Genomic DNA, 678,475 nt, shown 5'->3' with positions numbered 1-678,475 from the left:
TATCGGCTGTTGATTTTTAAAGAACTTAAGCTGAACCACTGTTCAACTCGCTGCAATCTTCTTGCAAACCGCTGACTTGGCGTCAGCAGCACAGAAGCGAGATTATGACTTGTTTTTCTTAAACTCGTCAAGCGTTTTAAACATTTTGTTTGCCGCGCTTTTCACTCACTTCTTTTCTTCGCCACATCGTCTTGCTCGCTCCCGAAACAGAGGACTTGCTAGCAGCGAAGCCCTCTACTGTAGCACAGGATTTCATGGGGAAACAGCAAGAATTGTGAATTACCAAAAGATGCTCGCGGGCACTGTCCGTGGAAGGGGTGGATGAGCCAATAAGCCAGCTGCCGCCTAGGCAAGCAGGGCGACTGCTACCGTGCGACTCAGGACTTAGTCACACCCTTTTGAAGACTGAAGGCCAGCTCAGCGTCGCGCTGAGGGTCTTCGCTCACCAGCAGGTCGGGCATCAGCCGCGCCAGCCGAGCAGCATCGGCGCGCAGTATGCGCTGCTTGACCGATGGAATCTGCGAGGGATGCATGGAAAAACTACGCAAGCCCATCGCCAAGAGAATATCGGTGAAGGCCGGATCACCCGCCATCTCGCCACAAACACTGACCGACTTGCCGGCCGCTCGCGATTGCGCGATGGATTGAGCGAGCAGATGCAGCACCGCCGGATGCCAGGGGTCGTAGAGATGCGCCACCGCCTCATCGGCACGATCAATGGCCAAGGTGTATTGAATCAAGTCATTGGTGCCGATGGAAACAAAATCCACATGCTGGAGCAGCAAGGGCAGCATGACGGCGGCGGCAGGGATCTCGATCATCACCCCAAGTTCGACCTTGGTGAAGGCGCGACCAGCATCGGTCAATTGCTGCTGAACCTTCTTCACCGATTCAAGAATCTGCCGTATTTCACTCAGGTGGGCGACCATAGGGATCAGCAGCCGCACCTTGCCGAAGGCGCTGGCGCGATAAATCGCGCGCAATTGCTGGCGGAACATGCTGGGCTCCGCCAAGCTCCAGCGGATCGCGCGCAGGCCCATGGCCGGATTCAGCACATGCTCGTGCCGCAACTCGCTGGCGCTCATGCGGTCCAAGGGCTTGTCCGCCCCGACGTCCACCGTGCGTATCGTCACCGGCATGCCGCGCATGGCCTCGACAGCGGCGCGATAGGCCAGGAACTGCTCCTCCTCACCCGGCAGCTCACCGCCGCGATTCATGAAAAGAAACTCGCTACGGAACAGGCCCACGCCCGTAGCACCCGCCTCGACCGCCGCCACGGCGTCGACCGGCAGTTCGATATTGGCATGCAACTCCACCCGCTCGCCGTCCAGCGTCACGGCCGGGGTATGGCGCAGCCGGGCCAGGCGGGCGCGCTCCAGCTCGCTTTGACGCTGACGGAAACGGTATTCCTCCAGCATGATGGGCGAAGGATTGACGATCACCGCGCCGGCATCGCCGTCGATGATGACCCAGTCGTCCTGGCGGATCAGGCGCGAGGCCTCGCGCGTGCCGACGATGGCCGGGATGTCCATGCTGCGCGCCACGATGGCGGTGTGCGAGGTCTTGCCGCCGATATCGGTGATAAAGCCGTGGAACACACTGCGCTTGAACTGCATCATGTCGGCGGGCGCTATATCGGCTGCCACCAGCAGCAAGGGATCCTCGCCGGCGAAGTCCCGCTGCACCACGCTGGCCGCATCGGTGGGCACACGGCCCTGCTCACGCGCCAGCGAACTCAAGACCCGTTCGACCACCTGCTCCAGATCGGCCTTGCGTTCGCGCAGATAGTCATCCTCCATCTCGTCGAACTGGCGCGCCAGCACTTCCAACTGCGCGGAGAAAGCCCACTCGGCGTTGTAGCGACGATCAATGATCCACTGCTTGGTGGACCCGATCAGGGCCTCGTCATGCAGCAGCATCAGGTGCACATCCAGCAGGGCGGCCAACTCGTGCGGGGCGTCGGCAGGCAGATCCTGCTTGAGCGTCTCGAACTCCAGCGCCACCTCATCACGGGCATTGAGCACGCGCTGAATCTCGGCATCCACCGCGCCGTCGGCAATGAAGTAATGCGCCACGTCGACTCGACTGGACGCGACCAGAACAGCGCGACCAATGGCCACGCCACGCGATACCGGGATGCCAAAGACCTGAAAGCTCATGCACCGACTTTAGCAGCCGATGACGCTCAACCCTCGCGTCATGGATTCGTCATGCGCGAGTCACGCCCGCGTCACGCCCAAGCCCGAGCATTTGCCGGCGATCAACGAATGCACGAGGCTTGTCCATGCGGGATATTCCAATGCCCACCCTGCCCTTTTCCGATGCCAGCGGCTGCAGCACACTTGAGCACGGCGCCGCAGCACGCCGCGCGGCGACAGCGCTTGCAGCGCCACGCCTGCATGTGAGCTGGGCACGCGATGAGGCCGAGGTCCGCGAAGCCCAGCGCCTGCGCTACAAAGTCTTTGCAGAAGAAATGGGCGCCCGCCTGAACCTGCCCAAGGGCTCACCCAAAGGCCTGGACATCGACACCTTCGACGCCTTTTGTGAACACCTGCTGGTGCGTGAGCTCAAGGCCGACGGCAGCCAGGGCAAGGTGATTGGCACCTATCGCGTCCTGACCCCGGCCGCAGCCAAGCGGGCCGGTGGGCTGTACAGCGAAACCGAGTTTGACCTGACCCGCCTGCGCAGCCTACGCGAGCGCATGGTGGAACTGGGCCGCTCCTGCATCCACCCCGAGCATCGCTCGGGCGGCGCCATCATGGCCTTGTGGGGCGCGCTGGCGGAATTCATGCTGCGCAATGAGCTGGACACCATGATCGGCTGCGCCAGCGTCAGCATGCGAGACGGTGGCCACTTCGCCGCCAGCTTGTGGAAACAGCTAGAGAGAACCCATCTGGCCAGCATCGAGTGGCAGGTACGCCCGCGCCTGCCCCTGCCGGTGGATGATTTGCGCCAGGACCTGGCCGTCGAGGCCCCACCGCTGATCAAGGGCTATCTGCGCTGCGGCGCCCGCATTTTGGGCGCGCCGGCCTGGGACCCCGACTTCAACACGGCCGATCTGCCGATGATGATGCGCATCCAGGACCTGCCCGCACGCTATCGCCGTCACTTCATGGAGTAAGGCGAGCCGGCGCGCCGAGGACAGGCGCTTACTGCCCCTCGCCGAACTTGTCGTTCACCAACGCGGTCAGCGCCTCGTGCGCGGCCTGCTCGTCGGGACCTTCGGTTTCCAGCTCCACCTGAGAGCCCAGGCCCGCCGCCAACATCATCACGCCCATGATGCTCTTGGCATTGACGCGGCGGTTATTGCGACTCATGAACACCTCGCATTGAAAAGAGCCGGCCAGCTTGGTCAGCTTGGCGGAGGCACGAGCATGCAGCCCAAGCTTGTTGCTGATGGTCAAAGTGCTTTTGATCATGAAGGTTCAGGACTCGGAAGAAGGGTTCAGCGGCGCATCGCCGCACAAGATGATGCCGGCGATGCCGCCATCCACCGCACGGCGGGCCAGCACATCCAAGGGCTCTTTGGCATAGCAGAGCGAACGCCACAACATTGGCGCATTGACCCCGCAAACCACCCGCACCGACTCACCCACCAAACGCAGGGCGGCATTGTGCGGCGAGGCTCCGAACACATCGGTAAGGATGAGGTTTTGTGCATGGCCTGCCGCGGCCAGGCATGCACGCGCGGCCGCCTCGATGTCTTCCACCGACATTTCGGGCCCCACATCCAGCACCGACAACTGCGGCGCGCAATGCGGGAAGGTGTGTTCGGCCACGGCTTTGAGCGCGGAGGCCAAGGGGGCATGGGCGATGACGAGAAGTCCGGACATGGGGGAGATTATCAAGGGAGAGCAGCCCGCCTCAGCGTCGGGCGGGCCGCAAAAAGTCATGGAAGTGCGGCGGCGGCAAAACAATACGCAGTACGGCCGCAGGCGCTTGGCGTTTCAGCTTGCGTCGCCCAGCTTGATCGACTCAACAAAGCTCTGCCAAGCGCGCGGCTCAAGCCTGGGGCCAAGCACCAGGGCTTGATACACCTGCTGGCCCCGCGTGAAAACCGCCACCTGCGCCTGCTGCCCCTTGGCGCTCAAACTCTGCTGCTGCGCAAAAGGGCTGGGGGTCATGCCCGCCACCTGCACCGGGCTCAACGCACCGGCCTGGGCCGCAAGCTTGGTCGCCAGACTCTCGCGCATGCCCTGCAAGGCCGGGCCGATCTGGCCGGGCTCATCGATCTGGGCCCAGGACAGGGCAAAGGTCGCGCCCGCCGCCTTGCACTGGGCCAGGCCCATGGCGGCCGGCGCCTCGGCCGTGGCGGCGCGTTGGTGCAAATCGGGCTTGCAGGGAAAGAGCAGGCGGGCATTCGAGCCCTCGGGGCGCGCCTCGCGCCAATCCAGGCCGGGCGAGCAAGCGGACAGTAGGGCGGCGGCCAGCAGCAAAACCCAGCGCCCCTGCTGCGGCCCGGCCGGGTGACTCCAAGAAGCAAACGTGCGCGTTTTCATGCGGGCATTATCGGAGGCGGCCGCCACAAGGCCTGGCGCACAATCAATCGCATGCAGACAAGCTCAAACGAAACGCAAACCCCGGGCTCTCCCGCCCTCGCACTGGCCGGTGTACGAGTGCTGGACCTGTCCCGCGTCCTGGCCGGCCCCTGGTGCACCCAGACCCTGGCCGATCTGGGGGCCGATGTGATCAAGGTGGAACGTCCCGGCAGCGGCGACGACACCCGCGCCTGGGGCCCGCCCTATCTGAAGGACGCGGACGGTGCCGACACCAGCGAGGCCGCCTACTACCTCGGCGCCAACCGCAACAAGCGCTCCATCGCCATCGATATTGCCTCGGCGCAAGGCCAGGCCCTGATCCGCAAGCTGGCCGCCCAGGTCGATGTGCTGGTGGAGAACTTCAAGGTCGGCGATCTGGCCCGCTACGGCCTGGACGCCCAAACCCTGCAGGCCGACAACCCCGGCCTGGTCGTCTGCTCCATCACCGGCTTCGGCCAGACCGGGCCCTACAAGGACCGCGCGGGCTATGACTACGCCATCCAGGGCATGGGCGGCCTGATGAGCGTGACGGGGGAGCGCGATGAGTTGCCCGGCGGCGGTCCGCAGAAAGTGGGCGTCGCCGTGGCCGATCTGTTCACCGGCCTTTACGCCACCGTCGCCATCCTGGCAGCGCTGCGCCACCGTGACGCCACCGGCCAGGGCCAGACCATAGACATGGCCTTGCTGGACACCCAGGTCGCCATGCTGGCCAATCTGGGCGCCAACTATCTGTGCACCGGCAAGGCCCCGGGCCGCATCGGCAACGCCCACCAGAACATCGTGCCCTACCAGGTCTTCGAGGCCAGCGACGGCCATCTGATCGTGGCCGTGGGCAATGACGGCCAGTTCGCCAAATTCAGTGAAATCGTCGGCCACGGCGACTGGGCCGCCGACCCGCGCTTCCAAAGCAATGCCCAGCGCGTGCGCCACCGGGCCGAACTGGTGCCGCTGATCGCCGCGGCCCTGAAGACCCGCCCGCGCAACAACTGGCTGGCCGCCCTGGAAAAGGCAAAAGTACCCTGTGGTGCGATCAACAACTTGACTGACACTTTCGCCGATCCGCAGGTACAAGCACGGAAGATGACGGTGGCCATGGAACATCCGCTGAGCGATGGCCTGAAGCTGGTGGCCAACCCCATCAAGCTGTCGGCCACGCCGGTGAGCTATCGCCATCCACCGCCGCTGCTGGGGCAGCACACACGGGAGTTGCTGGCCGAGGCTGGGCTCACCCAGGCCGAGGTCGAGCAACTGATACGTGATCAGATCGTCACTTAAAAAGGGGACTTCGTGAAAAAATTCGCAGCGATCCGAGCGCAAATCGAGCTGACGCCGAGTTCCCCCGGATCGAGGGATGGACGCTAACCAGCAAGGCGATGACCATCGAGGCGCGGCGGGAATACCGCCCCCAGTCCTCACACTCCCAATGGTTTTCCTGCAGATTGCCACCACGCATGGTCAAGCCAACGCAAGCCAATACCCCTGCACATGCCAGCCCCCTTGCCGCCAATGATGTGGCGGCCGGGCCCAGCCACACACAGTGGGGCGAGATCGTGCAGCTCTTGGGTGAGGAGATCGCCGGCCCCCTCAGCGCGGCGCTGGAGCGCATTCACGAGCTGATCAGCACCGGCCAAATCGACCGCCAAAACCTGCGCGCCCTGCGCGACAGCGTCACCCAGGCCCGCGAGGCCGGCATGCTGGGCCAGCAACTGGCCCGCTTGGCCTCGGGCCGCCTGCGCCTGGTGCGCGAGCGCCTGCACCTAACCCAGATTCTGCGCGGCGTGCTGACCCAGCGCAGCCGCGAGACCCAATCGCGCGGCATCCAGGTGCGCCAAGTCCTGAAGCCCATCGAGGTCATGGCCGATGGCTCCTTGCTCTTCGGCCTCTTGAATGCCTTGATGGATTGGGCCCTGGCCAATACGCACTCATCCATCGACCTGCGCCTGGACCTGACCTCCTGGCCGGCCAAGGGGCGCCTGGTCTGCCGCTTTGCCCACCGCTCCCTGGAGTTGAGCGAGGACCCGCGCAGCAAGGAGGCGCCCGAGGCGCTCAATTCCCTGCGCTGGCGCCTGGTCGAACAGACCGCCGTCACCATGGGCGTGCTGCCGCTGCGGGAAGACGAGGCCGGCATCACCGTGCTGACCCTGGAGTTCCCTCACACGGTCGGCGACGAGCCCGGCCTGTCGGGCGACATCGCGCCACGCGAGGCGCGCTGGGAGCCCGAGCGCCCGCAGGACTATATGCCGTCCAGCAACTCCAAGCCGCTGGCGGGCAGCCATGTGCTCATCATTGCCCAGACCCGCGATCTGCGCGCGCAGATCCAGTCCGCCGTGCAGCATATGGGCCTGATCGTGGATGTGGTCGGCGGCATGGAAGAAGCGACCCAGTTCTGCGCCGAGGGCCTGCCCCATGCCATCGTGTTTGAAAGCGCCCTGCGCGGGCCGGCCTTCGAGCTGCTGTTCGCGGACATCATGCGCGAGGTGCCCATGTTCAGCTTTGTCGAAGTGATGGTCGAGCCGCAGATGACCCAGCTGTCCACCGCCACGGCAGACGGCTTGGCCCGCATCTCGCGCCAGCATCTGGTGGACGCCCTGCCCTCGGTGCTGCTGTTCGAACTGTCGAAAGAGTTCTGAGCGCCGGGGCTGAAACGCCGCAAGCTAAACTGCCGGCATGAATGCAACTCGATGGATAGCCCCGGCCCTGATCCTGGCCGCGCTGGCAGCCGGCGGCCTGTGGGCCAGCCAAAACCTGGGCAAGGGCGAGCAGGCCCCGCCACTCAGCTATGTCTTGCTGGACGGCGCCAAGCACGATTCCAAGCAATGGGCGGGCAAGGTGATGCTGGTGAACTTCTGGGCCACCAGTTGCACGACCTGCGTCAAGGAGATGCCCGAGCTCATCGCCACCCACGAGAAGTTCAAGGCCCGAGGCTTCGACACCCTGGCCGTGGCCATGAGCTACGACCCGCCGGCCTTTGTGGCCAACTTTGCCGAAAGCCGCCGCCTGCCCTTTGGCGTCGCCATCGACAATACCGGCGAGATCGCCAAGCAATTCGGCAAGGTGCAGCTGACGCCCACCACCTTCCTGATCAACAAACGCGGTGAAATCGTCAAACGCTATGTGGGCGAGCCCGATTTCGTGGCCCTGCACAGCCTGGTCGAGAAACTGCTGGCCGAGAGCTGAGGCCAGGCCGCAGTTCCTGACGGCCCCAAATAAAACAAGCCGCTGAAGTCCTCGGACCTCGGCGGCTTGTCTGTTTTCAACGGGGTGCTTTACTTCGCCACGGCAGCGTCAAGCGCCTGTGTGGCCTGCTCGGCCTGGTGGTCGGCGTGATAACTGGAGCGCACCATGGCGCCCACGGCCGCATGACTGAAGCCCATTTTGTAGGCCTCGGTCTCGAACATCTTGAAGGTGTCGGGGTGCACATAACGGCGCACCGGCAGGTGGTGGCCCGAGGGCGCCAAGTACTGGCCAATGGTCAGCATATCGATATTGTGCTCACGCATATCGCGCATGACCTGCAGGATCTCTTCGTCCGTCTCACCCAGGCCCACCATGATGCCGCTCTTGGTCGGCACATGGGGTACTTCTTCCTTGAAGCGCTTGAGCAGGTTCAGGCTGAACTGGTAGTCGGAGCCCGGGCGCGCTTCCTTGTACAGGCGCGGCGCGGTTTCCAGATTGTGGTTCATCACATCGGGCGGGGCGGCGCGCAAGATGTCCAGGGCGCGGTCCATGCGACCACGGAAATCGGGCACCAAGACCTCGATCTGGGTCCTGGGGCTGAGCTCGCGCACCTGGCGGATGCACTCGGCAAAATGGCCGGCGCCGCCGTCGCGCAGGTCGTCGCGGTCCACGCTGGTGATCACCACATACTTGAGCTTCAGGGCCGCGATGGTCTTGGCCAGATTCAGGGGCTCGTCCACATCCAGCGGATCGGGGCGGCCGTGGCCCACATCGCAGAAGGGGCAGCGACGGGTGCATTTGTCACCCATGATCATGAAGGTGGCCGTGCCCTTGCCAAAACACTCGCCGATATTCGGGCAGGAAGCTTCCTCGCAAACCGTGTGCAGCTTGTGCTCGCGCAGGATCTGCTTGATCTCGTAGAAACGGGTCGAGGGCGAACCGGCCTTGACGCGGATCCAGTCCGGCTTCTTCAGCATCTCGGCCGGCACGATCTTGATCGGGATGCGGGCCGTCTTGGCTTGTGCCTTTTGCTTGGCGCTGGCATCGTAAGCCTCGCCAGTTTTCAATTCATGGGTGATGTTGTCGCTGGCCATTTTTGCCTCGTTGCCGCCTCGGATTTCAAGCTTCCAGCTGGGCGCCAAGGCGCTCACCGAAACGCTGGGCCACCTGGGCCCACTCCGCACAAACCCCAAGTGTAACGAGGTCCACCGTCGCCAGCCCCGCATAGCCACAGGGATTGATGCCGCCGAAGGGCGCCAGATCCATGTCCACATTGAGGGCCACACCGTGGTAAGTGCAGTGCCGACTGACCTTGATGCCCAGAGCCGCCACCTTGCCCAGGCCGCGGAAGGGATCCAGCGGATCGGACGGCCCGGTCAGCGCGGCATGAGCGCCGGGCTCGTCCAAGCGCACATAAATGCCCGGCGCACCGGCCACACGATGGCCGGTGACGCCAAAGCTGGCCAGGGTCTGGATCACCGCCGCCTCGAGGCGGAACACATACTCGCGCACAAAGTAACCGGCGCGCTGCAGATTGATCAGGGGGTAGGCCACCACCTGGCCGGGGCCATGATAGGTCACCTGCCCGCCCCGGTTGGTCTGCACCACCGGGATGCCGGCGCTGTTCAACACATGGTCGGCCTTGCCGGCCAGGCCCTGGGTGTAGGTGGGCGGATGTTCGCAAAGCCAGATTTCATCGGGCGTATCGGGGCCGCGGCCGTCGGTGAAGCTGCGCATGGCCTCCACCGTGGCCGCGTAGTCCACCCGGCCCAGGGTTTTCACAAGAATCATGGGCGCAATGGTAGCTCGCAGCCTGTAAGGCCTCCGGCTCCTGGGGCGACTCAAAGCCAGCTAACCTTCAACTCCGCCAGCCTTTTCACCGGGAAATACCATGAAGAGAACACCTGCCTTGTCGCCGCTGCTGCTGGCTCTGTGCCTGGGCCTGATGGCCGCAACGCCAGGCCATGCCGACCCCATGGCCCAAGCCCTGGCGGCCTATGAAGCGGGAGATAGCAAAACAGCGGCTCGGCTGTTCCAGGGCTTGTCGGCGAGGCAGCTGCCCTTGGCCGACTACAACCTGGCCATGCTGCATCTGCGCGCCGAACTGCCCCGGCCCGAGCCCAGAAAGGCCCGCCTCCTGCTGGAGCGCGCCGCCGCCCACGGCCTGGTACGGGCCGAGCTGGCCTTGGGGCAGTTCTACGAGATGGGGCTGCAATCCAGCGCCGGCAAATCGGACCTGCAGCAAGCCAATCGCTGGTATGCGCGCGCCGCCGAGCATGGCAGCATCGATGCCCAGGTCGCCCTGGCCACCGCTTTTTATCTGGGGCGTGGTGTTGCCAAAGATGAGGCGCAAGCCGCGCAGTGGTTCCGGGCGGCGGCGAATGGCGGGGACGTGGGGGCGCAGTATCTGCTGGCCTCCATGTACGAGACCGGCCTGGGCCAGGCGCCGGATCTGCGCCTGGCGCGCTACTGGTACGGCATCGCCGCCAGCAATGGCGACGAGGCGGCGCCCTTCAAGCTGCAGGAGCTGGAGACGCGGCCATAGCGAGCCATGCAGATCAAAGCACCACTTTGACCATGGGGTGGGTGCTGAGGGTGCGGTAGAGCTCGTCGAGCTGCTCGCGGCTGGTGGCGGTGACGGTGATGGTCAGGCCCAGATAGTTGCCCGCCTTGCTGGGCCTTGTCTCCACCGTGGCGGGATCGAACTCAGGGTCGAACTGCTTGGCCACGGCCACCACGGCCTCCACATAACCCTCCACCTGCGCGCCCATCACTTTGATGGGAAAGCGAGAGGGGTATTCGATCAGGGACTGCTCGGGGGGGATCTCCGGCAGCTGGGGGGGGACAGTATTGCTCATACAAATAACTCGTTAAATTCAGATGGATTGCCGGCGCTTGGCCGCCTGGTAGGCCTCGTACAGGCGGGCGTACACCGGGCCGGGTTTGCCGTGCAGGGCGCCATGCCCCACGGGCTGATGGTCCAGCTGGGTCACGGCCAGCACCTCCTTGGTGGCGGAGCTGAGGATGATCTCGTCGGCACTCAGCAGCTCCAGCTCGGAGATGGGGCGCAGATTGAAACCCAGGCCGATGTCCTCGCACAGCTCGCGCAGCAACTCGACGCGTATGCCTTCCAGCACATGCTCGCTCTTGGGCGGGCCCAGCAAGGCACCTTCCTTGACGATCCAGACATTGCAGGCCGAGGCCTCGGTCAGAAAACCATCACGCAAGAGAATGGTCTCGGTGGCCTCTTGATCGGCCGAGATCTGCCGCGCCAGCACATTGCCCAAGAGCGAAGTGCTTTTGATGTCGCCACGCTCCCAGCGGAAATCCCGCGAGGTGACGCAGGCCACGCCCTGATGGCGCTCCTCGGCACTGGGCCAATGAGCCGGCGTGCTGTAGGCAAACACGGTGGGCGTGATGTCGGCGGGCATCACATGGTTGCGGGGTGCCACGCCCCGCGTGACCTGCAAATAAACCCACTGCTCATCGGCGGCCACGCCCTCGATCAGCTGGCGGGCGACGCCCAACCATTCGGCGCGCAGCAAGGGGTTGGTGATGCGCAGCTTGGCCAGGCTGCGTTCCAGCCGGTCCATATGCGCCTCGAAGCGAAACAGGCGCCGCCCATAGACCGGCAGCATCTCGTAGACCCCATCACCAAAGATGAAGCCCCGGTCCATCACCGACACCTTGGCCTCGGCCAAGGGGGTGAACTGGCCGTTGAGGTAGCAGTCCACGGCAGGCAGGCCAAGGATTCCGCCCGTTTGCTTCTGATTCATGCGCCAGTCCTCACAATGCTCAAGGACCCGAGCTTACGCCCAAGTGTCGGCGTTTTACTTGATCCAGAGCCGCAAAGCATCCCAGGCACGGCCCAAGATGCCGGCCTGGGGCACAGCTTCCTGCACGATCAGGGGCACTTCGGCCACCGGCACACCGGCCGTGGTGGAGACCTTGACGGTGCCCACGCGTTGGCCCTTGGTCAAGGGCGCGACCAGGGGATCGGTGCGCTCCACCTTGGTCTGCAGCTTGGCGCCATCGCCACGCGGCACGGCCACGAAGACCGCACCGGCCGCGCCCAGCTTGGCCTGGGGCGCTGCGCCCTTCCAGACCGGCACGGTGGCGATCGCCTGGTCCTTGTCGAACAGGCGCACGGCGTCAAAGCTGGTGTAGCCCCAGTTCAAGAGCTTCTGGCTCTCGCTGGCGCGGGCTTCCTTGGAGGCCGTGCCCATCACCACGCTGAGCAGGCGGCGCTTGCCGTTGGGGAAGTCGCGCTGGGCGCTGGAAATCAGGCAGTAGCCGGCGGCATCGGTGAAGCCGGTCTTCAGGCCGTCGACCGTGGGGTCGCGGCGCAGCAGCAGATTGCGGTTCTCCTGGCGGATCTTGTTGAAGACGAAGTCCTTCTGCGAGTAGTAGCTGTAGTACTCGGGGAAGTCGCGAATCAGGCTGGCGGCGATCACCGACAGATCGCGCGCACTGCTCTTGTGGCCCGCCTCGGTCATGCCGGTGGGGTTCTTGAACTCGGTGTTCTTCAAGCCCCAGGCCTGGGCCTGGCGGTTCATCATCGCGACGAACTGCTCCACCGTGCCGGCCACGCCTTCGGCCAGGGCGACCGACGCGTCATTGCCCGACTGGATGATCATGCCGCGCAGCAACTCATCGACCTTGGGGCTCATGGTGGTGTCGATGAACATCAGCGAGGGATCGCCCTTGCGCTCGTCCCAGGCGCGCTTGGAGACGGGCAGGGTCTGCTCCAGCGTCAGCTTCTTGTCGCGCAGGGCACCGAAGACGATATAGGCCGTCATCAGCTTGGTCAGCGAGGCGGGGTCGTTAGGCTTGTCGGCGTCGTACTCGGTCAGCACGCGGTTGGCCGTCATGTCCAGCAGCAGATAGCTGCGGGCGGCCAACTCGGGCGCTTGCGGGGCTTGGGCCTGGGCAGTGGCGGCGCTAAAGACACTGGCGGCGGCCAGCACGAGGGCAATCAGTCGTTTCATCAGGGGAGGTCTCAGGGACAGTAAAGCGAAGAGGCCACGCGTCCGGCGGCGGTCAAGCCGGCCAGGCGCCCAGCACCATGCTTTTGAGCAGCGGGAGCTGCCCGTGGAAAAAATGCCCAACACCGGGGACCACGGTGATGGGCAGGGATTGCGGCCTCGCCCAGTCCAGCACGGCGCTGAGCGGGACCACATCGTCTTGTTCGCCGTGGATCACCAAGGTATTGGCGGGCACGGCGGCGGTATCAAATCGGCTGGTGGCCGGCGCCACCAGCAGCAGGCGGCGGGCGCGCTGGTCTTCGGGCAGACGCAGGGCCGCTTGCGAGGCCACATAGCCACCGAAGGAGAAGCCCGCCAGCAGCAAGGGCTCGCCCGGCTGACGCAGGGCCTGCAGCACGGCCAGGGCATCGTCGATCTCGCCACGGCCTTCGTCCCAAGCGCCTTCGGACTTGCCGATGCCGCGGAAGTTGAAGCGCAGGGCGCGCAAACCCATCTGCACGCAGGCGCGCGCCACGGTCTGCACCACCTTGTTGTCCATGGTGCCGCCCTGGGTCGGGTTGGGGTGGCAGATCAGGGCCATGCCCGTCGTCGCCTGCTCCTCGGCGGGCAGGTCGATGGCGCATTCAATCGCGCCGGCAGGGCCCGCGATGAGAGTCTTCTGGGTGCGTGAATTCATGGGCAGCACGGGCGCTCAGCGGCCGATGTGATCGGGCAGGCGCAGGCGCTCCACCACCTCACCCTGCTTCAGATGCTTTTCGACGATCTCGTCGATATCGCTGTTGTCCACATAGCTGTACCAAACGGCTTCCGGGTAGACCACGGCCACCGGGCCACCAGCGCAGCGGTCCAGGCAACCGGCCTTGTTGACCCGCACGGCACCCACGCCGCCCAGCGCCAACTCGCGCACCCGCGCCTTGCAATGGTCAAAGCCTTGTTGGGCCCCGTGCTGAGCGCAGCTGTTGTCGCCGTTCTCGCGTTGGTTGAGGCAGAAGAAGATGTGGCGTTCGAAATAGCTCATGGCTTGATTGTAGGCAGGGGCCTGTGAAAACCCTCGGCGCTCAAAGGCTTCGGCGGCCGATCAGGGTCAGCAACCAGGCGATGGCGGCAAAAGGCCAGACCCAGCCTATCCACTGCGCCAGGCCGTAGAGATTGATGAAACGCCCTTGCTCCCAGGCCTGCAGGCTCAAGTGCAGATAGGGGCTGGTGGGGGCCTGGCTGATCAGTGCGATCAGGGCACACAAAACCAGCAGGGCCAAGGCCGCACACAGGCGCCGCGGCAAGCCCATGGCCAGAACGGAAAACAGCACCGCCGCCGCCAGACCCGGCCAGGTCGCCAGGGTCAGCCAGGCCCAAGCATGCTGGGGGCCGAAGTTCATGGCGGTGGACAAGGCCGTGCTCAACATGCCCAGGGCCAAAAAGCCAAACACCAGCCAGAGGCGACGCCAGCCCCGCTGGGCGACCGACAGCGCCAGCAAGCTGGGCGCCATCAAGCCCAGGGCGATGATGATGGCCTCGACGCCAGGCGGCAGCGCACGCGCCATGTCCAGGGCCACATCGGCGTCCTCGGCCCATTGCAGGGCCCAGGGGGTGTCCTCCAGCAGGCTCACCGCCAGATTCTGCAAGCGCGGCAGCCACTGGCCCAGGCCCAGGGGCACGGGAGTTGGAAACAGCAGGCCCACCGGCCACAGCATCAACAAGGCGAGGGCGCCGGCACAATGCGGCTGGAACCAATAGGCCCGGACCTCATGCCAGCGCCGCAGGCCACCAAAGCGATTCAGCAGCAGGCCCAGCAGTACACCCAGCCAGGCGCCGCCCACATTCAGCAGCCAGTCCAGCGAAGAGGGCACGCGGCCCGGCAAAAAAAACTGCAAGGTCTCCAACAGAAATGACAGGGCCGGCGCCGGCAACAAACCCAGCAGCAAGGCGCCGCGCAGGCCCAGACCGCTGCGCAAGCCCGCGGCCAAGCCCAGCAGGCCCAGGGGCAGATAGCCCAGGGCATTGGCCTGCATATCGAAATGGCCGAAATACTTGGGCCAGGGCAGGCCGATCAGGTCGCGCAAGGCCATGCCAGGCGGCCAGGTCCAGGGCCAGAAGGGGTACAGGCTGGCGTAGACGATCAGGGCCAGATAGGCCAGCAGCAGCCAGGTGGCGGAGCTTTGCCGGCGCACCATATCCAAGCCCCTCAGAAGGGTTTGACCACCACCAAGATCACGATGGCCGCGAACAACAGCACCGACACCTCGTTGAAGAAGCGGTACCAGCGATGCGGGCGCTTGTTGGCCAAGGTCTCAAAGCGACGCAGGATCCGGCCGCAAGCATGGTGATAGCCGCCCACCAGCAACACCAGGCCCAGCTTGGCATGCATCCAGCCATTGCCGGGGCCGCGGCCAATGCCGTAGTACAGCCAGAGCAGCGCACCCAGCAACACGGCGGGCAGCATCAACAAGGTGCTGAAGCGGTAGAGCTTGTGTGCCATCAGCAGCAAGCGCTCGCGCTCGGCGTGGCTCTCGGTCGGCACCATGGCCAGATTGACGAACAGCCGCGGCAGATAGAACAGGCCGGCGAACCAACTCGCGACGAAGACGATGTGAAAGGCTTTGATCCAGAGCATGGGCCCATTATGCGGGCAAGGGAAAACCCGCTCGTGCCCGAGCGAAGATCGCGCTCACACGCCTGCAAAAGCCCAAAAAAAAGCCCCGGCAAAAAGCCGGGGCGCTAAAGCCTTATCGCTGTCATCACGCTAAGGCTCCTGCTCAGGGAGGAAAAGCAGGGAACGACCACCTTGCGGCTATCATTCGGAGTCAATAATAACAGAATTGATACAGCTGCGAACGTACGGACAATTGCTTAGTTTGAGCATTTTGACCCTGAAATCAGGCTCAGCTTCCTTCATTCGGTGAGCGACGATAGGCTTCTTAACCGGCTCGCCTCGCCTCATATTTACCGCAACAAGCCATCCCATGACCGCTGTCACGCCCGCCCCCTTCCCCGCCAGCCGCCCTCGCCGTCTGCGCTTTGACGCCTTCACCCGCGCCCTGGTGCGCGAAAACGCGCTCAGCAGCAATGATCTGATCCTGCCGGTGTTTGTGCACGAGGGCCGGGACCGCGTCGAGCCCGTGCTGTCCATGCCCGGCGTCTCCCGCCTGAGCCTGGATCATCTGCTCAAGGTGGCGGACGAGTGTGTGAGTCTGGGCATCCCGGTGCTGGCCCTGTTTCCCGTCATCGACGCCGCGCTGAAAACGCCCGACGGCAGCGAGGCCTGCAATCCCGAGGGCCTGATCCCGCGCGTGGTGCGCGCCCTCAAGGCCCATGCGCCCCAGCTGGGCATCCTGACCGATGTGGCCCTGGACCCCTTCACCAGCCATGGCCAGGACGGCGTGCTGGACGACAAGGGCTACATCATCAACGAGCGCACGGTGGAAATGCTGACGGCCCAGGCCCTGGTGCAGGCCGAGGCCGGAGTGGACTTTGTGGCCCCCAGCGACATGATGGACGGCCGCATCGGCGCCATCCGCCAGGCCCTGGAGGCCAAGGGCCACATCCACACCCGCATCATGGCCTACAGCGCCAAATACGCCAGCGCCTTCTACGGCCCCTTCCGCGACGCCGTGGGCTCGGCCGGCAATCTGGGCAAGGCCGATAAAAAGACCTATCAGATGGACCCCGGCAACAGCGATGAAGCCCTGCGCGAAGTGGCGCTGGACATCGCCGAGGGCGCGGACATGGTGATGGTCAAGCCCGGCATGCCTTATCTGGACATCGTGCGCCGGGTCAAGGATGAGTTCCGTGTGCCCACCTTTGCCTACCAGGTCAGCGGTGAGTACGCCATGATCAAGGCCGCCGCCGCCAATGGCTGGCTGGATCACGACGCGGTGATGATGGAGTCCCTGCTGGCCTTCAAGCGCGCCGGCGCCGATGGCGTGCTGACTTACTTCGCGCTGGAAGCCGCCCGCTTGCTCAAGCGCTGAGCTTCAAAACCCAGGCCGCATGCGCTTCTTCCACATCCACGGCGATCGTTTCATCGAGCTGGGCCAACTGCCCGCGGACCTGCCCGCCGAGGGTTTTCTATGGGCCAGCTACAGCCGGCCCGAGTTCGAACAACGCTTCGGCGAGGTGCAGCACAAGCTGCAGCGCTGGGACTGCGGGCAGTTGGTGGATCTGCATGTTTCCGACCTGATCAACGCCCAGCTGCCCTCGCACTTTGACTACACCTCCTGGTACGACCTGATCGTGTTCCGCCGCCTGGCCGCCCTGCCCGGCACGGACAGTTTGCCGGCGGACGAACAGACACCTAGCGCGAACACGGCGGCCCAGGCCCTGGAGGCCATCGACACCAGCCCCATCGGCTTTGCGGTCTTCGACCATGTGCTGATCTCGGTCCACCCGGCCGACTGCATGGTGCGCGACTTCTTCGCCGACAAGCTGGGCCACCTCACCGAGGGCCGCGACCTGCGCGGCAGCGCGCGCCTGCCCACCAGCCCGGCCGAGCTGATGCTGCGCATGGTCAACCACACGGTGGACAACTATCTGGAACTGCGCCGCCTGCTGAGTCGCCATCTGGGCAGCTTGCAGCGCGAGCTGATGGACGCGCACAGCCATTTCGACAACTGGTCCCTGCTGCTGGCCTCGCGCGATGCCCTGCACCGGCTGGAAGAAATCAGCGAAGACCAGCGCAGCGCCATCCAGGAATGGATAGACGCACTGGACGAATGGCCGCTCAGCGAGGACGCCCAGTTGCGCCGCGAGCGCGAGCTGCTGCGGGTGCGCTCACGCGATGTGCTGGAGCATATCGAGCGGGTGCTGACCCATGTGCGCCGCCTGGAGTCCTCCTCCGAGGCGGCGGTGCAGATGCACTTCTCGGCCCTGGGTCACCGCACCAACAGCATCATGCGCACGCTGACGGTGCTAACAGCCATCTTCCTGCCGCTGAACCTGATCACCGGCATCTTCGGCATGAATTTCGATGGCCTGCCCCTGATCCACAAGGCCGCCGGCTTCTGGATCGCCTTCGGCCTGATGCTGGCCGTGGGTCTTGGCCTGGGGCTGTTCTTCTGGCGCAAGCGCTATCTGAGTAGCCGTCATTAAGTTGCGTTAGACCCCCCATAAGGGTCGGCAAAACCCAGGCCTTGCAGGATCTCGCTCTCGCGCGCCTCCATGCACTCGGCCTCGTCGTCTGCCTCGTGGTCATAACCCTGCGCATGCAGGGTGCCATGCACCAGCATATGGGCGTAGTGAGCGGCGATGTCCAGCCTGGCCTCGGCGGCCTCGCGTTCCACCACCTCGGCGCAGATGACCAGGTCTGCGCACACCACCGGCTCGGCGCTGTAGTCAAAGGTCAACACATTGGTGGCGTAGTCCTTGGCGCGGAACTCGGCATTGAGGCGCCGACCTTCTTCGGCATCGACGATGCGCACGGTGATCTCGCCCGGCAATTCAAGTGCAGCACGGATCCAGCGCGCCACCTTGTGCCGCGGCAGCAGGGCACGGTGGCGCGGGTCGGCGAATTGCAGGGACAAACTCAACTCGGGCCGGCTCATGCAGCACCTCCATCATGACGGGCCGACAGCCTGGCCAGCATGGCCGCGCGCGCCTCATAGGCTTCGACAATGCGCGCCACCAGGGGGTGGCGCACGACATCCGCGCTGCTGAAGCGGGTCATGGCAATGCCCTTGACCCGGGCCAGCACCCGCTCGGCGTCCACCAAGCCGCTGGTCATGCCCTTGGGCAGATCGACCTGGCTGGTGTCACCGGTGACCACGCATTTGCTGCCGAAGCCGATGCGAGTCAAAAACATCTTCATCTGCTCGGGCGTGGTGTTCTGCGCCTCGTCCAGGATCACAAAGGCGTGATTGAGCGTGCGACCGCGCATAAAGGCCAGCGGCGCCACTTCCAGCTGGCCTTTCTCGAAGGCCTTGTTGACGCGGTCAAAACCCATCAAGTCGTAGAGCGCGTCGTACAAGGGGCGCAGATAGGGGTCGACCTTGGCCGTCAGATCGCCGGGCAGAAAACCCAGGCGCTCGCCGGCCTCGACGGCGGGGCGGGTCAGGATGATGCGCTGCACCGTGCTGCGCTCCAGCGCATCGACGGCGCAGGCCACGGCCAGATAGGTCTTGCCTGTGCCGGCCGGCCCCAGGCCGAAGCTGATGTCATGCGCCATGATGTGGCGCAGATACTCGTGCTGGCGCGGCGTGCGGCCGGCCAGATCGCTGCGCCGGGTGCGCAGCACCAGAGGCGGCTCTTCGCTGGGCAGGGCGGTGGCCAGCGTCGCCGTTGCTCGCTTGCTGCGGCCCTTGACGGCCGCCGCGGCCAGCTCGCCGGCGGCTTCGGCGATCGCCAGCTGCAAGGTCTCGGGCGGAATCGAGCGGCGCGCGCGCTCATACAAGGCTTGCAACAGAAGCAGACCACGCTCGGCCGCGGCCTTGGGGCCCTCGATGCGCAAGCGCTCATGCTGACGCGTGATGCGCAGACCCAGGGCCAGCTCGATCTGGCGCAGATGCTCGTCCAGACTGCCGCACAAATGGGCCAGGCGCGGGTTGTCGACCGGAACAAACTCGTGGCGAAGAATCACGTCAGCACTTTCTCATTCAAATCAAATAGAGACGCTATTGTCGCTGGCGTGCGCAAAACCATCGACTCTGGGGAGTTCCAGCCGGGCCCCGCTCCTGCACAATCGCCCCTCATGCAAAAAAGCACATCGAACCAGGCGGAGGCGAAGCAGATGGGATGGCTGCAGCGTTTCAATCCCATCGGTCTTGCCCTCGGTGCAAGCCTGCTGCTGGCGGCCCTGCTCTGGCCGGCAGCCGGCTGGTCGCAAGCCACCGGCGGCGGGGCCGAGACCATGCAGCTGCAGCTGGGTTTCTCGGCCCTGCAAGCGCATCAATGGTTGCTCGGCATGCTGCTGGTTTTAAGCATTACGGCGGAAATCATCGCCCGCCTCTATCCGCGTGAATCGCAGGTCAGCTGCCTGGGCAGCATGATGCTGGCCGGCGTGGCCTATCAGGTGCTGCGCTTCGCCACCAGTGCTCCCGCCCTGTGGCTGCAGGCGGTGATTCTGCTGATGCTGGCCCTGGTCGTGATGTTCGGCATGCACTATCTGAGCCGCCAACTGGACAAGCCCCTGCCGCGCCTGGAGCAGGCGCTGTGGTGGCAGGTCTTCGTCGCGCCGGCCTGCGTGCTGGTGGCGGGGTTCTTCAGCGACTTCGCCCTGGCCCGCATCTGGCATGCCCTGCTGACGCTGGAATTGCTCGCACTGCTGGCCTGGTATCTGCGCCAGCGTTGGCAGGCCCTGCTGACACACCCCCCGGTTCCGGCCAAGGCCCGCACCAATCTACTCAAACTGAGCGCCCTGATCACCCTGTGCTGCCTGGCCATGCTGGCGGACCAGGCGCTGCCCCTGTTGCCACAGCCCCTGCTGCCAGCCTGGACGGTGTGGCTGGTGCTGGCCCAGCCGGTGCTGATGATCACCCTGGGCCTGCAGTTTGTGGCCAGTTTTGCACGTGCAAGGCGCGACAGCGATCTGCAGCAGGTGCAGGCCGAGCAAGGCATGGCCGAACGCATGGCCGAGATGGAGCACAGCTTTGCCGGCACGGTGGAGCAGAAGTTGGAACAGGTGACCGAGCGCGAACGCAAGCGCATCGCCGCCGATCTGCACGACGACCTGGGCGCCAAGCTGCTGACCATCGTCCACACCAGCGAGTCCGACCGCATCTCCACGCTGGCCCGCGAGGCGCTGGAGGAAATGCGCCTGTCGGTGCGCGGCCTCACCGGCAAGCCGGTGCAGTTGCTGGATGCACTTGGGGATTGGCGGGCCGAGGTGGTGTCCCGCCTGGGCCAGGCCAATATCCTGGCCGAATGGAAGGCACCCGCCGAGGATGTGGTCCACACCCTGCCGGCCCGGGCTTACGTGCAAACCACACGCATCTTCCGCGAGGCTGTCAGCAACATCATCAAGCACAGCGGCGGCACCCACTGCACCATCAGCTGCAATGTGCAGGACGGCGACTTCCTGGTCGTCATCCAGGACAATGGCCAGGGCATACCCGCCGAACTGGACGGACGCCTGGATCGCGGCCACGGCATGGCCAGCATGAAGTCGCGCGCCAAACAGATGCATGGACAATGCTTGGTGGAGTCCGGCCCCGGCTGGGGAACCGTGATACGCCTCACGATTCCGCTCTGACACCGCAGTAAAACCCACCGTAACGACGACAATTGCCGGCCTGCCGCTTCAGGCCGCTAGGCGTCGGGCCGATAAAGCCTTACCGTTAGCGTGCAGTCTTGCTGCGACCGGCCGCCCCTCTGACAGGAACCGAAACGACCATGGACCACATCCTTCTGCTTGAAGACATTCCTGAAATTCGCGCGTGGTTGAAGGCCTTGGTGAAACAGGTGTTCTCCAACGCCCAGATCACCGAATGCTCGCGTGTGCAGGACGCCCTGGCCCTGGTGAACAGCCAGCGTTTCAATCTGGCCCTGCTGGACCTGGGCCTGCCCGACGGCTCGGGCGTGGAGGTAATCGCCGCCCTGCGCGAAAAACAGCCCGAGGTGCAGTCCGTCATCGTCACCATCCACGACGACGACGAGCACCTCTTCCCCGCCCTGCAGGCCGGCGCCTTTGGCTATCTGCTGAAAGAGCAGTCGCGCGAACTGTTGTTCGAGCAGTTGCAGCGCATGAGCCAGGGCGAGCCGCCGCTATCACCCTCCATCGCGCGCAAGGTGATCGCCCATTTCGCCAACCAGAAGCGCCCCCAGGTGGCGGCCGTGCTGCACGAGGTCTCGCTGACCGACCGCGAAACCGAGGTGCTCTTGCGCGTGGCCAAGGGCTACACCCTGCCGGAAATCGGCGTGCAGCTGGGCCTGTCCCGCCACACCATTGCCGACTATGTGAAGCAGATCTACCGCAAGCTCAATGTGTCCTCGCGCGCCGAGGCCGCCTTGGAAGCCCAGCGCCTGGGCCTGTTCGGCCGCAACTGAGCGACCCGCCGCGGGCCGATAATGGCCCGATGATAGGCAGACTCACAGGCGTCATCGCGGAAAAATCGCCCCCGCAAGTCCTCATCGATGTGCAGGGCGTCGGCTACGAAGTCGATGTCCCCATGAGTACCTTCTACAACCTGCCCGGCCTGGGCGAGAAGGTCGCGCTGCTGACCCATTTCGTGGTGCGGGAGGATGCGCAAATCCTGTTCGGCTTCCTCAGTGCCGAGGAGCGCAGCGCCTTCCGCCAACTCATCAAGATCAGCGGTGTCGGGCCCAAGATGGCCTTGAGCCTGTTGTCGGGCTTGTCGGTCGCCGAGCTGGGCCAGGCGGTTTCAAGACAGGAAGTGGCACGCCTGGTCAAGGTGCCCGGTATCGGCAAGAAGACGGCCGAACGCCTGCTGCTGGAATTGAAGGGCAAGCTGGGCGCCGATCTGACCTCGCCACTAAGCCTCAGCAATGACAACCAGGCCGATATTCTGCAAGCCCTGATCGCCCTGGGCTATAGCGAGAAAGAGGCCGGCTTGGCCCTGAAGGCCTTGCCGCCGGAAGTGGGCGTTAGCGAGGGTATCAAGCTGGCCTTGAAATCCTTGTCGCGATAATTCAGCATGAGCATCCAGACCGACGATTTCGCCAGCGCGCCCCAGCGCGTCATCAGCGCCGCCCCCACTTCGCCCAAGGAAGAGGCCATCGAGCGGGCCCTGCGCCCCAAGCTGCTGGACGAATACGTGGGCCAGGCCAAGGCGCGCGAGCAGTTGGAGATCTTCATCGGCGCCGCGCGCAAGCGTGAGGAGGCCATGGACCATGTGCTGCTGTTCGGCCCGCCGGGCCTGGGCAAGACGACGCTGTCCCACATCATCGCCGCCGAGCTGGGCGTCAATCTGCGCCAGACCTCGGGGCCGGTGCTGGAAAAGCCCAAGGACCTGGCCGCCATCCTGACCAATCTCGAAAAAAACGATGTGCTCTTCATCGACGAGATCCACCGGCTCTCGCCAGTGGTGGAAGAAATCCTCTACCCCGCACTGGAGGACTATCAGATCGACATCATGATCGGCGAAGGCCCGGCCGCCCGCTCCATCAAGCTGGACCTGCAGCCCTTCACCCTGGTCGGCGCCACCACAAGAGCCGGCATGCTGACCAACCCCTTGCGCGACCGCTTCGGCATCGTGGCCAGGCTGGAGTTCTACACCGCGCAAGAGTTGCAGCGCATCGTGACGCGCTCGGCCGCCCTGCTGAACACGCCCATCGATGCCGAGGGCGCTTTGGAAGTCGCCCGACGTTCACGCGGCACGCCGCGTATCGCTAACCGCCTGCTGCGCCGGGTACGCGACTATGCCGAAGTGAAGAGCGACGGCCATATCGGCAAGGCCGTGGCCGACAAGGCCCTGGCCATGCTGGACGTGGATCCGCAGGGCTTTGACCTGATGGACCGCAAGCTGCTGGAAGCCATCGTGCACCGCTTCGACGGCGGGCCCGTGGGCCTGGAAAACGTGGCCGCGGCCATCGGCGAGGAGGCCGGCACCATCGAGGATGTGATCGAGCCCTATCTGATCCAGCAAGGCTATTTGCAGCGCACGCCGCGCGGCCGCGTCGCCACCCTGGCGGCCTTCCGCCATCTGGGGGTGACACCGCCCAAGGTGGCCGGGCAGTTGTTCGAAGAGTAGGCGACGCCCCGCCCAGCGAGTTACGCGGCTGACTCCTGTCAGGCGGGCATAAAAAAAGCGACCCGAAGGTCGCTTTTTTTGTTTCTGCCCGAAATCGATCAGAAATTGTGGCGGATGCCAACGGCCAGGGAGTCGAAATCACCCTTCTTGTTGTCGGCAGTGCTGTCCACGGCGGTGTAGAAGCCATAGACCTTGGTGCGCTTGCTCAGGTTGTAGTTGTAACCCAGGGTGTATTGCTTGGCACCGTTGGCGCCTTGCAGACCGCCGGACTCGGTACCACCAACGTTCACATGGAACTCCGAAGCACCCATGGTGTACATGGCCGACACGCGGCCGATATTGCGAGTGGGCTTGGAACCGGTGCCGATGTCTTCACGCTGGTAGTAGCCGCCGAAGGTGAAGGCACCCAGCTCATACAGGCCGCGGATGGCGTACTGGTTAGCATCGCCTTGGTTGCTGTAGCCGAAGCCCAGGTGCAGAGGGCCTTGGTCATAGTTGGCGGCCAGGTCGAAAGCACGCTTGTCGACGCCTTCACCAGCGTGAGCGGTGATCTCAGCGGTGAAGCCGCCGTAGTTGGGCGTGAAGTAGCCGACCTTGTTGGCTTCCGTCCAGCCCACGCCCGAGTACAGCGCGTCGGACGAGGTGCCGGTGTCATGGTTGTGCATGGACACATAGTCGGCGGTGGCGAAGTAGGAGCCATTGGTCCAGCGGCCCAGCTTGACGGCACCGAAGCTGCCGCTCAGCTGCACAGCAGCTTCACGATTCCAGAAGGCCGAGTTGGTGGCCTTACCGTCGTCGGAGTTCAGACCGTGTTCCAGCAGGAAGCTAGCCTTCAAACCACCGCCCAGATCTTCGGTACCCTTGAAGCCCAGACGCGAGCTATTGTTTTGCACAACAGCCTTGCGGTCTTGGTTCTCGACCTTCTGGCTTTCAACGGTGGTGTTGATACGGCCCCACAGGGTGACCGAGCTTTGAGCGAATGCTGCGGGAGCTGCGACGGCGGCCAGAGCTGCCACGAGAGCGATCTTTTTCATCGTTTACCTTTGTGAGTTAAGTTTGTGCTGGGCTTCAATGCCCGGTCTTTGAGCGCAATGTGGAGCGAGTATAGAAGTCCGAAGTTCCGCGCCCAAACATTCGACGCGAAATTGCAACACTTATCTGATACACCCCTGTCCATGCGCTTCAGCCCTTGCCAGGCCCCGGGCTGAGGGCCGGATCAGGCCGGCTTGGCCCGGCTCGCCGGGGCGGTTTGAGCCCCCTTGCTGCACAGCCAGGAAACGCCACACAGGCCCGCCATCACCACAGCCATGACCCCGGCCTGCTGCCACCACGTCAGCAGATGCGCCTGCCACAAACCCCAGCTGCTTAAGCCCAGGACCAGCAAAAACAGAAGGCTGGCCCAGCCCCGGCGCTGGGCCGACACCTGGGGATCGAAGCGCTGCTGCGCCCTGGGGTCGTAGACCTCGCTCTTGGCGGGGCTCACTCCCGGCGGCTGCCAATGCGCAGCCTCCCACCAGACCCTCAGCTTGTTGAGCAAGCCCGGCGTCGCTGCTGTTTTTTTCAGCAAAAAGCCGTAGACATGCCAGTTGGCGACCCAAGGATTCCAGCTTCGCAGCGCATCTCTGGTCCCATAAACACAGGGCTCCTCGTCCAGCTCCTCCTGAAAACTACCGAAGAAACGGTCCCACAAAATCAGGATGCCACCGTAGTTCCGATCCAGATATGGCTCGTTGACGGCGTGATGGACGCGGTGGTTGGAGGGCGAGCAGAACCAGCGGTCAAACCAGCCCAAACGGCCAATCTGCTGGGTATGCACCCAGTACTGATACAGCAGGTCGATCAAGGCAACCACCACAAACACCAGGGGAGGGAAGCCGATCAAGGCCATGGGCAGATAAAAGATCCAACCCGCCACCCAGCCACTGCTGGTTTGGCGCAGGGCGGTGGACAGGTTGTAGTCCTCACTCTGGTGATGCACGGCATGGGCCGCCCAGAACAAGGCCACCGTATGGCCGAAGCGGTGGTGCCAGTAATAGAGGAAGTCGTAGATCAGCAGCCCCGAGCCCCAGACCATCAGGGAGTCTGTCGACAAGCCTGGCAGCCAGGCCCAGTGCTCGTAAACCCAGACATAGATGCCCAGCGTGAAAAGCTTGGTCAGGCCGCCAACCAGTTGGCTGAGCATGCCGAGGCCTATGCTGCTCAGCGCGTCGTTGAGCCGGTAGGTATTGCGGCCACGGCGCCGCCCCACCCAGTACTCCACGCCGATCAGCAGAAAGAACAGCGGGGCCACGAGAACAATGATCTGAGCAGCTTCCATCGGCGAACAATGTGGTCAGGAGTGGAGGAAATTCAGGCCCGGGCCGGTTTGGGCTCGTCCTGATTCGAGGCCAGAGGCAGCAGGCCATCGAGATGGAACTCGTCATTCCAACCCACAACGGTGAAGCCCTCGGGCGAATAAAGCAATCGGTTGATCGCCGCATTGCCGAGTTTCCAGCTGCGCACGGCGCTCAAGGACTGGCGCGAGGCGGCCCGGCGCAAGCAGTCCAGCACGCCGCCATGGGTCACGACGGCGACGGTTTGCCCGGGGTGGGCGCGCGCGACGCGCTCGAAAGCCGCCACGCTGCGACTATAAAAATCCTGCAAGACTTCGCCGCCGGGCGCGCCGAAATCGGCATCCCGGCGCCGCCAGGCCTCGCTCTGGGCCGGCCAGCGCGCGGCAATCTCCGGCCAGCTATGACCCTCGAACACGCCAAAGCTGCGCTCCCGCAACTGGGCATCCAGGCGCAAGTCCAGGCCGGTTTGCGCGGCCAGCGCCGCGGCGGTCTGGCGCGCCCGGCTCAGATCGCTGGCGTACAAGGCATCAATGCCCTCGTCCAGCAGCGCCAGCGCCAGCCGCTGGGCCTGGGCTTGGCCTGTTTCATTGAGCGGAATATCCAGTTGCCCCTGGATGCGGGCCTCGCGATTCCAGGCCGTTTCACCGTGGCGTATGGCCAGGATGCGGGTGCTACCGTCCAGACTCATGGCCTCAGACGCCCCAGACCACGTCCTGGCCGGCCGCCAGGCTGTAACGCAGCAGCTCGACAAAAGGCCAAGCACGCTGCTTGAGGCTGACCTCGGCGCGCCGGGGTAAGGGCTCGCCCGCAGCCTCGGCCTCGGCCACCGCCTGGGCGAAGCGGGCCTCGTCCTCGGCCACCGCCTGCTCCAGCCTGGCTATGGCCGCGGCCAGCTGATCCGTGAGCAAGATGCCCTGGGCCGAGGGTTCGCGGCCCAGCAAGCGCAGGATCTGCTCACCCTGCGGGCCCAACATGATCACATCGGCCGCCGCCTTGGACTTGAATTTGTAGATCACCGCAGCCTCCTGTTCGCTCATCACGGTCTGGCGCCATTGTCTGCGCAGAGCAGTTGCTCGCCGCCTGGGCAAACCAGCAAACAGGCGCGGCAAACGACAAACTAGAGAGCTGCATCAAAAAGGGCTCTGGAGATACACCGCCCGCGATGCATGTCCAGAGCCCCTCAGCTCAGCAGCCCACCCAGAAGGTGGCGGCCACCGCGGCCCGGCGGCGCCTTGCCGCTGCGCCACACCCGCTCTTCAAATGCTGCGGCGTCCAAGGCCGGCGCATAAAGAAAACCCTGGAACTCATCGCAACCCGCACGCGCCAGGAATTCACGCTGCGCCTCGGTCTCCACGCCTTCAGCGATCACATGCAGACGCAAGGCCTGGCCCATCTGGATGATGGCATTGACGATGCCCGCATCGCTGGCATCCGCCGGCAGGCCCTGGATGAAGCTGCGGTCTATCTTCAGGCGCTGGATGGGGAAGCGCTTCAGATAGGCCAGGCTGGAATAGCCGGTGCCGAAGTCGTCGATGGACATGCACACGCCCAGGGCCGCCAGCGCCTTGAGGCGGTGCAAGGCTTCTTCGGCGTCACCCAGCAAGATGCCCTCGGTCAGCTCCAGCTCCAGCAAGGCCGGCGGCAGGCCCGAGGAACGCAGGGCCAGGGCCACCGTGTCCACAAAGCGGGATTGCTGGAATTGCAGGGCCGAGACATTGACCGCCACCGGCATGCGCCAGCCCTTGCGCAGCCAGGCCGAGGCCTGCTCCACCGCTTGCTGCAGCACCCATTCGCCGATGGCCACCACAAAGCCACTCTCCTCGGCCACCGGGATGAATTCCGAGGGCGAGATTTCACCGCGCAAGGGGTCGCGCCAACGAATCAAGGCCTCGGCCCCGATCACCTGGCCGCTGACCAAGGCGATCTGCGGCTGAAAGTGCAGGCGGAACTGGGCTTCCTGCAGGGCCTGGCGCATGGCGTGATCCAGGCGCATGCGCGACAGCAGATCGACCTCCTTGCGAGGGCGGTGGAAATGGAAGCCGCCGCGCCCGCTCTCCTTGACCCAGTGCATGGCTCGCTCGGCGCTGGCCATCAACTCGTCCGCATTGCTGCCGTCGCCCGGGAACAGGGCGATGCCGGTGCTGCAGGTCACGGTGAAGCTGAGCGTGTCAAAACTGAAGGGCCGGGACATGGTCTCCTGCACCCGCCGCGCCGCATGCTCGGCGCCACGCGCATCGGCCTGATGGATCAAGAGCGCAAACTGATCGCCACTGACCCGAGCCACCGAGTCCACCTCGCGCAAGCAGTCCTTGAGCCGCTCGGCCACTTCTTTCAGCACCCGGTCACCGTAGGCGTGCCCGAGGGTTTCGTTGATCTGCTGGAAACGGTCCAGATCGACATTGAGCAGGGCGAACAAGCTGTTTTCCCGCTTGGCCACGGCCTTCATGTATTCGATGCGCTCACCCAGGGCGCGGCGATTGGGCAGGCCGGTCAGCATGTCCGAATGGGCCAGCTCCTCGATGCGCTGGCTGGCGGCCAGTTTTTCACTCAGATCACGATAGGAGTACACCCGGCCTATCGGCCGCCCCCGGCTGAACTGCGGCAGCGAGACCCGTTCCAGCACCCGGCCATCCAGCAGCTTGAGGATGTCGCTGCTCTGCAGCAAGGGCGCGTCCTGAATGGCGGCCAGACGGGTGGCGTAGGCCGCGGCATCGCTGACGCTGCGGCGCATCCACAATTGCACCGCCTCGTCATCACGCTCCCGCAGCAGATCGGCCGGTATGCCCCACATCGAAGCAAAACGGCGGTTGAAGGAGCGCATGCGGCCGGCCAGATCGGCCACCAGAATGCCGTCGGCGGTGGACTCCAGCGTCGCCTGCAGCTCGGCCACCAGGGCCTCGCGCTCGTCCTCGGATTGGCGCTGGCGCGTTTGGTCGTACATGGCGACCAGCCAGTAGCCGCCGCGCGTCGGCAAGACACTTTCGCCCGGCGCGATAAAAGTGATGCGGCGCGTCACCCACAGCAGATGGCCTTCGGCATGGCGCATCATGGTCTCGGAATTGAGCAAAGCCCGCGGGTCGGTGGCCGCCTCCTGCCAGAACAAGACGTCCTCCGGCGTCTGCGCCAGCGACTCCACCACCTGCCCCAGCAATTGCTCGGGCGGCATGCCCAGCAGGCGCGTCGCCGCCGCATTGACAGCCAGAATGCAGCGGCTTTGCCCATCCACCAGCCAGGTCGCTTCCAGCAAGCCCTCCAGCAGGGCCGCGTAGGGCGCAGGATCTGAGGTCGACGGAGCTGCCTGGAAGGGCAGGACGTTCACGCCGCAAGTTCCGCGTCGGCCATGCCGCTGGCGACGGGTTCAAAGAAATAAGCCACGCGGGTGCGTGGGCTCAGATAGTCCAGGGCGGCGCGCGGCAGCTGCTGGGCCTTCAGGCTGCGGCGTATGCCCAGATCGGGCTGATCTTCCAGATTCAGCACCAAGGCCTCGTCGCGCGGCACCTTGAGGTCATGCACCATCACCCGCGGCTTGAGCGGCCGCGAGGAATTGACCGCCACCACCAGGGCATAACGGTCATCGGTGAGCTGTACCGCCGAGCCCGGCGGGTAGACACCCATCATGCGGATGAAAGCATTCAACATGGTGGCGTCGAAGCGGTTGCGGCCCTGGGCAAACATCAGCGACAAGGCCTCGTGTGGCGTCATCGCCTTGGAGGCCAGCAAGGGATTGCAGAGGCCATCGAAGCGATTGACCAGGGCCACGATGCGCGCCCCGGCGCTCATCTTGTCCATATTGATGCGCTGGGGGAAGCCGCTGCCATCGGCATTCTCATGGTGCTGGGCAATGATCAGCATGGGGGCCGGCGCCAGGCCCATGCCCTGAGCCAGGGCCACGCCCTTGGCCACGTGCTGCTGGTAGATCTGCAACTCGGCCACCGAAAAGCCTTCGTCGCGATTGCGCAGACGAGCCTGCAACTCGATCTTGCCGATGTCGTGCAGCAAGGCGCCCACGCCCAGATCCATCATTTCCTCGCGCCCGAGTCCGAAGGCTCGGCCCAGCAGCAAGGAGATGATGGACACATTCAAGGCATGCGCCGTGCTGCGATCGCCGGCGCCTTCGTTGAGCAGGCGGATATTGAGATCGCCCTCCACCAGCATCTTGTCCAGCAAGGCGCTGGTCAATGCCAGCGACTGGTCTTTGGCATTGCGCGGGTCACGCGGCACCAAATCCATGACCTCGCGGAAAGCAGCGGCCGCCTCGCCGTATTGGCGCTCGCACAAATTCAAGGCGGCGCGCTGCGCCTGCAAAGCCTGGCGGTGGGCCTCGCGTGCCAACTCTTCGGGCGACATCGCCTGCGCGACGGGCTCGGCCGCGGTCGGTCCGGCTGGTGGCGCCGAGGAGTCGGTCAACAGCTCGCTCTTGCCAGGACTCCAGCGCACCTGGCTCAGGCCCAGGCGCCGGAGAATCTGCAACTGCTCTTCGGTCGTCAGCTTGAAACTGCTGAGCGGGAATGGATGCGACATCCAGCCCAAGTCCAGATGAATGAACATTCCCAGCTTGAGCTGGCTGACATCAATCAGCGGATCGGCAATTCTGTCCTTCATATCATTCCTACGCCTGTTCGGTGAGGCGCCCTCAAGTCCAGCATCGGCAGCCTATTCACAAAACTTAAGGTCTAGTGGGAGGAAACACCCCGGCATACGCACAGTCCAATTTCCATGTGCAAATTGTCACGCCCATTCCTTGACCCCGGCGCAAGTGCACGCTTAATATTGTTCGCAAATGGAACTCGTGTTCTTATTGCGAACAATATTAAGCCCTTCACGCCTTTTGACTGGACCCCCATGAGCCCCCAAGCCTTTATCTGCGATGCCATTCGCACGCCTTTTGGCCGCTACGGCGGCGCGCTTTCCTCGGTACGGGCCGACGACCTCGGCGCCATTCCGCTGCGCGCCTTGATCGCCCGCAACCCTGGCGTCGACTGGGCCAGCGTCGATGACATTCTTTACGGCTGCGCCAATCAGGCCGGTGAGGACAACCGCAACGTCGCGCGCATGTCCGCCCTGCTGGCCGGCCTGCCCATCGAAGTGCCGGGCGCCACGCTGAACCGCCTGTGCGGCTCCGGCATGGACGCCATCGGCTCGGCCGCCCGCGCCATCCGCGCCGGCGAAGCCGGCCTGATGCTGGCGGGCGGGGTCGAAAGCATGAGCCGCGCGCCCTTTGTCATGCCAAAGGCCGACAGCGCCTTCTCGCGCAACAACGCCGTCTACGACACCACCATAGGCTGGCGCTTCATCAACAAGCTGATGAAGGAACAGTACGGTGTGGACTCCATGCCCGAAACCGCCGAGAACGTGGCCAGCGATTTCGGCATAGCACGCGAGGCGCAGGACCGCATGGCGCTGGCCAGCCAGCAACGCGCCGTGGCCGCCCAGGCCTCGGGCTTTTTCGAACGCGAGATCACGCCGGTGCTGATTCCGCAGAAAAAAGGCGATGCCCTCAGCGTCAGCCGCGATGAACACCCGCGTGAAACCAGCCTGGAGGCATTGGCCAAGCTGAAAAGCATCGTGCGCCCCGGCGGCACCGTCACGGCCGGCAATGCCTCGGGCGTCAACGACGGCGCTTGCGCCCTGCTGCTCGCCGATGAAGCCAGCGCAGCGAAAAACGGCTTGACGCCCCGTGCCCGCGTGGTCGGCATGGCTTGCGCCGGTGTGGCGCCCCGCATCATGGGCATAGGCCCGGCCCCGGCCAGCCTGCGCGTGCTGGCCCAGACCGGCCTGAGCCTGGCGCAGATGGATGTGATCGAGTTGAACGAAGCCTTTGCCGCCCAAGGCCTGGCCGTGCTGCGCCAACTCGGCCTGCGCGACGAGGACCCACGCGTCAACCCCAACGGCGGCGCCATCGCCCTGGGCCACCCCTTGGGCGCCAGCGGGGCCCGTCTGGTGACGACGGCCATCAACCAACTGCAGCAAACAAAAGGCCGCTACGCGCTGTGCACCATGTGTATCGGCGTCGGCCAGGGCATCGCCTTGATCATCGAGCGGGTGTAAGCAGACCCCAGCGATCGAAAAACTTTCGCCACGGCCTCACCAAGACCCGAAAATCGGCGCAGCCCTCACAACCGCCTGGAACTCAGTTCCAGGCGGTTTTTTCATTTCCGCTTTGTTTCCGCTTTGTTTCCAGCGTCGAAGAAGGCCGAAAAAAAGGGCGCAGGGTGTACAAAAATGCCACAGCCGTGGGATACTGGATCCAAGAGGGAGTTGAGATCCGCACATTTGCAGAGCCAAGCATGGCCGCAATGACCTCGCCGCCGCCGCGCGGCAAGGTCGCCTCGCAGGGTCGAGCCTCCGAAGAATTAACCCATTAGCTCCCGACCCCTTGACCCCTGCCCTCCAGTTTCAATAACCAAGCTGTCGTCCGGCTGTCGGATCACCGCTTGATGCTTCGAGCGACTCCTCAACCGCCTACACCACGCCCTTTTGGGCCGTGGGCTGGGCCGTCGGCGAAGTGCACCACAATGGTGCACAACAGTTCGGAGATCGCCCAATTTTCGCGAAATCTACGGACAAACTAGGGGTTGACTTTTATAGTTCGCTTTTTTCGACTTGCGCTCTTCGGTTTTAGGGCGCCTAACGCACACCATCCATGTCAGCTGCTCGCGCTTTTGAAGACCAAGTCAATCTGGCGTCCCTGTCTACGCCGGCCTCGCCCAGCCTCGCTCCCGAGCCCCAAGGCCCGCTGAAACGCGATCTGGTGGCCGGCCTTGAAAAAGGCCTGGCCGTGATCGAAGCCTTCGACCAGGAACGCCCCCGCCTGACCATCAGCGAGGTGGCCGTGCGCACGGGTCTGACCCGTGCCGCCGCCCGCCGCTATCTGCTGACCCTGACCCATCTGGGCTTTGTCTCGCAGGATCGCAAGATGTTTGCGCTCACCCCCAAGGTGCTGCGCCTGGGCCAGAGCTATATGCACTCGGCCCGCCTGCCGCGCATCGTCGAGCCCGAATTGCACAAGCTGGCTTATGCGCTGAAGGAAGCCAGTTCGGCCGGCGTGCTGGACGGCAATGACGTCATCTGCATCGCCGCCACCAGCGCCGGCCGGGTCGTGTCGCCGACGCTGCAGCCGGGCACCCGCGTGCCGGCACATTGCTCGGGCAATGGCCGCGTGCTGCTGGCCGCACTGCCGCCGGAAGAGGTGGACGCCTGGATCAAGCGCCAGGACTTGGTGGCCCTGACCCCCAATACCATCGTGCTGCCCGAGCGCCTGCGCATCGAGATCGCACGCGCACGCTCACTCGGCTATGCCTGTATCGACCAGGAGCTGGAAATGGGCCTGCGCACCGTCGCCGTGCCCCTGCGCAATTACCGCGGCGAAGTCGTGGCGGCCATGAATATCAGCGTCCACGCCTCGCGCATGAGCATGGAGCAATTGGTGGAGCATTGCCTGCCCCCGCTGCTGCAGGCCCAAGCCCATCTGCGCATGCTGCTGTAAACCCGCGCCATCGCACACAAGAAAAAGCCCGCCCGGTCAGACACCGGGCGGGCTTTTTTCAGGCGAGCGCTGTGCCGCTCAAACCACCCAGCGCTGCTGCTGCAACAGGGGGCTGACGCGATAGCGCTCGCTGCGATAGGCCAGGAACAAGCCGTCCAGCAGTTCCGCGCAGTTGGCGGCCCCGACGGCACGCAGCCATTCAAACGGCCCGGCCGGGTAATTGACGCCCAGCTTCATGGCCAGATCGGCCGCGTTCTCGTCGCAAACGCCTTGCCAGACGGCGTCCGCACCTTCGTTGACCAGCATGGCCACCGTGCGCGCCACCACCAGGCCCGGCACATCGCGCAGGAATAAAGGCTCCCAGCCCAGGGCGCGCCACACATCGGCCAGCTGCGCCTTGGCCAGGGCCGAAGTTCGTGGCGCCAGGCTCAGGGCCAGGGCCGTGCAGCGCTCGGGCGCCACCGGCCAGTCCATCACCGCCAACTCGGGGTGGGCACGCTCGGCCGCCAGTTGCGCGGCCGTCTTGCCCTGGCTCAGGTGGACATGGGTCTCGCCCACCACCAGTCCGGCCCAGTCCGCCGCCGAGCCGCGGCTGAAAGGCAGGCCTTTGTGCGTCAGCCAGGACAGCAGCTGATCCACCAAAAGCCCCTGCCCCACCACGCTGATGGGCGCCAGCTCGGCCAACGGCGCTGCCACGGCGGCGGGCGCGGCCGGCTGGCCCTCGTAAAAGCCCTTGCCGACCTTGCGGCCCAGGCGGCCACCGTCCACCAAGGCCTTCTGCACCTGCGAGGGCACAAAACGCTTGTCGCCGAAATTGGCCTCGAAGACGGACTGCGTGACCAAGAAATTGGTGTCGTGCCCGATCAGATCCATCAGCTCGCAAGGCCCCATGCGGAAGCCCACGCCGCGCAAGGCCTGGTCCAGCTGGGCCGGCGTACCGGCCTGCTCCTGCAGCAAGGCCAGGGTCTCGGCGTAATAGGGGCGGGCGATGCGGTTGACGATGAAACCCGGGGTGGACTTGGCATGCACCGGCGTCTTGCCCCAGCGGCGCGCCAAGGCCTCGATGGCCTGGGCCACATCGGCCGAGGTCTCGGCGCCCGAGACCACCTCCACCAGCTTCATCAGCGGCACCGGGTTGAAGAAATGCATACCCACCAGGCGAGCGGGATTGCGCATGCCGTTGGCCAAGGCCGTTACGCTGATGGACGAGGTATTGCTGGCGATGATGGCGTCGGGCGCCAGCAAGGCATCCAGCTCGCGCAGCAAGGCCTGCTTGGGCTCCAGCTTTTCCACAATGACCTCGATCACCAAGGCCACCTCGGCCAGATCGGCCGTGGCGACGGCCGGCTGGATGCGGGCCAGCACGGCCTCACGCTCGGCGGCCTCCATACGGCCCTTGGCCACCAGGCCGTCCAGGGCCTTGGCGATTTGCGCGATGGCCGCGGCCGCCGCGCCCTCACGCACATCCAGCAGGCGCACCGGATGGCCGGCCTGGGCGGCGACCTGGGCAATGCCCGCGCCCATCACGCCGGCACCGACGACGCCGATCAAGGCCTCGCTCGCCGCCACGCTGGCAACACGCCAGCCACCCGAATTTCCCGCTGCTGCTGCATCACTCATTTGCAAGCCTCTTTCTGTCAATTCTTCGTCGCATCGTCGCCGGCCTGGGGCACCCAGGGCGCGGGCTGCTTGGCCAGGAAGGCAGCAAAACCTTGCCGGGCTTCTTCGCCCATGCGCACGCGGGAGATGGTCTGCGCCGTCAACTCACGCACCTCGGCGGTCACAGGCCCCACCTCCAGTTGGGCGATCAGGCGCTTGATCTCACCCTGGGCCAGCGGGCCATTCAATAGCAACTCGGCCACCCAGCGCTCCAGCGCGGCGTCCAACTCGGCCGCCGTCGCCACCACCTCGTGCAGCAAGCCCATGGCCAGGGCCTGCTCGGCCGTGATGCGGCTGGCCGTCAGCGCCAGCCGGCGCGCCTGGCGCGGGCCCACGGCGTTGACGACATAGGGCCCGATCACCGCGGGCAAGATGCCGAAGCGCGCCTCGCTGACGGCGAACTTGGCATCGGCGCTGGCCAAGGCAATATCGCAGGCCGCGGCCAGGCCCACGCCGCCGCCCAGGGCCAGGCCTTGCACCAGGGCCAGCGTGGGCTTGGGGCAGTCGGCAATCAGATGCAACATTTTGGCGAAACGGCGGGCGTCCTGCAGGTTTTCTTCCTGGCTGGCCTCGGAGGCGCGCTTCATCCACTGGATGTCGGCGCCCGCGCTGAAGGCCTTGCCGGCACCGGCCAGCACGATGAGACGCACACCCGCATCGGCGGACAGCTGCTCCACCGCCTGCGCCAGCTCGGCAATCATCAATTCATTGAAGGCGTTGAACACCTCCGGGCGATTCATGGTGATGCGCGCCACGCCGCGTGCGTCGACGGCCAGCTGCAATGTCCTGGGCAATGTCATGTTCGTCACTTCAAACTCCTGATCAGCGCCGCAGTATCGCAGTCTCGACCGATCGGTCGAATCAGTGCTTTCGGTAATCTCGGGCTTGCGGCAACCGCCTGACAATCGGCGGCCCGCAAACAAAACAATCTTGGGGATACGACATGTCCGTCCACAGCAAGCCCCCCGCCCGACTGATCCCGCTGCAGCCCCTGCCTGCCGAGGCCGGCCGCCGGGCCGGCGCCCAGCGCGGCGGCGGCCTGCGCGGGCGCCAGCCCAGCGCCCAGGCGCGCCAGGCCATCCGCGATCTGCTGGGCGAGTTGCCACGCGAGCGCAGCCTCTTGATCGAACATCTGCACCGCATCCAGGACAGCCGCGGCCGGCTCGGTGTGGACATGCTGGCCGCACTGGCCGAGGCCATGGGCTTGTCGCAGGCCGAGGTGCATGAGGTGGCCAGCTTCTATCACCACTTCGAAATCGACCGCGACAACAGCAGCGCGCCGCCGGAATTGAAGCTGCGCGTCTGCGTCTCGCTCAGCTGCGCCATGCAAGGCGCCCAAGGCCTGAGCCAGACCTTGCGCCAGCTGCTGCAGGAGCAGCAAGGCCTGCGCGTGATCGAAGTCTCCTGCGTGGGTCGCTGCGAACAGGCGCCGGTGGTCGTGATCGGCCAGCGGCCCCTGGGCCAGGCCGATGCGCAAAAAGTGCAAGCCCTGCTGCAAGCGCCGCCCGCGCAAGGCTGGCAAGACCTGGCACCGCAGCTGCAAAGCCTGGCCGAGTACATCGCCCATGGCGGTTACCGCCTGCTGATGGAGCTGCTGCGCGGTCAGCGCGAGATCGAAGCCAGCATCCAGACCCTCAGCGCGGCCGGCCTGCGCGGCCTGGGCGGGGCGGGCTTTCCGCTGGGACGCAAATGGCAGCTGGTACGTGCCCAACCCGCGCCGCGCCTGATGGCCGTCAATATCGACGAGGGCGAACCCGGCACCTTCAAGGACCGTCACTATCTGGAGCGCGAGCCGCAGCGCTTTTTGGAGGGCATGCTGATCGCCGCCCACTGCGTGGGCATAGAGGCCATCTACATCTATGTGCGCGACGAGTACCCGGCCCTGCTTGATTTGCTAAAGCGGGAAATCGACGGCCTGCACGCGCATCTGCAGGCCCAGGGCCAGGCGACGCCACCCATCCATCTGCGCCGCGGCGCGGGGGCCTATATCTGCGGGGAAGAGTCGGCCATGATCGAATCCATCGAGGGCAAGCGCGGCTGGCCGCGCCAGCGCCCGCCCTATGTGGCGGAGCGCGGCCTGTTCGAGCGCCCCACGCTTGAACACAATATGGAGTCGCTGTTCTGGGTGCGCGACATCCTGGAGCGCGGCGCCGACTGGTTCGTCGCCCAGGGCCGACGCGGGCGCAAGGGCTTGCGCTCGTTCTCGCTCTCCGGCCGCGTGGCCAAGCCGGGCGTGCATCTGGCGCCGGCCGGCATCAGCCTGCGTGAACTGGTTGAGGAATACGGCGGCGGCATGCTGCCCGGCCATGAGCTTTACGGCTTCTTCCCCGGCGGGGCCTCGGGCGGCATCTTCCCGGCCAGCCTGGCCGACGAGCCGCTGGACTTCGACACCTTGCAGCCGCATGGCGGCTTCATCGGTTCGGCCGCCGTCATCGTGTTCTCGCAGGCCGACCGCGCCCGCGACCTGGCCCTCAATGCCATGGAATTTTTCGCCCACGAAAGCTGCGGCCAATGCGTGCCCTGCCGCGAGGGCACGCAGCGCGCGGTGCAGCTGATGCAAGCGCCCGAATGGAACGCGCCCCTGCTGGAAGAGCTGGCTCAAGTGATGAGCGACGCCTCCATCTGCGGCCTGGGCCAAGCGGCCCCCAACCCCATGCGCTGCGCCCTGCGCTACTTCCCGCAGGAGTTCTAAGCCATGAGCGGCCTAACTTTTCAAATTGACGGCCAAGCGATCGAAGCCCAGGGTGGCGAAACCATCTGGCAGGCCGCCCGCCGCGCCGGGATCGCCATCCCCCACCTCTGCCACAGCGAGGGCCTGAGCCCGGCCGGCAACTGCCGCGCCTGCGTGGTGGAGATCGCGGGTGAACGGACGCTGGCCGCCTCCTGCTGCCGCAAGCCCAGCCCCGGCATGCAGGTGCAGCTGAACACGCCGCGGGTGCGGCACAGCCAGAAGATGGTCTTGGAACTGCTGCAGGCCAACGCGCCGGCGCAGGCCCACAGCCGCGCGTCCGAGTTGAACCAGTGGTGCCAGGCCCTGGGCCTGAGCACGCCCCGCTTCGCGCCACGCGAGCAGCCCGAGCCCGACCTCAGCCACCCCGCCATCCAGGTGCATCTGGATGCCTGCATCCAATGCATGCGCTGCGTGCGCGCCTGCCGGGACGAACAGGTCAACGATGTGCTGGGCATTGCCGGCTCCGGCGCCCACACCCGCGTCGCCTTCGATGCCGACGACGCGCTGGGCCAGAGCTCCTGCGTGGCCTGCGGCGAATGCGTGCAAGCCTGCCCCACCGGCGCCCTGACGCCCGCCAACGGCGCGGCCCTGCTGCAGGCCGATGCCGAGGTGGACTCGGTCTGCCCCTATTGCGGCGTGGGCTGCCAGCTCAGCTACCGGGTCAAGGACGGGCGCATCCTGGAAGCCACCGGCCGCGACGGCCCGGCCAACCATGGCCGCCTCTGCGTCAAGGGCCGCTACGGCTATGACTATGTGATGAGCGAGGAGCGCCTGCGCCAGCCCCTGGTCCGGCGCGCAGGCGTGGCCAAGGACCCTGCCGACATCCAGCGACTGCGGCGCGGCGAGCTGGCCTTGTCGGCCCTGTTCCGCCCCGCCAGCTGGGAAGAGGCGCTGGACCTGGCCGCGGCCGGCTTCAAACGCCATCTGCAAGCGGACTCGCCGCGGGGCAAGGCCAGCCCGCTGGCCGGCTTCGGCTCGGCCAAGGGCAGCAATGAGGAGGCCTATCTGTTCCAGAAGCTGATCCGCCAGGGCTTTGCCACCCATAACGTGGACCACTGCACCCGGCTCTGCCACGCCAGCTCGGTGGCCGCCTTGCTGGAGGGCCTGGGCTCGGGCTCGGTAAGCAATCCGGTCGCCGATGTGCAGTACGCGGAAGTGATTCTGCTGATTGGCGCCAACCCCAGCGCCAACCATCCGGTGGCGGCCAGCTTCATCAAGAACGCGGTGCAAAACGGCGCGACCCTGATCGTGGCGGACCCGCGCCGCGCGCCCATGAGCCGCTTTGCCCGCCACCACCTGGCCTTCCGGCCGGACAGCGATGTGGCCCTGCTCAATGCCTTGCTGCATGTGATCATCGATGAAGGCCTGAGCGACCCCGCCTTCATTACCGCCCGGGTCAATGGTTATGAAGCCTTGAAAGCGGCGGTGGCGGAATGCACACCGGAGCGCATGAGCGAGATCTGCGGCATCGCACCGGCAACCCTGCGCGAGGTGGCGCGGCTCTACGCCAAGTCCCGCGCCTCGATGATTTTCTGGGGCATGGGCGTCAGCCAGCATGTGCATGGCACCGACAATGTGCGCTGCCTGATCGCCCTGGCCATGATCACCGGCCAGATCGGCCGCCCTGGCACCGGCCTGCACCCCTTGCGCGGCCAGAACAATGTGCAGGGCGCCTCCGACGCCGGCCTCATTCCCATGATGCTGCCCAATTACCAGCGGGTGAACCACGCCGAGGTGCGCGAGCAGTTCGAGGCCTTGTGGGGCATGGACACAAGCCTGGGCAGCGAACCCGGCCTCACCGTCGTGGAAATCGTCCACGCGGCCTATGAGGGCCGCATCAAGGCCATGTTCATCGAGGGCGAAAACCCCGCCATGTCCGACCCCGATCTGGACCATGCCCGCGCCGGCCTGGCCCGGCTGGAGCATCTGGTGGTGCAGGACATCTTCGCCACCGAGACGGCCTTGCTGGCCGATGTGATCCTGCCCGCCTCCGCCCACCCCGAGAAATGGGGCAGCTACACCAATACCGACCGCCTGCTCCAGCTCGGCCGCCCGGCCCTGATGCCGCCCGGCGAGGCCAGGCAAGACCTCTGGATCATCGAGCAGCTTGCCCGCCGCATCGGCCTGCCCTGGCAGTACTGGCAGGCCGAGGACGGCGCGGGCCAGGCCCCGGTGGCGCGTGTGTTCGAGGAGATGCGCCAGCTGATGGCGCCGCTGGCCGGCGTGAGCTGGGCCCGCCTGCTGCGCGAGGAGGCCGTGGTCACCCCCGCCCCGCGCGAGGACGGACCGGGCGAGGACGTGGTCTTCATCGATCGCTTCCCCACCCCCGACGGCCGCGCCCAGCTGGTGCCCGCCCGCTTCACGCCCGGGCCCGAACAGCCTGACGCCCAATTCCCACTCATTCTGGCCACCGGCCGGGTGCTGGAGCACTGGCATACCGGCGCGATGACGCGCCGCGCCAGCGCCCTGGAGGCACTCTCGCCCCAGCCCCTGATCAGCATGCACCCGGAGGACATGGCCGCCCTGCGGCTGCACGAGGGCCAGGCGGTGCGCATGAGTTCCCGCTTCGGCGATGTGCAGGCCACGCTGCAGCAAAGCCCGGAGGTGCGCCAGGGCCAGGTCTTCCTGCCCTTTTGCTACTGGGAGGCCGCGGCCAATCTGCTGACCGGCAGCGCGCTCGACCCCTCTGGCAAGATCCCCGGCTTCAAGGTCACCGCGGTGACCGTGCAGGCCCTGGTCTGATCAAGCACGCAACAAACGCAGCAAGAGAAAGTGAAACCCTCATGATTCTGGAAATCGCCGACATCCGCATCGCCCCCGGCCAGCAGGCCGCTTTTGAAGCGGCCATTGCCCATGGCCTGAAGACCGTCATCTCGCAAGCACAGGGCTTTATCTCAGCGCGGGTGCAGCAAGGCATCGAGTCGCCCGAGCGCTATCTGCTGCAGATCGAATGGGCCACGCTGGAGGACCACACCGTGCATTTCCGCGGCGGCCCCTTGTTCCCGGCCTGGCGTGCCATCGTCGGCCCTTTCTTCGCCCAACCCCCGCAGGTCGAGCATTTCGAAGCCCGCGTGGCGCTGGGCTGAGGCGCCCGGCCAGAAACAACAAAGCCAGGTGTTCCTGAGAGCACCTGGCTTGGCTGTTATGAGTACAGGGCGCAAGGCCCTGTGCCCATGATTTTTACTTCTTGGCCTTCTTGGCGGCGGGCTTTGCAGCGGCCTTGGTCGACGTGGCTTCAGCAGCCTTGGCGGCCTTGCGGGCGGCGGCCTTGGGGTCCACGGCGGCCTTGAAGCCAGCGCCGGGCGTGAACTTGGGCAGCTTGGCGGCGGCGATCTTGATCTTGTCGCCGGTGCTGGGGTTCACGCCGGTGCGAGCGGCACGCGAGTGCTGCTTGAACGAGCCGAAGCCGGGAATCGAAACAGCGCCACCCTTCTTGACGGTGGTGACCACGGCGTCCAGCAGGGTTTCCAGGATGCGGCCAGCTTCGGCCTTGGTCAGCGCGTGCTTGGTGGCCAGATGTTCAATCAGTTCGGTTTTATTCATTCCAGGGTCTCATCTCTCAAAGGGTGCCCGACCAGCTCGGGCGGCGCTATTTTCACTGAATCACCGAGAACCCCGATCAAGAGGCCTCTGTGAGTCGGCGTGAATCGTCACGTCCAACACTTTAGCGCGTCATTTTGCACGCAAGCGGCAGCTAGGTGCTGCGCGGTATCAAGGCTTGCGACCGATACTCGCCCCTGCATGCTGCGGCCCTGTGCCCAAGACAGGCAGCGCAGGCATGACAGCTCTTGTAGTAACTCTTTGTTCCCAGGCCATCGCCGGTGAAGATCCCATCGCCATTTTTCTGTTCCATCGGCATGATGAAGCCGTGAACAAGGCCCCTAACTCCACATCCACCGACACCATGGCATGGCCCCTGCCCGCCGCGCATTGGCTGGACCAGCTGCCCCAGCGCCTGGCCTTATTGGGACCGGGGTATGCGCTGCTGCAGGCCAACCAGAGCCTGCGAGCCTACACCGGCCAGACCTTGCGGGCGCTGCAGTGCGCGCCCTGGCTGGAGCGCCTGCACCCGGCCGACCTGGCCGCCTTCGAAGCCCAGTACCTGAAGCTGAAAGACGGGGCAGAGCTGTTGCAGGACTGCCGCTGGCGCGCCGCCGACGGTAGCTACGGCTGGCATCAGACCCAGGCCCGCCAACTCGCCGAGGGTCAGGTCTTGCTCAGCATGAGTGATGTGCACGAGCGCAAGGAGCAGGAAACACGGCTGCGTCAGGCCGACGATTTATGGAAGCTGGCACTGGAAAGCAATGGCGACGGCGTCTGGGACTGGTATGTGCAAACCGGGATCGAGATCTACTCACCCCGCTATCTGCAGATGTATGGTTACTCGCAGGACGAGATCCAACCCAGCCCGGCCGAGTTCGATGCGCTGACCCATCCCGACGACCTGGCCCAGATGAACCTGGACCGCGAAGCCCATTTTTCCGGCCGCGCGCCGCTCTACAGCAATGAGCACCGGGTGCGCTGCAAGGACGGCAGCTGGAAATGGATACTCAGCCGCGGCATGGTGATCAGCCGCGACGAAGCAGGCCGGCCGCTGCGCATGGTGGGCACCCATACCGACATCACCGCGCGCAAGCAGAGCGAGGCCCTGATCTGGCAACAAGCCCATTTCGATGCCCTCACCGGCCTGCCCAACCGCCGCCTGCTGCGCGAACGCCTGGAGCAGGCCCAGCATGCGGCCTGGAAGAGCGGCCTCTCGGTCGCCGTGCTCTTCATCGACCTGGACCACTTCAAGGAGGTCAACGACCTGCTGGGCCATGCCATGGGTGACCTGCTGCTGGTGCAGGCCACCCAACGCATCGTCGCCTGCGCGGCGGCACCCCACACGGTGGCGCGCATGGGGGGCGACGAGTTCACCGTGGTGCTGGGCGAGATCGAGTCTCCGCAGCAGGCCGAGGCCATCGCGCAAAACATCTTGCAAGCCCTGGCCTTTGCCTTCCGCCTGGAGGGCGAGCGGGTCTTCGTCTCGGCCAGCATAGGCCTGAGTCTCTACCCGGCCGATGGCGAGCAGATCGAAACCCTGTTCAAGCACGCCGACCAGGCGCTGTACATGGCCAAGGGCGCGGGCCGCAACCGCCTGTGCCGCTTCACGCCGGCCCTGCAGACCGCCGCCCAGGAGCGCGCGCGCCTGGGCAATGATTTGCATGACGCCTTGGCCGAGCGGCAATTCAGCCTGGTCTACCAAGCCATCGTCCGGCTCAGCGACGGCCACATCCACAAGGCCGAGGCCTTGCTGCGCTGGCAACACCCCAGCCGTGGCCTGCTGGGGCCGGGTGAATTCATCCCGCTGGCGGAGAGCAGCGGCCTGATCATCGAGATCGGCGAATGGGTGTTCGAGCAGGTGGCCCTGCAGGCGCAGGATTGGCGCCACCGCTTCAATCCACAGTTCCAGCTCCATATCAATAAATCACCGGTGCAGTTCCGCGGCAGCGGCATGCCCAGCATGCAAGACCAAGGCCATGCCTGGGCGCAGCGCCTGCTGGAACTGGGGCTGCCGGGCCAAGCCATCGCCGTGGAGATCACCGAGGGTCTGCTGCTGGAGGCCGACGAACTCGTCGCCCTGCATCTGGACAGCTTGCGTCAGGCCGGCGTGCAGGTCTCGCTGGATGATTTCGGCACCGGCTACAGCTCGCTGTCCTATCTGCAGCGCCTGGCCATCGATCAGGTCAAGATAGACAAAAGCTTTGTCAGCCACCTGAAGACCGGCAGCAAGGAATTGGCCCTGTGCAAGGCCATCATCACCATGGCCCATGCCCTGGGCATCGAGGTCGTGGCCGAGGGCGTGGAGACCGAGGAACAGCACCAATTGCTGCTGGATGCCGGCTGCGATTTCGGCCAGGGTTACTGGTACGCCCGGCCGATGCCGGCGCAAGCCCTGGAGGAATTGCTAAAAGCCGGCCGGCTAGGCAAGACCTGACCCCGCGTCCTGTTTTTCCAAACCCGGAAAACGCAAAAGGCCAGCACTTGCGTGCTGGCCTTTCTTGTTTGGTGCCAAGCCGCTTGCAAGCGGCTTGGCCTTCGTCGGCCGTCGGGCAAGCCGCAGGGCTTGCCCTCGGTGCCGCCTCAGCCCAGGAGAGGCTCGGTCACGTCCCGCGACCCCGGCGCCGCAAGCATGCGGACGCCTTTCTCGTCCTCCCGCAAGGCCCGCAGGGGCCTTGCTTCCTGAGCGCCAAACGCAAAAGGCCAGCACTTGCGTGCTGGCCTTTTTCGATTTGGTGCCCAGGAGAGGACTCGAACCTCCACGGAGTTACCCGCTAGTACCTGAAACTAGTGCGTCTACCAATTCCGCCACCTGGGCTTTCTTTTTCTTCGCTGCCTGAACAGCGAAGACCGCTACTGTAGCACGTAATTTTGGGCCTGCACAAGATTTTTCTGAAAAACTTCGATCAGGCCCAAAACCGGCCCGCTCAAATCTCGAACTTCACACCCTGGGCCAGGGGCAAGGCGCTGGAGTAATTGACCGTGTTGGTGGCGCGGCGCATATAAGCGCGCCAAGCGTCCGAACCCGATTCGCGGCCACCGCCGGTCTCCTTCTCGCCGCCGAAAGCGCCGCCGATCTCGGCGCCCGAGGTGCCGATATTGACGTTGGCGATGCCGCAGTCCGAACCTGCCGCTGAAACAAAGAGTTCGGCCTCGCGCAAATCATTGCTGAAGATGGCCGAGGACAGGCCTTGAGGCACATCGTTCTGCAGCGCAATCGCCTCCTCCAGGCTTTGGTACTTGAGCGTGTAGAGGATGGGCGCAAAAGTCTCCTGCCTGACCACGGCCGTCTGCGCCGGCATGCGCACCAGGGCCGGTGTGGCATACCAGGCATGCGGGTATTGCGCGGCCAGGGCGCGCTCGCCGCCGCTGACCTCGCCGCCCTGCTCGCGCGCGGCGGCCAGGGCCTGCTGCATGGCGTCGAAGGCGGCCTGGTCGATCAAGGGACCGATCAGCGTGCCGGCCTCGACCGGGCTGCCGATCTTGAGCTGGGCGCGGGCGCGATCCAGGCGGGCCACCAGCTCGTCGTGGATGCTCTCGTGGATGATGACGCGGCGCGTCGTCGTGCAGCGCTGACCGGCCGTGCCGTAGGCGCCGAACAGAATGCCGCGCACGGCCAGCTCCAGATCGGCCGAGGGGCTGACGATGATGGCGTTATTGCCGCCCAGCTCCAGCAGGCAACGGCCGAAGCGCGCCGCCACCTTGGGGCCGACGGCCCGGCCCATACGGGTGGAGCCGGTGGCCGAGACCAGGGCGACGCGATGATCGTCCACCATCGCTTCACCCACGGCGGCGCCGCCATTGAGCACCTGCGAGAGATGAGCCGGCGCACCATCAAAACGGGCCAGGGCCCGCTCGAACAAGGCTTGCGTGGCCAGGGCCGTCAGCGGCGTCTTCTCCGATGGTTTCCAGACGCAGCTATTGCCGCAGACCAGGGCCAGGGCGGCGTTCCAGGCCCAGACGGCGACCGGGAAGTTGAAGGCCGAGATGATGCCCACCACGCCCAGCGGCAGCCACTGCTCCATCATGCGGTGGCCGGGCCGCTCGGAGGCGATGGTCAGGCCGTGCAGCTGACGCGACAGGCCGACGGCAAAGTCGCAGATGTCTATCATCTCCTGCACCTCGCCCTCGCCCTCGCTCGTGACCTTGCCGGCCTCCAGCGAGACCAGGCGGGCCAGGTTCTGCTTGTGCCGGCGCAGTTCTTCGCCGAACAGGCGCACCAGCTCGCCGCGCCTTGGCGCGGGCACGATGCGCCAGGCCAGTTGGGCCGCTTGCGCACGCGCGATGGCGGCACGCATCTCGTCGGCCGAGGCCTCGTGCACGGCGCCCAGCAAGGCACCGTCGATGGGGGATCGCACAGCCAGCGTGCCGCCGCTGAAGGCGCTGTCGGCCAGGCCCAAGGAATTCAACAGGGTTTTGATGTCGTTCATGATGGGGAGTATCAACCGATGGACTCGACTTGGCGCGACTGCTGGTAGGCCTTGCCGAAACGATTGGCCAGAAAGGCCGGCAGCTCGACCTGCTCCTGACGGATGAAGCCGGACTGCGGCAGCTCTCCGGAGCGGAATAGATCGACCGCCGCGCAGATGCCGGCCGCCGTGGTGATCTGGATGGCCGACAACGGCGCGGCGCCGTCACGCTCGGCAAAGATCTTGCGGGCAAACACCTCCTGCACCAGAGAGCCGCCGCGCATGCCGGAGACGGTCACGAATACCAGCACCACGTCCTGCATGGTGGCGGGCATGCTCTTGCGCATGATGTTCTTCAGCGTCTCCTGGTCGTTCTTGAGCTGCAGATCGTCCAGCAACATCATCATCAGATCGCGGTGGCCGGGGTAACGCACGGTCTTGTAGTCCAGATTGCGCACCCGGCCTTGCAAGGTCTCGCACAAGGTGCCCAGGCCGCCCGAGGTGTTGAAGGCCTCGTACTCGGTGCCGTCCAGCGAGAAATGCTCCAGGCCCTCCAGCGGCAGGGCGGCGATCAGCGCGCCGTCGTGGATGGACTCGCAGGGGTGGCAGTACTCGTTGATCAGGCCGTCCACGCTCCAGGTCAGGTTGTACTTGAGCGCATTGGTGGGGAAGGCCGGCAAGGCGCCGACACGCATCTTCACGTCCTGCAAGCTGTCAAAGCTCTTTGCCAGGTGGTGGGCGACGATGCCGATGAAACCTGGGGCCAGGCCGCATTGCGGCATGAAGGCCGTACGCGCGCCCTGGGCGATGCGTTTGATCTCCTTGGTCGCGGCCACGTCCTCGGTCAGGTCGAAGTAATGGCAGCCGGCCTCCAGGGCCGCATGGGCGGCCGTGATGGCCAGGTGGTAGGGCAGGGCGTTGACCACCGTGGTTTGGCCGCGCAGGGCCGCGGCCAGGGCCGCCTTGTTCTCTGTGTCCACCGCCTGGGTGGCGATGCCCTCAAGCTGCAGCTTGGCCAGGGCGGCCTCGCTCTTGTCGATCACGGTCACCTGGTAGTCGCCACAGCCATGCAGAAGGCGGGCAATGGTTTGGCCGATATGTCCGGCGCCGAGCAGGGCTACTTTCATGGAGGGTCTCCTGGGCTGGTTTCGTTTCGGCCCAGTCTAGGGATGAGTCCGGACGAAAGAAAGCATGAGTTCGACGAATAATCAGGTGATTTCGCCGATACGTCGAATCGGTTCGCCGCATTGATTGAAACTAGGGTTTCCGATGAGCAGCAAAAATTCGCCCGCCAAAACCTCGGCCCAGAGCAAGAGCCGCCCTGCCCCCAAAAGCCGCAGCCAGCCCCTGGCGCCGGCAGTGGGCAAGGAGCAGGTGGACCGCCAGCTGATCACCCTGCTGCAGGCCAATGCCCGCGCCAGCACGGCCGAGCTGGCGCGCAAGCTGGGCGTGGCGCGCACCACGGTGGTGGCACGCCTGGCCCGGCTGGAGGCCAGCGGCACCATCGTCGGCTACACGGCCCGCCTGGGGACGGACGCCGCCGACCGTGGCGTGCAGGCGTTTGTGGGCATCACCGTCAGCCCCAAGGCCGGCCGCGAGGTGGTGCAGCGCCTGAGCAAAATCCCCGAGCTGCGCCAACTGGCCTCGGTCAGCGGTGAATTCGACTATATGGCGCTGCTGCGCGCCGAAAGCACCATGCGTCTGGACGCCTTGCTGGATGAGATCGGCGAGATCGAGGGGGTGATCAAGACCACCAGCTCCGTCGTGCTGGCCCTGCGGGTGGACCGCAGCGCTTGAGTGAGCTACAAAGCGGGGCCGGGGTCAGGTCTTGCCTTGGCAAAAATTGCCAGCCACCTGGAGCCAGCCATGCTTGTTTTGATCACCGGACTGCTTGTATTCCTGGGCGTGCATTCCGTGCGCATCGTTGCCGACGATTGGCGCGGCAACTGGATCGCCCGGCATGGCGACAAGCCCTGGAAGCTGGCCTATACCGCCCTCTCGCTGCTGGGCTTTGCCCTGATCGTCTACGGCTACGGCCTGGCGCGGCAAACACCGCTGGTCTTGTGGGCCACACCCCGCGGCATGAACCATCTGGCCGCCTTGCTGACCCTCCTGAGCTTCGTCCTGCTGGTGGCCGCCTATGTGCCGCGCAATGCTTTCAAGACCCGCTTGCAACACCCCATGATGCTCAGCGTCAAGGTCTGGGCCCTGGCCCATCTGCTGGCCAATAACACCCTGGCCGATGTGCTGCTGTTCGGCAGCTTTCTGCTCTGGGCCATGCTGGCCTTTCGCGCCGCGCGCCAGCGCGATCGCCTGAACCCGCCGGCCGCCCTGCAAGCCAAGGCCGGTGCCACGCTGCTGAGCCTGGCCGTCGGCCTCGCCGCCTGGGCGGCTTTTGCGCTATGGAGCCATCAGGCCTTGATCGGCGTACGGCCTTTCGGCTGAGACGCTGCGCGCTGACGCAAGACGCCAGGGCGACAGCCTCTGGCAAGACCTGACCCTAGAATCGCCGCGCCGGGCATTTTGTCCGGCAGCGTTCTCAGGGCGGGGCGGAATTCCCCACCGGCGGTATTTGTGTCCTTCGACACAAGAGCCCGCGAGCGCCCGGTACAGGCCTTGGTCTGCGTCGGGGTCAGCAGATCTGGTGAAGGCAAGGCTGAATAAGTCCCCATGATGGCGGGCGCCCGAAGTGGGGATGCCCGGCGCATGAGGGACTTGTTCAGCCTTGCCCATGCCAGAGCCGACGGTCACAGTCCGGATGAAAGAGAAACGCAGTCTCACGGCGACGGCCTTGCCCATTCACAAAGGGGAGGGCCGCCGCCGCGTTTGCGTGCGCCCTGATTCTGGCAAGCCCTCTTTTGAAGGAAACAAACCATGAATCAGATTGACCCCTCACACAGCAGCCCGGCCCGCGTGGCCTTGGTCAGCGCCGGCTGGCACAAGGACATCGTCGGTGCCGCCACCCGCTCCTTTGCGGCCGAGTTCGAGCGTTGTCGAGTCCCCATCGCGGGCCTGCGCCAATTCGAAGTCCCCGGCGCCTTCGAGATCCCGCTGCACGCGCAGAGGCTGGCGCGCAGCGGCCAGTTCGACGCCATCGTGGCCTTTGCCTTCGTCGTCAACGGCGGCATCTACCGCCATGAATTCGTCGCCAGCGCCGTCATCGACGGCCTGATGCGGGTGCAGCTGGACTGCGATGTGCCGGTCTTCTCGGCCGTGCTGACGCCACGCGACTTCCACGGCCATGAGGAGCACAGCCAGTTCTTCCGCGAGCACTTTGTCCTCAAGGGCCGCGAGGCGGCCCAGGCCTGCTTGCAGACCCTGAGCAGCCTGCGCAGCTTGCCGGGCTGACGCGCTGAGCCCGGACACAAAGGCCGGAAGGCATTTGTGCCTGGCGAAGGACTTGGCGCGATACCGGCGCCAGGTCTGACAATGCAGGGCCACCAGGCCCTGCATTCCCCCGTCCAACCATGCCCGACACCAGCCCACTCCTGCACAGCGGCGGCTGCCTCTGCGGCGCCGTTCGCTACGCCATCCAAGGCCCGCTGGGCCTGATCGAGTACTGCCACGGCAGCCGCTGCCGCAAGACCGGTGGCTCGGCCAAGGAGCTTGTATCGCCCCTTGGCCTTCGTCAGGCACAAGCCCCTTCCGGGCCTTGTGTCCGGACTCAGCTTTTTCCACCACCGCCGTCATTGCTGACACTCAATTCAAGCTGACTCAAGGGACGGAGCTGATCCAGCGCTACGCCGCCTCCCCGCAGCGGCTCAAATGCTTTTGCGGGCAATGCGGCTCACCCCTCTTCATCCAGCGCCTGAACCGGCCCGAGACCCTGGTGCTGCATCTGGGCAGCCTGGACCAGGACCCGGGCGGACGGCCAGAGCGCCATGTCTTCTGCGACTCCAAGGCCGCCTGGCATGAGATCGCGGGCGGCTTGCCGCAGTACAGGATTTATCCGGGTTTCGAGCCCCCGCTACCATAGGGCCATGAGCACACACACCGCCCTTTCCACCCTCGAACTCAACCCCGCCACAGCACCCGGCGCCACCCTGATCGTGCTGCACGGCCTGGGCGCCGACGGGGCCGATTTCGTGCCCATGTTCGACGCGCTCGATCTGGCGGCCATAGGCCCCGTGCGCTGCGTGATGCCGCGCGCGCCCGAGCGGCCCGTCACCATCAACGGCGGCCACCGCATGCGGGCCTGGTACGACATCAGCCATGCCGATCTGCAACGCCGCGAGGACGAGGCCGGCCTGCGCGAGTCCATCGCACAGGTCCACGCGCTGCTGGACCGTGAGATCGCGCGCGGCATGCCGGCCCATCGCATCGTGCTCTCGGGCTTCTCGCAGGGCTGCGCCATGACCCTGCTGGCCGGCCTGCGCTACCCGCAGCGCCTGGGCGGCCTGGCCGGCCTGTCGGGCTATCTGCCCCTGGCCGAGAGCACCGCCGCCGAAGCCCAGGCGGCCAACCGCGACACCCCCATCTTCCTGGCCCATGGCACGCGCGACCCGGTCGTAGCGCTGAGCCGCGGTCAGGCCGCGCAAGCGCATTTGCAAGCCCTGGGCTACCGGCCCGAATGGCATGAGTACCCAATGGAACACTCACTGTGCATGGAAGAGGTGCAAGACCTCAATGCATGGCTGCTGCGCGTGCTGGCGCGCTAGGGCCTGTTAGCGCTACGGCAATGGGTCGCGTTGTGCCCAGCCAGGGGTGCAGGCAAGGCGCAAACCGCAGCCGGGTTGGACACCCGGCGAGGATTTGCAACGCCGCATGCGCCCCTGGCTGGGCACAACCCTTCGGGAAGGCTCGCCCCGGTGGGCTATGCTGCGTTGCACCGGCTTGCCCGCACGCGAGTGCGGGCGGCGCGCTGCGCCTTGCCTAGCCCGCCGGGGCGAGCCTTCGCGGCCCATTGCCGTAGTGCTAACAGGCCCTAGGAAACCCATCATGATGAAGCTCTCCCGCCGCTCCTCACTGCTGGCCCTGTTCGCCCTGGCCGGCTGCGCCAGTCTGGGCCAGGGCGATGCCTTGCGCGTCCAGGTGGCCGGCGTGGAAACGCTGGCCGGTGAAGGCCTGGAACTGCGCCTGCTGGTCAAGCTGCGCGTGCAGAACCCGAACGAGCGCGCCATCGAATTTGACGGCGTGGCCCTGGAGCTGGCGCTGAACGGCAAACGCTTTGCCAGCGGCGTCAGCGATCAAAAAGGCGTGGTGCCGCGCTTTGGCGAAGCGCTTGTGAACGTGCCCCTGACCGTCTCCGCCTTCGCCGCCGTGCGCCAGGCCTTTGGCCTGGGCGAGGCGGCGGAACGCGGCGAGCTGCCTTATGAGCTGACTGGCAAATTAGCCGGCGGCCTGTTCGGCTCCGTGCGCTTCAGCGACACGGGGCTGCTCAGGCTGCCGGGTTCAAACCCCGGCTCTGCGCCATCAAGCGCACCAGCCCCAGTAGGGCATCGGTAAACGGCGTCTCCATGCCCAGCTTCTGACCGATCTCGCGCGCCGCGCCGATCAGGGCGCCGTACTCCAGCGGGCGGCCGGCCTCAAGGTCTTGCAGCATCGAGGTCTTGAAGGCACCCAGCGAGCGGGTGATGGCATGGCGCTGCTCGGGCGTCTGGTCGATGGCGCAGCCCATGCGGGCGCCGATCTCGGCCGCCTCCAGCATGATGCGGGTCATCAGGCCGCGCACCAGCTCGTCATCCAGGATGCGGTCGCAGGTGGCGCCGGTCAAGGCAGACATGGGGTTGGTGGTCATATTGCCCCAGAGCTTGTACCAGATGTCGCGCTGGATGCGCTCGGACACGCCGACCTTGAAACCCGCTCGCCCTAAGAGTTCGGCCAGGCGCACAACCGGCTCGGGTCGGCCGCCGGCGGGCGCACCGATGATCAGGCCCATGCCCATCACATGGCGCACCAGGCCGGGCTCGGGCGTGGCGCAGCTGGCGTGGACCACGCAGCCAATCACCTGCTCGGCCGGGATCAGGGCGGCCACGGCGCCGCCGGGGTCCACGCTGTCCAGATGCGTGCCTTCCAGCTCGCCGCCCAGGCCCTCGAAAAACCACCAGGGCACGCCATTCATGGCCACCAGCACGCGGGTCTCAGGGCCCATCATGGCCTTGACGGCCGGCGCCACGGCGGCCAGGGACGGGCCCTTGACGGCCAGGATGATGAGGTCTTGCTGACCCAGCTCGGCCGGGTCGGCGCTGAGCCGCTGCGGCCGCACGGTCAGGCGCTCTGCCCCCGTCTCCATGCGCAAGCCCTGCGCGCGCAAGGCGGCCAAGGTAGCCCCCCGCGCCAGCACGCTCAACACCAGGTCCTCACCCAAACGGCTGGCCAAGAACGCCCCGAACCAGCCCCCGATGGCGCCAGCGCCCACAATACAGATCTTCATATCCATGCTCTCCCGAGCCGGCAGTCTCGCATGAACCCAGCAGCCCCAGCCCAAACCTCCGCCACACCCTCCCTGCCCCTGGCGGGCCTGCGCGTGATCGAGTTCACCCATATGGTCATGGGGCCCACCTGCGGCATGGTGCTGGCCGATCTGGGCGCCGAGGTGATCAAGATCGAGCCGCTGACGGGCGACAACACCCGCCGCCTGCTGGGCGCAGGCACGGGCTTTTACCCGCTGTTCAACCGCAACAAGAAGAGCCTGGCCCTGGACATCAAGAACCCACGTGGCCTGGAAATAACGCTCAAGCTGCTGGCCAGCGCCGATGTGTTCAGCGAGAACTTCAAGAGTGGCAGCATGGAGGCCCTGGGCCTGGGCTACGCGGCCTTGAGCGGCCTCAACCCCCGCCTGATTTACGTCTCGCACAAAGGCTTTCTGCCCGGCCCCTACGAGCACCGCACGGCCCTGGACGAGGTGGTGCAGATGATGGGCGGCCTGGCCTATATGACGGGCCGGCCGGGCGATCCGCTGCGCGCGGGCAGCAGCGTCAACGACATCATGGGTGGCATGTTCGGCGCCATCGGCGTGCTGGCCGCCTTGCAGCAGCGTCACAGCACGGGGCGGGGCCAGCAGGTGCAGGCTGCCCTGTTCGAGAACAATGTCTTTCTGGTGGCCCAGCACATGATGCAGTACGCCATCAGCGGCCAAGCCGCCGCGCCCATGCCGAATCGCATCTCGCCCTGGGGTGTTTACGACGTGTTCAAGGTGGCGGACGGGGAGCAGATTTTTCTGGCCGTGGTCAGCGACACGCAGTGGCAGCTGTTCTGCCAGGCCTTTGGCTTCGCCGACCTGGCGGCCGACCCCCGCGTGGCCGATAACCAGCAGCGCGTGCGCGCCCGCGACTGGCTGATTCCGACGCTGCGCGAGCGCCTGGGACCGCGCTCGCTGACCGACATCACGTCCATCTTCGAGGCCCAGGGCCTGCCCTTCGCCCCCATCACCCGGCCCGAGCAATTGATGGACGACCCCCATCTGCTGGCCACCGGCGGCCTGGCGCCCATGACCCTGCCCGATGGCCGCGCCAGCCGCGTGCCCCTGCTGCCGCTGAGCCTGGACGGCGAGCGCCTGCCCCTGCGCCTAGACGCACCCCGGCTGGGCGAGCACAGCGAAAGCTTGCTGCAGGAGCTGGGCTACACGGCGGACGAGATCGCCGGGCTGCGCGCCGAGGGTGTGATCAGTTAGGAGATAAAGAACTCCACCGGCACCAGCAGTTCCAGCTCTTGCGGCAAATCGGCGGGGATGGGTGGCAGGGGTTGGGCGCGGCGCACGGTGGCCAGGGCGGCCTGGTCCAATTCGCCATGGCCGCTGCTGCGCTGCAGGCGGGCGGACAAGACGCGGCCCTGGCGATCCACCCGCAGCTGCACATGGGCCACGCCCTGCTCGCGGCGCGCGCGGGCGCCGGGCGGGTAGCTGCGGAAGTTCTCCAGCCGGGCCAGCACCCGGGCCTGCCAGCTCTCGCTGTGCAAGCCCCCGGCCTGGGCTGCGGGCGGCAGGGCCGGCGCGGGCGGTGCGGCCGCCAGCGAGGCCTGGCTGTGGGCGGGCGTGGCCGGGGCCGCCGCAATCAAGGGCAGCTCAGCACTGGGCGCGGCCACGCTCAGCAGCTCGGCCTCCGGCCGGGGCAGCGGCGCCGGCATCACCTCAGCATCCAGCGTCTTCAGCGCGCGCGGCGGGGCCTCGTTTTGCGGCCGTGCGCGGCTGGGCTCAGGGGCGCGGCGCAGCTCCACCGGCTGGGGTGGTGCCGCGGCCGGCAGCAGCCGCGCCTGCAGCAGCACCGGTTGCACCGGCGCAGCCGCCGGTGTGGCAACGGCCAGGATTTGCTGCAACAGCGCCGCCCCCAGCAGGCCATGCACCAACAGACTGGCGAGCAGGCCCCAGCGGCCGGGCTTGGCGGCCTCGGCGTGCACACCGGGCACGGGCCGCGGCCGCGGACGGCTCAGCAGATAGACGGCGCAGCCCAGCATCGGCAAGGCCACCGCGCTGCCCAGCAGCCAGCCGGGCTGCACGCGCGCGAAGAACAACGCCAGGCCCAGCGCGATGCCAAAGCCGGCAAAGAACTTGGCGCGGCCCGAGATGGCGCCCTGCTCGCGCCAATTGCGCAAAGTGGGGCCAAAACGGGGGTGGGCCAGCAGGCGCGCCTCCCAATGCGGCGCGGCGGTGCCGAAGCAGGCAGCGGCCGCGATCAGGAACACGGTGGTGGGCAGCAGGGGCAGCAAGGCCCCCAACAAGGCCAGGCCCAGGCAAAGCCAACCCAGCATGAGCCACGCCAGACGCTTGCTCATCATCATGTCAGTTGTCCATGGTGTTAGCACACCCCCCGCGACGCATGAAAGTGTATTCGGGCCGAGCGCCGGGCCGCCATTGGCCAGAGGCCAATGGCCTTCCGTAGGCACAAGCAGTCCGCAGGGACTGCTTGTGTCCGACTCCAGCCCGCCAAGCCGGCCCGACTGAGACTGCTTGCGGCTCAATGCCGCAAGCGGTCTGGTCCCCTCGGGGGACCGACCAGGCTCGCCCGCGTTCAGCGGGGCGAGATTGGGCGAGGGGCTCACTTTCATGCCAGCAGCATGTCCACATGGTGGTGTACGCGCTCGAAGGCGGCGCGAGCACCGGCGGCCATCGAGTCCTGGTCGGCGGCCGTCAGCGGCTGGGCGTCCAGCATGTCGGTGAAGCCGCGCCAGTGGCGCAACCGGCCCTCGGGATGGCCGGCCAGATGGCGAGCACCGCGGCGCTCGTCCAGCCCCAGATTGGCGGCGGCCTTGAACAGCAGGGCGGCGCCGAGATTGGAGCCCTCGGCCACGTAGAACCAGCCCAGAGCCTCGGGCAGCGTGGCTTGCTGGGCCTGCAGCGCGGGCGGCTGGGCGCCCGGGGCGGGCGGAGCGAGGTTCAGATCGGCCAGATCCCGCTCGATCTCGCGCAGGCGCTGACGCTCCCACAGATCGGGCAGGAGCAGGGCCAGATCGGCGCGCTCGAACAAGGCGGCGATGTCGGTGTGGAAGCGCCACTGCATCTGCAGGAAGCGGCCGTAATTGGCCAGCTCGGCAAAGGGCTGGGCGCGCATGATGCGATGGTCCAGCCGCTCGTGGGTGCTGTGGCTGGCGGCCTTCAAGGCCTGGCTGTGACTCAAGGGGGTGGTGGGAACCATGGTGTTAGAAAGCAAGGAGGGAAAGAAAGGCCCCCGGCCGAGGCCGGGGGCCAAGAGCTCAAACAACGCTCAGAAGCGCGCGCTGAAATCGACGCGCAGGGTGCGGCCCGGTGCCGGCATGGGCGACAGCGCCAGCGGATCGAGGTAGTAGCGGTCCGCCGCGTTGTCCAGCGCCAGGTTCAGCTCGGCCTGTTTGCTCAGCTTGTAGCTGCCGAACAAGTCCACGGTCAGCGTCGCCGGGTAGTACTGCTGCTGGGTGGTGTAGGCATAGCTGTGCCATTTCTCGTTCAGGCGGTGCAGGGGCGCGCTATTGCGCACTACCCGCGTGCCCAGGTTCAGGCGCTGGTCCAGCAGGCGCAGGCCCAGCGTGGTGTTAACGCTAAACTTGGGCGGGTTCTGGGTGTTGGCATAGCTGCCGCCGAAACCACCGTCCACGCAATCGGGCGCGTTCTTGATGGCGCCCCACTCCAGATTGCGCAGGGCCGCCGCCGAAGGGGCATCGCAGGTGCGGGCACGGTCGTAATAAGTGCCCGAGATCTCGGCGTAGAAGTCGCCGCGGTCGTAAGCACTTTGCAACTCCCAGCCGGCGGTCTCGAAACGCTCCATATTGCTCATGGTGAAGGCGTAGGTCTCGGGGTTGGAGCTGCGGGTGATGTAGTCGCGCACCCGGTTGTCGAAGCGCGCCAGCTTCAGCGACAGCCTGTCCTGCGCGCTCAGCAGCGCGCGCTGGCTCATGCTGGCACCCAGCTCCCAGCTGCGGTTGTGCTCGGGGCGCAGATGGGGATTGGGTGTGATGAAGTGATTGCCCCGGGTGGCCTCGAACACGCTGGGCATCTTGTAGCCCTCGGCATAGCGGGCGTAGAGCAGGCTGTCCGGGCTGGGCCGGTAGCTGGCGCTGAAGCTGGGCGCGAACTTGGCGGTCTTGCGCTGCAGCGGCTCGCCAAAACGCCAGGCGCTGGGGAGTTCGTCCATGAAAGCGCCATCGTTCTTCCACAGATTCCAGCCGTCGAAGCCCAGCTTGTCCACATTGCCCAAGCGGTGCGGACTGGCGCGCAGCGAGGCCTCGGTGAACTCGCCCTTGGCATCCGGGTGCCAGACCACATGCTCCAGCATCTTGCCGTTCTTGGTGACGGTGACGTTGCGGCGCGGCACCTTGGTGGTGGCGGTGATACGAGCTTCGCGGTTGCGGTCGGTCACCTCGTACTGGATCCAGCGGCCGCCGGCCAGCAGGCTCAAGGCCTCGATGGGCTTCCACTCCAGCGAGCCCACCAGGCTGGCCTCCTTGCGTACGGCCGAGCGCACATAGCGGTTACGGATCTGGTCGCCCAAGACCACCGGGCTGGCGCTGCCGGGGCCGGTGCTCTCATGGGTGTAGCTGAGGCCGTAACTGGCCGCCAGCGATTGCTGGCCGCCGAAGAAGAACTGCGAGCTGTTGCCGATCTGGGCGCCCCAGCGCTGGCCGCGCACATTGGAGCGCAGGGCGGTGGTATAGCCCTCGCCCTGCGGGTCGCCACCGGCACTATTGGGCAGGTCGGAACCCAGCGGGTTCGTGCCCACCACGCCGTTGAACATGGTGCTGTCGCTGCGCGTGTACCAGAGCCGGCTCTTCAGATCGATCAGCGACTGGCCGGCCGGCTGCCAACGGTGCTGGGCACTCAGGGCGCTGAGCTTCATGCGGCCGGGCTCGAACTGCTGCATGGTGTTCTCGGGATCGACGTAAGTCGTCCATTGGGTGGAGGCCGGTGTGCGCACCATGGCCGATGGCATGACCTCGCCATATTCCGCATCCAGATGGCGCAGGCCCAGCTCCAGCGTCTGGTCAGTATTGGGGCGCCAGGTGCTTTTGAGCAGCAGGGACTGGCTGGCGCTGTGGGTGTTCAGCACCTCCTCGCCGGCACGGTAATGCTCCAGCACCTTGTCGGGCGTGACGATCGGGCCGCGCCATCCCGACTTGGTGCTGGTGTAGCGCTCCACGCCCTCCTTGCCGGCGAAGTAATTGCCCTGGCGGCGCTTGACGTAGGCGGCCACGAGATCCAGCTTCTCGCTGCGCTGGGCCCAGGCGACCGAGCCAAAGTAGCTGGCCGGCGCATGCACGCCCTCGGGCCGGCTGCGGTTGAAGACCTTGAAGCCGGGCTGCTCGCGCACGCTGCTGCTGGCCAGGCCGCCGCGCAGGCGCCAGCCGCTGTCCTGGCCGGCGCTCAGCACATCGCCCACCCCCAGGGTCTGCATGCTGACCACACCGCCGATGGCGCCGGCCCCGTCCAGGCTCAGGCCCGGGCCTTTCTCCACGGTGACGCTGCCGATCAGGTCGGGGTCCAGATAGCTGCGCTGCTGCTGGCCGGCATAGCCGCGGTAGACGTCCAGCGATTGCTGGCTGCCATCCACCACCACGGCCACCCGGCCCTGGCCTTGCAGGCCGCGGATATTGACGTCCAGCGAGTGGCCGTTGCGCACATCGCCCAGCTGCACGCCGGCCACGCCCTTGAGCATGTCGCCCGGCGAGGTGCCACGGAAGCGCTCCAGCGTCTCGCGTGAGATATGCACCGAGGAGCCCGCCTCGCGGTAGGGCGCCAGCGCGGCCTCTTGCTCGCTCGCATGCAGGGCCAGGCCGGCGGAACCGGCGGCGCCCTGCACCCGCAGCGGCGCCAGTTGCAAAGCGCCCTTGCCGGCCTGGGGCGCGGGCACCAGGGCCAGCGCGCCCTGGGGCGTGCGCTGGGCCACCAGGCCGGTGCCGGCCAGCAAGGCCTGCAAGCCCTCGTCGGGGCCATAGCTGCCGCGCAGGCCAGGGCTTTGGCGCTGGGCGGTCAGGCGCGCGTCCACCGAGATCAAGAGGCCGCTGGCGGCGCCGAAGCGGCTCAGCGCCTCGGCCAGCGGGCCGGCCGCAATTTCATAGGCGCGGGCGGCCTGCTGCTGGGCGCCCGGCTGGGCCCAGGCGGCGGCCGCCAGCAAGGGCAGGCTGGCCAAGGCCAGACGCAGGCTGGTTTGCAGCACATTGCGCCGCAAGGCGGCCGGGCGCATGGCGCGGCCCGCCGAAGAATCGGTGACAAAGGTTTTCATGGCAAAAAAGGTGATGAGACGGCCGCGCAAAAGGTGGCGGCTGGGGTCTCGGGGCGGGACAAAGGGCTGGGGGAGACGAAGGCGCTTGCGCTTCGTTCTGCCTGGCGTTCAAGGTCCAGGCCAGCCGAGCCGGCAAAAAGGGAAGCGCCCTGAAAAAATATTTTTCAGGCGCGGGCGCGCAGCCGGGTCCAGCCCGGCAAGGGGCGGCTGATTTGCAGGGGCAAGGTCTCCGCCAGGGCCTGCAGCGTGCGCTCGACATCCTGGGTCGGGAAGCTGCCGACCAGGCGCAGCGAGGCCAGGGCGGGCTCGCAGTCCAGCCAGCCGCGGCGGTAGCGCGAGAGCTCGGCCAGGAAGTCGTCCAGGCGCATGTTCTCGGCCACCAGCAGGCGGCGGCTCCAGGCCTCGTGCAGGGCCAGGGCGCGGCCCTCGGCCAATTCGCCACCGGGCCGCAGCTGCAGGCTCTGGCCGGCGCCGACCCGGCGCGGCGGGCCATCGCCCCGATGCGGTGCTAACTCGACCCGCCCCTGGTAAACGCTCAGCAGGCCGCCCTCGCGACGGCCCAGCTCGCGCCAGGCCAAGCGGCTGGGGCCATCGCCGAGCACGCGCAGCTGGGCCAGGCCGGTGTCCAGCAGCAGGGGGCGGGGCAGCAGTTGGCGGTCGGCCTCGGCCTGCAAGAGCAGCTCGCCCTCCAGCAGGCGGATCTGGCGCTGCTGCGGGCCAAAAGCCAGGTCGGCGCGGCTGGCGGTGTTGAGCCAGAGCCGGCTGCCATCGGCCAGGGTCCACTGCCCCGTCTGGCCATGGGCGGTCTGCAGCGCGGCCTGCGGCGCCAGCGCCTGCCAACCCAGCACGCCCACGCCCATCACCCCCAGCAGGCCGGCACCACCGCGTTTGAGCAGTTGGCGGCGCGCGCGCAGGCGGCCGGCGGCCTGCTCCAGCGCCTGCTGGGCCAGCGCGGGAGGCAAGGCGTCAAAGCCGCCCCAGACCGCCTCCACCTCGCGCCAGGCCTGGGCATGGCGGGGCGAGCTGGCATGCCAGGCCGACCAGCGCGAGCGCTCGCCCGCATCGGCGGCCGGGTCCTGCAGGCGGGCAAACCAGTCGGCCGCCTGGGCCAGCACCTCGGGCGGCAGGGCCTGGGGCGGCTCGGCCTTCATGCCCTTCATGCCGCATCACCGCGCAGGCGCAGGCAGTGCAGCATGGCTTGCGCCATATAGTTCTTGACCATGCGCTCGGAGACACCCAGCTCGGCCGCGATCTCGGCATAGCCCAGGCCGTCCAGCCTGGCCAGCAAAAACGCCCGGCGTGGGCGCTCGGCCAGACCGTCCAGCATGGCCTGCACGGCCAGCAACAACTCCAGGGTCTGGGCCTGCTCCTCGGCCGAGGGGTGCAGGGCCGGCGGCTGGACGGCCAAGGCCTGCAGATAGGCCGCCTCCAGATCCTGGCGCTGCCAATGATTGACCAGCAGGCCGTGCGCAATGGTGCTGAGATAGGCACGCGGCGCACGCAGCGTCTCCGGCAGCTCGACGCCCGGCCGCAGCAGACGCATAAAAGTGTCCTGCGCCAGATCGGCGGCGGTCTCTGGCTGGTTCAGGCGCCGATGCAACCAGCCCAACAACCAGGCATGGTGCTGGCGATACAGCTGGACTAGCGTGGACTCGCTCACAATCGAAACAGGCATGGGTACTACGCAAATAAGAATTATTCGCATTATCTCATGCCGACCACCCCGGCTCTGCCGAGCGCTTACTTCAAGCCCATGAAGGCGTGGATGGACTGCTGGACCAGGGCGAGGTCATCCCACATCAGGAAGTGGTAGCCGGCCGGGCTGAGCTTGAGCTGGGCCGCCAGCATCAGCGCCAGCGTGCCGCCCAGGCTGTGGCCCATCACCGTCACCCGCCTGGGTGCTTGCGCCTTCAGCACGGCCTGCAATTGCTCGCGCATGACGTCCAGGTATCGCGCCTGCTGCGGGCCTGCTGCCGCGCCGGCAAAACCCGGCAACTGGGCGATCAGGCATTGCACCTGGGGCTGCAAGGCCGCACAGGTTTCGTCCCAGACCGCGGCCGAGCTGCTGAGGCCGGGAATCATCAGGACGGGCTGGCCACTGCCGCGCGCGGTGATGGCGATCTGGCCGGGCTCGGCAGCGGCCTGGGCCGGCGCGCTCAGCACCACCACGGCGCTCAGAATCACGAATTTGAAGGTCTTGGAAAGCATGCTGGGGCTCCGATGAGGGGTGTCAGTGTCTGCAGTCTCGATGGCCCCGACCGCCCGGCCGAGCCCCAGGCGACGGATGGACAGCCGGGCCGATGAATCGCCAGCCGAGATGGTGGCGCGCTAAGCCAGGGTTTTGTGAGTTTTGAGGCGAAGCGCGCCTGCACCGGGATGAACGGGGCAGCAAAACCTCGGCCAACACCGAGCGGCCGGGAGCTGGCCAGGCGCGACAATCAAGCACTCCCCTTTCCGAAAAGAGTCCCCATGAAATACCTGCACACCATGGTTCGCGTCCATGACTTGGACGCCTCGATGAAGTTCTACCGCGATGCCCTGGGTCTGCTGGAGGTGCGCCGCAATGAGTACGAGGCCGGCCGCTTCACCCTGGTCTATCTGGCCGCCCCCGGCAACGAGGACGGCCCCTACCAGCCCCAGGTCGAGCTGACCTATAACTGGCCCGATGCCGAGGGCAATTCCGAGGCCTATACCGGCGGCCGCAACTTCGGCCATCTGGCCTTCGCCGTGCCCGACATCTACGCCGCCTGCCAGCGCCTGGCCGAGCATGGCGTGACCGTGCTGCGCCCGCCGCGCGATGGCCGCATGGCTTTTGTGCGCTCGCCCGATGGCATCTCGGTGGAGCTGCTGCAAGACGGCGCCGCCCTGGCCCCGGCCGAGCCCTGGGCCTCGATGGCGAACACAGGCAACTGGTAGGCGCAGCTTGCCGCAAAGCGCTGGCAAGCGCCCCGTCGAGGAGGCGATATGGAACTCAGCCTAGCCCTGAACCCTGACACGCTGGCGGCGCTGTGGGCGCGGGTGGACCATGAGGCCACCTTGTTGCTGACGCTGCCGCCCATGCGTCTGCCCGAGCCGGACGAGTTGCAAACGCCCGCCGCGATGGAGTACCAGTTGCTGCGGGCCGTGATGATGACCGCGCTCTGGATGTCCGACGATGCGCCGGCACTGCTGCAGCGCTTGCTGCCGCAGCAGGACTTGCTCGCCTCACCCGACCGGCGGGCCGAATTGCACTATCTGCTTTGCATCTGGCTGCTCAACCAGGACCGCAATGACGAGGCGGCGGACCATATTGCGGCGCTGGCCCTGATCCACCACAAAAGCCCGAGCAGCTTCAACGAAGCCTGCCTCTGCCTGACCCAGGCCAGGCTGGAATTCATTCGTGGCGAGGTGGAACAGGCACAGCTGCATGCCGACCGTGGTCTCGCCTGCCTGGAGCAGGCCGGCGTGCATCGCTACGTTCCCAATGTCTGCACCACCTTGTATCGCCTGGCGGAGCATGACGGCCGCTATGCCGACAGCCGCCACAGCATGCAATATGCCGTCGCCGCGGCCCGCCAGGCCGGCAACCCGGTCACGACCTGCAACGCGCTGACGGGTCTGGTCGAATGCCTGACTCGCGACGATGAACTCACGGCGGCCCAGCAAGCCGTGGACGAGGCCTATGGCTTGCTGGAGCAGTTGGCGCCGCTGCCAGGGGATGCCGCTCGAATACTGGCGGCCGAGATCATGGCGGCCGACGCCTTTCTCAAAGAAAAGCAGGCGCAGGCCGAGGAGGGCATGCGCCTGTTGGGCGCCTCCGCCAGGGTCTATATCGACTCGGTCAAACGCCGTCACCAGGCGGCCCGCCGCCTGCAGCAGCTGTCGGACATGCAGATCCGCGCCGGCCATTTGCTACCGGCCCGCGAAAGCCTGCGCGAGGCCTACGAGCTGAAGCTGCAGGAGATCCAGGGCATCCACAGCCTTTCCCTGGAGGTCAAGATCGAGCGCCTGCAGCGCCAGCATGCGGAAGCGGCTGCCGAGCAGGCCCGTACCCATGCCAGCGTGCTGGAGCGCAGCAATATGGCCTTGCAGGAGTCGCTGGCCCTGCAGCGCGAGATGCAGCAGGAGCTGATCGAACAAAGCCGTCTGGGTTCGCTAGGCGCCATGCTGGCCGGCATGGCGCATGAGATGAACACGCCGCTGGGCAATGCCTTGACGACGCTGGGCGCGGTGGTGCAGTTGCCCAAGGCCTTGAACGAACAGATGGCCCGCGGCCAGCTGACCAGAAGCCTGCTGACCCAAACGCTGGAAACCATCATTGCTAACGGCGAATTAGCGCTGCGCAATCTGCAGCGCATGGCTGCGCTGATGGCGGATTACAGCTCGCTGGAACTGCCGCTACCGGCCGCCGCGCCCCAGCCCGTGCCCCTGGCCACGGCCATCGTCCCGGCCTGGGAAGAAGCCCTGGGCCAACGCCCAGACATCCACTTGCGGCTGGAAGAGAGCCTGCCGCTGCAGGTGCAGAAAAACGCGTTCGACCAGATCCTGGTCCAGCTATTCAGCAATATCGCCCGCCATGCCTACCCGCCGGGAACCGGCGGCAGCGTGCACCTGAGCAGCGGCGAAAAAGACGGCCGGGGCTGGCTGCGGGTGGATGACCAGGGACCGGGCATCCCGGAGGCCTTGCTCCCGCATGTGTTCGACCCCTATGTGTCCAGCACCTTCGGCCAGGGCCGCAACGGCCTGGGGCTGTTCCAGGCCCAGGCCGTGGCCTGGCGCCAGCTCAAGGGCCGCCTCATGGTGCGCAATCTGGACGGCGGCGGCTGCCGCTTCGAGCTGCAATGGCTGCTGCCGCCCCGCCATGAGGCTGCCTTGAATCCAGACGCCGATGTCAATAAAGGTTAGCGACCGGCGTTCAGGGCCTCCAGCTTGTCCATCGTGGCGTTCATGCGGCGCATCAGGGCACGGTAGGGCTCGGGTGAGGCCAGGTCCAGGCCGGCGGCACGGGTCAGAGGATAGGCGTCGGCCGAGCTGCCGGCCTTGAGCATGGCGAAGAACTTGTCGCGCAGAGCCGTATCGCCCTTGACTATGCCCTCGGCGAAGAAGGCGGCCGCGCTGACGCAGGTGGCGTACTGGTAGACGTAGAAGTCGTTGTAGAAGTGGGGGATGTAGGCCCACTCGATGCCGTAGAGATCGTCGATCTTGACCACGCCCTGGGCATCGCCGTGATAGCGTTTGAGCAGGTCCAGATAGATCTTGCTCAGCGACTCGCCAGTGACGGGCTCGCCCTTTTCCACCGCCTCATGCGCCTTCAGCTCGAACTCGGCAAACATGGCCTGGCGGAAGAAGGTGCCGCGGATGTTTTCCAGCTCCTGGCTGAGGGCGAAGATCTTCTCCTCGCGGGTGGCGGCCTTCTCGACCATATAGTCCACCAGGAATAACTCATTAGCCGTGGAGGGAATCTCGGCGATGAAGGTCGAGTAGTCGGCGGTCTCAAAAGGCTGGGCGGCGTTGGACAGCACCGAGTGCATGGCATGGCCCCACTCATGCGCCAGCGTGGACACGCTGTTGTACTCGCCGTTGAAGCTCATCAAGAGGTAGGGGTGGACGTCGTAGGCGGCCGGGTTCATATAAGCGCCCGAACGCTTGCCGCGCTGCGGCACCGAGTGCATCCAGCCGCCCTTGAAGGCCTCGGCCAGCTTCGCCGTGTAGTCCTGGCCCAGGGGCCCCAGCGAAGCCAGCGTCAGCTGCTCGGCCTCGGCCAGCGTGTACTTGCGCGTGGCCTTGGCCAGGGGCACGTAGACGTCCTGGTAGCCGGCGCTCTTCAGCCCCAGCATCTGGCTGCGCAGCTTGAAATAGCGATGCAAGGTGGGCAGGCCGGCATTGGCCTCCTGCACCAGGGTCTGGTAGACGGCATTGGGGATGTTGTCGCCGGCCTGGGCCATGGCCACGCTGGAGGCATAGCCGCGGGCACGCGCCTGGAACACATTGCCACGCAAGCTGGCGGCGTAGACGGCGCCCAGGGTGCGCTCATAGGCCTTGTAAACGGGCCAGAAGGCCTTGAACACCTGCTCGCGCACCTTGGGGTCCGGGTCGGCGCGGAAAGCCACGTATTGCTCCTGGTCCAGCGTGACCGTCTTGCCGCCGATCTTGACGCTGGGCCAGGGCAGATCGGCATTGGTCAGCAGGCCGTAAATGCTTTGCGGCTGCTGCAGCGCCTCGGCGGCGCCGGCCATCAAGGCCTCTTCCTTCAGCGAGAGGGTGTGCTTGGCCAGACGCAGAATCGTCGTCAGGCCCTGCTTGTGCCTGGCCAGGCGCGGCTCGGCGGCCACAAAGCCCTGCACCTTCTCAGGCCCCATGGCCGCCACCTCGGCGTTGACGAAGGACACGGCCTCGCCAAACTGGTTATAGGCCGACAAGGCCTGCTGATTGCGGGCCTGGTTCGCGGTGATCTGGGTGTTCTCATCCGCCTTCAGGCTGGAATAGGTGATCAGGCGGCCCAGGCGGCGGCGCACGCTGGAGATGGCGTCCAGGCCCTCGGCCAGGCTGGCGGCGCTGGCACCCAGCTTGCCCTGCAAGGCCTTGAGCTTGGGCAGCTCGGCCTGGATGGCCAGACGCTCGCTCTCCCAGGCGGCATCGCTGGCGTACAGGGGCGCCAAGTCCCACACGGCCTGGCCGACCGCCGTGGCGCTGGTCTCCGTCTTGGCGGTGGCGGCCGGGGCCGCCAGGGCCGGGGCAGCAGCGGTAGAGAGCAGCGACAAAGCGGCTGCCAAAGCAATCACGGTGAGTTTCATGAGGGGCTGAGCTTGTTGGAGCGGGCTTGTGGCCCGCCCTGGGTTGCAGGGGCTGCGGGCGCATCCGTCGCCGGGCTTGGGGGCAGGCGCCGCGCGCTGACCGGCATTGTGCCGCCATCCGCAAAGCCGCTCCCGTGCCAAAGGTCAAGGCCTTGCAGCCCCGGCGCAAGGCTTGTTGGCAGCGAGGAGCTCGCCGCCGCGCTGGCGTGCGCTCAACAAACTTTTGACGCCGCCCGCGCGGCGGGCAATGGGATGATGGCGTCCGCTCAAATCAAGAGCTAGAACTAGAACCAAGGATTCCTCTCTTGTCCCTGCTGCCGCGCCTTGCACTGACCCTCACTGCTTTCTTCAGCCTCTTCTCTTCACTCCCCCGCCTGCGCGCACCGCTGTGCGCGCTGCTCTTGTCCCTGCTGGCCCTCGCCCCCGCCTGGGCCGAGATGCTGCACGGCCGGGTGGTCGGCGTGGCCGACGGCGACACCATCACCGTGCTCGATGCCGACAAGGCCCAGCACAAGATCCGCCTGGCCGGCATCGATGCGCCGGAGAAGAAACAGCCCTATGGCCAGAGCTCAAAAAAGCGCCTCTCCGATCTGGTCTACGGCCAGCCGGTGGCGGTGGAATGGCAAAAGCGCGACCGCTACGGCCGCATCATCGGCAAGGTCTGGCGCGGTGACACCGATATCTGCCTGAGCCAGCTGCAAAGCGGCATGGCCTGGCACTACAAGCAGTACAACAAGGATCTGCCCCTGGCCGATCGCCTCAGCTACGCCCAGGCCGAGCAGGCCGCCCGCAGTGGCGGCGCCGGCCTGTGGCAGGAGAGCAGCCCGGTGGCCCCCTGGGACTTCCGGCGCAAATAGGCCGCGCGGATCTTGCTCAGTCGGCTGCCTTGTAGACCAGCACCTTGAGCGAGCGCTCTTCCGACACATCGGCAAACACCGCCGGATTGGCGACGCGGGCGACAAAGCTCAGCTCGGGCGCCAGCTCGCGCATCTGGTCCTGTAAAAAAGCCGTGTCCAGCTTGGGCGTGTTGAGGCAGAGCATGGCATGGCCGCCGGGTGCCAGCAGGCCGGGCAGGCGGCGCATCAGGCGGGCGTAGTCCTTGCTCGCGACAAAGCTGCCTTTCTGATAGCTGGGCGGGTCCAGCACGATCAGGTCGAAAGGCCCGCTGCGCCCGATCTTGCCCCAGGAGTTGAAGATGTCGTGGGCCAGAAAGCTGGCGCCCTGGGTCAGGCCGTTGAGCTGATGGTTTTTGCGGCCTATGCTCAGGGCGCCGGCACTCATGTCCACATTGACCACCTGCTGCGCACCGGCCCGCAAGGCCACGACCGAGAAGGCGCAGGTGTAGGCAAAGAGATTGAGCACCCGCAGGCCCGGCCGCCCCGCCAAATACTCGCTGACCCAGCGCCGGCCCGCGGCCATGTCCAGAAACAGGCCATGGTTCTGACCCTTCAGCACATGCACCTGGTAGAGGCTGCCGGCCTCGCTGACGAGATGCGGCTCGGGCACGCTGCCGCTCATCAAGCGGGTCTCGGCCTGACCCTCGGCCCGGCATTGATAGACCCAGCTGAGCGCCTGCCCCGGCGCCAGCTGTGCCCAGCGCTGGGCCAGGGCCTCGCCCACGGCCTGCAAGGCTGCGGCCTCCAGAGGCTCGAAACTGGTCAGCAGCAGCAGGGGCGGATAGGCTTCGAGCGCGAGCTGTTCGCAGCCCGGGAACAGGCCACCACGGCCGTGGAAGATGCGGCAGGCATCGGTGGGCAGGTCCATCGTCGCGATGGTGTTCAACAAGGCTTGCATAAATGGACGAGCGTCGGGCGGGCATTTGCGTGCGGGGGCGCTAGTGTGCCTGCCTTCCGGGCCTTTTCGTCTGGCTGCGCCGACTAAGGCAACGCTGAATAAGTCCCCATGATGCGGCGCGCCTCGATTCGGGATGGCCAACAAGGCGCAAGCCGCAGCCATAGCCCCAGCTATGGCGAGGATTTGCAACGCAGTTGGACGCCCGAAGCGAGGATGCGCAGCGCACGAGGGACTTGTTCAGCGTTGCCCTAAACTGCCGCCATGCCCCACGCCGTATCCCGCCTGCGCAGCGCCCGCATGGCGCTAGACACCAGACCCAAGCTGGACCGCGGCGATGCACGCAAGCCGCGCTGCCCCGGCTGCCGCCTCGGCCCGGGCTATTGCATGTGTGCGCTGCGGCCGCGTTTGCAGACCCGCGTCGGCGTCTGCCTGATCATGGCCGAGTTCGAAGCGCTCAAGCCCAGCAACACCGGCTGGCTGATCGCCGACGTGCTGCCGGACACGGCCGCCTTCGGCTGGGCCCGCAGCACGGTCGACCCCGCCCTGCTGGCCATGCTTGGCGATCCGCAATGGCAGCCTTTTGTGGTCTTCCCGGGCGAGTTTGCCGAGCCCGAACGGGTCGTGAACACCTTGCCGGCCTGCGCCACCGATACGGCCGCTCGCCGCCCCTTGCTGGTGATGCTGGACGGCACCTGGGCCGAGGCCCGCAAGATGTTCCGCAAAAGCCCATATCTGAGCACCTTGCCGGTGCTGAGCCTGCAGCCCGAGCAGTTATCGCGTTATCGCCTGCGCCGCCATATCCGCGACAACCATTTCTGCACCGCCGAAGTCGCGGCCCTGTGCCTGGAACTGGCCGGCGAGACCCATGCCGCCCAGACCCTGGACGCCTATCTCGACGTCTTCACCCATCGCTATCTGCAGGCCAAGCAGACGCTGCCGGTGGATGAGGGGAATGCGGCGCACCGGACGCTGCGTGAGCTGAGCCGGTGCTAGAAACAAAAAAGGCCTGACTCCGATGAGTCAAGCCTTTTGCTGTTTTGTGCCCTGAGTCCATGGTGCCCATGGGCAGGATCGAACTGCCGACCTCTCCCTTACCAAGGGAGTGCTCTACCACTGAGCCACATGGGCAATTTGGAGCGGGATAAGAGACTCGAACTCTCGACCTATACCTTGGCAAGGTATCGCTCTACCAACTGAGCTAATCCCGCATTGTTCATCCTGGCGAGGGGCTCTTGCCGAGCCCGCGGCCAAGAGCTTGGCCGCCCAACAAACCCGCTGCGAACGGATTTGACGATGTTTGGTGGCCTGGGGCGGAATCGAACCACCGACACGCGGATTTTCAATCCGCTGCTCTACCAACTGAGCTACCAGGCCATCTTTCTTTTTTCTTCGCTGCAACTCAGCGAAGACCGCAACTATAGCACCGTTTTTCGGTCAAAGTCCAGTGCCGCGTTTATTTCTACTCAAATCGACACCGAGTTGCTTGAGCTTGCGGTACAGATGGGTGCGCTCCAGCCCGGTTTTCTCGGCCACGCGGGTCATCGAGCCGTTCTCTTTGGCGAGGTGGAATTCGAAATAACTTTTCTCGAAGGCATCGCGCGCTTCACGCAGCGGGCGGTCCAGTTCAAAGCTTTGCTCGGAGGCCAGGCCCAGCTGCGGCAGCATGGGCTGCGCCATCAAGGCCGAGCCGTGGTTGACGGGCAGGGCCGGCTGGTACTGCACCGCGCCCCCCAGGCCACCGACCTCGCTGCGGCCGCCGCCGTAGCTGAGCGGCGCGCCCAAGGGCGCCGGCGCCGGGCGCGGCGCGGTCTTGACCAGGGCTTGCTCGACCGCACGCAGCAGTTTCTGCAAGGTGATGGGTTTTTCGAGGAAGGCGATGGCGCCGACCTTGGTGGCCTCGACCGCCGTGTCAATGGTGCCGTGGCCGCTCATCATGATGACGGGCATGGTCAGCAGGCCGGCTCCGCCCCACTCCTTCAAGAGGGTGACGCCGTCGACATCGGGCATCCAGATGTCCAGCAAGACGAGGTCGGGGCGCAAGCGCTCGCGCACGGCGCGGGCCTGCGCTGCGTTCTCAGCCAGTTCAATCGTGTGACCCTCATCGCTGAGGATTTCGGACAAGAGGGCGCGAATGCCCAGTTCGTCGTCGACTACAAGAATTGTTGCCATGGATACCTAGTTCACTCTTGCTTATGGGCAGTGCCCACTTCGGCCGCTGCAGTCGCGAGTTTTGAAAATGATAACGAAACTTGTGCACCTATCACGGCCGCCGCCTCGTCCCCCCCCGAATGGAGGTTAGCCAGACGGATGCGGGCGCCGTGTTCATCGGCAATCTTCTTCACCACGGCCAGGCCCAGGCCGGTGCCCTTGCTCTTGGTCGTGACATAGGGCTCGAAGGCGCGTTTGAGCACCTTCTCGGCAAAACCGGGGCCGTTGTCGCTGATCAGCAGACGCAGGGCGCGCGGCTCGCCGCTATCGGTAAAGGCTTGCTGGGTGCGCACCACCACCTGGCCATCGGGGTGGTCCTGCACGGCGTCGAGCGCATTCTGTACCAAGTTGTGTATGACTTGCCGCAACTGGCTGGCGTCGCCCTTGATCTGGACCAAGTCCGGCGCCAATTCCGCATGCAGATGGCCGGCATCCTGGGCCTCGGCATAGAGGCTCAGCACCTCGGCCACCAGGCCGTTGAGGTCCAGGTCCTTCAGATTGGCCGAGGGCAGGCGGGCGTAGTCGCGGAACTCGTTGACCAGCTGCTTCATCGACTGCACCTGGTTGACGATGGTGGCCACCGAGCGCACCAGCATGGCTTGGTCGGCACCCTCCAGCTTGGTTTCTAGCTTGTGCTGCAGGCGTTCGGCCGAGAGCTGGATGGGGGTCAGCGGGTTCTTGATCTCATGCGCCAGGCGCCGGGCGACTTCGCTCCAGGCGGCCGAGCGCTGCGCAGACACCACTTCTGAAATATCGTCAAACACCATCAGGCGGGCATCGTGCGGCAACTGGGCGCCGCGCACAAGAAGGGTTAGTACGTCCTGGCCCGCCTCCAGCTGCAGCTCGAAGGCGTCCTGCCAATGGTCGCGCTCCCCCACCTCGGGGTTGGACTGCTCGAAGCGCTGCCAGACGGCCTGGGCAAAGGCCTGCAGCTGGGGCACTTCGTCCAGGCGGCGGCCGCGGTAGGCCGACAGCGGCAGGCGCAGGATGCGGGTGGCGCCGGGGTTGACGGTGTCGATGTTCTGCTGCGCGTCGAACACGATGACGCCGGCCGTCAGATTGTCCAGAATGGTCTGCAGATTGGTGCGCGCACTCTCCAGCTGGGCCACGCTGCGCTCCACCATGCCACGCGCATCGGAGAGCTGCTCGGTCATATCGGCAAAGCTGCGCGTCAGGCCGCTGAGCTCGTCGCGCGAGGCCAGCACCGGCTTGCGGCTCAGATCGCCCTGGGCCACCTGGCGCACGCCCTCGGCCAGCAGCAGCAGGGGCCGCGCCAGCTGATTGCCCAGGGTCATGGCCAGCAAAAAGGCGGTGAACACCGCCAGCACCAGGGCCAGGGTCAGGGTGCCCAGATACATGCGGCGCAGGCCGCCGCGCTCCAGATTGCGCTGCTGGTACTCGCTGCTGGCGGCCTGCACCGCCAGCGCATTGCGCAAGACATGGGTGGGGATGCGGCGCACCACCATCAGGAAACGGTCGCCGCCGCTGCTCTCGCCCAGGCGCAGGTCGGCGCTGGGCAGCAGGGCCAGGGCACGGATTTGCGCCCGCCCTTGCAGGGCGGTGGATTCGTCCTCCAGGCCCTCGATTTCGCTCATCACCTTGTTGGCACGGGCCTGGCGCAGCATGGTGTCGCTAGGCCTATCGGGGGTGAGCAGGCTGGCGTCGCCGCCGGCCGACAGCAGGATCTGCCCGTTGCCGCCCACCAGGGCCACGGTGCGCAGGCCCAGTTGCTCACGCAGCCGGTCCAGGGCCAGGGGCTGGGGCACGACGGCGTCGCCGGCCGCCAGGCGCTCGGCGGCGTCGCGGGTCTTGCCGGCCAGATCGCTGCGCAAATCGTCCAGGGTGCCGCGACCCAGGGTCAGGCCGGACTCCAGCGCGCTGGCCAGACGCACATCGAACCAGCTGTCTATGCTCTGGTTGACGAATTGATAGGAAACGCCGTAGATCAGCAGGCCCGGCACCACCCCCACCAGGGCAAAGATGCCGGCCAGTTTCAGCAGCAGGCGGCTGCCGAACTTGCCGCGCCGCACCCGCAGCAAGAGCCGTATGGCGGCTGCGGTGATGACCAGCAGCAGCACGGTGGCCACCACCGCATTGACCCAGAACAGCCAGACCGACTGCCGCTCCAGAAAGCCGCGCTGCGAGGTGGCGCTGATGGACAGCAGGAAGGCGAGTACGCCGCACACCCCCATCACGGCCACCATGGAAACCAACCACGCCCAGCGCGCCGCTTTGCTCATCGATCAGGAACCGTTGCGAATGCTGAAGTCGGGGTTGAGCTGGAATGTGCGCTCCACATTCATCGTCCAGCCCTGGGGCGCGCCCAGACCGATTTGCATGGGCTTGGGCAGTTGGCTGGTGTCCAGGCGATAACTGAACTCCAGGTAGTAGCGGCCATCGTCCTCGATGTCCTTGAGATCAGCGACATGCCAGCTGGACACCCCGCGCAGCGAGCTCAAGGCCTCGGACAGCGTGGCATAGCTGCGGCTCAGGCCCTCGTTGCTGACGCGGAACTGCCGGGTCAGCGACTTCCACTCCAGCCGCCAGCTGCGCGAGCTGCGGGCGGCCCGCACATCACGCCAGTACCAGCGGTTGCGGTAGACGCTGACGTCCGCCGCAAAATAAACCGGCACCCCCTTCATCAAGGCGTCTTCCACCGCAGGCGAGAGGCTGAAGCGGGTGCTGAAGCTGAGCTCCAGCCCGTCTTCCGCCTTGGCCGCGCTGACCTGGGCCAGCTCAACCCCCTGCGCCCGGGCCGCCGGCAACAGGGCCAGCCACATCGCCAAGCCCAGCAGCAAGGCCAGACAGCCCTGCCGCCAAAGACTGTTGACAGTCATTGGCCGGCATGGCGCGTTGGCAGAGGCGTGGCGTGGCGAGTTCAAGTGCAGTGAATGGGCAATGGCAGCAGGAAGGGACCGGGCCAGCGTTCAGGTCTTGGCCAGCAGGGCGTAGTAAAAACCGTCCAGCACGGCCGGCCCCGGCGCCGCCTCGCCGCCATTGTCGGCCAGGGGCAATAGATGGCCGGACAAGCCGCTCACTTCTATCAATTTGGCATCGGTCTGCCGTTGCAAAAATGCATCGATCTGCTGCTGCCCCTCGGTCTTGAAAACCGAGCAGGTGGCATAGAGCAGGCGGCCACCGGGCTTGAGCGTGGGCCACAAGGCATGCAGCAACTCGGCCTGAATCTGGGCCAGCTGGGCAATATCGCTGTCGCGGCGCAGCCAGCGCACATCCGGGTGGCGGCGCACGATGCCGGAGGCACTGCAGGGCGCGTCCAGCAAGATCGCGTCAAAGCGCTCGCCATTCCACCAGCCCGCGGTCTGGCGGGCATCGGCCGCCTGCACGCGGGCGCGCAAGCGCAGGCGGGCGAGGTTGTCCTGCACCCGGCTCAGGCGGCGGGCATCGCTGTCCAGGGCGGTCAGATCAAAATCGCCCAGCTCCAGGATATGGGCCGTCTTGCCGCCGGGCGCCGAGCAGGCATCCAGCACGCGGGCATGCTCGGGCAGGCGGGGCAGCTCGCCCTGGGCCTGCACCAGCAACGGGCCGGCCAGCTGGGCCGCCACGTCCTGCACCGAGACCTCGCCCTGAGCAAAGCCCGGCAAGGCGGTGACCGGCACGGCGCGTTCCAGCACCACCGCCTGCGGCGCCCAATCGCCCAGGGCACGGGCCGCAATGCCTTGCTGGGCCAGGCGCTGCACATAGGCTGCCGCGCTGCCCTGGCGGGCATGGACGCGCAAGCTCATCGGCGGATGCTGGTTGTTGGCGGCCAGGATGTCCTGCCACTGCTCGGGCCAGTCTTGCTGCAGGCGCTCTATCCACCAGGCCGGATGGTTGTAACGGGCCACCGGGTCGGCCTGCACCGCGGCCACGATGGCCTCGCGCTCGCGCAAGAAACGGCGCAGCACCGCGTTGACGAAGCCGGCGCTGGCCGGCAAGCGCTTGCGCACGGCGCTGACCGTCTGGTCCACCACCGTGTGGGCATCGTAGGGTGCGGCCTCGGCCGGCCACAGCAGGGCCAGGGCGCTGAGCAGCAGGCCTTCGACCTTGGGCGGCGGCGGCTTGGGCGCCAGCAAGACGCGTGCGCCCTCCGCACTCGCCAAGAGGCGCAGCACATAAAAGCTGAGGGACTGGGTGGCGGGCCGCAGCTCGGCCGGGCAACGCGCCAGCAAGTCGGTCAGGGAGCGCCCGCCGCGCACGGCCTGCACGGCGTCGGCCACCTGCGCGATCAGGCGCTGCAGAGGGGCGGACTGGGCGGAAGAGCTGGGGGAAGAGGATGATGAAGACACGGGCTCAGTGTAGGCGAGAGCCTCTGCCCGGCCGGGCCAAGCGCCCCTGCCAGGCACGGGCTTCTCAATCCAGACACAATGCCGGACGCAAAGAGAACCTCCAGAAAATAGCGAGAACCCCCTTATGACCGGCGCCCTCACCCCTTCCAAGCCCTTGTCACTCAGCCAGGATGAGCTGGCCGCCCTGCCCGCCTCGGAGCGGGTGCGCTATCGGCTGGTCAGCGCCGAGTGCCGCCACCATGCCAATGACAATATCTCCGCCTTCATCGAGGCGGGCGAGCTGGAGGAGCTGCAGGCCGAGGTGCAGGCCAAGATGCAAGAGGTCTTGCGCGCCCTGGTGATAGACACCGAGAGCGACCACAACACCCAGGACACCGCCAAGCGCGTGGCCAAGATGTTTGTGCAGGAGGTCTTCAAGGGCCGCTACACCGCCGCGCCCGCGGTGACCGAGTTCCCCAACGTCACCCGCCTGAACGAGCTGATGATCGTCGGCCCCATCACCGTGCGCAGCGCCTGCTCCCACCACCTCTGCCCCATCATGGGCCGGATCTGGATAGGCCTGCTGCCTAACGAGCATTCCAATCTGATCGGACTGTCCAAGTACGCGCGCATCTGCGACTGGATCATGAGCCGCCCGCAGATCCAGGAAGAGGCCGTCACCATGCTGGCCAATGAGTTGCAGGAGCGGGTCCAGCCCGATGGCCTGGGCGTGGTGATGGAGGCCGACCATTTCTGCATGCATTGGCGCGGCGTCAAGGACACCGAGACGAAAATGATCAATAGTGTGATGCGCGGCGCCTTCCTGAAGGATGCCAATCTGCGCCGCGAGTTCCTGTCCCTGGTGAAGAACTGACCCCGGAGCCCAAATCCCATGCTAGTCCGCCTCCTCTACGCCAGCCGCGCCACCGCCCCGATGGACGAGGCCACGCTGGCCGCCATCCTCAAGCAGTCGCGCGAGCACAATCTCGCGGAAGGCGTCACCGGCCTGCTCTGTTATGCCGACGGCATCTTCATCCAGTTGCTGGAGGGCGGGCGCGACGCCGTCAACGCGCGCTACAAGGCCATCGTCGCCGATCCGCGCCATCGCGACGCCATCCTGCTCAGCTACGAGGAGATGAGCGAGCGCCAGTTCGCCGGCTGGTCCATGGGCAGCGTCAACCTGCAGCGTCTCAACCCCGGCCTGGTGCTGAAGTACTCGGAAACCGGCCGCCTGGACCCCTACCGCATGAGCGGCAAGTCACTGCTGGCGCTCTTCCATGAGCTGGTCAGCTCCGGGGCCATCGTCTGCAGCTGAGCTCGCCTACAGCGAGCGCGCCTCGCCAAAGCCGTACAAGCTCGCCAGCACCCGGGTCGGGAACTGGCCGACGGCATGGTTGTAGACGCCCACGGCCTGGTTGAAGACCTGGCGGGCAAAGGAGCGCTGGCGTTCGACCAGCTTCAGCTCATCCATCAAGGCATACAGCTCGCTGTGTTCGCGCAGCTCGGCATGATGGTCCAGCATGGACATCACCCGGGTCAGCGCCGCGGCGTGCACCGCATGGGCCACGGCCAGGCTGGCCACCGGGTCGCCGGAACAAGGCCGGGCCCGCACGGCCTGGGCCAGCGTTTGCGACTCGGCCTGGGCCGCCTCCAGCGCCGCGAACGTGGCCTGCTCATTCGGCAGCAAGGGGCGCAGCAGATCCAGCAGCTTGTTGCAGAGCTGGGCGCGCTCGTTCAGATGCGTGTCCAGCTGCGCAAAAGCGCTGGCGATGGCATTGCGCAAACTCATCACCCGGTTGTAAGCGCCAATGCCCCAGAACAGCAGCAGGGCCGCCAGGCCCCAAGCAAACCAGGCCAAGCCGCTCATACCTGCCCCGCCTTGAATTCGGCGTAACCGCGCGCGCGCAGCTCGCAGGCCGGGCAGCTGCCGCAGCCATAGCCCCAGGCATGGCGCTGCGTACGCTCGCCCAGATAGCAGGTGTGGCTGTGCTCGATGATCAGCTCGTTCAGGGCCGCGCCGCCCAGGCTCTCGCTCAAGGCCCAGGTCTGGGCCTTGGTCAGGAACATCAGCGGCGTCTCCACCGTCATGGGCGTGTCCAGGCCCAGGCTCAGCGCCACTTGCAGGCTTTTGAGGGTGTTGTCGCGGCAGTCGGGGTAGCCGGAGTAATCGGTCTCACACATGCCGCCCACCAGCACCGAGGCGCCACGGCGGTAGGCCAGGGTGGCGGCAAAGCTCAGGAAGAGCAGATTGCGGCCCGGCACAAAGGTATTGGGCAAGCCATTGGCCTGCATCTCGATGGCGCGCGCCTCGGTCAGCGCGGTGTTGGAGATCTGGCCCAGCAGGCTCAGATCCAGCAGATGGTCCTCACCCAGCTTGGCCGCCCATTGCGGGAAGCGGGCTTGCAGCTCATGCCGCAGGGTCTGGCGGCAGTCCAGCTCGACCCGGTGGCGCTGGCCGTAGTCGAAACCCAGGGTCTCGACCGAGGCAAAACGCTGCAGCGCCCAGGCCAGGCAGGCGGTGGAATCCTGGCCGCCGGAAAACAGCACGAGGGCACGGCGCTGGGAGCTGGCTTGCGGGGGGGCGGTATGGGGGGAGGACATGGCTGACAACAATGAATCGAACAAAAAGGCAAGCCAGAGTGTGCCAGGGTCTGCCCGAGGCGTGCCGGGCCGGCCATGCTATGTTTGCCGCGTCACCACCGCCCAAGCTCACGGAGCAAGCCGCATGAAAAAGATTCTGCCTCTGTCCTGCACCGCCCTGGCCGCCACCTTGCTCTGCCTGGGTCAAGCGGCCCAGGCCCAAACGCCCAGCACGCCCAGCAAGATCACCCAAGTGCTGGTCTACCCCGGCGGTGCCACGGTGGAGCGGGCCGCGCGCGTGGCCGCCGGCAGCCGCGAACTGCGGTTGATCTGCCTGCCCGAGCGCTTTGACGCCGACTCCCTGCAGCTGCAGGCCGACCCCGGCATCGCCATCGGCGAGATCAATCTGCAGACGGTGGAGCGCGAGGCCGCGCCCGAATGCCTGGGCAAGAGCCCGCTGGACACCCGCCTGCGCGAGCTGGAGGACAAGCTGGCCGGCGTCAAGGCCGAGAGCGAGGCGCAAGACCTGGCCCTGGGCTATCTGAAGAATCTGGGCCATGACAAAGCCACCCCGGCCGCCATCAGCGCCACGCTGGACAGCATCAAACGCAGCGGCCAGGAGGCCTTGCAACGCCAGCACCAGCTGGCGCGAGCCAAGCAGGCGCTGGAGGAGGAGTTGGCGCCGCTGCGCGCCGAACGCGATCGCCTGCAGCAGACCTCACCCCGGTTGCGCAGCCTGCAAATTCAAGTGGCCGCCCAGCGCGAGGGCGAGCTGCGCCTGACTTACCGCGTGCCCGGTGCCGGCTGGTCGCCGCTGTACCGCGCCCATCTGGACACCAGCAACCAGCAGCTGCGCCTGGAGCGCCTGGCGCAAGTGGCGCAAAGCAGCGGCGAGGACTGGCACAAGATCAAGCTCCGGCTGAGCACCAGCCAGCCGCGCCAGGCCAGCCGGCCTAACCCATTACAGCCCTGGACGCTGAGATTCCAGGAGCCGGTGATGGCTCAGTTCAATGAGTCCATGGCGATGCGCGCGGCCCCCGCGCCAAAAGCCATGACCCTGGCCCGCCCCAGCGCTCCAGCGGACGCCAACGCGGACCAACCTCTGCCCAATTTCGACGCCAGCCAGCTGCAAGGAGAGTACGCCGCCGAGTTCGAAGTACCCGGTCTGGTCAGCGTCGCCAGCGACAAGCAACGCAGCAGTTTCGCCCTTGGCAGCACGGCCTTGGAGGCCAAGCTCTACGCCCGCATCCAGCCCCAGCAAGAGGCGCAGGCCTATCTGCTGGCCGACGCCGCCCGGCCCGCCGGCTCCTGGCCCAGCGGCAGCCTGCAGCTCTACCGCGACGGCGGCTTCATCGGCCAGAGCGTCTTGAACCTGGGCCAGGACGAGCGGCTGGAGCTCTTCTTCGGCCGCGACGAGATGCTGCGCGTGACGCTGGAACCCGAAAAGCGCGAGGGCGCCAACACCGGCTTCATCGGCGCTCGCATCGAGCACAAATACGCCCGCGCCTACCGCCTGGAGAATCAGCACAAATCCGCCGTTACGGTGCAGCTGCTGGAAGCCGCTCCGCTGTCCCAGCACGAAGACATCAAGGTCACGACCCAATTCAGCCCCAAGCCCACCAGCGAGGCCTGGAAGAAGCAGGCCGGCCAGATCCTCTGGCAGCAGCAGCTAGCGCCGGGCCAGTCGCAGCGCTACACGGCGGAATACACGGTGAGCTACCCCAAGGATGCGGCCGTCAGTGGTCTGCGTTAGGCCTCCGGAGACCGGCACTTCTTGACCATCTTGCTGAAGGCCGCCCGCTCCATATGGCACAGGCGTGCGGCGGCGCTGATATTGCCCTTGCTCAAGGCCATGGCGCCGTCGACAAAGCGACGCTCCACCTGCAAGACGGCCAGCAGCTTTTGCTCGCGCAAGCGGCCCGGCTGCCAGGCCAGTTCGGGCGCGACGCCCAGGCCGCAGCGCTGCAGATCGGCCGCCTGTATGCAGGGCCCGGCACCCAGCAGATGGGCGCGCAGCAAGACATGGGCCAGCTCGCGCACATTGCCCGGCCAGTCATGGCTCAGCAGCTGAGCCAGGGCCGCGGGGCTGAGCGGCTTGGCCACGCCGCCCTCGCTGGCCGCCGCCTTGGCCAGCAGATGCTGGGCCAGGGCGGGCAGGTCTTCCAGGCGCTCGCGCAGCGGCGGCAGCTCGACCGACAACACGTCCAGGCGGAACAACAGGTCGGCACGGAACTCGCCCCGGCTCACCATCTGCCTGAGATTGACGTTAGAGGCCGCAATCACCCGCACATCGGCCTGCCTGAGCTGTTCTTCACCCAAGGCACGATAAGCCTGGTCCTGCAGAAAGCGCAGCAGGACCACCTGGCCGCGCGGTGACAGCGCCTCCACCTCGTCCAGGAATAGCGTGCCGCCCTCGGCCTGGCGTATCAAGCCGCTGCGGCTGCGCGCCGCGTCGGTGAAAGCGCCCTTGGCGTGGCCGAACAGCTCGCTCTCGAACAAGGCATCCGGCATGGCGCCGCAGTTCAGCGGCACAAAGGCCGCGTTGCGCCGCTCGCTCAGGTAATGGCCCGCATGGGCGGCCAGCTCCTTGCCCGTGCCGGTCTCACCCATGATCAGCAGCGGCGCCTTGGACTTGGCAAAACGGCCGATCAAGGCAATCGCTTCCTTGAAGCGCGGGGACTCCCCCACCAGCTGCTTGAGCAGGTGCTCGTCCAGACCCGGGCTAGAACATGACATCGACCTCACCTTTACCGACTTCCGCCCCGGATCAAGAGCGGCTAACAAAACTCAGCGAAGCGGTCCTGGCAAGGCGCCTTGCCGCAGACAGTACAAACCGTACGGCAAGGCAAGGCAACGCGGCCAGGAGAGTTTTGTTAGCCGCTCCGACAACCAAAAAAGATCCAATCCTTGGCGCCGCTAGCCTAACCCAAGCCCCCGCTTTGCTTATCCCCAAGGGTAGGGGCAAAACCCATGTCGGCGTCGACACAGCTGTGTCGCTTTGTGCACAGCGGCCAGGTCAGAGACAAGCGCCTCGACAAGCCTGTGCGCCCAGGCACACGGCGACTCCGGCCCCGCCCCAGGGCAAGGGCTTGGCACGTTTCTCGCATCAGCCGGCGGGTGACGCATCCACCACCCCCAGCACACCATGGCCAACAACAGGCTTGAGGCATTGGCAGACACCATCAGCCGCTACATCGGCACGCGGCCCGATGCCTGCGACACCCTGGACGGCATCTGCGCCTGGTGGATCCCGCAGCAACGCCTGATCGAAGCCCAGGACGAGGTGGCCGCGGCCCTGCAACTGCTGGTGGAGCGGGGCGAGATGCAAGCACGCAGCGGGCCGGACGGCCAGCTGACCTTCCACGCCGAACACCCCAGGCACTTACCCGCGCCCGACAAAGGACCCAAGCCATGCCTCAAGCACTGAGTTACCCCGGCGTCTACATCGAAGAAGTGGCCAGTGGCGTGCGCAGCATCGCCAGCGTGCCCACCTCCATCGCCCTCTTCGTCGGCTGGGCCGCGCGCGGCCCCGGCGACCGCGCCGTGCGCATCCACAATTTCTCCGACTACCAACGCAGCTTCGGCCCGCTGGACCGGCGCTCGCCGCTGAGCTATGGCGTCAAGCAATTCTTCGACAACGGCGGCGGCGACGCCTATGTGCTGCGCCTGCTGGGCGCGGGGGCTGCGGCCTCGCGCGTGGTGACGGGCCAGCTGACGATTGATGCCAGCTCGCCCGGCCTGTGGGGCGACGGCCTGGCCGCCCAGATCACCCTGCGCCCCGCACCCGACGCCGCCCGCTTCAAGCTCGATGTGCTGGATCGCAACCACAGCAACGCCGTGCTGGAGAGCTTCGAGAACCTCTCCATGAACAGCGCCGACCCGCGCTTCGCCCCCAGCGTCATCAACGACCGATCGGCCTTTGTGCGCGTCACCGTCGGCACCAACACACCGCCGGCGGCCGGCGTCAACAACCTCGCCACCGGCGCCGATGGCACGGTGCTAACGCCCGGCACGGCCGGCTTCCAGACCGCCTTGCTGGCCCAGTTCGGCCAGGGCTCGGTGACGGACCGCATCGACCTCTTCAACCTGCTGGTCGTGCCCGGCGAGACCGATGGCGCCACACTGGGCGCCCTGCAAACCCATTGCAAGAACCGCCGCGCCTTCCTGATTGCCGACACCCCCGCCAACGCCAGCACCACCAGCCTTGGGGCAGGCCTCGCCGCCACGCTGACCGGGGTGGATGCCTCTTACTCGGCCATCTTCTTCCCCTGGGTCAAGGCGCCCGACCCCTTGCAAGACATGGCCCTGGCCAGCTTCCCGCCCAGCGGCTTTGTGGCCGGCGTGTTTGCCCGCACCGACAGCGCGCGCGGCGTGTGGAAGGCGCCCGCCGGCTCGGACGCCTCGCTGAACGGCGCCACCGGTCTGGCCACCACGCTCAGCGATGCCGAGAACGGCCCGCTCAATCTGCTGGGCATCAACTGCCTGCGCACCCTGCCCATCTACGGCAATGTGGTCTGGGGCGGCCGCACCATGCATGGGCAGAACGACCGCGGCTCCGAATGGAAGTACACGCCCGTGCGCCGCATGGCCCTCTTCATCGAGGAGAGTCTTTACCGTGGCACGCAGTGGGTGGTGTTCGAGCCTAACGACGAACCGCTCTGGGCGCAGATCCGGCTGAACATCGGCGCCTTCATGCAAAGCCTGTTCCGCCAAGGCGCCTTCCAGGGCAAGTCGCCACGCGAAGCCTACTTCGTCAAATGCGATGGCGAGACGACCTCGCAAGCGGACATCAACCAAGGCATCGTCAACATCATCGTCGGCTTTGCGCCGCTGCGGCCGGCCGAGTTCGTGGTGCTCAAGCTGCAGCAGATAGCTGGCGATCTGGCGACCTGACCCATTATTTCTGGAGACTCTCATGGCCCAGTTTTCCGTCAACCCGCAGCGCTTCGACCCCTACAAGAACTTCAAGTTCCGGGTCAAGTGGGACGGCCGCTTTGTGGCCGGCATCAGCAAGGTCTCGGCCCTCAAGCGCAGCACCGAGGTGGTGGAGCACCGCGAGGGCGGCGACCCCTCCACCGGCCGCAAATCACCGGGCCGCAGCAAGTTCGAGGCCATCACGCTGGAGCGCGGCGTCACACATGACAAAGAGTTCGAGCAATGGGCCAACAAGGTCTGGAACTTCGGCGCCGGCCTGGGCGCCGAGGTCTCGCTGAAAGACTTCCGCAAAGACCTGATCATCGAGGTCTATAACGAGACCGGCCAGCTGGTGCTGGCCTACAAGGTCTTCCGCGCCTGGGTGTCCGAATTTCAGGCCCTGCCCGATCTGGACGCCAATGCCAACGCCGTCGCCATCCAGAGCATCAAGCTGGAGCACGAGGGCTGGGAGCGCGACGTCGAGGTGGGCGAACCCAGCGAGCCCAGCTTCACCGAGCCGGCTTGATCCATCATGCTCGACAACTCCGCCCTGCTCGGCGCACGCCTGCTCGATCTTTGGGAGCAGGCCGGCCGCGCATCGGCCGAGAGGCGGGAGGATTTGCTGCTGGCTTTTGGCCAAGACGCAAACCTGGATCTGCCCCAGGGCCTGGGCGAGCGCAACAAGGCGCTGCTGGCCCTGCGCACCCGCTTGCTGGGCCCCCACATCGCCCTGCAGGCCGATTGCCCGCATTGCGCCAGTGAGCTGGAATTTGAGCTGGACTGCCCCGCCTTGCTGGCCCAGCTGGGCGAGCCAGAGCCGGATATTCCACAGTGTCTGGAAGTAGACAGTTACCGCCTGCAATTCCGCCGCCCCTGCATTGACGATGTGCGCGCCAGCGCCAAGCAAGACGCCGCCGAATTTTCGCGTTTGCTCCTGCAGCGCTGCATCCTGGACTATCAAGCGCCCGACGACAGCCCCATGCCCGAGGCGCTGAGCACGGCCCTGGCCCAGCGCCTGGAGCAGCTGGATCCCGCCGCCCAGCTCAGCCTGGCCCTGCAATGCCCCGACTGCGCCCGCCCCTGGTCGGCCCCGCTGGCCCCGGCCGCCCTGCTGTGGCAGGAGTTGCGCGCCGAGGCCGAGCGCCTGCTGGCCGAGGTGGCGGCCCTGGCCCAGGCCTATGGCTGGAGCGAAGAACACATCCTGGCCATGAGCCCGCAGCGGCGCGGCCACTATCTGCAGCTGAGCAGCGGGGTGCTGGCATGAACAAGCCGGCGCTGCAAACCCTGCCCGCGCTGGCCTGGCTGCAAGCCCTGGCCCCGGCCTGCGGCGCTGCGGCCCTGCGGCCCCGGCTGCAAAGCCGCTACACCCAGACCTGGACGGCGCCTGTGGCGGCAGAGGAAGGGCTTGAGTCCTTGCCTGAGATACGTCTTCCGCCCCAGGCCAGCCCGCGCCCTGTCAGCAAGCCCCAAGCGCCCGTTGCATCTAAGCCTAGCCCCCAGACTGAGCGGCACCCTGCGGTCGTCGAATCAGCAGCCCAGGCCCTTGTTCAAGCCCGCAATAGCCCCACGCCGCCTACACCCGCCCTGCCCGCCATCGTCCGCAAGCCAGCTGAACAGCCGCTGTCCCAGTCAGGCATAGCCATCATGGCCGAGCCCTCCAGCCACCCCAGCCTCGCCCTCGAGCCCATCGCCAAACAAGCCCCCTCAGTCACCCCGCAACTGCGCCCCCCCAACACCGCGCTGCGGCCCGCTACAGCCCTGCCGCCCACACGCCGCCAGCACCACAGCCCGCCGCCTCTCAGCTTGCAACTGCACATCGGTCGCATCGACATCCAGCTCCAGCCCGCCCAGCCCCAGGCCACCCCGCCGCCCCCACCAGCCAGCCGGCCCAGCCCCGGCGGCACCCTCTCCCTGGCCGACTATCTGCGCCAGCGCAAAAGCGCGGGAGGCCGGTCATGAGTTCGCCCCTGGCCGTGGCCGCCGTCAGCGCCGTGTTGCGCAATCTGCTGGACAACGGCTTGATCGAGGCCGGCGCGGCCGTGGGCAATGTGGTCAAGGTCACGGCCGTGGCACCCGACACCATCAATCTGCAAGACCCCCAGGCCAGCCCCCAGCTGAATATCTTTTTGCACCAGCTCAGCCACAACGCCGCCTGGCGCAACAACGGCCTGCCCAGCCGCAGCAGCGTCAGCGGCGAGCGCCTCAGCAATGCCCCGCTGGCCCTGGACCTGCACTATGTGATCACCGCCTACGCCCAGGCCGATTTCCATGCCGAGATCTTGCTCGGTTATGCCATGCACCTGCTGCACGAACGCGCCGTGCTGGACCGCGCCGCCATCCGCCGCGCCCTGCAGTCCAACCCCGTCAACACCGCCCTGCTGCCGCCCGCCTTCCAGGCCCTCGCCGCCTCTGACCTGGCCGAGCAGGTGGAGCTGATCAAGATCACCCCCGCCGTGACGAATCTGGACGACACCAGCAAGCTCTGGTCCGCCCTGCAATGCCATTACCGCCCCTCGGCCGCCTATCTGATCTCGGTCGTGCTGATCGAGGGCAGCAAGCCCGGCCGACGCGCCCTGCCCGTGCTCTCGCGCGGCCCCATTGATCCGGGAACCGGGCGCGACCGTGGCGTGCTCGTCCACGCCGATATGCTGCCGGCCATGCCCACCTTGCTGCAGCTGCTGCAGCCCAAGGCCCAAGCCAACGCCCGCCTGGGCGACACGCTGACGCTGCAAGGCGCACGCCTGGCCGGCAGCGGCCACCAGCTGCTGCTGACTCACCGCCTCAAGCCCGTCCCGGTACTGCTGACGCCCAGCGCCATCAACGCGGCCGGCACCGAGCTAACGTTCACCTTGCCCGGTTTGCTGGCCGACCAAAGCCGCTACGCCCCCGGCCTGTGGAGCCTGCGCCTGCGCTTCACGCCCACGGGCGAGCCCCTGCCGCGCGAGACCAATAGCCTGGCCCTGCTGCTGGCGCCCGACGCCGTCATCACGGCCGACGCCGGCCTGGGCCTGCCCGCCGCCAGCCTTGCCCGGGGCGGCGCGCCTGCCCGCGTCACGGTCGCCCTGCACTGCCGGCCCCAGGTGCTGCCGCAGCAAAGCGCCCAGCTGATGCTGGGCGATATGGAAGCCACGGCCCTGCCGCGCACCAACGCCAGCGCGCCGCTGCAGTTCGAATTCCCTGACTCGCTGGTCGCTGGGCCTCAGCGCCTGCGCCTGCGGGTGGACGGGGTAGACAGCCTCTTGCTGGACCTCAGCGGCCCGGCGCCGGTTTATGACCCGACACAGCAGCTGGTGGTGCCGCCATGAATGCGCCGCAAGCCTTCACCAACGCCGACTGGGCCACGCTCAACCAGGCCTGGCTCACCCAGGCCTTGGCCCAGCTGCGAGAACGCCTGGAGCAAGCGCTGACGGCAGGCGCCGACTGGCGCAACCCACCGGCCGAGCCGCTGCCCCCCGCCACCGCCGGCTTTTGCCCGGCCTTGCTGAACATCAGCCAGCGCTTCGGCCTCTCAGGCTTTGAAACCCAGCTCCTGCTGCTGCTGGCCGGTGTGCACTTGGACCAGCGCTTGCGCACGCTGCTGGGCCGGCTGTTCCCGCCGTCCACAGCACTCTGCTTCAGCCAGGCCATGAGCGTCTTGCCCGAGCCGCATTGGGACGCGCTCTCCAACCAAGCGCCTTTGCGCAACAGGCTGCTGATCGAGGCCGGCAGCGCTTTGCTCGACTCGCCCCTGCAAATGCCCGAGCGCTTGCTGCATCACATCGCCGGCGTCAAAGCCCGCGAGACCCTGCTGGACGGCATCGTCAGCGTCCTCGCCGCCCCTGCCACTGCCCCCGCGCCCCTGCCCGAGCTGCAACAAGCCCTGCGCGAAGCCAGCCAGGAAAGAAGCGGCCCCCAGCTGATCTGCTTGCAAGCCCCCGTCGGCCATGAGGAGGCCTTGCTGGCCACATGCCGCCAGGCCCTGGCCCCGCGCGGCCTCTTGCTGCTGAACGCCCAAGCCCTGCCCGAAGGGCCCGCCGAGCTGCTGAGATGTGCCCGCCTGCTGGACCGGGAGGCGCTGCTGACGGGCTTCTGGCCCCTGCTGCGGGCGGGCGAGAACGAGCCCCGCCTGGCCCGGCTGATCGAGCATCTGCACAGCTCGGCCTTGCTGTTAGGCGCCCCGCCCAGCGGCCTGTTGCAAGCCACACCGCATCGCCTGCTGCAGCTGCAAGCCACGGCTGAGTCCTGCCGCCGCGCCGCCGAGGCCGCCTTGCGAGCCTGTGGCGACGAACTCCCGGATCTGCGCGCCGAGCTGGGCCGCGCGGCGCGGCAGTTCAGCCTGGCGCCTAATGCCATAGTCGAGCTGAGTCGCCAACTCAAGCAGACCCCAGCGGCCGAGCGCCCGGCCCAAGTCTGGCCCGCCGCCGCCCAAGCCGCCCGCGCCCGCCTGGCCGGCCTGGCCCAGCTGGCCACGCGAATCGAAACCAAGCAGGGCTTTGCCGGCCTGGTGCTGCCACCCGCCCAGATGCAGGCCTTGCGCGATATGGCCGGCCAGCTGCGCCAGGCCCGCACCGTGTTTGAGGACTGGGGCTTTGGGGCCGGCAGCTCGCGCGGCCAGGGCTTGTGCGCCCTGTTCGCGGGCGACTCCGGCACCGGCAAGACCCTGGCCGCCGAAGCCATCGCCCATGAGTTAGGCCTGGACCTCTACCGCATCGACCTGGCCTTGATGGTCAGCAAATACATCGGCGAGACCGAGAAAAACCTCAAGCAGCTGTTCGACGCCGCCGAGGCCGGCGGCGCCCTGCTCTTGTTCGACGAGGCCGATGCCTTGTTCGGCAAGCGCAGCGAGGTCAAGGACAGCCATGACCGCCACGCCAATCTGGAGGTGGCCTATCTGCTGCAACGCATCGAGTCCTACCGCGGCATGGCCATACTCACCAGCAATATGAAGAGCGCGCTGGACCGGGCTTTTCTGCGCCGCATCCCCTTCATCGTCAACTTCCCCTTCCCGGACGCTGCCGCCCGGGCGCTGATCTGGCAGCGCCAGTTCCCCGCTAACGCGCCGCTGGGCGAGATCGACATCGCCACCCTGGCCCGGCTGGACCTCAGCGGTGGCCATATCCGCAATGTGGTGCTGGCCGCAGCCTTCCGCGCCGCCGAACTGGGTCAGCCCATCCACCAAGCCCTGCTGCTGCAAGCCGCCCGTGGCGAATACGCCAAGCTGGACCGTCCACCCGGCCTGGCCTGCCGTGAGGAGGCTGCGTGATGATGAAACTCCAGATCGAACTGCCCGAAAGCTGGGGCCCGCAAGACTGGGCCCAGCTCCAGACCCGGCTGCGGGACTGCATAGAGCAGGAAGTGCAGCGCGCCGCGCCGCGCATTGCCGCCGCGCCGGACACCCAGGCCGAAGCCCGCGCAGCGATTGCGTTAGCAGTCCAGCGCGCCTTCGCCGCCGACCCAGGAGGCTCAGCATGAAAATCCACACCCAACTCCAAGCCCCCGGCCCCGCCAAGAGCAGCAACAGCGGCCTGGCCCGCTCCGACAGCAGCGGCGGCCGCAAGGCCGTGGCCGATGGACCAACCCCTGCCCCAGCGCCCGGCCCCGCCCCCGGCCCGGCCGCGCCGCCGGCCACGCCCAGCCTGAGCCTGTCGGGCGATAGCTATACCGACAGCGGCAATGTCTCCAACAAGCTGATCAAGTTCAACGTCACTGTGCCCAGCAGCCTGACCGCCGCCGACTACTGCCTGGTCAACAAGCTGCAAGGCCATATGAAGAAGGCCGACGGCACTTTCCACAATGTGCGCATGTATGGCAGCGTTGTCCCCTTCAACTTCGCCAGCGAGCAGGTGGACTCGGTGGACGCCGACCCCATTTACTGGAGCGACGCCAGCCAGCGCCGCAATTACACGGCCGAGTCCGGAGGATTCAGCGCCACCGACGACCCCGGCCCACCCGGCCACAGCTTTGCCAAGGGCGACGAAGCCAAGGTCAAGTTCCACATCGGCCTCTACCGCACGGCCGATGTGCCCACCACCACCACGGGCACGCTGGCGGCCGCCCCCATCAGCGAGCTGCCCTGGCAGTACTCGGTGCTGGCCGACGCCACCACCGGCGCCCTCTCCCACCCGGTGCTATGAACAGCGCTCACATCCAGCGCCTGCTGCGCTCGCTCAATGAATGGGCGGCGCAGCGCGAGGCGCCGCCGGGCCAAGACCCCCTGGCCGATACCGGCGAGGTGGGCAGCCGCATCCAGGCCTTGATTGCGGAGTTGGCCGCGCTGGGCCAGCGCGTGGCGCTGCGGGATGGGCGTTATGTCATTCAAGAAGGCGAGCAGCCATGAGCCTCGCCAACAGCCCCAAGCTGCTCAAAGGCGGCCTCGTCGTGCTGACGCCCAATGGCAGCGGCGTGAGCCGCAGCATCGCCCTGCAATACAACCCCGACACCTTGACGCGCAGCTACCAGGTGCAGGGCAGCGGCGGCGATGCCAGCAGCGGCCGCGCCCAGCCCTACCGGCTCAAAGGCCCGGCCATCGAGACCTTCAGGCTTGATGCCGAGATCGACGCCACCGACCATTTGGAGACTCCCGAGGCCCATGCCAGCACCGTGGCCCATGGCATCGCACCCCAGCTGGCCCTGCTGGAGTCGCTCATCAACCCCTCGGTAGATCAGCTGGTGAGCCTGGCGGCCCAGAGCGCCCAGGGCATGCTGGAGATCTTGCCGCCCGAGGCGCCGCTCGTGCTCTTCGTCTGGAGCAAGAGCCGGGTGGTGCCGGTGCGGGTGAGCGAGTTTTCCATCATCGAGCAGGCCTTCGACCCCGGTCTGAACCCCTTGCGCGCCAAGGTCTCCTTGGGCCTGCGCGTGCTCAGCAGCGATGACCTGGGCTTCGCGCAAAAAGGCGCCAGCCTCTTCATCAGCCATCTGCGCGGGCGCGAGGCCCTGGCCGCCCAAGCCACCAACGCCAGCCTGAGCACGCTGGGCTTGAATGGCTTGTTCTGAATCGAACAACATCATGACAACCGACCCCATCCAGCTGCTCATCAACGCCGGCGCCCTGCCGGCCGAGAGCTTTGCCGCCAACAGCCGCTACCGGGGCCTGGCCCTGGCGCTCTACCAGGCCGGGCCCGAGGTACAAGCGCAGGCCTATGTGAGGCGCCGCTTCATCCCGCAGCGGCGCGATATCGCCATCGCCGCCGAGCACATCGTGCAGGCCGGCGAGCGCCCCGAGCTGCTGGCCGCCCAAACCCTGGGCGAGCCCGAGCTTTACTGGCGCCTGGCGGACGCCAACAACGTGAGCGCCCCGCATGAGCTGACCCTCACCCTGGGCGCACATATCCTGATCCCGCTACCGCCCGGCTTTTAAGTCAGGGACTCACCATGCAATCCGGCATCCAGCTCTCGCTCTACATCGGCCCCGTGCCGGTGCCGGCGCCGCGCGAGGTCGTCGAGGCCCTGGTGCAGGCCAAGGTAGAAAGTGCGTCAGGCGCCAGCCAGTCGGGCTTTGAGCTGGTGTTCGAGCTATCGGCGCGCTCGCCGCTGCGCACCTTGTTCTTGATCAGCGGCGGCGGCAGCCTGCCGCTGATACGCGTGGTGCTGGTGGTGGCCATCAACGGGCGCAGCCAGTCCATCATCGACGGCGTCACCACCCATGTGGAGACCCAGCCCGGCCAGGGCGGAGTGGCGCGCCTGGTGGTCAAGGGCAAGGATTTGTCGGCGCTGATGGACGTGATCGAGCTGCCCGGCCTGCCCTACCCCGCCATGCCGCCCTCGGCCAGAGTGCTGCTGTGCCTGGCCAAGTATGCGGCCCTGGGCGTCATCCCCCTGGTCGTCCCCAGCCTGGCCGACATCCCGCCCCTGCCCATCCAGCAAATCCCCCAGCAGCGCGGCAGCGACTACGCCTATATCAAGCGCCTGGCCGATGAGTCCGGCTATGTCTTCTATCTGGAGCCCGGCCCCACGCCCGGCACTTCCAAGGCTTACTGGGGGCCGGAGATCCGCGTCGGCGAGGCCCAGCCAGCGCTAACGACGAATATGGACGCGCTGGACAACGTCGAGAACATCTCCTTCAACTTCGACCGCGAGCGCAAGTCCATGCCCATCGTGTTCTTCCAGGAGAGCACGAGCAAGCTGCCCATCGCCGTGCCCATCCCCGACATCACGCCGCTGAACCCGCCGCTGGGCCTGGTCCCGCCCCTGCCGCCGCGCATCCAGAAGCTCACGGCCACGGCCCACCTCAGCGCCCCCGCCGCCCTGATGGCCGGCCTGGCCTATGCCGGCCAGCACAGCGACTCGGTGTTCGGCACCGGCAGCCTGGATGTGGGCCGTTATGGCCGCCTGCTCAAGTCCCGCGCCCTGGTGGGCGTACGCGGCGCCGGCCTGCCTTTTGACGGGCTGTACTACGTCAGCAGCGTCAGCCACGAGATCGCGCGCGGCAGCTACAAGCAGAACTTCTCGCTGGCCCGCAACGGCCTGGTCTCCACCCTGCCCACGGTGCCGGTATGAGCCCGCTGGACTATACCTCCGTCCCACCCTCGCATGGGAAATTTCAATTCAATTGCAACCACAGAGACACGGAGGCACAGAGATGAACAAGATCTTCAGCTTGCATTCCTCAGTGACTCTGTGCCTCTGTGGTTGCATTTCGAGGGCGTATCTCTCATGAGCGATAGCCAAAGCCCTCTGCTGGGCAAATACCGCGGCACCGTGGTCAATAACGTGGACCCGATGCAGATCGGCCGCATCCAGGTGATGGTGGCCGATGTGGCCGGCTTTGTGCCCGGCACCTGGGCCCTGCCCTGTCTGCCTGCCGCCGGCATCAACAGCGGCCTGTTCACCGTGCCCATGCTGGGCGCGGGCGTGTGGGTGGAGTTTGAGCGCGGCGACCCGGACTACCCCGTCTGGGTGGGCGGCTTCTGGGGCACGGCGGCCGAGGTGCCGGTGCTGGCGCGCATCGTGCCGCCGGGCGTCAGCGGCTTCACCTTGCAGACCCTGGCCAAGAACGGCCTGGTCATCAGCGATGTGCCCGGCCCCAGCGGCGGCATCCTGATCCAGACCAGCACGGGCGCCATGATCTCGGTCAGCGATGTGGGCATCCTCATCTCCAACGGCAAGGGCGCCGTCATCAATATGACCGGGCCCACGGTGGACATCAATCTCGGCGCGCTGACCATTGTCTGAAAGCCCACCATGCCCGCCCCCATCCTCCACCTCGGCGCCACCGTCTTGTGCAGCCACGCCGGCCAGGCCCAGCCCCTGGCGCCCTTCCCGCGCGTGCTGGTCTCGGGCCAGCCGGTGGTCACGCTGGCCAGCCCCTATGCCATCGCCGGCTGCGCCCTGACCGGCTCGCCCAACCCGCCCTGCGCCACTGGCCAGTGGCTCACGGGCGCGCTGCGCGTGCTGGCCGGCGGCACGCCGGTGGCCACCCAGGCCGGCAGCTCCACCTGCATCCCCACCGGCACGCCCATGCTGCCCTTGGTGGCGCAAGTGCGCGTTTTGGCAACTTGAGGATCAGCCCATGAGCCAGCCCCAGCAAAACATCCAGTTCCCCTACCACTTCGACGGCCGGGGCCGCACGGCGCAGGCCACGGCCACCGAGCATGTGCGCGAGCTGATGGAGCAGGTCTTGTTCACCGCGCCGGGCGAGCGCGTGATGCGGCCCGAGTTTGGCAGCGGCCTGGCCGCCCTGCTCTTCGAGCCCAATAGCAGCCCCCTGGCCGCCGCCACCCAGGCCCTGGTACAGGCGGCGCTGCAAGAGCATCTGTCCCATTTGATCGCCGTGCACGGCGTGGAGGTCCATAACGAGGAAGGCGCGCTGAAGGTCGATGTGCGCTACAGCCTCTTGCGTGACCGCAGCTTGCAAACGGCCAGCCTGCAGGCACCGGGAGTCAGCCCATGAACAAGCCCCGCCGCTTCCACTGCTGCGACCTGCGCCGCCTGGAGGTCTTGCGCGCCGCTGCTCCGGGCGTCAACGCCATCCACTTCATCGAGGTGCTGGACCTCGCCTCGCCCCCCGGCGCGCCGCGCCAGCAAACCCTGTTCCTGCGCCTGCTGCGCGCCGCGCCCGCGCTCACGCCTGAGCAGATCAGCATCAGCGGCGGCGAGCGCATTGCCCGCGTGGGCATCCGCTGGTGCGCCCCCGCCAACGCCCTGCCCCCACAGGCCGAACCCGGCTTGGTCGATAGCGTGGACGACCTGGCCCGCACCCTGGTGATACGCACCGAGGGCAATGGCGACTTCTCCACCTACACCCTGAGCCTGCGCGCCAACTCCGGCACCACCCTGCCCCCGGCCGGCTTCGACCCGCGCCTGTCCAGCATCGCCTTTTCCTTCAAGGTGGAATGCCCCTCGGACTTTGACTGCGCCCCGCGCTGCGACTGCCCGCCCGAGCCCGTTGCGGCCCCGGTGATCGACTATCTGGCCAAGGACTACGCCGGCTTCCGGCGCCTGATGCTGGACCGCCTCAGCCTGCTCATGCCCGGCTGGACGGAGCGCAGCGCCGCCGACCTTGGCATCACCCTGGTGGAGCTGCTGGCCTATGCGGCCGACCAGCTCAGCTACCGCCAGGACGTGATCGCCAATGAGGCCTATCTGGCCACGGCCCGCCAACGCATCTCCGTGCGCCGCCACGCCTTGCTGGTGGACTATGCCTTGCACGAGGGCTGCAATGCCCGCGTCTTTGTGCAGCTGCAAGTCATGGGGCAAAACATCATCTTGCCGGCCGCCACGCCGCTGCTGAGCCGCTGCCCCGGCCTGCCCACCGAGATCGCGCCCGCCAGCGCCGATCTGAGCAAAGCCCTGGCGGCCGGCGCCCTGGTGTTCGAAACCGTGGATGCTGCCCATTTGGATGAGCGGCTCAACGAGCTGCTGTTCTACACCTGGGGCGAGCGCGCCTGCTGCCTGCCCAGAGGCGCCACCCGCGCCACTTTGCGCGGCCACCAGGCCCAGCTGCAGGCCGGCGACCTGCTCTTGCTGGAAGAAGTCTTGAGCCCCAGCACCGGCGCCGCCGAGGACCGCGACCCCAACCAGCGCTGGGTGGTGCGCCTGAGCCGCGTCGCGCTAACGGCCGACCCCAGCGGCCAGCTGTTTGACGAGCCGCCCTTGAACGCGCCGCTGGAGCTGACCGAGATCGAATGGCTGGCCGCCGATGCCCTGCCCTTCCCCCTGTGCCTCTCGGTGGCCGAGCGGCCCGAGCTGCGCATCAGTGTGGCGCGCGGCAATGTCTTGCTGGCCGACCATGGGCAAAGCCTGGCCGCCGAGAACCTGGGCACTGTGCCCGCACCGCGCTTGCAGCAAGCCCGCAGCGAGAACGACTGCGGCTGCACCGACGCCAGCACGTCCCAGCCGCCCTGGATCGCCCCACGCTACCGCCCCAGCCTGGCCCAGCTGGCGCTGACCCATGGGTATGCCCTGACCGGCAGCCTAGACCCCGCCAGCGCCATCTTGCAGCGTGACCCGCGCCAGGCCCTGCCCCAGCTGCGCCTGAGCAGCCAGGGCCCCACGGCCACCGCCGCGAAGGAAGACTGGCGCCCGCGCCGCGAGCTGCTGTCCAGCGCGGCGGATGACAGGCACTTCGTCGTCGAGGTGGACGACGCCGGCCGCGCCCACCTGCGCTTTGGCGACGACGCCCATGGCCGCCGCCCGGCCGAGGGCCTGCAGTTTGCCGCCCGCTACCGCGTCGGCAATGGCCAGGCCGGCAATGTGGGGCCGGAGGCCCTGGCCCATATCGTCAGCCCCACATCCGGCGTTTTCCTGAGCCTGCGCAACCCCCTGGCCGCTGCCGGCGGCGTGGAGCCGGAGGATGTGGAAGCCGCCCGGCGCGACGCCCCGCAGGCCTTCAAGCGCCAGGAGCGTGCCGTCACGGCGGCCGACTATGCGGCGGCGGCCGAGCGCCTGCCCGAGGTGCAGCGCGCGGCCGCCTGCTATCGCTGGACGGGCAGCTGGCACACCGTGCAGATCAGCGCCGACCGCCTCGGCCATAACGGCGAAACAACGCAGGACGCGCAAGACTTCGCCCTGCGCCTGCGCCGCCACCTGGAGAGATTCCGCATGGCCGGCTACGACCTGGCCTTGCGCGAGCCCCGCTATGCGGCCCTGGACATCACCTTGCACATCTGTTGCAAGCCCGGCTACTTCCGCGCCGATGTGCACGAGGCCTTGCAGAATGCCCTGTCCAGCGGCGTGCTGCCCGACGGCAGCCTGGGCGCCTTCCACCCCGACCGCTTCAGCTTTGGCGACACCGTCTACCTCAGCCGCGTGATCGCCGCCGCCCAGGCCGTGGAGGGCGTGGCGGCCGTGCGGGCCGAACGCTTCCAGCGCCTGGTGCAGCCCAGCGCGACCAGCCTGGCCCAGGGCCAGCTGCCCATGGCCGCGCTGGAGATTGCCCAACTTGCCAACCAAGCCAATTTCCGCGAACGCGGGCGCTTGGTCTTGAATGTGGGAGGCGGCCTATGAGTACCGAAGACTGCGGCGCCTGCACCGGCCTGCAATTGCAAACCCCGCAGCCCATCGCCAACCGCAGCGGCCTGGCCACGCTGCGCTACCGGGTGGGCGACTATGGGCAGTTCAAAGCCTCCTTGCTGAGCCAGCTCAGCAGCAGCCAGTTCGCGCCACTCGCCGGCCTGAAGAGCCGCGATAGCGATGACTTCACGGTCGCCCTGATCGACGCCTTTGCCTGCAGCGCCGAGGTACTGAGCTTTTACCAGGAGCGCATCGCCCACGAGTCCTGGCTGCGCACGGCCACCGAGCGGCTCTCCCTGCAAGAGATGGGCAAGCTGATCGCCTACACCCTCAAGCCCGGCGTGGCCGCCGAAACCCAGCTGGCCTTTGCGCTGGAAACCCCACCCGCGCCTCCGCCCAATCTGCCGCCCGAGCCCGGCAACTTTGTCACCGGCGTGCCGGCCGCCCTCACGCTGGCCAGCGGCCTCAAGGTGCAAAGCCTGGCCGGCCCTGGCGAGCAGGCCCAGACCTTTGAGACCGTCGAAACCTTGGCCGAGGCCAGGCCCGAGTGGAACGCCATGCGCCCCTGGCTGAGCGAAACCGTCTCGCCCCAGCGCTATGACACCGAAACCTATGTCAGCGGCCTGCGCAACAACCTCAAACCCGGTGACGCCTTGCTCTTCGTCGGAGCTGAGTTCCTCAGCAACCCGAACAGCAATGCCTGGGATTTGCGCTTTCTGGACGCCGTGGATTTGCAGACCGAGCAAGACCGCACTCGCCTGCGCTGGCGCCGCGGCCTGGGTTCCATCAACCCGCCCGCCAACCCTGCGGCCCGGCCCAGCCTTTTTGTGCTGCGGCGGCGCAGCGCCGTCTACGGCCATAACGCGCCCAGCTGGCTGGCCATGCCGCTGAGCTACCGCGATAACTACCCGGGGGGCCTGGACGGCAGCACGCGCGCCAGCGAGTGGCCGCACTACACCCTCTCACCCGCCGGCGCCACGGCCAGCGGCGGCCATGTGGACCTGGAAGGCCTGGCCGCCGAGGTCGTCAACGGCAGCTATGCCGTGCTGGCCAAGGGCGGCTTCAATTACGCGGCCGAGCCGGCACCGGCGGGCAGCTATCTGGAGCTGTACAAGGTGCTCAATGTGGCCGAGGTCTCGCGGGCCGAGTTCGGCCTCTCGGGCAAAGTGAGCCGCCTGCTCTTGCAGGGCGCCAATTACTTTGATCAGTTTCAAGACCAGGTGCGCGGCAGCACCGTGTTTGCCCAGTCCGAGGCCTTGCAGCTGGCGCCCTACCCGGTGGATACGGCCGTGAGCGGCGCGCGCATCCCGGTGCAGGCCGCCGCCAACGGTCTGCTACCCGGCCGCCGCCTGCTGCTGCGTGGCCAGCGCGTTAGCGACGGGGCCAGCGTTTGCTACCCCCTGACCTTGGTGGCCGCCCATGCGGTGGACACGCAGCGCTGCGAGCTGGAAGTCAGCCCCGCCCTGCCGGCGGCCTTGCGGCGCGAAAGCGTGGTGGTCTGGGGCAATGTGGCCCTGGCCTCGCATGGTGAGAGCGTGGCCGAGCTGCTGGGCTCGGGCCAGGGGGCGCAGCGCTTCCAGCGCTTTGAGCTGAAGCAGGCGCCGCTGTGCTACCGCGCCGCCGACCAGGAGCTGGGCGTGGCCGCGCAGCTGAGCCTGCAAGTGGGCGAGCTGATCTGGCAGGAGCGGCCCAGCCTGTTTGATGCCGGGCCCAAGGACCATGTCTACTGCCTCACGGTGGACGAGCAGGGCAAGCGTTATGCCCTGTTTGGCGACGGCATCCACGGCGCCCGCCTGCCCAGCGGCGTCAACAATATCCGCGCCAGCTACCGCAAGGGTCTGGGCGCCGCCGGCAATGTGCGGGCCGAGACCCTGACCCAGCTGCTCAGCCGCCCACTCGGCCTCAAGAGTGTGGCCAACCCGCTGGCGGCCGAAGGCGGCACCGAACCCGAGGCGGCCGAGACGGCCCGGCAAAACATGCCCCTGGCCACCCGCACCTTGGGCCGGGTCGTGTCCCTGCAAGACTATGAAGACTTTGCCCGCGCCTTCAGCGGCATCGCCAAGGCCCAGGCCCGTGTGCTGCAGCGCGGCCAGCAGCGCTTCATCTGCCTGAGCCTGGCGGCACCTGGGGGCGCGGCCATCACGGCCGCCAGCCCCGTTTGGCAGCATCTGCAAGCCGCCTTGCTGCGCAGCGGCGACCCATTGGTTCAGCTGCAATTGCTGGGCGCCCAGCTGAGTCATTTCCGCGTCGGCCTGCGCGTCAAGGTGGAAAGCGACCGTGTCCCGGCCGAGGTGTTGGCCGCCGTGGAAGCCGAGCTGCGAGCACGTTATGCCTTTGAGACCCGAGAGCTGGGCCAGCCCGTCCAGCAGTCCGAACTGATACAGCGCGTGCAAGCCGTACCCGGCGTGCGCGCCGTGGAGCTGCGCCGTCTGTACGGCGGCAGCCAGCCTCTGGCCCAAACCCTGCCCTCCTGCCAAGACCGCCTGCTGGCCGCCGCCATGCGCGTGCAAGGCCAGAGCCTGCTGCCGGCCGAGCTGCTGAGTTTGGCCCCAGGTCCGCTGGATGAATTGACGGAGATGACATGAGCCTGAATAAAAGCCAATGGCGAGTGCGCGAGCACATGCGGGCAACGCAGGGCGGCGGGGCACCCTGCTTGCCCGCAACAAGCAGCGCTGGTTTGCCTCGGGATGTGGGTGGAGGCGGCCACGTAAGTCAAGGAGGAGGGCGCGCAGCGCCCGGGGGATGGAGCCCGGACATTGAGAGTCCTGTGGACTCTCAATGCCTGGCGAGAGCCAAAGCCCTTGGGCTTTGGCATGGAGTGGACGCCTTCGCCCGCAGCCCGAGGCCTCGCCCGTTTCATGCGCCATCGGTGGCGTACGGCGCTATGGAGTAAGTGAAGATGAACCCAAGCCCCACCGCCGAGCGTCTCTACCAGCTGCTGCCTGCCGTCCACCGCATCCGCGATGCCCAGCAGGGCGGGCCGCTGCAAGCCTTGATCGCCGTGCTGGCGCGCGAGATCGAGGTGCTGGAAGAAGACCTGGACCAGCTGCTGGACGACCAGTTCATCGAGACCTGCGCCGACTGGGTGGCGCCCTATATCGGCGATCTGATCGGCTACCGGCCCTTGCATGGCGTGGTGCCCAAGGTGGCCTCGCCGCGCGCCGAGGTGGCCCACACCATCGCCTTCCGGCGCCGCAAGGGCACGGCCCTGATGCTGGAAGAGCTGGCCCAGGATGTGAGCGGCTGGCCGGCGCATGCCGTGGAGTTTTTTGAGCAACTGGCCACCAGCCAGCATATGCGCCACCCGCGCCTGCACGCCCCGGCCAGCGCCGATCTGCGCAACACCCAAGCCCTGCTGCGCCTGGACAGCGCCTTCAACGCCACCACCCACCTGGCCGAGATGCGCCGCCCCGAGGCGGGCTCGGGCCGCTACAACATCCCGAACATCGGCATCTTTCTGTGGCGCCTGCTGGCCCTGCGGCTCACGGCCCTGCCCTTGCAGCCCGACCCCCTGGACGCCAACGGCCGGCGCTGGCGGGTCAACCCCTTAGGGGCCGATATCCAGCTCTGGCGCGATGCCGAGCCCGAGACCGATATCAGCCAGCTGGCCCGGCCCGCCAATGTGCCCGAGGCCTTGAACATCCGCCTGCTGAGCAAGGAGTTGGCGCAAGACTACGGCCCGGGCTTGAGCCTGCTGCTGATGCGCCCCCCGGCCACGCCGGTCAGCATCAACGAGATCCGCATCTGCGATCTGCGCGACATGCTGGATGCCGGCGGCAATGTGGTCGGCTGGAACCACGAGGCCGACGTCTTCCCCGGCCAGATCGGCCTGGACCCGCAGCGCGGCCGCGTGCTGCTGGGCGCCAGTGCCGACGGCCCCTTGCTCGCCACCTTCCACTACGGCCAACCCAGCCTCATCGGCGGCGGCGAATACCCGCGCCTGCCCAGCGGCGCCGACTTGAGCGAGCAGCGCAGCGTCAGCCAGGGCCTGGCCTGGCAGCCCCAGCTGGACGCCTTGCGCCAGGGCGGCCGGCTCAAGGTGCAAGACAGCCTGCGCTATGCCCAGACGCCCACGATCCAGATCGACGCCGTGCTAACGGCCGGCGCCAGCGGCCACCAAGTCGTCATCAGCGCCGACGCCGGCTGCCGCCCGCTGCTGGCCGCCAGCGGCGACATGACGCTGGCCCTGGGCGCCCGCGCCCAGCTCGTGCTGGAAGGCCTGGTGATCAGCGGCGGCGCCCTGGTCCTGCCCCTGGGCGCGGACGACGAACCCCGCGAGCTGATCCTGCGCGACTGCACCCTGGTGCCGGGCCTGACGCTGAACCCAGACGGCACACCCGCCCAGGCCGGCCAGCCCAGCCTGCGCATCCTCCACCCCTTTGCCAAGCTCAGGCTGGAGCGCTGCATCTGCGGCCCGCTGCAGGTGGTGGCCGGCGCCACGGTGGAAGCGCATGACTGCATCATCGACGCCTGCGCGCCCCACAACACCGCCTTTGATGGTGATGGCAGCGGCAGCGCCGGGGCCGAGCTGACGCTGCAGGAGTGCACCGTCATCGGCAAGGTCCACGCGCAAATTCTGCGCCTGGTGTCCAACAGCATTCTGTACGCCCGCTTAGGAAGCGCCCCGCTTGAAACCTGGTCCCACCCCGTGCTGGCCCAGCGCCGGCAAGAGGGCTGTGTGCGCTTCTCCTACATCCCGCCCGGCGCCATCACCCCGCGCCGCCACCACTGCCAGCCCAGCGCCGAGCAGCCGAATGCCCTGCCTCAATTCACCAGCTTGCGCTATGGCCAGCCCGCCTACGGCCAGCTGCGCCGCGCCAGCGGCAAGGCCTTGCTGGAGGGCGCGGACGACGGCAGCGAGATGGGCGTGCTGCACAGCCTCTACCAGCCCCAGCGCGAAAGCAATCTGCGCCTGCGCCTGGATGAATACCTGCGCTTCGGCCTGCACGCCGGGCTCTTCTACGCCAGCTGAGGATAAGAACCATGAGCACCGATCTCTCCCGCGTCCGCTTCGACCCGCTGCTGGACTTTGCCGGCCTCAACCTCAAGCAAGGCGCCGTGCTGCTGGACGGCGATGCCAACGAGCTGGTGGCCTTGCTGGACCGGCGCCTGCGCGCCCTGGCCAGCGACATCCTGGGCCCCGCCACCGTCTCCAGCACCACGCCCCTGGCCTTCAAGATCACGGCCGTGGCCGGCGGCCTGCAGATCGCCAAGGGCCGGCTTTATGTGGACGGCTTGCTGGCCGAGAACCATGGCGCGCCCTCCCTGCTGGCCGCCCAACGCCTGTTCGACCCATTGCTGGCCGAGCCCCAGTACGCCGACCCGCTCAGTTATGCAAACCAGCCCTACTGGCCCCGGCCCGCGCCCCTGCCCACGGCCGGGCGGCATCTGGTCTACCTGGATGTGTGGCAGCGCGAGCTGACGCATCTGCAGCGGCCGGAGCTGGTGGAAATCGCCCTGGGCGTGGAGACCAGCTCGCGCCAGCAAACCGTCTGGCAGGTGCGCGTCTTGCCCGAGGACGCCGGCGGCAGCACTTGCGCCACACCCGACGCCACGCTGCCCGGCTGGAGCGCGCTATCCGCCCCCTCCAGCGGACGCCTGAGCACCGGCAGCTACGAGGTGGCCCCGGCCGACAATCCCTGCGAGCTGCCCCCCACCGGCGGCTACCGCGGCCTGGAAAACCAGCTCTACCGCGTGGAGGTGCACGAGGCCGGCCAGCCGGGCACGGCCAGCTTCAAATGGTCACGCGAGAACGCCAGCGTGGGCTCGGGCGTGGCCAGCGTGGTGTCGGCCACGGTGCTGGAGCTGGACACGCTGGGCCGCGACGAGCTGCTGCGCTTCAACAGCGGCGACTGGGTGGAAATCACCGACGACTGGCGCGAGCTGGACCAGCGCCCCGGCGAGCTGCGCCGCATCACCGTGGACGACGCCACCCGCCGCCTCAGCTTCGCCCCCGCCCTGCCGGCCGACCTGCTGCCCCCCACCCTGCCCGACAGCACGCAGGCCCACGAGCGCCATCTGCGCGTGCGGCGCTGGGACCAGGCGGGCAAGGTCTTCCGTACCGACGCCAGCGGCGTGCCGGTGCAAGTGCATGACCTGGACGCCGCCACGGCCACGGGCGCTATTCCCGTGCCGGCCAGCGGCGTGCAGCTGATGTTGGAGCATGGCATCACCGTTGAATTCAGCGTGTCAGACCCCAGCGGGCGCGGCTTCAAAAGCGGGGATTACTGGGTGTTTGCCGCCCGCACGGCGGATGCCTCGGTCGAGATTCTGGACCGCGCCCCGCCGCGCGGCATCCACCACCATTACGCCCGCCTGGGGCTCTGGGATGTGGGCGCGGCCAGCGTGTCCGACTGCCGCCACCCCTGGCCGCCCGAGACCCAGGGCGGCGACTGCATGTGTACAGCCTGCGTCACGCCCGAGTCCCATGCCAGCGGCCGCCTGACCCTGCAAGCGGCGGTGGACCGGGTGATGAGCAGCGGCGGCACGGTCTGCCTGCACGAGGGCGACTACACGCTGAACGAGCCCGTTCGCATCGCCGGCGCCCGCTCGCTGCGCATCCACGGCCAGGGCCCCGCCAGCCGCCTCATCACGGCCGGCTCGGCCTTTGTGATCGAAGGCAGCGCCGCCATCGCCATCGAGGATTTGAGCCTGCTGTCGCTGGCGCGCGCGCCCGCCATCGCCGTGCGCACCGTGCTGGGCCTGCGCCTGCAGCGCCTGCTGCTGCTGGTGCTGGCCAATAGCGATTTCCGCGCCCCGGCGATTGCGCTCAGCGGCCTGGTGGCCGCCACCGAGATCAGCCACAACCTCATCCTCGCGCCCACCGGCATCCAGGCCTTGGAGCCCAATACCGAGGGCGCGCCCCGGGCCTTGATCAGCGCCGGCCTGCGCATCTGCGACAACCTGATGAGCTGCAGCACGGCCGGCCTGCGCCTGAGCGGTGCCGTCGCCCATTTGCTGGACAGCAGCATCAGCGGCAACCAGGTGCTGAACTGCCACGAGGTCGGCCTGGCCGCCGAGGGCCTGAGCGCCGCCGGCGCCAGCCTGCGCCTTTGCGATAACCACCTCAATGTGCATGGCAGCGGCATACGCTGCGCAACAGACGGCGCCTGGATCAGCCAAAACAAGCTGCGCGCCAGCCGCGACGGCGAGCGCGTGCTGGCCGGTGCAGGGATCGAGTTAGCCCTAGGCCTGGACAAAACCGGCAGCGACCAGGCCCAGGTGCTGGCCAACCAGATCAGCGGCTTTGCCGAGGCCGGCATCCTGATCACCGCGCCCGTCTCGGCCCTGCTGATCAAGCTCAATCTGATTGACCATTGCGGCAATGGCATCCTCATGCGCGAGGGCGCCAGCGCCCGCGCCCTGGTGATTGAGAACAACCAGATCAGCGCCATCGACGCCGTGGCCGGCGCCAGCGCCGACGACAAGGAGCGCATGCTGCTGGGCATAGGCTTGCAGCGCAGCGAGCAGGTCACGGTGGCCGGCAACAGCCTGCGCGCCATCGGCTTGCAAGCCGGCCAGGACAAGCAGCTGGTGGCCGGCATCTATGGCTTTGACGTGGCCCAGCCGCGCCTGCTGCACAACGTTGTCAGCGATGTGGGCCCGCAGGACGAGGCGGCCAGCGGCTTTGCCGGTGCTTTGATAGGCCTGGCCCTGCGCTCGCCCTATGAGCAGGCCGAGGTGCAAGGCAACCAGGTGGAGCGCGAACAGCAAAGCAGCGAGGCCGAGAGCCGGCTCGGCTGTGTAGCGCTCTTGCTGGGCGACCCGAGCTTGGGCGATAACGGCGGTTTCAATCTGATCGGCCGCCAGCGCGCCTTCAAGCTGGACGAGCGCCGCAGCCTAGTCATGGTGGGCGGCCGCGCCTTCATCCGCCAGGCGCGCAAGCTGGTGGGCGACGCCGCCCTGCTGGCCGGTGAGGGTGCACGCGCCTCGGTGCTGGGCAATGCGCTGAACGCGCGTGGCCGCACTTCGGCCGTATTGATAGCCGCTGCCGGCGAGCTGCTGTTCAGCGATAACCGCTGCGAGCTGCGCGCCAATAACAGCGCCGTCGTGGTGCTGCTGGACACGCCCGTGGCCCTGGTCAACGCCAACCGCGTGCGCGGCGGCGAGGTCTCCATCCGCGTGCCCGACGCCAAGGCCCAGGTCGCGGCCCTGGGCAATATCACCACCCGCAGCATCCAGGCGCCGCTCAAGCCCGAGATGCAGGTTCTCAATCTGATCGCTTAGAGGGTTCGCATCATGCGCTTCATCCAGCTCCACAAGGCCGCCGATCTGCAGGCGCTAACAAAGAAAATCAGCGGCAACGCCGCCACCCTGGCCCAGGCACAAAAGCTCAACCCCCACCTGGACCTGAACAAGCTCGCGCCCGGCAGCGTTCTCTTGCTGCCCGACAGCGCCGAGCTGGGCGATGGCAAAGCCCTGGCCACCGACAGCTGGGACGACTTCCAGGCCCGCGCCACCAGCAGCCTCAGCGCCCTGAATCAACGCGCCCGCAGCCAGGTCGAGACCCTGAAAACCGAACGCCAGGGCCTCACCACCTTGTTCAAGAGCGCCGCATTGAAACGCCTGCAGGACGCCGACCCGGCGCTGAAGAAACAGTTGGACGCAGCAGGCGAGCAAGCCAGCGCCGACCAAAAAGCCGCCGAGACGGCGGCGGCGCAGCTGGAGGAGATGCAGAAGTTATTGGGAGGGGAGTTGGGGAGATTGGGGAAGTTGTTGGCTTAGCGCCTAACTTCCCCCTGCCCCAGCACCACCCACTTCAAGGAAGTCAAACCCTCCAGCCCGACGGGGCCGCGAGCGTGGAGCTTGTCGGTGGAGATGCCGATCTCGGCGCCCAGGCCGTACTCGAAGCCGTCGGCAAAACGGGTGCTGGTGTTGACCATCACGCTGGCCGAATCGACCTCGCGCAAAAAGCGCATGGCGTTGGCGTGGTTGCTGCTCAGGATGGCATCGGTGTGGTGCGAGCCATAGCGGTTGATGTGCTCGATCGCCTCGTCCAGGCTGTCCACCACCTTGATGCTGAGGATCAGCGCCAGGTACTCCTCGCTCCAGTCGGCCTCGCTGGCGGCGCGGATCTTGGCGCCCTTGATCGGGCCCAGCAAGGCCAGCGTGCGCGGGCAGCCGCGCAGCTCCACCCCCTTGTCGGCCAGCAGGTGGCCGATGATGGGCAGGAAATCGGCCGCGCTCTCCACATGCACCAGCAAGGACTCGGTGGCATTGCAGGGGCTGACCTTTTGCGTCTTGGCATTGACGATGACCTTGAGCGCCAGGTCGAAGTCCACCTCGGCATCCACATAGCTGTGGCAGTTGCCGTCCAGATGTTTGATCACGGGCACCTTGGCCTCGGCGCTGATGCGCTCTATCAGGCTCTTGCCGCCGCGCGGGATGATCACGTCCACCGCTTCGGGCGCGGTGATCAGCAGGCCGACGGCGGCACGGTCGGTGGTCTTGATCAGTTGCACGGCCGTGGTCGGCAAACCCGCCTCGGCCAGGGCCGCCGAGACGATCTCGGCCAGGGCCAGATTGGAATGGATGGCCTCGGAGCCGCCGCGCAGAATGCAGGCATTGCCGCTCTTGATCGCCAGCGAAGCGGCCTCGATGGTCACATTGGGGCGGCTCTCGTAAATCATGCCGAACACGCCCAAGGGCACGCGCATCTGGCCGACCGAGATGCCGCTGGGCCGGCGCTTCAGGCCGCTGATTTCACCGACAGGGTCGGGCATGGCGGCGATCTGCTCGCAGCCCAGGGCCACGGTCTCGATGATCTCCGGCGTGAGCTTGAGCCGGTCCACCATTGGCGCGGCCAGACCGGCCTTTTTGGCCGCGGCCACATCCTTGGCATTGGCCTTGGCCAGGCCGCTGCCGGCCGAGCGCAGGCGCCGCGCCAGGGCCAGCAAGGCCCGGTTCTTGGGGTCGCTGGGGGCCGCGGCCATCAGGCCGGCGGCCCGACGGGCGGCCAGGCCCAGTTCCTTCATATAAACGCTCAGGTCCAGCTCGGGCTTGGCGGCGGCGGATTTGGCGGGGGCTTTGTTCTTGCTCATGCCCGGATTCTCGGCCATGCGCGGCCAAGCACGCTTAGCAAGTCAAGAACGGTCAGGTCAAATCACGCGTAGGCCGCTAAATTCAAGCCCCGATGAAGACCGATTCGCTGCCCCCGCCAAGCCCCGCACAAAGAATGCACAAGCGCATGCAGGCCGTGCTGAACCAGATCGACCGCCAACCCGAGGCGGCGCTGAATCTGCAAGAACTCAGCGCCCTGGCCGCCTGTTCGCCCTGCCACTTCCACCGCCAGTTCCGCGCCCTGCTAGGCATGCCGCTGGCGCGCTATGTGTTGATGAGCCGTTTGCAAAGAGCGGTGGCCTGGCTGCTGCACAGGCCCCAGCTCCCGGTGCTGGAGATTGCCCTGGCCTGCGGCTATGCCAGCCCGGAGAGCCTGGCCCGTGTCTTTCGCCGCGAACTGGGACTCACGCCCTCCGCCCTGCGCCGCAGCGCCCGCCAGCCCGACTGGCCCGCGCTCGCGCAGTTCCAGACCCTGACCGCAAGCTTCCACGCCATGATGAACAGCCTTTCAGCCCAGACCGCCGACTTCGACAGCCAAGTCCGCATCCTGCCCCAGCAGCCGGCCATCCCCATCGCCCTGCTGATGCACCAGGGCCCGCCCGCCAGCCTGCCGCAAAGCCTGCAGCGCTTTCGCGATTGGCGGCGCGAGAACGGGCTGCCGCCCAGCCGCAGCGCCACCTACAACATCCTCTTTGACGACCCCGAGCAGGTGGCGGCGCAGCTCTGGCGCCTGGGCCTGGGCGCTGGCCTGCCCGAGGGCCAGCACGGCGAATTGGCGGCCAACACCCAAGGCCTCGAAGCGTCTGAACTGCCCGCCGGCCGCTGGGCCTGCCTGGCCCATCAAGGCACGGACGCGGCCTTGTTCGAGCAGGTCTTGCGCCTCTACCGCGACTGGCTGCCCGCCAGCGGCGAGACCCTGCGCAACATCCCGCCCGTCATACGCCGCATCAGCATGGCGCCGGATGTGCCGAGCCAGCAGGCGCAGAGTGAAATTTGGCTGGCCTTGCGATGAGTCGTGCCAGCCCGAGGTTCGCCGTTCAGTGCGGAAGGAGCACAGGCATTGACTTCTGCGACACCCGTCAATTGAGCCCGTCCTACCCTTGGCAAGAAATAACAACGAAGCGGCTCAATCCCCCAAGCGCCGGCTCATCGCCACGTAATCCAACACCTGCCCATCGATCTTGAACATCGCCGGGATCAGCCCCGTCGGCTCAAAGCCGGCGCGCGCATACAGGCGCCGCGCCCTCTCGTTGCTGGCCAGCACCTGCAGATCAACCCATTCCAGCCCCGCCTCCTCCCGCGCCCAGCTCAGGGCATGGCTCAGCAAGGCCTGGCCCAGGCCGGCGCGCCGGCAAGCCTTGTCCACGCCCATGCCCAGCAGGCAGCGGTGCTCGGTATGCGGCTCGGCCCAAGCGCGCAGATCGATGTGGCCGGCGATCGCGCCTTGCGCACCCTCCTCCTCATCATCCACGACCACCCAGGCCCGCCGCCAACCCGGCCCCGGCAGCGGCTTCCCCAGCGCTTCACGAAAGGCCGCCATGCGCGGCGCCGAGAAAAAAGAGGCCTGGCGCGGCATGGGCTGGAAGTAGCCGGTGCCCGGGGCGCCGTTGTCCGACAAATGCCGATTGAGGTAAGTGGCGAAGCGATCAAAGTCAGCCTCGGCAAGGGCGTGGATTCGAAGATTCATGGTCTGCTGCTAACTTCAAAACTGCACATGCGCAACCGAACCGCCATCCGCATACCAGTTCGCCCCCGACACAAAGCTGGCGGCAGGGCAGGAAATAAAGGCCACCACACGGGCCACCTCTGCTGGGTCGGCCAGACGCTGCATGGGGTTGCGTTGCAAGACTTTGGCAAAGACTTCGGGTTCTTCACGCTGCACACGGTCCCTCAGGCCGCCCTCGAACAAGGTGTCACCCGGCGAAACCGTGTTGACCCTGACCTTGGGCAGGAGCCGGGCGGACAAGGACTTCATGTAATGAGCCATCGCCGCCTTGGCGGCGCCATAGGCGGCCGAAGTGGGCGCCGCCAGCGAGCCCGCCATGGACCCGATGTAGCTGATGGCCGCAGCGTCGGAGCGCAGCAGCTTTGGGATTGCCGCCTCCGCACAAGCTACCGTCGCCTGCACGTCGGTGCTCAGCGCCTCGCCCCAGTCCCCGGACAGCGCGCTGACATTGAGCACCAGCACATCGAGGCGTCCCAATTCGTCCAGCCACCGTCCAAAGGCCTGGATGTCCCGCACATCCAGCTTTCGGCCCGTCACTGCGCCAGGCAAGCCCTGGCAGGTTTGCAGTGCAGCCTGGATGCGAGCCTCATCACGACCACAGAAAGCGACCGCGCAAGACTCAGCGGCCAGCGCCTGAACAATGGCCAAGCCAATGCCGGCGGAGCCGCCGGTCACCAGAGCTTGTCGGCCTTGCAAATGCAGATCCATTCCTTCTCCTACGAAGTCAGCCGCCGGACAAATCTCGCAGCATCCACAGCTGATGCAAGCCCTGCCGCTCAAAACCCAGCTCACGCAAGGCCTCTCCGCCCAGGTCCGGCCGCTGCAGGGCCGGCACCAGCAGCTTGCGCGCTGGATAGCGAGCGGCCAGGGTTTGCAGCAGCACACGGGCGTCGCCTTGCGCCGGGCCGGAGGCGTCCAGCAGGCTGCTGATCTGCAGGCCGTGCTCCCCCTGCAGCGCAAACATCAGCTGGGCGCGGCCCCAGCGCCAGCTGTGCAAGGCGCTCTGCCGCAGGATGGGCGGCGAGACCTGCAGGGGCAGATCGCTTGGGGCTTGCTGCTGCAGCCAGGCCAGCGCCTGCTCCTGCCGGGCGATCTCCTGCACCGGGTGATCCAGGCCGCGGACGCGGCCGGGCTCGGCCTGGTAGCCATGCAACTCATGCCGGGCCACAAAGCCGCGGCTTTGATACAGGCGCAGGGCGCGCTGGTTCTGCGCAAACACCTCCAGCTCCACGGCGGCCTGGCCCTGGGCCTGCGCGCGGCGGATGAAGTCATCCAGCAAGGCCGGCGCGGCCCCGCTGCCGCGCGCGGCGGGCAGGGCACCCATGGTGGCCAGACGCCAGCGGCCCAATTCGACGCGCGGCGCCACCAGGGCAAAGGCCAGCACATCGACACTGACCTGCTCGCCAAGGCGCAGGGCCGCGCGGCTCAAGCCCAGGTCCACGCCCTGACGCTGCAAAAAAGCGGGCCAGAGCTCGGCCGTGGGCTTGAAAGGGCCGATCAGATAGTCGGCAAAGGCCGCGACAAAGGCTTGCCGCAAGGCCTCGGGCGGCAGGGCTGCGGCGCTCACAATCTTGCAGGGGGTCAGGTCTTGCGGATTCATCGTGTCGAGCTTGGTTTCAAGCCATCAGACGGGCTGCGGCCCAAAGCCTCTGCTCGCCCAGCCACTGCACGGGGCCAAAACCCTGCTCGGCCAACAAGGCCTCGATAGCGCCAGCCTCCAGGGCCTCGGCCGTGAAGCTCTGCGTCCAGCGCTCGCCAAAAGCCTGGTAGACCAGGGTGATGCTGAGCAAGTCGCCCTGGCGCCTGACGGCCTCGGCGCTGTACTTGACGCCATTCTTCTCAGCCAGGAAGCCGGTCTGCACCATGCGCAACCAGCTCGGGTCGTGCCGCTTCAGGTAGAACACCCCGGCGGGTGCCAGATGCCTTGCGGCACAGCGCACAAAGGCCGCCCTGACCGCTGCGTCTGGGTGATTGATCAAATGGCTGGGCAGCAGTACCACGTCGAAACGCTGCGGCGACAAGTCCATGGTTTCAATCGATGCCTGAACGCCGGTCACCGATGGCGGCAGATGGCTGAGCATGGCGGCGGAATCATCCACGCCCACCACGCGGTGCCCGGCTTCGGCCAGATGCGCGGCCAGCCGGCCGGTGCCGCAACCCAGCTCCAGGACGCTGGAATTCGCAGGCAGCAAGGCCATGATCTCGTCCAGCTCGCCCAGATAGGGTTGGCGACAATAGAACTCGACTGAGCAGCCGTCATTCGTTTGCTCACCCGGCCCGCTGCCTGCAAATTCACCCATTTGCCAAACCTCGAATCAGGGGTTGAAGTGATGCAGCAGCGCCAGCCACAGCGGTGCCGTCAGCATGAATAACAGGGTGGAAGCGACGATGGCGGCCGTCGTCTGACCCTCCAGGCAGCGGTAGCGCTGGGCAAAGATCAGGGCGTTGGAACCGGTGGGCAGGGCCGCCATCATCACGACCACGCCCAAGGGCATGCCGCTCAGGCCCAGGCCCCAGTGCGCAAAGCCCAGCACCAGGGCCGGCAGCAGGATCAGCTTGGCCAGCAACAGGCCCAGCACCGGCCGCAGGCTTTTGGGCCAGCCGTAGTAGGCCAGCGACATGCCGATCAGCGTCAGGCACAGAGGCACGACGGCCGTGCCCAGCATTTGCAAGACCTCGTCCAGCACGGCGGGCAGGCGCAGGCCCAGGGCGTTCCAGCCCAGGCCCGCCAACACCGGCAGCACGACGGGGTGAACCACGGTATTGCGCAGCGTGGTGGCCAGGATCTGGCCCAGGCTTTGTGCCTGATCGGCGGCGGCGCGCTCGCGCGCCAGGTCCAACTCCACCAGGGCGGTCAGCAGGGTCAGGATGCTGAGCGCATGCAGGCTGACCACGGTGATGTGGATGGCCAGGCCGGCCTCGCCGAACACGGCGGCCGCCATCGGCACGCCCACTTGCAAGGTGTTGCCGAACACGGCCGTGATGGCCTGCACGCTGGGCGCGGCGGCGCCGGCCCGGCCTGCGCCCCGCCAACGCTGCAGGGCGTAGACGGCCAGCATCAAGCCCAGCACGGGGCCGAAGAAGGCTGCCAGCGTCAGCCAGGGCAGCGTGGCGAAGTCCACCCGCGCGGTGGTGCGGAACAGCAGGGCCGGCACAAAGATGTAGAAAGCCGCGGCCGACAGCACCCGCGCGGGGTCGCCCCCGCTGCCACCGGCCGTGGCGTCGCCCAACCAGCGCATGCGGCCCACAAACCAGCCTATGGCCACCGCGATGAAGATGGCCAGCAGCTTGTAGAAAACGGTCTCGCTCATGCGCTCAGTGTGCCGCCAAACCGGCCCCGGCCAAGCCGGGGCCGGGGCCGGGCCACAGGATCAGGGCTTGATCAGTCGGCCCTCGGCGTCACGCAGTTCCAAGGGCTTGCGGCCAAAAGCCTGCAGCTGGGGCAGGATCTTGGCCTTGTCGCCCACGGCCACGACGATCAGGCCCTCGGCATCCACATGGGTCTTGGCGGCCTGCAGAACGCTGGCGGGCGTGACCGCGGCAAAGCGGGCCGGCAGCTGGGCGACATAGTCCTCGCCAAAACCGCGCGACCAGAAGCCGGCGAAGCTGGCGGCCACGACGTGGTTGGTGGCCAGCAGGCCGGGCAGGGTCAGCAGCTGGGCATTGCGGGCGCGTTCCACCTCGGCGGGCTGCAGGCCCTGGGCGCGCACGGCGGCAATCTCGGCAAACATATCCTTCAGCGCCGCGCCCGTCACATCGGTGCGCACGCTGCCGCGGATGGCGAAGTCACCGACCTGCCGCCCCATCTGGTAGTTGGAGTAGATGCCATAGGTATAGCCCTTGACCTCACGCAGCTGATGGTTGATGCGCGAGGTGAAGGCGCCGCCCAGGGCGCTATTCATCACCTGGATGGCCGCCGCCTGCGGATCCTTGGCCAGCGGGCCGGCGGAGACCACGGCCAGGGCGGTCTGCGGCGCGCCCGGCTTGTCGACCACGATCACGCGGGCCGCGCCGGGCTTGGCCTGTGGAATGGCCGGCGCTTGCACCTGCGCCGCCGCGGCCGGCTTCCAGGCGCCGAACAGGCTTTCGGCCAGCTCGCGCGCCTCGGCCTCGCTGACGTCGCCGGCGATCACCAAAGCCGCTTGCTCGGGGCGGTATTGCTGCTGCCAGAACTGGCGCAGGGCGGCGGCATCGGTGGCTTGGATCGCCGCCTCATTGCCCAGGGCGCTGAAGGCCAGCGGGTGGCCCTCGCCATAAATCGCCTGGTTGGCGATGACGGCGGCCACCGCCGCGGGCTGCTCGCGCTGCTGGGCCAGGGCGGCCAGGCGGGCGGCCTTTTTGCGCTGCAACTCCTCTTCGCTAAAGGCCGGATGCTGGGCCACATCGGCCAGCAGGGCCAGGCCTTGCCTGAAATTGGACTTGAGGCTGCTCAGCTCGATGCGCGAATCCTCCAGGCTGGCGGCACTGCTCAGCTGGGCCCCGAGGTTGGCGATCTGGTCGGCCAGCTGCTGGGCGCTGCGCGTTTGCGTACCTTCCTGCAGCATGCTGGCGGTGAAGCCGGCCAGGCCGGGCTGGCCGGCCGGGTTGTTCAGCTGGCCGGCGCGCACGATCAGGCTGGCGCTGACCAGGGGCAGGCCGGGCTTGGGCACATGGACCAGGGTCAGGCCATTGCTCAGCGCGATGCGCTTGCCGCTGGGCAGGCTCAGGGCCAGGGCCTTGCCGGCCTTGGGCTGCTTGTTGCGCCAGGGCTCATTGGGGTTGAGCTGGGCGCGCTCGGCGGCGCTGAGCGCGGGCGCCTTGCCCGTGGGCATGGGCGGGGTCGGCACCTCGGCGGCCAGCACCTTGTCGCCCGGCGTGGCCTGCACGACGACGCGCTTTTGCTTGCCCAGATACTTGATCACCGCGGCGCGCACCGACTCGGGGGTGACCGCGCGGTAGCGGGCCAGGTCCTGGCCGACAAAGCCGGGGTCGCCGGCCATCTGGTTGTAGTGGTTCATCAGATCGGCCAGGGTGCCGACCTTTTCCATGCGTGAGAGCAGATTGGTCTCGATGGCGGCCAGGGCGCGCTGCAACTCCTCATTCGACGGCGGCGTCTGCACCAGCTCGGCCAGCTGGGCGTCGACCAGGGCCTCGATCTCGTCCAGTGATTTGCCGGGCCGCGCCACCACCTCCACCCCGAACACCGAACCCAGGGCCAGCGACTCCTGCGCCACCTGCACCGTCTGCGCCAGCTGGGTTTCGTAGACTAACTTCTTGTGCAAGCGGCTGGCCTTGCCGCCGCCCAGGATGTAGCCGGCCACGTCCAGATCGGCATCGCCGGGCTGGAAGATGGCGGGCGTGTGCCAGGCCAGGTTCAGGCGCGAGAGCTCGATGCGGTCGCTCACCTTGACGCGCTTCTCCGCCGTGATCAGGGGCTGGGCCGCCTGGGCGGGCGGCACCGGCCCGCCGGCCTTGAGCGTGCCGAAATACTTTTGCAGCAGCTGCTTGGCCTCGGCCGGCTTGAAGTCGCCGGCCAGCACCAGGGTGGCGTTATTGGGGCGGTAATAGGTGCGCGAGAAGGCCTTCACATCCTCCAGCTTGATGCTCTGGATGTCGGCATGCGAGCCGATCACGGTGGCGCGGTAGGGGTGGCCCTCAGGGAACAAGGCCTGGTAGACGGCCTCCTCGACGATGCCGTAAGGCCGGTTCTCGACGGACTGGCGGCGCTCGTTGCGCACCACGTCCTGCTGGTTGGCCAGGGCCACGGCATCGACCTTGTCGATCATGTAACCCAGCATATCGGACTTGATCCACAGGCCCAGCTCCAGCTGATTGCTGGGCAGGGTGAAGAAGTAGTTGGTGCGGTCGAAGTTGGTCGAGCCATTGGCATCGGTGCCGCCGGCGGCCTCGACGATTTTGTCGGCCTCGCCGCGCGGGATGTGCTTGGTGCCGGCGAACAGCAGATGCTCGAACAGATGGGCAAAACCGGTCTGGCCCTTGGCCTCGTTCTGCGGCCCGGCATGCACCCATAGATTGAAGGCCACCAGGGGCAGGCGGTGGTCTTCCACCAGGATCACCTCGAAGCCATTGGCCAGGCGGATCTTCTCGAACTTGACGGCCAGGCGGCCCTCGGCGGACACCACGGCGCCACTGGCCGCCGCGGGCGCGGAGGCCGCCAGGGCGGGGCTCAGCAGGCCGGCACAGGCGGCGCCGATGGCCGTGAGGCTTGCAATTCGGACAAGACGCTTGGAACTCATGATGGGGATAGCGCTTTCTTGGTTGAAGTGGTTTGAATGAACTAAGCGACGAACGCTAGGGAAGCGCCGCATGTCCAGCAAGTGTCAAAGGTCAGACGACACAGGGCAGGGCCAGCTCGAACTCGAACTCGCTGCCCTCGCCCAGCACGCTGCGCACGCGGATCTCGCCGCCCATCTCCCGCACCAGCTGCTGGCTGATGGACAGGCCCAGGCCGGTACCGCCCAGGCAGCGGGCACCGTCGGCCACCTGCTCGAAGGGCTGGAAGAGCTGGGCCAGATGCTGCTCGGCAATGCCGATGCCGGTGTCAGTCACGGCGAAGCGCAGGCGCACGCGATCGCCCTCCCAGGCCTGGAACTGCACGCTCAGGCAGACGGCGCCGGCATCGGTGTACTTGACCGCGTTGGAGAGCAGATTGAGCAACACCTGGCGCAGGCGCTGGCCGTCCACCATCACCCGTTGCGGCAGATGGGGCGAGAGCTCGACGGCGAACATCAGCTTCTTCTGCTCGGCACGCAGGCGCACCGTGTCGCAAGCCATGTCCAGCAGGGCGCGCAGATCCACCGGGCTGGGCTGCAAGCGCACCTTGCCGGCCTCGATGCTGGCCATGTCCAGCACATCGGAGATCAGGCTGAGCAGATGCTCGCCGGAGTTGCGGATGGAGTCGATGCGCGCGCGCTGGTCGGGCCGCAGCTCCTCGTCCATCTGCAAAAGCTGGGCAAAGCCCAGGATGGCGTTGAGGGGGGTACGGAACTCATGGCTCATGGTGGCCAGGAAACGGCTCTTGGCCTGGCTGGAGACCTCGGCGCGGGTGATGGCCTGCTTGAGCGCCTGGGTGCGCTTGGCCACCAGTTCTTCCAGATGATCGCGGTGGTGGGTCAGCTCTTGCTCGGCCAGGCGGCGCTGGGTGATATTGCTGATCGTGCCCTCGATGCGCGGGCCGCCGCCCTCCTCGGGCTCGGCCACGCGGTGGGCCGTCAGCTCCACCCACAGCTGGCGGCCTTCGGGCAAGGTGATGCGCAAGGACACCTGCTGCAGGCGCTGATCACGCATCAGGGCGTGGGCCATGGCTTTGTAGTCCGCCGGGTCCAGCGCCACCAACTGGCGCAGGCGGGTGCCGGCCGCCAGGGCCTGCGCCGGCGAGGCAAAGCCCAGCATGCGGGCCAGGGCCTGGTTGAGGCTGAGCAGGCGGCCCCGGTCATCGGCCTGGAAGATGCCGGCCGGCGCGTTCTGGTAGAGGCTGCGGTAGCGCTCCTCGCTGCGCCTGAGCTCCTGCGAGGAGGCCAGCAGGCTGGAGCTCATGGCATTGAACTGCTCCGTCAGCAAGCCGATTTCGTCGTGCTTACCCACCTCGGCCTGGGCGCCCAGATCGCCATCGGCCACCCGCTGGGCCAGGGCTCCCAGGCGCAAGACCGGTTGTTTGACGAAGCGCTTGACCAGCACATAACAGCTCAAGACCACGGTCGCCAGCACGCCCAGCAAGAGGGCGGCCACAAAACGGCGGGTGCGCTGCAACTGCTCCTGGCTCTGTTCTCGGCTATAGGTCAGGCTGACCCGCGCCAGCGGCTTTTGGGCGGCATAGCTATTGCCGCTGTAGACCACATCAAACTCGCTGCGCAGGGGCTCCACCGGCTGGCCAGCGCGCTGGCGCACGATGGGCTGATCGCTGAAGCTCTCGCTGCGTACCTCGATGGCATGTACCTCGGGATCGGCCATCACCGCGTCCAGCAGGTTCTCGACCGAGCCGGCGTCCACATTCCAGATGGGCACGGCCAGATTGCGCTTGACCAGCGTCACCATGCGCGCCACCCGCTGCTCCAGCTCCAGGCTCAGCTCGCGTTCCATCTGGCTGGTCCAGCTCAGGCCCACCAGGCCGACCAGGGCCGTGGTGACGCCGGCGATGCCTAACATCAGCCTCGCCTGAATACCCAGACCGAAATCCCTAACCGACATGCGATCCCTCCCCAGGAATCATCATCACGATAAGCGAACGGGCCAGCCGGCCCGTCCGAATTGATGTAACGGGGCGCATAGGCCCCTGAGTTCAGGCCTTGGCGGTTTTCCTGGCGGCCGCCTTCTTGGCCGGAGCCTTGGCGGCAGGCTTGGCCGTGGCCTTGGCCGCCGGCTTGGCGCCAGGCTTGGCCGCGCGCGGCTCGAACTCGAACACCACCTTGCCCTCCTTTTTGTCAAAGGCCAGGAAAGCCTTGAACTTGCGACGTGTCTTGTTGGAGACGAAGTTCTCCAACAGCTCGGTCTTGCCGGTGCTCAAGAGCTTTTGCATCTGAGCCGCCTCGATGGGCTGCTGCAAGATGATCTTGCCGCTCTTGAAGTCGCAGGAAGAAGCGGAGCCCACCGCGTTCTGGCAGACGTAGTTGCTGCCATGCTCGAACACGCCGCCGCCACATTTGGGGCAGGAGCCCAGCGCTGTCTGGGCGCTGAAGTCCACCGGCTCGCCGTCCGCCTCGGCCTTTTTGGCGTCCTCGCCAAAGTCGAACTCCAGCTTCCAGTTCTGGGTCTCCTCGTCAAAGACCAGGGCCAGCTCGGCCGTGAAGGGCCAGCCCGCCTTGGAGCGGAAGCCTTCCAGCGGGCCTATCTTCTTGTCGACCAGGAACTGCTCCACCTCGTGCAGCTCGAAGCTGCGGCCGCCCGGGATCTTGCCGATGGAGAAGCCGCAGCCCTCGGCCGCCCCTTCTTGGCCTAAGCAGGTAAATCGACGGTAGTTTTCCTTCACCACGCCGCCGCATTTGGGGCAGGGGGCTTTCAGCGTCGCGTAGTCGCCGGGGATGGTGTCGCGGTCGTATTCCTTGGCTTTTTGCACCACGCGGGCCGTCATGGCGGCGATCTCGGCCATGAAGGCATCGCGGTTCAGCCGGCCTTTTTCCATCTCGGCCAGCTTGAATTCCCACTCGCCGGTGAGCTGGGGGTTGGTCAGGTTGTCCACCTGCAGGCCGCGCAACAGCGTCATCAGCTGGAAGGCCTTGGCCGTGGGGATGAGCTCGCGGCCGTCGCGCAACATGTATTTCTCGGTCAGCAGGCCTTCGATGGTGGCGGCGCGGGTGGCGGGCGTGCCCAGGCCTTTCTCGGTCATGGCGGCGCGCAGCTCCTCGTCCTCGATCAGCTTGCCCGCGCCCTCCATGGCGGAGAGCAGGGTCGCTTCGGTGTAGCGGGCCGGCGGCTTGGTGGCCAGGGCTTTCACATCCACGCTCTCGCTGCGCACCACCTCGCCCGCACCCACGGCCACCAGACTGGCATCGTCCTCCTGCGCCTCCTTGCCGTAGACGGCCAACCAGCCCGGCTTGACCAAGACCTTGCCATTGGTCTGGAAGTTGTAAGCCTGACCCGCAGCCTTGACGGTGCTGATACGGGTGGTGACCAGGAACTCCGCCGGCGGGAAGAACACCGCCAGAAAGCGCTTGACGACCATATCGTAGAGCTTGGCCTCGATATCGCTCAGGCTCTTGGGCGCTTGCAGCGTGGGGATGATGGCGAAGTGGTCCGAGACCTTGCTGTTGTCGAAGACCTTCTTGGTCGGCTTGATATAGCCCTCTTGCAAGGCCTTGCGCGCGTGCGGAGCCAATTCGCGCAGCGGGCCGGGCATGTCCTCCGAGGCGATCATCTCGGCCGTCTGCCTGGCGACGCTCAGATAGTCCTCGGGCAGGTAGCGCGAATCGGTACGCGGGTAGGTCAGCACCTTGTGCTTTTCGTACAGGGCCTGGGCCAGGCTCAGCGTGGTCTTGGCGCTGAAGCCGAAGCGCGAGTTGGCCTCGCGCTGCAAGGTGGTCAGGTCGTAGAGGCCGCCGCAGCTGCTGCTGCTGGGCTTGCTCTCTTCCGTCACGCTGGCGGGCTGGCCCTGGCAGGCGGCCGCGATGGCCTCGGCCTGGGCAAGGCTCCAGACGCGGTCGGCCTTCAGCTCGGCGTCCTCGGCATTCTTCTTCCAGGCCGGGTCGAACCACTTGCCCTCGTACTGGCCGGCTTGCGCGTCGAAGCTGGCGCGCACCTCCCAGTAGTCGCGCGCCACATGCTTGCGGATCTTTTCCTCGCGCTCCACCACGATTGACAGCGTGGGCGTTTGCACCCGGCCCACGGTGGTCAGGAAGAAGCCGCCGTCGCGCGAGTTGAAGGCCGTCATCGCGCGCGTGCCGTTGATGCCCACCAGCCAATCGGCCTCGGAGCGGCAGCGCGCCGCGTCGGCCAGGGGCAGCATCTGCGCATCCGTGCGCAGCTTCTCGAAGCCCTCGCGGATGGCTTGCGGCGTCATCGATTGCAGCCACAGGCGCTGCACCGGTTTCGTTGTGGCGGTCTTGCTGCTGCCGGCGTATTGCACGATCAGGCGGAAGATCAGCTCGCCCTCGCGGCCCGCGTCGCAGGCATTGATCAGCTGCGTCACATCCTTGCGGCGGATCAGCTTGACCAGGGCGTTCAGCCGGCCCTTGCTCTTGTCGATGGGGTTCAAGTCGAAATGCGGCGGGATCACCGGCAGATTGGCAAAACTCCACTTGCCGCGCTTGACGTCAAATTCCTCCGGCGCCTTGATCTCCACCAGATGGCCGACGGCCGAGCTGACCACATAGTGCTCGCTCTCAAAGTACTCGTCATGTTTCTCGAACTTGCCAGCGCTCGGAGTGAGCGCACGCACGATGTCCTGGGCCACGGAGGGCTTCTCGGCAATGATCAGTGTTTTGCTCATAGTGTCGGTTTGGTGTTTTCTTCTGTTCAGTCGGCAGCTTGGCCGGAGCTCTGCCTACAATTGCGGCCTCGCGCATGCGCACACGCACGCGCGCACCCATGAATTCAATGTAACCACAAACTCGATGACGCAAGCCGCTCGTAAAAAGTCCCCGGCCGCTGCCGCCAAGCCCGCAGCCCCAGCGACGGCCAAGGGCCGCCGGATCCAGGTGCGCAATTCGGGTGTGCATGGGCGCGGAGTCTATGCGCTCCAGGCCATCGCCGCTGGCGAGACCATCATCGAGTACACCGGCGAGCGCATCAGCTGGGACGAGGCCATGGACCGCCATCCGCACGACCCCAGCCAGCCCAACCACACGTTTTACTTCCATATCGACGACGGCCGCGTCATCGACGCCTTGTTCGGCGGCAATAGCTCGCGCTGGATCAACCACGCTTGCGAACCCAATTGCGAGGCCGACGAGGTGGACGGCCGCGTCTACATCAAGGCCCTGGTCGATCTGAACCCCGGCGAAGAGCTGTTCTACGACTACGGCCTCACCATTGACGAGCGCTACACGGCCAAGCTGAAAAAAGAATTCGCCTGCTACTGCGGCAGCCCCCGCTGCCGTGGCACCATGCTGGCGCCCAAGCGCTAACCTCAAAAATCAGCAGCCATGCCCAGCCAAGAAACCCCTTACCAAGACTGGCAAGCCGAAGCGCTCTGGCAAGCCCTGACCCCCCTGCTGCCGGGCATCAGCATCGAGGTGCTGGCCCGCGTGGACTCCACCAACACCGCCCTGCTGGAGCGGGTCAAGAACGAGGCCCGCGGCGGCTCGCCCCAGCCCTATGGCCGGCGCTCGCACGATATGCAGCCCTGCTTGCTGGTGGCCGAGCAGCAAAGCCATGGCCGCGGCCGCATGGGCCGGGCCTGGTTGTCCAGCCACGGCGGCAGCTCGCTGACCTTCTCGCTCGGTCTCCCCATGCAGGTGGCGGACTGGTCGGGCCTGTCCCTGGCCGTGGGCTGCGCCATCGCCGATGCGCTGGAGCCGGTGGACCAGATCCCGGGGCCCCAAGCGCCGCGCCTGATGCTGAAATGGCCCAATGACATCTGGCTGGACGGCCGCAAGCTGGGCGGCATCCTGATCGAGACGGTGCCGGCCGGCAGCCAGCGCATGGTCATCATCGGCGTGGGCCTCAATATCCACGAGCTGGGTGGCGGCGCGGCGCCCGAGCCCTCACCTGCCGCCTTCAGCACCGGTTTTGCCGCTTTGCAGGAATTCCGCCCCGGCATCCAGGCCCCCGAGGTGCTGGCCCTGATCGCCCCGGCCCTGGCGCGCGCCCTCAATAGTTTTCAGAACGAGGGCTTCGCCCCCTGGCAAGCGCCCTATGCAAGACGCGACCTGACCCTGGGCCGCCAGGTCAGCGCCGGCAGCCTGCACGGTATCTCGCGCGGCATCAGCGCGACGGGCGAGCTGCTGGTGGAATCGCCCGAACAAGGCCTGCAGCCGGTCAGCGGCGGCGAGGTGAGCCTGCGCTTCAGCGGCGGAAGCTCCGGCAGCGGCAACTGACGCCATGCTGCGCGCCCTGCTGCTGATTCTGATCGCGCTCAACGCCCTGCTGTTCGGCTGGACGCGCGGCTGGCTGGACGAGGTGCTGAGCTTCAAGGCCCGCGGCGACCGCGAGCCCGAGCGTGTGGCCCGCCAGGTCAACCCCGAACACGTCCGCCTGCTCACGCCCCAGAGCCTGACCCAGCTTCAGGCCAGCGAAGCACGCAGCTGCCTGGAGCTGCCCCTGGTGGGCGATGCGGCCCTGCAGGCGGCGCAAAGCCTGCTGGCCCGCTCCGGCATCACGCCCACCGACTTCCAGCCCCAGCACAGCGAGGAGCCCGGCGTCTGGGCCGTGGCCAGCATCAAGCTGCCCAACAAGGACTTCCAGCAGCGCAAGGAAGAAACCTATCGCAAGATGAAAATCAATTTTGAGTATCTGCAAGGCATGCCGGACGAGATGCCCAGCCTGATCCTCAGCCGCCACGGCAGCGAGAAGGCCGCCGCCAACGCCATGGAGGCGCTGGACCGCCGCCAGCTCAAAGGCCTGCGGGTGCTGACGCTGCAAGAGCCCGTCAAGCGCCACCGCCTGCTGGTGCCCCAGGCCGATGGCCTGCTGCGCGCCAAGCTGGCCCAGCTCAGCAAGGACCCGGCTTTGGCCCCGGGCTTCCGGCCCTGCCCTGCCGCTCCAGCCGCCGAAGCTGCGTCCGCCCCGGCCTCCACCAGCCTCACACCCACCGTCCCGGCCAGCGCGGCGGCGGCGACGGCGGTGCCAGCGCGTTAAACATAACGTTTGATCGAGGCGACGCGCAGCGAGCCGTGTGGTTTTCGCATTCCCCGTTTTGCCTGGGCGAGGCGCGCAGAATTCGGCGGGCGTCGCGCAGCGACTTCGTGATCTGACTCGCGCCCCCTGTCTGAACGGAGCGTAGCGGAGAGAGTTGGGCGCGGCCCGGCGAATTCGAGCACAGAGCGGACCCCGAAGGGGCCAGGCATTCGGGTCGCCTTTTTTGCCTACTTTTTTGGCGAAGCAAAAAAGTAGGTCGCCCGCCGGGGCGAAATCCCGGCTGGGCCTTGGCAAAGGGTGCAGCAGCTTACCGCAACGGTCGATGCATAACTTTCATGCTATGCGGCTAGCACCCCGCCGCAACACAAAGCTGGCCAAGCCCAGCAAGGCCACCCAGACGGCGCCAAAAGCGCCGCCGCCGCCACCACCGCCTGAACTCGTCGTCGTCACAGCTGCGGCCACGACCGCAAAGGTCTGGGCCGCCGGGCTGGCCGCGGCATAGGCCGCGTTGCCGGCCTGAGTGGCCGTGATGCTGCAATTGCCCACCGCCAGCAGCGTCAGCGTGCTGCCGGAGACGGTGCAGACCGAGGTGCTGGTGGAGCTGTAGCTGACAGTCAGGCCCGAGCTGGCCGTGGCGCTCAGGGCCGGCGGCGTCGTGCCCAGGGTCTGGGTGGCGATGGCCGGGAAGCTGATGGTTTGCGCGCCCTGGCTGATCTCGATCATCTGCACCACCTTGTTCGCCACTACAAAAGTGCTGTTACCAATTTGTTGAGCTGCTACTGAGCAAGTTCCCGGCGCCCACAGAGCCAAAGAATTGCCGCTAACCGTGCAAACAGTAGAAGGCGAGGCACTGAAGTCAACCGTCAACCCTGAGCTGGCTGTGGCATTGAGCGTCAATGATGAGGCCACCACGGTCTGCATCGCTGGGGCGGCAAAGCTGATGCTCTGCGGAGTTGCGGCCGGGTTGCTCGCCTTGGCAGCAGCCACCGCAGCCGCCGCGTCCAGCATGCCGGCGCCGCAGGTGCTGGTGCTGCAGTAGCACTCATCCTGCACGGTAGCGGTCGGCGCCGAGCATTGCCGAATGCCGGCCGAGCCACCCGTCGTCACAAAGGGTCGCGCCGTGCTCTTCAAGGTGCTGAGCACCTGGGTCGGCGACATGGTCGGATTGACCGACAGCATCAAGGCCACCGTACCCGACACGATGGGCGCCGAGAAGCTGGTGCCCACCGAAGCGACACTATTGGTGTAGCTGCTATCGCCCACCACCGGGCTGGTCGTGCCGCTATTGGTGCTGCTGAGCATGGGGTAGAGGCAGGCGCCCGTGGTGTTGACGCAGTTGCCGCCAGGGGCTGCGATCGAAACCTCCGGGCCCAGGCTGGAAAAACCCACCTTGCTGCCCACATGGCGCAGGGCGGCAACGGTGATCACTCCGGGGCAGTTGCCGGGAACGCCAACACCCAAGCCCTCGCTATTGCCCGCCGCCACAACCACCGTCACGCCCTTGGCCTGGACCTGGGCAATGGTGCCCGGGTAGCTGCCGCTGCCACTGCCTGTGCAAGGGCTTGCGCTCGGGCTGCCCAAGCTCATATTGAGCACCTTGGCCGGGTTGGGGTTGCTGGGCAGGCCCGGCACGGCAATGCCGGCCGCCCACAGCATGCCGGCCATGATGTCGGAGTCGTACCCCCCGCATTTGCCCAGCACCCGCACGGGCAAGAGCTTGACGCCCCAGCCCACGCCGGCAATGCCTTGCGCGTTATTGCTGGCCGCCGCGATCAGGCCGGACACCCGGGTGCCGTGCCAGGAGCTATTGCCTATGCTGTCGGCCTTGCATTCCGCGCCCAGGGCGCCGCCATCCACGTCGGCCTGGCTGACCCAGTCGCCGGGGTCGCTGGGGTCGTCGTCATTGCGGTTGCCGTCATTGGCGGCGGCCAGAGCGTTGGCATAGCTCAGGCCCACCATGTCGTAACCCACCTTGCCGGTAGAGAAGGCGCTGCTGCTGATGAACTGCCCGGCCAGATCCGGGTGGTCGAAACGCACGCCGGTGTCCAGCACCGCCACCACGACGGAGGCGCTGCCGGTCGTGATGTCCCAGGCCGCCGGAGCATTGATGCTGGACGGCACCGAGGCGCTCGGGGCCTTCAGATACCACTGGCCATTGGCCGAGCCATTGCCCGAGCTGGGCGGGGTGCCGCCATTGCCGACATACAGCGCGTCATTGGGCACGACGGTGTGGCGGCGCAGATGGTCGACCACGGCCAGCTCCACCTCGCCGTCGGCCGCCAGGCGCCGGGCCAGCTCGGCCGAGCCGATGCCGGTGGCGGTGATCACATGGGTGCGCTCGTCCAGGCTCAGGCGTGCGCGCAAGCCCTGGGTGCTGAGGCTGGCCAGGCCGCTACGCTGAGCCAGGGCGCTCGCACGGCCCTGGGCCACGTCCTTGGCACTGGCCGCATCCATGCGGACCGACAGGGCGCGCATGCGCACGCTGGCAGCGGCCGGCTTGAAGCGCACGATGACGCGCGCCTGCTCCTGTGGACCGGCCGTGGCCGCCGTTGCCACCGCCGCGGCGGTCGTGGCGGCCGTGGATGCCGAAGCCGCCGCCAGGGCCAGAACGGTGGCCAAGCCGGACAGGCGCAGGCTCGGGAGAGGCAGGTATTTCATGGGCCAGACTTCCAAAATGCGAGCGGAGTCCGCCCAGTTTAGGCGTACGCCCAGGGCTCGAAAGTAAAGAAGCGCAAACAAGACCCGGCTTTTCCGGCGATCAAATACAAAAAAGCCCCGCACAAGCGGGGCCTTAGGGCTGGGCGCTGGATGCCTTCTTACTTGGCAATCACCCGCACCATCTCGAGCACCTTGTTCGAGTAGCCCCACTCGTTGTCGTACCAGGCGACCAGCTTGACGAAGGTGCCGTCCAGGGCGATGCCGGCGTCGGCGTCGAAGATGGAGGTGCGGGCATCACCGCGGAAGTCGGTCGCCACGACCTTCTCCTCGGTATAGCCCAGCACGCCCTTGAGCGCGCCTTCCGACTGGGCCTTGAACTCGGCGCAAATGTCCTTGTACGAGGCTTCGCTGTTCAGCTCCACCGTCAGGTCCACCACCGACACATCGGAGGTGGGCACGCGGAAGCTCATGCCGGTCAGCTTCTTGTTCAGCTCGGGGATCACCACGCCCACGGCCTTGGCAGCACCGGTGCTGGAAGGAATGATGTTTTCCAGGATGCCGCGGCCGCCGCGCCAGTCCTTGTTGGAGGGGCCGTCCACGGTCTTCTGGGTGGCGGTGGCGGCGTGCACGGTGGTCATCAGGCCGCGCTTGATGCCCCATTTATCGTTCAGCACCTTGGCCAGCGGGGCCAGGCAGTTGGTGGTGCAAGAGGCGTTGGAGATGATGGCCTGGCCGGCATAGGTGGCGTGATTGACGCCGTAGACGAACATGGGGGTGTCGTCCTTGGAGGGCGCCGAGAAGACCACTTTCTTCGCGCCGGCGGTCAGATGCTTTTCACCCGAGGCCTTGTCCAGGAACAGGCCGGTGGCTTCGATGACGATGTCGGCGCCGACCTCGTTCCACTTCAGATTGGCGGGGTCGCGCTCTTGCGTCAGGCGGATCTTCTTGCCGTTGACGACCAGGGTGTTGCCATCGACCGCGACTTCGCCGTCAAACTTGCCATGCACCGAGTCGTACTTGAGCATATAGGCCAGATAGTCCGGCTCCAGCAAGTCGTTGATGCCGACGACTTCAATCTCCTTGAAGTTGGCGACGGCGGCGCGGAACACCATACGGCCGATGCGGCCGAAGCCGTTGATACCGATTTTGATCGTCATGGAAGAGTTCTCCTTTGATGTGGAAGCGATGTGAGGAATCCGGAACTGACGCAAGTTTAGTTCCAAGCGGGAATCCCCCCGCGCCGGACCCCGGCACGGCCGCTCACTCGCCCAGCTTGACCTCGCCGCAGGGCACGCTGATCAGCATGGACTGACCCAGCAACTGCTCCATGGTTTCGGCTGGCACATTCAGGCTCAGGCCCGACAACCAGGCCAGCAATTCGATGCGGTTGAGATTGCGCTCGCCCACCTCGCCGACCCGGTTTTTTTCGATGGGCATGCCGGCCACCCACTGCAGCTGGAAGGGGCAGGCCATGGTGTTCAGGTCGAAGTTCGCGGTCTGTTTGTCAAGATCCTTGATCGCACCGAGGAACTGGAGCAAGTCCAGATCCTTCAGGACCGTCACCCGCCCCTTGCCCGTGTTGTCGATATGAAATTGCTGCTCCGCGGTGATGGGCTCGTCGCCAGCGGCCAGGCAGGGCATGCGGTACTTGCCCACATAGTCCAACACCGACTGGCGGAAATTGGCAGGCGCCGAGTCGTAAACGACCTTGACCTGGGGTGGGCCATCGGCGGTCTCAAAACGCAGCCTCAACAAGAGATTGCCGTAGTTCTTTTGCTTGACGCGAGACGCCAGGTCGAAACCCCAGCTCGGCCGCACCCTGTCGGGCGGCGTGCGCAGGCAGCTCCTGGCTTTTTCACTTTTCAGATCGCTGACTCCGCGAGCCGCGCTCCAACTCACATCCTGGGGCCCGTAGGGCGAGAAGCTGAACTCCTGCACCGCCACCGCCGTCTTGCCCGCCGGCAGGCAGGGCAGGCGGTACTGCTTCAGATAGCTGCGCACGAGGTCCAGCATCCCCTCGGGCAGGGCTCGCGACAGCACCTCCACCGTCGGCCTGCGGTCTGCATGTTCAAAACTCAGTTTGACGCGCACAAAACCACCCGATTTGGTGGCGCGGTACTGCTCCGGATAGACCAGCGCCTCCTCGCCCTTGCTGAGGCAAGCCATCCACTCGCTCACCTGCTCGTCCGGCAACACCGTCTGCGCTTGTGCCGTGCCGGCCGCCAACAATCCCAGTCCGACGAGCCATCCCGCCAGCCGCCACTTCTTCTTGCCACTCATCCGCGCCCCCAATCCTTGGCTCTATTGGCACGCCCTTGCGAGAGAGCGCCTTTGTTTTGCAGTCGGCCGCAAGTATCGCGGCTCGCGGGGGCCGGGAAAGTGTTGATATGACCCAAGCCGGCGCCATGAAAAAAGGGGCAAGGCCCGCAAGCCTTGCCCCTCTCGGGAATATCAAACCCTCAGCCACAAACGCCTTCCGGCGTTTGTGCCTGCCATCAGCGCTTGCCGCCCTTCAGCTTGGCGACACCCAAGGCTACCTTGACGGTGTCGACCACGTTCTCGGGCGTGAAGCCGAAGTGCTTGAACAGCACCGGGGCCGGAGCGGATTCGCCATAGCTGTCGATGCCGACGACGGCTGCGCAGCCGTACTTCCACCAGCCGTCCGTCACGCCCATTTCCACCGCCACGCGGGGCAGGCCGGCGGGCAGCACGCTGCTCTTGTACTTGGCGTCCTGGCGATCGAAGACATTGGTGCTGGGCATGGAGACCACGCGCACCGCAATGCCCTGGGCAGCCAGCAGGCCTTGGGCGTGCAGGGCCAGTTGCACCTCGGAGCCGGTGGCGATGATGACGGCGCGGGCCTTCTTCTTGACGCCGATATCGGCCGGCTCGCTCAGCACATAGCCGCCCTTGCTGATTTCGTCCAGCGACTTCTTGGGCGCGTAAGGCAGGTTCTGGCGGCTCAGGGCCAGCACGCTGGGGCGGGTGGCGTTGCCGATGGCCATGGTCCAGGCGACGGCGGTCTCGGCCGTGTCGGCCGGGCGCCAGACGTCGAGGCCCGGGATCAGGCGCAGCGAGGCCACATGCTCGATGGACTGGTGGGTCGGGCCGTCTTCACCCAGGCCGATGGAGTCGTGGGTGAACACATGGATAACGCGCTGCTTCATCAGCGCGGCCATGCGGATGGCGTTGCGGCTGTAGTCGCTGAAGGTCAGGAAGGTGCCGCCGTAGGGGATGTAACCGCCGTGCAGGGCCACGCCGTTCATGATGGCGGCCATGCCGAACTCGCGCACACCGTAGTTGATGTGGCGGCCGCCGTTGGCCGAACCATCGGCTTCGACGCGGAAGGCCGGGGTGGACTTGGTATTGGTCAGATTGGAGCCGGTCAGGTCGGCCGAGCCGCCCAGCAGCTCAGGGACTGCGGCGGTGAAGGCCTCCAGCGCGATCTGGCTGGCCTTGCGGCTGGCCACGGTCTCGCCCTTGGTGTGGGCGGCCACGACGGCATCCACCGCGGTCTGGGCGAAGTTGGCGGGCAAGACGCCGGCCATGCGGCGCTGGAACTCGGCGGCCAGCTCGGGGTGGGCGGCGGCGTAGGCGTCGAAACGCTCGTCCCAGGCGGCTTCCAGCTTGGCACCGGCGGCCTTGGCGTCCCAGTCGCTGTAAACCTCTTGCGGAATCACGAAGGGCTCATGCGCCCAGCCCAGGGCTTCGCGGGTCAGCTTGATTTCATCGTTACCGAGCGGTTCGCCATGGGCCTTGGCCGTGTTGGCGCGGTTGGGCGAGCCCTTGCCGATATGGGTCTTGGCGATCACCAGGCTGGGCTTGTCGCTGCTCAGCTTGGCCTTGGCGATGGCGGCGTCGACGGCATCGACATCATGGCCGTCCACCGGGCCGATGACGTTCCAGCCATAGGCCTCGAAACGCTGGGCGGTGTTGTCGGCGAACCAGGGGGCGACCTGGCCGTCGATGGAGATGCCGTTGTCGTCGTAGACGGCGATCAGCTTGTTCAGCTTCCAGGCGCCGGCCAGCGAGCAGGCCTCGTGGCTGATGCCCTCCATCAGGCAGCCATCGCCCAGGAAGACATAGGTGTGGTGGTCGACAAGCGCGTGGCCCTCACGATTAAATTCCTTGGCCAGCATCTTCTCGGCCAGGGCCAGGCCCACGGCATTGGTGATGCCCTGGCCCAGCGGGCCGGTGGTGGTCTCGACGCCGGGGGTGATGCCCACCTCGGGGTGGCCGGGGGTCTTGCTGTGCAGCTGGCGGAAGTTCTTCAGCTCAGCCATGGGCAGCTCGTAGCCGCTCAGATGCAGCAGGGCGTAGATCAGCATGGAGCCGTGGCCGTTGCTCAGCACAAAGCGGTCGCGGTCGGCCCACTGGGGGTTGGCCGGGTTGTGGCGCAGATGGCGGCTCCACAGCGCCACGGCGATATCGGCCATGCCCATGGGCGCGCCCGGATGGCCGGAATTGGCTTGCTGCACGGCGTCCATGGCCAGTGCGCGGATGGCATTGGCCATCAGAGAGGTGTTGCTTGCAGCGGAAATAGCCATGAGCTTTGCGAGGAAGGAGTTGCGGGGTAATCCCGGATTTTACTTGGCCGCAACGCTCGGGCCTGTGGACGCCTAACTCTTGACCTAAAGCAAGGCTTGGCGGGCGCGCTGTGCCAAGCTGCAGACTGCCCCAAAGTCGAGATCCAACGGAGACCGCCATGACAGTCGCAAGTGCCCCCTCGCTCAAGCCATTGCCACTCACGCTGAAGGTGATCCGGGACGAGCATGGGGCCCTGGCCGCCATGCTGCGCTCCATCCCCCTGCTGCTGGCCGAGCAGCGCCGCCACAAGACCCTGCCCGACTTTGCCGCCATGCGGGCCATGCTCTTCTATGTGGACGAGTTCCCCGAGCGCCTGCACCACCCCAAGGAAAGCGAGCTGCTCTTCCCCAAGCTGCGCGCCCGCGCGCCCGAGATCCGCGGCGTGCTGGACAAGCTGGACGAAGACCACCGCCGCGGCGAGCACGCCATCCGCGAGCTGGAGCACGCCCTGCTGGCCTACGAGATGATGGGCGAGCCGCGGCGCGAGGCCTTCGAGGACAAGGCCTTGCGCTACGTCAAGGCCTATCTGCAGCATATGGAGACCGAGGAACGCGAGATCCTGCCCCTGTGCCAGCAGATGCTCAGCGAGGCCGACTGGGCCGAGCTGGACGAAGCCTTTGCCGCCAACCAGGACCCGCTGTCCGGCCACCCGCCCTCCGAGGCCTATGTGGTCCTGTTCCAGAAGGTGCTGGCCGCCCTGCCCGCCCCCTTGGGCCTGGGGCCGGCGCTGCCCTGAGAACTCACTGCCCCGGCGGCGGCTGCCAGAGCTCGACCTTATTACCCTCCGGGTCCATCACCCAGCCGAACTTGCCGTATTCGCCGTCCTCGGTTTTCTCCAGCACCTCGCAGCCCTCGTCCCGCAAGGCTTGCAACAAGGCCGCCAGATCCTCGACGCGGTAATTGATCATGAAGCCGGCCCGGCTGGGCGAGAACAGCCCGCTATCGCCCGCATTGATGGACCACACCGTCGTGCCCGCCGCCGGCTGCCCCGCTCCGTCGGCCCAGCTGAAGGCCGCGCCGCCCCAGTCCTGCACATCAATGCCCAGATGATTTCTGTACCAGGCCCGCAAGGCGGCCGGGTCTTTGGCATTGAAGAAGATGCCGCCTATGCCTGTGACTCTCTTCATAAGAACTCCTGTGGCCAGGCCCCATCTTATGGAGCTTTTCGGCCTGCCAGATGCGGCCCCGCCTGTCATCAACGCTTCATGGGTCGACACGAGACTGCCTCCATTGCCGCCATGGAGACTCTCCGATGAATATTCGACACCGCTCAAGCCTTCTGACCCTTGCCGCACTCTGCATCGCGGCGACGACCAACGCCTCTGCCGCCCCCACCAGCAGCGACTTGATCCGCAACGGCGGCTTCGAAGCCGGCCCGGCCAATGTGCAGTCGCCCGACCCCATCACAGGCTGGAACAGCGCCGAGCTCGGCCTGCAGGGCGGCGTCATGGTGCTCGACGGCAATAGCTCACCGGTTTCCGGCGCCGCCACGGTGGGTGCCGCCGCGGGCCGCAACTACGCCTTGCTGGACACCGCCGGCCTGGCCCAGCAGGCCCTCTCACAGACCTTCAGCCTGACGCAGGCGCTGCGCTCCGCCACCCTGAGCTTTGACTGGTTCGCCAACTACGGCGGCAGCCATGGCGCGCCGGTCGGCAGCAACTACGGCCTGGACTACACCAGCGGCGGCAGCTACGACTCGAATGTGCAGCTGCGGGTGGACATCCTCAAGCAAGGGGCCAGCGCCTTCAGCACGGCCGCCCAGGACCTGGTCTGGAGCGGCGCCGCCAACCGCTTGAGCGCCGGCCCCAATGCCTACACCCATGTGGCGCTGGACCTGGACGGCGCGCTGTTCGAGGCCGGCCAGAGCTACACCCTGCGCTTCGCCGCCGTGTCCAACGACGGCAGCCTGGTCGCCGGCCTGGACAACGTGGCCTTGCAAGCCGTCACGGCCGTCCCCGAACCCCAGACCTGGGCCTTGCTGGCCGCCGGCCTGGGCCTGCTCGGCATGGCCCGCCGCCGCCCCGGCAACGGCCGCTGAAGCTCAGCCCCTCGATTCACCCACCCCAACCCAGCCCATCATGAAATTCAAGCTTCTGCCCCTGGCCGCCCTGGCCACCATGGCCTCGCTCTGCCTGCCCAGCCAAGCCGCCGACCCCGTCGTGCGCGGCCCAGAATCGGTGAGCGACTTCTACAACGCCGGCAATAAATTCATTGCCGATGGCAAGGCCCTGATCCCCAACGCACGCCGCGCCAAGAACGTGATTCTGTTCGTGGGCGACGGCATGGGCATCTCCACCCAGACCGCGGCCCGCATCCTGGAAGGCCAGCTCAAGGGCATGACGGGCGAGGAAAACCGCCTGGCCTTCGAGACCCTGCCCTACTCGGCCCTGTCCAAGACCTATTCCTGGGACCAGCAGACCTCCGACTCGGCCCCCACCATGACCGCCATGATCACCGGCTACAAGGCCCGTGAAGGCATGTTGTCGGTCAACCACCTGACCGCTCGCGGCGAGTGCGATGCCAATGTGGTCCAGGCCAATTCCCTGAAGACCATGCTGGAGCTGGCGGCCGAGAATGGCCGCTCCACCGGCGTGGTCTCGACCGCCCGGCTCACCCACGCCACCCCGGCCGCCACCTATGCCCACACGCCCGTGCGCGACTGGGAGCACAACGGCCAGCTGCCCGCCGGCTGCGGAGTGAAGGACATCGCCCGCCAGCTGATCGAGGTCTCGCCCGCCGTCCGTACCAGCCTCAAGGTGGCGATGGGCGGCGGCCGCGAGTACTTCCGCCACAACAGCCAGTTCGACCCCGAGTACCCCAGCAAAAAAGGCCTGCGCACCGACAAGCGGGACCTGACCGCCGAGTGGCTCAGCAGCCGCGGCGCCAACGCCCGCTTCGTCTACGACAAGGCCGGCTTCGACGCCGCCGACCCGAGCAGCACCGACTACCTGCTGGGCCTGTTCGAACGCTCGCATATGCAGTACGAGGCCGACCGTGCCAACGACACGGGCAAAGAGCCTTCGCTGACCGAGATGACCGAGAAGTCCATCAAGATGCTGCAGAAGAACCCGAACGGCTTCTTCCTGCACGTGGAGGCCGGCCGCATCGACCACGCCCACCACGGCGGCAACGCCCAGCGCGCCCTGCTGGACACCATCGAGCTGTCCAATGCCGTGCGCAAGGCCATGGCCATGACCAATGAGCAGGACACCCTGATCATCGTCACCGCCGACCACAGCCATGTGTTCACCATCGCCGGCTACCCGCACCGCGGCAACGACATCCTGGGCCTGGTCAAGGACGTGCCCAGCGTCGACGGCAATGGCACCAGCCCTTCGCTGGCCGCCGACGGCATGCCCTACACCACGCTGGGCTACCAGAACGGCCCCGGCGCCGCCGCCAGCTTTGCCAACGGCGTGCGCGTGGACCTGAGCTCGGTGAACACCGGCGCACTCAACTTCATGCAGCAAGCCGCCGTGCCGCTGGGCTCGGAAAGCCATGCCGGCGAGGACGTGGGCATCTGGGCACGCGGCCCCAAGGCCTATCTGGTGCGCGGCAGCATGGAGCAGAACTGGATCTTCCACGTCATGCGTGAAGCCTTCGGCTTCTAAATAAAAAAGAAGCAGCGCTCATCGCGCAACTGGCAGGTGGCCCTGACGAGCCACCTGCTTTTTCCGTTCCTGGCACCCCACACTCAAGATGCTCAATAAAACCTTCTTGTTCGGCCTGCTGGCCCTGGCCGCACTGGCCCGCATCGCCCCGGCAGCGCAGGCCGCCGAAGCGGAGCTGCCGCCCGCCATCGCCGAGTACCGGGTGGACTTCAAGCCGGCCGGTGCGCCCGCGGCCAGCCCGGCCTCCACTCTTGCGCCCCAGCGCTGGTACCTGATCCGCCAGGCCGACAGCATGGCCATCCTGCGCCCCGACAACGCCGAGGTCTGGCGCCAGACCGCCCAGGGCATCAGCCTGGAGCGCATCTTCCATGCCGAACGCCATATCGTGGAATATGCCCCGGGCGAGCTCAAGACCCTGGGGCTCAAGCCCAGCTGGCACAGCCTGGCCAGCGGCTTCGACGCCCAAGACCTCGCCCAACTCAAGCCCGGCCCGCGCCATGGCGCGCTGCAAAGCTATGCGGGGCAGCTCCGGAAGGAACAGATCCGCCTGGTCTGGGACCATGCGCTGCAACTGCCGCAAAGGCTGGAGCGCAGCGGCCCGGCCGGCCGCCTGTTGATGGAGCGCCAGCGCCCCGCCGCCGGCCGCCTGGCGCTGGCCAGCATCCACGCCCCCGGCTGGCCGGCCGGCTGGCCCGCCTCCGACGAGGCCCTGGCCCAGTACCAGCGCCTGGATGCCGCCGACTTCGGCGATATGGACTACTCGCCCGTGGTCCGCAAGGCCGAGGCCATGGATATCCAGCAAGGCTGGCGCCGCACACACGCCCACGACTGAGGGTGAGAACTTTTTACTGCGCGGCTGCCATGCGTCGTTGGGCGGTGCTCGGAATCCTCACGTACAGGAAGTACGTTCCGGTTCCTGTGCTCCGTCCGCCTAGCCTGACAACCGCTCGCTACAAAAGTTCTCACCCTCTGGCCTGACAGGCTGACACTACACTGCCGGCCATGCGAGCCATCATCCTCGCGGCCGGGCGCGGTGAGCGCATGCGGCCGCTCACCGACCAAACCCCCAAACCCCTGCTGCCCGTGCGCGGCCGGCCCCTGATCGAATGGCATATCGAGGCCCTGGCGGCTGCCGGCGTGCGGGACATCGTCATCAACACTGCCTGGCTCAGCGAACAATTCCCGCAGCAGCTGGGCGACGGCCGCCGCTTCGGCCTGCGCCTGCACTACAGCGACGAATCGGCCGAGCCCGGCGGCGCGCTGGAGACGGCCGGCGGCATACGCCGTGCGCTGCCGCAGTTATGCGCCGATGGCGACAAGGCCTTCTGGGTCGTGTCCGGCGACGTCTACATCCCCGACTTCCGCTTCGACCCGGCGCTGGCCCAGGCCTTTGCCCAGGGGCCGCTGGACGCCCAGCTCTGGCTGGCGCCCAACAGCCCCCACCATCCGGGAGGCGACTTCGGCATCGGCCCCACCGGCCTGGCCAGCGCTGCGGGCGAACCCCGCTACACCTGGGCCAGCGTCGGCTTGTTCAAGGCCGCGCCCTTCGCCAACCTGGCCCTGGGCCAGAAGGCCGCCTTGCGGCCGCTGCTGGACGAGGGCATACGCCGCCAGGCCATCGCCGCCAGCCTCTACCGCGGCACCTGGGTCGATGTCGGCACCCCGCAACGCTGGGCCGCTCTGCAGGGGCCATCTGCTGATATTTCGAATTAGTCACAATCGCCATCGGCCCTAAGTCGGCCAGAATGGATGCGCATCATCAGGATTGGGCATCCATGGCGGCAGTATTTGCTCATCACAAACAGGCTTCGCGCGCGGTCCCGCGCTGGCTGGGGCTGGCCGCGGCGCTGGGGCTGGCGGCCCTGGGCCTGGCCTGCTGGCAGGCCGGCGCCGTGCGGCAAACGCCGCCGGCTTTTGTCGCGCCGCTGCTGGTCCTGCTGCTTGCCGGCCTGTGCCTGTGCCTGCTCGGCCTGTGGCATGCCTGGCAGCGCAAGCTGGCCGCCGCCCAGAGCTACCGGCAAGGGGTGCAGCAAATCCTGACCGAGGCCATCGAGGCCATGCCGGCCGGCTTCGAACTCTGGGACAAGCACGACCACCTGGTCATCTGCAACCAGCGCCTGCGCGAGCAATACCCCAGCCTGGCCGACTTGCTGGTGCCCGGCGTGCCCCTGCACAAGGTGCTGGAGCATGCCTTGCAAAACGGTGCCATCCCCGGCGCCATCGGCAACGAGACCCGCTGGCTGGAACAGCGCCTGGCCCGGCGCGGCCATCAGCAGCAACCGGTGGTGGAGGAGTATGGCGGCCGCTGGACCCATATCCACGAGCGCCGCACGCCCTCGGGCTTTACCGTCGGCATACGCCTGGATGTGAGCGAGCTGATCCTGACCCAACAAGCCCTGGCCGAGGCCAAGGCCCAGGCCCAGCACGACCGCCAGCTGCTGGAGCGGGCCATCGACGCCATGCCCGCCGGCATTGAGATCTACGACGAGCACGAGCGTCTGGTCATGGCCAACCAGCGCCTGGCCGACTGGCAACCCCGCCTGCAGCAAGCCGGCACCCCGCGCCTGGCCCCCACGGCCCAGCAGGCCGATTCGCAGGACCGAACCCAGCTCAGCCAGCTGCCCGATGGCCTGTGGCTCAAGACCTCGCAGACGCGCACGCCCGAGGGCTTTGTGCTAACGGTGCACCAAGACGTCAGCGATCTGGTCCACCAGGAGCAAGCCCTCAAGGCCAGCCAGGCCCAGCTGCAGGCCATCATCGGCACGGCAGGCGTGTCCATCATCACCATCGACGGCAGCGGCATCATCCTCAGCTGCAATCTGGCGGTGGAACGCCTGTTCGGCTATTCCCGCGGCGAGATGCTGGGCCATAACGTCAGCATGCTGATGCTGGACAAGGAGCGCCTGGCCCACGACGAGTACCTGCTGCGCTTTGCGCGCGGCCAGGGCGGGCGGCTGATGAACCAGCCGCGCGAGCTGCAGGCCCGCCACCGCAGCGGCATGACCTTGACCGTGCAGCTGGCCGTCACCGAGGTGCCGGAGCAGCAGGAGCGCTTGTTCGTCGGCGTGATCTCGGACCTGACCGACCGCAAGCAGTTCGAGCAAGAGCTGCAGCGCGTCAACGAGCAGTTGCTGCGCCTGTCCACCACCGACTCACTGACCGAGCTGGCCAACCGCCGCCTGCTGATGCAGCGCCTGGAGGAAGAGTGGCGGCGCGGCCTGCGCAGCCACCAGTCACTCGCGCTGCTGCTGATCGATGTGGACTACTTCAAGCTCTACAACGACCACTACGGCCACCAGGCCGGCGACAGCTGCTTGCTGACCGTGGCGCAAGTCTTGCGCAATGCCGCCAACCGCCCCGGCGATCTGGTGGCCCGCTACGGCGGCGAGGAGTTTGTGGTCCTGCTGGCTCAGACCGACGAGGCCGGCATGCAGGCCGTGGCGGCGCGCTTGCGCGAGCTGCTGGCGGCGGCCGCCATCGAGCACAAGGGCTCGCCCCTGCGCCCCAGCGTCACCGTCAGCATCGGCATGTGCAGCTGCCCGCCCACGCCGGGCACCTTTGCCTCGCAATGGCTGGCCCAGGCCGACCGCGCGCTCTACCAGGCCAAGGCCCTGGGCCGCGACCGCGCCGTCTCGGCGCTGGAGCTGCTGCCAGAATAACGCTGAAAATTTGCGTCATGATAGGCGCATGAAAATCAAAACATCGCTACGACTCGCTGTCATCACCATCCCCCTGCTGCTGGCCCTGGGCCAGAGCCAGGCCCAGATCCCGGGCCCGGTCCGTACCGCTGACCTGCCCGGCCACTACTATCTGCAAGGCCAGCGCGAGGTCGGCTCCGAGCTGCTGCTGCGCGCCGACGGCAGCTTCGCCTGGATGATGTCCTACGGCGCGGTCGACAAACAGGCCGAGGGCCGCTGGACGCGCCAGGGGCAGACGCTGACCCTGCTCAGCAGCCGGCCCAGCAAGGCGCCCGTTTTCCGCGTCTTCGAGGACGATGAGTTGAGCATCCTCAAGCCCGCCGCCGAAGGCAGCTGGGTGGCCATCGTGGGCCTGCCCGGGATCGGCCCGGCGGCCGGCATGGAGGTGCAGTTCCAGGCCCGCTCCGGCAAGACGGCCACGGCCGTCACCGACAGCGCCGGCGACGCCAAGGTGGCCATGCCCGCCACCGAGGTCTGGCTGCGCGCCGGCCTGCGCCCCCAGGGCCAGGGCGGCAAATGGCAGTGGCTGGACGTGCCCGCCGAGCGCGCCGAGGCCCGCATCGCGGGCTTCGCCATCGACGATGCGCGCCACATCGTGCCGGCGGGTTTCAAGCGCATGGAGCTGCGCCTGACCGGATCCGGCAGCCTGCGCACCGAGAGCCTGGGCTCCCCCATGACTTACGTCAAGGAATAGCGGCGCCGGCCGGCTCGGCCACGGCCAGCACATGGCCGTCCGGGTCCAGGGAATAGGCGGCCCTGTGTCCCCAGCCACGCAGGGTCAGCGGCGAGAGTTCGCGCGCACCGGCCTGCAAGGCACGGGCGTGCAGGGGCGCGGCTGCCGCCACCAGCAGGTAGAGCTCCGCCCGCGCATGCCCCCGACCCAGGGCCGGATCACCCAGCGCGGGGCCCAGCAGCGCGTGGATGCCGCGCTCGGGCATCAGGCCAAGCACGGCACCACCGGCCAGCTCGAACTCGCTCATGCCCGGCACATGCAGACGCGGCGGCGCGGCCAGCACGGCCTCGTAGAAGGCGCGGCTGCGCTCCTGGTCGGCCACGTACAGGATGAAATGAGCCTGCATCGCAGCCTCCCGAATCCTCAGCGGGCCAGGCCCTGGGTGATGGCGTCCATCCGCTCCAGCAGCTCGGGCGTCAGCTTGGGCGTCAGGGCCAGGGCGCCGAGGTTGTCGCTCAGCTGCGCGGCCTTGCTGGCGCCGAGGATAACGGTCGACACATGCGGGTTCCGGTTGGCCCAGGCAATCGCCAGCTGAGCCACATTGCCGCCCAGCTCGGCGGCGATGCCCTCCAGCTGGGCCACGGCCGCATTGCGCGCCGGGTCCAGCAGGCCCTCGCGCAGAAAAGCCATGTTTTCCATCGCGCCGCGGCTGCCGGCCGGGGCCTGGCCGCTCTTGTACTTGCCGGTCAGCAGGCCCGAGGCCAGCGGGCTCCAGGTCGTCAGGCCCAGGCCTAAATCTTCATACAAGCGGGCATATTCGACCTCGACACGGCGGCGGTGCAGCAGGTTGTACTGTGGCTGCTCCATCACCGGCTTGTGCAGGTGGTGGCGCTCGGCGATCTCCCAGGCGGCGCGGATGTCGGCGGCCGACCATTCGCTGGTGCCCCAGTACAGCGCCTTGCCTTGGCTGATCATGTCGCTCATCGCACGCACGGTTTCCTCGATGGGCGTGTGCGGGTCGGGGCGGTGGCAGTAGACCAGGTCGATGAAGTCCAGCTGCAGGCGCGCGAGCGAGCCGTCAATCGCCTGCATCAGGTATTTGCGATTCAGCGTGTCCTTGCGGTTGACCCGGTTGCCCTCGCTGGCCAGGCCCCAGAAAAACTTGGTGGAGACGATGTAGTTCAGGCGCGGCCACTTCAAGGCCTTGAAGGCCTCGCCCATCACCAGCTCGCTCTGGCCATTAGCATAGACCTCGGCGTTGTCGAAGAAGTTCACCCCGGCATCGAAGGCCTGAGCCAGCATCTCGGTGGCGGCCCGGGTGTCCACCTGGTTGTGGTAGGTGATCCAGGAGCCCAGCGACAGCTCGGAGACTTGCAGGCCGCTGCGGCCCAGACGACGGTATTGCATATGAGGCTTCCTCTTGTATCTTGGTAGCTCGCAAGCCTAACCGAGTGACACCATTTCCGCTGGCACCGGCGCGACTAGACCCCAAGCGCCGTGCGTTCGCACCTGCCGCGTTCGCCCGTGCGCCAGGCGCACAAGGCCAATTGAACTGCGGCATCGGCGCTGAAACGCTCAGGCTAACCCCCGATGCCTGCTCACCCCCTGCTTTCTAAAATCCCGCCCTTTCATCACAAAGACAGGTGGGAGATCAGGATGAGCAAGGCGATCAAAGCAAGCCCGAGCACAGGGGCAAGTACACCTTTTCCCGCCCTGCGCGCCACCTCCCTTTGGCTCAGCCTGGGCCTTGCCCTGGCCGGTTGCGGTGGCGGCGGCGGTAGCCCAGCGCCCGTGCCGACGCCCGTCCCTGCCCCAGCGCCCGCACCCCAGCCGCCGGCTCCACCGCCGCCACCCACGCCCGCGCCGCTGAGCGTCCAGAACGGCAAAGTGATTGACGGTTATGTCAGCGGTGCCACCGTCTGGCTGGACATCAACGGCAACCACAGCAAGGACGCGGACGAACCCTCCACCGTCTCCAAGACCGCCGGTGCCTATCAACTTGAACTGAACGAAGCGCAGCGAGCCTGCCTGCCCTATGCCACGCTCTACGTGGATGTGCCCGTCGGCGCGGTAGACGAAGACAGCGGCCCGGTCAAAGAGGCCTACCAAATGGCCGTGCCCCCGCAGATGCAGCCCATCAGCGTCGACCAGGTGCTGCACATCTCACCCCTGACCACCGCCATCTGGGACCAGGTGCGCACCCGCCTGAGCAGTTCCGACGGCAAGCTCAGCAGCTGCGAACAGTTGCGGCAAAACCAGCAGCTGCGCGAGAGCTTGGTGTATGAGATCAAGACCGTGATGGGCGATTTGGTGCAGCGGCATAACCTGTCCGAAGCGCGCATCTATGCCGACTTCATCCAGGCCAAAGACAGCCACAGCTACACCCTGGCCCAAGACATTGTCAAAGGTCTGAAGGCCGGCTACGCCCACAAGCAAAAACTGCATGCGCTCTACCCCGACGCTACCTTTGTGCGTGCCGAGGTCTACCGCGGGCGCGGTACCGGCCCCACCGATCTGCCCGGCACCTGGTACCGCAATTCATCGGTATGGCGCCCCTCGGGCTATAGCAACGAACGGGTCACTCTGGACCCCGACCTCAGCAAGATCACGCAGGTGCAGCTCTTGCGCAGCCAGGAGACCAAACCCTGGGGCCAGGCCAAGCTCAAGACCACCCGCACGGCCTACAACTGGGGCGATACGCAGCAGCACTACATCTGTGTACTGGACGAGGCTATCGAGCAAGAAAAAGACGGCGCCAGCTTCGAGCTCGTCGTCCACTACGAGGATCCGAAAACCGAGACCGACCCCCTGCTCTGTATGGGTGAGGCCCACGCTCAACCCGGCAGCACCACCTGGCGCGAGTACTACGTCAACTACCGCGAGGGCCGGGTGTCTTACACCAGCAATCTGCGCTTCGAGCCCCAGCACGCCGAACAGCAATGGCTGCAGGACTGGCACCACCTGCAGGGCAAGAGCGGGCAGCTCAACTTCAGCACCGTGCTGGATCGCATCGCCAACAGCGGCTACCGCTTCGATGAGGCGGTGAAGCTCGACACCTACAGCTGGTACAAGCGCTCGACCGACGACCGCCAGCTGCGCGTCACGCTTGAAAAAGACTCCAGCAACAACTGGATCCGCACCAGCACCCAGGCCGACGGCACGGCCATCAAAGAGTGCTCCAAGGACGGCAGGAGCTGGGGCAGCTGCACGCCCTGAACAAGGCTGGCCGCTATAGTGAAGGCAAGCAGGCTCGGCGCACCCGGGCCTGCATTCCCTTGCTGTCGCCTTTTCACCGCCCGCCCATGTTCACCCTGCACGACACCGAGGCCAATGCCGCCGAGCTGAATCTGGCCGTCGTCGGCGCCGGCCCCGCCGGCCTCACCCTGGCCTTGCTGGCCGCCCAGTACCTGCCGCAGGCACGCATCAGCCTCTTCGATGCCCGCCCGCTGGAGCGCGATGTCTCCGGCGACCCGCGCACCCTGGCGCTCTCACTGGGCAGCGTGCAGCTGCTGCAGCGCCTGGGCGTCTGGGATGCCAGCCTGGCTCAGCCGATTCAGCAGGTGAGCGTCAGCCAGGCCCCGCCCACCTTGCAGCACCCCATCTTCGGCGCCAGCCAGGAGCCCGAGGTGCGCATCAGCGCGGCCGAGCAAGGCGTGCCCCAGCTGGGCGCCGTGCTCAGCTACGGCCAGCTCGTCGCGCCGCTGCAAGCCGCTTGGCAGGCCCGCGTGGCGGCCGAGCCGCAGCGCCTGAGCCCGCGCTTCGGCGCGCCGGTACAAGCCATCAAGGCGCTGGGCGAAGCAGGCGCAACAGGGGTGGAGGTCGACGCCGGCATCGCTGAGCGCTTTGACCTCGCCGTGGTGGCCGAAGGCGGCGTCTTCTCGGATCAGGCCCGCAAGGCCTTGACGCAGGACTACCAGCAGAACGCCTGGGTCGGCACCCTCACGCTGGCCGACGACAGCCCCGCCGGCGTGGCCTACGAGCGCTTCACCCGCAACGGCCCGCTGGCCCTGCTGCCCCTGCGCCCAAGGCCAGACGCTAACGGCAAATTGCAGCGGCTCGCGGCCCTGGTCTGGTGCGTACCGCAAGCCGAAGACGATGTGGCCGGCCTGACGGACGCGCAACGCCTGCTGGTGATCCAGAACCTGCTGCCCGCGGCCGTGGGCCCGCTGCAAGCCATCAGCCCGCTCAAATGCTTTGCCCTGGGCCTGAACGCCGAACGCACGCTGGTGGACGGCTGCACCGTGCGCATCGGCAATGCCGCTCAAACCCTGCACCCGGTGGCCGGCCAGGGCTTGAACCTGGGCCTGCGCGATGCCTACGCCCTGGTCGATGCGCTGCGCCGCAGCAGCGAAGGCAGCAAGGCCGCCCGCATCCAAGCGGCCCTGAGGCGGGTCGAATGGAGCCGCGCCCCCGACCGCTGGAGCACGATTGCCGCCACCGACTTCCTCGCCAAAACCTTCGCCTGGCGCTGGCCCGGCCTGCCCATGGCGCGTGGCCTGGCGCTGGCCGCGTTGCAGGGGCTGCCGCCGGTGAAAAGGGCGTTGGCGAGGGGGATGATGTTTGGGAGGCGGTGAAGCCTCTCGCTTCTTTCTGAACCTCGCTCGCAGAATCCCTAAGTCTCGAACAGGTAAAAATTACCTACACGCCATTCCAAGCGTCATTAAATGACGGAGGTCCTGAGTCAGTACCCAGAGGCATGTTAAAAACAATTCGTTACAAGTACTGGCTCACCTGGTGAGCCAGTACTCCTCCAAGAATACCCATAGCCCGACAAAAGGGTGGGACCTTGGATGTCGGATTGAATCTCTGGGAGGGGTTTGCGATGCAACTGATGGGCTTGCGCTTTTCAGCGTTGGCTGCAAGCGCACGTGTGCTATGGGCCAAGAGTGCCGACAACGGCGCGGGCCATGGCCTGCTGGCGCATCTCTTGGATGTTGCGGCAGTGGCCGAGTCCATCCTTGAACTCGAACCCGAAGCCAGCACGACAAAGATCGCCCAAGGCCTTGGCCTGGCCCCGCATCAGCTTGGGCGCTGGGTGGCGACACTTGCTGGCCTGCATGACTACGGAAAGGCCATCCCGGGCTTCCAAGCCAAGTGGCCGGCTGGCTACGCCGCAAACCAAGCGACCGGCTTGCCCTTCAACGCCAGGTCGCTTCAATGCAGCAACCACTCCTTGGCAACGGCTGCGCTGCTCGGGCCCCCGCTGCAGAACCTGAGCGGGGCGGAACATCCCTGGTGTGTTCACACCGTGCAGGCCATCAGTGCCCACCATGGCTATCACTTCACATCCAGCGAGCTGAGCTTCGGCAAGCCCTTGCGTGAGGGCGAGCCATGGGGCGAGACCCGCGCGCAATTGCTTGAGGTCTATTGGGCAGTTCTCGCGCCCCAAGGTCGGCCCAGCGTTGCGGAGCTGAGTCTGCCCCAGGTGAACTGGCTGGCCGGCCTAACCAGCGTGGCGGATTGGATTGCCTCCAACCCGGCATGGTTCCCCTTGGGCGAGCGCTGCGATGAGTTGCAGGCTTACTACCAAGGCGCGAAAGTGCTGGCCCATCAGGCGCTCGGCCATATCGGCTGGCGGGCTTACCGGCCTCTGCTCACTCAGCCACAAGGTGTGGACGAGTTGCTGGCCCGCATCGTCCAGCGCCCCGGTTTGCAGGCAAGGGCGCTGCAGCGTGCCGGTGACGAGCTGTTGCTAGGCGCACAAGGGCCGGCCTTGCTGCTGGTCGAGGCCCCCATGGGCGAGGGCAAGACCGAGCTGGCCTTCCTGGCCCATCTGCGGCTGCAAGCCGCCAACCAACACCGTGGGCTCTATGTGGCGCTGCCCACCCAGGCCACTGGTAACGCCTTGTTCAAGCGTGCCGAAACCTTTTTGCGCGCCTTCGCAACCGATCAGACCGACATCCAGTTGGTACATGGCGGGGCCGCAATGAACGAAGACCTGGCGGCCCTGCAGGACGTCAACCGCTCCCCCGAAGACACCTTGTCCGCCAGCGAATGGTTTGGCCAACGCCGTCGGCCGCTGCTCTCACCCTATGGCGTGGGCACGGTGGACCAGGCCTTGTACGCGGTACTCAACGTCAAACACCATTTCGTGCGCATGTGGGGCTTGAGCAATCGGGTGGTGGTGCTGGACGAGGTCCACGCCTACGACACCTACACCCTGGGCCTGATCACCACCCTGTTGCGCTGGCTCAAAGTCCTGGGCTGCTCGGTGGTCTTGATGAGCGCCACGCTACCCCGTGCTCGCTGCCGCGAGTTGCTGGACGCCTGGGGTCTGGACCAGGCGCCGCCGGAGCTGCCCTATCCGCGCCTGATGTTGGCAGACGATGCGGGTGTACGCGGTCGCCATGTGGCGGCACGCGCGTTGGCACCTATCACGCTGACCGGACTGGGAAGCGACATAACCGATCTGGCCGACGTCGCCCTGGCCCAGATCGCCGAAGGCGGATGCGGCGCCCTCATCGTCAACACCGTGGCACGGGCCCAGGCGCTGTACCAGGCTTTGCAGGCAGGTTTGCACGAGGGCACGATGCTCGTGCTCTTCCACGCCCGCTTCCCCGCCGACGAGCGCGCCGTGCTGGAAGCGCGCGTGCTGTCGCTATTCGGTGCAACGGGTCAGCGCCCGGAGCGAGCCCTCTTGGTTGCCACCCAGGTGGCCGAGCAGTCGCTGGATATCGATTTCGATTTCATGCTGAGCGATCTGGCGCCGGTGGATCTGCTCTTGCAGCGCGCCGGCCGCCTGCATAGGCACACCCGAGCCCAAAGGCCAGCAGCGCACCGCGAAGCCAGGCTGTGGGTCGCAGGCCTGCTGCCCGGCGAGTTTCCTGAACTCAACAAGACCGCCTGGGGCTTTGTCTACGAGCCCTATATCCTCGGTCGTACCTGGGCCCTGCTGAGCCAGGAAACCCGCTTGCAACTGCCCCAGGACATCGACCGACTGGTGCAAGCGGTCTACGACATGAACCAGGACTTGCCTGAGGCGCTGGCCATTGAGATCCGCGATCGCATCGAAGTCGGAGAGTTGGGCAGCTACCTGGCCGAGACCCGAACCGAGCGCCAGCAGGCCTGCAATATCGCGCTGGACCCAGCGGCCGAGGCCCATCTTGTTTACGACGGCAAGCCTCGCGGTCACGAAGAAGACGAGAGCGGCCTGGGCCTGAGCAACACCACGCGCCTGGGGCCGGAATCCATCACCCTGATCCCGGTGATCGTCGGCGCCACAGGGCGCTGGCATGTGCGTGAGGGGGACAAGGGCTTTGACCCCGAGCAAGCCGTAGATGCCAGCACCGCCCGGGCCCTCTACAACCGCCAGATCAAGCTCAGCCGCAAAGGCGTGGTGAAGCGCTGCCAGGCCCAGGGCGTGCCGGTAGCTTTTGCCAGCCACGCCCTTTTGCGCCATGCCTATGTGCTGCGCCTGGTGCAAGGCCAGGCCGTAGACCCGGGCCTGAACCTGAGCCTCAGCCCTGAACTGGGCCTGGTATTCAAAGAAACCGAGCACAACAAAACTCAGGAAGGAGCGACATGAATCCAAGCTACAACTTGCTTGACGAGCCCTGGCTGCCAGTCCGGCTGCCAGACGGGACAGTGCAAGCCATGGGCCTGCTGCAAGCCCTGCGCCGCAGTGCCGAAATCACCGCCCTGGCCGAGACTTCACCGCCCAGCCTGGTGGCCGAGTACCGGCTGCTGCTGGCCATCGTCCACCGGGCCTTGACGGCCTCCATGGGCACATGGAAAGACGCCCAGCGCGCCAACTGGTATCGCCAGGGCCTGCCGGTGGACGCGCTCTGCGCCTATCTGGAGACCTGGCGGGAACGCTTCTGGTTGTTCCATGACGAGCATCCCTTCATGCAAGTGGCAGTGCTTGCAACATGCAAAGAAACAGCGACGTTATTTCCTGCTCCCACCCTGTCGCTGGAACTGTTCTATGGCACCGAGATGTTTAACCAGGAGGTCTACAGCCACAAGCCATGGGATCCTTCTGCAGCAGTCAAGGCGCTTCTGGGGTACTTCACATTTGTCCCCGGGGGGTTCTTCCCTGGCAAGAAATTGAAAAAGTCCGAGAAAGCAGGCTCCCTAACCAATTCCGCCGCTGCGTTGCCAGTTGGCGAAACTCTATCCAAAACCTTGTGTCTTGCACTGCATCCTGCCCCGTTGCCAAGTCGAACCCAAGAAGATTTGCCGGCCTGGGAGCGGCCGGCACTAAACCTCTCCAATCTGCGCGGCGCCCCGGTGCTGGCTAGTGGCCCCAACGACCGCTACACACGGCAAAGCCGGGCCGTGCTGCTAACGCATGAAACAGATGGTCTTGTACGCTGGTTGCACTTTGCAGCTGGCTGGGCACTAGGTGAAGACCCGCAGCAACCGGACCCTATGGCCTACTACCGCGCGGGAACCAAAGGCTTGGCGAGGGTGAGCTTCGACGAAGGCCGGGCATTCTGGCGTGATCTGCCCGCCCTGGTGCCTGCGCCTCAAAGCGACAAGCTCAAAGGCTACCAAGCCGCCCCCACGGTGGACTGGGCGGCCAGCCTGCGCCGCATGATGGCCGACGAACACGCCCATCAGCCACTGTTGGCGGCGGGGTTGGCCAGCGACCAGGCCAAGCTGCTGCGGTGGCGACTGGAGCAGTTCACACTGCCCCCAGCCCTGCTGACCGACCCCGAGCGGGCGCGTGAACTGCATACCCAGATTGCTTTGGCCGAAGAATCGCACAAACAGTTGCGCAACCTGGCCGCCGATCTGACGGCCGCCACCTTGCCCGACCCCGGCAGCAAGGACACCCGCAACCGCGCCCGCGCATTGGTCGATGCAGGCCCCTTATCGACAACATTTTTCGCCGCCGCCGAGCGCGAGCTGTGGGCGCTGATGGCACTGATTGCCCAAGACGAAGCCGAGGCGGCCGACACGCTGTGGCACCGCAGCCTGGCCGATGCCGCACGCCAAGCCTGGGATCGCCAGCTGGCGATGCTCGGCCTGTCAGCACGCGTGCTGCAAGCCGAGGCACGCCTGGGGCCGCGCCTGCACAGCCTGCTGCGCAAGCTATTGCCTGCCGCCTTCGCTTCTACGACCGAAACAACACCCCAGGGAGCTTGATATGAGCACGGAAGAAGACAGTCCCTTTATCCACCATCTGCAGCAGCTGCAAAACCAGGACCGCGGCGCCATCGCAACGCTGCGCCACAGCCTGGCCTTTGCGCCGGGCGACTACCCCAAGGCCTATCCCTATGTGGAGCGCTTTGTCGGCCGCGACTGGCATGCCCTCGATGCCAGGCGATTGGCCCGTTATGCCATCGCAGGCTTGTTCGCCATGCACCCAGTGAGGCACAGCCACAGCCTGGCAGCCGCCCTGGGGCATTTGTTTGCCAGCAAACAGCGGCCCAGCCTGGAGCTGCGCTTTCTGGCCCTGCTGGAGGCCGACGCTGAGAGCGTGATGAACCACCTGTGTCAGGCCGTGAGTCTGCTGGCCACTGAAGGGCGGGGCTTTGACCACGCGCTGCTGCTCAAAGACCTCTGCACCGCACTGGACGAGCGCGCCGCCCCCGAGTGGCGCGACCGACTCAAGCGCCAGTGGGCGCGCGACTTCTACCGCGCGTCCTCTGCCGCAGACGACAGTCTGGCCCGTACGGCCAGCCCAAGCAATACGACCACCGACTGATCAAACCGGGAGACCCACCATGAGCTTGTTCCTCGAATTTCATCTAATCCAAAACTTCGCCCCCTCCAACCTAAACCGGGACCATAACGGTGCACCCAAGGACGCATTGTTTGGCGGACAGCGGCGCGCGCGCCAAAGCAGTCAATGCTGGAAACGGGCTGTACGAGATTACTTTCGTACAACCAATCTAGTGGGTGCTGACTTGCTCGGCTTACGGACTTGCCACCTTGACCGAGTATTGGAAGACGAGCTCCGCACTGCAGGTCTGCAAGAGCCCAATCGTTTCAACGAAATTGTCAAGCTTGCGCTGAAATCGAAAAAGGAGAAAGGCAAAGCGGAAAAAGAAGAAAACGACACAGAAGACAAGTCCGAACCCACACTGTCATACCTGCTGTTCATTTCAGCAGTTGAAGTCGAAGCAGTAAAAATACTCATTCAGGAACACGCGAAAACCCTGGTGGATCTGGCCTCCAAGAAGAAGCTAAAGGTATCGGATGTACCGGATAGCCTACGCAATGATCTGAAAGCTTGTCTTGCAAGAAGCAAGGCCGTCGATGTGGCCCTGTTCGGCCGCATGCTGGCCGATCACCCCTCCGCGAATCAAGTCGCAGCCTGCCAGGTCGCCCATGCCATCAGCACGCACCGCGTGGAACGAGAGTTTGACTACTTCACCGCCGTGGACGACAAGAGGAATGTGGGCGAAACCGGCGCCGACATGATAGGTCAGGTGGAATTCAACTCCGCTACTTTTTACCGTTATGCCGTGCTCGATCTGCGCAAGCTGCTCGGCAACCTTCAAGGCGACCGGGAATTGACGCTGGCGGCAGTGCAGGCCTTCACGCTGGCCCTGGCCCGGGCGGTGCCCAGCGGCAAGCAGAACAGCTTTGCCGCCCACAACCTGCCGGAGTTCGTCGGCGTCTGCCTGCGCCATGCCGCACCCATGAATCTGGCCAATGCCTTTGAACAGCCTGTGACAGCGCGCCGCGATGAAGCGCTCAGCGCTCAGTCGGTGCGCGAGCTGGCGGCCTACGAAAGCAAGCTGGCCGCCGTCTACGCGGCCGCGCAGGATCAGTGGCTGACGCTGGATCTGTCGAGCCAATGGCCAGCGGGCAAAGGTGCCGCTCAGCCCAGCCTGCAGGCACTGGCCGAGTCCGCCCAGGCCCTGGCTGCGCAGGTCTTGCCAGCGGAGGCTTGAGCATGGCCACGCTATTGCTGCGCCTGCAAGGGCCCTTGCAATCCTGGGGCACGAGCAGCCGCTTCGACGAGCGAGACACCCAGCTGGAGCCCTCCAAGTCCGGCGTGATCGGGCTGCTGTGCGCGGCGCTGGGGCGCGACCGCAGCGAGCCGGTCGCCGATCTGGCCGCGCTGCGCATGGGCGTGCGAGTGGACCGCGAGGGAGTGCCGATGCGGGACTACCAAACCGCCACCGGTGTGCTGGCCGCTACCGGCAAGGCCGATCTGGAGCGCACCGTGGTGAGCCCGCGCTACTACCTGGCCGACGCCTGCTTCCTGGTGGGGCTGGAAGGCAGCGATGAGCCGCTGCTGCGCCAGCTTCAGCAGGCGCTGCGCCAACCTGTCTGGCCCTTGGCCCTGGGGCGCAAGAGCTTTGCGCCCTCCGGTCAGGTGCATTTGCCCGACGGCCTGGTGGCCCAGCCATTGCAAGCGGCATTGCAGGGCTACGACTCCGCGCACCACCCACGGCCCGACACGCGCATGCGCCTGGTTCTGGAACATCCCAAGCATGGCGCAATCCGCCTGGATCAGCCTGTGGCGCCCTATGCGCAGCGGCGTTTCGGGCCGCGCTTCGTCAGCACCGAGTTCTTCACAGGAGGCCAGCATGTTTCTGACCCAGCTGCGGCTTGACCCGCGCAGCGCCCAAGCAAGGCGCGACCTGGCCGATCCCTACGATATGCATCGCACCCTGGTACGCGCCTTTGTGCAGGACGAGCGCGCGGCCCCGCCGCGCTTTCTGTGGCGGCTGGAGCCTGGTCGTGCATGGGATCAGCCTGTGCTGCTGCTGCAATCGGCTGCGGCCGGAGATTGGGCCTACCTCGACGCCCTGCCAGGCTATCTGCTCAATGGCGAGGCACCGTCCACCAAGACCTTCGAGCCAGACGCCTTGCTGCAGGCCGGTGCACGCTACCGTTTCCGCCTTGCTGCCAACCCCACGGTGACGCGCCTGGGGAAACGCCATGGCCTGGTCGGCGAAGAGGATCAGTTAGCCTGGCTGCAACGGCAAGCGCAACGCCTGGGCTTTGCCGTCGATGCAGCCCTGGTCAGCGGCAGCGACACCTTGCGCGGGCACAAGGCCGGGCAGCGCGTCAGCCTTTTACGGGTGCTGTACGAGGGTGTGTTGACGGTCAACGATGCCCCTGTGCTGGCCCAGGCTATGGCCGCCGGCATCGGACCCGGCAAGGCCTTTGGCTGTGGCCTGCTGAGTCTGGCACGCTGCCCATGACCCTGTTGCCGCCCCTCAAACCCCTGCCCATCAAGGAGCGCATCTCGGTCGTGTTCGTCGAGCGCGGTGAGATCGACGTGATCGACGGGTCGTTTGTGGTGTTGGACGTGACCGGGGTACGCACGCAGATCCCGGTGGGTGGCATCGCTTGCATCATGCTGGAGCCGGGCACGCGGCTCTCACACCGTGCTGCGGCCCTGGCCGCGCGGGTCGGCACCTTGCTGGTCTGGGTGGGGGAGGCAGGCGTCAGGCTGTACGCATCGGGCCAGCCCGGCGGCGCCCGCTCGGACCGCCTGCTCTACCAGGCCAAGCTCGCCCTGGACGAGGGCCTGCGCCTCAAGGTCGTTCGCAAGATGTACGCCCTGCGCTTTGGCGAAGACCCGCCCGAGCGCCGCAGCGTCGAGCAGTTGCGTGGCATCGAAGGTGCCCGTGTGCGTCGCACCTACCAGTTACTCGCCAAGCAGTTCGGGGTTGATTGGAGGGGCCGCGACTACGACGCGCAAGACTGGGACGGCGCCGACCTGGCCAACCGCTGCCTTTCAGCCGCCACCTCCTGCCTGTACGGGGTGACCGAGGCAGCCGTGCTCGCCGCCGGCTACGCGCCGGCCGTGGGCTTCATCCACACGGGCAAGCCGCTCTCCTTTGTGTACGACATTGCCGATGTCTACAAATTCGAGACCGTCGTGCCCGTCGCCTTCAAGATTGCAGCCAGCAAGCCCGAGGGCAACTGCGAGCGCCAGGTGCGACTGGCCTGCCGCGATATGTTCCGGCAAACCAAGCTGCTGGACCGCATCATCCCGGACATCGAAGAAATCCTGGCCGCCGGCGAGGTCGCTCGACCGGAAGCGCCCGCTGATGCGGTGGCCCCGGCCCTACCCAACCCAAAGGGGCTTGGCGATGCTGGTCATCGTTGTTGAAAATGCCCCGCCGCGCTTGCGCGGCCGACTGGGTGTATGGCTTTTGGAAGTTAGGGCCGGCGTCTACGTTGGCAACTACTCTCGAAAAGTGCGGGAGCAGATTTGGTCGCAGGTGACCGATGGCCTGGAAGACGGCAATGCCGTGCTCATCTGGAAAAGCACGGCAGAGGCGGGTTTCGAGTTCCTCACCCTGGGTCAAAATCGGCGCATGCCTTGTGATTTCGACGGTGTGCAGCTGGTCAACTTCCTCCCCGAACCGCCACCCGACGCTCCTTAAAAATTCGCTTGAAATCGCTGCGATCCTTTGGTGGATTCAGAGCAGAGGAAATTCCTGTTTTAATTCAACGGGTTGGAAATGGTGTGTTCCCCACGGGCGTGGGGATGAACCGCACCATGCGGATTTCTTTAGGGGCCTGCTCAAGTGTTCCCCACGGGCGTGGGGATGAACCGAGCCGCTTCATCCCCGGCTGGTACTTCACCGAGTGTTCCCCACGGGCGTGGGGATGAACCGCCTTGGCCGACGCCGGTGAGCTGAGCGACGAGGTGTTCCCCACGGGCGTGGGGATGAACCGTAACTAAGCCAACTTTTTAATGTGCTGAAGTCGTGTTCCCCACGGGCGTGGGGATGAACCGACGCGTCAGCGCAGTGCTTGCACTCAATGCTGGTGTTCCCCACGGGCGTGGGGATGAACCGCGGGTGATGTGCATCCGCTGGTGGCGTCGGCAGTGTTCCCCACGGGCGTGGGGATGAACCGGCGGCATGCCGAACGAACTTTATGCATGACCCGTGTTCCCCACGGGCGTGGGGATGAACCGTCTGTCTGAGCTGATGCAGTCAGACGATGATGGTGTTCCCCACGGGCGTGGGGATGAACCGTGCTGGATCTGCCGCGCAATCTGTGATGCCCCGTGTTCCCCACGGGCGTGGGGATGAACCGCTGGGCACCGTGTTGAGCGCGATCGAAGACAAGTGTTCCCCACGGGCGTGGGGATGAACCGATGACGGATCTGCAAGAGCGCTGGGAGCGCCGGTGTTCCCCACGGGCGTGGGGATGAACCGACGACGATGGAGCAGCGAGCTCAGCATCTCCTGTGTTCCCCACGGGCGTGGGGATGAACCGCCCAGCAGGGCCAGCAGCAACGCGATCATGGCGTGTTCCCCACGGGCGTGGGGATGAACCGAGGATGTGTTCGTCGAAGTGATGAACACCGCAGTGTTCCCCACGGGCGTGGGGATGAACCGCCATGCTGATCGCTTTCATCAGCGCCCATGCCGTGTTCCCCACGGGCGTGGGGATGAACCGCCTTGGCCCCAGCCAGGGAGCCCGCGCCATAGGTGTTCCCCACGGGCGTGGGGATGAACCGACCCGCAGGCCATAGGCGCCGTGGTGGCCGGTGTGTTCCCCACGGGCGTGGGGATGAACCGCATGATTTCCCAGCATTCCCGATCTTCTGGGGGTGTTCCCCACGGGCGTGGGGATGAACCGATCGCCGCGCAGCTGGCGGCCGGCACGTTTGCGTGTTCCCCACGGGCGTGGGGATGAACCGCACCGTGCGGTCGACGACCAGGCGGCCATCGCGTGTTCCCCACGGGCGTGGGGATGAACCGTTAGCGCGACGGCTTGGCTACTCTCGGCGCCTGGTGTTCCCCACGGGCGTGGGGATGAACCGATGGACAAAACCCGCGCCCTCTATCGAGCCGTGCGTGTTCCCCACGGGCGTGGGGATGAACCGTCCAGCACATAGAACTTCGACTGCGGCACCTTCGTGTTCCCCACGGGCGTGGGGATGAACCGACGTTATCGAGCCGACCCCAATGCGACGAATTGTGTTCCCCACGGGCGTGGGGATGAACCGTCGCCGGTCGAGTCCGTGACGCTCTTGCAGGTGTGTTCCCCATGGGCGTGGGGATGAACCGCTGAGGTGAACGTCTTGAACCGCGTTCGAGTTGTGTTCCCCACGGGCGTGGGGATGAACCGCGGACGGCCACGGCGGCGCCTTCGGCGCTCTTGTGTTCCCCACGGGCTTGGGGATGAACCGCCCAGGCGCTGGCGCTCCAGCTTGAGCCTTGTGTGTTCCCCACGGGCGTGGGGATGAACCGGCGCAGATCAGCGCCGTGGCCCGCCATGGCATGTGTTCCCCACGGGCGTGGGGATGAACCGAGCACGTCCGGGTGCTGGCGGTCAAACCACATGTGTTCCCCACGGGCGTGGGGATGAACCGGTCACCGGCTCGGAATTCATGTTCTATGGGCTGTGTTCCCCACGGGCGTGGGGATGAACCGGCTTTGAGACATGCCAAACGGCCACCAGCCGCGTGTTCCCCACGGGCGTGGGGATGAACCGCCCAGGGCCCTTGAGTACCTGCGCCGCGCCATGTGTTCCCCACGGGCGTGGGGATGAACCGGCCCCCGAGGTGGCCAAGTGATGCTGGAGCAGGTGTTCCCCACGGGCGTGGGGATGAACCGCCCTGTTCGTGACGGTCACATGCCCGAGCCGAGTGTTCCCCACGGGCGTGGGGATGAACCGCTGGGCGGCAAGAAAGGCAACGTCACCTTGGTGTGTTCCCCACGGGCGTGGGGATGAACCGACGATGACGACAACGATGATGACGGAGGAGCGGTGTTCCCCACGGGCGTGGGGATGAACCGTGCCAGCCGCCCGCATCTGCCGGCGCCAACAAGTGTTCCCCACGGGCGTGGGGATGAACCGGTCGCGCAGATCGCTGCCACCACAACCCCTGCCGTGTTCCCCACGGGCGTGGGGATGAACCGACGGGCCAGTTTTCGGGCCAGACTTCTGCGGAGTGTTCCCCACGGGCGTGGGGATGAACCGGCCACCGGCCCGACCGACAAGATGCTTGGCACGTGTTCCCCACGGGCGTGGGGGATGAACCGCCCCCCGCTTGGTATCGAGCAAGGGGCTACATGCGCTCGCCCAATACACCGCTACCTCAAGCTAGTGCCAAGCCATTTCTCAGAGCTCGCGACTGATGGTCGTGCAGTTCCACGGTCACCCAGACTCTGGGGTCGACACCACCCCCACCCAAAGTCTCGACGTAGTGGCAAGCAGCGAACTCGGCGGCGGCTTGTTCATAACGGGCAACCCAAGCAGCACGAAGATGCCTGCGCTCGGGGCTGACGGGCCAGACGCCGGGGCGGGGCCGCATATGGGCGGCGATGCCGGCTCGCCAGGGCTTGGCCGTCAGGCGGGCCCGGAAGCAGCGTTGCCTGCGGCACATGCGGGCATACAGCGGGTCGGTGCCCACGGCGGTGAAGAAGTCTTGCGCCTCGGCGGAGTCGGCCTCAAAGGTCTGGTGCGTCGCCAAGAGGCGCAGGCCGGCCGGCGTGCGGTAGAGGCGCAAGCTCCAGCTCGGCCGGCCGGCCAGAAAGCGCTGGATGCGCGCTCGGGCCATGCCTTCGGGGCCGCCACGCAGCCGCGTCCAGCCGTCCTGCAACCAGTTGCGCAAGGGGGCGGCCAGCAGCATGGCCGGCAATAGCAGCAAGACAAACAGACCGGCGCGACGGAAGATCACGGCGGCCAGGGCGGACAGCAAAGTCAGCACCAGGAAGCTGGCAATGCCCCAGCGCAGGCTGCGTTGCGGCGCGAAGTCGATGTCGGCAAACAAGGTGTGGGGGCTGTTCAGGCAGTGCGCGCCGTAGGCATTGCGGGTGATGACGTCCTCGCCATGCCTGGCCAACACCTCCTCGCGTATGGGCACGCCCTCCGCGCCGTTGTAGGCGACCTTGGGCTCCAGGCGCTCCAGCTTCTCGCCGGCCAGGATGCGCCTGAGCGCCTCATGGGCGCGCTGCTCGGCCATCTGCGCGGCATCGGCCTCGCTGGTCTCGGACCAACCCAGGCGCCGAACGGTGATCTGCCGGCCCTCGGCGCGATGCAATTTGCGGGCCTCGGCCCAGAAGTCGGGAACCCTCATGACTGATCCAGCCCTCTCCATTCATATGCTTGGGGCTCAACCATAACGCCAAATTTACACGTCCAATCAATCGACACAGCGCGGCCGGCTGCGCGCAGCGCTCAGTGCCAGCTCATCACCATCCACTCGCGCACCATGGCGTTGACGCTTTTGCGCACGGCCGCCTCGCTGGCAATGCGGGTGCGTGCGTTCGGATCCAGCATGGCTTCGCTGAAATTGGCCGTGTGCAGGGTGCGCAGGCGGCGTTGGTAGGCGACCCGGTCTTCGCTCTCGGTGTCGAGCAGGCTGTACTCCAGGGTGACGGCGACCTTGATGTCCAGGCCCACCATGGGTTGCTCAATTTCCACTAACTTGACGTTCAGCCGGTAACGCCCCGTGCCGGCGGTGCCGGGGGCGCTGGGCACCAGGCCCAGGCCGCGCAGGGATTCGTCGACCGCTTCCCGCAGCGCCGGGTTGCTGATCTTGCTGCCCCAGAACATGCCGGTGGGCTGGCCGCCACTGACCGAGGCCAGCAAGACCTGTGCCTTCAAGCCCTGTGGCACCCAGCTGCGCAGCTGCAGGGTTTCGGCGGCATCGAGACGCATGCCGGGGGCGTCGGCGGGCGTGCCGCAGCCGCCCAGCGTCAGCAGGCTGAGCAAGGCCAGCAGCGGCAAGGCGCTCCGGCATGCGGCGGTCTTCATCGCGGCGTTCTCCCCTTCAAAAGTGCTCTAGCTCGTCACATGCGGCGATGCCGCAGCGCCGGCAATTGCTGGCGCACGGCCCGGAGGCGCTCCAGGTCCAGGGTGGCGAGGGCCAGGCCCTCGCCCTCGGGCAGGCAGGCCAAAACCTCGCCCCAGGGGTCGATGACCATGCTGTGGCCCCAGGTCCTGCGGCCATTCTGATGCGTGCCGCCCTGGGCCGGTGCGATGACAAAGGCCTGGTTTTCGACCGCTCGTGCGCGCAAGAGCAGTTCCCAATGCGCTTGACCCGTGGTGTAGGTAAAGGCGGCGGGCACGGCGAAGAGATCGCAGGGTTCCGGCTGGTCGGGGCTGGTGAAGCTCATGGCCCGGTAGAGCTCGGGGAAGCGCATGTCGTAGCAAACGCTCAAGCCGATCTTGAGGCCCTGGGCCTTGAAAGTCACGGGCTGCTCGCCCGCCTCCAGCACGCGGCCTTCGTCATAGCTCTCACGGCCGTTGTCGAAGCGGAAGAGATGGATCTTGTCGTAGCGCGCCAGGCGCTGGCCGTCCGGCCCGTAGACGCAGCAGGCATTGCGTACCCGCTCAGGCATGGCGGCCCGCAAAGGCAGGGTGCCGCCGATCACGGTGATGCCAAGCCGGGCCGCGGTTTCGCCGAGCATGGCTTGCAGAGGGGCCTCGGCGGCCGGGCCGCCTGCGCTCAGATCGGGCTCGGCGATGGCCAGCTTGTCGCTGTCCTTCATGCCCATCAGGCAGAAGTACTCGGGCAAGGCGGCGAGTTGCACGCCCTGGGCGGCGGCCTCGTGCAGCCAGTGGCGGGCACGGGCGATGTTCTCGGCCACATCGGGCGTGGAGACCATCTGGATGGCGGCGACTTTCATGCGCAGTAACTCCTATTTCTTGCTGACCTCAGCGGCCGAGGCGGCGGCCGGCGGCACAGGTTTTTCGGCCTTCTCGATCTTCTCGACCTTGGGCTCGACCCAGCTGCCGCTGATGTGGAACTCGCGCGTGCCGGCCGCTTCGACCGGGCGGCTCAAGAGCAATTGGGCCAGAAAAGCGCCCAGGCCTATCGCCGGGTTGATGGCGGCATAGGCCAGCGAGGCGCCGCCCATGCTGAACTCGGGCACGACGAGCACGCGCAGATTCTGCGTCTCGGCCGCCAGATCGGCCTCGCCCTCCAGGGCCACGGTGGCCTGCAGGCCGCGCATGCGCAGATTGTTGCTGCTGGCCAGGCCGCGGGCGATCTTTACATCGCCGGTCACCCCGTCGAAGGTGAAGCCCTCGGAGAAGACATCGCGGAAGTCCAGCAAAAAACGCCGCGGCAGGGATTGCAGGCTCAGCACGCCCAGCAGCCGCCCCACACCCGGCTCGGCATTGAGGAATTGGCCGGACTCCAGCGTCAGCTTGAGCGCACCGTTCATGCTGGCGTAGTCGGGCGAGAGCGGCGAGCCCTGCCAGCCCAGCTGCCCCACCAGCTGGCCCTTGCCGCCGCGCAGCACCCGGCCCTGGCCCAGGCGCTCCAGCGTGACGCCGGCGTCCACAATGTCCAGGCGCCAGTCCAGCTCGGTGCGGCGCAGGGGCTGGCCGGGCTCGTTCAGCCAATGGCCGGTGGCGTTGAGCACGGCGTCGGGCGCCTTCAGCTGCAGCGTGGTCAGGCGCCAGTCGCGCTGCGGGCCGCTGGCCTGGGCCTGCACCTCCAGCCGGCCCAGCTGCTTGCCGCGCAGCTCGAACTGCTCCACCACGATGTCCAGCGCCGGCACGCTGCCGGGCTGCTTGTCCAGCGCGCCGCGGTCCAGCAGCTGGGTGACCGACTCGGCCTCCTGCTTGGGCAGGGACAGGCGGGCCAGGCGGGCGTAGACCCGGCCCGCATCCTTGGCGCCTTGTGCGCCCTGCGGCGGGCGTAACTCCACAAAGCCACTGAGCTGCTCGGCGTCCAGCGTGGCGCGCCAGCTCTCGGGCTCGCCGGCCGGCGCGCGGCTGATGCCGGCCACCACCTTGTTGAGCGTGCGCCCGCTCAAGAGCAGCTGCTGGGCGCGCAGCGCGATCTGAGTGGGCTGGTAGGCCAGGCCGGCATCGGCGGAGGCTGCGGCCGGCGCCGCGCTGCCGGGCAAGACGCCACGGGCCTCCAGGCGGGCGCCCAGCTCGCGCCAGGCGTCCAGATTGAGCTTGTCCACCGCGGCCGTCATCTGCACGCCGCTGGCGGGCAGGCCGGCCAGGTTCAGCGGCGGCTGTGGCCGGTCTTGCAAAGCGATGGCGCCGCGCAGCACGCGCGGGGTCTCGCCGCTGACGTCGCGCTGGTACAGGGCTTGCAGCGTCGGGCCCAGCTCCAGGCGCAGCTCATCGCGATGGCCCTGGGTGCTGGTTTGGTAGAGCAGGGGCAGGCTGCTCTCGGCCTCCTTGCGCAGGGGCGCGGGCAAGTCCAGGGCCAGGCCTTGCAGCGTGCTGTTGATCTTGATGTCGGCATGGCCTTGCTGCACGCCCAGCTGCAGGCGGTAACTGGCCTGGCCGCTGGCCAGCTGGGCCAGGCGCTGCAGGGCCGGCAGCTCGCTGCGGCGCAGGCCCTCGGCCGTGGCCAGGCCTTGCAGCGTGAAGCTCATGGCGCCACCGGCCAGGGTGCCGCCCTCCACCGTCAAATCGCCGCCCAGGGCGCGGGCCTGGCCGCCCAGCACATGCACGCCTTTCTGATCGAACTCGACCCGGCCGCGCGCATTGGCCAGCAGAGGGATCTCGGGCCGCAGCCGCAAATCATTGCCCGCCAGCCCGACCTGGCCCTTGAGCTCCACCTTGTCCAGCGCCAGCAAGGGCAGCTTGAGCGCCAGCTTCAACGTGGCCGGGCCCGTGGCCTGGGCCGGGGCCAGCACCGCGCCGGTCCAGCCCTCGATGGGAGTGAGGTGCAGATAACGCAGCAGCTCGGCGGCCGGGCCGCGGCCCTGGCCTTCCAGCTCCAGCACGCGGGCATGGGCCAGATCCTTGATGCCGCCGCTGACCCCGCTGACCTCGTAACCCAGCACCTGGGCGCGGCCATTGCGGAAGGCCATGCCGCCGCGGTCAAAGATCAGCTCGGCCTGCGCGCGCTGCAGCGCCGGCCAGCCCGGGGCCTGGCCGAGAGACTGGCCAGGTTCGGGCGGCACATAGGCGAAGTCCACGTCCTGGGCCTGGGCGGTGATGCGGAACACGCCGGAGCGGCCCGCGTCAAACGGAAAATCCTCCAGCGCCCCGCGCAGGCGCAGCTGTACATTGCGCGCCTCGCCGCCACGTATGGCGCCCAGCAGATAGCCGCGCGTGGCCTCGCCCGCCGCCAGCGGCAGATAGGCCCGCACCCGCGCGGCGGCGATGCGCTCCACCGAGCCCGTCAGCTCCAGATGGCCGGGCAGCCGCCTGGCTTCGCCCTGGCTCCCTTTGCCGGAACCGGTCTGCCAGACGCCCCTGAACTCGCCTTGCGCGTCGGGTGTGGCCAGCCTGAACTTGTTGAAACGGACCTCGATCTGGGGCGGCTGCGGCGCGGGCCGGGGCTCGATGCGCCAGTCCAGCGCCGTGCTGAGCTGGCGTATGGGCATTTGCGCCTCTTCAAACAGGCCGGGCAGATCGAGCCTGCCGTCCTCGATCCGCAGCTGGGCCTTGCCGCCGCGCTCGGTCGCGTCCAGCTCCAGGCTGGCGCCGCGCACACCGGGGCGGCCCAGGGGGTGGGCACCGCCCTGCGGGTCCGGCTCGCCGGCCTTGAGGTTCAGGCCCTCGATGCGGCCCTTGAGCGCATAGCTCTTGGGCGCATCGACGGCGCCCGTCCAGCGCACATTCAGGCCGCTGAGCACGCCGCGCGGCGCCACATCGGCCAGCCAGGCGCGCGCCTGCGGGCCCATGGGCAGGCGCTGGGCCAGCTGGGCCATCAGGGCGAAGTCCAGACGCTGGGCCCGCAGCTCGCCACCGTTCAACTCGTACTGCGCCGGGTCCAGGCTGCTGATCCCGTCGGGCGGGCCGGCCTGCCCCGCCGGCTGCGCGCGCGGCGGTTTGACGGGCGCCAGATCCAGGGCGATGGACCAGTCGGAGCGCGGCCAGGCCACCCCATCGTCGGCCACAAAGCCCAGCTGGCTGGCGCTGAGGCTGAGGCGGTTCTTCTGCCGCTGCAGCTGCAGGCGGCCTTCGATCTGGGTCAGCTCCAGCATGCCGGCCGCCGCGCTCAGGCGCAGCTTGACCTTGCGCAGGCCCACATCGGCCGTCACCGAGCGCGGCAGGCCTTTGTCGATGTCCACCCAGGCGCGCAGGCCACCGTCGCCCTCGCTCAGCTCGAAGGGCAGGTTGACGTGGCGGCGCAGCTGGCGCAGATCGGCCTGGGGCAGGTCGGCGTAGAGCTGGCCGCTCCAGAACTTGAACTCGCCCGGCCGCTTCAACAAGGCCTGGCCGAAGCGGCCTTGCAGGCTGAAGCGCTGACCCCAGTCGGGCGGCGGCGTGGCGTCCAGGCGCACATCGTGCTTGCCCAGGCGGTTGCGCAGCACCAGATTCAGCGCGGACAGCTCCAGCGGCGGCGCCGCACGGCTCTCGTCCACCCAGCGCACACGGCCGTTCAGGATCACGAACTCGCGCTGCACCAGCAGCCAGTCGGCCCAGACATCGGCCAGGTCGGCGATCTCCGAATCCTGCGGCCGCTGCACCGCGTCCACATTGAGGCCGGCCACAAAGAGATGGCCCTGGGCGTCGCGCCTGACCTCCATCTGCGGCGCCTCGATCAGCAATTGCTCAAAGCGCAGCTGCAAGGCCAGCAGGGAGCGGGCCGACAGCGCCGCCGCCACCTTGGGCAAGCGCAAGGCCTCGCGGCCGCGCGGGTCCAGCAAGACCACCTCGCGCATCTCCACCGCCGGAATCCAGCCGCCGGACGTGACGGTAATGCTGCCGATGCGCAAATCAACCCCGAGCTGGGCCGAGGCTCTTCGCTCCAGCGCCGGACGCCATTCATCGATGTGCGGCAGAATCGCCCAGTGCAAAACCAGCCATGCCAGCAGCAGCAAGCCCCACAAAGCCAGCACCAAGGCCAGCAGCCAGCGCGCACAACGCAAGGCGATGCGGGCGGGACGGGTAGCCCGCCGCGCCGCGCTAAGCCTCAGATTTGCAAGAATTGCCATTGAAGGGGAGCGCCCACCGTGGAGCCGATTGCCATTGTTGTAGTCAGAGTGATGTCCGCTTTGGGAGGTCGGCGCTCGCGTCAAAAATTTGAAGGGCTGGCGCAGCGCGTCTTGCAAGGACGCTGCGAGCCGCAGCGAATCTAGCACAGGCGCCGCCTTGTTTTCGACGCCCCAGCCCCGTCCCGCTTCGCCAGCGCCGCCACCGAAACAGGGTGTGACAAAGTAGCAGACCAAAAAGGCGAAACTCCCGCCATGACAGCCTCCAGCGACACCGTTTCTCACCCCCCGATCCCGGCCAGCCCCCCGCCCGCGCTGGCGGAGCACAGCCGCTTTGTGCAGCGCGTACGGCGCCGCTACGCCGCCGAATTAGGCCTGCTGCCGCCCGGCCAGCCCGACCGCGAGGCCATAGCGTCGCTGATTGCCCGCCTGCAGACCCAGGGCAAACCCTTGGCCGCCGCCCTGCGGGTGGCCCGCCACCTGGTGCTGGAACGCCTGGCCGTGCTGGATGTGGAGGCGCAAGCCCCGATGGAGGCCATCACCGAGGTGATGACGCTGCTGGCCGAGGTGACGCTCTGCCTGGCCCTGGAGGCGGCCCGCGCCGAGCAGGACGCCATCAACGGCGCGCCCCGCAACGAGCAGGGTGAGGTGATCGAGTTCTGGGTGCTGGGCATGGGCAAGCTGGGCGCGCGCGAACTCAATGTCTCATCGGACATCGACCTGATCTATGTCTACGAGGACGAGGGCCAGACCGATGGCCCGCAGGTTTGCAGCGCACACGAATACTTCGCCCGCGTCGCCAAACGCCTCTACGCCCTGATCGGCGAGGTGACGGACGACGGCCAGGTCTTCCGCGTGGATTTGGCATTACGGCCCAATGGCAACTCCGGCCCGGCCGCCGTCAGCATGGCCATGCTGGAAGAGTATTTTCTGGTGCAGGGCCGCGAGTGGGAGCGCTTTGCCTGGCTCAAGAGCCGGGTGGTGGCGCCGCGCGCCAGCGTACAGAGTGGCCGCGCCCTGGTGCTGCGCTCGCTGGTGACGCCTTTTGTCTACCGCCGCTATCTGGACTACGGCGTGTTCGAGGGCCTGCGCCAGCTGCACCGCAAGATCCGCGAGGAGGCGCAGCGCCGTGCCGCCGGCCGGCCCGAGCGGGCCAATGACGTCAAGCTCTCGCGCGGCGGCATCCGCGAGATCGAGTTCACCGTGCAGCTGCTGCAGGTGGTGCGCGGCGGCCAGTTCCCCGAGATCCGCACCCGCTCCACCCTCAAGGCCCTGGAGCGCCTGGCGGCCGGCGGCCTGATGAAGGCGGAGACCGCCGCCAAGCTGGCCAAGGCCTATGTCTTTCTGCGCCGGGTGGAGCACCGCATCCAGTTCCTGGACGACCAGCAAACCCATTGCCTGCCCGGCGGGGACGAGGACCTGATCTGGATCGCCCGCAGCCTGGGCCTGAACTGCAAGCCCGACGGCACGCCGGGCAGCTGCGCCCTGCTGGACCAGCTCTGCGAGGTGCGCGAGATCGTCGCCACCGAGTTCGACGCCCTGCTGCACGACGGCAACGCCCCGGCCGGCAACAAGGGCTGCCGCGGCTGCAACAGCCCAGCCCTGGCGGTGGACAGCGAGGAATTCCTGGCCAAGCTGCAGCCCGAGCTGGCCACGGCCGTGCGCCGCTGGGCCGCGCAAGACCGGGTGCAAAACCTGCGCGAAGAGTCGCGCCTGCGCCTGGCCAAACTGGTGGGCCGCGCCGCCCTGGCGGTGCGCGACGGCGGCTGCACCCTGGACGCCGCCCTGCGCTTCATCGACTGGATGGAGCCTCTGCTGCGGCGCGAGAGCTATCTGGCCCTGATGGTGGAGCGGCCCTCGGTGCAAAGCCGCTTGCTCAGACTGTTAGGCCTGGCGCGCTGGCCCATGCGCTATCTGATGCTGCACCCCGGCGTGATCGACGAGCTGGCCGACAACCGGCTGCTGAACGAACGCTTCGACGGACGGGCCTTTGTGCAAGACATGCAGGAGCGCTTCCAGGCCTGGGAGCGCTCCGGCGAGGCGCATGAGGAAGCCCTGCTGGACAGCCTGCGCCGCGCGCATCAGGCGGAAGTCTTCCGCACCCTGGTGCGCGATGTGGAGCAACGCATCAGCGTCGAGCAGGTGGCCGATGAACTCTCGGCCCTGGCCGACGCCATCCTGCAATGCACCATCCACTGGGCCTGGGCCCGCCTCAAGCAGGCGCATCAGCCCAGCCCGCGCTTTGCCGTCATCGCCTACGGCAAGCTGGGCGGCAAGGAGCTGGGCTATGGCGGCGACCTGGACGTGGTCTTCCTCTTCGATGACGAGGACGAGCGCGCGCACGAGGTCTACGGCGCCTTTGTGCGCAAGCTCATCACCTGGCTGACGGTGCGCACCTCGGCCGGCGAGTTGTTCGACATCGACACCGCCCTGCGGCCGAACGGCAATTCGGGCCTGCTGGTGACCTCGCTGGCCTCGTTTGAGAAATACCAGACCGGCCGCGGCAGCAATACCGCCTGGACCTGGGAGCACCAGGCCATCACCCGCGCCCGCTGGTGCGCCGGCGACCCGGCGCTGGCGGCCGGCTTCGAGGCCGTGCGCAGCGCCGTGCTGACGGCGCCGCGCGATGTGCAGGCCTTGCGCAGCGAGGTGCAGGCCATGCGCGACAAGGTGCGCCAGGCGCATCCGGTACGGGCCGGCAAATTCGACCTCAAGCACAGCCCCGGCGGCATGATGGACGCCGAGTTCGCCCTGCAATACCTGCTGCTGGCCCATGCCGGCGCGCACCCGGAGCTGATCCCCAATCTGGGCGTCATCGCCCTGCTGCAGCGGGCTGAAGGTGCCGGGCTGCTGCCCGAGGGCGTAGGCCGCCAGGCGGCCGATGCCTACCGCGAACTGCGCCGCGCCCAGCACCGGGCGCGACTGGACGAGCAGCCCACGGCGGTGGACCTGGAGGCCGTGGCCAGCCTGGGCCTGGAGCCACAGCGCGCCGCCGTGCTGGCCCTGTGGCGAGCCGTGTTTTCTTGAAGTTAGCGCCGGCCAGCCGCGGTGGCATCGCCTGGCTGGGCCTGAGCCTGCTGCTGAGCCTGGGTGCCCTGCTGGCCTGGCTGAGCCCGGGCAGCAACGCCTGGCTGGACTGGCAGCCTCAGCTCGCCTGGCAGCAGCCCTGGCGCGCCTGCAGCGCCGTCTTCGTGCACTGGAGCCTGCAGCACCTGCTCGCCAATCTGGGTGCCTGCGCCGTGGTCGGCTGGTTTGGCTGGGCCGCCCGCGTGCCGCCGCGCGCCGTGCTGGCCTTCGCCCTGGCCTGGCCGCTGAGCCAGTGGGGTTTGCTGCTCAAGCCCGATCTGCTGCACTTTGGCGGCCTGTCCGGCACTCTGCACGCGGGCGTGGCGGTGGTGCTGGTGGAACTGGTCTGCGGCCCTGAGACCACGCCGCGCCAGCGCCGCATCGGCCTGGCCGTGAGCCTGGGGCTGATCATCAAGCTGTGGAGCGAAGAGCCTTTCGGCCCGGCCATGCGGGTGCTCAGCGGCTGGGACATCGCCGTGGCGCCACTCTCCCACTTCACTGGCGCGCTGGCCGGCACGTTCACGGCCGGCTTGCTGCTGCTTGGCGCTATGGCCCGCCGCCCGAGATAAACCGGGCGAGGCCGGCGCCTGTCACCCTGGTGGCAAGCGCCAGCGCAGGCTCGGCATAGGAGTCTGTCGGGCTTGGGTCGCCGATAGCGGGAATCGACCCCAGCGAGGCCAGTTTTTGCCGGATTTGCAGCCCCATAGCTCGGCTATGGGGCAAAAAGCTGGTGAAAAATGGACCGCTGCGGTCGATTTTCCGCCGGCGATTCCCAAGTCCGACAGACGCCTAAACTGCCTGCCACATCAACCGGAGACCCCCACCATGATCACGCTCTGCGGCTTTTCACTCTCCAACTACTACAACAAGGTCAAGCTCGTCCTGCTGGAAAAAGGCATCCCCTTCGAGGAGGAATTGGTGATGACCCACTCGCCCGACGAGGCCGTGCTGAGCTGCACGCCGCTGGGCAAGGTGCCCTTCATCCGCACGCCGCAAGGCCCGTTGTGCGAGAGCCAGGTGATCCTGGACTATCTGGAAGCCCGCTACCCCCAGCCCGCCCTGCTGCCCGCCGACCCCTACCTCGCGGCCAAGCAGCGCGAGCTGATCACCTTCATCGAACTGCATCTGGAGCTGGTGGCGCGTGAGCTCTACCCGCAGGCCTTTTTCGGCGGCACGGTCAGCGAAGGCACGCAGCAGCGCGCCCGCAAGCTGCTGCTCAAAAACATCGCCGCCTTCAAGCGCCTGGCCCAGTTCTCGCCCTATGTGGGCGGCACGAGCTTTGGCATGGCCGACTGCGCCGCCTGGGTCAGCCTGCCCCTGGTGGCCCAGGCCAGCAAGCTGGTGCTGGGCGAAGACCTGCTGGCCGCCGCCGGGGTGGACTGGAAGGCCTACATCAAACTCGTCGGCGAACGCCCCACGGCGCAGAAGGTGGCGGCCGAGCGCAAGGCCGATCAGGAGCGGATTGCGGCGCTGAAGGCGCAGGGGCGCTAAGCCATCAGGGCGCCGGCGCGCGCTGCGGCGGGGCCGTGTCGGCAAGCGGGAAGCCGAGCTTGCGAAGTTCCTGCTCGATTTGCGGGCTCAGCTTGCGCGCCGCCTCGAAGTCGAGTTCGGCGCCGCTGCCGTCCCGCAATCCCGCCTTGGCCAGGCCCCGGCCGTACAGCGATAGAGGCCGTGGTTTGAGTTTGATCGCGGCGTCAAAAGCCTTCTTCGCCTGCGCGGCATCGTTCAAGCGCAGATAGGTCCAAGCCAGGCTGTCGAGATACTCGGGCGAGCCCTCATCCCTGTCCACGGCGGCCTTGCAGTCTTGCAGCGCCAGCGGCAGCTCGATATTCAGGCGCGTGCGCATCCAGCATCGGCTATTGAGCAAACTGGCGCTGCGCATATCCCGCGTATGCGAGTTCAGCCACAGCTCAAACTGTTTGAGCGCCTCGGCCACCTGCAGGCGGGACGCATACAACATGGCCATGTCCCCGCGCAGATTGGCGGACTTGGGCAAGTCCTCGTCGAGCCGGTTCAGGTCGGCATGCATGCCCGGCATATCGTCCATGGCCATGCGCAGCGAGGCACGGCGAAAGCGAGCTTGCGCATGCGAGTCGTCCAGCCGCAACGCCTCGTCGAGATCGCTGCGTGCGGCCGGCAGCTTGCCCGTCGCCAAATACACCCGCGCGCGCAGATAGCGATATTCAGCGGATTCAGGCGCCAACTCGATGGCCCGCGTCAGATCGTTCAAGGCGGGTTCGTGATTGCCAGCGGCGAGAAAGGCCGAGCCACGCCGGGCCAGCGCATCGGCATCGTCCTTCGCCACCTCGGCCGGAATGGCCGCATATTTCGCATCGTATTGATCGGGCTGGGCGCGTGCCTGGCCAAAAATCGGCCCGCCATTCCAGGTGATGTACACCTTGTTTTGCAGCCGTGAGACATAGATCCGATGCGAGAGGAAGTAGTCCAAGCCCAGCAAAATTCCGTACGAGCTGGAAGCCACGTCATCAATCTGCAGACGGTTGCCCGAGATCTTTTCGCCACCCAAATCGATTTGCCCAATATTGGCCAGCCAGGAATTGCGCCGGCCGTCACCGGCGCCTCCCACCCGGCCGAAGAGCGTCATATCGCTGTCCTCGATGCCGGCACGTCTTGCGGCACGGATCGTCAGGGCGGTGACCGGCGCGCCGGTGTCGAGTAAAGCCTGGGTCCGGCTGCCGTTGATGGTGGCGTCCACGCGAATGGCCGTGTCATTGTGGCCGCGGCCTTCCAGCGGCAACACGACCACCGGCGCCTCGCCGGCCCAGTGGGCGAAGTTATTGCGTTCGCAATCGCCCTCGGGGAAGCTCAGGCGGACGGCGCCATGGGCCAGGTCGTACTCGACGTCGGCCATGGACAGGATATTGCGCCCCAGAATGCCCATGATGCCGGCTCCGAGCTCATTGCCACCCACAATGAATTCGACGTTAGGCAGTTCCGCATCCAGCAGCCCCAGCTTGGCAACCCGGGTGAGCTTGGCCTCGATGCGGCCGGTATGCCCCTCGATGCGCAGGCCCGCGGGCAAGCTGCGCAAGGGCAGGTTCAGCTGTTCAGCCGTGGCGGGCGCCAACATGCTGAAGAAGGCGCCGCTGTCCACCAGCATGGGCACTTTGCTGCCGTTGATGCTCAGCGTGGCGATCGGCCTGTGATCGACAATGCGTACCGGGATCTCCATCTGCGACAGCTGGCAGCCGGCCCAGGCCGAACTCCCCGCCAGACCGCTCGCGGCCAGCCAGATCAGCGCCCGCGGCAACCGGCGCACAAGTTTGCGTGCACTTCCCATAGTCCCCCTGCAATCGTCTTTTTGATGAAGCAGGCAACTCTACATTCGAGGGTCGCTGTCTTTGCCGCTTCATCCCCCTTTTTCTGCAGCCTGTCGCGCCAGCCTTGGTGCCGACCCGGGCCGCTTGCTATGGTGTGCTACATCAGTAACACACCGGCTGCCCAGCCCACTCGATATGCAAACCTGGAATGACTCGGCGCCCATCTACCAGCAGTTGGCCGATCGCCTGGCCGTGCAGCTGCTGGATGGTTCGCCCCCGGAAGGCGAGGCCCTGCCCTCTGTGCGCGCACTGGCCAGCCAGTACGTGATCAACCCCCTGACCGTCAGCCGGGCCCTGCAGGCCCTGGTGGATCAGCAGTTGATCGAAAGCCGGCGCGGCATGGGCATGTATGTGATGGCAGGCGCCCGGCAGCAATTGCTGCGGGCCGAACGCCATCGTTTTCTGGAACAAGAATGGCCCGCCCTGCGTGCCAAGCTGAAACGCCTGGGTCTGAGCGCCAAGGATCTGAACTGGGAGAGCCCTCAATGAGCACCACCACGAGCAATATGCAAGACCTGCTGGTCAGCGCGCAAGACCTGAGCCTGCGCTATGGCAGCAAGACCGCCCTGGAGCGGGCCACGTTCAACATCCCCAAGGGCCGGGTCATCGGCCTGCTGGGCCATAACGGCGCGGGCAAGACCTCGCTGATGAAGGCCTTGGTGGGCCTGCTGCCGGCCGAGGGGCAGTTGCAGGTGCTGGGCCTCTCGCCGCGCCAGCAGCGGGGCGCCTTGCTGGAACAGCTTTGCTACATCCCCGATGTGGCGGTGCTGCCGCGCTGGGCCAGGGTGGACGAGTTGATGTGCTTGATGAGCGGCTTGCAGCCGCGCTTCTCGGCCGAACGGGCACGCACCCTGCTCAAGCGCACGAGCGTGGGCGAGAAGGACAAGATCAAGAATCTGTCCAAGGGCATGGTGACCCAGGTGCATCTGGCCCTGATCGCCGCCATCGACGCCCGGCTGATGATTCTGGACGAGCCGACGCTGGGCCTGGACGTGCTCTCGCGCAAGAACTTCTACGAGATGCTGATCGATGAATGGTGCGATGGCGAGCGCACGGTGCTGATCTCCACCCACCAGGTGGAAGAGGTGGAGACCTTGCTGTCCGACGTGATGATGCTGGACGAGGGCAGGCTGGTGCTCAATATCAGCCTGGAGGATATGGACAAGCGTTTCATCGCGCTGAGCCACGACCCGGCCACGGCCGAGGCCATCGCCAGCGCGCATCCGCTCTTGCGCTACCGCCAGCAGGGGGGACGCAGCGCCGCCATCTTCGACGGCGCGCCGCCGGCCGATATCGCCGCCCTGGGCGAGCGCATCCGGCCCAGCCTGGTCGATCTCTTCATGGCCCTGACCCGCAATCCGGCGCTGCAAGCCAAGAACGCCTGAGACCCCATCCGGAGACCGCCTCATGAATGCTTTTTCATCCTCTCGTTTTTCCACCCTCTTGCTGCGTGAATGGATGCAGCACAAGCGCGGCTGGCTGATCACGCTGTTCCTGCCTCTGGGCCTGTTCTTTGTCTTGCTGCCTTTTGGCCAGGTCCAAGGCATGCCCATCGACCAATTCCCGTTGCAGATGGCCGTGGCCCTGACCCTGGCCACCGCAGCGGGCGTGTTTGGCATCACCTGGATCAGCGCCATGTTCCAGATGCCAGGCCTGGCCCGGCGCGATGTGCAGGACCGCTCGATCGAGTTCTGGCTCTCCCTGCCCGCCAGCCATTCCGAGAGCATTGGCGCCACGCTCCTGGCCCATGCCTTGCTGGTGCCCCTGGCCGCGCTGCTGGTGGGTGCCATCGCCGGCCCCTTGATGGCCAGCGGGCTGTTCATCAAGCAAGGTGGCTTCGCGGCCTGGGCCTCGGTGCCCTGGGGCACGGCCATCGCCGCCACACTGCCCATCTTGCTGCGCGCTGTTTTGGGCGTGCTGCTGATGACGCTGTGGCTTTCGCCCCTGATCATGCTGGTCGTGGCCGCCTCGGCCTGGCTCAAGCGCTGGGGGGTGCCGGCTGTCGTGTTGACGCTGGGCCTGGGCGGCCTGGCACTGGACCAGTTCTACAACTGGCCCATCGTGGAGCAGTTGCTGGAACGGCAGCTGGAAGGCGCCAGCCAGGCCCTGCTGTCCGACCACCTGGTACTGGGCCAGCACCTGAGCAAGATGGCCGAAGACCCCAGCCTGCCCCTCAATGCCGGCGCCCTGGCCGCGCACGATGCCTGGCTGGCGCTGCAAGCCCTGGCTTCGCCCCACTTCATCGGCGGCTTGGCTCTCGCCGCCCTGTGCTTCGGCCTGCTGGTGCTCAAGCGCAGCCGCAGCCACTGATCATCCGCCGTGCCAGCGCCAGGCCCTGTAATTGCGCAACCTGACATATGTCTGAGCCCCGCCACGACCTGTAAGCAAAATAACGACGGATTCCTGCGTCACCTTGCAGGCACTTGTAAAGGTTTGCAAAATCACCAAAAATGTTTCTCAAAGGAAGAGATTCCGTTAGCATCAAACCGATTCCAGTCGCAAGGTCTCCCCAGCAATGGGGGTGAAATCTCCAAGCCGTTTTCCTCCTCCTCCCTCCCTCCCTCGTTGGCTTCGAGGCATCTTGCGACTACTTTTATTCCCGGGGCTTCCGTGCGCAACACGGAAGCCCTTTGCATTTGTGCCGGGGCCATTCCCCCGCAGCTTGGGTAGGATGCGCACTCACTTCGGACGGGGTCGCATGAGGGTTTTGCAACATAAATGGTGGGGTTTGGCGCTGGCCGCGCTGGTGTATTTGATTTCAATGCCCTGGCGCCCGGTGGCGCTCCCCGACGAAGGCCGCTATGTCGGCGTGGCTGCCATGATGTGGCATAGCGGCGATTGGCTGCTCCCCCAGCTCAATGGCCTGCCCTATTTCCACAAGCCGCCGCTGTTCTATTGGCTGGCCGGCCTGAGCTTCGGCCTGACCGGTGAGACCGCCATCGGCGCCCGCCTGGTTTCGTGCTTAGCTGCGCTAGGCGCCATCTTTGTGCTGTGCCAGCTGATCCGCCGGCATCTGGACAAAGCCGAAGCCCCCGCCGTCTGCGCCTGGGTGCTGATCTTCATGGTGGCCCAGCCCTTCTGGCATCTGGGCTCGCAGTTCGCCAATCTGGACATGCTGGTGGCCAGTTGCATCAGCATCGCCATCTGCGCCCTGGCCAGCCACGCCTTGCGCCCCAGCACCGGCCTGCGCACCCTGGGCTTCGCGGCCATGGCCCTGGGCGTGCTGGCCAAGGGCTTGATCGGCGTGGTGCTGCCGATGCTGGTGCTGGCCATCTGGCTATGCTGGTCGCAGGGCTGGCGGGCGGTATTCCAACTGGTTTGGCTGCGCGGCTGGGCGATCTTCCTGGCCATCAGCCTGCCCTGGTTCATCGCTATGGAGCAGCGCTACCCGGGCTTCATGCATTACTTCTTTGTTGTGCATCATTTCAAACGCTACGCCGCCGAAGGTTTCAATAACGTGATGCCGGCCTGGTTCTACCCTGGCGTCTTGCTCATCATGACCCTGCCCTGGTCGCCCGCGATTCTGTGGACCCTGGCGCAACGCCTGACGCGCACGACGCCGCTGGGCCAGCTGGGCCTGGTGTGGCTGCTGGCCATCACCGTGTTCTTCAGCCTGCCCTCGTCCAAGCTATTGGGCTATATCCTGCCGGTCGGCCCGGCCCTGGCCTTGCTGCTGGCGCCCCAGCTGGCGCGCTGGCATGCCCAGAGCAGCGGCTGGCAACGCCGCCTGCCCACCGGCCTGGCCCTGGGCGGCGCGGTGCTGACGGTGGGCATGCTGATCGGCATCGTGTGGGTGGACACCAAGAGCAACGCCCGCCTGGTGGACGGCATCCAGGCCCAGTGGCAACCGGGCGATGCCCTGGTGTTCGAGGACCAGTTCACCTTCGACGTGCCCCTGCTGCTCAAACGCGGGCAGCCCGTGCCGGTCATTCTGAACAAGCCCTTTGCTCCGCAGTTGCACGACAGCTGGCGCAAGGAAATCGTCGAGGCCGCCAAGTTCGACGGCCCCAAGGGCCGCCAGATTCTGCTCGAGCCGCAGGCCTGGCAGGCCCTGCGCTGCGCCGCGCCGCGCACCTGGATCGTCGTACCCCGGCAGGCCCAGGATGTGCTGATCCCCGAACGGGTGGGCCTGCCCGTGCTGGCCAGCAGCCCGCGCCTGGTGGCTTATCTGTGGATTGCCAAGGGGCACTGCCCCTGAACCGGCGGCCTTAACGCAACCAGCCCTTGCGGCGGAAGTAGATGAAGGGCGCGGCCACCGAGGCCAGCATCAGGCCCAGGGCGAAGGGGTAGCCCCAGGCCTGCTCCAGCTCGGGCATGAACTTGAAGTTCATGCCGTAGATGCTGGCGATCAAGGTGGGCGGCAACAAGGCCACGCTGGCCACCGAGAAGATCTTGATGATCTTGTTCTGGTTGATATTGATGAAACCCACGGTGGCGTCCATCAGGAAGTTGACCTTGTCGAACAAGAAGGCGGTGTGCGAGTCCAGCGAGTCGATATCGCGCAGAATCTGGCGCGATTCCTCGAACTGCTCGGCATTGAGCATGCGGCTGCGCATCATGAAGCTGAGCGCACGCCGTGTGTCCATCACGTTACGACGGATGCGGCCGTTCAAGTCTTCCTCGCGCGCGATGGCCGACAGCACCTCGCCGGCCTCGGTGTCATTCACGTCTTTTTTCAAGACCCGGGCGCTGACCTTCTCCAGCTTGTCGTAAATGCCTTCCAGCACATCGGCGGAATACTCGGCATCGGCGTCGTAGAGCTTGAGCAGCACGTCCTTGGCATCTTCGATCAAGGCCGGAATGCGGCGCGCACGCAGACGCAGCAGGCGGAACACCGGCAGGTCTTCCTTGTGGATGCTGAACAGGATGTTGTTGTAGAGGATGAAGGCCACCCGGACATTACGCGGAGCATCATCGTCATCGATCAAGAAGTCCGAGCGGATATGCAGCTCGCCATTGTCTTCTTCGTAGAAGCGCGCCGACTCTTCCAGGTCCTCGTCGACGATGTCTTCCGGGATCACCAGGCCGAAGCGGTCGAGGATCCAGCCCTTTTCCTGTGCGCTGGGGTCTTCCAGATCGACCCACACGGGGCGCGACTGGGCCAGGTCTTCGGCGGTTTCAATTTCTTCCTGGAACAGGCCGCCCTTCAAGCGGCCGTTATCCAGCGTGAATACATTCAGCATGCAAAAAATCTCCAGCGCAGCGGCGCCGTCTAGGAGTGGGGTTTGTCTGGGGCAACCGTCTCACTCCGGACCGGCACGGCGGCGAACCTGCGGGGTTCACGCGCGGCGCCATTGACGCGGGAGCGGACGGTCACCGAGGGTGATCGCTATCCAAGAATTTCTCCGTTGCTGGGACGCTGCGGATTATCACCTCCACGGGAGGGCCGCCAGCAAAAGTGCTGACGCTCGATTTCCGCGCCTAAATTCACAGCTCGAACAAAGCTCATCACCTATCGCCCAGGGCTGAGGGCAAAGGGCTTGTCACACGCTTGTAAGAAGAGCAAACTGGTTTCACCGATCCACTCTCAGTCCAAGGTCAGAACCCCCCAGCAATTGCTTCAATTTCGCTCTTTGCCCTTTGAATCTCGTTTTCCATTTCTCCAGATCTCCCTTGTGAAAGGAGGCTTTATGAACCTGACAATCAGTGGCCACCATTTGGAAGTTACGCCCTCTCTGCGTGAGTATGTGCTTACAAAGCTGGATCGAGTGACCCGCCATTTTGATCAAGTTGTTGATGTGAACGTTCTACTCACGGTTGAAAAGCAAAAGGAGAAGGAGCGGCGCCAAAAAGCTGAAGTGACCCTGCATGTCAAAGGACGAGACATCTTCGTGGAACAGTCCGCCGAAGACCTGTACGCCGCCATTGATTCACTGATGGACAAGCTGGATCGGCAAGTCTGCCGCCACAAGGATCGCCTGCAAGACCATCACCACGCCTCGGCCAAGCGCCTGGAAACCCCCGCGATGTGAGCCTGGCCCCGCATGTCGACAGGCGGTCTGCCTGTCGCACGGACAAGGCGACCTTTCAGGTCGCCTTTTTCTTGCCCGTTTGATGCTCTGGTTCGCCTGTGCAATACTGGCCTTGCTGCGCTGCACCATTTGCGTATTTGTGCACTTGCAGCGACGGCCAGCATCGGCAGTCCAAGCCGGCGTTTCTATAATTGCCCCCTTAAACACCGAACAAGCGCTTTGAGCAAGGCCTCCCCGCCGTACGCAGCGCTTAGACACCATGAATCGTCTCGCAGCCATCCTCCCCGCCAGCAATGTGCTGGTGCATGTGGACGCGTCCAGCAAAAAGCGGGTTTTCGAGCAAGCCGGTTTGCTGTTCGAAAACAATCACGCGATTTCCCGAGCGCTGGTGGCCGACAATCTGTTCGCGCGCGAGCGCCTGGGCTCCACCGGCCTGGGCCATGGTGTCGCCATCCCGCATGGCCGCATCAAGGGTTTGAAGAACCCTCTGGCCGCCGTGCTGCGGGTGCAACAGCCGATTGGCTTTGACGCTCCCGACGACGAGCCGGTCAGCCTGCTGATCTTTTTGCTGGTGCCGGAGGCGGCCACCCAGCGCCATCTGGAGATCCTCTCCGAGATCGCCGAAATGCTGTCGGACCGCGAGTTGCGCGAGCGCCTCAAGACCGAGCCCGAGGCCAGCGAGTTGCACCGCCTGATTGCCGACTGGGAACCGCTCAAATCCGTCGCCTGAAGCGGGCCCCGCACCGAACTCCCCCCCCAAGCCAGGACTCACCCCACCCGTGAAACCCACCTCCATCAGCGCCGACCGGCTTTTTGAAGAACACCGGGAGGCCATGCGATGGGAATGGATCGCCGGCCACGCCCACCCCGAGCGCCGCTTTGACGAGGCCGCCGTGCGCGACGCCCAGTCGGCCGCCGACCTGGTGGGTTATCTCAACTACATCCACCCCTACCGGGTGCAGATCGTCGGTCGCCGCGAGGTGGCTTATCTGAGCCAGGCCGCCGGCGAGGTGCTGGACAGCCGCATCGCCCGCATCGTCACGCTGGAGCCGCCGGTCATCATCGTGGCCGACGCCCAGACTCCGCCCGACCGCCTGGTCGCCATGTGCGACCGGGCCGAAATCCCGCTCTTCGTCACCGCCGAGTCGGCCGGCCATGTGATCGACGTGGTGCGCGCCCATCTGGCCCATCTGTTCGCCAACCGCAGCACCCGCCACGGCGTCTTCATGGACATCCTGGGCCTGGGCGTCTTGCTGACCGGCGAATCCGGCCTGGGCAAGAGCGAGCTGGGCCTGGAGCTGATCTCACGCGGCCACGGCCTGGTGGCCGACGACGCGGTAGACCTTTTCCGCATCGCCCAGACCTCCATCGAGGGCCGCTGCCCCGAGCTGCTGCTCAATCTGCTGGAAGTGCGCGGCATCGGCCTGCTGGACATCAAGGCCATCTTTGGCGAGACCGCCGTGCGCCGCAAGATGCGGCTCAAGCTGATCGTCCACCTGGTGCGCAAGGAGACGATGGAACGGGACTTCGAGCGCCTGCCCTACGAGCCCCTCTACGAGGAAGTGCTGGGCATGCCGGTGCGCAAGGTCATCATCGCCGTGGACGCCGGCCGCAATCTGGCCGTGCTGGTGGAGGCCGCCGTGCGCAACACCGTCTTGCAATTGCGCGGCATCGATACCTACCGCGAGTTCGTCGAGCGCCACCAACGCGCCATCGAATCCGGCCAGCACGACGACGACAACTGATCGCCGCTGATCAACGGCCCGCCACCCTCCCGGGTGCCGGGCTCGCGCTGGCCTTATTTACCGCGGTGCTCGCAGTCCTTCTTGACGCAGCTGGCGTACAAGGCCAGGGAATGCTCTTGCAGCTCAAAGCCGCGCTGCAGGGCGATGACGTGCTGGCGCTCCTCGATCTCGGGATCAAAGAACTCTTCCACCCGGCCACAAGTCAGGCAGACCAGATGGTCGTGGTGATGGCCCTCGTTGAGTTCGAACACCGATTTACCGGATTCGAAGTGATTGCGTGACAGCAGGCCCGCCTGCTCGAACTGCGTCAGCACACGGTAGACCGTGGCCAGGCCGATATCGGCGTCCTCGGTCAGCAAGGCCTTGTAAACGTCCTCGGCCGTCATGTGGCGCTGCGCCGTCTTCTGGAAAATCTCCAGAATCTTGATACGGGGCAGCGTGGCCTTGAGGCCGCTGTTTTTGATCTCTTCGGTGCGGTTCATGTGTCCATTCGGGTCGGCGCAAGCCGCACTGGGCCTGCCGCTAGAATGGCCCAATCATAGCCAGCTTGGCGCTTTTTTGGCGGCCAGGCCCACACAAGCCCCCAATGCGTCCCAACCTTTGCTCATCTACTCCTACTCGTCTGTTGAGTCTGCTCGCACTGGCGGGCGCCACGACCGGCTGCTCCTACCTTCCCTCGGTCAGTGGTGACAAGGTGCTGGGCATCGTGACGCCCTATCGCTTGGAAGTAGTGCAGGGCAATGTGCTGACCAAGGAATTGGTGGCCCGCGTCAAACCCGGTATGCCGCGCGCCCAGGTGCGCGACCTGCTGGGCTCGCCCCTGCTGACCGACATCTTCCATCAAGACCGTTGGGACTATGTCTTCACCATCCGCCGCCAAGGCGCCGAGCCGCAAAAGCGCCAGGTCGTGGCCTGGTTCGAGGGCGAGCGCCTGAAATCGCTGGAGGTGCCGGACGATTTGCCCACCGAAAACGAATTCGTGGCCGCCATCAACACCCGCTCCAAGCGCGGCGAACTGCCCAAACTGGAGCTGAGCGAGGCCGAACGCAAGGCCTTGCCCCTACCGCCCAAACGTGAAGCGCCGGCCGCCGAGGCCATGGGCGTGCAGCGCAACTACCCCCCGTTGGAGAGCAAGCCTTGAGCGCCTCGCCTGTGAAGATTGCCATCGCCGGCAGCTCCGGCCGCATGGGCCGCATGCTGATTGAAGCGGTGCTGAACGCGCCCGACTGCCAACTCAGCGGTGCCCTCGATCAGCCAAGCAGCCCGGCCCTGGGCAGCGACCCGGCGGCCTTTTTGGGCAAGAGCAGCGGCCTGACCATCACGGCCGATCTGCGCCAAGGCCTGGCCGGTGCCGATGTCTTGATCGACTTCACACGCCCCGAAGGCACGCTGGCCCATCTGGCCGTCTGTGCCGAACTCGGCGTCAAGGTGGTGATCGGCACCACTGGCTTCGACGCCCAGCAAAAAGCCCAGATCGGCAGCCATGCCGCCCGCACCGGCGTGATGATGGCGCCCAATATGAGCGTCGGGGTCAATGTGGTGCTGGGCCTGCTGGACCGCGCCGCCCGCGCGCTGAGCGAAGGGTTTGACATCGAAATCATCGAAGCCCACCACCGCCACAAGGTCGACGCCCCTAGCGGCACGGCCCTGGCCATGGGCGAAGCCGTGGCTCAGGCCCTGGGCCGTGACCTGAAGACCTGCGCGGTTTACGGCCGCGAAGGCGTCACCGGCGAACGCGATCCCTCCACCATCGGCTTTGCCACCGTGCGCGGCGGCGACATCATCGGCGACCACACGGTGCTGTTTGCCGGCATTGGCGAGCGCATCGAGATTAGCCACAAAGCCAGCAGCCGCGCCACCTTCGCCCAGGGCAGCTTGCGCGCCGCGCGCTTCCTGGCCACACAGGCGCCCGGCCTCTACGATATGAACGACGTGCTGGGCTTGCGCTGATGACGGGCTTCGCCGAGCTGTGGGCCCTGGGCGACGCGGTCTCGCGCGGTGTCGCCCTCTTGCTGCTACTGATGTCCGTCAGCGCCTGGGTGGTGATCCTCTGGAAGGGCTGGGTGCTGCAGCGCGCCCGCCGCAGCATCGCTCGCGCCCTGCCCGCCTTCTGGGCCGCCGCCAATCTGGAGGAGGGCCGCAACGCCCTGCAGAATTTCGACCAGGAGCAGGTCTTGCTGCCCCTGCTGGAGGCCGCCACGGCCAACACCACGGCGGGCACGCTGGAAGCCTCAGGCCGGCAAGAGTCGCGCCTGACCCGCCGCCTGCGCGACGCCTTGCACCAGGTGCTGCAGCATCTGCAGCAGGGTCAGGTCTTGCTGGCCTCCATCGGCAGCATCGCGCCCTTTGTGGGCCTGTTCGGCACCGTCTGGGGCATCTACCACGCCCTGGTCAATCTGAGCGCCGGCGGCAGCATCACGATCGAAAAGATCGCCGGCCCGGTGGGCGAGGCCTTGATCATGACGGCGGCCGGCCTGGCCGTGGCCATCCCGGCCGTGCTGGCCTACAACATCTTCGGCAAGCGCGTGGGCGCCTGTGAGGCCGAGCTGGAAGGCTTTGCCCACGATCTGCGCGAGATGCTGGATCAGCAAAAAGGCTAGGGTCATGGCTTTCGGCCGACTGGAGCGCACGGAAAAACCCAAGCCCATGGGTGAGATCAATATGACGCCGCTGATCGACGTCATGTTGGTGCTGCTGGTGATCTTCATGATTGCCGCGCCGCTGATGACGTCCTCCCTGCATCTGGACCTGCCCAAGAGCGAGGCCGCCCGTCCCTCGGAAGCGCCCCAATTCATCGCCATCGGCCTGCAGCCCGATGGCAGCCTGTGGCTGGGCGAAGCAAGGCTGGACAAGCGGCAGCTGCAACAACGCTTGATGGAGCTGGGCAAGGCCAGGCCCGAGCTGGAGGTCCAGTTGCGCGCCGATCGCAGCGTGCCCTACGGTCAGGTGGCCGAGCTGATAGGCTGGTGCCAGAGCGCGGGCCTGAGCCGCATCGCCTTTGTGGCCGAAAGCGTCGCTACCAGCCCACCCTGAGACGGCGTTCGGCGGGGGCAGCTTGCGAGCAGCCCTACAATTTGGCGCATGAACGAAAAGTACGCCCCGAACGAGATCGAAGCCGCTGCGCGCGAGTATTGGAATTCCCGCGACGCCTACCGCGTGGTCGAAGACCAGAACAAGCCAAAGTTCTACGCCTGCTCCATGCTGCCCTACCCCAGCGGCAAGCTGCATATGGGCCATGTGCGCAATTACACGATCAACGACATGCTCACGCGCCAGCTGCGCATGAAGGGCTACAACGTGCTGATGCCCATGGGCTGGGACGCCTTTGGCCTGCCGGCGGAGAACGCGGCCATGGACAAAAACGTCGCCCCCGCCCAATGGACGCGCGACAACATCGCCGATATGAAGGCGCAGATGCAACCGCTGGGCCTGGCCTTTGACTGGACCCGCGAAGTCGCCACCTGCGACGCCAGCTATTACAAGTGGAACCAATGGTTCTTCCTGAAGATGCTGGAAAAAGGCGTGGTCTACAAAAAAACCCAGGTGGTGAACTGGGATCCGATCGACCAAACCGTGCTGGCCAATGAGCAGGTGGTGGACGGCCGCGGCTGGCGCTCCGGCGCCCTGGTGGAAAAGCGCGAAATCCCCGGCTACTACTTCGCCATCACTCAGTACGCCGACGAGTTGCTGGCCAATGTGGCCGACCCCGAGGCTCCCGGCTACCTGAGCGGCTGGCCCGAGCGCGTGCGCCTGATGCAGGAGCACTGGATCGGCAAGAGCGAGGGGGTGCGCTTTGCCTTCCCGCATTCGATCACTAACGCCGCCGGCGAGCTGATCCAGGACGGCCGGCTGTTTGTGTTCACGACGCGTGCCGACACCATCATGGGCGTGACCTTCTGCGCCGTGGCACCGGAGCACCCGCTGGCCGCCCATGCCGCAGCCGGCAACCCGACCCTGCAAGCCTTCATCGAAGAATGCAAGGCCGGCGGCACCACCGAGGCCGAGCTGGCCACGCAGGAAAAGAAGGGCCAGCGCACCGGCCTCTTCGTCACCCACCCGCTGACCGGCGCCCAGGTCGAGGTCTGGGTCGGCAACTATGTGCTGATGAGTTATGGCGACGGCGCCGTGATGGGCGTGCCCGCGCACGACGAACGCGACTTCGCCTTTGCCAAGAAGTACGGCATCGCGATCCAGCAAGTGATTGGCGTCGAAGGCGAAACCTTCAGCCTGGGCGCCTGGGCCGACTGGTACGGAGACAAGCAGCGCGCAGTCTGCATCAACTCGGGCGAGCTGGACGGACTGCCGCATAAAGAAGCCGTCAGCAAGGTCGCCGAATTGATTGGCGCCAAGGGCCTGGGCGAGAAGAAAACCACCTGGCGCCTGCGCGACTGGGGCATCAGCCGCCAGCGCTACTGGGGCACGCCCATCCCCATCATCCACTGCCCGGATTGCGGCTCGGTGCCCGTGCCCGAACAAGACCTGCCCGTGGTGCTGCCGGAGGATTTGATCCCCGACGGCTCCGGCAATCCGCTGAAGAAATGCGCGTCCTTCCTGAACGTGGCCTGCCCCAGCTGCGGCAAACCCGCCCAGCGTGAGACGGACACCATGGACACCTTTGTGGACAGCGCCTGGTACTACATGCGCTACACCTGCCCGGACGCGACTGACTCCATGGTCGACGCCCGCAACGACTACTGGTCGCCCATGGACCAGTACATCGGCGGCATCGAACACGCGGTGCTGCACCTGCTGTACGCCCGCTTCTGGACCAAGGCCATGCGCGACATCGGCCTGGTCAAGTTCGACGAGCCCTTCACCAAGCTGTTCACCCAAGGCATGTTGCTGAACGAGAGCTTCTACCGCGAAGACGCCTCGGGCAAGAAGCGCTGGTTCTATCCCAGCGAGGTGAATGTGCAGTTCGACGACAAGGGTCACCCCATCGGTGCCACGGCCAAGGACGATGGCTTGCCCGTGACCCTGGGCGGCATCGAGAAGATGTCCAAGTCCAAGAACAATGTGGTCGAGCCGCGCGACATCATCGAGAAGTTCGGCGCCGACACGGCCCGCCTGTTCACCATGTTCGCCGGCCCACCGGACCAAAGCGCGGCCTGGTCGGACAGCGGTGCCGAGGGCGCTTACCGTTATCTGCGCCGCCTCTGGGCATTTGGCCTCAAGCATCAGTCCAGCATCCAGGCGGCAGGCACAGGCTTCGAGGGCCAGAGCACGGCCGCCCAGGATCTGCGCCGCGAGGTGCACAAGCTTTTGGGCCAGATCAGCAGCGACTACCAGCGCCTGCAGTACAACACCGTGGTCTCGGGTGCGATGAAGCTGCTCAACGCCCTGGAGGACGCCAAGCTGCAAGCCGGTGACGCGGCAGCTCTGCGCGAAGGCACGGGCATTCTGCTGCGTGCCCTCTACCCGGTGGCCCCGCACATCACCCACGGCCTGTGGCAGGCCCTGGGCTTTGAGGCCCAGTTCGGCGACCTGCTCGACGCCCCCTGGCCTTTGGTCGACGAAGCGGCCCTGGTGCAGGACGAGATCGAGCTGATGCTGCAGGTCAATGGCAAGCTGCGCGGCGCCATCAAGGTGGCCGCCGGCGCGGACAAGGCCGCCATCGAAGCCGCCGCCCTGGCCAACGAGGAATGCATCAAGTTCAGCGAAGGCCGCGCGCCCAAAAAAGTCATCGTCGTGCCGGGCCGCCTGGTCAACGTGGTGGTCTGATGCGCGCACGCCGCCAGCTCCTGCTCGCCGGCCTGGCCGCACCGCTCGCCGTCGCGCTGGCGGCCTGCGGCTTCCAGCCCCGGCGCGAGCCGGAGCTGCTGTTCCAGAGCATTGCGCTGACCGGCTTCGCGCCGGGCTCGCCCCTGGCCGCGGAGCTGCGCCGCCAACTGGCGCGCACCCCCGTCAAGCTGGTGGAAGACCCCAACCGTGCCGAGCTGGTGCTGGAGGCGCTGCTGGACGAGCGCGACAAGACCTCGGTCGTGACCACCACGGCCGGCCAGGTCCGCGAGTGGCAGTTGCGCGTCAAGCTGGACTTCCTGTTGCGCACGCCGAGCGGCGAAATCCTGCTGCCCAATACCCAGCTGCGCATGTCGCGCGATATGAACACCAGCGAAAGCGCCGCCCTGGCCAAGGAGCAGGAAGAAGCCCAGCTCTACCGCGCCATGCAGTCCGATGTGGTGAACCAGTTGCTGCGCCGCCTGGCCGCCGTGCGCCTGCCCGCCTGAACCCATGCAAATCCGCGCCGACGCTCTTGCGCAGCAGCTCTCCAAAGCCCTGCGCCCCATCTACACCGTGTACGGCGACGAGGCCTTGCTGGCCCAGGAGGCGGCCGACGCCATCCGCGCCGCCGCACGCGCCCAGGGCTATGGCGAACGCAAGGTCTTCACCGTCGCGGGCGCCTACTTCGACTGGGGGCCGGTGCTGGGCGCGGCCCAGGCCATGAGCTTGTTTGCCGAGCGCCAGTTCATCGAGATCCGCATCCCCTCCGGCAAGCCCGGCAAGGACGGTTCCGAGGCCTTGCAGCGTTACTGCGAGCATCTGCCCGAGGACGTGGTCACCCTGGTCACCCTGCCACGCCTGGACAAGACCCAGCTCAACAGCGCCTGGTTCCTGGCCCTGGACGGCGCCGGTGCCACCCTGCGCGTGGACCCGGTGGAGCGCCGCGCCCTGCCGCAGTGGATCGCCCAGCGCCTGCTGGCCCAAGGCCAGCGCGTGGCCGAGGGCGAGGAAGGCCAGCGCACCCTGGCCTTTTTTGCCGACCGGGTGGAGGGCAATCTGCTCGCCGCCCACCAGGAGCTGCAAAAACTGGCCCTGCTGCACCCCCAGGGCGAGCTGAGCCTGGCGCAGATCGAGGCGGCGGTCTTGAATGTGGCGCGCTACGACGTGTTCAAGCTCAGCGAATCGGTGCTGGGCGGCCAGGTCGCCCGCGTGCTGCGCATGCTGGACGGCCTGGAGGCCGAGGGCGAGGCCGCCGTGCTGGTGCACTGGGCGCTGGCCGAAGACATCCGCGCCCTCAAGCGCGTGCGCGATGCGGTGGACGGCGGCAAGCCCCTGCCCATGGCCTTGCGCGAGGCACGCGTCTGGGGCCCCAAGGAGCGCTTGTTCGAGCGCATCGTGCCGGGCTTGCACGCCGCCGATTTGACCCGTTTGGTGCAAGCCGCCCAGGTCTGCGACGGCCTGGTCAAAGGCCTGCGCCACCCCGACTGGCCCAGCGAGCCCTGGGCCGGCCTGCGCCGCCTGGCCCTGATGCTGGTGCAGGCCACGGCACCACGCGCACCGCGCCTGGCTTTGCAGGGATAAGGGCCGTCACACCAAGCGCTCAAAACTGCGCCTGCAGCGACAGATAGCTGCTGCGCTGCGCCTTTTTATCGGCGATCTGGCCCAGGTCCAGATAGGCCAGGGTCAGATTGAGATTGGCGCAAGGCCACCAGCTCAGGAACAAATCCCAGGCCCGGGTCTCGGGGGCGGCGCCGAGCAGGCTGGGCTTGTCGCGCCACTCCAGGCCCAGGCCCAGGTTGTCGCGCGGCAGCAGCACCAGCGAGGCCTCGGCCTGGCCGCGCAAGGCATCACCGCGCTCGCCGCCAAAGCCCAGCAAGCCCATCTGATTGGCGCGCGTGCCGCGCAGCGTCAGATTGCCCAGCAGATTGAAGCCCCCGGCCGCGCCCAGCCACAGCTTGCTGAAGCTGATGTATGGCTCGGTATCGCTGGCGCGCAGGGCACCCAGCAGCTCGGGCACCTGCATGCGGCGGTTGCGCTTGTGCTGCAAGCCCAGAGCGATCTGCGGCCAGGGGCGGTCGGCATCAAACACCGCGTCGCCGAAGACGCGCCACTTCAGGCCGAACACATCGAGGCCCAAGCTCTGGCCCGGCACCGTGTCCGACAAGCCAAAGCGCCAGCGCGCCGCCGACAACTCCACGCTGTCGTACAGGCCCAGGGCCACGCCGCCGGCCTCCAGCACATAGCCGCCGCGGGTCTGCACCCGCGTGGCAAAGGCCGAGGCGCCGATCTCATCGCGGCTCCCGCCACCCGCGATCAAGGCCCAGGGGCTCAGGCCACCACCGGCCGCACCTTCCACCTGGCTCACACCCGAGCTGGCCAGCAGCTTGTTGCCGGCCCGGGCCGGGCCCACGCCCAGGCTCAGCAACAGGGCCAAGGCCAGGGTCAAGGCGAGCAATGGGCGGGGGCGCAGGGGGTGGGGCATGGGAATCAGCGACTCAAGTCGGCGGCTAGAAGGGTCGATATGCAAGGGCGAGGGAACAGCCTGACTGGTCTTCGGCCAAACACCAGGGCGCCTGAAGCAAGAATTGACGAAACACCTGCCCACCCGCCCATGCAAATCCTCTGCCCTCGTCGAACGAACGCCCTGATCCTCGGCCTCGGCCTGCTCGCGCTCGGCGCCTGCACCAGCCCGCCCACGGCCACGCTCTACCAGGGTCTGGGTGGCGAAGCGGGCATCGCCCAGCTGGTCTCGCGCACCCTGGATCGCAGCGCCAGCGACGCACGCACCCGCCGCAGTTTTGAGGGCATCAAGCTGAGCGCCATCAAGGCCAGCCTGGCCCAGCAGATCTGCGCCCTCAGCGACGGCCCCTGTGTCTACGAAGGCGAGACCATGGCGCGTTCGCACCAAGACGCCAAGATCAGGGCCAGCGAGTTCGACGCCCTGGTCGGCATGCTGCGCGAAGAGCTGGACGCGGCCGGCGTGTCGGCCGCCGCGAAAAACGAGCTCCTGCGCCGGCTGGCACCGATGAAGCGGGATATCGTTGCAGCCGATTGATTCGCCCCCAACGCAAACACCTGAAAGGCCGGCCATGCACGCAAAAGCGCCCCATCACCGCCGGCCCAGCGGGTGGCTCGCCGGTCCGGGCCTCGGTCTGCGGCTGAACCTGTGGCTGAGCTTGCCGCTGGGCTTGCTCGGCCACAGCGCCCAGGCCCTGCCCTGGAGCGTGCAGGTGCTCGACGCCAAGGGCCAGCCCCTGGCCAATGCCGTCATCGCCGTCGAACTGAAAGGCCAGCCCAAGCACCTGCCCAGCGGCAGCAAGACCCAGGCCCAGATGGAGCAGCGCAGCCGCCAGTTCCAGCCCTTTGTGCTGGTGGTGCAAACCGGCACGGCGGTCAACTTCCCTAACTTCGACACGGTGCGCCACCATGTCTACTCCTTCTCGGCGGCCAAGAAGTTCGACGTCAAGCTCTACGCCGGCACGCCGGCCGAGCCCGTCGTGTTTGACAAGCCCGGCGTGGCCACCCTGGGCTGCAATATCCACGACAGCATGAGCGCCCATGTGGTGGTGGTGGACACCCCGCTATTCGGCAAGACCGATGCCAGCGGCCTGCTCAAGCTGGACCTGCCCGCTGGCGAGCATGTCTTGCGTTACTGGCACCCCGGCTTCAAGCAGCCGCAGCTGCGCGAGCAAGCGCTGAGCCTGAGCGGCAGCGGCAATAATCGGCTGGAACTCAGCCTGAACCTGGAGCGCTGAGCGTGCGCCTCAGGCCCTCTTGCCCCTCCGTCCGATGAAACTTGCCCTGCCGGCCTTTCTCAATCTCAAACGCCTGGAGGGCCGCATCGTCGCGCCCTTTCTGGCCTTGCTGGCCGTGGTGCAGCTGGCCAGCTGGTTCATCACCGACGCCAATATCAAGAACAGCACCGAGCTGACGGTGCAGGCCGAGCTGCAGACCGGCCAGCGCATGTTCGAGCATCTGCTGGTGCAGGACGCCCAGCAGCGCACGGCCCTGCTGCGACAACTGGAGAACAACCACGGCATCCGCGATGTGCTGGCCGATGCCGGCAGCATGAGCCGCGAGGAGTTTGCCGAGACCCTGGTCAGCGCGCTGGACTCCAAAAACCGCAGCCTGCTCAAGGCCGGCCTGATCGCCTACGCGGACGGCAATGCCCAGGTCGTCGCCGCCACCGCGGCGGAGGCGCAGGACTTTGCCGCCCTGCTGCCGCGCCTGCAAAAATCCATGGCCCAGGCCAGCGAAGGCAAGGCCCCCGCCTGGCAGACCAATCTGGCCCTGGTCAAGGGCCGCGCCTACCAACTGGTGGCCGTGCCGGTGCAGGCGGCCGGCCTGGGCGGCTGGCTGCTGATGGCGGTGGACCTGCAGGACGAGCCGCTGCAAGAGCTGCAGGCCCTGTCCCAGCTGCATGGCGTGATCCTGCGGCGGGAGCAGGCTCAAAGGCCCTGGCAAGCCCTGGGCTCGGTGCTGGACCCCCGGCACACCGCCGCCGTGGCCCAGCAATTGCAAGGCAAGCCCGCGGGCAGCCACCTCTTTGCCCTGCAGCTCGGCGCCGAAGAGATGCGCGGCCTCTACCTGCCCTTGCTGCAAGAGGGCCCGCAGGAGCTGGCGGTGGTGCTGCTGCGCTCGTTTGACCAGGCCTTTCTCTCCTTCGGCCTGCTGCGCCAAACCCTGGCCTGGCTGACCCTGCTGGGCGTGGCCGCCTTTGCCCTGGGCAGCGTGCTGACGGCGCGCCGCATCAGCGAGCCCATCTCGACCCTGGCCGAATCGGTGGAACGCCTGGGCCGGGGCGACTACGACACCCCGGTCGCGCAGATCAAGGGGGCCGAGGAGGTCAGCCATCTGGCCAGCGCCTTCGAAGCCATGCGCCAGGGCATACGCCAGCGCGACCACAGCCTCAATGACCTGGCCTTCAAGGACCAGCTGACCGAACTGCCCAACCGAGCGGGCTTCGGCCTGCGGGTCGGCCAGGCGCTGGCGCAGGCCGGCGCCGACACCCCCCTGGCCGTGCTGATCCTGGGCCTGGACCGCTTCAAGCACGTCAACGATGTGCAGGGCCATGAATTCGGCGACCTGCTCTTGCGCAAGGTGGCCAAGCGCCTGCAAGCCCTGCTGCCCGGCCCCGAGGACGGTCTGGCCCGCCTCAGCGGCGATGAGTTCGCCCTGCTATTGCGCGGCGCCAATGAGGCCTCGGCCCTGGCCCTGGCCGATGCGATCCGGCGCGACTTCGAAAACCCCCTGCAGATCCAGGACCAGACGGTGGACCTGAGCGCCGGCATCGGCATCGCCCTGGCGCCCCAGCACGGGCGCGAGGCCAAGCTGCTGCTGGCGCGCGCCACCCTGGCCATGTTCGACGCCAAGAAGCGCCAGAGCGGCAGCATGGTCTACAGCGCCCAGCTGGACGTGGGCAGCCAGGAGTCGCTGTCCCTGCTGGGCGAGCTGCGCCACGCGGTCGAGGCCGGCGAGCTGCGCCTGTACCTGCAGCCCAAGGTCGACCTGGCCCGGGGCCGCATCCTCAGCGCCGAGGCCTTGCTGCGCTGGCAGCACCCCGAGCGCGGCCTGGTGCCGCCCATGCACTTCATCCCCTTCGCCGAGCAGAGCGGTTTTATCCGCACGCTCACCACCTGGGTGATTGCCGCCGCCCTGCGTGCCTGGTCGCAAGCGCAGGCGCAGGGCCTGGAGCTGCGCATCAGCGTCAATCTCTCCACCCGCGATCTGCTGGACCAGGACTTGCCGGCCAAGATCATGGGCATGCTGGCCGCCCAGGGCGCCGGCAGCCAGGCCCTGTGCCTGGAGATCACCGAGAGCGCCATCATGGACGACCCCCAGCGCGCCCTGCACACGCTGGAGCAGCTCAGCGCCCTGGGCTTCAAGCTGTCCATCGACGACTTCGGCACCGGCTACTCCTCGCTGGCCTATCTGAAGACCTTGCCGGTGGATGAGCTCAAGATCGACAAGAGCTTTGTGCTGGCCATGGAGCGCGACCTGGGCGACGCCAAGATCGTGCACTCCACCATCGAGCTGGCCCACAATCTGGGCCTGTCGGTGGTGGCCGAAGGGGTGGAGACGGCCAAGGCCTGGAAGATCCTGGCCGCCCTGGGCTGCGATGAAGGTCAGGGTTACTTCATCGCCAAGCCCATGCCCGAGGCCCAGTTCCTGGACTGGCTGCGCCACTGGCAGGCGCCCGACCTCAGCAGCGAATCGGCCGACACCGTGCTGGGCGGCCTCGGCTGAGACCGCCCGCTCAGTAGCCGCGCTGCCGGCTCACCAGATGAGCCAGCGGCCGCCCCTCGCGCAGGGCGCGCAGATTGCCCAGCACCACGGCCGCAGCGCTGCGCGCATCGGTCTGCGCCGCGCAATGCGGCAGCACGGTGACTTGCGGGTGCTGCCAGAAGGCATGGCCCGGGGCCAGCGGCTCCTGCGCAAACACATCCAGCACCGCATGGCCCAGCTGGCCACTGGCCAGGGCCTGCAGCAGCGCCGACTCGTCCACATGGGCGCCGCGCGCCAGATTCACCAGGGCCGCACCACGCCGCATCTGGGCCAGGCGCGCCGCGTCAAAGAACTGCTGGGTGGCCGGGGTCAGGGGCAGCAGATTGATCACCACCTCGGCCTCGGCCAAAGCCGCTTGCAAAGCGGCCTCGCCCGCCAGGCAGCGCAGGCCGGCTTGTTCGCTGGGCCGCGTGCTCCAGGCGCTGACGGCATAGCCCTGGGCCGCCAGGGCCCGCGCCACCCGCCCGCCCAGTTCGCCCAGGCCCAGCACCAGCACGCTCAGCTCGGCCGCGCGGCGCTGCGCCGGCTGCCGCCAAACGCCATCGCGCTGCTGGCGGGCTAAGTCAAAGAAATGCCGGTGCAGGGACAGCACGGCCCACAGCGCCGTGTGCACCATGGCCTCGTTCATGGCCGGGTCCACCATGCGGGCCAGCGGCACCTCGGGCGGCAGATCGGGGTCCAGCAGCAGACGGTCCACCCCGGCCCAGACGGATTGGATCAGGCGCAGATTCGGCAGGCCCACCAGGCTGCCGGGCTCGGGGTTGGCGACGATGGCCACCTCCACCTCGGCGGCCTGGCTGGGCCGCGCCAGCAGGATGCGCTCATTGGGTAAGGCGGCTTGCAGCAGACTCAGCCAGCGATCCCGCTCGGCATCCGGCCAACGGCCCAGCAAGAGCAGGCTCATCGGTCCTTGTCTTCCAGGGCTTCGCACAAAGCCATCAGGCCGGCACGCAAGGTGGCGGTGCGCACGGCGTGGCGGTCGCCGCTGAACAGCTCCTGCCACACCTTGGGCTCGGAGCTGCCATGCACCAGGGCCAGCCAGACGGTGCCCACGGGCTTGTCGGTGCTGCCCCCGGTGGGGCCGGCAATGCCGGTCACCGCCAGCGCCCAGTCCACCGGTGCATGGGCCAGCAGGCCGCGGGCCATATGCAGGGCCACCTCGCCGCTGACCGAACCATGCAGGCCGATCAAGGCCGCCGGCACGCCCAGCAACTCGGTCTTGGACTCATTGCTATAGCTGACCACGCCGCGCTCAAACCACTGGCTGGAGCCCGACAAGCTGGTGCAGGCCGCCGCGATCAGGCCACCGGTGCAGGACTCCGCCGTGCCCAGGCGCTCGCGCCGCTGCATCAGGGCCACGGCGATGCGATCGATCAGTTCTTGCTCTTCAGGGAAATGCATGGTTGAGCCTCCTGTCAGAAGAAAGTAAACCGCCACAGCGCGATCACCAGCAGCGTACATCCAGCCGCGACGAAATCGTCAAACAAAATGCCCCAGCCCTGCGCCCAAGTGACCGGCTTGCCACGCTCGCCCTTGTAAAGCCGGTCGGCCCAGCCCACCGGCCCGGGCTTGGCGGCGTCGAAGTAACGGAACAGGGCAAAGGCAATCACCTGTCCCCAGAAACCCGTGGGCATGATGAGCCAGAGCACCAGCCAGAAAGCCAGCACCTCGTCCCAGACGATGGCGCCGGGGTCAGGTGTTGCCAGGTGGCGGGCCGTCGCCGTGCAGGCCCACCAGCCGACGGCGGTGCCGCCCAGCAGCAGGGCGGCCCATTGCCAGTCGTTCAGCCAGGGGTTGATGACCAGAAAGGCCAGCCAGGCCCACAAAGTGCCGACCGTGCCCGGCGCCACAGGTGAGAGCCCGCTGCCAAAGCCCAGGGCGATCCAGCGCGCCGGGTGGGCCAGCATGAAGCTTGCGGTGGCGCGGCGGGGTGCGGCAGACATATCACTCATGATTTGAAATGGTCAAAGCTGCTCAGGCCCAAATCCAGGGTCTGGCCCTGGGCATCGAACAAACGCAGGCCGGGCTCGGCCTCGATGCGGCCGATGCGGGTGATGGCCGTGCCGCTGGCCGCTGCGGCGGCCGCCAACTGCGCAGCCACCGCGGCGGGCGCCGTGAACACCAGTTCGTAATCATCGCCACCGGCCAGACCGCATTTGCGCTGCAAGGCCATGGGCTGGCGGCGCAGCACCGCACTGCGCGGCAAGGCATCCACCTCCAGGCGGGCGCCCAGGCCCGAGGCCTTGAGGATGTGACCCAGGTCGCCCACCAGGCCGTCCGACACATCGATGGCGCTGTGCGCCAAACCTCGCAGGGCCTGGCCCAGGGCCACGCGCGGCTGCGGGCATTCCATGGCCTGGCGTGCCAGCGTGAAATCCTCACCGGGCAGATTGACCGTGCCACGGAAGGCCTCCAGCGCCAGCCTCGCATCGCCCAGCGTCGTGCCGCTGACATAAACATCATCTCCCACGCATGCGCCGCTGCGCAGAATGGCCTGGCCACGCGGCGCCTCGCCCATCACCGTGATGCAGATATTCAGCGGCCCGGCCGTCGTGTCGCCACCCACCAGTTCAATGCCATGCGCCTGCGCCAGCGCGAACAAGCCGCGCGAGAAGCCCGTTAGAAATGCCTCATCCACCCGCGGCAGACTCAGCGCCAGCGTGAAGGCCCGCGGCGTCGCGCCACATGCCGCCAGATCGCTCAGGTTCACCGCCAGCGCCTTGTGCCCCAGGCGCTCAGGTGCCACGGTGGACAGGAAATGCCGGCCCTCAACCAACATATCGCTGGACACCAGCCACTGCATGCCCGCCGTCGGGTTGATGACCGCACAGTCATCGCCAATGCCCACCGGCACGGCATCCAGCGGCGGCCGGCTTTGGTCTTTGAAAAAACGTCGGATCAGATCGAATTCGCCCATGGGGGGATTGTGTCAGGGCGGGAGGCGGGGAGAGTGAGTGGGAGACAGCCGCTTTGCCGGAGTGAGGAAGGGCTGCGATAGGCTGGCTGCTGTCGCTGGGATTTCCTTGCCTCGTGATCGCCGCTGCAAGTACCAATCGTTAGGTAGTTCACGAGCTAACTGACCGCTGTGCTCAGGCCCAGCCATTCAGCTGGGCCTATTTGTCGTACCGCCGGGGGTATTGCTAAAGCGGAGCAAACACAGACTTGGCCTTACGTCAAACGTAGCTCGAACTTGCCCTCACCGCTGAACGCGGCGGTACCGTTGGCCAGGTGATAGGTCACGTCCAAGAGGAAGTCGCCGCTGAAGACATCGTTCCTCAGGCACCCGATCGCCGAGGCATTGATCACCACCCTCACAGGAACAGTTGGTGGCATCACCTTCAGAGTCGTCGGATCGAATGTCAACGGCAACGGCTGATCGGTAAAGAAACGAAGGACCGTTGGCGTGTCGGAGTTGACGGACAGTTGCTCGTCATCTGTGTAGTAGGTCTGGACCTGCATGCCCAACGCGTCAATCCGCTCTTGGAGCTCTCGGAAAGGAGCCCGCGTCACGAGGGTGACTTCAATCTTCCCGGCGCTGTCCCGCCGCATGGACCCGTCGATGATTGCGACTTGCATCTGGCTCAGAAGCGGGAGTCCAGTCGTCGATTTGTGATACGAGATACCCCCGCTGGCGATTCGCTCAAATGCTCTCAAGTTCGGCCCCAACGGCTTGCCAGCGGAACTTAGGTGGTTCGGGTACTTTCTGGCGAGTTGAGCGGGGCCGAGAAACGCTTCAATTTCTTCGTATCGCTTGTTTAGTTCCTCGTATCTGCAAGTGAGGATAGGCGGGCTCCCCCAAGCCGCTGAAGTGGAGTACAGCTTGAAAACCCGGCCGTTGCTGACCGCGAAGTAGCTGGATTGAACTTCTGGATGAATTGCGTAGCTCCAAGCCTGTTGGATAACTTCCTCATCCAACTCTTGATTCGGCGCCTTGGCTTCGAGCGTCCAGCGTGCGTGCGTCGCGACTTCCAGCGTGTAGTCGGCGTTCCCTTGCAGTCTGAGATCTTTTCCCGGCTTCTTCCTGCCCAGGTACAGGAACGGATACTTCAGCGCATGCTCTCGAAGAATGATTGCCGGCCCATTTAGCGAGTAGCCCAGGCGACGCAGCAAAGGGTCAAGAATCTCAGCGCGAACGTCGGCCTCCTTCATCCGGTCGAAGGGCAAATCTTGATGTGCTGAAGGAAGCGTCGTCATACGGGCAATTGTCCACTTGGCAATTGGCCAGGCAAGGACACCCGTCATGCTGCTGGCTATAGCGGCCAGGAATGGCTCGCAGCCCAAATCGCTTCCCAACGCACCTTGAGCCAATTAGACCTCCTTATTCAACTCACCAAGGTCATCAACCTGCTGCTCGACGCCGGGCCCAGCGGCTTCGAAGGCGGGATGAGCACCAAGAAGTACGAGAACATCGCCGCCACCTCCCGCGCCACGGCCTCGCGTGAACTCATTGACCTGGAAGCGATGGGCTTGCTGGAACGCGTAGGCGGGGGGCGCTCGACCCGCTACTACCCAAAGTTGCGAGGATGGGAATTGCCGACGACGAATTGAGTCGCTTGATCCTCGCACAGCGTAGCCCTTGCCCACCATTACGCGTGTGCACATGCGAGACAAAGACGCCCGTCTAGGGCCTGTTAGCGCTACGGCAATGGGTCAGGGGACAATCACATCTTGGACTGCCCCCACCCACATCTGCCGCCCTCAGCCCCCTCATGACCAACGCTCAAACGCAATACACGACCCTGCCGCAATGGCCCAAGGCTTATCCGACCAGCGGCGCCAGCGCCACCTTGAAGCTTCTCAACGAGGACTTCATCGTGACCGAGGTGCCGCTGCAACTGCCCTCTGCTGCTGGCGAACACATCTGGCTGGACGTTGAAAAGAACGGCGCCAACACCGCCTTCGTCGCCCAGCAATTGGCCGCGGCCGCCGGCGTGCAGGAATGGGACGTGGGCTATGCCGGCCTGAAGGACCGTTATGCCATCACCCGCCAGTGGTTCAGCATCTATTTGCCGAAAGGCGAGACGCCCGACCTGACCCAGCTTCAGCACCCGGAATTCAAGGTGCTGAGCCAGAGCCGCCATGTGAAAAAGCTGCGCCCCGGTGATCTGCAGGGCAACCGCTTCCGCATCGTGCTGCGCGATGTGATCGGCGACCGCGATGCGATTGAGGCCAATCTGAAGGCGGTTGCAGCCCAGGGCGTGCCCAATTACTTCGGCGCACAGCGTTTCGGCCATGAGGGCGGCAATGTCGAACAGGGCCGGGCCATGCTGGCGCGCGAGATCCGCGTGCGCAACCCGAAGAAAAAGGGCATCTATCTGTCGGCGGTGCGCTCCTACGTCTTCAATGAAGTGCTGGCGCTGCGCATTCAGCAGGGGCTCTGGGGCAAGACCCTGGCCGGTGATGTGATGGATGAGGCGGGCCTGCCCACCGGGCCACTCTGGGGGCGCGGCCGTGTGAGCACGACCGACGCAGCGCTGGCGCTGGAAACAGGCGTGGCCGAACGCAACGCCGGCTTGTGCGAGGGCATGGAACACGCCGGTCTGGATCAGCAGCGCCGCGCCCTGGTGGCCAGGCCGCTGGACATGACATGGGAATGGCCGCAAGCCGATCAGCTGCTGCTCAGCTTCACATTACCCGCCGGGAATTACGCGACGTCCGTTCTGAACGAAATTCTGCAATGCACGGAGCCTGAGCGGCACACCGAGAGCGAGGTGGCGGCGGCCGAATGACGCTGGCCTCCCCCGCTTACCTTATTTTTTCTTGGCCTTGTTCTTCTTCTCTTTGTCGTAATGCCATTTGATGGCGAAGAACATGCCCGTGCCGAACACAAGCACTTTGAAGCAGAGGAGGAAGACGGGGATCCATTCCATGATTTCGAGAATTTCCAGGCGATGACTTGAGTCGATGAGTTGTGAGGCGCATGGCCTCGTAACGCGGCTTCCGCATGGTACGTCCATTCGACTGCGCAGCCGTGCTACGCGACCCTCAGCCACTCCTCATCATCCATCTCCACCCCCCGGATCACATCGTTGCCCGGCAAGATGCGCGCGAACTTGAAGCCCGCTTTCTGCAACACCCGGCCCGAGGCCGTGTTGCCCACGGTGACGGTGGCAACGAGGCGCTGGACGCCGCGGGCGATCAGCCGCTCGGTGGCCGCGCCGGCGGCTTCGCTGGCATAGCCCAGGCCGCAGAAGGGGCTGAAGACGTAGTAGCCCAGATTGCTGGCTTCCAAGGCCGGAGTGATTTCGGCATCGACCCGACCGATGTAGCGGCCATCCGACTTGCGGCGCAGCGCCCAGACCGGCCAGGCCAGACAGCCGTCCGGCGAACGGTGTTGGCGCTGCGAGAGTTCACGCCAGTGGCGGCGCAGCGCATCCAGGCTGGTGGGCTTGGGGCAAGAGATCCAGCGGTACAAGGCCTCGTCCTGCTGCAACGGCTGGAAGAAGGCCTCGGCATGCGGCTCGCCAATCGGCTCAAGCCAGAGCCGGGGCGTTTCGATGGCGGCCGCCAGTTGGGCGGCGATTTCTGCTTGCATGGCGGCGCAAGGGCGTTGCGAAGCGATGGACTTTAGTTCATTCGCCACACGCTGCAGCCAGCGAACGGGCCTCTTGTGCCGCGGGCGCGCATGCCCTAGGCTGTGCCCAAGCCGGGTATCAAGACCCGGCACCGCTTCAACCGTCATCCATCCGCAATGACCCGAGGAGTGCACCCATGCCTGCCAGCCATAGCAAAGCCCAGGAGGCTGCCAGTCCGGGCAGCCCGGGCCTCAGCGCCCAGATCGCCCAGATCCGAACCCTGGCCCTGGTGGGGCCGGCCGGCGCGGGCAAGACTAGCTTGATCGAGGCCTTGCTGCAGCAGGCCGGCGCCATCGCTGCGGCGGGCACGGTGGAGCGCGGCAACACGGTCAGCGACTTCGACCCGCTGGAAAAGCGCGCCCAGCATTCGCTGCATGCCGCTGTCGTGCATCTGCACCACGCTGGCCTGCGCATCCATGCCATCGACACGCCCGGCGCGCCCGACTTCATCGGCCAGTCGCTGCCGGCGCTGGAGGCGGCCGACACGGCCGTCGTCGTGATCAATGCGCTGAATGGCATCGAGCTGATGGCCTCGCGCATGATGGAGACCGCCGCACAGCGCCGGCTGTGCCGCCTGATCGTGGTCAACCGCATCGACGCGCCCGGCCTGCAGCTGCCGGCCCTGCTGGCGCAGCTGCGCGAGAACTTCGGCCGCGAATGCCTGCCGCTGAATCTGCCAGCCGATGGCGGCACGCGGGTGCAGGACTGTTTTTACAGCAGCAGCGGGGCCAGCGATTTCTCCTCGGTGGCCGAAGCCCACCGCGCCCTGGTGGAGCAGGTCGTCGAGGTCGATGCCGCTTTTGTAGACCGTTATCTGAACGAGGGCGATGTCGATGCCAGCGAGCTGCACGCGCCGCTGGAACAGGCGCTGCGCGAAGGCCATCTGATCCCGGTCTGCTTCACCTCGGCGCGCACGGGCGCGGGCGTGGCCGAGCTGCTCGATGTGATCGAGCGCCTGCTGCCCAATCCCAGCGAGGGCAATCCGCCGCTCTTCCTGCGCGGCGAGGGCCCCGACGCGCAGCCCCTGCAAGCCCTGCCCGACCCCAGCGCCCATGTGCTGGCCCATGTGTTCAAGATCAATGCCGACCCCTATCTGGGCAAGATGGGCGTGCTGCGGGTCCACCAGGGCACGCTGACGAAGAACAGCCAGCTCTTTGTCGGCCATGCGCGCAAGCCCTTTCGCGTCGGCCATCTCTTTCTGCTGCAGGGCAAGGAACATATCGAGATCGAACAGGCCTTGCCGGGTGATATCTGCGCCATCGCCAAGGTCGAGGATCTGCACTTTGATGCCGTGCTGCACGACGCGCCCGAGGACGAGCACATCCATCTGGCGCCGCTGGACTTCCCCATGCCTGTGCACGGCCTGGCGATCAGCCCGGCCCGCCATGGCGACGAGCAGCGGCTGTGGGAGATCCTCCACCGCCTGATCGACGAAGACCCCTGCCTGAAGGTCGAGCGCGCCAGCGCCACCCATGAGACCCTGGTCTACGGCCTGGGCGAGCTGCATCTGCGCATGCTGCTGGAGCGGCTGCGCGAGAGCTATAAATTCGAGGTGCTGACCCAGCCGCCGCGTATCGCCTACCGCGAGACCGTCGCCAGCCCGGCCGAAGGCCATTACCGGCACAAAAAGCAGAGCGGCGGGGCCGGCCAATTCGGCGAGGTCTGGCTGCGCGTGGAGCCGCTGGCGCGCGGGGCCGGCTTCGAGTTCGTGGACGCCGTCAAGGGCGGCACGATACCGGGCCAGTTCATGCCGGCGGTGGAGAAGGGTGTGCGCGCTGCGCTGGACAGCGGCGTCGTCGCCGGCTACCCCCTGGTCGATCTGCGGGTGACGGTGTTCGAGGGCAAGCACCATTCGGTGGACAGCAAGGAGATTGCCTTCATCACCGCCGCCCGCAAGGCCTTGATCGCGGCGGTGCGCGAGGCCAGGCCGCTGGTGCTGGAGCCCATCGTCCATGTCGAGATCAGCACGCCCGAGGCCGCGATGGGCGACATCACCGGCGACCTCGCGGCCCGCCGCGGCCAGATCAACGGCACGCGCTCGGCCGTGCCCGGCGTCATCACGGTGCAGGGCCTGGCGCCGCTGGCCGAGCTGGACAGCTACCAGACCCGGCTCAACGCCATGACCAGCGGCCAGGGCCGCTACACGCTGGCGCTCTCGCATTACGAGGCCGTGCCGCCCAACACCCAGGCCGCGCTGACCTCGGCCTACAAGGCGAAGGACGAGGAGTAAACCGCCACCTGGCCGGCGCAGCGCACAATGGCGGACCTGTCAGCCCCCTAGCCCCGCATCTCTTGAATACTCTCAGCGCCGCCAGCTCCCCCCGCCTCAGCACCCTGGCCAACGGCCTGCGCATCGTCGCCATCCCCATGCCCTGGCGCGCAACGCTGAGCCTCAGCGTCTTCATACGCACCGGCAGTCTGCACGAGAGCGCGCGCCTGAACGGCATCAGCCATGTGGTCGAGCACATGGCTTTCAAGGGCACGGCCGGCCGCAGCTGCCAGCGCATCAATCTGGATGCGGAAGGCCTGGGCGCCGAACTGAATGCCCACACGGACAAGGACCACACCGCCTTCCACATCGAGGGCCTGCCCGGCGACCTGCCGGCCTTTGTGGAGCTGCTGGCCGATATCGTGCTGAACAGCAGCTTCCCGGCCGAGGAGCTGGAGCGCGAGCGCGGCGTGATCCTGCAGGAGTTCAGCGAGTTCGAGGACGACCCGACCAGCGCCGCCTTCCAGCTGCTGGACCGCGCCTGCTACGGGCCCAGCCATGCGGCCGGCCGCCCCATCATCGGCACGCGCGCCAATATCCAGCGCTTTGAGCGCGAAGATTTGCTGGACTACGCCCGCCGCCAGTACACGGCCAGCAATATGGTGGTGACGGTGGCGGGGCCGGTCGATGCTGATGAATTTTCCCGTTTGGTGGAACAGGTATTTGGCGCCCTGCCCACCGGCAGCCCCAATGCCTTGACGGCGCCCAGCTGGCTGGGCGGCTTGAAGACCCGGCGCATGGCCGGCAGCGGCCAGTGCCAGGTCTTGCTGGGCTTTGAAGCGCCCAGCCTGACCGAGGCCGAGCACCTGCCCCATGTGCTGGCCGCCGCCCTGCTGGGCGAGGGCATGAGCTCGCCCCTGCTGGACGAGGTCCGCGAGCGCCGCGGCCTGGCCTATCACGTGGCTTGCTCGGCCGACATCCTGCCGCTCTACGGCCAGTTCCTGATCGAAGGCGCCACCGCGCCGGGCCAGGCCGAGGAGTTCTTGCAAACCGTGCACGCCTTGCTGCAGCGCCAGGCCCAGGGCCCGCTGGACCCGGTGGCGCTGGCGCGCGCCCGCAAGCAGTTGCAGATGCGCGCCCTGCGCGCGCTGGAACAGCCGGCCCGCCGCATGGAGGGCGCGGCGCAGGACTTGTTCAACTTCGGCCGGCTGCGCGACCCGCAGGAGCAGATGGCACGCTTGCAAGCCGTCAGTGCCGCCCAGGTGCAGGCCGTGTTCGAGCAATTGCTGCAGCCCTCACGGCGCCCGGCCGTCGCGCTGGCGGGCAGCGTGCCGCCCAAGGTCAAGGCCTGCGCCGAGGCCTTGTTCCTGGCGGGCTAATTTTCCCGGAGCAGATTGCTCAGCTCCACCGCCGACTTGACATTCATCTTCTCGAACACCCGCGCGCGGTGCACCTCCACGGTCCGCACGCTGATGTGCAGATGGTCGGCGATCAGCTTGTTGGGCAGGGCCTGCACGACCAGGCCCATCACCTCGCGTTCGCGCTCGGTCAGCTCGGCCAGGCGCAGGGCCAGGCGGCCGTTGTGCTGGCGGGCCGCAATGGCCTTCTCGCTGAGGGCCAGGGCCTCTTCGATGCGGTCGACCAGGGTGTTGTCGGAGAAAGGCTTCTCAACAAAGTCGAAGGCGCCACGCTTGACGGCCGCGACGGCGGTGGGCACATCGCCATGGCCGGTCAGAAAGATTACCGGCAGGGCAGCGCCCAGGCCGCGGGTGCTCAGGCGCTCGAACAAGGCCAGGCCGCTCATGCCGGGCATGCGCACATCGAGCAGCAGGCAGGAAGGCGCGTCGGGCCAGTCTTTGGCGTGGTCGGGGCGGGCTTCCAGCATGGCCTCGAAGGCCTCGGCGCTGGCAAAGCCCTCGGACAAAAGCCGGCGCGAGCGCAGCAGCCAGGAGAGCGAGTCGCGGATCACGTCCTCGTCATCGACGAGATAGACCATGGGCAGTTTACGGACGCTGCTGGGGCTGATGCTCATGTTCATGGGACTCACTTTCGGTCGAGGACCGGGCCGGCTCGGCGCCCGCCGGCTTGGGCGGGCTGCCCGAACCGGGCGGCGTTGCAAGCGTAAACCGGAATTCGGTGCCTCGATCACAAGACTCGCCGGGCTCGCTCGGGCATTGATCGGCGCGGTTGACAAAATCCAGGGCCCCGCCATGTTGCTCGATCACCGTGCGGCACAGGCTCAGGCCCAGGCCCATGCCCTCGGCGCGGGTGGTGAAGAAGGGGGTGTAAAGCTGGCGCGCCACCTCGGGCGAGATGCCGGGGCCGTTGTCGCGCACGGCGATGCTGACCCAGCCCGGCTCGGTCTGCCGTGCCCACAGCACCAGCACCCGCTGGGCCAGGGGCGTGGCCTCGGGGCCCTCGCCGTCCATGGACTGGATGCCGTTGCGGGTCAGGTTCAGCAGCACCTGCTCGACCATGGTGCGGTCGCAGCGCACGCGCGGCGCGGGCCGCGGCAGATCGACCTCGATGCGGGCCCCGCTCTTGCGCGCCTGCAGGCGCACCAGGGGCAGCACGGCCTCGAAGAGCTGATCCACGGCGATGGACTCGCGCGACTGGTCGCGGCGGCGCACAAAGTCGTGCACGCTCTTGATGACGCGGCCGGCGCGCTCCGCCTGCTCGGCGATGCGGCCCACGGCCTGGCGCACCAGCTCGGGCGTCTGCGCATCCTGCGCCTCCAGCGTCAGCAGATTGAGCGAGGCGGCGGAGTAGCTGGCGATGGCCGCCAGGGGCTGGTTCAGCTCATGGCTCAAGAGCGAGGCCATCTCGCCCACGGTGGCCAGGCGGGCCGTGGCCTGCAGGCGGTCCTGCTGCTGGCGCGAGAGCTCTTCCACCCGGCGCTGGTCGCTGACGTCCAGCACGGCGCTCATCCAGCCGGTCTGATGGCCCTGGGCGTCCAGCAGCGGGGCCTCGAAGATCAGCACCGGGAAGCGCTCGCCATTGCGGCGCATGAAGACGGTCTCGAAGCCCTGGCGCGGATCCTCGCCGGCGCTCCAGCGCGCCTTGCGGTCCTGATGGCGCTTGCGGTATTCCTCGACGAACTCGGGCGGCCAGTAGTTGGGCAGATTGGGCGGCGTGCCCTGGCCTAACAAGTCTTCGGCACGGAAGCCCACCATGGCGCAGAAGGCCGGATTCACATAGGTGATATTGCCGGCCATATCGCGGGCGCGCAGGCCGGTGACCAGGGAGTTCTCCATCGCGTGGCGAAAGGCCAGGGCCTCGGCCAGGGCATGTTCGGCAAAGGCGCGGCGGCGGCCGTCGCGCGCCAGCAGGAAGACGAGCACGAACAGCGCCAGCGACAGGCCCAGCACCAGGGCCGTGGTGAGGTTGGGGATCAGCTGCGGGCGGCCGGCGGCGCTGTCCACCTTGAGCTGCAGGGTCAGGCCGCTGACGTCCACCAGGCGCTCGGCCAGGTAATAGCCCGCGCCCCGCGTCAGGCCGGCGCGCGCCAGCCGGGTGCCATCGCCCTCCACAAAGCTGAACTCGGCGCCGCGCGCCAGCTCCTCGGACACCGCTTCTTCCAGCAGATAGCGCAGGCTCAGCGTGGCGACCACAAAGCTGGGACCCTGGCCATTGCGCAGCTGGGGCAGGCAAAGATCGAACACCTCCAGGCCCTCGCCCCCGGCCAGCACGATGAAGTAGCTGCGCGAGAACTGGTGGCCGCCCTGGCGCAGGGCGGCGGCACAGGCCAGCTGGGTTTCGATCTCCATCTCCTCCCGCGAGGCTTGCAGATACAGCGGCGAGACATAGGGTGAGTCGGTGGAGCGGGTGATCAGGCGCTGCGCATTGCGGTACTCCAGCCGCAGGATCGGGCGGGTCCGGCGCAGCAACTCGGCCGAGTCCTGCGCCCAGCGCGGGCCCGGCTCGGCGCTGGGGTCATTCCAGAGCAGGCCTTGCAAGCCCTGCAGATCGCGGTCGGCAATCTGCTTGAGCCGGCCGGCCACCTCGGCCGCCACCTGGTCCACCTTCTCCTGCTCACGCGCGGCCTCGTAGCGCAGGGTCAGTGCCACCAGCAGGGTCTGGGCCACCAGCAAGAGCACCGTCAGCGCAGCCCACAGCAGCGCCCGCCGCCAACTCCAGGGGCGCAGCAAATTGGCAGGCAAAGTGGGTGGCAGCAGCATCGATGGATGGCGTGGGGGCATGGCAGCGCTGGTAAGGCATCGTCCGCACGGCGATTCGCACAGCATTGCACGCCCGGCGCGGGAGCGGGGTCGGCTCGCAGTATCCTTTGCCTGGACACAGCGCCCATGCGCAATACCGCGTACACCGCCACCGCATGGCTGGCCGCACACTTGTGCAGCCCTGCCTCCTACAATCGCCCCCCGCTCTGCCTTGCCGAGAGAAACCGGAAACCCTTATGTCCAAGTCCGAAGAAAAGAAAGCCCAGCTGCGTCAAGCCGCCTTGGAGTACCACGAGTTCCCGACCCCGGGCAAGATCGCCATCGCGGCGACCAAGCAGTTGGTCAATCAGCGTGACCTGGCCCTGGCCTATTCGCCGGGCGTGGCCTTCGCCTGCGAGGAGATCGTGGCCGACCCGGCCAATGCCTTCCGCTACACCTCGCGCGGCAATCTGGTCGCAGTCGTCACCAATGGCACGGCCGTGCTGGGCCTCGGCAATATCGGCCCGCTGGCCTCCAAGCCGGTGATGGAGGGCAAGGGCGTGCTGTTCAAGAAGTTCGCCGGCATCGACGTCTTCGACCTGGAAATCGCCGAGAACGACCTGGACAAGCTGGTCGATGTGATCGCCGCGCTGGAGCCCACCTTCGGCGGCATCAACCTCGAAGACATCAAGGCGCCGGACTGCTTCTACGTCGAGCGCAAGCTGCGCGAGCGCATGCAGATCCCCGTCTTCCACGACGACCAGCATGGCACGGCCATCGTTGTCGGTGCCGCCTTCCTGAACGGCCTCAAGGTGCTGGGCAAGGACATCAAGCAGGTCAAGCTGGTCACCTCGGGCGCCGGCGCCGCCGCCCTGGCCTGCCTGGGCCTGCTGGTCAAGCTGGGCCTGCCCAAGGAAAACATCTGGGTCACCGATCTGGCCGGCCTGGTCTACGAAGGCCGGGTCGAGCTGATGGACCCCGACAAGGCCGGCTTCGCGCAAAAGACCGACCAGCGTCGCTTAAGCGAAGCCATCGAGGGCGCGGACGTGTTCCTGGGCCTGTCGGCCGGCGGCGTGCTGAAGGCCGAGATGGTGGCCAAGATGGCGGCCAAGCCCATGATCTTCGCCCTGGCCAACCCGACCCCCGAGATCCTGCCCGAGGAAGTCAAGGCCGTGCGCGAGGACGCCATCATGGCTACCGGCCGCACCGACTACCCCAACCAGGTCAACAACGTCCTGTGCTTCCCCTACATCTTCCGCGGCGCGCTGGACTGCGGCGCCACCACCATCAATGACGAGATGGAAATCGCCGCCGTGCGCGCGATTGCCGAGCTGGCCCAGGCCGAGCAAAGCGAAGTGGTGGCGGCGGCCTATGCCGGTGCCAACCTCAGCTTCGGCCCCGAATACCTGATCCCCAAGCCCTTCGACCCGCGCCTGATGATGAAGATCGCGCCGGCCGTGGCCCTGGCGGCGCAGGCCTCGGGCGTGGCCTCGCGCCCCATCGCCGATATGGACGCCTACCGCGAGAAGCTGCAGAGCTTTGTCTACGCCTCCGGCACCACGATGAAGCCCATCTTCAACGTGGCCAAGCGGGCGGCGAACAAGCGCGTGGCCTATGCCGAGGGCGAGGAGGAGCGGGTGCTGCGCGCCGTCCAGATCGTGGTGGACGAAAACCTGGCCCGACCCACGTTGGTGGGCCGGCCCGCGGTCATCGCCCAGCGCTGCGAGCGCTTCGGCCTGCGCCTGCAGGAGGGCCGTGACTACGATGTGGTCAATGTCGAGAACGATCACCGCTACCGCGACTTCTGGCAGACCTACCACCAGATGACCGAGCGCAAGGGCGTGACGGTGCAGGTGGCCAAGATCGAAATGCGCCGCCGCCTGACCCTGATCGGCGCCATGCTGCTGCACAAGGGCGAGGTCGATGGCATGCTCTGCGGTACCTGGGGCACAACGGCCAACCATCTGCACTACATCGACCAGGTCATCGGCAAGCACCTGGGCGGCAGCCCCAGCACGCCGCAGGACGTGCCGGTCTACGCCTGCATGAACGGCCTGATGCTGCCGGGCCGCCAGATCTTCCTGGTCGACACCCATGTCAACTACGACCCCAGCGCCGAGCAGCTGGCCGAAATCACCGTGATGGCGGCCGAGGAGATGATGCGCTTTGGCATCCAACCCAAGGCCGCCCTGCTCTCGCACTCCAATTTCGGCACCAGCGACCAGCCCAGCGCACTGAAGATGCGCCAGACCCTGGCCCTGCTGCGCGAGCAAGCTCCCTGGCTGGAAGTGGACGGCGAGATGCATGGCGATACCGCCCTGGACCCGGTCAGCCGCGCCGTCACCATGCCGCGCTGCACGCTCAACGGCGAAGCCAATCTGCTGGTCTTGCCCAATATTGATGCCGCCAACATCTCCTACAACCTGCTGAAGACGGCGGCCGGCGGTGGCATCGCCATCGGCCCGGTGCTGCTGGGCGCGGCCAAGCCTGTGCATGTGCTGACCCCCTCGGCCACCGTGCGCCGCATCGTCAATATGACGGCCCTGACCGTCGCCGACGCCAACGCCGCCCGCTGAGGAAACGGCTAGCGCACATTGCCCACGGCCCGCCCGGCCTTGCCGGCATGGCCTGGGCTCTTGTCGGGCATTGCCCTTGCTTACAAATTGTTTTTACACAAGTTTGTGAGGGCTCACAAAAAATAAAATAGATCGTCGATTGTCGATGCCACCGAGTCAATCGGCCTTGTGTGCGCACACTTACATGTCGCCGAAACACGGGGGACGGGACGAGCGCCGCTTGAGGTTTTCAAGCGCTTTCGTTACCATATACCTTTCAGGAACAGGGTAAACCCGTGTCTTTGCTCTCTGGGCCGCTGTCGTGGCCCTTGTCTTTTCCCACTTGGCGTCAGCTGAAGTGCCAGTCCGTTTTAGCCGCGGTTTGCGTGGTGGCAACGACGCTTGGCACGCCGGTGCAGGCCAGGGAGAGCATTGAAAAAGTCGTCACGCTGGAAGCGGTGGCCTTGTCGGCACTGCCTCGCGAGGCCCAAAAGACGCACCGTCTCGTTCTGGCCGGGGGGCCTTTCCCCTACGAGAAAGACGGCGTTGTCTTCGGCAACCGCGAGCGCATCTTGCCGCGCAAGACCAGAGGCTACTACCACGAGTACACCGTCCCCACACCCGGCGCCCGCAATCGCGGAGCAAAGCGTCTGGTTTGCGGCGGGAAAGCCCCGACAAGTCCTGATGTTTGTTATTACTCCGATGACCACTACGCCAGCTTCAGGCAGATTCAGCCCTGAAACCGACGCAGTCCATATTCGAAGATCAAAAAGTTCTGTGACTATATAGGAGGATTGTGACCATGCTTTTGCAGACCGTCCGTCCCAATATCGTGCAGGCCATAAGGGCCTATCGCGTAGAGGACTTGATGCAAGCCGCACAGGATGCCGGCCAGCATTTTCTGTACGCCAACTTGACCGAGGCGCAGTCCAAGCAGGACGTGCTGGAAGGGATTGCCCAGGCATTCCTGTTCCCGGCTCATTTTGGCAAGAATCTGGACGCGCTCCACGACTGCATGACCGATCTGGTTCACAAGTCCGGCGCCCAGCCCGGCTTTGTTGTCGTCCTCGAGCAATTGCCCGACAACTCCAAGTTTGATCGCGAAGCCCGCGAGCAGTTGCTCGACGTGTTCCGGGAAGCGGCCGATTACTGGGCCGACCGCAAAGTTCAGTTCAGGTGCTTCTATTCTTTTCAGTAGCCCGCTCACAAGAAAATGCTTCTTGGGAGCGGGCTGCCGAAGAGACCCCCGCCGTGCCGGCCAAACCGGCTGCAAAGAATTCCAAAGCGGCAGCCAATGCCAATTTCGGAATGAATATGCCGATGATGAGCAGCGCTTTCGACACCGCCATGTGGCTCAGCGCCGCTTGAGTGTTCAAGCCCCATCAAAAAAGGAGCCTATCGGCTCCTTTTTTTATGCCTGAGACAGCGCTTGCGCCAGCGCCACGTATTCGGCCACCGGCACCTCCTCGGCACGGCGCTGCAGATCGAACTGGCCGCTGAAACCCTGGGCCGTCAACCACACACCCAGGCTGTGGCGCAAGAGCTTGCGGCGTTGTGAGAAGGCGGCAGCCACCAACTCACCCAGCAGCTTCACGTCCAACGCGGGCGGCTTGGCATAGGGCTGCATGCGAACGATGGCCGACATCACCCGCGGCGGCGGATCAAAGGCCTCGGGCGGCACATCGAACACCGACTCGATGGCATAGCGCCACTGCAGCATCACCGTCAGGCGGCCGTAGTCCTTGCAGCCGGGCGAGGCGGCCATGCGGTCCACCACCTCTTTTTGCAGCATGAAGTGCTGATCCTCCACCTGGTCCACAAAGCCCAGCAGATGGAAAAGGATGGGCGTGGAGATGTTGTAGGGCAGATTGCCCACCACGCGCAGCTTCTGGCCCTTGGCGGCGGCCAGGGCGGCAAAGTCCACCTTCAGCACATCGCTTTCGATGACCTCCAAGCCCTCGCGCTTGCGCAGCTTGGCGGCCAGGTCCCGGTCCAGCTCCACCACCGAGAAGGCCGGGATGCGGTTCAGCAGCGGGAAGGTCATGGCCCCCAGGCCGGGGCCGATTTCCACCAAGGCCTCGCCGGCCTGTGGATCAATCGCGTCGCAGATGGACTCGATGATGTGGACGTCGGTCAGGAAATGCTGGCCGAAGCGCTTGCGTGCAATATGTTGAGCCACGGAATCAGTCCTGCCACTCGCGCAACTCGACGAAGGCACGGGCACGCAGCTCCTTGAGCCACTCCTGGTAGGCCTCCTCGTACTTGCGTTCGCGCAGGGCACCACGGGCCTGGTCGCGCAGCTGCTTCATCTCGATCTCGGTATTGCGGCGCTCCTGCACCTGGATCAAATGCATGCCAAAACGTGAGGGCACCGGGGCCGAGATGCCGCCCAGGGGCAGGGCATCCATGGCTTGCTCGAACTCGGGCACGAAAGCGCCGGGCGACATCCAGCCCAGATCGCCGCCTTCGGGCGCGCTGCCATCCTCAGAGTTTTCGCGCGCCACCTGCTCAAACGTCGTGCGGCCGGTTTCGATGGCACGCTTGAACTCGGCCAGGCGGCGGGCCGCCACCTCGGCCGTCAGCTGGGCCGAGGGACGCAGCAGCACGTGGCGGGCACGGGTCTGCACCACCGTGGTCAGCGAACCGGTTTTGCGCTCCACCACCTTCAGCACATGGAAGCCGGCGCCGGAGCGCAGCAGCTTGGGCGCCAGCTCACCACTGCCCAAACCCTTGATGGCTTCGACGAACAAATCGGGCAGGCGGTCCACCGGACGCAGGCCGATCTCGCCGCCCTTGTCCTTGTTGGCATCCTCGGAAACTTCGCGGGCGACCTTGGCAAAGTCCTCGCCGCCCTTCACCCGGGCCAGGGCGGCTTCGGCGCGGGCGCGCTTCTCGGCCACCACGGTCTCGTCCGCACCATCGGGCACGCTGACCAGGATTTGTGCCACATTGGCTTGATCGGATTTGCCCAGCACACTGCGGCGCTCGTCCAGATATTTGTCGATATCGCCGTCGGTGATGCGGATGCGGCCCTGCACCTCGCGCTCACGCACCCGCTCGCTCATCAGCTGGTCGCGCATGTTTTCGCGGAAGCTGCGGTAGTCGATGCCTTCCTGCTTGAGGCGCTCTTTCAGCTGCTCCATCGTCAGCTTGTTCTGCGCCGCCACATTGGCCACCACCCGGTCCAGCTCGGGCTCGTCCACCTTGGCGCCGCTCTCGCGGGCATAGGTCACCAGCACCCGGTCCTCGATCAAGGCCTCGATGGCCTGCTTGTGCAGGGCCTGGGCATCGGTGGGTTCGCCCCGCTGCGCGGCCTCGCGCTTGAGCTTCTCGGTGCGCTGGATGACCTCGCTGGCCGCCACCACGTCTTGATTCACCACGGCGGCGATGTAGTCGCCGGGCAGCAAGTCGGCAGCACGGCGCTGGGCATGGGCCGCTTGGCCGGCGAACAGCCCGGCCAAGAGCAGAGAGCCAACAAGGGTCAGGGATCGAACGGACATGTCAGTCATAGGGGGCTTCAAGGCTTGCCGAGCGGTTGGCGCTCAGCGGTCGGTAACCAGGGATATTGTCCCTCAAGACTTTGAGCGCATTGGAGCCCAGCTGGGACAGGCCCACCAGCTCCATTTGCAGCATCAAACGGGTGTTGGCTTCGGCCTGGCCGGTCGACTGGCGCTCGGCACCCACGCGCAGGATCCAGCAGCCGGCGTCGTACTCGACGCCCATCACCGAATCGGTCAGACGGCGGTCGCTGAGGCTGTACTGGATGCGGCCGGCGCTGTACCAGGCGCCCGAGCAGCTATTGCCGTGGCTGCGGCGGGCGGCGGCCTTCCCTTCCTGGCCCCACAAAGGCCATTGCCAGGCGATCTCGATCTGCTCGCTCTGCCCGCGCGCCAGCCGGTAGGCGGTGCTGACGGTGCGAAAAGGGCCGGGCGAGTAACGGGCGCGCAGCACCGTGCGCACCGAACGTCCGGCCTCCGGGTTGAACTGCACCGAGCCATCCGCCCACCACTGCGAATTGATATGGGCCGAGGCCAGCAGCAGCAGGTCCGACAGGCGCTGGCTGACCGGCATGCCGTCCGCGGTGATGCGCTGGTCGCGGAAGAGATAGCGCTGCACCGCACCCAGGCGCAAGACCTCCTCGCCCTGGCCGGCATCGATCCAGCGGCTGGACAGTCCCAGGGTCAGCTGATTCGCGTCATTGACCCGGTCCACGCCGGAGAACTGGTTCTCGGTGTAGATCGAATCGAAATTGAAGTCCTTGGCGGCCGAGTCGAAATTGGGCAGGCTGCTCTGGTCCCGATACGGCGTGTTGACGTAGAGCAGGCGCGGCTCCAGGGTCTGCAAGCTATTGCGGCCGAACAAGGTGGTGTCACGCTCCAGCACCCAGCCATGATCCAGGCTGAAGCTGGGGATGCTGCGGTGCACCGAGCGGCGGCCGTCGAGCATGTTTTGGTCCAGCGAATACTGGGCCGCATTGAGCGCCAGACGCGGGATCAGCCACCAGGCCGCGCCGCCCACCGGCGTGCTCAGATGCGCTTGCAGATGGGCACGCTGGCCGGTGTAAAGCCTGCCCTCGGCCATGGCCTTGCGCTGATTCGGGCTCAGCTGGGTCAGCGACGGCAGATCGAAACGGTTGTACTCCAGCTCGACGGCGCCTTCCAGCCGGGCGCGCCGCACCCAGGGCACAAAACCGTCCAGCACCGCATCGTCGGCCGCCGTGTTCAAGCGCAGGCCCACTTGGGGCGAGCGCTGGTAAGGCGCATCGAAATTGGCCAGGGCCTCGCTGCCCTGCAGCACCTGCCAGCGCTGCACGCGGCCATAGGCATGGGCCTCGCCCCAGGAGGTCTTGCGGTCGCGGCCCAGCTGTACATCGCTGAGCAGCAGGCGCTGGGTCAGGCTTTGCATGCGCTTGGGCAGGTCTTTCCAGTACTCGTCGTCCGAGACCCGCTCGGCCCGCACGCGGTAGCGCCAGTCCAGCGGCAGCTGACCGTCCTGCTGCAGATTGAGCGCCCAGCGGTCGGTCTTGATGACCCGGTCATTGGGCAGCAGGGCCCAGTTGATCTGGCCGCTGTGCTCGGGCTCCAGATAGCGGAATTCACTGTCCAGGCCGGGGCCGCGCCGCGTCATCAAGAAAGGCGTCAACGTGGCATCGCGCTGCGGCGCGATATTCCAGTAATAGGGCACGCCGAACTCCAGCCCGCTGCGGCTGTCGAAATTGATATTGGGCGGCAGCCAGCCCGATTTGCGCTGCCCGCCCAGCGGGAAGCTCAGGGCCGGCGCCCCCAGGATGGGCAGGCCGTAAAAGCGCAGCACCGCGCCCTTGGCCACGCCCTCGTTGGCCTCGAAATCCATGGCCAGCTCGTCGGCCTTGATCTGCCAGGCCGGCTCGGGCGCCGACTCGTCGATCGGGCAGCTGCTGTACGTGCCCTCTTGCGCCCGCAAATGCTTGGCGTCGCTGAAGAACATGTGCTTGGCGCTGCCCCCGCCGCCGGTGAGCGAGAAGAAATAACTGGGATTGAGGAACTCGCCCTCGAAGCGGCCGAGGTAGAGCTTGAGCTCGGGGCCGCGGAACAAGGTGCCGCCCTTGCTGAGCGCCACATCGCCGCTGGCCCGGGCCAGATCATCGACCTGCTCGTATGTGAGGTTTTGCGCGCGCAGCAGCAGCTCGCCGTAGCGCAGCTCCACATCGCCCTCGGCGCGCGAGGCCTGGTCGATCTGGGTGCTCAGCTTGCTGGCACTGAGCACCAGGGCGGGCTTGCCATCCGCCTCGGCCTTGCCCAGGCTTTTGCTGGGGCGCAGGCGCAAGGCCTCGGGCGCCGCCGCCTGCGCCCACACGAGAGCGGGCGTCAGCAAGCCAAGGCCGGCCAGCACAAGGCGCAGGCGGGCCGGGCGGCTCAAAAAGGCGGGAAGAGGGGTAGGGCGTGGGCGCGGCACGGCGTCGGCTAGCGTCTTCTTGTAGCGGTGTTGGCGGGCACCGCGGGCCTGGGAGGCTGCGGTTTGTAAAATCCATTATCCATGAGGCTCCCGCCCCCGCTGCGCACCGGCCCATCATCAATGACAAAAGCACCTGCATGAATCCCATCGCCTGGCCCGACCCGCAACGCCAACAAGACTTCCAGGCCTGGCTCCAGCCCCTGGTCCAGCCCTTCAATCTGCTGCCGGAATCCCTGCACGAGGCGGTGGCCGACGCCAGCACCCGACGCTATCTGCGCATCGCCAACGGCAGCGGCGGCTCCTATATCGTGATGGACGCACCGCCCGCCAGCAACAACGTCCAGCCCTTCATCGAGGTCGCCGAACATATGCGCGGCTGCGGCCTGCACATCCCCAGTATTTTTGCGGCGGATGAGGGCCAGGGCTTTTTGCTGCTCAGCGACCTGGGCAGCCTGCCCTATCTGAAGGCCTTGCTGCAGACCCAGACCCAGGATGACAAGACCGAGGCCAATCGCCTGATGCGCGATGCCACCCAGGCCTTGCTGAAGTGGCAGTCCCGGGGCGAAGCCGAGCGCCTGCCCCTGTTCGACGAGGCCTTTGTGCTGCGTGAACTGCACATCTTCAAGGAATGGTGTGTGGAGCGCGAGTACGGCCGCCAATGGGACGAGACCCAGCTGAAATGGTGGGCCCACAGCTGCAAGCTGCTGGCCGAGAACATCGCCGCCCAGCCCTTTGTGCCCATGCACCGCGACTTCATGGTGCGCAATCTGATGGTCTGCCCTCCGGAAGACGGCAACCCCGGCGTGCTGGACTTCCAGGACGCCGTCAAGGGCCCCATCAGCTACGACTTCGCCTCGCTGCTGCGCGACGCCTTCATTTCCTGGGACGAGGAACAGGAGCTGGACTGGGCCATCCGCTACTGGGAACAGGCGCGCAAGCTGGGCCTGCCCATCAGCGCGGATTTCGGCGAGTTCTGGCAGCAGCTGGAGTGGACGGGCCTGCAGCGCCATCTGAAGATCCTGGGCATCTTCTGCCGCCTCAAGCACCGCGACGGCAAGCCCCACCATTTCCAGGACCTGCCGCGCCTGTTTGCCTACGCCATCAAGGTCACGACCCGCTATGTGCAGCTCTCGCCGCTGACGCGGTTGCTGCAAGAGCTGCAGGGCAGCATGGTGGAGACCTCGTTCACGCTGCGCTGACTATCTTTGAGCGGCCCGGCGTTTCCTTGTCAGGGATGCGCAGCCATGATCTGCGCCACCGCCGCCGTCAGGCGCTTGCCGTAGGGTACATGCAGGAACTCGTTAGGACCGTGGGCATTGCTCTTGGGGCCCAAGACGCCGCAGACCACCATCTGCGCGGCCGGGAAGCCTTTTTGCAGCATGCTCATCAGGGGGATGGTGCCGCCCTGGCCGATATAGCCCACCGGCGCGCCGAAATGCGCCAGGCTGGCCTCGTTCAGCGCCGTGCTGAGCCAGGGGGACAGATCGGGTGTGTTCCAGCCCGTGGCGCCGTAGGCACCGGCGCGGCCGTCCGGCACAAAAGTCACCTTGGCGTTATACGGCGCGTTGTCCTCCAGCAAGGCCTTCAGGCGCAGCGCGGCCTCGTTGCCGTCGATCAGCGGGGGCAGGCGCAGCGAAAGCTTGAAGGCGGTGTGCGGGCGCAGCACATTGCCGGCGCTCTTCATCTCGGGGAAACCATCCACCCCGGTCACCGACAGGGTCGGGCGCCAGGTGCGGTTCAGCAGCACCTCCACCGGCTGGTCGGTCATCGGCAGCACCGGGCCGCCATCGGCACCGCAGGCCCAGGGCAGGCGCTTGTAGACCTCGTCCTTGAGGATGGCGGCCGTGGCCTTGGCCTGCTCGATACGGTTGGCGGGGATGTCGCAGTGGAAGCTCTCGGGCAGCAGACGGCCGGTCTTGGAGTCCTCCAGCCGGTCCAGCACCTGGCGCAGGATGCGGAAGCTCGAAGGCACAACGCCCGAGGCATCGCCGGAGTGGATGCCCTCGGTCAGCACCTCCACCTTCAAGACGCCGCTGACCATGCCACGCAGGCTGGTCGTCAGCCACAGCTGCTCGTAATCACCGGCACCGGAGTCCAGGCAGACGACCAGGGAGACCTGGCCCAGGCGCTCTTTCAGTGCGTCGATATAGGCGGGCAGGTCGTAGGAGCCGCTTTCCTCGCAAGTCTCGATCAGGCCCACACAGCGCGGGCGCGGGATGCCTTGCTGGTCCAGGGCCATGATGGCCGTCAGCGAGGCGTAGACGGCATAGCCGTCGTCGGCGCCACCGCGGCCGTAGAGCTTGCCATCCTCGTACTTGGGCGTCCAGGGACCGAGGTCGTTACGCCAGCCGCTGAACTCGGGCTGCTTGTCCAGATGGCCGTAGAGCAGCACCGTGTCCTGGCTGTCCACCTTGGTGCCCGGCACCTCGAAGAAGATCACCGGCGTGCGGCCGGCCAGGCGGATGACCTCCAGCTTCAGGCCCGGCAACTTCTTGCTCTCGACCCAGGTGGCGGCATCGCGCACGACCTTGTCGATAAAGCCCTGGGCGGCCCAGTCGGCATCGAACATCGGGCTCTTGGCCGGGATGGCGATGTACTGGGTCAGGGCCGGCACGATCTCCTCGTCCCACACGCGGGAGGCGAATTCGCCCAGGGCGGTGGCTTGGTCGGCGGGCAGGGGCAAAGAAGGATCGCGAGCGTTCATGATGGGGTCCCGGCTTGTGGCGAGTGAATGGCCCGAGGGTTCGGGTCGCGCCCTGATTTTAGAACCTCTGCGCCAGCCAGCTCCGCAGCTCGGCGAAGACCTGCGCCTGCTCAGGCTCGTTGAAGATCTCGTGGAACAGAGGCTCGAAACAGTGGGCGCGCAGCAGCTGGGCCGGCGCGGCGGCGGCGAATTCGGCGCTGCCGCTCGGGGCCACGCAGCGGTCGCTGCCGGCCCACAGCAGCAAGGTGGGCACCATCCAGTCCTGGGCCTGGCGGCGCACCAGCTCGCCGCCCTCCACAATCATCTTGGCCAGGGCGGGGGTGATGCGGTCATGCACCAGCGGGTCGGCGATATAGGCCTGCACCACCGCCTTGTCGCGCGAGATCCAGTCCGTCTTGAGCCCATTGCCCACCGCCAGATGCGGGGCCAGGGCCACACCCAGGGCGAGCTGCAGGCGCTGAAAAGCCGACATGCCGGGGTCCAGGGCCGGGCTGCTCAGGACCAAGGCATGGACCGGGCGGAACCAGGCCGGCAAAGCGCCTGCACCGCCGCCCTCGCCGCCCTCGCGCTGCGCGGCCAGGCCACCGGCCACAAAGCGCGCGGCCACCAAGCCCCCCATGCTGTGGCCCAGCAACACCTGCGGCCCCTGGCCCAGCAGCGGGTCGGCGCGAACCTCGTCGATCACCAGGGCCAGGTCCTGCAGCAGGCGCTCGGCCGTCGGCACATCGCCGCGCTTGCCGCCCGAGGCGCCATGGCCGCGCTGGTCATAGCCCACCACATGCCAGCCCCAGCTGTTCAGCTGGGCCGCCACATGCTCGTAACGACCGATATGTTCGCCCAGGCCATGGACGATCAAGACCGTGCCGCGCGCGGGCGCTAGGCCCGGCTGGCTCCATTGCCGCCAATGCAGGGGCAGACCATCATCGCTTTTCAAGGTACGCATGGCCCCAGTGTAGACAGCCACCTGCCCGGCCCACCCCAGGGCTTGCCCGCGCATCGAAGCTCTGGGCAGCCCGGTCTAATCCACCGGCGATGTCACACGGCGGACAGCAGCGATGCGCTAGAAGACTAGGCTTGCGCACAGCAAAAACTTGGCATTCACAGGGAGGCCCGACCATGAACGATTTCTTCACCCTCAGCGCATGCGAAGACGAGGACGCAACGGGCATTGCCCATCTGCAGCTCAATCGCCCCGAACGCATGAACACCATGGCCCCGGCCTTCTTCCCGGCCCTGCGCGATGCGGTGCGCGAGCTGGATGCCGCGGGCCGCACCCGCGTGCTGCTGATCTCATCCACCGGCAAGCATTTCAGCGCCGGCATGGCGCTGGAGACCTTTGCCTCGCAGTCCGCCTTGCTGGACACCCGCTCTGCCCGCGCCCGCCTGGCTTTCCAAACCACATTGCGCCAGCTGATGGACTGCTTCAGCGCCCTGGACGAGGCTCGCTTCCCGGTGCTGTGTGCCGTGCAAGGCGGCTGCATCGGCGGCGCCCTGGACCTGGCGGCCGCCTGCGATATGCGCTTCGCCACGGCCGACGCCTTTTTCAGCGTGCAAGAGATCCAGATCGGCATGACGGCCGATCTGGGCGTGCTGCAGCGCCTGCAACAGCTGATGCCCGCCGGCCTGGCCCGCGAGATGGCTTATACCGGCGAGCGCCTGGGCGCCGAGCGGGCCCTCAGCGCCGGCCTGGTCAACGCCGTGCTGCCCGACCAGGCCGCCCTGCTGGAGCACGCCATGACCATCGCCCGCCAGATCGCCGGCAAATCGCCCCTGGCGATAGCCGGCAGCAAGCTGGCCATGAACCACGCCCGCGACCACGGCGTCGCCGCCTCGCTGCAACAGATGACGCTGCTGCAAAGCGCCATCTTCGATGTGGAAGAAATGGGCCGCGCCATCATGGCCTGGAAGCTCAAGAAGCCGGGCGAGTTCGCGCCCTTGAACGCGGCGGAGAAATCAGCATGAACTGGTCGCCCTTGCAACGCCCCCTGCCCATGGTCTGGGGTCGGCAGCCAGCTTAAACTGCCGGCCATTTCTTCCTCAAGCCTCCGCCACCCGCCATGAAACGCCTCACCTCGCGCGGCCTGCGCGCCACCGCGCTCAGCAGCTTGCTCGCCCTCGGCCTGAGCGCCTGCACCCATATCGATGTGCAAGACGGCGATATGTTCCGCCGTGGCCAAGCGGCCCCGCAGGACGACTGGTTCGGCCAGGCACAAGCCCAGGCCCAAGGCTCGGCCGCCCAGCTGGAGCGCTTCAGCATCAAGGCGGCCGACGGCACGCTGCTGAACGGTGTCTTCGTCCGCAAGCCCGGGGCACAAGCCACCCTGGTCTACTTCCAGGGCGCCGGCAACACGATTCCCAAAACCATCAAGGGCTTGCTCCATACCAGCGCAGCCCTGCCCGCCCATCTGCTGCTATGGGACTACCGTGGCACCGGCCTCAGCGAAGGCCAGGGCGGCACCCCGCAGCTGCGCGGCGATGCCAGCGCCATCGTGGCCGAGGCGCGCCGCCTGGGTGGCGAGGCCCTGCCCCTGGTGTACTGGGGCTATTCCCTGGGCAGCTTGGTGAGCGGCCATCTGAGCCAGGAGCTGCCGCCCCAGGCGCTGATTCTGGAGGGCAGCCTGACCAATGCCCAGGATTGGGCCGACCAGCGCGTGCCCTGGTATGCCACGCCCTTTGTCACCGTCACCCTGGCCGACAGCGTGCGCGCCTTTGACAATCGCAAGGCCTTGCAAGACCTGCAGCGCCCGACCCTGCTGCTGGCCGGAGAAAAAGACGAGACCACGCCCCCGCGCTTCAGCCAGGACATCCTCCAACATATGCAGCACAGGCAATGCGCCACCCTGGTTCGGGTCCCCGGTGTCGGCCACGGCGGCATCGCCAGCACCCCCCTGGCGCAAGCCGCCATGATCGAGGCCATCAAGAACGCGAGCTTGCGCAAGGCTTGCTGAGCATCAAGGGACGCGAGCGCTCAACAAGGCCAGCAGGGTTTTGTTGAGCGCTCAGTTGGCGATGATCTGCACGTCCTGCCGCAACACCTCGGCCGGGTAGTAGCGCTGCAGGCTGCGCATCAGGCTGCCGTCGCGGGCGGCACGGCCCAGGCCCTCGCGCAGCAATTGCAGATCGTTGGCCGTCAGGGTTTGACGCGAGAGATAGGCGCCGACTTCGGAACGCGGCAGTCCACGCAAGGCGGTGAAACGGAACTCGCGGGTGAAGGCGAGCGCCCCTTCCTTGGCCGCAGCCGCCACCGCACCCGGCTCTTGCAGCGCCGAGTACAGCAAGGTGGGAGGCAGGATGGTGAAGTCCACCCGGCCACTGCGCAGCATCTGGCTCACGGTGCGCAAATCGGCGACGAAATCGATGCGTTTCTCGGCCACCAGCTGGCGCATCAAGGCCTCGTATTCGTCGCCCCAGGTGTAGCTGCGCACCATGGCGCCACGCAAGGCGGTCTTGGCCTGCAGCAGCCCCGCCACATCGTTCACGGCCAGCGGTCTTGAGGCCAGGGTGATCAAGCTGGGCGTCAGTCTCAGCATGGGCACGAACAAGGCCTTGAGATCGCGCTCCGCCGTGCGCGAGGCGGGCACGAAAATATCCGCCTCCTTGGCCTCAAAAAACATCAGCGCCACGCGGGCCCGCGGCACCACGGGAAAGGTGAATTCACAGCCCAGCGCCTGGCCCAGCTGGCGCAGCAGATCGGGGTAGACCCCTTCCACCCGGTCGTCCAGCTCAGGGCGCAGCAGCACATTGAATCCGGTCGGCGCGACGGGGACCTGAATCGGCTGGCTGCAGCCCGCCAGGGCCGCCAACGGTGCGGCCAGGCCCAGCGCCATGGCCATGCAGAATTTCCTTGCGGGCCCAGCCCTTCGCCAACTCATCCCAGCATCCATCCCCCAGGCGATTCGGGCGAGGGGCCCCTGAACGACGTCGAAGAACGCCACGCTGGAGCGTAGCAGCACGGCGGCATCCTGCCCCCGCATTTGATCAAGGAGATCGCCGCCCTGTCGCGGACAGGCACCTCAGTTCGATTCAACCACGGTCAAACTTGAACACCGCCATGCTGGAGAGCAGATTGGGCAGGCTGCGCACGGCCTGGCCGTTCTGGATGCCGAAGCTGTCCAGCACGCGCAGGCGGTTCTTGCGCGCCAGCACCTCGAAGTCGGCGTAGGTACCGACGCGGATATTGGGCGTGTCATACCACTCGTAAGGCAGCACCCGGGTCACCGGCATGCGGCCCAACATCACCTGCAGGCGGTTGGGCCAGTGGGCAAAGTTGGGGAAGCTGACGATGCCGATGCGGCCCACCCGCGCCGTCTCGCGCAGCATCAGCTCGGTATTGCGCAGATGCTGCAAGGTCTCCAGCTGCAGCACCACATCAAAGCTCTGGTCCTCGAAGATGGACAGACCATCCTCCAGATTGAGCTGGATCACATTGACGCCGCGCTGGGCGCAGGCCAGCAGATTGGCGTCGTCCAGCTCCACGCCGTAGCCGGTGCAGCCGCGCTGTTTCTGCAGATGATCCAGCAGGGCGCCGGTGCCGCAGCCCAGGTCCAGCACCCGCGAGCCCGGGGGCACCAGGGCGGCGATCTGTTCCATCACCGTGCTCATGCTTGCTCTCCTGCAATGCGTTGGAAATAGGCTCGCAACAAGCCGTGGTAGCGCGGGTCTTCGAGCAGAAAGGCATCGTGGCCATGCGGCGCGTCGATCTCCGCGTAGGACACATCGCGCTTGTTGTCCAGCAAGGCCTTGACGATCTCGCGCGAGCGCGCCGGCGAGAAGCGCCAGTCCGTCGTGAAGCTGGCCAGCAGGTATTTGCAGCGGGCGCTGGCAAAGGTGCGGCTCAGATCGCCGCCGTGCTCGCGCGCCGGGTCGAAATAGTCCAGCGCGCGGGTGATCAGCAGATAGGTGTTGGCGTCGAAGTAATCGCTGAACTTGTCGCCCTGGTAGCGCAGATAGCTCTCGATCTGGAACTCGATGTCCTGGGTGCTATAGCCCAGCTCGGCGGCGCGCATCTGGCGGCCGAACTTGCTCTCCATCACATCGTCGCTGAGGTAGGTGATGTGGCCAATCATGCGCGCCACCCGCAGGCCGCGCTTGGGCACGACGCCATGGGCGTAGAAATGGCCGCCGTGGAAATCGGGGTCGGTGATGATGGCGCGGCGCGCCACCTCGTTGAAGGCGATGTTCTGCGCCGACAGGGCCGGCGCCGTCGCGATGGCGATGCAGTGGCGCATGCGCTCGGGGTAGCGCAGCGACCAGTCCAGCGCCTGCATGCCGCCCAAGGATCCACCCAGCACGGCCGCCAATTGCTGGATGCCTAACTCGTCCAGCACACGGGCCTGGGCATCGACCCAGTCCTGCACCGTGACGACGGGAAAATCGGCGCCGTAGATCTGGCCGGTCGCCGGGTTGGTGTGCATGGGCCCGGTGGAGCCGAAGCAGGAGCCCAGATTGTTGATGCCGATGACGAAGAACTTGTCGGTATCCAGGGGCTTGCCCGGACCGATCAGATTGTTCCACCAGCCCTCGCTATTTTCCTGGCCCGCATAGCTGCCGGCCAGGTGGTGGCTGGCATTGAGCGCATGGCAGACCAGCACGGCATTGGAACACTCGGCATTGAGCTGGCCATAGGTCTCGTAGACCAGCTGATAACTTGCCAGCTGTGCGCCGCTGCGCAGCGGCAGGGGCGTGTTGAAGTGCATGGTTTGCGGGCTGACCTGCCCGATGTCTGCGACTGCCACTTTGATGCATGCTCCCAAAAACAAAAACCGGCTCCGCCAAAGCGGACGCCGGTTCCCGGAGCGCCCCTCTTTAGCTGTATTTCTAAAGCGCCCGCAATTCGGAACAAATCGGCGCTGTGGGGAGTATAGCGTTCGAGATCAAGCCGCTTATGCAGCTTACTTGACAAGCAGCGAGTAGATCGCCAGAGCGTCTCGATGCTCCGCCCCCACCCGCTCCAAGAATGCCCGGCCGCAGACGTTGTCCGCGTAGACCAGCAGATGGCATTTTTGAATGCCCACGGCGCGCAGGCGCCGCAAGCCTTCATGCACCAGCGAAGTACCGATGCCTTTACGCTGACTCTCGGACGCCACCGCCAGATGATGAATGAGGCCACGCCGGCCATCGTGCCCGACGAGGATGGTGCCAAGCACCGCGCCCTCGCTCAATGCAACAAGACTGAGGCAGGGTTTCGCGCAAGGAATTGCTCGATGGCCTGGCGCTCATCCGCCCCGCTCAGCCCGACCCCGGGCGTTCGCTCCCACAGCTCGCGTGCGGCGGCGTAATGCAAGGGCTCAAACGGGGCGATCGATTTGTTCACGTCAAAATCCGCCAAGTCGACCTCACTCGCTCTCGGATTCTTGCAAGGAACTGGGGATATCGCGGCGGGTGTGCAACACGCGCCAGATGTCGATGGATGCGGGTCGCTCAAGGTAAAAAACCCGAAATGGGTAGCGAGTCAGCAGCCAGCTGCGCAAGCCTGGAATATCGAGTTCCTGAGCGTAGCGAGGCGATCCAGCAGCGGGACTGTTGGCGATATGGGCGTAAGCGGCTTCCAATGCGTCAACAAACCCAAGCGCAGCTTGAGGAGCATGCTCAGCCAGATAGTAGGCGATAGCTTGATCGACATCCTGCCGGGCCAGGGCGCGTGGAACAAGCGGCTTGGCCTTCACGCTTTTTTGCGCTTGCCAGCAGGCTGGAGAACACGCTTGCGCAAGACCTCAAAGTACCCAGCGTCAACCGCCGGGGTCGGTTCGGATTCGGCGCCCGCCAGCAGCAAGCTACGCAATTGCTGCTTGTCCTGGTCCCGACGAATCAACTCGCGCACATACTCGCTGCTGGTGCCATAGCCGCGCTGACTGACTTGCGAGTCGACAAAAGTCTTGAGACTGTCGGGCAAGGAGATGTTCATGGTGCTCATGCCGCGAGCATAAATTGCTTGGCAAAATTTGGCAAACCTGCTGAATTCAAGCTTTTCACGGGCTCGCATCCCGCTGCCCAAACATGATCCGATGCCGATCCGGCGTGCGCAGCAAAAACTCCCGCATGCGCCGGGGCTGCCCCTCAAGGTGCCATGCATAGGCAATGCACCACCGCGCCGAAGGGCTTCTTGCCCTCGCTCAGCTCGGCCGCAAAGGCCAACTCGCCTTGCAGTTGCTGCGCCGCCTTAGGCAGGCTGAAGCCCAGCTCGGCGCGCAGCGCATTGCCAATCGAGGTGGCGATCGCGGGCGCCAGGACTTCGTCCAGGCTGGCCAGCAGGCGCTCGAAGCGGCCCAGCTCGCGCTCGATGTAGTTCAGGCGCGGCTGGCCTTCCAGCTTGGCCAGCTTGGCGGCCGACTGGACGGCGTCGTCAAAGCTGCCAAGGCGGTCGATCAGACCGCGCTCCTTGGCCTGGGCGCCGGTCCAGACGCGGCCCTGGGCGACGGCGTCGATCTCGGCCACGCTCTTCTTGCGCGCGGCCGCGGCCTTGCTCGTGAACTCCTCGTAGATATGGTTGATGCCTTGCTGCACGGTGGCCTGCATGCGCGGGTCCAGCGGCCGGCGCGGGTCGAAGCCGCCGGCCAGCCAGGTGCTGGTGTAGCCACCGGTGTGGATGGAGAGCTTGTCCAGCAGCTTGTCGGCCGTGGGCAGCATGCCGAAGACGCCGATCGAGCCGGTGACGGTGGCCGGATCGGCAATCACCTCGTCGGACGACATGGCGATCCAGTAGCCGCCCGAGGCCGCCACATCGCCCATGGAGATCACCACCGGCTTGCCGGCCTTCTTGGTCAGCTCCAGCTCACGCCGCACGATCTCGGAGGCAAAAGCGCTGCCGCCGGGCGAGTTGACGCGCAGCACCACGGCCTTGACGCTCTCGTCCTCGCGCGCCTGGCGGATCTGGCGGGCGGTGGAGTCGCCACCGATGCGGCCGGCCGCGGCGTCGCCGTCGACGATCTCGCCCTCGGCCACCACCACGCCCACCGCGGGGCCATGGCTGGCCTCAGGCTTCAGATAGGCCTGGTACTCGTCAAAAGAGATGCGGCGATAGCTATTGCCCTTATCGTCCTTGGCGCCGCGGGCCATCAGCAAGTCGCGCATCTCATCGCGGGTCTTGATGCCGTCCACCAGCTTGCTCTGGAAGGCCAGCTTGGCGGTGTTGCCCTTGACGGCCGCCAAGGCCTCGGGCAGCTTTTCTATGCCTTGCGCGATGCTGCCCTTGGGCAGCTTGCGGGCGGCCTCCACCGAGGCGGTGTAGCGGGCCCACAGATCACCGTAGAGATAGCTCTCGGCCTCCAGCGCGGCCGGCGATGGCGCGTTGGCGAAATAGGGCTCGGCCGCGTTCTTGAAGGCACCGACGCGCAGCACATTGGCGCTCACGCCCAGGCGGTCCAGTGCGTCCTTGTAATAAGTGCGGTAGCGGCCAAAGCCCTCGATCAACACCATGCCCATGGGGTGCAGATAGATCTCGTTGGCGCGCGCGGCCAGGAAGTAGCCCCGTTGGTTATAGCTGTCGCCATAGGCCAGCACGGGCTTGCCGCTGGCCTTGAAGCGATCCAGCGCGGCCGCCACCTCGTTCAGGCCGGCCAGGCCGGCGCCGCCGAACGCGTCCAGGTCCAGCAGCACGCTGCCGATCTTGGGGTCCTTGGCGGCGGCGTCCAGGGTCGCCAGCACATCGCGCAAGCGGGTCTGTTTCTGCTTTGTGCCTTGCAGCTGGGCCACGGCGGTGTCGCGCGGCGAGCCGGAGAACTGCTCCACCAGCGGGCCATGCAGATTCAGCACCAGGGTGGTCTTGTCCTGCAAGGGCTTGGGGCCATGGTTGAGCAGGCCGCCGACCAGGGCGATCAGAACGACCAGGATCAGCAGATTGAAGAGCACGCGCCGGGTCGCGTCCAAGGCGCCCCAGAACTTTTTCAGCACCCACCAAAGACCCGAGAAAACGCTTTTGACGCCCATGCTCACTCCGCTGATATTTGTGGCGCAGATTGTGCAGGAACTGGGCCTGCCAAACGAAAGACATGACAGGGGTTTGCCCCAGGCCGGGCGGCTGTACTCAGCCGTAGACCGGCGCCTGCCCGGGCACCCAGGGCGGCAGGCGCTCCTGCATCACGGCCTTGAACAAGTCGCCCTCCACAAAGCGCTGCAGCCAGGCGCGCAGGGCGGGCATTTCGGTCTGCGTCTCGAACCAGGCCGCATCGACGGCGGCGAACTGGCGCACAAAAGGCAGCAAGGCCATATCGGCCAGGCTGCATTGCGGGCCGAAGAGCCAGGCGCCCGAGAGGGCCAGGGCCTGTTCCAGCGGCCGCAGCAGCAAGGCGCAAGCGGCCTCGCGATGGTGCTGTGCCGGCTCCGCGGGGAAGCGCTCGGGGTATTTGTAGCGGTCCAGCAAGGGCTTGAAGCGGGCATCGCAAAGCTCGATCCAGCGCGCCTGCTCGGCCGCGGGCGCGGCGCTCAGCCAACCCTGGGGGTCAGATCTTGCCAGGGCCCAGCGCATGATGTCCAGGCTCTGCTCCAGCATGCCCCCATCGGGCAGGAGCAGCACCGGCACCGTGCCCTTGATGGAGGCGGCCAGCAGCTCGGCCGGCTTGGCCCGCAGCGCGACCTCGCGCAACTCCACCCGCTGGCCGGCCTGACGCAAGGCCAGGCGCGCGCGCATGGCGTAGGGGCAACGTCGAAAGGAGTAGAGGACCGGCAGCGATGGCGGCGCTGCGCTCAAGCCAGGCGCGGCGCCGTGTCGATAAAGCTCTGGCGCGCACTGAGCTTTTCGAAGTGGCGGGCCAGATTGGGGTGCTCATCGCGCCAGTGGATGGCGGGGAAGCGGAAGTCCAGCCAGCCCAGGGCGCAGCCCAGCGAAATATCGGCCAGGGTGAAGTGCGTGCCCGAGCACCAGGGCTTGTCGCCCAGGCCTTGGTTCATGGCCTTGAGGCCGGCCAGCACCTTGCCCATCTGACGATCCACCCAGGCCTCACAACGCTGCTCGTCGGGGCGGCCGGCCCAGCTCTGCTCCAGGCGCACCAGCACGCCGGCGTCCAGAATGCCATCGGCCAGCGCCTCCCAGGTACGCACCTCGGTGCGCTCGCGGCCGCGCTCGGGGATCAGCTTGCCCACGGGGGACAAGGTGTCCACATACTCGACGATGACGCGCGAGTCGAACACCGCACCGGTGATCGAGTCCTGGCCCTCCATGACCAGACAGGGCACCTTGCCCAGGGGGTTCATCTTGAGAATGGCATCACTGGCCCAGACGTCTTCGAGGACGAATTGATAGTCGAGTTTTTTCTCGGCCATCACGATGCGCACCTTGCGCACATAGGGGCTGGCGAGTGATCCAATGAGTTTCATAAGTAATGCTTTAACTGCGTCATCCCTGTTGGCCGCATTCTAACGAGGCCCTTGTGGCGTCCAGCCCGCATGCCGGGCTCGCGTTGTTGGACCGACGCGAAGTGATTCTTCCTCTTGTCACGGCGGCGTAAGAAACGCAGACTGCCGCTTCCGCCAAAATCCATTGGCATCAAAAGCACATAAAAGCTGGGAGGACCATGTCAGACGCTCACACCGGGGCAGACCCGATTACGGCCGCCGTTGCCACCGAAGATTTCTCCGCTCACGGCGGCAGCCCCGCCCTCCCGCCCAAACGTCGGCTGACGATCACGTTCACCGGCTCCGGCAGCGAGTACTTCCGCATCTGGATCGTCAATATCTTGCTGACCCTGCTGACCTTGGGCCTCTACCTGCCCTTTGCCAAGGTGCGGCGCATCAAATACTTCTACGCCAACACCCTGGTGGATGGCGAGGCCCTGAGCTTCCACGGCCGCCCCTGGCCCATGTTCCGCGGCTTCGTGCTGTTGCTGGCCCTGATGGCTGCCTACGGCATCGCCAGCAAGTTCTCGCCCACCGCCGGCCTGCTGGCCTATCTGCTGCTGTGCGCCATGTGGCCCGCTCTGTGGCGCGCCGGCATGCAGTTCCGCCTGAGCAATACCGCCTGGCGAGGCCTGCGCTTTGGCTTCAGCGGCGATCTGCGCTCGGCCTATCTGGCCTTCATGCCGGTTTATCTGCCGGCCATCGGCTTGATGGCGGCTCAGTACTTTGTGCTGGGCGGCGCCACCCAAGCCAGCTCACCCGAGGAATTGGAAAAGCTCGGCGCCTCCGTCGAGCTGTACAGCTACATCTCCGGTGCCTGCGGCCTCTTGATGCTGGGCCTGGCTCCCTGGAGCCTGGCCTGCGTCAAGCGCTATCAGCACAATGGCTATCGCTACGCGGAGGAGCAAACCCGGCTGGACATCCCCAACCGACGCTTCTACGGCCTGGGTCTCAAGGTGCTGCTGATCGGCATCCTCCCCCTGATGCTGATTGGCGTTCTGGCCGCCATACTGCTGCCCATGGTCAAGGGCCGCCCCGAAACCCTCCCTGTCGTCTTCATCGCCCTGTTCCTGGCCTATCTCTTCTTCTTTGCCGTCAGCGGCCCCCTGTTCAACGCCCGCTTGCAGAATCTGGTCTGGACGGGTACCCGCAGCGCCAGCCTGCAATTCGACAGCCAGTTGAAAGCGCGCCGCCTGATTGGCCTGACCTTCAAGAACTGGCTGCTGACCGCCCTGAGCCTGAGCCTGTACCGGCCCTTCGCCGCCGTGGCCACGGCCCGTCTGCGCCTACAGTCGGTCGGCGTCGACCTGGACGGCGATCTGGATCGCTGGGTCGCCCCGGCCAATGCCGGCCAAAACGATGCGACCGGCGAAGCCGCCGGTGACTTCTTCGGCTTCGATATGGGTTGGTAAGCCAGCATGGAGCTCGCGCCCCCCGCCGCATCGCCTCGGCTGCAAGCCCGATTTTTTGACGGTCGCAGCGCCCGCCCCCAGGCCGTACAGGCCTGGATCAGTGCTGGCGAGTTGCATCTGCAAACCGGCGATCAAAGCCTGCACCACTACCCGCTGCGCGAGGTGCAGTGGCCCGAGCGGCAACGCCACGGCCAGCGCCAGGCCGAGCTGCCCGGCGGCGGCTTGCTGAGCCATCCCGAGGCAGCGGCCTGGGACGCGTGGACGCTGGCCTCCGGCCTGCAAGACTCGTTGACCGTGCGCTGGATGCAGAGCTGGCGTCGTGTCGCCCTGGCTCTGTTGCTGAGCATTGGCACGCTGGCAGGCCTATGGCGCTGGGGCGTGCCCTGGGTGGCCGATCAGGGCGTGGCCCTGATCCCTGCGGCGGTGGAGCAGCAGATCGGCGGGCAGGCCTTGGCCTGGTTCGATAAAAACATGCTGAAGTCCTCCAAGCTGCCCCGCGCGCAGCAGGAACAAATCGCCGAGCGCTTTGCCCAGGCGCTGCACAAGGCAGGGGCCAAGGCCGGCCCCAAGGCCAAGCCCTGGCCCGCCTATCAACTGCACTTCCGCGATGCCGGCGAAGCCATGGGCCCCAATGCCTTCGCCCTGCCCGGCGGCGCCATCGTCATGACCGATGCCCTGGTCCGCTTGCTGGAGAGGGACAGCCCCGACGCCTTGGTCGGCATACTGGCGCATGAGCTGGGCCATGTGCAGCACCAGCACGGCATGCGCATGGCCTTGCAGGCCGGCATGGTGGGCGTGGTCGCCGGCATGGTCGTGGGGGACTTTTCGGCCCTGATCGCGGGCGTGCCCGCCGTGCTGGCCCAAGCCTCTTACTCGCGTGATTTCGAACGCGAGTCGGATGCCACATCCCGCCAGCTGATGCTGGACGCCGGCATCAAGCCCAGCGTGATGCTCGACTTCTTCCAAGCCATGGCCGATATCCGCAAGAAGAAAGGCGGCGACAGCGGCCTGCCCATCGCCTTCGCCAGCCATCCGGCAGACGCAGAACGGATGCGTTTTTTTGGCGCGCCCTGAAACTCAGGGCCCAGCCTGCCGCAGGCCGGCAAAGACGGCGCGCAAGGCGCCGCTGACCTCGGCGGACCGCAGCATGGCCGCCTCGTCCCAGCCCCGGCCCAGCAGAGGAATCGTCAGCGAGGCTTCTTCAACGATGTCGGCCGCCATGGTCCTGAGCGTCTCACGCAGGGCCGCATCGGCATGGCTGGCGCGTGGCGAGGCATTCAGTACCGCCACCCGTTTGAAGGCAAAAGGCTCGTAACTAACCAGCCAGTCCAGCGCATTCTTGATCACACCGCTGACGCCATGGGCGTACTCCGGGCTGGCGATGATGAGCGCATCCGCGCGCGCCACGGCCGCGCGCAAATCCTGCACCGCCCGGCCCGGCGCCGCCTCCAGATCGGGGTTGAACAGCGGCAGCTGGCCCAGGCCCTCAAACAGTCGCAGGCTGATGCCCGGTGGCACTTGCCGCCCAGCCACTCTCAGCAAGGCAGAGTTCAGGGAGGCCGCGCGCAGGCTGCCGGACAAGGCGAGGATGTGGAACATGGCAAGGCCTTGAAGGTCTCAAGAATTCTCAGGCGAGCCGGCTTGCAGGCCGCGCAAGATGCTGGCGCGATAGCCCTGCGGCAAATTGGCCGGCAAGGCCGCGGGTGCGAACAAGGCCCAGCGCCTGTGCTCATGGCTCAGCCTTGGCTCGAAGGGCCCGGTCAGGCGCGCACGATACGTCACGATGAAGACATGGCGGCCGGGGATGACCTCGAACAGATAGCTGTCCAGCGGCGCCTCCACCGCCACCTGCAGGCCCAGCTCCTCGGCGATCTCGCGTGCCAGGCATGCGGGCGGGGTCTCGCCGAGCTCGATCTGCCCACCGGGCAACTCCCATTCCTCGCGCTCGTTGAGCAGCAGGACGATGCGGCCGTCGGGCGCGGGCAGCAGGGCTTTGATGGAGACTTTGTACATGGCGGGCAGGGCTTGTGCGTCGAGTGGGTAGGCGGGTCTTGCCCTGCGCCCTAGGGATGCTCGCTCAAGAGTCGCTGGATCTTGCTGGCCTTCTCGAAATGGTCCAGGCGCTGCTCCTCGATCCACCAGCGCGCGGCCTCCATCAGCAAGGGCGGGTCATCGTTCTTGTTGGCAAAGAAGGCGTAAAAGGAGAGGCCGACCTCGGGGCCCTTCTTGGCGATCTTGTCGGCACAGACTTGCAGGATTTTTGTTCTGAGTTCGGTTCGCATGGGGCTATTGTGAGGTTTTGATTTTGCTAATCTAGGGTCGAGGAGAAAACCCATGCACAGCCCCCGCAAGATCAGCCTGCGCCACGTCACCGAGAACGATTTGCCCCTGCTCTGCCAGCTGGCCGCCAGCGCGGAGGCGCGCGGCGAGTTTGAGTCCGGCCTGCTGCGCAGCCCGCAAGCCCTGCGCAAGCGCTTTGCCGAGGACGGCTTTTCCAGCGACGCGGCCGAGCGCCTGCTGGTGTGCGACGAGAGCGGGGCCGTGATCGGCAGCGTCTCGCATTTTCTGGCGCACCGCTATGCCACGGCGCGCGAGCTGGGCTGGAGCATCCACGAGCCCTCGCTGCGCGGGCGCGGCTATGGCAGCGCCGCCGTGCAGGCCCTGGTGGACTATCTATTCCTGAACTTCCCCATCAACCGCCTGGCCTGCAGCATGGCGCCGGGCAATACCGCCTCCCGGCGGGTGGCGGAGAAGGCCGGCTTCAGCTTCGAGGGCTTGTTGCGCGGCGTGATCTTCATGCACGGGTCCTATCAGGACGGCGATCTGCTGGGCCTGGTCCGCGCCGACTGGGAGGCTAGGCGGCAAGTTGTCGCAGCACCCCATCAAGGTCCGCCATTATGTTGACCAACCGAGCCGTTTCGCATGGATCTTGGTCCACGCATCTTCGACTTCACCCTGTTTCATCTCACATGCAGCAAGGGCACTCACATATCCACCGAAACCATTGGTCGAATACAAAGTTAGCGTAAGCACATTTTTTTCGAGCTTTGGATCGCGAAAGTACGCACTTCGAGGATCTCGCAGCTTTGGTCGGTACCAATCAAGACACAGGTCGGCTTGAATCTCAAGCTGCGAGCGTTGTGGAGGGCTACTTGTGCTTGCGTGCGGGCTGACAGGCAAAGGATTCGCCGCTATGGGCGCCGCCAATGTAGGCTCAGGTGTAACGCGGGTTGCCTTTGGCACAACCTCGGCTGTTGAGTCCTTCAGTCGAATCGCTCTACCACTACCTCCTGCAGCTTCACAAGGGAATTGCTGATACACAGGACGCCCGTCCACGACGCACTTGAACGTTTGAGCATGAACTGAAGTGCATATGCCGATCAGGATCGGAATCCAGCAGATAGAAGAAAAATTACACGATCCAAAGTGAATCATGACTCAAGCACCCCACCTCAAATAACTTGACACGATGAAGTTTCGTGGCCGCCAGTCTATACCTGAGGGCGAATCCCGATTCGCCCTTGGAATTACTTGGCCACCCGCTCCAGATGGCGCAGATTGCGCTCGATGCGGATGCTGATCGACAGGAACACCAGCATCAGGAAGGCGCCGAAAGCGCCGCCCGCCACATAGAGATTGCGCTTGCTGTCATCGCGCTGCTCTTCGTGCGCCGCCAGCTTGGCCGCGTTGGCGGCATTGCCTTTTTCCAGCTGGGCATCGAACTCTTCGGTATAGGAATCGAGCAGCAGATTGACCAGGTCCAGGGCCGAGGTCTTCTTGGCCTGGGCGATCACGGCCGGGTCCTTCAGCAGGCGCTCCAGGCTTTCGGCAAAGCCCTTGCCGAAGTTGCCGATCTGGGCTTCGCTCTCGTACTTGGCGGCGTGGTCGCGGGTGACCTCCAGCACGGTCGCATGGCTGGGGCCCTCGCTATCGTCCGAATGCGCTTTGACGAAGGCGACGATGGCGCTGGCCGCGCGCTCGAAATAGGCTTTGTTGGGGTCGGCCTTCTGGGCCGCCGCCGCGGCTGCCGAGGCGGCTGCGTCCGGCGTGGCAGCCTCGTCCTGCGCCAGCAACTTCTTCTTCAGCAGGCTGTCGCTGACGGCAGGCACGACGGGCTGCTCGGCCGGTGCCGACTTCCACAGCGAGAAGGAGCTGACGCCCAAGCCCAGCACGGCGACGAGCAGAAGCCCGGCAACCAGCAGCACGACGAAACGAAGAATGGCGAGATAGAGGTTTTCTACTTTTTGCAACATGATGAGGCCTGCCCGCAAGAAATCTTGGCCGGGACTTGCTGAGTAAATGAAGGGGGACAAAAAGAAAACGGAGCCCATTGCCGTGCCCCGTTGCCCGCCATTCTCGGCAGGAGCCCCGGCCCTGGCTATCACCTCAGGGGGGGAAGTTTGCGCGCTCTGCGCCCACTTGCTAACACATGGTTTCAACATACCAGTCGCAGGACCACCATCCCGCGCGCCGGCAGCCAGCGGATTCGGGCAGCAGGCCCGGCCAGTTAAAATTCGCGGGTTTTTCCGGAACCACCTCTCAGCCCAGCGGCTGCCGGCCGCTCATCGCCATGAATACATCCACTCTTTCCGCCATCAGCGCGCTCTCGCCCCTGGACGGCCGCTACGCCTCGCGCGTCGCCCCGCTGCGCCCCCTGCTGTCCGAGTACGGCCTGATGCACCGCCGCGTGCAGGTGGAGGTGGAGTGGTTCATCGCCCTGTCCGACGCCGGTTTTGCCGAGTTCAAGCCCTTGTCCGAGGCCTCGCGCGGCCTGCTGCGCGGCCTGGTGACCCGCTTCTCCGAAGCCGATGCCAATGCCATCAAGGACATCGAAAAAACCACCAACCACGACGTCAAGGCGGTGGAGTACTGGCTGAAGTCGCGTTTTGATGCCAACCCCGAGCTGAAGGCCGCCGGCGAGTTCGTGCACTTCGCCTGCACCAGCGAAGACATCAACAACACCAGCCACGGCCTGATGCTCAAGGCCGCCCGCGCTGAAGTGCTCTTGCCCACGCTGGACCGCATCACGGCCAAGCTGAGCGAGATGGCCCGCACCCTGGCCGCCGTGCCCATGCTGAGCCGCACCCACGGCCAGACCGCCAGCCCCACCACCGTGGGCAAGGAGATCGCCAACGTCGTGGCCCGCTTGACGCAGGCGCGCGCACGCATCGCCGATGTGAAGCTGCTGGCCAAGATGAACGGCGCCGTCGGCAATTACAACGCCCACCTGAGCGCCTGGCCCGAGCATGACTGGGAGGCCTTCAGTCAGCGCGTCATCGAGGAGCAGCTGGGCCTGGTCTTCAACCCCTACACCATCCAGATCGAGCCGCACGACTACATGGCCGAGCTGTTCGACGCGGTGACCCGCGCCAACACCATCCTGATCGACTGGTCACGCGATGTCTGGGGTTATGTCTCGCTGGGCTATTTCAAGCAGCGCACCAAGGCGGGCGAGATCGGCAGCTCGACCATGCCGCACAAGGTCAACCCGATCGACTTCGAGAACGCCGAGGGCAATTTCGGCCTGGCCAATGCCTTGCTGACGCATCTGAGCCAGAAGCTGCCCATCAGCCGTTGGCAGCGCGACCTGACCGACTCCACCGTCCTGCGCAATATGGGCGTGGCCCTGGGCTATGCGGTGCTGGGTTATGAGTCCCTGCTGAAGGGCCTGGACAAGCTGGAGATCAACGAGGCCAAGCTGGCCGAAGACCTGGACGCCGCCTGGGAAGTGCTGGCCGAGCCCATCCAGACCGTGATGCGCCGCTTTGGCCTGCCCAACCCCTACGAGCGCCTGAAGGAGCTGACCCGCGGCAAGGCCATCACCCGTGAGGCGATTGCCGAATTCATCGCCGGGCTGGAGTTGCCCGAGGCCGAGAAGACCCGTTTGCTGGCGATGACGCCGGGCAGCTATACCGGGATTGCGGCGGAGCTGGCCAGGAAGATCTGAGCCTCAGCGCAAGACGCCCTTGCCCAGCCACTGCGGCCAGATCTCCAGGCTGACCGTCTTGTCGGCCACGCCCGGATAAGCCGCCAACGCCGCCTGCAAGGCGGCCTTGTCATTTGTGCGGGCAAACAAGACCTCGGCAACAGGGCCGCTGGCCAGGCGATACCAGGCGCCGATCCGGCCCTGGTCCAAGAGCAGTTGCAGATGCGCGCGGCGCCGCAGCGCCAGCTCAGGCGTGGGCTCTTGCGCCGCGCGGCCCAGCAGCAGGATGCGCGACTCCTCGATGCCCTCCGGGTCTATGCCCTCCACATGCAGGGCACGCAGGGCCTGGGCGGGTACGGCGTTGACGCTCATAAAGCCCTCGCGCACATACTCATCGGGCTCGAAGTACTGCTGCAAGGCCTCGCGCGTCGGCGCCTGGGCGATCACGATGCCGCGCTTGAAGCCGCTGGGGTCGCGCAGCGGGCCGGCGGAGAACAGCTTTTTCTCGGCGAACAAGCGCTTGAAGTTGTCGATATGGCCGCGCTGCATCGCCGCCACGGCCGCCTTGTCCTCCGGCGTGGGGCGGCCGCGCTCCAGGAAGATGAACCACAGCGGGGTGGCGGCCGGCTTGCTCATAACGTCCTCAAGCAGCGGCTTGTCGGCACAGGCCACCAAGCCGCCCAGCACCGCCGCCATCCCTAGCCTGCGTCTGTTCATGAGAGCCTCCTTTCAACCTAGATTCGGCAGTTGGACGCGCCCGAAAGGCTCGCCAGGCGGTGCGCTGACAAGGCGCGCCGACGCAGTGGGCTACTGCCCACAAGGAGAAGCAACGCAGCCAGCGCGCCGTTTGGCGAGACAGGCGGGCGTGTAGCGCTGTCACCCCAAGGGTGATGGCTGTTAACGGGAGAGAACGTCGTAGGCATCGATGTTTCCAGGTCAAAGCAAGCGGCCAACTGCCGAATCTAGGTTCAATCCACCGGCCAACTGATCAGCAGGCGCGCCCCGCCCAGGCCGGGCGCCACATCCATGCGGGCCTGGCCGCCATGCACCTCGGCCACCCGCCGCACGATGGCCAGGCCCAGGCCAAAGCCACGGCTGCCGCGCTCCTTGGCGCGGTCCAGGCGCTTGAAGGGCTCGAACACCGCCTCGCGCATGGCCGCGGGCACGCCCTCGCCGTCGTCGTCCACCGCCAGCAAGACCTGACCCTCGGCGATCCAGGCCGAGAGCGCGATGCGCGCGCGCGCATGGCGGGCCGCATTGCGCAAGGCATTGCGCAGGCCGTAGGGCAGCAGGCGGGCATCGAAGCGCACCGGCCGCGACAGGCGGATATCGGTGCTCAGCTGCTTGCCCTCCAGCAGCGGCGCCAGGCTGGCCGCCTCCTGGGTCAGCAAGGCCTGCAAATCGCCCGGCTCGCTGCGGGCCTGCAGGGCACCCATGTCCAGGCGGGCAATCATCAGGCTGGTGTCGATCAAGGCGTCCAGCTCGTCGATATCGCGTTCGCAGGCCTGCACGGCCAGCTCGCGGCGGCCGGCGTCGTCCTCGTCCACCAGGGCGTCGATGGCGAAGCGCAGGCGCGCCAGCGGCGTGCGCAGCTCGTGTGAGACGGCGCCGGTCAGCTCGCGCTGGCTGGCCAGGGCGGCGGCCAGGCGCTCCAGCGTGGCGCGGGCGCCGGCGGCGATGGGGGCGAAGAGGCGGCTCTCGGGCTCATCAATGGCCAGCTCGAAGCGGCCGGCCGTCATGCGGTCGGCGGCGATCTGCAGGCGGCGTATGTCGCGCCAGATGGGCCGCAGCACCCAGGCCGCCAGCGCGAACACCGCCAGGGCCAGGCCCAGGCCGGCGATCAGCTGCATCCATAACTCAAACGGCAGACGGATGCTGTTCTCCGGCCCGCCGTCCACATTCAAAGGCCCCAGGCGCAAGACCTGCGCCTGCTCGCCCGCGCCCTGGCCCGGGGCCTCGGGCAGGGCCGCGTAGATGCGCCGGTTGAAGCCGTGCACCACCAGCTCGCCGCGCGCCAGGGCCTGGCGGTCGGCGCGGCTCAGCTCGGCGGCCGAGACGAGGGTGACGGGGTAGGAGAACTGCTCGTCCAGCACCTTGATGCGCGAACGCCTGGCCTCGAAGGACAGCGGCGTCAGCTCCGCCACCAGGATGTTGACGGTGCCGCGCATGAAGCGGCGCACATAGTTGTCGGTGACGCCGTTGACGGCCAGCGTCATCAGGCCCTGGATCAAGAGCACCAGGGCCAGGGCCGCCAGGCCCAGGCCCAGGGCGATGCGGGTCATGGGCGAGCGCATGGCCGGCATGCCCGCTTGCATGGATTTCAATCCTTGGCGAAGAGATAACCCTGACCGCGCACGGTCTTGATGCGCTCGGCGGCCTGGGCGTCGTCGCCAATCTTCTTGCGCAGGCGCGAGACGCGGGCGTCGATGGCGCGGTCCAGGCCGTCGAACTCGATGCCGCGCAGGCCTTGCATGATGTCTTCGCGGCTGACGGTGCTGCCGGCGCGCTCGGCCAGAAAGTGCAGCAAATCGTATTCGGCCGTGGTCAGCTCCACCGGCACGCCGGCCAGGCGCACATCGCGGGCCGAGGGCTTGATGAGCAGCTCGCCAAAACGCAGCTCGTCCGACTCGGGCAGCGCCGCGGCCGCGTCCCGGCGCAGCAAGGCCTTGATGCGGGCCATCAGCACACGCGGCGCCACCGGCTTGGTGATGTAGTCGTCGGCCCCGCCCTCCAGGCCCAGCACCTGGTCGATGTCGTCGTCGCGCGCGGTCAGCATGACGATGCGGCCGGCGAAGTCGCGCCGCACATCGCGCAGCACGTCGAAGCCGTCCTTGTCGGGCAGATGGCCGTCCAGCAGCACCACCTCGAAGGCCTGGGTGCGCATCAAGGCCTCGCCCTCCAGGCCGCTGAGGCAATGCGTTACCTGGTAGCCCGCCTTGCGCAAGGCCTCGGTCACCAGCTGGGCCAGGCGCTCATCGTCTTCGACCAGAAGAATTCTTGCGCTGACACTGCTGACTGCTTCCGTCGACATGGGGGACTCTCTCCGTGCTGCTGATGAAGGTGTCGAAGAGTGTAGCGGCGGGCCATCAAACCAGCGCTTCCGAGGCCAGGGCCGCGATCTTCCAGCCCTCGGCCAGCTTGATCAGTTGCAGGGACTTGACGCCCTGGGCGCTGAAGTGCCGCCCGTCCAGCCGCCCCTGCTGCTGGTAGCGCAGCCAGACATGGGCGATGCGGCCATGCATCTCCAGGCGCTTGGTGGAGACGATTTCCTCATAGTCCTGCAGCCGCCCGCCGGGGCCCAGCAGCTCATAGCGCTGGCGCATGAAGTCGCGCAGATCCACCCACTGCAAGCCCGCTGTTTCGCTGCGGTTGATCATGGCCCGTGGCATCAGCCAAAAAGGCAGGGCCGACACATTGGGCAGGCGGCCGGCACGGTTGTTGAAGGCGCGATAAAAGCGCATCAAGCGATCCTTGATGCGCGTTTCTTCGCTGCGCTCGGGGCCGCCGCCGCCCCAGACGAAGAGCTTGGTGACGCCCGCATAGCCGTCCAGCGCCAGGTCTTCCTGGTAGCGGTAGCCCAGGCCCAGCAACACCTTCTGCGAGGCCTGGTTCTCCGGCGCGGTCGTGGCGTAGAGCCGGCTCTGGCCCAGCACCTCCTGCGCATACAGCAGGCAGCCGGCCGCGGCCTCGCGCGCATAGCCCTGGCCCCAGAAGCGCGGCAAGAAGGCGTAGCCGATGTCGGGGGCGGGCAGGTAGTCGCGCTGCAACAGCCCGCACATGCCCAGCAAGACCCCATCGCTGGCCCGCTCCACCGCCCACAGGCCCAGGCCGGCGGACCAGTAGCCGGCGAACAGCTTTTCCTCCATCCAGCGCCGGGCGGCGTCCAGATCGTGCACGCCGGGGTCGCGGATATTGGCGATCCAGGAGGGCTCCAGCAACTGCTCCAACACATGGGGCGCATCCGCGGGCTCAAACCAGCGCAGGCGCAAGCGTTCCGTCGTCAAAACCAGCATCGCGGCTCCCCTCCCGAAGAAATCCCGGACAATATGACACCTTAAACATGCCCATCATCGCCCATGAATTTCATCCAGCAACTGCAAGCCGCGGAAACGCTCAACGACTCCATGCTCTGCGTGGGCCTGGACCCCGAGCCGTCCAAGTTCCCCGGCAGCTGGAAGGGCGACGCCGGCCGCATCTATGACTTCTGCGCGGCAATCGTCGATGCCACCAAGGACCTGACCCTCGCCTTCAAACCGCAGATCGCCTACTTCGCCGCCCATCGCGCCGAGGATCAGCTGGAGCGCCTGATGGCCCATATCAAGCGCGTCGCCCCCCATGTGCCGGTGATCCTGGACGCCAAGCGCGGCGATATCGGCTCCACCGCCGAGCAATACGCCAAAGAGGCCTTCGAACGCTACCAGGCCGACGCGGTGACGCTCTCGCCCTTCATGGGTTTCGACTCCATCGAACCCTATCTGCGCTACCCGGACAAGGGCGCCATCCTGCTGTGCCGTACCTCCAACCCCGGCGGCAGCGACTGGCAGAACCAGCGCCTGGCCGATGTGGACGGCCAGCCCCGCCTCTACGAACACCTGGCCCGCCTGGCCCAGAGCGATTGGAACAAGAACGGCCAGCTGGGCCTGGTGGTGGGCGCCACCTTCCCCAGTGAGATCGCGCGGGTGCGCGAGCTGGCCCCCACCCTGCCCCTGCTGATCCCCGGGGTGGGCGCCCAGGGCGGCGATGCCGAGGCCACGGTCAAGGCCGGCTGGCGCGGCGGCCCGGCCCTGCCGGCGGACCAGCGCGGCCCCATCATCGTCAGTTCGTCGCGCGCCGTGCTCTACGCCAGCAGCGGCAATGACTTCGCCGCCGCCGCCCGCCGCGTGGCCCTGGACACCCGCGCCCTGCTCAATCGCGCACGCTGATCGCCCACGCAAACCCTGAGCCGCCGCCCGTCTGGCCCTGCTGGCGGCTCCAGGTTCGAGAACTATTGCTCAATCCACCGCCCAGCCCCCTCGCGGGGCGCCGAATAGGCCGGGAATTCAGGTGCTCCACCAATGGCTGGCCAGGCCCGGCTCAGGGAAACTCCTGGTGTGAACAAGAGCAGCGGCGGCAACGGCCGCTCGATCCCGAGCGATAAAGGCGACGAGGGCTGAGTGAGCATAGATTCCCAGGATGATTTGAGCAGCCTCGTTGGGCAGGATTTGAGCCCTGGCGAACAAAGGACGGCGCTGGAGCGCAGCGTGCGCTGGCGCTCCATACGGCTGTTCCTGAGCGTCGCGGCCTTCATCCTGATGGCCGGCTCCCTGCTATTGCTGCTCAGCCGCAAGCCGGCCGAGCCCTTGGCCGGCTTGTTGCCGCCGGTCCTGGCGGCCAGCCTGTCCCTGCTCAGCCTGCTGAGCTACTGGCGCCTGCCCAAGCGCTGGGGGCCCCCGGCCCTGGGCCTGCTGATGGCGGGCATGATGCTGCTGGCCGGCTGCATCGCCGTCTCGCGCGATCTGGGCAGCCATTCCCTCACCATGGCGGCCCTGAGCCTGCTGACGGCCCTGGGCACCGGCACGCTGGGCGTGCGCGCCGGCCTCGGCCTGGGCGGCCTGGCCCTGCTGCTGCTGGGCGGCATCGGCCTGGCCGAGCTGCAGGGCTGGGCCACCAGCAGTGCGGCCAATAGCTCGCCGGGCTTGCGGATCTCCACCCATCTGATCCTGCTGGTCTCGGGCCTGATGATAGGCGTGGGCCTGCTGCGCATCGTGCAGCGCGGCGCGAATGATGCGGCCGAGCGCAATGCGCGCTTCCGCGGCCTCTTGAGCATGGCGGCCGACTGGTATTGGGAGATGAACCGCGAGTTCCGCTTCACCCATGTGGCCGAAGACAAGCCCGGCAGCATCGGCCTGGATCTGCAGTCCCGCCTGGGCAAGACGCCCTGGGAGCTGGGCCCGCCGGGCAGCAGCGACGAGGACATGGACGCCCACCGGGCCGATCTGGAGTCGCACCGTCCCTTCCACGGCCTGATGGTGCGGCGCCTGGGCCAGGACGGCAGCCTGCGCTACGTCTCGGTCAGCGGCGAACCCCGCTTTGATTCGCAGGGCAATTTCCGCGGCTACTGGGGCGTGGGCCGCGATGTCAGCGAGGAGGTGCAGGCCGAGCAAGCCATCCACGCCACCGAGACCCGCTACCGCGAGCTGTTCCGCCGCTCGCCCTCGCCCCTGGTGCTGCACCGCTGGGGCCGTGTCATCGACGCCAACCCGGCGGCCATGGCCATGTTTGGCTACACCCAGCGCGCCAGCATGATTGGCCAGGATCTGTTCTCGCACTACGAGCCGGGCGACGACGAACGCGCCCGCCAGCGCGCCGCCAAATTGGAGTCCATGGCCGTGGGTGCCATCCTGCCCATGGCCGAGTTCCGCCTGCGCACCCTGTCCCGGCGGCGCCGCCTGGTCAGCGCCACCAGCGTGCGGGTGGACGCCATCAGCGGCCCGGCCACGCTGAGTTTTTTCATCGACCAGACCGAACAGTCGCGTGCCCAGGAGGCCTTGCGCCGCTCCGAGGCCCTGCTCTCGCATCTGGTCGCCACCAGCCCCGATGTGATCACGCTGACCGAGATCAATAGCGGCCGCTATGCCATGGTCAACAAGACCTTCGAGCGCCTGTCCGGCCATGCCATCGAGGACGTGCTGGGCCACACGGCCGACGAGCTGGGCGTCTGGTTCGACCCGGCCGACCGCGAGCGCATCGTGGCCGGCATACGCCAGCAGGGCCGCGTCACCGATCAGCCGGTGACCTTCTGCAACAAGGCCGGCGAGCCCATCTCCATGGTGATGTCGGCCGCCCCCTTCGCCATGGATGGCGAGCAATACCTGGTCATCAACGCCCGCGACGTGACCGAGACCGAGCGCTCGCGCCTGGTCCATCAAGCCATTCTGGAAAACGCCTCCATCGGCATCGCCCTGACCCGCGACCAGCGCTTTGTGCAGGCCAACCGCTGGGTGGAAGAAATGTTCGGCTGGCCCGCCGGCGGCATGCTGGGCCAGCATGGCCGGGTGGTCTGGCCCACCGATGCCGACTACGCCGCCATCGGCAAGGAGCTGGGCCCCAAGCTGGCGGCCGGCGAGCAGGTGGAGGTCGAGCGCCCCATGCGGCGGCGCGATGGCAGCACCTTTTTGTGCCGCCTGCTGGCCAAGGCCGTGGACCCCAACCACCCCAGCCGCGGCGGCACGATCTGGATCATGGAAGACGTCACCGAGCGGCGCCGCGTCGAGGCCGCCCTGGCCCAGGCCAAGGACGAAGCCCAGGCCGCCAACCGCGCCAAGAGCGCCTTCCTCGCCAACACCAGCCACGAGTTGCGCACCCCGCTGAACGGCTTGCTGGGCCTGGCCCGCATGCTGCAACAACCCGATCTGGAGGAGAGCACCCGGCGCGAGTATCTGGACCAGATGCTGGACAGCGCCGAAAGCCTGTCCGGCCTGATCTCCGACATCCTCGACCTCTCCAAGATCGAGGCCGGCCGCCTCAGCCTGGAAGCTGCCCCCTTTGCCCTGCGCGAGATGCTGGCCACCATGCGCATGGCCTATATCACGCTGGCCCAGGCCCGCGGCCTGAGCTTTGACATCCAGATCGACGCGGCCGTGCCCGCCTGGGTCCTGGGCGACCAGGTGCGCATACGCCAGATCCTCAGCAACTATCTGAGCAATGCCCTGAAGTTCACCGCCAGCGGCTCGGTGCTGGTGCGGGTGCTGGCGCGCCCTGAGCAGCGCCTGCGCATCGAGGTGACGGACACCGGCCCCGGCATCGATGAAAGCCTGTTCGAGCGCCTGTTCCAGCCCTTCACCCAGGCCGACGAGTCCACCACCCGGCGTTTTGGCGGCACCGGCCTGGGCCTGTCCATCTGCCGCGAGCTGGCGGCCCTGATGGGCGGCAAGGTGGGGGTGCAAAGCCGGCTGGGCCAGGGCTCCACCTTCTGGGCCGAGCTGCCGCTGCCGGCCGCAACGCCCGCCATCAGCACCCGCCCCAATGCGGCCAATGCGGCCAGGGACAAGCAGGACCTGCAGGGCCTGCGCGTGCTGATGGTGGAGGACCACCCCGTCAATATGATGATAGGCGTGGCCCAGTTGCAGCAATGGGGGCTGGAGGTCTCGCAGGCCCAGGATGGCAGCCAGGCGGTGGAGGCCATCTTTGCCGCCGCCAGCATGGGCAAGCCTTTCGACGCCGTGCTGATGGATGTGCAGATGCCGGTGATGAGCGGCCACGAGGCCACCCGCGAGGTGCGCAAGCGCTTCCCGGCCGAGGAGCTGCCCATCATCGCCCTGACGGCCGCCGCCCTGGTGTCCGAACGCGACGAGGCCCTGGCCGCGGGTATGAACGACTTCCTCACCAAGCCCATCGACGCGCCCAAGCTGCGCGCCACCCTGGTACGCTTGATCGGCCACCGCGACAACGATCAAACCCGGAGCTGACGCCGATGAAACCCCTGCTGCTGCTGACCCTGGCCGCCTGCCTGCTGAGCGCCTGCGATGCGCAACGCGCCGACAAGCTCAACGAGGGGGTCTCCACCGAGGCCGATGTGCGCCAGCAGTTCGGCGAACCGGCGCAAATCATCGAAAGAGCCGACGGCAGCAAGCTGCTGGCCTACCCGCGCCAGCCCGAGGGCAGCACGAATTACGAAATCATCATCGGCGCCGACGGCAAGCTGAGCTCGCTGCGCCAGCTGCTGGCGCCGCACAACTTCGCCAAGATCCAGCCGGGCATGACGCAGGCCCAGGTGAGCGAGATCCTGGGCCGCCATGCCAAGACCCATCGCTACGCCCTCAAGCCGGATGAGGAGGTCTGGGAATGGCGCTATCTGGACGGCCAGGACCGCAAGATCTTCAGCGTCATGTTCGACCGCGAGCACCGGGTGCAAAGCAGCGCCAGCACCGACGACCCGCGCACGCTCTACGGCGGCTAGCCTCGGTCATTTACGCATGGCCTGGCGCAGCCGCTGGCGCAGCTCCTCCACCGTCATGCCGGGCCTGTTCCAGAAGGCCGCCAGCTCGGCTTGCAAGGCCACGCGCACCTGCTCGCTGGTGAGGGCGCGCGGGCTGAGCAGGCGGGTGGAAGCCTCGTTCAAGCGCGCCAGGCTGTCGGCCGCGCAGGCGTCCAGCTGGGTGGCGGCAATGTCCCGGCGCACCGGCAGAGAGCCTTTGCGATGGGCAAAAGCGGCCTGCAGCTCAGGCTCCAGCATCAGCCGGGCCAGCAGGCGCTGGCCGGCCTGGCTGGGCAGGTCGCGCACACGGGGAAAGCTCAGCATATCGAGGGCGGCGATAAAGCTGCGCTGGGCCTCGGGCACGGGAGCGCAGACAAAATCCTGCTGGGCCGAGGCCGGCCCCACTTTCTTGAATTCGCCCTTGGCCCAATCCCCCATCACCTGCATGGCGGCCCGGCCCTGGATCACCAGGGTGGTGGCGGCATTCCAGGTCCGCACCTCGCCCGCCGGCGGCCGATAGGCGCGCAAGCGCTCCAGGATTTCCAGCACGCGGAGCACGCGCGGGTGGTCGAACACGCTGGGGTCCTCGTCGATATAGAGGCGGCGATACAGCTCGGGGCCGGCCGCCCCGGCCATCAGGGTGGTGAAGAGCAGGCGCACATTCCAGGGCTGGTCGCTGATGGCCAGGGGCAATACGCCGGCCCGCATAAACACCGGGGCCTGGGCCAGCACCTCGTCCCAGGTCTTGGGCAGGGGCAAATGCAGACGCCGGTACAGCTTGGCATTGAACCAGGCCCAGTTTTCGTTGTGCAGGGTCACGGGCAGGCCGACCAGCTCGCCCTGCTGGTACAGCACCGGCCAGATGAAGTCGTGCAGATGCCGGCGCCAGCCGTCCTCCTCGGCCAGGTCATTGAGCCGGGTGGCCACGCCCAGCACGCCCAGGCTGGCGATGTCCTCGGCGCCCAACCACATGGCGCTGGGCGGGAAGCCCGCCGTGATGCGCATGACGCTGTCCCGCTTCATGAACTCATAGTCCGGCGAGGGGGTGTCGGACCAGACCCCGCCGCGGGCGATAAAGCGCTGGGCGATCAGATCGAGGCTGGCGCGCTCGCTGGGCGCGATCCAGAAATGCGCGAGGTCGATGCGAGGCGGCGCGGTCTCGGCTTGCACGGGCAAAGCCAATAGGCAGCCAAGCAGCCAGGCCCGGCCGCCGTTCATGAGGCAGCTCCGGTGCTGGCGAGGGTCGAGGCCGGCTGGGCCGGGTTCGCCGCATTGGCCCGCAATAGCTGGGACAGCGCCTGCGGGCTTTGCGCCCGGGCATAGAAATGACCCTGGCCACGGACCCCGGCAAAGGCCAGAAAGACCTGGTGCTGGGCCAGGTTCTCTATGCCCTCGACCGTGACCTTGAGGCCCAGGCCCAGGGCCATGTCTATCATGCCGCGCACGATCAGCAGGCTGCCCGCATCCCGCTGCATGGCGGCCACAAAACTCTGGTCGATCTTGATCGAATGGCAGGGCAGGCGCCGCAGATGGCTGAGCGAGGCATAGCCGGTGCCGAAATCGTCCAGCACCACCCGCACCCCCAGCTCGGCCAGGCCATGCAGATTGCACTCGATCCTCTCGCTGGCCCGGCAGAGCAAGGCGGTCTCCAGCACCTCCACCTGCAACCAGGCCAGGCCCTCGTCGCCGGCCATGGCCTGCAAACGCGGCAGCAGATACTGGTCCGACAGGCTGACCTCGGGGAAGTTGACGCTGACGAAGCCGGGCATCACCGCCTGCTCGCGCCACAGCAGGCGGTCGTCCAGCACGGCCTGCAGCATGGCCTCGGTCAGCCGGTCCAGCATGCCGAACTCCTGCACGACGGGCAGAAACTCGGCCGGCGTCAGCACCGCGCCGTCCTCTCTGACCCAGCGGGCCAGCGCCTCCACGCCCAGGATGCGCTGGCTGTGGACATCGACCACCGGCTGGTAATGGGCCTTGATCTGGCCCCGCTGCAAGGCCTGGTTGAGCTGCACGGCCATCCGCTCCCGCGCCGCGCTGATGCCGGCGTCATTGCGGTCGAACACGCGCCGGGATCCGGGCCCCGCCTGCTTGGCCATGCGCAGGGCGAAGTCGGCCTGGCCGAGCAGATCGCCCTGCGTATCGCCGGTCAGCCCGGCGCTGGCCGCACCCAGGCAGGCGCTGATCTGGAAGGCCTGGTTCTGGAAGCGCAGCGGCCGGACTACCGCCTCCGCCAGGCCGTCCAGCACGGCCTGCATGGCGGGCGGATCCGGCGGCGCCGGCTGCAGCACGATGGTGAACTCATTCCCCCCGCTGCGGAACAGATGGTCGCTCGGACGCAGGCAGTCCTGCAAGCGCTCGGCCAGCGCGCGCAAGGCATGGTCGCCCGCCGCATGGCCGAACAACTCATTGGTCTTTCTGAACTTGTCGATATCGAGCAGCAGCAGGGCATGCGAGGCCGAGGGCTGGGGCGCCCGCTCCAGCGCCTCCAGCGTGGCCCGCAGCAGGCGCCGGTTGCCCACGTCGGTGAGCAGATCATGGTTGGCCTGGTGGCGCAGCTGCTCGGTGATCTGGCGGATGCGCTGGTTGCTCTGGCGCAGGCCTTGCAGCATGGGGTGGAAGATCAGCAGGTACTCGGCCAACAGGGTCAGCAAGGTGATGCCGGCCAGCGCCAGATGCAGGCGCTGGAAGCGCTGGGCCGTGTGCAGGGCGTGGCGGTAGAGATCGCTGGTGATGGCATTCACCTCGCTCATCAAGAGGCCGTCGGCGGCCAGGGCCAGCTCCAGCGGCGCCCAGACCGAGAAACGCCACTCCACCTGGCCGGCATCCAGGGCGGCGAACTTGCGCAGCTGCTGAGCCAGCGCGCGCGTCATGGCCGAGAAACGCTGGGCCCGGCCCGTGTCGATCAGAGGCGTCTTGAGCCAGCTTACCCGCAGGCCCTGGTCGCGCAGCAGGGCCTGGTCAAACACCTCCTGGCTGGACTCCAGGCGCCCCGCCAACCTCGCCAACTCCTCGCGGGTCGCGGCCAGCCAGCGCTGGCCACCGGGGCCGGGATTCTGATCCTGGGTGCGCAGGATCAGCTCGACGATCTGCGCCACCCGGCGCAGGTCCGAGCGCTGACTGATCGCCACCTCGTTGAGGGCCACCGCATGGGCCTGCTCGCGCAACATGGCGTTGATGACCAGATAGTTGCCCAGGGCCAGCAAGGCCAGGATGGCCAGGGCCAGGAAATAGCTGCGCCGGATGGCGCCCACCGGCCGGTCCAGGTCCACAGTCTCGGCCAGAGCCTCGGATCTGGCGGGCAGGCGTATGCGACTATTCAGGGAGATCTGCATAAGCTCCTCGACCTCACTCCTTGGATCCGCCGCTGGCGCGGCGGCAAGCCACCTGATCAAACAGTAGTTGCCAAAGGCAGGCGGCGCAAGCGCTCACCGGTCAGGGCGAACCAGGCATTGGCCAGGGCCGGCGCCACCGGCGGCGTGCCGGGCTCACCGACGCCGGTGGGAGGCAGATCGCTGGCCATCAGATGGGTCTCGATCAGCGGCGTCTGGGCCAGCGTCAGCAGGGGATAGTCGGGGAAGTTGCGCTGCTGCACCACGCCGTCCTTGATGTCGATGCGGCCGTAGAGCGCGGCCGTCAGGCCGAAGATCACCGCGCTCTCCATCTGCTGGGCGACGATGCCGGGGTTGAGCACCACGCCGCAGTCGATGGCGCAGACCACGCGATGCACCCGCGGTTTGCCCTGCTGGCTGCTCAGCTCGATGACCTGGGCCACGATGCTGCCGAAGCTCTCGTGCAAGGCCAGGCCACGCGCTCGGTCTTTGGGCAAGACCTGACCCCAGCCCGCTTCCTGCGCCGCACGCCTGAGCACGGCGGCATGGCGCGGCAGGCCGTCCAGCAGCGCCAGCCGGTAGGCCAGCGGGTCGGCGCCGGCGGCATGGGCCAGCTCGTCGACAAAGCTCTCGATGAAAAAGGCGTTGTGGGAATGACCCACCGAGCGCCAGAAGCCCACCGGCACGCCGCTGTGCGTGGCCAGATGCGCGATGCGCTGCTGCGGGATGGCATAGGGCTGATCGAACAAGCCCTCGCTGGCACTCTTGTCGGGCGGCTCGACCGGGCCGGCCAGGGCCGGCAGCACCCGCTCCATCCAGCGCGGCGAGATCGCGTCGCCCGCGCTGCCCAGCCGCAAGGCCAGGGGCTTGCCCGCGGCGTCCAGGCCGGCTTGCAAGAAGGCGGCGCCGGCCGGGCGGTAGAAGTCATGCGTCATGTCCTCCTCGCGCGACCACAGCAGTTGCACCGGCACGCCGCCGGTGTCCATGGCCACGCGCACGGCCTGGCCCACGTGGTCGGCCTCCAGGCGGCGGCCAAAGCCTCCGCCCAGATAAGTCTGATGCAAGGTCACGGCCGCCTCGGCCACGCCCGCCACCCGCGCCGCCACGGCCCGGGCAAGACCTGGCACCTGCGTGCCGACCCAGACCTCCACCCGGCCGTCCTTGACGCAGGCCGTGCAATTCATCGGCTCCATCGTGGCATGGGCCAGATAGGGGGCCTGGTAGAGCGCCTCGACCTTGCGCGGCGCCTGGGCCAGGGCGGCATCCGCCTCGCCCTGCGAGAAGAAGACATGGCCTTGCGCGGCCGCCACGCGGGCGCTGTCGGCCAGGCGGCTTTCGATCTGGGCCGTGTTCAGGGCGCCGGCGGGACGCTGCTGCCAGGCCGACTCCAGGCTTGCGGCGGCGCGCTGCGCATGCCAGCTATTGCGGGCCAGCACGGCCACGGCCGCATGGCTGCCGGCCACCGTGCCCAGCTGCACGACCCGCAGCACACCGGGCTGCTGCAGCAAGGCATTGACGGGCACCGGCCCCAGGCCGCCGCCCAGCATGGGGCAGTGGCGCACGGCGGCGAAGAGCAGGTCCTTGCCCGGCCGCACATCGATGCCGAAGACGGCGCTACCGTCCACCTTGGCGGCCAGGTCCAGGCGCGCCAGGGGCTTGCCGATCTGCGTCCATCTGGCCTTGGGTTTGAGCCTGACCTCGCCCGGCGGGGTGGCCGCGGCCTCCTTGGCCAGCTCGCCAAAATGCGCGCTGGGGCCGGAGACATGGCTGATCAGCCCGTCCTCCAGCAGCAGCTCGGGCAGGGGCAGCTTCCAGCGCAGCGAGGCGGCGCCCAGCAATTGCTGACGGGCGGTGGCCGCCGCCCAGCGCAGCGGTTCCCAGGCATCGGCCACGCTGCTGCTGCCGCCGGTGGCGTTGATGCCCAGTTCACGCGCCAGCTTGGCCACCGTCCACTGGCCCAGGCGGGCCCCCAGGCTTGTATGGCCGGGCTCGGTCTGGCGCGGGTGCAGGGGCAAGGAGCCCACAAACATGGCGATATTGCCGTAGATGGACTCGAAGCCCGCCGGGATCAGCCGCAGCCTTGCCAGCGGCAGGCTCAGCTCCTCGGCCACCAGCTGGGCCAGGGCCGTGTGCACGCCCTGGCCCATCTCGCTGCGGTGCATGGCCAGCAGCACATCGCCGTTGGCGGCGATCTTGATCCAGCCGTTCAGGCCGATCTCGCCCTCCACCTGGCCCAGGCTGCCGGCATGGCCCAGGCGGCTGCGCGGCGGCAGATAGCCCCAGCCCACCAGCAGGGCGGCCGAGGCGCCCAGCCCGCTCAGCAGCAAGGTGCGGCGCTTCATCGCCGGGCCCCGAGTGCCGCCGCCTGCCGGATGGCGCGGCGCACGCGCGGGTAAGTGCCGCAGCGGCAGAGATTCGTCATGGCCGCGTCGATATCGGCATCGCTGGGTTTGGGGTTTCTGGCCAGCAGGGCGGCCGCCGCCATCAGCATGCCGCTCTGGCAATAGCCGCATTGCGGCACCTGTTCGGCCAGCCAGGCGATTTGCAAGGCATGTGGATGCTCGGCAGTGCCCAGGGCCTCGATGGTGGTGATGGCCTTGCCCTGCACGGCGCCCAGCGGCGTGACGCAAGCCCTGGCGGCCTGACCGTCCACATGCACGGTGCAGGCGCCGCAGGCGGCCACGCCGCAGCCGAACTTGCTGCCGGTGAGATGCAGGCCGTCCCGCAAAGCCCATAGCAAGGGCATGGCCGGGTCGCTGGCATGTTCGGGCAGTTGCATGCGCTGACCATTGACCTTCAGTTCCACGTTCTGGGCTCCTTCCCGCCCGGCCGCTGAAGCCGCGGCGGGACGGCGCAGCATAGCCCAGGCCTCCCCGGGGCCTTGGCTCCCAAGCGACAATCCCCGCCTGTCAGCGACCTCGTCCCCCAGCCACCATGAATCCCGTCGAAACCCAAGACTCGAACACCCCGCCGGCCCTCGTCCATCTGCCGGCCAGCGGCGCGGTGGATCTGTGCTTTGTGCTGCTGCACGGCCTGGGCGCGGACGCCGCCAGCATGGAGCCGCTGCGCGCCGCCCTGCGCGCCCAGTACCCGCAGGCGGCCCTGGTCTCGCTGAACGCGCCCCTGGCCCTGGCCGAAGGCGGCCGGGCCTGGTTTGCGGTGGACGGCCTGGACGAGGCCGTGCTGGCGCAGCGCCTGGACGCCGCCCTGCCCGCCCTGATCCAGCGCGTGCAAGGCTGGGCCCGGCACTTCGGGCTGGACTGGGGGCGCATCGCCCTGGCCGGTTTCTCCCAGGGCGCCACGCTGGCGCTGGAGGCGGTGCAGGCCCAGGACCAATTGGCAGGCCGGGTGCTGGCCTTCTCGGGCGGCCATGGGCGGGTGCCCGAAAGAGCGCCGCACGAGGTCAGCCTGCACCTGCTGCATGGCCTGGACGATGGCCTGGTGCCCTACCGCCCCGTGGTGAATATGGCCAGAACCCTGGTCGCTCTGGGCGCCGACGTGACGGCCGATGTGCTGCCCGGCATCGGCCACGAGCTGCACCCCAAGCTGGTGGACAAGGCCATGGAGCAGTTGCGTACCTTTGTGCCGGCGCGGCTGTGGCGCGCCGCTCAGGAAGCGGCGGCGGAGCAGGACCGGCAAGCCAAGCATTGAGCGCTATGGCACACTGCGCCCACAGCACCGGCCGGGGTGCTGCTGGATCCGCAGGCAGGCCTGAGGCCACCCGGTGGGACGCGCGTTCAAGACCGCGTCCGCAACTCACTTCCCACTGTTACGCCTTTGTGCGGCCTGAGCGCGCGGATCGCAGGCTTGATACGCATGGAGGTTTCCCTTGAAAACAAGCCATCCCGGGGCTGCGCCCCAGCCCGCCCTGCCCGCGCTCCCCGACTCGGCCGATCTGCAACAACTCAAGCGTCAAGCGCGTGAATTGCTGCGCGGCTGGCGCAACGCCGATGCCGCCAGCCTGGCGCGCGCCGCACCCTACCACCGAGACCATGCGGCCGCGCCGCCCAGCCTCAGCCAGGCCCAACTGGTGATCGCGCGCGAGCTGGGCTTTGCCAGCTGGCCCGCCCTGCGCCGGGCCGTGCTGGCGCAGCAGGAGGCAAGCCAGCTCGACCAGGCCGCGCTGATCACGCGCATCCTGACGCTGGCCCTGGGCCGGGGCTGGGACAGCCCGCAGCCCGAGCGCGCCTTGGCGCTGATGCAGCGTTTGCGAGGCCCATGCCCACCGGCCTTGCGCCCGGCCCTGGCCTTGGCACGGGGCGAGCTGGAGACGCTTGAACGCATGCCCGCTGCGGGCCAGCGGCTCCCGCCCTTCGATGCGCCCGCCTTGGCCTACGTATGCTTCTCCAGCCTGCATCGCCTCGGCGAGCCCTGGGCCGGCGGCTTGCTGCGCAGCGCCCAAACCTTGCTCGCGCAAGGCGGCAGCGATCTCCATGCCCTGCGCATGCCGGACACGGCCGAGCCGCCCGGCCTGCCCCTGCTGTACGGTGCCATCGCCCGGGCGCAAAGCCCGGCGCTGGCCGCCGCCCTGCTGGCCGCCGGTGCCGATCCCAACGACGGCGAGTCGCTGTACCACGCCTGCGAAGACAGCGAGCGCCAGCGTGCCGCTGTGCAGATCCGCCAGTTGATCGCACACGGTGCGCGCTGGCAGGGCACGAATGCGCTGCTGCGCCTGCTCGACTTTGAAGACCCCACCGGCCTCGACCTGGCACTGAGCCTGGGGGCCGACGTCAACGAGGCCGGCCCGCAGGGCGGCGCGGCCCTGCACCACGCCTTGCGCAGAGGCCGCTCCGGCGCCTGCCTGAGCCAGCTGATCGCCCATGGCGCCGATCTCGCGGCCCGCGACGCCGAGGGCCGCAAGCCCGCCACGCTGGCGGCCCTGCTGGGTGAAAGCGCGGCGCTGGAACTGCTGGCGGCGCAGGGCGCGAGGCCGGAACTGCCCTCGGCACGGGAGCGTTTTCTGGCCGCCTGCGCGGCTGCCGATGCCGGCACGGCGCGGGCCTTGCTGGACGAACAGCCCGGACTGCTGCAAGCGCTGGGCGCGCATGAGCTGCGCCTGCTGCCCGACCAGACGCAGCGGCGCGCGCGGAGCTCGGTCGCGCTGATGCTGTCGCTGGGCTGGCCGGTCGGGGTGCTGGGCGATTGGCAGGCCAGCGCCCTGAACCAGGCCGCCTTCAACGGCGACGCGGCCCTGGTGCAGTTACTGCTGGCGCATGGCGCCAGCTGGCAGGAGGGCAATGGCTATGGCGGCGATGTGATGGGCAGCCTGCTGCACGCCGCCGCACACCTGCCTCAGCCCGGCGGCGACTATCTGGCCACGCTGCAGTTATTGCTGGCCGCAGGGGCGCCCCGCCCCTCTGAGGCGGAGCAGGACGAGTTACCGGCGGAGTTGCAGGCTTGGCTCGATGATGCGGAGGCGGGCTAATCCAACACCACCTCGGTGCGCACCGTCCCCGCCCGGTCCGCACAGGCGCTCAAGGCCAGGCGGCTGCCTTTGGGCGCGCGCAGCACCCATTCGCCCACGGCCCGGTCGGCCGTCACCTCGCGGCTGGGCAGAAAGGCTTGCTGGCTGCTCTTGGGGCCATGGCCTTCCAGCTGCGGGCCTTCCATGCGCTGCTTGCCGCCGAGCAGGCTGAACTCGGGGTCGCCCTCGGGCAGATGGATCTCGAACATCACGCCGCGCACGATCTTGCGCTCCAGGGCGCGCTGGGTCACATAAGCGGGCAGATAACCGCTATTGGCCACGGCCATGCGGATGCGCCAGGTGTCGGGGCCCAGGGCCCGCACCTCGGTGCGCAGCAGCTCCAGCTTGGGCAGGGACAGGGCGATCTGATCCATCCAGGCCGGGAAGCGCGCCGCCTCGCGCTGGCGCAGGGCCGGCGGCGGGTTGCGCCAGAAGTTCATCTTGTCCCAACCGCCAATCTCGACGTCACCGAGTTGCGGGTGATGGAAGGGCCGCCAGTCCACATGGGCCTGGCCGCCGCATTGCTCATCGCTCCACTTGAGCAGCTTGAGATCGTCCTCCACCGGATGCTCGCGGTACCAGTCGATCCATTTATAGCCCTCGATGCCGGCCTCCTTGTTCGGCGACCACAGCTCCACCACCCAGAACAAGGCGCCCAGATGTTCGTAGACCCAGTCCTGCGTGCCGGTGATGACCTCCTTGGGGTGGTAGCGGAAGTCGTGCCAGATGCTGAGGGCCGGGTAGCCGCTGAGCTGCTCGCCCAGGGCCGAGAAGCGCTTATAGGTCCACAAATCCTCAGGGATCATCGCCTCGTCGCTCTGGCCGCCCATGGGCCGCAGGATCACGCCGCTATGGGTGTGGTAGCTGATGGCGGCGCCGATATTCGGATGGCTGGTGATGAAGTCCACCATGGCCCGCACCTCGGGCTCGCTGGTCGGATAGGGGCCGGCACCGACTTGCTTGTGCTCCTGCCGCCATTCGCTGGGGAAGTTGCGGTTCAGGTCCAGACCCTCGCGGTCCTTGTTGACCGTCACGGTCAGGCCATCGTGGTTCTTGATGAAGCCCTCGGGGATCAAACGGTAGTACTCGCCGCCGAACTCGCCCGGCTCACGCGCCACCATCAGGCGCGGCTCCTGCGCATGTTTTTTGTAAGTGCCATGCGGGTCGCGCACCCGCATGCTGAGAATGCGGCCGTCGCCGTCCACATCTTCGACGCTCAGGCCATCGACCGGGGCCTCGTCGAAGGGATAGGCACGGGTGGAGGAGCGGATATGGCGCGGCCGATCCGCCAAGGCCAGTTCGGCCCCGTCGGGATTGAGGCGCGGCACCATATAGACGGCGCGCGTATCGAGCAACTGGGTCACCTGCGGGTCCACGCTATAACCCGTTACCAGATGGTTAAGGTAGTAGAGGCAGGCGGTGGAAGCGGTCAGCTCGGCCGCATGGATATTGCCGTCCAGCCAGAAGGCGGGCTTGTCCACATCGGCTCCGCTGGCAGTATTGGTTAGCACCAGCACCCAGATGTCGCGGCCCTCATGGCTTTTGCCGATGCTGCGCAGCGAGACCAGATTGGGCCTGGCCTCGGCATAGGCGAAGAGCAGCTCGGTCAGGGCCTCATAACGATAAAACTCATCGAATCTGGGGGTCGGCAGGACGGCCATGGCTGCTCGCATATCGGAGGGAAGATGCCTAGGATTGTGCACAAAGCGAGCGAGCCGGCGAACGCGGATCTTGAGCCGCCCTACTGCCCCTTGAACAAGGACTGGAACTGGCGCGAGACCGGCAGCTGCGTGTCGCGCCCGCGCAGGCTGATGACCATGCTGCTCTCGTCGATGCGCAGGGCGCTGGCGATGCAGCGGCTGTTCACCAGCACCGAGCGATGCACCTGCCAGAAGACCTCGGCATCCAGCTGGGCCAGCAGCTCCTTCAGCGGCGTGCGGATCAAGGCCTCGCCGTCCTTGGCCGCGCCGGGCTCGCGGTAGACCACCCGGGTGTAGCGGTTGTCGCTTTCGAAATAGATCACATCCTCGGGCGCGATCAGCTTGATCTCGCGGCCCAGGCTGGCCTGGATGGGGCGCGGCTTGGCGGCGGCAGCGGGCAGCAATTGCTTGAGCAGGCTGTGCAGATCGGGGCCGGGCGCGGCCGCATGCAGGCGGCGCTTGACCCTGTCGATGGCCTGGCTCAGGCGGGCGTCATCCACCGGCTTCATCACATAGTCCACCGCGCCGGCCTCAAAGGCCGAGACGGCATGGTCGCCAAAAGCGGTGACGAACACCACCTGCGGCGGCGTGGCCGTGGCCGCCATGCGGCGCGCCACCTCGATGCCGCTCAGGCCCGGCATGCGGATGTCCAGAAAACACAGCGCGGGTTCATGCGCGAGGAAGTCGTCCCAGGCATCGACCCCATGCTCGCTGGCGGCCACGATGTCCAGCTCGGGCCACAGACGCTGGAGGGCGGCGCGCAGCTGCTCGCGCGGGCCTTCTTCGTCGTCGGCGATCAGGGCTGTTGGCTTGGGCGTCGTCATCATCATTTGCTTTCTTGCATCCAGTCAATTTCCAGCCGCGCCAGGCAGCCGGGCTGTTGTGGCAACAGCGTCAGCCGGGCGCGCCCGCCATACAGCTGGCGCAGCCGCTCGTCGGAGTTCTTCAGCCCGAGGCCGTTCGTGGCGGTTTCGCTGCCTTGCGTCAAGCCGACCCCGTCATCGCTGACTTCGAGCAAGACCTGGGCCTCGTTCGGCCGGCTCACCCGGATGGCAATGCTGCCGCCGCGCAGCGCGGGCTCGATGCCATGGCCGATCGCGTTTTCCACCAAGGTCAGCAACAAGCCGGGCGGCAGCGGCAGTTCGGCCACGCCTTCGCATATCTCGGTGCTCCAGCGCAGCCGCGCGCCCATGCGAGCCTGCATCACTTCCAGATAGCTGCGCACAATGCCTAATTCTTCATTCAGGCTGAGTGTTTCACGCTCGAACATGGGCAGGGTAGCGCGCAGATAGGCGGTGAAGGAGCGCAAGGTGCTGCCGGCGCGGGTGTCCTGCGTGTCCACCCAGTGCTGGACCGAGGCCAGGGTGTTGAACAGAAAGTGCGGCTGGATCTGCGCCGTGGCCAGGCGGCGCGCCAGCTTGAGGTTGCGATCCTGCTCGTCCAGCTCGCGCAGGCGGGCCTCGATCTGCTGGACGCGGTAGATGACCAGGAACCACCAGGCACTGATGCTCATGATGAAGAGGGTGAGCAAGCTCACCAAGGGGAAGGCCAGATCCTTGTGCGTCACGCCGGCAGGCAGCCAATACTTGTCCAGCGCCAAGGGCAGGGTGACGGCAAAAGCGTAGGCAACAGAGATGATGTTGAGCTGCTTGCGCGTCGGCCTTCGCCACAGATGGCGCGCAATGGCCAGGCCGATATAGCCCAGCAAGCCGCCGAAAATCAGCACCACCAGCAGTGCGCGCCAGGACAGGGCCCGGAGGGTGGTCAAGGCGGGAATGAGCAGCAAGACAATATTGAGCGCCACATAGGCATCAATCACCTTGGGCCAGGGCTGCTGGCCGCCGCGCTGCATTTCCTCGGGCGTGAAGCGACGCTTGGGGCCGGGGTAGAACAACAAGGCCCAGTCGAAGCGAGGGTTAGGTGTGTCTTGCATGGCTGGCAGTCTAGGCGAGCCCGCTGGGCCGGCGGCGGCGGATGCGGCGAGCTGCGCAATGCCGGGATGAATGGCGGAAAGCGCCGCCGGATCAGTCGCGCGGCAGCCCGTCCACAAACACCTTCAGCTCGCCCGGCTGGAAGGCGACCCAGGGTTCGTCCCGGGTCAGCGGCTCGGTGGCGATGACGACCACCCGGTCTTGCGCCGTGGTTTCCGGCGCGAAGTCCACGCTCAGGTCCTCGTCCTGCAGCTGCACCCGGCCGAAGGGGTGGCTGCGCAACAGATAGTGCAGATGGGTGGAGCCATGGGCCCACAAGGCCTGGCCATTGGACAACAGCATATTGAAGGTGCCGTAGGCATTGAGCTGGGGCATCAGCTCGCGCAGGGTGTGCGTCAGCTCCTCGATGCTGGGCACATCGCAATGGGCCTTGGCCAACTCCTGCATCAGCCAGCAGAAGGCGCGCTCGCTGTCCGTCTGGCCCACCGGCTTGAAGGCGGCGTGCAGGCGGGGCTGGAAGTCCTGCAGATTGCCGTTGTGGGCAAACACCCAGTAGCGGCCCCAGAGCTCGCGCTGGAAGGGGTGGGTGTTCTCCAGCGCCACCTGGCCCTGGGTGGCCTTGCGGATATGGGCGATGACGTTATCGCTCTTGATCGGATAGTCCTGCACCAGCTTGGCCAGGGGCGAGACGCGGGCGCTGTGGTGGTCGACAAAATGCCGCAGGCCGCGGCCCTCGAAGAAGGCGATGCCGAAGCCGTCCTTGTGCTCCTCGGCGCGGGTGGCCAGGCCGGTGAAGCTGAACATCACATCGGTCGGTGTGTTGGCATTCATGCCCAGCAGTTGGCACATGGGCGTTTACTCCAGGAACAGGCGGGAGAAGCCCTTGAGGCTGACCAGATTGCCCGGGTTGCTGGTCTCGTTCAAGACCCCGCTCATGCGCTGCAGCAGGCGCGGGCTGCGCTGGGCGCGCCAGATCAGCAGGTCGGCCAGCCAGGGGAAGGCGTTGACGCGGTTGGCGCGCTGATAGAGGTCGAACTTGGGCTTGAGCGCACGCAGGCTTTGCTCGAAGGCCTCGCGTACCTGGCCTTCGCCCCAGCCCTGCTGGCGGCCGGCCAGCAAGGCGTCGGCGGCCAGCATGCCGGTCTCCATGGCCTTGCCAATGCCCTCGCCGGTGAAGGAATAGGTGCTGCCCGCGGCCTCGCCCGTCACCATCAGGCCGGGCCGGCTCCAGCGCGCGCCTTCCAGGGTGCAGCGCAGCGGTGCGCCCTTCAGCTCGCCCACCAGCTCGCCCTCGCGCATCAGCAGGGCGGCGGGCTCATAACTGGCCACAAAGGCGTCAAAAATGGCGCGCAGATTGAGCTCCTTCTTGGCGCCTTTGCCCCCTACCGCGCTATGGCTGTCGGTGACGCCCACGCCGATATTGAAGCAGTTGTCGGGGGCCGGGAAGATCCAGCCATAGCCCGGCCGCACGGCCTGGCTCCAGACCACGTCCATGGCCTTGATGCGGCCCACCATGCTGGGCGCGCGCACATAGCCGCGCAGGGCAATGCCGCTGGGCGTGTGGCGCTCGCACATGCCGGCGGCGCTCAAGGCCTTGGGCACGGCCCCGGTGGCCAGGATCAGCCACTGGCTCTGCACCTCGACCAGGGCCGTCGTGGCCCCTGAACCGACCTTGAGCAGGGCGCCGACGACGCGGCCCTGCTCGTCTTCCAATGGCTTCTCGAAGCGGGCCGGGGCGATGAATTGGGCGCCGGCCTCGCGGGCGGCCTGGCTCAGCAGCTGATCCAGCTGGCGGCGCGGCAGCACGGCCAGCGTGCCGGGCACGTCGATGCGGCCGCCGCGCGGGCCTATGCAGCCCACATGGCTGACCTGCTGGGCCAGGCGCATCACCGGCTCCAGCAGGCCCAGGCGTTGCAAGGCCTGGTGGGCGTCGGGGATCAAGCCATCGCCACAGATCTTGTCGCGGCCCTGGGGCTGCTGGTCGATCAAGAGCACGTCCACGCCGGCTTGCGCCAGCACGCGCGCGCAGGCGCTGCCGGCCGGGCCGGCTCCCACGATCAGCACCTCGCAGCGATCGGGCAAGGCCTCCAGTACCGGGGGCTTTGCACTAGCGGGGCGGGCTTCTTGCTCTGTCATTGTTCTATTCCTCCGGGCGACGCGGCATTTTAGGCATGGCCCTGCAAAGAACTCAGAGGCTGTAGCGCAGGCCCAGGTAGTAACGGCGGCCTATGGGGTCGTAGCTGCCGGCGGCGGTCTCGCTGCCGTCGACGCTGCCCGGCAGCCCCGCGATGACGGGCGGCGCCTGGGTGGCAAAGGCATTGTCCAGGCCCAGATAGAGCTCGGCCCGGCCCCAGCGGTGGCGGGCTTGCAGATCGACGTAGAGCTTGGCAGGCACGCGGAAGGCCCAGCGCGGGAAGGCGGGCAAGGAGCGCTGGAACTGATCATCCAACTCGCTGGCCCCGATATAGCTGGCGCGGCCGCTCAGGCCCCAGGCACCCTGGGCATAGCCCAGATTGAGCGTCCATTTGTCGACCGGATTGCCGAGCTCGCCCAGGCTGCTGTCGCGCTCGGCGGTGTCGGTCGGCTGTTGCCAGGCGCGCAGCAGATGGGTCCAGCTCAGGCCGGCGCTCAGGCGGCCGGCGCCCAGGGGCTCGCTGAGGCTGGCGGCGAAGTCCAGGCCCTGCACCCGCTGGCCGCCGCTATTGACCGGCTGCAGGTCGATCAGGCTCAGCGCGCCGGCGCTGCCCGCCACGCTGGCCTCGGCACGACGGCTGATGAAGCGGCAGAAGGCCTGCGAGCCGCCGTTGTAGCACTGGTCCAGCGCGTACTGGCGGCCGGGGTTGTTGATGGCGCGGGCGATCTGGATGTCAAAGAAGTCCGCGCTGAAGACGGCATTGCGCAGCCAAGGCAGGGCCTTGGGCGTCAGCACCAGGCCCAAGGTGCTGGAGCGGCCAAGCTCGGCCTGCAGCAAGGGGTTGCCGCTGTCGTAGCCGCTGACCGATTGCAGGTCCAGCGGCGTCAGGCTGAACACCCCGCCATGGGCCGCCATATTGGCCTGCACGCCGGCGGCCGCCTTGCAGCGCTGGGCCAGCTCCGTGGTGTCGCTGGCACGCACGCCCTCGCAAGGGTCTTGCACCGTGGGGAAGTTCTGCATGCGCGCCTGGTAGAGCTCGCCGATATTGGGCGCACGGCTGGACTGGGCGCGGCTGAAGCGGGCCCGCAGGCCGGGGTTGATGGCCCAGTCCAGGCCCAGATTCCAGCTGTGGTTGAGGCCGGCCGTGCTGTAGTCGCTGAGGCGGTAGGCCAGCAGGGCATCCAGGCGCTGCAGCGCCGGCAGGGACTTCAGCAAGGGCAGGCGCGCCTCGGCGAACAATTCCCTGACCCCGAACGAGCCCCGCGTATTGGGCAGGGCATTGGAGGCGTTCAGCCCGGCCTGGGAGACGGCGTCGAAAGCCATGTCCGAGCTCTCGCGCCTGAGCTCGCCGCCCAGGGCCAGGGCCAGCGGGCCGGCCGGCAGCTGCCAGGGCTCGCCATTCAGATTGAAGCCGGCAAACTGCTGGGTCAGGCGGGTGTCCATGCGGCCCGGCGCCGCCACATAGGCCGCGGCCGCGGGGCTGATGCTGTTGAAGCCGAACAGGCTCAGCGGCACACAGCCTTGCGTCCGCGCCTCGGCATCGCGGCAGATGGCACGGCCGCTGGCATCGGGCACGGCCTCCAGGGCATGGCGGAACTTGCGCACATCGATCAGGCCGCCGCTGCTCTGCGCCTCGCGGGTCTGGCCGTGGGCGGCATAGGCCTCGTAGGACCAGGCCGGGCTCAACTCGCCGCGCAGGCCCAGCAGCAGGCGCAGGCCCTCACGTCTGGCGTTCACCAGGCGGGCGCCGATGTCCGAGAGCCGGCGGGTGAAGGCGTAGTCACCCTGCAGATTCTGCGGCACCAGGGGGTTGCGCAAGACCTGACCCTCGTGCTCGAAGACCGTGGGCACCCAGCCGCTGGCGGGGTAGATATCGCTGGAGCTCAGCGCAAAGGGTTCGATATGGGACTGGGCCTGGCTACGGGCCCAGCTCGCCTCAAAGAACAGGGCATGCGCCGTATTCAGGGCCAGATCACCCTTGGCTGCGAGCAGATAACGATCCACCGGTACGGCAATGGCCCGGTAGTCCGCACGATTGAAACTGGTAGCGCCCACGCCGTCGTTCTTGGGGCCGTTCAGCGACCAGGGGATCTGGCGGCCTTGCGCGTCGAAGCTGAAGTCTTGCGCCTGGCCCGCCGCATCGACACCAAAAAACTGCCCCTGCGGCGCATAGCTGGAAGGCCAGGGCCCGGGCCGGAACAGATCGGCCGGGTTGCTAGAGCCCGGGTCCAGCACCAGGGAGTACTGGTCTTTGGCCGTGGCCGCACGATCCCGCGAATAGACCGCGCCCTGACGGGTGAGGGCGCCGTGCAGCATCAGACTGCCCTGGCCTTGGGCGAGCTTGTGGCCCCAGCTCGCGCTGAACTTCTGCTTGGCATCGTCGCCATGCTGGCTTTGGCCCAGCTGGGCGTCCAGCAGCAAGCCCTCGAACTCGCGCTTGAGAATGATGTTGATCACCCCGGCCACGGCGCCCGAGCCGTAGGCGGCCGAGGCGCCACCGGTCAGCAGCTCGACGCGCTCGATGAAGTCCGCCGGGATGGTGTTCAGATCCACCGCCGACGAGCCGGCCATGCCCGCCACATGGCGGCGCCCATTGACCAGCACCAGCGTGCGATCGACGCCCAGATTGCGCAGATCCAGCGTGGCGATGCCGGCGCTGGAGGTGCTGATATTGGAGTTGTTGCGGCTGATCAGCGGCGCGCCCATCAGCGGGCTCTTGAGCAAAAGCTCCTGCAGATTGACGACGCCGGCGGCCGCGATATCGGCCGCACCCAAGACCTGCAAGGGCGCCGCCGATTCGGCCGTCATGGCCAGGATGCGGCTGCCGGTGACTTCGACACGGCCCAGCCGGGGCTGGGCTTCATCGGCCGCCCACGGCGTGGAGGCATATGCGCCAAGGCACAAGAGTGCGGCCAGGCGCGAAACTTTGAATGGGGAGGGCTTGAACGAGGACAACAAACAGCGCTTCTTTCCAGAAAACACGGGGCCACGGCCAAGCAGGGGGAAGCTCGGCACACGGGGCCCGGCAAAACGGCAGGGGGCGCAAGTCTAGGGAAGAAAACAGCGGCTTGTGGATCCAAGGCAACAGCACGCATGCTCCGACGCCTGCCGCGGGGGCGGCTGGCGCACGCCGCCGGAGCTGGATTCAGTCCCAAGCCTCAACCCGGCACAGGCTCAGCCGGGCGCGACGTTTCGGCCGTGCTTGACGGCGTATTTGCTCTCCGCACAGCTGGTAACAAGCAATGGGCGGACGCTCTCTGGTTTAGGCAAAAAAAATCCGCCGCAGCACGAGGCTTTGGCGGATTCGGAAGGCACCCTCAGGTGCCTTTTCGCTGCAACAAAGATCAGAAGTTGTAGCGCATGCCCAGGTAGTAGCGGCGGCCAATTGCGTCATAGGTGCCGGCATCGGTTTCAGTACCGGTGACGTTGCCAGGCAAGCCGCTGACGATGGCAGGCGGCGCGGTATCCAGCAGATTGTTGATGCCGCCGTAGAGCTGGAAGCCCTTGCCCAGCTTGTAGCTCATCTGCATATCGGTGTAGACCTTGGCCTTGATCTCGCCGAACATCTTCTGGTTTTCGCGGGCGGTGCGAATCACCTTGTCGTTTTCATCGGTGGTGTCTGAAAACGACTGGTCGTCAAGGTAGGCATGGCCGATATAGGTCACAGAAGCCTGAACGGCAAAGGCGCCGCGGTCATAACCCACATTCAGAACCCAGCGGTTGCGAGACGCGCCGACCTCACCTTGAGAGTAGTCAGGGGCTTCACCTTCCTTTGCAGTCAAAGAAGACTTGATCAAATAGGTGTAAGCCAGACGGCTATTCAGCTGCCCATCGGCCAACTTCATCGCATGGCTGACGGTCAGGTCAACGCCGCTGGTGGCGCGACTGCCGGCATTGATGTTGTATTGATTGATCAAGGCAATCGAGCCCGCGCTGAGTGCTCCCAGGGCGGTCGGGCGACGCGTCACATCCTTGCAGTACGCAGCCACGCCGGCATAGCACTGGTTCAGCGTCAGCTGGCGACCCGGGGTCGAGATGGCGTCGTCGATCTTGATGTCGAAGTAGTCAGCGGTGAAGCTGAAGTTCTTCAGGTACTCAATGCCCTTGGGCGAGAAGATCACACCCAGGGTGTTGGACTTGCCCTTCTCGGCCTTCAGGCTCGTGCTGCCGAAGTCGTAACCGCTGATGCTTTGCGAATCCGGTTGCACCACGGTGAATTTTCCGTTCGTGGCGATGTTCTGCATGACACCCGGGTCTTTGCGGCAGAGGTCGTCTTTCGCGCCAACAGAGGTCGCGGTCACGCCCTTGCAGGGGTCCGCAATACCGGTCGGGAAGGTCTGGTTGCCGCCTTGGAACAGCTCGCCGATATTGGGCGCGCGCGTCGACACGGCGGTTGTGCCGCGCACGCGGAACATCGAGTTCAGGGCCCAATCCAAGCCTGCATTCCAGCTCGTCACATTGCCAACGGTCGAATACTTGCCGAAACGAACCGCAGCATTCGCATCCAAGGCTTTGACGAAAGGCAAGTTCTTCAACAAGGGCGCACGCACCTCACCGAAGACTTCCTTCACATTGAATTCGCCTTCCGTGATCGGACGGGCGTTGCCCAAATTCAGTCCGGCTTGTGTCAGAGCATCGGCTTCATCACGGGACTTTTCCTTACGGTACTCGGCACCCAAAGCCACGCCAACCTGACCTGCAGGCAGGCTAAAAGGCTCACCCGACACCGTTGCGCCTGCAAAAGTCTGCTCGACCTTGGTCATCAAGCTGCCGTCGGCCCGCACATATTTAGCAGCCTCAGGACTGATCGAGCCCTTGCCGAACACATTGATGGGCACACAACCCTGTGCACGAGCGAGCGGATCCCGGCATTGCGCCTTGCCATTGGCGTCGGGAATGGCTTCCAGCGCGTTGCGGAAATTGGCCGCATTGACCTGGCCGGTGCTGTGCTGTGCTTCCTTGGTAAAACCGTGCGCAGCATAGGCCTCATAGTTCCAGGTCTTGCTCAAATCACCCTTCAGGCCTACGAGGATGCGGAAGGTGTCACGTTCTGCGCGTGCGCCCCGATTGTCGATTTCCGACAGGCGGCGGGTGAAGTTGTAGTCCTTGGCGCCATCCTTATCGCGGTCGGTCGCCAGGTTGTAGATGTAGTCCGGCACCAGCGGATTGCGGGTCAGCTTGCCATTGACCATGAACTCCGCCGGCACATAGAAGCCGCCCGAATAGATCGGGTTGGAGCCGCCCGTGGAATCCACTGCAAAGGGCTCAATCTGCGTCTTGGTGCTGGTGGCGGCGTAGGTGCTCTCAAAGAACAGCGAGTGCGAGTCGTTCAGCGCTTTCTCGCCATTCGCTGCCAACAGCAAACGGTCGGTAGGAATCGCGGTTTGACGAATCGCATTGCGATTGAAACCGAGCGCGCCCGTGTAAGGCACTTCTTTGCCAGAGGGGTCGTAGGTGTAATTGGCCGGCTTGCCATCGGCCCCGGTGTAGAAGAAACGACCTTGCGGGGTAAAGGATGAATAAGCGGGGCGATTGACCGTCGCGATATCCGAGGCTTCGCCGGTCAGGGCGAACTGAGACAGCTGGTCCACCGACGAACGATCGCGATTGGCCGAGTACACAGCGCCCTGCTGGCTGATCGAGAAGTGCGCCATGATGTTGTCACGGCCGTCAGCCGAGCTCACACCCGTGGTCGCGCTGAACTTCTTGACCTTGTCATCGTTCTTCTGGCTTTGGCCGACTTGTGCGTCCAGCATCAAACCCGAGAAGCCCTTCTTCAAGACCAGATTGACCACACCGGCAACAGCATCGGAACCATACGCGGCCGAAGCACCGCCGGTCATCACTTCGACGCGCTCAATGAAGTCCGTCGGGATAGTGTTCAAGTCAACGGTGGCCGAGCCCGAGATACCAGCCACATAGCGCCGCCCATTGACGAGAAGAAGGGTACGGTCGGCACCGAGATTGCGCAGGTCAACGGTGGCAACACCGCCGGCCGAGGTGCTGAAGTTGGAGTTGGTCCGGCTGATGCCCGGAGTACCAAACACGGGACTCTTCAACAGCAAATCTTGCAGATTGGTCGCACCCGAGGCCGCGATATCTGCCGAGGTCATGACCTGGATAGGTGCGGGCGAAGCCGCATTGACCGACAAGATGCGCGAGCCCGTCACTTCAACTCGTTCCAACTGCTGGGCGCTGGCCTGCTGCGCAAACGCTGGGGTCGCCAGCGCGCCCAGGGCCAGAGAAACTGCAGCGCTGATGGCGCTGACTTTTGCTTGCTTCAACATCAAATTTCCTCCGTGGATTTGGCGAAATGCCGAGCTCTGACTACAAGTCCACGGGCGTTGAGAAGTACGTCCTGGAGACTCGAGGAGCTATGTGCCGGAGAAAGTCTAGAAGTGCCTACGTAAAGGCCTACAAGGGGTCAATACCTATGGGACTAACGCGACAAATACTTGCACCCAAGATCGACACATGGCCTTCGACAAAAAGGGCGATCACCGCGCAATTGATGGCAATTTCCTTACGCAAGATCAAGGACATTTGCTCATTAGCAACATGCGATATTACTTGTAGCACTGGGCAATAAATTGACGGCTCCAGGCTATCAATCGAAAAAATCCTTCTCAATAGTCACGAGGAATTCGCTATTCGCACAAACAGGGACTATGCCAGTCAATTAAAAAATGCCAGTCAGCGTTAACTGACTGGCATTGCGGCACAAGCCGAGCTTCTTGAGTTGATGTGCGAGTGGCAAACATTTGCCACTCGGCCTCACGACTTGACTTAGAAGCGGTACTCAGCACTCACCTTGATGGTGCGCGGACGGATTGAGTAGGTATCACGCAGATTGACTGGCGCTGGGTTGTTCATCACGTTGCCGATATTCAGGCCCAGGGTCAGCCCCTTGAAGCCACGGTAGCTGACGTTCAGATCGGTCCGCAGATAGCTGTCGATGTAGCAAGGGTAAGCGCCTGGATTCAGTCGCTTTTGGCAGGCCGCTTCGCTCCAGCTGCTCTCGTCCGTTTCATCATTGTTCAGCTTGGTACCAGAGGTGTAGTTGAAACGCAGACCAGCGGTCCAGTCGTACTTGGTCCAGGCCACACTGAAGATGCTGCGCAAGCGCGGCGTGTTACGCAGGCCGACGCGGTTCGGGCGATAGGTATTGGCGTCGATATCCCACTCCCGTGCGGTCAAGGCATAAGTCGAAGTCAGCCCCAAGCGCAGGGTACCAAACTCGGCATTGCCGACCTGCCCCTTGATGTCCAGATCGATGCCCGAAGATTCGGTCTTGCCGAAGTTCTCATACTGCAGCAACAAAGTAACCAGCTCGCCCGCAGCCCATGAAACTTTGGCCGTAGGATCCAGTTGGTTCGCACGGTCGGCACGGGCTTGGTCTGTACTGCTAACGGGGACGCGCGCGATCAGATCCTTGTAGCCTGCATCACCTTCACGTGCCAATACATAGTCTGGATCGCGATAGGAGATTTCATCCCGGCGCTCAATCTTGTAATAGTCCACGGCGATAGACAGATTCTTGACCGGATCAAACACAAAGCCGATGGTGGCGCTGCGCGACAGCTCTGGCTTGACGTTAGGGTTAGCCGAGATCATCGCCGGAACAGACACCGAGCAACCCGAGTTGAAAGCATCTGTGCTGTCCTGCACATCGTTGGCATTACCCTTTTTCAAAATGTCACGGATCTTGGTGGCCGTTTCGCAACGCTTGGGGTCAACCGTTCGGTTGAAGAAGCCGGTCAAACCCACCTTGCCCAAGGTTTCAGGAATGTTGGGAGCGCGGAAGCCTTCTGACAGCGTACCGCGCAGCATCAGCATTTGCGGCAGCACTTCATAGCGCAGACCCAGTTTGGGCGACATATGGCCGTCAAAACCCGTGGCCTTGTCGTAGCGCACAGCGGCATTGGCGGTCAAACCCTTGAACAGAGGAGCTTCCACCTCGGCAAAAGCAGCGTCCAGCTTGCGATCTCCCTCAATCCAGACCGAGCCCCGGCCGATGAGCTCGGCGTTCAACACGTTTTCGGTAGACTTGATCAAAACGCTTTCTTCACGATGCTCCAGACCGAATGCCCCCATCACGGCACCGGCCGGCAGGCTGAACAGCTCACCACTCAGCTTGGCATCGATGTAGTTGGTGCTGTTAGAGCCATTCAGGCCATGCTGGCGGAACATACGATTCAGCAACTCGGCGCTATTGCTTCCGCCAATCTTGTACTCACCGCTGCTAACCGCATTGATGAAGTCGACGCGATGGGCACCGACCCCGTTCTTCTCACCTTCAGCAGCCGTGCGGCCGATGACGGTTTCCCAGTCCCAATTGCCAAACGTGCCTTTCAGGCCCGCTTGCACGCGATACTGGCTGGCTTCGGCCGGCTCCGACCACATGCTCAGATCATCCATGAAACGGTACTCAAGACCTGCGGGCACACCCAGCGAGTTAGCCGGATTGTTGGCCGCGATCAAAGGCTTGTTAACCAACTGAACCTTTTTGCTATTGCCGTCAAACCACTTGTACTGAGTCCCTGGAGCGCTCAAACCAAAGGGGAGCGCGAGGTAGTCGGTCTGCGTCTTGGAGTAAGAGGCTTCGGCAAAAGCCTCGACGGCTTCGGAAACCAGGAAGCGACCAGAAGCGAATAGATTCACCCGCTTGGCCGGGTCATAGATTTGATTCAGCGCGTTGACATCGGTGGTGCAGGCTCCTGCGGCATTCAACTGCGAAGTTGGGCACCCAGCGACGGGCTTAGTCCGGGCATTGCCCTTGAACAAATTGCCAGGATAAGAAACCAAGCTCGGGTCACCCAAGGCAGGGCTCACAATTTGCTTGTAGTAAGGCGCATAGGAGCTCAGTGCGTCGGCCAAGGTATAGCCTTCGCGCTTGTAGAACTCTGCATTCAACAAGACGTTGAAGCGATCCTTGGCCATGTTGCCAAAACCACCAACAACACTAGCCGTTGCCTGTTTTTGCAGCGATGGATTGGTGCCAGTCTGGTAGTTAGCGCTGATGCCAACACCTTGGTAATCCTTGCGGGTGATGATGTTGATCACGCCAGCCATGGCGTCGGAGCCGTAGACAGCGGATGCGCCGTCCTTCAGCACTTCAATGCGCTCAATTGCATCGGCCGGGATGGAGTCAACGTTGACAAAGGTTTCCTTGGCGCCGTCAGCCAGGGCGTAGTAAGCCACGCGACGACCATTCAGCAAGACCAGGGTTGCACCCTTGCCCAAGCCGCGCAAAGAAGCACCGGTCGCGCCTGCAGCAAAACTGCTGGAATTGCCGTTGTCGGTCAATTCATTGGTGCTGGTCGATGTGATGGTGTCCAGGATTTGGCGGACGGTATTGGCACCCGACTGCTTGATCTCTGTACGGCTGACCACCGTCACCGGCGACGCTGTCTCAGCAGCCAAACGTTTGATGTTCGAACCAGTGACCTCAACCCGCTCCAACTGCTGAACTGCCTGAGCGGGAGCGGTCTGGGCCTGGGCGGACATGGCCACAACGGTGAACACGGCCGCACTGACCGCGCTGAACTTGCAATTCCTCAACATGAGCATCCTTTTGGGAGAAGTGGACGAAACAGCCGCCGCACCTTCCTGCGTACTCCTGTTGGGAACAGCAAATCGAGGTCGGCGGCACTTCTGCCCAAAATTTATCTCGAACTTACATTGCTTCACAGAGCGGCAATACCTGTGAACAAGACACAACGCCGCCGTGGAAATTCACCGAAGTTGTGGCAAGAGAACCATCACCGGACCGTTCTGAGACCATTTGAAAAACCCTTCGAGAAATCGACCCAGAACCCCGATGAACACGGTTGAAACGTCTATTTACGGCCGGCAACGTCTTCTCCCTGGGCCCAAGCGATTTCCAGCCGCCTCAGTCCAGTTGCTGTTTCGCGCCCAACACAAGAGTTCGCTCACCGCACAGGCGCCTATTCTCATCAGGGCATCACTCAGTGACTGACGCAAAGCTTGAAGTGCCCTCCGCTTTCAACCCCGCCCCTTCACCCTCAACCTCCAAGCATGCAGCAACGGCTCCGTATAGCCACTCGGCTGCTCCAGCCCCTTGAAGACCAGATCCAGCGCGGCCTGGTAGGCGGCTGAAGTCGTGAAGTGCCCGGCCATGGGTTTGTAGGCGGGGTCATCGGCGTTTTGTCCGTCAACAACGGCCGCCATGCGCTGGAAGGTTTCATGCACCTGGGCGGCGTGGGTGACGCCATGATGCAACCAGTTGGCGATGTGCTGGCTGGAGATGCGCAGGGTGGCGCGGTCTTCCATCAGGCCGATATTGTGGATGTCGGGCACCTTGGAGCAGCCCACGCCCTGGTCCACCCAGCGCACCACATAGCCCAGAATGCCTTGCGCGTTATTGTCCAGTTCTTGCTGCACCTCGGCCGCGCTCCACGGAGCTTTGGCGACCACGGGGATCTGCAGGAGTTGGTCCAGGATGGCGTGGCGCTCCGCGTCCGCATCGATCTTTTCCAGCGCCTGCTGCACCTCAGCCACATTGACCTGGTGATAGTGCAGGGCATGCAGGGTGGCGGCCGTGGGTGAAGGCACCCAGGCGGTGTTGGCCCCCGCCTTGGGGTGGGCAATCTTTTGCTCCAGCATGGCGGCCATCAGGTCGGGCATGGCCCACATGCCCTTGCCGATCTGGGCGCGGCCGCGCAGGCCGCAGGACAAGCCGGTCAGCACATTGCTGCGTTCATAGGCCTGGATCCAGGCGCTGGTCTTCATATCGCCCTTGCGGAACATGGGGCCGGCCTGCATGGCTGTGTGCATCTCGTCGCCGGTGCGGTCCAGGAAGCCGGTGTTGATGAAGGCCACGCGGCCGGCGGCCGCGGCGATGCAGGCCTTCAGATTCACGCTGGTGCGGCGCTCCTCGTCCATGATGCCCAGCTTGACGGTGTTCTCGGCCAGGCCCAGCAAGGCTTCCACCCGGCCGAACAGCTCGGAGGCAAACGCCACTTCGGCGGGCCCGTGCATCTTGGGTTTGACGATATAGACCGAGCCCGTGCGCGAATTGCCCTTGCGCTGCAGATCGTGCAGGGCGATTGTGGTGGTGATGACGGCATCCATGATGCCTTCGGGGATCTCGCGGCCCTCGCCGTAAAGAATCGCCGGGTTGCTCATCAGGTGGCCGACATTGCGCACAAACATCAGCGAGCGGCCGTGCAGCTTGACTTGCTGCCCGCCATCGGCCGCCGTGTAGACGCGGTCGGCATTGAGGCGGCGGGTGATGGTCTTGCCGCCTTTCTGCAAGGCCTCGGTCAGCGTGCCCTTCAGAATGCCCAGCCAGTTGCCATAGGCCAGCACCTTGTCCTGCGCGTCGACCACGGCCACCGAGTCTTCCAGATCGAGGATGGTGGACAGCGCCGCCTCCAGCACCACATCGCTGACACCGGCCGCATCGCTCTGGCCAATCGGCGTGCTGCGGTCGATCTGGATGTCCAGGTGCAGGCCGTTGTGGCGCAGGAGCACGGAGCTCGGCGCGGCCGCATCACCCTGGTAGCCGACGAACTGGCTGGCATCCGCCAGGCCGCTGCTGCCGGCGCCCAGGCTGACCAGCAAAGCGCCGTTCTCAACCCGGTAGCCCGTGGCGTCCTTGTGTGATCCGCTAACCAGCGGCGCCGCCTGATCCAGCACCTGGCGGGCATAGGCGATCACCTTGGCACCACGCACCGGGTTGTAGCGGCCGGCCTTCTCGGCACCGTCGGCCTCGGGGATGGCGTCGGTGCCGTAGAGCGCGTCATACAAAGAACCCCAGCGCGCATTGGCGGCATTGAGGGCATAACGCGCATTCAGAATGGGCACGACCAGTTGCGGGCCGGCCTGGCTTGCCAGCTCGGCATCGACATTGCGGGTGCTGACCTGCACGGCAGCGGGCGGCGGCACCAGATAGCCGATGCGCTCCAGAAACGCCCGGTAGGCCGGCATATCGGCGATGGGGCCGGGGTGGGCGCGGTGCCAGGCGTCCAACTCGGTCTGCAGGCGATCACGCTCGGCCAGCAAGGCCACATTCTTGGGCGCCAGATCCCGCACGATGGCATTGAAGCCGGCCCAGAACTTGGCAGACTCCACACCCGTGCCAGGCAAGACCTGAGCCTCGATGAATTGATGCAACTCGGTAGCGACTTGCAGGCTGTGCTGCGTGGTGCGTGCGGTCATGACGGAAACCTCGGTTGGGCGATTGAAAGCAAAGCAAAGCAAAGAACTGAGGCCCTGAATTTATGTCAGTTTCCGGACGGGATTGATGACGGTCAGCGCATTGAATACATGCACAAAATGCACGAATAGAAAGAAACCTTCACTTTTTCAGCGCCATCGGCAGCACAATCGACCGCCATGGACCGCCTCAAACAGATCGAATCCTTTGCCTCCGTGGCCACCCGCGGCAGCCTCACCGCTGCCGCGCAGTTGGAGGGCGTGGCGCCCGCGGTGATGGGCCGGCGCATCGATGCCCTGGAGGCCCGCCTGGGCGTCAAGCTCCTGCTGCGCACCACCCGGCGCATCACGCTGACAAATGAGGGCAGCGCCTTTCTGGAAGACTGCCAGCGCCTGCTGGTGGAGTTCGCCGATGCCGAGGCCAGCGTCAGCGCCGGCGGCGTCAAGGCCAGCGGGCTTTTGCGCATCACGGCGCCGGCCGGTTTCGGGCGCCGCCATGTCGCCCCCCTGGTGCCGGACTTTCTGGCCCAGCACCCCGAGGTCAGCATCTCGCTCAATCTGAGCGACCGGGTGGTGGACATCGGCGGCGAGGGCTATGACTGCGCCGTGCGGGTGGGCGATCTGCCCGACTCCAGCCTGGTCAGCCTGCGCCTGGCGGACAACCGGCGCCTGTGCGTGGCCACCCCCGCCTATCTGAAGCGTGCCGGTGTGCCGCAACACCCGGCGGAGCTCTCGCGCCACGCCTGCCTGATGCTCAGTTCGGACGCCAGCCAGACCCGCGGCTGGGCCTTCAAGGTCGATGGCGAGCTGAGCTATCTACGCCCCGGCGGGCGGCTGGACTGCAGCGATGGCCAGGTCTTGCACGACTGGTGCTTGCGCGGCCTGGGCCTGGCCTGGCGCAGCACCTGGGAGGTGGAAGGCGATATCGCCGCCGGCCGCCTGCGCACCGTGCTGGACGATTTTGCCGCCCCGCCCAATGGCATCTACGCCCTGCTGCCGCAGCGCAAGCATCTGCCGCTGCGGCTGCGCTTGTGGGTGGACTTTCTCAAGCAAAGCTATGCCAGGCCCGAGTACTGGACGGCCGCCGGCCTGCCCTGAAACAAAAAAACGCGGGCCCAGGCCTGGCCTGTTCCCGCGTCTTCTTTCAAGCCCCGGCAGGGGCTTGGGATGATCAGCCCTTGTTGCTGAGGCATTCCTTCATAAAGGCCTTGCGCTCGTCGCCCTTCTTGCCCTTGGCATCGGTATTGCACATCTTCATGCGCTCTTGCTGGGTGGCCGGAGCGGCGGGCTTGGCGGACAGGCATTCCTTCATGAAGGCCTTGCGCTCGTCGCCCTTTTTCTCGCCGGCGTCCTTGTTGCAGCTGCTCATCTTGGTCTGCTGCTTGGTCGGCGCACTGGCGGCCTCGCCGGCCGCAACCGCATGGGCAGAGCCCACGAAAGCGAAGGCGGCAAGAGCGACCGAGCTGATCAGAGTTTTCATGAAGAGGTCCTTTCTGTGGGGGTAAATAGGGGCTTGAAAGCTTGAATGCCTTGCATTCAAGCACGCCAACGCGACAGCCTCAAGAAGGGTTTACATGATGCGGCGCGGATGGGCCAAGGCCTCATGCGCCGCGTGCAAACGCCGCACCAGAACCTGGATGAAACCGCGGTCGAAGCGGTGCTGGCATTCGGGGCTCAGCTGGCCGATGGACTCGGGTGTGAAGGAGATGGTGATGCACAGCTCGCTGACCTTCACATCCGCGCTGTGCTGGCGCAGGCTGGGGTTGGGGGCGAGATAGGCCATCTCGCCCACCGAGGTGCCCTTGCCCAGGGTCGCCACCCAATTGCCGTCGCGGAACACCTCCACCGCGCCCTGCGCAATGATGTGGAAGGTATTGCCCTCCTGCCCGCGCTTGAACAAGGCATGGTCGACCGGGAAGCGCCGCCAGCGCGCCCGGTGCACCACCTCCCACAGCTCCACATCGCCAAAGCCGGCAAAGAACTCCAGCTCGCGCAAGATATTGAAGCGCTCCGAGTCCTTCACCTCGTACAGCCTGGCCAGCGGCACCAGCTGCTTGGCCACCAGCTCCGACAGGCCGCGGCCGAAGGACTCCCAATCGGCATAGCGCTCGCTGGGATGCTTGGCCAGGGCCTTCATGATGACGGCGTCCAGCTCGGCCGTGACGCCGCCGCGCTGGCCCACCAGGGAGGCCGGCGCCTGGTGGTAGATCTGGTGCATCAAGGCCATCTGGCTGGGCGCATCAAAGGGCGCGCGGCCGGCGACCAGGTGGTAGAGCACGGCGCCCAGGGCATAAATATCGGCCCGGCAATCCACATCGCCACCCTCGATCTGCTCCGGCGGCATATAGGCCAGGGAGCCGACCCGGTGCACCTGGGTAGCGTCCGAGCGCAGATTCAGCGCGCTGCCAAAATCGCTGACCTTGACGTCGGTGACCTGGCCTTGCGAGTCCAGCACGGCCAGCAGATTGGCCGGCTTCACATCGCGGTGTATCAGCCCCAGGCGGAACACATAGGACAGGGCCATGGCGCATTTGAAGCCCAGCTCCACGATCTGATCCAGGGGCAGCAGCCGGTCGCTGCGGCAGAAATGCTTGAGCGTCAGGCCGGGCACAAACTCCATCACCAGATAGGGGGCGTTCTCATCGGGCACGGCGTCCAGGATCTGCACCACATTGGGATGCTGAAGGCGGCCGGCCAGGGCGGCCTCGGCGGCGTAGAAGCGGTTGCTGTGCTCGCTCGGGGCTTCGTCACTATCGGCCACACCCCAGGCGCGCATGCGCTTGATCGCCACATCCACGCCACGGAATTCGTCCCGTGCAAGAAAGACGTCACTGGTCGCCCCCTCGCCCAGGCGGCGCAAGATCTTGTACTTGCCGATATAGGCAGGCAGATCCAGCTTGGGTTCGATCGACAACTCGAGGTCCTGCGGCATGGGGTAGATCATAGAACCTTAGAATCACCGCCATGATCCAAGCCAAGCAAGATTTGCTCGCCGCCCTGGCCGAAGCGATTCAAGAACTCAGTCCCGGCGCCGACCTGGTTGCCGCCTTCGAATCCCCCAAGCAAGCCGCCCTGGGCGACTTCGCCTGCACGGTCGCCATGCAATTGGCGCGACCGCTGAAAAAGAACCCACGCGAGCTGGCCCAGGCGCTGATCGAAGCCCTGCAACGCCGCGCCGCCTTCCAGACCTGGGTCGAGGGCCTGGAGATCGCCGGCCCCGGCTTCATCAATATCCGCCTCAAGCCCGCCGCCAAGCAGGCCGTGGTCAGCGAGGTGCTGAGCACGGCGCAGGACTTCGGCAAGCAGCCGGCCAACGAGCAGCATGTGATGGTGGAATTCGTCTCCGCCAACCCCACCGGCCCCCTGCACCTGGGCCACGCCCGCCAGGCCGCGCTGGGCGACGCCATCTGCAGCCTGTTCCAGACCCAGGGTTCCCAGGTCACCCGCGAGTTCTACTACAACGACGCCGGCGTGCAGATCGCCACCCTGGCCAACTCCACCCAATGCCGCCTCAAGGGGCTGAAGCCCGGCGACGACGGCTGGCCCGAGTCGGCCTATAACGGCGACTACATTCAGGACATCGCCAACGACTTCCTGGCCAAAAAGACCGTCAAGGCCGATGACCGCGAATTCACCGCCTCGGGCGACGCCGACGACCTGGACAGCATCCGCCAGTTCGCCGTCGCCTATCTCCGCCACGAGCAAGACCTGGACCTGCAGGCCGTGGGCGTGCAGTTTGACAATTACTTCCTGGAGAGCAGCCTCTACCAGACCGGCGCGGTCGAAGCCACCGTCGCCAAGCTCGAAGCCTCGGGCAAGACCTTTGAAGACGGCGGCGCCCTGTGGCTGCGCACGACCGACTACGGCGACGACAAGGACCGCGTGATGCGCAAGTCCGACGGTAGCTACACCTACTTCCTGCCCGATGTGGCCTACCACATCAACAAGTTCCAGCGCGGCTACACCAAGTGCATCAATGTGCAGGGCACCGATCACCACGGCACCATCGCCCGTGTGCGCGGCGGCCTGCAGGCGGCCGGCGTGGGCATACCCCAGGGCTTCCCCGACTATGTGCTGCACAAGATGGTGCTGGTGATGAAGGGCGGCGAGGAGGTCAAGCTGTCCAAGCGCGCCGGCAGTTATGTGACCATGCGCGACCTGATCGACTGGACCAGCCGCGACGCCGTGCGCTTCTTCCTGATCAGCCGCAAGGCCGACACCGAGTTCACCTTCGACATCGACCTGGCCCTGAAGCAGAACGACGAGAACCCCGTGTTCTACGTGCAGTACGCCCATGCCCGCATCTGCTCGGTGATCCGCAACTGGGTCGGCCGCGGCGGTGACGAGGCCACGCTGAAGAGCGCCGACCTGAGCCTGCTGACGGCCCCCACCGAAGCCGCCCTGATGCTCAAGCTGGCCGACTACCCCGCCATGCTGACGCGTGCGGCCGAAGGCCTGGCCCCCCACGATGTGACCTTTTATCTGCGCGAACTGGCCAGCAGCTATCACAGCTACTATGCGGCCGAGCGCGTGCTGGATCAGACGCCCGAGCTGAGCCAGGCCCGGGTGGCCTTGCTGGCCGCCACGCGCCAGGTGATTGCCAACGCCCTGGCCGTGCTGGGCGTGAGCGCGCCCGAGGTGATGGCACGTGAAGCCATCGTGACGACAGCGGAGAACATATGAGCACTGGGGCGGGAAATCAAAAAGGCGGTTTTGTGCTGGGCCTGATCGTCGGCCTGCTGGTCGGCCTGGCCGTGGCCCTGGGCGTGGCGCTCTACGTCACCAAGGTGCCGGTGCCCTTCATCAACAAGGTGCCGCAGCGCACGGCCGAGCAAGACGCCGAGGAAGCCGCCCGCAACAAGAACTGGGACCCCAACGCCCCGCTGGCCGGCAAGGCCGGCGCCAAGGCCGCCAGCGGCGTGGTCAGCACGCCCACGGCGCCCGCCCCCGCGCCTGGCTTGCCAGACGCCCCGGTCGCCCTGCCCACCCCGCCCGCCGCCGCCGCCAGCCATGCCACCGCCCCCGTGGCGGCCAAGCCGGCCGACAAACCGGTGGACAAGATCGCCGAAAAGATCGCGGAAAAAACCGCCGAGAAGGCCGCCGCCGACAAGGCTGCGGACAAAAAAGCCGAGGCCAAGACCGCAAGCACTGCTGCCGCTGCCGATACCAACGTCTACTTTGTGCAGGCCGGTGCCTTCACCAAGGCCGAGGACGCCGAACAACAGCGCGCCAAGCTGGCCATCCTCGGCTTCAGTGCCAAGGTGATGGAGCGGGAGCAGTCCGGCCGCACCGTTTTCCGCGTCCGCCTGGGGCCCTTCGATGCCCGTGACGAAGCGCAAAGCCTGCAAGGCAAGCTCGAAGCGGCCGGCGTCGAGAACAATCTGGTCCCCGTCAAACGCTAAGCCCTCGCTCCCCCGCCCCTCTTCTTTCCAAGGATTTCACACATGAAGCGTCGCGATTTCTCCGCTCAGCTGGGTCTGTCGGCCCTGGGCCTGTCCACCCTGGGCCTGTCCACCCTGGGCCTGCCTGGCATCGCCGCGGCCCAAGGCGGTCCGATGGAAGGCAAGCAGTATCTGAAGCTCTCCCAGGCCCTGCCCACCACGCCCGGCAAGATCGATGTGGTCGAGTTCTTCTGGTACGGCTGCCCGCACTGCTTTGCCTTTGACCCGACGCTGGAAGCCTGGGTCAAGCAGTTGCCCGCCGATGTGAGCTTCCGCCGCGTGCACGTGGGTTTCCGCGCCAATATCAAATCGCACCAGAAGCTGTTCTACGCCTTGGAAGCCATGGGCAAGCAAGCCGAGGTCCACTCCGCCGTGTTCGCCGCCTTCCAGCGCGATATGCCCGAGAGCGACAAGGACGTGATCGCCCTGGTCGGCCGCCTGGGCCTGGACGTCGCCAAGTTCACCGCCGCCTACAACTCCTTCGGCGTGCAGACCAAATGCGCCCAGGCCAGCAAGCTGTCCGAGGACTTCCGCATCGACGGCGTACCCGCCCTGGGCATTGCCGGCCGCTACCTGACCTCGCCCTCCATCGCCGGCACCCGCGGCGCCGGCGAACAGGTCAATGGCCAGCAAGCCGTGGCCGTGGCCGACTTCCTGATCAAGCTGGCCCGCAACAAGGCCTGATCCCCGCCAGGAACACCCCGCAATGCGGGGTGCATTCCCGCTCCGCCTGACCCTGCAGGGCTAGGGCCTGTCGCTCACTAAATTACGCTCACGCGAGCCCGAAGGGTTGGCGCGGTATGGACCGTAGGCCGTTGTTGGCGAGCTGGCTCGGGGGTGACCCCGAGCGGCGCTCGCCGCCTAGGCCTACAGCCCATCCCGCACCAACGTGAGCGCAATTTAGTGAGCGACAGGCCCTAGAATGGTCTGCAAGAACTGTGCCGCCATGAAAAAGCCTGCCGTCCCCCTCCCATTCCCCGCCATCGCCTGCCTGCTGAGCCTGTGCCTGGCCCTGCCGGCCCAGGCCGAAAAGGCCGACCAGCTCAAACCGCTCAATATCGCCTCCGAGAAGGGCGGCAGCATCGATATGGCGCGCCAGCGCACCGAGTTCAGCGGCAATGTGGTGCTGAGCAAGGGCAGCCTGATCCTGCGCGCCGAGCGCATCGATCTGCGCGAAACCGGCGACGGCTATTACCAGGCCTATGCCAACGGCCAGACCGGCAAGCAGGTCAGCTTCCGCCAGGCCCGCGATGTACCCGGCGAGGCCATCGAGGGCTTTGCCGACCAGGTCGAGTACGACACCCGCAGCGACACCGTGCGCTTCATCGGCAATGCGGTGGTGCACCGCCTGATCGGCGCCGCCGTGGCCGACGAGGTGACCGGCGCCCTCATCGTGTTTGATAACCGCAGCGAAATCTTCACCCTGGACGGCGGCCAAAGCTCGCCCCACCCCAGCGGCCGGGTACGCGTGGTGATGATGCCGCGCGGCCCTGCCGGCGTGGCCCCGGCTGACGGCCCCGCCTCGGGCGTCAGCCTGCAACCCAGCACCAGCCTGCCCGGCGGCAAGAAGCCTTCATGAGCAAGGCCGCGCCGCAAACCGGGTCGCGCAGCCGCCTGGACGCCCAAGGCCTGGCCAAGAGCTATGGCGTGCGCAAGGTGGTCAAGAATGTGCACCTGAGTGTGGACAGCGGCGAGGTCGTCGGCCTGCTGGGCCCCAACGGCGCCGGCAAGACCACCAGCTTCTACATGATTGTGGGCCTGGTGCGGGCCGATGCCGGCGCCATCCATATCGATGGCCGCGAGGTCCAGCACCTGCCCATCCACCAGCGTGCCCGCCTGGGCCTGAGCTATCTGCCGCAGGAGGCCTCCATCTTCCGCAAGCTCAATGTGGAGGAAAACATCCGCGCCGTGCTGGAGCTGCAGCTGGGCCCCGATGGCCGCCCGCTGAGCAAGACCCGCATCAAGGAATTGCTGGAAAACCTGCTGCACGAACTCAGCATCGAGAAGCTGCGCGACAGCCCCGCCCCGGCCCTGTCGGGCGGTGAGCGCCGCCGCGTCGAGATCGCCCGCGCCCTGGCCACCCAGCCCCGCTTCATCCTGCTGGACGAACCCTTTGCCGGGGTCGACCCCATTGCCGTGCTGGAGATCCAGCGCATCATCAGCTTCCTGAAAGCGCGTGGCATCGGGGTCTTGATCACCGACCACAATGTGCGCGAAACCCTGGGGATTTGCGACCGCGCCTACATCATCAGCGAAGGCGCCGTGCTGGCCGAAGGAACACCTGCCGAGATCGTCGACAACCCCGACGTGCGCAAGGTCTACCTCGGCGAGCATTTCCGTATGTAACGACATGCCAGCCCCCACGCTCACTTTGCTCGCTGCCCCCCAAGGGGGCGCTCCGGCCCCTTCGGGCGGCCGTGCGGGTCCGGAACCCGGCCGAGCATGAAGCAATCCCTCCAGCTCCGCTTGAGTCAGCACCTGTCGCTGACGCCGCAGTTGCAGCAGTCCATCCGGCTGCTGCAGCTCTCGACCCTGGAGCTGAACCAGGAAATCGAGCAGATGATGGCGCAGAACCCGTTGCTGGACAGCGAGGAGGACTTCAGCGTCGCCGCGCCCGAGATCAGCGAGCTCAGGCCCGCCAGCGCGGCCGAGGACAGCGGCGCCGACAGCGAGCTGGGCGGCGGCAGCGAGGCCGAATCCACGCCCGAGCTGAAGGCCGAGGACTTCGGCGGCACCGAGCGCGAGGACTGGGAAAACGGCACCGAGGGCGATGACTTCGACGGCATCCGCGAACTGCCCGCCAACAGCCCCGGCGGCAGCGCCAGCGGCGATGAGGACGGCGAACGCAGCAGCCAGGAGTCGGCCGAAATCAGCCTGCAAGAGCATCTAACGGCCCAGATGGCCGGCATGCATCTGAGCGAGTCGGACCGCATCGCCCTGCAGGTGCTGATCGAATCGCTGAACGAAGACGGCTATCTGGAGGACGGCCTGGAGGCCATCGTCAACGGCTTATTGCCCGCAAGAGAGGGCGAAGAAGAAGCGGTCGCCGAGGACCGCGAAGAGCTGCTGGACCATCTGCGCATCGCCCTCAAATGGCTGCAGCATATGGAGCCGGCCGGCGTCGGCGCCCAGGATCTGCCCGAGTGCCTGGTGCTGCAGCTGCGTGCCCTGGCCCGCAGCCCGGCGCAGATGATCGCCATCCTGATCTGCAAACAGCATCTGGAACTGCTGGCCCGGCGCGACGGCAAAAAGCTGATGGCCCTGACCGGTGCCGACGAGCCCTTGCTGCGCGAGGCGCAGGCCCTGATCCGCGCCCTGGAACCCAAGCCCGGCCGCCGCTTTGCGCGTGGCCAGGCGCCCGCCGTCGTGCCCGATGTGATCGTGCGCAAGGTGGGGCGTGAGCTGCGCGTCATGCTCAACCCCGAGCTCACGCCCAAGCTGCGCATCAACGAGCTCTATGCCAATGCCTTGCGGCAGACCCGCGGCGGCATCACCAACAGCCCCTTGGGCGGCCAGCTGCAGGAGGCGCGCTGGTTCATCAAAAACATCCAGCAGCGCTTCGACACGATTCTGCGGGTCTCCAAAGCGATCGTGGAGCGGCAAAAAGGCTTCTTCACCCACGGCGCCCTGGCAATGAAACCGCTGGTGCTGCGCGAGATCGCCGACGAGCTGGGCCTGCACGAGTCCACCATCTCGCGCGTCACCACGGCCAAATACATGGCCACCCCCTTTGGCACCTTCGAGCTGAAGTATTTCTTCGGCTCCGGCCTGTCCACCGAGGCCGGCGGCAATGCCTCCAGCACGGCGGTGCGGGCCTTGATCAAGCAGTTCGTCGAGGCCGAGCCGGCCAACAAGCCCCTGTCCGACAGCGCCCTGGCCAGCATGCTGGAGGAGCAGGGCATCCAGGTGGCGCGCCGCACCGTGGCCAAATACCGGGAGGCGCTCAAGATCGCGCCGGCCAATCTGCGCAAGGCGCCCTGATCGGCCACATTCCACGCCCAGCGGGCCGCAGGCCGCTCAAATAACCGCCGACTTGATCTGCATCAATCCCGCAAACAAGGGGCCTCGTTAAGGTGCCGGACGCTGCTGCTCCCACCATGCCCACCGATCTTCACCTCCCGGCCCGCCCCCTGCGGCCCAACCGCCTCTTTCTGCGCCAATGGCTGGCCCTCGTGCTGGCCTGGCTGCTGGCATGGCTGTTGACGGGCCTGTGGCTGAACCATGAACGCGGCCAGCTGCGCCAGCACGAGGGCGAGCGCCTGCAGGCCATGGTGCAGACCCTGGACGGCATCGTCTCCCAGCAGCTGCTGGGCGTGCAGGCGGCGCTCAAGACCATGGCCAGCGCCCTGCCCAAATGGCGGGCCGGCCATCTGCAGGAGGACGGTGTCGGCCTGCTCTCCACCCTGACCCAGACCATGCCCGGCGTGCGCATCGCCTCCGTCTTCGACGCGCAGGGCCGCTTGCTGGCCAGCTCCCAGCCCGAGCTGGTGGGCAGCATGCATGGCGACCGCAGCTTCTTCAGCGCGCCGCAGGCCCAGCCCCTGCGGGAGCAGCTCTACACCTCGCCGCCCTACCGCAATACGCAGCGCATCTACACCATGACGCTGTCACGCGCCCTGTTCGATGCGCAGCAGAAATTCATCGGCGTGGCCGCCATCGCCCTGGACCCTGAGTACTTCAAACTGGTGCTGGGCACGGCCCAGGTCTCGGACGACAACTGGAGCGTGCTGATCCACAGCGACGGCCTGATGTTCGGCATGCTGCCCCAGAACGAAGGCTGGCTGGGCCGCAATCTGCTGCACTATTCCAGCTCCATGCTGAGCCGCCACCTGAGCTCGGGCCGCGACAGCAACACCTTGCAGGGCGAGTCCCTGATCAGCGGCGACGAACGCCTGGCGGCCCTGCACACCGTCAAGGTGGAGGGCCTGAGCATGAACAAGCATCTGGTCGTCGCCGTCGGCCGCAAGGTCGAGACCCTGGACCTGCCCTGGCGCCAGCAGGTGCAGATGAGCGCCACCGGCGGCCTGATCCTCTGCCTGGCCAGCGGCCTGGGCCTGGGCTTCTGGCAGCGCCGCATGCGCGGCATGGACGAGCTGCGCGCGGCCCAGCGCCATAGCGAGCGCGAGGGCGCGGAACGCATGGCCCTGGCCCTGGAGGGCGCCGACCTGAGCCTGTGGGACTGGGACCTGAGCAACGGCCGCCTGCAGGTGGACGGGCGCTGGCACAGCATGCTGGGCTACGGCCCGCGCGAGCTGCCCCTGCACTACAGCAGCTGGCAGGACCGCCTGCACCCCGACGACGCCGGCCCCACGCTGCGCCTGCTGCACGACTATCTGGACGGCCGCCGCCCCAGCTACACCACCGAGTTCCGCCTGCTGCACAAGGACGGCCACTGGGTCTGGGTGCGCGCCAACGGCCGCATCATGTCGCGCGATGCCCAGGGTCGGCCGCAGCGCCTGGTGGGCACCAATCTGGACATCTCGCCGGCCAAGCAGGCCGAGCAGACCCTGCTGGCCCAGGCCCAGCACACCCAGGCCATCCTGGACAATATGGTGGACGGCGTGATCACCATCGACGCCCAGGGCCAGATCGCCAGCATGAATGCCTCGGCCTGCCGCATGTTCGGCTACACCCAGGACGAGGTGCTGGGCCGCAACGTCAGCCTCTTGATGCCCGAGCCCGAAGGCGGCCGCCACGACGGCTATCTGCGCCGCTTCTTCCGCGGCCAAACGCCCAGCATCATCGGCGTGGGTCGCGACGTCAACGGCCGCCGCAAGGCCGGCAGCATCTTCCCGCTGAGCCTGGCCGTCTCGCGCATCGAGCGCGACGGCCAGCCCATGTTCATCGGCCTGACTCGCGACATCACCGAACGCAAGCGCGCCGAGGCCGCGATCGAGAAGCTGGCCTTCAACGACCCGCTGACCGGCCTGCCCAACCGCCGCCTGCTGCTGGACCGCCTGGACCAGACCCTGGCCTCGCGCCAGCGCCAGGGCCGCCACGGCGCCGTCGTCTTCATCGATCTGGACAATTTCAAATCGCTCAACGACACCCTGGGCCATGGCATGGGCGACCTGCTGCTGCAAAGCATCGCCAAGCGCCTGCAAAGCGCCGTGCGCGCCGAGGACTCGGTGGCGCGCTGGGGCGGCGACGAGTTCGTCGTGCTGCTGCAAGACCTTGGGGCCGAGCGCGCCGAAGCCATACGCCACGCCGAAGTGGCCTGCGAGAAGCTGCTGCGCGTGCTGGGCCAGCCCTATCAGCTGAAGGACTATCTGCACCACAGCACGCCCAGCATAGGCATCGTGGTCTGGGGCGCCGAGGACCGCAGCAGCGAAGACCTGCTCAAGCACGCCGACCACGCCATGTACCAGGCCAAGGCGGCCGGCCGCAACCAGCTCTGCTTCTTCGACCCCGTCACCCAGGCCGCCCTGGCCGAGCGCGCCGTGCTGGAGGCCGATCTGCGCGTGGCCTTGCGCAACACCCAGTTCGAACTGCATCTGCAAGCCCAGGTGACCCATCTGGGCGCGCTGACCGGGGCCGAGGTGCTGCTGCGCTGGCGCCACCCCGTGCGCGGCTGGGTCTCGCCGGCCCAGTTCATACCGCTGGCCGAGCAGACCGGCCTGATCGTGCCCCTGGGTGAATGGGTGCTGCAGCAGGCCTGCTTCCAACTGGCCCTGTGGGCCGAGCAGCCGCGCATGGCCGGCCTGACCCTGGCCGTCAACGTCAGCGCCCATCAATTCCGCCAGAAGGGCTTTCTGGAAACGGTGCAGAACCTGCTGTCGCGCAGCGGTGCGCCGGCCCACCGGCTCAAGCTGGAGCTGACCGAAAGCGCCCTGGTGGACGATGTGGAGGCCGTCATCGCGCTGATGGGCGAGCTCAAACAGCTGGGCGTCAAGCTCTCGCTGGACGACTTCGGCACCGGCTACTCCTCGCTGGCCTATCTGAAGCGCCTGCCGCTCAAGCAGCTCAAGATCGACCAGAGCTTTGTGCGCGATCTGCTCAACGAACCCAATGCCCGCGCCATCGCCCACGCCATCCTGCAACTGGGCGAAAGCCTGGGCCTGCAGGTGATCGCCGAGGGCGTGGAAACCGAGGCGCAGCGCAGCCTGCTGGTCGAGATGGGCTGCCTGGCCTTCCAGGGCTACCTCTTCAGCCCCCCCCTGCCCCTGGCCGACTTCATCCAGCTGACCCGCGACTGGCCGTCGCGGCCCCGGCTGCCCGCCCCCGGCCCGGCCAAGGTCCTGGCCGAGAGCCACTGAGAGGCGCCAAGCCCGACCCTGTTCGTGGGGGGTGGCCGTGCATAGTTCACGGCCCCCGGCGCGCACTGCCCCTGCGCCCCTCAAGCCGCCGGACAATCAAGCTCCAGGGAGCCCCAAGAACAAGAGTGGCGGCCGGCCGCCAGAGCTGCTGTATTTGAGGAATCAGGACATGGGCACAGATGCTGCCAGGGCTGCCGACAGGGCGGCCCAGACGAACGACCCGGGTCAGGCCTTTTTCTGGCAACCGGAAGCCGGCAGCTACTTTGCCACCGCCTCACTGGAGCTGCTGCGCCTGGGCCTGCGGGCCGGGCTGGAGTCCGGCCACGGCGTGCTGGTGCTGACCGGCGACGTGGGCTCGGGCAAGACCTTGCTGCTGCGCATGGCCTTGCAGAACCTGGCCGCCGCCAACGGCCACACCGCCTACCTCAGCTACACATCCATGAGCGGGCATGAGATCCTGCAGTCCATCGCCTTCGCCTTTGGCATGCCGGGCGGCACCGACGCACCCGCCCTGCGCCCACAGGACTGGCTGGCCGAGCAGCTCAAGACCTGGGCCGCCCGCAGCGAGCCGGCCCTGCTGGTGATCGACGAGGCGCAAAGCCTGCCGCCCGAAACCCTGCTGTCCCTGCTCAAGCTCAATCAGCTGCGCCCCAAGGATAGGCACGCGCTGCGCGTCATCCTGGTCGGCCAAACGCCCTTGCTCACCATGCTCAAGGCGCCGGAGCTGCAGGCCTTTGCCGCCGATATCGGCCCGCGCTTCCACCTCTCGCCGCTGCGGGCGGAGGAGTCCCACGCCTTCATCCAGAGCCGCCTGCTGCTGGCCGCCGCCGACCACGGCCCGACCGAATTCCTGCCCGAGGCTTTTGACGCCATCCATGCCTGCTGCGCGGGCAACCCGGGCCGCATCCGCCTGCTGTGCAAGCATCTGCTGCAATCCGCCTGGTTGATGGACGAGCGGCAAGCCATCGACGCCGCCATGGTGGCCGCCCAGGCCGAAGAGCTGGGCCTGGACCCTGCCCTGGCCCTGAGCGCCCGCGGCAGCAATCTGAGCCGTCCTGGCCCCAGCCCGGCCCTGCCCAAACGCCAGCACGCCCATCGCCCGCTGGTCGGCCTGATCGCCGCAGGCGCGGTGCTGCTGGCCACCGGCCTGGGCGCCCTCAAACATTGGCCCGAGCTGGTCGGCCAGGCGCCGCAGGCCGGAGCCCAGCCAGCCAGCCCCGCCAAATTGCAAAACCAAGCCTGGCCCACACCGCCCAGCCCGCCGCACAACAACAACAACAACAACAACAACAACAACAACAACAGCAACAGCAACGGCAACGGCGGCAAGGCCGTGGCAAACGTCAGCCCGCCCGCGGCCCACGCCTCCGAGGCGCCGCCGCCGGTTGCCCTGGCCTTTGACGACCCCAGCTCTGCGGCCACCGGCAGTCGGATGCCGCCCATCAAGCCCATCCTGCCCGCCCAAGCGAGCCCCCACAGGACCGGCAACAAGGCCTGTGCTCAACTGCTGGCCCGCCTTTCCCTGGGCGAGCCCTTGTCCGCCAAGGACCGGCGGGAACTGGACGAACAATGCCACTGACGCTGCACCCGCGCCGCTGGCTGCTGGGCCTGCTGGCCTTGCTGGCGGCCTGCGCCACGCCACCGGCCCCGCTCAGCGCCAGCACCCCGTTTGAACAAGACGTGCTGGAGACGGGCCAAGGTCTGTTCACCCAATGGCGGGCCCAGGCCGGGCGCGCGGCCAGCGGGCGCAGCGTGGCCCTGGGCGCCATCAACGATCTGGTCGATCTGAGCCAGGGTGAGCAACAGCCGCTGCAAGAAGAATCAGAGGCCGCGGCCCAGGTGAAGAAAATCATCGCCCGCCAGATCGACGCCCAGGTGCCCGAACTCAAGCGGGTCGCCGCCGAGGCGGCGAACAGCCGCGCCACCGACTACCTGATCAGCGGCAGCCTGATGCGCTCCAGCGCGGGCACCCTCGCCAAGCCACGCGGCCCGCTCAAACCGACCGAGGCCAAGGCCCCAGCGCCTCTCGTGCTGACCTTGCTGATGCTGGACCTGAAAAGCCATCAGATCGTGGCCCGCTGGCAAGGCCCTTTGCGCGCCCTGCAAGGCCAGCTCAAGCCCAGCGCCTACTTCCACGACAGCCCGGTGCTGATGAACGGCAACAAGCCCGGCATCGCCGAGCAGCACAACAGCCAGTTGCTGAACGCCCCAGCCGGCGCCACGCTGAACGCCGACACGGTGGAAAACGCCTGGGCCCAGGCCTTGCTGAGCCAGGCGCAGGAGGCTTATGCCGCCGCCAACTACGCCCAGGCCCTGGCGCTGTTCCAGGCCGTGGCGGCCCGCCCCGGCCCACTGGCCTTGCGCGCCTACAACGGCCTCTATCTGAGCCACCTCAAGCTGGGCCAAAACGATCTGGCGCGGCAGGACTTCAAGCGCGTGGTGGCCGAGGGCCTGGCCACGCGCAGCCTGGCGATGAAGTTCCTCTTCATGCCCGGCCAGACCAGCTTCTGGGCCGACCCCAGCGTCAGCGGCAATTACGAGTTCTGGCTGCAGGAGATCAGCGCCCAGATCGCTGCCTCGCCCCAATGCCTGGAGGTGGCCGGCCACACCAGCCGCAGCGGCGAAGAAGCCTTCAACCAGAAGCTCTCGCTGGCCCGCAGCGAGAAGGTGCGCGGCCTGATGCAAGCCCTGCAACCCGGCCTGGCCCGGCGCATCAGCACCAGCGGCAAGGGCTGGCTGGAAAACATCATCGGCAGCGGCACGGACGATGCCCGCGACGCCATCGACCGCCGGGTCGAATTCAAGCTGCTGGACTGCAGATAACCATGGCCCCTCGCCCAACCTCGCCACGCTGAACGCGGGCGAGTCCGGTCGGTCCCCCAAGGGGATGGCGACGCTTGACGGTTCGACCGCCAAGCTTCGCCGGCGCGGGCCGGCTTGGGGCGGCCCGGCGCTCAGCCCGAAATACCTGGATGCTCGCAACAAACTGGGACAATCGGGCCCGAATCTCCCTCAGCCCCCAAAGCCGCCCGCCCATGCTCCCCACCGACAAGCTGCATCTCTTTGTTTCCTGTGCCTCCGGCGTCGAGCCCTGGCTCGAAGAGGAAGTGCGCGCCATCCTGCCCGGCGCCCACACCGAAGCCCTGCGCGGCGGCGTGGCCGTGCGCAGCAATCTGGAAGGGGTGATGAAGCTCAATCTGGAAAGCCGCCTGGCCCAGCGCGTGCTGATCGAGATCATCGACGGCGGCTACCGCCACGAGGACGATATCTACGCCCTGGCCCTGCGGGTGGACTGGTCTCAATGGATCAGCCCGGCCGAGACGATACGGGTGGACACCGTGGCCCAGCGCTCCCCCCTGCGCAGCCTCAACTTCGCCACCCTGCGCGTCAAGGACGCCATCTGCGATGTGCTGCGCGATGTGACGGGCGAGCGCCCCAGCGTGGACACCCGCTACCCCGACCTGCCGGTGATGCTGCACCTCAACGAGGTGCATGCCACGATTTATGTCGACACCTCGGGCGAGCCCCTGTTCAAGCGCGGCTGGCGCGAAGACAAGGGCGACGCCCCGCTGAAGGAAACCCTGGCCGCCGCCATGCTGGCCGCCGCCGGCTGGAAAGGCACGCCGCAGGCCGGCGGCGCCCTGCACGACCCCTGCTGCGGCTCCGGCACCATCGCGGTGGAAGCCGCCCAGATCGCCTGCGGCATGGCCGCCGGCCTGCAGCGCCGCTTCGCCTTCGAGCGCCAGGGCCCCTTCGTGCCCCTGCGTGGCCGCTGGCAGGCGCTCAAGCAGGCCGCCAAGGACCGCGAACATGCGCCGGCCGTGCCCATCTTCTGCAGCGATGTGGCCTTCCGCATGGTGGACTTCGCGCGCCGCAATGCCGAGCGCGCCGGTGTGGCGCAATACATCCAGTTCAACGGCGGCGATGCGCTGGAGCGCCCGGCACCCGAACTGCCCGAAGGCATGCCCGGCACCATCATGATGAACCCGCCCTATGGCGAGCGCATCGAGGTGCGTGGCAAGGCCGGCAACTTTCAGATGAGCCGGGATGCGGGCGGCTCACGCGCCGCCGCCGGGCCGACCCAAGGCGGCGCGCGCCCCCTCGGGGGGCTGGAGCCGCAGGCGACGTGGGGGCAGGTCAGCCAGCGCGACGCCGGCGACGACTTCTTCCCCCGCCTGGCCGCGCACTGGAAGCGCGCCTACACCGGCAACCCGGCCGGCTGGACCGCCTGGCTGCTCTGCCCCGATATGAAGCTGCCCAGCAAGATGCGGCTCAAAGAATCGCGCAAGGTGCCGATGTGGAACGGCCCCATCGAGTGCCGCATGTTCCGCTTCGACCTGATCAAGGGCTCGGCGCGCACGCCTAAGCCGGGCGCTGCAAGCTCAGACTGATTGCAGGGCCAGCCAGCCCAGCACCGCCAGCGGCGCGGTGTCGGCGCGCAGGATGCGCGGGCCCAGTTGCACGGCCTCGAAGCCGGCCTCGCGGGCGGCCTGTTCCTCGGCGGGGCTCAAGCCCCCCTCGGGGCCGGACAGGACCAGGGTCGACGTGGCGCCGGCCTGGGCACGGGCCAACTCTGCAAGCGGGCGGGCGGCGGTCGGGCTGAGCAGCCAGCGGCGCTGCGAGGCTTGCACCGGTGGCAGGCTCTTGAGCCATTGCGCCAGCGTGCGCACCGGCGCGATCTCGGGCACTTGGGCGCGCCCGCTTTGCTCGCAGGCGGCCACGGCCACACCTTGCCAATGGGCCTGTTTTTTATCGGCTCGCTCGCCACTCAGGCGCAACACCGAGCGTTCGCTCATCAGCGGCTGGACGGCGGCAGCGCCCAGCTCGGTGGCTTTTTCGATCACGCCGTCCATGCGGTCGTTGGCCGGCATCACCACGCACAGGCTCACGGCATGAGCCAGCTCGCGGTGCACCAGCTGGCGGGCATGCAGATGCACGCTGACCTCGCTGCGGCCCATGCGCAAGACCTCGGCCTGCCATTCGAAGCCGGAGCCATCAAACAAGGTGATGGCCGCGCCCGGCTGCAGGCGCAGCACCTGCACATGGCGGGCGGCACCGGCGGGCAGGATCAATTCATGAGGCTGGCTGGCTGCGGCGTCGCCATCGGCGGCGCTGCCCAGCGGGGTGTCCAGAAATAAACGGGGGGGCATGATGGGCCAGAAGAAAATTCGTGGCCCCGAGTTTGCCTCAGAATATGCCCGCGCTCAGGCCTTGGACATCCCCAGCGCACGCCGCACCTGCTCGGCCACCTGTTCGCCCTGGGCCAGCTGCACATCCTGCACAAAGCGGTCCGCCAGGACTTGCAGGGTCGGCAGATCGACGCAGCGCTCCACCTCCAGCACCATGCGGTAGCCCTTCATCAGGCCCAGATACTGCTTGGCATGGCGGGTCAGAAAGCCGTAGAGCTCGTCGTAGGCCATGGGCGAGGCCGGGGCAGCGGGCAGCTCGATGCGATCCGCGGCCTCGGTCAAGGCCACGGCCGGCTCCTGCGTCGGGTCGGCAATCAGGCCGCTGATCTGCAATTGCTGCAGATCGGCCTCCGTGGCGCCTTGCACCAGGCTCAGCCATTCGGCGCCGGGGCGCGAGGCATCCAGCACCAATAACAGATTACGTGCGCTGCGCGACAAAGCCTGGCTGCGCACCTTCACCTCGGCCCGGCCGGCCTCCGTTCTTTGGAATCTTTGCGTGCTCACCCTGTGTGGCCCTTACTTCTTGTCGCGCAGCTCGCGGCGCAGGATTTTGCCGACCGGGGTCTTGGGCAGATCGCTGCGGAACTCGATGATCTTGGGCCGCTTGTAGCCGGTCAGATTGGTTTCGCAAAAAGCCCTCACATCGGCTTCGCTCAGCTCCGGGTTCTTCTTGACGATCACCACCTTGACGGCCTCGCCGGCCTTGGCATCGGGCACGCCTACCGAGGCGCATTCCAGCACACCTTCCATCTGCGTGATCACGTCCTCGATCTCGTTGGGGTAGACGTTGAAGCCGCTGACCAGAATCATGTCCTTCTTGCGGTCCACGATCTTGAAGAAGCCGCGCTCGTCCACGATGCCGATATCGCCGGTACGGAAGAAGCCGTCGGCCGTCATCACCTGGGCGGTTTCGTCGGGGCGCTGCCAGTAGCCGGCCATCACCTGCGGGCCGCGGATGGCGATCTCGCCGGTGGCGCCGGGCGCCACTTCGCGGCCCTCGTCGTCGAGCAGGCAGATGTCGGTATTGGGCATGGGCAGGCCGATGGTGCCGGTATAGGCCTTGCTGTCCGTCGGGTTGCAGCTGGCCACGGGCGAGGTCTCGGACAGGCCATAGCCCTCGCAGATGGGGCAACCGGTCTTGTCCAGCCAGAGCTTGGCCGTCGCCTGCTGCACGGCCATGCCGCCGCCCACGGCGATCACCAGATGGCTCCAGTCCACCGTGTTGAACTGCGGGTGATTGGCCATGGCCATGAACAAGGTGTTGACCGCCGGCAGGCTGTGGAAGCGATGGCCGCTCAGCTCCTTGAACACCGCCGGCAGGTCGCGCGGATTGGGGATCAGCACATTGGCGCCGCCCACATGCATGGACAGCATCATGTTCGTGGTGAAGCCGAAGATGTGATACAGCGGCAGGGCGCAGATGCTGACCAGTTGCTCGCCGGCCGGGATTTTTTTCAGCGCCGGCTGGTACCAGGCCTCGGCCTGCAAGGTATTGGCCACCAGATTGCGGTGCAGCAGCACGGCGCCCTTGGACACGCCGGTGGTGCCACCGGTGTACTGCAGCACGGCGATGTCCTGCGGGCCCATCTTGGGCGCCTTGTAGGGCAGGCCGCGGCCCTTGCTCAGCGCAGCATTGAAGGTGACGGCGCCGGGCAGCTCGAAGGCCGGCACCAGCTTCTTCACCTTGCGCACCACGTAGTTGACGATCAATCCCTTGGGGAAGCCCAGCATCTCGCCCATGGAGGCCAACACCACATGCTTGGTGGGCACGGTCTTGATCACCTGCTGCAGCGTGGCGGCAAAGTTCTCCAGGATGACGATGGCCTTGGCGCCCGAGTCCTTGAGCTGGTGCTCCAGCTCGCGCGGGGTGTACAGCGGGTTGACGTTGACCACCACCAGGCCGGCGCGCAGAACGGCGGCCACGGCCACCGGGTACTGCATCACATTGGGCATCATCAGGGCGACGCGGTCGCCCTTTTCCAGGCCCAAACTCTGCAAATAAGCGGCAAGCGCGCGCGAGGCCTCATCCAGCTGGGCAAAGCTGATTTGCCGGCCCATCATCTTGTAGGAGGGCAGATTGGGGTATTTCTTGAAGGCCGATTCCATCAAGTCCACCAGGGACGGATAGCGCCCAACATCAATCTCTGCCGGAACTCCCTCAGAGTAGTTCTTGAGCCAAATCTTCTCCATCTTTCACGTCTCCTTGCTATGCCGCGATTCTGACCTATCGCTGACAGCCCTCTCATCAGGGGATTCGATAGCCGCACGCCCCTGCGCGCCGGCTCGTATTTGCGTGTAGGCACCATGAACAAGGCCCGCCAAGGCGGGCCTTGTTCAAGGGGGGCCAGGCCTCACTCCACGGCCTTGACCATGTCCTCCACCACCTTCTTGGCGTCGCCGAACACCATCATGGTCTTGTCCGAGTAGAAGAGCTCGTTGTCCAGGCCGGCATAGCCGGCCGCCATGGAACGCTTGTTGACGATGATGGTCTTGGCCTTGTAGGCCTCCAGGATGGGCATGCCGTAGATGGGGCTGCCCTTCACATGCGCGGCGGGGTTCACCACATCGTTGGCGCCCAGGATGATGGCCACATCGGCCTGACCGAACTCGGCATTGATGTCTTCCATCTCGAACACCTGGTCATACGGCACCTCGGCCTCGGCCAGCAGCACATTCATATGGCCGGGCATGCGGCCGGCCACCGGATGGATCGCATACTTCACCGTCACGCCTTTCTCGCTCAGCTTCTGCGCCAGCTCCTTCACCGCATGCTGGGCGCGCGCCACGGCCAGGCCGTAGCCGGGCACGATGATGACGGTCTCGGCATTGCCCAGCACAAAGGCGGCGTCGTCGGCGCTGCCGCTCTTGACATTGCGCTGCACCGCGCCGCCGGCCGCCGCGGCCGAGGCCTCGCCGCCAAAGCCGCCCAGGATCACATTGAAAAAGCTGCGATTCATGGCCTTGCACATGATGTAGCTCAGGATGGCACCCGAGCTGCCCACCAGGGAGCCGGCGATGATCAGCATGCTGTTGTTGAGCGAAAAGCCTATGCCCGCCGCCGCCCAGCCCGAATAGCTATTGAGCATGGACACCACCACCGGCATGTCCGCCCCGCCGATGGGGATGATGAGCAGCACGCCCAGGGCAAAACCCAGGGCCAGGATGAGGCCGAAGTCCATCCAGCTTTGCGAATGCCAGAAGCCGAAGCAGAAGAAGGCCGCCGCCAGGCCCAGGGCCAGATTGAGCTTGTGCTGGCCGGGGAAGGACACCGGCGCGCCCTGGAAGAGGCGGAATTTGTACTTGCCCGAGAGCTTGCCGAAGGCGATCACCGAACCCGAGAAAGTGACCGCGCCGATGAAGGCGCCCAGCGCCAGCTCGATGCGGTTGCCGCCGGGAATGGGCTCGCCATGGGCGGTGATGCCGAAGGCCCAGGGCTCCAGCACGGCGGTGGCGGCGATGAAGACGGCCGCCAAGCCAATCATGCTGTGCATAAAGGCCACCAGCTCGGGCATCTTGGTCATCTCGACCTTGCCGGCCATATAAGCGCCCAGGCCGCCGCCAATCACCAAGCCGGCCAGCACATAGCCCAAGCCCATCATCTGGCCGCCGGCCAGCTTGACGATCAGGGCGGCGGTGGTCAGGGCGGCAATCGCCATGCCCACCATGCCGAAGAGATTGCCGCGGATTGATGTGGTGGGGTGGGAGAGCCCTTTGAGCGCCTGGATGAAGCAGACGCTGGCGATCAGGTACAGAAGGGTGACGAGGCTCATGCTCATTTCTTTTCTCCTCCGGCCTTCTTTTCCTTCTTCTTGAACATCTCCAGCATGCGCCGGGTGACCAGAAAGCCGCCGAACACATTGACGGCGGCCAGGGCCACGGCCAGCGTGCCCATGAATTTGCCCAGATCGGTCTCGGTCAAGGCCGCGGCCAGCATGGCGCCGACGATGACGATGGCCGAGATGGCATTGGTGACGGCCATCAGCGGCGTGTGCAGGGCGGGCGTAACCGTCCAGACCACGTGGTAGCCCACGTAAATGGCCAGCACAAAGATGATCAGATTGGTGACGGTGGGGTTGACGAGTTCCATCTTGATTAGCTCCGCTTCACTTCACCGGACTGGGTCACCAGGCAGGCCGCCACGATGTCGTCGTCCATGGGGACTTGCAGGCTGCCGTCCTTGGCCAGCACCAGCTTGAGGAAGTCCAGCACATTGCGTGCGTACAGGGCCGAGGCATCGGCCGCCACCAGGGCGGGCAGATTGGTCTCGCCCACCAGGGTCACGCCATGCTTGACGACCGTCTTGCCGGCCTCGGTCAGCGGGCAGTTGCCGCCCACGGACCCGTCAGGGGCTGTTTGCCCTTTCCCGGCGGCCAGGTCCACGATCACCGAGCCGGCCTTCATGCTGCGCACCATCTCCTCGGTGACCAGCACCGGCGCGGCGCGGCCGGGGATCAGGGCGGTGGTGATGACCACATCGGCCTGCGCCACGCGTTTGGCCACCTCGACCTTCTGGCGGTCCAGCCAGCTTTGCGGCATGGGCTTGGCATAACCGCCCACGCCCTCGGCAGCTTCTTTCTCCTCCGGCGTGTCGTAGCTCACCTCGATGAATTTGGCGCCCAGGGACTCGACCTGCTCCTTCACCGAGGGCCGCACGTCCGAGGCCTCGATGACGGCGCCCAGGCGCTTGGCCGTGGCAATCGCCTGCAGGCCCGCCACGCCAACGCCCAGAATCACCACCCGCGCGGCCTTGACCGTGCCGGCCGCCGTCATCAGCATGGGGAAGAAGCGCTGGTAGCGCTCGGCCGCCATCATCACGGCCTTGTAGCCGGCGATATTGGCCTGCGAGCTCAGCACGTCCATGCTCTGCGCCCGCGAGCTACGCGGTGCCGCCTCCAGCGCAAAGCTGGTCAGCCCGGCCGTGGCCAGGGCTTGCAGGCCGGCCTTGTCAAAGGGATTGAGCATGCCCACCAGGGCGGCACCGGGCTTGAGCAGGCCTAACTCCTCGGCACTGGGGCTGCGCACCTTGAGCAGCAGATCGGCGGCAAAGGCCTCGCTGCGCTCGACCAAGTCGGCACCAGCGGCGGCATAGGCCTCGTCGGTCACACTGGCGGCCAGGCCGGCGCCACGCTCCACCCGCAAGACATGACCCTGAGCCTTGAGCTTCTTGATCGTCTCGGGTGTGGCAGCCACACGCGTTTCCCCGGCCGCGCTCTCGCGCGGAACACCTATCAGCATGAATCCCTCCTGGGCCAGCCCTCACCGGCTGGCATTTGCGGCTAAAAAAACATCTGCACCCAGAACAAAGTCCCTGTCTCGATTCAGCTTACACAATAGGCCTCTTCAATGACACCCGGACATGCCAGGGATGCAGATGAGCAACAACACCGAACGCTGGAAACCCGCCGTCACCGTGGCGGCCATCATCGAAGAGCAGGGCCGCTATCTGCTGGTCGAGGAAGAGACCCCCGAGGGCCTGCAATTGAACAACCCCGCCGGCCATCTGGACCCAGGGGAATCGCCCCTGGAGGGTGTGGTGCGTGAGGCCCTGGAAGAGACCGGCCGGCACTTCCGGCCCGAGGCCTTGCTAGGCCTCTATATGGCCCGCTTTGTGCGACCCTCGCGATTAGAGGATGTGACCTATCTGCGCCTGGCCTTCACCGGCACGGTCAGCGAGCCCGTGCCCGGCTGGGTGCTGGACAAGGGCATTGTGCGCACCGTCTGGCTGAGCCTGGAGGAGGTGCGCGCCAGCGCGGCGCGGCATCGCAGCCCCCTGGTGCTGCGCTGCATCGAGGACCACCGCGCCGGCCGCCGCCTGCCGCTGGAGGCCCTGCAGATCGATCCCAGCTTGTATGAACCCTGTGTGAAAAACTGATCGCCCGGGCACTTGCGGGACAATTGCGGCATGAGTTTGAGCAGCAAGAAACAACGCATCGTCGTCGGCCTGTCCGGCGGCGTGGATTCCGCCGTCACCGCCCATCTGCTGAAAAGCCAAGGACACGAGGTCGTCGGCATCTTCATGAAGAACTGGGAAGATGACGACGACAGCGAATACTGCTCGTCCAATATCGACTTCGTCGACGCCGCCGCCGTGGCCGATGTGATCGGCATCGAGATCGAGCATGTCAACTTCGCCGCCGATTACAAGGACCGCGTGTTCAGCGCCTTTCTGCGCGAGTACCAGGCCGGCCGTACGCCCAACCCCGACGTGCTCTGCAATGCCGAGATCAAGTTCAAGGCCTTTCTGGACCATGCTTTTGCGCTGGGCGCCGAGAAGATCGCCACCGGGCATTACGCCCGCGTGCGCGAGCTGGACGGCCAGACGCAGTTGTTGAAAGGCATAGACAACAGCAAGGACCAGAGCTATTTTCTGCACCGCCTGAACCAGGCCCAGCTGGCCAAGACCTTGTTCCCGGTGGGCGAGTTGCACAAGACCGAGGTGCGCCGCATCGCCGAGGAAATCGGCCTGCCCAATGCCCGCAAGAAGGACTCGACCGGCATCTGCTTCATCGGCGAGCGGCCCTTCCGTGAATTCCTCAAGCGCTATCTGGCCCATGCGCCCGGCCCCATCAAGGACGAGCGCGGCCGCAAGTTGGGCGAGCATGTCGGCCTGTCCTTCTACACCCTGGGCCAGCGCCAGGGTCTGGGCATAGGCGGCGTGAAGGAGAAGGGCGCTGCACGCGGCGGCGGCGAGCACGAGCCCTGGTTCGTGGCCCGCAAGGATATGCAGAGCAACACCCTCTACGTCGTGCAAGGCCACGATCACCCCTGGCTGCTCAGCGCCAGCCTGGTGGCCGACGATCTGTCCTGGACCGGCGAGCAGCCCGCCTTCGGCGGCTTTGGGGCCAAGACCCGCTACCGCCAGGCCGACGCCGCCTGCGCCTTCCACCCGAACACGCCGGCCGCCGGCCAGTGCCGGGTGGACTTTGCCCAGGCGCAATGGGCCGTCACCCCGGGCCAGAGCCTGGTGATGTATGCCGGCGAGGTCTGCCTGGGGGGCGGCGTGATCGCCTCGGCCAGCCCCGCCGCATGAGCATGCAGCTCGGCCGCCAGCTGGACCGCCTGCTGGCCCGCATCGCCCGGCCGGGCGTGGTGCTACAAGTGGCCGCGCTGACCATGTGCTTGCTGGAGCTGGCCGCGGCCATCGCCGGCCTGGCGGGCTTCCGCACCGAGCCCTATGACGGCGCCGTCGCCGCCCTCTATCTGCGCCTGGGCGGAGCCAGCAATGACCCGGTGCTGCTGATCGTCTGCTTCGGCCTGGTGCTGCTATTCGCCTGGGCCTATTGGCGGCTGGCGCAGGACAGCCAGGCCGACCAGGCCCCGCCGAACGCCCTGCGCCGCATCGTGCTGGTGGACTTGCTGGCCATCGCCGTGACGCCCGGCCTGCCCTTTCTGGTGACGGCGCTGGCCGCCGTGCTGCTGCGGGCGCGCGCCGCCTTTCTGTTCGCCCTGGCCCAGGTGGTGATCAATCTGCTGCTCTACTGGCTCCTGCCCCTGGCCGATCTGCAGCAGGCCCGCGCCGAGATCCCCGCCTGGCTGGACAGCCTGGGCCTGTTGATGGCCATGGTGGCCCTGCATGGCATGGCCTTCGGCCTGGGCCGCATGTCGGCGGTGGAAGCGGAAAAACGCCGCTGGCTGCAGGTGATGCTGGCCGAGCGCATGAGCGCCGAGCAATTGCAGGCCGAGCAGATGCGCTACCACGAGCGCACCCTGATGGCGCGCGAGCTGCACGATGTGGTGGGCCACCACCTGACCGCGCTGAACCTGCAGCTGCAGCTGGGCTCGGCCCTGCTCAAGCGCGAGGACGCGGCCGGCGCCGCCGCCGCGGTGGAGCGCGCCCGCGGCAGCGCCGCCCATCTGCTGGCCGATGTGCGCGAGGCCGTGTCGCAGCAGCGCAGCTCACAGCGCATCGACCTCAGCACCGCCCTGCAAGCCCTGGCCGAGGGCGTGGCCAGCACCCGCATCGAGCTGGACATCGCCCCCGCCGCCCGCGACCTGAGCCCGCGCGCCGCCCATGCCCTGCTGCGCTGCGTGCAGGAGGCGGTGACGAATAGCGTGCGGCATTCGCGCGCCAGCAGCATCAGCATCAAGCTGCAGCTCGGCAGCGGGCCGGCCATGGGGGATGATCAGATCCTGGTCAGCATCGACGATGATGGCCTGGGCACCCACGCCCTGCAGGCCGGCAACGGTTTGCAAGGCATGCGGGAGCGCATGAGCGAGTTGGGAGGGGGCATGCAGGTGCAGCGCAGCCGCCCGGGTTTCAGAATTGAACTGCATTGTCCGAGGACGGCATGAGCGCGACAGCAACGACAACAAGCCAAGAGAAAAGCTCCATCAAGCTGCTGCTGGTGGAAGACCAGCAGCTGGTGCGCGAGGGCCTCAAAGGCCTGCTGGCCCTGCACGAGGAGATCCAGATCGTCGGCGAAGCCAGCGACGGCGCCGAGGCCCTGGCCCTGGTCGAGGCCTTTGGCGCCCGCAAGGCCCTGGGCGCGACCGATGTGCAGATGCCCGACATCATCCTCTCCGATATGCGCATGCCACGCCTGGACGGCCTGGGCCTGATCCGCGCCCTGGCCGCGCGGGCCTTGCAGATCCCGGTCGTGCTACTGACCACCTTTGACGACGCCACGGCTTTTGACGAAGCGGTGCGGGCCGGCGCGCGCGGCTTCCTGCTCAAGGCCATCAGCCCCGAGACCCTGCTGCAAGCCCTGCACGAGGTGATGGGTGGCGGCACCGCCCTGCGCCCCTCGCTGACCACCCGCATGGAACAGGTGAGCGGCCGGGGCGAGCGCGCTTTTGTCGCCACCGATCAGCCCGACCCGCTCTCGCCCAAGGAGTTGCAGGTGCTGCGCCTGGTGGCCAGCGGCCGCAGCAATACCGAGATCGCCGCCCTGCTGGGCAATAGCGAGGGCGTGATCAAGAACCACTGCTCGGCCATCTTCTCCAAGATGGGCGTGCGCGACCGCACGCAAGCCGTGCTGCGTGCCATCGACCTGGGCTGGATATGAGCAGCGCGGCCATGCCGGCGCAGCAGGCCATCGACGCACTGGTGCAGCGCTTCTTCGCCGTCTTTGACAACCGCGCCGGCCGCCGGCCCGACTTCGCCACGCTGGAGACCCTGTTCGCTCCCCATGCCCGCATCGCCAAACACAGCAGCCAGGGAGCGGAAAACATGTCGCTGCCCGAGTTCCTGCGGCCGCGCGAGGCCTTGCTGCTGAGCGGCGAGCTGCAGGACTTCCATGAATGGGAGCTGGCCTCCGAAACGCTGATCTTCGGCGGCATGGCCAGCCGCAACAGCCACTACCGCAAGCAGGGCTGGCTCCGCAACGCCGCCTACGAGGGCGAGGGCATGAAGAGCTTCCACTTCCTGTTGACCGCGGCCGGCTGGCGCATCAGCGCCATGGTCTGGGCCGATGCCGAAGCGAGCCTGCCGATCAGCGCCGTGCAGCGCCGGCTGAACCCCGCCGCCCTCAATCCTTGAAGGCCCGTCCCAGGTGCAGCACCCAGTAACGCTCATACTGGCCGGGGCCGACGACGCAGGCCATGCCCACATCGACAAAGCTGGACTCCATCAGATTGTCGCAATGGGCCGCGCTGCTGGTCCAGGCCAGCATCACCTCATCCAGGGTTTCCTGGCCACCGGCCAGATTCTCACCGGCACGCATCAAGGGATAGCCTTGCAGAAGAAAGCGCTTGCGCAAGGTCAGGCCGAGGGCGCTGGTATGGCTGAGCTCATTGCGCACTGACAACTCGCCCGCATAAGCCTTGGCCGAGGCCGCCAGGCGCGAATCCCAACGCAAGGCCTGGGCCGGCGGCATATGCACCGCGCCACATTGGCGGGCCTGGGTGCGCAAGGCATTGATCTGGGCCAGCACCTCCTGGGCATCGAGAGCATGCCTGCAAGCGCTGGAATCGCTGAGCGTCGGGCCACCACCACCAAAGCACAAGCTGGTGAAAGTGAGCAGGACAGCTGAAACGAGAGCACGCATGCAAGCAGCGGAAGCAGTAGGGGAGCCGGATCTTAAACGGCAGTGCTGTGGCTTTCGGCGCAGCAAATCAAGGGAGCCAAAAAGAAAGCGCACAAAGTGCACGAGCCCGCCTCCCGCTGGCGCCCCCATGGCCATGGCGGCAGGCCAGCACTGGCCGAGGAAGGCCGTGTGCAAAGCCCTGGATTTGCAGCCTTTCTCCAGGCCGGCAAGCGAGCCGGATTTTTATCAACTGCTTACAAAAAATATCGATGCATGTGCTCAAAAAGACATGGCGGGCGCAGGCGCACCTTCTCGGACCCGGGTTGCCGGGGCGAAGACCTAGGGATTTCTCTCCCCCCAATTCAAGGGATGCCTAGGACTATCCCCCGGGGCTGGGCCGGGAGATTTGTGAACTAATCCACAGTCCCGTCACGGGGCTGATGACCGCATGCACCGCTGGGATTCCAAAGATCCCGAGTCGTGCCGCGGGTCAGATCACATTCAATGGTCACGAGGGATTTTTATGTTTGCAATCAAACGCAGCATGATCGGGCTGGGAGCCCTGGTCTTGATGAGCGCGGCCCAAGCCTCAACAAACGCAGCGCCGGCGCTCTACAGCGAAGGTTTTGACAACTTCAACAGCAGCGGCTGGGTGTTGGTCAACAACAGCGCACCCGTGGGCCAGGACTGGAGCCAGGGCGCCGAAGAATTGCTGAGTGGCGCCCAATCCGGCCCCGCCAACTCCTTCGCCTTCGCCAGCTATCTGAGCGCCGCCAACGGTTTCGGCAGCATCGACAACTGGCTGATCAGCCCCGAGATCACCCTGGGCGGCGCCAGCAGCCTGAGCTTCTACGCCCGCAGCCAGGACCTGCCTGATTTCAGCGACCGCTTCAAGGTCTTGTTCAGCGCCGGTTCGGGCACGGCGACCAGCGGCTTCACCGCCCTGGCCAGCATCACCGCCACGACCAGCGGCTGGACCCAATACACCTTCGCCCTGCCCAGCGCCACCACCGGCCGCATCGCTTTTGAGTACCTGGTGGCCGACGCCAGCACGGCCAATGCCGTGGGCATCGACACCATCACGGTGACTGCCGTGCCCGAGCCCTCCAGCTATGCCTTGATGGCCGCTGGCCTGCTGGGCCTGGCCGCGCTGCGCCGCCGCAACGCCGGCAAGTAAGCCACACCGGCTCGTCCGCCCGCCGATTCTTCGCCATGAGCGGCTGCCAGCCCTTGTGCGCGCAGGTGGGCGCGATCCATCACAGACCAGGATACCGATATGAAGATCAACACCTCTTTCATGGCGGCCGCAGTTGCGACCGTCGGTTTGATGGCTGCTAGCGCTGCCTCCGCAGCCACGGTGGCCAAGGACAGCGCGACCGGCGAGTTGCGCGCACCCACCGCCCAGGAAGCTCAAGTGCTGAGCCAGGGCAATAACGGCAAGACCGCGCTCAAGGCCGCACCGCGCGGCCTGCGCACCGGCCTCGTCAACCCCCAACCCGTCAAGCATGCCGACGGCACGGTCGAACAGGAACTGGACGAAAGCAGCCTGTCTTACTCGGTGGCCACCCGCAACGCCGACGGCAGCATTGACCTGCACTGCGTGACCGGCGCCGAAGCCGCCGACGCCCTGCACAAGGGCAAGAAGCCCGCCAAGTCCAGCAAAGCAGTGAAAGGCCATAGCCATGACAGCAAATAAGAAGCTCCAAGCCACCCTGGGCGCCACCTGCGCCGCCCTCAGCCTGTTCGGCGCCGCCTTCCAGGCCCAGGCCGCCGCCACCATCGTCATCAACAATATCAATGCCGCTGGCGTTGGCTTCAACGACGCCACCCCGGCCGTCCCCGTCGGAGGCAATACCGGCGTCACCCTCGGTGAGCAGCGCCTGATCGCCTTCACGCACGCCGCGAACATCTGGGGCGCCACGCTGACCAGCAGCCAGCCCATCGTCATCAATGCCCAGTTCTCCGCCCTGACCTGCACGGCCACCTCGGCCACGCTGGGCAGCGCCGGTGCCACCTCGATCTTCCGCAATTTCGCCAACGCACCCAAGGCCGACACCTGGTATTCCTACGCCCTGGCCAACAAGCTGTCGGGCAGCTATCTGGGCACGCTCAATGCGGCACAGATCAACGCCAACTTCAACGCCAATCTGGGTCAGGCCAACTGCCTGGCAGGCTCGTCCTTCTACCTGGGCCTGGACGGCAACCACGGCAGCAATATCGACTTCATCGCCACCCTGCTGCACGAGATGGGCCACGGCCTGGGCTTCCAGACCTTCACCAATGGCAGCACCGGCTTGCAGAACGGCGGCTTCCCCTCGGTGTGGGACCACTACCTGCTGGGCACGGTCACCGGCAAGCTGTGGAAGGACATGACGACGGCCGAGCGCCAGGCTTCGGCACTGAGCGTGGACAAGCTGGTCTGGACCGGCCCCCTGGTCACCGCCGCCATCCCCCAGGTGCTGCGCATGGGCAGCCCCGGCCTGATCATCACCGGCTCGCAAGCCGGCGTGACGACCGGCCTGCATGCCGTGGGTGAAGCCTCCTTCGGCCCACCGCTGAGCAACACCGCCGTGGCCGGCACCCTGATGCCCATCACCACCAGCACCGGCACGCTGGACCTGGCTTGCAACCCCCTGAGCGCTGCGCAAGCCCTGGCCGCCAAGGGCAATGTGGCCCTGATCAGCCGTGGCAGCTGCGGCTTCACCATCAAGGTGAAGAATCTGCAGAATGCCGGCGCCAAGGCCGTGCTGATCGCCGACAACGCCGCCGGCGTTCCGGCCGGCATGAGCGGCACCGACGCCAGCGTCACCATTCCTTCGGTGCGCATCTCGCAAGCCGATGGCGTGGCCCTGCTGAGCGCACTGGCCAAGCGCACCCGCAACAGCTCGGGCGTGTTTGCCTCGCTGGCCGTGACCGGTTCGCAGTACTCCGGCGCCGACCCGCTGGGCCGCATGATGATGTTCGCGCCCAACCCCTACCAGGGAGGTTCCTCGGTCTCGCACTTTGACGTGACGGCCGTCCGCAACCAGTTGATGGAGCCCTCGATCAACGGCGACCTGACCCATTCGGTGCTGGTGCCGCTGGACCTGACCTTCAAGTTGCTGCAAGACATCGGCTGGTAATCCCCTCCGGCTCCTGTTTCGCGTGCAAGCGCGCTGCTGAAAAGCAGCGCGCTTTTTTTGTGCAGACTCAAGGCAGGGCCGGCTGCGCTTCGGGGCTGGGCTTTTGCGTGGCCTGCAAGGCCTGGGTGTTGGCGTCGAACAGCCAGTCGCGCGCCGTCTTCAAGGGCAGGCCCTCGGGGCTGCTGCTGCGCAGCAGCTCGCGCTCGGAGCGGCTGTGCAGCGCCGTGAAGCCCTGGGGCTGGCCGGGCTCGCTGACCAGCACCCAGTCGGGCTTGCCGGTGAAGGGGTCGGCATAGGCGCGGCGCAGATGGTGGATGGTCTTGACACCGCGGCGGTCGATCAGCAGGTCGTCCAGGCTGCGCGGGTTTTGACCCGGCTGAGCCGGGCTGGCGCGGACATAACTGGCAATTGCCCTGGCGATCTCGCCGCCACGGAACTCCAGCTCGCGTTCGCGCTCGCGCTGCGCCGCCGTGCTCCAGCTCTGGCCCAGGGCCGCCAGCCCCGCCGCCGTGATTGCGACGAAGAAGAGCAGGCCCAGATAGCTGAAGCCGCGCAGGCCGTCCCTGCTCATGCTCACCAGTCCGCAAACAAGCGGCCATCGCTGGCCCGCCCGGCCGCGCCGCTGCGCACATCGAAGACCTGGCCCGTGGCCTGCGCATCGGGGGGCGGCGTCAGCGTGACCCAGGCCTCGCGGCTACCGGTCAGCGGGTCCTCGGGGATCTCGCGGATATAGCGAGCCGTGGCCAGCTCTTCCAGCGATTCGGGGTAGCGGCCCTTGTCGGCGGCGAACTGGTCGATGGCGTCGCGCATGACGGCAAGCGAGCTGCGCAGCGCCGTCTCGCGCGATTTGGCCAGGCTGTTGAAATAACGCGGTGCCACGATGGAGGTCAGCAGGGCCACGATGGCCATTACCACGATCAGCTCGATCAGGGTGAAGCCCCGATCCCGCCCCCCGCGCTTGCATTGCTTGTCAGCCATGGCCTGCCTCACCAATCCTTGTAGCGCGTGCCGTCCAGCGCGCGGCGCTCGGAGCGCGAGAACACATCGAAGACATCGCGGCCGGCGCGCGGCTCCTCCGGCGGGCTGTCGGCCGCGCGCAAGCCCCAGGTCTCGGCGGCGGGCAGGCTGGCGTCGGCAAAGGGGTCGCGCGGCAGGCGGCGCAGAAAGTAGATCTTGCGCGCCCCGGCCGATTTCAGATCCGGCACGCCGTCCACCAGGGCCCGCAGATCGGGCGGGTAGCCGCTGTCCTCGGGGCTGAGCTTGATCTGCCCGGCCTCGGCCGCTTTTTTATAGGCATCCAGGGCGCCGCGCAGGCTGCGCAGGCCGGCACGCAGCTCGTATTCATGCGTGCGCTGCACCGTCAGCTCCAGCAAGGGGCGGGCGGCCGTGCCCAGCATGGCCATGATGGCCAGCACCACCAGCATCTCGATCAGGGTGAAGCCGCGCTCGCGCATGATGTTCAACGGGGCGCATCCACCGTCAGCAAGCCTGTGCCCTCCAGGCGCACGGACACGTTCTCACCCGCCGCACCGGTGGCGCTGATGCTGCCCACGGCGATATTCAGCGCCTGGCCATTGGCAGCGGGCAGGGCCCGCAGGATGACAACCTTGTCGCCGCGCGGCGCCAGCTCCACCGGCACCCGGCCCGGCTGGCCGCCGCCCTGGGTCGGCGCAAATTTGGCGGGGTCGAACTCGAGCTCCGCCCGCAGATGGGCACCGCTCTCGTTCTTCAGCGTCACCGACACCGTGCCGCCCGGGCCCACCTGAGGCGTGACCTCGAAACGCAGCACGGCCTCGCCAGCGCCAGCCCCCTCCGCGGGCGGCGGCGTGACGCTGAAGCCCGCGGCGTTCGCGCCCGCGCCGCCGGCGGGGCCCACACCCACCTGGGCCTTGGGCCGCAGCAGGCTGCTGAAGGCGCCGGGCGAGGCGTCGGTGCCGCTGGCCAGGCGGGTGTAGGCGGCATCCGGCAGGGCCAGATTGCGCACGATGCGCGGCGTGATCAGCAGCACGATCTCGGTCTTGGTTCGGTTGTCCTGCGTGACCCCGAACAGGCGGCCGACCACGGGCATGGCCGAGAGGCCGGGGATGCCGGTGGCGGTGCGCCTGTCCTCGTCATTGATCAGACCGGCCAGCACCTGGGTCTCGCCGTCGTTGAGGCGCAAGGTGGTCGAAGTGACACGGGTGCCGATGCGGTAGGCCTTGGAGTCCGAGGGGCCCAGCACCTCGCTGATCAGATTGCTGACCTCCAGCCCCACCTTGATACTGACGTCGTTGTCCAGCTGGATGGTGGGCTCCACGTCCAGCTTCAGCCCCACGTCCAGATAGCTCACCGAGGAGGCCACGCCGATATTGATGGACGAGGTGGTGGTGAAGACCGGCAGCTTCTCGCCGATATGGACCTTGGCCTTCTCGTGGTTGCGCACCCGGATCTTGGGGTTGGCGAGGATGTTGACATCGCCCGCGCTGCCGCGCAGCGTGGCCACCACGGCCGGGTTGGCGATGCTGGCGCGGAACTCGTTGCGCCGCCCCAGCTCGACCTGGCCGGTGACGCCGGTCAGGCCGTACTGCACCGTGTCGGGCCACTTCAGGCCCAGGGCATCGGCGCGGTCGGTGCTCATCTCCAGCACCTCCACCTCCAGCATCACCTCGGGCTCGGGCAGGTCGACCGAGGCGATCAGCTTTTCCACCAGGCGCATCACCTCGGGCGTGTCGCGCACCACCATCAGATTGAGGCGCTCGTCGATATGGATGTCGCGCACCTTGGCGATGGTGCGCACCATGGCCTGCACCTGCTTGACATCGGCGTTAGTGAGGTAGAGCGTGCGGGTGATCAGCTCCTGATGCTCGCGCTGCTTGCCGGCGGTGTTGGGGAAGATCAGCACCGAGCTGTCGTTGAGCATCTTGCGGTCCAGCGCCTGGGTGGACAGCAGCACCCGCATGGCCTCGTCCAGGCTGACATTGCGCAGGAAGATGGTGACGCGGGCGTCGGCACGCACATCTTTGTCGAACACGAAATTGATATTGCTGCTGCGCGCCAGGGCTTCAAACACCTGGCGCAGCGGCGCGTCGCGGAACTCCAGCGTCACCGGCTTCTGGAAGGCCGGCCCCATCTCCGTGCTCTGCGCCTCCAGCGGCCGCGCCTGGGCGGCCTGGCTCAAGAGCAGGCGGGCGCCCACATGCTGGGGCGACTCCACCAGGATCTCGCGCCCCAGGGCCTCGGCGCGCTCCAACTTGCCCTCGCGCAGGGCCGCGCGCGCGGCCTGCAGCTTGAGCTCCTGGCGCGGGCCACGCTTCAGCTCGGCCTCGAACCAGGCCAGGCGCGGGTGCTTGGGGTCCAGCTCCCGCAGCTGCTGCATGGCCTCCCCCATCTCCTCCCAGCGGCCGCCGGCGCGCAGGCCCTCGATCTGGATCAGCAGGCGCGAGACCAGCTGGTTCTGCAGGCGCAGCTGGGCCGCGCGCAAGGCATGGTCTTGCGGCGCTTGCTTCAAGGCCTCGCCCAGCACCGCATAGGCCTGCGGCATCTGGTTGGCGCGGCTGAGCTCCTCCGCCTGGCGCAGGGCCGGGTTGGCGCAGGCGGCCAGCAAGGCCGCCAGGGCCAGGGCAGCTGCCGACCTGAGAAAGTAATTCGTCTTCATGGCGATGTGGGGCGGAAGGCAATGATTTGGGGGAGCTGGGCCGGCAGCCAGGTGAGATTGAGGCCGCGCTCATGAATCTGGTCGACGCGCCACTGGCCGTCCACCACATCGCCGACCTGCACGGCCAGGCTGCGGTTGGGGCCGGCCAGCAGGCCCTGCGCCTTGCTGCCTTCGACCAGGCGACCGATCAGCTGGTAGGGAAAGGGCGGCGCCATCGGCGGCGGTGGCGTGCTGGGTGCCGCCACGATCTTGGGCGGCGGCGGTGGTGGGGGCGGTGCCCAGGCGGCAAACTGGCGCTCCGGCACCTCCGCCCAAGCCTGGCGCTGCACCGGCGCCCAGCTCGGCGCTGCGGCCTCGGCCTCCCGCGCTTTGGCCTCGGCCGGGCGGTCGCGCCGGGCGGCAGGCGGGGGCGCGGCACTGCGCTGAGCCGCGGCGCTAGGCCGGGCGAGGTCTTCCTGGTCCTCGCTGCTTGCGGCCCACCAGGTGGCCAGCAGGGTCAGGGCCAGGGCCGTGAGCAAGCCCAGCGAGCGGCGGCGGCTGGCGGGCCGGCTCATGGCCTGGCCTCCGACGCGGGCTCGACACGGCTGTGCAAGGACCACTGCAGCTCCGCCTCCAGCTCGGCCGCTTGCGGCGAGGCCCGGCGCAGCTTGAGGCCGTCCAGGCTCAGGGCCGCGTCGTGCTGCAGGGCGGCGGCGATGAATTGCCGCAGCTGGGCATAGCCGCCGCTGACCGGCATGCTGACCCGCAGGCGCTCCAGGCCGGCGGCCGCGTCCACGCTCAGGCGGTGCTCGCTGCGGGCGCTGACCAGGCCCAGACGCAAGCCCATCTCCAGCAGATCGGCCAGGCGCTGCTGGCGCTCGGTGGCGGCGGGCAGGGCCTGCCACCACTGGGCCTGGGTGGCCGGGGCCTGCGCTTGCTGCAGGCCGGCGGCACGCTTGAGGCGCAGCTCCTGGCGCAGGCGCTCCGTCTGCGCCTGGTACTGCGCCGCCTGACCGTCCCAGCGCGCCGCCACCAGGCACAGGGCCGCCGCCAGCAACAAGGCCAGCAGGCCGATCAGGCCGGGCCAGCCCAGAGCCCGCGCGCCGCGGCGCAGGGCGGCGGCATCGAGGCGCGGCAGGGTAAGCGTCGAGATCTTCATGGTTTGTCCTTGCCCGGCAGGTCCGGCTGCAAGAGCTCGGGCCGCAGCCGCGCCGTCAGCTCGAAGCGCTGGCCACTCAGGCCTTGCTCGGCCGTCTGGAAGCGGCTCAACATCACTTGCCGCCAACCCGGCGCATGGCCCAGGCGGTCGGCCAGCTGCAAGGCCAGCAGCTTGTCGCTGGCCAGGCCTTCGAGGCGCAGCTCGCCACGGGCGGCCGAGTAGTCCAGGCTCAGCCAGCTGATGCCGCCCGGCTCGGGCTTGGCCGCCTCGCCCAGGCCGGCTTGTTCGATATTGCTCAGCAGCGGCTCCCAGGCTTGCTGCAACAGCTTTTGCGCCTCCTGCGCGCCGCGCAAGGCGTCCAGCTCGCCGCGCTTGGCCACCGCCGCCACCTCCGTCTTGCGAGCCGACGGCTTGCTGCCGCCCAGGCGCTGCACCTCGGCGGTGAGGCGCTGGGCTTGCTGCTGGGCCAGGTCCAGGTTCTGGCGGCTGTCCTGTAGGCCCCAGACCGCCGTGCCCAGCACCAGGGCCGCGCTCAGGGCCAAGGGCCAGGCCAGCGGCCAGCGGCGCTGGCGCGGGCCCAGGAAATCGGGGTCCGGCCAGCCGGGCTGGGGCTGGGCCTTGCTTGCAAACCAGTCGCCCTGCGGCGCCACGCCGCTCAAATCGGAAAGAAAACGCAGCGAGGCAGCGGCCGCCGGCAGGGCCGCGCCCGCGGCGTCCAGGCCAAAGCCCTGCACCAGCAGCGGGACTTGCAGCTCGGCCTTCAATTCGCCCAAGGCCTCCAGCAGGGCCGGGCGCGTGGCCGCCGCCAGGCGCAGCTGGCGCAAGCCTTGCAAGCGCCCCTGCTCCAGCTGCAGCCAGGTCAAGACCTGCCCCTCCACCCAGGCCAGGCCGGCGCGCGGCGCGCGCGCCCACTCGGGCTCGTCCTGCAGCAGCTGGTGCAGCAGCGGCGCCCAGGCCGGCCGCACACGGCGCGGCAGCAGGGCTTGTTGCTCGAACAGGTATTGCAGCCCGGCCCAGTCCAGGCCATGCAGGGCGCTCAGGCCCAGGCCGGCCTTGTCGGCCCGCCAGCTGGCCAACGGCCAGTTGCGCGCCGCTGCGCCGAAGTAATGCGCAAACTGCTGGTGGCCATAGGCTTGCAGCTCTTCTTCCTCGCCCAGGGGCAGGCCGGGCTCGCAGATCAGCTCATGCAGCAGGCGGGCCGAGACGATCAGCTCCAGCGCCTGGCCGGCGCGGGCCGAGGCCCAGTCGGCGGCCGCGTGTTGCAGGCCGTCGCCGTCCAGCTCCCGCAAGCCCTCGGCCGTCAGGAAGAGCCGGCTGGCCTGGCGCTGCAGGCGCGCACGCGCCCTGGCCCGCCAGCCCGCCGCGGGCGCGGCCGCCCCGGCCAGGGGAGAAAACATCAGCGGCTTGTGACTACTCATCGAGGGTGACCCTCTCCAGTTCCTCGAAGGTGGTTTCACCCCGGCAGACCGCCTGCAGCGCCATCACGCGCAGCGGCTTCATGCCGCGCGCGCGGGCGGCCTCCTTGATCTGCGACATCGGCGCGCGGGCGGCGATCAGGTCGCGCAGGCCGTCGTCCAGCTTGAGCAGCTCGGCCACGGCGCGGCGGCCCTTGTAGCCGGTGCCGCGGCAATGGCCGCAGCCCTCGCCGCGCAGGAATTGCTGCTCACCCGCCTTCAATCCATAACGTGCAAGGGTGACGGCATCGGGCAGATCGGGTCGGGCGCAATGCTTGCAAGTCAGTCGGACCAAACGCTGAGCCAGCACGGCATTCAGGGCCGAGACCACGTTGTACAGGTCCAGGCCCATATGCATGAAGCGGCCGATCACGTCGAAGGCGTTGTTGGCGTGCACGGTAGAGAAGACCAGATGGCCGGTCAGCGCCGCCTGCACGGCGATCTGCGCCGTCTCGGGGTCGCGGATCTCGCCCACCATCACCCGGTCGGGGTCGTGACGCAGGATGGAGCGCAGGCCGCGCGAGAAGGTCAGGCCTTTTTTCTCGTTGACCGGGATCTGCACCACGCCGGCCAGCTGGTATTCCACCGGGTCTTCGATGGTGATGATTTTGTCGCTGCCGGTGTGGATCTCGGCCAGCGTGGCGTAGAGCGTGGTGGTCTTGCCGCTGCCGGTCGGGCCGGTCACCAGCAGCATGCCGTGGGGCTGGCGCGCCTGGGCGCGGATGGCGGCGCGCTCATCCATCTGGAAGCCGAGGGCATCCAGCGTTAGCGAGCCGCCCGCCTGCTCGATGCGGGCGCGGTCCAGCACGCGCACGACGGCGTCTTCGCCGAACACGCTAGGCATGATGGACAGGCGGAAATCCACTTCCCGGCCCTGCACCTTGAGCTTGAAGCGGCCGTCCTGCGGCAGGCGGCGCTCGCCGATGTCCAGCTCGGACATCACCTTCAACCGCGACACCAGCTGCTCGGCCACCGAAGCGCCCTCCACCGTGCGCACCATGGACATCACCCCGTCGACGCGGAAGCGGATCACCGCCCCGCGCAGCGTGCATTCGATGTGCACATCGCTGGCGCCGTCCTGCAGCGCGTCGTACAGCGTGGCATTGAGCAGGCGCACGACCGGGCTGGCCTGCTCGGACATGGCCAGGGCCGAGAGCTCCAGCGCCTCGCCGCCGCTGTCGGCCTCCACCACCGCTTCTTCCACATCGGAGAGCGCGCGGAAGTCCGCCTCGCCCGCGCCCAGCCAATGCGTCACCGCCGCCGCGTCGCAGCGCAACCAGCGCACGGGGGACTGCAGGCGCGCTTCCACGCTTTGCAAAAGCATGGCGTCGGGCTCGCGCTCGCCCAGCAACATCTTGCGGCCGCTGCCGGACACGGCCAGCACCGCGCGCCAGCGCTGGGCCTGGGCCTGCGGCCAGGCTTCGAAGTCCAGATGCCAGGGGGCCTGGTCGTTAGGCAGCCAGTCCTGCAAGGAAGTTTTTTCACTCATTGCACCTGCTCCACCAGCTGAAAAATCGGCAGGTACATCAGCACGATGATGCCGCCGATCAGCACGCCCATGATCAGCATCAGGGCCGGGTTGATGGCGCGCGTCAGCAGCTCGGTCAGACGCGCCGCCTCTTCGTCGTGAAAGGCCGCGGCGCGCTCCAGCATGGCCGGCAGCTCGCCGCTGCGCTCGCCCACCCGCACCATGCGGCGGGCCACGGGCGTGGCCAGGTCCTGGGCCTCCAGGGCTTCGGACAGGCGCTGGCCGCTCTCGATCTGCGCGGCCGCCGCCGCCACCGCCGGCCGCCAGGGCGCGGCCACCACGTCCTCGACAATGCGCAGGCTGGCCAGCACCGGCACGCCCGAGGCCAAGAGCATGGCCAGGCTGCGGTACAGCCGCGCCAGGGCCAGCACGCGCAGGCGCGGGCCCAGGCCCGGCAGGGTCCACAGGGCCGCCTGCAGGCGCTGGCGCAAGGGCTCGTGCCGCCACAGGGCAAAGCCCGCGAACAACAGCAGGCCGAGGCCGCCTAACAGCGCAAATGGATGGGCACCGGCCGTCTGGCCGAACTGGATCAGCGCCCGCGAGGCCCAGGGCAGCTCATTGCCCAGGCCGTCCAGAATGCCGGCGAAACGCGGCAGCACAAACAGCAGCAGAAACAGGATGACGCCGCCGCCCACGGCCAGCAGCATCAGCGGGTAGACACAGGCCGCGATCAGGCGGGCGCGCAGACTCTCCACCCAGGCCAGGTATTTGGCGTGCTGGGCCAGCGCGCTGCTGAGCTGGCCGGTGCGTTCATTGGCCGCGACGATGGCGCAGACCAGCTCGTCAAAAGCCTGGGGCTGGGCCCGCATGGCGACGGACAGGGGCTGGCCCTGCTCCACGCTGGCGATCACACCGTTCAAGGCCACACGCACCGCCTCCACGCCCTCTTTCTCGCGCAAGGTGTTGAGGGCCTCCAGCAGGGCGATGCCGGCGTCCAGCAAGACGCTCAACTCCTGGCTGAACAGCTGCAGGGGAAAGCGCTTGGCGCCGCGCATGACGGCCATGCGCCGGGACGGGCCGCCAGGCGCCAACTCGTCCACGGCCAATACATGCTGCGGCAGCACGCCCAGCACGCCCGCCACCGAGGCCCGATCCGGCGCCTCGACGCGCAGCAGCCTCACCCCCTCGGGGTGGAAAACACGCGCTTGGAAGCTAGGCATGGCGGCGTTCGCGGCACGGGACGAGACGCTGATCACCAGCTGGTCAGGTCGGCGTCTTCACCCTCGCCGCCCGGCCGGCCATCGCGGCCCAGGGACAGCAGATCGTATTCGCCATGCTCGCCGGGGGAACGGTACTGGTAGTCGTTATGCCAGGGGTCTTTGGGCAAGGCCTTGCTGAGGTAGGGGCCGGCCCAGCGCGGCTCGTCCGCCGGCTTGGCGACCAGCACGGCCAGGCCCTGCTCGGTCGATGGGTAGCGGCCGACATCGAGGCGGTACTGGTCGAGTGCTTTTTGCAAACCGTCGATCTGCGCGCGCGCGGCCTTGACCTCGGACTTGCCGATCTGATTGAAAAACTTCGGGCCCACATAGCCGGCCAGCAGGCCGATGATGACCATCACCACCAGCAACTCCAGCAAGGTGAAGCCGCTCGAGCGGGCGCCGGCGCGAGGCGGTGTCAGTGCAGACAAAGAGGCAGGGGCAGTGTTCCGAATGAGATCCATGGAGACCAATTGATCAGCTGAACTAAGTGCAAACCCTGGCGCCAAGGTGCGCAGGCCAGAGACTCTTGCGACCGACTATGGCACAGGGGAAAGTGCTCGCCATTGGGGCTTGAACTATCCACCCCTAAGTCAATATGACACTGTAACGAGGGCAGATGACAGTACGGCTAAAGCCTGGGCGCTTTATCCGCGCCGATTCCTAGGATGCTGGCTGGCCTGGCGCTCATTGCCACGCTTGTAATTGCCGGTGATGCGGGCCATCAACTGCTGTGCGTCCTGCACGCTTCCGGCTTCAAGCTCAGCGAGGAAATCGGCGGCCTCCATGCCGCGCAGCGTCGCCGCCAGGCGCCCATGATGCAAGACCTCCACCACCCCATTCTTTCTGGCACGCCAGCTGAATCCAAGATCATGCTCATCACGCTCAGGCCTCATTGGGAATGCTCCTCAGGTGAGCCATCACACGGCGCCTGCGATGACCTTGCCGGGCGCTGTTTGCACGCGTGGCCCCAAGAGCAATCATCACAACTCAGAGCGCTGGTGCGCTGCCGCGACTCGAATGCCATACCGACAGGACAACAAGCTCACCGTCCTTGACGCGGTAGAAGACGTAGTAGCGAACACGCCCCAGATGCAAGCGGCGAACCCCTTCAATCCTGGCATTGGCGACTTTCGTGCCAATGCCGGGTTGCCTCAGCAACAGATGGAACGCTACGCGAAGATCATCAACAAATGCGTCCGGTGCGGCCAGGCGATTCGCCAACCACCACCGATTGGCTCGCTCAATCTGCGCCGCCGCTCGGAAGGTGATGCGAAGCTGGAGCGCCACGGCTAGCCAGGGCGGCTAAGGCGGGCGAAAAGTTCTTCGGCAGAGATCGTGTCGCCCCGATCAGCCTCGGCCATCGCCTCCAGCAATTCCGCTTCCTCTTCGGCAGACAGGTGTACAACCGGCTCGCCGTCCTGTTTGACGACAGTGACCACCTCGCCTTCGGCGAGAGACAACCCCTCGACGACGACCTTGCCTGCGATGACTTTGCCGCTAGCTACTTGCATGGCGCGATGGTACTCCGAACGCTTGAGGCCCGAAGCACAGGCATGGGGTCTGCGGCCTGCAAGAACCGACTGTTGACGGTATCGGCAACGAAGTGCTTTCGCTGGGCGTACACGGACAACAAAGGCCCGCGTCCTCTCGGAGCGCGGATCTGCAAGCAAGAGAAACCCAACGAAATGCTGGTTAGCAGCGGTATGAGCACTGGCTCAACCTCAGAGCATGGGTACGGTGCTCGCTTGATAGGGCAGCAGTGGGATGGTGATTGGCGCGGTCGTCTTGCCGCGGTCCTATCGCAGGATGTGGGCGATGGCGGCTTGGTAGCGCTTGCTGCCGATCAAGCAGCTTGTCCGGTGGGCTGCTCCCGACCCATCTGCGACGCTCGACATCCCCTGCCTCATCGCCGTAAAGCTGACCTCCAAGCGCCGGGCCGGAACGAGTAGCATTACGAAGGGACCGACTCGAAATTCGGGTCGGTTTACTCGGCCGGTCGTTAGTTCAAACCGTAAGCTCCCCTGTCAAGTAGACAGTCGATTACGGGAATCTGCGGCGGTAGTGAGCCTGGGCTGGAACTGCTTGGGAGGCACCCCCCGCGACAACGTCAGTGCGCCCTCTAGATTCGCGGCTAACATGTACAACCGCCCTAACTGCGGGATTTTGGGAGTTGATTTGAGCCTTGCAATAAGAATACTGCATCTTTCTGACCTTCATTTGGATGTTGGGAGCCTTAGGGACCAAAGGGTTGTACTCAAAGCGCTGTTCGTTGATCTGAAACGACAAATTGCCCAGGCGGGAGCTTACGACTTTATATTCCTAACTGGCGACCTAATTGCCAAAGGGAACTATACAGATTCAAATTCTCAAGCCTTGGAAACGGAGTTTATTCTCCCTTTGATTGAGGCTTGCGACCTTGACCCAAGCCGCCTGTTGATTGTGCCGGGTAATCATGATGTGAATCTGAAAGAGCAAACATCCATTATTGGAAATGCGCTTAAGCAAATTTGCTCAAACGAAGATGCTGCGAAATACTTTGACGAAGTGGAGTCAATGAATGGGGGCACTGGGCTTGAAGGTTTCAACGCGCTTCTAAAGAAGCTAGACCCCAATGTCGAATCAAAGTTGTTTCGAACGCAGGTTGTCGAAATTGCCGGAGTAAAGTATGGCATTGCACTCCTAAATTCGGCGTGGAAGGCAACCGGCGCGCCCAACGATGGTGATTATGGCAAACTAATGCTTGGGCGCAGCCAGTTGGATGAAGTTGTGCTTGATTTGGACGGCAGTGATTTCAAGTTCGCGCTTGTACATCATCCACTTGTTTGGCTGTCTCCTAAGGACTCGCAGTCCACTCAGCGGCAGTTGCTAAATAATTTCGATGCTCTCTTTTCTGGCCATAATCACGAGCCGGACGCGCAAATTCTTACCGGCACATCCAATTCGTATTTCTCTAGCAATGCTGGGTGTCTATACCAGAGCCGCGATTTCTTTAACGGCTATTCAAGCTTAACCTTCTACCCGCGTGAGTCCCGATGGGAGATTTCCGCTCGCGAATACTACGAGGGACGACAGGAGTTTGACGCTGCTATCCGCTTTGCTCCTAACGGTCAAGCATCGTTCACGCGAACGCGAGCTTCGAGTAGCCAAGCAGTTCCGCAAATGCCATCGGATGAGTTCATTGACGCCTGCGCAGCGTCGTTTGAAGGTCGCCTTTTGCCTGCCCTCGTGTCGGATGTGGCGCCAAAGACACTCAAAGGAATTTTTGTCGAGCCATTGCTTAGCAGGGTTTCGCAACGAAAATTCAGCTCGAATACCAAAAATGGTGAGAGCGGTCTATTTGTTTCGCTCAAAGAAGTTTTGCAGCTCAAGCGACACGTCGTTCTAATCGGGGCGAGTGATATGGGCAAGTCAACGCTGCTGCAAAACATATGTGCGCAGTGCCTTGAGTTTTCTGGCGACTTGCCGGCGTTTGGAGCGTATATCGACCTGAATGTGGCAGGCGAAACTGCGTCGAGTTTGGTTGATGCCATAATTTCATTTTCCGGCAACGCGTACAGAAAAAGTGAAACAATCGCGCTACTGAAGGCCGGAGCATTCTGCGTGTGCTTCGACAATCTAATTGCGAATAAAGCCAAGCAATTTAAGGCGGTTAAGGAGTTTTGTGCTACTTATTCGCGGTGCCGGTTTTATTGGACCATGCGCGAGGAAGTGGAGTACTCGCTATCTCCTACTCGTGTTCCCTTGGTTGTCGCTGATAATGTTGAAATATTCTATATTCATCCCTTTGGTCGCAAAGAAACCCGACTTCTTACCCAAAATTGGTTTGGAGAGTCAGGCGACGATTGCGCCGACAAGGTCGATGATGTGCTGGCGCTGCTGTCGCGCCTAAATATTCCCAGATCCCCTTTCCTGATTTCAGCGCTTCTGTGGATACGCGAGAAGCAAACGCACTTTTCTCCTGTGAATCAGGCCGAAATACTTGATGCGTTGATCGACGGTGTAATGGAGAAGCTGTCTGAGACAAAGGATCGATCAAAGATAGATTCGACGATCAAGCGCCATTATCTGGCTGCCCTTGCCGAGCATTTGCATTATTCTGGTCAGAATCACATAAGCTCGCACGAATTGGAGCGTTTTACTGGGACGTACTTTGCCTCGAAGGGATTGCCGTTTACTTCAGGCTACTTCTTGGAAGACCTAAAAGCCAAGGGGATTTTGTTGGAGATTGGCGAAGAAGTATCGTTTATGTTCGAGGCTATCAGGGCATTCTTCCTTTCCACTCGGTTGCATGAAAATCAAGCCCTGCTTGAAAAAGCGCTTTCTCCCGAACATTTTCTCGAGTTCGGAGAGGAGCTGGACTATTACACGGGCCGACATCGGGACCAAACTGCAGTGCTCTCAAAGTCCGTTGCCATCGTGTCAGCGTTCAGGGCTCAATCCGGCCTAGGTGGCGATCTAACCGAATTCGAGCGAATCCGAAGTAAGGGGAGAGCGCTATCAAACACCGAGGCAGGCCGCTTAAAGGCGGCCGCGCAAGAACGGCCCACTGCAGAGCAGCGCCACGCGATGCTCGACGCGCTAGACGAAAAAAGCCAACGTAAGGTGATGGCGCGAGGACCAGCTCGGAAGGATTTCAACAGCACGCCGCCCAGCCGCCAATACTTAGAAGCTCTTCGGATCGGGTCTTCTATCCTCAGAAACTCGGAACTGGTTGGGGATGTCAAGTTGAAGGCAGCGAGCTATAACGATCTAACTGAGGGCTGGTGTCAGATATTGATTGGGCTCATGTCCTCTATTGAGGAAGATACGGAAACAGGCAGTTCTTTTGGAACTGCAGAGAGTGATCCAATCTTGGAGTTGTTAGAAGGCATGTTGCCTGCGGACAATCCGGCGATGGCGAGATATTTGAGGAAGCTACTTCTTCCTAATGTAATTTTCTCGGTGGCGCTCGAATCTATCGGCACGTCGAAGCTGCAATTAGTCGTAGAAGAACATCGTAAGACAACCAAGTTCGCCATTCAGAGAGTAATGGATGTGTTTCTCATGGTTGATTTGCGGTTGCCTAATTGGATTGACCGAGTTGATAGCTTGCTAAAGCAATTCCAGAAGGATCGCTATGTTTGCGAGCTGATATTCACTAAGCTCTTTGAAATCTACATGTTGGGTCGGCTTAGGGCAAATGAGGTTGACCGTATAAAGTCGATGTTGGGCGAGGTTGTAAGTCTTATGGCGTCCACGAAGAGCAATCGTGAAAAAGTAAATGCGAAGGGCCGCTTTATCAGCAACCTGGAAAAAAAGCGGCTTACGAGGGGCTATTAATTCATGAATGCCTTGTCATCTTCTGTCTGGAGGATGTCAAGGCTAAACAGGCTTTTAGCCAGTTAAGTATTGAGATTGAAGACGGCATGGATGTTTACTCTCTGCATCCATGCCATTTCGACTTGGGCACACGCCAGCCCACAAAGGCAAGTGGACCGTCACTACTCCGATTAAGGAGTACAGCAAGGTCCAGGATGTGAAGGCATGGTTTCAGCAGAATCGGCGCGCGTGAGCGCTGTTCACGCTGGAGTGCAACACCGCTTTCCGTGCCAGCGACATGCTTGGGCTGAAGCGAGACCAGCTCGCGACTACCAGCAAGCGGACAATGGCCAAGGGCGGCTCCTGGCCGGTAGCGGACGACTATCCGGTCGAAATGAAAACAGCAACCAGCCCGAAGCAGACATCCATCAAGCCCCGCCTGCCATTCAACCCCACCCACAGCCGCCAAGCCCAAGCTCAACAAGAAAAAAGCCCCAAGTGCCAAGCACCGAGGGCTTTTGTTGACGGCAGGAAAAAGTCCGCGTCAGAACGGAATATCGTCATCCATATCATCAAACCCCGTGGCCGCACGCGGAGCCGGGGCGGGGGCACGGGGCGCCGGGGCGCGCGGTGCGGGGGGGCGGGCCGGTGCACGGGCCGCGGGTTGCTGGTCGCCGTAGTCGTCGCCACCGCCGTAGCCGCCGCCACCAGCAGAGGCGCCACCAGCGCTGCGGCCACCGCCGTAGCTGCCGCCGCCACCGCCGCCGCCTTCGTCGCCACCGTCACGGCTGCCCAGCAGTTGCATCTGGTCGGCGATGATTTCGGTGGTGTAGGTGTCGCGGCCTTCCTTGTCCTGCCATTTGCGGGTGCGCAGGCGGCCTTCGACGTAGATGGGGCGGCCCTTTTTGCAGTATTGGCCGACGATCTCGGCCAGCTTGTCGTTGAAGACGACGCGGTGCCATTCGGTCTCTTCCTGGCGCTCGCCAGACTCGCGGTTCTTCCAGTTGCGGGTGGTGGCCAGGCTGATGGTGCAAAAGGCCACGCCGCTGGGGTTGTAGCGCAGCTCGGGGTCGCGCCCCAGATTACCGATGAGAATGACTTTGTTGACCGAGGCCATAGTGCGCTCCGCGTAGCGAGAGAGAGAAAGAAAACCAAAGGCAGGATTATGCCGCCCGGCGCTCCCGGCGGACTGGCGGCAACCCTAGGAGCCTGGGTCGGCCGCAAATGATGCCCCAAATACCGCACTTGATCCCGCCACCGCCCGAGGCCCCATCCACCCTGCCTAAGATGCAGCCCATGTCCACCTCTACCGCAGCAACTCAGCGCAATCGACAGCTCTGGCTGGCCTATGCCGGTGGCTGCCTGCTCACCTGGCTGCTTTTTGTGCTGGGGGTCACCGAGTTCCAGCCCGGCCTGTGGCAGTTCTGGGAGGCCATGTACCAGGCCAGCCTGAGCCTGTGGCCGCCCATGCTGCTGGGCCTGGGCGTTTGGCCCTGGCTGGGCTGGCTGAACCGCCGGCCGCGGCCGCTGTGGGAGCTGTGCGCCCTGCACCTCGCCGGCGCGCTCTTGTTTGGCACGGCCTGGCAGATGCTGGACTACGGCATGGCACTCTGCCTGTTCGGCAACGCGCATGCCCAGGCCATGCTGGCGCAGTCGATTCTCTGGCGCGCGCTCTGGGGGGCGTTGGTCTATCTGGCCTTGCTGACGGCCTTCAGCGCGGTGCTGAACGCGCGTCGCGCCAAGCAGCTGGAGCTGGCCCAGGTGCAGGCGGAAAGCGCCCTGGCCCGCGCCGAGCTCTCGGCCATCAGCGGCAAGCTGAATCCGCATTTTCTGTTCAACACCCTCAACTCCCTGATCGCCCTGACCCGCAAGGACGCGAAAGCGGCCGAGCAAGGCCTGCTGCGCTTTGCCGGCATGCTGCGCTATGTGCTGGCAGAAAAGCGCGAGGCCACCGAGCGCGTGGCCCTGCAGGAGGAGCTGGCGTTTGTGCGCGACTACCTGGCGCTGGAGGCCTTGCGCCTGGGGCCGCGCCTGCGGGTGAGCTGGCAGCTGGACCCGCAAACCCTGCTGGACGAGATCCCGCCGCTGAGCCTGCAGCCGCTGGTGGAGAACTGCGTGCGCCACGGGATCGCCCCCCTGCCCCAGGGCGGCGAGATCGTCATCAGCGCCCAGCGCGATGCCATGACCCAGGCCTTGCAGCTCTGCGTGCGCGACGACGGCCAGGGCTGCGAGCCCGGCCAGGCCGAGCGCCAGGCCCAGCCGGGCAGCTCGGGCGGCGTGGGCCTGAGCGCCCTGCGCCGCCGCTTTGCCCTGGACTTTGAGGGCCGGGCCCGCATGCAGATCCACACCGCACCGGGCCAGGGTTTCCGAGTTGACCTCTGGATCCCTCAGACCTGACAGTAAGAAAGAACAAACAGCCCATGCACCGCATCAGCACCTTGATCGCCGAAGACGAGCCCCTGGCCAGCGAGAGCCTGGCCGACTGGGTGAGCCAGCTGCCCCAGCTGCAGCTGCAAGCCCTTTGCGCCGATGGCCCCACGGCCCTGGCCGAGATCCGCCGCCTGCGGCCCGGATTGGTCTTCATGGACATCCAGATGCCGGGCATGACGGGCTTGCAGGTGCTGCGCGCCCTGCAGCAAGATCTGGAGCTGGAGGGCCGGCCCCTGCCCACCGTCATCTTCACCACCGCTTACGACGAATATGCACTGACCGCCTTCGAGCTGCATGCGGTGGACTATCTGCTCAAGCCCTTCTCGCAAGAGCGCTTCAATGAGGCCGTGCAGCACGCGCTGCAGACCCGCGGCTCGCCCAAGGCCATCCACGAGGCCTTGCAGGAGGTGGAGCAGGCCGAGGAAGGCGGCGGCAGCCATGCCGGCCTGCCGCTGGAGCCGCTGAGCCGCCTGCTGGTGCGCGACCAGGGCAAGATCTTCCCCCTGCAGGTCGACGCCATCGAGTACCTGCGCTCCGACACCAAGTACACCGCCGTCGCCAGCCGCGGCCGCCAATACCTGGTGCGCCTGCCCATCACCGCCTTCGAGCAAAGGCTGGACCCGCTGCGCTTCATCAAGCTGCAGCGGGCCTGCATCGTCAATCTGGACTTTGTCGAGGCCATGACGCCGGACGAGAACTCCCAGCTGCTGGTGCAGATGCGGGACGGCAGCCGCTTCACGGCCAGCCGCGAGGTCTCAAAAAAACTGCGGGAGCAATCGATATGAGTCCGTCCAAATTGCAGGGCAGCACCGGCCACATCGCCACCGCGCGCCTGGGCTTGCTGGGCCTGGCCCTGAGCGCCTGCCTGGGCAATAGCCTGGCGCAAGGCCGTGGCGATGTCGAAGGCCAGCTCTACAGCCCCGGCCCCTTCGACCGCCTGCAGGTGGAGGGCCTGACCCAGGTCAAGCTCAGCCAGGGCGATAAGGACCAGGTCTTCATCGTCGGCGACCCCGAGCTGCAGAAAACGGTGCAACTCCGCCTGGTCAACCAGCAGCTGCGCATCGAGCCCAGCGGCGGCTGGAAGTTCTGGAACAACGCGCGCCTGCAGCTGGAGATCAGCATGCGCGAGCTCAAGCAGTTGACCCTGGCCGGCGCCAGCGATGTCCATGCCCCCGGCCCGCTGCGCCTGCAAGGGCTGACGGTGCGCATCTCGGGCGCCGGCCAGGTGCGCCTGGACGATTTGATGGCCGAGCGGCTGGACTTCAATGTCTCGGGAGCCGGCGATGGCCAGCTGCGCGGCCAGGTCGGCCAGCTCAATCTGGGCATCTCGGGCAAGGGCAAGCTGCTGGCCGACCACCTGCGCACCGGCCGCGCCCAGGTCAATATCAGCGGCATCGGCAATGCCCAGCTCTGGGTCGTCGAGGACCTGGCCGTGCACATCTCGGGCGTGGGTTCGGTGGAATACTGGGGCCAGCCGCAAGTAACGCGGCAGACCAGCGGGCTGGCGACGATCAAGTCGCTGGGGGAGAAGCGCTAGCGGCCAGTGCCATCAACTCAGAGGCTGAGAACTTTTGTAGCGAGCGGCTGTCAGGCTAGGCGGACGGAGCACAGGAACCGGAACGTACTTCCTGTACGTGAGGATTCCGAGCACCGCCCAACGACGCATGACGGCTGCGCAGTAAAAAGTTCTCAGCCTCACGGCTCGCCTTCCCAGTAGTCGAGGCCGTTCTCCAGGCGCTGCACAAAGCTGCGACCCTTGTTGGCGAAGACACCGATCTTGCCGGAGTCGGGGTACTCGCAGACCTCGGGCCGCTCCTGCGTGCTGATGGACAGATAGCTCAGCGGGGCAATCGAGGTGTTGAGGATCTGGTGCGGGTAGTCGGGCCCGCAGGGGATGAAGATCACATCGCCCTCTTGAATCGGCAGCAACTCCCCCGCCACCCGCAGCGTGCCGCTGCCCGCGAGCACGATGAACATCTCCTCCTGCGTGTGGTGGAAGTGGTAGGGGCAGCTCTGCTGGCCCGGCGCCACCGTGTCCACCCCGCAGCCCAGCTTGCGCGCCAGCGTGCCGTCGGAGACGCCGCCTATCATGCTGTCGTAGCGCGGCGCGCGCACAAAGCGCTCGCGCTCCACGCTCTGGTGGTTGCGGATCAGCTTGTGGCGCAAGGCCTCGGCTCGGCCGGTCTCAAGGCTTTCAGATTCACTCAAAGGGTTCTCCCCGACAATGGCCAGCGACATGAGCCAGATTCCCCATCATCCAGTCCTGCTGAACATCCTGCAAGAGGTGTTCGGCTATGCCGCCTTCCGCGGCGCCCAAGAAGCCATCATCCAGCATGTGACGGGCAGCGGCGACGCCCTGGTGCTGATGCCCACGGGCGGCGGCAAAAGCCTGTGCTACCAGATCCCCGCCATCGCCCGGCATCGCGCCGGCCAGGGCGTGACGGTGGTGGTCAGCCCGCTGATCGCGCTGATGCACGACCAGGTCGGCGCGCTGGAAGAGGCCGGCGTACACGCAGCCTTTTTGAATTCGACCCTCAGCAACGAGCAGGCCTCGCAGGTGGAGCGCGAGATGATGCGCGGCCGTCTGGTGATGTTGTACGCCGCGCCCGAGCGCATCACCAACCCGCGCTTTCTGGCTCAGCTGGATTCCTTGTACGAGCGCGGCCTGCTGAGCCTGTTCGCCATCGACGAGGCGCATTGCGTCAGCCAGTGGGGGCATGATTTCCGCAGCGAGTACCTGGCGCTCTCCCTGCTGCACGAGCGCTACCCCGAGGTGCCGCGCATCGCGCTAACGGCCACCGCCGACGAGCTGACCCGGGCCGACATCATCGAGCGTCTGCGCCTGGAAGAGGCCCGCGTCTTCATCAGCAGTTTCGACCGGCCCAATATCCGCTACACCATCGTCGAGAAGGACAAGCCACGCGAACAGCTCTTGCGCTTCATCCGCGAGGAGCACGAGATGGATGCCGGCGTCGTCTACTGCCAGAGCCGCAAAAAGGTCGAGGAGACGGCCGACTGGCTGGTCAGCGAGGGCATCAAGGCCCTGCCCTATCACGCCGGCCTGGACGCCAGCCTGCGGCAAAAACACCAGGACCGCTTTCTGCGCGAGGACAGCATCGTGATGGTGGCCACCATCGCCTTCGGCATGGGCATAGACAAGCCGGATGTGCGCTTCGTCGCCCACCTGGACCTGCCCAAGAATATCGAGAGCTATTACCAGGAGACCGGCCGTGCCGGCCGCGACGGCGAAGCCGCCGAGGCCTGGATGGCCTACGGCCTGGCCGATGTGGTGAACCAGCGCCGCATGATCGACGAAAGCCCCGCCGGCGAGGAGTTCAAGAAAGGCCAGCGCGGCAAGCTCGACGCCTTGCTGGCCCTGGCCGAGGCCACCGATTGCCGTCGGGTCAGGCTGTTAGCGTATTTTGGCGAAGCCAGCACGAGCTGCGGCAATTGCGATAACTGTTTACATCCACCGGCCACCTGGGACGCGACCGAGTCCGCCCGCAAGCTGCTGAGCTGCATCTACCGCTTCCACCAGAACGGCGGCCAGCGCTTTGGCGCCGGTCATCTGATCGACGTCTTGCGCGGCAAGGTGACGGACAAGGTGACGCAGTACGGTCACCAGAGCCTGAGCACCTGGGGCGTGGGCGCCGATCTGCCGGAGACGCAATGGCGCGCCGTGCTGCGCCAGCTGATCTCGCTCGGCCATGTGCTGACCGAGGGCGAGTACATGACCCTGGCCCTGGCCGACTCGGCCCGCGCCGTGCTCAAGGGCGAGGTGCAACTGCTCTTGCGCGTGCCCACCGTGGCGCCCAAGCGCGGCAAGCTCAGCCGCGTCGCCAAGCCCGGTGGGGCGCGCAGCGCGGGTGCCCCCGAGGATCTGGACGCATCGGCCCAGGCCTTGTTCGACCAGCTCAAGGCCTGGCGCGCCGAGGTGGCCAAAGAGCACAGCCTGCCGGCCTATGTGATCTTCCAGAACGTCACCCTGGCCGAGATGGCCCGCCGCCGCCCGGCCACGCTGGAGGAGCTGGCCGGCATCAGCGGCGTGGGCGCCAAGAAGCTGGAGGCTTACGGGGCGGAGATTCTGCGGGTGCTGGGCGAGGACGGCTGACTCAGCCTTGGCGCTTGTATCGCGCCAAGTCGTTCGCCACGCCACAAAGCCCCTTCCGGGCCTTTGTGCGCAGGCTCACTCCTCCCACTTGAAGCGTGCCAGCCCCAGGGCGGCAAACAGCAGCGAGAAGCCCAGCATCACCGCCACCGGCGCCAGCGCCGCGTCAAACCCAAGGCCGCGCCAGGTCATCGCGTCCAGCCCGTCCACCGCCCAGCGCGTGGGCACGAACAGGGAAATGGTCTGCAACCATTCGGGGAAGATGAAGGACGGCACCCAGGCGCCGCCCAGCATCACCATCAAGAGCGTCACCAGAATCGCCAGGCCGCGGGTGGCCTCGGGCGTTTTGCCGACGGCCGCGATCAGCAGGCCGAAGCTTGCGGTCAGGATGGAGAAGGCGATCAACACGGCCGCAAAGCCCAACCAACTGCCCTCCACCCTGACCTTGAACAGCGCGAAAGCGACGGCGTAGATGGCTGCAAACACGAGCAGGGAGATCAGCGCGCAGCTGGCGATGCGGCTGCCCAGCAGCTGGGCCTTGGACACCGGCGCGGCCCGCAGGCGTAACCACAGGCCTTGGCGGCGCATCAGCAAGAGGCCGACGCCGATGTCCACCCCCATCATCAGGATGAACTGCACGCCCATGCCGGCGAAGGAATGCGAGTAGCTGTTGTAGCGCGTCTCCACGCGGGCGCTGGCCTCCAGCTCACGGGTGGCGAAGGGCAGACTCAGGCCGCCGGCGGCCGGGGTGGAAGCGGCTTTGGCCGGGGCCTGCACTTTGGCGATGCTGTCAAACATGGCGATCAGATCGCGTCGGCGCTCCGTGGGCGGGCTATCGTCTTGCAGCAGCTGGGCCCGCATATCGTTCAGCAAGGGGCTGTTGCCGCTGAAAACATCCTGCGTCACCAGCGCCATCACATGCTGAGACAAGAGGCCGCGCACCAGAGGCAGGGCCATGGCCTGGGAGGGGTCGTAGTCCAGACGCAGCTCGGGCTTCTTGCCGCCGCCGAACAGGGCCCGCGAGGCCTGCTCGGCAAAGCCGGCCGGGAAGGTGACGGCGGCACGCTGCTTGCCCGCCTTGACCTGGGCCAGGGCCTCCGCGGGCGCCAGTTCGCTGACGAGCAAGCTGCTGTCCGCCTTCATGGCGGCGATGATCTTGGCCGTTAGCGGGCTGCGGTCCAGATCGCTGATGGCCACCGGCACGCTGGCCGGCTTGCTATTGTTATTGCCGAACAGGCTGCCGAAGAAGGCGGCGATCAGGATGGGCGCGGCGATGCTCATCAGCACGGCGCGGCGGTTGGAAAAATAGAGCAACAAGTCCTTGCGGACCAGGGCGATGAAGGCGGTCATGGTTGGTCCTTGGGTGTCAGTCACGCAGCTGGCGGCCGGTCAGGCTCAGGAAGACGTCTTCCAGATTGGCGCGGCCCGAGCTGAGGTGGCGCACGGCCACGCCGGCCGCGGCCAGAGCTTGCAAAACCAGTTGGCTGCCGGTGCCCAGCTCGTCGAGGCCGATGTGCAACTGGCTGCCGCGCAATTCGGCTTTCTTGATGCCCACCAGGGCGCGCAAAGCGGCCAAATCAAGGCGAGCGGCATCCTCCACTTCCAGCTGCAAGGTTTGAGCGGCGGGCAGTTGGCGATAGAGCTCGGGCAGCGTGCCGCTGGCCAGCAGCTGGCCATGGTCCATGATGAGCACGCGGTCGGCCAGGCGCTCCACCTCCTCCATGTAATGCGTGGTGTAGACCAGGGCCTTGCCGGCGCGCTTGAGCGCTTCGAGCTGCTCGAAGATGGCGTTACGGCTTTGCGGATCGACGCCGGCCGTGGGCTCGTCCAGCAAGAGCAGCTCGGGGTCATGCACCAGGGCGCAGGCGATATTGAGGCGGCGCTTCATGCCGCCACTGAAGCTGGCGGGCTTGTCGCGGGCCCGGTCGGCCAGGCCCACCATCTCCAGCACCTCGGCGGCGCGCTGGCGCAGGCGCGGCTTGGGGCAGCCGTAGAGGGCGCCGAAGAGTTCGACATTGGTCTGCGCAGGCAGATCCTCGAACAGCGCGATGTCTTGCGGCACCAGGCCGATGCGGGCCTTGTAGCCGGCCTCGTCCTGCGCCAGGCCGATGCCGCCGACGCTGACGCTGCCGGCATCCGGCGCGCTCAGGCCGGCCACCATGCCCAGCGTACTGGACTTGCCCGCGCCATTGGGGCCCAGCAAGCCCAGCAGCTCGCCGGCGTGGACCGAGAAGGAGATCTCGCGCACGGCCTGGCGCGGGCCGTAATTCTTTTTGAGTCCCTGGACTTGCAGCACCGTGGTGTTCATCAATCGCGCCCCATCAGAAGGAATGGCGCGATCTTAGGGAGCGGCGGCCGCATCGCCAGCGGCATGGGACGAATGGCGCAGCAGCGGGCGTGAATCGACGCCGGCCCGCGCCAACAGCGCGGCGGACTCAGCAGGCCAGCGCGGCGGCACAAGCCTGGGCGTCCGCCACTTGCAGGGCTTCGGGGGCGCGGCGCGCTTCGATCACGACACGGGGCAGGCGCTCGATAGGGCGGGCCTGGGCCGCGTCCGCGAGCTGCTGGCGCTTGCCCGTGATGACCACGCGCTCCAGCTTGACCACGGCGACAGCGGGCGTGCTGCTCTTGGCGTGGAGCAGATAGGCGGCGCTGGCGCCGGCCGTCAGACCGAGGGCGACGAAGGCGATAAGGGCGAACTTCTTGCTGCTGCTGAACATGGTCTTGACTCCCTGCGAGGCCGGCACAAGCGCCGTCCATGCAAGCAGTTTCGGCCGCGCAAGCACGGCATTCCAGCGGCAGGCGATCAATCGGCGGCTGGGGCGAATGAGCTGCAGTCTGGCGCGATGAAGCAGCGGCCGCCGCGCTCCGTCAAACCATGAACTTCAGGTCGCGCACGCCGGCATCGAAATTCTTCAGGCTGGGGAAGATGTCGGCCAGGCCGCCATCGGACACCCCCATCCAGCGCCCCAGGGTGGCGCCCAGCTGTTCGACCGAGACCTCGGGCAGCAAGGCGCCGTTGGCCAGCTGGTTGGGGCTGCTGTCGAAATGGTTGTTGCTGGCATTCTTGACGCCCAGCACCGGGAACTTGCCGTAGATATCGCGCCCGCGCACCGCGCCGCCCATGACCAGGTGGTGGCCGCCCCAGCCATGGTCGGTGCCGTCACCATTGCTGGTGAAGGTACGGCCGAAATCGCTGGCGGTGAACAGGGTGACCTTGTCGCGCAGGCCCAAGGAGCCCAGCACGCTGTCAAAGTAGCTCAGCCCATGGGCCAGCCTGGCCATCAGCTCGGCATGGTTGCGGTTTTGCGCGTCGTGGGTGTCAAAGCCGCCCATGCTGACGTAGAACACCTGGCGGCTGGCGCCCAGGCTGCCGCGGGCCTGGATCAGCCGGGCCACCACCTGCAGCTGATGCGCCAGATTGTTGGCGGCCTTGCCGCCGGTCTGCGGGTTGTCGTACTGCAGCAGGGGGTCGAGCGCGCCGGCGGCCAGGCCGGGCGTGCCAAAAGGCGCGCCAAAGCTGTCGGGCAGGGCGGTGGCCAGCGCGGTTTCGGCGTTGAGGGCGCGCGCCACCATGGCGGCATGGTCGCGCGCGATGAGGTCCTCGCTGCGCTTGTTGCGCATCACATTGCGCACCCGCTCCATCGCCGTTGTGGAGCCGAACAGATTGGCCGCATAACCACCCACCTTGACGGCGCCACGGGTATTGACCTGGTAGGGCAGCACCCGCTGGCCGTTCAGGAACACCGCATTGCCGCCCACCGTGACGGCGCTGAAGATGGCCTGGCTATTGCCGGCCAGCAGCAGGTCGGCCATGCGGCCGCCCCAGCCCAGCGCGGCGCCCTCGGGGCGCAGCGATTGCCAGGTGGATTGCTGGTCGTTGTGGGAGTACAGCGCGCTCGGGCGCGGGAAGCTGGCCTGCTTGAGATCGGCCTTGCTGGTCGGCGTCAGCAGCGGGCCGACATTGGCCACCGCGGCCAGGCGGCCGGCGCCGAAGAGATCGCGCAGCGCGCCCAGACAGGGATGCAGGGCAAAGCTGCGACCCTGGTTGTTGAGGGGGCTGATGGGCAGCACCCCGCCCAGCCGCGCCGGCGAGGCGGCCGCGGCGCCCAGCTCGGGTGCCGTGCCGGCGGCCAGCAGGGCGATGGAGTCGGGGGCCTGGCGGCGCGTGTTCTGGTAGGCGGTCCATGAATCGGTATCGGTGGGCAACAACATATTGAAGCTGTCATTGCCGCCGGTCAGGAACAGGCAGACCAAGGCCTTGTAGTCGCCCGTCGCCTGGGCACTGGCCTGGCCCAGGGCCGCCAGATTGAGGGCCATGGGCGCGGCCGCACCCATGCCGGCCAGCGCGCCGGCCTGGCGCAGGAATGCACGGCGCGAGGCCGCAGATGGGATGAAAGGGCTGCTGCTCATTTTTGCACCATGTATTCGGGGGATAGCACGCTCAAATAAACCGCCATGCGAGCGCGGTTGCGGCGCTGCTCGTCCACGGTTTTCTGGTTGCTGGCGTCGGCCTTCAGCGCATCAAGCTTGACGCTCTCCACCGCCGCCACGATCTCGGCCTTCAGCTCCGCATTGCTGCGCGCGCCCAGCAGCTTGGCGCTGACCAGGTTCACCAGCTCGGCCGGCTTGTCGGCCAGGGCGGACTCGGCCGTCAGCGCCAGCTGCACATCGGGGCGCCCGTTCTTGCCGTCGAGGCCGGAGGGGCCAAAGCCGCTGGACAAGCCATTGCGCATATAGATGGAATAGCCGGCCACCGAGCTTTCGTTCACCAGGGCCAGCTCGGGCATGGTCAGCTTGGCAGCCCCCGTCTCGCCGCCCGCGAACACATAGCCGGGGCGGTAGAAATTGAACACCGAGGGCGAGCGCAGCGGCGACTGGCCCAGCTGCGCGGCGGGGTCGTCGGTGCTGCGTATCAACCAGGCGCCGGAATCGCTGCTGGACTCCAGCGCCCGCAGGGTCTGGGTCAGGCGCAGCACGGGCTCGCGCAGCTTTCCATAAGCATTGGCATCAGCGGCGGCCGGTTCGCGGGCCTCGCGGTCCAGCAGCACGGCCTTGAGCATGGCCTTCATATTGCCGCTGGGGCCGAAGGCCTGGGCCACCCGTGCCACATAAGCCGGGCTGGGGTGGCTGGTGACCAGGCGCTGGATCAGCTGGCGGCCGATAAAGGGCCCCACATTGGGGTGGGCGGCCAGGGTGTCCAGCGCCGCCTTGAGGCTGGCCTCGGGTTTGGCCTTGCTTTGCGCCGCCACCACCGTGCCCAGAAAACGCTTCTCGCTGATCGAGTGGTACTGGCCATAGCCCTGCATGGGCTGGATGAGCCGATCGGGCTCGCAGAAAGTCGGGCACCAGCCAGCGAAGCGGTTGTTGTCGGTGTCGGGGCCGTCCCAGCTCCAGCCGGTGAAAACCTTGGCCAGGCCGCTGACATCCTCGGGGCCGTAGCTGGGCCGGGGCGTCGTGCCATCGAGCTTGGGGCCGCCGTCGGTGTTGAGCTCCTGCAGACCGATGGAGAAGAGCTGCATCACCTCGCGGGCAAAGTTCTCATCGGCCACACGGCCGGTCAGCGGGTCTTCCTTCTGGTTGCGCAGATGCGAGAGATAGATGCCCATGGCCGGATGCAAGGCCACCTGCTGCAGCAGATCGCGGTAGCTGCCCGTGCCCTCTTTGGCCAACATATCCAGATAGGCCGCCACGCTGCGTGGCTGCTCGCCCAACGCCCCCTGGGCCAGCGAGACGACGAAGATCTGTGACAAGGCATAGGCCAGGCGCTGGCGCAGCTGGTCATCGCCGGTGACGGCCACCTTGTAGAAGGAGTCCAGCACCTCGCCGGCGCCGGCATTCGTGGCCTTGCCGGTGCCGGTGCCGGCCGCCTTGGCGGCCCTGATGGCGGCGTCCGCGTTGTCCCAGTTGAGGCGGTGCGAGCTGGCCGGCTTGGCCAGCTGATCGTCGATCCAGGCCTCATAACCCAGCCGCATGACGGCTTCGATGGAGGCATCGGTGGGGCCGAAGCTGGCTTGCAGCAGGAAGCGCCGCGCCTGCTCGTTGCTGGGCTTGATCACCACCGGTTCGGGCGTCGGCGCCGAGGCCGGGCTGCTCGCCCCCCCGCCTCCACCGCCGCCACCGCAGGCACTCAGACCCACGACGACAGCGAGCGCAGCGGCCTTGGCCGCCCACGCCATGCGATTCTTTTTCATATCACTCCCTCGCTCTCCTAGAGTCGGGCACTCTAGCCAAGCCACGGCCGAGTTCAGCGGGCTGGGGAGGGAAGTTTGTAAGGCAAGGTAACCAGAAATTTACACAGATACACGGGGCGCCGCACAAAGCGCGCGCCGCCTTGGGCACTCAGCAATCCTGGCTGGCCTCGCAGCGCCGGGCGGCGGCCATTTGCACTGTGGCATCGCTGCGACGCCCCTCGATCACCACGCGAGGCAGATGCTCGATCGGCTGGGCCGCGCTGGCACGCTTGCCCTCGATCACCACCCGCTCCAGCTTCACGACCTGGACCGGTGCTGCGGCGGGGCCGCGGGCGAGCCAGGCGCTGGTGCCGCCGAGGCCAAGGCCGAGCACGGCGCAGACGATGACGAGGCGATTCTTGGGGCGGGTATTCATGGTCTTGACTCCTGCTGCGGGGCTAGCAAAAGCGCTAACCATGGATGCAGTTTCGGCCTTGGCCACCCACGATTCCAGGCGCAGGCGATCAAGTGACAGAAGCGTCGTTTGAGCTGCAGCCCGGCCGGATGAATGTCTTCAGCGCGCCCGCAGAACCCGCGTGGTCTGCTCTTGCTCGTTCAGCTGCTGCTGGCTGCTCAAGGCCCGGCTGCGGCCGCTGGCCAGGGCGGCCAGGTCGAGGTTGGCGCCCCAGCTCTGGCCGGCACGCAAGGCCAGGGGCGGCGCCAGATTGGCACTGATATCGGGCGGCAACCAGGGCATGATCTGGTTCAGCACCAGTTGCAGGCGCGGCCGTATGGCCGGCTCGCCGATGCGGCCGCGCTGGCCCCAGTTGACGATCAGATCGGCGCTGCTGGCCCCCGTCGCCAATTGATTGGTAATGGCGAAGTCACGCAGCACGCCGTAGCGCAGCTGCATCATGGCCTCCTCCACCAGCATGGCCGCATCCTCGCGGGAAAAATTGGCGCCGCTGGGCACCGAGTAGCTGTAATCGTCGTTGACGCGGTCCTTGCTGAAGAAATATGTGATGTCGCCGGGCGTGTAGCTGGTCTGCAAAAGCGTGGGCGCCTCGCCAAACGACAGCACCCGCGCCAGGCCTTGCATGGTGCTGGAGTAGAAGGGCAGGCGATTGAACAGCTCTTGCGAAGGGGTGAGCGCCGGGCTGGCCTCATACACCCGCTTGCTGCCGTCCAGGCTGGCCTGCACGGCGGGCGGCAGGAAGTCGCCCGCATGGGTCAGCTCGTGATACAGCAGGCGGCCCAGCTCGTAGGGCAGCTCGCCCAGGCCGCGGCTCTGGCGTTCCAGCACGGCATAGCTGGTGAGGGCATGCCGGTTGTCCTTCACATAACGCCATGGCGTGGCGTATTGCAGACTCTGGCCATTGGCGCTGCGCGGGTCCGGCGCTTCGCTGAGGGTGTCGCGCTGCGCGGGCGTCAGCCAGAGGTAGCTGGCGTCCAGATAGATGGCGCCGGTGGCGTTCCAGTAAAAAGCCGGCCGCACTTGGCCGCCTATCACCACGGCGGTGACGGCGGAGAGCATGCGGCGGAAGTCGCCATTGACGTCCTGCTCGCGCAGAAAGCGCTCGAACACCTCGGCCATCCAGTCGTGCGAGACCAGCACCCGCTGCATCACCTGCTCCACCGAGGGCGCGGCCCCGGCCGTCTGCTGGCCCAGCAGGGGCAGGCGGTTGAGGGTGCAGAGATTGCTGCGGCTGAGCGTGGGGCTGTAGATGCAGTCCTTCAGCGCCGCGGCGTAAGGGCCTTGGGCCTGATAGGGGTAGACGCGGCTGACGGGCTCGCTGCTGCCGAACAGCGGGTCGCTGGGCAGCGTGCCCTGGGCTTGCACCAGCAGATTGAACTGGCCGCTGGCGCGGCGTCCGTCCGGCAGGCTCAGGCTGGCGCTCAGGGCCACGATGCTGTCGCTGCTGACGACGGGGGCCGTCAACACCAGGCGCAGGCTGCTGCTACTGCCGGCATTGCCGAGCTCGACCGTGGGGCCGGCCGTCTGGCTCCAGCTCACCGTGGCCTGGGCCAGCTCGCTCGGCGTCAGCTGGGGCAACCAGGCACGCAGGGACAGCTTGCTGCCGCTCAGGGCCGAGGGCTCGCCGCGCAAGACCAGTTGCAGGGGTTCGCTGGCCGGCGCCGCGCTGAACTGCACCGGGGCGATAAAGCTGCGACCCTGGCCGTCGACATAACTCAGATCAAAGCGGTAGGGGCCGGCCGCGGTGGGCTCCACGCTGATGGCCTGGGCCCGGCTGCTCAGGCTGTTCAAGGCCGGCCCGGCGGTTTGCGTCCATTTCAGGCCGCTCAGGCTGGCCGCCGCGCAGGCCAGCAGGCTCAGCTCGGTATTGCGCCCCTGCTGCGGCTTGGCTTCCAGCGCCAGCCGGGCCACCGAACCGGGCTCGCAGCGGCTGCTCAGGGCCGGCGGTTCGAGCGGGATCGGGCTGGGCGAAGGAACATCGGGGCTGCTGCCACCACCACCGCCGCCGCAGGCGGTCATCAGGGCGGGCAGGGCCAGCAGGCAAAAGGAATAAGCGCTGCGCGATCGGCCGGGAGCGGCATGAAGAGTCGGCGGCGAGGAGGCCGAGCAACCGCCCTCCTGGTTGAGGAAAAACAGGCGGCGGAATCGAGAGATCAAGGCGCTTCCTTGCTCGGCGGCGATGGGGTGCGGCCATATTACAAGGGGGCGCAGACGTCGGCGGCACAGAGTTTCCCGCAGCGCGGCCCATGGGCAAGATTCACCCTGGGGTCAGGTCTTGCCGCTGTCATCAAACTTCAAGAATCGGGCACACAGCAGCGCAAAACACAGGCCTCAGCAGGCCGGGTTATCGGCCCTCAGCTGGGTGGCCAGGGCGGACTGCTGCTTGCCGGCGCTGCGCGAGGCCTGCACCACCACCCGCGGCAGCTGCACCGCCGCCGTACGCTGGCCCTGCACCACCACGCGTTCCAGCTTGACCACCGGGCGCGGCTGCGGTGGGCTCAGCTCATCGGCCAGATTCATGCCCAGCATGGCGGCGGCGGCCACGGCGACAAGAGCGGTGAACAAGGTGCGCAAGGAGAGTAGCTTTTGCATGATGGGCTCCGATTGGCGGGCTGGATTGAAGGCGGTGTTTTGCTGCTGTGTCCACAGTGTCGGCAAGACCGGGCGGGTTTGCCAGGGCCAGGCGACGAAGTGGCGGAAGCGGCGCGCCAGCGGTGGCTTGAGGCGATGAATCGCCGTGCCCATGGGCTTTGATGACGAATCGGTGACGGCGGCAGGAATGGTCTCAATCCCTTTTTATTTTGCTGACAGCGGGCAGGCATAGGCCTATGGTTCCGGCCGGGAACAACAAGCGCTCAGGGAACCCACTCATGTCATTCAACAAGCCCGAAACCCAGTTGCAAGGCATCACCGATCTGGTGCTGATCACGCCCATCAAAGCCGGCTTTGTGACGGCTTTTGAAACCATCAGCTACGTCGACCGCCTGCGCCGTGTGCTCAAGTCGCTCAATGCCCTGCGCCTGGGGGCGCGCGAGTCCAGCGAGGTGCCGGGCCTGTTCACCGATGTGGTGAGCCGCTTCCGCATCGTCCACTCCTTCCGCTGGGCCATCATCGAGCCCAAGCCGGACGCCCCGCTGGGCGAACCCCACAAGCTGCTGCTCAATGTCTGCTTCGACGGCGGCTGGGAGCCCTATATGCGGGTGATCTGGGACCAGCTGGGCAGCATGCTGGACCTGATCCTCTGCCATGCCGAGGGCTACCAACTGGCCAAGGAAACCAGCTTCGAGCGCTACAAGCAATGGGTGCGGGCGCATGAGATCTCGGCCGACTTCCTCTACTTCGAATCGGGCCGCAGCACCAGCGACCACGAATACCTGGCCGCCCTGGAATGGCAGCAGCGCGAGCTGCACCCGAGCAATGATCTGCCCGCCACCCAGCTGCACACCGGCCTGCCCGGCGCCAGCAATCCCCTGCCCGACACCAGCCAGATGCCTGCACGCATGGCCATGGCCCTGCGCGGCCTGCCGGCCCTGGCCACGCTCTACACCCTGGAGCGCTACTTCCTGGCCGGTGCGCCCGACGGCTTGTGCCTGATCCGCGCGGCGCGCGACATCCTCTTCGAGCTGGTGGAGCTGGACACCGCCAGCCTCTTCCCGCCCGCCAGCCCCTTGCGCGAGGCCTATTACCGCATGCTGGACTGGTTTGAGAAGGCGCCGCCCAAGGTCGAGCTGCCGGCCCGCGCGCTGGACTATAGCGACGCCGACATCCAGGGCGGCATGCTCACGGCCTACCCCGATCTGCAGGGCGGCGCCATGGTGCTGCTGCGGGTGACGCAAGCGGCCAAGGCCCTGGCCTATTTGAGCAGCCTCACGCTCAATAGCGAGGCCGACACGATGGCCGGCAAAAAGCCGGCGGACGGCTTCTATCGCAATCTGGCGCTCAGCCTCAGCGGTCTGCGTGCGCTTGGTGTTAGCAACACGCGGCTGGAGCGCTTCCCCCAGCCCTTTATCGAGGGCATGGAGGCGCGCGCCGGCGTGCTCGGCGACGTGCGCCACAACCACCCGCGCTACTGGAAGCTGCCGACCCGCAACTGGCCGGAGGCCAAGGCCGATGGCCGGCCGGTGGACTTAGGTGCCGTGCATCTGCTGATCCAGCTGCGCCACGGCGCCCTGCCCGCCGGCAGCAGCCTGGAGGCGGCCATCCATAGTCTGGAGCAGGACACGGGCCTGCAAGTGCTGTCAGTGCAAGCGATGCGCCGCGGCATCAACCCCAAGAACCCGCAGCAGACGCGCGAGAGCTTCGGCTTTGTGGACGGCATCAGCCAGCCCCAGGTCGGCGAGCCCGGCCCGCAGACGCCGGCCCAGCCCTGGTCGGACGCCGTGCATCGCGGCGAGCTGCTGCTGGGCTTCCGCAGCGACCGCGACAGCTGCGCCGTACCCGAGGCCGCCGACGCCTTGCTGGACAAGGGTAGCTTCCTCGTTGTGCGCAAGCTGCGCCAGTATGTGGATCGCCTGCACCACTGCCTGGACACCCAAGCCCCCCAGCTGGGCCTGAACCGCGAGGAGCTGCTGGGCAAGATGATGGGCCGCTGGACCGACGGCACGCCCCTGGCCGCACCCAGCCTGGGCGCCAGCAACGGCTTCAACTACAGCGAGGACGCCAAGGGCTCGGCCTGCCCCTTCCACGCCCACATCCGCCGCGCCAACCCGCGCACCGACATCCCCGGCCTGCCGGTGCCCCGCATCCTGCGGCGCGGCATGTCTTACGGCCCGGTCCACGGCAGCAGCGACAGCAGCACGCCCGATGCCGAGGACCGCGGCTTGATCTTCATGGCTTACAACGCCAATCTGGCCGAACAGTTCGAGATCATCCAGCGCTGGATCTCCGGCGGCAATGCCAGCGGCGGCTATGGGCCCCAAGCCGACCCCTTCCTGGGCGTGGCCGTGCCGCAGACGCCGGCCGCCAAGGCCCTGCCCGCCACCACGCCGCGCATCTACCGTTTTGAGCACCAGGGGCGGGTCTTGCACCTGAACCTGGGCGACCAGCCCTTTGTCGAGCTGCAATGGGGGGCCTATTTCTTCGTGCCCTCGCTGCCGGCCCTGCGCCTGCTGCCGGCCCTGGTGGAGCTGCCCGCCTTCCCGACGCCCATCGCCGTGCCCAGCCGCGCGCCCGCGCCGGACGACGCCCAGGCCTGGCAGCAATGGCTGGAAGACAGCAGCAGCCGCGACGCCGCCTGGGCCTATGTCCGCAGCCAGCCCGGCGGCGTGCTGCGCACCGCTTACGGCGTGCTGGTGGGCGAGGCGCGCGAGGTCTGCGAGGTCTTCCGCGACCGCGAGTCGCGCTACTCGGTGACGGGCTATGGCTCGCGCATGGCCCAGTCCATAGGCCGCGGCTATCTGGGCATGGACGAGGACAGCGGCCATGCCGAGCAGGCGCCGCTGATCAATGCGGCGATCGAGAGCATCGACGAGGCCAGCGCCTTCACGGCCGCCCACGCGGTGGCGGCCGCCGTCGTCGCCAAGGTGCGCGGCGGCGCCCAGCAGCTGCATCTGAAGGAGGGCTTGCTGGATGTGGAGCAGCTGTCGGAGCATGTGCTGGCGGCCCTGTGCAAAACCTGGTTCGGCCTGCCCGACGGCCAGGCCATGTGGGGCACGGAATGGCATGCCAAGCCCGCAGATGGCCAGGACGCGCCGCGCTGCCCGCGCGACTTCTTCGCCGTCTCGCGCTTCGTCTTCGGCCCCCACCCCAGCGAGCTGGTCGGCAAGGTGGCCAGCAAAAAAGGCCAGGGCCTGCAGGCCGCCGTCAAGCAATGGCTGGCCGCCCAGGCGGCCGATGCGCCCCTGCCCAAGCTGAGCCAGGCCATCAAGGAGGCGCTGCAAGGCATGAGCGCGCAAGACCCCGACATCGTGCCGCGCACCATCGCCGGCATCATGCTGGGCTTCCCGCCCACCGTGCATGGCAATACCGTCGGCTGCCTGGGCGCCTGGATCGTCAGCAAAAAGCTCTGGGATGTGCAGCAGGACTGGCCGCGCTTTGCCGCCGGCACGGCGCCGGCCCAGATCTATGCCCAGGCCGTCGCAAGCCTGCGGCCCACGTTGATCGCCACCATGGTGGGCCGGCCGGTGCCCGGCATGGTCTGGCGCACGGCGCGCAAAGCCCATCGCCTGGCCGGGGTGGAGGTGCAGCAAGGCGACACGGTGATCGTCGGCATTGCCTCGGCCACCCAGCAAGACCCGCGCAACCACACCCTGATGTTTGGCGGGGATCGCCGCGACGCGGTGCTGCCCGCGCCGCTGCACGCCTGTTCCGGCTACGCCATGGCTATGGGCGTGATGCTGGGTGTGGCGGCTGCCGTTCTGGAGGCCGGCACGCTGCGCTTCACCGGCTCGCCCACCGTGCTGGGCCTACAGGTCTGAACGCAAGCGCCTGACCTCGCCCAGATGCCAGGCCATGCCCAGGCGGCCGAAGGCCGCTTCGGCCTGATCCAGCTCGCGCGCAGCAGGGCGGCCCTGCGAATGCGCGATCTCGGCATGGCAGAGCTGGTTCACCGCCAGCTCATGGGCCGAGCCGCGGCGCCGGGCCACCGCATCGGCATGGGCCAGATAACGCGCAATCTCGACGCTGCGCTGCGCCTCACTCAAACCCTGCCTGGCCATGGCCGTACAGGCCGTCATGCGCGCGGCGGCACGGTAGGCCATGGCCACGCCGATCAAATCATGCTGGCGGGCCCGGCACAGGGCCTGGGCGATGTGGTGACGGGCCAGCCTGGCCTCGCCCTGGCTGACCAGGATTTCGGCCAGCCAGCCATGGTTGAGCGAGCTGAACAGGCCGCCGCCGCGCGGGGCCAGCCAGTGCGTGGCATTGAGCAGGTCCTGGCGCGCCAGCGGTGAGCGACTGGCCATCCACTGGCCATAGGCCTGGGCCGCATGCCCCATGGCGCAGGTGAACAGACTGCGCACCAGGGTGCCGATGCGGCGGGAGTCGGCGCCGCATGCCTGGGCCTCGGCCCAGCGCCCCTGCCACAGCAGCACGGCGGCGCGCCAACCCTGGATGGAGGCCTCCACCGCATGGTTGCTGCCCTGGATGCCGGACAAGGCCTCATCAAACGCCGCCTGGGCCGCGGCAAACTCGCCCCGGTCGCCCAGCACATAGGCGCGGCAGGCCAGCGAATAGGCCAGGCCCACGGGCGGCCGGCCGGGCCGCTGGCGCGGGCGCTGAAAGGCGATGCTGCCGTCCAGCAATTGCAGGGCGGCGTCGTAGTCGGCGGCGGCGGCACGCACCTGGCCCAGGGTGCCGTGCAGCTGGGCAATCAGGGCGACGTCCTGGCCTTGCTCGGCGGCGGCCAGGCCGCGTTCGCAATGCTGGCTGCTGCTGCGGGCCTGGCCCAGAGCGTAGCCGACATAGCCCAGCCAGTATTCGGCGCGCGCGATCAGGTCCTGATGGCCGCTCAGCTGGGCCAGCTTGGCCGCGTGCTGCATCACCCGCAGATCGGCGCGCGAGGCGTCGAACACGCAGGCCAGGCCCAGGCGAGCGGCGATGGAGATCCAGCGCAGCGCGATCTCGTCGGTCTGGGGCAGATGCTCCAGCGCCTCCAGCACCGCGCGGTACTGCTTCTTGGCCCGGTCCAGGGCCGAGCTGGCCAGGGCCTGGTCGCCGGCCTGCTCGGCATGGTGGGCGGCGGCCTCCCACTGCTGGGCGGCGCGGCTGTGATAGGCCAGCAGCTCATTGGCCGGCTCCTCACGCTCGCCGTCCTGCTGCACGGCGTGCAGCTCGGCCAGGATCTTGCGGTGCATGGCCTGGCGGGCTTGCAAGCCTATGGCCTCGTAGACCACGTCGCGGGCCATGCCGTGCTTGAAGCGCAGATGGCCGGGGCGTTGGGCGGGGAAGACGAAGTCCTGCTCGGCCAGGCGGCGCACGGCGGGGTGCGATTCGTCACAGCCGGTGACACGCTGCAGCAGCCAGACCGGGATCACATTGCCGATGACGGCCGCGCTGCGCAGCAGCTCGGCCTCATCGGCCGGCAGCCGCGCCATCCGCGACTCGACCAGGGAGGACAGCCAGGCGCTGCCCGAGCCCACCTGCTTGCCCAGGCTGCTGCCTTCGGGCGAGGCGGCATGGCTGGCGAAGGCGCCGAAATTGCGCGCCGCCTCCTCGGCGCTGCCCTCGTGCGAGAGCGCGTGGCACAGCTCCTCGATGAACAAGGGGTTGCCGCCGGCGTGGCGCTGGATCTCTGCCGCCCAAAAGGGATCGACATGGGGCAGCAGCTGGCTGGTGGCGTGCAGGGACTCCTGCTCGGTGAAGGGCTGCAACTCATGCACCTGCACCTCGGCATCGTTGCGCAGCTTGGCGGCCTGGCCGATCAGCTCGGGCAGGCTTTCCAGCGAGTTCTGGCTGTGCGGCCGGGTGGCCGTCAACACCAGCACGGGCAGCTTGAACTCGGCCGCGACCGCACGCAGCCGGTGCAGCAAGGCCACGCTGGCGTCGTCGGCCCATTGCAGATCGTCGATGAAGAGCAGCTGGGGCAGCTCGCTCGCCAGCTCCATCACCAGGCTCAGCACCGCCTCGGCCCGCGCCTTGGGCGGCAGCTGCAACACGGCATCGGCCGCCGCAAAGCCCAGGCCTTGCAGGCTGCGCAACATCTGCAGATAGGGCTGCAGAGGCTCGGCGCTGAGGTGCGGTTCGCAATAGCCGCGGTGGATCTGGCAATGCTCGTCGGCCGCGCGCTGCAAAAACTCCTCGGTCAGCCGCGTCTTGCCCACGCCGGGGCCGGCGCGCACGCTGATCCAGCGCGGCCGCCCGGCACAGGCGGCGTTGAGGGCCTGCTCCAGCAAGCTCATCTCGAAGTCTCGCCCCACAAACGGCGTCAGGCCGCGCTTCTGGCTGGCCTCGAAGCGGCGTTTGATGTCGTTGCGGCCCAGCACCTTGCAGACCGACAAGGGCGTGGCCCGGCCGCGCACCAGCAGATTGCGGCGCTCATCCAACTGGAAGAACTGGCCTTGCAGGCCCAGGCTGACCTCGCTGACCAGGATCTCGTCGGCCGCGGCGGCCTCGCACAGGCGGGCGGCGATATTGGGCACATTGCCCAGCAGCTCGAAGCGGCCGCGCACCTCGTCGCCGGCCTCCATCAGCACCAGGCCGGCATGGATGCCGGAATGCAGGGTCAGGCTGCGGCGATGCGGCCAGGACGGCGCCCCGGAGGCGGGCCGCATGGCCCGCACGGCCTCGTGCAGGTCCAGCGCGGCATAGGCGGCGCGGCGGCCATCGTCCTCGCCGCTCTGGGGGTAGCCAAAAATGGCCAGCATGCCGTCGCCCTGGATGCGTACCACCAGGCCGCCGTGCTGCCGCACCAAGCCCTGGTAGAGGCCGCGCAGCTCACTCAGCATCAAGGCGTAGTCTTCCGCCTCCATGGCGTCCGCGAGACGTGTCGACTCGGACAAATCCGCAAATAACAAGGTCAAATTGCGCCGCTGCCCCAAGAACCCCAGCGCCGGCGCGATATCGGACTGAATGGTCATGCATCAGCTCTCGTTCGCATGCGCGCGTGGTTCCCTACCAACGCTGCGCCCCGCCATCCTACCGCTTGACGATGATCTCGGCACTATTCACGTTCCGAGTCCCTGCGATTGGGGTCGAAAACTTGTGCATTTCCTCCTCCTGCAAGCCCAGATAAATGGGCTCGCCCTGGCGGCGATGGATATTGATCTTGGCGTTGTAAACCCGGTGCGCCAGGCCGTGCTTGTCGCTGATCTCGAATTCGCTGACGCCGAACTCGCCCCGCTCGTCGCGCTGGCCGGTCAGATAGCAGGCAATCTCGTCGATCTCCGCCCCACCCAGATTGAGGCCGCCCAGCTGTTTGAGCGGGTTGCGAGCACGCTCGACAAAGCCCAGGCTGTCGATGCGGCGCTGCTGGCCGTTCTGCTCGTCTCGCATCAAGGTGCTGAACTTGCCCACCAGGATCTGCCCCGGCAGGGCGCGCTCCAGCATGCGGGCCAGCTCGATGGTGACCTGGCCGACCAAATAGCTGAAGGAGGTGGGGTTGAGCCCTTCCGACTGATAGAACTCGTAGTGCGAACCGACATGGAAGGCGGCGCGCAGCTGCGGCACCGACTCCGGCCGCTGCGCCCGCTCGCGGGCCAGGGCGTTGTCGGCCAGGATGAATTGCAGCAGCTGGTAGAGCTCCACATTGGCCTCGATGCCGCGCATGCGGTTCCAGATGTAGAAGCCGTCGCCCGTGGTGGTACGGGCGAAGTTGATATTGATCTCGCGGTCCAGCAGCTTGGCATAGGCCGCGTTGACCGAGCAGGACAGGCTGCCCAGCTGCACCACCTGCTGCAGCGGCGTCAGCAATGAGAAGCCGACCGTGTCCAGCAGGATCACCGCCCGGTCTTCCACCAAACGGATGCCATAACGCGCCAAGATGGCCGCCACCAGGCCCAGGCCCAGGCCGGCACTGGGCGAGAAAGGCAGGACCAGTTGCACGGGCTCCAGGCCGAATTCGGCCGCCAGGCTGTCGAACCGGGCCTCGGGCAGGTGGCCGGGCTCGGCCAGCAGCTCGTCCAGCAAACGGCTGCGCCGCTGCACCTCGGCCGGCGCCAGCGCCTCGCCACCGGCCTGGGAGCGGCCTTGGGCATACTCGCTCAGCAGGGGGTGGGGGGCGAGCAGGAGGCGCAGGCCTTGCGGCATCGGGGTCCAGGCATAGACCAGGTTTTCGCCCAGATTCCACAAGCCGTAGAGCAGCTGATCCAGGGTGACGATGTGCTCGCGCAGCTCGGCCTCGCTCAAGCCCTCCGGCAAGGCATAGGCCATGAACCCATCCAGCCAGGACTTGCGCTGGCGACTCACCTCATTCAAACGCGTCACACCCATGCCCGGCCCTTTTTGCAAGTCCTGAACGCCGGGCCGTCCTGCGGCCGGCGCCGCTCGCATTCATTGTCAAGCAGCGGCCTGCGGGTTCAAGGCCAGACTTGGACCGCTTTAGCCGGGTGTTTCGCCCAGCAGGGCATGGATGCTGGGCAGCAGCTCTTCCAGCAGATTCTCTTTCTTGATCAGGCAGGACACGCCCAGGGACAGGGCCTGTTCATGCAACTGCTCGCTGATATAGCCCGAGGACAGCAGCACCGGCAGGCCCGGATACTGCTGCAATACCGCATTAGCCAAGCTGAGTCCATCGCGGTCGGGCATGTGATAGTCGCTGATCAAGGCGGCCACATCCTGGCCCGTGGCCACCAACAAGGCCAGGGCCTCCTCGGCGCCGCTGCACAGGCCGACCCGATAGCCGGCGCGCAGCAACAGCCCCTCGACGGTCAGGCGCATCACCTCATCGTCGTCGACATAGATCAGGCGCTGGCCTTGGGGGGCCGGCTTGGCGCGCGGCGCCTCCGGGCTCTTGGCCTGCGCTGCTGCCGGCTCGGGCGGCAAGGCGGCCAGGGCCTGGCCTTCGGCGATGGGCAGATAGACATAGAAGCAACTGCCCTTGCCGACCACGCTGTCGATGGCGATGGCGCCGTGATGGCTGCGCACAATGCCATGTACCACGGCCAGGCCCAGGCCGGTGCCCTGGTCTATCGGCTTGGTGGTGAAGAAGGGCTCGAAAATACGTGCCTGGGTCAGGGCATCGATGCCGCAACCGTCGTCACGCACGAACAGCTCGGCGTAGGCGCCGGCCGGCATTTCCAGCTCGGGCCTGTCGGCCGGCAGCTGCGCACGGCGCAGGCCCACATGGATGTGGCCGCCCTTGGCCGGCAAGGCCTGCCAGGCATTGCTGCAGAGGTTGAGCAGCACCTGCTGCAACTCGCTGGCATCGGCCTGCACCCGCAGATCGCCGTCCAGCACATCCAGCTGCAAGCCCACACCCTTGGGCAGGCTGGCGCGCAACAGGGCCAGGCCTTCAGCGACCTGCCCACCCAGTTCGAGCAGCTCCAACGAGTGCGGCTGGCGGCGGCTGAAGGCCAGCATCTTGCGCACCATGCTGCGCGCCCGCTCGCCGCCCCGGCTGATCAAGCGCATATGGCGCATGGCCGGATGCTCCTCGCCCAGCAGTTCGCTGGCCAGGCTGATATTGGCCAGGATGGCACCCAGCACATTGTTGAAATCATGCGCGATACCGCCGGCCATGGTGCCCATGGCCTCCAGCTTTTGCGCCTCACGCAGCTGCGACTCCAGCTTGGCGCGGGTGGCCTCAGCCTGCACCCGCTCGCTCAGGTCCACATCGACGCAGTAGAGAAAGGCCTCGCCGCTGCGGCTGCGCTGCATGGCGTGGCTGGAGAACACCGGCACATCCGAGCCATTTTTATGGCGCAGCACCAGCTCCTCGGAAGGCACGCTGACCACGCCCGACTCCAGCCATTGCCGCGTGCCCTGGATGACCAGCTCGCGCATGGCCGGCGGGATGATCAGATCCTCCAGCTGCCGGCCTATGGCCTCGGCGGTGCTGTAGCCGTAGAGGTTTTCGCTGGCCTTGTTCCAGAAGATCACCCGGCGCTGGCTGTCATAACCCTGTACCGAGACCTTGTCCACGCCCTCGATCAGCGAGCGAAAGCGCATCTCGCTTTCCTGCAGCACCGCCTCGGTGATCTTGACCGCGCTGATATCGCGGAAAGCGCCTTCGCTGCCCCTGGGCTGACCCGCGGCGTCCAATAGGGGCGAGACCTGCAGCCGCACCCAACGCTCGGTCGCATCGGCACGGGCCAGGCGCAGCTCCAGCGAATAGGCGCGCGCCTGCGATTCGCACAAGGCCTGGGCCTGCTCGGCCTGGGCGCGATCATCTGCATGCAAAAAGGTCCAGCAGTCCCGCAGGACCTTCAACTCACCGGGTTCGGCGCCCAGGATTTCATGCACTTTGGGGCTGGCATGGAAAAGCCCTGCAGGCCCGCTCTCCTGCAGCCATGCCCCCAATTCGGAAAAACGCGCCGCAATCTGCAGCAAGCGTTGCTCCAATGCAAGGCTCGGTACTGCCTGAGCCCTACTCGCGACACCCATTCAATGTTCTCCTTGGCGCGACCCGAATCGTCACGCGCTTCCATTCATCGACAAGCGTTTCGCCAATGCACCCAAGCATTGATCAAATCATCGACTGAAACAGGGAGGACTTTAATCCCAAGGACTGCTGAGGTTTGGGTTCAAATTCAAGCCGAATCGCAGTGGCGCGAGGCCAACAGACTTTTTTCACGGCGCTGCGATTCGGTTCGATGTTCGCAAACCCTGCTCAGCAGAATAGCTCACTAACGCCAAAATTACCGGGCTGCCAAGGCTTGGGAATGATTACATCAAATTCGCACGCACTCCGGCCTGCAGAGACGGGGTCAGGTCTTGCGCGGAGCGGTTCAACCACGGCGGGGCTGGGCCTTGGCGATCAGCACCGTCTGAGCCTGCGGCAAGGCGGCCTGCTCGGGCGCGGGGGCCGCCGTCGAACGGCCGCTCACCACCACCCGAGGCAAATGCTGCACCGGACTGGCAGGCTGCGACTTGGCCGTCACCACCACGCGGGGCAGAACATGCACCGTGGTCTCGCTGGCGGCTTGGGCTTGCGGCGCGGCGCCTGCCCAGGCGGTGGCCAGGCTCAGAGCCAGGGCAAGACTGGAACGCAAGGCGCTTTGGCGGAAAGAAGGCGTGCTCATGATGATCTCCTGGTGGGCTTGCCGAGGCAGAAAATCCTGCTTCGATGAACTCAGTTTCGAGAAAACATGCGGCGGTGGCCCGCCTCCTGCGACGAACAGCGGGCTTGCACGTTTGAACTGCTCTGCGGCGCGACAAAGGGTTTACCCCAGATCCGAAACCGACCCGATTGCAGGGCTTGGGGTTGGGAGCCAGGCCCGATCAGCCAGTCGGCCTATGATGGCCGGTTGTTTTTCCACTTCTGCCCTTGTTGCCGCAGTCTCACCCCGCCATGTCCGACATCGATTCCCGCCCTGCCTCATCTCCTGCGGATATGCCGATGATCCGCGTGCGCGGCGCACGCACCCACAATCTGAAGAACATCGACGTCGATCTGCCGCGCAACCAATTGGTGGTGATCACCGGCCTGAGCGGCTCGGGCAAGTCCAGCCTGGCTTTCGACACCCTGTATGCCGAAGGCCAGCGCCGTTATGTGGAGAGCTTGTCGGCCTATGCCCGGCAGTTCCTGCAGCTGATGGACAAGCCGGATGTGGATGTGATCGAGGGCCTGTCGCCCGCCATCTCCATCGAGCAAAAGGCCACCAGCCACAACCCGCGCTCCACCGTGGGCACGGTGACCGAGATCCACGACTATCTGCGCCTGCTCTACGCCCGCGCCGGCACACCCTTCTGCCCCGACCACCAACTGCCGCTAGAGGCGCAGAGCATAGGCCAGATGGTGGACGCCGTGCTGGCCATGCCCGAGGACAGCAAACTGATGCTACTGGCCCCGGTGGTGCGCGACCGCAAGGGCGAGTTCCTGGAGCTGTTCGAGCAGATGCAGGCGCAGGGCTATATCCGCTTCCGTGTCGATGGCCAGACGGTGGACGCGCCGGACTTCCCGGCGCTGAAGAAAACCGAGAAGCACGATATCGACGTGGTCGTCGACCGCATCAAGCTCAAGGCCGATAGCGCCGAGAGCCTGCGCCAGCGCCTGGCCGAGAGCTTCGAGGCCGCCCTGCGCCTGGCCGAGGGCCGCGCCCTGGTGCTGAATATGGACAGCGGCGCGGAGCAGATCTTCTCCAGCAAGTTTGCCTGCCCCATCTGCAGTTACTCGCTGCCGGAACTGGAGCCGCGTCTGTTCTCCTTCAACTCGCCGGTGGGCGCCTGCCCGTCCTGCGAAGGCCTTGGGCAGATGACGGTGTTCGACCCCGAGCGCGTCGTCGCCTTCCCCTCGCTGAGCCTGGGCAGCGGCGCGGTCAAGGGCTGGGATCGCCGCAATGCCTACACCTTCTCCATGCTGGAGGCGGTGGCCGCGCATTACCAGTTCGATATCGAACTGCCCTTCGAACAATTGCCCGAGAACGCGCGCCAGGCGCTGTTGTACGGCTCCGGCGAGGAAGAGATTCAATTCGTCTACCAGGCGGAGAGTGGCCAAGGAACGGGATCGGGCCGCAAGCGCTCGGTCAAGCGCAGCCATCCTTTTGAAGGCATCCTGCCCACGCTGCAGCGCCGCTTCAAGGAGACCGACTCCACCGCCGTGCGCGAGGATCTGGCGCGTTATATGGCGCCCAAGCCCTGCCCGCATTGCGAGGGCTCGCGCCTGCGCCGCGAGGCCCGCCATGTGCTGCTGCAGCCGGCCGAAGCCGGCGCCAAGGGCCGGCCCATCTACGAGGTCGAACACTCGACCCTGCGCGACTGCCTGCATTATTTTGAAAACCTCAAACTCAAGGGCGCCAAGGCCGAGATCGGCGACAAGGTGGTGCGTGAGATCAGCTCGCGCCTGCGCTTCCTCAACGATGTGGGCCTGAACTATCTGAGCCTGGACCGCAGCGCCGACACGCTGTCGGGCGGCGAGGCCCAGCGCATCCGCCTGGCCTCGCAGATAGGCTCGGGCCTGACCGGCGTGATGTATGTGTTGGACGAGCCCAGCATCGGCCTGCACCAGCGCGACAACGACCGCCTGATCGCCACCCTGCGCCGCCTGCGCGACCTGGGCAATACGGTGATCGTGGTCGAGCATGATGAAGACGCCATCCGCGCCGCCGACTATGTGCTGGACCTCGGCCCCGGCGCCGGCGTGCACGGCGGCCACATCATCGCCCAGGGCCGGCCCGAGCAGGTGGCCAGCAACCCGGCCTCGCTGACCGGCCGCTATCTCTCGGGCACGGCCAGGATCGAAGTGCCCAAGCAGCGCCACCGCGTCAGCCCGCAGGCCGAACACCCCTCACTCAAGATCGTCAATGCCCGCGGCAACAATCTGAGGGGCGTGACGGTGGAAATCCCGGTCGGCCTGCTGACCTGCGTGACCGGCGTGTCCGGCTCGGGCAAAAGCACCCTGGTCAACGACACGCTGTACACGGCCGTGGCCAAGAAGCTCTACCAAAGCCATGCCGACCCGGCGCCGCATGACGAGATCGAGGGCCTGGAGGCCTTCGACAAGGTCATCAATGTGGATCAGTCGCCCATTGGCCGCACGCCGCGCTCCAACCCCGCCACCTACACCGGCCTGTTCACACCCATACGCGAGCTGTTCGCCGAGATGAATACCGCGCGCGAGAGGGCTTATGGCCCCGGCCGCTTCAGCTTCAATGTGGCCGGCGGCCGCTGCGAGGCCTGCCAGGGCGATGGTGTGCTGAAGGTGGAGATGCACTTCCTGCCCGATGTTTACGTGCCCTGCGATACCTGCCACGGCGCGCGCTACAACCGCGAGACCCTGGAGGTGCTCTACAAGGGCAAGAACATCACCCAGGTGCTGGACATGACCATCGAGGATGCCCACCCCTTCTTCAGCGCCGTGCCCACCCTGGCGCGCAAGCTGCAGACCCTGCTGGACGTGGGCCTGGGCTATGTCAAGCTGGGCCAGAGCGCCACCACGCTGTCGGGCGGCGAGGCGCAGCGGGTCAAGCTGGCGCTGGAGCTGAGCAAGCGCGACACCGGCCGCACCCTCTACATCCTGGACGAGCCCACCACCGGCCTGCACTTTGCCGACATCGCGCTCCTGCTCAAGGTGCTGCACCAGCTGCGCGACGCGGGCAATACCATCGTCGTGATCGAGCACAACCTCGACGTCATCAAGACGGCCGATTGGCTGATCGATATGGGCCCCGAGGGCGGCTCGGGCGGCGGCCAGCTGCTACTGGCCGGCACGCCCGAACAGCTGGCCGCGCATGCCGGCAGCCATACCGGCCGCTACCTGAAGCCCCTGCTGAAATGACAAACGGTGCGCCTTGGCGCACCGTTTGTTAGGAAATCAGGGGAAAGGCTTGCTCAAGCCGACTTGCGGCGGCGGGCCATCATGCCCACGGCCAGCAAGCCCCCCAGCATCAGGGCCCAGGTCTCGGGCTCGGGGATGCCGGGCACCACCGGAGGAACGACGGGCGGAGTCACCGTACCGGGCGGCAAGCTTGGCGTCACGATGGGGCCGACGCCGGGGCCAGTGCCGGGACCGACGCCACCGGGGATGAAGCTGCCACCGCCAGGCGTGGCACCGGGCAGGCCGTCCAGGCCGGAACCACCGCCAGCCACCTGGGCAAAGCTGCCGGGCGCGTTGGGCGTGGACAGCGGACCGGCGCCGGTAGGCTCCATATCCAGCGGTGCCTGGGGTTCGACCATGTCCTGGGCCGAGGAGGCCACGTTCTGCGCACCACCTGGCGCCGCGGCACGGGCCGGCACGCGGTTGATACGGCTCACATTACGGCAAACGGTGGGCACCAGAATGCACTGGTTCTCTTCGCAATAGACCAGGCCGCGCTCTTCCGCTTTTTGCGTCCACTTGGCACGGCTGACGGTCTTGCAAACATTGTTGGCGCCGAAATGCATATCGCGGATGTCGGCACCGTACTGGGCCTTGCCCTTGATGCCATCGCGCTGGATGCTGACCAGCTCGTCGTAGTCGCGCTTCTTCATGCGCTCTTTCAAGCGCTCCCGAGTCGCGACGGGGATGTCGGTGTAGCGATCCACGGCCGCCACGACATCGCCCATGAAAGGATTCACGCCCGGCTTGTCCCATGAGCAATGCGGCAGGACGGCGCCGGAGGCCGCTCCTGATGCCGCGAGTGCGAGTGTTGCAAGCAAAGACATAAAAGATCCTGATTGGTTTAATTTGATAATATTCACCAAAATGATTCAGTAAATTTATCGATGCGAGAGCTTCAGTACTCGGAGAAACCCTCTTTTTCTGAGACTCGCTCTATGCATAGTGTAATGAGGAGCCCAAGAGCAATAGCGCATCCGCGCAACAGTCGGGCAGGGCCGGTGAGGAAAATCACGAATTTACCGATTTCTCCCCCCCTGCTCCCGGGGTGTCCCAAAGCTTGGCCCGGCTGCTCGTCGCGCATTCGGCACCCGATGCCTTGAATCTGAGTCGAGTTTCCTGTGAGGCCATAAGCAGGCCTTGCCTAGCCTGCTACCCTCCTGCCGCCTTCTCTTTCTCTATTCACAACGCGTCCCATGCAGCTCGATCCGGCACCGCAGGTGCTCTATGTTGAAGACGACAGGATCAATATCGTCCTGATGGAAGAAGTCTTCCGGCGCCTGACCGGCTGGCAACTGGTCTGCGTGGAGTCCGGCGCCGAGGCCATGGAGCTGCTCGCGAGCCAGCCCTTGCCCAGCCTGCTGCTGATCGATATGAATCTGCCCGATACCAACGGCCTGGCGCTGTTCCAGCAAGTGCGTGCCCTGCCCCGTTGCGCGGCCCTGCGTTGCGTCGCACTCTCGGCCGACGATCAGGTCGAGCAGGTGCAGGCGGCCTTGCAGGCAGGCTTCGGCGACTACTGGGCCAAACCCATCGATGTGACGCGCTTCGTCGGCCTCTTGCGCAAGGCCTTGCCGCTCAAATAATCGGGTAGCAAATTCGGCCAAAAAAAGGCCCGGAGATTCCGGGCCCGCAGACTTGAGCGCCACCGCCAAGCACAAGGCCGGCGGGGCCAAGCACCTTACTTCAGATGGCTGTTGATCAGCTTGGTCATCTCGAACATATCGGCCTTGGCCTTGCCGAAGATTTCCTTCAGGGCAGCGTCGGCAACGATGATGCGCTTTTGCACTTCGTCCTGCAGCTTGTGCTTCTTGATGTACTCCCAGACCTTTTTGGTCACATCGGTGCGGGGCAGCGGAGCTGCGCCGACGATGGCGGCCAGGGCAGCACTGGGAGTCAGTGCCTTCATGAAGGCAGCGTTAGGCGTGCGCTTCTTGGCAGGAGCCGCCGCCTTCTTGGCCGCAGGAGCTTTCTTGGCAGCGGGGGCAGCCTTCTTTGCAGGTGCTGCTTTCTTCGCCGGTGCCGCGGCCTTCACGGCCACTTTCTTGGCCGCAGGGGCCTTCGCCGGTGCCGCCTTTTTAGCGGGCGCGGCCTTCTTCGCAGTTGCCATTTCAATTCTCTCCATCAAAGTGTTGTTGATGTGCCGGGTCCGGGTGAAGACCGCATAAGCCTTCAATTCTCTCTAGCACCTAGCGAGGGCAATGGTACTGCGCACCTCCTGCATTGAGAAGGCTTTCCCAGGGGAAGCGGGCGCGATCAAGCCCGGAATTGACCCTTGTTTACCCTGGGTGTCGCGCACCCGCATCACTTGGACACGATGGCTGGCTCAAACATCGCTTGGCCACGGCAATTGCGGGCCCACATCGGCCAAGGCCTGGCGGCCACACAAGGCCGCGGCGATCCCGAATTCATCGCGCAAAAGCCTTGAGCCATGGGCCGCGCCGAACGCGCTCGACGCGTGCGCACGCGATGGACAGAGCGGTTTCGGCCTGGCCGAAGATCAGGGCCGCTCGGGCTCGCTGACGAAGCCCACCTTGCTGAGGCCGGCCTTGCTGGCATCGGCCAGGGTCTCGGCCACCAGGCGATAAGCCACGTCCTGATCGGCGCGCAGATGCACTTCAGGCTGCACGGGCTTGCGGCCCTCGGCGGCGAAGCGGGCCGCAGCTTCGCTGCGGCTGATGGGTGCGCCGTCCCAGTAGCGCTGACCGCTGGCGTCGATGCTGAAAGCGATCTTGTCGGCCTTCAGCACATCGGCGCTGGCGCTGGCGCTGGCCTTGGGCAGGTCCAGCTTGACGGCATGGCTGAGCAGGGGCGCGGTAACGATGAAGATCACCAGCAGCACCAGCATGACGTCGATCAGCGGCACCATATTGATCTCGGCCACCGGACCGGCCGAGCGTTTGCTGTCAAAAGAGGCGAAGGCCATGATGCGTGCTCCGCCCGCTTCAGGCCGTTGCCGGCTTCATGGCCCGCACATTGGGCGAACGGGCCGCACCGTCGGCCTGGGCCACGGCAGCACCCGGAGCTTCGCCCAGGGTCAGGAAGCTGTGCAGCTCGTAGGCAAAGGCATCGAGCCGGCCGCTCAGCACGCGGTTGCTGCGGCTGAAGGCGTTGTAGGCCATGACGGCGGGAATGGCCACGGCCAGGCCCACGCCGGTCATGATCAGCGCCTCGCCCACCGGACCGGCCACCTTGTCCAGGGTACCGGCACCGCTCATGCCGATGGCGATCAGGGCGTGATAAACCCCCCACACGGTGCCGAACAAGCCGACAAAAGGTGCGGTCGCGCCGATGGTGGCGAGGGTGGTCAGGCCGGACTCCAGACGGGTGGTCTCCTCGTCCAGCACCTTCTTGATGGTGCGGGTGATGAAGTCATTGGCCGTGCCGGCCTCGGCCAGCCGCGCCGCGCCGTGGCGGGCATGGTGAGCCTGGGCATGCAGGGCGTGGGCGCTGAGATGCGAGAAGGGATCGCGCGCGCCATGCGTGCTGATCTCGGCCTGCACCGCATCCAGCGAGCGCGCATTCCAGAAAAAGTCCAGGAACTGGGTGCTGCGCTTACCGCGCAGATATTGCGTCAGGCCCTTGGCCGCGATCAGCGCCCAGGAGGCCACCGACATCAGCACCAGCACGGCCAGCAAGAACTTGCCGACAAAGTCGGACTGCGCGATGAAGTGGCCGAAGCCAACGGTGCTTGTGGGTTCCATATTCTCGAATTGTGGTCAGAGTGATTTTTGATGGGCTGGGTCGAGCCGGCGCGAGCCGCTCAACGATCCAGTTCGTAGGACAGCAGGGCCGTGGTTTCCACCGGCACGGGCTGGCCGTTTTCGATATGCGGGGTGAAGCGGGCGCTGCGGATATCGTCCAGGGCCTGCTTGTCCAGGCGCTCGAAGCCTGAGCTCTTCTTCACGCTCGCATCCTGCAAACGGCCCTTGGCATCGACCAGGATGCGCAGATGCACGATGCCGCTCTCGCCCAGGCGGCGCGACAGCAGGGGCACGGTCATGCGGGGTTCGCTCAGATAGCGCAGGGCACTGGGGGCAATCTGCTTGACGGCAGGCGCGGGCGGCGCCGGGGGCGCCACCAGCGCAGGCGCCCTTTCCAGCACCTGGGCAGGGGCGGGGCTGGGTTCATGGCTGGGCTCGGGCCGCATCGCCACAAAGCTATCGGCCGTAGGCGCAGCCTCGGCCACCAGTATGGGCGGGGCCTTGCTAGGGCGCGGCTGGGGCGCAAGCTTCATCGGCTTGGGCGGGGGCGGCGGGGGCTGCTCCTTCTCTTGCGCGGGGGCCACCATGCTGACCATCAAGGGCACGACCGTCATGGCCGGCTTTACCGGCGGCGCAAACTGCAGCAAGGCCCATAACGCCGCGGCATGGGCCAGCAGCATCAGGACAGCGGCGCCCCACTTCAGTTCGCGACTCAGCAAGGGCTGGGCCACCAGGCCTTGCGGCGCCGGCGCGGCCATCGCAGACCGCTGAGATTTGGTGGCAGGCGCTTGCGCGGCCGCCGGGAGGGCGGGCAGAAGATCTGCACGGGTGATGGAAACAGACGAGGAGTTCACAAGCGTTGTGGCGAGCAGCCAGGTCACAATCCAAAGATCATAACACCAATGAGAACGATTCTTATTTAAATGAAACAAAGCGGCAATCAATGCCAGCACTCGGCAATGCGGGCCGCGCCGAGTGCGGCAAGCAAATAAAAAGGCCCAAGCGCGACAGCGCCTGGGCCTTGATAAAACCTGCCGGGGGAGGCCGCGAGGCGCCGACTTTCAGTCGGCCAAACCCGCCTCCGTGGACCCGGCGAAACTGAGCATTACTTCTCTTCGGCGATCTTGGGAGCGGTCTTCAAGCTCCAGATCATGGTGATGGCCAGGATGCCGACCACCACGCCCAGGGACACCATGACCGGGATCTTGTAAACATCGATCAAGATCATCTTGGTGCCGATGAAGGCCAGGATCACCGCCAGACCATAGCTCAGCAGGTGGAACTTGGTGGCCATGGCCGCCAGCAGGAAGTACATGGCGCGCAGACCCAGGATGGCAAAGATATTCGAGGTCAGCACGATGAAGGGATCATTCGTGATGGCAAAGATCGCCGGGATGGAGTCCACCGCGAAGATCACATCCGTCATGCCCACCAGGGCAATCACCAGCAGCAAAGGCGTGGCCAGCTTCTTGCCGTTCTCGATGGTGAAGAACTTCTCACCGTCGAAGTTCTTGCTCACCGGCATGGTCTTGCGCAGCAGCTTCAGCGCCGGATTGGATTCCAGATCGGGCTCCTGGCCAGCGGCCCACCACATCTTGATGCCGGTCAGCAGCAGGAAGGCGCCGAAGATATAGAGCACCCAGTGGAACTCGGCGATCAGCCAGCCACCCACCAGAATCATGCCGGTACGCAGCACGATGGCGCCGATGATGCCGTACATCAGCACCCGCTTCTGGTAGCTTGCCGGCACGGAGAAGTAGGTGAAGATCATCAGGAAGACAAAGATATTGTCCACCGCCAGCGACTTCTCGATCAGATAGCCGGTCAGGAATTCCAGCGCCTTGGTATTGGCAACAGTCACATCGCCCGTCGTGTCTTTGATGGCCCACCAGAACAAGCCGTTAAAGGCCAGGCTCAGCGCCACCCAGACCAGGGACCAGTTGATGGCCTCCTTGACCGAAACCTCGTGTGCGCCCTGCTTGCGCAGGACGACGAAGTCCACGAACAGGGCCACCACAACGGAGCCCGCAAAAAAGAACCATAGCCAAAGAGGCGCAATCGTACTCATCCAGAGTCTCCCGCTTTAAAAAACCATGACGAACCGGACATGACCCAGCTGGCTCCAGCCAGAGTCTGACGGAAACCGGGGCCAAGGCCAAGGCAGAAAGGTCTTGCGGGACAGGATGCGGTGTCTTTTGTCGGACCACCATTCACCAGCTGCAGGGCCCGGGTGTCTTCACAGACGCCGTGTTGACGGACCGTTGCCACGACCGCGGCCTGATTCAGAAGAACCCAGACCTTTAGCCGCGTAGCTACTCCCCTTTCGGAAGCCCGCATTCTAGCAAAGAACAGGCAAGACCTGGCCTTGCCATGGGCTGATCGGCCGTGACGGCCTGCACGGATTGGCCGCCGACCTGGGGCGAGGGCCGCCGGATACAGTACGCTTGAAAGGCCGCGGTCCACGGCGGCGCTGGCTCGCAAACCCCTCCCCGTCAAAAAGAAAACAAGGACCCGCCCGAGATGATGAAAACTTTGCTCCGTTGGCTTTTGCTGGCCGGCGCCCTCTTGCTGGTGGCCCACCTCTACCCCGGCGTGGTGGTCAAGAGCTACACCTCGGCCCTGATCGCGGCAGCCGTGCTGGGTTTGCTCAACACCTTGCTGCGGCCCATCCTGGTGCTGCTGACCCTGCCCGTTACGGTGATCAGCCTGGGGCTATTCCTGTTCGTGATCAATGCGCTGATGTTCTGGTCGGCCGCCTATCTGCTCAGCGGCTTCGGCGTCGAGAGTTTCACCGCCGCCCTGATAGGCTCCCTGATCTACAGCCTGTGCGGCATGTTGATCGACACGGTGATGGAGCGCTTGTTCCCGAACCAGGATTGATCAAGGCAGCTCCGCCCCCGGCGGCACGCCGCGCGGGTACAGCTCGGCCAGCAACTGGCGGCGCTCGTACAGCAGGGCGCGCAGGCGCGAGTCGATGACGGCGGCCTCGATCTGATCCGCCTCGCGGCTGCGCGACTGGCGCAGGCCGGAGCGCAGGCGGTCGATGGCGCCATTCAAATCGCCCATGGCCGCCCTCACCTCGCCGTGAGCGCGCACCGCCCGCAGGGGCTGATCCAGGCGCTCCCAGAGTTGGGCCAGTTGGGCCCAAGCGCCGGCATCCTTGGGGTTGAGGCTGACAAAGGTCTGCAAATCGTCGGCCGCCTGGCGGGCCGTGTCGGCGCCGCGGCTGTCCACCATGGCCAGCTGGGCGCGCTGCATCAGCAAGGCCCGCGAGCGCTCAGCGGCCAGCGGCTTGAGGGCGGCGAATCCGTCCGCCGCCTGGCCCTTGGCCTGGGCCAGCTCGGCACGCAGATAACTGAGCATGCGGGCGGATTGCGGCTCGGAACCGATCAGCTGCAGGGTTAGCTCGGCGCTGCGCAAGGCATTCTCGGCGCGGCCAAAATCGCGCATCTTGATCGAGGCCAGGGCGCCGGCATAGCGCGCGCCGAGCTGCTCGAAACCCCTGCCGGGAGCGGCTGTGCTGGTGTCGCGCACGCCCGCGTCGAGGTTTTGCAGCTGCGCCCAAGTCTCGGCTCTAGGGTCCATCAAGACCTTGGCGCGCGCCGCCATCAAGGCGTGCACGGCCAGGCCCGGCGGCCGCACAAAGGCCTCGGTGCCCATGCGGGTGCGGGCATCGCCGATGCGCTCGCTGGTCAGGGGGTGGGAGCGCAGATAGGGGTAGTTGCCCGAATCCATCAGGTGGTAGGCCTGCTCCATGCGCTCGAACATGCTGAGCATGCCGGCCGGCGCAAAACCGGCCTGATTCATCACATTGAAGCCCACACGGTCTGCCTCGCGCTCCATATCGCGGGAGAAGGCCAGCGACGCGGCCGCCGCCGCCGCCTGGCTGCCCACGATGGCGGCATTGGCGCCATCCACGCTGCCGCTGCGCGCCGCGATGATGAGGCCGGCGATCATGCCGGCCGTGGCCAGCAGGCTGTTGCGCGAGTCGCCGATGATGCGGCGCGCGATATGGCGCTGAGTCACATGCGAGAGCTCATGGCCCAGCACCGAGGCTAGCTCGTCGGCCGACACCGTCATCGCGATCAGGCCCAGATGCACGCCCACAAAGCCGCCCGGCAAGGCAAAGGCATTGACGCTTTTATCGCGCACCAGAAAGGTTTCCCAGGCGAAATGATCCTGGGTCTCGTCACCAATATTGCCCAGGCGGGTGGCCGCCTGCACCAACGGCGACCAGATGCTCTGCACATATTCCAGCAGCAGCGAGTCGTCCAGATAGTCCGGGTCGGGGCGAATCTGGCGCATGATCTGCTCGCCGAAACGCCGCTCCGCGCCCACATCCAGATCGGCCGAGACCGAATCGCCCAGAGTCGGCAGATTGACCTGGGCCCGGCCCACGGTCGGCCCGGTCGCCAGGACCAGGGCCGCCAGCAAGCCCGCCATCAATCTGCTTCGCAGAGGCAGTTGCTCAGGCCGGCGACGCAGGGCGCGGGTCTTTTCCTTGTGCTTCATCAACAAAAAGAATCTCCAAAGGGCGGGGAGGGCGAGAACAGCTTGAGTCTGACATAGATGAAAGCCGCCGACCGTAAGTCACTCACTATGATGAGGCCCCTATCGTTTCGCTATCGTTGCTCAATTGTTATCGCCCGGCCTGCAAGCCCGGGCGCACAAGCCCAGCTTCAACCCAGGCATGACCTCAAACCTCACCCATTTTGATGCCCAGGGCCAGGCCCATATGGTGGACGTGGCCGCCAAGGACGTCACCCACCGCGTGGCCGTGGCCGCCGGCCGCATCCGCATGCAGCCGGCCACCCTGGCCCTGATCAGCAGCGGCAACGCCAAGAAGGGCGATGTCATCGGCATCGCCCGCATCGCCGCCATCCAGGCCGCCAAACGCACCGCCGATCTGATCCCGCTCTGCCACCCCCTGCCCCTGACCCGGGTGACGGTGGACTTCGAACTGGACGAGGTGGCCAGCGCCGTGCAGTGCCGCGCCCAGGTCGAAACCTTGGGCCGCACCGGCGTGGAGATGGAAGCGCTGACCGCCGTGCAGATCGCCCTGCTGACGGTTTATGACATGTGCAAGGCCGTGGACCGCGGCATGGTGATGGAGCAGATCCGCGTGCTGGAGAAGCAGGGCGGCAAGAGTGGCGACTGGACGGCCACTCTCGAGACCTGATCTGATCAGCGCATCTCCCGCCACTCGATCTGCTGCTGCGGCGGCACACATTGATAGGGCTTGAGCGCAGCCAGCTCGGCCTCTTCGAGCGCGGTGCATTCGGCAAAGAAGGGCTCGCTGCTCTTGTTGCGGAATTCGCGCAGACGCTCGGCCACATAACTGGCTTTTTGATCGTCGCCGACCGCATGCAGGGACTTGGCCCAGGCCATCATCAGGCGGGCGTCGATCAGCTGATGCGCGCTGCGCTGGGCCGCGGCCAGAGCTTGCGGGCCATAACCCAGACTGGTGGCTGCGGCATAGTCGGCCTGGGTGGAGAAGAACAGCGACTGCTGACCCGCATGGATGCGTTCCGGCAGCGGCGCGGCGTTCTCGCCGGGCGAATAGATCACCACCACGCGCTGATAGTCCCAGACCGCGAACGCCGTGCCCAGCATCAGAACGGCCCCGGCGACGCTCAGCAAACGCGGCAAGCCCGGCACCTGCACCACCTGGCCACGCTGCACCTGCTCGTCCGGCTGGCCCAGGGCCAGGCCGAAGGCAAAGGCCGTGGGCAGCAGGAAGTAGGCATACCAGAGCGGGTATTCCAACAAGCTGTGCAGGCCAATCATCAAGACCAGCATGAAGGCGCAGCGGCGCATCCAGGCCTGGCCCTCGTCCCGGGCCTGCAAGCTCATGCGTAGGGCGCGCCACAACGACCAGCCCAGCAGACCCAGCACGCTCAGACTCAGCGGCAGGCCCAGCTCCACCGCCAGCTGCATGGGCAGATTGTGGCAATGGTCGAAGAAGGCCACCGGGCGATTCGGGAACTCGCTCAAGGTCCAGGCCAGATTGAACTCACCCCAGCCCACCCCCAGCCAGGGATGCAGCTTGAGCAAGGCCAAGGCATTGCTCAGGATGGCGATGCGGGACGGTGAACCGGCACCCTCGGCCAGACGCGACTCCACCCCCAGGGCATGGCCGCTGCTGGCCGACCAAGCCGCCACCAGCCACCAGCACAGGGCCAGCATCAGCGGCGTGGCCAGCAGCGAGAAGCGCGGTGCGCGCGGCAGGCGGCGGTCCAGCCCGCCCCAGGCGGCCAGGATCAGCACGCCGATCACGCCGGTGCGCGAGCCGCTCAGCACCACGGCGAAGATCAGGCCAAACAGGATCGCGGGCAGCACCCAGGCGCGGCCAAAGGGCTTGAGCCGGCCCGGCAGGCCCAGATAGACCGCCGCCACGCAGGACCACATCAGCAAGCTGGCCAGATGGTTGGGCTGACGCATATTGCCCACGGCACGGCCGGGCACACCGGAGCGCGCGATCACATTGCCATCGGCCCACTGCGGCGCAAACACCTGCACCAAGCTGACCCCCAGACTCAGCAGACCGGCGATCAGCAAGCCCCAGCAAAACACCTCGAACCAGAGCTGGCGGGCGCGGTCATTCAGGCCCTGGGCGCCAAACAGCAGCAGCATCGCCGCCGCCAGCATGGCGCTGCTGGACAAGGCCAGCGACAGCGGCAGGCCGGTCCACAGATGCGAGGCCAGCGGCGCCAGCATCAGCAACCCCAGTGCCAGCACCGCCGCCTGCCCCGCCCTGCCCAGCACCCTGGGCAACTCACGCGCCAGCAGGCAGAGCACGAGCGCCCAGCCACCCAGGGCGGCCAGCTGATTGAACAGCGTCGCCGACGGGCTGATATTGAAGGCCAGCAGCGGCGGGACCACGCTGGCCAGCAGCAGGGCCAGCAAGGCCGGCGCTTGCAGGATTTGCGGCGCGGGGCCGCGCGGGGCTTGCGCGTCGAGATGCGCTGCGGACGTAGGCGGAGAAGAGATGGCGCTTGACATGGGCCGAATCATCACATGAGTCCCGGCCCTGCACGCGCTGCTTGACCCGCCCAATCCATGTGTACTACAGTACTAGTACACGCAAGGAGTACCGTGAAGCACGAGCAGATCTTCAGCATCAACACCGGCTCCACCGAACCCATCTACCGCCAGCTGATGGAGCAGCTGCGCCGGCGGGTGGCCAGCGGGCAGCTGAGTGCGGGCGAGGAAATCCCCTCGGTGCGCGAGCTGGCGCAAAGCCTGGCCGTCCATCCGATGACCATCTCCAAGGCCTACAGCCTGCTGGAGTCCGAGGGCCTGCTGGAGCGCCGCCGCGGCCTGGCCATGCGCATCGCGCCCCAGCACAAAAAAGCCCAGAGCGCCGCCTCGCGCGTGGCCTTGCTGCGCCCCAGCCTGCTGCAGGCGGCCGAGACCGCACGCCAGCTGGAGCTGAGCCCCGCCCAAGCCCTGCAGCTGTTCGAACAAATCCTCCAAGAACTTCCTGAGCCCCAAGAGGGAGACGCCGCATGAACGCCAGCACCCATCCCAGCAGCACGCTGCGCCCCGCCGACCTCAGCCTGCACAGCCGCGCGGCCCAGCAACCCAGCGCCAGCGCCCAGCTGTCCGCCGTGAATCTGAGTTATGGCAGCCAGGCCGTGCTGCGGGATCTGAGCTGGCAGCTGCTGCCCGGCCAGGTCGTCGGCCTGCTGGGCCGCAACGGCGCGGGCAAGACCACGCTGCTGGAGGCCTTGCTGGGCCTGCGCGAGCCGCAGGCCGGCCGCATCGAATTGTTCGGCCAGGCGGCCGCTCGGATCGACGACGCGGCCCGCGCCCGCATCGGCTATGTGCCGCAGCAAAGCGATTTGTTCGAGGGCTTCACGCCCGCTCAGCTGCTGGCTTACTTCAAGAGCTTTTACCCGCGCTGGAACGAGGCCAAGGTCGAGGGCCTGCTGTCGCGCTGGGAGATCGCCCGCGACAAGCCCATCGCCCGCCTCTCCGGCGGCCAGCAGCAGCGCCTGTCCATCATCCGCGCCCTTGCCCATGAGCCCGATCTGCTGGTGCTGGACGAGCCCGTCGCCAGCCTGGACCCGGCCGGCCGGCGCGACTTTCTGCGTGAGCTGGTGGATCAGGTGCTGGACCGCGGCACGACCGTGGTCTTCTCCACCCACATCCTCTCCGACCTGGAGCGAGTCGCCTTCAATCTGGCCTTTATGAGCGAGGGCCAGATCAGCTGCCAGGCACCGCTGGACGAGCTGATCGAGCAGGTGCGCAGCGTGCAGGGCAGCACGGCCCAGTTGCAAAGCCTGGTCGGCCGCCTGGGCGCCCAGGTGCTGCGCCGTCATGCCCTGGAAGACGGCCAGGCGCGCTGGCTGATCCGCCTGCCCGCCGACCAGCCCATCCCCGCCGTCGAGCTGCAGGCCCTGAACCTGGAAGACCTGTTCATGGAGCTGACCTGACCATGGCCCACGCGCTGACGCCCTACCGCCCCATCCTGCTCTGCGCCTGGCAGCAGCACCGCAATCTGGGTTCGCGCTGGCTGCTGCCCCTGCTGGCCTTGCTGTGCCTGGGCACCTTGCTGACGCTGGGCCTGGCCGTTGATTGGCAGGCCGCGCTGTTCACCGGCCAGGCCCTGGCCCTGCTGCTGCTCCTGCTGTCCTGGCCCTGGCTGTTTGCCAATCTGCGCCGCCAGAACCACCCGGCCAGCGCCCATCTGGTGCCCCAGCATCTGCGGCGCCTGCGCACCGTGGCCGTGGCCGCCCTGCTGGGCTTCAGCGCCCTGGGCGGCCTGCTGCTGAGCCTGTCCACCGGCCATGCGCTGGCCTGGGGCCTGGGCCTGGCCTGTGTGATGCTGGCCATCGCCGCCTGCCTGCGCTGGCCCAGCCTGTGGTTGTGGGGCTGGTTCTTGCCCCTGCCCTACTGGATCTGGCCCAGGTCCCCCGTCTGGCCCGCGCTGAAACAAGCCTTGCAGAACGGCTATACCGAGCAGCCCGCCGCCCTGGCTCTGTTCACCTTGCTGCCGCTGTGCTGGGCGCTCAGCCGCTTGCTGCAGGCCAGCGGCAATACCCATTTCAAGAGCTACCAGGCGCAGGAAGACCTGCGCCTGGCCCTGCAGGAGCAGATGCGCGGCGGCCTGGTGACGCCCAAGACCCTCAGCCCCAGCGGCGCCTGGCTGATACGTTTGTTCAGCTGGCCGCGGCCGCTGTGGATGGCCCATCTGCTCAAGCGGGCCCACGGCGGCCCTGGCAGCGTGATGGCCCGGGTCGATCTGGTCACGCTGGGTACGGCGCACTGGGCCCATGTGCTGGGCGCGATCAGCATCATCCTGAGCCTCACGGCCCTGCTCATCCTGATCACCCAGGCCATTTACGCTTACGACTGGCGCCTGGTCTTCAAGCCCAGCAATATCGGCCTGCAAATCGGCATCATCAGCATGGCCATCAATCCCCTGTTCGCCCTCGCAGGCAGCCTCTACAGCAGCCGCCGCGAGCAGGCCTTGCTGATGCTGCTCCCCACCATGCCGCGGGGCCCGGCCCTCAACGCGGCCCTGGGCCGGCGCCTGCTGCTGCAGTTCGGCCTGCAATGGCTGATCGCCTGGTTGCTGGTGGCCGGGCTGCTGCAATCCGCCACCGCCGAGGCAATGCCGCACTGGCACGGCTTGCACATCCTGCTGGCGGCCCTGCCCCTGAGCAGCCTGCTGCTGCGCGACTGGGCGCGCCAAGCCCGGCCCACCGGCAGCGCGGCCACCCTGATCTTCGTCCTGATCTGTATCTTCAGCGGCCTGATCGCCGCGCTGCAAGCATGCTTGGCCCTGGACTTGTGGCCCTTCGCCCTGGCCTCGGCCCTGCTGACCCTGGGGCTTGTCTACACCCGCTGGCGGCGCTGGGTGCGCGGCGGGCCGCAGGCCATGCCGGTGGGACGGCTGAGTTCGTGATCAAACACAGGTACAAGGAAACGAAATGATCAGACCCAACACTTCGCCCTTGGCATGGCTGCGTACGCATTGGGCCCTGCCCCTCGGGGCCTTGATCGCCGCTGGTGATTTGAGCGCCGCGCGGCTGGGCGACTGGCAGGGATCGCAGCTGCTGGAAACGGCCCTGCTCTTCGATCTGACCCTGCTCCTGCCGGCGCTGTTCTGGTTTTGCTATCGCCATCAAGGCAAGCCTGCCCTTCTCAAGACCCTAGGCCTTGCCTGCCTCGGCATCTGGCTTTGCGGCAAAGCCATACCGCCCGAACAGCAGCAGCTTTTGCCGGCTCTGAGCTGGCTGCGCTATCTGGGTTTGGCGGGCTTGTTTGCCCTGGAGCTGAAACTGCTGGTCGCCCTGTACAAGGCCGTGGTTCTCAAAGGTCAATCGCGTCACGAGGCCGAGACTCAGCTGCAGCGCGAAGGCATGCCACCCTGGGTGGCGCGCCTGATGGCTTTTGAAGCATCGTTGTGGAGCAAGGCTTGGCAAGCGCTGCGTCGCTTGTCGGCCAAGAATCGCAAGTAGACCGATCGGCGTCGGTCTCTCAATACGACATCCTGATGCTTTCCTGATGCCGCATCTGCTAACTTGCTCACCATGAGCATGAGTTCCTCACCGCCAAGGGCCGCGAGCAGGCAAGACCTGACCCTGGCCGCCCTCACCTGGGTCGCGGCTTTTGGGCTGATGCTGCGCCTGGACGGCGTGGTGGAGCTGGCCAATCTGGCCTTGCTGCTGGTGCTGGCCGCGGCGGTGGCGGGCTGGTGGCTGAGCGTCTGGGCCTCCTTGCTGAGCAGCGCCCTGGCCGTGCTGGCCTTTGCCTGGTTGTTTGTGCCGCCGCGCCTGAGCTTTGCGGTGGAGCATCACCCCCATGCCCTGCTGCTGTTCTCTATGCTGAGCCTGTGCAGCATCAGCGCCTTGCTGATGGGGCGCTCGCGGCGCCAGACGGCGCAGGCCCGGCTGATGGGCGCGCGCGCCGAGCAGCTGCGCGCCTTCAGCGACAGCTTGCGCGATGTGCACGCGCCGCAATCCCTGGCCCCCTTGCTGCATCAGGCCCTGGATGCCTTGCGGCCCGAGCCGGTGCAGCTGCTGGTGCTCAAGAACCGCCTGCCACCCCGCAACGACCCTGAGGCCGGCCTGTGGCTGGGGCCCGCGGCCGACGCCGATCAGGCCACCGGCCTGTGGCTATGCCTGCGCGAGGGCCGCGCCTTCGGCCCCGGCACCGGCCGGCATCAGGATTTGAAGGCCTGGTATCTGCCCTTGCGCGGCCGCCATGCCAGCCATGGCGCGGCCTTGCTGCACCTGCCCGCCGGCGGGCAGGAGAAGGAGGCCGAGCAAGGCCTGCGCGCCCATGCCCAGTCGCTGTGCGATCAGATGGGCCTGGCCCTGGAACGCCAGGCCACCGAGCAGACGGCGCAAAAAGCCCGCGATGAGGCCAGCGGCCAGGCCACCCGCAATGCCTTGCTGGCCGCCATCTCGCACGACTACCGCACGCCCCTGGCCTGCATCATGGGTGCGGCCTCCTCCCTGCTGGAACAAGACGCCCGTTTGGACGCGCGCCAGCGCCAGCGCCTGGCCGCCACCATCCTGGAGGAGACCGAAGCCCTGCGCCGCATGACGGACAACAGCCTGCAACTGGCCCGTCTGGACGCGCCGGGCGTGAGCCTCAAGCTGGACTGGGAGTCGGCCGAAGAGCTCGTCGGCACGGTCTTGCGCCGCAGCCGCCAACGCCGCGCCGCGCTGAGCGAGGCCGAGCCCGCCGCAGCGCGTCTGCGCGCCCGGGTGGAGCCCGACTTGCCCCTGCTGCGCTGTGATGCCGTCTTGCTGAGCCAGCTCTTGGACAACTTGGTCGACAACGCGCTGAAGTACGGCGCAGGCAGCAATATCGAAATCCTGGCGCGCCGCCTGCCCTGGCCCGAACCCGGCCCGCAACAGGGCCAGCCCCGCATCGTGCTGTCGGTGCGCGACCGCGGCCCCGGCGTGGCACGCGCCTGGCAGGAGCGCATCTTCGATGCCTTCCAGCGCGGCGCCGAGGCGCAGTCCGGCCGGCCCGATGGCTCGGAGCGGCGCGGCGCCGGCGTCGGCCTGGCGGCCTGCCGCGCCATTGCCCAAGCCCATGGCGGCGAGATGCGCTACCGCGCCCGCGCCCACGGTGGCGCCAGTTTTGAATGCTGGCTGCCCCTGCAAGCCAGCCCCCCTCAAGCCCAGGAGGCTGTGTCGCCATGAGTTTGCAAGTGCTGTTGATCGAGGACGACCGGGAGCTGCGCGCCACCCTGTGCCAGGCCCTGCGGATCGAGGGTTATGCAGTGCAGACGGCCGCCAGCCTGGCCGAGGCCCAGGCCTTGCTCAAACATGGCGGCGGGTTCGATCTGCTGCTGCTGGACCTGGGCCTGCCCGATGGCGAGGGCAGCGAGCTGCTGCGCGAGCTGCGACGCGAGCAAAACACACCGGTGCTGGTGATCTCGGCCCGCGAGCAGGACGGCCAGAAGATCAGCCTGCTGGACGACGGCGCCGACGACTACCTCGTCAAGCCCTTCAGCGTGCGCGAGCTCTTGGCCCGCATGCGGGTGGCCTTGCGCCATCGCGGCGTACACACCCGCCCGGCCCTGACCCGCTACGAGCAGCAAGGCCTGGTGGTGGATCTGGAGGCCCACCAGGTCAGCCTGAATGGCCAGCCAGCTCATCTGACCCCCACCGAGTTCAAGCTGCTGGCCCGCCTGGTGCGCAGCGCCGGCAAGGTGGTGACCCACCGCACGCTGCTCAGCGACGTCTGGGGGCCGGAGTACACCGAGCACACCCACTATCTGCGCCTGTACATGGGCCAGCTGCGCGCCAAGCTGGAGCAAGATCCGGCCGACCCGCAGCGCCTGCTGACCGAGCCCGGCGTGGGCTACCGGCTGGATGGGGCGTAATTAGGATCCCAGGAGAGAAAGAAAAAGATGCGAACAAAGACCCCCAGCAACTTCTGCCTGAGCAGCCGCCTGCGCCTGCTCAGCCTGGCCGCCGGCCTGCTTGCGCTGCACAGTGGCACTGGCGCGGCCGAAGCCAATCGCGTGCAGGCCGTACTGCAGCAAGCCTTGGAGGGCGACCGCAGCGGCGCCTGCGTGCAGGCGGCCGTGATCGAACAGGCCCAGATCTTGCGCGGCAGTTTCTGCGCCAAGCCGCGGCCCCAGGGCGAACCCGACTTCCAGCGCCCCTTCGAAATCGGCTCGGTCAGCAAAACCATGGTGGCCTTCCTGGTGGCCGATCTGATCGCCCGCGGCCAGTGGACGCTGGACGATCCCATTGCCAAGCATCTGCCGCCCGGCACCGAGGTGCCGCGCCAGGGCGAGCGCCAGATCCTGCTGCGCGATCTGCTGACCCACAGCGCCAGCCTGCCAGCCCTGCCGCCGGGCTTCGCGCCCAAATCCGCGGATGACCCCTATGCCGATCTGAGCGAGTCCGACTTGCTGGCCGCACTCGCCAAGACCCGCTTGAGCGCGCCCATTGGCAGCCGCAGCGAGTACTCCAACTTCGGCATGATGATTGTCTCGGCCGCCTTGGCCAGAAGCACCGGCGGCGACCTGGAGGTCACGCTACGCCAGCGCCTGTTCGAACCCCTGCAAATGAACGGCGCCTTCATCAACAAGCCACCGCTGGGCAGCCTGAGGGTGCAAGGCCATCTGCCCGGCGGCAAGACCACCTCGGCCTGGCACGCGCAAACCAATCTGTCCGGTGTCGGCATGGTCAAAGCCAGCCTGAATGACATGCTGCGCTACGCCCAGGCCCAGCTAGGGCAGGCCAGCGCTCTCAAGCCCGGCCTGGATGAGGCGCAAGGCACAGCCCTTCTGGCCGCCATGCAGCTGAGCCAGCAGCCGCTCAAAGCCCCCTTCGGCATGAACTGGATGCGCTACCCGATCAATGGCCAGGAACTTGTCGCCCACGAGGGCGGCACCGGCGGCTTCTCGTCCCTGGTGGCGCTGCAGCCCCAGGCCCAGCGCGCCGTCGTGCTGCTGGCCGACACCAGCTTGGGCAATCTAGGCGGCCTGGGGCCCCTGGGCCACGCCTTGCTGGGCCCGGAGAAGGCGGTGCCCCAGCCGCGACTGGCCAGCCAGGCCCCGGCCGCACTGCTGGAGGCCTTGGTGGGTGACTACAGCTTGGGCGGCCTGGCGACCCGCCTGTGGCTGCAAGACGGCCGCTTGCGAATGCAGGCCCAAGGCCAATCCGCCTTTGAGCTGCACTACGACAGCCGGGGCGACTTCTACCCCCAGGATTTCAATGCCTTGCTGACGCCTGTGCTGCAAGACGGTCGCGTGACCGAGGCCTTGTGGCGCCAAGGTGGCGGGGCCGCTCCCATGCAGCGCAAAACGGCCGAGGGCGCTATGGCCCAGGCCATCAAACCCGCCTGGCGGGACTACCTCGGCAGCTATGTCCTGATGCCTCACTTCAAGCTGCGCGTATTCCAGGACACGGCTGGCCTGCTGAAGGTGCAGGCCACCGGCCAGAACGCCGTCGCGGCCGAACTGACGGGCCCCGACAAGATGGAGATCAAGATCGTTGCTGCCGTGCTGGAGTTCAAGCGCGACGAGGCGGGCCAGGTGCGCAGCCTGGTGCTGGATCAAAACGGGCAGCGCCTGGAAGGGCAGCGCGAACCCTGACCCCGGCTGGGAGAGTACTGCCCTGCCGGCACTTATGCGTTCCTGATGCTCAAGGGCTCAGCATGGAGCTAACGCAACAACAGTGCCACCACCATGTCCTCTCCCACAGAATCCGCCCCGGCAGCACCCGGCGAGGCCGGCCAGGGCCATGAGCTCGGCCGCCAAGGCCTGGGTGCCCTGACGCTGGGCGCCATCGGCGTGGTGTACGGCGATATCGGCACCAGCCCGCTCTACACCGTCAAGGAAGTCTTTCTGCCCGCCACCGGGGTGGCACTGAACAGCGCCAATCTGGTCGGCGCCGTCTCGGTCATCCTGTGGGCGCTGATGCTGGTGGTCACGCTCAAATACGTGATCCTGATCCTGCGCGCCGACAACCGCGGCGAAGGCGGCGGCCTGGCCCTGACGGCCCTGGCCACCCAGGCGGTCAAGCACAAGCCCGCCCTGCGCCGCTGGCTCTTGTTGTTAGGCGTTTTTGGCGCCACCTTGTTCTACGGCGACAGCGTCATCACCCCCGCCGTCTCGGTGATGGGCGCCATCGAGGGCCTGGAGGTTATCAACCCCGCCTTCAAGGCCTATGTGCTGCCCCTGTCCCTGGGCGTGCTGCTGGGCCTGTTCCTGATCCAGCGCTTTGGCACCCATGCGGTGGGCAAGGTCTTCGGCCCGGTGCTGACGCTGTGGTTTGTGGTGCTGGCCGTGATCGGTGTGGTGCACATCCAGCGCCAGCCGCAGATCCTGGCCGCCCTCAACCCGCTGGAGGCCGTCAACTTCCTGCTGGCCCGCGGCTGGCATGTGTTCGCCGCCCTGGGTGCCTTCGTGCTGGCCCTGACCGGTGCCGAGGCCTTGTATGCCGACATGGGCCATTTCGGCGCCAAGCCCATACGCCTGGCCTGGACGAGCCTGGTCTTCCCCTCGCTAATCCTCAATTACATGGGCCAGGGTGCCTTGCTGATGGCCACGCCCGACGCGATCGAGAACCCCTTCTTCCGCCTCTTCCCCGAGCCCCTGCTGGTGCCCATGGTGGTGCTGGCCGCGGCAGCGGCGGTGATCGCCTCGCAGGCCGTCATCTCCGGCGCTTACTCCATGACCAAGCAGGCCATCCAGCTCGGCTTCCTGCCCCGCATGGAGCTGCGCTACACCTCGGCGCGCGAGTTCGGCCAAATCTATATTCCCGCCGTCAACTGGGCCTTGCTGGCCGGTGTGGTGGCGGCCGTGCTGCTGTTCGGCAGCTCCTCGGCCCTGGCGGGTGCCTACGGCATCGCCGTCACGCTGACCATGATGATCACCACGGTGCTGAACTATTTCGTCGTGCGTGAGGGCTGGCGCCTGCCCGCCCCCATCGCCATCGCCGCCACCCTGGTCTTTCTGCTGCTGGACGCCCTGCTGGTGGCCGGCTGTGCCCTCAAATTTCTGGACGGCGGCTGGTTCCCCCTCGCCATGGGCCTGGGCCTGTTCGTGCTGATGAGCACCTGGGCGCGCGGCCGCCAGCTGCTGATGAACAGCATCCAGCGCGAGGGCCTGGAGCTGACACCCTTTGTCGAGAGCCTGCAGCCGGACGAATGCAATCGCGCCCTGCGCACCGCCGTCTACGCCGTCGCCAACCCCGACACCGTGCCCCAGGCCCTGCTGCACAACCTCAAGCACAACCAGGTGCTGCACGAGTGCAATGTGATCATGACCGTGGTCTTCCACGAAGTGCCCTGGATCAGCGATGCCGAGCGGGTCGAGGTGCAGGCCCTGGCTCCGGGCTTCTGGCGCGTGAGCCTGCACTTCGGCTTCATGGACCAGCCCGATGTGCCGCGCGCCCTGGCCTTGTGCGAGCCCAAGGGCTTGCGCATCCCCGTGTTTGAAACCAGTTACTTCCTCAGCCGCGAGACCGTCGTGCCCACAGCCGGCTCGGGCATGGCCGGCTGGCGCGAGAACCTGTTTGCCACCCTGAGCCGCAACGCCGGCAGCGTGGCCGAGTTCTTCTGCCTGCCCGACAACGCCGTGGTCGAGCTGGGCACGCGGGTACAGATCTGAGGCCATGCCGGGGCGCGGCTTGCAGCCCAAAAAAAGACTTCTCAGGCCCCGCTGCGCAGCAGTTGCAAGGCCTGCTGAACCACGGGCAGCAGACCCTCGCCCCCGGTCTGGTCCAGATGGGCCAGCAATTGCTGGCGCATGGCGGGGTCCCAGAAGCGGCGCAGATGCTGGCTGATCTCCAGGCGGGCTTCGTCGGCATCGGGCAGGCTCTGGAGGTTTTCGCCGATGGCATTGGCCATGTCGAGCAGGTAATGGATTTTCATAGCAGGCGTTCCGCAAAGGTATAGGCCACCAGGCGCTCGCCGCGCACAAAGCCGGCCAGCAGCAGGCCACAGGCCTGGGCGCAGCGCAGGGCCAGGGCGGTGGGTGCCGAGGCGGCGGCCAGGACGCCGACGCCGGCCATGGCGGCTTTCTGCACCATTTCGTAGCTGGCGCGGCTGGTGATGGCGACAAAGCCTTGCCGCCGGTCGTGGCCAGCCTTGAGCAGGGCGCCAATCAGCTTGTCCAACGCGTTATGGCGGCCAACATCTTCGCGCAGCAGCAAGACCTCGCCCTGCGGGCTGCACCAGGCGGCGGCATGGGTGGCACCGGTGAGCTGCTGCAAGGCCTGGCCGGCCAGCAGGGCTTGCTGGGCACGGCCGAGGGCCGCAGCCGGCAAGTGCAGGAGCGGCGTCAGCAGGGGCGGCGCGGCCAGCTCGCGCTGCAGCTGGGCCAGGCTCTCGATGCCGCACAGGCCGCAGCCGCTGCGGCCGGCCAGGCTACGGCGGCGCTGGCGCAAGCGCCACTCGCAGGCGGCGGCCACCTGCAGGCGCAGCTCCAGGCCCTGGGCCTGCTCGACCCGCTCGACCCCGTACAGCTCCGCCGGGCTGGCCAGCCAGCCCTCGGTGAGCGCAAAGCCCAGGGCGAAGTCCTCCAGGTCGGTCGGGCTGGCCAGCATCACGGCTTGCGAGATGCCGTTGCAGACCAGGGCCACGGGCACTTCTTCGGCCAGCCAGTCGGGCCGCGCCTCGACGTGGCCGCCCTGCCAGGCGCTGACCTCGGCCGCATGCACGCCGGGCGGCAAGAGGCGATCCTCGGCGTCCAAGGCGCTCATTGCGCCTGCTCCAGCAGGCGCAGCTGCTGCGCGTGAAACTCGGCGAACTTCTGCTGCCAGCTGGAGCTGCTCTGCTCCACCCGCACAACTTCCACCGCCGTGAGCTTGTACTCGGGGCAGTTGGTGGCCCAGTCGGAGTTGTCGGTGGTGATCACATTGGCGCCGGACTCGGGGAAGTGAAAGGTGGTGTAGACCACGCCGGGCTGCATGCGCTCGCTCAGCTCGGCGCGCAGCACAGTTTGGCCGGCGCGGCTGCTGATGCCCACCCAGTCGTCCTGGCGGATGCCGCGGTCCTGGGCGTCGTGGGGGTGGATCTCCAATCTGTCCTCGGCATGCCACTGGTTGTTGGCGGTGCGGCGGGTCTGGGCGCCGACGTTGTACTGCGAGAGGATGCGGCCGGTGGTCAGCAGCAGGGGGTAGCGGCGCGTGACCTTCTCCTTCGACGGCAAATACTGGGTGATGAAGAAACGGCCCTTGCCGCGCACAAAGCGCTCGCGGTGCATGGTGGTGGTGCCGGCCTCCTCGGTGCCGTCGTTGCAAGGCCATTGCACGCTGCCCAGGCGCTCGATCTTGGCGTAGCTGACACCGGCGAAGCTGGGCGTCAGCCGCGCCACCTCGTCCATGATCTGCTCGGGGTGCTCGTAGTGCATGGGGCAGCCCAGGGCATTGGCCAGCTTCTGCGTGACTTGCCAATCGGCCAGGCCGGCCAGCGGCGGCATCACCTGGCGCACCCGCGAGATGCGCCGCTCGGCATTGGTGAAAGTGCCGTCTTTTTCGAGGAAGGAGCTGCCGGGCAAGAGCACATGGGCGTATTTGGCGGTCTCGTTGAGGAAGATGTCCTGCACCACCACGCATTCCATGGCGGCCAGGGCGGCGGCCACATGCTGGGTGTTGGGGTCGGACTGCACGATGTCCTCGCCATGGCAGTACAGGCCCTTGAAACTGCCGGCCAGGGCTGCCTCGAACATATTCGGGATGCGCAGGCCGGGTTCGGGGTTGAGCTGCACGCCCCAGTCGGCCTCGAAGTCGCCGCGCACCGTGCTGTCCGAGATGTGGCGGTAGCCCGGCAATTCATGCGGGAAGCTGCCCATATCGCAGCTGCCCTGCACATTGTTCTGGCCGCGCAGCGGGTTCACGCCCACGCCCTCGCGGCCCACCATGCCGCAGGCCATGGCCAGGTTGGCAATGCCCATCACCATGGTGGAGCCCTGGGCATGCTCGGTCACGCCCAGACCGTAGTAGATGGCCGAGTTGGGCCCGGCGGCGAACAATCGCGCCGCCGCCCGCACCTGGGCTGCCGGCACGCCGCTGACGGCCTCCAGCGCCTCGGGCGAGTTCTCGGCCCGCGCCACAAAGGCCCGCCAGTCGGCGAAGCTCTTGGCCTCGCAGCGCTCCTTGATGAAGGCTTCGGCCAGCAGGCCTTCGCTCACCACCACATGGGCCATGGCCGTGATCACCGCCACGTTGGTGCCGGGCAGCAGGGCCAGGTGCTGTTCGGCGCGCACATGGGGGGCGTCCACCAATTCGATGCGGCGCGGGTCCAGCACCAGCAGGCGGGCGCCCTGGCGCAAGCGGCGCTTCAGGCGCGAGGCGAACACCGGGTGGGCGTCCGTGGGGTTGGCGCCTATCAGCAGAATCACATCGGCCTGCTCCACCGACTTGAAGGTCTGGGTGCCGGCCGAGGTGCCGAAGGTCTGGCTCAGCCCAAAGCCGGTGGGCGAGTGGCAGACGCGTGCGCAGGTGTCGATATTGTTGTTGCCGAAGCCGGCGCGCACCAGTTTTTGCACCAGATAGACCTCCTCGTTGGTGCAGCGCGAGGAGCTGATGCCGCCCACGGCGTCGCGCCCGTAGCCGGCCTGGATGCGCTTGAACTCGGCGGCAGCGTAGGCGATCGCCTCGTCCCAGCCGACCTTGCGCCAGGGCTCGTGGATGCTGCTGCGGATCATGGGCTCGGTGATGCGGTCCTTGTGCGTGGCATAGCCCCAGGCGAAGCGGCCCTTGACGCAGGCATGGCCCTCGTTGGCCTTGCCGTCCTTCCAGGGCGTCATGCGCACGACGGTCGTGCCCTTCATCTCGGCCTTGAAGCCGCAGCCCACGCCGCAGTAGGCACAGGTGGTGATGATGGCGTGCTCGGCCTGGCCCAGCTGGATGACGCTGTTCTCCTGCAAGGTGGCCGTGGGGCAGGCCTGCACGCAGGCGCCGCAGCTGACGCAGTCGCTGCTCATGAAGTCCTGGCCCTGGCCGGCCGCCACCCGGCTGGCGAAGCCGCGGCCCTCTATCGTCAGCGCGAAGGTGCCCTGGGTCTCCTCGCAGGCCCGCACGCAGCGGCTGCAGACGATGCATTTGCTGGGCTCGTAAGTGAAGTAGGGGTTGGACTCGTCCTTGCCCTCGTCCAGATGGTGGGCGCCGGCCGCCGCGCCCACGCCGTAGCGCACATGGCGCAGGCCGCTGGCGCCGGCCATGGTCTGCAATTCGCAGTCGCCATTGGCGCTGCAGGTCAGGCAGTCCAGCGGATGGTCGCTGAGGTAAAGCTCCATCACGCCCTGGCGCAGCTTTTGTAACTTGGACGTCTGGGTGCGCACCACCATGCCGGCTTCCACCGGCGTGGTGCAGGAGGCCGGGTAGCCGCGCCGGCCCTCGATTTCCACCAGGCACAGGCGGCAGGAGCCGAAGGGCTGCAGGCTGTCGGTGGCGCAGAGCTTGGGCAGCTGAATGCCGGCCAGCGCGGCGGCGCGCATCAGCGAGCTGCCCTTGGGCACCTGGACGGCAAAGCCGTCGATGTTGAGGCTGACAACCTCCGCGCTGCTGGAAGCCGGCGTGCCGTGGTCGATCTCGGTCTGGGTTTGCAACATGGGGTCTCCTCAGGCGGCCGGCAGGCCGAAGTCGGCCGGGTAATGGTCGAGTGCCGACAGCACCGGGTAAGGCGTCATGCCGCCCATGGCGCAGAGGCTGCCGTGCAGCAAGGTGTCACACAGATCGCGCAACAACTCCACCTGCTCGCCGCGCTGCTGCGGCGCGGGTGCGAGGCGGATGCGGTCCAGCACCTCGACGCCCCGGGTCGAGCCGATGCGGCAGGGCGTGCATTTGCCGCAGCTCTCCAGCGCGCAGAATTCCATTGCGTAGCGGGCCAGCGCGGCCATATCGGCCGTGTCGTCGTGTACGACGATGCCACCATGGCCCAGGGCCGCGCCCACAGCGGCGTAGGCCTCGTAGTCCAGCGGCAGATCCCATTGCGACTCCGGCACGTAGGCGCCTAAGGGGCCACCCACCTGCACCGCCTTGATGGGCCGGCCGCTGCGGCTGCCGCCGCCGAAGTCGTAGAGCAATTCGCGCAGCGTCAGGCCGAAGGCTTTCTCCACCAGGCCGCCCTGGCGGATATTGCCGGCCAATTGGAAAGGCAGGGTGCCGCGCGAACGGCCCAGGCCGTAATCGCGGTAAAAGGCGGCGCCGCGCGCCAGGATCAGCGGCACGCTGGCCAGGGTGATGACGTTGTTGATCACCGTGGGCCGGCCGAACAGGCCTTGCAGGGCGGGCAGGGGCGGCTTGGCGCGCACCAGGCCGCGCCGGCCCTCGATGCTCTCCAGCATGGCGGTTTCCTCGCCGCAGACATAGGAGCCCGCGCCCTTGCGCAGCTCCAGCTCGAAGGCCCGACCGCTGCCGCAGACATCAGCGCCCAAAAAGCCCGCCGCAGCGGCGCGGCGCACCGCCTCCTGCATGCGGGCGATGGCCAGCGGGTATTCCGAGCGGATGTAGACATAGCCCCGCGTGGCGCCCACGGCCAGGCCGGCAATCAAGAGGCCCTCGATCAGCATGAAGGGGTCGCCCTCCATCACCATGCGGTCGGAAAACGTGCCCGAGTCGCCCTCGTCGGCATTGCAGGCCACATACTTCTGCCCCGCCGGGGCCTCGGCCACCGTGCGCCATTTGATGCCGGCCGGAAAGGCCGCGCCGCCGCGCCCGCGCAGGCCGGCGTCCAGCACCTCCTGCACCACTTCGGCGGGCGGCAGCTGCAACGCACGCCGCAGCCCGGCCCAGCCGCCATGGGTCTCGTAATCGGCCAGCGAGAGCGGATCGGTGACGCCCATGCGGGCAAAGGTCAGGCGCTCCTGCCGGGCCAGAAAAGGGATTCGCTCGGTCGGGCCCAGGCAGAGTTCGCCGCCCAGGCCCTGCAGCAAGCCCTCATCCAGCAAGCGGCCCACGTCCTCGGCCTGCACCGGGCCGAAGGCCACGCGGCCGGCCGCCGTCTGCACCTCGACCAGGGGCTCCAGCCAGAACAGGCCGCGCGAGCTGTTGCGCACCAGGGCCAAGGCCTGGCCGCGCCGCGCGCACTCGGCCTGCAAAGTGGCCGCAACGGCGTCCGCCCCCAGGGCCAGGGCGGCCGAGTCGGCCGGCACAAAAACTTTAATGGGTGCGCTCATGGATTCAGCTCCAGCGCCTCGGCCAGGGTCTGCAGTTTTTGCGGCGTGACCCGGCCATGCAATTGCGCGTCGATCTGCAGGGCCGGGCCGGTGGCGCACAGGCCCAGGCAGTACACGGCCTCCAGCGTCAGCGCGCCGTCACCCCGGGTCTGGCCCAGCGGGCAGGCCAGGGTCTGCTCGGCCTGGCGCAGCAAGGCCTCGCCGCCGCAGGCCTGGCAGGCCTCGGCACGGCAGATCTGCACAAGATGGCGGCCCGGCGGCTCGCTGCGGAAGAAGTGGTAGTAACTCGCGACCCCATGGACCTCGGCGCGCGACAAATTCAGCCCGGCGGCAATCAAAGGCAGGGCCGCCACCGGCACATAAGCCAGCGCCTCCTGCACCGCGTGCAGCAGCGGCAGCAGGGCGCCGGGCCGCTTGCGGTGCTGCTCGATCAGGCGCTGCAGCAGCTCGCGGGTGGACGCATTCAAAGAGTCCTGACCATGATCTTGGCCTGCCAGAATGCTGGACATCGCACTGTCTCCTCTTGTTGGGCCGCCATCCTGGCAGCAGCGCCCCGGCGCCGCAATATGAGCGCGGCAGCGCTTTTCATAGGCGCCTCTGTTCATAAAGGGTTGACCCGGATGAAAAAGATCTCGATCAAACCCAGCTGGACCATCCAGCTGCCCGGCCAGCCCCCACTGCCGCCGCGTCTGCTGGAATTGCTGGCGCAGGTGCGCTTGCATGGCAGCCTGCAGGCGGCGGCTCTGCGCCTGGGCCTGTCCTACCGCCATGCCTGGGATCTGATCCGCCAGGGCGAGGCCCAGTTCAAGGCCGCCCTCTTGCACATGGAGCGGGGCAAGGGCTCGACCCTGACCTTGCTGGGCGAGAAGCTGGTGTGGGCCGACCAACGCATCAGCGCCAGCCTGGGGCCGGTGCTGGACTCGCTGGCCTCCGAGCTGGCGGCCGAGATCCGCCAGGCCATCTCCGGCGAGGCCGTGCTCTTGCGCATTCATGCCAGCCACGGCTATGCGATCGAGTCCCTGGTCGAACAGCTGCAGCACGAGGACTTGCGCATCGAGCACAGATACTGCGACAGCACGGCCGCCGCCGCCGCCCTGCGCGACGGCAGCTGCGACGCCGCCGGCCTGCACATCCCGCTGGGCGATTTGCAGGACGCGGCCTTGCGGCATTACTCGCCCTGGCTGACGGGCGGCGACTTCAGCCTGATCGACATCGCCAGCCGCCGCCAGGGCCTGATGCTGGCACCGGGCAACCCCAAGAAGATTTACGAACTGGCCGATCTGCTGCGGCCCGGCCTGCGCTTCATCAACCGCCAAGTGGGCTCGGGCACGCGGCTGCTGCTGGAGAGCCTGCTGCAACTGCAATCACTGGCGGCCGAGCAGATCGCCGGCTTCGAGCAAGGCGAATTCACCCACGCCGCCGTGGCCGCCTATGTGGCCAGCGGCATGGCCGATGCCGGCTTCGGCCTGGAGCCCGCGGCGCGCCAGTTCCAGCTCGACTTCATCCCCCTGGCCAAGGAGCGCTACTTTTTGCTCTGCCCCACGGCCCTGCTGGAAACGCCCGCCTTGCAGCGCGTACTGGCCGCCCTGCGCGAGCCCGGACTGCGCCAGATCCTCGACCGCCTGCCCGGCTACGACGCCAGCGAGGCGGGGCGGGTGACGCTGTTGCATGAGGCGTATCCGCAGCTGGCGGCCTAAGCGCGCGACTGCAGCGCACCAATGGCCGCGGCCGCCGAGCGGGTTTCCACGCCCAGCTTCTCGAACAGATGCTCCAGATGCTTGTTGACGGTGCGCGGGCTGATCGAGAGGATGTCGGCAATGTCGCGATTGGTCTTGCCCTTGGACAACCAGGACAGCACCTCGGCTTCGCGCGAGGTCAGGGCCGTCTGATGACGCTTGTTTTCAAGGTTAGCCTCAGCACCGCAGGCTTGCAACAGCAGCAAGGTTTCGCCCTGGCCGACCGGACCCAGATTGCGGATCTGCAGGCCTGCGGCGCCCGGGTCGGGCGGCGGAATGCGCAGCAAGGCGCCGGGCTCGGCCCACCAGCCAGGCGGCAGACTGCGGCCATCCGGCGGCAGGCCGTGTTCGCCCAGCCAGTGGCGCGCGGCGGGCGAGCAGCCGACCAGCGCCCGCTGCGCGTCCAGCAGCAGCACACCCAGGCCGGCCGCCTCCAGGGCCTCGCGGCTGAGCTGGGCCAGCTTGGCATTGCGCGCATGGATGTTGAGCCGGGCCAGCACCTCCTCCGAGCACAGCGGCTTGGTGACGTAATCGACGCCGCCGCTGGCAAAGCCTTGCAGCACATGGGCGGAATCGCTCAGGCCGGTCATGAAGATCACCGGGATATGGGCCAGCGCTGCGTCGGCCTTGATGCGCCGGCAGGTCTCGAAGCCCGACAGGCCGGGCATCTTGGCGTCCAGCAGGATGGCGGCTGGCTCCAGCAATTGCAGGCGGCGCAGGGCGGTGGCGCCGTCTTGCGCCACGCGCACGCTGTAGCCGCCCTGCTCCAGGATCTCGCACAGCAGGCCCAGGCTGGCGGGGGCGTCGTCCACCACCAGCACGATGGGGCGGTTGTCCCGCGGCTCAGTGTTCGGCATGGCAGACCTTTCTCAGCCGCGCCTGCAAGGCATCCAGCTCGAAGCGGCTCAGCTGGGCTTGCATCTCCAGGCACAGGGCGCGGGTGGCCGGATACTCCTGGGCCAGGGCCTGCAAGGCCTCGCCCAGGCCACGCACATGGCCACTGTCGAGCAGGCGCAGCAAGGCTTGGCGCAGCTCTTGCGGCACCTGCTCCCAGTCCTCCCCCCAGTCCTGCTCCAGGGCTTGACCATCGTCGGCCGGGACCGCCGGCGCACGCCGGACCCAGCGCAGGCCCAGGGCCGCTTGGATGGCCTGCAAAAGCTCGGGCTCCTGCAGAGGCTTGGCCACCAGGGCCTGGCAGCCACAGGCTTGCAGGCGCTGAGCCATGTCCTCGAAAAGATTGGCCGTGACCATGATGATGGGGCTCTGCCGGCAGGGCCCACCGCGCAGGCGCTCGGCCGTCTGCCAACCGTCCAGCGGCCGCATGCCGATGTCCAGCAGCAGCAGATCGGCGGGGGCCTGGGCCATCAGCTCCAGGCATTGCTCGCCGCTGTCGGCTTCGCTGACTTCAAATCCAAGCGGCTCCAGCAGCTGCCTCAGCAAGGCCCGCTGGTCCGCCTGATCGTCCACGATCAGCAGATGCTGGCGCGGGCCTGCGTAGCCGATGATCTCGCGCCGCGGCTGGCGCCGCCGGGCGGGCGGGGGCCGCGTGGGCAGGGGCAGCTCCACGGCGAAGCAGCTGCCCTCACCCACCCGGCTGTGCAAGCTGATGCGGCCGCCCATCAGGCGCACCAGCTTGTCGGTGATGGTCAGCCCCAGGCCGGCACCGGGCTCGCCGCCGCTGGCGCGCTCATGGCCTTGCTCGAAGGGTTCAAAAATTCGCTGCTGGTCGGCGGCGGCGATGCCGGGGCCGCTGTCCCTCACCTCGAAGCGCAGCAGCTCGCCCTCGGCATCGGGGCGCGTTACGGTCAGGTGTATTGCGCCGCTAACGGTGAAGCGCACCGCATTGCCCAGCAGATTGAGAAGAACTTGGCGCAGGCGCTTGCTGTCCGCCTCTATCCACTGGGGCAGATCACCGGCCTCGCGGTAATGGAAGGCCAGGCCCTTGGCCTCGGCCTGCGGCCTGACCATGCGCAGCACATCCTGCAGAAGCTGGGGCAGGTGCTGGGCCACAGCCTCCAGCTGCAAGCGCTCGGCCTCGATGCGGGCCAGGTCCAGCAACTCATCCACCAATTCACACAGATGCTGGCCGCTGCGCTGGATGGTGCCCAGGCCGTCTCTGGCGCCGGCCGGCAATTGGGGGTTTTTCAGCAGCAGATTGGAGTAGCCGAGGATGCTGTTCAAGGGGGTTCGCAGCTCATGCGAGAGGCCGGCCACATAGCGGGTCTTGGCCTGGTTGGCCGCCTCGGCCACCTCCTTGGCGTGCTGCAGGGCGGCGTCGGTGCGCTGGTGGGCATCGATCTCGGCGCGCAGCAACTCGTTCTGGCGGTTGGAGTCCTCCTGCGCCAATTGCTTGGCCTGGCTGTTCAGCACCACCCACCAGCTCAGCACGGCGATGATGAGCAGCAACATGGCGCCGGCCTTGACGAAGGCCTGGGCCAGCAGGGCGCGGGCCGCGACGTCGGCCTGGGTCGAACCGGCCTGCCAGTAAATGGCCCCGATCACGCTGCCCACCAGGGTGCAGAGGGAGAGAAAGACCAGCAGATAGTGGCTGACGCGGAAGTTGACCCTTCGCGCCAGCACCTGGGGCAGCAGGGCCGAGAGGAAGTGCGAGGCCTGCTCGGCCGCCCGGGCGTGCTGTTTGCAGCGGTCATGGCAGCGCGACTCCAGCGTGCAGCAGAGCGAGCAGATGGGCGTGCCGTAGGCGGGGCAGTACGCCATATCCTCAACCTCGAAACACTGCTCACAGATGCTGCACTCCACGCTGGCGCCGGGCGCGGCCAGCTGCGCCGGGGCGCGGGCGAGATAGTAGCGGCCGCCGCTGGCCCAAGCCAGCAGTGGCGAGAGCACAAACGCCAGGCCCAGGGCGATGAAGGAGGAAAACGCCTCGGCCCCCGGCCCCAGCAGGCCCAGATAGGCCAGGGTGGCGATGGCCGTGGCCAGCAACATGGCGCCCAGGCCCACCGGATTGATGTCGTAGAGATGAGCCCGCTTGAATTCGATGCCAGGCGGGCTCAGGCCCAAGGGCTTGTTGACAACAAGGTCGGCCACCAGGGCGCCCACCCAGGCCACGGCCAGATTGCTGTAAAGGCTGAGCACTTGGTCAAGAATCTGGAACACGCCCAGCGTGATCAGCAGCAGGGCAATCAGCACATTGAAGACCAGCCAGACCACCCGGCCCGGGTGGCTGTGGGTGAGCCGGGCGAAGAAATTGGACCAGGCCAGCGAACCCGCATAGGCATTGGTGACATTAATCTTGACCTGCGAAACCACCACGAACAGCACGGTGGCGGCCAGCACCCAGGCCGGCGAGTCGAACACCTCGGCATAGGCGCTCAGATACATCTGCGTGGGCTGCACGGCCTGCTGCGCGCTATGCCCCTGCTCCAGCATCAGAAAGGCCAGGAAGGCGCCGCCCAGCAATTTGAGCGCGCCGGGCAAGATCCAGCCCGGCCCGGCCACCACCAGGGCCAACCACCAGCGCCAGCGATTGGCGGGGGTCTGCTCCGGCAGAAAGCGCAGATAGTCCACCTGCTCGCCGATCTGCACCACCAGCGAGAAGGCCACCGTGACGGCGGCCCCGAACATCAGCGGATCAAAGCGGCTGGAGCCCGAGTTCAGCCCCGTCATCAGGGCGAAGTCGCGGACCAGTTGCGGCTGCTTCCAGTAGATAACGAGGTAGGGCAGCAGCAGCAGCGCCAGCCACAGCGGCTGGGTCCAGAGCTGCAAACGCGAGAGCAAGGTGATGCCGCGTGCCACCAGGGGCAGGATCAATAGCGAGCACAGCAGGTAGAGCACCATCATGGGCAAGGGGATCAGCAAGTGCAGGGCCGTGGCCAGGATGGCGGTCTCCAGGGCGAAGAAGATGAAGGTAAAGCTGGCGTAGATCAGCGAGGTGATGGTCGAACCCATATAGCCAAAGCCCGCGCCCCGAGTCAGCAAGTCCATGTCCAGGCCATAGCGGGCGGCGTAGTAGCTGATGGGCAGGCCGCTCAGAAAGCAGATCAGGGCGACGCTGGCGATCGCCCACACGGCGTTCGAGAAGCCGTACTTGAGCGCGAGGGTCGCGCCTATGGCCTCCAGCGCCAGGAAGGAGGCGCCGCCATAAGCCGTGTTGCCGACCCGCCAGGTGGACCATTTGCGGAAGCTGCGCGGCGTGTAGCGCAGGGCGAAGTCCTCCATGGACTCGTTGGCCACCCAGCTGTTGTACTCGCGGCGGACCTTGAAGATTTTCTGGCTGTGCATGCCGTTCAACTATTGCCCGCTGCCGAGGCGCTGCAACAGGGGTTTCCACCGAAAAACCTACGTCATATGACGTATTGGGCGGGCCGGCCGGCACGCGCAGCATGCAAGCCTGTTTGCCGTGTTCATCGGCACTTTCGCCCACCCACCCATTCATCCGCAGGAGGTTCACCATGCCCGAAACTCTGATCAAGGTTGATCTTTCCAAGCCAGCCCCCAGCAATGAGATGGTTCACAACCGCTGGCACCCGGACATCCCCATGGCCTGCTGGGTGCAGCCCGGCGACGACTTCGTGCTGGAAACCTATGACTGGACCGGCGGCTACATCAAGAACAACGACAGCGCCGACGATGTGCGCGACATCGACCTGACCACCGTCCACTATCTGTCGGGCCCGGTCGGCGTGCGCGGCGCCATGCCGGGCGACCTGCTGGTGGTGGAACTTCTGGACGTGGGCGCCAAGTCCGACAGCCTGTGGGGCTTCAACGGCTTCTTCAGCAAGAAGAACGGCGGCGGCTTCCTGACCGAGCATTTCCCACAGGCGCAGAAATCGATCTGGGACTTCCACGGCCTGTTCACCAGCTCGCGCCACGTGCCGGGCGTCAACTTCGCCGGTCTGATCCACCCCGGCCTGATCGGCTGCCTGCCCGACCAGAAGATGCTGGATATGTGGAACGCACGCGAGCTTGCCTTCATCGCCACCGACCCCGAGCGCGTGCCACCCCTGGCCGCCCCGCCCTCGGCCGCCACCGCCCATCTGGGCAAGCTCAAAGGTGCGGGCCGTGAGAAGGCCGCAGCCGAGGGCGCACGCACGGTGCCGCCGCGCGAGCATGGCGGCAACTGCGACATCAAGGACTTGTCGCGCGGCTCCAAGATCTTCTTCCCCGTCTACGTGGAAGGCGCCGGCCTCAGTGTGGGTGACCTGCACTTCAGCCAGGGCGACGGCGAGATCACCTTCTGCGGCGCCATCGAGATGGCCGGCTGGGTGCATATGCGGGTCAGCATCCTGAAGGGCGGCATGGCGCTGTACGGGATCAAGAACCCCATCTTCAAGCCCAGCCCCATCACGCCCCAGTACAACGACTACCTGATCTTCGAAGGCATCTCGGTGGACGAACAGGGCAAGCAGCATTACCTGGACGTGCATGTGGCCTATCGCCAGGCCTGCCTGAATGCCATCGAGTACCTGAAGAAGTTCGGTTACTCGGCCGCGCAAGCCCATTCGATCCTGGGCGTGGCGCCGGTGCAGGGCCATATCAGCGGCGTGGTCGATATTCCGAATGCCTGCGCCACGCTGTGGCTGCCGACACAGATCTTCGACTTCGACATCAACCCCTCGGCGGCCGGCCCGGTCAAGCACCTGGATGGCTCGGTGCAGATGCCTTTGTCGCCCGATCTGCGCTGATCATGCCCATCTACGACTACCGCTGCCGGGACTGCGGCCTGTTCGACGCTCTGCGGCCCATGGCCGAGCGCGACCGGCCCGCGCCCTGCCCGGGCTGCGCCGAGCCCAGCGAGCGGGCCTGGGTGGAGGGCTCGCGCCTGCGCGAGATGGCGCCCGCCCGCCTGCTCGCCATGGCCGGCAATGAAAGAGCGGCGCATGAACCGCAGCGCTCGGCCGACTACACCCGCCTGCGCCACCCCGCCGGCTGCGGCTGCTGCCAGCCAGGCCGGCGCGGCAGCACCGTGACAGCGGCGAATGGCGCCAAGGCCTTCCCTTCCAAACGGCCCTGGATGATCAGCCACTGAATCATTCGTCTTTCTCGGGAGACCCCCATGCTTCTCGGACTGTCCTTGCTTTACGTGGGCGCCGTACTCTGCCTCAACGGCTTGTGGTTGCTGGGCCGGGTCGGCGACAAGGAGATTGCCCTCATCAATGTCTTTGTCGGCGGCGTCACCCTGAGCGTGGCGGCCTACTCGGCCTTCGGCCCCGGCGCCGATGCCGCCTCCATCAAAGGGGCGGCGCTGACCCTGCTGTTCACCCTGACCTATCTCTGGGTGGCCTTCAACCGCTACAACGGCGCCGACGGCCGTGGCCTGGGCTGGTTCTGCCTGTTCGTGGGCATGACGGCCGTGCCCGTGGCGCTGGACACCCTGGGCAGCGCCACCTCCGCCCTGAGCGTCTGGCTGGGCTGGTGCTGGGCCGCCTGGGCCCTGCTGTGGCTGATGTTCTTCGTACTGCTGGCGCTGGGCAAACCCATCGCCAAGCTAACCGGCGCCGTCACCCTGGCCCAGGGCGTGCTGACCGGTTGGCTGCCGGGTTATCTGATCCTCAGCGGGATGCTGAAGTAGCCAATTAGAGCGGCTAACAAAACTCAGCACAGCGGTCCTGGCTAGGCGCGCCGTCGAAGACAGTACAGCTGGTACGGCGAGACGGCGTAACGACGCCAGGAGAGTTTTGTGAGCCGCTCTTAGATCGGCAGCTCGGTGTAGTAGCGCCCGCCGTGGTAGATCAGCGGCAGCGCGCCCTCGCGGCGGCTGCAACTCTCCACCTCGCCGACGAAGATGACGTGGTCGCCCTCCTCGTACTGGCTGCGGTTGGCGCATTCGAACACGGCGGCCACGCCGTCCAGCACCGGTGCGCCGCCCGCGCCCTCGCGCCAGGCCACGCCGGCGAAACGGTCGATATCGCGGGTGGCAAAACGCTGGGCCAGCTCTTTTTGCTCGGCCGCCAGGATGTTGATGGCGTAGTGCGAGCCGCGGCTGAACACCGGCATGGAGCCCGCTTTCTGGCCCAGGCTCCACAGCACCAGGCGGGGCGACAACGAGACCGAATTGAAAGAATTGGCGGTCAGGCCGACCAGGCTGCCATCGGGCGCGCGGGCGGTGACGATGGTGACGCCGGTGGCGAACATGCCCAGGGCGGCACGGAACTGCAGCTGGCCTTCGTCCAGGGCGGGTGAGGAATGGGGCGTTCGAGACATGGCCGCATTGTCGGGCCTGGCTGCAGGCAGGGCTTGCGGCTCGTGAAAATGCCCGTAAATGCAATGACGTTAAGCTCACGCCAATGACTGCCTCAAACATCCCCCCCACCGCCTCGTTCGACCCCCATGCCGACCCCGTGCTGCCCAGCGCGCCCCGGCACGGCTTTGGCCTGTGCGCTTGCGCGGGCGGCGCCTGCCAAGCCCGGCAGAGTTCGCGCCGCTTGTTCACCGGCCTGCTGGGGCTCAGCGCCTTGGCACCCGGCGCCTGGGCGCGCGAGGGCGTAGACGTGGGCAAGAGCAGTTCCATGGCCAAGCTGGTGCCGGCCGAACAGGTCGAGGCCGCCGGCGCCCAGCAATACCAGCAGATGATGCGCGAGGCCGCCAACCAGCGCGCTCTGGCGCCTAACAACCATCCTCAGCTGATCCGGCTGCGCGAGATCGCCAAGCGCATCATTCCGCAGTCCGAACCCTGGAACCCGCGCGCCAAGCAGTGGCGCTGGGAGGTCAATCTGATCGCCAGTCCCCAGCTCAACGCCTTTTGCATGCCGGGCGGCAAGATCGCCTTCTACTACGGCATTCTGGACAAACTCAAGCTCAGCGACGACGAGGTTGCCACCATCATGGGCCACGAGGTCGCCCATGCCTTGCGTGAACATGCGCGCGAACGCATGGCCAAGACGCAGGCGACGCGCATCGGCGCCGGCCTGATTTCCAGCCTGCTGGGCCTGGGCGGCGTGGGTGACACCTTGCTGAATATGGGCGGGCAATTGCTGAGCCTGACCTTCAGCCGCGAGGACGAGAGCGAGGCCGATCTGGTCGGCATGGAGCTGGCCGCACGCGCCGGCTACGACCCGGCGGCGGGCATCTCGCTATGGCAAAAAATGGGGGCAGCTTCCAAGGGTGCGCCGCCGCAATGGCTGTCCACCCACCCGGCGGGGCCGACACGGATCAAGGACATCCAGGCCAATCTGCCCAAGGTCGAGGGCCTGTACGCGCGGGCCGACAAGCCCAAGCAGCGTTTTGACGTGGCGCCGGCCTTGCAGAGCCGGGCCGCAGCACAGTGAAGTGGCTTACCAGCGTGCCGGCAAGGCCTTGAGGCGGCGGTAGCGGCCATTGGCCACCCGCATCAGATAGCCGCCCTGTTCCAGGTCCTTGACCAGCTTGGACACCATCTCGCGCGAGCAGCCCAGGCGCTGGGCCATGGCCTGGTGGGTCAGCTGCACCTCGTCGGTGCTGACGGTGGCGGATTCCAGCAAGGCCTTCAAGCGGCCATACACATCGTTGAGCGCCAGTTGTTTGGTCGACAAGGTAGCGGCGCGGGCGCGACGTATCACCTTGGTCAGCAGCTCGAAGGCGAATTCGGGATGCTCGCTGATATGGGCCAGCAGGCTGGCGCGGGTCAGGATCACGCAGCGCGAGGCCTGCTCGGTGATGACGCTGGCCGAGCGCGGGCCGCCGTCCAAACTCATCTCGCCCACATACTCGCCGGGCCCGTAGATGCCGTAAGTCACCTCGCGTCCACGCGCATCGCAGCCGTAGACCCGCAGGCAGCCGGACAAGACCAGGTAGATGGCATCGCCCTGCGAGCCCTCTTCGATCAGCACCGTGCCACGGCGGTAGCTGCGCGCCATGCCGCGCCCGGCCAGCGAGCGCAGAGAGGCAGGCAATTCAGAAAAATCGGCAGTCGTGGTGGCCAGCGAATCAGCAGTTTCCATGGGAGTCGCGCCACAGCAGACGGTTGTGGTCGCGAACGGATGTTACGAGAGCCGTGCCGCTCATTCGTCGCGCTACTGCGACACACCCCCTTGCTAGCCAAGGGCAAGTCTCAATTGACTTCCATGCGAAGCGTAGACATCAGCGGCGGCAGCACGGCCAGCTGGCGCATCAGCTCGCCGATGCTGTCGGCGCCGGACTTGGCGCGTATGCTCTGGATCTGCGTGCGCACGGTGGAGATGGCCACCCCCTGCTGCTCGGCCACGAAGTTAGGGCGTACACCGGCGCTGAGCGCCTTCAGCACCTCGGTCTCGGTCGGGGTGAGGCCGTAGCGCAGGGCGAACCACTGGGCGGCCAGATCGCCGCAGAGCTGGCCGCGCTCCAGCACCAGCAGCACGGCGGCCTGGGACACGTCTTTGTTCAAGGGCACCACCACCACATTGGCGCGGCGTTCGCCGTCGCCCAGGCGCAGCAGGCAGCGGCGGCCTTCGCGCTCGGCCTTTAGCAAGGCATCGGCCAGGGGGGCGGCATCCTTGGCCTCGCGGCTGCGGATCTGGTTGGCGCTGATCTCCAGCGGGTGGTTCTCGTCCAGGCCACGCCGCGCCGCCAGATTGCAATGCAGGACGCGGCCTGCCGCATTGAGCAGGAGCACGCCGTAATCCAGCTCCTCCAGCACCAGGCTCATCCAATGGCTGCTGAGAGAGTCGGCCTGGCGTCGTTCGGGGCGGCTGGCGCGGGGACTGAAACTGCTGAGGGCGGGACTGCTGACCGGGGAGGCGAAAGTACTGCTCATACCGAACTCCTGAAGCATGGGGTCAATCGGTGGCGACACAGGGCAAGGCCAAGCGTAGGTCCATCACCCGGAGGGCCGCCGTAAATCTTCAAAGATTGCTTTGTGATCAATTTACGGCGATTTTCGAGACAAAGCCCATGGCTATTGGCATCTCTCGATTCGGCCCCTCCACACGCACGGACGAAAAAAAGCCGAGTCAGAGGACTCGGCTTCGATGGCAGGCCGGCGGCCGGCTGACTGGGGTCAATGCACGCCGTGCATCTTTTTCGTCATCCAGGGCGTCAGCAGCATCAGCACCACACCCGCGACGGCGGGGATGAAGGTGAAGATCAGGAAGAAGGTGGACATCGAGTAGGTGGTGGAGATGTAGTCGATGTAGGAGCCCGTCTTGCCGCCGATAAAGTTGGCGACGGCCGAGTTGAGGAACCAGACGCCAAACATCAGGCCCAGCAGGCGCGCGGGCGCCAACTTGCTGATGTAGGACAGGCCCACCGGCGAGACACACAGCTCACCCATGGTGTGCAGCAGATAGGCCAGGCAGAGGAAGAGCATGCTGATCTGCGCGGTCTTGGCGCCCGAGGGGATGCCGGCGGCACCATAGGCCAGGGCGGCAAAGCCCAGGCCCAGCAGCACCAGGCCGACGCCGAACTTGACCGGGCCGCTGGGGTTCCAGTGCTTTTCCCACATCTTGGAGAACATGGGCGCCAGGATGACCAGGAAGAAGGAGTTGAGCACGCCGAACCAGGTGGCCGGCACCTCGCTTTGGGCCATGGCGAACTCGCGGCCCAGCATCCAGATCACCAGGCCCCAGATCAGGGCGAAGGCAAGCACCAGCAGGAGGTTGCCCGTGAGCTGGCTGCTGCCGGTGGAGCGGTGCAACTGCCACAGCAGCCAGGTCAGGATGGCGGCGGGAATCACCGTCATCAGCGAGTTGACCACCTTGAAGATCAGGCCGCTGGTGCCGACCAGGGTACGGTCGGTGTAGTCGGCCGCGAAGATGGTCATGGAACCGCCAGCCTGCTCGAAGGCAAACCAGAAGAAGATGGTGAAGAAGGCGAACACGAAGATGGCCTTCAGGCGATCGGCCACCACATGGGCGGGCGTGTCGTCGACCGGTTGGGCGGCCTGCTGCTCCCGCTTTGGGGCGGCGCCGATATCGCCAAAAATACCCTGGCTGAAGAAGAATTGCAGAGCGCCCAGAATCATGAATACGCCGGCCAGGCCAAAGCCCAGATTCCAGGACACCTTCTCGCCGATATAGCCACACAGCGAGATGCCGAAGAAGGCCCCCGCGTTCACGCCCATATAGAACAAGGTGTAGCCGCCGTCGCGGGCGCCCTCGTTGTCCTTGTTGTAGAGCTGGCCGACGATGGCCGAGATATTGGGCTTGAACAAACCCGTGCCCGCGATCACCAGGGCCAGGCCCAGGTAGAAGGAGGGAACGGTCTCAAAGAACAGCGAGACATGGCCCGCCGCGATGATGAAGCCGCCCAGCACCACGGCGCGGCGCGTGCCCAGATAGCGGTCGGCCAGATAGCCGCCCAGGATGGGGGTGAAGTAGACCAGCATGGTGTACAAGCCGTACAGCGAGGTGGCGTCGGCGCGGCTCCAGCCCCAGCCGCCCTTGGCGGTTTCCGAGATCAGGAACAGCACCAGCAGGGCACGCATGCCGTAGTAGGAGAAACGCTCCCACATCTCGGTGAAGAACAGCACGAACAGGCTGTTGGGGTGGCCCAGAATGGTCTTGGGCAGCTGGATCTGATTGTTGTTATTCAAGCGACGCTCCGTTCTGCAAGGTCATGCACAGACCCGCGCCGCTCATGGCGGCGCGGGGAGGCCGCATTGTCACCGCTGCTTTTGGGCGATTGACGGGCACCACACTCGGGTTTTCCCGCGAATGCAGGCCATTTCCAAGCGATTTGAAGCGCCCACCCCCTTGCCCCCTTCCCTTCAAACAACAAGGGCCTCGTCCGGGCTCAGCTGCGGTAGCTGGGGTCCAGGCGTTCCAACTTGCGGATCAGGGCGGGCCAGGCGATGTCGGCCCCCATGCCGGCCGTGGCCGTCTTCATCACCGCCGCCGTCCCTTGCAGGATCTGCGGATGCACCGGCTGCAGCTCGCCACCCGCTTGGGCATCGATCTGGATGCGGCAGACGCTCTCGAAGATATACATGGACAAAAAGGCATCGGCAATGCTGGCGCCCACGGTCAGCAGGCCATGGTTGCGCAGCATCAGGAAGCGCTTGCTGCCCAGGTCGGCCTGCAGGCGCGGCTGCTCGGCCTCACGCAGGGCCACGCCCTCGTAGTCGTGATAGGCCAGCGAGCCCAGCACAAAGGTCGACTGCTGGCTGATGGGCAGCACCCCGCATTTCTGCGCCGCCACCGCCACACCGGCGCGGCTGTGGGTGTGCAGCACGCAGGCCGCGTCCTCGCGCACCTGGTGGATGCAGCTGTGGATGGTGAAGCCGGCCGGGTTGACCGGGAAGGGCGATTCGCTGAGCTTGTTGCAGGCCTGGTCGACCCGGATCAGGCTGGAGGCGGTGATCTCGTCGAACATCAGACCGTAGGGATTGATCAGGAACTGGTGCTCGGGCCCGGGGATGCGGGCGCTGATATGGGTGAAGACCAGATCACTCCAGCCATACAAGGCCACCAGGCGGTAGGCGGCCGCCAGCTCGCAGCGCAACTGCCACTCGGCCGCGCTGACCTGGCCTTGCAGGGAAGGGATGTGCAGGGATTCATTGAACTTGTTCATGCAGAGCGCTCCTGGCAATTGATGGCGTGGCGGCGGGGTGAGCCTGCATTCTGCGAGCCCGGCCCCGCATGGACTTGTCATTTGGCGACAAACAGTTACCATGGCGCGTCACCCCAGGAACACCCTCCCCCCGCCCCGCCATGACCCCTCTGATCCGGGCCGCCGCCCTGTCCGGCTATGAAGCGCAGGCGCACGCCCTGGGTCTGGACGCGCCGGCCCTGCTGCGCCGCTTCGGCCTCAGCCGCCAGGCCCTGGCCGACCCGGATTGCCTGATCCCCTACCGCGCCATGATGGAGCTGCTGGAGCACAGCGCCGCCGTGGCCGGCTGCCCCGATCTGGGCCTGCGCTTGTCGAATGGCCAGGGCCTGGAAAAGCTTGGGCCGGTGGCCGTGGTGATCGAGCATGCCGCCAGCCTGCACGAGGCCATCACCCTGGCGACGCGCTATATCTTTGTGCACAGCTCGGCGGTGCGCATGGCGACGCAGACGGTGCCCGGCCAGGCCGATCAGCTGGACCTCTGCTATCACATCGAGATGCCGGACGCGCCGCCCCATGCCCAGGCCCTGGAGCTGGCCCTGGGCGTGATGCTGCGCTGCCTGCGCCTGCTGGGTCAGGACCGCCTCCCCTTACTGGCCCTGCTGCTGCCCCATACGCGCCAGGCCAGCCTCGCCACCTACCGCCAGGCCCTGGACATCGAGGTCTTGTTCGAGCAGCCCTATGCCGCCGTGCGCCTGATCGCGCGTGATCTGAACCGGCCCCTGCCCAAGAGCAATGCCCTGCTGCGCCAGCTGGCCCAGGCCTATCTGGACCAGCAATTCAGCCAGCCCGAGCTGCTGTTCTCCGACCGGGTGCGCATGCTCTTGCGCCAGCTGCTGGCCACCGGCCAGGCTTCGCACCAGCAGGTGGCCCAGCGCCTGGCCATCCACCCCCGCACCTTGCAGCGCCGGCTGGGCGACGAGGGCAGCAGCTTTGAGCAGCTCAAGGACCTGGAGCGCCGCGCCCTGTTCGAGCAACTGATCCGCAAGCCCGACGGCCCCTCCATCGCCACCCTGGCCGATATGCTGGGCTATGCCGAGCCCTCGGCCCTGAGCCGCAGCGCCAAGCGCTGGTTTGGTCGCACGCCCACGCAGATGCGGGCCAAGGCCTGAAGCTAAGGACTTTCCCAGCCTGTCGCCAAATGATCATTTTTTGTCTCGCAAAGCCAATGCCTGTGCGCAGGAAAAGCCGCATCCTCGACCGGAGCCGGTCGTCGCACGCCGCACGATCTCTCTCGCCCCGCCCCGCCTGAAAGCCCAGCCATGAATATGAGCGCCTCCCTACAAGAACAGCTGCAGAACTGCCTGCTGCTGCAACGCGCCGCCTACCACGCGGACCCGGTCCCCACGCTGGCGCAGCGCCGCCAGGATCTGCTCACCCTGCAGCGCTTCATCCGCGATCACAAGGAGGCCTTGTGCGAGGCCATCAGCGCCGACTACGGCCACCGCTCCCGGCACGAGACCTTGCTGGCCGAGATCTTCCCCGCCATCGACGGCATTGACCAGGTGCTCAAGCACCTCAAGCGCTGGATGCGGCCGCAGCGCCGTGCGGTCGACCTGCGCAACTTCCTCGGTGCCAGCAACCGCGTCATCCCCCAGCCCCTGGGCGTGGTCGGCGTCATCGTGCCCTGGAACTTCCCGGTCAATCTGAGCCTGGTGCCGCTCACCTTCATCTTCGCCGCCGGCAACCGCGCCATGGTCAAGATGAGCGAGAACTCGCGCCATCTGGCCAAGCTGCTGATTGAACGCATGCCGGCCTACTTCCCGCCCGAGAAGCTGCAGTTCTTCGACGAGAGCGGCGGCGTGGGCATCGAATTCTCCAAGCTGCCCTTTGACCACCTGCTGTTCACCGGCTCGGGCCAGACCGGCCGCGCCGTGATGGCGGCCGCCGCGCAAAACCTCTGCCCGGTGACCCTGGAGTTAGGCGGCAAGGCCCCGGCCGTGCTCTGCGCCGACTTCCCGCTGCGCCTGGCGGCCGAACGCATCATGTTTGTGAAGTGCCTGAACGCCGGCCAGATCTGCACCACCGTCGACCATCTGTGGATGCCGGCCGATCGGGTCGAAGCCTTTGTCGGCGCGGCGCGCGAAATCGTCGCGGCCCGTTACCCGGCGCTCAGCTCAGCCGACTACACCGCCATCATCGACGAGCGCAGCTTCGACCGCCTGCTCAATGCCCTGGACGAAGCGCAGGCCGGCGGCGCCCGGCTGATCCCGCTTTTGCCCGGCCCGGCCTTTGAGCGCGCCACGCGCAAGATCAACCCCCACATCGTCTTGAACGCGCCCGCGGGCAGCCAGCTGGCCGAGCGCGAGATCTTCGGGCCCATCCTGCCGATCCGTACCTATGCCAAGTTAGAGGAGGTGGTGACGGCCATCAACGCCGGCCCGCGGCCCCTGGCGCTCTACCCCTTCAGCTACGACAAGCCCACGGTGCAAATGCTGCTGGACCGGGTGATGTCGGGCGGCGTCTCGGTCAACGATGCGCTCTTCCACGTAGGCCAGCACGACCTGCCCTTTGGCGGCGTGGGCGAATCGGGCATGGGCCATTACCACGGCCGCGAGGGCTTTGACACCTTCTCCAAGCTGCGCCCGGTGTTCTACCAAGCACGCTTTTCCAGCCTCAAATTCCTGATGCCGCCCTACGGCAAGTTCGCGGACCGGGTGCTGGCCTTTCTGACCCGCTAGCAGCCTCAGCGCGGCGCCGGCTGCGCCTGCAACCAGGCGCGCGGCGACTGCCCGGTCTTCTGCGCAAACAGGCGTGACAGGGCCGAGGCATTGGCATAGCCCAGCTCGGCGGCAATGGTCTTGACGGGCCGGCCCCGGCTCAGCTGGGCCTGGGCCAGGGCCAGGCGCCAATCGGCCAGATAGTCGGCCGGCGTCAGGCCTAGCTGCGCCTTGAAGCGGACCGCGAAGGCGCTGCGCGACATGCCGGCCAGCTCGGCCATGCGTGCCAGACTCCAGGCCTCGCCGGACCGTTCGTGCAAGGCCGTCAGCGTGCGGGCCAGGCGCTCGTCGGCCAGGCCAAGCAAGAGGCCCGCCGAGGGCGCATCGGCCGCCGGATGATCCAGCAGCCAGCGCAGCAGCTGCAGCAGCACGACCTCGAACAAGCGGTCCGCCAGCAGGCGCTGGCCGCAGCGCAGCTGCTCGGTCTCGGCGAACAAAAGCGCCAGGCTTTGCTCCAGGCCGGCGACCTCACGCAGGGGCAGGCAGATCAGCGGCGGCAGGGCGCGCACCAGCGGGTGGGCGGCACCGCCATGAAAGTCCAGGGTGGCGCAGACGAAATCGGCGCCCTCCACCGGCGCGTTGTGGAAGTCATGCGCCAGCGGACGCGGGTAGAACAGCAGGGTCGGCTCGTTGAAGCGCAAGCGCTGGGGCGCGCCGGCGCGGGCGGCACGGACGGTGGATGGCGCGTGCCGCAGCTCCATCTCGCCGCGCCGCAAAACATGCAGAAAACCCCGGCCCGGCTCGGCCGCGAAATGCGTCAGCCCGCACAGCGGCCCGGCATGGAAGAGATGGGCCCGCACCGGAAAACGCTCGAACAGGGCGGACAGGCGGTCCAGCGCGGGTGCGGCGGGGGAGCTGCTGGCTTGCGAAGTCATTCTGGACGATAAGGTTTGTTTGACGGACGAAACGATACCTATCGTAGCGCCATCCGCCAGACACTGGGATCACGCCGCAGCCAGACAGGCCGGCGATTGTGCAAACCCCCAAGCATCGAAAGTGAGCCCCTCATGAACCGCGTCCCCCTCATCGCCGCCGCCACCAGCAGCAACACCCAAACGCAAGCCTTGTTGACCCAGGTGCAGACCGCGTTTGGCGCGACGCCGAATATGTTCCGCGCCGTCGCCAACTCGCCGGCCGCGCTGCAAGCCATGTGGAGCTTTTTCGGCGCCCTGGGCGGCGGTGTGCTGCCGGCCGCCCTGGGCGAGCAGATCGCCGTGGCCGTGGCCAATCGCAATAGCTGCGACTACTGCCTGGCCGCCCACACGGCCCTGGGCCGCAAGGCCGGCCTAGTCGCCGAGGCCTTGAGCGCGGCCCAGCTCGGCGAGTCCGCCGATCCCAAGACCGCCGCCGCCCTGCGCTTCGCCCTGCGTCTGGTAGAGGCCCGTGGCGGCGTCTCGGCCGAGGAGGTGCAGGCCCTGCGTGCCGCAGGCTTTGATGACGGCGCCCTGGTCGAAATCATTGCCCATGTGGCCCTGAACACCTTCACCAACTACATCAATGTGGCGCTGGACACGCCGGTGGACTTCCCCGCCACGCCGCTGCGCCGCGCGGCCTGAGCAGGCTGATTTGAAATGCAGCGAAGATGCGGCTTTGCCCGCATCTCCTCGCCCCATGAACAAGCCCCGCCTTCTCGGCCATGTGCGCAGCGTGCTGGTCGGCCGCGCCGTCCCTTCTGCTCGCCCCGGCGTGCTCAGCGCCATCGCCAAACAGCCGGTGGCCGGGCGCGTCGCCGTGCACAAGCTGGGCCTGAGCGGCGATGAACAGGGCGATCTGCGCGTACACGGCGGGCCGGACAAGGCCGTGCATTGCTATAGCTGGTCGCATTACGAGGCCTGGCGCAGCGCCTTGCCGGACTGCACCCTGCTGCATGCCCCCGGCGCCTTTGGCGAGAACCTCAGCGTCGAGGGCGTGGACGAAGAAGGCATCTGCCTGGGCGACCAGTTGCGCATAGGCACGGCGCTGTTCAGCCTCAGCCAAGGCCGCCAGCCCTGCTGGAAGCTCAACGAGCGCTTTGCCCAGCAAGACATGGCCAAACAGGTGCAGAACAGCTTGCGCGCGGGCTGGTATCTGCGCGTCGACGGCCCCGGCGAAGTGGGCGCGGGCGATGCCATCGAGCTGCTGGCCCGGCCCTGCCCGCAGGCCAGCGTGGCCCGCCTGCTGCGCGCCATCCGTGACCGTGAGCAAGACCCGACCCAGCTGCGCGAGTTGCTGGCGCTGCCGCTGACCGAGTCCTGGCGCCGCCTGTTTGCCGGCCGCCTGAACTCGGGCCAGATCGAGGCCTGGGCGCCCCGCATGGGCGAGGAATGAAAGCTCAGCCGGGCTTGCGGCGCAGCCCCGTATCGACAACCTGCTCGCCATCCGACTTGGTGAAGGGCTGCAGCGGGCCCACCGGCAGCAGCTCCAGCACCTCTTCCGAGGGGCGGCACAGCTTGGCACCCAGGGGCGTGAGGACCACAGGCCGGTTCAGGAGAATCGGATGCTGGGTGATGAAGCCCAGCAACTGCTCATCGCTCCATTTCGGATCGGCCAGGCCTAACTCGGCAAACGGTGTGCCCTTCTCGCGCAAGAGGCCGCGCACGCCGACACCAACAGCGGCCACCAGCTCGCGCAAGCGCTCCAGCGAGGGCGGCGTCTGCAGATACTCGATCACCACCGGCTCCAGGCCGGCATGGCGGATCAGGGCCAGGGTGTTGCGCGAGGTGCCGCAGGCGGGGTTGTGGTAAATCGTGATCTGGGACATGGCGGCAAGGCGGGGCAGGTGGCAACAGGGGAAGGAAGCAGGCGCAGATCCTAGCCCATCGCCCGCCGAGAGCGGGTGCGCAGAGCGCCCACCCATGCCGGCCACAAGCCGCTTTTGCCTCAAGTTTGCAGCCAGGCCTCCGAAGTGAAGGCCGTCACCCACCGCTTTCCGGCAGGCAGAAAAATCAAAAACGGGACCTCATGCGGATTTGCTCGCTGTCATCGATCATCAGCCAGCTCAGGCTGGGGGAGCCGCTGAACTTCAATGTGTTCGACAGCCAGCGCCAGCCCCTGCTGGCGCGCGGACAGTTCATCAAAGACACGGCCCAGCTGGAGGAGCTGCTGCGGCGCGGCGCCCTGGTCGAGGTGGACGAGCTGGCCGAGGCCGTGGTGCAGCAACAGCAGCCGCCCCGGGTCCTCAGCCTCGCCCAGCGCCTGGCCCGCCTGCCGCAGGACTGGGAGCGCAGCTGCCGCGAGGTGCAACTGGCCCTCAACGCCGAGCCGGCCCGGCTGGCCGAGGCCTTGCATGCCAGCACCGATCAGATGCTGGCGCTGATCGACCTGGCCCCCGATGTGGCCCTGTCCCAGGTGGTGCGCCAGCCAGAGGGCGGCGCGGGGCATTACGGCGTTGACCACTCCATCCACGCCGCCACCGCCTGCCTGGCCACGGCCCGCTATCTGGGCTGGAGCCCGATGGAGCAGCGCCGCGCCTTCCAGGCCGCGCTAAGCATGAATCTGGGCATGCTGGACCTGCAGGCACGCCTGGCCACCCAGGTCTCGCCGCCCACGGCCCGCCAACGCGAGGCCATACGCGAGCACCCCGAGCGCAGCGTGGCCCTGCTCAGCGAGGCCGGCATCGACGATGCAGACTGGTTGGAAGCCGTGCTGCAGCATCACGAGCAGCCCGACGGTTCGGGCTACCCCAGCGGCTGCACCAGCATTGGCGAGCTGGCCGAGTTGCTGCGCTTTGCCGACATCTACACCGCCCGCCTCAGCCACCGCGCCCACCGGCCGGCCATGAGTGCCCACCAGGCCGGCCGCGAGATCCTGCAGATGGCCGAAGCCAGCCCGCTGGCCGCGGCCCTGATCAAGGCCTTTGGCATCTTCCCGCCGGGCTGCATGGTCAAGCTGGCCTCGGGTGAGCTGGGCATGGTGGTGCGCAACGGCGCCAAGGCCTACCACCCCCTGGTGGCGACGCTGACCAATCACCGCGGCGAGTCCCGCCCCAGCCCGCTGCTGCGCGACAGCGCGCGCGGCGAACATGCGGTGGTGGCCCTGCTCTCGGCCCAGTCCATGCCCATGCGGCTGACGGACGAGCGCGTCGTCAGCCTGATCAGCGCGGAGGCTTAGAACGTGTTTACGATCCCAGCGGGGCCGCGTTGAGACGCAATCGGGATGAGTTGCCCGCCCAGGCCGTGCAGCATGGGCTGTAGCCCATGCAAGGGGATGGGTGGGCAAATCGCCCGATTTCGTCTCAACCCGAAGGGCAAGCATCTTTTGCCTGCGGCGAAACTTCCGTTTTCGGGCGGCCTGCGGTGTTGCGCCCCTGGCCCATAGCCAGGCTATGGGCTCAGTGACGCGCCTTGCATCCCATCCCAAAAAGATGCTTGCGCGACCCCGCTGGGATCGTAAACACGTTCTTAGGGCTACAAGGTGTAGTCCCCACTGGCTTCCGGTTGATACAAGATGGCCAGGATCTGCGCCATCAAGGGCTCGCCATAAGGCGTTTGCCAACGCGCCAGATCGCCCACGCGGCAGCCCAGCAGGGCCGCGCCCAGCGGCGAGAACACCGACACCCGGCCCGCCTCGGCATCGGCATCCGCCGGGTAGCACAGCGTCAGCGTGCGACGACCGCCGTCCTGCGGATCGGCCAACTGGACTTGTGAATTCATGGTCACCACATCGGCGCCGATCTGGCGCGAGGGCAGCAGATCGGCATCGTCCAGCAACTGGTTCACCAGCGCCGGCGAGGCCAGGTGGGCGCCACGGCGCAGCAGCGCCTCGAGGCGGACATGATCGAGTTCGGTGAGCGTGCGCCCAGCCATTTCATCAGCGATGGTTTGCATGAGTTTGCAGCCTTTTTCATTCCTGTGAGAGGGCGAGGCCGGCGCCGCGCTTGCAGGCAGGCGCGGGTGCTCGGCTGCCCGGCAGCGCGGCTTGTTGCGGCTGGCCCGGCCGTCCCCGATGCGCGCGCCTGATTCAGTGGGCGAAGTGGGGGGCCGGGCTTAGGAATGTGCGGCGATGGCGGGCCTGCGGACCCCGGCCAGCCGCAAGAAGTCCCCGGGCGATTGCCGGTGGATGCGGTGGCGGCGATGGGCTTGCGAGGGCCGGGAACTCATGGCCCAAGTCTAGCCGCTCGGGCGAGCCGCTTGGGCGGCATGCGGCACCGCTACTTTCTGCGCTTGCCTTGCGGCCGGCGCTCAGCGATGGCACCGAGCGCGGCCGCACGCATCAGGCGGCGAAAGCTGGGGCATTCCAGATGGCTGGCGGCGCCGCAGACCGCGGCATGGCGCAAGCCCTCACGCAGGGCGGTCAGCTTGCGTATCGTCTGCTCCAGTTCCTCCGCCTTGCTCAACAACAAGGCCCGGTCGATATGCACCTTGCCATCGCTGGCAAACATCTGCGCGATCTCGTCGAGCGAAAAAGCCGCCGCCCGGCCCAGCGCGATCAAGGCCAGCCGCTCCAGCACCTCGGCGCCAAACAGCCGCCGCAGGCCCTGCCGCCCGATGGAACGGATCAGGCCTTTCTCTTCGTAGTAACGCAAGGTCGACGCGGGCAGGCCGCTGCGCTGCACCACCTGCGTGATGTCCAAAATCTCCATCGCCACCCCACTTGACTTCAAGCTGACTTGAGTTGGCAAAGTGTAGTTCCGGCCTCCTTCGAGGCCAGACAAGGAAGACGCGATGAACACAGAAAGCCCTTTTGAGAGCCCCCAAACCGCCCTCTGGCGTGGCCCGGCCGGCCAGGCCTGGGTGGCGGCACAGGCCGTGCTCGACTCCATGTTTCAGGCCTTTGCCGAGCGCCTGGTGCAAGCGGCCTTGGCCGCAGCGGCCCGGCGCGTGCTGGACATCGGCTGCGGCACCGGCAGCAGCACCCTAGCCTTGGCGCAGGCGCTGGGCCCGCAGAGCCAATGCCTGGGTGTCGATGTATCCGACCCCATGCTGGCCCTGGCGCAAGCCCGGCAAGCCGAACTGGGTCTGCAGGCCGCCTCCTTCATTCGCGCCGATGCGCAACGCCATCGGTTTGAGCCAGATCACTTCGACCTGCTAACCTCGCGTTTCGGCGTGATGTTCTTTGACGACCCGGTGCAAGCCTTTCAGAACCTGCGCAAGGCCGCCAAGGCCGGCACGGGTCGGCTGCATCTGCAGGCCTGGCGCAGCATGGCCGAGAACCCCTTCATGAGCACGGCCGAGCGCGCGGCGGCCCGCCTGCTGCCCCAGCTACCGGCCCGCCAGCCCGGCGCGCCCGGGCAGTTCGCCTTTGCCGATGGCGGCTGGGTCCGGGCCATGCTGGCACAGGCCGGCTGGGTGGAGGTCCAAGTCAAGCCCCTGGATGTCGACTGCGAATTTGCCGAGCGGGATTTGACGCTCTACCTGTCGCGCCTGGGGCCGCTGGGGCTGTGGCTGCAACAGCAGCCGGACACCCTGCAGCGCGAGACCATCATTCGGCATGTGCGAGGCGCTTTCCAGCCCTTTGTGCACGGCGATACGGTGCGTTTCAAGGCCGCCTGCTGGCAGATCAGCGCACGCGCACCGACGGCGCAAGAACAGTGACGGGGCGGCATGATGGGCCCAAATCCATGTTTCACATGCACGACCTGCTTCCTCGGCATGGGCGCGGGTCTGGCGGCGCGGCTGCAAAACCTGATCACGCATGCGATGTTCGGCCAGGGCTTGTATCTCAGCGCATGGCTGCGGCAGTGCCTGGCCTGAGGCGGGCCATATCAACCCTGCCAACCCCGCCAACCCTGCCTCAGAGCTTGAAGTCGTAATCCACCGTCAGCGGCGCATGGTCGCTGAATTTCTCGGCCTTGTAGATGGCCGCACGCTGGGCCAATGCGGCCAGCTTGGGCGTGGCGAAGTGGTAGTCCAGGCGCCAGCCCACGTTCTTGGCATAGGCCGCACCGCGGTTGCTCCACCATGTGTAGCACTCATCGGTGGTGTCGGGGTGCAGCTGGCGGTAGACGTCGACCAGGCCGCCCTGGCCCTTGGCCGTGCCGAAGAGCTGATCCAGCCAGGCCCGTTCCTCGGGCAGAAAACCCGAGTTCTTCAGATTGCCCTTCCAGTTCTTCAGGTCGGCTTCCTTGTGGGCGATATTGACGTCGGCCACCAGGATGAATTCACGCTCGGCCTTGAGGGCGGCCAGATGCGGGCGCATGGCGTCGAGAAAGCGGTACTTGGCCTCCTGCCGCTCGGGGCCGCTGCTGCCGCTGGGGAAGTAGCAGCTGATCAGGCTGAGCTTGCGGCCGGGCTTGTCGAAACGCTTTTCGATATAGCGGCCCTCGAAGTCAAACTCCTCCACGCCCATGCCGATGATGAGCTCACTGGGTTCCTCGCGGGTGTAGAGGCCCACGCCCGAGTAACCCTTTTTCTGAGCGTAGTGGAAATGGCCTTTAAGCGGCCCCGACTCGCAAAAAACCCCGGCCACATGCTCGTCCTGGGCCTTGACCTCCTGCACGCCCAGGGCATCGGCCTGCTGCTGTGGCAGCCAGTCAAAAAAACCCTTGGTCGCGGCGGAGCGGATGCCGTTCAGATTGGCGGTGATGAAGCGCATAGGAGTGGTGACCGGGTGGTGTTCAAAAGGAGCGGCCAGTATCGCAGCAGGCCCGGCCAGGTTTTGGCAGCAGTGAAGCGGGCGGATGCCGGCCGGTCTGCTGCATTTAGACAACAGAAAGGGCGGCAATCCACAGCTTTATGGCGCGGCGATGACTTTCAGGCACATGGCTTGCTAGATTCGACAGCCTGTCGGGCAAGTGCCCTGCGGTCAGCGTCCACCGCACTTCCAGCCGGCGCTTGCCCGACGCCCTAAACCCCAGCTTCCATCCCTTCTGCCCCTCCGGAGTACCCATATGAGCAGGCTTCAATCATCGCCTATTGCCCCGCGCCAGATCGCGCTATCCGTCGCCCTGGCCCTGACCGCCTGGCCCGCAGCCCAAGCCCTTGCGCAGGAAAAGTCGGCCGACAAGACCCAGCTTGAAACCGTGGTCATCACGGCCGAGCGCCGGGTTGAGAACATCAAGGATGTGCCGATCGCCGTCTCCACCCTCTCTGGCGAAAAACTCGACGTGCTGGCTTCTGGTGGCCAGGATGTACGGTTTCTGTCGGGCCGGGTGCCCAGCTTGAACATCGAGTCCTCCTTCGGTCGAGCCTACCCGCGCTTCTACATCCGCGGCTACGGCAATACCGACTTCCGCCTCAATGCGTCGCAGCCGGTTTCAGTGCTGTTTGACGATGTGGTGCAGGAGAACCCTATCCTCAAGGGCTTCCCGGTGTTCGACCAACGCAATGTAGAAGTGCTGGCCGGCCCGCAAGGCACTTTGTTCGGCCGCAACACACCGGCCGGCGTGGTCAAGTTCGACTCGGTTCGGCCCAGCAAAAAGCAGGACGCCTACATCAGCGCCAGCTACGGCAGCTACGGCAGCTACAGCTTGGAGGGTGCCGCCAATCTGCCCTTGAGCGGCGACTGGTCGGCGCGCATTTCCGCGCAAACCCAACACCGCGACAACTGGGTCAAGAACACCAACCCCAAGGGGCCGACCCAGGAGACCGAGGGCTATCGTGACAGCGCCGTGCGCCTGCAAGCCTTGTATGAGCCGAGCCAGACATTCAGCGCCTTGTTCAATCTGCACCACCGCGATCTGGACGGCAGCCCGCGCCTGTTCCGCGCCAGCATCATCAAGCCCGGCAGCAATGAGCTGATCGACGGCTTTGACCCGGCCAAAGTCTCGCTGGATGGCGTCAACAAGCAAACCCTGACCCAGACCGGCGGCTCGATGAAGCTGAAATGGGCCCTGCCGGAGTTCACCGTGCATGCCATCACCGGCATTGAGACGGTCAAACCCTTCAGCCGCGGTGACATTGACGGCGGCTCGGTCTACAAATTCCCGCAAGGCCCGGGCGAGGCCGGCTTCCCGGTGGAAACTTCGGACGCCTTGGACGGCCACCGCCAGCTGTCGCAAGAGCTGCGCCTGGAGTCCAATACCAGCGGCCCGCTGCGCTGGCAAGCCGGTGTCTACCTCTTCGATGAACGCTACACCGCCGTGGCCCAGGACTACATCACCCCGCTGACCACCAGCACCCACCAAACCAACAAGGCCTGGGCGACGTTCGGCTCGATCAACTACGAGCTGAGCAAGGAACTCAAGCTGCGCGCCGGCCTGCGCTACACCAAGGACAAGAAAGAACTGTCCACCCAAACCACCGACCCCCAACGCATCCAGGCCGGTAATGGCCTCAGCCTGAGCACCGATGACGCGAAGTGGAACTGGGATGCCTCCGCGACTTACGCGCTGAACAAGGACACCAATGTCTATGCGCGGGTGGCCACCGGATTCCGGGCTTCGTCCATCCAGCCAGCGGCTGAATTCAATCCGCAGTCCTTTGCCGGCCCCGAAGATGTGATCTCCTATGAATTGGGCCTGAAGGCGGATCTGTGGGACCGCCGAGCACGTTTGTCGGCCGCCTTGTTCAATTACGAGGTGAAGAACCAGCAATTCACCGCCGTGGGCGGCGGCAACAATGCCAACCGCCTGATCAATGCCAAGAAGGTGAACGGCCAGGGCGTCGAGTTCAATCTGGAGCTCTTGCCCATCGACCATCTGCTGCTGACCCTGGGCGGCAGCTACAACAACACCAAGATCAAGGACGGCAACTTGCAGGTCGAGGCTTGTGGCGCCTCTTGCACCTTGCGTGACCCGATCACCGTGCCCAAGAACCCAGGGGCTTTCAAGTTCTCGGACACGGTGTTGATCGATGGCAACTCGCTGGCCCAAGCACCTCAGTGGATCGGCAACCTCACCGCCCGTTACACCATCCCCACCGCGGCCGGCAATGAGTTCTACATCTACACCGACTGGGCCTACCGCAGCGCCGTCAACTTCTTCCTCTACGAGTCGGTGGAATTCACCGGCAAGCCCCTGACCGAGGGCGGCCTGCGCGTGGGCTATGTCTGGGGCAATGGCAAGTACGAGGCCGCCGGCTTTGTGCGCAATATCACCGACCAGAAACGCGTCACCGGCGCCATCGACTTCAACAATCTGACCGGCTTCATCAATGACCCGCGCACCTTCGGCGCGCAGTTCAAGGTCATTTTCTAAAGCCGTTTTTCAGCGGTAGGCCTCAATCCTGGCGCCGTCGATGCGGTAACCGCTCTCGCCCGAAGCCGAACCCTGGCGCGCCAGGGTCAGCCGGCCGCTGACGCGCACGGTGCTCATGCTGCGCAGCGTCTTGGCCAGCGCCTGGCCCTCGGCCAGGCGCACGTAGACGATCTGGTTGGCGGGCGGCGGCGGTGTGTGGATGCAGGCGCCGAAGTAAGGCACCAGCAGGAACTCGCTCAGGCCTGCCTTGCCCGTCTGCAAGGGCACCACATAACCCGGCAGACGCACGGGCCGGCCTTCGAGTTCGGGCCGGGTCGGCGCCGCGTCCAGGGTTTCACGCAGTTGCTGCATCATCTCGTTCGCCTCGGGGCTGCCGTCTTGCAGGCGGCCCAGCTCCAGCACGCCGAACTTGGCGTAGGGGTTCCAGCCCTGCGGCACCAGAGCCTCCCAACGGTCGATCCCGCCTTGAGCGGCGGCGGGTGGCGGCAGCAGCAGGCAGACGACGGCCGCCCCGGCGGCCGAGAGTGCAGAGAATTGTTTAGCGATTGGGCGCCACATGGTTGGCCTCCAGTTGATAGCCGCTGGCCGCGACATCGCTGGCCAGGTTCAGCACCCGCAGGCGCCCGCTGACCGTGACGACATCCATGGACCGCAAGCCCTTGACCTGCTCGGCCGCGACGATGTGAACGATCTGGTTGGACGGCGGCGGCGGCGTGTGGATGCAAGCGCCCGCATAGGGCACGAGCAGAAATTCGCGCATGCCGCCCCAGCTCATCGTCAGGGGCACGACATATCCACGCAGCTTGACGACCTGACCGTCCAGTTCGGGCCGCGTCGGGGCCAGGCTGCGGGCCGCCTTTGTCGCAAGTCGCCATTCACCGCCAAGCCCGGCGCTTTCGCCCACATGCTTGTGCTTGGGGTCCGGCCTGGGCTGTTGCGCCCGCAAGGCGGGCGGGACCAGCTCGGCCCACGGCAGGAGCGCCAGGGCAGGATCATCGCGGCCCAGGGCCTGCTTCTGCTCGGGCAAGGCGTCACGGTGCCAGTAGGCCGCCGCCAGCAAAACGAGCAGCACTAGCGGGATCAGGGCCAGCCAGCGCATGCCTCACACCCTGGGCGACAGGCCATCGGCCAGCGCCAGCCGGTAGGCCCGCCAGCCCGGCAGCAAGCTGGCCAACCAGCCCGCACCCAGCAGCAAGCCCAGCAGCTGCCACTCCGCCGCGCCGGGCCATTGCAGTCGCAGCGTCAGGCCGTAGTGCGATTGCACCCAGCCGCCCAAACTCCAAATCAGCACGGCGCAGGTCAGGACACCCAGCAAGACGCCGCACAGGGTGACCAAGCCGCCCTCCAGCGCCAGCAAGGCCAGCACATGGCGCGGCCCGGCGCCCACGGCCCGCAGAATGGCCAGCTCGCGCCGCCGCTCGTTCAGGCCGGCCAGCACCACGGCCACCAGGCCCACCAGGCTGACGACAGACACCAGCGCGCTCACGGCCAGCAGACCGCGCTCACCGATACCGACCAAGCCCCACAACTCATCCAGCACCACGCCGGGCAGCACGGCCAGCAAAGGCTCGGCCTGGTAGCCTGCCACCCAGCGCTGCACCGAGAACACCGCCGTGCGCTGCTTCAGCCCCACCAGCACGGCGCTCACCTGCTTGGGGGTCAGGTCATGCTGGAGCGCTTGCTCGGCGCTGAACGCCATGCCCGGCAGGGGCGCGCCGGCCAGCCAGTCCAGGTGGATGGCCTCCATGCCGGCCAGGCTGATGTGGACCGAGCGGTCCACCGGCGTGCCGGTGGCAGCCAGCACGCCCACCACGGTAAAGGGTTTGTCGGCATGGTCATTGCCCACCAAGGCGCCGTCGCCATGGCTGAGCACGATGCGCTCGCCCAGCCGGTAGCCCAGCGTTTGCGCCACCTCGGCCCCCAGCACCACATCGAACACCGCCTCGAAAGGCCGGCCCTGGGCCAGCCGCAGCGGCTGCCGCTCGCCATAGCTGAAATGCTGGAAATAGTTGCCGCTGGTGGCCACCACGGCATAGCCGCGATGCGAGTCGCCCAGCGAGATCGGGATCACCCAGTCCACGGCAGGATGCTTGGCCAGCGTCTCGACGCTGGACCAGCGGATATTGTGGGTGGCGTTGCCGATGCGGAACACCGAGTAAAGCAGCAGTTGCACGGGGCCGGTGCGCGCCCCCACGATCAGATCGGCGCCCGAGACCGATTGCGAAAAACTCTCGCGCACATCGCTGCGCAGGCGCTCGATGCCCAGCAACAGCAGGGTGGACAGGGCGATCGACAGCATCACCAGCGAGAGCACAAAGCGGCGGTTCCAGGCGCTTTGCGCGGCCAGTGCGAACAAGGCTTTCATAGGCCGGCCTTTGCTTCGTTGATGGCAGCCAGGTCGAGCTGGCGCTGAAAGGCCGAGGCCAGCCGCGCATCGTGGCTGACAAACAGCAGGGCGCTGCCGGCCGCCGCGCAGGCTTCCAGCAAAAGCGTCATGAAGGCGTCGCGCAGGGCTTCGTCCATGGCCGAGGTGGGCTCGTCGGCAATCACCAACTCGGGCGCACCGATCAGCGCACGCGCCGCCGCCACACGCTGCTGTTGACCCACCGACAACTCGCTGGCCTTGCGCTGCCAGTCCTGCGCGGACAAGCCCATGCGCGCCAGCAAGGCCTGGGCGGCTTCGCGGGGCTGGCCGGCACGCTCGCGGCGCCGGGCCGAGAAGCCGCAGGGCAGCAGCACATTGTCCAAGGCCGAGCGGTAGGGCAGCAGATTGAACTGCTGGAAGATATAGCCCACGTGGTCGGCCCGGTGGCGGTCGCGCCGGGCGGTGCCCAGCTTGCGCCAGTCCTGGCCCAGCAGGCTGACCTGGCCTTGGCTGGCCGTCAGCACGCCCGCCAGCAGGGACAGCAAGGTGCTCTTGCCCGCGCCGCTGGGGCCGCGCAAAAACAGCGTCTCGCCGGCGTGCAGCTCGAAGTGGGGGATGGTCAGGCAGTCATGCTCGGCCCGGGGCCAGCGAAAGCGCAGATCCTGCAGGCTCAGCAAGGGGGTGTTCGTCACCGGGTCAAATTCAGCAGCTTGTTCGGCCGCTTCAGCTCTCGTTTGATCTGGCCCTTGGGCCCTGCCACCTGCACCTGGAGGCGTTGCAGGCGCTTGAACGCGTCGAACAGGCCCAGCTCGATGCTGCTGAGTTGGTCCGCTTGGGCGCAGCGGAATTCCCAGCTGCCGTCCAGGTCGGCATGCTCGGCGTCCTTGACGCCGGGCTGGGCGGGACTTTGCAGCAACGGCGCCACCAGCGTGGTCTTGACCAGGCCGCACTGAGCCTCGGGGTTAGGCTGCCAGAGCGCCGAGCCGGGGTCCAGGCCTGCCAGCACGGCGGCGGCGGCCTCGCGCTCGGCCACCGTGCGAGGGCGGCGCTCGTAGCCCAGCAGGCTGTCCATCGGGATGTTCAGCTGCAATGTCAGGGTCTGGCCCTCCAGCGCCACGTCGAGCCGGGCGACGCCGTGTTGATGAACATGGGCCCAGGCCGGCAGGGCGGCGGCCAGGGCGAAGAGGGCGACGAAATGGAGGTGGATTTTCACAAGGGTATTCCGTGAATCTGAGTTGCGTCGCAGGCGGTTTGGGTCAGCGCTTGCAACGAGGCCTCGTGCAACTCACCCAGATGACGGCGGCAGAGCGCACCGCCCTGCACCGCCGCGCTGTAGGGCAGGCCGGCCCAGCGGTTGCCGGCCGCACGCATCAGGCCGCCGACGGCCAGGCCGCCGCGCAGTGCTTTGAGGGTAATGCCGCGCTGCGCTAGAAAGCGCTGGGCGTCCAAGGGCCCATCGGTGCTGACCAGCAAGACCGTCCACTGCGGGTTGGCTTGCGCAAAAGCTTGCAGACGCGGCAGCTCGGCCACGCAGGGCGGGCAGTCACGGCCCCAGAAGTTCACCAGCACCGGGCCCTGGATGCGGCTGAGCGTGACAAAGCGCTCACCCGCCAGGTCGGCCAGGGTGAAATCCCAGGCCAGCGCCGGTTGCACCGCCAACAGCAGCGCAGCCGCCAGCTTAGAAGCTGAGCTTGACGCCGGCATAGACGTAACGCCCGCGGTTGGGGCCCCACAGATGCGTCACATCGGGTGCACCTTCGGCATCGACGAACAAGGAGCTTTCCTTGTCCGACTGCTTGTAGTCGGTCAGATTGTCCGCCCCGGCATACAGCGACACGATCTTGCTCACGGCGTACTCGCCGCGCACGTCCAGGGTGACAAAGCCAGGGCTCTTGTCGCGCTTGCGGCTGCCGTCGAAGTTGTAGCGCTCTTGCACGCCGCTGTCGTCGGCGTGGAATTTGCGCAAGTTCATGGGGCCGGTCCAGACCAGCTTGGCCGTGATGTCCAGCGGGCCTTGCTCGTAGTCCATGCTCAGATAGGCCTTGGCCTGGGGGCGCGCAAAGACCAGGGTGCCGGGCGGAAACTTGTAATGGAACAGCTCGCCGGCCGCCGCCACCGTCAAGGCCGGGGTCAGCAGATAAGACATATTCACGTCCAGCCCCTGCACGGTGACAGGCTTGTCGGCGCTGGTGAACAAGGTGTAGGGCCGGCCACTGGCATCCACCTGGCCCGAATCCAGCAGGGCGAAGTTGCTGATGCGGTTGTAGTTGTAGGAGCCCGTCACCGCCAGGCGGTCGCTGGCGTGGCTGAGCGCGTAGCTGAAGTTGGTGGAGATCTCGGGGCGGTCGATCTCGCGCACGATGTACAAGGTGTCGAGGATGCCGTGGTCTTGCTCGAAGAAGCTGGTCGGCGCCCGGAAGCCACGGCCCGCGCTGAAGCGGCTGGAGAGCTGGGGCGTGTGGTGGTAGAGCGCGTTGATGCGCGGCGAGCTGATGCCGCCGAAGATGTTGTGGCGGTCATAGCGCACCGAGGCGTTCAATTCCAGCGCATCGTCAAAAAACGTGCGGTAGGCCTGCGCAAACACGGCCGGGGTCTTGTACTTGTAGTCGTCGATGCCGATGACGGGGCTGCCGTCGGCCGTGCTGCCGTGGCTCTTCAAGTCCTCGAAGCGGTAGTTGGCGCCGCCCGTCAGGGTCCACTCGCCCACCAGGGTCTGCCAACTGGCCTCGCCGTAATACTGCTTTTGCTCGCCGATATAGGTGGACAGCTCGTAATAGCTGTCCTGCTTGTGCTGGGCCGCACCGAAGGCCAGGCGCAGGCGGCTGTCGCCGAACTGCTTTTCGGCCGTGCCCAGGAACTGCACGCGGTCGGTGAAGATGATCTCGGAGAAACCGCCGCGGCCATCGTCATAGGCCAGCAAGCTGCCGTCGGCCGGCTTGATCCAGCCGGCCTTGGAGGGCGAGCCCTGTGCGCCTTTCGACCAGTCAAAGGGGTTGCCCTTGACGCTGGCCTTGATGGCGGCGTAATCGTCGCCCAGCACGCCGCCGCTGCGTTTCTCGTTCACCAGATCGAGCCGGCCGCGCAGCTTGAAGCCGCCCACGTCATCGACAAAAAAGCCCAGGCCGCCCATCTTGCGGTCAAAGCCCGTGTACTCGGAGATGCCGTTGCCATCGCCATCCACGGCGTCATGCTTGTTGTAGTTGAGGGTGGCGGTGAGGGCGCCGCCGTCGAAGGCACGCGCCACAAAGGCATCACCCTGGCGCGAACCGAAGTTGCCCAGTTGCAGGCGCAGGGCGGTCTCGTTGGCCTTGGGGCGCTTGCTGACGATGTTGACCGTGCCGGCCAGGGCCTCGGGCGCAATCAGGCTGGCGCCGGCGCCGCGTGCCACATCGATGCGCTCCACGCCGTGCACATTGATGCTGTCCAGCCCGTAGGCGCTGGAGACCGATGAATAGATCGGCACGCCGTCAATCAGCAAGGTGGTGTAGCGACCGGGCAGGTTGTTGAGCAAGACATTGCGCACATTGCAGATCGAGCATTCCACCTGCACGCTGATGCCGGGGTTCTTGTCCAGGGCCTCGTTGATATTGGTGGCGCCGCTGCGCTCGATGACGGTTTCCGACAGGGTTTCGGTCTTGACCAGGTCGCTGCGCAAGGCGCCCGGGCGCATCACGCCTTGACTGGACTGTACGGTGACCTTGGGCAGGACGCTGGTTTCCTGAGCCTGGACGCCGAAGGCGCTGCACAGGGCGAGGGTAAGCAGAGGGAGGGCGGGAGACTTCATGCGGAGGGGTCGGGTTGGCGTTTGCGTGGGGTAGGCGCTAGGCTGCTGCCGACGCATTTCGCCGTTAATGATAATTGATTATCAATACTAACCCAGGCAAACCCGCAGCCGCTCGCCCATGCATCGCCATTCGCACCCGCCTTCGCAGCGCCGTCCTGCAGGCCGCCCGAGGGCTGGAAGGCCTACCCGCCGGTTTTTTTGCAACCCTACAATCCTGTCAACAACAGACACCCACACCCACACCATGACCCAAGCCACCCACACCCCCGATCAACTCGCCCAGGAATTTGTGGCTTTTGCGGTGCAAGCCGGCGTGCTGCGTTTTGGTGAGTTCAAGACCAAGGCCGGCCGCCTGAGCCCCTACTTTTTCAATGCCGGCCTGTTCGACGACGGCGCCAAGCTGGGTGCCCTGGCCAAGTTCTACGCCCAGCGCCTGATCGCCTCCGGCCTGCAGTTCGACATGATTTTCGGCCCCGCCTACAAGGGCATCACCCTGGCCGCCGCCCTGTCCATCGAGCTGGCCCGCCTGGGACATAACAAACCATTCGCCTACAACCGCAAGGAAGCCAAGGACCATGGCGAAGGCGGCACCCTGGTGGGTGCGCCGGTGCAGGGCCGGGTGCTGATCATCGACGATGTGATCTCCGCCGGCACCTCGGTGCGCGAGTCCATCGCCATGATCCAAGCCGCCGGCGCCACGCCCTGCGGCGTCACCATCGCCCTGGACCGGCAAGAGAAAGCGGCCGAGAACGGGGTGGATTTGCCACACTCGGCGGTGCAATACGTCACGCAACAACTACAAATGCCGGTGATCGCGATTGCCGGATTGGCCGATCTGCTTCAGTATCTGCGTTCAGCGGACGATAGTTCGGTCAAGGCCTATGCCGACGCCGTCCAGGCTTATCGGGACAAATACGGGGTCTGATGCTCCAGCCACTGCGCAACAGGATTCTTGAAGACGTAAACAGCACACCGCGACGCCGCGTCCTGCCCGGCCCAGCGCTGCTGTTTTGCGCCTTCACCAGCCTGTCCGCAAACCAGGGCCTGGCCCAGCCGCCAGCACCCAAGACCAATATCTACACCTGCACCACGCTGGATGGGCGCCGCCTGACCTCGGACCGCCCCATCGCCGAATGCAGCACGCGCGAGCAGCGCATCCTCAACGCCGACGGCTCGCACCGTGCCACCCTGCCCCCGGCCATGTCGCCGGAGGAGCGGGCCGCCCAGGAGGTCCGTGAGCGCAAGCGCGCGGCCGAGCGCGCCGCCCAGTTGGACGCGGTGCGGCGCGACCGCAATTTGATGCAGCGTTTTCCGAGCGAAGCCACGCACAACAGCGCCCGCAGCGCCGCCTTGGACGACACCCACAAGGCCATGCAAGCCTCCGAGCGGCGCATCCAGGAGCTGGCCCAGGAGCGCAAGCCCTTGCTGGACGAGGCCGAGTTCTACAAGGGCCGGGCCCTGCCGGCCAAGCTCAAGCAGCAGATGGACGCGAACGACGCGGCCGTCGAAGCCCAGCAGCAGCTGATCGAAAACCAGAAGGCCGAGCTGGTGCGCATCAACAGCCGCTACGACGCGGAGCTCTCCAGACTCAAGCGCCTGTGGGCCGGCGCAGCACCGGGCAGCCTGGGTGTTAGCAAGCTCGACGCCGACGCGGACGAAGCCGCGCCGGACGGCAAGCGCTGATCAGCCCTCCAGCTTCTTCCTCAGCAGCTCGCCCACGGCGGCCGGATTGGCCTTGCCCTTGCTCGCCTTCATGGCCTGGCCGACCAGGGCGTTGAAGGCCTTGTCCTTGCCGGCACGGAACTCCTCCACCGATTTGGCGTTGGCGGCCAGCACCTCGTCGAGGATGCGCTCCAGCTCGCCGGTGTCGCTCATCTGCTTGAGCCCTTTGGCCTCGATCAGGGCGTCCACATCCTGGCCTTCGCCGGTCCACAGCGCCTCAAAAACTTGGCGGGCGGCGTTGTTGGAGATGCTGCCGTCCTGGATGCGGCCGATCAGCGCGGCCAGGGTCTGCGCCGGGACCGGGCTGGTTTCGATGCTGCGTTCCTCCGCATTCAAGCGGCGCGAGAACTCGCCCTGCAGCCAGTTGGCGACCAGCTTGGGCGCCTTGCAGACATCGCGGGCGGCTTCGTAAAAGCGCGCCGTGGCCAGACTTTGCGTCATCAAGGCGGCATCGTAGGCGGGCAGGCCGTCCACCGTCTCGAAGCGCGCCGCCATCACGGCCGGCAGCTCGGGCATCTCGCGGCGCACCCGCTCCACCCATTCCGGCGCGATCACCAGGGGCGGCAGATCGGGGTCGGGGAAGTAGCGGTAATCGGCCGAGTCTTCCTTGCTGCGCATCGCGCGGGTCTCGCCGGTGTCGGGGTTGAAGAGCACGGTGGCTTGCTGGATGCTGCGGCCGTCCTCGATCTCGTCGATCTGCCAGTTCACCTCGTAGTCCACCGCCTGCAGCAGATTGCGGAAGCTGTTCAGATTCTTGATCTCACGCCGCGTACCGTAGGGCGCGCCGGGTTTGCGCACCGAGACGTTGACATCGCAGCGGAAGCTGCCTTCCTGCATATTGCCGTCGCAAATGCCCAGCCACATCACCAGGGCGTGCAAGGTCTTGGCGTATTCGCAGGCCTCGGCGCCGCTGCGCATATCGGGCTCGCTAACGATTTCCAGCAACGGCGTGCCGGCACGGTTCAGGTCTATGCCCGACTGGCCGTGATAGTCCTCGTGCAGGCTCTTGCCAGCATCCTCTTCCAGATGGGCACGGGTCAGCTTGACGCTGTGCTTCACATCGCCGACAAAGAACTCCACCTGGCCGCCCTGCACCACCGGGATCTCGAACTGGCTGATCTGGTAGCCCTTGGGCAGATCGGGGTAGAAATAGTTCTTGCGCGCGAAGATGGACAGCGGCGCCACCTTGGCCCCCACGGCCAGACCGAAGCGGATGGCGCGCTCGACGGCGCCCCGGTTCAGCACCGGCAGCGTGCCGGGCAGGGCCAGATCCACCGGCGAGGCTTGCGTGTTGGGCTCGGCGCCGAAGGCGGTGGAAGAGCCGCTGAAGATCTTGGAGACGGTGGAGAGTTGGACGTGGTTTTCCAGGCCGATCACGACCTCGTAGCCACGGATCAGTTTGCTAGATGCCATGTGCTTAGATTCCTGCGGGAGCGGCGCGGTGCCAGTCGGTGGCTTGCTGCAGCGCGTGGGCGGCATGCAGCAGTTGGCCTTCCTTGAAATAATTGCCCAGCAGCTGAATGCCGACGGGCATGCCGCCCTCGCCCAAACCCACCGGCACACTCATGCCGGGCAGGCCGGCCAGCGAACCGGGCAGGGTGAAGATGTCGGCCAGATAGGCCTTGACCGGGTCGTCCTTGCCCTCGCCATGCTTCCAGGCCACGGTGGGCGCCACCGGGCCGGCGATCAGATCGCACTGCTGGAAGGCCTGCTGGAAGTCGTCGGCAATCATGCGGCGCAGCTTTTGCGCCTGCAGATAGTAGGCGTCGTAATAACCGTGAGACAGCACGTAGCTGCCAATCATGATGCGGCGCTTGACCTCGGGACCGAAGCCTTCGGCGCGGGTCTTTTTGTACATGTCCAGCAGGTCATCAAACTGGGCCGCACGGTGGCCGAACTTGACGCCGTCGAAGCGGCTCAGATTCGAGCTGGCCTCGGCCGGGGCGATGATGTAGTAGACGGGGATGGCCAGCTCGGTGCGGGGCAGGCTCACATCCACCAGGGTGGCGCCCAGCTTTTCCAGCTCGGCCAGGCCCTGGCGCACGGCCCCGGCCACATCGGCCGACAAGGCCGCGGGGAAGAACTCGCGCGGCAGACCGATGCGCAGGCCTTTCAGCGGCTGCGCCGCCGTCGCGCCCTCGCGGGCCTGCAGCATCTGGGCATGGAAGTCCTGCGGCGGCTGCTGGATGCTGGTGGCATCGCGCTCGTCAAAGCCGCTCATGGCGGAGAGCAGCAGGGCGCAGTCCTCGGCCGAGCGGGCCATCGGGCCGGCCTGGTCCAGGCTGGAGGCAAAAGCGATCATGCCGAAGCGCGAGCAGACGCCGTAGGTGGGCTTGATGCCGGTGATGCCGGTGAAGCTGGCGGGTTGGCGGATGGAGCCACCGGTGTCGGTGCCGGTGACGGCGGGCACCAGGCGGGCCGCCACGGCGGCGGCCGAGCCGCCGGAGGAACCGCCGGGCACGCGCTCCTGGTCCCAGGGGTTGAGCACCGGCTTGAAGGCCGAGTTGGCATTGGCCGAGCCCATGGCGAACTCGTCGCAATTGAGCTTGCCCAGGCTCACCGTACCGGCCTGCTTCAGGCGTGCCACCACGGTGGCGTCGAAGGGGCTTTGGTAATTGGCCAGGATCTTGGAGCCGGCCGTGGTGGGCATGTCTTGCGTGACGAAGATGTCCTTGTGGGCCAGGGGCACGCCGAGCAGGGCGCCGCCCATTGCACCTAACTCACCGGCGGCGCGGCGCTCATCGGCCGCCCGGGCCGCGGCCAGAGCCAGGGACTCGTCCACATGCAGAAAGCAACCCAGCGCTGCCTGCGAGCTAGCACGAGCGAGCAGATGTTGTGTCACCTCAAAGCTGGACACGCGCTTGGCGGCCAACGCGCGGCCCAAATCGGCCACGCCCAAATCGTGCAAAGAAGCTGTTGTCGTTGTCATTATTCGATGACCTTTGGAACCAGGAACAGACCGTCTTCCACCGCCGGAGCGCTGCGCTGATTGAGCTCGCGCTGATTGCCTTCGGTGACGACGTCCTCGCGCAGGCGCAGGGCCACCTCCTGCACCGCCGACAGCGGCGTGTACAGGGGCTCGACACCGCGGGTGTCGACGGCGCTCATCTGCTCCACGATCTTGAAAAACCCGTTCAGCTGGGTCAGCATCTCGCTGCTTTCAGCAGCCTGCAGGTCCAGCCGCGCCAGATGGGCGATGCGGCTTACGTCTTGAGAGGTCAGTGCCATGGGCAATGCGATTCCGAGGTTGCAAAACACGGGGCAGTCATCACGCACAGAGGCGTGCGAAGAATGCTGAGCCAGTGGCAAACATATGGCCCGTGCGGTAGAGAATTTAAGGGGTGATCAGTTATTATCTCCGCTTATCTCCATGGCACCGGGGCTGCATGTCCTTCTGGGACCCGCAGCCTCGTCGCACATCTGGAGATGACTGTTGAAACAATCTGTGAATGCCGTCCCAGGTGCAGCCGACCTTGAATCAGCCGGCAGCACCCCCAAGAACCCAACACTGCCGCTAGCCCTGCGCGGTGCTTGAAGCGATCTGCCGCCCAAGGCCCAGATGCCCCGAGCCCACGCCCGCCACAAACATGATGTTCGCCTCCCTGCGCCGCTACTTCTCCACCGACCTTGCCATCGACCTCGGCACCGCCAACACGCTGATCTACGTCCGCGGCAAAGGCATCGTGCTCGACGAGCCCTCGGTCGTCTCCATCCGCCACGAAGGCGGCCCGAATGGCAAGAAGACCATCCAGGCCGTCGGCCACGAGGCCAAGGCCATGCTGGGCAAGGTGCCCGGCAATATCGAGGCCATCCGCCCGATGAAGGACGGCGTGATCGCCGACTTCACCGTCACCGAGCAGATGCTCAAGCAGTTCATCAAGATGGTGCACGACTCCAAGATGCTGCGCCCCAGCCCGCGCATCATCATCTGCGTGCCCTGCGGCTCGACCCAGGTCGAGCGCCGCGCCATCCGCGAATCGGCGCTTGGAGCGGGTGCCTCCGAGGTCTATCTGATCGAGGAACCGATGGCGGCCGCCATCGGCGCGGGCCTGCCGGTGTCTGAAGCCTCCGGCTCGATGGTGGTGGACATCGGCGGCGGCACGACCGAGGTCGGCGTGATCTCGCTGGGCGGCATGGTTTACAAGGGCTCGGTGCGCGTCGGCGGCGACAAGTTCGACGAAGCCATCATCAACTACATCCGCCGCAACTACGGCATGCTGATCGGCGAGCCCACGGCCGAGGCGATCAAGAAGAATATCGGCTCGGCCTTCCCCGGCTCCGAGGTCAAGGAGATCGAGGTCAAGGGCCGCAATCTGGCCGAGGGCGTGCCGCGCAGCTTCACCATCTCGTCCAACGAGATCCTGGAAGCCCTGACCGACCCGCTGAACCAGATCGTCAGCGCCGTCAAGAACGCGCTGGAACAGACCCCGCCCGAGCTGGGTGCAGACATCGCCGAACGCGGCATGATGCTGACCGGCGGCGGCGCCCTGCTGCGCGATCTGGACCGCCTGCTGGCCGAGGAAACCGGCCTGCCGGTGCTGGTGGCCGAAGACCCGCTGACCTGCGTGGTGCGCGGCTGCGGCATGGCGCTGGAGCGTATGGAACGCCTGGGCAGCATCTTCACCTACGAGTAAGTTCGGGCCTACTGCGTCTTCGGCTCGCTACGGCTGGCAACGCTGAATCTTTTTCGCCATGTCCCTAGGCCCTCCTGACCGCACGACGCCGCCGATCTTCCGGCAAGGCCCCTCGGCCCTGACCAAGCTGCTGCTGTGCGCGGCCTCCGCCGTGTTTCTGATGGTGGCCGACGCCCGCTTCAAGGTGGTGGAGCCGGCCCGCGCCGGCCTGGCCCTGCTGCTGCATCCGGTGCAGCGCCTGCTGCTGACGCCGGTCGATGCCTGGGACAATTTCGGCGACTATCTGCGCGGCAGCCAGCGCGCCATGAAGGCCGAGAGCCTGGCCCGCCAGCAACTGGTGCAGCAGGCCGAGAAGCTCAGCCGCGCCAGCCAGTTGCAGGACGAGAACCAGCGCCTGCGCGCCCTGCTGGGCCTGCGTCCGGCCCTGCAGGTCGCCTCCCAGGCGGCCGAGGTGCTGTACGAGGCGCCGGACCCCTATTCCCGCCGTGTCGTCATCGACCGCGGCGCCAGCCATGGCGTGCAGCTGGGCGCACCGGTGATCAACGACGCCGGCGTGCTGGGCCAGGTCACCCGGCTCTACACCCTGTCCGCCGAGGTCACCTTGCTGAACGACAAGGACGCCGCCATCCCCGTGCTCAACACCCGCACCCAGCAGCGCAATGCCGCCTTCGGCAGCGCCGACGGCAGCGGCATGGAGCTGCGCTTCCTGGCCGCCAACGCCGATGTGAAGGAGGGCGATCTGCTCGCCACCTCGGGCCTGGACGGCATCTACCCGCCCGGTCTGCCGGTGGCCAAGGTCGCGCTGGTGGAGCGCCGCGGCGACAGCAGTTTTGCCCGTGTGGACCTGCAGCCCATGGCCCAGGCCGACAGCGTGCGCCATGTGCTGGTGCTGCAGCCCCTGGCCCAGCACGAGGCCGCTCAGGCCGAGGCGGCCGCCGCTGCCGCCTCCGCAGCCGCCGCCCAGGCCCAGACCAAGGCCACGCTGAAGAGCGCCAAGGCCGCGGCCAAGGCGGCCTCCACCCCGGGAGCCAAGCCATGATCATGCCGCGCGGCTCCGGCCAGCTGCTGCTGCCGGCCAATCCGGTCTTCATCGCCTTCACGCTCTTGCTGGCCCTGGCGGCCGATCTGGTGCCGCTGGGCCGCACGGCCCTGATGCCGGACCTGCTCTCGGTGGTGCTGGTGTTCTGGGGCGTGCACCAGCCGCGCCGGGTCGGCGTGGGCTGGGCCTTCGCCTTCGGCCTGCTGATCGATGTGCACCACGGCTCCCTGCTGGGCCAGCATGCCCTGGCCTACAGCATCCTGAGCTTCGGCGCCGTCAGCCTGCACCGCCGCCTGCCCAGCTTCGGCCTGCTCACCCAGGCCTTGCAGGTGCTGCCCTTGTTCGCCATCGCCCATGCCGTCTCGCTGGCCGTGCGCATGCTGGTGGGCGGCATGTGGCCGGGCTGGACGCTGATGCTGGCGCCGCTGTTCGAGGCCATGCTATGGCCGCTGGCCACCGTGCTCTTGCTGGCCCCGCAGCGCCGCGCCCCGGACCGCGACGCCAACCGCCCGCTCTGAACAGCGCCCCATGACCGTTCTGAAGAATCTCGAGCAGGAGCTGTCGCGCTTCCGCCTGCGCCTGGTGGTGGCGGCGGGCTTTGTGCTGTTCTGCTTCGGCCTGCTGGTGGCGCGCCTGGTGTTTCTGCAGGTGATCCAGCACGACAGCCTGCTGGACCGGGCCGAGAGCAACCGCGTCACCATCGTGCCCATCGTGCCCAACCGCGGCCTGATCAAGGACCGCAACGGCGTGGTGCTGGCCAGCAATTACTCGGCCTACACGCTGGAGATCACGCCCTCCAAGGTGCTCGATCTGGAGGCCACCATCGACGCCCTGGCCCAGGTGGTGGAGGTGCAGGCGCGCGACCGCCGCCGCTTCAAGCGCCTGATGGACGAGAGCAAGAGCTTCGAGTCCCTGCCCATCCGCACCAAGCTCAGCGACGCCGAGGTGGCCCGCTTCACCGCCCAGCGCTTCCGCTTCCCCGGCGTGGAGATCAAGGCACGGCTGTTCCGCAGCTACCCGCTGGGCGAGGTAGGCGCCCATCTGATCGGCTATATCGGCCGCATCAACCAGGCCGAGAAAAAGGCCATGGACGATTGGGAAGAAGAAGACATCGCCAATTACCGCGGCACCGAATACATCGGCAAGCTGGGCCTGGAGCAGAGCTATGAGCGCGAGCTGCACGGCATCACCGGCTTCGAGCAGATGGAGACCAGCGCCGCCGGCCGCGCCGTGCGCCGCCTGGCCTACAAGCCGCCCACGCCGGGCAATACCTTGCAGCTGTCCATCGACATCCGCCTGCAAGCCCTGGTGGAGGAGCTGTACAAGGACCGACGCGGCGCCCTGGTCGCCATCGACCCGCGCAACGGCGAGGTGCTGGCCTTCGTCTCCAAGCCCACGTTCGACCCCAATCTCTTCGTCGACGGCATCGATGTGGAGAGCTGGCGCGACTTGAACGAAAACCCCGACAAGCCTCTGCTCAACCGCGCCCTGCGCGGCACCTATCCGCCGGGCTCCACCTTCAAGCCGCTGATGGCCATGGCCGCGCTGACCAGCGGCAAGCGCTCGCCCAGCGTGGTGATCCAGGACAACCTGACCTACAGCTTCGGCGGCCGCACCTTCGGCAGCCCCGAGACCGACAGACCCGGTCCCAAGGACATGCGGGCGGCCATCGTCAGCTCCTCCAACGTCTACTTCTACAGCCTGGCCAATGAGATGGGCGTGGATCTGATCCACGACGAGCTGGAGCCCTTCGGCCTGGGCCGGCGCACCGAGATCGATCTGCAGGGCGAGGTCAGCGGCGTGCTGCCCTCGCAGGAATGGAAGCGCCGCTACTTCGCCAGAAGCCCGGCCAACCAGAAATGGTTTGCCGGCGAGACCATCTCACTGGGCATAGGCCAGGGCTACAACAACTTCACCATGCTGCAGCTGGCCTCGGCCTACGCCACCATCGCCAACGGCGGCACACGCTTCAGGCCACGCCTGGTGCGCGAGATCGAGGACGTGGTCAAGCACGAGCAGCGCCGCGTCGCCAGCGACGCCCTGCAGCCCCTGCCGCTCAAGCCGGCCGATGTGGAGGTCATCCTCAACGCCATGCACGGGGTGACGCTGGAAGGCACTTCGCGCCTGGTGTTTGCCGGCGCCCCCTACACCAGCGGCGGCAAGACCGGCACGGCCCAGGCCGTGGGCCTGCGGGCCGGTGAGCGCTACCGCGACGTCAAGGCCGACGAGCGCAAACGCGACCACTCGCTCTACGTCGCCTTCGCGCCCGTCCACCAACCCACCATCGCGCTGGCCTTGATCGTCGAGAACGCGGGCTGGGGCTCCACCTCGGCCGCCCCCATCGCAAGGCGGGTGTTCGACTATGTGCTGGCCGGCCAATATCCCAACGAGGAAGACATCGCCCTGACCCAGATCGGCAAGTCCACCGCTCCGCTAGGCAAGCCCCGCAGCTTGGCCGAGGTGGCGCTGCCTGGTGCGCCGGCCTCGGCCGCATCGGCCTCAGCATCGGCATCGGCCCCTTCTCGCGGAGCTTCATCGCCATGACGGTATTCGACAAGCCCAGCCTCAGCCAGCGCCTCAAGCCCTGGTTCAGCGGCTTCGACCTGCCCCTGCTGCTGGCCATTGCCTGGATGATGGGCCTGGGCCTGATCTGCATGTATTCGGCCGGTTATGACCATGGCACGCGCTTTGTCGACCACTCGCGCAATATGCTGATCTCGGTGGCGCTGATCTTCTTCGTGGCGCAAATCCCGCCGCAGCGCATCATGCAGCTGGCCATCCCGCTCTACACCGTGGGCGTGCTGCTGCTGATCGCCACCGCCTTGTTCGGCATCACCAAAAAAGGCGCGACGCGCTGGCTCAATATCGGCATCACCCAGATCCAGCCCTCCGAGATCCTCAAGATCGCCACGCCGCTGATGCTGGCCTGGTGGTTCCAGAAACGCGAGGGCTTGCTGCGCCTGCCCGACTTCATCGCCGCCTTCGTGCTGCTGGCCGTGCCGGTGTTGCTGGTGGCCAAGCAGCCCGATCTGGGCACCTCCATCCTGGTGTTCTCGGCCGGCTTCTTCGTGATCTTCTTTGCCGGCATGAGCTGGAAGCTGATCATCCCGGCCTTTATGGTCGGCGCCATCGGCATCACCACCCTGGTGTTGAGCGAGGAAAAAATCTGCCAGCCCGAGGTCGAATGGCTGGTGCTGCGCGAGTACCAGAAGAACCGCGTCTGCACCCTGCTGGACCCCAATAAAGACCCGCTGGGCAAGGGCTTCCACATCATCCAGGGCGAGATCGCCATCGGCTCCGGCGGCATCCACGGCAAGGGCTTTATGAAGGGCACGCAAACCCATCTGGAGTTCATCCCCGAGCGCACCACCGACTTCATCTTCGCCGCCTTCGGCGAGGAGTTCGGCCTGCTCGGCGCCCTGGCCCTGCTGGCCGGCTTCACCGCCCTGATCCTGCGCGGGCTGATGATTGCCTCCGAAGCGCCCACCCTGTTCTCGCGCCTGATGGCGGGGGCCGTAACGCTGTCCTTCTTCGTCTACGTGTTCGTCAATATGGGCATGGTCAGCGGCATCCTGCCCGTGGTGGGCGTGCCCCTGCCCTTCATCAGCTATGGCGGCACGGCCATGGTGACCCTGGGCCTGGGCCTGGGCCTGCTGATGTCCATCGCCAAGACACGCCGGCCGCGCTACTGATCAGGCCTCGGCGTTCGGCAAGGGGTGTGCCGAGAAGCGCACCGTGAAGCGCGCCCCCGGGCCCTGGCCGTCGGGCTCGGCCTGGCCGGGCCGGCGCGGCCGGGTCTCGTCCAGCGTCAGCTCGGCCTCATGCTGCTGGGCGATCTCGCGCACGATGGCCAGGCCCAGGCCGGAACCGTCCACATTGGTGCCCAGGGCGCGGTAAAAAGGCTGGAAGACCTGCTCGCGCTCGGCCTCGGCCACGCCGGGGCCGGAGTCCTCCACCTGCAGCACGCTGACCTGGCCGAAGGGATCCTCCACCACTCGCACCGTCACCGTGCCGCCGGCCGGGGTGTAAAGCAGGGCGTTGTCGACCAGATTGCGGATCAGCTCGCGGATCAGCAAGGGGTGGCCAAGAATGCTCAGGCCGCTCTGCTCCTGCTCCGGGCCCTCGTAACCCAGGTCTATGCGTTTGTCGAAGGCGCGCGGCACAAAGTCGCGCACCGTCTCGATCGCCAGTTCGGCCAGATTGACCTCGCTGCGGCGGGCCGCATGCTCCTGGTCCTCGGCCCGCGCCATGGCCAGCAGCTGGTTGACCATATGCGCGGCACGCTGGCTGGACAGCGCAATCTGCTGCAGCGAACGCTTCAGCTCAGCGGGCTCGCTGCGGCCCTCGTCGATCTCGCGCTGGGCGAACTCGGCTTGCGTGCGCAGGCCCGCTAACGGCGTTTTCAGCTGGTGGGCGGCATCGGCCAGAAAATGCTTCTGGCTGCTGATGGACTGATCCAGCCGCGCCAGCAAATCATTGATGGCGCGCACCAGCGGCGCCACCTCCTCGGGGATGCGGTGCTCGTCGATGGGGCTCAGGTCCGAACTCTCACGCGAGCGGATGCGGCGCTGCAACTCGTTCAGCGGCGCGATGCCGCGCGCCAGCGCCAGCCAGACCAGCAACACGGCCAGCGGCAGGATGACGAACTGCGGCAGGATCACGCCCTTGATGATTTCGTTGGTCAGGCGGCCGCGCTTGCCCAGGGTCTCGGCCACCTGCACCAGCATGGTTTTGCTGCTGCCCGCCATGCCCTCGGGCGAGACCCAGAGGTAAGCCACCCGCACCCGCTCATGGCCCACCTCATCGTCGCGGAAGTGCAGCTCCCAGGGCACGATGGGGTCTTCATCCGGCGGCATCGGCAGCTTGGCGTCGCCGTTGAGCAACTCGCCGCGCAGGCCCAGCACCTGGTAGTACACGGTGTCGGTCTCGTCCGCCCGCAAGAGCGCCGCGGCCTCGGGCGCCAGCGCGTACTGCGAGCGCCCCTTGCGCCCGGCGGCGGCCGCGGCCGCGGGCGAGGCCACCTGCAAGCCAAGGGTGCGGGCCATCTCGCCCAGCTCGCGGTCATAGGGCTTGCCGGCAATGCCCTGCGCCACCAGCCAAGTCAGGGCCACGCTGATGGGCCAGATCAAGAGCAGCGGCGCCAGCATCCAATCAAGGATCTCGCCGAACAGCGAGCGCTGGCCGGATTCAGCGGCCATATCAACCGGGGATTTTTTCGAGGCAATAGCCCAGACCGCGCACCGTGGCGATGCGGATGGGGCCTTGCTCTATCTTCTTGCGCAGGCGGTGGATGTACACCTCGATGGCGTTATTGCTGACTTCTTCGCCCCACTCACACAGGCGCTCTACCAGCTGGTCCTTGCTGACCAGGCGGCCGGCGCGCTGCAAGAGCACCTCCAGCAGGCTCAGCTCGCGCGCCGACAGCTCCACCATCTGCTCGTTGATATAGGCCACACGGCCGGTGGCGTCGAAGGACAGCGGCCCATGCTTGATGACGCTGGAGGCCGTGCCCAGGCCGCGCCGGGTTAGCGCCCGCACGCGCGCTTCCAGCTCCTGCAGCGAAAAGGGCTTGGCCATGTAATCGTCGGCGCCCAGGTCCAGGCCCTTGACACGCTGCTCGACGCTGTCGGCCGCAGTCAGAATCAGCACAGGCATCGACGAGCCGCGCGCCCGCAGCTTGCGCAAGACCTCCAGCCCATGCAGGCGCGGCAGGCCCAGGTCCAGGATCACCAGGTCAAACTCATGCGAAGCCAGGGCCGCGTCGGCCTCGGTGCCACTGCCCACCTGGTCCACGGCATAACCCGAAGCCCGCAGGGAACGTAGCAAGGCATCGGCCAATACCTGGTCGTCTTCGGCAATCAGGATGCGCATTTCGGTCTCCAGCGAAATTGGAATCTTTGTCTGCGCATTCTAGGTTTGGCAGCAACCGCCAGGCGGAACAGCGACACAACTTCCCCTGTACGCCGCCGATGATGTGCAAACGGAGGCTGTTGAGCCGCTGGCTCGGCCTGTCTGCTCATCGTGCTTGCTGCCGGATTCAGGGCTGCTCGCAGACATGCCCGGTCCAGCGCAGATTGCGGGGCTCCTGGCTGGCTTGCGCAGGGCCCTGGCCATCAGCAGATCGCCCATGCCCGGCGCATTCATGATGGCTTCGGTGACCATGGCCGCGCGAGCGTCGCCGAGGAGACTGTCCCCTCGCGAGTTTGTGGGGGGCGACGTTTTCAGTCGGACCATGTCCTCGTACTGTTGCTCACCCAGGCCGGTTTGTCGGGCGAACAGCTGGCGTTGCGCCTCAGGTAGTTGGTCCTAGGCCTGGCCCGCATCGGCATAGCGCGACACCGCGTTGATCCGTCTGTTGAACCAGTCCCGAAGATTACGTCCGCGCGTGTCGGCTTCAGTCATTTCTGCCAGCGAGTTGGCGCGCATTCCCAGAGCTGTGCGCTCTTCCTCACTGAAGGTGGCATAAGCTGCAATCAGCTCAGAGACCAGCGTGGATCCAATATCCACCACGCCCTGCCAATCGTCGGGGTTGATGGAGGTGTACAAGCTATGGCAGAACTGGTTGAAGCCTTCGCTCTCCCAGTAGCCCAGCAGCAGGTCGGGCAGCTCGCCCCGCTACTTGTCGATCAAGGCTCGCGGCACCTCCTGCCGCAAGGTAAGTTCGCCAAGCTTCTTAACCAGGAACGCATAGTCTTCATCTCGCTTCATTTGCCGAATTCTCAGAGATCGAGAAACTCCTCCCGCATGCGCTTCACCACACCGTCCAGCGTGGCATCGGTGTACACAGGCGTGGGCGCGGAAAGACGGCCCAAGGGCGTGGCGGTGAGAGGGTGAGCCAGTGCCTCGGCCGAGGGATTGGCCAATCCAGCCAGCTCGCGCAGCTTGAGCACGACCAGCACTTCGTAAGGGAAGTACCAATCCTCGTCAAAAGGGAAATCGAATTCGGGGCCACTGCGCTTTGCGCGAACGCTTTGGTGGGTATGACGGTCGAGCGCAGCCAGCAGCGCTTGGACCAAATGCGACGGATCGGGCGTACGCCAGTGCTCGATAAGAAACTCGTAGATCGGCTCCTCATGGGCAAATAGCGGATCCAGCGGCATCGTCAGCCCGAAATGCGAGGCCAGCAGCCGAAGCACAAAGAATTGGGCGCGCGGGTGCGAGGTTTCGTCGGCGTCGAAGTAGGCGCCGTGGGGGAGTGCAGAGAGGACCCAACGCATCAGGGACAAGGTTTCTTGTTGCCAACCCAGCAAGAACACCCGAGCGAGGCCGGACACTGCCGAACGCAACCGAAGCATCCCCAAGTACTGGGGTCGGCCTCCGTTACGAAAGTCTTGCAGCATGAACTCGTCGAAGCGGTGATCCGCACGTGCTCCCCAAAACTCGTAAGCGGCCGCCCGCACCCACGTTGCCGCATAGTTTGGATCACCCTTCAGGCAGGACTGAATAGCGATCCAGCGCTGAGCGTTACTAACACGAGCAAGGTCGCCATTGGCGTTGGCCAGCGTATAAATCCACACGCCCTCTCCGTCAGGGGAAGGGTAAGGAAAACCGCCTTCAGTCGCGTATCTTTTGAGGGAACCCAAATCCTCGGTTTCCCAGTTCTGTAGACCCAGGACATAGTTCGCGAGAAATTTGCGGATGGAAGGGAATTTACTGGCCAGGCCAGATCGCTGAAAAGCTATAGAGGTCATGACGTTTCTAAATCCAGTCGAACAATTCCAAAATCGGCGTGCCGGTCTTGTTGGGTGGCGGAATGCCGCCCCCGCCACCGCCGCTGCCCGGCACGCAGCTCTGCTTGCTGGGGTCGCAGCTGGGGCTGGGGTCCACCAGGATGTCTGCGCGCGCCGCGCCGCTGCTCAATACAAGGAGCAGGAGCAGAAGTAGCAGGCCGATCCGTGTCGACATCAATGTCGATTTATGACGCTCTTTTAACTTGTTATTCAAGCGCATACAAATATCTTTGAACGCAAAACATGAAGCTTCACTCGGCCAGATAGGGCGCTTTCAACAGGGTGGGAGATCGGCGCTTGAAGTGCCCCGCAATCACGCACCACCCCTTCACAGATAGCTCAATCGTCCCCAGCTGCGCCGCAATATTTCGCTGGCGTGTTGAATCTTTCCAGCGATCGTGTAGAGGCTGAGCGCCACCGGGAAGCGTCCCGACGCCTGACCCACAAACACGGCCACATCCACCGGCACGCCATCGGCGCGGCCGGTGAAGCGTCCCTCGGCCCCGCTCAGCACACCATAGCTGGCGGGCTGTACAGCAATGGAGCGCACGCGCCCCGGCGATACGCCAAAATTCTCGCTGGCACGCCGAATGGCCTTGCTGGCGACGGCCAGCATCTGGCCTTCCGAAACGCTTTGCTCGCGCCAGCCTGAGAAGGTCATCACCAGCGGCGGGTGGTAATGCATCGGGCTCTCGGCCACGAACTGCGGCCTTCCCCTGTGCTGAATGAGCCGGGCCTCCCAGGGCGGCTGGTTTTCCAGCCAAATGACCAGACCCAGCTCGCCGACCTCGAAGATCTGCATCTCGCGCAAGCGGCGTGCGGGCGCGGCAGGCGCTTGCGCCAGACCGGGCAGAGAACTTCCGGCCAGCGCAGCCGCGCAAAACGCGCGCCGCCGCAGCCCGCCCACGGCCACCGCAGCCTTCATCGCAGGCCTCCGCCCGAGACAGCGGCGCCCATGCCCAGCAAGCTCAGCGCCGCCACGGCCAGCCAGCTATACCAACGAAGGCTGCGCCGGAACGCCTCGCCCATCTTGCAGCGGCAGCTGAGCCAGCACACCAGCCACACGAGCAGGTAACTCACCAGCGCCCGGCCCAGCAGATTGCCCAGCACATAGCTCAGACTCATGCCGCATCCACGGCTGCGGTCTGCGCAAGCTGCCATCCCGCCGGTGTCCACTGCATCAGCTGCAGCGACAGCGCATGCTCGTCGATGCTGGCATGGAACACTCGCGCGGCCTCGGCCTGTAGCGCTTGCAAAGCACCTGGCACGCTCAGATTGGCGATCAGCAGCACGTCACGGCGAGGCGCACACACGCAGGTCTGCCGGCCGATCTCGCTGCTCACATGGTGTTGCCAGAAGCCGTCGAAGGCCAGCAGCACGGCCTCCAGCTCGCCGCCGGTGCGCACCGCGACCAGGCCCTCGTGAACGCCCGTGCGCAGCAGCTGCGCCGAGAAGCGGCCCTTGAAGTTGGCCAAGGCCAGGGCCTGGCAGTCGGCAAGAGCCACGCCGGCCCGCGCCAGCAGCGGCGGCGTGGCCATCACGAACTGCTCGGGCTGCTCGAAGGCATAACTCAGCAGCAACTCGCCGCACAAGGGGGCCGTCACCGGCAGCTGCTCATCGGGCACGCCGTGCAGCCGCAGCGCATCGATGAAGCGGCGGTGTTTGACCCTCAGGGTCAGTCCTTGGGGGCGGTAGAGATCGTCAGTCATGTTGAAGAAGAACTTTGTGCAAGGGTGAATGATCCGTCAGGGATGGGGTAGCCAAGCCGCATCAGGCAGTGAAGGCACCGGTGCTCATCGGAATGCCCAGCGTCTGACCCAGGCTTCGCAGTTCCTCGGCATAGGCCGAGCGCACAAGCACCGCCGCCCAGGCATCGTCGTCGTTGCCCAGCACCAGCAGCCGGTGGCCGCGCGCCAGGAACCAGGGCTCTGCCTCGGCCAGCAGGGCTTCGCACAGATCAAAGCCGCCGCTCACCTCCGCCAGGCTGTCGGGGGTGTTGAACTCACCCAGCCCGCGCTGCTGGGCCAGCTGGTCGAGTTGGCCCAGCAGCGTCTCGTCATCCCGCAGGTCTGCATGTACGCCCATGCCCTGCTCGCCCAGCAAGCAGGCCAGGGCGCTGACATCGGCCACCTTGCGCGCCTTGCCATGGGCGTCCAGCACGGCTTCCAGCGCATCCACATCGCCATCGGCCACCAGCTCCAGCCAGCGTGCCAGCCCCTTGCGCTTGCTCTTGGCCAGATCGGCGCGCTGCGGCAGTGGCGGTGCCTGGACGGGCACACCCGCACCCACGCCCTCGCCGCGCCAGGCATCCCGCGTGTGGCGGATATGCGCCCGGTAATGCGCCACCAGGTCGCGTGGGTAGTAGGGGTGGTCGCGGAAGCTGCTGTCGTCGATGTCGTAGGCGCAAACAGCCAGCGCGGCCTCAAAGGCGAAGTCGACGAACAGGCTTTCGAGTACGCCGCGCTTTTCTGCCGCCTCGGGGCTGAAGTCGCGCACGGGCTTCCAGCCATACGGCTTCATCAGGCGACACCAGCGCGCCATGTGCCGCTCAAGCGCCGCGCCCATCGCAGCACGTGGTGCCGACAACACGGGCAGCAGCGACTCGGTCCACACGGGCGAGGTCCACGCAGGCGTGCGTCCGTACTTCTTCGCGAGACGCCAACCGGGATGGAAGGCCTTGAGCAATAGGTCCGGCCCATACAGACGTCCATCGACCTGGTCGCTGACGAGCGCCGTCAGCGACGCCACGTCGTCAGCGTTGGGCAGCAGCAGCAACCCAAGGGACAGGTACCGCAGGGCCTTGCGGTCGTTCAACCTAAGCGAGAACTCCGAGACATGTTCGCGCAGGAAAGGCTGATCGTCGGACAACCGGTGCGCCAGCGCCCCCAGGGACAGGCCTGTCGCGTACAGGCAGGCCGCCCGATCGACAATCTCCTCGGCAATGAACGGCCCACCGGAGGGCAGATCTGGCTCGTTGAGCCGGGCAAGCAGGCTGCCATACACCGCTTCATAACGCCCCGCATCGCCGTCGGGGTCTCGCAGTTGGCGGTCGAAGCAAATCTCTATGGGTTCCATGGTTTTCCGACTTCAACTTGTCTTGGGTGCATCTTCATGGCCGTGCCCAGCCCACACCTCGCCGGTGGTCAGCCGGACAAGCTCTGCAGACTTGGCGTTCTCGGCCCTGAAATACAAGGCGCCACCGAGGCTGTAGAGCAGCGACAGCGCACAGCGATCCGTCTCGTCCTGGATGTACCCCACAAACGCGTCACCGGCCACCAGGGAGCAAATCCAATCCACCAGCATCAAGGCCTCGTACCAGCCCTGCAGATCCTTGATGCTCGGCAACTTGAGCGTGATGCCGGCTCGGGGGCCGACACCATCCGCCCAGTACTCGCACACGAAATCACCAGGCCTGAAGCTTACGTATGCGTGCGGCAAGGGACGTAGTTCCATGGGCGCCCTTTCCATGGAGAAGAACTGGTGTACTGGCCACGCCTGCGGCGCAGAACCCGTGCCTGACATGAGGTATCGCAGGACCGCGTCAGCGCGCTGATCTACAGGCGTGACCAATTCCGCCGAGAAGTGAAGGATGTAGTGCTTTGACATGGTGTCTTTCAACTCACGATGTTCGGAGACCAAACAACTTTCAGGTTCGCCAGGTCCGATTCCTTGGCGAACAAGGCCTGCAATGTCTCAGCGGCTTCCTTGCTTGCAACATGCCACTCGACCTTGGTGCCGCCCGCAGCCAACAGTTGCCCGCGCGCGTCGCTGATCGCGTCGTTGCGAAACTTCGCGGCCAAGGGCGGTGGTTGACCACTCACCAACGGATTGCTGCCCGTGTAGTCCTTGGCATCGAGCAACACATCGCGCTTGGCGTCGTAACCGTCAAAGGCCTTGCCGCCGACCTGATACTCAATGTTCCTGGGCGCCCCAGTGATCTGCTTTTCGTAACGGAAATGCGCATTGTCCGGCCTACTGATCTCGATCCAGGCACCCTTGCCGCCATCCGAGGCTCCCAGCTTGTAACCGCTCGGACTCTTGGGCGCCTGGTATGGCATGGGCAGAGCGCATTTTGCGTTATGCACCCACAAGCCCGATTGGCCCACGAAGTAGTTTGGCGTGGCCGCGACACTGAAGTTGTAGACCCGCAGCGGCGCTTGAACCGCCTTGTTCGACAGCACCAACACGTCGCCGCTCAGCGAAGCCAGCACGTCTTCATCGCTCACGTCCTCGGCCGGGGTCCAACCCTTGCCCTGCACCCACAAGGGGTGTTCGTCGGTCAGGCGAAAGGTCTCGAACTCGGTCTTCAGCTCGCGGTAGCGCGGGGCCATGCGGCCGAAGGTGCGCTCGACCGCCTGCGGCGCGTCGGTCCAGAAACGGTCATGACGCGACAGCACCTGCTCACCCTGGCTCACCCCTTCGATGGCCATGGTTCCCGTGGGCAGCTGCACCAGCGTGCCGCCAGCAAAGCTGGCGCAGCCCAGGTCCTTCTTGAGGCCCTTCACGGCATCGCCCACCGAAGCGCTGTACTTACCCAGCCGCCCGGCCAGCTTCAGCGCGACGGCGGGGCTCACATAGCTGCCAATCACCTTGCCCAGGTCGTAGGCCCCGCACTGGGTGGCGCGCATGATGGTGTCGACGGCCTCCTGCCCCAGCAGTTCGCCCAGCACTTTCAAGGTGCCCTTGGGGTCCTTGTAGAAGGCCTTGCCCAGCTCCACCAGGCCCTTCACCACCTCAGCGGGGTTGGAGATGAGGTCGATCAGGTCGGTGATCTGGCCCTTCAGGCCTTGGAACAAGCCCTTGCCGAATTCGTAGCCATACTTCAGGGCGCCGCTCACACCGCCCCACAGGGAGGACCAGAAGCCCTGGTCCTCGGGCTTGGCACCTTTGTTGTCCTCGCTGGCCGGCGTCTTCTCGCAAATGTCTTCCAGGAACTGGCAGTTGTTCTTCTTGGCCCAGGCCTGGCGAGCGGCAGCATTGGCAAAGCACTGACCGGGGTCTGGGCAGATGGCGGTGGTGATGCCGGAGCCCGAGGAGGGCGCAGACTGCGACCGCGCCAGGCCCGGCATCAGCCCGGTCAGCGCCAATACAAGCAGCCAGACCAAGGCAGCTTTGAACGGCGCGATCCTGGCAAAGTCGTTCACAGGCACGGCCAGTCCTCCACGGGCCGCTCTGTGGGCGGCTTGCCCCCACTGCCCCCTGTGCCTGCTGCGCAGCGCTGACTCTTGAGCTCACAGCTGAGGCCTCCACCGGGAAGGATGTCGGCCTGCGCGACGCCTGCGAACAGCCCAAGACTGACAAGCAGGCCTCGGCTCAGCAGCAGGCCGGACAATTTCAGTAGTAGCTTGTAGCGTTGTTTTAACCCGTTACTTGTTTGCATATTGAATTTCTGATCACCGAAACGATGTGTCGGGTTACGCTGCGCTAAACCGACCTACGAGGCGACAAAACGCCTTCGCTCAAGGCAGCTTGCAATGCGGCCAGATGGGGAAGCGGTTTTCCGGATGGTGGTGCCAGGTGACCTTGTCGTTCGGGTCGGTGAACCAATCACCACCCATGCACAGGTTCTCAGTTCGAGTCGGTACTACATCCCGGTGAAAACGTTCCAGTTGCCAATTGAGCCGTATGGGCAACTCGCCCGTCAGCACCGCGATAGACACCCGAAAACCGTGTTTGCGAGCCAGGCGCAAGACCTCGGCCGGAATCCGTTCACGCATCTTGATGCGGTAAGGGCCTTTGAGTTCGCCTGTGTTTTCCTTGCCTCCGGGCGAGGACTCCTCGCGCCAGCTGACCAAGACTTCCTCGGGCACCTTGTGACCGGTGTCGGCGAAAAAACTATCGCCACCAAAGTTCGGCACACTCCTGGGATCAGCAAGGCTGGGGCGCCAATCGTTCGCAGCCTGGTCGCTGTCGAAGTAAGCAAAATTGGTCAACCCCACCACTTGCACAGCGTACAGATTTCTGGGTGTCTTGTTCTCTGCGTAATAGCTGGCGTTTTCTCCGCCGCGCAGATTCAGCTTCACTACTGCAGCGGAACAACCTGTCAAGGCCGACACGGCCGTGGTCAGCAGCGTCACTACCGAGAGTTTTTTCATCATCGTCGTCATCCCTGTCTTCATTGCATCACCACCCCTAAATTGCTGCGCAACCATTCCCCATATTTCTGCATGTCCACCAAACCTGCGCGGTTGCCGCAGCAAGGCTGTTCACGCGTATCGCCCGTGCCAGGGTCGAATACCTGGGTGGCTGGGTTGTATCGGATATAGCCGCCGCTCTGGCTGAGGGCGTAGCGCATACCGCCCTCCGGATCGGTGCTCTTGCCGGGGCTCTCCCGCCCAGCGACGCGAACCTCCCGATCGCGACTCAAACCCCCCATGCCAGGCAGGGCCCAGGGCAGCACGCGGGTCTCGTCGTGGAGGATGGGATTGCTGACGGTTCGCTGCTCCGCTGCCAAGTCATCCATCTTCAAGCCTGCGGCCTTGGCCTGCTGCCACATCCAGTTCAGCGCCACATCGGACAAATCGCCCCCATCGCCTCCCGCGCCCGCATAACCACCGCCCACATCGGAGTGGGCGCCGATGAAGCCGCGCTCGATCACCTGGCCCGCTGTGCCGCCCATGGCCGACTCCAGGGGAAACATCGCCCGGTGTTCGTTGACCGCTACCGCATGGGCGACGGTTTGAAACTGTGCCGCGTCCACCGTGAGATTGAAGTCACCGATGGCGGTGCTGAGCACGGAGTCAAACAAGCCCATGAAACGCAGCTGGATGTCCACGCAGTTGTAGCGCGAATCCTCTGCCTCGTAGCCAAACAGCTTTTTGTTGAAATAGTCAGCCTTCTTGCGCGCAATGATCTGGTTGCTGAAGTCCCGCGCCGCTGCCGCGCCGCGGCTGAAACCCACGATGTCCAGGGTGATGCTCAGCGGCGCTTCCTTGCTATAGGGCTGCTTCTTGTCAACGAACTCGTCTTGCCATTTGGCTTTGACATAGGTATCCAACCTATCAAGCTGAGTGTTGATTCGATCACGCAAGGTGTGGGCCAGGGCTCCATCCATGAGTGCCCCCGTGCCCGGGCCTTCTATGTAGAAGGGCTTGTCTGCTCTCGCAAGAAATGCGTCATTTGTACCCTTGCTCATGTCATTGTCTTGGTACGCCTTCCTCAACCAGTACACATTCGTCCTGCTCTCCTCCGTATTCCCCGTGCCATCAAAGGCAAACAAGATCAGGCCCGAGGGATCCACAAAGCGCAAGGGGTTGGCGCGGACATAGCTGTAGGCATTGGGGCCGTCCGGCGTGCCCAGCGGATCAGGCGTTAAATACTCGCCTCTTGCGGGGTCGTAATAGCGGTGATCGTTGTAGTGCCAGCCGGTCTCGGCATCCCAATGCTGGCCCGGCAAGCGCAGATTCAACACAAATCCCGCCTGAACTCGCGGGCTGACCCGCGCCTTTCCAAACTCGGCATAGTCGGCCTGCCAGATGAGTTTTGCCCGCTCATCCGTCGCTGCCTCAACAGCCCCGAGATGATTGGCATGCAGCCACACCAGGCGCTCGGAATCGGCCCGCCAGGCGCTCAGCAACTCAGCCGCATCGTGGAGCATGTGCGAGAAGGCACTTCGGCCGGCACCCGCAGGCAAGCCCTGCGGGCTGTCGATCAGGGCAATCGGCAGATCGGCCAAATACACATACTGACGGGTGATGCGTCCCTGGGCGTCCAGTTCGGCACTCAGCAGACGGTCTTGGTACAAAAAATGGGTCTGCCCCGTCGGCGTGGCCTTGGCGACCCGTTCGCCCCGGTGGTTGTAGCGGTAGGCCCCCAGGACCCCATCGGCTTCGCGCACCTCCAGCAGTCGGCCCAGGGCGTCCCAGCGCAGGCTGCGCTGGCCCATGCGGGTAGCTTGGCCGTTGGCGTTGTACTGTGCAGGCGCAGCCGCCTGCGTGCCTAGCCAGCGATGGCTACCGGCCTGATAAGCAGGAGCAAGCGTTTGGGTGCTCAGGTCGGCTGCATCCGCCACCTCTTCTTGCTGCAAGCGGCGACGGCCCGCAGCGTCAAAGTACCAGCGGCTGCTGTGCTGCTCGGTCAAGGCGTTGGGGCCTTGGGCCCAAGCACCGCGAGCGCGCACGGCGGCGACCAGGCGGTCGCGCCCGTCATAGGCATAGGCCTGGGTTTCGATCTGAGCGGCCGTGCGCCCGGCCTCGCCTGCCGAGCCCAGATTGGCGCCCAACAGCAGATTGCCCTGGGCGTCCCACAAATAACGCCTGTCCACCAGGGCTTGAGGATCGCGGGCATGCCCCCAGGCACCCGGCGCTGAGGGGTCAAACCACGGCTCATTGACTTTGGCTCCGCCAGCCGCATGTGCGGACGCCAAACCCAGCATGGCCAGGCCGGCACCATCGTTAGGGGCCTGCGGATGCCGATGGATCAAGCGCGCCAAGACACCCTCGCGGCTGCGTAGCGCATGGGTGCTGATGCCGTTGCCACTCTTTGCGTGGCGCAGCCCCACCAGGTCGCGCTCCAGTTCGCTGACAAGCGTTTGTGCCGGCCCCAGTTTCTGCAACCAGGCGGCGTCAAAGCGGCTGCGTTTCAGGGCCACAACTTGCCCCTGTCCATTGCGCTCATACAAGAGCCAGCTGCCATCGGGCAGACTGCTGGCCTGCAAGACGCCGGCTTCATCAAAACGGTAGCGTGTGAGGCTGGTGTAGGGCTCACCTTGACTGAGTTTGAGCGTCACGGTCTTGCTCACCCGCAAACCGCGCAGATCATACTCATAACGCTCACTTTGTTCGGGATGTTCCAAACTCACCAAACGACTGCCAACATAGGTCCACATGGTGGTTTGGGTCTGGCTGCGGCTTGAATCGCGGACACGCTGGGTCACAATTCGTCCGCCCGGATCGTAGGCGTACTCAGCCCGGTGGCCTTGTGCATCCACGGCCGCCACCATGCGATCAGCCGCATCAAACTGGCGCAGCTGGCGCCCGCTGTCCGGGCTGAGGCTCAGCACGCTTCGGCCGAAATCGTCATGGCGTTCGTGTGCCGGCAAGGGCCGATCTGCCGCCGCCTGAACATCGGGCAGTGGCAGCAAGCTGCGGCCCAGCAAATCGGTGATGCGCTGGGGCTGACCGTCAGGGCCGTAATCAATGGCGAAACCACCGCCTCGGCTGTCCTTGAAACTGCTGAGTTGGCCATAGCCTTGCGCATAAGCGTACTGCTGGGTCAAAGCCATGCGCGCGCTGCGCTGCCCCTGCTCCAGCAACTGGCCTTCGGTGTCAAAACGATAGCTTTCTAGCACCCCCTTGGCATCGGCTCGCCAAAGCGGCCGGCCCGCCACATCCATGGCCTGGCGCAGCAGCGGGCGATAGTTGCCCGAAGCTCGCTCGCCCTCGCCCATTTCAACGGGCCGACCCAACTCGTCATAGCTGATGCTGCGAACCACGGGCCGCGCCCAAGCGGGGCCAGAGCTGCTGAGTTGCGCCATGCGCCCCTGATCGTCGTAACTCCAGCGGGTCCAAATGCCCTCGCCGTCTTCGACCTGTTCAAGCCGGCCACTGCCAGGCTGATAGGCCATGCGCATGGGCGCAGCGCCAGGTCTTTGCAAGGCCAACATGGCCACGCCCTTCTCATCCCAAGTCAGCCGGGTGATGTCCGAATCCTCCGGCAAGCCCTTGGGCCCATTGGCCAGCGGCCCGTCAATCTCTGCCAGCAGGCTATTGCCCGCCAGCGTGGTGTAGCGGTAAGTGGTGGTTCGCTCCAGCGCCGCCGGCGCCTCCTTGCCCTCAGCATCCACCGGGCTCCAGCCCCGCTCCGTCACGCGGGTCAGCTGGCCGAGCGCGTTGTAAGCCAGCTCCGTGCTGCGCGTCTGGCCCGCAATGACGCTGGGCTGGGTGATGCGCGCGGGCTGCTGGCCCAGGGCCATGCTGCCGTCGGCGTAGCGGATGTCGCTGTACGCATAGCGCTGCAACCACTGCGCCGACTGGGGCTTGCCGGCCTGGTAGCTCTGCCGGGCCGTCTCTACCAGGCGGCCCTGCGCGTCGTAGCGCCTCAGCTCGGCCTGCAAGGGCCGCCCCTGCGCGTCGAGCTGGCTGGCGCGGATCAGGCGGCCTGCGCTGTCGTAGCCATAGCTCATATTGGTCGGCCCGCAGCTCGCGCAACCCGGCCCCAGGCTTTGCAGCAGCCGGTACTGGCCGCCGATCACGGCGCTCAGCAGCTCGGTCTTTTGCCCCAGGCTGTTGGTCAGCACGGTCTTGCCCACGCTGCGCGCCTGCACTTCGCCGCTGCGGTCGGGCCGGCCTTCGGTGGGCAGGGGGCGGCTGAGGTAGTGCAGGCTGATTTGCTCAACGCCCGTGCCCGCCACCACCTGACCCGCCGCGTCGCGCTGCTGCGCCTGGCCCTTGCTGGAGAGTATGGCCCGGCCGCTGGCCTCGTAGGCGTAGCTGGCCAGGCGCTGGGTTTGTACTTGCGCAGTCTGGGGGTCTGGCTGCCTGAGGCTGATGCCGGTGAGCGCCCAGGGGTTGCCGGCCTGGTGCTCGGCCTCGTAGTGGTACAGGCGGGCCCCTGTGGCGGTTTGTCCGGGGCGGGTCTCGCCTCCGAAGGCGTAGGCCACCTCGCTGAGCCGGCCTTGCTTGTCCTGGCTGTAGTGGATGCGCCCCAGCGGTGTCTGGATGGCCAGCAAGGGCGGGCGTTGGCCCGCGCCGGCGCGCCCGTACACAAAGCTGAGCTGGCGGCCCTGTGGGTCGCGCACGCTCAGCAAGTCGCCCAAGGGGCTGTAGCTGAGCTGCACTTGTTCGCCGCTGGCCGCACGTATGCTTTGCAGCGGCTGCCCGCCCTGGCTGCCGCCGCCAAAGCTGAGCGTGCGCCCATCGGGCCAGCGCCAGTGGTAGCGCAGCTGGCCGGCCGTGCCCGCCTCGATGCGCACCTGGCCGTCGCCCGGCTGGGGGCTCACGCACAGGCTGCGGCCGGGCTGCTTGGCAAAGCTCAGGCGCCGGCCATCGGCCTGCACGATCTGGATCTGCTGCCCCAGGTCGTGGAGCACGGTCTCATAGCTCATGCGCCACTGCACGCCCAGCAGGCCGGGGTTGCTGCTCAGACTGTTGTAGTAGCGCTTGAGCTCCAGGCCCAGCACACCGGGCAGGGCGGCCAGGTCGGTTTCTTCCTGGTATTTGTTGCCGCTGATCAGGTGGATGGGATTGCCCCCGCCCACATGCACGCCGCCCCCGCCGCCGCCGCCTTGCGAGGCCGGGCCTGCGCCGCCGCAGCTGGGGTTGCCATTGCCCGGCGGGCTGCAGGTGCCGCCACCGCCGCCGCCACCGCCTCCCGGCGGCAGGGTGGGCAGTGTGCACAGGCCCAGCGCTTGCCGGGCCGGCGTGCAAGGCGTGCCGCCCCCGCCGCCACCACCACCGCCGCTGCCCGGCACGCAGCTCTGCTTGCTGGGGTCGCAGCTGGGGCTGGGGTCCACCAGGATGTCTGCGCGCGCCGCGCCGCTGCTCAGGGCAAGGAGCAGGAGCAGCGGCAGACTGATCAGTGCCAGTTTGTAACGCTGCTTTAACCAGTTACTTGATTGCATATTGAATTTCTTGAAACAAGATGACGAGGCGGCTGAGCCAGCTCATCCACAGGTTTCTGGTGGCGGTGTCGGGCAGTTGTTGCCTTGGCAGGGACGGCATTCACTGGCCCACCAGGGGCAGTCGGGTGGAGCCGGGTTGCCTGGGTTGCCGGGCCCGCCGGGGTTGGGAGGCACGGGGGGCTGGCTGGGCGGGCCCGGATCGGTGGGCTGGCCCCCGTTGCCATTGCCCGGGTTGGAGATATTGCTGTCTTCGATCGCGTCGGAGAGCATTTGCTGCGTCACATGGACGACGATGGGAATGCGGCCTCTGGCCAGCAAGGCTTGGTGAAAGGGTTCGGCCGCGCCGCTGAATTGGCGCATCACGGCCAGCATCATCCGGTCGACAAAGGGCACGGCAGGCTTGTAGCCATAGACCACGCGCAGCTTGATCTGGTTGGCGTCATGCAGGGTCTGGCCGCTATGGGTTTTGAGAACGGCATCCTGAAACGCCAGCCCGCGATTGGGGATCACCCGTTTGCCGGCGCCCACGCTGTCTTTGAGTTCGGGATCGGCAAAGTCGTCGAAGCTCTCTTTGGTGGGGCTGAGCAGTTCGATACTCAGGTTGGTGGCGGCGTCGGCCTTGGCCTTACCATAAGCGATGGCCAGCTCCGCAGCAGTCTGGCCACCGCCGTACAGCGGCAGCAGATTTTTCTCCAGGGCGTCGCGGATCTTGGATTGCTGGGCATGGCCGATGGCACCTGCCCGGGCGGCCATGAAGGTGGCGTGGTTGACGATGTTCTTGCTGTGAAACAGCAGGCTGTACTGCAAGAGGCCCAGACCCAGCGCCGTGATGACGGCGCCAACAAGCAGGAACTCGACCATGGCAGCGCCGCGCGGCCTCGTTGCGCCCCGCTCTCTCCTGCTGTTGACGGACTTTCTTTTGCTCATCGTTGTGCCTTACCGAGTTGCCTGAGCGGCCGGTGCTTCAAGTGGTCAAGGCCTGTTTTCGACTGCGGAGGGCGCTGTGCGGCGCTGCTGCAGGCCGTCTGCGGCCAGCAGCCAGTCCCGCATCTCCAGCTGGCACCCCGGCGCCAGGGCGTGCGCGGCCGCCGCCGTTGCGGGCAGCTCCAGCACATGAGTCGTGCCCGCCGGGCCGAATGCCAGCCGCCAGGGTTTCAGGCCCGCCGTGATGCGCAGCACGCGCCCCTGCGCATCGAGAAACGCCAGGTCGATAGGGGCTCGCACAAAGCAGCTGTGAACACTTTTGCAGTTGACAAGCAGCAAGGCTTCGCAAAAGGGGAGTCGGCGCAAAGGGGGGCGCCCCATCAAGCCCCAGAACCGCGCACCGAAGCTGCGCGCCACCCCCAGGTCCAGCATGACGGCGGTGTGCCGGCGCGCCGAGGGCTCGAAACGCTCCTTGCGCCAGGCCGCGGGCAACAGGCTCGCGGGCGAAAACAGCGGCCCAAAACGCGAGCGCCAAGCCGGCGGAAAGCCTGGCTCCAACAGCGTGTTCTGATGCTTGGAAATCATCGAATCCATGGCCTTAAATTCCGCTGTGAATGAACTTCATGGCGATGGGGAAGAAGATCACGATGAAGGTGCAGGGGAAGATGAAGGCAATCAAGGGAAAGAGCATCTTCACCGGCGCTTCCATGGCCAGCTTCTCGGCACGCAAAAAGCGCTCGACGCGGCGTTGATCGGCCTGGATGCGCAGCACCGGCCCCAGGCTCATGCCCATGCTCTCGGCCTGAATGACGGCGGACACAAAGTTGCTGATGCTGGGTTCGTTCAGCCGCTCGGCCAGGTCGCGCAGCGCCTGCGCCCGGGCTTTGCCGGCGCGGATATCGCGCAGCACGCGCTGCAGCTCCTCCCGCAGCACGCCGGCCGGGCCCTTGCTCACGGACTGGGAAATGGCGCCCTGCAGATTGAGGCCCGCTTCGACGCAGAGCGTGATGACGTCGAGGTAGAAGGGCAGGGTCTTGAGCAAGTCTTTTTTGCGCGCGGCCAGGCGGTCGGACAGCCAGACCAGCGGGTAGAGCCAGCCCATCAAGGCGCCGCCAAGCGCCACTTGCAGATAGAGCAACGGGCCGAATCCCGCCGCGGCGACGTTCGGTGCCGGCTTGTCAAACACCGACAGCATCCACGCCGCCAGCAAGGCAATCAGCAGGCCGCAGACGACGCGGCTGGCCAGGAACTGCGCCGGCGCCAAGGTGAAGTCCAGGCCCGCCTTGCGCAGGCGGGTCTGCAAGGCCGCATGGCTTTTCGCGGGAATGACGCCGCCGATGAAGTAAGCCACCACATGGATGGGCCACCACATCAGGCGAAAGCCCAGCGGCGGCGGGTCTTTGTAGTCCCTGTCCTCCTCGGGCACGGCCATCACCACGCGCGCGCTCAGCCAGGCCACCAGGGCCACGGCCAGGCCCACGGCGAGGCAGACCAGGGTGGGTATGAGATCGGACATATCGCTTTGTTCCTTAAACCTAAGCTAAACATCGATCGCAATGATTTTGCGAATGACGTAAATGCCCATGACTTCAAAAAAGCCTATGGCCACCAGCGTGGCCCAGCCTATGGGCGTGTGCCAGAGCATGGCCATGGCCTCGGGCTCCATATGGTCCAGCACCAGCATCAGCCCCAGCGGCAAGGCGCCCACCACCCAGGCCTGCAGCTTGCCCTGCGCCGTCAGGGCGCCGATCTTGCCTTCCATCTGCAGGCGGCTGCGGATCGTGTGGGCCGTGCGTTCCAGGGTTTCGGCCAGGCCACCGCCGGTCTCGGAGGCGATGCGCATGGCCGAGATCACCAGCGTGGTGGTCTGGGTGGGCATGCGGCGCGACAGATGGGCCAGGCTTTGCTCCAGCGTGACGCCCAGGCGCTGCTCACGCAGCATCAGGCTGAACTCCTGCGCCAAGGGAGCATGGGCTTCGGCCACCAGCTGGGTCATGGCCGAGTTGAGCCCCACACCGGCGCGCAAACCGCCGGACAACATCATCAAGGCGTCGGGCAACTGTTCCTCAAACTTCTGTTGCCGGCGCTTGCGCATCAAGGCGAACACCCAGCGCGGCAGCAAGGCCAGCACCAGGCCACCGACGATGGCCACCAGCCAGCTGCCGCTCAGCGCCCACAGCAGGGCGCCGCCCAGGCCCATCATGGCCAGGTTGGCGACGAAGAGCTGCTCGGCGGGAATGAAGAGAAAGAACTCCTGCAACTGGAACTGCGCGCGCTCCGTAAAGGCTTCGCGGTAGCGCCGCATGGACACCGTGGCCGCCTCGATGGCGAACCAGGCCAGCAAGGCGACCGAAAAGGCCAGCACCACCAGGATGATGGTGAGCGACAGCGCCGAGGAGGAAGAGGCTGCTTGCATGCTTTGCCCCTCCTCAGGCCTGCGCCGCGAGCGCGGGCTTGCCGCTCTTGAAGATGTCCATGTCCAGCGCGTGGCCGGTGGCACGCAGCTCTTCATAGAAGCTGGGCACCAGATCGCAGCCCTCAAACCAGCCCTGCACCCGGCCCTCCGGGCCGATATAGCCCTGATTGTGGAAGCGGAACAGCTCCTGCAGCTGGATCTTGCCGCTCTCCATGCCGGCGACCTCGGTGATGGAGGTCACCATGCGCGTTCCGCAGCTGAAACGGGTTTGCTGGACGATCAAATCCACCGCGCTGGTAACTTGCTCGCGGATGGCCGTCAGGGGCAGGTCCATGCCCGCCATCAAGACCATGGTCTCCAGGCGCGCCAGGCCGTCCCGGGGCGTGTTGGCGTGCAAGGTGGTCAGCGAGCCTTCGTGGCCGGTGTTCATGGCCTGCAACATGTCCAGCGCCTCGGCGCCGCGACACTCGCCCACCACGATGCGGTCCGGCCGCATGCGCAAGGTGTTCTTCACCAGGTCGCGGATGTAGACGGCGCCCTTGCCCTCCACATTGGCTGGGCGCGATTCCAGGCTGATCAGATGCTCATGGTCCAGCTTCAGCTCGGCGGCGTCTTCCACCGTGATCACCCGCTCGCCCGCCGGGATGAAGTTGGACAGAATGTTCAGCAAGGTGGTCTTGCCCGAGCCCGTGCCGCCGGAAACAATCATGTTCTTGCGCGCCTTGACGCAGATTTCCAGAAAGCTCGCCATGGCCGGGCTGATCGCGCCAAAGCGCACCAGGTCCTGCGCGCCCAGCTTGCGCTTGGAGAATTTGCGTATGGTCAGGCAGGCCCCCTTCAAGGCCAGCGGCGGGATGATGGCGTTGACCCGCGAGCCGTCCTTGAGGCGGGCATCGACCATGGGGGAGGACTCATCGATGCGCCGCCCCAGCGGTGCCACGATGCGCTCGATCACCCCCAGCACGGCGCGGTCGCCGGTGAAGGTCAGCGGGTGGCGCGTCAAGCGGCCGCCACGCTCCACATAGATTTCGTCAAAGCGATTCACCATCACTTCGGACACCGACTCATCCGCCAGCAAATCCTCCAGCGGGCCCAGGCCCACGGCTTCGTCCAGCACCTGGCGGCAGAGCAAGTCCTCGTTCAGATCCGCCGGCAGCTCGGATTTGAGGCTGCGCAGAATCTGCCGGATGAACTGCTCGGTCTCCTTTCTGAGCGTCTCGTCGCTCATGGAGGAGACATCATGCCGGCGCAGGTCCATGGTCTCCAGCAGCTTGCTGTGCACGCGCCGACGCCACTCGAACTCTCTTTGCTTGAGCGCCGGGTCGGGCGCCAGCACCAAGCCATAACTGGGTGGAACAGCGGGTGCAGGCGCCGCGGCACTGGCTACCGAGCGCGCTTGCGCGCGCTGCGCGTCGCGCTCCTCCAGGGCCTTGCGCTGGGCCGCCTCGGCCAGCAAGCGGGACTCCAGCAAGGTCTCGGTGGCCTCGCGGTTGCGGGTGGCGGCGGTGTCGGATCTGCTGCGTGGATGGGCGGCTTGCACGACGCCGCCCAGCGTGCCGATTTCCGTCACACGCAGGCTGTAGCCCGCGATACGGATTTCGTCGCTGGCCTTGAGTGGCCCATGCTGGGAGCTGACGCGCTGGCCGTTGACGCTGACGCCGCCAAACGTGCCCAGATCGTCCAGCAGCACGCCCGCTGGCGTGCGGCAAAGCCGCGCATGTTCCTTGCCCACGCGCCAGCTGTCCAGGCGCAGCTCGCATTGGGCGCTTTTGCCGATGACGCAGTCGTCATCGACTTGCACGCTCTGGCTGGCGCCGTCGGGATGGGTGATGTCGATTTGCAGCATGCCGCCTCCTCAACGCGTGGGGGCCGGCGCACCCGCCGCCGGGGTTTGCGATAGCAAGGGCTGCAACCATTGCGAAGCCACCCAGCCGCGCCGGCCGTCCACGTCAACCGCCGTCCAGTGGCTGCGCGCCGGCTCCGCCAAGACCGTGACCTGCTGGCCCCGCGGCAGAACCATCAGCGCCGGCGCATTCACATCCGGCGTAACACGCAAGGCCAGGCGATCCAGGCCGACGCGCAGGCGCAGCTGGCTCAGGCCGGCACCGCTCAAGGTCAGGGCGCCACCGGCCGGCACGGCCTTGTTCGCGCCGGGGGGCAGCAAGCCCAGCAGCGGCCCCTGGCGGTCGGTGTTGGCCAGGCCACCGCCGCTGTGGACGGGGCCGTTCACAAAGGGCCTGACGGCCAGGGCCGGCACCCAGCCCTCCTTGCTACCCAGGCGAACCTGGCGCCATTCCACGCCCTCGTTCGACACCAGATTCGCCCCACCCAGGCGCAGCACGGCGCCCTTGGCCAGGCCCATCAAAGGGCTGGCCTGGCGGCTCGGCCCCTCACGCAAAACCAGCCCCTCCTGCAGCACTTGCAGGTGGGCGCCTTGTTGGGCGTCGTCGCTCGCGGCCACGGCCGGTGCCGGCGCAGGCGCTGGCGCCCGCGTGCTGCCGGTGAAGTCATGGCCCGCTTGCAAAGGCTCGCTGAGGTGCGGGGCTGCGCCCAGGCGCTCTTGCAGGCGCTGCTGCACACGCTCGATGCGCTCGCCGCTCTCGACACTGGCGGGGTCCACCAACCGGGGGGTGACGAAGATCACCAGCTCGGTTTCCTTGTTCTGGTAGCGGGTGGAGCGGAACAGCGCGCCCAGCACGGGAATGTCGCCCAGGAAGGGCACTTTCTCCACGCTATTGGAAACATCGCGCTGGATCAGGCCGCTCAGCACAATCGTCTCGCCGGCGCGGACATTGAATTCGGTATTGGTCTTGCGGGTCAGCAAGGCCGGGCCGTTAGGCGTGCTGATCGAGCCATCGATCTGCGAGAACTCGGTGTCTATGGTGGCGCGGATCATGCCGGAGCGATCCACCCGAGGCAGGATGTCCAGCTTGACGCCATAAGACTTGAACATGATGGTCGGCCCCTGGAGGGTGGCCACCGAGTAGGGGAACTCACCGCCGGCCAGAAAGCTGGCCTTGGAGCCATTGCGGGTGGACAGCTGAGGCTCGGCCAGCACCGTGCTGCTGCCGTTTTGCGCCAGGGCTTGCAGCTGCGCGTTCAAGCCCATATTCAGCGCGCTGAGGATGGTCAGGCCCGAGGGCAGAGGCACGGTCGCCTGGTTGGGATCGTTGGAGGAAATGGGTTGTTTGGTGGTGGTGCTCACATTCACCGTATAGGGTCCGGTGCCCCGGTTGAAGGGCGACCAGATGCCGCCTATCGCCATGCCGCCCACGGCCGACCATTTCAGGCCCAGCTCGCGCAAGGCGTTGACGGGGAACTCCACCACCTTGACGTCGAACATCACCATCTGCTCCCAGCCCTGGCTGGAGGTGAAGTTGACGATCTGCGGATAGCGCTTCTCCAGCATCGCGATGCGGGCCAGGTCGGTGTCGCTCAGGCGCTCGCCCTCGACGATGACCTTGTCGCCGATGATGGAGGCGCGGGCATTGGGAATGGCGCTGAGAAAGGCGGCAATCTCGCGCGCGATGCGCGAGGTGTCACCGGGCACGATATTGATCTTGAGCCGCTGGTAGCGCCCGTCTTCATGCCAGATGAAGAGCGAGGAGGTACCGGGGCCATTGGCGAAGAGAATGACCTCCTTGCCGTCCAGGGCGGCGGCCGTGAGCAGGCCGCCATTGCCCACGGCAATCCGCGCCACGCCCGGTGCCGGGAACACGCGCGACTCGCCCGCGAACATCTCGATCTCGGGCACCTGGCCATCGTCTTCTTGCTTGCGCACCGGCGCGTAAGCGCCGCGGCCATTGGCCTTGGCCGCGCTGCGCGCTGCCTTGCCCTGCAGCATCTCGCCAAAGCCGCCGTCGCCCGACAGCGCCGTCACGGGCGCGCCCGCGCTCTGGGCTGGCGCGCGTTCCTGCGCGCTCAGCAATTCGGCCACGGCCAGAAGAACCGGGCCGAGCAAGGCGGAGCGGCGCCAGGCCAGGGGCTGCTTGAGATTTTTTTGGGCAAGCGCCTTGGCGCCAAGCCCCTGTGTGCTGTGATTCATCGCTGATACCTGGGAAGGCTTGCCCTGTTGCCGCTCGAACCAGGGGCTGAACAGGCGCAAACCGAATGCATGGCCACCGCTCGCGGCGGCAAGCCTTGGAGTTTTTTTACTGGGTGGGCACAAGGCTCAAGGGCTGCCGGACAGGGCCCGGGCAAGTTCGGCAGCCTGGCTCGCATCGGCGCCCTGCACCGCCTTGGCGTCCGTGGCGGCGCCTGGCAAATTCAGTGCCTCGGGGGCCAGGCGTGTCAGCCCGCCGCCGTAGAGCACGGGCACGGTCTTGCCGTCCCCCATATCCCCGCCCTTGCCGTTCAACCAGGCCGCCAGGTCGCGGGGAATGCCCGGCAGCACCGCCTGGTCGCCCGGGTTGCGCAACAAGGCCGTGATGCGGCCGCGCTCGCGCACCTGGATCAGGATCTGCGCCTGCTGCGGGTCGGTGTCCAGCGTGACGGTGGAGTAATTGCGCCGCTCGCCGCTCTTGGCATCATCGACGGCGCGCTGGCCCGTCGCCAGCACCTTCACGCCCTGCATCACCGGCACCGTGCGCTTGCCCCCCGGCAGGTCCAGGGTGGCAATCAGGTCGATGGCGTCGCCCGGTTCCAGCATGCCGGAGATCGAGCTGATCTCGTCCACCGCCAAGGTCAGGGCGCGCCGGCCGGCCTCGACCCGTGCCGAAAACGTGGCCGGCCGCTGCGGCTCCAGCAAGCCCCACATCACCATCTCACCGGCCCGCAGCGGCATGGCCAGGGACTGGCCTTCCACGCGCTCGAACTGATCGGGGCTCAAGGCCGTGGAGTGCGCGTACTCGGCCGGTATCTCCCTGACGGCCAGATTGTCCGCACTCAGCAAAGCGCCTTTGGGCAGATCGCCCTTGGCCACCACCACGGCGACGCGCTCGCCCTTGCCCTTGGCATTGATCTGCTCAATTTGATTGGACAAATAGCTGCGCGCCGCCAAGGCCGCGATCAGGCCTATGCCCAAAGCCGCCCCCAGGCCCAACCAGGTCTTGTTGACCTTCAGGCTCTTGATCGAAGGAATTTTCATTGTTCTTGTCTAACTTATTTCTTTGCGTGACAGACCGCCCGCCTTGGCGCTTGCATGCGCCAAGTCCTTCGTTAGCCACAAAGCCCCTGCCGGACCTTTGTGCGCGAACTCAGACGGGTACTCCCCGAGTAGCTCTGTCACCAACTGATTAAGCGGGTTCAGTAAGGAAAGGACAGGGCAAAAGAGATCTTCTTGTAGGCGAGTCGGAAGGCCTCGATCAACTGCTTGAGCACGCTTTCATCCGTCAACATGGACAAACCCAAGGCCAGCACCAGGGCGAGGCAAACCACCACGTACTCCACCGAGGCCTGGCCTCCTTGCCTGCGCCTTGCTGGCTTGCTCATCTTGGGCTCCCCTGCTGCGTCACCACATTCATCACCACCGTGCTCCCCCCCGATGGACCCGGTGTCACGACCACGATGGCCTCACGCCCCGGCGCTGCAAACCACAAATTGCTGCCGCGCGGCAGCTGGCGAGGCTGGCTGTCATCGACGCTGACTTCACGCTCAAGCCTGAAGCCCTCGGCCAGCAGCTCCGCACGCAGGCGCTGCACCGTGCCCTGCACCGTGTCGGGGTGGCTGGCCACCCAGTGCAGGCTCTCCTTGCCCGGGTCTTGGGACAGCGTCAGGCCCTGGGTTTGCGCGCCATAACCCAGGCGCCGCTCCCAACGTTCGCGCAAGGCGGCGTAGCTGGCACGGTCGCGCCAGGCCGCGGCCATATCACTGACCGCCGCCACACCCTTCACGCCCCCCACCGTCGCCTGCAACTGCACGCTGAGGTAGTGCGGGCCCTGCATGCGCCCCAGCACCTGGCCGCCCCCGGCCAGGGGTGCAAGCACCGCGTCCGCACCCAGCTGCCTTTGAAACCAGGCCAGGGCCTGCGCCATGGGCACGGCCCACTCAAACGCCTGCAGCCGCATGGGGACACCGCGTGCCTCCACCTGTTGGCCGACCGAGGCCCGCTGCGCCTGCTCCGGCAGCGCAATCACGGGCCAGACGGCCGTCGCCCAGGCCGGCCCGGCAAGGCCCAGCAGCAGCAGGCCAAGCCCCAATGAGCAGAAGGCGCGGCTCATGGCGTCTCCCGCGGCTTGGCACTGCGCAAGCGGTCCGCCGGCACCATATCGCGCCACTCCTCCAGCTTGCCAAAACGCGGCCCGCGCGTTCGACCGATCTCGGCAATGGTGATTGCCAAGTCCACCACGGGCTCCACCACCTCGAGAGGGGTCAACAAGGGCAGCAGCTTCTTGCTGCGCTCATCGACCTGCTCTGGCGAGCGCGCCATCCAGGGGTCCAGCAGCAAAACCGTCGATCTGTGCATGGACAGATCCAGCTGATCAAACGGCTTGAGTAGTCGGTTATCTCCACGCAGCTTGGCCAGCTTGATTCCGACATTCGCCTGATAGAGACCGGGCGACTGAAGCCCCAGTTTTTTGGCGTCGAAATACGGGACCAGGCTGAAGGGCTTGTCGTCCGAGGCGCCGATGAAGGCGCCGTCATGCCCCGCATGGCGGCCGGGGCCGAAGTCCACCGTGATGTCGGCAAACCTGGCAATCATGGGCTTGCCCTCGGGGTCCACCCACAGAGGGTTGCGCATGCCCGCAAAGTCGCCGGCCACATCGCCGGTCTTGATCGGCGCCTGGCTATTGCTGTAGAAGCGCCGCCGCACCTCGTCCGCCAGCTGCGCCTCGGGCTTCCAGCCCGCGCCCTGCATGGGGTTGCGCGCACTGGCGTCAAAGGCCGCATAGCGGCTGGCCATCTGGGTCTGGTGGCCCAGATCCTGCAGCTTGCCTATCACCGGAATCAGCATGAACAAGGGCAGCAAGGCCAGGGACACGACCAGGAACTCGGTCAGCGCCTGGCCGGCCTGGCGCCGGCCTTGGCTTGAAATCGCTCGCATGGCCATCAAGGCTTGGGCAGATCCGCGACGCTGCGCGGGAAGATGCGGTGCAGGTCCGGCAGCTTGCGATCGCGCTCTATCTTTTCGAGGCGCATCTCATGCCCCTCCTGCCCGACGCCCCGCGCCGTCAGCAGCAGGCCACCGATGCCGCCATGCAACTCACCCACAAACACATCGTCCCTGGGCTGTACGCATTCCTCCATCAGCATCTGGCCGTCGATGTCGTCAACGCGATCTTCAAAGACCTTGCATTCCTCGCCACCCAAGGCCAGCGTGCGGCCCGTATCCCGCACCGAGCTGCTGCGCTGATTGGGGGCGGCGGCAAACACATCAAAAGCCTTGCCGCATCCATCGCCATTGGCCGCATCGCCGCCGCTACCCGTCATCACCTTGTAGTGACATGAGCCCGCCGGCGTATGGAGGGCTATCCTGTGGACCTTTTCCTCAAGCACCTCACAGCTGTAGACACCAGGCGTCGCCGCATTCGCCAGGAGCGGCGTGAAAAGCTGGCTGGTGGTATGCACCGCCGTGGCCCCGGGGCCGTAATAGATATCTTCCCATTGCTGGAACAGCTCATGGCTGGGCTTTTTGGCCGCGAGCTTGGGGCACTGCCGGCTGGCCGCCGCCCAGGTTTTTTCAGCCAGCGCAATAGCGGCCGGACTGGCGTGCTTCAAGCGCACATGGTGAACCGTCTCTGCGCGTTGCGGCGCAGATGAGGGGCTTTCGCCGCCGCTTTTGCCATCGCAGGCCGTCAGCAGCCATACGCTCAGCAGGGCACAACCCAGAGCGGTTTTTGACAAGAGGAGGGTGAAGGGTTTCATGCGGATTGGAGCTTGGATTCAAAGCCATCAAGGCTTGGGCAGATCCGCGACGCTGCGCGGGAAGATGCTGTGCAGGTCCGGCAGCATGCGATCGCGGTCGATCTTCTCCATCGTCATTGCCTCCAGCAACCGACCATCTCCCACCACATTCAATTGCAGGCCACCGACACCCCCTTGATAACTGCCCACAAACACATCGTCCCTAAGCTGTATGCAATCCTCCGTCTTCAATCGGCTGTCGAGATCGACGGAGCGGGATTCAAATACTTTGCACTCCTCGACGCCGAACTTCAGCGTGCGATCCGTATCCCGCACGGAATTGCTGCGCTTGTTCTTGGTGGGGGCAAAAACATCAAAAGGCGTGCCACATCCACGGCCATGGGCGGACAGTCCACCGGTGCCCGCCATCACGTCGTACCGGCAGTGGCCCGCAGGCGTATAGACCTCGATCGTGTGTGTCTTCTCTTCAAGCACTTCGCAACTGATGGCGGTATTACTCGCGTTTGCTCTTGTGTTCCCCTTAACTGTGTGGGTGGTGGTATGCACTGCAGTAGCCCCCGCGCCGTAATAGATGTCCTCCCATTGCCGGAACACCTCATGGTTGGGTTTTTGGGCCATGAAACCGGGGCACATCTTGTTAGCAAAGTTCCAGGATTCTTCAGCTAGCGCAAGAAGGGGCGGAATGGTGGTCTTCAAGCGCACATGGTGAACCGTGTCTTTGCGTTGCGGCGCGGGTGGCGGGCTTTCGCCACCGCCCGCGCCGCCGCAGGCGGCCAGCAGCAAGGTGCAGCCCAGCACAGCCCGACTCGAGGGATACAAAGAAGTAGTTTTCATGTTTGCCAGTGATTTCATTCAGTCGTGATCAGGTTTCGCTGCGGGTTGCCGCCGCCTTCATGGGCCCGCCAGGCCTTGCTTGAGGCGCGCCAGCGCCAGGTCGGCGGCCGAGGTTTCGACCAAGCGGGCCTGCCAAAATGGGTTGAACAAGCTGCCCGCCTCATAAGGCCCGCCGCGCGGGTTTTTGGGTGAGGCCGGAGGCCGGTCAAAAAACACCTCGGAGCTGGACACGGCCGCCATCACCCCGCCGGCCAGATGGGCGTCGAGGCGGTTGAGCCGCTCGCTGCGCTGGATGTCGGAGCGGGCACCGGAGATCAAGGCCTGGTCATGCTCGCGCGTCAGGCGCACGGCCATGCGCATGCGCGGGGCCTCGGTCTTGTTGAGCTGCGTTTGCGACAGTTCGTAGAAGGTCGGCAGGCCGGTATACACATGCCAGTCCCCGCTTGAACTCCGGGCCTCTGCGCTTGCGCGTGGGTTGTCGGCCGGCGACCCGCCCAGGCGAGGACTGCCGCTGGCCGAGCCCCGGCCCGGGGGATAGGCGGCCTGCGCCCCCCAGCCTATGGGCTGCTCCACCCGGCGGCAGCCAAACCAGCGCCGCCGCCGCCACTCCCAGAATGACTCGGTGTCCTCGGCCTGCCATTTGTCATAGCCCACCAACTCGGTGCCGCCCCGGCGCCGCACCTCGTTGAAGCGGCCTATGCAGGCGCTGGCATCCACCACGGGCAGGGTGGCCTTGGCCGTCCAGGAGCGGTTATCGACAAACTCATCGGTGGCCGCCGCCTTCTTGGTGACCTCGGCAAAGCGGCCGCGCTGATTGCCGCTGTAAGCAGAGGTGAAGCCCGCCCAATCGTCCGTCATCGGCAGTGTCAAATGCTCCACCTTGTTGCGCGGGCCGGCCTTAACGCTGCCGTCGTTCGCATAATTGGCGTCGGCCACCTCTTGCATCAGGTCGCCGCGCAAATGCTCAAACACCATGGGGGCGTGCAGGAGCTGTTGAGAAATTTGAATGGCTCTTTTTTGCCCCTCAACGAAACGAACAATGGTCTCAGTCACCGGGGGCACAATTTCTCTCAACTCCGAGATGTATTCGTCTAAATAGTTCACCACCGCAAAACACATGATGGCGTAAGGCACATCAAATTTGCGCTGCGTTGAAATGGCGGCGATCACCGCCGCCCAGCCGGCCGAGGGCGGCACATTGCATTCCGGGAACACCGAGCCGAGATTCTCCGAGCGCTCGACGACAAACTTGCTCCACGAAGAGATGCTCACCATCTGAGCCACCAGAACCTCGTTGGCGATCAGGGCGCGGTTGTTGTAGGCGTCGAAATTGAGCGCGCGCGCATTCATCATGCCGGCACTGAGCGCCACCGCGTCAGCGGTATTGACGAGCTTGGTCTTCTCGCGAGCGAGCTGGCCAGTGTTGAAGAGAAAGAACAGCGCAGCCAGCCCGGCCATGAGCATGAAAAGCCCATAGACCAATGCTTGCCCGCGCTGCTTGCGCCTCCCTCGCCCCGCTGACCAGCCTCTTGGGGGGCTGGTTCTGATCATGGCGGCTTCTCAAATCAGGGCGCAGCGCCCCCGCGAGAGTTGTCGTTCTTGTACTCGCTCAGGCCTTTTTTCTTGCTCTCGGCTGCGGCATTGTCGGCAGCCGACTTGGCTTTATCGATGGAGTCCTGCGCCGATTGCCCGGAGACTTCCATGGCGATGCCGCCCATCTGGCTACGGATGGTCTGGCCAAAGAACTGGTAGACCGCGATCGCAGCAACCGCGATCAAGGCGACGATGATGATGTACTCGGTCATGCCCTGACCGCGTTGCTTTCTTTGGCTGCTCTTCTGGCGCATGGATGGATCCCTTAAGTTCTCTAATCTCGATGTTTTTGATTGACAGGTCACCGGCATAACTTGTTAGTTGCAGTGACAAATCAAACAGCAGGCACGATATTTGAAGGGGCAGCAAAGCAGCACCCCCCCCAAAGAGTGGAACTTGCGTCCACATGTAACGAGTTCTCTCATCGCCTTGATGGGGCCAGGACCCTGAGCCCCCTCCGAGACCTGGCTCACCCCATGAGCCAGGTCTCGCTTACATTGGGATTCACTTGCTACCGATTTGCAACAGACACTTGCGCTGACTTGGATCAAAACCCGGCCGGCCAAGGACTCAAGACATTCCCGCGCGGGAATTTTCAAAACCACTGTACAAACATACAGATTGCGCCATAATCCGGCCAGCTCATCGAGGAGAAATTCATGGACGCCCCCGCAAAATCCGTCAACACCGAAAAAGCCAAGGCCCTGCAGGCCGCCCTGTCCCAGATCGAGAAGCAGTTCGGCAAGGGCTCCATCATGCGTCTGGGCGAGGGCGAGGTGATCGAGGACATCCAGGTGGTGTCCACCGGCTCGCTGGGACTGGACATCGCCCTGGGCGTGGGCGGCCTGCCGCGCGGCCGGGTGGTCGAGATCTACGGCCCCGAGTCCTCCGGCAAGACCACGCTGACCCTGCAGGTGATTGCCGAGATGCAAAAGCTCAGCGGCGTCTGCGCCTTCATCGATGCCGAACATGCGCTGGACATCCAGTACGCGCAAAAGCTGGGCGTCAATCTGCAAGACCTGCTGATCAGCCAGCCCGATACCGGCGAGCAGGCGCTGGAAATCGTCGACGCCCTGGTGCGCTCGGGCTCGGTGGACCTGATCGTGGTCGACTCCGTGGCGGCGCTGACGCCCAAGGCCGAGCTGGAAGGCGAGATGGGCGACTCCCTGCCCGGCTTGCAAGCCCGGCTGATGAGCCAGGCCCTGCGCAAGCTGACCGCCACCATCAAGAAGACCAATTGCACCGTCATCTTCATCAACCAGATCCGCATGAAGATCGGCGTGATGTTCGGCAGCCCCGAGACCACCACCGGCGGCAATGCGCTGAAGTTCTACGCCTCGGTGCGCCTGGACATCCGCCGCATCGGCTCGATCAAGAAGGGCGATGAGGTCATCGGCAGCGAGACCAAGGTCAAGGTGGTCAAGAACAAGGTGGCCTCGCCCTTCAAGACGGCCGAGTTCGACATCCTCTACGGCGAGGGCATCAGCCGCGAGGGCGAGATCATCGATATGGGTGTGGTGGCCAAGGTGGTCGAGAAGTCCGGCTCCTGGTATGCCTACAACGGCGAGAAGATCGGCCAGGGCAAGGACAATGCGCGCGAATTCCTGCGCGAGAACGCCGACGTCGCCCGCGAGATCGAGAACAAGGTGCGTGACTCCCTGGGCGTGCCCCTGCTGGCCGCCGTGCAGGACGAGTAAACCGATAAGCCCGCCATGAACCCAAGCCAGCAAAAGGTGAGGCAGTACTGGCAGGCCGCCAATGCCCGCGACTGGGCCGCTTTTGCCGAGCTGCTGGCCGAAGACATTGTTTACGAAGTGCCGCAGACCCGCGAGCGGGTGCGCGGCCGCCAGGCCTATCTGCGCTTCAACCAGACCTGGCCGGGCGACTGGGAGGCCGAGTTGCTGCGCCTGCTGGGCGAGGGTGACCAGGCGGTGTCCGAAATCGCTTTTCATTTGCGCCAAGCCGATAGCGTGAAGACGGAAACCGGTATTTCCTTTTTTGAGTTCGACGCGGCCGGCCGCATCTGCCGCATCGTCGATCACTGGCCCGCGCCCTACGAGCCGCCGCCGCGCGCCTGCGACTGCATCGAACGCTTCTAGCACCGCGTCCGCCGCCTGCCTGCAGGCCTTGCCCCTTACCTCGCATGAAGTCATCCAAGCCCTTGTCGCTGAAGGCTCGCGCCATCGCCTTGCTGGCGCAGCGCGAGCACAGCGTCAGCGAGTTGCGGCGCAAGCTGCTCCGCATGGAGCAAGAGCGCCTGCGCAAGGATGAGGCGGCCACCAAGGAGTTCGGCAGCGGGTTGGCTTCGGACGAGCAGGACAACCCGGAGCGGAGCGCCGAGACGGTGGAAGCGCTGCTGGCCTGGCTGCAGGCACAGTCTTATCTGAGCGAGGCGCGGTTCGTCGAGTCGCGTCTGCATGCCCGCGCGGCCCGCTTTGGTGCCGGCCGCATCAAACAGGAGTTGGCCCAACATGGCCTGAGCCTGGATGCCGAGCATCTGGAGCGTTTGAAGAACAGCGAGCTGGACCGGGCCCGCGGCGTCTGGGAGCGCAAATTTGGCGCCATCGGCCCGCCATCTGCCGGCAAAACACCAAACCAAAGCCATGAAGCCCTGGCCGCCGCACGCGCCAAACAGACCCGTTTCCTGCTGCAGCGGGGCTTTGCGCCCGAGCTGATCCGCCAACTGCTGCGCGCCCTGGAGCAGGAAGAGGCAGAGGGAAAGGATGCGGCGCAGGAATGAGGGCCGGGCGATCAAAAAAGCCCAAACCTGGTGCAAAACCGGCCGAAGTTTGCGAGCGCCGACAGTTCCATGAAAGGCTTGCCGCAGCGCAACATGCTACATTGCCGTCTGCGCTAACTACGTGGCCTGCTGGTTCTCGACCCCTGTTCGACCCAGAGTACCCGCGCCCCAGCGATCGTCGTATTCGTCCATGTCCTCACCCATTCCCTCATCTCCGCGCCGCTTGATACATCGTCGCGCCATCGATGTGCAGGTCTTTGCACGCGATGACCATTTGTATGAAGTCGAAGCCGGTCTGTCGGACACCAAGACCCAGGACATGCCTTTGGCAGGCGGGGTACGCCATGCGGGCGAACCGATACACGAGATGAAGCTGCATCTGCTGATCGATACGCAGATGAATATCCTCCAGGCCGGCTCGGCCACCCATTGGATGCCCTACCCCGGCGCCTGCGAGCAGCATGGCGAGGCCTACCAGCGCCTGGTCGGCCTCAATCTGATGCAGGGCTTCCGCCTCGGCGTCAAAGACCGCCTCAGCGGCGCCAAGGGCTGCACCCATCTGACCGAGCTGTGCCAAGTACTGCCGACCAGCGTGATCCAGGCTTTTGCGGGCGTCGTCATCGACACCCGCGAAGGCTCGGCCGACGGTCAGCCGCCGTTCCAGATCGACCGTTGCCACGCCCTGCGGCGTGACGGCGAAGTTGTTCGGACTCATTACCCTCGCTGGTATCGCAGCATGGCCGAGGCGTCCAACGCCGAGCCGCCCCAAGCGCTACCTGCTTCCTCTTCCTGACTTCCCCAAAAAAGCGAGAACCCTATGAAGATTCACGAGTACCAGGCCAAGGAAATCCTGCGCCAATTCGGAGTGCCGGTGCCGCGTGGCCATGCGGCTTTCACGGTGCAAGAAGCGGTTGAAGCCGCACAGAAGCTGGGCGGCCCGGTCTGGGTCGTAAAGGCACAGATCCACGCCGGTGGCCGTGGCAAGGGCGGTGGCGTCAAGCTGGGCCGTTCGCTGGAAGACGTGAAGAAGCTGTCCGAAGAGATTCTGGGCATGCAGCTGATCACGCACCAGACCGGCCCCGAAGGCCAGAAGGTGCGTCGCCTCTACATCGAAGACGGCGCCGACATCAACAAGGAACTCTATGTCTCCCTGGTGACCGACCGCGGCACTCAGAAGGTGGCCTTCATCGCTTCCAGCGAAGGCGGCATGGACATCGAGGAAGTGGCCCACTCCACACCCGAGAAGATCATCACCGAGATGATCGACCCGCTGGCCGGCCTGACCGAAGCCCAGTCGCGCAAGATCGCCGCGGCCATCGGCCTCACCGGCGCTTCGGTGGACCAGGCCGTCGACCTGTTCGCCAAGCTCTACAAGTGCTATATGGACACCGACGCTTCGCTGGTTGAAATCAACCCGCTGAACTGCGACAGCAAGGGCAATCTGATCGCCCTGGACGCCAAGTTCAACTTCGATGCCAACGCCCTGTTCCGCCACCCCGAGATCGTCGCCTACCGCGATCTGGACGAAGAAGACCCGGCCGAAGTGGAAGCCTCCAAGTTCGACCTGGCTTACATCTCGCTGGACGGCAATATCGGCTGCCTGGTGAACGGCGCCGGCCTGGCCATGGCCACCATGGACACCATCAAGCTGTTCGGCGGCGAGCCGGCCAACTTCCTGGACGTGGGCGGTGGCGCCACCGCCGAGAAGGTCACCGAAGCCTTCAAGATCATGCTGAAGAACCCCGAGGTCAAGGGCATTCTGGTCAATATCTTCGGCGGCATCATGAAGTGCGACACCATCGCCGAAGGCGTGATCACCGCTTGCAAGGCCGTCAATCTGTCCGTGCCCCTGGTCGTGCGCATGAAGGGCACCAACGAAGAGCTGGGCAAGAAGATGCTGGCCGAATCCGGCCTGCCCATCATCGCTGCCGACTCCATGGCCGAAGCCGCGACCAAGATCGTCGCCGCCGTCGCCTGAACGCCTGATTGCTGACCAGCAAGGAATACGAATATGAGCATCTACATCAATAAAGACACCAAGGTCATCACCCAGGGCATCACGGGCAAGACCGGTCAATTCCACACCCTGGGCTGCCAGGCCTATGCGAACGGCAAGAACGCCTTCGTCGCCGGCGTGAACCCCAAGAAGGCGGGCGAGAAGTTCTCGGACATCCCAATCTACGCCACCGTCAAGGAAGCCGCCCACCAGACCGGCGCCACCGTGTCGGTGATCTATGTGCCGCCCGCCGGCGCTGCCGCCGCCATCTGGGAAGCCGTTGAGGCCGATCTGGACCTGGCGATTTGCATCACCGAAGGCATCCCCGTCCGCGACATGCTGGAAGTGCGCAACAAGATGAAGGCCAAGGAAGCCGCCGGTGGCAAGCGCACCCTGCTGCTGGGCCCCAACTGCCCCGGCCTGATCACGCCCGACGAGATCAAGATCGGCATCATGCCCGGCCACATCCACCGCAAGGGCCGCATCGGCGTGGTCTCGCGCTCCGGCACGCTGACCTATGAAGCCGTGGCACAGCTGACCGAAATCGGTCTGGGCCAGTCCTCGGCCGTCGGCATCGGTGGCGACCCGATCAACGGCCTGAAGCACATCGACGTGATGCAAGCCTTCAACGAAGACCCGGACACCGACGCCGTCATCATGATCGGCGAGATCGGCGGCCCCGATGAGGCCGAAGCCGCCCGTTGGTGCAAGCTGAACATGAAGAAGCCCGTGGTCGGCTTCATCGCTGGCGTGACCGCGCCTGCCGGCAAGCGCATGGGCCACGCAGGTGCCCTGATCTCCGGCGGCGCCGACACGGCCGACGCCAAGCTGGCCATCATGGAAGAGTGCGGCTTCACCGTGACCCGCAATCCTTCGGAAATGGGCAAGCTGCTCAAGGGCCTGCTGTAATCCACAGCATGCAGGCGAGGCTTGTAAATGGCCTCGCGCCATGACCAAAAGGGGCTCAGGCCCCTTTTTTTCATGCTTGCATCCAGCAGGTCGGGCGCCAGCGATACGTGGCCTGGGCCTTATAGTTGATCGAGACTGCCGCGGCGCAAGATCCCTTCACGCTGCGCGCCGCGCGGCACAACAAAGCAAGAGTGCATGGAAAACTTTCTAAGCCCCGAGTTCTGGCTGGCGGTCGGTCAGATCATCATGATCGACATCCTGCTGGGCGGGGACAACGCCGTCGTGATCGCCCTGGCCTGCCGCAAGCTGCCCGATGCGCAGCGCACCCGCGGCATTCTGTGGGGCACGGCCGGCGCCATCGTCCTGCGCGTGGTGCTGATCTTCTTCGCCATCACGCTCCTGCAACTGCCCTATCTCAAGCTCGTCGGCGGCGCCTTGCTGCTGTGGATAGGCACCAAGCTGCTGATCCCTGAAAGCGAGGACGAGCACAGCAGCATCCAGGCCAGCGACAAGCTCTGGGCCGCCGTCAAAACCGTCATCGTGGCCGACTTCGTCATGAGTCTGGACAACGTCATCGCCATCGCCGGTGCCGCCCAGGGCGCGGGCGGCGCACATCAGATGCCGCTGGTGATCTTCGGCCTGCTGGTCTCCATTCCCATCATCGTCTGGGGCAGCCAGTTGGTGATCAAGCTGATGGACCGCTTCCCCATGGTCATCACGCTGGGCGCCATGCTGCTGGGCTGGATCGCCGGCACCATGATGGTGGGCGACCCCGCGCTGAGCGCCTGGGTGCCCAGCACGCCGGCCGCCCAGCCGGGCGCCGCCGCCACCGTCTTGCCCGCCCTGCATTACGGCTGCGGCATTGCGGGCGCCTTGCTGGTACTGGCACTGGGCAAATGGTTTGCCGCGCGCCAGAATCCATCCACCACCCCGGCAGGCTGAGCTGCAGGGAGCTTTGAAACCGAGCTAAAAGGCGTCAATGAGCAGCTTCTGGCAGCGCATTCTGGGTCGATCAAGCACGCCTGCGGCCGCGGCGGCCAGCTCGTCCGGTCTCGGTCACAAGCGTACCGACAAGAGCAGCCCAGGGCTGCAAGCCTATGAGCTCAAGCAGTTGCTGGGCCGCGGCGCCATGGCCGTGGTCCATCTGGCCACCGAAAAGGCCAGCGGCCGCCAGGTGGCCATCAAACGCCTGGCCCTGCAGCGCGAGTTTGCCGCCGAGGATCTGGCCGATGTGCGCCAGCGCTTTATGCGCGAAGCGCGTGCGGCCGGCCATCTGCAGCATGCCGACATCCTGCAGGTGCTGGACGCCGGGGTGGACGGCGAGGACAACTGGATTGCCATGGAGTACGTGCAGGGCCAGGACCTCAGCCACTTCATCCGCGCCGGCCAGCTGCTGCCGGTGGACGAGGTCTTGGCGCTGGGCCAGCGCCTGGCCCTGGCGCTGGACTATGCACACGCCCAAGGCGTCATCCACCGTGATATCAAGCCCGCCAATGTGATGCTGGAGCGCCGCAGCGGCGTGCTCAAGATCATGGACTTCGGCATCGCCCGCATCGCCGATGGCAGCCGCACCCGCACCGGCCTGGTGCTGGGCACGCCCTCCTTCATGTCGCCCGAGCAGTTGGCCGGCCTCAAGGTGGACGGGCGCAGCGACCTCTATTCCCTGGGCGTCATGCTGTACCAGTTGCTGACCGGCCGCCTGCCTCACCAGGCCGACTCCATGGCCCAGCTGATGTACCAGATCGCCAACCAGGCCCCGCCCGATGTGCGCCACTACCGGCCCGAGCTGCCAGAGTCCCTGGCCCTGGTGCTGGCCCTGGCGCTGGAAAAACGCCCCGAGCTTCGCTATGCCAGCGGCCAGCAGATGGCCCAGGATCTGGCGGCCGTGCTGCAAGAGCTGCCCAAACCCAAGGCGGAGCTTCAATCCGCTGAGATTAAAAGTCAGGAAGACCCGGACCTTTCTGACAATTTGACCGATCCTTTTGCCCGCACGCTCAGATTGGAGCTGGGCGAAGCAGGGCAGAATCCTCCTGCATCTCATCACTCAGAAAAACCATGAGCTTGGAGTTCTTCAGCGCCACAGACGTCGGCCGCGCGCGCGACAACAACGAAGACTCGGTAGCCCTGGACGAGGACGTCGGCCTGGCCGTGCTGGCCGACGGCATGGGCGGCTACAACGCCGGCGAGGTCGCCAGCCAGATGCTGACCAGCTTTATCCGCGCCGAGCTGGGCCGCTGGCTCAAGGAATCGGGCGCCGCCGCCAGCCCGGCCGATGTGCGCCGCGCCATGGACATCTGCGTGGACAACGCCAACCGGGCCATCTTCAACGCCGCCAACACCAACCCGCGCTATGCCGGCATGGGCACCACCCTGGTATTGGGCGTGTTTCGTGCAGAAGGCCTGCTGCTGGGCCATGTGGGCGACTCGCGCGGCTACCGCCTGCGGGCCGGCCAACTGACCCAGATCACCCGCGACCATTCCCTGCTGCAAGAGCAACTGGACGCCGGCCTGCTGACGCCGGAGGAAGCGGTCTATTCGAACAACAAGAATCTCGTCACCCGCGCCGTCGGCGTGGAAGACACGGTGATGCTGGAGCTGCATCTGCACGAGGTGCTGCCCGGCGACCAATTCCTGTTCTGCTCGGACGGCTTGTCCGACATGCTGGAAGACGACGCCCTGCGCCAGTTGCTGATCGCACGGCCCGCCCTGCCCGAGGCCAGCCACGCCCTGATCGAGGCGGCCAATGAGGCGGGTGGCCGTGACAATATCGCCTTGATTCTGGTGCGCGCCGAGAACAAGCCCAAGGCCGAGCCGCGCTCCTGGTGGCCCTTCGGCCGGCGTTGAAAATACGTCGGGGCGTCGCAACAGCGCGTCAGAAATTGCCAAACAGGCCCAAACAGGGGCAACCCGCAGCTGAGTGCCATCGACGGCGGCTATCATCTCCGTCGTCGATGCTTGGCGGCGCCTTGTGCCGCCCGGGCAACAAGCAGTCAGCAGCATTCGACAGCATGGGACGAGCGGCAAGCCAGGGTCGCGGAGAAACAAACAAGACAACAGGATTTGAGGTCAAAGATGGGCAAGCTGGTGGTTTCGCTCGACGGTGTGGTAATCAAGGATGTCCAGATCACCAAGGACAAGACCACGCTCGGGCGCCGGCCTTACAACGACATCGTCATTGACAACCTGGCCGTCAGCGGCGAGCACGCCGTGCTGCAGATGGTGGGTGGCGATGTCTTCATCGAAGACCTGAACTCCACCAACGGCACCTACATCAACGGCAAGGCGATCAAAAAGCAGTTGCTGGCCAATAACGACATCGTCGAAATCGGCAAGTACAAGATCAAGTTCCTGCTGGAAGACAACGGCGACTACGAGAAGACCATGATTCTCAAGTCCGCTGCCGCAGCCCAAGCCGGCACGCCCAGCGGCTTTGCTTCACCCTCGGCCTTCGGCAGCCTGCCGACGGCCGCCTCCGCCCTGCCCGCCACCATCAAGGTGCTGACCGGTGCCGCCGCCGGCCGCGAGGTCAGCCTGACCAAGGTCGTCACCACCGTGGGCAAGCCCGGCGTGCAGGTGGCCTCCATCACCAAACGCCCCAGCGGCTATGTGTTTGCCCATGTCGAGGGCCTGGCCCGGCCGACCGTCAACGGCGTGGCGCTGACCGGTGAATCCATCGCCTTGAAGAATGGTGATGTGATCGAGTTGGCCGGCACGCAGATGCAGTTCGTGCACGCCTGAAGCCCCGCGCCGCGGGCTTGCACGGGGTAGCATCCGCTCGCTTTTCCAGGGCATACCCTGGCCTTTTCCAGCCCCCAGAACGGGGCTTGCGTTGCACAATTGATGCGCGAACTATGGTGTTCGCTCCATCGCATTGCCCTGCCGTGAGCCACTCCCCTCATCCACAAGTCAATGCCGAGCTCGCTGCTCCTGAGCCGGACAAAGCGCTCCTCAGCAAGCCCTCTCGCCTGCACTCCATCCGCCTGCGCATGGGCTTGGCCGTGTTTTTGTGCTGCAGCCTGATCGTGGGCCTGACCGATTGGCTGCACCTTCAGCACCAGTTGCGCCAAAGCAATCCCCGCCCACCGGGCCTGAGCCAGGGTGTCGGCAGCACCATCGCCAGCCTGCCGGCCGCGAACCAGGAACTGGTGTTCGAAGCGCCGGCCACCGGCACCCTTGCCGAACCGGTGCAATGGCGCGAACACCTGCCCGCCATGCTGGCCCGCGACATCGTGTTGGTGATGCTGCTGAGCGGCAGCCTGATCTGGCTGCTGGAGCGCCTGGTGATGCGCCCGCTGCGTGGCCTGGCCGAGCAGACCGAAAGCCTGGCCGAGGACGGGCCCAGCACCTTGTCCCCCAGCACCCAGCTCCATGAGCTGGCCGGCCTGAGCCAGACCATCCAGCGTGCCCAGCGGCAGTGGATTCAACGCGCCCAGCAGGAGCAGCAGCGCGCCGAAGCCTTCCGCGCCGAGGCCGAACGCCAGGCCGCCGCCCTGCACCAGGCCGAACAAGCCCTGGCCCAGCGTACCCAGGAGCTGGATCAGCTCAAGCGCGTCGACGCCCTCACCGGCCTGCCCAATCGACGCGAATTCGACGAAGCCTTGCGACGCGAATTCAAGCGCGCCCAGCGCCATCGCGGGCGCCTGGCCCTGGCTGTGCTGGACCTGGACCAGTTCAAGAACTTCAATGAACGCTATGGCCAGGCCGCTGGCGACCAGGCCTTGCAGCGCTTTGCCCAGTTGTTGAGCGAACGCTTCAAGCGCGATACCGATCTGGTGGCCCGCCTGGGTGGGGAGGAGTTTGTGGCCTTGCTGCCTGGCTTTGAGTTGGAGGTCAGCCAGAACCTGCTGGAGCAAGTCAGCGAAGAGCTGCGCGCCCTGCAAATCCCCCACGCCGGCGGTGTGGGCGAGGCCCAGATCCTGACGGTCAGCATAGGCTTGGCCGCCTACTGCCCGGCCGAACCCTATCTGAGTTCACAAGCCCTGATGCAGGCGGCCGATGAGGCGCTCTATATCGCCAAGCATGCCGGGCGTGATCGCCTCAGCCGGGCTGCCAGCGCGCCCGGCCGCGGCTGAGCAAGTGGGCCGCAACAGCGCTGTCGGGCCCGGTTTCAGCGCCCGTGTTCCTGGGCCAGTTGCAATTGCTCGCTGACGCGGCGCGAGGCCCGCAGCACCAGGGTTTCATCCAGCGAGGCCTGGGGCGAGATTTCATGCGCCACCTCCTCCAGCCGCTCGGGGCAGAGCAGCATGGACCAGGCCATGGTCGAGATCGCACTGACCCCGCGGCGTTGCAAGACCTCGGGCATCAGCAAGGTTTCCTGCACCTGCACATGGTGGCGCACGCTGGCCACCGAGGCCGGCGCCAGACCCCAGCTCTCGCACAGGGCCGCACCCAGGGCATCATGGCTGACGCCAAAGGCCCGGTGCTCCAACTCCACCAGCTCCGAATCGCGCGTGGCCGCACGCAACATGGCCGTGTAATGCTGGGGCGCATGACGGTACAGCACGGCCTTGCCGCACTCTTCGAACAGGCCGGCCGAGTGCGCGGCCCAGGGGTCCACGCCCAGCATCTGGCCCATGCGGCCCATCATGATGCCGCGCTCGGAGGCGCGCTTCCACACCGGCTCCAGCTCGGCGGCGGGCGGAAAGGCGGCGCGCAAACCCATCTCAAAGGTGATGCCGGACACCTCACGCATGCCCAGATAGGTCAGGGCCTGGTGCACCGTCTGCACCTTGCCGCGCAGGCCGTAAAGCGAGGAGTTGACCGCCTTGAGCACCGCCGCGGCCAGGGCCATATCGGTTTCGACCAGGGCCGACATGGCCAGCAGATCGATGTCTTCGGCCGCCATCAGCAGGGACAACTTGACCAGCACCTCGGGCTGGGTCGGAATTTCTATTTCAAGCGTACGAAGCTGTGGATCAACTGGCATGGACAAACTCCTCTCTCTGCTCGCATAAGTCGCGATCTTGGCAGGCCGCGCAAGAACACGGGTTGATTTTCTGGCAAGCTTGGGCCTGCAGGTACACGAATCAGGACGCAGACATGAACGGCTTCAACTGTACTCTGTGCGCACCCGGCGTCGAGGACGCCGGGTAACAATCTGACCCTCATGTCCAAAGTCGCTACACCGTGATTCCGACCGCGCCGCTGATCTTGATGATCGATGATCAGCCGGAGGAATTGCGCCAGCTCGCCGACCTGCTGCGCAAGGACTACCGGCTGACCAGCGCCGACAGCGGCCACGGCGGCCTGCAAAGAGCGCAGGCCCTGCAGCCCGCGCTGATCCTGCTGGACCTGAACCTGCCCGATATGGATGGGCTGGCCACCTGCGGCCTGCTCAAGGCCGACCCGCTAACGGCCCAAATACCCGTCATCTTCCTCAGCGCAGACAACTCGCCCGAACGGCGTGTGCAGGGCCTGACCCACGGTGGCGTGGACTATATCGGCAAGCCCTTTATGCCCGACGAGGTGCAAGCCCGTGTGCGCGTACACCTGCATCTGCAGCAGCGCCTGCGCCAGGCCGAGCAAGGCTTGCAAACGGCGAACGCGGCCACGCCGCGCAACCCGAACGAGTTGCTGATGCAGGGCGCGGTGCAATACATCCGCGACAACCTGGCCCAACTGCCCTCGGTGGCCGATGTGGCGCGCAAGATCGGCCTCAGCGAGAAGCGCCTGCTGGCCTTGTTCCGCGAGCAACTGGGTCTGACGGTCTCGGGCTTCATCAGCGACGAGCGGGTGCGCACCGGCCAGCGCCTGCTGGGCGACACGGCCATGTCCATCCACGATATTGCCAGCACGGTGGGGTTTCAGAACGCCGGCAACTTCGCCACCGCCTTCCGGGAACGCTTTGGCGTAACACCCCTGGCCTACCGCCAGACCGCCCGCGACGCCGCAACGCCCAACCCTTGAAGCACAGGGCGATGCCAATGCTGCGGACTTTGCTTTGGCCGCTTTGCTCGCTTTGGCTGGCCCTGCTGCTGATCGGTACGCCCGCCGCCGCGGCTGCAGCAGCCGCAACGGTGCTGGACCTGGCCAGCGGCCCGCCACGCCTGGCCTTGCAAAGCTTTGTCAGCGTGCGCGAAGACAGCAGCGCCAGCCTGGACCGCGAACAGATATTGGCGGGCGGCGAGGCCTTGTTCATCCCCATGGCCGACAACAACGCCCTGCTGCAGCCCGGCTTCAGCGCCTCGGCCTTCTGGCTCTGCCTGCGCCTGCGCAACACGGCGAACACGCCGGTGCACCGCGTCCTGACCGTGGACTCGGCCCGCGCCGAAAACGTCGCCTTTCATCTGCGCCAGGACGGGCAATGGCGGCGCAGCGCGGCCGGCATGGATCAGGCGTTCGAACGCCGCGCGCTGCCACACCGGCTCAGCGCCCTCGAACTGGAACTGCCGCCGCAGGGCGAGGCCTTGCTGCTGATCCGCATCGCGGGCAGACCCTCGATCAGCTTGGGGCTGCATCTGTGGCGCCCGGCCGACTTGACCCGCTTTGATCGCCTGCACGATGGCCTGGCGGGCGCGCTGGCCGGTGCCCACGGCCTGATGGCCTTGATCGCCCTGCTCCTGTTCGTCTCGCTGCGTCGGCCCACTTATCTGCTGATCGGCGCCTTTCTGCTCAGCTATCTGTTCTACGAGGCCAGCGTCAAGGGCTATGCCTTCATGTTCCTGTGGCCCACGGCGCTGGACTGGGCGCCGCGCGCCATCGGAGTCTTCGGCAATCTGATGATTCTGCTGCTGGGCCTGAGCCACTGCAGCATGCTGGAGGTGCGGCAGCGCCAGCGGCGGCTCTACCGGCTGGGCTTGCTGCTGCTAGCTGTGGACCTGGCCTTGCTGGGCTATGCCGTCCTGGGCGAGTACCGCCAGGGCGCGCTGCTGCTGATGCTGATGAATCTCTGCATCCTCATGCTCAGCGCCTTGTTTGCCGCCCGCGCCACCCGCTACCGCCCGCGCCTGGCCTGGCCCCTGCTCGCCTCCATCGTCCTGCAAGGCCTGGGTTGGTCGGCACGGCAGTCGGCCCGCCTGGGGCTGAGCCCCGACAATGCCTGGAGCGAATACGGCCTGCCCCTGCTGGGCCTGCTGTCCTGCCTGCTGATTCTGTGCGTGGCCATTGCCCAGCTGCTGCAAATCGAACGCGACAAACGCAGCGCGCAAGAGCATTTGCTGGCCGAGCGCCATGCCCAGCAAGAGCGGCTCGAAGCCGCCGTGGCCCGCCGCACCACCGAACTGGCCCAGGCCAGCGCCAATGCCCAGGCCAGCAATGCCGCCAAGAGCCGGTTGCTGGCTTATATCGGCCATGATCTGCGCGCCCCCTTGGCCTCGGTGCTGCATCTGACCCGCAGCATGAGCAGCGAATCGCGCGCCCAGGTGGAGCGCGCGCGCGTCGGGCTGGAGCGCAGCTGCCTGCTGCTGCTGGACATGATCGACGAACTGCAGGCCTTTGCCCGCAACGCCCCCGGCCAGGAGCAGGCGCCCACCAGCCCCGCCGACAAGCCCACCCCCGAATCCCTGCAAGGTACCTGTTATCTGCACGGGCTGCTGCAGGACCTGGCGGCGCAGGGCGAGTTGCTGGCGCGGGTCGGCGGCAATCGCTTCGACCTACAGATCGCCGAAGACTTGCCGGCGCTTGTTGTGCTGGATGCCAAATTGCTGCGCCAGGTCTTGCTGAACCTGCTGTCCAACGCGGCCAAATTCACCGCAAACGGCGAGGTGAAGCTCAGCGCCAGCGTGCAGGCCGGCCGCCTGCACTTCGACATCCTCGACAACGGGCCCGGCATCGCCGAGCAAGACCTGGGCCTCTTGTTCAAGCCCTTTGAGCGCGCCCCCGGCACCAGCCATCTGCCCGGCATGGGCCTGGGCCTGAGCATTGCCGCTCAAGCCGCCCGCACCCTGGGCGGCGAGATCAAGCTGAGCAGCCAGCTGGGCCAGGGCAGTTGCTTCAGCTTCGAGCTGGGCCTGCAAATCGGGCAGGAGCAAGACGTGTTGATGCCCCCGAGCCAGTCCTTGCCCAGGCATTGTCTGGACCTGGGTCAGGGCCGCAGCGCCCTGGTGCTGGAACCCTGCCTGGCCATGCAGGACCGCCACGCCGAACGCCTGCTGGAAGCGGGCTTTGATGTCTGGCGCGCCAGCAGCCTGGCGCAGGACCTCGAATGGCTGCGGACCGAGACGCCTGATCTACTGGTCAGCGAAGCCCTGCTGCCCGAGGGCCCACTGGAAGCGGCCTGGCCCAGCCTGCGGGCCAAGCAGCCCCAGCTGAAACTGCTGCTTTGCTGCGCCCGGCCGCCCCAGGCCTGGGTCGACCAGGCCTTTGTGCTCAAACCGGCCCGCGACGAAGAGTGGTGGCCAGCGCTGGAAGCGCTGCTGCGGCCGCAGGCCGACATCAAGGACTAGCGCAAGAAAGCATCCCAGCCGGTCTTCAGAATCAAGGCCCCGACCACGCACACAAACATGCCCCGCACAAAGCCCGCGCCGCGCGCCAGGGCCATGCGGGTGCCGATCAGACTGCCCAACACATTGGTCACCGCCATCACCAAGGCGATATGCCACCAGACATGGCCCTTCATCGCGAACAGGCTCAGGGCCGCGATATTGGTGCCCACATTCATCAGCTTGGCCGTGGCCGAGGCGTGCAAAAAGTCGTAGCCCAGCAGGCGCACAAAAAGGAAGACGAAAAAGCTGCCGGTGCCCGGGCCGAAAAAGCCATCGTAAAAGCCGATGGTGAAACCGATGGCGGCCGCCACCACAGTCTCTTTGCGCCCCGCAAAACGCGGCGCATGGACCCGGCCCAGGTCTTTTCTCAGCAAGGTGTAGATCAAGACCGCCAGCAGGATCAAAGGCAGGGCGCGGCGCAGAAAGTCGGCGCTGATCAGGGTCACCGTCCAGGCGCCCGCAAAGCTGCCAAGCAGGGCGACCGCCGCCGCCGGCAACAAGGCCTGCCAATTCAGGCTGACCCGGCGCGCGTACTGCACGGTAGACCAGGCCGTGCCCCACACCGAGGCCCCCTTATTGGTGCCGAACAGCGTGGCCGGCGCGGCCTGCGGGAACACGCTGAACAAGGCCGGCACCAGCACCAGGCCACCGCCGCCCACCACCGCATCCACAAAACCGGCCAGCAAGGAGGCCAGGGCAACGATCACAAGTTCAAGCATGGGCTGAGGCGGGGGCTGGAGGCGAGGAGGGCGGCAAATAAAACGGGCGCCTGAAGCAAAGCTCCTGGCGCCCGTGATTGTGACAGCGTCACTTTTTTCGTCGTCTATCGTTTCTTCAACGTTTCTTCAACGTTTCTCAATCAGCTTGAGTTTGTCTCCTCAGCCCGCCTTGCCCGGGCCGCTTGACGCAGCCCATGCATTACGTGGGGCAAATGTAGGGGCCGCCGCAGGTGCACGCACTTGGGGTTTTTACCGGCCGCACGCACCGTTCTGGCGTCGTTGGCATGCACTTACTTTTCATTTAATTCATAAGCTTTACCGAATTCAAGAAAAGGAATCTGCACTTTTGTGGGGAAAGAAAAAAGCAAACCCATGTGCGCTTGTGGCAATGCAGCGCGGGCTCTGTCGCGTTTTTGGCAAAATCAGCGCCGGATTGACCGCCCATCTCCGGCCACCAGCGACGCAAGGGAATGGAACACTCGAACCATGTTTGCCGTCAAAAACCCCCACGCACGCACCGGCTCCTCGGCCGCCTCCCCCCAGGCTAGGCGCTTGGGCCTGGCTCACTGGGCCGGCCTGGTTTTGAGTCTGTGCCTGGCAGCCTGCGGCGGCGGTGGCGGCGGCAGCAGCCCCAGCCTCAGCACGCCGGCCAGCCCGAGCTCACCTCAGCCATCTCCGCAACCGATAGGCAGTGCCACCACCACCTTCGGCCTGACGCTGCCGCGCCAGGGCCTGGTGGCCGCCGATCTGGGCGTCATCGTGGCCGAGGGCGATCCGCTCTCCGAGGCCGTCGCGGCCTATTACCAAACGGCCCGCGGCATTCCGGCCGCCAACATCATCCGGGTCAAGGTCAACACCGCCTCGGCCAGCATCTCGGCCGCCGACTTCGCCGCCCTGAAGACCGATGTGGACGCCAAGCTGCCCGCCGGCGTGCAAGCCACGCTTGTGACCTGGGCCGCACCCTCGCGCGTGGTCGGCCGCTGCGCCATGAGCATCACCAGTGCCCTGGCCCTGGGCTATGACGTCCAATACTGCGGTGGCTGCGACGGCACCACTCGCACGGGCTACTTCGAGTCCGAATCCCAACGGCCCTGGACCGATCTGAAGCTTCGCCCCTCCATGCTGCTGGGCGCCAGCACGCTCGATGCGGCCAAGGCCTTGATCGATCGCGGCGTCAAGGCCGATGCCAGCTACCCCACGGGCGATGGCTATCTGATCCGTACCTCGGACGCGGCCCGCAGCGTGCGTTACGCCGACTTCGCGGCCCAGCCTGCCGCCTGGGCCGGCCGGTTGCAGCTCAGCTATATCGACGCCTCGGCCAATAGCGCCAACAATGCCATCAGCGGCAAGAGCAATGTCTTGTTCTACTTCACCGGCCTGGCCTCGGTGCCCGGCATCGCCAGCAATGGCTTCCGGCCCGGCGCGGTGGCCGACCACCTGACCTCTTACGGCGGCCTGCTCCCCGGCGGGGGCCAGATGTCGGCGCTGGACTGGCTGAGCGCAGGCGCCACCGGCAGCTACGGCACGGTGGAAGAGCCCTGCAACTACACCAACAAATTCCCACAAGCCTCCAGCCTGATCGACCAGTATTACCGCGGCGCCACCCTGATCGAGGCCTACTGGAAATCGGTGGACTGGCCCGGCCAGGGCCTCTTCGTCGGCGAGCCGCTGGCCCAGCCCTTTGCCGACAAGCCCAGCTTCAGCCTGGTTGGCAACCAGTACCAGATCGTCACCCGCGCCCTGCGGCCCCATAGCAGCTATGCCCTGGAGTACCGTGTCGGCAGCAGCGGCAGCTGGACCAGCCTGGCTACTTTTGCCACCGGCGCCGTGCCGGCGCAAACGCTCAGCAGCCCGCTGCCACCCGCCAATGCGACCCAGCTGCGCTGGATGGGGCCTTGCGGAAGCAACCCTTTGTTGCAATGCATGCTAAGCATCAGCAACTGAGCTGAAACCCCGGGGCTGGCAAAATCACGCCCCCATGTCCAGCCTTCCCATGCCCCCTTTGCGCGTGCTGTCCCTCATCCCGCCGATGACGCAGCTCAACACGCCCTACCCGTCCACGGCCTATATCACCGGCTTTCTGCGTTCGCGCGGCATCCCGGCCGTGCAGGAAGACCTGGCCCTGGCCCTGATGCTCAGGCTGTTCTCGCGCGAGGGCTTGCAAGCCTTGCATGAACGCGCCCAGGCCGAGGCCCAGCGCGCGCCCACGGTGCAGAACTTCCTGGCCGAGTACCAGCGCTACCGCTCCACCATCACGCCCACCATCGCCTTTCTGCAAGGCCGCGACCCCACGCTGGCCCACCGCATCAACAGCCGCCAGTTCCTGCCCGAGGGGCCGCGCTTCCAATCCCTGGAGGTTTATGTGGACGAGGACGGCGGCGACCCGCTGGCCTGGGCCTTCGGCGCCCTGGGCCTGCAGGACCGCGCCCGCCACCTGGCCACCCTGTATCTGAACGACCTGGCCGATGTCTTGCGCGAGGCGGTGGACCCGCGCTTCGAATTTGTGCGCTATGCCGAGTCGCTCGCCACCAGCCAGCCCAGCTTCGAGCCCCTGGCCCAGGCCCTGGCCGCGCCGCTGAATCTGGTCGATACGACGCTGCAAGACCTGACCCTGGCCGCGATTGAAAAACACCGACCCGAGCTGGTGCTGGTGTCCGTGCCCTTCCCCGGTGCCGTCTACGCCGGCTTCCGCATCGCCCAGACCATTCGCGCCCGCTTCCCCGCCATCAAGCTGGCCCTGGGCGGCGGCTTCGTCAACACCGAGCTGCGCGAGCTGAGCGAGCCGCGCGTGTTCGACTACTTCGACTTCCTGACCCTGGACGCCGGCGAGCGCCCGCTGCTGGCGCTGATCGAGCACTGCCAAGGCCGGCGCTCGCGCCAGCGCCTGGTGCGCACCTTCGTCCGTGAAGACGGCGAGGTGCGCTACATCAACTTCGTCGAGCCCGATATCGCCTTCGCCGAGGTCGGCACGCCCACCTGGGACGGCCTGCCCCTGGACCGCTACCTCTCCCTGCTGGACATGCTCAACCCCATGAACCGGCTGTGGTCCGACGGGCGCTGGAACAAGCTCACCGTGGCGCACGGCTGCTACTGGAAGAAGTGCAGCTTCTGCGACGTCAGCCTGGACTACATCTCCCGCTACGAGGGCGCCAGCGCCGCCACCCTGGTGGACCGCATCGAAGCCATCGTGCAGGAGACCGGGCAAACCGGCTTTCACTTCGTCGACGAGGCCGCGCCGCCCAAGGCCCTCAAGGCCCTGGCCGCCGAGCTCAAGGCCCGCCAGCTGGACATCTCCTGGTGGGGCAATATCCGCTTCGAGAAATCCTTCAGCCCCGAGCTCTGCCAAGCCCTGGCCGACAGCGGCTGCATCGCCATCTCGGGCGGCCTGGAGGTGGCCTCGGACCGCTTGCTGAACCTGATGAAGAAGGGCGTCTCGGTCGAGCAGGTGGCGCGCGTCACCCGCAGCTTCACCGACGCCGGCATCCTGGTGCACGCCTATCTGATGTACGGCTTCCCCACGCAGACGGTGCAGGACACCGTCGATGCTTTGGAATATGTGCGCCAGCTGTTCGAGAACGGCTGCATCCAGAGCGGCTTCTTCCACCGCTTTGCCTGCACCGTGCATTCCCCGGTGGGCAAGAGCCCGGAGGATTACGGCGTTAGCCTGCTGCCCCTGCCACCCGGCGGTTTCGCCAAGAACGATGTGGGCTTTGTGGACCCCAGCGGCGTGGACCACGATGTCTTGGGCCGGGCGCTCAAGAAGGCCATTTACAACTATATGCACGGCATCGGCCTGGAAGAGGATGTGCGCAGCTGGTTCACGATCAAGGTGCCCAAGCCCACGGTGTCGCGGCACAGGATTGCCAGGGCGCTGAGTCAGCCGAATTTCTGACGGTCGGCCACAAAGCCCTCAAACGCCTCCCACAAAGGCCGGTACCGATCCAGCCCGGGCAAGACCTGAGCCTCCAGCTGCTGCAAGGCCAGCGCCGCAGCCTCCAGGCTGGAGCGCTGCTCGGGCCGCTGGGCGCGGCGTATGGCATAGCCGGAGGGCGGCAGCTCGGTCAGCGCCAAACGTGGCAGCGTCTGCAACCGGGGGTTGAGTTGCAACATCTTGCGGCTCTTGCGCCAGGTGGCGTCCAACAGAATCAAGCGCTGCACTGGCCCCGCAGTGGCGCCGGCCAAGGCCGTCGCGTCCATGGGGTAAAGCAGGGCCGTGCCCGCACCCAGCAGCGGCGCCAGCAAAGCCTCGTCAAACCCCTCGCCCACCAGCACCCGGCAGCGGCTCAGGCAGCGCTGCAAGAGTCGCACCGTGCCCTTGGCCTGATGCTGCTCCTGCGGGTGCTGCAAGACGATCAGCTCGACCCGGTTGTCCACCGGCCTGACCCAGGCGCACAGGCAGGCGGCCAGGGGTAGCTCGCAGGCACGGCAGATCAATCTTCTCTTTACTTCCACAGCTTGAGCCCGTCCAGGCGGGCCTCGATATCGGCCATGGTCGCGCGGTAGACGGGCGAGCCGATGGCACCGTAGCGCTGCTGGAAATCGCGCTCGGCCATGAACTCGGGCAGATCGCTGACATCGGGCATGAAGTCGCGCTCCTGCAGGCCCGCGCTCATGGCGATCTGCAGGCGCGCCGGGTTCTTGGCCGCCAGCACACCGAAGCGGGTGCCGGCCCGGTCCGCCGCAATATCGTTGAAGCTGAAGCCGCTGCCGCCGCGCGAATCCGCCACCTCTTTGTAGACCCCGATGGCATCGGCCAGCGGCCCGCCGCCCTCGATGGCCAGGGCCGCCGAGACCAGAAAATGCTGCGAAAAATCGTCCCGGCCGCCCAGGGTCAGAACCAAAGGTCGCAGCGGCGTCCAGTGGCGTGCCGACGGCATCAGCACGGCCCAACTCTTGCCGCTGGCATGCAGGGTCAGCGTCAGGATGGCGGCGCGGTTTTCGGCCGCCATCAGGCGCTCGTCCCCATGGCTGCGCTGGCGCGCCAGATCGAACAGGGGCGGCAGCAAGGCCGCCAGCGAGACCGCTGAATTCACCGGGTAGGCCTCGCTGAGCTTGCGCAGATGCTCGTGGTAAGCCATGGCCCGCTGCTGCTCGGACGCGGGCCAGACCAAGGCCATCACCCGCTCCATGCTGTCTGGCTGCCACTGGTAGCGCACTTGCGCGTATTGCTCGCCAAAGCCGATGCGCTCGATCAAGTCCTTGGCCAGCTGCACATCCTGCGGCGGCGGCAGATGCTTGAGCGCGCTGCGCAGCGCCAGATTGGCCACCCAGGCCGGCACCGGCAGACGCCCCACCCACACCTGCTCGAATTCGGGCAGGCGCCGGGTCTCGTGCAACAGGGCTTGCACATTCAGCCACAGGCCCAGCTTGGGCAAGGCATAGGCGATGCGCAGATCCGCCACCCCCGCATGCAGGCGCACTTGGGCCGCGCCGCTGCGCGAGTACAAGGCCGCCTGGCCCAGCAGCAGGTTCAGGTCTTTCTCGCTGAGGGTGACCAAGCGATGCGAACCGCCCTCGATCAGGCGCGGGTCATTGCGCTTAAGGAAGTCCTTGGCACGGCTCAGGTCGGCGCTCTTCACCTCGACGGCGGGCGGCAGGCTGGGCTGGGTTTGCAGGGCCAGCAGCACAGCCAGGCACAGGCCCAGCAGCAGGCCCCAGAGAATTCGTTGGATCCACTTCTTCATGCCGCGCAGTCTGCCAGCAAAAGCCGATGGCCCCAGCGGTGACAATGAAGGAAATGCCCGCCCAAGCCGCTACCACCAAGCCGAACCCGGACCGCATCTGGCCGCCCAGTGCCGAGACCCTGGCCCGCCTGTTCGAACGCCCCCGCCTGCTGCGCGGCCGCGGCCTGCAGGCCCAGTTGGTGGACGTGCAGGCCGGGCCCGAGGGCGCCAGCGCACGCTGGGTGGGCGCCGCGGGCCAAAGTTTTGAGCTCAGCGTGCAAGGCCTGGCGCAGCCAGGCGGCCCCCCCCACTACCAAGCCCTGTGCTCCTGCAAGGTCCAGCGCTTTTGCGAGCATGCGGCCGCCCTGATGCTCAAGCTGCAGGCCGAGGCCGATGCGCCGCAACGCGCCGCCCTGCTGCAGACCTGGGTCCAAGCCCTGCGCCGCAAGGCCAGCAAAACCGAGCTGAAGGCCCTGCCCCGCCTGCCCGACGAAGACGCCGTCAAGCTGATGGATCTGCTGCTGGAAGACGCCGCCCCCGCGCCGCTGCCGCCCACCGAGCCCGCCGCCCCGCCCTTGCCGCAGGGCGAGCCGGCCCGCTTCCAGCCCCGCCTCACGCTGCAGACCCTGCACCGTGGCGATGGTTTGTTAGGCCTATCACCCAGCGGCAAGCTGGGCCCGCGCGGCGATGCCGTCACGGTGGCCAAGGTGGACTGGACCTACACCGGCGAAGACGGCCTGCGCTGGGAAACCCCCGCCCCCCGCAGCCTGCTGGGCGGCCGCCCAGCCGCCTTGCAAGCCTTGGAGAACGGCCGCCTGCTGGCCCGCGACCTGATCAAAGAGGCCGATGCACGCGACCAGCTCTGGGGCCTGCAGCTGATCCCGCTGGACGCCAAGCTGCTGCAGTGGCGCGACCCGGCCGCGGCCTTGGCCGGCCCCTGGTGGACCCTGGCGCAAGAAGAATTCTTCGGCGCCTTCTATCTGGAGCGCGTGCCCGAGTTGCAGGCCCAGGGCTGGGCGATACAGCTGCTGCCTGGCTTTGCCCACCGGCCCGCGCAGGCGGAGGGCTGGAAGATCAAGATCGACAGGCTCAGCCTGCCGGCTCGCCAGGGCTCCTGGCTGCTCAGCCTGGGCGTGGAGATCGAGGGCGAGACCCTGGATCTGGCGCCCATGATTGCCGACCTGATCAAGCGCGATGGCCGCTGGCTACAGCGCGAGGAGCTGGACCAGATCGAAGACGAGGCCACGGTGCTGCTGCACGCCCCTGGCGGGCGCCGCATCGAGGCCCCGGCATTGCCGCTCAAAACCATCATCGGCGCGATGGTGGACCTGCTCACCGACCCCAAGCGCGCCGCCGGCCCGCTGCAGATCAGCGACTGGGACGCCGGCCGCCTGGCCCTGCTGGACATCGATGCGCGCACGCGCTGGCAGATCCAGGGCGACGCCGATCTGCGCCTGCTGGCCCGCCGCCTGCAGGCCGCCGGCAGCCCGCAGCCCGTGGCCCCGCCAGCCGGCCTGGGCCTGCAGCTACGGCCCTACCAGCTGGCCGGCCTGGCCTGGCTGCAATACCTGCGCGAGCAAGGCCTGGCCGGCATCCTGGCCGACGATATGGGCTTGGGCAAGACGGCCCAGGCCCTGGCCCACTTGCTGATCGAAAAGCAGGCCGGCCGCCTGGACCGCCCGGCCCTGGCCGTGCTGCCCACCTCCCTGCTGTTCAACTGGCTGGCCGAGGCGCGGCGCATCGCCCCCGATTTGCGCGTGCTGGTCTTGCAGGGCACCGAGCGGGCCCGCCATTTCAAACAGTTAGGTGACTATGACTTGGTGCTGAGCACCTACCCCTTGTTGTGGCGCGATATCTCGGCCCTGGCCGCCCAGTCCTGGCATCTGCTGATCCTGGACGAGGCACAGACGGTCAAGAACGCCGCCAGCCGCGCGGCCCGCTCGGTTCGCAAATTACATGCGCGGCACCGGCTCTGCCTCACCGGCACGCCGCTGGAAAACCATCTGGGCGAGCTGTGGACGCAGTTCGACTTTCTGATGCCCGGCTTTCTGGGTGATTCACGCAGCTTTGCCCGGCTCTGGCGCAAACCCATCGAGGTGAATGGCGAGAGCCTGCGCGCCGAGCTGCTGGCCGCCCGGGTGCGGCCCTTCATCCTGCGCCGCCGCAAGGGCGAGGTGGCCACCGAGCTGCCGGCCCTGAGCGAGGTGATACGCCGCATCCCCCTCTTCGGCGCGCAGAAAGAGCTGTACGAAAGCGTGCGGGTGGCGGCCGACAAGCAGGTGCGGCGCGAGCTGGCCAAGCATGGTTTCTCCGGCGCCCTGATCTCGGTGCTGGACGCCTTGCTCAAGCTGCGCCAGGTCTGCTGCGACCCCCTGCTGGTCAAAAGCATGGAGATCGCCCCCGGCATGGAGCGGGCCAAGCTGGAGCTGCTGGGCCAGATGCTGCCCGAGCTGCTCAGCGAGGGGCGGCGGGTGCTGGTGTTCTCGCAGTTTGCCGAGATGCTGGGCCTGATTGCCGCCGAGTTGCAGGGTTTGGGCCTGCCCTTTATCAGCCTGACCGGCGCCACCCCGGTGGGCGAGCGGGCCGAGTTGGTGCGGCGCTTTCAGGCCGAGGAAGTGCCTGTTTTGCTGATCAGCCTGAAGGCCGGCGGCGTCGGGCTCAACCTGACGGCGGCCGACACCGTCATCCATGTGGACCCCTGGTGGAACCCGGCCGTGGAGGCCCAGGCCAGCGCGCGCGCCCACCGCATCGGGCAGGACAAGCCGGTGTTTGTCTACAAGCTGGTGGTGGCGGGCAGCATCGAGGAGCGCATGCTGGAGCTGCAGGCACGCAAGCTCAGGCTGGCGGAGGGCGTGCTGGGCTCGGACGCGGCCGAGACCGTCAAATTCAGCCCCGCGGATCTGGAGCTGCTGCTGGCGCCCCTGGCTTGACGGGCGCTGCGGGGCGCAGAAATGAGAACGGCCGGGGAATGCCCGGCCGGTTCTGTTCAAGAACAAATCAACGCTTGCGGTCGAAGCGGATGCCGGCGCGTGCCAGGCTGCGACGGTCGCCGCCACCAAAACCGGCCTCGAAAGCTTCGTGCTTGCGGCCCTTGTCCAGCTGGGCCCCATGCCATTCGGGGCAGGGGATGCGACGGGGTTGTTGTTCGGGGTGCTGCTGAGTTTTCATGGCTTTCTTGCCTTTTCTCCTGACGTCCCTGGGGTCCATCCCTATGGGCTTGCGGGCCGTCTGCTGATGTCAACGCCGACCCCGGAGCCAAGGTTGACAGCGGGGCGGTAAGATTTTTCAGCTCCTTTCGCCTTCAGTATGGGCGCGCCAACTGCTCAAAAAGTAAGCAAATGCGTGGAAATACTCGGCCGCCAAGCCCCAGACCGGGCGGAAGCGGCTGCTTTCTCGCTAAGCTGGGCACCTTATGAAGCCTTCTGCGAACTCACCGGTGAGCACACTGTCCGGCGTGCCCACCGACGCTCACACCCGCCACGCCCACACCACCCTGGTGGCCTGCCTCTGCGCCGCCTGGTGCCGCACCTGCGAGGGCTATCACGAGACCTTTGCCGCCCTGCGCCAGCAGTTCCCCGAGTTCCGCTTCGTCTGGGTGGACACCGAGGACGACGAAGAGCTGGTGGGCGATCTGGACGTGGAGACCTTCCCCACCCTCTTGATCGGCGTGGGTGAGGAGCTGCGTTTTATCGGCCCGGTGACGCCCCAGCTGGCCACCGCTCAACGCCTGCTGGAAACCGCCAGCCAGGCCGCCATGGTCAGTGCCAGCCCCGCCGCCCAGGCCTTGCTGCTGCGACTGCAAAGCAGCTGCTGAGCCGTCCACCCTGTCTCGAATCTGGACAAGCGAGGACAATTGCAGCCTTGCCTATCCGGCCCGCAACAAATTCTTTCATCTCATTTCCAACTCTTGCGCGACCCGCGTGAGCCCAAGCCATGACCGTTCTGCTCCAAAAGACAAGCACAGCCAAGACCCCCACCAAGCGTCGTAGCAGCAAAGCCGCAAGCACCGCGGCGGCCCAAGCCCCCACCCCCATCACCGTGATGGACCGCGCGGCCTTCCAGGCCCTGGCCCCCACGCTGCCCGCGGCCACGCGCAACTGGCTGGCCACCGTCGGCTTCACCGGCGCGGCCGACAGCCACGCCCTGGTGCCCGGCGCCGATGGCAAGCTGGGCGAGGTCTTCGCTGGCGTGGCCCATGCCGCCCACCCCTTCGCCCTGTCCGCCCTGCCCCAGGCCCTGCCGGAAGGCCTGTATGTGCTGAACGACGCCCTCGGCCTCACGGTGGCCGCCGAGCAGGCCGCCCTGTCCTGGGAGCTGGGCAGTTATCAGTTTGACCTCTACAAGCCGCGCCGCCGCGCTCCGGCCCAGCTGCAGCTGAGCACCAGCCCCGAGGTGCAGCGTGGCCTGGCCCAGGCCACCGCCATCTGCGCCACCCGTGATCTGGTCAACACCCCGGCCGAGCATATGGGCCCGGAGGAGCTGGCCCAGGCCGCCCAGATCGTCGCCAAGCAGCATGGCGCCAAGTTCAAGCAGATCGTCGGCGAGGCCTTGCTCAAGCACAACTTCCCCGCCATCCACGCGGTGGGCCGCGCCGCCACCCGCGCGCCGCGCCTGATCGAGCTGAACTGGAGCGGCGCCAAGGCCGGTGCCAAGGCCCCGCTGCTGAGCATCGTCGGCAAGGGCGTCTGCTTTGACACCGGTGGCCTGGACATCAAGGGCGCCGAGGGCATGCGCCAGATGAAGAAGGACATGGGAGGCGCCGCCAACGCCCTGGGCCTGGCCGCCCTGGTGATGGCTGCCAAGCTGCCCGTGCGCTTGCAAGTGCTGATCCCGGCGGTGGAAAACGCCATCGCCGGCAATGCCTACCGCCCCGGCGATGTGATCAAGACCCGCAAGGGCCTGCACATCGAGATCGGCAATACCGACGCCGAAGGCCGCGTCGTGCTCAGCGATGCCCTGGCCTATGCCTCCGAAGGCCAGCCCGACCTCATCATCGACATGGCCACCCTCACCGGCGCCGCCCGCGTGGCCCTGGGCGCGCAGCTGCCGGCCCTGTTCAGCAAGCATCACGACACCGCCCGCGACCTGGTCGACCTGGGCCTGAAGCTGGACGACCCGCTGTGGCATATGCCGCTGTGGGCGCCCTACAAGAGCGGCATCGAAAGCACGATTGGCGACATCGTCAACACCGGCAAGAGCGCCCTGGCCGGCGCCATCAACGCCGCGCTCTTCCTGGAGTATTTCGTGGACGAAAACCAGGACTGGCTGCACATCGACCTGTTCGCCTGGAACGACGTGGCCCGTGCCGGCCGCCCCATCGGCGGCGAGGCGCAGACCATCCGTACTTTGCTGAGCTATCTGGAGCAGCGTTACGCGGCTTGATGCATCGACGGGGGCGGACGACTGCCCCCCCCCAAAAGGGTGATTGATCGTCTGGGCGCGCACAACTCCAATCCGGTTCCGAGAACCTCAAACAAACTGGCTTTTGCCGGGCAGATCTCAAGAGAACCCCAGGGAAATTCCTGATTCTTCTTGTTGCATTCCACGCGGGAAAACTGAGCAGAACAATCCTTCCAGCGTGAACCTCGCCCAAGCAGGATAGACGGAGACGGCAGGAGTCGTCACTGGCGCCAGATGTTTGTCGAATAGAGAGGGAACATTCATGTTGAACTGGCCGCTTGGGCGCCGTCTGGCGTCGCTCTTTCTTGTACTTTCCCTGACCGCTTGCGGCGGGGGAGGTGGTGGCGCCACGAGCCCCCTGCCTACCCCAGCCGAGGCGCCCGTCGCGCGCATCAGCGCCCTGGGGGTGAACGCAGACAGTGAGGGAGCGATGCGGGGAGGCGTCAATGGCGTGATCACGCTAGATGCTTCCGCCAGCACCACCTCGACAAGCAGCGTTCTAAGCTATGCCTGGGCACTCAGCATGGCGCCCAGCGGGAGTAAGGCTAGCCTCAGCAATGCAGCGCAAAAAGCAGCCTCACTCACACCTGATTTGCCAGGCAAATACCAAGTCACGCTGACTCTGACCAGCAGCGCCGGGTCCAGCGCCACCAAGACCGTGGACTTGCAAATTGCTGAAGCCCCACCCGTGGCCAATATCATCGTGACCGCGGTCTACACAGGCTCCACGACCCCGGTGCAGATTGCCAGCCTGGATGGTACGGTTGGCAGCGTCTACACACTGGACAGTTCACAGCTCAAAGCCAACGACGGTACGGCGGTGTCCACCACCTGGTCCGTGGATCAGCAACCCGCAGGCAGCTTGGCCAAGCTACAGGGCAATGGCTCAAAGTTCCAATACACACCCGACTTGATGGGTATGTACATACTCCGCGCCCGCGTACGGGACAACTACGGCAACTACTCCGACGCGCTCTACACCTTGCGCATGGTGTACGCCCCACCGTCCACGTCGACCATGATCGTGGCCCCCAATTTCAGCGCCACTCCGGTCGAACAGGCCACGATTGACAGCACTTTGGGCACCAATTTTGTCCTCGACACCGCGAGCCTGCGGGCCAGCGATGGTGGAGCGGTTCGCACCATATGGAAGGTCTTGCAGCGCCCGGACGGAAGTTCAGCCCCTTTAACCGGCACCGACCCGCTGATTCAGTTCAGGCCCGACCAAATGGGTTTGTACAAGCTGCATGCCCATGTGGAGGACGGGCGTGGCGCCTATTCCGAATCGATTGTGCCCATCGATGTCCGCTATATGGCGCCCGCAACGGCCAGTATCTTGGTCAACAACAGCTTCACGGGTACAACCATCACCCAAGCGCCCATCAGCGCATCCCTCGGCTCGGTGTTCTCTCTGGATACCACATCCGTGCGCGTCTTGGATGGCAGCCCCGTGAGCACGGCTTGGGAGATCCTGGAGCAGCCTAGCGGCAGCCGCGCACAACTCAGCGGCTCAGGGACCCGGTTTCAGTACACCCCCGATGTGCTGGGCAGCTACAAGCTCAAAGTACGGGTGCAGGACATCAGGGGCGCCTGGGGCGAATCCATCTACACATTGAGTGTGCTCAACCGTCCGCCCGAAGCCAATGCAAGCGTCAACGCCGCCCCGGTTGCAGCCATCTCTTACGGCAACGCAAGAGTTCAGAGCGGCGCATCCATGACCTTGCGTGGCGGAGCCAGCTTTGATGCCGATGGTGACACCTTGAGCTATAGCTGGTCACTGCTCAGCGCGCCCGCTGCGAGCACGGCCAGGCTCAGCACCAGCACGACTGTGGATACCCACCTGAACTTTGATGTGGACGGTGACTACACCATCCAACTGCGTGTGACCGATCCCCAAGGCGCCTACTCGGATCGCCAGGTACTCATCAAAGTGGGTGATGCGCCTCCGGTGATTGTTTATGACCACAATAACTGGACGGCCATTCTGGGAAGCAACGCAACAGCCAATGCCGGCTTCAGCTACAGCCCACAGGCTCGGCCGCTAAGCTACCAATGGACACTGGATTCCAGGCCTGCTGGGTCAAGTACCGCCATTCCTACCAGCAGTTCGGCCCAGTTGTCTTTCACCCCCGATCTGCCTGGCACCTATATCGCATCGGTGGTGGTCAGCGATGGCACGCTGAGAAGCGTGGCCAGCTTCACGCTGCGTGTCCTGGCCAACTCGGAGAGAACCACCGAACTCGGATTCAAGCCCCTGATCGTTCGTTATAGCAAGGGCCTGGACCAACTCGTGATGACCAGCGCTTCACCCAATCTGCTGAGTTTTGTGGATCCGTTTTCCGGCCTGCTCCGTTCGGTGCCGCTCTTGGCTGCCCCCACAGGCTTGAGTGTCAGTCCGGACGGCAAGCTGGCACTCGTGCTCTATGGTTCGGTGGTGGATCTTTTTGATGTCGCCACGGGCAATCGCATACGGTCCAGCAATACCCTCAGCATCCGCAGCGACGCCGTGCTGCTGAACACCGGCGAGGCCTTGCTGTACGGCGGGGATCAGTGGAGCGGCGGGCCTGGCTTGATCAATGCCCGCACCGGAGCCATCTTGTCTGTCGCGACAAACTATGGCGCAGGAACCTTTTGGGGCAATCAGCAGTACGGGATTTTTGCTGACAAACTCAATACCGCATTCTCGACGTCTTCGGGGCTTTCACCCTCAAAGCTGACCTATCTGAAGCTTGATCCCAAGAATGCCGCCGTTGCGCTCGGCTCAGGCGACTGGCCCTACCACGGAGACTATTACGCCAGCGCTCCGATCGCGTTGAATACCAGCCAGACACTGGTGTTTGACAGCAGCGGGCTGGCGGCAAAAACCTCGGATCTGCGATTTGCCGGACGCATCAATCTCGGTGGCAACTTTCTTAGCATTTCTGCATCGAGCGATGATGCCGAGCTGCTGGCCCTGCAAGGCCCGGCCTACTCATGGAATACCGGCTTGTTGTCCAGCAGCTATGCACAGATTGATCCCGTCCTGCTATTGCTCCAGGGCACGCTGAACTTCCCCTCGATCAATAGCCAGCAATCCTATGGCTTGGCCTTGTTCCACAGCACGGCAGATCGCCATGTGGGGGTGGTCCAGACAGGCGGGAACGATGCCGCCACGACAGGGAAAAGATATTGGGTGTTCGCCCGTTGAAGCAGAGGTGAGCATCCGCCCCTGCCCCTTCAGCAGGCACAACTCCTTTCCGGGATTTGTGCCCAGCCTCAGCCCAAAGCCTCCACCGGCCGCAAGGCCAGGGCCTGGCGCAGATGGCGCACCGTGGCCAGCAGGGTGATGACAAGTGTGAGCACGCAGGCCGCTGCCAGCGGCAGCAGCAGGCCGTCAAGCCAAGCCACTCGCGCGTCAAAACCTTGCAGATAGAGCCAAGCCAGCCAGGCCGCCAGCGGCAGGGCCAGCAAGGCGGCGGCCAGCAACGGCGGCACGAACTCGCGCGCCAGCTGGGCGGCGATCTGCATATCGCTGGCGCCGTGCAGGCGGCGCAGGACCAGCTCGGTGCGGCGGCGGCGCATGGTGTCGGCCACCAGGGCGTAAGCCCCCAGCATGGTCACGCCCACCGCCAGCAGGGCGATGCCGGCCAACAGGGTGGTGATCTGCTGCTCCTGTTGGTAGACCTCGGCCAGTTGTGCATCGGCGGACTGGATTTCGTGCCGCACCGCCGGGCCATGCGCCGCCCAGATTTCATCCAGGGCGCGGCGCAGGGCCACGGCGTCGGGCCCGTAGACGCTGAGGTCCCACTGCGGCGCTTCGCTGATCAAAAAGCCCTGGGGCAGGGCCGGCTCGCGGGCCGACTCCAGGCGCACATCCTTCACCACCGCAATCACCCGGCGCGCTTCGGTGCCCGGCTGCAGCCACTCACCGCCGCCGTTCAGCAAGGCACCCACGGCCGCCTGTGGCGTGGCAAAACCTAGCAAGCGCGCGGCCTTGGCGTCGATCACCAGGCGTGTTTCGCCCTCGGCGCCAGCACCCATCCTGGGGTCGCCGGCCAGCACGCTCATGCCATAGGTATCGAAAAAACTGGCCGAGACGCGGCTGACCCGCAGCGTCTGCTTGTGGCCGCTGGCGCTGAGATGCGGATCGCGCTCGCCCATGGTGTCGCGGGCCGGACGCATCTCGCTGAAGGCCCAGTGCTGGATGGCCGGATGCTGGCGCAGCGCAGCGATCAAGGGCTCCAGATTGGGGACGTCTTTGGGGTTGATCACCAGACCCAGCCAGAAACGATTGTGCGTGTCAAAGCCGCGCTCCAGGTTCAGCAAATATTGCTGCTGCAGGGCCAACACACCGGCCAGGCCCAGCAGCAAGATGGAGCCGCTCAATTGAAGAGTCAGCAACAGCTGACGCAGACGGCGGCCCCAAGGGCCTTCGCTGGCATTGCGGCCTTGCAAGGCCGGCGCAGGCGCACGGCGCAGCGCGGCCCAAGCAGGCAGGGCGAGGGTCAGGGGCAGGAGCAGCAAGACGCTCAGACCCAGGCCGAGCAGGGCGCGCGGCGGCATGGGGTCGGCCACGGGGTGAAGGGGGTCCAGACCTATCCAGGCCGCCAGAGCCGGTGCCAAGCACCAGGCCAGCAGGCAAGCACCCGCGGCGGCCAGCAGCAGAGGCAGCAAGACCTCCAGGCCCCAGAGTTGCAGCAGGCGCGGGCCGTCCGCGCCGAGGCTGCGGCGCAAAGCGGTTTCACGCTGGCGCTGCAGCAGGCTGGCGGTCTGCAGATTCATGGTGTTGAAGGCGGCCAGCAAGAGCAGCAAGGCACAGGCCGCACCCACGGCGCCCAGCAGCTGCCAGCGCAGCACGCCCGCGTCGCCCTCGAAGGGCAGCTGGGTCAGGGGCAGGCCGCGGAAGAAGGCGGCTTGGCGGCCCTTGGCCGTCCACTCGGCGGGCAGCTTGGCGTAGAGAGGGTTGGCCTCAAAAGCCTCACGCATCCAGCCACCGACCTGGTCGACGGAAGCGCCCGCGCCCAGGCGCGCGAAGACCCGTCCGTTGATGATGAAGATGGCCTCGCGTTGTTCGGGCCTGCGGGTATTGGCCTGGGAGTCATAACCCACCATGGCCATGGCACGGCCCACCGAGGGCAGAGCTCCGACATTGGCCAGGGGGTTACGCGGGTCCAGCTCGGGCAGCACGGCGCCCACCGTGTAGAGCCGCCCCTCGCCCTCGATGCTCCGGCCCATGGCTTGGGCCGGGGGCAGATCGCCCCAGAGCTTGCGCAGCAAGTCGGTGTTGATGGCGATGCCGTCCGGCCGCGCCAGGCTGGCCGGTAAATCGCCGGCCAAGGGCTTGAGGTTCAGCAGAGGCGCGATATCGGGGTCGGCCATCAGCAGATAGCTGGCTTGCAGACGCCCCTCGATCTTGATGTCCAGACCGCCCTGGGCCACCCGGCTGATCCGTTCCAGCGGCAGTTGGCGGCGCTTGAGCATGTCGGCAAAAGACAGGGGCGCCGCGGTGAACCAGAAGTTACTCTCGCCCGGCAGATTGCCCTTGAAGTCCAGTACCACCACCCGCTCTGGCGCTTGGATGCCCGGATCGGGATCAGACAAAGCAATCGCCAGCAGCGCCACCAGCAGGCAGGCCGCCTGGGCCAGCATCAAACCACCCAAGGCCACGGCGGTGGCGGCACTGCGGCTGCGCAGGCCGCGCAAGGCATCCAGAAACAAGGCCTTCATGGCAGCTGCCCCGCGTGGGCATCCACCAACACCCGGCCATCCAGCAGGCGCACGGTGCGCGAAGCCAGGGCCGCGTGTTCGGCACTGTGGGTCACCATCACCAGAGTCGTACCCTCTTCATTCAGCTCGCGCAGCAAACGCATCACCTCCTGGCCATGGGCACTGTCGAGGTTGCCGGTGGGCTCGTCCGCCAGCAAGAGCGCGGGCCGGGCCGCGATGGCGCGCGCGATCGCCACCCGCTGCTGCTGGCCGCCGCTGAGCTGGCTGGGGTGGTGGCCGGCGCGGTGGGCCAGGCCCAGGCGCTCCAGCACCTCGACCGTACGGGCGCGCTGGGCCTTTTCGGGCTGACTGCCGTAGCGCAGGGCCAGCATGACGTTGTCCTGCACCGTCATCTCGTCGATCAGATTGAAGCTCTGAAACACAAAGCCGATGCGGCCCCGGCGCAGGGCCGCCAGCTCGCGCGGGCTCTTGCCCGCCACATCCTCGCCCTGCAAGCGGTAGCTGCCGCTGCTGGGCTGGTCCAGCAGGCCCAGCAAGCCCAGCAGGGTGGATTTGCCGCAGCCCGAGGGGCCGGTGATGGCCACATATTCGCCGGCCTCGATCTGCAGGTCGATGGCGTCAAGCGCCGTGGTTTCGAGATCGCCGCTGCGGTGGCGCTTGCTCAGCTGGGTCAGTTCAATCATGGGTTTGATAGCTTTCTGCGGAGTCACTCGGAATTGGGGAAACCAAAACTTGCTCACCGGCTTGCAAGCCGGCCAAGACCTCGACCTGGCCAGCGGCACGGCGGCCTAACTGAATATTTCGTCGGCTCAAGGTGCGGCCCTGCAGCACATAACTCTGCGCCTGCACGCCCGGACCTTCGGGCAGCAGCAGGGCGGGCCTGGGCTGCTCCAGCTGCAGGCGCAGATCCAGCGCCTGGCCTGGGGACAGGCCCGCCGGCGAGCGCCCTTCGGCCCAGCGCAGCAAGACCTTGACCTTGCCCGCTAGCACCTGCGGCAGGACCTGGGCCAGCTGCAGCTCGCCATGCGCCTGGCTCAGCGCCGGCTGGCCCGGCCGCAAGCGCGGCAGATAGAACTCATCGACCTCGGCCACCAGCTGCACGCCGCCACCGAGATCGTCGATGCGGCCCAGGCGGTCACCGGGGCGCACGCTGGCGCCGACCTGCAGCTGAAAGCCGCTCAGGCGGCCGGCGATGGGCGCGCGCTGCAGCAGGCGCTCGCGCGAGCGCTCCAGCAGCAGCAGGCCGCGCCGCAAGCCTTGCACGGCGCGGGCCATTTCATCCAGGGACTGCTGGCGGGTGTCGGCCTCCAGGCGCTGGTCCGCCTGCGCTTGCTGCAGCAGCTGGCTGGCCAGCCGGGCCTGGCGCTGCGCCTGCTCCAGCGCGGCCACCGAGACAAAGCCGGCGGCCGCCAATTGCAGCTGGCGCTGCTGCTCGGCCTCGGCCTGCTGCTGGGCCATCTGCATCTGTGCCAACTCGCGCCGGTTCTGCGCCAGGCTGGCCGCCTGCGCGCTGCGCTGAACCGAGACGTTCGCCATCTGCTGCGCCACCTCGGCGCTGCGCTGCATCAGGAGCTGCTCCTGCTCGGGGCTGTGCAGGCGGTACAGCGGGGCGCCGGCAGCCAGGCGCTCGCCCTCCTGAACCAGCACGGCCTCGACGCGGCCGGCCTCGGCGGCGTCGAGCTGGACGGAGCGCAGCGGTTCGACCCGGGCGCGCAAGAGCAATTCGTCGCGAAATTCACCGGCACGCACGCTCGCGAGCTGAGGCGCGAACACCGTTCTGGTCTGCGCCTGGCGGCCCCACAGCAGCAGGCCCGCGACAAGGCCGACCAGCGCCAGGCCGGCGCCCAGGCGCGGCAGCCAGCGCCGCCAGCGCGGCGGCGGGGCCAGGCGGCGGTCCATGGCTGCACCGCTGAGATGGAGGGTTTGATTCGGCATGAGGATTCGCAGCATCGCGCTGCGCATACACGCCGCCAAGCCCCCTGTCCGCTTCCGGACAGGGCCCTGGCGCGCGCGCCTGTTTTGAGGCGAAGATGCGAGCCGTGAACGACAGCTCCCCCTCCATTCTTCTGCTGGACGACGACCCCGATGTGGGCCTGGCCGCCCAGCTGCTGCTGCAACGCCGGGTGGCGCCCCTGCAGCTGCTGCGCCGGCCGGCCGAGCTGGCTACGGCACTGGACCGCTGCAAGCCGGCCCTGCTGCTGCTGGACCTCAACTTCGGTCCCGGCCGCAGCGACGGCGCCCAAGGCATGCGCCTGCTGGCCGAGGTGCTGGCGCGGCCGCAGCCACCGGTGGTGGTGGTGATGACGGCCTATGCCGAGCTGGAGCTGGCGATCCGGGCGCTGAAGGCGGGCGCCTTCGACTTCATCACCAAGCCCTGGGACAATATTCGATTGATTGCCACCTGCCAGGAGGCCTTGCAGAAAGCCCGCGCGGGCTCGGCAAGCGCCGAGCCTGTTGCCAAACTCAACACCGCCCATGCCAAGCCTGCCCGCTCCCTGGCCGTGCAGGAGCGGGCCGCCCTGAGCCAGGCCATGGCCGAGGCCGAGGGCAATCTGAGCGCCGCGGCGCGCCTGCTGGGACTCTCAAGAGCGGCCCTGTACCGACGCCTGGACAAACATGGTTTATGAAGCCTTGCGGCAGCTGCTTGCGGCCGCGCTTTTGCTGGCGGCCGGCGCGCTGGGGCAGGCGAGCCTGGCCGGGCCGGGCTCGGCCCGGCTGTTCAGCGTCGCCCTGCTGCTGGGCCTGCTGGGTCTGGCCCTGGGCCTGACGGGGCGCAAACCCGCCCGGCCTGCCACGCTGATCGGCGAGCCGCCGCCGCCCGCCGGGCAAGCTCATCAGCTGATCGCCCTGCAGGCACAGCTGGAGCATCTGCCGGTGGCCGCCTGGCGGCTGGGCGAGCAAGGCCTGCAGGCGCTTTCCAACCGCGCTCGCCGACTCGGCGCGCCCGGCGGTGTGCGCGACAAGGCCGCGCTGCACGCCCTGCTGGCCGGCGCCAGCAGCAGCGGCCCCGTGCTGCTCGACACCGAACGCGGCAGCGAACGCTGGCAGCTGCAGCGCCAACAGCTGACGCTGGACAGCCAGGTCCAGACCCTGCTGGTGCTGGTGCCGCTGGAGAACGAGCTGGAGAGCGAATCCCTGCAGGCCTGGCAACAGCTGGTGCAGATCCTGACGCACGAGATCATGAACTCGCTCACCCCCATCAAAAGCCTCAGCCAGACGGCCTTGATGCTTTTGGATGAGCCGGCCAGCGCCGGCAACGAGGGCGATCTGCGCACGGCGCTGGCCGGCATCGCGCATCGCAGCGAGGGCTTGTCCCGCTTTGTGCGCAACTACCGCCGCGTCAGCCAATGGCCGGCGCCCAGGATGGCGCCCCTGGCCCTGCAAGACTTCTTCCAGCGCCTGCAGCAGGCGACGGCACCCGCCTGGGCCGCGCGTGGCGGCAGGGCCAGCTTCGAGCTGACCTCACCCAGCTTGCGGCTGCTGGCCGACGAAGCTCAACTGGAGCAAGCCCTGCTGGCCCTGCTGCAAAACGCCGCCCAGGCCACCGCCGATCTGGCCCTGCCCCGCCTGTGGGTGCAGGCCCGCCAGGGCCGCGGCGGGCGCCTGCAGATCACGGTGCGCGACAACGGCCCCGGCGTGCCGGCCGGGCTGGAGCGGCAGATCTTTCTGCCCTTTTTCAGCGCCCGGGAAGCTATTGACGGCGGTCAAGGCATAGGCCTGGCCGTGGTGCGCCAGTTGGTGCATGGCATGGGCGGCCGGGTGCGCCATGTGCGGCCGCTGGAAGGCGGGGCGGCTTTTGTGCTGAGCTTCTGACGCAAGCCGCCCTCCTTGCGGCAGATGGGAGCAAAGAAAAAAGGGCCGTCAAAGACGGCCCTTTTTGCTTGTGGATGCTGCCTAAGCTTAGGCTCAGACGTTCCGGGGGCGGCGACGCGCCACGACCAAACCCATCAGGCCGACCAAAGCCATGGCCACCGAAGAGGGTTCCGGCACGGCGGAAACCAGACGGATATTGTCGAAATACGCATCACCAGCCACGCCACCTGCGGCATCAAAGTCTTCCAGCTTCAGGCGCAGATTCTGGCCGATGGTGGACTGGAAGGTCAGGGTGTAGGAGTGCCAGGCGCCGTCATCGATCAGCTTGATGGCCGTGCCGTAGTTGCCGGTGCCGGCCAACCACATTTCACCGCCGCTCAGGAAGGAATTGGAGCTGGCGCCCAGAAAACCACCCAGATTGCCGGCCACGCCGCCCTTGCCCGGTGTGCCCAGGTAATCGAAGGTCAGGGTGAACTTGCCGTTGGAGGAGTAAACAAAGTCATTCGACAGAATGCTGCCGGCGGCGCCCAAGCGGGTGAAGCTCAGCACCTTGTTGCCGGCATTCAGCGGGTCGGCCACCAGGACGGATTCCGGGTTGCCCGGATTGCGGTCCGTCCAGCCACTCAGACCGCTTTCAAAAGTTTCGTTCAATGCCGAAGCGGCAAACGCTGGTGCCTGTGCGGCGCAGACCAAAGCTGCCACTGCTCCCACCCGGTACATATTCGTTTTCATTGTCTTCTCTACCCCAGTATTAGAGGCGTGAAATTGCCTCGGCCTCCGTACTTTCCCAAACAAGGCCTAATCTCGCAATCCCGCGTTTAGGTGGCAATGGAAATCCCTAGGGATGAAAACCACAGTCTGGCCACCCGGCCCGGCCATCAGCCCGCCTGCCGATAGTTGTTCTGCAGTTTATAGGTCCGCGCATACAGTGCGAATAGCAGAGCGGCCAGCAATGCAAAGCCGGCAAAGAAGAACATCTGGAAGCCGGTGACGCTGATGCCGGTCTGTTTGATCTGCTCGCTCACCGCCGCGCTCTTGACGCTGGAGTTGGCCAGCAGCACCCACAGATTGCCGATGGTGACCGACAAGCTCCAGAAGCTCATGATCACCCCCTTCATGGCCAGGGGCGCCTGGCTGTAGGCGAACTCCAGGCCGGTGGCGGAGACCAGCACCTCGCCAAAGGTCAGCAAGGCATAGGGCAGGATCTGCCAGGTGATGGACAGGGTGTTGCCCTCGTCGAGCGAGAGCTGCATCAAACCCACGACGATCCAGGCCAGGCCGGAAAAGGCAATCCCCGCCCCCATGCGACGCAGCGCCGTCAGCTCCAGGCCCATACGCCCCAGCAGGGGGTAGAGCACGAAGTTGTTGAAGGGGATCAGGATCATCACCAGGGCCGGGTTGAGCGACTGCATCATGGAGGACTGGAACCACTCGGGCTTTGTCATCTGGTCGGCCTGCAAGACCCAGGTCGAGGCCTTTTGGTCGAACAAGGACCAGAAGGGCGTGACCAGGGCGAACAAGACCAGCAGGCGCAGCACGGCGCGCACGCCGTCCACCGCCTCATCGGGATGGATGCCGCGGGCACGCTCCAGCTGCATCCAGGCCCCCACGCCGCCAAAGCCCAGCACAAAGACCAGGGCCAGGCACAGGGCCGCGACGATGCTGATGCCGGGGATCAAGAACATGGAGCCCAGCGCCAGCACCCCACCGGCGCAGGCCAGGAACAAGCCACCACGGCCCTGGCCCGGTGCCTCGGCCAGCAAGGCCGTGCGCACCACACTCAGGAAGCCATGCGGGTTCTTGGCCGCCGGCGGCACGATCACATACTTTTTGCGGCCGGCCCAGAACAGCAGGGTGGCGATGAACATCAGGATGCCGGGGATGCCGAAGGCGACGCTGGCGCCGAACTGCTTCAGGAAGATGGGCATCAGCAGCGAGGCAAAGAAGCTGCCGAAATTGATGATCCAGTAAAAGCCGTCAAAGACTTTCTGCGCCAGCGAGCGATTGCTCTGGTCGAACTGATCGCCGATGAAGGAGCTGACCAGGGGCTTGATGCCGCCCGAACCCAGGGCGATCAAAAACAGGCCGAAGAAGAAACCGTTGCGGCTGTGCTCGAAGATCGCCAGGCAGGCATGGCCGGCGCAATACACCAGGCTCAGCCACAGCACGGTGTTGAACTTGCCGAAATAGCGGTCCGCCAGCCAGCCGCCCAGCAAGGGGAAGAAGTAGACGCCGATGACAAAGGTGTGGAAGACCTCCTTGGCCATGCCCGCACGCAGCGGCTCGGGCATGGACATCAGCAAGCTGGTCATCAGGAACACCGTCAGGATATTGCGCATGCCGTAGAAGCTGAAGCGCTCGCAACCCTCGCTGGCGATGATGTAGGGGATCTGCCCCGGCATCTTGGGGGTGGCCGCTTTGTCGGAGGACTTGACCGGGACTTGCTGCATGGCAGGCATCCTTGTTCTGAAAGTTCTTATCGGACGGAAAAGAAAAGGCCCCGCAGATGTTGCGAGGCCGAGCGCGTGAATTCTAGCCCTGCGATCCGTCTGCTACTCCCCCGCCAGAATCCAACTCGCCGCCCGCTCCGCAATCATCAGGGTCGGCGAGTTGGTGTTGCCGCTGGTGATGGTGGGCATCACGCTGGCGTCCACCACGCGCAGGCCGGCCACGCCGCGCACGCGCAAATGGCTGTCCACCACGGCCATGGTGTCGTCGGCCCGGCCCATCTTGCATGTGCCCACCGGGTGGAAGATGGTGGTGGCGATATCGCCGGCCAGGCGGGCTAACTCTTCATCGCTCTGGAACTGCAGGCCCGGTTTGTATTCCTGCGGCCGGTAGGCGGCAAACGCGGGCTGGGCGACGATGCGGCGGGTCAGGCGCAGGCTCTCGGCGGCGACCCGGCGGTCCTCGGCCGTGCTGAGGTAGTTGGGCGCAATGGCCGGGGCCTCGGCAGCGTCGGCCGAGCGTATCTGCACCGTGCCCCGGCTCGTCGGGTTCAGATTGCAGACGCTGGCGGTGATGGCATTGAAGCTGTGCAGGGGCTCGCCAAAAGCCTCCAGCGACAGCGGCTGGACGTGGTATTCCAGATCGGGCCAGCGCTTGTCGGGCGAGCTGCGGGTGAAGGCGCCCAGCTGCGAGGGCGCCATGCTCATGGGGCCGCTGCGCGTGAAGGCGTATTCCAGGCCGATTCTGGCCTTGCCAAGCAAGGTGTTGGCCATGGTGTTGAGCGTCTTGGCGCCCTCCACCTTGAAGACGGCACGGATCTGCAGATGATCTTGCAAGTTAGCGCCGACTCCGGGCAACTCCTGCTGCAGGGCAATGCCATGGCGGGCCAGCAAGCCGGCCGGGCCTAGGCCCGAGAGCTGCAGAAGCTGCGGCGAGCCGATGGCGCCGGCCGCCAGCAGCAGCTCGCCGCCCGGATTCAGCGTAACGGTCTGCAGGCCACGCGGCGTGGCCACCTCGGCCCCCGTGCATTGCAGGGCGCCGGACTCGCGGCTCAGCGTCAGTCGCTGCACCTGGGCGCCGGTCCATAACTCGAAATTCGGGCGGCCGTAGCAGAGCGGGCGCAGGAAAGCCTTGGCCGTGTTCCAGCGCCAGCCGCTTTTCTGGTTGACCTCGAAATAGCCCACGCCCTCATTCGTGCCGCCATTGAAATCATCAAGGGCCGGGATGCCGGCCTCTTGCGCGGCGGCGGCAAAAGCGTCCAGCACATCCCAGCGCAGACGCTGCTTTTCCACCCGCCATTCGCCGCCATGGCCGTGCAGGGCGCGAAAGGCGGCCGAGGCGGTCTGGCCCTTGTCCAGGCGCCAGTGGTTCTCGTGCCTGATGAAGTGGGGCAGGCACTCGTTCCAGCGCCAGGCGGGGTCGGCCGTGGCCTCGGCCCAGGCCTCGTAGTCGCGCGCCTGGCCGCGCATATAAATCATGCCGTTGATGCTGGAGCAGCCACCCAGCACCTTGCCGCGCGGGTAGCGCAGGCTGCGGCCGTTCAGGCCCGCGTCCGGCTCGGTCTTGAACAACCAGTCGGTACGCGGATTGCCGATGCAGTAGAGATAGCCGACCGGAATATGGATCCAGTGATAGTCGTCCCGCCCGCCGGCCTCCAGCAACAGCACCCGCTTGGCGGGATCGGCCGACAGACGATTGGCCAGCAAACAACCGGCCGTGCCGGCCCCCACGATGATGTAGTCAAAGCTCATGGCGGCCATGCTGACGCAGGCGGCTTACAAGAACAAGGGCGTTCCTACCGAGGGCAGGGCAAGGCGAAGCTGAATTCGCTCCCCTGGCCGAGGCTGGATTGCACCTCGGCATGGCTGCCATGCAGGGCCAGAATGCGCTGGACGATGGCCAGGCCCAGGCCCGCGCTCTGGGCCGGCAAGGGGCGCGCATCCCGGCCCTCGCGGGTGCTCCAGTAGCGCTCAAAAATATGCGGCAGGTCTTCGCCGGCAATGCCTTGGCCGTTGTCGCGCACGCGCACGATGAGCCGCGCCCCCGCCAGCTGCACCGCCAGTTCCACACGGCCGCCGGCCGCCGTATGCCGCAAGGCGTTGTCGACCAGGTTCTGCAGCACCCGCTCGATCAGGCGGATATCGGCCAGCACCAGGGCCTCCCGCGCCGGCGCCTCGATATCCGCAGCGATGCACAGGTTCACCCCCGCTTGGCTGGCCACGAGCTGATGGCTTTGGACGACATCGTTGAGCAGATCGGCCATGCAAAAAGGCTCGAACTGCGCCTGCGCCTGGCCGGACTCCAGGCGCGCGAGTTCAAACAGCTCGGCCACCCGCCGGCCCAGGCGCACGCAGTGCTGCAAGACGATGCGCAGGTATTGCTCACGGGTCTGGGCGGACAGGCCTTCGCCCCGCAGCAGCAAGGTTTCGATATAGCCCTGCACATTGGCCAGGGGGGTGTGCAAATCGTGGGTGATATTGCTGACCAGCTCGCGGCGCAGGCGCTCGCTGTCCTCGAGCCGGCGGAACTGCTCTTGCACCCGCTGCTGCAGCCGCTCGGCGGCGCTGGCCACCAAGGCGATCTCGTCCTGCCCGGCCTCGGCTGGCAGGAATTGGGCGCCATCGGCCTGGCGAAAGGCTTGCATCTGATTCACCAGGCGGCGCAGGCGGCGCGTGATGCTCATTTGCACGCCCACAATGCAAAGCCCGGCCAAGGCCAGGGCGCCCAGGGTCAGGCCCCAGGCCGGCCCCAGGCTGGCCTGGCCCGCGGCCTCGGCCTGCAAGGAGCCGGCCGCCGCGCCCCGCAAGACCACATACAAATAGCCCTGCGGATTGCCCTCACTGGGCAGGGCGGCGACGGAAACCAGATTCAGCTGCCCCGGCCGCCGCGGGTCATCCCCGTAGACCGGCAGAGCCTTGGGTGGGCTGGCCATGATCAGGCTGTGCACCCGGTCCAGGTCCACCCGCCTCAGGGCCGGCCCCGGCGCCGGCAGGCTGTGCTGGACGATGCGGCCTTGCGCGTCCAGCAGATAGGCTTCCAGCGCCGGGTGGATCATGGTGATGTACATGGCCGTGTCGGCCAGGGCGCCGGGCCGGATACGGCCTTGCCCGTCCACCATGGCTTGCGGCTGCCTGTCGGCGATGTAACGCGCCAGCTTGAAGTTCTGCCACTGCTCGTAGGCATCAAAACGGCGCTGCGCCTGGCGGCCCTGCCAGCTCAGCAAGACCGCGCACAGCAGGGTCAGCACCACCACCACGACCAGGGCCAAGCGCAGATCCAGGCGGGCATGCCAGGGCAGGCGGGGGTTCATTCCTTCGCCTCGAAGCGATAACCAATCCCCCAGACGGTGTGGATGAAGCCCAGGCCCAGCTTGTTGCGCAGGCGGTTGATATGGGTGTTGACCGTGTGGTCATAGCCGTCGTGGCCATAACCCCAGACTTGATCGAGCAGCTCGGCGCGGCTGAAGGCTTTCTTGGGCTGGCTGGCAAAGTGCCAAAGCAGGTCGAACTCGCGCGGCGTCAGCACCAGCTCGGCCTCGCCCAGCCAGGCCTGGCGTTGGCCGCGGTGGATCAGCAGGGCGCCGCTGCGGATCTGCTCCGACGCCTGCGGGGTGGCGGCGGCGACAAGCGCCCCGGCATGGGCGACCCGACGCAGCAGGGCACGGATGCGGGCCTGCAGCTCCAGGATGCTGAAGGGTTTGCTGAGGTAGTCGTCGGCGCCCAGCTCCAGGCCCAGCACCCGGTCCAATTCGGAGCCGCGCGCCGTCAGCATCAGGATGGGCAGACGCTGGCCCCGCTCCCGCAGCTCGCGGCAGACCTCCAGCCCGCCCAGGCCGGGCAGGCGCAGATCCAGCACCAGGGCGTCCCAGGGCCCGCCCTCCAGCGCGCGCCGCAGGCCCTCGCGGCCATCGGCCACGCAGACCACCTCGGCCGGCAGCTCGCTCAGGTGCAGATGCAGCAGGGCGGCGATATCGGGTTCGTCCTCCAGCACCAGCAGGCGGCGCGGACCGGACCTGGCCTCGGCCAGGGCGGAAGTAGGGGCAGGCAATGGCATGCCCGCATTGGAACGCGAAGTGCCGGCCAAATGTTCACCAAATTCTCACGGCCCCATCGGCAGCAAACATTTAATCCTGCGTTAGCAAACGGTGATATCTGGCGCGGCCCCGCTTCCTAGCATGCGATGACCGCGCTGCCAGCCGGTCATCCCTCCACAAGCTAACAGAGAGACTCCCATGCGATATTCATCGATCAAACTCGGGCGCCTGGGCGCCACCTTGGCCCTGCTGGGTCTGGCCGCCACCACTCAGGCCGCCACCGTGCAAGTGCAGGTCACGGTGCAAAACCTGGTGCCCGCCAATGGCATCGCCTTCGCCCCTTTGCATCTGGGCTTTCACAGCGGCAGCTTCGACGCCTTCAATCTGGGCCAGAGCGCCAACACCGCCATCCAGTCGGTGGCCGAGGGCGGCCAGGGCGGCGCCTGGCAGGCCGCTTTCGCCCTGGCCGACCCCGGCGCCACGCGCGGCACCGTGGGCGGCCTGCTGCTGGCCGGCCAGACGCAGACCCAGAGCTTCATGGTGGACACGGCGAGCAACCCCTTCTTCACCTTCGCCAGCATGGTCGTGCCCAGCAACGATTTCTTCATCGGCAACGACTCGCCCACCCAGTACCGGCTGTTCGACAGCGCGGGCCATCTGCAGATCTCGTCCATCACGCAAAAGGCCCGGCAGATCTGGGACGCCGGCTCCGAGGTGTTTGACCCTGCAGCAGCGGCCTTTGTGGGCAATAACAGCCTGCGCAGCGATCAGCACGGCGTGGTCAATTTCAACTTCGCCGAACTGGCCGGCTTCAACGGCCTGACGACGGGCGCCGGCTACGTCTTCCACAGCGGACTGAGCTACGACCAAGACGTCTACCGCATCTCCTTCAGCGCCGCCGCCGTGCCCGAGCCGCAGAGCTATGCCTTGCTGGCGGCCGGCCTGCTGCTGATGGGCGGCATCGTGCGCCGCCGCCAAAGCAAGGCCTGAAGCCGGGCGGCCGGCACTCAGCGGCTGGCCGCCGGCTCGTTCGGCAGGGCCAGGCTGTACCAGTCCAGCTTGCGCGTCAGCACCATCACCGCGGCCAGCACGCCGAAGAGCAGCAGCGAGCCCAGCAGCAAGGCCGCCTGCTCCTGCTGCAAGAGCGCATACAGCGCGCCGTACAGCAGGCCCAGCGCCGCCCCAAAGCCCAGGCCGCGCCGCCAGCCGCCCAGGATGTGGGCGCCGTAAAAGCTCAGCAAGGCCAGGGCCGCAGCGGCCGCGCTGGCATAGGAAGCGGCAAAGCTCAGATGCTCGGACAGACTCAGGAGCAGCAGGAAGAACACACTCATGGCCAGGCCCACCAGCAGGTATTGCACCGGGTGCACACGGCGGCCCGACAGCAGCTCCACCATGCCTACGCAGGTGAAGGTGAGCAGGATGAACATCAGGCCGTATTTGATGGCGCGGTCGCTCATCACATAGGGGTTGACCGGGTCCAGCATCTCGAAGCCCAGATGCTCCAGCTTCTCGGCCGACTCGGCCTGTTGCACCGCTTGGGCGGCCGTGGAGGCCAGCTCGGAGACCTGCCAATGCGCCGTGAAGCCCTGCTCACCCACCTCACGCTGATTGGGCAGGAAGCGGCCGCCAAAACTCGGATGGGGCCAGTTGGACCGCAGGTCCAAACGGGTGGACTGGGCGGCCGGCACCAGGGCGAAGCGCTGCGTGCCCACCAGATCCAGCTGCAGGCGCAGGGCCAGCGGCGTCTTGGCCGTGATGTCGGCCGGGTTCAGCTCACCCAGCTCGGCATGCAGGCCCTTGCGGTAACTGGGGTACTGGGTGCCCGGCAACACGCTCAGGCTTTGCTCGCCCCGGCGCAGCTCCACGCCGCGCAGGCCGCGCACATCCGAGGTGGCCAGCATCACGCGGTAGCCGCCGCAGCTGATCTGCCCGCCCTTGTGCTCGGGCCTGGCCGTCAGGCCGTCCAGCGAGGCCCATTGCGCGTCCAGCTGCAGGCGACCGGCATAGGCATTGACCTTGAAGAGGCCGCGGTAGCGCGCCTCGTGATCGAGCTGGCCGCCCACCTGCAGAACACGGGGCACACGGCTGAGGATGAATTCGCGCTTTTCGCTCACCAGGCGGCGCTCCTTGCCCTCGCCCTGGCTCTCTTCCCAGGTCTCGACGCAGGTACGGAACAGCAGCGGGCCTATCAGGGTCTGGGCCCCGGCCAGCGACTCCTCCACCCCCTGCACGGCCTCGGCCTGGCGGCCCTGGCGTTCGTCCACCAGCCAGCCTATGCGCAGCAGCACCAGGGACAGCAAAAAGCCCACGGCCGCCAGGATCAGCAGCTTGCTCACCCAAGGTTTCACCATTTCCACACTCCTCGTCATATTGGAAGAGCTGCAGTCTGGCATCGCCGGGTGAGGGCATTAGGTGCTGTGTGAAGCCAGGGTGAAGATCACGCGCAAACCAGGCTCGGCCGCCTCGAAGCGCAGGCCGCCGCCGTGCAGCAAGGCGACCTGGCGGGCGATGGCCAGGCCCAGACCCGAGCCCTTGCCGCCGCCGTCGGGCCTGGGGGTGGAGAAGAAGCGCTGGCCCAGCTGCGCCCACACTAGAGCCGGCACGCCGGGGCCCTGGTCGCGCAGGGAGAAGCAGGCGCGGCCGGGCTCGCGCCAGAGACGCAGCTCAAGAGCAGAGCCGGGCGGCGCGAAGTCCAGCGCATTGCCCAGCAGATTGGACAGGGCCAGCTCCAGCTGCTCGGGGTCGGCCTGCAGGGCGATGGCCTCGCGCTGCAGCCATTGCAGGCGCAGACCGCGCTGGCTCAGGCGCGGCTCGGCGCGCGCCAGCACGCGCTGCAGCAGCGCCTCCAGCTGCACCCGCTCCGGGTGGGCCGGCGCGCTTTGCAGCTCCAGCTTGGAGAGCTCCAGCATCCGGTCCACCAGCTCGCGCAGGCGCTCGCTCTGCTCCACCACCTGGCTGGCAAAGCGCTGGCGGTCGGGCGCGGCCAGCTCCTCCTGCAGCAGCTCGCCGGCGCCGCGCAGGGCGGCCAGCGGGCTTTTCAACTCATGGGTCAGGGCCCGCACGGTTTGCTCGATATGTTCGCGCCCCTCCAGGCGGGCGCGCATGGCGTCCATGGCCTGGGCCAGCTCGCCCAGCTCGCCGCTCACCTGCGGCACAGCCTGGCGCTGGCCGCCGGCCTGCACCTGCTGGGCATAGTCGCGCAGGCGCCGCACCGTCAGCACCAGCCAGGCCGTCACGGCCACGCCGATCAGCAGGGACAGGCCCAGCAAGAACAGGCCCGCAAACAAGATGCGCTGCTCGGCCCGGTCGATGAAGCGCTGCACCGTGGCCAGGGGCTTGGCCACCGTCAGCACACCCAGCAACTCGCCCCTGCCAGGCGCGTGCACCGGGGCGGCCACATACATGACATGGCTGCTGTCATCGTTCTGCACCGTGCGGCTGGTGCGGGCGCCGTACTCGCCGCGCAAGGCCAGGGCCACATCGCGCCAGCGCGAATAGTCCTGGCCGACGGCGGGCCGCTCGCCGGTGTCGAGCAAGACCTGACCCTTGGCGTCGGTGAGGTAGATGCGGAAGTCCAGGCTTTGCTTGCGCAGGCCCCAGATCTGCGCGTCCACCGGACGCTGGGCGTACTCACGCAGCTGCTGGGCCAGGCGGCTGTCCGCCAGGGGCGGTCCGCTGCCCTGGGCATGGGCTTGCAGCTCGTCCACCGCCAGCACGGCCAGCACATTGGCGCTATCCACCATCAGGTCTTCCATCACCTCGCGCACACTGGGTTTGACCTCGGCCAGGATCACCCGCAGGATGAAAAACGCACTCAGACCCGCGATCAGGAAGAAGGCCAGAAAAAGGCGCAGGCCCAGCTTCATCTCAAGACAATTCGATGGAATAGCCCAGGCCACGATGGGTGCGTATCGGGTCCAGCTCGGGGGCGGCGGCACGCAGCTTGGCGCGCAGGGTTTTGATATGGGTGTCGACCGTGCGGTCCAGGCTCTCGGCCGACTGGCCCCAGACGGCGTCCAGCAAGGCCTCGCGGCTGTGGATGCGCGAGGGCGCGGCCAGCAGATGGCGCAAAAGACCCAGCTCGCGCCGGGTCAGGGGCAAGACCTGACCCCGAAAGCGCACTTGCAGACCATCGGCTTCGAGCACAAAGCCTGCTGCCTGCTTGGTTTGCGCGGGCCCGGCACGGCGCAGCAGGGCGCGCACCCGCGCCACCAGCTCGCGCGGGCTGAAGGGCTTGGCCAGGTAGTCGTCGGCACCCAGCTCCAGGCCCAGCACCCGGTCCCATTCCTCGGCGCGGGCGCTCAGAATCAGCAGCGGCAGGCGACTGCCTTGCTGGCGCAGCTCGCGGCAGAGATCCAGGCCATTGCCATCGGGCAGGCCCAGGTCCAGCAGGGCCAGATCGGGCGGACTGGCCGCCAGGCTGCTGCGCGCCTCGTGCAGCCAGCTTTTGTGCTCGACCGCAAAGCCCTCACGCTCCAGCGCAAAGCACAGGGTGTGGGCGATGGCGGGGTCGTCTTCCAGCAGCAGGATGCGGGCCACCACCACCTCAGCCCAGGTGCGAGCCCAAGACCGGAAACAGCTTCATCAAACCATCGGCCAGCAGCTCCACGGCCAGGGCGGCGAGGATCAGGCCCATCAGCCGGGTCATGATATTGATGCCGGTGCTGCCCAGGGCCTTGGCGATGCGGCCGGCGGCGGAGAAGACAAGATAGGTGAACACGCCCACCACCACGCCATAGCCCACCAGCACCGCTAACTCCCACCAGTGACGGGTCTTCTCGGCATAGATCACCATGGTCGAGATGGTGGCCGGGCCGGTCAGCAAGGGGATGGTCAGGGGCACGACGGCGATGCTGGCGCCGGCATCGGCCTTGCTTTCGGCGGTGTTCACCACCTCGGCCCCCGATTCCACCGGCTTGGCGCTGAGCATCTGGATGGAGCTGATCAAGAGCAAGGTGCCGCCACCCACCTGGAAGCTGGCCAGCGAGATATTGAAGAACTCCAGCAGCTTGAGCCCCAGCAGCGAGCTCAGGCCTATGACCACAAAGGCGGTGAAGCTGCTGACCACGATGGTGTGCTTGCGCTGCTCCCGGGTCAGATGGCTGGTGAAGTGAATGAAGAAGGGCACGACGCCGATCGGATTCACGATGGTCAGCAGGGCGACCAGGGGTTTGTAAATATCCATGGGCGAGATTGTGGGGCTAAAAACTGCGGGCCTGCAGCGCCTGGTCGACTCGCAGCAAGCCTTGGCGCAAGCTGGGCAGGTCCACCGAGCCCAGGGCCAGGCGAAGCGCGTGCGGGACTTGCGCGCCGGTGGCGAAAGGCTCTGCCGTGGACACCGACACCCGCGCCGCCAGCAGTTCGGCGGCGATCTGGTCGGCACGCATTTCCTCCGGCAAAGGCAGCCAGACGAAATAGGAGTTCGGGTGCGCGATGCGCGGCCAGGCGCCGAGGAGCTTGGCCGCCAGGCTTTGGCGCAGCTTGGCGTCGCGGCGCTTCTCGGCCTCCAGCCGGTCCACCGTGCCGTCCTCCAACCAGGCGCAGGTCAGCGCCGTCGTCAGGCCGGGCGTGGCCCAGGTGCTGGCGCGGATGACGCGCTCGATCCGGGGCACCCAGGCCAGCGGTGCCACCACATAGCCGACCCGCAAGCCGGCGGCCAGGTTTTTGGAGAAGCCGCTGATGTAAACCGTCAGCTCCGGGGCCAGGGCCGCCAGCGGCGGCGGTGCCTTGTCGACCAGATAGGCATAAGCCCCGTCTTCAAGAATGAGCAGCCCGTAACGGCGCGCCAGCTCGACCAGTTCGTGGCGGCGCTGCAAGCTCATCACCCAGCCCAAGGGGTTGTGCAAGGTGGGCATGGTGTAGATGGCGCGCAGCTTGCGGCGCTTGCACAGCTGGGCCAAGGCCTCCAGATCGGGCCCCTGCCCCGCCGCGGGCAGGGGCAGCAACTCCAGATGCAGGGTCTCGGCGATCAGCTTGAAGCCGGGATAGCTCAGGGCATCCACCGCGACCACATCGCCCGGCTTCAGCAAGGCCATCAGCGTGGTGCTCAAGCCATGTTGGGCGCCGTCCACCAGCATCAGCCGGGCGCCATCGACCGCCAAGCCCCGGCGCCGCAGATGGCCTGCCACGATGGCGCGCTCGCGTGCATGGCCGCCGTGAGGCTGGTAGCGCAGCAAGGCCTCCAGATCGCCGCCGCGCGCCAGACGGCGCAGGGCGCTGCGCAGCAGCTCGGCCTGGCCGGGCAGGGAGGGGTAGTTGAAGTTCAGGTCCAGCACATCGGCGGCGGCGGCCATCAGGTCCAGCCCCAGGCCACGCGGCAGGGCGATCTGCTTGACGAAGGTCCCCCGACCCGTCTCACCGCTGAGCAAGCCCATGGCGGCCAGCTCGGCATACACACGGCTGGCCGTCACCAGCGCCAGGCCCTCGCGGGCCGCCAACTGCCTGTGCGTGGGCAGGCGCGTGCCCGGCGCCAGGCGGCCCGAGCGGATGTCCTCGGCAAAACGGTCGACCAGAGTCTTGTAGCGCGCCTGAGCCATGTCTTGATGTATCCATGACAATGATTTGATTGTATTGAGTCCCGGCCCTAGGCTGGCCGCCTTCACTCGGGATTTCAAACCATGGACAAGAGTCGCGGCGGCTGGCTGAACGGATTGATCGGGGTCTTCATCTTCAGCGGCTCACTGCCCGCCACCCGGCTTGCGGTGCAGGGTTTCGAGCCCCTGTTCCTGACCGCGGCGCGGGCCAGCATTGCCGGCTTGCTGGCCTTGGTGCTGCTGCTCTTGTTCAGGCAGCAACGCCCGGCCGGCAAGCAGTGGCGGGGCTTGCTGGTCGTTGCCCTGGGCGTGGTGCTGGGCTTCCCCTTGCTGAGCGCCCTGGCCTTGCGCGAGGTCAGCGCGGCGCACTCGATTGTTTTCCTGGGCCTGCTGCCCCTGGCCACGGCGGCCTTCGGCGTCTGGCGGGGTGGCGAGCGGCCGCGGCCGGCCTTCTGGCGCTACGCCCTGCTGGGCAGCCTGCTGATCGCGGGCTTCGCCCTGTCCCAGGGCTTGTCGGCCTCGCTCCGGGGTGACGGCCTGATGCTGGCCGCCATCCTTGTTTGCGGCCTGGGCTATGCGGAGGGCGCCAAGCTCTCGCGCAGCCTGGGCGGCTGGCAGGTGATCTGCTGGGCGCTGCTGCTGGCCCTGCCCCTGATGCTGGGCCTGGCCTTCTTGCAACGCCCGCCGACGCTGGCGCAGGTGCAGGCACCGGCCTGGCTGGGCCTGGCCTATGTCTCGCTGTTCAGCATGCTGATCGGTTTTGTCTTCTGGTACCGCGGCCTGGCCCAAGGCGGCATCGCCGCCGTGGGCCAGCTGCAATTGCTGCAGCCCTTGATGGGGCTGGGCCTGGCGGCCTGGCTCTTGCACGAGCCGGTGAGCCCCGGCATGTTGCTGGTCACCGGCGCCGTCCTGTTCTGCGTGGCCGGGGCCAGGCGCGCCGCTCAAGCCGAAGCGAGTCCGCGCAGATAGTCCAGGCCGGCCGCCGCCCGCGGGCCATACCAGCTGAGCAGTTCGCCATCCACCAGCTGCACCCGCGCCTGCGGACACAGGGCCTGAGCCTCGGCCAGATGGCTGGCGTCAAAGCGATAGGGTTCGGAGCTGAGCAAGACCCGGTCGATCCGGCCCAGCCAGGCCTCATCGCCGCGCAGCACCGGGTAGCGGGCGGCGCCGGACTCGCCGCCGCAGAGCTCGGGCCAGCTCTGCCAACCGACCTGGGCCAGCATGCGGGCGATATAAGTGTCGCGCGCCACCGTCATCCAGGGCTGGCGCCAGATCAGATACAGCACCCGCTGCGCCGGCCAGGCCTCAGCAGCGCAGCGCGCCAGGGCCTGGCCCAGCTCGGCCTGCAGGCGCGTCACCGCCTCGGCCACGCCCGGCTGTTCGGCAAACAGCGCCAGCAGCTGCGCCAGCAAGACCTGGTTGTCCTCGGGCCCTTGCGGGTGGGTGACGACGATATGCGGCACGAATTCGCGCAAGGCCTGCACCGTCTCCAGCCGGTTCTCGTCCACATTGACGATCACATGGCTGGGTGCCAGGCGGCGCAGCTTGGCCAGGTTCACGTCCTTGGTGCCGCCCACCTTGGGCACGTCGGCCAGGGCCGCGGCGGGGTGGATGCAAAAACCGGTGCGTGCCACAAGATTCGGCCCCAAGCCGAGTGCGATCAGCAACTCGGTGATGCTGGGCACCAGGCTGGCGATGCGGGGCGCCGACATCACAGCAAGCGGCTCTCACCGGCGCGGGCGCGCTCCTCGTTCTGGGCATCTTGCAGCACCAGAAAGACGGCACAGCAGCCGCGCAGATAAACCAGGGTGGGCAGCACCAGGGCGACGGCGAACACCGTGCCGCCGCCCACCAGGGCCGCCATGCCCAGCGGCGTGGCGGCCACCGGCGCACCGGCCGCACCCAGGCTGCGCAGGCCGTAGCCGAACAGGCCGGCCATCAATTGCTGGGCCGGCACATCGATGCCGGTCAGCCAGACCACCAGCAGGGACCAGGCCCGCCCACCGCTCATCACCACCAGACTGACCGCGGCACTGACCAGGCCGGAGACGAGCAGGGCCGCCGCCATCAGCGCCGCCGCCTCCAGCGGGCCGCGGCGCAGCTGGTTCAAAAGCATGCGCAGGGTTTCCAACACGCCATGGCCGGTCCAGATCGAGGGCCCCGTCAAAGGCCCCACCAACACGACCGAGGCAAAAGTGACCAGGCCCAGAAACACCACGCCCAGGGGCACCAGCAGGGCGAACAAGGGCACGCCCAGCCAGGGCAGACGCACCGCCCACAGCAGGGCCAGCAAGGCCCCCACGCCCAGGCCGACCAGGGCCAGCATCAGCAACAAGCAGAGCAAAACCTTGGGCGCACAGCGCAGCGAGGCCTGGAAGGCCTCGACCAGATCGCGCACCGGCCGGCCCCGCGCCTGGTCCATCAGCAACAGGCCGGTGGTGTTGAGGCCCAGAAAGGCCGCCACCAAGGCGGCCGCGGCCCAGATGCCGCCGGTCAAGGCATTGGCCTTGGCCAGGGCGGACTCGGCCGAGGCCAGCATCAGACCCGCCAGGCAAAAAGCACTCAGCAAGGCGTAGAGGGCTTGGCCGTTGCGAGGGGCGTCCAGGCTGGCCAGCACCCGGTTCAAGTCTTGCAGACTGAGTTTTCTTGGAGACATGGGCGGGAATCATAGCCAGCAGTCCCCAAAGAGCGGCAGCAGGGCATTTTGCAAATACCTAATCCACGATTCGCACGCACAAGCCCCCCAGGGTTTCTTCTAGACTCAGAAAAACAACACTTCTCCCCCCAGCTTTACCTAGTACTAGACCCTTCGCCCATAATGTTTTACCTGTGTTTGGAAGCCGCACCTTCGCTTGAATGGTTCACGATGGGCTGAAGCTCCACATGGTATTTCTTGGTATTGAAAGGGCTTCCCCATGGGAAACAAGCTTTACGTCGGCAATCTTGCCTATAGCGTGCGTGATGACTCGCTGCACGAAGCGTTCGCGCAATTTGGTTCGGTGACCTCCGCAAAGGTCATGATGGACCGTGACACAGGTCGTTCCAAGGGCTTTGGCTTCGTGGAAATGGGCTCTGATGCAGAAGCACAATCGGCCATCAACGGCATGAATGGTCAAGACCTGGACGGTCGCGCCATCGTCGTGAACGAGGCTCGCCCTCGTGAAGAGCGTCCGGGCGGCTTCGGCGGCGGTCGTTCGGGTGGCGGCGGCTTCGGCGGCGGTCGCTCGGGTGGCGGCGGCTTCGGCGGCGGTGGTGGCGGCTACGGCGGCGGTGGCCGTTCGGGTGGCGGCGGCTTCGGCGGTGGTGGTGGCGGCTACGGCGGCGGTGGCCGTTCGGGCGGCGGTGGCGGCTACGGCGGTGGCCGTTCGGGTGGCGGCGGCTATTGATCAGCCCCCTGCTCGCACAGCGATTGAAAGGCGCCCTAGGGCGCCTTTTTCACGTCTGGGCTGACCCTCTTGTTCAGCGCTGCCAGGCCAGCAGCGCCTTGGCAAACAGCTCGGTGCCACGCGCCTGCGCCGGCGCTTCATCGGCCCGGCTCAGGCCCAGGCTGAACACCCGCTCAAGCCCGTCGCGGTGTTGATATACCAGGGAACGATGACGGGTTTTCTCCGCGTCGGGAAATAGTCCCAATTCGGCGCGCCGTTCGAAATAAGTGGCCTGATGAATCAGGCGGACCGAATCCTGTGCGCTTAAATGGAGAATTAGCAGAGTTTGACGATTGCGATCCGTCAAGCTGCGTCCGCCCTGCGGCGCGGCCACAAAACCCTCGCCCCAACGCTGCTCCCATTCCAAGCCCAAACCCCGCGGCAGGGGTATGCGCAACTGGGCTTCGAGCATGAGATTGGCGCCGCGCCCCAGACGGTCGGCCGCCACATCCAGGCGGCCACCGCTGTGGGCGCGCAAGGAATCCAGGCCCAGATGGCCCCAGACCTCGCTATTGCGCGCGGGGGCAAACCTGAAGCCGGGTTGCAGCTTGCGGTCTATCCACTCACCGCCTGGCAGGGTGCGAACCGCGTCGCTCAGGGTCTCGGATTGCTGCAGCAGCAGCTGCCACTCCAGCTCGTAGAGCGGCAAGCGCGACCACTCACCCAGCGGTGCCCAGTCCCGCCCCGGCGCGCGCCTGGCCAGATGCGCCGTCAGGCGGCGATAGCCGGCCTGGCTGACGAAGCCGTTGTCGTGGGCAAAGCCGGGGCTGACCTCCTCGAGATCCCACTGATTGCTCCAGTCCTCGCCGAGATGGCGCCAGGTGGCGCGCAGGCCCCAGTCGGGGTCGGTGATGGCGCGTGAGTAAAAGGCCGCCAGGGTGTGGGCATTGCCATCGACCAGGCTTTGCCCCAGCACATCGCCGCTCTCCAGAAAAAAGGCGCGCTTCTCGGGCAGGCTCAGCGCGTAGCGAGTGTTGCCGGGCAGCCGCTGGGCGGCCGCCTGCAGCTCGAAATCGGGCGAGTAGTCCACCGCATCGTCGGCGGCCAGGATCAGCCCGTCGGCCAGCACCCCGGCCGCGCTGATGCGGGCGAACTGGGCCGCACAGCAGCGCCAAGAACCCAGCTACCAAGCCATCTGCGCCTTGGCGAAGAGCTCGGTGCCATGGCTGAGGCCGCCGGGGCCGGCGTCGGCCCGGTTCAAGCCCAGGCTGAAGATGCGCGACAGCCCCTGCCGGTACTGGTACATCAGGGACCGGCGAGCGGTGCTCGCCTGCATCGCGGCCAGGCTCGCTTCCTCGCGGCGCTGGAAATACGTGTCCTGGCTGATCAGCCGGATTGAATTGCGTGCGTTCAGATGCAGCACCAGCAGCGTCTGGCGATAGCTGTCGGTGAAGCTGCGCCCGCCCTGGGGTGCGGACACATAACCCTCGCTCCACTGCTGCTCCAGCTCCAGCCCCAGGCCCCAGGGCACGGGAATGCGCAGCTTGGCCAAGAGCCACAGATTGGCCCCCGTCCCCAGCCGGTCGGCCTCCACATCCAGGCGGCGCCCCCACTCCAGCTCGGCCGTGACAAAGCTGAGGATGTCATGCGGGTTGGACTCGAAACCCAGCGTCAGGGTGCGCGGCGAATGCAGGTTGCCGCCCGATTTGGCGCGCAACTGGTCCAGGCCCAAATGCCCCCAGATGCCCGTGTTGCGCGCCGTGGCGATCCAGAAACCCGGCTGCACACGACGCTCGATCAGCTCGCCACCGGGCACGTCCTGGCTGGCGTCCCGCAAGGTCTGGGCCTGGGCCAGCTTGAGCGTCCATTCCAGCTCATAGGTCGGGAAGCGTGACCACTCCCCCAAGGGCGCCAGGCTCTTGGTGGCCAGCCGCCGGTGCAGGCTCAGGCTGGCGCGCCGGTAGCCGGCCTGGCTGACAAAGCCGTTGTCATTGGCAAAGCGCGGGCCGACGTCTTCGTAATTGAGCTGGCTGCTCCAGTCTTCGCTGCGATGGCGCCATCCCAACCAGACGCGGTGGCCCTGCTCGGCCGCCGCCACGCCATCCTCCGCATCCATACTGGTCTTGGTGCTGGACACCAGCAGGTGGCCGCGCAGCAAATCGCTGTCGCTGGCCGACCAGGACAGATCCGAACCCAGCACCCGGTTGAATTGCCCGCCGCCATAGTTGCGGTCCGACAGCAGCAGGCCCAGATTCAGCCCCGCCCATTGCATGCGGCCGCGCGCGAAGCTGGCCAGGGATTGGGCCGGCTGCACATAGCTGTCGGTGGAAAAAGCGTGGGCACGCAAGACCTGACCCCCGCCCGCATCGCGCAGGCTCAGAGCTGTGGCGTCCGCCGTCGTGCCGCGCCAGGTGGCGCGCAAACCCCAGTCGGGATCGGTGATGGCGCGCGAGTAGAACGCCGCCAGGCTCTGGTTCTGCCCCTCGTCGTCGGCCTTGGTCTGGCCCACCACATCGGTGCTTTCCAGAAAGAAGGGACGCTTCTCCTGCAGGCTGAGCGCAAAACGGGTATTGCCCGCGAGTTGCGGGGTGTCCAGCTCGACCTGGGAGAAATCGGGGTTGATGACGGCGTCTATGACCCAGTCTGCACGGGGCCGCCATTTCAGCTCGCCACCAATATTGAATTCACGCTGGCGGCTGTCGGGCTGGCCGGCCTGGCTGTCCTCGCGGCGGCGCGCCGTCAACTCGGGCCGCACGCTGAAAAAAGACCGATCCCGCACCTGCTGCTGCAACTCATCCAGACCGCCCAGCACCTGCAACTCGGCAATAAAGCTCAGGGCGTCCTTGGTCAGCGGGGCGCTGACATTGAGGGTGCTGGCCTCCTGCCGCGGGATATTGCGCACCACCATCATGCGCCAGGGCAGGCCGGCGCTATAGGGATAGCGCAGGGCCGCGAAAGGCCAGCGCAGTTCCACGCTATAGCCATCGGGCAGGCGCTGGGCGGCGGCCTCGATCTCGAAGTCGGGCGCAAAGTCCTCGACATCATCCTCGGCCGTGAACATGCCATCGCCGATCACGCCGGCCGCGCTGACGCGGGCAAACTGGGCCGAACGGCGCTGGCCCACCGGGTCCAGCACCACGGAGACAAAGTCCTGATCACGCGCCACGGTGTCACGGCGCTTCAGGGGCGCGCGAATCAGCTCCGGCGCCGGGTCATAGGCACGGATGCCGATAACCAGCGCGTCCTGCGTCAGCAGCACCTGGACCGTGGTGCGCCAGGCCGCCGGTTTTTTGTCCTCGGGCTGGAACTGCACAAACTGGTCGTAGACCGGCGCACGCTGCCAGACCGCCTCGTCCAGGCGCCCGTCGATCTGCGGCACCACGTCCTGCGGCGCCACGGACAGGGCACGCAGATCGGCCGCCCAGATCAGGCTGCAACTCAGGGACAGGGCCAGGCCCAAGCTTGTTGTTCTTTGTCTCATCGGGCAGGTTGGCGCAAGACTGCAAGTTCACGGGACGCGCTAGCGACCCTGTTGGCGCCGCCTTCCTCGTCCCTCCTGGGGCCGGATTTATCCCCACGGCCGATTCTGGCGCGGCAGCACGGGCCAGCGCCCTGTCAGTTCTGACAGCCTGTGCCACCCCGACAACTCACCCCCCAAAAGTAGCCCTTGACGGCCTGGCCCGGCCATGCATCGGCGGCGGGCCTAGCAAGTCTGCTAGCTGCCAAAGCCGGGCTTTGTCCCTAGCATTCGGCCCATCATGTCGAATCTGCAGGCCGCCACCCCCTTCCACGCCGCTGCGCTCTGCAGCGCGCTGGCGAGCGCCCTGCTTTTGGCCTTGATCGACCCGCCGGTGCCGCTGCCGGCGGCGGCGCACCAGCAGTTGGCGCAATACTCAGTGGAAAAGGCCCAGCACGGCGGCGCGGACGGCCGCGGCGGTCTTGTTGCTGGCGCCCAGCTTGCTGCAGGCATTGCGGGTGTGGAAGTTCACCGTGGCCTCGGCGACACCCATGATCTGGGCCGTCTCGGACGAGGTCTTGCCGTCGCAGGTCCAGCGCAGCACCTCGAGCTCACGCTCGCTCAGCCCTAGCGCCAGATCGCCTTGCAAGGCCTTCACCCAGACCTTGGCCATGGCCTCGTGGCAGAGATAGGACAGCCACTGCAGGCGTTCGATCTTGGCCGCCAATTCCTCGGCCTCCAGGGCCGGGCCGCCGCGCACCACGCTGAACAGGCTGGACATGCCGCGCATATCGCGGCGCGGCTGGCACCAGGCATAGCGCAGGCCGAAGCTCTGCGCCTCGGCATAGAGCCGGGGGTTGCTGACGAAGAGCGCGTCCGACCAGATGAAGGCCTCATCGCTCATCAGGCCGCGCTGCACGATGGGGTCGCTATTGAGAAAGCCCTGCTCCACATAACGGGCCTGCCAAGCGGGCGGGTAATTGCTGCACCAGACCACCCGCGGCGCGGCCAGGGGCACGGGCGACTTCATGCCGAAGGAGCAGTACTCAAAGCCCAGGGCCTGCACCTCGGGCAGCAAGGCCACAAAGGCCTCATCCTGGGTCTCGGCCGCGCGCACCAGGCGCAGCTGGCTGAGTTGCCAGCCCTTCATCGTCAGGACCCGCCGGCGCGGTGCTTGCGCGGCCGGCCGCTCAAGACGCGGTCGAACAAGGCATTGGGCAAGAGGCGCAAGAGCTTGGCCACCACCCCCATCTGCCAGGGGATGACGCGCCAGCTGGCGCCGGCCTGTATGGCTTGATAAGCCTTCTGCGCAAAGGCCTCGGGCTGCATCAGAAAAGGCATGCTGTAGCGGTTCTCGCGCGTCAGCGGGGTGTCGATATAGCCCGGGGCGATGGTGACGACCTTGACGCCAAAGGGCCGGCATTCACCGCGCAGGCTTTCACAATAGCTGATGACGGCGGCCTTGCTGGAGCAGTAGGCCGCATGGCCGGGCAGGCCGCGGATGCCGGCCACGCTGGCAACACCCACCAGGCTGCCGCTGCCACGCGCATTCATGGCCGCGACAAAGGGCTGGAAGGTGGCGGCCAGGCCGATATTGTTGGTGGCGTAGACGCGCTGCATCACCGCCAGGTCGTCGAAGATAGCCGTGTCCATGCCTATGCTGATGCCGGCATTGGCGATCACCACAGCGGGCAGGCCCTGGGCCGCGATGCAGCGCTGGCCGGCGCCGGCGATCGCTTCCACATCGCAGACATCGGCGCCGTAGATGGCGTAGCGCTCGGCCGCCAGGCCTTGTGCCTGGGCCCAGGCCTGCAGCTCCGCCGTGCGCCGCGCCACCAGGGCCAGGCGCCAGCCGCTGCGGTAGTACTGCAGGGCCAGGGCCTGACCGATGCCGCTGGAGGCGCCGGTGATGTAGACCAGGGGCGTATTGGAGGGTGTAGCACTCATGGCGGATTGGCTGGCTTGCTGCGCATCGGGCCGCGGGTGAATTGAGCACGGGTCTGGCCGCTGAATGTGAGCTTGCCGCTGAGGTTGTCGTACTCAAAACCCTGGGCCTGAATCTGGCCATTGGCATGGCTGATCTGCATGGGCAGATGGGAGCGCAAGACCTCGGTATTGACGAAGGCATGCAGGAACTCGCCGCGCATCTCCAGCTTGGGGTTGGCCTGGGCCTCGCCGCTGGGCAGCACATCGAAACGCTGCACATGGACGGCGCCCAGCAACTGGATCTCGCTGGCATCCCCATTGGCCAGGGCGCGGCCGGCGCTGGCCAGGGTCAGGCTGCCGTCGGCGGCCACGGCGCGCAGGCGGATGCCGTCGATCTCCAGCGTGTCGGTGTCGGGGAAGTGGCGCATCTCGCTGCCTTGCACATGGACGCGCAGCTTGCCGTCGGCCCCGACCCGCTGCAGATCGAAGTTACGCATGCGGTAATCGAACTCGTGGCGCAGCGGCGCGGCCTCCTTGGGCGCATCGGGCTTGGGCGTGTTCTTCAGCAACCACCAGGTAAAACTGGCCAGCAAGGCCATCAGGATCAGCGGCAGATAGGACGACAGCAGGGCCTGGATGCGCCAGCTCAGCGGCTGAGCCACATGGGGCGTGAGCCGCGGCCGGGCGGGCTGCAGGCCCGCGGGCGCGGGAGCGCCCATCAGGGTCGGCCTCCGTCCAGGGTGTCCAGATGGCTGTTCAGCAAGGCCTGGTAGCGGCCGCTGGCCTGCAGGATCAGATCGCAGCATTCACGCGCCGCGCCATGGCCGCCGGCGGCCTGGGTGATGTGGTGGGCCACGGCCTTGACCTCGGCATGGGCCTGGGCCGGTGCGCAGGCGAAGCCGGCGCGCGTCATCAGGGGCAGATCGGGCCAGTCATCCCCCATGGCCGCCACCTCGCCCCAGGCCAGGCCCAGGCTGTCCAGCAGGGGCTGGGCCACGGCCAGTTTGTCCTTGGCGCCGTAGACGGCATGGCGCAGGCCCAGATCGGCGACGCGCCGGCGCACGGCGGGCGAATCACGGCCGGTGATGATGATGGGGGTGATACCCGCTTGATCTAAGAGTTTGAGCCCATGGCCGTCCAGCGTGGAGAAGGCCTTGAAGCTCTCGCCCAGCTCGCTGATATAGATGCGGCCATCGGTCAGCACGCCATCCACATCGAAGATCGCGGCCTTCAGGCCGAGGCCGGCGCCCTGGGCCTTGAGCAAAAGTTCGGGCGGGAAACGCAGCGCGGCTTGCAAAGCGGCAGTCATCAGATCACCTTGGCGCGCATCAAATCATTGATGGTGATGGCGCCTTGCAGCTGTTGCGCCTCGTCCACCACCAGCACGACGGTGATGCGGGCCGCCTCCATCAGATCGGCGGCGTCCACGGCCAGAGCCTCGGCGGCAACGGTGCGGGGGTTTTTGGAGGCCACCTGGCCGGCGGTCAAATCGCGCAGGTCCTGGCCCTTCTCGACCAGGCGGCGCAGATCGCCGTCGGTGAAGATGCCTTGCACCCGGTCCTGCGCATCGACCACGATGGCCACGCCCAGGGCCTTGGCGGACATCTCGCGCATCATGTCGGTGAAGGGCAATTCGGGCGCCACGCGGGGCAGCTCGGCCCCGCTGCGCATCAGGTCGCGCACATGGGTCAAGAGCTTGCGGCCCAGGGCACCTCCGGGGTGGGAGCGGGCAAAGTCCTCGGGCTTGAAACCACGCGCATCCAGCAAGGCCACGGCCAGCGCATCGCCCAGGGCCATCTGGGCCGTGGTGCTGGCGGTGGGCGCCAGATTGAGCGGACAGGCCTCCTCGGCCACAAAGCTGTCCAGCACGATATGGGCATGCCTGGCCAGGCTGGATTCGGCCCGGCCCGTCATGGCCACGATGGTGACGCCCAGGCGCTTGAGCACGGGCAGCACGGCGTTGAGCTCGTCGCTCTCGCCCGAGTTGGACAGGGCCAGCACCACATCACCGGGGGTCACCATGCCCAGATCGCCATGGCTGGCCTCGGCCGGGTGGACGAAGAGCGCGGGCGTGCCGGTGGAGGCCAGGGTGGCGGCGATCTTGCGGCCCACATGGCCGCTCTTGCCCATGCCCATCACGGCCACACGGCCCTTGCAGCCCAGCACTGCCTGCACGGCGGCGACAAAGGAAGCGCCCTGGCGCGGCAGCAGGCCGCTCAGGGCCTTGGCCTCGATCTCCAGGGTCTGGCGGGCCATCTGCAGCACACGCTGCGGGTCGAAAGAAGGGTGCTGCGGGGAACTCATCGGGACAGTGTATCCGCCACCCTGCGGACGCACAGGCCTGCGCTACATTCGGCCCATGAGCAAGGCAAAACGCGTTCGCCCCTCCTCGCAGGCAAGCCCTGCGGCCACGCCCTCCAGCGCGCCAACCTCAGGGCTGCGCCGCCATCTGCCCTGGTTGCTGGCCGCCTTGCTCCTGCTGCTGGTTGCGGCCACCGGCCTGGCCTGGCTGCGCGGCCTGGGCGAGTCCACGGCCCGCCCAGCGACGGCCAGCAGCGAGCCCGGCTTGGCGCTGCCAGGTCATGCCGACTATGTGGACAACCAGCAATGCCTGGGCTGCCATGCCCAGCAGGCCGAGCTGTGGCGCCAGTCTCACCATGCCAAGGCCATGGCCGAGGCCACGCCGGCCTCGGTGCGCGGGGATTTCAAGGACCGCAGCTTCAGCCACCAAGGCATCACCAGCCGCTTCTTTAGGCGCGACGGCAAGTACATGGTGCGCACCGACGGCCCGGATGGACGCATGGCGGATTTCGAGATCAAGTACAGCTTTGGCTTTGAACCCCTGCAGCAATACCTGATTGAGCTGCCCGGCGGCCGGCTGCAGGCCTTGCAGATCGCCTGGGACACACGCCAGCAGCGCTGGTTCCAGCTGCAGCCGCAGGAAAAGACGCCGGCCGGCGATGTGCTGCACTGGACCGGGCGTTACCAGACGGCCAACACCATGTGCATAGGCTGCCACACCACCAACTACGTCAAGAACTACGACGCGGCCAGCGACCGCTTTGCCTCGCGCTGGAGCGAGAGCAATGTCAGCTGCCAGGCCTGCCACGGGCCGGGCCGCCAGCATATCGAGTGGGCCGGCAAGCCGCAGCAGGCCGGCGTGGCGGCCCCGCCAGGACTGGGCTTTCGCATGGATCTGCGCAAGGCCGGTGCCGCCCAGAACGGCGAACTCTGCATGGCCTGCCATGCCCGCCGTAGCGAGCTCGATGCCCAGCCCCTGCCGGGCCAGCCCCTGCTGGACCAGGTACAGCCCAGCCTGCTGAGCGCCGGGCTTTATCACCCGGACGGCCAGCAATTGGACGAGGTCTTTGTCTACGGCTCCTACCGGCAGAGCAAGATGTACCAGCGCGGCGTCAGCTGCACCCATTGCCACAGCGCCCACAGCGGCAAGCCCAAGCTGGCGGGCAATGCCTTGTGCCTGCAATGCCACGCGCCCGCCAGTCAGGCCAGCACCCCAGGCTTTGCCAGCGCGGCCGGCGATTACGAGCGCCCGGCCCACCACTTCCACAAGCCCGGCTCGGCCGGTGCCCAGTGCGTGGCCTGCCATATGCCGGCCAAGACCTATATGCAGATCCAGGCCAGGCCCGACCACAGCCTGCGCATCCCCCGCCCCGATCTCAGCCTCAAGCTGGGCACACCCAATGCCTGCAACCAATGCCACCAGGACAAGCCGGCGCAATGGGCGCTGGAGCGGATCGAGCAGTGGTATGGCAAGAAGCAACGCCCCCCCCATTACGGCGAGGTGCTGGCCGCCGCCCGCAGCGGTGCGGCCGAGGCCGGCCCGGCCCTGGCCGAACTGGCCGGCCAGCTCAGCCAGCCCGCCATCGTGCGCGCCACCGCCCTGGCCGAGCTGCGCCAGGCGGCCGAGCTGGGCCTGGACAGCAAGGCCAGCGCGGCCCGCGACGCCGACCCCGAGCTGCGCGCTGCCGCCGCCACCAGCCTGGAAAACGCCCCACCGGCCCAGCGCCTGCAAATCCTCACCCCGCTGCTGAGCGACCCCCTGCGCGCGGTGCGCGCGGCCGCGGCGCGCAGCTTGTCCAGCCTGCCGGCCGAGCAACTTCCCGCCACATTCAAACCCGCCCTGGCCGAATACATGGCGGCGCAAGAACAGGCCCAGGACATGCCCGGGGCCCGGCTCAATCTGGCCGCGGTGCACGAAAACCAGGGCCGGACGGAGTTGGCCGAGCAGCAATACCTGGGCGCACTGCGCCTGGACCCGGACTTCACGCCCGCCCGCCTCAACCTCAGCCGCCTCTACGGCGGCAGTGGCCGCCCCAGCCAGGCCGAGGCCTTGCTGCGCGCCGGCCTGCAGCGCCTGCCCCGCCAGGGCGAGTTGCACTACAACCTGGGTCTGCTGCTGGCCGAGGAGAAAAAGCGCCTGCCCGAGGCCGCCGAGGCCCTGGCCCGCGCCGCCGAGCTGCTGCCCGAACGCTCCCGCGTCTTCTACAACCTGGGCCTGGCCCGGCAGGCCCAGGGCCGGCGCGCGCAGGCCGAGCAGGCCTTGCTAAGCGCCGCCCGGCTGGCCCCCGCCGACCCCGACCCGGCCTATGCCCTGGCCCTGCTCTATGCCCAGGGTGCTGAGCCGGCCAAGGCCCTGGTCTGGGCCCAGCGCCTGCGGCGCCCGGGCCAGGCACCGGACCCGCAGCTGGAAGCCTTCATCGCCGAGCTGACGAAGAAGGCCGGCTGAGCCAATTACTGCGGCGCCTTGTTCAAGGCCTCGTGCACGAAATTGGACATATCAAAGCTGTTATTACCCTGCACCGGCGGGTAGTCGATCAAGGACTTCACATGCTTTCCGAGCATCTCCTTCATGGGCATGATCTGCCATGACACTTTTTGCATCAGATGGCCGTAAGAGTCGATGGAGTCATAGCTCTCGAAGGGGTCCATGCGGATATTGAAGACCCGGGGCACGGTCAGCGGCTTGACGTCGTCGTAGTAATTCTCCTTGGTGGAGAAATGCCACTTCCACGCGCCCAGGCGCGCCGCGGTCAGCTTGTTTTCGTAGTAATGGAAGATGTGATCGCGCGAGGAATCGGCCGCCTCGCCCTTCCAGTAAGCCAGGTTGTTGACGCCGTCGATGTACTGGCGCTTCTCCCTCATCATGCGCTCGTTCACATCACCCACGCCGGCGGCGGCGGCCAGGGTGGTGAACATGTCCTGATGGGCCTGGATGCCATTGAGCACGGAGTCGGGCTTGATCACGCCCGGCCAGCGCAGCATGGAAATCACCCGCACGCCGCCCTCGTAAGTGGTCATCTTCTCGCCCCGGAATGGGGTCGTGGCGCCATGCGGCCAGGAGGAATGCTCGGGGCCGTTATCGGTCGAGTACCAGACGATGGTGTTTTCATCCAGGCCATTGGCCTTGAGGAAGGCCAGCACCAGGCCGACGTCGTGGTCATGCTGCAGCATGCCGCTGCCATGCATATCGGCCTCGCTGGTGAACTTCTCGGCGGCATAGCGCCATTTGTCGTTCAAGCGCGTGTACAGATGCATGCGCGAGGTGTTCAGCCAGACGAAGAAAGGCTTGCCCTCGCCCTGCGCATTTTTCATGAAGGACAAGGCCTTGGGAATCACCTCCTTCTCGTCGAACTCCTTCATGCGCTCCTGCGTCAGCGGGCCGGTGTCGGTGATTCTCTGCTTGCCGACCCGGCCGAAGCGCGGGTCGACATTGGCATCATCGCTGCCCGTTGCAAAAGCATGCAGCACGCCGCGGGTGCCGAACTTCTTGTCATAGGCTTCCGTGTTGCCGGCATAGCGCTTGGCAAAGGCCTGGTAGTCGCGCTGCTCGGATTCTTCCTGCGTATTCAGATGGTAGAGATTGCCGAAGAACTCCTCGAAACCATGGACGGTAGGCAGGTGTTCATTGCGGTCCCCCAAATGGTTCTTGCCGAAATGCCCGGTGCGGTAGCCAGCCTGCTTCATCACCTCGCCCAGGCTGGGTGAGGCGGCTTGCAGGCCCAGCTTGTCGCCCGGCATGCCCACCGTGGTCATGCCCGAGCGTATCGGGTACTGGCCCGTGATGAAGGCCGCGCGGCCCGCGGTGCAGGAGGGTTGGGCATAGTGGTCGGTGAAGCGCGCCCCCTCCTTGCCGATGCGGTCGATATTGGGCGTGGTGTAGCCCATGGTGCCCATGCCGTAGGCGCTGACGTTCTGCCAGCCGATGTCGTCACCCCAGATCACCAGGATATTGGGTTGCTTGGCAGATTTGCTGGCGGCCGGCGCGGCGGTCTGGGCCTGAGTCTGGGCAACAAACGCCAGCGTCACGCCCGCCAGGCAGGCGAGCGTCAGTCTTCTCAACTTTTCCATGCTGTCTCTCTCCTTGCAGAGCACATCGTGATGCGCCGAGATCCACACTCGCTGGAAAACACCAAACCAGCCGTATTTCCCTGCTCCCCCGAGCTGGGTTGGGCAGGGCCCAGATCGGCCCCGCCCTGGAGACGTTCATCATGCATGTGCCGAGCCAGTCTAGTCAGCCTGCCAGGCGCCAACAAGACGGCAGCTTAGGGATGAAGCAAGCAAAAAGGGGTCCGTCAGGACCCCTTCAGACAAGCCAGCAATCAGCCCGATTTATGGGTAGAGGCCGCGCTCTTCACGCGCTTCCAGCACCCGGGTGCAGGCCACCACGAAGGCTGCGGTGCGCAGCGAGATGCGGTGCTGCTCGCTGGTCTCCCAGATGTGCTTGAAGGCGCCGGTGATGATCTTGTCCAGGCGGACATTGATCTCATCCTCGGTCCAGAAGAAGCTGCTGAAGTCCTGCACCCACTCGAAGTAGGACACGGTCACGCCGCCCGAGTTGGCGATCACGTCCGGCACCACCACGATGCCGCGGTCGGCCAGCACGGCGTCGCCGTCGGGCGTGGTCGGGCCGTTGGCGCCTTCCAGCACCAGGCGGGTCTGCAGGCCTTCGGCGCGTTCCTTGCTGATCTGGCCTTCCAGCGCAGCTGGGATCAAAACGTCGCTCTTGACCTTCCAGAAGTCGTCATTCGCGATCCGGTCGCCGCCCGCGAAGCCGCCCACGCCGCCGGTCTTGGCCACGTGGTCCAGCAGGTTCTGCATATCAAAACCACGCTCGTTCAAGATGGTGCCGGTGTGGTCTTGCACGGCCACGATCTTGGCACCCGCAGCGGCAAACAGCTTGGCAGCGATGGAGCCCACATTACCGAAACCTTGCACGGCGATGCGAGCGCCATCCATCTCGATGTTGAGGCGGCGCATGGCTTCACGGCCGATCACGAACACGCCGCGGCCGGTGGCCTGCACGCGGCCCAACGAACCACCCAAGGCGATGGGCTTGCCCGTCACCACGCCGGTGGACGTGGCACCGGTGTTCATCGAGTAGGTGTCCATCATCCAGGCCATGATCTGGCCATTGGTGTTGACGTCGGGCGCGGGGATGTCTTGCTGCGGGCCGATGATGATGCCGATCTCGCTGGTGTAACGGCGCGTTACTTTTTCCAGCTCCTTCATCGACAAGGTCTTGGGGTCCAGGCGGATGCCGCCCTTGGCGCCGCCGTAAGGCAGGTTGACGGCGGCGTTCTTGATCGTCATCCAGGCCGACAAGGCCATCACTTCTTCCAGCGTCACATCGGGGTGGTAACGCACGCCGCCCTTGCCCGGGCCGCGCGTCAGGCTGTGCTGCACGCGGTAGCCTTCATAGTGAGCGATGGTGCCGTTGTCCAGCTCGATGGGGATGTCAACGATCAGCGCGCGCTTGGGGCGGCGCAGGGTCTCGACCCAGCGGGCCAGATTGCCGAGATAGGGCTCCACCGCGTCGATCTGCGACAAATACGTGCCCCAGGGGCTGTTGCGGGTCGGCGAAACGAAGGACAGATTGGGCATGTAATGCTCCGTAACTTTTGATGGGGCGAACGGTATCAAGACTTGACCCCATCCAGCCCCAAAGTACCAAGCCGAGTGCACATGCGGCTATGCGGCTTGCGCATAGCTTGCCAATCGCCCAAAAATTCCGTGCTCACAAATGCCCCAGCACCCCCAGCTTTTTGGCGCGGCCCTCCAGGGCGCGGTAAAGCCACAGGCCCAAGCCCAGATAGAAGCAGGAATTGAGCGCGATCAAGCCCCAGACGCTGGCCGGCACGGCGGCGCCGGCCGCCAGGGCCTTGGCGCTGGCCGCTCCCAGGGCATAGGGCAGCAGGGCCCAGCTATTGACCGGGTAGGCCGGCAGCGCCACCAGGGCGATCAGCAGCGGGTAGGCGGCGGCCACCAGCATCTGCCCGCGCTTGATCATCAGCAGCAGACCGGCCAGCACATAGCCCACCCCCGTCAGGGCCGGCGCGGCCAGCAGGGCCAGGCCCAGCGTGGGCAGGTAGTGCAGCTGCAGGCGCTGCGCGGTCAGCAGCTCGATCAACCACAGGGTCAGCAATAGCAGCAACACACCGCCCAGCACGCGCCGGGCCGTGCGCAGGCCCAGCAGGGCTCGCAGGGGCAGGGGTGCCAGGCAGAGCTGCTCCAGGCCACGCTGCTCGGTCTCCTCCGCCACCTCGGTGGCCGCGCTGGCAAAAGCGGCATTGGCAAACATCCACAGGGCGAAGCCCAGGATCAGGCCGTCCACCTCGCCCGAGGCCAGGCTCTTGCCGCTGACCGAGAGCACGGCGAACAGCAGGCCGCCGAACAGGCCAAACAAAATGCCCATGCCAACCAGGGCCTCGACCCAGTAGCGGCGGGCCATGAAGAGGCCGCGCCACAACTCGTTGCGGAAATGCCAGCCCAGACGCTGGAGCTTGTTCATGCTTGACCCTCCTCGTCCTGCTCGCCCACCAGCTTGCGGTAACGGTCGCGCAGCGAGACGGGTCGTAACTCCATGCTCAAGCAGGCCGGCAGCTGCGGCTGCAGGCAAGCCAGGGCGGCGCAGGCCTGGGCATGGTCGCGCAGCGGCAGTTGCAGCAAATCGCCCTGCGGCAGCCAGGCGCCCAGGCCCTCGGGCAGCGCAGGCGCGCCCTGCGGCCCGGCTTGCAGCTGCAGGACATAGCCCGTCCCGTCTTGCAGGAACTCGCTCTTGCAACCGTCGTACAGCTTCTCGCCCCGGCTGATGCAGACGATGCGGGGGCACAGGCGCTCAATGAAATGCAGGTCATGCGAGCTGATCACGAAACCCATGCCCTGGCCCGCACCGTGACGCACCAGGGCTTCGAGCTTGTCCACCCCCAGCAGGTCCAGGCCCAGCGTGGGTTCGTCCAGCAAGGCCAGGGCGGGTTTGTGGATCAGGGTGCAGAGCAGGGAGGCACGCAGCTTGTTGCCGGTGGAGAGCTGGCGCAGCGGGGCGCGCACATCGGGCAGCTCCAGCAGCTCGGCCAGGGCCTGGAAATGCGCGGCGTCGAAGCGCGCCTCGCGCAGGCCGCAGAAGTAACGCGCATTCTCCCAGGTAGACAAGCGCTCGTAGCCGGCGCCACGCCCTTCCAGCAGCACACCCAGCTCGCGCAAGTGACGGTGGCCGCTGACGGGGTGGCCACGCCAGCGCAGCTCGCCCGCGTCGGCATCGCAAAGCCCGGTGGCCAGTTTGACGAAGGTGGTCTTGCCCGAACCATTGGGGCCCAGCAGGCCCAGGATCTCGCCCGCATCCAGCCGCAGGGAAAAATCCCGCAGCGCCTGCACCTTGTGTGCGCCACGCTGGTAGCACTTGCTGGCGTGTTGGAGCTCAAACAACATGGTATTCAGTCCTGCCTCAAACACTCAATCGGCAGCAGCCTGGACGCCCTTCGCGCCGGGTAGTAACCAAAGAAGATGCCCACCGCGCTGGCAAAGCCCACGGCCACCAGGATGTGCTTGAAGGCCAGCACCATCTCGAACTTGCCGGTGGCGTTGACGCCGGCCACGCCCAGCGCCGCCAGGGCGAGGCCGATCAGGCCGCCCAAGACGCAGAGCAAGACGGCCTCACCCAGGAATTGCCACAGCACATCGCGCGGCTTGGCGCCTATGGCCATGCGGATGCCGATCTCGCGTACCCGCTCGCTCACACTGACCAGCATGATGTTCATGATGCCGATGCCGCCCACCAGCAAGGAGATGGCGCCGATCACGCCCAGGCCCAGCGACAGGCCGGTGCCAATGGCCGCGCCGGTCTTGGCGATGCTGGCCAGGTCGGTGATGGCGAAGTCGTCCAGCTTGTCGCCGGTGATGCGGTGGCGGTCGCGCAGCAGCTCGGCCACATCGAGCTTGGCGTCTTCCATGCCGCCGGCCTCCTTGACCTGCAGGCTGATGTAGTGCACCAGGCCGGGCCGCGCCAGGCGCAGCGGCATGGCGCTGATGGGCACCAGCACCAGCTCGCCCAGCTCGGTGCCGTCCAGGGTACGGCCCGAACCGCCCATCACGCCGATGATGGTGAAGGGCTGACCATCCATGCGCAGCACCTGGCCCAGGGGGTCGCGGCCGGCGTAATGGTCGGCCGCCAACTTGGAGCCGATCACGACCACCCGGTTGGCGGCTTGCACATCGCGCTCGTCCAGGGCCACGCCGGACTCGACCCGCCAGTTGCGCAGGCTGATCATGGCGGGCGTCACGCCCAGCACCGTCTGGTTGCTATTGCTGTCGCCGTATTGCAGCTGGAAAAAGCCTTGCAAGGCCGGCGCCGCGCCCTTCAAGGAGGGCAGCTTGGCCAGGGCACGGGCGTCATCCACCGTCAGGTTCGGCACCTCGCCGCTGCGCCTGCGCACACCGCCGCCGTCAACCGGCGTGCCGGGCTGCACGATGAGCTGATTGCTGCCCAGTACCGACAGCTCTTTGGCGATGAAGTTGCGCACCCCATCCCCAACGCTCAACATCATCAGCACCGAGGCGATGCCGATGACCACGCCCAGCATGGTCAGGGCGCTGCGCAGGCGGTTGGCGTTCAGGGAACGCAGGGCTTCGAGAAAGATCTGGGCGGCGTTCATAGATGAGCCTGTTCTGAGGGTGCACCGTCAAACGCCACCCGTCCGTCCTTCAGACGCACCAGGCGCTTGGCCTGCAAGGCCACATCGGGTTCGTGGGTGACCAGCACGATGGTCAGGCCCATCTCGCGGTTGAGGCGCTCCAGAATGGCCAGCACCTCGACCGTGGTCTGCGTGTCCAGATTGCCGGTGGGCTCGTCGGCCAAGAGCAGCGGCGCTTCATTGGCGAGCGAGCGGGCAATCGCCACCCGCTGCTGCTGGCCGCCGCTGAGCTGATTGGGCATGCGCTTGGCCAGCTCGCCCAGGCCCACCTGGGTAAGCAGGGTTTGCGCCCGCGCCCGCGCCACGCTGCGGCTCTTGCCCGCGTAGATCAGGGGCAGGGCCACGTTGTCGAGCACGCTCATGCGCTTGAGCAGATTGAAGCTCTGGAACACAAAGCCGATCTCGCGGTTGCGCAGGGCCGCGTGCTCGGCCGTGGAGAGCTGGCTGACGTCGCGCCCCTGCAGCAAGAGCCGGCCCTCGTCGCAGCGGTCCAGCAAGCCCATCAGATTCATCAAGGTGCTTTTGCCCGAACCGCTGGAACCCATCAGGGCCAGGTAGTCGCCGCGCTGCACGCTCAGATCGATGCCGTGCAGCACGGGCGTCACGACATCGCCCGTGCGGTAGCTCTTGGTGATGCCATGCAGGGCCAGCACGGCGGTGTTCTGGCTGGCAGCGCTCACAAGCCGTCCTTGCTGCCGTCCTTGGGAATGCGGCGGGTGATGACCGCATCGCCGCGCTTCAGATTACCGCTGAGCAGCTCGGTGAACTTGGTATTGGAGATGCCCACCGTGACCTCATGCGCCGTCAGGCGCTGCTCCTTGTCCACCGTGTAGACCTTGTAGACGCGCGAGCTGCCGCGCAAGGTGGAGAGCACGCCGTCGTCGTCGGGCCGATTGACGGGCGCCGAGGCCGCTGATGCAGCCGCCGCCGGGGCCGAGGCCGCCCCTGCCGCAGCCGAAGCCTTCAGCTCTTCTTCCGTGGGCACGAAGCGCAGGGCCGCCGTGGCCAGGCGCAAGGCCTTGGGCCGCTGGGCCACGACGATGCGGGTCTGCGCCGTCATACCGGGTTTGAGCTCGCCATCCTCATTGGGCACATCGACGATCACCGTGTAAGTGACCACGCCCTGGGTGTTGGTGGCATTCAGCCGGAACTGCTGCACCTTGCCTTCGAATTCGCGGTTAGGAAAGGCGTCCACCACAAAGCGCACCGGCTGGCCTTCGCGCAGCAGGCCCACATCGGCCTCGGAGACATTGGTCTGGATGACCATCTGGCGCAGGTCTTTGGCGATCAGGAACAGCTCGGGCGTCTGGAAGCTGGCGGCCACGGTCTGGCCCACGTCCACGCTGCGCTTGATGACCACGCCATCCACCGGTGAGCGGATCACGCTATTGCCCAGATCGGTCTGGGCCGCGTCCAGCTGGGCGCGGCTGAGCTCCACCTGGGCCAGGGCCGCATCCAGCTCGCGCTTGCTCTGGTCGCGCTGGGGCAGGGACAGAAAGCCCTTGGCCACCAGGGCCTCGTTGCGCTCGAAGTTGCCGCGTGCAAACGCCACCTGGGCCTCGGCCGAGCGCATGCCGGCACGGGCCTGACGCACGCGGGCCTCGAAATTGGCCGGATCCAGGCGTAGCAAGACCTGACCCTTGCTGACCTTGTCATTGAAGTCCACCAGGCGCTGGGCCACCGTGCCGCTGACCTGGGAGCCCACCGTCACCACCGTCACCGGCTGCAAGTTACCGTTGGCCATCACCACCTGGGTGATGGCGCCCTCGTCGATCTCGCTGCTGCGGAACTGGGCCGGCTTGGGCGCGTGGGCGGCCTGCTGCTTGGCCCACCAGCCCCCGCCCCCGAGCACGGCCAATGCGATCAAACCCAGGCTCAGGCGTTTTTTCATACGAGTCAAAGCAAGCTCCCTATCCCAAGCAAAATCAGTTGGGTCGCAGTATCGTTGTGCCTCGAGCGATCTACCCAAAGTCATGGCTAGGTGGAATCACCGAGGGTCAAGTCTTGCCCTATCTCGGGTTGTAGCAAGCCAATGCAAGAATCAAAGGTCAAATCTCACAAACCCATTGCCGAGAGGCTTGCACATGGTTGTTCTCCACACCCCTCGCCTGCGCCTGGAGCCCTTGACGGACGCCCACCTCGAAGGCCTGCACCGGCTCAATAGCGACCCGGAGGTGATGCGCTACATCACCGGCAGACCCGACACCCTGGCCGACAGCCAGCTGATGATCGAGCGGGTCAAGGCCCGCTGGGCGGAGTGGGGCTATTCCTGGTGGGCCTTCATCGAGCTGGCCACCGGCGAGCTGATCGGCGCGGGCTGCATCCAGCATCTGGGCCGGGTCAAGACCGGCCCGCTGGAAATCGGCTGGCGCCTGCGGCGTGAGCGCTGGCACCAGGGCCTGGCCTCGGAGGCCGCCGAGCGCATGGCCGACTTCGCCTTCGAGGACTTGCGGGCCGACTCGCTGTGCGCCGTGCGCATGGCCGCAAACCAGGCCTCGGGCAAGCTGATGGAACGGCTGGGCATGCATTACACGGGCATGGAGCACTGGTACGACATGGACATGGCCCGCCACGATATGAGCCGCGCAGATTGGTTGTTAACACGCAAACGGCGCCAATCACTGCGCCCCTGATTCCGCCTTCGCGGGCTTGGGCACCAGTCTCACCAGCGCCCTGTCTGGCCAGGCCGAGTCGTGCAGGGGCGCCCGGTAGTCGCGCAGGGTTTTGCCCAGCCGCAATGGCAGCTCCCGCCCCTCATATGTCAAGGTGGCCGCCTCAAGCAAAAAGGGGCTGAGGCTTGGCATCTCAATTCGGCCCGAGTTGCAGGCCCCGCCCGCCATGGAAAACGCCATGCGCATCAGGGCTGGCACCTCGTCCTTCTCCATGGCCCAGAACACCTCGCATTCGAGTCGCAAATCCCCCAGATAGCGCTGTTCAGGGCTGCTGCCCTGGGTTTCGACGAGAGGGCGTATCAGCAGCTGTTTGTGGGAGGCCAGAATCTGGCCGCTCGTCACACCGCTCACTTCGGCAGGCAGTACAAAAGTCCCGTCGTCTGCAAGCGGCAGTGCAAAGTCCGCCGCCTCGGTTTGCAGCTGCAACCGGGTTTGGCCTGCAGCCTTGGCGTCGCCAGTTCGATGGCGTATCTGCCAGCGCAGGCTCATCGCATCGGTACGTCGCGCCGAGCGCTCGAACGCTTGCCTGCCTTTGTTCAGCTTCTCCAGGCTCGCCAAGATGGTGCCAGACACTCCTTGAATGGACACCGGATTCAACTGAATAGGCTGCTCCTCAGCCTGGCTCCGCAAGGGCAAAGCCAGTGCTGCCAATACCAACAGGCCCACCGGCGCAGCCGCGATTCGATACTTGGATTTCATATTCACTTTGACAAATTCGTATCTATTGAGAAAGCTTCAAACCTGCCGAGCCTTCAACAGAGACCGGGCTCAGCACAACTGGCGACTCCTCGGCAGCATGGCCCGACGGGGTGAAATCCAGCGCGGAAACCAGCGCCATGCGACGCGTCCCTTTCATCGTCATGGGTGTGTGCTTCTCAATCTTGCGTGTGGTGGATCGAATCACCAGAGTGACGACCCTGGTCAAGAATCATTGCACCAAGACCCATGCAAACCTGATCTAGATAACCCTCAATTCGCGCTAACCAATTCGGCATGCGCACGCTCATTTTTCTGACCTTGTTGGCAAGCTCACGCCCGTGGCATGACGCCAAGCCTCGCACGCCATAGAATTTCTATTCATATTTCATTCAAATCCAGCATGGCCGAGACCTCTCGCGAGCAGCAAATTGTCCTGGCGGCGCTGGCCGCCCAGGGGCTGCTATCGAGCGCTCAAATGCAGCAATTGCTGGGGAAAAGCCAGCCCAGCGTGTCGCGCTTGCTGGCTGAAATGAGCGCTGCGGTATTGCCTCTGGGGCGTGGCAAATCGACGCTTTACGGCTTGCCGCTTTCTATTCACGGGCGGGCCGCGCAGCAGCAGATTTTCTGGACCACGGCCAGCGGCCAGACCCAGGAGTTCGGCCGCCTCAGCCTGCTGGCCGGGCAGTTGCTCCACATCGAATCGCCCTGGATCAAATGCACACCCTCCCGAGCCCTGCCCTGGTTTTTGAGCCCGGTCCAGGCGCAGGGTTTTCTGGGCCGCTTGCTGGCCGGGCAGTTGCAAGGCGCTGGGTTGGACAGCAACCCCGAGCGCTGGGGACTGGCCGACATCTTGTTCGCGGCCCTGCACCTGCCCAATGCCAGCGGTGCCCTCTCGCTGGGCGATGCGGCGTCTGAGCAACTGGCAAGCGGCCCGAGTCCGGGCCCAAGCCCAAGCTCATTACCCAGGCGCCTGAATCTGCAAGCCGCCGCGCTGGATCAACTGGCCCAGGACATCGCCCGCACCCTGCCCGCGGGTTCATCGGCGGGCGGTGAACAGCCCAAGTTCCTGACGCAGATGCCCTCGGGCAAGCAGGTGCTGGTGAAGTTCACCCCACCCCGCGGCACGCCTTTTGGCGAGCGCTGGCATGACCTGCTGCATGCCGAGCAATTGGCCAGTCAGCTGTTGCAAGAGGCTGGCATTGCGGCGGCGGCCACACAAATCATCGAAAGCCCGCTGCGCAGCTATCTGCTGAGCGAACGCTTTGACCGCGTGGGCGCGCAAGGGCGGCGCCATGTGCTGGCGGTGGGCGCGGTCCACCAGGGTTTTGTAGCCGATGCCTATCAAAACTGGGCCCTCACCAGCGCCGCGCTGGCGCGCCAGAAGCGCTTGCCCCGGCCCCAGGCCGAGCAGGCCGCCTGGGCGCTGGCCTTCGGACGCCTGATCGGCAATACCGATATGCATGCGGGCAATCTGAGTTTTTTTGTCGAACTGCAAGACCTGGCCCGAGGCCGCTTCACACTCGCGCCCATCTACGACATGCTGCCCATGCGCTGGCGGCCCAATCCGACCCTGGGCGGCTTGCCGGACTACCAGGCCATCGCCCCCGATACCTGGGCCTTGCAGAGTCCGGCCGCGCCCTGGGCACGCCGGTTCTGGCTGCGCCTGAGTGAACAAGGCGCGGTCAGCCCGGGTTTGCGCAAACTGGCCAAGGCCATGGCGGCTACCATTCCCGCATGATCTCCTCCCTGGACCTTGCCCTGCTCTATCTGATCGCCGCCGTTTTGAGCGTGGTGGTCTGCCGCAGCCTCAAATTGCCGCCCATGCTGGGCTATCTTGCTGCGGGGGTGCTGATCGGGCCGCATGCCCTGGCGCTGTCGGGCGACACGGCCGATGTGCATTACCTGGCCGAGTTCGGCGTGGTCTTCCTGATGTTTGTGATCGGGCTGGAGTTCAATCTGCCCAAGCTGCGCAGCATGCGCCAGTTGGTCTTCGGCCTGGGCCTGCTGCAGGTGTTGCTGACGATTCTGGGCGCCATCTTCGGCAACTGGGCCCTGGACCATGTGTTTGCCTGGTTTGGCGTCGAGTGGGATCTGGGTTGGAAGGGCGCCCTGGTGCTGGGCGCGGCCATGGCCATGAGCAGCACGGCCATCGTGGTCAAGCTGATGGCCGAGCGCCTGGAACTGGAGAGCGAGCATGGCAAACGCGTCATCGGCGTGCTGCTGTTCCAGGACCTGGCCGTCGTGCCCTTGCTGGTGATGATCCCGGCCTTGAACAGCAGCGGCTCCGAGATGGCCCAATCCCTGGCCTGGGCGACCTTGAAGGCCGGCCTGCTGCTGACCCTGCTGCTGGTGGGCGGGCAGAAGCTGATGCGCTGGTGGCTGACCCTGCTGGCCCGCCACAAGAGCGAAGAGCTGTTCATGCTCAATGTGCTTCTGGTCACGCTGGGCCTGGCCTGGCTGACCGAGCATGCGGGCCTGTCCCTGGCCCTGGGCGCTTTTGTGGCCGGCATGCTGATCGCCGAGACCGAGTACAAGCACCAGGTGGAGACCGATATCCGGCCCTTCCACGATGTGCTGCTGGGCCTGTTCTTCATCACCATAGGCATGAAGCTGGACTGGCGCCTGCTGCTGGCGCAATGGCCGCTGGTGCTGCTGCTGAGCATCTTCCCCATCGCCGCCAAGTTCGCCCTCATCACCGGCCTGGCCAAGCTCTTCAAGGCGCCCACCGGCGTGTCGCTGCGCACCGGCCTGTTTCTCGCCCAGGCGGGCGAGTTCGGCTTTGTGCTGCTGACCCTGGCCGGCCAGCACCAGCTGATCCCGACGCAGTACGTCAGCCCCATACTCGCCAGCATGGTGCTGTCCATGCTGGCCTCGCCCATCCTCATCATGTATAGCAACCGCATCGTGATGAAGCTGTCCGCCAGCGACTGGATGCTGCAATCCCTGCAGCTGACCAGCATCGCCAAGAAGGCGATCAAGGCCGACGCCCACGTCATCATCTGCGGCTATGGTCGCAGCGGCCAGAACCTGGCCCGCTTGCTGGACGGCGATCACATCCCCTATATGGCCCTGGACCTGGACCCCGACCGCGTGCGCCAGGCCGCCGCCGCCGGTCAGAGCGTGGTGTTCGGCGATGCCGCCCGGCTGCAAAGCCTGATGGCCGCCGGCCTGGCCCGTGCCAGCGCCGTGGTGGTCAGCTACCCCGACACCGCCTCGGCCCTGAAGATCCTGCACCTGGTGCATTCGCACGCGCCCCAGGTGCCGGTGGTGGTGCGCACCATCGACGACAGCGATCTGGAGCGCCTGCGCGCCGCCGGCGCCACCGAGGTCGTGCCCGAGGCCATCGAGGGCTCGCTGATGCTGGCCAGCCATGCCCTGGCCCTGGTGGGCGTGCCGATGCGGCGGGTGATCCGCCTGACCCGTGACGCACGGGATGCGCGTTACGGACTCTTGCGCGGCTACTTCCACGGCGCCGATGACGACAGCTCCGAAGACCTGCACCAGGCCCGCCTGCGCTCCGTCACCCTGCCCACGGCCAGCCCCTACGCCCAGCAGGCCCTGGGCCAGCTGGCCCTGCATGCCACCGGCGTCTCGGTGGTGTCGGTGCGACGGGCCAATGGTGCGGTGGTGCATGCTGATGACGAGTTACTGCTGCAGGGTGGCGACACCCTGGTCCTGTCGGGCGTGCCCGAGGCCTTGGCCCTGGCCGAAGAGAAGCTGCTGCGCGCTTGAGCGCGGCAATAACGCGCCAAATATGCGCATTAGTTCACGCAAAGGGTCGCGGCGGCGCTGCCACCCCTGCGATAGGGGGTAACCCTGAAAGCGCTCAGCACGGAAACTGCGGCCACGCCATCTGCACAACCGGAGCCCCTTTTGAAAGTTCAGCGCCCAGTCCCTCGCCTCGCCACCACCCTCGCCCTGCTGGCCGCCTGCGCCGGCGCACAAGCCGCCCCCATCACACTCAGCGGCTATTCACTCGGCTCCGAGAACATCGACACCAGCATGTCGAACACGGTTACGGTCGGCCAGTTCAAGGGCAGGGCGAACCTGGGTACCGGCACGCAGGACTTCCTGACCTTCTGCACCGAAATCTCCCAAGGCTTCAACTGGAACACCAGCTACGACTACGCCCTGGTGGCGAACGGCTCGGCCCGGGGCTTCAGCAACAGCCAGGCCGATCTGCTGGGCCGGCTCTACACCGTGGCCGGCGACATCGACAGCAAGACCAAGAGCGTGGCCTTCCAGCTCTCCGTCTGGGAAATCCTCTACGACACCAGCAACCGCCTGAGCCTGGGCAGCGGCAACTTCTTGCTGGACTCCGGCGGCAGCAGCGCCGTGCGCAACCAGGCCGCCACTTGGCTGAGCGGCCTGGCCGGCGTCAGCAGCGACTACCAGGTGCAAAGGCTTTACAGCGCCAACGCCCAAGACCTCATCTTCGCCACGCACAAGCCAAGGCCCGACTCCTCCAACCAGGTGCCCGAGCCCGCCAGCTGGGCCCTGGGCCTGACGGCGCTGGCCGCCATGGCCCTGGTGCGCCGCCGGACCCGCAAGGCCTGAGCACCCAAGCTGGGCTCAGATCACCGGCGAGGGGTCGTCGCGCAAGGGGCGCTCCCCCTCCACCATGCCCTGGTGGTGGCTGAGAAAGACCCGGCCCTCGAACCAGCGCTGCCAGCCGCTGGCGCGCAGGCGGTCCAGCACCGGGCCCTTGACCTCGGACAAGTCCAGGCGCCGGCCCTGCTGCATGAGGCCGGCATGCAGCTCGCGCAAGGCCTCCAGGCCGCTGAAGTCGATGCTGTTCACCGGCGACATCAAGAGCAGCACCCGGCGCACCTGCGGCTGGGTCTGCAGATAGGCTTGCACCGCATCGCTCAGGCCCCGCGCATTGGTGAAGACCAGGCTCTCGTCGATGCGCAAGCCCATCACATCGGGCTGGCACTCGACCGCATGCCGATCCACATTGCGGTAATGCTCGGTGCCGGGCACCCGGCCAATCTGCGCCACATGCGGGCGGGCGCTGCGCTGCAAGAGCAAGGCGATCGAGCCCAGCACGCCCAGCCCCAGGCCGACGGCCAGATTGACGCCCAGCACCGTCAGGCAGACCAGCAGCATCAGCAAGGCCTCGGGCCGCGCATAGCGCCAGGCCTCGACAAAAAGCTGCAACTTCAGGCCCGACAAGACCGCCACCAGAATGGTGGCCGACAGCACCGCCTTGGGCAGCCAGGCCAGCGGCGCGGCCAGCAGAACCATGGCCAGACCCATGAAGAGCGCCACAAAAGCACCGCTCAAACGGCTGCGACTGCCCGCGTCCTGCAGCAGGACGCTGCGCGAAAAACTGCCCCCCACCGGCATGCCGCCGCTGAAGGCCGCCATGAGATTGGCCGCCCCCAGGCCGCGCAGCTCGGCCGCCGGATTGACCCGCTCGCCACGCCTGCGCGCCAGCGACTCCGCCACCACCAGGCTGCTGACATAGGCCATCAGCGCCAGCAGCAAGGCATGCGGCAGCAGGGCCAGCCACAGGGCGGCATCCAGGCGCGGCAGGCTGGGCCGCAGATCCAGCGGCGGCAAGCTGCCCAGCAAGGTCACGCCCTGGGAGCGCGCATCGGTCAGCCAGGCCAGGCCCATAGCCGCTAGCAGCAAGCCCAGCGGTGCCAGCCGCGCCAGGGTGGGGGGCAGCCAACGCCGGCCCGCCAGCAAGAGCGCACAGGCGCCCAGGCCGTAAGCCAGGGTCAGGTCTTGCCAGACCAGGCCATGAGCCCAAAATTCCCGGATGAGTGATGGCAGATCCACGCCCTGGGCCGGGCTGCCGATCAGCACCGGCAGCTGGCTGATGGCGATGCTCAGCGTCGCCCCGGTCTCGAACCCGTAGAGCACCGGCACCGAGAGCAGGGAGGCCAGGGCGTCCAGACGCAGGGCGGCGGCCAGCAGCAGGATCAGGCCCATCTCGGCCGCCAGCACCAGCGCGCCCTCGGCCGGGCTGACCCCGGCCGGCAGGCCGCCCAAGGCCTGGGCAATCATCAAGGCCAGCACGGCCACCGGCCCCACGGCCAGCACCGGGCTGGAGCCCAGGGCGGCATAGGCGAACAAGGGCAGCAGGCTGGCGTAGAGGCCGATCTGCGGCGGCAGGCCGGCCAACATGGCATAGGCCAGGCTTTGCGGGATCAGAAGCACGCTGACGACAAAGGCGGCCAGCACATCCTCACGCACATGGGGTTGGCGCAGGCGCGTCTGCAACGATTCAAGCGGGGTCTTCATCGGCGCCATTGTCGGCACAAATCAGGTGGTGTCAGGGTGGGCCCAGGACCTCGCGCAGATGCACCCGGCCCGAACTGCAAGCGAGCTCGAAGTCGGCCTCGATCTGCTGCAGGGCCGCGCCGTCCTGCGCCTGCACGGCGGCAATGCCCAGTGCCCGGTTGCGGCCCTTGGCCTTGGCCATGTACAGCGCCTTGTCGGCCCAGTTGACGGCCTGCTCCCAGTGCAAGGGCTGTTGGGTGGGCGGCAGCGGGAAATGCGCGAAGCCGATGGAGGCGGTCACGCGCAGAGGGCCGCCGCTGCTTTGCACCGGCGCCTCACCTATGCACATCAGCACCCGCTCGGCCAGCTGGCCGAGCTGTTCAGGGCTCACGCCGGCAGAGAAGACCAGAAACTCCTCGCCGCCCCAGCGCACCACCAGGTCCTGCTGGCGCACGGCATGGCTGATGCGCCGCGCCACCTCGCAGATCACGATATCGCCCACGGCATGGCCGTACTCGTCGTTGACATGCTTGAAGTGGTCGATGTCTATCATCAGCAGGGCGCCCTGGAAGCCGCGCTGCGCCTGCTGCTCCATCACCGCCAGAAAATGCCGGCGGTTGGCCAGATCGGTCAGCGGGTCGCGTTCGCTCTGGGCCCGCAGCAAGGCCTCGTTGGCCTTCAGGCGCCGGTTGGCGGCGCGCACCCGGCGCACCATCACGGCGCTCAGGGCCAGGGACAGCAGCAGCAGGGCCGCCACCGCCACCACCACCTGCTTGAGCAGTTGGCGGTTGCCGAGTTGCTGGTCCTTGAGGCTGTTGTCGCGCGCCAGCAGCTCCAGATCGCGCTGCTTGCGCTCGCTGTCGTACTTGAGCTGCAGCTGCTGCAGGGCGGCTTCGCGATTGCGGGCATTCACCTGGGCGCTGAGCTTGCGCTCCTCGTGGTAGATGGCCATCGCCTCCTTGGCCCAGCCGGCCTCGGCCATCGCCTCGCCCAGCTCGCGCAGCTCCAGCATGCGCAGGTTCTGATCCGGCTGGCCCAGGCGCAGCTCGTCCAGCCGGGCCACTTCGCGCCTGACCTTCTCCTGCTGACCCAGCTGCACATAGGCCACCGAGAGGTTGTGGCGCAGCGTGCGCTCGATGCGCAGATCGTGGCGCTGCAGGGCCAGGGGCAGGGCCTCCAAGGCCACCTCCACCGCGCGGCCCGCCCGCCCCTGCCGCAGCAAGGTGTCCACCTGGTTGGCGCGGATCTGCACGATCAGGCGTTCGGCCCCCGCCTGCTCGGCAAAGGCCAGGCCGTCTTCCAGCGCCTGCAAGCGGGTCGGCAGATCGCCACGGTGCGAGGCCAAGGTACTTTCGTAGACCTTCACCTGGGCCATGGCTTGCGCATCGCCCTGGGCCGTCTGCAAGGCCTGCACCAGCCAGCGCCGCGAGGCCTCGCCCTGGTCCTGCGCATGGGCCAGCAGGGCCAGCGAGCCCATGCTGATGGCGCTCATATATGCATCGGCCCCGGCCTCGGCCAGCTCCAGGCCGTAGCGGGCCGTGGCCTCGGCCAAGGGCAGGGCGCCTTCGTTGCGCTGCTTGCGCTCCAGCACCCGCAAGGCATACCAGATGCTGCGGAAGTCGCAGCCCTTGGCGATGCTGGCGCGCAGCTGGCTGCGCACACAGTTTTTTTCCAGGCCGTCCACGGCACGCTGGGCCAGCTGGGCGGCGGGCTGGGGCTGACCCTTGCGGTCGGCCAGCTCGGCCCGCAGCAGGTCCAGGCGGTGGCTGAACAAGGGGGCGCCGGCCAGGCTATTGCCCAGTCTTTCGGCCGTGGCGAAATCGGCGGCCTGCACCGCGATGCGGGCTTCGACCCAGCGCAGCAGCAACTGATATTCGGCGTTAGCCGGATCGGCCTGCAACTGGCGTAGGCCGAGCAAGGCCTCGTCCGGCCGGTCGTAGGCGCGGCGCAGCAAGGGGGCGAGGCGGGCGTCCAGCTTGGGATCGGCGGCCGCATCGGCGCGCAGCTCGGCCAGCGCCGGGGCTTGCTGGTCCGCCATGAGGCCGGACTCCGTCGCTTGCGCCGGCAGGCCGGCCAGGGCCAGCAGCAGGCCGCAAGCCAGGGTGAAGGAAGCACGCGACGCCAGGCTCACGCCGCCGTCTCCAGCACCGGCCCCTGCAGGGTTTGCAGGCTGATCTGCCCGCCCTGCCAGGAGGACTCCATCTGCGCCGCCAGCTGCTGCAGCTGCGGCTCATCGCGGGCCTCTATGCTTTCGACGCCATAAGCCCTGTTGCGGCCATGGGCCTTGGCCAGATACATGGCCGTGTCCACCAGGTCGATGGCGCGCTCCCAGCTGGGCAGCAAGCCATGCGGCTGGATGGGCAGGCAGGCAAAGCCGATGGAGGCCGTCACCCGGATGGTCTCGCGGCCATGCAAAACGGGCTGGCTGGCGATCTGGTCCAGCAGGCGCTGGGCCAAGGCCTTGGCTTCGCCGGGCGCATGGGCGGCCACCAGGATCAAGAACTCCTCGCCGCCCCAGCGCACGACCAGATCCACCTCGCGCAGCGTGGCCCGCAGGCGCTTGGCCACCTCCACCAGCACGCTATCGCCCGCGGCATGGCCGAAGTTGTCGTTGATGCGCTTGAAATGGTCGATATCGATCAGGAACAGCGTGCCGCTGAATTCGCCATCCTCGGCTTGGCGTTTGATGGCAGCCTGGAAAAACCGGCGATTGGCCAGGCCGGTCAGCGGATCGCGTTCGCTCTGGTGCCGGAGCGCCTCGTTGCTGCGCGCCAGTGCGGCATTGGTCTTGAGTATGCGCTGGTAGGCCAGGCCCAGCAGCACCGAGGACAGGACCACACAAGCCCCCACGGCCGCCCACAGCTTGATCTGCAGATCGCGGGCGCGCAGCTGCTCGGCCTTGAGGCTGTTGTTGCGGCCCAGCAGCACCAGCTCCTTGGCCCGGCGCTCGTCGTCATAGCTGGCCTGCGTTTCCAGCATGGCCTTGCGGGTGTCGGCGCGCAAGGCCTGGTCGGCCCAGCGGCGGTGCTGGTGATAGGCATTGACGGCGCCGCCCAGGTCGCCGGCCCGCTCCAGATATTCACCCAGCTCCAGCCAGCCCACGGCCGCCTCGCCGGCCGCTTCCTGGCGTTCATCCTCGGCAATCACCGCCAGCACCTCGCGCCGGCCTTCCAGCACCCGCTTTTGCGCAATCTTGGCCAGGCCGATGTTGTAGCGGGCCACCGCCTCGGCCACCTTGTCCTTGGTCGCCAGGGCCAGGGGCAGGGCCTCCTCGGCCAGCTGCTGAGCCTGGGCGTAACGGCCGCGCTTGAGCAGCAGGTCGGAGTGATTGCTCAGGGCCAGGGCCAGCAGTTTCTCCGACCCCGTCTGGCGTGCGAATTCCTGGGTCTGCACAGAAACTTGTTCGGCCCGGTCCATCTCCCTGCGCTCGCTGAAAACGATGGCGCGGACATTGCTCACCGTGTACATCAGCAGCGGGTCCGGGTCTTTCAAGGCCTCGGCATGCGCCTCTTCAATGGTCTGCAACGCCTGCTCGAGATACTGGGACTGCACATAGCCATAGGCCAGATTGGCGAGGGTAAAAGCCCGGCGCCAGGAATGCCCCATCTGATCGCCAAGCTTGAGCGCTTCATGGCCGGCCGCAACCGACCCGTCGAAATTGCCCAGATCGGTCTGCGTGCTTTGCATGAAATTGTGGCAACGCCACAGCAGGCGCCGCGGCGCATTGCTGCTGGAGAAGGCCGGCAGGGCCGACAGCGACTGCAGGCCCAGGCGACGCTCGCCGCGCATCACCAGCATCTCGCCCTTCACATAGCCATAGCTCAGCTGCGCCAGGCTGGCCCAGCGCCCTTCGGGCCAGGCCTGCAAGCTCAGCAAAATCTGCTCGACCAGAACATCGTCATGCGCGCGGGCGGCATAGGCGCCGCGCAAGGTCAACACCTCCAGGCGTTCCAGGCTGCCGACAGCGGTGCGCAGCTGCAACTCGCGCAAGGCTTTTTCGCTGGCCGACCCTTGGCTGAGGCCGACCCGCTCGATGGCCTCGAAGGCCTGGACAAAGGCCGCGTCCTCCAATTGGTCGGGCGGCAGTTCGGCGAGCTGAGGCGCGCTGGCGGTGTGCGAGGCGGGCGGCGGAGACCCGGGCTTGCAGGCCGCGATCGGGCCCAGCAGCCCCAGCAGCAGCAGGGCGCGGGCCAGGGTTCTCACCCTGCCGGGCGCGGCCAAGCCGGGCGAGTGCCCAGGATCAAGTCGACCAGACCCAGCAATGAAGCAGCAAGCCATGCTCATTCGTACGAATATCGGCGGCGTTGGCCTTGGCTTGACAGAGCAGATGCGCTTGAATGTGCAGTAATTGTCAAACCGGCAAGCGCACATCCTAGGGCATGGAGGGCCGGCGGCGACGCGGCCAAGGGCCGACCGCGGGTTTACCGCGAGTCGGTCTGTGCGGCTGGCGTTGCGCCCAGGCCATAAGCAGGCCCCCAGCCCGCGAGAGGCCGGGTGTGGGGCCAGGGCAGCAGCGTTTGCGGCCGCCCTGGTGCAAGCTCAGGCGGCCAGATCGGCCGTGGTGGCTTCCTGGTAGCCGCGTGGCACGGCACCCAGCAGGCGCCGGGTGTATTCCTGCTTGGGCGCGTGCAGCAGGGCTTGCGTTTCGTTCTGCTCCACCACATCGCCGTTCTGCATCACCAGCACCTCGTCGGAGATGAATTTGACGACGGCCAGATCGTGGCTGATGAAGATGTAGGACAGACCGAACTCGTCCTGCAAATCCTTCAGCAGATTGAGCACCTGGGCCTGCACCGACACGTCCAGCGCCGAGACGGCTTCGTCCAGCACCAGCACCTCGGGGTTGAGCGTCAGGCAGCGCGCGATGGCGATGCGCTGGCGCTGGCCGCCGGAGAACTCGTGCGGATATTTGCCCAGCACGCTATCGTCCAGGCCCACCTTCTTCAGCAGGGCGCTGGCGCGGGCCAGGCGCTCGTTGTAGTCCTTGCCAATGGCGTGAATCTCCATCGGTTCGACCAGGGTCTGGGCGATGGTGAAACGCGGGTTCAGCGAGGCATAGGGGTTCTGGAACACCACCTGGATGCGGCGGCGCATCTTCTGCCAGTCATTGCCGCTCAGCTTGAGCAGGTCCTGGCCCTCGAACAACACCTCGCCGCCGGTGGGCTCGTGCAGGCGCAAGAGCGTCAGGCCCATGGTCGTCTTGCCGGAGCCGGACTCGCCCACCACGCCCAGGGTATAGCCCTTGCGCAGCTTGAAGGACACTTCCTTGACCGCCTTGAATTCCTTTTTGCCGAACAGGCCGCTGCCGAAGAAGAAGCTCTTCTTCAGGGCCCGGGCTTCCAGAATCACCGGTGCGTCCGGGTCCTTGGGCTTCTCCTGCACGGCGGCCTTGCCCTGGCCCATCTGCTTGGCGATGTGATCGTCGATCACCATCAGCCGCGCCGGATTCTCCGTCAGGCTGGGGCGGCAGGCCAGCAAGGCCTTGGTATAGCTGTCCTGCGGGTTCTTGAAGATGTCGGCCACCGGGGCCTTCTCGCGGATCTCGCCATGGCGCATCACCACCACCTGGTCGGAGATCTCACCCACCACGCCCAGATCGTGCGAGATGAAGAGCAAGCTCATCTTGTGCGTTTCCTTGAGCTTGGCCATCAGCTCCATCACCTGGCGCTGGATGGTCACGTCCAGCGCCGTGGTGGGCTCGTCGGCGATCAAGAGCTTGGGCGAGCAGGCCAGGGCCACGGCAATCATCACCCGCTGCTGCTGGCCGCCCGACATCTCGTGCGGATAAGCACCCAGGCGGCGCTTGGGCTCGGGGATGCCGACCTCATTGAGCAGTTCCTCGGCACGCACGAGGGCCTGCTTCTTCGTCATGCCCATATGCTTGATCAGCGGCTCCATGATCTGGTCGGCCACCGTGAACACCGGGTTGAGCGAGCTCATCGGGTCCTGGAATACGCAGGCGATGTCGCGGCCACGGATGGCTTGCAACTCAGGCAGCCTGGTCTGCAGCAGGTCGCGGCCCTGGAACAGGATCTTGCCCTGGCGCTCGGCGTTCTCGGGCAGCAGATTGAGGATGGACATGGCGGTCACGCTCTTGCCCGAACCCGACTCGCCCACCAGGGCGACGGTGGAATTCTCCGGCACATCGAAGCTGACGCCCTTGACGGCCAGGGTGCGCTGCATTTGGCCGTTAGCACGGCCCATGCGGAAGGCGACTTTTAAATCTTGAATGCTCAACAACATGGCTTACTCCAAGCCTCTCAATTTCGGATCCAGCGCATCGCGCAGCGCGTCGGTGAACAAGGCAAAAGCCGTCACAAACACCGCCATCACCGCCGTCACGGCGGCCAGCTGCCACCAGTAGCCGAGGATCAGCTCGCTCTGCGATTCGCTCAGCATGGTGCCCCAGGAGACCTGGTCCACGCCCACGCCCAGGCCCAGATAGGACAGGATCACCTCGCTCTTGATGAAGCCCACCACATGCAGGCTCAGCTGCACCAGGGCCACGTGCGAGACATTGGGCAGGATGTGCTTGAACATGCGCGAGAACTTGCTGGCGCCAATCGCCTCGGCCGAACGCACATACTCGCGCGCCGAGTGTTTCATGAACTCCGCACGGATCAGGCGGTAGATGCCGGTCCAGCCGGCCAGGCCCAGAATCATCACCACCGACAGCACGCCGCGGCCGAAGATCACCGCGAAGGCGAAGATCAGCAAGATGCTAGGGATGGCGGTGAAGACGTTGTAGACCCACTCCAGGAAGTCGCCAACCTTGCCGCCGAAAAAGCCCGACAGCGCGCCCAGCACGGTGCCGATGATGGTGGCCACCACGGCCGCCAGCACACCCACCAGGATGGAGACTTCCGCGCCCTTGATCACCTTGGCCAGCACATCGCGGCCCAGGCGGTCGCCGCCCAGGGGCAGGGTCTCGGCCTTGACGGTGACCTCGGTCTTGTAGCTCTTGGCGCGCTCTTCCCACTCGGCGTATTTGGGCGCCAGTGGGTCGATATCGCTCAGGTCCACATTCGGGCCCTTGGGCGTGGCCAGCACGCTGTTGGCCTCGGCGGGTGCGGGGCCAACAAGCGTCGGCGGCGCATTGGGTACGCCCACTTCCTTCTGCCAGTTCTTGGCGATCAGGCCGGTGCTGGAGGCGATCACCAGCAGCAGGAAGAAGCCCACGATGACCATGGACACCATGCCCACCTTGTCGGCACGCAGACGGCGCCAGGCGGCGGACCAGACGCCTTCGGACTTTTGCGCGGCCCGTGGGGCGGCGGAGTTATTGGACATGACTGCACTCATTTAAGCACCACGCGCGGATCCACCAGCTTGTACAGCAGGTCAGTAATCAAGTTCACAACCATGGTCAGGAAAGCGATATAGATCGCAAAGGCCTGAATCACCGGATAGTCGCTGCGGTTCACCGCCAGCAGGATCTCGCGGCCCAGGCCGGGGATGGAGAAGAACACCTCCAGCAGAAAGCTACCCACGAACACGCCCGGCAGCGCCACCGAGATATTGGTCATGATGGGGATCATGGCGTTGCGCAGCACATGCTTGAGCAAGATGGTGCGCTCGGTCAGGCCCTTGGCACGCGCGGTGCGCACATAGTCATGACCGATCTCGTCCAGGAAGAAGGTGCGGTACAGCCGGGTGTAGGGCGCGATCGCCACCGCCACGGCCACGAAGATGGGCAGGGGCGCGTAGGTGGTGAGATTGGTCCAGAAGCTATCCGTCCAGCCCTGCACCGGGAACCAGCCCAGGCGGAAGGCGAACACATACTGACCCACGATCACATAGACCAGCAGCGAGATGGACACCGCCACCGTGCTCAGAATCATCACCGTGCGGTCGGTCAGGCTGCCGCGCACATAGGCCACGGCCAGGGCGAAGGGAATCGCCAGCAGCACTTCCAGGATCAGGATGGGCAGCATGACGGTCAGCGTGGCCGGCAGGCGGCTGGCAAACAGGCTGGAGACCGGCTCATTGGTGGCCCAGCTCTTGCCCCAGTCAAAGGTGACGATCTGCTTGATGAAGATCAAGAGCTGTTCCCAGACCGGCTTGTTCAAGCCCAGTTGCTCGCGGATCGCGTTGATCTGCTCGGGGCTGGCGTTCAAGCCACCCATGATTTCTGCCGGGTCACCCCCGAAGTACTTGAAAAGAAAAAACACCAGCAGCACGACGCCGAGCAAGGTCGGAATCATTTGCCACAAGCGCCTGAACAGGTAGGCCACCATTGCTACGGGTCTCCGGGTATCAGATCGCGAAAAGCGAAATTGAAAGGCTTGCTCAAGCCGGCACCCGCTTGTGATGGGGCCAGGGCTCAAGACAGCTTCATGAAAGAAATGTGGCGCGAGTCTAGTCGACGGCGCGGCCCAAAAGCCCTGGCATTTATCCGAGGGCCCCGAATTCATCGGCTCTGTGGGCGGCGTTCGCCCACACAAACCCCGCCGTGGCACTAGACTGCGCGCTGCGCGCAGGGCCACGAGTTCTGTCGTCTCATCCTCTATTCCAAGAATGAAACCCGTGAACAAAGCCCGTCCGGCTCACCCGACCCGGCCCCAAGCCATGCACAAGACCCGCTCCACCGTCCAGCCCCCCGCCCGCCGCCTGGGCCTGCAAAAATTGATGGCCTGCCTCAGTTTTTCTGTGGCTGCCACTGCTGTGTTTGCCCTGGGCAGCGGCAGCGCGCTTGCGCAAACCGCGGCGGCGCCCAGCAGCGAGCCCAAGATCCTGCGCTATGCCTTCCGCGTGGCCGAAACCGGCTTCGACCCGGCGCAGATCTCCGACACCTATTCCAAGACCGTGGCCGCGGGCATCTTCGATGCTCCACTGAAATACGAGTACCTGGCCAAGACGCCCAAGCTGCTGCCCAACACCTTGGTGGCCATGCCCGAGATCTCGGCCGACTTCAAGACCCTCACCTTCGAAGTCAAACCCGGCATCTATTTCAATGACGACGAGGCTTTCAAGGGCAAGAAGCGCGAGCTGACCGCGGCCGACTACGTCTACGCCATCAAGCGTCACTACGACCCGCTGTGGAAGAGCCCCAATCTCTATCTGCTGGAGAACGTCAAGATCCTGGGCCTGTCTGAGCTGCGCCAGAAGTTAATGAAGGCCAAAAAGCCTTTTGACTACGACCAGCCGGTGGAAGGCCTGCAGGAGCTGGGCCGCTACAAGTTCCAGATCAAGCTGGGTGTGGGCGACCCGCGCTTCGTCTACCAGTTTGCCGACCATGCCTTCCTGGGCGCCGTAGCCCGCGAGGTGGTGGAGTTCTATGGCGACAAGATCATGGCCCACCCGGTGGGCACCAATGCCTGGGCATTGGCCGAGTGGCGCCGCAGCTCACGCATTGTGCTGGAGAAGAACCCGAACTTCCGCGAGGAGTACTACCGCGAGCAAGTCCCCGCCGACAAGCCCGAACTGGCCGCCCAGGTCAAGGCCTTGCAAGGCCGCCGCATCCCCCTGATCGACCGGGTGGAGATCGCCATCATCGAAGAAGCCCAGCCGCGCTGGCTGTCCTTCCTCGGCAGCGAAGCCGATGTCTTGCCCGAGGTGCCGTTTGAGTTCGCCGGCATCGCCTTCCCCGGCGACAAGCTGGCCCCCAATCTGGCCAAGCGCGGCATACAGATGACCCGCTTCATCTACCCCGAAATCGCCCTGTCCTACTTCAATATGGAAGACCCGACGGTGGGCGGCTACACGCCGGAGAAGATCGCGCTGCGCCGCGCCATCTCCCTGGGCATGGAGGTGGACAAGCAGATCCGCCTGGCCCGCCGCGGCCAGGGCATTCCGGTACAGGGCCCATCCATTCCCGGTGTGTTCGGCTATGACACGGCCTTCAAGTCGGAGATGAGCGAATACAACCTGCCCAAGGCCAAGGCCTTGCTGGACCTGTACGGCTATACCGACAAAAACGGCGATGGCTGGCGCGATATGCCCGATGGCTCGCCCCTGCGCATCGAATATGCGACCCAACCCAATAGCGAAAGCCGCCAGTTGGTCGAGCTGTGGCACAAGGGCATGGACGCCTTGAAGATCAAGATGGTGTTCAAGTCTGCCAAATGGCCCGAGAACCTCAAGTCCGCCAATGCCGGCAAGCTGCAGATGTGGGGCGTTAGCTGGGTGGCGAGCACGCCGGACAACGATACCTTCCTGGCCTTGGGCGACAGCAAGAGCAAAGGCAATAAGGCCCGCTTCAATCTGCCGGCCTATGATGCGCTCTACCAAAAACAAAAAGCCCTGCCCGACGGCCCCGAGCGCCTGGCCATCATGCGCGAAGCCCAGCGCATGATGATTGCCTATATGCCCTACAAGATGGACATCCACCGCATCTTCACCGATATGTCACAGCCTTGGGTCAAGGGCTATGAGCGCAATGTTTTTGTGCGCACCTTCTGGAACTATGTGGACGTCGACGCCGAGGCTCAAAAGGCCTTCCTGAAGTAAGAACCAAGCCTCCGCGCCGGCCGCAGCACCAGGCGCTGGCAACAGGATTTGCCTCTTGATGAAAAAGAAGACGCCCATCTTGTCCCGCCTGCTGCTGCCCTTGAGCTTGGCGCTCTTGCTCACCTTGCCAGTGCAGGCCGCGGAGCCTGCCGCCGCGACCAGTGCACCCAAGGTCTTGCGCTACGCCTTCCGCGCCGCCGAGACCAGCTTTGATCCGACCCAGCTCACCGACATCTACTCCCGCGTCATCACCGCCCATGTGTTCGAAACGCTCTATGCCTACGACCACCTGGCCCGGCCCATCCAGATACACCCGCTGATCGCCCAGGCCCTGCCCGAGATCAGCCCTGACTTCAAGACCTTCACCATCCGCCTGCGGCCCGGCATCTTCTTCGCCGCAGACCCGGCCTTTCAGGGCCGGCCGCGCGAGCTGAGCGCGCGGGACTTCGTCTACAGCTTCAAGCGCTTTGCCGACCCGCGCAACAAAAGCCCTAACTGGGCCGCTTTTGAAGAGGCCGGCCTGCTGGGCCTGGCCGAGCTGCGCCAACAAGCGATCAAGAGCGGCAAGGCTTTTGACTACGCACACGAGATCCCCGGCCTGCGCGCCCTGGACCGCTACACCTTGCAGCTCAGGACCGCCCAGCCGCGCCCGCGCCTGCCGGAACTGATCCTGACCGGCAACGATCTCTACGGCGCCGTGGCGCGCGAGGTGGTGGAGTTCTACGGCGACAAGATCGGCGAGCACCCGGTGGGAACTGGCCCCTTTGTACTCAAGTCCTGGCGGCGCTCCTCGCAAATCGTGCTGGAGCGCAACCCCGCTTACCGTGAGCGTTACTACGACGCCCAGCCCGCTGCCGACGATGCAGAGGGCCAGGCCTTGCTGGCCCGCTTCAAGCAGCGCCGCCTGCCCATGGTGGACCGGGTGGAGGTCGCCATCATCGAAGAGCAGCAGCCGCGCTGGCTGTCCTTTCTGAACGGCGAGCATGACTATCTGGAGCAACTGCCCGAGGACTTCATCAACCAGGCCATGCCCGGCGGCCATCTGGCCCCCAATCTGGCCATGAAGGGCATGCGTGCCTTCCAGACCGTGGGCTCGGACGTGACGCTGACGGCCTTCAATATGGAGGATCCGCTGGTGGGTGGTTACGCGCCGGCCCAGGTGGCCTTGCGCCGCGCCATCTCCCTGGCCCTGGACATTCCGCGCGAGATCCTGCTGGTGCGGCGCGGCCAGGCGCTGCAGGCGCAAAGCAATATCGCCCCCTACACCACCGGCTATTCGGCCAGCTTCAAGAGCGATATGGCCAGCCACGACCTCGCCCGCGCCAAGGCTTTGCTGGATATGTATGGCTATCTGGACCGCGATGGCGACGGCTGGCGCGAGCGCCCCGATGGCAGCCCCCTGATCTTGCTGCGCAATAGCCAGTCGGACTCGCAATACCGCCAGTTGGACGAGCAGTGGCAAAAAGCCATGAACGATCTGGGCCTGCGCCTGGAGATCAAGATCGCCAAGTGGCCCGAGAACCTCAAAGCCGCCCGCGCCGGCCGCTTCATGAGCTGGAGCGTGGGCTCGCGCGCCTCCCAGCTCGATGGCCAGAACGCCTTGCAAAGGCTTTATGGCCCGGCCAGCGGTGGGCAAAACCTCGCACGCTTCAATCAGCCCGAGTTCAACCGCATCTACGAGCAGATGCAGGGCATGGCGGACGGACCGGAGCGCGAAGCCCTGTTCCTGCAAGCCAAGCGCATCGCCGCCGCATACCTTCCGTACAAACCCCATGTACACCGGCTTTACACCGATTTAGGCCAGTCTTGGCTGTTAGGCTACCGGCGCCCCGTGTTCTGGCTGGATTTCTGGCAGTACGTGGACATCGATCACAGCAAGCGCCCCTAAAAATCCCCAGCCATGATGAAGCACCGATCACAAACCCGCCGGCCTTTTTTTGCAAGCCTCGCCCGCCATGGATTTGTGATCGCGGCCTTCGGCAGCGGACTGCTGCTAACGCCGCTGGCCCAGGGCGGCGAGGCCAAGCCGGCAGCGCAAGACGAAAAGGTGCTGCGCTATGCCCTCAAGACGGCCGAAACCGGCTTTGACCCGGCCAAGGTGCAGGACCTCTATTCCCGCATCATCACCCAGCATATTTTTGAAGGCCTCTACACCTTCGACTACCTGGCCCGACCCTTCAGGCTCAAGCCCCTGACGGCGGCCGCCCTGCCCGAGCACAGCGCCGACTTCAAGACCTGGACGATACGGATCAAGCCCGGTATCTACTTCGCCGCGGACCCCATCTTCCAAGGCAAGCAGCGCGAGCTAACGGCGCAAGACTACGTCTACAGCTTCAAGCGCTTTGCCGACCCACTGACCAACAGCCCCACCTGGGACGGCCTGGAAGAGCAGCATCTGCTGGGCTTGAACGAGTACCGCGCCGAGATCGAGAAGAGCAAAAAGCCTTTCGACTACGACAAGCCCATCCCCGGCCTGCTGGCCCTGGACCGCTACACCTTGCAGCTCAAGCTGGCCGAGGCCCGCCCCCGCCTGCCCCAGCTGCTGGCCGACGGCAGCCTGCTGGGCGCCGTGGCGCGCGAGGTGATCGAGGCCTATGGCGACAAAAGCATGGCGCATCCGGTGGGCACCGGCCCCTTCAAGCTGGGCCACTGGCGGCGCAGCAGCCTGATCGAGCTGGTGCGCAACCCCGACTATCGCGAGCGCTTCTACGACGCCGAACCGAATGCCGACGATGCCGAAGGCCAGGCCTTGCTGGCCCGCTTCAAGGGCCGGCGCCTGCCCATGCTGGACCGGGTGGAGGTGGCCATCATCGAAGAGAACCAGCCGCGCTGGCTGAGTTTTCTGAACGGCCAGTTCGACCTGCTCTACACCCTGCCCGAGGACTTCACCTCGCAAGCCATTCCCGGCGGCAAGCTGGCACCCAATCTGGCCAAAAGAGGTATGCACTGCTATACGGTGGTGGCCTCGGATGTGCTGTTCACCGTCTTCAATATGGAGGACCCGCTGCTCGGCGGCTTTGAGCCCGGCCATATCGCCCTGCGCCGCGCCATCTCCCTGGCCACCCAGGCCGAGCGTGAGATTCAAATTGCCCGCCGCGGCCAGGCCATCAGCGCACAGTCCATCATGCTGCCCCACACCACCGGCTACGACGCGCAGTTCAAGAGCGAGAACGGCGATTTCGACCCGCAACGCGCCCGCGCCCTGCTGGACCTCTACGGCTATGTGGACCGCAACGGCGACGGCTGGCGCGAGCAGCCCGATGGCAGCCCTTTGCTGCTGGAAAGCCTGACCACGCCGGACAGCTTCCAGCGCCAGGTGGATGAAATCTGGGCCAAGAGCCTGGCCCAGATCGGCCTGCTGGTGAAGTTCAAATCGGCCAAGTGGCCGGAGAACCTGAAGAGCTTGCGCGCCGGCAAGTTCCAGATCTGGTCCCTGGCCAGCTCCGCCTCTTCGCCCGATGGGCAGGACGCTTTAGGCTTTTTCTACAGCCCCCGCATCGGCGGGCAGAACTACGCCCGTTTCAATCTGCCCGCCATGGACAAGCTGTACGAGCAGGCCAATGCGCAAGCCGACGGCCCCGAGCGCGAGGCGGTGTTCCGCGAGGCCAAGCGCCTGGGCGTGGCCTACGCGCCCTACCGCGCACGCGGCCACCGCCTGATCACCGACATCGCCCAGCCCTGGCTGATCGGCTACCGCCGCCCGCAGTTCGCGCTGGACTGGTGGCAGTTTGTGGACGTTGACAACAACCAAAAACCTTGATGCCAATGATGCGGACCCCTTTCGCTTTCTTGACCAAACTGCTGGGGGCCGCCGCCCTGCTGACGGCGCTGCCCCTGGCTCAGGCCCAGGCCCCCACCGCCCCCAAGGTGCTGCGCTACGCCTTCCAGATCGCCGAAACCGGCTTCGACCCCGCGCAGATCAGCGACGACTATTCCCGCACCATCACCCCGCATATCTTCGAGGCGCTCTACGCCTTCGACTACCTGGCCCTGCCGGTCAAGGCCAAGCCGCTGACGGCCGCCGCCCTGCCCGAGGTCACGAATGACTTCAAGACCTGGACGATCCGACTCAAGCCCGGCATCTACTTCGCCGACGACCCGGCCTTCAAGGGCAAGAAGCGCGAGCTAACGGCGCAAGACTACGTCTACAGCTTCAAACGTTTTGCCGACCCCAAGATCAATGCGCCGCTCTACGCCGGCGTGGAAGAACTGGGCATCCAGGGCCTGCTGGCCCTGCGCAACAAGGCCATCGCCGAGAAGCGCGCGCTGGACTACGACGCCCCCATCGCCGGCCTGCGCGCCCTGGATCGCTACACCCTGCAAATCAATCTGGACCAAGCCCGGCCACGCCTGCTGGACAATCTGGCCAGCAACGACCTGATGGGCGCCGTGGCCCGCGAAGTGGTGGAGTTCTACGGCGAGCGCATCAGCGAGCACCCGGTGGGCACCGGCCCCTTTGTGCTCAAGCAGTGGCGGCGCTCCAGCCTCATCGTGCTGGAGAAAAACCCCGGCTACCGCGAGCGCTTCTTCGAGGCCGAGCCGGCCGCCGACGATGCCGAGGGCCAGGCCATCCTGACCCGCTTCAAGGGCCGGCACATCCCCATGATCGACCGGGTGGAGATCTCCATCATCGAAGAGTCGCAGCCGCGCTGGCTGAGCTTTCTGAACGGCGAGGCCGATCTCTCCTTCATCGTGCCCAATGAGTTTGTCAACTCCGCCTTGCCGGGCAACAAGCTCGCGCCCAATCTGGCCAAACGCGGCATGCGGCTGCACCGCATCCTGGCGGCGGACGAGGCCTTCACCTTCTTCAATATGGAAGACCCGACGGTGGGCGGCTACACACCGGACAAGGTGGCGCTGCGCCGCGCCATCTCGCTGGGCCTGGATGTGGAGCGCGAGATCCGCCAGGTGCGGCGCGGCCAGGCCGTGCTGGCACAAAGCCATGTGGTGCCGCATACCTCGGGCTATGACCCCAAGTACCGTTCCGAGATGAGCACCTACGACCCGGCCCGGGCCGCCGCCTTGCTGGACGCCTACGGGTATGTCGACCGCGACGGCGATGGCTGGCGGGACATGCCCGATGGGTCACCGCTGCTGCTGGAGGTGGCGACCCAGCCGGATTCGCAGTCCCGCCAGTACGATGAGTTATGGCAGCGCTCTTTCGACGCCCTGCACATCCGGGTCAAATTCTTTGCCGGCAAATGGCCGGAGCAGATGAAATCGGCCCGCGCCGGCAAGCTGATGCTGTGGATGATGGGCAATACCGCCAACTCGCCCGACGGCCTGGAGACCCTGCAATACCTGTACGGCCCACAGGCCGGCAACCAGAACATCTCGCGCTTCCGGCTGAAGGAATTCGATGAGCTGTACGAGCGCATGCTGGTGATGCCCGACGGGCCCGAACGCGAAGCCTTGCTGCTCAAGGCCAAGCGCATCCAGGCGGCCTACCTGCCCATCAAGACCCATGTACACCGCATCCGCAGCGACATCTCGCAACCCTGGTTGATCGGCTATCGCCGGCCCATGTTCCGCAATGAGTTCTGGCATTTTGTGGATATCGACAACGGCTTGCGGCCTTGATCCAGGCCAGGCCTGCAAAATGGGCAGAGGACTCTAGAACCCGCCTTGATGGGCTGCGGAGTGGCTAATATCGACGCCATGTCCATCCATTCCGGCCTGCCCGTTGGCAAGCGCCGCCACCCAGCACAGCATGCCAGCCGCATCCCCTCGCAAGCCACGCAGCGCCGCCACTTCCAGCCCTAGCCGCAAGCTTGGCCAACGCGCCGGCAGGGCGGAGCAAGGCGAGGATGCGGCCTCGGCTCACCGCCACCCTCATCATCATCATCTGCTGGACCTGAGCGCACCCAATGCCTTGCTGCTGATGCTGGAGGGCCGCGCGCCCTGGGAGTTCGCCGCCTTGCTGGCCGCCTCACCTTGGCTGCGCCGCCTGCCGCGCGGCGATGGGCATCCGGTGATCGTCTTCCCCGGCCTGGGCGCCAATGACCTGACGACCAAGCCCTTGCGCAGTTTTCTCGATGCCCTGGGCTACGAGACCCATCCCTGGGGCCAGGGCTTCAACTTCGGCCCCCGCCACGGCGTGCTGGAGCAATGCTCGGCCGATGTGAAGCGCCTGTTCAAACATCATGCCAAGCCGGTCAGCCTGATCGGCTGGAGCCTGGGCGGCATCTACGCCCGTGAACTCGCCAAGGAACTGCCCGACCACGCGCGCTGCGTCATCACCCTGGGCACGCCCTTCACCGGCCACCCGCGCGCCACCAATGCCTGGCGCTTCTTCGAGCTGGTCAGCGGCCAGGACACCCACGACCCGGCCCTGATGGCGCAGATCCGCCAGACCCCGCCGGTGCCCACCACCTCCATCTATTCACGCAGCGACGGCATCGTCTCCTGGCGCTGCAGCCTCAACCCGCCCAGCGAGCTCAGCGAAAACATCGAAGTCCCAGCCAGCCATCTCGGCCTGGGGATGAACCCGCTGGCGCTTTACGCGGTGGCGGATCGGCTGGGGCAAAAGGCGGGGGAGTGGCGCCCGTTTGAAGCGCGGGGGGGGCGGAGGTATTTCTTCAAGACCCGCGATTGAAAGAATGGGGTCAGAGTCATTTAATTTGTGAAATTAAATGACTCTGACCCCATTATTCAAAACTCAAGCGCCCAGAAATATTGCCGCCGTCTTGTCTTTGGGGCGCTGGCCTGAGTTGATGTAGGTGAGCAAAGCGGTGGCGGCGGCATCGGTGTCAAAACCCCGCAGCCGCAGACCCAGCGGAATTTGGCTGCTGCGCACAATCGACTTGGCATAGGCCGCCAGGAAGGTTTGCTCAATCAGATACAAACTGCCCAATTCGTAGAAGGCAGCCATGCCGCGGATGTAATCGGCCTTATCCACATCGGCAAACGAAATGGGCAAGAGCCCGGCCGCCAGCAGCGGCACATTGGCCAAAATACGCGAAGTCCGCTTATTGCCGTTAGCAAATGCCTGCAAATAGGGAATGCGCGTCATCAGATACAAGGCCGCAGCGACCGGCCTAAGCGTACCTGCCGTCAGCAAAATATCCTTCAAGGCTGCAGCAACAAAGCCCGTTCCGGGCCGTGAGGGCGGAATATAAGCCGAGGCCGCCAAGTTCACGTCCTCATACTCGCGCGGCTGGCCGCGCTGGTGCGCGGGCAAGAAATGGTCGGAGGTGCTCAAGACATCGGGCAGGCCATGCTCATCGGTCAGCAAGGCATGCATGGCGCAGGCATTGTCAAAGCTCAGCGTCCGGTTTTCCCACAGATACTCGGCTGCGCGCTTGTGATTCAAGACCAGCAAGGCGTCGGCCATGGGCTTGCTCTTGTTCTGCTGCCCATACTGGATCAAGGTTTGCGTGTCCAGCGAGGAATAGGTTCCACCCTCGAGGACCGAAGACCCCCAGGAGAAATCAAGGACAAAACTGGCCAGGAAATGCCGGTCTATCGGCTGGGCCAAGGCTTGGATCCGCGTGCAACGCTGCGCCTTCTCATCGGCAAGCTCCGGGCTGGGCAATAAAAGCGCCTCGTTGAAGGGCGCCACTGGGCGCTGCTGCCAGGGCTGGTCAAAAAATGCATCGATCTCCGCCCGGCTGAATGCCGAGGCCGACACATAGCGCCTCGCACGCCCGGCGCCGAGGGCAAGCACCAAGCCCTGCGACAAAAATTCGGCCAGACGCCGGTTCAAGGTCGAACGGCTGAGACCCGGCACCAAGCCCTCCATGACCTCCGGCGTCAATCCCTTGGGGCCGGCAGAGGCAATGTGACTCAGCAAGAGCTGGACTTCGGCAGCACTCATTTTGACAAGAAGAATTTTCTGTAAGTTGCTGTAGCGTATGAGATTATTTCAACTTAGTCAAAAATTCTGGCGAGAATGCCTTGCTTGTCATGCGGCCCGTTGCCGACAAAGGCGAGCCTTGAATTTAGGAGTCAACGGGGGCAGAAGGAAAAATGACTCTGACCCTAACCATATTTTTCCTTTGCGCAGCGACGGCATCGTCTCCCGGCGCTGCCGCCTCAACCCGCCCAGCGAGCTCAGCGAAAACATCGAAGTCCCAGCCAGCCATCTCGGCCTGGGGATGAACCCGCTGGCACTTTACGCGGTGGCGGATCGGCTGGGGCAAAAGGCGGGGGAGTGGCGCCCGTTTGAAGCGCGGGGGGGCGGAGGTATTTCTTCAAGACCCACGATTGAAAGAATGGGGTCAGAGTGTCTCCGCTGTGTTTCGTTTGTTGCAAGCAACTGACAGCTGGACTTTCACCCACAAAAGTGCGTTCATTCTGAGCGCATAGAAAAAGGGGAACGTGTTGCACACATTCCCCTTTTGCAGAATCAGTTGGCCTTAAACCTAACAGACTAGCATTACCCTAGCCGGGCGCTTTCAAATCCACTATTCAAATTGCAATAAATACAATTAAAAATTAAGGAGTTGAATTCTTCTCAATTGCAGCCTTAACTGCCGCCTGGGTAACATCAGTAGTCACAGTCCAAGACATGCGCACGCCATCGGCCACGGCCTGATATTTGATCCATTTGCCATCCAAATCGGAACCATTGCCCGATGCAGTGAATGTCGCCGTAATCAAGCCAGCGTTGTCCGCAACAACAGTCGCCAGAACATTGGTCGCCGTGAAAGCAGGAACGCCACCTGTACCGGCCGACGCACATGTACCAAAGCCTGCGTTTTCTTGATAGCACAAAGCAACTGCCTTCTTCACGCCATCAATGCTGGCAATCGCCGATGATGCTTTGGACTTGCTGGTGTAATCTTTGTACTGCGGAATCGCCACCGCCGCCAAAATACCAATAATCGCCACAACGATCATCAGTTCGATCAGGGTGAAACCTTGTTGAACGCGCTTCATGCTCATGATGTGTTCCTAAAGAGAGAAAGGGAAGCTTGTTAAACACGCTTCCCTTTTATTGGATCAGTTGGTTTTAAGCCTAACTGACTAGCATTGCCCTAGCTGGGTACTTTTCAATTCCGCTATTAAAACCGCAACAAATGCAGCTAACAGATTAAGGAGTTGAATTCTTCTCGATTGCTGCCTTAACTGCCGCTTGAGTAACGTTGGTGGTCACGGTCCAGGACATACGAACGCCATCGGCCACGGCCTGATACTTGATCCATTTGCCGTCCAAATCGGAACCATTGCCCGATGCAGTGAATGTCGCCGTAATCAAGCCTGCGTTGTCCGCAACAACAGTCGTCAGAACATTGGTCGCCGTGAAAGCAGGAACGCCACCTGTACCGGCCGACGCACATGTACCAAAGCCTGCGTTTTCTTGATAGCACAAAGCAACTGCCTTCTTCACGCCATCAATGCTGGCAATCGCCGATGATGCTTTGGACTTGCTGGTGTAATCTTTGTACTGCGGAATCGCCACCGCCGCCAAAATACCAATAATCGCCACAACGATCATCAGTTCGATCAGGGTGAAACCTTGTTGAACGCGCTTCATGCTCATGATGTGCTCCTAAAAAAAGGAAAAAGTGTAGGGACCTGAGAACTAAAAATTCGGATCGGATACACCCCCTTGAATGCAGGGGTCGTGCCAGCTTTTTCAGGGCCTACTTTCGCGACTTTCCTCACATTTCCGGGCTCCCGGCCGCCTGATCTGACAATTTTTGTCAGTCCAGCCCGTCCAAATTTTGTCGCTCTCCCTTGGCCTGACAATTTTTGTCAGTCGCTTCACGGCTCATCCTGGCTCAGCAAAGCTCCTCAAAATGAGTTTGGGGTCAGAGTCAATTAATCGATAATTGACTCTGACCCCATTTAGGGAGATAGGCATGCCCGGGAACGCTTGCCGCTGCACTTGTACGCGGCGAGGCCTCACAGCGCCATCAAATCCCCCGCCTGCAGAGGCCTGAGGATGTGGCCGGTGCTTAGCGTTGCGATCTCTTGCATCACGGCTTCGACTTCACCCGGTTTGATATGGGTGATGCAGACGGACACCGGGCCCGCCAACTGCGCCAGTTCACGGGCCAGGGCCGCGGGGCAGAGATGTTGGCTGAGGCTGGCGAGTTCGTGTTCTTCGTTGCTGAAGGCCGTCTCGATCACCAGATGCGAGAGCTTGAGTTGGGCCAGGCGCTGCCACAGGGCCGGGTTGGGGCCGGTGTCGCCGGTGAAGACCCAGTGGGCATGACCGGAGGCCGGGCCGGCATCGACGGCAAAACCCACGGCGGGCACGGTGTGGGCGGCGCTGAGGACCTCGATGCTGCGGCCACGCCCCAAGTCCAGGCGTTCGCCGATCTCAAAAGGATGCAGGCTCAGCACCGGGCTTTCGGGCCTGGGCAGGCGGGTGAAATCGGGCCAGATGATGCCGTTGAAGATGTGACGGCGCAGGGCTTCCAGGGTTTGCGGCAGGGCGTGGACCTGAATGGGCGGGCGGCCGGCGGCGGCACGCAGGCGCAGCACCGAGTCGGCCAGCAAAGGGATGGACAGCACATGGTCCAGATGGGAGTGGCTGATCAGGATGTGATCGATGCGGGCCAAGTCGTCCAGCGGCAGATCGCCCACCCCGGTGCCCGCGTCGATCAACACATCGTCGTCCAGCAGGAAGGCAGTGGTCTTGTAACCGGCGGCGATGGCGCCAGAACAGCCAAGGACGCGAATTTTCATGAAAAGCAGGCGTTCGAGTAGGTGGGGAGGAACCCTGAGCGCAGCTCGCAGTTGCCGCACTCAGGCTTGCCAATGTACGCAGGCTTGGCGGTCTCGCTAAGTGCGCATTACCGGGTTTTTTCACCCACAGCCCTATCCGGCACAAGCCCTGGCCGCCGGCGTGACTTTGTGCACAAGTCGGCGCGCAAGAGCTGGGCGGCCTGCCCATGCCCAGGCCGCTCGGCGGGCTTGGCATACTGCGCGTGTCAACCTTGGGTTCAGCATGAGCAAGAACAAAAACAGCAGCGGCCATCAAGCGCCCTCTCCACAGTCCATCGAAGAGATGAGCATTCAGCAGTTGGTGGAAGAAGCCAAGCGCATCAAGCAAATCATGCGCGATGGCAAAGGCCGCATCGGCGCTCAGACGGCCCTGCCGCCAGCGCAAGCGGCGGAGCCCAGCATCGTCAAGCTCACGGATGACGAGCAGTGCTTGCTGGACGCCATGCTGCTGGCCGGAGGGTCCCGAGGCGCCGACGGCTTGCGCCTGTGGCTGGGCGCGCGAGGCGCCGTGCGCACGACCAGTGGCCGCCCTTTCATGCCCGCCGATATCAGCCTGGGCCTGAAGTCTTTGCACAGGCAGGGCTTGCTGAAGCTGCAATCAAGCCATGGCTTTGCGGCCGACCTGCAACAGCATGGCCAGCGCCTGCAAAGCTTGCTGCTGAACAAGGAGCTCGCCGCTCAGAATTGGCGTCATATCGCCTGGATGTTCTCAGGTGGTTTTGGCGACCCCCAGCGCACGCCGACCTGGCTGAGCTTCCGCGGCCCGGGCGAGTGCCGCACGATGCTGCGTGCGCTGATCTTCTCCGGCATGTCTTTGGCCCAGTTCCAGGATTTGATGCAGCATTGGCCGGAGTTGCAGGATCTGGACAGCATGGCCCAGGTCATGACCCAGCCCTGGATGCCCGCAGCCCTGGCGCAGATCGCGCCGGACCTGCTGAGCGATTTGCTGACGCAGATCCTGCTCGCGTTCCCGGCCAATGACGCCTCTATCACCCCGCTGCGGCGCTGGTTGAAGGAGGAATTCGACCGCGACCCCGCGCGCGTGTCTCCCGGCCTGCGTGTCTATCTGGCAGAAAGCCAGGCCCTGGCCCTGAACTTCGAGGGCGTGGCGCCCTTGCTCAAAGGCTTGTCAGGGCCGCTCGTCGATGGCTTTGCGGCGATCCAGAAGGCGAGCCAGGGGCAGTGGGCGCCCGCCTGCGCCGAGCTGGAACTCGGCATCAAGGAGATACGCCGGCTCAGCAAGCAGCGGCGCGGCAGCCTCAGCCCCGAGTTCACCCGCCTCTACATCGCCAGCCTGCTGGCCCAGGACGATCCCAAGCTCTGGGATGCGGCGCGCAAATACTGCATCGCCGAATCGGGCTCGCGCAACCCTTCGCCGCATGAGCTCTGGGGCCGCTGGGCCCATGCGATCGGCGCTCGTCTGGGCGAGACAGCGTTTGACCCGACCTGTGTGCAATACCTGCCGGCCCTGGAGGAACGCGAAGCCAGCCTGAGCCAATCGGCCGACCGGCTGCTGCTGGCCGCCTGGCTGGGCAAACCGGCACCGGGCTGGACGCCGCTGGCGGCGCAGAAGCTGGCCCAGGGTTTGGCCGCGGCCGGCCGGCTCTGGCTGGCCGCCTGGACGGCACAAGCGGCCGAGCGCCTGGAACTCGGCAAGCCCCCGCTTGATCTGCAGGGCAAGCCCTGGCCCGCCTCTTTTCTGGGCCAGCCCCGCGAGGCCTGGCGCGACGCCCTGGCCGCCATCTCGGCCCTGGCCGTGGCGAGCGAGGGCAAGAGCAGCGAGGCCAAACGCAGCGAACTGGCCTGGTCTTTGCAGCTGGACGAGGAAGGCCGGGTGCAAAACCTCCTGCCGCTGGAGCGTAGCGTCAGCGCCAAAGGCGTGGAAAAGCTCAAACCCATCACCCTGGCCAAGCTCAAGAAAGGCAGCGAGCTGGCCGCCGCGCGCGACAACGCGGTATTGCGCCATATCGAACGCATCCCCTACGGCGGCGCCAACAGCTTCCAGCTGGACCTGAGCCAGGCCGCCATCGCCCTGATCGGCCACCCGGCCCTGATGCTGGAAGACGCGCCCGGCCAATGGATCGAGCTGGCCGAGGCCCAGCCCGAGCTGGAGGTCTTGCGCAAAAACGCGGGCGAGGCCGGCGGGAGCGACTGCTTCGAGTTCCGCCTGCACCCGCCCCTGCTCAGCCGCAGCAGCCCCCGATTGCAGGGCTGGATGGGCACGAATTTCGAGCTGGAAAGCGCCAAGCGCGAGGCCTTGCGCATCGTGCGCGACGGCCCCCAGCGCGCCCGCCTGATCCGCATCAGCGCCGCCCAGCGCCGAGTGGCCGAGCTGGTGGCCCAGGGCTGGACGGTGCCGGCCAGCGCCAGCGCCGAGCTGGGCGCGGCCCTGCAGGTGCTGAGCGCGCATTTCCAGCTGCACAGCGATGCCCAGGCCGGCCAGCGCGTGCCGGGCGACAGCCGCCTGCACGCCCAGCTCAAACCGCAAGGCGAGGGCCTGCAGCTGCAGCTGGTGGCCCAGCCCTTTGGCGGCTTCGGCCCCGCCGTCACGCCGGGCCAGGGCCGCGCCCAGCTGATGTGCATGCACGAGGGCGTCAGCCTGATGACCGAGCGCGACTTGGCGGCCGAGCAGGCCGCCCGCCAGCAGGTGCTGGAGGCCCTGCCCTTTCTGGACCCCGAACTCAGCCCGGCCTCGCCCTGGAATTTGAACGACGCCGAAGAAGCCCTGCATGCCGTGGAAGTGCTGCCCGGCTTGAGCGGCATCGCCGCCCTGGCCTGGCCCAAGGGCAAGCCGCTGCGCGTCAGCCCGGTCAACAGCACGGCGCTGACGCTGCAGGTCAGCAGCGGACGCGACTGGCTGGGCCTGAACGGCGAAGCCCAGCTGGATGAGCAGCGCGTGCTCAGCCTGCAGGAGCTGATGACGCTGGCGCGCGCCTCGCGCAGCCGCTTTGTGCGCCTGGGCGAGGGCGAGTACCTGGCCCTGAGCGAGCAACTGCGCCAGCAGCTGCGCGATCTGGATGCCCTGGGTCAGAGCAAGAAAGATCAGCTGCTGCTCCCGCAAGCCGCCGCCTCCTGGCTGGACGCCACGCTCAGCGATATGCGCTTGCAAGGCGACTCGCCCTGGCTGGCCCGCATGGACACACTCAGCCAGGCCGCCGCCCTGCAGCCCAAGACTCCCGCCGGCCTGCGGGCCGAGCTGCGTGGCTATCAGCTGGAGGGTTATGCCTGGATGACGCGCCTGGCCCATGCCGGCCTGGGCGCCTGCCTGGCCGACGATATGGGCCTGGGCAAGACGGTGCAGACCCTGGCCCTGCTGCTGGATCGGGCGGCCAAAGGCCCGGCCCTGGTGCTGGCGCCCACCTCGGTCTGCGGCAATTGGCTGAGCGAGACCCACAGCTTCGCCCCCGGCCTGCGCTGCCGCATCTACGGCGAGGAAGCCGACAAGGCCGAGCGCGCCGCCGCCATCGCCGAGGCCGGCCCCGGCGATGTGCTGGTGGTGTCTTACGCCCTGGCCCAGATCGACGGCGAGGCCCTGGCCGAAAAAACCTGGGCCACCCTGGTGATGGACGAGGCCCAGGCGCTGAAGAACGCCGCCACCAAGCGGGCCAAATCGGTGGGCGAGTTCAAGGCCGACTTCCGACTGGCCCTGTCGGGCACGCCGGTGGAAAACCGCCTGGCCGATCTCTGGTCCATCATGAATCTGATCAACCCCGGCCTGCTGGGCGCGGCCACGCAGTTCGGCGAACGCTTTGCCAACCCGATCGAGAAGCAGCAGGACGCGGCCGCCCGCCAGCGCCTGCGCCGCCTGGTCTCGCCCTTTTTGCTGCGCCGGACCAAGGCGCAGGTCTTGCAAGATCTGCCGCCGCGCACCGAGATCGTCCACCTGGTGCAGCCCAGCAGCGAGGAGCGCAACTTCCTGGAAGCCCTGCGCCGCAGCGCCCAGGAGGCCGTGGCCAAGGCCGCCGCCCAAGGCCAGGCCGCGCCCATGCAGGTGCTGGCCGAGCTGATGCGCTTGCGCCGCGCCGCCTGCGACCCGCGCCTGGTCTCGGCCGAGCTGGGCCTGGTGGGCGCCAAGATGGCCGAGTTCGAACGCGTCGTGCGCGAGCTGGTCGAGGGCTCGCACAAGGCCCTGGTGTTCAGCCAGTTCACCGACTACCTCAAGCTGCTGGCCGAGCGCCTCGACGCCATGGGCGTCAGCTACCAATACCTGGACGGCAGCACGCCGGCGGCCGAGCGCACAAAACGTGTGGCCGCCTTCCAGCGCGGCGAGGGCGAGGTGTTCTTGATCAGCCTGAAGGCCGGCGGCTTCGGCCTCAACCTGACCATGGCCGACTATGTCTTGATCGTCGACCCCTGGTGGAACCCCGCCGCCGAAGACCAGGCCACCGGCCGTGCCCACCGCATGGGGCAGAAGCGCCCGGTCACCGTCTACCGCCTGGTGACGGCCGGCTCGGTGGAGGAGCGCATCATCGATCTACACCGCGACAAGCGCGGCCTGGCCGATGGCATCCTGGAAGGGCAGGAGGAGGCGACGGTGCTGGACGCCAAGGCGCTGGCTGCACTGCTACAAGGCTGAACCCAGCTGCAGGCTGAGCTGGCTTTTGAAGCAGCGCCTTGCACCGCTGAGAGGGTCGATAAAACTCAGCTCCCGCGCCAGTAGCTGCAATGGCCGGCTGTAGTCGGGCTCGCTTTGCTCGGGCAGCAAGCGCGGGTAGATGCGGTCGCCCAGGATGGGCAGGCCCAGGGCGTTCATATGTACGCGCAACTGGTGCTTCTGGCCGGTGCTGGGGTGCAGCTCATAACGGGCCAGGCCACCGTGCTGTTCGAGCAGGCGGATCTCGGTCTCGGCATTGGCTTCGCCGCCGGCCACCTCTTCCATCTGCATAAAGGCCTCGCTGCGCTCTGCCATGCGGCTGCGCCGCAGCAAGGGCCAGCTGAGGCCGGCATCAAACGGCGCGATGGCCTCGTAGACCTTGTGGACCTGGCGATCACGGAACAGGTTTTGATAAGCGCCGCGGGTCTGCGCTTGAATGCTGAACAGCACCAGGCCGGCGGTCTCGCGGTCGATGCGGTGGGCCGGCGTCAAGGCCTCCAGGCCGGTGGCTTTTTTGAGTCGGGTCAGCAGGGTTTGCTGCACATAGCGGCCGGCCGGCACAACGGGCAGAAAGTGCGGCTTGTCTGCGACCAGCAGAAACTCGTCCTGGAACAGGATCTGCGCCTCGAACGGGATGGCGGCCTCCTGCGCCAGCCAGCGCCAGTAGTAGATGCGGCGGCCGGGCCGGTAGGGCGCATCGGCGGGCAAGACCTGACCCCGCTCGTCCAGCACCTCGCCGGCGGCAAGGCGCAGCAGCCAGTCGGCACGGCTCACCGAGGGCAGGCGTTCACACAAAAACTCCAGCAGCGAAGTCCAAGCCCCGGCCGGGCAGGCCAGGGCGCTGGCGCTGACGCCCTCGCGCAGGGGCAGCTGGAGTTTGGCGGGGCGGCTCATTCGGGCGAGGCCTGGCCCTACTCGATCTGCGGCCCGCTGCGGGCACGCTCGTCCATATAGCGCTTCAGGCTCAGGCGATCCTGCTCGTCCAGGCGCGGACCGCGCCAGGCCTTGATCCAGGCCTCGCGCTGCGGCTCCTGGGCCAGCTTGCGCACGGCCTGGTCAATGGCCTCGATCTGGCGCCGGCCCTCGGGCGTGCGGCTGCAGGCGGCCGTGGCCACGGCGGTGCTGCGGCCTTCGGCGATGGGCAGGGCCAACAGCTCCGCGCCGGCGCCGTTGCTGCTGAGGTAATCGGCCATCACGGCGGGGTATTCCAGCGTGTAGTCCATGCGCTGGGCGCGCAACATGGACAGCAGATGGGTGCCCCGGCCTATCACCATGGTCTTGGGCGAGCGCTCGCCGGTGGCCTGCAGCAAGCCGTCGATGCGCGGGCCGAAGGAGCGGCCGCGCGGCAGCAGGCCCACCAAATCCTCGCGCTTCAGGATCTCGGCCAGGCTCAGGGTCTGGCCCGGCGCGTCGGCCTGCTCGAAGCGGGGCAGTTGGTCGCGCCGCACCACCACATGCAGCTGGCGCGACAGCAGGGCCGGGTGGAGATGGGTGTAGTACAGCCAACCCAGGCGCTCGGGCGTGCGCACATGCAGGGCCGAGCACAGGGCCTGGCCCTGGCGCACCAGGGCCTCGAAGCGCGGAAAACCCGCATCGACGAACTCATGGCGGTACTGCGGCATGCGCGCGATCAGCAGGCGCATAAAGCCGTCCACCTCGCCATTGCCCAGGTCCCGCGGCCGCTGCGGCGGCTGGCCGTTCTTGAACGTGAAGTGCGGCGGCAGATCCTGCACCAGCCAGTGGATGGTGCCGACGGTATCGCCCGCCTCGCCAGGCACGGCAGCCCGAGTGGCCGGGCTGCACAGGCCCAGCAACAAACCGGCGATGGCAAGCAGGCGCGGAAGCTTTGGCATCGGGCTGACAGCGCGGGCTATTCGCTGTCGACCCACTCGATGCGGGCGCCCAGGCTGCAGATGTTCTCGACAAAATGCGGGTGGGCGCGGCGTATGGGGGTGGCGTTGCGTATCACCGATTTGCCCGGAATGCTGGCCGCCACCATCAGCAGGGCGATGGCGACCCGGATGATGTAGGGGCTTTCCACCTCGGCCGGATTCAGCGGCTTGCCGCCGAAGGTGACCATGCGGTGCGGGTCGGACAAAAAGGCATGGCCGCCGAATTTGCTCAGCTCCGCGGTCCAGCCCATGGCGCCGTCGTAGATCTTGTTCCAGAACATCACGCTGCCCTCGGCCTTGATGCCCAGGGCCACAAAAATCGGCAGCAGGTCCACCGGCACATAAGGCCAGGGCGCCGCCTCGACCTTTTGCAGGATGTTGCGGGTGAAGGGTTCCTTGACCTTCAGCGGGCCGTGGGTGACGGCGCGCGACCAGCCGTTCTCGTGCACGATCTCGACGCCGAACTTGGCAAAGGTGCGGTCCAGCAGCGGGAACTGCTCGGGCGTGGAGTTACGCACCTCGACCTGGCCGCCGGTGATGGCGCCCAGGGCCAGAAAGGTGACGATCTCGTGGAAGTCTTCGGCAAAGCTGAACTCGGCCCCGCCCAGCCTGTCGACCCCGGTGATGGCCAGGCGCGAGGTGCCCAGGCCCTCGATCTTGGCGCCCAGCAGCTGCAGGAACTGGCAGAACTCCTGCACATGGGGCTCGGAGGCCGCGTTCATCAGCGTGGAGCGGCCCTCGGCCAGAGCGGCGCAGAGCACGAAGTTCTCGGTCGTGGTGACGGAGGCGTAGTCGGTCCAGTGATTGTTGGCGCGCAGCTTGGCCTGGGGCACTTGCAAGACCAGGCCGTCGCTCTGCCGCTCCACCTGGGCGCCGAAACGCTGGAACACCTCCACATGCGGGTCGATTTCGCGCACACCCAGGGTGCAGCCGGTCACATCGTCCTCGATGCGGGCGGCGCCAAAGCGCGCCAGCAGGCCGGGCACCAGCATGATGGAGCTGCGCATCTCCTCGGGCAGGCGATCCTTGGCCGCGTCGAAATGGGTGTCCTTGTGGTGCACGTCCAGCACACCGGTCTCGTAGTCCATGGACACCAGGCTGCCCAGGCTGCGGAACACCTCCAGGATCTTTCTAACGTCGGTGATCTCCGGCACCCCACGCAGCCGCACCGGCTCCCGCGTCAGCAGCGTCGCACACAGCACCGGCAGCACGGCGTTCTTATTGGCCGAGGGAATGATGCGGCCCTTCAGAGGGGTGCCGCCGTGGACGATGAGATTGGACATGGAGTTTGAGCGGGTTCTTTGCGATGCGACGCGGCGCCAACAGATGGCGAGCGATTATCAGGGGTCTGCCTGCTTGGCATGTTCGGCTTCAGTGTAGAGGCCGCACGATGCCGACTGAATTTTCAAAAATTACCTTCCGGTAACTTTTCGACTCAATACCCAGTCAGAGCAAGAAAAACTTACCAATCGGTAATTTCTTAGGCGAACGCCAGCGATGAATGATGATAAATTACCCTTCGGTAACTTTAAGGTCTAACCATGCCGGAAACACCCTTGAATTTCCCGCTCGGTCATTCTGGAGCGGCACTCATCGTCCGCACGGCAGCCGAACTTGGGACCATTGTGCGTGAGCAACGGCGCGAGCTGAAGCTGCGCCAAATCGATCTGGCCGGTATTGGCAACACCGGCAATCGCCTGATCGTTGACATCGAAAAAGGCAAGCCCACGGTGCAAGTTCAAAAAGTTTTGGATGTGCTGGACTTGCTAGGTTTGGAGTTGGTCGTCAGACAGAAAGCGTCGAGATCGCTGTGAATCCAAGACCACGCGCACTGGATGTCTTTTACGGCGCCGAGCTCATGGGGACGGTGCAAGACAGCTCTCCCCTGGCATTTGAATACGCGCCCACTTGGCTGGCACGTCAAGCCGCCTTCCCCCTGTCCGTGATTGCTTTGCAGGCGGGCAAGGTTGACAACCCGCATGTGCAGGCCTTTTTTGAGAACCTCTTGCCAGAGGGAGAGCTGCGCGTCTACCTGTCTGAGCAGCGCAAGGCCTCCACACTTTTTTCCCTGCTGCTTGAAGTGGCGGGCGACACCGCCGGTGGCTTTGTCATGCTGCCTCATGGCCAGCGGCCTCAAGCACCCCGGTACCAGCAAACGAGCTGGCAAGCATTGGCCGCCACGATCAAAAACAAAAGTGCCGGTGCCATTCAGATCCAAGGAGAAAACACAAGAATTTCCCTGGCCGGCGCACAGGACAAGGCCTCCATCGCCATCTTTGACGGCCAAACCCCGCTGCTGCCCCAAGGCTCAGCCCCCTCCACCCACATCCTCAAGCCCGATATCCGGCGCTTGGCGAAAGTCAGAGAATCCGCCGCCAATGAGACCCTCATCATGCGCACGGCCGCCCTCTGCGGGCTCAACACGGCCAAGGTCTTTTACGAACCCCTGACCAAAGCCTGCGTCGTCGAACGCTTTGACCGCCAGACGCTGGCCGACGGCACGCTGGGGCGTTTGATTCAGTACGATTTTTGCCAAATCGCGGGCCTGGGCTCAGAGCGAAAGTACGAGAAAGAGGGGGGGCCCGGCGCGGCGCGATGCGCACAAATCATTCGGCAGTACAGCTCGGCCCCCGCCCTGGATCTGCAAGCCTTTGCGCAATGGATCTTCTTCAACCTCTTTGTCGGCAACAACGACAGTCACGCCAAAAACCTCTCCATCTATCAACGGCCAGGAGAAGGGGTACGACTCACGCCCTTCTACGACATGATGTGTACCCGCATCTACACCGGCTTATCGAGGGAATTTGCCTTCAGCATTGGCGGCGAGCTTCAGCCCGGAAAAATTGGCAAGGCTCAGCTGCAAGGCCTGGCAGAGCAAATCAGCATGCAGCCCAAGTATCTGCAATCGCTGGCCCTGGCCTTGGCGAACAAACTGCCCGCGGCAATCGACCAGGCTTTGCAAGACCTCCAAGCCATGCTCAGCCATGGCGGCAAAACATTTACCAGCAAACTCGCTCTGGACTTGAAGTCCCACGCAAAAAAAGCGGCTCAGCGAATCAGCGCATAGGAATCAAGGGCTGGGCATTGCCATTGAGCAACACGGTATTGCCCGATTTGCCGGCCACGGCAATGGCGGTCTCGCGCTGGATCTCGGCCAGCTTGATTTCCTTCAGCGCCGGCGTCAGCGACTCGCTGATGATGCGGTTGGCGCGCGCCGCACCCTCGGCCTCCACCACCAGGCGCTCGGCCTCGGCCTTGGCCAGCTCGATCTCCTTGCGCTTTTTCTCGATCGCCTGATCGGTCTCGGCGCGCTGGCGGATGGCGGATTCGATGGCCGGATCGGTCAGCAGATTGCGCACATTGACGGCCGTGACGACGAAAGCCCCCTTGTCATTGGCATCCAGCTCGGCCTGCAGGCCGGCGCGCACCATCTCGGCCAGCTCGGTACGCTTGGTGTGCATGGTGGTGGCGTCCAGCTGGGCGATGGCCTTGTACACCGCTTCGCGCGCCTCGCGCGAGACGCGGCTGAAGGCAATCACCAGGTCCTTGGTGCCGCCATTGACGATGTCGCGGTGCATCACCACATCGCCCTGGTACTTCACGTACAAGCCCGGCACGGCGGCGGGCGAGGTCTTGAAGTAAATGTCCAGGTCCACGTCCTTCATGGTCAGGTTGTCGCGGCTCTTGGGGGTCAGGTCATTGAGCGAGAAGCTGACCTCCTTGGTGGTGAACTCGTCCACCGTCTTGAACAAGGTGAAGTAGACCCCGGCCGGCAAGGCTTCGCTGCCCACCTTGCCCAGGGTACGTTCGACGCCCACATTGCCGGTGTCGATCTGGCTGCAAGCGCTCAGCGTCAGAGCCAGGGCAAGCAGCAAAGGGGTGCGCGCAAATGATTTCATATCAGCAAGAAAAAGAGGTTAGGCAGGCGGCGGAGCAAGTGCTCCGCTTCACAACAGGTGCAGAGAGGGCAGGAAATAGGCCGCGACCAGCAAGGCCAGCAGCAGGGCCACGGCCAGGCCCAGGCGGGTACCGTGCTTGGCCAGCAGGGGCCGCAGGCGCTGGCGGCGTTGCGCACCGGCCAGCTGCCAGCCGCCATAGGCCAGCAACAGCAGAATCAACAAGAGGATGAAGTGCCTCAATCCAAGCTCCCGGCAAATATGTGCGCAAAGTACTGCAGCAATTTCCTGCTTGCCGAGGCTGTGCAAGCGCGCTTGTGCGAGGGGGCGGCGGGTCTTGGTCCGCCTCAGGAAGCAGGATCCAGACGCTTGGCCCGGGCCAAACGCCAAGCCTCATCGGGCAGGCCTGCGTAGACCTGTTCAGCGGTGGTGGCGGTTTCCTGCAACTGGGTGTCGATGGCGATGCGTTTGTCGAACACAAAGCACTCGCCCTCCCAGTCGGCCGCGGCGTCGTCACCGCGGGCCTGCATGGCCTCGAAATAACTGACGATGCCGCCGTCCAACTGGTAGACGGTGAGGCCTTGCTCCTGCATCCAGGCGCTGGTTTTCTCGCAGCGGATGCCGCCGGTGCAATACATGGCGATGCGTTTGCCCTGCGCCTTCCATTTGTCCGCATGGCCGGCCACATAGGCCGGGAAGTCGCGGAAATGTGCCACCTGCGGATCCACCGCGCCCTTGAAGCGGCCGAGGCGGAACTCGAAGCTGTTGCGGTTGTCCAGCAGCAGCACATCGGGCTGCCGGATCAGCTCGCGCCATTGCTGGGGCGAGACATGGCTGTCGGGCCTAGCCGCATCGGGCAAGCCGCTGACGCCGGGCACGCCGAAGGCCACGATCTCGGGCTTGGTATGCACCTTGATCAGGGTGAAGGGCCGGGTCGCGCAGGCGCTGTGCTTGAAGCAGATGCCCGCAAACGCGCCGCCAAACACCTCGTCTTGCTGCAAGGCCAGCTCGAAGGCGGCCAGATCCTCGGCCAAGCCCGCCACAGCCGCGCTGATGCCCTCGGGGGCGACCAGGATGTTGCCGCCCAGCTTTGTCGTTAGTTCGCGCAGGCGCTGGGCGATGCGCTCGGGCTCGGCCAGGGCGACGAAGCGGTAGAAGGAGCTGTGAACGTGGGGGTCGGAAATAGCAGACATGGGAAACATCAAACCAGCAAGGCGGGGTCTTCGGGGGCGAACGCCGGCAGCAAGGCCAGGCCGCCGCTCAGCGACCAGGCCTGGGCGTGGCCCAGGCTGGCCAGGGCCGCGGCCGCCTGGCGGCTGCGGTTGCCGCTGCGGCAGAAGAAGAGCAGGGGCTGCTCGGGCCGGGCCAACCAGGCCGGCAAGGCATTGAGCAGGCGCGACAAGGGCACGGCCTGCAGCGTGGCGCCCCATAGCGGCGGCGTGTGGCTGAGGAATTGCTCGTAAGGCTCGCGCACATCGACCAGCACGGCATCGGGGTGCGCCTGCACAAAGGCTTGCAACTGGGCGCCGGGGAGCAGTTGCTCGCTGAGTGGCTGGGGCGCCGCCGCCGGGTTCAGGCGGCGCGCAAACTGCGCGCCCGCGTCCAGGGCCGGCGCGCACAGGCCGGCCAGCTCGGCGCATTCGGCACCCGGCTCGCCAAACAGCAGGGCCTCACGGCCCGCCTCGCTCAAGACCAGGGCCTGCTGGCGGCCGCCTGGCGGCAGCACCCGCCGCAAGCGCTTGGCGCCCAGCTGCAGCTCACTCATACGCACAGGCCAGCCCAGGGCATCGATCTCGGCCGGCGGGAACAAGGCCTCGCCCAGTTCCTCGGCCAGGGCCTGGCGCGCCTCGGCATGCAGGCCGGAGCCCTGGGTGCTGAGCACGGCCACGAGCGGATAGGCCTGGCATTGCAAGGTCTGGATCAGGCGCGGCAACTGCTCGGGCAAGGGGTCGATCAGCACGCAGCGCTGCGAGGCCGCATCGGCCAGCAGATAGCAGCAGGCGCCGTCCAGGGCGAAGCGGGTGATGCCCTCGCCCGGCGTGGGCTGGTTGTCCTGCGGGCTCAGACAGTTATTGCGCAGCGACTCGCCACAGGCGCGGATGCGGGCGCAGGCTTCGATGATGAAGGCCTCGTCCACCGCCGGGCCGATCGAGAGCCGCACCGCGCCGGCCGCCTGCCAGTCCGGCAAGCCCATGGCCTGCAAAACAAAGCTGGGCTGGGCCTTGGCGGCGCTGCAGGCGGAGCCGCCGCTGATGCGCAGCTCGGCGGCGTCGAACAGGTCTTGCAGCAGGCGCGAGCTCAGGCCCGGCACGGCGAAATTGAGCGTGGTGGGTAAAGTCTGCGCCAGCGGCGCGTTATAGACCAGGCCGGGAAAGGCCTCCTCCAGCGCCCGGGCCAGGCGGGCCCGGAAGGCCTGCAGGGTCGCGTGATCGCGGAAGCTGATGCCGTCTTCCAGCGCCGCCAAAACCGCGCCCAGGGCGGCAATGCCGGACATATTCTCGGTGCCCGAGCGGCGGCTGCCCTCCTGCCCGCCGCCGGCCATCAGCGGCGTGAAGGGCGCGCCCTCGCGCACATACAGCATGCCTATGCCCTTGGGGGCGTAGAGCTTGTGGCCGGAGAAGGGGGCGTAGTCGATGCGGGTCTTGGCCAGTTGCAGAGGGATCTTGCCCAGGGCCTGCACGCCGTCCACCATCCAGAAGGCGCGGCTGCCGCTGCGCAGCAAGCTGGCCTCGATGCCGGCCAGATCGCTGATCACCCCCGTCTCGTTATTCGCCGCCATGGTGCAGACCAGGCCGGCACGCGGCGCCTCGCGCTGCAGAAAGTCCAGATCGTGATGGCCTTCGCGGTCCACCGGGATGGCGACGATCTGCAGATGCAGGCCCAGGATCTGGTTCCAGTGCTTGAGCGCCTCGGGCACGGCCTTGTGTTCGGTGGCGCCGTAGAGCAGCAGCTCGGCCTTGTGGTCAGCTGAATCTCGGCGCTCGCGCAAGGCGTGCAGGGCCGAGAGCACGGCGGTCTGTATGCCTTCGGTGGCGCCGCTGACGAAGAGCAGTTGGCCGCCGCCGGTCTGCAGCAGGCCTTGGGCGCGCTCACGGGCGGCGTCCATCAGCGCGCGCGCCTTCAGGCCGGTGCTGTGCACGCTGCTGGGGTTGCCGAAGTCGTCCGCCATGGCTTGCAAAGCGGCTTGTGCGGCTTGCGCCAGCACCGGGGTGGTGGCGTTGGCGTCGAGATAGATTTCCATGGTGGCGCGGGGGAGAGGAGCAAGGCGAGGCGCCATCCTACTCTGCCAACCCGGCCTATACTGGCGAGCCGGGTCGGCAGAACACCCAGGCCTTGCCGTGCGGCCCGTCCGCAAGCTAAACCTGCCAGGCAAAACCTTTTCTTGATTCATCAGCTTGAGCTCACCCAAACCATTTGTGTGCGCCCGGCTGGAAGTCGGCAAGCACCAGCACCGTCAGCCTTGATCGCCGACGGCGGGTTAAAGCAGCACACGATTTGTGGAGAACTCGCCATGCCTCGTGAATTGATCGCCCTGCACGCCCAGGACCTGTCCAGCTTCAGCAAAACCCTGCGCCAGGCGCTAAGCCAGCATCTGAGCGGCAGCACAACGCCCCAAGCCCCCAGCCATCTGAGCCTGATGAATATGCTGGCCCGCGCGGCCGGGCATCGCAATCTGCAGGCCTTGAAGGCCGCCGCGCTGAGCAGCCCGTCCACGCCCAGCCTGCAGGCACCCGCCCAAGCCGCCCCGGCGCGCGGCCCGCGCCACCCGGGCCTGAGCGAAGCGGCCGACCGCGCCCTGCGCCAGTTCGACGCCCAGGGCCGGCTGGCGCGCTGGCCCGCCAAGCGCCAGGTGCAGCGCCATGTCTTGTGGGGCTTGTGGCTGCACTTTGACAGCCGCCGCATCTACACCGAGCCCGAGGTCAATGAAGTGATCAACAAGCAGCATTGCTTTGGCGACCACTGCACCCTGCGCCGCGAGCTGGTGGAAATGCGCTTGCTGGAACGCTGGGACGGTGGCCGCCAATACCGCAAGCTGGCGGCCCGGCCCGACGCCGAGCTGCTGCCCCTGCTGCGCGAGCTGCGGGAGCGCGCTGCGCCGGGGCGCTGAGCAGTGAGCAGGCGGCTGGCTACAATCCGCCGCCTGCACTTTGATGGGAATCTCCGTGTCCGACCGCCTTGCCGTTCTGCCCCAATACCTGCTGCCCAAACAGGCCCTGACCTGGCTTGCCAAGCAGATCGCTTCGGCGCGCATGGGCTCCCTCACCACCGCGCTGATCCGCTGGTTTGTGGGCCGCTACCAGGTCAATATGGCCGAGGCGGCCGAGCCCGATATCGCCGCCTACCCGACGTTCAACGAGTTCTTCACCCGCGCGCTCAAGCCGGGCGCGCGCCCGCTGGCGCCCGCCACGCTGATCTGCCCGGTGGACGGCGCCATCAGCCAGTTCGGCCGTATTGGTGGCGAACAGGGCGAGCAGATCTACCAGGCCAAGGGCCACCAGTTTTCCACCACCGCCCTGGTGGGGGGGGATGCGCAGTTAGCCGCCCAGTTTCGCGACGGCTACTTCGCCAATATCTACCTCAGCCCCAAGGACTATCACCGCATCCACATGCCATGTGCTGGCCGCCTGACGCGCATGATCCATGTACCGGGCGAGCTGTTCTCCGTCAACCCGACGACGGCACGCGGCGTGCCGGGCCTGTTCGCCCGCAATGAGCGCGTGGTCTGCGTGTTCGAGGGCGAACAAGGGCCCTGGGTGATGGTGCTGGTGGGGGCCACCATCGTGGGCAGCATGGCCACCGTCTGGCATGGCGTGGTCAACCCGCCCCGCCCAGGCCTGCTGCGCGAATGGACTTACCAGGACCAGGAAGTCAAGCTGGCCCAGGGCGATGAGCTGGGCCGCTTCCTGCTGGGCTCAACCGTCGTGATGCTCTTCCCCGCCGGCCAAAGCCTCAGCTTCAACAGCGCCTGGCGCGGCGAGGAACGCGGCCAGGCCGGCAGCGACGTGAGGCTGGGTGAGGCGATGATGCACACTGACCCGCGTGCGACTTGACGGAGGCAGGCATGAAGCTGGCGCAAATCAGGTTGGAGAACTATCGGCGCTTTGACGATTTTCAGATCCACCTCCATCCCGAGTTGACGGTCATCGCCGCCCGCAATGGCCAAGGTAAGACCACGGTGCTGGAAGCCATCGCCGCAGCGCTGGGCCCTTTTGTCGGCGCTTTTGATATGGGCCGGGCCGAACACATCCGGCGCACGGATGCACGTTACAGCGTGACTGGAGCTGGCTTCGAAAACGAGCAGAACTTTCCCGTGCTCATCGACGCCATCTTGAGCGAACCGAGCATTCAGTGGCAGCGTGTCTTGCGCAGCGCAAAGAGCCGCACCAGCACCAAGGAAGCCGCTGATTTGGCGCGTTGGGGTCAGGAGTTGCAGGCCCAGCTGCGCCACAACGCCCAGACGCCTCTGCCCGTGATTCGCTACTACAGCTCCAAACGTCTATGGGTCAGCCACAAAAACACGAGCGCCAAGGCCACGCTCACCGAAAGTCGAACTGCGGGCTATGAAGACTGCTTGTCATCGCTATCAAGCTTTGTGCAACTGCAGGAGTGGATGAGAAAGGCTTCGCTGGCCGCAATTCAGCAACGCGAGCAGCCAGGCTACGAGAACAAAGACTTGTCCTCGCGTCTGCAAGGCATTGCAGACGCGGTCGATATCGTCATGTCCAGCGAAGGCTGGCGTCATTTCCACTACAGCCTGGTGTACGAAGAGCTGGCCATGGTTCATTCTGATCATGGCGCCCTGCCCATCAGCCTGCTGAGCGACGGGGTGCGCGCCATGATCTCGCTGGCGGCCGATTTGGCCCTGCGCTGCGTACGCCTGAATGGCTTTATGAAAGAAAAGGCGCCGCTTGAGAGCTCGGGCATTGTGTTGATCGACGAAGTGGATCTGCACCTCCACCCCGCCTGGCAGCAGCAAGTGCTGCAAAGCCTGCGCAATGCCTTCCCGCGGCTGCAGTTCATCGTCAGCAGCCACAGCCCGCAGGTGCTTTCCACCGTAGCCAGAAGCAATATCCGTGTGCTGTTCAAAGACGCGGATGAACACTGGCAAGCCCAGGAGCCCGAGCAGGAAGTTCTGGGCATGGAAAGCGCGGTCGCCCTCAATGAGGTCATGGGTGTCAACCCCGTCCCCCCTGTGGATGCAGCGCGGCTGATTGCCGATTACACCGCCGCTATCGAGAGCGGTCAGCACGACAGCCCAAGCGGCAAGTCATTGCGCCAGGAGCTGCTGGCCATCTACGGCAACGCGCACCCGGTGTTGATGGATGCCGACCGCTTGATCCGATTCCAAGGCTTCAAGCTGCGCCAGCCCTCACGGGCCCAGGGCCAAGTCTGATGCACAGGCTCGACCGCTCGGCAGTTGCGGCACCGTCCTGCCTGGCAAACTACAAGTCACCAAGCCATGGATGGGAAGACCTGGCTGCTTCATGCAAGCGTGAACTGCGCGCTGCGCTTGCGCAGATGCAAGGCAAGCCAAACGAGACCAGTGAAGCTGCCAAGGCTCAAGGCCCGCGTTGCGCATATTGCGAAGGCCCCCTCTTCAACAAGGGGCATATCGAACACTTCAGGCGCAGACGGGATTTCGCCGAGCTGAGCTTTGATTGGCCCAACCTCTTTCTTGCTTGTGATTCGACCGATCACTGCGGCCATTACAAAGACCGACAGGGAGCCTCAGACTACGACCCTGCCCTGCTCATCAAACCCGATCACGACGAGCCGCAAGACTATCTGTACTTCCATTCCACCGGTGAGGTACGGAAGCGCGCTGGATTGGATGCCACCAATGCTTGCCGGGCTGAAGAGACTATCCGGGTGCTGGGCCTGAATAACGCTGCCTTGACGGGGGCCCGTGCCAAGGCCCTGAAGGTCTACAAAGCGCGGCTTGTCGGCGATCTGCATGAGTTGGACGCCTGGCCAGCCGCAGACAGACGGGCCTATCTGCAAGAAGAAATCGAGGCCATCCGCCACCAGCCTTATGCCAGCACCATTCAGCATTTCCTGCAAAACAGCGCGAGTTGACTGGCTTGCTCCGTCAATGCTTTTTTAGCGCAGCACGCAAGACTCCGCTTGCCCCAGCCAGGGCTTGCAGAGATGATGGCGCTCCCACCACCGAGGAGACCCGCCATGAGCCCCCAAGCCTGCAAGTTTGTCTGGTACGAGTTGATGACCTCCGACTCTGCCGCCGCCAGCGCCTTTTACAGCCAGGTGGTGGGCTGGACGGCCAAGGACGCCGGCATGCCCGGCATGGACTACAGCCTGCTGTCCGTGGGCGAGAACCAGGTCGCCGGCCTGATGGCCCTAACTCAGGACATGCGCGCCGCCGGCGTGCCACCCTGCTGGGTGGGTTATGTGGGCGTGGCCGACGTCGATGCCCAGGCCCAGCGCATCCTCAAGGCCGGCGGTACGCTGCATATGCCGCCCACCGACATCCCCGGCGTCGGCCGCTTTGCCAGCTTTGCCGACCCGCAAGGGGCCAGCCTGTCCATCTTCACCGGCAGCAGCGACGAGCAGCCCCCGCAGCCACCCGTCGGCAGCCCCGGCACCGTGGGCTGGCATGAGCTGATGGCCGTGGACGGCGTCAAGGCCTGGGACTTCTATGCCGAGCAATTCGGCTGGCAGAAGAAAGACGCCGTCGATATGGGCCCGGCCGGCGTTTACCAATGCTTTGGCGGGGACGGCGATGCCTTCGGCGGCATGATGACCAAGATGCCCGAGGTGCCGGTGCCGGCCTGGGGGTTTTATTTCAACGTCGAGGCCATGGGCGCCGCCATCGAGCGCGTCAAGGCCGGTGGCGGCCGGGTCATCAACGGCCCCATGCAAGTGCCCGGCGGCAGCTGGATCATCAACGCGCTCGACCCGCAAGGCGCCATATTCTCCCTGGTGGCCGAGAAAAACTGAGGCCGCTCTCGCGACAGAGCTCGACCTGAACCCGTGACAGGCGGCGGGTAAATTGACCATTTGGCAGGCCCCGGATTGGTCGCATACTGGCGCGCCATTTCAGGGAGAAACCGCCAGATGCCCTCCGCTTCGTCCATCCATCCGCCCCGGGCCGCTGCCCGCCCTCTCGCCGCCCTGCTGCTGAGCTGCCTATTGCTGAGCGCCTGCGGCAAACAAGGGGCCGAACTGGGCCAGGGCGGCTCGGTCGTGAGCGGCTCGGCCGGCCCCGCCGGCGCTCACAATGCCAGCCGCGAATTGCTCAAATGCGAGGCCCCGGTCGCCACCCTGGCCCTGGTCGAAAACCCCAGCGGCTACACCCTCTCGGGCGCCCAGGGCCTGCCCAGTTCCCCCGTGCCCCTGGTGCGCCTGCTGGCCCAGCAAAGCGGCTGCTTCCGCGTGGTGGACCGCAGCGCCGGCCTCAAGGCCACGGTGCGCGAACAAGAGCTCAAGGAGGCCGGCATCCTGCGCCAGAACGGCAATACCGTGGCCAAGGGCAAAGGCTATGAAGCCCAATACACCCTGACCCCCAGCCTGACCTTCAGCGAGCAAGACGCCGGCCGCCAGGTGGGCGGCCTGCTGGCCATGATCCCGGTGCTGAAGCAGTTCGTCGGCGCGGCCGAGCAAGTCAAGCTCAAGGAAGCCCAGGTCGCCCTGCTGCTGACCGATAACGAGACCACCGAGCAGCTGGCCGCCGCCACCGGCTCGGTGCGCGTGACCGACCTGGGTGTGGGCGGCATGGTGCTGGGCAAGCTGGGCGGCGCAGCCGGCGCCGGCTGGAGCAATAGCGCCGAGGGCAAGGTGATCGCCGCCGCCTTTCTCGATGCCCATAACCAGCTGGTTGCGCAGGCCCGCATGCTGGCCGCCAAGGAGCTGCCGGCGCCGGTGGCGGTGAAGGGCGGCAAGGCCGGTTGATCAGGCCGGCAGGCCGTCTTTCAGCAGCTCGATAAAGGCCCGCAGCGCCGGGCTGGCCTGGCGCCGGCCGGGGTAGTAGAGCGAGAAGGCCGTGCCCTCGGGGCAGAACCCCGCCAGCACCTGCTGCAGGCGGCCGCTGGCCAGATGCTCGCGCACGGCCTGCTCGTAAACATAGGCAAAGCCCAGGCCCTCCAGAGCCAGGGGCAGGACGACGCTCTGATCGTCCACCGTCAGCGGGCCCTGCACATCCAGGGTCAGGTCTTGCCCCTGGCTGCTGAACTCCCAGTGGAAGAGCGCACCGCTGGCGAAGCGCTGACGTATGCAGGGGCGGCCGAGCAGATCCTGCGGCAGCTGTGGAGCACCCACCCGGGCCAGCAGATCGGGCCTGGCCACGACGACGAAGCGCTGGGCCGCGCCCAGCGGCACGGCCACCATATCGGCGGGCAGGCGTTCGGCGAAACGCACGCCGGCATCGAAGCCACGCTCGATGATGTCCACCATCTCATCCTGGGTCGACAGCTCGAGCTGCACCTGCGGGTGCGTCCGCACAAAGCGCGCCACGATGGGCGCCAGCAGCAGGCGGGCCGCACTGCGCGGCACGCTCAGGCGCAGGCTGCCGCTGAGCTCACCGCCCAGCTCGCGCACGCTGGCAAACGCCTGCTCCAGCTGCTGCAGCGCCGGCAGGCTTTGCACCAGCAGGCGCTCGCCCGCGGCCGTCAGCGCCACGCTGCGGGTGCTGCGGTTCAAAAGCGGCAGGCCCAGGCCTTGCTCCAGGCGCCGCAAGGCCTGGCTGACGGCCGATGGGCTGAGGTTGAGCAAGGTAGCGGCACGCCGATAGCTGCGCGCCTGGGCCACGGCGGCAAAGATGCGCAGCTGCTGGAGTTCAGGTTGGATGCGGGCATTCACCACGCGATTGTGAAGCAGGGCCGCACAGCCCATGCGGCGCGGCGAGGCTTGTGCGGCTGAGCGCCGGACGCGAGCATGACGCCACCCCAACAAGGAGCCCTGCATGAGCAACACATCCACAAACCCAGCCCTGCGCCGCCTGGCCGGCCACACGCTGCCCGCCATCGGCCTCGGGCTGATGGGCATGAGCGAGTTCTACGGCGAGAGCGACGACGCCGAATCCCTGGTCACCTTGCATGCTGCTCGCGAGCTAGGCGTCCGCCACTTCGACACCGCCGACACCTATGGCCACGGCCATAACGAGCAATTGCTGGGGCGCTTCTTGGCCCAGCTAAGCCCGGCGCAGCGGGCCGAACTCTGCATCGCAACGAAGTTCGGCATCAAGCGCACACCGGGAAGCTATGAACGCGATATCGATAATTCCCCCGCCTACATCCGCGCCGCCTGCGAGGCCTCGCTACAGCGCCTGGGCGTCGAGCAGATCGGGCTCTACTACGTGCACCGCCGCGACCCCGCCCAACCCATCGAGGCGGTGATGCACACCCTGGCCGAGCTGAAGGCCGAGGGCAAGATAGGCGCCATCGGTCTCTCGGAAGTCAGCCTCGAAACCCTGGAGCGCGCCCATGCCATTCACCCGGTGGCGGCCCTGCAAAGCGAGTATTCCCTGTGGGAGCGCGGCGCCGAGGCGCAGATGCTGCCCGCCACCGCCCGCCTCGGGGTGGCCTTCGTGGCCTACAGCCCGCTGGGCCGTGCCCTGCTCAGCGCCGCCCTGCCCGCGACCGATACCCTGGCCGCCAACGATTTCCGCCGCCAACTGCCGCGCTTCAATGGCACGGCGGGCGAACAAAACCGCGCCCTGGCGCAGCGCCTGGCCGAGCTTGCTGAGGCCTGGGGCCTGGCGGGCCAAGCCTCCCAACTCGCCCTGGCCTGGATCTTGGCCAAGCAGCCCCATGCCCTGGTGATCCCCGGCACGCGGCGGCAAAAACACCTGAGCAGCAACTGGGCCGCCGGCTCGCTGGGGCTGAGCCCGGTGCAGGTTCAGGCCTTGGACGATTTGTTCAAACCGGGCTCCGTGGCGGGGGAGCGTTATACCGAAGGGGGGTGGGTGGGGATTGAGTCGGGGCGGGGGTGAGGCAAAGCTGGGCGCCTGCGCGGGCCCGCGCAAATCAATATGACTGGCTGGTTATCGCGCCAAATTTGTTGCACCAGACTATCTCGCGGCGACCACGACCGCGCATGAGACTGTTACGAAACAGGCCACCGACAGCAGGCAGCTTCTGCGAGCTGCGAAGTAGTGCTCACGACCCTGAGCCGCCTTTAGCTGTCCTCATCTGGCCGCCTCGAAGCTGCCGTTCGGACACATCCACAGTCACTCGAGGGCGACCCCGCAGCGGAGGGCACCTTTCAGCGGGCAGCACCCAAGGCGATTGAGGCGTAGCGCGCGGCTTGAGATCGTGGGGGCTTGGCACTTCACGAGCCTCGCGCGCGCCATCGACCTGCAAGTACGAAGGCTACCCGTCCCACCGCCCCGAACAGCCAGCGCAGTACCGCCTCGAGCAGCAGCTTATGCGACCAGCTTCATCGCGCAAAGCGAGGCCACACAGGATCCTGAGGAGGCGAGCCTGTTGCGGCCACTTCAAGCAGCGGCCATCGTCGTCCTGCTGCGCAGACGGCTTGAAATCATCAAACTTGATGTTGATTTTTTGCCTGATCATGCGCTAAAAATCCCTTACGTCATGGAGGACATGCCAATGCCCAACTACAGAATACTCGCCATCCCGTTTTTGCTGTTGACAACGGCGGGTTGTATTCCGACTAACAAGACCACCGGTCAAGCACTTACGCCTAAGGACAGCGAGTATCAGTGCCTTCCCGTGCCGAGTAAGTGGAAGGAGGTCGGTAGTGTCTTCTCGTTGGATTCCAAAGGCATCACTCTCCGACTAGGAAAAGTCGACAAAATTCAGGTGCTTCCGCCTACTGATGCAGGATTTCCAGAGTACACCGCAAGGGTTTCTATAGGGTCAAAACTCCTGCTTAGCAGTCTTTCCGACTTCACGACATCCACAGGTGCAAGCGCGATACTCGATACCGAAGCATCAAGTATGTTGAATGTATCGGCCAAATACAGCAGCACGATGCTCCAAATTTCAGAAGGGCAGCCAGAGCCCAAGGCAATTTTGTGGTTTAGGGAAAGTGGATTTACGGCAACGGACGGAATTAGATACTTCTTGGTTCGCGAAACAATACAGAGTCCAGAAGTCGACTATGAAGTTCAAAAGGCGGATCTTGTCAAACTTGGGGTTGAAGCGAAATTCAAAGAGGTAGCAAAGGCCAACCTTACTGCAGGTGACTTCTCCGATGCCAATACCGTTCGCCTGAAGAAGAGGTTTCCAGAGCCAGTAAATGTTTGCATTAAACCAGTGGAATTGGTTTTGATTGGCACCGGCGCTACCGGGCAAATTCTCGAAGCCCGACCGGTAAAGTCCGCTTTGGTTGTTATGGGAATCCAACCTTAATGTAAACGGAACTCGTCTCGATAATGCGCGCACCATCTCGCTGGATAGTCTTGGTCGCAGCAGCGCTGATCGGATGCGGAACGAGGGTTCCTAGCCCACCTGCCAGTCCTCCGGGCGAATCTCCTAAGATTGATGTTAGCGTTGCCGCCAATCAAGCGTTGTCAGAGCGACGCGGACCTGACGGCGCGCTCAACGCAACACTATTTAGGCGGCTTGCAGTGGTTTACTTGCCCGGCAACGAAAGTCCGCTTGCAGATGAGGAATTGCCGTCAAAGTGGTTCCACTTGCTTGTCAATCAAATTGCCAGTCCTGAAAGTCACCTCTTCAATCAGTTCTTGGAGAGGGTGGATTCTTCAAAGTGGCATGGTCCGGACGACAATGAGATCGTATATGAATATTGGGCCGGCAGGACGATGCCGATTCTGCTCGGTTCCTGCAACGCCGAAAGTCTGCCGCCCAAATCGGCGTTAACGCCGGTATTGGAGTCATCGAATACTCCAAGCCATGTCAAGGCCTTGGATGCAAAGTTCCGCTTTGTTGTTGTTCGCTGCGGAGCCGCCAATTCAAATTTCAATTTCACCGCGCTACGCAGTCGACTGGATGAAGTCGCTGACTTCTACGAAGTTTCAACCAAGTCAACTAATGACTTAATGTTGGCGCAAGCGGAACTCTTTATTATGTCGCCTGATAAGGAAATTCCCGTTCCTGAATATCTGAGACAACGTGCTGAAATTTCGCTGAGGCGCATCTGGGATCTAATTGAGCTCAGCATTCCGAGAAATGCTACGAATGCTTCCGTTAAGCTCCCCTACCCGGCTTTAACTTTTGATCGTGAAAAGATGGGGCTTCCCCCATTCGAAACTGATTCTGCTCGTGGTATGTTTAATGCGTTTGGCAGGGCGCGACCTCAACAAACCCAGTATGAGAGAACTGTCTACATCTCTCCAACCTTTATTCGTGCTGCTTTTATCAGATGTGTTGCGTCGACTCACTATGACGCATCATTAACTCCACGACTAAAAATAATGCTGAAGAATTATCTTGCTGGACGAAGATCTGACTCAGATCTGAGCGATGCTTCGCTTGCAGCAAAGGGCGATACTGCCAAAATGAATCAGTGTATATCTGAAAGCATCGATTTTACTCTGGGGCATGAGCTTGGTCATTTTATCGGCGGAATTGAATCAGAGGAATCCGCGGACTGCGTCGGTCATTTCATATCTCAAGAGATGCATGGAAATGAGCCCGGGCTTTTTCAGCGATTGATCTTTGATCTAGCCAAATCGCAGGAATATAAGTTGCTTGCAATTGATGACCTCGGGCGGAAGCAACTCGCTTGCAGGAGTGAGTTGCTGTCTAGATTTCCGGCGGATGACAATCGGAAGGTTGAGGCAAAGCTACCTCGATGCGCCGAAGTGGCCCCCGAATGTACCAATCCGCGATTCTTCAAGAAGTGAACGCACGGCTGACGCCGAGTCGCGGCCAACGTAACCATGGCAAATCGACGTCGCAGGGGCTGACACGACTACTGCAGGCGACTCTGCCGCGAGCGGGCCATGGCTGGGTCTATGAGGTACGCGCGAGCTACCGATACCTGCCGCCGGCCAGCGACTGGCGATGGCCGACAGCGTGAGTACAAGTCCGCACCGGACAACCGACATTCGGTCCGCTGGGCCGAGCTCCTGTGTTCTGTCCGTTTATGTTGAATGCTTGGCGTGTGCGCCTCAAGCCTGCTCCGCCTTCTCTTTCCCCATGCTGCGCAGCAACGACCCCACCATCCCACCCAAGACCAGCACGGCCAGCCCCAGTGCAGCCCATAGCCAGCCGCGCTGGGGCCGGGCGGCCGCTTGCGGGTCCGGTGGCTTGGGCGCGCTAACGGCGGGTTTGCTGGGGTTCATTTGGCGCTGCGCCCAGTCCAGGCTGGCCTGGCCGGCGGTGCGCAAGGTGGCCGGGCCGGCGCCGGCCTCGCCCGGCAGCAGGGCGGCCAGGGTGAGCGGCCCACCGCCCGGCGCTGCGGCCGCTTCGGCAGCGAGGGGCGGGCGTTGCCAGCTCAAGGCATAGGGGCCGGGGCCGCTGGCCAGCAAGAGCAGGCTGCGGGTCTGGCTGCCCACCCGCAGCAGGGGCGGACGCGCGCCCAGCTGGGCGATGGGGCCGCTGTCGCTGCGCAGGCGCAGGGTCTGGAAGGCGGAGCCGTCCAGCACCAGATCGGGCGAGCGGGTCTCGGCCGCACCCTGCTGGATGCGGTAGGCGATGCTGCTGGCCAGGCCTTGCTCCTGCTCGGGCACGCTCCAGCTCTGCGGCTCTTTGTGGCGCAAGGCATAGAGCGGATTGCGGCTGTGGCCGCGCGACGTGGGCCTTATGGTGTAGCCGGCGCGCAGGCCGCTCAGCGTCACCGGTGCCAGCACATTGGGCTCCAGCAGCTCGATGCGCAAGGCATGCAGAGGTAGGGGGCCGGGCAGCGGGTAGTCGCAGCTTTGCGGGCCGCAGCTGCTGGGTGCGATGGGGGCCGTCCACTGCAGGGCGGGCAGGGCTTGCGCGCTTTGCACGGCGGCGATGCTCAGGCTTTGCAGGCGCGGGCTGTTGGCGGGCTCCAGCCAGCGCAGGCGCAGATAACGCGCCTTGCGCCCTTGCAGGTCCAGCTGCAGGCGTTCGATCTGGGCCTGGCCCTCCCCGCTGCGCAGCCGGGCCAGTTGCTCATCGCCCGCCAGCGGCTGCCAGGTCTTGAGGTCTTCGCTGCCCTCCAGCTGGTAAGTGAACAGGCCTTGCATGCCGGGCGCCAGCTCAAACGTCGCTTGCAGGAATTCGCCGCGCACCCGGGAGGCGTCGAAGATCAGGTCCGGCCCGGCCGATGCCGGCTCACCCAGCGCCAGCAGGCTCAGCCGGCCGTCCTTGCCCACGCGCAAGCCCAGGCCGTCGGCGGCGCTCTTGGGCTGGCGCGGCACGCTGAATTGCGGCAAAACATAATGGTTGATCTTGGCGGATTCAAGATCCGCCTCCAGCCAAGGGTCCAGCCAGGCGAAGGGCATGTCACGCCCCGCGGCGTTGCGCAGGCGCAGATCGCTCAAGCCGGGGTCGCTGAGGCCTTGGTAAATGCTCAGCGGCAGGTCCAGGCGGTAGTAAGGCCCATGGCCTTGCAAGAGCACGGGCACTTCATGCGCAAATGCCGGGAATGCCGGCAGGGCCGCCAAAAACCCCAGTGTCAGCCAGCGCCTCATGCCGCCTGCTCCTTGTTCTCGACCTTGCCGGGCACCGGCGCGAAATAGCCCACCACCAGGATCAGCACGCCCACGCCGATGAAGGACACGATGCGGTAGAGGCCGCCGCGGTCCGCCATCTCCACCAGCAGGAGCTTGGCCACCACCACACCCAGCAAGACCGCGCCGGCCGCCCAGCTGGCACGGCTCAGGCGGCGATTGCCCCAGACCATGGCCAGCACGCCGCACAGCGCCCAGACGATGGACACCGCGGCCTGTGCCAAGCGCGAGGCCCACAGCGCCTCCCAGTCCCAGGCCACGCCGGCCAAGTGATGGACGCTGCGCAGCACCAGGCCGGTGATCAAGGCCAGGGCCGTGGCTGCGAGCAGGGCCCGCAGTTCCGGCCTCAGCCCACCGTACAGGCTCCGCCACCAGGCCAGCAAGGCCGCCAGGCTCAGGGCCTGAGCCAGCTCCAGCGGGTTGAGCAGGGGCAGATAGGGCAGGGGTGCGGCCGCGCCGTCGCAGAGCAGATTGCCCAGCCACAGCCAGGCCAGCAGACCGGCGGCCAGCGGCGCCATGGCCCATTCCAGATAGGCCTGGCGCCAGGCTTGCACCGGCCAGCGGCCTTGCACGCCGGGCCGCGACAAGGCCCAGGCCAGCAGCGCTGGCACGCCGGCCCAGGCCGCCATGGCCCAGCCGGAGGTTTCGCCAAACGCCAAGCCCGCACGGTGCCCGGCCTCCAGCGTGGCCAGGGCGGCAAAGAACCAGCAGCCCAGCACATGCAGGCCGGCGCACAGGCGCGCCTCCAGCCAGCGCGGCAGCTCGCGCAGCAAGCGCAGATGCCAGGCCAAGGCCAGCGGCCACAGCAGCCAGCCCCAGTGTTGCGAGGGCAGCTCGCCGCCGTAGGCCAGGCCGGCCACGATCAGGCCGGGCAGGGTGGCCGCGCTAATGGCGCCCAGCTCGAGCCAGCCGCGCCGCCGCGCGATCCAGCTGGCCAGGACCGAGCTGCCGAGGATCAGCACGACATCCAGGGCCAGGGCCCAATCGCCCGCGGGCGCGGCCAGGCTCAGCATGCGCCAGCCTTCCAGATGCCAGGCCAGCAGCCAGGCGGCCAGGCCCCAGCCGGGCAGCAGCCAGGGCAGGGGCTGCCGCGCCGTCCAGGTATTGGCCCAGCCGAGCGGGCGTTTTTGCTGCCGCTCACCCGCCATCAACCAAGCCTGGGCCAGCAGGCCCAGACCCAGGCCCAGCAGGGCGTAGAAGAGGCGGTGCTCGGCCTGCTGGGCCGGGCTGGGCCAGTCCAGCAGCAAAAAGCCCAGGGCGCACAAAGGCAGGGCCAGGGCCAGGCAGGCGCTGGCGTCGTGGCGCATGCGCAGGCTCAGGAACAGCACGCCCACGGCCGTCAGCGGCCACAGGATGGCCGCCTCGTTCCAGCCCAGGCCGAACAAGCTGGCCAGATGCAGCAAGCCCAGGCCGCCGGCCAGGCCTAACTGCTGGGCCCAGCTCCATTGCGGGGCTTGCTGCGCGGCCAGCCAGAGGCGGCGCTGCGCCAGCATGCTCCACAGCGCGCCGCCCAGAATGCTCAGGGCGATCAGGCCGGCCGCCAGCGCGCCGCGCCAGCCGCTGGCCAGGGCCGCCGCCTCGCCGCCCACATCGGCCGGCCGGTGCAGGGTGCACAAAAAGCTGCCCACCGCCAGCAGGCGCAGGGCATGGCTCAGGGGCAGGAACTCCGCCAAGCCGCGCTGCTGCCACAGGTATTGCAAGGGCAGGGCCAGCAAGGCCGTGGCCAGCGCCGCAAAGGGCGGCTGCAGGAGCTGCCAGGGCAGCAGCAGGCCGGCGCCCACGCCCAGCCACAGGGCCAGCAGGCCCAGATGCCGCTGCGTCACCGGGGCACGCTCGGTGGCCGACAAGCGGCGCTGCAGGGCCCAGACCGTGAAGGCGCTCAGCGCCAGCAATAGCGGGCCGATCAGGGAGCCGGTCAACAAGGGCGTGCCCGGCGTCATATCCACAACCGTGGCGCCCAGCAACTTGCAGGCTGCACCGAACAAGACCAGCAAGGCCAGCAGGCGCGCATAAGGCCGCTGCTGGCGCGCGCCCAGCCAGAACATGCCGGCGCCTTCGACCGCCCAGGCCGCGCCGGTCCACTGGCCCTCCAGGCCCAGCGGAATCGCCAGCGTGACGAAGATGGCGGCGACGATGGCATAGGCCTCGGCCAGCAGGGCCAGGCCCGGCTTCTGGCGCTGAAACACCAGGCGGGCCAGCAGCAGGTAAAAGCCGGCCAGCACCAAGGCCGAGAGCGCCGGGCCTTGATAGAAATCCCGGCTCAGCAGGTATTGGAGGCCGAAGGCGGTGATGGGCGTGCCGAAGACCAAAGCGCTGTCCACCCGGCCCACGGCCTTCAGGGCTTGCAAGGGCGAGGCCGAGCCCTGACTCTCGGCCAGGGTGCGGCGTGCGAAGAGCAGGCCGATGAAGGCAAACAGCAGGAAGAACAGGATCAGAAAGGGCTGGGCGATGCCGTATTGATCGGGGCTGTAGTACTTGTCGGCCCAGCCGGCGGCCAGGGCGAAGGTGCCCACAAAGCCGATCAGATTCAGCACCCGCCAGGCCTTGAACCAGGCGATGGCGAAGATGCCCAGGTCCAGGATGGTCAGGTAGAGGAAGAGCGGTACGGGCCGGTTGCTGCCGCTAGACATCAGCACCGGCGAGGCAAAGCCCTCCAGCGCGGCGATGATGGCCAGCGCTGGCGCGTTCTGCAGCACGGCCAGGGCGGCGCCCAGCAAGGCCACCAGGGCCAGCAGGCCGAAGCCGGCCTCGGGGGCGATCAGGCCGTGCATCTTCACGGCCGCCAGGCAGCTCAGATAAAACACCCCCACGCCCATGCCTTGCAAAGCCAGCGCATAGTCGCGCCGGCGCTGGCGCAGGAACCAGCCCAGGGCCAGGATGGCGGCCCCCGCCAGGGCCACGCCGGCATAGCGCAACTCGATGGGCACGGTGACCCGCTCGGCCGTGTAGCGCAGCAAGAAAACAAAGCCCAGGAAGAGGATGAAGACACCGATCTTGACCAGGGTGTTGCCGCCCCAGATCAGCTGGACGATGGGTGCGGGCAGGCGTTCGCGCAGGGGCTTGGCCGGCGGCGCCGGCGCGCGCACCGGCCGGGGCGGAACGGGAGGTAGGGGCAGAGGCAGGGGCAGGTCTGACTCGGGTACGGGCTTGGCCGCTGCCGGAACAGCGGCGGCCACCAGCACCGGCTCATACACGGGCTCATACGCGGGTTCGGGCACAGGTTCGGGCACGCTCACAGGCGCTGGCATATCCGGCGGGTCCTGGACAGCGGCCGGCGCGGCGCCCGCCTGCAGCTGCTGGCGCAGGCTGCGCAGCTCGGTCTCGGCCGTCAAGAGGCGGCGCTCCAGGGCCTGCACCAGGGCGCGCAGCTCGGCGATGGCGGCCTGGCTTGGCGACTCTGCCGTGGCGGGCTTGCCGGCGGCCTTAGCGCCGCGCTGGGCCCAGAAATAGCCGCCGGCCGCGCCCAGCACGCCCAGCAAAAAAGCGCCCTCCGCACCGCCCATCACGGCGCCCAGCATCAGCCCTATGACTCCACCCAACAACCACATCCCCGCCCCCAGTCTCTATCTTGGGGCCGCATGCTACGCGTAAAGCGCGGGCGGCGATGCCCGCCCAAAAGGGTGGGTAGGCCCGCACAGGCGGGGCGATGTTCAGCACGCAGCTAGACACTAGCCCATTGATCCAGCAAGGCCTGGGCCTGGGCCACCGGCAGCGGCCGGCCCAGATAAAACCCTTGCAACTGGGTGCAGCCCAGGCTTTCGGCGGACTGGGCCTGCAGCTCGGTCTCCACGCCCTCGGCCACGATGTCCAGCTTGAGCGCCTGGCCCAGGGCGCAGCTCACCTGCACGACGGCGCTGGCATCGGGCTCGGGCAGGGGGGCGATCATGCTGCGGTCCAGCTTCATCGCCCCGATGGGCAGCTGGCGCAACAGGGTCAGCGAGGACTGGCCGGTGCCGAAATCATCCAGCGCGCACAGCAGGCCGGCGCCGCGCAAGAGGCTGAGCTGGGGCATGACCTGGTCGAGGTGGGCGATGGCGGCCGTCTCGGTGATCTCGATCTCCAGGGCCTCGGGCGGCAGGGCGCGCGCCTTCAGCTCGCCCAGCAGGCCGGTGGCAAAGCCGCCGTCCTCGAACTGCACCGGCGAGACATTGACGGCCACCGGCAGCAGCCGGCCATAACGTGCCAGCCAGACGCGCAGCTGGGTCATCACGATGTCCAGAATCAGCGCGCCCAGGGCGTGGATCTGGCCGGTGCGCTCGGCCGCGGGCACAAAGTCCGCCGGGCTGACCCGGCCCTGGCCCGGCCGCTCCCAGCGCACCAAGGCCTCAAAGCCGCAGAGCCGGCGGCTGTGGGCCAGGAATTTGGGCTGGTACTCCAGCACGAACTGGCCTTGCACGATGGCATGGCTGATGGCCTGCTCCATCTCCAGCCGGGCGCGCGAGTCGCTCTTCATGCTGGACTCGAAGAAGGCGTAAGAGATGCCGGCCCTGGCCTTGGCCGCGCGCATGGCGGCATCGCCGGCGCGCAGCAGGCCGTTGGCGTCGCGCCCGTCGCGCGGGAACTGGGCCACGCCCACCGACATATGCACGAAAAGCTCGGCCCCCTGCACCCGGAAGGGCGTCTGCAGCAGGGCCAGCATGGCCTCCACCGCCGCCTGCACCTCGGCGCGCTCGGCAACGCCCTCCAGCAGCACCAGAAATTGGTCCTCGCCCAGCCGGGCCAGCGTCGCGTTGACGGGCAGCTCCTGACACAGGCGCCGGGCCACGGCCTGCAACAGCCCGTCGCCCACCTCATGGCCCAGGCTTTCGTTGACGAGCTGGAAGCGGTCCATATCGGCGGAGAGGATGGCGAAGGGCGGCGCGCCCGTGTAGGTGAGCTGGTGCAGGCGGTCGACGGCGAAATTGCGATTGGGCAGATCGGTCAGTTCGTCGTGCAAGGCCTGGCGACGCAGAGCGTCCAGCGCGGCCTGGCGGGAGCTGTCGTCCAGCATCACCGTCAGCTCGGCCGGCTCGCCCTCCCAGTCGGTATAGCTGGACAGGCCATGCACATGGATCTGCCGCCCGTCCCGGCTCAGCCGCAAGCCCTCCCATTCGATATGGGCTTGCGGGTCCGCCAGCACCTGCCGGTGGCGATTCAAGACCTCCTGCACCTGCTCGGGAGGCAGCAAGGGCAGCAGGGAATTGGGCTGCATGGCCTCCTCCAGACTGGCGAAGCCATGGATCTTCAAGGCCGCCGGGTTGGCATAGACCAGCCGCATATGGCTGACCACCGCCAGGCCCTGCAGCGAATGCTGGGCCAGCCGGCCGAAACGCTCGGCCTGCTGCCTGGCCTCGGCATGGGCGCGCTTGACCGAAAGCAGGATCAGGCCCAGGGACAGCATGGTCTGCACAAACAGACCCGCCACATGCGGCACGGCCGAACGGCCCAGGGGATCGAACGCCGGCGTCAGCACATGGACAAAACCGGCTGCGACAAAGCACAGGGCCACAAAGCGCTCGCCCGGGTCACCCTGCCGGCCCATCCACCAGGCGCATTGCCAGGCGCCGATGGCCAGGTAGATGGAGGCGGCCAGCACGGCATAACGGTGATCCAGCTCGGCCAGCCACATCAGGCTGCCCATCATGGCCAGATAGAGCGGCAGCCAGACACGGCGCTCCCAAGGCAGCTGGCGGTAGATGCGCGCGCCCGCCGTGCGCAAGGCCATGGAGCCCATGGCAAAGGCCGCCGCGGCGCCCACCATCAGCTTGTGAAAAATGCTGCCGTCCTGATCGGGCAGCAGGCCCAGGCCCAGGGACAAAGCGCCCGACAGCAGGATCCAGCTCCAGCCCCAGTAGCGCACATAGAGATACTGCGGCGCCTGGCGCCACAGCATCAGCAAGGCCAGGCCCAGCAAGGCATTGAGTCCGGAGCCAATCAGGATCAGGGCGGTCATGGAGCTCCCAAATCGTTGCGGCCAGAAGGTCCAAGCGGCAACAGCGTTGAATGGCGGGCGAACGCCCATCCTAGCCCTTGGAATGGGAACGTACACGCGATTCTTGACGGTAAACCTCGGGTCCGACATGAATCCGCACCACAAGCGGCCGGGAACTCAGGCCCGCCACATGCTGAGACAATGCAGGCAGACGGGGCGACGGCCCCGTCTTCCCGATTCCAAGCACAGCAGCAGCCAGACCCACCATGACCCAACGCGTTCTGACCGGCATCACCACCACCGGCACCCTGCACCTCGGCAATTTCGTCGGCGCGATCCGGCCCGCCATCGCGGCCAGCCGGGAGAGCGGCGTGGAGAGCTTCTTCTTCATGGCCGACTACCACGCCCTGATCAAGTGCGACGACCCGGCCCGCATCGCCCGCTCGCGCCTGGAGATCGCCGCCACCTGGCTGGCCGCCGGCCTGGACACCTCGCGCGTCACCTTCTACCGCCAGAGCGACATCCCCGAGATCCCCGAGCTGAGCTGGCTGCTGACCTGCATGACCTCCAAGGGCCAGATGAACCGCGCCCATGCCTACAAGGCCGCTACCGATGCCAACCTCGCCGCCGGCGAAGACCTGGACGCGGGCGTCACCATGGGCCTGTACAGCTACCCCATCCTGATGGCGGCCGACATCCTGATCTTCAACGCCCACCGCGTGCCGGTGGGCCGCGACCAGGTCCAGCACATCGAGATGGCGCGCGATGTGGCCCAGCGCTTCAACCACCAGTTCGGCGGCGGCGCCGAGTTCTTCGTGCTGCCCGAGGCCAATGTCGAGGAGGACGTGGCCCAGCTGCCCGGCCTGGACGGGCGCAAGATGAGCAAGAGCTATGACAACAGCATCCCGCTGTTCGAGGGCGGCGCCAAGGCGCTGAAGGAGGCGATTGCCCGCATCAAGACCGACTCCAAGCTGCCCGGCGAGCCCAAAGACCCCGAGGGTCAGGCCCTGGTCACGATTTACGACGCCTTTGCCACGCCGCAGCAGCGCGCCGACTTCCGCGCCGCCCTGCGCGCCGGCCTGGCCTGGGGCGAGGCCAAACAGCAGCTGTTCGAACTGATCGAGGCCCAGATCGCCCCCATGCGCGAGCGCTATGCCGAGCTGATGGCCCACCCGGAGCGCATCGAGGCGATTCTGCAAGAGGGTGCCGCCAAGGCTCGCCGTTTGGCCGCCCCCTTGCTGGCCCGCGCCCGCGAGGCCGTGGGCCTGCGCAGCTTCGCCGCCTTGGCGCCGGCGGCCAAGGCCAAGCCGGCCAAGGCCGCCCTGCCGGTGTTCAAACAGTACCGCGAGGCCGACGGCCAGTTCTACTTCAAGCTCAATGCCGCCGATGGCAGCCTGCTGCTGCAAAGCCAGGGCTTCGCCGAAGGCCGCGCCGCCGGCCAGTGGGTGGCGCGCCTGAAGCGCGAAGGGCAGAGCGCCCTGGCCGACCTGCCCCTGCCCCCGGGCCTGGTGCTGGACGCGGCCGCCGTCGTCGCGGCCCTGGCCGCCCTGCAGGAAGCCGAGGCGGGCTGAGGCTGCACAGTCAAGCCGGAAGGCTTGGCTCGGCTGCCGAAGGCCCAGGGGCGCCGGCAGCGCACATCTGTTCGAGGGGCGGCTCTAATCGACGCCCAACCCCCCATTTACCCGCTCTTGCCCGTGGGCGGGACTTGCTAGGCTTGCAAAGCGAGCCCATTCGAACCAACAGACCCCGGAGACAAGACCCCATGCCCACCATCGCCGCCGACAGTCTGGCCCTGCAGCGCTTCTACCACTGGGAGCGCCAGGCCCCCACGCGCATCGCCCTGACCCAGCCCATGGGCGGCGGGGCTTTGCAGGAATTCAGCTGGGCCCAGATCGGCGAGCAGGTGCGCCGCATGGCCAGCCATCTGCAGGCCCTGGGCCAGGCCCAGGGCTGGGAGCCGGGCGCCAAGGTGGCCATACTGTCCAAGAACTGCGCCTGGTGGCTGATGAGCGATCTGGCCATCTGGATGGCAGGTTATGTCTCGGTGCCGCTCTACCCGACGCTGGCACCCGAGACGATTCGGCAGATCCTGACGCATAGCGAGGCGCGCGCCTGCTTCGTCGGCAAGCTGGACGGCTGGGAGGGCATGAAGCCCGGCCTGCCCGAGGGCCTGCCCTGCTTCAGCTACCCGCTGTCACCGGCCGACGCCAAGCAGGCCTACGAGGGCTGGGACGCCATCTGCGCCCGCCACACGCCGCTGCAGGGCGAGCCCCTGCGCCAGGCCGATGAGCTGGCCACGCTGATCTACACCTCGGGCACGACCGGCGCGCCCAAGGGCGTGATGCACAGCTTTGGCGCTTTTGCCTGGGCCATGAGCGCGGCGCTCAAGCGTATCCCCATGGGTGAGCAGGACCGCATGCTGTCCTATCTGCCCCTGGCCCATGTGGTGGAGCGGGTGCTGATCGAGCATGGCTGGCTGCACACCGGCTTCTCGGTCTACTTTGCCGACAGCCTGGACAGCTTCGCCAGCGATCTGCAGCGCGCCCGGCCCACCATCTTCTTCTCGGTGCCACGCCTGTGGGTGAAGTTCCAGCAAGGCGTGCAGGCCAAGCTGCCCGAGCACAAGCTGGCCCTGCTGCTGTCCCTGCCCCTGATCGGCGGCCTGGTGCGCAAAAAGATCAAAAAGGCCCTGGGCCTGGACCAATGCCGCGTCGCCGCCGGCGGCGCCGCCCCCATGCCCGTGGCCTTGCTGGACTGGTACCGCCGCCTGGGCCTGCCCGTCAACGAGGGCTATGGCATGACGGAGAACCTGGCCGTTAGCCACATCACCCTGCCCGGCCAGAACCAGACCGGCAGCGTCGGCCCGACCTATGCCGGCGTGGAGGCGCGCATCGCCCCCGAGAACGGCGAGCTGCAGATGCGCAGCCCCGCCCTGATGCTGGGTTATTACAAAGAGCCCCAGTTGAGCGCCGAGGCCTTCACCGCAGACGGCTGGCTGCGCACCGGCGACAAGGGCCAGATCGACGCCCAGGGCCTGCTGCGCATCACCGGCCGGGTGAAGGACTTGTTCAAGACCAGCAAGGGCAAATACGTGGCGCCCGCCCCCATCGAGGACCGCCTGGGCCAGTTCCCCGCCATCGAAGCCTGCGTGGTGACCGGCGCCAATATGGGCCAGCCGGTGGGCATCGTGATGCTCTCGCCCACGGCCGCGGCACACAGCCAGAGCGAGGCCGAGCGGGCCGCTTTGGGCCAGGCCCTGGCCACCCATCTGGACGCGGTCAACGCCAAGCTGGACCCGCACGAGCAACTGGACTGCGTGGTGGTGATACGCCAGCCCTGGACGGTGGACAACGGCTTCATCACCCCGACCTTCAAGGTCAAGCGCAATCGCGTCGACGAGGTCTACGGCCCCCAGCTGGAAGCCTGGGTGGCGCAGCGCAAACCGGTTGTCTGGGGCGATTGACGCGCTAAGCTGGCGCGCATGAACGCCAAAGCCCCCATCAATCTGGCCCTGCAAGGCGGCGGCTCGCACGGCGCCTTCAGCTGGGGCGTGCTGGATGCCTTGCTGGAGGACGGCCGCATCGCCATCGAAGGCATCAGCGGCACCAGCGCGGGGGCCATGAATGCGGTGGCCCTGGCCCATGGCTTTGCCCAGGCCCAGGCCCAGGGCCGGCGCGGCAGCGACCCGCGCGAGGCGGCCCGCGCATCGCTGCGGAAATTCTGGGACGGCATCGTCGCCATGGGCGCGCTGGGCAACACGCTCAGCGAGGCCCAGCGCGCGCCCTTCGCCTTTCTGTTCGGCCCCTGCGCCGGCGCGAACTCGCCGGCCTCGCTATGGGTCAATGCGATGAACAGCTTCTGGTCCAGCGCGCTCTCACCCTACCAGGCCAATCCGTTTGACATCAACCCGCTGCGCAGCTTTGTGGCCGAGCAGATCAACTTTGAGGCCCTGGCCCGGCTGGCCGCGCCCAAGGTCTTCGTCGTCGCCACCCGGGTGAGGAACGGCAAGGCCGAGGTGTTCTCCGGCAAGCGCCTGAGCGTGGACGCGGTGATGGCCTCGGCCTGCCTGCCCACGCTGTTCAAGGCGGTGGAGATCGAGGGCGACCATTTCTGGGACGGCGGCTACTCGGGCAACCCGGCCATCCATCCGCTGATTTACAACTGTCAGGGCCGCGACATCCTGCTGGTTCAGATCAACCCGATACGCCGCGAGGAACTGCCCACCACCAGCGCGCAAATCATGGACCGCCTCAACGAGGTGACCTTCAACGCCGGCCTGATCGCCGAGATGCGCGCCATCGATTTTGTCCAGCGCCTGATCAAGGAGGGCAAGCTGGACCCGGCGCAGTACAAGGACGTGCTGATGCACCGCATCGACGGCGGCGAGGCGCTGGACGCCTTCGCCGCCTCCACCAAGAGTTCCACCGAGGCCGGCCTGATCGCCACCCTGCACCAGCTGGGCCGCCAGCATGCCAAGAGCTGGCTGGGCCGGCACTACGAGGCCCTGGGCCAGAAGAGCACGGTCAATATCAAGCAGGACTATCTGGACGATATGCGGCTGCCGATGCGCTAGGGCCTGTTAGCGCTAACAGGCCTAGGCCAAACCGGCGCGGTGCAGCACCACCCGGTTGCGGCCCTCGTTCTTGGCCTGGTAGAGCGCCTTGTCGGCCGCGCGCAGCACCCGCTCCTCATCGTCACCGGGCTCCAGCCTGGCCAGGCCTATGCTGATGCTGATGGCCAGGGGCTGGCTGACCGTGCCAAAGCGATGGCGTGACACGGTGATGCGCAGGCGCTCGCAGATCTGCTGGGCCTGCTCCAGCTCGGTTTGCGGCATCAGCAGGGCGAACTCCTCACCGCCCACCCGCGCCACCAGATCGCTGGCGCGCAGCTGCTCGCTCAGGACCTGAGCCAGTAGGCGCAAGACATGGTCGCCCACGGGATGGCCGTAGACATCGTTGATGCGCTTGAAATGGTCCACATCCAGCATGCCCACGATCAGCGGGCTGTCCTCGCGCCGGGCACGCGCCACCTCGCGGCTGTAGTTCTGCCTGAAGGCACGCAGATTGGGCAGCTGGGTCAGCAAGTCGGTGCTGGCCATCAGCTGCAGCTCGGCCTCCTTCTTCACCGCCGAGTACTCGGCCTGAATCATCAGAAAGGCGACGATGAGCACGCAGGAAATCACCATGGCCACCCGCAGCACATGCACCGTCTCGGGCCCTAGGTTCAGCATGGCGGGGTGGGGCGTCCAGCCGTGAATCTCAAAAAAAGCGAACAAGCCCAGATTCAACACCGATTGCAGCAGGGACTCGCGCCAGCGGCTGGCCGGAAAAAACACCGTGGGCACGATGGCAAACAGCAGGTAGTAGAAGTGGATGCCGATGACCAGACCCTGCGCCAGCATCAGGGCCGAGGCCGCATCGGCCATCACTCCCAGCATCAGGAACCAACGCGCCAGATTCAGGTGGCCGGCATGCTGGGCGCGATTGACGGCCACCAGGGTCGCCAGAGACCAGGGGATCTGCACCAGGCCGGAAAGAATCAGGCCCTCATTGCCCAGGGCGAAAAAGAACAGGGTGAAGGCCAGCACCGTGGCCTGCATCATCAGCACGCCGATATTGAGCTGGACGGCCTTGCGCTGCAGGCTGGGGTCGGCGCTGTGCTGGCTGCCCTCCTGCAGAAAAGCAAGCAGGCTTTGTTTCGTTCGCTGGTACAGCATTGCAAGCATGGAGACGGCGTTCCGAATGCAAAGGCCTGAAAAAAGTCGAGTCCCTATTTTGCGGGTCAACTCCCCAGGGCCCATCGCTCATCCCAGGGGGCTGCACAGTTCAGCGGCAAACTATGTCACATCTAAGAGGGTCAAAAGCTGGAGCGCTCTGCCAAAAATCATCCGGGCGCATCTCACAGGCCGCGCGCAGAATGGCTTGCAATCAACAGCAGGAGCAATGCCATGTCGGATCTATGGAACAAGGTCAAGGGTGCGGCGCAGGAGGCCGGAGCGGCCGTGAGCGAGGCGGGCAAGGCCGTGGCGGAGGCGGCCGGCGAGCTGGGCGACAAGGCCCAGGCCGCAGCCAGCTCGGCCTGGGATCACACCAAGGAGGCGACGCACACGGCGGTGGAAGGCGCCAGCGAGCTGGCACACGAGGCCGGAAAGGCCCTCGGCAAGGCCGGCGACGCCGCGGTCGAGAAGACCAAGCAGGCCGTGGACAAGGTGAGCGAGGCCATCGGCAAAAAAGAATGAGGCCCCGGGCCTGAGCCCGGAGCCTCATCTCAAACGATCGATCAACAAGGACGGCCGGCGGCCGTCCTTTTCTTTCAGCGCAGGCCAGCGGCGGGCCAGCAGCTCTCATCGTGCTGATGGCCGCGGCCCAGCTCCTCGCTGAGGCCACGGCCGGGCAGGCCTAGCGGCGCAGCGGCCGTGGTCGCGGGCAGGCCGCGCGGGTCCAGGGCACGGTTGACCAGGTCCAACAACTCATCGGCCTGGGCGCGTGCGCTGCGCTCCAGGCCCGTGCTGGCGGCCTTGCCGGCGAACAGGCTCTTGAGCGCCTTCAGCTCGGCGCGGATGGCGGGCTTGCTATCGTCCGTGCCCGTGCCACCGGCGGCCACCAGGCGTTCACCCAGCTGCTCGATATAGGCACGCTGCAGATTGCGGCGCGGCGCCGTGATCTTGGCCGCCGGGCCTTGCAGCTCGCCGAAGATGCCGGCGCGCAGATCGGCCAGCAGCTCGTCCACCCGATAGGCCCGGCCTTCGGCAGCGGCCGCTTCCTGGGCCTGCAGGCGCGCGATGCGGCCACGGTCCAGCAGGGCGCGCAAGGTGTTGCGCTGGGCGGCCAGCAGCAGATTGCCGGGCTCTTGCGGGCGCACGCGCTCGACGATGGCCGGCTCGAACAGCCAGTTGGGCGTCTTGAACAGCTGCTCGTTCAACAAGGCCACGGCCTGGGCCTGTTTGGCCTTGGCCGCGGGGGTGTAGACGGCGCCGGCCTGCTCGCCATGCTTGTTGTGGAAGTTGTAGCCGCCGACGATGGCCGTCACATGACCTAACTCGCGGCCCCACTGGGCCCAGGTGGCGCGGTAAAGCTCTTCCAGGGTCTTGTCGTCCTGGCCGGCCTTGAGCGTCATCTTGGGCAGGTTCTTGACGATGCGCTGCAGATTCTTGATGCCCAGCGTGGTGGCGTAGACCGCATCGGCGTCGCCGACGGCCTCGGTGCTGTCGCCGTACTCGCCCTCACCCTTGGGCGAGGTGAAGCGCAGCCAGGGCTTGCCGTCCTGCTCGCGTATCCAGGCATCCAGCACCGGCTTTTCGGCCGCGGCCGTCTTGGCCTCGGGGATGGGGGCATAACCCCATTTGGTGGCGAAGATGTCGTAGGGGCCGATCTTGGGGATCAGCAGGGCCGGGTCGATCTTGTCCTCGGGCTGGACCAGGTAGTTGATGCGGCTGTAGTCCATCAAGGTGGGCACATGGCCCATTTCCTTCAGCCATTTGGCGTCGCGCAGCTTGTCCACCGGGTAGAGCGAGCTGGCCTTCATATTGTGCGGAAAGCCCAGCGAGTGGCCGACCTCGTGCGTCACCACATAGCCCACCAGCTCGCCCATCAAATCGTCGGGCAGGGGCAGTTGCTGGGCGCGCGGGTCGACGGCGCCGGCCTGGGTGATGTACCAGTCGCGCTGCAGCTGCATGATGTTGTGATACATCACGATATTGGCGTTCAGGATCTCGCCGCTGCGCGGGTCGCTGAGGTGGGGGCCGTAGGCATTGGCGATCGGCGAGGGCACCCAGCGGATGATGCTGTAGCGCACATCGGCGGGGTCGAATTCGGGGTCTTCTTGCTTGCTGGGGAAGGGGCGGGCCTGCACCGCATTCTTGAAGCCGGCGGCCTCGAAGGCCACATTCCAGGCCTCGATGCCTTTCTTGACATAGGGCAGCAGGGCGGTGGGCGTGGTCTTGTCGATATACCAGACGATGGGCTTGACCGGCTCGCTGAGGGCGGCGGCCGGGTCCTTCTTCTCCAGCCGCCAGCGGGTGATCAGGCGCTCGCGCTTGCTCTCGTGCGCGTCGCTGCCGAAGTCGACCCGGGCAATGCTGAAAAAGCCCACCCGGTCGTCCATCACCCGGGCCTGCATGGGCTGCTCGGGCAGTTGCACGATGTTGTAGGCGATGCTGACGCTGGCGCTCTTGGGCGGCTGCGGCGGCAGGCTGAAGCCGGGCGGCAGGCCAGGCGGCAAGACCGGCGGCGTGTTGATCAGGCCATAGGTCTGCACCGCGTCGATGCGCAGGCTGGTGGGGAAGGCACGGCTGCCCTCCACATAGCTGCGCGAGGCATCGACGCCGCTGCCCTTGAGGATGCCGCGGGCCGAGAAATCACCCACCTCGCTATTGAACAAGCGGCTCACCTCGATCACCGGCGCACCGTTCTTGCCAAAGGTCTCGATGGGGAAGCTGCCCAGCACGGTGTCGCGCTGCGAGGCCTCGACCGCGCTGGCGATGGGGCGGTTCGGCTCGGCGGCAAAGTTGTAGGACACGGCCTGGAAATAGACCTTATTGCCCTGCTGCACAAAGCGCACCACGTCCTCGTTGAGGGCCTTGCCCACATGGTCCACATTGGCCGGCACGGCGGTGGCCGTGGCCACCATCAGCAAGGGCTTGTCCAGCAGGGCCTTGGGGATCTCGAAGTACAGCTTGCCCTTGACGCTGTGCAGCGTGAACAGGCCATGCTGGGACTTGGCATCGGCGGTGATGACCTTGTCGAAAGGCTTGGGGTCTTGCGCGTCCGGCGCGGCGGCGGGGCGGGCCGCGCCGGCAGCGGCGGGCGCCGAGGCCGGTGTGGCCGGGGGCGCTTCCTGAGCGAGCAGGCTCAAGGGTGTCAAACAGCCGACAAGGGCCAGGGCCAGGGCATGCCGAGAGCTGTTCGGCGTTTTGCGGAGAGGGAACTTGGACATGGGCGTGCAGAAATTGTGGACGCGGCGATTCTGAACGAGGCAAGCGCCAGGGTCGAAAGTCACCGCCCTGGTAAAGACCCTTGTATCGAGCCATAACACGGCACCTGTACGCATAAAGCCCTTGGTGCAAAGTGCCAGGAAACGCGGATTCGCCGGTGCTAGAGTGCGCGGGGGTCACCCCAGGGAGAGGAAAAATGTCCGTCAAATCATCGTTCAAGAAACACGCCTTGGCCCTGTGTTTGCTGGCCTGCGCCGCCAGCGCCTGGGCGGCCGAGCCCAAGGATGCAGGAGGCATTTACCTCGGTGCCAGCCTGGGCCGCGCCAGCGGTTCGGCCAGCGAGTACAAGACCGGCACCAGCTTGTCGCTGGGCTTTGGCGCCGGCTATCGCTTCAATGAGAATTTCGCCGTCGAGGCCTTCAGCCGCTCCTTGAGCTTCGAGCTGCTGGCCAATGCTCTCAACAACAATCCCGGCTACTACCCCGAGGACCATCTCGGCCTCGCCCTGCTGGCCGGCCTGCCAGTGAACGACAGCTTCAGCGTCTACGCCCGGCTCGGCACGGGGCGCACCCGCATGAGCACGGGGACGACGATCAAGCCCGACTACAAGCTCAGCGAGACCAGCGCCGGCCTGGGCCTGGCCTATGCCTTCACACCCCGCTTCGCCGGTAAGCTGGAGTATCTGCGCTTCACCCGTAACGAGGTGAATCTGCTGACCTTCGGCCTGGAGTACCGCTTCTAAGAGCTGCTAACAAAACTCTCCTGGCCGCGTTGCATTGCCTTGCCAGGACCGCTGCGCTGAGTTTTGTCAGCCGCTCTAAGCTGCAGGCGCGGCCTGGTTCTCGGCCGCCACCGTCCGCTGCAGCACGGCCAGGCATTGCTCGAACTGCTGCATGGACCGCTCCAGGGCGGCCGAGCCGGTGTCGCCGCCGATCAGGCCTTGCTCGATCTTGGCCGCGGCATTGGCCAGCACCTTGACGCCCAGATTGGCCGCCCCGCCCTTGGCGCTGTGCGCATGCAGGCGGGCCTGCTCGGTGTCGCCCGCCGCCAGGGCCGCGCGTATGCGGGCGGTGCAATCCGCTTCGGCCAGCGCCAGCTTGCGCAGAAAGCGGATATAGCTCGTGGCATTGCCGCCCATGCGCGGCAGGGCGCTGGCCACGTCCAGGCCCACCACGCCGTTCCAGCTCTGCAGCAGGGCTTGATCGCCCTGCGGTGGTGGCGGCGGTGGCGGCGCCGACACAGGGCCGGCCGGGGCTGGGGTGCTCGCAGCCTCCGCCAGGGCCGCGGGCATGACAGGCAGCCATTTCTGCAGGGCGCGTTCCAGCAGCTCGGGTTCGATGGGCTTGCTGACGAAATCATTCATGCCCGCCCGCTCGCAGCGCTGCCGGTCTTCGTCCATGGCATTGGCCGTCATCGCGATGATGGGCAGGCGCTCGAAAAAGGGTTGGCTGCGTATCTTCGCGGTGGCGCTGAGGCCGTCCATCACCGGCATCTGCATATCCATCAGCACCAGCTGATAGGCGCGGCGCTGGCCGGCACGCGTTTCCTCCAGCATCTCCAGGGCGATGGCGCCATTGGCGGCCAGCTCGATCTCGCACAGCAACTCCTGCAGCAACTCGGTCGCCACCATCTGATTGAGCTCGTTGTCTTCCACCAGCAGGATGCGGGCCCCACGCAGATGCGCGCTCAGGCCGGCCGCATCCGGGGCCTGCGGCTGAGGGCTGGGCGCGGGCCCGGCCGCGCCCGGCGCATGCACACGCATCAAATCGCTCAAGACTTCGCGCAAACGGGCCAGGCTGATCGGCTTGGCCAGGATCTCGTTGACACTGGAGCGCTGGGCATCGGCCGCCAGGTCATCGGGCGCGTAGCTGGTGACCAGCAGAATCGGCACCGGCAACAGCCAGGGTGCTTGACGCAGGCGGGCCGAGGTCTGCAAGCCGTCCAGGCCCGGCATCTGCCAATCCATCACCACCAGATCGGGCCTGCGCAGGCGGCCGCTCGTCAGGCCCGCCAAAGCCTCATCTCCCGAGCCCGCCCCCTGCGCCACAAAACCCAGCTCCAGCAGCATCTGGCACAGGGCCAGGCGGGCCACATCGTTGTCGTCCACCACCAAGGCCGTCTTGCCCTCGAACAAGGGCAGGGCCTGGCCGCGCAGAGGCGGGTCTTGATCGGCCAGGCCCAGCCAGGCGGTGAACCAGAAGTAGCTGCCCCGGCCCAGCTGGCTTTGCACGCCCACCTCGCCCGCCATCAGCTCGGCCAGGTTTTTGCTGATGGCCAGGCCCAGGCCGGTGCCGCCGAATTTGCGGGTGGTCGAGCTGTCGGCCTGGCTGAAGGGCTGGAACATGCGCTGCACCTGCTCCTCGCTCATGCCGATGCCGCTGTCCTGCACGCCAAAGCGCAGCAAAAGGCCTTGCTCGGCGCGTTCCAGCAGATTCACCCGCACGACGATCTGCCCACGCTCGGTGAACTTGACCGCGTTGGAGATGAAGTTCAGCAGCACTTGCGAGAGCCGCAGAAAGTCGCCGCGCAGCCCGTCGGGCACCTCGTTATCGCAGTCGAACACCAGCTCCAGATTCTTGGCCCGCAGGCGTTCGGCCATCAGGTCGGCGCTGTCGTTGAGCAATTTCTCCAGCGAAAGATCGGCCGACTCCAGGCTCAGCTTGCCGGCCTCGATCTTGGAGAAGTCCAGGATGTCGTTGATGATGCCCAGCAGGTGGTCGGCCGACTGGCGTATCTTCAGCAGATAGTTGCTCTGCCGCTTGTCCAGCGAGGTCTTGCTGAGCAGATGGGCCAGGCCCAGCACGGCATTCATCGGTGTGCGGATCTCGTGGCTCATATTGGCCAGGAAGCTGGCCTTGGCCGCCGTCGCCGCCTCGGCCGCGAGCTGGGCGCTGCGCAGCGCGGTGACGTCGTTGGCGCTGATGACCACGCCCTCCAGCTTGCCCCGCGGGCAATGCAGGCTGCTGCCGCGCAGCTGGTAGAGGTGGAGCTCGCCATTCCCGTGCAAAAAGCGCAGCTCGGCCTCATAGCCCTGCTGGCGCAGAATCTGCTCCAGCAGGGGCGACTCGGCCTGGCGCTGCGGCTCCGGCAAGCCCTCGCGCAGCTGGGCCTGTTCCTGGGGATGCAGAAAGCCGTCCAGCACAAAGTGGCCCAGGGCCGCGTGATCAAAGCCCAGGGCCTCGCGGCTGGCCTTGTTGGCGGCGCTGACCCGGCCCTGCAGATCCAGCACAAAGAGCAGGCTGCCCGCGCTGTCCAGCACGCGATTGACATGGTTGCTGAGGTTTTTCTCGTTCTGGCGCGCTTTCAGTGCCGCATTGCGCTGCGCCTCCAGCTCGCGGAGCATGGCCTCCATCTGCTCGGAGTTGGCCACCATCTGGCTCTCCAGCGCGGCATTGGCCATGCGCAAATACTCCAGCTCCCACTGCAATTCCTGCACGCTGCTGCTGCGCTCAGAGGACATGGGCGGGCTCCAGCGCGGCTTGAATGCGGGCGATCAGCGCCGGCAGCGCGGCCCGCACGGCGGCCGACAGGCCGGGGCTGAAAGCCCGCAGCTGCTGCGCCTCCAGCAGGATCACCTCGACCTCGGGCCCCGCCTCCAGGCTGGCGGCGGCGCGCAGCAGAAAACCCAGCCCGCCGCCATGCTCGGTCGGCGCTGAGCCGAACAAAACCTGCCACTGGCTCAGCAGGTCGGCGGCCGAGCCCTGCCAGATGCGGCCGGGCTGGCCGCGCGGTTCGCAGGCGTCGATCAGCAAGACCTGGCGGCAGCCCTCGAACAAGGCCAGGCCGTCCAGCCCCCGGGTGCCCAGCTCGAAGACCCGCACATCGGCGGGCAGCAGCTGGGGCGCGGCCAGCAAGGCCTGCGCCAGGGCCGGGCCCAGGCCGTCGTCGCCATGCAGGGCATTGCCCAGGCAGAGCAGATGGCGGGCGGCATGCGGCAGGGGCGGCTGGGACGGCAGAGGCGACATGAAGGGCATGAGCTGGCTGGCCTTCAAAAGGGTGAGAAACGCAGACGCTTGTCGCTGGCCATCATATGCACGGTGCAGACCAGGCAGGGGTCGTGCGAACGGATGATGTGGCCGATCTCGGTCGTGTCTTCCGCATCGCCCAGCTGCAGGCCCACCAGGCTTTGCTCCCAATGGCCGGGCTGGCCCTGGCTGTCGCGCGGCGAGGCGTTCCAGGCCGTGGGGGTGACGATCTGGTACTTCTCTATCACCCCATCGCGCAGCTTGACCCAATGGCCCAGGGCGCCGCGGGCGGCCATCACCAGGCCGTAACCATCGCCGTCCGGGTCGCTCGCGGCCGGCGCTTTGGGCGGGGCCTCGAAATGGGCTTCGCCCAGATGCAGGGCCATCTCGTCCAGCATGGCGCGCGCCTGCTGCAGGCCGTGGGCCACGCGGCGCAGCCGCGCCAGCTGGCGCAGCCAGGCGCTGCCGCCTTCCTCGCGGTACAGGCTTTGCATCAAGGCGTCGCCGCCCAGCAGCAACTCGGCCAGCGGCCCGGTCTGCACCACCTTGTCGCCGTAGCGGGGGGCCTTGGCCCAGCTGTAGCGGTCGCTGTCGGGCCGGTAGTCGGGCACGGTTTCGCCCTCCCAGGGGTGGCGGCCGCCGGCATAGGGCAGATACCAGGAGTGCCGCACATGCTCGTTGATCAGGCCCTGATCCAGGGCCTGGACCTGGCCGCTATCGCCGTCGAGAAAACCGCCCGCCATGCGGGTGATGCGCTCGCCGCGGGCCATGGCCTCGGCCTCGTAGCCGGCGCCGTAGGACAGCATATGACCGGTGCCCGCGCCGCGCTGATGCAGTTGCAGGCCGCGGGCAAAACGGTTCAGCAAGGCCAGGGCGGCATCGGCGGCCTGGCCCTGCTCCAGCCAGCCCTGCAGGGCCGCGGCATCGGGCAGGCCCAGCCAGGCCTCCATATCCCCGCCCAGGATGGACTGCTCCAGCCATTGCCGCGCCGCGTCCAGCTCGGCCCGGCAGGCCAGCAGGCGCCGCACATCCGGCCCCATGGTCACCCCGCCGGGCAGCATGAAGGAGGAATGCGGCCATTGCCCGCCAAACTCCGCCACGATGCGCACGAGGCGCCGGCTCACCGCCAGGGTCTCGCGGTAGATGCGGCCCTGAAAGGGCTCGAACTCGGCCAGGATGCGCGCGTACTCGGGCTGCTGCGCATAGCCGGGCTGGCAGAAGTCCGGGGCAAAAAACAGAAAGCTCTGCCGCAGATCGCTCTGCAAGCTCTCGGCCCCCAGGCAGAGATTGCGCACCCGGGTCGCATTGGCCGGCGGATGCAGGCCCCAGGCCTGCTCCAGCGCCAGCACGGCGGCATAGAGGTGCGAGGTGCTGCAGATGCCGCAGACGCGCGGGGTAATGACCAGGGCATCGCGGGCGGCGCGACCGATCAGGATCTGCTCCAGGCCGCGATACAGGGTGCCCACGGTGCGGGCCTCCACCACCACGCCGTCCTCCAGCGTCAGGCGGATCTCGAGGTCGCCCTCGACCCGGTTCAGGTCCAGATTCAGCTCGATGCGTGCCACGGCTCACTCCTCCCCGCTCTGGGGCGTCTTGGTCTTGCGGCCCGCATCGAGGCCGCGCAAGCGCAGGGGCGCCGCCGCCCGGGCCAGATTCTTGTAAGCCATATAGCGGGGCCGCTCCACACCCAGGGGCAGGCGCACCGGCACGGCGCCAATTTTCTCGGTCACGAACAAGGCCCCCTCCTTGGGAAAGGTGGGGGCGGTGCAGCCCACGCAGGGCACGCCGGCCCGGGTCTTGCTGCTGACGCCTTGCCAGAGATCATCGTTGCAAACGGCTTGCGTCATCGGGCCCTCGCAACCCAGGTTGTAGAACATGCAGCCCTGGCCGCCGGGCTGGGTATCCTCGATGTCGTACTCGTGGTGTTCGTTGCGGCTGCAGCCCTGGTGCACCATGGCGCTGAAAAAGGCCTTGGGCCGGTTGATCGCATCCAGCGCGATCGGCAAGCCCATGGCCAGCCAGGCCAGGGTCTGGCTCATCGCATGAGGGTGGGCGGGGCAGCCCGCCACATTGATCACCGGCAGGCCCCGCTTGGAGCGCCACTCCGCGCCCAGCAAACCCCCTCGCTGGGCGCGCTCGAACTGCAGGCCCGTGCAGTCGCTGGGATTGGGCTCGGCCGCATGCACGCCGCCATAGGCCGCGCAAGTGCCCATGGCCACCACCGCCTCGGCGGCCTGAGCCAGCTCGCGCACGATGTCCATCTTGGCGCGGTCCTTGTGCCGGTCAAACATGCCGGTGCCACGCGGGGCGGTGATGATGCTGCCCTCCACGCAGAGGATGTCCAGGCGCTGCTCACCCGCGCCAATGGCCTTGATCAACTCGTCAAAGCGGCGCGTGGGGGCATGGGACAGCGAGGGATGCCACAGCAGCTCGACGCCATGGTGGGACAGCAGTTGCTCAAGACTGGGCGATTCGGCGCTCAGCAAGGCCAGCGAATCACCGCCGCAAGCACCTGTTTGAATCCAGAACAAGGTGGTCATGGATGCCTACTCCCCGGGGCTCAAGCGGCCAACAAGCCACCTTGTACGAGCAAAGAGTCTGCACCACGCCGACCCGCCAACGCCGCCCTGGTGCGAATTAGTTGCTTGAGCGGCTACTTCGTCAAGCCTTTTCTGAGCGCTGCCGGGCGGCCCTGGACGCTGAAAGTTGGCGTTACGCCACGGCCCGGAATCGTCGGCTCAAGGAATGCGGGGCGGCGGCGGCACGCGGATGCCGCGGCGAGCCACTTCGATGATCAACTCGGTGCGCCGCGCCACCTTGAAAAAGCGCAGCAACTCCGACACATAGTTCTTGCGTATCGTGCCCTCGCTGATGCCCATATGCTTGGCAATCACCTTGTTGGGCAAACCCTGGCACAGATAGTAGAGGGCCTCGCACAGGCGCGGCGACACGCCGATATCGCTGGCACTGAGCGGGGCCGGCGCGGGCGGGCAGCGACCCTGCCCGAACACCGAGGCGGGCAGGAAGACGCCGTCGCTGAACACCGTGCTGAGGGCGCGCTCAAACACGGTCTCGTCGCCGCTGCCCTTGGGAATGAAGCCCGAGGCGCCGGCGGCAATGCAGCCCAGAATGGTGTCGCGGTCGTCCAGCGCCGACAACATGATCACCCGCAGCGGCAGGCCCAGCTCGCGGATGCGGGCCAGCAGGTCCAGGCCGGATTGCTCGGACTTCAGGTCTATGTCCAGAAAAACGACCTCAAACGCCGTCTCGGCCAGCCGCGCCAGCGTTTCCGCGTAAGAGCCCGCTTCGACGATGCGGCAATGGGGCACGGTGAGATGCAGCATGGCCTTCATCCCGGCCCGGACCAGTTGCTGGTCTTCGACGATCAGCACATTCTTCAACATAGAGGCTCGTGAGGTCAGAGAAAGTCGGAAGCAAGGCGGGCGAGAATACCGCAGCAGCAATGGCCCGGCCGGCATCCCCCTATGATGGCGCAGCACTCGGAGCGCTCCAGATGTTCGGCACACAAGACCTGACCCTTTTCATCATCTCCGGCCTGCTGCTCAATATCGCGCCGGGGCCGGATTCCCTGCTGATCATGAGCCGCAGCGCCAGCCAGGGCTGGCGGGCAGGCGTGAGCGCCGCCTTGGGCATAGGCGCCGGCACCTGCGTCCATGTGCTGGCGGCCGCGCTGGGCCTGTCGGCCCTGCTGGCCACCTCGGCCTGGGCCTTCACGGTGATCAAGTGGGTGGGCGCCGCCTATCTGGTCTATATCGGCCTGCAGATGCTGCTGAGCCGGCGCGTCAGCACGGCGGCCGAGCCCCTCGCGGCCCCGCCCGCCCTGTCCTACCGCAAGATTTTTGCCCAGGGTTTTCTGACCAATGTGCTCAATCCCAAGGTGGCCCTGTTCTTCCTGGCCTTTGTGCCCCAGTTCATCGCGCCGGACGCGGCCCACAAATCGCTGGCCTTCATCGTGCTGGGGGCCATCTTCAATTTCAACGGCATGCTGTGGTGCAACTTCCTGGCCATCTTCACCGCCCTGGCCAGCCGGCGCCTGAGGCTGCAACCCTGGCTGCGGGCCTGGCTGAATCGTGCCATTGGCGCCCTGTTCCTGTCTTTCGGCCTGAAGCTGGCCCTGGCCAGCAAATGAGTGCGCGCAACAAGGCGCTGTTGCTCGGCCTGCTGGGCTTGTTGCTGCTGCTGGGCCTGTTCGCCAGCCCTTACCTGACCCTGCACCAGATGCGCCGGGCCGCCCAGGCCCAGAACGCGCAAGGCCTGAGCGAGCATGTGGACTGGCCCAGCCTGCGCGACAGCCTCAAGACCGGTGTGCAGGCGCGCCTGGCCCAGCAGGACTTGAATGAGCAGGGCCAGCCCAGCCGCGCCGCGGCCTGGGGTGCGGCCGTGGCCGGCGCCTTGCTGGGGCCGCTGGTGGACAGCCTGATCACCCCGCAAAGCCTGGGCCGGCTGCTGCAGGGCCAGAGCCCCGGCGCGGCCGCCCTGGGCTTTCCGCCGCCCTCGCCTGCCGCCAGCGAGCCCGGGGCCCAGGCACTGGAATGGAGCAGCCATTTCGAGGGCATCAACCGCTTTGTCTTCTCGCTGCGCAAGCCCGGGGCGGAGGAGGACCCCATCCACCTGGTGCTCAGGCGCGAGGGCCTACTGGGCTGGAAGCTGGCCGAGTTGCGCCTGCCCTGAGGGGCTTGGGCCTCAAACAAGCATGCGCTCAGGCGCCAGGTATTGCTGGCGATAACTCTCAAAGTCCAGGGTGTCGGCCGCCTCGATGCGCTGCTGCTCGGCCAGCGAGGCCAGCGCTTGGGCCTCGAAGCGCGCCGACTGCGCGGCGCTGTAGGGCAGGTCCAGCAGCTGCTGGCGGGTCTGCTCGGACTGCTCGCGCAAAAAGGCCACGTAGGAGTCTTGATAGTCCTGCCGCATCACGGCCAGCATGCGGGCCGAGGGCGTGGTCTCGGCCCTGGCCAAGGTCTGGCAGGCGGCTGCCAGGGCCTGGGCATAGGCCGTGCCGCCGTGCGCCGCGTCCAGGGCCTGGGCCATGGGCGCGCATTGCGCCAGCAGCTCGGCCCCCCACTCGACCAGGGAGCGTGTGCCGGCCGCGCCGCCGACGTTCTGCAGGCGCAGGGCCGGGTCGCGGCCATGGGCCGCCACCCGATGCTGGTTATGGGCCAGGGCGCGGATTTCCTCGGGCGTGTCCGGCGGACTGGGCTGGGTCAGGCAATGCAGCAGGAAGACGTCGAGAAAGCGCACGGTCTGGGCCGCGATGCCGATCGGCACAAAGGGGTCGAGGTCCATGCAGCGCACCTCCACATACTCCACCCCGCGCTCGCGCAAGGCATGCAGGGGGCGCTCGCCCGAACGGATCACGCGCTTGGGGCGTATGGTGCCGTAGAACTCGTTCTCGATCTGCAGGAGGCTGGTGCTGAGCTGGTTGTAGTCGCCGCCGGGGTTTTGCACGCCGATGGCCTCGTAGGCCGGGTAGGGCCGGGTCAAGGCCTCTTGCAGGGAGGCGGCATAACTCTCCAGGCTGTTGTAGCTGACGGCCAGCGAGGACTGCGCGTCGCTCTGATACCCCAGCCGGCCCATGCGCAGCGAGGTGCCGTAAGGCATGTGCAGCGAGCCCTCGCCGAGCGGCTGCAACTCGTGCTGGCGCCCGGCCACAAAGCTGGAGCACAGCGCCGGCGAGGCGCCGAAGAGATAGAGCAGCAAGAAGGAATGGCGGCGGAAATTGCGGATCAGGCCGAAGTACTGCTCGCTCGTCACGCCCGGCAGCGACCAGTTGTAGTGGATGCCCGAGATGGTCTGCATGCGGCGGCCGTAACGCTGGCCCAGGCCCATGCGGTAGACGCTCTTGGAGCGGCCCACATTGGATTTGCCATAACGGCCCAGGGGGATGGTCTCGTCGGTGGGCAGGCCGCAGGGCATGGAGCCCACCCACAGGCGCTCCTCGGGCGGGTTCTGGCCCAGGGCATGCAGGGTTTGGTAGACGGCCTGATGCACCTCGGTCAGCTCCTGCAGGCAGTCTTCCACACCGGCATGCACGCCGGTGATCAGCTCGACCTGGGATTCGCTGAAGTCGGTGGTGATGTGCGGATGCGTCAGGGCCGAGCCCAGCGACGCCGGATGCGGGCTCAGCGCCAGCATGCCGCTGGGCAGGACGCGCAGGCTTTCTTTTTCGATGCCGCGGCGCAGCCCCAGCAAATCCTGCTGGCTGATGGCGTCCAGGCGCTTGATGTCTGTTTCGCTCATGCGGGTGAGCCTCCAATCCCAAGGAATCTAATGCAGGGCGCACGGTAACAGAGCGAGGCTACACCCGTCTTGACGGGGGCCAATCCGGGCCTGCCGCCTGGGTGACAGGCAGGGGCCGGGCTTTGCGCCACACTGGCAAGGCTGAATAAGGACACCCGATGAACTTCGACTACAGCCCCAAGGTGCAGCAGATGCAGGCGCGCTTGCTGGCCTTCTTCGATGCACATATCTACCCGAATGAGCGGCGCTTCTTCGAGGAGGTGGAGGCGAACCGGCGCGCCGGCAATGCCTGGCTGCCGACCCGGCTGATCGAGGAGCTCAAGCCCCTGGCCCGCCAGGCCGGCTTGTGGAATCTATTCCTGCCCAGGTCCAGCCGCGCGCCCGAGGGCTTGTCGAATCTGGAATACGCGCCCCTGTGCGAGATCATGGGCCGGGTGTCCTGGGCGGCCGAGGTCTTCAACTGCTCGGCCCCCGACACCGGCAATATGGAGACTCTTGAGCGCTACGGCGACGAGGGCCACAAGACCCGCTGGCTGGAGCCCCTGCTGCGCGGCGAGATCCGCTCCGCCTTTCTGATGACCGAGCCGGCCGTGGCCTCCAGCGACGCCACCAATATCGAATGCCGCATCGAGCGCGACGGCGATGCCTACCTCATCAACGGCACCAAATGGTGGTCCTCCGGCGCCGGCGACCCGCGCTGCGCCATCTATGTGCTGATGGGCAAGAGCAACCCCGAGGCCGGCCGCCATGAGCAGCAGTCCATGGTGCTGGTGCCGGCCGACACGCCGGGCGTCAGCGTCAAGCGGCCGCTGAATGTGTTTGGCTACGACGATGCGCCGCATGGCCATATGGAGGTGCAGCTCAAGAATGTGCGTGTGCCCCTGGGCAATATCCTGCTGGGCGAGGGCTGCGGCTTCGAGATCGCCCAGGGCCGCTTGGGGCCGGGCCGCATCCACCACTGCATGCGCTCCATCGGTGCGGCCGAGCGGGCGCTGGAGCTGATGTGCGAGCGCGCCATTGCCCGCAGCGCCTTCGGCAAGACCCTCGCGCAACAGACCGTCACGCAGGAGCGCATCGCCGAGGCCCGCTGCATGATCGAGCAGGCCCGCTTGCTGACCCTCAAGGCCGCCTACATGATGGACACGGTGGGCAATAAGGTGGCCAAGGCCGAGATCGCCATGATCAAGATCGTGGCGCCGAATATGGCCTTGCAGGTGATCGACTGGGCCATCCAGGTCTACGGCGCCATGGGTGTTTGCGACGACACGCCGCTGGCCATGATGTGGGCCCACCAGCGCACGCTGCGCCTGGCCGATGGCCCGGACGAGGTGCACCGCAACTCCCTGGCCAAGCTGGAGCTGGCCCGGCATATGCAACTGCCCAGCAGCACGGTGCAAATGCCCATCACCCGCGGCAGCTGAGCGGCTTTCGCCCATCTGGCCCACCAAAGAGGGAGGGCGGGGTGGCAAGCCGGGCAGGCACTAGACTGGCCGGCAATGAAACAAGCGCTTGCCTCCATCGCCGCCCTGCGGCGCAAACGCCTGGCCTGGCCGGCCCTGGGCCTGCTGGCCCTGCTGAGCCTGGGCTTGCCGGCTGCCGCCTGGCTGCTGCCGGGCGCCCATGCGGGTTGGAGCCTGGCCGCCTGGCTCTGCAGCCTGGGCTTTGTGCTGCTGGCGGCGCATGAGCTGCGCCAGGCACGCCGCCGCGTCGTCGAGATCCGGCAAATGCTGAATGAGGCCCTGGACGCGCTGCCGGCCAGCGTGGAGATCTTCGACGCGCAAGACCGCCTGATCGCCTACAACCAGCAGCTGCAGGAGATCTACCCCCATATGCGCGGTGCTTTCAAGCGCGGTGCCACGTTTGAATCCCTGGTGCGCACCTCGCTGGCCCAGGGCCGGGTGCCCGAGGCCAGCGGCCGCGAGGAGGCCTGGCTGCGCGAGCGCCTGCAAGCCCGCCGCATCCCGCGCGAGCCCCTGCTGCAGCAGGTACACGACGGCCGCTGGCTGCGCATCCAGGAGCGGCATATGCCCTCGGGCGGCATCGTCGGCGTGCGCACCGAGGTGACCGATATGATTCTCGAACACCAGCGCCTGGCCAGCACCGACGGCCTCACCGGCCTGGGCAACCGCCGCCTGTTCGACGAGCGCCTGCAGCAGGCCTGGCAGCGCAGCGCCCGCCTGGGCCTGCCCCTGGCCTGCGTGATGGTGGATGTGGACCATTTCAAGCAATACAACGACCACTACGGCCATGTGGCCGGGGACGACTGCCTGCGCCGCGTCGCCCAGTTGCTGCGCGGCTGCGTCAGCCGGCCGGCCGACACCGTCTGCCGCTACGGCGGAGAGGAGTTCGTGCTGCTGCTGCCCGACTGCGATCTGCAGCAGGCCCGCAATGTGGCGCAGCGCTGCCTGGACGAGCTGCGTCTGGCCGCCATCGCCCATGCCGCCTCGCCCCTGCACCGCAACCTGAGCTTCAGCGCGGGCGTGGCCGCCCATGTCGCGGGCCCCGATCTGGCGGCACAATCCCTGGTGGAACAGGCCGATGCCGCGCTGTACAGCGCCAAGCAGACGGGCCGGGCCCGCATCGCCATGCAAGTCTGAGTGGGGCTAGTCAGCAGGCGGGCGAGGCCGGATTTCCACTTTCTCCGCCCCCCGCTTTCCCGACCGAGACCTTGCCATGCCCGACGCCGCCGACTACATCCGTCGCCACATCCGCACTGTGCCCGACTGGCCCCTGCCCGGCGTGCAGTTCCGCGACATCACGCCCCTGCTGTCCAACCCCCGCGTGTTCCGCGTGCTGATCGACCAGTTCGTGCACCGCTACTTCGACCAGAAACCCACGGCCATCGCCGGCCTGGATGCGCGCGGTTTCATCATCGGCTCGGTGCTGGCCTATGAGCTGAATATCGGCTTTGTGCCGATCCGCAAAAAAGGCAAGCTGCCCTTCAGCACCGTGGAGGAAAGCTATGAGCTGGAATACGGCAGCGCCACGGTGGAGATCCATAGCGACGCCGTCAAGCCGGGCGAGCGCATCGTGCTGATCGACGACCTCATCGCCACCGGCGGCACCATGCTGGCCGGCGCCCGCCTGCTGCAACGCCTGGGTGCCGAAATCATCGAAGGTGCGGCCATCGTGGACCTGCCCGAGCTGGGCGGCTCGGCCAAGCTGCGCGCCGCCGGCCTGGCCTTGTTCACGCTGGTGGACTTTGAGGGCCACTGAAGGACAATAGCGCCATGGCCAAAACGATTCCCCGCCTCTCCCCCGACCAAGTCAAGCGCATCGTCGCCACCGCCTGGGAGGACGTACCGCCCTATAACAAGGTGATGATGGAGCATGCCCTGGGTCAGGGCGAGCTGATCCAGCTGATGAAGCGCGAACTGACGCCCAGCGCCTACAAGATGTGGGTGGCCCAGGGCAAGGGCGTCAAGGCGCCCACCAAAAAAGCCCAGTGGCCGCACGGGCGCTGAGCGGCTGAGCCTCTGCAACAAAGCATCGGGCCAACCCTGCAAAGGGCTGGCCCGATTCCTTTGGCTGCGCACTCCCTGCGCTCACATCGGATGACAGCGATGTTGCTTATTTGCTCTGCAGGCGGCGGGCACCCAAACCCAGCAAACCCAGCAGGAACAGGCCGAGGCTGGCCGGCTCGGGCACGGCCAGGACCCGGATCTCACCGGTGGTGTAGAGGCGCGAGAAGTCCAGCACCGTGCCGGCGTCGTGGGCAAAGCCGCTGCTGTCCAGCAGGGCAAAGCTGCCGCTGCTGCCGCCCCAGTCAAACAGATCGAAGCTCTGCCCGGCATGGGCGCTGAAGCCCTGCCAGGAGACCAGCTTGAGCGTGCCGCCAAAGCTCAGCTGACCCATCACAAGGTATTTGTCGAAACTGCGATTGCGCAGACTCTCATCGTTAGTGCAAGCCAGTGTGCAGGCGGAGGCGCCGCCGATCTCTGCCAGATACACATTGGCCCCGCCCAGGCTGACGCTGCCCTCGTCGACCCCCAGGCCCGGTGAGCCGCCAATGGACAGGCCGCCCTCGAAGAACTTCTGGCCCGTGCCGCTGAATACGGCCCCGTTGCGCTGCAGGACCTGGCCGAAAAAAGTGGCCGAGCTGCCCTGGCTGACCCTCAGCTCGCCACCCGCCAGCACCTCGACGCCGTCGTTGAAGCTGCTGCTGCTATTGCCCGACATCAGCAACTGCCCGCCGGCCAGCACCTGAACCGGGCCCGAAACATTGCTGATCCCGTAGCTGAAGCCGAGCCGGCCGCCCAGCGAGAGGCCGCCAGCAAACTCCAGATTGCCGCTCTGTACCTGGATCTGGCTGCCCGCCGCGCTGCTGACGGCCGCCGCACTGCCCAAGCTGGCCGCGGCCGCTGCATTGCCCTGCAGCTTCATCACGCCCTTGAGCAGGACAGGGCCGCCGCTCAAGCTCATCGATTCGCCCGCCCCGACCTGCACGACGGCGCCTGGCTGCACCGTCAGGCCGCCCTCCAGACGGCCGCTGCCGCCCAGCACCGCACCGGCGCCCATCAGCGTGCCCGCCTGGCTGCGGGTGCTGCCGCCATTGAGCTTGAACAGCAGCTGCTGCCCCGGTGCCGCCCCCAGGCTCAGGCTGCCGGCGCGGCCCTCGGCGGCGCCCAGCACCGTGGCGCTGCCGCTGCCGGCGTAGATCTGCACATCCTGCGTCTGGCCGGGTGCATGGCCTAGCGAGCCCAGGCCGGAATAATTCCAATGCGTGGCATCGTCCCAGCGGCCATCGCCGCCCTGCCAATCGGGGTGCAGAGCAATCATCATGGCCTGCTGCTGCCCGTTGAAACTGCCGTTGACAAGGACTTGATCCGCGGCCGTGATGCCGACCACGCTGACAAAGTTCCAGCCCGCCGGCGCCAGGCCGTTCAGCGAGGCCAGGGTGTTGCCGTCATTGGTCCAGATCACCGCGCCGGTATTCGACCAGCCGCCCACCACGCCCTTGCTGCTGAGCGCCGTGGCCTGGGTGCCGCCGGCCTGGGTGGCCAGGCCGCGCATCAGGCCATCGCTGTAGACAAAAGCCCGGTTGCTGCCATCGGCCTGGGTGGAGGTGCCCACGATCAGCCCGGCATTGTTGATGGCCGTGGCCGCGCTGAAGCTGCCACCCAGCGTGCCCAGATTGCGCATCACCCCATGCTCATAGCTGAAAGCCCGGGTGTAGAGATCGCCCAGCATGCGGGACTGCCCGACCACCACCCCCTGGTCATTGATGGCGCCCAAGCTGAAATTGCTGCTGCCGCCCAGCGTGGGCAAGGTGACAAAGTTGCCGCTGCGCTCATACAAGCGCATGGCGTTGCCATACATGGCCAGCACCGAGCCCTGGGCATTGATGGCCAGCGGCGACAGGCCCTCGGGCCCGAAGCTGCGCGCCACGCCGGCCTCGTAGACGAAGGCATGCAAGCCCATATAACCGGTGACCAGGCCGTTGGAGGCAATGCCCAGGGCCCCGCTTTCCTGGCCCGCCAGGGTCGGCAATTCGCTGATGCCGCTCAACGCCGTGTAGCTGAAGGCACGATAGTCCCCCGAAGCCAGGCGGGCGATGCCCACCACCTGGCCCGCATCATTCAAGCCCTGGGCCTGCACATAGCCACCCCCCAGCTCACCCAGCGGAGTCAGGCTGTACCTCGGCTGGGCCTGAGCGGGGTGAAGCCAGCCTGCGGCCACGAGTACAAGCGCCCCTGCGCTGAGATTGAGCTGCATGAGATCCATCCTTTCGAGCCAAAGAGCCAATCCATTTAAGATCCAAAAAGGATCCAAAGTGGCGGGACGATACACGCATGCCGACCATCCTCAACCCCCAAGAACGTGGGAGCTTTGCGTACCGAAAGAGCGTTTTAGCCACTGTTGGCGGCTCCAAACAAAAGACCCGCTCACCCTACAATTTGGGGACGACAAGCCCTCCCATGCCAGGCTCAGCCATGACCCGTAGCGATGTGTTCACCCAGCTGAAACTGGACGCCAAAAGTTCCCAGCCCTACTACCAGCAGCTGCAGCAGCAGTTGCTGGCCTTGATCGGCTCCGGGGCTTTGGCGCCGGGCCGCAGCCTGCCTGCCGAGCGGGTGCTGGCCGAGCAGTTGCAGGTCAGCCGCAACACCATCAAGCGCTGCTACGACGCCTTGCGCGAGGCCCAGACCCTGGGCAGCGCCGGCCGCGGCGGCACCATGGTGCGCGAGACGCCCAGGGTCAGCCCGGTGATGGGTCGCATCAAGGGCTTCACCGAAGAAATGCATGAGCTGGGCATGACGCCCAGCACCCGGGTGCTGGAGCGGCGCGTGCTGCAGGACCGCACCATCGCCTCGGTCTTCGGCCGCCCGGCGGCGGCGAGTTTCCTCAAGCTGGTGCGCCTGCGCATGGCCGACGAGCAACCCATGTCGCGTGAGCTGGCCTGGTACGACCTGAGCCTGGCGCCCGCGCTGGAACAATGGGACGGCCACGGCTCCATCTATCTCTTTCTGGCCGACAGCTGCGGCGTGCAACTCAGCCAGGCCGAGCAGACGATAGAGGCCGTGCTGTCCAGCGCGGTCGAGGCCGAGGTCTTCGGCTTTCAGGCGCCCGCCCCCTGCCTGCTGATCAAACGCCACAGCTATAACAGCCACCGGCAGTTGGTGGAGTATGTGGAAGGCACGTTCCGCGGCGACGCCTACGCTTACCGGGTCAAGCTGCAGCCCTGAGCAGAAAGGCCTGCAGGTCCGCCGCGCGGGGCAAGCCCTGCAGCACCCCGGCCCGCATGCACATCAAAGCGCCGCAAGCATTGGCCACGCGCAAGCTGGCCGCCAGATCCTGGCCGCTCAGCAGCTGGGTGAGCAGGCCGGCGGCAAAGGCGTCGCCCGCCCCCATGCTGTCCTGCACCGCCACCGCGAAACCGGGCACGGCCAGCGGCGGCCGATCGCGCCGCAAGGCCACCGCGCCCAGGGCGCCCAGGGTCAGCAGCAAGAGCTGGCCTTGCGGCCAACGCGGCCAAAAAGCCTGGGCCGCGGCGTCCAGGCTGGCCGCGCAATCGGACAGGCTGGCGCCCTGCGGCAGCTGCCAATCCAAGAGCTCCGCCGCCTCCACCTCGTTGGCCAGCAAGACCCGGGTCAGGGCCAGCAGCTCCGCCGGAATAGGCTGGTAGGGCGAGGGGTTCAGAACCGTCAGGCGACCATGGCGGGCGGCGATTTCGAAGACTCGCTGCAGAGCCCCGAGCGAGGTCTCGAACTGGCCGTAAACCGCATCGGCCCGGGCGATCTCCTCGGCCGCCGCGTCGGCGTGGCGGGGCTCCAGCAAGAGATTGGGGCCCAGGCAAACGGCGATGCTGTTGCGCCCATGCGCATCGATCAGGCCGCAGCCATGGCCCGAGCTATCGGCGAGGCGGTAAGCATGGTCGGGGGCCATGCCCTCCTCGGCCAGCAGGGCCAGCAGGCGATCACCCGCCGCGTCACGCCCTATGCCCAGCAAGGCGTCCACCTCGGCGCCCAGGCGGCGCGCGCCAATCGCCACATTCAGGCCCTTGCCGCCGGGCTCGGCGGCGAAGCTCGAGCTGAGCAAGGTCTCACCCTCGCGCGGCAGCCGCTGCACCCGCCAACAGCAAGCCATGACGAAATTGGCGGCAACAAACAAGCGCATGGCGGCCCCCTGCGGTCCGGCTATTTGCCGATACAGAACATAGAAAACGCCCGCCAGCCCGCATGGCTATTGGGCTCTCTGTTTTTACCCAAGCTACTTGGACTCAAACTTGGACTCACTCAAAGCAAGTGCCCCCCTGAAGAAGGCTTAGAGGATACCGACACCGGCAGCCCGGAGCGTTGAAACCCGCCAACCCATTGAACGCTGGGTCAGGTGAACGTCTGGTTTCGGTAGCCGGCCATCTCTGATCCAACGGCGCAGGGTGTCCGGGCTGACCTCCAATAGGGCGCGGAGGTCAGCACGCCAGACAATCTTGTCCTCGGGGGCTATGTCGAATGGCATAGGTCAGGCTGACGCGGGTTCAGGACTTACCACCGTCGAATCGCCGTGGCTATGTATCGCCACAAAGCGGCTATGCAGGCGCTGAATCTCAAGCATGGCGCCCAAATACTCCCCCACCCAGGCCGGGATAGGGGAAAGGCCTTTACGCCAGCGCCAGGCAGTATTGGGCACAAGCCCGGCCTTGCGGGTGAAGTCGATAGCCTTCCAGCCCAAGGCGTCTAGGGCCTGGTCGAATTGTTCAGGTGTCATTGCTCGTTCTTTCCGGCCGGTATGCAGCCTCATTGGTACGCTGCCAGCAGCGTACCGCATCATCAAAAGTAGATCAATAATGAATTTTTTTCTACATTCATTTTACATAATGCCCGTTGTCGATAATTCGTCGGGCAGCTTGTACACACCCCACTTGGCCGGAATCCCCGTATCCATGCGGGTTCCCGGTCACTGCCATAAAAAGCAGCAATTCTAACTAAGGCAAATTTCTCAAAATGTAGATTTCAGCGAGAAGTTATCCACACTCGCAGGCCGTAGCTTTCCGGCGACTTTTCGGGGATCAACTTCACCCCCACCTGAAAAACGACGGGAACAGCGGGAACACGGGAACAGCACTCCGCAAACCCGCATGAATGCTGGCTTCTCCTGTTCCCGTTCGCTCGCAGATTCTGTTCCCGTCGCTACGGGAGCGGGAACAGGGCTTGATGAATAGCCAAAATTATCTACTTTCATTCATACTTCCCGCTTCTTTGTGTGGCCCTGCAACAAGGGGCGCTCACCCAGCCAATGCATGGGGCCGGTGCGCAGTCGCCTAAATCAGCATCGGCGTAGATCACAAAATGTAGATTTCTTGCCGCTTCAGCATTGAAGCACCAGGCCACTCCGGAAGCGCACGCCCAATGAACGAAGCCGCTGCACCATTGCTGGCCAGCGGCTACCCATGTGCAACTACCGGCCCGCAGCCAGCCTCAGCAGCGCCTACAGTTCATCCGAGAATATGCTGGGCTTGATGTGGAACACGAGGGCCAACCCCATGTCGGGCAAGCGCTGCTTATTGGTTGTCCGATCCTTCTCTTGGATCAGATGCCCGCGCCGCTTCAGAAGCGCGGCCACTGCCCCGGCGTCAAAGCCCTTGGCTACCTCTTGGCGGAAGGCCTCGGGCAGAACCACGAACTCCACCAGGGCATGCAGCCGCTCGCTTGATTCTGAGGCGCTGTGCTTCTCCAGATAGTCGGTTGCAGCATCGAACTTCAGGGGCTTGCCATCCTCCCCAACAAGGCGCTTAAAGCCTGCCCGGTAAGGCGTGTTGCCCCGGTGGTCATCCATGGCCCGATGGCGCCGGGCAAACAGCGCGTCGCCAGTTGATCGAATGACCCTACCCCCCCTCGCGAAGCGAGCAAAGCACAATCGGGCACTGCTTTCACCTTGGCCGGGCAAGACTTCGGCAAAAAAATTTCGATTTTTATTGACATGTGCGGTATTTGCTCGTACGAGACTTTCCAAATTGCTATTTTTAGTGGATGATTGGGCCTGAGCGCCGTACTGTACAAAAATACAGTGGCGCATTCGTTTGTGTAGTGCCAAGCACTTTTGAGAGGGAAAGGGTTCGTATGACAGCAAAATCGCTCGCGGCGGCCCAATTCATGCTGAATCTAGCTCAGGGTACGTCTGATCCGTCCCTGACGCCTATGCAACTGCTTAAGCTGGTCTATATCGCTCACGGCTATATGCTTGGGCAACACGGTCGGCCATTGCTTGATGAGCCTGTTCAGGCTTGGCAATACGGCCCGGTTGTGCCAAGTGTTTATCGCGCCATCAAAGACTACCGCAGCTCACCAGTCCCACGCGTTCCGGGTGCTCGCCCCATGGATTTTGACGAGGAAGAAAAGGCGGCAATGGAGCGCGTGGTGAACAAGTACGGCAGAACAGCCGGTACAGTCTTGTCAGCAGCAACCCATCGACCTGGTACACCTTGGAGTCAAACGTGGCAACCGACCCAAAAAGGCTCGTGCATCTCGAATGATTTGATTGAAGCTTTTTACGCCGAGCTTCTCAGACAGCCAAAGCATTCTGCTCTGTAAGAAGTGCCAGAGAATCAGCCTCAGGATATGTCTGAAGTCGTGTCTTTGCCGGAAAAGAAGACCTTCGAGCCGCCTGACCAAGACCCTGTATTTGCCCCCGAGCCTGGGCAGAACGACAGCTTGGCTACAGCCGAAGCAAACTCACTCGCAAACGGCAAAAGCTTGCAAAGCGATGGCGAGGCAAAGGAACACCAACGACATCAGTCCTTTAGGGATCATGTCAATCGAGCGACGCTGGGCATTTTTTGGGCCATTGCAGTAAGCATTGGCTTGGGAGTAATTGCGTACACATTTCACTTGCTCACCCCTCCGTCTTGGCACTTCCTTGAAGCGGCGCAACTCGAATCGGTGAAGACGATCCTGATTTCTGCACTGTTTTCCAGCGCATTGAGTGGGTACGCCGGCAAACGAATGGCTTGAGACTCGGCAGCACCTGTGCTGACCTTGCGGAAGGCCTCAGGCACGGCGATGAACGCCACTAGCGCATGAAGCCACTCGCTGGATTCGGATGCGCAGTGACTAGCCAGAAAGTCGGTGGCAAGATCAAAATTGAAGGGTTTGCCAGCCTCTCCCCAGCTAGGCGCTTGAATCCGGCAGGGCAAGGCTTTGTTCCCCAGCTGGCCATCCATTGCCCGATCCGCTCCGAGTTGGCTGCGCATCAAAGTTCCTCGCCAGTCGAAAGCTGGCGACCCTGGCCATTGACCCATCGCCGCACTTGTACATGCCCCCGCCAACCCAAGACCAGGCGGCAAGACACTTACTCGCGGATGTCGGGGCATCCCCCTCCTGACAGCCGGTAACGCCAAACTCGGCGCTCCCAGCTCAAAGCGAATGCCCGCAAGAAGGTTCTGCTGTTCCGCTACTGCAGGCCCAACCGCCTGCACAAAGAACGAAGCCGCTGCACCATTGCTGGCCAGCGGCTCCCCATGCGCAACTACCGGCCCGCAGCCAGCCTCAGCCGCGCCTACAGCTCATCCGAAAATATGCTGGGCTTGATGTGGAACACAGGGGCCAAGCCCATGCCGGGCAATCGCTGCTTATTGGTTGTCCGGTCCTTCTCATGGATCAAATGACCGCGCCGCTTCAGGAGCGCCGCCACGGCGCCGGGATCAAAGCCCTTAGCCACATCCTGGCGGAAGGCCTCGGGCAACACCATGAACTCCACCAACGCATGCAGGCGCTCGTTAGACTCAGAGGCGCTGTGCTTCTCCAAGTAGTCGGTAGCTGCATCGAACTTCAAGGGCTTGCCATCCTCCCCGACCAGGCGCTTGAAGCCACCGCGGTAGGGTGTATTCCCTCGATGGTCATCCATAGCCCGATGGCTCCAGGTAAACAGTGCATCGCCGTTCTTCTCCAGCCAAGCTTTCACTTGTCGCAGCATGGACGCTTCTTCGCCGTTGTCCATGTGGCCTCGCGCCCCCAACCAAGCATCAAAGCACTTGCGCACAGCTGCTGAGGCCGCCCCCGGCTGCCAGCCGGTGATGCCCGCCCGCGTTGCCAGTTCGCCCGCCACGGCCACCACCGCAAAGCGATTGCCCACGCGAAAGACTTGCTGCGCTGCAGCCGCTGGCACAAGCGCCGCCTTCTGTGAATCGATCAGCGGCCCCAGCTCAGCCGGAAGCGCTTCGAAGTGCTTGGCCAACCATTCCACCCAGGCCCGCCCGGCTAAGCCGTAGTACTGACTTGCATTACGAGTGATACCCTCGGCCAATGCTTGGGCCGTACCGAAGCCATGCAGGCATTCAAGGCCGCCCATACCGACGCCAGCGTCCAAGGGGATATCCACAAAGCGGACCTCTTGTCCGGCCCGCATGTCCTTGCCCGCCTGGCGCATGTGATCGCCAAGCCCCAGCTCGCCAGAGGACAAGAACAGCAGCCGCCATGTGCGCCGACGCTTGGCTAGGCCGCCACGGGTGGCCCTGCCTTTTTCCTGCTCGTTGGCCAGCATGTAGGCGCACTCGCCCGCCACCTTGGGCTCCAACTGACCAAATTCGTCTAGGATCAGCAGCGAGTCGCTGTGCTGCACCGCTGTGGCCTCCAGTGCGTTATCCGTGGTGCGCCAGCGCTGCATATACCCGGGCGGGCCGTAGACGCTGGCCGCCACCTTCAGCGCCGTGGTCTTGCCGCCGCTGGAGTCGCCCCGGAATTGAAAGCCCCCACTCTCCACGCCAGCCAGGCGCAACAGCGGCCCGGCAAAGGCGCAGCACAGCGCAAACAACAAACGCGAATTGCCCACGGCCAGCGCCGATACTGCATCCCGCCATTGGCTCAGCTCGCCCCGTTGTTTGTATTGGTCATCAATGCCGCCTTCGCTTTGGTAGACGTAGCGGCGCCCCTCAACCTGCCCAATGCATCCTGAAGGCAGAACATAGACGTTGTCATGCCAACCCACCCGATCAGTGCAGATGGCTCGCGCCTCAACTTTCCGGGAAAGGATGTATTTGGCTAGATGGGTTCTAGCCTGCGGTCCGGGCGCCAGCATTAACCCCATTGACCTCAAGTAGCCCGCACCCTCGCTGCCATCGCCAGCCAGCAAATGAGCTGGCATAGCCCAAGACTTCGCGTTGTCATCAGGGTCATTGAACTCTAGAAGATAGCCCCACGCGTCTGCCGAATCCGTACGAGTCCTAGCCGCGACCACCAGCCGAGAGCACACCCATACAGGCTTCCGCTCATTACCTTCGGCGTCCCGTGCCACAAAGAAGACTCCTTCGTCAGTCATATAGAAAGGGTCGGTCGGGCCATGCTCCTTTTGCCCGCCATCCTTGCCGTCGTCCTTGCCGCCTACGGCCCCTGCTGCTTGCCTCTTCGGCAAGCTCACCACATTGCTGCCCCTACCTTTGGCAAGCTTTGATACTGGCGCTAGCTCGCTCTCAGGCTCAGGCCTTGGGTCTGCCAAGGCATGCCCGGGGTCAGGTCTTGCTACACCCGTCGCAGCCACAGCGGGCAAGCCTGCCGCCGCGCATTCAACCAGCGCTGCAACAGCCTCCAGACCGGCAGCCTGATGCAAATCGTTGAAGTCATTGCAGCCCTGGGCCGGGAACACATCACCAGCCACCGCGCCCGCAGCCTTCAGCGCCCGCAATACCTGCGCCGCAGCCACGCGCCCGGGATTCTTGCCCGTGCGTTCCGCCGTGGCCGTATCGTCATCACCGCAGACCAAGAAAGCCGCACCAGGGAACAGCGGGCACAGTTCCTTAGCTACCGCAGCCAAGTTGCCCGCATCAAAGCACACCGCCACCGGCAGGCCTGTAGCCTCATGGATGCTGGCGCCCGTGGCGTAGCCCTCAACCAAGCACAGCACAGCGGCGCCGCCCGGTTCACCCAACCAATGCAGCATGCCCACCTTGCGGCCACCTGAGAGAAAGCGCTTTTCCCGCCAGCCCCGCGCCTCTTGCTCAGGGGTAGGTTTGGCCGGTGCGATGCGTTGCACGTTGTGCAGCTCCCCGGCTGCGTTGCGCATGGGCACTAAGAGCGTGCCATCTGGCAAGAAGCGCACGCCGTAGCCCTGCACGCACTTGCGGGCCAGGTAAGGGCTAACGCCTTCTTGCTGCGCATCGTCCCAAAGCTCGGCTGCATCCCTGGCCGCTTGCTCGGCCCGTTCACGATACTCAGCCGCCTCGGCCTCGCGTTGCTTTCGCTTGCGCTCTGCCAGGCGCTCAGCCTCGGCCAAAGCCTCGAGGCTGGGCTGCCCACCTGTTGAATCATTTGCCGCCTCGGGGAAGCGATAGCCATGATCCTTGGCAATGCCGAACAACGTGCCCACCGTGACGCGCCCACCGGCCTTGATGCTGCGCCATGTGTCCTTGGCAGCCGTTGCGCTGTAGTCGCTGGCCTGTTGGCTCCAGCTATCCCACAGCTCGAAGCCTTCCGCGCCCAACTCGGCCTTTACAGCCATACCCAGGCGCACCCAGGTTTCGCGGTCTACATCAGGCGGGATGCTGGCCAGGGCATCACGCACCAGGGCCGGTGTGATGATGCGCGGGGCTTTGGCTTTATGTGGCCCGGTCATGCTTGCCCCCTCGCTTTGTTGGCGCGTGCTCAGGCCTCAGGTGGGCCGTGGCTGCATCCAGGTCTTTGAACACGTCCACAGCCTGCGCAGCTGCAAGCATGGCCCGCTCGATCTGCACGAAGAACCCCACGATGCAGCCTTTTGCAGCGCCCTTGTCCTTGAAATCCATATCAGCCACGATGTGCCCCAGCATGTTGATACAGGCTATGCCGGGGTTGTCCTTCTTGAACTGCATCAAGTGCGCCGCGTACTCCATGCCCAACAGGTAGGCTTGGCCGTAATCCTCCACTTCAGCGGGTGCCCAACGGCGCAACGGCTCACCAAACTCGCCGCCTTGAGTAAATGGCAGATCGGCCACCGTGGCCGAATCGAGTTGCGGAGCGTAGCCACGCCGCGCAGGGAAGGTGGGTGCGGCTGCCTTGTCCGTTGCAGCAGCTCGGCCCTTCGGCATGCTGGTGATGGGCCTCTTGGCTTGGCCTTTTTTTGCGGCCAACAGGGTAGCGCGGGTATTCATTGCACACCCCCCAGCTTGTTCAGCATCAGCAAGGCCACGGGCCAGCTTATGCGGCCGCGCAAGGCGGCCCGCAGAATGATGGAATGCGCCACGCGGCGCAGGTAATGGGCGGGGGCGCCCTCGGTGAGGCGCGAAGCGGCGAGCATGCCGCTGGATTGGGTAGTCATGGTGTCTGGGCTCCGTATCGAGACTGAAGCCACCCTTGCCGTTTTCACGCGACAAAGGGTGGGCGAGATGTTGAAAACCAGAGATACGTCTGGCGGCCACCCTCACGGATAGGCCCATCTCGCCCATAAACCAGACGGAATAGGGGCGTGACAAAGCCGCGCTGTCGGGGCGGCTATCCGCGTATCTCAAGGTGTTTTCAAGCACCGGGAATGAATTTAACACGATTGATCTTGCCTTGTTCTTCGGCATGCCCAGACGTTGTGCGGGCGCTGCCTTTTGGGTCGGCGGGTGGAATCGCAGCCTGCCTCAATAACGGCTTATCCAGGCCGCTAAACAGGCCCAGGCTCGCCGGGGAATAGCTCACGCTGCAAAGGGTTTGCCGCCGAAAGGAAGTAGCGTGCGGCCCGGTTTTGGCCTCGCTCACTTTCGATGGCATCACACCCCGTTTGGATTGGCACGCCCTCGCGCCGAAGCTCAGAAATGCGTTTGGTCACGCAAGGCGCACCGCAGGCAGTCTCTATCTCAAGTCGCAGGGCGCCTGCTGCGCCACGCTTCACCAGAAAATCAGTGATGCAAGACTTTTGCTTCGCGGCGCTGTTGTAGGTTCTGCTGACCGTGGTTTTCGGCTCTACGGGCAAGGCTGCCTTGACGCCGTGAAGGCGCCTACGTTGTCGAGCTGTTGCCATGGCCGGGCCTACTTGATCGACAAAGGCAAAAAGCCATCAATCAACGGCTGGCCGTCTTGGTCACGCACCTCAAACTGCGCCACCAGCTCAGAGACTTTGACCCGATACCGGACACCTTCAAACATGAAAGAGCGGGGCATTGCTTGGTTCAGCACCTTGGTTAGCGAGGCCTCCAATGCAGCCAACGCAAGGCCAGTGGCCCCGCCATGTGCGCCAATCACCACCTCACCCGCCGCCGTGGTCTTGCAACGGCGCTCAAGGGCTTCTGAGCGAAGCTGCTTATGCAGGGCTGCGCTCATGGTTGCACCTCGGCGCCTTGCTGGGCTTTGTTGATGCGGTTCTGAACCCACTGCAAGACCGTGGACTCAGGCCACGCCACGCAGCGGGCGGTGAGCTGAACGCAACGGGGGAAATCGCCGCGCTTCATCAAGGTGTAAATGGAACTCTTCTTGAGGCCTGTAAGAGCCTCGCATTGAGGCAGCCTCAAAAGACGATCACGCTGAACCTGTGGGCGATTCTCAGTTACCAAGTGCATAGCAGTCTTACCTCATCCGTGAAAGCTCCGTAGAGCGATGACGAATCTTTGCGCTGCACGCTTCCTTGCGTCACCTTGCATTTGCCTTGCAAACGGGCTTCGCCCGCCCTGACTGAGGCCTGTTCAACGCCGCCCGCCAACTTGTGCAAGGGCTTGCAAGGGTTGCAGGGGGAGTTTGCAAGCCGTCAGTACCGCAGTCGATGGGCACCACCCTGATTTGGCCGCCCATCCGTTCACCAGTTTGGCAGGACCGATTTGCTCATCAATGCATTGGCGCGAGCAGCCAGTAACCTGCGCGATGGCTGCCCCAGTCATCTTGGATAAATGCCGCATCTTGAACATGGCCTCCCGCTCCGCGTCCGTCCAGGCTCCAAGCTGATGCGGCCAGGTGCCACCAACTGGCTGAACAACACCAGCAGGCAAAGCCTGCTTTGTTGAGGCAGTGGGGACCAGGGTCAGAACCGGATTTGTGGGGACAGGGGATAAATCTGCATCTTTGGCCGCCGCGAGCACATTGGCTGCGTCCGCCCGATCAATGCCGACAGCACCGAGCCTGAATAAACAGTTTCCACCTCGCATGAATGAATCAGGACTTAAACGCTCGCCAACATACGCACGATAGAGCGCTGCGAGCAGCTTGTCATGATCGACTGGGGGGAACTTGAGAGGCTCACCATCTTCCGTGTCAAGGACTTCCAAGCCTTCGACCCAAGCGTCCCATCGAACACGAATAGGCACAGGTCGGCTACCCTGAAGGACATACAGGCCGCCTATTTCCAGACGACTTATTGATTGCAAGACATCGCGGGCCACCGTCGCCCTATCAACTGCGCCGCTGGCCATTGCCCATTGGTCAAAAAGAACGGGCAACCCTACGAAATCGGCAGCATTGATTTTCACCGGCTCTGCTGAGCCTGCATTGTTCGCCATAAAACCCCCTGCCCCTGATTGAAGGGCCGCGCCCTCCTGCAGGGGACACAGAGCAAGCCAGGGGGATCAATCCCGAGCCGGGCGCGGCCTAAGGATTGTCTGAATCAGGAAAAGTACAAGCAAGCGTTCACCGCTACCTTTCTGCGGCGGGGGGCGGCGGCGGGCCGGTTTTTCTATCGCGGCGCAAATCCACCATCGTGCAAGGCCGTTTGCACCAGCAGTTCAAGCGAGCACTGCCCCCTATTTCCGCTGACTTACTTACTTTCGCATGCCTACCGGGGAATCAGTTCCGCACCTTGCCGCGCCTCAATGCACGCTCTAGACCTACTTACTTACCTATGTGGCTGAGCGGCATCTAGAGAAAAAACGGGGCGCGAATTACCCTCGCAGCAAGTCACCCCGGGAAGGACCCGTGAACTTTGGCCGGGGCAGTCGGCACCAGCAAGCGGCCTAGCTCGAACAGGTCAGGCGGCCAACACATAGACAAGAAAGAAGTAATGAATGAGTTTCTTCTTCTCTTTTTTGTTCCCGTGTTCCCGTCCTGTTCCCGTCTCTGTTCCCGTTATTTTCTTTTGCACCCCATCGCCCAGCAACCCGCATGGTTGCTGGGTTCTTGTCGAATTTCACCCGCTAACGTTACCGCCTGTTCCCGCGTTCCCGCCTGTTTTGCAGTTTGGCAGCCTTTGGTCTGGAGTGCCCACACCCTCAGCACACGGCGCGAAGGCAAACCCGCCACACCCCCACCACCACGCGGCCAGCAAAAAGGGCCTTGCGGCCCTCATCGTGCTACTACTTGGCACTCATCAAGCCTGCCGCTTGAACTTGCCCATGATGACCCGACCCTGCATCAATTGAGCCTCGACCAGATCAGCCCAGAACTGCAGCATCTCGCGGCGCTGTGGTGCGTACTCGGCCCGGTTGTAGACACCACGCACGCCGCCAATGGTGTGATTCAAGGCCTTCTCCACCACATCCGAGGGCCAGCCGTTTTCATGCAGCAGGGTCGATGCCGTGCGCCGCAGATCGTGAATGGTGAAGGCCGGTATGTCCTGGCCCTGCAGCGCGGTCTTCAGTGCCGTGTTGATGGCGTTCTGTGCAAAGGGCTTGGTCAGACTACCCCGACCAGGCAGCACCAGGGCGCTTGTTCCGGCCAGGGCCTGCAGTTCCTTGAACTGCTCCATCGCCTGGCGGGACAGGTAGACGATGTGAGGCTTGCCGGTCTTGGAGTTCTCAGCGGGTATCTGCCACTCGCCTTGCTCCAGGTCCACATGCTCCCAGCGGGCCTGCAGCAGCTCGGACTTGCGAACCATGGTCAACAGGATCAGATGAAGGGCCAGCTTGAATTGGCGGCGGATATTCGACTCAATGGCCGCCCGCAAGAAAACACCTATCTCTTCGGGCGCTAATGTGCGCTCCCGGGACTTGGCCTTGTGGACATGGCGCATAGGTAGGGCCAGCACTGGATTGATGGTGGCAGCACCACAGGTTAGCGCGTAGTCAAACAGCCGCTTCAACAGGCCGCGCACCACACCGGCCGCCGCGTCGAAGCCTTCATCCTTCTTGCTCCAGATGATGGCCCGCACATCTTCCGTGTTGACCTCGCGCACCTGCTTGGCACCAATGGCCGGGACTATCGACTTATCGAAGTACCGGCGCGGGATGCTGGTGTCCTGGCGATCTTTGTTCACCACCTCGCAAAAGAAGCGCTCTCCGAACTCGGCCACGGTGACGGACTCCAGCACCTCAGCCTTGGCCTGCTGCTTTTCCTGCGCGGGTGACTGGCCCAGGGCCACGGCGCTGGCCGCCTCATCACGCTTGAGCCTGGCATTGCGAAGGCTCAAGGCCGGGTACTTCCCCAGGGTCAGCTTCTCTTGCTTGCCGCCCAGCCGGTAGCGGTAGCGCCAGACGATGCCGCCCGAGGGGAAGACCTCGACATAAAGGCCCCGGTCGTCGGAAACGATGTAGGGCTTGTCCTTGGGCTTGATGGCCTTCAAAGCGGTGTCGGTCAGTGGCATGTGGAGCCCCGGTGAGTCCAAGTAAATGCCTGCATTGTGTCCAAGTTGCTTCTTGGACTCAAACTTGGACTCAAAAAACGCTGGCTTTCGGCGCACGTCGCTGGACGATGACGGAAGCCAAGTGATTGATTTTCATATAGAAATTCATGTTTCGCCGAACCCTCCCGGACCCCCGCGAACGTGCTGTTATTTTCCGATACAGAACTTGCTGAAGATTTCCCCCAGCAAATCATCGGCGCTGAAGCTGCCGGTGATCTCGCCCAAAGCGTCGTGGGCCAGACGCAGCTCCTCGGCCAGCAGGTCCAGGGCCGGTGGCTCCTGCGTGGCCACGGCCAGCGCCAGGGCCAGGTGTTCGCGGGTGTGCTTCAGGGCCTGGACATGGCGCTCGCGGGCGATGAACAAGCCCTCGGGCGTGGCATGCCAGCCCACATGCTGGAGCAGGGCCTGGCGCAGCTCGTGCAAGCCTGCACCGGTCTTGGCCGACAGCCTCAGGCCCTGGGCCGCGGACGCTTGCGCCGCGTCCGCCTTGTTGAAGACCTGCAGAATGCGGGCCGGGTCCACGGCGCTCAGGCGCGCACGGATCTCGGCATCCTCGGCCTCGTACTCGGCCAGCCCCACGCGGGTGAGGTCGTGCAGAAAGAGCACGACATCGGCATCGGCAATCGCGTCCCAGCTGCGCGCCACGCCGATGCGCTCGACCTCGTCGGTAGCCTCGCGCAGGCCGGCGGTGTCGCTGATGTGCAGTGGCACGCCCTCGATCTGAATCGTCTGGCTGACCTTGTCGCGGGTGGTGCCGGGGATGGCGGTGACGATGGCCAGCTCGGCCCCGGCCAGGGCGTTGAGCAGGGAGCTCTTGCCCACATTGGGCTGGCCGGCCAGCACGACCTTGATGCCCTCACGTAACAAGGCACCTTGGCGGGTTCGGTCCAGCACAGCCTCCAACCGCGCCTGCAGCCGGGCCAGGCGGCCCAGGGCATCGGCTTGCTGCAGGAAGTCGATCTCTTCCTCGGGGAAGTCCAGCGTGGCCTCGACCAGCATGCGCAGCTTGATCAAGGCGTCGCGCAACTCGCCCACCTCGGAAGAGAGAGCACCGGCCAGGGCCCGGCTGGCGCTGCGGGCCGCCGCCTCGGTGCTGGCGTCTATCAGGTCGCTGACGGCCTCGGCCTGGGCCAGGTCCAGCTTGCCATTCAGAAAGGCGCGCTGGGTGAATTCGCCCGGCTCGGCCAGGCGCAGATTCAGCTCAGTGCCTAGCTCCATGCAGCGGGCCAGCAGCAGTTGCAGCACCACCGGGCCGCCATGGGCTTGCAGCTCCAGCACATGCTCGCCGGTGTAGGAATGGGGCGCGGGGAAGAGCAGGGCCAGGCCTTGGTCTATGGCCTCGCCGCTGGCGGCCTTGAAGGGCAAGTAGCTAGCTTCACGCGCCTTCAGCTCACGGCCGCAGATGGCCTGCACAAACGGGCTCAGGTCTTGCGGGGAGGAGACTCGCACAATGCCCACGGCTCCGCGTCCGGGGGCGGTGGCAATGGCGGCGATGGGGTCTTGGTGGCGGGCGAGCATGGGGGGATTTTCCGCGATTGCGCGGCAAGGCGCCAAAAACAAAACGCGCCGAGCCTGCAATCCGCAGAGTCAGCGCGTTAGAAGAAGATGGCGCGGGGGAGGCAGAGGTTCAGCGCTCGCATGAGCCTGGACCGAGTGCCTTTCACAAACCCGGCCCAGCTGTATGGCTTCGGCCCGGTTGCGATTCTCTGCCCCGCATGGAGGGGATTTAAGTCGAGATCTCTGAAACAAAAAAGCCCCCCAAGCGGGGGTGGGAGGCCCGCGCCAGTTGGCTTTGTGATTTTGTGCCGGATCGACTCGGACCCCGCTTTCCAGACGGAGCGGCAATGCAATGCTGGCTCGCCCAGCCCAATCTCCTTGTCGACGGAGGCGATTTCCGGCGTCGGCGCGTTGTGCGTAGGCGTCACGACCCTGGGGTTCATTGAGGGCGCCACCTTCTCACGGCATGATGCGCTCCGCCCTAGGAACTCGTGCTGGATAGGATTTGTTTTGACTCGAGAAGAATTGCAAGCCAGCCCCTTGCTGGAGGAGGCGCTGTACCAGGATCTCAAAGCCCTGGCACGCCAGCGTTTGCGGCGCAGCGGCCCCATGACCTTGCTGGATACCACCGCCCTGGTGCATGAGAGCTGGTTTCGGCTCTCGCGCCGGGCCGATTGGGCAGCCATGGGTCGCGAGCACTTCATGGCTTATGCGGCTTCGGCCATGCGCTCGCTGGTGATCGACTACGCACGCGCACGGCAGGCTGCCATACGCGGCGGGCAGGCCACCCATCTTGAGTTCGATGAACTGCCGACCCTGGCCCACCGCGATGAGGAATACCTCGCCGTGCACGAAGCGCTGACCGATCTGGCACGTAGCGACCCCGCCTTGGCACGCTTGGTGGAGCTGCGCTTTTTCGTCGGGCTGGAAGAAACCGAATGCGCGGAATTGCTGGGCGTGGCCCGCCGCACCGTGCAACGCGATTGGCAAAAGGCACGCGCCGTACTCTGGACCCTGTTGACCCCATGAACGCACCGATGCTGCAACACTGGGCCGAAATCGAGCCTTTGCTGAACGAGCTCCTAGCTCTGCCCGAGGCCGAGCGGGCCGCATTTCTGGATGGCTTGCCCACGGTCAAACAAGTTTGGCGCGACACCTTGGAGCAGCTGATGCGCGCCGACGCCGCGGCCGATGCGGCCGGCTTTCTGGCGCAAGCCGCCAGCCTGCCTCTGGGCGGCACCACGCCCGCGCAAAAGCCTGATGCATGGGCGCCCGATCAGGTGCTGGGCCCCTGGCAATTGATGCGCGAGTTGGGTCGCGGTGGCATGGCCAGCGTCTGGCTGGCGCGCCCGGCGCAAGGCGAGTTCCAGCGCGAGGTGGCGCTCAAGCTGCCGCACAGCCCGAGCCCCCATCTGGCCGAGCGCTTCGGGCGCGAGCGCGATGTGCTGGCGCGTCTGAATCATCCTGGCATCGCGCGCTTGTTCGATGCCGGCGTCACTCCTGCAGGCCTGCCCTGGCTGGCGATGGAGCATGTGCAAGGCCAGGACCTGCTGAGCTGGTGCCAGACCCAGCGATCCTCGGTCAGGCAAGACCTGACCCTGCTGTTGCAGATCTGCGATGCCCTTCAATACGCGCATGGCCAGTTGGTGGTGCATCGCGACATCAAGCCCGCCAATGTGCTGGTGCAGGCCGATGGTCAGGCCAAGCTCTTGGACTTCGGCATTGCGCGCTTGCTGGAAGACGCCAACACTCCCGAGCAGACCGCGCTGACCCAGCTGGGCCAACGCCCCATGACGCCGGAATACGCCTCGCCCGAGCAGGTGCGCGGCGAAGCGCCGGGTGTGGCGTCCGACGTCTACGCCTTGGGCGTGCTGGCTTACCGCCTGCTCAGCGGCCAAACCCCTTATGCAGCCGCCTCGGCCCGGCACCGGCATGCCTTGGAGCAGGCGATTCTTGAGTTCAATCCGGCCCCGCCTTCACAGCAGGCGCAAGACCCGGCACGCCGCAAGGCCCTGCGCGGTGACTTGGACACGATTGTGCTGAAGGCCCTGTCCAAGGAAGCCGACCAGCGCTATGCCACGGTGGAAGCGCTGGCAGCTGATCTGCGTCGGCATTTGGCCGGCCTGCCAGTACTGGCTCGGGCTCCGTCTTGGCGTTATGTAGCCGGACGCTTTGTGACCCGGCATCTTGTAGCGGTAGCGCTCAGCACGCTGGCTGCGCTGGCATTGGTGGGCACGACGGCTTGGGCCTTGATGTCCTCACATCAGGCGCGGAGCGAGGCCAAGAGGGCCGAGACGATGTATGACTTTGTACTCGGGCTGTTCAACCCCGATCACGACAAGACCGCCAACGTCAAGCTGCCTGATCTGCCCTTGAAAGACGTGATCGAGCGCGGGGCGCGACGCGCTTTGACCGAGTTAAAGGACCAGCCCGAGGCCCGGGCGAAACTGCTTCACGATTTGGCCCCCATGGTGGAGCAACTGGGGCTGGTTGATCTCGCCACGACTTTGGCCCAAACCCGCGTGGAAGAAGCCCTTCGAGCCCATGGCGCAGACAGTCTTCCCTATGCCGACGCTTTGCTCGGCCGCTCACACATCCGGGAGGCTACCGGGGAGTTCAAGGAAGGCTACAACGAGGCAAAGCAAGCCCAGGCCATCTACGAATCCCACCACGTCCAAGACCCCTATCGACTGGTACCGCTGTACGAGAAATTGGGCGGATTCGGCTTTCGCTTCCATACCCACGCTGAACCTGAAGACGCCGTCTATTTGGAGCGCGCAGTCGCATTGGCCGCGCCATTGAAGGACGTCAATGCCAGTCAATCCAGCATCCTTCTGGGCGTCCTGCGTCTGTATCTTGGCGAAATCCCAAAAGCTTACGCTGCGGTCAAACAAGGCCTGGAAGCCAACCAAAGAGACTACGGTGTTGAATCGTGGCAGGCGTCAACACTGGAGGCTTTTCTCGGTGTATTGGCCGAACATGGTCAGCGCCCTGCCGAAGCAGAAGCCTTGTTAAGCCACAGCGTGAGCAGCATGCACAAGGCTATGGGCGCCGACTACATCGGCCTGGCGCGCAACAAGATCGGCCTAGCCGGCGTGCTGTTTGCAGGCCAGCGACGCGAAGAGGCCCGCCAACTCATGGCGGACGCCTTGCGCATCGTTGAACTGCCTGCCAACGCAGGCTACGGCGGCGTACGGGATCAGGTGCAGGTGCTCGCACTCGGCATGGCTTGGCGCGGGGGCGATTGGGCTGCCGTCAAGTCAGCTTGCCAAAGCTACCAAAAACAGTCGTTCAAGGCGAGCACCCCCTACTACACGACTCACATGGTTCAGGTCTGCGCCGCCAACGCCTTGCGTGAGGGTGATCTTGAGCTGTCCAAGCAATGGCTGGACGCGGCGAAGCCAAGCTACACCTACTTCACCAAAGCTCCGTCCTGGACCATGGCGCTCGACTTGCGCCGGGGCGAGTTGGCCTTGGCTCAGGGTAATAAGGAAGAAGCACTGCGCCTGTGGCGTCATGCGCTGGCCGTGAGCAACACGACGCAATTGGCATGGCAGTCGCGTGCCTGGCGCTTGATCGCCCAGCATGCTCGCATGGACGCGGCCGAACTGGGGCGCCTGCACACCTTCAAGCAGCAGTTGGAGCAAGGGGGCGGTGAGCGCTACTACGCTGAGTTTCTGAATTTGCTGCGCGAGGCTGAAAAAATACAAACGTCCTGAACTGCGCCTTTCAGGTCACCCAATTGGCCTTGCCGGGAAATTTTCGTTTCGATGACCCAAGCTCTGGCGCTTGGCCACCCGTCTTTCCGTTAAGCAGTCTGAAGCAGGCTCATTCCCGAGCCCGCCACCTTGTAAGGACTTGCGATGAACAACGGAAAACGAATCGGAACCACAGCGCTGACTGCGGTGGCTTTGGCGGCCTTGCTGAGCGCCTGCGGTGGCGGCAGCAGCGGTAGCAACTCGGACAACAGCAACCCTGCTCCTGCTCCTGCTCCCGCGCCAGCGCCAGTTCCCGCGCCTGCACCAGCACCGGCTCCCGCGCCAACACCCGCCCCGGTTTGCAGCGGCAACAGCTGGCTGACCCCCACCTACGATGTCTACAGCACGGCCAGCGCCACCGGCACGGCGACCGTGGCGAACTATTACGGCAGCAGCAGCACGGCGCCCACGCAGTGCATTGCGCTTGGCAGCACCTTGCAGGTCACGACCAGCGATAGTTTCAACCAGGTAATGAACTGGGCCGACCCGGTTGCCAGCAACGCCACCAGCGTCGGCACCATGCAGTACAACGGCAGCCTTTTGTTCACCTGCCGCAGCGGCAGCTACAACACCAACCATCTGGCGCTGCGCTCGGACACGGGCGCGGCGGTGTTCAGGGGCAGCGCGGCACGCTTGATGCTCGGCACGGCTTTCGCTTTCAGCTCGCTGGAATGCGGTGCTAACGGCACGAGCATGCTGCGAGGTGCGAACACGGTGGCTGTTGCTGCCGACCATTCGTCGGCAACGGTCACCGACACCACGAGCAGCCCGGCCTCGGTGACGACATTCGACGCCGCACAACTTGACGCTTTGTTCAGCCCCAACGGGTTGGTCACCGGCAGCGGCAAGACCCTGCGCTGGGTGCTTTATGTGGTGCCGGTGAGCACGGGACTCACCAAGCAGGTCATCGTTCACACTGCCGTGCAAAGCGATGGCAGCATCAATGTGTTCACGTTCCTGCAGCCCTGATCGCCCATGACATTGAGGGCGGCAGGCTGATCACCTCCTTTCCCCCATCTCCTCTCGCCCATGAAAAAAAGCCTCCGCGTGCGGAGGCTTTTTTGTTGGTCAGCGGCAGGGCTTAGTTCTGCACACCCAGCTGCTTGTTGATCATCCACTGCTGAGCGATCGACAAGATATTGTTGGTCAGCCAATACAGCACCAGACCGGACGGGAAGACGAAGAACATAAAGCTGAAGGCCAGCGGCATGAACCACATCATCTTGGCCTGCATGGGGTCGGGCGACTTGGGGCCCAGGGCCACTTGCAGCAGGCTGGACAGCGTCATCAAGATGGGCAGGATGAAGTAGGGGTCCTTGGCCGACAGGTCGGTGATCCAGCCCAGCCAGGGCGCGCCACGCATTTCAACGGTGGACAGCAGCACCCAGTACAAGCCCATGAAGAAAGGCATCTGCAGGAAGATGGGCAGGCAGCCGCCGATGGGGTTGACCTTCTCCTCGCGGTAGATGCGCATCATTTCTTGCTGCATCTCTTGCGGCTTGTCCTTCAGGCGTTCGCGCATGGCCTGGATCTTGGGGCCCACGGCCTTCATCTTGGCCATGCTGCGGTAGGCGCTGGCGTTCAGCCAGTAGAACGCGGCCTTCAGCAGCACGACCAGGGCGATGATGGACCAGCCCCAGTTGCCCAGATAGCTGTGCAGCTTCTCCAGCAGCCAGAACAGCGGCTTGGCCAGGATGGCGAAGATGCCGTAGTCCTTCACCAGCTCCAGGCCGGGGGCCAGCACGGCGAGCTTCTTTTCTTCCTGCGGGCCGACGAAGAGCTGGTCGTCACGGATCTGCGTGGCGCCGGGTGCCAGCTGGGGCTGGGTGAAGACCATGCCGACGGCGTATTGCTCGGGCACGGCGGCGGCGACCTTCTTGACGAAGAACTCGCGGTGACCGGCTTCGTTATGCAGCCAAGCACTGGCGAAGTAGTGCTGGACCATGGCCACCCAGCCGTTGTTGGCGGTCTTGTCGATCTCGACCTTGCCCTTGTCGATGTCCTTGAACTCGACCTTGTGGAATTTGCTGTTCTCGTTGTAGACCGCCGGGCCGGTGAAGGTGCCGGTGAAGTCCGCGCTTTGCGGGCCCGGCGTGCCATTGCGCACCAGTTGCACATAGACCTGGGGCGTCACGGCGGCCGTGCCGACGTTGACCAGCTCATGGCGCACGCCAACCACATAGTCGCCGCGCTTGAAGCTGAAGGTCTTGACCAGCTTGACGCCACCGACCACGGGCGACTCCATGCGCACCGTCAGCTCGTTCATGCCGTCTTTGAGCTCGCGTTCGCCAGGCAGCACCGTCATCAAGGTGTTGTGATTGGGCAGTTGCTCACCCTGCGAGCCCAGCAGGCCGGACTGCGCCTTGTAGCTCTTGCCCGCGGCGTCCAGCAGCACGATGGGCTTGGGCACGACCACCGGCTTCTGCTTCAGGCCCACGGCCTGCAGCAGCGGGTCGAACAGACCGGGTTCCGGCACGTCCAGATAAGCCGGCAGCTCCACCCGGCTGACGTCGCCGCCCAGGGTTTCCAGCGTGACGTTCAAGACATCGGTCTTGATATGCACCTTCTCGCTGCCCAGCACCGCAGGCGCAGCGGCGGGCGCGGGCACGGCGCCCGGCACGACGGCAGGCGTCGGCAGGCCCACGGCGCCATTGCCCGAAGCGGCCGTGGCGACGGCCTTGGGCGCTGCGGGGCTGAACATGGACGGGTGCCCGTTGTGCTTTTGCCAGCCGTCCCAGAGCAGGACGAGGGACATGGTGAACACCACCCACAGCACGGTGCGGCGTATATCAGTCATGGGGAAGCTTCTGGTTGAGAGGGAGGGATGGGCTTGGAGGGCGCCGGCCTGCCCAGTCCCAATCGACTGAACAAGGCTGGCGCATGCTCGGGCACGCCATCATGGCCGCCCGCGCAAAAAGGGTTGCAACGCAGGATTCTGTACGCTGCCAGATAAGTACCCGCCGCAGCCCCATGACGTTCGAGGGCTTCGATCGCGTAGACGGAGCAGGTCGGGGTGAAACGGCAGGACGCCCCCAGCCAAGGGCTGAGCATCAAGCGATAGCCACGCACCAAGCCGATCAGCAGGCGCTGGGCCAGACCGAGTGGGGCGGATACGGAGGGCTCGGGGCGGCTGCTGCTCATCATCTTCGGTGTCGAATGCTGAGGAGGGGGACGGCTCAGGGCTTGCTGCGGCTGTTCAGCACACGGCTGACCAGCTGCGTGAGCTCGTCGCGCGCAGCGGCGCGCAGCGCATCGGATGAGGCGCTGGGGAATAGCTTGCGGTCAAAAGGCGAGCGCAGGCGCACCACCCAGAGGCCGGGTGGCAGAGAAGGCTGCTGGTCGAAAGCCGCACGGATTTGTCGCTTCAGCAGAGAACGCGTGACCGAGCGCTTGGCATGCCGTTTCGGCACCACCACGCCCAGCCAACAGGCATCGGGCGGTAACTCATCCACAGGGATGTGAACTTGCTGTGCAGCATCTGTTGATAACTCACGCTCGGCTGTGGATAAAGCCTTGGCAGGCTGGCTGGGCCGGGCGGACAGATGATGGACAGCAAAGTGATTGCTGCGCGCACGGCTGGGACGACCCAGCACGCGTTCAAAGTCGGCCGATCGCACGATACGGCCGATCACAGGGCGTGTGCCTGGGCTCAGACAGCCAGACGCTTGCGGCCCTTGGCGCGGCGCGCAGCGATGACGGCACGGCCGCCGCGGGTCTTCATGCGGACGAGGAAGCCGTGGGTGCGGGCGCGACGGGTCTTGGATGCTTGATAAGTGCGTTTCATGATGGAGGCCTCTTGAGAAGGTCTAAGGACGTCGGATGACGCTTTAGCTGTTACGGGCGAGCGGTCGCCGGGCGCCAGAGCACTGCCACAAGGCAAGGACAGGCACACAGCCCCTCCGCTTCATTCGGCGTCTGGAAAACCCGCGATTACACCAAATCTTTGGCCGCGGGTCAATGCCCACGGCTTATCCCCAGGGGATTGCCCGGGATTGACCGACTCGAAAATTCTGTGGATAACCTGGGTTTGGCCGGCCTTGAACCCGTACAATCCGGCCGCTCTAGAACAAGTTTTCCACAATGAGCGCAGACATGCATAGCGCGGACTCGATGGGTGCAGACCTTTGGCAACGCGGATGTGAGCGTTTGGCCACCGAGCTGCCTGAACAACAATTCAATACCTGGATTCGCCCCTTGCCGCCGGCCGTGGTCGCCGATGGCGCGGGGCTGGATGCCCTGGTCTTCTCCTTGCGCGTGCCCAACCGCTTCAAGCTGGACTGGATCCGCAACCAGTACGCCGGCCGCATCGAATCCATCCTGAGTGAGCTGGCCGGCAAGCCCGCCCGCCTGGAGTTGGCCCTGGCCGCCCGCGAACCCATGGCCCGCCCGATGACGGCGCCCAGCCATCAAGCCATGGCCGTCGGCCAGATTCTGCATAACGGCCTGCGTCCCGTGACCCAGCCGGCGGTGCAACTGGCCGCCAGCGCGGCTTCGCATCTGAACCTGAAACGAGGCGGCTCGACCCCGGGCCAGCCGGTCGCACAAAGGCCGCAGCCCCAGCCCATGGGCTCGCAGCAGAACTTTGGCCAGCTCTTGCAACCGCCGCAGGCACAGCTGCAGCAGCCCTTGCCAGCACCAAGCCAGCCGCAAAATCTGCCGCAGAACCTCCCCCCCAGCGCCAGCCGCCACCGCATCAATAGCGCGCTGACCTTTGACAATCTGGTGCCCGGCCGCGCCAACCAGATGGCCCGCACCGCCGCCCTGCATGTGGCCGGCGCCCCCGGCCAGATGTACAACCCGCTCTTCATCTACGGCGGCGTGGGCCTGGGCAAGACCCATTTGATCCACGCCGTGGGCAATGCCTTGCTGCGCGACAAGCCGGACGCCCGCGTGCTCTACCTGCACGCCGAGCAATTCATCTCCGACGTGGTGAAAAACTACCAGCGCAAGACCTTTGATGAACTGAAGGCCAAGTACCACTCGCTGGACCTGCTGCTGATCGACGATGTGCAGTTCTTCGCCGGCAAGGAGCGCACGCAGGAGGAGTTCTTCAACGCCTTCGAGGCCTTGCTGGCCAAGCGCGCCCACATCATCATGACCAGCGACACCTACCCCAAAGGTTTGGCTGACATCGATGAGCGCCTAACCTCCCGCTTCGACGCCGGCCTGACGGTGGCCATCGAGCCGCCCGAGCTGGAGATGCGGGTGGCGATTCTGATCAAGAAGGCCGAGGCCGAGCAGACGCCCATGCCCGAGGACGTAGCCTTTTTCATCGCCAAAAACGTGCGCGCAAACGTGCGCGAGCTGGAGGGCGCGCTGCGCAAGGTGCTGGCCTACAGCCGCTTCTCGCACAAGGAGATCAATATCCAGCTGGCCCGCGAGGCGCTGAAGGACCTGCTCTCGATCCAGAACCGCCAGGTCTCGGTGGAGAACATCCAGAAGACGGTGGCCGACTTCTACAAGATCAAGATTGCCGATATGTATAGCAAGAAGCGCCCGGCCAGCATTGCCCGGCCGCGCCAGATTGCCATGTATCTGGCCAAGGAGATGACGCAAAAGAGCCTGCCCGAGATCGGCGAGCTGTTCGGTGGCCGTGACCACACGACCGTGCTGCACGCCGTGCGCAAGATCGGGGGCGAGCGCCAGAAGAACACCGAGCTAAACCAGCAATTGCACGTGCTGGAGCAGACGCTCAAGGGCTGAGGCCCATGTGCGGGCGGGCCCTGGGCTGCCCTCCCCCGGCCCAAAGAACACAAACGGCGCAAAGACTAAGGTTGACAGCGCTCAGAAACAGCTGATATCTGGGTCAAAATGCTGGAGTACGGTGCCTGCAGCATCCAGCAGGCACCGTGCGCGCTCCAGCCGCCAAATCAAACGAGTGAAGAGAAGAAAAGAGGTTTGACATGATTGTGTTGAAAGCCACCCAGGACAAGGTTCTTGCCGCCTTGCAGGCCGTTGCCGGCATTGTTGAGCGGCGTCACACCTTGCCTATCCTGGCCAATGTGCTGATACGCAAGTCCGGCAGCTCGCTGGAGTTGACCACCAGCGACCTGGAAATCCAGGTCCGCACCACGGCCGAGCTGGGCGGCGACGCCGGCGACTTCACCACCACCGTCGGCGCCCGCAAGCTGATCGACATCCTGCGCTCCATGCCCTCGGACCAGACCGTCTCGCTGGCCGTCAACGGCTCCAAGCTGAATCTGCAGGGCGGCAAGAGCCGCTTCACCCTGCAGACCCTGCCCTCGGACGACTTCCCCCTGGTGCAGGAAGCGGCCGACTTCGGCCCCGCCTTCAGCGTGCCGCAGAAGACGCTCAAGAGCCTGATCAACCAGGTGCACTTCTCGATGGCGGTGCACGACATCCGCTACTACCTGAACGGCATTCTCTTTGTGGCCGAAGGCAAGAGCCTGACCCTGGTCGCGACCGATGGCCACCGCCTGGCCCTGGCCTCGGCCGAGCTGGAAACCGAGATCCCCAAGCAGGAAGTCATCCTGCCGCGCAAGACCGTGCTGGAGCTGATGCGCTTGCTCAAAGACGGCAAGGGCGAGGAAGAAAACCAGCCCATCGAGATGCGCTTTGCCGGCAACCAGGCCAAGTTCAGCTTCTCGGGCATGGAGTTCGTCACCAAGCTGGTCGAGGGCAAGTTCCCCGACTACAACCGCGTGATCCCCAAGAACCACAAATTCAACGTGACCCTGGGCCGCACGACCCTGCTGGCCTCGCTGCAGCGCGCCGCCATCCTGACCAGCGAAAAGTTCAAGGCCGTGCGCCTGAGCTTCGAGCCCGGCCTGCTCTCCATCGCCTCCAGCAATGCCGAGCAGGAAGAGGCCAAGGAAGAGATCGAGATCGACTACGGCGGCGACCTGATCGAGACCGGCTTCAATGTGACCTATCTGATGGATGTGTTGCAAAACATGAGCCAGGACATGGTCAGCATCGACCTGAACGACAGCTCGGCCAGTGCCTTGATCACCATCCCCGAGCAGAGCGGCTTCAAATACGTCGTGATGCCGATGCGGATCTGATCCCAGCTAACGAATGACCCAAGCGGGCTAGCGGTTCTTGGAACCCGGCCCGCTTCAGTGCTTTTAAAGGCAGCTGCCAATTGGCGCATGCCGGTGTGAGAGAGAGTCCCAGATGACAGATGTTCCTAGCAATGAGCAAGCACCCAGCGGTGCCAACGCCAACGGTTTGAACGAAGCGCAACAAGCCGCCGTCACGGCGGAAGCGTCCTCCGGCGCGGTCTACGGCGCCGACTCCATCCAGATCCTGGAAGGCCTGGAGGCCGTGCGCAAGCGCCCCGGCATGTATATCGGCGACACCTCGGACGGCACCGGCCTGCACCACCTGGTCTTCGAGGTGGTGGACAACTCCATCGACGAGTCCCTGGCCGGCCATTGCGATGACATCATCGTCACCATCCACACCGACAACTCCATCAGCGTCAGCGACAACGGCCGTGGCATCCCCACCGACGTCAAGATGGACGACAAGCACGAGCCCAAGCGCAGTGCCGCCGAAATCGCACTGACCGAGCTGCACGCCGGTGGCAAGTTCAACCAGAACAGCTACAAGGTCTCGGGCGGCCTGCACGGCGTGGGCGTGAGCTGCGTGAACGCGCTGTCCAAGCATCTGCGCCTGACGGTGCGCCGCGAGGGCAAGATCCACCAGGTCGAGTTCAAAAAGGGCGTGCCGCAAGACCGCCTGCTGGAAATGCGCGAGGGCTTCGAGGTCAGCCCGATGAAGATCGTCGGCGACACCGACAAGCGCGGCACCGAGGTTCACTTCCTGCCCGACGACGAAATCTTCAGCAACGTCGATTTCCACTACGAGATCCTGGCCAAGCGCCTGCGCGAGCTAAGCTTTCTGAACAATGGCGTCAAGATCCGCCTGGTCGATGAACGCAATAACAAGGAAGACAACTTCGCCTACGCGGGCGGCGTGAAGGGCTTTGTCGAGTTCATCAACAAGGGCAAGAACACCCTGCACCCCACCATCTTCCACGCCCAGGGCGACAAGATCAGCGAGCAGGGCACCAATGTCGGCGTCGAGGTCTCGATGCAGTGGAACGAGAGCTATAACGAGAACGTGCTCTGCTTCACTAACAACATTCCTCAGCGGGATGGTGGCACCCACCTGACCGGCCTGCGCGCCGCCATGACCCGGGTGCTGAACAAATACATCGTCGACAACGACCTGGCCAAAAAAGCCAAGGTCGAGGTGGCCGGTGACGATATGCGCGAAGGCCTGGCCTGCGTGGTTTCCGTCAAGGTGCCCGAGCCCAAGTTCAGCTCGCAGACCAAGGACAAGCTGGTCTCCAGCGAGGTGCGCGCGCCGGTGGAAGACATCGTCGGCCGCTTGCTTACCGACTTCCTGCTTGAGAACCCCATCGACGCCAAGATGATCTGCGGCAAGATCCTGGACGCCGCCCGCGCCCGCGAAGCCGCCCGCAAGGCCCGCGAAATGACCCGCCGCAAAGGCGTGCTCGACGGCATGGGCCTGCCCGGCAAGCTGGCCGATTGCCAGGAAAAAGACCCGGCGCTGTGCGAAATCTACATCGTCGAGGGCGACTCCGCCGGTGGCTCCGCCAAGCAGGGGCGTGATCGCAAATTCCAGGCCATCCTGCCGCTGCGCGGCAAGATCCTGAACGTCGAGAAAGCGCGTTACGAGAAGCTGCTGACCAGCAATGAAATCATCACGCTGATCACGGCATTAGGCACCGGCATCGGCCGCGGCGCCGGCAGCGATGACTTCAACCCCGACAAGCTGCGCTACCACCGCATCATCATCATGACCGACGCGGACGTTGACGGCGCCCACATCCGCACCCTGCTGCTGACCTTCTTCTACCGCCAGATGCCCGAGCTCTGCGAGCGCGGCCACATCTACATCGCCCAGCCGCCGCTCTACAAGGTCAAGGTCGGCAAGCATGAGCAATACCTGAAGGATGGCAGCGAGCTGGACGCCTTCCTGCTCAAGATCGCCATGCAGGATGCGCATCTGCACACCGGCATTGGTGATGCGGTGCTGAGCGGTGAGGCGCTGGAGGCCCTGGCCCGCCAATACGTGCTGGCCGAAAGCGTCATCACCCGCCTGTCCAACTGGATGGACTTCGAAGCGCTGCGCGTGCTCTCCAGCGGCCTGGCGATCAACCTCGACAACAAGGAATCCGCCGAGGCCGCCGCCACCGCCATGCAGGCCGCCCTGCACGAGGCCGTGGTCACTAGCGAGTACGACGCCCGTACCGACAAGCTGCTGCTGCGCATCAGCCGCAAGCAGCACGGCAACACCCGCTCCTCCATCATCAATGCCGACTTCTGCCACAGCGCCGACTACGAAGTGCTGGCCGGTGCCGGCATCACCTTCAAGGGCCTGATCGGCGCGGGCGCCATCGTCCGCAAGGGCGAGGGCGAAAAAGCCAAGGAAAGCAAGGTCGCCGACTTCCGCTCCGCCATGGACTGGCTGATGACCCAGGCCGAAAACGCCGTCGGCCGTCAGCGTTACAAAGGCCTGGGCGAAATGAACCCCAGCCAGCTCTGGGAAACCACCATGGACCCCACCGTCCGCCGCCTGCTGCGCGTGCAGATCGAAGACGCCATCGAAGCCGACCGCGTGTTCACCATGTTGATGGGGGATGAGGTGGAGCCACGGCGTGACTTCATTGAGACGAATGCGTTGAGGGCGGGGAATATCGACGTTTGATCTGTCGGTATGAGCCTAGACATCAACGCGAAGCTGGATAGCCTGTTGGCGCTGACCGCCGAAAACGAGGTGGTCGAGTTCAAAGAGGCCAAGAACAGCTATGACTTCTCAAAATTGGGGAGGTACTTTTCTGCGCTGTGCAATGAGGCAAATCTAAAAGGTGCGGCTGCGGCTTGGCTGGTGTTTGGCGTCAATGATCGGCGACAAGTGGTGGGCTCAGCCTTCCGACCGGCGCGCAAAGACTTGGACCACCTGAAGGGTGAGATCGCCAGCAAGACGACGAACCACATCACCTTCGTCGAGATTCACGAGGTGTTCCGGCCCGAAGGCCGGGTCGTCATGCTTGAGATTCCTGCCTCCCCCCGAGGACTGCCAGTCGCTTTTGATGGGCACTATTACGGGCGCGATGGGGAAGAGCTAGGCCCCCTGAACTTGGAAGAGATCGAGCGCATCCGGGCCCAATCCACCGTGGATGACTGGAGTGCCGTCATCGTGCCAGAAGCCAGCTTGGCTGATCTGGATGAAGAAGCCTTGGTGGTGGCCCGCCGCAACTACAGAGCCAAATTCGCCGACAAGGCTGCTGAGGTAGATGCTTGGGATGACTCTACCTTTTTGAACAAGGCCAAACTGACGATCAAAGGCAAGCAGACGCGGGCCTCGCTGCTGTTGCTTGGCCGGGAAGAAGCGGAGCACTTCTTGCTGCCCGCAGAGGCCAAGATCCGCTGGATACTCAAGGATCATGCGGGCAATGACCGTGACTACGCCGTGTTTGGCATGCCGCTGCTGCTGGCAGTGGACAAGGTCTACGCCAAGATCCGCAACCTCAAGTACCGCTATATCCGCGAAGGCACGCTGTTTCCGGAGGAAATTGACCAGTACGAGCCCTATGCGATCCGTGAGGCATTGAACAACTGCATCGCGCATCAGGACTACACGCTGGCCGGCCGTATCAACGTGGTGGAGCGGGAAGAGAGCCTGAGCTTCACCAACAAGGGAAGCTTTGTGCCGGGCGACGTTCAACGCGTGGTGATGGAAGACGCCCCCGAGGAGCACTACCGCAACCGCTTTCTGGCAACGGCCATGTTCAATCTGAAGATGGTTGACACTGCGGGCGGGGGCATCCGCAAGCTTTTCATGTTTCAAAGGCAGCGTTTTTTCCCGATGCCGGATTACGACTTGTCGGGTACCCGAGTGCAGCTCACGCTGACTGGCAAGGTGCTAGACATGGACTACGCCCGCATGCTGGCCCGCGATGGCGGCCTGGCCTTGCCGGACATCATGGCGCTGGACAAGGTGCAGAAGCGCCATGCCTTGAATGCCGATGAAGAGCGCCGCCTGAAGACTGGCGGCCTGATCGAGGGGCGCAAGCCCAACTACTTTATTGCCAAGTCGCTGGCGCAGCAGACCGGCCAGAAGGCCAGCTACAGCAAGAACCTAGCATTCGATAAACAGTACTACCTAGACCTGATTTGCAAGGCAGTAAAAGAGCACGGCTCGCTGGCGCGCAAGGACATTGACGAACTGCTCTGGAACAAGCTGCCGGATTGGATGAGCGACAAGCAACGCAAGGCGAAGGTAGGTAATTTGCTCACCGAGCTTCGGCGCAAAGGCCAAATCACCAACACGGGAACTGATGGGCAACCTTCTTGGGCTCTCTTAAATGCGGACTCATCTATGAGAGATTTATGAGAGAGCCTGTCGCGTTGCGCAGAAAAACTCTTTTGAATCAAATATTTAGTCCCTCTTTGCCACCAAGCATTGGTTTTTCTTTAAAGAGAGGCGCAATGCAAGAGAGCCCGCATACTCACCGAATCAGCCATCGAAACCTTCACCATCAAACGGCTGGAACGCCACCTCTTCAAAGCCACTGACATCTTGCGCAGCAAGATGGACGCCTCAGAGTTCAGCAACAAGCTTGCCGAGTACGTCCACTACTGGGCCTGAGCCCCACGCCTGCCCTCATTCATGAACCGCGAACAACTCAAAAAACTCGAAGCCGACCTCTGGGCCGCTGCGGACAAACTACGCGCCAACTCCGACCTCAAGGCCAGCGAGTACAGCACCCCGGTGCTGGGCCTGATCTTCCTGAAGTTCGCCGACAACAAATTCCGCCAGCACGAGGCCGCCATCGAGCAGGCCTACAAAAAGCTGCAGGGCACTCGCGCCGAGCGCAGCGAGGAAGACATCGCCATCGAAAAATGCGGCTTCTACCTGAAGCCCCACGCCCGTTACGACTACCTGCTCAAGCTGCCCGAGAAGGAAAACATCGCTCAGGCCGTTCGCCGCGCGATGGCCAGCATCGAGAACACCAAGCCCGAGCTGCTGGGCGTGCTGCCGCAGGAGGAATACGACCGTTTCACCCGCAGCTCCAAGAACAAGCACATCCCCAAGGACCTGCTCAAGCTCTTCTCCGACATCCCGGTCGATGCCTCGGGCGATGTGTTTGGCCAAATTTACGAATACTTCCTGGCCAACTTCGCGCTCAGCGAGGGCCAGGGTGGCGGCGAGTTCTTCACGCCGCGCTCCGTCGTCAAGCTGATGACCGAGATCATCGAGCCCCACGGCGGCAAGGTCTTCGACCCCGCCTGCGGCTCGGGCGGCATGTTTGTGCAATCGGCCGACTTCATCGCCCAACACCAGACCGACAAGGCGGCCGATCTAGACGTGTTCGTCTGTGGCACCGAGAAGACGCTGGAGACCGTCAAGCTCGCCAAGATGAACCTCGCCGTGAACAATCTGCGCGGCGACATCAAGCAGGCCAACACCTATTACGAAGACCCCTTCAACGCTTTCGGCGCGTTTGACTATGTGATGGCCAACCCGCCCTTCAACGTGGACGATGTGACGCTGGACGCGGTGGAAAAAGACCGCCGCTTCAACACCTACGGCGTGCCCCGCAACAAGACCAAGGCCAAGAAGTCAGAGAGCAAGGACGGCAAGGAAAAAGCTGTCCAAACCGTGCCCAACGGCAACTACCTCTGGATCAACCTCTTCGCCACCTCGCTCAAGCCCGGCGGTCGCGCCGCGCTGGTGATGGCCAACTCGGCCAGCGATGCGCGCCACTCCGAGGCCGAAATCCGCAAGACGCTGATCGAGCAAAACCTGATCTACGGCATGCTCACCCTGCCGTCCAATCTGTTCTACACGGTCACCTTGCCGGCCACGTTGTGGTTCTTCGACAAGGGTGAACGGGCCGATGACAAGCTGCTCTTCATCGACGCCCGCAACATCTTCACCCAGGTGGACCGCGCCCACCGCGAGCTCAGCGACGAGCAGATTCAGAACATCGCCATCATCCCTCGCCTGCACAAGGGCCGGCGCCAAGAGTTTGTGGACCTGGTGGACCGTTATCTGCATCAAGGCATGGCCCAGCTGCAGGAAGCCGCCGAGCACCTGCCCGCCTTGAGCGAACACCTGCTGAGCGCGCTGGCCGAGGAAGCTGCTGCGGATGCCGCGGCCAACCAGGCCGCCCGTGAGGCGATTGCCGCGTTGCAGGCGCAATGGGCCGATCTGGCCACGCTGCAGCAGGCCCAGGCGCAACACGAACGCACGCGCGGCCAGCAGCGCAGCAAGATCGACGAGCGCAACAGCGCCCAGCAGGCGCTGCGCGCCCAGTTCACCCCCTTCTTCAGCGGCCTGCATGCCGCCGTCAAGCAGCTCGACAAAGCCATCCGCGAGATGGACAAGCGCAAGGCCGAGGCCGCCAAGCTGGAAGGCAAGCGCGCCACCGCCAACCGCCAGACCAAGGCGGTCAAGCTGGCGGTGCAGGCCCTGCATGAGGAACTGAAAGCCGCCGAGCTTTTTTACCAGCATGTGAGCTGGCTGCAGGAGCGCTTTCCCAAGGCGGTGTATGAGGACGTCACTGGCTTGTGCAAGCTGGCCAGCCGCGAGGAGATTGCCGAGCAGGATTGGTCACTGAACCCGGGGCGTTATGTGGGGGTGGTGATTGAGGAGGATGGGAAGACGGAGGAGGAGTTTCTGACTGACCTCGCCGCCGCACGCGATCACCTTCAAGAACTGAGTGATGTGGCACAAGTGCTCCAGGGCACGATCAGCGGCAATGTCGCGATCTTGTTGGGTGAGGAACTGCCGACGTGATGCAAGAACCCATCCTCTTCTCAAATCTCATCGCGGAAACCAAGGACGGCGAGTGGGGTGAGGGGCAAGAAGCACCGGGGCATGTACTTTGCGACGTTATCCGGGGTACGGATTTCGCCGATCTGCACGCGCCCGCCATCGTCTTGCCGCAGCGCTGGATTCCAGAGCATCTGGTAGCCCGCAAGGCACTACAGGCCGACGACATCTTGATTGAAACGGCCGGAGGCACCGCCAAGCAATCAACAGGCCGAACAGCGCTCATCACCAAGGAACTCCTGGACTCCCGAGGTGGTAAGCCTGTGCTGTGTTCGAGCTTCGCTCGACATCTGCGCGTCGACAAAGACAAGGCTCACCCGGTTTATCTGTACTACGTGCTCCAGGCGCTCTATGCCTCCGGGTACATGGGTGTGTTCAACCTGCAGCACACCGGCGTCGCTCGGTTCCAGTTCACCGCTTTCCGCACCAAGACTCGACTGACGCTCCACCAAAAAGCTGCACAGCCCAAGATCGCTGCGACGCTCAAGAGCTACGACGACCTGATCGCCAACAACAAGCGTCGCATCGCCTTGCTGGAGTCCATGGCCGAAGAAATCTACCGCGAGTGGTTTGTGCGGATGCGGTTTCCTGGTGTGGGCGGAAAACCGTCTTCGAATGGTGTGCCCGCTGGCTGGGCGAGCAAGCCGCTTCGGAGCCTCATCCTGCACTACATAGGCGGGGGCTGGGGAGAGGAACAAGCCACGACGACTTGCCCCGACGGAGCGTTCGTCTTTCGAGGAACAGATCTCCCGGCTATCCAAGGCGGTGACTGGACTGATTTCGTTTACCGATTCCACAAGACGTCAGCCCTGGCTTCCAGAACTTTGGCAGCCGGCGATTTCGTGTTTGAAGTTTCCGGAGGGAGTACCAATCAACTGCTGGGCCGAAACCTGATGGTGTCTGCCCAGCTGTTGGAGCACCTTGATGAGCCGGCCATCTGCGCCAGTTTTTGCAAGTTGATCCGATTCGACCAGGCCGTTGTTGCGCCGCTATGGATGAAGTACTTCCTGAAGATGTACTACGACAGCGGACTTGTTGGTCTTTACCAAGTTCAATCGACGGGCATCAGCAACTATCAGTTCGAGGCGTTCATAGCGAATCAGACAGTGCTCGTGCCCGATACGGACCTGCAAGCTGAATTCTGCAAGCTGGTCGAGCCCCTGAATGAACAGCGCGACTCGCTCGCCCGAGCTAACTTGCATTTGACGAGGACGCGCGACGCCCTGCTCCCCCGTCTGATCTCCGGCAAACTCCGCGTCGGTCAATTGAACATCCAGTTCCCGCCCAGCATGCAAGACGAGAAGCAGCCGCCCGCAGAGGTGGCGCCAGCGCGAGCAGAAGCTGTAACAATGAACCGTTAGGTTTTCATTTCCAAGAATAAAAGTCGTTCCGTCTTCTTCAATCCAACCGGCAACACCAGGGAGGTGCCGTGGCCGCAGCGAAGAGCAATAGCAACAACAAAGCCAGGATCTTCATCAGCGAAGACGAGATCGAGCAGGCCCTGGTGCAGCGGCTGCAGCACTTGTGCGGCTTCGATGCGCTGAACTGCTTCACGGCCCAGGCCGATGATCTGAACGACGGCTCGGGCCGCAGCGATAAGCGTGAGGTGATCCTGGCCGAGCGGCTGCGCACCGCGCTGGAGCGGCTGAACCCACAGGCCCCGGCCCATGCGCTGGACCAGGCCATGGCCCAGCTGCTGCTGCCGCGCACGGCCATGAGCCTGGTGGCGGCCAACCGGGAGATGGACGGGCTGATCCGCGACGGCGTGCCCGTCACCTACAAGCCCAAGAGCGGGCCGCAGGCCGGGCAGACGGTGGCCGAGCGGCTGCGGGTGATCGATTTCGACACCCCCGCCCCGGCCGCTGGCCGCAACCACTACCTGGCCGTGAGCCAGCTCTGGATTCGCGGCGAGCATGGCTACCGCCGGCCCGATGTGCTGCTGTATGTGAACGGCCTGCCCTTGGTGTTCATCGAGCTGAAGAACAGCAATGTCAAGCTGCGCGCGGCCTTTGACGACAACCTCACCACGTACAAGGCCGAGATCCCGCAGCTGTTCACCGCCAACGCGATCTGCTTGCTGAGCAATGGCATCGAGACCAAGCTGGGCAGCCTCAGCGCGCAGTGGGAGCACTTCTTCAACTGGCTGCGGGTGGATGACGAAAAGGAGCAACTGGACCGCAAGGCCATCGCCGCCGGGGGCCTGAGCGTGGAGCGGGCGGTGCTGGGCTTGCTCAAGCCCGAGCGGCTGCTGGACTATGTGGAGAACTTCTGTGTGTTCTACCGCGAGACGCAGAAGGTCATCGCGCAGAACCACCAGTTCCTGGGCGTGAACAATGCCTTCGAGCAGTTCACGCGCCGGCACGAGCTGGGCGGCAAGCTGGGTGTGTTCTGGCACACGCAGGGCTCGGGCAAGAGCTTTTCGATGGTGTTCTACACCCGCAAGATTTTTCGCAAGCTCACCGGCAATTTCACCTTTGTGGTGGTGACCGACCGGGACGATCTGGACGGGCAGATCTACCGCAACTTCCTGCACACCGGCGTGGTGGCGCCCAAGGACGATGTGCGCCCGCGCGACAGCGCCCAGCTGCGCGAGATGCTGGGCAAGAACAAGCGCGTGGTGTTCACGCTGATCCAGAAGTTCCGCTATGCCAAGGGCCGCGACTACCCGCTGCTGTCCGACCGGGACGACATCGCCGTCATCGTGGACGAAGCGCACCGCACGCAGTACGCCGGCCTGGCCGAGAACCTACGCGCCGGCCTGCCGCGGGCCAACTTCCTGGCCTTCACCGGCACGCCGCTGCTGGGCAAGGCACGCAAGACCAATGCCTGGTTTGGCGATTACGTCTCGGAATACAACTTCCAGCAGAGCGTGGAAGACGGTGCCACGGTGCCGCTGTTTTACGAGAAGCGCGTGCCCGAGGTGCTGATCCAGAACGAGGACCTGAGCGAGGAGTTTGCCCAGATCCTGGAAGAGGAGAACCTGGACGAGAAGGCGCAGGAGAAGCTGGAGAAGCGTTTCGCGCAGGAGATGGAGGTCGTCAAGCGCGAGGACAGGCTGGACACGATTGCGCGCGACATCGTTTTCCATTTCCCTCGCCGCGGCTACCTGGGCAAGGGCCTCGTCATCTCGGTGGACAAGTTCACGGCCGTGACCATGCACGACAAGGTCCAAGCACTGTGGAAGGCCGAGATCAAGACGCTGAACGGCCGCATCAGCAGCACCCAGAACGATGTGGAACGCCAGCGTCTGAAGCAACTCAAGGCCTGGATGAGCACGGTGCAGATGGCGGTGATCGTCAGCGAGGAGGCGGGCGAGGAAGAGAAGTTCGCCAAGAAGAAGCTGGACATCAAGCCGCACCGCCAGCGCATGAATGCGCTGGACGAGCACGGCCACGACATCGAGTTCAACTTCAAGGACCCGGAGCATCCGCTGCAGCTGGTGTTCGTCTGCGCGATGTGGTTGACCGGCTTTGACGCGCCCACGGTGAGTACGCTCTACCTGGACAAGCCCATGCAGGGCCACACGCTGATGCAGACCATCGCGCGGGCCAACCGGGTGAGCGGGTATGAGGTCCACGGTGTGAGCAAGCGCCACGGCGAGATCGTGGACTACTACAACGTCTTCCGCCGCATGAAGAAGGCGCTGCGCGACTATGCCGCGGGGCCGGAGGATGAAGAGCTGCCGGTGCAGGACAAGAGCCAGCTGTTTGCGCTGCTGGACGAGGCGATCGAGCAAGGCTTTGCGTTTTGCCAAAGCCAGGATGTGCCCCTGCACGAGGCGCTGGATCGTGGCGATGTGTTCACCAAGCTGGGCCAGTTCAACGAGTTTGCCAACACGCTGCTCGCCAGTGAGGAGCAGCGCAAGTCCTTCAACGTCTACGAGAACACCATCTCCTCGCTTTACGAGGCCTGCAAGCCCGAGGTGCTGAGGCTCGGCAAGGGACGGGTGGTGTCGGCCTTCCAGTACCTGCGCGGAGTGATGGAAGGCATCGTCGAAGGGACCGACATCGACAGCGCGGTGCACAAGATCGAGGCCTTGCTGGATGCCAGCGTGGTGGTGGACAAGGCCGAGACCTTCTCGGCCAAGGAGTTCGAGGCGCAATACAAGATCGTGCAGCGCGGCAAGGCCTGGAACCTGAGCACGGTCAATGTGGACAAGCTGCGCGATGAGTTCAAGAACGCGCCCTACAAGAACATTCAGATCGCCGACTTACAAGCCTTCTTGCAGCGCAAACTGGCCGAGATGCTGGCACAGAACAGCACGCGGGCCGACTTCCTGCAGCGCCTGCAAAACGTGATCGATGCCTACAACTCGGGCGCCACGGCCACCGAGAACTACTTCGACGAGCTGACCACCTTCGCGCAGGAATTGCAGCAAGAAGCCGAGCGGCACATCCGAGAAGGGCTCAGCGAAGACGAGCTGGAGCTGTTTGACCTGCTCAAGAAAGACCCGCTCACGCAAGACGAGACGCAGCGCGTCAAGCTGGCGGCCAAGCACTTGCTGCAACGCCTGGTCGAGGAGCAACCCAAGGTGCTGGTGCAGAACTGGCACCACAACACGCAAACGCAGCAGCAGGTTCGCGGGGAGATCGAGCGGGTGTTGAACGACGATCTGCCCCAAAGCTACGACCGCAGCACCTTCAAACAAAAGTGCGACAAGGTCTATGACTTGGCCGTTGAGTACGCGCTGCGAGGCAGAAAGTGGGCCGCATGATGCTGGACAGGAATCGGCCCGCTGGAATCCAGTACATGGGGCTGGCGGGCGTGTCCAAGAGTTGCATGCAAGCGGTGGAGCGTCTGCTGATTACTGGGACCCAGATCGAGCAGGTCATGCTGTTGACGGCAGGGCAGACTCATGCACTGCTTTTGCAAGAGGAGTCACTGGGCACCGTCGCGGTGAAGTCTGGGTTTCGCTCTGGCTACCCTGGTGAAGGCCCGAGCACGCTCTCAGCCACGCTGCACTTGCTGGAAGCCTTCGACGTCGACGTTGAAGAGATCGAGGTGAAGGCGGTGCTGATCGAGCGACTCGACGACTCAGCGTTGACCCAGGGTGATCTGGATGACATTGAAAAGGCTGAACCCGTGCGACCTCGACGTTGGTACGGCTACTTGTTGCCGAACCCTCGCCACGACGATGGTCCGGTCGCTCCCATCAGGCGTTTGCCCGAGCTGATGCCATGGGGAGTGCTTGACGGCCATCTGGTGCAAGCAGCCCTGGGTTTTGAGAACAATCCGGACCACGCGCTGATGGTCGGCTTTCGCCAGCTTGAAGACCTGGTACGGGCGCGCTTAGGCCAGGAAGTGGGTGAGGGCCGAGCCTTTGTCACCGCATTCGTCGGCGATCGATCCAAGCTGACCTGGAAGAAGGTATCGGCCGGCGAACACAATGCCCGCAGCCAGTTGTTCACGGGTGCCTACGGGGCGTTTCGCAACCCACGCGCGCACGGAATGACCGAAGGTCGAGACGTCTCGGCGCTGCAGGAGTTCATGCTGCTCAATCTGCTCTATACGCTGGAACGCTCGGCCATCGACCGGCCTCAACCGACAGAACCAGACGAAGACGCAGCGCCGGCAAAGCCAAAGTACAAGAGAACATAGAGCCAATGACAAGCAATAACAAAACCATGTGGATGGTGCGAGCCGGTGAAGCCGGCTGGCGCTTTGATGAATTCGAGCGCGAGAGCATCGTCAGCATCGGTTGGGATGAAATGGGCGATCTCACTGCGCTGCAGGGGCGAGATGCTTTCATGCGGCAGGTGGAGATTTCCTACCCCAAAGCCAAGCCATCTACCTACCCCAGCTCGGCAGGGCAGGTGTTTCGTTTTGTCCGGGAAATCAAGGTCGGTGATTCGGTGTTGACCTACAGCCCGCCACAACGCAGCTATCTGGTGGGTGTGGTGGAGGGGGCCTACGAATACGCCCCAACTGCTTCTGCAGAGCAGCCGAATCAACGCAAGGTCCGATGGATCGGGCGAGTGATGCGGGACAACTTGTCAGTCGCCACGCGCAACAGCCTGGGGGCGATCTCCACCTTGTTCATGGTGCCGGTAGAAGCTGCCGCCGAAATTGAGCGTCTCTTGAGTGGGGCGGCACAAGCCGTGGTTTCGACGCCAGCAGCGCCAGATGCTGAAGATCAGGTCGATGACTTGTACAAGGACATTCAGGGCAAGGCTTTCGAGTTCATCAAGGACAAGGTCAGCCAGCTCGACTGGGAGGACATGCAGGAACTCGTGGCGGGTTTGCTGCGTGCGATGGGTTACAAGACGCGGATTTCTCCCAGCGGATCGGATCGGGGCAAGGACATCGTTGCTTCGCCTGATGGCCTCGGCTTTGAAGATCCACGCATCGTGGTGGAGGTCAAACATCGCACCGCCGCGATGGGATCACAGGAGATCCGCAGCTTCCTTGGCGGCCGACATGACAACGACAAGGGTCTGTACGTCAGCACGGGCGGCTTTACCAAAGACGCCCGCTACGAGGCGGAACGAGCCCGCATTCCTGTCACCTTGATGGACCTGGATGATCTGGTCAAGGCTCTGCTTGAACAGTACGAACGCATGGACATTGACATGCAGCGATTGATCCCGATGCGGAAGCTGTACTGGCCAGCGTGACGGACAAGATGTTGTGGCATTTCAGCATGCCGGATGAGTCGCATTTGCCGTATTTGGTGCGGCAATGAGGCGCATTGCCTGTCGCATCCCTGAGGACCTGGATCTCACACTGCCGGCTTGCAGAATGTCGTAACGCTGTCACGACATTCTGCGGGATCTCTGCTGAAGTCCCGCTGGAATCGGGCAGCGACGCGCCTCAATGCCATCTCTGGACAATCACCCCATCCACCCCTCCCACCCCAGCCGCCCCAAGCCCCCCATGAGCGAATTCCCACTACCCGAACGTCAGCACGCGCTGCTGGGTGAGCGCGTATTCAACTTTGCGCAGGCGGCGCAGCGGCACTTCAAGACCAATGACCTGGTGGTCTTGTTGGACTTCAGAGCCGAGACGCCGGAGCTGGAGGCGCTGCCGCGGCAGGGGCTGGCAGAGGCCGAGGAGCTGTCACTGGAGGTCAAGCTGAAGCTCGCTCGGCCGGCGTCTGTCTTGAACCCGGTGCTGGGCGCGCCCGAGCAGGTGTTCTGGTTTCTGGTGATTTATGAGGATGAGGACTCGGACTGCAGCACTATCAGCGCCGCGGTTCAGGGCGCTGCGTTTGCGGACAAGCTGTCGCCCGGCGTTTGAAGCTCGGGCGTGTTCTTGTTCTTTTCACTTCTGCAGGCCCGCCCATGAAACCCTCCCCCCTGCGCCGCCGCCTCACCCAGCGCGCCGCCAAACCCGAGCATGCCAATGCTCACGCCCTGATCGCCGCCATCGATGCCGGCGGCATTCCCCTGCACCCAGCCAAGGTCAATCAGATTGCGCGGGAGCTGGGCCTGGAGGTCTCGCGGAAGGCGCCGGTGGAAGACACCCTTGCGCGCATCAGGGCGCGCCTGGCGGCATAGCCCTGCCACCCGGCGCCGAAGGCTTCACCTCAACTTACTTCGCCTTCCCCCGCCCATACTTCGCCGTAAAGCTCGCCTGGCCCAGCGCGTTGGCCTTGATCATGTAGCCCGCCAGCGCGGCCGTGGCGTCGGCAGGCAATTCCAGCTTGTCGGTCTTCAGCGCATAGACGGTGAAGATGTAGCGGTGCGGCTTGTCGCCTTGCGGGGGGCAGGTGCCGCCCCAGCCGGCGACGCCGTAGTCGATGCGCACATGGCTGGCGCCCTGGGGTAGCTTGGCGCCGCCCACGGCGCCGGCATCGGGCGCGAGCGCCATCACATCGGCCGGCACGTTGATGACGGACCAATGCCACCAGCCGGAGCCGGTGGGCGCATCGGGGTCATAGACGGTGACGGCAAAGGACTTGGTGCCGGCCGGCGCGCCGTGCCATTGCAGGGCGGGGGATTTGTTCTCGCCGCTGCAGCCAAAGCCGTTGAACTCGAAGCTGGCGTCCATCAACTGGCCGGGCTTGATGTCGGGGCTGCTGAGCTGGAAGCCGGCGGCGTTGGCCAAGCTGGTGGCGGCGAACAATGCACTGGCAAGGAGTAGCTGTTTCATGGGTGATAAGCCTTGGGTGAGTGGAAGAAAAATCAGGCCCCATGATGCTGCGCGGCCGCCTCGTCCGCTAGCCCGAGGACTTCATTTGCTGTGCATCACACGCGGTCGGCAGCGATCAAGGCCGCAGATGCGAGGGCGCAAAGCCGAAGCGCTCGCGGAAGGCGGCGGAGAAGCGGCTGTGGGAGTCGTAGCCGCAGCGCGCCGCCACTTCCGAGACCTGCAGCTCGGGGTCTTGCAGCAAGGCCATGGCGGTCTCCAGCCTGACTTCGCGCATGCACTGACTGAAGGAGGCCGACTCCTCGGCCAGGCGGCGCTGCAAGCTGCTGGCGCTCAGATGAAAAGCCTGCGCCACCTCCGCCAAGGCCCAGGGCGCTTGCGGCCGCTGGCCGACCAGGCGGCGCACGCGCTCGGCCCAGCTCATCTCGCGGGCGGGCGCGAAGACCAGGCCGCGCTCGGCCAGCAGCAGCAAGACCTCCAGGGCCCGGTGCTCACACATGGCGGCTGAGGCGGAGGGGGCATCCTCACCCTGCTGCGCCTTCAAGGCCTGGAAGGCATGGCTGAAGCTGGCCCTGAAGTCTTCATCGGCCGCGGTGCTGGCGCAGCCTTGCAGGGCGGGCGTGGCGGCAAACTGGCCGAAGCCTCGATGAAAGCGCTCCAGCAGGCCCGGCGCAAAGCTGAGCACCCGCGCCTCGTAGCGGCCACCCGCAGGCGGCTCGTTGAGCATGTCCCACTGCGTCAGGCGCGGGATCAGAAAGACATCGCCGGCGGCAAACCGCACTTCGCCGGCCGGCGTCACCAGGCGCTTGCGGCCGGCCATCACCCAGCCCACCAGATCGTCACGCACCATGGCCGTGCGCACCTGGTGGCGCACGGCGCTGGAGATGGTTTGGGCGCTGGCGTCGAGGTAACGAGGCAAAGAGCTAGGCATGGGAGGGCTTGAAAGTGGGCGGCTTGAGCGCTGCTGGCGGCATTGTCCACCGCGGGCCGGCGCCGCAAACACAGGTCTCCACTTGTAAAGAATCTCAAAGCCCTGCACTTTGGCACGCCCAAGAGTCGGCCGGCCGGGGGCCGGGCCCGTTCCAAGCAGTGACAATGATTTGAAGCTCATGACGCACCGGGAAGCCCATGCAGAAGATCGCAGCACTTGAATGCCCGCCCCCCGCACTGCCGCAGCAGCCGGGCCCCCAGCTGCTAACGGCCGCCCTCGCCAGCACCAGCTTGCTGATGAGCGCCTGCGGTGGAGGTGGCGGCGGCGGCGGTTCAACGGACCCAGCACCCGCGCCCACACCAGCACCCACGCCGCCGCCGCCCAGCCCCAGCGATGCGGAGGCCTGCCGCTTTCTGGCCCAGGCCGGCTTTGCCGCCACCGCCGCGGATATGGCCACAGTCAAGACTCAGGGTTATGCCGCCTGGCTGGACGCGCAGATGGCCTTGCCGGTGAGCAGCCCGCACTTCGACTGGATGCTGGCCAAGGGCTATGGCGCGCTGGACTACCGCAATAACTTCGCCGGGGTGGACAGCAGCTTGTGGCGCAAGCTGATCAGCGCGCCCGACGGCCTGCGCCAACGCCTGGTGCTGGCCTTGAGCGAGATCTTCGTCATCTCCATGGCCGGCCTGCCGGTGGCCTGGCGCGGCATGGCCGTGGCGGCCTATGTGGACATGCTGGAGCAGCGCTGCTTCGGCAGCTTCCGCGATCTGCTGGAGGGCGTCACCCTGTCCTGCGGCATGGGCGTCTACCTGAATCTGCGCGGCAACCAAAAGGAGGATGCCAAGACCGGCCGGCTGCCCGATGAAAACTACGCCCGCGAGCTGATGCAGCTGTTCACCATCGGCCTGATCGAGCTGAAGCTCGACGGCAGCCCGGTGCTGGACGGCCAGGGCAAGCCCAAGGAAACCTATACCCAGACGAACATCACCGAGTTGGCCCGCGTCTTCACCGGCTGGGACTTTGACGACGCCAGCGCCACCGACCCGAGCTTTATGCGCAAGCCCATGGTGCACAACGCCGCCAAGTTTTCCAGCGGCGACAAAAAGGTGTTGGACGTGTCCATAGCGGCCAGCCTCAGCGGCCCGCAGGCGATGAAGCTCGTGCTGGACACCTTGGCCAATCACCCCAATGTCGGCCCCTTCTTCGGGCGGCAATTGATCCAGCGCCTGGTCTGCTCCAACCCCAGCCCCGCCTATGTGCAGCGGGTGGCCAGCGTGTTCAACGACAACGGCGCCGGCCAGCGGGGCGATCTGAAGGCGCTGCTCAAGGCCGTCTTGCTGGACGCCGAGGCCCGCAGCCTGCCCAGCGGCAATGGCGCGGGCAAGCTGCGCGAGCCCATGCAGCGCTTCATCCAATGGGCGCGCAGCTTTGGTGCCAGCTCGGCGACCGAGCTCTGGAATATCGGCGACACCTCCAACCCCGCCACCCGCCTGGGCCAGAGCCCGTTGCGCAGCCCCTCGGTGTTCAATTTCTTCAGGCCCGGCTATGTGCCGCCCAACTCGGTCCTGGGCAGCCAAGGCATCACGGCGCCCGAATTCCAGCTCTGCAATGAAAGCACGGTGGCGGGCTATCTGAACTTCATGCAAACAGCCATCGCCAACGGGGTCGGCGAGGTCAAGGCCAGCTACAGCGCCGAGCTGGCCAAGGCCGGCGACGCCAAAGCCCTGGTCGACGACCTGGCTCTGCGCCTCAGCGGCAATACCTTGTCCAGCAGCACGCTGACCAGCATCGCCACGGCCGTGGCCAGCATCAATGCGAGCAGCGATGCGGGCAAGCTCAACCGGGTCTGCGCCGCCATCCTGATGGTGATGGCCTGCCCCGAATACCTGATCCAGAAATGAGGGCCACCATGAAGAGCAGCCATCTCCAACAGATGCAGCGCCGCGAATTCATGCGCCGCAGCTCGGCCCTGGCCCTGGCCGGCACGGCCGCGCCCTGGGCGCTGAGCCTGGCCGGCATCGGCGAAGCGGCCGCCGCCACGGCGCCCAGCGACTACAAGGCCCTGGTCTGCGTCTTCCTCTACGGCGGCAATGACAACGGCAATACCTTTGTGCCCTATGACACCGCCAGCTATGCCAGTTATGCCGCCATGCGCCAGACCCTGGCCACGCCGCGCGATCAGCTCGGCGCCACCGCGCTGACGCCCAGCCTCGCCCTGCCCGATGGCCGGCAGCTGGCCCTGGCCCCGCAGCTGGGCAGGCTCAAGACCTTGTTCGACGCCGGCCGCCTCAGCGTGCTCTTCAATGTGGGCAATCTGATCCAGCCCACCAGCCTGGCCCAGTACAAGGCCGCCAGCGTGCCGCTGCCGCCCAAGCTCTTCTCCCACAACGACCAGCAAAGCATCTGGCAGTCCAGCCTGCCGGAAGGCGCCACCTCGGGCTGGGGCGGCCGGCTGGGCGACCAGTTCCTCTCCGCCAACGGTAACGCCACCTTCAGCTGCATCAATGTGTCGGGCAATGCGGTCTTCATGTCGGGCCAGCAGGCGGTGCAATACCAGCTCTCCAGCAGCGGTGCGGTGGCCATCAACGGCATCAGCAAGCCGCTATTCGGCTCGCAAGCCTGTGCCGACGCCTTGCGCAGCCTGATCACCGCCGAACGCAGCCACTGGATGGAGCAGGAGCTGAGCCGCGTCGTCAGCCGCTCGGTGGGCGCGCAAGCCATCGTCAGCGGTGCGCTCGCCAGCCTGTCCGCACTGGCCACGCCCTTTGACACCAGCAGCAGCCTGAGCAACCAGCTGCAGTTGGTGGCCAAGCTGATCGCCGCGCGCAATGCCCTGGGGGCTCGCCGGCAGGTCTTCTTCGTCTCCATCGGCGGCTTTGATCTGCACGACTTCCTGCCCACCCAGCACCCGGCTCTGCTGAGCAGCGTCAGCGAGGCGCTGGCCAGCTTTTACGAGGCCACCGTGGAGCTGGGCGTGGCCGAACAGGTCACCAGCTTCACCGCCTCGGACTTCGGCCGCACGCTGAGCAGCAATGGCGATGGCTCCGACCACGGCTGGGGCAGCCACCACTTTCTGCTGGGCGGCGCCGTCAAGGGCGGCCGCTTCTACGGCACGCTGCCCGCGGCCGCGCCCGGCGGCCCGGACGACGTGGGCCAGGGCCGCCTGCTGCCCACGACCTCGGTGGACCAGCTGGCCGCCACCCTGGCCAGCTGGATGGGAGTGAGCAGCAGCGAGCTGCCCCGCGTCTTGCCGCAGATCGCCAATTTCAGCCAGCGCGACTTGGGCTTCCTGGGCGCCTGAGGCGGGCCGCGGCGGACGGTCTACCATTGCGGCTTTTGAATTTTTCGCAGCTTCCGCCGAGCCCATCTTCCTTGACCTCCTTGCTGACCTCCGAGCTTCATCTCCCGATTCTTCGCGGCCCCGAGCGCCCCGAGCTGCTGCGCAACGAGCTGCTGGCCGATGTGTTTGAGGCCACGGCGCAGCGCCAGCCCAGGCAGATTGCCCTGCGCCAGGGCGATCAAACGCTCAGCTATGCCGCGCTGGACGCTGCGGCCGACCGCGCCGCCTCCGCCCTGATGTCTGCTGGCGTGAAGCCCGGCCAGATCCTGGGCCTGTGGATGCCGCGCGGCATGGACCTGCTCGTGATGCAGCTGGCCATCGCCAAGACCGGCGCGGCCTGGCTGCCTTTTGATGCCGACACCCCGGCCGAGCGGGTCGCCATTTGCCTGGATGATGCCGAGGCCACCGGCCTGCTGACTTGCGCGGCCTGGCGCGAGCGCCTGCCCGGGCTGGGCCGCCGCATCTGGCCCGCGGAGGACTTGCAAGCGCCCAGCACCCAGCCCTTGCTGCGCCGCAGTGGCGCAAGTCCTCAGCACACGGCCTATGTGATCTACACCTCGGGCTCCACCGGCAAGCCCAAAGGCATTGCCATCAGCCAGGCCAGCATCTGCCACTTTCTGCGCAGCGAGAACGAGGTGCTGGGCGTGCGCGCCAGCGACACGGTCTACCAGGGCTTCTCGGTCGCCTTCGATATGTCTTTCGAGGAGATCTGGATCAGCTACCTGGTCGGCGCCACGCTGTGGCTGGCACCGCGCGAGATCGCGGCCGACCCGGATGCCCTGCCTCAGGCACTGATAGCACAAGGCGTTAGCGTGCTGCACGCCGTGCCCACCTTGCTGGCCTTGTTCCAGCGCGATGTGCCTGGCCTGCGCCTCATCAACCTCGGCGGCGAGATGTGCCCGCCCAGCCTGGTGGCGCGCTGGGCACGGCCGGGCCGCCAGGTCTTCAACACCTACGGGCCCACCGAGGCCACGGTCTCGGCCAGCCTGGCCGAGCTGCGGGCGGGCGAGCCCGTCACCATAGGCCGGCCCCTGCCTAACTACCAGTTGATGGTGATTGCGCCCGATGTGGAAATGGGCCTGCGCCTGCAGCCCCAGGGCGAGACCGGCGAGCTGTGCATCAGCGGGCCCGGCGTGGCGGCGGGCTATCTGGGCCGGCCGGAGCTGACGGCGGAAAAATTCTTGGCCAACCCCTGGGCCCACGAGGGCGGGCAGGACGCCCGCCTCTACCGTACGGGCGATCTGGCCCGCATAGCCGAGAACGGCCAGATCCACTGCCTGGGCCGGGTCGATGACCAGGTCAAAATTCGCGGCTTCCGCGTCGAACTGGGCGAGATCGAGGCCTTGCTGGCCCAGCAGCCCGGCGTGGGCACCACGGCCGTGCTGCTGCGGCGTGACGACGAAGGTCTGGAGCAGCTGCTGGCCTTCTGCGTCAGCGATGGTTCGGCCCAGCCCAGCGCCGCCACGCTGCGCCAGGCCCTGTCGCAAAGCCTGCCGCCATACATGGTGCCCGGCCGCTACGAGTGGCTGGCGGCCATGCCGCGGCTGGCCTCGGGCAAGATAGACCGCAACACGCTGAAGGCCAGGCCTCTGGAAGCGATCGCCGTCGCCGAGGCCGAGGATGGCGGCGACGCGCCGCAGACCGAGGCCGAAGCCGCCTTGTTCGAGGCCTTGAAGCGCCTCTTCCCCGGCCAGGCCATACGCCGCGAGGCGGACTTCTTCAACGATCTGGGCGGCCACTCCCTGCTGGCCGCGCGCCTGGCCTCGGCCCTGCGCGCCCAGGCCCGTTTTGCCGGCCTGACGGTGAGCGAGCTGTACAAGGCCCGCCGCGTCGGCGCCATCGCCGCCGTGCTGGAGACTCTGCAGGCCTCGGCCGCTGACAGCGCGCCGGCCGCTCGCCCCTGGCAGCCGCCGCCGGCCTGGAAGCGCTGGGCCTGCGGCGCCGCCCAGGCCCTGGCCGTGCCGCCCCTGGTGGCCTTGCGCATGGCGCAGTGGCTGGCGCCCTTCTTCACCTTCCACTTCTTCACCGGCGACCCGGCGGATTCGATCACCGTCGCCGTGGCGATCTCGGTGCTGGTCTTCCTGGGCGTGACGGTGCTGGAGTTCGCCGTCGCCATCGCCGGCAAATGGCTGATCGCCGGGCGGCTGAAGCCGGGCCGCTACCCGCTGTGGGGGCTGCAGTACTACCGCTGGTGGCTGGCGGACCGCTTGCTGGAGGCGGCGCCGGTCTACTTCTTCAGCGGCTCCTCGCTCTATGTCTGGTGGCTGCGCGCCCTGGGCGCACGCATCGGCGAGGACGTCAATATCGGCTCCATCACCCTGCGCGCGCCGGAGCTGCTGTCCGTGGGCCATGGCGTCAGCATCGGCAATGCGGTGAACTTCGAGAACGCCCGCGTGCAGCAGGGCGAGCTGGTGCTGGGCCGCATCGCCATCGGGGACCATGCTTATGTGGGCTCCTACTCGGTATTGGAAGGCGACACCCAGCTCGACGAATGGGCCCATGTGGACGGGCAATCGGCGCTCTGCCAGGGCAGCCGCGTGCCGGCCCGGCGCGTCTGGGCGGGCTCGCCCGCCCGCGATACCGGCGCCTTCGACCCCGCCAGCCTGCGCCCGCGCCCGCCCGCCAGCCGCGCCCGCCGGGCGGCGGAGATGCTGTTCTTCGTCTTCGGCGCGCTGCTGATCGCCACGCTGTTCTTCCTGCCCGTCTTCCCCACCTTCATGCTGATGGACAGCCTGGACGAGCTGCCCTCCATGGGCTGGTTGCAGGGTGATTTCGTGCCCCTGCAGCTGCTGCATTACTTCCTGCTGGCCCTGCCGGCCAGCGCCATCCTGATCGTGGCGACGGCGCTGCTGTCGGCCGCCATCCGCTGGGGCGTGCTGCCCCGGCAGGTCAGCGGCAGCTGGCCGGTGCACAGCTGGCGCTACTGCAGCAAATGGCTGGTGAACCAGATTCAAGAGTCCAGCCTGCAAAACCTGCACGGCGTCTACGCCACCGTGTTCGCGCCCTGGTGGTACCGCTTGCTGGGCGCCCGCGTGGGGCGCGACGCCGAGATCTCCACCGCCCTGGGCGTGGTGCCCGATATGCTGACCCTGGGCGACGAGACCTTTATCGCCGACGCGGTGCTGCTGGGCGACGAGGAGATCAACGGCGGCTGGATGACGATGCGGCCCACCGTGGTCTCGCGGCGCAGCTTTGTCGGCAACGGCGCTTATGTGCCGGACGGCACGACCATCCCGGAGAACGTGCTGATCGGCGTGCTCTCCCGCGCGCCCGATGGCGGGCAGATGCGCAGCGGCGACACCTGGCTGGGCACGCCGCCCCTGCATCTGCCGGCGCGCGAGACGGTCTCGGGCCACCCGGAGTCGCTGACCTTCCGGCCCTCGCCGATACGCCGCCTGGCGCGCGGCCTGATCGAGAGCTTCCGCATCGTGGCCCCACATGCCATCGTGATCGCGGCCGGCTACACCGTGGTGCTGGACGTGATGCCCGCCGCCAGCGAGGGCCGCTGGGCCCTGGTGGCCTGGGATCTGGCGCTGGCGGGCCTGCTCTTCGGCTTGGCCGGCTTTGCCTTTGTGGCCTTGTTCAAATGGCTGCTGGTGGGCCGCTACCGCCAGCGCGCCGTGCCCATGTGGACGCCGTTTGTCTGGCTGTCGGAGGCGGCCACCAATCTCTACGAGGGCATTGCCGTGCCCAACTTCCTGCGCTTCTTGCGCGGCACGCCCTGGCTGCCGCTAGCGCTCAATCTGCTCGGAGCCAAGATAGGCCGCGGCGTCTATCTGGACAGCACTGACATCACCGAGTTCGACTGCGTACACATCGGCGACTACAGCGAGTTCAATGCCCTGAGCTGCCCGCAAACCCATTTGTTCGAGGACCGGGTGATGAAGATAGACCACGTCCACATCGGCGCCCGCGTCAATGTGGGCCCGCGCAGCACCGTGCTCTACGGCGCCAGCGTGGCCGATGGCGCCCAGCTGGGGCCGATGACCCTGGTGATGAAGGGCGAGAGCATCCCCGCCGGCTCGGCCTGGAGCGGCTGCCCGGCCGCACCGCAGCGGGCCTGAGGCCATGCCGGCCCCGGTCTACCTTTGGCCCCAGCAACAGCCTGAGCCCGCCGCCAAGGCCTTTGTGCTGGCCTTGGCCCTGCCCCCCACCCTGCCCCGCCCGCAAGCCCGCCTGGCCCTGCGCCAGGCCTTGCGCGAGGCCCTGGCGCCGCGGCTGGGCCTGGCCGCGGCCGAGTTGCCGCTGGAAACCGGGCCCGGTCTCGCGCCCAGGCTGCTCGGGCACCGCGTCGGCATTTCCTTCAGCCATGAGGCGGGCCTGTCGCTGGCTGCGGTGAATCTGCTGGGGCCGGTGGGCGTAGACCTGTTGCGCGAGGAAGCTGCGCCGCCCGACTGGCAGGCCGTGGCGCGCGACTATCTGGGCCCGCAGGCCTGCGCCCGGATGCGGCCGCAGGACTTCGGCCCCGCCTGGGCCGCGCATGAGGCGCGGCTCAAATTCCACGGCCGGGGCTTGAGCGAATGGCAGGCCGGCATGGCCGAGCCCGCCTGGCTGGCCGCCTGCCAATGCCAGGCCCTGCGCCTGCCGCCGGGCTGGGTCGGCAGCCTGGCCTTGCCGGCGGGGCAGGGCTCAGGCTGACAGATCCAGCGGCAGCGCCGTGCGGCTCAGCACATGCTGCAGCACAAAGCTGGAATGCACGCCGGTGACGCCGGCGATGCGGGTCAGACGGCCCAGCAGCAAGGCCTGGAAATGCTCCATATCGCGCACCACGATCTTGAGCTGGTAGTCGGCCGCCTGGCCGGTGATGAGCAGGCATTCCAGCACCTCGGGCAGCACGCGGATGGCGGCCTCGAAATTGGCAAAACGCTCGGGCGTGTGCACATCCATGGAGATATGCACCAGGGCCATCAGCGAGAGGCCCAGTTTTTTTGCATCCAGCAGGGCGCGGTAGCCGGCGATCAGGCCGGCCTCCTCCAGCGCACGTACCCGGCGCAGGCAGGGCGAGGGCGAGAGGCCGACCTTGTCCGCCAGATCCTGGTTATTGACGCGGCCGTCTTGCTGCAGGACATCGAGAATCTGCCGGTCGATTCGATCCAATTCCATGTAGATTGCTCCACGAACGATTGTTTGAGCAATTTTCTGCCAAATTTACTCAAAACATCGCCATCTTCGCAATTTTCTGCCCGAGCCTGGCCTCTACACTGAATTCACTGCAGCAAGCCACAGGACGGCTGCAAGTTTCAGCAAGCCGGCGGTGACCTCCGCCGGCTGCGGGCGGGCCTTACCAGATCGAGCCAGTTCCAGCGCCCCGGCAAAGCACAAACCCCCAGACGTCACAAGCGCCTGGGGGTTTGGCTTTTGCGAAACAGTTCAAGCTAGATTCAAGCGCGCTCCCACAAGATGGGGAACAGCGCGTGCGCCAGCGCCGCACCGGCGGCCAGTTCCTCGCTCAGGCCGGGGAAGGGCGGGGAGGTCGTCCAGGGCCGCGGGGCGTGGCGCATATCGTCACCCAGCATGCGAACCGAGAACACCCGGCGGCGGCGGCCGGGCTCGACGCCGGCCGAAGCATGCAGGGTGAGCATATGGAAAGCGATCACATCGCCAGGCTCCATGGCCCAGCCAAGGATGTCGTAGCGCTCGCGCTCGGCCTCCACGTCGGGCAGATCGGCCAGGCTGCCCTCGGGGAACCACTTGGCCTCGCTGGACATGAAGCTGCGCGGCATCAGCCAGGGGCCGCGATGGCTGCCGGCCACGAACTCCAGCGTGGCGGCACGCGAAACCGCATCCACCGGGATCCAGAAGCTGATGTTCTGACGACCCTCGACGTTGTAATAGGGCTGGTCCTGATGCCAGGGCGTGCGCTGGCGGGTGCCGGCCTCCTTGGTCAGCATATGGTCGTGGTACAGGCGCACCTGGCGGCTTTGCATCAGGCGGCCGGCGGCGGCGGCCAGGGCCGAGCCTTCGATGATTTCGCGGTAGGCCTCATTGCTCTGCCAGTTGCAGAAGTCCTCGATGAAGAGGCCGGGGTCGCTGCCGGGGCTGGCCACCTTGGCGCGCGGGCTGGGCCGGGCCAGATTGGCGTCGATGCCGGCGCGCAGGCGCTGGACCTCGGCCGGGCTCAGCAGGCCGCGCAGGAGCACGACACCGTCGCGGGCATAGGCCTCGGCTTGCTCGGGCGTGGCCAGGGCCGCGGCACGGTTTTCGGCGGCAAGGCCGGGGCCTGGACGGAGGTCGGGACTGTTTTGCATGGAGGAAGCTCCTGGGGTTCGCTGAGGGAAGCTCGGCCCAGTGTGCCGCAGCTTTTTAGAACGTGTTTACGATCCCGGCGGGGTCGCGGACAAACGACAAAGGCTTCCAGACCATATGCAGCCCGCCCCTGCGCGGGCCTGCCCGAGCGGGTCTTCACCCTGGCTCAAAGCCGCTGGGAGCGGCCTCACGATCATCATGTTTTCTCTTAGCTTCAATTGCATTCATTCAGTTTTTACATTTAGCCATCCTCAGCTTGTTCCTGGGCCGAAATTCGCCGCAAGCCCTCTAAGCTCAGCACTCGCCAGTTGGCGTGCTTTTGCGAAAAGAGAAACTGATCGTGTTCAAGAAGTTGTTGGCAGCGGTAGGCGTGGGTGGTGCGATGGTCGATACGGTGCTGGACAAGCCCAGCCTGCGCCCCGGTGACACGCTCACCGGCAAGGTGTTGATCAAGGGCGGCAGCGTGCCGCAAAGCATCGAGTATGTGGATCTGGTCCTGATGACCGAGGTCGAGAAAAAGATCAACGGTGAGGAGTACCGGGCCAGCCATGCGCTGCAGCGCTATCGCGTCTCGGGCGCCATCCAACTGGGCGCGGGCCAGGACCTGATCCTGCCCTTCGCCCTGGGCCTGCCGCTGGAAACTCCGGTCAACAATGCCCAGGCCCTGGCCAGCCCCGGCTTTCAGGCCTATCTGCCGCGGGTGCGCGCGGCCGTCTGGATCCACACCGACCTGGCCATCGCCTCGGCCCGCGATGCGGAGGACCGCGACTTCCTCGACATCCACCCGCTGCCGCAGATGCTGCAGCTGATCAGCGCGATGTCGCAGCTGGGCTATGCCCATATCAGCAGCGATGTGGAGGCCGGCGCGGCACGCTTCAACAATATCCAGAGCAGCCTGGGCTGCTACCAGGAGTTCGAGTTCAAGCCCAGCCGCAACAGCTTTGGCGGGGCTTTTGGCGGCAGCAGCGTGAAGGAGGTGGAGATCACCTGCATCCCGCGTACCGAGGGCGTGCATGTGCTGCTGGAGGTGGACCGCCGTTACCGCGGCGACAGCTACCGCAGCCTCTTGATGGGCGCGGACTGGCAACACGTCAATTGGCAAGAGCAGCTGCAGCGCGTGCTGGCCTGAGACCCAGGCCCGGCGAGGGCCGTTTCAGCCATTCGCACCATCGATAAAAAAGGGCGCCCAGCGGGCGCCCTTTTCAAGCCTGGGCCCTGCCCAGTTGCCAAGCTCAAGGTGCAGGGGTGCAGCTGTAGACGGAGATATCGTCCACATACCAGCCCAAGGCACCACCAGCGCAGTCATTGCCCAGCTCGAACCGGAGCTTGACCTTGGCGCCCGGCGCCGCATAAGGCGCCAGATTGATGAGGGAACGGCCCCAGCTGCCGCCCACCTTGCCACCGTCACCACCCGAGAAGGCAGGCTGGCCGGCCAGGGGGTTGTCATTGCCGGCCGCTGTGGTAGTCAAGGTGGTGTTGTAGGGGTTGTAGATGAAGTCGGCCGCATTCACCAAGGTCCAGGCACCGCCGTTGACGCTGATCTTCAGATTGGCGCCGTCGTAGCCCGCTTCGGTCGAGACCCAGTGATCGAAGCTCATTCGCAGGGTGCTGGCCCCGGCAGGAATGGTGATCTCCGGGCTTTCCAGGCGCTGCACGCCGGCTTCGCTACCCGTGCTGCCGCCGCAGACACCACCATTGATGTCGGCCGCATAGATGGCATAGCCTGCACGGCCGCCCGGCAGCTTGTTCACCACGCCAAAGTTGCGGGGTGTGAAGGAACCACCGGCAACGCCGCCATTGCTCAGCTGCCACTTCAGCCCGTTGCGCCTACCGCCATCAAAACCGTCGGCAGCAATGACCGTCGGGCTGCCCGAGGGGCACATGGCCGGTGGGTTCTGTGCCAGCAAGGTCTGGAAGCCGCATTGGGCCGGAGCCGTGCGCAACTCCACCGCCAGTGCGGCCTTGGCCACTTGCTGGCAGTCCGAGCTGCTGATGATCTCGCCCGAGGGCAGGCCCGTCTTCAGGTGGTTGAGGTTGATGCCGGTCAGGTCGGCGCAGGACTGCTCGATGGCATCGGCATGTTCGGGGAAGCCGCTGGCCTGGCTCTGGTAAACGGTTTGGGCGCGGTAGTAGATGTGCGCCGCCTTGGTCAATCCGATGCCGGCAATGCTCTGCCCGTTGTAAGTGCCGCCATCGACGATCAGCGCATACCCATGGTTGGGCACGCCGGAGTTGCTATGCACACCGCCCTGATCGCTGCTGATGGGGCCGCAGGCGTACTGGCTGTCCGACACCTTGCCCGGGTTGCCGTAGCAGGTGGGGTTGTACATATCCCGGATGGCACCGCCAAAGCCAGCGGAGTCTTCACCCATCAACCAGCGCACCGAGTTGTCGCTGCCCGGTCCACGCTGCAAGGACGCCATCACGCCGGTCTGCCCCTTGATGGCCGTGCCATCGGCCTGCGAAACCGAGAGCGCGGGGATGGTGATGGTGGCGTCGGTTCCACCCATATTGATCAGGCCGCTCGCGTTATTACCCACGATGACACCGATAGCACCATTAAGCTGGGCATTCTTGACCTTGACCGCAAAGCCGCAGCTACCGCGGTCGACGAAGGCGATATTGCCGCTCACAGCGGCGGCATTGGCGAAAGGCGTTTCGCAAGCATCGGTGCCGGAAGCGCCAACGCCATCATTCACCACCACAACGCTCTTATTGCCCAGCGCGAAGGTCTGCGGGCCGAAGGCCGCCGTGCCCGCGCTCTTCACCCCGGCAATGGCTGCAGGCGCCAGGATATTGACCAGGGTCGCATTGGTGGAAACCGTGCAAGCACCGGCCGTGCGCACGGCATCGGGAGTGTCGCCACCACGACCGTTGATGCGGTCCACCGTCTCGCCCCAGATATCGGAGTAAGCCTCGTTCAAGGCGCCGGGCTGCCAGGCATAGATCAGGCCATGGGTGTACTGGGTATAGGCATGGCCCCATTCATGCGCGGTGATGTCGTCGGTGGTCGTGCCCGGGCAGAAAGAGATGTAAGTACCGTTCCAGGACGCATTCGGGCAGCCGTTGCCACGATTGAAGATGGAATCCATGATCGCGCCCTTGCCATCGAAGGAATCGCGGCCAAAGGCGTTCTTGAACAAGTCATAGATCTCGCCCGAGGCGTAGATCATATTGTCGGCCTCGGTATTGCCGGTGGGCAGGGCGCCGCCCTCCACCCAGAAAGGCGTGGCCGGGTAGTTGGGGCCGGGCTGGGCGACATTGGCAGCATCGAAGGCACGACGGTTCTTGCCTTCGTGGATGCCGGCGATGCGGTCCACCACCTTGCCCGAATGGGCATCAACGTAGACAAACTCGCGCACATCGACGCCATTGCCAACCTCGACCTCCCACACCAGATGATTGCTCCCTTCCACGCCCTTGGCCAGGCCCTGGCGGTAGACCATCAGCGTCGGCCTTGCCGTGCCCAGCTTGGCCGATGCGCTACTGCTCAGCTCGGCCACCACCATCTTCTTCGCCGCGGCCGCGGCTTCGGCGGCACTGCGGCTCGGTTGGGTATTGAGCTGGATGCCGGGGACGAAAGTGCCATTCACAATGCTCAGCTTGCCCGCCGCGTCAAAATGCGACTTCAGCTCGGCGCCGAACACCGGCACGCCCTGGTACAGCTGCTTCTGGCTGAGGTGGGCGCCGCCGTATTTGTCCTTGACCAGCTGACCGGCGGCAAGTTCACTCGCGCTATTGCTGATGCCAAACAAGCCGCCGTAATTGCTCATGAATTGCGCCGCACCACGACGCAATTCATCGTCACCGACGGCGCGGGCTGCAACACCCAGGCCAAACCGGCTGCTGCCTTGGTCCAGGCGCACAAAGCGCGCCGCGCCCGTGGCGCTGTGGAAGCTGACCTTGGGGCTCAAGCCGGTATCAACACCCAGGCGCGCGATGGCCTCGCTTTGCCCAGGCAACGTGGCGTTGTTGGCGGCCTGCGCGGCCACGGCCATGGTCGCAGCCAGGGCCAGCACGGACAATTTCAAATGGATTCGAGCCATGAGAACTCCCATCGGCGCACTCGCGCCGCTCTAAGGGGTGATAGGAACAGGAATAGAGAGGGTCGGGCCAGGCCCGGCTTCAGACGGCAGCGCGGCGGCGGAAGGCCAGCAAGCCCAGCACGCCCAGGCCCATCAAGGCCACGCTGGCGGGCTCGGGCACGGCAGTGATCGCGCTGACGGTCAGGTTGTCCACCGAGGCGTAGAGGGACTGGCCGGGCGCGCTGATCGTGAAGGAGCTGATGTCCATGGTGGACACAAAGCCGCGGTAGCTGTCAGCCATCGAACTGGGGCTGAAGCTGACGGTGGTGGCGTCGCTCAGGGTCAGCGTGACGTTCACCGACTGCAGGTCGCCATTCATGTCGACATTGAAGAAATTGCCACCGACGGCCCTGACCCCGGCACCAAAGCTCACCGTCAAGGCCTGATCGATCTGGCTGGCAGAGAGGATGGCGCCATCAAGATACAAGCCGCCGCCGGTTACCGAAGCCGTAAAAGCCTGGGAACCTGTGCCGAAGGTCAGTGGCCCCGATGCGTTGCTACTCAAACCGTCGAAGGTCTCCGTATAGCTGCCCGGCGCCAGCTGCGCCATAAAACCGGCCTGTGAGGTGTAGACCGTGGTGGACGCAAAGGAGGCGGCTGACATTGTGAGCAGCGCAGCGACTGGTAGCAGATGGCGGATAGCTTGCATACAGAGCCTTGTCAGAACGGTTGAAAAAGGCATACCCGGTCGGTATGGCTGCATCGATTCTGTATGAGCCCTGATTTACTTCACACCCTGGATATGAGGGAAGTAAAAACCAGAAGTCCCCCCCATCGCAGACCGCTTTTCGGATCTATTTGTCGGCCGCCACCTCCATCGCGGACAAACTCTCGGCCGGTATCAGCAAGGTGGCCACATAGTCGGCCTGGGCGAAAGTTTTGCCGGCCACGGGGGCGGGCTCCAGGCGGATCAGACGCAAGGCTTGGCTCGGGCTGCCAGGCTCGGCATGGGGCGGCAAACGCAGGTCCAGGCTCTGCCGGCCAGCGGAGGCGCGCTGCAGCCAGATGCGTACGACGGCCTCGCCGGCCCACACGCATTGCTCGCCCTTGGGGCAGCGGGAGTCGCTGAGAACCGCGTCGAAGCCGAGCCGCAGATGGCTGCCGCGCAGTTGCGCCGAAGCACCGAGCGGCAGCTGGAAGGCGGTATCGACCTCAACCAGCCGTGGCTCCTCCGGCTTGGCCGTGCCGCAGGCGGGCAGGAATACAGCCATCAGGAGCAGGGCGGCAGGGGCTTTTCTCAACATCGGGTTCTCCCGTTGGTACGGGCGCATCGTAGGCCCGATTGCCCTTGCAAGCGAGGGGCAAAAAAACAGGCCTTCACCCAAAGGATGAAGACCTGTTGCGCTGCCTGGCATTCAGCCCGGCCGCCTCAGCAGCACATCTTGCCCTTGCCCAAGCCGTAGCGCGCTTGTTGGCGCTCGCGGAAGAAGGCCTCGAAGCTCATCGGCGCCTGCTCCGGGTGATTGAGCTGCATATGCTTGAGGTAGCCGCCGTAGTCCGGCAGGCCCACCATCAGGCGCAGGCTTTGCGCCATATAGCGGCCGGTCTGGCCGAGCTCGGCACCCAGCTCGGCGCCGCGCTCCACCAGGGCGCTGAGCTTAGCCAAGGCTGGCTCCGGCAGGCAGGGCCTGGTAAGGCGTTTCCTGCGCCGTGGGCTTGCGTTCAGCACGCGCCTTGAGCACGGCCTTGACGCTGTAGACCAGCACGCTCAGCACCACAAACATGAAGAGCACGCACAGGGCCGCGTCCAGGCGGTCATTGAAGATGATGCGCTGCATGGCCTCGGGCGTCTTGGCCGGGGCGATCAGCCTGCCCTCGGCCAGGGCCTGGGCGTATTTGTCGGCATGGGCCAGGAAGCCCACCTTGGGGTCGCTGGAGAAGATCTTCAGATAGCCCGCGGTCAGCGTGCAGGCCAGCAGCCAGGTCGCGGGCAGGATGGTGGTCCAGCTATAGCGGTCCTTCTTCATCTTGAACAGCACGACGGTGCCCAGCATCAGGGCCACGGCAGCCAGCATCTGGTTGGAGATGCCGAACAGCGGCCACAAGGTGTTGATGCCGCCCAGCGGGTCGACCACGCCCTGGTAGAGGAAGTAACCCCAGGCGGCCACGCACAGGCCGGTGGCGATCAGATTGGCAGGCAGGGACTCGGTCTTCTTCAAGGCCGGCACAAAGGTGCCCAGCAGGTCTTGCAGCATGAAGCGGCCGGCGCGGGTGCCGGCGTCCACGGCGGTCAGGATGAAGAGGGCTTCAAACAGAATCGCGAAGTGGTACCAGAAGGCCATCATGGCCTTGCCGCCCACCACCTGGTGCAGGATGTGGGCCATGCCCACGGCCAGCGTGGGCGCACCGCCGGCACGGGCCAGGATGGTGTTCTCGCCCACGTCCTTGGCGGTCTGCGTCAGCATCTCGGGCGTGATGACAAAGCCCCAGGTCGACAGCGTTTGCGCCACGGCCTCGGGCGTGCTGCCCACCAGGGCGGCGGGGCTGTTCATCGCGAAGTAGATGCCGGGGTCGATGCAGGAGGCGGCCACCAAGGCCATCACCGCCACAAAGGACTCGGCCAGCATGCCGCCGTAGCCGATGAAGCGGGCATCGCTCTCGTTATTCAACATCTTGGGCGTGGTGCCCGAAGAAATCAGCGCATGGAAGCCCGATACCGCGCCGCAGGCGATGGTGATGAAGAGGAAGGGGAAGAGATTGCCCGACCAGACCGGGCCGCCGCCGGCCGAGAACTGGGTCAACGCCGGCATCTCCAGCTGCGGGCCGACGATGACGATGCCGATCGCCAAGGCGACGATGGTGCCGATCTTGAGGAAGGTGGACAGATAGTCGCGCGGCGCCAGCAGCAGCCAGACGGGGATGGAGGCGGCCACAAAGCCGTAGCCGATCAGCATCCAGGTCAGCGCCTTGCCGTCGAAGTCGAACAGCGGGCCCCAGACCGGGCTCTCATGCACCCACTGGCCGCCCACGATGGCCAGCATCAAGAGCACAAAGCCGATGATGGAGACCTCGCCGATGCGGCCCGGCCGCAGATAGCGGGTGTAGATGCCCATGAAGAGGGCCACCGGAATCGTCGCCGCCACGGTGAAGGTACCCCAGGGTGAATGGGCCAGGGCCTTGACCACGATCAGGGCCAGCACGGCCAGGATGATGATCATGATCATGAAGGCGCCGAACAAGGCGATCACGCCGGGCACCAGGCCCAGCTCCTGCTTGATCAGATCGCCCAGCGAGCGGCCGTCGCGCCGCGTGCTGATGAAGAGCACGATGAAGTCCTGCACCGCGCCGGCAAACACCACGCCGGCCAGAATCCACAGCAGGCCGGGCAGATAGCCCATCTGCGCCGCCAGCACCGGGCCGACCAGGGGGCCCGCGCCCGCGATGGCCGCGAAGTGGTGGCCGTAGAGCACGCCCTTGTGGGTGGGCACATAGTCCAGCCCGTCGTTATGCCGCCAGGCCGGCGTCATGCGCTTGGGGTCCAGCTCCAGCACCGTGTTGGCGAGGAAGAGGCTGTAGTAGCGGTAGGCGATCAGATAGACGCAGACGGCGGCCACCACCACCCACAGGGCGCTGACGGCCTCGCCGCGGCCGAGGGCCACGGTGGCAAGGGCAAACGCACCCAGAATGGCAACAGCCACCCAGACCAGGTGGCGACGGATATTGACGGGCATGAGGGATGTCTCCTGAAGGTGCCAGCGGTGACGCATTTGCGGTCACGATGGCATAAGGCTTAGGCCTTCAGTGTCGGCAAGCCGGCGCTTCGGCGCATCCGTCAGGCCGCGTGTCCGGCCCACGCGGCAGTACCTAAGTGAAAACCCGGGTCAGCCGGCCGGCTCCGAGCTGAGGCGCAGGGAGCTGGCCCGGTCGCGGAACACCAGGGGCTGCTCGCGCAGCCGGGGTTCATGCGCATCGGCCAGGGCCTGCCTGACCCGCGCGTGCTGGGGGCTTTTGGCGCAGACCGGGTCGGCGGCGGCCGCGTCCTGGGTCAGCAACCAGGCCTGGCAGCGGCAGCCGCCCAGGTCTTGCTCGCGCTGCTCGCAGCTGCGGCAGGGCTCCTTCATCCAGGCCGTGCCGCGATAACGGTTAAAGCCCTCGGAGTCCTGCCAGATCTCGCGCAAGCCCTGCTCGCGCACATTCGGAAAGGCCAGGCCCGGCAGCATGCGGGCCGTGTGGCAGGGCAGGGCCGTGCCATCGGGGGCGATATTGAGAAACATCTGGCCCCAGCCATTGCTGCATTTCTTGACCTGGCCCTCGTGGTAGTCGGGCACCACCCAGAACAGCTTCATGCGACTCCCCAAGCGAGCGCGCCAGTCGTTCACCACGGCCTCGGCGGCTTGCAGCTGGGCCAGCGTGGGCAAGAGCTGGGCGCGGTTCAGCAAGGCCCAGGAGTAGTACTGGGTATTGGCCAGCTCCACATGGCTGGCGCCCAGCTCATGGGCCATGGCGATGATGCGGTCCACATGCTCGATATTGTGGCGATGCAGCACCACATTCATCACCATGGGCCAGTCCTGGCTGCGGATGATGTCGGCCACCTTGCGCTTCAGATCAAAGGTCTTGGTATGGGAGAGAAAGTCGTTCATCTCCCGGGTCGAGTCCTGGAAGGAGAGCTGCACATGGTCCAAGCCGGCGGCCTTGAGGGCGCTGGCGCGCGCGGCCGTCAGGCCCACGCCGGAAGTGAGCAGATTGGTGTAGAAGCCCAGCTCGCGGGCGCGCGCCACCAGCATTTCGAGGTCATCGCGCAGCAAGGGCTCGCCGCCCGAGAAGCCGCATTGCACGGCACCCAGTTCGCGCGCCTCTTGCAGCACGCGCAGCCAGTCGGCGGTGCTCAGTTCGGCCTCATGACGGGCAAAGTCCACGGGGTTGTAGCAGAACACGCAGTGCAGCGGGCAGCGGTAGGTCAGCTCGGCCAGCAGCCAGAGCGGGGGGCCGGGCGGGTGGGCACTCATGCCAGCCAGCCTTGTTGCTGGGCGATGTCCAGAAAGTCCCGCACCTGGGGCTCCAGCCCGCTTTCCTCGCACAAAAGCTCCAGCTCGGCGCTGATGTCGGCAATGCTGCGCCGGCCATCGCAGCGCTGCAGGATGGCGGCGGCGCTGTCATTCAGCAGCACCATGCCTTCGGGGTAGAGCAGCACATGGCTTTGCTGGGCACTCTCCCATTGCAGGCGGTAGCCATGGGCGATTTGGGGCAGGCTGTTCATGCTTGGTTCACTCCATAACGCGTAGCCATGGCGTCATTGATGGCCCACAGAATGTCCAGCTTGAATTGCAGGATCTGCAAGGCCCGCTCCTGCTGCTCGCGCTGCACAAAATAGTCCAGGGTGACGGCCAGGCCTTGCTCCACATCGCGCCGCGCCTGGCTGACGCGCTGGCGAAAATAGCTCAGGCCGGCCGGCTCTATCCAGGGGTAGTGCTGGGGCCAGCTGGCCAGGCGCTGCCGGTGGATCTCGGGCGCGAACAGCTCGGTGAGCGAGGAGCACATGGCCTCCTGCCAGGGCGCGCGGCGGGCGAAGTTGACGTAGGCATCGACGGCAAAGCGCAGCGCCGGCAGCACATGGCGCAGGTCTTGCACCTCGGCTCTTGCCAAGCCCACGGCCTCGGCCAGGCGCAGCCAGGCCTCGATGCCGCCGGGGTCGCTGATGCCGCCCAGCTCAAAGCCATCGTGGTCGAGGATGCGCTGCACCCAGAGCCGGCGTGCCGCCTGGTCGGGGCAGTTGGCCAGGATGGCGGCGTCCTTGATGGGGATGTTGATCTGGTAGTAGTAGCGGTTCGCCACCCAGGCCCGCAACTGCTCGGGCGTGGCCCGGCCCTCGTTGAGCATTTTGTTGAAGGGGTGGTGAATGTGATAGCTGGCGCCGCGCGCACGCAGCTGGGCTTCAAATTCGGTGCGGGTCCAGGCCTTGTTCATAAGCTGATCTGCATGCCGTCTTCCGCCACCTCGACACCGGCGGCCCGGAGCTGGGCACGCTCGAGCGAATCTTCGTCGAGGATGGGATTGCTGTTATTGATGTGGATGAGCATGCGGCGGGTGCGCGCCGGCAGGCGGCTCAAATGGGCCAACATGCCGCCGGGCCCGCTCTGCGGCAGATGGCCCATCTCGCGGGCGCTGGCGCGGCTCAGGCCCAGCTCGCGCATCTCGTGTTCGCTCCAGAAAGTGCCGTCCACCAGCACCAAGTCGGCGGCGCACATGGCGTCGAACAAATCGGGCGTGATCTCGGCCAGGCCGGGGGCGTAGAACAGGCGGCCGCCGCCCTCGTGCAGGGTCAGCGCAATATTGTCGCCAGGCAGGCCGTGCTGCCGGTTGGGCGAATAGGGCGCGGCCTTGCCGGCCACGGCATGGGCCCGGATGCGCAGGGCTTGCAGCGGCGGGGCGAGCGAGAACTCGCGCCCGTCCGGCACGATCTCGTGCAGCTCAACCCCGCAGTAATGCGAGAGCACGCGCAGCACCGGATTGCCCTCGCTCAGGTCTTGCGCCACCGGGGCCGTGCACCACAGCGGCAGCGGCGTGCCGCGCTCGCGCAGCATGAAGAGGCCGGTGCAGTGGTCCACCTGCCCGTCCACCAGCAGCACGGCGGCGATGGCGCTGTCGCGCTGGGCGCGGCTGGCATGCAGCTGCGGGTTGCTGCGGATCTGCTGCAGCAGATCGGGCGAGGCATTGAGCAGCAGGCCGTCGACCGCCTCTTGCGCCTGCACAAAGATCGAGGACTGGGTGCGCGGCCTGGCCCGCAGGCTGCCGCTGCGCAGGCCGGCACAGCGCGGGCAGTGGCAGTTCCATTGCGGAAAGCCGCCGCCCGCCGCCGAACCCAGGATGGTGATGCGCAAGACTCGCTCCTTCTTTGCTGGGCAGCGGCGGGGCCTAGCGGTGCTTGGCGTACAGCGTGATCTCGAAGCCGAAGCGGAAGTCCTGGGCTGCAGGGGTTTGCCATTTCATGGTTGTGATCTCCATCGTCAGGTGGCGGCTGTGCCAGATTGGCACAGCCGGAGGCGGGTATCGACCTCGCAGCCATCCTCCCCCATCCAAACCCTGAGGCCCAGGCCCGCGCTCATGAAGCAAGCCTCATGATTTTCATGAATGGTGGCCGGCCCGAGCCGGCCTATGCTTGCGGCAACACCATGTCGCTACGCCTCAAGCTCAACACCATCGTCGCCCTGCTCACCCTGTGCTTTGCGCTCTCGGTGCTGGGGCTGGAGCTGCGCGGCCTGCGCGACTCGGTGCACGAGGAGGTGCAGGCCGCCCACCGCGTGGCCGGCCAATTGCTGCACCAGACGGCCCGGCTCTACTCGCGCCAGGGCCTGCCCGCCATGCTGTACTACCTGCAAGGCCTGGGTCGGGTGCGCTCCACCGAGATCCGCCTGTTCGACGAGCAGGGCCAGCCGCTCTACCAGTCGCCACGCTCGGCCTACAAGGCCGGCCGCGAGGCACCGGCTTGGTTCAGCCGGCTGATCGCCCCGGCGGCCTCGGAGCAGGCCATCGCCTTCGGCCAGGGCCGCCTGGTGCTGAGCGCCGACTCCTCCCGCGCCGTGCTGGACGCCTGGGACTATCTGCTGCCCCTGAGCCTGTGGGCCCTGGCCCTGCTGCTGCTGGCCAATGGCCTGGCTTTTGCGCTGATACAGCGCGCGCTGCGGCCGCTGGCCCAGGTGGTGGACGCGATGGACCAGCTGCGCCAAGGCCATCTCCAGGCCACCCTGCCCACCCTGGCCGGCGCCGAGGCCCAGCGCCTGGGCCTGGCTTTCAACCGCATGGCCCAGGCCCTGGCCCAGCAGATCGCGGCCGAGGGCCGGGCCAGCAGTGCCGAGCGCGAGCTGTCGGACCGGCGCGAACTCTCGCGCTGGATGGACCAGCACATCGAGCGCGAACGCCGCCTGATCGCCCGCGAGCTGCACGACGAGTTCGGCCAGTCCGTCACCGGCATGCGCTCCCTGGCTGTGGCCATCGCGCAGAGCACGCGCGCCCAGCAGCCCGAGGCCGCCGCCTCCGCCGAGCTGATCGCCGCCGAGGCGGGCCGGCTCTACGAGGCCATGCACCGCATCATCCCCCGCCTGACGCCCCTGGTGCTGGACCAGTTCGGCCTGCAGGAGGCCTTGCAGGACCTGCTGCAGCGCTACCGACAAAACCACCCCCAGCTGCAGCTGGAACTGAGCCTGGACCTGGACGGCCTGGCGCCCGGCCACGAGGCCGCGCTGGCGCTCTACCGCGCGGCCCAGGAAGGCATCACCAACGCCCTGCGCCACGGCGGCGCCAGCCACATCCAGCTGAGCCTGCAGGCCCAGGCCGGCGCCCTGCTGCTGCGGGTGCGGGACAACGGCCAAGGCCTGGACCAGAGCCTGAGTGAAGCCCTGCCCGGCCATCTGGGCCTGCGCTGGCTGAGCGAGCGCGTGGCCGCCCTGGGCGGGCATTGGCGCTTGCAGCCCGCCGAGCCGCAGGGCGCCGAGCTGCGCGTGCACCTGCCGGGAGTCGCCGCCTGATGAGCCTACCCATACGCTGTCTTTTGTGCGACGACCACGCCCTGGTGCGCACCGGCTTTCGCTGCCTGCTGAGCAATGCGGGCATGGAGGTCGTGTTCGAGGCCGAGCACGGCCGCGCCGCCTGCGAGGCCTATGGCCGGGTGCAAGCCGATGTCGTGCTGATGGACCTGTCCATGCCCGGCATGGGCGGCATCGACGCCATCCAGTGGCTGCTCAGCCACGACAAGCGCGCCCGCATCCTGGCCCTGTCGGCCCACGAGGACCATGTGCACGCGCGCCGCGCCCTGCGCGCCGGCGCCCTGGGCTATCTCAGCAAGCGCAGCGCCCCCGAGGCCTTGATCGCCGCCGTCCAGCACACCGCCCAGGGTCGGCGTTATCTGGACCCCGCCATCGCCCAGGCCCTGGCCCTGGCCGAATTCGAGGGCGAGAGCCGCAGCCCCGCCGAGGCCCTCAGCGAGCGCGAGTTCTCGGTCTTTCTACAGCTGGCGCGCGGCGCCAGCGTGGCCCAGATCGCCGAGGCCATGATTCTCTCGCCCAGCACCGTGGGCACCCACCTCTATCACATCAAGCAGAAGCTGGCGGCCAGCAACCAGTCGGAGCTGACCCTGGTGGCCTTGCGCTGGGGGCTCTTACCCAATCCCTGAGCGGAGCCCGGCATGGCCCACAATAGCCCTGCCCACGCAAGGAGACCGCCATTGCCCCCGACTGACGAACTGTCCGCCCGCCCGCTGTGGCAACGCACGCTCTGGGTGCTGGCCGGCTGCACCAGCCTGGCCCTGGGGGTGCTGGGCATCGTCCTGCCCCTGCTGCCCACCACGCCTTTTGTGCTGCTGGCGGCCTTTTGCTTTGCGCGCGGCAGCACGCGCTTCGAGCATTGGCTGCTCAACCATCCGCGCCTGGGGCCGCCCATCCTGGCCTGGCGGCGCGAGCACGCCCTGCCGCTGCGCGCCAAGCAGCTGGCCTGGGCCATGATGGCCCTGGGCAGCGCCTGGTCGGCCTGGATCTTGCCGGGCGCCTGGGGCCTGCTGCCGCCCGCGATCTGTGCGGCCGTGGCCTTCTGGATGTGGCGGCTGCCGACCAAGGGATGAGTTAGAAGGTGCGCGCGTGTTCCACCGCGTACTTGATCAGCTCGGCCTGACCCTCCAGGCCCAGCTTGCGTTTGATGCTCTGACGGTGGGTCTCGACGGTGCGCACGCTCAAATCCAGGGCCTTGGCGATCTGCTTGCTCGATTCGCCGCGCGCCAGGGCGGAGAGGATCTCGCTCTCGCGCGGCGACAACATGGGCCGCGGCTGCTGGTTGCGGAACAGGCGGCGGGACAGGGCCTCGCTCAGGAAGGTGCCGCCGGCCGCCACGGCGGCTATGGCCGCCACGATCTCGCTGGCCGGCGCATCCTTCAGCACATAGCCGCGCGCGCCGGCCTGCAGGGCGCGCTGCACATACTCGGGGTTGTCGTACATGCTGAACATCAGCACGCGCAGGCCGGGCTCGCGCGCCAGCATGGCCTGGGTCAGCTCGATGCCGTTCTGTATCGCGCCCACGGCCTTCAGGCCCACGTCCATCAGCACCACGCTGGGTGCGCAGGCGCTCAGGCAGGCCAGGGCCTGCTGGGGCTCGCCCGCCTCGCCCACCACCTCGAGATGCGCCACGCTGCCCAGGCGCGAGCGCAGGCCCTCGCGCACCATGGGGTGGTCGTCCACCAGCAGGATGCGGATGCGGAGCGCGCTCATGCGCTGGCCCCCAGCTTCTTCAGCGCGGCCAGGGGCACGATGGCCTGGGCCTGCGTGCCGTGGCCGGGCGCGGAGCAGATGTGCAGCCGCCCGCCGATGGCGTCCAGGCGCTCGCGCATATTGCGCAGGCCTATGCCTAGCGAAGGGTTTTGATACACGGCCTGGGTGTCGAAGCCGCAGCCGTTGTCGGTGACGCTCATGCGCAGCTCGTTTTTTTCCTCGTCGAAACACAGGGCCAGGTCCACCTGGGCGGCGCGGGAATGTTTGGCCATATTGGTCAGGCTCTCCTGGGCGACGCGGAACAGCACGGTCTTGACCACCTCGGGCAGTTCGCGCAGCAAGGCCTCCGGCCCCTCGATGCGCACGCCCACCTGGGCGCCGCCGGCCTCGTCGAATTCATGGCCCAGATGCTGCAAGGCGGCCGGCAGGCCCAGATTGTCCAGCAGGGCCGGGCGCAAGCGATGCGAGATGCGCCGCACCTCGCCCAGGCTGGCATTGAGCCGGCCCAGGGCCTTGGCCAGGGTGCCGGCCATGGGCTCGGGCGCGGCCTTGCTGGCCGACTCGGCCGCCGCCTCCATCAGCAGCTTGGTGGAGACCAGGGTCTGGCTGACCCCGTCGTGCAGCTCGCGGGCCAGATGGGCACGCTCGTCCTCCTGCGACTGCACGACCTGGCGCGCCAGCAGGCGCAGCTTGGTCTCGGCCACGCGCTGCTCGCTGAAGTTCAGCAGCAGGCCGGTGGCGCTGATCAGGCCGACGCCGAACACGGCGATGCCGGCGATCCACAACATGGTGGTGGCGATATTGGCGCTGGCCTCGCGGTCCAGCTGGGCCATGGTGGCCTGGATGCCGTCGAGGTAGAGGCCGGTGCCCACCATCCAATGCCAGCGCTCCAGCGCGATCACATAACCCAGCTTGGGCGCGGGCTGGCCGCTGGAGGGCTTGCGCCATTCATAGTCCACAAAGCCGCCGCCCTGACGGGCTTGCGCAATCAGCTGCTGGATGGTCGGCCGGCCCTTGGCGTCGCGTTGTTCCCAGAGATTGCGGCCCAGGAGTTCGGGCTGGCGGGAATGCATCAGGACCGTGCCGTCCAGGTCGTAGACGAAAAAATAACCGTCGGGCCCATAGTCCAGCGAGGCCAGCAGCTTGAGCGCCTGGGCGCGCTCGGCGGCGTCGGAGGCGCCGCGCTCGTACAGCGGCTGGACGGTGCTGACGGCCAGGGCCACATAGTTTTGCAGCTCGGCCCGGCGGGCATCCATATAGGCCCGCTGCACCAAGGCATGCTCGCGCTCGACCAGATGGCGCTCCTGCTGGCGCACCGCCACGGCCAGCAGGGCCAGGGAGCCGACCAAGGGCAGGACGGCCAGCAGAATGACCTTGGTTCGCAAGCGCATGGAGGGCAGAGACATGGCGCGATTGTCCATGCTGGCCGCCCCCGCACCGGATGTCGGGCCAGGAAGTAAGCGCCTGCCCACCGGCTGTCTGATGTTTTTTGGCCGCAAAGCGCCGGGGGATACGGGCCGGGCCTGAGCTAGCGCAAGACATTTGCAAAACGATCTCCCTACATTTGCCCGCTCAGGAACAGAATCGAAACACCTGTTTGTTCTACCCAGCACTGTGCCGAGCCCGCCGGCCCTCATCACAGTGCTCCCTTCCCCCATCGGTCAGGCAAGCAACAGGAGTTCTTCAGATGAGCAGCAACAAGTCCTCACGCCGTGTTTTCTTGCTCGGCGTGGCCGCCACCGGCGCCACCTTGGCCACCCTCAGCAGCGCTGCCCGCGCCCAGGCCAAGCTCGATGACAAGGACCCGCAAGCCCAGGCCCTGGGCTATGTGAGCGACACGGCCAAGGCCGATGGCAAGAAATACCCCAAGCACGCCAATACCCAGACCTGCAATAACTGCGCCCTGTTCCAGGGCAAGGCCACCGACGCCGCCGGCGGCTGCCCCCTGTTTGCCGGCAAGCAGGTGGCCGGCAAGGGCTGGTGCAGCGCCTGGGCCAAGAAGGCCTGAGAGCTTGAAAACTTTTTACTGCGCGACCGCCAGGCGTCGTTGGGCGGTGCTCGGAATCCTCACGTACTCAAAGTACGTTCCGGTTCCTGTGCTCCGTCCGCCTAGCCTGACGACCGCTCGCTACAAAAGTTCTCAAGCTCTGAGCCCATCGTCCAGACAAAGCGGCGGTCGGCCATGAATCCCTTCAAGCGGCTGCCGGGCTACGGCCCCAAGACAGCGGCCGGCATGGAACGCCAGATCTGGCGCCGCCTGCCGGCCGTTTTTTTCTGGGGCAGCTTGCTGCCCCTGCTCTTCGTCGGCCTGCGCCGCTGGCTGGCCGAGCCGGGCGCGAGCGATGCGCACAGTCTGCTGCTGGGCGAGTACATCGCCTACGGCCTGGTCGCCATGCACTGGGCCTTGACACTGACGCTGGCCATGGGCTGCCTGATCGTGATGGTCATGAAAGGCCCGGGCTTTGTGGCCGATGCCTATCCACCGGCCGACCGGGACACGCCTTTCCTCGACCTGGGCCCACCGCCCGAGGAGGAGGCGAATCAGACGGCCAGCCCGCCCACCTAAGGTTCGGAGCGCAGGCCGATATAGCTGGAGCCCGCATGGCGCTGCGGACCATAGTCCACATGGAAGCCACCCAGGTCCAGATGACCCAGGGTGGCCAGGCCCTCGGCCAGGCTCGCGCGCGTCCAGGGCGGCCGGCAATTGCGCAAGCCCTCACAGAGCACGCGGGCGGCCAGATAACCCTCCAGGCTGATGGCACCAAGCTGCTTGCCGCCCAGCTCCCGCATCGCTTTTTGATAGGCCGCCACAACCGGAATCGTGCGGTCCGCCGGATCGGGCACGACCTGGGCCACGGTCAGCTTGCTGAGGTCCCGGCCCAGGGCCTCGCGCAGCGGCTCCAGCCCCACGAAAGACAGGCTGTAAAAGCGCCCCTGATAACCAAGCTGCCGTGCCTGCTTGATGAAGGCCGCGCTGCTGGCATAGGTGCTGACCATGAAGATGGCCTCAGGTCTCGGCTGGGCCAGCAAGCTGGCCAGACTGCTTTGCACCTGATCGCTATTGCGCTGCACCTGGGCCGTCGGACCGATTTGCAGGCCCAAGGGCTGGCCGGCGTCACGCAAGGCCTCCATGCCGGCGCGGCCGAAGAGATCGGCCTGGTAGAGCACGCCGACCCGCTTGATGCCCTGGGCCTGCATATCGGCCGCCAGCAGCAAGGCCTCGGCCCGGTAGCTGGCCCGCACATTGAAGACCAGGGGGTTGGGCTCCCACAGCACATCGGCACCGGTGAAGGGGCCCACAAACGGGATCTTCCAGCGCCGCACAAAAGGCAGGGCGGCATGGCTGGTGGGCGTGCCCACATAGCCAAACAAGGCCAGCACGCGCGGGTCTTCGACCAGCTTGCGAGTGTTCTGCTCGGAACGCGCCGGCTCGTAGGCATCGTCCAGCAGATGGCTGACCAGCCGCGCCCCCGCAATCCCGCCCTTTTGATTGAGCTGCTTGAAGCAGGCCTGGGCGCCGGCATGAAAGCGCTGGCCCAGGGCCGCGGCCGGGCCGCTGAGCGCGGCCGAGCTGCCGATATGAATCTCCGCCTGCGGCCGCTCGGCCGCCCGGCTGCCCAGGCCGCAGCCGGCCAAGCCGCCCGCCAGCAAGAGCCGGCGTCGCGTGCCGAGGATGGGCATGCCGCGTCTCACCATATCTTGCAGCGCTGGGCCGCGGGCTTGACCATCTGCTGGCCAGGCTTGCAGGCAAAGGCCTGCTCGAACTCCGGCACATTGACCATCAGGCCGTTGACGCGGTAGCGGCCGGGTGAATGCGGATCGGTGACGGCCTTGACGCGCAAGGCCTCGGGCCTGTCGTGGCTGCAAGCCCATTGCGCATAGCCGACGAAGAAGCGCTGCTCCGGCGTCAGGCCATCGATCTGGCCCTGCATGGGCTTGCCGGTGCTGGCCATATGCGCCTTCCAGGCACTCATGGCCAGGATCAAGCCGCCCAGATCGGCGATGTCCTCGCCCAGGGTCAGGCGGCTATTGATCTTGATCTCGTCCACGATGGTGTAGCCGGCGTACTGCTTGACGATGCAGGCGGCGCGCTGCTCAAAGGCCTTGCCATCCTTGGGCGTCCACCAGTCCTTCAGATTGCCCTGGGCATCGAACTGCCGGCCTTCATCGTCGAAGCCATGGGTCAGCTCATGGCCTATGGTGCTGCCGGTATTGCCGTAGTTGGGCGCATCGTCCAGCTTGGGGTCGAACAGCGGCGGCTGCAGCACGGCGGCGGGGAAGTTGATGTCGTTCATCTGCGCGTCGTAATAGGCGTTGACGGTGGATGGCGTCATGCCCCACTCGCCACGGTCCAGCGGCTTGCCGATCTTGGCCAGCTGGCGGCGCAGCTCGAAGGCATTGCCCTGCTGCACATTGCCGAGGAAGTCGCCCCGCGCGACGGCCAGGGCACTGTAGTCGCGCCAGCGCTCGGGGTAGCCCACCTTGTTGACGATGGCATGCAGCTTGGCCAGGGCGCGGGTCTTGGTGGCCTCGCTCATCCACGCCAGGCCCTGGATGCTTTGCGCCATCGCCAGCTCGATCTCGCGCGTCATCTCCTGGGTTTTTTCCTTCAGCTCGGGTGAGAAGTTATGCGCCACAAACTCCTGACCCAGAGCCTCGCCCAGCTGGGCGTCGACCAGCTCCACGCAGCGCTTCCAGCGCGGCTTGAGCTGGGGCGCGCCGGTCAGCGTGTGGCCGAAGAATTCGAAGTTCTGCTGCACCAGTTCGGCCGAGAGATGCGGGGCCTGGCTGCTCAGCAAGGCCCAGCGCAGATAGCTCTTGATCTCGGCCAGGCTCATGGCCCGGATGCGCGCATCCATGGCCTTGAAGAAGCGCGGCTCGCTGACGTTGTAGACCGCGAAGCCCTGGGCCTGACCCAGCCCTGCTTGATAGGCGGCCCAGTCAAAGCCCGGCGTCAGCGCCTGCAGGGCGCGGCCGTCCATTTTGTGGAAGCTCTTGTAGGGGTCGCGCTTGTCCACCCGGCTCAGCGTGGCGCGGGCCAGGGCGGTCTCGGTCGCCAGCACGCTGCGGGCCGCGCTGCGCGCCGCCGCCGCGGGCTCACCCAGGCGCTCAAACATGGCGGCCACATGGGCGAGGAACTGCTGGCGCAGGCGCTGCGACTTGGCATCCTGCTTGCTGTAGTAGTCACGGTCCGGCAGGCTGAGGCCGCCGGCCAGGGCAAAGGCGATCACCTGGGTCGAGTCGGCAAAGTCCTGGCCCGCGCCCAGATTGAAAAAGAAGCGCGGGTTGTTATTGCTCAGATGCAGGGCCGCCAGCAGGGCGGGCAAGGCCTGCTTGCTCTGCAAGGCCTGAATCTGGGCCAGCTGCGCCTGCAAGGGCTGCAGGCCCAGGCGGTTGACGGCGGCCTCGTCCATGCAGGCGGCGAAGTAGTCGCCCAGCTTGCCCTGCTTGGCGCTGCGCACCTCGGCGCCGGCCGGCTGCGCCAATCTGTCGAGAATTCCCCACAGATAGCGCTGATTGTCATCGGCCATCTTGGCGTAAACCGACCAGCGCGACTGATCGGCCGGGATCGGGTTGTTGGCGATCCAGCCACCGCAGGCGTATTGATAGAAGTCCTCGCAGGGCTCGGCCTGCTTGTCCATCGCCGCCGGGTCCAGGCTGGGGGTGTAGGGCAGGGCCTGCAAAGGCGTTTGGCCGCTTGGCGCCTGGGCCGTGGCCAGGGCGGCCAGCAGCAGCAGGCAGGCCGCCAGCGAGGTCTTGAGCAGGCCAGGCAAGCTGGGCATGGGGGTGGAGGCGGGCAGGGTAGGCATGGCGTGTCTGGGCTGAGGATCGCACATTCTCTGCCAAGCCGCTGCAGGCGGCGAAAACTCCTTGTCTGGCCGGGAACAAGCACTCAATACACGAGAAATTCGGCGGACCGTGTGAACATGGACATAACGCGTCACTCGCATGGCCGATGATATTGATCTAAGCTGCAAGCGCTGTCTGAACTGCACCCGGGATCAGGGAGTCTCGCAGGAGCCGCCAGATCCTCATCAATCCCATCGCGTCGCGCTTGCAAGTTCCAAGCCTCGCGATGCCAGGGGGCCTAATGTCCAAACCGACCGTACTGCTTGTTGATGATGAGCCTTTGAACCTTTCGGTTCTGTCCAAGCTATTGAACCCGCTGTACCGGGTGCTGGGTGCGCGTTCGGGCCAGAGCGCCCTGGCCTTGCTGGAAAGCGAGGCGCCCGACCTGATCCTGCTCGATGTGATGATGCCGGAGATGGACGGCTACAGCGTCTTGCAGCGGCTCAAGCAGTCGGAACGCAATCGCCATATCCCGGTGATCTTCGTCACCGCCCTGGGCGCCGAGCTGGATGAGGAGCATGGCCTGCAGCTGGGCGCCGTGGACTACATCGCCAAACCCATCAAACCCACGGTGGTGCTGGCCCGGGTGCGCACCCAGCTGGCCCTGAAGCAGGCGCACGACGCCTTGTCGGACCAGAATGCCTGGCTGGAGCAGGAGGTGGCCCGCCGCATGCGCGAGAGCCTGATCGCGCAAGACCTGACCCTCTGCGCCATGGCCGAGCTGGCCGAGACGCGCGACAACGAGACCGGCAACCACATCCTGCGCACCCAGTCCTATGTGGAGGCGCTGGCACGGCGCCTGCAGCACACGCCCGGCTATGCGCAGGAGTTGAGCGAGGCCCAGCTGCAGCGCATCGTCAAGGCCTCGCCCATGCACGACATCGGCAAGATCGGCATCCGCGACGACATCCTGCTCAAGCCCGGCCCGCTGACGGCCGAGGAGTTCGAGATCATGAAGACCCATGCCCGCATCGGCGGCGAGGCGATTGCGCATGCCATCGGCAAGGCCCTGACCATGCACTTCCCCGACGGCGTGCCGGACCAGGCCGAGTACCCCGAATCGGTGCGCTTTCTGGAGGCGGCCCGCATCATCGCCACCCACCACCACGAACGCTGGGACGGGCGCGGCTACCCCGATGCCCTGGCCGGCCCCGCCGTGCCCCTGCCCGCCCGTCTGATGGCCCTGGCCGATGTGTTCGACGCCCTGACCACCCGGCGTGTCTACAAAGAGCCCTGGACCATTGCCGCCGCCACCGAGCACATCAAGGCCCAGGCCGGCGCGCATTTCGACCCGCAGATCGTCGCGGCCTTTCTGGACATCCAGGACCAGTTTGCCGCCATCTCCGCCCGCCTGAGTGATTGAAGCCTGCATGAGCCTGCCGACCGCCGCGCAACAAAATCCCTTCGCAAGACCTGTGCTGGAAATCGCCAGCCCGCAGGTGATTGCGGTCAAGCCGCAGGACGATTTGATGGTGGCGGCGCGCTTGATGGCCAAGCACCGCATCTCCTTCGTGCCGGTGCTGAACGAGCAGGGCCGGCCGCTGGGCGTGCTGACCGAGGCGCGCCTGCTGAGCGCGCTGCGCGACTATCTTCGCCAGGGCCTGGAACCGCCGCGCCGCGAGGCCCGCAGCCTGCCCGAGCTGCATATGCTGGAGGTGCTGCAGCCGCCCGTCTGCGTGCCCCAGCACCTGAGCTGCGAAGACGCCTACCGGCGCTGCCTGAGCCAGAACGTCAACCATCTGATGGTGGTCGACGAGGGCGGCCTGCTGCTGGCCGTGGTTAGCGAGACCGACTTCCGCCTGCACCTCAATCTGAATGCCCTGGCCGGGCGCCGCCTGGTGCCCTCGGTGATGAGCCATGTGGCCCACACCATGGGGCCGGACGAGAAGGTCAGCGAGGCCCTGGCGGTGATGACGCAGCATGCCGACGGCAGCGTGGTGGTGGCCGTGGATGGCCTGCCGGTCGGCGTGCTGACCTCGCGCGACACCACCCGGCTGTTTGCCGCCCGCATGGACATGAGCCAGCTGTCCCTGGGCGAGGCGATGAGCCAGCCGGTGCAGACCATAGGCCAGCAGGCCAGCATCAACCAGGCGGCCGAGCAGATGCTGGCACACCGGCTGCGCCATCTGGTGGTGGTGGACGAGGACGGCCAGGTGATGGGCATGCTCAGCGAGCACGACCTGACCCGCTCCATGGCCATCGGCGTGCTGGACACCACCATCGAGAAGGACCGCGCCCACCAGCAGGCCGTGCTCAACGCCATCCCGGACCTGGTCTGGATGAAGGACGCGCAAGGCATCTACCTGAGCTGCAACCCCCGTTTCGAGCAGCTGTTTGGCGCGCCGGAGGCGGAGATCCGCGGCCGCAGCGACAGCGACTTCGTCAGCGCCGCCCAGGCCGCAGCCTTTCGCGAGCACGACCGCCTGGCCATGCTCAGCAGCCGCCCGGTCAGCCGCGAGGAGGAGGTGGTGTTCGCCAACGATGGCCACAAGGAGCTGCTGCAAACCATCAAGACCGCGGTGCGCGATGCCGACGGCAGCCTGCTGGGCGTGCTGGGCATAGGGCGCGATATCAGCACGCTGCGCCGGGTCGAAAGCGAGTACCGCTTTCTGTTTGAACACAATCCCGCGCCCATGATGATTTATGAGCGCGGCAGCTTGAGGCTCCAGGCCGTCAACAAGGCCTTTAGCGCCATGTACGGCTATAGCGAGGCCGAGGCCAAGGTGCTGGCGGCGCACGCGCTCTTCCTGCCCGAGGAGCGCGTGGCCATCAGCCAGGCCCTGCAGGCGCTGAGCCCGCCGGAGCCGGCGCTCAATCGGCACCATGGCATTGGCGAGTGGCGCACGCTGCGCAAGGACGGCAGCCTGATGCACATCGTCGGCCACGCGCACGAGGTGGACTACAACGGCCGCCAATGCCAGATGGCGGTCATCACCGATGTCAGCCGCATGCGCCGCGACCAACGCCGCGACCGCAGCCGCCTCAGCCTGATGGAAAGCCTGGCCCATGGCGACAGCCTGCCCTCGCTGCTGGCCCAGCTGGTCCGCCATCACGAGGCCGAGTACCCCGACAGCCTCTGCTCCATCCTGCTGCTGAAGGAGGATGGCCTGACGGTCACGGTGGCCGCCGCGCCCAGCCTGCCGGGCTTTTTCAACGCGGCCATCGAGGGCCTGGCGATAGGCCCCACGGCCGGCTCCTGCGGGGCGGCCATGTCCTTGCGCCAGCGGGTGGTGGTGGAGGACATCAACAGCCATCCCAACTGGCGTCCCTTCCTGCCGCTGGCGCAGCGGGCCGGGCTGGGCGCCTGCTGGTCCGAACCCATCATCGGGCCGCAAGGCCGGGTGCTGGGCTCCTTCGCCGTCTACCGGCGCGAGCCGGCCAAGCTCAGCGACGAAGAAGTGGAGCAGTTCACCTTCTCGGTGCAGCTGGCCGCCACCGCCATCACCCAGGGTGTCACCCACCGCCTGCTGCGCGCCAGCGAGGGCCGGTTGCAGGACATTCTGCGCAATCTGCCCGACATCGTCTGGCTGAAGAATCCGCAGGGCGAGTACCTCAGCGTTAACGCCATGTTCGAGCGCATGGTGAACCGGCCGGCGGCCGAGGTGCTGGGCCGCCGCGATGCCGACTTTGTCGACGCCCAGACCGCCGCCCAGCTGGAGGCCATAGACGCGGGCGTGCTGAGCGCCCGCCAGCCCCATACCAGCGAGCGCTGGCTGACCCTGCTGCGCGACGGCTACCGCGGCCTGTTCGAGGTCATCAAGACCCCGCTGTACGGCGACAGCGGCGAGCCGGTCGGCGTGCTGGCCGTGGCGCGCGACATCACCTTGCTGAAGAACGGTGCCCGAGCCATCGCCGAGCAAGAACGGCTGATCGACACCATGTTCAGCCAGACCACCGATGCCATCCTGCTGCTGGACCCGCGCAGCGGCGCCTTCGTCACCTTCAACAACGCAGCCTGCGAAGGCCTGGGCTATGACCGCGAGGCCTTTGCCAAGCTGCGCCCGCATGATTTGCAGCAGGAATTGAGCGAGGCGCAGATCCAGGCCCTGATCGCCCGCGCCCAGGCGGGCGAGGCCTTGCGCTTCGAAACCCGCCACCGCCGCGCCGACGGCGGCAGCCAGATCGCCGACCTGACCCTGCGCAGCCTGGACTACGCGGGCAAGCCCCTGGTCTCCGCCGTCTGGCGCGATATCAGCGAAGCCAAGGCCAGCGAGATCCGCATCCACCGCCTCAACCAGTCCTACGCCCTGCTCAGCGAGGTCAACGAGGCCATCGTGCGCCGGCGCAAGACGCAGGAGCTGATGAGCGAGGTCTGCCGCATCGCCGTCGATGTGGGCGGCTTCCGCATGGCCTGGGCCGGCCAGGTGAGCGAGGATGGAACGCGCTTGCAAGCCCTGGCACATGCCGGCCATTCAGAAAGTTATGTTGAGCATCTGCAGCAGGCTTTTGCCGGCCGGCACTGCCCCACGCTGCGGGCGCTGGATACCAAGCACCCGGTGCTGATCCACGCGATCGAGCCGCTGGCCAGCCCGGGCAACTGGGCCGCCGATGCCTTGCAGCGCGGCTATGCCTCGCTGGGCGCCTTCCCCATCGCGGTGGCGGACCATATGGCGTTTGCGCTCGTGGTCTACTCCGCCGCCAAAGATCATTTCGATGCGGCCCAGGTGGAGCTGCTGATGCGGCTGACGCGCAATATCGGCTTCGCCCTGGACTTCAATGCCGCCGAGCAGGAGCTGGGGCGCTACCGCCAGCATCTGGAAGAGCTGGTGGACATGCGCACCCTGGAGCTGAACGCGCTCAACACCCGGCTCAGCCGCGAAGACCTGCGCCTGCGCGCCATGCTCTCGCTGAGCCAGCGTGCCGGCTCGCTCAGCGAGCCCGATCTGCTGCAGCTGGGCCTGGACGAAATTGCCCGCCTGTGCGGCTGCCCCATTGCCTGCCTGCACCGGGTCGACGAGGACCAGCAGCTGGTGGAGCCGGCGATCTGGAGCCAGTCCAGCCCGCCGGCCATGCGCCAAGCCCAGCAACTGCTCGAGGCGGTGCTGGCAAGCCGCCAGGTGCTGTGGGCGGGCGATCACGCCGACGAAGCATCCGCTGCCCATCTGGCCCTGTGCCCGCCCGGCATCATGCGCGCCATGGGCCTGCCCTTTATCGAGGACGACAAGGTGCGGCTGCTGCTCTGCGTGGCGAACAAGAACCTGCCCTTCAACGACAGCGATCAGCGAGAGCTGCAGATGCTCAGCGGCGATCTGTGGGACATCGTCCGGCGCCGCCGCACCGAGATCGCGCTGGAACAGGCCAAGCACGAGGCCGACGCGGCCAACCAGGCCAAGAGCGCCTTCCTGGCCAATATGAGCCACGAGATCCGCACGCCCATGAATGCCATCCTGGGCTTTGCCCACCTGCTCAAGCGCGACGGGCTGAGCCCCTCGCAGCTGGACTATCAAAGCAAGATCTCGGACGCCAGCCAACACCTATTGCAGGTGATCAACGACATCCTGGACTTCTCCAAAATCGAGGCCCACGAGATTCAGCTCGACCTGACCGACTTCAGCCTGGCGGAAAGCCTGGAGCGGGTGCGCGCCATGTTGCAGGACCGGGTGGACAACAAAAAGGTGGCGCTGCGCGTGCAGATCGCCCCCCATTGCCCCACCATGCTGCACGCCGACCGCCTGCGCCTGGAGCAGGTGCTGCTGAACCTGCTCAGCAATGCCATCAAGTTCACCGAACGCGGCTCGGTCGATCTGCGCGTGCTGAACACCGCGCCGGGCAAGGACCCCGCCCGGCTGCGTATCGAGGTGCAGGACACCGGCATCGGCATAGCGGCCCAGCAGATGGACCGCTTGTTCGAGGCCTTCCACCAGGCCGACGCCTCCATCACCCGCCGCTTCGGCGGCACCGGCCTGGGCCTGGCCATCAGCAAACGCCTGGTCCAGCTGATGGGCGGCAGCATCGGCGTGCACAGCAGCCCCGGCATGGGCAGCACCTTCTGGGTGGAATTCCCGCTCGACACCGTCTCGGCCGAGGCCCGGACGCCCCGGCCCGGCCCGATGCTGACGCCCAAACCCAGCGGCAACAGCATCTTGCGCGGTGCCCGCATCCTGGTGGCCGAGGACGACTTCATCAACCAGGAGGTGGCCGGCGCCCTGCTGGCAAGCCATGGCGTCGTGGCCGAGATGGCAAACAGCGGGCTGGAGGCCGTGCGCAAGGCGGCCGAGCAGCGCTACGACCTGATCCTGATGGATGTGCACATGCCCGAGATGGACGGCCTGCAGGCCACGGCGCAGATCCGCCAGACCCAGGCCGGCGCCACCATTCCCATCATCGCGATGACGGCCAGCGCCTTTGCCGAGGACCGCATGCACTGCATCGCCGCCGGCATGAACGACTTCCTGGCCAAGCCGGTGGCGCCGGACGAGCTGGAGCAATGCCTGCGCCATTGGCTGCCTGCCACCGCGGACAAGGAAGCGCTGCCCGCCCCCGAACCGCTGCCCTTGAGCAAACCTGCCCATCACTTCATCAGCTGGCCGGCTCTGCAGGCTCAGCTGCTGAGCCTGCAAGCCCTGCTGCAATCGCAGGACACCGCCGCCATCGACGCCCTGGACCGCCTCGTGCCCAGCCTGGTCTACGCCTTTGGCAATGAGGGCCATGTGCTGAACACCCAGGTGCAGAACTTCAGCTTCGACACCGCCCTGAGCACGCTGAAACATATGATCAGCAAGGCCCACAAGCGGTTGCAAGAGGAGGGCCATGGCGAAGCTGGATAATGGCCGCCTGCCCCTGCGGGGCCTGAGACAGGAGCCATGCCCAAGCCTTTGCCATCCCAGCGGACTTCTCGCTTATCCGCCCAGCCCTGGGCGATGCAATTCAATCGCCCAGCCGCCTGGTTGCTGGCGGCCCTGCTGAGTGGCTGTGGCCTGAGCAACCCCATCGTCTCCAGCCACAAAACCCCCGTCTACCAGAACGAGCGCTTCCAGTCGGACGACACCTTCTCCCGCCTCTTCGACGGCCCGGTGGATGAGGTCTGCGAGGCCGCCCGCCGCACCCTGCTGAGCCAGGGCTATGTGATCACCAGCGCGCCGGGCGGCAGCGTCTCGGGGCGCAAGCGCTTCCAGCCCGATGGCGAGGTGCATGTGGAGATCACCTTCAATGTGGTCTGTGTGCCCGATGGCCGCAACGACCAGGTCACCACCGCCTATGTTTCGGCCCAGCAGGACCGCTACGCGCTCAAGAAGAACCCCAACTCGGCCAGCCTGGGGGTCAGCGCCCTGGGCTCGATCTCGGTGCCGCTGTCCTCCACCGAGGACTCGCTGGTCAAGGTCGCCTCCGAGACCATCCCGGCCGGCGCCTTCTACGACCGCTTCTTCAGCCTGATGCAGCGCCTGGCTTACGAGCGCGCGGCGGACAAGTAACCGAGCTCAGCAGGGGCCGTAGTCGATATAGCCCTTGTTGATCTCACCCACCTTGCGCACCAGACGATAGACCCCGCCACCCTCGCGCGTGCGGCTGGCATCGGTATTGCCCTCGATGGTGGTGAGCAGGCCACCGAGCAGGGACTCGATGATGCCGGTATGGCCCAGGCCGCCGCCATGATCCATGATGAACAACATGCCGGGCTGCAACAGGCCTGGATTGGCCCGTGCATCGGCCGCCAGGATGCGCTGCGCCCCCTGGCCCTCGGCCATCTGCCAATGCCGCAGGCAGCCGCCGGTCTGGAACATGGGATTGCTGCGGTGCAATTGCCCTGCCGCCGTCTTGAAGCAGTAGTAGGTGAAGGCGCAGCACCAGGAATAACCCCCGGACAAGCCCACGCTGGCCAGATAGCGCTCCACATCGGGGCCGCGATTGGAGTCCGGCGGGATCTCGCGCACGCGCCTGGCTTCCTCGCCGGCGGCCACCTGGATCAGCTGATTGAGCAAGGGATAGGCCGACAAGCCCTGCTGCGGCACGCTCTGCTCGCCGAACAGCACGGCCCAGGTGATGGCGCCGACCTCGCCATCCTGCTTCAGCGGCCGGCCCTGGCTGTCCACATGGCGAGCCTGGAAGAGCTTGATCACCTGGCGCATCTTGGGGCCGAATTGAGGGTTGCTCTCGTCCAGCCTCAGCTTGGGATCGTTGGCGAAGCTGGGGTCCCGATTGAGCCGGGCCTTCAGCGCTTGCACGATGGCGGCGTCGCTCTCGCCGACCTTGATCAGACGACCGGGGTATTGCATGACGCTTCTCCTGTATTGCCGCAAAGCGGCAAGCAGTGTCGGCAGCAAGCGCCGCGCCGCACATCCTCAAGCCAGTTGAAACTATGCAATATGCGAATGCAAGGCGATGCGATTGCCCTCGCTGTCCAGCAAAACGACGCGGAAGCCATGCGGGCCGATCTGATGCAGCTCATTGAGGACGCGGCCGCCATGGTCCACGGCCGCCTGCACGGCGGCTTTGATACGGCCGCTGGCATTCAGATAGATCAGCGGGCCCTGGGTGGCGGGCGCGTTGTCCGGCATCTGGGCCAGGCAGCCGCCCACCTCCTCGCCCTCGTGGGTGAACAGGCCGAAGCTGAAGCCCGGCCCCCCCTGCTTGCTGACCGGGCGCCCCAGGACGGCGGCGTAGAAGGCGATGGCACGGTCCAGGTCCACGACCGGGATGTCCACCCAAACCAGGTTGTTGTGCATGAAAAAACTCCTTGTGATCTTGAAGCCCGCTCGATTGTGCGCAAGCCGGCGGCTTTGGGCCATCAGGATCTGTGCTCCACTCTCGGGGTGTCTGAAATCAATCCCACTCTCCCTCCCGTCGCTGAAGCCAGGCCCCCAAAGCCGCCAGCCACCTTCAATCTGCCGCAGCCGCGCCATCTCAAGCGCCTGCCGCCCGGGCTCAGCCCCGAGGAGCTGCTGCGCATACGCCAGGCGGCCTACCAGCTGCCCCAGGTACTGACCCCGCTGGACTTTGGCGGTGAATCCACCAAGGAAGAGGCGCTGGATCAGGCCGGCCTGATCCTCTTGCAAAAAGCCGTGGCCGGAGCCCGCCCCAGCCGTTGGATCGCCCCCGGCCTGATGCGCACCGCCTTGCAACACCTGGATGTGGTGGGCACGGCACCCACGGTGCGCGCGCTGATGCTGCAACGTGGCACGGCCCTGGATCAGCTGGGCCTGGCGCGCGTGCCGACACAGGCCCAGGGCAGCGGCTGGAGCCGCCTGTGCTCGCTCACGCTCAAACTCTCGCAGCCGGGCTGGCACATTCCCGTGGCCTATCGCCGACCACTGCCAGAGGCCGCCCCCGTCTGGGACTTCTACCGCGATGGCGATCTGGCCGCGCTGAAAAAAGCCCTGGGGCCGGCGCCCGCCTTCGAGGGCGAGGCCGAGTTGCGCGCCCATCTGGAAAACCTGCTGGCACGCAGCATTGCCGGCCACGAGGAGCATCTGGACTCGCTGCTGCCACGCCTGCAGTCGGAATGCGCCATCCCGCAAGATCTAAGCCTGCTGAAGACCGCCTGCACCCGCGCCCAGGACCGCTGGGAGAACCGCGTTGCCGAACTCAACACCCTGGCCCACCTGAACAGCGAGTTAGCTTTCCAGGGCTATCCCGACACTTTTGATGCCGCGCGCCGCCTGCAGCGCACGGTGACGCTCTTCGTCGGCCCGCCAAACAGCGGCAAGACCCATGCGGCGTTTGAACGCCTGGCGCAAGCGGACGAGGGCGCTTACCTGGCCCCGCTGCGCCTGCTGGCCCTGGAGGGCCGCGACCGCCTGGTGGGCCGGGGCGTGCCCTGCTCCTTGCTGACCGGCGAGGAGAATGTGCCGGCCGAAGGCTCGCGGGTGGTGTCCAGCACCATCGAGATGGTCAATACAGCCAAGGCCATCGATGTGGCGGTGATCGACGAGGCGCAGATGCTGTTCGACACCTACCGCGGCTGGGCCTGGACCCAGGCCATCGTGGCGGTGCCGGCCAATGAGCTCATCATCATCTGCTCGGCCTATGCCGTGCCGGCCATCGAGAGCCTGCTGGGCCTGTGCGGCGAGCGCTGCACCGTGCGCCACTTCGAGCGCAAGCAGGAGGTGCAGCTGCTGCCGGCACCGGTGCCGATTGCCTCGCTGAAAAAAGGCGATGCCGTCGTGGCCTTCAGCCGCCGCGAGGTGCTGATGCTGCGCGACCAGATCGCGGCGGCCGGCCATCCGGTCTCGGTCATTTACGGGGCCCTGCCGCCCGAGGTGAGGCGGCGCGAGGCCGAGCGCTTCGCCCAGGGCGCCAGCCACATCCTGGTCGCTACCGACGCCATCGGCATGGGCCTGAATCTGCCGATACGCCGGGTGCTGTTCAGCACCATGAGCAAGTTCGACGGCCAGGGCGACCGCGCGCTGACCGTCTCCGAGGTGCACCAGATTGCCGGCCGGGCCGGGCGTTACGGCATGCATGACGAGGGCTTTTGCGGCGTCTTGCGCGAGGCCGAGAACAGCGCCGCCCGCACGCTCAAGGACTTGCTGCCCAAGCAGCCGCGGGCACCGCGCGATTTCAAATGCTCGGTGGCGCCCAATTGGTGGCATATCAACACCATCGCCCAGCGCCTGCAGCTGAACAAGCTGCGCGCCGTGCTAGGCGTGTTCATGGACCAGTTGCGCCTGGACGATGCGCACTTCCAGGTGGCCGAGCTGGAGCAGATGCTGGAGCTGGCCGATCAGCTGGACCGCAGTGCCGGCAGCCTGCCGCTCAAGACCCGCTTCATCTACGCCCAGGCGCCGGTGGACAGCCGCACCGACGCGCAGGTGCAGGAATTTCTGGACTGGACGCACCGCCATGCCATCAGCGGCAAAGCGGGCTCGCCCTGGTTCCTGGACGATGTGGACGAGCACAGCCGCCTGGACCGCATGGAGCAGGCCTTGCGCTCCTGCACCCTGTGGCTGTGGCTGGACCTGCGCTTCCCCGGCGTGTTCGGCCAGGTGGAGGCGGTGGTGGATTTGCGCGGCCGCCTCAACGACGGCATCGAACGCCATCTCAAGGGCAAGAAACCCCTCTGGGCCGCCAGGCCGGGCCGCGGCGGCAAACGGGGCTGAACAAGGCGCGCCGACTTGTACACAGCGGCACACAAGAAATCCACAGAAATATCCACAGGCCATGGGCAGGCCGTGGCGTGGATTTCCTGCCACAAAGCGGGGCCGCTGCTTGTGCACAAGCCTGTGCGCTGAAACGGAACAAGTGCCGGCTTGTCCACAGCGAAATGACGATTGCCAAAGTTGTTATCTCTTGGGACAAAAGTTCAAGCCCCATAGCCCACAAACTTTTGAGGGCGCTAAGTCCTTGCCAAGCATAGAAAAAATCCGCTTGTCCACAGAGAATGGCGGGGCTTACTATGACTATGAATTAAATATTTAAAAAGACGATAAAGAAGACAGAGGAGTGCAAAAGCCGGGGCAGGGAAGATGGATGGGCATTCCGTACAAACCCTGGAATAAGCGGCATCCCCATGTCACACTTGCGGCCCCGATGAACACGCACACCCTTTTTTCCGCCTCCTGCGGCTTTGAATCCGCCTGCCAGATCACGGCCCTGCCCATGGGGCATCGCAGCCATGGTCTGCACGGACACAGTTATTTCGCCACCATTCGCGCCGAGCTGCCGGCCGGCTGGGCGCCCTTCCCCGGCGCCGAGGTGGAAGAGCTGCGCCGCCGCCTGGAGGCCTGCCTGGCCCCGCTGGACCACGCCTTGCTGAATCGCTGCATCGAAGAACCGACGGACGAGAACATCGCCCGCTGGATCCGCCAGCGCCTGGAAAGCGAGTTCGAGGTGCCGGGCATTCAGCAAGTCGGCATCCAGAGCACGCCGCATTCGGGGGTGGATCTGGACGCCCAGGGCATGGCCCATGTCTGGCGGCGCTACCGCTTCCAAGCCGCCCACCAGTTGCCGAACGTGCCCATGGGCCATAAATGCGGGCGCATGCATGGCCATGGTTTCGAGGTCATCATCCACGCCAACCAGGATCTGGGCGAGCGCGCCATCAGCATCGACTACGACCATTTGGACGAGGTCTGGGCGCCCTTCCACATGCTCTTGAACTACCACTGTCTCAATGAGATCGAGGGCTTGCACAACCCCACCAGCGAGGTGATCTCGGCCTGGTTGTGGGCGCGCATGAAGAATGAGTTGCCGGAACTGTCCTGGATCACCGTCTATGAGACCGGCTCCTGTGGTGCCAATTTCGACGGCCAGCATTACCGCATCTGGAAAGAGCTGACGCTGGACAGCGCCATTCAACTCAAGCGAGCACCCACTGACAGCCCGCTGCGCGGCATCCACGGCCACACCTACACCTTGCGCCTGCATCTGCATGCCGAGTTGGATCAGCTGATGGGCTGGACGGTGGACTTTGGCGATGTGAAGGCCTTGTTCGACCCCATCTTCAAGGCCATCGATCACCGGCCCTTGTACGAGATCGCCGATCTGCCCGATGGCGATAGCGCCAGCCTGGCGGCCTGGGTGCTGGCCAAGGGCCGGGCGGCCCTGCCGCAGCTGGACCGTATCGATATGTATGAAACCCGTGGCTGCGGGGCCATCGTCAGCGCCTGCAACGATGGCCCGGTGATTCCCGTTTGAGGGCCTGGACGTGACTTACGCCGTCAAAGAAATGTTCTACACCTTGCAAGGCGAGGGCGCGCAGGCCGGCCGGGCTTCGGTGTTCTGCCGCTTTGCCGGTTGCAATCTGTGGAGCGGGCGCGAGCAGGACCGGGCCGAGGCCGTCTGCACGTTTTGCGACACCGATTTCGTCGGCACCGACGGCCAGAACGGCGGTAAATTCACGACGGCCGAGACCTTGGCCGATGCCGTCGCCAGCCATTGGCCGGCCAACACCCTGGGCAAGCCCTATGTGGTGTGCACCGGTGGCGAGCCCTTGCTGCAGCTGGACAAGGCCTTGATAGACGCCTTGCATGCACGCGGCTTCGAGATCGCGGTGGAGACCAATGGCACCCAGCCCGCGCCCGAGGGTCTGGATTGGATCTGCGTCAGCCCCAAGGCCGATGCCGAGATCGTGCTGACCCGCGGCCATGAGCTCAAGCTGGTTTATCCACAGCCCCTGGCCCAGCCGGAACGTTTTGCCGGCCTGGACTTCCAGCACTTTTTTCTGCAGCCCCTGGACTCCGTGCTCAAGACCCAGCACACCCGCGAGGCCGTGGCCTACTGCATGAGCCACCCGCAGTGGCGCTTGTCCGTGCAGATGCACAAGGTGATCGGGATCGAATAGGTTTCGGTGGCTCTATCGGCCTTTGGTGGCCGAGATGTCGAGATGCTGGTCCACCTTGTCCAGCACCTGCTCGGGCGCCTCGGCTTCCAGGCTGCCCTCCTTGTTCAGCTGGCTGTGCAGGCGTGCCATGTCCAGATCGCCGGTCCATTTGGCCACCACCAGGGTGGCCACGCCGTTGCCGATCAGATTGGTCAGGGCACGTGCCTCGCTCATGAAGCGGTCTATGCCCAGGATCAGGGCCAGGCCGGCCACCGGCACACCGCCCACCGCGCTCAGCGTGGCCGCCAGCACGATGAAGCCGCTGCCCGTCACGCCGGCCGCGCCCTTGGATGTCAGCAAGAGCACGGCCAGCAGGGTCAGCTGCTGAGTCAAGGTCATCGGCGTGTTGGTGGCCTGGGCGATGAAGACGGCCGCCATGGTCAGGTAGATGGAGGTGCCGTCCAGATTGAAGGAGTAACCGGTCGGGATCACCAGACCCACGGTGGACTTTTTGGCGCCCAGGTTTTCCATCTTGGCCATCATGCGCGGCAGCACCGACTCGGAGGAGGAGGTGCCCAGCACGATCAGCAGCTCTTCCTTGATGTATTTGATGAACTTCCAGATCGAGAAGCCGTGGAAGCGCGCGATGCTGCCCAGCACGATGAAGATGAAGAGCAGGCAGGTCAGATAGAAGCTGCCCATCAGCTTGCCCAGCTGCACCAGCGAGCCCAGGCCGTATTTGCCGATGGTGAAGGACATGGCGCCAAAAGCACCGATGGGAGCCAGCTTCATGATGTAGCCGACGATGACGAACAAGACATGGGAGGTCTTCTCGATCAGGTCGAACACCAGGGTGCCACGGCCGCCAAAGCGGTGCAGGGCAAAGCCGAACAGCACGGCGATCAAGAGCACCTGCAGCATCTCGCCCTTGGCAAAGGCATCGACCAGGGTGTTGGGGATGATGGCCAGCAGGAAATCGGTGGTGCTGGCCAGCTTGCCGGGGCCGGTGTAGGCGGCAATGCCCTTGGTGTCCAGGGCGGCTGGGTCCACATTCATGCCAGCGCCGGGTTGCAGCATATTGACCACCACCAGGCCTATGACCAGGGCGATGGTGGAAACAATCTCGAAGTAGAGCAAGGCCAGGCCGCCGGTCTTGCCGACCTTCTTCATATCCTCCATGCCCGCGATGCCCACCACCACCGTGCAGAAGATGATGGGCGCGATGATCATCTTGATCAGCTTGATGAAGCCGTCGCCCAGAGGCTTCATCGCCGCCCCGCTCTCGGGATAGAAATGCCCGAGCAAGACCCCCACAACAATGGCCGTGATGACCTGGAAGTAAAGGGATTTGTAGATGGGTTTGGCACTCAAGGCAGTCTCCAGACGAGGTTCTTGCCTGATCTTGCGCCCGCCGGCCAGGGCTCGATATACGGGGAATTGCAGATCACGCCACATGAAAAAAGGAGCCGAGGGCTCCTTTTGATGCAGGCCTGATTTGAATCAACAAGGCATTCAGAAGGTGTAGACCAGGCCTATCGAAAAGGCGAGCGGGTTGAGTTCCACATCGATGTCCTGCCCTGTGGATAAATGCCCCTTGGTCTTGAGCAAGACCTTGGTCGCCGTGGCATCGAGCGACCATTGGCCGGAGAACTTGGCGGTGAAGCCCAGCTGCAGCGTCGGGCCCCAGCGGTTCTCCATGGTCATCAAGGTGGGGTTGCTGGGCGAACCACCGGTCAGGCCGGACAAGGCCGCCGTGCTCTTGGGCTTGATGAAGGCTGCGTAGGTGAAGCCGGCCCCCAGATAGGGCCGCAAGCTGCTGCTGGGCAGGCCGAAACGGTACTGAGCCGTCAGCGTCACCGGCAGGGCCTGCACATCGGCCAGCTTGCCCGTGCCATCGATGGCGCCCGCGCCTCTAACCTCATGCTTGAAGGGAATGGCCAGGGGCAGATCGATGGCGATATTGTCAGTCCACATATAACTCAGGCCGCCCGAGACCTGGGTCGCGTTGCCGATGTCCACCTTGGTTCCGGCCAGGCTGGGGGCGCTGAGATCGCCGCTGGAAACGGCCGGCCGTATGGTGGTGGCGCCAATGCGGGCGCTGAGGGTGCCGGCGGATTGCGCCTGGGCCGAGCCCGCCGTCAGCAAGGCGCTGGCCGCGGCAAGACCGAGAAGAGTTTTTACAGATTTCATGCGATGTCTCCTGATATTTGCCGCGATCACAGCCAGCCCTTGATGGCCAGGGTTTTGGAGATCAGCTGAGCGGTCAGTTGATGTCCGTAAGGCGTGGGGTGGAAGCCGTCGGAGAAGGCATAACTCTTCCACCAATCGGCCCCGGTGACGCCGGCGGGCGGCGCGGCCGACAAGGCGCTGGCGGAGCAGGTGGCAAAGGTATAGGTCGGCAGGCCGTCGGCACCGACGCCGGTGACGGGGCAGGCCGGTGTCTTGACATTCGTCAGCCCGTATTGGCTCGGGCTGGCCACCTGCTCGTTGAAGGCGGTGTAGAAGTCGACGATGGCAACCTTGCTCTCGCCGGCGAACTTGCTGTCCAGCTGCTTGTTGAAAGCCTCGATCCAGCTCTTGAACAAACCCTCGGCCTGGGCTCGCGCCGCCGCACCCGCCGTGCCGCCGCCGCTGGCCGCGGCAATGCTGTCCAGCACCGTCTGGAAGCGCGGGGTGTTGGTGATGCCCGGCATATTGAGGATCAAGACCTGCTGAGCCCCTTTGTCCAGCACATGGGTCTTGATGGAGGCATGGAACTTATCGGCCAGGGCCTGCATATAAGTCACACCTATGCTGGCCGCACCGCTGGCACCGGCGGCCAGGGCTGTACCGACCTGGGTGGGCGTTAGCAGCGTCGTCAGCAGACTGGAATAGGCGGCGGCCTTGTCGGACGGTAGCTTCAGATAGGCACCGACCAGATCGGCGGCATCGTTGCCGCCGCCGTCGATCAGGGCCAGATCACCGGCCGTGTAAGCAGCCAGGGAACCCGCGGTGGCCAGTTGCAGCGGGATGCCGCGCGGATCGGCCGGATTGCTGTGGTTGATCACCCCGCCACCGATGGCGAAGTTGCTGCAGCCGGGCTTGGCATTGGCCGCAAACGTGGTGCCGGTGAAGGTGTAGAAGTTGCACAGGCTCAGACCATAGCTGGCGGCGACACGCTCGGGATAGATCTGGGTGTCTGCACTCTGCACGGTGAACTTGATGCCGAAAGTGCCGGAGTCGGCCAGGCTATCGCCAAAGACCTTGACCGCGGTGATCTTGAGCTGGGGCGTGGTGTCTGAAGAGCCGCCACCACCGCAAGCCGCCAGCGCCAGGCTGGCCGCGACCACTAGAAACTTGCTTTGAAACCGCTTCATCATTTGTCTCCATCAAAAGGCTGACGGCCTCTGAGGAGGCGGGCCGTGAATCACTCTAGGGTGTGTTGACATTCGAGGTAACAATACGACTCCAACCCATTGATCTGGTTGGAGGGACGATGCGTAAACAACTTCGCGATGAGCAATGGA

Annotated in this window: 569 protein-coding genes, 4 tRNA genes, 2 other RNA genes, 1 pseudogene, 1 CRISPR repeat array and 1 riboswitch; of the genes and pseudogenes, 259 read left to right on the top strand and 317 right to left on the bottom strand. The window is 66.1% G+C overall.

What is annotated here, in order from left to right; genetic code table 11:
- Positions 1-377 precede the first annotated feature (377 nt).
- Complete coding sequence (ptsP, locus tag HNP55_RS07595; protein WP_184297804.1) at positions 378-2,159, bottom strand: phosphoenolpyruvate--protein phosphotransferase; 1,782 nt, start codon at positions 2,157-2,159, stop codon at positions 378-380.
- Between the two features lie 125 nt (positions 2,160-2,284).
- Between ptsP and HNP55_RS07590 the strand changes: the two genes are divergently transcribed.
- Positions 2,285-3,121 carry a GNAT family N-acetyltransferase gene (locus HNP55_RS07590; RefSeq protein ID WP_184297802.1) on the top strand — a complete coding sequence of 279 codons (837 nt, stop codon included), beginning with the start codon at positions 2,285-2,287 and terminating at the stop codon, positions 3,119-3,121.
- Between the two features lie 28 nt (positions 3,122-3,149).
- Here the strand turns inward: HNP55_RS07590 and HNP55_RS07585 are convergent, their stop codons facing one another.
- The 3 genes from HNP55_RS07585 to HNP55_RS07575 form a co-directional block, all read right to left on the bottom strand.
- Entirely contained in the window at positions 3,150-3,419 is a 270-nt protein-coding gene (locus HNP55_RS07585; RefSeq protein WP_184297800.1) for an HPr family phosphocarrier protein, read from the bottom strand.
- A 6-nt stretch (positions 3,420-3,425) separates the two neighbouring features.
- Positions 3,426-3,833, bottom strand: a complete 408-nt coding sequence (locus HNP55_RS07580) for a PTS sugar transporter subunit IIA (RefSeq protein WP_184297798.1) — start codon at positions 3,831-3,833, stop codon at positions 3,426-3,428.
- Positions 3,834-3,947: 114 nt separating this feature from the next.
- Positions 3,948-4,499, bottom strand: a complete 552-nt coding sequence (locus tag HNP55_RS07575; protein WP_184297796.1) for a hypothetical protein — start codon at positions 4,497-4,499, stop codon at positions 3,948-3,950.
- 51 nt (positions 4,500-4,550) lie between these two features.
- On the opposite strand from HNP55_RS07575, the gene HNP55_RS07570 reads away from it, so the two are divergent.
- The 3 genes from HNP55_RS07570 (at position 4,551) to HNP55_RS07560 (ending at position 7,715) form a co-directional block, all read left to right on the top strand.
- Positions 4,551-5,813 (top strand): CaiB/BaiF CoA transferase family protein, encoded by a 1,263-nt coding sequence (locus HNP55_RS07570; RefSeq protein ID WP_184297794.1) that lies wholly within the window; start codon positions 4,551-4,553, stop codon positions 5,811-5,813.
- Between the two features lie 176 nt (positions 5,814-5,989).
- Entirely contained in the window at positions 5,990-7,168 is a 1,179-nt protein-coding gene (locus HNP55_RS07565) for a hypothetical protein (protein ID WP_184297792.1), read from the top strand.
- A 37-nt stretch (positions 7,169-7,205) separates the two neighbouring features.
- A complete protein-coding gene (locus HNP55_RS07560) occupies positions 7,206-7,715 on the top strand; it encodes a TlpA disulfide reductase family protein (RefSeq protein ID WP_184297790.1) in 510 nt (169 codons plus the stop codon).
- Positions 7,716-7,804: 89 nt separating this feature from the next.
- On the opposite strand, the gene lipA is transcribed toward HNP55_RS07560, so the two are convergent.
- Together lipA and lipB are read right to left on the bottom strand one after the other, a co-directional pair.
- On the bottom strand, positions 7,805-8,809 hold the full coding sequence (gene lipA, locus HNP55_RS07555; protein ID WP_184297788.1) for a lipoyl synthase: 1,005 nt from the start codon (positions 8,807-8,809) through the stop codon (positions 7,805-7,807).
- Between the two features lie 25 nt (positions 8,810-8,834).
- Positions 8,835-9,506, bottom strand: a complete 672-nt coding sequence (gene lipB, locus HNP55_RS07550; RefSeq protein ID WP_184297786.1) for a lipoyl(octanoyl) transferase LipB — start codon at positions 9,504-9,506, stop codon at positions 8,835-8,837.
- Positions 9,507-9,606: 100 nt separating this feature from the next.
- Here lipB and HNP55_RS07545 point away from each other — a divergent pair, with 100 nt between their 5' ends.
- Positions 9,607-10,260, top strand: a complete 654-nt coding sequence (locus HNP55_RS07545; RefSeq protein WP_184297784.1) for a tetratricopeptide repeat protein — start codon at positions 9,607-9,609, stop codon at positions 10,258-10,260.
- Between the two features lie 13 nt (positions 10,261-10,273).
- Here the strand turns inward: HNP55_RS07545 and HNP55_RS07540 are convergent, their stop codons facing one another.
- The 7 genes from HNP55_RS07540 to HNP55_RS07510 are packed head-to-tail and all read right to left on the bottom strand — an operon-like array spanning position 10,274 to position 15,311.
- Positions 10,274-10,573 (bottom strand): DUF493 family protein, encoded by a 300-nt coding sequence (locus tag HNP55_RS07540; protein ID WP_184297782.1) that lies wholly within the window; start codon positions 10,571-10,573, stop codon positions 10,274-10,276.
- Positions 10,574-10,591: 18 nt separating this feature from the next.
- Complete coding sequence (locus HNP55_RS07535) at positions 10,592-11,491, bottom strand: D-amino acid aminotransferase (protein WP_184297780.1); 900 nt, start codon at positions 11,489-11,491, stop codon at positions 10,592-10,594.
- Positions 11,492-11,545: 54 nt separating this feature from the next.
- A complete protein-coding gene (locus HNP55_RS07530; RefSeq protein ID WP_184297778.1) occupies positions 11,546-12,703 on the bottom strand; it encodes a D-alanyl-D-alanine carboxypeptidase family protein in 1,158 nt (385 codons plus the stop codon).
- 52 nt (positions 12,704-12,755) lie between these two features.
- Complete coding sequence (locus HNP55_RS07525) at positions 12,756-13,376, bottom strand: alpha/beta hydrolase (protein WP_184297776.1); 621 nt, start codon at positions 13,374-13,376, stop codon at positions 12,756-12,758.
- Positions 13,377-13,391: 15 nt separating this feature from the next.
- The gene (locus HNP55_RS07520; RefSeq protein WP_184297774.1) at positions 13,392-13,718 is read right to left on the bottom strand and encodes a (2Fe-2S) ferredoxin domain-containing protein; all 327 of its coding nucleotides are present in this window, start codon (positions 13,716-13,718) and stop codon (positions 13,392-13,394) included.
- A gap of 40 nt (positions 13,719-13,758) precedes the next feature.
- On the bottom strand, positions 13,759-14,871 hold the full coding sequence (locus HNP55_RS07515) for a VanZ family protein (protein ID WP_246448242.1): 1,113 nt from the start codon (positions 14,869-14,871) through the stop codon (positions 13,759-13,761).
- An 11-nt stretch (positions 14,872-14,882) separates the two neighbouring features.
- A complete protein-coding gene (locus HNP55_RS07510) occupies positions 14,883-15,311 on the bottom strand; it encodes a CopD family protein (protein ID WP_184297770.1) in 429 nt (142 codons plus the stop codon).
- Positions 15,312-15,660: 349 nt separating this feature from the next.
- Between HNP55_RS07510 and hemB the strand changes: the two genes are divergently transcribed.
- Positions 15,661-16,668, top strand: coding sequence for a porphobilinogen synthase (gene hemB, locus HNP55_RS07505; protein ID WP_184297768.1), 1,008 nt, complete (start codon positions 15,661-15,663; stop codon positions 16,666-16,668).
- A 19-nt stretch (positions 16,669-16,687) separates the two neighbouring features.
- Positions 16,688-17,785, top strand: a complete 1,098-nt coding sequence (locus tag HNP55_RS07500) for a magnesium transporter CorA family protein (protein WP_184297766.1) — start codon at positions 16,688-16,690, stop codon at positions 17,783-17,785.
- On the opposite strand, the gene ybeY is transcribed toward HNP55_RS07500, so the two are convergent.
- Positions 17,782-18,237 carry an rRNA maturation RNase YbeY gene (ybeY, locus tag HNP55_RS07495; protein WP_184297765.1) on the bottom strand — a complete coding sequence of 152 codons (456 nt, stop codon included), beginning with the start codon at positions 18,235-18,237 and terminating at the stop codon, positions 17,782-17,784. The genes HNP55_RS07500 and ybeY overlap by 4 nt on opposite strands.
- Positions 18,234-19,268 (bottom strand): PhoH family protein, encoded by a 1,035-nt coding sequence (locus HNP55_RS07490; protein ID WP_184297763.1) that lies wholly within the window; start codon positions 19,266-19,268, stop codon positions 18,234-18,236. The genes ybeY and HNP55_RS07490 overlap by 4 nt, the downstream gene beginning before the upstream one ends.
- A gap of 981 nt (positions 19,269-20,249) precedes the next feature.
- Here HNP55_RS07490 and HNP55_RS24830 point away from each other — a divergent pair.
- From HNP55_RS24830 to ruvB, 4 genes and pseudogenes are all read left to right on the top strand, one after another.
- Positions 20,250-20,879 (top strand): annotated as a pseudogene (locus HNP55_RS24830) (sensor histidine kinase); the annotation flags it as partial.
- Positions 20,880-21,019: 140 nt separating this feature from the next.
- Positions 21,020-21,673 carry a response regulator gene (locus tag HNP55_RS07480; protein WP_184297759.1) on the top strand — a complete coding sequence of 218 codons (654 nt, stop codon included), beginning with the start codon at positions 21,020-21,022 and terminating at the stop codon, positions 21,671-21,673.
- A gap of 29 nt (positions 21,674-21,702) precedes the next feature.
- Positions 21,703-22,275 (top strand): Holliday junction branch migration protein RuvA, encoded by a 573-nt coding sequence (gene ruvA, locus HNP55_RS07475; protein WP_184297757.1) that lies wholly within the window; start codon positions 21,703-21,705, stop codon positions 22,273-22,275.
- A gap of 6 nt (positions 22,276-22,281) precedes the next feature.
- On the top strand, positions 22,282-23,337 hold the full coding sequence (gene ruvB, locus HNP55_RS07470) for a Holliday junction branch migration DNA helicase RuvB (RefSeq protein ID WP_184297755.1): 1,056 nt from the start codon (positions 22,282-22,284) through the stop codon (positions 23,335-23,337).
- 98 nt (positions 23,338-23,435) lie between these two features.
- Here ruvB and HNP55_RS07465 read toward each other — a convergent pair whose 3' ends face one another.
- From HNP55_RS07465 to HNP55_RS07440, 6 genes are all read right to left on the bottom strand, one after another.
- Positions 23,436-24,371: a porin gene (locus tag HNP55_RS07465; protein WP_184297753.1), complete on the bottom strand. Its 936-nt coding sequence runs from the start codon at positions 24,369-24,371 to the stop codon at positions 23,436-23,438.
- Between the two features lie 182 nt (positions 24,372-24,553).
- Complete coding sequence (locus HNP55_RS07460) at positions 24,554-25,654, bottom strand: sterol desaturase family protein (protein ID WP_184297751.1); 1,101 nt, start codon at positions 25,652-25,654, stop codon at positions 24,554-24,556.
- 32 nt (positions 25,655-25,686) lie between these two features.
- Positions 25,687-26,352: a histidine phosphatase family protein gene (locus HNP55_RS07455; RefSeq protein ID WP_184297893.1), complete on the bottom strand. Its 666-nt coding sequence runs from the start codon at positions 26,350-26,352 to the stop codon at positions 25,687-25,689.
- A 10-nt stretch (positions 26,353-26,362) separates the two neighbouring features.
- Complete coding sequence (locus HNP55_RS07450) at positions 26,363-26,707, bottom strand: DUF1840 domain-containing protein (protein ID WP_221439492.1); 345 nt, start codon at positions 26,705-26,707, stop codon at positions 26,363-26,365.
- 143 nt (positions 26,708-26,850) lie between these two features.
- Positions 26,851-28,989, bottom strand: a complete 2,139-nt coding sequence (locus HNP55_RS07445; RefSeq protein ID WP_348648673.1) for a putative bifunctional diguanylate cyclase/phosphodiesterase — start codon at positions 28,987-28,989, stop codon at positions 26,851-26,853.
- A complete protein-coding gene (locus HNP55_RS07440; RefSeq protein WP_184297749.1) occupies positions 28,986-30,272 on the bottom strand; it encodes an HD-GYP domain-containing protein in 1,287 nt (428 codons plus the stop codon). Before HNP55_RS07440 ends, HNP55_RS07445 begins: the two co-directional genes overlap by 4 nt.
- 240 nt (positions 30,273-30,512) lie before the next feature.
- On the opposite strand from HNP55_RS07440, the gene pcaF reads away from it, so the two are divergent.
- Both pcaF and HNP55_RS07430 read left to right on the top strand, forming a co-directional pair.
- Positions 30,513-31,718, top strand: a complete 1,206-nt coding sequence (gene pcaF / locus HNP55_RS07435) for a 3-oxoadipyl-CoA thiolase (protein WP_184297747.1) — start codon at positions 30,513-30,515, stop codon at positions 31,716-31,718.
- Positions 31,719-32,313: 595 nt separating this feature from the next.
- Entirely contained in the window at positions 32,314-33,156 is an 843-nt protein-coding gene (locus HNP55_RS07430) for an IclR family transcriptional regulator C-terminal domain-containing protein (protein ID WP_184297745.1), read from the top strand.
- A 78-nt stretch (positions 33,157-33,234) separates the two neighbouring features.
- Here HNP55_RS07430 and HNP55_RS07425 read toward each other — a convergent pair whose 3' ends face one another.
- Positions 33,235-34,776, bottom strand: a complete 1,542-nt coding sequence (locus tag HNP55_RS07425; RefSeq protein ID WP_184297743.1) for a 3-hydroxyacyl-CoA dehydrogenase — start codon at positions 34,774-34,776, stop codon at positions 33,235-33,237.
- 17 nt (positions 34,777-34,793) lie between these two features.
- On the bottom strand, positions 34,794-35,615 hold the full coding sequence (locus tag HNP55_RS07420; protein WP_184297887.1) for an enoyl-CoA hydratase-related protein: 822 nt from the start codon (positions 35,613-35,615) through the stop codon (positions 34,794-34,796).
- A gap of 143 nt (positions 35,616-35,758) precedes the next feature.
- Here HNP55_RS07420 and HNP55_RS07415 point away from each other — a divergent pair, with 143 nt between their 5' ends.
- The 3 genes from HNP55_RS07415 to HNP55_RS07405 are packed head-to-tail and all read left to right on the top strand — an operon-like array spanning position 35,759 to position 40,632.
- Complete coding sequence (locus HNP55_RS07415) at positions 35,759-37,507, top strand: NAD(P)H-dependent oxidoreductase subunit E (RefSeq protein ID WP_184297740.1); 1,749 nt, start codon at positions 35,759-35,761, stop codon at positions 37,505-37,507.
- 3 nt (positions 37,508-37,510) lie between these two features.
- Positions 37,511-40,288 (top strand): formate dehydrogenase subunit alpha, encoded by a 2,778-nt coding sequence (gene fdhF, locus HNP55_RS07410; RefSeq protein ID WP_184297738.1) that lies wholly within the window; start codon positions 37,511-37,513, stop codon positions 40,286-40,288.
- Positions 40,289-40,329: 41 nt separating this feature from the next.
- On the top strand, positions 40,330-40,632 hold the full coding sequence (locus HNP55_RS07405) for an antibiotic biosynthesis monooxygenase family protein (RefSeq protein ID WP_184297737.1): 303 nt from the start codon (positions 40,330-40,332) through the stop codon (positions 40,630-40,632).
- 94 nt (positions 40,633-40,726) lie between these two features.
- On the opposite strand, the gene HNP55_RS07400 is transcribed toward HNP55_RS07405, so the two are convergent.
- Complete coding sequence (locus HNP55_RS07400) at positions 40,727-41,089, bottom strand: HU family DNA-binding protein (RefSeq protein WP_184297735.1); 363 nt, start codon at positions 41,087-41,089, stop codon at positions 40,727-40,729.
- 325 nt (positions 41,090-41,414) lie between these two features.
- On the opposite strand from HNP55_RS07400, the gene HNP55_RS07395 reads away from it, so the two are divergent.
- A complete protein-coding gene (locus tag HNP55_RS07395; RefSeq protein ID WP_348648672.1) occupies positions 41,415-43,523 on the top strand; it encodes a putative bifunctional diguanylate cyclase/phosphodiesterase in 2,109 nt (702 codons plus the stop codon).
- Between the two features lie 296 nt (positions 43,524-43,819).
- Here the strand turns inward: HNP55_RS07395 and HNP55_RS07390 are convergent.
- The 3 genes from HNP55_RS07390 to HNP55_RS07380 all read right to left on the bottom strand — a co-directional run bounded on the left by HNP55_RS07390 (position 43,820) and on the right by HNP55_RS07380 (position 46,622).
- Positions 43,820-43,904, bottom strand: a tRNA-Leu gene (locus HNP55_RS07390).
- A gap of 109 nt (positions 43,905-44,013) precedes the next feature.
- Positions 44,014-45,516, bottom strand: a complete 1,503-nt coding sequence (locus HNP55_RS07385; protein ID WP_184297731.1) for an aldehyde dehydrogenase family protein — start codon at positions 45,514-45,516, stop codon at positions 44,014-44,016.
- A gap of 11 nt (positions 45,517-45,527) precedes the next feature.
- Positions 45,528-46,622, bottom strand: coding sequence for a saccharopine dehydrogenase family protein (locus HNP55_RS07380; RefSeq protein WP_184297729.1), 1,095 nt, complete (start codon positions 46,620-46,622; stop codon positions 45,528-45,530).
- Positions 46,623-46,764: 142 nt separating this feature from the next.
- On the opposite strand from HNP55_RS07380, the gene HNP55_RS07375 reads away from it, so the two are divergent.
- The 6 genes from HNP55_RS07375 to HNP55_RS07350 all read left to right on the top strand — a co-directional run bounded on the left by HNP55_RS07375 (position 46,765) and on the right by HNP55_RS07350 (position 50,940).
- Positions 46,765-47,292, top strand: coding sequence for an Lrp/AsnC family transcriptional regulator (locus HNP55_RS07375; protein WP_184297727.1), 528 nt, complete (start codon positions 46,765-46,767; stop codon positions 47,290-47,292).
- A 69-nt stretch (positions 47,293-47,361) separates the two neighbouring features.
- A complete protein-coding gene (locus HNP55_RS07370; protein WP_184297726.1) occupies positions 47,362-47,940 on the top strand; it encodes an NnrU family protein in 579 nt (192 codons plus the stop codon).
- A gap of 86 nt (positions 47,941-48,026) precedes the next feature.
- Positions 48,027-48,270: riboswitch (FMN riboswitch) on the top strand.
- A 99-nt stretch (positions 48,271-48,369) separates the two neighbouring features.
- Positions 48,370-48,843, top strand: coding sequence for a 6,7-dimethyl-8-ribityllumazine synthase (locus HNP55_RS07365; protein WP_184297724.1), 474 nt, complete (start codon positions 48,370-48,372; stop codon positions 48,841-48,843).
- 304 nt (positions 48,844-49,147) lie between these two features.
- Entirely contained in the window at positions 49,148-49,471 is a 324-nt protein-coding gene (locus tag HNP55_RS07360; protein WP_184297722.1) for a GFA family protein, read from the top strand.
- Positions 49,472-49,475: 4 nt separating this feature from the next.
- A complete protein-coding gene (locus tag HNP55_RS07355) occupies positions 49,476-50,153 on the top strand; it encodes an alpha/beta hydrolase (protein WP_184297720.1) in 678 nt (225 codons plus the stop codon).
- Positions 50,154-50,433: 280 nt separating this feature from the next.
- Complete coding sequence (locus HNP55_RS07350) at positions 50,434-50,940, top strand: LEA type 2 family protein (protein ID WP_184297718.1); 507 nt, start codon at positions 50,434-50,436, stop codon at positions 50,938-50,940.
- Here HNP55_RS07350 and HNP55_RS07345 read toward each other — a convergent pair.
- Entirely contained in the window at positions 50,873-51,868 is a 996-nt protein-coding gene (locus tag HNP55_RS07345) for a 2-dehydropantoate 2-reductase (RefSeq protein ID WP_184297716.1), read from the bottom strand. The two genes, HNP55_RS07350 and HNP55_RS07345, sit on opposite strands and share 68 nt — an antisense overlap.
- Positions 51,869-51,898: 30 nt before the next feature.
- Here HNP55_RS07345 and HNP55_RS07340 point away from each other — a divergent pair, with 30 nt between their 5' ends.
- The gene (locus HNP55_RS07340) at positions 51,899-53,107 is read left to right on the top strand and encodes a CaiB/BaiF CoA transferase family protein (protein ID WP_184297714.1); all 1,209 of its coding nucleotides are present in this window, start codon (positions 51,899-51,901) and stop codon (positions 53,105-53,107) included.
- Here HNP55_RS07340 and HNP55_RS07335 read toward each other — a convergent pair.
- From HNP55_RS07335 to HNP55_RS07310, 6 genes are all read right to left on the bottom strand, one after another.
- Positions 53,104-54,210 (bottom strand): TonB family protein, encoded by a 1,107-nt coding sequence (locus HNP55_RS07335; RefSeq protein WP_184297712.1) that lies wholly within the window; start codon positions 54,208-54,210, stop codon positions 53,104-53,106. The two genes, HNP55_RS07340 and HNP55_RS07335, sit on opposite strands and share 4 nt — an antisense overlap.
- Positions 54,211-54,473: 263 nt before the next feature.
- Complete coding sequence (locus HNP55_RS07330; protein WP_184297710.1) at positions 54,474-55,064, bottom strand: biliverdin-producing heme oxygenase; 591 nt, start codon at positions 55,062-55,064, stop codon at positions 54,474-54,476.
- A 69-nt stretch (positions 55,065-55,133) separates the two neighbouring features.
- Entirely contained in the window at positions 55,134-58,121 is a 2,988-nt protein-coding gene (locus HNP55_RS07325) for a TonB-dependent receptor (protein WP_184297708.1), read from the bottom strand.
- A 164-nt stretch (positions 58,122-58,285) separates the two neighbouring features.
- Complete coding sequence (locus tag HNP55_RS07320) at positions 58,286-59,281, bottom strand: DUF4880 domain-containing protein (protein ID WP_184297706.1); 996 nt, start codon at positions 59,279-59,281, stop codon at positions 58,286-58,288.
- Entirely contained in the window at positions 59,278-59,796 is a 519-nt protein-coding gene (locus tag HNP55_RS07315) for a sigma-70 family RNA polymerase sigma factor (RefSeq protein ID WP_184297703.1), read from the bottom strand. Before HNP55_RS07315 ends, HNP55_RS07320 begins: the two co-directional genes overlap by 4 nt.
- 65 nt (positions 59,797-59,861) lie before the next feature.
- Positions 59,862-60,329: an alpha/beta fold hydrolase gene (locus HNP55_RS07310; protein ID WP_184297701.1), complete on the bottom strand. Its 468-nt coding sequence runs from the start codon at positions 60,327-60,329 to the stop codon at positions 59,862-59,864.
- Between the two features lie 261 nt (positions 60,330-60,590).
- Between HNP55_RS07310 and HNP55_RS07305 the strand changes: the two genes are divergently transcribed.
- Together HNP55_RS07305 and HNP55_RS07300 are read left to right on the top strand one after the other, a co-directional pair.
- A complete protein-coding gene (locus HNP55_RS07305; protein ID WP_184297699.1) occupies positions 60,591-61,037 on the top strand; it encodes a VOC family protein in 447 nt (148 codons plus the stop codon).
- 48 nt (positions 61,038-61,085) lie between these two features.
- Positions 61,086-63,005: a sensor histidine kinase gene (locus tag HNP55_RS07300; RefSeq protein ID WP_184297697.1), complete on the top strand. Its 1,920-nt coding sequence runs from the start codon at positions 61,086-61,088 to the stop codon at positions 63,003-63,005.
- Here HNP55_RS07300 and pepF read toward each other — a convergent pair.
- Positions 63,002-64,894, bottom strand: a complete 1,893-nt coding sequence (gene pepF / locus HNP55_RS07295; RefSeq protein WP_184297695.1) for an oligoendopeptidase F — start codon at positions 64,892-64,894, stop codon at positions 63,002-63,004. The genes HNP55_RS07300 and pepF overlap by 4 nt on opposite strands.
- A 305-nt stretch (positions 64,895-65,199) precedes the next feature.
- On the opposite strand from pepF, the gene HNP55_RS07290 reads away from it, so the two are divergent.
- Positions 65,200-65,751: a thermonuclease family protein gene (locus tag HNP55_RS07290; protein WP_246448238.1), complete on the top strand. Its 552-nt coding sequence runs from the start codon at positions 65,200-65,202 to the stop codon at positions 65,749-65,751.
- 16 nt (positions 65,752-65,767) lie between these two features.
- On the opposite strand, the gene HNP55_RS07285 is transcribed toward HNP55_RS07290, so the two are convergent.
- On the bottom strand, positions 65,768-66,688 hold the full coding sequence (locus HNP55_RS07285; RefSeq protein ID WP_184297693.1) for a class I SAM-dependent methyltransferase: 921 nt from the start codon (positions 66,686-66,688) through the stop codon (positions 65,768-65,770).
- Positions 66,689-66,949: 261 nt separating this feature from the next.
- On the opposite strand from HNP55_RS07285, the gene HNP55_RS07280 reads away from it, so the two are divergent.
- Positions 66,950-67,681 carry a tRNA-uridine aminocarboxypropyltransferase gene (locus HNP55_RS07280; protein ID WP_184297691.1) on the top strand — a complete coding sequence of 244 codons (732 nt, stop codon included), beginning with the start codon at positions 66,950-66,952 and terminating at the stop codon, positions 67,679-67,681.
- Positions 67,682-67,741: 60 nt separating this feature from the next.
- Here the strand turns inward: HNP55_RS07280 and HNP55_RS07275 are convergent.
- From HNP55_RS07275 to rsmB, 7 genes are all read right to left on the bottom strand, one after another.
- Positions 67,742-67,816: transfer RNA gene (locus HNP55_RS07275), tRNA-Thr, on the bottom strand.
- A 4-nt stretch (positions 67,817-67,820) separates the two neighbouring features.
- Positions 67,821-67,896: transfer RNA gene (locus HNP55_RS07270), tRNA-Gly, on the bottom strand.
- Between the two features lie 90 nt (positions 67,897-67,986).
- Positions 67,987-68,062 (bottom strand) — tRNA-Phe (locus HNP55_RS07265).
- 60 nt (positions 68,063-68,122) lie between these two features.
- Positions 68,123-68,857 (bottom strand): response regulator, encoded by a 735-nt coding sequence (locus HNP55_RS07260; protein ID WP_184297689.1) that lies wholly within the window; start codon positions 68,855-68,857, stop codon positions 68,123-68,125.
- An 11-nt stretch (positions 68,858-68,868) separates the two neighbouring features.
- Positions 68,869-71,136 (bottom strand): sensor histidine kinase, encoded by a 2,268-nt coding sequence (locus tag HNP55_RS07255; RefSeq protein ID WP_184297687.1) that lies wholly within the window; start codon positions 71,134-71,136, stop codon positions 68,869-68,871.
- Positions 71,137-71,139: 3 nt separating this feature from the next.
- Positions 71,140-71,733 (bottom strand): DUF4390 domain-containing protein, encoded by a 594-nt coding sequence (locus HNP55_RS07250; RefSeq protein ID WP_184297686.1) that lies wholly within the window; start codon positions 71,731-71,733, stop codon positions 71,140-71,142.
- Positions 71,734-71,823: 90 nt separating this feature from the next.
- On the bottom strand, positions 71,824-73,182 hold the full coding sequence (gene rsmB, locus HNP55_RS07245) for a 16S rRNA (cytosine(967)-C(5))-methyltransferase RsmB (RefSeq protein WP_184297684.1): 1,359 nt from the start codon (positions 73,180-73,182) through the stop codon (positions 71,824-71,826).
- A 124-nt stretch (positions 73,183-73,306) separates the two neighbouring features.
- On the opposite strand from rsmB, the gene folE reads away from it, so the two are divergent.
- Positions 73,307-74,035: a GTP cyclohydrolase I gene (folE, locus tag HNP55_RS07240; RefSeq protein WP_184297682.1), complete on the top strand. Its 729-nt coding sequence runs from the start codon at positions 73,307-73,309 to the stop codon at positions 74,033-74,035.
- An 18-nt stretch (positions 74,036-74,053) separates the two neighbouring features.
- Positions 74,054-74,476, top strand: coding sequence for a BLUF domain-containing protein (locus HNP55_RS07235; protein WP_184297680.1), 423 nt, complete (start codon positions 74,054-74,056; stop codon positions 74,474-74,476).
- 6 nt (positions 74,477-74,482) lie between these two features.
- Here HNP55_RS07235 and HNP55_RS07230 read toward each other — a convergent pair whose 3' ends face one another.
- Entirely contained in the window at positions 74,483-75,028 is a 546-nt protein-coding gene (locus HNP55_RS07230; RefSeq protein WP_184297678.1) for a LemA family protein, read from the bottom strand.
- Positions 75,025-75,762, bottom strand: coding sequence for a 7-cyano-7-deazaguanine synthase QueC (gene queC / locus HNP55_RS07225; RefSeq protein WP_184297676.1), 738 nt, complete (start codon positions 75,760-75,762; stop codon positions 75,025-75,027). Before queC ends, HNP55_RS07230 begins: the two co-directional genes overlap by 4 nt.
- Positions 75,763-75,886: 124 nt before the next feature.
- Here queC and HNP55_RS07220 point away from each other — a divergent pair, with 124 nt between their 5' ends.
- The gene (locus tag HNP55_RS07220) at positions 75,887-77,494 is read left to right on the top strand and encodes a DUF4139 domain-containing protein (RefSeq protein ID WP_184297674.1); all 1,608 of its coding nucleotides are present in this window, start codon (positions 75,887-75,889) and stop codon (positions 77,492-77,494) included.
- On the opposite strand, the gene HNP55_RS07215 is transcribed toward HNP55_RS07220, so the two are convergent.
- Positions 77,491-78,477 carry a sigma 54-interacting transcriptional regulator gene (locus tag HNP55_RS07215; RefSeq protein ID WP_184297672.1) on the bottom strand — a complete coding sequence of 329 codons (987 nt, stop codon included), beginning with the start codon at positions 78,475-78,477 and terminating at the stop codon, positions 77,491-77,493. The genes HNP55_RS07220 and HNP55_RS07215 overlap by 4 nt on opposite strands.
- A gap of 409 nt (positions 78,478-78,886) precedes the next feature.
- Here HNP55_RS07215 and HNP55_RS07210 point away from each other — a divergent pair, with 409 nt between their 5' ends.
- The 21 genes from HNP55_RS07210 to HNP55_RS07110 all read left to right on the top strand — a co-directional run bounded on the left by HNP55_RS07210 (position 78,887) and on the right by HNP55_RS07110 (position 101,808).
- Positions 78,887-79,168, top strand: coding sequence for a hypothetical protein (locus HNP55_RS07210; RefSeq protein ID WP_184297670.1), 282 nt, complete (start codon positions 78,887-78,889; stop codon positions 79,166-79,168).
- Entirely contained in the window at positions 79,153-80,634 is a 1,482-nt protein-coding gene (locus HNP55_RS07205) for a phage tail sheath family protein (protein ID WP_184297668.1), read from the top strand. The genes HNP55_RS07210 and HNP55_RS07205 overlap by 16 nt, the downstream gene beginning before the upstream one ends.
- 22 nt (positions 80,635-80,656) lie before the next feature.
- A complete protein-coding gene (locus HNP55_RS07200) occupies positions 80,657-81,181 on the top strand; it encodes a phage tail protein (RefSeq protein WP_184297666.1) in 525 nt (174 codons plus the stop codon).
- 6 nt (positions 81,182-81,187) lie between these two features.
- Positions 81,188-81,919 (top strand): hypothetical protein, encoded by a 732-nt coding sequence (locus HNP55_RS07195; RefSeq protein WP_184297664.1) that lies wholly within the window; start codon positions 81,188-81,190, stop codon positions 81,917-81,919.
- The gene (locus HNP55_RS07190; RefSeq protein ID WP_184297662.1) at positions 81,916-82,614 is read left to right on the top strand and encodes a hypothetical protein; all 699 of its coding nucleotides are present in this window, start codon (positions 81,916-81,918) and stop codon (positions 82,612-82,614) included. The genes HNP55_RS07195 and HNP55_RS07190 overlap by 4 nt, the downstream gene beginning before the upstream one ends.
- On the top strand, positions 82,611-83,960 hold the full coding sequence (locus HNP55_RS07185) for a DUF4255 domain-containing protein (protein WP_184297660.1): 1,350 nt from the start codon (positions 82,611-82,613) through the stop codon (positions 83,958-83,960). The genes HNP55_RS07190 and HNP55_RS07185 overlap by 4 nt, the downstream gene beginning before the upstream one ends.
- On the top strand, positions 83,957-85,897 hold the full coding sequence (locus tag HNP55_RS07180; protein ID WP_184297658.1) for an ATP-binding protein: 1,941 nt from the start codon (positions 83,957-83,959) through the stop codon (positions 85,895-85,897). Before HNP55_RS07185 ends, HNP55_RS07180 begins: the two co-directional genes overlap by 4 nt.
- Positions 85,897-86,106 (top strand): hypothetical protein, encoded by a 210-nt coding sequence (locus HNP55_RS07175; RefSeq protein ID WP_184297656.1) that lies wholly within the window; start codon positions 85,897-85,899, stop codon positions 86,104-86,106. Before HNP55_RS07180 ends, HNP55_RS07175 begins: the two co-directional genes overlap by 1 nt.
- On the top strand, positions 86,103-86,768 hold the full coding sequence (locus HNP55_RS07170) for a hypothetical protein (protein WP_184297654.1): 666 nt from the start codon (positions 86,103-86,105) through the stop codon (positions 86,766-86,768). Before HNP55_RS07175 ends, HNP55_RS07170 begins: the two co-directional genes overlap by 4 nt.
- Positions 86,765-86,971, top strand: a complete 207-nt coding sequence (locus HNP55_RS07165; RefSeq protein WP_184297652.1) for a hypothetical protein — start codon at positions 86,765-86,767, stop codon at positions 86,969-86,971. Before HNP55_RS07170 ends, HNP55_RS07165 begins: the two co-directional genes overlap by 4 nt.
- On the top strand, positions 86,968-87,627 hold the full coding sequence (locus tag HNP55_RS07160; protein ID WP_184297650.1) for a hypothetical protein: 660 nt from the start codon (positions 86,968-86,970) through the stop codon (positions 87,625-87,627). Before HNP55_RS07165 ends, HNP55_RS07160 begins: the two co-directional genes overlap by 4 nt.
- 13 nt (positions 87,628-87,640) lie before the next feature.
- Positions 87,641-87,991 carry a Base plate wedge protein 53 gene (locus tag HNP55_RS07155; RefSeq protein WP_184297648.1) on the top strand — a complete coding sequence of 117 codons (351 nt, stop codon included), beginning with the start codon at positions 87,641-87,643 and terminating at the stop codon, positions 87,989-87,991.
- Positions 87,992-88,005: 14 nt separating this feature from the next.
- A complete protein-coding gene (locus HNP55_RS07150; RefSeq protein WP_184297646.1) occupies positions 88,006-89,130 on the top strand; it encodes a hypothetical protein in 1,125 nt (374 codons plus the stop codon).
- 156 nt (positions 89,131-89,286) lie between these two features.
- Positions 89,287-89,805: a phage baseplate assembly protein V gene (locus HNP55_RS07145; RefSeq protein WP_184297644.1), complete on the top strand. Its 519-nt coding sequence runs from the start codon at positions 89,287-89,289 to the stop codon at positions 89,803-89,805.
- 9 nt (positions 89,806-89,814) lie between these two features.
- Positions 89,815-90,132 (top strand): hypothetical protein, encoded by a 318-nt coding sequence (locus HNP55_RS07140; RefSeq protein ID WP_184297642.1) that lies wholly within the window; start codon positions 89,815-89,817, stop codon positions 90,130-90,132.
- Positions 90,133-90,142: 10 nt separating this feature from the next.
- Positions 90,143-90,523, top strand: coding sequence for a GPW/gp25 family protein (locus HNP55_RS07135; RefSeq protein WP_184297640.1), 381 nt, complete (start codon positions 90,143-90,145; stop codon positions 90,521-90,523).
- Positions 90,520-93,078 (top strand): putative baseplate assembly protein, encoded by a 2,559-nt coding sequence (locus HNP55_RS07130; protein ID WP_184297638.1) that lies wholly within the window; start codon positions 90,520-90,522, stop codon positions 93,076-93,078. Before HNP55_RS07135 ends, HNP55_RS07130 begins: the two co-directional genes overlap by 4 nt.
- Positions 93,075-95,669 carry a putative baseplate assembly protein gene (locus HNP55_RS07125; protein WP_184297636.1) on the top strand — a complete coding sequence of 865 codons (2,595 nt, stop codon included), beginning with the start codon at positions 93,075-93,077 and terminating at the stop codon, positions 95,667-95,669. The genes HNP55_RS07130 and HNP55_RS07125 overlap by 4 nt, the downstream gene beginning before the upstream one ends.
- Before the next feature lie 314 nt (positions 95,670-95,983).
- Positions 95,984-98,056, top strand: coding sequence for a hypothetical protein (locus tag HNP55_RS07120; protein ID WP_184297634.1), 2,073 nt, complete (start codon positions 95,984-95,986; stop codon positions 98,054-98,056).
- Between the two features lie 11 nt (positions 98,057-98,067).
- Positions 98,068-101,310, top strand: coding sequence for a DUF6519 domain-containing protein (locus tag HNP55_RS07115; protein WP_184297632.1), 3,243 nt, complete (start codon positions 98,068-98,070; stop codon positions 101,308-101,310).
- Between the two features lie 12 nt (positions 101,311-101,322).
- Complete coding sequence (locus HNP55_RS07110; RefSeq protein WP_184297630.1) at positions 101,323-101,808, top strand: hypothetical protein; 486 nt, start codon at positions 101,323-101,325, stop codon at positions 101,806-101,808.
- On the opposite strand, the gene HNP55_RS07105 is transcribed toward HNP55_RS07110, so the two are convergent.
- Complete coding sequence (locus HNP55_RS07105; protein ID WP_409993734.1) at positions 101,805-103,058, bottom strand: glutamate-5-semialdehyde dehydrogenase; 1,254 nt, start codon at positions 103,056-103,058, stop codon at positions 101,805-101,807. The genes HNP55_RS07110 and HNP55_RS07105 overlap by 4 nt on opposite strands.
- 200 nt (positions 103,059-103,258) lie before the next feature.
- Here HNP55_RS07105 and HNP55_RS07100 point away from each other — a divergent pair, with 200 nt between their 5' ends.
- The gene (locus HNP55_RS07100) at positions 103,259-104,155 is read left to right on the top strand and encodes a GyrI-like domain-containing protein (protein ID WP_184297626.1); all 897 of its coding nucleotides are present in this window, start codon (positions 103,259-103,261) and stop codon (positions 104,153-104,155) included.
- Between the two features lie 114 nt (positions 104,156-104,269).
- Here HNP55_RS07100 and HNP55_RS07095 read toward each other — a convergent pair whose 3' ends face one another.
- The 8 genes from HNP55_RS07095 to HNP55_RS07060 all read right to left on the bottom strand — a co-directional run bounded on the left by HNP55_RS07095 (position 104,270) and on the right by HNP55_RS07060 (position 115,790).
- Positions 104,270-104,830 (bottom strand): GNAT family N-acetyltransferase, encoded by a 561-nt coding sequence (locus HNP55_RS07095; protein ID WP_184297624.1) that lies wholly within the window; start codon positions 104,828-104,830, stop codon positions 104,270-104,272.
- A 15-nt stretch (positions 104,831-104,845) separates the two neighbouring features.
- The gene (locus tag HNP55_RS07090) at positions 104,846-105,577 is read right to left on the bottom strand and encodes an SDR family NAD(P)-dependent oxidoreductase (protein ID WP_184297883.1); all 732 of its coding nucleotides are present in this window, start codon (positions 105,575-105,577) and stop codon (positions 104,846-104,848) included.
- A gap of 16 nt (positions 105,578-105,593) precedes the next feature.
- Positions 105,594-106,469: a GNAT family N-acetyltransferase gene (locus HNP55_RS07085; protein WP_184297622.1), complete on the bottom strand. Its 876-nt coding sequence runs from the start codon at positions 106,467-106,469 to the stop codon at positions 105,594-105,596.
- 16 nt (positions 106,470-106,485) lie between these two features.
- Positions 106,486-107,169 (bottom strand): class I SAM-dependent methyltransferase, encoded by a 684-nt coding sequence (locus tag HNP55_RS07080; protein WP_184297620.1) that lies wholly within the window; start codon positions 107,167-107,169, stop codon positions 106,486-106,488.
- Between the two features lie 15 nt (positions 107,170-107,184).
- Positions 107,185-108,180, bottom strand: coding sequence for an AEC family transporter (locus tag HNP55_RS07075; RefSeq protein ID WP_184297618.1), 996 nt, complete (start codon positions 108,178-108,180; stop codon positions 107,185-107,187).
- A gap of 60 nt (positions 108,181-108,240) precedes the next feature.
- A complete protein-coding gene (locus HNP55_RS07070) occupies positions 108,241-111,105 on the bottom strand; it encodes a M16 family metallopeptidase (protein WP_184297616.1) in 2,865 nt (954 codons plus the stop codon).
- Positions 111,106-111,196: 91 nt separating this feature from the next.
- Entirely contained in the window at positions 111,197-113,014 is a 1,818-nt protein-coding gene (locus HNP55_RS07065; protein WP_184297614.1) for an ATP-binding protein, read from the bottom strand.
- A gap of 133 nt (positions 113,015-113,147) precedes the next feature.
- Positions 113,148-115,790, bottom strand: coding sequence for a DNA topoisomerase III (locus HNP55_RS07060; protein ID WP_184297612.1), 2,643 nt, complete (start codon positions 115,788-115,790; stop codon positions 113,148-113,150).
- 124 nt (positions 115,791-115,914) lie between these two features.
- On the opposite strand from HNP55_RS07060, the gene HNP55_RS07055 reads away from it, so the two are divergent.
- From HNP55_RS07055 to HNP55_RS07045, 3 genes are read left to right on the top strand one after another with little or no spacing between them, the layout of a single operon-like run.
- Complete coding sequence (locus HNP55_RS07055) at positions 115,915-116,427, top strand: SET domain-containing protein (RefSeq protein ID WP_184297610.1); 513 nt, start codon at positions 115,915-115,917, stop codon at positions 116,425-116,427.
- Between the two features lie 18 nt (positions 116,428-116,445).
- Entirely contained in the window at positions 116,446-117,339 is an 894-nt protein-coding gene (locus HNP55_RS07050; RefSeq protein WP_184297608.1) for a biotin--[acetyl-CoA-carboxylase] ligase, read from the top strand.
- A 4-nt stretch (positions 117,340-117,343) separates the two neighbouring features.
- Positions 117,344-118,099 (top strand): hypothetical protein, encoded by a 756-nt coding sequence (locus HNP55_RS07045; RefSeq protein WP_184297606.1) that lies wholly within the window; start codon positions 117,344-117,346, stop codon positions 118,097-118,099.
- A gap of 333 nt (positions 118,100-118,432) precedes the next feature.
- Here HNP55_RS07045 and HNP55_RS07040 read toward each other — a convergent pair whose 3' ends face one another.
- From HNP55_RS07040 to tkt, 4 genes are all read right to left on the bottom strand, one after another.
- Positions 118,433-120,757: a S8 family peptidase gene (locus HNP55_RS07040; protein WP_184297604.1), complete on the bottom strand. Its 2,325-nt coding sequence runs from the start codon at positions 120,755-120,757 to the stop codon at positions 118,433-118,435.
- A gap of 158 nt (positions 120,758-120,915) precedes the next feature.
- Positions 120,916-121,914: a type I glyceraldehyde-3-phosphate dehydrogenase gene (gap, locus tag HNP55_RS07035; protein WP_184297602.1), complete on the bottom strand. Its 999-nt coding sequence runs from the start codon at positions 121,912-121,914 to the stop codon at positions 120,916-120,918.
- Between the two features lie 103 nt (positions 121,915-122,017).
- Complete coding sequence (locus HNP55_RS07030; RefSeq protein WP_184297600.1) at positions 122,018-123,037, bottom strand: hypothetical protein; 1,020 nt, start codon at positions 123,035-123,037, stop codon at positions 122,018-122,020.
- Positions 123,038-123,252: 215 nt separating this feature from the next.
- On the bottom strand, positions 123,253-125,304 hold the full coding sequence (gene tkt, locus HNP55_RS07025; protein WP_184297598.1) for a transketolase: 2,052 nt from the start codon (positions 125,302-125,304) through the stop codon (positions 123,253-123,255).
- Between the two features lie 158 nt (positions 125,305-125,462).
- On the opposite strand from tkt, the gene HNP55_RS07020 reads away from it, so the two are divergent.
- On the top strand, positions 125,463-126,080 hold the full coding sequence (locus HNP55_RS07020; RefSeq protein ID WP_184297596.1) for a hemerythrin domain-containing protein: 618 nt from the start codon (positions 125,463-125,465) through the stop codon (positions 126,078-126,080).
- 4 nt (positions 126,081-126,084) lie between these two features.
- Here HNP55_RS07020 and HNP55_RS07015 read toward each other — a convergent pair whose 3' ends face one another.
- Positions 126,085-126,471 (bottom strand): VOC family protein, encoded by a 387-nt coding sequence (locus HNP55_RS07015; protein ID WP_184297594.1) that lies wholly within the window; start codon positions 126,469-126,471, stop codon positions 126,085-126,087.
- Between the two features lie 125 nt (positions 126,472-126,596).
- Here HNP55_RS07015 and HNP55_RS07010 point away from each other — a divergent pair, with 125 nt between their 5' ends.
- From HNP55_RS07010 to HNP55_RS06985, 6 genes are all read left to right on the top strand, one after another.
- Positions 126,597-127,382, top strand: coding sequence for a PEP-CTERM sorting domain-containing protein (locus tag HNP55_RS07010; protein WP_246448236.1), 786 nt, complete (start codon positions 126,597-126,599; stop codon positions 127,380-127,382).
- Positions 127,383-127,422: 40 nt separating this feature from the next.
- Complete coding sequence (locus HNP55_RS07005; protein WP_184297592.1) at positions 127,423-128,955, top strand: alkaline phosphatase; 1,533 nt, start codon at positions 127,423-127,425, stop codon at positions 128,953-128,955.
- Between the two features lie 88 nt (positions 128,956-129,043).
- Positions 129,044-129,787 (top strand): hypothetical protein, encoded by a 744-nt coding sequence (locus HNP55_RS07000; RefSeq protein ID WP_184297591.1) that lies wholly within the window; start codon positions 129,044-129,046, stop codon positions 129,785-129,787.
- Positions 129,788-129,957: 170 nt separating this feature from the next.
- Complete coding sequence (gene murU / locus HNP55_RS06995; RefSeq protein WP_184297589.1) at positions 129,958-130,668, top strand: N-acetylmuramate alpha-1-phosphate uridylyltransferase MurU; 711 nt, start codon at positions 129,958-129,960, stop codon at positions 130,666-130,668.
- Between the two features lie 62 nt (positions 130,669-130,730).
- Positions 130,731-132,614, top strand: a complete 1,884-nt coding sequence (locus HNP55_RS06990) for a diguanylate cyclase domain-containing protein (RefSeq protein ID WP_184297587.1) — start codon at positions 130,731-130,733, stop codon at positions 132,612-132,614.
- Positions 132,615-132,642: 28 nt separating this feature from the next.
- Positions 132,643-133,347 carry a hypothetical protein gene (locus HNP55_RS06985; protein WP_184297585.1) on the top strand — a complete coding sequence of 235 codons (705 nt, stop codon included), beginning with the start codon at positions 132,643-132,645 and terminating at the stop codon, positions 133,345-133,347.
- Here the strand turns inward: HNP55_RS06985 and HNP55_RS06980 are convergent.
- Both HNP55_RS06980 and HNP55_RS06975 read right to left on the bottom strand, forming a co-directional pair.
- Positions 133,337-133,732 carry a VOC family protein gene (locus tag HNP55_RS06980; RefSeq protein ID WP_184297583.1) on the bottom strand — a complete coding sequence of 132 codons (396 nt, stop codon included), beginning with the start codon at positions 133,730-133,732 and terminating at the stop codon, positions 133,337-133,339. The two genes, HNP55_RS06985 and HNP55_RS06980, sit on opposite strands and share 11 nt — an antisense overlap.
- A 17-nt stretch (positions 133,733-133,749) precedes the next feature.
- Positions 133,750-134,733 carry a potassium channel beta subunit family protein gene (locus HNP55_RS06975; protein WP_184297581.1) on the bottom strand — a complete coding sequence of 328 codons (984 nt, stop codon included), beginning with the start codon at positions 134,731-134,733 and terminating at the stop codon, positions 133,750-133,752.
- 480 nt (positions 134,734-135,213) lie between these two features.
- On the opposite strand from HNP55_RS06975, the gene HNP55_RS06970 reads away from it, so the two are divergent.
- The 10 genes from HNP55_RS06970 to cas2e all read left to right on the top strand — a co-directional run bounded on the left by HNP55_RS06970 (position 135,214) and on the right by cas2e (position 146,630).
- Entirely contained in the window at positions 135,214-136,542 is a 1,329-nt protein-coding gene (locus HNP55_RS06970; protein ID WP_221439490.1) for a hypothetical protein, read from the top strand.
- A gap of 86 nt (positions 136,543-136,628) precedes the next feature.
- Positions 136,629-137,900: a 2-octaprenyl-6-methoxyphenyl hydroxylase gene (locus HNP55_RS06965; RefSeq protein ID WP_184297577.1), complete on the top strand. Its 1,272-nt coding sequence runs from the start codon at positions 136,629-136,631 to the stop codon at positions 137,898-137,900.
- 248 nt (positions 137,901-138,148) lie between these two features.
- Positions 138,149-140,851: a CRISPR-associated helicase Cas3' gene (gene cas3, locus HNP55_RS06960; protein ID WP_184297575.1), complete on the top strand. Its 2,703-nt coding sequence runs from the start codon at positions 138,149-138,151 to the stop codon at positions 140,849-140,851.
- On the top strand, positions 140,848-142,416 hold the full coding sequence (gene casA / locus HNP55_RS06955) for a type I-E CRISPR-associated protein Cse1/CasA (protein ID WP_184297573.1): 1,569 nt from the start codon (positions 140,848-140,850) through the stop codon (positions 142,414-142,416). The genes cas3 and casA overlap by 4 nt, the downstream gene beginning before the upstream one ends.
- Before the next feature lies 1 nt (position 142,417).
- Positions 142,418-142,978, top strand: coding sequence for a type I-E CRISPR-associated protein Cse2/CasB (gene casB / locus HNP55_RS06950; RefSeq protein ID WP_184297571.1), 561 nt, complete (start codon positions 142,418-142,420; stop codon positions 142,976-142,978).
- A 19-nt stretch (positions 142,979-142,997) separates the two neighbouring features.
- The gene (gene cas7e, locus HNP55_RS06945; RefSeq protein WP_184297569.1) at positions 142,998-144,173 is read left to right on the top strand and encodes a type I-E CRISPR-associated protein Cas7/Cse4/CasC; all 1,176 of its coding nucleotides are present in this window, start codon (positions 142,998-143,000) and stop codon (positions 144,171-144,173) included.
- A gap of 2 nt (positions 144,174-144,175) precedes the next feature.
- Complete coding sequence (gene cas5e / locus HNP55_RS06940; RefSeq protein WP_184297568.1) at positions 144,176-144,841, top strand: type I-E CRISPR-associated protein Cas5/CasD; 666 nt, start codon at positions 144,176-144,178, stop codon at positions 144,839-144,841.
- Complete coding sequence (cas6e, locus tag HNP55_RS06935) at positions 144,816-145,436, top strand: type I-E CRISPR-associated protein Cas6/Cse3/CasE (protein WP_184297566.1); 621 nt, start codon at positions 144,816-144,818, stop codon at positions 145,434-145,436. Before cas5e ends, cas6e begins: the two co-directional genes overlap by 26 nt.
- Complete coding sequence (cas1e, locus tag HNP55_RS06930) at positions 145,433-146,353, top strand: type I-E CRISPR-associated endonuclease Cas1e (RefSeq protein WP_221439489.1); 921 nt, start codon at positions 145,433-145,435, stop codon at positions 146,351-146,353. Before cas6e ends, cas1e begins: the two co-directional genes overlap by 4 nt.
- Positions 146,334-146,630, top strand: coding sequence for a type I-E CRISPR-associated endoribonuclease Cas2e (gene cas2e / locus HNP55_RS06925; RefSeq protein ID WP_184297564.1), 297 nt, complete (start codon positions 146,334-146,336; stop codon positions 146,628-146,630). The genes cas1e and cas2e overlap by 20 nt, the downstream gene beginning before the upstream one ends.
- A gap of 83 nt (positions 146,631-146,713) precedes the next feature.
- Positions 146,714-149,187: direct repeats of the CRISPR family, unit length 29 nt; unit sequence GTGTTCCCCACGGGCGTGGGGATGAACCG.
- A 118-nt stretch (positions 149,188-149,305) separates the two neighbouring features.
- Here the strand turns inward: cas2e and HNP55_RS06920 are convergent.
- The 4 genes from HNP55_RS06920 to HNP55_RS06905 all read right to left on the bottom strand — a co-directional run bounded on the left by HNP55_RS06920 (position 149,306) and on the right by HNP55_RS06905 (position 156,074).
- The gene (locus HNP55_RS06920; protein ID WP_184297562.1) at positions 149,306-150,286 is read right to left on the bottom strand and encodes a hypothetical protein; all 981 of its coding nucleotides are present in this window, start codon (positions 150,284-150,286) and stop codon (positions 149,306-149,308) included.
- A 101-nt stretch (positions 150,287-150,387) separates the two neighbouring features.
- Positions 150,388-150,966 (bottom strand): hypothetical protein, encoded by a 579-nt coding sequence (locus HNP55_RS06915; RefSeq protein WP_184297560.1) that lies wholly within the window; start codon positions 150,964-150,966, stop codon positions 150,388-150,390.
- A gap of 35 nt (positions 150,967-151,001) precedes the next feature.
- Positions 151,002-151,841 carry a carbon-nitrogen hydrolase family protein gene (locus HNP55_RS06910; protein ID WP_184297559.1) on the bottom strand — a complete coding sequence of 280 codons (840 nt, stop codon included), beginning with the start codon at positions 151,839-151,841 and terminating at the stop codon, positions 151,002-151,004.
- Positions 151,842-151,853: 12 nt separating this feature from the next.
- Complete coding sequence (locus HNP55_RS06905; RefSeq protein WP_184297557.1) at positions 151,854-156,074, bottom strand: YhdP family protein; 4,221 nt, start codon at positions 156,072-156,074, stop codon at positions 151,854-151,856.
- Positions 156,075-156,326: 252 nt separating this feature from the next.
- On the opposite strand from HNP55_RS06905, the gene glnE reads away from it, so the two are divergent.
- The 3 genes from glnE to HNP55_RS06890 all read left to right on the top strand — a co-directional run bounded on the left by glnE (position 156,327) and on the right by HNP55_RS06890 (position 160,628).
- Positions 156,327-159,098 carry a bifunctional [glutamate--ammonia ligase]-adenylyl-L-tyrosine phosphorylase/[glutamate--ammonia-ligase] adenylyltransferase gene (gene glnE, locus HNP55_RS06900; RefSeq protein ID WP_184297555.1) on the top strand — a complete coding sequence of 924 codons (2,772 nt, stop codon included), beginning with the start codon at positions 156,327-156,329 and terminating at the stop codon, positions 159,096-159,098.
- Complete coding sequence (gene rrtA / locus HNP55_RS06895; protein ID WP_184297553.1) at positions 159,095-159,706, top strand: rhombosortase; 612 nt, start codon at positions 159,095-159,097, stop codon at positions 159,704-159,706. The genes glnE and rrtA overlap by 4 nt, the downstream gene beginning before the upstream one ends.
- A gap of 256 nt (positions 159,707-159,962) precedes the next feature.
- Entirely contained in the window at positions 159,963-160,628 is a 666-nt protein-coding gene (locus HNP55_RS06890; RefSeq protein WP_184297551.1) for a glutathione S-transferase, read from the top strand.
- Positions 160,629-160,632: 4 nt separating this feature from the next.
- Here HNP55_RS06890 and HNP55_RS06885 read toward each other — a convergent pair whose 3' ends face one another.
- Positions 160,633-162,438 (bottom strand): retroviral-like aspartic protease family protein, encoded by a 1,806-nt coding sequence (locus HNP55_RS06885; protein WP_184297549.1) that lies wholly within the window; start codon positions 162,436-162,438, stop codon positions 160,633-160,635.
- A 175-nt stretch (positions 162,439-162,613) separates the two neighbouring features.
- Between HNP55_RS06885 and HNP55_RS06880 the strand changes: the two genes are divergently transcribed.
- The 4 genes from HNP55_RS06880 to HNP55_RS06865 all read left to right on the top strand — a co-directional run bounded on the left by HNP55_RS06880 (position 162,614) and on the right by HNP55_RS06865 (position 166,676).
- Positions 162,614-162,967, top strand: a complete 354-nt coding sequence (locus tag HNP55_RS06880) for a GntR family transcriptional regulator (protein ID WP_184297547.1) — start codon at positions 162,614-162,616, stop codon at positions 162,965-162,967.
- Positions 162,964-163,863, top strand: a complete 900-nt coding sequence (locus HNP55_RS06875; RefSeq protein ID WP_184297545.1) for an ABC transporter ATP-binding protein — start codon at positions 162,964-162,966, stop codon at positions 163,861-163,863. The genes HNP55_RS06880 and HNP55_RS06875 overlap by 4 nt, the downstream gene beginning before the upstream one ends.
- Positions 163,864-163,885: 22 nt before the next feature.
- Positions 163,886-164,788 (top strand): hypothetical protein, encoded by a 903-nt coding sequence (locus HNP55_RS06870; protein ID WP_184297543.1) that lies wholly within the window; start codon positions 163,886-163,888, stop codon positions 164,786-164,788.
- A gap of 388 nt (positions 164,789-165,176) precedes the next feature.
- On the top strand, positions 165,177-166,676 hold the full coding sequence (locus HNP55_RS06865) for an ArnT family glycosyltransferase (RefSeq protein WP_184297541.1): 1,500 nt from the start codon (positions 165,177-165,179) through the stop codon (positions 166,674-166,676).
- Positions 166,677-166,686: 10 nt separating this feature from the next.
- Here the strand turns inward: HNP55_RS06865 and corA are convergent, their stop codons facing one another.
- Complete coding sequence (gene corA / locus HNP55_RS06860; RefSeq protein WP_184297539.1) at positions 166,687-167,661, bottom strand: magnesium/cobalt transporter CorA; 975 nt, start codon at positions 167,659-167,661, stop codon at positions 166,687-166,689.
- 447 nt (positions 167,662-168,108) lie between these two features.
- Here corA and hpf point away from each other — a divergent pair, with 447 nt between their 5' ends.
- The 3 genes from hpf to hprK all read left to right on the top strand — a co-directional run bounded on the left by hpf (position 168,109) and on the right by hprK (position 170,195).
- Positions 168,109-168,450, top strand: coding sequence for a ribosome hibernation-promoting factor, HPF/YfiA family (gene hpf, locus HNP55_RS06855; RefSeq protein WP_124454037.1), 342 nt, complete (start codon positions 168,109-168,111; stop codon positions 168,448-168,450).
- Positions 168,451-168,709: 259 nt separating this feature from the next.
- Positions 168,710-169,180 (top strand): PTS IIA-like nitrogen regulatory protein PtsN, encoded by a 471-nt coding sequence (ptsN, locus tag HNP55_RS06850; protein ID WP_184297537.1) that lies wholly within the window; start codon positions 168,710-168,712, stop codon positions 169,178-169,180.
- Between the two features lie 49 nt (positions 169,181-169,229).
- Positions 169,230-170,195 carry an HPr(Ser) kinase/phosphatase gene (gene hprK, locus HNP55_RS06845; RefSeq protein WP_184297535.1) on the top strand — a complete coding sequence of 322 codons (966 nt, stop codon included), beginning with the start codon at positions 169,230-169,232 and terminating at the stop codon, positions 170,193-170,195.
- A 53-nt stretch (positions 170,196-170,248) separates the two neighbouring features.
- Here the strand turns inward: hprK and fur are convergent, their stop codons facing one another.
- Positions 170,249-170,677 carry a ferric iron uptake transcriptional regulator gene (fur, locus tag HNP55_RS06840; RefSeq protein WP_124454031.1) on the bottom strand — a complete coding sequence of 143 codons (429 nt, stop codon included), beginning with the start codon at positions 170,675-170,677 and terminating at the stop codon, positions 170,249-170,251.
- A gap of 143 nt (positions 170,678-170,820) precedes the next feature.
- On the opposite strand from fur, the gene HNP55_RS06835 reads away from it, so the two are divergent.
- The 7 genes from HNP55_RS06835 to holA are packed head-to-tail and all read left to right on the top strand — an operon-like array spanning position 170,821 to position 177,497.
- Positions 170,821-171,336, top strand: coding sequence for an outer membrane protein assembly factor BamE (locus HNP55_RS06835; RefSeq protein ID WP_246448235.1), 516 nt, complete (start codon positions 170,821-170,823; stop codon positions 171,334-171,336).
- Positions 171,333-172,145: a 4-hydroxy-tetrahydrodipicolinate reductase gene (dapB, locus tag HNP55_RS06830; protein WP_281385230.1), complete on the top strand. Its 813-nt coding sequence runs from the start codon at positions 171,333-171,335 to the stop codon at positions 172,143-172,145. Before HNP55_RS06835 ends, dapB begins: the two co-directional genes overlap by 4 nt.
- Complete coding sequence (locus HNP55_RS06825; protein WP_184297531.1) at positions 172,145-172,795, top strand: MotA/TolQ/ExbB proton channel family protein; 651 nt, start codon at positions 172,145-172,147, stop codon at positions 172,793-172,795. Before dapB ends, HNP55_RS06825 begins: the two co-directional genes overlap by 1 nt.
- Positions 172,796-172,799: 4 nt before the next feature.
- Positions 172,800-173,228, top strand: coding sequence for an ExbD/TolR family protein (locus HNP55_RS06820; protein ID WP_184297529.1), 429 nt, complete (start codon positions 172,800-172,802; stop codon positions 173,226-173,228).
- 48 nt (positions 173,229-173,276) lie between these two features.
- Positions 173,277-175,916, top strand: a complete 2,640-nt coding sequence (leuS, locus tag HNP55_RS06815) for a leucine--tRNA ligase (protein WP_184297527.1) — start codon at positions 173,277-173,279, stop codon at positions 175,914-175,916.
- Complete coding sequence (gene lptE / locus HNP55_RS06810) at positions 175,916-176,422, top strand: LPS assembly lipoprotein LptE (protein WP_184297525.1); 507 nt, start codon at positions 175,916-175,918, stop codon at positions 176,420-176,422. The genes leuS and lptE overlap by 1 nt, the downstream gene beginning before the upstream one ends.
- Before the next feature lie 4 nt (positions 176,423-176,426).
- A complete protein-coding gene (holA, locus tag HNP55_RS06805; protein ID WP_184297523.1) occupies positions 176,427-177,497 on the top strand; it encodes a DNA polymerase III subunit delta in 1,071 nt (356 codons plus the stop codon).
- 19 nt (positions 177,498-177,516) lie between these two features.
- Here the strand turns inward: holA and HNP55_RS06800 are convergent, their stop codons facing one another.
- A complete protein-coding gene (locus tag HNP55_RS06800; RefSeq protein WP_221439487.1) occupies positions 177,517-178,371 on the bottom strand; it encodes a DUF3034 family protein in 855 nt (284 codons plus the stop codon).
- A 156-nt stretch (positions 178,372-178,527) separates the two neighbouring features.
- Here HNP55_RS06800 and HNP55_RS06795 point away from each other — a divergent pair, with 156 nt between their 5' ends.
- Genes HNP55_RS06795 through HNP55_RS06785 form a run of 3 tightly spaced genes read left to right on the top strand, consistent with a single transcriptional unit; the run spans position 178,528 to position 182,162 of the window.
- Complete coding sequence (locus HNP55_RS06795; protein ID WP_184297519.1) at positions 178,528-178,971, top strand: group I truncated hemoglobin; 444 nt, start codon at positions 178,528-178,530, stop codon at positions 178,969-178,971.
- Positions 178,972-179,005: 34 nt separating this feature from the next.
- The gene (locus HNP55_RS06790; RefSeq protein WP_246448233.1) at positions 179,006-179,671 is read left to right on the top strand and encodes a methylamine utilization protein; all 666 of its coding nucleotides are present in this window, start codon (positions 179,006-179,008) and stop codon (positions 179,669-179,671) included.
- 34 nt (positions 179,672-179,705) lie between these two features.
- The gene (locus HNP55_RS06785) at positions 179,706-182,162 is read left to right on the top strand and encodes a putative bifunctional diguanylate cyclase/phosphodiesterase (RefSeq protein ID WP_184297517.1); all 2,457 of its coding nucleotides are present in this window, start codon (positions 179,706-179,708) and stop codon (positions 182,160-182,162) included.
- A 10-nt stretch (positions 182,163-182,172) separates the two neighbouring features.
- Here HNP55_RS06785 and HNP55_RS06780 read toward each other — a convergent pair whose 3' ends face one another.
- The 5 genes from HNP55_RS06780 to HNP55_RS06760 form a co-directional block, all read right to left on the bottom strand.
- Positions 182,173-183,105: a 2-hydroxyacid dehydrogenase gene (locus tag HNP55_RS06780; protein ID WP_184297515.1), complete on the bottom strand. Its 933-nt coding sequence runs from the start codon at positions 183,103-183,105 to the stop codon at positions 182,173-182,175.
- Complete coding sequence (locus HNP55_RS06775; protein WP_184297513.1) at positions 183,102-183,602, bottom strand: CinA family protein; 501 nt, start codon at positions 183,600-183,602, stop codon at positions 183,102-183,104. The genes HNP55_RS06780 and HNP55_RS06775 overlap by 4 nt, the downstream gene beginning before the upstream one ends.
- Before the next feature lie 14 nt (positions 183,603-183,616).
- A complete protein-coding gene (locus HNP55_RS06770; RefSeq protein ID WP_409993732.1) occupies positions 183,617-184,144 on the bottom strand; it encodes a phosphatidylglycerophosphatase A in 528 nt (175 codons plus the stop codon).
- A 5-nt stretch (positions 184,145-184,149) separates the two neighbouring features.
- Entirely contained in the window at positions 184,150-185,118 is a 969-nt protein-coding gene (gene thiL / locus HNP55_RS06765; protein ID WP_184297509.1) for a thiamine-phosphate kinase, read from the bottom strand.
- A 251-nt stretch (positions 185,119-185,369) separates the two neighbouring features.
- Complete coding sequence (locus HNP55_RS06760; protein ID WP_184297507.1) at positions 185,370-186,509, bottom strand: type I restriction enzyme HsdR N-terminal domain-containing protein; 1,140 nt, start codon at positions 186,507-186,509, stop codon at positions 185,370-185,372.
- On the opposite strand from HNP55_RS06760, the gene HNP55_RS06755 reads away from it, so the two are divergent.
- Positions 186,501-186,749, top strand: a complete 249-nt coding sequence (locus HNP55_RS06755) for a hypothetical protein (protein ID WP_184297498.1) — start codon at positions 186,501-186,503, stop codon at positions 186,747-186,749. The genes HNP55_RS06760 and HNP55_RS06755 overlap by 9 nt on opposite strands.
- A 161-nt stretch (positions 186,750-186,910) precedes the next feature.
- Positions 186,911-187,930 (top strand): tRNA pseudouridine(13) synthase TruD, encoded by a 1,020-nt coding sequence (gene truD / locus HNP55_RS06750; protein WP_184297487.1) that lies wholly within the window; start codon positions 186,911-186,913, stop codon positions 187,928-187,930.
- 245 nt (positions 187,931-188,175) lie between these two features.
- Here truD and HNP55_RS06745 read toward each other — a convergent pair whose 3' ends face one another.
- A complete protein-coding gene (locus HNP55_RS06745) occupies positions 188,176-188,736 on the bottom strand; it encodes a GNAT family N-acetyltransferase (RefSeq protein ID WP_184297485.1) in 561 nt (186 codons plus the stop codon).
- Between the two features lie 176 nt (positions 188,737-188,912).
- Here HNP55_RS06745 and fusA point away from each other — a divergent pair, with 176 nt between their 5' ends.
- Together fusA and HNP55_RS06735 are read left to right on the top strand one after the other, a co-directional pair.
- The gene (gene fusA / locus HNP55_RS06740; protein ID WP_184297484.1) at positions 188,913-191,006 is read left to right on the top strand and encodes an elongation factor G; all 2,094 of its coding nucleotides are present in this window, start codon (positions 188,913-188,915) and stop codon (positions 191,004-191,006) included.
- A gap of 62 nt (positions 191,007-191,068) precedes the next feature.
- Entirely contained in the window at positions 191,069-192,364 is a 1,296-nt protein-coding gene (locus HNP55_RS06735; RefSeq protein WP_246448232.1) for a M16 family metallopeptidase, read from the top strand.
- On the opposite strand, the gene HNP55_RS06730 is transcribed toward HNP55_RS06735, so the two are convergent.
- Positions 192,361-193,023 (bottom strand): response regulator transcription factor, encoded by a 663-nt coding sequence (locus HNP55_RS06730; RefSeq protein WP_246448231.1) that lies wholly within the window; start codon positions 193,021-193,023, stop codon positions 192,361-192,363. The two genes, HNP55_RS06735 and HNP55_RS06730, sit on opposite strands and share 4 nt — an antisense overlap.
- Positions 192,989-195,163: a sensor histidine kinase gene (locus HNP55_RS06725; RefSeq protein ID WP_184297869.1), complete on the bottom strand. Its 2,175-nt coding sequence runs from the start codon at positions 195,161-195,163 to the stop codon at positions 192,989-192,991. Before HNP55_RS06725 ends, HNP55_RS06730 begins: the two co-directional genes overlap by 35 nt.
- 236 nt (positions 195,164-195,399) lie before the next feature.
- Here HNP55_RS06725 and HNP55_RS06720 point away from each other — a divergent pair, with 236 nt between their 5' ends.
- From HNP55_RS06720 to HNP55_RS06710, 3 genes are all read left to right on the top strand, one after another.
- A complete protein-coding gene (locus HNP55_RS06720; protein ID WP_184297482.1) occupies positions 195,400-197,718 on the top strand; it encodes an NADP-dependent malic enzyme in 2,319 nt (772 codons plus the stop codon).
- A gap of 281 nt (positions 197,719-197,999) precedes the next feature.
- Positions 198,000-198,437: a ribonuclease gene (locus HNP55_RS06715; RefSeq protein WP_246448274.1), complete on the top strand. Its 438-nt coding sequence runs from the start codon at positions 198,000-198,002 to the stop codon at positions 198,435-198,437.
- Between the two features lie 62 nt (positions 198,438-198,499).
- Positions 198,500-198,895, top strand: a complete 396-nt coding sequence (locus HNP55_RS06710; protein ID WP_124453979.1) for a barstar family protein — start codon at positions 198,500-198,502, stop codon at positions 198,893-198,895.
- Here the strand turns inward: HNP55_RS06710 and HNP55_RS06705 are convergent.
- Genes HNP55_RS06705 through HNP55_RS06690 form a run of 4 tightly spaced genes read right to left on the bottom strand, consistent with a single transcriptional unit; the run spans position 198,870 to position 203,595 of the window.
- On the bottom strand, positions 198,870-199,073 hold the full coding sequence (locus tag HNP55_RS06705) for a hypothetical protein (protein ID WP_184297480.1): 204 nt from the start codon (positions 199,071-199,073) through the stop codon (positions 198,870-198,872). The two genes, HNP55_RS06710 and HNP55_RS06705, sit on opposite strands and share 26 nt — an antisense overlap.
- A 35-nt stretch (positions 199,074-199,108) precedes the next feature.
- Positions 199,109-199,876, bottom strand: a complete 768-nt coding sequence (rsmA, locus tag HNP55_RS06700; RefSeq protein WP_184297478.1) for a 16S rRNA (adenine(1518)-N(6)/adenine(1519)-N(6))-dimethyltransferase RsmA — start codon at positions 199,874-199,876, stop codon at positions 199,109-199,111.
- Positions 199,877-199,880: 4 nt separating this feature from the next.
- Complete coding sequence (locus tag HNP55_RS06695) at positions 199,881-201,197, bottom strand: peptidylprolyl isomerase (RefSeq protein WP_246448230.1); 1,317 nt, start codon at positions 201,195-201,197, stop codon at positions 199,881-199,883.
- 1 nt (position 201,198) lies between these two features.
- Positions 201,199-203,595, bottom strand: coding sequence for an LPS-assembly protein LptD (locus tag HNP55_RS06690; protein WP_184297474.1), 2,397 nt, complete (start codon positions 203,593-203,595; stop codon positions 201,199-201,201).
- Between the two features lie 173 nt (positions 203,596-203,768).
- On the opposite strand from HNP55_RS06690, the gene HNP55_RS06685 reads away from it, so the two are divergent.
- Entirely contained in the window at positions 203,769-204,830 is a 1,062-nt protein-coding gene (locus HNP55_RS06685) for an aminoglycoside phosphotransferase family protein (protein ID WP_184297472.1), read from the top strand.
- Positions 204,831-204,859: 29 nt separating this feature from the next.
- Here HNP55_RS06685 and HNP55_RS06680 read toward each other — a convergent pair whose 3' ends face one another.
- Together HNP55_RS06680 and HNP55_RS06675 are read right to left on the bottom strand one after the other, a co-directional pair.
- Positions 204,860-206,335 carry a M20 family metallopeptidase gene (locus tag HNP55_RS06680; RefSeq protein ID WP_184297470.1) on the bottom strand — a complete coding sequence of 492 codons (1,476 nt, stop codon included), beginning with the start codon at positions 206,333-206,335 and terminating at the stop codon, positions 204,860-204,862.
- A gap of 58 nt (positions 206,336-206,393) precedes the next feature.
- On the bottom strand, positions 206,394-207,278 hold the full coding sequence (locus HNP55_RS06675; RefSeq protein WP_184297468.1) for an alpha/beta hydrolase: 885 nt from the start codon (positions 207,276-207,278) through the stop codon (positions 206,394-206,396).
- Between the two features lie 173 nt (positions 207,279-207,451).
- On the opposite strand from HNP55_RS06675, the gene HNP55_RS06670 reads away from it, so the two are divergent.
- The gene (locus tag HNP55_RS06670; protein ID WP_184297466.1) at positions 207,452-208,297 is read left to right on the top strand and encodes an enoyl-CoA hydratase-related protein; all 846 of its coding nucleotides are present in this window, start codon (positions 207,452-207,454) and stop codon (positions 208,295-208,297) included.
- Positions 208,298-208,392: 95 nt separating this feature from the next.
- Positions 208,393-209,283: an alpha/beta hydrolase gene (locus HNP55_RS06665; protein WP_184297464.1), complete on the top strand. Its 891-nt coding sequence runs from the start codon at positions 208,393-208,395 to the stop codon at positions 209,281-209,283.
- A gap of 51 nt (positions 209,284-209,334) precedes the next feature.
- Here the strand turns inward: HNP55_RS06665 and HNP55_RS06660 are convergent, their stop codons facing one another.
- The 9 genes from HNP55_RS06660 to HNP55_RS06620 all read right to left on the bottom strand — a co-directional run bounded on the left by HNP55_RS06660 (position 209,335) and on the right by HNP55_RS06620 (position 216,646).
- Complete coding sequence (locus tag HNP55_RS06660) at positions 209,335-210,168, bottom strand: substrate-binding periplasmic protein (protein WP_184297462.1); 834 nt, start codon at positions 210,166-210,168, stop codon at positions 209,335-209,337.
- A gap of 190 nt (positions 210,169-210,358) precedes the next feature.
- A complete protein-coding gene (gene metW / locus HNP55_RS06655) occupies positions 210,359-210,937 on the bottom strand; it encodes a methionine biosynthesis protein MetW (RefSeq protein ID WP_184297460.1) in 579 nt (192 codons plus the stop codon).
- Positions 210,934-212,070 (bottom strand): homoserine O-acetyltransferase, encoded by a 1,137-nt coding sequence (locus HNP55_RS06650; RefSeq protein WP_348648671.1) that lies wholly within the window; start codon positions 212,068-212,070, stop codon positions 210,934-210,936. Before HNP55_RS06650 ends, metW begins: the two co-directional genes overlap by 4 nt.
- Positions 212,071-212,226: 156 nt before the next feature.
- Positions 212,227-212,532: a GNAT family N-acetyltransferase gene (locus HNP55_RS06645; RefSeq protein ID WP_409993733.1), complete on the bottom strand. Its 306-nt coding sequence runs from the start codon at positions 212,530-212,532 to the stop codon at positions 212,227-212,229.
- 138 nt (positions 212,533-212,670) lie between these two features.
- The gene (locus HNP55_RS06640; protein ID WP_184297456.1) at positions 212,671-213,000 is read right to left on the bottom strand and encodes a type II toxin-antitoxin system RelE/ParE family toxin; all 330 of its coding nucleotides are present in this window, start codon (positions 212,998-213,000) and stop codon (positions 212,671-212,673) included.
- Positions 212,997-213,248 carry a type II toxin-antitoxin system ParD family antitoxin gene (locus tag HNP55_RS06635; protein ID WP_184297863.1) on the bottom strand — a complete coding sequence of 84 codons (252 nt, stop codon included), beginning with the start codon at positions 213,246-213,248 and terminating at the stop codon, positions 212,997-212,999. The genes HNP55_RS06640 and HNP55_RS06635 overlap by 4 nt, the downstream gene beginning before the upstream one ends.
- Positions 213,249-213,391: 143 nt before the next feature.
- Complete coding sequence (gene sppA / locus HNP55_RS06630) at positions 213,392-215,260, bottom strand: signal peptide peptidase SppA (protein WP_184297454.1); 1,869 nt, start codon at positions 215,258-215,260, stop codon at positions 213,392-213,394.
- Positions 215,261-215,357: 97 nt separating this feature from the next.
- The gene (locus HNP55_RS06625; protein ID WP_184297453.1) at positions 215,358-216,020 is read right to left on the bottom strand and encodes a glutathione S-transferase; all 663 of its coding nucleotides are present in this window, start codon (positions 216,018-216,020) and stop codon (positions 215,358-215,360) included.
- Positions 216,017-216,646, bottom strand: coding sequence for a glutathione S-transferase family protein (locus HNP55_RS06620; RefSeq protein ID WP_184297451.1), 630 nt, complete (start codon positions 216,644-216,646; stop codon positions 216,017-216,019). The genes HNP55_RS06625 and HNP55_RS06620 overlap by 4 nt, the downstream gene beginning before the upstream one ends.
- A gap of 197 nt (positions 216,647-216,843) precedes the next feature.
- Between HNP55_RS06620 and HNP55_RS06615 the strand changes: the two genes are divergently transcribed.
- Complete coding sequence (locus tag HNP55_RS06615) at positions 216,844-218,076, top strand: YjgN family protein (RefSeq protein ID WP_184297449.1); 1,233 nt, start codon at positions 216,844-216,846, stop codon at positions 218,074-218,076.
- 6 nt (positions 218,077-218,082) lie between these two features.
- Positions 218,083-219,150 carry a M48 family metallopeptidase gene (locus HNP55_RS06610; RefSeq protein WP_184297447.1) on the top strand — a complete coding sequence of 356 codons (1,068 nt, stop codon included), beginning with the start codon at positions 218,083-218,085 and terminating at the stop codon, positions 219,148-219,150.
- A 3-nt stretch (positions 219,151-219,153) separates the two neighbouring features.
- Here the strand turns inward: HNP55_RS06610 and HNP55_RS06605 are convergent, their stop codons facing one another.
- From HNP55_RS06605 to HNP55_RS06595, 3 genes are read right to left on the bottom strand one after another with little or no spacing between them, the layout of a single operon-like run.
- Positions 219,154-219,675: an NADPH-dependent FMN reductase gene (locus HNP55_RS06605; RefSeq protein WP_184297445.1), complete on the bottom strand. Its 522-nt coding sequence runs from the start codon at positions 219,673-219,675 to the stop codon at positions 219,154-219,156.
- An 18-nt stretch (positions 219,676-219,693) separates the two neighbouring features.
- Positions 219,694-220,089 (bottom strand): NUDIX hydrolase, encoded by a 396-nt coding sequence (locus tag HNP55_RS06600; RefSeq protein ID WP_184297443.1) that lies wholly within the window; start codon positions 220,087-220,089, stop codon positions 219,694-219,696.
- Between the two features lie 50 nt (positions 220,090-220,139).
- The gene (locus HNP55_RS06595; RefSeq protein ID WP_184297441.1) at positions 220,140-220,358 is read right to left on the bottom strand and encodes a DUF6500 family protein; all 219 of its coding nucleotides are present in this window, start codon (positions 220,356-220,358) and stop codon (positions 220,140-220,142) included.
- 52 nt (positions 220,359-220,410) lie between these two features.
- Between HNP55_RS06595 and HNP55_RS06590 the strand changes: the two genes are divergently transcribed.
- Positions 220,411-220,980 carry a GNAT family N-acetyltransferase gene (locus HNP55_RS06590; RefSeq protein WP_184297439.1) on the top strand — a complete coding sequence of 190 codons (570 nt, stop codon included), beginning with the start codon at positions 220,411-220,413 and terminating at the stop codon, positions 220,978-220,980.
- 623 nt (positions 220,981-221,603) lie between these two features.
- Here the strand turns inward: HNP55_RS06590 and HNP55_RS06585 are convergent.
- Complete coding sequence (locus HNP55_RS06585; RefSeq protein ID WP_184297437.1) at positions 221,604-222,329, bottom strand: hypothetical protein; 726 nt, start codon at positions 222,327-222,329, stop codon at positions 221,604-221,606.
- Positions 222,330-222,646: 317 nt separating this feature from the next.
- On the opposite strand from HNP55_RS06585, the gene purB reads away from it, so the two are divergent.
- Positions 222,647-224,023: an adenylosuccinate lyase gene (gene purB, locus HNP55_RS06580; RefSeq protein WP_184297436.1), complete on the top strand. Its 1,377-nt coding sequence runs from the start codon at positions 222,647-222,649 to the stop codon at positions 224,021-224,023.
- A gap of 3 nt (positions 224,024-224,026) precedes the next feature.
- On the opposite strand, the gene HNP55_RS06575 is transcribed toward purB, so the two are convergent.
- The 4 genes from HNP55_RS06575 to HNP55_RS06560 all read right to left on the bottom strand — a co-directional run bounded on the left by HNP55_RS06575 (position 224,027) and on the right by HNP55_RS06560 (position 228,015).
- The gene (locus HNP55_RS06575; protein ID WP_184297434.1) at positions 224,027-224,719 is read right to left on the bottom strand and encodes a YciI family protein; all 693 of its coding nucleotides are present in this window, start codon (positions 224,717-224,719) and stop codon (positions 224,027-224,029) included.
- Between the two features lie 251 nt (positions 224,720-224,970).
- On the bottom strand, positions 224,971-226,317 hold the full coding sequence (locus tag HNP55_RS06570; protein ID WP_184297432.1) for an ATP-binding protein: 1,347 nt from the start codon (positions 226,315-226,317) through the stop codon (positions 224,971-224,973).
- Between the two features lie 5 nt (positions 226,318-226,322).
- A complete protein-coding gene (locus HNP55_RS06565; RefSeq protein WP_184297430.1) occupies positions 226,323-227,033 on the bottom strand; it encodes a response regulator transcription factor in 711 nt (236 codons plus the stop codon).
- Positions 227,034-227,088: 55 nt separating this feature from the next.
- The gene (locus tag HNP55_RS06560; protein WP_184297428.1) at positions 227,089-228,015 is read right to left on the bottom strand and encodes a GNAT family N-acetyltransferase; all 927 of its coding nucleotides are present in this window, start codon (positions 228,013-228,015) and stop codon (positions 227,089-227,091) included.
- A gap of 63 nt (positions 228,016-228,078) precedes the next feature.
- Between HNP55_RS06560 and pyrF the strand changes: the two genes are divergently transcribed.
- The 3 genes from pyrF (at position 228,079) to HNP55_RS06545 (ending at position 232,940) form a co-directional block, all read left to right on the top strand.
- Entirely contained in the window at positions 228,079-228,924 is an 846-nt protein-coding gene (gene pyrF / locus HNP55_RS06555) for an orotidine-5'-phosphate decarboxylase (protein ID WP_184297426.1), read from the top strand.
- A 255-nt stretch (positions 228,925-229,179) separates the two neighbouring features.
- Positions 229,180-232,449, top strand: a complete 3,270-nt coding sequence (locus HNP55_RS06550) for a PAS domain S-box protein (protein ID WP_221439484.1) — start codon at positions 229,180-229,182, stop codon at positions 232,447-232,449.
- A 5-nt stretch (positions 232,450-232,454) separates the two neighbouring features.
- Positions 232,455-232,940, top strand: a complete 486-nt coding sequence (locus HNP55_RS06545) for an outer membrane protein assembly factor BamE (protein WP_184297422.1) — start codon at positions 232,455-232,457, stop codon at positions 232,938-232,940.
- A 6-nt stretch (positions 232,941-232,946) separates the two neighbouring features.
- Here the strand turns inward: HNP55_RS06545 and HNP55_RS06540 are convergent, their stop codons facing one another.
- Genes HNP55_RS06540 through HNP55_RS06525 form a run of 4 tightly spaced genes read right to left on the bottom strand, consistent with a single transcriptional unit; the run spans position 232,947 to position 239,096 of the window.
- Positions 232,947-234,128, bottom strand: coding sequence for an extracellular solute-binding protein (locus tag HNP55_RS06540; protein ID WP_184297420.1), 1,182 nt, complete (start codon positions 234,126-234,128; stop codon positions 232,947-232,949).
- A 44-nt stretch (positions 234,129-234,172) separates the two neighbouring features.
- Positions 234,173-236,293 (bottom strand): putative bifunctional diguanylate cyclase/phosphodiesterase, encoded by a 2,121-nt coding sequence (locus HNP55_RS06535; RefSeq protein ID WP_184297418.1) that lies wholly within the window; start codon positions 236,291-236,293, stop codon positions 234,173-234,175.
- 56 nt (positions 236,294-236,349) lie between these two features.
- Positions 236,350-238,632: a xanthine dehydrogenase family protein molybdopterin-binding subunit gene (locus HNP55_RS06530; protein WP_184297416.1), complete on the bottom strand. Its 2,283-nt coding sequence runs from the start codon at positions 238,630-238,632 to the stop codon at positions 236,350-236,352.
- On the bottom strand, positions 238,629-239,096 hold the full coding sequence (locus HNP55_RS06525; RefSeq protein WP_348648670.1) for a (2Fe-2S)-binding protein: 468 nt from the start codon (positions 239,094-239,096) through the stop codon (positions 238,629-238,631). Before HNP55_RS06525 ends, HNP55_RS06530 begins: the two co-directional genes overlap by 4 nt.
- A gap of 128 nt (positions 239,097-239,224) precedes the next feature.
- Between HNP55_RS06525 and ypfH the strand changes: the two genes are divergently transcribed.
- Both ypfH and HNP55_RS06515 read left to right on the top strand, forming a co-directional pair.
- Positions 239,225-239,941 (top strand): esterase, encoded by a 717-nt coding sequence (ypfH, locus tag HNP55_RS06520; RefSeq protein WP_184297414.1) that lies wholly within the window; start codon positions 239,225-239,227, stop codon positions 239,939-239,941.
- Positions 239,942-240,119: 178 nt separating this feature from the next.
- Positions 240,120-241,715, top strand: a complete 1,596-nt coding sequence (locus tag HNP55_RS06515; protein WP_184297412.1) for an ankyrin repeat domain-containing protein — start codon at positions 240,120-240,122, stop codon at positions 241,713-241,715.
- On the opposite strand, the gene HNP55_RS06510 is transcribed toward HNP55_RS06515, so the two are convergent.
- The 9 genes from HNP55_RS06510 to HNP55_RS06470 form a co-directional block, all read right to left on the bottom strand.
- On the bottom strand, positions 241,712-243,415 hold the full coding sequence (locus tag HNP55_RS06510; protein ID WP_184297410.1) for a M14 family metallopeptidase: 1,704 nt from the start codon (positions 243,413-243,415) through the stop codon (positions 241,712-241,714). The genes HNP55_RS06515 and HNP55_RS06510 overlap by 4 nt on opposite strands.
- Positions 243,416-243,495: 80 nt before the next feature.
- A complete protein-coding gene (locus tag HNP55_RS06505; RefSeq protein ID WP_246448228.1) occupies positions 243,496-244,284 on the bottom strand; it encodes a LytR/AlgR family response regulator transcription factor in 789 nt (262 codons plus the stop codon).
- Positions 244,281-245,387 (bottom strand): sensor histidine kinase, encoded by a 1,107-nt coding sequence (locus tag HNP55_RS06500; protein ID WP_184297408.1) that lies wholly within the window; start codon positions 245,385-245,387, stop codon positions 244,281-244,283. Before HNP55_RS06500 ends, HNP55_RS06505 begins: the two co-directional genes overlap by 4 nt.
- Before the next feature lie 91 nt (positions 245,388-245,478).
- Entirely contained in the window at positions 245,479-246,234 is a 756-nt protein-coding gene (locus tag HNP55_RS06495; protein WP_184297406.1) for a class II glutamine amidotransferase, read from the bottom strand.
- 6 nt (positions 246,235-246,240) lie between these two features.
- On the bottom strand, positions 246,241-247,521 hold the full coding sequence (locus HNP55_RS06490) for an NAD(P)/FAD-dependent oxidoreductase (protein ID WP_184297404.1): 1,281 nt from the start codon (positions 247,519-247,521) through the stop codon (positions 246,241-246,243).
- A gap of 52 nt (positions 247,522-247,573) precedes the next feature.
- On the bottom strand, positions 247,574-250,477 hold the full coding sequence (locus HNP55_RS06485; RefSeq protein ID WP_246448226.1) for a TonB-dependent receptor domain-containing protein: 2,904 nt from the start codon (positions 250,475-250,477) through the stop codon (positions 247,574-247,576).
- 386 nt (positions 250,478-250,863) lie between these two features.
- Entirely contained in the window at positions 250,864-253,806 is a 2,943-nt protein-coding gene (locus tag HNP55_RS06480; RefSeq protein WP_184297402.1) for a TonB-dependent receptor domain-containing protein, read from the bottom strand.
- Between the two features lie 499 nt (positions 253,807-254,305).
- A complete protein-coding gene (locus HNP55_RS06475; RefSeq protein ID WP_221439483.1) occupies positions 254,306-257,083 on the bottom strand; it encodes a TonB-dependent receptor plug domain-containing protein in 2,778 nt (925 codons plus the stop codon).
- A 441-nt stretch (positions 257,084-257,524) separates the two neighbouring features.
- Positions 257,525-259,702: a malate synthase G gene (locus HNP55_RS06470; protein WP_184297397.1), complete on the bottom strand. Its 2,178-nt coding sequence runs from the start codon at positions 259,700-259,702 to the stop codon at positions 257,525-257,527.
- A 177-nt stretch (positions 259,703-259,879) separates the two neighbouring features.
- Here HNP55_RS06470 and HNP55_RS06465 point away from each other — a divergent pair, with 177 nt between their 5' ends.
- The gene (locus HNP55_RS06465) at positions 259,880-260,797 is read left to right on the top strand and encodes a LysR family transcriptional regulator (protein ID WP_184297395.1); all 918 of its coding nucleotides are present in this window, start codon (positions 259,880-259,882) and stop codon (positions 260,795-260,797) included.
- Between the two features lie 73 nt (positions 260,798-260,870).
- Here HNP55_RS06465 and HNP55_RS06460 read toward each other — a convergent pair whose 3' ends face one another.
- Both HNP55_RS06460 and HNP55_RS06455 read right to left on the bottom strand, forming a co-directional pair.
- Complete coding sequence (locus HNP55_RS06460; RefSeq protein WP_184297393.1) at positions 260,871-261,179, bottom strand: PsiF family protein; 309 nt, start codon at positions 261,177-261,179, stop codon at positions 260,871-260,873.
- Between the two features lie 90 nt (positions 261,180-261,269).
- A complete protein-coding gene (locus tag HNP55_RS06455) occupies positions 261,270-262,631 on the bottom strand; it encodes a serine/threonine-protein kinase (RefSeq protein ID WP_184297391.1) in 1,362 nt (453 codons plus the stop codon).
- A gap of 32 nt (positions 262,632-262,663) precedes the next feature.
- Here HNP55_RS06455 and argS point away from each other — a divergent pair, with 32 nt between their 5' ends.
- The 10 genes from argS to HNP55_RS06405 all read left to right on the top strand — a co-directional run bounded on the left by argS (position 262,664) and on the right by HNP55_RS06405 (position 276,787).
- Positions 262,664-264,382 (top strand): arginine--tRNA ligase, encoded by a 1,719-nt coding sequence (argS, locus tag HNP55_RS06450; RefSeq protein WP_184297389.1) that lies wholly within the window; start codon positions 262,664-262,666, stop codon positions 264,380-264,382.
- A complete protein-coding gene (locus tag HNP55_RS06445; RefSeq protein ID WP_184297387.1) occupies positions 264,379-265,101 on the top strand; it encodes an SPOR domain-containing protein in 723 nt (240 codons plus the stop codon). The genes argS and HNP55_RS06445 overlap by 4 nt, the downstream gene beginning before the upstream one ends.
- 42 nt (positions 265,102-265,143) lie before the next feature.
- Positions 265,144-265,824: a DsbA family protein gene (locus HNP55_RS06440; protein ID WP_184297385.1), complete on the top strand. Its 681-nt coding sequence runs from the start codon at positions 265,144-265,146 to the stop codon at positions 265,822-265,824.
- A gap of 262 nt (positions 265,825-266,086) precedes the next feature.
- Positions 266,087-266,719 (top strand): lipopolysaccharide transport periplasmic protein LptA, encoded by a 633-nt coding sequence (gene lptA / locus HNP55_RS06435; protein WP_184297383.1) that lies wholly within the window; start codon positions 266,087-266,089, stop codon positions 266,717-266,719.
- Entirely contained in the window at positions 266,716-267,486 is a 771-nt protein-coding gene (gene lptB, locus HNP55_RS06430; RefSeq protein WP_184297381.1) for an LPS export ABC transporter ATP-binding protein, read from the top strand. The genes lptA and lptB overlap by 4 nt, the downstream gene beginning before the upstream one ends.
- A gap of 96 nt (positions 267,487-267,582) precedes the next feature.
- On the top strand, positions 267,583-269,121 hold the full coding sequence (locus tag HNP55_RS06425) for an RNA polymerase factor sigma-54 (protein ID WP_184297379.1): 1,539 nt from the start codon (positions 267,583-267,585) through the stop codon (positions 269,119-269,121).
- Positions 269,122-269,237: 116 nt separating this feature from the next.
- The gene (locus HNP55_RS06420; protein WP_184297377.1) at positions 269,238-272,396 is read left to right on the top strand and encodes an EAL domain-containing protein; all 3,159 of its coding nucleotides are present in this window, start codon (positions 269,238-269,240) and stop codon (positions 272,394-272,396) included.
- A 169-nt stretch (positions 272,397-272,565) separates the two neighbouring features.
- The gene (locus HNP55_RS06415; protein ID WP_184297375.1) at positions 272,566-273,975 is read left to right on the top strand and encodes an ExeA family protein; all 1,410 of its coding nucleotides are present in this window, start codon (positions 272,566-272,568) and stop codon (positions 273,973-273,975) included.
- On the top strand, positions 273,966-275,219 hold the full coding sequence (locus tag HNP55_RS06410; protein ID WP_184297373.1) for an OmpA family protein: 1,254 nt from the start codon (positions 273,966-273,968) through the stop codon (positions 275,217-275,219). The genes HNP55_RS06415 and HNP55_RS06410 overlap by 10 nt, the downstream gene beginning before the upstream one ends.
- A 212-nt stretch (positions 275,220-275,431) precedes the next feature.
- The gene (locus HNP55_RS06405; protein ID WP_184297371.1) at positions 275,432-276,787 is read left to right on the top strand and encodes a class I SAM-dependent RNA methyltransferase; all 1,356 of its coding nucleotides are present in this window, start codon (positions 275,432-275,434) and stop codon (positions 276,785-276,787) included.
- Here the strand turns inward: HNP55_RS06405 and HNP55_RS06400 are convergent.
- The 6 genes from HNP55_RS06400 to HNP55_RS06375 form a co-directional block, all read right to left on the bottom strand.
- Entirely contained in the window at positions 276,779-277,546 is a 768-nt protein-coding gene (locus HNP55_RS06400) for a 16S rRNA (uracil(1498)-N(3))-methyltransferase (RefSeq protein WP_184297369.1), read from the bottom strand. The genes HNP55_RS06405 and HNP55_RS06400 overlap by 9 nt on opposite strands.
- 54 nt (positions 277,547-277,600) lie before the next feature.
- Positions 277,601-278,089 carry a hypothetical protein gene (locus HNP55_RS06395; RefSeq protein ID WP_184297367.1) on the bottom strand — a complete coding sequence of 163 codons (489 nt, stop codon included), beginning with the start codon at positions 278,087-278,089 and terminating at the stop codon, positions 277,601-277,603.
- Between the two features lie 12 nt (positions 278,090-278,101).
- On the bottom strand, positions 278,102-279,775 hold the full coding sequence (locus HNP55_RS06390) for a long-chain-fatty-acid--CoA ligase (protein ID WP_184297365.1): 1,674 nt from the start codon (positions 279,773-279,775) through the stop codon (positions 278,102-278,104).
- Positions 279,776-279,936: 161 nt separating this feature from the next.
- On the bottom strand, positions 279,937-281,361 hold the full coding sequence (locus HNP55_RS06385) for an NAD(P)(+) transhydrogenase (Re/Si-specific) subunit beta (RefSeq protein ID WP_184297363.1): 1,425 nt from the start codon (positions 281,359-281,361) through the stop codon (positions 279,937-279,939).
- Positions 281,358-281,672, bottom strand: coding sequence for an NAD(P) transhydrogenase subunit alpha (locus HNP55_RS06380; RefSeq protein ID WP_184297361.1), 315 nt, complete (start codon positions 281,670-281,672; stop codon positions 281,358-281,360). The genes HNP55_RS06385 and HNP55_RS06380 overlap by 4 nt, the downstream gene beginning before the upstream one ends.
- Before the next feature lie 5 nt (positions 281,673-281,677).
- Entirely contained in the window at positions 281,678-282,820 is a 1,143-nt protein-coding gene (locus HNP55_RS06375; protein WP_184297359.1) for a Re/Si-specific NAD(P)(+) transhydrogenase subunit alpha, read from the bottom strand.
- 136 nt (positions 282,821-282,956) lie between these two features.
- On the opposite strand from HNP55_RS06375, the gene HNP55_RS06370 reads away from it, so the two are divergent.
- The 5 genes from HNP55_RS06370 to HNP55_RS06350 are packed head-to-tail and all read left to right on the top strand — an operon-like array spanning position 282,957 to position 287,063.
- Entirely contained in the window at positions 282,957-283,457 is a 501-nt protein-coding gene (locus HNP55_RS06370; protein WP_184297856.1) for an NUDIX hydrolase, read from the top strand.
- 30 nt (positions 283,458-283,487) lie between these two features.
- Entirely contained in the window at positions 283,488-284,615 is a 1,128-nt protein-coding gene (mnmA, locus tag HNP55_RS06365) for a tRNA 2-thiouridine(34) synthase MnmA (RefSeq protein WP_184297357.1), read from the top strand.
- Positions 284,612-285,877: a sensor histidine kinase gene (locus tag HNP55_RS06360; protein ID WP_184297355.1), complete on the top strand. Its 1,266-nt coding sequence runs from the start codon at positions 284,612-284,614 to the stop codon at positions 285,875-285,877. Before mnmA ends, HNP55_RS06360 begins: the two co-directional genes overlap by 4 nt.
- Positions 285,874-286,590 carry a response regulator gene (locus HNP55_RS06355; protein WP_184297353.1) on the top strand — a complete coding sequence of 239 codons (717 nt, stop codon included), beginning with the start codon at positions 285,874-285,876 and terminating at the stop codon, positions 286,588-286,590. The genes HNP55_RS06360 and HNP55_RS06355 overlap by 4 nt, the downstream gene beginning before the upstream one ends.
- A complete protein-coding gene (locus HNP55_RS06350; RefSeq protein WP_184297351.1) occupies positions 286,587-287,063 on the top strand; it encodes a DUF4440 domain-containing protein in 477 nt (158 codons plus the stop codon). The genes HNP55_RS06355 and HNP55_RS06350 overlap by 4 nt, the downstream gene beginning before the upstream one ends.
- On the opposite strand, the gene HNP55_RS06345 is transcribed toward HNP55_RS06350, so the two are convergent.
- Entirely contained in the window at positions 287,053-287,571 is a 519-nt protein-coding gene (locus HNP55_RS06345; RefSeq protein ID WP_184297350.1) for a CAP domain-containing protein, read from the bottom strand. The genes HNP55_RS06350 and HNP55_RS06345 overlap by 11 nt on opposite strands.
- A gap of 502 nt (positions 287,572-288,073) precedes the next feature.
- Between HNP55_RS06345 and HNP55_RS06340 the strand changes: the two genes are divergently transcribed.
- The 3 genes from HNP55_RS06340 to HNP55_RS06330 all read left to right on the top strand — a co-directional run bounded on the left by HNP55_RS06340 (position 288,074) and on the right by HNP55_RS06330 (position 290,672).
- Positions 288,074-288,727, top strand: coding sequence for a choice-of-anchor J family PEP-CTERM protein (locus HNP55_RS06340; protein ID WP_246448224.1), 654 nt, complete (start codon positions 288,074-288,076; stop codon positions 288,725-288,727).
- A gap of 99 nt (positions 288,728-288,826) precedes the next feature.
- Positions 288,827-289,246 (top strand): post-PEP-CTERM-1 domain-containing protein, encoded by a 420-nt coding sequence (locus tag HNP55_RS06335; protein ID WP_184297348.1) that lies wholly within the window; start codon positions 288,827-288,829, stop codon positions 289,244-289,246.
- On the top strand, positions 289,233-290,672 hold the full coding sequence (locus HNP55_RS06330) for a PA domain-containing protein (protein ID WP_184297346.1): 1,440 nt from the start codon (positions 289,233-289,235) through the stop codon (positions 290,670-290,672). The genes HNP55_RS06335 and HNP55_RS06330 overlap by 14 nt, the downstream gene beginning before the upstream one ends.
- Positions 290,673-290,739: 67 nt before the next feature.
- On the opposite strand, the gene HNP55_RS06325 is transcribed toward HNP55_RS06330, so the two are convergent.
- The 13 genes from HNP55_RS06325 to HNP55_RS06265 form a co-directional block, all read right to left on the bottom strand.
- Positions 290,740-291,243, bottom strand: coding sequence for a type II secretion system protein (locus tag HNP55_RS06325; protein ID WP_184297344.1), 504 nt, complete (start codon positions 291,241-291,243; stop codon positions 290,740-290,742).
- Positions 291,244-291,245: 2 nt separating this feature from the next.
- Positions 291,246-291,650, bottom strand: coding sequence for a type II secretion system protein (locus tag HNP55_RS06320; protein WP_184297342.1), 405 nt, complete (start codon positions 291,648-291,650; stop codon positions 291,246-291,248).
- Between the two features lie 8 nt (positions 291,651-291,658).
- Positions 291,659-292,126 carry a type II secretion system protein gene (locus HNP55_RS06315; RefSeq protein WP_184297854.1) on the bottom strand — a complete coding sequence of 156 codons (468 nt, stop codon included), beginning with the start codon at positions 292,124-292,126 and terminating at the stop codon, positions 291,659-291,661.
- A gap of 5 nt (positions 292,127-292,131) precedes the next feature.
- A complete protein-coding gene (locus HNP55_RS06310) occupies positions 292,132-294,306 on the bottom strand; it encodes a secretin N-terminal domain-containing protein (protein ID WP_184297340.1) in 2,175 nt (724 codons plus the stop codon).
- A complete protein-coding gene (locus HNP55_RS06305; protein WP_184297338.1) occupies positions 294,303-294,860 on the bottom strand; it encodes a hypothetical protein in 558 nt (185 codons plus the stop codon). The genes HNP55_RS06310 and HNP55_RS06305 overlap by 4 nt, the downstream gene beginning before the upstream one ends.
- Positions 294,857-295,444, bottom strand: coding sequence for a hypothetical protein (locus tag HNP55_RS24630; RefSeq protein WP_184297336.1), 588 nt, complete (start codon positions 295,442-295,444; stop codon positions 294,857-294,859). The genes HNP55_RS06305 and HNP55_RS24630 overlap by 4 nt, the downstream gene beginning before the upstream one ends.
- Positions 295,441-296,841 (bottom strand): hypothetical protein, encoded by a 1,401-nt coding sequence (locus HNP55_RS06295; RefSeq protein WP_184297334.1) that lies wholly within the window; start codon positions 296,839-296,841, stop codon positions 295,441-295,443. The genes HNP55_RS24630 and HNP55_RS06295 overlap by 4 nt, the downstream gene beginning before the upstream one ends.
- Positions 296,842-296,854: 13 nt before the next feature.
- Positions 296,855-298,387 carry a GspE/PulE family protein gene (locus HNP55_RS06290; RefSeq protein WP_184297332.1) on the bottom strand — a complete coding sequence of 511 codons (1,533 nt, stop codon included), beginning with the start codon at positions 298,385-298,387 and terminating at the stop codon, positions 296,855-296,857.
- Positions 298,384-299,586 carry a type II secretion system F family protein gene (locus HNP55_RS06285; protein ID WP_184297330.1) on the bottom strand — a complete coding sequence of 401 codons (1,203 nt, stop codon included), beginning with the start codon at positions 299,584-299,586 and terminating at the stop codon, positions 298,384-298,386. The genes HNP55_RS06290 and HNP55_RS06285 overlap by 4 nt, the downstream gene beginning before the upstream one ends.
- Positions 299,587-299,618: 32 nt before the next feature.
- Complete coding sequence (gene gspG, locus HNP55_RS06280) at positions 299,619-300,086, bottom strand: type II secretion system major pseudopilin GspG (protein WP_184297328.1); 468 nt, start codon at positions 300,084-300,086, stop codon at positions 299,619-299,621.
- A 183-nt stretch (positions 300,087-300,269) separates the two neighbouring features.
- The gene (locus HNP55_RS06275) at positions 300,270-300,518 is read right to left on the bottom strand and encodes a hypothetical protein (protein ID WP_184297326.1); all 249 of its coding nucleotides are present in this window, start codon (positions 300,516-300,518) and stop codon (positions 300,270-300,272) included.
- A 94-nt stretch (positions 300,519-300,612) separates the two neighbouring features.
- On the bottom strand, positions 300,613-300,912 hold the full coding sequence (locus HNP55_RS24825) for a type II toxin-antitoxin system RelE/ParE family toxin (protein ID WP_184297324.1): 300 nt from the start codon (positions 300,910-300,912) through the stop codon (positions 300,613-300,615).
- A gap of 2 nt (positions 300,913-300,914) precedes the next feature.
- Positions 300,915-301,136: a hypothetical protein gene (locus tag HNP55_RS06265; RefSeq protein WP_184297322.1), complete on the bottom strand. Its 222-nt coding sequence runs from the start codon at positions 301,134-301,136 to the stop codon at positions 300,915-300,917.
- A gap of 625 nt (positions 301,137-301,761) precedes the next feature.
- Here HNP55_RS06265 and HNP55_RS06260 point away from each other — a divergent pair.
- Positions 301,762-304,944: a metallophosphoesterase family protein gene (locus HNP55_RS06260; protein ID WP_184297320.1), complete on the top strand. Its 3,183-nt coding sequence runs from the start codon at positions 301,762-301,764 to the stop codon at positions 304,942-304,944.
- Between the two features lie 523 nt (positions 304,945-305,467).
- Here HNP55_RS06260 and ssb read toward each other — a convergent pair.
- Positions 305,468-306,040, bottom strand: a complete 573-nt coding sequence (gene ssb / locus HNP55_RS06255; RefSeq protein WP_184297318.1) for a single-stranded DNA-binding protein — start codon at positions 306,038-306,040, stop codon at positions 305,468-305,470.
- 179 nt (positions 306,041-306,219) lie between these two features.
- Between ssb and HNP55_RS06250 the strand changes: the two genes are divergently transcribed.
- From HNP55_RS06250 to HNP55_RS06240, 3 genes are read left to right on the top strand one after another with little or no spacing between them, the layout of a single operon-like run.
- The gene (locus HNP55_RS06250; RefSeq protein ID WP_184297316.1) at positions 306,220-307,320 is read left to right on the top strand and encodes a sensor histidine kinase; all 1,101 of its coding nucleotides are present in this window, start codon (positions 306,220-306,222) and stop codon (positions 307,318-307,320) included.
- A 23-nt stretch (positions 307,321-307,343) separates the two neighbouring features.
- Positions 307,344-308,138, top strand: coding sequence for a LytR/AlgR family response regulator transcription factor (locus tag HNP55_RS06245; protein WP_184297314.1), 795 nt, complete (start codon positions 307,344-307,346; stop codon positions 308,136-308,138).
- A complete protein-coding gene (locus HNP55_RS06240; protein ID WP_184297312.1) occupies positions 308,135-308,890 on the top strand; it encodes a head GIN domain-containing protein in 756 nt (251 codons plus the stop codon). The genes HNP55_RS06245 and HNP55_RS06240 overlap by 4 nt, the downstream gene beginning before the upstream one ends.
- A 22-nt stretch (positions 308,891-308,912) precedes the next feature.
- Here the strand turns inward: HNP55_RS06240 and HNP55_RS06235 are convergent.
- Positions 308,913-308,989: non-coding RNA, sX9 sRNA (locus HNP55_RS06235), on the bottom strand.
- A gap of 59 nt (positions 308,990-309,048) precedes the next feature.
- Positions 309,049-309,561, bottom strand: coding sequence for a cupin domain-containing protein (locus HNP55_RS06230; protein WP_246448221.1), 513 nt, complete (start codon positions 309,559-309,561; stop codon positions 309,049-309,051).
- Between the two features lie 28 nt (positions 309,562-309,589).
- On the opposite strand from HNP55_RS06230, the gene recQ reads away from it, so the two are divergent.
- Positions 309,590-311,464, top strand: a complete 1,875-nt coding sequence (recQ, locus tag HNP55_RS06225) for a DNA helicase RecQ (RefSeq protein WP_184297309.1) — start codon at positions 309,590-309,592, stop codon at positions 311,462-311,464.
- A 75-nt stretch (positions 311,465-311,539) separates the two neighbouring features.
- On the opposite strand, the gene HNP55_RS06220 is transcribed toward recQ, so the two are convergent.
- The 8 genes from HNP55_RS06220 to HNP55_RS06185 form a co-directional block, all read right to left on the bottom strand.
- The gene (locus HNP55_RS06220) at positions 311,540-312,811 is read right to left on the bottom strand and encodes an ABC transporter permease (protein WP_184297307.1); all 1,272 of its coding nucleotides are present in this window, start codon (positions 312,809-312,811) and stop codon (positions 311,540-311,542) included.
- A gap of 16 nt (positions 312,812-312,827) precedes the next feature.
- The gene (locus HNP55_RS06215; protein ID WP_184297305.1) at positions 312,828-313,769 is read right to left on the bottom strand and encodes an ATP-binding cassette domain-containing protein; all 942 of its coding nucleotides are present in this window, start codon (positions 313,767-313,769) and stop codon (positions 312,828-312,830) included.
- A gap of 127 nt (positions 313,770-313,896) precedes the next feature.
- Positions 313,897-314,181, bottom strand: a complete 285-nt coding sequence (locus HNP55_RS06210; RefSeq protein WP_184297303.1) for a hypothetical protein — start codon at positions 314,179-314,181, stop codon at positions 313,897-313,899.
- Positions 314,182-314,332: 151 nt separating this feature from the next.
- Positions 314,333-315,874 carry a DUF1501 domain-containing protein gene (locus HNP55_RS06205; RefSeq protein WP_184297301.1) on the bottom strand — a complete coding sequence of 514 codons (1,542 nt, stop codon included), beginning with the start codon at positions 315,872-315,874 and terminating at the stop codon, positions 314,333-314,335.
- On the bottom strand, positions 315,871-317,655 hold the full coding sequence (locus tag HNP55_RS06200) for a DUF1800 family protein (RefSeq protein WP_246448220.1): 1,785 nt from the start codon (positions 317,653-317,655) through the stop codon (positions 315,871-315,873). The genes HNP55_RS06205 and HNP55_RS06200 overlap by 4 nt, the downstream gene beginning before the upstream one ends.
- 148 nt (positions 317,656-317,803) lie before the next feature.
- Positions 317,804-318,070, bottom strand: coding sequence for a hypothetical protein (locus tag HNP55_RS06195; protein ID WP_184297299.1), 267 nt, complete (start codon positions 318,068-318,070; stop codon positions 317,804-317,806).
- Between the two features lie 138 nt (positions 318,071-318,208).
- Positions 318,209-320,266, bottom strand: a complete 2,058-nt coding sequence (locus tag HNP55_RS06190) for a hypothetical protein (RefSeq protein ID WP_184297297.1) — start codon at positions 320,264-320,266, stop codon at positions 318,209-318,211.
- Positions 320,267-320,440: 174 nt separating this feature from the next.
- The gene (locus HNP55_RS06185; protein ID WP_184297295.1) at positions 320,441-320,701 is read right to left on the bottom strand and encodes a hypothetical protein; all 261 of its coding nucleotides are present in this window, start codon (positions 320,699-320,701) and stop codon (positions 320,441-320,443) included.
- Positions 320,702-320,979: 278 nt separating this feature from the next.
- Between HNP55_RS06185 and HNP55_RS06180 the strand changes: the two genes are divergently transcribed.
- Positions 320,980-324,525: a Dyp-type peroxidase gene (locus HNP55_RS06180; RefSeq protein ID WP_184297293.1), complete on the top strand. Its 3,546-nt coding sequence runs from the start codon at positions 320,980-320,982 to the stop codon at positions 324,523-324,525.
- Here HNP55_RS06180 and HNP55_RS06175 read toward each other — a convergent pair.
- The 4 genes from HNP55_RS06175 to HNP55_RS06160 form a co-directional block, all read right to left on the bottom strand.
- Positions 324,514-327,624: an ATP-binding protein gene (locus tag HNP55_RS06175; RefSeq protein WP_184297290.1), complete on the bottom strand. Its 3,111-nt coding sequence runs from the start codon at positions 327,622-327,624 to the stop codon at positions 324,514-324,516. The genes HNP55_RS06180 and HNP55_RS06175 overlap by 12 nt on opposite strands.
- A 58-nt stretch (positions 327,625-327,682) precedes the next feature.
- On the bottom strand, positions 327,683-328,975 hold the full coding sequence (locus HNP55_RS06170) for a hypothetical protein (RefSeq protein ID WP_184297288.1): 1,293 nt from the start codon (positions 328,973-328,975) through the stop codon (positions 327,683-327,685).
- 108 nt (positions 328,976-329,083) lie between these two features.
- Positions 329,084-331,033, bottom strand: a complete 1,950-nt coding sequence (locus HNP55_RS06165; RefSeq protein ID WP_184297286.1) for a PAS domain-containing sensor histidine kinase — start codon at positions 331,031-331,033, stop codon at positions 329,084-329,086.
- Between the two features lie 398 nt (positions 331,034-331,431).
- Positions 331,432-331,725: a hypothetical protein gene (locus HNP55_RS06160; protein ID WP_184297283.1), complete on the bottom strand. Its 294-nt coding sequence runs from the start codon at positions 331,723-331,725 to the stop codon at positions 331,432-331,434.
- Positions 331,726-331,994: 269 nt separating this feature from the next.
- Here HNP55_RS06160 and uvrA point away from each other — a divergent pair, with 269 nt between their 5' ends.
- Positions 331,995-334,919 (top strand): excinuclease ABC subunit UvrA, encoded by a 2,925-nt coding sequence (gene uvrA / locus HNP55_RS06155; RefSeq protein ID WP_184297281.1) that lies wholly within the window; start codon positions 331,995-331,997, stop codon positions 334,917-334,919.
- 53 nt (positions 334,920-334,972) lie between these two features.
- Here the strand turns inward: uvrA and HNP55_RS06150 are convergent, their stop codons facing one another.
- Positions 334,973-335,785 carry an MHFG family PEP-CTERM protein gene (locus HNP55_RS06150; protein ID WP_281385229.1) on the bottom strand — a complete coding sequence of 271 codons (813 nt, stop codon included), beginning with the start codon at positions 335,783-335,785 and terminating at the stop codon, positions 334,973-334,975.
- Between the two features lie 369 nt (positions 335,786-336,154).
- Between HNP55_RS06150 and HNP55_RS06145 the strand changes: the two genes are divergently transcribed.
- Positions 336,155-336,544 carry a response regulator gene (locus HNP55_RS06145; protein WP_184297277.1) on the top strand — a complete coding sequence of 130 codons (390 nt, stop codon included), beginning with the start codon at positions 336,155-336,157 and terminating at the stop codon, positions 336,542-336,544.
- A 95-nt stretch (positions 336,545-336,639) separates the two neighbouring features.
- On the opposite strand, the gene HNP55_RS06140 is transcribed toward HNP55_RS06145, so the two are convergent.
- The 5 genes from HNP55_RS06140 to HNP55_RS06120 all read right to left on the bottom strand — a co-directional run bounded on the left by HNP55_RS06140 (position 336,640) and on the right by HNP55_RS06120 (position 340,730).
- Positions 336,640-337,068 carry an SWIB/MDM2 domain-containing protein gene (locus HNP55_RS06140; RefSeq protein ID WP_124449056.1) on the bottom strand — a complete coding sequence of 143 codons (429 nt, stop codon included), beginning with the start codon at positions 337,066-337,068 and terminating at the stop codon, positions 336,640-336,642.
- A 390-nt stretch (positions 337,069-337,458) separates the two neighbouring features.
- Positions 337,459-337,884, bottom strand: a complete 426-nt coding sequence (locus tag HNP55_RS06135; protein ID WP_184297275.1) for an ExbD/TolR family protein — start codon at positions 337,882-337,884, stop codon at positions 337,459-337,461.
- Between the two features lie 19 nt (positions 337,885-337,903).
- On the bottom strand, positions 337,904-338,662 hold the full coding sequence (locus tag HNP55_RS06130; protein WP_184297273.1) for a MotA/TolQ/ExbB proton channel family protein: 759 nt from the start codon (positions 338,660-338,662) through the stop codon (positions 337,904-337,906).
- A 59-nt stretch (positions 338,663-338,721) separates the two neighbouring features.
- Positions 338,722-339,420, bottom strand: coding sequence for an energy transducer TonB (locus tag HNP55_RS06125; RefSeq protein WP_184297271.1), 699 nt, complete (start codon positions 339,418-339,420; stop codon positions 338,722-338,724).
- 347 nt (positions 339,421-339,767) lie between these two features.
- Positions 339,768-340,730: a TerC family protein gene (locus HNP55_RS06120; protein ID WP_184297269.1), complete on the bottom strand. Its 963-nt coding sequence runs from the start codon at positions 340,728-340,730 to the stop codon at positions 339,768-339,770.
- 455 nt (positions 340,731-341,185) lie between these two features.
- Between HNP55_RS06120 and HNP55_RS06115 the strand changes: the two genes are divergently transcribed.
- Positions 341,186-341,542, top strand: a complete 357-nt coding sequence (locus tag HNP55_RS06115) for a phage holin family protein (protein WP_184297267.1) — start codon at positions 341,186-341,188, stop codon at positions 341,540-341,542.
- Here the strand turns inward: HNP55_RS06115 and HNP55_RS06110 are convergent, their stop codons facing one another.
- Positions 341,543-343,105: a M48 family metalloprotease gene (locus tag HNP55_RS06110; RefSeq protein WP_246448219.1), complete on the bottom strand. Its 1,563-nt coding sequence runs from the start codon at positions 343,103-343,105 to the stop codon at positions 341,543-341,545.
- 247 nt (positions 343,106-343,352) lie between these two features.
- Between HNP55_RS06110 and moaC the strand changes: the two genes are divergently transcribed.
- A complete protein-coding gene (gene moaC, locus HNP55_RS06105) occupies positions 343,353-343,841 on the top strand; it encodes a cyclic pyranopterin monophosphate synthase MoaC (protein ID WP_184297262.1) in 489 nt (162 codons plus the stop codon).
- 5 nt (positions 343,842-343,846) lie between these two features.
- Here the strand turns inward: moaC and HNP55_RS06100 are convergent, their stop codons facing one another.
- The gene (locus HNP55_RS06100; RefSeq protein WP_184297260.1) at positions 343,847-345,664 is read right to left on the bottom strand and encodes a PglL family O-oligosaccharyltransferase; all 1,818 of its coding nucleotides are present in this window, start codon (positions 345,662-345,664) and stop codon (positions 343,847-343,849) included.
- Positions 345,665-345,757: 93 nt separating this feature from the next.
- On the opposite strand from HNP55_RS06100, the gene HNP55_RS06095 reads away from it, so the two are divergent.
- The 8 genes from HNP55_RS06095 (at position 345,758) to HNP55_RS06060 (ending at position 355,259) form a co-directional block, all read left to right on the top strand.
- A complete protein-coding gene (locus HNP55_RS06095; RefSeq protein ID WP_348648669.1) occupies positions 345,758-346,174 on the top strand; it encodes a GntR family transcriptional regulator in 417 nt (138 codons plus the stop codon).
- Positions 346,171-347,100 (top strand): ABC transporter ATP-binding protein, encoded by a 930-nt coding sequence (locus HNP55_RS06090; RefSeq protein ID WP_184297258.1) that lies wholly within the window; start codon positions 346,171-346,173, stop codon positions 347,098-347,100. The genes HNP55_RS06095 and HNP55_RS06090 overlap by 4 nt, the downstream gene beginning before the upstream one ends.
- 2 nt (positions 347,101-347,102) lie before the next feature.
- Positions 347,103-348,575, top strand: a complete 1,473-nt coding sequence (locus tag HNP55_RS06085; RefSeq protein WP_184297256.1) for a hypothetical protein — start codon at positions 347,103-347,105, stop codon at positions 348,573-348,575.
- A gap of 49 nt (positions 348,576-348,624) precedes the next feature.
- Positions 348,625-349,131, top strand: a complete 507-nt coding sequence (locus tag HNP55_RS06080; protein WP_184297254.1) for a hypothetical protein — start codon at positions 348,625-348,627, stop codon at positions 349,129-349,131.
- Positions 349,132-349,203: 72 nt separating this feature from the next.
- Entirely contained in the window at positions 349,204-350,829 is a 1,626-nt protein-coding gene (locus HNP55_RS06075) for an ATP-binding protein (RefSeq protein ID WP_246448218.1), read from the top strand.
- Positions 350,826-351,515 (top strand): response regulator, encoded by a 690-nt coding sequence (locus HNP55_RS06070; protein ID WP_184297252.1) that lies wholly within the window; start codon positions 350,826-350,828, stop codon positions 351,513-351,515. The genes HNP55_RS06075 and HNP55_RS06070 overlap by 4 nt, the downstream gene beginning before the upstream one ends.
- 27 nt (positions 351,516-351,542) lie before the next feature.
- Positions 351,543-353,240, top strand: coding sequence for a serine hydrolase domain-containing protein (locus HNP55_RS06065; RefSeq protein ID WP_184297231.1), 1,698 nt, complete (start codon positions 351,543-351,545; stop codon positions 353,238-353,240).
- 93 nt (positions 353,241-353,333) lie between these two features.
- Complete coding sequence (locus HNP55_RS06060) at positions 353,334-355,259, top strand: potassium transporter Kup (RefSeq protein WP_184297229.1); 1,926 nt, start codon at positions 353,334-353,336, stop codon at positions 355,257-355,259.
- Positions 355,260-355,300: 41 nt separating this feature from the next.
- Here HNP55_RS06060 and HNP55_RS06055 read toward each other — a convergent pair whose 3' ends face one another.
- From HNP55_RS06055 to HNP55_RS06035, 5 genes are read right to left on the bottom strand one after another with little or no spacing between them, the layout of a single operon-like run.
- Positions 355,301-355,522 (bottom strand): formate dehydrogenase subunit delta, encoded by a 222-nt coding sequence (locus HNP55_RS06055; protein WP_184297227.1) that lies wholly within the window; start codon positions 355,520-355,522, stop codon positions 355,301-355,303.
- Positions 355,519-356,352 carry a formate dehydrogenase accessory sulfurtransferase FdhD gene (gene fdhD / locus HNP55_RS06050; protein ID WP_184297225.1) on the bottom strand — a complete coding sequence of 278 codons (834 nt, stop codon included), beginning with the start codon at positions 356,350-356,352 and terminating at the stop codon, positions 355,519-355,521. Before fdhD ends, HNP55_RS06055 begins: the two co-directional genes overlap by 4 nt.
- Positions 356,349-359,204: a formate dehydrogenase subunit alpha gene (gene fdhF, locus HNP55_RS06045; RefSeq protein ID WP_184297223.1), complete on the bottom strand. Its 2,856-nt coding sequence runs from the start codon at positions 359,202-359,204 to the stop codon at positions 356,349-356,351. The genes fdhD and fdhF (HNP55_RS06045) overlap by 4 nt, the downstream gene beginning before the upstream one ends.
- 9 nt (positions 359,205-359,213) lie before the next feature.
- The gene (locus HNP55_RS06040) at positions 359,214-360,770 is read right to left on the bottom strand and encodes a formate dehydrogenase beta subunit (protein WP_184297221.1); all 1,557 of its coding nucleotides are present in this window, start codon (positions 360,768-360,770) and stop codon (positions 359,214-359,216) included.
- On the bottom strand, positions 360,767-361,279 hold the full coding sequence (locus HNP55_RS06035) for a formate dehydrogenase subunit gamma (protein ID WP_184297219.1): 513 nt from the start codon (positions 361,277-361,279) through the stop codon (positions 360,767-360,769). Before HNP55_RS06035 ends, HNP55_RS06040 begins: the two co-directional genes overlap by 4 nt.
- Positions 361,280-361,390: 111 nt before the next feature.
- On the opposite strand from HNP55_RS06035, the gene HNP55_RS06030 reads away from it, so the two are divergent.
- On the top strand, positions 361,391-362,467 hold the full coding sequence (locus tag HNP55_RS06030; protein ID WP_184297218.1) for a substrate-binding domain-containing protein: 1,077 nt from the start codon (positions 361,391-361,393) through the stop codon (positions 362,465-362,467).
- Here the strand turns inward: HNP55_RS06030 and HNP55_RS06025 are convergent.
- The gene (locus HNP55_RS06025; RefSeq protein WP_184297216.1) at positions 362,464-363,363 is read right to left on the bottom strand and encodes a response regulator transcription factor; all 900 of its coding nucleotides are present in this window, start codon (positions 363,361-363,363) and stop codon (positions 362,464-362,466) included. The genes HNP55_RS06030 and HNP55_RS06025 overlap by 4 nt on opposite strands.
- Positions 363,350-366,748, bottom strand: a complete 3,399-nt coding sequence (locus tag HNP55_RS06020; protein ID WP_184297214.1) for an ATP-binding protein — start codon at positions 366,746-366,748, stop codon at positions 363,350-363,352. The genes HNP55_RS06025 and HNP55_RS06020 overlap by 14 nt, the downstream gene beginning before the upstream one ends.
- 170 nt (positions 366,749-366,918) lie before the next feature.
- Here HNP55_RS06020 and fmdA point away from each other — a divergent pair, with 170 nt between their 5' ends.
- The 3 genes from fmdA to HNP55_RS06005 are packed head-to-tail and all read left to right on the top strand — an operon-like array spanning position 366,919 to position 369,038.
- On the top strand, positions 366,919-368,151 hold the full coding sequence (gene fmdA / locus HNP55_RS06015) for a formamidase (RefSeq protein ID WP_184297212.1): 1,233 nt from the start codon (positions 366,919-366,921) through the stop codon (positions 368,149-368,151).
- A gap of 2 nt (positions 368,152-368,153) precedes the next feature.
- Positions 368,154-368,495: a zinc ribbon domain-containing protein gene (locus HNP55_RS06010; RefSeq protein WP_184297210.1), complete on the top strand. Its 342-nt coding sequence runs from the start codon at positions 368,154-368,156 to the stop codon at positions 368,493-368,495.
- Positions 368,496-368,522: 27 nt separating this feature from the next.
- A complete protein-coding gene (locus HNP55_RS06005; protein ID WP_184297208.1) occupies positions 368,523-369,038 on the top strand; it encodes an AmiS/UreI family transporter in 516 nt (171 codons plus the stop codon).
- A gap of 119 nt (positions 369,039-369,157) precedes the next feature.
- Here HNP55_RS06005 and HNP55_RS06000 read toward each other — a convergent pair whose 3' ends face one another.
- Positions 369,158-369,670: a flavin reductase family protein gene (locus HNP55_RS06000; RefSeq protein WP_184297206.1), complete on the bottom strand. Its 513-nt coding sequence runs from the start codon at positions 369,668-369,670 to the stop codon at positions 369,158-369,160.
- 83 nt (positions 369,671-369,753) lie between these two features.
- Between HNP55_RS06000 and HNP55_RS05995 the strand changes: the two genes are divergently transcribed.
- The gene (locus HNP55_RS05995; protein WP_184297204.1) at positions 369,754-370,734 is read left to right on the top strand and encodes a M48 family metallopeptidase; all 981 of its coding nucleotides are present in this window, start codon (positions 369,754-369,756) and stop codon (positions 370,732-370,734) included.
- Between the two features lie 6 nt (positions 370,735-370,740).
- Here HNP55_RS05995 and HNP55_RS05990 read toward each other — a convergent pair whose 3' ends face one another.
- From HNP55_RS05990 to HNP55_RS05975, 4 genes are all read right to left on the bottom strand, one after another.
- The gene (locus tag HNP55_RS05990; RefSeq protein ID WP_184297202.1) at positions 370,741-371,385 is read right to left on the bottom strand and encodes a Crp/Fnr family transcriptional regulator; all 645 of its coding nucleotides are present in this window, start codon (positions 371,383-371,385) and stop codon (positions 370,741-370,743) included.
- 110 nt (positions 371,386-371,495) lie between these two features.
- Positions 371,496-372,176: a helix-turn-helix transcriptional regulator gene (locus tag HNP55_RS05985; protein ID WP_184297199.1), complete on the bottom strand. Its 681-nt coding sequence runs from the start codon at positions 372,174-372,176 to the stop codon at positions 371,496-371,498.
- A 243-nt stretch (positions 372,177-372,419) separates the two neighbouring features.
- Positions 372,420-373,952 (bottom strand): peptide MFS transporter, encoded by a 1,533-nt coding sequence (locus HNP55_RS05980; protein WP_221439480.1) that lies wholly within the window; start codon positions 373,950-373,952, stop codon positions 372,420-372,422.
- A 200-nt stretch (positions 373,953-374,152) separates the two neighbouring features.
- Positions 374,153-374,929, bottom strand: a complete 777-nt coding sequence (locus tag HNP55_RS05975) for a class II aldolase/adducin family protein (RefSeq protein WP_184297197.1) — start codon at positions 374,927-374,929, stop codon at positions 374,153-374,155.
- A gap of 140 nt (positions 374,930-375,069) precedes the next feature.
- On the opposite strand from HNP55_RS05975, the gene HNP55_RS05970 reads away from it, so the two are divergent.
- Positions 375,070-376,077: an AraC family transcriptional regulator gene (locus tag HNP55_RS05970; RefSeq protein ID WP_184297195.1), complete on the top strand. Its 1,008-nt coding sequence runs from the start codon at positions 375,070-375,072 to the stop codon at positions 376,075-376,077.
- 150 nt (positions 376,078-376,227) lie between these two features.
- Positions 376,228-377,646: a coniferyl aldehyde dehydrogenase gene (locus tag HNP55_RS05965; RefSeq protein WP_184297193.1), complete on the top strand. Its 1,419-nt coding sequence runs from the start codon at positions 376,228-376,230 to the stop codon at positions 377,644-377,646.
- Between the two features lie 5 nt (positions 377,647-377,651).
- On the opposite strand, the gene HNP55_RS05960 is transcribed toward HNP55_RS05965, so the two are convergent.
- Positions 377,652-378,560: an AraC family transcriptional regulator gene (locus HNP55_RS05960; RefSeq protein ID WP_184297191.1), complete on the bottom strand. Its 909-nt coding sequence runs from the start codon at positions 378,558-378,560 to the stop codon at positions 377,652-377,654.
- Positions 378,561-378,692: 132 nt separating this feature from the next.
- On the opposite strand from HNP55_RS05960, the gene HNP55_RS05955 reads away from it, so the two are divergent.
- Both HNP55_RS05955 and HNP55_RS05950 read left to right on the top strand, forming a co-directional pair.
- On the top strand, positions 378,693-379,241 hold the full coding sequence (locus HNP55_RS05955; RefSeq protein ID WP_184297189.1) for a carboxymuconolactone decarboxylase family protein: 549 nt from the start codon (positions 378,693-378,695) through the stop codon (positions 379,239-379,241).
- A 55-nt stretch (positions 379,242-379,296) separates the two neighbouring features.
- Complete coding sequence (locus HNP55_RS05950; RefSeq protein WP_184297187.1) at positions 379,297-379,992, top strand: MOSC domain-containing protein; 696 nt, start codon at positions 379,297-379,299, stop codon at positions 379,990-379,992.
- 4 nt (positions 379,993-379,996) lie between these two features.
- On the opposite strand, the gene arsC is transcribed toward HNP55_RS05950, so the two are convergent.
- Complete coding sequence (gene arsC / locus HNP55_RS05945) at positions 379,997-380,425, bottom strand: arsenate reductase (glutaredoxin) (protein ID WP_184297185.1); 429 nt, start codon at positions 380,423-380,425, stop codon at positions 379,997-379,999.
- 200 nt (positions 380,426-380,625) lie between these two features.
- On the opposite strand from arsC, the gene HNP55_RS05940 reads away from it, so the two are divergent.
- Entirely contained in the window at positions 380,626-381,774 is a 1,149-nt protein-coding gene (locus HNP55_RS05940) for an HD-GYP domain-containing protein (RefSeq protein ID WP_184297183.1), read from the top strand.
- Positions 381,775-382,070: 296 nt separating this feature from the next.
- On the opposite strand, the gene rnk is transcribed toward HNP55_RS05940, so the two are convergent.
- Positions 382,071-382,490, bottom strand: a complete 420-nt coding sequence (gene rnk, locus HNP55_RS05935; RefSeq protein ID WP_184297181.1) for a nucleoside diphosphate kinase regulator — start codon at positions 382,488-382,490, stop codon at positions 382,071-382,073.
- Between the two features lie 323 nt (positions 382,491-382,813).
- A complete protein-coding gene (locus HNP55_RS05930) occupies positions 382,814-383,245 on the bottom strand; it encodes a helix-turn-helix domain-containing protein (RefSeq protein WP_184297179.1) in 432 nt (143 codons plus the stop codon).
- An 82-nt stretch (positions 383,246-383,327) separates the two neighbouring features.
- On the opposite strand from HNP55_RS05930, the gene HNP55_RS05925 reads away from it, so the two are divergent.
- Entirely contained in the window at positions 383,328-384,197 is an 870-nt protein-coding gene (locus HNP55_RS05925) for a class I SAM-dependent methyltransferase (RefSeq protein WP_184297177.1), read from the top strand.
- 199 nt (positions 384,198-384,396) lie between these two features.
- On the opposite strand, the gene HNP55_RS05920 is transcribed toward HNP55_RS05925, so the two are convergent.
- Complete coding sequence (locus HNP55_RS05920) at positions 384,397-385,197, bottom strand: exodeoxyribonuclease III (RefSeq protein ID WP_184297175.1); 801 nt, start codon at positions 385,195-385,197, stop codon at positions 384,397-384,399.
- Between the two features lie 295 nt (positions 385,198-385,492).
- Between HNP55_RS05920 and HNP55_RS05915 the strand changes: the two genes are divergently transcribed.
- On the top strand, positions 385,493-387,739 hold the full coding sequence (locus HNP55_RS05915) for a TonB-dependent receptor (RefSeq protein ID WP_184297173.1): 2,247 nt from the start codon (positions 385,493-385,495) through the stop codon (positions 387,737-387,739).
- 9 nt (positions 387,740-387,748) lie between these two features.
- On the opposite strand, the gene HNP55_RS05910 is transcribed toward HNP55_RS05915, so the two are convergent.
- Genes HNP55_RS05910 through HNP55_RS05880 form a run of 7 tightly spaced genes read right to left on the bottom strand, consistent with a single transcriptional unit; the run spans position 387,749 to position 393,888 of the window.
- On the bottom strand, positions 387,749-388,297 hold the full coding sequence (locus HNP55_RS05910) for a DUF3299 domain-containing protein (RefSeq protein ID WP_184297171.1): 549 nt from the start codon (positions 388,295-388,297) through the stop codon (positions 387,749-387,751).
- Positions 388,278-388,838: a DUF3299 domain-containing protein gene (locus HNP55_RS05905; RefSeq protein WP_184297169.1), complete on the bottom strand. Its 561-nt coding sequence runs from the start codon at positions 388,836-388,838 to the stop codon at positions 388,278-388,280. Before HNP55_RS05905 ends, HNP55_RS05910 begins: the two co-directional genes overlap by 20 nt.
- A 3-nt stretch (positions 388,839-388,841) precedes the next feature.
- Positions 388,842-390,104, bottom strand: a complete 1,263-nt coding sequence (locus HNP55_RS05900) for an ABC transporter permease (RefSeq protein WP_184297167.1) — start codon at positions 390,102-390,104, stop codon at positions 388,842-388,844.
- Positions 390,101-390,796, bottom strand: coding sequence for an ATP-binding cassette domain-containing protein (locus tag HNP55_RS05895; protein ID WP_184297165.1), 696 nt, complete (start codon positions 390,794-390,796; stop codon positions 390,101-390,103). Before HNP55_RS05895 ends, HNP55_RS05900 begins: the two co-directional genes overlap by 4 nt.
- Positions 390,793-391,317, bottom strand: coding sequence for a DUF2796 domain-containing protein (locus tag HNP55_RS05890; protein WP_184297163.1), 525 nt, complete (start codon positions 391,315-391,317; stop codon positions 390,793-390,795). The genes HNP55_RS05895 and HNP55_RS05890 overlap by 4 nt, the downstream gene beginning before the upstream one ends.
- Positions 391,314-391,757: a TlpA disulfide reductase family protein gene (locus tag HNP55_RS05885; protein WP_348648676.1), complete on the bottom strand. Its 444-nt coding sequence runs from the start codon at positions 391,755-391,757 to the stop codon at positions 391,314-391,316. The genes HNP55_RS05890 and HNP55_RS05885 overlap by 4 nt, the downstream gene beginning before the upstream one ends.
- Positions 391,758-391,782: 25 nt before the next feature.
- Positions 391,783-393,888, bottom strand: coding sequence for a TonB-dependent receptor plug domain-containing protein (locus HNP55_RS05880; RefSeq protein WP_184297159.1), 2,106 nt, complete (start codon positions 393,886-393,888; stop codon positions 391,783-391,785).
- A 244-nt stretch (positions 393,889-394,132) separates the two neighbouring features.
- Here HNP55_RS05880 and pyrE point away from each other — a divergent pair, with 244 nt between their 5' ends.
- Together pyrE and HNP55_RS05870 are read left to right on the top strand one after the other, a co-directional pair.
- Positions 394,133-394,813: an orotate phosphoribosyltransferase gene (gene pyrE / locus HNP55_RS05875; protein ID WP_184297157.1), complete on the top strand. Its 681-nt coding sequence runs from the start codon at positions 394,133-394,135 to the stop codon at positions 394,811-394,813.
- Positions 394,813-395,571, top strand: a complete 759-nt coding sequence (locus HNP55_RS05870) for a hypothetical protein (protein WP_246448214.1) — start codon at positions 394,813-394,815, stop codon at positions 395,569-395,571. The genes pyrE and HNP55_RS05870 overlap by 1 nt, the downstream gene beginning before the upstream one ends.
- Here HNP55_RS05870 and gatB read toward each other — a convergent pair whose 3' ends face one another.
- The 3 genes from gatB to gatC are packed head-to-tail and all read right to left on the bottom strand — an operon-like array spanning position 395,572 to position 398,838.
- Complete coding sequence (gatB, locus tag HNP55_RS05865; RefSeq protein ID WP_184297155.1) at positions 395,572-397,023, bottom strand: Asp-tRNA(Asn)/Glu-tRNA(Gln) amidotransferase subunit GatB; 1,452 nt, start codon at positions 397,021-397,023, stop codon at positions 395,572-395,574.
- Positions 397,024-397,027: 4 nt separating this feature from the next.
- The gene (gene gatA / locus HNP55_RS05860; RefSeq protein ID WP_184297153.1) at positions 397,028-398,539 is read right to left on the bottom strand and encodes an Asp-tRNA(Asn)/Glu-tRNA(Gln) amidotransferase subunit GatA; all 1,512 of its coding nucleotides are present in this window, start codon (positions 398,537-398,539) and stop codon (positions 397,028-397,030) included.
- Positions 398,539-398,838 carry an Asp-tRNA(Asn)/Glu-tRNA(Gln) amidotransferase subunit GatC gene (gene gatC, locus HNP55_RS05855; RefSeq protein ID WP_184297151.1) on the bottom strand — a complete coding sequence of 100 codons (300 nt, stop codon included), beginning with the start codon at positions 398,836-398,838 and terminating at the stop codon, positions 398,539-398,541. Before gatC ends, gatA begins: the two co-directional genes overlap by 1 nt.
- Before the next feature lie 362 nt (positions 398,839-399,200).
- Here gatC and HNP55_RS05850 point away from each other — a divergent pair, with 362 nt between their 5' ends.
- Genes HNP55_RS05850 through rodA form a run of 5 tightly spaced genes read left to right on the top strand, consistent with a single transcriptional unit; the run spans position 399,201 to position 404,975 of the window.
- Positions 399,201-400,244, top strand: a complete 1,044-nt coding sequence (locus HNP55_RS05850; protein ID WP_058722426.1) for a rod shape-determining protein — start codon at positions 399,201-399,203, stop codon at positions 400,242-400,244.
- Between the two features lie 58 nt (positions 400,245-400,302).
- Complete coding sequence (gene mreC / locus HNP55_RS05845) at positions 400,303-401,283, top strand: rod shape-determining protein MreC (protein WP_184297149.1); 981 nt, start codon at positions 400,303-400,305, stop codon at positions 401,281-401,283.
- The gene (gene mreD / locus HNP55_RS05840; RefSeq protein ID WP_184297147.1) at positions 401,280-401,801 is read left to right on the top strand and encodes a rod shape-determining protein MreD; all 522 of its coding nucleotides are present in this window, start codon (positions 401,280-401,282) and stop codon (positions 401,799-401,801) included. The genes mreC and mreD overlap by 4 nt, the downstream gene beginning before the upstream one ends.
- 10 nt (positions 401,802-401,811) lie before the next feature.
- Entirely contained in the window at positions 401,812-403,827 is a 2,016-nt protein-coding gene (gene mrdA / locus HNP55_RS05835) for a penicillin-binding protein 2 (protein ID WP_184297145.1), read from the top strand.
- Positions 403,824-404,975, top strand: coding sequence for a rod shape-determining protein RodA (gene rodA / locus HNP55_RS05830; RefSeq protein ID WP_184297143.1), 1,152 nt, complete (start codon positions 403,824-403,826; stop codon positions 404,973-404,975). The genes mrdA and rodA overlap by 4 nt, the downstream gene beginning before the upstream one ends.
- On the opposite strand, the gene HNP55_RS05825 is transcribed toward rodA, so the two are convergent.
- The 27 genes from HNP55_RS05825 to HNP55_RS05695 form a co-directional block, all read right to left on the bottom strand.
- Positions 404,976-406,481: a sensor histidine kinase gene (locus HNP55_RS05825; RefSeq protein ID WP_184297141.1), complete on the bottom strand. Its 1,506-nt coding sequence runs from the start codon at positions 406,479-406,481 to the stop codon at positions 404,976-404,978.
- A 1-nt stretch (position 406,482) separates the two neighbouring features.
- The gene (locus HNP55_RS05820) at positions 406,483-407,154 is read right to left on the bottom strand and encodes a response regulator transcription factor (RefSeq protein WP_184297139.1); all 672 of its coding nucleotides are present in this window, start codon (positions 407,152-407,154) and stop codon (positions 406,483-406,485) included.
- A 435-nt stretch (positions 407,155-407,589) separates the two neighbouring features.
- Complete coding sequence (locus tag HNP55_RS05815; protein ID WP_184297848.1) at positions 407,590-407,889, bottom strand: GAD-like domain-containing protein; 300 nt, start codon at positions 407,887-407,889, stop codon at positions 407,590-407,592.
- Between the two features lie 113 nt (positions 407,890-408,002).
- Positions 408,003-408,974, bottom strand: a complete 972-nt coding sequence (locus HNP55_RS05810) for a hypothetical protein (protein WP_184297137.1) — start codon at positions 408,972-408,974, stop codon at positions 408,003-408,005.
- 7 nt (positions 408,975-408,981) lie between these two features.
- On the bottom strand, positions 408,982-409,188 hold the full coding sequence (locus HNP55_RS05805) for a hypothetical protein (protein ID WP_184297135.1): 207 nt from the start codon (positions 409,186-409,188) through the stop codon (positions 408,982-408,984).
- Positions 409,189-409,341: 153 nt separating this feature from the next.
- Positions 409,342-409,938, bottom strand: coding sequence for a hypothetical protein (locus tag HNP55_RS05800; RefSeq protein WP_184297133.1), 597 nt, complete (start codon positions 409,936-409,938; stop codon positions 409,342-409,344).
- Positions 409,935-410,138, bottom strand: coding sequence for a hypothetical protein (locus HNP55_RS05795; RefSeq protein ID WP_184297131.1), 204 nt, complete (start codon positions 410,136-410,138; stop codon positions 409,935-409,937). The genes HNP55_RS05800 and HNP55_RS05795 overlap by 4 nt, the downstream gene beginning before the upstream one ends.
- Complete coding sequence (locus HNP55_RS05790; protein WP_184297129.1) at positions 410,135-410,722, bottom strand: DUF1444 domain-containing protein; 588 nt, start codon at positions 410,720-410,722, stop codon at positions 410,135-410,137. Before HNP55_RS05790 ends, HNP55_RS05795 begins: the two co-directional genes overlap by 4 nt.
- A 61-nt stretch (positions 410,723-410,783) precedes the next feature.
- Positions 410,784-412,088, bottom strand: a complete 1,305-nt coding sequence (locus HNP55_RS05785) for a PoNe immunity protein domain-containing protein (protein WP_184297127.1) — start codon at positions 412,086-412,088, stop codon at positions 410,784-410,786.
- A gap of 12 nt (positions 412,089-412,100) precedes the next feature.
- Positions 412,101-412,619 (bottom strand): hypothetical protein, encoded by a 519-nt coding sequence (locus tag HNP55_RS05780; RefSeq protein WP_184297125.1) that lies wholly within the window; start codon positions 412,617-412,619, stop codon positions 412,101-412,103.
- An 8-nt stretch (positions 412,620-412,627) separates the two neighbouring features.
- Positions 412,628-414,163, bottom strand: coding sequence for a polymorphic toxin-type HINT domain-containing protein (locus HNP55_RS05775; protein ID WP_184297123.1), 1,536 nt, complete (start codon positions 414,161-414,163; stop codon positions 412,628-412,630).
- A gap of 309 nt (positions 414,164-414,472) precedes the next feature.
- Positions 414,473-415,120: a hypothetical protein gene (locus tag HNP55_RS05770; RefSeq protein WP_184297121.1), complete on the bottom strand. Its 648-nt coding sequence runs from the start codon at positions 415,118-415,120 to the stop codon at positions 414,473-414,475.
- A gap of 8 nt (positions 415,121-415,128) precedes the next feature.
- Positions 415,129-420,573 (bottom strand): RHS repeat-associated core domain-containing protein, encoded by a 5,445-nt coding sequence (locus tag HNP55_RS05765; protein ID WP_184297119.1) that lies wholly within the window; start codon positions 420,571-420,573, stop codon positions 415,129-415,131.
- Between the two features lie 42 nt (positions 420,574-420,615).
- Complete coding sequence (locus HNP55_RS05760) at positions 420,616-421,434, bottom strand: TadE/TadG family type IV pilus assembly protein (RefSeq protein WP_184297117.1); 819 nt, start codon at positions 421,432-421,434, stop codon at positions 420,616-420,618.
- A gap of 111 nt (positions 421,435-421,545) precedes the next feature.
- Entirely contained in the window at positions 421,546-422,082 is a 537-nt protein-coding gene (locus HNP55_RS05755; RefSeq protein WP_221439479.1) for a DUF192 domain-containing protein, read from the bottom strand.
- 13 nt (positions 422,083-422,095) lie between these two features.
- Complete coding sequence (locus HNP55_RS05750; protein ID WP_184297113.1) at positions 422,096-423,013, bottom strand: type II secretion system F family protein; 918 nt, start codon at positions 423,011-423,013, stop codon at positions 422,096-422,098.
- A 24-nt stretch (positions 423,014-423,037) separates the two neighbouring features.
- Positions 423,038-423,913, bottom strand: a complete 876-nt coding sequence (locus tag HNP55_RS05745) for a type II secretion system F family protein (protein WP_184297111.1) — start codon at positions 423,911-423,913, stop codon at positions 423,038-423,040.
- Between the two features lie 13 nt (positions 423,914-423,926).
- Positions 423,927-425,759, bottom strand: coding sequence for an ATPase, T2SS/T4P/T4SS family (locus tag HNP55_RS05740; RefSeq protein WP_184297109.1), 1,833 nt, complete (start codon positions 425,757-425,759; stop codon positions 423,927-423,929).
- Positions 425,760-425,768: 9 nt separating this feature from the next.
- A complete protein-coding gene (locus HNP55_RS05735; RefSeq protein ID WP_184297107.1) occupies positions 425,769-427,958 on the bottom strand; it encodes an SH3 domain-containing protein in 2,190 nt (729 codons plus the stop codon).
- Between the two features lie 126 nt (positions 427,959-428,084).
- Positions 428,085-428,999 carry a Flp pilus assembly protein CpaB gene (cpaB, locus tag HNP55_RS05730; RefSeq protein WP_184297105.1) on the bottom strand — a complete coding sequence of 305 codons (915 nt, stop codon included), beginning with the start codon at positions 428,997-428,999 and terminating at the stop codon, positions 428,085-428,087.
- Positions 429,000-429,157: 158 nt separating this feature from the next.
- On the bottom strand, positions 429,158-429,343 hold the full coding sequence (locus tag HNP55_RS05725; protein ID WP_184297103.1) for a hypothetical protein: 186 nt from the start codon (positions 429,341-429,343) through the stop codon (positions 429,158-429,160).
- Positions 429,340-430,071: a hypothetical protein gene (locus tag HNP55_RS05720; protein ID WP_184297101.1), complete on the bottom strand. Its 732-nt coding sequence runs from the start codon at positions 430,069-430,071 to the stop codon at positions 429,340-429,342. Before HNP55_RS05720 ends, HNP55_RS05725 begins: the two co-directional genes overlap by 4 nt.
- Complete coding sequence (locus HNP55_RS05715; RefSeq protein WP_184297099.1) at positions 430,068-430,895, bottom strand: hypothetical protein; 828 nt, start codon at positions 430,893-430,895, stop codon at positions 430,068-430,070. Before HNP55_RS05715 ends, HNP55_RS05720 begins: the two co-directional genes overlap by 4 nt.
- A gap of 5 nt (positions 430,896-430,900) precedes the next feature.
- Positions 430,901-431,695: a hypothetical protein gene (locus HNP55_RS05710; RefSeq protein ID WP_184297097.1), complete on the bottom strand. Its 795-nt coding sequence runs from the start codon at positions 431,693-431,695 to the stop codon at positions 430,901-430,903.
- 48 nt (positions 431,696-431,743) lie between these two features.
- On the bottom strand, positions 431,744-432,568 hold the full coding sequence (locus HNP55_RS05705; RefSeq protein WP_184297095.1) for a hypothetical protein: 825 nt from the start codon (positions 432,566-432,568) through the stop codon (positions 431,744-431,746).
- Between the two features lie 39 nt (positions 432,569-432,607).
- Positions 432,608-434,101, bottom strand: coding sequence for a TadE/TadG family type IV pilus assembly protein (locus HNP55_RS05700; RefSeq protein WP_184297093.1), 1,494 nt, complete (start codon positions 434,099-434,101; stop codon positions 432,608-432,610).
- 14 nt (positions 434,102-434,115) lie between these two features.
- On the bottom strand, positions 434,116-434,397 hold the full coding sequence (locus HNP55_RS05695; RefSeq protein ID WP_184297091.1) for a hypothetical protein: 282 nt from the start codon (positions 434,395-434,397) through the stop codon (positions 434,116-434,118).
- 405 nt (positions 434,398-434,802) lie between these two features.
- Here HNP55_RS05695 and recA point away from each other — a divergent pair, with 405 nt between their 5' ends.
- From recA to HNP55_RS05640, 11 genes are all read left to right on the top strand, one after another.
- A complete protein-coding gene (recA, locus tag HNP55_RS05690) occupies positions 434,803-435,840 on the top strand; it encodes a recombinase RecA (RefSeq protein WP_184297089.1) in 1,038 nt (345 codons plus the stop codon).
- Between the two features lie 15 nt (positions 435,841-435,855).
- Positions 435,856-436,242, top strand: coding sequence for a nuclear transport factor 2 family protein (locus HNP55_RS05685; protein WP_184297087.1), 387 nt, complete (start codon positions 435,856-435,858; stop codon positions 436,240-436,242).
- A gap of 44 nt (positions 436,243-436,286) precedes the next feature.
- Entirely contained in the window at positions 436,287-436,883 is a 597-nt protein-coding gene (locus HNP55_RS05680; protein ID WP_184297085.1) for a regulatory protein RecX, read from the top strand.
- A gap of 190 nt (positions 436,884-437,073) precedes the next feature.
- Complete coding sequence (locus tag HNP55_RS05675; RefSeq protein ID WP_184297083.1) at positions 437,074-437,676, top strand: DUF2889 domain-containing protein; 603 nt, start codon at positions 437,074-437,076, stop codon at positions 437,674-437,676.
- Between the two features lie 24 nt (positions 437,677-437,700).
- Positions 437,701-438,861 (top strand): ADP-forming succinate--CoA ligase subunit beta, encoded by a 1,161-nt coding sequence (gene sucC, locus HNP55_RS05670; RefSeq protein WP_184297082.1) that lies wholly within the window; start codon positions 437,701-437,703, stop codon positions 438,859-438,861.
- A gap of 33 nt (positions 438,862-438,894) precedes the next feature.
- Positions 438,895-439,788 (top strand): succinate--CoA ligase subunit alpha, encoded by an 894-nt coding sequence (gene sucD, locus HNP55_RS05665; RefSeq protein WP_184297080.1) that lies wholly within the window; start codon positions 438,895-438,897, stop codon positions 439,786-439,788.
- Positions 439,789-439,983: 195 nt separating this feature from the next.
- A complete protein-coding gene (locus tag HNP55_RS05660; protein ID WP_184297078.1) occupies positions 439,984-440,730 on the top strand; it encodes a TerC family protein in 747 nt (248 codons plus the stop codon).
- Positions 440,731-440,767: 37 nt separating this feature from the next.
- Complete coding sequence (locus tag HNP55_RS05655) at positions 440,768-441,847, top strand: serine/threonine-protein kinase (protein ID WP_184297076.1); 1,080 nt, start codon at positions 440,768-440,770, stop codon at positions 441,845-441,847.
- Entirely contained in the window at positions 441,844-442,632 is a 789-nt protein-coding gene (locus tag HNP55_RS05650) for a Stp1/IreP family PP2C-type Ser/Thr phosphatase (RefSeq protein ID WP_184297074.1), read from the top strand. The genes HNP55_RS05655 and HNP55_RS05650 overlap by 4 nt, the downstream gene beginning before the upstream one ends.
- Positions 442,633-442,860: 228 nt before the next feature.
- Entirely contained in the window at positions 442,861-443,526 is a 666-nt protein-coding gene (locus HNP55_RS05645; protein WP_184297072.1) for an FHA domain-containing protein, read from the top strand.
- A gap of 143 nt (positions 443,527-443,669) precedes the next feature.
- Positions 443,670-444,860, top strand: a complete 1,191-nt coding sequence (locus tag HNP55_RS05640; RefSeq protein WP_184297070.1) for a diguanylate cyclase domain-containing protein — start codon at positions 443,670-443,672, stop codon at positions 444,858-444,860.
- Between the two features lie 35 nt (positions 444,861-444,895).
- Here HNP55_RS05640 and HNP55_RS05635 read toward each other — a convergent pair whose 3' ends face one another.
- On the bottom strand, positions 444,896-445,714 hold the full coding sequence (locus HNP55_RS05635; protein WP_184297068.1) for an HDOD domain-containing protein: 819 nt from the start codon (positions 445,712-445,714) through the stop codon (positions 444,896-444,898).
- A gap of 200 nt (positions 445,715-445,914) precedes the next feature.
- On the opposite strand from HNP55_RS05635, the gene HNP55_RS05630 reads away from it, so the two are divergent.
- Positions 445,915-446,694 carry a DNA-binding response regulator gene (locus tag HNP55_RS05630; RefSeq protein ID WP_221439478.1) on the top strand — a complete coding sequence of 260 codons (780 nt, stop codon included), beginning with the start codon at positions 445,915-445,917 and terminating at the stop codon, positions 446,692-446,694.
- A gap of 17 nt (positions 446,695-446,711) precedes the next feature.
- Positions 446,712-449,171 carry an ATP-binding protein gene (locus HNP55_RS05625; RefSeq protein WP_184297066.1) on the top strand — a complete coding sequence of 820 codons (2,460 nt, stop codon included), beginning with the start codon at positions 446,712-446,714 and terminating at the stop codon, positions 449,169-449,171.
- Here the strand turns inward: HNP55_RS05625 and HNP55_RS05620 are convergent.
- On the bottom strand, positions 449,168-449,929 hold the full coding sequence (locus HNP55_RS05620; protein ID WP_184297064.1) for a TSUP family transporter: 762 nt from the start codon (positions 449,927-449,929) through the stop codon (positions 449,168-449,170). The two genes, HNP55_RS05625 and HNP55_RS05620, sit on opposite strands and share 4 nt — an antisense overlap.
- 486 nt (positions 449,930-450,415) lie before the next feature.
- Here HNP55_RS05620 and HNP55_RS05615 point away from each other — a divergent pair, with 486 nt between their 5' ends.
- Positions 450,416-451,873, top strand: a complete 1,458-nt coding sequence (locus tag HNP55_RS05615; RefSeq protein ID WP_184297062.1) for a TIGR03790 family protein — start codon at positions 450,416-450,418, stop codon at positions 451,871-451,873.
- Positions 451,874-451,907: 34 nt separating this feature from the next.
- Positions 451,908-453,821, top strand: a complete 1,914-nt coding sequence (locus tag HNP55_RS05610) for a B12-binding domain-containing radical SAM protein (RefSeq protein ID WP_184297060.1) — start codon at positions 451,908-451,910, stop codon at positions 453,819-453,821.
- Here the strand turns inward: HNP55_RS05610 and HNP55_RS05605 are convergent.
- Together HNP55_RS05605 and HNP55_RS05600 are read right to left on the bottom strand one after the other, a co-directional pair.
- Positions 453,806-454,363 (bottom strand): tRNA-uridine aminocarboxypropyltransferase, encoded by a 558-nt coding sequence (locus tag HNP55_RS05605; protein WP_221439477.1) that lies wholly within the window; start codon positions 454,361-454,363, stop codon positions 453,806-453,808. The two genes, HNP55_RS05610 and HNP55_RS05605, sit on opposite strands and share 16 nt — an antisense overlap.
- 8 nt (positions 454,364-454,371) lie before the next feature.
- Positions 454,372-455,613, bottom strand: a complete 1,242-nt coding sequence (locus tag HNP55_RS05600; RefSeq protein WP_184297056.1) for a hypothetical protein — start codon at positions 455,611-455,613, stop codon at positions 454,372-454,374.
- Positions 455,614-455,666: 53 nt separating this feature from the next.
- Between HNP55_RS05600 and HNP55_RS05595 the strand changes: the two genes are divergently transcribed.
- Positions 455,667-458,522, top strand: coding sequence for a DEAD/DEAH box helicase (locus tag HNP55_RS05595; protein WP_409993731.1), 2,856 nt, complete (start codon positions 455,667-455,669; stop codon positions 458,520-458,522).
- A gap of 67 nt (positions 458,523-458,589) precedes the next feature.
- On the opposite strand, the gene HNP55_RS05590 is transcribed toward HNP55_RS05595, so the two are convergent.
- Positions 458,590-458,760 carry a hypothetical protein gene (locus HNP55_RS05590; protein ID WP_184297054.1) on the bottom strand — a complete coding sequence of 57 codons (171 nt, stop codon included), beginning with the start codon at positions 458,758-458,760 and terminating at the stop codon, positions 458,590-458,592.
- Between the two features lie 268 nt (positions 458,761-459,028).
- On the opposite strand from HNP55_RS05590, the gene HNP55_RS05585 reads away from it, so the two are divergent.
- The 3 genes from HNP55_RS05585 to HNP55_RS05575 all read left to right on the top strand — a co-directional run bounded on the left by HNP55_RS05585 (position 459,029) and on the right by HNP55_RS05575 (position 464,179).
- Complete coding sequence (locus HNP55_RS05585; protein WP_348648668.1) at positions 459,029-459,406, top strand: thioredoxin family protein; 378 nt, start codon at positions 459,029-459,031, stop codon at positions 459,404-459,406.
- Between the two features lie 119 nt (positions 459,407-459,525).
- Positions 459,526-460,974 carry a leucyl aminopeptidase family protein gene (locus HNP55_RS05580; RefSeq protein WP_184297050.1) on the top strand — a complete coding sequence of 483 codons (1,449 nt, stop codon included), beginning with the start codon at positions 459,526-459,528 and terminating at the stop codon, positions 460,972-460,974.
- A gap of 280 nt (positions 460,975-461,254) precedes the next feature.
- Complete coding sequence (locus tag HNP55_RS05575) at positions 461,255-464,179, top strand: YncE family protein (protein ID WP_184297048.1); 2,925 nt, start codon at positions 461,255-461,257, stop codon at positions 464,177-464,179.
- 68 nt (positions 464,180-464,247) lie between these two features.
- Here the strand turns inward: HNP55_RS05575 and HNP55_RS05570 are convergent, their stop codons facing one another.
- From HNP55_RS05570 to HNP55_RS05560, 3 genes are read right to left on the bottom strand one after another with little or no spacing between them, the layout of a single operon-like run.
- Entirely contained in the window at positions 464,248-466,698 is a 2,451-nt protein-coding gene (locus tag HNP55_RS05570; protein WP_184297046.1) for an FtsX-like permease family protein, read from the bottom strand.
- Positions 466,695-467,381 (bottom strand): ABC transporter ATP-binding protein, encoded by a 687-nt coding sequence (locus tag HNP55_RS05565; protein WP_184297044.1) that lies wholly within the window; start codon positions 467,379-467,381, stop codon positions 466,695-466,697. Before HNP55_RS05565 ends, HNP55_RS05570 begins: the two co-directional genes overlap by 4 nt.
- Positions 467,374-468,633: an efflux RND transporter periplasmic adaptor subunit gene (locus tag HNP55_RS05560; RefSeq protein ID WP_184297042.1), complete on the bottom strand. Its 1,260-nt coding sequence runs from the start codon at positions 468,631-468,633 to the stop codon at positions 467,374-467,376. The genes HNP55_RS05565 and HNP55_RS05560 overlap by 8 nt, the downstream gene beginning before the upstream one ends.
- Positions 468,634-468,737: 104 nt before the next feature.
- Between HNP55_RS05560 and HNP55_RS05555 the strand changes: the two genes are divergently transcribed.
- The gene (locus tag HNP55_RS05555) at positions 468,738-469,325 is read left to right on the top strand and encodes a response regulator (RefSeq protein ID WP_184297040.1); all 588 of its coding nucleotides are present in this window, start codon (positions 468,738-468,740) and stop codon (positions 469,323-469,325) included.
- The gene (locus tag HNP55_RS05550) at positions 469,315-470,511 is read left to right on the top strand and encodes a sensor histidine kinase (protein WP_184297038.1); all 1,197 of its coding nucleotides are present in this window, start codon (positions 469,315-469,317) and stop codon (positions 470,509-470,511) included. Before HNP55_RS05555 ends, HNP55_RS05550 begins: the two co-directional genes overlap by 11 nt.
- A 93-nt stretch (positions 470,512-470,604) precedes the next feature.
- Here HNP55_RS05550 and HNP55_RS05545 read toward each other — a convergent pair whose 3' ends face one another.
- The 5 genes from HNP55_RS05545 to HNP55_RS05525 form a co-directional block, all read right to left on the bottom strand.
- Positions 470,605-471,243, bottom strand: coding sequence for a PEP-CTERM sorting domain-containing protein (locus tag HNP55_RS05545; protein ID WP_184297036.1), 639 nt, complete (start codon positions 471,241-471,243; stop codon positions 470,605-470,607).
- Positions 471,244-471,389: 146 nt separating this feature from the next.
- Complete coding sequence (locus tag HNP55_RS05540; protein ID WP_184297034.1) at positions 471,390-472,961, bottom strand: oligopeptide:H+ symporter; 1,572 nt, start codon at positions 472,959-472,961, stop codon at positions 471,390-471,392.
- A gap of 102 nt (positions 472,962-473,063) precedes the next feature.
- Positions 473,064-474,719, bottom strand: a complete 1,656-nt coding sequence (locus HNP55_RS05535) for a GMC family oxidoreductase (protein ID WP_184297032.1) — start codon at positions 474,717-474,719, stop codon at positions 473,064-473,066.
- 35 nt (positions 474,720-474,754) lie between these two features.
- Positions 474,755-476,269 carry a sensor histidine kinase gene (locus HNP55_RS05530; RefSeq protein WP_184297030.1) on the bottom strand — a complete coding sequence of 505 codons (1,515 nt, stop codon included), beginning with the start codon at positions 476,267-476,269 and terminating at the stop codon, positions 474,755-474,757.
- Positions 476,266-477,012 (bottom strand): response regulator transcription factor, encoded by a 747-nt coding sequence (locus HNP55_RS05525; protein WP_184297028.1) that lies wholly within the window; start codon positions 477,010-477,012, stop codon positions 476,266-476,268. Before HNP55_RS05525 ends, HNP55_RS05530 begins: the two co-directional genes overlap by 4 nt.
- A gap of 178 nt (positions 477,013-477,190) precedes the next feature.
- Between HNP55_RS05525 and HNP55_RS05520 the strand changes: the two genes are divergently transcribed.
- On the top strand, positions 477,191-477,982 hold the full coding sequence (locus HNP55_RS05520) for a spondin domain-containing protein (protein ID WP_184297026.1): 792 nt from the start codon (positions 477,191-477,193) through the stop codon (positions 477,980-477,982).
- 17 nt (positions 477,983-477,999) lie between these two features.
- On the opposite strand, the gene creD is transcribed toward HNP55_RS05520, so the two are convergent.
- Genes creD through HNP55_RS05495 form a run of 5 tightly spaced genes read right to left on the bottom strand, consistent with a single transcriptional unit; the run spans position 478,000 to position 483,528 of the window.
- The gene (creD, locus tag HNP55_RS05515; protein WP_184297024.1) at positions 478,000-479,343 is read right to left on the bottom strand and encodes a cell envelope integrity protein CreD; all 1,344 of its coding nucleotides are present in this window, start codon (positions 479,341-479,343) and stop codon (positions 478,000-478,002) included.
- A gap of 57 nt (positions 479,344-479,400) precedes the next feature.
- Complete coding sequence (creC, locus tag HNP55_RS05510; RefSeq protein WP_184297022.1) at positions 479,401-480,858, bottom strand: two-component system sensor histidine kinase CreC; 1,458 nt, start codon at positions 480,856-480,858, stop codon at positions 479,401-479,403.
- A gap of 1 nt (position 480,859) precedes the next feature.
- Entirely contained in the window at positions 480,860-481,534 is a 675-nt protein-coding gene (gene creB / locus HNP55_RS05505; RefSeq protein WP_184297020.1) for a two-component system response regulator CreB, read from the bottom strand.
- Between the two features lie 4 nt (positions 481,535-481,538).
- Positions 481,539-482,177 carry a MarC family protein gene (locus HNP55_RS05500; protein WP_184297018.1) on the bottom strand — a complete coding sequence of 213 codons (639 nt, stop codon included), beginning with the start codon at positions 482,175-482,177 and terminating at the stop codon, positions 481,539-481,541.
- A 16-nt stretch (positions 482,178-482,193) separates the two neighbouring features.
- Complete coding sequence (locus HNP55_RS05495) at positions 482,194-483,528, bottom strand: PLP-dependent aminotransferase family protein (RefSeq protein WP_184297016.1); 1,335 nt, start codon at positions 483,526-483,528, stop codon at positions 482,194-482,196.
- A gap of 81 nt (positions 483,529-483,609) precedes the next feature.
- On the opposite strand from HNP55_RS05495, the gene HNP55_RS05490 reads away from it, so the two are divergent.
- Positions 483,610-484,494 carry a DMT family transporter gene (locus HNP55_RS05490; protein WP_184297014.1) on the top strand — a complete coding sequence of 295 codons (885 nt, stop codon included), beginning with the start codon at positions 483,610-483,612 and terminating at the stop codon, positions 484,492-484,494.
- Here HNP55_RS05490 and HNP55_RS05485 read toward each other — a convergent pair.
- Both HNP55_RS05485 and HNP55_RS05480 read right to left on the bottom strand, forming a co-directional pair.
- Positions 484,467-485,237, bottom strand: coding sequence for a helical backbone metal receptor (locus tag HNP55_RS05485; RefSeq protein WP_184297012.1), 771 nt, complete (start codon positions 485,235-485,237; stop codon positions 484,467-484,469). The two genes, HNP55_RS05490 and HNP55_RS05485, sit on opposite strands and share 28 nt — an antisense overlap.
- Complete coding sequence (locus HNP55_RS05480; protein ID WP_184297010.1) at positions 485,237-486,181, bottom strand: hypothetical protein; 945 nt, start codon at positions 486,179-486,181, stop codon at positions 485,237-485,239. Before HNP55_RS05480 ends, HNP55_RS05485 begins: the two co-directional genes overlap by 1 nt.
- Positions 486,182-486,440: 259 nt before the next feature.
- Here HNP55_RS05480 and HNP55_RS05475 point away from each other — a divergent pair, with 259 nt between their 5' ends.
- Positions 486,441-486,911: an RNA recognition motif domain-containing protein gene (locus HNP55_RS05475; RefSeq protein WP_184297008.1), complete on the top strand. Its 471-nt coding sequence runs from the start codon at positions 486,441-486,443 to the stop codon at positions 486,909-486,911.
- Positions 486,912-486,984: 73 nt separating this feature from the next.
- On the opposite strand, the gene HNP55_RS05470 is transcribed toward HNP55_RS05475, so the two are convergent.
- The 7 genes from HNP55_RS05470 to HNP55_RS05440 all read right to left on the bottom strand — a co-directional run bounded on the left by HNP55_RS05470 (position 486,985) and on the right by HNP55_RS05440 (position 494,577).
- A complete protein-coding gene (locus HNP55_RS05470) occupies positions 486,985-488,019 on the bottom strand; it encodes a hypothetical protein (protein ID WP_184297006.1) in 1,035 nt (344 codons plus the stop codon).
- A 54-nt stretch (positions 488,020-488,073) separates the two neighbouring features.
- Positions 488,074-490,350: a carbohydrate binding family 9 domain-containing protein gene (locus HNP55_RS05465; RefSeq protein WP_221439476.1), complete on the bottom strand. Its 2,277-nt coding sequence runs from the start codon at positions 490,348-490,350 to the stop codon at positions 488,074-488,076.
- Positions 490,351-490,783: 433 nt separating this feature from the next.
- Positions 490,784-491,497, bottom strand: a complete 714-nt coding sequence (locus tag HNP55_RS05460) for an autoinducer binding domain-containing protein (RefSeq protein WP_184297002.1) — start codon at positions 491,495-491,497, stop codon at positions 490,784-490,786.
- 2 nt (positions 491,498-491,499) lie between these two features.
- The gene (locus HNP55_RS05455; RefSeq protein WP_184297001.1) at positions 491,500-492,294 is read right to left on the bottom strand and encodes an SDR family oxidoreductase; all 795 of its coding nucleotides are present in this window, start codon (positions 492,292-492,294) and stop codon (positions 491,500-491,502) included.
- The gene (lptC, locus tag HNP55_RS05450; protein WP_184296999.1) at positions 492,291-492,992 is read right to left on the bottom strand and encodes an LPS export ABC transporter periplasmic protein LptC; all 702 of its coding nucleotides are present in this window, start codon (positions 492,990-492,992) and stop codon (positions 492,291-492,293) included. The genes HNP55_RS05455 and lptC overlap by 4 nt, the downstream gene beginning before the upstream one ends.
- Positions 492,992-493,582 (bottom strand): KdsC family phosphatase, encoded by a 591-nt coding sequence (locus HNP55_RS05445; protein ID WP_184296997.1) that lies wholly within the window; start codon positions 493,580-493,582, stop codon positions 492,992-492,994. The genes lptC and HNP55_RS05445 overlap by 1 nt, the downstream gene beginning before the upstream one ends.
- A complete protein-coding gene (locus HNP55_RS05440) occupies positions 493,582-494,577 on the bottom strand; it encodes an SIS domain-containing protein (protein ID WP_184296995.1) in 996 nt (331 codons plus the stop codon). Before HNP55_RS05440 ends, HNP55_RS05445 begins: the two co-directional genes overlap by 1 nt.
- A 55-nt stretch (positions 494,578-494,632) precedes the next feature.
- On the opposite strand from HNP55_RS05440, the gene HNP55_RS05435 reads away from it, so the two are divergent.
- A complete protein-coding gene (locus HNP55_RS05435; RefSeq protein ID WP_184296993.1) occupies positions 494,633-497,020 on the top strand; it encodes a multiheme c-type cytochrome in 2,388 nt (795 codons plus the stop codon).
- Between the two features lie 5 nt (positions 497,021-497,025).
- On the opposite strand, the gene HNP55_RS05430 is transcribed toward HNP55_RS05435, so the two are convergent.
- From HNP55_RS05430 to HNP55_RS05400, 7 genes are all read right to left on the bottom strand, one after another.
- Positions 497,026-498,642, bottom strand: a complete 1,617-nt coding sequence (locus tag HNP55_RS05430; RefSeq protein ID WP_184296991.1) for an arylsulfatase — start codon at positions 498,640-498,642, stop codon at positions 497,026-497,028.
- A gap of 261 nt (positions 498,643-498,903) precedes the next feature.
- Positions 498,904-500,175 carry a Glu/Leu/Phe/Val family dehydrogenase gene (locus HNP55_RS05425; protein WP_184296989.1) on the bottom strand — a complete coding sequence of 424 codons (1,272 nt, stop codon included), beginning with the start codon at positions 500,173-500,175 and terminating at the stop codon, positions 498,904-498,906.
- A 133-nt stretch (positions 500,176-500,308) separates the two neighbouring features.
- The gene (locus tag HNP55_RS05420) at positions 500,309-501,082 is read right to left on the bottom strand and encodes a hypothetical protein (protein ID WP_184296987.1); all 774 of its coding nucleotides are present in this window, start codon (positions 501,080-501,082) and stop codon (positions 500,309-500,311) included.
- On the bottom strand, positions 501,079-501,999 hold the full coding sequence (locus tag HNP55_RS05415) for an ATP-binding cassette domain-containing protein (protein WP_184296985.1): 921 nt from the start codon (positions 501,997-501,999) through the stop codon (positions 501,079-501,081). Before HNP55_RS05415 ends, HNP55_RS05420 begins: the two co-directional genes overlap by 4 nt.
- Positions 502,000-502,004: 5 nt before the next feature.
- Positions 502,005-503,222 (bottom strand): ABC transporter permease, encoded by a 1,218-nt coding sequence (locus HNP55_RS05410; RefSeq protein ID WP_246448208.1) that lies wholly within the window; start codon positions 503,220-503,222, stop codon positions 502,005-502,007.
- On the bottom strand, positions 503,219-503,941 hold the full coding sequence (locus HNP55_RS05405) for an ABC transporter ATP-binding protein (RefSeq protein ID WP_348648667.1): 723 nt from the start codon (positions 503,939-503,941) through the stop codon (positions 503,219-503,221). Before HNP55_RS05405 ends, HNP55_RS05410 begins: the two co-directional genes overlap by 4 nt.
- Positions 503,938-505,152, bottom strand: coding sequence for an efflux RND transporter periplasmic adaptor subunit (locus HNP55_RS05400; protein ID WP_246448207.1), 1,215 nt, complete (start codon positions 505,150-505,152; stop codon positions 503,938-503,940). The genes HNP55_RS05405 and HNP55_RS05400 overlap by 4 nt, the downstream gene beginning before the upstream one ends.
- Before the next feature lie 193 nt (positions 505,153-505,345).
- On the opposite strand from HNP55_RS05400, the gene HNP55_RS05395 reads away from it, so the two are divergent.
- The gene (locus HNP55_RS05395; RefSeq protein WP_184296981.1) at positions 505,346-505,894 is read left to right on the top strand and encodes a GNAT family N-acetyltransferase; all 549 of its coding nucleotides are present in this window, start codon (positions 505,346-505,348) and stop codon (positions 505,892-505,894) included.
- Here the strand turns inward: HNP55_RS05395 and HNP55_RS05390 are convergent.
- Both HNP55_RS05390 and HNP55_RS05385 read right to left on the bottom strand, forming a co-directional pair.
- A complete protein-coding gene (locus tag HNP55_RS05390) occupies positions 505,880-506,638 on the bottom strand; it encodes a hypothetical protein (protein ID WP_184296979.1) in 759 nt (252 codons plus the stop codon). The two genes, HNP55_RS05395 and HNP55_RS05390, sit on opposite strands and share 15 nt — an antisense overlap.
- Before the next feature lie 16 nt (positions 506,639-506,654).
- A complete protein-coding gene (locus HNP55_RS05385; RefSeq protein WP_184296977.1) occupies positions 506,655-506,795 on the bottom strand; it encodes a hypothetical protein in 141 nt (46 codons plus the stop codon).
- 237 nt (positions 506,796-507,032) lie between these two features.
- Between HNP55_RS05385 and HNP55_RS05380 the strand changes: the two genes are divergently transcribed.
- The 3 genes from HNP55_RS05380 to HNP55_RS05370 all read left to right on the top strand — a co-directional run bounded on the left by HNP55_RS05380 (position 507,033) and on the right by HNP55_RS05370 (position 511,189).
- Positions 507,033-508,370: a HipA domain-containing protein gene (locus HNP55_RS05380; RefSeq protein WP_184296975.1), complete on the top strand. Its 1,338-nt coding sequence runs from the start codon at positions 507,033-507,035 to the stop codon at positions 508,368-508,370.
- The gene (locus tag HNP55_RS05375; protein ID WP_184296973.1) at positions 508,367-510,364 is read left to right on the top strand and encodes a cation:proton antiporter; all 1,998 of its coding nucleotides are present in this window, start codon (positions 508,367-508,369) and stop codon (positions 510,362-510,364) included. The genes HNP55_RS05380 and HNP55_RS05375 overlap by 4 nt, the downstream gene beginning before the upstream one ends.
- A 141-nt stretch (positions 510,365-510,505) precedes the next feature.
- Positions 510,506-511,189, top strand: a complete 684-nt coding sequence (locus HNP55_RS05370) for a PEP-CTERM sorting domain-containing protein (RefSeq protein ID WP_184296971.1) — start codon at positions 510,506-510,508, stop codon at positions 511,187-511,189.
- 15 nt (positions 511,190-511,204) lie between these two features.
- Here HNP55_RS05370 and HNP55_RS05365 read toward each other — a convergent pair whose 3' ends face one another.
- The 6 genes from HNP55_RS05365 to HNP55_RS05340 all read right to left on the bottom strand — a co-directional run bounded on the left by HNP55_RS05365 (position 511,205) and on the right by HNP55_RS05340 (position 521,100).
- The gene (locus HNP55_RS05365; protein ID WP_184296969.1) at positions 511,205-512,884 is read right to left on the bottom strand and encodes a SulP family inorganic anion transporter; all 1,680 of its coding nucleotides are present in this window, start codon (positions 512,882-512,884) and stop codon (positions 511,205-511,207) included.
- Between the two features lie 31 nt (positions 512,885-512,915).
- A complete protein-coding gene (locus HNP55_RS05360) occupies positions 512,916-514,994 on the bottom strand; it encodes a diguanylate cyclase domain-containing protein (RefSeq protein WP_184296967.1) in 2,079 nt (692 codons plus the stop codon).
- Positions 514,991-517,066, bottom strand: coding sequence for a diguanylate cyclase (locus tag HNP55_RS05355; protein WP_184296965.1), 2,076 nt, complete (start codon positions 517,064-517,066; stop codon positions 514,991-514,993). The genes HNP55_RS05360 and HNP55_RS05355 overlap by 4 nt, the downstream gene beginning before the upstream one ends.
- Positions 517,067-517,402: 336 nt before the next feature.
- Positions 517,403-519,106, bottom strand: a complete 1,704-nt coding sequence (locus tag HNP55_RS05350; RefSeq protein WP_184296963.1) for an ABC transporter ATP-binding protein — start codon at positions 519,104-519,106, stop codon at positions 517,403-517,405.
- 3 nt (positions 519,107-519,109) lie between these two features.
- Entirely contained in the window at positions 519,110-520,153 is a 1,044-nt protein-coding gene (locus HNP55_RS05345) for an ABC transporter permease (RefSeq protein WP_184296961.1), read from the bottom strand.
- A gap of 8 nt (positions 520,154-520,161) precedes the next feature.
- Positions 520,162-521,100: an ABC transporter permease gene (locus HNP55_RS05340; protein WP_184296959.1), complete on the bottom strand. Its 939-nt coding sequence runs from the start codon at positions 521,098-521,100 to the stop codon at positions 520,162-520,164.
- A gap of 289 nt (positions 521,101-521,389) precedes the next feature.
- Here HNP55_RS05340 and HNP55_RS05335 point away from each other — a divergent pair, with 289 nt between their 5' ends.
- The 5 genes from HNP55_RS05335 (at position 521,390) to HNP55_RS05315 (ending at position 529,907) form a co-directional block, all read left to right on the top strand.
- Complete coding sequence (locus HNP55_RS05335; RefSeq protein ID WP_348648666.1) at positions 521,390-523,312, top strand: ABC transporter substrate-binding protein; 1,923 nt, start codon at positions 521,390-521,392, stop codon at positions 523,310-523,312.
- Positions 523,313-523,370: 58 nt separating this feature from the next.
- Positions 523,371-525,200 carry an ABC transporter substrate-binding protein gene (locus tag HNP55_RS05330; RefSeq protein ID WP_184296957.1) on the top strand — a complete coding sequence of 610 codons (1,830 nt, stop codon included), beginning with the start codon at positions 523,371-523,373 and terminating at the stop codon, positions 525,198-525,200.
- 12 nt (positions 525,201-525,212) lie between these two features.
- On the top strand, positions 525,213-527,072 hold the full coding sequence (locus HNP55_RS05325) for an ABC transporter substrate-binding protein (RefSeq protein WP_246448206.1): 1,860 nt from the start codon (positions 525,213-525,215) through the stop codon (positions 527,070-527,072).
- Positions 527,073-527,080: 8 nt separating this feature from the next.
- Complete coding sequence (locus HNP55_RS05320) at positions 527,081-528,892, top strand: ABC transporter substrate-binding protein (protein WP_184296955.1); 1,812 nt, start codon at positions 527,081-527,083, stop codon at positions 528,890-528,892.
- A gap of 301 nt (positions 528,893-529,193) precedes the next feature.
- On the top strand, positions 529,194-529,907 hold the full coding sequence (locus HNP55_RS05315) for an esterase/lipase family protein (protein WP_246448255.1): 714 nt from the start codon (positions 529,194-529,196) through the stop codon (positions 529,905-529,907).
- A gap of 63 nt (positions 529,908-529,970) precedes the next feature.
- Here the strand turns inward: HNP55_RS05315 and HNP55_RS05310 are convergent, their stop codons facing one another.
- The 4 genes from HNP55_RS05310 to HNP55_RS05295 all read right to left on the bottom strand — a co-directional run bounded on the left by HNP55_RS05310 (position 529,971) and on the right by HNP55_RS05295 (position 533,950).
- Positions 529,971-531,128, bottom strand: coding sequence for a Fic family protein (locus tag HNP55_RS05310; RefSeq protein WP_221439475.1), 1,158 nt, complete (start codon positions 531,126-531,128; stop codon positions 529,971-529,973).
- A 620-nt stretch (positions 531,129-531,748) separates the two neighbouring features.
- Positions 531,749-532,198 carry a pilin gene (locus tag HNP55_RS24625; protein ID WP_281385228.1) on the bottom strand — a complete coding sequence of 150 codons (450 nt, stop codon included), beginning with the start codon at positions 532,196-532,198 and terminating at the stop codon, positions 531,749-531,751.
- Positions 532,199-532,346: 148 nt separating this feature from the next.
- Positions 532,347-532,796: a pilin gene (locus tag HNP55_RS24620; protein ID WP_281385227.1), complete on the bottom strand. Its 450-nt coding sequence runs from the start codon at positions 532,794-532,796 to the stop codon at positions 532,347-532,349.
- Between the two features lie 365 nt (positions 532,797-533,161).
- Entirely contained in the window at positions 533,162-533,950 is a 789-nt protein-coding gene (locus tag HNP55_RS05295; protein ID WP_184296949.1) for an MBL fold metallo-hydrolase, read from the bottom strand.
- Between the two features lie 262 nt (positions 533,951-534,212).
- Between HNP55_RS05295 and HNP55_RS05290 the strand changes: the two genes are divergently transcribed.
- The gene (locus HNP55_RS05290; RefSeq protein ID WP_184296947.1) at positions 534,213-538,565 is read left to right on the top strand and encodes a DEAD/DEAH box helicase; all 4,353 of its coding nucleotides are present in this window, start codon (positions 534,213-534,215) and stop codon (positions 538,563-538,565) included.
- Here the strand turns inward: HNP55_RS05290 and HNP55_RS05285 are convergent.
- The 3 genes from HNP55_RS05285 to HNP55_RS05275 are packed head-to-tail and all read right to left on the bottom strand — an operon-like array spanning position 538,554 to position 541,758.
- Positions 538,554-539,477 carry a pseudouridine synthase gene (locus tag HNP55_RS05285; protein ID WP_184296945.1) on the bottom strand — a complete coding sequence of 308 codons (924 nt, stop codon included), beginning with the start codon at positions 539,475-539,477 and terminating at the stop codon, positions 538,554-538,556. The genes HNP55_RS05290 and HNP55_RS05285 overlap by 12 nt on opposite strands.
- A 17-nt stretch (positions 539,478-539,494) precedes the next feature.
- Positions 539,495-540,436 (bottom strand): TIGR02285 family protein, encoded by a 942-nt coding sequence (locus HNP55_RS05280; RefSeq protein ID WP_184296943.1) that lies wholly within the window; start codon positions 540,434-540,436, stop codon positions 539,495-539,497.
- Between the two features lie 17 nt (positions 540,437-540,453).
- Complete coding sequence (locus HNP55_RS05275) at positions 540,454-541,758, bottom strand: UDP-N-acetylglucosamine 1-carboxyvinyltransferase (RefSeq protein ID WP_184296942.1); 1,305 nt, start codon at positions 541,756-541,758, stop codon at positions 540,454-540,456.
- A gap of 258 nt (positions 541,759-542,016) precedes the next feature.
- On the opposite strand from HNP55_RS05275, the gene HNP55_RS05270 reads away from it, so the two are divergent.
- Positions 542,017-542,289 carry a transcriptional regulator gene (locus HNP55_RS05270; RefSeq protein ID WP_184296940.1) on the top strand — a complete coding sequence of 91 codons (273 nt, stop codon included), beginning with the start codon at positions 542,017-542,019 and terminating at the stop codon, positions 542,287-542,289.
- The gene (locus tag HNP55_RS05265) at positions 542,286-543,542 is read left to right on the top strand and encodes a HipA domain-containing protein (protein WP_184296938.1); all 1,257 of its coding nucleotides are present in this window, start codon (positions 542,286-542,288) and stop codon (positions 543,540-543,542) included. Before HNP55_RS05270 ends, HNP55_RS05265 begins: the two co-directional genes overlap by 4 nt.
- Here the strand turns inward: HNP55_RS05265 and HNP55_RS05260 are convergent.
- The 4 genes from HNP55_RS05260 to HNP55_RS05245 all read right to left on the bottom strand — a co-directional run bounded on the left by HNP55_RS05260 (position 543,532) and on the right by HNP55_RS05245 (position 547,612).
- Positions 543,532-544,374, bottom strand: coding sequence for an SPFH domain-containing protein (locus HNP55_RS05260; RefSeq protein WP_184296936.1), 843 nt, complete (start codon positions 544,372-544,374; stop codon positions 543,532-543,534). The genes HNP55_RS05265 and HNP55_RS05260 overlap by 11 nt on opposite strands.
- Before the next feature lie 48 nt (positions 544,375-544,422).
- Entirely contained in the window at positions 544,423-544,596 is a 174-nt protein-coding gene (locus HNP55_RS05255) for a hypothetical protein (protein ID WP_184296934.1), read from the bottom strand.
- 122 nt (positions 544,597-544,718) lie between these two features.
- Positions 544,719-545,564 carry a rhodanese-like domain-containing protein gene (locus tag HNP55_RS05250; RefSeq protein ID WP_184296932.1) on the bottom strand — a complete coding sequence of 282 codons (846 nt, stop codon included), beginning with the start codon at positions 545,562-545,564 and terminating at the stop codon, positions 544,719-544,721.
- An 8-nt stretch (positions 545,565-545,572) separates the two neighbouring features.
- Positions 545,573-547,612 (bottom strand): aminotransferase class V-fold PLP-dependent enzyme, encoded by a 2,040-nt coding sequence (locus HNP55_RS05245; protein WP_184296931.1) that lies wholly within the window; start codon positions 547,610-547,612, stop codon positions 545,573-545,575.
- A gap of 270 nt (positions 547,613-547,882) precedes the next feature.
- Between HNP55_RS05245 and HNP55_RS05240 the strand changes: the two genes are divergently transcribed.
- The 6 genes from HNP55_RS05240 to HNP55_RS05215 all read left to right on the top strand — a co-directional run bounded on the left by HNP55_RS05240 (position 547,883) and on the right by HNP55_RS05215 (position 553,278).
- Positions 547,883-548,479, top strand: coding sequence for a DUF2087 domain-containing protein (locus HNP55_RS05240; RefSeq protein ID WP_184296929.1), 597 nt, complete (start codon positions 547,883-547,885; stop codon positions 548,477-548,479).
- A gap of 55 nt (positions 548,480-548,534) precedes the next feature.
- The gene (gene asd / locus HNP55_RS05235) at positions 548,535-549,422 is read left to right on the top strand and encodes an archaetidylserine decarboxylase (RefSeq protein WP_348648665.1); all 888 of its coding nucleotides are present in this window, start codon (positions 548,535-548,537) and stop codon (positions 549,420-549,422) included.
- A gap of 11 nt (positions 549,423-549,433) precedes the next feature.
- The gene (locus HNP55_RS05230) at positions 549,434-550,765 is read left to right on the top strand and encodes an AAA family ATPase (protein ID WP_184296924.1); all 1,332 of its coding nucleotides are present in this window, start codon (positions 549,434-549,436) and stop codon (positions 550,763-550,765) included.
- Complete coding sequence (locus HNP55_RS05225; RefSeq protein WP_184296922.1) at positions 550,765-551,448, top strand: retron system putative HNH endonuclease; 684 nt, start codon at positions 550,765-550,767, stop codon at positions 551,446-551,448. The genes HNP55_RS05230 and HNP55_RS05225 overlap by 1 nt, the downstream gene beginning before the upstream one ends.
- 105 nt (positions 551,449-551,553) lie before the next feature.
- Positions 551,554-552,327, top strand: coding sequence for a VOC family protein (locus HNP55_RS05220; protein WP_184296920.1), 774 nt, complete (start codon positions 551,554-551,556; stop codon positions 552,325-552,327).
- 117 nt (positions 552,328-552,444) lie between these two features.
- Entirely contained in the window at positions 552,445-553,278 is an 834-nt protein-coding gene (locus tag HNP55_RS05215; protein ID WP_184296918.1) for a CsgG/HfaB family protein, read from the top strand.
- Here HNP55_RS05215 and HNP55_RS05210 read toward each other — a convergent pair whose 3' ends face one another.
- Positions 553,279-554,184 (bottom strand): LysR family transcriptional regulator, encoded by a 906-nt coding sequence (locus tag HNP55_RS05210; RefSeq protein ID WP_348648664.1) that lies wholly within the window; start codon positions 554,182-554,184, stop codon positions 553,279-553,281.
- A 103-nt stretch (positions 554,185-554,287) separates the two neighbouring features.
- Here HNP55_RS05210 and HNP55_RS05205 point away from each other — a divergent pair, with 103 nt between their 5' ends.
- The 3 genes from HNP55_RS05205 to HNP55_RS05195 all read left to right on the top strand — a co-directional run bounded on the left by HNP55_RS05205 (position 554,288) and on the right by HNP55_RS05195 (position 558,157).
- Positions 554,288-555,316, top strand: a complete 1,029-nt coding sequence (locus HNP55_RS05205; protein ID WP_184296916.1) for an aldo/keto reductase — start codon at positions 554,288-554,290, stop codon at positions 555,314-555,316.
- A gap of 493 nt (positions 555,317-555,809) precedes the next feature.
- A complete protein-coding gene (locus HNP55_RS05200) occupies positions 555,810-556,700 on the top strand; it encodes a hypothetical protein (protein WP_184296914.1) in 891 nt (296 codons plus the stop codon).
- Between the two features lie 50 nt (positions 556,701-556,750).
- Positions 556,751-558,157 (top strand): hypothetical protein, encoded by a 1,407-nt coding sequence (locus tag HNP55_RS05195; protein WP_184296912.1) that lies wholly within the window; start codon positions 556,751-556,753, stop codon positions 558,155-558,157.
- 267 nt (positions 558,158-558,424) lie between these two features.
- On the opposite strand, the gene HNP55_RS05190 is transcribed toward HNP55_RS05195, so the two are convergent.
- The 3 genes from HNP55_RS05190 to HNP55_RS05180 all read right to left on the bottom strand — a co-directional run bounded on the left by HNP55_RS05190 (position 558,425) and on the right by HNP55_RS05180 (position 565,886).
- A complete protein-coding gene (locus HNP55_RS05190) occupies positions 558,425-559,915 on the bottom strand; it encodes a DUF3999 family protein (RefSeq protein ID WP_184296910.1) in 1,491 nt (496 codons plus the stop codon).
- A complete protein-coding gene (locus HNP55_RS05185) occupies positions 559,912-563,472 on the bottom strand; it encodes a DUF2339 domain-containing protein (RefSeq protein ID WP_246448205.1) in 3,561 nt (1,186 codons plus the stop codon). The genes HNP55_RS05190 and HNP55_RS05185 overlap by 4 nt, the downstream gene beginning before the upstream one ends.
- A 143-nt stretch (positions 563,473-563,615) precedes the next feature.
- Positions 563,616-565,886 (bottom strand): putative bifunctional diguanylate cyclase/phosphodiesterase, encoded by a 2,271-nt coding sequence (locus HNP55_RS05180; RefSeq protein ID WP_184296906.1) that lies wholly within the window; start codon positions 565,884-565,886, stop codon positions 563,616-563,618.
- 245 nt (positions 565,887-566,131) lie between these two features.
- On the opposite strand from HNP55_RS05180, the gene HNP55_RS05175 reads away from it, so the two are divergent.
- The 3 genes from HNP55_RS05175 (at position 566,132) to HNP55_RS05165 (ending at position 570,438) form a co-directional block, all read left to right on the top strand.
- Positions 566,132-567,436 carry a tryptophan--tRNA ligase gene (locus HNP55_RS05175; protein WP_184296904.1) on the top strand — a complete coding sequence of 435 codons (1,305 nt, stop codon included), beginning with the start codon at positions 566,132-566,134 and terminating at the stop codon, positions 567,434-567,436.
- A 191-nt stretch (positions 567,437-567,627) separates the two neighbouring features.
- Positions 567,628-569,328, top strand: coding sequence for an AMP-binding protein (locus HNP55_RS05170; protein WP_184296902.1), 1,701 nt, complete (start codon positions 567,628-567,630; stop codon positions 569,326-569,328).
- 18 nt (positions 569,329-569,346) lie between these two features.
- On the top strand, positions 569,347-570,438 hold the full coding sequence (locus HNP55_RS05165; protein ID WP_184296900.1) for a patatin-like phospholipase family protein: 1,092 nt from the start codon (positions 569,347-569,349) through the stop codon (positions 570,436-570,438).
- A gap of 21 nt (positions 570,439-570,459) precedes the next feature.
- Here the strand turns inward: HNP55_RS05165 and HNP55_RS05160 are convergent, their stop codons facing one another.
- On the bottom strand, positions 570,460-571,590 hold the full coding sequence (locus tag HNP55_RS05160; RefSeq protein ID WP_184296898.1) for a GGDEF domain-containing protein: 1,131 nt from the start codon (positions 571,588-571,590) through the stop codon (positions 570,460-570,462).
- A gap of 222 nt (positions 571,591-571,812) precedes the next feature.
- Here HNP55_RS05160 and HNP55_RS05155 point away from each other — a divergent pair, with 222 nt between their 5' ends.
- Positions 571,813-572,103, top strand: coding sequence for a hypothetical protein (locus HNP55_RS05155; RefSeq protein WP_184296896.1), 291 nt, complete (start codon positions 571,813-571,815; stop codon positions 572,101-572,103).
- Positions 572,104-572,177: 74 nt separating this feature from the next.
- On the opposite strand, the gene HNP55_RS05150 is transcribed toward HNP55_RS05155, so the two are convergent.
- Complete coding sequence (locus HNP55_RS05150; RefSeq protein ID WP_184296894.1) at positions 572,178-574,718, bottom strand: zinc-dependent metalloprotease; 2,541 nt, start codon at positions 574,716-574,718, stop codon at positions 572,178-572,180.
- Between the two features lie 275 nt (positions 574,719-574,993).
- Between HNP55_RS05150 and HNP55_RS05145 the strand changes: the two genes are divergently transcribed.
- Positions 574,994-575,539, top strand: a complete 546-nt coding sequence (locus tag HNP55_RS05145; RefSeq protein WP_184296892.1) for an outer membrane beta-barrel protein — start codon at positions 574,994-574,996, stop codon at positions 575,537-575,539.
- A gap of 75 nt (positions 575,540-575,614) precedes the next feature.
- Here the strand turns inward: HNP55_RS05145 and HNP55_RS05140 are convergent, their stop codons facing one another.
- From HNP55_RS05140 to HNP55_RS05120, 5 genes are all read right to left on the bottom strand, one after another.
- The gene (locus HNP55_RS05140) at positions 575,615-578,257 is read right to left on the bottom strand and encodes a response regulator (RefSeq protein WP_184296890.1); all 2,643 of its coding nucleotides are present in this window, start codon (positions 578,255-578,257) and stop codon (positions 575,615-575,617) included.
- The gene (locus HNP55_RS05135; protein WP_221439474.1) at positions 578,247-578,771 is read right to left on the bottom strand and encodes a hydrogenase maturation protease; all 525 of its coding nucleotides are present in this window, start codon (positions 578,769-578,771) and stop codon (positions 578,247-578,249) included. Before HNP55_RS05135 ends, HNP55_RS05140 begins: the two co-directional genes overlap by 11 nt.
- A 14-nt stretch (positions 578,772-578,785) precedes the next feature.
- Positions 578,786-580,327: a nickel-dependent hydrogenase large subunit gene (locus HNP55_RS05130; protein ID WP_184296886.1), complete on the bottom strand. Its 1,542-nt coding sequence runs from the start codon at positions 580,325-580,327 to the stop codon at positions 578,786-578,788.
- A 3-nt stretch (positions 580,328-580,330) separates the two neighbouring features.
- The gene (locus tag HNP55_RS05125) at positions 580,331-581,302 is read right to left on the bottom strand and encodes an NADH:ubiquinone oxidoreductase (protein WP_184296884.1); all 972 of its coding nucleotides are present in this window, start codon (positions 581,300-581,302) and stop codon (positions 580,331-580,333) included.
- A gap of 198 nt (positions 581,303-581,500) precedes the next feature.
- Positions 581,501-582,166: a response regulator transcription factor gene (locus HNP55_RS05120; RefSeq protein ID WP_184296882.1), complete on the bottom strand. Its 666-nt coding sequence runs from the start codon at positions 582,164-582,166 to the stop codon at positions 581,501-581,503.
- A gap of 110 nt (positions 582,167-582,276) precedes the next feature.
- On the opposite strand from HNP55_RS05120, the gene HNP55_RS05115 reads away from it, so the two are divergent.
- A complete protein-coding gene (locus HNP55_RS05115; protein WP_184296880.1) occupies positions 582,277-582,912 on the top strand; it encodes a LysE family translocator in 636 nt (211 codons plus the stop codon).
- Entirely contained in the window at positions 582,909-583,454 is a 546-nt protein-coding gene (locus tag HNP55_RS05110) for a DUF2939 domain-containing protein (protein ID WP_184296878.1), read from the top strand. Before HNP55_RS05115 ends, HNP55_RS05110 begins: the two co-directional genes overlap by 4 nt.
- 12 nt (positions 583,455-583,466) lie before the next feature.
- On the opposite strand, the gene gshA is transcribed toward HNP55_RS05110, so the two are convergent.
- A complete protein-coding gene (gene gshA, locus HNP55_RS05105) occupies positions 583,467-585,017 on the bottom strand; it encodes a glutamate--cysteine ligase (RefSeq protein ID WP_184296876.1) in 1,551 nt (516 codons plus the stop codon).
- 158 nt (positions 585,018-585,175) lie between these two features.
- On the opposite strand from gshA, the gene HNP55_RS05100 reads away from it, so the two are divergent.
- The 4 genes from HNP55_RS05100 to HNP55_RS05085 all read left to right on the top strand — a co-directional run bounded on the left by HNP55_RS05100 (position 585,176) and on the right by HNP55_RS05085 (position 588,481).
- Positions 585,176-586,438, top strand: coding sequence for an acyl-CoA dehydrogenase family protein (locus HNP55_RS05100; RefSeq protein WP_184296873.1), 1,263 nt, complete (start codon positions 585,176-585,178; stop codon positions 586,436-586,438).
- Positions 586,439-586,513: 75 nt separating this feature from the next.
- Positions 586,514-587,614 carry a sensor domain-containing diguanylate cyclase gene (locus HNP55_RS05095; RefSeq protein WP_184296871.1) on the top strand — a complete coding sequence of 367 codons (1,101 nt, stop codon included), beginning with the start codon at positions 586,514-586,516 and terminating at the stop codon, positions 587,612-587,614.
- Between the two features lie 76 nt (positions 587,615-587,690).
- Entirely contained in the window at positions 587,691-588,233 is a 543-nt protein-coding gene (locus HNP55_RS05090) for an adenine phosphoribosyltransferase (RefSeq protein ID WP_184296868.1), read from the top strand.
- A 14-nt stretch (positions 588,234-588,247) separates the two neighbouring features.
- The gene (locus HNP55_RS05085; RefSeq protein ID WP_184296866.1) at positions 588,248-588,481 is read left to right on the top strand and encodes a DUF2805 domain-containing protein; all 234 of its coding nucleotides are present in this window, start codon (positions 588,248-588,250) and stop codon (positions 588,479-588,481) included.
- Between the two features lie 106 nt (positions 588,482-588,587).
- Here the strand turns inward: HNP55_RS05085 and HNP55_RS05080 are convergent, their stop codons facing one another.
- Positions 588,588-590,732 carry a PEP-CTERM sorting domain-containing protein gene (locus HNP55_RS05080; RefSeq protein WP_184296864.1) on the bottom strand — a complete coding sequence of 715 codons (2,145 nt, stop codon included), beginning with the start codon at positions 590,730-590,732 and terminating at the stop codon, positions 588,588-588,590.
- 218 nt (positions 590,733-590,950) lie between these two features.
- Here HNP55_RS05080 and HNP55_RS05075 point away from each other — a divergent pair, with 218 nt between their 5' ends.
- A complete protein-coding gene (locus tag HNP55_RS05075; RefSeq protein ID WP_246448204.1) occupies positions 590,951-591,703 on the top strand; it encodes a GntR family transcriptional regulator in 753 nt (250 codons plus the stop codon).
- Here the strand turns inward: HNP55_RS05075 and HNP55_RS05070 are convergent.
- The 3 genes from HNP55_RS05070 to HNP55_RS05060 all read right to left on the bottom strand — a co-directional run bounded on the left by HNP55_RS05070 (position 591,687) and on the right by HNP55_RS05060 (position 594,470).
- The gene (locus HNP55_RS05070; RefSeq protein ID WP_184296860.1) at positions 591,687-592,634 is read right to left on the bottom strand and encodes a PfkB family carbohydrate kinase; all 948 of its coding nucleotides are present in this window, start codon (positions 592,632-592,634) and stop codon (positions 591,687-591,689) included. The genes HNP55_RS05075 and HNP55_RS05070 overlap by 17 nt on opposite strands.
- 345 nt (positions 592,635-592,979) lie before the next feature.
- Positions 592,980-593,225: a hypothetical protein gene (locus tag HNP55_RS05065; protein WP_184296858.1), complete on the bottom strand. Its 246-nt coding sequence runs from the start codon at positions 593,223-593,225 to the stop codon at positions 592,980-592,982.
- A gap of 720 nt (positions 593,226-593,945) precedes the next feature.
- Entirely contained in the window at positions 593,946-594,470 is a 525-nt protein-coding gene (locus tag HNP55_RS05060; RefSeq protein ID WP_184296856.1) for a hypothetical protein, read from the bottom strand.
- 107 nt (positions 594,471-594,577) lie between these two features.
- Between HNP55_RS05060 and HNP55_RS05055 the strand changes: the two genes are divergently transcribed.
- Both HNP55_RS05055 and HNP55_RS05050 read left to right on the top strand, forming a co-directional pair.
- Positions 594,578-595,048, top strand: coding sequence for a Panacea domain-containing protein (locus HNP55_RS05055; protein ID WP_184296855.1), 471 nt, complete (start codon positions 594,578-594,580; stop codon positions 595,046-595,048).
- 27 nt (positions 595,049-595,075) lie between these two features.
- Complete coding sequence (locus HNP55_RS05050; protein WP_184296853.1) at positions 595,076-595,468, top strand: hypothetical protein; 393 nt, start codon at positions 595,076-595,078, stop codon at positions 595,466-595,468.
- A 544-nt stretch (positions 595,469-596,012) separates the two neighbouring features.
- Here the strand turns inward: HNP55_RS05050 and HNP55_RS05045 are convergent.
- The 8 genes from HNP55_RS05045 to mnmE form a co-directional block, all read right to left on the bottom strand.
- The gene (locus HNP55_RS05045; protein ID WP_184296851.1) at positions 596,013-599,060 is read right to left on the bottom strand and encodes a DUF927 domain-containing protein; all 3,048 of its coding nucleotides are present in this window, start codon (positions 599,058-599,060) and stop codon (positions 596,013-596,015) included.
- A complete protein-coding gene (locus HNP55_RS05040) occupies positions 599,044-599,574 on the bottom strand; it encodes a hypothetical protein (RefSeq protein WP_184296849.1) in 531 nt (176 codons plus the stop codon). Before HNP55_RS05040 ends, HNP55_RS05045 begins: the two co-directional genes overlap by 17 nt.
- Positions 599,571-599,741 carry a hypothetical protein gene (locus HNP55_RS05035; RefSeq protein WP_184296847.1) on the bottom strand — a complete coding sequence of 57 codons (171 nt, stop codon included), beginning with the start codon at positions 599,739-599,741 and terminating at the stop codon, positions 599,571-599,573. The genes HNP55_RS05040 and HNP55_RS05035 overlap by 4 nt, the downstream gene beginning before the upstream one ends.
- A 695-nt stretch (positions 599,742-600,436) precedes the next feature.
- On the bottom strand, positions 600,437-600,727 hold the full coding sequence (locus tag HNP55_RS05025) for a hypothetical protein (protein WP_184296843.1): 291 nt from the start codon (positions 600,725-600,727) through the stop codon (positions 600,437-600,439).
- Positions 600,724-600,963, bottom strand: coding sequence for a helix-turn-helix transcriptional regulator (locus tag HNP55_RS05020; protein WP_184296841.1), 240 nt, complete (start codon positions 600,961-600,963; stop codon positions 600,724-600,726). The genes HNP55_RS05025 and HNP55_RS05020 overlap by 4 nt, the downstream gene beginning before the upstream one ends.
- 123 nt (positions 600,964-601,086) lie before the next feature.
- Positions 601,087-601,893 carry a hypothetical protein gene (locus HNP55_RS05015; protein WP_184296839.1) on the bottom strand — a complete coding sequence of 269 codons (807 nt, stop codon included), beginning with the start codon at positions 601,891-601,893 and terminating at the stop codon, positions 601,087-601,089.
- Between the two features lie 803 nt (positions 601,894-602,696).
- A complete protein-coding gene (locus tag HNP55_RS05010) occupies positions 602,697-603,908 on the bottom strand; it encodes a tyrosine-type recombinase/integrase (protein WP_184296837.1) in 1,212 nt (403 codons plus the stop codon).
- 186 nt (positions 603,909-604,094) lie between these two features.
- Positions 604,095-605,465 carry a tRNA uridine-5-carboxymethylaminomethyl(34) synthesis GTPase MnmE gene (mnmE, locus tag HNP55_RS05005; RefSeq protein WP_184296835.1) on the bottom strand — a complete coding sequence of 457 codons (1,371 nt, stop codon included), beginning with the start codon at positions 605,463-605,465 and terminating at the stop codon, positions 604,095-604,097.
- 489 nt (positions 605,466-605,954) lie between these two features.
- Between mnmE and HNP55_RS05000 the strand changes: the two genes are divergently transcribed.
- The 3 genes from HNP55_RS05000 (at position 605,955) to HNP55_RS24615 (ending at position 610,171) form a co-directional block, all read left to right on the top strand.
- On the top strand, positions 605,955-606,473 hold the full coding sequence (locus HNP55_RS05000; protein WP_184296833.1) for an ECF-type sigma factor: 519 nt from the start codon (positions 605,955-605,957) through the stop codon (positions 606,471-606,473).
- Positions 606,383-609,163, top strand: coding sequence for a serine/threonine-protein kinase (locus HNP55_RS04995; protein ID WP_348648663.1), 2,781 nt, complete (start codon positions 606,383-606,385; stop codon positions 609,161-609,163). The genes HNP55_RS05000 and HNP55_RS04995 overlap by 91 nt, the downstream gene beginning before the upstream one ends.
- Before the next feature lie 144 nt (positions 609,164-609,307).
- A complete protein-coding gene (locus tag HNP55_RS24615; protein ID WP_184296829.1) occupies positions 609,308-610,171 on the top strand; it encodes a hypothetical protein in 864 nt (287 codons plus the stop codon).
- 112 nt (positions 610,172-610,283) lie between these two features.
- Here the strand turns inward: HNP55_RS24615 and yidC are convergent, their stop codons facing one another.
- The 4 genes from yidC to rpmH form a co-directional block, all read right to left on the bottom strand.
- Complete coding sequence (yidC, locus tag HNP55_RS04985) at positions 610,284-611,999, bottom strand: membrane protein insertase YidC (protein ID WP_184296827.1); 1,716 nt, start codon at positions 611,997-611,999, stop codon at positions 610,284-610,286.
- Complete coding sequence (gene yidD / locus HNP55_RS04980; protein ID WP_184297827.1) at positions 611,996-612,298, bottom strand: membrane protein insertion efficiency factor YidD; 303 nt, start codon at positions 612,296-612,298, stop codon at positions 611,996-611,998. The genes yidC and yidD overlap by 4 nt, the downstream gene beginning before the upstream one ends.
- Positions 612,299-612,378: 80 nt before the next feature.
- Complete coding sequence (locus HNP55_RS04975) at positions 612,379-612,834, bottom strand: ribonuclease P protein component (RefSeq protein WP_184296825.1); 456 nt, start codon at positions 612,832-612,834, stop codon at positions 612,379-612,381.
- A 17-nt stretch (positions 612,835-612,851) separates the two neighbouring features.
- Positions 612,852-612,986 carry a 50S ribosomal protein L34 gene (rpmH, locus tag HNP55_RS04970; RefSeq protein ID WP_054021782.1) on the bottom strand — a complete coding sequence of 45 codons (135 nt, stop codon included), beginning with the start codon at positions 612,984-612,986 and terminating at the stop codon, positions 612,852-612,854.
- 326 nt (positions 612,987-613,312) lie between these two features.
- Here rpmH and dnaA point away from each other — a divergent pair, with 326 nt between their 5' ends.
- From dnaA to HNP55_RS04915, 11 genes are all read left to right on the top strand, one after another.
- A complete protein-coding gene (dnaA, locus tag HNP55_RS04965; protein WP_184297825.1) occupies positions 613,313-614,905 on the top strand; it encodes a chromosomal replication initiator protein DnaA in 1,593 nt (530 codons plus the stop codon).
- A 200-nt stretch (positions 614,906-615,105) separates the two neighbouring features.
- Positions 615,106-616,227 carry a DNA polymerase III subunit beta gene (dnaN, locus tag HNP55_RS04960; RefSeq protein WP_184296823.1) on the top strand — a complete coding sequence of 374 codons (1,122 nt, stop codon included), beginning with the start codon at positions 615,106-615,108 and terminating at the stop codon, positions 616,225-616,227.
- A 112-nt stretch (positions 616,228-616,339) separates the two neighbouring features.
- Positions 616,340-618,904 carry a DNA topoisomerase (ATP-hydrolyzing) subunit B gene (gene gyrB / locus HNP55_RS04955; RefSeq protein WP_184296821.1) on the top strand — a complete coding sequence of 855 codons (2,565 nt, stop codon included), beginning with the start codon at positions 616,340-616,342 and terminating at the stop codon, positions 618,902-618,904.
- A gap of 9 nt (positions 618,905-618,913) precedes the next feature.
- Positions 618,914-620,593, top strand: coding sequence for an RNA-binding domain-containing protein (locus HNP55_RS04950; RefSeq protein ID WP_184296819.1), 1,680 nt, complete (start codon positions 618,914-618,916; stop codon positions 620,591-620,593).
- 276 nt (positions 620,594-620,869) lie between these two features.
- On the top strand, positions 620,870-623,002 hold the full coding sequence (locus tag HNP55_RS04945) for a class I SAM-dependent DNA methyltransferase (protein WP_184296817.1): 2,133 nt from the start codon (positions 620,870-620,872) through the stop codon (positions 623,000-623,002).
- Positions 623,002-624,399 (top strand): restriction endonuclease subunit S, encoded by a 1,398-nt coding sequence (locus tag HNP55_RS04940; protein ID WP_184296815.1) that lies wholly within the window; start codon positions 623,002-623,004, stop codon positions 624,397-624,399. The genes HNP55_RS04945 and HNP55_RS04940 overlap by 1 nt, the downstream gene beginning before the upstream one ends.
- A gap of 68 nt (positions 624,400-624,467) precedes the next feature.
- Positions 624,468-627,752: an HsdR family type I site-specific deoxyribonuclease gene (locus HNP55_RS24770; RefSeq protein WP_221439473.1), complete on the top strand. Its 3,285-nt coding sequence runs from the start codon at positions 624,468-624,470 to the stop codon at positions 627,750-627,752.
- Positions 627,749-628,636 (top strand): TIGR02391 family protein, encoded by an 888-nt coding sequence (locus HNP55_RS04930; protein ID WP_184296813.1) that lies wholly within the window; start codon positions 627,749-627,751, stop codon positions 628,634-628,636. The genes HNP55_RS24770 and HNP55_RS04930 overlap by 4 nt, the downstream gene beginning before the upstream one ends.
- A gap of 5 nt (positions 628,637-628,641) precedes the next feature.
- The gene (locus HNP55_RS04925; RefSeq protein ID WP_246448203.1) at positions 628,642-629,652 is read left to right on the top strand and encodes a restriction endonuclease; all 1,011 of its coding nucleotides are present in this window, start codon (positions 628,642-628,644) and stop codon (positions 629,650-629,652) included.
- A gap of 259 nt (positions 629,653-629,911) precedes the next feature.
- Positions 629,912-630,274, top strand: coding sequence for a hypothetical protein (locus tag HNP55_RS04920; protein WP_184296811.1), 363 nt, complete (start codon positions 629,912-629,914; stop codon positions 630,272-630,274).
- Positions 630,275-630,318: 44 nt separating this feature from the next.
- Complete coding sequence (locus HNP55_RS04915; RefSeq protein WP_184296809.1) at positions 630,319-630,534, top strand: hypothetical protein; 216 nt, start codon at positions 630,319-630,321, stop codon at positions 630,532-630,534.
- A gap of 34 nt (positions 630,535-630,568) precedes the next feature.
- On the opposite strand, the gene HNP55_RS04910 is transcribed toward HNP55_RS04915, so the two are convergent.
- Complete coding sequence (locus HNP55_RS04910; protein WP_184296807.1) at positions 630,569-631,129, bottom strand: YbhB/YbcL family Raf kinase inhibitor-like protein; 561 nt, start codon at positions 631,127-631,129, stop codon at positions 630,569-630,571.
- Between the two features lie 115 nt (positions 631,130-631,244).
- On the bottom strand, positions 631,245-632,057 hold the full coding sequence (locus tag HNP55_RS04905) for a helix-turn-helix transcriptional regulator (protein ID WP_184296805.1): 813 nt from the start codon (positions 632,055-632,057) through the stop codon (positions 631,245-631,247).
- A gap of 197 nt (positions 632,058-632,254) precedes the next feature.
- Here HNP55_RS04905 and HNP55_RS04900 point away from each other — a divergent pair, with 197 nt between their 5' ends.
- From HNP55_RS04900 to HNP55_RS04885, 4 genes are all read left to right on the top strand, one after another.
- Positions 632,255-633,958, top strand: coding sequence for a DUF1800 family protein (locus tag HNP55_RS04900; protein WP_246448202.1), 1,704 nt, complete (start codon positions 632,255-632,257; stop codon positions 633,956-633,958).
- An 8-nt stretch (positions 633,959-633,966) separates the two neighbouring features.
- Entirely contained in the window at positions 633,967-635,358 is a 1,392-nt protein-coding gene (locus HNP55_RS04895) for a DUF1501 domain-containing protein (RefSeq protein ID WP_184296803.1), read from the top strand.
- A gap of 71 nt (positions 635,359-635,429) precedes the next feature.
- Positions 635,430-639,461 carry a Pls/PosA family non-ribosomal peptide synthetase gene (locus tag HNP55_RS04890; protein WP_221439472.1) on the top strand — a complete coding sequence of 1,344 codons (4,032 nt, stop codon included), beginning with the start codon at positions 635,430-635,432 and terminating at the stop codon, positions 639,459-639,461.
- Between the two features lie 4 nt (positions 639,462-639,465).
- Complete coding sequence (locus HNP55_RS04885) at positions 639,466-640,035, top strand: 4'-phosphopantetheinyl transferase family protein (protein ID WP_184296801.1); 570 nt, start codon at positions 639,466-639,468, stop codon at positions 640,033-640,035.
- On the opposite strand, the gene HNP55_RS04880 is transcribed toward HNP55_RS04885, so the two are convergent.
- Positions 640,027-640,500 carry an Lrp/AsnC family transcriptional regulator gene (locus tag HNP55_RS04880; RefSeq protein WP_184296799.1) on the bottom strand — a complete coding sequence of 158 codons (474 nt, stop codon included), beginning with the start codon at positions 640,498-640,500 and terminating at the stop codon, positions 640,027-640,029. The two genes, HNP55_RS04885 and HNP55_RS04880, sit on opposite strands and share 9 nt — an antisense overlap.
- A 278-nt stretch (positions 640,501-640,778) precedes the next feature.
- A complete protein-coding gene (locus HNP55_RS04875; RefSeq protein ID WP_184296797.1) occupies positions 640,779-641,645 on the bottom strand; it encodes a phytanoyl-CoA dioxygenase family protein in 867 nt (288 codons plus the stop codon).
- Between the two features lie 338 nt (positions 641,646-641,983).
- On the opposite strand from HNP55_RS04875, the gene HNP55_RS04870 reads away from it, so the two are divergent.
- A complete protein-coding gene (locus tag HNP55_RS04870; RefSeq protein WP_184296795.1) occupies positions 641,984-642,772 on the top strand; it encodes a sporulation protein in 789 nt (262 codons plus the stop codon).
- A gap of 103 nt (positions 642,773-642,875) precedes the next feature.
- Here HNP55_RS04870 and HNP55_RS04865 read toward each other — a convergent pair whose 3' ends face one another.
- The 10 genes from HNP55_RS04865 to pqqA form a co-directional block, all read right to left on the bottom strand.
- Positions 642,876-645,674, bottom strand: coding sequence for a M4 family metallopeptidase (locus HNP55_RS04865; RefSeq protein ID WP_221439471.1), 2,799 nt, complete (start codon positions 645,672-645,674; stop codon positions 642,876-642,878).
- Between the two features lie 94 nt (positions 645,675-645,768).
- Complete coding sequence (locus tag HNP55_RS04860) at positions 645,769-646,332, bottom strand: PEP-CTERM sorting domain-containing protein (RefSeq protein ID WP_184296791.1); 564 nt, start codon at positions 646,330-646,332, stop codon at positions 645,769-645,771.
- A gap of 190 nt (positions 646,333-646,522) precedes the next feature.
- On the bottom strand, positions 646,523-646,972 hold the full coding sequence (locus HNP55_RS04855; RefSeq protein WP_184296789.1) for a hypothetical protein: 450 nt from the start codon (positions 646,970-646,972) through the stop codon (positions 646,523-646,525).
- A 125-nt stretch (positions 646,973-647,097) separates the two neighbouring features.
- A complete protein-coding gene (locus HNP55_RS04850) occupies positions 647,098-647,334 on the bottom strand; it encodes a YbdD/YjiX family protein (RefSeq protein WP_409993730.1) in 237 nt (78 codons plus the stop codon).
- Complete coding sequence (locus HNP55_RS04845; RefSeq protein WP_184296787.1) at positions 647,327-649,399, bottom strand: carbon starvation CstA family protein; 2,073 nt, start codon at positions 649,397-649,399, stop codon at positions 647,327-647,329. The genes HNP55_RS04850 and HNP55_RS04845 overlap by 8 nt, the downstream gene beginning before the upstream one ends.
- 150 nt (positions 649,400-649,549) lie before the next feature.
- Positions 649,550-650,677, bottom strand: a complete 1,128-nt coding sequence (gene pqqE, locus HNP55_RS04840; RefSeq protein WP_184296785.1) for a pyrroloquinoline quinone biosynthesis protein PqqE — start codon at positions 650,675-650,677, stop codon at positions 649,550-649,552.
- The gene (pqqD, locus tag HNP55_RS04835; RefSeq protein WP_184296783.1) at positions 650,674-650,928 is read right to left on the bottom strand and encodes a pyrroloquinoline quinone biosynthesis peptide chaperone PqqD; all 255 of its coding nucleotides are present in this window, start codon (positions 650,926-650,928) and stop codon (positions 650,674-650,676) included. Before pqqD ends, pqqE begins: the two co-directional genes overlap by 4 nt.
- Positions 650,925-651,635, bottom strand: a complete 711-nt coding sequence (pqqC, locus tag HNP55_RS04830) for a pyrroloquinoline-quinone synthase PqqC (RefSeq protein ID WP_184296781.1) — start codon at positions 651,633-651,635, stop codon at positions 650,925-650,927. Before pqqC ends, pqqD begins: the two co-directional genes overlap by 4 nt.
- Positions 651,632-652,549 (bottom strand): pyrroloquinoline quinone biosynthesis protein PqqB, encoded by a 918-nt coding sequence (gene pqqB / locus HNP55_RS04825; protein ID WP_184296779.1) that lies wholly within the window; start codon positions 652,547-652,549, stop codon positions 651,632-651,634. The genes pqqC and pqqB overlap by 4 nt, the downstream gene beginning before the upstream one ends.
- 34 nt (positions 652,550-652,583) lie before the next feature.
- Positions 652,584-652,673 (bottom strand): pyrroloquinoline quinone precursor peptide PqqA, encoded by a 90-nt coding sequence (gene pqqA, locus HNP55_RS04820; RefSeq protein ID WP_221439470.1) that lies wholly within the window; start codon positions 652,671-652,673, stop codon positions 652,584-652,586.
- A 113-nt stretch (positions 652,674-652,786) separates the two neighbouring features.
- Between pqqA and HNP55_RS04815 the strand changes: the two genes are divergently transcribed.
- From HNP55_RS04815 to HNP55_RS04805, 3 genes are read left to right on the top strand one after another with little or no spacing between them, the layout of a single operon-like run.
- Positions 652,787-654,193 (top strand): histidine kinase, encoded by a 1,407-nt coding sequence (locus tag HNP55_RS04815; RefSeq protein ID WP_246448200.1) that lies wholly within the window; start codon positions 652,787-652,789, stop codon positions 654,191-654,193.
- Positions 654,193-654,837, top strand: a complete 645-nt coding sequence (locus tag HNP55_RS04810) for a response regulator transcription factor (RefSeq protein WP_184296777.1) — start codon at positions 654,193-654,195, stop codon at positions 654,835-654,837. Before HNP55_RS04815 ends, HNP55_RS04810 begins: the two co-directional genes overlap by 1 nt.
- A 51-nt stretch (positions 654,838-654,888) precedes the next feature.
- Positions 654,889-655,281, top strand: coding sequence for a YbaN family protein (locus HNP55_RS04805; RefSeq protein WP_246448199.1), 393 nt, complete (start codon positions 654,889-654,891; stop codon positions 655,279-655,281).
- Position 655,282: 1 nt separating this feature from the next.
- On the opposite strand, the gene HNP55_RS04800 is transcribed toward HNP55_RS04805, so the two are convergent.
- Both HNP55_RS04800 and HNP55_RS04795 read right to left on the bottom strand, forming a co-directional pair.
- Entirely contained in the window at positions 655,283-655,921 is a 639-nt protein-coding gene (locus tag HNP55_RS04800) for a response regulator transcription factor (protein ID WP_184296773.1), read from the bottom strand.
- Entirely contained in the window at positions 655,918-657,327 is a 1,410-nt protein-coding gene (locus tag HNP55_RS04795) for a cache domain-containing protein (RefSeq protein WP_348648662.1), read from the bottom strand. The genes HNP55_RS04800 and HNP55_RS04795 overlap by 4 nt, the downstream gene beginning before the upstream one ends.
- A gap of 281 nt (positions 657,328-657,608) precedes the next feature.
- On the opposite strand from HNP55_RS04795, the gene HNP55_RS04790 reads away from it, so the two are divergent.
- From HNP55_RS04790 to HNP55_RS04780, 3 genes are all read left to right on the top strand, one after another.
- On the top strand, positions 657,609-657,929 hold the full coding sequence (locus HNP55_RS04790; RefSeq protein ID WP_184296771.1) for a high-potential iron-sulfur protein: 321 nt from the start codon (positions 657,609-657,611) through the stop codon (positions 657,927-657,929).
- A gap of 61 nt (positions 657,930-657,990) precedes the next feature.
- A non-coding RNA gene (locus HNP55_RS04785) (sX9 sRNA) lies at positions 657,991-658,075 on the top strand.
- Between the two features lie 28 nt (positions 658,076-658,103).
- A complete protein-coding gene (locus tag HNP55_RS04780; RefSeq protein WP_184296769.1) occupies positions 658,104-658,487 on the top strand; it encodes a hypothetical protein in 384 nt (127 codons plus the stop codon).
- Here the strand turns inward: HNP55_RS04780 and HNP55_RS04775 are convergent.
- Positions 658,484-659,602, bottom strand: a complete 1,119-nt coding sequence (locus HNP55_RS04775) for an ABC transporter substrate-binding protein (RefSeq protein ID WP_184296767.1) — start codon at positions 659,600-659,602, stop codon at positions 658,484-658,486. The two genes, HNP55_RS04780 and HNP55_RS04775, sit on opposite strands and share 4 nt — an antisense overlap.
- Positions 659,603-659,610: 8 nt before the next feature.
- Positions 659,611-661,731 carry a M13 family metallopeptidase gene (locus HNP55_RS04770; RefSeq protein WP_246448198.1) on the bottom strand — a complete coding sequence of 707 codons (2,121 nt, stop codon included), beginning with the start codon at positions 661,729-661,731 and terminating at the stop codon, positions 659,611-659,613.
- A 266-nt stretch (positions 661,732-661,997) separates the two neighbouring features.
- Here HNP55_RS04770 and HNP55_RS04765 point away from each other — a divergent pair, with 266 nt between their 5' ends.
- The 3 genes from HNP55_RS04765 to HNP55_RS04755 all read left to right on the top strand — a co-directional run bounded on the left by HNP55_RS04765 (position 661,998) and on the right by HNP55_RS04755 (position 669,183).
- A complete protein-coding gene (locus HNP55_RS04765) occupies positions 661,998-663,134 on the top strand; it encodes a two-component system response regulator (RefSeq protein WP_221439469.1) in 1,137 nt (378 codons plus the stop codon).
- Between the two features lie 7 nt (positions 663,135-663,141).
- On the top strand, positions 663,142-668,538 hold the full coding sequence (locus HNP55_RS04760; RefSeq protein WP_184296763.1) for a PAS domain S-box protein: 5,397 nt from the start codon (positions 663,142-663,144) through the stop codon (positions 668,536-668,538).
- A 93-nt stretch (positions 668,539-668,631) separates the two neighbouring features.
- A complete protein-coding gene (locus tag HNP55_RS04755; protein ID WP_184296761.1) occupies positions 668,632-669,183 on the top strand; it encodes a DUF2242 domain-containing protein in 552 nt (183 codons plus the stop codon).
- A 6-nt stretch (positions 669,184-669,189) separates the two neighbouring features.
- Here HNP55_RS04755 and HNP55_RS04750 read toward each other — a convergent pair whose 3' ends face one another.
- Positions 669,190-669,984, bottom strand: a complete 795-nt coding sequence (locus tag HNP55_RS04750; RefSeq protein WP_184296759.1) for a CHAP domain-containing protein — start codon at positions 669,982-669,984, stop codon at positions 669,190-669,192.
- Positions 669,985-670,065: 81 nt separating this feature from the next.
- Positions 670,066-670,434, bottom strand: coding sequence for a VOC family protein (locus HNP55_RS04745; protein ID WP_184296757.1), 369 nt, complete (start codon positions 670,432-670,434; stop codon positions 670,066-670,068).
- A gap of 87 nt (positions 670,435-670,521) precedes the next feature.
- Between HNP55_RS04745 and HNP55_RS04740 the strand changes: the two genes are divergently transcribed.
- From HNP55_RS04740 to queE, 3 genes are all read left to right on the top strand, one after another.
- Positions 670,522-672,807 carry a helicase-related protein gene (locus tag HNP55_RS04740; RefSeq protein WP_348648661.1) on the top strand — a complete coding sequence of 762 codons (2,286 nt, stop codon included), beginning with the start codon at positions 670,522-670,524 and terminating at the stop codon, positions 672,805-672,807.
- A 430-nt stretch (positions 672,808-673,237) separates the two neighbouring features.
- Positions 673,238-674,344, top strand: a complete 1,107-nt coding sequence (locus tag HNP55_RS04735; protein ID WP_184296755.1) for a 6-pyruvoyl trahydropterin synthase family protein — start codon at positions 673,238-673,240, stop codon at positions 674,342-674,344.
- 10 nt (positions 674,345-674,354) lie between these two features.
- Entirely contained in the window at positions 674,355-674,990 is a 636-nt protein-coding gene (gene queE, locus HNP55_RS04730; protein WP_184296753.1) for a 7-carboxy-7-deazaguanine synthase, read from the top strand.
- A 12-nt stretch (positions 674,991-675,002) separates the two neighbouring features.
- Here queE and HNP55_RS04725 read toward each other — a convergent pair whose 3' ends face one another.
- From HNP55_RS04725 to HNP55_RS04715, 3 genes are all read right to left on the bottom strand, one after another.
- Complete coding sequence (locus tag HNP55_RS04725) at positions 675,003-676,340, bottom strand: dicarboxylate/amino acid:cation symporter (RefSeq protein WP_246448196.1); 1,338 nt, start codon at positions 676,338-676,340, stop codon at positions 675,003-675,005.
- Positions 676,341-676,481: 141 nt separating this feature from the next.
- Entirely contained in the window at positions 676,482-677,159 is a 678-nt protein-coding gene (locus HNP55_RS04720; RefSeq protein WP_184296749.1) for an OmpW/AlkL family protein, read from the bottom strand.
- A 26-nt stretch (positions 677,160-677,185) separates the two neighbouring features.
- On the bottom strand, positions 677,186-678,325 hold the full coding sequence (locus HNP55_RS04715; RefSeq protein WP_409993729.1) for an SGNH/GDSL hydrolase family protein: 1,140 nt from the start codon (positions 678,323-678,325) through the stop codon (positions 677,186-677,188).
- Positions 678,326-678,475: the final 150 nt, after the last annotated feature.

It is taken from the genome of Roseateles oligotrophus, from assembly GCF_014204525.1.
In the GTDB taxonomy this organism is placed as follows: Bacteria; Pseudomonadota; Gammaproteobacteria; order Burkholderiales; family Burkholderiaceae_C; genus Paucibacter_A; species Paucibacter_A oligotrophus_A.
The sequence above is the reverse complement of the archived record's forward strand: the minus strand, read 5'-3'. Positions and strand labels throughout refer to the sequence as shown.

Excerpts from the sequence above, each read along its gene's own strand:
- HNP55_RS07020 (WP_184297596.1), top strand. The coding sequence starts at position 125,463 with ATGACAGTCGCAAGTGCCCCCTCGCTCAAGCCATTGCCACTCACGCTG.
- HNP55_RS06785 (WP_184297517.1), top strand. The coding sequence starts at position 179,706 with ATGAAACTTGCCCTGCCGGCCTTTCTCAATCTCAAACGCCTGGAGGGC.
- HNP55_RS07385 (WP_184297731.1), bottom strand. The coding sequence starts at position 45,516 with ATGAACGACATCAAAACCCTGTTGAATTCCTTGGGCCTGGCCGACAGC.
- HNP55_RS06335 (WP_184297348.1), top strand. The coding sequence starts at position 288,827 with ATGAAGATCAACACCTCTTTCATGGCGGCCGCAGTTGCGACCGTCGGT.
- HNP55_RS07150 (WP_184297646.1), top strand. The coding sequence starts at position 88,006 with ATGCAATCCGGCATCCAGCTCTCGCTCTACATCGGCCCCGTGCCGGTG.
- HNP55_RS05795 (WP_184297131.1), bottom strand. The coding sequence starts at position 410,138 with ATGAGTCTGAGCTATGTGCTGGGCAATCTGCTGGGCCGGGCGCTGGTG.
- HNP55_RS04745 (WP_184296757.1), bottom strand. The coding sequence starts at position 670,434 with ATGCACAACAACCTGGTTTGGGTGGACATCCCGGTCGTGGACCTGGAC.
- HNP55_RS05940 (WP_184297183.1), top strand. The coding sequence starts at position 380,626 with ATGCGGATTTGCTCGCTGTCATCGATCATCAGCCAGCTCAGGCTGGGG.
- HNP55_RS07530 (WP_184297778.1), bottom strand. The coding sequence starts at position 12,703 with ATGAAACGACTGATTGCCCTCGTGCTGGCCGCCGCCAGTGTCTTTAGC.
- HNP55_RS05530 (WP_184297030.1), bottom strand. The coding sequence starts at position 476,269 with ATGAACCCCCGCCTGCCCTGGCATGCCCGCCTGGATCTGCGCTTGGCC.
- HNP55_RS05545 (WP_184297036.1), bottom strand. The coding sequence starts at position 471,243 with ATGAAAACGAATATGTACCGGGTGGGAGCAGTGGCAGCTTTGGTCTGC.
- pyrF (WP_184297426.1), top strand. The coding sequence starts at position 228,079 with ATGAATTTCATCCAGCAACTGCAAGCCGCGGAAACGCTCAACGACTCC.
- HNP55_RS07560 (WP_184297790.1), top strand. The coding sequence starts at position 7,206 with ATGAATGCAACTCGATGGATAGCCCCGGCCCTGATCCTGGCCGCGCTG.
- HNP55_RS07115 (WP_184297632.1), top strand. The coding sequence starts at position 98,068 with ATGAGCACCGATCTCTCCCGCGTCCGCTTCGACCCGCTGCTGGACTTT.
- HNP55_RS06320 (WP_184297342.1), bottom strand. The coding sequence starts at position 291,650 with ATGGCTGACAAGCAATGCAAGCGCGGGGGGCGGGATCGGGGCTTCACC.
- HNP55_RS05745 (WP_184297111.1), bottom strand. The coding sequence starts at position 423,913 with ATGCAAGCAGCCTCTTCCTCCTCGGCGCTGTCGCTCACCATCATCCTG.
- ptsN (WP_184297537.1), top strand. The coding sequence starts at position 168,710 with ATGAATCGTCTCGCAGCCATCCTCCCCGCCAGCAATGTGCTGGTGCAT.
- tkt (WP_184297598.1), bottom strand. The coding sequence starts at position 125,304 with ATGGCTATTTCCGCTGCAAGCAACACCTCTCTGATGGCCAATGCCATC.
- cas1e (WP_221439489.1), top strand. The coding sequence starts at position 145,433 with ATGACCCTGTTGCCGCCCCTCAAACCCCTGCCCATCAAGGAGCGCATC.
- HNP55_RS06100 (WP_184297260.1), bottom strand. The coding sequence starts at position 345,664 with ATGTCAAGCGCCATCTCTTCTCCGCCTACGTCCGCAGCGCATCTCGAC.
- HNP55_RS07415 (WP_184297740.1), top strand. The coding sequence starts at position 35,759 with ATGTCCGTCCACAGCAAGCCCCCCGCCCGACTGATCCCGCTGCAGCCC.
- HNP55_RS06275 (WP_184297326.1), bottom strand. The coding sequence starts at position 300,518 with ATGAGGCCTGAGCGTGATGAGCATGATCTTGGATTCAGCTGGCGTGCC.
- HNP55_RS05490 (WP_184297014.1), top strand. The coding sequence starts at position 483,610 with ATGGACAAGAGTCGCGGCGGCTGGCTGAACGGATTGATCGGGGTCTTC.
- HNP55_RS05705 (WP_184297095.1), bottom strand. The coding sequence starts at position 432,568 with ATGAAATCACTGGCAAACATGAAAACTACTTCTTTGTATCCCTCGAGT.
- HNP55_RS05620 (WP_184297064.1), bottom strand. The coding sequence starts at position 449,929 with ATGCTTGAACTTGTGATCGTTGCCCTGGCCTCCTTGCTGGCCGGTTTT.
- gyrB (WP_184296821.1), top strand. The coding sequence starts at position 616,340 with ATGACAGATGTTCCTAGCAATGAGCAAGCACCCAGCGGTGCCAACGCC.
- mreC (WP_184297149.1), top strand. The coding sequence starts at position 400,303 with ATGTCCCTAGGCCCTCCTGACCGCACGACGCCGCCGATCTTCCGGCAA.
- HNP55_RS05270 (WP_184296940.1), top strand. The coding sequence starts at position 542,017 with ATGCCGGAAACACCCTTGAATTTCCCGCTCGGTCATTCTGGAGCGGCA.
- pepF (WP_184297695.1), bottom strand. The coding sequence starts at position 64,894 with ATGAAACTCACCGTGATTGCTTTGGCAGCCGCTTTGTCGCTGCTCTCT.
- HNP55_RS05565 (WP_184297044.1), bottom strand. The coding sequence starts at position 467,381 with ATGATTGAACTGACCCAGCTGAGCAAGCGCCACCGCAGCGGCGATCTC.
- HNP55_RS04925 (WP_246448203.1), top strand. The coding sequence starts at position 628,642 with ATGACAAGCAATAACAAAACCATGTGGATGGTGCGAGCCGGTGAAGCC.
- mrdA (WP_184297145.1), top strand. The coding sequence starts at position 401,812 with ATGACCGTTCTGAAGAATCTCGAGCAGGAGCTGTCGCGCTTCCGCCTG.
- HNP55_RS06480 (WP_184297402.1), bottom strand. The coding sequence starts at position 253,806 with ATGTTGAAGCAAGCAAAAGTCAGCGCCATCAGCGCTGCAGTTTCTCTG.
- HNP55_RS07300 (WP_184297697.1), top strand. The coding sequence starts at position 61,086 with ATGGAACTCAGCCTAGCCCTGAACCCTGACACGCTGGCGGCGCTGTGG.
- HNP55_RS07175 (WP_184297656.1), top strand. The coding sequence starts at position 85,897 with ATGATGAAACTCCAGATCGAACTGCCCGAAAGCTGGGGCCCGCAAGAC.
- HNP55_RS07345 (WP_184297716.1), bottom strand. The coding sequence starts at position 51,868 with ATGAAGATCTGTATTGTGGGCGCTGGCGCCATCGGGGGCTGGTTCGGG.
- HNP55_RS06500 (WP_184297408.1), bottom strand. The coding sequence starts at position 245,387 with ATGCAAGACACACCTAACCCTCGCTTCGACTGGGCCTTGTTGTTCTAC.
- HNP55_RS06410 (WP_184297373.1), top strand. The coding sequence starts at position 273,966 with ATGCCACTGACGCTGCACCCGCGCCGCTGGCTGCTGGGCCTGCTGGCC.
- HNP55_RS07370 (WP_184297726.1), top strand. The coding sequence starts at position 47,362 with ATGCTTGTTTTGATCACCGGACTGCTTGTATTCCTGGGCGTGCATTCC.
- HNP55_RS05680 (WP_184297085.1), top strand. The coding sequence starts at position 436,287 with ATGAAGTCATCCAAGCCCTTGTCGCTGAAGGCTCGCGCCATCGCCTTG.
- HNP55_RS06470 (WP_184297397.1), bottom strand. The coding sequence starts at position 259,702 with ATGACCGCACGCACCACGCAGCACAGCCTGCAAGTCGCTACCGAGTTG.
- HNP55_RS05970 (WP_184297195.1), top strand. The coding sequence starts at position 375,070 with ATGACCCCTCTGATCCGGGCCGCCGCCCTGTCCGGCTATGAAGCGCAG.
- HNP55_RS06965 (WP_184297577.1), top strand. The coding sequence starts at position 136,629 with ATGTTCACCCTGCACGACACCGAGGCCAATGCCGCCGAGCTGAATCTG.
- HNP55_RS05800 (WP_184297133.1), bottom strand. The coding sequence starts at position 409,938 with ATGAAGGCTGCGGTGGCCGTGGGCGGGCTGCGGCGGCGCGCGTTTTGC.
- fusA (WP_184297484.1), top strand. The coding sequence starts at position 188,913 with ATGCCTGCCAGCCATAGCAAAGCCCAGGAGGCTGCCAGTCCGGGCAGC.
- HNP55_RS06310 (WP_184297340.1), bottom strand. The coding sequence starts at position 294,306 with ATGAAGACGAATTACTTTCTCAGGTCGGCAGCTGCCCTGGCCCTGGCG.
- HNP55_RS07285 (WP_184297693.1), bottom strand. The coding sequence starts at position 66,688 with ATGCAAGCCTTGTTGAACACCATCGCGACGATGGACCTGCCCACCGAT.
- HNP55_RS05010 (WP_184296837.1), bottom strand. The coding sequence starts at position 603,908 with ATGCCACTGACCGACACCGCTTTGAAGGCCATCAAGCCCAAGGACAAG.
- HNP55_RS05065 (WP_184296858.1), bottom strand. The coding sequence starts at position 593,225 with ATGACACCTGAACAATTCGACCAGGCCCTAGACGCCTTGGGCTGGAAG.
- HNP55_RS05395 (WP_184296981.1), top strand. The coding sequence starts at position 505,346 with ATGGTTGTTCTCCACACCCCTCGCCTGCGCCTGGAGCCCTTGACGGAC.
- mnmE (WP_184296835.1), bottom strand. The coding sequence starts at position 605,465 with ATGCTCGCCCGCCACCAAGACCCCATCGCCGCCATTGCCACCGCCCCC.
- pyrE (WP_184297157.1), top strand. The coding sequence starts at position 394,133 with ATGACCCAAGCCACCCACACCCCCGATCAACTCGCCCAGGAATTTGTG.
- HNP55_RS07250 (WP_184297686.1), bottom strand. The coding sequence starts at position 71,733 with ATGACTGTCAACAGTCTTTGGCGGCAGGGCTGTCTGGCCTTGCTGCTG.
- HNP55_RS07065 (WP_184297614.1), bottom strand. The coding sequence starts at position 113,014 with ATGTTAGGCATCGCCGGCGTCACCACGGCCCTGGTCGGCCTGGTGGGC.
- ruvA (WP_184297757.1), top strand. The coding sequence starts at position 21,703 with ATGATAGGCAGACTCACAGGCGTCATCGCGGAAAAATCGCCCCCGCAA.
- HNP55_RS06475 (WP_221439483.1), bottom strand. The coding sequence starts at position 257,083 with ATGTTGAGGAATTGCAAGTTCAGCGCGGTCAGTGCGGCCGTGTTCACC.
- HNP55_RS24625 (WP_281385228.1), bottom strand. The coding sequence starts at position 532,198 with ATGAGCATGAAGCGCGTTCAACAAGGTTTCACCCTGATCGAACTGATG.
- HNP55_RS07080 (WP_184297620.1), bottom strand. The coding sequence starts at position 107,169 with ATGGGTGAATTTGCAGGCAGCGGGCCGGGTGAGCAAACGAATGACGGC.
- HNP55_RS06595 (WP_184297441.1), bottom strand. The coding sequence starts at position 220,358 with ATGCGAACCGAACTCAGAACAAAAATCCTGCAAGTCTGTGCCGACAAG.
- glnE (WP_184297555.1), top strand. The coding sequence starts at position 156,327 with ATGACAGCCTCCAGCGACACCGTTTCTCACCCCCCGATCCCGGCCAGC.
- HNP55_RS06985 (WP_184297585.1), top strand. The coding sequence starts at position 132,643 with ATGAAAATCAAAACATCGCTACGACTCGCTGTCATCACCATCCCCCTG.
- HNP55_RS05525 (WP_184297028.1), bottom strand. The coding sequence starts at position 477,012 with ATGCCATTGCCTGCCCCTACTTCCGCCCTGGCCGAGGCCAGGTCCGGT.
- HNP55_RS05870 (WP_246448214.1), top strand. The coding sequence starts at position 394,813 with ATGCTCCAGCCACTGCGCAACAGGATTCTTGAAGACGTAAACAGCACA.
- HNP55_RS06145 (WP_184297277.1), top strand. The coding sequence starts at position 336,155 with ATGCAGCTCGATCCGGCACCGCAGGTGCTCTATGTTGAAGACGACAGG.
- HNP55_RS05580 (WP_184297050.1), top strand. The coding sequence starts at position 459,526 with ATGACCGTTCTGCTCCAAAAGACAAGCACAGCCAAGACCCCCACCAAG.
- HNP55_RS06240 (WP_184297312.1), top strand. The coding sequence starts at position 308,135 with ATGAGTCCGTCCAAATTGCAGGGCAGCACCGGCCACATCGCCACCGCG.
- HNP55_RS07185 (WP_184297660.1), top strand. The coding sequence starts at position 82,611 with ATGAGTTCGCCCCTGGCCGTGGCCGCCGTCAGCGCCGTGTTGCGCAAT.
- HNP55_RS06415 (WP_184297375.1), top strand. The coding sequence starts at position 272,566 with ATGGGCACAGATGCTGCCAGGGCTGCCGACAGGGCGGCCCAGACGAAC.
- HNP55_RS05375 (WP_184296973.1), top strand. The coding sequence starts at position 508,367 with ATGATCTCCTCCCTGGACCTTGCCCTGCTCTATCTGATCGCCGCCGTT.
- argS (WP_184297389.1), top strand. The coding sequence starts at position 262,664 with ATGATCCAAGCCAAGCAAGATTTGCTCGCCGCCCTGGCCGAAGCGATT.
- truD (WP_184297487.1), top strand. The coding sequence starts at position 186,911 with ATGACCAACGCTCAAACGCAATACACGACCCTGCCGCAATGGCCCAAG.
- HNP55_RS06010 (WP_184297210.1), top strand. The coding sequence starts at position 368,154 with ATGCCCATCTACGACTACCGCTGCCGGGACTGCGGCCTGTTCGACGCT.
- HNP55_RS05635 (WP_184297068.1), bottom strand. The coding sequence starts at position 445,714 with ATGCCAGTTGATCCACAGCTTCGTACGCTTGAAATAGAAATTCCGACC.
- arsC (WP_184297185.1), bottom strand. The coding sequence starts at position 380,425 with ATGTCCCAGATCACGATTTACCACAACCCCGCCTGCGGCACCTCGCGC.
- dnaA (WP_184297825.1), top strand. The coding sequence starts at position 613,313 with ATGGGTGCAGACCTTTGGCAACGCGGATGTGAGCGTTTGGCCACCGAG.
- holA (WP_184297523.1), top strand. The coding sequence starts at position 176,427 with ATGCAAATCCGCGCCGACGCTCTTGCGCAGCAGCTCTCCAAAGCCCTG.
- HNP55_RS07430 (WP_184297745.1), top strand. The coding sequence starts at position 32,314 with ATGTCAGCTGCTCGCGCTTTTGAAGACCAAGTCAATCTGGCGTCCCTG.
- cpaB (WP_184297105.1), bottom strand. The coding sequence starts at position 428,999 with ATGAAAATTCCTTCGATCAAGAGCCTGAAGGTCAACAAGACCTGGTTG.
- HNP55_RS07105 (WP_409993734.1), bottom strand. The coding sequence starts at position 103,058 with ATGAAGGAACTGGGCCTGGCCGCCCGTCGGGCCGCCGGCCTGATGGCC.
- HNP55_RS04895 (WP_184296803.1), top strand. The coding sequence starts at position 633,967 with ATGAAGAGCAGCCATCTCCAACAGATGCAGCGCCGCGAATTCATGCGC.
- HNP55_RS07570 (WP_184297794.1), top strand. The coding sequence starts at position 4,551 with ATGCAGACAAGCTCAAACGAAACGCAAACCCCGGGCTCTCCCGCCCTC.
- HNP55_RS05880 (WP_184297159.1), bottom strand. The coding sequence starts at position 393,888 with ATGAAGTCTCCCGCCCTCCCTCTGCTTACCCTCGCCCTGTGCAGCGCC.
- HNP55_RS05015 (WP_184296839.1), bottom strand. The coding sequence starts at position 601,893 with ATGGCGAACAATGCAGGCTCAGCAGAGCCGGTGAAAATCAATGCTGCC.
- HNP55_RS05175 (WP_184296904.1), top strand. The coding sequence starts at position 566,132 with ATGACCCAACGCGTTCTGACCGGCATCACCACCACCGGCACCCTGCAC.
- HNP55_RS05020 (WP_184296841.1), bottom strand. The coding sequence starts at position 600,963 with ATGCACTTGGTAACTGAGAATCGCCCACAGGTTCAGCGTGATCGTCTT.
- HNP55_RS04880 (WP_184296799.1), bottom strand. The coding sequence starts at position 640,500 with ATGGAATTGGATCGAATCGACCGGCAGATTCTCGATGTCCTGCAGCAA.
- HNP55_RS05055 (WP_184296855.1), top strand. The coding sequence starts at position 594,578 with ATGACAGCAAAATCGCTCGCGGCGGCCCAATTCATGCTGAATCTAGCT.
- pqqE (WP_184296785.1), bottom strand. The coding sequence starts at position 650,677 with ATGAGTGCCCACCCGCCCGGCCCCCCGCTCTGGCTGCTGGCCGAGCTG.
- HNP55_RS05765 (WP_184297119.1), bottom strand. The coding sequence starts at position 420,573 with ATGCAATCAAGTAACTGGTTAAAGCAGCGTTACAAACTGGCACTGATC.
- HNP55_RS04780 (WP_184296769.1), top strand. The coding sequence starts at position 658,104 with ATGAATCCCTTCAAGCGGCTGCCGGGCTACGGCCCCAAGACAGCGGCC.
- HNP55_RS05595 (WP_409993731.1), top strand. The coding sequence starts at position 455,667 with ATGCCCGCCCAAGCCGCTACCACCAAGCCGAACCCGGACCGCATCTGG.
- HNP55_RS07165 (WP_184297652.1), top strand. The coding sequence starts at position 86,765 with ATGAACAGCGCTCACATCCAGCGCCTGCTGCGCTCGCTCAATGAATGG.
- HNP55_RS07405 (WP_184297737.1), top strand. The coding sequence starts at position 40,330 with ATGATTCTGGAAATCGCCGACATCCGCATCGCCCCCGGCCAGCAGGCC.
- moaC (WP_184297262.1), top strand. The coding sequence starts at position 343,353 with ATGACCTCAAACCTCACCCATTTTGATGCCCAGGGCCAGGCCCATATG.
- HNP55_RS07045 (WP_184297606.1), top strand. The coding sequence starts at position 117,344 with ATGCTGCGCGCCCTGCTGCTGATTCTGATCGCGCTCAACGCCCTGCTG.
- mreD (WP_184297147.1), top strand. The coding sequence starts at position 401,280 with ATGATCATGCCGCGCGGCTCCGGCCAGCTGCTGCTGCCGGCCAATCCG.
- rnk (WP_184297181.1), bottom strand. The coding sequence starts at position 382,490 with ATGCAAACCATCGCTGATGAAATGGCTGGGCGCACGCTCACCGAACTC.
- HNP55_RS05615 (WP_184297062.1), top strand. The coding sequence starts at position 450,416 with ATGTTTGCCGTCAAAAACCCCCACGCACGCACCGGCTCCTCGGCCGCC.
- HNP55_RS06385 (WP_184297363.1), bottom strand. The coding sequence starts at position 281,361 with ATGAGCATGAGCCTCGTCACCCTTCTGTACCTGATCGCCAGCGTCTGC.
- HNP55_RS05025 (WP_184296843.1), bottom strand. The coding sequence starts at position 600,727 with ATGAGCGCAGCCCTGCATAAGCAGCTTCGCTCAGAAGCCCTTGAGCGC.
- HNP55_RS05075 (WP_246448204.1), top strand. The coding sequence starts at position 590,951 with ATGACCCGTAGCGATGTGTTCACCCAGCTGAAACTGGACGCCAAAAGT.
- HNP55_RS07400 (WP_184297735.1), bottom strand. The coding sequence starts at position 41,089 with ATGAATAAAACCGAACTGATTGAACATCTGGCCACCAAGCACGCGCTG.
- HNP55_RS05955 (WP_184297189.1), top strand. The coding sequence starts at position 378,693 with ATGAACCGCGTCCCCCTCATCGCCGCCGCCACCAGCAGCAACACCCAA.
- HNP55_RS06315 (WP_184297854.1), bottom strand. The coding sequence starts at position 292,126 with ATGCGCGAGCGCGGCTTCACCCTGATCGAGATGCTGGTGGTGCTGGCC.
- HNP55_RS04885 (WP_184296801.1), top strand. The coding sequence starts at position 639,466 with ATGCCGGCCCCGGTCTACCTTTGGCCCCAGCAACAGCCTGAGCCCGCC.
- HNP55_RS06545 (WP_184297422.1), top strand. The coding sequence starts at position 232,455 with ATGAAACCCCTGCTGCTGCTGACCCTGGCCGCCTGCCTGCTGAGCGCC.
- HNP55_RS05985 (WP_184297199.1), bottom strand. The coding sequence starts at position 372,176 with ATGAGCAGTACTTTCGCCTCCCCGGTCAGCAGTCCCGCCCTCAGCAGT.
- HNP55_RS07565 (WP_184297792.1), top strand. The coding sequence starts at position 5,990 with ATGGTCAAGCCAACGCAAGCCAATACCCCTGCACATGCCAGCCCCCTT.
- HNP55_RS05205 (WP_184296916.1), top strand. The coding sequence starts at position 554,288 with ATGAGCAACACATCCACAAACCCAGCCCTGCGCCGCCTGGCCGGCCAC.
- HNP55_RS07030 (WP_184297600.1), bottom strand. The coding sequence starts at position 123,037 with ATGAGTGGCAAGAAGAAGTGGCGGCTGGCGGGATGGCTCGTCGGACTG.
- HNP55_RS06160 (WP_184297283.1), bottom strand. The coding sequence starts at position 331,725 with ATGAGCACGCCTTCTTTCCGCCAAAGCGCCTTGCGTTCCAGTCTTGCC.
- HNP55_RS05135 (WP_221439474.1), bottom strand. The coding sequence starts at position 578,771 with ATGCCCTTCATGTCGCCTCTGCCGTCCCAGCCGCCCCTGCCGCATGCC.
- HNP55_RS05420 (WP_184296987.1), bottom strand. The coding sequence starts at position 501,082 with ATGAACAAGCTCCAGCGTCTGGGCTGGCATTTCCGCAACGAGTTGTGG.
- thiL (WP_184297509.1), bottom strand. The coding sequence starts at position 185,118 with ATGGGCGAATTCGATCTGATCCGACGTTTTTTCAAAGACCAAAGCCGG.
- HNP55_RS04860 (WP_184296791.1), bottom strand. The coding sequence starts at position 646,332 with ATGTCAGCCGCCTCCTTTGCGTCCACCACGGTCTACACCTCACAGGCC.
- HNP55_RS05610 (WP_184297060.1), top strand. The coding sequence starts at position 451,908 with ATGTCCAGCCTTCCCATGCCCCCTTTGCGCGTGCTGTCCCTCATCCCG.
- HNP55_RS04930 (WP_184296813.1), top strand. The coding sequence starts at position 627,749 with ATGATGCTGGACAGGAATCGGCCCGCTGGAATCCAGTACATGGGGCTG.
- HNP55_RS05655 (WP_184297076.1), top strand. The coding sequence starts at position 440,768 with ATGAGCAGCTTCTGGCAGCGCATTCTGGGTCGATCAAGCACGCCTGCG.
- folE (WP_184297682.1), top strand. The coding sequence starts at position 73,307 with ATGACCGGCGCCCTCACCCCTTCCAAGCCCTTGTCACTCAGCCAGGAT.
- ssb (WP_184297318.1), bottom strand. The coding sequence starts at position 306,040 with ATGGCCTCGGTCAACAAAGTCATTCTCATCGGTAATCTGGGGCGCGAC.
- gap (WP_184297602.1), bottom strand. The coding sequence starts at position 121,914 with ATGACGATCAAAATCGGTATCAACGGCTTCGGCCGCATCGGCCGTATG.
- HNP55_RS06120 (WP_184297269.1), bottom strand. The coding sequence starts at position 340,730 with ATGAGTACGATTGCGCCTCTTTGGCTATGGTTCTTTTTTGCGGGCTCC.
- HNP55_RS07085 (WP_184297622.1), bottom strand. The coding sequence starts at position 106,469 with ATGAATCCGCAAGACCTGACCCCCTGCAAGATTGTGAGCGCCGCAGCC.
- HNP55_RS04905 (WP_184296805.1), bottom strand. The coding sequence starts at position 632,057 with ATGCCTAGCTCTTTGCCTCGTTACCTCGACGCCAGCGCCCAAACCATC.
- HNP55_RS07545 (WP_184297784.1), top strand. The coding sequence starts at position 9,607 with ATGAAGAGAACACCTGCCTTGTCGCCGCTGCTGCTGGCTCTGTGCCTG.
- HNP55_RS06490 (WP_184297404.1), bottom strand. The coding sequence starts at position 247,521 with ATGACAGAGCAAGAAGCCCGCCCCGCTAGTGCAAAGCCCCCGGTACTG.
- HNP55_RS05160 (WP_184296898.1), bottom strand. The coding sequence starts at position 571,590 with ATGCTTGCAATGCTGTACCAGCGAACGAAACAAAGCCTGCTTGCTTTT.
- HNP55_RS05435 (WP_184296993.1), top strand. The coding sequence starts at position 494,633 with ATGAGCAAGGCAAAACGCGTTCGCCCCTCCTCGCAGGCAAGCCCTGCG.
- HNP55_RS05050 (WP_184296853.1), top strand. The coding sequence starts at position 595,076 with ATGTCTGAAGTCGTGTCTTTGCCGGAAAAGAAGACCTTCGAGCCGCCT.
- HNP55_RS05165 (WP_184296900.1), top strand. The coding sequence starts at position 569,347 with ATGAACGCCAAAGCCCCCATCAATCTGGCCCTGCAAGGCGGCGGCTCG.
- creC (WP_184297022.1), bottom strand. The coding sequence starts at position 480,858 with ATGAAGCTGGGCCTGCGCCTTTTTCTGGCCTTCTTCCTGATCGCGGGT.
- fur (WP_124454031.1), bottom strand. The coding sequence starts at position 170,677 with ATGAACCGCACCGAAGAGATCAAAAACAGCGGCCTCAAGGCCACGCTG.
- HNP55_RS04800 (WP_184296773.1), bottom strand. The coding sequence starts at position 655,921 with ATGAGCGCGCTCCGCATCCGCATCCTGCTGGTGGACGACCACCCCATG.
- HNP55_RS06325 (WP_184297344.1), bottom strand. The coding sequence starts at position 291,243 with ATGAGCAGGGACGGCCTGCGCGGCTTCAGCTATCTGGGCCTGCTCTTC.
- HNP55_RS06055 (WP_184297227.1), bottom strand. The coding sequence starts at position 355,522 with ATGAAAATCCATTACCTGCTCGACATGGCCAATGCCATCGGCGAAAAC.
- mnmA (WP_184297357.1), top strand. The coding sequence starts at position 283,488 with ATGAGTTTGAGCAGCAAGAAACAACGCATCGTCGTCGGCCTGTCCGGC.
- gshA (WP_184296876.1), bottom strand. The coding sequence starts at position 585,017 with ATGAGCGAAACAGACATCAAGCGCCTGGACGCCATCAGCCAGCAGGAT.
- HNP55_RS06920 (WP_184297562.1), bottom strand. The coding sequence starts at position 150,286 with ATGAGGGTTCCCGACTTCTGGGCCGAGGCCCGCAAATTGCATCGCGCC.
- HNP55_RS04940 (WP_184296815.1), top strand. The coding sequence starts at position 623,002 with ATGCAAGAACCCATCCTCTTCTCAAATCTCATCGCGGAAACCAAGGAC.
- HNP55_RS05960 (WP_184297191.1), bottom strand. The coding sequence starts at position 378,560 with ATGACTTCGCAAGCCAGCAGCTCCCCCGCCGCACCCGCGCTGGACCGC.
- HNP55_RS05715 (WP_184297099.1), bottom strand. The coding sequence starts at position 430,895 with ATGCGAGCGATTTCAAGCCAAGGCCGGCGCCAGGCCGGCCAGGCGCTG.
- HNP55_RS05750 (WP_184297113.1), bottom strand. The coding sequence starts at position 423,013 with ATGTCCGATCTCATACCCACCCTGGTCTGCCTCGCCGTGGGCCTGGCC.
- fdhF (WP_184297223.1), bottom strand. The coding sequence starts at position 359,204 with ATGTTGCAAACCCAGACCGAGATCGACCACGGCACGCCGGCTTCCAGC.
- ypfH (WP_184297414.1), top strand. The coding sequence starts at position 239,225 with ATGAATCCCGTCGAAACCCAAGACTCGAACACCCCGCCGGCCCTCGTC.
- HNP55_RS07425 (WP_184297743.1), bottom strand. The coding sequence starts at position 34,776 with ATGAGTGATGCAGCAGCAGCGGGAAATTCGGGTGGCTGGCGTGTTGCC.
- HNP55_RS06170 (WP_184297288.1), bottom strand. The coding sequence starts at position 328,975 with ATGGGTGTGACGCGTTTGAATGAGGTGAGTCGCCAGCGCAAGTCCTGG.
- HNP55_RS06405 (WP_184297371.1), top strand. The coding sequence starts at position 275,432 with ATGCTCCCCACCGACAAGCTGCATCTCTTTGTTTCCTGTGCCTCCGGC.
- HNP55_RS05915 (WP_184297173.1), top strand. The coding sequence starts at position 385,493 with ATGAGCAGGCTTCAATCATCGCCTATTGCCCCGCGCCAGATCGCGCTA.
- HNP55_RS06205 (WP_184297301.1), bottom strand. The coding sequence starts at position 315,874 with ATGAGCAGCAGCCCTTTCATCCCATCTGCGGCCTCGCGCCGTGCATTC.
- HNP55_RS05425 (WP_184296989.1), bottom strand. The coding sequence starts at position 500,175 with ATGCCCAATCTGTCCTTCGTTTCGCCGACCCGCAACAGCCCCTGGGGC.
- murU (WP_184297589.1), top strand. The coding sequence starts at position 129,958 with ATGCGAGCCATCATCCTCGCGGCCGGGCGCGGTGAGCGCATGCGGCCG.
- HNP55_RS05220 (WP_184296920.1), top strand. The coding sequence starts at position 551,554 with ATGAGCCCCCAAGCCTGCAAGTTTGTCTGGTACGAGTTGATGACCTCC.
- queC (WP_184297676.1), bottom strand. The coding sequence starts at position 75,762 with ATGTCCTCCCCCCATACCGCCCCCCCGCAAGCCAGCTCCCAGCGCCGT.
- HNP55_RS06340 (WP_246448224.1), top strand. The coding sequence starts at position 288,074 with ATGTTTGCAATCAAACGCAGCATGATCGGGCTGGGAGCCCTGGTCTTG.
- HNP55_RS06295 (WP_184297334.1), bottom strand. The coding sequence starts at position 296,841 with ATGTTTTCTCCCCTGGCCGGGGCGGCCGCGCCCGCGGCGGGCTGGCGG.
- HNP55_RS06610 (WP_184297447.1), top strand. The coding sequence starts at position 218,083 with ATGGAGCTCGCGCCCCCCGCCGCATCGCCTCGGCTGCAAGCCCGATTT.
- HNP55_RS06790 (WP_246448233.1), top strand. The coding sequence starts at position 179,006 with ATGCACGCAAAAGCGCCCCATCACCGCCGGCCCAGCGGGTGGCTCGCC.
- sucC (WP_184297082.1), top strand. The coding sequence starts at position 437,701 with ATGAAGATTCACGAGTACCAGGCCAAGGAAATCCTGCGCCAATTCGGA.
- HNP55_RS06445 (WP_184297387.1), top strand. The coding sequence starts at position 264,379 with ATGAGCACTGGGGCGGGAAATCAAAAAGGCGGTTTTGTGCTGGGCCTG.
- HNP55_RS05810 (WP_184297137.1), bottom strand. The coding sequence starts at position 408,974 with ATGACCTCTATAGCTTTTCAGCGATCTGGCCTGGCCAGTAAATTCCCT.
- HNP55_RS07515 (WP_246448242.1), bottom strand. The coding sequence starts at position 14,871 with ATGGTGCGCCGGCAAAGCTCCGCCACCTGGCTGCTGCTGGCCTATCTG.
- HNP55_RS06495 (WP_184297406.1), bottom strand. The coding sequence starts at position 246,234 with ATGTGCCAACTGCTGGGCATGAATGCCAACACACCGACCGATGTGATG.
- HNP55_RS06370 (WP_184297856.1), top strand. The coding sequence starts at position 282,957 with ATGAGCAACAACACCGAACGCTGGAAACCCGCCGTCACCGTGGCGGCC.
- HNP55_RS05675 (WP_184297083.1), top strand. The coding sequence starts at position 437,074 with ATGTCCTCACCCATTCCCTCATCTCCGCGCCGCTTGATACATCGTCGC.
- HNP55_RS04770 (WP_246448198.1), bottom strand. The coding sequence starts at position 661,731 with ATGCCTACCCTGCCCGCCTCCACCCCCATGCCCAGCTTGCCTGGCCTG.
- HNP55_RS05975 (WP_184297197.1), bottom strand. The coding sequence starts at position 374,929 with ATGAACAAGTTCAATGAATCCCTGCACATCCCTTCCCTGCAAGGCCAG.
- HNP55_RS06210 (WP_184297303.1), bottom strand. The coding sequence starts at position 314,181 with ATGTTCAGCAGCAGCAAGAAGTTCGCCCTTATCGCCTTCGTCGCCCTC.
- HNP55_RS07195 (WP_184297664.1), top strand. The coding sequence starts at position 81,188 with ATGCTCGACAACTCCGCCCTGCTCGGCGCACGCCTGCTCGATCTTTGG.
- HNP55_RS05905 (WP_184297169.1), bottom strand. The coding sequence starts at position 388,838 with ATGCGCTGGCTGGCCCTGATCCCGCTAGTGCTGCTCGTTTTGCTGGCG.
- HNP55_RS07050 (WP_184297608.1), top strand. The coding sequence starts at position 116,446 with ATGCCCAGCCAAGAAACCCCTTACCAAGACTGGCAAGCCGAAGCGCTC.
- HNP55_RS06670 (WP_184297466.1), top strand. The coding sequence starts at position 207,452 with ATGAACGATTTCTTCACCCTCAGCGCATGCGAAGACGAGGACGCAACG.
- HNP55_RS06990 (WP_184297587.1), top strand. The coding sequence starts at position 130,731 with ATGGCGGCAGTATTTGCTCATCACAAACAGGCTTCGCGCGCGGTCCCG.
- HNP55_RS06710 (WP_124453979.1), top strand. The coding sequence starts at position 198,500 with ATGCTTTTGCAGACCGTCCGTCCCAATATCGTGCAGGCCATAAGGGCC.
- HNP55_RS06570 (WP_184297432.1), bottom strand. The coding sequence starts at position 226,317 with ATGCAAGCGGGCATGCCGGCCATGCGCTCGCCCATGACCCGCATCGCC.
- HNP55_RS06615 (WP_184297449.1), top strand. The coding sequence starts at position 216,844 with ATGTCAGACGCTCACACCGGGGCAGACCCGATTACGGCCGCCGTTGCC.
- HNP55_RS06695 (WP_246448230.1), bottom strand. The coding sequence starts at position 201,197 with ATGTCCGTTCGATCCCTGACCCTTGTTGGCTCTCTGCTCTTGGCCGGG.
- HNP55_RS05295 (WP_184296949.1), bottom strand. The coding sequence starts at position 533,950 with ATGAAAATTCGCGTCCTTGGCTGTTCTGGCGCCATCGCCGCCGGTTAC.
- HNP55_RS06085 (WP_184297256.1), top strand. The coding sequence starts at position 347,103 with ATGGCCCACGCGCTGACGCCCTACCGCCCCATCCTGCTCTGCGCCTGG.
- yidC (WP_184296827.1), bottom strand. The coding sequence starts at position 611,999 with ATGACTGATATACGCCGCACCGTGCTGTGGGTGGTGTTCACCATGTCC.
- HNP55_RS04950 (WP_184296819.1), top strand. The coding sequence starts at position 618,914 with ATGAGCCTAGACATCAACGCGAAGCTGGATAGCCTGTTGGCGCTGACC.
- HNP55_RS04900 (WP_246448202.1), top strand. The coding sequence starts at position 632,255 with ATGCAGAAGATCGCAGCACTTGAATGCCCGCCCCCCGCACTGCCGCAG.
- HNP55_RS07205 (WP_184297668.1), top strand. The coding sequence starts at position 79,153 with ATGCCTCAAGCACTGAGTTACCCCGGCGTCTACATCGAAGAAGTGGCC.
- HNP55_RS04765 (WP_221439469.1), top strand. The coding sequence starts at position 661,998 with ATGCCAGGGGGCCTAATGTCCAAACCGACCGTACTGCTTGTTGATGAT.
- gatA (WP_184297153.1), bottom strand. The coding sequence starts at position 398,539 with ATGACAACGACAACAGCTTCTTTGCACGATTTGGGCGTGGCCGATTTG.
- ybeY (WP_184297765.1), bottom strand. The coding sequence starts at position 18,237 with ATGAGCCGGCCCGAGTTGAGTTTGTCCCTGCAATTCGCCGACCCGCGC.
- HNP55_RS06560 (WP_184297428.1), bottom strand. The coding sequence starts at position 228,015 with ATGCTGGTTTTGACGACGGAACGCTTGCGCCTGCGCTGGTTTGAGCCC.
- HNP55_RS05735 (WP_184297107.1), bottom strand. The coding sequence starts at position 427,958 with ATGAATCACAGCACACAGGGGCTTGGCGCCAAGGCGCTTGCCCAAAAA.
- HNP55_RS05755 (WP_221439479.1), bottom strand. The coding sequence starts at position 422,082 with ATGATTTCCAAGCATCAGAACACGCTGTTGGAGCCAGGCTTTCCGCCG.
- HNP55_RS06575 (WP_184297434.1), bottom strand. The coding sequence starts at position 224,719 with ATGAACAGACGCAGGCTAGGGATGGCGGCGGTGCTGGGCGGCTTGGTG.
- HNP55_RS05225 (WP_184296922.1), top strand. The coding sequence starts at position 550,765 with ATGCACAGGCTCGACCGCTCGGCAGTTGCGGCACCGTCCTGCCTGGCA.
- HNP55_RS07100 (WP_184297626.1), top strand. The coding sequence starts at position 103,259 with ATGCACAAGCGCATGCAGGCCGTGCTGAACCAGATCGACCGCCAACCC.
- HNP55_RS05315 (WP_246448255.1), top strand. The coding sequence starts at position 529,194 with ATGCTGGAGGGCCGCGCGCCCTGGGAGTTCGCCGCCTTGCTGGCCGCC.
- HNP55_RS07125 (WP_184297636.1), top strand. The coding sequence starts at position 93,075 with ATGAGTACCGAAGACTGCGGCGCCTGCACCGGCCTGCAATTGCAAACC.
- HNP55_RS05275 (WP_184296942.1), bottom strand. The coding sequence starts at position 541,758 with ATGTCCAATCTCATCGTCCACGGCGGCACCCCTCTGAAGGGCCGCATC.
- HNP55_RS06425 (WP_184297379.1), top strand. The coding sequence starts at position 267,583 with ATGAAGCAATCCCTCCAGCTCCGCTTGAGTCAGCACCTGTCGCTGACG.
- HNP55_RS05645 (WP_184297072.1), top strand. The coding sequence starts at position 442,861 with ATGGGCAAGCTGGTGGTTTCGCTCGACGGTGTGGTAATCAAGGATGTC.
- HNP55_RS05455 (WP_184297001.1), bottom strand. The coding sequence starts at position 492,294 with ATGAGTGCTACACCCTCCAATACGCCCCTGGTCTACATCACCGGCGCC.
- metW (WP_184297460.1), bottom strand. The coding sequence starts at position 210,937 with ATGAGCACGGTGATGGAACAGATCGCCGCCCTGGTGCCCCCGGGCTCG.
- HNP55_RS06330 (WP_184297346.1), top strand. The coding sequence starts at position 289,233 with ATGACAGCAAATAAGAAGCTCCAAGCCACCCTGGGCGCCACCTGCGCC.
- lptB (WP_184297381.1), top strand. The coding sequence starts at position 266,716 with ATGAGCAAGGCCGCGCCGCAAACCGGGTCGCGCAGCCGCCTGGACGCC.
- HNP55_RS06440 (WP_184297385.1), top strand. The coding sequence starts at position 265,144 with ATGAAGCGTCGCGATTTCTCCGCTCAGCTGGGTCTGTCGGCCCTGGGC.
- recA (WP_184297089.1), top strand. The coding sequence starts at position 434,803 with ATGGACGCCCCCGCAAAATCCGTCAACACCGAAAAAGCCAAGGCCCTG.
- HNP55_RS06200 (WP_246448220.1), bottom strand. The coding sequence starts at position 317,655 with ATGAAAAAGAATCGCATGGCGTGGGCGGCCAAGGCCGCTGCGCTCGCT.
- HNP55_RS07585 (WP_184297800.1), bottom strand. The coding sequence starts at position 3,419 with ATGATCAAAAGCACTTTGACCATCAGCAACAAGCTTGGGCTGCATGCT.
- HNP55_RS07215 (WP_184297672.1), bottom strand. The coding sequence starts at position 78,477 with ATGTCATGTTCTAGCCCGGGTCTGGACGAGCACCTGCTCAAGCAGCTG.
- pqqA (WP_221439470.1), bottom strand. The coding sequence starts at position 652,673 with ATGGAGATCACAACCATGAAATGGCAAACCCCTGCAGCCCAGGACTTC.
- HNP55_RS06780 (WP_184297515.1), bottom strand. The coding sequence starts at position 183,105 with ATGAGCCTGCTCTTGCTGGGCCGTTGGCCGGATGCCGAGCGGGATCGC.
- HNP55_RS05550 (WP_184297038.1), top strand. The coding sequence starts at position 469,315 with ATGGTTTATGAAGCCTTGCGGCAGCTGCTTGCGGCCGCGCTTTTGCTG.
- HNP55_RS07465 (WP_184297753.1), bottom strand. The coding sequence starts at position 24,371 with ATGAAAAAGATCGCTCTCGTGGCAGCTCTGGCCGCCGTCGCAGCTCCC.
- HNP55_RS06510 (WP_184297410.1), bottom strand. The coding sequence starts at position 243,415 with ATGGCCGTCCTGCCGACCCCCAGATTCGATGAGTTTTATCGTTATGAG.
- HNP55_RS06460 (WP_184297393.1), bottom strand. The coding sequence starts at position 261,179 with ATGAAAACTCTGATCAGCTCGGTCGCTCTTGCCGCCTTCGCTTTCGTG.
- HNP55_RS04920 (WP_184296811.1), top strand. The coding sequence starts at position 629,912 with ATGAGCGAATTCCCACTACCCGAACGTCAGCACGCGCTGCTGGGTGAG.
- pqqD (WP_184296783.1), bottom strand. The coding sequence starts at position 650,928 with ATGAACAGCCTGCCCCAAATCGCCCATGGCTACCGCCTGCAATGGGAG.
- hpf (WP_124454037.1), top strand. The coding sequence starts at position 168,109 with ATGAACCTGACAATCAGTGGCCACCATTTGGAAGTTACGCCCTCTCTG.
- HNP55_RS05965 (WP_184297193.1), top strand. The coding sequence starts at position 376,228 with ATGAATATGAGCGCCTCCCTACAAGAACAGCTGCAGAACTGCCTGCTG.
- HNP55_RS06035 (WP_184297219.1), bottom strand. The coding sequence starts at position 361,279 with ATGTCCAGCATTCTGGCAGGCCAAGATCATGGTCAGGACTCTTTGAAT.
- HNP55_RS05035 (WP_184296847.1), bottom strand. The coding sequence starts at position 599,741 with ATGACTACCCAATCCAGCGGCATGCTCGCCGCTTCGCGCCTCACCGAG.
- HNP55_RS06585 (WP_184297437.1), bottom strand. The coding sequence starts at position 222,329 with ATGTTGCAAAAAGTAGAAAACCTCTATCTCGCCATTCTTCGTTTCGTC.
- HNP55_RS06065 (WP_184297231.1), top strand. The coding sequence starts at position 351,543 with ATGCGAACAAAGACCCCCAGCAACTTCTGCCTGAGCAGCCGCCTGCGC.
- HNP55_RS07220 (WP_184297674.1), top strand. The coding sequence starts at position 75,887 with ATGAAAAAGATTCTGCCTCTGTCCTGCACCGCCCTGGCCGCCACCTTG.
- HNP55_RS05910 (WP_184297171.1), bottom strand. The coding sequence starts at position 388,297 with ATGTGGCGCCCAATCGCTAAACAATTCTCTGCACTCTCGGCCGCCGGG.
- HNP55_RS05185 (WP_246448205.1), bottom strand. The coding sequence starts at position 563,472 with ATGCTGGGCGCCGTGATGGGCGGTGCGGAGGGCGCTTTTTTGCTGGGC.
- HNP55_RS07060 (WP_184297612.1), bottom strand. The coding sequence starts at position 115,790 with ATGAGCAAAACACTGATCATTGCCGAGAAGCCCTCCGTGGCCCAGGAC.
- cas6e (WP_184297566.1), top strand. The coding sequence starts at position 144,816 with ATGTTTCTGACCCAGCTGCGGCTTGACCCGCGCAGCGCCCAAGCAAGG.
- HNP55_RS07315 (WP_184297703.1), bottom strand. The coding sequence starts at position 59,796 with ATGCCTGTTTCGATTGTGAGCGAGTCCACGCTAGTCCAGCTGTATCGC.
- HNP55_RS06380 (WP_184297361.1), bottom strand. The coding sequence starts at position 281,672 with ATGGAACTCGTCAACCCCACCGTCACCAATCTGATCATCTTTGTGCTG.
- HNP55_RS05365 (WP_184296969.1), bottom strand. The coding sequence starts at position 512,884 with ATGAAGACCCCGCTTGAATCGTTGCAGACGCGCCTGCGCCAACCCCAT.
- HNP55_RS05180 (WP_184296906.1), bottom strand. The coding sequence starts at position 565,886 with ATGACCGCCCTGATCCTGATTGGCTCCGGACTCAATGCCTTGCTGGGC.
- HNP55_RS05535 (WP_184297032.1), bottom strand. The coding sequence starts at position 474,719 with ATGGCCGCCATGAGCTTTGACTACATCATCGTGGGGGCCGGCACGGCC.
- HNP55_RS06420 (WP_184297377.1), top strand. The coding sequence starts at position 269,238 with ATGCCCACCGATCTTCACCTCCCGGCCCGCCCCCTGCGGCCCAACCGC.
- HNP55_RS04750 (WP_184296759.1), bottom strand. The coding sequence starts at position 669,984 with ATGCAATACCCCGGTCGTCTGATCAAGGTCGGCGAGAGCGACGCCGCC.
- HNP55_RS05310 (WP_221439475.1), bottom strand. The coding sequence starts at position 531,128 with ATGAGTGCTGCCGAAGTCCAGCTCTTGCTGAGTCACATTGCCTCTGCC.
- rpmH (WP_054021782.1), bottom strand. The coding sequence starts at position 612,986 with ATGAAACGCACTTATCAAGCATCCAAGACCCGTCGCGCCCGCACCCAC.
- HNP55_RS05410 (WP_246448208.1), bottom strand. The coding sequence starts at position 503,222 with ATGAACGCCGCCCAGATCTTTCTCGAAGCCCTGCGTTCCCTGAACGCC.
- HNP55_RS07525 (WP_184297776.1), bottom strand. The coding sequence starts at position 13,376 with ATGAATTCACGCACCCAGAAGACTCTCATCGCGGGCCCTGCCGGCGCG.
- HNP55_RS07280 (WP_184297691.1), top strand. The coding sequence starts at position 66,950 with ATGCCCCACGCCGTATCCCGCCTGCGCAGCGCCCGCATGGCGCTAGAC.
- HNP55_RS04845 (WP_184296787.1), bottom strand. The coding sequence starts at position 649,399 with ATGCCCGTCAATATCCGTCGCCACCTGGTCTGGGTGGCTGTTGCCATT.
- HNP55_RS07120 (WP_184297634.1), top strand. The coding sequence starts at position 95,984 with ATGAACCCAAGCCCCACCGCCGAGCGTCTCTACCAGCTGCTGCCTGCC.
- HNP55_RS06725 (WP_184297869.1), bottom strand. The coding sequence starts at position 195,163 with ATGCTGCTGCCACCCACTTTGCCTGCCAATTTGCTGCGCCCCTGGAGT.
- HNP55_RS05155 (WP_184296896.1), top strand. The coding sequence starts at position 571,813 with ATGTCGGATCTATGGAACAAGGTCAAGGGTGCGGCGCAGGAGGCCGGA.
- HNP55_RS07305 (WP_184297699.1), top strand. The coding sequence starts at position 60,591 with ATGAAATACCTGCACACCATGGTTCGCGTCCATGACTTGGACGCCTCG.
- HNP55_RS05780 (WP_184297125.1), bottom strand. The coding sequence starts at position 412,619 with ATGTCAAAGCACTACATCCTTCACTTCTCGGCGGAATTGGTCACGCCT.
- HNP55_RS06180 (WP_184297293.1), top strand. The coding sequence starts at position 320,980 with ATGTCATTCAACAAGCCCGAAACCCAGTTGCAAGGCATCACCGATCTG.
- HNP55_RS06220 (WP_184297307.1), bottom strand. The coding sequence starts at position 312,811 with ATGACCGCCTTCATCGCCCTGGTCCGCAAGGACTTGTTGCTCTATTTT.
- HNP55_RS05350 (WP_184296963.1), bottom strand. The coding sequence starts at position 519,106 with ATGTTGTTGAGCATTCAAGATTTAAAAGTCGCCTTCCGCATGGGCCGT.
- HNP55_RS04810 (WP_184296777.1), top strand. The coding sequence starts at position 654,193 with ATGAGCCTACCCATACGCTGTCTTTTGTGCGACGACCACGCCCTGGTG.
- HNP55_RS07155 (WP_184297648.1), top strand. The coding sequence starts at position 87,641 with ATGACAACCGACCCCATCCAGCTGCTCATCAACGCCGGCGCCCTGCCG.
- HNP55_RS05245 (WP_184296931.1), bottom strand. The coding sequence starts at position 547,612 with ATGGAAATCTATCTCGACGCCAACGCCACCACCCCGGTGCTGGCGCAA.
- HNP55_RS06870 (WP_184297543.1), top strand. The coding sequence starts at position 163,886 with ATGAATGCTTTTTCATCCTCTCGTTTTTCCACCCTCTTGCTGCGTGAA.
- HNP55_RS06465 (WP_184297395.1), top strand. The coding sequence starts at position 259,880 with ATGGACCGCCTCAAACAGATCGAATCCTTTGCCTCCGTGGCCACCCGC.
- HNP55_RS07160 (WP_184297650.1), top strand. The coding sequence starts at position 86,968 with ATGAGCCTCGCCAACAGCCCCAAGCTGCTCAAAGGCGGCCTCGTCGTG.
- HNP55_RS06825 (WP_184297531.1), top strand. The coding sequence starts at position 172,145 with ATGACGGGCTTCGCCGAGCTGTGGGCCCTGGGCGACGCGGTCTCGCGC.
- HNP55_RS06660 (WP_184297462.1), bottom strand. The coding sequence starts at position 210,168 with ATGGCCATGGCGCTGGGCCTGGCCGCACCGTTGGCGGCCCTGGCGGGC.
- HNP55_RS06250 (WP_184297316.1), top strand. The coding sequence starts at position 306,220 with ATGTCCACCTCTACCGCAGCAACTCAGCGCAATCGACAGCTCTGGCTG.
- HNP55_RS04720 (WP_184296749.1), bottom strand. The coding sequence starts at position 677,159 with ATGAAATCTGTAAAAACTCTTCTCGGTCTTGCCGCGGCCAGCGCCTTG.
- HNP55_RS06360 (WP_184297355.1), top strand. The coding sequence starts at position 284,612 with ATGAGCATGCAGCTCGGCCGCCAGCTGGACCGCCTGCTGGCCCGCATC.
- gatB (WP_184297155.1), bottom strand. The coding sequence starts at position 397,023 with ATGGCATCTAGCAAACTGATCCGTGGCTACGAGGTCGTGATCGGCCTG.
- HNP55_RS04915 (WP_184296809.1), top strand. The coding sequence starts at position 630,319 with ATGAAACCCTCCCCCCTGCGCCGCCGCCTCACCCAGCGCGCCGCCAAA.
- HNP55_RS05625 (WP_184297066.1), top strand. The coding sequence starts at position 446,712 with ATGCTGCGGACTTTGCTTTGGCCGCTTTGCTCGCTTTGGCTGGCCCTG.
- HNP55_RS07095 (WP_184297624.1), bottom strand. The coding sequence starts at position 104,830 with ATGAATCTTCGAATCCACGCCCTTGCCGAGGCTGACTTTGATCGCTTC.
- HNP55_RS05340 (WP_184296959.1), bottom strand. The coding sequence starts at position 521,100 with ATGGTGGCCTACCTGTTCAGGCGCTTGTGGCAAATGATTCCGACCTTG.
- HNP55_RS06125 (WP_184297271.1), bottom strand. The coding sequence starts at position 339,420 with ATGGCCGCGCCGGCGCCGCAAGGCCTGGTGGCCCAGCCCTTGCTGAGT.
- HNP55_RS06795 (WP_184297519.1), top strand. The coding sequence starts at position 178,528 with ATGCAAATCCTCTGCCCTCGTCGAACGAACGCCCTGATCCTCGGCCTC.
- HNP55_RS07000 (WP_184297591.1), top strand. The coding sequence starts at position 129,044 with ATGCTCAATAAAACCTTCTTGTTCGGCCTGCTGGCCCTGGCCGCACTG.
- HNP55_RS06090 (WP_184297258.1), top strand. The coding sequence starts at position 346,171 with ATGAACGCCAGCACCCATCCCAGCAGCACGCTGCGCCCCGCCGACCTC.
- HNP55_RS06195 (WP_184297299.1), bottom strand. The coding sequence starts at position 318,070 with ATGAATACCCGCCCCAAGAATCGCCTCGTCATCGTCTGCGCCGTGCTC.
- HNP55_RS06505 (WP_246448228.1), bottom strand. The coding sequence starts at position 244,284 with ATGATGATGACGACGCCCAAGCCAACAGCCCTGATCGCCGACGACGAA.
- HNP55_RS06720 (WP_184297482.1), top strand. The coding sequence starts at position 195,400 with ATGTCCAAGTCCGAAGAAAAGAAAGCCCAGCTGCGTCAAGCCGCCTTG.
- HNP55_RS05990 (WP_184297202.1), bottom strand. The coding sequence starts at position 371,385 with ATGGAAACTGCTGATTCGCTGGCCACCACGACTGCCGATTTTTCTGAA.
- HNP55_RS07375 (WP_184297727.1), top strand. The coding sequence starts at position 46,765 with ATGAGCAGCAAAAATTCGCCCGCCAAAACCTCGGCCCAGAGCAAGAGC.
- uvrA (WP_184297281.1), top strand. The coding sequence starts at position 331,995 with ATGTCCGACATCGATTCCCGCCCTGCCTCATCTCCTGCGGATATGCCG.
- HNP55_RS07015 (WP_184297594.1), bottom strand. The coding sequence starts at position 126,471 with ATGAAGAGAGTCACAGGCATAGGCGGCATCTTCTTCAATGCCAAAGAC.
- HNP55_RS04815 (WP_246448200.1), top strand. The coding sequence starts at position 652,787 with ATGATTTTCATGAATGGTGGCCGGCCCGAGCCGGCCTATGCTTGCGGC.
- casB (WP_184297571.1), top strand. The coding sequence starts at position 142,418 with ATGAGCACGGAAGAAGACAGTCCCTTTATCCACCATCTGCAGCAGCTG.
- HNP55_RS05790 (WP_184297129.1), bottom strand. The coding sequence starts at position 410,722 with ATGACTGACGATCTCTACCGCCCCCAAGGACTGACCCTGAGGGTCAAA.
- HNP55_RS05125 (WP_184296884.1), bottom strand. The coding sequence starts at position 581,302 with ATGACCACCTTGTTCTGGATTCAAACAGGTGCTTGCGGCGGTGATTCG.
- HNP55_RS06025 (WP_184297216.1), bottom strand. The coding sequence starts at position 363,363 with ATGCCGAACACTGAGCCGCGGGACAACCGCCCCATCGTGCTGGTGGTG.
- HNP55_RS06455 (WP_184297391.1), bottom strand. The coding sequence starts at position 262,631 with ATGCCGCAGGACCTCGAGTTGTCGATCGAACCCAAGCTGGATCTGCCT.
- corA (WP_184297539.1), bottom strand. The coding sequence starts at position 167,661 with ATGCTGAATGTATTCACGCTGGATAACGGCCGCTTGAAGGGCGGCCTG.
- HNP55_RS05250 (WP_184296932.1), bottom strand. The coding sequence starts at position 545,564 with ATGTCTGCTATTTCCGACCCCCACGTTCACAGCTCCTTCTACCGCTTC.
- HNP55_RS05720 (WP_184297101.1), bottom strand. The coding sequence starts at position 430,071 with ATGAGCCGCGCCTTCTGCTCATTGGGGCTTGGCCTGCTGCTGCTGGGC.
- HNP55_RS05240 (WP_184296929.1), top strand. The coding sequence starts at position 547,883 with ATGCCTCGTGAATTGATCGCCCTGCACGCCCAGGACCTGTCCAGCTTC.
- HNP55_RS04795 (WP_348648662.1), bottom strand. The coding sequence starts at position 657,327 with ATGTCTCTGCCCTCCATGCGCTTGCGAACCAAGGTCATTCTGCTGGCC.
- HNP55_RS05290 (WP_184296947.1), top strand. The coding sequence starts at position 534,213 with ATGAGCAAGAACAAAAACAGCAGCGGCCATCAAGCGCCCTCTCCACAG.
- creD (WP_184297024.1), bottom strand. The coding sequence starts at position 479,343 with ATGGTGAAACCTTGGGTGAGCAAGCTGCTGATCCTGGCGGCCGTGGGC.
- HNP55_RS07180 (WP_184297658.1), top strand. The coding sequence starts at position 83,957 with ATGAATGCGCCGCAAGCCTTCACCAACGCCGACTGGGCCACGCTCAAC.
- HNP55_RS06290 (WP_184297332.1), bottom strand. The coding sequence starts at position 298,387 with ATGAGTGAAAAAACTTCCTTGCAGGACTGGCTGCCTAACGACCAGGCC.
- HNP55_RS07140 (WP_184297642.1), top strand. The coding sequence starts at position 89,815 with ATGCCCGCCCCCATCCTCCACCTCGGCGCCACCGTCTTGTGCAGCCAC.
- HNP55_RS07335 (WP_184297712.1), bottom strand. The coding sequence starts at position 54,210 with ATGATGATGAGCAAGCGTCTGGCGTGGCTCATGCTGGGTTGGCTTTGC.
- HNP55_RS05230 (WP_184296924.1), top strand. The coding sequence starts at position 549,434 with ATGAAGCTGGCGCAAATCAGGTTGGAGAACTATCGGCGCTTTGACGAT.
- HNP55_RS06875 (WP_184297545.1), top strand. The coding sequence starts at position 162,964 with ATGAGCACCACCACGAGCAATATGCAAGACCTGCTGGTCAGCGCGCAA.
- HNP55_RS07200 (WP_184297666.1), top strand. The coding sequence starts at position 80,657 with ATGGCCCAGTTTTCCGTCAACCCGCAGCGCTTCGACCCCTACAAGAAC.
- ruvB (WP_184297755.1), top strand. The coding sequence starts at position 22,282 with ATGAGCATCCAGACCGACGATTTCGCCAGCGCGCCCCAGCGCGTCATC.
- fdhD (WP_184297225.1), bottom strand. The coding sequence starts at position 356,352 with ATGAGCGCCTTGGACGCCGAGGATCGCCTCTTGCCGCCCGGCGTGCAT.
- HNP55_RS04790 (WP_184296771.1), top strand. The coding sequence starts at position 657,609 with ATGAGCAGCAACAAGTCCTCACGCCGTGTTTTCTTGCTCGGCGTGGCC.
- HNP55_RS05930 (WP_184297179.1), bottom strand. The coding sequence starts at position 383,245 with ATGGAGATTTTGGACATCACGCAGGTGGTGCAGCGCAGCGGCCTGCCC.
- sppA (WP_184297454.1), bottom strand. The coding sequence starts at position 215,260 with ATGGGCGTCAAAAGCGTTTTCTCGGGTCTTTGGTGGGTGCTGAAAAAG.
- HNP55_RS04775 (WP_184296767.1), bottom strand. The coding sequence starts at position 659,602 with ATGCCCATCCTCGGCACGCGACGCCGGCTCTTGCTGGCGGGCGGCTTG.
- HNP55_RS05095 (WP_184296871.1), top strand. The coding sequence starts at position 586,514 with ATGAAACAAGCGCTTGCCTCCATCGCCGCCCTGCGGCGCAAACGCCTG.
- HNP55_RS05495 (WP_184297016.1), bottom strand. The coding sequence starts at position 483,528 with ATGGCTCAGGCGCGCTACAAGACTCTGGTCGACCGTTTTGCCGAGGAC.
- HNP55_RS06075 (WP_246448218.1), top strand. The coding sequence starts at position 349,204 with ATGAGCATGAGTTCCTCACCGCCAAGGGCCGCGAGCAGGCAAGACCTG.
- HNP55_RS04945 (WP_184296817.1), top strand. The coding sequence starts at position 620,870 with ATGAACCGCGAACAACTCAAAAAACTCGAAGCCGACCTCTGGGCCGCT.
- HNP55_RS05085 (WP_184296866.1), top strand. The coding sequence starts at position 588,248 with ATGGCCAAAACGATTCCCCGCCTCTCCCCCGACCAAGTCAAGCGCATC.
- HNP55_RS05260 (WP_184296936.1), bottom strand. The coding sequence starts at position 544,374 with ATGAAATCATTTGCGCGCACCCCTTTGCTGCTTGCCCTGGCTCTGACG.
- HNP55_RS05760 (WP_184297117.1), bottom strand. The coding sequence starts at position 421,434 with ATGGTCGAGTTCCTGCTTGTTGGCGCCGTCATCACGGCGCTGGGTCTG.
- HNP55_RS05570 (WP_184297046.1), bottom strand. The coding sequence starts at position 466,698 with ATGAAGGCCTTGTTTCTGGATGCCTTGCGCGGCCTGCGCAGCCGCAGT.
- HNP55_RS06150 (WP_281385229.1), bottom strand. The coding sequence starts at position 335,785 with ATGTCTTTGCTTGCAACACTCGCACTCGCGGCATCAGGAGCGGCCTCC.
- HNP55_RS06350 (WP_184297351.1), top strand. The coding sequence starts at position 286,587 with ATGAGCAGCGCGGCCATGCCGGCGCAGCAGGCCATCGACGCACTGGTG.
- HNP55_RS05190 (WP_184296910.1), bottom strand. The coding sequence starts at position 559,915 with ATGAGGCGCTGGCTGACACTGGGGTTTTTGGCGGCCCTGCCGGCATTC.
- HNP55_RS07325 (WP_184297708.1), bottom strand. The coding sequence starts at position 58,121 with ATGAAAACCTTTGTCACCGATTCTTCGGCGGGCCGCGCCATGCGCCCG.
- HNP55_RS06685 (WP_184297472.1), top strand. The coding sequence starts at position 203,769 with ATGAATCCCATCGCCTGGCCCGACCCGCAACGCCAACAAGACTTCCAG.
- HNP55_RS05475 (WP_184297008.1), top strand. The coding sequence starts at position 486,441 with ATGGGAAACAAGCTTTACGTCGGCAATCTTGCCTATAGCGTGCGTGAT.
- cas7e (WP_184297569.1), top strand. The coding sequence starts at position 142,998 with ATGAGCTTGTTCCTCGAATTTCATCTAATCCAAAACTTCGCCCCCTCC.
- HNP55_RS04735 (WP_184296755.1), top strand. The coding sequence starts at position 673,238 with ATGAACACGCACACCCTTTTTTCCGCCTCCTGCGGCTTTGAATCCGCC.
- HNP55_RS05430 (WP_184296991.1), bottom strand. The coding sequence starts at position 498,642 with ATGGAAAAGTTGAGAAGACTGACGCTCGCCTGCCTGGCGGGCGTGACG.
- HNP55_RS06060 (WP_184297229.1), top strand. The coding sequence starts at position 353,334 with ATGTCCTCTCCCACAGAATCCGCCCCGGCAGCACCCGGCGAGGCCGGC.
- HNP55_RS07255 (WP_184297687.1), bottom strand. The coding sequence starts at position 71,136 with ATGAGCAAAGCGGCGCGCTGGGCGTGGTTGGTTTCCATGGTGGCCGTG.
- leuS (WP_184297527.1), top strand. The coding sequence starts at position 173,277 with ATGAACGAAAAGTACGCCCCGAACGAGATCGAAGCCGCTGCGCGCGAG.
- HNP55_RS06890 (WP_184297551.1), top strand. The coding sequence starts at position 159,963 with ATGATCACGCTCTGCGGCTTTTCACTCTCCAACTACTACAACAAGGTC.
- HNP55_RS07040 (WP_184297604.1), bottom strand. The coding sequence starts at position 120,757 with ATGAAATACCTGCCTCTCCCGAGCCTGCGCCTGTCCGGCTTGGCCACC.
- HNP55_RS06590 (WP_184297439.1), top strand. The coding sequence starts at position 220,411 with ATGCACAGCCCCCGCAAGATCAGCCTGCGCCACGTCACCGAGAACGAT.
- pqqC (WP_184296781.1), bottom strand. The coding sequence starts at position 651,635 with ATGAACAAGGCCTGGACCCGCACCGAATTTGAAGCCCAGCTGCGTGCG.
- HNP55_RS05460 (WP_184297002.1), bottom strand. The coding sequence starts at position 491,497 with ATGAAGGGCTGGCAACTCAGCCAGCTGCGCCTGGTGCGCGCGGCCGAG.
- HNP55_RS06000 (WP_184297206.1), bottom strand. The coding sequence starts at position 369,670 with ATGTCTCGAACGCCCCATTCCTCACCCGCCCTGGACGAAGGCCAGCTG.
- HNP55_RS05115 (WP_184296880.1), top strand. The coding sequence starts at position 582,277 with ATGTTCGGCACACAAGACCTGACCCTTTTCATCATCTCCGGCCTGCTG.
- fmdA (WP_184297212.1), top strand. The coding sequence starts at position 366,919 with ATGCCCGAAACTCTGATCAAGGTTGATCTTTCCAAGCCAGCCCCCAGC.
- purB (WP_184297436.1), top strand. The coding sequence starts at position 222,647 with ATGAATACATCCACTCTTTCCGCCATCAGCGCGCTCTCGCCCCTGGAC.
- gatC (WP_184297151.1), bottom strand. The coding sequence starts at position 398,838 with ATGGCACTGACCTCTCAAGACGTAAGCCGCATCGCCCATCTGGCGCGG.
- HNP55_RS07440 (WP_184297749.1), bottom strand. The coding sequence starts at position 30,272 with ATGAAGGACAGAATTGCCGATCCGCTGATTGATGTCAGCCAGCTCAAG.
- HNP55_RS05140 (WP_184296890.1), bottom strand. The coding sequence starts at position 578,257 with ATGTCCTCTGAGCGCAGCAGCAGCGTGCAGGAATTGCAGTGGGAGCTG.
- HNP55_RS07145 (WP_184297644.1), top strand. The coding sequence starts at position 89,287 with ATGAGCGATAGCCAAAGCCCTCTGCTGGGCAAATACCGCGGCACCGTG.
- HNP55_RS05950 (WP_184297187.1), top strand. The coding sequence starts at position 379,297 with ATGAACAAGCCCCGCCTTCTCGGCCATGTGCGCAGCGTGCTGGTCGGC.
- HNP55_RS05090 (WP_184296868.1), top strand. The coding sequence starts at position 587,691 with ATGCCCGACGCCGCCGACTACATCCGTCGCCACATCCGCACTGTGCCC.
- HNP55_RS07575 (WP_184297796.1), bottom strand. The coding sequence starts at position 4,499 with ATGAAAACGCGCACGTTTGCTTCTTGGAGTCACCCGGCCGGGCCGCAG.
- HNP55_RS05485 (WP_184297012.1), bottom strand. The coding sequence starts at position 485,237 with ATGTCGGCGCCCCGCATCGCCAGCCTGGTGCCCAGCATCACCGAGTTG.
- HNP55_RS05820 (WP_184297139.1), bottom strand. The coding sequence starts at position 407,154 with ATGCGCATCCTGATTGCCGAAGACGACCAGGTATTGGCCGATGCCTTG.
- HNP55_RS04995 (WP_348648663.1), top strand. The coding sequence starts at position 606,383 with ATGCGCGGAATTGCTGGGCGTGGCCCGCCGCACCGTGCAACGCGATTG.
- HNP55_RS07500 (WP_184297766.1), top strand. The coding sequence starts at position 16,688 with ATGCGCTTCTTCCACATCCACGGCGATCGTTTCATCGAGCTGGGCCAA.
- HNP55_RS05170 (WP_184296902.1), top strand. The coding sequence starts at position 567,628 with ATGCCCACCATCGCCGCCGACAGTCTGGCCCTGCAGCGCTTCTACCAC.
- lptE (WP_184297525.1), top strand. The coding sequence starts at position 175,916 with ATGCGCGCACGCCGCCAGCTCCTGCTCGCCGGCCTGGCCGCACCGCTC.
- cas5e (WP_184297568.1), top strand. The coding sequence starts at position 144,176 with ATGGCCACGCTATTGCTGCGCCTGCAAGGGCCCTTGCAATCCTGGGGC.
- HNP55_RS06605 (WP_184297445.1), bottom strand. The coding sequence starts at position 219,675 with ATGTTCCACATCCTCGCCTTGTCCGGCAGCCTGCGCGCGGCCTCCCTG.
- HNP55_RS06185 (WP_184297295.1), bottom strand. The coding sequence starts at position 320,701 with ATGCAAAAGCTACTCTCCTTGCGCACCTTGTTCACCGCTCTTGTCGCC.
- HNP55_RS05040 (WP_184296849.1), bottom strand. The coding sequence starts at position 599,574 with ATGAATACCCGCGCTACCCTGTTGGCCGCAAAAAAAGGCCAAGCCAAG.
- HNP55_RS05995 (WP_184297204.1), top strand. The coding sequence starts at position 369,754 with ATGACTGCCTCAAACATCCCCCCCACCGCCTCGTTCGACCCCCATGCC.
- HNP55_RS05080 (WP_184296864.1), bottom strand. The coding sequence starts at position 590,732 with ATGCAGCTCAATCTCAGCGCAGGGGCGCTTGTACTCGTGGCCGCAGGC.
- HNP55_RS05520 (WP_184297026.1), top strand. The coding sequence starts at position 477,191 with ATGCGATATTCATCGATCAAACTCGGGCGCCTGGGCGCCACCTTGGCC.
- HNP55_RS06115 (WP_184297267.1), top strand. The coding sequence starts at position 341,186 with ATGAAAACTTTGCTCCGTTGGCTTTTGCTGGCCGGCGCCCTCTTGCTG.
- HNP55_RS04855 (WP_184296789.1), bottom strand. The coding sequence starts at position 646,972 with ATGTTGAGAAAAGCCCCTGCCGCCCTGCTCCTGATGGCTGTATTCCTG.
- recQ (WP_184297309.1), top strand. The coding sequence starts at position 309,590 with ATGAGCCAGATTCCCCATCATCCAGTCCTGCTGAACATCCTGCAAGAG.
- cas2e (WP_184297564.1), top strand. The coding sequence starts at position 146,334 with ATGCTGGTCATCGTTGTTGAAAATGCCCCGCCGCGCTTGCGCGGCCGA.
- HNP55_RS06775 (WP_184297513.1), bottom strand. The coding sequence starts at position 183,602 with ATGCATTTCCCTGAAGAGCAAGAACTGATCGATCGCATCGCCGTGGCC.
- HNP55_RS05480 (WP_184297010.1), bottom strand. The coding sequence starts at position 486,181 with ATGTCTCCAAGAAAACTCAGTCTGCAAGACTTGAACCGGGTGCTGGCC.
- HNP55_RS05770 (WP_184297121.1), bottom strand. The coding sequence starts at position 415,120 with ATGACGACGATGATGAAAAAACTCTCGGTAGTGACGCTGCTGACCACG.
- HNP55_RS07055 (WP_184297610.1), top strand. The coding sequence starts at position 115,915 with ATGACGCAAGCCGCTCGTAAAAAGTCCCCGGCCGCTGCCGCCAAGCCC.
- HNP55_RS05600 (WP_184297056.1), bottom strand. The coding sequence starts at position 455,613 with ATGAAGAAGTGGATCCAACGAATTCTCTGGGGCCTGCTGCTGGGCCTG.
- cas3 (WP_184297575.1), top strand. The coding sequence starts at position 138,149 with ATGCAACTGATGGGCTTGCGCTTTTCAGCGTTGGCTGCAAGCGCACGT.
- HNP55_RS05380 (WP_184296975.1), top strand. The coding sequence starts at position 507,033 with ATGGCCGAGACCTCTCGCGAGCAGCAAATTGTCCTGGCGGCGCTGGCC.
- HNP55_RS06865 (WP_184297541.1), top strand. The coding sequence starts at position 165,177 with ATGAGGGTTTTGCAACATAAATGGTGGGGTTTGGCGCTGGCCGCGCTG.
- lipA (WP_184297788.1), bottom strand. The coding sequence starts at position 8,809 with ATGGCCAGCGACAACATCACCCATGAATTGAAAACTGGCGAGGCTTAC.
- HNP55_RS05385 (WP_184296977.1), bottom strand. The coding sequence starts at position 506,795 with ATGACGATGAAAGGGACGCGTCGCATGGCGCTGGTTTCCGCGCTGGAT.
- HNP55_RS07210 (WP_184297670.1), top strand. The coding sequence starts at position 78,887 with ATGGCCAACAACAGGCTTGAGGCATTGGCAGACACCATCAGCCGCTAC.
- HNP55_RS06820 (WP_184297529.1), top strand. The coding sequence starts at position 172,800 with ATGGCTTTCGGCCGACTGGAGCGCACGGAAAAACCCAAGCCCATGGGT.
- dnaN (WP_184296823.1), top strand. The coding sequence starts at position 615,106 with ATGATTGTGTTGAAAGCCACCCAGGACAAGGTTCTTGCCGCCTTGCAG.
- HNP55_RS06910 (WP_184297559.1), bottom strand. The coding sequence starts at position 151,841 with ATGAAAGTCGCCGCCATCCAGATGGTCTCCACGCCCGATGTGGCCGAG.
- HNP55_RS06260 (WP_184297320.1), top strand. The coding sequence starts at position 301,762 with ATGTACAACCGCCCTAACTGCGGGATTTTGGGAGTTGATTTGAGCCTT.
- HNP55_RS05825 (WP_184297141.1), bottom strand. The coding sequence starts at position 406,481 with ATGGCCGCTGAATCCGGCCAGCGCTCGCTGTTCGGCGAGATCCTTGAT.
- HNP55_RS07260 (WP_184297689.1), bottom strand. The coding sequence starts at position 68,857 with ATGGCAACAATTCTTGTAGTCGACGACGAACTGGGCATTCGCGCCCTC.
- HNP55_RS07075 (WP_184297618.1), bottom strand. The coding sequence starts at position 108,180 with ATGAGCGAGACCGTTTTCTACAAGCTGCTGGCCATCTTCATCGCGGTG.
- HNP55_RS07460 (WP_184297751.1), bottom strand. The coding sequence starts at position 25,654 with ATGGAAGCTGCTCAGATCATTGTTCTCGTGGCCCCGCTGTTCTTTCTG.
- HNP55_RS07590 (WP_184297802.1), top strand. The coding sequence starts at position 2,285 with ATGCGGGATATTCCAATGCCCACCCTGCCCTTTTCCGATGCCAGCGGC.
- HNP55_RS06770 (WP_409993732.1), bottom strand. The coding sequence starts at position 184,144 with ATGTCTGCCGCACCCCGCCGCGCCACCGCAAGCTTCATGCTGGCCCAC.
- HNP55_RS04875 (WP_184296797.1), bottom strand. The coding sequence starts at position 641,645 with ATGCAAAACAGTCCCGACCTCCGTCCAGGCCCCGGCCTTGCCGCCGAA.
- HNP55_RS07190 (WP_184297662.1), top strand. The coding sequence starts at position 81,916 with ATGAACAAGCCGGCGCTGCAAACCCTGCCCGCGCTGGCCTGGCTGCAA.
- HNP55_RS06070 (WP_184297252.1), top strand. The coding sequence starts at position 350,826 with ATGAGTTTGCAAGTGCTGTTGATCGAGGACGACCGGGAGCTGCGCGCC.
- HNP55_RS05575 (WP_184297048.1), top strand. The coding sequence starts at position 461,255 with ATGTTGAACTGGCCGCTTGGGCGCCGTCTGGCGTCGCTCTTTCTTGTA.
- HNP55_RS07110 (WP_184297630.1), top strand. The coding sequence starts at position 101,323 with ATGCGCTTCATCCAGCTCCACAAGGCCGCCGATCTGCAGGCGCTAACA.
- HNP55_RS07230 (WP_184297678.1), bottom strand. The coding sequence starts at position 75,028 with ATGAGCGGCTTGGCCTGGTTTGCTTGGGGCCTGGCGGCCCTGCTGCTG.
- HNP55_RS06005 (WP_184297208.1), top strand. The coding sequence starts at position 368,523 with ATGCTTCTCGGACTGTCCTTGCTTTACGTGGGCGCCGTACTCTGCCTC.
- HNP55_RS06745 (WP_184297485.1), bottom strand. The coding sequence starts at position 188,736 with ATGCAAGCAGAAATCGCCGCCCAACTGGCGGCCGCCATCGAAACGCCC.
- HNP55_RS07450 (WP_221439492.1), bottom strand. The coding sequence starts at position 26,707 with ATGAGCGAACAGGAGGCTGCGGTGATCTACAAATTCAAGTCCAAGGCG.
- HNP55_RS06680 (WP_184297470.1), bottom strand. The coding sequence starts at position 206,335 with ATGAACGCTCGCGATCCTTCTTTGCCCCTGCCCGCCGACCAAGCCACC.
- HNP55_RS06400 (WP_184297369.1), bottom strand. The coding sequence starts at position 277,546 with ATGCCCCCCCGTTTATTTCTGGACACCCCGCTGGGCAGCGCCGCCGAT.
- HNP55_RS07310 (WP_184297701.1), bottom strand. The coding sequence starts at position 60,329 with ATGCTTTCCAAGACCTTCAAATTCGTGATTCTGAGCGCCGTGGTGGTG.
- HNP55_RS05695 (WP_184297091.1), bottom strand. The coding sequence starts at position 434,397 with ATGCGCCAGAAGAGCAGCCAAAGAAAGCAACGCGGTCAGGGCATGACC.
- HNP55_RS05785 (WP_184297127.1), bottom strand. The coding sequence starts at position 412,088 with ATGGAACCCATAGAGATTTGCTTCGACCGCCAACTGCGAGACCCCGAC.
- HNP55_RS06880 (WP_184297547.1), top strand. The coding sequence starts at position 162,614 with ATGCAAACCTGGAATGACTCGGCGCCCATCTACCAGCAGTTGGCCGAT.
- HNP55_RS05700 (WP_184297093.1), bottom strand. The coding sequence starts at position 434,101 with ATGATCAGAACCAGCCCCCCAAGAGGCTGGTCAGCGGGGCGAGGGAGG.
- HNP55_RS24615 (WP_184296829.1), top strand. The coding sequence starts at position 609,308 with ATGAACAACGGAAAACGAATCGGAACCACAGCGCTGACTGCGGTGGCT.
- HNP55_RS05925 (WP_184297177.1), top strand. The coding sequence starts at position 383,328 with ATGAACACAGAAAGCCCTTTTGAGAGCCCCCAAACCGCCCTCTGGCGT.
- fdhF (WP_184297738.1), top strand. The coding sequence starts at position 37,511 with ATGAGCGGCCTAACTTTTCAAATTGACGGCCAAGCGATCGAAGCCCAG.
- HNP55_RS06355 (WP_184297353.1), top strand. The coding sequence starts at position 285,874 with ATGAGCGCGACAGCAACGACAACAAGCCAAGAGAAAAGCTCCATCAAG.
- HNP55_RS06665 (WP_184297464.1), top strand. The coding sequence starts at position 208,393 with ATGAAACGCCTCACCTCGCGCGGCCTGCGCGCCACCGCGCTCAGCAGC.
- HNP55_RS05045 (WP_184296851.1), bottom strand. The coding sequence starts at position 599,060 with ATGACCGGGCCACATAAAGCCAAAGCCCCGCGCATCATCACACCGGCC.
- HNP55_RS07510 (WP_184297770.1), bottom strand. The coding sequence starts at position 15,311 with ATGCTCTGGATCAAAGCCTTTCACATCGTCTTCGTCGCGAGTTGGTTC.
- HNP55_RS06980 (WP_184297583.1), bottom strand. The coding sequence starts at position 133,732 with ATGCAGGCTCATTTCATCCTGTACGTGGCCGACCAGGAGCGCAGCCGC.
- HNP55_RS07170 (WP_184297654.1), top strand. The coding sequence starts at position 86,103 with ATGAAAATCCACACCCAACTCCAAGCCCCCGGCCCCGCCAAGAGCAGC.
- HNP55_RS06030 (WP_184297218.1), top strand. The coding sequence starts at position 361,391 with ATGAAAAAGATCTCGATCAAACCCAGCTGGACCATCCAGCTGCCCGGC.
- HNP55_RS05740 (WP_184297109.1), bottom strand. The coding sequence starts at position 425,759 with ATGCTGCAAATCGACATCACCCATCCCGACGGCGCCAGCCAGAGCGTG.
- HNP55_RS05540 (WP_184297034.1), bottom strand. The coding sequence starts at position 472,961 with ATGCAGCAAGTCCCGGTCAAGTCCTCCGACAAAGCGGCCACCCCCAAG.
- HNP55_RS05280 (WP_184296943.1), bottom strand. The coding sequence starts at position 540,436 with ATGCCAAAGCTTCCGCGCCTGCTTGCCATCGCCGGTTTGTTGCTGGGC.
- HNP55_RS06535 (WP_184297418.1), bottom strand. The coding sequence starts at position 236,293 with ATGCAGATCTCCCTGAATAGTCGCATACGCCTGCCCGCCAGATCCGAG.
- HNP55_RS07010 (WP_246448236.1), top strand. The coding sequence starts at position 126,597 with ATGAATATTCGACACCGCTCAAGCCTTCTGACCCTTGCCGCACTCTGC.
- HNP55_RS06565 (WP_184297430.1), bottom strand. The coding sequence starts at position 227,033 with ATGTCGACGGAAGCAGTCAGCAGTGTCAGCGCAAGAATTCTTCTGGTC.
- gspG (WP_184297328.1), bottom strand. The coding sequence starts at position 300,086 with ATGGATCTCATTCGGAACACTGCCCCTGCCTCTTTGTCTGCACTGACA.
- casA (WP_184297573.1), top strand. The coding sequence starts at position 140,848 with ATGAATCCAAGCTACAACTTGCTTGACGAGCCCTGGCTGCCAGTCCGG.
- HNP55_RS07380 (WP_184297729.1), bottom strand. The coding sequence starts at position 46,622 with ATGAAAGTAGCCCTGCTCGGCGCCGGACATATCGGCCAAACCATTGCC.
- HNP55_RS05660 (WP_184297078.1), top strand. The coding sequence starts at position 439,984 with ATGGAAAACTTTCTAAGCCCCGAGTTCTGGCTGGCGGTCGGTCAGATC.
- HNP55_RS05345 (WP_184296961.1), bottom strand. The coding sequence starts at position 520,153 with ATGTCCAATAACTCCGCCGCCCCACGGGCCGCGCAAAAGTCCGAAGGC.
- HNP55_RS05285 (WP_184296945.1), bottom strand. The coding sequence starts at position 539,477 with ATGAGCCGCCCCGCCAAACTCCAGCTGCCCCTGCGCGAGGGCGTCAGC.
- HNP55_RS06905 (WP_184297557.1), bottom strand. The coding sequence starts at position 156,074 with ATGGCAATTCTTGCAAATCTGAGGCTTAGCGCGGCGCGGCGGGCTACC.
- HNP55_RS07350 (WP_184297718.1), top strand. The coding sequence starts at position 50,434 with ATGATGAAGCTCTCCCGCCGCTCCTCACTGCTGGCCCTGTTCGCCCTG.
- HNP55_RS05445 (WP_184296997.1), bottom strand. The coding sequence starts at position 493,582 with ATGACTGCCGCTTTGCAAGCCGCGCTGCGTTTCCCGCCCGAACTTTTG.
- HNP55_RS05805 (WP_184297135.1), bottom strand. The coding sequence starts at position 409,188 with ATGTCGACACGGATCGGCCTGCTACTTCTGCTCCTGCTCCTTGTATTG.
- HNP55_RS07130 (WP_184297638.1), top strand. The coding sequence starts at position 90,520 with ATGAACAAGCCCCGCCGCTTCCACTGCTGCGACCTGCGCCGCCTGGAG.
- HNP55_RS05415 (WP_184296985.1), bottom strand. The coding sequence starts at position 501,999 with ATGTTGTTTGAGCTCCAACACGCCAGCAAGTGCTACCAGCGTGGCGCA.
- HNP55_RS05650 (WP_184297074.1), top strand. The coding sequence starts at position 441,844 with ATGAGCTTGGAGTTCTTCAGCGCCACAGACGTCGGCCGCGCGCGCGAC.
- HNP55_RS05440 (WP_184296995.1), bottom strand. The coding sequence starts at position 494,577 with ATGAGTTCCCCGCAGCACCCTTCTTTCGACCCGCAGCGTGTGCTGCAG.
- HNP55_RS07340 (WP_184297714.1), top strand. The coding sequence starts at position 51,899 with ATGAACCCAGCAGCCCCAGCCCAAACCTCCGCCACACCCTCCCTGCCC.
- HNP55_RS06020 (WP_184297214.1), bottom strand. The coding sequence starts at position 366,748 with ATGCACAGCCAGAAAATCTTCAAGGTCCGCCGCGAGTACAACAGCTGG.
- HNP55_RS06885 (WP_184297549.1), bottom strand. The coding sequence starts at position 162,438 with ATGGGAAGTGCACGCAAACTTGTGCGCCGGTTGCCGCGGGCGCTGATC.
- HNP55_RS06975 (WP_184297581.1), bottom strand. The coding sequence starts at position 134,733 with ATGCAATACCGTCGTCTGGGCCGCAGCGGCCTGCAAGTCTCCGAGCTG.
- sucD (WP_184297080.1), top strand. The coding sequence starts at position 438,895 with ATGAGCATCTACATCAATAAAGACACCAAGGTCATCACCCAGGGCATC.
- HNP55_RS05320 (WP_184296955.1), top strand. The coding sequence starts at position 527,081 with ATGCGGACCCCTTTCGCTTTCTTGACCAAACTGCTGGGGGCCGCCGCC.
- HNP55_RS06635 (WP_184297863.1), bottom strand. The coding sequence starts at position 213,248 with ATGAGCACCATGAACATCTCCTTGCCCGACAGTCTCAAGACTTTTGTC.
- HNP55_RS07320 (WP_184297706.1), bottom strand. The coding sequence starts at position 59,281 with ATGAAGGGCATGAAGGCCGAGCCGCCCCAGGCCCTGCCGCCCGAGGTG.
- HNP55_RS05560 (WP_184297042.1), bottom strand. The coding sequence starts at position 468,633 with ATGCCGAATCAAACCCTCCATCTCAGCGGTGCAGCCATGGACCGCCGC.
- HNP55_RS07330 (WP_184297710.1), bottom strand. The coding sequence starts at position 55,064 with ATGGTTCCCACCACCCCCTTGAGTCACAGCCAGGCCTTGAAGGCCGCC.
- HNP55_RS07480 (WP_184297759.1), top strand. The coding sequence starts at position 21,020 with ATGGACCACATCCTTCTGCTTGAAGACATTCCTGAAATTCGCGCGTGG.
- ptsP (WP_184297804.1), bottom strand. The coding sequence starts at position 2,159 with ATGAGCTTTCAGGTCTTTGGCATCCCGGTATCGCGTGGCGTGGCCATT.
- lipB (WP_184297786.1), bottom strand. The coding sequence starts at position 9,506 with ATGATTCTTGTGAAAACCCTGGGCCGGGTGGACTACGCGGCCACGGTG.
- HNP55_RS06530 (WP_184297416.1), bottom strand. The coding sequence starts at position 238,632 with ATGAAGCGCCGCACCTTGCTGCTGAGCGGGCTGGGCGCCTCGGCCGCC.
- HNP55_RS07235 (WP_184297680.1), top strand. The coding sequence starts at position 74,054 with ATGCTAGTCCGCCTCCTCTACGCCAGCCGCGCCACCGCCCCGATGGAC.
- HNP55_RS05100 (WP_184296873.1), top strand. The coding sequence starts at position 585,176 with ATGAACTTCGACTACAGCCCCAAGGTGCAGCAGATGCAGGCGCGCTTG.
- HNP55_RS07135 (WP_184297640.1), top strand. The coding sequence starts at position 90,143 with ATGAGCCAGCCCCAGCAAAACATCCAGTTCCCCTACCACTTCGACGGC.
- HNP55_RS05850 (WP_058722426.1), top strand. The coding sequence starts at position 399,201 with ATGTTCGCCTCCCTGCGCCGCTACTTCTCCACCGACCTTGCCATCGAC.
- HNP55_RS05120 (WP_184296882.1), bottom strand. The coding sequence starts at position 582,166 with ATGTTGAAGAATGTGCTGATCGTCGAAGACCAGCAACTGGTCCGGGCC.
- HNP55_RS06305 (WP_184297338.1), bottom strand. The coding sequence starts at position 294,860 with ATGAGCCGGCCCGCCAGCCGCCGCCGCTCGCTGGGCTTGCTCACGGCC.
- lptA (WP_184297383.1), top strand. The coding sequence starts at position 266,087 with ATGAAAAAGCCTGCCGTCCCCCTCCCATTCCCCGCCATCGCCTGCCTG.
- HNP55_RS05900 (WP_184297167.1), bottom strand. The coding sequence starts at position 390,104 with ATGAAAGCCTTGTTCGCACTGGCCGCGCAAAGCGCCTGGAACCGCCGC.
- HNP55_RS07535 (WP_184297780.1), bottom strand. The coding sequence starts at position 11,491 with ATGAATCAGAAGCAAACGGGCGGAATCCTTGGCCTGCCTGCCGTGGAC.
- HNP55_RS04755 (WP_184296761.1), top strand. The coding sequence starts at position 668,632 with ATGCAATTCAATCGCCCAGCCGCCTGGTTGCTGGCGGCCCTGCTGAGT.
- HNP55_RS06285 (WP_184297330.1), bottom strand. The coding sequence starts at position 299,586 with ATGCCTAGCTTCCAAGCGCGTGTTTTCCACCCCGAGGGGGTGAGGCTG.
- HNP55_RS04760 (WP_184296763.1), top strand. The coding sequence starts at position 663,142 with ATGAGCCTGCCGACCGCCGCGCAACAAAATCCCTTCGCAAGACCTGTG.
- HNP55_RS07520 (WP_184297774.1), bottom strand. The coding sequence starts at position 13,718 with ATGAGCTATTTCGAACGCCACATCTTCTTCTGCCTCAACCAACGCGAG.
- HNP55_RS07090 (WP_184297883.1), bottom strand. The coding sequence starts at position 105,577 with ATGGATCTGCATTTGCAAGGCCGACAAGCTCTGGTGACCGGCGGCTCC.
- HNP55_RS05400 (WP_246448207.1), bottom strand. The coding sequence starts at position 505,152 with ATGAAAAAACGCCTGAGCCTGGGTTTGATCGCATTGGCCGTGCTCGGG.
- HNP55_RS07420 (WP_184297887.1), bottom strand. The coding sequence starts at position 35,615 with ATGACATTGCCCAGGACATTGCAGCTGGCCGTCGACGCACGCGGCGTG.
- HNP55_RS07005 (WP_184297592.1), top strand. The coding sequence starts at position 127,423 with ATGAAATTCAAGCTTCTGCCCCTGGCCGCCCTGGCCACCATGGCCTCG.
- HNP55_RS06345 (WP_184297350.1), bottom strand. The coding sequence starts at position 287,571 with ATGCGTGCTCTCGTTTCAGCTGTCCTGCTCACTTTCACCAGCTTGTGC.
- HNP55_RS06245 (WP_184297314.1), top strand. The coding sequence starts at position 307,344 with ATGCACCGCATCAGCACCTTGATCGCCGAAGACGAGCCCCTGGCCAGC.
- HNP55_RS05145 (WP_184296892.1), top strand. The coding sequence starts at position 574,994 with ATGTCCGTCAAATCATCGTTCAAGAAACACGCCTTGGCCCTGTGTTTG.
- HNP55_RS05215 (WP_184296918.1), top strand. The coding sequence starts at position 552,445 with ATGCCCTCCGCTTCGTCCATCCATCCGCCCCGGGCCGCTGCCCGCCCT.
- HNP55_RS05070 (WP_184296860.1), bottom strand. The coding sequence starts at position 592,634 with ATGCGCTTGTTTGTTGCCGCCAATTTCGTCATGGCTTGCTGTTGGCGG.
- HNP55_RS07355 (WP_184297720.1), top strand. The coding sequence starts at position 49,476 with ATGAGCACACACACCGCCCTTTCCACCCTCGAACTCAACCCCGCCACA.
- pcaF (WP_184297747.1), top strand. The coding sequence starts at position 30,513 with ATGAGCCCCCAAGCCTTTATCTGCGATGCCATTCGCACGCCTTTTGGC.
- HNP55_RS06375 (WP_184297359.1), bottom strand. The coding sequence starts at position 282,820 with ATGCTGATAGGTGTTCCGCGCGAGAGCGCGGCCGGGGAAACGCGTGTG.
- HNP55_RS06915 (WP_184297560.1), bottom strand. The coding sequence starts at position 150,966 with ATGAAGACCGCCGCATGCCGGAGCGCCTTGCCGCTGCTGGCCTTGCTC.
- HNP55_RS06600 (WP_184297443.1), bottom strand. The coding sequence starts at position 220,089 with ATGTACAAAGTCTCCATCAAAGCCCTGCTGCCCGCGCCCGACGGCCGC.
- HNP55_RS06265 (WP_184297322.1), bottom strand. The coding sequence starts at position 301,136 with ATGCAAGTAGCTAGCGGCAAAGTCATCGCAGGCAAGGTCGTCGTCGAG.
- HNP55_RS05920 (WP_184297175.1), bottom strand. The coding sequence starts at position 385,197 with ATGCGCTTCATCACCGCCAATCTGAACGGCATCCGCTCCGCCGCGACC.
- lptC (WP_184296999.1), bottom strand. The coding sequence starts at position 492,992 with ATGGGCGCTCCCGCGCCCGCGGGCCTGCAGCCCGCCCGGCCGCGGCTC.
- HNP55_RS07540 (WP_184297782.1), bottom strand. The coding sequence starts at position 10,573 with ATGAGCAATACTGTCCCCCCCCAGCTGCCGGAGATCCCCCCCGAGCAG.
- HNP55_RS06675 (WP_184297468.1), bottom strand. The coding sequence starts at position 207,278 with ATGCGTACCTTGAAAAGCGATGATGGTCTGCCCCTGCATTGGCGGCAA.
- HNP55_RS05500 (WP_184297018.1), bottom strand. The coding sequence starts at position 482,177 with ATGGATATTTACAAACCCCTGGTCGCCCTGCTGACCATCGTGAATCCG.
- HNP55_RS06135 (WP_184297275.1), bottom strand. The coding sequence starts at position 337,884 with ATGGCCTTCGCCTCTTTTGACAGCAAACGCTCGGCCGGTCCGGTGGCC.
- HNP55_RS07365 (WP_184297724.1), top strand. The coding sequence starts at position 48,370 with ATGAATCAGATTGACCCCTCACACAGCAGCCCGGCCCGCGTGGCCTTG.
- HNP55_RS05330 (WP_184296957.1), top strand. The coding sequence starts at position 523,371 with ATGAAAAAGAAGACGCCCATCTTGTCCCGCCTGCTGCTGCCCTTGAGC.
- HNP55_RS05590 (WP_184297054.1), bottom strand. The coding sequence starts at position 458,760 with ATGAAAACTCAGCAGCACCCCGAACAACAACCCCGTCGCATCCCCTGC.
- hemB (WP_184297768.1), top strand. The coding sequence starts at position 15,661 with ATGACCGCTGTCACGCCCGCCCCCTTCCCCGCCAGCCGCCCTCGCCGT.
- HNP55_RS06620 (WP_184297451.1), bottom strand. The coding sequence starts at position 216,646 with ATGAAACTCATTGGATCACTCGCCAGCCCCTATGTGCGCAAGGTGCGC.
- HNP55_RS05110 (WP_184296878.1), top strand. The coding sequence starts at position 582,909 with ATGAGTGCGCGCAACAAGGCGCTGTTGCTCGGCCTGCTGGGCTTGTTG.
- HNP55_RS24620 (WP_281385227.1), bottom strand. The coding sequence starts at position 532,796 with ATGAGCATGAAGCGCGTTCAACAAGGTTTCACCCTGATCGAACTGATG.
- HNP55_RS06390 (WP_184297365.1), bottom strand. The coding sequence starts at position 279,775 with ATGGAGAAGATTTGGCTCAAGAACTACTCTGAGGGAGTTCCGGCAGAG.
- HNP55_RS06140 (WP_124449056.1), bottom strand. The coding sequence starts at position 337,068 with ATGGCAACTGCGAAGAAGGCCGCGCCCGCTAAAAAGGCGGCACCGGCG.
- HNP55_RS05325 (WP_246448206.1), top strand. The coding sequence starts at position 525,213 with ATGATGAAGCACCGATCACAAACCCGCCGGCCTTTTTTTGCAAGCCTC.
- HNP55_RS05685 (WP_184297087.1), top strand. The coding sequence starts at position 435,856 with ATGAACCCAAGCCAGCAAAAGGTGAGGCAGTACTGGCAGGCCGCCAAT.
- HNP55_RS06730 (WP_246448231.1), bottom strand. The coding sequence starts at position 193,023 with ATGAACATGAGCATCAGCCCCAGCAGCGTCCGTAAACTGCCCATGGTC.
- HNP55_RS07580 (WP_184297798.1), bottom strand. The coding sequence starts at position 3,833 with ATGTCCGGACTTCTCGTCATCGCCCATGCCCCCTTGGCCTCCGCGCTC.
- HNP55_RS06130 (WP_184297273.1), bottom strand. The coding sequence starts at position 338,662 with ATGGAACCCACAAGCACCGTTGGCTTCGGCCACTTCATCGCGCAGTCC.
- HNP55_RS06040 (WP_184297221.1), bottom strand. The coding sequence starts at position 360,770 with ATGAGCGCACCCATTAAAGTTTTTGTGCCGGCCGACTCGGCCGCCCTG.
- HNP55_RS24630 (WP_184297336.1), bottom strand. The coding sequence starts at position 295,444 with ATGAAGATCTCGACGCTTACCCTGCCGCGCCTCGATGCCGCCGCCCTG.
- HNP55_RS06110 (WP_246448219.1), bottom strand. The coding sequence starts at position 343,105 with ATGGCGGGCTTGCTGGCGGCCCTGGTCCTGGCGACCGGGCCGACCGTG.
- HNP55_RS06215 (WP_184297305.1), bottom strand. The coding sequence starts at position 313,769 with ATGAACACCACGGTGCTGCAAGTCCAGGGACTCAAAAAGAATTACGGC.
- HNP55_RS05725 (WP_184297103.1), bottom strand. The coding sequence starts at position 429,343 with ATGAGCAAGCCAGCAAGGCGCAGGCAAGGAGGCCAGGCCTCGGTGGAG.
- rodA (WP_184297143.1), top strand. The coding sequence starts at position 403,824 with ATGACGGTATTCGACAAGCCCAGCCTCAGCCAGCGCCTCAAGCCCTGG.
- HNP55_RS04715 (WP_409993729.1), bottom strand. The coding sequence starts at position 678,325 with ATGAAGCGGTTTCAAAGCAAGTTTCTAGTGGTCGCGGCCAGCCTGGCG.
- HNP55_RS07070 (WP_184297616.1), bottom strand. The coding sequence starts at position 111,105 with ATGAGTTCCAAGCGTCTTGTCCGAATTGCAAGCCTCACGGCCATCGGC.
- HNP55_RS06175 (WP_184297290.1), bottom strand. The coding sequence starts at position 327,624 with ATGACCATTCAGTCCGATATCGCGCCGGCGCTGGGGTTCTTGGGGCAG.
- HNP55_RS04910 (WP_184296807.1), bottom strand. The coding sequence starts at position 631,129 with ATGAAACAGCTACTCCTTGCCAGTGCATTGTTCGCCGCCACCAGCTTG.